The sequence below is a fragment of the Oscillatoria nigro-viridis PCC 7112 genome (genome assembly GCF_000317475.1).
Lineage (GTDB): Bacteria > Cyanobacteriota > Cyanobacteriia > Cyanobacteriales > Microcoleaceae > Microcoleus > Microcoleus nigroviridis.
The window spans coordinates 5127796-6050541 of sequence record NC_019729.1 but is presented as its reverse complement, the minus strand read 5'-3'; the positions used below and the strand labels follow the sequence as shown (position 1 = coordinate 6050541).

Here is a 922746-nt window from a genome sequence, read left to right as displayed (position 1 = left end):
GGTGCTAGCATCTGCCTTGCAAAGGTTGTGAGCAGTTAAACAGTGATCCGGTGGAGATTAGCAGTTGTCATGGCCGATCGGAATATCAGTAATAAGGAATTGGCTGTCCTAACCGGGATGAATCCCAGGTCTATTTCTCGGCTCAAAACTCGCCGTTACCTGACCAGAATAGACGCAGCAACGTTAAACGTTCTCTGCAAATCACTGAATTGCAAGCCCGGAGACTTAATGGATTACGAAGAGGACAATCCCGATCGAGGCTGAAATTTGAGGGCACAAGCAATCGCACTGTTTTGAGATAATTTGTACGATCGCCCTTCTCAAACCAAGGGCGATCGCACTTAATCAACTCGCCACCAAAATTAATCGATCGGATCGAAAACTAGGGTCAATCGAGCTGCCGGAAGCAGTTGTTTGAGAACTCGCAAATGACCCTCTGCATCAGACCAACTGCGAAAGCGACCGATAACGACCCTTTGTAGATTCGGAAGCAAACGAACAACGATCCACGGCTTGAGACGTTTCTCATACGGCATAATAGTTGTATCTCCTTTGTAAAGGTATCTCCTTTGTTAATGGGAGCCATAGCCAGTCCTTGCTTTCCACGGCGGGGGACTGGCTTTTGACTTTGCACCTGTGGTGTGCTGTACAAATTATTGCACAAAAGGCCCTCATTGGTAGCAGAAAATTACTAAAATAGCGTTATAACACCGCGATCGGCGTAAACTTGTATGATTGGGAGCGTTCACAAACAGTAAATATTGACAGTGAGCAAGCGCGTTCACATCACACTCCCCGACTACATCTATGAATCCTTAGAACTGTGGGCCGACCGGCAAGGTAGACCCACAGCTAGTTTGATCGCTTTTATCGTTGAAACGGCGGTTTTGGAAGCGAAAAAAAAGGGAGATTTACCTTCTGAACCTGAAAAGCCCAAAAGCGACACGTAAAGACTTCCCTCCTGGGTTGCTGGTGCGTGTCGCCCGATCGCACTTATCGAAATCGATCGAAACTAGCATCAGCGCCCGCAGTTGGCGCCCAATATTTAAAATAATTCTCTGCTTTGTCCTCGCGATCGCCTGTTAGTGCATAAGTCCTCTCAGCAATCGAAAGTGCCAGTTATTTGATTGTCCGCCGGCTAGTCAGTTGCAGGGAAATTCACAGAAAAATATCATTCTCAGTAACGAACTTTCGACTATACATTCAATCCTCTTGTGGGGCGGGCTTCTAGCCTGCCCCTAAAAGCTTATTGAGAATAGTGCCCGATCTCAGGGGAAACGGAAATTGCATCCAAGGATTTCCTCCTTGAGGCCAATTGTGAAAACCGTACTGTTCGATCGCCCTCATCAATCCAACTTACCTAGATTAGACGCATCAACATATTTTAAAGGAATGACTTATGAACTTCACAGCAAGACTCACACAAACCAGCTTACTCGGTTTAATGCTATTTGCCAGCAATCCAGCGGCAACCTTTGCTTTAGGACAATCGAACACAAGCACTGCACCAACAGCGTCTCGCACTCAGTCTCCGATTGAAACCATACAAATAGCTAATGTATCCACTCCCCAAAAACAGGTGAGAGATTTTTGTGTTCGCAAAAGACAGACACTGGCAAACTATTTCGAGACCAGCAACTTTCGGATTTATCTGTGCTACAACCACGCCCATCAACTATATTACTACGGCGTTAAAAAGAGTAACGGCAGCACGATCGCCCTGCGTGCTCGAACTGAAGAGGGGACTGGTTACGTGGCAAAAAATGGTGCCTACGACTACATTGTTACAGGAGCTAGCCTCAGTATTTATAACAAAGGCAAACGCATTCTCGAACAACGAGTGATTCGCTCCCTTTAGTATTTAAATGCGATCGCGCTTTCAAGCCCCGACTTCTTCAAAAAGCCGGGGATCTAACAGAATATCTGGCTTTTCTGCTGAGGCAGACGAAAGTTTGTGTAATTTAACCTCGAACTCAAATGACCGAGAATTTCAAAGGTGGTACCCGCCACGCGATCGATCCGTGGAATCAATCCAAAATCTCAAATCTCAAATCCTTGCATCCCCCGAATTTATCTCGCGCAAGTCAATCCTTGCATCTAAAATCTAAAATCTAAAATCTAAAATCGAATGACCGGCGCTTCGCCACATTTGAGTTTGAGGTTAACAGGTTTCAACCGCCGAGTAATCTCAAAATAAAAAAAACCTCCCCAACAAGGAGAAGGGAGGGTGAAAAGACAGTGAGAAATTTAAGTTTTTGCAGAATTAACAATAAGGAGTTACATCTTCGCCACACTCGTCAGCCAAATAACACAAAGCTCGAAAGCGCAGCCCAACCACTTGCTCGTAAAGCGGATTTAACTTGCACAGCGGCGGAATGGATAATAAAGTGCGATCGCCAATTTTGACTTCTCGCTCAAACGGACACTGACTGGGAATAAACTTACACAGCAACCGAGCCAACTTTTGACTTTTAATGGCCGTGTTATCAAGCCATTGTTTTAGCGGATGCAAGGGGTCAAAGTGTGGCTTTTGACCGTAAGGTTGAGAATTTGTAGCGACATTAACGGCTTTTTCTTGTTTGCCAAATCCTACCCAATTTGGCAGAGTTCGGTAGGAGACTGTATGCTCAAATACGTTCATTTTGCTCTCTTCCTCTTTTATAACGAGGTGCCAAGAACTCTCTGTAGAGCTTGTGCGATATTATCTACAATCAGTATCTACAGCATCTCGTTTTGCTTTACCGGATTGAACTTCTTAAATTAATGACTTAGGGCGAGAAAAGTAGTTCCTGATTTTTTTGAGTTCTGGTGTGCGATCGAAAAAGTGTCCTCATTTCAAGCCCAACAATTGATTGATAGGGTAAAAATTTTGTCTTCTACGTTCTAGCTTCAACCTTTGGTTGACTCTCCTTTTGTAGTTCAATTACAATTGTGACGCATCTAGGTGAATTATCCTATACGTGAAAATGCGGAATTTTTAATAAAACTTATAATATTTCTAAATAAGCTCTGCTGCAAAAAACCCTGAAACCTCGCCCCAACAATCTTTGCTCGCGATCGCTCAGAAACTTCTACAATGAGAAATAACCGGTATCACCGCCCTTACAACCCATGAGTAACCCAGAAACCAAAGCTATCGCCCGCGAATTGCAAAGCCACGCCGCCATTCTCGGCGGCTTCGTCTCCCTCCTCTGGATTATCGAAATTGTCGATGTATTCCTGTTCAGAGGCAGGCTGAATGCCTACGGAATCCGCCCCCGCAGCCTCGACGGACTTCAAGGCATCCTGTTGATGCCTTTTCTGCACGGCAGTTTTGCTCACTTAGCCGCCAATACCCTCCCTTTAGTGACATTTGGTTGGTTGATCATGCTGCGAGAAATTAGCGACTTTTTTATCGTGAGTGCCGTCACTGTGCTAGTCAGCGGATTCGGAGTTTGGCTGACTGGGGCGCCCAATTCCGTTCACATTGGTGCCAGCGGATTAATCTTTGGTTACTTCGGCTTCTTGCTGCTGCGGGGCTATTTTGAACGCAGCTTTACATCTATTTTGGTATCTTTAATTGTCGGTTTCTTCTACGGCAGTTTAATTTGGGGAGTTTTGCCCTCGCAGCCGGGAGTTTCCTGGCAAGCGCATTTCTTTGGCTTTGTCGGCGGCGTATTAACCGCTCAACTTTTGGGGCGGCAGAAACGGGAAATTAGCTAGGATTAGGACTTAGGGTGCAGGGTATCATTACCTTGGTTTATTGCCCCGAAGTTGTGTAAAATGATAGGTTTTTTGTCAATAAACCAGGTTGATTTTCTAATAACTTCGTCCCCGACAGCAAGACTAACTGCTGACCAATAATTCAACGCGGGCCGGCAAGCACACAGTAAAAACTGAACCGCAATCTAAGTCGCTTTTTACGTGAATATCGCCGCCCATCATCACGCAAAAGTGACGGCTAATAGTCAATCCCAAACCCGTGCCGCCATACTTGCGCGTAGTTGAGGCGTCGCCCTGCATAAATGCTTGAAATAAATGCTGCAATTGTTCGGGGGGAATCCCAATGCCCGTATCAGCTACGCGAAAAATTATTGAGTCGGAAGGTTCTGCTATTTCTTGAGTGGTTAAGCTGTCATGTTTAACTCTTTCAATACAGAGGCTAATAGTGCCATGTTCCGTAAATTTTGCTGCATTGCTCAGCAGGTTGAGCAATATTTGACGAGTTTTGGTAATGTCAGCATACATCATTCCCAAGTCGCTACCACAATCAACTTCAAACTTATTAAAATTTTTATCTATCAAGGGTTTGACAGTAGAAACTACCTCGTCAATTAAATTAACCGGGTTGAAAGTTTCTAAGTAAAGTTCCATCCGACCCGCTTCAATCTTAGAAATATCTAGAATGTCGCTAATTAAAGATAGCAAGTGTTTGCCCGCTGTTTGAATTTTTTCCAAGTCGGGGATAAAATCTTCGCAGCCTAAATCCTCGGCGTCTTCTTTGAGCATATCGCTGTAACCAATAATCGCGTTGAGGGGAGTTCGCAATTCGTGGCTCATATTAGCTAAAAAGGCGCTTTTGGCTTGGTTTGCTGCTTGAGCGGTTTGAGCGACTTTTTGGAATTCTTCTGCTAACTTGCGCTGGGTAATATCTTCGGCAATACCGACGATGCGGTAAATTTCTCCGGTTTGGCTGCGGACTGGAAAAGCCCGATCGCGCACCCAGCAAACTGAACCGTCCGTTGGCGTAGCCCCCGTAGGGGATCGCACTACCCGATACTCCTCATCATAATCCCCCCGCACCTGTTTCTCAAAAGCAGCCTTGACGCGATCGAGATCCTCCGGGTGAATAGCATCCCAAAAAGCCTCCGGTTCTGACTGCAAACTCTGACAGCTCAAATTCCATATTTTTTCGCAAGCAGGGCTCACATAAACTAGCTGCTTTTGATTGGGTTCTCTAATCCAAAATACCTCATGAATATTTTCTGCCAACTGGCGAAACCGCTCCTCGCTGGCCCGCAACTTCTCCACAGCACTGTGAAATTCAGTCACATCCTGAATCAGCGATGCCACCCCAATGATGCTGCCGTCAGCATCTACCAAAGTCGTATTGTACCACTCGCACAGAATTATTTTTCCGTCTTTTCTGATGTTCTCGTTAAGGCTGGTAACTCCTCCTTGATTAGTGAGCAAAGTTATAGATAGTTGCCTGACATACTCCTTAGAACTTTCAGGAACTATGAGATCGACTCCGTGGCGTCCCATAGCTTCCAAGCGGCTGTATCCAAAAATTCTTTCCGCTGACAAATTCCATTCCGCTACTTCAAAGTTTAGATCCCATTCAATCGCTCCCAAAGGAGTTTGGTGAAGATGGAGAGCCAGTTTTTGCTGCGAGTTTTTCAGAGAAATAATTAATTGATTTTTGTCGGCGATCGCCGATTCTACCCGATCCTCGAGAGTAGTAAACGACTCTTCCAATTGATCGGCCATCATATTAAAAGAGCGAGCCAGGACACCCACCTCATCCTCCCGCTCTACAGACGCCATCAAGCGGCGATCTACTGCGATCCCGTCCCATTCTCCCCGGGACAAAGCCTCCGCAGCCTTGCTCAGACGCTGAATCGGTACAACAATCCACCTAGAAGTCAGAGCCCCAATCGCCGTTGCCAGCACCAAAGCACCCAGACACATCACCACAGTATACCGAGTGTTAGCATTAATCCTTTCCATAAAATCGGCTTCAGGAACCGTCACGACAATCAACCAGTCGAGGCCCCTGCTGTCTAAAAGCGGCGTCACCTGTAGAAATTGCCGTTGACCGTCGATCGTAAAATCTAACTGGCGAGATCTGTCAATTTTGTGCAAATCCCCGAAGCGTTCTGTCAAATAGCGGGCGGTCGATCGAATTAGAACATTCTTGCTGCTCGCTGCCACAATCCGTTTCGCCACACCATTGCTAACAATAAATGGCGGTTCCCGAGTAGAATTTGCCACCAATTGCCCGGATCTTTCTACAATAAAAGTCTGTCCTGATTTGCCAATTTTTAGAGTTCCCAAGAATTGATTTAGCTTGGAAAGTGCCAAGTCAGAACCCAGGATGCCAATCAGTTTCCCATCATCGCCATAAACTGGTTGAGCAGCCGTAATCGCTAGTTTGGGAGCGTCAAAATAATTATAGATTTTACTCCAAGTCGGTTTGCCTGCGCGCACCGGAGCTATGTACCAAGGCCGGAAACGGGGGTCGTAGTTGAGAGTATTTTTTAATAGCTTGGTTGGTTTGTCGAACTCGGACAGCGCGTAGCTCTGCAAATTATAGCCAGTAGATTGATTAGAAATCTGAACTTGCAACTTGCCGTCGTCGAGGCGTTCAACTCCAATAAAATCTTTTTCTTCGGATGCGAATTGAATGTAGCTAATTTTATCAAAAATTTTGATTTGTTTGTAGAAGTAGCGTTGCAAACTATCACTATCCTGCACGTTCACAATGCCGAGACGGATGGCATCGAGATTGAGCTGATTAATTTGGTGTGGCGTTTCAATATAACTATTAATATGTTGCTGGATACGCGATGTGACTTCTGCCCGCAGTTGGGCGGCAACATCGTTGACGGCTATGCGCCCGTTCCGCAGCGACAGCCACCCCGTCAACCCTACCGCAGCGAAAGTCTGGAGGGCAAAAGGCACAACAAGGACGATGCGAATTGGCACTTTACCCGACATCTTTAAAATCGGGTCGGTCAGATATTTGATTGGCATGGTAAAGCAGAACTATTATGAACCCACAACATTCCGGTCATTCGATTTGAGATTTGAGAGTTGAGATTTGAGATTGACACCGCGGATAAATCCGGGGGCTTGAGGATGCAAGGATTTTGGATGCTTTCGATTGATTCCACGGATAAATCCGGGGGCTTGTACCGTCAAGAAATTATTGGTCAAGTACAACTTGATGAGCGCAGGTTTTGAAGTTGAGATGGTTTTAGTAGGCAAAGTGCTGTTAATAACTCGGAATCTGCCGCTGGCAACTGAGTTTTTAACGACTGCCACCGTCATCTTAGCGCGATCGGGAGCTTTGGGAACATTGGCGATCGAGATGAATGCAGTATCAATCCTGGACTCACTCTACACGCTCATACTATTATAGATTTGAGATTCAAGAATTAAAGAATTGGGAAAAACTGATTCTGTAAGGGTTTAGAATTTTTTGAACAGGGATCTCAAACCGGGTTTTTTTAGTGTTTTGGCGGTCTGCAACGAACTATTTTCGTGAAAAACAACCGATGGATAGCCGCCCGTGCGTCCAGCACTAACTATTGTTCCACTCCTGACGCCCGCTAATGAAACGAATCGAGTTTTTGGTTGACTCATGCCTGAAATGAGGTATTTTGGCGTTTCAACCCGGTTGCTGCGTCAGTTCTATTTGACCGATAGCGCGATCGAAAGTTATAAGTTTTGACAGGAACTTTAATTGATATCTCCACAAGCAGCTACTTTTGATAGAGTGCAACTTAATTCCGGCAAGGTAAAATAAGCATAGTGGGATGCAACTAGCGGAGGCATGGATTATGAACGCAGTTATTGCTACTCTTGGCACTGCTCTCGGACTGAGCTCAATTTTGATCGGTTTGACCCCGGCGGTTCTCGCCCAACAAAGACTGCAACCAACGCCCCAATATTCGGAAACGACTTTATCTGGGGACTCGTTGAGGACTGTGGAGGACAGAACCTTAGACTCGGACTACCAAAACTTGATTGGTGAACCAGAAACGGCGGCTAATTCTGCTAGAAGGGAAAGAAGCTTGGGCGACACATTTCGCCTCAAAATCGAGGGCCCATTGGAATTTATTACCACTCCTTCGGACGCCCAGCGTCAAGGAAATCCTTTACCTCCAAAACAAACCGACAGCGGTACAGAAGCGGGAGTTCAGCTTCAGCTAGGACTTTAGCAATTTTAAATAAATTGATGTGAAGCAAACGAGCGATCGCGGAACCCAATTTTTGATTCTGGGAGTTATTGTGACTGCGATCGCTTTTTTATCTGAATTTTATCACAAGTTTTGTGCGGTTTCCCTCACACCTGGTTCTCTATTGTGAACCTAAAATTAGACCAATTAAACTTCCGATACAGACCTATTAGCTACATATCTTTACAATAGCGCATAAAACTGGCGGTGAAGGTGATGAGAAAGGCTCAACTGATCGATTATTTGCGGGGAGAGTTGGCAATATCGAATTCTGCCATCGCCGTTGCTCTCCGACACGGTGAACAAGATGCCAGCGAACTGCCGATGGTGCTGTGGCAGTACGGGTTAGTGACACTGGAACAGTTAAACCTGATTTTTGATTGGTTGGAAGCTCAGCCGACTTAGCAATTTAAAATCCTGAGTTCAAAAATATGGATATCGGATTGCTATTTTTTGACCAATAAAGCTTGCACAAACGGTCGTCGAAAAGTATGGGGTTAAGTGTTTAGGTTGAGTGTGGGTCTTATTTTGTCCCAATTAGAAAAATACAAATATACAGTAGGGACACAGCACTGCTGTGTCCTCATTTTTGTTGCCGCCTAAAATAAACTGCTTTCATATCAAATCTGGCAGCATCGGAATTATAGTCATTTCAAATAAGTATGAGACACTCTTTCTGCACAATAAGCACGAATAACTTCATCAAGAGATGTGCCAGGAGACGCATACATTTTAGCTCTCTTTAATGCACTAAAATCATGCTCAATATCATTTAAGTCAGGAGAGTATTTTGGTAAAAAAAGTATCTGATGGCCTGCTTCCTCCACCAGGAGCCTAATTGCTGTCTTACGATGAATCGGTGCATTATCCATGATTAATATTGATGGTATTGTTAAAGATGGCAATAAATATAAAGCTAACCACCCTTCAAAACTTTCTGCATTCAAGCTCCCTGTAAAGACCATAGGTGCAATCAAGTCCTTGTTGCCTTTTCTTCTTCCTGCTACTAAATTTTCTCTTTTTCCGCGTTTTCCTTGTCTCTCCCCATATACTTTTCTCCCTTTTTTTGACCACGCATAAACACAAGCATGAAACTCTTCAAACCCTGACTCATCAATAAATACAAGGCTTTTACTCCCATGAACTTTAATTAAAGTTCTCAGTGTTTGGTAGTATTGTATTCTTTCTTCTCTATTCCTTTCTCTATAACGAAATTCTTTTTTTTTATCGTAATTTTCATTTTCTTTAAGGCATAGCATATGGCACTCGCTCTCACCCCGAATTTCCTTGCTCTTTCTATTAATCTTGCTTCGGGATTTTCTTCTACATCTTTTCTGAGCATTTCCCAGTCTATCTTTCGCTCACGGTGTTCTACCTTAGTGGCTCGAAGGTCTTCCCTCCCTAGCCATCTGTATATTGTTGCTCTTCCTACTTTAAACAGGGCGGCGGCTTTGGTTATACCCCCTCCATTTTCCACATAATCCACTACTCTTTTTCTTAAATCTAGACTGTATGCCATTTTTCGGCTCCGAGTTAACAATTTTTCTTGATTTTACATCATCTTGCATTTGTCTCACATTTATTTGAAATGACTATAATATTACCCACAGCTTTCGAGACGGCAGTGCCGTGTCCTCCATATCATGTCGCTCGTGCAACCGGAAACGATATCAATCTGTCGAAGATGCGATCGCAGACGGCATCAAACAGAGGGTTTGACACTCTCCTGGCTAAAGCCGAGGAGATTCTTGATTCGCAGAATCGACTTGCCGGTGCAGAATTACTTCAACATCGGTAGCGGTCAATTCTCCACAAGCGTTCGGATCTAAGATCCAAGTTCCGACGTGCCCCGCCGTACTCAATCCCCGACTTAGGATATTTTTAGCTGCGTTCCAGTCACGATCTAATACGCATCCACACCGACAAGCGTGGGTTCGCGTTGAGAGACTTTTCTTAACAATTGTTCCGCAACTATAGCATTCTTGACTTGTTCCGTTAGCTGGTACGGCAATCGTAATTCTTCCGAATACTTTGCCAAAATATTCCAGCCAAATTCGGAACATATACCAAGAAGCGTCGTTAATCGATTTTGCCAGACAGTGATTCTTCACCATATTTTTAATCCTCAAATCTTCGTAGACTACGCAGTCGTTAGACTGGATGACGCATCTTGCCAGCTTCACGGCAAAATCTTTACGCTGTCTGCTGATTTTGAGGTGGCGCTTTCCTAGAATCGCTCTAGCTTTTTTTCTGTTTTGCGAACCCTTGACTCGTTTTGAAACTCGTTTTTGGGCTTTCTTCAACCTGCGTTCTCCCTTGCGGAGGAAACGCGGGTTATCGACTGCAATGCCATTTGAGTCAGTGTAAAACTCTTTAAGTCCTACATCTAACCCGATGGCGTTACCCGTGATTTCAATCTTTTCAGAACGGTCAACTTGAATGCAAAACTGGACATAATATCCGTCTGCCCGTCTCACCAAACGTACTCGTTTGATTTGACTGCGCTGAGAGAAATGTAAGTCGCGCGTTCCTTTTAATTTAAGTTTGCCGATTCCTTTTTTATCGGTAAAAGTGATTGATTTTCTGTCGTCTGCCAGACGCCAGCCCGTAGTCTTGTATTCGACGGAGCGGTTGTGTTTCTGGAATTGCGGGAATCCTTTTTTTCCTGGGACTTTCTTTTTACAGTTGTCGTAGAATCGGGAGATTGCCGACCACGCTCTTTCTGAGCTAGATTGTCGAGCCATGCTGTTCAAGTCATCGCCAAACGGAAATTCCTTAGCTAAAACAGCGCTATACTTGTTCAATGCGTATTTATCAACTTTTTCGTTTTCCATCCAAAACCGCAGTGCTTTGTTTCGGATGAACTGCACTGTTCTAATTGCTTCGTCTACAGCGTCAAATTGCTGTTTTTTCCCGTATGCCTTGAACTCAAAAACTAACATGACTTCGACCTCATCACGATAGTCTTATGCTACCAGAGTCGGCTTAATATCCCTCTAGTTGTTCACCAAGATTTACATGGTTTTACTTGACAGCGCCATCCTGAGAGCTCAGAAAATAGACTGGGAGGCTAAAGCCTCCTTGCCCCTTTCATCCCCGGACTAAAGTCGCGGGGTTTTCAGGGTATTATTTATAAAACAAACCCCAGCAACTTTTAGGCTGCCGGGGCTTGTCTTGTTTAATTTGGTGGCGGGAAGTGGATTTGAACCACTGACCTTCGGGTTATGAGCCCGACGAGCTACCAGGCTGCTCTATCCCGCGTCGCTTTCTCTCTCTGTAGCGGTTTCCAAAAACAAAACCCTGAAACCTTAACGATTACAGGGTTCGCTTGAATTTGGTGGCGGGAAGTGGATTTGAACCACTGACCTTCGGGTTATGAGCCCGACGAGCTACCAGGCTGCTCTATCCCGCGTCGCTTTCTCTCTCTTTAATATAAACATATCTTTCTGACAATTGCAACCCCTAAATCAAAAAAACTTTTTAGATGATGGGAGGGGTTGCTGAAATCGGCTCACAGCCTCGATCGCCCTAAAGCATCGAAACTTCGCCGATTACCTCCAAGCGCTTAAACTCGCTGAGAGTCAGGTAAGTCTCCGCCAGAGTTTCGGCGATTGTCGGAGTAATCCACCCCAACTGCTTGAGCAAGTGAATCGCCACAGCAAATTGAGCGCGCTTTCCCCCATCCGTCACCTTAATTGCCAAGCCCATGCCTTCGCCAACCCGGCCAATGCACTGCACCCCTTCGGCGCCGGATTTGCTCACCAATTCCCCTTGAGTCAAGCGCATCAGTTCCGTGTCAAATTTGCCCTCACCGGCAACCATTATCGGGTGATGAGTCATAGCGCGGACAATCCGTTCCATATCCACATTGTTCCCGGAGGCTAACTGAGCGTACAAAGAGGCCATTTGCCCCAACTGCAACAGATAGGTAGGAGCGCCGCAGTCGTCGCGAGCGCTGATAAACTCTTCGGCAGGCATTGCCAGCAAGTCAGCCACTTTGCCCAAAATAAGCTGCTGGACAGGATGTTTGCGGCGTAAATAAGTGTCCAGAGGCCAGTGCAGTTGCTGGCAGACGGCCAGCATTCCGGCGTGTTTGCCGGAGCAATTGTATTGCAGGGGGCTCTTTTTGCCTTCTGGAATGGGGCATTGAAGTTTAGAGGGGTCAATGTCGCAGCGCCACAGGACGTTAAATACCTGGCGCGATTGCTCGATCGTACCTTGATGAGAACTGCAAATAATCGCTAAATCTCGATCGGTCAATTCGTAGCGTTCTAAAGTGCCAGTCGCCGTCACCGCCAAAGCTTGAAAAGGCTTGAGTGAAGAACGGATAAATGAGGCCGTTTCCGAGTTACCAGCAACAGACAGAACGCGCCCGCGGTTGTCGCAGACAGCGGCCTGGGCGCGGTGCCTCGATTCCACAATACCTTCGCGCAGCAGTGTGACTTCCAGTTCGGGAGCTTGGGTTCGTTTTCCCCTTGTCATATCAATTTTAGATTTTAGATTTTAGATTTTAGATTGGGGCCGGTGGAAGTTATGAGTTGCGAGCTGCCAGTTAAGAGTTACAAAGTTAATCTTTCGGCGATCGTTTCTCACTCATGCACTCCGCGTGCGCTGTTGGCTGTGGGCGGCAATCTCAAAACTCAAAACTCCCTTCCATTCCCGATTACAAACAACTCCAAGTTAGTCCCCCGGCAACCAGCAATACTGTCAAACCATAAAATGTCTGCCGCAGACGCCTGAGAATTGGTTCTAGTTGGTAGTTGACAATCAACTGGTCTTGAAGCAAAACTTCGGGAGTTTTAGGCCAAGATTGACAATCGTACCAGCCAGACTCTTCGTAGACGACCGTGGGATTTGAAAGGCGCGATCGCACGTAGAACCAACCCAAGTAGAGCCGCAGCAAAGCTAATCCTAGAATAAAACCGGCACCTGCGGCACTGCTGAGGGCAAACTGAGCTGGATACTTGAGGGGAGCAAAGCTAGAAGCAGCTATCGGCCCCGATACCAAGCAACTCCAAGCCCAAACCCAAGCTAGTTTTGCGAGGTATCCGGGCCAATTGAGTGTTACCCAGCTAAAAAACCAGGATTCTTTAAGTTCTTGGTATTCATTGATCGGTCGCTGTTCTTGCGGAACCGGACAAATAGAAGCAGAAACGTTTTTCACATTAGCCATCCTCACCGCGCGGGGGAAAAGTCAATGCGTTCGGCGTGTCCCCAGAACGCTTCTAAATTGTAGAACTCCCGCTCTTGAGGCTTCAAGATGTGAACGATCGCGTCGCCGTAGTCCATGACTACCCAACTGGCGTCTGACAGCCCTTGTGTACGCAGCGGCAAGCGTTGCCACTCTTCTTCCACTTGGTCTGCTATCGCTTGGGAGATGGCTCGTACCTGCACGTTGGAAAATCCGGTGACGATCGCAAAGTAGTCTGCCAAATAGGATACTTCTGACACGCGCAGCAATACAATATCTACTGCTTTGCGGTCTTCTGCTGCTTGGGCAACGGTCACGATCAGGCCGCGAGCGTCGTCTGGGGAGGTGCCGTCGGTTGCTGTAGACTGGGCCCTGGAGTATTCGAGTTGGGTTAGATCTGACATTAAGTGTTTAAGTTCCTAATTGATACGGTAAGGAAGAATGGGTGCGCTATTCGCTTTCGGTTGTTGGCAGTTTGAGACGGGAAATAGGAGTTAGGTTGAAGCCAAAAGTAAGGACAGGATTTCTGGTGAATTTTACTTTCAACTTGTGATTTGTTCGATCGACTTCTGCGTCGAATTTCCTGTTTCCTGCGATTCGCGGGCCATTTGCAGCGCCCAATTCCGCGTAAGTACGGTGCGGGGGTGGATGTAGCAGCGAGTTTCTAGCAAATATTTAAGAGAATAATCGCTAGTTTGCCACACGGCTGCATAAAGATTTTGCCTGCTTGCCTCGCGCAGTGCTTCTAGTGCGGCTGTGTTGCCGCGGCTTGGCTCTATGGTATCTGCTATGAATACGGTACAACTGAGCTGGCTCATGTTTGGTCTGCCGAGGGTGTGATTGGCGATTGCTTCCAAAATTTCTCGATCGACCACCCCGAATTCGTCTCTGGCGACGATCGCGCTCGCGTCTGCGTGCAGCAAATGCGGGTGTGCTTCTAACACTGAGTCTAACTCTAAACCTTCCTTCTGGGCCATTTGCAGCAGCAGTTGAGGTTTGAAGTATTTTGCCAAATCGTGCAACAAACCGGCCGATCGGGCTTTTGCTTCGTCGAGGCCGTAATGGCGAGCCAAGTCACCTGCTACCTGTTCGACTCCCAGAATGTGTTTGATGCGGGCAGCAGGAACGCGGTCACAGAGCCAAGCTAGGACGTTTTCGCGCGCGGGTACAACTGTCAAATATTAACTCCTAAATTGTAGGATCTCCTATTTTAGCGTTTTGTTTCGATCGGCTGCTTGTTTGGGTTATTTGGTGTTTGGTGAAGTGCCGGCGCGGGCGATATTGGTAGGTGCTGCGGTGCTGCTGTTCGGGGTTGCGATCGGCACGAAACAGGGAAGGTGGAGAGTTTTGCAGATTTGAGGGCGAGGCGATAGCGCATAGGTTTACAGCCATAATATACTGTTTATCAAGTTAAGGTTTCGACTGCTTTCTTCTAAGATCGTTAGGTAAAAACTTATCAATTTCTTCATCAGAAAATGTCATTATATCGGAGCAATGCGCCGCTAATCATGCGGTTGGTGACATCGTTAAAAAATTGGCGAATAACATCTTTGCGATCGCGCCCCGTCGCACTCTGAAGACTCCGCAAATAAGCGAACAAACCAGGGCTTTTTATCCCGTCCCGCAGCGTTACCTCATCATTGTTAATGAATTTGAGCAAATCATCGCCGCTCATCCCTTCATCATCAGCAGCCCTATCTCGCCAGCGGTAAGGCGATTCAATCAGTTGCTTGTACCGATCGAGTGTTCCCTCTAAAACAGCTTCTTCTTCTCTGACTTTCTCGGCATCATCTAATAGTTTAAGGAAAAGAATCCAAGTAAATTGGGGCAAACGGTCTAACTCCCATTCATTCCCTTATCTTTCCGCATGATATCTCGTGCAGACTTAATCACGCTCTCCAGACGTTGAGCAGTGGTAACTGGTTTACTGTCAAAAAGTGAGGTTGTGTATCCCATTCTTGAAGTTTTGGCAGAACGTATTTGCGACAAGTCTCAGCTTCATTAGGGCCCATAGCCTTTACACTCAATTTGAATTAGGACAAGGTATGCCGCTCTCATTAATGCTGAGCATTATTATCCCACCTCGACTGCATTCATGTCTGACTATTTAAAATCTCTTAACTCCCCTTATTTGCCAGGAGGAGTGAAATGAGACTATCAATTTTTGTCTTTTATCAAACTGTGGCAAATTCTGTCAAAGGTCTTTTGCTAGGATGGTGAAACCCCAAAACAATATCGCCCTTAGAAATTCCTGCTGCTAGTAAATCATCAACTACGCACAAATCCGTCCAATCTTCTTCCACCCAAATTTTACCCTCTTTAATCCGAAGATACATGGTAATATGGCGGAGCCGTTTTTTGCCATCCCAGCCCGAACGAAACCATAGATAGTGATCTCGTTCTTCGTCAAATGCTAGACGATGCTCTGGCTCTAATTCATCTAGTGCGATCGCCCCTTTGACGGTCATTTCATAATATCCAGTCAATATTTGTTTAATTGTATGGCGATAGTATTCTAATTTATCCATTGCAGAATTTCCTCCTTTGCCATTTCAACTACCATTAACAAAACCTGATTTTCATTAGTAATTACTTGGATAGACTTGCGTTTAAAAAAATCTTGGTATACGATATCATCAATTGCCAAATAGAGCCTGTATTCTGGAGCCGTGAGTTGAATCAGATTGCGGTAGACAATGTATTGACCGAGTGCGCCGTGAAAATCATACATGAGCGATCGCCCAATAAAGCTCTTAATTTCAACAACTATTTTTTGTCCTTGGCGTTCTGCGGCGATCGGCTTTTCTGCTATATCGGCATACAACTCGGCATCCTCATATTTGATGAAGTACGGGTCAGCCGTAATTCTCCAACCATCTTTTAGCAGGGCATTTTTAACTGCATTGTGATAGGTGTCTTTGGCAGGCATTATAAAAACAATTAAATATTACTCGCTCTTTAAATACAGTAAATACATTATAACTCTTAAGATTCGGTTTCACCAAGAAAGAAATAAACAAATAACGGTCGGTACTCACTAACCTAATGAGCGTATTATTTCGGCAAAGGCTGCAACAGCTTATCAGAATGACTCGCTGCCACCGCCGCAAATAAAGCTTCATAATGATTCAAAGCTTCCTCAAATCCGTAATTCTCTACAGCATAATTTCTGCCTTGCTCGCCCAACGCATCCACCAGAGCGGGATTTAAGTACAAATCCTCAACTGCATCTGCCAAAGCCTGCGGATCTTCCGGCGCTACCACCACCCCGCCACCGCTTTGCTGCACTGCTTTCTGGGCCGTACCAGTTTCGGGAACAGACGCCAAAATTGCCCGGCCGCTGGCGAGAATTACTTGAATTTTTGAAGGCATATTGAAGTTAGTAACGCGGCGCTTTTGTACGACTAAACTAACATCAGCAGCAGCTAACAATTCCGGCAATTTTTCTCGCGGTTCAAAGGGCAGCAGCATTACATTATTAGCTTTGTAAGTTTCGCAATCTTGTTGCAAGCGCGCCAAAGCTGTTGATTCCCCGACAATTACAAAAGCGATTTCGGTTATGTGTTTCAAACGAGCCGCTGCTTGGACAACTGTTTGCAAGCCTTGAGTTAGGGCAATATTGCCAGCATAGAGAACGACAAATTTGCCCTTGAGTTTGTGAGTTTCTCGAAATGAGTTATTTTCCTTGGGTAAGGGGCGAATGAAATTGACATCAACCCAATTGGGAACGCAAACTATTTTTTCGGGGGGTACTCCCTGAGAGTGCAATTTTTTGACAAAACCGCTGTCGATGACGCTGACTTGGCTGGCTGTGCAGTAGGCCAATTTTTCCAAAGCGTCAGCAATGCGAACTAGCAGTCCGTTTTTTTTGACCAAGCCGACGCGCACGGCTGCTTCTGAGACGATATCCTGAACGTTGAGGACGATCGGGCAAGCGCGAATCCAGCCGTAAAAGGCGACTGGGACGCAAATCGGTAAAGGGGGCATTGTCGAGAAAATCACGTCGGGACGCCAGCCTCTGAAGGCTTGGACGGCGCTGGAGACGACAAAACTGCCGTCTAGCAAAAGTCGGTCTAGGAGGGTGGGGTGGGGGCCGTTGACGCGCAGATAGCTGCGCTGAATTGTGACGCCGTTGTGCTCTTCGGTGAGGTAAAATTTGCCCTCATATTGCGGATAAATCCGGCGCTGGGGATAGTTGGGCATTCCTGTGACGACTCGGACTTGGTGGCCGCGCTTGACTAGCCCTTGCGCTAGTTCTGTCATCAGGGGGGCAATGCCGATCGGCTCTGGATAATAGTTATAGGAATAAATTAGAATACGCATAATATTTATTTTGAAGCAAATTGTCCCGCAGTCGCGCGCATCGAGCCTGCACCCGCAGAATTGCAGAGGATGTGGTTGGGTTCCGGGTAGGACAATAGGGGGCGAGGGGATCTTCCACTCCTTGGGAAAGAAGCCGCCCTAACCGGGCGGGTATCGCGCCGTCAGGTAATGTTTTTTCGCATTACCAGGCAGTTGCGGCGATCGTCGGTACGGATATACCGAAGGTCGTCTGTGAGCTTGTACATGAACACCAGTCCCCTTTCTCCTTCTCTGTCCAAGGGATCGCGCTGCTCTTGCATGATCGAGTGCAGCTTTGCTTCTAAGTTGAAGGGTTGACCCCTGTCCCAAATCCTAATTTCTAAGTAATCGGCAAATACTTTTACCTCAATGTCTATGGGCGTCGTGGGGGGCAAGTTCTGGTGAGCGTGGCGGACAGCGTTTGTAAAGCCTTCGTTGATTATCAGCCGGCACTGCCACCAGAAATCCGCTGGTATCATGGGCAAAACGATATTCTCCAACCATTCCAAAACGGATGTTAAAGCATTCAGGTCTGTTTCAACCTGAAGGTGCCACTCGGCCTTTGGTTGCTTGTCTTTCATCTTTCTTCCCCCAGGTCGGCCCCCACCACCGCTGTACTCAGCGCCGGAGGGAGAGAAAAAGGAGGGCAAGGTCTTGGCAACATATTAGTTAAGTCAAGCTTGAGTTGAAGAAGCCCGTTTTGCCTCAAGGTGAGCATTCCTTTCGCACCATTTACTCGCACAGCAAATGAGAGACTTCCGATACTGTAACCCGCCTCGGTAGGGCGTTTAAATAGGGAAAATTCCCGAGTCAGCTTGCGAGGAAGCGATTTAAGCTTAGACCGTGTTAGCAGTCGCTACTTTTCTAAAGACAGGTGAGTTCTTCTCGTCCTCGAAAATCATGCTGGGCTCGTTTGAGTATGACCTCGAACTCGCCAATTGCTAATTATTAATGCTCTGATTGCAGAGCTGGCAACTAGCTGTGCATTTTCTGGGCGTGTGAATTTTAACACTTAACGCTAACGTAGGTATCGCTAGCGATCGTCTGCTTGACTAAGTATCGAGTTCGAGTTCGCGCCCTCCGTCGGCAACAGCACCTCAAATTTCAGCGGTGGGTTGTTGCGGGTTCCTACACAGCGCCACTATTTTTGTTAAATAGGACTGTTACAGTTTTGACAATTAGTTTGAGGTCATACACCAAACTCCAGTTTTGTTGGTATTTTAAATCTAAACGGATGACATCTTCAAAATCGCGGACTTGAGAGCGACCGTTGACTTGCCATTCCCCTGTCATGCCGGGTTTGACATCCAAACGCTGCCACTGAGGGACTTCGTAGCGCTCCACTTCGTCTGGGGTAGGCGGTCTAGTGCCGACTAGACTCATTTCGCCTTTGAGCACGTTCCAAAACTGCGGCAGTTCGTCGAGGCTGGTTTTGCGTAAGATGCGCCCGACTTTGGTAATCCGCGGGTCGTTGTCATTTTTGAAAAATGCGCCAGAAGCCTGGTTTTTGATTTGGGCTTTCATGGCTTCGGCGTTGGTACACATCGATCGAAATTTCCAAATCCGAAATTGTTTGCCCATCCAGCCACAGCGGGTTTGACCGAAAAATATTGGGCCTGGATCGTTGATAGTGATGGCTGCAGCTATGGGTACGAACAAAATTCCTGTAATTATCAAACCGACAATTGCCCCAACAATGTCTATCAGTCGCTTCACCCACGATTGCACTGAAGGGTGGGTCATCGGTAACGGAGTGTCCGAGCGGTTGGTCTCTGTGGGAGTTGAGGTTGCAGAGGGCTGCTCGATCGTCAGCACTTGATCTAGGCTGGTGAGAGCAAATACTGCCATCACCTGCGGCTTGAGGCTTCGGAGCACCAAATCGCTGCCGCGCTGTTTAACAAATTTCAGATTGCTGACTAAAGCACCGATCCCGCTACTGTCGATGAATGTCGTCTGACTGAAGTCTAGGACGATTTTGCTGGGAACGGTGCTTCCGGAGAAAAGTTCCTGGCAGGTTGTCTTGAAGTTTACGGCTTCAAGTACGCTCAAGCGCACGGGTATGTGAACGGAGGGAATCTCGTCCAAGTACGTAACCCGAAAATCTGCCTCTGGGGTGTGACTGACCATGAAGTCCTAGTTTCAAATTTCAAGCTGATGTCTTTAGCCTATTCTGTCCTAGCAACTCCTCCTTAGGCTAGCTTTATAAAAACTTTATAAAAACGCCTGCAAACTTGCCCGCCGAGAGTGATATCAAAGACAAAAATAGACTTGAGTTTACCAATTCCAGTTTTGGCCGAAAGATTTTTGAACGCAGTCGCTGCCAAACTTTGACATCGGAATCAAGATTTTTGTGGCTTCGGGCCGATTAATCTGGTCGTTAGTAATTTTTGTGCCTGTCTTGCACCGGGCCACTGCAGTTAACAGTTAACAGCTAACACAGAAGTCAACAGTTAACCGTTAACTGGAAAACCCCCGTAACAAGCGTCGGGGGATGAGGTTAAGAATTGTAGACGTTTTCTGACTGAGAGGTTTCGCGGGTGATGGGTTTGACTTTGGCTTTGGCTTTGGCTGCGTTGCGTTTGAGGGCCTGGAGACGAGCTTCGTATTTAGCCCGCTGCTGTTTTTTGGAGGTTTGCTCGATTAAGGTTTTTAAGGCGCTGCCGAGGCTTTTGTAGGCGTTTGGGAGAGTGTAGCCGAAGCGGGTGGCAAGGGCGAGGGCTTTTTCGTCGGCGTCTACTGCTTCTTTTAAACTTTTCTCTCCGTTGTTTTTTTGGTAAAGTCTCCAGCCGGAGACGCCGCAAAGGGATAGGGCTAGTAACAGCAGCAAACCGTCTTGTACCCAAAGTTCGCCGACGGCGCCGCCTAAACCAATGGCGAGGGCTGCCATTTCCCAACCGTCTCTGGGGATGGTGTCGTTTTGGATTCTGGCGACTTCGTGCCAAAATAGGAGGTTGCGCTGATCCATTGCTAGCTGTTCCCAGCGGATCAGGTCTATTTGGATTTCTACCTGGTCTTTGCCTATTTCTTCGCTGCGGATCAGGGTAGGATTAACTTCTATTGTTTTTTCTACTGTTACCCAACTTTGGAGTTCTGGGGGCAGTATGTTTTTCAAGCGCCGGATCTCACTCATCTCGGCTCTTGCTGTAGAGGTTGCATAGGATGTCATAGCTCCGGCCTATTGATTTTCCAAAGGTTAATATGTGTCTATTTCTGGAGTATAGCAAACCTTGAATCCAAATATAGTCTAGCAACGGGGGTCGATCGACCCATACTGGCAATTTTACTTGGTTTTACTCTCTGGGGGCGATCGCAACTCCCGACTCTATCCTTGACTTTCGACTATTTCATCAACGGTTCGATTTCTTGCCGCAATTTCGACCAAGCCGACAAAACTTCCGGCTTAGAAGTTATGCCTTTTTGAACTAAAACAACTCCGTCCAATACTTCAGCAATTCCGTACAAACCTCGCCGTAGAGCTTCATCGGTAAAACGCACTCCCGCCCGAACTCTACCTCTGTCAACGGGAACTTTTAAATTGTTTTGCTGCAACTGCCACAAATCTAACACCGCATAATCGACATCGACTACTTTTCCCTCTTCGTCTTTCATCTGCATCACTTCTAAACGGATGATGTTCCGGCGGCCCGAAAGGTGGGAAACGATATAACCGCTGGTAGAAACGCTAGCATCTTGGGGAATCAAACTTAAGACTTTTTTGACATTAGCTGCGTGTCCTAGTTGAGCCGGCAAAGATTGATAAACCCAAGGTTGAAAAGAATAAGGAGAGATGAAATACAAAGCTCGATTCGGATTGGAAGTGTACGTAAGCAGTATTGACATACCGATACACCCAATCCAGAAGCGGTGGAACCTGGGTTTGAATTTATGTTGATGTTGCGACCACCACAGGATTGTACCGTAAAATAACCCCGGAATTACAGAAAATGTGTAGCGGGTGTTGATAGAAGTAGCAGCCTGATTAACAACTTGCAGCAACAGAACCAGTAAAGGAAAAACAGTCATTAACCAGGCGCTAGGAGCGATCGCAGGTACAAATGCTAGCGGCAACCAATGACCTAAAAGATATAAAATTCGCTTACTTGCATCTTTAAAAAATACTTCAATTATGAGCTGAGGTTGACTGATAATCGCCCAAAGCAGTTCTAGTGTTGACGGGTTCTCGGTTTTAACAAATTGCCTAAAATAATTAGCCAAGTACAAGCGGGAATTGTCAGCCGAAAACATCGGCATGATTCTATTAGTTACGAACACCACGTAGCTAAAGCTGAGAGCGCACAAAGCTATGCCGACGCGGGGGTAGCGCCGACTGACAATTAAATAGGCTCCGATGCCAAACAAGCTAATTCCAGCATCTTCGCGAGTGCCTAATGTTAAAACTGCGAACAGCCAAAATAGCGACCAGCGCTGCTTTTCTAATGCTAGGAGCAAGCTAAATATAAATAGAGGAATTTGGCAGTGTTCGTAAAAATTTCCCAGCGTCGGGCCGATGACACCATTTGCTCCGTAATAGCTGGCTACTATCATTACCGACAGGGGAACAGATAGATAGTGTCTTGCTAAGAAATACAGCACTATTCCGGCGGCTGCAATTAAAGCAACTTGCAAAACTATCAGGGTAATGGGAGATGGAAATAATGCATAAATCGGCATCCAAATTAGAAAATCGATGACGAAGTGTTGGCCTAAATGGATATAAAATGGGTAGGAAAGTTGTCTGTCTATCAGCGAGGCGCTGGAGGCGGCTGAAGACATTGAACTTTGAAAAAATCTGCCGTGTATGCTATTCCAAAATACTTGGTTAAATAAACCGTGATCGTAGGTGGCTAAGAAGCTTTCGTAGCGGATTATGCTAAAACTTAAAACTAATATAAAAAAGATGGTGGCTAGGATTGTAACTTGACGCAATCCTGTTTGATTGTTCCAGTAGTAGAGAGGTTTAAATTTCATAGTTTTTGGTGAACCCGATATTGGCTCTAAGGTTGACTGAAGTTGTGCTTAAATTCGGAAATAGAAATAAATTTGCCTTTGGTTTTCAGCTTGGTGAGATATTTTTCTAGTTTTTCAACCATTTTCCTACCTGAGTCTTTTTTGACGTAACTGGGTAATTTAAACTGGGAAATATCTGTGAATTCCCAGGGGTGAAAGTAGATGTTCAGATAAGAGTCTGTTTCTAGGGTTAGTTGGGTTGCTAATTCTATCATTGAGAGGGGGAAGTTTTTAAAGCTCAACCAAAATAAGGGAAATCTGATCAGAGGAGTGACTGAAATGGGAAGGTTGAGCAGTTTATTCGTATAATATGCAGTTCGGGGTTTAGATAGGTTGTTGTATCTGCCGGGGATGTAAGTTGGATTCATTGATGAGTTGTATTCGTAGCCTGCTTTTTCTATTTCTGCGTCGTCAACGGGCTGAAGTCTGGCCATCCTGAATCCAGTGATTTCAGTATTAGTTATTTGTTCTAAGGTTTGTTTAGATTTGTGTAAATCTTCTAGGCAAAATTGAGAGTGGTAAAAGCCGTGGGAGGCGATTTCATGGTGTTGTGAAATTTCTCTGATTGTATCTGGGTTGTGGAGTGCAAAGTTAGCTGTAACAAAAAATGTGGCTGTAATATCTAATTTTTCTAGAAGTGCAATAATCTTTGACAATCCTCGGTTAGAAATTTGAAATTTGAGCTCGGATTCCAGGGGTTGACCGTATTCTTCGGGGATGTCAAATTCTTCTATGTCAAAGCTCAACAAGATTGATTTATTCATAGTAGCCTGCGCGGTTGTTGGCTCTAATTTTAAATAAGCATATCAGCATTTTTAGGGAATCTTTGAATATATTGACTTGGGAATTTTTGTAGAGGTGTTGCTGGCAAACCTTGGCTGGAATTTCACCAATTGTATATCTTTTTTTTTTGCTAAAAAAAGCAGTTCTGCATCAAAACAAAATCCAGTAAGTGTTTGGTTTTTAAATATTTCTCGAGCTGGTATTTTGTTAAATCCTTTGAGTCCGGCTTGCATATCTCTATATGGTAGATCGAGAATTTTGCCAGAAATGAAGTTAAATATTTTGCCTGAGATTTTTCGGAGTAAGGTAAGATTTCGGAAGTTTTCTCGTTCGAGATTTCTGCAACCAATTACGACATCAAATTCTTTTAATTTTTTGACTAAGAGTTCGAGGTGTTCGAGGGAGTAAGCTAAGTCGCCATCCATGAAGCAAATGCAGTCGGCGTCTACACATTCGCTGCCTTTTTTGACGGCATATCCTTTGCCTTGACGGTTGCTGTAAGAAATTAGTTTGATGTGATGTGTGGGGAAAGTTTTGAGTTGGTTTTCGAGAATTTGCAGTGTATTGTCGGTCGAGCCGTCATTAACAATAATAAAATTGTAAGCATGGTTTTTTTGGGAAAATTCTAAAATTCTGTCAAAGGTTTGGGCTATGCAATTTGCTTCGTTGTAAACAGGCAGAATTACCGCTATCTTTATCATGGCTGTTCGATCGGATTTCGGTGAAATATGCTAGCACCTCCGGAGGTAAATCACAAGTAAAAAAAATACATAAAAAATTTTACAGAGAAAATTTTACAGAGAAAATTTTACAGAGAAAATTTCTGGCGGCGAGAGGTATTGTTTACTGCTGCTGAGAAAATTGACTTCAACTTCGCCTGGAAAGTGCAAAGACGAAGTTGGACTTTTTGGAACCTTTGAACAGCGGGCAGTTTAGGAGTTGGAGGGTGCTGTCGGAATTGCTGCTGTCGATCGCCCATACTGGCTAATCTAGCTCAAAGGATGATTTTTGAGCAAGCGGGCGATCGCCACTCCTCTAGCACGAATTCTGTCCTGTGAACGGGGGTTGCGGGATAAGTGCGATCGATCGAGATAAATTGTATCATGCTGGAGTTGAGCCAGCTTATCTTTACGGAAAACGCGGGCGATCGACAATCTAAATGCTCCCAGCAGCCAGAAAAACCCTCTTACTCCCACCCGAACCTTCTATCTCATGAGGTTGTAATTGTCAATGGTAAATTATTTAGTTAACAAATTGCCGGAGTATTTTCAATCGGGTATTACGCCCCGAAAAAAACGCATTATTAGCTTTTTACTAGCATTTATCCTAACTTTCATCACTTATCAAGTAATCTTAGAAATCATCACAGTAGAAATTCCGATTTTCGGCTTTCACGATATTGTTGACCTTCAGAATCCCCAGGAAATACCGCCGCTGCGGCGAGAATTTCCCGGCGACTACAGCCAGCAAAATTTGGAACCTTTTTTAGATTATTTAGTTAGCCATAACTATTGGTTTTTGTCATCCCAAGAGCTTTACGAGTATTTCATAGCAAATCCCAAACAGCCCGTGCCGAGTGAATATCGCGATCGCCCGAAAGTCATGATTACTTTTGACGACGGAAATAAAAGCATTTATACGCACTTACTGCCGATTTTAGAAACACTCGAAAATAAATACGGCAAAAAAACCAAAGCAGTTGTATTTATCAACTCCGGCTTTTTGGGTCATCAAGACTCGCTCATAAAAAAGGTAACTTGTCAAGACTTGAGAGACGGAATGCAAAAAGGTTTTTATGATATTCAATCCCACGGACTGAATCACGAAAATTTAACCAAAATTTTTCTGACAGCATTAGAACGAGAATTATCTGAAGATCAAATTAGACTCAGAAAATGCACCCAAGATTTAGACCCAAATCGAACAGTCGCCTCACACATAGCCTACCCGTTTGGCGCTGTCAACAAACAAGTTGACAAATACGTTGCCAAATATTTCTCATCAGGATATTTGTACGACAGTTCCAAATTAAAACTGCGGTTTTTTCCACCCAATAAATACCGAATTTCGCGGTTAACAGTCAATAAAAAACACTCCGCAAAAAGACTCAGCAACCTAGCTTCAGGAAGCTGGCTGCACAAATTAATTGGCAAATAAGCCGGAGATATTCTATTATTTTTGAGCAAAAAAGACTTTTAGTAATATCATGTGCCGTAAATTAACCGTTATTCCGATCCGGGCTAGGTTCACCATTATCTATCAAAAAGCGCCACAACTCCAGTAAACCCGCCCCGGCCGATATCTTGCGGTCAACCAACCGTACTTGATATAAATTAGCATCCCAAACATCAGAGGTAAAAGACATGGTAAAACAAGAAAATAGTTTAGCAGTTGCTGCCGTTTCCCAACGCGCAGACGCCCTGGATGCCCTGCGCGGAATAGCAGTTTTAGCGATGGTTTTATCCGGTACAATAGCCCGCAAAACATTGCCGGCGTGGATGTATCACGCCCAACTGCCACCGCCGGATCACATTTTTAATAACAAACTGCCGGGATTAACCTGGGTTGATTTAGTTTTCCCCTTCTTTTTGTTTGCAATGGGGGCGGCGATACCGCTAGCTTTGTCGCGCCGCATCGCCAAGGGATGGGATACAAAAAAAGTGATTTTATCTATTTTGCAAAGAGGCTTTTTGTTAGCGTCATTTGCGATATTTCTCCAGCACATTCGCCCGACTACAATTAACCCAGACGCATCCATCCCGCAGAAGTGGTGGATGGCCTTGTTTGGATTTTTAATATTATTTTTAATGTATGTTCGCTGGCCGTCCAGGTGGTCTGTGTGGTGGCGGACATCCTTAACCCTTGCTGGTTGGAGTGCCGGAATTAGCTTCGTATCTCACATCAAATATCCCAACGGTGTAGGATTTTTAGTTAGCCGTAGCGATATTATCTTGATGGTACTAGCAAATATGGCCGTTTTCGGCTCGCTAATTTGGCTGTTTACTCGTTCAAATACGTGGTTGCGAGTGGGATTTTTGGGCTTGCTGTTGGCGGCGCGGCTGTCTTCTCATACTGACGGTTGGATTAATTTAGTTTGGCTGTACTCTCCTGCACCTTGGCTGTTTCAATTTGATTATTTAAAGTATTTGTTTGTAGTGATTCCCGGTACGATTGTGGGCGATTTGCTGGGTCGGTGGATAGAGTATTGTTCGCCGGAAGAGGCGAGTTATGCTAGCTGGAAGAGTTGGCGCTATTTCAGCCTTATGGTTTTGATGTTTGCTGTCAATTTAGTCTTGTTAATTGGACTGCAAGCTAGATGGGTGTGGCAGACTGCATTAGTGACGGTGGTGCTGTGTTTCTGCGCTTTGGTTTTGTTGAGAAAGCCAGGGAATGTCACGGAAAATTTATTGAACCGCCTTTACAAATGGGGGTTTTATTGGGTGGTTTTGGGTTTGCTGTTTGAGCCTTATGAAGGCGGAATCAAGAAAGATTCAGCGACGATGAGTTACTTGTTTTTAACGGCGGGAATGGCGATTTTGCTGTTGATTGGGTTGATGATAATTATCGATGTGTTTCAAAGAAAATGGTTTTTGCAGTTGTTTATTGATAACGGGGTGAATCCGATGATTGGCTATGCAGGATTTGCGAATATTATCTGGCCGATTCTGGTTTTAACTAAATTGGAACCGGTGATTATTGAGATGACTTCAACCAATCCGTTTATGGGGTTTTTGAGGGGGTTGGGATATACGGCGATTCTGGCGTTAATTGTGGTAGTTTTTACGAGGTTTAAACTGTTTTTGAGGACATAAATTTTGAGGTTTGTAGTAATAAGTTTAGTGCTTATTGATTCACACTAAGGAGAGGAATTCTGTCCTCTCTACGAAATTATTAAGATTGAAGCGACTTCAAAATACCGCTTTCCAACTGATAAATTGCTGCCATAATCCCGCTTTCAGGATTTGTGAGCAGGGACTTTTTGACATCTTTTAAGTATTCTACAATGTGTTCCCGCAAAATTGGTCTTTCTACTTTGACTGTGTGATTGTAATCCCACAAATCCCAGATAATAATCCCGATGCCGACAATCGGGTCGATTAAACTTACTCCCAACTGACTAGCAACTGTACCGCCTGTTTTCGTGGCTACCTTTGCGGCGGCTTTACTGGCAACTTTTGCGGTAACTTTACTACCAACTTTACCTGCTACTCCCAAAATTAAGGGTTTAGCAACTAAGTAGCCGCTGCCGCCAACTAATACTTTTAATGATAAATTCGAGACGTTTCCTTTGTCGCTAATTGTGGTGGCAATATCGTTCAGATATTTGTCCCACTGTACTTGCGGTATATTATAATTGTTTTGAACTACTTTCACATTCTTGCTAACTTCTGATATGTACAAATTAGCAGTATCTTGAGTGATTAATTGAAATCGCAATTGAGCGTTTTTGGGAACTAACACGCGGTTAGCAAATTCTCTTTGAAAGTCTTCGGTTAATTTTTCGGAAACAGCACGAGATGCGGCTGTCATATCAAATCTGTTGAGTACGGCAGATTTCACGAAATTAAAAGGTACGGTAAACTCCATCTTTTTTTGATTGAAGTAATCGAAGTACCAATCGAGGAAGCTATTGTCTACTCGTGCTATTACTTCGGTTTCCCATTTGTCCAATTCTTTAGATGCGAAAGTTTCGGCAGTTATATGGGATTGTTGGATGGCTTTTTTAACGTCTTGGTTGACTTTGCTGAAATCGTGCGGCGGCGAGACTACAACTGCTGTGGTTCCCGTATTTGTTAGTGACTGGGAAATTAGAAAGTTACCGAATAGGGGAATGATGACTACTAAAATTACGATCGTCCAAATCATCGGTGTCACAGTTTTGATAAACTGACCGATAACTCTGAGACGTTCTGTTTTCTCTGAATAGCTAATTTTTTCCTTGTCTTGGCTCATGGCGGTTTCTCAACTGATGAGAGTTGGGCTAGTTCCGATTATAGGCGGCGCTTCCTGAATTGTGTTACGGGCCTGTGGCCTGAGATTCTGGAAGGGAGCGAATCGGCAAAATCCGAACAGAAGCACAGCGACGGGGAACCAAGTAAATCGCAAAAATTTCTCCTGAAGCTTCGGCTAATGCCAAAACTTCTTGCAAGTTTTCACTGTGAGCGATTAATCGATCGGCATTATGGCAATATATTGATTGCGATATAAATCTAATAACATCCGTCGGTTGCGAGTGAGCCATTTCAGCATTTCACGGCTGTCGCTTGCAGAGGGCGTTGTACTCATATATTTTGGCGTTTATCGAAAATGAAGAGAAGCGATACGTGTTGTGACAGGCGATCGCACTTTCTGTAAAGACAACTGTTAAAAAAATATCACGCGATGCTGCTATCAGGTTGCCCCTTCGCAAAAAAGACATCCAATCACTTAAAAAGTCAGTAAGTAAGTAACTGGGCAATTCGCCGAAAGCCCGAAGGTCAGGCGACTACGAGGTAGCTTAAACGTATGGGCGGCGATCCACCGCCCGAAATGCAAGGCTGTTTTGCATGAGTTACAGCAGCGCGTGACTATCAAATTATAACAAATCAAAGCAATTTATAGCAACGATTTTAGTAAAGAATGCGATCGTTTACTTTTAAAATTCATTCACATCCTCCCGATCGGGAGTATCATGTCTGATATATTCGCAGCTTAATGCTCTATATTTTTTCACGAAATTGATCTGTCTTCTGCCAGATTCTCCAGATGACCAAGTTGTCAAGTCACGCAGCACTTCTAATAGTTCTTCGTCTGTTAACTGTTGCAGCGATTGCTTATTGTAAATTTTATTTAAATATATCTGCTTCACTTTTTTGGAACATCTCAATTCCTTAAGTTTAGTATAAATCAGAGCTACTATGTCGGATTGATTCATAATTGGTTGACTAATATTATTGATTTTAGCCTCTTTTTTGCGACCGTATTTTTCTTTAATCCGCTCAATCTGCTCTTTGAATTTAGCACCTTTTTCAGGATTGACCATTGAGACAAAATTGGCAAAACCTTCAATTGATGCGATGATATCCTCAGACTGTCCCCAGTTGCGATCTTCCAGACCGTCTTTTTCTATTTGATAAAGAACTGCACGAAAATTTTTCAGCTTTTCTCTTGAAACGTTAAGTTTGTCGTTAACTACAATACCAGTCACATCCTGCTGCTGATATCTGCGAATAACTCTAGTTTTCTGTTCATTAATCTCAAAGTCTTCTTGCTCAACAATAAGCCTGGTGTTTTGGAATATCTTACAGATATTGTCAAGACTCTCACCGGAAGCCGAAAAAGTTAGGTCATCAGCATACCGAGTATAATCAAAGCTATATTGTTTTGCCATCGAATGTAATCGCCGATCCAGTCTGCTGCACAGAACATTTGTAATTGCTGGACTTGTTGGTGCTCCCTGTGGCAAGTATCGTTCAGTCCACGAAAGTAAAAATTCTATTTTACCGTTTACTTCAATCTCTTTAATTTTCGGTTCAGTACAAATCAACCCGAAAATTGTTGAGGCAGTTTCCGAATAGCCGAATGATTTGAAAAGTCCCTTAACTCGTATGTAGGAAATAGAAGGAAAAAAATCTTTGAGGTCGATATTGATTATGACTTCTTTGCCTACATGATGCTCTGCATTCGTAACTATAGAATGTTTAAGACGAAAACCGTGAGCAGCATCGTGTAGTTGGATCTTTTCTAAAATATTCTCAAGAATCCACTTTTGAGTTTTCTTCAACAAGTGTGTCGGTGCTGAAATTTTCCTATTTCCACCAGTTTTTTTCGGAATTTGGAAACGGATGTAATGCGATTTTTTGCGAGAAAAAGCCAGAAAGCGCAATCCTTTAACACTAACTCCCATAGCTTGGGCGATCGCTTCATGGGAATTACACAATGGCAAGTTGTTGCTTTGCAGTCGCTCCCGATCGAACTTGGCATTGTTAATACGCTTCTTCTGCAAAACTTGACTATCTTTTAGTTGCCTAGAAAGCCAGCGCTCTAGCTTTTCAAACTCCTCTTCTACAATGCTCTCACACTCTTGTCTTAAAGATTCTATCTCCCAATATGACATAAACTCATCGGGAAATGCGTCTACCAGATCGTCATAGCACTCATACCAGTTTTCATTATGAAATATCAAATTTTGGTCGCTATCATCTGATTTTACATTTTCAGTTTTTTTGAAACAATTTTGCTCTATAAATATTTGTAGATTATTGGATATAGTCGTATATTCTTTATCGTTTAAGAGCCTTGCCGCTTGCTGTAAATCTTCAATAGCTTCCTGCTTATCTGTTTGTCGCCTGCGAATCAAACCTCGGTAGTGATAGGCTTGGACGCAGTTTAGATCGTGACAGATGGCTTGGTTAAAGCATTCAAGAGCTTCGCCGTACTTGCCTTGCATATAATAAGAAATTCCTCGAACAATAAGTTCATTGATATCCATATTATTTCTGCTATCTTCAATTTTTGCTTCCGCCATTACCCTTTATAACCCTTCCTCCTAACTTACTCCGAGGGTTAACTTTTAACCTGCTTTACTTAACACAACCAGAATGTACTGGTCAAGACTAACTCCTTCCCTTTCCGCTTTTTCTGCTAAACTCAAATGTAGAGATTTAGGAATTTGCAACGATAAATTTCCGCTATACTCAATTTCCGTTGTAGGTAAAGGAATCTCATCTTCACACTCATAAGCTGTTTCTATCCATAATTCCCTAGCTTCCTGAATATTCTCCATCGCTTCCGATAAAGTTTCACCCTGAGACATACAGCCAGGAAGGTCTTTGATTATAGCTGTATAACCTTCGGATTCTGGATAAAAACTGATAGGATATTTAAGACTCAAGTAATACTCTAGAGATTTAAGCTTGACTTTCATCTTCTGATTCATCACTCCATTCCTCCAGTTTTAATAGCACAACAATTTGCTTGACGTATACTCCTTTTACCTTTTTACCACCTTTTTTAGAAACTGTAATTTTTAATCCATCAGCATTTCGGAAAGTATGGTGACTTCCTTTCGATCGCTTTTCTTCAAAGCCAAAAGCAGTTAGGATATAGCACACATCGTCAAACCGCACTTCTGGTGGATTTGCTAAAAATTGTTCTACCAGTTTTCCTAACTTGCCCATGAATTTTTACGGATGCTTATACTATTCTAATAAATAAGGGCGGGCATTGCCCACCCTCGCTATGAATCAGGTGTAGTTCAGAAACTAAACCTTCGCTTCTTTCTTCACCAAATCACCCCAGCCCAAATCCTTCAGCGAATTATTCCGGCGCAGCGGACGAGTCACCAACTCCAAAATATCCCGCGCATTACCAAAGCCGTGAATCTGAGCAAAAGTGAACTCAACAGACCATTTAGTATTAATTCCCCGCGCTTCCAAAGGATTAGCGTGAGCCATACCTGTAATCACCAAGTCAATATTCTGCTCGTAAATCCGCTGCAACTGATTGTAATTGTCTGGTTTCTCCACAATCCGAGGAGTAGGAACTCCCATCTCCTGACAAGTCTTTTCTAACAACGCCAATTCGGCCGCCTGATAGCGCTTGTCCATGTAAGGAATGCCAATTTCCGGGCAAGTCATGCCGCAGCGAATCAAGAAACGTGCTAAAGAAATCTCCAGCAAATTGTCTCCCATAAAGAAGACAGATTTGCCGCGAATGATTTGCAGGTAATCTTCCAAACCAGCCCAAATTTGCGCTTCCCGTTCGTCCAAACCTTTTGGTTCAATTCCCAACACTGAGCAAATCTTCTCAATCCAAGCGCGAGTTCCGTCAGGGCCGATCGGGAATGGCGCACCAATTAGCTTGCACTTGCGGCGGCGCATCAACGTAGAAGCTGTGCGCGACAAGAACGGATTCATGCCCGATACATAATAACCTTCTTCCAAGACTGGCAATTCAGTGTAGCGCTTGGAAGGAAGCCAACCGGAAACTTTGATTCCTTGCTTCTTCAATTCTAGAGTTAGCTGAGTAACAACCGGGTCGGGCAAAGAACCGAAAAGTACCAGCGGTGTGTGCTTGACATATTCCGATTCATCTGCTGCAACTTCCTCTTTTTTCTTGCCGAAATTCAGCAGTTGAGAGATAGCATTTCTTTCTTGCTTCTGAGCTTCTACAACCGGAGCTTTGTCAGGGCATTTAGCAGCCATAGCTGCCAAAACGGTATCTTCCCCTTGAGTAAAAGCGTAATCCAAGCCGTTAGCGCGGGCTGTGACGATGGGAATGCCAATTTCTGCTTCGAGTTTCGGCGCTAACCCTTCCAAGTCCATTTTGATGATTTCGGTGGTGCAAGTGCCGATCCAAACAATTACACTGGGGTTGCGATCGCGCTTAATTTGCAAGCACAGCCGCTTCAACTCATCATAATCGTTTAACTGAGCGGAAATATCGCCCTCTTCCAACTCAGCCATCGCATAGCGAGGCTCAGCAAAAATCATCACGCCCATGGCGTTTTGCAAGAAATAGCCGCAAGTCTTGGTACCGATGACCAAGAAAAAACTATCTTCAATTTTTTGATAAAGCCAAGCTACGCAGCTAATCGGACAAAAAGTGTGATAATTGCCTGTTTCGCATTCAAAGTTTAAAGCTTCCGGTTCATTAGTAGTAATAGCAGTCATATCTCAAATCTTCTCCCTTTAAATTGTTTTTCGTCTCGAACAGGACTTGCGGCGGAGCGAGGAAATACTTGGATTTTGCGATGTCTCGGTGCGATCGCCCAGGAGAGGAATAGGTTGTTTTTCCTCTCGAACGCCAACAGGCGCAGTGGCGAGAAAACACCTGTTTTGCGGGATCGCGACGCACAGCGAACAATAAATAGAAATACCTATTTTGGGGCTAATTCCTCTGAAAAATAGATGCAGCAAACTCAATATTTCCGCAGCCGCAGCATCCCAAATTTTAGCTAAAAAATTCTGCGCGAGGGCATATAATCCCTCACAGCAGGGATTTAGTGTTCTTCAACTCACTCGCGGCAAAAAGCCTTTTGGCAGTTGTGAGTTGGAGCTAATTAAAAATTAACAACTCGCAACTCACAACTCACAAATAGAGCGGGAAACTTCAAGACTAGAAGAGATGCGGGCGATCGCGCAACAACCTCACTTAAAATCAGATAAAAAGCCGGAAATTTCTTCATCCTCATCGTCGGAATCCAAATCGCCGAGACCTAGAGCATCTAAATCATCTTCGTCAGGATCTCCGGTAGTTGCTTCCCCCAGATCGTCGAGTCCGAGATCGTCGAGGTCATCGTCATCAGATACAGAGAAATCGTCAATACCGTCATCGTCCAAGTCGCCCAGATCCATGTCTAGGTCATCTGAGGTCGCTGTCCCAAAAGGATCGGGTATTTCTTCGGCGACAAACTCTGCATCTTCTTCCCCAAACGGATCGGAAATCTCCGATTCGAGATCTCCAGAGGTCAAAGTCCCAAATTGTGAGGCTTCTTCTTCCTCGTCATCGCCGAGGTCGAGACCGCCCAAAGCCGAGGCTTCTTCTTCCTCGTCATCGCCGAGGTCGAGACCGCCCAAAGCCAAGGCTTCTTCTTCCTCATCATCATCGCCGAGGTCGAGACCGCCCAAAGCCAAGGCTTCTTCTTCCTCATCATCACCCATATCAAAGTCAGATACGGCGTCTTCCTCATCGTCGCCCATATCAAAGTCAGATACGGCGTCTTCCTCATCGTCGCCCATATCGAAGTCAGATACGGCGTCTTCCTCATCCTCTTCGAGACCGAGACCGTCCAAAGCCGAGGCTTCTTCCTCCTCATCGCCCATGTCGAAGTCGGAGACCGCTTCTTCCTCCTCATCGCCCATGTCGAAGTCGGAGACCGCTTCTTCCTCCTCATCGCCCATGTCGAAGTCGGAGACCGCTTCTTCCTCCTCATCGCCCATGTCGAAGTCGGAGACCGCTTCTTCCTCAAACTCATCGAAGGATTCCTCCTCGGAGCTCAGTGCTGACGCTGCTGCTGCCAGACCGGCTGCTCCGGCGACTCCGGCGGCGACTCCGGCTGCTGCTAAGGCAGCACCGCCCAATTTATTTGATTTGGCTGCGGGTGCAGCAGTGGCAGTTTGAGCGGCTGCGGGTGCAGCAGTGGCAGTTTGAGCGACTGCGGGTGCAGTAGTTGCAGTTTGAGTGGCTGCGGGTGTTGGAGATGTGCCGATCGTCTGCTGCGCGATATTTGAGGGCATACCCAGCGCGATGTCCGGGTCAAAATTGAGTCCCAACACTTCGATCAGGCTGTCTGCATCCGGCTTTAGTTTTGAGAAGGGCAGCATTAATTGCTGGAGTTCCGGCTCCAGGGCAGCCGCAATTCCCAGGATGAGGTAAGAAACAGGCCTTTTCCCGCCGTCGGGTGTGGCGACCGTGTTGTCAGCCGTCATGTGCAGGAGCAGCCAAGCCCGATTTACCTGGTAGTAGTCCAACCACTTCTGTTTGAGAGCAACTGAAAAAGTATCAAAAAAAGCCATAACCTCTTTATCCTCATCCTGATCGCTAGACCTATTAAACCATCATCAGGTCTAGCTCATCTTCCTCCTTCTTGACCACCGGTTGCACTGGATTTAGATAAAAATCTGAAAGTAAGGCGAATAATTCGCGATCGGGCGTGTCGTTGGGTACTACTCCTTCGGGCCTTGCCAAAATCTGGTCAGCGATGTTGAGGTAGTAATCGCAGACGTAGTTGAGGGAAGGATCGCTTTCGGCCATCTCAAACAATGTTTTGCCTTTGACGCGAGAAACTCGGATGTCTTCAATCAGGGGCAGCACTTCCAGCACCGGCATGGGTACAGAGTCAATGTACTTGTCGATCAAGTCGCGCTTTGAGGTGCGGTTGCCAATTAAACCAGCGAGCCGCAACGGGTGAGTGCGGGCTTTTTCGCGGACTGAGGCGGCGATGCGGTTGGCTGCAAATAAAGCGTCGAACCCGTTGTCGGTAACAATCATGCAGTAATCGGCGTAGTTCAAGGGGGCTGCAAAACCGCCGCACACTACGTCACCGAGCACGTCGAACAGGATGATGTCGTATTCGTCGAAGGCATTGAGTTCTTTGAGGAGTTTGACGGTTTCGCCGACTACATAGCCGCCGCAGCCAGCTCCTGCGGGAGGGCCGCCTGCTTCTACGCAGTCAACGCCGCCGTAGCCTTTGTATATGACATCTTCGGGCCAAACGTCTTCGTAGTGATAGTCCTTTTGCTGAAGGGTGTCAATAATTGTGGGGATCAAGAAGCCAGTGAGGGTAAATGTGCTGTCGTGCTTTGGATCGCAACCGATTTGCAAAACTTTCTTGCCGCGCTTGGCTAGGGCAACGGAGATGTTGCAGCTTGTTGTCGATTTGCCAATTCCACCTTTTCCGTAAACTGCGAGTTTCACTCTTTGTTCTCCTATAGGTTTCTATCAAAACGATGAGGGCTGGGTTTTCCTGCTTTTTTTCGATCGCCCAATTGCAATAGCCCAATTGCAATAGCCCAATTGCAATTCCCTTACAGTCAGTCGATTTGAAATTTCAGATTTGAGATTAAACAATCAACTCCACAGATGAATCTGGGGCTTCTCTCTAACTAAAATTTTCGATCTCGACGACTTTTGTTTGGGGCTTGTATCCGTCTTTGGGTTAGGCCAATTTTGGACTCGGCCCTTAGTCACCTCGTTGAAAGCATTATTAGCTAACTTGCGATGAAAAGAAAGGGGGCGTCTAAATGAAAATGCTAGTAAATTTGTTTATTTTGCATCTTTGGGAATCTTAACTGGTTTTTTGGTATAAAAATCTATTTTTATATTTTTTTTAGCTTTTAAATAAATTTTAGAATACTTTCTTAATATAAAGAGGTACAAAAATAAAACAAAAATTAACTTCTCAAACAATCTGGGCTTTTGGCTTTGGGGCTAGGATGCAGGCAGTTGATGGCTTGTGCGGGTAACTGGAACGGTCGTAAAGGCGCTAGTGGATGAGGCAAACTCGAAGTGAGTTCGGATCGGTTGGGTCAGGGGAGGGCAAAGTTATGGGATTTGAGATTTGAGATTTGAGATTTGAGATGGGGAAAGATTGACTTGGCTGGGGTTTCTGGTGTTTTGTAAAAAATTGTGAATTTTTGGGAAATGGTGGGGAGTCGGAGAGTGGGGGAGTGAGTCGGAAAGAGGAAGAGTGGATGGGGAGAGTGGGGGATGGCGAGAATATCATGTCTTCCCCATGACTACTGATACCAGTTGAAAAAAAGAATGCAACTGTAGGCCCGCGATCCAAACCACGAGCTTAATGAGTCATTTCCAATTCTTCAATTTTTCAATCTAAAATCTAAAATCCTATGACTGCTGACTAATGAGAACTGACGATCGGAATCTCGATCGCAAATTCAGTACCCCGTCCAGCTTCGGAAACGCAGTCTAGCCGCCCCCCGTGCTGTTCGACAACTAAATGGTAAGAAATCGACAGTCCCAACCCAGTGCCCTTGCCGACTGGTTTGGTAGTAAAAAACGGGTCAAATAATTGGCGGCGAATCTCCTCCGGTATGCCCCGCCCGTTGTCGGAAATGCGGATCGCGACAAAATCACCACCAACAACTTCAGTACGAATTGTAATAGTGGGAAGAGTCAATGGAGAACTAGGATTTGACAGGGGTGAATTTTTCGCATCTCTCTGGGCCCATTCCCCTTTGTGGATTTCTTCATCCAAAGCATCAATAGCATTGCCGATAATATTCATGAACACCTGATTGATCTGACCGGCACAGCACTCGATGTGGGGCAAATTGCCATATTCTTTAATAATCTGGATAGGTGGATGTCCGCCGTGGGGTTTGAGCCGGTGCTGCAAAATCAACAAAGTGGTTTCGAGTCCCTCGTGAATGTCAACGAGCTTGACGTTAGATTGATCGGATCTGGAAAAATTACGCATCGACACAACTATTTGGCGGATGCGCTCGGTTCCTACTTGCATAGAAGACACTAGCTTAGATAAGTCTTCTACCAAAAAATCGACTTCCATCTCTGCTGCTGCTTCCCGAATTTCTGAGACTGGTTCGGGATAGTGCTGCTGGTAAAGTTCCAAAAGTTGGAGCAATTCTTTGATGTAGTGGCTGGCATGGGAAAGGTTGCCGTAGATAAAATTAACAGGATTGTTAATTTCGTGAGCGATACCGGCAATCATTTGTCCCAAAGAAGACATTTTTTCGGTTTGCACTAATTGAGTTTGAGTTTGCTGCAACTTTCGCACAGTTTGCTCTAATTGCTGCGCTTGATTTTTCAAGCAAGTTTGCTTTCGCCGCAGCACTTCTTCGACTCGCTGGCGCTTGATAATATCCCGTCTCAACAATTCATTTGATTCTAAAAGTTGAGCGGTGCGTTCTTCAACTTGTTTTTTTAAGTCGTCGTGAGCTTGGCGCAGGGCTTCTTGGGCCCGCTGCCGCTCTAAAATTTCTTGCTGCAAAAGTTCGTTGGCTTTCTGCAATTGGGTGGCTCGATCGTCCACTGCTTGTTGCAACAGCTCGATCGTCCCATACATTTCAGATTGGTTAAAAACTTGCGGCAAATTTGTCTGAGACACAACACCCAAAAGTTCTCCCTGGCTGCCCACTACTACCAAACGGCGGACGCAGTGGCGCTGCATGGACTGGTGGACACTCCAGAGGGAATCGCCGGGAGATATGCAAAATAAAGGCGCACTCATGACCCTTGCTGCTAGGATTTCGGAGAGGTTTAATTCGAGGGCGTGAAACTGCACGATGTCGCGCTCGGTGACGATGCCGATCGGAATTTGGTAATTTTGTATTGGTGCGATCGCCCGATCGGGATGCTGAGTTTGCTCTTTGACAATGACGACGGAACTAACTCGATTCTTGACCATGAGCTGGGCTAAATCGAGGGCTGAGGCAGTTGTTGGGGCTGAAATGACTTCTTTCGTCATGACATCTGCAGCACAGCGCAAATTGGTTAGCAAGTGAATCGGTTGCAGGGCTTCGTGAATGGCTTCGCGGGTGATGATGCCGAGAAGTCGCGAGTCCTCGTCCACTACGGGCAAATGCCGGATCTGGTGCTGGCGCAACGTGAACATAGCTGTGAAAATATCTGGAGACTCGGATTGTTTGAGGGTAATGGGCGATCGAGTCATTACGTCAGCAATTGTCATTCCTACCGTACAAGCTGCGACGGTAGTTAGCTTGACGATATCCCGTTCTGTAAAAATGCCAATCGGTCGATTATCTTCGACGACTAAGACGCAACTGCGCTTGGCTGCGCTAGCAACAGTGTTTTGTTTTTCGCCGCAAAGCTGACATGAGACGCGCATCGGGTTCATGAGGGCCAACACCTGGGCGATCGGGGTTTCTGGAGCCACGGTGAGGGGGTGGCGGTCGATCGCCCGATCTAAAGGTGACGAGTAGAGCGCCCGGCTGTTAGGCCGTCCGGCGGGTTCTGATGATTTAATTACCGGCAACTTCGGGGCTGAATCTAGGAAATGCTGTAATTGTTCTTCTTGTAGCATGATTATTAATTTTACTTAATGAGTTGTTACAATTTTGGAGACTTGGGTTCGCAGACTTAGCATTAATTAAGCGGGTGACAGATGCTCGATCCGCCTAAAATCTGATTGCTAGAACACTCTTATTTAATTTTTATTTTTTAAATCCTATGTCGTGGACGCCATTAAGTCATCGAATTCATCATTTGCCGCTCATCCTTGCGGGCCCGATTTTGCGCCGGACTGAAAGTCGGGCCGTGACAGTTTGGCTGGCTCTGAAAGCACCCCGCCAAGTCGAACTCAAAGTTTATGCGACAGAGGGCGGAACCGGCGAAATTGTCGATCGGCCCTTGCTGCAAGGTGCGAACTCTACCGTGCAGCTCGGCAAATACCTGCACGTAGTGGCGGTCACTGCTAAACCAATTAACAGCAATGTCTTGACATCCGGGCAAATTTATGCTTACGACATCCAGTTTGCTGCCAGTAGCGAGTCGCCGTCGGCGGGTGCAGTCCCAGAAAATGAGAAAGAAAATCTCATTTCTTGTCTGTGGCCACCGTCCCCTGATTTATCGGCTTTGGGGCCGGAGACGATTAGTTATTTCGCTCACCAGTTGCCGACTTTTGCCCTGCCGCCGCAGGATTTAAACTATTTGCGTATCGTTCACGGTTCTTGTCGCAAGCCCCACGGAGACGGCAGAGATGCGCTGCCAATCTTGGATAATTCGATCGAACAGTTTGCAGGAACGGCAAATAGCAGGCCCCACCAACTGTTTTTAACGGGCGACCAAATTTACGGCGACGACGTTGCCGATGCCATGCTGTGGGCCTTGACTGACGCTGGCGATACACTGTTGGGCTGGGAAGAAAGTTTACCCCTGATGGATGATGCCCAAATAAAAAAGAATTTGTGTATCAGTATACCTAAAAATTCGGAAAACGAAACTGCTGTTGGCCAAGAGAGGGAAATTTTTAGAGAGTCGCCAATTCAGAAACCGTCTGATGCTGAGTATCACTCCAAAAAACCAATTGAGTTACAGCCGGGGACTCGCAGCGATATTGCCAGAGATTTTGGCGGCTTTACGGCGATGTTGGTGAATCAATCGGACAAGTCTAAAAGTCACTTGTTCAGTTTGGGGGAATATTGCGCGATGTATTTGTTAGTTTGGTCGCCGGTACTCTGGTGCACGAGTTTTCCGAAGGGTAAGGATATTTGTCCCAATTCTAAGCAGGCAAAAGTCTGGGATAGAGAAGTTGTTGAACTTGACGGTTTTGCTCGCAATTTGTGGAGGGTGAGGAGGGCGCTAGCGAATATTCCTACTTATATGATTTGCGACGATCATGATGTTAGCGACGATTTTTATTTGAATCGAGAGTGGTGTTACCGGGTGCTGGGTAAGCCGCTGGGTCGGCGGGTGGTGCAGAATGCTTTGCTGGCTTACGCTGTGTTTCAGGCTTGGGGAAATACGCCCGCACAGTTCGATCGCGAAAAACCGGGAGATAAATTATTAACAACTGCGGAAAAATGGTCGAATTCGGCGGGGACTGATGTTTCTGCTTGGGAGGAGGCGGCTTCGTATTTGGGAATTCCAAGACTCGATCCGAAAACTCATTTGCCTAAGTTGAAATTAGATGAAGATGTTTTTATTTTGGATCGGGATGGCGAGGGTGTAAGTGAGGTTTTGAATTGGCATTTTACTGTGAGAAGTTTTAAGCACGAGGTGATTGTGCTGGATACGCGGAGTTGGCGGGGGTATCCGGTGAAAAGCGCGATCGATCCGCCGATGCTTTTGACTCACAAAGGTTTTGAGGAGCAAATTCAGCAGCCTTTGAAGGAGACTGAGTTGCTGAATAAAACTGGGGAGTTTGAGATTGAGGCGACGCTGGTAGTTGTACCGACTAATTTGGTGGGTTTGTGGATTATTGATGCGGTGCAAAAACGAGAGGTGGAACAGGGGAAGGTTTTTAATAGTGATGCGGGGGATGCTTGGAATTTTCACGAGTTGGCTTTTGTGAAGCTGTTGTCGGAGTTTTTTAAGCAGCGCGATCGGGTGATTGTGTTGACGGGGGATATTCACTATGCTGCTGCTGTGCGGCTGAGTTATTGGTCGGATTGTCATTTTGGCGATTCTCGATCGAATATTGAGCCTTTGACGAGGGAGAATTATCGGTCAAATTGTCAAAATTCTGTGTTGGCGCAGTTGACTGCTAGTGCTTTTATCAATGAGGAATGGAAAACGCATTTAATTCATACTAAGATTAAGTCGCTGCTTCCTGAGCGATCGCACGAATGTTTGGGATGGAATGAGCCGCTGGAATTAATGAAGATTTCCAGGGTTGGCAGAAAGAAGGCTATGGCGGCTGCTGTCAGAAATAGACAATCTCTGCCTGATTGGGGCTATCGGATTGACTGGATTAAACGGCAAAGAGCTCGGATGTTTTTGCAGCTAGAAAAGGGAACTGCGTCAGATAGATCGCATAAAAATAAACAATTGCCATTCCTGCGTAGGTTGTGGAATTTTATATCGCTGTTGTGGCGCAATCGCTGGCTGCAAGAGGGTGATGAGATTGTGGGATATAGCAATATTGCGATCGTCAGTTTTCAGTGGCCTGCTGAGGGTGATGGGGAGAAAGCGGTGATGCAAAATGTTTATTGGCGGCCTCTTTGGGAGCCGGATAGTGTGGTTTACAGTCAATATTTTGTGCCGCTGGGATTGGATGAGGATGATTAGATTCACGATTTCTTGAAGAAGTCGGGGATTTCGATACGGGTACAATATTGTGTTGAGTTTGTGGCAGTGTCCGCCGGGGGGAAACCCCAGTCTCATAGCTAAAGTCGGTTGGAACTGAGATGTTTCACCATTCTCAAGAACAGGCAAGATGCCTGTGAAGCGAAGAATAAGTTTTCTTGTGGGGAGTCCCAGAATTTCCAGATCCAGCCGACTTGCTCAACCAGTTGAAGACTAGACGCAAAAAGTCCGGGGCCAACTTGGCAGATATGGAGGCGGTTTTGGACATACTAGAAAACCATTAGCGCAAAAGTTGAGCGGAAAACGGATTTTCTTGCTGTGCAAGGAACCTGAAACCCTTGATGGATATAGGAGAGAATAGCAAGCCCGTGACGAGATTTGAACTCGTGACTTCCTCCTTACCAAGGAGGTACTCTACCACTGAGTTACACGGGCATAAAAAATTAAGAACCTCCAATTAAAAAATTAATTTTTAATTCTTAAATTTTAACTTTTTATTAAATTGAGGTGGGCCGAGCTAGATTTGAACTAGCGTAGGCGTAGCCAGCGGATTTACAGTCCGCCCCCATTAACCACTCGGGCATCGACCCATTTCCATCACAGTTATACATCCTAGCACCAGAATCTTTATTTGCAACATTATATTTAAAACTCTAATGATTAAGCTGAGAACATATAAGTGAGTTAGCGGCAGACTGGAAAATTGAACACTGTTTAAGGTGTGGATTGCTACGTCTAGACTTAGAATGCCCGCCCGCAGCACCCTAAGTCTAGACTTAGCCCAAATCCCTAATTCACTAATTCCCCGGTTTCTTGCAGGGAGTGCAGGCGGCGGTAAATGCCTTGTTGGCTTAAGAGTTCTTCGTGGCTGCCAACTTCGACGATTCTACCGCCGTCGAGTACGACGATCGCATCGGCTTCGCGAATTGTACTCAGTCTGTGGGCAATAATGATGGTGGTGCGCGTACCGAGGATATTTCGCATGGCTAGCTGGATCGATCGCTCGCTTTCATAATCCAAACTAGAAGTAGCCTCATCAAAAATTAACACATCCGGCTCCACCAACAGCGCCCTGGCAATCCCCAACCGCTGCCGCTGACCGCCGGACAACCGCATTCCTCTCTCCCCGACCACGGTATAGTAACCTTGGGGCAACAGCCGCACAAAATCGTCTACTTTGGCGATGCGACAAGCATCCTCAACTTGCTCGAAAGTGGCGCTTCTGTTTCCGTAAGTCAAATTTTGCAGCAAAGTACCGTTAAACACATCTACTTCTTGGTGAACAATTGCTAAACGCTGGCGGTAGCGAGTCACGTCTAAGCTGCGAATGTCTTCCCCGTCGATCAAAATGCGACCGGAGTTGGGTTCAAAGTAGCGAAACAGAAGTTTAACTAAAGTCGATTTCCCGGAACCAGATCGCCCGACTAATGCTACTGTCTGACGGGGATGAATCAATAAATTCACATCCTGCAAAACGGGTTTTTGACTGTCGTACCCGAATGTCAAACCGCTGAGTTCAACTTTGCCGGTAAATTTATAAGGTGGCTGTGCCGATCGAGCATTTTCTGCTAAATTAACCGCATCAACACCGTCTGGCGTTTGCATAAACTCGTGGAACCGGATCATTGAAGAATAGCGGCGCGCCAATAATTCGGCAATAATGCTAATCGGACGGAGTTGGGAATATGCCATGCTTGCCAGGGTGTAGACGGTAACAAAATATCCGAGGGAAATTTTGCCTCCTACCGTGGCTGCTAGGCTAAAACCGAGAACTGAAAACAAACACAACTGGACGATCGTCTGCTGGTATGTCCCCAAGGTGACGTATCCTTTGTGAATGCGGTGGATCACGACTTTTAATTCGCGATCGAGTCTGGTGGTTTGCCTTTTGAGTTCATCGCTTTCTGTCGCAAAAGCTTTGACTGTTTTGATGTTGGTGATAATTTCCGAGTTGCGGCTTTCGGTATCTTCGATGTATTCATCCAGAATTTCTTCCCGCGCCGTCACCTGTTGCAAGCCTTTGAGGGTGAAACTGAGGATAAATAGGAATGAAACCAAAATTAATAAGCCAATCCGCCACTCTATTAAGCAGATAACGGCAAAAATGCCGATTAAGCGCACGACTTCGGGGATGAATTCGCCGGCAATTTCTGGGTAAGTCCAAGTATGGTTGGCGATACCTTTGGCGATGCGGCTGGCAATCCGTCCGGCGTTGTTTTCGTCGTAGAATTCTAGGGGTAAGGTGAGGATTTTGCCGATCGCGCTTCTCATTCGATCGCGCCTTGCCCTCAATGGTATCGCCCAGTGGAACCAATTTGCCACCCAAGGCTGTACCGGTGCTTTGGCGACTGTTACCAGAAAAATTATGCCCAGCAAGACGGATAGCGATAATATTTTGTTGGGTGAGTGCTGGGTAACAGAGGCGATCGCTGTTATGAGTTTTTGCGTTACTGTATCTGTAGCTTGACCCGACAATACGTTTAATATTTGACCGATCGCGTAAGGAACAAGCAAATCGGCTAGTGCCAAAACGCTGGATGCGCCTATGCTGTAAACTGAGATTTTCCAGTAGCGACTGTAGTATTTGAAGATGTCCTGAAAGCTTGCCATAAATTTGTGTTGAGATACAACCCTCGCAAACACTTGCATCTAAAACTGCGCTCTCGGCGCGCTTTGTTTACAAGCGTACTACAAAAGTAGTCGATCGGGGAGTTATCTTGACTCATGCTAGCGACTCGCCCGATCGGGTGATTTATGGCAATCATTCGATCGTCAGCAATCGATCCGCATTCCCGGGCAATAAATTCAAGACTCAGGGCAAAAAAATGCAAAAGACAGAATTTTTCTTAAATTCTGCCTTCTGAGCAAGACTTTATAAGTTTTACGTTTGAGTAGTCTGTTAGCTGAAGGTGTAGGCTGATTGCAGCGCCCACCAGATCAAGAAGCCGATTCCGCCGGCAATGACAATCGCCGAAAGGGCGATCGCTATAGGACTGTCAGCTCCCTTGAACTTCATGATTCCGCGATTTAAATCTGACATGACAGTGTTCTCCCACAATTCCAGCTTGATTGTAGCTTTGCCGCGGGCGGATGGCGGTCACTCTTCACGGCAATTACTGATTTGGTTAACGATCTGGCTGCTGAAATGGCAGGTGGGGAGTGGGTTTGGGGGGGGTTACTAGGTTTGTGAAAAAAAACTTACTAAAAAGACTTGACAAATTTAGAGAATTGAGACAATATTGTTAATACCGCAGGAAATGCGGGTGTAGCTCAGTGGTAGAGCGTCACCTTGCCAAGGTGAATGTCGCGCGTTCGAATCGCGTCACCCGCTTTAGAAGATAAAAAAATCAAGAAAACCGGAAAGTAGATCGAGAAAGTTTTCGGTATGCTCCTAAGGTTGGTTGAAAATACCTAAGTTAGTGGTAAGATTGAATGCAGAACTTGCAAGTCAAAATTGCCGAGCGGGCGATATCTCGGAAGAGGCAGTTGAAAGCCTCGGTATGGCGAAATTGACAAGTTTGATTAAGTGGATATGTTAACGATTATTTTTGCAAAAACGCTTTTTTTATCCGATCGCTAGTGCCATCTCAAAAAGCTCCAAAGATTGACTTAAACGATGAGTACCCCTGTCCTTGCCGGCGCCGGGGTCGTCTCGTACCCATAACGTTGACAGAAGCCTTTGGCTGCAACCGCTGTCAACAAATATTTGTATTGGACGAAAGTGGATACGTGATCGAGCAACTATCAACGAACTATCCTTACAAACAGGCTTGGCGGTGGACGGGCAACCAGTGGAACAGAGCGCATCCGGGTTTGAAGGCCCATTATTTGCCACTGGCTTTGGGTATGATATTGGTGCCGCTAGTGATTTGGTTGCCCTTGGCGCTGCACTCGCCGGGCCCGAATATGATTCTGTGGGCAATGGTCGCCGTGCTGCTAGCAATGCTGCCGGCGCTGATGGTATGGCTGGCTTACAGGCGTTAGCTAGATGATAATAGAGGATTTTACCCATTCATCAGATGCGGCAAATGTCGCGCGTCGCGCTTATCAAGCTTCTTTGGAGTTGGCTGCGACAAAGAGTGCCGATCGCGCGGCAGCTTTGCAGGCGATGGCGGGATCGCTGAAACGCCGGCAAAATGATATTTTAGAAGCAAATACTCTGGATTTAGAAGCGAGTCGGGACATGGCGATTCCCGACTTGATTGTGGAGTGGCTGAAGCTGACGCCGGAACGGATCAAGACAACTGTGCAAATTCTGGAACGGTTGGGGGAAATGCCAGATCCGATCGGCAGAGTGATCAATGCTTCTTATCAAGTCGATCGCTGTCAGGTGTACTGTCAGTCTCTGCCGCTGGGGGCGATCGCTCTAATTTACGAGGCGTTTCCAGAGTTGGGGGCGATCGCCGCGGGTTTGTCTCTCAAAAGCGCTAACAGTTTGATTCTTAAAGGCGGCAGCGAAAGCTGGCAAACTAATGCTGTAATTGGGGAAGCTTTGGTTTCGGCGATCGATGAGGTCGGTTTGCCCTCGGGATGTTTGCAGGTACTGCCGCCGGATCGGGGCGCTTCGATCAGAGAATTGGTCACTCAAGACCAATATCTCAATTTAATTATTCCCTACGGCAGACCAAGTTTGGTGCAGCAGGTGGTAAGGTTGTGCACAGCACCAGTTTTGAGGTCGGCAATGGGAAATTGTTACCTTTATTGGTCGCCGACTGGCAGTTTGGAGATGGCAAGGTGGATGATTTTGGACAGCCATCAAAGCGTTCCCGATCCTGTTAACGCGATCGAGAAAGTGCTGATCGATCGCAACCAAAAGCCTTCTTCCTTAGTCAGGCTGTGGAACAGTTTAAAAGAAAAAGGCTTTCAAATTAGCGCCGATGCGGATCTCGTCGCAGATTTCCCAGACTTGAAGCTGGCGGAACCATACGAGTGGACTCAACCGTATTTAAACAAAACCATAGCGTTTAAAGTTGTCGATAGTTTAGAGATTGCGATCGGCTGGATCAACCGCTACAGCAGCGGCCACGCTGACTGCATCGCCACTGAATCTTACTTAGAAAGTCGCCAATTTGCTCTGGATGTTAACAGCGCCTCAACTTTTATTAATGCCTCGCCTCGGTTTTGGCGTTATCAAAATCGGGGAGATGCGATATTTTTGGGAATGTCCAACCAAAAAGGTTATCGCCGGGGATTGATCGGGTTAGATACGCTGACGACAATTAAAGAAATTGTTCAGGGAAACGGACTTTTTTAATCTTATAAGCTGTTCGGGATTTAAATTGTATGTCAAAAAACAATAAAACAATGAGTGGGGTGGGCCTATGAGCCCGCCCCGAATATGCAATTTAAATGCGCGACAGCTTAGGTTATTTAGGATTGGTTATTGGGATTAAACCAAATTGAAAAGTGGGAAAGAAAGTATTATCGATGCGTAAGCCTTTAATAGTTGTTTCTAAAATTTTCTTTATGGGATATAATATTTTGGTACAACACTCAAGCAGCTTTGATCTAAAGCAATTTGGTCACAAGCGGCCCGTTCGTTGCCCTGGAGGCAGATAAAATTTCCGCGTCCTGACAATAAGCCCGCGATTCATTTGTGGGTCAATCTAAAATAGGTACTGAATCTCATTAACTTTAGAAAGTTATATCTCATTAACTTTAGAAAGTTATTAAATCACCTGAAAATACTCTTAGCGATAACATGAAATCAAAAAAATTACTCAATACTCTAGACAAGGCGGCAACGCCGAATTTAGGCGAAGAAACGCTAATTCACCACTCGGTATATGTGAAAAAATTGCGCCCGCTGCTGCCATCTGATGCCTTTGAACCCGATCCCAGCAAGTTAGCAATACTATTCATCAACGCTGCTATTTTATTGCTGGGATGGGGAATTGCTGCTAATCTCGATCGCTGGCCTGTCTATCTTTTAGGGCTTTACTTACCTTTAGCCGTCATCATGGGCAATAGTATCATAGTTTTGCTGTTTAGCTCCCACGATTTGATGCACGGTAGCGTTCAGAAAAAGTCGCGCCTCACTTATCCGATCGCCTTTTTGGGACTAAGTATGCTGTTTATGCCGCCTACTCAGTGGAAAAATCTGCACAACCTCGTACATCACAATAACACGAATTCTTTGGCAGACCCCGATCGCAACTATCTGTACCAGCAACCAGATACTTGGGGAAAATGGATTCAAAATCTGTTTGTCCCGTCGGTGGAAGTCAATCCGGTGTGGTTAATGGTAGGGATGGCCGGTTCGTGGTTAGTGCATAATTTCCGCAATCTCACCTCGGTACTGTTATTTAACGATAAATCTGTCGATTACGTACCGGCGGCCTTTACAGTTAGTCCTAAAGATAGATTGACAATCGCATTTGAATGTCTGGGAATTTTAGGAATTCATGCGAGTATTTTGTTCTACCTGGGATTTCATCCGCTCAAAATCGCTCTCGCCTACTTTTTGCCGATCGCAATTGGTCATGCAGGCGCAATGTTTTACATCTATACCAACCACATGGGTTGCCGGATGACCGCCATTAACGACCCGCTGATCAACAGTATGTCAGTGCGAGTTCCTAAAATATTTGACCTGCTGCACTTGAATTTTTCTTACCACACAGAACATCATATTTTCCCCAGCATCAACTCAGACTATTATCCGATGGTGCAAGAGTTGTTGCAAACTCACTATCCCGGACGAATGAATTTAATAGATGCTGGAGAAGCTTGGCGGTTGCTGATGTCAACACCGCGGCATTATCAAGATGAAGTCACCTTCACTGATTCCTCTGGTACAATGTCCGTGAATTGCCCTTTTCCTCAAAAATAGATGCAGAAGTTATAGTTTAAGTAGGGTGCGTGACAGCCATTAATTTCCTAACTGAGGGCTAAAGAGACCCAAAAGTCAGGAGAATCAAGATTGCTTGCGGTCGCGCACCCTACCTTATAATTGGGATAGCTAACCCGGATTTGATATAATTACCCGAACCAGATATTACTTAATTAGTATTTGGCTTAATAAAACTTTCAATAACTTAACTCAACCTAATAGTAATTATTATTTATTTACAATATAAAATGTTTTTAAATGTTGTTAGAAGTGCTTAATCGTTGACAGTAACATAATATGAAAAGTTCTAGTTATAAATAAAAAAAGTGTAGCATTTAAGTATAAATACGTTTTGGCTTTGCGAGATTATGCTGGAACTACAGACTTTCTTCAATCCCAATTTTTACATAGAAAATAACCCAGAGGTAACTCAAGGTTTAATCTTGGGTAATATCCAAAGTCCATTTGAACACTTTCGGCAATCTGGTCAATTTGCAGGGCTTGACCCAACACCTTTATTTGATACAGACTATTACCTCAAAGAAAATCCAGATGTTCAAGCGGCAGTGATGGCCGGTCAATTCACGGCGATCGGACACTTCATAGAATTCGGTCAACTCGAAGGACGGGACCCCAGCCCGCTATTTGACACGGAACTCTATCTAGAACAACATCCAGGAGTTCAAGATAAACTTGTCACAGACAAACTGACAGGGATAGAACACTACGTTAAGTACGGTCAATTTGAGGGATTCCCGATGCCTGTTCCCGATCGCGCGGGGAACACCCTGAACAAAGCAAACGATTTTGGTTTACTCGATCAAACACAAACCGCCTTCGACTTTGTTGGGGATGCCGATATCCGAGATATCTATCGTTTTGAACTCAACACAGCGGAGGAGTTGAAATTAACCCTCGATAGTATGAGTGGCGATGCCGATTTGCGTTTGGTTCGGGATGTCGGCAATGATGGGGCGATCGATGCTGGCGATATCATCAATATTTCCCAAAAATCGGGTAAAAGTCACGAGTCTCTCAGTCAACTTTTGCAACCAGGAACCTACTTCGCTGTTGTCTCTCAATTTGAGGGCGATACCACTTACAAGCTGAGTTTGTCGGCAACCCGTCCCGACTATTTGCCATCCGACAATGCGGGGAACACGCTAACTGAAGCGCGGAATATCGACATTCTTACAGGCGATCGCGTTTTTGGCGATTATGTAGGGCCTTTCGATCGAGATGATTTTTACAGTTTCAATCTGGAACGGGCTAGTAATTTCAACCTGACTGTCAATGGTTTGAGGGCTGATGTTGATGTCAGCTTACTTCAAGACATTAATGGGAATGGTGCGATCGAAGACAATGAGATTTTGAGCACGAGTTCGGAACCAGGTACTAATCCAGAGACGATTAGCGGAGTTTTGCTGCGCGGAAACTACTTTGTGCGGGTGTCTCGGTTTGAGGGCGAGACAAACTATAGCCTGACACTATCGGCGACGAATTAGCAACCGCTGAAAATTGGTACGAAATCGATCGGGAATAGGACTTACGCACGACGGAATTCGATCGTGGCGATCGACAATCAAGTAATCGCAGCCTTTTGTTTTCCAATAATTTGCGTAAGTCCTGACTGAAAAAGCAATTGCATCTCACTCAATTGAAAGCGCAATTGTGGGGAATGCAAACCTTTTCTCTGGAAACAGCCAATATTAGGAGGCCAAATTATGTTAGGCTTTCAAGATTTTACCCGCACAAACAGTTACGATTACAGTCACGGTTATTCTGGTTTTTACCCTGACATTTTAATGACAACAGCTTTGCTCTCTGACCTTAATTCGCCATATAATTACGGGACGATCGCGGGTGCAACTCCTGTCTCGAATGCAAACAGTGCAAACAGCGATATCGCGGTCGTAGATAGTCTTTTGTCTGAGGCTGTGGGAATTTTCCAGGGGGCTGGCACCAGTGCAACTGCGCCTGTTAGCAGCTATCCTAGCCCGAATAATATTGCAACTGTTGGCAGCGTTGGAGGAGGGCATCAAACTGGCGATCAGCAGGTAGATAGTTTGCTAAATCTAAGCGATCGGGTTATTGCTGATAACAAAATCTGGCTGGATTCACTTCCTAAAGATCCTTTAACAGGTATGCCTGTGAGTTCGCAATCGACTTTAGATCCACAGGTTCAGAGTGCGCTAGGTGAGGCAAATAAACTCCTTGCTAGCGGGAGTCCGCTACTCAATACGACAGGAGGCGGCACGTCTATGGTATCTTTCTTTGAGTCGCTGGGACAACAAACTTCTACGATCCTGAATCCCAACACGACTGATGCCCAACTGAACCAGATTAACAGACAGAATATATGGGCGCAAAAGGTTATTGGAGGTCAAGTGATGTTGGGAGAGACGAATAACAGCATCAACAAAACGGATCAAAGTTTGAATAAACATAGGTTTGATTCATACAACACATTCAATAATGGCCCCGTATATGGTCCCGATTGGCAATGGATTGGATACCAAAGCGGAAACGATGTCTCTTTAGTCTAGCGGCGCTAAACAAACCGGGTTTGTAACGGATATTGAGGGTTTTGGGCCAATATTTTGGGTAAAAACCCGGTTTCTAGACACCCGTGCGTAAATCCTAGTAGGTTTAAGTAAGGTGCGTGACAGCCAATAATTACTTCGCGGTGGCTCGAAGATTTATTGCTGTCATGCACCCTACCTTGAGGTATGCTGCGTAAGTTATCCAACTACATACTGATGCTATTGATTACCAACGAAGGCTTGAGAGCAATGTAAGGAATTACTCGTTTTTGATTGTTGGCATCAATCTTTTGTTCTGCCATATTCAAATTTTGCTGGAACTGTCTGGCTAAAAGTTGGATCGGGGTTCCCGCAAAAACTTCGTCGAAACTCATCCGGTAGAGTTCTCGGAAAGATTTATCGTAATAACCCAAACGGTCATATCGATAAGCTGACAAAGTAAACAGAATTTTCAGTTGGTCAGCCGCTCGCTTGTACGGAGGAAGCAACCGTAAAATGTCCTTTTCAGTAATCACTTCGAGATTGCCCGAAGCAGTAATTTTGGGAATATCTCGGTAGGCTGCCAAGGGCATATTGGCGGCAAAACTCATGTATTCATACTGGGGAAAATTGACTGCTGAATGCTGCGGGCCGCAGGTGAAAATTATAGTTGTGACAATTTTAATTAATTGTTCAACTGTGTTGATGCGCGGAGGCATTCCTTTGACTTTACCGCCACGATCGGACGCTAATTCTTGGGCCCAGGTTTGCAGTTCCACATCTTGTACGATCGCGATCTCCGTCGGGTAAAAGAATTTCAGATAGCCGGATACAAAGGTTTCAATCGCATCCCAAAGCAGCAATCCATCATCTCGGTAAGGGTAGTGAGGCAGTTGATTTGTGTCATCCATTCCCCGATTTTTCAGTTCGGCGGGCAACGCAAATTCATCGAGACTCCAGGTACTGCAAGCCTCTCTAGCTATTTCCATTGTCTCTGGCAAAGTACCGCCTAGCAATTCATCGACGGGCCCGCCGGGAGCGATCAAATAAGAACGCGCCAGCTCGTTGTTGGTCAACATAAAGCGAAAGTGCGGTTTCAGCAACAGGCTCAGCGGGTGATTTTGGGCCAACTGTCGGGCGGTGACGATCGCAATTGGTTCCATCACCAGATGAGTTCGACCTAAATGCGAGCTCATTTCGTGGTGATTGGCATCTGCTACTTGCACGCAGAGTTTCGCAAACAGCCAATCCACAGGAGGATCGAATGGGGTGTAGACATGGCTATCTGGCGTGGGATCTAGTTGAATGGCAATTGGTGTCATTTCACCGCGATCGCGAATTCCCGTCCACCGCCAAGCGAAAAAAGCCCGCGGTTTCGGCAAGAATTTTCTGCCTTTTTCATAGCTTCCGCCTCCTATTTTTGAAGGCGCGCGATAGTGTTCGTCAGTACCCGTGTAATCGGCAACGTAAATGTTTTTTTGCTGCAACTCTTGGCCCAGATCGAATAATGGGTGAAAGCTGGAAATTTGTGCCAGTGTTTGCGCCCGAGGATCGCCGGCATCTAACAAACGAAGCACCATCGGATTTGCTCCAGACAGGCGCTGTTCTGCAAAAGAGCGATCGGTTTGGTAAATTTTGGCAACAGCAGGTAGCGGCAGCAGAGTAAAGAAATCTTCATAGTCTTGGAGTTCGTCGAGAGGATCGAGAAAAGTTCTCGAATCGGCTGCCAGCATATTTGCTGGAAGTTCCGATGTTGCTAATATCCGCTCTCCAATATACTTGCTCGAAAAGTTCTCGACTGCGGGCACATTTTTCAATAATGCCAAAGGTGATAAACTCTCATAGTCAAACTGATAAGCTTGTTGCTGGCGATTCAAGGAATCTTTGCGCTGTTCTTGGTTCGGGTCGTCTTGAGGAAGAGAAGGTTTCATATTGTCTACCATTGTATAAATCAACTCTCTTTTTGTAGTAAAAGATCGGAGATCGTCACTACCGATCGAACATGGAATTTAAAAAGTATTGTGCAGGATCGCGCTTGATATAAGTCTTATTCACCGAGTAATAATCTTATTCCGGATTTTTTTAAATTGAGAAAAATTTCTCAAAAGAAGGCAACACTTTTCGATCCCCGGCGATCGAGGTAGAAAGGTTTCATTCTCCGGATAAGTAGCTCGCACTTGATAACCCCGGCTTCTCACAGAAGTCGGGGTTCGGGGTGTTCAGTTTTTTGAGCTGGGTCTGCTGATTAGCGGTTAGGCACGAACCATTAAATATTGACCGTTGCCGTTATATTCGCCGTCGCAACTCGCGAAATTAGTCCCCAACCAAATTAAGTAAAACCGCCAGATGCGGCGAAATTTGGCATAGTCGATGCCGTAGTCTAAATCTTTGACTATTGCCTGAGAATCGTCAAAGTTTTTTAGCCAGTTAGCAAATGTTTTGGAGTAATTAAAGCCGTTGATATACCATCTTTTAATGGTCTTGAGGTCTTTATTGTGGCTGGGAACGGCATCGTATTTCCAGTAACGGCCGTGGGGGAAAATGTATTTGTGGGTGAAAACGCTGGATATATTGTTGGGAGTGCGAACTGTGATGATGTGAATGAAAACTTTGCCGTTATCCTTCAGGAAAGAGGCCAGTTTTTGGAAAGCCTTGGTTAAATTACCTACATGACAAAAAACTCCGATAGAGAGAATTTTGTCAAATTTTGTCTTGAAGTTGGCGTCGTTCAAATCGCCTTCATATAGGGTAAAGCGACCGGAACTAAGGTAGCTTTCGGGGTCTTGCATTTTCTGACGCATATACTCGCATTGGTGGTGGCTGAGGTTAATCCCAGTAAAGGTGACATTGGGGAATTTGGAAAGAATGTAATTGGGAACGCAACCCCAACCGCAGCCAAAGTCTAAAATATTGTCGCCATCTTGAATGTCTAGCTTCTCAATCACATCATCAATCATTTGCATTTGCGATTGTTCTAGGTTGGCGGCTCCTTTTTCCCACAATCCCATGCTGTATTTAGGATAAATGAGTTTTCCATCGCCTAACATCGGATTCAGCATTGCTTGAGGTAAGTCGTACTGAATCTTCATTAAATCCCGCGGCCCTTCGGCTGTATGGTCTGTTTCTGTTAGTACCCATTCGTAGGGTGCAAGCAGGGACGGGAAATGCTTAAAAAAGACCGGCATCCAGGTATCAAAAAGCGATCGCAATACTGAATCTGGGACTTCTAAGCCGTTGATGTAAGACTCTGCTACTGCCATTTGCACCGTGTTAACTGCACTGACTGCGAGGCGGGTTGCTCCGTAGGCGATCGGACTTTTGGTATGGATATTTCCTACGAGTGGAATGTGGTTTTCGATGCTTTGTAGGGCTGTTGATGAACTCATGGTTATACTGGTTTTAAAGATGTTGCTATTCTATCTCACGAAAATTAGCTGGTTGTTAGAGACCCAAAAAGCTGAAACTATTGCCAAGTCAGGTTTCCACAGCAAACATCCCCAAAATCATAAAAATCTATGGCGGTTGAGGGGAATTTGATAACGGATTTATAGGGCTTTGGGCGATCTTAATTTTATTAAGAATTATGTCAGTCAATTTGAGATTTGAGATTTGAGATTTGAGATTAACTCCAGAGCTTGAATGGCGGTACTTTCACGGTGCGATGGCGATTTTAGTGTTCAGTTATACCATTGTAGATTTGAGAATTGAGAATGAACGATCGGCGAAGAGTTGGACTATTTGAGATTTGAGATTTGAGATTTGAGATTAACTCCACAGCTTGAATAGGGGTATTTTTACGGTGAGATGAAAATTTTAGTGTTCAGTTATACCATTTGAGATGTGAGAATTGAGAATGAACGATCGGCGAAGACTTGGACTATTGCCTAGAGTTGCCTTCTTTTTTTAAAGTGGTGTCAGTTTGGCGGTCGATCTGACGAAACGAGAAGCAAATGCCGATCGCGACTTATAAATAAAACCCTGAAAACCCCGCGACTTTAGTCAGGGGATGAAAGGGGTAAGGAGGCTTTAGCCTCCCAGTCTATTTTCTGAGCTCTCAGGATGGCGCTGTCAAGTAAAACCATGTAAATCTTTGTGAACAACTAGAGGTATATTAAGCCGACTCTGGTAGCATAAGACTATCGTGATGAGGTCGAAGTCATGTTAGTTTTTGAGTTCAAAGCATCGGGTAAAAAGCAGCAATTTGACGCTGTAGACGAAGCAATTAGAACGGTGCAGTTCATCCGCAACAAAGCATTGCGCTTTTGGATGGAAAACGAAAAAGTTGATAAATACGACTTGAATAAATACAGCGCCATTCTAGCGAAGGAATTCCCGTTTGGCGACGACTTAAACAGCATGGCCAGACAATCGAGTTCAGAAAGAGCGTGGTCGGCAATCTCCCGATTCTACGACAACTGCAAAAAGAAAGTCCCAGGAAAAAAAGGGTTTCCGCAATTCCAGAAAGACAACCGCTCGGTAGAGTACAAAACTACGGGCTGGCGTCTGGCAGATGACCGGAAATCAATCACTTTTACCGATAAAAAAGGAATCGGCCAACTTAAATTAAAAGGAACCCGCGACTTGCATTTCTACCAGCGCAGTCAAATCAAACGAGTACGCTTGGTAAGGCGAGCAGACGGATATTATGTCCAGTTTTGCATTCAAGTTGACCGTTCTGAAAAGATTGAAATCACGGGTAACACCATCGGGTTAGATGTAGGACTTAAAGAGTTTTACACTGACTCAAATGGCGTTGCAGTTGATAACCCGCGTTTCCTCCGCCAGGGAGAACGCAGGTTGAAGAAAGCCCAAAAACGAGTTTCAAAACGAGTCAAGGGTTCGCAAAACAGAAAAAAAGCTAGAGCGATTCTAGGGAAGCGCCACCTCAAAATCAGCAGACAGCGTAAAGATTTTGCCGTGAAGTTGGCAAGATGCGTCATCCAGTCTAACGACTGTGTAGTCTACGAAGATTTGAGGATTAAAAATATGGTGAAGAATCACTCTCTAGCAAAATCGATTAACGACGCATCTTGGTATATGTTCCGAATTTGGTTGGAATATTTTGGCAAAGTATTCGGAAGAATTACGATTGCCGTACCAGCTAACGGAACAAGTCAAGAATGCTCTAGTTGCGGAACAATTGTTAAGAAAAGTCTCTCAACGCGAACCCACGCTTGTCGGTGTGGATGCGTATTAGATCGTGACTGGAACGCAGCTAAAAATATCCTGAGTCGGGGATTGAGTACGGCGGGGCACGTCGGAACTTGGATCTTAGATCCGAACGCTTGTGGAGAATTGACCGCTACCGATGTTGAAGTAATTCTGCACCGGCAAGTCGATTCTGCGAATCAAGAATCTCCTCGGCTTTAGCCAGGAGAGTGTCAAAGTTAAGGAATCAGGGGATACAGAAAAAATGCCGAGAAACCGGGTTTGCATACAGGTTCGCTGCAATAACAGATGTCCGCGAGATTCCTCGCTAATTAGCTAGACGCACCATATATGCCACAGATTCACTATCTGCCGGACGATCGCACGATCGAGATAGACGACGACGATATAATTCTCGAAGCTTCCCTGCGTGCCGACATTCCCCACACCCACATCTGCGGCGGTAGCGCCCGGTGTTCGACTTGCCGGGTATTGATTGTCGAAGGTTTGGAATTTTGCTCTCCGCGCACTTCGCCGGAAGAGGAACTTGCCAAAAAATTGCGTTTAGAACCGGAAATTAGGCTGGCTTGTCAGACGCAGGTTGCGGGCGGCAAGGTGATTTTGCGCCGATTGGCGATCGATTCTGAAGACTTGGAATCATTTACCGACGAACTGGCGGGAAAGTCAATTTCTGCTCCTGTGGGTCAAGAGAAGAAAATTGCAATTTTGTTTGCCGATATTCGAGGGTTTACTGCGTTTGCAGAATCCCTGTTGCCCTACGATGTAATTTATGTTTTAAATCGCTATTTCCAAAAAATGGGTTATGCGATCAACCGCAACGGCGGGATGATTAATAATTACATGGGAGATGGTTTGATGGCGCTGTTTGGGTTGGAAAATTCAGACAAGGCGGCGGAACAAGCGGTGAGGGCTGGGGTGGAGATGCTGGAGGAACTAGAGAAACTCAATCCCTATTTTGAGACTTTATACCGTCACCGATTGCGGATTGGGATTGGCATTCACTGCGGCTGGGTGGTTGTGGGGAATTTGGGGGCGTCCAAGAGTCAGACAGTTACGGCGATCGGAGATGCGGTGAATTTGGCCAGCCGCATCGAGGCTGCTAACAAGCAAGTAGGAACGAGTTTACTGATTTCCGAGGAGACTTATCAGGAAGTCAAGGAATTGGCGATCGTCGATCGGCGCGTATTAGTTGAAATTCCGGGGAAAAGTGGCGAATATCCGCTGTATGAAGTAGTCGGGATGCCGCCGCTGCCCGTGGAAATTGAAGAGATTTCCGAGGTCAAAGAAAAATCTATTTGGCAAATTTTTGTCAAAAAGATGCGTGCTTTGTATGCGGTTGTGTACAATTGGATTGGGAAAATTTGGAGTCACATCAAAAAACTGTAGAGCAACTTTTTCGAGTTTGGTTATTTCCTCAAAAATATGAATATCCCCAATTCAATTGTCCGCATTTTTATAATGCTCCCGAACGGTCAGATAGTCGCACAACTGCGAGATAATATTCCAGGTATTGCCAGCCAAGGAATGCTTTCTACTTTTGGTGGTGGCGTGGACATTGGAGAAAGTCCACAGCAAGCAGCAGTCCGAGAATTGGAGGAAGAAACCAGCCTAAAAAGCGATTGCAAAGTTGAATTTATCACAACTTTTCTTTACATAAAAAACAACAATCCCGAATTTATCCAAAAAAATCACCTATTTTTGGCAAAAGTTAGCAATTTTGAAAAAATTGAAATTCAAGAAGGTGTGGGTTTTGTAGTTTTGAGAAAAGATGTCGATTTCGAGAAAGTCAACGCAGGGGAGGGTACTCAAATGGCTTGGAAATTGTTGCAAGAATATTTAAAATCAAATAACCTGTGTATGTAGGTGCGGAGTGCGTAGCTTACACCATAGATAGACAGTGAAAAAATACTCTCTTGCGTAAGTCCTATTTATGTCCGACTGCTTAGCTCTTCTCCGGGAGCGGGATGAAACTATAATAGAGAACTTCTTTACGATGTTGTCAAATACAAACTCAGAGTACGAATTATTGCTACAGCGGGCGATCGCGATCGCAGCCAAAGCTCATGAGGGGCAGGTTGATAAGGCAGGCAATCCCTATCTCGATCATCCGCTATTTGTGATGGAAAATGTAAATTTTCTAGAGGAGAAAATCGTAGCGGTTCTACACGATGCGGTCGAAGATTCTGAACTTACACTCGACCAACTCAGAAGTGAAGGTTTTCCTGAATCTATAGTAAAGGCGATCGAGGCGATTACCAAAATAGAAGGAGAAGCTTATGCAGCTTATTTAGAGCGTGTGATTGCCAACCCGATCGCATTGCGAGTCAAAATCGCTGATGTTACTCATAACCTCGATATTCGTCGCATCGCAAATCCCACAGAGGCAGATTTTCAACGCATTGCCAAATACAAAAAAGTCCTCAGTCAGTTGCGTGCAGCCTTAAAATAATTATTAACCGCAGATATCCGCTTTCATCGTGGCACAGGCATCTTGCCTGTGCGATATCTAGGCATCTTGCCTGTGCGATATCTAGGCATCTTGCCTGTGCGATATCTAGGCATCTTGCCTGTGCGATATCTAGGCATCTTGCCTGTGCGATATCTAGGCATCTTGCCCGTGCGATATCTAGACATCTTGCCCGTGCGATATCTAGGCATCTTGGCTGTGCGATATCTGCGGTTAAAAAAATCCCGAAATCCTAAGCCATCACCATCCCCCCATCCACATTAAAAACCTGCCCCGTTATATAAGCGGCGGCCGCATCTGCCGCCAAAAACTTCACCATCCCCGCAACTTCCTCAACTTCTCCGTATCTCCCCAGCGGAATATACTTCAAAATCTCATCAGACTTGACATCCTTAGTCATATCTGTAGTAATAAAACCCGGTGCAACTGCATTCACAGTAATCCCGCGACTCGCCAACTCCTTCGCCACAGTTTTAGTAAATCCAATTACCCCAGCTTTTGCCGCACTGTAATTAGCTTGTCCGGGATTGCCCATTTGCCCAGCAACCGAAGCAATATTAATAATTCGGCCGCTTCGCTGTTTCAGCATGATTTTACTGGCAGCTTTCGCACACAAAAACACGCCAGTTAAATTCAAATCAATTACCGCTTGCCAATCTTCCAACTTCATCCGCAGCAGCAAAGTATCGCGAGTAATGCCGGCATTGTTCACCAAAATGTCAATTCGTCCCCATTTTTCCATGACATTACTGGTGAGTAAATCTACTTGCTCAGTTTTCGAGACATCTGCTGCAAGTGCGACAGCTTCTCCTCCAGCAGCGACTATTTCTGCTACCACCTCATCAGCAGCAGCACTCGAACTCGCATAGTTGACGGCGACTTTAGCGCCTTCTGCTGCTAGGGCTAAAGCAACGGCGCGGCCGATTCCCCGCGACGCACCGGTCACGACAGCAACTTGACCCCGCAATCTCTGAAAAGTCTCTGGTAATAATTCCATAATTGTATCCTCGCAATCTACCAGAGAATTTTGCACTAAAATCGAGCCAGAACCACAAAAATTATTTGGTCTTATGGCAGTTCAAAAACAGTTCAGCAGTTTTGAGGAGTTACTATCGGGCTCTGACTTGCCGGTGTTGGTAGATTTTTACGCTACTTGGTGCGGGCCTTGTCAGATGATGGCACCGATTTTGGAACAAGTTAGCGGTCAGATGAAAGACAAGCTGATGGTTGTCAAAATTGACACCGATAAGTACGAACAGTTGGCGTCGCAGCATCACATTTATGCTTTGCCGACTTTGGTGCTGTTCAAAAATGGCGCTGAGGTCGATCGAATTGAGGGAGTGATGCAAGCGGCGCAGTTGATCGATCGAGTGCAACCTTACTTGTAGCCGGAGCCAATTATCTCACACGTAGGGTGCGTCAGCCCACATCCGATCGATTATGAATAAGATAATCCTAGTTGACGCACCCTACTGATGAAGACTCCCAGCCACGCTATTATCAATCTGGCAATTCTCGGCAAACCGCAACTGCCGCAAGCTAATCTAATTATTGCGATCGGCGGAATTTTGCCGGATATTCCGATATTTTTATTTTACTTGTGGGCGAAATACATTGCTCGCTTGCCCGCAGCTACAATTTGGTCAAAAGCATATTATGAGCCTTTTGTGCAAAATATTGTGGCTCTGTTTCATTCAATTCCCCTTGCGGTTATTGGTTTGCTAATTGCTTATTATTTTGGCTGGCAAAGCGTGCAAATTCTGTCGATCAGCATGATTCTGCACTCTCTGGGAGATTTGCCGGTGCATAATGATGACGCTCACAGGCACTTTTTTCCGTTCAGCAATTACCGTTTTATCAGTCCGATTTCTTATTGGGATAGGAAGCACTACGGGTCAATTGTTTCTGTGGTGGAAATGTTGTTAGTGCTGCTGTCAACTTACCGCGTTTTTGGTTTTGTTAATTCTTATGCTGGTAAAGGATTGTTGGTTTTGGTGAATGCTTTTTACTTGGTTGGATCTGTGTCTTTGTACGTCCGTTCTTTAGTTTCTCGTTCTTAATTATGCTGCTGCCATTGCTCTCTCACCTGATTGTCGAGATTGTTTTGGCGGAATTGTGCGATCGTACCGGGAATCTAGAAGGTAATGTAAATTATTGTAACAAGATTCGACATTTCTGCATCAACACCTTGACAAAAACTATTTTACTATGGTGAGATACTAACAAGCCAGACAAGTATATGTATCGCTTGTTCGCATCTACAAAACCAAATATGAAATTTTTAAATAAATCGCCCTTCAACAGTCAAGAGCCGTTCCCTATTGGTGAAACGACCTTAATACCTGAATTCGACCTAAATAGCGCAAACTCACTCAATCCTCAAGCCGTTAGCAGCCCTACCCCAGAACCAGCACTCCCCGGACTTCCAGACATTTCTAACAATGACTCCGAAGACACCGCAATATCCTCCAAATCCATCAATTTTAGCCCCACATTAAAGGATTTCAGTTTTACCCCCCCCCGTAAAAAAATCGCCTGAACTCGATACTCTCACTGGCGAACCTGTAAACGAAATACAAATCGACTACTTCGGGAAAGAGGGTATTTTTGCGGAAAGAGGCGCATCTCAACTCGCTCCAACTGCGGCAAATCCCAAAAATCCTCCACTCATTGAAAGTGCCGAACTCAAATTTAAAGACGCAAACAATCAACCTTTTGAGAACAATCTACCAGTTTTGTTTCTGACCGGAAGCAACGTTTTAGCAGACAACTTTGGCGACCCCAAAGGTAGCCAATTCAGCGATTTAGTGGTAAAATTTTATGTGGGCGGCAAAACTTACGAAGGCACAATATTAACCAACCTCAGTCGCGAATTAGCAGACAATCAATTTGAAGTAGCCGTCAGAGTTCCCGACACCGTACCCTTGGGCGATTCCCGGATCGTCCTGGGCCGGAAACAGAACGAAAAAGTCAGTCAAAATCCGGCAGAACCAGCAACAGAAATTCTCTACAACAGCAATTCCTACCGGATTGAAAACGATACAGAATATGTTTTTGGGGCCCAGTGGACAGCGGATAGAATCGCCGTACTCAACGGTTCCGACGCCGAATCTGTCGTAGCCACAACTAACAGCAGCGACTTGCAAATTGGTAACATTGCTGTAGGTACGGACGATCGACTAGATAGAGCCAGAGATTTGACTGTAACCAGCGACGGTTCTCGCGTGTACGTACCTCTAGAAGCTTCCGGTAGAGTCGCTTTGGTCGATCCGATAACCCGACAGCAGGTAGATACTAAAGCGGATGTAGCTGGCTTAAACCCGATCGATTTGCCTAGCGGTGCATCGCCTCGTTCTATTGTACTTGATTCCCGCGACCAATACGCTTACATTGCTGACGGCAAAGCTGGCGGCAATTCCATCTACGTTCTCGATATCAACCCGTTCTCATCCAAGTATCACCAAGTTACCCAAACTATCACAGTTGGTACAGCACCTAGCGGTTTGCGGCAGATGGCAATTAGCAGCGACGGAAAGAAGCTATTTGTTACCGCACCGAACGGTTTGAACAGCCAGATTTACGTTGTAAATATTGACCCCAAAGACCGACCCAGCGACCCAAGTCAGAACCCTCAAAAGTGGAATCAATTAATCGGAACTGTAACAGCCGATGAAGGCGTAGAAGGATTAGCTTCTACGGTCGATCCGCTGAAAATGACCTTTACAAACAGCGGGAAAGATAGCAAAGGATTTGGGGTACTGGATATTAGCAATAGCGACCCTGTAAGTTTTGCTGCTACGACTCGCTATGCAAGTTTAGGGTTGGGTTCCGACTTTGATTACTTCGATGTGAATGAGGGAGTTTCGGTAACAGTTTTACCGGATGCTAGCTATGCGTTTGTTGTGGGTCGCAATAACGATCCGAAATTTTTCGGTCAGGAATTGCCCAGCGTAGATGGAGACCCGCGGGCCGGGAGCAATATCGGCATTATCAAAGACCCGCTGACAAATCCGCAATTAGTAGCAGCAACTCGACCAATTCCCGACGGATTGACTACTGATTTAGTGCTTTCTGGTGATAGCAAGTACCTCTATGCTTCCTATCCCAATTTGAGCGGTGCGAACGGCAAGGTGTATGTTTTTGACACTGAAGAATTCGTGAAAACAGTGACAAACCCCGGTCAATTTCAAATTGATGCTAAAGGTCGGGGTGTCGGGCTGCCTTTGTTCGACAGCACTACCGCACGAAATGCTACGGTTGCTGACCTTTCCACAGTACCCATCGATAATATTAACCCAGCGGTTAGTGTTGCTGCTGACTTCCAGATTCTGATTGATGCAAACAACCAGTATACTTACGGCGTGCCGCCTGGTAGCAAGCGAGCTCCCGTTGCTGCGACTAACTCTCGCGGTTTGGCGGCGACACCGCTGGATTGGTTGGATTTAACTGGCCCGGGCGGGGATACAGAAGACTTGACTCCTACTTTTGAATGGGAATTTGACGAATTGCCCAATCAAAATGTAGAAGAAGTTAACCTCTTCCTCAGCGTATTCGATGAAGGTGAAGGACTGCTGCCGTGGGATGAAGTTGTCGATTTACCAGACCCGAATGGCAACGAATTTCTTTTCAATCAAGGATTGAGCAAACCAGAACAGTTGGATTTACTGACAAAACCTTGGAATACTTCTTTTTACCACAGCCAAGAGAACGACTTCAACCCCAACCGAATTCTGACGGCAACTTGGCAAAGAGATGATGACGGTATTGGCAAGTGGACTTTGGATGGCGGTCAAACATTTATTGAAGGTACAAATACCAGCTTCACGCTACCTGACAACCTCACTTTGACAGCGGGTCAGGAGTACAACTGGGCCGTTGAAGCTTGGAATAAAAATGGCAGCCGGAACATAGAGTTTGGCGATTTTTGGACGCCAATATTGACCGAGCCCGATGATGGTAATGATGTCTTCCCCAGCGTAACTGTGCTGACTCATGGCTTCAAGCCTCCCTTTAGTGCTCCCTTTTTTGATAACCCTGGAATTCCTTCAGAGTTTTACCAACTCGGCAATAGTATTGCCAATGCAGGTGCTGAGGATAACGGTTTGATGATGAGGTACGACCTCGCTACTGGTTATTGGGTTCCTGTTACCAAATATGGAGCGGTTGCGCCAGATTTCCCAGCAGGTGAGAATCCAGAAGACGACGTCGACTATCTCACCAAGTTGGAGAGTTACATAGCTCCATACCTTGACAACAATCAACCGTTAGTGCTGCTCAATGACTGGTCGAATAATAATGAATCGGCAGCTCCTGATTCAGGTTTTAGCGAAGCAGTGGCAGATACTTTCTTTGCTTCCCTCGTGCAGTTAGACCAACTGTTCATTGATGAAAATAGCACGGCAAAACAAGGAGCAATTTTCAACTCACCGCTGCATTTTGTTGGTTTCAGTCGGGGAACAGTTGTTAACAGCGAAATTATTCAGCGTTTGGGTACTCATTTTCCTGAAGCGGGTGGCAAAGAAAACTCTGATATTCGCGACCTTCAGATGACAACTTTAGACCCCCACGATTTCGACCAACCGGGGCTAAATGTGGTGACAGATAATTTCGGCGATTTCCGCGAACCGAAGGTTCAGGTTTGGGAGAATGTCACTTTTGCGGATAATTACTATCAGACAGTACCGAATTTATTAAGCGGTACGGTTTCGCCTGCGGGCCGGGATATTCCCAATCTTCCATCTACAGAAGATGGAAAAACAGCTCCCGGACTTCAGTTTCCGCGAGAAGGTTGGAGGTCAGAAAATCCCGATCCAGATGCTCCGCTGTTAGGAGAACCGGATTTGTCGGTTTTCCTGGGAACCAATAGCAATAACCCAGATTATAATGACAGCCGTGCTGGGTTTACCAAGGAAACAGATCCTACTGTTGGTATTGCCGGCAGGGGAGCCGTACACGGACGTGTTTTGAGTTGGTATGGAGGAACATCTGACTTGTTTCCAACTAACTTCCCCTTCGATGAAGACTTAGATGTTAATCCTATTTTCCGCCGGCGCGGTGATGGGTATCGCGAACCTTTGTTCGATAAGGACTTTTCATTTAGCGAGATTGCGAACAGTTCTGCTCGGGTTACACCTTGGTATACGCCGGAACACAGTTTTGAACATGGTGTTGATGGTGCTCCTTGGGAGGGAATTGGTACGGGGTGGTTTTATTCGGTTTTGGGCGGCGGGAAGGAGTTTCGTCCCCAAACGAATGTAGAGCGCATCCCGGTTGATTTTGACAATACTTATGATGCCAGAATGCGGGGAGATTTTGCGGTTCCTACTTTGTTTAACGGCAATTTCGATGCTGTTTTCAATCCGCAGGGTGGTAATCGGACTATTTTTTCTGATGCGATTCCTGGTTGGTCTTTTCATAATGGTGAAACGTCAGCGAGTGTAACTACAAACAATCTCGTTGATGTGAATCAGCTATCTGCAACGGATGCTCCGGCTTTGGATGCGGAACTCGATAGGATAGGAGTCGATCGGACTCAAGCAAATTATGCTCTGAAGCTACAATCAGGTAAAAGTATTACTCACAACCGTTTTGTGGTGCCTGAGTCTGGAACTTTGCGGTTCAATCTTCACGTACCTGAACTTACCACCAATGGAAAAGTCAAAGTTTCTATCAAAGGCAATGCACCTAGCGATGAATACCAACTGTTAGAAACTGTTGATGGTGGTACGATCGATCTCAGAGCAGCAGATGGTCGCGTCAATCCAGGTTCTTCTGAAATAGCTTACCCCGTAGGCTATCCCGACACCGATACTTACAGGATTGGTTATGGAGACAGAGGATTTGAAACATTCCACGTAGATATACCAGAAGAATTGCGAGGCGAGGTAGCGACTCTCAAGTTTGAATTAACTGACGGCACTGTTTATCTGGATGATGTTTTCTTCCAAAGCATTTCTACCAAACTTGGGAATCCCACCTTTGCCCGGCCTTCTGAAACTACTCACCGTGAAAACTACCTAATCGAGAAGCCACAGTACACGCTTTCATACAACGATGCTACCAAAGGCCCCAATTGGGTGAGTTGGCAACTTAACAAAAGTTGGTTAGGTAATACAACAAGACCATCAGAGACTGTCCCACCTGGCTATCCTCCCGCAGGTTTTCCAGATGGAACTTATCCGGCCAGCCCAGTAGACTATCCCTGGCTTGGAGATAACGATCTGCCTAGTAGCTGGGTGCGTACAGAGGGGCCTGATTATCGGTTGAACCAGCGTGGGATGCAAAAAGGACACATGACTGCTTCTGCCGATCGAAACCGCACCACTAAGGATATTTACTCTACATTCCTCACCTCAAATATGCTGCCTCAGCATCGTAATAATAATCAAGGTGCATGGCAAAAATTTGAACGCAATATTCGTACCTCCCTTGAAAATCCCAGTGTAGCGAGAGATTATTACATTGTTGCTGGCGGATATGGGTACGATCCAAATAACGCGATTGGAAATAAAGTTTCAGTAGGCCCAGATGGTCGCACGGTACTCGATCCTAATGGAACTTGGACAGTGAATCCCAAAGAAATTTTGATTCCTGATTTTACTTGGAAAATTGTAGTACCTCTGGTTGCAGGTCAGAGTATTGACGACATTACAGCTAACACGGAAGTGGTTGCTATCATGGTGCCTAATCGAGCATCTCTGGTTACTCCGAGAGACTTCCCCCTGCCAGGAGAAACCAACCGCCAAATCACGAATTGGAATAACTGGCAAGATTGGCGCGTGAGTATTGATTATTTAGAAAGCTTAACAGGATATAACTTCCTGTCCAACTTACCTGAGACTATTCAAGAGAAAATAGAAGAGAGAGATAACGGATTACTGCCTAGTTAGCACAACACTGATTTCTCCTGAAGCGGATGTACGTCCTGTCTCCGCTTCATTCCTCAATCTCTCTCGTTTGTGAGAGGTGTTCCTCCAGGCATGATAGTGTTTCTCAGATAACAACGACCCCACCAATTATCTTCGTCAAAAATGGCATCTCTCAGGTTGCAGTCGGAAAAACCTGCTTCATCTAAAAGAACTTTTTTGAGGTTAGCACCCTCTAGATCGCAGTTGGACATACCAGATTCCCACAAAATAGCCCCCTCAAGATTAACTCGCTTGAGACTAGAATCTCTGATGGTGGCGCATTGGAGATTGGCCTCACTAAGGTTGGCATCTTCAAGATCGACGGTGTACATACCAGCTTCCGACAGAATAGCCCCCTTAAGGTTAGCTCGCTTGAAACTAGAATCATAAGTGTTGATCAAAGAGAGATGGGAACCACTGAGGTTGGCATCATTCAGGTTAACATTTTTCACGCTGGCATCATATAGTTGAGTACCGCTTAAGTTAGCACCGCTGAGATTAACAAAACTTATCTTAGCTCCGGTCAAATTAGCACCGCTGAGGTTGATACCGCTCAACTCATTTTGACCTGGTTCGAGTTCTTCGAGGAATGTCACTTTAGCAATGTTGAAGTTAGCTCCACTTAAATCAACTCCAGGGAAATCTCTCTCTCCGGCAGCGTAACGTCTATATAATTCTTCAACATCCATAGCTTTTTGATGCAAATTGTTTATACTTTCATATTAGCACTTTCCCGGTTGATTTTGAGAATACTTATGATGCCAGAATGCGGTGAGATTTTGCGGTTCCCACTCTGTTTAACGGCAATTTCGATGCTGTTTTCAATCCGCAGGGTGGTAATCGGACTATTTTTTCTGATGCGATTCCTGGTTGGTCTTTTCATAATGGTGAAACGTCAGCGAGTGTAACTACAAACAATCTCGTTGATGTGAATCAGCTATCTGCAACGGATGCTCCGGCTTTGGATGCGGAACTCGATAGGATAGGAGTCGATCGTACTCAACCAAATTATGCTCTGAAACTAGAATCAGGAAAAAGTATTACCCACAACCGTTTTGTCGTGCCTGAGTCTGGAACTTTGCGCTTCAATCTTCACGTACCTAACCCTAGTGGCGGTCAACTCAAAGTTTCTATCAAAGGAACGGAATCAACCACTGAAGAGTGGCAGGATTTAACCCCGATCGAACTGACGAGGGCTGCCGATCCAGATACATTAATTAACCCGTTAGATCCGAATTCTCTTGCCCGTCCTAATGCGGTTGGTTACTACGATTATAATGTTGTCGGCTACAGAGATCCCTACACCAACAATCTAGCTTACGCTGAACAAGGATTTGAAACATTTCACCTGAATGTTCCTGACGATCTACGCGGCAAACCTGTCTTGTTGCAGTTTAATGTAGAAGGAGACAGTCAAGTTTATCTGGATGATGTTTTCTTTAATAGCATTCATCTCAAGTTAGGAAATCCCACTTTTGCTCGCCCTTCTGAAGATACTCACCGCGAAAATTACTTGATTGAAAAGCCACAGTATTCATTATCTTACAATGATGCTATCAAGGGGCCTAATTGGGTGAGTTGGCAGTTAAACAAGTCATGGCTGGGAACTATTCAACAGGAAGACCTTGAACTCAACGATCCTAGTAAGTATCCTCCTGTTGGTTTTCCCCCTCCTATTCTTGATACTGGCAGTGGAATTACTCTTACTTCTCCTGATAGTAGTTACCGTGCTAACTATTTTGCGGATTATCCTTGGGTAGCCGATCCCACACTCCCTGAGACATGGATAAAAACTCAAGGGCCCGATTATAGGCGCAATCAAAGAGACTTTGATCGCGGTCATATGACTGCTGCTGCGGATCGAAGCAGGACTTACAAAGATATATATTCCACATTCCTAACAACCAACGTACTTCCACAACATCGAGGCAATAATCGCGGAGAGAGTGCGTGGTTTGCTCTCGAAGACTACAGCCGAGACCTTGTTGAGGAAGATAACAGCGAACTCTACATTATTGCTGGCGGTTTTGATTACAGTCCCGCAGTACCTAGAGGTCATTCTGACCTCAGAGAGATCCACAACACAATTTCAACAAATACTCGGGGCAGAGTTGTTCTCGATCCAGATGGTATTTTGACTCCCAATCCGAAAACTATTGGGATACCTAACTACACTTGGAAAATTATCCTTCCCTTAGAACCCGGTCAAGGAATAGCTGATGTCACTGCCAATACGCAGGTCATTGCTGTCATAACACCCAATAGACGCAATCGAAGCACTCCCGATCCCAACTACAGATTGCCAGATAGTCCATCATATCCTAACGGATTTCTTCCCAATGGTGTAACTAACTGGAAAGACTGGCAACAGTGGCGAGTTAATGTTGATTATCTTGAAGAGCTTACAGGATATGACTTTTTGTCAAATGTGCCTGAAGAAATTCAAGAGATTATCGAAACAGATAGTTCTAGCCCTCTTTTATAAATGATTCCTCCTGGCTGATAAGGTACTTACACTTCATCAGTCAGGACTTACTCCAGAGGAAAGAACTTCAGTATCATATTAGAGTGTAAATATATTAAAGAGGTAAGTTATGGACGCAGAACAACCGATCAAAATGTACGCGGCGGGTGAAAGAGATTTTCGTCGTGTTAACCTACAACGCGCCAAACTAAGAGGCGTAAACTTGAGTGAGGCTGACTTCACTGAAGCTAACTTGATGAGCGCTCGTCTGCAAGAAGCCAATCTCAGGCTTAGCATTTTTAAGTCAGCTAAGTTGCAATTCGCTGACTTGAGCTATGCTATTCTGGACGAAGCAGACTTGTCTAATACTTATTTAGAAACCAACCTAGAAAATGCTTCCTTGGAGAGAGCTAATCTAAGTAATGCCAAATTTAGGGGTGGTAATTTGGAATGTACTAATCTCCGGAATGCCAACCTGAGAAATACTCTTTTAGTTGAAGTTAGCTTGGAACGAGCCAATCTGGAAGGAGCAGACCTTAGAAATGCAATTATGGGTGAAACTTGTCTGTATGAGGCCAATTTGAGAGGAGCACTCGTTGAAGGTTGCAATTTAAACGAAGCCTACATGCGAAATACTATCATGCCAGATGGACAAGTTGTGACTGATAAATATGCTGAGATGGAATCTGACGATTAACCAAATCGAGGAGTTGACTGAGCTTGACTTTTTCTCAAATATTCCCTCTGGAGATTGAGGAAATAATCGAATCATAAGACTTTTGACTTTGCTAAGTACATAATCAAAATAAATCATAATAGCGGTTATCAAAAAAATGAGGTATGCTCGGCAATCGGTAATTGGTAATCGCTCGCTCGCATACCTCATTTTTCTAAGAAGCGTTATACCATCTCCAGTACCATTTTCAAGTCAAACTCGATCTATCAATCACTTTAAGATGAATTGTCATTTCTAATGGTGCCATCCGGCATGATGGTATTGCAGAAAGTCAAACGACCTTCTCCGGTGGCTGCAAAGTATGAACCCATCAAGTTGGCTCTCGTCAGATTAGTGCCAATTAACTGTGTACACTCCAGGCTAGCTTCTCTCAAGTCAACATCCACTAAGTCGCTTGCCAGTTCAGCATAATCCAGAATAGCATCACTTAAATTAGCACCAGTCAATATCGTACCCCATAGGGTAGCAGAGTCTAGGTTCGCACTGCTCAAGTTAGCACCGCTGAGATTAACAAAACTCAAATCGGCTCTAGTCAAGTTAGCACTGCTGAGATTGATACCGCTCAAGTCATTCTGACCTGGTTCGAGTTCTTCGAGGTCTTCCACCTCAGCAACGTTTAAATCAGCATGACTTAAATCAACTCCCGGGAAATATCTCTCTCCGGCAGCGTAACGCCTATATAGTTCTTCAACGTCCATAGCTTTCTTATTCAAGCTGTTTATAATTTCATAGTAGCAGCGCTTCTACAGACGTAATGCTGTCCTAAAATCTCAACTCTCAAATCTAAAAACGTTAACTGCGCCGAATATTAAAACAACACCAATCTTGGCGCTTCCACAGAGTAGCGACAATCCAGCCGTGCTGTTCGAGAGTGTCGGCAATTGGCTTAGCTTGTTCGAGCAAAATGCCGCTGAGCACGCCCCAAGTAGTGGGTTTGCTAATTGCAGTGAACTGCGGAATTAAATCAATGATTACTTCTGCTAAAATGTTGCAGATCAAACCGTCGATCGGCTCATCGACCATTTCTTTCAAGCGGTCGATACTGCCGAGCTCTGCAACCAACTGCTGAGAATTAACGCGGTTGAGCAGTCTGTTGCTAATGGTCGATCGCACTGCCAAAGGATCGGTATCCAAAGCATAAACTTTTGTAGCGCCCAACAACACTGCGCCGATCGACAAAATACCCGATCCGCACCCGATATCGGCAATTACGCACTTGCTGTCATCAAAACCGAGCCGCATTTCCAGCGACTCCAGACAAAGTTGAGTAGTAGCGTGAGCACCAGTACCGAAGGCCACACCGGGATCTAAACGCAAAATAATGCGATCTGTATCAGTCGGTAGGGGCAACCAGGCGGGGTTAATTAAAAAGCGATCGCCCACTTCTTGAGGCTGCCAGTGCTCCTTCCAAGTGCTGCCCCAGTCTTCGTCTTCAATCAAATCCCACTGCATCGCAGGTAGGGGCAAACCTGCACACAGAGCATCTTGGCGCAGCCACAGAGACAGAGCGGCCAAATCCAGCAATCGGGCTTGTTCTTCGGGCAAATAAGCCGACATCAGGCAGGAATTGCTTTTGATCTCAGTAGCAGTTCCCCGACAGTTAAATCGTTCCAGACGCCAAAAGATGATATCTTCCAGCGCCGGATCGCAAAGAATTCTAATTTCCCACCAGCTATGTGCCATAACGATTTTAGATTTTAGATTTTAGATTTTAGATTGGCCCAGGGGAACTGGAGACTGGGAACTGGGGAGTGAGGAATGAGGATTGGCTAATAGAAAAATTCCCGCTTTCTTGCCAATTACCAACGATCGATTACCCATTACCAATTATCAGCCCTGGCATCCAAAATCTAAACTCCAAAATCCGTCAAAGATTTACTGTGTAAGCATCCCGAATTCCCGGAACTTTTAGGATCTCCGCCAGTATCCCTTCTGGTAGAGGGTCATCGAGGCTCAAAACCATCACCGCATCGCCTCGCACGATTTTACGGCCTACCTGCATACTGGCAATATTGACATTAAAACTGCCCAATTGGGAACCAATTTTGCCAATAATCCCCGGCATATCGCGGTGCAGGGTAAACAGCATGTGGTGAGTCGGGGAAACGTTGACCGGGAAATCGTCAACACTGGTAATCCGAATTTCGCTGTCGCCGAGCACTGCACCTGTCACGGTGTGTTCGCCGAGGGTTCCCTTGGCCGAGAGGTGCAGGGAGCCTGTGTAGTCGCGAATCGAGGCGTCTCTGGTTTCGACGACGCGAATTCCGCGTTCTTTGGCTTCAATGCTGGCGTTGACGTAGTTAACGCGCTCTCGCAGGGCTTGGGAGAGCAGGCCTTTGAGGGCGGCAACGACTACGGGCTGGCTTTGGTTGCTGGCCAATTCGCCTTGCAGTTGAACGTTGAGGTAATCGACTCGGCCTCCGGCTAGCTGGCTGACGAGGTTGCCGAGGGTTTCGGCGAGTTGCAGGTAGGGTTTGAGTTTTTCGATCGAGTCTGGGAAAATGCCGGGTATGTTGACAGCCGATCGCGCGGGCAGCCCCAACAGCACGTCGCGAATTTGTTCGGCAACATCGATCGCCACATTCACCTGAGCTTCCGCTGTGGATGCTCCCAAGTGGGGCGTCAGCACGATGTTCTGGCCGACAGTCCGCAGCGGGGAATCAGCTTGCAGCGGTTCGTGTTCGTAAACGTCCAAAGCTGCGCCGGCGATCTGGCCTTCTTTGATGGCTTCTGCGAGGGCTGCTTCGTCGATGATGCCGCCTCTGGCGCAGTTTATGATGCGGGCAGTCGGCTTCATTTTCGAGAGCACTTCAGCGTTAATTAAGTGCAGGGTTTCCGGCGTTTTGGGGATGTGCAGGGTGATGTAGTCGGATTCGCGCATCAGCAGTTTGAGTTCTACCAAGCGGCAGCCCAACTGGTCGGCTCTTTCGGTCGAAATGAAGGGATCGTAGGCCAGCAGTTTCATGCCCATTGCTTTGGCTGCGGCGGCGAGGTGGGAGCCGATTTTGCCCAAACCGACGATGCCGAGGGTTTTTTTGTAAACTTCTACGCCGAGAAAGCGGTTGCGTTCCCATTTACCACCTTTGACGGATGCGTTGGCTTCCGGGATGTGGCGGGACATCGAGAGCATCATGGCGAGCGCGTGTTCGGCGGCGGCGATCGTGTTGCCTTCGGGGGAATTGACGACTACAATTCCTTTGCGGGTAGCGGCGGGTACATCGACATTATCTACGCCGACGCCGGCTCTGCCGATGATTTTGAGTGAATTCCCGGCTTCAATGATTTCTTTGGTAACTTGGGTGCCAGAACGGATCATTAAAGCGTCGTAATCTGGAATAATTCGTACCAGTTCTTCGGCCGAGAGTCCTGTGTTTACGTCAACTTGCGCGACTTGGGAGAGGATGTCAATTCCGGCTTGGTCGATCGGATCGGATACTAGAACTTTAGGCATAGCAAGCAATTGAGTGGAATCAGTAAAAATAGGCAAGCACGTTGGCGAGCACAAAGTTGAGGCTTAAACCAGGGGCAGTATCTAACAGCTCAGCTCAAGCTTGCCTTTGTGCAGTTTGAATTGTATCTGCATTCGGTCTTGACCGACCGTTTTTGCTTGAAATATTTTAGGTTTCGGGCCGATCGCACTCTCGGATGCTCTGGAAATCGCCGAACTGCTTAGCTAGTATGTCTTTTCCGACTATAATTATTTCTAGGTGTCCGAGCCTAACCATCAGGAATTATTGTCAATGAATTATCTTATCGCCGTACTGCCCGATCGAATTCAAGCCGAAGCTGCCTACACTGCTCTGGAAAAAGAAGGCTTGCCCATGAAGCAAGTCAGCATTTTGGGCCGCGGCTACAAAACTGCTGATGAATTTGGCTTAATCGACCCCAACCAGCAAGCGAAGAAACAAGCTAAACTCATGGCTATTTGGTTGATTCCCTTTGGCTTTATTGCTGGCGTTACTTTCAGTCTGATGACTGAGTTGAAGACGTTCGCCTGGGCGGGCGAAATTGGCGATCACGCGATCGGTGGCTTGCTCGGTGCGATCGCCGCTGCGATGGGCAGCGTTTTTGTAGGAGGCGCCGGCGGTATGGCTTTTGGTAGCGGCGATGCTTTGCCCTACCGCAACCGTTTGAATGCGGGTAAATTTTTGATTGCGGTTAAGGGTACTGACGATTTGACGGGGAAAGCTGCGAATATTTTGCAGCAGTTTGAACCGGAAAATATCCAAGGTTATACAGAGACTTAGTTAGTTGTTGACTGTCAACTGTTGACGGTTAACGGTTAACTGTTGACTGTCAACTCGTGTAATATTTGAAGGCAGTTATGGAAGCACAAACTATCCCCCTACATTCTCCCCTAGAATTAACGCTTGAATTAACTGACGAGCAGTTTTTTCAGTTGTGTATAGACAACCGGGATTTAAGATTTGAGCGCACTGCTAGTGGAGGATTGATTATTATGCCACCTACAGGTAGCGAGACAGGTAATTTCAACATTGACTTATCCTATCAACTTCAATCTTGGAGCAGACAAAATAAGCATTTGGGAATTGCTTTTGATTCTTCTACTGGATTTAAACTGCCCGACGGTACAGATATTTCTCCCGATGCTGCTTGGGTGCGCCGCGACAGGTGGGATGCTTTAACTGCTGAAGAAAAAAAGAAATTTGCGCCGATTTGTCCCGATTTTGTGGTGGAACTGCGCTCGACTACTGACTCTATAGAAAAATTGCGGGCTAAAATGAAAGTGTACGTGAAAAATGGAGCGAGGTTGGGATGGTTGCTCGATCGCAAAAATAGAAAAGTTGAAATCTCCCGTCAAGGTTCAGAGGTGGAAATTTTAGACTCGCCTGCAACTCTGTCAGGCGAAGATGTATTACCCGGTTTTGTTTTGGATTTAAGCGATATTTTGTAATAAGTAAAAACCGCATTGTAGCGGTTATAAAATCTAGAACAGCCCTTATTTGCGATCGTCAATCTGCAACCAACTCTACAGCGCATGACGAATAAGCTGTTCTAAAAAGTTAGCGGCCGACAGTTCTAAACATGGTTCGGTATAATTTGGAGTTTGTGCTACCTGTTCGCGATCGGTCACTAAAAAGCAAGCAGCCGTGAAATGCCTTTCCCGTACCATCTTCTGACAAAACAGTTCATAGCGTTTAGCATAGCTTGCCCCTCTAAACTCTGGCAGAACCGCGAAATGCGGTTCGGCAACCTGTACCCGGGTGCGCGAGGCAGGACTGTCTTCCAAAACAAACAGATATCCTAACCACGGTGGCGGAGGTGCTTCGCCAAACACCCCTTCCCGGTAAGCTGTCCAGATGTCGAGAGCAGCCCCCATCGCTTCTTCTGTGCGGTTGTTGAAGTTGTTGCCAAAGCTGCCAACCTGGCTCTTCAACTCGATGACTACTTTGAGTTGCCGTTTTTCAGGGTTTACCACCAAAAAGTCGTACATCTTCGCCGGGCGAAAGAACCCCGGTATAACGGTTAGGCTTTTTTTAACGTGGATATGGTTTTGAGGCACACCTGCCGCCAGCAAGAAATTAGTCAGCGTCAGGATGAAACCGTCCATCTGCTTGCCGCCTGTCACCGCACTGCGGTTCCCTTGGTCAACCTTGCCAGCCAGCACCTGGGCTTGTGTCTGGGCGATGCGGGTATCCCAGAAACCCTGCACGGCTTCCTGGAACACATCATCGGGGATGATGGGTGTCTGTCCCGTCATTCAGCAACCTCCCCCATCGTTCTGTCATAGACAACGCGCAAGCCATACGTCTCCTGCATCCGTTTCAGCGCTAGGTGATGGTAAGTTGGCTCAACATCTACCCCGATACTGTTGCGCCCCCAGTTGGCGGCGGCGACGCAGGTTGTTCCTGTCCCCATAAATGGGTCAAGTACCGTGTCCCCTGCAAAAGAAAACATCCGCACCAGTCGTTCTGCCAGTTCCAAAGGATATGGGGCGGGGTGTTGCTTGGTGGAAGCGCCTTTGATATCCTGCCAAATCTGTTGAAACCACTGTCGGTGGAGAGTTTCCGGTATTACGGACAATACCCGTGCTGTGAGGGTGGGACTGCGGTAGCCGCCCGGTTTGCGCTGCATCAGGATAAATTCGATGTCGTTTTTGATGACACCTCCGGGCTCATAAGGTTTGCCGAGAAAACTGGCGCCATTCCCCGCTGCTTCCAGGGAAGCATTGGCGATTTTGTACCAGATAATCGGTGCGAGGTTATCAAATCCCAGATGGCGACAGTGTTCCTGAATACTCGCGTGCAGGGGAAATACCATGTGCCTACCAAACCGCCTGCGGGCAACACAGACATCGCCCACCACAATCACCAGCCGTCCGCCGGGGACTAAAACCCGCCATACCTGCTGCCATACTCGATCGAGCTCCTGCAAAAACTTTTCGTAGTCTGCTATTTCGCCAAGCTGGTTGAGATTTTTGAGATATTCTTTTAAATTCCAGTACGGGGGCGATGTCACTACCAGATGTACGCTTTCATCGGGAATATGTATTAAGTTTCGGCTATCGCCCTGTAGCAGGGAATGGAAAGATGGCAACCCCTGCACCCGATTCTGAATTTCCTGGATCAACGCCTTATTTTTGCTGATGGCAGGAATGGCGCGTTGCTCGTCTGCTGTTAGTAATGCCGTTGCTTCCTCGGGTACAAGGCTTTTATCCTGTAGGGCTTGTTTCAACGGTTCGGCTGCTTCCTGACACAGCAACCGCGTTGAAATATTAACCTTGCTTAAACTCGCAGACTTCATACATTTGGTACAATAATCATGTTCATCATATCAGCTTTGCGATCCACAAAAATCATAAGCTCGTTATTTGATGATTTTAGACTATAATTAAAGTAGTGCGACTGTTAAAAAAGTAGACTTTTTAGTTACAGCAAGCTTTGGCAATTTCAAATTAGAATCTAGCATTAACTGATGTTACCAAGAGAAGAACTGTTAAAAGGCATCGAAAACCGCGAATGTGTGGCGCGGGCACTAGACCAAGCGGAACAAGCAATTAAAACTTGGGAAGTTACTCAGACTGATTTTCTGTCGCCTCCAGAATTGGCGGACACTCTGACGGTATTTAAGCGCTTGACAGACGTGGAATTAGTGGCTTGGGGCGGCTACCCGCAAGCTGAAAGACAAAGAATTGCGATCGCGCGATCGGATATCCCGATCGACTCTGCTAGCGTTAGCATTGCTGCGGTAGAAATCGCTGGCAATTTCTTGTTCGATACAGCTTCTCACCGCGACTTTTTAGGGGCGATGTTGGGTACGGGAATTGTCCGGGAGAAAACTGGCGATGTGATTGTTTTGGGAGAACGCGGCGCGCAAGCCATTGTCATGCCGGAGATGGTAGAGTATTTGGAGATGAGTTTGCAGCAAGTGCGATCGGTTCCTGTAAAAACTCAGCGCATTGAGTTGAGCGAACTCAAAATTAGAGAACCCAAAAAGAAAGAAATGACAACCGTTGAAGCATCCATGAGATTGGATGCTGTCGCCTCGGCTGGATTCGCAATGTCTCGCAGCAAAATGGCCGATTTAATTGGCAGCGGTGACGTGCGAGTTAACTGGAAAGACGTTACTCAAGCTAGTTATAATGTCAAGTCGGGAGATTTAATTGCTGTTACGGGCAAAGGAAGATTGGAAATTGGGGAAGTTGCTGTTACTAAGAAGGAACGCTATCGAGTCCAGTTAACTCGATATTTGTAATTTATAGCCCAGAAACCGGGTTTTTTCCGAGAATATTGTTACAAAGCCCAAAAACCCGGAAAAACCCGGTTTCTTTGGTTTTATGCGTAAGTCATAAATCCAAATTATCGGAGAAAAGTTTTCCTTACCCACACGGCGATACCCAGCATTAACAAGCCAAATAGCAAGCCAAACAGCAGACTCCAGAGAATTGTCGCAGCAAAGGGATGCAGCGGTAGAGAAAAATCGGGTTGCCATTTAATGGGTTTATCCTTGATTAGAGGATAGGCGGCGGAAAAGATTTGTCCGCCGCCGATCGCAGTTCCGACAAAAAAGATGATATTCTCAAGCTGGCGATCGCGCTTTTTCTCCTCTTCTTCCTTTTGCTTGTATAATTCCATCTGTTCCCTGTCCAATTCCACCTGTTCAATTTCCACCATCCCGCGCACAGTGGATATCGACTGCTGGAACAAATCTTGACTAGCAATTAAGTAGTTGAAATCTATTTCAATTTGCCGCTGATATTTATTCTCAGCCAAATCTAGAAACTTCTTCAAAAAATCCAGATTGTCGCCAGGGATGGACAAACCTTTAATTTTTGTCAAGGCATCACCATAATTTTCAGCATTAGTATCAATGGTATTTCTGTCTTCTTGCAAATACCGCACCTGCTGAGTACAATCAAACATTTTGATGCGGATTTCAGCCAGCAATTGCTTTAACTTCTGCAACTTAACTTGTCTATCTTGTTCCCTTTCTATTTGACTGAATTCGGGAAGCTTCTTTTCTAACTCGCTGACTATTTGCTGTGCTTTGCGATACTTTTTCCTAGCTTCGCCATAGACAAATACGATTTTAGCGCGAGAGCACAGCAGATTCATCAAGTAAGAGTTAAATGTCGGCGTTGCGAATTTCAAAGTTTGGGAATTCTCTTGCAACCATACTAGAAAGTGACACCGCTTAGTCGCATCATCTTCGCGGCTGTCATACTCAAAAATCGGACTACCGAATAACTTTCCCTCCGCGCGAAACTCTACTTGTGATGGTTGTTTATCTTGTACAAAAGCTTTAACCGATTCGTCAGCTAGTTTCCGGTAAGTATCATAAACTGCTGGTTCGGCGTATAATAATAAGGTTTGTCCCAGAGACGGTTGAATTGCATTTGGCAACAGACAACCTTGGGGATTTAATCGAGTTAAGTCCGCTACTTTTATTGTGGCATTTTGATAGTAAAATGTCAAGTCGGCGGTGTAAGTGTCGTGAATTCGCAGCGCATAGATAGAACCATCAAGTTTATGGTGATCTGGCTGAATAATTTGCGGAAACTTCAGAGTTTTTCCACCATCTGGAATTAGCAATTTGCCGTTAGTCAGATTTTCCTGTTCGCCGTCAGGATAATACAGCCCGTCTTTGTAGCAAATTAGCTTGTCTCTGAGGGATTTTAGTTCGTTGATATTAAATTCTTTGCCGACATTATCTGCTAGATTTTCCCACAAGGATTGAGCATTTCTGGCTACTTGTCCGTAGCCTTCGTCGCTATCATCCCGCAGGTGGAAAGGATAGAGGGTAATGCTGGGATTTTTAATTTGCGGTGGTTCGGTCATAATCAAACCTTGTGGAATATACTAATATTATATCCGGTCAAATAAACCGAATTTCCGTAGGGGCGGGTTCACCAACCATATCTAACTATCACCAACAATCTATATAAACCCGCCCCCACCCAACCACGGATTCACGATCGACCTTTTTGATAAAATTAGGGTATGTGCGATCGACCTTTTTGGTAAGTGGCGAGAAACCCGGTTTCTGAGACAAATTTGGGTTGGGTACGAAAAATACAGTCAGAAACCGGGTTTCTGAGATTAGCGTGCGATGGAATTTGTGAGAAATTGGGGGAATGCGCGATCGCATTTCTGTCATTGGGTGGGGCGGGTTTATGCAGATTGTCGCTACTCATTAAAGATTGTTGGTGAACCCGCCCCTACGGGATTTATGTTGGATGATCAACCGATTCCGTCCCCGAATTATCCGTCTCAACCACCGCAGAATCCCCAGACAAACCCAGTCGAATCTTATTTTCCTTCAGCGTTTCGTAAAACTCCCTCACGATTTCCTCCGGTGGATCGCTATCAGTACCACCCGCACCCATTTGATAAATTTCGTTCTCTAAATTCTCTTCTATTTGAGGCTTCGTTTCGCACCAATCCTTGATTGTTTGAGCGATAATATTGATATTATCGGTCGAACCAACATCAATCGCTGATAATTGTTTGACAAATGGCGGCTCGGATATTTTCAATAACTTACTGAAAGCCGCCAGAATTTCTTCGGGTGTGGCATCATCTGGAAGTGACATTACTAATCTCCTTAAATCACTCTTTTCAGTTGACAGCGGTAAAGTTTCGGTTTCGCCAATTAGGGTAAATGCAGCCCAAGCTATGGGACTCGGAAAGCGAGCTTTTGTGGTTAGCATAGCACACCGCAAGGCGGCTGCTCGATTGTCGCCCCGTGCTAAATTTTGGTAGAATTCAGTCATTAGCAACTTGGCTGATATCACTCCCATATTCCACAGGGAAACGATGATGCTGGGGACTCCGGCGACGATGAAGCAGCGCGACAATCCGATGACTCCATCTCCGGTGATTTTACCGCGCCCGGTGCTGCACGCGCTTAATACTACGAGTTCGGAATCGAGTTTTAATTGCAGGATTTCTGCGGCAATAAGTGCGCCGTCGTCGGTGTCTCCTGATGGTGCTAAAATAATCGCGCCGGGGATGCCGGAACCTTGGAAATCGTCGAGGAGTCCGTGGGCGGATAAATGGACGATGCGGGTGTTTAGCATTCTGTCTAAAATGGCGACTTTTGTGGCATTTTCTCCGCTAATTGCTTCGGTTCCTAAAGTTGCGGCAATGGCTTCGGCGGCTTCTTTTGCCCTGGGAATTTGGCGGAGTTTGTAGGGGTTTTCGTTGAATTTAGGGGCGATGGTTGGATCGCCGACAATTAGGGCGGCTTGTCTCAATCCTCGCACTCGGTTTTGATGTTCGCGGGTGATTTCTAATACTTGGATGGATGGGCTGGTGAGGATGGTATGATTTTCGATTAGGTAGCGGTTGTGGCTATCTTGCAAGGCGGCGAAGGGTACTAAAAATAAGTCGTAGTGGGGGATGAAGATGATGGGGGAATTGGCCTCGGTGGGCAGCAAGTCGATGATTGGTTCGATCAGGATTTGATGGAGGAGTTGCAATAGGGGAAAGCCGCCTGTTTCGTCTCGATTGTACTGGGATTCTAGCTGAATTTTGTTGCCTTCGTCGTCGGTTTCATCGGTGCCGATGGAGACGCGGGTTTTGAGGATGATTTGTTTGAGGGTTTGGTTTTGTTGCTTGAGGGGTTCGAGGTTGGCGGCGCGATGGGTGATGTTGCCGTTTGGTTGAATTACCCAGATGTAAATTTCTGAAGAGACAATCGAATATTCAACTATTGTAGAGTTTCTCTCGCGGGCGATTTGTTGGATTTTGGGGATGGATAACCCCTCCAACTCCCCCTTGCTAAGGGGGGGCTTTGAGAGGTTTGCTTCTTCCTCAAATCTTGATAACCCCCCCAACCCCCCCTTGCTAAGGGGGGGCTTAAGAGGGAGGAATTGAGATAACTCTTCTTCCTCCCCTTGATAAGGGGGGGACTGAGGGGGGGTTGTTAATAAGGTTTGTTGCAATAATTCGACGAAGGCACGGGTGCGCGACATTTCAGCTATTTCTAAGGCTTCATCAAATTTAGATTGGGCAATTAGGACTTGTTGCAGCAGGCGATAGGCAGATATTTGGGTTTCAAAGATTGAGGCTTTGTGGTCATTACTTACCAATTCAGAACGCAGAGTTTCATGAATTGCGATCGAGGCGCGAAGTGCTGTTTCAGCTTCAGCATATTGGTGAGTTTTTAGGAAAGTATATCCCAAATTGTTGAGAGAGATTGACTCTCCCACGCGATCTCCGATTTCCCGTGAAATCTCTAAATACTGTTGGTGAAATTCGATCGCCCTCTGGTATTGCCCTAGGCAAACGTAAGCAATGCCCAAATTGCCGAGGGAAGCAGCTTCTCCTTGGCGATATCCGATTTCCCGTGAAATCTTTAAATACTGTTGGTGAAATTCGATCGCCCTCTGGTATTGCCCTAGGGATTGGTAAGCATTGCCCAAACTTCCGAGGAAAGTAGCTTCTCCTTGGCGATCACCTATTTCCCGTGAAATCACTAAAGACTGTTGGTGAAAATCAATCGCCTTCTGGTATTGCCCTAGGGATTTGCAAGCATTGCCCAAACTCCCGAGGGAATTAGCTTCTCCTTGGCGATCACTTATTTCCCGTTTAATCACTAAAGACTGTTGCTGAAAATCGATCGCCTTCTGGTATTGCCCTAGTGAAGAGAAAACAACCCCCAAATTGCCGAGGGAAGCAGCTTCTCCTGGGCGATATCCGATTTCCAGTGAAATCACTAAAGACTGTTGGTAAAAGGCGATTGCCCTGTGGTAGTACCCTAGGGAATAATAAGCATTGCCAACATTGCCGAGGGAATTAGCTTCTCCGTGGCGATTTCCGATTTCCCGTGAAATCTCTAAATCCTGTTGGTGAAAATCGATCGCCCTGTGGTATTGCCCTAGGGATTGGCAAGCATTGCCCAAACTGCCGAGGGAAGCAGCTTCTCCTTGGCGATCGCCTATTTCGCGTTTAATCACTAAAGACTGTTTTAGGAATTCGATCGCCCTGTGGAATTGCCCTAGGGAATAGTAAGCATTGCCCAAATGGCCGAGGCAATTAGCTTCTCCTTGGCGATTTCCGATTTTTCGACAGATAGTTAATGCCTGTTCCCAAGAATGCAAAGCTTCTCGAAATTGACTGATTTTATACTGCTGATTGCCTTGTTGAAACAGTCTTTCTGCTTCCGCTTGTCGGGTGAATGCCACTGAGGTGTTGTCATTCATCCCAAGCAGTATCCCGGCACAATTCATCAACCGATTAGCGTTATTTAGTTGCCCAAATTTTCTAAGATTCTCTGCCTCTTCTAGCATTGCCGCCACCAAGCCATCATCCCGCAATTCCGGCTGAGTCTCTAATACCTCCGCTTCTTCGCCGCTGGGACAGGTTAGCAGTTGATTTATCAGGTTGAGATAGGCTTGTTCGCGTTCTGACTTCATTGCTATTTGGGATTTGGGATTGTGCGATCCATTAATTTATTATCGGTGAAACTCATCTGTTTGGGGCTGGCGATGCCAAGTTTTTTGTAGGGGTTCTTGCATTTGGGCGACAATATTTGCAACACCACGGGGATTTATCGTTTATTCGTCGGCCCGATGGTTTGTCCGTGGGTGCGATGGTTTGTCCTGGGGGTCGTTTATTTGTCCGCGATTCCGCGATTCCGCCAGGGGTTGAAACCCCTGTCTCATAGCTAAAGTCGGTTGAAACCGACTGAAGAATGGTGACAAATAATCGATTACGGTGGCAAATACTCGATTGTTTATTTAATGTGCTTTTCAGTCCTCTTTTAGAGGACTTTCGCTATGAGACGGGGGTTTCAACCCCCGGCGGATTTGTGGGGTAGCGTCGGGGATTTTGGTGACCCGAATGTGCGATCGACTGGGTGCATCTCACTTTGGCGAATATGTCACCAAAGGGTTAAAATGGAAAAGCTAGTAAAATTGCCCAAAAATATGAGGTAAAGAAAATGACACCCTCAGACCAAGAACAGCTAAAAGTCTACTTAAAAGCGGCAGCAGAAATTCTTTACAGAAATACAGCTCCAAGCGAGTTAGAAAGCTTTGATAGCATAGAAAAGTCTCTCCGTCAGAAAATGCTAGAAGAAGTGGGACCAGAACTAGGTAACTTTTTTTTTCAGCAGTATCAGGAATTCAAACAGGAAAACCCAGAAAAATAAAATCAATAGTCGGTTCGCTCGAAATTACCGACAATCAAGCGAAATATTTTGGATTGAAAGCGTATAGTCAATTCAGTCCAATGATGGAAAAATGCTGTCTTTTAATTAGTGCCAACGAATCTTATCAAATGGCAGAAAAAGATTTAGAGATTTTCACCGGAATCAAAGTCTCTCATAGTACATTACAAAGATTAGTCAAACGACAAGAATTTGAATTACCTACATCTAAACAAGGAGTTCAAGAAATTACATTAGATGGCGGGAAAGTCAGGCTACGCAACGACACCAAAGGCGAGGGTTGTTACTGGAAAGACTATAAAGCCATTTGTTTAGATAATGTTTATTCGGGAGCATCTTTTCAAAATAATCAAAATTTAATTGATTGGACTAATAGCCAAAAATTGCGACATCCTATGTATTGCCTAGGAGACGGTCATGCGGGAATTTGGAAAATATTTCAAGAAATAGGAGATACTGAACAAAGACAAGAAATCTTAGATTGGTATCATCTGAAAGAAAATCTTTACAAGGTAGGAGGTTCGCTAAAACGTTTGAAATTAGCAGAAAATATGTTGTGGCAAGGTAAAATAGATGAAGTTATCAATCTATTTAAAGAGATGAAAAAACAAGCATTTAAAACATTTTGTAATTATTTAGAGACTCATCGCTGCCGAATAGTCAACTACCAATACTATAAAGAAGAATCCATAAGTTCGATAGGTTCTGGAACAGTTGAATCAATCATTAAACGAATTGGGTTTAGGGTAAAAATATCAGGAGCGCAATGGAAGATTGAGAGCGTTCCCTCTATCCTTTCTCTTCGCTGTGCTTATCTCAACGGTCAACTTTCAATTTGATGTATTTGCCAAAGTGAGATGCACCCGATCGACTTTTGGGAAAATTTGGATTAGGGGCGATCGAATGTTTGTCCTTGGGTGGGGGCGGGTTTATCTAGATTGTTGGTGGGAATTGGGGATGGTTGGTAAAACCCGCCCCTACACGATCGGGATGTTTGATTGTTTTGGGAAAATTTGGGTTAGGGGCGATCGAATGTTTGTCCTTGGGTGGGGGCGGGTTTATTTATATTGTCAACGATCGCGATTATTCGTCTTTCGCCCGAAACAGCTTTTCTACCGACTTCACCAAAACTTCTCGCGGCATCAATCTAGGCATATTTACGATGATTTGATTGGGAATTCCCCCTGTCACAACATTAGACTCATTTTTTTCTAAAGCTTTCAAAGCATCTCGCACTACTTCCGCTGCTGGAACGAGTTTTTGCCCGCTGCTGGATGCCAAAGCTTTCGGGAATTCAGCTACTGCAGCAAAGTCCGATTCTGTTGGGCCGGGACAAAGGCATAAAACGCGAATTCCTAAATCTTTGTTTTCCGCCCAAAGTGCCTCGCTGAAACTCAGGACAAAGGCTTTACTTGCTGCGTAAATTGATAAGTACGGCATCGGTTGAAAAGCTGCGATAGAGGCAACATTGATGATACTTCCCGATTTTCTTTCGCGCATTCCCTGCAAAAATAAGTGCGAGAGTTCAACTAATGCTACAATATTTAGTTGCACCATTGTTAGTTGTTTCGCAAGCGGGCGATCGGCAAAAACACCGTAATCGCCAAAACCCGCATTATTCACCAACAAATCTACCGTCCAACCTTTTTTAACAACCGTATCAAATACAGCAGTTCCAGCGCCCGGTGCGCTCAAATCTTGAACGATAATTTCGACCCAAATATTGAATTGTTGTTGCAGTTTAGCAGCTAGCTGTTGCAATTTGTCTTCGGAACGAGCTACCAAGATTAGATTGTGCTGGCGTTTGGCTAATTCGGCGGCAAAGGCTGCACCAATTCCGCCAGAAGCACCGGTGATTAAAGCAGTGGGCATGAACTTAATTCGGATTATTTGATATAAAGTTTATATATTTTAACAATTTTTGTGACCGGCAACCTGTAAAGTAATTAAAAGGGAATAGGTGAGTTTTATGGCGCGTCTTACCGATCGAGCTTTTGAAATTTTGCGGGCAGAAATTGACAAGTGCGCGGCGGCTGATAGTCTAGGAGGTGAAGTCTACCGACGGATGGTCATCAAGCGGTTGGAGAAGTTGCGATCGCAAAACGGCACTTTCGCCTCAAGAGAAGAAATCCGCGATACCTTCAAAGACGAATTTCCCAACTTCAGCGAACAAGTTCTCAAAGCTGCCGTCAAAGCCAACCGCCCCCCCGGATTGTTCGGTAAAATCATCTTTGCCGGGAGTGTGCTGGGAAGTGCTGCGGGGATAATTTGGCTGATTAACCTGCCTTTTCCCATGATTCGCTGGCCCGTGGCGAAAACAATGCCGATATTGTTGCTGCCGAGTTTTATGAGTATGGATCGCAATTACCGGCAGGCGATCGCCCTTGTGGAACAATCCGATCAACTAATCAATAAAGCCACTGCTGTCGCTGATTTTGACTTGGGGGAAATTAAAGCAAAAGAGGCTCAAAAACACCTCGACGCCTTGCCTGTGTGGTTCCTCGGCTATTACCCAAAGAGGTACTGCTCTTTTTTTAGCTGCAGTTGGCGGTTTACACTCGATGAATTTCAAGCGGCCCGCAAAAATGTCGGGCGGATGGAGGCTCAGATTTTCCAGCAAAAAAATGCTTTTACTCAGTTAAATCAAGTCGAACAAACTCTCAACGCGGCGAAACAGCAGTATCAGCAAGCCAAAACCGCTGCAGATAGACAAAAAGCGACGGTAAATTGGCAAAGTGCGATCGATCGACTCAATCAAATTCCCGCCGAAACCCTCGCGGGAGAAACGGCTAAGAAAACACTCAAAGCAGCAGAAAGAGACTTTCAAGCAATGGGCGGCGTCGCCACCGGTTCTGTGCAGGCTGACAACTTAATTGAAGCTGCCAAAGAATTTGCTCTCTCCGCCGCCGTCGCCTCCCAAAAACCGCCGCATCCCGCCGCACAGTGGGAGCAAATAGCAGAATTGTGGCAAGAAGGAATTAACAGACTGAAATTGATTCCAGTCGATAACCCGGGCTATCTCGACGCTCAAACTAAACTCGCTGAATATCAAAAAAATTTAGGAACTACCCAGATTAGACTGGAAGCTGAAAAAGATTCTGCAAAAGCTTTGCAAGCAGCTAAAAGCTTGTTGGCAAACTTGCAAAAAGATGTGAATTCTCAAAATCCCGGTTACTCCCTCAGCCAGTTGCAAGAAATTATCAATCAATTAGAATCCGTCAAACCCGGCACAACAGTTTATCCCGAATCCCAAAAATGGCTGCAATCTGCTCGCAAGAAACAGCAAGAATGGCAAAAAAATTAGTCAGTTGACTGTTGACTGTTGACTGTTGACTGTTAACTAATGACTAATGATATCATGTCCGAGCGAGTGACCGCGATTAAAAGGGCGGGTTTTTGAGATTGTCAATTATTGGCCGATATTTTTCGTGAGCCCGCCCCTACCGTATTAGGGGTAATCGACCGGACATAATATGACTAATGACTAATGCCAACAACCAACTGCCAACTGCCAACTGACAACTAGCAAATTACCAAGTCGGGTCAACATACAGATTAATTGTCACTTGCTTTTTTCCGGAAGGGATGCCGGAAATACAAGCACAAATCGTATCTCCGTCATCAATTTCTACTTCGCAAGCGTGACAAGAACCCATGAGGCAGCCGGTAGGAATAGAAACCCCTGCACGTTTGGCTACATCTAGCAAAAGCTCTCCTGGTTCAGCTTCAACTGTCACGTTATCAGGTAAAAAACAAACTTTGGTCATTGAATTTGAACCTCAACTCTAACAAACAATAGTTAACAGTTAACTGTTGACTGTTGACTGCTAACAAACAATAGTCAACAGTTAACTAATTAACCTAAAATATGCTTTATATCTAAATGCTTTTCCACTGTATCTGCTAGAGAGTCTAACAGAGTTTCTCGGTGTTCTCGGTAATTAGGAATACCTGTAGGCAATGCGCGGAGTCCCCGCTGCTGCCGCAAGTGATTTAACCAAGCTCGCCGCCAAGCTCCGTTGTCAAAGATGCCGTGCAGGTATGTACCCCAAATTGATTGAGAAGTATTGACAATGCCTAAACTAGCATCGTCAAATAGCGGTTGAGTCAAATCTGACTCTAGGATTTGCGTTTTTCCTTGATGAATTTCGTAACCGGAAACTGGCAAACCCGGTTGAGGATAGTTAGATGTTACGATTCGTTGGCGCGCAATTTTGTTCGGTGCCATCGCAGTTTTCAAAGGCAGCAATCCCAATCCTGGAAATTCTCCCTTTTCTCCCTCAATGCCTTCTTTATCGGTGATACTTTGTCCCAGCATCTGAAAGCCGCCGCAAACTCCCATGACTGTACCGCCTGCTACTAAATAATTTTGAATAGCTTTTGCCATACCTGTTTGGCGCAGCACGTGCAAATCGGAAATTGTAGTTTTAGAGCCTGGTAAAATCACGGCGTCTGGATGGCCTAAAGTGTCTTTTGGGCTGACATATTTAACGGTGACGGAAGTTTCCGATTCTAAGGGGTCAAAGTCGGTAAAATTGGAAATTCGGGGCAGGCGGATGACCGAAATATTGATGTCGGTTTGAGAATTGGGAGAACGCCGATCGAGCAAATCGAGAGAATCTTCTGAAGGAAACACTTCGTCTATCCAAGGAATCACCCCAACTACCGGGATTCCCGTCCTTTCTTCTAGCCAAGTCAGACCCGGATCTAAGATCGATTTTTGCCCTCGGAACTTATTAATAATGAATCCTTTAATTAAAGCTCGTTCGTCTGGATCGAGCAATTCCAAAGTACCGATAATGTGAGCAAAAGCACCGCCGCGATCGATATCGACTACTAGCAAAGTTCGAGCCTTTAAATATTTAGCTACCCGCATATTTGTTAAATCGCGGTGTTTGAGATTAATCTCAGCAGGGCTACCGGCTCCCTCACACACAATCATGTCAAATTCTTGGCAGAGAAATTCTAAAGAGTCCCGAATAGCTTGCCAGCCGAGATCGAAATACTGCTCGTAATATTGAGATGCTCGCACATTGGCGATCGCCCGGCCCTTGACAATCAATTGAGAAGTCATGTCTCCTTGTGGCTTGAGCAAAATCGGATTCATTTCTACCCAAGGTGCGACGCCCGCAGCCCAAGCTTGTACTGCTTGAGCGTAACCAATCTCTCCGCCGGCCGCTGTGACATAGGAATTCAGTGCCATATTCTGACCTTTAAACGGAGTTACCCGCCAGCCTCGCCGAGAAAAGATTCGACACAAAGCTGCCACGAGTAAAGATTTCCCTGCGTGAGATGTTGTTCCCACGACCATAATTGCTTTCATAATATTAAGGGAGAAGGAAGTTCGGCAACGAAGCAGTGTAAGGGATTTAATATCTATTCCGGTTGCACCGTCCGTGATTGTTGATTGTTGACTGTTGATTGTTGAGTGTTGACTGTTGATTGTTGACTGTTGACTGTTGATTGTTGACTGTTGATTGTTGACTGTTGACTGTTGACTGTTGACTGTTGACTGTTGACTGTTGACTGTTGACTGTTGACTGTTGACTGTTGACTGTTGACTGTTGACTGGGCGTCGAAAAACTCAATGGTTGAGTGTTAACTGTTGACTCGATTTTATGATTCCGATGCAACCGGAAACGATCTAAGGATCGCGAATTAAATAATTTACACTCTTGAAAGTGGGGTTGGCTCTTATAGCCTGCCCTTTCTGGACGGGCGGGACGCCCATCCCACAAGTACCATTAAAATTGTAAGTTATTTCATTCTCATTCCTAACAGATATAAAGGATTTAACCGGTGGATGTTCAGGGCAGAAGTCAAGCGTCAAGAAGGAAGAAAGAGGGCAGAAGAAAAAAGTAAGAAGTAAAAAGTAAAAAGTAAGAAGGCAGAAGGCAGAATAAAAAAAATTCTGGTTTCTACCTTTTGCTTTTTGGCTCAAGATGACGGCTTATCTTCGCCGGATAGATTCTCAGACTTGGATTCAGTGGCCGGTTTAGCAGTTTCGACTAGATTCGGAGCGGGATGATTCGGGGGACTCAATTCAGTTTTGTCTGCCTCAGAAGAGAGTTCTTCACCTGTAGATTCGATCGAGATAACTGTTACTGAAACTGCTTCTACCTGCGCGCTCAATTCGGATTCTCCCGATGCTTCCATCTCCACAGGCGCTACTGAAACCATTTCCACCACAGTCATTTCTATAGATGCTGGTGGGGCTTCTGCTTCCGGTACGCCTGCTGCTGCTTCCGGTTCACCAACTGCTGCCAGCGGTGTCTGGGTTTCCAGAGATACAGCAGGGGCTTCTGCTTCTGGTACGCCTGCTGCTGCTTCCGGTTCACCAACCGCAGCCAGCGGTGTCTGGGTTTGGGCGGACGATCGATCTTCGATCGGAGTTTCCCCTATTTTCTCAGAACTCGCGGTTTCTGTGGCCATCAAATCGGCCATTGCTTCAACGTCGGTGGGAAACGGCACTCCAAGGCTTGTTTCCACAACGATGTTGCTGGTTTCGGCTGCCACTTCCGCAGCCGCCTCGGCTAATTCGGATTCGAGAACTTGGTCGATACCCGGTGCAGGAGTTGCCGTTATTTGAGATTCAGGTGCGATCGATTCTGGAGTCGCTGAAGGTTTTGGCGTCTGGGGAGTTGCATCAGACTTATTTTTACCCGCACCGCGTCCCAACATACCGCCGAGACTATTTTTGATATTGCCGAACAGGCTTGCGAAACCGCCGGATTTTTTAGCTGGTTGAGGAGGATTAGGAGGAGTAGGGGCTGCCGCCGCTGCCGCTGCCGCCTGCGACTGTTTAACGGCTGTCCTCCATTCTGTTTCCTCGTCAAAATCATCGGCTTCTGGCTGCTGTTGAGGCTCTGGTTGAGCCTCTGCTGGCTCCACACTTGGTGCAACGGCTATTTCTGAAATTTCTAGAGGTAGAGGTAGAGGAGTGAAGCTGCTGGCTGCTGATTCTGCTGGGGGTTGTGAAGTCTCAGCAGCAGGAGTTTCGACTGAAAACACGGGTATTTCTGAAATTGCAGGTGTTTTCGAGTCGGGAATTTTCAAGTCAGGGGCGATCGCACTTTCAGCAATACTTTCAGCTATGGGGGGAATCGCCGGCTGTTCCTCTAGCTTTACCTCGCCCTTATCCACAGAGGGTGCTGGAACCACATCAGTTTTCGGTTTGGGCGATCGAACAAACTTAGGTTTTTTCGCTGCGGGTTCTTTTTTCTTGGCAAACAAGCCAGCAAACGGCACGCCTGCTGCAGCCAAGTTCGCCGACTGAGGAATCGGCGTTTGCTCAGCAACGGGCGTCACCTGGCGGCGCAAAGTCAGAGTTTCCCAGGCAAACCAGCCCAACATCGCCACGCCCGCCATTTGACCAAGCAGGAGAGCACCAGTAATTCGTCCCGCACAAGCCCATAAAATTAACGCATAAAAAAGTCCTACCCCGCTCCAGGTAAAATCACTTTTGCGGTGCACTTCTGGAAAAAAGAAGGCCGCCATGTAAATACTGAAGCTGCCTAGACCGACCGCCAACGCCAGAATGTATGCAAGCATCTTGTCGGTACCTCCGCTGTGTCAAATAACTTCTACGCGCTAATTCTACCTTTGAGAGAGACTCAACGGCTTCTTTCTCTAGGACAATTCTTGATTTGTAGGAAAGTTTGGCAATGAACCAGTGTAAGGGATTTAACACGTTCAACAGATGTTGACGGTAAAAGTGCGAGGAAAGATTTCCCGCTCTCCCCCACTTCCCTGATGCTCATCACCCTCTATCCCCACACCCCCTATCCCTATCACCCCCTGCTCGGTGGTGATATATGTCACTTAACTATGCCAGTGCGATCGCACCAAGCGACTGAGGATGTTTATATGTTGTAGGTGTAAGAGGAATTATGCCCTAGGGCATATGTATCGGAGACAATGCCATGTTAGAAAAACTATTATTAGCGGCCGGCTTAACCTTATCGCTTCAAATATTTCCCGGACTAAGCACTTCCGCGAAATTACCGAAAAATTTGGTATTGCGATCGACCGATCGTCCGGCTCAAACCGTGAAACTTCCCCTCGTTGCAGTACCTGCAGGCATCACGCCGAATGTCCAATCCTAATGATAGGTGCCAGATCATACGTGCAAGCGCGATCGGACTTAGGCAGAGCCTTTCTAATATTTTTTTCGAGCTGTTCTCTTTGTTATGTGACTGTTCACAACTCATCAGTTTGTAGTCAGGGCTTTAGTCCTCATTAATATCACCTAATAAGGACTAAAGCCCTTACTACAAACCGCAGGCTAATAATTAGTAGCAGATAGAACATTAATTTCCATAACATACTAGACAAATCTCAACATTAGGTTGTCTCATAGAGACATTCAAACTTTAAAAATCTTGGGAAACCTTGAGTAAAGGCTCAAAATAGATATATGATGTCAGATTAAGCTTAAAGCTAATAAGCACATTGACTATTAAATCAAGGAAAGTGAAAATGGGACTTAGCGATATTCTCTTGAATGAAAACCACAGAGACAATTTTGTTGATGACTGTGTAAAGTTGATAGACCAACAAGTTGCAGCAGCGTCCGGATTGGGTGGTCTGGCTCTTAAAGCTGCCTACTCTACTGTCAAGGGGATACGGGCGGACTATTGCGCCCAAGTCGTCGATCAACTTCTGCCAGAAATCTCGATCGCACTCGATCCGATGTGGACTGAAGCGAAAAACAATGGCAACCCAGTAGAATATCTAGCCCAAAGAAAAGGTGAAGTAGCAGACGAATTGCTCCAGATAAGTGACAAAAGGGTCGAGAAAAGCACAAGAGCGATGGTTAAAGGCGCCTATGCCAAACTCCGCCCCTCAGCTAAGACTTACGTGGAAAACGGAGTACCGGATTTAGCTGAAATTATCAATAAACATAGTGCGGCTTGATAAGTGAGCAACAGCTAAAAAACAGAATACCCAGATACCCGGCTTCTTCAAGAAATCGGGTATCTAAAATACGACTTATTCGTAAGTTTGTAGTTAGGAGGGAGAGTCCTAATTTAATGCTTATCCATTGCCAATTACCCATTGATTTGCAGCCAATATTTTCAACATCGCCTGTCCGGTAATTCCCAACCCCAAAAACATGACAAACATCGCACTAATCGCAGGCAGAAATTTGACTGCTGTTATCTGTTTGGGCAGTTTATCAAAATTCCGTTTGGCATAAACTAAGATTAACCCGATCGCACTCAGCACCAAAGCCAATCCCAAACTAAACGCTACCACTAACGTCATTCCCAAACCAACATTGCCCAAAGCCGACGCACTCAACAGCATCACCAAAGCGGAAGGACAAGGCAACAAACCGCCGGAAATTCCCAACGCTAATAAGCTTTTCCAAGTAATAGCAGAACCGTCAGCACCGGGAGGCAAATGCGAATGAATCCGGCCGTCTCCGTGATGGTGGTAGTGGTGAGATATATCGGGTTTTACAGGCTTAAATTCTCGCTCCCAAGTTCCTCTACTCAAAAGATTTACTGGTTCTTCACATTCCGCAGTAACGACTTTATTCCTGAGAAACCAGTTTTTATTAAAAACTTTACTTTTGATTTTTTTGATAACTTCCGTCCTCACTACCAACCTAGTTTTGATTTTTTGTAATAGTAAGTTAAGCCCGATGAAAGCTACTAATAAACCTGAGATTAAACTCAGCCAAGGATCTAATTTTTCTGGGTTGATTAAGTTAGAAGCAAACAAAGTAATTCCGCCCACCGCAAACACGCCGGCAGTGTGAGTAATTGTAGTCGTCGCTGCTAGAAATAAAGCGTGTATCGGAGTAGCCCGCGAACCAACTAAATAAGCGCCGACTATGGTTTTGCCGTGTCCGGGCGACATCGCGTGCACGCATCCCCAAACAAATGCTCCCGCTACTGCTAGCAGCAAACTCCAACCTGAATCCCAGATTGATTCATTTCCGGCTAACAAAAACTCGCGGTTTTGCGGCGTAAATACAAAGCTTTTTACAGCACCCGCTTGCACGATCGTAGCTTGACAGCTAGCTGTCACCACTCCAGGCAAAAACAGATTGTAATTAATCCGCAATTTCTCTGATTTGGAGATGGAAATTGAGTCAGGTAAACCGGGGGTTGTATTTTGAGAAGGTGCGGGCCAGGTGTAGTCTAAAATTAAGGTGCTGTGGGTATTCGGCTGCTGGATTAAGCTGGCGGTTTTAGCTGCTATTTCTAGCGGTTTTACTGCTAGGGAGCCTTGAATGTTACTGCTGTTGGTAATGCGAATTTGTTGGCTGAAAAACTTTTCTAGCTGTGTTTGGTGGCTGCGAATTTCAGCAGATTGTAGCTGGCTGTCTCGATTGTCGTCGGCGAAGTTTGTTAAGCCGGTTGGGAAAGTTAATGTTATTTCGGTTTGCAAATCGTTGACTACTATTTCTGCTACGGATAAGTCTGACCAGTGCGAGTAAACTGGTCGGGTTGAGGTTGTTAGTAACAAGGAAATTGTCAGGAAGAATAGGAGAAATAATTTAAAAAATCGGTTCATTTTGTACTGCATAAATACCTATTTTTTTAGTGATTTTCGGATGAATTATTTGTTTTTGTTGTGATTTTTACGGCGCGCTTACCCGCAAGCCCGCCGGGGATTGAAATCCCCGTCTCATAGCGAAAGTCGGTTGAAACCGACTAAAAGATTTTCTACTTTTTAGTGAAATCTTTTAGTCCTATGCAAGAGGACTTAAGCTTTTAGCCAGGGGTTTCAACCCCTGGCGGATTGACGGAATGGCGAACTTGGCCGAATGGCTGCTATTAGCTAATCTCAAAATTCATAACTTCCCAAACCCAATGCTTGGCGAGATCGATCGTCAAAATTCGGGTCAATTTCCTTGGACTTTTGAAAATAAGCGCGAGATTCAGCATCCTTACCTAAAGTCCGGGCGATCGCACCAGCCCGGTAAAACATACCCGCATCGCGAATCCCCGATTTCCGTATTTCGGCCATGACTCGATCGGCCTTTTGCCATTCCCCAGCGGCCGAAAGCGCCCAAGCCAAAGTATCCAGCCCCGCAGCATCCCGCCGAATTTTCACCTCCTCCTGCATTAACGCCAGCGCTTCCGCGACATCCTGCGATCGACCTTTTTCCAGCAGCAAACTCGCCAAATCGCGCCGGTGCCCAAAACCGCGAGATCCCAAAGCCTGTTCCTGCCGCAGCCCGGCTTCTGCTTTGTCGCGAAGTCGCCGGGATTCGATCGCATCTCCCTGCAACTCTTTCACCCTAGCCATACCGCGATCTACAGTGCGATCGAACAGCGTCGCAGCCCCTCCAGAATAGGCAGAAATCTTGCTGTAATAACCTTCCGCCTCCCGATAATTGCCCTGCCGCGTCTCCAAATCCGCCAAATAAATCAGCGCCAGCGGGTATCGCGGCACCAGCCGCAGCGCCTCCAAAAACAGCGCTTTCGCCTGCACAAACTGCCCGCGACGCGCGTAAAATCGACCCAAGAGCGATCGGGCCCGCGCCGAACCCCCAACCTCTCCCGGTTCCTCCGCCGCCATTGCTTGGCGGTAATCCTGCAAAACCTCAGCATCTCGGCCCTGAGACTCTCTCACTAAAGCTCTCAAAGTGAGAGAACCCAAGTTGGGAATCCGGTTAACTAAGGCTTCTGCGGCTGCATTTGCCTCGCTCACTTTACCCATCGCTAAGTGAGAAGTAACTTCCAGGGCGATCGCATCTTCATTATCAGAACCCACCTGTTTAGCCAAGCGCAAAGCAGTAGCAAAATCGTGTCTCGCCTCAGCAATTCGAGCTAAAACTAACAGCGCACCTTTGTTGTCAAAAGGCAAATCGGCGATCGACCTTTGAGCCGCCTGTTCTGCCAATAAAAACCAACCTCCCTCCCCAGTAGCGCGAGCCATTTTCAAATAAGATCCCGCCAGCGCGGCCCGGTTCAAACCGCTGCGGGAATCAACAGCCAATCGCTGCTGGTAAAAAGCAATCTCTTGCTGAATAGCTTCCTTTTGATTGGGATTATTTCTCAAACTTTCCGAAAAATGATAGCGGTAATTACTATCGAGATTTTCTGGACTTTTGTTAGAAAATTTATCGGAAATCAAACGCAAATTAGGAGATAAATTTACTACTATTATCCCAACTAAAGGAACCACTATCAGCAGCCCCCACCCGAAGATATCCGATTTTATTCCTTGTCCTATTTTTGTTTTCATACATCCGCGTTCATCTGCGTTAATCCGCCTTCATCTGCGGTTAAAAAAAGCATTTCCTATCAGTCATTAGCCAAGAATCAATAACTAATGACTAATGACTAATGACTAATGACTAATGAATAATGACTAATGACTAATGACTAATGACTAATTAGGCAAAGCCAAATAAGGAAAATTCGGTTCTAAAGGTTTGTGTCCCTGAGCCGGATTTCCCGGAGTTCCGTTATATGAAACGTTATCGCCAACCGGAGAGCCCACCAAAGCTCCCAGAGTGATATCAATAACGTCGTCCATCAGCATACGACCTCCGATCAAACTTCCTTGAGAATTTGTAGCGCTAGCGTAGCCGCTGGTTTTTGTGGTATCGATCCGCATGACATCGGGTAAGAAAGCTCCGGCGATCGCATTTGGATCGACATTATCCCGACCGTCCAAAAGATCCACAGCATTCAGAGTAGCAACAGCTTCCTGCCGCACGGGAGCAGCAGCAGCGCTCAAATCCGATCTCGGAGGAATATTATTGAATGCTTCCAGATAAGCGGGAGTAACTATCAAACCCTCATTAATTGCAGGTCTCGCCAAACGCTCGAATTGTTTGAAACCGCCAGCTCCATCGCGAATCGAAACTGTTGACCAAACATCAAAAACATTCGCCCCAGTTCCTGCTTGCAAAAACGCTTTGGGAACGCGGACAGCAATTGTATTGACGTTGTAACCTTTAGTAAAGTCGATCGCTTGGTTCGCTTGTTTGAAACCTACTTTCGGTCCCGTTCCCAAAGCTCCAGCCCGAACTCGGAAAAATTGTTCCACATCAAAGAAAAACGGGTCTTCCCGCAAACCGGCAAATACAGTCAAGTTAGAACCGCCCACAGGTACTGTATTCAAAACAGCATTAGAATTCAGCGGAGTTGTGGCAATTAGCCCGCCGTTAACTGTAGTCTTAGTAGTTGTCTCCGAGCCACCGCGAACAACAGTTACAGCTACCGCTTGCATACCTTGATTGTTAGGCGGACTGAAGGCAAACCGCAAGATAATATCCGAGCGTCCAGTAGGTGTAGAATTCACGTCACCTACCTGGGTGATGTGAAATTGGTAGAGGGCTGTAGTGCTGAAATAATATTGATAACGGGCGACAGACCTGGGATTTGAATTCATGGTAAATACTAAATCCCCGTCCGCAGCACCGGAGTTTTGGTCTTTTTCGCGATATACGTACAGGTCAGTTAAATTTACAGCGCGACCTTTGATATCTACTTCGCCGTCGTCGTGGTCGGAAGCGACAATTATCCCTGGAGTTAATAGAGCAATTAGAGCTACTTCAATAGCTAGTATGGTTCGGCGAATTTTTTTTGTGAGCTTCACAGTTAGCACCTTTATTTCAATGAAATTTTTGCACAAATCAATGGTAAATAACCCGCACTCGCGGGTTTTACTTTTGTAGCAACAGGTTGAAATCTGTCAACCTGTCGCGCTTTTGCGCTGTTGCTGAGCCTTCTCCTATTGGTGGTATACGAAGGTTTGGCAATTTTGGATCTGTGCTGCCAGACTAATTTATGTAAAAAAGTGGGTAATTAAGGATTTACTCGTTCCCGGACTATGCTTGGGAATGCCTGCTCGGAGACACGGCTTCCCTCGATCCAATGGAGCCAGAGCATCGCTTATATGGGTTCCCAGGCTCTTCTTGGGAGCGATCGAACAGAGCTTATGACGAGTTAATGGGGCTGTTTTGAGTGTTCAGGCTCCGGGCATTTCTTCGTTCTGCATAAAGCGGATTGCTAAGTCTCCAGAAAATCACTAATTAGGTGCTAAAATTCCAGATGACTTGGAATTTTTACCATTCAAAGCACGACAAAATTAGCCTGAAAAGGCCTACTCCAGTTTGTACCCCAACTTCAAACTTACAATTATGTTCTGTAGTGATATACGCCGAATTTTTAATTTTGGATCTGTGCCGTCAAAACAAAAATTTTGGGTACACTGAAATGACAGGCCAGAAGTCAGGCGATGAATCGCTGCTTTTAGTGCAGATTGCCCGGAAAGACCAAACGGCATTAGCTAAACTTTACGATCGCTACGGTCGCCCAAGTTACGCTCTCGCTTACAAAATCCTGGGTTCGGTAGAAGAAGCTGAAGAAGTGGTAATCGATGTTTTTTCCCAAATTTGGCAAAAAGCAGCAACTTACGATCCTTCTCGCAGTCGAGCAGATACTTGGTTGTTCATGCTTACCCGCAGTCGTTCCCTCGATCGGCTTCGAGCGATGCAGCGAACAGTCCGGGCTGCTGAAGCTTGTCTGGAAGATGCGAAGGTACCCATCTCTAGCGTTGCAGAACCGATGGAAGATGCAATGTTTAAAGAACGCAGCGAACAAGTCAAAGCAGCCTTAGAAAAACTGCCAAAGGAACAGCAAGAGGCGATCGAACTCGCCTACTACCAAGGCTTGACTTGCGCGGCGATATCAGCTAAAACTGGTATCCCGGTAGGTACAATCAAAACCAGAATTCGGTTGGGTATTTCCAAATTGCGTCAAGCTTTGAGCGAACAATTTTTTTAGATTGTCAAAAAACAAAATTAGTTTTTTTTAACATCAATCTAAAATTATGGCATCTCCAATCATCCATCTTGAGTGCGAGGGCAGCAGACCAATCTCAAAATTAAAATCAAGTTAGGCTGAATTACAATTAATGGCGGAAAACAGATGGAAATGATGCCAGACGAAGAGTCTATCATCCTTGCAGCCCTTCAAGCTCTCGATATCCTCGACGAGTCAGAACGCGGCGCATTTGCAGAGAAATTGAAAGAGTCCGCAGAACTTACAAGTGAATTAGCAGCTTTTGAAGCCGCAATTGCCGCGATCGCCTACACAGCCCCCCCAGTTCCCGTCACGCCCGACCTCAAAAACCGCCTGTTCCAGCGCATAGCCGAACTGCCGCCAACCCCAGCAGCATCAGCCAATTTAAAGCCAATTGTTACCTCTCCAACAGAGAACAATGTTCCATCTTTAATCGTGCGATCGAACGATGTAAAATGGAAATCTTATGGAGTTCCCGGAGTTTCGTTTGGCAAGCTTTATATTGACAAAAAAAAGCGCGAAATTACCTGCTTGATGCGACTCGAACCGGGAGTAACATTTCCCCTGCACCGACACGCTGCCTCGGAGGAAGTGTTTGTATTAGAAGGAGACTTAATGGTAGAAGGGGAAATTTGCCATCAAGGCGACTACATTCGATCGGTTCCCGGTTCCATACATTCCTCCCTCACAGAAGGGGGATGTTTGCTGTTAATGAAAACTTCCATAGACAACGAAATGCTCGTCTGATATTATGTCGGTTAAATGGTCGGTAATAATTGTTTTAGCTTGGTGGGGGCGGGTTTATGTAGATTTTTAGTGAGAATTACAAATTGTTGGTGAAACCCGCCCCTACAATTATTTTGGTTAATTGAGTGGACGTAATCTGACCCCGCAACACCCGGATTCATCCGCGTTAATCTTCTGTTAAATATCCCAATTAGATAAGGTAAGTGCTGTGCTAAATTACTGGCGTTTAACTGCTGTTATGTCCGCCGTTATTATACAATTGGTTCCCAGCGATAAAAGCGCGATCGCCCAAGAACGCGAAGGATGTTTTCTTGTCAATTCAGCGGGAGAAGTAATTAACTTAAATTTGTTGTGTTCGCCTCAAGAATCCGACATTAAGCTGACAGGAAACGATGGGAAATTTCTCGAAGACTACAGACGCTTAGCAAAAAGCTACTCTCCCGAAGCAACGGATAATTTACTGCAAGCAATCCAAAGGGCCCCCGGTCAAAAAATTGCGGCCGCTAAAAGAATATGTGCGGAAGCAAAATCGGGGGTTTCTCTGCCGGAAGTTAAATTGAGAGCGATCGGGCAAGCTGCCAGTATCGAAAATCCAACTGTCAAAGAAAGTTTTCTCGCCGATGCGGATATTATTACCACCCTTGCCGCCAACCATTATTGCCCGGAATTAGCCAGTAAGTAATATCATGAAATCTGTAGGGACACGGTAAGGAAGTATCTCAGTTTTGATTTTACAGGAGTGCAAGGGCGACGTTCGCACTCCTAAAAAACCATTTTTACAAAGCTGAGATTCTCCCACAGTAATACGGCGTCTTTATTGGCAGTTACAATATTAATTGTTATTTTGTCGGGCAACGATCGATGAAATTACCAGACACGAGATGAAACATTTAAAATCTAGTTCCGCCGACTTGCGGGATTTATTCAAAGACAGCATTACAGTTAAATACCTCGCGGAACCGCTGAAATCTGTCCCAGCTTGCGAAGATGCAGCCAAATTGCGATCGTGGATGGAGGCCCGCGATTTTGACGTGCTCGGGATTGAAGAAAACGGCACGGTTTGCGGCTATGTAGAACGATCGCACTTAAAGACAGGCAAGTGCAGCGACTACCAGCAAATTTTTCACCCCTCACAATTAATTGCCGCCTCGACTCCTTTGATGGAATTGCTGCCGCTGCTGCGAGAAAAACCGAGATTATTTGTATTAGAAAGCAACAGGATCGACGGGATCGTTACCTGCGGCGATTTGCAAAAAGCACCGGTGCGGATGCTGCTGTTTGGATTGGTGACGCTTCTGGAAATGAATTTATTGCGGATCGTGCGGATTTACTTTCCCCAAGATTCTTGGCAAAAATTGCTCAAGGGCGATCGCATCTTAGCAGCAAAACACCTGTGGGAATTGGGGCGATCGCGAAATGAAGCAATTGACTTAATCGATTATTTGCAATTCTGCGACAAGCGAGATTTAATCCTCACTTCTGCGGAAATAGTCGATCGGCTGGGGCTCAAATCCAAACGCTACGGGGAGCGTTTTTTAAAGTCAGCAGAAGCATTGAGAAACAAATTAGCTCACGCTCAAGATTTAATTAACGGTTCTTCGTGGCCGGAAGTAATTTTTTTAGCTCAGGAAATAGAAGCACTTTTGCAGCGTTGCGAAGAAATTGAAATGGCCGCACCTAATGAAGTAGAGAGCATTTAATCCTCGTCTTTGAGAGAGAGACTTTGTTGGTAGTGTCGCCATTTCAATCGCCTATTTTGATAGAGAAAGGTGCGCCGAAGCGCACCCTACATTTAGTTTTTAATTTTTAGTTTCCTGTTAGTATACTGAGGAACCCAGCCTTGAGCACTGGTGTAATACTGCAAGGCTTTCAAGTACAGCGACGGAGTGAGATAAAACCAATGCTCGGTATTGGCAGGCACTTTAATGTATTCTTCAGCTTGCAGCATTAATTGTACCTGAGAGCCGTTAGAATACACAAACCCAAAAACGCATTCCCCAGCTAAAATGTGAAGAACTTCTGCATCTGTGTGGGTGTGAGTGCGCTCGCTTTGAGTCATCAGCGCGTAAATCTGCTGCGAACCTGGATGCAGAACTTTTAAGTCGCACCACTGATATCCGCTGGCGCGCTTAAACTGTTCAAACTCGCTATTAAATGCTGCGAGAATCTGCTGTTTTTCTGTAACATTGAGAATGTCTTGAACTAGCAGTTCTTGAAACGCCGGATTTTTGTTTGCGGGCAGGGAATCGATCTCAATATTTAAAACGGCCAGTTGATTCGCGATCGCCCGTATATCCGTATATGTTCTACCGTCTTCTAGTTGCAGAACAGCCATATTACCACCTAATGTTTTGAGATTTGAGGAAAATTTAGTTTCCATTTTTAAGCTGCTGTTTTAAGCTTTCGTCAAAAACTAAACTCCTGCTTATTTTCAATCATAGCCGATCGCTAAAATCCTATATCTACCTTCACAATCATCAAAGAATTACCACACATGAGATGATTTGTTGAGTTATTTAAGTTTTATTTCTAATTCTCAGAGTCGGGCTGGGAATGCAGATCCATAGGCTGTGCCTATTTTTTAGGGTTCGATGTTTAAACGGGCGATCGGTAGAACACCGCCTACAGCATGAAAAGACAGAAACACAGGCTCAATCTATAAAATTCCGGTCAGATTAGCTTACAATACAAGACTAAACCTCAAAATTACGGCGCAGCCTAATTGCTGCTACTTTTATGTCTCTACCTATAGTTGCTATTATTGGACGCCCCAATGTAGGCAAATCGACGCTAGTCAACCGTTTAGCCAACACCCAAGACGCGATCGTCCACGACGAACCGGGAATCACGCGCGATCGCACTTACAGACCAGCATACTGGGGCGATCGGGAATATCAAGTCGTAGACACCGGCGGGCTAGTATTCGACGACGAAACAGAATTTCTGCCTTTAATTCGCGAACAAGCAATGGCGGCCCTCGCAGAAGCCAGCGCAGCCATTTTCGTAGTAGACGGACAAACCGGGCTCACCGGCGGCGACGAAGCGATCGCATCTTGGCTGAGACTGCAAAAAGTCCCCGTCATTCTCGCCGTCAACAAATGCGAATCGGAAAAGACAGGACTCACCCAAGCAGCCGACTTTTGGCAATTGGGACTCGGAGAACCTTACCCAATTTCCGGCATTCACGGCAACGGCACCGGCGAATTGCTGGACAAATTAATTACTTATCTTCCCACGGAAGTATTATCAGAAGTTGAGGAAATTAAAGTAGCAATTATCGGCCGTCCCAACGTCGGCAAATCGAGTTTGTTAAACGCATTTCTCGGAGAAAACCGCGCTATAGTCAGCCCGATTTCCGGCACAACCCGCGACGCGATCGACACCTTAGTAGAAAGGAACGGTAAAACCTACCGCCTGATTGACACAGCCGGAATTCGCAAAAAGAAAAACGTTGAATACGGCGCAGAATTTTTCGGGATCAACCGCGCTTTTAAAGCCATCCGCCGCGCCAACGTAATACTGCTAGTAATTGACGCAATTGACGGCGTTACCGATCAAGACCAAAAATTAGCCGATCGCATCAGCCAAGAAGGTCGCGCCTGCATCATAGTCGTCAACAAATGGGACGCCGTAGAAAAAGACTCCGACACCATCTACGAGTACGAAAGAGAAGTCAGAACCAGACTTTATTTCCTCGACTGGGCAGAAATGATTTTTGTTAGCGCCATGAGTGGACAGCGAGTTGAAAAAATCATTGAATTAGTAGACAAAGCATCCGACGAACACAAGCGCCGCGTCCCTACCGCCGTCATTAACGAAGTCATAGAGGAAGCCACAACCTGGCACTCAGCCCCAGTTACCCGCCAAGGAAAACAAGGCAAAATCTATTACGGCACTCAAGTGCGATCGCAGCCACCGACAATCGCCCTATTTGTCAACGATCCCAAACGCTTCACCGAAAATTACCGCCGCTACATGGAAAGCCAATTCCGCAAACACCTCGGCTTTACCGGTACACCAATGCGGCTGCTTTGGAGAGGCAAAAAAGTTCGTGCCACCGAAATGAGTACAACAAACAGAGCACTGCGGGTCAAGTAATTTTAGATTTTAGATTTTAGATTTTAGATTGAAGAAAAAAGGCGGTTAGATGATATAATTGCTTGCCAATTACAGCAAATTTTTTCATCTAAAATCTAAATATCGGATGAATGAACAAGAGTTTAAACAAAGAACGAAGCAGCTAGCATTAAGAGTTATTAAGCTAGTAAGTTCACTGCCCAAAAATACCGTTTCTGAGGTAATTGGCAAGCAGTTAATTCGTTCAGGAACTTCTGTAGGGGCTAACTATCGAGCAGCTTGTCGCGCTAGATCGACAGCAGACTTAATTGCCAAACTCAGAATAGTGGAAGAAGAAGCGGATGAATGTTTGTACTGGATGGAGTTGATAGTTGAAGCTAAATTAGTAGATGCCACTAATTTGAGGAATATCATGTCAGAAACGAATGAAATTTTAGCGATGACAGTTGCCTCCATCAAAACTTTAATTGCTAAAAACCCAACAGCAAATCGCAAATAAAACAATGTCAAATCCAACAAGAATTTCCTCTTAAAAATAAAACAATCAAATAATCGCACTCAAAAAATCAATCGCTCAATCACATAATCCCCATTCAATAATCAATCCCTCAATCAATCAATCAATCCCTCAATCAAACAATCCCTCAATCAATCAATCAATCCCTCAATCAAACAATCCCTCAATCAAACAATCCCCAAATCTAAAATCTAAAATCTAAAATCTAAAATCCCAAGATGGACTTACTTCGATCGCTCCCCATAGGACTTTACCTAGAACAACCCATAACCTGGCTTCACCGGCTAGACTCCCGCGTAAAACTAGCCTGGTTGATGACATTTCTGATTGCGCCAATACTCGCCAATCCCATCTGGCGGTTGATGCTAGTAGGAATGTTAATCGTACTGACACTAACCGCAGCCATTCCCCTGCGCGTGTGGAAACAGCAAATGGGACTGCTGCTGCTATTCTGCATATTAGTATTTTGCCTCAGCGCGATCGCCCCCGACGGACTCCCCTCAGAACACCAGCCCCGCATCCCCGCCGACGAATTAACCTTTTCCCAACAGCCGGCAACTCTTCCACCCCCTCAAAAGCCCAAACCCTGGTACCAATCTTTTAACTTAGGCTCAAACTCCCCAATCCCCAATCCCAAAGCCCAAAGCCCAAATCAACTCCCCCAACCCACAAACTACCGTTACGTTTTATTCAAACAAGGCCCGATTAAAATCACCCGCAAATCCCTAGATTTAGCTCTCAACGTCAGCACCCTATTTTTCACAGTAATTTACAGCACCAACCTCTACCTTCTCACCACAGCCAGCGAAGAAATCACCAGCGCCCTTGAAAACTTAATGCAGCCCCTGCGCCGCTTAAATTGGCCTGTTACCGAAATAGCCTTAACATTAACTTTATCTTTGCGGTTCATTCCCCTAGTATTGGAAGAAATACAAAATTTAGTGCGATCGGTGAGTACCAGAGCGATAAACTGGAAAAAACTCGGATTTCGCCGCGCCGCTCAAGTTTGGTTGATGATAGCCGAGCGACTGTTAGAAAACTTGCTCCTGCGAGCCGAACAAATTGCCAGCGCCATGAAAGTTCGCGGCTTCACCAGTCCCGATCGACACCGTGTAGAATGGCACCCGTTGCAATTGAAAATCCGAGACTGGATCGCCCTCGGATGCTTGCTCTTCCTCTGGAGCGCCCGCTTGGTTTGGGGTTGGGACAGTTGAGATTTTAGATTTTAGATTTTAGATTTTAGATTGATTAGATTGGAGATTGAAGAATTGGGAAGGACTGATTCGAGCCGGGTTTGGAACAGCAGCCTAGATTTGAGTAAGTTTTGTCTGGTACGCGACAGTCCTGCTAAAGTAATGGAGACAAATATTTAGAGAACCAAGACCTTGAACATCTATCTTGGGACAGATGTTGAGATTTGAGATTTGAGATTTGAGATTTGAGATTGATTGATTAGATTGGAGATTGAAGAATTGGGAAGGACTGATTCGAGCGGGGTTTGGAACACCAGCCTAGATTTGAGTAAGTTTTGTCTGGTACGCGACAGTCCTGCTAAAGTAATGGAGACAAATATTTAGAGAACCAAGACCTTGAACATCTATCTTGGGACAGATATAGTATATGTTCCGCGCATTCAAGCCGCATTAGACCGGTTTGGCGATCGCTTCCTCGAAAAAGTTTACACGCCCGCCGAACAAAGGGATTGCGGGCAACTAAATTCTCAACACAGCAGCATTAAAGGTAAAATGAATCGAGTTTCCTGCAACCAACTAGCGGGGCGCTGGGCAGCAAAAGAAGCCGTTGTCAAAGCTCTAGGCACGGGATGGCGGGGAATACGGTATGCAGATGTGGAAATTCGGCGCTCCGAAAACGGTGCTCCAAATGTGCAACTGCACGGAACCGCAGCAGTACAAGCCTCTGTTTGGGGAAATTGCCAGTGGCAATTGAGCCTCAGCCACGACGGAGACTATTGCACGGCTACGGCTATCGCCCTTTGTAGCCCGCCGTCAAACAACGCCGTCGGGCGATCGAGCGAAACTAAAATCTAAAATCTAAATCTTTAATCTAAAATCGATCGATTGTGAGCGTTAATGACTACTGAAACTTACCTGAATCATCCAAACTTTGGCCTCCTCTTCAGGGTATCCCAGGTTGAAGACAGCCAAGAATTATTTACCACCCTATACGCCCAACGCCTGTTTTTTTTGGTGACAAACGGCCCAGGCGGTCTGAGATTTGAACCCATCAGCCGCTCCGACGCTCGCCTCATGGTCGAAATTCGCCTGCGAACCCTGCGTCGCAGCGGTCAATATCAAGAGTACGACCAATTGCAGACCATTCACCAGCGCACGTTTCAATAACGAAAATCAGTAATTTGGTAATTGGTAACAGTCTTAATTTTCCTTCCCTCCAGTCAAGAGCGTTGAGCACCCATGACCATAGCCTCTCGAATTAAGAGCATTCGCCAACACTTGCCCGAATCAGTGCGGTTAATTGCCGTTACCAAACAGGTACCGACTGATGCTATCCGCGAAGCATACGACGGCGGTATCCGGGATTTTGGCGAGAGTAAGGTTCAAGAGACTGTCGAAAAACAAAGCCAACTGCAAGATTTACCGGATATCAACTGGCACTTGATCGGACACTTGCAAGCCAACAAAGCCGCCAAGGCCCTAGAGCATTTCCAGTGGATTCACTCTCTCGACAATTTAAAACTCGCTCAGCGACTTTCGCGCTTGGCGGGGGAAATGTCCTGCTCTCCCCAAGTCTGCCTGCAAGTCAAAATGTTGCCCGACCCTGACAAATACGGCTGGAGCGTTCCAGAACTGCTGGCCGACCTTCCAGAACTCAACAAATGTCAGCATATCAAAATTCAAGGTTTGATGACAATTCCGCCGCTGGGATTAGATGACTCGCAAATCCTAGAATTATTTAACAGCACCCGCGAACTTGCACAGAAAATCCAGCAGCAAAATTTGCCCTGCATTCAAATGCAGCAGCTCTCGATGGGGATGTCGGGAGATTATCATTTGGCAATTCAAGCAGGTGCTACTATGGTACGGCTAGGACAAACCTTATTTGGCTCTAGGAGGGGATAAGTAATTGAAATCTTCTGATAAAGACAATTTGGGTTAAATATAGAATAGTCAGCCACCCGCGACTAACGCGCAACGCGAGTATAGTCGGGGCAGCCAAGTCGTGAAGGAGCGTGAATCATGAATATTTTTTCTAAACTGCGAGATTTTGTAGGCATCAACAATGAGCCTGAGTACGATGACGTGTACGACGAAACGGAAGGGGAGCGCTATCAGAACTTCTACCAAGCGGCTGAACCGAACCCCGCTGCCGTCGCAGCAGCCGAAGAAGAACGTCGTCAAAATCGTAGAATGCGAGAGCGGTCAGTAGTAGGATCGACAGGTATGGATGTCGTTGCACCAACCGGGGGAGTAGGGTCAGTAATGAATAACGTGATTGGAATGCCTGGAGCTATGAACGGGATTTCGGAAGTAGTAGTAATGGAGCCGCGCACTTTTGAAGAGATGCCGGCAGCAATTCGAGCCCTTAAGGAACGCAAGTCTGTGGTTTTGAACCTGACGGTGATGGACCCAGACCAAGCGCAAAGAGCTGTGGACTTTGTGGCGGGCGGTACTTATGCCCTGGACGGTCATCAAGAGCGCATTGGCGAAAGTATTTTCTTGTTTACGCCTAGCTGCGTGCAGGTGAGAACTCAGTCTGGTGTGGTTCACGAAGTGCCTCCTGCTCAAGGACGCCCTCGTGCTGCGGCTCCTGCACCAACAGTCTGGCCAGCAGAACAAGCTCCCATCGCTCAGTAGTCAGTAGTCAGTTGGCAGTGGTCAGTAGTCAGTAGTCAGTAGTCAGTAGTCAATAGTTAACAACTAATAACTGTGGAATAAACACTGCGGATTAATAACATTAGCTAACAACTAAGTAAACAATGACAACTGACAACTGACAACTGACAACTGATAACTCAAAAGTGACAACTGACTAATGACTAACATAAAATTTGGTACGATCGGCGGTGGGGTAATGGGAGAAGCTCTCTTATCCCGCTTAATAGCACAAAAAGTTTATTTGCCAAGAGAAATATTGGTGAGCGAGCCTGGGGTAAAACGCCGCGAGTTTTTAACTGAGAAATACGGGATTGGAACAACAGCCAGCAATCTAGAAGTTGCTGCCGCTACAGAAGTGCTGTTTTTGGCGATTAAACCGCAAGTTTTTGATACGGTAGCTTTGGAGTTGGCGGTGGCTGCCGATCGCAAACAGGGAAATAATGGAGAAACGGCTAATTCCCAGCCAGAAGCGCTGGTAGTGTCGATTTTGGCAGGAGTGCCGCTCAGCAAGCTCGAACCCGCGTTCCCGGGGCGGGGAGTGCTGCGTGTGATGCCGAATACTCCGGCAACGGTAGGAGCGGGAATGAGCGCGATCGCCCCTGGAAAACTCGTGCAACCGGCTGATTTAGAATTGGTAAAGCGCATCTTTCAGGCCGTAGGAGAAGTGGTAGAAGTACCTGAGAGCATGCTGGATGCGGTGACTGGGCTGTCGGGTTCCGGGCCCGGTTATGTAGCAATTTTGATAGAGGCCTTGACAGATGGCGGAGTTTGTGCAGGACTGCCACGGGCGATCGCCTCTCAATTAGCTTTGCAAACTGTATTCGGTACGGCGAAACTATTGCAAGAAACGGGAATGCACCCAGCAGAATTGAAAGATCGAGTTACAAGTCCCGGCGGCACAACTATTGCGGGAATTGCTAAATTAGAGAGTAACGGCTTCCGTTCGGCGCTGATCGAAGCCGTGAAAGCAGCTTATTTGCGTTCTCAAGAATTAGGTAAATAGGTGTTAGTGCCATGCTGACTTTAAAATTAGATTTAAGTCCGTGGATCGAGTTGACAGACGATCAGTTTTACGAACTGTGCCAACATCACCCCGATTATAAATTTGAACGGAATGCAAAAGGAGAACTGCTGATGGTTCCACCAACGGGAGGAGAAACTGGAAACCGTAATATGGATTTATCCTATCAATTGCAAGCTTGGAGTCGCCAAAATCCGAATCTAGGAATTGCTTTTGACTCTTCGACCTGTTTTAGACTCCCAAACGGTGCAACTCGTTCTCCCGATGCTTCTTGGATAAAACGCGAAAGATGGGAAGCTTTAACTCCCGAACAAAAAAGGAAATTTCCGCCACTGTGTCCTGATTTTGTAGTGGAATTGCGCTCGCCCAGTGATTCTCTCAGAGAAACGCGAGAGAAAATGCAAGAATATCGGGAAAATGGCGTTTGTTTGGGGTGGTTGATTGACCCGCAAACGCGGACTGTGGAGATTTATAGGATCGATCGAGAAATAGAAATATTGCAGTCCCCTGTTACGCTGTCAGGGGAAGATGTTTTGCCCGGATTTGTGTTGGATCTAGGCCCCGTTATGGGAACTAACTGAAAAGGTGTCAGGCTGTTTCAGATTAATCGCTAGCTGCTGTTTCCAATTTCTCTCCTATCCTCGGTTCCGTACCGTTCAACAACCGCTGAATATTGCTGCGATGTCGCACAATTACAAACACACCGCCCGCAATTCCAAACAATACATAAGCCAGCGGCTGATGTAAAGCAAACATCAATCCAGCAACGCTAATTGCCCCGATAATCGAACTTAAAGAAACAATTCGCGACACCGCAAATACTATCCCGAAAATTCCGAAAGTTCCCAAACCAACTGGCCAGTACAAACCAAGCAAAACTCCCAAACTCGTAGCCACAGATTTACCGCCGGTAAACCCCAGCCAGATTGATTTGCTGTGGCCCAAAACAGCAGATAAACCCGCCAAAGTTGCCATCCAAGGGATGACAGTTACAGTATTTTCAATACCTGCTGCGGTTGCTAGCTGGCTGGTAAAAGTGAGAGAGTAAATGTAGCGAATTAGGACGATCGCACTTACCCCCTTCAACACGTCAACCAACAAAACCCCCAACCCCGGCCACTTCCCCAAAGTCCTCAGTACGTTAGTCGCACCCGTCGAACCCGAACCAACCTGTCGAATATCAATTCCCAGCATCCATTTCCCCAAGGCGTACCCAGTCGGAATCGATCCCAGCAGATAAGCTGCGATTAGCAAGGCGCCATTTAAAATTATCCAGCTAGCCATTTTTTAATTTGAGATTATTTCGTGTACTTTTAAAATTTGCAACCTTTCCCCTAGCATAATTAGCAATTAGCAATTACTAATTAGCAATTACCAATTACCAATTACCAATTACCCCATCAAAAATCCTTAGCAGCCATCAAAGTTTGCGGATCGGCAGCAAAGGCCAGCCATAAAGGAAATTGCAGGATTGACAAACTAATTAAATCCTCAGTTTCATCAATGACAATTAGCGGCAATTTGCCATCTTTCACCAGTCGATCGGCTTTTTGAGCCAAAGCTTCCGCAGACTCAAACATAATAATCCCCCTTTCCGGGCCAAAATCGCTGCGAGTAATGCCCAAACAGTCCTGCAAACCCCGGCGCCACTCTCCCAAACGTTCGGGACTGTTGGCGAGTACCAAAGTCCGCACCCGCCCGCCGTAGACGCTTCTGAGTACAGAAATAATTGTCGAAGTAATCAAGATATTTTGCAAGCGCGAACCCATAGTCCGCAAAGCGCCTCTTCCTCCTTGGGTGAAAAACCAATTAGACACTCGTTCTGCGTGGATGGGTTCAAAAGTGCGGCGAAGTTGCCAAGGCGGGCCGTAGTAGTCGGGGAGAGTGCGGTATTGATCGAGGGTGCGGCGAATTTGTTTGGCTTGTTCTTGAAATCCCTGTTCGGCAAATTTGGGATTTACCGGTGCTGAGGATTGAGACTCCTCAGCAGGAATTTGCTTGGGTGTCTCTTGCACCGGTGGCGTCAAATCTAAGAGTTCGGCGGTGGCGGCCAAATCCTGCAAACTGCCTACTAGATAGTCTTTGAAACCCTGGACTCGAATTGCTAAATCTTGGGAAACGCCGGCAAAAGTGGTTCGCATTTCCTTTTGAATTCGATCGCGCCGGCGTTCGAGTTTTTCTACTTCGATTTGTAGCGCTTGTTTGCGCTGATCTAGTTGAATCAAGCCGTCTTGTACCAAACGCCCGATCGATGCTTGAGCGGAGCCCAACGCTTCTATAGCATTGGCTTTGTCGGCTTCCAAGGCGGCAATTCTTTCAGTCAAATTTTGTTCTTGCTGCTGCAATTCTTTGACTCTATTTGCCAACTGTTCGGTAACATTTTCTGGGATGGGCGTTACCGTTTCTGCGGTTGCTGTTGGCTGGGAGTCTGTTGGAGGATCGATTTGAGCGATCGGACTTTCTGATTCGCGATCGTCAGTGTTGGGCGGGACTTGGGCGATTGCGCTTGCTTCGTCCACGAAATGGGCGATTTCGGCATCTTCCTCATCCAGCGGCGCGTCTGTTTCTGCCGGGAGTCGGGCTGGCAGTTCATTTTCGTCGATCCACAAATCTCGTGTTTGAGATGGAAGTTGGTACTCCGTCTGATTCACGGGTAAATCGACTTCGCCGTCACCGCTTGGGGCGGGTGGTTGGGCTTGCGGTTCTTGGGTTGGAGATTCGTCTGAATTCATGGGAAATTTTGTTCGGCGTAGGGCACGGAAAAGTTAAAAATTTAAAATTAACAACTTTTTTAGTCTTGACGGGGACAGCGCTGTTCTAAGCAGGTCTGTAGCATTTTACGATCGAACAGAACTGGCAGAAAGTGAATGCTGTTAATTTCTTTGAAATAGAACAAAATCGGCACAGCGGGCCAAAATATCCGCCAATTTTGCCATTCTCGGTAAGGAAAGCGGCGGATTAAGTTGGAAGATCGATAAATGTCCAAATCTGTTGGGGTAAATTGCAGCCGGATGGTGGCGGCTTGGTACATCAGAAACAAGCCGAACAGCGAAAGTGGCAAACTCGCCCACTTCTGCACGAACAGCAGCGGTAGGGCCGCCAGTACCAGGACTAGGGGAATCGCATAACTCGGAGCGAGTTCGATCGTATTTGTCGGCGCAGTCGAAGAGGCAGTGGTATTCACGGGTTTAAATCAAGGGTAGTAAGCGAATGTTGCCAATTATTCATATTTTATCCGTTTCCTAGCTTACAAGCCTTTGAGTACGCTAGAGCCTGTCCCCTGAAACATCAGCCAAGTCAGGAAAAAGTTCACAATAAAAATAGCCAGTAAAGCCGTCACCACCGCCGTAGTAGTCGATTGGCCGACGCCTTTTGCCCCGCCGGTGGTGGTCAAACCCCAGCTAGTACCGATTACAGCAATCAAGCCACCGAATGCAAAAGCCTTAATTGCCGCGCTGCAAATATCCCACAGACTCAGGAAATTGCGGACTGATTCTAAAAACACGCTTTGAGAGATGCCGTACATCGTCGTAGCAATCAGCAGTCCGCCGATGATGCCGGTGACGAGACACATGATGGTTAAAATTGGCAGCATCAAGCAGCAAGCAAGGACGCGGGGAATGACTAAATAGTCGATCGGGTCTGTTCTGAGCATCAGCAGGGCATCTATCTGTTCTGTTACCTGCATCGTGCCGATTTCCGCTGCAAAAGCCGAACCTACCCGTCCCGTCACGATTACGGCTGTTAAGACGGGGCCGAGTTCGCGAGCCAAAGACAAAGCCAAAACGCCGCCTACGACATTGCCGGCACCGAGGTTAATAAACTCCCTCGCTACCTGAATAGTAAATACCATGCCGACAAAACCCGCAGTCAGCAAAGCAATCAGCAGAGATTCCGGGCCGACTGCTGCCATTTGGTCGAGGGTGTTGCGGCGGTGAATTTTGCCCTTCAGCAAGTGCAGCATGACTTGGCCGCCCAATAAAATTGCTGCCAGCAACCGCTGACTCCACAAACTGAGGCTGGAAGATGTAGTGGTGCTCAAGGAGATTTCGAGTATAGAACAACTGCCAAAAATGAAATCTATCTACAAATCTTAAACAAGTTTTTTCTATAACATTTAAGATTTCTGACAGAATCGGCCACTGAGGGCGATCGCTGCCTATCGTAGAAAAGGACAAGTTTTGTTTGCTTGTACCTTTCGGCAGTTTAGCTGAATTTACTGACTATTATGAGCATTTTTCCCAATTTCCTTCGCTCTGTACTGCTGACCAGCCTGTTGAGCTTTGTCGCCCCCTTATTGTTAATCGGCGGGGGATTGACTAGCTTTTCGCTGATTGGCTTCCTGCCTGCTCTCCAAGAAGTTGGTCGCTCTGGAGAAGACCTGATTTTGCAGTTCTTAGCTACTTTCGGCAGCGGCTGTCCCCTCCAGGGTTTTTTCGTGATCGGTCTAACTTTTAGTTTGGTGGGTGCTTTGTTTAATACCTATGCTTCTTATCAGCATTCGCGGTGGAGTTAATCGAACCTTAGATTTTAGATTTTAGATGCGAATTCCTCGCTCGAATCTAAAATCTAAAATTGCTGGGTTCGGGTTGGATCGGATACCCGCACCTGGGATGATTTTACAATATCGATCGCGAATGTTCGGAAATGCGATCGGTCTTTTTGCGGAAAACCGAATCCCCCAGTTGCGGGAGCTGGAATATATTAAATACAAGTTGAGTCAAGTGTTTCTCAACCCCTAAAAACTTCAGATAGTCGAGGTATTAGTTATGGCACTTATTCGTTGGGAACCTTTGCGGGAAATGGACTCCTTGCAGCGAGAAATGAATCGGTTGTTTGATAGCTTGACACCGGCAACAGAACGCGGAGCTAACGGTTTTGCTTTTGTACCCCCCGCCGAACTCGATGAAACTCCCGAAGCCATCCACCTTAAGTTGGAAATTCCGGGCATGGAAGCTAAGGATTTGGACGTACAAGTAACAGCAGAATCTGTTGCTATCAGTGGCGAACGCCGTCAGGAAACTAAGACTGAAGATAAAGGCATGACTCGCTCTGAGTTCCGCTACGGTTCGTTCCGCCGGGTGATTCCCCTACCCGCACGGGTTCAAAATGACAGCGTGGAAGCTGAGTACAAAAATGGAGTTTTGCAGCTGAATTTGCCCAAAGCGGAAGCCGACAAGAACCGCGTAGTGAAAGTGCAAATCGGCAATCAATAATTCTGTGCCACTTGAGTTAGTTAATTAGTAGGGGGGCGGAAGGCACCCCCTATTTGTTTTGGAAATTAATTATTGGTCGTTGGGAATTGATAATTGGGACGAAAAGCATTTGGCATTGCGAGTTTGAGGCACGATCCTTCCTTTTTCCTTCTTCCTTCTTCCATCCATCCGTTACATCCTCAGAAAGCTCATCCGTTGCCGAACTTCCTTGTTCCGATTCTTCAACCGTGCTAAACTCCAATAAGCAACGGTTGGTGAGGAGACTTGCGTGCCGAGTCAGGGAGCGGGAGGAAATGCAATTGCATCTGAGTTTGGAGACTTAACCGGGATGACTCGCCAAGAAGTTGATGACTTTTTGCGCGGATTGGGTGCAGAAATCAGAACTACTGAAGGGGGTTATCTTGAATACGAATTTGCCGATCGTTCGCGAGTCAATATCCGTCCTGATGGTGAAGTTGTACGCACCCCAGCTCCCAGATACAGTTCAGATGGCCGAAAAATAAACAAAGGTTTGCGTCTTGACAAAGATGGCAGCTTGGTCAAAACACGCGATGAATTTGGCAATAAGATTCCTGGGACGCACAATACTGGAGAAAAAGTGAGTAATTAATATGCCCGATGACTACAAATTGCTTAATTTAGGAGGACTTACATCCCTCATTACAAATGTCAATGTGTCTTTGTGGGGGAATGAAATTTTATTTGAATGTATTTACGATCCGACAGGCGATAGATTGCCTTATAGCATAGTATTTCATGACTGCCGAGACATCAGTTGGGAGGTGTTCCATCCTGAAGATGTCAAAGATCCTGAAGCTGATTTGATTGGCATTCATTTGGGTGAAGACGCGCACCGGAAAGCAGCTTTAATTCATACTGACATTTTTGAAATTTCAATTTTGTACGGCAGTTTTAGCATTCACAAGGGAGAAAACCTAAAGGCTGAAGTAGCAGATTTAGAAACCGAGGTTTTGGTATCACAATCGCCAGCAGTATTCTAGCAATTTAAAAGCACCGCGCGGTTAAATTGCCAAGCATTTAGTAATATGATATCGGGTAAAATAACTATTACAGTCCTGGACGCACTCCGACTCCTCGCAACTGGGTTTTTTACCTAATCTGCGGGTTTTAACGCGTCTTTCCGTAAAAAACCCGGTTTCTGGGCCCCCAGATGTAAGTCCTATATTATTAGGTTTGTAGTGAGGACTGAAGTCCTCATCAAAAATCTGAGGATTGAAGTCCTCACTACAAAAGAGTTACCAATTTTTCAAAAAAGACAGTAGGTATTGTTGCCCGCCTCAGTTTACGATACTTAATAGAACTTTTTTCCCAGATGAGGTAGAACACAATGCCTGATATTGTTGATATTGCCGTAGGTGCGGGTTCGTTCCAAACCCTCGTAACAGCCGTGCAAGTAGCTAATTTAGTAGACGCGCTCAAAAGTCCGGGCCCTTTCACTGTCTTTGCACCCAATGACGATGCTTTTGCGAAATTGCCACCGGGAACTATCACAACCCTAGTGCAGAACGTTCCCCAACTGACTAGGATTTTGATGTTTCACGTCGTCTCTGGCAAGTTTATGAAAGCTGATTTGGCAAAACTCGGTTTTGTTACTTCCTTGGAAGGTTCGCCGATTAAAATTGATTGTTCTGACGGTTTTGAGGTGAAAAATGCTACAGTTGTCGCTGCGGATATCGAAGCTGATAACGGCGTCATCCATGTGATCGATAATGTAATTTTAATGGGCTAGTTTCACAGTCCATTGATTTTAGATTTTAGATTTTAGATTGACTCAACACATGAATTTGAGGGTTTGAAGTTTGGTCTAAAATTTTTTGAGTTAGATCGCGGAAGTCGGAGCTTGCATCTGTGTTTGGGTGTGAGCTTAAGTGTCGCAGCGGGAGCGAGAGCTTGCATTGAGCAGTGTCTCTTTGCTCCCGATCGCATCATTGTTTTTTAGCGATTGAAGGTAATTTAAATATCAAACCGTTGTCTTTTAGCCGGATGTATTTTAAGATGATTGTTTGCCAAAGTTTTAAAATCAATAATTATAATATAAGCAAACCAGTTTGGTGAGCACTATGCAAATCCTAGCCGCCAGCCTCAAAGCAAAAGTCCGCCAGCGTACCTTGGAACTGCAAGTTCTCAACGAACTTACTACAAAAGTTCAAGCCGCTCTCAGTGCTGATGAAATTTGGTCTGCGTGTCTGGCATATCTCGATCGCCTCATTCCCACAGAGGCGATCGCAATTTTGACGCTACCGGACGATCGAATATACCTGGAACACTTACAGCCGTTAAGTGCTAGCACCAAAGCCGAAATGGAAGGGCGCTTGCAAGCTGCTCGCGCTGAATGGCTTGCTGGCAATCGGGACTGGGAGCACAACATCGCTCCGCCACCAATGGCTCAGTTTCAGTCGGTCTTGATGGCACCAGCCAACCCGGATGAAAGTGAAGAATTGTTGGGAGTATTTTTCATTGGTGCAGAGCAGGCAACTGCTTTTAATTTGGAACACCTTTGTTTGCTGCACACTGTAGCTAAAATTTGTGCAAAACAGTTAACAATATTAGCAGCTAAAACGACCAGTGTCAAGGATAAAACTCAAAAAAATTTTGCTCTGGATTCGGAAAGTCAAGAACTATTGTTGCGGGCTGTAATGGATGCTGCGGCGGACAAAGTTTTTGCGAAAAATAGAAATTTTAGATACATTTTTGTCAATCAAAGTTTTGCTGAATATGTGGGGAAAAATGTTGAAGAAATTATCGGAAAAGATGATATTGAATTAGGGTTTTCAGCCGAATTAGTATTTGGCGATCGCAACGGCAAAATTAGGGGCATCCGCGAGGAAGATCGAGCTGTGCTGGCTGGGGAGAGGGTTCGCAATCCCTACCAGGCGATAACCTTTGAAGGTGGCAAACAGCACGTTTTTGATACGCAAAAAGTGCCGCTGTGCGATGCACAGGGTAATATATTTGGGGTTTTGGGTGTTTCTAGAGAGATTGGTCAATTGCAGGCCACAGATGAAGCCAGGAATCAAAGCCAAGCCAAACTGCAAAAAATTACTGCTAGCGTACCGGGTACGGTATATCAAATTGACTTGCATCCAGACGGCTCGATGGCTTTCTCGTTTGTGAGCGCTGGCTGCCGAGAATTGTATGAAATAGAACCAGAGGCTGCTCAGCAGAATTTTAATGTAATTGTTGACATGATTCATCCCGAAGATCGAGATGATTTTCTCAACTCGGTGACGCTTTCTGCTGAAAATTTGCAGCCTTGGCGCTGGGAAGGAAGAATTGTCACTCCGTCGGGAAAACTTAAATGGGTGCAAGGAGCTTCCCAGCCAGAATTCCAAGCATCGGGGGAAATAGTTTACTACGGCTTGTTCACGGATATTAGCGCCCGGAAACAAGCTGAACGGAAGCTGCTACTTTATCAACAAATCTTTTTGAAATCCAACGATGCGATCGCGATCTTAGACCCCCAAGGCTATTACTTAGAAACAAATCAAGCTCACACGGCTTTGCTGGGCTACAGTTCGTCTAAATTGTGGGGAAAAACACCTGCAACTCACATGGGAGAACAGCCATTTACGTCTGTGCTGCAAACCTTGGCAGAAACAGGGAGTTACCGAGGCGAAATGACCTGTATTAAGGCTGTGCAAGAAGGAACAGTTGAGGTGGAGGTTTCGGCTTTTGCGGTTTTAAATGATGCTGGGGATGTAGTTTGTTACGTAAGTGTCAACAGAGACATCACCGAACGCAAGCGAGCTGAGGAAAAACTAAAGCTTTACCGAGAAATATTTTTAAATTCCAACGATGCGATCGTCATTATCGATGCTGACGGGTTTTTCCTCGAACAAAATCGTGCTCACCAAACGCTTCTAGAATACACAGACGCGGAATTAGAAGCAGAAGCTTCGCCGCTGGTTGCGGGGGAGCGCTTTTCGGCAATTGCTCAAAGTTTAGCGAAAACAGGAAGTTTTCGGGGCGAAATTACTAACTGCACTAAAAAAGGCCAGACGCTGGCGATCGACGTTGCGGCATACTCTGTGATTAACAACGCCAACGATGTAATTTGTCATGTCTGCGTCAAGCGCGACATTACCGAACGCAAAAAAGGAGAAGAAGAACGGCAAAAATTTGTGTCGCTGATTGAAAACAGCAGCGATTTTATCGGTATGGCTACCCTGAAAGGCAAAACGCTGTTTGTCAACGAAGCCGGACGAAAACTGGTGGGTGTAGAGAATCTTTCGGCAGTGCTTTATACGGAGATATGGGATTATATTGGGCCGTATTTTCAGCAGAAATTCAGTCAAGAGATTTTACCAACAATTATCAGTCAGGGCCAGTGGCAAGGCGAAGGTCAAATGCAGCACTTGGCCACCGGACAACCCATTGATGTGGTGATGAATGCTTTTCTGGTCAAGCACCCTCAAACCACCGAACCGCTGTGCTTTGCTGCGGTAATTCGCGATGTCACCGAACGCAAGCAAGCTGAGAGAATGCTGCGGGAACAAGCAGAACAAGAACGGCTGGTTTCGGCGATCGCCCAGCGAGTCCGGCAGTCTCTCAACCTGACTCAAACTCTGAGCACGGCTGTACAAGAAGTGCGGCAGTTGTTGGCAAATGACCGCACGGTAATTTATCGTTTTGAGTCGGAAGAAACAGCGCTTGTTGTTGTGGAATCTGTAGGGGATGATTGGATGCCCCTGCTGGGTAGAAAAGTTCAAAGAACATCATTTGGAGAAAGTTATGTATGGCTGTATAGCGCAGAAAAAATTCAAGCAATGGCAGATATTTATACGGCGAATTTGAGCGAGGAACACCGACATTTACTTGCTAGTTTGCAGGTAAGGGCTAATTTAGTTGTACCAATTTTTATAGGGGATGAAAGTCAGGGGTTGGCAACCGAATACTCGCCGGAAACTCGAATTGAACTGCCGGGAAGGAGTTTGGAAACGAGCCAAAATCGGTTGTGGGGATTGCTGATTGCCCATCAGTGCAGAGCTCCGCGTGTTTGGACTGATTCTGAGATGGATTTGCTGGGAAGGTTGAGCGTGCAGTTGGCGATCGCCATTCAGCAATCTACTCTTTTTGAACAAGCGCAGCAAGCCCGAGAAGCAGCCCTCGAAGCGTCTCGAATGAAGTCGCTATTTTTAGCAAATATGAGTCACGAAATCCGTACTCCGATGAATGGAGTGATGGGGATGACTGATTTGCTGCTGAAAACGAATCTTACTCCCGAACAGCTTGACTTTGTACAGACGCTGAAACTCAGCGGCCAAAATTTACTCTCCATCATTAACGATATTCTGGATCTATCCAAACTGGAAGCCGGAGAAATGCGCTTAGAAATACTAGAATTTAACCTCAGTATCTGTATGAATGAAGTGCTGGATTTGTTGGCAACTCCCGCACAAGAAAAAGGTATAGAAGTGGTGGCACTGATTGACAGCGACGTGCCGGTGCAAATTAAAGGTGATGCAGCGCGGTTGCGGCAAATACTAACTAATTTGATCAACAATGCTATTAAGTTTACAGAAGCAGGAGAAGTGGTAATTGAGGTTGCTAATGCTAGTAATCCTGGGTTATTGGCAGCCAGCGAAAATCAGAAAATTTTAGAAAATATTGAAAAGTTAAAAATAGAAAACAATGACTTGATGTTGCTGCTGTTTAAAGTCACAGATACAGGAATTGGAATTGCTCCCGAAGACAAAAAAAAGCTGTTTCAATCTTTTACTCAAGTTGATGCCTCTACGACAAGAAAATACGGCGGTACAGGTTTGGGGCTGGCTATTTCTAAGGAGTTGGTGGAATTAATGGGTGGGCAAATCGGTGTGGAAAGTACCCCTGGCCAAGGCTCGACTTTTTGGTTTACTGTGCCGACAGTTAAGGAAAACTTAACTGCTGTGGGGACAGCGTGCGAAGTGAATTTAGAAACGGTGCTGGCGGGGCGAAAAATGTTAGTTGCCAGCGACAAGCCGACAGTGCGAAAACTGCTAGTGAGAATGGCTGTTTTGTGGGGAATGGAGGTGGAGGAGGTTGAGAACGGTTGGATGACGATCGCATCTCTGTACAAAGCTGTCAGCCTGAATTCCCCTTACGATATCGTTTTGGTTGATATTCAGTTGCCGGAAATGGTGGCGGGAAGTCTCGAACGCTTGAGGATTTCTGAGCCGGCAATGCAGCAGACAAAGTGGGTGGTGCTGACTTCAACGAATCAGCTTGCAGAAGCGAAACGCTTGGTAAATAGCGGTTTTAGCGGGTATTTAACTAAACCTGTTAAAGCTCACCGACTATTTGATTGCTTGGCGAATGCGATCGCCCCGATGACGCTGATGGATGAGCCGCGGGCAAATCTAACTTCCAATCGAGCCTCAGCTATTGACAACCGGGAGTTAGCAAGTTTAAAGATTTTGTTAGTTGAAGATACTCCAATCAATCAAAAAGTTGGTCTCAATCAACTCAGAGTTTTGGGATGCACTGCGGATGTCGCGAATAACGGCGCAGAGGCGCTATCTATGGTTGCTCTGAAAAAGTATGACATTGTGTTGATGGACTGTCAGATGCCGGTTTTGGACGGTTACGAAGCAACGCGGGAATTGCGCCGCCGGGAAGCGGCAGATGCTGCAGGCAACATGGAGCCGCATCAAAAGACGGTGGTGATTGCGATGACGGCGAATGCTTTGAAGGGCGATCGGGAAAAGTGTCTGGCGGCGGGCATGGACGATTATATTAGCAAACCTATTTCGATCGAAAAGTTAAAATCGGTACTAGAAAATTGGTCGGCCAAGCTAAAAATTGAAACTCCCAAGTTTAATGGCGAGGAACTTCAAAATTCTGAGCCAGATATCGAATCGGTAGTCGATATGGCGCGTTTGCACGAAATTTCGGGCGCTGATTTAGAGTTTGAGCGGGAAATACTGCAAGCTTTTGTGGTGGACACTTGTAGTTATTTAGAAGCTGCTAAGGGGGCGATCGCCTCGGGAGACATGGACACACTGGCCCGCCGCGCTCATCAAATTAAAGGTGTCAGCGCGACGGCGGCGGTGCGGTTAATGCCCGAGATGGCAGATCGGCTTCAAAGTCTGGCCGAATCAAATGATTTGGAGGGGGCTACAAAAATCATCGCTGAATTAGAAATAATTCTGGCGGGGGTTCAAAAGTTGGTGGCTACTGAGTAATCAATTTTCTTTTGAACCGGGCTATCGGGCCCGATCCCGCACAGCTTCTGGCAGCCCCCGCGAGCGAGCGCATGTAAAGATTTTTAATTTTTTATCAAGATATTTATCTGAATGTGACGGAATTGGGAACTCTTATAACATCTTGTGTGTTGTAGCTTATGACACTACTACATTCAGTTATTGTGGTCAAATATAAAATAATCATTAAGCCGATCGACCAGAGGGTGCTTTTCGTCGATCGGCTTGAAACACCAAAACTAGCTTTTCGCTAGCCCCGCCCATTAGTGCGTATTTACGCTCAACGAGGTTTTATGACTCCAGTCATGTTACGCCAACTCTGGTCCTTAATTGAGACTACCCAAGCCACTCTGTTAGTTAATTTAGACGATGCCACCCTGGTACAGTGGCTGCTGAAACAGTTAAAGACCAACTCTGCGCTTAATGGCAAAGAAGCTGATTTGTTGGACGAATACATCCAGTCTCGGCTGTCCCTAATCCGCGATTTAGCTGAGCAGCGGCTAGCACCAGAGCTACTGTGAGCGCATTCAATCAAAATCGGATAAATATTCCAGGGAAGGGCGAAGATCGCTCGCGGTGGGCAAAAATAACAGAAAAGAAACCCGGTTTCAAAGATAAATATTGGGTTTGACGACGAGGCCTCCAGCCAGAAACCGGATTTCTAGCTCTCCGCGCCCAGCTTGCTCAAAAAAAAACAAGCGGGTAGTCGGGGCAGTTGCCGCGATGCAGAATGGCTAATTTGAAGTCGCCCGCTTTTGTGCGCTGCCGATCGCAACAGTTCTCGACAGCTACAAGGTAGGATTGTCAGGAAAGCGTTCTATTAAAATCTATGCGTAAATCGGGATTTCTGCTACTAGCAAGTGTGTTGTTTTTGGCAGGGTTGGCGTCTTGTAGGGATCGATCGGCACAAATCGGACAAACAGGAGCAACAACAACTGCCGAAGGCAAATCGCAACAAGGTTCGAGCCGGATAGATACAATTGTCAGCCGCGGCAAGCTGATTTGCGGCGTCAGCGGCGAACTGCCGGGTTTTAGCTTTGTAGACGAAAAAGGCAAATATTCGGGACTCGACGTGGATGTGTGCAGGGCTGTCGCGGCGGCAATATTTGACGATCCCGAAAAAGTCGAGTACCGAAAGCTCAATGCTAAAGATAGATTTACAGTTTTGCAAGCCGGAGAAATCGACATTCTCAGCCGAAATACCACCTACACCGCGAGTCGCGACAGCACTACCGGGCTGGAATTTGCCCCGGTGATCTTTTATGACTCTCAAAGCATCATGGTCAAAAAAGACAGCGGCATCAAAAGTTTAAAAGATTTTGCGGGCAAATCTATCTGCGTGCAGACAGGTACGAGCACCGAACAAAATTTGTCCGATCAAATGCGAAAATTAGGAGTTAAATACACTCCTGTGGTGTTTGAAGATGTGAATACTACCTTTGCTACCTATCAAGAAGGTCGCTGTCAAGGTGTTACTGCCGATCGATCGCAGCTAGTCTCGAAGCGGACAACTCTGCCGAATTCCGAGAATAATGTTGTTTTGCCGGTCGTGATGTCAAAAGAACCGTTGGCCCCTGCCGTCAAAAGCGGCGATTATAAATGGTCTGACGCGGTGAGATGGATTATTTTTGCGGCGATTGAAGCTGAAGATTTGGGAATTAATTCGGGAAATGTAGACCAAATTGTTGCAAGCACTACAGACCCGAACGTCAAACGTTTGCTAGGAACAGAAGGAGATTTAGGTAAAGGTTTCGGACTCCCGAACGATTTCGCACTCCGCGTTGTTAAGAAAGTCGGGAATTACGGAGAAATGTACGATCGCAACCTCGGCCCCAAAAGTACACTCAAGTTAGAACGGGGTCAAAACAAACTCTGGAAAGATGGCGGTTTGCTTTACTCGCCGCCGTTCCGCTAATTTTAGTTAACTGTTGACTGTTGACTGTTGACCGTTGACTGTTAACAGTTAACCAACTAGATATTTTAGACAGCAAGGTACTCCGCGCTTACCCAACTTGTAAGGTGCTTGCTAGGTGTACCCTACAAGATATTTTAGGCAGGCTAAAGTTAGGTATAGTGTGTTCTACATTAAACAGTTATGAACCCAGAACCTCAACCGGGCAAATCGCAGAAATTGCCCAAATTTAAAGATCTATCAAAACTGCTGCGGGACGATCGCTTCTGGAAAATAGCCGGACAGGCGATCGCCCTAATTTTAGTAATAGTTGTTATCGCCATTCTTTGGGACAATCTCACTGCCAATTACTCGCAACTGGGGATTGCATTTGGATTTGATTTTCTCAATTCCCAAGCATCTTTTGACATTGGCGAAAGCGTGATTCCCTACAGTCCCGAAAACAGTTACAGACAAGCTTATTTTGTCGGCTTGATCAACTCGCTGCGGGTGATGGGTATCGGCATTGTTTTCGCAACTGTTGCGGGTTTGACAGTAGGAATTGCGCGCCTTTCCGACAATTGGCTGTTGCGGAATTTGGCTGGTTTGTACGTAGAAATTCTGCGAAATACGCCGTTATTGCTGCAATTATTTTTCTGGTATTTTGCAGTTTTCATTTCCCTGCCAAAACTGGAAGACAATCAGCAGATGAGGGGGGCGATTTACTTGACAAATCGCGGTATTGCTGTACCTTGGCCGGTGGCTTTGCCGGGTTTTGAGATTTGGTTGATTTTGCTAACTGTCGGATTTTTGGCGGCGGCGGCGCTGTGGATGTGGCGGGCGCGGGTGATGTGGGAAGAAGCTAAGCCGGGAAGACAGTTGTTTTGGGCTCTAGGTGCGATCGGGCTGAGTGCAATCTTAGCTTTTATTATCACCAAAAATCTCCCTTTTCGTCTAGATTTCCCCCGCCTGACACCAGCCTTGCAACTCGAAGGAGGATTAAAATTAACTCCTGAATTTGCCGCCCTGGTGACAGGACTCAGCTTGTATACTGGCAGTTACATTGCAGAAATTGTGCGGGCAGGAATTCAGTCAGTATCGAAAGGTCAGTGGGAAGCCGGAAAGTCTTTGGGGCTGAAGTCTGGAACAATGATGCGGATGGTAATTTTGCCGCAAGCTTTGCGGGTGATTGTGCCGCCTTTAACCAGTCAGTATCTGAATTTAGCTAAGAATTCGAGTTTAGCGGTTGCGGTTGCTTATCCCGACGTTTATTTTGTGGTGGGCTCTCCGACGTTGAATCAGACCGGTCGGGCGATCGAAGCAATGTTAATTATCATGGTAACATATCTAACAATTAGTTTGATAGTTTCTCTGTTTATGAATTTGTACAATAAAACCGTACAAATCAAGGAAAGATAAACGCGCTGAGAATTTGAGATTTTATAGGTAGGAGTTAAGGAGATTAAAAATGGCGTATAGTGATTTTAGTTTAGCAAAAGTATCTAAAATATTTGAATTAAAAATTTCCGATCAAATTAATATGTTTTCTACTATATCAGAGTTAGAAAGCAGTAGTTTCTTAGCAGAGACTCTTCTATACAGTGTGCCGTTAGCTATTAGCAGTAATACAGAAAAATCTCGCTCTGAAATGATTATTGCACCAATTTTAATAGAACTTAGAAAACAGTTTAATTCTGAGATTAGCTTTTTTTCAGGAATAGATTTTACAGTCGATCCAGAAAAAGGATTAAATGGAAATTGCGATTTTCTGATTAGTCGTTCTCCAGAATTATTAGTTCTTACTGCACCAGTAATTATCATTGTAGAAGCGAAAAAAGAAAACATTAATGGCGGTTTGGGACAGTGCGTAGCAGAAATGTTGGCCGCTAGAATATTTAATGAACGTGAAGGCAACGAGATTGCGACAATTTATGGATGTGTTACTAGCGGGACTAACTGGAGATTTTTGAAACTAAAAGAGCAAGTCATTGAAATTGACTTGAGTGAATATTACCTGAGAGATGTCAATAAAATATTAGGAATTTTAGCAAGTGCAATTAGGAATTAATAACTAACACCTAAAAAATAATAACATTTCTTAGTCAAAAAAAAGTAAATGTTAGTAACTTACCAACCCCTATCGTTATCAGTATGCAATCTAAAATCTAACATCTAAAACAGCGAAAACTATGGAAACACTCCCCGTATTACCGCCCCCAGCCACCGAATCGCCCACTCCTTGGAATTGGGCGCGCAAAAATTTATTTAGTACCTGGTACAACAGCATTCTGACAGTAGTTTGCCTAATTGTCGCCTTCCTAACTATTAAAGGAATTATCGTTTGGGCAACAACAAAAGCTCAATGGCGCGTATTAGAAGCCAACTTGCCGCTATTTTTCGCCGGCAGATTTCCCAGCGAATCGTACTGGCGGCTGTGGATAGTAGCCGCCATAATTGCCTTGTTGGGAGGATTAACTTGGGGAAACATTCAGCGGCAAGAACGTCTTTGGAATGCGCCTTTACTAATTATACTCGGTGCTGCGGTTGTGGGTGCGGTCATTTCGCCGATCGACCTAACCTCTCGCCTCTACCTCTTAGGAATTATTATCGCAGCCGCCGCCAGCTATGCCATCGGAAGGCAAATCAACCCAAAAATCATGGGCTGGATGCCGGGAATTTGGGCTCTTTCCTTCCCCATAATTTTGTGGCTAATTAAAGGCGGGTTGGGTTTGACAGAAGTGTCAACAAATGATTGGGGCGGTTTAGTATTGACACTGTTTTTAGCAGTGATTAGTATTGTGCTTTCCTTTCCTTTAGGGGTATTGTTAGCACTCGGCAGACAAAGTTCTTTGCCAGTTATCAGACTGTTATCAACATTATACATTGAAATTATTCGCGGTTTACCATTAATTGGCATTTTATTTTTAGGTCAAGTGATGCTGCAACTCTTTTTGCCGCCCGAATATCCGAAATTGGATAGAGTGATTAGAGCAATTGCTGGATTAACCTTATTTAGTGCGGCATACTTGGCAGAAAACGTGCGCGGTGGCTTGCAGGCCGTGCCCAGGGGACAAATAGAAGCAGCGAAGTCGATCGGACTCAATACACCCCTACTCACAATTCTAATTGTACTGCCTCAAGCACTGCGAACAGTCATTCCGGCGATCGGCGGTCAATTCATCGGATTATTCATGGATACATCCCTGCTGTCTCTATTCGGAATGTTAGAATTAGTAGGCATATCCCGCGCAGTTTTAGCAAATCCATCCTATATCGGCAGATACGCCGAAGTTTACATATTCGTCGGCATAATTTATTGGGTATTTTGCTACTCAATGTCCCTAGCAAGCCGCAAAATAGAGCGAACTTTAGGAGTAGGCCAGCGCTAAAAACTCATCTACTTTCATCTGCGTTAATATGCGTTAATCTGCCTCCATCTGCGGTAAAAAAATAAAAAATTATGGAAACTAAACCCCCAATCCCCGAACCAGTAATAGTAGCAGAAAACGTCCACAAATGGTACGGACAATTTCACGTACTGCGCGGCGTTAGCATGACCGTAAACCGAGGTGAAGTAGTTGTCGTAATGGGGCCCTCTGGTTCGGGAAAATCGACATTTATTCGCACATTCAACGCATTAGAAGAATACCAACAAGGTAAAATTACGATCGACGGAATCGAACTTTCTCACGACTTACGCAACATCGAGACCGTCCGCCGCGAAGTAGGAATGGTGTTTCAGCAATTCAACCTGTTTCCCCACTTATCCGTCTTGCAAAACGTCATGCTAGCGCCGGTGTGGGTGCGCCGCTGGCCGAAGAAAAAAGCCGAAGAAGTGGCAATGCAACTGTTAGAAAGAGTGGGAATATTGGAACAAGCAAAAAAATATCCCGGACAGTTGTCTGGGGGACAGCAGCAGCGGGTCGCTATTGCGCGTTCTCTAGCAATGCAGCCTAAAATCATGCTGTTTGATGAACCGACATCAGCATTAGACCCGGAGATGGTGCGGGAAGTTTTAGATGTAATGCGAAATTTGGCTCAAACGGGAATTACAATGGTGGTGGTGACTCACGAAGTCGGGTTTGCGCGCGAAGTTGCCGATCGCATTGTATTGATGGATGGCGGCGTTTTAGTTGAAGAAGCGAAGCCGGAACATTTTTTTCAGCACCCGAAGGAAGAACGCACTCGCAAGTTTTTATCTCAGATATTATAACTGATTTTCAATCAAATTTAGTCGGTTGATTTGCCGACGGTAGCAGCAGTAAAAATCAGCACAATTAAGGTAAAATAAAAGAGTGTACAATCAGTCTCTATTTTGCTGAGATAGCTTGCAATGCCATCCACAAAAACTCTGCCGTTAGTTAAAGACTCGGAACGCCTTGAAAGTCGCCTCAAAGAAATTCCGGCGGTTCCTGGTGTATATTTAATGCGAGACGAGAGCGATCGCATCCTTTACATTGGCAAATCAAAAAAACTACGAAACCGCGTCCGTTCCTACTTCCGCGAAAGCCAAAATCTCAGTCCCCGCATCGCGATGATGGTGCAGCAAGTGCGCGAAATTGAATTCATCGCCACCGACACAGAAGCGGAAGCTTTGGCCTTAGAAGCAAACCTCGTCAAACAGCACCAACCTTACTTTAATGTACTCCTCAAAGATGATAAGAAATATCCTTATTTGTGCATAACTTGGTCGGAGGAATACCCGCGCATTTTTATCACCCGCAAACGCCGCGCAGGTAGTGCAAAAGACCGCTATTACGGCCCCTACGTCGATACAGGGGCGCTGCGGAGTACGCTGCATTTAATTAAGCGGATTTTCCCGCTGCGGCAGCGCCCTCAACCGCTGTTTAAAGACCGTCCTTGTTTGAACTACGACATCGGGCGCTGCGTTGGCGTTTGTCAGGGGTTAACTTCGCCGGAGGAATACCGAAAAATCATCCAAAAAGTAGCGATGATTTTCCAGGGGAGAACTCAGGAATTACTCGACTTGTTAGCGCCGCAAATGGAACAAGCTGCCGAAGATTTAAACTTTGAAACGGCGGCGCGCATTCGCGATCGAATTAAGGGTTTGCAGTCTTTGAGTGCGGGTCAAAAAGTCTCTTTGCCAGACGATACGGTTTCCAGAGATGCGATCGCACTTGCGGCAGACAACCAGCACGCTTGCGTCCAATTGTTCCAAATTCGCGCCGGTCAACTGGTCGGAAGGTTAGGATTTATGGCGGAAATCGCCCCCCAACCCAGGGCGGGCACGGGGGCACCGCCCCTACAATCGGGGGGGGAAGAGTTATCTCAACTTTCTCTTGCCTCCCCCCCAAGCCTTGGGGGAGAACGAGGGGGGGTAGAGGCCGGAGCCATTTTACAGCGGGTGTTGGAAGAACACTATCAAAATGTCGAATCTGTAGAAATTCCCAGCGAAATTTCTGTGCAGTACGAATTGCCAGAAGGGGAAATATTAGCAGATTGGTTGAGCAACCGTAAGGGGCGAAAAGTTACGATTTTGACGCCGCAACGGCAAACTAAAGCAGAATTGATTGAGATGGTGGAACGCAATGCTGAGTATGAATTGGCGAGAATGCAAAGATTGAGCGATCGCAATTCTCAAGCAATGGAAGATTTAGCAGAAATTCTCGATTTGCCAGAAGTTCCTCGGCGCATTGAAGGTTACGATATTTCTCACATTCAAGGTTCTGACGCCGTAGCTTCCCGCGTCGTATTTATTGACGGTTTGCCGGCCAATCAACACTACCGCCATTACAAAATTAAAAATCCTGAAGTTAAATCGGGTCATTCTGATGATTTTGCTAGTTTAGCAGAAGTTATCGGTCGCCGATTCCGAGGATTGAAGGAAGAAGAGAGAGGGAAGATGGAAGAGGGATTTAGCGAGTTAGAAGAACAGGAAAAACTCAGCAATTTATCCTCCGTTTCTCGTACTATTTCCGACAAACCCGACTTAATTATGATCGATGGCGGCAAAGGTCAACTTTCAGCAGTTGTGGCTGTTTTGCGGGAGATGAATTTGCTAGAAGAGTTGCGCGTTGTCAGTTTGGCAAAGCAGCGAGAGGAGATATTTTTGCCGGGGGAATCTTTGCCGCTGCCAACTAATTCTGAGCAGCCGGGCGTACAATTATTGCGCCGGGTGCGGGATGAGGCGCACAGATTTGCTGTGAGTTTTCACCGCGATCGAAGAAGCGAGAGAATGAAGCGATCGCGCCTTGATGAAATTCCCGGATTGGGACACCACCGGCAAAAACAATTGTTGGCACATTTTCGGTCGATCGACTACCTGCGTTTAGCGACTCCCGAACAGTTGGCAGAAGTTTCTGGGATTGGCCCGCGTCTGGCGCAGCAAATTTACGATTATTTCCATCCGTAAAGCCTTATCCAGCATCGGAGAGAGGGATTGTAGGCGCGAGGAGGGCGATCGGGCCGCAAGTCCCGATTCAGCCAGTGTGAGGGAGGTATTCAAAAATTTTGCACGGGCCTATTGCAATCCCCAGAGACTTGTGGTATGTTTAGTTTCTGTGTGCGGGCATAGTTTAGTGGTAAAACTTTAGCCTTCCAAGCTAACTATGCGGGTTCGATTCCCGCTGCCCGCTTGCGCCTACAAAAACCTCAAACCAACGAGAAATCAACGGTTTGAGGTTTTTTATTGCTGATTTCTAGGACTATCAAGGGGTCTAGTTGACTAGAAAATGGAGACAATTTGGAGACAATTGGCCTCGTTTGAATACAAATTGAATACAATCCATACCTAGAGAGGGTTTGAACCGTACTCTTCCGCCAGAAGCCCCAGAATTGCGTCGATATCTCCCAAGTCGGCCCTCGACTTTTTACGCCGCGCTTTTAACTGGTTGAGCAAGTCGGCTGACTCTGGAAATTTCGCCACGGTCGGAGCCGAGTTTTTAATTTCCTCCCGATCGCGCGTCACGGTCGCAAGTTCTTCCTTCAAATTCTGAACTTCCAAACCCAAGTCACCATTCCGCTCGTGTAACTGATTCAGTTCCTTGTCCCATTCTGCAAGCTGCTTGTTGGCCACTTTCAATTCCTGCCTGAGCGATTCATCGTTGCCATCGCTCAGGCACTCAATTTTCCCAGCCGTTCCTCAATGGCGGCCATCCGCTCCATCACGGGGTCAAGGCGATCGGCTACAGCCTTGTCTACAGTGTCTACAATATTTGTAGACGCGACGCTGTTATCGCTTCGTGTAGACAAATCTGTAGACGATGTAGACAGCACGTTAGTGTCGCTTGGTGTAGACATTGTAGACACTGTTGTAGACGTGCCTGAGACTTCCTTGAGGATGCGTTGTGCAGCTTGACTGACCGACTCACCATCTAGCCTCTGAGCCTCTATCCAGTTTAGGAAGTGACCGGAAGCCCTGAACGATACGACTTGACTTTGACTCATTGTAGACACCTATATACAGTATTTGTCTACACTAACTGATATCTGTCTACAGTGTCAACAGTTTGTAGACAAAACTTGTAGACATGAAAATCCCCCAATTAAGGGGGATAGGATTGAGCCGTCAGTTGTCAGGCAGCGGCTAAATTTCTCCTTGGAGACGGATGAGTTCAGCAATTCGATCGCGAACGGCTTCCACTTCTCCTTCCAACCACTGAGCAATCGTAGCTATGTCGTATTTTTTGCCCGGTGCCTGCCAGCCAAACATTTGTGTTTGGAGAGTTTGTAGTTGTTCTGGGTAGTATTCGTGCCACCACACCAGTGCTATGTCTCGCATCGCCTGGGCATCTTCGGGAGTAACTTTCTGAACCAATGGTTGAGGTTTCACCAGTAATTCTGCCAACTTCCGCCGCTCGTCATCGGTGAGTTGAGAGAGTAAATTGCACACTTCCGCAAAAGGTGAGGAAATTGGGTTGGCAGAGTTGGCAGCCCTCTGTGTAAGGGTTTGTGGGTTGGCAACTGGGTTGGCAGTATTTTTTGCCAACTCACTTGCCAACCCACTTGCCAACCCTGTAACCATTGCTGTGTCTACTGCCAACTCTGCCAACCCAGTTTTATGAGCTGTTGTAGAACTTTGCACAAAATTGATTCCGAGCAAGTATTTTTGACCTCTTCGCTCTGGGTTGTTGCGGTCTTCACAGCGATGGACTTGTACTTTAGGGAAAATTTCACATAACCTTGAGTACAACTGGTTTATAGCTTTTACAGGAGCGTCATACTTACTAGGAAGTTCATTCCAAATCAGCTTCTCCTTGGTGCCGCTAGTCTCTCTCTCTAGAATCCCTGCATCCTCATACCAGTTTTGCAACTTTTGCCATAAGTCTTTAAGCCAAACACGCCCACCAGACTGAACCTCCAGACCAACCTCGCGCGCAAACTGCCACAAGTGCCGACTTCCCTCTTGAGCTTCCCGCATCGCCTCACGAGTTGCCTTGTAGTCAATCCCCTCTTTCAACAACAGCGGCAACCGCTCCAACATCTTGTTAAGCATCGCCGGTGCAATCCGTTCAAGGATAAAGTTCTCATCATCCTTAAAACGCGGGTCAGCCTCCAATTCACCCTGAGACGGGTCAGCGTTGTGCTTGTAAGTTTTCTCGAAACTCAGGATGCTGTAGCGGTCATCAATGGCGGCCGTCCCCCCGGTGATAGACGGTAGTTTGTTGCAGTTGGCTAAAAAGATGGCCGCAGGTTTGTACTCATAACCATCCTTGCCCTTGCGTTCAATATCAAGAATGTCGCCTGTAATCAACTGTTTAAGACTCTGGATGGTGTCGAGGTCTATTTTTCCAGTATTCTCGGAAGCCCAATTGCAAATACTTCCTTCAATTCCTGCCAGAGAAAACTTGCGGCCATTGTCATAGGACTTGAAATCTGACAGAGACTTCCCGGTCATCCCCCGCCCAAAGACAGCAGACAACACAGCCCGCAATGTATCTTTACCGTTAGACCCCTCGCCGTGGCACAGCAAACCTTTAACGCCCCGTCCCGTCAGCTTAGAGCGGACAAGCTTCAAATTCAGCGCAGCAGCAGCAGTCCGCAAAAATACCTCACGCTGCGACGGCTCCAAGCATTCCAAAAGGCGATCGCAGTCAGTCGGGTCAATGTCGGGGTCATACTTGCAGCCAACATACGTATAGACCTGGTTAGGGTTATGCGGCACAAGCGAGTGAGAGCCATCAGGATTGATTTTCACTATCCCTTTAGAAGAGTTCAACCCATCAGGATTGATGGTGTTAGGGTCTACGGCTACAGCTAAGACCATACAGTTGTAGACCTCGTTAGCACTGGCAGAGTTAAAACGATTGCAGCGATATTTCCCTTTTACCAATTCAGAGTAAGTGCTCAGCCAATCAAGAATACGTCGCTTCTCGGCAGCTTCCGATCGCAACTCATAATGAGTCCCGGTGAATTCAAAAAGCTGCCCCGCTATCGATACCCAAGGCTTGTCAGAGTACAGCGCATCCACAGCTTTCTGCACGTAGTTTTGCTCTGGAGTCGGTGCAGTGTCTGGGATGTAGTCACTTTCACTACTGTCATACTTCTGGCATACTACTTCTTCTCGCGTGCGCGGGTGAGGAGTTAGAGAAATAGAAGTAATTGATTCCGCTGCAACGTTATTGACTGCTTCCTCTACCCGCCGAATGAATTCCTCACTATCTATGGCTTCCAAGATTTCTCTGATGTCTCCCGCCTCTGGGATTTTTGGGTGGATGACACGCGGGTCAACAACCACGCAAGGGAGCTGAATGTGACGGGCAACCAGCCAAACTTCTTGGCTCTTCTTGATGCCCGCGTCGTCGTTATCGCGCAACACTGCAACGGCGACGTTTTTGCCTGTCGCTTGCAGAGTTTCGAGCATTATTTGAATTTCGACATGGCTCCAATTGGAACCTTGCAGAGTCAGGGCCGCTACACTGATGTCCCGTGCAAGTTCTACGTTATTTTCCCCTTCAAGTGCCAGAACGAGGACGGGTTCATCATCGGGTAGTGCTTCCAGTAATTGCACAACTTCGTCAATCCGATATGCCGGCCAGCGAGCATCGCCCTTGCTCCAAATTTCCTTGCCACTGGGGTCTATGTGGATTTGGCGGCAAGTTTTGTCGCGTCCCTTTGGCTTACTGGCGTCGGGCCAATCAAACCGCAAAACCTTTTGAGTGTCGCTGTAGGCGTAGGTGATTTGTGTGGCACTGTCTGGAACGCCTTTGGGAACGTATTTGGGTTGTTCGGCACGAGGTGGTTTTCCGGGTGCGGGTAATCTCAGAAGTTTCGCGCCGATCGGAACTGGTACGGGTCGGTATTCCTTCTTTTTGGCTTTTGGCTTCTTTGCTTGTGATGCGGGATTGTCCTCTTTGCACTCTGCTAAAAATTCAGCCAGTGGCCGGATAGCTTCCCGAATATCAGCGGTTGAGCAAGCGTTCGTCCAGCATTGGTACTTGCCGTTCTTGGAGTTAATCCCTAAGCTATGACCTTCGCAGACAGGGCAAGTGTAGTAATTTTTGGCTTTGCCTGGTTCCAGTTTGTCGAGATGGTCGCGGATGTCGAATTTTTTGGGGGTGCTTGATGTTTGCCCGTCATTCGAGTTAACATTGTGGGACATGATGATTTGTCTCGTCTTTCTAAGAGATGGGTGAATTACTAAAAACCGTTGCGGTTCAGGTACCAATTGAAGGCAGCGGTTTTTTAGTGTGTAGATTTTTTGGAAAATTTAGAGCATAGGAGGTACCGCCCCGCTAGTTGACTAGGGGTGCGGCTAGGCTGTCGTTGCGAGCACAACCACCTATTTCGGCGTCTGGCAATGGCACAAAACCCTTTGGCGGGCCATTGCAAGAAGGTTCTGGCTGCGACAGCAGTAAACGACTGAGGAAGCTTCGGAATGTAGTCCGACTTACAAGGAAGCGCAGAAACGTGTCAGGGGTTTTGTCCCAAAAAGCCTTGATGGAGCAAAACTTTACTTTGCGGAACGACCACAGGAGATGGCGGTTTCCCCAAAGAAGGTGCTCAAAGGATTTGTCCATGCTCCGCTTGTCCTTGAGTTGGCGGAGAAGTTGCTCGTTAGAAACCTGAATCAGAACTGTCCAGAGCGCTAGACTGTGGGCCTTGTACTTTCGCTCCTTTGCCAAATGGAACGTCAACGGCAACCCACCGAGGATGCCGCGAACTATTAATCGCTCTGTCAGCTCTACAAGTTTTTTCCTCTCTGCCGAACACTTTAAGCACATCGTTTTATTCTAGCCGCTAGCCTGAAAACGGAAAAAACACGAACCGGAAACGTAAAAAAACTCACTCGTCGGATTTAAAGGTAAAAGCAATCGACGACCAGCTCGTAACGCGGAGTTTAGCGCCGCCAAGTCAGAGGGACTTTTGTCTGAAAATTCGGAGGAATTTTACCCTTATTTCCCTAACCAGTCTCTACCACGTGGGTATTAACATCCACGAGTGATTTTTTTTGGAGAGAAACGTAGACAGAGAGCGGGTTCCAGAAAAAGCAGTTTTTGGGGTAAAGTAGGGCGATTTTCACCCCCCCGACTAAGCCTTTGTACTTACTCTCCCTGACCACCCAAAACCGCATCCCACGGTCGAGGTTGTGGTTCCCCCGGTGTTGGTGTTGGCGGGGCTGCTACCCCAAGCTGGGGTAATTGCAAGTCGTTGAGGTAGTAAGCGTACTGATTGCTATCCCCTCGTTGCGGGTAGAACTTGCCATTAGTTTTCCAGAAGAAATCCTTACCTCGTAAAACCGCCAGAACCAACTCTATTTCTGACTTAGTACCAGTCAATCTTAGGGCTGCCGTGGTTGGGATATTTGGCTGTTTAGTCATCACTTTCCCCTTTCACAAACGGCATCAAGAATTCATACTCAGCCTTCGCGTCCCGGTAGAATTGGCTACTACCTGCACTGACTCCCCAAACTTCTTTAAGGATTTTATTCTTGCCGGTGATGCCCTTCGCGTGACATTGCAGAATTAGTTCGATTTGTTCGCGCTGCTTGGTGGATAAATTCACTACTGCAAGTTCGCCAGAATCGCCAGAAGTCTTATTCAGTAACAGTTCTAGTGATTCTCTTATCGAATCGAGTTCTGCTTCTTGTTCGTCTGTTCGTTCGTTTGTTGCCAGAATTTGTTCTGCTTCCTGTTGTCTTTGTTTCTGAGAAATGTATACGCTTGTAGAGATTTCATCCACCACATCGGCGGTGATTGCCCGCTCTTTAATTGCCTCAATCTCCCCTTGTTCAGACAGTTTGCGAGCGATATTACCCGCCGACACTGCACAAGCAATCGCAGCACACAAGCTGACACCTTGCAGTGCTTTGTGGGTGTCTAGCTTTTTGTCTAACGCTGCTAGTGGAGTCAGCCACAGCACAAGAGAGGACGCACTCAACACAAACAATTTTAGCTGCATAGAAACACCCCCAAACCAATCAGCAGCATCACCAAACCGCCGATTAGAAGCGCTTGTAAATCAGCCACTGAAATCTTAAGCAGTTTACTCAGGGAATAGTCAAGCAACCAACTAAGCCCCCAAGCAATCGCAGTCGCTGCTAACAAGAATAAAACGGCTTTCATTGCCATCGGATGCAGACTCGCTATCCACCCCAAAAGGGAGAAAGCGACGCATCCGGCAACGAAGTAGTTAGCCAGATACATCGCTTTCATTTAGTTAGCCCCTCCCGTCAGTTTGGCTTTAATCGCATCAATCCGAGTGCGGGCATCGCTGTCAGCTTTGTCAATCCCTAAACCCAGTCGAGCGTAACCGGGACGCAAACTGTGTAAGTGCTTAGCCAGTCGAGTGTCTGAGCGTTTTTTGCCCAGTTCATTATCGGCGACAACACCCTCATATTTGCGGTGATGGCGGTGAACTTTAGCGTCGGCTTCTTCAATTTTTGCCAGTGCTTCATAGGCGCGTTTAGACTGTTTTGCACCGTCTGTTTTCTCCTTTGCCAAATCCTTCACCGCGTCGGCTTCATCTTTGGAAAAGTAGCGCGGTGCTGGCACAACTGGCACACTACGGATGCTGGAAAAATTACCAGGATTTAGCGGTGTGATGACGCTTGCATCAGTGCTTGCCAAAACTTTTGATTTGTCGATTGCGTGTCCGCCGTCGTTGCTGGCAGTGAGTTTGCCAGCATCAGAATTACCGCCGAAAAGGCGTAGTTGTAAGCTCATAATTTTGTCCCGATTTGAATGTTGATACGAACAGGAGAGGGAAATAAATTCAGGGGATTGATTTGTCGCCACATAGACATAGCCAGTACAAACACCCCCGTCGATGCGAGTATGAGTGCGATGAGTTGCCCAAGGTCAACCCAGTCTAAAAAGCTAGTGGAATTCTGGCGGGTGAAGCCACACACAGGGAACGAACCGTCGTTAGTCCAATCTAGGGTGTCTACAGTGTCTACAGCTTGCGGGTCAAGCGGTTCAGGCGTGGTGTCTAGCGGTATGTCTACAGTGTCTACAGCTTGCGGGTCAAGCGGTTCAGGCGTGATGTCTAGCGGTATGTCTACAGTGTCTAGTGGCACGTCTAGCACTGTGTCAAGCGATTCACCGTCAACCAGGTAAAGTTCCAGCAGCGCTTCCCACGTAGCAGTTTTAGAAAGCTTCCCAAACTGCTTGGCGTCTTCATTGGTGAATCCACGGTCAAAGGCGATCGCCCTGAGTTTGTCAATGCGACGGTAGCTGATGGCGGGCTCAGTCATGGCTGACAAGCCTCAAGTCACCGCCGATTACCAAGTGCTCATCGAAGCAGGGGTAAATAGAATCCGGGCCTTCGCCAGAAGTCCAATTAACTAGGTAAGCCCACTCACTTTGGGTTGGATGCCAAGAAACTCCAACGACTTCACCAAACTCGACACACTCTTTGTCGAACTCATCTATCCAGTGGTCGGAAATCTTGTCCCCGATAAGAAATTTCGGGCGGGGAAGTTGAGCAAAAATTGCTGGTGAAAATACAAATCGGTACAGACTGCTATTTGAGCGTCTTAGATTTTCGCGACGGGCTAAATCCTTCCAACTGAATAGATGTCCAAATTTTCGGACACGAGATTGCGTAAAGAATTGCGATCGTCCGTTAGGACAATCGGCTGAAAGTGGCATAATTTATAGGCTCCAAACGTTGTTAGAGAACGGTTTGGGGAAGTCGTGGTTTGGCTAGCATTTCCAGTGCTCGTCAACCGCGCAACAATCTTCCTTAGTTACTCACGATTGCAGACTTCCACTTCCTTGTCAACACAGGAACTGTAAAGTTTTATGTCCCAAAAGTTGTCCCTAGAATCAACATCCTAACAGCATCAAAGCGGGCGTAAATGCTCCAAAATCTTGCCGTCTAAATACACAGAATTAATCACCCTTTCCGACGTATCACACCATTTAGCAACCACCGCACTCGGCACACCCTTGCCAACCTGTTCGCTAATGAAAGTATCCCGGCACGAGTAAGGGGTAGTTGTCTTACAATCCTGTTCGTGTTGCCTGGTTTTTTCGGTAATCGGGTCAACTAATTTGTGCCATACCTGCTTAGTGAAATTGTTGTAATTAATCGCCTTGCCCTTAACAGGTGATGGGAAAACTAACCTATCTTTGTCAGTCAGATTTTGTGGCTTGATACTTTTTAGCAACTGAATCAATTCTTGATTGCAAGGAAATTTGCGCCGCTTATTGTTTTTGCTGCCGTCAACCCTTGTCTCCTTACCGCTTGGGTGTTGTATGCTCCCGTTAAACACAATGTGAGAAAAGTCAGGGGCAATGTCACACCACCTCAAACCCACAGCTTCAGAGGGACGGCATCCAGTCAGCAGCCAGAACTGCACCATTGGGTAGTAAAAACAAAACTTTTGCCCGGTTTCTCCCCTCCCGTTCCAAGTCCCTCTGTGGTTTTTGAAAGCCTCCAACACCAGCTCTTTTTCTTGTGCTGTAAATGCGTTTGGTTCCGGGTCGCTTTCCCAGTTATGCTTAGGCAATTCCGCTGCTAGTCCCTCAAACGGGGATACAGTTAAACCCTTAACAATCTTGAACTTAATCCCCCATTTAACCGCTGCATTTAGGTGAGTCAAAATCCTCTTAGTCATGCTGTTAGTCGTATCCTCCAACAGCCAAGCGCGTACCTGCAAAGCACAGTCCTCTGACAGAGGCTGGTAGGGGCAACGGTCAATATAACTTTGAATGCCCGTTACCAAGTAGTTGAAAGTTGTCGCCTTGAGTGCTGGCTTCTTGAATTCCAAGTATTTAGCAAACAACTTAGTCAGCGTCAGTTCCGGCTTAGGCTTGATTGTCTCAACAACAGTCAAGTGAGTCTGTGACTTGTACTTTTTGAGTGTGGGGTCAAACCGCTCAAACTTGATGTCAGATTCAATCACCCGTGCTTTAGCTTCTGCCAATTCCCAGTTCTCAGGGGTATCTGCCAGATTCAGGTACAGGAATTTTTGATGCCCTCCACAAAGCTGTCTCGGCATCTGCAAGCGTAGTCGGCCCTGATTGGTTTGAACGACTACGGAACCTTTTTTAGCTTTGCTTGGTGGAAGATTGACCATAATTTTTTTTTTGACAACTCAGCACCCACATAATACCCGTTTGAATACAGAATGAATACAATTTCCTAACAGCCTCATGCCACAATAACTAGAACTGTTTGCAGGCAAGCAGTTCAGGGATTTCTCCCTACCGCCTTCCAAGCTAACTATGCGGGTTCGATTCCCGCTGCCCGCTTGCGCCTACAAAAACCTCAAACCCACCAGAAATCAACGGTTTGAGGTTTTTTATTGCTGATTTTCTCGGTTGTCGAGCGGTCGGATTAACTAGAAATTGGATACAAAATGAATACAATTTGACTGCGGAACGACCAAACAGAGTATCAACTGAGTATCACATAACTACCCGATCGCCCTTTTTGGAGACAATTTGGAGATAAATGAATACAAATTGAATACAAAGCATAACTGTATTCAGTTTGAGCCGTTTAGGTTTGCAAGTATCTCTCAAAACGCCTCCACCTCTGAGCTTGTGGTGAGCTGGGTACAAGAATAATGGGTTAACATAGAGTGCCCTGATTTGCCAAGCTTGCCAAGCGCACTCAGCTTGAGTTATGACTGATTCGGAGTCGCATCAGTCACAAGGAGAGCCCGTGAAATATTTTTCAGTAGTAATGTATTTGCTGCGGGAACGGCAACAGTTTCTGGAAGAAATTCGCCAAGGTGTCAAGCTAAAATCTAAAATTTTCGGTTTGTTGATTTCTAGTACCGTATTTTTTGGCATTTACGGAGCGATATTAGGCGCATCTAGTACGTGGATGCAATGTCTGGTTTCAGCAATTAAACTGCCAGCACTTTACTTGCTGACACTGATTATCTGCTTTCCCACGCTGTACTTTTTTAATGTCATGTTTGGTTCAAAACGAACTTTTGAGCAGTATTTGACATTGTTGATGACAGCGATGGCGATGATTAGCATTTTGCTGTTTGGATTTGCACCTGTCAGTCTGTTTTTTCTCATCAGCAGTACCAATTACACTTTTTATTTGTTGCTGAATGTTGCTATTATGGCAATCACAGGATTTTTGGGGGTAAGTTTCATTTATCAAGGAATGCACTTTTTGTCCGAACAAGATACGGAAGGCAAAGACATCAGGCTAAATATTTTGCGCTTTTGGTTGGGACTCTATGCGTTTGTTGGCAGTCAGTTGGGATGGACGCTGAGACCTTTTTTTGGCGCACCTGGACAAGCTTTTCAACTATTCCGAAACCGAGAAAGCAATTTTTATCTTAGTCTGTGGCAATCAATTATGTCTCTGGGAGGATCGTAATTAATCCCAATTTAAGGAGATTTTAAATAGTGATACAAGCGGATTTGGATGAGTTGAGAATTCCTGAGAAGGAGTTGGAGGATTTGAGCGGAATAGCTTTGAGCGACGGTTTTGCAGGGAATTTTTATATACCTGCTGCACTCCGGGACCGCAAAAAGCTGTTTGCTCTGTTGTTGCATGAGTTGCTGATATTTTGCGTGACGCTTGTTGTCTCGCTGCCTGTGGCTTTGCTGGTCAATAAACATAATGTTGGTTCATTTAGCGATGCTGAGATATTTGTCAGGGTTTTACAAATAACTTTGGGTTTGTCGCTGGCGATTACTGTGGCTTGGAATGTCTATAAATGGGTGAAGGCAAAACCTCTGGAAACGCTAGCGGGTCTGCTGGATGAAGTTGAGAAGTATCATGAGGTGATTCAGGCTTTAGATATTATCGATCGCCTAACGGCTGCTGGCAATTTACAAGCCAATTTAATTAACCGAGCAGATGCAATTGAGGCATTAAAAATCACTAGAGAAAGTTTAGTGTGTGCTTTGAAAACAGAGAGGATTCTCAGGGAAAATCAGCAATTTATCGGCCGCCGTTACGAGTTATTTGCTAATATTGAAAGTAATTTGGCTGCTTTGATGGCGGTGGATGTGAGCGATCGGGCGACGGAATACGGGCGGTTGCTAAATGAGGCTTTGGAAATTGGGATGAGCGTGCACAAAGAGGTAAGAAATTTGCAAAATGGGCGTTAGAGTTGCTGGAGAGTTCCTGATTTGTAGTAAAAGTAGTAACTGAGATATTGCACCATGCTCAAGAACAGGCAGGATGCCTGTTCCACAAAAATTAAATTTTCTTGTGGGGTGTCCCGCCCGCCCCTGAAAGGCTTATTGAAAATGGTGCAATATAGAAGTTACTACAATTTTTTACCTAGGAAAACTTTCAACCCTCAAAAATATCCAACTGTTCGCCCTCAGACTCTTTTTTGCCATCTTTTTTAACACCTTTCCGCAGCCCGATCGCAATTTTGCTATGTTTCTCAATCTGCTTCATCACTTGTCTCGCCCGGTCAATCACCGACGGCGGTAAACCGGCCAATCTGCCCGCTTCAATTCCGTAAGATTTGTCAGCACCTCCCGGCTGAACTTGGTGCAAAAAAACGATTTGATCCGGCAATTCTTTCACTGTCACTTGATAATTTGCGACATTATCTAAAATAGAAGCTAACTCATTTAACTCGTGATAGTGAGTCGCAAAAATTGTCCGCGCCCGAATCTCAGTTGCTAAATATTCTGCCACAGACCAAGCAATTGACAGTCCGTCAAACGTCGCTGTTCCCCTGCCAATTTCATCTAACAAAACCAACGATTGCGGCGTCGCGTGATTGAGAATATTTGCAGTTTCGTTCATTTCTACCATAAACGTAGACTGACCGGTCGCCAAATCATCTACTGCGCCGACGCGGGTAAAAATGCGATCGCAAATTCCCAAACTCGCAGCTTTCGCCGGCACAAAACTGCCCATCTGCGCCATTAACTGGATCAAACCCACCTGCCGCAAGTAGCAGCTTTTCCCGCTAGCATTCGGCCCGGTTAAAATAATTAAATCTGGGCGGTTTAGCGATTTTTCCCGACCCAAAAAAGCCGAATTAGGTACAAAAAATCCGGGCGGCAAAGACTTTTCCACCACAGGATGACAACCTTCAATAATTTTAATTTCCCGACTTTCTGTCATAGTCGGGCGGCAGTAATTCTGGTAAACTGCTACTTCTGCTAAACCGCACAAAACATCTGCAGCCGCCACGGCGCGGGAAACGTTGCGAATAATTTCGGCCTGTTCTCCTACCTCCGATCGCACTTTAGCAAAAATATCGTATTCCAATTGATTTAAATCTTCCCGCGCTGTCAGAATTCGCACTTCCCTTTCTTTTAATTCTTCAGTGCTGTAGCGTTCTTCATTGGTGAGAGTTTGCTTGCGGGTGTAGTCCTTCGGCACTTGGTCTACTTTCGATTTAGTAATGCTGATGTAATAGCCGAAAGCTTTATTGTAGCCTACTTTTAAATTAGAAATTCCGGTGCGTTTTCTCTCAGTTGCTTCTAAATTTGCAATCCATTCTTGGTCTGCTGATGCAGTGTGGCGCATTTCATCTAGCATGGGATTGATTCCCGAGCGAATCAAACCTCCTTCTTTTAAATGAATCGGCGGTTCATCAACTAAGTGAGCGTGAATTGTATTTGCTAATTCTTCTAGAATTGGCGGTACATTTTGCAGCGCTTTCAAATAGGGCGAGATCCCTTGGGCTGCGATGGAGGCTAATGCCGGCAGTTTCGAGAGAGAATCAGCTAAAGCGACCAAATCCCGCGCGCTAGCTGTTCCCGAACCGGCGCGGCCTGTCAGTCTTTCGATGTCGTAAATTTGGCGCAGCAACTGCTGCAAATCTTGGCGCAGACCGTTATTTTCTACTAATTCTTGAATCGTGTCGTGTCGGGCGCAAATGCCTTTAATGTTGAGCAGAGGTTGCAGCACCCAGCGGCGCAAAGCGCGGCCTCCCATTGCGGTGCTGGTTTTGTCTATAGCCCACAGCAGCGAACCGTGAAAAACCCCATCTCTCACTGTTTGAGTAATTTCGAGATTGCGGCGGGTTTGGTAGTCGAGTATGAGAAAATCGGTGAGAGTGTAAGTGTGCAATCTTTGCAAAGAAACTGCTTTTTCCTTTTGAGTTTCTTCGATATATTGCAGCAAACCGCCGGCGGCGCGCACTGCGAGGGAAAGGTGTCCGCATCCCAGGCCTTCGAGCGATCGCACTTTGAACTTTTGCAGGATTCTCTGTTTTGCTTCGGACAAACTAAACGGAATTTGCGATCGCAAAGAATAGCAAAACGAATTCGGCAAACAATCGGGCAAATGCTCGGATTTCTCTCCGGGCCTCAACATAGTCACCAAATCCGGCGCATTAGTCGGTACCAAGACTTCCGAAGGTTGCAAGCGCAGCAATTCTAAGGTTAATTGTTCTAAACTGTCTGCTTGGGTAGTGACGAATTCTCCCGTAGAAATATCTGTATAAGCCAATCCCCAATGTTCCCCAGCAATGACGACTGCTGCTAAAAAATTATTTTGTCTGGGTTTGAGCATTCCGTCATCAGTCAAAGTTCCGGGAGTGAGAATGCGGGTAATTTCTCGCTTGACTTGACGACCTTCTCTAGCAGCAATCGAGGCATCTTCAACTTGGTCGCAAACTACCACGGCATAACCTTTTTCTACTAACATTGAGGTGTAGCGGTCGAGGGCGTGGTGCGGTACTCCCGTCATCGGCACTCTGCCAATTTCTTTGCCGCTTTCTTTGCTAGTACAAACAAGTTCTAATTCCTGCGAAATAGTAACTGCATCTTGGAAAAAACACTCAAAAAAATCTCCGACTCGAAACAATAAAAGTGCGTGGGGATACTGTTCTTTCACTTCCACATACCGCTGCATCATCGGTGTCAGCTTGGTGAATTCTAGTAGGCGGTAGTCGGCATTGCGGATGTTGGGTTGATTGGGATCTGTTGGGGTAGATGCAGTGTAAGGCATAAAAGGCGATCGATAAATTTTAATCTTTAACAACTTTAGCGCAAGCTCGGCTTTTAGCTATAACTAATATACAATATTTGACGATTAATCCTCCTTAAGCAGGGTGCGTAATTCTCCTGATTGGGGTGAAGTGTTGAGCTATACAAAAGCCGCGCACCCTGTTTAATAATTGATAAACCCGCTTTTACGTGAGAAGTTTTTGGTCGCTGTTTATCTCAAGTGAGTAAAAATAGCGGCTATAGTGAGGCAAAATGCGGAAAGTTTATTGATTGTGAGAAGGGAGCGAGCGGCGATCGACAAAAACAATCTCAGCTATGTAGTTGTTAGCTGTTATAGCAGATGTAGAAGGAAGAAAGAAGAAGGAAAAAGGAAAAAGGAAAAAGGCTTTAGTTATCTAAAAGAGAAGTCAGAAGCAATCTTCGGCAACGGTTTCAGCAATTAAGAACGTTCTCACCGTCGGGCGCGGTTGCTATAACTGTTGGGGGTTAACAGAAGAATGTGAAATATCCCGCACTTTAGTTAGAGGATTAACTTGACATTGTTGTTATTGGAAACAGCCGGAAGATAGATTTATAAATTATACCTAGGATAGAGATAAACTATATTTTATATGCTTAACATTAAAATATCCAAGCAGATAATTAATCGGCGTAGTAAATTTAAGATTGAGAAGCAAAAATCGGCCAGCTATTAGTTAACTAGAGGAAAAAAATAATGAAAGCTCTTTGCTGGCACGGAGCAAATGATGTGCGAGTCGATCATGTACCAGACCCAACAATTATCAACCCGCGCGATGCGATAGTTAAAATCACGTCTACAGCAATCTGCGGCTCGGATTTACACCTCTACAATGGCTTCATCCCGACAATGCAATCGGGCGATATTCTGGGACACGAATTCATGGGGGAAGTAGTCGAACTCGGCAGCGAAGTCAAGAACTTGAAAAAGGGCGATCGCATCGTCATTCCTTTTACTATTTCTTGCGGCAGTTGCTTCTTTTGCAACCGCGATTTGTGGTCGCTGTGCGACAACTCCAACCCCAATGCTGGGCTGGCTGAAAAAATGTTCGGTCATTCGCCGGCGGGACTGTTTGGCTACTCGCATTTAACGGGCGGCTATGCAGGAGGTCAAGCAGAATACGCGCGGGTTCCGTTTGCAGATGTCGGCCCTTTAAAAATTCCCGACGGACTTTCTGACGAACAAGTATTGTTCCTCACCGATATCTTTCCTACCGGTTACATGGCGGCAGAAAACTGCGACATTCAGCCGGGGGATACTGTCGCAGTTTGGGGATGCGGGCCTGTCGGACAATTTGCGATCAGAAGCGCGTTTATGCTGGGGGCCGATCGAGTAATTGCGATCGACCGCATACCGGAACGCTTGCAAATGGCGGCTGCGGCCAAAGCTGAAATCATCAATTACGAAGAAATGGACGCCGGGGAAGCTGTCACCGAAATGACGGGGGGACGCGGGCCCGACTCTTGCATCGACGCGGTGGGGATGGAAGCCCACGGCACCGGTCTCGACGCTTTGTACGACAAAGCTAAGCAAGCCGTGCGGTTGGAGAGCGATCGACCTACGGCCCTGCGACAAGTTATCCTCGCGTGTCGCAAGGGCGGTACAGTCTCAATTCCCGGCGTTTACGGCGGCTTCGCAGACAAAGTGCCATTAGGTGCAGCTTTCAACAAAGGCTTGACCCTGAAAATGGGACAGACGCACGTTCACCGCTATTTGGGGCCTTTGCTCGATCGCGTTCAAAAAGGCGAAATTGACCCGTCATTCGTAATTACGCACCGAATGAAATTGGATGAAGCGCCCCACGGCTACGATATTTTCCTCAACAAAAAAGACAACTGCATCAAAGTTGTCCTCAAACCATAACTTGCATTCAATTGACAAGGAGAAACTATGCTTTTAAAAGAAAAAGAATCAGGCGACTTGATAAAAATTCTCGATGTAGATGCTTTAGTCAACCCTACCAAAAATGAGGTATTGGGGCAAAATCAAGCAGGTGAAGAAGAGCAAGATCCAGAAAAATTTCCGAAGAGTAAATTAGTTTTTCCCTCCGGCGAAGTTTTGCCGCGCTGCTGGACTGATAAAAATTATAAAACTCATTGATTCAAGGGAAACCCCCAACCTAATACCCAGAGCCCCGACTTCTTAAAGAAGTCGGGGCTCTAACAGTTGGAGGTAACAAGGGAGATTAATTGTTAACGATCCGATCGACTTGATGCGCTTCTGTGATGTCTGGAATATCCAGCCGCGCAGCTAATTTGCGAATGACTGCTTCCGGTACTGTTGCTGTGCGCGATCGATTCCGCTGCAATATTTCTTCTAGAGGTACTTCTAGATAAACAATGCGAATGCGCGCTTGGTAAGCCGCAAAAAAATCAATTAATTGCTGCCGCATTTGTTTAGTTGTATTCGTGGCGTTCCACACAAAAGAACGCCCCTCATTCATGTATTCGCGCGCTCTTTTTTTGGCGGCTGCGACCACATTTCCAGGGGTTTCGTCGGGAGGGACATTCATCTCTTTTCGCAGTGCATCCAGCGAGATTACTGGCAAATTTGGGAGATTTTTCTGAATCCAATAATCTTTACCGCTTCCCGGCAAGCCGGACATCAAAATTACTTCGCATTTAGTGTCGTCAAATGCTTCGTAATCTGGGTTTCCGTTCTCTTTGCGGAAGTAGATAAATCGGCTGTGTGCTGATGGGAATTGTCGGGGAGAATCCCAACAATAATTTTCTTGACAAAACTCCCGAAATAGTTCTATTTTATCGAGCAATTCTTGTTGGTCGGCGCAGTGGCGGCCGCGCACGTCTGCTTCGGCTAAAAGTGCGAGGAAATCGCAGCGGACAACTTGACTGACTTTAATTACGGACTGCTGCGGGTTGGGTTTGTCGATTAACCAGATGGGTAAACTGCCGAATTGGACGATCGCCACCACTGTTTCGCGAATCTCAAACTGCACGGGCGGCTCGAATTGAGATAAAATTTGTCTGACCATTCTCGCACCTTGACGGGCGTGACCTTTTGAGCTGATTCTGCCGTCGGCTTCTATTTTTGTAAAGGTTGGTTTTGCGACATCGTGCAGCAAAGCGGCGGCAAAAAGTATCGATCGCTCTTTTTCGGGAAGCTGCCGCCAATTTGGGGAAGATATTAAGGCTTCGCAGACCATTTTTGTATGAATAAAAACATCTCCTTCGGCGTGGTAAATCGGGTCTTGCTGACATCCTTTGAGGCTGTCAATCCAGTCGAAATGCGTTTGAATACCGTCCCAATCCAGGAACCAATCGGGCGGTTCGGGACAAAAGGGAAAAGTCCAAGGCGGCGAGGGCGATAACAGTGTATTCATAAATTCACCTGCTGGTTAACTAAAATTAAATAAATCTGCGCCGGGACGCAGAATATTGGGTATAATTGGGCGATTTAGCCAATGTCCTTCGGCATTTTTAATAGCAGTCAAAAAACTGGCACGCACGTATTTGTAACGCGCCTTTACTATGCCATCTTCTTCGACTTTAATGTACAGACCCTCCATGCGATCGCTCTTGTCAGTCTCTTTCAAACACCGTTCTTCATCTAATCCCAATTCCCCGCAGTACAAACGCAAGCGTTCCAAATGTCCGGGTTGAATAAAATTAGATTTTTCCATAAACTGCATCATTTGCTTGGGAGATTTCAGCACTCCAGAAAACAGCACGGGAACGGACACCAACGGCAATCCGCTTAACAAATTGCGGCGGGATTCTGTACTCAAAAATTGATTTGTTTCTAAGTCGAGCACGTCGTATTCCATAAAATAGTGCGGCAAAAAATCATAAAAAACAGTGTGTTTGGCATAAAGCCATTCGCCGTAAAGAATATAGCGATTTCCCAGGACTTCTCCCAGGGCTGGGCTGAGACTGAAAGCCCACTGTTTGAATAAGTTAAAATGTTTTTCCCTCGGCCCGCCGGTGAGATAGTGGCCGCGACTTTGCAGCAGCATTTGTCCGTCTGGTGCGAAGCTGATGCCTGTATTAGCGCCGTCTACCTTTTCTTCTATAATTAGAGGGCGATCGGTCAAAACGCTAAATGGCACGCTGTCGAGGTCTTCATCACCCGGTTGGAAGCGCGAACCTTCGATGTGATAAGTTCTAGGATATTTAACAATTTTGAGCATCAGCCCATCCGTTTTAGATTTTAGATTTGAGATGCGACCCGATCCATTTTAGACTGTAGTAATTTTAGATTTGAGATTTTAGACTTGAGAGGCAACCAAATCCATTTAACCATTATAATGGAATGAGAACAAAGGAGCGTGTAAGTTGAAAAGTCAAAGTTTCCAGAGTATATCATCAGCATTCGCTGGGATTCTATTAGTAGGCGCGCTACTCATCGCCTTCAACTCTTTTGTCGTCATCAATCCAGGTGAAGCAGGAGTAGTCAGCGTTTTAGGAAAAGCCAGAGATGGAGCATTGTTAGAGGGGTTTCACCTCAGACCCCCGCTGATCTCCAAGGTAGATGTGTACGATGTAACAGTGCAAAAATTTGAAGTTCCCGCCCAGAGTGCTACTAAAGACCTTCAGGATTTAAATGCTAGTTTTGCGATCAACTTTCGCCTCGATCCTGCGAGAATAGTTGATGTCCGAAGGACTCAAGGAACATTGGAGAATATAGTTTCAAAAATTATTGCTCCTCAGACGCAAGAAGCATTTAAAACAGCCGCTGCACTGAGAACCGCCGAACAATCTATTACTCAAAGAAGTGAACTGAAGCGAGACTTTGATACTGCGCTGAAGGACAGGCTATCCAAATATGATGTAATCGTACTCGATACGAGCGTTGTTAACATTCGATTCTCGACAGATTTTGCGAAAGCGGTTGAGGAGAAACAGGTTGCTGAACAGCGGGCACAAAGGGCTGTTTATGTGGCTCAGGAAGCAGAACAGCAGGCTCAAGCCGACATTAACCGCGCTCAAGGTAGGGCTGAAGCTCAAAGACTTTTGGCTGAAACTTTGAAGGCTCAGGGCGGCAATTTAGTTCTGCAAAAAGAGGCGATCGAAGCTTGGAGAAGCGGGGGAGCTCAGATGCCAAAAGTGCTGGTTATGGGCGCAGGTTCGAGTCGGGTTCCTTTCATTTTTAATATGAGCGATATTCAGGAAGAACCCGATCGCCCGCAAGTGACAAACAATTAAAATATGACAGAGGGTAACAAACCCGGTGTCTCAGAAAATATTGGCTTTGCTAACCAGAAATCTCGCAATAAACCGGGTTTCCTCAGAAAGCGCACATAAGTCCTATGAGAGTTGCCGGAATATGCTACACTTCTGGAAGCCACAATATAACGACAGTTTGAAACCTGTCGCTATAAAAGCGAAGTCCGCAATTAACACGCAGGCAACACAATCATTTTAGGAAGCCAGGAGAAATCATGACCCGCGCTATTATGGAAACCGAGAAAGGCACAATCAATTTGGAATTGTTCGATGCGGATGCGCCTAACACAGTGAAGAATTTTGTTGACTTGGCGGAAAAAGGTTTTTACGATGGATTGACTTTTCACCGAGTCATTCCTAACTTTATGATTCAAGGTGGCTGTCCCAAAGGCAATGGAACGGGCGGCCCCGGCTACAAAATCAAGTGCGAAATTAACTCCAACAAACATTTGGCAGGAACTTTATCGATGGCTCACGCAGGCCGCGATACGGGTGGCAGCCAATTCTTTATTTGCCATTCTCCCCAGTCTCATCTAGATGGAGTTCACACAACTTTTGGCAAAACTGAGGATATGTCTGTCGTCAATGCTATCCGCCAAGGTGACAAAATTATTTCGCTGAAAATTGAGCATTAATTTCCTCTAATTAGTTGCGTTTGTAGTAAGGATTTTCGTCCTTATTGCAAACACAACTTGTGAAAATTAAGAGTTTTAAAATCTACAATTTATGACAATAATTTCTTGATGGTACAAGCCCCGGAATTTATCCGTTGAATCAATCCAAAATCCAATATCATTGCATCCTCAAGCCCCCAGATTGATCCGTGGTGTCAATCGAAAATCAAAAATCAAAAATCTCAAATCGAAAAGCCCCCAGATTGATCCGTGGTGTCAATCGAAAATCAAAAATCTCAAATCTCAAATCGAAAAGCCCCCAGATTGATCCGTGGTGTCAATCGAAAATCAAAAATCTCAAATCTCAAATCGAAAAGCCCCCGGATTTATCCGTGGTGTCAATCGAAAATCAAAAATCTAAAATCGAAAATCGAATGACTGTTATCAATGATTATGCTGTGGTGACTGAGTTAACTGAACTATATTTAAAATACGAAAAAGCTCTGTGTACGAACGATATTGAAACTCTCGATAATTTGTTCTGGGATGCGCCGGAAGTCGTGCGGTTTGGGGTGACGGAGAACCTGTACGGGAGCGATGAGGTGAGGGCTTTTCGCAAAGGACGATCGCCTGTAAATGTCGATCGAGAAATGTTCAACCTCAAAGTCGTGACATTCGACAGAGACACGGCGGCTGTGACGCTGGAATTCCGCCGTGTAATGGATGGAGTGGTGCGGCTGGGGCGGCAGAGTCAGATGTGGCGGAAGTTTCCTCAAGGGTGGAAGATTGTTTCGGCTCACGTTTCTTTGTTGCCAGTGTAGATGTTAAAGGTAAGGAAACAATAATTGTCTAAAGCAGGCGGAATTTATGACCAATAATTTCTTGATGGTACCCGCCACGTGATTTATCCGTGGAATCAATCCAAAATCCAAAATCCTTGCATCCTCAAGCCCCCGGATTTATCCGTGGGGTCACTCTAAAATCTAAAATCTAAAATCTAAAATCGAATGACTGAATCATTCATCATCTAGAGCAACGTCTAATAGTTCAATTTCCAGACTTTCTTCCTCATCTTCATAATTAAATTCTAATCTGCTCTGCTTAATAATCTCGTTCAATACATTGCTTAAGTACCCTTTGGCAACCGCTTGTTCAAATCTTTCTATCAGAATAGGAACATTGATTATTTCTTGTATACATTGCATATACTGAGATACTATAGCATTTATGGAATACAGCTTTCGAGCTTGTGCTTCAATCTTTGATTTAATTTCACTATCTGAATCTAAAGATTTAACTACAAATGTGATCGGATACCTTTCAATTTTATCAATGTCTAGGAAATATTTATTTACATCTACAGTTTCAGTCACCTGAAAAAAACGTCCTAGGGGTTTCATTACAAAGTCAATTCCCCCATCATTAGCATTTGTCCTACCTGTTTTAAACAGCTTTAAATTTTCTTGCTGGAGTCTGTCTAGTGCATAACCCCAATAAATAACTCGGTCATTGTAGTAGTATTTTAATATACTGTAGCTGACTATCTCGAAAATTCGAGCATCTACATTTGGCGCTACCATTTGTTTTATAAATTCTCTGACTTGAACCTCTGTCAATCTTTGAGCATCTTTACAGATTTGAATAAACTTTTCAAAGCTATCTCTCTTAGCTTCAACGTAAGCATCAATTATGTGGATTACTGTTTCTGCTATATTGTGTTCATTCTCATTGATTTTGACTTTTAATAAATTTTCGTTAAACCAATACCTGTTATTTTTCTGATTTCTCAAAATAGGGATGAACTCACAAGTGGGAAAATATTTTTTAAATTCTTCATTCATCCTATGGTTCAAGCCATGATTTTGAAGCTTTTGCCCGAATGGTAATTCACGCTGTCTCTTAAAAAGATTCGTATAAACTGCACCTTCATAATCTGAATACATTCCTGTCCGATCGAAATTTTTCCCCAAATAATCTTCCACTAAAACATAGATTGCGTATAAGTTGGCAAAACTTCCTCTTGATTTTGAGCCTTTATTTGAAGATTTAGTCTTGATATTCAAATATGAAATTAGCTGACTTTCACGGACTATTTGATCCCCCTCGTCGCCAAAGTTCTCCTCTAAAATGGCCTTAATTATTTTTGTAAATTCATGTTCCATTTTTATTATAGCTGTAAGTTTATTGTTAGCTGCTGTGGCGAAACTTCACCGGATTTGACTTCAGACATGAGAGCCTCTTCACTCTCATCGGGGGTAATTTGCAACCTCCGCAATCCTATTTGTAGATACTTTTCTTGTAATTCTATGCCGATTGACTTTCTGTTAAGCTGCTTGGCAACAAATGATGTTGTAAAAGTTCCCGAAAATATATCTAGTACAACGTCGCCCTCATTACTACTGGCTTTGATAATTCTTTCTAACAATGATGTTGGTTTTTGGGTAGGATGTTCCTCATACTCACGCATACGATATCTCACTCTCGGAAACTCCCACACATTACCTGGAACTTTTTTAGAATTATATACTGATGGTGTAGCCTTGCGGTAGTCAATTAGCTTTCTAACAGATCCGGTTTTTGCCTCTACCAGAATATCTGAGGAATTGAATGTATAATTTCGTTTGTCTTTGACGCAATATAAAATTGGTTCGTACAGAGAACCGTAAAATTTTTTTGCTTGTACGCCCGAACTGTCATAATACCACACTATTCGAGAAAGGATTGTTAAACGATCGCGCAAATATAAATCAAAGTAGGGCATACTTTGAGTTGACGCCATTAGATACAAACTGCCGTTATGCTTGAGCTTGTTAACACATAAGTTTAACCAACTATAACTCCATTCTAAATAATCATTTTCAAATTCCCACTTGTCTTTAAAACCATTAAAATTTTTGCCAATATTATAGGGGGGATCGGCAAAAATCAAATCTATTGAGTTGTCTTGAATTTCACTGCCAAGCACTTCTAACACATCTCCTAAAATGAGCTTGTGCTCGTCAATTTCAAAGATTTTCATTTAGCCTAACCTCTTCCAATTAATATTGGCTATTGCCAAGTTGAGTGAGATATGTTCTATAAATATTTAATACAGTTCATACTTGAGCAACGTACACGGAATCGATCCATTATAAACAGGAATTCGCCGCGATGTCCTGAGTCCCACCTTTTTACCCAACTCCTTATTGCCAGTTAAAATAAACGCATTCCAACCTTTAAAACGATGCTTGAAAATATCCCCCAACATCTTGTACAAATCTCCCAATTCGCTAGCATCTCCCAGGCGCTCTCCGTAGGGAGGATTGCAAATCAAAACGCCTCTGTCTGCGGGGGCTTCCAACTGAGACAATTCGGTTTGAGCAAACTGAATCTTACCGGAAATACCGGCTTGCTGCGCGTTCGTGCGAGCTTGAGTTAACATATCAAAATCGCGATCGCACCCTGCAATCACCTGTTTAAGCTCCGGTAACTCGCTGTTTTCAGCTTCTGCCCACAATTTATCCCACAAAGGTTCGTCAAAATCCCGCCAAGTCATAAATCCAAACTTTTCTCGAAACAATCCCGGTGCAATATTCAACGCCTTTAAAGTCGCTTCCAAAGGCAAAGTTCCAGAACCGCACATCGGGTCTAAAAACGGCAAATCAGGCGTCCATTCTGCCATCTCCAACAAAGCCGCAGCTAGGGTTTCTTTGAGGGGAGCAAGCCCCATCGCCGGTCGATATCCCCGGCGGTGCAAACTGCCTCCAGAACTGTCTAAACTTAAAATAGCTCTATCTTGATGAATGTGAATGTTAATTAGCAAATCGGGATGATCTACATCGACATTAGAACGCTTGTTAAATTGAAGGCGCTGTTGGTCGGCGATCGCATTTTTGACTTGCAAAGCTGTAAAGTGAGTGTGGTTCAACTTTTCGTTGCCGCCGGTGCAGTTTACTGCTAACGTATTTTCGGGATATAAGTATTCGTCCCAAGGGATTTTCTGCACTTCGCGGTAGAGCATATCCGAGTTGTAACACCGGAATTCGGCGATCGGCATTAACACTCGAAAAATTGTTCTAGACCACAGATTGACGCGGTACAATAAAGTGCGATCGCCCGCAAAGTAAACCCCAGTAAAATCTGGCTTGACATCCTGAGCCCCTAAACGTTCTAATTCTTGGGCGGCAATAGTTTCTAAACCGCGCGCAACTGTAGCAAAATATTGATTCATTGAGAATTGGTAATTGGGAATTGGGAATTGGGAATTGTTACTAACAACAGACACCAGACTGATGACTATAATAGCTGGTTTTAATCCTAACTATCAAAATAAATACTCTACCTTCACGATAAATCACTCGCATTAATCTGGGTGGGGGCGGGTTTGAGAGATTGTTCTTTGTTGGCTGTGATTGTTTGTGAAACCCGCCCCTACAGATTGTTAGAAATGTGTGAGTCACAAACTGTCAGTGGGGGCGGGTTTGAGAGATTGTTCTTTGTTGGCTGTGATTGTTTGTGAAACCCGCCCCTACAGATTGTTAGAAATGTGTGAGTTACAAACTGTCAGTAATACTCGTGAAATTAAAAGCTTTCACGCGCACTCCGGGCACGACACTACCGCCGTAACGCTTCACCGCACTAACTGCATCCACATCGCGCAACATATCAGGTAAAACTTGATTGAAACGCAGGTTTTTAATCGGATAAGCAATTTTGCCATCCTCAATCCAAAAAGTACCGTCGCGAGTCATTCCCGTTACTTCCAATGTTTTCGGATTAACGTAGCGCACGTACCAAGCTCGACTGACGAAAATTCCGCGCTCGGTTTGAGCAATTAAATCTGCTAAACTTTGGTCGGAACCTGTCATCACGATCGGGTAAAAAGCACCTTTTGCCTCTTTGCCTTTTTGTGCGGCCCAGTAGCGGGAATAAGACAAACTTTGAGGTACGCCATCTTTGATGATTTCCAAATAGTTATTGCTCAATCCGTCGCCGAAAAAAGTATTCGATCGCAGCAAAGGATGAGCCGGATCGCGCTGCACTTGCACTAACGGGCTAAAAAGTTGTTCCCCCGCGCGGTTTCCCGCTGGTTTTCCCTCTGCATCGGCGATCGACATAAACGATCGCCCCTCATCCGCCGCCCTCGCATCCAGCCCCCAAATCACCCACGGTAGCAAGCCCGCAAAAGCAGCGCCGTCAAAGATTACCGGATAAACGCCGGGAGTGATGGGGCGCGGGTTGCGAGATGCGATCGCCCGATCGAGCACTTGTTCTGCTAATTGGGCGATCGGCAATTCGTTGATACTCCAAGCAGTGCTCTTCGCCCAGCTAGAACCGTCTTCAACGCGAGCAGTCAAGCTGAAATCCGCCTCTGTAGACTGGTTGCAGGCGCGGAGTCCGGTTGACGAGGCGATCGCGTACAGCGACGCCTCAGCGCTCAAAGTACCCGAACCGTGAGCCCCCCCCTGTGCGGCAATGGCGCAAGATTAAAGTCAGTGAAGGAGTCGCCTCCTCCACTGCTCTCCAAAACGGAACGTGATAGTTTCCCATCATTCCGCTCCTCAATAAAACGGCTGTTGTCATCAGTACGTCATTACCAACATATCGTTTTCCCAAGCCCAAAGGCTTGGTTCCACTGGTGGCTTAGGTTTAGCACTTTTGCAGCTAGATTTGTTACCAAGACTGCCATCATTGGCAGTCTTTGTGTCGTGGCAATGTCGATGGAGTAGCTGCCAATTATCATACGATTCCTTTCCACCTTTCGATTTGGGGGCGATGTGGTCAACCTCTATCGAATCTCCATCTTTGAAGTAGTTATCGCAGTGAGCGCATTTCCCTTTTTGTCGCTTGAGTAGTTTGGCTACTCTTACGGGTATTTCTGGGTGTACTCCCATTCTTGAACTCCAATATATCCAGTCACCGTCATAGGGTGATGCCATCCCTTTTACTTTTACATAGCGCTTTATTTCAGTGGAACTATGTTGTATGAGCTTTAGAGGATTGTTACCCTCTCCGGTTGCGAACACCCAGTTATTGCCTTCTACGGTTTTGAAGTATTTAAGGCGTGTCCATCCTCTGCCCTTGTTCCTATGACGATGGCGACCCCATTTGAGAAGCTTCCAAACCACTAAGTGCCACAGCCTATCAAATATTTTCTTGCTGACGACTGTTGAGAAGTAGTTACACCAACCCCTAATGATAGGATTGAGATTTTTTATTAAAGTCGCTTGGTTTAACCCACGCGATTTATTTATTACTTCCGCAACTTTTCTGTAGTGCCTTTTCTGACTTTCCTTGCTAGGGCTGATAATAGTTTTAAAGCCCAATAAAGTGCCTCTAGTTCCCTTACTTGAGTTGTGTTTTCCTACTGGAAACTGCCTGATGTTGAATCCTAGAAAGTTAAATCCAGGTTTTTCATCATCTAGTTTATTCAGGGTGTGGGCTAATCTTGTTTTACTCGGCTTTAATTCTAACCCAATGTCACTTAACCACTTCTCTATCTCAACCTTACACAGCTTCACAACTTCTACATCCTCATGGAGAACTACGAAATCGTCCGCATATCGTATCAGTGAAATCGATTTGATTTTGTCTCGTAATCCATAAGTATGACCACGAGAGTCTCTCATCTCGAATTTTGGGGCTAAACCCATAATCAATTCCTCAATCCCATGTAAGGCGACATTGGCAAGTAGAGGTGAAATCACCCCGCCCTGTGGTGTCCCTTCATCAGTTGGGAACAGCTTGTTTCCATCCATAACACCAGCTTTTAACCAAGCCCGGATTTGTCTCCGTAGGGTAGGATAGGTATTTAATTTTGAGAGAAGTACATCATGGTTAATGCGGTCGAAGCATTTACTGATATCGGCATCCAGCACATATTTTGATTTCTGACTTACCGCACTGAATATTGCTCCTATTGCATCGTGGCACGAGCGTCCTGGTCTGAACCCGTATGAGTTAGGTTCAAATCGCGCTTCCCATTCTGGTTCTAACACCAGTTTGACTAACGCTTGCAAGGCTCGGTCTTCCATTGTCGGTATGCCTAACGGTCTTTCCTCATCTGTCCCTGGTTTGGGTATCCAAACTCGGCGTGTTGGCTTAACCTTTGAACCCAATGATATTTTATCTATCAGTGCGAGACGTTGCTTTGGGGTCAGCGATTTAACACCGTCCACGCCTGCCGTCTTCTTTCCTTGATTATCTTGTGTTACCCGACGAACCGATAATGCTTTTGCTGCCCAAGAACTTATCAACAGTTTCTGGAGTCTGCGTACTAGCTTGACATCACCACGATTAGACGCTTGATATATCCGCTTTTGCAATTTAAAACGTTACGCTCTAGCTTTCGCCAGTTGATATCGTTCCATTCATACATCGGTTTTTCTACCGTGTTCATAACATATTCATTGCTACTTGTAGCTATACCATCCGTATTACCGTAAGTCCGTTAGCATATCCTCACCATTGCAGTGAGGCGTTGGCTTTTGACTCAATCTCTACCACCTGTTACCTGGAAGTCCAGATGTTTCGTCTTAGCTGACTGCTCGAAGTATTCGACCTCTTCGAGAGTAATCAGGTGGGTTACTTCGTTCCTCATAACCATTGGTCTGTTCCGTTAGGATGTCACCTCTTCACCGAGTTTTTGGGTAACGTAGGTATGTCGGGCAAAATTCTCATACCACCCTGTACTAATGCCCTTTTGGGACTACCAGCGCATAAAGCCTTATTTCGCTGGTTCGCCGTAACGGTGATTCAGGCAGTGACTTCGCATTTGCTATCCGTAGGAACTTGCTCACGGGATACCACTTTTAGGCTAGTGGCTCTTTCCGCTTTTATCTCCGCTTCACCGATTGATGGCTAGTCTCTACAGTGGGAGATATGCTTTCACCTCTACGTCTGAGGGGCAGGACTTATCGTTTTCTAGGATACTAACGCTCACCTGCAAGGTTATGAAGTTGTCATCTACAAGGGATTAAAGTGCGAACTCAATCCTCATGGATTACCCTGTAGAAGCCAGTCATCCCCCAATTTCTCGGTTTCGACTGAACGAATCGCACCTTGCTGCACCATTTTGGCCCGCGCTAGAGGCGATACAGTTGCCGTTGCTGCGTCGAAGGCGGGCGAGCGCAAATCGTAGGTTTGAGGCGGCAGCAGCGGCATCCATTCGGGGTCTGCCGGCGCAATTCTGGCCAATTCTTCCGATCGCTTGACTGCGGAGGCGATCGCATCTTCATCAAATTCTGTAACAGATGCAGAGGCGCTTTTCTTGCCGAAATAGCTAGTAATGCTCAGGCTAAATACAGCTTTGCTAATATTTTGGCTGATTTGATTTTCCGAGAATCTCGAAAGAGATTCTTCGCCAGTAGAGAGACTGACAAATACTGCTTCGGCTTCCGATTGTTTGACTGCTTTTTCTAGTAAAGATAAGGCTTGGTCTTCACTTAAAAGTGGGGGGGATGTTACGAGCATAAGCTAAAATGCTAGGAAAATTTGTTGTATTTGAAAACATTTTGAACCGCGATACAGCGGTTAACTCGCCTGTACTAAAGAGCGAACTGCTAACACTTCATCAGCTCGCAGAAGTTCCACATCAGAACGGGAGACAGCCACAACTAAAATCGATTCTCCTAAAGCATTAAATATTTCTAGAACGCAGCCATCTTCGCCTTCGTTTGGGTGAGGTACGCGATCGACTAACATCGCTACATCGCCTTTTTTTAGCTGATATAGCGGTAGATCCCGACACAATGCTACACGCTGGTAAAGTTCAAGTTTCACGTCGAGACTCCTTTTTCGGTTTGAGAGTAATAAAATGAAAACTTCCGTCAATTTGCCACTGCAACCAAATTGTAACAACTGCTAAATTACGTCCGTTAACTCCTGGCAGCTCACCTTCAGCGCGAAAGAACTTTCCGAATTCATTAGCACCATCTTCTACAGCCTCAGCCGACGCTATCAAAAACTGGATGGCTGCTAACAAAGCTTCTGGGTTATCTTGACTAAAACCCCCTTGAGCGAGAAATTTTGACTTGTCATCTTGTGCTTTGGGAACAAGTAAATAGCGCGTCAACTTTGCTTCGGGTATGATAGCATCCGCTGGAATTTTCACATTAAAAGCCTACAATCTAATTAAGAATTTCCCCCAATTTGAATATCCCTCACTCGCACCGGCACACAAGCGTGAGTCATCTGAGCAACCTGCATCGGCTCGCCTTTTCCGCACATATTCGTGCCGCACTGCACCCGTTCCGAAGCCGGCCCTATCGCATCTATTTGATTCCAGAAATCAGTAGTCATCGCCTGATAAGTTACATCCTTCAACATACCGACAACTTTACCTTTTTCCACCTTCCAAAAAGCATCGCCGCCGAATTGAAAATTCCGCCGCTGCTGGTCAATCGAATAACTACCCATACCGTCGATTAAAATCCCGTCTTCCGTATCCGCAATCATCTCCGCTAAAGTAGCAGTATGGCTGCCGCCATCCGGGCCCGGCTCCAATCCCAAATTGGGAATTCTCACCATCGGCACGCTCGACCAACTGTCAGCGCAAGCAGAACCGTTGCTGCTACCGCGTCCGAGGCGATAAGCCGTCTCTCTGTCAGTGAGATAATCAACTAAAATTCCATCCTTGACAACGTACCACTCTTGTGATTTTACGCCCTCATCATCGTAACCCATTGTACCGCGACCGCCCGGCTGAGTGCGATCGCACTTAAAATTCACCCAAGGTGCAGCATATTGCAGTTTATTTAAATGATCGGTAGTAGCAAAGCTCGTGCCAGCAAAATTAGATTCGTAGCCGTAAACCCGGTCTAATTCAGTTGGATGTCCGACAGATTCGTGAATAGTTAAGAACAAATTTGTCGGTTTGAGAATCAGCGATTTGCAAATACCAGCCGGGAGTTTGGGAGCAGCCACTTTCTCAATAGCTTCAGCGGCAACTCTTTCGATTTGACTCAACAAATCATCGGGATTAATATGTTCGTAACCGATATTCAGCGGCGGGCGTTCGTAACTGCGACTTTGGGCATCGCCGCCCGCAATTGCAGTACAGTCAAAACCAGCATAGCTGCGGTAGATTGTTTGTTCGATTAGCGAGCCTTCTGTAGAAGCAAAAACCTTGTCTTCGCGGCTGGACTGCAAAAAAGAATCAGCTTTTTTGATGCCTTGTGCGGCGTGTGCTAGCAGCTTCTCGTTGATAGTTAGCAGCAGTTCGGCTTTCTCAGCAACTGGTACAGAAAAAGGATCGATGGCGATGGGAGTAATGTAGGTATCGACATATTTTTCCACAGGCACCAACCGCACCGGTTCCTTCTGAGTCAAGCGGCTGCCTTTAGCGATTTCTACAGCCAAAGCGACTATTCTTGCAACCTCTGCCGGCGTTTTGCTGTGACTGGCGGCAAACCCCCAAGCGCCGTCGAGAAGCACTCGCACGCCAAAACCGGAACTTACATTATCTGACAGTTGACTTAAAGATCGATCGCGCGCGTAAAGATTCTGCCTTCGATAACTGCAAAAACGCACATCACCGTACTCGCAACCTGTTTTCCGAATCAAATCTACAGCCAAATTTGCTAACTCGTTAGCAGAGATTTTTGCAGTTAACAGTACCATAGTTATTCGTCATTCGTCGTTACTTGTCAATTATTATAGCGCTTTTTAATTATTTGAACGAACCGCGAGGACGCAAAGAGCGCGAAGCAATAAAAGAGAGTCAAATTAACCGACCTTCCCACAATCCGGCAGGGGTTTAAACTCCCGCCTCAAAGTTGAAGTCCTCTTAAGAGGACTGATGATTTGTTCAGTCCTCTTAAGAGGACTTTCGCTATGAGACAGGGACTTCAGTCCCTGGCGGTATTCGCGCCTTCGCGGTTCATTAAATCCTACTCCATCTCCTGCAAAACCCCTGTCAAAATTTCCACAATGCGATCGATATGTTCTTTCTCAATAATCAGCGGCGGCGATAAAGCAATAATATCACCAGTCGTGCGAATTAGCAACCCTTTTTCATAGCACTGCAAGAAACAATCAAAAGCCCGTTTCCCCGGCTTCCCAGCAATAGATTCCAACTCAATACCCGCCACCAGTCCCAGATTCCGAACATCAATTACGTGCCGCACGCCCTTCAAAGAATGCACCGCATCTTCCCAGTAACCAGCCATCTTATCTGCCCGTTCAAACAGCCTTTCTTCCTCATAAATATCCAGCGTCGCCAAAGCAGCCGCACAAGCCAGAGGATGACCAGAATAAGTATAACCGTGAAAAAGCTCGATCGCATTTTCAGGAGCATTCATAAAAGCATCATAAATGCCTTCTTTCACAAACACCGCCCCCATCGGCACGGTACCGTTAGTTATCCCTTTCGCCGCCGTCACAATATCGGGAACCACCCCAAAATATTCCGTAGCAAAACTCGATCCGAGTCGCCCGAATCCGGTAATTACCTCATCAAAAATCAGCAGAATTCCGTATTTGTCGCAAATCGCCCGCAGCCTCTCCAAATAACCTTTCGGGGGAATCAAAACCCCTGTAGAACCAGCCACCGGTTCGACAATTACCGCTGCAATATTAGACGCATCGTGCAAAGCGACAATCCGCTCCAATTCATCCGCCAAATGCGCTCCCCATTCCGGTTGTTTGCGGCTGAAAGCATTGTGTTCGAGACTGTGAGTGTGAGGCAAATGATCGACTCCCGCGAGCAAACTGCCAAAAAACTTGCGGTTTGTACCGATACCGCCGACAGAAATTCCTCCAAAACCAACGCCGTGATAGCCGCGTTCCCTGCCGATCAATCTTTGGCGAGTTCCTTCACCTTTCACCCGGTGATAAGCAATCGCAATTTTTAACGCTGTTTCTACAGATTCCGAACCCGAATTAGTAAAGAAAACGCGATCGAAATTGCCCGGAATCATCTTTACCAAACGTTCCGCCAATTCAAAAGCCCCCGGATGTCCCATCTGAAAAGCTGGGGAGTAATCCAAACGCAAAACCTGCTGTTTAACTGCTTCGGCAATTGTCTCGCGGGCGTGTCCTGCATTCACGCACCACAGCCCCGCAGTACCATCTAAAATTGAGCGGTTATCATCAGTTGTAAAGTGCATATCTTTTGCCGCAACCAATATTCGCGGATTCGCTTTAAACTGTCGGTTGGCAGTGAAGGGCATCCAGTAAGCGTCCATATTTGTCATGTTTTTTTATCTTTGTATATTGATGATTCTGCCTTCAAACTATAACTTGCTACCGATTGCCGATCGCCAGATGCTTATTATAATTTTACAAATATCTTTTTTAAACGAACCGCGAAGACGCAAAGAGCGCTAAGGAAGAGAAGAAAGAGCTTTTTATCATTTCCGAGTAGAGTTTTTACCTGAAAATATCTGCCTATCTTCCTCTTTCTCTTCCTTCGCGCCTCATGCAATAGATATTCTTTAATTAACGAGCGCCCCTACAGACTCATGCTGCAACAAACCATTCAGCATTTGGGCAGGTTGCTCCCCGTAAGGCCACGCGAAAGCATGGCGGAAAGCAGCATTTTGACACGCTTGCAATTGCCGAAAATCAATGATATCTAGAGTCAATAAATTCTCGTATTCAAAAGGCAATCGCACGTTGTGCAATCCTGCGTTGTCGGTACAAATCGCAATATCGACACCAGCTTCAAAACATCGATCGAACACAACCTTTAATTGGCGCATATCTTGCAATGTCCCCGTTTTGAGATAGGTAGTCGGGCAAACTTCCAAGCATTGACCCCTGCGCGCGACTTCTGGCAGCAGTTCGGGATATTTTAACGGAATTTGAATCCCGTGGCCGATACGCATCAGATAGGGCAAAAGTTCGGGATAACAGCCAGAGGTAGTTTCGTAGAGGTGGCCGGTAGTTTTGATGCCGATCGACCTCGCGTACTGGTACAATCCCACAAACTCCTCCAAACGCTCGCCAATACAATCATCGCCGCCAGCTATATCGATCGCGCAAACATATTCTCTCATCCCGGCCGCCAAATCTACGATCGCCCGATTCACTTCATAAGGCAAACGCGAGTGCATACACAAAATTTGGCTGGTAACAATCGGACAATCGCTAATTTGACTTGCCTTGCCCACAACTTGTACAATTTCTGCCATCAAATCAATGCGTTCTGACTGTTCCAAATGTTCGGGAGTCCGCAAATAAGGCGTATAGCGCAACTCCAAATAAGCCAGATTTTCAAACACGTAAGCGCCCCGCATCAACCGATAGATGAAATAAGGCAAAGTTTCAACAGTTTGAACGCTTTCTACCAATGTGTGCAGTTCCAAATACTCATTGAGAGTATTGCGCGGACGAGTGTAGAACTCCTCAAACTCCGAGTATTCTTGAAATCGATTAACCATCTCAGCATTGTGGCGGTCGAAATACCGCCACAGCACCCTAGGAACGACAGAACCACCCAGATGGCGGTGCAACTCAGCGTGTAAAGTCATGGGATTTTAGATTTTAGATTTTAGATTTTAGATTGAAAGAATTGAAGGATTGAAGAATTGAAGGATTGAAGAATTGAAGGATTGAAGAATTTGTAATTTAGTCCTGTACGCATCAGCGGCCAGAAACCGGGTTTTCCCAAATACTAGCCAACAACCTCCAGCAGGTAAACTCTTCCACATTTAAGCTGCACGTGGGATTCCCCTAAAAACCCGTCAAATCCTCACCCATTCTTCCCCTCTCCTACTCTCCCTTCCCAAGTCCCCCGATAGGGCTGGAAGTTGGTTTTTGAGAGCAATACAGCCTCAAGTCTCTCAATTGTAACAAAAATTTATTTGACATTTAGGACGCATTCATACATAATCGGAGATTGTGTCAACCTGAACTGAACGCGAGAAACCCTTGGCTAACGTAGTTGTGATCGGCGCCCAGTGGGGCGATGAAGGAAAAGGCAAAATTACCGATTTGCTCAGCAAATCCGCAGATATCGTTGTCCGCTACCAAGGGGGCGTCAACGCCGGTCACACCGTGGTAGTAAACGGTCAGACTTTCAAGCTGCATTTAATTCCGTCCGGGATTCTCTACCCTGATAAAGAGTGTATCATCGGCTGCGGTACGGTCATCGACCCTAAAGTTTTAATTGCAGAGTTAGATCAGCTAGAGGAACTGAATATTTCAACAACCTCGCTGATGATTTCGGAGACGGCTCACGTCACGATGCCCTATCATCGATTAATTGATGTAGCATCGGAAACGCAGCGGGGAAATTATAAAATCGGGACGACGGGACGCGGCATCGGCCCTACTTACGCCGACAAGTCGGAACGCACTGGGATCCGGATGCTAGATTTAATGGACTTGGACGGGTTGCAAGAACAATTGGAATGGACGATTAATTGTAAAAATGTCCTTCTCGAAAAACTCTACAATTTGCCGCCTTTAAATCCGCAAGACGTAATTGATGAATATCGAGTTTATGCCGAACGTTTGCGGCCGCACGTAGTTGATAGTTCCCTGAAGATTTATGAGGGAATTCACAAGCGGAAAAATATTCTGTTTGAAGGCGCGCAAGGCACTTTATTAGACTTAGACCACGGTACTTATCCTTACGTTACTTCGAGCAATCCCATCGCTGGTGGGGCTTGTGTGGGAACCGGAGTCGGCCCGACAGCGATCGATCGCGTAATTGGCGTAGCAAAAGCTTATACAACCCGCGTCGGGGAAGGCCCATTCCCTACCGAAATGGTAGATGGAATAGGCCAAATTTTGGGCGATCGAGGTGCAGAATTCGGCACGACAACCGGCCGCAAACGCCGCTGCGGTTGGTTCGATGCGGTAATCGGCCGCTACGCAGTCCGCATCAACGGGCTTGACTGTCTGGCAATTACCAAACTAGATGTTTTGGATGAATTAGAAGAAATAAAAGTTTGCGTTGCTTACGAAATTGACGGCGAAAAATGTGTTGATTTCCCCAAAAGTTCCCGGATATTTTCTCGGTGCACACCTATTTACGAAACCCTTCCCGGTTGGAAACAGTCTACGGAAGAGTGCCGGAATTTGGAAGATTTGCCGCAGCAAGCTTTGAATTATCTGAAGTTTTTGGCAGATTTGATGGAAGTGCCGATCGCGATCGTTTCTCTCGGTGCCAGCCGCGACCAAACTATTATTGTAGAAGACCCGATTCACGGCCCGAAGCGCGCTTTGCTCTCTGCTGACGGTATGCCTGTAGCAGCACAATCATGAGAGTTTAAGCTAAAATGTAATGATGAGAAAGCTTAATTAGTACAGTTTGAAACTTTTGGCGGTGTCGGCATGACCAATTTAGTTAAAGGCGACAGCGGATTAGTACAACTGACCCACGGCGATATCAAACGCATTATTGCCCACCAAAAGTTGTTCGGATTAGATGAATTGCAGAAATATTTGTTTCGTTTCTGCAAGACGATGCTAACGGCTGATGACTCTCTGCTCAAGCAGTTTAGCATTTACAATCTCGTACCGTCTGTTCTGCTCTACGGGCCGCCTAATACTGGTAAAACTACACTCTGTTACTTACTTTTCGACCAAATCAAGCAAGAAGTTACTAATGAAATCAACTTCTATACTGTTGACGTTGGGAGAATGCTCGACCCCGCTTTAGGGCAGTCTTCACGAAATCTAGAGCAAATATTTCAAGATTTGCGTAAAATTTCTTCAGATGGTTCATCAGTGTTTCTATTATTGGATGAACTAGATGCTTTTTGCATGAGTCGCAGTCGCGCACAGGAACACGATGCTGTTCGCAGAGCTATGACAACTTTAATGCTACAACTTGACAATCTTCAACCGTCAATAAGTCAGCGTTTTTTAGTATTTGGCATTACTAATGTGCCTAATCTAGTGGATACAGCAGTAGTGCGTAGATTTTCTTTAAAACAAACTGTCGATCCCAGTTTATCGCGGGATGAATTCAAATCCTATCTTGACTATTTGAATAAGCCAATTAAACATAATACTAAACAAGAAGATTTGCCAAAGTTGTACGGCATCTACCAGCGCCGCGCCTTTACAGCAGGGGATATCAAAGCTTTGTATAAAGTGTTACTAATAGATGTAATATGCGGCGATCAAGATATCTCTATATCTGAAAGGCTTGTGGAGCTTTTTGAACAGGGATTTTCGACCGGTCAACACTTAGATAAAACATACAAGGAGTTATTAGATGCCTAAGAAAGAGTTTGAGACTGATGAAGATATGATGATTTATCATTACGAAGTCCACAGAGATCTGATTAAGTGGGTAATCGAACAAATGGCTAAAGAAGGTATTCCCTGCGAAAGAACAAAAGGAAACAGTCCAAAAGGTGATATTTTGATAATTAAGCCTGAAGACGCTTCACGAGTAAAAGACATAATTCGGCAGATTCAAAGTAAATATAATGGTTAGAGAGTCCCATGACACACATTGAAATCAAGAGCCTACAGAATATCTATCCACGTGACGCTCGGAAAATTATCGACAAACAAACTGTTGTTGCAGTTATTACTACAGGAACCATTTCTCCAGACGCCAAAGAACTGTTTAACCAAGCAGGGATAGCTTGGGCTGAGAAAGTCCCAGAAAGTGAATTTATGGAATCTGAAGCCAAGGAGGAAGGATAATGTTAGACATCAGCTTTATTTCAAATGATGGTAGTTTAACCAACAGTGTAGAACTGACGGAAGATTTTTACTTGTGGTTGGCAAAGTCAAAGTTTTCCCAAATCGGCAAATCAGTAAGAAGAAAAATACAGATAGATGGGGAAGAGGATAACTTATCTGTAGTGCAGTTAAGTAAAGGTAATAGTAAGAAGTTAAAAGAATTTTTTCGCGATGAGGTTGTCCGCGAAAGCGAGGCTGTCATCACTAAACTAGGAGATAGCCCTTCCAAAGAAGAGTATCAAGCAGGAACCTACCGTTTGAGGAAATTGCACGAACTGCTGAAGTGTGTGGAAAATGAAAATTATCAATACCTCCAGCGAATTTAATTAAGCGCGATCGCAATATCACAATTCTGGTAAAATGTGAAAACAATCAGCAGAAAGTCATAAAATGGAACTCGCAGTAGAATGTCAAAAGCGGGCCGAAGGCAGCAAACCTAACGCCCTCCGCCGCTCTGGATTGATTCCCGCCGTCCTCTACGGCCACAAAGGCTCTGAATCCATTTCCCTTACCATCAAAGCCAAAACAGTTGAACACCTGCTCAAAAAGCACGCAGTCAACAATACCCTAATTGACCTCAGCATTCCCGACCTCTCTTGGAGCGGAAAAACCTTGCTCCGGGAAGTGCAAGTTCATCCTTGGAAGGGCTATCCTTACCACCTGAGCTTTTTCTCCGTGGCGACTCAAGACAGCCTGGAAGTTGAATTGTCGCTGAATTTTGTCGGCGAAGCTGTCGGCGTTAAGCTAGAAGGCGGCATCTTGGATACCGTGCTGACACAACTAGCAGTGAAGTGCAAACCTGACAGCATTCCTGAAGGAATTGAAGTAGATATTTCTAATTTAAAGGTTGGGGATGCGCTGCACATTCACGAATTAGTTTTGCCTGCAGGAGTGGTAGCTCTCGGCGAACCCGATCAGGTGGTTGTTACCGTGCTCGGAATTCAAGCAGGTTCTGAAGCAGAAGACGCAGAAGCAGACGCAGCCGCAGCAGCTTAATTAGTAATTGCTAATAGTTGTTAACTAATGGTTGAAAAAAAGGGCGATCGCTTTCTCCTAAAAGGGCGATCGTTTTTTGCTAAAAAGGCTATTCTAATTTTGGTTCGATCGCACATCTTGCACCCTGCTCAAAAACAGGCAAGATGCCTGTTCCACAAATAGTGAATGACTTTCTTGTGGGGAGTAGGGGTTGGGCTTCTAGCCCGCCGCTAAAAAGCCTATAGAAAAGGGTGCAATCTCCCTTGCCCAGTCCACAAGAAAGCATCCCACCAGGAAGAACCTGCAGGGTTTACTTTCCTTTACAACACGGGCGATCGACCCGAAGGTACAAGAGTCGGGACTGGCGCGCAAATCTCCCAGAAACCGTACTGATTCTTACATATTTAGCCGTAAAATCAAAAAATCAGCCGAGAATCCCGGTTCCTCGCCAGCACCGGGGATCAAAAAAATTAAGAATTAGGGGAACAAGCCCGCTACTCTTAGTGTCAAACGCGAGTATAATTGTGAAACGTTTTGACTACCCTATTTAATTCCTGCCTCTGGAGCCGCCGCCCCTATGCCATCAACAGTGAATACAGAATCAACAGCGGTTCAATTTAACCAACAGGGAGAAATATACTTATCCCAAGGAAAAATAGAAGAAGCGATCGCATCCTGCGAGCAAGCTTTGAAGATTCACCCCAATTTTGCACCAGCTTACAAGACTTTGGGCAACGCGCTGCAAGCTCAAGCCAGGATGGAAGAGGCGCGGCACTGGTACGCTAAAGCGATTGAAATAGAACCGAATTTTGCGGAAGTATATGCGAATTTGGGCAGCCTTGGCGCGCAGCAGCAAAAATGGCAGGAGGCGATCGGATTTTATCAAAAGGCGATCGCGATTAAGCCGAATTTCGCTGGAGTGTACCGGAATTTAGCAAAAGTATTCGGACAAATTGGCAAACCGGAAGAAGCGCAGCAGTGCTGGTATCAAGCATTTAGTTTGGAACCGGAAAAAGTAGCGCCTGGGGAACACTTGAATATGGGCGACGCTTTTTTTCGGCAGGAAAAATTCGCCGAAGCGATCGCTTGTTACGATCGCGCAATAAAATTAAATCCTAATGTGGCTACTGCTTACCAAAATTTGGGCGAAGCGCTAAAAAAACAAGGCAAGTTAGAGGAAGCGACAGCATATTATCGCAAAGCTATTGAACTGAACGCAGCTAATGCCAGAAACGGCAGCGAGGGACAGCAAACTTTGGCGGGTGCAACGGCGACAAACGGTGCAGTTAAGCAGCAGCCCGCAGCAACCGCAGTGCAGCAGGCAGTTAAGCCGCCAGTTCAGCAGGCAGTTAAGCCGCCAGTGCAGCAGCCAGTTAATTCTACAATTAATATAGAAGATCCAGAAGCATACAAAATACTGGCAGAAGGCTATTTTGCTCAGGGCAAATTGGAACAGGCGATCGCAGCTTGCAAGAAGGCGCTGCAAATTAAGCCGGAAGCGCCGCTTTACAAAATGCTGGGGAACGCCCTGCAAGCTGGCGGCAAAATTGATGAAGCTAAAAGTTGCTATGTCAAAGCAATAGAAATTAACCCAAATTTTGCCGAAGCTTACGCTAATTACGGCAGCATTTGCGCGCAGCAGGAACAGTGGCAGCAAGCGGTTTCAGCTTACGAAAAGGCGATCGCCCTGAAACCGGATTTTGCAGGTGCTTTTCGCAATTTTGCCAAACTTTTGACGCAGTTAGGCAAGTCGGAGGAGGCGGCTGAGGCTTGGTATCGAGCATTTGCGATCGACCCCAAATCCTGCACCGCCGAGGAACACGAGAATTTAGCCAAAACTTTGATCGAGCAAGGTAAGGTAGATAAGGGAATTGAGTGTTACCGGCGCGCGGTTGAGTTGAACCCAAATGCTGGCGCAGCTTATCACGAATTGGGGGAAATTCTTAAGGGTCAAGAACAGTGGGAAGCGGCGGTAGATGCTTACACAAATGCTATTAGAAACAATCCTAATCTTTCTTGGTCGCACAACAATTTAGCTGAGTCGCTGGTTAAGTTGGAACGGTGGGAGGAAGCTGTAAATGCTTACCGCAAGGCGATCGAATTAAATCCAGATTTTAGCTGGTCTCACAACAATTTAGCCGATGTGTTGCTGAAGTTGGAACGGTGGGAAGAAGCTGTAGAGTCTTACCGGAAAGCAACAGAATTAAATCCAGATTTCAGTTGGTCGCACAACTATTTAGCAGACGCGCTGATTAAGCTGGGAAGGTGGGATGAGGCAATTTCGGCTTACCAAAGGTCGATCGAACTCAATCCCGACCATTTTTGGGCGCACAACAATTTAGCAGAAGCGCTGGTGAATTTGGAACGGTGGGATGAGGCGGTTGTTGCCTACCGGCGTGCTAACGAAGTTAACCCGAATTTCTTCTGGTCGCAGAGCAAATTAGGCGACGCGCTGCTAGAAATGGAAAGGTGGGAGGAGGCGATCGATGTTTACCGGCGCGCGGCCGAGTTAAATCGGGATTTTCCGTGGACTTATTACAACATGGCAACGGCTTTTGAGAAGCTGGAACGGTGGGATGAGTCGATCGCCGCTTACCGCCGCGCTGCGGAAATTCAGGCGGATTTGCCGTGGCTTTCGCAAAAGTTGGCTGATGCTTTGAGGATGCGATCGCAGTGGGATTTGAAGGAGGCGATGCGTTTGTACCGGCGGGCGATTCAGGAGAATCGTGATGACGTGCAGTTGTATCACAAGGCGCTGGAGATTGCGCCGAATGATGCTGACCTTTATGTTGAGCTGGCTAATGCTTTGGTGCGGAAGAATTGGCCGGATGGGGCGATCGTCTTTTATCAGATGGCGTTGCAGATTCGGCCTGATGACAAGGCTATTTCTGGGCTGTTAGAAGAGGTGTTAAAAAAAAAGGGTGTAAGTAGGGGGGCGGAAAAGAGCGATCGCGCTGTTCACGGAAACTCTGGAAATGCGATCGAACACACCCCTGGGATAGCTGCGGAGTACCACGAATTAGGGGCGTCTCTGCAAGAAGAAGGTAAATTTGCCGAGGCTGTGGCCGCCTACCGCAAAGCAATTTCAATTAATCCCAATTACTTTGGAACTCACCACAATTTAGGCGATGTCCTGAAATGGATCGGTAAAGTTGATGAGTCTATTAAAAGCTATCATAAAGCAGCAGAACTGAATCCAAATTTTGTTTGGTCCCACCACAACTTAGCCGATGTATATCAACAAGAAGGTCGGCTTGATGAAGCTGTTGCTGCTTATCGGAAAGCGATCGAGGTGGCTCCTGACTTTGGCTGGTCGTACTACAATTTAGCAAAAACTTTAGCTAAACAAGACAAGCTTTCGGAAGCTCTGGAAGCTTATCAGACGGCGAGCAAACTAGATCCGAAACTTTTTGGTTTGGATTATCAAAACTTGCGAGATTCCCTATTCCTCGGTCAAGACCCAGCTTACACGAAGTGGCGCGCTAAGAACAGCCCCAGAGAAGCTGACTTGCGGAAGATGGCTGAAACATTAGAAATCTTTAACTACAAGCCGCTGATTAGCATCGTCATGCCTGCTTACAATACGCCAGAAAATTATTTGCAGGAGGCAATAGAATCAGTTCTCAATCAGATATATCCTTATTGGGAATTGTGCATTGCGGATGACGCATCAACCGCGCCTCATGTCAAGCAAATTTTGCAAGAATATGCAGCCAAAGATAGCCGGATCAAAGTAGCTTACAGAACAAAAAACGGTCACATTTCTCACTGTTCTAATTCTGCTTTGGAGTTGGCGACGGGTGAATTTGTGTCTTTACTAGATCACGACGATACGCTGACACCAGAGGCTTTGTATGAAGTGGTGCTGCTGCTGAACCGCCACCCGGAAGCGGATATGATTTATTCAGATGAAGATAAGATTTATCAGGATCGGGAACTGATAAATCCTTTCTTCAAGCCAGAATGGAGTCCGGATTCATTTTTGTCTCGGATGTACACTTGCCATTTGGGAACTTATAGGCGATCGCTAATTAATGAAATCGGTGGTTTTAGACCGGGTTTTGAGGGAGCTCAGGATTATGATTTGGTTTTGAGGTTTACAGAAAAAACTGACAAAATCTTTCACATCCCTAAAATTCTTTACCACTGGAGAATGCACGCGGGTTCGGCTGCTGGCGGTGTAGATGCTAAACCCTATGCCTATGATGCAGGGCAAAAAGCTTTGCAAGAGGCGATCGAACGCCGGGGCGAACCGGGGAAAATAGAAGGGGTTCCATACTTTTTGGGACACTTTATTGCACGCTACAAAATTGCGGATTACAAGCGGGTCAGCATCATTATTCCGACGCGGGATTTGGGGGATGTTTTGGACAATTGCTTGGAGTCTATTTTTACTAAGAGCGTGTACCCCAACTACGAAGTTATCGTCATCGACAACGGCAGTCAAGAGCAACACACGGCGAAAATTCTGGCTAAATGGACGGCTAAGGAATCAGCCAGATTTAAAAGTTACCGACTAGACATTCCCTTCAATTTCTCGAAGATTAACAACTACGCTGCTAGCAAAGCGGAGGGAGATTACTTGCTGTTCTTGAATAACGATACAGAGGTAATTACTCCCGATTGGATTGACGGGATGGTTGAACAAGCTCAGAGAAGCTCGATCGGGGCTGTGGGCAATTTGTTGATATACTCAGATAACAAAATCCAGCACGCAGGAGTGGTGATGGGGCTCGGCGGCGGAGTTGCCGGTCACAGTTATTACCATATGCCTCGCTCCATACCAGGGTATTTCGGGAATGTGGTAGGCATGAACAATGTTTCAGCGGTAACTGCTGCGTGTTTAATGTGTCGCCGCGAAGTATTTGAGAGTATTGGGGGGTTTGACGAAGAGCTAACAGTGGCGTACAATGATGTGGATTTGTGTTTGAAAATGCTAGAGAAAGGGTACCGAAATATTTACCTGCCTCATGTAGTTCTCTACCACCACGAATCTAAAAGCCGGGGTTACGAAGACTCGCCTGAAAAGAAAGAGCGGCTGAAGCAGGAATCGAAGCTGATGGAAAGCCGGTGGCAAAAATATATTGAGAATGACCCTTACTACAGCCCTCATTTAACCAGAGCTTGTCAAGACAGCGGTATTAGATTGGAGGACGAGAATTGGCGGGGGAGTCATTAGGAACATCCCTATGAGTTTAAAGTGTCAACTTAAGTCTCAAACCTTGTGTATTTCTGGTTTGTACCCAAGTCTCTATCCCCCTAAATTTCCCTTAAGAAGGGGGACTTTTAAGGCTCTTTTCCCTTGTTAAGAGTCGCTAGGGGGAATCGAGAGAATTGTGACTCAGACTCAAGAAGGAAGACTTTCAACACTCTTGTCCCCCCCTTGCTAAGGGGGGCTAGGGGGGATCGCAAGGATTGTAACCTAGACAGAAGACCGATACAATTCATCAGACGGCACCAATGTCAACAACCTGTAGGGGCGGGTTCGCCGATAGCTTCAAGGGATACCCAAAGACTAAACAACCCGCCCCCACCCCGCGCGAGAATCCTGAATATTGACATTAGTACAAGGTGATCATCAACCCCGATCGACCAAGCAAAAAAAATGAAATCTACGGTACAAAATTATGAATAACTCATTACAAGTGAATGAAGAGACTGCTTCTAATTATTTTCATAGAGGCAACCTCCTGAAACAGTCTGGTAAATTAGAGGAAGCCGCAGCCGCCTACCAGCGCTGTACTGAGCTCAACCCGGATTTTTCCTGGTATCACCACAATTTGGGTGAAGTTTTGGCGAAGTTGGGGCAGCGGGATGGGGCGGAAAAAAGTTACCGCAGGGCCTGCGAACTTAACCAGAATTCGGCTTGGTCTTGGCACAATTTAGGGGAGGTTTTGGAACAGCAGGGCAATCTAGAGGAAGCCGTGGCTGCGTACCGCAAAGCTGTGGAAATATATCCAGATTTTTATGAGTTTTATAACAGCTTGGGTAAGGGTTTGTGTTTGCAAGGTCAACTGGATGAATCTATAAGTTGTTTGCGAAGAGCGATCGAGCTTGACTCGGAATCGGCTTTGCCTTACCAAAATTTGTGGGAGGCTTTGGCAAGACAGGGACGGCTTGAGGAAGGGATTGATTGTTTGCGAAGGGCGATCGATCTAAATCCGGGTGATGGGGAATTGTACCTGAAGTTGGCCGAGGCTTTGCAAGGTAAGAATGAATTAGCAGAAGCCGTGGGTTATTACCGAAAGGCGATTCAGTTGAAGCCAGATTTCCATTGGATTTACTATAAATTGGGAACGGCTTTATCGGCACAGGGTCAATGGGAGGAGGCGATCGCGGCTTACTCGAAAGCGGCTGAGTTGGAACCGGGTTCGGCGATCGTCCACCACTATTTGGGGCATACTTTGTCGATCGTGCAGCGGTGGGATGAGGCGATCGCATCTTATCGGAAAGCGCTTGATCTCGTACCGAATGCGGCAGTGATTTACCAGCATTTGGGCGATGCTTTGGCGAAACTGCAAAAGTGGGAGCAAGCTGTGGGCTCTTATCGCAAGTCGGTTGAGTTCGAGCCAAATTCGCTGGAGGCTCAAGACCATTTAGGGTTTGCTCTATATCAGTTGGGGCGTTACGATGAGGCGATTTCTGCCTATCGCAAAGCTTTGGAAATTGCTCCTGATTCCGATGTAGTTCACTGTCATTTAGGGGAAGCCCTGCAAAGAAGAGCTCGCGTCCAACCGCTTCAGAAAGATGTTGAGCTGGATTTAGAAGAGGCAGTAAAGTGTTATCGCAAAGCAAGCAAATTGAATCCCAGCAATTTGGAGGCGGCTCAAAAGGCTGTGGAGATTAAGTCTGACGACTCGGAGCTTTATTTGCAGCTAGGTAAGGCTTTGGCAGAACAAGGGCAGTTTGATGGGGCGATCGCTCAATACCGCCGCGTTCTCGATCGAAATTCAGACTCTTGGGAGGCGCAGCATTATTTAGGGGAAGCTTTGGCCAAACAAGGGCGGTGGGATGAGGCGATCGATGCTTACGATCGATGTGTGAAGGTTCACCCTAATGATTTTATGTCTTACGCTGGTTTGGGTGATGTTTGGCTCGGTAAGGGAATCCCAGAGAGGGCGATCGAGTTTTATCAAAAGGCGATCGATCTTAATCCTAATTTAGCTGAGGTTTATGATAAGTTGGGTGATACCTTCGCTAAGGTGGGGCGACAAAAGGAGGCTAGTGTTTCTTATCGTCGGGGGCTGGAATTGAAGGAGAAGGCTGGGGAATAGACTTGGGCTTTTTTCAGAAACCCGGTTTTTGCCAAAAACCGGGTTTCTTATGCTATGATTTGCCAAGGGGGAAGGTTGCTCGCTCTAATTCTGATTGGGATGGTTTCCGTTTTTTTGTTTAAGTCCCCTTATAGCTTTTCTTGACAAGAGCTATTTTAAGTACATACATCCACTAAACTATAGAAAATCGCTTGTTTACAAAAGGTAGAACACATGGGACAAAAAGCTAATGCTGAGGATTTTATAGGTCGATACAGAGAAATCGTCTCAGACCCACTCAACCTTCTTATAAAGAGAGATCCCCGTGCTGGATTTGTGGAAGGCAACTATGTTTATCTTCACAACGGTTTGAAGATGCCAATATCGGGTCCTTACGCCTACTACGGTGCGTTCAGTTCTATTCTCTCCATAAATCGCGGGGTACATGAACCATTAGAGGAATTTGTATTTCAAGAGGCATTAAATCGCTTACCAATTTCGCCAATAATGCTTGAACTTGGTGCATACTGGGGGCACTACTCAATGTGGCTAAAAATGGCTCGTTCCAATGCAACCGTTCATCTGGTAGAGCCAGAATTGGAAAATATAAACGCAGGAAAGCATAATTTTGAGCAGAATGGCTTCGTTGGCGAATTCACACAGGCGTTTGTCGGTAAAAATCTGTTTGGGGTTGATAAATATTTAGAGGAAAGAAGAATACAGAAACTTGACATACTTCATTGTGATATTCAAGGATATGAGATGGAAATGCTAGAGGATTGCTCCAATTCATTAGCAACCAAAATCATAGACTATCTCTTTATTTCAACTCATTCCCAACAATTGCATCAGGATGTTATAAAACGGCTTGAGAATTTCGATTATAGAATTGAAGTATCCTCCGATTTCGATTACGGCACTACTTCTTTCGATGGCTTTATCTTTGCCACCAGTCCTGGTATTGAACCAGTATTCAAACAATTTACTCCAATGAGCAGAATTCAGATCGAGCAGGCACAGCCGGTGCATACGATCAACTACCTGTCAAATATTATACGGGAGACCAAAATTCACGAGTAAGCTGTCGCGCATTTAAATTGTATATTCAGGGCGGGCGGGACGCCCACCCCACAAGACTTTAATTTTTTTTGACATACAATTTAAATGCAGAACAGCTTACGTTATTTTTTAGCAAACTATAGATTCATTCGATCTAACCACATCCGATTTTAATAATGCGATAGCAACAAGTGTGTTAAGTGGATGAGTCAGACTCAAGCTACTGAATGTATTGAGGATGAACCGGTTTACGCCAGAAACGCAAAACGCAAGGGCTTCAGATAATTGACCTTTTTGTTTCAGTTGGTTAGCTGTTTTAAAATAGGTAGTCATGGTTTTTGTTATTGGCCATTGGCAAAATGGTCTTAATTTATCGTTACTTTATCAGAGTTAGGGTTGAGCGTTGCTAATTGTGACTGCGCTTGTTTCAGTTTTAAACGGGAGCGATCCAATTCTCTCTGCATTTGTTCTGCCGTTTGTTTCCAACTATTCAACTGAGATTTTACCCAGTCCTTTTCCGATTGAGTCGCCTCTAATTTAGCTTGTACCCCCTGAGTCGATCGCTGCCAAGTTTCCACTTGCGCTGATAAGTCAGATTTTTCTGCTTGAGTTTGCTGTAAGTGTGACTCTTTTTCTTCTAACTGAGACTGTAATCTATCCAGAGATTGGGTAAATTGTGCTTGTATCTGCTGTACTTGCTGGGCTAACTCTTTTGCTTCTGCAATAAAAGCCTCTTTTTGAGCCTCTAAAATAGCGGGGTTAGCCTCTGCATACTGGCGATATTGGTTAAAAATAATCTCCCGAGTGCGAGTAAAATCGGCTCGATTATGGCTACTGGTGTTAGTGCCATCATTTCTTTGGGTAAATTCGCAGGTAGTTTCCTTTATATGGGCTATGTTAAATTTGCGAGATAGCCGAATTATTAAATCCCAATCTTCATGGGTTGATAGGGTTTCATCAAATAAGCCCACTTCATCTAAGCAGGATTTTTCGTGCATTAGACATAAGTTAGGAGTGCAGTTACTCACTAAGATTTTGTCATTATCAAAGTCTAGCGAGTAGGGCACACTACGCTGAACTGTCACATATTCACCATTTTGTTTTTCCTGTTGCGCCATGACAGCATCGGTGTAGGCGATTTTATATTCTCCATTTTCTAGGAATTTGACTAGGGTTTCGATGTGATTGGGGTAGTAGATATCGTCGTCGTCTAAGTACGCGATGTATTTACCACGGGCGGCGCGGATGCCAGTGTTACGGGCGGCGGAGCGATCGAGAGCGCGATCGTGTTTTTTATAGACAATGTTACCCTTGGTATTGAGGCGTGAGATGACTGATTGTACGTCAACGCCCCCATCGTTGACAACAATGATTTCTAATTCTGTAAAGGTTTGATTGAGAACGCTTTGGATAGCTTGGGTAAGCATTTCGGGGCGGTCTTTAGTGGGGATGATGACACTGACAAGGGGGCTACCTGTGTTAACAGTTGATTGCCCTATTTGGCGATAGGGTAGTGCGTTTAGTTCTGATGGAGCAATTGGCACTACCACGTTAACAGGGGAAACTCCCTCACGGGATATGCCATATTCTGCCCAAATCTGTATGGGCTCATCCACAGGTGCATTACCAGATGTTGATAAGCCATCAGGGTTATGGTAGTAGATGCCAAGTGTTTCTGGAATATGTACAAGTTTTTCAGTTTTGCCAATACGTAGCCAAAACTCGTAATCTGCGGCGGCAATTAGATCTGTTCGGAAATAGCCATGACGATTGTGTATGTCCTTTCTCCACATTGGCTGGGGGCCGCAAATACACTGACGTTCCAGTTCAGAGTAGTCAAAATGCGGCCAACTAAAGCGCTGAGTAGCTTGATTTGTGAGCCATGTCTCATTAGCAACCGTACTGATTAACTGGTCGGCATAGACTAAACTTGTGTCAGGGTGAGTATCTAAATCGTTAGCCAATATCTCTAGCGCATCAGGTCGATGACGATCATCCGCATTAGCATTTGTAATATACACTCCCCGCGACATCTTAATTGCTCGGTTCCAAGAGGTATATAAAGGTTCACGCTCTGTTGTCCTTTCGTAGACTATATTTGGATACTTTGACTGGAATTCTCGCACAATTGCCTGCTCATTTTCGGGAGAAGCACTATCAATAACTATAATTTCAACTTCTCCTTTTTGGTATAGTGTTTGTTCTACCAAGTCTTGCAGACAGCCACGAATAAATTTTTCTGATTTATAGGTGGAGACGATAGCTGAAACTTTGAAACGAGAGCGATCGTACTGCGTATTTAGGAAGGACGTTCTGGAAAAAGTTACTTGGCTATATTGCTGATCGAGTAGCGCTGTTCGCAAGACCGATACTAATTGTTCTACGACCTTATAAATACTGAAGGATTTTTGAGCAAACGCAGCCGAAACTTGGCGGATTGAATCGTCATAATCAATTTTTTTAAATGCCTTAATTATTGTCTTTGCCAACTCTTGTTCAGTGTTAGGTGAATATAGAAAACCTGTTTTGCCATCTATAAGAGTTGCAGCTACCCCGCCTACATGGTGTACTACAGGAATACAGCCACAGGCTTGAGCTTCAACTGATACAAGGCTGAAACTTTCTAGGTAAGACGGTAAACAAAGGATGCTGTGCCGAGAATAAATTTCAGGCATTCTATTACGAGGAACCGATCCCTGAAAATATACTCCATTCCGTTCTACAATTTTGAGATCTTTTTCATAGCTATCACTGTGATCCAGCCATAGCGCGGCACTTCCATAAACATGAACTTCTGCGTCAGGGAAAATGCGATTTACAATGGGTAATGCTTCTAATAGGACGTGGAGACCTTTATCCGAAACTATGGCTCCAGCAAACAGGATAGAGTGTTTACTTCGCGCTACTGGCTGTGGAGTGAAAATGTCTCCTACCATGTTTGTACATATTTGAGTTTTTTCAGGAGGAGCACCTTGGGAAATCGCTGCATCCCGGTGAATTTCTGAAAGACATAGGATAGCGTCTAAGTCATTAAATCGTTTGATGTCTTCAGCTTCAAAATACCAGCAGTGGTGATGTAAAATCCATATCTGTCCTGGTCGCTTAGGAATATTTAATAACGTTCTGATGACTGCACCCAAAATCACAACATCATACTTTGATATAAAAGCTTCTCTATCTTGAGGCTTCGGAAATGCTAAAAATTTTACACCCTTATAGGTATGCGATTTGGTTATATGATCTCCTGTGATTTCAACACACAAAGAAGGATATAATTTTGCCAGTGATGTCGCTAAACTTATAATTGCTGTAGCGGCTCCGCCATCTGCAATATGGCTGGTATCAGTAAAGCCAGCATAGTAAAAAAGTATTTTACATACATCTTTGGACTCCGAATTTATAACTGGGCGATGATATTTTACGTCACCGGGTGAATATGGATGCGTACTAGGTGATTCGGCAATACCGTTCCCCCAGTCTATATCCCAAATGTCAAGTTCTGAAAAATAGTCGTAACCGTATTCCTTAAACCATTGTAGAACCTGTTTTTCTCGCCATTGCTCTGGCCAATTATAGATTGTTTTATCAAAAAAAGGATAACCATAAAACCATTCAGGCGGACAGGGACGTAAGCCTAGATTGGTTTCATCTTTGCTAAGTCCATAAATACTATTAATTTCTTGAATTGATTTTTGCGGTTGCCTAATGTGTTCCAAGCAACGATACCAAGCTTGCTTAACAAGGAGATTGCGCCAGTTTACAAATTGAAAATGAAGTAATCCATAATCATCTCCCTCAATCGTATATAGGTTGCCTTCAAGACCCAGGGGCATTTTACCTACATGGAATGCTTCGTCACCGTAATAACATTTACCATTATCAGCAAATATAATCTGTTTATAATTATTTGTCCAAACTGATGTATCATGTCGATATTGATTTACCGAACGCCACAACTGAATCCATGCTAATTGCAGCCTATCACCTGGGTTAAGCTTCAGGATTTCCTTACGTAAGAACTCATTTTCTATAAGGTTTGATGTAAAAGCTTCATCTGCATCGATAAAAATGAAGTGTGTTCCCCCAATTTCTCGACCAGCATCCAATAGTGGTTTTTGACGTCCGCTTTCGCTGTATTGCCATGACTCAGTTTTTCTGATGATTCGCTCAATAGGATATTCTTTCCGCAGGGATTCAACAATTTCCACTGTATTATCATCTGAAACATCGTCATGAACGCAAATAGCATCAACAAACTTTGCAACAGCCCGAATACAAAAAGCAATCTGTATTGACTCGTTCTTTGTCTCAATCAAGGCGACAATTTTTTTTCTAGAATTTAAGGCATCTAAAATTTCTTTTTGATGAATTTGATTGCCTTTGAGCCAAAAAGAGTTTCCCTCACCTCCGCCACTTTGATTCAGTCCGATACCTGATAGATAGATACTGTGGTCTGCTAGATACTTCTCTAGATTAGACAGTTGGCACTGATTTTGGTACATAGTTCTGTACAACCAAACTTTTAAAAAGAGAGAAGAACAACGCTCCAATGTTTGTTTGGCACCTTTAAGAACTTTTAGTTCGGCTCCTTGCACATCGCACCTGAGTAAATCAATCTGCTTTCGAGCTAGTGGAGCAAAACTGTCTAGAGTGACTGTGACTACTGTGTATGCTTCTGCTGGAGATGCACCGAAAGTAGTTAGTTCTTGAGCTTGCTCTTCTTGAACTCTCATCGGAAGAAGAGAGCCTGTTCCGTCTAGGGTTGTTTCATAAAAAACAGCGGTTCCATTTTCTTCTGAGACAGCATAGTTGTGACAAAAAACACGCCGACTTCCGGCAAAACGCTCTAACAGTAGGGAGAAGTAACGCTGGCTTGCTTCAAACGCATGAATCTCTGCATTTGGATAGTTTTGTAAAAATGTATCTATCTCGTATCCCAAGTGAGTGCCAACGATAACAATACATCCAACTTCATTGGCTGATTTCCCTATAAACTCGTGGAAATAGTGTTCAGTCGTATGTTGAATTTCTGCATAAGGAGGATTACCTGATCCACCTGTGTAGGCCTTCGTTGCTGGCAGAAAGGGGCAGATTTCGCTGAATAAGTGGTTGAGCCGAACCATGAATAAATCTTGACCGTTATCAAACATTAACGAATAGCCTAATTCTGCTAGGTATGATATAATTTGTTGCCTATCTTTGCCATATTCGACTACAATCATTGAGGGGCGGAATCGTGAGAAATCAAGACTTTTTAGAACATCAAAATCAAAGCCTTCAGTATCTATTGAAATAAAATCTATTTCTGGAATACCGTTTTCATCAAGAATTGTTGTCAGCCTCTGGATGGAAACTTTTTCTTTTTCCCATAACATTCCATACTCTTCTTGCCAACGCAGTGTTTCCGACTCTAAAAATGTAGAAACATCACTTTGCCATTCTGGTATGTCAGGATTGATACCAACATTTATATCTAGTTCTCCTTCTTCTAATCCTACGGCTGCACGGATGCACTTGACAGAGGTATTCTGATAGGATTGTGCCAGTTTTTCAAAATTCCTTTTTACTGGCTCTATACAGAGTCCAGTCCAGCCATAAGTTTCATATAAGCGGCGTACATTGCTGTAATGTACGCCATCACAAGCTCCTACCTCGACAAATATTTTATTTTTCGGCGGATAGTCTAGAAAGAATTTTTCAATGACCTTATCCTGTTCGCATTGCGAGTAATAGCCACGAGCGTGGTTGGGATATTCTCTGGCAAACCAAAATTGAGGGTTAATTGACTCTACAGCGGCACAGGCTTTATCAACAAGATTGATCTTGCCAATCTTCTTGGCTGCCTGCGCCATCAACCACAAAGTTTGCCAATCTCCCTTGCCACTGAGAACTTCTATTAGCTTTTCACCGTTACTACTGTTTTGTTTGAGTATTTTGCTCAAAATACCTTCAGCTTTGTCTGTCAATTTCTGCTTTACAAGATCATCTACTACGGTCAGTAATTTTTGATCGTTGAGCTGACCTTGCAAGATGTACTCATCTATTTCAATTTCTTTTTTAATTTGATGCTGAGGCGGTTGCAAATGCGAGCGCTCCACGTCTGCCTGAATTTGCTGAAGTTTACTTTGCGAGCGCTCCAAGTCTATCTGAATTTGCTCTAACGAAGATTCTTTCTTCGACAATTCTAGTTTATGTTGATTCACGCTGGCGGCTTTGGACTCTTCTCTCCGCTTCTCTTCTCTCAAATTCAGCCCTTCTTGATACAGTTCCATGTCATTAATTAATATATGTTCTAGATCATTCATCGTTTTTCTTCTTAATTACTCAGCAACTGCAGAGCAACCGCTGAAGTTTTTCTTAGGAAAACTGTCCTGCCAGTATACCATTATAGCTTGCTTGTTGGCTTAATCGCAACTGCCTGACGAACCAATTGTTTCCACTCTTCTGAGTTTGTGAGTGAATAGGGATCGAGGTGTCGCCCTTTTTCTAACGAGAAATTTGCCAAACTCTCTAACAAGTTGACGATTGTTTCTGTTTGGGAAGAAGGCGTGCATTTTAAGGATTCCTGCAAGCACTTTTGCATTTTCTTCAAATCGCCACTTTGATATGTAATAAATATTCTACTTTTAACTTCCAGTCGCCCTAAGATAACTTACTCCCAAAATGGTTCCTCAGAAGCTTACCACAAATGAGGGTAATTTTTGCCCGATCGCCCCCAATGAACTCCCACTGAACTCAAGCCGTTGCTTTCCCAAGAATATCAGACTTCATGCCTCTGAGGATGTTCCCGCACGCACCAGGTATTATATATGGGCGATCGCCCGCCAAGCCCTAAGCCATTCAGCTTGGAACAATATTATATATCCAAAAACTAAACAAGCCAAAATCAACCCAAAAAAAGCTGTGACCAAATTCGACAAAGGCAATCAACTTCTACAAGGAGGTAAGTCTAGAGAGCTAACAGCCTCAACTGCACCATAGATAGCAAATTAACATCAAATCCGACAAGTAGCTCGGAAATAAAACTTTGGAAATAGCTTAAGGAGAAGCGACATGAGCAACATGGTAGAGCAAGATGAGAACTGAATTTTGTGCGTAGATGAGTCGTGGTCGGATGACTATGATATTGGGATTCGGGGCTGGATTGTCAGCAAAAAGAGAAGTTTAGAGCAGGTTGAAATCTGTCTGGGCAATACTTGCGTGCCAATTACTTCTTGGCATCCGCGCCCTGACATAGCGATAGCGCTACCGCAATACTACAACGAAAAATGTGGCTTTGTGGTTCATCTAAACCGCACTGCATTGAAGGTATAAGAGAGACTTGGCTGTAGTTTTAGCGCTTGTTGATAATAAGCGCGATCGGCTTCATCCTATTCCCCAACCACACTCATAATTTCCTTTAACTTATCATGAGCCTCAGAAAAACTTGGGTTTAAATAAACAGCCCTGCGGTAACACACGATCGCCCGCTCCTGCTTCCCTTGCTCTAACAGAGTATTGCCCAGGTTAAAGTATTCCTCTGCCGTTGTTTGAGGTTCCAAAATCACGGCTGCATAAGAACACTCGACAGCTTCATCTGGCTTGCCAATTTGCGAAAAAACCTTAGCCAAGTTGCGGTAAAAACCAGCAAAATGCGGTTGAATCGCGATCGCTTTTTGGTAGGATGCGATCGCCTCTTGCCACTGTTGCTGCTGTGCGTGAATAGTCCCCAGGTTTGCTAAAGCTTGAGCAAAATCAGGCTGAATTTCCAGAGCGCGAATGTACCAACTCTTTGCCTCATCCAGTTTACCCTGAGCTTGGAAGACATTCCCCAAAGTCTTGTACGCCGGAGCAAATGTGGGTCTAATCTTTAATGCTTGCTCGCAAACGGAGATCGCATCTTCTAACTTTCCTTGAACTAAATACAACTCTGCCAGTTGATTTAACGGAGCAGCAGCCCCCTCCATCTCTCGCAGTTGAGTCAGAGCTTCGATTAGCTGAGACTTGGTGTGTGCGAGTTCCTCCTGAGTTTTTTGGTATTGAATCTGCCTAAGTTCAAGCTCGTCTTTAATTGGTTGTAGTTCCTCTTGAACTTGTTGCAGTTTAGTTGTAAATTGCTCAAATCCCCCTGGATTTTGGTGCTGTTTTGTCTGAGATTGCGATCGCTTCAATTCTTCCTCGGTTTCCTCTGGCTGAGAATCCAGTTGTCTGACTTCTTTTGATAAGGCATCTGTTCCACCATCTTCAAGCTGTAACTCTCTGTAACTTTCTTGCCTGATAAGGGCGACAATTTTTTTTCTAGAATTTAAGGCATCTAAAATTTCTTTTTGCTGAATTTCATTGCTTTTGAGCCAAAAACCGTCTCCCTGACCTCCGCCAATTTGATTCAGTCCGATACTTGATAGATAGATACTGTGTTCTGCCAAATACTTCTCTAGATTAGACAGTTGGCACTGATCTTGGTACATAGTTCTGTATAACCAAACTTCCAAAAAGAGAGAAGAACAACGCTTCAACGTTTGCTTTGCGCCTTCAAGAACTTTTAGTTCAGCTCCTTGCACATCACACCAGAGTAAATCAATCTTCTTTCCCGCTAGTGGAGCAAAACTGTCCAGAGTGACTGTGGCTACTGTGTATGCTTCTGCTGGAGATGCACCGAAAGTAGTTAGTCCTTGGTCTTGATCTTCTTGAATTTTCATCGGAAGGAGAGAACCCGTGCCGTCTATCGTTGTTTCATAAAAAACAGCGGTTCCATTTTCTTCTGAGACAGCATAGTTGTGACAAAAAACACGCCGACTTCCGGCAAAACGCTCTAACAGTAGGGAGAAGTAACGCTGGCTTGCTTCAAACGCATGAATCTCTGCATTTGGATAGTTTTGTAAAAATGTATCTATCTCGTATCCCAAGTGAGTGCCAACGATAACAATACATCCAACTTCATTGGCTGATTTCCCTATAAACTCGTGGAAATAGTGTTCAGTCGTATGTTGAATTTCTGCATAAGGAGGATTACCTGATCCACCTGTGTAGGCCTTCGTTGCTGGCAGAAAGGGGCAGATTTCGCTGAATAAGTGGTTGAGCCGAACCATGAATAAATCTTGACCGTTATCAAACATTAACGAATAGCCTAATTCTGCTAGGTATGATATAATTTGTTGCCTATCTTTGCCATATTCGACTACAATCATTGAGGGGCGGAATCGTGAGAAATCAAGACTTTTTAGAACATCAAAATCAAAGCCTTCAGTATCTATTGAAATAAAATCTATTTCTGGAATACCGTTTTCATCAAGAATTGTTGTCAGCCTCTGGATGGAAACTTTTTCTTTTTCCCATAACATTCCATACTCTTCTTGCCAACGCAGTGTTTCCGACTCTAAAAATGTAGAAACATCACTTTGCCATTCTGGTATGTCAGGATTGATACCAACATTTATATCTAGTTCTCCTTCTTCTAATCCTACGGCTGCACGGATGCACTTGACAGAGGTATTCTGATAGGATTGTGCCAGTTTTTCAAAATTCCTTTTTACTGGCTCTATACAGAGTCCAGTCCAGCCATAAGTTTCATATAAGCGGCGTACATTGCTGTAATGTACGCCATCACAAGCTCCTACCTCGACAAATATTTTATTTTTCGGCGGATAGTCTAGAAAGAATTTTTCAATGACCTTATCCTGTTCGCATTGCGAGTAATAGCCACGAGCGTGGTTGGGATATTCTCTGGCAAACCAAAATTGAGGGTTAATTGACTCTACAGCGGCACAGGCTTTATCAACAAGATTGATCTTGCCAATCTTCTTGGCTGCCTGCGCCATCAACCACAAAGTTTGCCAATCTCCCTTGCCACTGAGAACTTCTATTAGCTTTTCACCGTTACTACTGTTTTGTTTGAGTATTTTGCTCAAAATACCTTCAGCTTTGTCTGTCAATTTCTGCTTTACAAGATCATCTACTACGGTCAGTAATTTTTGATCGTTGAGCTGACCTTGCAAGATGTACTCATCTATTTCAATTTCTTTTTTAATTTGATGCTGAGGCGGTTGCAAATGCGAGCGCTCCACGTCTGCCTGAATTTGCTGAAGTTTACTTTGCGAGCGCTCCAAGTCTATCTGAATTTGCTCTAACGAAGATTCTTTCTTCGACAATTCTAGTTTATGTTGATTCACGCTGGCGGCTTTGGACTCTCCTCTCCGCTTTTCTCTTAGATTCAGAGCTTCTTGATACAGTTCCATGTCCGCACTTAGAATATGTTCGAGGTTGTTCATCAACTTACTGTCATCCAACATTTCTTGCAAAAGATTTTGATATTTGGGATATGGATTCTCATTAAAAACCGACACTTCCATTTCAGACCATCCTAGCTTTTTTTTTAGGTCTTCCATGTCCTCTTTAAAAAAATCTTGTATCCCTACAAAGTAAAAATCGCTGAGTTTCATCCCACTAATTATTGAGGGCGCACTCCAATATTTTATGGCAGGCAACTCTGCAAACTCAAATATATCCATTTGAGTTTCTTGTATGTGGCGTATTAGGGGTGAATCATCCGTGGCGGGTATTCCTTTTTGAAAGAAATAATAGGAAATTAATTTCAATATAGGATTTCTTAACCAAATTATCCATTTTGCCTCTGGAAAATATTCCTTGTACTTACTCACAGGAAAATGACCGTGAATCACTCGATGCTGAGGGGAAATCCACTCCAGAGCATGGGTAACTGGCCGGGACTCAACTTTTTCCGTGAATCCATCTAAAAAATAGTCACAAAAAACTTGTTCGGAGCCATAAACCTGTATTAAGATTTGACGGAACGTTGAGCCTGCTGTTTTGGGCAAGTGAACTGAAATGATTTCAACCAAAGCAAGAACCCCCTTTTGCACTAATCCTTGGATTTGTTAGTTAACTTTTATTTTGTGTTATAGTTATCGCTGTCTCAGTGACCACTATAGCCTAATACACAGAAAAAAAAATAGTCATCAGGAAGTTATCTAATCACAACATTCCTCAGCGCTTACTTACAGTAACTCTCTGTTGCATCAGTCGTTTCCACTCTTCTGAATTGGTCAATGCGTAGCTATCAAAACCATGTCCCTTTTCTGATGAAAATTTAGCAAAACTATCTAACCAGTTGACTACAGACTCGGTTCGTGACAGAGGTGTAATCTTCAAAGACTCCTGCAAACGCTCTTGCATTTTCTTCAAATCGCCACTTTGGTAAGCATACCACGCATCCCACACTAGAAGTGTGTACGGCATCTGGTTCTCGACACCTCGATAGCTAACCGCATATTGCTGGAAATGCGATCGATCCAACTCTTCCTGAACTTGGACAAGTTGAGACTGATAATGCTGAGACTCTTCCTGAACTTGGACAAGTTGAGACTGATAATGCTGAGACTCTTCCTGAACTTGGACAAGTTGAGACTGATAATGCTGGGACTCTTCCCGAACTTGGACAAGTTGAGACTGATAATGCTGGGACTCTTCCCGAACTTGGACAAGTTGAGACTGATAATGCTGGGGCTCTTCCTGAACTTGGACAAGTTGAGAGTACAACCGCTTCAATTCATGTTGAAGTTGATGGTTTTGAGACTGTGACTGCTGCAATATTGCTTCTGTCTGACGCTGCTGAGCTTGGGACTGTTCCAATTCTCCTATAACCTGGACAAGTTGAGAGTGCGCTCGCTTCCATTCCATGCTGCTGCTGCGAAGTTTAGACTGCGACTGTTCTAATTCTCCCTGAACTTGTCCAATTTGAGAACCCAATCGCTCCGCTTCCAACTGAATATGCTCTACTTGGGAGTTGCACTGTGCTAATTCGGCCTGAGACTGTGCTAATTCGGCCTGAGTTTGATGCAGTTGAAAACGAGTTCGCTCTAATTCCCACTCACTTTGATGCAGTTGAGAATTCTTGTGTGCTAACTCTGCTCTATTTTGATGCAGTTGTGACTGCGACTGTTCCAATACTGCCTCAGTGGAGCGCAGTTGTGACTGAGATTGTTCCAATACTGCCTGAGTGGAGTGAAGTTGTGATTGAGATTGCTCCAACTCTGCCTGAGTGGAGTGAAGGTGTGATTGAGATTGCTCCAACTCTGCCTGCGTCGAATGCAGTTGTGACTGAGATTGCTCCAACTCTGCCTGCGTCGAATGCAGTTGTGACTGAGCTTGCTCCAACTCTGCCTGCGTCGAATGCAGTTGTGACTGAGATTGCTCCAACTCTGCCTGCGTCGAATGCAGTTGACCTTGATACTCTTGCAACAGTGTCTCAGCTTGTTGCATTCGATCTTGGAATTGTTCCAATACTTCCTGAGTTTGATGCAGTTGACTTTGGTACTGTTGCGCTTCCCCCTGAATCTGTTGCAGCAGAGCCTTACACTGTTCCAACTCCTCTCTAGTCTGGTGCAACTGAAACTTAGACAGCTCTAATTCTTCTGTTCCCGATATTGTTATTACATTTTTATTGTTTCCTGAACCATCGCTTGGGGGGGTGGTTTCATTATAGGGAGCGCAAACTTTTGCAACTTCATCTTGGGCTATATTAAAATCACGAAAAGCAATAATGTTTCCATAGCCACCGTTCGGATAAAATATAGAATCTGGTTCTAAAGTGGACGACTGCAACTCAAATATTTTGGCTTCTGTATCCAGCGCATTATCTATCATAATGCTGCAATTGTATCCGCACTCCTTCAATGCTCTGATACACTCCATAGTAGCGCTCACATACTTGGGCGACCAACCATATTGACCTTTTTCCTTAGAGTCGCCACCCCCATATTCAAACATAACTACGCTGGGCAGCCAAGCTTTGGGTAATTCCCCCAATTTAGTAATAACTGTAGACTCCGCACCTTCTATGTCTAGCTTTAAACAAGTTACTTTTTGAGCATTGAAGTTTAACAGTAACTTAGATAATGTCAATGATTGTACTTCTCTTGTCTCTGTAGAAACACCAAACCAATCCGCTTCAAGTGAAGCATAATTACTATCACATCCTGCAGCCACATTTCCTAAATGAATAGTCTTAGTGCCGTTGACATCAGATAGGCAAGCTTCTATTAAAGTGATGCTGTCATATTGACACAAAACCCGAACTCCTTCCACAGGGAGGGGTTCAACAGCGATAGTTTTAAATCCCAGCATAGAAAACATCTCGCAGTAAAATGCAAATGTTCCCACCCCAACATCTATACAAATTCCTTCTCGCTTTTCGTCTACCAAAGGAAGAACATAGCTTAAAATTCTTTGACAACAAGCTTCTACACGCATCAGCCATCCTCCTTATGATTGTGATTCCAGAGATTACTATCTAATAAATATTCTACTTTTAACTTCCAGTGGGGCTAAGACAACCTACTCCCAAAAAGGTTTCTCAGAAGCTTACCACAAATGAGGGGAATTTTTGCCCGATCGCCCCCAAGGAACTCCCAATGAACTCAAGCCGTTGCCTTCCCAATGATATTGGACTTCAGCCCTCTGAGGATGTTCCCGCAGGCACCAGGTATTATAGATGGCCGATCGCCCCCAAGCCCTAAGCCATCGAGCTTAACAATAGATATTATCCCAAAAATCAACACACGAAGACGATCGCACTCAAGCGATCGACCAACACGCGCGATCGATCGACCAACACGCGCGATCGGGTAAACTAGAAAGGTCGATCGGGCCTCACCCCCGTGCCCTTGACTCAAAGCCCAATGTATGTATCACCGTAGAGAACTATGGTTGTGCGATAGCACAAATTAACTTAAAGTTGATCTTGAGCAAGCAAATTTTTAAGGAGAGAGGTTAACTATGGATTCTTGGCAAGTACGGAGAGATATTGCTTTTCAATACCTAAGCGGGGAGGGAATAGAAGTAGGAGCCCTTCATATTCCTCTAGAAGTTCCGGCCGGGGTGAAGGTTCATTACGTCGATCGGATGCCTGTTAGCGAATTGAGGAAGCAGTATCCAGAGCTAGCGACGGTTAATCTAGTAGAGGCGGACATTGTAGATAATGGTGAAACTCTGTCATCCATAGCTGATAATTCTTGGGATTTTGTGATCGCCAATCACATGATAGAACACTGTGAAAATCCGATCGGCGCTCTGGAAAACTTTTTGAGAGTTCTTAAACCGGGAGGACTTGTGTATATGGGCGTACCAGACAAACGGCATACATTTGACATCGATCGCCCCCTCACTTCCCTCGACCATTTAATTCGGGACTACAAAGAAGGGCCGGAATGGTCTAAGCTAGGTCATTACGAGGAATTTATCAGGCTAGTTGCCAAACCTCCTGAAGAACAGGTGGCTGCGCGGATACAGCATCTACTTGACATAGATTACAGCATTCATTTTCACGTCTGGACATCTGAGACTTTCCCTGAGTTGCTCGAATACTGTCAGCAACAGCTAGGGTTTAATTTTACTATAGAATTATTCCAAGAAAATTCTCAAGAAATTGTTATAATTCTCAGGAAAACAGCAAATTGACAGCCATATTAATATTTTAGTAATGCTCAGTTCAGCTTGAAGGAATATCCGGATTTAACTAAATTTTATGCTTTTCCAGGTATAGCTAAATCTTATACTGTTAGCACGCTAGTTCAAAAAATAACCTGTGAAAATAAGGTTATGTTATAAATTTATGGCAATTTTATGGCAATCTTAGAACAAAACGAAAACTTAATATTGGCGATCGACCATTCGTGGTCTGATGACTGCGGACTCGGAATCCAAGGATGGATTGTGGGCAAAAAAGAAGGTGTTCTCGATGAAGTAGTAGTTGGTGCGGGTGATACCTTCGTCCCCATCTCCGCTTGGTATCCTCGCCCAGACGTAGCCGCAGCCTACCCGCAATACAATCCCAACCCCAACTGCGGCTTCATTGTCTACCTACCTCGGATTGCAAAACATCAACTTACTTTCCAGGCGAAAGCTCAAGGTATAACCTACAGCAAAAATGTAACCTTTGCCGGGTCGCAGCCGTCACTATACGATTTGGCAACCTTCACCAATGACGACGACGGTATTTTCCTTGATTTTATCAACCTGGTTAATAACAATAATCTCCGGGTTCTAGAAATTGGTTCTCGAATCGTAAGTCCCGGCACCAGCAGCAAAAGATCTTTATTTTCAGGTGCAGCATCATACACTGGGTTTGATTACTACCCAGACGCCAACACAGATGTAGTTGGGGATGCTCACAAACTCTCTCAATACTTCAGCAGCCAGAAGTTTGATGCCATCTTTTCCACATCTGTATTTGAACACTTAGCAATGCCTTGGGTAGTAGCAATGGAAATTAATAAGTTGCTAGCAGTAGGTGGAATAACCTTCCACACTACCCACTTTGCCTGGCCTCTTCACGAGACACCTTGGGACTTCTGGCGCTTCTCTGACGAGGGTCTTAAAGTTTTATTTTCTCAGGCTCTAGGATTTGAAGTGATAAAATCTCACCTTTACGTTCCGTTACGAATGCACTTAGACACCATGATACAAGGTCAAGAAACACTAACAACTCAGGCCGCCTTTGGAGGAGTTGCCATACTTGCGAAAAAGGTAGCTGAAATTAATTCAGACAAATTTAGATGGGATGTAACGCTAACAGATATTTTGACATCAGAAAGCCATTACCCGAAGCCAAAAGCTTAACTTTTGGGATTGTCCTACTCTTCAACAACAGCCATAATTTTCCTTAATTTGTCCTGAGCCTCCGAAAAATTTGGGTTTAAATATATGGCACGACGGTAACATATGATCGCCCGATCTAGTTTCTGTTGTTCTACAAGTGTATTGCCTAAATAGAGATATTCCTCGGCCGTTGCCTTAGACGGTTCCAAAATCAGCGCCGCATACCAGCAATCAGCGGCATCCTCTGGCTTGCCAATTTGAGAAAAAACTCTAGCCAAGTTGCGGTAAAAACCAGCGAAATTCGGTTGAATAGCGATCGCTTTTTGGTAAGCCGCGATCGCTTCCGGCCACTGCTGCTGCTGCGCACAAACAGTTCCCAGGTTCGCTAAACCTTGGGCAAAATCCGGCTGGATTTCAATAGCCTGAGTATACCAACGCTTTGCCTCCTCAAATTCACCCTTAGCTTGGAAAACATTCCCTAAAGTCTTGCACCCCAAGGCAAATTTCGGTTGAATATCAAGAGCTTGCTTGCAAACACTAACTGCCTCGTCGAGTTTACCTTCCGCTAAAAAAGATTCTGCCAATTCGCGGAGATTAATCGCAGCACTTTGATTTTGAGCCGGATCGGACTGCGGTGATTTAACTTCCCTTGTCAACTCCTTTACTATTTTATTAACTTCGCCGTCAAGGATTTTCCAATCAAAATCATAGTCGCAGTGAGCCCAGTGCGAAGCATCCAAATCCACAATGGACTCAACGGGTATAAAGACTGGCGGTACAGCATTTTCTCGAACATTTGCCCACCACCCCGAACTTTCAGAATGTACAGTGTTGCCGTGGGCCACCCCAGGCTTGTTAGCAAGCCACGTTACTAAGGTAAGTCCAGAACCGATTACCACTATGTAAACATCTACAGCATGAGCCCAAACAATTGTTTCATGAATAGCACAGTCAAGAGCATTATAAAACTTCACCGTAGGCGGCACGAGAGCTAAAATTTGCTCCACTGTATTTTTTTCAGTAGAAAAGCCATCAAACACAAGCCCCAGATTTGGATAATCTTGGTAGAGGTTATTGATTATATTGGCATATCCTTCTACCTGAGAACTCCATACTTTATTGTGGCTGCGAATATTAATCCACAGCAGCGGAAAATGTGTTTTCGCTTTTTCCACTTCTTGTAAAAAACTTTGAGAACACTTCTTGATAGAAGCTTCATATATGCGCTTAGCCAGTGGTTCCTTGACCACCATCTCAGTTAATCTGACGGCCATGTAGTGATTGTCCAAAATTGTTTTGAATAGACTCCACCTATCCGAAATCCGCACAATATCATTGGCTGGAATTTCTGGAAAGATATCGCCGACTTCTAAAAAATTACAATCCCTAATTAAGTATTTATCTACTTTCGGGAATGTCCCATTTTCATATAAATGTTGAATTCCTGTAAGGTCGTTCCAGAAATAGTGGCCTAAATTGTTCAGCCAACCAACAACAGCCGCTACCTCTCTTTTGCTTTCTTTCGATGATATGTAAGATTGAAATTCCCGCCAAAAACTAACAGCACCGCTTTTCAACTCATTCACAACCCCCGGATAGTCCGTCGAAAGAGGATCGTTATAGAACCTCACAATTAGTTCAAACTTGGGGAAATAGACACCAAGTCTGACACCGTGATGGCACCCAAACATTAAATAAAATGTTTCCCCGCCTGCGAAACGATAAATACCTGTTGGCAGAAAATTGAATAGCTGAACGTAGAATGATTGATTAGACCTGAGAATCTTGCCAGTTACAGGACAAATTGAGTAGATATAACCTGTATCTACTATACTTTGCTGGTAATCGACGCCTGAAAAAGTCTTTGTAACTTTTTGTCCTAAATCAGTTGTCTGCTCGCAGCCCAAACTGTTGATGTAGATTGATTGCAGTGCAGCACTGTCTTGTTTCATTAATTCCAGATTCGCTAAAGACAATCCTGCATTTTCCAGATATATTATGTCATCATCAGTTAATGATTCCAATATGATATTTTTGTAGTGGCAAGTCTTGCTAAAATATTGATAAGCCGTTTCTGGTTCTATCTGGGTTTGGTAATAAGGGTTCGTTTCGTCCAGCGGGCTTAGTTTATTTAATCCCTTCCATATCTGCTCGTAGATTTCCCCTGCACTGGGTTGCTTCTGCGGTGCTTTCTGGAAACAAGCTAGAGCTTCCTCGATCCCACCTTGTTCTGCATGGCGGATAGCTAAGTTATGGTAAGCTCTAGCAAGGATTCCCTGCAATTCTGAGTAGGCTTGTGTCTGATCGGGCTGGATTTCTAAAGCTTTTTGGTAGCACGAAAGTGCTGCATCGAGTTGATTTTGCTGTGCTAAGAGCATCCCTAAATTGAAGTAGTCCGTTCCCTGCGAGCGCTTCGATACAGCGTGTTGGTAAGCAGCGATCGCACCCTCTCTATAGTCAGGATTCAATTCAGCAGCACGACTGCAAGCTGCAAGAGCTTTATCTAGTTTATCTGCTTCTTGCAAGAGAGTATTGCCTAAATTTAAGTAGTAAGAATCTGCGGAGTTTTCCCTAGGCTGGTATACTAAGCTGAGTTCTATAAAATTCAATGAAAACGTTACCCCAGTTGCCAAAAACCTAAATTCTGTCTGCTTAGCATCTATTAACTCTACAAAAAATTCAAGTTGCTTCTGGCTGGTACAAACATCAGTTTTATACCAAACACAATTTCCAGCTTCTGTCACTACGTCAAATTTGAATCCGACAGTTTCTGAATTTTCCATTCCTTGTTGAGCGCTTAATTCAGGAAACTCAAAGCCAACACAAACTCGGTACAACCCGTCATGAAAGCTCAGGTAAGGGCCGTAAAATACAAAACCTTCATTCCCTGCCAAACTCGTAATCTGGGGCGGACATTCTTGAGCAATTTTTTGCCCTGAAATGATGTTTAACTGCTCTGGTTCTATTCGGAAAGATGTTATTGTTGCTAAGCTATCTAAAAAACACTTTTGAGAAAAGTCGGGTTTAAGTTTAAAAATATGGCGGCAAGCTGCGATCGCGTCCTCCCAATCGCCCTGTTTCCCCAAACTTTCACTTAGTTTGCAGTAAAACTCCCAATGGGGATAAAGTTCAATTGCACGGCGGTAGGCAACGCTTGCTTCCTCCCACTTTCCCTGAGAATAGTGGACTTCTGCCAGTTGGCAATGACCCATAGCCTCATCACGGTTGCTTTCTACAATCCTTTGATCGTCAGCCAGCATTTGCTCTCCTTTACTACTTTGAATATTAAACCAAATTTCTTCGCTGCTTTTGAGATTGTTAACACAAAAACTTTTTTCTATTTTGTAGTTTTTTCTCGGAGGTTCAACAACTAATACCTCCATTTCTAAAGCGGTCTGGAAATCTTTAAAATACGAAGTGACTAGCTCATTATCTTGAAAAATATTTTCTTTCAGCCAAATTTCCTTCTGTATAATATCGCTCGCACTACCTTTCGGATAAGGGCGGTGTTTCACTTGTGTTACTTTTACATGGTTGAACTGCCAAACTTTTTCGTGATAACAAACACCAGCCATATGTATTAAAATTAGCTGCGACAAAAGCCATGATTCCTCATCAAATTTTTCCAGATAAGGTAACAAAACGTTGTCAGCCACTACATCGCGATGAAAAGCATTGAAGACCGCATCAAAGGCATATACTATTTGTACTTCTACAGAATCGTCAAATTTTGTTGGATAAAATGTTACTTGGGGTGTTGCTATCCCAGGCTGATATTCGAGCAATAATGCTTCAAAAATTCTCCAATCACCCGCAACAAATTCAATATCATCATCTAGAAAAATGTAATATAAATAATCCCCCTGTAATTGTTTAGCTGCTTCTAGCAGTTTATTTCTGCCTTGCGTCCAGGTGCTATTAGGAAAATAAATATCTCCCGGTCTTGGATGTTTCCAAGACAAATACAATACATCTGCATTTTCATGATTAATGTTACTGTAATGAGAGGGTAACTCTCCATCGGTTTGAACTAAATACAAAAACTTCTTAGTCATTTTTTTAAATTGTTGATTTATTTAATACTTGCAATTGAACCTTGAGCGACTGTGCAGTCAATCGCTCAATTCAGTAGATTTTTTATTGCTAAGGACTACACATATTTTTTAACTTCCTCAATCCACAATTCACACAGACGAACCTCTATCTCGCCTAGAAAACCATTTCGATTGAGATAAGCATACATCTCTATCATTAACTCGCAAGCATCGCTAGCATCACTTGTAAAATTCTCCAGTAAGTCAATTAAATTGTGAACCTGAGTATACAAAGGAATTTCTTCACTAAAATCTTTCATCAGGTTGTGTTCATTTCTCAACTGATACACTGAAGGCGATAGAAATAGAACACTGGAGTTCATGCACCATAAAAGCCGCTGGGCAATGTAGCTTTTCCAGATATCGGTAACACGACTGCTCACACCAATAGGCAGCAGCATTAGAGGAAAAGCTTGCTTGTCAAATAAAGTATTCTGCGTATTGAAAGGACTATAACACCCGGGCGACAGTGACAACTTTTTATGCGGTTCAAACTTAATATTTTCATCACCAACCGTCAAACGATAGATAGCATCTACATCGGGGTCTAAGTCTGCTAGCCCTTGCTGGACGTAACAAGTAACCTCTTTTTCTGTTGCCAGATTCTCATCGACAAAACTATTAACTTTGTCAAGTGGCAAGCCTCTGGGCCATATTTTTTTACTGGTAAAGTAAGAATAGACATTAACAGCACCTTTAACGTCTACCGCTGGAGTCTTAACCAGGGAAGGGAGGAAATTGGGATACTTGTCATCATAGGGAATATTGTCGTCGTCTGTTTCCGCGATCGCTTCTGCACCCATACGCATAGCATACAAGTATCCTAAATTCTTGCGGGAGTAATGATTCATAGGAATCAGAGAAGCTAGCTCGCCAAACTCTTCGCATTGCTGCTCTACATTAAAGTATTCCGCCCCCGGCAAGTCAAAATCTCTAGGAGTTTTTTTATCCCCAACTACAATAATTTTCCACCCTAAATCTAGCAAAATATCTCTGTATTTAAAAAGAGCAGCAGTTGGTTTATTAATTGTTGTTATAACTAATGATTTCACGGATAAAACCTCAAAATTTTTATAGAACTTAAACATTACCCATCCTTGCCTAGACTATCATCCGCACCACCTCCTGCATCTTAATAGTCTGCTTCCGCTCTGAACTTTATCACAAAATACCACCAAAGGCAAACAAATTCTACCTTTTTTGTCCAGTAATTTTTCAATACTTAAAAAGAATGCTCTCCTCAGCGTGTTTGAATTTTATATCAAACTGACAGGATAAAACCTCACAGGCTCAACAAACTCGCTTTCATATATACGATCGAGCACATAACCCAATTTAGGTATATCAGCCGTAATCCTGTCCTTCATCTTTCGATAATCCCGATCGCAACTAATCACCCCTCGGTTAGTATAAGCTATCCCCTCGCCTCGATATTTTTTTAAATCACGGTGATTAGCCTGATACCACTCATTAGCCCTTGGATATTCTGCCTCCATATTTTCACCCCATACTTTTCCCTCAAACCATCCTCGCTTCCACCATCATCCGCACCACATCTGGCATTTTATACTTCGCTTCCCATCCCAACTTTTGCTTCGCCTTACCCGGATTTCCCCTCCCAACTGCAATCTCCGTCGGTCTGTAGAGACTCGCATCTGTTACTAAATGTTCCTGCCAATCCAAACCCGCAGAAACAAACGCTGTCTGCACAAACTCCTCCAAAGGATAGCTTACACCCGTGGCAATTACATAATCGTCCGGTTCTTCTTGCTGCAACATCAAATACATCGCCTCTACATATTCCGGCGCCCAACCCCAGTCCCGCTGCACTGAAATATTTCCCAAATGCAGTTTTTCGGAACTACCCGCAGCAATTCGGCACACAACAGATACAATTTTTTGGGTGACGAACCTCTCCGGCCGCAGTGGCGACTCGTGATTGAACAGAATACCAGAACACGCAAACAAATTGTACGCTTCCCGATAATTCGCTACTTCCCAAAATGCCGTTGCTTTCGCCACCGCGTAAGGACTTCTGGGGCGAAAAGGCGTATTTTCATCGGCTGGATTGCCTCGGGTATCCCCAAAACATTCGCTAGAACTGGCATTGTAAAGTTTAATTTTACCGCCTGTAAACCGAATTGCTTCTAAGAGATTCAATGTGCCTGTAGCGATGCTTTCGAGGGTTTCTACGGGTTGTTCAAAAGACAGAGCGACGGAACTTTGACCTGCTAGATTGTACACTTCATCTGGCTCTATTTTAGCAAGCACTTGCAAGACGCTGCGAAAATCGTTGAGAGACATGGATTCTAGTTTTACTCTGTCTCGGATGCCCAAACGGGTCAGGTTTCCGAAACTAGACATTTGGGCGTCCCTGGAGGTGCCGCACACTTCATAACCTCGATCGAGCAAAAGTTTAGCTAAATAAGCTCCGTCCTGACCTGATATACCGCTAATTAACGCTTTTTTCATATCAGATTTTGCTGGGAAAACTACACGGTAGCTGTTGCTATTTTTTCATGTTTTTAACTTTTATAGTCAGAATTTTTATTTGTTTAATATTTGGGATTTTCCGAGAATTTAACTAAAGCAATTTTAAACGCTTACTACAAACAACAAATTTATCATCAAGCAGACCCGAAAGCCCGATCGAAGTATGATTGCAAAAAGTTCGATCGATAGCTGGGAGTAGCAGCATAAGCATATCCTAGGGACACGGCACTGCCGTCTCCCACAGATATAGGGTAGGGACACCGCACTGCCCATAGGTGTCAACTTAACGTACCACCGATAGTCCGGCAAGGGTTGAAACCCCTGCCTCAAAGCTAAAGTCCTCGCTATGAGGACTAAAAAACTCATTAGTCCTCATAGCGAGGACTTTAGCTATAAGCCCCGTGGAATTCATTCCCTGGCGGACTAACGGGTGGGCGGGAGGACTGGTGGACACAAAGCTTAAGTTGACACCATTGCCCACTGCCGTCTCCCTACCATATTTCATCTCCTACCCGCCAACTATCGACTGCCAAAAGTCTCTAGCGCTCGAAAACAGAAATAACCCGTCAGCTAGAAATCGACTCACAAGTACAAACAGGTCAGCATTTTTACCTTCTGCCGAATGACTAAAGCCTTCTGCCTTCGGGTACTAGGCTTCCCAACGTTCGGCGACCAATTCAGCCAAGTCAACCACCCGCTGACTGTAGCCCCACTCATTGTCGTACCAAGCCAACAGCTTCACCATGTCGCCATCCATCACCAACGTCAAGCTGGAATCCAGAATCGAAGAAGCATCACTTCCGCGATAGTCGCATGAAACTAAAGGCAAATCGTTGTATTCCAAAATCCCTTTCATGGAGCCAGAGGCAGCTTCTTTGAACACTTGATTTACTTGCTCGGTAAAAGTCTTTTTCTCTACCTGAGCCACAAAATCGACTACGGACACATTGGGAGTCGGCACCCGCATGGCGATACCGTTTAACTTGCCCTTCAATTCTGGAATCACCAAAGCCACAGCTTGGGCTGCTCCGGTAGAAGTCGGCACAATATTCATTGCTGCCGCCCGGGCCCGCCGCAAGTCGCGGTGGCTGGCATCCAGCAAGCGCTGGTCGCCAGTATAGCTGTGAGTAGTGGTCATCATGCCTTTGATGATGCCAAAATTTTCGTGCAGCACCTTCAGTACGGGAGCCAGACAGTTGGTGGTACAGCTAGCATTGCTGATGACTGTGTAGTCACTGTGCTTGTAGGTGTCGTCGTTGACTCCCATCACATAAGTGCCAACTTCAGAACCCTTGCCGGGAGCGGTAATTAGCACTTTTTTAGCGCCGGCAGTGATATGCTTCGATGCACCAGCTTGGTCAACGAAGACGCCGGTCGCTTCAATAATCAGATCAATACCCCAATCTTTCCAAGGCAAGTTTAGCGGGTTGCGATCGCTCACGCATTTAACTGTCTTCCCATTTAGAGTAATGGAATTTTCATCCGCACTGATGTCCACATTCTTCAACGTTCCCATCATGGAATCGTATCTGAGCAAGTGAGCATTACTTCTGGGATCGGAAGTGTCATTAATAGCTACCAACTCTAGCTGGCTGTTTTCTCTGCCCAGCCAGCAGCGCGCAAAACTGCGTCCAATACGTCCAAAACCATTGATCGCGACTCTAATCACCTTGTACCTCCTAATGATGGCAGCCTCTAGCTCAGGCTTAAATTTTGGAAAAATTTAAGAATTGACTTATGAGACAAGATCATATCGCAAAGGTCGATCCTTTCTAACTTTTTGTGTCGATCAAAAAAGCTTGAACTTTTCTAGAAGGCTGAAATTGCAAGGCAGAAGGCATTAGGCTTTCTGCCGCTGGTTACTGGTAAAGCTGATGGGCTGCAATATAAGTCCCGACAACTTCCGGGACTAAGTAGCGGAGGTCGATCCTTTCGGCGCAGCAGCGGCGGATGTGGCTCGACGAAATCTCGATCGCCGCCATCGACAGCACCTCCCAGCGAATTTCCACGTCCAAAAGAGCCATTTGTTCGGCAACTCGCCGGCCCACAGCATTTGCCTGAACCTGCATCCTGTCGCCCGCGGCATCAAGGGGTTTTCCACCCGGACTATCTCCCCACTCGGACAGTCCCCCAATCTCCCCGCTTTCTGCTGTCACTCGATCTCCCTGAGTCGGACGCGGGGCCACCAACCAGTCGCACAACCGGGCAATTTCGCCGCACCGGTGCCATTTGGGGAGAGTAAGGAGTGCGTCACTGCCAATAATCCAGTACCAGCGACGATCGCCGGGATACAATTTTTGCAAATACAGCAGGGTGTCGATCGCAAAAGAACTCTCGGAGGGATTTGCCTCCGGTGGCGAAATTAGGAAGTCTGGGCGATCGGCGATCGCCAAAGCGAGCATTTCCCGCCGCTGCTCAAAACTTGCCAAATCCGGGCGCCACTTGTGAGGAGGAGAGCGATCCGGTACCCAAATGACTCGATCGAGAGCAAATTGACTCGCAGCCGTCTCGGCTACCAACACGTGACCCCAGTGAACCGGGTCAAAAGTCCCCCCCAAAATCGCTATTTTCCCCATATTTCCCCAAAATCAGGATTAATACAGACATCGCGCCAATTTTATGTTTGTACGCTTTTAACCATAAGCTCGTTTATTAGAAAACTCTCGCTTCACAACAGACATCGCGCCAATTTTATGTTTATACACTTTTAACCATAAGCTCGTTTATTAGAAAACCCTCGCTTCACATCGGCGATCAACCCCTGGACGACTCTAGTTTCGACGATCGTCCTGGACGCTGAAACCGGTTTTTTCAACCCCCTTAATTCGTTCAAACCTTCAATAAGACTTAAAAAACCCGGTTCTGAGCGTCGGAGTGGGTTCGGGACTGGATGATTAACCTTGCCAATATTAATCCCAACTTGTTTTGAGTGCGCGATCGACCCCCTGAGCATTCGTTGGTCGGCGACCGAAAAAGTTTTGAGGGTAGATATACTTAGCGCAGTGGTAAAAATTTTAAGGGCTGCCAAGAGGGTCGATCGGCTTCTCTATCAAACCAATGATTTGGTTTGATCGATGGCTTCGCGACTATTTCGACTAACTGCATAACTTGTATATATACAAGAAAGTAAGAATATAGCATTTCTCAGTAACATGAGGTGCTCGTAGGGCATGGGGCATGGGGCATGGGGCATGGGGCATGGGGCATCGGGCATGGGGCATCGGGCATCGGCCAAATAGGGCATCGGCCAAATAGGGCATCGGCCAAATAGGGCATAGGACTCGCCCCATACCTCACAACGCTTGAAAATCGCTATACATACTATAGTTACGGTCGTGTCAATCTCTGACTTTCAAGAAAAAATGACCGTACGAGTAGATAAATGACTATAAAAGGAGCGAAATTTTGTGGTTCGTGGTAGTGTTTGTAAATCCTTATGGGTTTTACCCTCAATCTTGGTAGAAAGGTTGTGGGGCTTTTGCTGCCGTATCCAAGCACAGCAGGCGGATCGAAATAGAAAGAATGCAGGAGTATGCAAGCACCCAAAATTAGTCTATTGGCACAGACCCCAGACCCCGTTTTCTCTGACCTGCAATTTTCGAGCTGTGACTGTTCCGGAAAACTACTCGGTACTAAGTCATATAGGATACAAGACAAACATCTCTACAAGTCCCTCAAATCTAGGGACGCGCAGAGAATTTTGTACAAAATATCTAGCGAACTGTATCCGGAAAAAACAATTCTTGATATGATATCGCGTGTTATTGGCGTGGTGTGGTGTGTGAGGAGCAAAGATGCCGAGTTCTGTTGATTTTAGCGGTAAACCATTTCATTTCATCGGCATTGGTGGGATTGGGATGTCAGCCCTTGCCTACATTCTAGCTAAACGCAAGTTGCCTGTGTACGGCTCCGACATTAAATCGAGTCACATAACCGAGCGCTTGCAAGGAATGGGAGCTCATATTTTTTGGAGTCAAGACGCCAGCAATTTTGAACTATTTCAAACGGCCCTTAACGGTAGCAATCCCGACTGCGGGCAACAGGAAAGGGCCGTATCCTCGGCAGTGGCGGGTACGGTAGGGACTTCGGTTGCGACAGCCAAAGCTCTGCAATTGAACGGCAACGGTTCAAGCGCCCAAGCAATTCCGGGATTGCCTCAAGTAGTATGTTCGACGGCTATTCACCCAGCCAATGCCGAATATCGAGCAGCTTTAGATTTGGGCTGTCCGATTTTTCATCGATCGGATGTGTTGGCAGCGTTAATTCAAGATTACCAAAGCATAGCCGTAGCCGGGACTCACGGCAAAACTACTACTAGCAGCTTAATCGGTTTCATGCTGATGGCAGCAGGTCTAGACCCGACCATCGTAGTAGGAGGCGAAGTAAATGCTTGGGAAGGCAATGCCCGTTTGGGGGAAGGCCACTACTTAGTGGCAGAGGCTGATGAGTCCGACGGTTCTCTCGTTAAGCTGGTAGCCAAAATTGGCATAGTGACGAATGTCGAACTGGATCATCCAGACCATTACGATACCCTCGACCAGGTAATAGACACATTTAAGGTGTTTGCCCAAAACTGTCAAACCTTGGTGGGCTGCATAGACGACCAAATCGTCAAAGACTGCCTTCACCCTCATGTCAGTTATAGCTTGCAGCCGGACAGCGGTGCTGACTACACGGCTTCGGACGTGGAGTACGGGGCCGAAAGCACCAAGGCCCGGATTTGGGAGCGAGGAGCTTTCCTGGGGGAAATGGAGTTGAAGTTGTTGGGCACACACAATCTCAGCAATGCACTAGCTGCGGTAGCAGTGGGCCGATTGTTGGGGTTAGAGTTTTCGGCGATTGCCAAAGCGATTGCTGGCTTTGAAGGAGCTCGCCGCCGTTTTGAGGTGCGGGGTTTTCACAATGACATCCTGTTTGTGGACGACTACGCCCACCATCCTAGCGAAATTCGTGTCACCTTGGCCGCGGCTCGCTTGCGTATCGAAGGTAGCGAAAAAAATCCCAGATCCCGAAGAGTGGTTGCAATTTTTCAACCCCACCGTTACAGCCGGACTCTGACATTTTTGCCAGAATTTGCTCAATCTTTTGGGGATGCTGATTTGGTTGTGGCTTGCGATATTTATAGTGCTGGGGAACCGAATTTAGGAGAGATTAGCGGGCAGCAGGTTGCTGATTTGATTGCTAAAGAAGGCGGAAAGGTTGAGTTTGCGCCTTCCCTGGAGTCAGTCACTCAGTTTTTAACCAAAAATCTGCAACCGGGGGATTTGGCTCTGTTTTTGGGCGCTGGTAATCTGAATCAGATTATTCCAGAAGTTATGGCTTTTTATCAACAAGCCGATCGCCCCGATTAGCTCGCGAACTGAGTAGAGTCGATCGACATTATGGCGTTGCACGTCGTGCCGAAACTTCCGTCGGGCGGCTCGCTCAAAGGGGCGACATAAGTTAGCTAAATGGATTTTAAACCACGTCTTCGAGCGAAGGTATTTTTAAGGATTTTCAAGATGGTGACTATCTCGAATGACTCCTCTGTTAAGGACAATCGGCGAGTGTATTCTCCTATTTCTTTGCGGGGAACTGATTGCAAGATTAACTCCCAAGTTTCCCTGGCGGGGCTGACTTCCTTCCGAGTCGGCGGCCCGGCCGAGTGGTACGTTGCTCCCCGCAGTATGGAGGCTTTGCAAGCGAGTTTTGCCTGGGCACACGATGAAGGGGTGCCGGTGACTCTGCTGGGTGCCGGTTCTAATTTGTTGGTGAGCGATCGGGGTTTGTCCGGTTTGGTCGTCGGCACTCGCTACCTCAAACAGGTGAATTTTAATGCAGAAACAGGTCAACTTACAGCGGGGGCTGGGGAGTCAATTCCCCGCCTCGCTTGGTTGGCGGCTAAACGGGGCTGGAAAGGCCTAGAATGGGCCGTCGGCATACCGGGTACCGTGGGAGGGGCTGTGGTGATGAATGCAGGCGCTCACAGAGGCTGTACTGCTGATATTCTGGTCAACGCTCGCGTCCTATCCCCTGGCGGCAAGGTGGAAATTCTGACTCCCCAAGAGTTGGAGTACCGCTACCGGACTTCGGTGCTGCAAGGGGGCGATCGGCTAGTAACAGAAGCGACTTTCCAATTACAGCCGGGATTCGACCGATCGCAAGTAATGGCAGAAACTAATGACCATTTCAGCCAGCGGCGGACAACTCAACCTTACCACTTACCGAGCTGCGGCTCAGTCTTCCGCAACCCCGGCCCCAAGACGGCAGGTTGGTTCATCGAACAAGCGGGACTGAAGGGATATCAGATCGGCGGGGCACAAGTAGCTCAGCGCCATGCTAATTTTATTCTTAACTGCGGGTCGGCAACGGCCAATGATATTTTTCAAGTGATCCGCCACGTTCAACAGCAAGTCGAGCAGCGGTGGTCGCTGTTGTTGGAGCCAGAAGTTAGAATACTGGGAGAGTTTCCCTTCTAAGGCATCATTGAAGTAATACGGAAACGGCAGACTGCCAGCCCACACACCATCACAAAGTAGTTATGACGAAATCAGGACAAGGATTTGGCTTCGGCCTGGGAAAAATGAAAGAACTGACTGAAGCTTTCAAAAAAGCTCAGCAGGTTCAAGAAGGAGCTAAAAAGCTCCAAGAAGAGTTGGATGTCATGGAAATTGAGGGAACTGCCGGCGGCGGCTTGGTCAAGGTTTTTCTCAGCGGCAACCAAGAACCCCGCCGCGTGGAAATCTCGCCGGATGCCCTCGGTGAAGGTGCTGAGGTGGTTTCTGAACTCGTCACGGTGGCGATGCAGGATGCTTACGCTAAGTCTACGATGACGATGCGGGAGAAAATGGAAGAACTCACCGGTGGACTAAATCTCCCCGGTTTCGGTTAGTCATCAGCCATCAGTCAATAGTTGACTGTTGACTGTTGACTGTTGACTGATTAAACTTTCTGGAAAACCGCTATAGTAAGGTGCGTCGCTGCTCCATGTTCTATGGAACTTGTAGATTGACTCTGAAAGCGACGCACCCTAAAAATTAGCACGGTTGACTGTTGACTGACTAATAACATCTTTTCCGGTTACACCGGAATGATGTTGACTTTTGACGCCGTGAACAGTCAACCGTCAACGCCGTGAACTCGAATTTACTATTCCGATGCTAACGGATTTGATATAGCTAATAACTAATAACTAATAACTAATAATTACTAACTAATGACTAAATTATTATTTGTCTGCCTCGGAAATATCTGCCGATCGCCCTCAGCAGAAAATATTATGAATCACTTAATTGAACAAGCTGGTTTGAGCGATCGCATCACCTGCGATTCGGCGGGAACTGCTAGCTATCACGTTGGCAGCCCCCCTGACAGGCGGATGGCATTGGCGGCGCGGAAGCGAGACATTGAATTGCTAGGTGAAGCCCGCCAATTTACCAGGAAAGATTTTGAAAATTTTGATTTGATTCTGGCCATGGATCGGGACAATTATCGCAATATTCTTGCCCTGGACCCGGCTGGAAAGTATAAAGATAAAGTGCGGCTGATGTGCGATTTTTGCCAGAAATACGACCTTAAAGAAGTGCCAGATCCTTACTACGGTGGCCCGGAGGGATTCGATCGAGTAATTGATTTGCTGCTGGACGCTTCCGAGGGTTTGTTGGAGTACGTTGTCAGTCTAAAAAAATTAACAGTTGGCGGTCAGCAATCAATTTAAATTAAAACAGTGCCTTTTTCCGCCCGAATATTAGCAATGCTGTAGGGGGGACAACGCTAACAAAACTCGTAACTAGGGATATCACAGTTGTTCCCGATCCCGCTCCCAAAATGAGACTGGGTGACAAAGAAAAAGTTAAACTTGTCAATACAAAATGGGGAGAATTGATACTCAAAGCAGCAATTGGCAGCAAAATAGATGGATACCAAGGCATTAGCCAAGGTGTAGCAAACAAAAACAAAGTGAGAGTCGTCCATCCAATATCTGATACCAAATTAATTTCCGAATATTTTTTGCGGAATAATAATTTAATTAACGTCCCTGTATAGTAAACAATCCAGCTTAAATACGCAAAATATTTGAGGAATGATAGAATACTTTCCCTAGTTTCAACACTTACATTTGGCCAAAAATTCAGAAATAAATTGAGAGCATGGTGAAAAGATCGAGCTGTCGCTCCGGCGGTTGCCGGATTTAACACACTTCTCCAAGCTGAAACTGTTGGCATAAATGTATAAGTTATCACGGCGACAATTAATAAAGAAAGCAAGACAGATGCTGCTAAATCTCTCCACCGACGCTCCTTGCATAGGAAAGCAAAAACTAAAGGCAACCAAATTATAGGTAAAGTTTTTACTAGAAAACCCACCCAAATTGCTAAAATTGCAAAAACATAACGTTGGTAATAAATACATCCTATTAAAACGATCGATGTATTAGCAACTAAAACGTCAAGGTGAGCGTTAGTTATTTGTTCGTTCAATAGCATGGGATTGACTAAATATGCCATTGTTATGAGGTGACGGTTTTCATAACTTGTTAGCAACCGCCAAATTAAATAAGCATTGAGCGCGTGTACCAAGACGCAGATGATTTTAAAAATATAAACTGCTAGTAAAGGGCTAATTGGTAAAGCCAATGCTGATACCCAAAAAAATAATAGAGAAACTGGGCCGTAGGTAGAAGTCTGCAACCAGTGGAGAAAGGGAGATAAGTTAGAAACGAAGGTGTCGGAACTATTAAGATAAGGATTGATGTTATGTAAGCTCATCGCTCCGTAATGCAAGTACGTATAAATGTCACTGCTTTGGGGATAAGCTATGAGCGCAAGTCCCAGAAAGGGGATTGCATACTTACAAATGTCTAGAAAGCTGGAACTTGTCTGCTTTTTTTGAATTAACCAGATAATATATGTAACTGTTGCTATCAAGTAGGAACCGTTAATTATAAGTCGGATGAGACTGAAACCACTTGTAGGGAAATCGTTATAATTTTCTCCACCCTGTAAAACGCTGTAATACTTGGTGATTCCCATTGATGTCATGGCAATACAGAAAATTATGGAAGCTGCTAGTGCGGCAGCATATAGAATTTTCTGATTTTTTAAGTAATTGTTGACCATGATGTTATTTGTTGAGCGGGGTAAGTGCAGGTAATTTTCTTGCCGAGAGCGTTGGCGGTTATCTGACTAAATGGTGTTCCATCGCAAAGCGAACGAGTTCTGCTCGGTTGTTGCTGTCAGTTTTTCTGAACAAGCTGCTGACGTGCTTTTCGATAGTTCGAGGGCTGAGGTTGAGTCGGGAGCCTATTTGAATATTAGAAAGACCTTCTGTCAGCAAATCTAGCACTTGTCGCTCTCGCTGAGTCAAAGTCGGAGCATTTTGGCTGGGAGATGCCCGTGAAGCGGAGCTATCCCGTAGGGAATCGCCTGTGTTTGACTTTTGAGTTAAAAAATCTGCTTCTGGCTTGTCATTGGCTCTGCTGCGTGCCTCTGTTGGCGTTGGTTCGAGTTCGGGGGTACGAGAGGGGGCCTGAGCGATTAGAGCGTAGCGATCGAGCAAAGAGCGAATAACCGCCCCCAATTCCTGGAGTTCAAAAGGCTTAGCCAGATAATTGTCGCACCCCATCTGATAGCCGCGAATCCGTTCCTCTGTGCTCGTGCGTTCCGTCAAAAAAATCACCGGCAGCAAGCGGAAAGCGGGACGAGTCCGAACTCGCCGCACGAAGTCGTAGCCATCCATCTCAGGCATTGTAATGTCGGTAACAATCAAGTGCGGCTGAAATTCATCTACCAAACCTAAAGCTTGTTTGCCGTTCTCAGCAGCGATTACAGAGTATCCGGTAATTTCTAGATAATCGGTAATTGACAAGCGAGTCGCGAAATCGTCGTCAGCAACCAGAATCGTTAATGGCATGGGGGAATTAAAAATTAAACATTAAAAGTGACTAATTTCACTTTTAATGTTTAATTCTACTGTTTAATTCTCTTGATAACTTGCAGTTAAAGTAGCCGGTTGTCCTAATTTGCCCTCCAAAGCTACGCCGCGCCCGTTGGCTGCCAAATGCCGCAGAGTTTTGTAAATTGTCTCGATTTGCTCTGGCCTTCCTGCTTTTTTTGCTAGTTCTGCTACAGACAGAGGTTTTTGGGCATCTTTGAGCACTTGCAGTACCCGTTGCTGCAAATCCAATACAGCAGCGGCCGCTTTTTTGCCTGCTTCGACGCCCGGTTGGTGATAGGCATTGACATTCACCAAGGAACCGTAAAAACCTACGGCTCTTTCGTAGAGGGCGATTAATGCTCCTACTGTCTCCGGGTTGACTTGGGGAATTGTGACAGTAATGGAATCTCGGTGATTTTCGTACAAAGCTTGTCGAGTTCCCTGCAACAAACCAGACAAATAATCTCCCGAAGTGACCCCGGTTTCTACTTCTGGGGAAATGCCTTGCCTGTCTTGCAAAACTTCGATAAATGTTAGGAAGAAATTCGGCACGCCGTCTCGCAGTTGCTGGACGTAGGCGTGTTGGTCGGTGGTGCCTTTGTTGCCGTAAACTGCGATTCCTTGATGAACTGTGTTGCCGTCTAAATCTTGCTCTTTGCCTAGAGATTCCATGACTAATTGCTGCAAGTAGCGGCTGAACAATAGCAGTGAATCTTTATACGGCAAAACTACCATATCTTTCTCGCCACGTCCGTTGCAAGCAAAATACCAGGACATTGCTAACAAGGCGGCGGGATTATCTTTGATTTCGGTGGTTCTGGTAGCTTCGTCCATGACTTTAGCGCCGTCGAGCATCGCCCGAATGTCGATGCCTTGCAAAGCTGCTGGCAAAAGTCCGACTGCTGACAATTCGGAAGTGCGTCCTCCCACCCAATCTGCCATTGGAAAAGTGGTAATCCAGCCTTCGGATTTGGCTAATTTGTCTAGTTGGCTGTCAACTCCGGTGATGGCAATTGCTTGTTTGGCAAAATCCAGTTTTTGCGCGGCGAAGGCTTTTTGAACTTCGATCATCCCGTTGCGGGGTTCGGGGGTGCCGCCGGATTTGGAGATAGTAATTACTAGGGTGCTGGCGAGTTTGTCTTTGATTTTGTTAAGGATTCGATCGATCCCAGCCGGATCTGTGTTGTCGATAAAATGAATTGCTAGGGGAGGAATGTCTGGGGATAAAGCTTCGGCGACAAATTGGGGGCCTAGGGCGGAACCGCCGATGCCGATCGAAATTATGTCGGTAAATTGCGGAGCAAAGGGCGGTTTAATATCGCGGTTTTGAATTTTTTTGACAAATTCTTCGACTTGTGCTATGCCTGCGACTATTTCTTGTTTTAATTCTGGAGTGGGAGCTAAATCGGGGTTTCGCAGCCAGTAGTGGCCCACCATGCGGTTTTCGTCGGGATTGGCGATCGCACCTGCTTCCAAAGCTGCCATGTCTTTGAAAGCTTTGTCAAATTTGGGCTTCAGTGCTGCTGCGAAAGCGTCGTCGAATCCCATGCGGCTGATATCGAGGTAAAGTCCCAATCCAGAGTGATAGTAAAGCCAGTCTTGATAGCGTTGCCAGAGTGCTGCGGCGTCCATAGGAATTCTCTACAATTTTTTTAATGTTCGATCGGCGTCGTCAGGAATCCACCAATTGTAGTTTAAAACGATCTGATGTACGGCTTTTGCAGAATCCCAATAAATTTAAGCATTAATCGTCTGAAGGCAGCCGGAGCATTCGGCAGCCAGAGCATTCGGTAGAATTAAACAAGAAAAATATGACTTGGGCAACACTCTTAGTAGGTAGATCCCCCATTAATGGCCGCACCCCATAGATAGAGGGAAGTGGCACAGAGATTTAACTGCGGTCGGGGTTGCCCTTTGGGATCTCGTTTCACAATATTCAAATTCGGGCGATCGGCATCTGTAAAATAGGCATTGCGGTCAGGTTAAATATACTTTTAGCTTCAACTCAATCATCGGCTAAAAATATAATTAACAACTATCAACTATCGGAAGTGTAGTATAATATACAGATATTAGAATTAAAGTACGATCCACTATGCTTGCTCTATCTCCCGAATTAAAAGAAAGGTTAGCAACTCCGCTTAAAATCGGCGATTTTGAAGTTAAAAGTCGCGTCCTGCAATCGCCCTTATCCGGCGTTACCGATTTGGTATTTCGCCGCCTGGTGCGCCGCTACGCGCCGGATTCGATGATGTACACGGAAATGGTGAACGCTACGGGTTTGCACTACGTGAAGCAACTGCCGAGAATTATGGAAGTTGACCCGAACGAGCGTCCGATTAGCATTCAATTGTTTGACTGCCGGCCGGATTTCTTGGCAGAAGCGGCGCAGAAAGCAGTGGCAGAAGGAGCGGATACTGTTGATATTAATATGGGCTGTCCGGTCAACAAAATTACTAAAAACGGCGGCGGTTCTTCCCTGCTGCGAGATCCGGAAACGGCCGAGGCAATTGTGCGGGCTGTTGTGGAAGCGGTAGATGTTCCTGTCACGGTTAAAACTCGGATCGGTTGGACTGACAAAGAAATTAATATTTTGGAATTTGCCAAGCGGATGGAAGATGCGGGAGCAAAAATGATTACCGTGCACGGCCGCACTCGATCGCAAGGTTACACCGGCCCGGCAAAATGGGAGTGGATTCGCCGAGTGAAAGAAGTTTTATCGATTCCAGTTATTGCTAACGGGGATATTTTTTCAGTGGAAGCAGCGATGCGATGTCTGGAAGAAACCGGCGCCGATGGAGTGATGTGTTCGCGGGGAACTTTGGGCTATCCTTTTTTGGTTGGAGAAGTTGATTATTTCTTGAAAACTGGTGTGGAAAAGATAGCTCCGACACCAATTGAACGGCTCGAATGTGCTAAGGAACATTTGCGGGCTTTGTGGGAATATAAAGGTGAAAGCGGTGTCTCCCAAGCGCGCAAGCACTTAACCTGGTATGCTAAGGGTTTCCCCGGCGCTGGGGAATTGCGGGGCGTGTTGGCTGTGGTAGAAACGGTTGAACAAGGTTGCGATTCGATCGATCGCGCGATCGAGCAATTGCCCGCAAGTTGAAATAAACTTAGATATTGCACCATTGTTAATAAGCCTTTCACGGGCGGGCTCTCCTGCCCACCCCACAATAAAATCTAATCTTTGTGGAACAGGCATCTTGCCTGTTCTTGAAAATGGTGCAAGCCAAAATAAACAAAACCAGCCTCTGCAGGCTAAGATTTAAGACACAGTTAAAAATTTGTGTGTGGGGGAAAGCATGGATTCCTTAAAAGGGCGAGATTTATTAAGTCTGGCAGATTTAAGCATTGACGAATTAAATTATTTGCTAGATCTAGCAGCCAGTTTAAAATCGGGAATGGTCAAGCTGAAACGCAATAAAGTTCTCGGCTTGTTATTTTCCAAAGCTTCAACGCGAACGCGGGTAAGTTTTACGGTAGCAATGTATAAATTGGGAGGGCAAGTGATCGACCTCAATCCCAACGTTACACAAGTCAGCCGCGGCGAACCTTTGGTAGATACAGCCAGGGTTTTAGACAGATATTTAGACATTTTGGCGATTCGGACTTTCGAGCAAAAGGATTTAGCAACTTTTGCTAATTATGCGAAAATTCCTGTAATTAATGCGCTGACAGATGACGAACACCCATGCCAAGTGCTGGCGGATTTAATGACAGTAAAAGAGTGTTTTGGCAAGTTGAAAGGGGTGACTTTGACTTATTTGGGCGATGGCAATAATATGGCTAATTCGCTGATGTTGGGCTGTGCAATGACGGGAATGAATGTCAGAATTGCTTGCCCTCAAGATTTCCAGCCGAATGCTGAGATAGTGGAAAAAGCTAAGAATATTGCTAAGGGAAAAACAGAAGTTACTGTGACGGCGGACGCAGAAGCTGCTGTGAAGGATGCTCAAGTGATTTATACTGATGTTTGGGCGAGTATGGGACAGGAAGAGGAAGCAAAGCTCAGGATTCCTTTGTTTGAGCCATATCAGGTAAATGAACAATTGCTGAAGTTAGCAGATCGGAATGCAATTGTATTGCACTGTTTGCCCGCACACCGGGATGAAGAAATTACCGATGCAGTGATTGAAGGCAGTCAATCGCGCGTTTGGGATCAGGCAGAAAATCGGATGCACGCTCAGCAAGCTTTGCTCGCAAGCATTCTGGAAAGCGATTAGGAATAGAGAAGGGAAGAGAAGAATCGGCGGTTGAAACCGCGTCTAAACAAACGAAGAGAATAATCGTCCGACTGAATAATCAGAGAAAAGCCATTCTCTCTATCTCTATCTCTATCTCTTCTATTCTCTTTCTTTGCGCCCTCTGCGCCCTCTGTGGTTAGTAAAAATTTATAGTTGAATGGTACGAGTGAAGCGGGCAATGTCCATCCTACAAATAGAGTCCTCGATCGCCCCAATCTAAAATCTATGAGTGCCCACTTCTGTGCCCAAAATCCTTTATCAGTCTGTTTCGCGGATGTGGAGGCGGCGGCAAATCGCTTGCATGGCAAAGCTTTCAAGACGCCGGTGCTGACTTCGGAAACTTTCAACAAACGCACAAATTCTCAGGTATTTTTCAAGTGCGAGAACTTTCAGCGCACGGGTTCGTTTAAATTTCGGGGTGCTTGCAATGCTTTAATGCAGCTATCTGAAGCCGAAAAACAGCGGGGAGTGCTGACTTTTTCGTCGGGAAATCACGCGCAGGCGATCGCCCTTGCCGCACGGTTGCTAGAAATTCCTGCTACTGTTGTCATGCCGGCAGATGCGCCCAAAGTTAAGCAAGAAGCGACTCGCGGCTACGGTGCAGAGATTATTTTGTACGATCGCACTCAAGTTTCCCGCGAAGAGTTAACCGCTAAAATTGGCGCCGAGCGACACTTGACAATAATTCCTCCTTATGATGACGCGCGGGTGATTGCGGGACAAGGTACGGCGGCGCTGGAATTAATCGCAGAAGTTGGGGAGTTGGATTTGCTGTTAGTTTGTTGCGGTGGCGGGGGTTTGCTGTCGGGATGCGCGATCGCGGCAAAAACTTTGTCTCCGCAGTGTAAAGTAATGGGGGTAGAACCGGAGCAAGCAGACGATGCGGCGCGATCGTTCCGCACGAAAACGCTGCAAACTGTTACTAACCCGGATACGATTGCTGACGGTGCGCGCACGCCATCTTTGGGGAAATTAACTTTTCCTTTGGTACTGCATTATGTGGACGATATGGCAACAGTTTCCGAAGAGGCAATTCGCAGCACAATGTTTTTTATGTGGGAACGCATGAAGATAGTTGTTGAACCGACGGGAGTGTTAGCGGCGGCGGCTTTGCTGTCAGGTGTTGTGAAAGCAGAAAATGCGAGAGTTGGGGTAATTGTCAGCGGGGGAAATGTCGATTTTAGTCATTAGTTATTGGATATCGGAATGTTTTAACCGCAGAGAACGCAGAGAACACAGAGGGAGATAAGTGAGAGATGAATAATTACGCTGAAGTGCGGAATTGATATTATTAGTTAAGGATCTTTGATATGCTGCCATTAATCTTTGATACCTGTTTGCCCAGAGATGAGATTTTATCGGGAGACTTGTCTCTAGATTTATTTGCAGCAAAATTGCGGTTGGTAGTCGAAGGAACTGCACCTCAAGTTTATCAAGATGCTAATAAGTTTTTTGCCAATACCTTCGCAACTGATGGCATTAAAACTCTAATCCGGGAAGTTTTTGGCCGCTTGATGAAGCAAAGCGCCGGGGCTGGGGTGGTTCGTTTGGAAACGAGTTTTGGGGGCGGCAAAACTCACGATGAAATTGCACTCTGGCATATCTGCAAGCAAGGGCGAGAAATTCTCGGATTGGAACGCTTTACAGATATTAGCGTTATTCCCGATCGCCCTTTACAAGTTGCAGCGATCGACGGTCGAGATTTAGACCCAGAACAAGGAGTTTATCACTCGGACAGCGGCTTGACAACCTACACTCTGTGGGGCGAAATTGCTTACCAAATTGGCGGGATTTCAGGCTATCAGTTACTGCAAGGCAGCGATCAAAGCGGTGTCAGTCCCGGTACTTCGGTGTTGGAACGGTTGACGGGGGGACAGCCGACTGTGATTATTTTAGATGAAATTGCGCGGTATTTGCGATCGGCAAAAGCGAAACAAATTGGCAGAAGCGATTTAGCCGAACAAGTGGTAGCCTTTCTATTTTCCCTGATGGATTTGGCGGCAGCTTGCGATAATTTAGTATTGGTTTATTCCCTCGCCTCGACAGCAGATACTTTTGCGGAAGAAACGGCAGAATTGCAAGAAACGATGCGCGCTTCCGCAAGACAAGAAAGGGTGTTGAGTCCTTCTACAGATATCGAAATTTACAACATCGTCAAACAGCGCGTGTTTGCCAGAGTTAGCGAGGAAGCGGCGCAAAAAGCGGCATCGGAATATTTGGCGGCTTATCGCAATTGCCGCGTTAATTTGCCCGATGGGTGCAAAGATGCGTCATACTCAAAAGCGATCGCCCAAAGTTATCCGTTTCACCCGGAATTGTTCAATCTTCTTACTAAAAAAATTGCTTCTATTCCCGAATTCCAGAAGACGCGGGGCGCTTTGCGATTGTTCGCGCAAGTCGTGCGGCATTTGTGGGAAAATCGCGACGGTTGGATGCCGATGATTCACACGCATCACATTCCTATAGGGATGGATGGCGAAATTACTAACGATCTGACTTCTCGGTTGCAACGATCGCCCCTGCGGAATGCGATCGGCGCTGATATCTACAATCCCGACGGTAGGCCGGCTTACGCACAATTGCAAGATGGGGAATGGATAGCAGCGGGAAAACCGCCGTTTTCGACTTGGGTAGCCCGATCGATCTTTTTGCATTCTCTGACTCAGGGAAATTCTTCGGGTATTCGGCTGGCTGAGTTGAATTTGTCGCTGCTGACTCCGGGGGTTGACAGCGGTTTTGTCGATCGCGCTTTAAAAACTTTGACGCAGGTAGCGTGGTATTTAGACTTCGATCCGGTAACATCTTTAGCCAGGTTTAAAGAAGAACCTTCGATCAACAAAATTATCACCGAGGAGAAGGAACAAGTTGGGAGGGGATTCGCGAAAGATGATTTGAGAATTCGTCGGGATAGCATTTTTGCCAAAAAATTCTTTACCTTAGTTTCTAATATCGAAAGTCCCGGAAATGTAGACGATAACCCGGATGATGTGGCGCTGTGCGCGATCGACTTTGACGATGCGACTGTGAATGCTTCTACCGACGCAGCCCCGGAATTAATCGAGAGAATTTTTAACAATAGCGGCGAATCGGGGAAGTTTCGCACCTACCGCAATCGCTTGTTATTTTTGGTGGCCAATCGGCTAGAATTAGAAAGCGCGATCGACAATGCCAGAGAATATAAAGCCATTCAAAATATTCTCAAAAGTCAGAATCGGCTGGCAGATTTATCGGGAAGCCAGCAAAAGGAATTGAAGGAACGGGAAGGCGCAAAAGATATGGCTGTGAGAGTATCTTTAACTAATACTTACCGCCATTTATTTTATCCGTCAAATGACCAAGTAAAAGCACCGAAAGGATTGATGCACTACACTTTTACCGCGCAAGATGCGAGTATGGTGAAAGGCAAAAACAACCAGCAAGATGTGATTCTTAAAGCCCTCAAAGATTGCGGCAAGATTCGCCCGGAAGAAGCTAAACCTTTCGCCCCGGCTTTTATCCTGCAAAAAGTGTGGCCTGCGGGGTTGGACAGTTGGACGACGAAGGCGCTGCGCGATGCTTTTGCTAAGGATTTGAGTTTGAATATTCTCCTTGATGCGGAAGTTTCGATGCTGCGGGAGACGATTCGCCAAGGTTTGAAAATGGGCAATTGGGATATGAAAGTCGGGGAGAGACTGTTTATCAAAACCGATGATAGCGTGTTGGCGCTGCCGGAGACGATCGAATTTAGCGATCGCGCTGTATTGTACAGACGGGGCATTCTCGAACCTCCAGCGCCCAAAGAAGTGGAACTCAGCGCCCAATTGATGCCGAGTAGTGCGGGCGTCTCGCCTGCAACTTCCGTTGACGTGCGGGTGAGGTGGAAAGCCAAAGGAGCACTGACGGTTAGTTTGTATCAAGATAATATTTTAGTGCCGGGAAATTTCCGCCCTTCCGATGAGTATGACGCCACCATTGTTAATAACACTATTTTTCGTGTGGTGGCCGATTATGGCAACGGTGAGACAGCAGAAAAAGCAACCAATGTCAATCTAAATCCTCAAGTTTCTACCGTGCGAGATAGTGGCAATTCTGCTTATGTTGTGGAAGGGCTACAGGGGACTTTGTGGGAGGCGAAACCGCCGATTATCGAACTAGACGGCACGATTAATAGGGTATTTGCGGAATTGGGCGATCGCATTAGCGACTACAAAGTGCAAGGCATCGAAGTGCTAGAATTGTCTGTGGATCGAGTAATGGATTATCGCAAATTAGGAACGGCAATTGCCCTATTGCAGCGCTGGCAACCGCAAATCGACCAAACCGCAACCATTCAAACTGGCGACCAATTTGTGCGGTTGGAATATCAAGGGGCGTTGCGGGGATTTCAGAGCTTTTTCTCGACTATTAACAATTTGTTGAACAGTCCCGACGCGCAAGCAGAGGTTAGTCTGAAAATCACCTTAGAATTCCAGCCAGCTTTGCCAGCAAACGCCTCGGATATTAGCAGTATAAAACAAACGCTCGATCGCAATCCAGTAGAACGTTTAAATTTAATGACAAGGGTGACATATTGAAATGTAGGGGCGGGTTAACCTAAAATATTGGGCAAAAATTCACAATCTCAAAAACCCGCCCCCACCCCACGGTAAATCGCAATCTACCTCTTTTAACATACCAGCATAATACATAGGCCGGGGCGGGTTTTTGAGATGGTTGGTTGATTGCGTAGATGGTTGGTGAACTCGCCCCTACAGGAATCGCGATCGCTCGGAGACGATCGGATATGTAGATTGATTGTTGTATAATTAGTGCCATGTAGGGGCGGGTTATACCAACCATCTACGCCTCAAATAAAATATCTCATAAACCCGCCCCGCCCATAGCTCATGCAAGAATTTCAATTACGAGTTTTGCCTTTAGAAAATAACAACTTCGCATTAGAATTGTATCAATGTGCTTACAAGAAAGCGGGAGAGAAAAAACGTCCTGCTGCTAAAAAATTGGGTCGGCTAAAAGGAAATGCGCTGGTTTTGGCGAGACAGACAATTTATGCAACTCTCAAAGCCAATAATTACGACCCAAAAACTTTATCTCAGCAGCGACAAACGCCTTATATTTTATCAGAAGAATCGGGGGTGAGTTTGGCGATTTTATTTCAATCGCTGCAACCGCTATCGAAAACCGAACGAATTGCGAATATTGCCGAAGGGATTATGGCTATGAGTAATGAAGAGGCACATTATTGGTTTGGTAAAATTGCCAATGGCAATCGTTCAAATGCTTTGAAAGCTTTGCGAATTTTATTGGGAGATTAATCTGATGAAAGTTGCTGATTTGACGTATCTACTCGTTCCCTGGCTCTGCCTGGTAACGCATATCAGGAGGCTCTCCCTCCATCTTTCCCAGCCATAAACGAGCCAGAGCCTATAGACAACACGACTCAGATTAAATTCCGTGATTCCGATAGTCCGTCAGGGGTTGAAACCCCTGCCTCATAGCGAAAGTCGTCTGAAGACGACTAATATAAATCCGGCTTTAATACACGATCTATTCTTTATAGGAATTACGCAAAAACCACGTATTTCTGTCATTACGAGCGAAGCAATGCACCCAGATTTGATATAATTAACTCTTCAGTCGTCTTCAGACGACTTCAGCTTTGAGACAGGGGTTTCAACCCCTGGCGGACTGTGGGACTAGCGAACAATCCGACTCTCGAAAAATCCGACTGTCGGATTGCGGGAATGTCGAATCATCCAATTGTCGGATTGCGGGAATGTCGAATCATCCGACAGTCTTCCTCATAGCTAAAATCGTCTGAAGACGACTCAGATTAAATTTCGTGATTCCGATAGTCCGTCAGGGGTTGAAACCCCTGCCTCATAGCGAAAGTCGTCTGAAGACGACTAATATAAATCCGGCTTTAATACACGATCTATTCTTTATAGGAATTACGCAAAAACCACGTATTTCTGTCATTACGAGCGAAGCAATGCACCCAGATTTGATATAATTAACTCTTCAGTCGTCTTCAGACGACTTCAGCTTTGAGACGGGGGTTTCAACCCCTGGCGGACTGTGGGACTAGCGAACAATCCTACTCTCGAAAAATCCGACTGTCGGAGTGCGGGAATGTCGAACAATCCAACTGTTGGGGGCAGGCTAGAAGCCCATTCCACAATAAAATTAAATCTTTGTGGAACAGGCATCTTGCCTGTTGGGGGCGGGCTAGAAGCCCACCCCACAATCAAATTAAATCTTCGCTTCACAGGCATCTTGCCTGTTCCTAAAAACAACAACCAACAACCAAAAAATCATGCGCCCTCACCTCTTCATCGAGAAAATCATGCCCGTAAATCTGCTCAACGAGCAGGTTTATTACGAACACGGCGGCAATCCATTTAAAGGATTGCATCGCTGGTATTCGCGCAAACCTTTATCGTTTTCTCGCGCTTCGGTGTTGGGGTCGATTTTACCCGCAGATATCTCTTTAGAAGAGTTTGAATATTTGCTGGGATTGGAACCGGGGAAGGAAATTAAACTCTACAAAACTCCCCCGTCTTCGGTGCGAATTAAAAAGGTTCATGACTATTGCGAGAAGGTGTGGGGGAATCGCACGCCGACAATTTTAGATGCGTTTGCGGGTGGGGGAAGCATTCCGTTTGAGGCGGCGCGGTACGGGTTGAATGTGTTGGCGTCGGATCTCAATCCGGTGGCGGTGGTGACGATGAAGGCGGCGATGGAATATCCGCTGAAATTTGGCCCGGATTTGCAGGAGGATATTGATAAATGGGTGCAATGGGTGGGGGATGAAGCCGAGAAAAGATTAGCTGAGTTTTTCCCATCTTTACCGGGGGAAACCGTGCAGAATTATTTGTGGGCTCATACGGTGGTTTGTCCGAGTTGTCAGTCGGTTGTGCCGCTGAGTCCGAATTGGTGGTTGTACAAGCGCCCGGAAAAGCAGAATTTACATAAATGGTGTGCGGTGAAACCCATTCCTAACTTGGAACAGAAGCGGCTTGATTTTGAGTTGGTGAAGGGGAAGAAAGGCAAGGATACGACGATTAAAACAGATGCGGGTGAATACGATCCAAATACCTTATCTACTTTAAGTAGAGCAGTTGGCAAATGCTGCAATTGTAATGCTGTTATCACAGAGCAAGAGATCAAACTTTATACATCTGTTAATAATTTTGGACATCAGCTATATGCAGTAGCTTATAAAAAAAACCAATCTGTATTAGAATTCCGAATTCCTGCTAATCTAGATTTTTACGGTCTTCAAAAAGCACAAGATTATTTAAATCAAACTTATGCTGAATTTATTATTAAGGGATTAATTCCCAATGAAGCGACCAGTACCGACTTGCACAATTCACCGGGCAATTATGACTATGGCTTACGAAAGTATGAAGACTTATTCAATTCCCGTCAGCTTCTAACGCTTGTCACCTATGTAGAAATTATCAACGAAGCTAAGGCGCTGCTACAGGCTGAGTACGAACCGGAGAAGGTAGAGGCGATAAGCACTTATTTGGCTTTAGTATTAGATAGATGTATAGACCATAATTCTCGATTATCAGGCTGGCATTCAAGCCGTGCAGTAGTTGATAGAGCATCTAAAACTCATGCTCTAAATTTAACCTGGAATTATCCAGAAATCAGTGGAACAGGAGAATTATGGAATTGGTGTGCTGATGCTTTTGTATCAGAATATAAAAGTCTCTGTGCTTTATTCGGTACAAAACCCCACTCAACGGGCTTACCCGGCATCGAAAAATACGACCCCAAAACCATTCTAATCAATGCCGCATCAGCCGATAGCCTCTACCATATTCCCGAGAATTCAGTCCATGCCATTATCACCGATCCGCCCTACTATTCCACAATTCCGTATGCGGATCTTTCCGATTTTTTCTATGTCTGGATGAAGCGCACATTAGGCGATATATTCCCCGATTTATTCTGGTCAGAACTTACTGAAAAAGCGAGAGAAGCTGTAGCGAATCCTTTTCGCTTCCGCAACATGGGCGCATCCCCCGACGAACTCGCCAAACAAGATTACGAAGCAAAAATGGCCCTAGCTTTTAGCGAATATTACCGAGTTTTGCGCGATGACGGCGTGATGACAGTCCAATTCAACCACAAAGAATCCGGCGCGTGGGACGTGCTCACAAAATCCCTCATCGATGCCGGTTTCGAGATTACCGCATCTTGGGCCGTCAGTACCGAAAACCCGCAAAACTTGCACCAAGCCCAGAAAAACTCCGTTTCTAGTACAGTGCTCCTCGTCTGTCGCAAACGCGACACCAACGCAGCCCAAGCTTGGTGGGATGATTTGCGCCCGGAAGTCGCCAATCTCGTCGAACAACGCGCCCCAGAATTTGAAGCCAACGACATCAAAGGAATCGACCTTTATTTAAGCGCCTTTGGCCCGGCGTTAAATGTGTTCAGCCGTTCCTATCCCATCCTCAACAGCAGCGGCGAAGAAGTGCGCCCGGAAGTTGCTTTTGCTGAAGCCAGAAAAGCCATTGCAAACTATCGCTTCCGCAAACTTGCACAAACCGATACCGCCGGATTTGACGCCCTGACGCAGTGGTATTTCCTCGCGTGGGATGCCTTCGGCGCTGTCGAGTTCCCCTTCGATGAAGCGCGACAACTCGCCCTCGCCGTCGGCGGTTTCAACGTTGTTGATTTAGCAAAAGTCTACAAATTAATTGACTCGACTAGCGGCACTTGCAAACTTTTGACACCGAAACAGCGGCTGAAAAAATCAGCTTTTTCCGTCAATCCGCAAGATTTTTCGATTACCTATTTAGTGGATGGATTGCACGCGATTATCGGTTTGTATCAGGAGGACGGAGATATTCAAATCGTGCGCGAGTTTATGAAGAAAACGGCTTTGACTGATAACGAGAATTTCATGCGGGCGATTGAGGTGGCGCTGAAAGTGATTCCGCGTATTGGGGATGAGAAGAAGCGGATACCGGAGGAGAAGGCTTTGTTGGATTTGTGGTTGGCGATGGATGAGATTAAGGCCAAGGTTGTTTATCAACAGATGGAAATTCCGTTTGAGGGACAGTTGAGTTTAGATTTGGGTTAGGTCATTTCCGTTAGCATTGGAATGATTTAACCGCAGAGGGCGCAGAGGGCGCAGAGGGAGAGAAGAGAGAGATGAATAATTATGATGCAGCCGGATTTGATATTAGGTCAATTTAAGGATGAATAACTAATAATACTAAATCTGAGTTTAGTATCCTGCAATATATTCTCTCCCTCTCTCTGTACTCTCTGCGCTCTCTGTGGTTAATTATAATAGTGCTGTAACCGATCGAATTGTTTACATATCGCAAATCTGGAACCAAATTACTGGAGGTATCGATGAATCCTGAACAACCCGCCCTCTCACCGCTGCATCAAAAAATCGATGCTGGTGTTAAAATGGCGATCGCACAGGCGATCGAGAAACACCGCAGACTCGGACAATCTATTAGTATTTGGCAAGATGGAAAAGTCGTGACACTTTCGGCTGATGAGATTCCACCACAACAAATACCAAAATAAGTTACCCAGATTCAGGAAAATGAATTTAACAGATTATCCCTGGCGGATTAGCTATTCTAGCAACGAAAATAACCCGATCGCCGATTTCTACATTCCCGCGCTAGAATGTGCTCTACAGTACGATCGCAAATCCGGCTTTTTCAACAGCGCCATCCTCAGTAAAGTAGCGCAGGGATTGGGCGCGATGCTGCACAATCAAGGGCGGATGCGGTTAATCATGGGCTGTCAATTCAGCCCGCAAGACTTGCAAGCAATCCAACAAGGTTACGCCCTCCGAGATGCAGTTACCATGCGCCTCGATACCGATTTGCAGCCGCCCCAAACCTTCGCCCAACTCAAACATTTTGAAATTCTCAGTTGGCTGATTCAAAACAGTTATCTCGATATTAAAATCGCCGTTCCCCTCAAATCTAACGGCTTACCAATAGATACTGCAAGTTTACTCGATCGGCAGCATATTTTTCACGAAAAAGTCGGCATTTTTACCGACTGTAACGGCGCGCAATTAGCTTTTAGCGGTTCCAATAACGAATCTCTCAGCGGTTGGGAAAGCAACGTTGAATCTTTCCACGTTTATTGTGCTTGGGAAGGCGGTCGAGATGCTGAACGAGTTTCTGAAGAGATTTTTCGGTTTGAACAGTTGTGGAACAATTTATCGCCGAATGTGCGCGTTTTTGAAGTGCCGGAAGCGGTGAAAAATAAGCTGCTAAAATACGCGCCCAGCAGTAAACCTGTGTGGAATCGGGAGTCAGAATTCAACGCCCCCCTACCCCCAAGGGCAGGGCTGTTTCGGGGCAACCACGGGGGGATGGGCGGGCACGGGGGCACCGCCCCTACAAAACCTTCCGTAGGGGCGGTGCCCCCGTGCCCGCCCTGCCCTGAATTATCCGCAGATTATGCTAAATTTGAACCGCTTCTCAATTTGTACGCTTCGCCGAGTTGTCTCGATTATTGTTTGAAATCGGTTCCGATCAAGCCTTGGCCGCATCAGATTAAGATACTGCGTAGAGTTGCGGCAAATTTTCCGAAAAGTTTCTTAATTGCGGATGAGGTTGGATTGGGAAAAACCATCGAAACTGGGTTGATTCTGCGTTATTTGCTTGTCAGCCAAAAAGTTAAGCGCGTGTTAATTTTAGCACCAGCCAGCATTCAGCCGCAATGGCACGAAGAATTGCGCGAAAAATTTAATCTGCATTTTTGGAGTTACAGCAAAGGTGAATTAAAAAATGCGTATGGGGAGAGGAGTCAGTCAGGGGAAGAGAATATTTGGAATTCCCAAAATCTGATTTTAGCATCATCTCATTTAGTCCGTCGGAGCGATCGCGCAAAACAGCTTTTAGACGCGCAGCCGTGGGATTTGGTGATTCTGGATGAAGCGCATCACGCCCGCCGCCAAAGCCCGCAAAACCGCAAGGAAACTCCGAATCGGTTGTTACAGTTAATGCAGCAGTTGCGAGAAAAAAGTCGATCGCTCTTATTATTATCCGCCACGCCGATGCAGATTGACGCGATCGAAGTTTTCGATTTATTGCAACTTCTCGGAATGCGAGGACATTGGTCTTACGGCGAGAATTTCTGCAATTATTTTAGCACGCTGTCCGACAAGCCCGATCGCCAAACCTTGAATTTTTGGCAGCAGATGTCTGTGGATTACTTCCAGCAAGGGGGTTCGCCCTGTGCTCGGTTGCAGGAATATCTCCAAAAGGGCGATCGGCTACTATATTATAAACTGAGAGATGTCTGGGAAAAAAATCAGCGATTCAACCCAAAACAAGTTGCTGAAGACACGGATTTTATCGCCGCTTCCCGCCAATATTTGACAGTGAATACTCCCCTCAAAGATTTGATGTTCCGCCACACCCGCGACACTTTGCGCCAATACTATCAGCGGGGATTGTTGGATCGCGATATTCCCCACCGCGCAGTCAGAGACAATGCGATTAGTTTAGAAAATAACCGCGAAGTGCCGCTTTATCTCGCCGTCAGCAATTACGTGCGCCACTTTTACAATCTAGCGCAAAAAGACAACCGCAAAGCGTTAGGTTTTTTGATGACTCTTTACCGCAAACGCCTGACAAGTTCCTTTTATGCGATTCGCGAATCCTTGCAGCGCCGCCTCGAAGGAATTAGCATTACTGAGGATGATTTCAACGATTTAGATGATGCGGATGATGTGATTTTGGCAGGGATGGAATCTTATTTTGAACCAGCAGATCCTGAAGAAATTAAATATTTAGAAGATTTGCTGTATCAATTCGAGAATACTGGCGAAGATAGCAAGCTTTCGCATTTTATCACAATTTTGCGTCAAGAGCTAATCCAGCGCGAAAGTGCGATCGTCTTCACGCAGTACACCGACACAATGGATTATCTCAGAACTGCTTTACAACAATTATATGGTGCTCAGATTGCTTGCTATTCCGGGCGCGGCGGAGAGTTGTATCAAAATGGCGAATGGCGAACTTTTCCGAAAGAACAAATCAAAACCAAATTCCGAGAAGGAATCATCAAAATTTTACTTTGTACCGAATCCGCATCGGAAGGGCTAAATTTGCAAACTTGCGGCGTTTTAATCAACTACGATATGCCTTGGAATCCCATGCGAGTCGAACAGCGCATCGGCAGACTCGATCGCATCGGCCAGATTTATGATACCGTCAGAATACACAATTTTTACTATGACGGAACGGTAGAGGCGAAGGTTTACAAGAAATTGCGCGATCGCATTGATGCTTTTCAAACCGTAGTCGGCAATTTGCAACCGATTCTCGCAACAGTTCCCACTTTCATCGAACAGGCTGTGATGAGTGCAGATCCCGAAGAAGAGGGCGTTTTGTTGGGAGAGTTCGATCGAGTATTAGACGCGCCGCCTCCCGGCCCGGCCCTCGATGAAATGGTAGCGATGGATGTAGAATCAGACTTGCAAGAAATCCGTCAACCTCTGCAGCCGACTTCTCTGTTTCCTGAAACCATCGAAAATTTTTTTGTCAATTCTTTGATTTTAAAGCAGATTGGCGCTACATTCGATCGCTCTGAAAATCGCACTTGGCAGCTTAACTATAAAAGTCGCGATTATGCTGTAACATTTTACCCCGATATCTTTGACGAAAATGCTTCGCTGCAATTGATGAGTTTTGGCAATCCGTTGTTTGAAGAAATGCTCAATGCGATCGCCCCCCGGCCAAACTGTGCTTAATCGAATAAGCTGTCGCTCATTTGAATTGTATATTTAGGGCGGGCGAGACGCCCACCCCACAAGAGTTTGATTTTTTTTTGATATCCAATTTAAATGCCGCAACAGCTTAGCCTGTTTCATGAGTTTACGTTATTTTGAGCTGTACTGCGGTTGGGTGCTCAAACTTGGTACTTTTGGCTCTAAACTACTTTTTATGACGATCGTCCTTTTTATTTAATTTGCACAATGTCTTCAGAAACAAACTCAGCGGCTCAATCTACAACTGGTGCAGATGCGATCGATGTTGCGATCGCCTCTGGAATCGACTTTGACGGCACTCCGATTCCGCAAGCAAAATTAGACCTCTACAAGCAAGTGATGGGATTAGAAGCCGGCAGACAGCGCAGTGGCGTGTCAAATACCATGCGATCGCGCATTGTCCGAATCGGTGTCAAACACATCGGACAAGAGGAACTGGATAAAATGCTGGTGGCGGCCAACTTTGCACCGCTGAAAGAGAAAGAAATCGCTTTTTATTACGGCGGTAAATAGATCGTATTTATCCCGCTTATATCATGTCCGGTGGCATCCTTCATGTAGGGGCGGGGCGGGTTTATGAAATCCCTAGTTTTCAACAATTGTGGTTGGTGAAACCCGCCCCTGACGATCGGGAACAGTCTTAGATGGTAGGGTCACTCTAGAAAGCGGTATTACGCAATGCAGGAAAAATACGGCTGGCGACTGCTGCGAAATTTATCCCAGATGTGGACGATTTTGATCGAAAACCGGGTTTTTTGCGTAAGTCCTACTTTTTGTAATCCCAAATATCGATCGACCTCCCAATCCCTGCTGATTTTGCCTAAAATAGACATAACCCACGCTCATAACATCTGTCATGCAAAGTTACACCCTCGCAGAAGTATGTAATCCACAGGGGACAGTCTTTAACCGAGCTGCTGTGGAGCCAGTTTTACTCACAGATAAATCGCAGCCCAGCCACGTAATTATGTCCGCTGATGCCTATCAGCGCTTGATAGAGCGTCTGATGGAATTAGAAGATATGCTTTTAGGTTCATCAGCAAAATCTGCCCTTAGTCAGTCTCAAATGGTTGGTACTAAAACCTTTGTAGAAACACTACAACAACTGGCAAATGGCGAAACTTGATGGTTTACAAACAGTTCTCGACTTTCTCAAGGGTTTGCAACCTAAAATAGCGGCTCAAATTGCTAAAAAAGTGTTAGCGCTGAATGTCGATCCTTTACCCAATGATAGCAAGCAATTAATCGGATATCCGGGTTATTATCGGGTAGATAGTGGCGAGTATCGGATTATTTACAGCTTTAATCCCGAAGAAGATTTGGTAGAAATCATTCTAGTTGGTAAGCGTAACGATGATGAAGTGTACAAAAAATTAGAGCGCCTTTTTTAATAAACTCATTCTCAGTGATGCTGCTCTAAATATCTGGTAATTATTTTGATATTACTCCGGTTTCAAAGTGCGTTCCATCAGCGATAAAACAGCTTGTTCGGGAGTAATTTCCCCATTCAACAAGCGGTAAACTTGACGGGAAACAGGCACTTCAATGCCGCGTTGATTAGCCAAATCAATCAACACATTAGTAGTATTGACTCCCTCAGCAGTGCTCTGCAATTCCTGCAAAATTTGCTCTAAAGATTTACCTTTAGCCAATCCGAAACCAACCCGATAATTGCGCGATAAAGGACTGTTGCAAGTAGCGAGCAAATCTCCCAAACCAGACAAACCGTAAAAAGTTTCGGCGCGAGCTCCCAAACGAACTCCCACCCGAATCATTTCCGGCAAAGCGCGAGTCAGCAAAGCAGATTTAGCATTAGTTCCTAATTGTAAACCGTCGCAAACACCGGCGGCGATCGCAAATACATTTTTCAAAGTTCCACCTAACTCAGTCCCCAGCGGGTCTTCATTCACATAAACCCGAAAAATATCTGAACTGTAAATATTTTGCACTTGCTTGGCCGCCGCTAAATCCAAACTCGCCGCTACCGTTGCAGCCGGCAATCCTTGCTGAATTTCTTCGGAAAGATTAGGGCCCGAAAGTACGACTATTGAATTGTTAGGAAAGGCATTTTGCCAAATTTGAGACGGAGTGCGCGTGCTCGCGGGGTCTAAACCTTTGGTGACGGTAACTATAATTGTACTGGGACTTAACTCTAAGGCAAGCAGTCGATCGACCGTTGCTCCAACTCCTTTCATCGAAACTGCGGAAACAACAACATCCGCACCCGTTATCACAGACTCTAGATTAACAGAACTGCTGCGCGACCACAAATTAACTCGAGATCCTTTTTTGCCTCCCAGATTTGCCAAGGCAGAACCCCAAGCACCTCCGCCTAATATTGTCAAGATTGTCATAAAATTTAGTTGGATGAACTCAGATGCTGCAACATTCTCAAGAACGGGCTAGAAGCCCGTTCCACAATAACATTGAGTTTTTTTTGTGGAACAGCCCGGAAAGCCTGTTCCTGACGGGCTAGAAGCCCGTTCCACAATAACATTGAGTTTTTTTGTGGAACAGCCCGGAAAGCCTGTTCCTGAAATTGGTGAAAAATGTGAGATGAACGAAACAAAAACTCCCCTCCTACAAACGCGGACGCAATCCATAATGACGGTAACGCCAATAATCTCGTAAAATGCGATCGTGATCGAAACACAATCGATCGGGAATCTGCCAAGATTCAAAAACTTGTAAATTTTTAGCATCGTCGGCGGCTTGAGGTTCCCCGGTTGCAGAAGCCAAGAATACAATACTGATTGTGTGTTCGCGGGCGTCGCGATTGGGGTCTGAATAAACGTAAAATTGCTCAATTAATTCTACATTCAAGCTAGTTTCTTCTAAAGCTTCGCGTTTGGCCGCCGTTTCTACCGCTTCCCCGTAATCGACAAAGCCGCCGGGAATCGCCCAGCCGTAGGGAATATTGCGGCGTTCGACGAGCACGATCGGCCGATGCGGGCGATCGGCTAATTCGATGATAATATCAACTGTAGGAGCGGGATTTCGATAAGTCATTTTGTTGGGAATGGGGCCTTGGGCAAACAGGGCATTGGGCAAACAGGGCATTGGGCAAACAGGGAATCTGGAATTGGGCCCGCGCAGGGCATTGGATATTAATGATTTTATATGTAACAAATAACAAATAACAAATAATCAACAACCGTCAACTGTCAACCGTCAACTGTCAACTAACATTATGCCTAAGTGGCTGGGAAAAGTTTTAGGTATCGGTGCCGGTACAATCCTCCTCCTCGGTGCGAGTGGATACTGGTACGTTTTTATTGCCGGAGCACCTCAGTTAGACCCTCCGAAAGTAGTAGTAGATGCCAACTTAAATTTTGAACTCAAAACATATAAAAGTGCAGCTATGAATTCAGAGCGCACCTACGGCTTAATTTTGCCGCCCGGGTACGCAAAAAATCCCAAACAGCGCTATCCAGTGATTTTTTTGCTGCACGGCGGGCACGGAGACGCGCGCGCTTATCAGGACAAAGCTGCTGTTACTTCTGTGCTTCACGATTTATATAAAAGCAAAAGATTGCCGCCATCAATTGTAATTACTCCTGACGGGAACGACAAGCGGGGTACGAGTCCTTTGTGGGACCCGCAGTATTTTGACGGGCCCAACGGTAAGGTGGGAAGCGCGATCGGCTCCGAGTTAGTGTCCATCGTAAAATCGCGCTACAGAACGCTGGAAGACCCCAAATTCTGGGCAATGGGAGGACAATCTTCGGGGGGTTGGGGAGCTTTTAATATCGGTTTGCGCTACTTGAATAATTTTAATATTCTGTTCAGCCACAGCGGTTATTTTACAGATCGAAGCGGCAAGGCTAACAGTCCTAAATATTTAGTGGAAACACTTTCTGTTAAAGATAAACAGCAGTTGCGCGCTTATTTGGATGCAGGGGAAGCAGACGAAAATTTTCTGAGTTCCACTCAAAAGTTTCACGAGCAATTAAACGGTTTGGGTATAGCCAACGAGTTTAACAAATTTCCGGGAGGACACGGGATTGTTGGCCCGGATGTCGGTTGGAATTATTGGCACAAGCATTTAGCGGATTCTTTGAGTTATGTGGGAAAACAGTTTAAAATATCACTGGCAACACAGAAAAATTAGAAAGGTCAACAGTGTTACCCCAAAAAACTAGGATTGGACTCTGGACTGCATCATTTTTAACCGGATTGGTAGGAGTTATTAACCTGCTGTCGGCTGTAAGTCCCAGTTTACCCGATCGCCGAAATTGGCTAGAACCATTTTTCCCTTTTCCCGTGCGTGCGGGCGGGCATTTTTTTGCAGCAGTTATCGGATTTATGCTGCTAACTCTGGCAACTAATTTGTGGCGGCGCAAGCGGATTGCTTGGTTGCTGACTGTGGGATTGTTAATCGTTTCTATTGTAATTCATTTAGTCAAGGGATTGGATGTTGAAGAAAGCTTGCTTTCTGGGGTGCTGCTGTTTCACTTGTTGGTGATGCGAAAGACGTTTACGGCTAAATCCGATCGCCCTTCAATTGCTCAAGGAATCCGGGTTTTGCTGGGGGCTTTGCTGTTTACGCTGGCTTACGGGACGGCGGGTTTTTACATTCTGGATCGGGGTTTTGAAGTTAACGAACGAGCGGTTAATTTCGATTGGGACGATGCTATATTCCAAACTTTTGCCATGTTTTTTACGGCGGACAATGCGGGGTTGGTTCCGAAAACTCGGTTTGCTAACTTTTTTGCCGATTCGATTTATGCTGTGGGTACGGTAACGCTTGGTTACGCACTTTTAATGCTGCTGCGGCCGGTGCTGCTGCGAGATTCGGCAAGTATTTCGGAACGGAATAAAGCTAAAGAAGTTGTAGCAAAATACGGGCGGACAACGCTAGCGAGACTGGCGTTGCTTCAGGATAAATCTTATTATTTTAGTCCTTCGGGAAAAAGTACGATCGCCTATGTGCCCAAAGGTAGAGGTGCGATCGCTTTGGGAGACCCCATCGGGCCCGCAGAAGACCGCAAAGAAGCTATTCTAGGGTTTCAAGAATTTTGCGAGCGCAATGATTGGTATCCAGCATTTTATCAAACTTTGCCCCAGGATCTAGAAATCTATTCTACTCTCGGTTTTCGAGTGGTGCAAATTGGCGAAGAAGCTATTGTCAATCTCAAAACTTTTACTCTCAAAGGCAAGAGCAATCAAAACTTGAGAACTGCTATCAACAGACTGACAAAAGCCGGTTATCAAATCGAATTTTACGAACCTCCTTTAAGTTCCGAATTGATGCGGCAAATGAAACTCGTGAGCGACGAGTGGCTGCAAATGGTTCAGGGTGCGGAAAAAAAGTTTTCGGTGGGTTGGTTTGACGAGGCATATGTGCGGGAAACTCGGGCCGTAGCCATCTACACTCCCGACGGTAGAATTAGTGCTTTTGCTAATATGATATCGGCGGGAGATGGGGTAGTTGGAGTTGATTTAATGCGGCGTCGCACTGAGGTGGAAAATGGCACGATGGAGTGTTTGTTTGCTTCGATGTTGCAGCATTGTCAAGCATTGGGATATCAAGAATTTGATTTGGGTTTGTCGGCTTTGGCGGGAGTGGGAGAAGCTGAGAAATCAGGGCGGTTGGAAAAGGTTTTGATTTATCTTTCGGATCACTTGAGCAAGTTTTATAATTTTAAGGGATTGCACAGTTTTAAAGATAAGTTTGGGCCGCGGTGGGAACCGCGTTATTTTGTTTATCCGAGTTTGGGAAGTTTGCCGGATGTTGTGGTTGCTTTGATTCGGGCCGATTCGGGCGATCGGCTTTTGGATTATTTGCGCCCGGGAAGTTAGGCAACGAATTTTGTAACGGATGTAACGGCCGTGTCAAAATCCGTGTAGCGCCTTCCTTCCCCTATCAAGCTAAACCCCGAACTGGCACGCGCTGCTTTTGCAAAATTTCTGCATAAAGCTTTTCCAACTCAGTAATATTCTGACTCAGAGTGTATCGCTCCATCGCCCGTTGGCGTGCTTTTTGACCAAGCAGCATTGCTAACTCAGGATGGTCGCAAAACAGCGGCAGCAAGGTTTGCAACTGACTCCGTACCCGCTGAGTGTTCAAAACTATCCCCGCGCCTTCCTCCAAGGCCTCGCCGTCAGCACCGGCATCCGTTGCCAAACAAGCTAAACCGCAGGCCATCGCTTCCAGCAGCGACAGCGACAGTCCCTCCACCAAAGAAGGCAAAATAAATACGTCTGCGCCCCGCAGAATTTCGATCCGGCGTTCCTCCTGGGCAACAAATCCGAGCCACACAATGCCATCATCTTCGCCGTAAAACAGTTGCAGCGAGGCGGCTAGGGGCCCGTCGCCTACGATCGCCAACACGTTCCCAGGGCCAAAATTACAGTGTTTCCAGGCCTTGAGCATCGACTCGACATTTTTCTCCTGGGCAATGCGGCCTTGGTAAACAAAAATTCGATCGGCCTTTAATTCCGACTTCAACCCCGAAGGCCCTGGAGAATATTTAACAGCATCCACGCCGTTGGGAATCACAGCCACCCGTTCCTGCGGCACTCCCAACTTCACCAATATATCCCGCTGAATCTGAGAAAAAACGATCGTCGAGTCGTAATTCGCCAAAAACGGGGCGTACAGTTGATACATCAGGTGTTGGGTTCCCGATGTCAAATTCCGCAATTTGCGATCGAACGGCGGGTGAAAAGTCGCCACCAGAGGCAAATTCAATTCTTGACAAATTTCCGGCAGCAGAAAGTCTAAAGGCGAAAGCGTCAGGGAAGCGTGAACAACATCCGGTTTCAGCCGCCGCAGAGATTTCATCAGGACTGTGCGGGACTTGAGAGTGGGAATCGTATAAATTTGCGATTTGTAGTGACAGGGTAAAGAGACTTCGTTGCAACTGGCGGGCGAGAGCGAATTGGTATATGAGGTTTGAGCAATTCCCTTTCCCCACGAACCATTTGCCATGTTCCACCCCGTACTGTTCCTGTCGAGTGAGTCCGCCTCTTGGGCAAAGTGCAGGAAACTGACCTGGTATCCCCGGTCTAATAGTGCGTTGGTGACTTCCCTGGAGTAAGTGACGTTACCGCAAAAGGGTGATTTTTTTCCTAGCCAAGCGATGTGCATTCCAGTAAATCAGAGTTTGTTATTTTTTAGATTCGATCGACTTTGCTATTAGTGCTACGGGAAATATACCAGGTTAAGACACCCCCAGCGATCGCTAATCCTGCTAAAGCCAAAAATACTGTCGGCAAACCCAGAAATGTTTCCGCTACCCCGGCCAAAGCCAACGGTAAACTCAAAGCGATATTAGTGGCATTGTTTTGCAGCCCGAAGACTTTTCCGCGCATTTCTTCTGGAGTTTCTGCTTGAATTGTAGTCTGCATCGGCACTCCCACCAATGAGGCAAATAAACCCAACAGGGTAATGAACAGCACCGAGAGCCACAAATGGTGTGTAAATGCAGAAAGGGCCATCAGAGCAAATGCCATGCCAACAGATCCGATTAAACTCAGTTGGGAGTGAGAAAATTTATGGCCGAGATAGCCGACTGTCGTCGCCCCAGCAGCCATGCCAACGCCCACCGCCGCCAGCAAAAAGCCAAATTGCGATGCTTTCATACCGGGGAGGATTTCTGCCAGCCGAACTGCTAGAACTGCTAAGGCTGCAAAAATGGAAAATAGAATAATTAGTTGGATTAAAGCATTGCGGACTTTCGGTTGATCGTTGATGTAACGCAGCCCCTCTCGCAAATCTGCTAAGGGGTGCGGCGGTTCGTGTTCGACTTCGTTTTTTTCGCCTGTTTTCATCGACAGCAACAGCACTCCGGCGAAGGCGTAACTTCCGCCTACTACTAATTCTTTGCCGATGCCGAGTCCGCCGCCGAGGTTGGTAAATAGGGTGTCGGCTAAAGCTAGTAAGGGTTCTCCGACTGCGAAGCCAATAATCACCGAAGCCATCATGGTTGTGGTGTAGAGGGAGTTTGCCGATAGCAGGTGGCGGCGTTCCACTATTAGGGGAATCACTGACTGTTCTGCTGGGGCGAAAAATTGAGTTAGAGTCGAAACTAGGAATGTCACTAGCAGCAGCAAGCAGAATCCGAGCGGCAGTTGACCGAGTTCCCACCCGTCTGAGAGCCACAGCAGCACGGGCAATGTCAAAACAAAGCCTCCCCGCAGCAGGTTTGTGGCGACCAGCACTGCTTTTTTCGACCACCTATCGACATACACGCCTGCGGCGGCCCCGAACAGCACTGCGGGAATGGTAAAGGCGATCATGATTGCCGATACCCACCTGCTGATGGTTTGATCTGGCGCTTGAAAGCGGCTGGCCACTAGGGCGATCGTCAGTACGAGATAAACTTTATCTGCTAGTTGGGAAAAAACTTGCCCGCTCCACAATGCTAAAAAATTTCGGTTTTTGAGCACTGGCAGAAATCCTGTTTCTTGTTCGGGAATTTCGGCTACTGCTTCGGAGAGTTCTGCTGCTAGGTCTGCAGTTGGCACTGCGGGGATTGCTTCGGATTTTTGGCTTTTGCCGTTGTTCCAGTCTGGTGCTGGAGTTGTGGGGTATTTATCCATTTCTGGGTCTGGGACGTTGCTCCATTGTCGATCGGCCAACAGGGGATAAGAGTCAAAATCTGGAAAATTTTCTCGTTCTTCCATCTTGTGGTGGGTCACAGCTAACACAGATATTCTCAAATCAGAATCGGACAGTCGCATCATAGGATTTGGGGTGGATGGCCTGGGATGGTGGAGGTTGGGGGGATGGGAATTTGAAATTGAGGTGTTAACCCCTAAGTTTATTAATAACTCGTAACTTTATCTATTATCTGATGTTGCAACAACCTTGAGAATTTACCTAAAATGGCCGGCAGGTTCGGGTATCCCGCAGGCTGGGGGTGGGATGTACGATCGCCCGTTCACCTATTTAAATCAACACTCAAAATTTAAAACTCAAAACTCTCTAGGTAGGTGTCGATCGAGGTTCCCGATCTAATCGTGCAACCTAAATGATACTGGGCATATTGCCGCAAAATATTTTCTACTGATACCCAAGTTGTTCGATCGGCAATCCCCTCTCCTAGTTCTGGACTAGCCAACTGTTGCAGCGCTGCTAATTCCTTAGCATCGATCTCGAAATTTGTCAAGTGTTTGCTGCTATTCGTTTGCCGGGAACGGGAGGCGGATTTGTACAAGCTACCGATTTCTGAAGAGAGTTCTGCCTCTAGGTTAGCTAGCTCGGACAAGCTGAAGGTTCCCCCAGAGGGTATACTAAACCCGGTTTGCCAGTTCGGATCGGTGAAATTTGGGATGAGCGGGTGTCTGGTGGCGCAGCAAACTTGGACTTGGGGCGCGAGGCCGGCTAAGGCTAGCAAGTGAAAAATGCCGTGGCACAGGTGAGCCATCAGCACGGCGGCGGATTGGATTTCTGTGCGATCGGACAAACGCTCCAAACGGCTCAAATGTTCGCCCAGCAACCAAAAGAGTTCTTCTTGGGGCTCGTCGGAAAGGGCGCTGGCGATCGCCAATTCGGCCAGATATTGCGCGGCGGAGAGTTTTCCGAGGTTGCGGCTCAAACCCGGATGGGATTGTACCGTGTCGGCTTGGGTAATTTTGTCGAGCGATCGGCCTTTGGCAATTAGCAATTCGTTGACGACAAATAATTCGCTTCTGCCGCCGATAGTCGATCGGTGTTTGCGAACACCCGGTGCTACGGCTCGAATTAAGCCGAATTCCCGCGTCAAAATTGTCAGCACTCGATCGGATTCGCCCATCGGCGCACTCTTAAGATTGATTCCAGTTGCTTTGTAAGTTCGAGTCACTCGATTTTAGATTTTAGATTTTAGATTTTAGATTTACTACAATACTTCGGACAGTTTCATTGTCCTCGTTGGTCGATCGACCTGGAACAGTCATTCTACAGTTGGCAATCAAAAACTGTCCGAAGTAATGTTATTAGACAGTAGCAAAAACAGTCTAGGACGCAGAACTTTTAGTGGTAGGGTGCGTAAGGGCGAACCCATTCCCAATTAGCGATTACCAATTAGCCATTGCTAATGACTAATGACTGATGACTGATGACTAATGACTTTTATCTAGATTATCTCGCTGGCGGATTAATTCCGGGCCGCGAGAAGTCCCCAAACGAGTTGCCCCAGCTACTACCAAATCTAGAGCTTGTTCGTGAGTACGAATTCCGCCGGCCGCTTTAATCCCAATCCGTCCCTTCGTAACTTCCTTCAGCAGTCGCACATCCTCAACTTTCGCCGGGCCAAAAAAGCCAGTGTTGGTTTTGATGTAGGCGGCACCGGCTTCCATACAAATCTGGGCCGCTAATTGTTTTTCGGCATCCGAAAGCAGCGAACTTTCGATAATTGCTTTGATGGTGAGATTAGTTTCTTCGCAAATTTGGGCTAATTCCCGGTGGAATGCGTCGATTCTTCCAGCTTTCAACAATCCTAAGTTAACGGAGACATCTAACTCTACGGCTCCATTCTCAGCAGCTTCTAGAGCTTCGTAAAGTTTCACCGTTGAAGTCGAAGCACCGGTGGGAAAACCTATAACTGTACAGACTTTGGGACGTTTGCCGTGCAGCAGATCGACTGCTTGTCGGACGTAGGCGGGATACACGCAAACTGTGACAAAGCCAAATCTCTCTGCTTGTTGGCAACAGTGTTCTACTTGCTCTGGCGTAGCTGTGGGGTCGATCAGGCCGTAGTCGATAAAGGGGGCAATATCGATGTCTGGCTGGTTTGCAGCCATTGCTGTTTTTTCTCCGAAGTAACTACTTCCTTATTATGTAGCGAATTTACCAAAATCTTCGACCGAAAGCAGCCTGGGTACAACCCCCCTGGATTTATCCGTGAGGTCGCTTTCCCCAATTCTTCAATCTAAAATCTAAAATCTAAAATCTAAAATCGATTGACTTTACTCCGACCTCGATCGAGTACAAATACTCAATTTGCTGGTAAAAACTCTTGTGGGAATTGGTTTCTCAATTAATGTCAAAAAATAATATTTTGGTATCTGCCTTTAGATACATTTTTGATCTTTCTTTAGGTATACTTTGTTAAAAGAGTTGCGGTAGAGCCTGCGTCAGCTACCCTATGGCAGAGGCTGGTAGCGGCTACTGTTTTTACTTTTAGTAGTGCTTTAAAAACATAAAAGCCAGTGCCAAGCATGAATCATTTAGAACTCGAACAAGAAATTGGGAAGATGGCTAGAGCGATGATGACTCGCAATAGCTTAATTGGTAAGGATTTGATTGCGGATCTCAGAGGGCGGCTGTCTGTTGACAGTCTAGCTGCTTTGATGATTGTCAGTATTGAGCGTTTGATTTGGCATGACTGCGAGTCCGTGATTTGGAGTTTGAGTTATTTGATTCCGGCTGACGTGATGGAAGAAATTCGCCGGATTACTGCGCTGATTGTTTGCCAGCGGTTGATGGGCCAGGGTTTTCTGCTGGGCAAAGATTTTAGTATTGATGCAACAGGCCAGTTGCTGTTGAGTGATCGTGCTAAAACAGCGGTTGTGGTTGCTTGAATTGGGCAAGCAGAAGTAGAAGCTATTAGCACTATGAGATTTGCAGTTAGACTTTGGGCGTTCTAGGACTCTTTGTGTAACTGCAAACCTAATTCGGGATGCGGTGGAAAGAGTTGCGTGATTCACGCAGAGTTAAGATTCGCAGCAGCTCTAAAAAACGATGAGTGCGGTTAGCTAAAAGAGCTTTTTACGAGAGGAAAATAGTTAGTTTCGACCGCCAATTGTTGAGGTTGTTACTGGCAGTGTGTACTGGCGATCGCCCTGTATCAAATTTTTCAAATTTTTAGTGGAATTACAGTTTTACTCTAGGTATGGTTTCCTGTAGAATCATCCCTAAGATAGATACAAAATATTATGAACTTAATTCAGAACTTGGAAGCGGCTTGGTATTACCATCTGGGTTCGCGCCACCTCGAAGCTAACGACGATCATGGTGCTCTGGCGAACTTTAACAGAGCTTTGAAGTTGCAATCAGATCATTATAAGGCTTGGTTCGGCCGAGGTATGGCTTTGGGGAAATTAGAACGGCACTTAGAGGCGCTGAAGAGTTTTGATGAGGCCTTGGCGGTGGAGCCGAATGCGAGCTTTGGCTGGCACAACCGGGCTATTGCTTTAGGAAAGTTGGGACGCCCTTTGGAGGCTCTCAACAGTTTTGACCGGGCTTTGGAGTTCAGTCCGTGCGCGGCGAGTATTTGGCACAACCGGGGACTGACGCTGATCGATATGGGGCTTTACGAGAAGGCAGTTCTGAGTTTCGATCGCTCTTTAAATTTGTACCCGGAGGCTGCTTGGGCGTGGTACAACCGAGGTAATGCCCTGTTGGAACTCAAGCTTTACTATCAGGCGCTCAACAGTTTTGACCGGGCGATCGAGTTTAAGCCTGACGACGCGAAGGCTTGGTACAATCGCGGTATAGCTGCGAACTCTATGGGACTTTACAAACAAGCAGTGGCTAGTTTTAGCCGATCGATCGCTCTACAACCGGGCAGAGCTGAAGCTGTGGGCGAACGGAGAGTTGCTTTGGAGAAATTAGTAGGTTTAAATCAGAGAAATGGCAAGTTTACTCCCACATCTGAGCGTTCCCTTGAAGATTATTTAATTTGGTACAACCGGGGTGTGGAATTGGCGCGAAAAGGCTGCTACTCTGAGGCGATTGCTTGCTACGAAACAGTCTTAGAAATAAAGCCTGATTTTGCTAACGCTTTTTACAATAAAGCTTGCTGTTATGCGCTACTGGGATTTGCTGATTTGGCCCTTGACAATTTGCAGCGGGCTGTTGAGTTTATCCCTAATTTATACCGAGAGCTAGCTTTAGCTGACTCGGATTTAAGCTGCATTTGGAAACAAGAACGTTTTGAAGCGCTGATCCAAGGTTGATTTTACGCAAAAAACAGCTCGCCAATAGGGCGAGCTGTTTTTTTGGGCGGCGAAAATTCGATCGCCCGAAAGTATTTGTGCAATCTTTGCTATTGCACAGAAACTTTGATGGAGGGCTTGACCGGCCTCTTGGCAACTACGATCACACGGTAAGTGCCGGATTCCGGTAGTTGAGCAAAAGTTTGACCTTCGCCTTGATCCAGAAGTTGTCCCGACGGAGATTCGATCGCCAGATCTAGATTTTTGTTGCTAGCTGTCACCATAATTGTCTGTCCCTGCTTGCCTTGAACCGTGATAGGCTGGATTTGGTAGCCGGACATTTTGAGTTTAATTGTGGCTTGTGTTTCCTTGAATGCTAGGGGAATTGCGCGATCGGGCCTATAAGTCCACTTGGCGTTAAAGTCGCGTCCGAGTACGAAGCTGCTGGTTTCACCTTTCGGGGTAACTCGCACGCGGTAGATGCCGGACTCTGGCAACTGGCCGATCCACTGATTGTCTGCTTTTTCAATAACCCCCATATTTTCGCCATTGGGACTGTAAAGTTCGGCTTTCAGTTGTCCCGCCCACAGGGAGAGAGTGAGTTCTCGCCCTTTGATGCCTTCAAAAATATAGGTGGTGGGTTGGTTGATGGTTTCTCGGATTTCCGAGGTTGACATTCGCTCGATCGGTTCGAGGTTGGGAACTGATTCAGAGGTAACGGGTTTGTTAACGGTTTCTGTAATTTCCGAGGCAGCCATCAGCTCGCTCGGTTCAAATTTTGGGGCTACTGGGCTGGCAAATACTGATTTTGCCGTCATCATGAGTAGCATTCCAGTCAGTAAAATTAGTTTTTTCATGTCGCACTTGTGAGGGGGGTAGGGAGTTGTATATGGTTACTTGTGTTTGCCTGTTTTCACCGGATCGAATTTGGCGATCGCGCAGAGGCTACAGGAGGATATAGGATACACGTAAATATCCCGTACTTGCACAAAACCTGCTGGTAGCAAATTGGCAGTGCGGGAGCTAAGTAGTAGCCTCAGTCTCTCGGGACATTTTAATGATACTCCTTACGGATAATATCAACACAGAATATTAGTAATTTTGTCGAGGCAAATTAAAGCTTTTTCCGAGGTTCTTGCTAAAGAAATCCGCACACCCAAAAAACGCGGTGTCTGGGATTCTAGCTCTGCCTTGCTACTATAAAACGGCTAGCGCCCCCTGGGGGTGACAGCCCGTAGTGTTATTTCATTTTTGACAATCAAGCATCCAGGATAAAAGCCCCCGAATTCATCCGTCCAGAAATAAAAAACCTGTATCCGATGAAACTTGCCCCCCGACTCGATCGGTGGGGTCAATTCTAAAATCTAAAATCTAAAATCTAAAATCGATTGACGATCGCCTAATTATGTAGGGCGATACACACGGCACTTTACCATATTCGTAGCGTCTCAAACCATTTTTTGCGTAATTTTTGATACTGTATGTTGGTCTGGCCGATTTAGTTATTATGTCTGATAAAAACGAGTTTATCAATACCAAATCCGCCAGACCACACTAGGTTAATTTGTGCTACGAACCCGCTAGGATTTTTAGGTAAGCTTGTACTGTGTTGAACAACCCCATTTCTAGCGCTTCCGCAATTAAAGCATGACCGATTGACACTTCTAGTATATCAGGAATTGAGCAAAATTTAGCTAAGTTTTGCAAATTTAAATCATGTCCGGCATTCACCCCTAAACCTGCTGATTGAGCGGCTTGAGCTGCTAAGACATATTGTTGAAAAACAGATTCTACTCTACCTTCGCGAAAAGCAGTTGCGTAGGGTTCCGTGTACAGTTCTACTCGGTCTGCTCCAACTTCTTTTGCTAGCGGCATGAGAGCAGCATCTGCGTCCATAAACAAGCTGACTCTGATGCCGTTGTCTTTTAATTTTTCAATGATTGGTAAAAGCCGATCGCGATTTTCGGGAATATTCCAACCGCTATCGGATGTTAGCACGTCGGGAGCGTCTGGCACCAAGGTACACTGAGCCGGTTTGACATCGCAAACTATATCCATAAATGGCGGCTGAAACGGATTTCCTTCGATGTTGAACTCGACGGTTAGCATTTTGGCTAATTCGTAAACATCGGTAGCTTTGATGTGCCTTTCGTCCGGGCGGGGATGGACTGTAACGCCGTGAGCTCCGGCCGCAATTACTGTTTTTGCGGCTTCGGTAACGCTGGGGATGCCGATGTTTCGAGAGTTTCTGAGGAGGGCAATTCTGTTGATGTTGACGCTGAGTTTGGTCATGGGATGTTAATCTTTAAAGTTGAACTCACATCTTGCATCTTTCTCAAGAACGGGCTCTTCGGCCCGTTCCACAAAGAGTAGATTTTCCTGTGGAACAGGCATCTTGCCTGTTCAAAAAAGGATTGTTGACAATGGTGCAAGATATAAGTTGATAATACTATATTAATCGGTTTCGGGACGAAACTTTGAGCCTAGGGCGGTAGTGTTAGGGCATTGTCAGAGGAAAACTTAGCTTGTGCAAGCGGTAAAGTTTCTGCAAAAAAAGCCTCAGCTATTTGCTGTTTGGCTGCCAAATCTTCTAGGTTGGCAATGCAGAAAAGCGGTGCGACGCGATCGACTATTTGGCGCGGAAAATCTCGGCTGAAATATTTGAGTTCAAAGTCGTATCTGTGGGGACGGTAAATCATGCCCAACACTTCGACTAAGGGTAGAAGCGTCCAATTGTGATAGTTGCCGATCGCATCTACTAAATGTCCGCGATAAATCTCTTTTTTTACCAGAGGTTGCAGCAAATCGAAACGGATTTTAATTTCGTTGAATCGGGATCGCATTTGGGATAAATGATGGTTTTTATCCAAAAGAGGGGGTACAATTAGATTAGCTTTGTCAAAGGCGATCGGCACTTTCCCGTGTCTCTCTATTGCCAGGAAATCGTTGCGGCTGCTGCGCCGGAAAACGGCGAAATCAATTAGCAAAAAGGGCGGGGTTTCTTTCAGCCGCCAAAAGCACTGCGATTGACCGTGCCAAGCGGGTTCTGGAACTCGATATTTGAGTTCGATTTCGGCAATTTCTGCGAGGGCTGTTTCAACAATATCAAATGTTTCTTCCACGCAGTTATCTTCAACCACAACCGCTATATCGAGGTCTGACCACTCGTCGGTGTATCCGTGGGCTGCGGAACCTCCTTGCCACAAAGCGAGAACAAAATCTAAAGGTTGTAAAGTAGAAACAATCTTTTCGAGAATGATTTGTCTCATGGAATCAAGCTATACATTTGGTTGGGATTGTAAGGTCAATTCTGTAAATGCCGTTTAAAGTAAAGCGCAATAGAAGAACAATTGAAAAGTCATAATTTAGGAGTCATATTAAGGAAGAATAATTCACAAATAATAATTATTCCTAATTTTTTACTGGTTGTACATATTTTATGCTATTTGACACCAGAATTCTCGATCGCTCAAATCTGCTGCACAACGGGTGAGCAGCAATAACTGCTATTCGTTGTGTCCTCAAATAGGACTGATAGATAGAATTTGCTGTCAGTTTTCAAGTCTAGCAATTTTGCATTGGTTATCTCGGATTTATTGATGATTGTTTAAGCTGTGGGTATCAATAACAGCTTGCATCAGGCTCCACGTAAAATCATTCCTGAAGAACTTGTTCCAGTTGCGGCGATCGGCAAAATGGTGCCCGATCGCAATCCCGACAACTGCTTTGCCCAAGCACAAGAGCGTGCAACTTAACCCCAACAATGGTGTTGAGCTTAAAGAAGATTCCGGTTGCGGATGCTCTCGATCGCTTTGCGAGCCGCATTACCTATGTTGCGGTTTCGATCTTTTAGTAAAGAAGTGAGCGGTGCGATCGCCCGTGCATCCCCAAACTTCTCCAAAGCTTTAACAGCATTCCTCCGCACGTTTTTATTCTGATCCTTGAGCGCCTCACACAGGGGAACTAAGGCAGGCTCTCCCATCTTGACCAAAGACTCAATGGCAGCATCGCACACTTCGCAATCTGTATCTTGGAAGGTTTCGATTAGCGGCCGGGCGGCCCGTGCATCGCCAATATTGCCCAAAGCCTTAGCAGCACTTGAGCCTATTTTCCCCCCTTTTTCTTTAAGCAGCGGAATGAGCGGCTCGACAGCACTAACATCGCCCAGATTACCTAAAGCCTCCACCGCGCAGAAACGTACCCAGAAACTACTATCAGAGAGGGCATCCAGAAACGGTAAAAGCGATCGGCGATCGCCTAGCTTGACCAAAGCTTGAGCCGCCGCCCTTCGCACTCCTTCATCCTCATCTTTAAGTGTTTCAATCAGCGGCTCTACGGCTCGTGCATCACCCAACTTCTCTAGAGCCTTTGCGGCTGCTTCACGGGTAGTGCGCCCAGGCTGTTTCAGAGCTTCGATCAGCGGCTCTACGGCTCGCACGTCCCCAATTTTTGCCAAAGCGCTAACCACCGGCCGAAGCTCGTGAACAGGCCGCTCCTTAAGCAATTGGATCAGCGGTTCGACGGCACGGGTGTCGCCTAACTCACCCAAAGCATCAGTAACAGCATTGTAGACCTGGATATTTGAATCCCCAAGAGCATTGATAAACGGTACAACTATCCGCTCATCGCCCATACGGCTTAAAGCCCTGGCAACCTCGGAACGCGCGTAGCTCTCTTGCTCATTTTTAAGAGCGTCGATTAGTGGTTCGATCGCCCGCTTGTCACCAATCCGATCTAAAGACATCGCAGCAAACCGACGCACAGACACGTCAGAGTCATTTAGCAGTGCCGATATCAGCGGTTCTACTGCCCGCGCGTCGCCGATCTGACCCAAAATATAGGCTGTTTCCTGACGGACTTTGCAATCGCGATCTTGAAGCAACTCGATTAGCAGTTCAACGTTTTGGTTGCCCTTAAACTTGCCCAAAGCATAGACTGCTTGCTCGCGTACCTGGCTATTTTCATCTTTGAGCATATCGGTGAGCGGTTGAATAGCCCGATCGTCCCGCAGCCGACTTAAGGCTCTGATGGCAGCTTCGCGCACTTGCCAATTAGAATCTCTAAGCCGATCGATCAGAGGTTCAACCGCTTTTTTGTTGTCAATCCAGCGCAAAGACTCGATCGCACTCAAACGCACTTTGTCATCTCCGTCATTGAGCGCTTCAATCAGCCCTGGAACTGCGCGTTCATCACCAATGTTGCCCAAAGCCTTAGCCGCACTTTGTCGCACAAAACTATCTTCATTCTTAAGTGCATTAATTAATGGCAATTGCGACAGTTCGCCCAAGTTGCCCAGTGCTTTAGCAGCATCCGGGCGTAGAGGATGATTTGGCTGTTTGAGGATATTGAACAGTAACTCAACGGCACTGCTGCCCGTTAACTGGTTCAAAGCCTCGACAACAGCCAGACGGGGCTCCTCAACCTTCAGCCCCGCAAACAGTGGCACGTAGCCGCCATTTTCCCTTGCATCATTACCCATCGCAAAGCCACACCTCAATTCATTTGAATAGTTAAGTGATTTTATTAGCGGATCGATAGCTCGCTCATCGCCCATTTTGCCTAAAAATCGAGCTATATTTGGGAGCAAATCTGCGCTCCAACCACTGTCCTCAAGCATCTGAATAAACAGTTCAACCACACGCGGGTCGCTAAAATTGCTCAAGGCTCTAACTGCTTCTGAGCGGACATTCTCCTGAGAGTCTTTAAGCGCCTCAATTAGCGGCAGGGTGGCTCGCACATCACCTAATTGACCTAGAGCTAGGGCGGCTTCGGCACGCATCCAGTTGTACCCATCTCCGGCACCCACACGGTCGTGCTCATCTTTAAGCACTTGGATTAGGGGTTTTACCGCCCGCAGATCCCCCACAGCCGCTAAAATTGTGACGACTTTTTTGCGTACCCATACCGAAACCGAGGCATTCAGGAGGACTTCAATCAACGGTAATACCGCAAGCTCACCCAGCTTGACTAAAGCAGTAATGGTATGTTCTGGCACACGTTCATTGCCTTTCCAATCTTTTAATTTATTTATTAGTGGTTCAACCGCCGGCAAGCCGCCCAACTCACCCAAGGCGAGGGTTGCAGCTTTTTGCATCTCCCACTCCGAGTCATTGAGCGCGTTAATCAGCAAGTCAATAGCTCTCAAGTCCCCCAACTGACCCAAAGCTTTGGCAGCAGAACAGCGTACCGACTCAGACCGATCGCTCAGGGCGATGCTCAGGGGTTCAACTGCCCGCACATCACCTAGCTCACCTAAAGACTTAGCGGCATTACTACGCACGTTGCGATCGTTATCTTTAAGAGCATCGATCAGTGGCTCAACTGCCTGCCGATTACCTAGATAACCTAACGCAACAGTGACACTACAGCGCACATAACAGTTCGTATCCTTGAGGGCATTAATCAGAGACTCTACTGCCCGTGTTTTGTCGGTGTGCCCAACCTTACCCAAGGAAAACGCAGCTAGTTGGCGCACCTCTGCATCATTATCTTTGAGAGCTTCTATCAGCGGTTCACTCGCCCGCTTATCCCCAAGCTCACCCAAAGCTTGGGCAGCACTCCTACGAACATCAAAGTCAAAGTCCTTGAGTGCCTCGATCAGCGGCAGGGTGGCTCGTGCGTCGCCTAACTTACCCAACGTCTCTACGGCATGAAACCGCACCCATTTATTCTCATCGGCGAGCGCGTTGAGCAACGGTGATAATGCCAGTTCACCAAGCTTAACTAAAGCCTCCGTAGCTGTCCGACGCAGATCCCACTCATCATCCCTAAATAGATTGATGAGTGGGTCGATCGCTCGATCGTCACCCATCTCACCCAAAATCAGGGCAGCCGTACCCCGTACCGCAGTAAGCTCATCTTTGAGGGCGCGAATCAGGGGTTCAACCGCTTGCTTGTCACCCAGTTGACCTAAAGCGGAGGCGGCGCACTGGCGCACTTCTCTCACTGAGTCGTTGAGGGCTTGGATCAGGGGTTCAACCGCTTGCTTGTCACCCAGTTGACCTAAAGCGGAGGCGGCACACTGGCGCACTTCCCTCACTGAGTCGTTGAGAGCTTGGATCAGGGGTTCAACCGCTTGCTTGTCGCCCAGTTGACCCAAAACAATGGCACTACTCTCGCGCACTTCCCAGTATTGGTGTTTGAGGGTGTCAATCACACATTCAATACCCAAAGTCCTAACAGCCCTCTGGCACATTTCCACATCTAAGTTTTCGAGAGCATTAATCAGAGATTCAACCGATATCATAGGTTTTTCCTGTTTACGTCATCGCCGATCGCCACTCTGGCACAAGAATTATCACAGCAGCCCAAAAATATCGATCTAGTAACTACTCCGGCTAAGATGCAGTATAAAAGGCAGCTTTATGTCAGGGGCCGAAATATTTTATACTTACTTTTTGGACAACAGTTATGCTCTGGGTATTTTAATTGTTGTGCATGATGAGATTTACTAAACTTAACTACTGCCAATATTTATCAAGCTGTTCTCTCAACTATATAGTAACCAACGAGTGCCAAGCATTGCACTGACTATTTTGATCGGCAAGCGTTTGACAGACCCAGATTGAGGTTAAGGCGATCGCCCGCGATTGAAAATCAGCCTGATATTGTCAGAATCAGAAACTTGCCCCCTGTCCGGTAACATGAGAAAGGATTAATTTTTAACAGCGCGGCATGGCTACTATTTGGGAACTCGACTTTTACAGCCGTCCAATCATAGACGAGCGAGAGAAAAAAAAATGGGAAGTGTTGATCTGCGAAAGCCCGCTGAATGTAGGCGACAAGGCCGAATCTCTGTTTCGCTACTCGCAATTTTGCTCCAGTTCAACCGTGAATTCCCTGTGGCTGGCTGGTGCAATTAAAGATGCGATCGCCGCAGCACCGAAACGCCCCGAAAAAATCCGCTTTTTCCGCCGCCAAATGGCGAACATGATTACCAAAGCCTGCGAGGAGTTGGACATTCCCGCCGCCTGCAGCCGCCGCACCCTCGCCCTCAGCCTGTGGCTGGAAGAACGGATGCAAGACGTTTATCCCGCCGAACCGGGCTATCAACCGGTTGTGAACCCGAGCGTTCAATTTATACCCGAAACGCCAGTTGCGCTGCCGGATGCTTTAATCGGCGAAAAATGGGCGTTTGTGAGTTTGCCGATCGCAGCTTTTGACGAAATGTCCGAGTGGGATATCGGATTTGGGGAAGCTTTCGGGCTGCCGATGACAGCCCTGGGCCCAAAAACGCAAATTCCGGGACTAATTATCTACTCGTCGAGAGCAACAGCCCTGGCAGGTTGGATGTCGGGTTTGGAGTTGGCTTTTCTGAAATTTGAGAGCGGCCCGCCCGCTAGGCTGGTATTAGATACCGGAGCTAACGATCGCTGGATTTTAGCTAATCTCAGAGACGCAGCAACTGAGAGAGAAGCGAAAGGATTTGAAGCCGCGAAAAACCAAGCAAAAAAAGTACATTTCTTAGCAATTCAGTCGAATCCCGAATCGGAATCTTTTGCAGGATTTTGGCTGCTGCACGAACTAAATATTTAGTCATCAGTCATTAGTTAGCAGTCATTATTCAGCAGTTAACCTACAGTTATTTAGAAAGAGAGTTAACAGCTATATTGACTAATAACTAATGACTGATGACTGTAAAATCTTGTGATCGCCAATTACACCAGTTTCCCAAAAGAATCTAAGTGTAGCCCGTGTTCCCACCCCATATCCAGTAAGTTATTGCCAATTCTTGAATCGAAAATCGAAAATCGAAAATCGAAAATTGAATCGCTCATTACCAACCACCGAGAACAATGACCAATGACCAATCAGCAGAACAACTGCTAGAATTAGCCACCAAAGCAGGTGCAGAAGCTGCTGAGGTGTTGGAATCGCAATCGCTCTCGCGGCCGGTCTTTTTTGAAGCAAACCGCCTCAAACAGCTAGAAACCGCCCAAGCAGAAGGCATTGCACTGCGGCTGTGGCGGGACGGGAGGCCGGGTTTGGCGGTGGCCTACGGGCCCGTGGAACTACAAATTTTGGTGGACAGGGCGATCGCGCTTTCGCAACTCAACGAACCGGAAACCATCGAACTCGGCACGGGTGAGAAAGTTGTTTATCCCGATCGCGGAGTGTCGGTGCCGGCCCAACAGCTAGTAAACTGGGGAAAAGAGGCGATCGCGATCGTCCGCGAAGCCTATCCCGAAAGCCTCTGCACCGCCGAACTCGACTGCGAAATCGAAAGCACCCGCTTGCTGAACACACTAGGCTTGGATTCGAGTCACACCGACACCACCCTCAGCGGTTACTTGTCAGCAGAATTAGTGCGGGGCGAAGATTTCCTCAACATTTGGGAAGGCGAAACCGAACGCGGTACCCTCGACTTAAACACGAGTGCCAAGCGGGTTTTGCAGCGTTTAGAATGGGCGAAAGATAATGTTGCCCCCCCCACGGGCCGCGTGCCGGTGCTATTTACAGCCAAAGCAGCCGACTTGCTGTGGGGGACTGTGTGTGCGGCGTTGAACGGCAAACAGGTACTCGAAGGCGCTTCGCCTTGGAACGATCGATTGGGCCAACAAGTGACATCGCCGCTTGTCACCCTCTCGCAGCAGCCGGATATCGGGCCCTATAGCTGTCCCTTTGACGACGAAGGTACTCCCACTCGGGCGATCGTCTTTATCAACAGCGGAGTGTTGCAGCTATTTTATACCGATCGCACCACCGGTCGAGCCTTGGGCAGCGGCACCACCGGCAACGGATTTCGCCCGGGTTTGGGCAGCTATCCGACGCCGAGTTTGTTCAATGTTTTGATTAAACCAGGTTCGCTTTCGCTAATCGATTTAATCGCTCAATTAGACGACGGAATTGTAGTCGATCAAATGCTTGGCGGCAGTGCTGGAATTTCCGGCGATTTTTCCATAAACGTCGATCTCGGCTACCGAGTCAAAAAAGGTCAAATAGTCGGCAGAATCAAAGACACAATGGTAGCCGGCAACGTCTACAGCGTCCTCAAACAATTAGTAGAATTGGGAGGAGACTCTGAGTGGAACGGTTCTTGCCACACACCCTCTGTAATTGTAGAGGGATTGTCCGTCATCGGCAAGAATTAAAGTCATTTGGCAGTTGGCAGTTGGCAGTTGTCAGTTGGTAGTTGTCAGTTAACAGTCAACAACCAACAGTCAACCATTCCCCATTCCCCATTCCCCATTCCCCATTCCCCATTCCCCATTCCCCATTCCCCATTCCCCATTCCCCATTCCCCATTCCCCATTCCCCATTCCCCATTCCCCATTCCCACACATAATATGCGTATTTGTTTTATCGGCGATTCTTTTGTAAACGGTACTTGCGATCCCAAATGTCTCGGTTGGACAGGAAGGATTTGCGCGGCCGCTTGCGGACAAGGACACGATATTACCTACTACAATTTAGGCATAAGGGGAGAAACCAGTGCCGATATAGAAACTCGTTGGTTCAACGAAGTTTCTTGCCGCTTACCTCACTACGGCGACGGCAGAATAGTATTTTCCTTTGGCGTCAACGACACTTACCTAGAAAACGAAAAAATTCGCATAGAAGTTGAAAAATCAATTGAAAATGCTCGCTATATTCTCACGTCAGCCAAAGAAATATTTCCAGTATTAATGGTAGGGCCACCCCCAGTTATTGATGCCGATCGTACAAGGCGGATTGCCAACTTATCCGAACAGTTTGCCAGAGTTTGCAGCGAGTTAAACGTGCCTTATCTAGATGTTTGCACCCCGCTGCAAACATCGGAAATTTGGCAAAAAGAACTTACCGAAAACGATGGCTCCCATCCGGGCGCCGCCGGTTACGCTGAATTGGCGAAAATAGTTCACAATTGGGACGGTTGGAAAGCTTGGTTTAAAAATATCAATATATCAGATAAAGAGACTGTCACGCTGTTCCGAGCCGTCGGAAAAAAAGAAATGGAACTGATTAAAGAAAGCGATTTTATGGAATTTCCCCCGCGCTTATCTTTTCAGCCTACTTTTTATCCCGTGCTTCAAAAAGCCTATGCCATACAAATAGCGCGAGATTGGAATACAAAAGATGCAGCATCGGGATATTTCGGCTATGTTAGCTGCTTTCGGGTGGCGGCAGAATTCTTGAAAAAATATCCCGTACAAACTGTGGGCAGTTCGAGTCACCAAGAATATTGGATTCCCGCCGAAGAATTGGCTCAGTTCAATCAAAACATTGTGGGAAAAATAGAAATTTTTGCAGAATATCAACCCTAAAATAGCAGCGATATCTGCTAGAATTTAATCAATTTGAAGTTGTGAGCTTTGAGTGCTAGGGCACTCTGAGAGATTGGGCAAGGGGAATACTGCTAGTCTTGAGACAATTGCTGTCAAGTCGCGAGATATATTTGGGTAAATCGCAGACACGAACAAACAGTATTTGGGGCGACACTGCCGGCCAGCGGCCAGTCTGATTTAGAAGTGCCGGATTTGACAACACTGGTGGAGGCTATAAGGTAAAAAAATCGCAGATTGATATCAAATCCGTTAGCATCGGAATTATAGCAGATTTCAGGTAAGTATCGAAGGATTTTTTGCTAAAGTGCGATAGAGCAGAGAATTATCAGCCCATCTACGCTATTTATGCCGTACATTAGTATCCCTAAAGAATTTAGGGAACCTTCCAGGGTCATCAAATCTCAACTTTTTTTACGGCCGAAACGCCTAGCCATTTTTGAAGCTTGTCTGATCGGTTTAATTTCAGGACTCGCTGGGGTTTTGCTCAAATCAGGAGTCGGATGGCTCGGCAGTTGGCGAGTTGCTACCTCGACAGTAATTCCAGCTTGGATCTTACTGCCGGGGGTCGGTTTGTGCGGCGGGTTGCTAACAGGTTTTTTGGTTGAGCGTTTTGCTCCCGAAACAGCAGGCAGCGGCATTCCTCACGTCAAAGCTGCTCTCGGCGGAGTCAATCTTTCCTTAGATTTGCGAGTAGCTGTCGCCAAACTTATGACCACTATTTTAGCCGTTGGTTCCGGTTTAACTTTAGGCAGGCAAGGCCCGACTGTACAAATAGGAGCATCTTTAGCCGGCTGGATAGGTCATTTGATGCCAACTTCCCCAGACTACCGCCGACAATTGATTGCTTGCGGTGCTGCTGCCGGATTGGCTGCTGGTTTCAATGCTCCCATTGCAGGAGTTTTGTTTGTAGTTGAAGAACTGCTGCACGACGTTTCGGGATTGACTTTAGGGACTGCAATTATCGCTTCATTTATCGGTGCAGTTGTCTCGCAGCTTTTGGGCGGCGATAGTTTAAATTTGAATCTTCGCGAGTACCCAAGCAGTTTTCAAGCTCAGGAAATTCCGTTCTACATACTGTTAGGAGTTTTAGCGGGCTTGCTGGGCGCTTTGTTCAGCAAAGGGATTATTGCTAGCTTGCAATTTAACAGGCGATCGCTCAAATTAGCTTTGCCCGTCAGAGTGGCTGTAGCTGGCATAATCTGCGGTTTAGTAATAGCTTTTCTCCCAGAAACTTTCCGCAACAATACGGGTTTGCGGGAGTTTCTGCTGACCGGTGAAGCAAGCGGGATAACGAGTTTAATTGCTTTTGTAGCTCACTTTTTTCTGACAATTATTTCTGCTGCTTCTGGAGCTCCGGGAGGATTGTTTTCCCCTTCCCTCGTTATGGGTTCTGCACTCGGTCACATGGTGGGCATTGTGCAGGTAGATGTCCTGGGCGTCGGTTTGCCGGTAACTTACGCTTTGGCGGGAATGGGAGCGTTTTTTTGCGCGGTTACTAGAGCGCCGATTACTGCGGTAGTAATTGTGTTTGAAATTACGGCGGATTTCAAATTAGTGCTGCCTTTGATGATCGGTTCTGTAGTTGCTTATTTAGTCGCAGAAAAGGTAGACAGCGGCTCGCTGTACACTCACCTTTTGGAGTTTAACGGCATTCAACTGACAAAGGCAAAAGCTGCCACCAATACTTTGAGCGACTTGCACGCAGATGACGTGATGCAGCGCCGAGTTGAAACTCTTTCGAGTCTGCTGACTTTCGATGAAGTGATCCAGGCATTTTCGCGATCGCACCACCGAGGATTTCCAGTAGTTGAAGATGGCAAATTAGTCGGAATTGTCAGTCAAACGGATTTGGCAAATGCCCGTGAGCGCAATTTGTCAGGCAACTCCCTGCTTAAAGAATTTATGACCGTACAGCCGATCGCAGTCAAAGCAAAGGATACTTTAAGCGAGGTATTGTACAGGCTCAACAACTACAATATCAGTCGCTTGCCAGTCGTAGAAGGCCGGCGTTTGGTGGGAATTATTACCCGCAGCGACATTATCCGAGTTGAATCCGATCGCCTCAGCGGAGAAACAACCCAGGGCCCGCATCCAGAACCTTCTTATATTGTCTATCAAACCAGGGCCCCGCAAGTCGGAAACGGTCGATTATTAGTGCCGCTTTCCAATCCCCAAACAGCACCCGCTTTGCTGCGGCTGGCGGCGGCGATCGCGCGCGATCGCAATTACGAATTAGAATGCCTGCAAATCATCTTAGTACCGCGCAACAGTTCCCCCTCAGAAAGCGCCGTGCGGACAACCAAAAGCCGCCGCCTGCTGCAACAAGCCGAGCGAATTATTCGCAATTTGAACTTGCCGGTACACACCCAAATACGGGTAGCTCATGACGTGCCTCACGCGATTTTAGAGACAATTAAGGAGCGACATATCGATTTAATTTTGATGGGCTGGCAAGGCGAAATTTCCACAACAGGACGCATTTTTGGCGATGTGGTCGATACTGTAATTCGGCAAGCCGGCTGCGAGGTTATTTTAGTTAAATGGAGCGAAAAAATATTAGCAACCCGCAATAAACATGAGTTTCCCACCGCTTTTAGCGGGCGGAAATATGCGTCTGTAGAATGGGAATTCAATGCCGAAGGAGTTGACGGTGCAGATAATCCCACATTGGCAGCCTCAGATTCATCACCAACTCCAGAGACTGAACTTTCCCCGCCGAATTCAGACATTCCAGGGCCAGAATTGGGGCTGCACACGCTGATGGGTTTGCACCGCTGGTTGGTGCCTATTCGCGGCGGTTACAAGCAAGCTGCGGCTTTGCGGCTGCTACCTGCTTTGGTGGCTGCGAGTGCTGTACCGGAGATTAAATTGTGTCAGGTTCATCAGCCTTCTGTTGCAGAACCCGATCGCGGAGAATTAAAGCAAGCGGCGGAGTTTATCAAGCGCCGGGTTAGCTGTTCGATAATAGCGACTTCGGTTTGCGCTACATCGGTTTCTGATGCTTTAATTGATTTGGCTCAGAACGATCAGTGCGATGCGATCGTCCTGGGAGCGAGCCGTGAAGGGCTGCTGAAGCAGGTGATTCACGGGAACATTCCGGAAGCTGTGGCGCGCGGGTGCGACTGTACAGTCATTTTAGTGCGATCGGCCTCTTAGCTAACCAGACGGGAATCCCCCTTCTTCCTGACATCCGTTAAATGCGTTACCGCATCCGTTGGCGAATTTCCTTCTTCTTATGGCAGCCAAAAATCGGGAAGGAATGTTTTACTCAAACTGCGAGCAAACTGATTAATCTTTCTCCCGATTTGAATGTGCGGTTCGTCAGCTTCCACGGGAATAATTGCCGCTTTGTTCCCGATTCCGAAACGCGAAATTACCAAATTTGCCGCCTCCAAACCAGTAACATAAGCTTTTTCCTGCGACCAAGAACCGTGACGGGTCACAACCCAATCTCCGCTCATCAATACATTATCATAACTTGTTACCGCAGGCAACAAATACTGATAGCTGCCAGGGGCAAAATGCGTCACCGCCCGCGACAGCCGAATCGCGCTGCTGTCAATTACTTTTGCCTCCCGAAAAGCGGGGATGCAAGTGGCTAAATCCCGCTGAACTAAGGAAACAATTTCCTCATCTTTCAGGGGAATTAATTGATTGGCGTGATAAAAGTCAGCTTCGACAACTGTTCCAGGTTCGTCTCGAAATTCGTCGTGCAAAGCATTCAAATCAAAAAACGTCCAACCTGTAGTTGAACTAAATCCAAAACAGGCATTGGAAGGCAGGGGAATCTCTATTTTTCGGTCAAACCACAGGCGAACAGCTAACACGTCAACTGCACCCAAATTCATCGCGTCCCGAAACTCTTGGCGGCTTTGCAAAGCTGGGCTGCTGCTGATAATTTTTTGCATTCCCGTGACGCCAACTGCAAAAATAACTGCATCTGCCTCGAAGGTTTCTTCGCCGCAAACAACGCCTGTGGCTCGGTTGTTGCTGTCAACTATTACATCAGTAACTCGCTGCTTTGTCAATACTTTTGCACCGAGTTTTTCAATGCGTTCTACCCACGGGCGAAAGATTTTTTCTCCGACTGTGCCGCGACACCAAACTACATCAAAATCCGGTTGGTGGGCTAAGATGAAGTAATAAAGCATTCCCAAAGCTGCGGCAGCAGAACATTGTTCTCCTGGTGCAAATAAACCTACTAATAACATCGGTTCAAAAGCATCGCGGTACAGTCTTGCAGAAACGCCAAACTGTTTGAATAGTTCGCGGGCTGTGACGCGATCGTACCTGCGCCAAGCTTCGTCGGAATTGTCGAAATCTAGGACGGCGTAGAGTAAGGGCAAGGCTGAAAGCCGATCGACTAATGGCAGCCTTTTAAATCGCGTGTAAAGAAAAGTTCCTAACGGTGTGGGAAGGATCGGTTCGTCCTGAAAAATTGGCGATTCTACTTCCAATCCGGCCGGTGAATACTGACAAGAACGAGTCCAAGGTGTGAAGGGATCGATTCCTAATTCCTTGACTAAGGAAAAGATATTTTGGTAGGGATACCAGAAGCCATGAATCCCAGCTTCTACGGAACGCCCGCCGGCGGTTTTCCACCCTGCAACTAAGCCGCCCGGATAAGGGCCTGCTTCTAACAAAGTTACGTCATAGCCTTGCTGGGCTAGGTGATAGGTAGCGCCTAAACCGGCCCATCCTGCACCGACGACGACTATTTTTGGGGTTGACGATTCTGCTGACATTGCGTACCTCTTGATAATTTATTAATGATGACATAATTCATAAAATACGGATTTGATATAAAATGTGTTGGATTATGTGCTAAATTTCGCTTGAATGAATAATGAGTGTCAAAAACCGCCAGCAAACTAACCTGTTGCTGCTATTATTTCCCGCTACCGCATGGCTGATGGTTTTCTTCATTTTGCCAGTGCTAATTGTCCTTTTGTACAGTTTTTTAGAACGCGGTACTTACGGTGGCGTTACTTGGATATTTACTCTCAGCAACTACCAGCGTTTGTTCAGCGGACTTTTCTTAGGAGTAATTGGGCGATCGCTCTGGCTGGCATTTTTAACAACTGCTGCTTGCTGGTTAGTTGGCTATCCCCTAGCCTTCTTCATCGCCACCCGTTCTCCCCGCTGGCGAAATGCTTTGCTTTTGCTAGTAATCATTCCATTTTGGACTAACTTTTTAGTGAGAACCTACGCCTGGATCGTACTCCTGCGTAGCGAAGGAGTAGTTAACACAGCCTTGCAAAGCTTGCAAATTATTAGCGCACCGTTAAACTTGCTTTTTACGCCTTTCGCTGTGGCGCTCGGTCTTATTTACGGCTATTTACCTTTCATGGTTTTGCCTTTATATTCTAGCATAGAACGATTCAATTTTTCATTGGTAGAAGCCGCTCACGATTTAGGGGCTAATGATATCAGAACTTTCTGGCGCGTATTTTTACCATTAACAAGTCGCGGTATTGTTGCGGGATCTATTTTAGTTTTTGTTCCCGCCGTCGGCGCTTTCATCACACCGGATATATTGGGCGGATCTAAAACAATTATGGTGGGAAATTTGATTCAAAATCAGTTTATGAAAGCCCGCGATTGGCCTTTTGGCTCAGCGCTTTCTATGCTGTTGACGGTAATCATATTGATTCCTGTGTTAATTTATTTCCGCGTCTCTGACGAAACTTAAACAGGTAGATTGAGATTTACAGTTGGGTGGGGGCGGGTTTATGAGATTATTGGTCTTAGGCACAGATTGTCTGTAAAACCCGCCCCTACAGGCGAACCTATTTTTGACTAATGACTGAACTAGATTTACTCGTGCGGGCGATCGGCAAAAAGTGGCTTTGGGTACAAGCTGCACTAGCATTTGCCTTTCTTTACTTGCCAATTCTCATCTTAATTATTTACTCCTTTAACGCCTCCAGATTCAATGCCGTTTGGCGCGGCTTTACCCTCGATTGGTACCGCAGTTTGTTTAGCAATGCAGGCGGGACGATTGCTACGAGTAGCAGCGCCGGAATCTTGACTGCACTCAACAACAGCTTGCTAATTGCAGCTATTTCGACGGTGTTAGCGACAATTTTTGGTACAATGCTGGCGTTAGCACTCGAACGCTTTCATTTCCCAGGACGCAAAGCAGTAGAAGCTTTACTGTTTTTGCCGATTATTATGCCCGAAATTACGATCGGCATTTCGCTGCTAGTTTTCTTTACCCTAGTATTTCGGATCGTAGAAAATCTCACGGGAATTCGCCTCAATCTCGGCTTACCTACCGTAATTATCGGTCACGTTGTCTTTAATATTTCCTTTGTGACTGTTACTGTCAGGGCGCGTTTGGCGGAACTCGATCCTCAATTAGAACAAGCAGCTTTTGACTTAGGCGCTAACGAATGGCGGGCTTTTTGGCGCATCACTCTCCCTCTGATTTGGCCCGCTATTTTCAGCGCTGCACTGCTGGCTTTTACTTTGTCGCTGGACGATTTTGTCGTGACATTTTTTACCACCGGCGTCGGTTCAGTGACGCTGCCGCTATTTGTTTACGGCATGATAAAATTTGCTGTCACGCCAGCGATTAATGCCATTTCAACTTTGATGTTGTTGGCTTCCTTATTGCTGGTTTTATCATCGTTCAAAGTTAAAAAAACTTAAAAAAATTGCTTTCTGTGTCATAATTATTGTCGTCTGCAACTAACAAAACCTATGAAACGCCTGCTGACTTTCCTACTTTTATTTGTGATGAGTGCAACGGTGGCTTTCGGCTGTAGCCCCACAGGTGGCAACCAGCAGCAAGTGCTCAGCATTTACAATTATGCAAGTTATATCGCCCCAGAAGCGATCGCCCAATTCGAGAAAGAGAACAATGTTAAAATTCAATACGACACTTTCGAGAACAGCGACGCACTCTATGCCAAACTCAAACAGGGAAACCCCGGTTACGACTTAATATTTCCCGCCGATTACATGGTGAAAATCATGATCGCAGACAATATAATTGAGCCGCTCAATTTAAACAATATTCCCAACAAAAAAAACCTAGAACCTAAGTTTATCAATCAAGCTTTTGACCCGGAGAACAAATATTCCCTCCCCTACCAGTGGGGAACGATGGGAATTGGCTACAACGTGAAAACTATCCAGGGAGAAATTAACAGTTGGGGGGTGATGTTCGACCCAAAATATACCGGAAAAGTCGCGTGGCAAGACGATGCCAGATACACACTGGCAGGAGTTTTAATGTATTTAGGATTTGATCCAAATACAACCAATCCCGAAGAAATTAACAAAGCCCGCGATTTGCTGATTAAAAGTAAAAATATCATTGCAGCTTTTGTCCCCGATACAGGTCAAAATATGCTAGATCAAGGAGAAGTAAATTTGACAATGGAATGGAGCGGTGATATTTTCCAAGTGATGAAAGAAAATCCTAATCTCCGTTACGCTATTCCCAAAGAAGGAACAATCATTTTTTCTGACAACATGGCCATTCCCAAAGGTGCGCCCCAGAAAGAGTTAGCGGAGAAATTTATTAACTTTATTTTGCAGCCAGAAGTAGGCGCCCAAATTTCCAATTTTACCCACTTCGGATCGCCCAACAAAGCAGCAATCGATCGAGGTTTAATCGACCCGAAAGATTTAAAAAATCCTCAAATTTACCCGCCGGCTGAGGTGTTTGGCAAAATGAAATTATTGCAGGATGTCGGGAAAGCAACTGCATTGTACGATCGAGCTTGGACGGAAGTTAAAGCAGGGGCCGGAAAGTAAGCTATTCCACATTTAACTTGCATATTTGGGGCGGGCTAGAAGCCCACCCCACAAGAGTTAAATTATTTATGGATCGGCAATTTAAATGCTGATTAGCTGAGATAGAATTCGTAGGGTGCGTCAGCAGATATTAATTTTATAGATAAACTATAAGCTAATCACTGATGCACCCTACCAGGATAGATAATAATGCACGCTGTCGAAGTTTTAGAAGTTTCCAAAGTATTTAAAAGTGTCCGCAGTCAAGATTTCTTAGCTGTAGACAACATCAACCTGCAAATTTACGATCGAGAATTCTTTTCTTTACTCGGCCCTTCCGGCTGCGGCAAAACTACAACTTTGCGAATGATCGCTGGTTTTGAAATTCCCACAGCCGGCGAAATTTACATTCACGGCCAACCGATGCAAAATCGCCCGCCATTTCACCGCCCAGTAAATACGGTATTTCAAAACTATGCTTTATTTCCGCACATGACAGTAGCACAAAATGCCGCTTTTGGGTTGGAAATGGAGAATTTGCCTCAGAAAACAATTCGCGATCGCGTTGCTGAAGCCTTAGCATTAGTACAGTTAACCGAGGTAGGAAAACGCTATCCCCGGCAACTGTCAGGGGGACAGCAGCAGCGAGTAGCACTAGCAAGAGCATTAGTCAAACAGCCGTCTGTTTTGCTGTTGGATGAACCCCTAGGAGCGCTGGATTTAAAATTGCGTAAAGAGATGCAATTAGAATTAAAAAAAATGCAGCGAAAATTGGGAATTACGTTTATTTATGTCACTCACGATCAGGAAGAAGCACTAACAATGTCGGACAGAATTGCAGTGATGGATGGAGGAAAACTGCAACAAGTAGGGACGCCTGTTGATATTTATGAATATCCTAAAACGCGGTTTGTTGCTGATTTTATTGGCGAGAGCAATTTTTTAAGTGGTCGAGTAGTAGAAAAGCAAAACGGTACAATAATCGTGTTGGTTGACCAGCAGTTAGCCGTGTTAGTTGCAACAGCCGAAGATATCCCCCCTGGGAAAGTTGTTACCCTGGTGTTGCGGCCAGAAAAAGCTGCTATTTATCCGGCTAATTATGAGGTTGAAAATAGCTGGCCGGGAATAGTAGAAGAGGCTATTTATATTGGCACTGACACGCGCTATACGGTGCGGTTGACTGCTAAAAGTTCGATCGCCCTTCGCCGACAAAACTTGCACAGAGATGACTTGCAGCGACACCAAGTAGGCGACAGCGTTCGAGTTGCCGTGCCGCCGGAAAGTATTTGCATTTGTTGACACTCAAGCGGGCTGAAGCCACTGAGATTCTTTGGAAGATTGAGGAGCAGACTGAAGATGCGATTCCTTCCCGGTAGGAGATAATCTACTTCTTCCTTCTGCTTCCTCCTTCTTCCTTCGCGTTTTTCGCGTCTTCGCGGTTCAATAATATAGACAGTATTGGTACTAAACCCGCGTTTGACTTTGCAAAATTTCCTCCAACAGCCGCTCTTGACTTTTCGCAGGTTCCTTGCAAGTCAAACACTCGCAAACTAACCCGATAACACCTTCAGGCAAATCAGCCTCAATCTGACATACAGCAGTCGGATAATACTGCGAAATCAACCCCGAAATCTGGTCTGGTGACGTGCGAATCAGGGTAGAATGCTGATACCAGTCGATCGCCGAAAGTAGACTCGGACAAGCTTGCGGAGAATCTTGCACAATACTGCTGAAAGCTTGCAAACCTTGCTCCGCGCGATCGAGATATTCCAAATTCGGGCCCAACAGCGCGAGGCGAACCAAAGACGCGATCGCAATTCCATTCGCCGCCGGAGTTGCATTGTCTATATAGCTGCGTTCCCGCACCAACAAATCTCCGCTAGCATCCTGAGCAGTATTGTAATATCCTCCCAATTCCACGCTCCACAAAAACTCATCAAACTCTTCTTGCACCTGCAGAGCTTTCTCCAACCAAAACTGAGAATTCGGCAACTGTTTTGCCTCTTCCCCGTTACCTAAAGTCAAACTCGCTTGGTGCAAATCCAACAAAGCTTTCACAAACAAAGCATAATCTTCCGACTGCGCGGTTACAGCAGATTGTCCGTCATAATTCAACCGCTGAAATCGCCCCTCCGTCCACTGATTGTCTAAAATAAAATTAGCCGCTTTCACAGCTAATTCGAGATATTCCAAATTGCCAAAAACAGCCGCAGCGCGGGCTAAACCGGAAATCATTAAGCTATTCCAAGCAGCAATCATTTTCGTGTCAGTAACGGCGGGAATTCTACCCGGCCAACTGTCGTTTTTAGCTTCTTGATTGTTGCGGGCTGGCGGAAAGGTTTTTACAGTATTGGGATTGCCACCGTAGCGAACAGCAAAGAGTTTAGCCAAAGCTGTTTCTACCGTGTCGCTCAGTCTTCCCGGATGGCGGCGCTGCAATACATTCTTGCCTTCAAAATTGCCGCTGCGACTAACAGTAAACTGTGCTTTAATTTCCGCCAATTCCTCAGCAGTTAATAGTTGTTCCAGTTCGGCATAAGTCCAGACATAAAATGCTCCTTCTTCCGGTTCAACTTCTTCAGAAGTGTTAAAGCTGTCCGCATCCTGTGCAGCATAAAAATAGCCTGTTGGCGCAATCATTTCTCGTTTCAACCATTCTACTGTCCCCGCGATCGCAGTTTCAAAAGCCGGTTCTTGTATTCCCGCGCTCCACAAATTTGCTAAATACTCAACAATTTGACCGTTGTCGTAGAGCATTTTTTCAAAGTGCGGGACAGTCCAAGTCGCGTCAACCGTGTAGCGGTGAAATCCGCCTCCCACGTGGTCGTAAATGCCGCCCAATGCTAAGTCTAATCCGCGCTGAGTGCAGACTTGTTTGCTGTCGTATTTTGATTCAAAATTAAATCGCGTTCCCCGCAGTGCTAGCTCAGCATAAGGTATCATGGGAAAACTGGGGCCGGGGTTGTGGCCTGCCACAATTCCGGTGTTGATTTCTAAGCCTTTTTGGAAGAGTTCGCGATTTAGTTCGGCGGTCACTCCTGACAGCGCGGCCGACTGTTGGAGGTTGCTTAAAATCTCTGCTTTGAAGGCTTCTACTTTGCCTTTTTCTGTGTCGTAAAAGCGGCGAATTGCTTGCAAAACTTCTAAAAATCCCGGCCGTCCGTAGCGCGGTTCTACGGGGAAATAAGTGCCTCCGTAGAAGGGAACTCGCTCGTCTGGAGTGAGAAAAACGTTGAGCGGCCAACCGCCTTGACCGGTCATCATTTGCAAGGTTTGCATATAAATGCTGTCGATATCCGGGCGTTCTTCGCGATCGACTTTTATCGGTATAAAATGCGAATTCATGTATTGGGCGATCGCGCGATCGGAAAATGCTTCTCCTTCCATCACCGTACACCAGTGGCAGCTAGAGTAGCCAATTGACAGGAAAATCGGTTTATTTTCGCTTCGGGCCGTTTCTAGGGCTTCGTCGCACCAAGGCCACCAGTCGATCGGATTTTCGGCGTGTTTCCGCAGGTAAAGGCTTTGGGATTGAGCAAGACGGTTGACCATAATCAAATCCACTTTAACTCGTGCTGGGTAAGCTTGTCAGTTCTCTAGCAGTTTAGCGCGAGATGTTTTAGTTGAGTGGTTGCTGATAATTATGTTTTAATATTAAGGCTGATTATCTCGATCTAATATGAGCTTATCATCTCGGAGAACCTTCAATCAACAGCTAGGACTATTTTTGCTGAGTGCTGCTGTTCCTCCTGCTGTTATCAAACCGATCCAAACAGACTCCTCGGAGCAAGCTTTATTAGAAACTAATCTTAACAATTTCCTGGCTAAAGCAGACCCAGAAATAGAATTATTAGTCCCGACCTTTTTAGGTAACGACAAGCGTCGGTTCTACGGCAGAGGTGTTCCGAAAAGTTTGAAGTTAATCGACAAATTTGAGCTAGGAAGCGGACGGACTTTTCTGGGAAGGCGATCGCAAATTTGGAGCGGCGCGGGTTGGACTGGACAGCCCACAATTACCAGAGACCGGGGGAAAACTTATTTAATTATAGGTTCTTTCGACCACAATTTGCGAAAAATAGATATTGCTACCAATAAAGAAGTTTGGCGCTATAAATTTGATGATATAATCAAAGGTTCATCAACGATTTATATTGATGAAAAAGCTAGCCCCGAAAACAGAATTGTAATTTTGCAAGGCAGCCGCAGTGGCGGTGGTGGCCAAAGTGTCGTGCCGAGTTTTAGGGCAATATCTTTTAGAACTGGCAAGGAACTTTGGAAATTGGACATCAGGAGAACGCCCAGCTACAGCCGCGATAATGACAGCAGCGCTTTGGACATCGGCGGTGGCGTTTTGTTCAATGCGGGGGAAAATGCGATCGGCTATTTTCTCGACAGTTCCACAAGCAATGCAAAAATCAAACAAGGCATCAACCAGCCAAATATCTTGTCAGAAGTACAGCTTTATGCAGCAGGAGATATCAGCAAACACGGCGGAAACTTGGTAGCGGAATCATCGCCATCACGGCTCAAAGATAGAATATTTATAGCTGCTGGTTCCGGTCATATTTACGGTATTAGCATTGAAACTAAAAAGATAGTTTGGGATTTTTATACTGGTTCAGATTTGGATGGAAGTGCTGTAATTTCTAAATCAGGGAAACTGTTTTGTGCCATTGAAAAACAATACATTCAAGGCAACGGCGGAGTGCTGAAGCTGAATCCAAACAAGGAACCGAATGCCAGCGTCGAATGGTTTTTGCCGACGGGAAATCGCAGGCTTTCTAGCTGGGAAGGCGGGATAATTGGCTCGGTGGCGTTGAATGACGAGTACAATTCAGGGGAGTTTCCGGCGCTGTTTGCCACAAATGCGATCGACGGCAATTTGTACATCGGTTCCCAAGATATGATTACAGGTAAAAAAATAGCAGTACCTTGGCGAAACCAGTCTTACGATACTCCGGTAATAGTATTTAAAAAAGCCATTGGTTCTTCAATTTCTACTCCGATTTTTACCGATGGCAATAAACTGATCGGTGCGGGATACAACGGTGTTTATTTGTTCACTTTGAATTGGGAACGAGCGAAGTCTGGGGAGCGGAATGCTTTGAAAAACGCTAAAGGGGAGTTTTACCGTTTGAAAGTAATAGAATCGGGGAGATTTAAGCCGGGTTTGTCATTTGAGGCGACGCCTGTAGTTTGGGACGGAATTGTGAGGATTTGCGCGAGGGATGGCTGGATGTATACTTTGGGTTAGTTATTGGTATTTTGTACCTCTATCGGGAACAGCCCGGAAAGCCTGTTCCACAATAAGTAGACTTTGTTGTGGAACAGGCCGGAAAGCCTGTTCTTAAAAGGGTGTTGAAATCCGCAAATGCCACTACCTGGCGTTTAACTGCGCTTATGTCTTTCATATAAAGAATGTCAGGAGTTATCGGAAACTTCTTATAGCAATCCTCGCATCATTTGTGAATTTTTTACTCCCTCCCTTTAGTAAGGGGAGGGTTGGGGTGGGGTAAAAAATTAACGACTCCTGCAAGGATTGCTATAGCAGCAGTGCACGGGCTTGATTGGTCGCTGTTGATTTTACTAAGGTGGGGCTTGGGATTGTTGCTGAATGCTTGGAATGTCGATCGAACTGAAGGGGAAGAGTACGAAAAAGCGTTTCAGCGGTGGCGGTTGAAGAAACAGGTGGGACAGTGAAAAGCGCTTTTTATCGGTATAAAGTGCGAATTCATGTATTGGACGATCGCGCGATCGCCAAATGCTTCACATTCCATCACCCTTGTATCTTAAAAGAGTGAGGACGGTCGATCGCCATATCAATCAGGCGATCGCTGATAATTTAGATGTCAAACGAGTCGATCGTCTCGGAGAACCTTCAATCAACGGCTGCGAAAATTTTTGCTGACTGCGGCGGTTCCTCCTGCCGTCCTCAAACAATGCCAAACAGAATCTGGGAATTGACGGAGTGAGAAACCCGCTGAAACCTCGATATTTAGAGGGTTTAGGCTCTTGAACCTCCCTCAAGAGAGTAGTAATTATCACAAGTTTATTGACCATTTTGATGGTAGCGGACGCGAACAATCGTGATTAGACCCTGCAGAAAGTCTAAAAATTAGCGATCGCACGCACGCATTTTTTTGATGACAAGCTACTCAAACCCTTACTGCGTCAACTATTTCTACTTGCCGATCGCCCGTTAAATCTTGGAATCGAGCTTTTTCGGAAAAATAATATCAACCAATTTTTAGCGAAAGCAGACCCAGAAATAGAATTATTAGTCCCAACATTTTTAGATAACGACCACCGCGCCTTCTACGGTAGACCCAGGGCTGTTTCATTCTCTTGTAGCGGCAGCCCCCCGTCGCTGCCCCCATCCCACCAAATGCCTAACAAATCCTGGATGGGTCGGCATTCAGGGCACAACCCGTACAAAAAGCTGGTTTTCCGTAGGGGCAATCCCCCCGTGGTTGCCCCGAAACAGCCCTGACGGTAGAGGCGTTCCGCAAACTATGTCCCAGAAAGTCGAGTCGTCCCTTTAGTCGGTCAAACTTCAGGCGTCACAGATAATAACGAGTACCGAAACCATTGGTCTCTAAACTGAGATGTTGCACCACGATCGATCGGGCTGTTTTGGGCGGGCTAGAAGAGCCCAACCCCTACTCCCCACAAGAAAACTCATTCTTCGCTTCACGGGCCAGAGAGCGCGTTCTTGATAATGGTGCAACATATATAGCCTTTCGAGCTCTCATATGAGGTACTCCGCGGGCATGGGGCATCGGGCATCGGGCATGGGGCATCGGGCATGGGGCATCGGGCATCGGGCATGGGCCCGCGTAGGGCATACCTCACTTTTTTGAGAACCGCTGTAAGTCTAAATGGCGCTTGTTGCTGAATCCGAAAGCGAGAATCGACGCACCGAATACGATCCAAGATTTTGTCCTGAGTTATAGCCCACATTCGGCAGCTTCAACTGTCACCATCGGTTTTTACCTATTTTTATCCAGCAATCAAGGTCTCACTTAAATTTTTCTACCGTACATTAACGGATAAAAAACTTGTTCAGGGCATAATTTAGAGCTTTAAAAGAGTTTTATCAGTAATTATGCCGTGCGATCCCCCTGTTTAGGGAGCTGGGTTATAGCTTTTTGAAAGAGAGAAAAGTCAGGACAAAAATCCGGGTGGCAGCACCCCTATTTTTTGATTTACACCATAGGAAATAGCTAGCTAGAGGTCGTCAATTTAGGCATTTGGGCTAAATCAAATCAGCGGATTCTCAATCTTCATCGAATCTTTATCAAAACTACTTGCATTAACTTGTGCTTCCGTTTACATTGAATATGTGAAGGAAAAAAACCTGCTGCCAGTCAACATAAAAATAAAGGTGTCAACCATGAAATCCCCATTAAACTTAGTCAAATCTATTTTAGTTGTTGCCGGTGTCGCCGCTGTTAGTGCAGTATCCGCAGCACCTGCATCTGCCTTCAGCTTTGGTAATATCGCTGGTGGCGATACGGTTGGAGATAACTATCTAAATAGCTTTTCATTTGACGTAATTGACAAAGGTGCATCAGTTCTTTTTAACATCTCCAACTCTGGAAATGCTGCTGCCCCTAGTATGTTTATCGGTAAAGTTCTCTTTGATGATAATGGCTATCTGTCTAATGCCGTGGCTAACGTAGGTAACGTGGGTGATGTATCCTTTAGTGGTGGTCTTAGTAACGATCAGTTGCCTCAAGGTGGTAATGGTTTCACTACAAACTATGCCTTCACAAGGGATAATGGTGCTGGTAATAAATGGGGTGTCCAAGGTAGCGAAACTTTCGGAGTGAGCTTTACTGGAAATTATGCTAATGTCATTTCCGCTTTGAATAGCGGTGCCTTAAAATTAGGTTTGCACGTTCAAGCCTTACCCAATGGTGCAAGCGATTCTTACATCAGCAGCACTAGCAACACTGAAGCTACTCCTGAACCTTTAACAATGCTTGCTGCGGGAGCCGCTGTTGGATTTGGTACTATGTTCAAAAAGCAACGCGCTCAGGCTCAAAAAGCTGAATAGGCGATCGTTTGAACTCGTTTTCGAGTCGGGCTTAATGCCACACTGATTATTTTATGAACAAGCTAAAAACCTGGTTTCTTGGTGAAACCAGGTTTATTCTTATCTGATAGCGCGCCACCGTGAAAACCCCGGACTTGGAAGCCGAGCTCAAGGGAGCACCTCATATTTGTAAAAACACTTCTTCTGGCTCCTTCCTTCTGACCGAGAATTTCAAAGGTGGTACCCGCCACGCGATCGATCCGTAGAATCAATCGAAAGCATCTCAAATCTAAAATCCTTGCATCCCCCGAATTTATCTCGCGCAAGTCAATCCCAAATCTCAAATCTCAAATCTCAAATCTCAAATCTCAAATCGAATGACCGAGAATTTCAAAGGTGGTACCCGCCACGCGATCGATCCGTAGAATCAATCGAAAGCATCTCAAATCTAAAATCCTTGCATCCCCCGAATTTATCTCGCGCAAGTCAATCCCAAATCTCAAATCTCAAATCTCAAATCTAAAATCGAATGACTCTTTCCTCCTGCCTCGCAGCCTCGGGGCTCCCAACTCCAATTTCTAGCGGAGGGCTGCTTTCATAGAGATGCTCCCGTCAAATCGCCCCTAGACAGCGCATTTAAGAACTACCGTAAGGCTGTTTCTGAAGCATTTCCCTAAAGACACTGAAATTCTTGAAAAGCAGATAATCACCATTGAGCATGGCTCGAACTCTAACTCGCTCAGCCGTATTTACTCGAACCTCAGTGTCACACCATGCGCTGTGCCAATTGCGTCTACTCTCAAGAAATCCAAGCCTCATTGAGGCTACTTATTTTTAATTTTTGTTGATTCACTCCCTTTTTAGTCTTTGCTTACAGGGGCCAAGTAAGCAAGCGCTAGGCATTCAACCAATCATTTCGAGTAGCAGTCTTGTCACTAGGTGTCCTAATACTGAGCTATGGGTTGCATCTGAGTCTCACCATTCATCAAATTCCAGAGTGTTTACTAACCTCATCTCAAAGATTTACGGCCTTTAAAATCCCCCAAGTCCTTTCCGTAGGAAGGGTTCAAGCTACGGAGTTGTCCACATCCCGTACTATTTTTATGATATGATCTAACAATAGTCTGGACTGTTTTTAGTTCGTAGTCTGAAACCCTCAATTTTACGTTGGTACTTTGATTGCCGAATTGCATGGAAACCCTTATTCTACGGTTGGCCATCAAAAACTGTCCCAAGTATGGCTCTCATCAATCAACTAATAACTAATAACTAATAACTAATATCAATAATGTTCAAGAAAAAACTTTTTTGGCTCATAATTATCGCCACAGCTTTAGTCACTCTGAATATGACACTCCTGTGGAAACTGGGCGATATTGCTCATTTTTGGATGAGTATAGTTTTTTGGTCCGCTGTGGGTTCCCTGCTTTGGGACAACCAGGATATTCTCAAACAAAATGAGGAGATAAAAAGTGACCTATTATCGACAGTAGCAGGGACGCTCTTAATAGCTTTGATTTTATTTAAAAGTGCTGTGGTTTCCAGTAAATTCGATCCTTTCTTAAGACTTGCACCTTTTTTGTCTGGTTTAGGTTTGAGCCTGATTGCGGTAGGTTTTCACAACTTAAAACTATATTGGCGTGAATTGGTAATACTATTTTTTCATGGCACCCCCAGTGTAATTACGTTACCTTTAGTGGATTTTATTACCTCGCTTACTGCTAAATTTGCTTATTATTCTTTGTGGTATGTCGGTTTTAATGTAACACGTGACGGTAATTATGTTGCTTTACCGACAGGAAGGGTGTTGGTAAATGGGGGTTGTTCGGGTATAGAGGCAATGAATTACTTATTAGGTTTAGCTGTTGTTTGTTTGGTGATGTTCCCTACTAAACAAAATAAGGCTTTGGTAATAGGTTTCGCTGTCATTTGTGGTTTTATTGTTAATGTTTTTAGAGTGGCGGGAATGGCATTGTTAGTTGCATCTAATCGCCTAGATTTGTTTAAATATTGGCATGAGGGTGAAGGTTCTTTAGTGGTGGGAATGATTGCGGTAATTTTGTTTGGGATATTTTATCAATTTATGTTGAAACGAGATAGCAAACTTAGTCAAAGCTCGGGAAATTAATTAGTTGCAATTTGAGGTAATATATTGGTTATTCGATTTCCCCTCCCACAGTCAGGAGTCTCGCTCACTCAAATGTCCGGGTGTTGAAATCCGCCAATGTCACTACCTGCCGTTTAACGGCGTCTATATCTATCATAGAAAGGATGTCAGAAATTATAGGAAACTCGTTATGGCAACTCATGAAACTCAAATAAGTCAAGTTTACGGTTCAGAGGATGCTCAAGGTATTTTACAGCTTGCGATCGCGCGGCGACAGGATGAAGGGGAATTATCCAGAGTGCAGCTTTTCGAGATTGCAGCGGAATTGGGCATTTCCGAACAGGATATTCTGGCGGCGGAACAACAATGGTTAGCAACTAGAGGAGAATTTCAAGAAAAGCTGGTTTTTAACACTTACCGTCGTCGCAAATTGCATAAAAATGTGACCAAGTACGCAATTATCAATACTTTTCTAGTTTTGTTTAATCTAGCAGGTTCGCACGAGCTTTCTTGGTCGCTATTCATTTTACTAACATGGGGATTGGGATTGTCGCTGAATGCTTGGAATGTTTATCAAACTGAAGGGGAAGATTACGAACAAGCGTTTCAGCGGTGGCGTTTGAAGAAACAAGTCGGAGAGTCTATTGGTACTGCGACGAATAAGTTTATGAAGTGGTTGCAGTCGTGATATGCAGTCATTTTTCTTGTGGGTCGCCCGCACCTTACTACTTACATCTCATCTTCCCTCGCGAAAATATTGATTTTTCACATATTGTCTCATCACTGGCGATAAACTGAACAGCGCTTGATTATTCTGTTCTTTTTTTTCAATCAATGCTCGATTTCCCAATGATTGCGGCACATTGAATAAATCGTCCGGCGATAATTGCACATTTTCTAGAATTTGAGGAATAGAAACAGGCTCGATTTCATTCCCAATGCTGCAGATTACCTGTTTCTATATTTCAGATAAGCGATCGCACTGCAATCTTACTTTCAATTCGTCTCCCAAGAAGAGCGTATCATATTTTAAGAATGCGGCAACTCGACCGCTAAATAATTCTTGAATCATGGCGGCAACTATTTTCAAACACAAGGGATTGCCTCGGTAAGTGTTAATCAGGGTTTCCCTTTTCTCCGGTTCTAGTAAACCTCGATCTCTGAGAATTTCGCCCGCTGCTCCACCTAAACCGTGGAGTGGTAAGGTGCGAACGCGGGCGTTTTCTCTGTTTAATGCGACAATTTATCTAGGCTCTTCCCAACTATTTACGATTAAGCAACTGTTGTGGCAATTTTCGCCAATACGTTTGAATAGGGTACTGTAATTTTCATATTCTGGTCGATAATTGCCTGCTATTTGTCCGCTGCTAAGAATTGTTTGTACGTCGTCTAGGATGATGAGACAGCGGTGCGATCGCAATTTTTCCATTAACAACGATAGCAGTTCATCGGTGCTGGCTGGCACTTCGGTTTCGTGCCGATTAGAGAGAAAATTAATTAGGCTTTTCAGGGTAGTTTCGAGAGTTGGAGATGTGCCTAGACTTCGCCAAATTATATAGTCAAATTGATGCTGAATTTGTGGGAGGAGGTGAAGTGCGATCGCCGTTTTGCCAATTCCGCTGATTCCTAATATTGCGACTAGGCGGGTGCGATCCTTTACAATCCACTGTTGTAGGGTAGCGAGTTCGGACGTGCGGCCATAAAATGAGCTGATATCTGGTGCATCTCTTAAGTCTTGGTGTATTTGGGGCTGAGTATTTTCTGCGATGGGGGTGGAGGGCGTGAGATCTTTTGGAACTTCTGGGGAGTTTACAATATCTCTACAAAGATTGATGTTATTATGGGCCAAATTATTATTTAATTTTGATTAAATAATAGAAAATCTCCACCTCTCTATTGCGGAACGAAAATTTGATTGATTAACTTCTTCACGTAATACATCTGAGATAATTTCCCATAATTCCGAGGCAACATCCCTAACATGACCCTCGCTACGATGTAATTGCTCAGCAATTTTTTGGTATTTCTCACCTTGCCAAGTACCTCGCAATATAGCCTCTTGCGGGTTATCTATAGCAAGTCTATTTGAGTCGTGAATGTAGAACAACCTGAAACGTTTGTGATGATTGAATCCATTGTTTACAAATCAAATGGTTTTGCTATAGGTGTTTTCCCGTCTTGCTGAAAACTAGGTTTTCCAGATATCCTTTCTGACCATTGCCGGAGTTTTAGCTGTTAACATCTCCATTTTCTTTCGTTGTTTTAAGATGCCGGAGACTAACTTCAGCAGCAGACCAGCGCCGTCCATATAACTGAGTTAATTTTTGAACAGTGTAGCGCTGGGCATCGAGTAACGTTGTGACTACAATAATACGCTCTTGTCGAAAGCCACGGCGTTGAATTCGCTCTTCAGACTTCCCGAACAATGAAATTAGATGGTAATTCCTCAAATTCCTCATTACTGATGTGTTTGGGACAATGTTGGGGCTTATTCCAGACTACTTTATGGTCGCCAATTCCCAACTTCTTACCCCGCCCTTAAGTCCTTTTTACGGAGATGATTTTTCCGAAAAACAGCGTCTGCTCCCTGCTGTTTTACCAAAACTAAATCGAGATAATTGCCGCACAGGCTCGATCGGCTAATATCACATCGGAGGGAACTAAATTCGCATACAACAGGCGACTCATCACAATCTCACTCGTCGCCAATGAAGCAATACCAGCCGATACCACTGCACCTGTGAGCAATGAAAAGAGCACTACCATTTTCGCGATGGGAAAATCCACACCCAGTTTTTTGATTGCTGTGTTGCGGATACTCAGCTTGATTGGGCTGGGTATCACTCATCAACACGGTTGTGCCGGCGAGATCCCGCACCTGTCGTCCACACCATTGCTGTTAGGCGAGGAACTTGCTTTTCTAGTGCCTCTGCCACTACGGGTACTAACTGTTGGACAAGTCTTTCAGGTAGTCGTTGACGAGCTTTACTGTATGCCCCCGTGTCTGAAGAAGGAGGCTTGACTCGAGCTACACTCAGCCAGGTACTCATCCCCTTCACCGCTTGACTCAAACTTTTGTCTGGATCTAGTACCTGAGATACCATCGCCCATAAGGTCACTATCGGTGTATTGACGCTGTTGTAGTATCTGAGATCCTCGCCCGGCCAGAAGCTCTTTGACTTTAGAGTCTGGTAGCAATTCTTTCCAGGGTAAGGCGACGCTCTGTAAAAATTGTTGCTTGAGAATAGACGCACGATTGGGCATACTAGAGAGAGATATTTTGGTTTGTAAGGCAATTATCTACGCAGATATTGCCTTAGATATTTTTTTTTGCTCACTTTTTCAGTGCCATTGGACTAAAGTCCTTATACCAATTTTATGTGAAGTTGCATATAATAGATAGGTAGCGTTACTGGTGCGTTTTATGGCTCGTATTTTAAAAATCACAATTGAAGAAAGCGTAGAATTTTTAGAAAAAAAACTAAAAAATACTCGTACTGCCAGTCAAAGAGAACGAATACAAGTATTATGGTTAAAAACAGGGCAAGTACAGCAGCATCAAGAATTAGCGAATCGTTTGGGGAGAGACAAATCTACGATAAGCAGGTGGTTGCAAAAGTATCGACGGGGTGGATTGTCGGAATTATTGTTGGTAAAAAAAGCCCCAGGACAAGAACCACACTTGACAGGTGATGTATTAGAAGGACTAAAAGAACGTTTGGCAACAGGAGTCCCCTTCAAAAGCTACGGGGCAATTGTGGAATGGCTCAACAGCGAGTATAATCTATTCCTTACTTATGCAACAGTCTATGCCTGGGTGCATTATCGTCTCCAAGCTCTCACTGAAAGTGCCACGTCCGCAAAGTGCTTTACAGGACGTAGAAGCAGTGGAGCTTTTTAAAAAAACATCATTCCAGCAGTATTGACGTTTCAAAAATATTTTGGTAAGGGCAAAAGGCTACGATATTTGTGTCAAGATTAAACCCGTTTGGGATTGAAAATATTGACAGGAAAATTAATTACAGCTAGGGGGGTAAAACCAGTTGCTCCCCTACTGTGGAAACGTGAAAATTTTGGGTTGTATGGGGTAGTTGAACCATTGAGTGGCTGGCATTTTGGCCAAGAATACGCGCTCGCTTAACGGAGAAGATTTTCAGCAATGTATTGACGATCTTTCTCGCTTAATTGGGTGAAGATATTGCCCTGATTAACATGGATAGAGCAGGCGCTCATATCACTAATGAACTATCAGAACCCGAAAATTTAATTCCTGTCTGTTAACCCTCACATAGTCCAGAACTTAATCCAATTAAAAGGGTCTGGGAATATATCAAACAGCAACTTGTTGGAGAAGTTTTTACAACACTGGATCGATTGCGAGAGCGATTGAAACAAGTTCTTGAAAAAATCACTCCTGAGCAAATTAGTTCGTTGTCATGTTACAAGTTTATTCTTGAAGCCCTATTCTAGGCAGCTTCATATTAAATTGGTATTACTACAAACCTTATGGGTAATTGACCGAACAGAATATAACAATTAATAAATAACCACAGTCAACAGTCAACAGTCAACTTAATGGAAATAATCTTTAATTGCCTTGTGACGGCGATCGTCTTTATTGTCGGATCTGCTATTGGCAGCTTTCTAAATGTGGTAGTCTATCGGTTGCCTGCGGGTTTGTCGGTGATCCACCCTCCTTCTCGCTGTCCCAAATGTTTAAATCAACTCAGAAATTACGAAAATATACCCGTGTTCGGTTGGCTGTGGCTGCGGGGACGCTGCAATCACTGCCGCAGTCGGATTTCTGCCCGCTATCCGTTGGTGGAAGCCGCTACGGGTTTGCTGTTTTTGTTAATCTTCTGGCGGTTTGGCGTAACAGTGCAAACTCTGGGTTTTTGGGCTTTGTTTAGCTGGCTGTTGGCTTTGTCTTTGATAGATTGCGATACAATGACTTTGCCTAATTCTTTAACTCGATCGGGTTTGGTGGTCGGATTGGTTTTCCAAATGGCGAAAGGTTGGTGGCCGACATTTAGTCCGATCGACTCGATACACTATCTGGTACTCGATGGGATCGCCGGAGCAGTTGTCGGGTTGTGGCTGTTTGACGCGATCGGACTCGCCGGTTCGATCGGGCTCGGGCAGAATGCTATGGGCGCCGGAGATACCAAATTGGCCGCCTTGATGGGAGCTTGGCTGGGGTGGAAATACTTGCTGCTAGCGGGATTCATCGCCTGTATAGTCGGGGCTTTTGCCGGTGGCGGGGCGATCGCCCTGGGGTTGCTCGATCGGCGTCAACCCATGCCTTTCGGCCCCTTTCTGGCTCTCGGTGCAGCAATTACTGCTCTGTGGGGGGAAGCCATCTTATCTACTTACTTGCAGTTGTTTTTCCCGAATTTTAGTTTCTGAGCGGCAGGTAGTCAGGCGCGATCGAACATAGTATTGTCTCAAAAATTGGTAAAATTGTTCCGTGTCTTGGATTACACTTACAACTACTAGCTTTCGTTGGGAAGCGGAATTAATGCAGCAGCTCCTAGCTGCTCATGAAATCCCGGCCCGGATTGTAGACTTGGGCATAGCATCTTATTTGGGGGCTGGAAGTGCTACAGCCCTGCAAGTTCTTCCAGAACACCAGCGAACAGCATCGCTCCTCATCAGTCCAGTTGAAGATGAGCCACAATCTGGTGATTAGTCATTAGTCATTAGTCATTAGTCACTGAACAACTAGCAATTGACAACTAGCAACTAACAACTAACAATTACTAATTACCAATTACCAATTCCCAATTACCAATTACCAATTACCAATTAGCAAGTTTTAATGTCTCTATTTGATTGGTTTGCAAATCGACGAAAATCAGTACCGAACTCCCAAGAACGGCCGGAACGAGAAATTGCGGACGGACTTTGGAATAAATGCGAAGCTTGCGGTGCCCTGAGTTATACCAAAGACCTGCGAGCAAATCAAATGGTTTGCTTGGAATGCGGGCATCATATCAGAGTTTACAGTGACGATCGCATCGAGCAGTTGATCGATCCCAATACCTGGGTGCCCCTTAACGAAGGACTGCACGCCACCGATCCCCTGAAATTTCGCGATCGAAAAAAATATAGCGATCGACTCCGAGAATTTCAAGAAAAAACAGGCCACCTAGACGCCGTAGAAACAGGCACCGGCAAACTAGAAAATTTGCCAGTCGCCCTCGGAGTCATGGAATTTCAATTCATCGGCGGCAGCATGGGCTCAGTTGTCGGAGAAAAGCTGACTCGCCTCATCGAACACGCCACGCGGGAACGCTTGCCCGCGATCGTGGTGTGCGCTTCCGGTGGTGCAAGAATGCAAGAAGGAATGCTCAGCTTGATGCAAATGGCTAAAATTTCCGGGGCTCTGGAACGCCACCGGGAAGCGAGACTGCTTTACATCCCGATTTTGACCCACCCGACCACCGGCGGCGTCACCGCTAGTTTTGCCATGCTGGGAGACATTATAATTGCAGAGCCAAAAGCTACTGTGGCCTTTACGGGCGGCCGGGTAATCGAGCAAACTCTGCGCGAAAAGCTGCCGGAAAATTATCAAACTTCCGAATACTCCTTCGCCCACGGTTTTGTAGACTTGATCGTACCCCGGACTCAATTAAAGAAAACTCTCGGTCAGCTCATCAGCCTCCACCAGCCCCAGCCTTTCTTGGCCGGCTCGGAATTCTCCGCCCTCGAAGCCAGCGACAGTCACGCTTTGCCCCCGCAGACTCACGCTGTCAAACTTTCTCCCTAAGCTGCTGCTGCGGAGGATTGTCTGTTGCTGAGTGGGGGGCACAGAGGGAAATTTCTGAGGAATTGCTCAAAACCCGGCTTCTACCAAAAATATTGAGTTTAGTAACGAGACGTTCACGCAGACACCGGGTTTTGAGCCGCGCGCTCGCAACTCCTATTGGTAATAACGACGCAGCAGTGGGATGATATTGATCGGAAGTTGATTGGCCCCTCTGTTTGGCTGGGCAAAAATGCCTAGTAGCAGTTAGCGGTTAGTTAGCTTGCGATAGATCGAACAAAATCTCAGAACAAACTAACAGAACAAGCTAACAGCGCTTTCTAAAATTGTCCGGCTTTCAGTTAATAGCCGTCAACTCAATTTTGACCTGTCAGCGACCTAAAAATTATGGGTTTTGCAGACCTGTCCATCGCAGAAATAGCAGAGGACTTCAACGTCCCTGTTGAAGACGTGATCCGCTTGTGCGACGAGTTGGAAATTGCCTACAAGCACCCTCAAACCCGTTTGGCTTTGGAGGATGTTAAGGCAATTATGTCCGCTCTCGAAAAAAGGCGCGACTCAAAACTTCTTGCAGATTAGATCGCAAAATTCCTCTACCTTTAAAGGTATGGCTGCACAAACTTTCGCCAGTTGTTGCAGAATCAGGGAATTTTGAACACAAATCTGTTTGCCAGGTACGATCTCTTAGCGTTCAATAATTTGCCGGATTTTTTTAAGGAGAACCATGCTTAAAAGATATTTCATTGCTCTCACCGCTGTATTCTTGAGCTTTCAGTTATTTGTCAGCAGTGCGATGGCTATCGAACTGAGTCCTGAACTTCGCACTCTGCCTTTGAATGACAAGGGTACTCCAGTGGTGCTGAGCCTCAAACAAGTTGAGCAAGGCAAACGCCTGTTCAATTCGGCTTGCGCTCAATGTCACGCTGCGGGGATGACAAAAACTGATCCGAACGTGAATTTGAGCCCGGAAACTCTGGCTTTGGCGAACCCGCCCCGGAATAATATTGAGTCGCTGGTGGATTACATGAAAAATCCTACGACTTATGACGGGTTTGAGGAAATTTCGGAACTGCATCCGAGCATGAAGAGTGCGGATATTTTCCCTGAGATGAGAAATCTCTCGGATGACGATTTGTACGCAATTGCCGGTCACATTTTGTTGCAGCCGAAAATTGTCTCCAAGCAGTGGGCTGGTGGCAAAGGCGCTCGCTAATCGATTTTAGATTTTAGATTTTAGATTTTGGATTGGGAGAGGGCTGAACTTCGGCAAGAATTGCTGGCCGGTCGTTTTTCGCTCTAAAATCTGAAATCTAAAATTTACCTCCTGCTCATTGATTATCGCAAAAGGTTGTAGTCCCTCATGCTGCGTCGTGGTGCTGTTGTCTGCTTTCTGTTGGGGATGTTAATTATTTTGCCGCTCGTGCTGTTGGCTCCTCAACCTGTTTTGGCTGCTGCCGATTCTTACGTGAATAGGTATTTACAAGCCAGCGAACCTGTGGCTCTGGAGTTGGACTCTGAGGGACATACTCGCTTGTTTTCGGCTCAGGATTTGTCTGCGGGCAAGGTATTGTTCGAGCAAAATTGCCTGAATTGTCACGTCGGAGGAGCTAATTTGCCCGATCCGACGGTATCTCTGTCTTTGGCTGACCTCAAAGGGGCAACGCCTCCCCGCAACAACATCAATAGTCTGGTGGCATATCTGAGAAAACCGATGACTTATGACGGTACTGAAGAGACTTTTTGGTGCCGCGAAGTGCCGGAAAGCTGGATGCCACAGGCTGAGATTGAAAATTTAGCGGCTTTTGTGATCCGGGCTGCTCAGAAAGCTCCGGGCTGGGGCGCGGAGAATTTTGAGAGTTGAACTGCCACTGCCAAAAAGTGGTAAATTACTCGGAAGAAGGCGATACGGCTGCGCGATCGCGCCTGTTTTAACAGGTAAAATATCTAAAGAATCACCCTTTTCGTGTCCATTAGAGGAGAACTGCGTTGAAAAGACTCTTATCGATCGCCCTGTTAGCGATCGCAATTTTTACCGTTGGCTTTGGCCGCCCTGCTTTGGCAGGAGATGCCGCTAACGGAGCTAAAATCTTTAGCGCCAACTGTGCTGCTTGTCACATCGGTGGCGGCAACGTGGTTATGGCTATGAAAACCTTGAAAAAGGAAGCTCTTGAAAAGTACGGCATGAATTCTCTGGAAGCTATTACCACTCAGGTAACTAAGGGCAAAAATGCTATGCCTGCTTTCGCCGGCCGCTTGAAGCCCGAACAAATCGAGGATGTAGCAACCTACGTGCTCTCGCAATCTGAGAAAGACTGGAAAGGCTAAACTGCCTTTTTGAAGTCGGGCAGCCTGGGCGGGTTTGATTTAATTTAAAACTTGTCCTCCCGATCGCACCCTCTCTCACCCTTTGGCGAATAAATATCGGTTTGCAGCGATCTTAACCTATTTGAGCAAGAGCGCCAAAAATCTGATTTTTATGAGCTCAAGGGCGAGGGAGGGTAATTCTATTTTAGATTTTAGATTTTAGATGGGAGATTGAAAATTGAAGATGGGAGATGGGAGATTGGAGATTTTTATGAGATCAAGGGTGAAGGAGGGTAATTCTATTTTAGATTTTAGATTTTAGATGGGAGATTGAAGATTGAAGATGGGAGATTGAAAATTGAAGATGGGAGATGGGAGATTGAAGATGGGAGATTGCTAAATGCTGATTTAGTAGAAATTGTCAAGAACTTTATATTAAAATTTATTCGGGTTGCGCTGCCTAAATTAAAAGTGTGTGCTAGGATATAACCCCTTATTAGCAAAGCTTTGAAATCGAGATTAAAGTCGATCTGCAAAGTGAAATCTACATCTGCCATGAACGTAAAAACATCAGCAAAAGTTAAAACTCAAGTTAAAACTCTCGGAGACGCTGCATCTGGGGCGATTGAGAAATATTTCCGCAAAAGTGTAGCGCACGAGGCTGAAGTTATCAAAGACAAAGACGCCGAAGAACTTCATCAAATGCGCGTGGGATTGAGACGTTTGCGATCGGCTGTGACTGGTTTTGCTCCGGTTTTAGATTGGCCAAAAGAGGCTTCTGAACGTAAAATTGGTAAGGTGGGCCGGATTCTGGGAACGCTCAGGGATTTGGATGTGATGCTCGAAAGTCTCCAAAACCGCTATTACCCGAATTTGTCGGCTGACGAACAGGAAGTTTTGGATAAGGCTTTGTTGAATTTGCTCAAACAGCGACACCGGGCTTTGAAAGAGGTGAGGGCGATTTTAGAGCACAAAAGCTACGAATCGCTGAAGCAGTCGATCGAGGATTGGCTGGAAAAACCGAAGTTTCAGGCGATCGAACATTTACCAATTGCTGAGGTTTTGCCAGATTTACTGTTACCTCAAGTCAGCGAGTTTTTCCTGCATCCGGCTTGGCTGTTGGGCACAGAATATGAAGAGGGCAAAGTTAAAGTTGCTGATGATTTGAATGCTGAGGCTGTCGAAGAGAAGTTAGCAGCGGAGGGAACTATTCTGCACGATTTGCGGAAGCAAGCTAAGCGGGTTCGCTATTTGATGAATCTGTTTGGGGATTTTTACAGCGAGACTTACGAAGTTTATGTCGAAGATGTGAAAGCTGTTCAGGAATGTTTGGGCGATATTCAAGACAGTGAAGTTTTAGGGGAGTTTCTGACAGATTTTGTAGATCGCGATCTGAAAAAAGAGTTGCCGAAATTGGCTGGTTTGTTGGCCGAAAATCGCTACGCAGCTTGGCAAAAATGGCAGGTTTTGCAGCGCAGGTATTTGAGTTCGGAAATTCGGCAAGGTTTGCGATCTACTTTAATTCATCCTGTGGTTGAAGATGCTGCTAAGGTAGAAGCCTCGCAGCCATAACACACATATCCCCGAATTATAAAAGAAGTCGGGGATTTCAATTGCGATCGCGCATCGGGAAGGAAAAGGGCTCGCGGCGAGCCCTTTTCCTTTTCTCCTATTTCACCTTACTGAAAAGTTACTTTCGTCAGGTACATTCCCTTAGTGGTGCAGAAAACTCCTGAGATGCTTAAGGAGCGTAGAGAATCATAGTTAATGGAGAAAAGGGGCTTGCGCCGTGGTTCGATAGTTTTAGCGAAAAACAAATCCACGTAAAATAATGGCTACACCCCCACTCTATCGTCAACTACTCGGACAACTTGGTCAATGGATTGTCCCCAAAGATTTTCGCCATCTGAAGAACTGTGCAGAGATTGTAGCAGCAATATTAGAATCGGAAAGTGCTTGCGCTTCCCACTGGATTCCTTACCTCAGCCATCGGGACTGCCAAGCCCGTAGCCATATGGAGCGACTTAGCTACTTCATGAATAATCCAGCAATTAGGGCTAAGCAGTGTTGTATGTGCCATTGATTAAACAATTTCTCAAAGAATGGACAGGGCAAGAACTAATTCTAGTCATAGATACCAGTATGTTTTGGGACACTTATTGCCTGATTGAAGTATGTGTGGCGTGGGGCGGTCGCTCTATCACTCTGGCTCAAACTGTGATTAAACATGGTAGTTCTACAATTAGTTGCGAGCAATATCTACCCGTGTTAGAAGCAGCTAAATCTCGACTACCAACAGACGCAAAGCCAACTTTACTGGCTGACAGAGGGTTTGAACATGGAGAGCTGATGCGGTGGCTCACAGCACAGCAGTGGAACTGGGGCATTAGAGTCAAATCTAATCTCCAAATCACCTTGGCGTCGGGCAAGACACAATCTTTAAAGGAACTATTTCCACCTAAAGACCAAGTGTATTTATTTTCAGGAGTTAAAGTGCTTGGTGATGTAGAGTGCAATGAGTGGAACGGCTAACTGTCGTGGAGTGAAAGAACCTTGGGCCGTACTAACAAATACACCCCGATCACTACAAACATTCCAACTATATGGCAAAAGATTTGGCGGAATTGAACCTCGATTTAAAGATTATAAGTCGGGCAGGTTTGATATCTTAAGGTCGAAAATTAGGGACGCTAAAGCTTTGAGTAATTTATTAATGATGATATAAATTGCTGAAATATTAGCAATTAGATTGGGATTAATAGTGATAGAAACAATCTCCATAAGTAAGATAGATTGGCATGGTGAAAGAGGTTTAAGCCTTTTACAGCTTGGTATCAGAGCTATGAAAAGTTTATGTCATCAAGCTCGTTTAATTCCACTTCTCACGCCCATTCCTTGGGTGAAAATTCCTCCCGCTTGTGCTTCTCTCAAAAAACTAGCGAAGTTAGAGCGGCGGATTGAATTTTCTAAAGTTATGTCATTTTCTTATTAACAAAAATAGTTTTCTGCACCACTAAGGAGCTTACCTCGAACTCTCTGCGTTTATGCCGCTCGATGGGGCATCGAAACAATAGACCTCTTGCGAAAGTCTCAGGCGATCTCTAATTTAGTCTTTAAATAAAGTTCATAATTATAAATACCAGCGATCGACATTAAATCTTAATCCGAAGCGCCTTCTTCGATTCCGATATCTGGATGAAAGTATTCTAAATATATTTAAACTTCGATGTATATTTTCAATAATAATTCTTGCTTTTGCCAGTTGGCGATTTAAAACTTTTTCGGCTTGACTCAGTTCTTTATTCTTGGTTTTTTTGATGGGGGTTCTACTATTATTATGAATCTTTTTGATTCCTTGATAACCTTTATCACCTAAAAGTTCAACTTCTTTATTCATCCCGATCTTGCTTTTTTTAAACAAACTAAAATCATGCGTTTTCCCGTTACTAAAAGCTGTACATATTATTTCGGCACTTTTTGTGTTGGCTAAAACTTGCGATTTTATTGTATGATATTTTTGCTTGCCACTATAATATTTCTTTTGCTTTTTTTGGGGACGCTCTATTTCATGCTCAGACACATCCACCGCTACAGTTTCTATCTCGTGAATTTGACTTTGATAAACACTTTTTTTGCCAGGTAAATTAAATAAACCTGAATTTATTAAAGCTTTCTCAGTTCTAATTACAATTCGATCGGCATTTGATTCATTAATACCCCATTTAATTCCCAGATGAAAAAAAGTAGGATATTCTCGCAAATAGGATAATGTCATTAAGATTTGGTCTTCTGGGTACAATTTACTTGGTCTGCCTGATTTTTTTTGAAAAACTTTTTCTGCTTTGACTATTTTTACCATCTCTTTGAATGTCTCTTGATGGGGTGCATCTCACTTTTGCGAATGTGTCAAAAAAGAGTTAAAATGAAAAAGCTAGTAAAATCGTCAAATAAAGATGAGGTAAATAAAATGACACCCTCAGACCAACAACAACTAAAAGCCCACTTAAAAGCGGTAGCAAAAATTCTTTACAGAAATACAGAGCCAACTGAGTTAAAAACTTTTGAAAGTATAGAAAAAGCAGTCCGTCAGAAAATGTTATCAGAGGTTGGTCCAGAAATAGGTAGCTTTTTTTTTCAGCAGTATCAGGAATTCAAACAGGAAAACCCCGAAAAATAAAATCAATAATCGGATCGCTCGACATTACAGATAATCAGGCAAAATATTTTGGCTTAAAAGCTTACAGTCAATTTAGTCCCCTGATGGAAAATTGCTGTCTTTTAATCAGTGCTAACGAATCTTATCAAATGGCAGAAAAAGATTTGGAAAAATTTACTGGGATCAAAATTTCTCACAGTACATTACAAAGATTAGTCAAAAGACAAGAATTGGAATTGCCTACATCTCAACAAGGAGTCAAAGAAATTACATTGGATGGCGGTAAAGTCAGACTACGCAACGCAACCAAGGGCGAGAGCTGTTACTGGAAAGACTATAAAGCCGTGTGTTTAGATAATATTTATGCGGGAGCGTTTTTTCAAAATAATCAAGATTTAATTGATTGGACTAATAGCCAAAAATTACTACATCCTATGTATTGCCTCGGAGATGGCCATGCCGGAATTTGGAACATATTTAAAGAAATTGGAGACAATGAACAAAGACAAGAAATCTTAGATTGGTATCATCTGAAAGAAAATCTCTACAAGGTAGGGGGTTCAATAAAACGATTGAAATTAGCCGAAAATATGTTATGGCAAGGCAAAGTTGATGAAGTTATAAATTTATTTAAAGACTTTAAAGGTCAAGCATTTAAAACGTTTTGCAATTATTTAGATACCCATCGCTGCCGAATAGTAAATTACCAATACTACAAAGAAGAATCCATAAGTTCGATTGGTTCTGGAACAGTGGAATCAACAATAAAACGCATTGGATTAAGGGTAAAAATATCGGGAGCGCAATGGAATATTGAGAACGTTTCCTCTATGCTTGCTCTTCGCTGTGCTTATCTCAACGGTCAACTTTCAATTTGATGTATGTGCCAAAGTGAGATGCACCCTCTTGATGTAGTCCACAGTACCGTTTAAAGTCGGCGGGGTTTAACTTTTGTACTTGTTCGTAATTCATCTTATGGAAGCTAATTATTTCTTTTATTTTACCTATAACGAGCGCACTTTCGCAAGATGTCTTTTAAAGAAATTGGAGATAATGAACAAAGACAAGAAATCTTAGATTGGTATCATCTAAAAGAAAATCTCTACAAGGTAGGGGGTTCAATAAAACGATTAAAATCAGCAGAAACTCTGTTATGGCAAGGCAAAATTGATGAAGTTATCAAAATATTTAAAGACTTTAAAGGTCAAGCATTTAAAACGTTTTGTAATTATTTAGAGACCCATTGCTGCCGAGTAGTAAATTATCAATACTACAAAGAAGAATCCATAAGTTCGATTGGTTCGGGAACAATTTAATCAATAATTAAACGTATTGGATTAAGGGTAAAAATATCGGAATCACAATGGAATATTGAGAACGTTTCGTCTATCCTTGCTCTTCGCTGTGCTTATCTCAACGGTCAACTTTCAATTTGATGTATTTGCCAAACTGAGATGCACCCCTTTCGCACAGCATAGCGTAGCGATAGGTTGCTTCGACTTCCGGTCCAGCTTCTGCGTAGCGATCGACCAAACTTTCCAGCCGTTTTGCTAAAATCTCAAAATCCCGGCTGCTATAGGTGAAAATCCAGTCGCTAAACGCGTGTTCCGGTATATTAGGTTTAGCTAGCTGCTGTCCCAAAAAAGCATACAACCGCAAGCAAGGAGTCATCGCAGCTACTGTCAAACCTACACCACTTCCCCAGGCTGTCGCTAATAAAAAATCTGTGTAGTGGCGGGTAGCGATTCCCGGTTTTGCCTCTTGTAAGTTTACACCCAATTTGGCTGCATATCCTTGATGCAAACGAAGTTCTTCTAAAACGCCACTACCGAGATTGTGAAGGATTTCAAACCCCTCCCAGTCGGGTGCTTTTGCCGCAGCGATACTATAAGCGCGAGCGAAAGCTCGCAGAAAAAATGCGTCTTGTGCAACGTAATATGCAAAACTATTTTGGGGGAGGCTGCCGTCAGCAATCCCTCTGACAAAAAGATGTTGCAGACAAGCTTCGCTTAAGTCTTGATTTGCTTGCCAAAGATCATTAGAATTTGTCATGCAATGTTGAATCGATGGGTTATGATTGTAATTTTTATAGTCAGATCAAACATCTATGATAACAGATATTTTCGCTGTGCCTCAGTCTTTGTGCCTCAGTCTTATGGTATATTTTATTTTTCTTATGTAAGAAAATAGATAAGTTTGGGTACGAGGCTATTTTGTGGGCTGCTGTTGTCTGACTAAAAGAGCGAAATTACGTGCCAATCTCTCTCGTGAAGCAGCCAGGGTGTTGGGCGAAAACAAACATTTAATTAAACGGTTGAAAAGTCGATTTTTAAACAGAAACTGTAATGAACGATACACCTAAGTATTCCTTGGTAATTCCTATCTATAACGAAGAAGAAAATCTCGCTGAATTGTATCGGCGAATTAGTGCCGTGATGGAGCGAATGGACGGCCCAGTAGAATTAATTTTAATCAATGATGGCAGTCGCGATCGCTCTCTCGAACTTTTGCGAGAATTGCACGAAAAAGACTCGCGAATCTGTTACCTCAGTTTTGCCCGCAATTTCGGTCATCAAATAGCTGTAACTGCTGGTTTAAACTTTTCTAGAGGTCAAGTTGTAGTCATCATGGACGGGGATTTGCAAGACCCCCCAGAGCTAATTATAGATATGGTAGAACAGTGGCGGCAGGGCTATCAAGTTGTGTATGCTCAACGCACTCAACGCCGTCAAGAAGGTTGGTTTAAGCGGTTGCCGGCTTATATGTATTATCGCATTTTGCGCCATCTTGCTGATGTTGATATTCCGATAGATACCGGAGATTTTTGTTTGATGGATAGGTGCGTCGTGGATGTACTCAACGCCATGCCCGAACGTAACCGCTACATTCGGGGACTGCGGGCTTGGATTGGTTTTAAACAAACGGCGGTTAAGTTTGAACGCGATCCGCGCTTTGCAGGCGAGGTTAAGTATACCTTCAGAAAATCTTTAAGTTTGGCGATGAATGGTTTAGTATCTTTTTCAAAAGTTCCCCTCCGACTTTCGATTTATCTGGGGTTATTTGCTGCATTTGCCTCTGTACTGATGGCTTTTTTGATTTTGTATTGGCGGCTTTTTAATCCAAATTCTGCCTTAACTGGTTTGACAATTGTGATGATGGCGGTTTTCTTTTTGGGTGCGGTACAGTTGGTCAGTATTGGGATTTTGGGCCAGTATATAGGGCGGATTTATGAGGAGGTGAAGGGCCGGCCACTTTATACGCTGGCAGAAGTTGCTGGTTTCGATCCAGTTAGTCAAAAAAATGGTAAATAAGCAGGACTTTTTTACTATCTTGATGGCTTAAAGATAGCGGTTGGGTGCGTGTGCTGAATCACCTGAACCCTGAACCACATTAAAAATGCGGGTTTTTGATTCATTATTTTCTACTTGATTGCAGCGGATATAGCCTTTCCTATAGTCATGACTTACAGTAGCAACAATGAGCAAACCTGTTATGAATATCTTTTTTAGTAACTTGTAGCATAGCATCTGTCAATACTTCGGACAGTTTTTGATAGTCAAGCGTAGAATAACGATTGCAAGGCTCCAAGGCAAATTCGCTACCAAGGGAAAATCGACGGTTTCAGACTACGAACTAAAAACATTCCCCACTACCGATCTAAGGTAGCCGACTTGTCGGGAGTTTTAAGTGAAAACTCAGGGATTGCCGAACCCATCTATAATAAATAACATGAATCTTGTTATTGCTGAATGCTGATATATCCAGGCTGACTTTTTACCCGATCGCTCCAAGTTTGAATTGCTGGAAATCTGGTTAAATCAAATCCACCTTCGTCAGCAACGTGAGTGTAAGCAAATAAACCTATGTCAGCAATGGTATAGCGATCGCCTACAAAAAAAGCATGGTTTGCTAAATGCTGTTCCATCACTCCCAAAGCAGCATAACCCGGTGCTTGTTTTTGTTGAAGTGCTTCCTTGTATTCCTCAGCTTTACCTGTCAAATACCAAAAGCGAGAAGTCGCAATAAAAGGTTCATGGCTGTATTGTTCAAAGAATAACCACTGCATGACTTGGGCGCGTTCAAATTTATCACTGGGGAAAAATTCTGTTCCTTCACTCAAATAAAACATAATTGCATTTGATTCAAATAAAAATTCACCCGCTTCTATTTCTAAAACAGGAATACGCCCGTTAGGATTTTTAATTAAAAACTCAGGAGTTCGAGTTTCTCCTTTGAGAATGTCTCTCTCTCTCCTCGCGAAGGGAATATTAAGCTGAGTTAAAAGCAAGCGAATTTTGTAGCAATTACCAGAGGGAGAATATTCGTAAAGTTTCAACATGAGTATTTTTTATACCGCAGAGAACGCAGAGAACGCAGAGTTAAGAAAGAGAGAAGTTTACAGATGATTGTAGCATTTGTGGGTAAGAGCAGAATTGCTAGGTTTAGAATTAATATGGGTAAGGTGTACCGCAGAGTACGCTAAATTCAATGTCCTTATTGCATTGGGCTGTCGAGGTTTTAGTTATTTTTCTGATTGTCGGATACCCGTTAGTAGACGTTCCCTCTTTATCAATTCACTATTTGGTTATTTTGTCAATGCGTAAGTCCTAATTTTTGCTGAGTCAGGATGCTGAGAGCGATCGAGCAGAAATAGCCGCTACACAATCAATTCAAGCTGTGGAAACAGAAATTACTGCACTGCCAACAGAGGTTCAAGCCTGCTTGACGAAAAGGTTTAGACCTGTGAATTGCTAACCTTGGATTTGAGCATGAGGTCGATCGCTCTCGATGCGATAGTAGAAAAAAGATCGTGTCTGTCCAATTATAGATAATATTCTCATCTAAACTCTTCCAAGCGAGAGAGGATATTTAAAATTTTTAATTTTACTATGAAAGTACCCTATAACCACTCAACGCAAAAATCTTTAAAATGATGGGATAAACAAGCCGAATAAATTCATGACAGGGAATAAAAAAAACGATTCAGGATAAATCCCATATTTCACTGTTCAATAGTGCCGATCGATAGTGCCGACAGTTTTTCTAGGGCCCAATGGCTAATTTTCAATGATTTTGAGCCAATGTGGATAATTAAATCAATGTCATCTCCACTCCTGACTTGCATTTAATTCGACTTTTTTACGATCCTTGCCCTCTAAAGCTTGTAGTATCGTTCCCAAAAACCCCCGCAGTATTGAATGTGAACCTGGTTCTATTTATTACATTGACACGAGAAACTCATGGAAAACACATTGTTCGATCGCACATTCCGGGACAGCGAAGGCAAAATTGTTATAGCTCAGATGCCAAATCTACCACTGAGTGTCGGGATTGTAGCTAGTTTATTAACGCTCATTGTTACAACAGGTAAAATTAATTTAGGGTTGGAGCTAGTAGCCTTTGGGTCTTTGTTTACTTGGGCTTGGGAAGAATTATTTCAAGGCGTTAATTACTTTCGTAGAGCATTGGGTCTGATTGTGCTTGTCGGTCTGATTGCAGGGAAACTTCAATAATTAGGTCAGCATAAATCAAATCAATAAGGTATAGCAAAACCTTTAATCAGGCGGATGAGGAACCGTGGAGAGGTTGACAGGCTCTAAAAGACAATCCAAAAATTAACACCAATCGGATGTGGGAACACCTGAACAATGCTCCACTCATTCGCTACCTGCTACTATTGACGCTTGGCTGGGTGATGGTGCAGGTTTTGGCATATTTTGAAACTGTTCTGATTGTTTTTATTTTTGCAGCTATTCTCGCCTTTCTGCTGAACTCTCCAGTCAAATTTGTATCTCATTTCCTCCTCGTTGGGTAGGGGTAGTGCTGGTGTTTTTACTTGCCTTGTGGCTTCTAGGTGGGTTAATGGCAACGTAAGGATTAGCTACCCTTTTCCAAGCACAGCATTTATTGAACAGGCTCCTCAATTTTGAGTCTCGGCGATCGCACTGTTGGAAACAGTCCAATGGTTTCTGCAAAAGCGCAATATTACGGTCGATTTCAGCACCTTTGAGACACAACTGCGCGAACAAGCCCTCGGCCTCATTGGTATGGGTTTGTCCACAGTGCAAAAGGTGTTATTCAACATCGCGTCGAAACTCGAAAAGTTGGGGCGGTTCCAGTGGGGACACTAGGGGGACTCTACAAACCAGAATACTGGACAGATATTCAGACTATTGTTATTGTAGAACGTTTCCGTTATCTGTGGAATAAAACCACTCATGAAGTACAATTTTACCTAAATTCCTTACCCGTAGATGACCGAATTAATGGTCGCGCTATTCGTCAACATGGGAGCATTGAAAATCAAGAACATTGGATTTTAGATGTTACTTTCAATGAAGATCGATCTCGCATTCGGTCGTTGAATAGCCCTCGAAACTTGGCTGCTATCGGACGGATTTCCCTGAATGCTGTAAATCAAGAAACTACTCTCAAGCGTAGCTGGCGACAGAAAAGTAAACGGGCTGCAATGAATGATTAATACATGATGCTTCTTCTCAAATCCTTTTGTCAAGACTGATTGAGATGCTCTTACCCTGGATGATGCGGCTGAGCGAGTAGAGGATGCACTCGAAAACGCTCAAACGCTGAAGCCCTTCCATCTAGACGCGGATGATGAAGGGAATGAGATTATCTCAGAGGGTACGGTCAAGGATGCTTCAGAGAAAGCCTTAGCAGAAGACATTGCTAAGCCCTTGCCTCCTGGCTGTACAATTATCAACCGTATAACAATCAAATAATTCATTTGGGCGATGAACTTGACAGAGAAGCATCATCGATCGCGCTGACGCGATTACGCTCCCAAAAATCTCTAATTTATGCTATTAATGTCAGTCATAAAATTAATTATTTTTTTGAGATTTTATCTGATTTTAAAGCGCTTTCCTGGGCAACTTTTTCCCAATGTTGCCCTTTTTTATTGGTATAAAATGGTGTTTTTTAGCCCCAATACGCTGTGAGCTATAGATGCCAGTATGACCTGAAAAAAGGTAGCTCATCACACAAGCGATCGCGACAAACACCCCAGATTCTAGTCCAAAAAGTTCAATTCCCATTAAAATTGCAGCGATCGGTGTATTTGCAGCACCGCCAAAAACTGCCACAAATCCCATGCCCGCCAATAAAGGTGCTGGTAATGCCAAGATTAATGACAAAGCATTACCTAATGTTGCGCCAATAAAAAATAAAGGAGTAACTTCACCTCCCTTAAAACCAGCCCCTAATGTCAACGCCGTTAAACCTATTTTTGCCGCAAAATCCCAAGGCGGTAACTTAGTATAAAACGCCTCGACAATGGTAGGAATACCAAGACCGATATACTTAGTTGATCCGATCGCCCAAACAGTCAATGCCACAATAAAACCGCCGATTGCCGGACGTAAAGGAGGGTAGGATATCTTGGCTTTAAAGAAGTGGCTAATTTGATGAGTTAGTTTCGCAAAAATCATCGCTACAATGCCAAAGATTATGCCAGCTATAATTGCAGAAATTAGCCCCATTGGAGTTATGCTTGGTACAAGCGCAGCGTGGCGGTATGCGGTGTGATGCAACCCCAGATTTAAGGTAATGCGATCGCCCACAACTGCTGCAACTAAACAGGGAAAAAGAGCGCTATGCTTAATCGTTCCAATGGCTAAAACCTCTAAACCAAAGATAGTTCCAGCTAAGGGAGTTCCAAAAACCGAAGCAAATCCTCCACTAATCCCCGCCATTAATAAATTTCGGCGATCCCTGGGTTTAAAGTGGAATATTTTAGTCAACTGATCGGCAAGGGATGCCGCAATTTGTAGGGCTGTCCCTTCTCGACCTGCTGAACCTCCAAATAAATGGGTTAAATCTGTCCCTAACAGCACCATAGGAGCCATTCGTAAGGGAATAATACTTTGGGGATGATGAATCTCTTCGAGTAAAAGATTATTTCCGGCTTCTACTTTTTTGCCATATTTATGATAAATCCAACCGCTGAAAAATCCACCTACGGGCAGTAAGGCGATCGCCCATAAATGAGATTCTCGCCAATTTGTTGCCCATTCTAAAGATGCGAGTAGAGCGGCGGAACCAAGACCGGAAAGCATACCAACGATACAAGAAATAATGAACCACTTGCTGAGTTGCGGAATGACTGTGAACTGCTGAAATTGAGGGAGATGTTTCATAATAAATGATGATTTTGGATAAATTTAGGCTCGATTTCAGCGAGCCTAAATCTGCGTTAAATAGCGCCTCGATCGTGAACCGCAGAGGGCGCAGAGGACACAAAGAGGGGAGAAGAGGATCGAGGGGATAGAAAACCCATATTTGATATTACTTGTAACTAGATTCCACCAAGATGACAGGAATAGGACTGGTTTCTAAGACGGCTTGAGAAACCGAACCTACTAGCACTTGTTCCCAAGGTTGATGACCTCGTTTCCCGATCGCAATATCTGTTACTTGCCGAGCTTGCGCCACGCGGACAATCTCTTCTGGCACTGTACCAGAAAGACTCAGGAACTCATAGCGAATATCTGATAAGATTCGTTGTGCTTGTTGTTGTAATTGGGCGATCGCCTTTTTATCTCCCAGATTATCCACATACAAAACAATCACATCCCCGTCACTGCGCCTAGCTAAGTCTGCGGCCTTAGTTAAAACATCTGTTGTGAGGGGGGAAGCGTCTACTGCTGCGAGAAAAACTGGACGACCGGAAATCGCTACTTTTGTCGGGTCTACTTCGCCTTTTTCTAATAGTTTGGGAGCAAAGGTGGGTATGGCCCAAGCACCCAAGGGAGCGGTTACTAAAATTGAGAGGGCTGCGATCGCCAAAATCGTCTCGCCACCAGCAATGCCCTGAGCTAGGGGAATTGCCCCTATCGCCGCCTGTACCGTTGCCTTAGCGGAATTTCCTGCTAGCAGAAACAGCCGTTCTTTCCCAGTCCAATTACTACCTAAAGTGGAAAGATACCAACCGAGCGATCGCCCAATCAGAGTCCCGATCGCCAATACCAGCAAACCAACCAGCAAGGTATTGCCTAATACATTAAGTTGAATACTGGCTCCCAGTAGCACAAACAAAATAATTTCCGCGATCGTCCACAAACTATCAAAGCCACCCCGCAATCTTCGTGCTAAAGGCGCATCCAACTCAATCAGGAAAAACCCCGCCGCCATGACAGCCAAATAGCCAGAAAAAACCGGAATATGTTCGGCTGATACTACCAGCCCTAGGGCAAAGCCAGCAGCCACTAGGGAGTCCTGAACCGCAGTTTGAGTCCAGTTTTGCTTGACTAATAGTGACACCAAAATTCGAGCAGTCACCCATCCCAAAATCACCCCCAAGGTAATTTGGATGATGATTTGAAATGGCAGCAATTGCAGAGGGCTGAGGGTGATTCCTCCCAGTAAGGTAATGGCTGTAGCTTTCCCTTGGGACAGAAACGCTAGCAGTAGGCTAAACACCAGCAACAGCAATACATCTGACAAGGCACTTCCCGTCAGAATCGCATCGGGAATTCCTTTTTTTACTCCCCAACCTAGACTTTTCAACCGCAGCATTCCGGGAACAATTACTGCTGGAGATTCCGCGCCAATGATGCAGCCTAGCAGTAGCCCCGTCAAAAAATCAAATTGAAGCAGCCACATCGCGGCGACAGCAATGGCGATGGCCTCGCAAGCTGCAGGCAGAAAGCCTAATCGCAGCGCCACGGTTCCCTGTTGGGATAGCTTTTCGCGATCGAGTCCTAACCCCGCCTTCATCAAAATCACCATCACGGCAATGGTGCGAAGGGAATTCGCTGCGCCCAAAACCTCTGGGCTAATGACATTCCCCAGTTGCGGGCCTAATAAAATGCCCACCAGCACCATACCTACCAGTGCTGGAACTTTCAGCCGTCGAGCAATCTGCCCGACAAAAAAGCCCATTAATAAAATCCAGATCGTACTTTCTAACATCACGCCACCTTGAAGCTGAATGGATGAACGTGACTTGTAGGGGAAAGATCGATCGAGGCATCCGCACCATCCTACCCTTCCGCCACAAGTCGGAACAGTAGGAGCCATCAGCCTTTTAAACGTTATGAAGATTATTAATAACGAAGGGCGGTTTCGGCGAGCTCCATCGCCATCATTACTTTTATACCACTATTGAAGCTGATAAGCTGTTCTCCATTTAAATTGTCTGTTAAAAAACAATTCCCCGTCTTGTGGGGTGGGCCTATGAGCCCGCCCTGAATCTACAATTTAAATGCGCGACAGCTTAGGCATTCTTGGCATTACAAGAGTCAAAATCGCGATTTTCGTGAGAATGAAACCGCCCTGGGCCTCATGGGGGCAACCGGGCGTGGGTTTTCCCCTACAAGAATTACACAAATGATGGGAGGATTAGGATTGTTATAGGTAATTGAGAAAGGTGCAATATCTCAGTTATATTGGATTTTTTCCCAAATTAAATAACCTTTTTTTTGCTGGCTTTTTATGAATTTATAAGGGCGATAGTTTGCCTAATTTCGCTCGATCGCCTCGCAGCATCTGCCACCTTCAAAGCGTACAAGCTACTAGCCTTATCCACGTACAAAGGCGTACCGCTTGACAAATATTCCAACACCATATCGGTGTCTTTGGCAAACAAGCCGCGCCGCGTTCCTACTTTGAGGTTGCGCCGATTTTCTCCCTGAATTAATTGACCGGATTCGGGAGTGAAAACCAGCGTTCCTGCTTCTCCGTAGATGGTGAAAATGTTTTCCGACTGCCAAAAAGTCTCTCCTTTTCCATATACAGCTTCAGCGACAAGGCCATTGGCAAAGCGCAACTGTGCGTTGCACAAACAAGCTTTGTAGAAATCCGGCTGACTGTCCCAAAATTGAGCTTGACAGTTAACGCTTGCCACTTCCCCGAACAAATCAGTAAATCGGTGCAGTCGCGAAATTGCACCAACTAACGGAAATCCAAAGAGGGAATGTTGATAAGTCCACCGCTGCGGCGCTGGATGTTGAGGAGTAACAGTAATGTAGCGGGCGTAAAAAACTTTACCGATTAAGGGCAAAGATTCTTTGATTGCTTGGTGCAAACCGCCCAACAGTTCGATGTGTTCGATGTGGAGGAGTTTTTGCTTTTGGGTGGCAAGTTCGATCGCCCTTTCGGCTTCAGATACGTCTAAAGATAGAGGATATTCCACCACAACGTGCTTGTCATTTTCTAGGGCTGCCAGGACGATCGCCCCGTGATCCCGGTTCACCGTACAGACAATCACCAAATCCAAATCGTCTCTTTCTACCAGCTTGCGCCAGGAAACCGCAGCTTCTGCCCCGAACCCTTGACAAAATGCTGCGGTTTTCTCCGGGGTGTGACCGGCAACCGCTACTAAGTGCGATCGCCCATCAGCTTGAATTGTCTCGGCCCTCAACTTAGCGGCAAAACCAGTACCCACAATCCCCACGCGAATTGGAGAATTAACCGAAAAACCAAAGCGAGTATCAATATTAGTCATGGGATTTGAGATTTAAGATTTTAGATAGTTACAGACTTGCGCTGCCGGGGTTTAGGGTTCTATCGCCCCGATTTTAAGCTGTGGTTGTGGTGGGATTTAGTCGATCGAGCCTTCAACACCCAAGTCTTGATGCGATCTAACTATACATTTCACCGCCTGCTGGGACTTGCCTTGCAGCAAGTCTTGCTGAAACTCGATCGACACACCGCATACCAACAACCCGGTTTTTGTGCTGTAGGGCTCAAAACAGGATTTTTGCTAGAAACCCGGTGGTTTAGCGCAAGTCTTGCCGCAACAGTATCACAAGGCTGAACCCAACATAGGTATAAGTAATCAAGATGAAATTAGAAAAATTTATAACTAATCCCATTCAAATGTTTTGTAAATAAGTGTGTCAACCTCCCTTCTATCCCCTACTATCATAGAGGGAACAAACCTAAGAGCTAACCTCAAAGCTAATAGAGCCTTGAAGGTTGCATTAGGAAAAATTATAAATCTTGTTGAATTTTTGAGAGGATTAGTGCATGGCAACTTACAAAGTTACCCTCGTCAGCGAAGCCGAAGGAATTAACCAGACCATTGACGTTGATGACGATACTTACATTCTTGATGCTGCAGAAGAAGCAGGACTCGACCTCCCCTACTCTTGTCGCGCTGGTGCTTGCTCCACCTGTGCCGGCAAAATCATCAAAGGCGAAGTTGACCAATCTGACCAATCTTTCTTGGACGACGACCAAATCGAGGCCGGAATGGTCCTCACCTGCGTCGCCTATCCCAAGTCTGACTGTACGATCGAAACTCACAAAGAAGAAGATCTCTACTAAGAAAGGACGCTCTGCGTGATACCCTCAGAAACCCGGTTTCTGGTTTCCAGAATTAAGCTGAAATACGGCAATTATGTTAAGAAACCGGGTTTCTGCGTCTAAGACTGCAACAAAGCGGCCAGCAGTATCTCACTCCAGCTATAAATCCCTAGCTGTTTGAGCAGATAGCTGACCAAATAATTTTAGATTTTAGATGGCCGATTTTAGATTAACTGTGAAACCAATCTAGAATCCCAAGTCTAAAATCTAAAAGTTTTAGGACTAATATATTAGTCTCCACCGAGTGGGACGAAAGTTTGTGTAGTGGCGACGGAAATCGCCGACTATTAGGCCGACTCCGATCGACTATTCGCGCCAAAATGTAACGTTATCACTGAGCGGCACAACTTGAGTGCCGGGAAAATAAAAGCCCAGAATTTGAGATCCGTTCCAGCCCAAATTAGCCAAATTGTAAGAACCAGTCTGACTCATTCCCACTCCGTGCCCGAAACCGCCTCCGACAAAAGCGTAACCGTTGAGAGTTTTGTCGGGATTGTAAATTGGTTCTAGGTAAAAAAGCGTGCTAATCGGCGGGTAAAAAGCATTGCGAATTTCGTCTTTGTCGATATCGATAGGGCCCAAGTCAGTTTGAACCTTCATTTTCAAAACTCGACCTGCGGGCGACCTTTCCACCACTTCCACCTGAGTGACTGTTTTAAAATTAGCCAGCGGGTGCTGTTTCTTCTGAAGATACTGTTTGAGAAATCCCCCAATCGCCGTCAAAGAAGCTGGTTCGCGCCACCGAAACGTTTGTTCTTTTTCCTCATTAAACCCCGTTTTCAGAGTCATAAAGCGGCGGAAGTTGTTTTCGTCAGACAAACTCTGCTTGGACAAATCCCAAATATTATTAGGCGAATCGACGATCGATCGCAAATACGGACGTTCCGCGCCCTGCCACACATCGTTAAAAGAGGCTGTCACGCCGCCGCTAGATGCGGAATAGAGCGCGTCTACTAGCTGATTTTGATAAGTTAGCACCAAACCGCTCGTTTGGGCGATCGCCTTATCGCTTTGCGGGTAAACCTCCGTCAAACCTTGATAAACTTGGCAGTTAACATCAGCGCACAACTCATAATTATCCACAGCAAACCGGCGCAAATTTCTCAGGGCGTAGGTTCTGGCTAAAATAGTTTGAGCGACAATCGCAGCGTAAGGCGAAAAAGCCCCTATTTCGTGAGGAACAACACCCCGCAAATAAGTTTCCGTCAGCACTTCATTCACCAAAGTGTAAGTGCCGTAAGCATTTTTTTGCAGGCGCAAACTGCCGCCATAACGGCGAGTTTGTTGAATTGCTTTTTCCGGTTCAGTAGCTGTCGCCTCTTGCGTAGTTTGTTCCAATACCTCAATTACATTTTTCCCAGCAGTCACATCCAACTCATTGCGGTTGAAACGAAAGCCGTTTAAAACCCAAAATGCCTGGGGTATTTGTTTTAAAACTTTGGAATCCAAAAAAGCTGTTTTGTTGCCTCGCTCTTGCAAACTTTGCAACAGCCAGCGCCGCACCAAAGGAGAGTTATAAACATCTCTTTTCGCCCAAACTTGCCAGCGCAAAGGTTGAGCAATTTCTACTTCTATTCCCTGGGCGCGCCACTGATTGGCGCTGTCTTCCGCACTCTCAAAACTGCGGTGAGAACTGAGTACCACTCGTTCTTCTACTAAGGGCGATGCCAGGGGTTTCGGGGCTATTTCTAATTTGACGCTAGCAGCAGTTTTGGTTTCTATGCCTTGAGGAGTTTTGTAACGCAAAGTTAAGCTGTCGCCCGGTAATGCTTTCAGCGTCAGTTTGTCGGTTGCTTTGGTGCCAAACCGCTGCACCACGCCGATTTTGATGGGTCTATTTTGGGGAGTTTGGGCGTATCCCGCAGGGCTGAACATGGGCAACAGGCACAATGCGGCGAACACAGTGCTAGAAATGCAGCTAAACCATTTGTAATTGGGAGTGGGAGGTGCTTGAGCGAACACGGTTATCTGTCTCGCGATAGTTGAAATTTGGGGATTTTTGATTGTACCTTAGCACATTTGGCGGCTGCTACAGGGGAATTCCGGAAGATAAGCTGGTTTAATTGCCAGAATTCTGTTAAGTCAACTTAACGTTAAACCGATAGTCCGACAGGGGTTGAAACCCCTGCCTCAAAGCGAAAGTCCTCTCAAAGAGGACTAATGAATTATTCAGTCCTCTTTGAGAGGACTTTCACTATTAGACAGGGAATTCATTCCCTGGCGGACTGCCGGGTGGGCGAGAGGACTGGCGCACAAAAAGCTTGAGTTGACACCGATAGTCCGACAGGGAATTCATTCCCTGGCGGACTGCCGGGTGGGCGAGAGGACTGGCGCACAAAAAGCTTAAGTTGACACGACGAAAGGCACTGGCGGTGTCCTGGCTGTGGGTAATATTAATTCCGATGCTAACGGATTTGATATCAAACGCAGAAATCGCAAAAGTTGCGATCGCTTTACATTCTGTTACACGATTGGGTTTATTTGCACCCCCTAAAAAAAGAGCGACAAGCTCGCAGCGACGCACCTTGCAAACAGGATTGTGCTCTCAGAAATCGGGTTTCTTCGTAGATTTCTCGTTCCTGTCCGCAAAATATCGTAGAAACCCGGTTTCTAGCCCCGTACCAGTAAGCCCTGAAACTATCCAAACTTTAGGCACAGGTGCGTCGCTACTAGAAAAGTCGATATGCAAGTTGGGGATTTTCTGTCGCGATGCACCCTAGGACTACTTTAAAGAGAGTATTGAAGGCGATCGATCTATGAAAAGGCATGAAAATTTTGTCAGGGAATCCTGCCGAGAAATAACCTCTAACCAGACAACCGCCAGGGAATTAATTCCCCGCTCTCCCCAAAGTTACGAAGGTATGGAGCGACCAAAAAACGAAAAACAACCCTGTGCTTGACAAGGCTACGCAGTAATTTTATATTCAACATAGAGAAGTCGTCAAAATATCTCGTGCAACACCAAGCTATCAAAGTTAGAATCTATCCAACGCCAAGCCAAGAACAAAAATTGGCTCAAGCGTTTGGTTGTTCGCGTTGGTGGTGGAATTTTGCCCTAAATAAGTCGATCGAGACTTACAAAGAAACAGGTAAAGGAATAGGACAAGTAGCGCTAAATGCCATATTGCCCAAACTCAAGAAACAAGAAGAAACATCTTGGTTGGCTGATTGCTACAGTCAGGTATTGCAGGCTACTACTCTCAAATTAGTTACAGCTTATAAAAATTTCTTTGAGGGTCGAAGCCGATTTCCGAGATTCAAGTCAAAGAAAAGTAAGCAATCTATTCAATACCCTCAAAACGTCAAAATATTAGCCAATAACACTATTAAGATTCCTGGTGAAGTCGGGGAAGTGAGAGCTAAGATTCATCGACAGATTGATGGAAAAGTGAAAACCGTTACCGTGAGCAAAACACCTGCTGGAAAATATTTTGCCTCGATAGTAGTTGAGACAGAGGGAGAAAAGCCACGGACATCAACTGAGGGCAATGTAATAGGTATTGACTTAGGCGTTAAGGACTTTGCAGTAACTCACGATGGAGAGAAAGTATCTAAATATAGCAATCCCAAACATTTAGCTGTGCATGAAAAAAATCTCAAGAGGAAACAGCAAAAATTAGCCAGAAAAGAAGATGGTAGTAACTCAAGGTTCAAAGCAAAAAAAATAGCCGCTAGGGTATACGAGCGAGTATCAAACGCACGTCAAGATTTTCTACAGAAGCTTTCGCATAAGCTAGTCAACGAAAACCAAGTTGTCGTTGTAGAGAATCTTAATGTCAAAGGCATGGTGCGAAATCATAGCTTAGCTAAAGCAATATCTGATTGTGGATGGGGAATATTCACTAATTTTCTAGCCTATAAATTAGAACGTAAGGGTGGGAAGTTAGTAGAGATAAATAGATGGTTCCCTAGTTCCAAACTCTGTTCTAATTGTTTCTATCAAATAGATGAAATGCCGATCGATGTAAGGGACTGGACTTGTCCCCATTGTGGCACTCATCACGATCGAGATGGAAACGCTGCTGCAAATATTAGAACAGAAGGAATCAGAATGCTACAGACGGATGGAACAGCCGTTTCTGCTGTAGGAGGGGAAGTAAGACCTCATAGCGGGCGTCAGTCTGTTTTGAGGCATTCGCCTGTGAGTACAGAAGCCCCCATCAAGCCGCTTGCGGTTAGTGGCGGGTAGTTCACATTCTTGTATCAGCTTGCGTATTAGATCGCTCTATTTGATTATTTCCCAACTCAAACAGTCTCAAAGCATCACTTGCAGATGGCTCTAATTTTATCAATTTCTATGCCTTGTCCACTTGCTGCCACGCTAGTTCCATTATAATGAGAACCCCAATTAAGGTAATGCTAAGTATCGTTGCTAAAATAATAGTCAGCCAAGCAAATAGCTCTTTTCCCTCTGCTTCTGCTTTGGCAAATAGCTCTTTTCCCTCTGCTTCTGCTTTGGCAAATAGCTCTTTTTCCTCTGCTTCTGCTTGTGCTAACAACTGTTTCCAGTCCTCTGTTCGTTCTTCTATTGTCTGAATTAAAGCTTGAACATCCTTAACTTTTTCCATTATTTCTAGTAATTTCGCATTTTTCCATTGGCGGGCAAAAGGCACTAAATAATCGTGAACAAGTTGGTAGCGTTTCGGAGTTCCCGGCACTTCTAATACCACTCCCGATTTAACGACAATCTCTAAAACTAACTCTAATTCTACTAACTCTATTCGTAAATATGCTGCTAATTCAGCCAAAGTTTTCTGAGGACGAGTGTTGTTTTCATCCGTCAGCAAGTACAACACAACTTCGGCAATATCTTTATTTTCCTGGCCGCAGTCGGCGATAACTTCTGCTAAAAATTCCTCAACCAGTTTGACCTTAGCCCGATCGCCAAGTTGCTGATATTCACTCAGTTGAGTAATCTGCCTTTTTTCCAGTTGCATTCCCACGACTTGAAGTTCGATCGGCCGTACTTCTCCCACTTCACCTGCTAAATCTGCTACCAGTGCGTTTGCCAAATCATCGTCCAAGTAAAATTGAGATCCTTTTGTTAATGTTTGAACAATAGCTTTCGCATCTGAAATTGAGAAATTTCCCAAGTAATAGCAGATTTTTTTCGTGAGAATGTCGTTATCAATTATTGATAAATTGGTGGCGCGATTGAACTCTAACAAGTAGAAAAGATAATCTTCCCGCAGCGACAGGATAATTTTGAGGTCGCTAATCTGATTTAAACATTCAGCCAGAAAATCATATAACTCTCGCCTACCAATTGGATCTCGATAAGCAAAGAAAAATTCCTCAAACTGGTCAAAGATTAATACAGTTAATAAATTACGGTCTTGATTCAGTCGCAACTGTTTTAAAATAGCTGTTGGGGTGTCGATCGCCCCTGGCAACTTCACAGCTTTTAATTGTTCAATTCCTGCTTTCAAACACTCACCGCAATCCCTCACCCAATCATGATATGATTGCACTAAAACAGGCAATATGTCCCGCGCTTCAAAAGTTGTCAGTTGCAGTGCCGGAACTAACCATGCCTGAATTATCGAACTTTTTCCTACCCCAGATTGTCCGTGAACGATTGTCAGCTTGCAAGCAGGTGTACGTATCCGTTTACTTATCTCTTTAATATCGCGCGATCGCCCGGAAGCTGCTTCAATTTCCTCAACAATTTCAGCTTTTGACTTACCGGATTCTAAACCGATGTCAATTATTTGTTGCGGGGACTGCAAGCGGCTTGCACCGATAAAAGCTTGCAATCCATATTTGCTTTTAACTGCTTGTTGTTCGAGTTTAATGTAAAATGCTTTTAAATATTCGCCTTGCTCAAAATAGAGAGTTCTCAACTCTTCTAAAATCCTCAAATAAAGCTGCACGTCATCTTGAGGCTGTGTAATTTCTTTAGCTACTTCTAAATTGTTAACTGCCTTTGACTGTTGAGTGTGATTTCGCTGGGCTTTTGCCAAAAGTAACCGATACAAACCATTCTTTTGTTGGGATACTCCTGGTTGTGCCAAAATAGCCAATGCTGATTGAGCCGATTGGCAAGCTTTTCCCCACTCCAAACTTTGCAGCGCCACCTCAGCCAAAAAGCCGTAATCTTCAGCTACTTGACTCGGAGTGCCGTAAATTTCGTGAATTTCTAAGGCTTTTTTAGCTAAATTTTCCAACTCTTCCCAAGCTTGTAAAAGTCGCAGCACTTCGCAGAGTTCGCTAATACATTTCGCAGCTAAATCATGTCGCTGCACTTGCTCAAAAATCTCCAGAGATTGCTGTAAATACTTTCTAGCTTCTTGCCAATAACCTTGATTTCCTGCCCGGTGCAATTCAGCTTTGCGGTTGTAAGCTTGAGCAATTTTCTGGCAGACAATTCCTTGTCTTTCTAACTGGTGATTTTGCTGCCAAAATGTCAAACTTTGCTGATAATGTTCGATCGCTAAATCTATTTGATTTTTCTTAACTTCAACTAAACCCCGAATAAATTGCCAACTAGCTTGCAATTCCTGGTCTAATGCTGCATTTAGCAGATCATTCGCCAGCGACTCCATTTCCCAGTCATCTAATTTGAAATTCTCAACATCAGCGAAAGCTTGATTTGCTTGTTGTTGCAACAACTTCATCAAATCATCGGGCGGCATGGTAAACTGAATTGGAGGAGGAGCCCAAGACTTCAGATCGTTAGCCGATCGACTAAATTTAGACAGTACATCATCCGTCACCCATAATATCAACGGAAAAGCAAAATCTTGTTTTAATTGGTCTCGCGCTCTATTAGCCCCCGCTAACAGGTCATCAAGAGCAACCACCGATTCAATACCGACAATTATTAAAGCTTTCGGTGGTTGCTCTTGGACGGCATTGAGAATGGTTTGATAAAGTGTTTTAGTCGCAGGTTCGAGGACTAATTCTTGATACTCAACAGTCGAGCGATCGCGCAGCTTTTCCAGCATTGCAGAACGCAAGCTAGCATAATTGCAGCGCACTATAGTTAAAGAAAACTTTCCTTGAAATCGGGCGATCGTCCTTACTAAAGTAGAGAGCGATCGCTCATTTTCGGCGGCAATATCTTCGGCGGGATTTGAGTTTACCATAATCTCACGAATTTTGCTGCTGCCACAGCTTAAATTTGTCAGTTTCCATCAACAGCGGATTCAGCCCAAACCAATTTCCTTGACTATCTACATATTCAAAAACCCACAGATTTCGCAGCAAATCTTGGTATTCTTTATCTCCCTTAATGCTTTGTTCTTTCACCACCTTGAAGAGTAATTCCCACTCATCATTATCGATACCGCGAATCAGACTGTCGCGGGAACTGCGAATCACAGATTGCAACACATTTTGGGAAATCGGAGGGTCTTCTTGCTGCAAGCAACCAAACAGTATCCCCATCAAGTTTCGCAAATGACCTCCGCTGACGCGACACAATCTATCTAAAGTTTCAGGACTGTCAAAAACTTGGGTAATTAATGTAATATATTCCTCTGGCAAAACATCGGGAAATGCCCGCGACATCACCATGCGCCGCAGCAAATTCATCCCCTCAACACATTCGCTGCCGTCTCTATTCTTTACTGGTACCATCGGCAAAACTTTCGGGTCAACTCCGCCCCCCAAGCGATTTTTCAAAATTTCACTTTCATTCCCAAAAATCAATCCCAGCGGCAGGGTATAAACTAAATGACAATTCAGTTTCCGCAACTGATCGCCCCGGTCAATAAAGATATATTCTGGCAACAGTCGCCCCGCTGCATTGGGCCGAAAAACTATCCGGTCTAAGTTGTCAACAATCACCACCAATCCTTTTTTACCCCGCTGCTTTAACTGATTAATGGCTACATCAATAATTTCTTGATTGATCAGTTCTAACATTTTATTCGCTTGCGGTTCCATGTACTGTCTCAGTTTAGAACGCAAGTCGGGATTGCTTTTGATTTTTGCAGTAATTTTGGCGATGCCTAAAGGCAGAGAAACTTCCAGATTTCCGTCTGTATTGCCCTTATATTTGCTGCCAAAAAGTTCTCCTTCAGCTTCTAAACTCACAGGAGTCTGTAAAAAATTCCAACTGTTTTTTAAGAATTCTTTAAAGCCCTGGGGCTGCAAGGAAATGTTGCCCTCTTCCAAACTTTGACTGACTCGCCGGGCGATCGCTAACATGATATCTGTCAAATCGATATCCATTTCATCGAGGTCTTGGGTTGACTCGAAGTAAACTACATGAAACCCCTCATCTGTCAACTCTTTTTCCAGTCGCGACAATTCTGTAGACTTGCCGCAACCAATATGTCCGGTAAATAATTGGCAAGTCGGTTTATCTCGTGCCAGACGGGTAATTGTCCGTTTGAATATGTCAATAATTTTCCCGCCGCGCACTCCCGCAAAATCAATGTAGTAGCGAATATCTTCTGAATTTCCCAACTTGAGGGAGTGACTGGGGTTGCAGGCATCGAAAAATCGATCGAAATCTAGCTTCATAAAATTTTTTAAATCAGGATTGGCAGTTAATTAATCAGGACTTACGCGCTACTTAGGTTGCACCCTACATATAGATGTTATGCGTAAGTTCTGTTAATTCAGACCTTAATGGTTTTCTAACTCTCAAGAATACCATTCCCTCAAAGGGGCGGAAGTGTCAACTTTGATGCTGTTTCCAATATTGATAGGCGGCATAGGCCAAGGTGACAGCGCCGGTGACAATGGCCGCTTCATCAACCTCAAATTGCGGGTGATGGAGGGGATAGTTCGGTTTGTCAGTCAGTCCCACTCCTAAGCGAAACATGGTTCCCGGTGCGTGTTGTAAGTACATCGAAAAATCTTCCGCGCCGAGGGATGGTTCTGGTAAAATTTGGACGCGCGATCGACCTAAAGCTTCTAAAGCCGCACTTTCGACTAATTGCGTGAGTTTTGGGTCGTTTTGGACTCCGGGCACGCCGCGCTTGTAGGTGAGTTCGTACTTGGCGCCGTAAGTCGCGCAAACGCTGGAAACAATTTGTTCGATCCAAGCCGGCAGTTTTTCGTGGGTTTCCGGATGCAGCGATCGCACGGTTCCCAATAATTTTACTCGATCGGCAATTACGTTCGGCGCTCGTCCGCCGTTAATTTGCCCGATCGTCAAAACCAGCGGCCTCAAAGGATTTTGCGTGCGGCTAATTGCCTGCTGCAAAGTGGTAATTATCTGAGAAGCAATCCAAATTGCGTCGATCGCCTCGTGGGGGCGCGCACCGTGGCCGGATTCGCCTATCACAATCAATTCTAGGTCATCTGCCGCGGCCGTCAGTGCCCCGTGGCGGATACCGATGCAACCGCCGGGAATCGTCGGGAAAACGTGCACTCCGAGGATGCCGTCAACATCTTGCATCGCCCCATCTTTAATCATCCATTGAGCACCTTGGGCAATCTCTTCCGCCGGCTGAAACAAGAAGCGGACGTGACCGGGCAATTTTTCCTCTAGCTGAGACAATATCATGGCTGCGCCCAAACCGACTGTGGTGTGGATGTCGTGGCCGCAGGCGTGCATCACTCCCTCGTTGCGGGAGGCAAATTCTAAGTTAGTGCGTTCTTGAATCGGCAAAGCGTCCATATCGGTGCGAATTGCCAGCCACCGGGACTCGCTGCTGTTGCCTTTGAGTTCGCCGATCACTCCTGTTTTGCCGATTCCTTCGATCGCCCGGACTCCGCTGGAAGCGAGAACTCCGGCTACGTAGGCGGCGGTTTGATATTCTTGGCCGCTGAGTTCGGGGTGGGAGTGGATGTGGCGGCGAATTTCGATTAAGCGGGGGGCGAGGGTGGCGGCTAATTCTTGGATGCGGGCAAGCATGAATTTAGTTGGGGAGTGCGGTACAAGTTGTAGTCAACTAGGGTAACGCATATGTTTGGGGGTGAACCTACATCAAGCACCATTTTCCAGAACATCCATCCTGCCTGTTCCAGCGCCTCAATCGTCTTTGGATTCATTAAACTTGCCTTCCTTCTGCGCTCTTTCGAGTCCTTCTTCCACCAAAAGTAATGCCATTTGGGAAATCGAACGACGCTCAATACTCGCCAGCTTCTCTAACTTCTCCTTAATTTCGGGCGGCGGGTAAAAGGCAACTCTGGGAGATTTTGCAGGACTCACATTGTTTGGGGGTAGCGTGTTCACGATGTCATTTTAGCTGGCTGCAAATTTTTTAGATATTTTTTAAGCCAAGGTAGCACACCACAATCTAGTTTAGGCTAAAGTAATCTAAACACCCAAAAACCAAACCCCACTCCAAGACAAAATCAACGGCCCGACAGGTTGGCAGTTGAGAATGACTCATCAACGTAGAGATCACAGGTTAATTGCTGCTGGGTTCATCTTCTGTAGTCTTTTTAGCCAAGTAAGCATCTACAGCTTCAGAGACAATCCGACTTACGAGATTGCTGACTGTCCGGTCTTCTTGCTTGGCCCAATCTTCCAAGACGTTGTAGGCGTTTGGAGGAACGTAGCTGGTGACTCGTTTTAGGTTTTTTGCTGGCAAGTTAGGCAACTGGGAATTTACTTCATACATCGATCGTACTTTCTTTGTACGCCTCTTGCATAGTAACACACGGTGTGATACCGTGTAAATAGTCAAAAACCAAACCCCCACCGGTCAGAGTTGCAATCGTTCGGTGGGGGCTTGAACTCCCATATTTAGGAGGAAACTCTATGATATCACCGCCAAAGTCAGTTCCCGAACTGCTCCGGGAAGAAATTCCTGACGTACCTCAAGGTAAGCAACCGATTCGTTTGCTGTTGTGTGGCCCTCCCAAAGCGGTAGACAGCATCGTTAATCTGTTGCACGTTTTAGGTTTTGCAGAAGTTGGGGAATGGAGCCCGCCTCTACCGTCGCCGATAGCGGGTGAAGTGATTCGGATTTTAACCCGTTAGTGGAAAGAATAATTGTTGAGGGCGATCGCACGAATTGAAAAAGTGCGATCGTCCTTTTTTCATCCAAAATCAGTCTTGTTCGTTGCTGTCGCTTTTCTGTTGCTGCGATCGATCGTCGCTTTGAATTCTCCCCTCAGATTTAGCCTCATCTACTGCTTCTTGAATTAATGTCAACACCATATTCGAGACCGGCCGATAATGCGATTTGGCTAACCGCTCTAGGTCTGCTTTAAGTTCTTCTGGAAGATATACAACTATTCTGGGGAGTTTTGCGGGCAAGGCTGTTATTTGTGCTTTTACTGCCCTATTGTACCTTTTTTTGACCTCTACAGTATCACTTTCACCCTCACGAGTTGACTCGGAGTGCATACCGTGATACTTTAGAGTAGACACAAAACCAAACCCCCACCGCTCAGACTCACGATCGTTCGGTGGGGGCTTGAACTCCCATATTTAGGAGGAAACCCTATGATATCACAGCCAAAATCAGTTCCCGAACTGCTCCGGGAAGAAATTCCTGATGTACCTCAAGGGAAGCAACCGATCCGTTTGCTGTTGTGTGGCCCTCCCAAAGCGGTAGACAGCATCGTGAATCTGTTGCACGTTTTAGGTTTTGCAGAAGTTGGGGAATGGAGCCCGCCTCTACCGTCGCCGATAGCGGGTGAGGTGATTCGGATTTTAACCCGTTACTGGAAAGAGTAATTTTTGAGGGCGATCGCACGAATTGAAAAAGTGCGATCGGCCTTTTTGTCTCATTTAGAGCTTACCCATAAATACCAAAGAAACCGGGTTTATCACGACAGTTAAAGGCCCGGATGCAGTATTTCCGTAAAAAACCCGGTTTCTGACTACCCGCAAACCAAAGAAACCGGGTTTTTGGACGCTTCTACAAGGTGTAGCGAAGTATTTCCGTAAAAAACCCGGTTTCTGACTACCCGCAAACCAACGTTGGCTAGAATAAATTTAATTAAATGGCATTAAAATGAAAACAAGCCAGCTTTATTTCGTGATATAATGAAAACCTTAAATAAATACCACAAAAAAAGCAATGTCTGAAATTACTCTAGACGAAACCAAACTTAAAGAATTGCTCAAAGCAGCGATTTTTGAGTTATTAAAAGAACAAAAAGAAGTATTTTCTGAAATTTTAACAGAAGCCCTAGAAGATATAGGGATGGAAAATGCTATCAAAGAAGGCGAAAATACTGAAACAGTCAGCCGCGAGCAAATTTTCAAAATCCTGAAGAGGCAACCATGAATGTGGAGTTTAAAAAGAGCTTTGAAAAGGATTTACTCAAGATTCTTGATGCCGACTTGTTGCAAAGAATTCAGGAAGCGATAGAAGAAGTGGAGAACGCCGAAAAATTAAATGAAGTCAGCAATGTTAAAAAAATAAAAGGTGATACAGACTACTATCGCCTGAGAGTGGGTGATTACCGAATCGGTATTAAAGTTAATGATGGCGTAGTCTATTTCGTCAGGATACTCCACCGCAAAGAGATTTACAGATACTTTCCGTAATCATTTCATTCTTCACCCCATCCTCACCAACTCAAACTCAAATCAATCTTTAATTATTGTCGGGTCGGAAGCGCAAGCAATTGAGCGATCGCACTCTCTGAATAGTTTCAAAATCGCGATCGCCCCTGGCCTGGAAAACTTGAGGGCGATCGCAATTCCACTATTCGTGTAATTCAAAGTCTATGATATCACAGCCAAAATCAGTTCCCGAACTGCTCCGGGAAGAAATTCCTGATGTACCTCAAGGGAAGCAACCGATCCGTTTGCTGTTGTGTGGCCCTCCCAAAGCGGTAGACAGCATCGTTAATCTGTTGCACGTTTTAGGTTTTGCAGAAGTCGGGGAATGGAGCCCGCCTCTACCATTGCCGATAGCGGGTGAGGTAATTCGGATTTTAACCCGTTACTGGAAAGAGTAATCTTTGAGGGCGATCGCACGAATTGAAAAAGTGCGATCGTCCTTTCTGTATCATTTAGGACTTACCCATAAATACCAAAGAAACCGGGTTTTTCACGACAGTTAAAGGCCCGGATGCAGTATTTAGGTAAAAAACCAGCTTTCGGGCCACGCGCAAACCAAATAAACCGGGTTTTTGGCCGGTTCTGTCGCTGTAAGGTAGTATTCTCGGAAAAAAACCGGTTTCTAGCCACCCGTGTGTCGAGGACTATTAAAGCCATCCTCAATCCAAAAAATTGAGATAAAATATCCACAAGCCCTAAACATAACGAACAATGACTCTAGCCAACTATCAACTTTCCCTAAACTTTGAGCAAATTTTAGCTCTAGTCAAACAACTGCCATATCCCGAAAAATTGCAGTTAAGTCAAGAGCTGGAAAAAGAAGTATTAAACAGTAAATTAACAGCTCTTTTGGAGTCATTTAGAACCGATGAGCTTTCTGTAGAAACTATCACCCAAGAAGTCGAAGCAGTCCGAAGCGAAATTCATGCCAGAAAAACCAACCATTAAAGTAATTAACTATCATTCCAAACAATCTTCATTAATTTTCATGCCGGAAGCGCAAGCAATTGAGCGATCGCACTCTCTGAATTGTTTCAAAATCGCGATCGTTATGAACTAAAATAAGTTGGTGTTCGATCGCAAGTTGGGCAATGCAGCAGTCGATACTACTTCTAACCGTTAACCCCTGTCGTTGCAAATCGTAATAAATCCGAGCAGCCGCTACCCAAGTATTAGGCGTAGACTCGATGTAGTCTTGTTCTTGAAGATAAGTTTCTAATAGTGTCCACTCGCGATCGTCTCGGCAACCTTGCAAAAGCTCCATCTGAGTAAATCGGTTCAAAAAAATACTTTCATCATTAATTATTGCTTCCAGGGATTGGCGTACTACACCTGTCCTGTCGCGGAAAACGCTGATCCAGACTGAGGTATCAATCAGAAACATTTCGGTTTTCCCGCAAAGCTTTGTAGTCGTAGTCGGTCGAAAATTGAATTTGTCCGCTTAAATCGAGTAAATTTCGCTTTTTACGGGTGCGAATTAATTCTTGCAAAGCAAAGTCAATCAATTCTTTTTCTGTTTTGAAATTGGTTAAGCGAAAGGCTTCTTTAACCAATTCTTCGTTAAGTTCAACGGTGGTTGTCATGGTTAATGGTTGATTTCATTCTCTCATTCATTATGGCATAGCCACACCCAACCCTTAACCTAACCCAACTTCCCCAAATCCTGGTTTCCCCAACTCACCGAAACCAACCTCAACCAAACTCTCCAACTCCTCTGCATCAACGACACCAAACTCGAACTACCCAGATTCCCGACTTCTCAAAGAAGTCAGGAATTTACAAATGGTTAAATTGTCAAGGTGTTTTATACAATTATGACTTAGGCGTATAAGTCGATCGCACTTGCAACTCCTTCAACTGCTTCTCATCCACCCCAGCCGGCGCATTCGTCAGCAAACAACCCGCCTGCTGCGTCTTCGGAAACGCAATCACATCGCGAATCGATTCCTCACCAGCCAACAGCATCACCAACCGATCCAAGCCGTAAGCAATGCCTCCGTGGGGCGGAGTTCCATACTCAAACGCATCCAACAAAAAGCCAAACTTATTGTAAGCTTCCTCAGTCGATAAGCCGATCGCCTCAAACACCTTTTCCTGAACTTCCCGCTGGTAAATCCGCAGAGAACCGCCGCCAACTTCTGTACCGTTTAACACCAAATCGTAAGCTTGAGCTCTCGCAGTTTTCAAATCGTTAATATCGTCGGGATGCGGCGCAGTAAACGGGTGGTGCAATGCTTCCAAACGCTTCTCGTCAGCGTTCCATTCAAACATCGGGAAATCTGTCACCCACAGCAGATTCATCTTGTCTTTGTCGATCGATCCCAATTCGTTACCGACAAACAAACGCAATCTATCTAAAGTCTTATTGACAGTTGTGGCGTCGGCCGCTGCAAATAACAACAAATGACCTGATTGCGCGCCGGTGCGATCGAGCAATTCCTGTTTTTGCGCTTCCGTCAAATTATCCTTAATAGCGCCGATCGTATCAATTTCGCCGTTATCCCGCACCCGAATGTAAGCCAATCCCTTCGCACCCGCTTCGCTGGCTTCCTTAAACAAATCGCCGCCCGGTTTAATCCGCACGTTAGAAATCGCATCATTCCCGCCCGGAATCGGCAAAACTTTCACAATTCCGCCCGCAGCAACGGCCCCGGAAAATACCTTAAATCCCGAATCTTTCATCAAATCGGAAACATCGACTAATTCCATACCGAAGCGAGTATCCGGTTTGTCGCTACCGTAGCGATCCATCGCTTCTGCGTAAGTCAAGCGCGGAAAAGGACGGGGCAATTCTACGCCTTTGACACTTTGGAAAATCTGGGAGACTAAACCTTCGTTTAATTCGATAACTTCTTCTAAAGACATGAAACTCATTTCCATGTCTAATTGCGTGAATTCCGGCTGTCTGTCGGCGCGCAAATCTTCATCGCGGAAGCAGCGGGCAATTTGATAATATCTGTCCACACCGGAAACCATTAACAATTGTTTGAACAACTGCGGCGACTGCGGCAAAGCGTACCATGCGCCCAAATTGACGCGGCTGGGCACTAAATAATCTCTCGCACCTTCAGGAGTCGATCGCGTTAAAATCGGTGTTTCAACTTCAATAAAACCTCCCACATCTTCCAGGTGGCGGCGCATAGCTTTCACAACTTGGTGGCGAAGCTGCAAATTGCGACTCATGCGATCGCGCCGCAAGTCCAAATAGCGATATTTCAGCCGCAAATCTTCCCGGACGCTTTCATTTTCCGCCGTCGCCACCTGAAACGGTAACTGTTTGCGAACCGCATTTAACAACTCAATTTCGTCAGCATAAATTTCTACTTCACCCGTAGGCAATTTCGGGTTGAGGGAATCTTCGGGGCGGCTGGTGACTCGCCCAGTAATTTTAACCACGTATTCGCTGCGTAAAGCCTCAGCCCCGTGATAGGAATCGGGGGTGCGTTCAGGATCGCTGACAATTTGCACGATACCCGATCGATCGCGCACATCCAGAAAAATGACCCCCCCATGATCGCGGCGGCGATCCACCCAGCCATAAAGGGTGACAGTCTCTCCGATGTGTTCGCTTCGCAGTTCGCCGCAGTAGTAAGTTCTCATGGTTGGGGGTTATGGACTAAAAATAAAGCTTTTTGATTATAGCGCTTAGTTTGACACTCCCCGTCCTATAAGGACGGGGATTCTTGGTTCAATGAGTTGCCATAACCTAGCAGGGTTTCCCCAACTAAACTAGAGGGCATCTCTCCCCAAGCGTTAATTTCGGCGTGCCCCGCCGTATTTTGGGCGCGTTTCAAGATGTTAATTGCTGCGTTGGTGTCTCGATCTGCCGAATACCCGCAATGCGGACAAATGTGCGTTCTAGTTGATAGAGACTTACTGACTTTTAGGCCACAATTCGAGCAATTCTGACTGGTATTGTGGGGCGATACAGCTACGGTTTTTGTTCCGTAGACGCTCCCAAAATAATCCAACCACGTCCGAAACTTAGACCAAGCGGCATCACTAATCGACTTAGACAGTTTTCGGTTCTTTACCATGCCCTGAACATTTAAGTATTCATAGGCGACCAAATCGTTAGATTGGACGTAACGGAGTGCCACTCTCTTGACAAACTCTTCTCGCTGCCTACTTACTCTTAGATGTTTCCGAGCATACCGATTTTTTGCCTTCTTGTAGTTATTAGATTGCGGTTTACCCTTTTTGAACTTTTTGGACTTTTTCCGGTTGGCGCGGTTTAATTGCTTTTCTGATTTGCGATAAAATTTAGGATTTTCGACTATCCCTCCCTCACTATCAGCCAAAAAGTATTTAATTCCGACATCAATTCCTACCGCAGGATTGGATGACTTACAATCTTTGAGAGCGCTCCGAGGAGCATCGACACAGAATTGCACGTAATACCCATCACTACGTCGGACAATCCGTACCCTTTTAATTTGCTCTATCTGATAAAAATGCAAGTCTCGACTGCCTTTTAATTTCAGCATCCCGATACCTTTCTTATCAGTAAAGTTAATGCGTTTCCGGCATGATGAAAGTTTCCAGCCACCCACCTTGTACTCGAGCGAGCGACTGTTTTTCTTGAACTGCGGATAGCCCTTTTTACCCGGCTTTTTGTTTTTACAGTTGTCGAAAAACCGAGCGATCGCGCGTTGGGCATTTTCAACAGCAGCTTGACAAGCATGACTGTACAAGTCTTTGACAAAGCCAAACTCTGCTCGCAATTGAGTGCAATATTTATACAGTTCTTTTCTGCCGACACCGCGATTGTCCATCCAGTACCGCAGGCATTTATTCCGAATAAATTGCCCCGTGCGAATAGCTTCATCGAGCTTGTGGTATTGTTGCTTTTTCCCGTAGGCTTTGAACTCAAAAACTAGCATGGTTCGACCTGGGCAGGCTGCTGTCTTATACTACCATATATTTAACTTTAATTCCAGAATTTATCGAATTAAAGCCGTCCTATAATGACGGGGCTTGTATCCCATTCTTTTGGTCAAAACCTTTTATGAACAGGCAAGATGCCTGTGAAGCGAGAAAATTCAATCTTCGCTTCACAGGCATCTTGCCTGTTCTTTAAAATGGTGTCATATCTGAGTTTAATGCTTCTTGTCAAAAAACGCCGTCAGCGCGTTCCATGCAGACTTAGCGGTTTCTGTCAAGCGAATGTTGAGCGACTCAATTTCCTTCACAATAAGGTGCCAATTCTTTTCAGCTTCCGTGTGAATGTGGTCAACAGCTTGTTCGATGCGATCGCGTTCGATCAATTTATTTTGTTCCACCGCTTCTCGCGCTTGTCGCACAGCTTTCAAATAAGCTTCGCGACTGACAACGCCTGCATCTTGCACCTGCGCTTGCGCCCGCGTTTTAATCGCATCTACCACCAGCCAATTTTTCTCAGTTTCTTTTTTAATCAGCCTGACTGCTTCTGTGACTCTCTCTTGGGCGAGGTCCTTATTTTGTTCGATCGCCCCGGAGGCCTTATTCACAGCTTTTAAATAAGCTTCGCGGGTGAGTTCGCCCGCTGCTTGCACTTCGGCGGCGGCGCGTTTTTTAATTGCTTCAAACAGCGCCGCAGTTTCTGCGATCGCCTCATCAGTCGCGTCGGGCATCTCTTTTTTGACGATCGCCGTCGTTTCGAGAGTTGCCTCTAAAATTGGTTCCTCGGTTACTTTTGGATCTGTCATATCAATCTTCTCCGTTGGTAGTAAACATTTTGAAAAAAACTAACAGTCCCCGGACGCAGACTTTGTATGTGTAGCACCCGATTGAATTGTGGTCTTTTATACCGACTTTGTACCTGTAGCGCCAGAAGGAATTCTGGCATTTAATAAGAACTAGGCAATTCTTGTTCCAGGTTGATCAACTTTTGTATTCGCGCTTACCTAGTTGGAATGACCTCACTTCTATTAGATTATATCTACCAAAGTTGCTCTCGTGTGTAGGATACCGCCAATTTGCAGGTACGGTTTAGCGCACTTAAATTTGCGATAAGTCTCTCTACCTAAAAAAACACACACCCATCAACTTGGTTTCTCAACACAATAAAACGGGCAAATTTAATATTTTCAATTTTCCCAATGCAAATCTTCGCTTTCGTCCGTATATAACAAGTGGTGACATCTTTGAGCGTGCAGTAAAGATTGAGGAAATTCGTACTGAGATAAGAGGATATCTTCTAGCGCAACTTTCATTTGATTGGCGCAGATATGTGGAGGCACTTTGCCCATGCCCGTACCCATGCCGGGAATAGCGATTGTTTCAATTATATGTTTGACTGGCGTTCCATCTGGGACTGAGCCAAATTTTACGAGAGTCAAAATAGCGCGGGTTGCTAGATAAACATTTACTGTTTCTCTTAAAACTGTGGGAACGCGCATAATTGGTGCAGCTATTAAATAGGGAATTTCAGCATGATCGGTGTCTACAATTTCTGCCCTTCCTACTAATAGTTCCCCGTGATGTCGAGCCTGAATTAGTTTTTGCAAGCGTTCAATAATCTGTCGTCCAAAATATTCCGAAATTTCTAAATCTAAGCCGTCGTCCATGAAACCAAAACTATTCCCCGGACTAACAATAGCATCGCATTTCACATCAAATATTGAACCGTGATGTATTTTTACATTTTCTATATTGCCGCAAGTGCTTTCCCACGCTCTAACTAAATCATCGTCTAAGGCAGCCAGCACAATTTGCATACATACTCTCTCTTAATTTTAATGGCGAACAGCTAGAGCGATCGCCAATTTAATCCTACAATACTTTACATAAGTCCGCTGAATTTTAAATTCATCTCAAGTTCAACTAGCAAATGTTCAACAGCTACGACATTTTTCGATCGCACACACCCTTAACCTAATACAGGCAGAGCTTTTAACGGGGTTGCCACCATGTCGGGTTTAGGTGTGATGAGCTGTACTGCATCGTGTTTTCCGGCCCAGGGGGTAAAGTCTGCAAGCTGTTTCCCTATATTGTTTTCAGTTTACTCTTTCTCGGTTGAACTCACGTTTAATAAATAATGCTTATGGCGCTCCGATAGGGAGTATCTCAATGAAAGCAGCCCAGCTAGAAATTGGAGTTTTGAGGCTCTCTTGCTGCGGAGCTCTCTTGCTGCGGGGCAGGAGGAAAGAGTCAGAAGTCAGGAGCCAGAATCAGTGTTTTTACGAATATGAGATGCTCCCCTCCGATATCGCTGTTCTCAAAAGAACGGTTGAGGATTTAAACAGCGTTTGGTGTGTTTATGCTCGTACATGAGTTTGTCAGCCTTTGCCAGCAATTGTTCTAATAAAACTTCATTATTTAAATCCCCAAACTGCACACCAAGACTTATTGATAGATAAGCTCGCTCGGACTGTTGATTAAAGCGATCTATATTTTCTTGCAGCCGAGCATGGAAATTAGTAGATGAATCACCCGAAAAGTTAGGAATAAATAAAGCAAATTCATCTCCTCCCAGTCGAGCTACAATATCCGCCTCACGAAACGTTTGCTTCAATATTTGAGCTGCATCAACGATTACTCTGTCTCCCATTTCGTGTCCTAAAGTGTCGTTAATATTTTTCAAACCATCTAAGTCAGCGAACAAAATAAAATAGGATGTTTGCGTGCGCCTCGCAATTTTTAGTTGTTGCTCTGCTAGTAAAAAGAAGCCCCGTCGGTTATATAATCCAGTTAATTCATCGGTCACGGATAGCTGCCTTACTTCTGCTTCTGCCCTCAGACGTTCCTGGATTTCGTGTTCTAAACGTTGATTTTGTTCGAGCAGTTGTTGGCGTTGCTGTTGGATGAGTAATTGATTTTTTACTCGCATCAGCACTTCCTGCTCTTGAAAGGGTTTAGTAATATAGTCTACACCACCCAGTTCAAAGGCTCGAACCTTGTTTTCCAGTCGTTCGAGCGCACTGATAAAAATAACCGGTATCTGAGCACTCGCTTCCGATGCTTTTAACTTTTGGCAGACTTCGTACCCATTCATCTCCGGCATATTGATGTCAAGTAAAATCAGACTCGGTGGGTCGCGATGAACACCTTGGAGTGCCATTCTGCCGTTGAGGGCTTTACGCACAATATAGCCCTGTGACTCTAGAATTTTGGCTAACAAGCGCAGATTGTCTGGGGTATCATCGACGATGAGAATATTCGTGTGGGCCGCAAGTTTGAATAAAGCTGTCATGGTCTTCTTCCTAAATCTGGGTGAGAGTTGCGATCGCTTCAAGCTGAAAGTTATCGACCAGAGATGTCATCGCCGCGATGAAATCTTGTTTCTCCTTGGGAATTTGAGCGATAAGTTCATAAAGCTTATTATCACTAAGATCGAGTGCTGCTTCATGAACTTCTGCAATCCACTTGGCGGGCATAGTTTTCAAGTCTGGAGTAAATATCTTTGGTGGCGAAGCTGATGAGTCTGGCCCAAATTTTTCGGCGTAGCAGTAGCGGACGCCCAAGTGATGAGCTATTTTGTCGAAAAGTGTGTCTTCAGTAAACGGCTTGGCAATGTAGTCATCGCAACCGACTTGCAGGCTGGCGATACGATCGTCTTCAAAAGCATAGGCAGTGAGGGCAATGATGCGTGTAATTTGTCTGTTGTCCTGTGACATTTGCCCTGAGTTATCTGCTGATGACTCGTGACTAATGACTAATGACTCTTGCGATCGAATCTGTCTCGTCGCTTCATAACCATCCATGACAGGCATTTGAATGTCCATCAAAATCAAGTCAGGGTGCCATGTTTGCCAACGATCGATCGCCTCTGCCCCATTTTCCACCGCACACACATCAAACCCAACTGACTCCAGCAGCGTCACCAGCAGTTGCCGATTTTCTGGAACGTCTTCTGCTACTAGAATTCGGTAGATAGCTTGCCCGGGTGCGAGCCCGATAATCCGATCGCTAATTTCAGGTTCCTCTAAATCAAGGGACTCTGGTAGTTCCAAAACGACTTGGCAGGTAAAAGTCGAGCCTCGATTCAGGGTGCTTCGCACGGTGATATCGCCGGACATCAGACGCGCAAACTCACGACTGATAGACAGTCCTAAACCTGTTCCTCGATCGTGACGACCGCGATTGGTTTGCATGAAAGCGTCAAAAATTGATTCTAAATCTGAGGGAGAAATGCCAGGCCCGGTATCCTCAACTTCGAGACACAGGGTAATAGTTGGTTTAATATCGGGTGGATTAGTGGCGCGATCGCGAATTGTGCCGGATGGCATATCATCTGATGAAAAAGCTCGTCCGCGCAGGGCTATGCTTCCTGTTGTTGTAAATTTGAGCGCATTCCCCAGCAGATTAATCAAGATTTGGCGAAGTTTTGCTTGATCCCCACAGACATAACGGGGGACAGTAGCATCCCACTCGCTGCTCAGATGTAACCCTTTCTCAGGCGCTTTGATGGTGAACATCTCATTAATAGAACCTAGCAGTCGATGCAGATTAAAACAGCTTTTACTCAGTACCAATTGCCCTGCTTCAATCCTAGACATTTGCAAAACATCGTCGATCAATGTCAGCAGGTGTTCTCCACTACGGGTAATGATCCCTAAATGCTCTTGAAATTCTTCTGGGATATAGGGGCTGCGGTTCATAAGCTGGGTAAATCCCAGAATCGCGTTGAGTGGCGTTCTGAGCTCGTGGCTCATGTTGGCAAGGAACTGGCTTTTGGCACGGTTGGCTATAGCTGCCCTTTCTGCAGCGTGTTCTAGGGCAGCTTGCGAAAATTCTAACACCGACAGCATGAGGATATGTCTCATTTCGGCAGCAGCTTCTAACTCTGCAATCTGCCACGGATAAGACATCTCCCGCACTGTCTCTTGCCACAGTTCAAAGGATTTGCGGGGACACAGGTGCATTTTTCCAATTTCGTCGATCGACACAGCATCCTGTGGATTACCGGCCCAGTTTATGGTTTGAATTTGTTCGGGTCGGAACCAAAGGATATGGTATGACTTTTGTTTGGCGTAGCATAGCAAGATTGAGATTGCTAAAACACCGCTAGCTCGCTCTTTGAATTGCTTCGCTTGGGGATACAACTGAGACAAAGAAGCTGTTGCAAACACTCGTTCTTTGTTCTGTTGCAGCAACCACTGCACGAGTTCGCCAACCTCAGCTTCAGATGGCGTTTGACCCACCAATGTCAGGCGACCGTCGAGCAGAATTGCAGCTCCCCGAGCATGAACTAAATCTAGCAATTGAGAAGAATTTTCGGTCAATACCTGTTCTATAAAATTAGAATCTTGCCGGAATGCCTGCTGAAGTTGATCCTGAATAGTTTTCGCCCTGGCTCGGTAAACATTCAATTCTCGCTCTTGCTGGTGCACCAGTTCGATCGAGGCAAATTGTCCTAAAAATTCACAGCTTTTGCGAGTTTCGTAATCTATCAATCGCGGGCTGTAATGGTGACAGGCAATTAATCCCCAGAGGCGCCGATCGTCAATTAACGAAATCGTCAGCGTCCCAGCCACTCCCATATTCTGCAAATATTCAATGTGGTAGGGAGATACTCCCCTCAACACACAAGCACTTAGATCCTGGGGTTTATCGGTTAGGGGATGGTTGCTGGGAATTAGGCGGGCCGGGGTGTAATTGATATTGGGAATTTGGCGCACCGAGTTGCGGTAAAACAATTTACGGGCGGGTACGGGAATATCGATCGCCGGGTAATGCAATCCCAGATAGCTTTCTAGATAGCTTTCTTTCTCTTCTGCAATCACCACCCCATGCTCATCGGCTTCAAAGCGATAGACCATCACGCGATCGAACCCGGTCATGGCTTTGAATTCTCTAGCAATGGTTTGAGCTAAATCAGAAAGACCGATCGCGCTGCGAAAGTTGAGGATAACTGTTTGCAGACGCTGATAAAAATCGATTGAATGATTATTTTCAATAGTCAATTGGGGTTCTAGTTCCAGAATCAACGCATCTTGTAGCTGATGCAGTGTGCTTCTAAATATTTGATCTTTGCCGTCTTTTAGAGGTATTTTTAGATCGAAAATATTATGAATAGTGAGTTGTTCTTGATTGAGATGCCTGACAATTTCTTGTACTCGACCGTGACCCAATAAACCTGGCAATGGCTTACCTAGCAATTCTTCTGCCGAAATCCCAAAAAACTGTTCTACATTTTCACTGGCTTGTAAAATATTGAGGCTATTTTCTTGCATCAATAAAACGATTCCGTGTGGCTGAATATGACCGGGAGCATACACTGATTCTTCACTGCATTCCTCTAATTTTTTTAAATCGAAAGGAGTAATTTGGGTAATACTGGGTGTTTTGTGAGGCATCTTAGGGCATTAATTATCAATAGAAATTACGGAGTTTTTTTTAGAAGTACCAACAATTAAATTTAATTCTTGTTGGGCGTTCCTAATTCCCTAGTCCCGATCGAACGTTTAACTGGACAACAGCTTATAAATCCAATGGAGGAATTCCACTTGGGAAATTACTTTGAATTAGATTGAGGATTTTCTCAAATTGATACTGGTGGGCGAGTTCCGTCAGATGAGTACCGAATTGAGCGAGGTCTGAGGAAAGTTGAGCTACCAGTTCAACGATCGCAAAATCATCCCCACATAAAGCAGCATCTTCCAACTCAACCACCCATTCTTTTGGTAATGTCGCCAGAAGCGTTGGATCGAGGGAATCAGGAACCCCAGGGGCAACCGAACAGAGGTAAGAAGGAAAACAATCTGTTGCCCGTTCCCCCTTTTCTGTTTCCTCTTCCTGATATATATATTCTAAACCCAGGTATTCGGCCATCTTGAGAAATAGGGTCTGTTCTCGGAAGGGTTTGCTGATGTAGTCGTTGCAGCCAGCAGCCAGGGCGAGGGTGCGATCGCTCTGGGAAGCCTGGGCCGTAAGTGCAATAATGATACTGTTCTGTCCGTCTTCCATTGCCCGAATTTGCTTGGTAGCTTCGTATCCATCTAACACGGGCATCCGAATGTCCATCCAGGTTAGGTCGGGTTGCCATTCTTGCCAAATCTGCACCGCTTGCTTTCCGTTGGTAGCTTCTTTTACCTCTAATCCTAATTGTGTCAGTAATCTGACCATTAGCAAGCGATTTTCTGCTCGATCGTCAACCACCAAAATCCGATGATGCGGTTGATTGGGAGCCAGCCCAATCACGAAGCGATTATTCTCTTCGGGCGTAACATTAACTCCACTGATGGGGCTGACGGGAAGGGTAAAGGTGAAGGTACTCCCCTGTCCCAGAGTGCTGCTGACAGAAATTTTTCCGCCCATAAGTTCCAACAATTTGCGGCTAATGGTCAGACCTAGCCCAGTACCGCCGGTCGATCGCTTCCCAGCTTGAGCTTGCACAAACGCATCGAAGATGGTATCGAGTTCGACCGATGCAATCCCTACACCTGTGTCAGCGATTACAAACTGGAGAATCGGCCGAGTTGCGGTTAATGCCCCTGTACCGTTCGCCTCAAAGCTGACTTGCAAAGTAATGCTTCCCCGATCGGTAAATTTGATGGCATTACTCAGCAGATTGAGCAAAACCTGGCGCAGTTTTTGAGCATCGACAAGCATAAATTGGGGAACTTCTGGCCCAATCTCGACACAAAGGTCAAGTCCTTTAGAACTTGCTCGTTCCGCCAACATATTTCGGAGGGAATGCAGCAGCGCAATTAAGTCCAATCCGCTTTCTTCAACTGTGCAGTGTCCCGATTCAATTTTCGAGAGATCCAACACATCGTTAATCAAACTCAAGAGGTGATCGCCACTGCGACGAATTGTTTGCAGGTCTTTTTTTTGGTTGGGAGTTAGGGAGGAGTCATGGGCCATCACCTGAGCAAATCCCAGAATCACGTTGAGGGGAGTGCGTAATTCGTGGCTCATATTGGCTAGGAAGGTACTTTTTGCCAAGTTCGCTGCTTCTGCGGCTTCCATTGCGTACTGCAGTGCCAGTTCTTTTTGTTTGCGATCGCTGATGTCTTTGTGCGTTCCAATCATCCGTAAAGGTTTACCATGTTCATCGCAGGCAACGACTTTCCCGTAGTTAGCGATCCACTTCCACTCACCTGACTTGCAACGCACGCGATAGTCAAAGGCATACTTAACTGAGCTATTTTGCAAGTGACTGTTGAGAGACTCAAAAACCCAGAATTGATCGTCAGGATGAATCATCTGTTCCCAGACGTTCATATCCATCACCAATTCACCCGGCTTGTAGCCCAGCATCTCCTGGTAGTAGGAATTCAGGTAAACTTTTCCAGTTTCAACGTTCCAATCCCACAGTCCATCTCCAGAAGCTTCTAGTGCCAGTTTCAAGCGTTCTTCACTCAGTTGTAAGGCGGTTTCAGCTTGATGCTGTCGCGTCACATCGATCCCCACACCGCCTACTAGCATTTGCCCAGATAAGTCGGGGATGAGAAATTTGTAAACCAGAAACTCACCCAGGGTTCTATCTCGACGGGACGCAATCTCGATCGTTTCAATTACCTCGCAGGTTTGAGCAACCGTTTGAATATTGTCGAGAAATTGTTGGGCGATCGCGCCGGGGTAAAGTTCAAAAATGGATTTTCCAATCACATCGTCAGTGGGTAACTCGAAGGTATTGAGATAAGTCTGGCTGGCATAGAGCATTACACCATTTTCATCGGTAATCCAGGCAGGGGCTGGGCTGTGATTCATGAAGGCTTGGAAGCGAGTTTCACTCTCTCGGAGTGCCTGTTCTGCTTGTTGGCGTTCCGCTTCGTTGCGTTTGCGATCGCTAATATCCCGGCAGATACAGAAGTTCATCATCTCATCTTCTAATTCCACCCGGTTCCAGCTAATTTCCACGTCATATACAGAACCGTCCTTGCGGCGATGTCGCGTTTCAAACAGCGGAATAACCTCCTCTCTCTGCAGCATCAGTTGTAGTTCTTCCTTCGTCCATTCAGCATCCCAATCAAACACGCTCAGATTCAGGGTTTCTTCTAGGGTGTAGCCCAGCATTTGAGCAAAACTGGAGCTAGCTTCGACAACTTTTCCGACCCAATCCATGACAACAACACCGTCGAGTGAAGTGTTGAAGAAGGCTTTACTCCGCAAGAGTTCTTTTTCTAGTGCAAGTTCGGCTTTTTTGCGATCGCTAATATCTTTCATGAAGCAGTAATGCCCCAAAAATTGATGCTGTTCGTCGTAAGTTGAAATCATCACCACTTGTTTGTAAAAAACGGAACCGTCTTTACGAACCCCTTTCGTTTCAACTTCAACTCGGCCCTCTTGCACCATCATCCCGTAGGCTGCAACCAGTTTTTCCAAGTCATCGGGATCTACGGTCTTTTCCCAGGACATCCCGATCATTTCTTCTGGCTCATAGCCTGTCATGTCAGCATAAGCTTTATTGACATAGAGGTAACGCCCTTGTACATCAAGTTTGGAAATGCCGGACACCGCATTTTTCATCACCTCATTCATTTCTTTACGATCTGCTTCTGCGTGTTTGCGATCGGTGATATCTTGTGAAAAACAAAGTAGGTACTGGGGCTGATGCTGTTCGTCGTAAATGGGAATCTTCATTGTATGCAGCCAACGTTTTCCCAGGCACTGACTGTCAATGACTTCTTCGAGAATATCCTCAGTCTTACCTTTCTCAAAGGCTTCTCTATCCTTTTGGTCAAAAAAGATAGCCTGTTCTGTTGGGAAAAAATCATAGCCACTTTTGCCTAGCGCTTCTTCGGCTGAGATGCCAAATAACAGTTCGCTGGTTTTATTCCAAAACTGAAATACGCCAAACCGTTCGTGCTGTGCCTCCTTAACAAAAACCGCCACCGGTAAATTATCCAGCAGTGCTTGTAAGAAATTGCGAGTTTTTTGGATTTCTAGCTCTACTTGTTTGCGCTGGCTAATATCAATAAATGTAACTACAACTCTTTGAATTTGACCCTTTTGATCTAACTCAGGGTAGGCATTAACTAATACGCAAACAAAACTATCACTTCTTCTTTTTATCCCTAAAACATAATTTTTGATGGAACTTCCAGTGGATAAAACCTGATTCACGGGATATTGCTCTAGGGGCATAAAGCTGCCATCTTCCCGCACAAAATGCCAGGTAGGAGATATCGCAGTTTTTCCCAGCATTTGATCCATTGAAAGACCTAGTAATTCAGCGGCAGTTTCATTACATAATTGGACGCTGGTATCTGTCGCATGAATTACAAAACCCGCATTTAAGTTATCGATCAATTGCCGATATCTGGCTTCGCTGACCTGTAAAGCAACTTCAGCTTGCTTGCGCTCGGTAATGTCGGTGTGAGAACCAGCCATCCGAATTACGTTACCTGCATCATCCCAAAGCGCCTGGCCGCGATCCAAAATCCATTTGTACGAACCATCTTTGCAGCGAAGGCGATATTCTGTGATATAGAAAGGAGTTTTCTTGGCAAAATGATCCTGAACGGCTTGCATCACCCATCCCAAATCATCGGGATGTATCAGATTAGCCCATTGGTCTAAAATGTTTTGGATTTCATGGTCTTCATAGCCCAGCATTTCCTTCCAGCGACTAGAAAAAAAGACCTCATTGGTTTGAACATTCCAATCCCAAATGCCGTCATTATTCCCGCGTACAGAAAGTTCCCAGCGTTCTTCACTTTGACGCAGTGCTGCTTCTGCTTGTTTGCGATCGGCAATATTCCGGGCAATCTTTGAAGCTCCAATTATATTCCCTGCTCGGTCTTTAATGGGGGAGACACTCATCGAGACATCGATTAATGTTCCATCTTTCCTCAGCCTCTTTGTATCGTAGTGTTCGATCCGTTCTCCTCGCTGGATTTTGGTGAGAACTTCGTTTTCCTCATCTCGATAGTCTGCGGGAATCAGTTTTCTCCCTGATTGCCCTACTATTTCGACGGCTGTATAGCCAAAAATTGTTTCGGCTCCGACATTCCAACTTGTAACTACACCCTCTAAATCTTTACTGATAATGGCATCTTCCGAAGATTCAACGATCGCAGCTAGTCGAGCGATCGCAATTTCTGCCTGTTGTCGCTGGTGAATTTCCCATTGCAACTGGCGATTTACTTTTTTGAATTTATCGACTTTGCAATAACTAACTTGTGCGAGATACATGACCCACACAAGCAGCAAAACTAAAACTAAGCCACCAATTAATACAACTCTAGCCCAATAAAACTTGACATTTTCTACTAAATCTAAAGTTGGATAGACATCTATTCTCCAGTCTACATCATAGGCTTTCACTACAACTGTTTTCTGAGCTAAATATGGAGACAAAGACTCTTGACCGTAGAGCAAAGTTGTGCCAGCATAGATAGCCACATTGTACCCGGACGACACTTTTAAAATACTCTCAAATAGAGTTTGGAACTGAAAAACTCCGACAATCAACCCATCAAAACGTTCACCTACAAACAAAGGAAAACTTGCTAGAAATCCTTGACCCCCTTGAACAAGTGAAACATTGCGACTTAAGATAGGTTGACGCAAATCACGAGCTACTTGCAAAGTAATTTTGCGACGCAGTTCCCCATTCAAATCTAGGTTTTGTGCTGCCTCATTCCCTGCCAGCGGCGCAACCCATCGCACTTTAAATGATGGATCGACTAATTCGATCGCCTGATAACCGTAGAAATCCTTTACATAAGCCTCTGCATCGGCTTCCCAAAGAGCCTTTGGTGTACCGCCATCGGCTTCCCAGCGATTCGCCATTTGCCGAAGCGTCAACACCCGAAGGGATAATCCTTCGGTCAGTTGTGACTGAATCGCATTGGCTTCCTGCTGAATTAACTGCTCTATGTGAATTTGTCCGTTGATGGTTAGCTGTTGCCACGTAAATAAAACAGCAAGAGAAGCCACCACACCAAGCAAAAGAGGTAGCAATCGTTTAAGTAGTTTTTGGCGTAAACTTATAATTACTTTGAGTCGAGGTATCACCATAAATTAAGCGATAGATGAATAGGGCTGTCTTCCCTTTATTGGGCTATAGTTGGGTAATTTAATGATGCCATAAAAAAAGTTTAGAGCGTGAAAACCAGTTAGCCATAAGACAATATCTAAAGTTTATTCCCCCTAAATTGAGCTATTAGATTCTACTGGTCAAGAATGTTATTCCTTAAGCCCTAGCCCCCTAACTAGATTTAGAGAGGGAGATGAGCCACATCTGTTCAGATTGCAAATAGGTATTGTTTGCCAACATTGGCGACAAAACCAGTAGATTTGATGCTTGCGAAGGTGACGGAGCATTTGATTCGAGCAGCCGGGGAGTATGGCCTAAAGACCTATTTTTTAACTAAGTGGTATTTGATTCTTGTTGCAAAGCGCTGTAAGCTCGGTTGAAGGAACCATAACAATACCTTATTAAAAAAAAATAAAGATTTGGTAAAGAAGATCAAATGGTTAAGGAAAAGATACAAGTTTAAACATTCCGTAATAAAATTAAGAGCGCAGAGAATTTTTATCCCACAATACGCACCTTGTAAGGTTCCATCTGGTTGGTTATCATTCTACACTATTTAGATGCAGCTTTTGAGCTCCATTCCTACATACAATGGTTGTCCTGTTGCCTGTTCCTAGATTTGATATGAGAGAGTCTAAATCCCCGCCCTACACATTGGCAGTTTGAACAGAAACCATAGCTGGAGCGAGAGAATTAACTATCACTGCTGGCAGGTGATATTGACAGTTTTAATTAATTGTTGACTATAGCAAGGTAATAAGGATCGCGAATTAAATAACTTACAATTTTAATTGTTATGGTGGGATGGGCCGATTCCGCCCGTCCAAAAAGGGCGGGCGGAATCGGCCCACCCCACTTTCAAGAGTGTAAGTTATTTAATTCTCATTCCTAAGTTATCAAACCAAATTTTGCCCCAAAACTTCTTGGTGTATATAACCCGTGACGCGCAAGAAGAAAGGATTTACGTAGTTAACATTTTGGGATCGATCGAGTGGGACGACGATCGGCTGCACGTTATCCAATAGCGATCGCCAGCTTCGTTATTGATGATAGCCGATCGCACGGGCAAAGCAATTGGGTTATCGGCTGGGCTTGGCGATTTTGGCTGTGCCAGCTTTTTTGGGGCTGATATAGCAATCATTGCAGGAGTCGTAAATTTTTTACTCTACCCCAACCCGCTCGATCGGGAGTAAGAAATTGACAAATGATTTAGGATTGGTATAGCGCTGTTGCTACTTCAGCGAATTTATCTTAAGCCGCGCGATTTTGAAGCAGGAGCTTTAGAAATCAAAAAAGGGATGCTGGGGCTGTTTTGGGTTTTTTTAGATACTTTAGGGTTGATTGGAGCTGGCTATGGGATTTTCTCTTCATTACCTTTAACCAGGCGCACAAACGGATAGGGTGCCACGTACTCATGTGGTGGAGAACTCAAAATTTTAGACGAAAGTTCAACCTCCCAGATTCATCTGTGGAGTAAATCTAAAATCTTAAATCCTTCGACTCAGCGCTCACAGCCAAGTCTAAAATCTCAAATCGACTGACTTTCACAGAAGTGCGATCGCATTTGACAGCCAGATTCCTATATTTTACCCTTGGGTGATAGGGAGTGACGCGATCGCAGCCCTGATTTTGAGAGGCAAGTTCGATCGCATCAACATCTTAACCCTGATGTTTGCATTGATTTTTTCTTCACTGTTTGCCCATTGGTATTGTTCGGAAATGGGCAGAGGGGATTGCTAGGAATGACTTTATGGGGTATAGGTATGGGAGTCCAGGAATCGATTTTGAAAGCCGCCGTAGCTGGACTCGTGCCTGCCGACAAAAGAGGTTCCGCCTATGCGATATTTAACACAGGCTATGGCCGATAATGATTTCTGGGCAGTTGGGCGATGATAATTGTGTACCATAGCTCAATTACTTGGCGGGTTATATTTTCAGTTGCGCTCCAACTCGCTGCTTTTCGAGTCTTGTTGCTGGTGAAAAAGCGATCGTCTGTCACAGAAAATTGACCGAATACTCGGCAGTCATACCATTTTCGATTTTCGATTTTGGATTTTCGATTGAGAATGACTGACTTCATCATGGTTTGAGCCTTGCCTGCCGTTGCATTATTTTACGAAATAGGTATCAATTAGCCGTTATCCGTTGTCAGTTTCCCAGAGTTTTTAACTAATGACTGCTGACTGCGGACTGCGGACTACTGACTGCGGACTACTGACTACTGACTAATAACTAAATTTAAACAAAACCTAGGAGGTTTAATTATGGTAGTTCAAACAGCAACAGAGGACCTCATCACCTTAGAAGGAGTTAGCAAGGCTTACCCGCAGCCCAACGGTCAAAAAATCTCTATTTTAGACTCAATTAATTTGGAGATCCGAGCGGGCGAAATAGTAGCTTTACTCGGTCCATCAGGTTCGGGTAAATCAACATTAATGCGGATGATTGCCGGACTTATCCCGCCCAGCAACGGTCAAGTTCTCTACCACAATCGTCCTTTAGTCGGCTTAAATCCTGGAGTGGCTATTGTATTTCAAAACTTTGCGCTTTATCCCTGGCTGACGGTACTAGAAAATGTAGAATTAGGCTTAAAAGCTAAAGGAGAATTGGCCGAACCGCGCCGGCAAAAAGCCTTGCGGATGATTGACATTATCGGTTTAGACGGATTTGAAAATGCTTACCCGAAAGAACTTTCCGGCGGGATGCGGCAGCGGGTAGGATTTGCTAGAGCTTTGGCGGTAGAACCCGAATTGCTTTGCATGGATGAACCGTTTTCAGCTTTAGACGTGCTGACCGCAGAAAACTTGCGGTTTGAGTTATTAGATTTGTGGCTGGAAAAAAAGATTCCGACTCAAGCTGTGTTAATCGTAACTCACGGGATTGAGGAAGCGGTAATTTTAGCCGATCGCGTTGTAGTCTTGGGTCGCAACCCGGGGCGAATTCGCGCCGAGTTAACGGTGACTTTGCCGCACTACCGCGATCGTAAAACTCCCGAATTTCAAGCTCTTGTAGACCAAGTTTACAAAATTCTCACCAATCCCGAATTGAGCTGCGAAACAGTGACAGCACCTGCTGAAAGTGTCGCTGCTGTGTCTCAACCTCAACCCCCTCAAAGCGCTAAATACCAATCTCTGCCGCAGGTGCGAACCGGTGCGATCGCCGGTTTGTTGGAACTCTTGGAAGATCGCAAGGAAAAAGACCTCTACCGCCTCGGTCAAGAATTAATGTTAGAGGTTGACGACATTTTGCCGATCGTGGAAGCAGCAAAATTAATGGAATTTCTGGTAATTCAAGAAGGTGACCTCCTGTTAACACCAGTTGGCATTCAGTTCATTGCCGGCGGCATTGACCAGCGCAAACAAATTGTTCGCACCCAAATTCTCAGCAATACTCGCCTGGTACAGCAAATTTCTCGAATGCTTCAGGCCAAGCGCAATCACCGCATCTCTGAAGAATTGATTTTGGATATTCTAGAAGCCCACTTTAGCCCCCAAGAAGCAATGCGGCAATTGAAAACAGCTATTGATTGGGGACGTTATGCAGAGTTGTACAGCTACGACGAACCAGGAGGCGAAATTTTCTTAGAATCGGAAGATAAAGCTGAGTAGTTATTTGCTATTTCTTATTTGTTATTTGTTATTTATTGGTATCTTAGTCTTGTTCCCAGGCTCTGCCTCCAATAACCAATAACTAATAACCAATAACTAATAACCGATGCCCTACGCGGGCCGATGCCCTGCGCGGGCCGATGCCCTACGCGGGCCGATGCCCCATGCCCTATTTGCCCGATGCCCTATTTGCCCGATGCCCTGCGCGGGCCCATGCCCCCTTCCCAATAACTAATTATTATGACCAGACCTCTAACACCGGCCAATAAAACTTTAGAAAGGTCAGCTTGGACTTGGCAAGACGGTTTGCTGATTCTAGCCATCTTCTCTCTAATTTTGGTAATTGTCCAAACAGCTTCTCAATTCAGCAGTGACTACAACCCAAATTTCAAAATTGAGACTACTCTAAATGTCTTGCCAGCCTATACAGCCCAGAGTCTCTTACGCATGGTAGCAGCCTATTTTTTATCGCTGCTGTTTACCCTAGTTTATGCTTATTCTGCTTACCGCTTTCCCCTAGCAGCCAAAATTTTAATTCCCTTGTTAGACATTTTGCAGTCGATTCCAGTTTTATCTTTTTTACCGGGAGTTGTTTTAGCGCTAGTTACTTTATTTCCCGGTCAAAGAATCGGCGTAGAACTCGCATCGATTATCTTAATATTTACGGGAATGACTTGGAATATGACCTTTAGTTTCTATCAGTCGCTGTCCGGGATTCCGCGAGAACTTAAGGAAGCTGCCCAAGTTTATCGGCTGAATGCTTGGCAGCGGTTCTGGACGTTAGAATTGCCCGCTGGTGCGATCGGGCTGGTGTGGAACAGCGTCATGTCAGTGGCGGGCGGCTGGTTCTTTTTGATTGCGATCGAATCTTTTACATTGGGGGAGAAAAACTTTAATTTGCCCGGACTCGGTTCCTATTTGGGCAAGGCAGCCAATGAAGGTAATTTTGGGGCGATCGGCTGGGGTTTAGCAGTCTTAATTGGGGTGATTGTAGCCATAGATTTTTTGATATGGCAGCCTTTGATTGCGTGGGTAGAAAAGTTTAAATATCAAGCGGTGGAAGCTACAAATGTACCGCAGTCAAACGTGTTAGATTTTTTAAGGCGATCGGCAACGCTGCGGGTTGTCAAGTCGCGTATTTCGCCGATAGGCGACAGTTTTGATATCGGTTTGGCAAGAGCTTTTGCACCTGTTAATTTACCAACAAATCCCCGACAAAAAAGCCGCATCGGAAATTGGATAAATTGGATATTTGTTAGCGGGTTTGCCGTCATTGTGCTTTGGGGAACTTGGGAAGCAGTGCTGCTGCTGCGGTTGCTGAATTTGTCTGACTGGCAAAAAGTCATGACAGGTGCATTTTTCACAGCTTTGCGGGTCATTTGCGCGCTATTTTTATCGCTGTTGTGGACAGTGCCGGTCGGAGTGGCGATCGGTCGAAATCCGCGTTTAGCTCAAATTTTGCAGCCATTAGTACAAATAGCAGCTTCTGTACCGGCAACTGCTTTATTTCCCGTATTGCTACTAGCTTTAATTCACGCTGGAGGCGGCTTGCAAATTGGTTCGGTGGCGCTGATGATGTTGGGGACAATGTGGTATTTGCTGTTTAATGTTATTGCCGGCGCTCAATCGATCCCTTCCGAGTTGTTTGAAGCCGCGCAAGTTTACAAACTATCCCTAATCCAGCGCTGGAAAACTTTAATTCTACCGGGAATTTTCCCATACTTGATCACAGGAATTATTACAGCAGTTGGCGGTGCTTGGAATGCAAGTATTGTCAGCGAGTACGTGCAGTTTAAAGGTCAAATTGTTACTACAGAGGGTTTGGGAGAAACTATTTCTCAGGCTACGGCATCTGGGAATTTCCCCTTGCTGTTGGCTGCTACTTCTGTGATGTCGTTGTTGGTTGTATTGACTAACCGTTTGGTGTGGCGGCCACTTTACCGTTTGGCACAAGAAAAATATCAATTGTTAGTTTAAGTAAATCAATATAAAAAACACCATACCAAAAAAAACGGTTGCGAGAATACATCTTGGTTTGGTGGTAAAGCCTCCACTAAGAAACTGGGTTGCTAACCCCGCCGGTATAAATCGTATAACTGCAACCAGTGGCGTCAATACGCTCTAAACTGGATTCAGGAAGGCGCGCAGCACAGGTTTAGGAGGGTCATCAGTGACAGAAAAAAGTTATCAATCGTCTTCTCTACCCACCTACGCGCGAAAAGAACTGCGCGAATTAGTTCGATCGCAGTTAAGGGCCCTGTTGGAAGAAGGAGACTTTAAAGGAGCAAAAGCTATTTTGCACCCGGTGCAGGAAGCAGACATAGCTGAAGCTATCGAAGGCCTGCCAGAAACCATGCAAGTAATAGCTTTCCGCTTGCTTTCCAAAGACGAAGCCATCGCAGTTTACGAATATCTCGACTCCAGCGTTCAGCAGTCCCTCTGCGAAAAATTCAAACGCCAAGAAGTCATTGACATTGTAGACAAAATGTCCCCGGACGATCGAGCTAAACTGTTTGACGAACTGCCGGCAATATTAGTCCGTCGCCTGTTGGGTGAATTGAGCCCGACGGAACGAGAAGCAACGGCGCAACTCTTGGGTTACGAAGCCAGTACCGCCGGCCGGATCATGACCCCGGAATACATTTCTCTGAAAGAAAGCTTTACCGTCGCCCAAGCTTTAGACCGAATTCGCTCTTTGGCTAAAACTACCGAAACAATTTATTCTCTTTACGTCACCGACGCCGGACGCAGCTTGACAGGTATTTTATCTCTGCGGGATTTAGTCACTTCCCCCCTCGACAAAACTGTCGGGGAAATTATGACCCGCGAAGTAGTTTCTGTTCAAACAGGAACGGATCGAGAAGAAGTTGCTAGGCTGATCCAGCGTTACGATTTTTTAGCAGTGCCCGTTGTAGACCGCGAACAGCGTCTCGTCGGCATCATTACAGTTGACGACGCGATCGACATTTTAGAACAAGAAGCAGCCAAAGATATTTATACCTTGGGCGGCGTCCAGTCCGGCGGCGACAATTATTTTCAGACCGATTTAATCACTGTTGCCCGGAAAAGGGTCGTGTGGCTGTTTGTTCTGCTTTTAACTAATACTGTCACCGGCGCAATTATTAGAGCTCAAGAAGATATTTTGCACCAAGTAGTCGCCCTAGCAGCCTTTATTCCCCTGCTGACGGGAACTGGAGGCAATGTCGGAGCTCAGTCCTCAACTGTTGTCATTCGCGGTTTGAACACTGATGAAATTACAGCAATGGGCCCGTTTCAAGTAATTGTTCGCGAGGGGATGGCGGGAGCGCTGCTAGGAGCTATATTGGGGACTGTAGCGACGGGCTGGGCTTACACTCTGCAAGGGAATTTAGCAGTGGCAACCGCGGTGGGAGCGAGTTTGTTGGCGATCGCAATTTTAGCTTCTATTGCCGGTTCAGCTCTGCCGTTTCTATTTCGTTCTTTGGGTTTAGACCCCGCTTTAATGTCTGCTCCTTTTATTACCACCGCAGTTGATGTCCTCGGGGTCTTGATTTATTTCACTTTAGCTAGGGTAATTCTGCAGATTTAATATATTTAATTAGATTGACATAAATAAAAAACCCATAGTAATTTTAAATTCCGTGATGTACAGCCTCCCAATTTCCAATTCCCAATTCCCAATTCCCAATTAACTTATGTCATCATCCAATTCACCCACCAAAATCCAAAATCCCAAGTCGAGCAATTGGTTAGAAACTGCTGAAGTGGTTTTTATTGCTGCCTCTGCTGTGGGATTGGCTGCTAGTTTGGTTTGGGAACAGAGCATTTATGCTCAAGTGCCTGTAGTGATTTCGTTGGTGTTGAATTTTGTGAACCGGCAGAAGCTGCACAGGCAAGTTAAAGCAAGTACGGCGGCCACGTTCGATCGCGTAAATCAACAAGCAGCTACTACCGATCGCGCGATCGAGCAATTGCAACTTGCTGTAAATGCTTTAGACGAAACTCTTTCCCAAACATCTCGCGAAAATCTCAATGTTGGGCCTGGAGAAAACGTACACTCTCTAATTTCAGCAATTGAGAACCTGCGCCAGCGACTAATAATTTTAGAAAAAACTATTAAAATGATTCAAAGCGAGATCGAACTCACCAGCCGCCAATTCAAACAGCGGCCTGAGTTGCAGCAAGTCGAAACTTTGACAACAATAATTCTGGACTTGCAGCAGTTTATCAACGAACTGCCGCAGTGGGGCAGTTTGCAGCAGCGACAGCTAACAGAACTTCAGCAAAAAGTAGACAATGCTTTGGCTGAGCTATCTGAAGAAATTGCTGTGATTCCCAACCGGGTACAAGAAGCAGTGGGCGATCGCAATTCTCAACCACAGAGTTCTGCCGAGCGAAATAATGCCGCTCGACCTAAAACCTACGATGTTGAGAAAATTCGCCAGAAGTATCCCAGAGCTTATGTCAAGTGGAGTCGGGAAGAAGATGAGAAGTTGAAGAATGAATATGCTAGCGGTCAACAAATTGGTGAATTAGCTCATAAATTTCAGAGACAATCTGGGGCCATTCGTTCGCGATTGCAAAAATTAGGATTAATAGAATAATCGGAATGGTATAGACAAAAATGAGTAAATCTAAAATCTAAAATCTCAAATCGGCAATAACAAAGCGATCGCCCTTTTTTTTTCAAAAGAGCGATCGCTTTGTTTCTGTATTCAGTACCGGCTGCCAACAGCGGGCCACTAACATTACATCTCAAGGCTTTTTAGCCTGGGTCTACCTCATTTTAGAAATCTTGGGGTAACAAAGAACTTAAACGCTCCAACAAAGGATCGGAATCCCTAGGAGGAGCAACTTCAGCATCAGACACTACATTATCATCCGCCACAGACTCAGACTCAATCGGGCCAGGCTCTACTACTTTTGAAACTCGGGCAAAAGAAACTTGAGCAAACTTACTGTTAACAGTCCCCTGCAACTGATCCAACTGCGCGCTCAGTTGACTCAGGTGATGTTCCAGTCCCTCCAAACGGCTTAATTCCTCTGCCGAAACATTGTGCTCAAACTCAGCAAATTTTACCGCAAGTTCAGCAATACGCTGTTCCAACCGCTGAAAGTTCTGTGTAGAGCTAGCAGACTCAGATACAGACAAAAACTGCCACAAAGCTTGCTTGCAGAGATTGCTGAAAGTCTGATACTTCGTGAAAGCCAACTCTTTTTCAATAGCGGCCAGCAAAGTTTGATCTGCAGCATCTTCCGTAAACGCCACCGAGAAATTCGCCTTATTTTTTGCCCACAGTGCCATAGGGTTCAAGCCTTAATGCGTTACTTTATCGTGGCTAGCTGAGCCTCAGCATAAATAAACTGTCCCAAAGCATTAGCTTTCCGAGAAGGCTGAGCCAAGTGAGCCTTAAGATTGGCGTCTTTAAGCAAAGGTTGCAACACCTCCCAGAAAAACTCTCCGCCACCGCCTGTCAGAACCACATCCGTCACACGTTCCGGCAGCCACTGCACCAAACGTTCGGACAGTTCGTTAGCGAAAGCCTCCCGCAAGTCCTTAATAATTGGATCTAAATTAGTCGGCTTAGTCGCTCCTCTGGGGCGGTAGAAACGCTGGCCCTCGGGTTTATTCACCGCTTCCAGTAAAGACAGAGATTGAGGGTCAGCTCCCGGAATTTTTGAGGCAACTTGTTCGTAGAACTTGTTCATTGCGAAGGAATCGCTCTTAGAAGCCGCCCGGGCGAACCGGAAACGATCGACCATTAACAAATCCGTAGTTTGGTGTCCGATATCAACAACAGCCACCGACAGTTCGGGCAACTCCGGCGTAAACTCCTTGTTGTCTTGAGCCTCGCACCAAATCAGGCTGCCGAAGCCTTCGGGCATCACCCAAACGTGACTGATGTTAAGATCCACACGCTCGCCCCGGTACACCACAACGTGGGGAGAGCGCAGTTGGCTGATAATCTCTTCCTTTTCCTTCTCAAACTGATCCTGCGAATAAAACGGCAAACCCAGCACAACTGCTATTTCGCCCTTCATCTGGAAATATCCAGCACAGGAAAAAACCTTAACCAAAGCATCTACTACTTTCGACTGGTCGGCGCCGCCGAGATTAGCGCCAAAATCTGCCGCCAATTGACCGATCGCGTAACCCCTGCCCTGGTACTCCAGCCACATATCCAACAGAGGGTCTGTTGCTTTGGACTCAAAGCTGCCACCCCGCACCTTTTCCACGGGCATAGCAGCCACGTTGGCAGGGATGAAAACAACGCTACTAGGGTTGCGACTCACGCAAGCTTTAGTTGCCGTCCGACCCAAATCAGCACTAATAATCGATTTGTTAGAAGCGACTTTAGTCTGCTGGGTCAGCATAGCCGAATTAGGAACAAGCTGTCTAGTTGTCATTGAAATGTGTTACCTCACTGAGCCTCACCATTATCATGCCTTATCCCTTGACACTGCCACGCTTAAAGACAGTGGGTTTTGCGGCGATTCTTCTAACTCTACCTATATCGGTATCGAAATCAGCACCAAACATTATATTCGGGACGATCGCCCTTACCGTAACTAACCTAACTTTTTCTGGAGCGATCGTCCTCGAAGCTCTGTTGCCTGAGAGTGCATTGTTAAGTTAAATTTAGTTAAGATTCTGAGTGTAAACTTTTGTCGCACTTCTCCGACACCGCGATCTTACCCGATCTGTCCCCAATTCAAGGCATCCGCATTTATGAAAATTTCTTGGCGAACTATACTACTTTGGACTTTACCCGCCTTAGTCATCGGCTTTTTCTTGTGGCAGGGGGCCTTTGCGCCATCCCCGGCAGAAATGAGCAAGAACACCGCCAGCACCCGCCTGAGCTACGGTCGATTCTTAGATTACTTAAACGCCGGTCGAGTGACCAGCGTTGACCTTTACGACGGAGGTCGGACGGCTATTGTCCTAGCAGTCGATCCCGAACTGGACAATCACGAGCAGCGGTGGCGGGTAGACTTGCCCTCAAATGCCCCGGAACTGGTTTCTAGGCTCAGAGACTCCAAAATCAGCTTCGACACTCACCCACTACGCAACGACGGTGCTGTCTGGGGACTTTTAGGCAATCTAGTATTTCCCCTCTTGTTAGTAGGAGGGCTGTTTTTCCTCTTCCGCCGCGGTGGCAACGTTCCCGGCGGCCCGGGCCAAGCCATGAACTTTGGCAAGTCCAAAGCTCGCTTTCAAATGGAAGCTAAAACAGGCGTACTGTTCGACGACGTAGCAGGCGTTGAGGAAGCCAAAGAAGAACTTCAAGAAGTGGTGACATTCCTCAAAAAACCCGAACGCTTCACCGCAGTCGGCGCAAAAATTCCCAAAGGCGTGCTGCTAGTTGGCCCTCCCGGAACCGGTAAAACCCTGTTGGCAAAAGCCATCGCAGGCGAAGCCGGCGTGCCTTTCTTCAGCATCTCCGGTTCGGAATTTGTGGAAATGTTCGTCGGTGTCGGCGCTTCCCGCGTTCGGGACTTGTTCAAGAAAGCTAAAGAAAATGCTCCTTGCATCATCTTTATCGATGAAATCGATGCAGTCGGCCGCCAGCGCGGCGCAGGTATCGGCGGCGGTAACGACGAACGGGAACAAACCCTGAACCAGTTGCTGACCGAAATGGACGGTTTTGAGGGCAATACTGGCATTATCATCATTGCTGCCACCAACCGCCCCGACGTGCTCGACTCAGCGCTGCTGCGTCCGGGACGTTTTGACCGCCAAGTTACCGTAGATACGCCGGATATCAAAGGCCGCTTGGAAATTTTGGAAGTTCACGCGCGCAACAAGAAGCTGTCTGCAGAGATTTCTTTGGACGCCATCGCCCGCCGTACTCCTGGCTTTACCGGCGCTGATTTGGCTAACTTGCTCAACGAAGCTGCTATTTTAACCGCCCGCCGCCGCAAAGATGCGATTACGATGCTCGAAATTGACGATGCAGTCGATCGCGTGGTAGCAGGTATGGAAGGCACTCCTTTGGTGGACAGCAAGAGCAAGCGCTTGATTGCTTACCACGAAATCGGCCACGCGATCGTCGGTACAATCATTCAAGCCCACGATCCCGTTCAAAAAGTTACCTTAGTTCCTCGCGGACAGGCCCGCGGCTTGACTTGGTTCATGCCCAGCGAAGACCAAGGTTTGATTTCAAGATCGCAAATTTTAGCCCGGATTAGCGGTGCTTTGGGCGGCCGCGCAGCCGAAGAAGTAGTTTTCGGCGATGCCGAAGTAACCACCGGTGCCGGCAACGACTTGCAGCAAGTCAGCGGTATGGCGCGCCAAATGGTGACTCGCTACGGGATGTCTACCTTGGGCCCGATCGCCCTGGAAGCTCAGCAAAGCGAAATTTTCCTCGGCCGCGACTACACAGCGCGATCGGAATATTCCGAAGAAATAGCCTCTCGGATTGACGGACAAGTTCGAGCAATTGTCGATCACTGCTACGACGAGGCCCGCCGAATTATTCGCGAAAATCGCACCGTGATCGATCGCTTAGTCGATTTGTTGATCGAAAAAGAAACCATCGACGGCGAAGAGTTGCGCCTAATCGTCTCTGAGTACACTTTTGTTCCTGAAAAAGAACAATACGTTCCTCAGCTTTAAAAAGAAGAGTGAATATTGAGGGCGAATAGAATTCGCTGCTACACAAACAAAGTCCGCCTGCGCGGACTGAAGAAATTCAACCCGCGCCGGCGGGTTTTGTCTGTGTAGCATCGGTTTCAACCGCCGAGTCAAAAGAAACTTCTTCCTCCTGATATATGATTAAGAGTTCATCGATTTGTTTGATAGTAATTTCAACATTAATTTTTGGAATAAATTTGAGCGCCCGCGCCGAAAAATTAAGATGTTTTGTAGAGATTTGCATCGACCCCAGCAGCGTTGAATTAAGCAAATCCGATATTCCCGGTGCTCCCTCTTATCCAGTCAGAATTATTTTAGGAACTCAACAGTTTAGTAACCAGAAATTGTTGGCGCAAATGGAAGTTAACTGCCAGCAGCGACAGTTGAGAACTGTCAGAGTTAGCGCAGATGGCGAAAATTGGTCGAATTTCGATCCGAGATGGACTTTAGTCGATCGCAACTCATCTTTGTCTGGGCTGGTTGACTATACTTGTCAATTGGCGATCGCAGAACAAGAGAATAAATAAGTCCCCGAAAAAAAACATAGCACCTATATCTTCAACCCTGGGCTTGCGGGTGCAAGTCTGACAAGCAGCGATTGAAACCGCCGAGTGTTAATATTACAATCAATCTAAAATCTAAAATCTAAAATCGGATGAGTGTTAATATTACAATCAATCTAAAATCTAAAATCTAAAATCTAAAATCGGATGAGTGTTAATATTACAATCAATCTAAAATCTAAAATCTAAAATCTAAAATCGAATGATCGACCCCACCGAATACCGGCAAAGACGCGAACAGTTAATGGCAAAAATTGGCAGCGGTACGGCGATATTTCGCAGCGCCCCCGCAGCCGTCATGCACAACGATGTAGAATATGCCTACCGACAAGATAGCGATTTTTTCTACTTAACCGGTTTCAACGAAGCTGCGGCGGTAGCAGTGCTCGCGCCCCACCACGAAGAACACAAATTTGTTTTGTTTGTGCAGCCAAAAGACTTGGAAAAAGAAACTTGGCACGGTTATCGCGCCGGAGTAGAAGGGGCTAAGGAATTGTACGGCGCGGATGAAGCTTTCCCGATTAATGAACTTGCGGAAAAATTGCCGAAATATTTAGAAAAAGCCGATCGCATATACTATCACTTCGGGCGCGATCGTACTTTCGACCAAACAGTCCTCAATCACTGGCAGCGCTTGATGGCAACCTACCCGAAACGCGGCACAGGCCCCACAGCCATAGAAGATTCCAATATCATTTTACACCCAATGCGGCTGGTGAAAAGCAAAACAGAATTAGCATTAATGCGAAAAGCCGCTAATATCTCAGTTGCCGCCCACAACCGCGCCCGAGAATTCGCCAAACCGGGCAGGTACGAATATGAAATTCAAGCTGAAATAGAACATACTTTTGGTTTAAATGGCTGCACTCCGGCTTACCCTTCAATTGTTGCATCAGGTTACAATTCCTGCGTCCTCCACTACATCGAAAACAACCGCCAAATGCAGGAAAACGATTTGCTGCTAATCGATGCCGGTTGTGCTTGCGGGTACTACAACGCTGATATTACTCGCACCTTTCCTGTTAGCGGCAAATTTACAGCCGAACAACAGATAATCTATGACTTAGTTTTGCAAGCACAATTGCAGGCAATTAGTCAAGTATATCCCGGAAATCCTTACAGCAAAATTCACGAAACGGCGGTGCGCGTTTTGGTGGAAGGTTTAATGGATTTAAAACTTTTGGTGGGGGACATTGAAGAGATAATTAAAGAAGAGAAATACAAGCCATTTTATATGCACCGCACAGGTCATTGGCTGGGATTGGACGTGCACGATGTCGGCGTTTATCAGTACGGCGAAAATCCGCAAGTTTTGCAGGCAGGACAAGTGCTGACGGTGGAACCGGGGATTTATATTTCTCCTTCTATTAAACCCGTTGAAGGACAGCCGGAGGTTCCTGAAAAATGGCGCGGTATTGGCGTGAGAATTGAAGATGATGTTTTGGTGACAGTTGATTGTCATGAAGTCTTGACGGCGGGAGTTCCTAAATAATTGTTGACTGTTGACTGTTGACTGTTGACTGTTGACTGTTTGAACAATACCGATGCAACCGGAAACGATTTATGTAGGGTGCGTCGCTGTTCTATGGTTCAATGGAATTTGCTCGCCAGACGGGTGGCGACGCACCTTACTTACAACTTGATTGTGTGTACCGCATATAAATTGAATCTGCTGTAAGTTGGCAGTGCAGGCTTGAGCTTTGTTAGTATTAACTTGAAAAAGCTCAAGTCCGCAACTGCAAAACCTAGAGCAATTATGTGTATTGATCCTACCAAGATCGATCGACCTCTGGAAACCTGCGAAGCATTAGTAGCAGAGCAAAAAGCAACAATTCGGCAACTTGAAGAGGATTTGCAGCAGCAGAGAGAATTGTGCCAGAAATTAGCAGCACAACTCAAAGCAGTCGAGAATGCTGGATTTTCCGGTTCCGTAACTGAATTGGATATCACAGACGACAATCGCATTCAGTTAATCGCATCTCTGGAAAAAAGCCAGGAAATGTACCGAACTCTCATCAAACATTATCCCAATGGGTCGGTGTTTTTGTTCGATCGCGATTTGCGCTATACTCTGGTTGACGGCCAAGGTTTGGCAGCAGTTGGTTTGTCCAAAGAACAGTTGGAAGGCAAAACGTTGTGGGAAGTATCGCCACCTGAAGATTGGCAACTTTTTGAGACTAAATATCGCGCGGCTTTGGCAGGAAAAGAGAATACTTTTGAATATAAATACCGCGATCGCGTTTATTCAACAACAATTGCTCCAGTCAAAAACGACCGGGAAGAAATTTTTGCCGGCATGGTAGTTACTCAAGATATCACCGAAAAAAAACAGGTAGAAATAGCGCTGCAAGAAATCAAAGATCGGCTAAAAATTAAATATCAAAAGCGCACTGAAGACTTAAAAACAGCCAACACTCAATTGCGGGAAGAAATTATCTATCGCTGGCATGCCGAAGAAGCTCTGCGAGAAAGCCAGGAACAGCTAGAATTGTTTTTCTCTCAATCTTTAGATGGCTTTTTCTTTATGATGCTGGACGACCCCGTGCACTGGGACAATAGCGTTGACAAAGAAAAAGTTTTGGATTACGTATTTGCTAACGGGCGGGTAACGAAGGCAAACGATGCTTTGATAGCTCAATACGGAGGTACTAGGGAAGAGTTTATTGGCCGGACGCTTTACTCTTTCTTGTCGCACAACTTGACTGGTAGCAGAGAGATAATCAAGCAATTTTTTGATGCTGGCAGAATTCACATCGAAAATGAGCATCGCAAGTTTGACGGGGTTCCAGTTTGGGTGGAAGGCGACTATATTTGCATTTACGACTCCCACGGCAGAATCATCGGGTATTTTGGCGTGCAGCGCGATATTAGCGATCGCAAAAAAGCAGAAGCAACCCTCAGAGATAGCGAAGAACGCTTTCGGGCAACCGTCGAACAAGCGGCAGTCGGCATTACCCACCCTGACCAAACAGGCCGCTATTTGCGAGTCAATCAAAAATTTTGCGAGATAGTGGGATATACTGCGAGCGAACTGCTGTCGCGAACTTGGATGGACGTTACTTACCCAGAAGATATAGATGCAGATTTAGAACAAAACAAGAAATTATTTGCCGGGGAAATTGACAGTTTTAAAATGGAAAAACGCTTGCTGCACAAAGACGGCACTGTAGTTTGGGTAAATATTACAGTATCGCTCATCCAAGAACCGCTGAGCGGGGCAATTTACAATGTAGTAGTGACAGAAGATATTAGCGATCGCAAAAAAACAGAAGCAGCACTCAAAGAAAGCGAAGAAAGGTTCCGACAGCTAGCAGAAAACATTGAAAGCGTGTTTTGGATGGTAAACGTTCAACCCCAGGAAATTATTTATATCAGTCCGGCTTACGAAAAGATTTGGGGCAGAAGCTGCGCTGATTTGTATGCTTACGGGCGCTTTTTTACAGATTCCATCCATCCAGAAGATCGCGAGCGCGTTATTGCTAATTTAACTAGACAAATTGAGTCTGAAAACGAGATAGAATATCGAATTGTCAGGCCGGACGGCAAAATCCGCTGGATTCGCGATCGGGCTTTTCCGATTAAAAATCAATCTGGTAAAGTTTACCGTGTCGTGGGCATTGCAGTAGATATTACCGCACGCAAACAGGCAGAAAAAACCATCCGCGAAAGTGAAGAACGCTTCCGCCAGTTAGCAGAAAATATTCAAGATTCCGTCTGGCTAATGTCTGCGGAATTCACCGATTTATTGTATCTGAGTCCAGCTTACGAACAAATCTGGGGGCGCAGTCGCGAAGAATTGTATGCCGAGCCCTTAAAAATGATGGAGTGGGTGCATCCAGAAGATAAACTCCTGTTGGAAGAGGCAATGGGGCGTGTGTTGCAGGGCGAGTCCACCAGTAACGAATATCGGATTTTTCTGCCAGACGGCACAATTCGCTGGCTGTGCGATCGAGCTTTTCCCATTTACGACGAATCGGGCAAAATTTACCGCATCGCGGGTATTGCCGAAGATATCAGCGATCGCAAATTTACCGAGGCCCGCATCCAAGCAGCACTCCGCGAAAAAGAAGTATTGCTCAAAGAAATTCACCACCGAGTCAAAAATAATATGCAGGTAATTTCTAGCTTGCTGCAACTTCAAGCTCAATATATTGAAGATGAAGCGACGCTAGCTTTATTTGAAGAAAGCCAGACTCGCATCCATTCAATGGCTCTGATTCACGAGCAACTGTATCAATCCGAACATCTCGATCGCATCGACCTTCCCCTCTACGTCGAAAATTTGGTTGCTAATTTGTATCAATCTTTTGGTTGTGGCAACACTGCCATCCAATTCAATCTCAACCTCGATCCAATTTATTTAAACATAGAAACAGCAATTCCTTGCGGTTTAATTATTAACGAAGTAGTTTCTAATTCCTTAAAATATGCTTTTAGCCAAAGTTTAACAGGTGAAATTAACATAGAATTTACTGAATTTAATTCTCAGCAACTCCAATTAATTATTCAAGATAATGGTAGCGGATTCCCGGCGGGTTTCGACGTAGACAATGCTGAAACATTAGGATTGCGATTAGTCAGAATGTTGGCTTACCAATTAGAGGCGAGTATTGCCATTGACAGTCAGCGTGGAACCTGCTACACTCTGATTTTCCAAGAGTTAAATTATCGGCAGCGTATTTAACGAAAAATGAACCCTATACAAATTTTGGTTGTCGAAGACGAAGTTATTGTAGCCCAAGACATAGCAGGTCGATTAACAAAACTGGGATATGCAGTAACAGCTACAGTTTCGTCAGGAGAAGAAGCAATTCAAAAAGCTATAGAAAACCCGCCCGATTTAGTGTTGATGGATATCGTGCTGAAAGGTGACATGGACGGGGTAACAGCAGCCGAGAAAATCCGAACTAATAGGAATGTGCCGACAGTATTTTTAACAGCGTATGCCGACGATCAAACGCTGCAAAGAGCGAAACTTACAGACCCATTCGGTTATATTATCAAACCATTTCAACAAAATGATTTGCGGGTGGCGATCGAGATTGCCCTGCACAGACACGAAATCGAAACCAAGATGCGAGAATCTCTCAAAGCTGCAGAAGCGGTCAGAGAGTCGGTGGAAGAAAAATCGCACCGCCAAAACCAGTATATTTCAATGGCCGCTCACGAATTGCGGAATCCCCTCAACGCGATTTTAATTTCTGCGGAACTTCTCGATCGAACTCGCAGCAGTGACGAATCCCAAGTTAGAACCCTGCGGCTGGTGCACTCAGCTACCCAAAAGATGAACCAGCTAATCGACGATATGCTGTTCATGGGCAGGGCAGAAGCAGGTCAACTCAAATGCAATCCATTACCGATAAATTTAGTCGAATTTTGTCAAGACTTGCTGGCTCAATTGCAGTTAGGAAATGAAGCCAAGCACAAACTAACATTAATCCCTTCAGATGTGACCAGTGCAATATTAGATCGGCAATTGCTGCACGGCATTATTTCTAACTTAATCGTCAACGCCATCAAATATTCCCCAAACGGCGGGCAAGTCACCTTGGAATTGGAATACCGTCAAGCAGGCGAAGGAGAAAAAAAAGCTATTTTCTGCTTGTCTCCTCAGTGTTTGTTTCCCAATTCCAGATTTACAAATATTAACTTTCCCTTACTAATTCTGCGTATCCGAGACGAAGGTATCGGTATCCCAGAAACTGAAGTAGGGAAAATATTTGAAATGTTTTACCGCTGCAAGAATACTGGGAAGATTAAAGGTAATGGTTTGGGATTAACAATTGTTAAAAAAGCTGTGGAATTGCAAGGAGGGGCGATCGCCTGCGAAAGCAAAATGGGCGTGGGTACAACCTTCACAGTCGCCCTTCCTTACGTAGCACTTTCCTCTAAGACTCAACAAGAAACAACTTAAATGCCACTACAAACACTAATCAAAGTGTTGCAAAATCCACTCAACCGCAGTCGCTAAATTTGCTGTAATAAAATCCGGTTTAGTATGATGCTGATACTCACCGCTCAACACGCTTGTCCCGTAACCAGTCTGCACCAAAATGCCAGTACAGCCGGCATTGTGAGCCATATCAACATCAGTCGCTTTATCCCCGACCATAAAACTATTCGGCAAATCCAAATCGTATTCCCAAGCCGCCGCTACCAACATCCCTGTATTTGGTTTTCGCCAAGTCGAATACCGCGTAAATTCGGGGTTGGTTCCGCCTTCGGCTGCGCTTAAATAAGGACAGTAATAAAGAGCATCTAACCTCGCTCCTGCTTCATTTTCTAATAGCTGACACAGGCGTTTGTGCAAAGCTTCTACGTGGCTAATTGGATTATAATCCCTCGCTGGGCCCGATTGATTGGAAACCAAACAGCAAAATATTTCTTTGTCATTTAAGCGGCGTACAGCTTGGGCTATTCCGGGGATTAAATGCAAATCTTCTACTTTGTGGATGTAGCCCACTTCGATATTGAGAACGCCATCTCTGTCAAGAAATACTGCTCGTTTCATGGTTGTATTGTTTTTGATATAATATAAAACCGGTGGCATCGGAATTGATATTACCGACATTCAGGACACGGCAATGCCCAAGGCGTGTCAACTTAAGCTTTTCGTTCGCTAGTCCTCCCACCTACCCGCCAGCCCGCCAGGGAATGAATTCCCTGTCTAATAGCGAAAGTCCTCTAAAAGAGGACTGATATCATATCCGATCGATTAACCATAATATCCCGGTCGGGGCTGGTTTTTGAGATTGTCCTTTGTTGGCAGGTATTATTTGTGAACCCGCCCCTACAAAAATCACGATCTCTCGATCGGACATGATATGAATAATTCATTAATTAGTCCTCTTTTAGAGGACTTCAGCTTTGAGGCAGGGGTTTCAACCCCTGTCGGACTATCGGTGTAACGTTAAGTTGACACGCCTTGGACACTGCCGTGTCCTCATCATCATTCTAAAATAAATTGTTTTCCCAGCCATTCGCGGAAACTATCATGATACAAACTATAGCAAATTTCTCCTCCGATTTCCTGCTTATTTAAGAACTCGATCCAATTGTCTAACACTTTTTCAACATCGTATTCATCCCGATCGATTATATTGGATATCGCACTTACAGATAAACCTGTTGTGGATTGTACTAAAACATTCAGCACAGACAAGTCAACTTCGGATCAGCCATCACCTGTCATCCGCAGCCAGTGGTTGTGATAATACGCTGCTAAACCGGGAGGAAGTTCAGAGAGAAGTGAGGACTGTCCCAGATTAGCATCGGGGCGTGAATTCTCGCCGATCGCCCTTAACATCTGACTCAGATACATGAAATTGTTTTCGCTGACAGTTGCGAGTTGTTGGCCCAATTCCGGTTGAGTTAAATCTGGTGCGGTCGATCGGTATTGCTGAATGTAGTTCAGGGCATCCTCCCGATTTTGAGCGGGATAATCTCTTAAATCGAGAGTTTGAGAGGGCGTTTCAATTAACAAACCGGATTTCTCTCTCAAAAACGGCCGGCGGGCGACGATAAAATAAGTACGATCGCCCAAATATCTCGGCAGGTAAAACAGATTTGAGCTCGGAGGCTGACTCGTGCGGGCGATCGCGTCTACAGAATCAATGACTACGATCGACTTTTGGCGATGACGTGCCGTCTCGCAAGCTACGACCAATTTATCGCTAATTTGCTGAAGCAACAAAGACAGAAACCAACTCCCATCATCGGATTCGAGATGTTGAATTTGAGATTTGAGCCTGACAATTTCCGATGTTTCCCCATTGGCGGCAAGGTATTTGTCAATCAGTTGAGTGCAGACTGAAGCGAGAAAATCTTCAGCTCGATTTTTGCGATCGACTGCAGCGTTGTAATAGATACTGCGAGGATGGGCCCTGACATATTGAGCGAGGATGGAACTTTTGCCGCAGCCGGGAGTGCCGACTATTGTGAAATAACCGCGGCTGTGGGAGTTCAGAAAGTCGGAAATCGCAGAAAAAACAAATTTGCCCCCTGCAAAATTCTCGGTTTTTTCTCGCAGGAGTTGCTGAAATTCTTTTGGGTAAGAATCGGTAGAGAGAGGAGTTGGCAGAGGTGAGGAATTTGGCCTTGCTGAATCAAGGTATGAATGCCCCAGGAGTGGGAATATCGTGAAATTTCAAGTAATGTATTAGTAACTTAATAGAATGCTCGAGCATTTTTTCACACTTAGAATAACAAAGAGTCTTCCGATGTAGTCTGGTTAAATAATGTCTTAGTCTTGTATTTTCTCCTTCTAAGGATTGTCATATAAGTCTTACTGATGAGCTGAGCCTCATCAGGAATAAACATGGGATATACAGACCATCCATCAGTTACATAAAAGTAGCATTTCCATGCACTTACTTGGTTACATAATGGTTCAAATATCTTAGCACGCACGATCCCCTAATACCATCCTAAAATTCCTGGTTGAAAGTGGTCAACCGCCGTCGGCAACCAGATTTTGTCTGTTTTTTTTACATAAGTTTGTAATTCATCGAGCTCACCAACTTCTGGAATGACTTCAGGGTCATAAACCTCTGGTAACAGTTTTCCGACTTGTTTTACCCAATTTATTACGCCCGGTATGATGAACTCCCTTAACTCGTTCTCTAGCCCGTAAACCCATACCATTGACGTACATTTTTAGGCAATCACGTTTGATGCTCTCGTTATCACCTCGATGGGATTCATACTGATTAATGAATTGACGACCACATTGGACACAAATGTGATTCTGTTTTCCTTTCTTCTTGCCTTTTTTACGTATATGGGTTGATTTACATTCTGGGCATTGCATAAATTATTCCTCCTATTCATACTCTAACTCAGCAACGCCAAATACTTTTTAGCAGGCGGGTGCGTCCGGCAGTGGTGTTTGTTGTTGATTCGATAAAAAAACTCCTACTTTTGGCATAACTTGAGTCAGCATTTGTTGTCGCACAGCTTCTTCAATACCAGCCAGAGTTGTCAGTTTTTCTTTTGGGGTATCCTCGTACAGAATTTGGGCGATCGCTTGAATATGCTGATTTATGGTTTGTTCTTGCTCAGGTGTCATGGCTTTATTTCAAAAATAGATTAGTGTTATAATATCACACTATAAATTCGCTCACTTGCAAAGGTGAGATGCTCCCGATACTATCTCTTGGTAGTTTTCGCTCTCCTTGAGCATTACCACTGTACGCTTCGCAGCGCACTTACTCCTCCTTGTGGTGTGCCTTGTTCTGTTAGGTTTATTTTCCCTTGGAACAGGAATCCAGCTTTTAACCATTCTCTTATCAGTTCTCTGTGCGGGAAGTTACTGATACTGTCGAGAATGCCTTCATGGGCAATGTTGTCAAAGAAGCCTTTGATATCAGCTTCTAGAACCCAGTTGTCTCTGCCTTTTTGTAGTCTAATGAAAGATTTTTCGATGGCATCTTGACAACTTATACCAGGTATGAAGCCATAGGAATTGCCTTCAAACATGGCTTCACATTCAGGTAATAGTGCATTTTTGACTACTGTTTTCATGACTCTATATCTAATGGTTGGGATACCAAGAAGACGCTTTTTGCCGTTTGGTTTTGGAATCATTACCCGTCTTGTGGGACTAGGCTTTATTTCCTTCCATTTGCGTACAAATTCCATTCTCTGTGCTGGGGTGTTTATAACCTCCTTATCTATCCCAGCCGTCTTTTTACCCTCGTTAGTTTGAGTGATTTGTCGTACTGCTAACAGTCGGTTTGCGTAGCTTCTGAGCATTAACAAATCTGCCTTGATTAATCAGGGTATGAAAAAAATAAGTTTAAAATCCAGAAGCTTTGTTGGTACTGGTTTCTATGATTGGCATATTTAGTCTTTCATACCGTAAATCAGCAAAGCCGAAAAATCTTTGTAAGCTGCGCCTGCGGCTTTCAAATTGAATCGGATAAGGCATTAAAGCAGCTAGCAATTCCAGGCTTACTTGTTTATGGCAAGCAAGCAGATATACCAAAATCTTTAGAGTCAGATATTCGGTGGCTTTTAGTTGTTGTTGTAGGTGGAGAAGGTAAAATTAAGGAAACATATTTAACAGATGGGGCTTTTTTACAATCGCGACCCCATCTTTTTTTACAACAAAACGTCCCAAAGCTTTACAGGGAATGCTTTCTACGGGGTTGTCACTCCGTCAGCTTTAGTCCTCACTACCAACCTATTTTTTGACAAGCGTTCGAGCAAACATAAATATTAGTTGTCAATTTCCCACTCGCAATTTCCCACTCGCAATTCGCAATTCCCAATGCCCAATTACCAATGCCCAATTACCAATTAATACATTTGAGATTCAATTTCGTCAAAAGTAACAAAACGTTCACCGGGTAATAAAATCGGTTGCGAAGCAAAAATTACCTGACCTCGATCGCTTCCTTGACTGACAACTACACCCGCCGGACGCTGCATCTGCTCGGAATGCACTTTCAGATACATACCATAGGCCGATCGAGCAGCTCGGATTAAATCGGGAGCTAGCAAGCTGTGACTTTCGGAAGTTTCTCTCGTGGGTTCTGGGTTTGGTTGGTATGGGTTCACTGGAAACTTATCATAATGGTATTAAGTCGAGCTATTGGTGTTGCCTCTAGAGCGATCGAACTTACCTTATTTTTTAAGAATAGACTAGGTGGAAATTATTAATAGATTAACCTACAATCCTCCCTTAGCCGCGATCGAACTGCGGCTGCGATCGCTCCTTTCCGCTCAACTGTACGCTGCTGCGTGGGTAGATCCGTCCCCCGCAACGCTCATGGGGGTTTTCGATCACCTGCGAACTCTGCGCTACATCCTCCACGACTACGTGCCCAGACCCGTGTCCGAATCTCCGCCCAACCCGGGCGAGGTGCGCTACCAGTGGCAAACAGGCACCTTGCTGTTCACGGATTTGGCAGGGTTTACCTCGCTGTTGGAAGCGAATGCGGCCCAAGGGCGCAAGGGAGCTGAAAGCCTGCTGGGCGTTATTAACGACTATTTTGCCTCGATGATTGAAATTGTCAGCAAATCGGGCGGAGATTTGCTGGAGTTTACCGGAGATGCGATGCTGGTGCAGTTTCCGTCAGGAGTTTACCAAGAGGATACAGCGAGGGCGGTGCGGGCGGGTTTGCGGATGCAGCGGGCGATGGCTGAATTTGCCAATATTGAAACGGCGCGGGGTGTTTTGTCTTTGACGATGCGGGTGGGCATCCACTGCGGTCGCTATATTAGTGCTGACATCGGTACCCCGCTGCGGATGGCTCACGTACTGCTGGGGCATTCAGTCCAGCAAGCCAAGCAAGCTGAGGGTTGTGGGACTGTGGGGCGGGTGTGTGTGACTGAAACTGCCAGAGAGTCTGTGGGAGAGCAATTCCGTTTTGAACCCGGGAAACTGGGTTATTTTTTGGTGGCGGACGATTTCACGGACGATCGACTCGGAGAGTATGATATCACTTTGACTGGGCGGCGGATGCCGAGTTCGGTATTGCTCGATCGCAGCGTTGCGGGCTTGGTAAAAGAAATCGGGGAAGCTGTGAATCGGCTTGAACCCCTTGCTAGTTATATTCCCAAAACTATCCTGAGACTGCTGGTGGAAAATGCAGACAGGCGGAAAATACCGCCGGATTTTCCTGAACCGACGGTGATGTTTGTCAACTTGATAGGTTTACCGGAGTCTGTGGAGAAAGCTTCGCCGGAGGAAGAAGTCAATCTGGTAGTGAGTTATTCTCGGGTGTTTGCGTCGATCGATGCTGTAGTGTCAGCTAAAGGGGGCGTGTTGCAAAAAGTAACGGCGCACTTAGACGGTTCGGATATGCTGATTTATTTTGGCGTGCCCGACGCTCACACGGATGACGCCAGCCGCGCCGCTAGTGCGGCGATTGCGATCCGAGATATCATTGCAGGTTTGCCTCTGGTAATTATCGCGGGTGAAGAAGTAAAAGTAAGCTGTCAAATTGGGCTGTCCCTGGGGCCGGTGTTTGCTGCTGAGGTTGGAGAACCGCGAGGGCGCAGGGAGTTTAATATCCTCGGCGATACGGTGAATACGGCGGCTCGGTTGATGAGCAAGGCGGCGGAAAACCAAATTTTGATTGGTGAAAGGGTGTGTGAGTCGATCGAGCTAAACTTTATTTGCGAGGCTTTGGGATCTGTTGTTCTGAAGGGGAAATCTGCTCCAACTCCGATCTTTGCTTTGCAAGGTGCCAAAGGGGAGAAGGGAAAAGCGGGCGTTTAAATAACTCGGCTGGGCAATAGTTGTACAGGTTTTATGGTTCACCAAGGCAAGTACAGCACAACCGCTTTCCAGTCTGACTACTAAATGTTATTTTTATAATTTTTTACTATACATCACAATAAAAACCGCCACTTCGTCAGATCGGTTCCGGTTGCATCGGAATGATTTAACCGCAGAGAACGCAGAGAACGCAGAGGGAGACAAGAGAGAGATGAATAATTCCGGTGAAGGACGAAATTAATATCACTCGCATAGACTAAACTCCGATCGATACTTGACCGTTCCGCTGCAATCCTGCAAGGCTCCACTTTCTAACTCCAACACCATAAAAGCCTCATCGGGCACATCATATTCACATCCCAAATTCTTTCTACTAGCAGGAATGAACCCAAAACGCGGATAAAAATCTGGATGACCAAGCACAACCACTGCGTGAAATCCCGATCGCCCGCACTCTTTTAAACCCTGCTGGATCAGCAGCGTTCCTATACCTTGCCGCTGGTATTCGGGTAGAACTGCGACTGGTGCCAACCCCTGAATCGACAAATTGCTGGAACATTTTCCTGCGACGACAACCGGACTGAAGAAAATGTGTCCGACAACGCGATCGGATTGTACCGCAACGAAGGAAAATGTAGATGCAATTCCCCGCAATCGATCGACTAAGTTAGCCTCATTTTCTCGTCCGAATGCGGCAATATTGACGTTGCGAACAGCTTCTACATCTTCTGGTTTTTCAGTACGGATATCCATAGCTTAGATTAATTGTTTTGCAGCCGAGATTGCAGACGAATTACTACAGAAACTCTTGCTATCTTTCGAGCGCGATATTAATCAAATTATAGTGCACCTGAAGCTTTTTTCCTCTTTTTGAGCTATGTATTTTTGGCAACCAATTATACAACCACTTGCAGATGAATGCCCAATCGCCGCCAAAGTCGATCGCTTCCAATCTTCACGCCCGATGCGGAACCGCTTAACTGTCATTATTGCGGTACAAGCTGACCGGAAGACAATCGCTTAATACCCTCCATCGCTGTATTTTCTCCGGCTTGGTCACCGCCCTCACGAGCAATTTTTAAAGCTCCCTCGTAGGATTCGAGAGCTTGAGCATATTGACCGAGACTTTCATGAATTGCGCCCATATTGTTGAGCAAGCGTCCGATACTTGTCTTGTCGCCGATTGCTTCTAACATCGGTATTGCTTGCTGAAAATAGATCAGCGCTTGAGTATCTTTGCCGAGTTTGCGAGAGGTAAGTGCCATGTTGTTGAGGAGGCGGCCGACACCAGCCCGGTCTCCGATTTCCCGGCGAATTGCTAAAGCTTGGTGGTAAAATTCCATCGCTCTATTAAAGTCGCCGATGTTGTAGTAGACGCCGCCCATGTTATTGAGGGTACGGCCTAAATCGCGCCGATCGCCGGCGGCCGTGCGAATCGTCCGCGCTTGCTGGTAAAATTCGATCGCCTTGGCGTAATCTGCCTGTTCTGCGTACACGGCCGCGATGTTGTGGAGGGATTCTCCGATTTCAATTTTGTCGTCAGTAGTTTTGGCAAGTTCCAAAGCTTCTTGGTGCAGTTTCATCGCTTCGGAAAAATTGTCCCCAATCCGGTTAATGAAACCGATGAGATTGAGAGTGCGCGCGATACGACGCCCTCCGCTGATTTCTCGGTGAATGACTAAAGCTTGCTGCAGAACTTCCAAAGCTTTGGGCCTCAAACCCATTTCGCCATAAGCTTCCCCCATATTGTTGAGGGTTTCTCCGATTCCGGCTTTGTCGCCGAGTTGCTTGCGGATTGCCAAAACTTGCTCAAAAGTCTCGATTGCTTCTCGAAACAAACCCTCGCGGTGCTGTTTTACTCCTGTTTCAAAGAGTTCGTCTGCTTGCGTTTTGGGGTCAGTTGCCTGAGCGCCTGAAGCGAAGCTATCCCGTAGGGAATCGATCGCTTGGGCGCGCCTCGCGTTTATAATTGGGCCATAAGCCCGAGCGTCTGAAATTGCCAGCAGGCTGAGTGCGGGCGATAAGACAATACTTATAGCTGCGAGATAGCTGAAGTGATAAGAGCGGCAGTGCACCGATCGAGTCCTCCAATAGCTAAGTGATCACTATTAAGATAGAGCTTTTTGGGTTGTTCCTGCCGAATTTTTTCTCAATCCCTAGGTTCCGATACCAGTTTCAAAAAAGAAGGCAACTGTAGACCCGTGCTTCAAACCCATACATAATCAGTCGTTCCCAATTCTTCAATCCAAAATCTAAAATCTAAAATCTAAAATCGCATGACTGGGTTTTTGTCTTGCCAGACGGCCATAATCAGCGGCATATTGTTGAGAGCGGATATGAGAGCAAAGTTTTTGCTGGGTGGAAGCGATGCTTTTTCAGAGCTTTGCAAGATAATGTCCTGTTGGTCTAGCGTGATCCAAGCAGTTCCTGACAAAACTTGAATTTCTCGATGAGTTTGAGGCAATCTGTATACCTCGTTTTCCATCAGAATAATGCGATCCTCTTCGAGGGCTCCGCTAACGGGCGCTGCACATTCGGAAGATATTTGAAGCATAGCATCTCCTACTTGGTAATTGCTCATTGGTAACTGCTAATTGGTAATTGCTAATCGAGGACTGTATTTCACTTCATTTCCACGCAACCCACACACTACTATTGGCAATAACGCCGATCGATCCAAGCGCGCATTTCATCCTCCGTCGCCACGCAGGTAGAACGACCGGTCGCCCGATCGCAACCGTGCCACCAAGTGTTACCATAGCGATCGCACGTCTGCCAAATTCTCAGTTCGTCCTCACCAGAAATGAGGTAGAGCAAAAAATGCCAAATTTTATTTATAGCTGAAAAGAGAGATTGCCCTTGCTGTTTTTCGGATGGTTTAGCTCGATCGGCTATCCAAAAAAACATCGTTATTCGGGGGTTTATCCGACTTTTGTAAGTAGACATAGCCAACACCTTAAAGTGATAACTCCTACAAAAATTGCACCAATAAAATTACAAAAAATAGCTTTGAACTGCAATAATTGCATCGCAATTACAGCAGAATATCGTTGTCGTGCAAGTCCTGTAAAAGTTGATCTGTTACCTGATAAATTAACCTTAACTCTGGGGCAATTGACAATCAAAGCATTGCTTGCATAGGTTGTATGAATAAAATCGATATATCGAAACCCTTGTGACAATTTGGGTACTACTGGCACAAACGCTATGAAGGAAATCAATACGCGGCGGATGAAACTCTCTCAGATTCAAGCTTTGATAGCTGTAGCAGACTGTGAAAACTTTAGCGAGGCGGCTTTGCAATTGGAACTGTCCCAATCCGCCATCAGCCACGCCATCGCCTCTTTAGAAACAGAATTGGGAGTGCAATTGTTCCACCGGGGGCGACACGGTGCTCAACTGACGCCAGTGGGGCAAAGGGTAGTGAGTCACGGGCGTCAAATAGCCTGCGCCTTAGAAATGATGGTAAAAGAAGCGGATTTAGAAAAAGGTTTGCAGGGAGGCCAGGTACGGATAGTTACTTTTCGGAGTGTCGCAACTCATATCCTACCGGGTATTATTGCTAAATTTCGCAGTTGCTTTCCCAAAATTACGGTTAGCATTACCGAAGTTTATTATACCCAAGCTGTGGAAGAGGCTTTGCGATCGGGCAAAGCAGACATCGGTTTTGTCTCTCTTCCCATCTCCCATGAATTTGAAACAAGGGAAATTTTGCGGGATAAATATGTTGTATTGCTGCCGCCAACTGCAAAATTGTCAAGTGCTAAGATTACCTGGAAAGAATTAGCGGCTTATCCGTTGATTTTGCAGCCGGTCGAAAATTCTTGTTCTGTACCGCTGCGAAAATATTTGACAACTTCGGGGTTTCCCTTAAATATCGCTTACGAACTCAGCGAAGATTCAACGATTGTCAGTATGGTGATGCAAGGTTTGGGTACAGCAATTCTTCCCCGTTTGGCGGCGGAACCGATACCTACTTCGGTGAAAGTTTGCAGTTTGCCTGCGGATTTTGAAAGGGTAATTGGGGTGGCTGTTTTGAGGGATGGGTTGTTGATTCCGGCCGTGTTTGCGTTTTTGGATTTAGTTAAAAGTGCCGCAGAGGTTGATAGTGAGGGCGATTTTCCGATTAATCCTTCATGATAAACTTAAGTCAGTTGTTATTGGTTATTGGTTAGATTGGGATTTTGTTACCGCAGATATCAGCAGATGAACACAGATGAACGCGGATGGGATTGTATGTGCGTTTATCTGCTTTCATCTGCTGTTTAAAAAAATTCGCATCAGCAATAGTACGATCGCTGATTGCCTATTTCATGCGTTTGGCAACAAGACTAGAACTGTCGCCTTGGTGGAATTTGATTCGACCGTCTAGTGAATTTTTACCCTTTAATCTCAGCCAACCGCTACCAGATGCAGGCTCACATTCGTCATTGCCATCCCATGTAAACTCGAATCGCTCATCATCTCGATCTTTTACCACTTCGCCGTCAATTTGACCTGATACTAAACCGAATTGAAATTCTCCCGAACCTGTGGGTTCAATCTCGATATAGGCTTCAACTTCCATGTCTAAGTAATCACTATCCCACAGTTCCATCTCTGCGATCCGCCATTTACCGCTATATTGCATTCGTTTCATCCTCCACTTGTATTAATCGAACAAAACCAATATAGTCGAAACAGTTACGCTCAAGCAGTACGCAAACGCTCAATATCCCGGATCGGCGGTGCACCAAACATACGAGAATATTCGCGGCTGAACTGTGAGGGGCTTTCATAACCCACCTGATAGGCAGCATTTGCCGCATCGAAGTTTTCGGCAAGCATCAGGCGACGTGCTTCTAATAGTCTTAATTGCTTTTGATATTGAAGTGGACTCATCGATGTCACTTCCTTGAAATGGTGATGGAAAGATGAAGGAGACATATTGGCTTGTCCTGCGAGATACTCAACCCGCATCGGCTTTGTAAAATCAGTTTTGATGAGTTTTATCGCCGAAGCGATGCGCTGCATATTGCTGCCAGATGTCGCAATCTGGCGGACTGCTTCGCCTTGTTCGCCTATTAAAAGGCGGTAATAGATTTCGCGGATAATCATCGGTGCCAGGATAGGGATATCCTGCGGTGTATCCAAAAGTCTTGTCAATCTGAGAGCACAATCGAGCAACGGTGCATCGGCATTGCTGACGAACAATCCTCTAACAGAGTTTTCTGTCTTATTTGCACTTGGCTTGGTTTGGGCAGTAATAATGTCGCAGAGTTGGCGCGGATCTAGATTCAGCTTGAATCCTAAATACGGCTTGTCTGGGGTAGCCTCTACAACAAATCCGCTAATCGGCAAATCAACCGAAATGACAAGATATTGAGCCTGGCCATAACGATAGGTTTCCTCACCCAGCAAGGCTTCTTTTTTGCCCTGAATGACGATGCCGAGAACAGGTTGATAGACACCGTGCATTGCGGCGGGAACAGAAGATTCTCGCGTAAATTCCAGCTTATCTATCTCTGTTTTATGAAAGCCGTTCCCTTTGCCGTCGGTGTGCCGAGTTAGCAATGTCGCCAGTTCTTGACACCGATCGCCGATCGCATTTTGGTTGATTGCTTGGTTGACCTTTTCAATCGCCATGCTAGTTTTTGATTGATTTAACCATTCTCTTTTGCATTATAGAGCATCTTTATCGGTTCGGGAAATCTGGGTTTGGAGGATTAGGCAATAAAGTGCGAGGTCTGTGTATTTAGGATTCTTGCTCTTACTCATACTATGAAGGCAGGCGAATAAAACAGTAAAAGGATAAGGCAATGACCGAAGAGAAGACAAAAATCGCATTGGTAACAGGGGCGAGCAGAGGGCTTGGCAAAAATACCGCGTTGAGTCTGGCCAAGAAAGGGGTCGATGCGATCGTGACCGATCGCAACAGCGATGAAGAAGCCAAAAGTGTTGTATGTGCGATCGAAGCGATCGGGGCTAAAGCTGTTGCACTGCAATATGTTTCTTTAATTAAAATCAGCCTCGCTTGAAGGAAAATGTTAGCAAATCTATCAGCGAGGCAAAATCATGAACAAGCAATTTTTAACTTTCACCGTAGCGGGATTAATATTTATGGTTTCACCTACCCGATCGCCAGAAACAGTTCTACAACCTTCTGAAACAATGACACGCCAAGATCGGGGCGAAAAAGTTCTGAATAGTTTGTCAGGTGGAAAAGGTTTGCCGCCGCATTTTGTTCAGCTTCAAAAAGATTTCCCAGAACTTGCCGACATGACGCTCAAATATTCCCTAGGCGATATCTGGGCTCGTGAGGTGCTAGATAATAAAACCCGCCAGCTTATATCACTTGCAGGGTTTGCGGCACAAGGCACAATGCCGCAATTCAAAGTTCACGCTCAATATGCCTTGAATTACGGTGCTACCCCGGAAGAGCTGATGGAAGTTATTTATATCACCACAGTGACTTCCGGTTTCCCCCGCGCCTTGATTGCGGCAGGAACTCTCAAAGAGTTGTTTCAGGAAAATAACATCAAATTCCCAGTAACATCACAAAAATAGGAGATATCAATGTCAAACTTAAATGGAAAGGTCATTATCATCACTGGAGCGAGTAGCGGAATTGGTGAAGCCACTGCTAAATTGCTTGCTAAAAACGGCGCGCGAGTGGTTTTAGGCGCACGTCGCACCGATCGCCTAGAAGCGATCGCCAAGGACATTGGCACCGAGGGTGGAACAGTCGAATACCAGGCTCTAGATGTGACGCAACGCAGTCAAATCGAGGATCTCGTTCAATTTGCCCAAAGTAAGTTCGATCGCGTAGATGTCCTGATTAACAATGCTGGCATCATGCCCCTATCCGCACTCGAACAACTGAAAGTTGAAGAATGGGATCGCATGATTGATGTCAATATCAAAGGTGTTTTGTACGGCATCGCGGCGGCACTTCCGGTCATGAAAGCACAAAAATCTGGTCAGATTATTAATCTTTCCTCGATCGGCGGACACGCGGTTTCTCCTACTGCTGCTGTTTACTGTGCTACTAAATTCGCCGTTAGAGCCATCTCAGAAGGCTTGAGACAAGAAGTTGGGGGCGACATTCGGGTGACGGTGATTTCTCCTGGAGTAACGGAGTCTGAGTTAGCCGAGAGCATCACTGATGAAACTGCAAGATCGGGAATGCAAGAATTTCGCAAAATAGCTATTCCTGCTGCTGCGATCGCGCGATCGATTCTATTTGCGATCGAACAACCTGACGATGTTGATGTTAGCGAAATTATCGTCAGACCAACAGCAAGCCCTTACTAACGAAACAGGAAACTTCTCTCTTGAAAATACGGTATGATGAAGCTCGTAATTTGGCGGCCGCTAATGCCCAATTCCCTAGTTAGATTTCGCCATATCTCTCACCCAGTTGCGGAAATTAACCTCCGCTTCTACTTCATCTAGCTGCGCTGCTGCCAAGAATTCGTAGAGCTTTTCCTTGGGAACGATCGGAAAAGTGGGGCTGACCGATACTTCCAAATACTCATCGTTCTCTAGCTTATAAATTCGCCATTCTCTACCATTGTACCGCCAAAACTCGGGTACTCCCATACTGGCATAGAGAGCTGGCTTATCAATATCGGTATGGGTGATATCTACTTCTACGACTAAATCGGGTGGCGGATCTGTGGCTAAATCTACTGTACGACCGGCGACGAGGGGCTGATTTTGGATATAATAGGCATTATCTGGTTCTGCGCCGCGATTTAAGTCCGATCGATCCAGGGTTGTCGAACCCATCGTTTTAATCTTCAAACCTAGTTCTACCACCAAAATCCAAATCAGTTTTTCGATTAAGCGTGCTGAAAATTCGTGTTCTTCTAAAGGCATGGTAATTTCTAAAGTCCCTCGATCGAATATCAATGTAGCCGCTCGGTTATCGCCTAAAATCTGTAGCAGTTGTTGATAACCCTGCCAAGTAATATTTCTCAACAATACTCGCTTTTCGCCTATGAGTAACGGAGGTGCGATCGGTGCAACAGAAATCATATGTTTACTTCCAGATATGATATTTCTAAGATAACATAAGGAACAGGCAAGATGCCTGTTCCACAACTAACAAATTTTTATTGAACGGGCAAGATGCCTGTGCCACAAATAAATTATTATTGAACAGGCAAGATGCCTGTGCCACAACTAACAAATTATGATTGTGGAACAGGCCGAAGAGCCCGTTATTAAAAATACTCAACAAATTCTATTTACTCTGCTCTGTTCTCTGCCGCAAAATAAATTCCGCTAGTGCTAAATCAACGGGTGTTGTGACTTTCAAATTCGTCTCTTCTCCCTCCACAATTTGCACTGGTAAACCGCATTTTTCAAACAAAGCCGCATCGTCGGTAACTTCCCAACCTTTCTGTCGCCCTTCTTCGTGACACTGCTTTAACAATTTCACTTCAAATCCTTGGGGAGTCTGGGCTGCCCACAAATTGCTTCTTTCAGGGGTGTCTCGCACGATCCGACGCTCATCTACGACCTTAATCGTATCCTTGACCGGGACGGCGACAATCAAGCCCGGACAGGTCAAGAGGGCCTCTGCCGATCGATCGAACAATTCAGCAGTTGCCAAACACCTCGCGCCGTCGTGAATCAACACTCGATCGGCATTGGGCGGCAAAGCCTGCAAACCGTTGTAAACTGACTCTTGCCTGGTGGCGCCTCCTTGAATCAGTTCCACAGGCTTAACCAAAGATAAATCGCTCAGAATTGCTTTAAAATCAGGAAAATCGTCTGGCTGGCCCATGATGCCAATCCAGCTAATGTGCTGCGAAGCTTCAGCCGCAGCCAAAGTCCAACTCAGCAATGGTTTAGAGAGCAAAGTCAGCAGCAGTTTGTTCCGCTGACTCCCCATCCGTCGCCCCGAACCCGCTGCAGGAATTAATAAGTGCATTTACTAACCGTTTTTAACCCAACTAGATATATATAATAAGAGCGTCCTGTACTTTTGAGTCAGTTGTTTAGCTGTCAGCCAGTAGCTTTTAAGGTCTAGAAATACTATAAGCTGATAGTTGAGAGCCGATCTCTGAGAGCTACCTCGATCAATAATAGCCCGATCGTTTATGATGCGAATACTAGCACTTGTCCCTGGCGGCATTGGCGACCAAATTTTATTTTTCCCCACCCTCGATGACCTCAAGCAGTCTTATCCAGAGGCGCAAATTGATGTCATGGTGGAACCGAGGGCAAAGGGCGCTTACCGAGTCTGCAAATCCGTCAAAGAAGTCTTGACGTACAATTTCAAAGACCGCAACGCTATGGCAGATTGGGGCAATTTACTAGGCGTAATTCGCGATCGCGAATACGAAGCAGTGATTTCCCTCGGCCAGCGGTGGACTGTAGGGCTGCTGCTGTGGCTGACCGGCATTCCGCAGAGAGTAGGCTATTCGGGAACCAACGGCGCTCGATTTCTCACTGCTGCTGTACCGCTGAAAACTGAACAGTACGCCGCTTCAATGTACCACGATTTGCTGCAAGGATTTAACATTAAAAATCCTTGTCCGCCACTGGCAATTAATGTACCAAAACAGGACATTCAGTGGGCGGAAGCCGAACAGCAGCGGTTGGGCGTAAAAGAAAGCGGCTACATTCTAATTCACGGCGGTTCCAGTCAATTAGCTGTGTCTAAAGGTATTGACAAAATTTACCCTACAGACAACTGGAAACAAATCATCGAAGACTGTCAGCAGCGGCAGCCGAATTTGCCCGTTGTTGTTGTGAAAGGCCCCGAAGATGCAGACTTCGTAACAAAGTTAGTCGAGTTATGTCCGAATGTAAAAGTTATCTCGCCGGATGATGTCGGCAAGTTGGCGGCCACTATTGCTGCTGCTAATTTGATGATATGTACTGACAGTGCGCCGATGCACTTAGCTGTGGCGGTTCAAACTTATACAATAGCTTTGTTTGGCCCGACTGAACCGGCGAAATTGTTGCCAAAAAGCGATCGATTTTTGGGCATTAAATCTCCTACTGGCAAAATGGCAGACATCTCTCCTCAAGAGGTTTTGAAGAAAGTTTGGGGCGGCTAAAAACTAGGATATCTAAGTCAGGACACGGCACTGCCGTGTCCCTAGAATTTAGCTGCGTTCCAGCCCCGGGGGAGGAGGAAAGAAGTTGGGAAGCTAAAACTGGATGTTAGTCTTCCAAATCATCCATCATCTGCAGCAATTCCTTCTTCTTTTGCTGGGCAAACTCAATGCTGCCCAAACTTGTCAACAATCCGCCCGAAGCAGTGAGAGTAGCCTCTGAGATTTTCTCACAAAATAGAAGTGCGATCGCTCCGAAAGTAACCATTGCCGATGCAGCGGTGACAAAAAGGGCAAGATTGTAGCTTTGGCGAACTTGCCACAATGATTCTCGCAGCATTTCTTGCTTAATTTCGCTATAATCTTCATCAGGTTGCGAGTTGCCGAATAAGTTAAAATTCATAACAGTTTCCTTTCCTAAATACTGATAAGTTTTTGTTTCTACAATTACTCTACCGAAGCAAACAGCCAGAGTCTAGGGGAGATAGGGCGAGTTTTAATTTGCGATCTGCCCTAATTTTTGGGGCAGATAGGGCAAGAGATTACAAACTATCTGTCCTATACAGACAGAAATATTTAAATATAGAATGTGAGTGCGATCGGAGTTACGGATGAATAATCCTGCAATCTCGCTCCCGCTAGCCCCAATGCTGTTTCATTCCCCCGAAACTAGCCAGGTAATTCATTCCCTGGCTAATAGCAAAAGTTGGTTAAAACCGACTAAAATACTAATTTTTAGTCCTCTTTGAGAGGACTTTCGCTATGAGACAGGGAATTCATTCCCTGTCGGACTGTCGGATTATAGAATTATCGAATTAACTGAAAAACTAACAACGATACCTAAAAAATACTATGCGCTAATTCGATCAAGTTCAATCGAGTGCAACTGGAAAAATTAAGCTCATAGCATCATACCAAGAAGCTGGATTGACGATAAAAAAACTCGCGGACAAAACTAATGTTTCCGAGGACACAATTAAGCGCTTACTCGGTACAAAAGACTGTCCTAATGGCGTAGAAAGATGGCAAGTTACCAACATAGCTAAAGCATTAGGAATAGAAGCCACAGATATTGTTGATCCAAAAGATTGGAATGCCGAAAATATGCTGCCGCCCGAGTTTGAATCACTCATATAGCTATCCTAAATGACTTGTGAACACTACCCATACATATAAATTTTCGGAAAGCCAAATACTTGACGATTAAGAAAAAACATAAATAATCTCTTGACGATTGCAAAAGATTTACAGCGATCTGCGAATTTTCTCAGGAGATTTTTTCCTGGTAGCCAAATATCTTCGAGTGGATTTTGTTCAGGGGCATTCGGAGCTTAGGAGATACAATTTATTTTCCATTCCTCGGGGCTTTTTCCTTTATTTACTAAGTCTAAATAATCCCTTAACTCTTGTGATTTATGATAACTTGCTCCCTCCCAAATAATTGTCAGTCTTGAGTTGGGGCGTTGTTTTATTAAAATTTTCAAAAACCTAATTGTATTTGATGAATCTCCTTTCTTATATGGTCGGACTAAAAATTCTTTATTTCCATAATCTCATGCCCCATAATAGGTTTGTCTCTGTTTCTGATTTGTCATCTCTACTTCTATTCTCCTATCGCTTTTTCCCCAGATATACCCGCATAAATCTTCCCACAATAAGTGACACTAATCCAACATAAACACGCATAACTTATCTTTTTCTAGATCTGACTTCCATGTTTCTAGGTACTGATTAATTTCTTTTTTTTTCACTTACGAATTTAGGATCGCCTTGGGGATTTTTCTTCTGGGACTTTTTCCAGCTAATTTTGGCTGATTATCATAAAGAATAGTAACTTTGTTGAGACTGATAAATTACGTCATATTTTGACTCTATATGGATAGCTAATTCTGCCAAATCCCATATTTACTTCTGACTTAACCAGAGGATAATTTCTTCTTTGTCTGATTGGCTTAAATAGCTAGGCTTCCCTTGGTCAGCTATTTTTAGCCCGTTCACTCCCCAGGTTGAAAAAAATTTATGCCACTTACTAATAAATCCTAAAGAGACATTTAACAGTTTTCTAATTTGACGATAGGATATTCCTGAAAAACTCCATTTAACCGCTAATGCTCCTTTGACTTCTCTAGCATCTGGATTTCCTTGAATAAAATGTTCTAGTTCTTGCTTTTTGGGTTCGAGTACCTGGCTATCCATTCTGAGAATATTTTGTTAGTTATGTCTTTTATATTTTACCAGATGGGTGTTCACATCTAATTTAGGAGCGCTATAAGAAAGCGGATATGCTTACCTACCAGCAACTTAGAGCTTGGGCAAATTCTCGTCATCCGAACAAAACTCCGGGATGGGTAGCTAAGAAATACTGGCCAACCATAGAAAACGATAATTGGAGTTTTGCCTCTAGGAAAAAAGGAAAAGTAATGCGCCTCAAAAAGCACTCTGAAACACCCATCGGCAGACACATAAAAGTGCAAGGGAATCGCAGCCCTTATGACGGAGATTTTCTATACTGGAGTACGAGAATGGGCAAGCACCCTGAAATCTCAACTACAGTGACAACACTCCTCCATCGACATTGCCACGATGTTAAAACAGCCAAGGACGATCGAGCTGGCGGTATGCGTAACCAGCACCAAAGCACAGAGGAGCCGTGTGCGGAGAAATCCGCAAGCACGGTTCTGAAGACGAGTCGCTCCGGTGACGGGGCGGCTTCGTTTAACAAGCTTACGCTGTAATCTTTGATTCAGCATAGGAGGATGTCACCGTCCGAGTTTATTGGGAATCCCTTCGCAGCCGCCGGGAATAGTCTCTCTCGACTTCGAGCCGCACCAAGCGCAGCAGTAATAGCGCTGCTCCTCCGATAGCCGCTTGACACCGGTGAAATCAACACGTTCAACCACAGCGCCGGTATGTTCGCCCGTTTGATAGTTGGGAAATTCGGTACGGCTGCGGGGGGATGCAGTTTCTGCCGAGCCGTAGAATAAAGCGGCGCCTCTCATGTCGGCGCGAGCGAGATTGGCGTCGTACAAGACAGCGCGGGAGAGGTTGGCTTTCACTAAATCGCACTTGCTGAGATTGGCGCGGACGAGGTTGGCTTCGCTCAAATCCGTCCACCGCAAATCAGTGCCAGCCAGGTCAGCACCCGCTAACATGACATTGAGATCGATAACGCGGATACCGTGCTCTCTATCTTCAGCGTAGCCGCCGTCGCCGTCAAGGATGGCGCGGCCTAAAAGCCGATCGCGCTTCAGAGGAGTAACCAATCTCGACTGCGACAAAAACCGCAGAATTTTAGCTTTACCTTCAGCATCTACACTGCTCATAATTGCAGCGGTGCGCCCTTCTGCGATCGCCCTTTCCTGCGGCCAGTCTTCCAAAAACCCTTGTTCGTCAAGGGCTAAGTCCGAAACCCCTTGAAAATAAGCATCGATCGTTTGCTGCTGCGTAATTCGATTTTGCTGAATCGTCAAATCTTTCGAGATCACGTACTGCCGCCAAGCCACGTAAACGCCCAAAATTGCGATCAAAATTTGGCCCAAAGCGCCGATCAGCTCGCCTAGAGCGCCGATGGCGTCCCAGTTGATTTGGATGTTGCGGCTTCCCGGTTCAGTATTAGTACCGCTGAGCATCAGCAAGCCAACAATCCCAGCTAAAAGCCCAAAGCAGGCGACAATCAGCGTGCGCCAAGTAGGCGGAATTACCTGCGCCCAGATTTTGCCCCAACTCGGCCACATCAGCCGCAGCGATATGCCGATCGCACCGACAGCGCCAATTAAACCCAGCCAAATGTTGTCATTTGCCAGCCCAAAAATCATCGCTGCGATCGACCCCAGCGTCAGCACCGACCCCGACTTCTCAGCAGTCGTTTGTTCCGGCTGCCGCGGCAATAAAACCTTGCGACTTGGAGGTGGCGGCACCGGTTTTTCGGGTTCAGCAGTAGCGACGATTTTCCCTGATTCTGGTGGCACAGTCGGGTTCGCACCGTTCAGACTTTCTACAGTCACGTTAGACTCAGGGCGATTGGGTTGAGAAGAGTTTGGTTCTGGTGTCATGCGTTGAGGCAAATTCTAACTGTGGCTGGTCAATAAAACGATTTTAACTAACCAAGCAGGATTCTAGATAATATTACAATATAAATCTCCACTAATTACACTCAAAGAGGTAACATACTATGGCCCTGGTACTCCCCAATCTGCAAGAAAAACAAATGGGTCAAGTAATCACTACAATCACCCTCACGAATTTTATCGATCTAGTTATGGCTGAACGGGGTTTCATTCCTGCTGAGGAAGTTCGCTCTGTTTACCTCGATAACGTTGTTGTCGATACCGGAGCTACTCTGCTTTCCTTGCCAGCTCCCATTATTAGCCAACTAGGTTTAAGACAAGTAGGAGAAAGAGATGTAGAAACATCGGCTGGCATCAAAAAAGGTCGAATTTTTGCAGGCGCTCAAATTATTGTAGAGGGGAGAGAAGGCAGATTTGATTGTTTAGAATTGCCCGAAGGCGTTGCGGCTGTTTTGCTGGGCGTGATTCCAATGGAAGAACTAGGCTTAGAACCCGATTTGAAAAATAGACGGTTGCGAGTATTGCCGATGAACAATCAGCAAACATATCTGATGGGTTAGTCGATCGGCGTTTACCCTAGCACAAACATCTCGCCTGTGATTCTTATCATGTCCAGTTAATTACTAGCTTAAACAAAATATTTGATTTGTTCGACGGGACATAATATCATTAGCTGTTAATACTTTTATAACCAAAAAAATGTTGGTATCTGTAATTGTTTTGCCCTACATCTAGCGAGCCAAATAAGCCTTGCGAAAATACACGCCAACCGTCGCAAATATCAAAACAATTATCCCCAAAACTAACTCCACACTAAACCTTTGAGCATTGCCCAAAGCCACGAGAATTTGCTGTCGCACCACAAATGCCAACAGCCAACAAGCCTCAGCTTTCAGCCAAACCAAAAGGCTTCGCGCCAACAGATATTGCTGGCGCGCATTTTCCTCAGTAATCCGTACCGGATAATTAAAAGTATGCGGATAACGAGATACCGCAGTTAAAACTGCAAAAGTAATTGCAGCGGTCGCTGGCACGATCCAAATCGTCAGCTTGTCGCCCCAAGTATCAGGCTGCCCCCCCAAGCCGAAATGAATCGGAATTCGATCGGGCAAAACCCCCCAAAACTGTACGATGAGCAAAACAGCCAGCAAAACCGCGATCGCAGCTAAAAGTTCTACCGTCACTAAAACAGGCGAAAGCCCCAGAGAAATAACCGGCCGTTGGTTTGGTGCGTTTCCAGTCATGGCTACTTAAAATTAGATGTATATTGAAAATACATAGTATTGGTTCCAATTTCATCCCCCAACAGCTTTCGTTGGGGTTTCCAAACATCCCGCGAGGTCTTATGACGGCTCAGGTCTTGATTGAAAAGAAAAAGTTAGAAAAACCGCCCCTAACAATACACACATTAGGCGATCGCGTCCTGCGGCAGCCAGCCAAGCGCGTCAAAAGCGTCGATGCAGAAATTCGGCAGCTAGTCCGAGAAATGCTGCAAACCATGTACAGTGCCGACGGTATCGGTTTGGCCGCCCCCCAAGTCGGAGTCCACAAACAAGTAATCGTCCTCGACTGCGACCCGGAAAACCCCGCCACACCCCCAATCGTTTTGATCAATCCCACCATCAAAAGTAGCAGCAGCGATATCTGCATCTTGCAAGAAGGGTGTTTGAGCATTCCGGGAGTTTATTTAGAAGTCAAACGCCCAGAAGTCATTGAAGTATCCTACCGCGACGAATACGGCCGCCCACAAACCCTGATAGCAAAAGAGTTACTGTCGAGGGCAATTCAGCACGAAATGGATCACCTCAACGGAGTGCTGTTTGTAGACAGAGTAGAAAACAAGCTGGCACTGAATGAAGCATTAATCAAGCATAAATTTTCGCCAAAGGCAGTAAAATCAGTATGATGGCAGGAACTCCGAAAAGTGGTTTACTCTTAGCTCTTTCGTGCATCACTGCGATCGCAGCAGTCGGCTCCATCTTTGAGCTGTCCTCGGGAGAAGCTCAACTTGGCAATTTAGTCACGGGCATCATTCTCGCCCTCAGCGTACCGCTAACTGGCATATTTTTCTATGCAGCCGTTCAGGATGCCAGGGCAAATCTATAAGCAGAGTTATTAGTCATTAGTCATTAGTCAGCAGTTATTAGTAATTAGTAATTACTAATTAGTCAGCAGCTAACAACCAATAACTGTGGAATAAAGACTGCTCAAAAATAACATCAGCTAACAGCTCGCGAGCTCATGACCAATGACTAATGACTAATGACTAATGACTCATAACTCATGACTAATGAAATCGGATTTCTGCGACAAGTGCCAGCCAAAGACGCTGTGGGAACCCCAGCATCCAAATACCAACTTTCTGAAGATGGGGAATTGGTCATCGGACGCGATCGCAATTGTCAAATAGCTTTAGAGTCGATCGGTCACGGCATGGTTTCCCGTCGCCACGCCACGATCCGTCCCCTAACTCAGGGTACTTTGACGAGATGGGAAATTTGCGACCTCAACAGCGCTAACGGAACTTATATCAACGGAAAAAAGCTCTTTGGCTGCCAAACTTTAGAAACAGGCGATCGCATCAGTCTCGGCCTTGACGGCCCTGAATTTGTATTTGAATCTCCCGTAACCCCTTACCAAAATAAACCCGGATTAAGAGCACCAGAAACGGGCAATTTTGCTGGTAGCGAAAAAGACGCTCTCACTTTAACTCAATTATTCCCGATCGCCTCCACTGGCAAACAATTAAGCCAAAAAGCTTACTTATATCCAGGTATCGCCACAGTTATTGTTGTCGTGTCGATGTTTGTCGCGGTTGGAAATTCCGCAGCATTCAACCTGCTGCTGTCAGCTTACCTCGCCGGTGCGGCTTACTACTTTATCTATCAACTCTGTGGCAAACACAAGCCTTGGTGGATGTTGCTTGGTTCGGCTTTAGCTACAGTCCTGATTGTGATCAGCCCCTTATTAATTGGATTTATATTAGTATTTAGAGAAATTTTGCCCGGCCGCCTGCCAACCGAAGGCGAAACAATCAGTTTTTTGCCTTTTTTGACCAGAATGTTTTTCGGGGCGGGTCTAATGGAAGAATTGCTGAAAGCCCTGCCCGTTTTGGGAGCGATGTTGCTGGGAAATTGGCTGAAAAATCCGTGGCGCGATCGAATCGGCGTTTGGGAACCTTTAGACGGAATTCTCTTAGGAAGTGCCTCGGCAGTCGGCTTTACACTGTTAGAAACTCTGGGACAGTACGTTCCCAATATCATCCAAAATGTCACCCTGCAAGCAGGGCCGGACGCCGGACAATTAGTAGGATTGCAGTTGCTAATTCCCCGCATTTTGGGTTCGGCCGCCGGACACATGGCTTACAGCGGCTATTTGGGATATTTTATCGGTTTGAGCGCCCTCAAACCCAGGAAGCGCTGGCAAATTTTGGGCGTAGGTTATTTCAGCGCTTCCGCACTTCACGCTTTGTGGAATGCGTCAGGAGCAGCCAGCGTACTTTTGCTGGCATTGGTGGGAGTTTTGTCCTATGCGTTTTTGGTAGCCGCGATTTTGAAAGCCAGAGCTCTGTCTCCGAATCGAAAGCAAAATTTTGCAACTCGAATATTTTCTGAAAAGTGACTGCTGAGTGCTTAATTGTTAAGGTGCGATCGCACTTCAAACTGCCATTTTTTTCTTGTGTTTTAACCAGGTTAAACCTGCCAATGCTAAAGCTGTGCCCCCAGCGGCGAGAGGTTCGGGAACTGGTTCGGGTTCGGTATTCACTAGGGTGTAATAAACATCAGAGTACCCCCACCCTCTAGAGTATGGAATATAGGTATCGACGATGAGCAATCCATCGTCTATATATGATTGATAGTTCATCTGTCTGTACGCAGTCCGCGAAAATCTCCTTGCTCAAAAGAAGCTGTAGCCCCTGCCAAATTGTAATATTTTTCCCATCCTTCCAATCTTCCCTCGGAAACGGCAATTTCTTCATATCCTATTCCTGTAAGCGAGGAGTTATTCAACTTAAAAAAACCGCTACGTGAACTATTTTCCACTTGGAAATTGTAGGTTAGTACAGCGGCTTGTGCTTGGTCAACTCCTACGAATGACACCGCTGCATAACTTAAAATTGTGCTAAGCTGTTCTACATTTAAATTGTCTGTTAAAAAAAATCCCCGTCTTGTGGGGTGGGCCTATGAGCCCGCGGAGAATATACAATTTAAATGCGCGACAGCTTAGCGATCGCACTTCCTAATCTGGGCCTTTGTTTTTGACTCATTGTTTTTTATTAAGCTTTACGTAAGTCTAATTTATGTGAGTTAGCGATCGCCCGTAATTATCCGCATTCTTAAAGTAAATTTTTTTGAATTCCAAGATTGCCGAATGTAAACAACCGAAGTAATACTGATGTGTCACCTGTTTTATTTGTATAATTTATGACTTTTACTATTACTTTTGAACGCAAACCAGAAAAATGTTCGATCGCAATCGCCAAATATTCCGACGGGTTTGTGTTGTGGCGATGCTGCAGACGATCGTCCCGATGTATACGCACACTTAATAAATTGTGTCAATACGCAATTTCCAGGCATTTTACCCCTGTATTCTGCCCTTGTGTATGATTCGCTACTGCTTAGTTGCCTGATGCGATAATCGCAACTGAACTTAGAAATTCTTCACAAATAGTTTGACTGTGGTACTATCTGGATGGCTGTGAGTAGCTGAGGGAAGCCAAGGGGCTTGATTCCTGTGGTGGTGGAGGAGAATCCAGGAGTGCTAGATAGGATGTCATTGGGATACGCAAACGTTTTCGCCCAGCGAAGTCAACCCGAACCCCTCCGCATTGGGGTGATTGGGGTTGGCAATATGGGCCAGCACCACACGCGAGTTCTGAGCTTGCTAAAAGATATCGAACTCGTGGGTGTTGCAGACATAAATGTAGAGCGGGGAATAGATGTAGCAAGCAAATACCGGGTTCGCTTCTTTGAAGACTACCGAGATTTGCTCGCCCACGTAGATGCAGTTTGCGTCGCCGTTCCAACTCGCCTGCACCACCCTGTGGGGATGTCTTGTCTCCAAGCGGGTGTTCACGTTTTAATTGAAAAGCCGATCGCGGCTAGCATTGCCGAAGCCGAATCTTTGGTCAACGCGGCTGCTGAGGCCCACCGGATTTTACAAGTGGGTCACATCGAGCGCTTCAATCCAGCTTTTCAGGAACTCGGCAAAGTGCTGAAAACTGAAGAGTTACTGGCATTGGAAGCTCACCGGATGAGTCCCTATTCCCAGCGGGCTAACGACGTATCGGTAGTTTTGGATTTAATGATCCACGACATCGACTTGCTTTTGGAATTGGCAGATTCCCAAGTGGTGAAGCTGACGGCCAGCGGCAGCAGGGCCTCAGATTCCGGTTATTTAGACTACGTGACAGCGACGTTGAACTTTGCTAACGGCATTGTCGCCACCCTGACTGCCAGTAAGGTGACGCACCGCAAACTCCGTTCAATCGTGGCTCACTGCAAGAATTCTCTGACAGAGGCAGATTTTCTCAACAACGAAATCTTGATTCACCGGCAAACAACCGCCAATTACGTGACGGATTACGGTCAGGTGCTTTACCGTCAAGATGGGTTGATCGAGAAAGTTTACACCAGCAATATTGAACCGCTCCACGCAGAATTGGAGCATTTTATTAATTGCGTGCGGGGTGGAAATCAGCCTTCTGTGGGAGGAGAACAAGCTCTCAAAGCTCTGCGGCTTGCGAGTTCGATCGAGCAAATGGCTCTCGACGGTCAAGCTTGGTATCCGAAAGAGCTAGAGTCTACATTGCAAGTTAGCTAAATCGAGACAAATCCTGTCGTTTCCGGGTGCTTTTACAGTTTGGGTTTGTTGTTCGTTGAAGAGGGTAACTGTTCCCATGCAACCGGATTCGATGTCAGTCGATTTGAGATTGGACAATTCGGCGTGAGAAGTTCGGCGAGCGCGTGCGTCGAGTTGCGCGAGCGTCGAACGATTTTAGACTTTAGATTGACAATCAAGCATCCAGGATACAAGCCCCCGGATTCATCCGTCCAGAAATAAAAAACCTGTATCCGATAAAGAGCCGAACGTATTTATCTCGCGCAAGTCAAGGCTTTAATCTAAAATCTCAAATCTCAAATCTCAAATCGATTGACTCTGCAGATGAATCTGGGGGCTTGAACTAAGGTTTCAACTTTTTTGCTCTCGACAACAGGAGTTGTAGGCAAGTATCCGTCTTTAGGTGAAGTCACGATTTATGCCAAAAAAGAGCGACTATTTGACGACTGATGGTTTTGCTAACTAGCTGATTTCCTTGAGGACTGAGGTGAATGCTGTCTCGATACAAAGTTGGAAATTCGGTCGCACAATTGAAAATGGGAAGAAAATCTATGTAAGTAATTTTCTCTGTTTCTACGAGTTCGGCGAGACGCGCTCTAGCATTGACTTCCCAGTCGCGAGGGCCCGGGCCGCCGAGTTCGCCCCGCTTGGGCGTGACGGCTAGCAAAAACTCGACGTTGGCGGATACAGCTATTTTCTGGATTTGGCGAATAGCCTCTAAGTTGCAGCCTACTACATCGCCGCTTGTGGCTCCGGGTGCTGCCAATTGGCGAGTCGGCACTGCAGGTAGCAGGTAGCGGCTCAATAACTCTAGCGTAGCCGATCGGGGTTTGCGATCCGGGTAAGATCGATCGCGCCCCACAACCAGATCGCAAGGAGCCGATGCAAACAAATCGTCCGTATTGAGCAGCAAAACCACAGCCTTTGCCCCAAAAACACCGAACCGCTTGGCGTAAGCAAGTTGATTCCTCGGCCCCCAAGAATTGGCTGAGGCGTTGAGAACTTCAAAATTTGAATAGTTGACTTGTGAACGTAATTGTGCATCGCTCGCCAGATTCTGTACTAGCAGTCTCAAATTCCGAGCCATAATTTCCGAGATCGTATCTGTCTGATGAGTCCACCAACCGCCGTTGGCGACAGAATCTCCCAACAGCAAGACGCGCAGAGTTTCTGGAGAGGCGATCGGGGCGATCGGTCCGCTACGCATCGAATACTCGTTAATCTCAATCCGGTTGCCCAAGCGGCGCACTTTCTGGTTGGGCGCCAACAAATAGCCGCACTCGGCATCGGCAATATAAATCAAGGGATTACCAAAACCCAGCAGCACCCGCAGCAGCACTTCGATTGCCGCCCCCAATCCTGCGGTGACAGCCAAAATTATGAGAACAACTTTCACGACTTAACCTCGTTGACGGTACTCCCCGGCAGACCAGCGCGGGGATTCTTAAAGGCTGCTTGAGGGTGGGCCGGGGCCACACCCTCAAGCTTTCTTCTTCTTGCTTCCGCGACTCTTAACTAGACCGTTGCCAGTCCCCGTCAGACCGTCTCCACAAGCATTTTCTTTAATGTCCAAGAAGCGTCCCTCCTCAGACAATCCTTGAAAAGCGGATAACTTGAGCTGCTGCTACGTCTCTATGCGTCGTGTAACCACACTCAGGGCATTGGTGGAGTCTTTCTTTAAGCTGCTTTTTACCTGTGTGCGTATCGCATTGAGGGCATACCTGCGAGGTGTAATCTTTATTCACCTTGCCAAAATATACGCCTCGTTTCCAGCAAACCCATTGCAGTATTGACACGAATTGGGCAAACCCAGTATCTAGCGTATGCTTGCAAAACATCCCTTTAGCCCAAACCCTGAAATCGATATCTTCGACGAATACCATTCCGGCCTGGTCACAAATATGATTAGCTTGCTTAAAATGCCAATCTTTGCGGGTGTCGGCAATATGCTGATGATGTCTAGCTATCTTTCTGTTTAGCTTGTGGCGGTTGTTTGACCCTTTTTTCTTGTTCTTTAACCGACGTTGCAGCAATTTCAGCTTGCGATGTTTGGTCTTCAAAAACTTGGGACGTTTAACTACTTCACCATCAGATGTTGCCAAGAATTGATCCAAACCAAGATCGAGCCCTATTGGATTTCCCGATGCTACAGGGTCGGGCACGTTAACATCACACCTCAGTGACATCACGACAAAATACCCTGAAGCCCTGCGAACTATCCGAGCTTGCTTGATTACAAATCCGTCTGGTATCTCCCTAGACTTAATGAACTCCACTTGACCCAGTTGGGGAAGCTGAATCGAATTCCCTTGGATGCAATTTTTAAGCATTTGGGGGAATACAAACGACCTCATCCGATACTGGTTTTTAAACCTTGGGAAACCCATTCCTTTGCGCTGCACATCCACAAAAGCTGTCTCCAGTCGTCTTAAGATTTGTTGGAGTACTTGAGCGTTCACAGTTTTTAGCTCTGGGATTTGCTCTTTTGCTTCTGTCAATGATTTGCTTTGCTGGAAATAATTTGGGTAAGCTGCATCAAGCGGAATGATGTATTCCTTAGAAATCGAGCAAGCATTGACCGCACATTTACGAGAGTCGATCCAGTCCTTGCGTTCCCGCAAGGCGTAGTTCCAAACCTTGCGACAAACCGTTAGAAGGCGCTCAATTTCTTGAGCTTGCTCTGCGGTTGGCTTCAATTTGTACTCGTAACTAAGGTTTAACACTGCTCGTTTTCCCTGACTCTACAAAATAAAGTAGCATTTTGTAGAGTCAACGACAAGCAAAGCAATCGAAGGTAACTTGCAGGCTAAAGCCTGCCTCTAGCTTTCATCCCCGGTCTAAAGACACGGGGTTCTCAGCATATTTGCTATAGAATTCTAGAATATACCGTGACTCATCCGCCGTCAGCAGTCAGTGAACTTGGTGGTTTCAGGAAAATCCGTGGACTTAAAACAAATATTCAAAACGCCGAATCCCATAATCGGTGTCGTACATTTACAGCCTTTGCCAACTTCTCCCCGCTGGGGCGGAAACCTCAAAGCTATTATCGGAAGAGCCGAGCAAGAGGCTACAGCGCTGGCTTCTGGTGGCGCAAACGGTATCATAGTTGAGAACTTTTTCGACGCTCCTTTTGCCAAAGACAGCGTAGATCCGGCTGTGGTAAGTGCCATGACTCTGGTAGTTGAGAGGCTGACAAATCTCGTGACGCTGCCGATCGGCGTTAACGTGCTGCGAAACGACGCCCACAGCGCGATCGCCATCGCCTCCTGCACAGGAGCTCAATTCATCCGCGTCAACGTCCTCAACGGCATCATGGCTACAGACCAAGGCTTAATTGAAGGCCAAGCTCACCAGCTACTGCGCTACCGCCGGGAATTGGGCAGCGATGTCAAAATATTAGCAGACGTGTTAGTCAAGCACGGGCGACCCCTAGGCAGCCCCAACTTGACCACAGCCGTCCAAGAGACGATCGGGCGAGCTTTAGCCGACGCCGTAATCCTTTCCGGCTGGACAACTGGTAGCCCTCCCAATCTCCAAGACTTAGAACTCGCGAGTGCAGCAGCGGCGGGAATTCCAGTTTTCATCGGTAGTGGCGCGTCGTGGGAAAACATTTCCACCCTCATGCAGGCCGCTGACGGCGTAATCGTATCGAGTTCCCTGAAACGAAACGGCCGCATCGAGCAGCCTATAGATCCGATCCGCGTCAGTCAGTTTGTAGAAGCCGCCCGCCGCAGCTTGTCACAGCAAGAGCGCGAACAGGAAAATAGAGATGCTAATGGCTCAAGAGGGCCCACACCGGAACCGGGCAAAGTCACAAGTAAAACGTAAAATGGGAAGGGGTAATGGGTAATCGGTAACGGGTAATCGGTAACGGGTAATCGGTAATCGCTGAAAACGAAGAGCTAACCGTGAAAAAATAACCAATTATCTATCACCAATTCCCAATCACCAATTCCCAATTTCCTTGATTCACGACACGGAAGTCACAGATACACGGATAGCTATTTCTTTTCTCTGACTTCTGACGTTTTCCCTCAACATCCATCCGTTCAATCCCTTAAAACCCTGACATTGCTAGTTGCCCAAATTCCTTCTTCTTTCAACGTCCCAATTATTAATTACCCAATCAAAAAATGATTCGCCGACGTTCAACCCCTTGGATTCATCGCTGGTCTAGGACTGTGATGGCAGCGATCGCAGCCATAGGCGTCGTAGAAACGGCCTATCTCACGATCGCTAAATTCACGACTGGCTCGGTCATTTGTCCCACCAGCGGCTGCGACAAAGTTCTAAACAGTCCCTACGCTACAGTCTTTGGCACAGTGCCTTTAAGCTTGTTAGGTTTTTTAGCTTACTTGACTATAGCAATCCTAGCCTTGGCTCCCAAAGCTGTAAATCCCGACACCAAGAAAGGATTGCACTCTCAACTAGAAAACAAAACTTGGCAAGCCCTATTTATCATCACGGCTGCGATGGTAATTTTCAGCAGCTATTTGATGTATTTGATGGCTTTTGAAATTCAGGACTTGTGCATTTACTGCGTCACTTCTGCCTTATTTTCGCTGTCGCTGTTTGTGCTGGTGCTAGTCGGGCGCGAGTGGGAAGATATCGGACAGTTGGTGTTTACAGGCATTTTGGTGGCAATGGTGAGTTCGATCGGCGCCTTGGGACTTTATAACAGCGTCAACTCACCTCCTCCTACTGTCTCTACCGCAGGTATTGCACCCCCTGCCGTCACTACAACCTCCGGCCCGGCCGAAATTGCTTTGGCCCGCCATCTCCGACAAATCGGCGCTAAAGAGTACGGCGCTTACTGGTGTCCCCACTGCCACGACCAAAAAATGCTGTTCGGCAAAGAAGCAGCCAAAATAATTGATTATTTTGAATGCGATCCCAGGGGGCAAAATTCCCGCGCTGAAATTTGCCAAGCTGCTGCTGCGAATGTTAAAGGTTTCCCGACTTGGGAGATTAACGGTCAGTTTTATTCGGGGACGCAATCTTTGGGTAAACTCGCTGATGTATCCGGTTACACGGGCCCCCGCAACTTTCAAAACTGACAGGAAAGTTGCAGATGTTAGATGACAGATTTTAGATTGAGGTGCAGGAAATATCCTGGTTTTTAACTTAGTTTATCGTGGGTTCGTGCTGCGAAATCAATCTAAAATCTTACATCTATAATCAATTAAAAAATAGTAAAAATTAGTGAGAACGAAAAATTTTAAAACAAGTTGTGGGTTTCTAGTATTTAAATCGGCGAATAACTACTAAAACTTTTACATAAAAATGCCAGAAACCGGGTTTCTGCTTCCAGAATGATTGTTGAAATGACATATTTTGGTTGCGCGAAACCCGGTTTCTGCTGTTGCAGCCCGATCGCACCGAAAAACCAAAAAATTGGATAATCTAAAATCTCCAATCTCAAATCTACTCGCCCGCACCGAAAAACCAAAAAATTGGATAATCTAAAATCTCAAATCTCAAATCTCAAATCTCAAATCGACTGAGCCGATCGCCTCGAAGATGTAAAACCTATACCTAGTAGTAGTTGAGATGCTCACAGGGCGGTGCCCAAATCCCCAAAATATGCTAAAAAATATCAAAAAATGGGTCGATCGAGAACGCCGAGTATTGATTACTGCGAGTGCCGTGGCTAGTACGGTAATTGTAATGCGCTGGTTCGGATTTTTTCAGGTGTGGGAATGGGCTGCTTTCGACCACTTTGTGCGCTGGCGGTCGCCCGAACCAATTGACTCGCGCATCGTCATTGTAGAAATTAAGGAAGCTGACTTGCAAAAATACGGCTACCCAATTTCGGATGCTGTCTTGGCCCAGTTGCTGCAAAAATTGCACGCGGGCAAGCCGCGGGCGATCGGCCTCGACGTTTACCGAGATTTGCCAACTCAACCGGGTAACGCCGAATTGCTCAAAACTTTTAAAACTATTCCCAACTTAATCGGGATTGAGTTGATGCCAGACGAAACCCGCTTCGGAGTTCGCCCGCCTCCGGTACTTGACAAGCTCGATCGAATCGGTTTTAACAACGTTGTCACCGACGCTGACTCAAAAGTGCGGCGAACTTTGCTCTACGCTTGGCCCGGAGACGGCAAAACTCATCAAAGTTTCGCACTCAGACTGGCTTTGCTTTACCTCAAAAGCGAAGGAATTTCCCCTCAACCAGCAAGAATCAATCCTAAATACTTGCAGTTAGGCAAGGGGGTTTTTCGACCTTTTCAACCGAATGACGGTGCTTACGTTCGCTCGGACAGCCGCGGCTATCAAATTTTGACCAACCTGCGCGGCCCGCGAGGCAGTTTTCGCACTGCATCGATGGGCGATGTGCTCTCTGGCAAAGTACCTGCTGATTTTGTACGGTCGCGCGTTGTCTTGATCGGCTCAAATGCCCCCAGCCTCAGAGACTTTTACCAAAATGCTTACAGTTCAGGTTGGTTTGCTCCTCCCCAGCAAATACCGGGAGTCGAGCTTCAGGCTCATTTCTTGAGCCAAATTTTGAGTGCAGCCATCGACGGGCGCGGGGGTATCAATGTCTGGCCAGAGGCTGCGGAGTTGCTGTGGATTTTACTGTGGTCTTGGGCGGGAGCAAATGTGAGTTGGAATTTGCGATCGCTCGGTCGATCGGCTTACTGTTTATTAAGTATCTCTCTAGGTCTGAGTGCCAGTTTATACTTAGCATTTTTAGCAGGTTGGTGGCTACCGTTAATTCCTCCAATCCTCAGTCTTGTGGGTTCTGGTGTCGCAGTTGTGGGTTATCTGGCTCACTTGCAAGAAGAATTAAAACGATCTAAAGAATTTTTACAATCGCTAATCGATACAATTCCCGACCCCATTTTTGTCAAAGATCGAAATCACCGCTGCGTAGTTTTGAATCAGGCATATTGTCGGTTTATTGGCTATCCTTTAGAAATTTTAACTTGCCGAACCGATTACGATTTATTTCCCCAAGCCGAAGCCGAGATATTTTGGCAGCAAAACGAATTAGTATTTCAAACTCACCAGCCCCGAGAAAATGAAGAATATTTTACTGACGCTAACGGAATTACGCATCTGATTGCCACTAAAAGATCCCTGCATAAAGATGCTGCCGGCAACCTATTTTTAGTCGGAGCAATCAGAGATATTACCGAGCGCCAACTTCGGGCAAATGCCCTAGAACAAAAAAATGCTGAGCTCAGCCACCAAGCTTATCACGATGCTCTGACCGGTTTGCCGAACCGCCAAATGTTCTACGAATGCTTGCATTCCTCTCTAGAAAGAGCCTCCAGCAATCAGAAATTGGTAGCTTTACTGTTTTTAGATTTAGATGGATTTAAGTCAATCAACGACACTCTCGGACACAATGTGGGCGATTTACTCTTAAAAACAGTTGCCAGTCGGCTCAAAAAATGCTTGCGCGGCAGCGATACTATCTCGCGGTTGGGTGGCGACGAGTTCACAGTCATTTTGCCCGCAATTCCAGGTCGCGAGGAAGCTGCGAAAGTAGCTAAAAAAATTTGCGACGCCATCATGCAGCCTTTTATTTTAGAAGAACATACAGTTTCTGTAACTACAAGTATTGGCATTAGTTTATATCCCATTGACGGTCAAGAGCCAGAGATTTTAGTTAAGAATGCTGATGTTGCGATGTATCGTGCTAAGGAACGCGGGAAAAATCAATATAACTTTTATTAATTAAGACAGTTAAAAACATAATGCAACTGTAGGTAAAGTCCCCACCCCGAGCTTGATAAGTCATTTGTATTTATTCAATTTTTTATCTAAAATCTCAATTATTGCAGACAAAATTTGAGCAATTTTTAGACCTCAAATCCTAATTGGGCGGTGAGGGAGATATTATTTCAGGCGTCCCCCGTACAGCTAACTTAAAAAAATAGCTCGATCCTTAAACTGTAAGGCATCTAAGCTTTTTGAAACCGTTCAAAAAAATGTCCAAAGTAGTGAAATCTCAAATCTAAAATCACATAACTTAAAATTATCTCATCTGTCATCTGTCATTAGATAGATTTAGCAAAATATAAAACTTATGAGACCAACTTGCCGTCTCACCTAAATGTTACAAAATATTAAAATAAATCACAACCTGAAACCAAATTCAAATCGCTAAAAAGCCTTAATGTAAACAAATTTATGTAAACTTATGAAAGTTAATTAAAGTAAATGTAAAAATATCAGTGGAAATACTGAAATTGATAGATATAATAGGTGGTACAGACGTGGATCTATTGCGGTGATTTGAATAAGGCTGTGAATACTATGCGTACATTGATTCAGCTCACAACAACGGCAACCCTGACTGCCTGCCTGCAAGTGAATACAGTCGGCACCGCAAATGCGGCTCGACTTGCCAGCAACTCAACCACCAACTTCACAAAAGATCGATCGACCTCCACGGTTTGGACAGTTACACCAACCTCTAGGTTGGGAAATCCCCAAGAATACGAACCACCCCCGAACGGGAACCCGAAAAGTGACGGTACGGGAACGCGCTGACCCCAAATTTTCAATAAATTTTCAATCTTCTATTCGCGGAGATTTGTACCAATGGGTTTTCTGGATTAAAGTGTGACTGCACCAACCCGGATCGGTGAGGGGATAGTCAAGTCGGTAATGTCCGCCTCTACTTTCAGTCCGAAAAGCCGCACTTTTGAGAATTAAATAGCCGATATCCAATAAATTGCCAACTTCTCCCCAATTTCTCAGCAGCAGGCTGGTTTCCTCATCCGCAGGTGAGAAATCAAGGATTTTTCCAGCCCGCAACTTCAGCAAAGTTTGACTCAATGGCAACAAGGCAAATTCTTGCCGCCAAATCTCAACTTGGACGATCGCCCTTTCCAAATCCCGCTGTCCCCGGCAAATTCCCGCACTCTGCCACACCAAATTCGGCAATTCTACCCGCAACTTTTCGATCGCCTCAATATCCTTTTCAGAAATCCATTTTTCCAAGATTTCCCCCGCCTCGAACTCATCTGTGAGTGTTTTGGGCTTTCCACCTTCTAGCTGCAAAAGTCCCATCTGCGCCCCAAAAACCAGACATTCCAGCAGCGAATTGCTCGCCAACCGATTAGCGCCGTGTACCCCCGTGCTTGCAGTTTCTCCCACCGCGTACAAACCCGGAATGGATGTTTGGTTGAACTTGTCAGCCACAATCCCTCCCATCCAGTAATGGGCTGCGGGCGTCACCGGCACCGGTTCGGAAAAAATATCAATTCCCCAGTCAGCGCACACTTGAATAATATTCGGAAACCTGTAGCGCAGTCGATCGACCGCAATCGGGCGCAAATCCAGCCAAACGTGAGGTTCCCCCGTCTTCTGCAAGTGGCGGAAAATTGCGCGGCTGACAACATCCCGAGGGGCGAGTTCCCCGCTGGGGTGAAAGTCAAAAGCAAAGCGATATCCCTTACTGTCTACCAAATGAGCTCCTTCTCCGCGCACCGCTTCGCTAATGAGAAACCGAGGCGCGCCCGCTTTGCTCAGCGCCGTCGGATGAAACTGCACAAATTCTAAATCTCGCAGCAGCGCCCCGGCGCGCCAAGCAATTGCCACCCCGTCCCCGGTACTTACTGACGGATTGGTCGTTTGAGCAAAAACCTGTCCGCCGCCGCCTGTCGCCAGCACCACGGCCCCGGCCCGCAGCCACTTGACTTGTGAGCCGCAAATCGAGCTAATCCCCTGGCAGCGCCCGGTTTCGTCTAGCCACAGACTCAAAGCAAAGGCAGGGGATACGAGTTGAATGTTTTTGCGGCTCAATACTTTTGCTGTCAGCGTACTGATAACGGCTTTGCCCGTAGTGTCGGCGGCGTGGAGAACTCGGCGGCGGGAGTGGGCGGCTTCTAGGGTGAGGGCTAAATCTGGGCCGGTGCGATCGAATGCAACGCCCATTTTGACCAGGGAGTCAATGCAAGCAGCAGCTTCCTCGACTAAAAATTTCACCGCCTCCAAATCGCAAAGACCGGCTCCCGCAGCCAGTGTATCCTGAACGTGCAGCGCTGCGGAATCTTCAGGGGCGATCGCCGCCGCAATCCCTCCTTGAGCCCAATCGCTGGCAGAAACAGGCAGGGTATTTTTATTGATCAAGCCCACCTGCAAATGCTCTGGCAGGCAAAGTGCTGTGTACAAACCCGCCGCGCCAGCACCTATTACCAATACGTCAAATTTGTCAGTCATAAGTCTGCCGCCAGTCGATTTTAGATTTTAGATTTTAGTCTACAGATGAATCTGGGGACTTGAACTAATGTCAGTCAAGGGATTTTAGATTTTAGATTTTAGATTTTAGATGAATCAGGGGAACCCGCTTATTTCAATCTAGCGAATTTTGGTCGGCTTTTGCCCAATGGTGGTTGAAAGTAAGTCTTGAGAAATTAAAGGCAGAAGTCATCAGCCTAAGAGAAAAAAATCTTTTCTTTCTGCCGAATACCTTCTGCCCAATGACTTATGCCTTCAAATGAGACCCGGTGCTACCTAGTCGTAGAGACCATTATTCAACCGGTTGTCTCCTTCAATAAAGACTGATTCAACATCAGTTACGGTGAATTTGTCCATGTTAGCTTGCAGCAATTTTTTCTGAGCTTCCGTCAAGTCTGAAATATTGAGTACGTCCTCAACCTTTTCGTAAGGAGCATTCTTAATAATTAGTCGAGCTAAAGTGGGATACAACCCTCGAAATTCCCGAAAATCCCGGACGGCGCTGTTGTTCAAATCAAGTTTTTTGCCGTATTCTGTGGCAAGCTTCTCATCGGCGCGATTGGTTCTAGCCGGAGCTTCAACAGCTAGGAGCGAGGAGGATGGCAAGACGATACGGCTTAAGGACGCCGCCATCGCGCTTTGGTCTCCTGCCCATGCAAAGCAGCCCAGCACTAAGCCCAATACTGCCAATAGACGACCCAATCGTTTCATGAAGTTTTGTCTCCCAATTTCATACACAGCATTTATGTAGAGACTACCATTTTGCTTATGCAGTTTTTCAGATAAATCCGCAATAGGTAGATGGCTGTTATAAACTTTACATTTAGGTATTGACAAAGCCGACGATATATGATATTAAGCGACTTTGAAGCATCGCAGGCAAGTTGATGGAAGGCACTCCCAATTAAAAGCTCGGACTGCCATTTTAAAGGTTTAATTTTTGCCCGGTACGGAATTTTCTAGCTATTGAGAACTCTTTCCTTTCCTTTTGAGAAAAGCGTTCAAGTCACCGTAAGTACCGCCGTAAATCACGCTGGGAGTGTCGTAACCCTTCAAAGCAACGGTGTGCTGCTCGAAAGCGCCCTGGGCCCCCAATTCCGTCAGGTATTCGTAGGTGGTTTTTCCCACAGCGATATCCTTGCCGATTTGCTTGGTGCAAGATTCCAGGCGAAATGCTGCGTTTACAGTATCACCCAAGGCGGTATAGTCCGATCGGTCGCTGCTGCCAGAATTTCCCACCATTGCATAACCGGTATTGATGCCAGCCCCGACTCGCAAAGGAAAAGGCAGGGGGTAACGGCTGCTGAGTTCGTCTGTTGCCTTGTGCAGTTCGCTCAAAGCTTGGCAAATCCGCATCATTTCCTCGCTGCTGACACCGCTGGTTTTGTGGAACCAGACTGCCATGATGGCATCGCCGATGTATTTGTCCACCCAACTGCCGTGTTCGCGAATGATCTGTCCTGCTTTGCGGAACCAATTACCGATGACTTCCGAGAGGAGGGTTTCGTCTAGCTGCCTAGTCAAAACTGTAAAGTCTCGGATGTCCATTACCATGACGCTAATCAGGCTACGCACCGTCAAAGTCGCCGTAAAATCTTCAGAGTCTGTCTCGTGTATTGGATCGTGGCGGTGGCCGGCGGTTGGGTTGTAGAAGTCCAATTCGGTTTGACCGAAAATAATCCGATCGCCATTTCTGAGAGTTACAGGAATACTGACCCGCCGCCCGTTGACAAAAGAACCATTGCGGCTGCCCAAGTCGATCAGGTAGAACTCTCCTGTCTCCATTTGCTGTAACATCGCGTGATTGCGGGAAATCCAGCGATCTGTCAGTACAAAATTATTGTCATCGCTCCGCCCTACTGTCCAGCAATTGCTGCCGGAGAGCGGCAAGTAGCGATTGCCGCCTTTCTCTGTACGAAGTACCAAATGTGGATTGGCTTGCAAAGTCACCACAGCCCTAAAAACGACATCAAGTCAACCGGTTTGAGGTTTTAAACTTTAAATTTTAACTTTACCGCGTGGCTTATGACTGAGATTGCTGTTAAAAAACCTCAAATCGACCGTTCTCAAATCTAAAATTGTTTAGTCGATCGTCGATGCACAAAACCATACAGGATTGCCGAACCACAATTCGATCGCCGGCAAAGGTAGTTATGGTTCGATCATAAGCGAAATTGTCATGTTTTTCACCCCAAAGATCTATCTGGGGAGTTAAATTTTGTGCTTTTTTGCTGAAAATACAACTGTCTACCAATATTCTACGTAATGTCACGGCTCCCACTGCGAGCCAAGTTTTATTTATACTAACGGGGCATAAAAAAACTGAAAAATGGCTCTCCGGCTCCGACCGAGAATTGTTAAACACAAGGTATCTTTAAGATTTGTTGCTTAACTTCAGGTTTTTGAAGATATCAACAAAGCCTTTTCCTCGCTGCGGCGGTCAATAAGTTGGACATACGAGAATTTTATGTTGTCGAAAAGAATTTTGCCTTGTTTGGATGTGAAAGCCGGTCGCGTCGTCAAAGGTGTCAATTTTGTCAATCTTCAGGATGCTGGCGATCCGGTAGAAATGGCTCAGGTTTACAATGATGCGGGTGCTGACGAGTTGGTGTTTCTGGACATTACGGCGACTCACGAAGACCGGAATATTATGATCGATGTGGTGTACCGAACGGCCGATCGAGTATTTATCCCTTTGACGGTGGGCGGCGGCATCCAATCCTTAGACACAATTAAAAGTTTGTTGAGGGCGGGCGCTGATAAGGTGAGCATTAATTCGGCGGCGGTGCGCGATCCGAGTTTAATTGACAAAGCGAGCGATCGATTTGGCAATCAGTGCATTGTAGTGGCGATCGACGCCCGCAAACGGCAAGATGCGGATAATCCTGGTTGGGACGTGTACGTGCGCGGAGGGCGAGAAAATACCGGGCTAGATGCACTCGCCTGGGCAAAAGAAGCCGAACAGCGCGGCGCCGGCGAAATTCTGGTGACAAGCATGGACTCGGACGGCACTCAAGCCGGTTACGATTTGGCATTAACTCGAAGCATTGCCGAAATGGTCGAAATTCCCGTCATTGCTTCCGGCGGCGCCGGCAACTGCCACCACATCTACGAAGCCGTGACACAGGGCAAAGCAGAAGCTGCACTGCTGGCTTCCCTGCTGCATTACGGGCAACTCAGTGTAGGAGAAATTAAAACTTATCTAGCAAAATTTCAAGTTCCCGTGCGACAGCAGCAGCCATTAGTTATTAGTCATTAGTCAGTGGATAGTCGGGCGCATCTCATATCTTGCAGCATTTTCAACAAACCGCTCTGCGGGTTCACTCAAGCGCCCTCTCACATTGCAAACAGGCTAAATAAACCCGCCCCCACCCCACGATCAAACCAGTTACTGACATTGATACCGCTATGTGAGGCGGAGCCGAAGGCACTTATAGAGAATTTTTTGATTCTACACAAGTGCCTTCTACATCAATCTCTTGGGGCGATCGACACCAGTCATCTAGAAATATTCCCTGAGAAGGATTTCAACTACCAGCTTTTTCAGCTAAATATTATATATTAGCTCAAGTTGAGAGAGAGCAACGGTTGCTTTTCTCAAACTTGAGTTAAAGATTGTGCAGAATTTGATTGAGCTTCAGCCTGTTAACAATCTTAGCGATCGAAACTTCTAAAAACGGAGAAATTTTGTATGTCTTTTATCAGCTTTAACCTCCCTGCCAAGCGTTTAGTTCGCACTTTAATAGCTGTTTGTTTTTGTGCCTTGATGTTTGTTTCTAACGCTTTCCCGGCTTTTGCCGTTACCAGCAGCCCCACCAAAGGTGAAGATAAACTTTTAGGGATTGAAAAAGAATCTCAAGAAGCTGTACTGAAAAAACCCATGTCCTTGGAAGAAACTCAAGAAAAAGCCAGCAAAGGTCCGAACGAAGTTCAGGGAGACGCTGACATTGATAAAATGAAAAATCCTTCCAATACACAAGCTACATCCTTTGAGCAACAAGTCAAAAAAGCTGTCAGCAAAATCAAAGACTAACTCAGCGCGCAGCAGTCAGTATCAAAGAGTAGGGACACGGCAATGCGGTGTCCCTGCAAATATCTGGGTAGAGACGCCATCGCCGCATTCCTACCCAAATATTTTATGTTTTAAATTTAGATCGAGTTTTCAGAATTGGTATCAGATAGAATAAAAAAGTGGAAAGGACTTGGCATCTTTTGGCTTTACGAACACTCTTTGCTGGGGCTGCAACTGCAAGCTATCGAATCTTTCTCTAGTCAAATTAGCGTTTACTACTTGACCGTCATCTAAGGTTAATTCTACCTGAATTTCCCATCCTAAATGAATCAAGCGACTGATTCTTGCAGGCACTGTTGCATTATTTTCTGTAGTTTCAATTACTACGTCGTGAGGACGCAAGAAAATCTCTGGGTTGGCTGAGTCAAAGCCGTTGTCTTGAAACATTCTTGAACTGCTGGGCAATACATTGACTGGACCGATAAAACTCATTACGAAAGCACTCGCTGGATTGTCGTAAATTTCTGCGGGTGTGCCGACTTGTTCGATTTTACCTTTATTCATTACTGTAATTCGATCGGCAACTTCCATCGCTTCTTCTTGATCGTGCGTCACAAAGACTGTGGTAACGTGAACTTCGTCGTGCAGTCGCCGCAACCAAGCACGCAAATCTTTGCGAACTTTGGCATCGAGAGCTCCAAAAGGTTCGTCTAGCAGTAACACTTTCGGTTCCACAGCCAGGGCTCTGGCGAGGGCCACCCGCTGTCGCTGGCCTCCTGAAAGTTGCGACGGGTATCTATCGCCCAATCCTGACAATTGCACTAAATTCAACAATTGTTCTACCCGCGCTTTGACTTTCGCGGGTGGTGTTTTCTGAATTTGCATCCCGAAAGCGATGTTTTTTCGCACTGTCATGTGCTTGAATAGCGCGTAGTGCTGAAACACGAACCCAATTTTGCGCTCTTGGACGCTAGTATTGGTCGCATCTTGGCCTGTCAGCCAGATTTTGCCGGAGTCGGGCATTTCTAAACCGGCAATCAGCCGCAGCAGTGTAGACTTGCCGGAACCCGACGGGCCCAGCAATGCGACTAGGGAACCCGATTCAATTTTTAAGCTGACTCGATCGAGTGCTTGGAAACTGCCAAACTGTTTTGATACGTTTTCTACAACGATGCCCATAGGTAGGAAGAAGGAAGAGGGAAGAGGGAACAGGGAAGAGGGAACAGGGAAGAGGGAAGACGCAGGATACAGGAAGCAAGAGGCAAGAGGCAAGAGGGAAAAATGTTAATCTCCGGTTTGTGCATGGGTTAAGGTAAGTTTTTTTATAGCACGATCGCACATCAGTTTGTTAATTTTAGGGTTTTGGCGATCGGTCAGTTGATTTTAGATTTTAGATTTTAGATTTTAGATTGGCGTTGCATAATTGCGGGATGATTTTGATTGTTTTGCGGGATGGGCGTCCCGCCCGAAAGCGTGTATTTTCACAGCAGGCGGGACGCCTAACCCCTACTACCCAAAAGAATCATCCTCAAATTATGCAACGCCTTTAGATTTACTTGCAGCGCAGTGAATCTGGAAGATGGAACAGGAGTCTAAAATTTTGGGTTCTCCAGGAAAGGAGTCGGGGCTTTGTATCGGTTTTTGGGCGGTGTCAAACAGCCGAAAATTAAAAAAAATGCACCTCCAAAACAAAACAACACAATTCTTTGCCACCAAAGTTGGCGTTTGGTACTACAATGCAGCAAAAGTTCAAGCGTTTTTGACTTCAACGGCTGAGGGGATAAAGGAAAATGGGAGATGTTGGACGTGTGCCTGTAGGAATTATCGGCGCTTCAGGGTACGGCGGCGTGCAACTTGTGCGACTGCTGGCAGATCACCCAGGGGCTGAAGTAGTCTATTTGGGCGGGGATAGCAGTGCGGGAAAACCTTTTTCCAGCCTTTATCCGCATCTGACTAACTGCATTGATTTGACAGTCGAGGCGATCGACCTAGACAAAATAGCAGCAAAATGTGAAGTTGTGTTTCTGTCGCTGCCGAACGGTTTAGCTTGCAACATGGCACCGACGCTGATCGAAAAAGGTTGCAAAGTCTTGGATTTGTCGGCTGACTACAGATTTGAAAATCTGGAAACTTACAAAGCTTGGTACGGCGGCGAGCGATCGGACTCTGAACTGGCTGCAACGGCTGTTTACGGTTTGCCAGAATTGTATCGCGATCGAATTAAAGACGCTCAGTTAGTAGGCTGTGCCGGCTGCTACGTCACTGCTAGTTTATTGGCCCTGGCACCTTTGCTAAAACAAGGGCTCATCGTGCCAGAAACAGCAATTATCGACGCCAAATCCGGTACTTCGGGAGGGGGCCGCAAAGCCGAAATAAATCTGTTGTTGGCTGAAGCAGAGGGTTCTCTGGGCGCTTACGGCGTTGGCCGCCACCGCCACACGCCAGAAATCGAGCAAATTTGCAGCGATTTAGCGGGACACGATATTAAAGTTCAGTTTACTCCCCACCTAATTCCGATGGTGCGCGGAATTCTGGCGACTGTGTACGCAACTTTGCGCGATCCGGGTTTGGTGCGGGAAGATTTAATCACTATTTTCAGCGCTTTTTACCGCAATAGTCCTTGGGTAAAAGTGTTACCGGCTGGAGTTTATCCGCAAACAAAATGGGCTTGCGGCACAAACCTTTGTTATATCGGCATCGAAGTCGATCCGCGTACTGACAGGGTGATCGTGCTGTCGGCGATCGACAATTTAATTAAGGGACAAGCCGGTCAAGGCATCCAGTGCATGAACTTGATGATGGGCTGGGAAGAAACTTTGGGTTTGCCACAATTGGCTTTCTATCCTTAATTATTGGGCATGGGGAATTGGGCATCGGGAATTGGGCATCGGGAATCGGCAATTTACATCCTGTAGGGGCGGGTTTTACCAGAAATAATTGTCTAAAACCAACAATCTCGTAAACCAGCCCCCACCCATTACCAATTACCAATTACCTGTTTGCCCCATGCCCGATGCCCTCTTTGGCCGATGCCCGATTACCAAGTGTTATTTTGGCCCGTAACCGATCGACCCAGCATAAATTGCCCGATCGCCCAATTCGTCCTCAATCCGTAACAAACGGTTGTATTTGGCAACTCGTTCGCTGCGGCATAGCGAACCAGTCTTGATTTGGCCTGCGCGAGTCGCTACCGCTAAATCGGCAATTGTGGTATCTTCAGTTTCACCGGAACGGTGGCTGATGACCGCTCGATAGCTGTTCCGTTTGCCCAGGTCGATCGTATCCAAAGTCTCTGTCAAAGAACCAATTTGATTCAGCTTAATCAAAATCGAATTGCTAGCTTTCAAATCAATTCCTTTTTGCAGCCGCGTGCGATTAGTAACAAACAAATCGTCACCTACCAACTGAACTTTGCTGCCCATTTTCTGCGTCAGCGCTACCCAACTTTCCCAATCGTCTTCATGCAAACCATCTTCAATGGAAATAATGGGATATTGACCCACCAAACCATCCAAATAATCGATTAATTCTGCCGGCGAATGAGCCACACCGTCGTAAGTGTACTGCCCATCTTTGTAAAATTCGCTAGCAGCAACATCCAAAGCTAAAGCAACTTGTTCACCGGGTTTGTAGCCAGCTTTTTCAATAGCTGCAATCAACAAATCCAAAGCTGCTTGATTGGATTTAAGATTAGGCGCAAAACCGCCTTCATCACCTACACCAGTCAGCAAACCCTCAGCTTTTAAGACTTTACTCAATGATTCAAATACCTCTGCACCCCAGCGTAAAGCTTCTTTAAAAGATGGCGCGCCCACAGGGACAATCATAAATTCTTGAATGTCCACATTATTGTTAGCGTGAGAGCCCCCGTTGATCACATTCATCAGAGGTACTGGCAAAACGTTCGCCAGGGGCCCGCCCAAGTAGCGGTAAAGGGGGAGTCCTAAAGTCTCGGCGGCCGCCTTTGCTGTGGCTAAGGAGACTCCGAGAATGGCATTTGCGCCGAGGTGGGATTTGTTCGGCGAACCGTCCAAGTCAATCATGGTTTTGTCTACCAGCGCTTGGTCGAGCGCATCTAGATTAGCCAAAGCGGGGGCAATTTTGTGCTCGACGTTATCGACGGCTTTGAGGACTCCTTTGCCGCCGTAACGTTTGTTGTCGCCATCGCGGAGTTCGTGGGCTTCAAAAGAGCCTGTAGAGGCACCGCTGGGGACTTGGGCGAGCCCCACAACACCGTTGGCTAGGTAAACTTCAGCTTCAATCGTGGGGCGGCCGCGGGAGTCGAGGATTTCTCTGGCTTGAATAGATTCGATCGCAGTGTCTAGCATATTAATTATTCCCGACTAAACTCAAGGTTTCATGACAATTAGCAGTCTCTGGGTTTTCCCACGCTGACTGCTGACGGGTAATAGAGTACGCGATCCCCAGAATTATTGGTGCACAGTTCAAAATATTTGCGGATTTGGACGAGCAGATTGGTGTCAATAACCTAGGCTTGTTGAATAAAGGCCTCCGGCAAGTTTGACAGTCATCAGTAAACAGGGTAGAAACCCCGTCCTTATAGGACGGCTTTACTCTTCAATTGCATAAGTTGCATGGAAATAAAAATACGCATAAATAGTACCATTTTGTGCGCTGCCAATATGGTACTATTTTAGATAGTAAATCAACCCCGCTATGAAAGCAAGATATCGCTACAGATTCTATCCAACAGACCAACAACGACAGAGTTTAGCTCAGTTGTTTGGCTGCGTGCGTGTAGTCTGGAACGGTGCGATTCGTTTGCTAGAAACCAAATCCAATAAGAAGGGTTTGGGGGATTAGCAGCAAGGACAAAAATAGGGAGTAATCCCGAAAATGAACCTTGACAACTGAGCGACCATGAGGGTGCAAAACCCTCCCCTGTAGATGCCAGGTGAAAGCACATCCCCTGCGGTAGCGACTAGCCCTCAATCCGTAGAGCGGGGATGAAAGCCTCTCAACACTTCCAGTTCAGGATAGTGCGGGGCAAGCAAAGAACCCATGAGTAAAACATTACGTCTGAATCCACGACTGAACCATCGTCAACTACAACCAGCAAAAAGGACTGATTAGCTGGAGCCAAAAAGGCAAAGGAAAAAAAGGTTGGCGGTTCGTTCCCCGACCAACAGCATCTCTAAATAAACCCGGTGGATAGTGGAGCTCTAAAGGTTCATAGCATGGTCGTTCGGAACGAAGTAACCCCTCGTATGTTCTCTCGGAAATCAAATACCGTGAGCAGGTGCTAACCGGATGCTGCGAGTGGGTGGGATTGAGTCAGAAGCAAACGCCTTGCTGTAATGACAAGGATATGCAGACAGACTCACGGTGATAAGGAAGGAATAGTGTAGAGTAGCAGTACAAATGTCTAAAACACTGAGCAATCAGATGGTGGAATGGAGAGAGACGGACTGGCGTAAGCTGGAACGGCGAATCTTTAAGCTGCAAAAAAGAATATTCCAAGCCTCTAGTCGTGGTGATTTGAAAGCAGTCCGCAGACTCCAGAAGACATTGATGAGGTCTTGGTCAGGAAAGATGCTAGCTGTACGTCGCGTGACGCAAGACAACCAGGGCAAGAAAACAGCCGGAGTAGACGGAGTTAAATCACTCTCACCCGTCCAAAGGATAGCACTGGTGGAAAAACTTGAGCTAAAGGGGAAAACCAAACCCACTCGACGGGTATGGATTGACAAACCAGGAACGGATGAAAAACGCCCCCTTGGTATTCCCACGATGTACGACAGAGCGCTTCAGGCGTTAGTGAAATTGATGCTTGAACCGGAGTGGGAAGCAAGGTTTGAACCCAACTCCTATGGATTCCGACCAGGACGTTCATGCCATGATGCTGTCGAGGCAATCTTTAACGCTATTAAGTCAAAGGCTAAATATGTGCTGGATGCCGACATCGCGAAATGCTTTGACCGCATAAACCACGGGGAACTTCTCAAAAAATTAAATACATTCCCGACCTTAAGACGCCAGATAAACGCTTGGCTCAAATCGGGAGTGATGGATGGCAATCAATTATTCCCCACATCTGAGGGTACGCCACAAGGCGGGGTCATCTCTCCGCTACTGGCAAACATTGCCCTTCACGGGATGGAAGAACGGATAAAGCAGGTGGCTGAAACATTGCCAACACCACGAGGACATAGTAAGCGAGGAAATCGCCAATCTCTAAGCCTAATCCGGTACGCCGACGACTTCGTAATACTGCACGAGGACTTAACCGTTGTCCATAGATGTAAAGAAGTGATTTCTGAGTGGCTAAACGGCATTGGACTTGAATTGAAACCAAGTAAAACGCGCCTTGCCCATACATTGAATAAACATGATGAGCAAGACGCGGGGTTTAACTTCCTGGGGTTTAATATCAGACAGTACCCAGTAGGTAAATATAACACGGGTTGTAATCCTCATGGGGAACCACTTGGATTCAAGACGCTCATCAAACCCAGCAAGCAGAAGCTAAAGCTACACTATGACAGTATCTCTGAGGTAATAGAACAGCATAAAACAGCTCCACAAGCTGCGCTGATAACTCATTTAAATCCAATCATCAGAGGATGGGCTAACTATTACCGCACTGTTACCAGCAAGGAAACATACTCCGAACTGGGACACAAAGTGTACAAGAAGCTAAAAAGCTGGGCACATAGACGCCACCCGAATAAATCAGGGGAATGGATAGCCAACAAATATTGGCAAACCATAGGCGATGATAACTGGGTATTCGCAACCAGGCAAGAAAGGAAAAACCCCTTGCGGTTACAAAATCACAACGCTACAGATATCGTGCGTCATGTGAAAGTCAAAGGCGATGCTAGTCCCTATGATGGCAACCTTGTGTACTGGAGTGCAAGAATGGGCAAAAACCCCGAAGTCCCTAAAGATGTGGCAACACTCTTGAAACGACAGAAAGGCAAATGTACCCACTGCGGATTACACTTCACAGAAGAATCGGTGTTAGAAGTAGACCACGTTATCCCTAAGTCGAAAGGCGGAAAGGATAGCTATGACAATTTGCAACTACTCCACCGACATTGCCACGATGAAAAGACAACCAAGGATGGAAGTCTTGGCAACAAATCTGGCTGTAATCGCGCCAAGCCTTCACCCTCAAAAACGGGGAATAGAGGTACTCATGACAAGAGCCTTATTACTGAGGAGCCGGATGAGGTGAAAGCTTCACGTCCGGTTTTGAAGACGAGCAGGGCTGGTGACAGCCTTGCTTAGTTTACCATGCTTTAAATTTGTGCAAAAGTTCGGAAAAATTGCCCAATTACAATCAACTGTCAGGTTTATTAACTGCATCCAAAAAGACTCAAGAGCGGAGTTGGCTTAACAATGTGTCTTGCGTTCCCTTGCAACAATCTCTGCGGCACTTATCAGTAGCATACAAAAATTTTTTCAATTCCCGCAAGGGGAAGAGAAAGGGAATAAAAGTTGGGACACCCAAGTTTAAGAAAAAGACCAACAGCCAATCTGCGGAGTTTACCAAATCCGGGTTCTCTATTAAGGGATGCCAAGTCTACTTAGCTAAGGTAGGAGATGTCAGTCCGATTTTGTCGAGGGAATTACCTTCAGAACCTAGCTCTGTAACGGTAATTAAGGATTGTGCAAACCGCTACTTCCTCAGTTTTGTAGTCGAAATAAATCCTGCAAGTCCGCTCCCGAAGAACCAATCAGTGGGGATAGACTTGGGGCTAAAAACTTTTGCCTCCCTCAGTGATGGAACGCAGGTAAAAAGCCCGGATTACTCGAAACCCGACCGCAAAATCAGGAAGTTGCAAAGGAAGTTAGCCCGCCAACCGCATGACTCAAGGCGCAGGAACAAGACTCGAATTCGGATAGCCCGCCAGTACAACAAGATAGCAGACACCCGCGCCGATTTCCTGCACAAATTGTCAACCAAAATAGTCAGAGAAAACCAAACTGTTGTTTTGGAAGATTTAAACGTGTCGGGGATGGTAAAAAATCGACGCTTGGCAAGAGCAATTAGTGGGCAAGGATGGTATCAATTCCGAGTTCTCTGCGAAGCTAAGTGCGATAAGTTGGGACGCGATTTTAGGGTAATTAGTAGGTGGGAGCCTACCAGTCAAGTTTGCTCTGAATGCGATTTTAGATGGGGAAAGTTAGACCTTTCTGTTCGCGAAGTTGTCTGCATCAATTGCGGGACGCATCACGACAGAGACGGAAACGCCGCTAAAAATATAGAGAAAGTCGGGATGGGATATTGCCACGACTCTAAACGGACGCAGAGGGAAAGTAAGACTACGACCGTAGCATCTCCCAATGAAGCGTCAAGAATCACTGCCCTTTTAGGGCGGTGAGTATATCAATGGATTGTTTTAACCCCAGATTCCCGCAGATTTCTTAATTGGAACCTTTGTTAAAATCAGAATGTTAACAAAGTCCATCAAAAAAGGAGAAAATTAGGATGTTAGAAACAAATCTCGGAGAAATTAGAGCATTAGCTGAAAATCCAGACCCAATGATTGCCGATCCCCCAAACATCAAATTACTCACAGGGCCATTGCCAAATCCAGGCAGCGACCCCAACTTTTTTGACTTAACTCCCAATGACGACGCAGTTCAATTAGCAAATGGAATTCTGCGGAATACTCCCGGAGGTTTGCGTGCCTTAGCTGGTAACGATTTTGTCAGAGGTTCCGGTGGTGCGGAACTGATGAACGGCAACAGCGGCACAGATACTTTAATCGGAGGTTGCGGCAGCGATACTATTCGCGGCGGCCAAGATTTTGACATTCTTTATGGAGAATGTGGCAGCGATTTTGTCAGCGGAGATCAAGGTAATGATTACGTTTCTGGAGGCACGGCAAATGACTTTATTCGCGGCGGTAAAGGGAATGATGCTTTAGTAGGAGAGAGTGGAAATGATACTCTAATCGGTGATGCTGGAATTGATAGACTTTGGGGAAGTCAAGGCGCAGATTTGTTTGTCATCCGCACAGAAGTGGGAGCAACTTCGGGGGAAATTGGTTCGGTTCAACCGCCTCCTAGTGGCAATTTTGATGTAGATGAAGTGCCTGCCGATTTTATTCTCGATTACAATCCGGCTGAAGGTGATGTAATTGGATTGGCGGGAGGATTGACGCGAAATGATATTGTTTTGAGCGAAAGGTTTTTAACAATTGGTGATGCCAGAGATTACGATAGCAGCGGGCCTTTTCCTCCGGGAATTCCTCGAACGGCTGATTTTAGAATTTTAAATACTAAGGCGACGGTGATTCGGGAAGCTAGCACCGGCAATATCTTGGGTTTGGTGAAGGATGTTTCGCCGAGTCAACTTCAGTTTATATCTGTGTCTGACGGGACGATCGCTCTAGGATAATTACCAACTGGTGGGCAAGGCTAATTTGCATAGCACGGACGGGCTAAATGCCCATTCCACAAGAGGAAAGGCAAAATTCATACTCTTCCTAGGCTATACCTGGGAACACATTTCACTGTTGCTCTGCCTCCCGATTTATGAGATTACGGGCCATGTAAATTATCCCCTGTCCACCAAACTTTAAGATTGCCAGAAATCCGCCGCATCATATCCCATTTCGGTGAGCATTTGCCGCAGCAGAGGTAAGCTCAAACCGATCACATTCGTGTGACATCCTTCGATTTTTTCCACAAAAAAGCCGCCTTTACCTTCCAGTGCAAAACAGCCTGCACAGGCGAGGGGCTCTCCGGTAGCGACGTAGGCTGCAATTTTGCGCGAGGTAACTTCCGCAAAATGAACTTTTGTAACTTGACAGCGAATGACCGATCGCGACCTTGCCTCATCAAAGTCATCGAATCTAGTATCAATTAAAGCATGACCCGTATATAGTTCGCCCACCTTACCGCGCATTTTATGCCAGCGCGAGATTGCTTCTTCCGCATCCTTGGGTTTGCCGTGAATTTCGCCATCTACGAGCAAAATTGAATCGCATCCCAACACCAAACACGATTGGGGATTGGGGATTTGCGGGTGAGAATTAGCCAGTAAAAACTTAGCTACAGCCTCAGATTTTCCCTCTGCTAAAACCTGTACTAATTTAGTGGCATCTCTCATTTGTATTTCCCCTTCATCAAAGTCGCTGGGGCAAATCACAGCTTGAATGCCGGCATTTTCTAGCAGGCGGCGGCGCGCTGGAGAAGCTGAAGCTAATACAAAAGTTGGAATCTTCATAAGTTAAGAAGTGAGTTGACAGTTGTCAGTTGTCAGTTGTCAGTTGGCAACTAACCCATGCCCGATGCCCCATGCCCTCTTTGGCCCATGCCCTGTTTGGCCGATGCCCCATGCCCCATGCCCTCTTTGGCCCATGCCCTCTTTGGCCCATGCCCGATGCCCTAATAAACAGAGAAAGATTTAACAACTTTCTCAAAAGCTTCTTTTACCTTGGGCCAGCGTTCTTCGGTAGTGGACACGTTAAGCGTAAAAAGTTTGCCGCGGCTGACTGCTACACTCGCTAAGTTGTGGCGTTCTTGGTTTGGCAACTTAACGGCGTATTCTAAAATGTAATAGCTTTTCGATCGCGATTCGCGAGCTTCTGCATTGACTAATTCAGCTTCGCGACCGGAATCAGCCGGGGCGATCGCACTTTTGCTGAGCTTGTATCCCACATCCGTCGGCGAGCCCAAATCTGCCAGAGTTTTGCCCTCGGAGACTGGACTGATTACCACGCTGACGTTCTCGGTTTGCTGAATCAAATCGCGGAACACAACATCTGGCCCGTTAGAAACCGCGATCGGCAGCCAGCCGTTAGGATAGAGAAATTGATAGCCGTCGCCAGTATCAACGTAGCTTTTGAGTCCGGTGACTTTAGAGACACAACCGGTCAAAGTGAGGCTGAGAACCACCAGAAGTATTGCCGCAATTCGTTTGAGCATTATTTTTACGGGTAGGGTAACACTAAAATATTTAATTTTAATTGTCTCACCAAACCTCGCTCCTAAAAATAGTTAAGCTATGCTCGCGGTTTGCGTACTGCCCGCGAGGCATAGCCGTAGAGTCTAATTTTTAACAAAATCATTAAAGGTGAGTCAGCCAGCTAATCAGTCCGTGCTTGGTAGAAACTTCTAAAGCCAAGAGAGAAACAAAACCAATCATGGCAAGGCGACCGTTTAAGCGTTCTGCGTAAGGAGTGAAGCCGGTGCGGGGTTCGTCATCGATGTATACTGTCGGCTCGATCGCAAAATTGTTCATTTTGCCTTGGTCGTCCAGCATTAAGCCTCGGTTACTCATGTTTTTTTTCTAAATTGTTTTTCGTGTACTGTAAATAAATGTAACAGACTTGTGAAGATATGTAAAGGATTGTGAGAAATTTTTTTTAAATACCCCGATCGGACACCAGTAAAAAAAAATGCAACTGTAGGCCCGTACTCTAAACCCTTATATAGTCAGTCTTTCCCAAATCTAAAATCCAAAATCTAAAATCTAAAATGGTATGACTGTGGGTAGACTATGGGCCCCGGAGGGGGGAGGATAGAGTGGAGAGGCACAAAAGTCGATGGTGTGTGGCAAATCCAGTCTGGGTTTGACAAAAATTGTGGAACGGAGGAAAAATTTATGCGGGCCAGTCTGGAAATGCGGTGGTTTTATAGCGGTGCACTGCCAAAATCTATCAATCAATGGTTTGGAAGCGAGAGTCTCGGCGGGTATCTTTCGCCTCCTGAAGAGCGGGAAGACATATATTTGCTAGTACCAAACTGCGACTACTTGGGAGTGAAGCTGCGCGGGAAAACCTTGGAGGTAAAGTGGCGCCAGGGAGAGTTGGGGACGATGCAGTTCGGCAACCGCTGGGAAGGCAAAGCCGAGAAGTGGTTGAAGTGGGTTTGTGCGGACACGATGGCGCCGATACCGGCGGATATTGTGGCAACAGGAAAGTGGGTGGGAGTCAAGAAAAAGCGAGCGCAGCGTCTTTACCAAGTTTCGACCCCTGGTTCCCTGATGTCTGTGCCTGTGGAAGCGCCAATTCCCCAAGGTTGCACCGTGGAACTTACTCAGTTGAACATTAACGGCAGCGCGTGGTGGACTTTGGGATTTGAAGCGTTTGGCAGCGAAAGTTGTTTGACAGAAAGCCTGCAAACAGTAGCTAGTTGGACTAGCAAGAGTTATCAGGCGCAAAAGTTGAAAGCTGAGGATTCTTCTGCTTATCCGATTTGGCTGGGCAGCAAGTAATATCAAACCCGGCTTTAATAATACCTCCTGTATTTTTTAGTCGCCCTCTGCTGGGACGATAGGCAAGTTTAGACGCGGTTTCAACCTCCGAGTCTGGCAGTCCTGGACGCAACTGGCATATATAGTAAGGTGCTCTGCTACCGGAAATCTTCAATAAAGTTTCTATAACGGAGTCTGATGGATCTGAGATGTTGCACCATTTTCAATTAGGTTTTTTAGGGGCGGGCTCTCCTGCCCACCCCACAAGAAAACTCACTCTTCGCTTCAGTTGCCGGAAAGCCTGTTAAGCGAGAATGGTGCAAGATGCACCCTAAAAATCGATCGTCCTGTGACAGTTGGCCTTAGTCCGAACTGAGCGAGGGGGTTTCTAACTCTTCCCCCTCTCTCCCCTTCTCCCCCTCTCCTCTTCTCTTTACTTTCCCAGCACTTCTGAGAATTTGACAAGCCAAAATCGCCGCCCCAAACCCGTTATCAATATTCACCACGCCCACACCAGCCGCACAAGAATTGAGCATAGTTAAAAGAGGAGCAATCCCGCCAAAACTCGCGCCGTAACCCACACTCGTCGGCACAGCAATCACCGGACAATCTGCCAAACCCGCCACCACACTCGCCAAAGCACCTTCCATACCCGCCACCGCAATCAACACATCAGCACCGACAATAACGTGCCGGTTGCTCAGCAAGCGGTGAATGCCGGCAACTCCGACATCCCACAAACGCCGCACCTGAAAACCGCAAAGTTCCGCAGTAACTGCAGCCTCTTCCGCTACAGCTAAATCCGCCGTTCCCGCACTGATAATAGTCACAGTACCCGGATGCTGCGGAGTTGGGGAATTAGCAGAAATTGCACAAATTCGAGCCTTTTGGTAGTAGCACAAATCGGGTATTTTTTGCTGCAATTGCTCGAAAACTTCCGGTTCGATTCGCGTCGCCATCACGGCAGAATTTCGCCCGCGCATCGCCTCGATAATTTCAACAATTTGGTCTGGCGTTTTCCCCGGGCCCCAAATTACTTCGGGAAAACCCGTTCTGAGAGTGCGGTGGTGGTCAATTTTGGCAAAATCGCCGACTTGTTCAAAGTCAAAATGCTTTAATTTATCCAAAGCTGCGATCGGGCTAATATCGCCGGCAGCCACAGATTCGAGTAACTTCTGTAAAATTTCAGGTTCCATTAATTAATGACTGACTAATAACTGCTGACTGCTGATTAACGATCGCCCAAAAACGGATACACGCCCCCATTTCTGCCGCGATCGACCCCAAATTTTAGACTAAGGTTCAAGTTCCCAGATTCATCTTTAGAGTAAATCAAATCTAAAATCTAAAATCTAAAATCTAAAATCGACTGACTATTCTGTTATTTTCAACTCGTACAAATTCCAGAAAGCACCGCCGAGGGCACTGTAGCGAATTCCCGAAACGCGATCGCGCACCGCCTCAAAAGTCAGCGGATTTACCATATAGATAAACGGCACTTGTTCCGCTATAATCCGCTGCGTCTCCCCATAAATTTCCTTGCGCTTCGCCTCATCAAGCTCCTGGGAAGCTTTCACGTAAAGGTCATCTATTTTCTGCTCCCAGTCGTCAACTTTCCAACCCTTAATCGGCGGTTCTCCGGCTTGCGGCCCCTGGTTGAAACTGTGCAAAGTCCCGTTAACAGACCAAATATTGTAGCCGCTGTGCGGTTCAGTACCTCCCGTAAAACCGCCGAGGTAAGTATCCCAATTCCGCGTCAATCGCAGCTTTTCCACATAAGTGTTAAAACTCAGGAACTGCGTATCAATTTGCATCCCCAGTTTGCCCAAATCTTGTTTAATTTGCGTTCCCATTTGTTCTCGAACTTTTTTACCCGCAGCCATCAACAAAGTAAATCGGACTTTGTTGCCCTCCGCATCCAATAATTGACCCTCACTATTATATTTGAAACCTGCACTTAACAGCAACTCTTTGGCTTTTTGCCGATCGTAACTGTAAGTTTTCAATCCCTGTTCTGGGGACAGGTAGAACGGGCTTTGGGGCGGAATTGGGGAATGCAGCGGCGCGCCCAGTCCGCGATAAATATTGTTAGTCATGGCGGATCGGTTGATGCCGTAGGCGATCGCCTGCCGAAATTCCTTACTCGCGAACCAGCGAGACTTAACCGGGTCTACAAACGGCTGATTTTGAGCATTGCGCCCCTTATTCAGATTGAAACACATAAACACGCTGCCAGTATCCGGCCCGCCGTTAAAGACCGTATATTTGCCGCGTTTTTCCTCCCGTTTCAGCAGGGGAAACACTTCCGGCTCCACGGTTAGAGTATCCAAATCGCCCGAGCGAAAATTCAGCATTTGATTGTCAGTATTTTCGATAATTTGCCAAACAATTTGCTGGATGTAAGGTTGAGGATTTCCCTCAGCATCTTTGCGCCAAAAATACGGATTTCGTTCCAAAACCACGCGCTGATTGGGAGTGTAGCTCAGCATTCGGTACTGACCGTTGCCGACAATTTTTTTAGGGTCGGTATCCGTGCCCCAAGTAGCCAGGAATTTAGGCTTGCCGTCTGCATCTGTATTTTCGGCAGCTTCCTGTAAAATATGAGCTGGCAAAATCGGGATTCCCCCAGCATATCTAATAAAAGGAGCAAAGGGTTCGGCAACGGAAAATTCAACGCGGCGGCTGTCAATTTTTTTAACTTTTGGGAATTGGCGACTCATCCCAACCCTCAGAGTATCTTTCAAACCGCTAGGAATTTTGTCATTGAAATAAATCTTTTCATAGCTGAAGATAATGTCATCCGCAGTCATCGGTTCGCCGTCGGACCATTTCAAACCCTCTCGCAAGGTAAAGACAATCTTTTTGCCATCTTTAGAAACTTCCCAGGACTCGGCTAAACCGGGTTCTAGCTTCGATGTCAAGCCGTTTTCGTTGATCAATCCATCGTACATATAGCCAAAAACGCTGTATGCAGATTGATTTAGCGGGTAGTTAAAGGTGGCCGGGCCGCTGGGGGTGGGAACGATGAGTCTGTTTGCTAAGTTAGTCGATCGCACCGGAGTGCACGCAGACAGAGTTACGGTAGCAATTGCAGCCAGTACAATCGCCAGCCAGCGCAGTTTTGAATGTACCATCATAGAAATTTTCATAATTTTTTAGTTTACCACCTGCGTGCAACTATGACTGAGATTGTAACCAACCGAGAAAGTCTTCAGTGCGCGAAAAATACTTGGTTATCCCTACTTCCCGCAAAGCATCTTGAACTTTGGGCAGACCAAATTCTTTGGTATTATTGATCAAAAATACCTTGACTTCATGAGGATGTAAGTGTGCGTGATTCAAGATGCAGTGCAGAATCAAATTGTCTGTAGGGTCTTCTTCAATAAAAATTGAATTCAAACTTGCTTGAAGTATGCCTGCTGTTAAGGAAATCATTTCTATCTTTGTGGCCGACAAATCAAGAGCTGTAAAAAGACGTGCATTAATATCATTTATCAGAGCCTCGTTTTCATTGAGTGATTGCTCTAAGTGGAAGACAAGAGACTGGGCAGAGGGGGAAGTTTTATCTCGCTTTAGCTGACTAATTTGTTTTTCCATTTCATCTAAAAAACGGTTGCGTCGCTTGATTTCGTCTTCTAAAGCCGAAAGTGATTCCATGCAGCAAATACTTGGTATGGCTATGCTGACTGATGTCGGTACACTCACCAACAAGTTGTTAGCGTCAGGGTCGCGTCCCGTAGCAATGCTCATCAGAAAGTTAGTCTCGATATATAAAATTGCCACCAATTTCTACCCCTGATTTTGTCGTTCCACCTGCTAGCAGTGGCAGCAAGCCGATTTTTGCTATCTGTTCTGACGCGGTTGGAATCTCAGACTTCCAATTATAAGCTAAGTCGCGCAGCCATGCTTCAACCAGTCTAGTTAGGTATCGCTTAAATATCCGTTTGTTGCCAAATTCAGGCTCATAATAGCGAAGTATCTCAGCAGTGTTTAGAGAACAAACAGGTTCAGATAAATTTACTCCGTCCCATTTGAAAATCAGCATCTGTTCGGTGTCAACAAACATCGCATAGGGAATGATGGTGCCTTGCTCGGACATTTTCGCTAACGCAGCTTTCATCCAAGATATCATGTAGTCAGCAATCCTCTGCTTGGCTCCCTTTTCTTGAGCTTGAATAATTTTGACTTCGATTAGCACGACTACCCGATCGTTCTTATCCAATGCGATAATATCGGCGTCTACGGGTAACTCTAAATCCAAGGTTTCAGTTTGCATGGTTTCAGCCTTCCTAGGGTATAAGTTTAAGTAAATTCAACTTCTACTATCAAACCCGAGCTTTATTTTTTGCCCAGCAAAACTACAGCGTAAGCCGCGATTCCTTCTTCTCTCCCCACGGGCCCTAACTTTTCGTTTGTAGTAGCTTTGATGCCGATTTGGTCGGGTTTTAATTGTAGGACAGTAGAAAGCCGATCGCGCATTTGCTCAATATGCGGTTTCAGCTTTGGACGTTCGGCCACCACCACCGAATCAATATTGCCGATTTCCCAGCCTTTATCTAATATTAACTGATTGACTTGTGCCAGCAATACGAGACTATCAGCACCTTTCCATTTCGGGTCAGTTGGAGGGAAATACAGCCCGATATCTCCTAAGCTGAGAGCTCCGAGCATCGCGTCCATGATAGCGTGGGTAAGTACGTCGGCGTCGCTGTGTCCGAGTAAGCCTAATTCGTGGGGAATGTGGACGCCGCCGAGGATGAGGGGGCGTTCTGGAACTAAGCAGTGAATGTCGTAGCCGTTGCCGATGCGGATGTTCATGTAAAATTTCGGTTTTGGAAGTATATCGAAAGACAATTATTTCATATTTGTGCGGATATAATTGAATTTATTTTTTAATGCCGCTCCGAGTGTTAAAGATTTTTTTTTGCTGATTTCCTAGCCGTTATGGCAATCCTAAAGTTACTGGAGGGAGGAGAGAAAGGTTAATGCTGGAAACGCTAGAAAATTATCGGCGACTTCTCGATCGCTCTTTTGAACTCAAAAGCTTACAAAGGCGAATCCAAAATTTATTAGGACCTTAAATATACGGGACTTACACATCAAGACCAAAGAAACCGGGTTTTTTACCAAATCTCTGGACTGCAACGAAGTATTACCCCAAAAAACCCGGTTTCTGACCGCTCGTGCGATCGCCCTTTCTCCTATTCTGCCTTCTCCTGCAACCAAAGCTCGTACAAATCCAGCCGGCGCGATCGAGTTCTTTCAATTTGCTGTTCCCTGCGCCAGCGAGCAATTTCTGCGTGATTACCAGACAGCAGCACGTCGGGCACCTTCAATCCCCGAAAATCCGCCGGTCGAGTGTACTGCGGATAATCCAAAAGTCCGTCCTCAAAACTCTCAAACTTCAGCGAATCTTCCTTCGCTACAGTTCCCCGCAGCAATCGCAAAACCCCATTAATCAAAGCCAAAGCCGGAATTTCGCCCCCCGTGAGCACAAAATCCCCCAAAGATACCTCGCGAGTTACCAAATGCAGGACTCGATCGTCCACACCTTCATAATGACCGCAAATCAACACCAACTGATCGCGCGCGGCCGCCAACTCCCGAAACATCGCCTGCTGCATCGGTTCCCCCTGGGGAGTCAGCAAAATCACCTCCCGCCTCGGCAAAACTGGCAGCGACTCCACGGCAGCAAAAATCGGTTCCGGCTTCATCAGCATTCCCACTCCGCCCCCGTAAGGCTCATCATCGACTCGCTGGTGCTTGTCTGTGGTAAAATCGCGGGGATTGACAAAATTCACCTCGGCAATATTTTTAGCTAAGGCTTTGCCCATCAGTCCCGACTCCAGGGGAGCCCGGAAAAATTCTGGAAATAAGGTAACTACGTCAAAGCGCACAATTATTGGAATTTATTGATACATCACCTCTAGTTTGACCCTTAGGGGGAGTTCAGTTTTCAGTAATTGCTTTATTCTTTATAATTTCTTATAATTTCTGAGAATTTTTGCAAGTTAAATTCTCTTCCTTTGTCGGCGGGCCCGTTTTGTACAACAATCATCAGTTTTTCATGACAGCGACTGCAAGCAAACTCGCCGCCAAACAACTGCGGGAGCGCGCGATCGGCGATCGCACCTCGCTCGCACCAACAAATATTTATTCTTAAAAAGCCCTATTCTACGCACAGCCACGGCAAAATTGAATTTCACATCCAACAGAGGAAGACAAACCATGCAGCAGTTGACATCTCAAGCCCTTGAACACAACATTCCCCAGCGCACAAAAACCTCGATTATGGTCATCGGGGGAGCCGAAGACAAAGTTCACGGGCGAGAGATTTTGAACACCTTTTTTTGCCGTGCTGGGGGTGCAAACGCTCGGCTGGCGATCGTTCCGTGCGCCTCGCGAGATCCCGAAGGAATTAGCAACCGCTACCGCACCATATTTGACGAAATGGGCGTTAGCGCCGTCAAAGTAGTGGACATCCGCGAACGCGAACAAGGCGAAAACCCCGTCTGGAAAGATTACTTAGAAGACTGTACGGGCGTATTCATCACAGGCGGCGACCAACTGCGGCTCTGCGGGCTGCTGGCGGACACCCCGCTGATGGAGAAAATTCGCAAAGAAACTCTCGAAGGCAAGATTACCCTCGCCGGTACCAGCGCGGGTGCTGCGGTGATGGGATATCACATGATTGCAGGCGGGGGGAGTGGGGCGTCACCGAACCGCTCTTTAGTAGACATGGCAAACGGACTTAACATTATCCCTGAGATCATCGTAGACCAGCATTTTCACAACCGCAACCGCATGGCTCGCTTGCTGTCGGCTGTGGCTTGCCATCCCGATCGCATCGCTATTGGTATTGACGAAGACACCTGCGCCTTGTTTGAGGGAGACGATACTATGAAAATTCTCGGTAAAGGCACTGTGACTATTGTTGATTCTAGGGAAAATTTTTATACCAATGAGTCTATGGTAGGAGCGACAGAACCCTTAAGTCTGTTCAATATGCGCTTGCACGTTCTGTGTCACGGAGATTGCTACAATATGCCCCTAGGCAAACCAATGCCATCAGGAGCTTGTTCCGAGTCTGGCTGGCCCCCGGAATGCCGCACAGCCAACTAACGTAGAACATCTCTTGTCATTGATTCGGCAGAAATTAGGCGGCATTCCGGCCGAATCATGGATACAACAATACAATAGATTCCGAAGCAGCCACGGGCTGACCCCAGAAGGCCGAACGACAGAAAATGCTAGCTTCGGGCTTTGAGTTTTTGCTAGCAATTGACCTGTACTTGTTTTGAGCCGCTCGCAGGGGCACAAATTTTCAATTGGGTAGCCCATAACTGGAAATTCACTCCCAAACTGTTCGCAGCGAACAGTCGATCGAGCAATCTAGATCGAAATTGAATAAATGCTCCTATTATCTATAAGATTTCGCGCCCCATACCCCTCTAACTGCCATGAAAATACTTAAAATCCAGACCTTACGCGGCCCCAACTACTGGAGCATCCGACGGCATAAACTCGTCCTGATGCGTCTGGATTTAGAGGAGTGGGCAGATAAAACCACATCGGAAATTCCTGGCTTCTACGAAGGGTTGATCGCCGCACTTCCGAGTTTGAACGAGCATCACTGTTCTCCAGGCCATCAGGGAGGATTCCTGCAACGGGTCAGAGAAGGCACAATGATGGGACACGTAATCGAACACGTCGCCCTAGAACTTCAGGAAATGGCAGGAATGCCGGTCGGGTTCGGCCGCACCCGCGAGACTGCGACCCCAGGCATTTACCAAGTAGTAATCGAGTATCAAAACGAACAAGCAGGTCGCTATGCAGCCCGGGCGGGCGTGCGGATGTGCCAAAGCATTGCCGAGACAGGCACTTATGCCGCAGCAGAATTAGTCCAAGATTTGAGAGACCTGAGAGAGTTTGCTGCTTCGGCGGCCCTGGGGCCGAGCACGGAAACACTGATTAAGGAAGCAGAAGCGCGCGGCATTCCTTGGATGCCTTTGAGCGCTAGGTTTATGATTCAACTCGGCTACGGGGTTCACCAAAAGCGGATTCAGGCAACTCTGAGCAACCGCACGGGAGTTTTGGGGGTAGAACTTGCCTGCGACAAGGAAGGTACCAAAAATATCCTCGCCAGCGCCGGCGTGCCGGTTCCGAGAGGGACGGTGATTCATTATTTGGATGAACTGCAAGGGGCGATCGAAGATGTCGGCGGTTATCCGATCGTCCTCAAACCCCTAGACGGCAACCACGGCCGCGGCATTACGATCGACATCAATTCCTGGGAAGCAGCAGAAGAAGCCTACGATTTAGCCAGCGCGGCATCAAAAACAAAAAGCGTGATAGTTGAGCGCTATTACGTCGGCCGCGACCACAGAGTATTGGTAGTCAACGGGCAAGTCATAGCAGTCGCAGAACGAGTCCCCGCTAACGTCGTGGGTAACGGCAGGTCTACAGTAGAACAGCTTATTGAAGAAGTAAACCGCGACCCGCAGCGAGGAGACGGACACGACAACGTGCTCACTCGGATCACGATCGACAAATTGTCCCTGGATTTGCTGCAAAAACAAGGATACGCGATGGATTCGGTAGTACCCGCCGGCGAAAGAGTATTTTTGCGCGCGACAGCAAACTTGAGTACCGGTGGAATTGCAGTCGATCGCACCGACGAAATCCACCCTGAAAACGTCTGGCTGTTTTCCAGAGTCGCCAAAATTATCGGTTTGGACATCGCCGGCATTGACGTAGTAACTCCCGACATCTCCCAACCCCTGCGCGATGTCAGCGGCGTCATCGTCGAAGTCAACGCAGCACCGGGTTTCAGAATGCACGTCGCCCCGAGTCAAGGTTTACCCCGCAACGTGGCCGGCGCCGTCTTCGATATGCTTTTCCCCTCGCCTCAACCCAGCCGGGTGCCGATTTTAGCGGTAACGGGAACCAACGGCAAAACTACAACCACTCGCCTGCTTGCCCACATTGTCAAGCAGACCGGTCAGATTACTGGCTACACGACTACCGACGGCACTTACATCGGCGATTATTTGGTAGAAAGCGGAGATAATACCGGGCCGCAGAGTGCTCAATTGATTTTGTCTGACCCGACGGTAGAAGTGGCGGTGCTGGAAACGGCTAGAGGCGGAATTTTGCGATCGGGCCTCGGCTTCGATCAGTGCGATGTCGGCGTCGTCTTGAACGTCGCGGCCGATCACTTGGGAATTGGCGACATCGACACCGTGGAACAACTTGCCAAACTCAAGAGCGTCCTCGTCGAGTCGGTAATGCCCAAAGGCTATGCAGTGTTAAATGCAGACGACCCGCTCGTATCACAAATGGCGCAGCGTGTCAAGGCTCAAATTGCATATTTTTCGATGAACCCGGACAACGAACTGGTTGCCAGACATACCGCTGCGGGCGGGCTGGCAGCGATTTACGAAAATGGGTATTTGTCCATCTTGAAAGGCGATTGGACGCTGAGAATTGAGCAGGCTGTGAACGTGCCGCTGACGATGGGCGGGCGCGCGCCGTTTATGATTGCCAATGCTTTAGCAGCTTGTTTGGCGGCTTTTGCCCAAGGAGTGAAAATAGAAGATATTCGATCGGCTTTGTCAAGCTTCCAAGCATCGGTGGGTCAAACTCCCGGACGGATGAATTTGTTTAAATTGGGCAGCTATCACGCTTTGCTCGACTACGCCCACAACCCCCACAGCTACAAAGCTTTGGGCAGTTTCGTGCTGAATTGGCCGGGACTGCGGATCGGGGTTGTCGGCGCCCCCGGAGACCGGCGAGATGAAGATTTTGTCACGCTGGGCAAACTTTCGGCCGAGATGTTCGATCGTATCATTGTGAAGGAAGATAGCGATCGGCGCGGGCGAGAACCCGGTGTTGTGGCAAAGTTAATTTGCCAGGGAATTGCAGAGGCAATTTCTGCAGGAACCGCAAACACATCTAAAGTTGAATACGAGTTGATTCTCGACGAAACAACAGCCGTTAACAAAGCTTTAGACGAGGCTCCGGCCGGCAGTTTGGTAGTGATTTTACCTGAAGGTGTCAACAAAGCTTTGACTTTAATTGAAGCCCGGAAACCGATTAAGGAATCTGTGGCAATGCAAAATGGTTCAGATCCATCGAAATCACAGGAAAGTTTAAAACCGACTGTTGTGAATCAAGGCTAAAGCCTGAATTTAAATTAAATTGATAGGTTGGGTTTACTTGTGTTAAACCCAACCTATTTTTGTTTAAATTAATACTATTTTTTCGGATTTTTTTTAGCATTGAACAAACGATAGACAAATTTATCAGCTGACATCAACGTACTGACCAAGTTGCGGAAATACAATATTCATACAATGCTTTGTTAGAGTTCCGTTTCCTAATAATTTCAGAGTGAATATTTGAGTATCCAAGAAGGCGCATAGATTCTGAAAGTAACGCCTCTGTAGCAACCATATTGCCAAAAAAGGTTGAATTGCCAACAATGTAGTGTAGTTCCGCATCGTCTGCCAAAATAGTTCTAAGAGAACTCAAATGTAAGTGCATATCATGAAAGTATTTTAGGACGTAAGTTGCCAAAAGAGGTGCATTTTTCCCACCAGACATTCTTATCTTTTCTACTGTTGAGAATATTTGCTTCGGTAAGCTTTTTTCCTGTATTTGCCAGGAGTTGAGACGGCTAGTTGCAATGCCCCATGTTCCACCAATCGCTAACCAATCCATCTCACCTGCTTCTTTTGCTTCGTTTAAAAACTTTGTCCAGTACATATATGGACGAAGTTCACGAATATAGCTGATCCGATTTGGGTAAGGTGGGGAAGTTATCACTTTATCGACTTTAATATTACCTAAACCAGCTATGTTACGAGCATCTACTTTCAACACCTTAGCAGTACCAATAATAGTATTCTTAGCAGAGTTCGATATAAATTTTATGATATCAAAAAAAAGCTCTTCTATGCCTTCAATTTTATGATAAATGACTGTGTCATTAAATGACATGGAAATATGATTAAAAGCTGCTGATGAAGTTTCAATTATTAAACGACAGAACGCAATCCAAACGATATCATAACCCTCATTATCTTCAGGTTCTCCGAATTGGTTTACTAAAGCGATTCGCAATGAGGCAAGAAGTTTTAGCGTGTAACTAGACCACCAACGTTCAATGTTAAATATTTTTGGTGTCCAATTGTCTTGAGATATTAAACTTCTATATTCCTCTAAAGCTAGTTGTACCTTTTTAAAAACATCTATTAAGCAGTCTTCATCATAGTTTCTGTATTTAGCGTTCCCAAGCCAAATAAGAAACGGGTTGATATCAAAGGCGAATGCTTGGTTTCCTTGTTGAGCAGCAACAAGTCCTGTTGTAGCTGTACCAGAGAAAGGGTCAAGAATAATTGACTCTCTCTCGACAAAAGCCAAAAGCTTTTGCACAAGTTTCACGCCATAAGCCGGAGTAAGTCTAAGCCACCCATGCCGCCCAAGATTGCGATTAGCTTTGAAAGTATAGTCAGATCTTTGGTAAATAGTAGATGACATCAGTCTGCACTTAGTAAAACTGCCAATGTGGTGTAAATTTCGCTTTTGATTGCCTCAGAATTTCGGCGAAAAAAATCTGCCAAATCATAGCCTAAAATTTCCTGGGAAAAAACAAACAGCGAAATTTGATTGCTGCCCGATGTTGTGCCAATCAGGATTCCTCCACAGCTGTTTCGATAGCGTAGTACTAAATCGACATCAATCTGAGAAGAAAAAATTGCAAAGACTGGCAGGTAGCCGTTTGCCCAAGCAACAGCAATATTATCTATGTCAGCATTTTGTCTCTTGCTGTCTTTACTTTTGTATCCTTGCCGAACTTCAAATACGGCTCCCTTTGCTGGGGCAGGAACCTTAAGAAAACTGCTGTAGTCCGCTATCCACTGAATAACTCTTCCTCTAACCTCAAGATTTTGAATTTCGCTCAGTTCTAGCCGAGCATCCAACGACAAAGTTTTGTCCTTGTCGTTTTTGGTCTTCGCAACGTAAGACCACATGGCATATTTGGGATCTTCGTATCCTGCTCGATCTATTATTATTTGTCTGAATAAATTTTCACAACCTTTCCCAATTTGTCGATAAACCGAGGTCATGCCACCAGCGGCTTTGTGAGCAGCGTACATCAAATCTGAATCAAGACCAATCCATGAGTAAAAAGGATCGGCTCCGTAGATTGATAAGAACCGTGCCAGATCCAATCCTTCCTCTCTATTGCCTAGCCCGAATTTGGGCTTGTACCGTCTGCAAAGTTTTACGGGGTCTAGGAATCTTTTGAGGTATAGGTTCTCTTCAGTCACGATTACTTTGCAATTACTGGATAATATCTTTATGTTTGATATTATACTACTTTTCTCACCGTTTTTACCTTTTAACTACCGCCCACTGAGTTACCGGTGCCAGCGGCTTCCAACCCTGAAAAGAACCGATCGCCCCTACTCGCTGAATCCCAATTCTAATTAGTTCCCCGCCATAACGATCGTGCCACTGCAACACTTTAAGTTCGCTCTCAATAGTCACTGCATTAACAACTAATCGGCCGCTTTCACCTAAAGCATTCCAGCAAGTTTCCAGCACAGATTCTCCGGTGACACCGCCGCCGATGAAAATAGCATCCGGTTGCGGCAAATTTGTCAGGGCTTCCGGCGCTTCTCCCGCAACGATTTCGAGTTCGGGAACGCCAAAAATAGACGCATTTTCGGCGATGTATTGCAGCCGAGTTGGGTGGCGTTCGATCGCGATCGCCCTGCACCGAGGATGACTCCGCATCCATTCGATCGCGATCGAGCCGCAGCCCGCCCCCACATCCCAAAGCAACTCTCCCGGAACCGGTGCTAACGCTGACAGAGTAACGGCTCTAACCTCCCGCTTGGTAAGTTGTCCGTCGTGGCGATAAGCAGCATCCGGCAAACCGGCAGTTCGGGGGAGGATAAGAGTTTGTCGATCGGCTGCAACTGCGATCGCGATCGCGTTCAAATCCGCCAAATCCGCTGCATTCCAGGCTGCTGCTACCCCCTCGCTCCGCCGTTCCGATTCCGACCCCATCCGCTCGAACACAGTCATCAAACTGCTGCCAAACCCCTGCTGCGTCAACAATTGTGCCACCTTTGCTGGCGTATGTCTGTCAGCGCTCAACACCAGCAAGCGCGCGCCGGGGGACAAAGCAAGGGCGATCGATGCGATCGGGCGATTTGTCAAACTGAAAGTCTCAACTTGGGCCAGCGGCCAACCCAAACGGGCGCAAGCAAGACTAAAAGCCGATGCTGCGGGAATCACAGTCATTTCGGAAATAGGAATCTGGCGCGACAGCGTGACGCCGATGCCGTGACACATCGGATCGCCGCTTGCGAGCACGCACACAGACTGTCCCCGGCGGCGGATGATTTCATCGACTGTTGTCTGCAAAGGCGATGCCCAAACCAATTGTTCGCGGGTGTCGTCGGTTGGTAGCATTGCTAGGTGACGGGCGCCGCCGACAACGACTTGAGATCGAGAGAGTAGAGAACGGGCGATCGCACTCAATCCCGAAAGTCCATCTTCGCCAATCCCCACCACCGAAAGCCATTTGTGCATTGAATCCTTACCGCTAATCTCGTTTCCGGCTGCATCGGAATCATCAAACTCGATAGTCATCACTCATTAGTTATTAGTTATTAGTTATTAATCGGTAATCATATGATTACCGCTAGAAAAACCCGAATAAAATTGGTTTATAGTGAGGACTTCAGTTCTCATAAAACTCGCTCGGACTGAAGTCCTCACTACAAAATTTATAACTCACATCTTGCATCCTTCTCGCTCGCACCGGCTGTCGGGCCTGTTCCACAAAAACTCAATTTTCTTGTGGGGAGTAGAGGTTGGGCAGGAGAACCCGCCCGTGAAAGGCTTATTAACAATGGTGCAAAAAGCCAGTTATAACGCTTATTTTACCGAACTAGATATGTGAATAATATCGTTTCCGGTTGCATCGGAATGATCGAGTCAAGGTCGCGCAATTCTACATTCCCCCACGGACGACTCCCCACTCCCAACTCACCATCCCGAACGGTGTTACCGGAATTGATATAAAGCCTAAAAAAACCTTTTTTCCCAAAACAAAAAGCGCCCCTATTTCTAGGAGCGCTTTTTGCTAATCAAAAGCTAAAACTTAGCCGTTGATAGAAGGAGCAACCAAAGCTACAGGAGTGGTTTCAGCAGCAGCCAAGTCGAGCGGGAAGTTGTGAGCGTTGCGCTCGTGCATTACTTCCATACCCAAGTTAGCGCGGTTGATGACATCAGCCCAAGTATTGATGACGCGACCTTGAGAGTCGATAATCGATTGGTTGAAGTTGAAACCGTTCAAGTTGAACGCCATCGTGGAGATACCCAAAGCGGTAAACCAGATGCCGACTACTGGCCATGCACCTAACAAGAAGTGCAAGGAACGGCTGTTGTTGAAGGAAGCGTATTGGAAAATCAAACGACCGAAGTAGCCGTGGGCTGCGACGATGTTGTAGGTTTCTTCTTCTTGACCGAATTTGTAACCGTAGTTTTGCGATTCGGTTTCGGTTGTTTCGCGAACCAAGCTAGAGGTAACTAAAGAACCGTGCATGGCGGAGAACAAGCTACCACCGAAGACACCGGCAACTCCCAACATGTGGAAGGGGTGCATCAGGATGTTGTGCTCGGCTTGGAACACGATCATGAAGTTGAATGTACCGGAGATACCCAAGGGCATACCGTCAGAGAAGGAGCCTTGTCCGATCGGGTAGATCAAGAATACTGCGGTGGCTGCTGCTACTGGTGCAGAGTAAGCATCGCAGATCCAAGGGCGCATTCCCAAGCGGTAGGACAGTTCCCATTCGCGACCCATGTAGCAAAATACACCGATCAGGAAGTGGAAGATTACCAATTGGTAAGGGCCGCCGTTGTACAGCCACTCATCGAGGGAAGCTGCTTCCCAGATGGGGTAGAAGTGCAAGCCGATGGCGTTGGATGAGGGGACAACTGCACCTGTGATGATGTTGTTGCCGTACATTAAGGAACCTGCTACTGGTTCGCGGATGCCGTCGATGTCCACTGGAGGAGCAGCGATGAAGGCGATGACGTAGCAGATGGTGGCGCTGAGCAGGGTGGGAATCATCAAGACTCCGAACCAACCTACATAAATGCGGTTGTCGGTTGATGTTACCCACTCACAAAAGCGTTCCCAGACGTTGGCGCTTTCGCGCTGCTGTAAGGTCGTTGTCATTTGTTTATGATTGCTTTATTTGGTTTTCAATGTTCGTGACGGCTTTGTGTTCCGCCATGTAAATAAACATAAAGCTTTTATTTCAGTTTGTAAAGGGGTTTTAAGCACAGTTTTTGTTATGAATGCCATAAGCAGCGCTGATAATAAGCCAGAAGGCTTGCTGTATGGGGTTTTAAAAAGCAGAGTGCGGATTTTTTGGACGATCGCCCACAAATGAAGAATACTCATAATCTACCTGGGCAACGAGATTGCGTACTTGCGTCAGTGTTAAGATAAATGAAGGGTTGCGATCGCCAACCACAAAACTCGCAATGCACAGATATATGCTGTTGCGTAAGTCCGATCGATAAAAGTCCCAAGGAATGTCCCGCACTGTCACCTACAGCCCTGCTTATACTCTGGTTCCCACTTACGAGTGTTTTAACCGCTGCACCTATTGCAATTTTCGGGCAGAACCGCTGCAAAGTCCTTGGCTAACACTCGCAGAAGCCGAAAAACAGCTTTTGCTGCTGCAAACTCAAGGTGTAATTGAAATTCTCATCCTCAGCGGCGAGGTACACCCTCACAGTCAACGGCGAAAAGCTTGGTTGCAGCGGATTTACGACTTGTGCGAACTGGCACTTGCTATGGGATTTTTGCCGCATACTAATGTGGGGCCGCTCAGCTTTGAGGAGATGGCACTGTTAAAAGAGGTGAATGTATCGATGGGGCTGATGCTAGAACAGCTTGCCCCACATTTGTTACAAACTGTTCACAGGCACGCACCGAGTAAAGTGCCGGCGCTGCGGCTGCAACAGTTAGAATGGGCTGGGGAATTAAAGATTCCGTTTACAACAGGTTTGCTGCTGGGAATTGGGGAAAGTGAGGCAGATTGGATTGAGACATTAGAGGCGATCGCCCGCATTCATTCGCCCTGCAATCACATTCAAGAAGTTATCCTGCAGCCACACAGTCCGGGAAATCAGCAAATTTGGGACGGTGAAGTTTTTGATGCTACAAAAATGCCCGAAGTAATTGCGATCGCCCGCAGCATTTTACCTCCTGAAATTGCCCTACAAATTCCCCCCAATTTAGTTGCACAGCCAGACATATTACTTGCTTGTTTAGAAGCAGGTGCGACAGATTTAGGCGGAATTGGGCCGCGGGATGAAGTTAATCCCGATTATCCTCACCTGCAACACCAAACTTTAACAGAAATTTTAGCTGCAGCGGGATGGCAACTCGTGCAGCGTTTGCCAGTTTATCCTCAGTACGATAAGTGGCTGCCGCAGACCTTGCAAACTGCTGTAAAACAATGGAGAGTTAAGCTGAGGCGCATCTAAATTTTACAGTTAAGTTTGATAAAATTATTGTGGGGTGGGCGTCTCGCCCGCCCGAAAAATATAACGCAAGATGGGGAACAGCTTAGTCATTAGACATTCTTATTTCTTAGTCCGCGCAGGCGGACTTCGTTTGACAAGAAGCGGTTTCAACCGCCGAGTGATAAAAATAAACTATTGAGATTTTAAATCAAAGAACCGCCACCATCAATCCAGACTTCAGTACCTGTGGTAAAGCTGGAGGCATCTGATACCAGAAATAACACTGATTGGGCGATTTCTTCGCTAGAACCGGCGGTATTATCAGTCAAAGGAATCATGTCTTGAATGGAATCAGGCGAGACTGGAATGCGATCGAGATTTCGCTTAGTGGTACTTTCGTCAATCGCAGTCAGCACCCCACCCGGACAGATAACATTGACTCTGATTTGGCTGGCAGCAAGTTCTAGCGCTATCATTTTTGCAAAGGCTACTTGGGCTGCTTTAGTACAAGCGTAGGCGGTGGCGCCAACTTTCCTGAAACTTCTGGTGCCATTAATTGATGATGTAATGACAATCGAACCTCCTTGTTTTTTCAGATGAGGAACAGCATACTTAACAGTCAAAAATGTTCCTCTGAGGTTGGTGTTAATTGTCCGATCCCATTCATCCGGTTCTATATCCTCTATCGGCGACCATACACCGTTAATACCCGCATTTGCAAACACAATATCAATTCTTTGATATTCGTCAACAATTGTTTGAAATGCCTGTTGCATTTGCTGACAATCCGCTACATCTGCGGCAATAGCCAGCCCGCAGCCTCCTTCACTGACCAATTGGCGGACGGTTTCTTGCCCTGTTTCTAAAATGCGATCGACAATAGCAACTTTTGCGCCTTCCCTGGCCATTAAAATTGCTGCTGCACGACCAATTCCCGACCCACCGCCGGTAATAACGGCAACTTTTTCTGAAAGTTTCATATTTTTTTATTTAAATAATGATTTTGCGCGATCGCATAGCCTAAAAATAATACTAGAAAGAGGACTAAAATCCTCACTACAAAAAATTTTCCTTCATCAAAATCGTGAAAGAAAAAAGTGGTTTAATATACTGATTATAGCGGTAAGGTGCGGAGTACGCACCCTACTTTAGGCAGAGAAGTAAATCAATTTAACACAGTCCTTACGGCTGCGGAACCCAGACAGAAACTGAACCGGCGTTACACCGAAAATCAGCCCAACCATCGTCATTAGTTGTGATTGGTTCTTTGATGTGTTCGGTGATGTCAATATAAGTTCGATTCGGTTGTCCGACTTCCATAAACTTGGTGCCATCGTCTCCGTTACTGAGTACCACAGCCATGCCGCCCGGATGTTCTTCATTTCCGAGTCGCGTCCAGCCAATAGTGTTGGCGTGGTCGAAGTAATCGTACTGATTGCCGTAGGAATAAGTTTGGCGCGCTAACAAGAATTTATCAAGCATAAATTGATGCTTGTCTAACCAAATCTCGTATTCGTTGCCATCGTTTCCTGTATCCTTATAGTTAGCGCCGTAATAGTCCGGGTAAAAAATGCACGGATATCCTTCGCTTCGCAGCAAGATTAAAGCGTAGGCAAGGGGTTTAAACCAAGCTTCGACAACTGATTCTAGGGATTGCAAGGGTTGTGAATCGTGGTTGTCAACCAAAGTAACAGCGAGGGTTGGTTGGTCTTTAACCAGGGTGTTATCAAAAATTGTTCGCAAGTCGTAGCTGTTGCCCGCCTTGCTAGCAGCGTGGAAGTTGTAGTGGAGAGGTGCGTCAAATAAGGTGACTTTACCATCGGTTGCTGTAATGAAGCTGTGCAAAGCTTCCACTTCGTAAGACCAATATTCGCCTACGGCAAATAGGTCGCGTTGGGCATAGTGGCGAACGTGTTCCAACCATTCTTGGAAAAATTCTGCTTTTACGTGTTTGACGGCATCGAAGCGAAAGCCGTCAACGTTTGTTGTATCGACATACCACTCACCCCAGTATTTTAATTCCCCGGTGACTTCTGGGTTGTCCATATCTAAGTCGCAACCCATGAGGTAGTCAAAGTTGCCTTTTTCTAAGTCTACCCCTCGATCGAATTCTTTGCCTTTGAGCAGGTAAATAGCATGGGTTTCTGTGTTGTAAACGTTGTAATCAATGGCGTCAAAATGCCACCAATGCCATTCCATGCTGGAATATTTTTTGTTGCGGCCGGGAAAGGTAAAATGCGTCCAAGCTTTGATTTTTTGATATTCCCCTACGGTGTCATTCCGGTTGTCGGGATTGAAGGGTGTGGCTTCCGCTTCTTCTTCTCCATCGGCACCTAATTTGTGGTTGAATACAACATCGGCATAAATCCGAATTCCAGCATCTTGTGCAGCTTTAATCGCGGCCAAATACTCATCTTTTGTGCCGTATTTCGTGCGTACCGACCCTTTTTGGTCGAATTCACCTAAATCGAATAAGTCGTAGACGCCATAGCCGACATCCATACCGCCGCCGGTTCCTTTATAAGCGGGTGGCAACCAAAGAGATGTAACGCCAATTTTTGCTAAATCTTTTGCAGATTCGGCTAGCTGATTCCACAGGGTGCCGTCGTCGGGATTGTACCAGTGAAAATACTGCATCATGACGCCATTGACTTCAGACATATATTTAGTTTTTCCTGTTTGGTAAATTGTAAAGTTGCTAGATATTTATTTTTTGTTCGTTGCCGATCACTCTAGCTATGCCTGCAATTTATGATTAATAAATATCATAAAAGATGGGATTGCTAAAAGAAATCTATCTGTTGATGTATTGACAACAGAATGTAAATTTGATATATAATTTTTTAAGAAAAAAATTAATCTGGTGGCGATGGTACGACAACTCGCTCAACTCTGGTTTTCCAAGTACCGTCGATCGCCAATTCAAGCAATCTAAATCCTGGAGGGATTTCGTCAAGGATAATCGGATGACTTTTCGGTAAAAGTTGGATGCAGGTGCTGGGTGTCCCCAAGTAGGTAACTGAGCCCCGCTGTTGTTGAAATTCTTGGTGAATGTGGCCGCAAAGAATGATTTTGATTTGAGTATATCGATCGACAATTGCCAAAAATTCACCGGCATTCTGCAGCATCATTCCATCCATGATTTCACAGTCGATCGGCAAAGGATGATGGTGCAAGGCAATAATAACAGGTCGATCGCCGGTTTGTTGGAGTTGAGAGTCCAGCCAATGCAAGCTGTCTGGGGAAAGCCGCCCGCCGTCGCATCCGGCTTCCACACTTGAAAGCAACAGAAATTGCCAGTTTCCCAGCTTCCATGATTTTTCTGGGGAAAGGGGTGGCTGATTTAAGATTTCTGACATGACTGGGATGTTGTCGTGGTTCCCAGGTATCCAGTAGGCGGGAATTTGTAGGGGGGCGATGAGGGAGACGAGGCGCTGGTAGGATTCTGGTGTTTCGTCTTGGGACAAGTCGCCTGTGAGTAGGAGTAAGTCGGGCGGCGGCTGTATCTGTTGCAGGCGATCGAGAACTGCTTGGAGGGTGCGGGCTGTTGAGAGGCCTTTCCATTCTCGATCGAGCTCTGCAAACAAGTGAGTGTCGGTGATTTGGGCGACGAGTAGGGGAGAAACTGGTGTCATGGCTGGTGTTGCGGGCGATCGATGTAGTTCTAGAATAGCCTCGGATGGGTTTTGGGGGTGTGAGAAAAAAGGGCGATTCCCCACGGGATAGCTTCGCTTCACGAAATTTTTGACAGGTATGTTAAAATTTTCGAGATTTGGTGTACTATAAGAAAACGTCAAATTTCAGACGTAACGGCGGCATAGCCAAGTGGTAAGGCAGAGGTCTGCAAAACCTCCACCCCCAGTTCAAATCTGGGTGCCGCCTTTTTTAATTTTTGTTAGATGTGGCTAAGATGCCGTTTGGGCGATCGAGAAGGTTAACAGGATAGAGTGAGAGTGCTCCAGTCCACTGCAAAAACCTTCTTGACCTCTACGATCAATTACTACTCATTGACTACGATCGCAAATCGTCGATCAGTTTTTCTATAGCCATACTTTTTGTGGTTTCATCCGGTAGAAGATTAAAGACTTTCTGTAAAAGTTCTATAGACGCATTTTTAATAAACCAATCTTCACCCGGATTATCCCCAAGATTAAAAAAATACTTTAAACGTTCCTCTATAGCTTCCTTATCTGCTTTATCCAGTTGTCCAACTCGCTTAAGCCAATCCCCTTGCGAATCTTTAAAACAGTTAGCATCAACAGTACATATCTGATGCACTAGAGCGAAGGACTTATTAGAAAGACCATTTGTGCTTGTAGAATTAATTGGATATACAGTTGGCAAACCTTTAGAGGTTTCTTGTGAAGTCAATGGAATCAGCGTCAAAGTTTGGATGTATTTAGATTCATCTTGAAATTGGTCACTTGTCCAAACGATATAAGGATGCTCTCCCCGAAAAACCCGACTCGAATTAATCACCTGAGTGCAAGAAATTGTTTTGCACTCAATCTCCCCTGGTTCATTTATCTCATAAATATGATGATGACCGAGTTTGCAACGAAGAGATACTCTATAGGGATTGATAAAATAAATCCAACCTTGACGCGGTTTTTGTCCAGCCACTCGCTCACCCCAATTCACTCATTAACTTTTCTCTTTCTTTGGAGAGATTAAGTCTCACCTGTTCCTCTGGTTCGTGGCTATATTTAACCTCAAGCATGGGAGCAGTGCTATAGACATATTCTAGTAACTGATTCAGTTTATCCTCTCCTGCACCCGCCCATTCTCTCCTGATGTTGTCAAGCATGAGCTTCAGACCTAAAGGTAACTTTAAATCATCCACATTACCAGCTCTCTCACCAAGTCTGATGAATATACTTTCTCCCTGAGATTCTTGAACAATCTCTTTGCCATTCATTTGATTTAAAACAGCCTCTATGCCTTCATTCCAAGGCCCATAGTAATAATAACGCCAATCTAAATCAGTAAGCTGCTTGTCTGTCCATTTGACCGCATAAAGATCCGCTAAGTACAAAAACTTGATTAACTGCGTTTTTGTAATATAGCCTTTTGTTGCGTAGACAAAGTATTTGATCAGGTTCTCTAGCATGGCTTTCCTTCTTTTGATTTCAAAAAGCTCCCTAATTAATCTTATAATTTGTTCGCTCAATTTAACTTTATTCTATTATATCATCCAAAGGAAAGCTTAGCTATTAAACCACTAAAAAAATATCCCAATTTAATTGCTAATTACTAATCGCCCCAAAGCAATTAGCAATTAGCAAGGTTACTCAAATCATCACATTTTGCTGATAATTCTTTGCAGGATTTCCACGCCTGATACCGCTTGCCAGCCAAACAGCCCTAACAGCACAATATTCAGAAAGATGTGAGTGTTTCTGGCCAAATCATTGCCTTTTTGCATCAAAGGAGTCAGCGAGGCTGCGATCGCAATTATTGCCGTCATTCCCAACCCTGCTAGCAAGTGCGGGCCGACAAATAGCTTGCCGTTGTTGATGTAGGTGACGGCCATCCCGCCGATCGCCCCTGTTACCATCAACGCTAGCAGCAAAGAACCCATTTGGTGGTGCTTGATGTTGAATTTGCCCTTAATTAACTCTTTTTTGACTTCGCCTTCGGCGCTTCTGGTACGGCGGATTTGCAGGCCGAGATACAAAGCATAAAATGAGATGGCCAGCAGTACCCACATTAAAACTGGGTGGAAGAATTGGCTCCAAACTTTCACTGACTGAGGAATTTCGAGATTCATGGTGTTCTGAGGATTAGCAAACATACTTCATAAAACTTAGCATACCAGTCAGGCCGTCTCGTGCGACGGTAAAAATATACGGTATGAGAGACTATTATGCCTGCCACTAAACAAGACGCTGTATTGATTCAAGCCGCCAAGACTGGCAACATTATTCACGTCCAAGCTTTACTTGCTAAGGGTGTTAACGCTAACGCCAAAGACTCTGAGGGGACGACGGCTTTGATGTTTGCTGCCCAAAAGGGCTATACGGAAATTGTGCGTACTATACTAAACAATGACGCTAATGTCAACCATGTGAGCAGGCGTTTTGGGCTGACGGCTTTGATGCTGGCGGCGGCTCACAAACAGGCTGACTCTGTGCGGCTGTTGCTGGCGGCGGGTGCTGATGTTAATGCTAAAAATGATGATGGTAGTACGGCTTTGATGGCGGCTTCTCTCAAGGGCGATATCAATGTTGTGCGGATGTTACTTGATGCTAATGCTGATGTAAATGTGCGAGATAAAGATGGAGATTCGGCTTTGAAAATAGCTGCTTTATCCGGTCATCTAGCTGTTGTTAAAGCTTTGGTGGATGCGGGTGCTGTTGCTGATAATTCTATGCTGTTTTTAGCTGTCCGTCAAGGAAGCGCTGAAATTGTGCGAACTTTGCTCGAGTGTGGGGCGGATGCTAATGTTAAAAATCTAGAGAGCAAAACTGCTTTGATGCTGGCTGCGACGGTGGGAAATTTGGCTGTTGTCGAGGCGCTGTTGGCTGCAGGTGCTGATGTCGAAATTCCCGACAAAAACGGAGAAACTGCTTTAACTTTGGCTGCGGATTCCGGCAATACTGATGTGGTGCAAACTTTGCTTGGTGCGGGTGCTAATGCGAATGTGAAAAATGGAGATGGGGGTACGGCTTTGATGGCCGCTGCTGCTGGAGGAAATGCGCCGATCGCCCATATCTTACTCGATGCTGGCGCGGAGATCGACGCTAAGGATAAAGATGATGAAACTGCTTTGAATTTTGCCGTGGTTGAAGGCTGCGAAGATGTGGTGGAATTGCTCTTAAACCGAGGTGCTAGTGTCGGTGCTAGAAATCGGTTGGGCGATACGCCTTTACTGGTGGCGGCTGTTCACGGCCACAGTGCGATCGTATCGGCTTTGCTGCAAAAAGTAAACTCAAATCGGGCTGATTTCCTGAATGCTAAAAACTTTGGGGAGACGGCTTTGACGCTGGCTGCGTTTCACGGGCATACCGAGACGGTGAAGGCTTTGCTTGACGGCGGTGCCGATCCCAATATCCCGGCGGATTTGGGGAAAACGGCTTTAATGAAGGCGTGCGATCGCGGTTATATTGCGATCGTCCAATTATTAGTAGAAAAACGTGCCGATGTCAACTTGCTGGATGATTCGGGCGCAACAGCTTTAATGTGGGCAGCACATCGGGGTTATACTGATGCAGTAAAGATTTTAATTGATGCTGGTGCAGAACTAAACCACAAAAATCCGGGAAATTATACAGCTTTAATGCTGGCTGAGTTTAAGGGTTATTCCAGTGTGGTGAAATTGCTCAAAAGTGCTGGAGCACTGGAGTAAAAATTAAATTGTTTTGACTAAGGTAATTCTGTCATTCTGAGGGTAGGCTTTGGGAAGTTAAGAAGCTCACATATCGGGACTTACGCATTGTAACGGTGTGGCAAAAGTTGAGATTCTTCGCTGCACTCAGAATGACAAAATTAGGTGATTAGTGCGTCCCGGACAATGAATTATATCATGTCCGATCGATCAACCATAATATCCCGGTCGGGGCGGGTTTTTGAGATTGGAGATTGTTGGCGATTATGGTTGGTGGAACCCGCCCCTACAAAAATCGCGGTAGCTCGACCCGACATGATATTAACCTCAATTTGCTTTGCGTACCCAGCCGTTAATAGTAAAGCGGCTATCGGCAAAAGCTTTCGAGGGACAGCTAACTCGCAAAACTTCGTGCATATAGCGACTCAGAAAAAATACAATGCTATTATTGCGCGGTTCAACGGTTCTAAATGTCTCGGCTGCTACATAAAAATTGTTTTCAATTTTGCTGTCATAAATCTGCAATTCGCCGCCTGAAAAAGCCTTGGGTTCTCGATAGAAATAGTAAACGTAAGTAAAAAATCGGGTGGCGGTATCTGGCGAGCCGCTGTCGTTGTGAAGTTTATAAAAGTTGTTGTCGTTGTGCATGGTTAGCTGAGCTTCTATTTCACCCAGCGGAAATGAGGGAATATTTAATTTTTGCAGCACGTCGGGGAGAATTGCTTTGATACGATTAACCATCAGTTCGGAAAATTCTGGGAACGAATGGAGTACCATCGAACGGCGGTAATCTTCGGCATTGGTTGAGGTGCTGGTAGTCACAAATTCTGATTCTTTTGCTAAGACATATTTAATGAGTTTGTTTTTTTCAGCAGGTGTCAAAAAGTTGTCTATTTGGGCGTAGCGAGATATTAAGTCGTCATTTACAGGCGGCGCAGGGGCGGGAATTTCTGTGGCGGGAATTTCTACGGGAGTTGCAGGCTGCTGCGGTTGCAGTTCCTGCAAGTAAATTGGGGGTTCGGTGACTAATCCGACTAGGTTTTCGCCGGGAAAAGAAAGGGCGGAACGACCTCCGTCTATAGGGATTTGAAATAAGGTGGAAAAACCGGGTGTTTGTTGGGTGCGATCGACTAATGTTTTGATCAGGCTGTGCAATAATGGTGTGTCAGATTTGAGGGTGACGGTGCATTGATGTCCGCCGGTGAGGAGGATTTTGACTTTGATGTCTTGCGGTTGAATTGTGGTATTCATAGCCGTTAGTTATCGAAGAAGTAAAATTTTTTTAGGGCGGGCTAGAAGCCCACCCCACAATAGAACGGGAATTGACTCTTTTCTTTGTGAAACAGGCCGTTAAGCCTGTTTGTGGCGGGATTTCTTCCCACCCCACAATAGAATTAACTCTTCGCTTCACAGGCATCTTGCCTGTTCAGAATAGAGGTGCAAAATGTCATTGCTACGAACTTAATTAATGCAAGAAGTGGCGGATGTCGGTGAAAACCATTGTGATTCCAAGTTGGTTGGCTGCTTCGATGGAATCTCGATCGCGCATACTTCCGCCCGGTTGGACGATCGCAATTATGCCCGCCTCAGCCGCCGTTTTTACGGAATCGTCGAAGGGGAAGAAACCATCGCTGGCCAAAATCGCTCCTTTGCTCTTGTCTCCTGCTTGTTCCAATGCTAGTTTAACCGAACCGACGCGATTCATTTGTCCGGCGCCGACACCAATTGTAGTGCGATCGCGCGTCACAACGATTGCATTTGATTTGACGTGTTTCGCTACTTTCCAAGCAAACAGCAATTCTTCCCACTCTCCCGCCGTCGGCTGTTTCTCAGTAACTGCGCGCCATTTGCTAGTTTCTTCTACTATATTATCTGACTCTTGTACCAGCAAACCGCCTGCAATTATTTTAACTGTTTGTGGCGGCCCTTGAGTCAAATCTGGCAAAATTAATACTCTAACTTTCGCCTTTTTCTTGATAATTTCTTCCGCTTCTGGTTCGCACCCCGGCGCGACGATACATTCTAAAAATGTTTGAGTTAAGGCCGTTGCGGTAGGAGCATCAATCGGGCGGTTGAGGGCGACAATTCCACCGAAAGCTGAGACTGAATCGGTGTCGAAGGCTTTTTGATAAGCTTCAGAAATAGTTGTTCCCAAGGCTGTGCCGCAAGGATTTGTATGCTTCAGAATAGCGGCGGCGGGGGTGTCGGGGAATTCTACGATCAGCCGCCTTGCTGCTTCTAAATCTACTAAATTATTGTAGCTTAATTCTTTGCCTTGCAGGATGGTGCTAGTCGTCCAGCCTGTCGGTGTACTTCCGCTTTGATACCAAGTGGCGGCTTGATGGGGATTTTCGCCGTAGCGGAGAGTTTGCAACTCTTTTCCTGATAAATTAAACTGGTCTGGTAGCGCAGATTTTTCAGCGGATTGGCTGCTGAGATAAGTTGCGATCGCGCGATCGTAGTTTGCTGTATGTTTGAAGGTTTCGAGGGCGCATCTTTGCCGAAACTCTAAGGATGCTTCGCCGCCGTTTTCCCGCAGTTCTTTTAAATAAGTATTGTACTGTTCTGGATCGCACAAAACTGTCAAATGAGCGTGGTTTTTGGCGGAAGCTCTCAACATTGCCGGCCCGCCGATATCTATCTGCTCAATTGCGTCGGCTAGAGTAACTCCTGGTTTAGAAATTGTCTCTTCAAATGGATAGAGATTCACTACAACTAGATCGATCGCCCGAATTTGATTGGCGGTTAAATCTGCGAGGTCTTCCGGTACATCGCGCCGCGCTAAAATGCCACCGTGGATTCGCGGGTGAAGTGTTTTGACTCGCCCTCCCAAAATTTCCGGAGAACCAGTATATTCCGCAACTTTGGTGACTGGGATGCCTGCTTCTTTGAGGGCCGTTGCTGTCCCGCCACTACTAATTATGTCAAATTCAAATTCTTCTACTAGACTGCGCGCTAAGTCGATTAGTCCGGTTTTATTGGATGTGCTCAGAAGTGCTAGACGTGCCATTGGTTTGAAGTTGCGATCGCAAAAATAGATAGGTTATATTCTATATCACATCTGCCCGCAGGGAGATGATTTGGTAATGGCTAATTATGATTATTTTTCCTAAAATAAAGATGAGTTCGCTTATTTTTGACCATATTTTTTGTCAAACTTATATAAGATTTTATACTGACCAGTGGCTTCTAAATATGTAGAACTTGCGCGTGGAACTGGTTATTTTGTGAGTGGGAGGGGGATTGAAGCCATATCCAGCTTGCACGGTTCGTGTCGCTACGTAAGTGTCAATGTTGTTGAAATCACTTAAGAAAACTTAATAGATTTATCTATGGCGATCGCTCTTGAATTTTAACGATGTTTTATGATGAATTCTAAAAGTAATGTGCTAGCATCGGGTGTAAATTGCCCTATCCCTAAACTTCCGGGAAAATTGGGCGATCGCAATACCTTAATCTAAACAATAATTTGGTAGGGTTGAAATATGTTTTTTCAAGAAGCAGATCCAGAAAATAAGCTCAGTAATATTAGCAGGAATCATAAAAAAACTGCTCACAATATGACCCAGAGAACAGAGTACCAACAGATTACAAAAAAAAGAGCCGAGAATTCGACAGAGACCAACATTTCCGAAGCTTATAGTCTGAGTCTGTGCGAACTGCAGCAGATGGAGCGAGCAATGGAACAGCTAAAGCAGGATTTGAAAGCTAGCGAATCTCGGTTTCGGAATGCGATCGAAAAAAATGCCGACGGCATCGCAATCGTTAACAAGCGAGGACTTGTTTGTTTTGCCAACCAGTCAGCAGAAGCGCTGTTTAACTGCAAAGCAGAGGAACTTCTAGGGCAAGCATTTTTTGGCAATTTAGTAGTAGAAGTTTCAGCTTGCGACCTTGAGATGGCGACGGATATTATTCCCCAAGTTGGAAAAACAGAAGCACCAGGAACTCGCGTCGTGCAAACAGAAGTTGAAGCTATTCGCAAGCAAAAAGCAAATGCTGTAGTAGAAATGCGGGTGGTGGAAACGGAATGGGACGGAGAAATGGCTTATTTAGCTACGTTGCGGGACGTTACCGATCGCAAGCGCGCAGAAGAAATGCTTTGGTTGTACGATCGAGCTATAGCAGCTACGAGTACCGGAGTTACGATTTCTGACGCCACTGACCCCGACAATCCAATTATTTATTGCAATCCCGCATTTGAAAGCATGACAGGTTATCGGCGGCAGGAAATTATCGGAAAAAACGGCAGATTTTTGCACGGAAGCGATACCGATCCGGCAGCAGTAGAAATTATTCGCCAAGCCTTGCAAGCAGAAAGCGAATGCAAGGTAATATTAAAGAATTACCGCAAAGACGGAACGGCTTTCTGGAATTGTTTCTCAATATCTCCCGTGCGCGATCGCATGGGCAATTTAACTCATTTTATTGGCGTACAGAGAGACATCACTCAGCGCAAACAAGCCGAAGAAGCCTTGCATAATTCTGAAGCACAAAGCAGAGAACAAGCCGCTCAACTAGCAGCCACACTTAACCAACTCAAAGCCACTAATTCCCAATTAGTTCAAAGCGAAAAAATGTCTAGTTTGGGATTGCTACTGGCCGGCGTCGCTCACGAAATTAACAACCCAGTCAGCTTCATTTACGGCAATCTCGCTCATCTCACAAAGTATACTCAAGACTTGTTTCAGCACCTCGAACTTTATCAACAGCAATATCCTAATCCAGTCGCCAAAATTCAAGAGGAAAGAGAAAAAAACGATCTCGATTTTTTAGCTGAAGATTTACCTAAAATACTGTCTTCAATGAGCGTTGGTGTCGAGCGGATTTGCCAGATTGTGCAGTCGCTGCGGAACTTTTCGCGGCATGACGATTCACAGATGAAACCCGTTAACCTCCACGAAGGTATTAACAGCACGCTGTTAATTCTCAATCACCGTTTGAAAGGGAACGGAGAAAAGCCGCCCATTCAAATTATAAAACACTACGGAGAATTGCCGACTGTTGAGTGTTTTGCTGGGCCGCTAAATCAAGTTTTTATGAATATTCTCAGCAATGCGATCGATGCTTTAGAAGATGCCAACAGTAGGCAAAATTGTCAAGAAATGCTAGAAAACCCCAGCCAGATTAGGATTGGTACGGAAGTTGTCGGCAATTTGGTAGAAATTAAAATTGCCGACAACGGCCCGGGAATAACTGAGCAAGTCAAACAGCAGATATTCGATACATTTTTTACTACCAAGCCCATTGGCAAAGGCACGGGAATGGGTTTGTCAATTAGCTATCAAATTATTGTAGAAAGACACAAAGGCGAATTATACTGTACTTCGGAATTGGGCAAGGGCACCGAATTTACTATCAGAATTCCGATCGCACCTTAGTGCGGAATGTGCAATCTGCACCTTACCAATTTGATATATAGGCAAACCAGCGAGCGGGAATCGCACTCCTACAAAACGAGAAAAATCGTTTTTTCTCGTTCCCAGACTCTGGCTGGGAACGCATACTTAGAGGCGTTGCATCCCGATTGTAGAGACTATTTCAGGGTGCTTTTCTGCTCACATTACCCGCATAAATAGGGAATTAAAAAACCTCCACACCCTCCAACTTTTTAAAAGTTTCCACCTTCGCCCTCGCCGCTTCCCCGCAAGTCTTCGGCGTCGGAAACATCTTCCCAGGATTCGCCAAAGCTTTCGGATTAAACACCTGACGCACCCACTGCATCGTCTCCAAATCTACCTCCGAAAACATATCCGGCATAAAACACTTCTTGTCAGCGCCGATGCCGTGTTCCCCCGAAAGACTTCCCCCAACTTTCACGCAAAGCTTGAGAATTTCCCCGCCCAATTCTTCCACCTTTTCCAGCGCACCTTTTACCGAGTTATCGTACAGAATCAGCGGGTGCAAATTCCCGTCTCCCGCGTGAAATACATTAGCAATCCGATAACCGTATTTCTCGCTCAAGCCCTCAATTTCTTTCAAAACATAAGCCATTTGCGTTCGCGGAATTACGCCGTCTTGCACGTAATAATCCGGGCTGAGATGACCCGCCGCCGCAAAAGCAGCTTTCCGCCCTTTCCAAATTTTTAGGCGCGTTTGCGGGTCTGTTGCCGCGGTGATATTTCGCGCTCCGTTATGCTTGCAGATATCGGCAATCCGCTGTTTGTTTGTGGCAACTTCCACTTCTAAACCGTCGATTTCTACGAGGAGAATTGCGGCCGCATCGCGGGGATAACATCCCGTTGCCACCACATCTTCCACAGCATTGATGCTGATGTTATCCATGATTTCCATGCCGCCGGGAATAATGCCAGCGCTGATAATATCGGAAACCGATTCGCCCGCTGCTTCTATACTGGAAAAATCCGCTAGGAGAACGCAAATTGATTCGGGCGCTTTGAGAATTCGCAAAGTAACTTCTGTAGCGATTCCTAAAGTGCCTTCGGAACCGACAAATACACCTGTTAAATCGTAACCGGGCATTTCGGGAATTTCGCCACCGACATCGACAATCGAACCGTCGGGAAGTACCAATTTTAATCCTAAAACGTGATTCGTTGTGACTCCGTATTTGAGGCAGTGAACGCCGCCAGAATTTTCGGCAACGTTGCCGCCAACCGAACAAACAATTTGACTGGAAGGATCTGGCGCGTAGTAGAAACCGGCGCCGCTAACTGCTTGCGTTACCCAGTTATTAATTACTCCCGGTTGCACGACTACTTGCTGATTTTCTAAGTCTACTTTCAGGATTTTTCGCATCAGGGCAGTAACAATCAGCACGCAGTTTTCTACAGGCAAAGCGCCGCCGGAAAGGCCGGTTCCTGCGCCTCTAGCAACCCAGGGAATTGAGTGGCGATCGCATATTTTGACCACTTGCGCCACTTCCTCGGTAGTTCGAGGCAATACCGCCACGGCGGGGCGCTGGCGGTAGCTGGCGAGTCCGTCGCACTCGTAGACAATCAATTCTTCGCGGCGCTGTACCACCCCATTTTTGCCGACTACAGCCTCGAATTCTTTAATAACGGGTTTCCAGTTGCGTTCTGTTTCTACGGCTATCATTAGTGAATTTAATTAGGGAACTATCAATAATATTGTTGCAAATTTTACTAAGTTTAGGCAATTATTTTTCTAAGGGTTGCAATATTGACACAGGGAAGGATCGGCAGTCTCTCGACCGTCGGGAAACACTTTTTCTTTAGTATAACCGCAGTTTTTGCATTTATAGATTGCCGATCGCGCTAGCTGAGTCGGAAAATAGCAAAGTCCGCAGGGCAATCCGATTTTCGTCTCAGCTATATCGAATCCCGGCCAACCGCACTCCGGGCAGAATTGCTTAAATTTTTTAACTAAATCCAGAGTTGCATTTTCGATGTTTTTCATCCGAGTTGGATTGTACATCGCCCGCATATCTGTTTCGATGTGAACTCGGCCAGTTGACGATTTTTTTAAGCCTGCTGTCACAGCGTCAAAAAGTTGTTTTTCTGTCTTAATGCCCTTGACAATTTCGCCGTTACCGAGGGCAGCTTCGCCAACTACAACCACCAGCGCGTGATCGGGGAATCCAGCTTTTTTAGCAAAATCATTTGCTTCTTCTATACTGGAAACTACCTGGTGACTGTAGTTAGTTTCAACGGACAAATATTCGCCGATAAGTTCTAGATTGTTGGCTCGATCTAATAAAATTACTATTTCTCTGTTAGCTGGCAGATACGGCATCATTGGGTGAGGGCCGAAAGTACCTTCGCTGGCAAAGGCAAGAGTTTCGCCTGCAATTTCTAGGGCTTTTTGTGCTTTATGGCGAGCCGCTTCTATTTGAGTTCCTAAGCGTTTAACTTCTCTGGTGAAGGTGCCGAAAGTGTCAGTGTCAAGCTCCGCAGGTACTAGGATATTTACGCCAAATTCTCGTTCCAAAACAGGAGCCATCACCCGTTCTTTTTGGTGCATGGTAGCAAGAACTGCGGTGCGATCGCTCAATAATTGATTGGGATTCACAGGCTCAGAAATATTAGACATACAGCAGCATCATTTTAGGACACAAAACTCACATACACCCTTTCCACCGCCCCACAACCGATAGAAACCCTGACTTAACTTCCGAATCTAAATTTTAGATATCAGTTAAATATCCATGATATTCACCTGTGGACTTAATTTAAAATTATTCAATCGTCAATCGTCAATCTAAAATCGTATTAGTTGCCTCCAGTTACTCCCCCAGCTTGACCTCTGAGTACAAAAATTACTCCCGTCATAATTAGTGCCACGCCTACCAACCGCAGCGGCGGCAAAGGCTCGTTAAATATAAGTTTGCCGCCTAAAACAGTAAACAAGTAACTAATGGACAGTAAAGGCGAGACTATGCTAATGTTGGCGCGAGACAAAACTACGATAAAGCCGATCGAAGAAACTGCATACAAACACAGACCTGCAACTATCAAAGGCTGAGTTGCCATTGCTAGGACTTTTTCTACTAAATTAGCAGCGCCAATGGGCCCTAATATTTTAGCTCCTGCCTTCAGAATAAATTGGCCTAAAACACTGCACAAAATAGCACCAAGCAAAACTATAAAAACGCTTCTACTCATAAGTTCAGTAACCTATATTACAATCACAACTTGCTGTTCCCAAAAAGCTTAAAAGCTTTAGTTAAGTTTTGTTTAGTTTTCTTCACCACTACTATTTTAAGGATAGATACTGGAAAAGATAAGTATTGTCGATCGCCAGCAACAGTAGAACAAACATATGGCAGAGCAGACTAACACCAACAGGGAATGCACTCTCGAACTCTCGATACTCATGCCCTGCCTCAACGAGGCAGAAACTTTAGAAATCTGCATCGAGAAAGCGCAGAAGTCCCTGCGCGAACTTGATATTGCCGGCGAGGTAATCATAGCAGACAACGGCAGCACTGACGGTTCTCAAGATATCGCTACGAGCATGGGGGCCCGAGTCGTACCCGTAGCGGCCAAAGGCTACGGCAGCGCCCTCATGGGAGGCATCATCGCAGCGCGCGGAGTTTATATTATCATGGGCGATGCTGACGACAGCTACAATTTTTCAAACCTCGGCGCTTTTGTCCACAAATTGCGAGAAGGTTTCGACTTAGTAATGGGAAACCGGTTTCAAGGGGGCATCAAACCGGGGGCCATGCCGCCGCTGCACAAATATTTAGGAAATCCGGTGCTGACATGGGTTGGACGGCTATTTTTTGCAAGTCCCGTCGGCGATTTTCACTGTGGACTCAGGGGTTTTAGGAGAGACTCAATTTTGAAACTCGACTTGCAAACGACGGGGATGGAATTTGCTAGCGAAATGGTGGTCAAGGCCTCTGTATACAAGCTGCGGATAACTGAAATCCCAACCGTACTTTCTCCCGACGGCCGCAGCCGGCCGCCGCACTTGCGAACTTGGCGAGATGGCTGGCGGCACCTGCGATTTTTGCTGCTATACAGTCCTCGGTGGCTGTTTTTGTATCCGGGTACTGCGCTGATGATTTGGGGTCTAATTGTTAGCATTTGGCTGTTGCCCGGTACTCAAAAAATCGGGGCTATCAACTTTGATGTACACACGCTGCTGTATGGTGCGATCGCAATTATCATCGGTTTTCAAGCAGTAACTTTCGCTTTTTTCACCAAAATTTTCGCTATCAGCGAGAAATTCCTGCCCGAAGACCCCAAACTCAACAAAATATTTCGCTATGTCACCCTAGAGACAGGATTGATTGTCGGAGTCACGCTGATTTTAATCGGAATAGTTGGCTCGTTATTGTCATTAACTATCTGGAACGAAACGGCTTTCGGTTCTCTCGACCCTTCTAAAACTCTGCGTTTGGTTATTCCCTCGCTCACTTGCCTGACTGTCGGTTTGCAGATAGTTTTTTCGAGCTTTTTTCTCAGCGTACTAGGCTTAAAGCGCAGGTAAAATAATTAGATGTAAAATTTGGTTACAAATTTCAGCAAACATGATTTAACTTGCCCAAATCCTGTGTTAAATCCGTCGCGAACACTCGGGCTTAAACCAGGTTGTCAGTTGATCTCAAACCTGAAATTATATGACACTAACTGAAAACAACTCCAGCGAGTATGTTGGTCCCAAGCTAGGCGGTTTCGCAACTAAACTATCTTGGTACGCCCGCCAAAAAATGTTCGATTTCCTCATGGCATTAGCCAATCCCAGCGCCGCCACAACCGTGTTGGATGTAGGAGTAACTTCCGACCGCCGCGAAGACTGCAATTTCTTTGAGAAACTTTATCCGCATAAGGACAAAATCACCGCAGTCGGTATAGAAGATGCTGCGTTTTTAGAAAAAGAATATCCAGGTTTAAAATACGTGTGTTCTGATGGATTAAGCTTGCCATTTCCCGACAAAAGTTTTGATTTAGTCGTGAGTTTTGCCGTAATCGAACACGTCGGAAGTCGGACTCAGCAACAAGCTTTTGTTCGGGAACTTTGCCGCGTCGGCAAAACTTGCTGCATCACAACTCCCAACCGCTGGTATCCCGTAGAATTCCACACTGCTGTTCCCCTAATACACTGGTTTCCCCCCTCTTGGTTTCGAGCTTTGCTGAAATTGCTCGGCAAGCACTTTTTCGCCAAAGAGGAAAATCTCAACCTTCTATCCGAAAAAGAGGTATTAAAGATGCTACCAGCAGATGCTGAAGTTTATACCAGATATTTCCGGCTGCTCGGTTTGATATCTAATCTCCTCTTTTATTTCGTCATCTAAAAAGTTGCTACTTACGCTGAGATCCCAAATCCAGCACAAACTTTTCTCCGTCTTCATAGAGCTTTTTTCGAGTTTTTGCAAGTTGCTGCACGTTATCCCGAAAGTCGTGAGATAGTTGTGATTGCAGTCGAAACCAAGATGACAATCCAGGTCCTGAAGTATCTACATCTGCGGGATGATTGAGACTCCAAGACGAATAAGCGATGTATCGAATAGATTTGGAAACTAAATAGTTTGCCAAGGCTTCCGGGCCTTTGAATGCAGGCATTCCGGGAGGCAAACTCGCTCCCCCCGGCCAGTCGGCGAGGAAAAGTTGATTTCGTTTAAAATCTAGGATAAAAGGTGCATCTAGCCTGGTTAAAACTGTTTCTCCCTGTGGAATTGACTGTTGCAGTGCTGCATACTGCAACTTTTGCTTAGCTGAAACTAAAGATGGACTCGTTAGTCCGAATTTAATATTTTTCACATAAGCTGAATAAGTATTTTTAGTGAGATCCCAGCGGTAGCTGAGTGTAAGACCTGCACAAAATACAGCGACAATAAAAAAGTTAGGAATCGCGTTTTTATTTAACCCTCCTGTATCAGTCATGGCGATCATAATTAATATGATAATTGCCGGAAACAGGTGAGAGAATGAATAGCGAAAAGGGTCGGCATTTTCGGTAAGTACGCCTACAAGAACTGTTGCCACTAGCGCTGCAACTGTCATAGATAAAGGTGCTTGGCGGTTCGAGAACGAGGATTCGGCGGGTAAATTAGCAAATTTCAGAGGTCGGATACTTAAGCTCAAGCAGCCGAGCAATATCAGTATCAAAACGTAAATACCTCTGAATGCTCCGAGGGCTGTTTTAACAGTTCCCAAGAGTGTCCCACCTGATTTGAAAGTGATGCCGTAGGCGGAGGCGTGATAGCCTTTTCCCAAAAGAGGATACAATAAAGTACCTGAAGATTGATACAAAGAAATCATCCAAGGTAGGAGAAATATTCCTACTAATACTGTGGCCAGCCCGAATTCCCATACAACTTTTAGTTTGGTATTTGAACTAATAAAATAGCAAAGGTAGCTAACTGCAAATACAATAACCGAGGCGGGAATTAGAGAAGATTTTAAAGTACAAATTGCTGCGGAAATTAAAGCGATAATACAAGCATTGGAAACCCAAGAGCTGCGGTCTATTTCTTTGCTGTCAAGGGTTCTAAACAAACTTAAAAATAAAGCGACAGGCAGCATGATACTTGTAGTGTTTGCCTTGGGGACAGGAATCAATATAACCAATAAAATTGTAAATATTACTCGTCTAGTCGAGGCTGGATTGTCTTTAAAAAATCCGATAATTAGTGCGAGTGTAATTATCAGCGCCAAACCCGGGTCTATGATGTTTAAATTAGTGTCGGAAAGTACGCTGACAATGAAAGTATGGAGAAATGACTGTCCGCCCAAAGATGTTATTCTTCTTTCGCTAAAAGGCTCTAGGCCCATCGAACCGAGTTGCAGCATTTTGTGGGGAAATACTAAGTAAGCGTGGTAGTCATCGCTGGTATTAAACCCGTCAGCATACACCATGTTGGCAAAGTTGAGTCTGCCTGTATAAACCCATCCGGCATATTGGATTAAAATCAAAAAACTAACTATGGCAATGCCTGATAAGATAATTTTATCTTGGCGACTTTCTTCAAATAGCTGTGATAGATTAGTGGCGATTGATTGTCTGTGATTTACCAAATCTACTAGACAATAAATGAGTCCCAAACCTAAAAAAATCAAAATAGTGGTTGGCGAGATATTCCAAGTTGCGTTTAATACACCGCCAATTATAAGGCTGAAAGCTAGACCCCAAGCGGCTCTTTGTCCCCAGTCAACTCGCTGCTTGGGAAACAGGATATGGTTGAGGGCTTTTCCCCAACCTGTGAGCGATAGTAGCAGGCAAATTCCCCAGGAGAATGATATTATGTATGAAATCATCGGTGTCAGAGTCTCTTTTTTAAAATTGTTAACTTGTAATAAGATTATTTGTTAAGTATTTGCGATTGTGCGATAAATCTTTGTCTATCGTACAATACGATGTAAATTTAGTCAATTTGGGAAGCGCTGCAATTGGGAGAATCTCCTGTATGAACCGGGGAGAAGTCTATGATGCTAGACTTGAAGCTGTTGAGGATTCTTAACAAGGATGAACCCGTCCTGTTATCATGGTTAGTCGAGCTACAATCAATACATATAGCCCTGTAGTTTTGGCTATTCCCTGCACTACTTATCAAACGGGTAAACGAGTTTATGCCACTCAGATATTAATTAAAGCTCCCGACGGTGGATTAACCAACGATTCTATCGCTATGGCAGATCGACTACGGGTATTATCTAAATCTCGTTTATTGAGTTTACGAGGAATGCTTAGTGATGAAGCAATACTTCTGCTGAATCAAGCTTTATTAATTGCCTTGGATTTGCCGGGTCAAGTTTAATTGCACTTGAGGAAAATCAGGGCGATCGTACTTGGGGAAGATAAAGGCGATCGCACTTCCTTCGCTCCTAAATTGGTATAATGACAATCAGCCCAAAAATCTCAACATAAAGCCTATGTCTACTTATAGCGAGGTACTGAGTCAGGCTCAAAGTCTTACTCTTGAAGAGCAACAGCAACTGTTAAAAGTATTGTCAGCATTGGTTCGCGATCGGGTAACAACCCAGACTCAGGGTAGCAGTGAAAGATTGCCCAGGAAAAATTTAAAGAGATGGCGAGGTTTTTTTGCCGTATCGTGTGGATGCTTTGGAATTACAGTTGCAACTTAGAGCAGAATGGGATGAGTAAGATAGGGAAGAAAAGGGCGAGCCAGTAATCCAAGGGCTATAATAGTAAAAATCAAGAATAGTTGATATTAGCTATGCAACGAATATTTGAGGCTATATTGAAGGGAAATCTTTTAGAATGGGCTAATGACATTCCAAGACAAGGCGATCGCCCTGTCAGAGTTTACGTTACTTTACAAGAAGAGCGATCGACTTTAAGTGCGGAGTTTCGCCGTCAGAGAATAGTTGAAATATTGGAAAAAATTGCAGCAAATAATGTCTTTGCTGATATTAGCGATCCGGTGGAATGGCAGCGAGATTTGCGTCAAGACCGTCCACTTCCAGGTAGGGATGAATAATGCTGCTAGACAGTAATATTATTATCTACGCTTCCCAGCCAGAAAACTCGCAGATTAGGCATTTTATTGGGGAAAATGACATAGTTGTATCGGGAATAAGTTACGTTGAAGTCTTGGGTTATCCTCGGCTAAATGAAGAGTATAGATTGTACTTTGAGGAATTCTTTGGTGTGGTGGAGGTTCTACCAATTTCTAACGCTGTACTCGATCGCGCAGTGCTGTTGCGACAGATAAGGAGAATGACACTTGGGGATGCTATTATTGCGGCAACAGCTTTGGTATATGACAGAACTTTAGTAACAAGAAATATAGGGGATTTTCGGTGGATTGCTGAACTCACACTGATTAACCCGTTTGAGGCTTAATCAAGACGGGCGATTCCCTAGGGGATAGCTTCGCTTCACGCGCTTTGGGAAGATAAGGGCGATCGTACATTTATTTATTCACGGCTTTTTGCGTGATGTTCAACATAAGAGCGCAGCACAGCGTTCATTAGAGATTGATAGCCTTTTCCTTGGCTTTTAAACCAATCTAATACTTCGCTATCAACCCTTAAAGAAATAGCTTGTTTTGTCCGTGGTGTTACGAGTTTTGCTTTTGCCCAAAAATTCGCATCTAATTCAGGAATATCAGAGGTATCGATCGCAGATTCTGGAATATTTTCTAATTCTTCAAGTCGTTTGCGCGAGATAGTCATATTCAAAGTACCTAAAACTGTATATACAAAGCGTATATACTTATAGGATAGCATAAAGGGCGATCGGATACTCACTCAGGCGGGCCAAAGCGATCGGGCAAGTCATCAAGAGTTAACCCGCGCGATCGCAAAAAATTTGCCAAAGCTTTCATCTGGGCAATTGTGAATGTCGGCACATTATCTCCGGCTTCCCAGCGACTCACAGTGCGTACCGATGTCCCAATTTGCCTAGCAAATTCTTCTTGGGACATTCCTAACTCATCTCTGAGTTTTTTCAGCGGTGATTCGCCAGCTTCTTCTTGAGGTTGTCTTCGCTTAATCATTACAAAATGTGACATAGTGTCTAGACTACTTGACAAAACAACTTTGTCCAGACACTATGTCTATATAGACAGCAAAAGGGCAGAGTACGGGAAATCAGCCCTGCCTTTCTAGTGTCTCATTTTGTCCGCAATCTATTGCAGAACTAGGATGAACTACAAACAACAACTTTACCCGTGGGTGATTTATCGCCACCTGCCCAACCTGCAACGCCTGACTGTGGCGCGTTTTCGCCGCCGAAACGATGCCGAGGAACACTTGCGGATTATCAAAAGATAGCTGCCGCAAGCGGAGTTTGCGATCGCCTTTGAGGTGAATTCGCAACAGCTAACAAATTGTGTAAGATAGTATAAGAGCGATCGAACTTTGGGAATAAAAGGGCGATCGCTTTTCCCATAATTTTAAATTGAGATATAATAGAGAGCAAGCAAAAACTCTTACAACCAAGTCTATGTTTACTTATAGCAAGGTACTGAATCAAGTTAAAAGCCTCACGCTTGCAGACCAACTGCGGTTATTAGAAGACTTGAAAAAAATGATTCAGTTACGAGAAGAAGTTGCCGAAGATAATGAAGTAATTTCAGCAGAAGAAATAGCAGAGAGCGAGGCAGCTTGGCAAGATTACCAAGCTGGTCGCGATCGGGGGATATCCTCCCAAGAACTCAAATTGAAGCTATTTGGAGAAAAAAATTGACTGACTACATTCTCCTGAAAGCAGCAGAACGCTATTTATCGCGAATGCAACCGGATGACCAAGTACGAATTGTCAAGGCTTTAGATACTTTAGTAAGTGACGATAGAGGGCTTGACATTAAGCAACTTAAAGGACTAGGAGATTAAGATGCAAGTCAAAGACATGACAGTCGATCAATTGCGGGACTTAATTCGGCATACCGTGGAACAGTGTTTAGAAGAATATTTGGGCGATCCTGATGCAGGTTTAGAAGTTAAGGAAGAAGTCAAGCAGAAATTGTTAGAGTCAATGAAGCGCAAACAAGCAGGAGAAAGTAGCGTCGAACCTGGGGAAGTTTATCAAAAACTTGGCATAAAATCCTAATGAGCTATTCGGTTGAGTTGACAGCAGAAGCTCTGGTTAACCAAGAAAGATTGACTCAGGCTGTGCAGGAGCGTATAGGTAATAAAATCAATTGGTTGGCTGAAAATTTTGAACAAATAACTCCTATGCCGTTGTCGGCTAATCTGGCAGGTTTCTTTAAGTTAAGAGTGGGTGATTATCGGGTAATTTATTCTTTTGATGATGATTTAAATGTGATTACTATTCACCAGATTGGACACCGGAGAGAAATTTATGATTAACTGAAGTGCGATCGCACTTTGGGAAGATAAGGGCGATCGCTTTTCCCCGAATCCCGAATTGAGATATAATAAATAACAAGCAAAAAAATTAACGAAATTTAGTGTAACTTAAGACACCCTATGTTGACTATTGAACAGATAGAAAATGCGATTCTCCAACTTCCACCCAACAAGATTGGAGAGTTGTTAGAGTGGTTTATGAATTTGGATTACCAACGATGGGATGTTCAGTTAGAAAAAGATAGTGGTGAGGGGAAACTGGATGCTTTAGCAGCGGAGGCGATCGCAGATTTTGAGAGTGGTAACTATCGAGAGATTTAATGCACTACACTACTCGAAAGTTTTGGGATTGTTACAATGCTTTGCCATCAAATGTACAAGCTACAGCAGATCAGTGTTATGAGTTGTTGAAGGCAGATCCGTCTCATCCTTCTCTGCATTTTAAGAAGGTTGGTAATTATTGCTCTGTAAGGGCCGGACAAGCTTATCGGGCGTTGGGTATTGAAATTAAAACAGGTATTTTGTGGTTTTGGATTGGTACTCACGCAGAGTACGATCGGCTGATAGGAAAGTAAGGGCGATCGTACTTTTGGGAAGATAAGGGCGATCGTACTTTGGGAAGATAATGGCGATCGCACTTTAGGAAGATAAGGGCGATGGCGCTTTGGGAAAATAAGGGCGATTCCCTACGGGATAGCTGCGATCGCCCGTACTTCTCTAGGTCCTAAATTGCTATAATGACGATAGGCCAAACAATCTTAATGCAGAGTCTATGTTTACTTATAGCAAGGTACTGAATCAAGTTAAAAGCCTCACGCTTGCAGAGCAACTGCGGTTATTAGAAGACTTGAAAAAAATGATTCAGTTACGAGAAGAAGTCGCAGAAGATGATGAAGTAATTTCAGCAGAAGAAATAGCAGAGAGTGAAGGTGCTTGGCAAGATTACCAGGCCGGTCGCGATCGGGGGATATCCTCCCAAGAACTCAAATTGAAGCTATTTGGAGAAAAAAATTGACTGACTACATTCTCCTGAAAGCAGCAGAACGCTATTTATCGCGAATGCAACCGGATGACCAAGTACGAATTGTCAAGGCTTTAGATACTTTAGTAAGTGACGATAGAGGGCTTGATATTAAGCAACTTAAAGGTCGTCCTGAATTAAGGCTGCGAGTGGGTAAATATCGGATACTTTTTGTAGAAGACAGGGAAAATCAAGTATATGTTGTGACTGCGATTAATTCTAGGGGGGATGTTTACAAATAAGGGCGATCGCACTTTGGGAAGATAAGAGCGATCGTACTTTGGGGAAATAAGGGCGATCGCACTTCCTTCGATCCTAAATTGCTATAATGACAATCAGCCCAAAAATCTCAACATAAAGCCTATGTCTACTTATAGCGAGGTACTGAGTCAGGCTCAAAATCTCACTCTTGAAGAGCAACAGCAACTGTTAGAAGTATTGTCAGCTTTGATGCGCGATCGGGTAACAACCCAAACTCAGGATAGCAGTCAAAGATTGTCCAGGAAAAATTTAAAGAGATGGCGAGGTTTTTTGCCTAAGCGTGTGGATGCTTTGGAATTCCAGTTGCAACTTAGAGAAGAATGGGATGATTAATAAATATCTTCTCGATACCAACATTCTGATTTACTACTTCTATGACGAGGCGGAGGTTCAGCCTATATTTGATGAGATTGAAGCTGGAGATGCAGAGGCATTTTACTCTCCGATTAGTTGGGTAGAGTTACTTTGTTACCCGGCCTTGACAGAAGAACAAGCGAATGAGTTGCGAGAATTTTTGAGGCTTATTAAGTGCGTATCATTAACAGAATCAGTTTTAGATCGGGCAGCCCAAATTCGTAGAGATTATCGCTTGAAATTAGGTGATGGTGTAATTGCAGCCTGTGCTTTAGTTGAGGGATGTGTCTTGGTAACTCGCAATGCTAAGGATTTTAAGCGCGTTGATGGGTTAACTATATTGAATCCATTTGATTAGGTAAAAGAAGGGGCGATCGCACTTTGGGAAGATAAGGGCGATGGGCTGTGATTCTATTTCAACTACCCAAACATCAAGCGACCTTTCGGTTGAGGAATAGGACGACCCAGTGCGTTAGCCGTTTCTATCCACTCCTGCATAATAATCTCTAGATTTTGCTGCTTCTTGATAAGTTTCGCCATCTGCAGCACATCCGAGCAATTCAGGTAGTTGGGCAATAAATGCCTGGTCTTCCTCACTCCAGTAAAGGATTAGTTCATACTTCATGATTGTTCTTTATGTGATGTTCAACATAAGAGCGCAGCACAGCATTCATTAGAGATTGATAACCTTTTCCTTGGCTTTTAAACCAATCTAATACATCGCTATCAACTCTTAAAGAAATAGCTTGTTTTGTCAGTGGTGTTACGAGTTTTGCTTTTGCCCAAAAATTCGCATCTAATTCAGGAATATCAGATGTATCGATCGCAGATTCTGGAATATTCTCTAATTCTTCAAGTCGTTTTCGCGAGATAGTCATATTCAAACTGCATGATGCTGTATATACAAAACGTGTCTACTTATAACATAGCACGAAGGCGATTGCCCTTCGAGAATACTCCCCAAAGTTCGATCGGGGGGAAAGCGGAGGGGCGATCGCACTTTGAGAAGAAAAGAGCGATCACTTTTGCAACTTTTATTTAAGAAATGTCAAAAATAATTAAGAAATAAATTCCGGAGACTACTTGCAACTCAGTGTACTCTTAAATAATATTAAATTTGAATGTAAGATTATGAATACCAGTAGTAGAGATGAGAGAGCTTCGATGAATCAACGTAGAAAAAATTCTTACAACTCAGTATTTTCCCTGATAGTGCTATTACTGTTTTCTGGCTGTAGTGGCGACGGACCTACGTTTAAGGGCGAGGTTGTTGTGAAAATAGAGAACTTAGAAAAGGTTATACAAACTTTCGATAAAGGTATCAATACTCTAGGGAGTGAATCTAGGAGCTGGCAGAACGTTTTGGAAAATGTCCAAAAGCAGTTAACTCAGGATGTAAAGTCCACTATCAAAAACGAAATTACCGACCTTATCAAAACTGGAATTGCTAGCGTCGGTGAAGAGGGTCGCTGTAATGCTGACTTTGTAGGCCAAAGATCGCGTCATGCCTTGATTGAAATAAGAAACGAACTGGCGAAGGAAGTGAATGAACTGGCAAAGCAAGAGAGAATACCTCTCAAGCCAGTTGAAATTTTAGAACCTGCGGTGTGTATCGTGAATCCTAGTTCTATTGACGTAGCTCGGGTTGACCTGGAGCTGGAGCGGGAGCGGTTAAACAAACTTGAAATTAGTGGATATGACTTTAAGCCATCATCAATTAAGGTTATTTTAAAAGATCGCGATCAAACGGAAGAAGATGTAAGCACAACTGCCGATTCAACCAGTAAGTATAATTTCATCTTAAACCTCAGTAAAGTTAATGGAGTACCACTATCGCCTGTCAGTGATAAACTAATTCTAAAGGGGAAGGGGAATGATACGATAATATCAACTATTAGTATCATTCAGCCTTCGTATAATAAAGGTTTAACAAAAAATATTTGGGAGGACATTTCTGCGGGGCGTATTACAATTGCTAAGGCCATCATTCTAAATAAAATTTCGTGGCGAGATGGTGAACGTGGCTGTTCCACTGTCGGGTACGAAGAAATTGCCGAAGTCCGGAAAAAAATAGATGAGGCAACTAACTTTTGCGTTGCAAGAGTCAGAAACGATATAAATGCTGGTAATCCTTCAACTTCAAACGCCATTTTTCAAGGCGTTATTTCCTGGCAAAACGCTCAATCTCAATGTCGCTTTATGCTGGAAGAAGAAAAAGACAGAGTGAGACAAGCACCAGAACTTGGAGCTTCAGGTTTCTGTAGGTAATAGCTTCTGACAGATTTAGATACAAAGTAAATACATCACAAACGTAACGTCGATCGAGGGGTTTCATTCTCACACAGCAATGCTTTAACTTTATCTTTCTGATTAAGGCTTTGTAGAGACGTTGTATGCAACGTCTCTACATTTTCATGCCGCTATTCTACTCCCTCAATCCGGTCTTCCACCTCCTGATAAAGTTCACGCAGACGATCCAAATTGTTCTCCGAAGTCTCCCAATAACCCCGGCCGTTCACCTCAAGCAAAGTGCTGACAATCTTGCGGAAAGAATGAGGATTTAAGTTAAGCAAACGCTTCTGCATCTCCTCATCTTGGATAAACGTAGTGTTGACATCCTCATACACCCAATTATCCACAGCGCCCGCCGTCGCACTCCATCCAGTCGTATTCACCAGACGCTTAGAAATCTCCCGCACACCTTCATAACCGTGCGACAACATCCCCTCATACCACTTCGGATTCAGCAGCTTAGTCCGCGAATCTAAACGCACGGTTTCTGATAGCGTCCGCACCTGCGCGTTAGCTGTGGTTGTATCAGCAACAAAGGATGTCGGTTGCTTCCCATCTGCGCGCAAACTGCCGATCAATTTAGTCGGATCGGAGTCGAAATAGTGCGACACGTCGGTTAGGGAAATCTCGGCAGAATCCAAGTTTTGGAAGGTGACTTCCGCAGTTTTCAAGGATGATTCAAAAATCTTCCGGTCTTGTTCCATTGTTCCCGGATTGTCGGAAGAAAAGGCGAAGGATTTGCGAGTTAAGTACATTTCCTGCAACTCGGCTTCGCTTTCCCAAGTGCTGTTTTCCACCGCCAAGTTGATGTTAGATGAATAGGAACCAGAGGCATTGGAAAATACCCGGGTTGCTGCTTGCCGCAGGTTGATTCCCATTTCTTCCGCTTGCTTCAATGCGTGTTTGCGAACGAAGTTCATTTCTAACGGTTCGTCGGCTTCCGCTGCCATTTTCACGGCTTTATCTAACAAATTCATTTGGTTGATGAACAAGTCGCGGAATACGCCGGAACAGTTAATTACTACGTCGATCCGAGGGCGTCCCAACTCTTCTAAAGAAAGCAATTCGAGTTTGTTTACCCGGCCCAAAGCGTCGGGAACTGGCTTCACTCCCACCATCCACATTACTTGGGCGAGGGATTCGCCGTAAGTCTTGATGTTGTCGGTTCCCCACAACACAACGGCGATCGTTTCTGGGTAATTTCCGCCGTTATCAACGCGCTGTCTTTCTAACAGCCGATCGACTACAACCTTAGCAGACTTAACCGCCCCCGTTGTAGGGATTGACTGCGGGTCTAAAGCGTGCATATTCTTGCCAGTCGGCAAAACATCCGGGTTGCGAATCGGATCGCCACCGGGGCCGGGCAGAACATACTCGCCTTCTAACGCCCGCAACAGTGCGCCTAATTCGTTGTCGGCACAAACTTGCTGCAAGCAGAATTCCAGATACTCAAACAGCGGTTTAATCGGTTCTGGATCGATTTTTTTGTAACCGGCGGCGTGCAAAGCTTCAATCCAAGGTGTTTTCTTGCCCATGTTGAAGAAATTCAACTTAGAAACAAGGGAAACTCTGCCCTCAGCATCGGTTTGTTCCTTCACCAAAGCGCCAACGGCATCCCGACAGGCCAAGGTGATGTTTTGCAGCAATTCGACATCACTTAAAATGCCTTTGTCGCTATTGGTATAAATTTCGCCGATATCGCGTCCGAGACTGTTAGCGATAATCCGCGGCAAGCCGATCAGCCCGTCTTCTTCGCGGTCTAAATTGGCGATATTCACCAAAGTTGCGATCGCCTCTTCCGCAGTCGGCGGCTTACCGATAACGTGCAAACCGCAAGGTAACAACCGCGACTCAATTTCCATCAACTTGCGGTAAACCAAGCCAACTAAATTGTCCCGTTCCTCCGCAGTCATTCCCGCAGCAACCCCTCTTTCTTGTTCGGGAGGTAGGGCGATATCTTTATCCAAATTCACCAAACGGCATTTTTCGACGATCGCATCAACAATCGGCACACCCCGCCCAGTCTCTTTCAAAGTTTGATAAGAAGCAATTAACTCGCTGAGTTCCTGCAAACCTTTGTACAAACCAGCATTTTCAGCCGGAGGAGTCAGATAGCTGATTGTTTCAGCATAACTGCGGCGCTTAGCAATTGTTGCCTCGCTGGGATTGTTGGCGGCGTAATAATAGATATTGGGAATTTTGCCGATCAAACTGTCGGGATAACATTCCCCAGACATTCCCATCTGCTTACCAGGCATGAATTCTAGCGAACCGTGAGTGCCAAAGTGCAGCACCGCATCCGCACCCCAAATGCGCTCCAAATATGTATAGTAAGCAGCAAAACCGTGGTGCGGGCTGGCGGAACGAGAGAATAACAACCGCATCGGATCGCCTTCGTATCCAAAAGTAGGTTGCACTCCGATAAACACATTGCCAAAATGTTTGCCGAAAATCAGCAAATTTTGTCCGTCGCTGTTCAAATGTCCCGGAGGCGGGCCCCAATTTTCTTGCAAGCGTTCCGAGTAAGGAGTGAATTCTTCGTATTCAGCTACCGACATCCGGTAAGCAACATTTAATTCCGGAGTTTGGTATTGGGCTGTTGCGTCGTGGATGACTTCTTGCATCAGTTTTTCGGCGGAATCCGGCAATTCTGGCAAGTCGTAACCGTTGCCTTTTAAGGCTTTCAATACTTGGTAAATCGAGCCGAAAACGTCCAAATAAGCGGCAGTTCCGACGTTGCCTTTGTCCGGCGGGAAACTGAAAACTGTGATCGCAACTTTTTTATCTAATTTTGGTTTGCGGCGCAGCATTGCCCATTTCATGGCGCGCTGGGAAATTGCTTCGATCCGGTCTTGTAGGGCGATCGCCTTGCCAGTTGCGCCATCACGTCCCGACAAAATAATCGGTTCGATCGCGCCATCCAACTCGGGAATGGCAATTTGCAAAGCAACTTGAATCGGGTGCAAGCCTAAATCGCTATTTTCCCACTCTTCCGTCGTTTGGAAAACCAGCGGCAAAGCCACCATGTAAGGGCAATTTAATTTTTTCAAAGATTCGATCGCCTTCGGGTGATCTTGTTTCGCCGGGCCGCCCACCAGCGCAAAACCAGTCAGAGAAACGACCGCATCAACGATAGGCAGCGGTGCAACACCTTTGGTCCCAACTTCCAAGAAAAAAGTTTCGACGGGTTTCGAGAAGTCCAAACCGCCGGCAAAAATCGGCACCACCCGCGCCCCCATTGCCTCCAATTCCTGCACCATTGCTACATAGTGCGCGTCATCTCCCGTGACTAAGTGAGTCCGCTGCAACACCAAGCCAATGCAAGGTGCGAGGGGGTCTTTGAGGTCTGCCGAAATATCTTTGCGGGCGTTGTACCAGGTGAGGTATCCTTTGACATCCTCAAACATTGACGGTGCCAAAGGATGCCAAATTCCCATGTCCGGGTAGACAACGGGCTCTTCAAAAGTTAACTGTTCCTGTCCTTTGAAAACATATTTATGTGACAGCATCAGCAAGAAGTTTTCCAAGTTTTCTTGGGAACCGCCCAGCCAATACTGGAAACTCAGCATGAAGTTTCGCGCATCTTGGGCTTTGTCGATCGGCAAATATTTCAGCACTTTCGGCAAAGTTTGCAGCAGTTTCAGCATTCCGTCTTGGAAGGAACTCCCGGATTTTTCCTTCCGTTTTTTCATGAATTCGCCGATCGCACTTTTGCTTTGTCCCAACTGTGCCATCGAGAAACTGCCCATTTTATTGAGCCGCATCACCCCTGGCATCGACGGGAAGACGACGGCGACATCCAAGCTGTCGCGCAGCGGTTCAACTGCCGCTACCACTTTTTCGGCTAAATCTTCGATGAAAATTAGAGAAGCAATAAATACATTGGCATCCGCCACATCCCGCTTGAAGGCCTCGTAATTTTCCGGGCTGCGGAGTTCCTCGATCAGGTAGCCGCTGATTTCTATTGCCAAATTCGGATTTTTCTGGTTTATCGATCGAACCGCTGCCGACAGGGCGCTTTGATACTGCGGTTCCAGTACGACATAGACCACCTTCATGAGCGATCGCCCCTGCAAGTTTTCCGGCACAACGTGGCGAATGGTGGGCTTGACGTGAGTGAACATCCGGTTAGGCTCCTTTAAGATGCTGTTTTCGGGAATCGGGAATTTTTTTATCCCATAAGCATTTTTACCAGAAAACGCTTGCCATTAGGCGATTTGAGCCTGCATATGACACAATTCGACAAATTTATGGCAATTTTTCGTTACATTTTTTTATAAATTCCTTGAGCAAATACTCCATATTTTATTTACAAATTTTTACTTGACAAAAATTACTTTATGTATATATAATCACGTGATTGAATAAAAATAATTAAAAATTAACCAACCATTGGCAAAGAAATCCTGAAAAAAGTGCCAAGTTTTGTATAATCGATCAAGCTTGCGATCGAGCAATTAAGTGATGGAAAAAAGGCGTAATTTGTGAAGGCAGAATGTAGCCTTCGGATCGTTCCTGACTCACCAAAATCGATCGGTTCCCAGGAACTTAAAACGATTTTATAAAGTCTGTTGTGTCTAAGTTCCTGATTGGCGCTCTAGTTCAGGGAAAGCTAATTGCTATGGACTATCAAGCTCATCAAAACATTAGGGGAAAACATGGCTAACTACGCAATTTTTGACGAACAATACTACCTCGCCTCATATCCTTGGATCAAACCAGCCATTGATGCCGGAGTCATCAAATCCGGGAGAGAACACTTTGAAAAATACGGTCAAGCTGCCGGTCTAACCAAAGTATCGCGGTATTTTGACGAAAATACTTACCTTGCGGCCAACCCAGATCTCGCACCCTTCGTCCGCACAGTCAACCCAAACGCACCTTTTGCGACCGGTCTCGATCACTTTATCCAGTTCGGTTACGATGAAGGACAGCGCCGCGCTCAAGTATCCCCTGAGTACAGCGAAGATTTTTATTTAAAAAATAACTCAGATCTGGTACCGTTTGTAGGCCCCAATGCACCTTTCAAATCAGGATACCAGCATTTCATTCAATTCGGGGCCAAAGAAGGTCGGTTTGGGACTTCATTTTTTGAACCGGAATACTTAAAGAAAAACCCCGACATCGTGCCGTTTGTCAACTCGGGAGCCTTGAGAACCGGCCGGGAACACTACTTCAATTTCGGCAAAAACGAGCCAAGCCGCGACGCAACTTTTGTTGGTAGCCGAAGCAACGATATTCTCACTGGTGTTGGTGTGGGGAATACCGAACTGATTGGAGTGGAAGTAGGTATCGATCGCAACGGCAACCGACAGTATGAAAGCTTTGGCACCAATGAGTTCGATGTCCTGATTGGCAGTCCGGGAGCTGATACATTCGTACTCGGAGTTCCTGCTACAGCGGGGAATGTCATCCCGACACCGCTGTATTTGGGTAACGGTCAAGCTACCATTCGCAACTTCGACATAGAAAGAGATTTTATCCAACTGCAAGGAAATTCTTTAAGCGACGGCTACAGCCTGACTCCGGTTGGCAACAATTTGTCAATCCAGCGTTTTGGAGACGTGCTCGGCGTGATTGAAGGAGGAGCAAGCTTGGGTTTGACTTTCCAAGAATCTAACGGTAACGGTACTTTCTTGATTGGTTAGTCATTGGTCATTGGTCATTAGTCATTGGTCATTGGTCATTAGTCATTGGTCATTAGTCATCAGTCATTAGTCATTAGCTAATGCTGATGATTAATGATTTTTTATTGGTGGTGGGCGATGGTTCTATAAGGATCGTCAATTAAATAATTTCCCTTTCTTCTTGTGGGATGGGCCGATTCCGCCCGTCCTTTCTGGGCGGGCGGAATCGGCCCATCCCACAGCAAACAGGAAAAGTGGATTTTATTTAATTCTCATTCCTAAAAAAGTACGATCGCACTTTACATTCTTTAAACAGCAAACTATGAATTACGATATCTTCGACGAACAATACTACCTTTCGCAATATCCGTGGCTGAAACCAGCGATTGATGCAGGAATCATCCAATCTGGAAGAGAACACTTTGAAAAATTCGGTCAAGCCGCCGGCCTCACAAAAATATCGCGGTATTTTGACGAAGATACTTACCTTGAGGGAAATCCAGACCTTAAACCCTTTGTCCGCACCCCCAACAACCCAAACGCGCCTTTTGCTACAGGCTTAGATCACTTTATCCAATACGGTTACGAAGAGGGTCGCACTCGCGTATCGCCTGACTATGACGAAGAATTTTATTTAAAACGATACCCGATACTGGCTCAGTTTGTAGAGAACGGAACTTTTAAATCAGGGTTTCAACACTTTGTCAACTTCGGAGTCAAAGAAGGTCTTTATGCGAACACCTTTTCTGAACAAACATACTTGGGGAGCCACAGTGATGTAGCAGCAGCAGTCAGGGCGGGATTTTTTAAAACAGGCGGAGAACACTACCGAGAATTTGGGCAATTTGAACCAGATCGCACAGCAGCTTTTATGGGAACTTCCGGCAATGATATCGTCACAGGTTTCGGAGTGGGAAATGTTCAGCTATTTGGAGTTCAATTAGATTTAAGCAATAACATAACCTGGCCGTATGGAGGTGGTGGCAGCGATGAATTCGATACTCTGATTGGCGGTAGCGGTCGCGATAGATTCATGTTGGCCGGTACAGTTCGAGGTATAGGGGGTAGTAGACCGACGCCTCAAACGTTCCCGTTCTACATCGGGCCGGGTTTTGCTACAATTCGGAACTTTACCCAAGGTCAGGATAGCATCCAGCTTCCAAAGATTTCCTTAGAACAATTATTGATATTTCCCATCAACAATAATCAAGATTTAGCTATCCAAACGAACGGCTTCCCGATCTTTGCAAATGGTATTTCCACAACCAGTCGCTTTGACACAATTGCTGTTATTGAAGGTGGCGGAAAGCTCAGTTTGAATATCTTGCCACAAGATGGTTTTTTATCATCTTCTTCCCTTGGATAGAAATCGCGAAGGTATTCAGAATTTTCTTTGGGATGCTGGGGAGTGCGATCGCACTTTCCTCTGCCAACAACTCGCATTTCGCGATCGCACTTTACGTTCTCAAATAAACAACGATGAATTACGACATCTTTATAGAGCTTAAGTGAGATTTGACTGAGACTTGGAAAAAATCACCCGATCGGGTATTGTGTCAGTTCCTGATGAGTGATAAATTGCATAAACAGCTCATTAAAGGTCGCCGCAAAAAAATGGCTAGTTACGCAATTTTTGACGAAAAATACTACCTTTCTCAATATCCTTGGGTGAAACCAGCCATTGATGCAGGAGTTATCAAATCGGGACTAGAACACTTTCAAAAATTTGGTGAAGCAGGCGGCTTAACCAAAGTATCGCGGTATTTTGACGAAGCTACTTACCTCGCTGGCAACCCAGACATCGCTGCCTTAGTCCGCACCCCCAACAACCCAAATGCACCTTTTGCGACGGGCCTAGATCACTTTATTCAATACGGTTACGAAGAAGGTCGAAGTCGCGTATCGCCTGAGTATGACGAAGCATTTTATCTCGCAAATAACCGACAGTTACAGCCGTTTATTCAGAATGGAACTTTTAAAAACGGCTACCAGCATTTCATTCAATTCGGTCTCAAGGACGGTCAGTTTGGGACTTCATTTTTTGAAACAGAATACTTACAAAAAAATCCCGATGTTCGGCCTTTTGTCGAATCGGGAGCATTGAAAACAGGTCGGGAACACTACTTCAATTTCGGCAAAAACGATCCAAGCCGCTCTGCGACTTTTATCGGAAGTTCCGGGAATGACATCATTACCGGTGCTGGGGTGGGGAATAGCGAATTAATTGGAGTTGAAGTAGGTTTACGTACAGGTAATGGCTTTGGCGAGGGCCGAGTGTATGAAGGTGACGGTAGCAATGAATTCGATACTCTCACTGGCGGTAGCGGCCGCGATATATTCGTACTCGGTGACCTTATAGAAGGCGGTAAAAGTTCTCCGCCCGGAACCAAAATATTCTATATTGGGCCGGGTTTTGCGACAATTCGGAACTTTACAAAAGGTCAGGATAGCATCCTGCTAGGAGATGCGTTTTTACCTTTCTCAGATCAATACTTGATATTGCCCATCAACAACAATCGAGATTTAGCTATCCAATACAAAGCTTCACTCCTCGCTGTTCCCGGAACGGCTCCGTTTGACACGATCGCTGTTATTGAAGGTGGCGGAAATCTCAAGTTGAATTTATTACCAGAATCTAGAGTTACTAGATTTGCACTTGGGTAGAAATCTCGAAGCTATTGGGGATTTGGCTGATTGCTGCTGGAAAGTGCGATCGCACATTCAAAAAATGTGCGATCGCACTTTACGTTCTCAAATAAACAACGATGAATTACGACATCTTTATAGAGTTTAAGTGAGATTTGACTGACACTTGGAAACAATCACCCGATCGGGTATTGTGTCAGTTCCTGATGAGTGATAACTTGCATAAACAGCTCATTAATGCCCCTGTAGGAAAACATGGCTAGTTACGCAATTTTTGACGAAAAATACTACCTTGCTCAATATCCTTGGCTGCAACCGGCTATTGATGCAGGAATTATAAAATCTGGGAGAGAACACTTTGAAAATTTTGGTCAAGCCGCCGGTCTCACCCAAGTATCGCGGTATTTTGATGAAGAAACCTATCTATCTCAAAATCCAGATATTGCTCCCCTGGTTCGTAGCGCCAACAATCCCAACGCGCCTTTTGCCTCTGGTTTAGACCACTTTATCCAGTTTGGCTACGAAGAAGGCCGCACCCAAGTATCGCCTGACTACGACGAAGCATTTTATTTAAAACGATACCCGGTACTTGTGCCGTTTGTACAAAACGGAACTTTTAAATCCGGTTTGGAACACTTTATCAAATTCGGAGCCAAAGAAGGTCTTTATGCGAACACCTTTTTTGAACCCGAATACTTGCTGAAAAACCCCGATGTAGCAGCAGCAGTCAAGGCTGGAGTTTTCAAAACAGGTGGGGAACACTACCGAAAATTTGGACAATTTGAGCCAGCGCGATCTGCTACATTTGTCGGTACTAAAGGCACTGACATTGTAACGGGATTTGGTGTGGGAAATGTTGAAATCATTGGGATTCAAGTATCTTTAAATGCAGCGGGCGATCGAGTTTATGAAAAACCTTCCGATTTTCCCTCACCCGTAAACGACACCCTAATTGGCGGTAACGGTACTGATACTTTCGTGCTCGGTGTTGGGGATTTTTCCGATGTGAATGGGGGTCAATTCTACGGGGGGGTTAGCAACAGCAACTACGCTACGGTTAAAAACTTTGACCCGCAAGCCGATAAGATCCGCCTAGCGGGAACGCGAGGCAACTATATGTTGAACAATACTCCTAATGGAGATTTTAGGATTAGTGTCGGGCCGATTAGGGCTCTCGCACCGGTAGGTATAGTCGAGGGCGGTCTGAATATGCCGTTTTTCGTAAATCGGGGGCGCGATCTCTTAATTTTTGATAAAGTTTCTGTATTGGATAACTTTTGGGAAGCTGGATATTTAGCAAACAATCCCGATGTTGCTACGGCGGTTAAAGCAGGAAGTTTTGCTTCAGGTCTCGATCAGTATACAAAAGTTGGTCAATTTGAAACCAATCGATCTGCAACTTTTGTCGGGACTTCTGGGAATGATATTGTGACTGGTTTTGGTAAGGGAAAAACGACAATTATTGGAGTTGATTTTGATGGCAGTTATTTCAGTGACGGCAGCAACGAATTTGATACCTTGATTGGTAGCGAAGGTGCTGATACTTTTATTTTGGCTTATGACAATACTTCGCCACCACCGGGCGGTCAACCTAGCACTCAAGAATTGTACTTAGGCCCGGGTGAGGCTCGGATTCGCGGCTTCAATCCCAGTCAGGGAGATGCACTCCAGCTATCAGGCAAATTCAGTAACTATCAAATATCTCCAGTGGGTGGAGATTTAGTCATATCAAGAGGAGGAGATAGAATTGCAATTCTTGAGGGAGGTGCTGGATTAAATTTGAAACAACAGACTTTTCCTCAACTTGCTGACATTTATGATTTTCCTTTCTTGGTTGGCTAGAAACCGGGTTGATTGATTTTTTTAACAGGACTTACGCACAGACTATCGTAAACCGGGTTTAATTATAAACCCGGTTTCTTGAATCAACCCAGTTTCTGAATGTAGTTCTGGAGGCATGGGGTAGTCAGAAACCGGGTTTTTTTACGAAAATCTTCGTTAGAGTCCACAGATTAGATGAAAAACCCGGTTTCTCTGGCCTTAATGCGTAATTCCTGCGAATAATTAAGCCCGATCGCGCGCTAGCTTCAAAACCTCAACCGCATCTTTGTGACCTTCCGAAGACGCCCAAATTAACGCCGTCCAAGTATTATTATCCTTAGCTTTGATATCAGCTCCTTTATCGATTAAAAATTCCACAACTTGAGTGCGCCCGCTACCTGCAGCACTCATCAAAGCCGTCAAACCAAAATTAGTTTTAGCATTCACATCCGCCCCCGCCTCCAGCAAAAGCTGTACAATCTCGGTATGTCCGGCAGCAGCGGCACTCATTAACGCCGTCCACCCGTCATTGTCGTGACTGTTGACATCCGCACCTGCCGCCAGCAATTTTTTGACGATCGCCGAATTGCCAGCCTCAGCCGCCGTCGTCAAAGCCGTCTCACCTTGCTCATCTTTGGCATTGATATCTGCACGCTGTTCGATCGCACTTTCTACAGCAGCAACATCACCCGTTTTGACGGCATTAATTAAATCTGTCATAAAATCTCCCTTGCATCCTCTCAAATCTTAAATCGCATGGCAGTAGATATTTTAATCCTCTCCAACGGCCCCGGAGAATTGGCAACTTGGGTGCGTCCCGCCGTGCAAGCTTTGCGCGACCAATTGGGAAACGCGGGCACTCAAGCCCGCATCTCTGTGGTGCTGTCCCCCTGTCCGCACGCCACCGGGAAAGAAGCGCAAATTGCATTTTCCTACCCAGAAGTTGACAGAGTGCAAGCACCGGAGCATTTTTTTCCATTCTTATTGTCGGGCAAAACTGCTGAAAATTGGGATTGGCACGAAACAGGAGTTGTTTTATTTTTAGGCGGCGACCAATTTTTTACAGTTGTTATTGGCAAAAGACTCAAATATCGCACTGTTATTTATGCTGAATGGGACGCGCGGTGGTATCGCTGGATTGATAAATTTGCGGCGATGAAACCGGAAGTTTTTGCTAAAATTCCAGAAAAATATGCTAAGAAATTTACAGTTGTCGGAGATTTGATCGCGGAAGTAGGGAACGGGAAATCTGGCAGGGCGGGCACGGGAGCACCGCCCCTACGGAAAATAGAATTAATTGGATTGTTGCCCGGTTCTAAAGCTGCCAAATTAGCTTTAGGTGTACCTTTATGTTTGTCGATCGCCCAATCCATCCACCGCATCCGCCCTGAAACTCGCTTTGTAATTCCCGTTGCTCCTACCATAGATGTGCAAACTCTAGCACGTTTTGCCGACCCTGAATACAATCCTTGCCTGCATTTATTTGAGAACGCTAGCGCCGAACTTCAGTTAACAGAACGGCCGTTTTTGCAGACAGCAAATAACTTGCAAGTAGAACTTTGGACGCAGACACCCGCTTACGATTTGCTATCAGAATGCAGCCTGTGTTTAACTACTGTGGGAGCTAATACTGCCGAATTGGGTTCGTTAGCTGTACCGATGATTGTTTTGATTCCGACGCAGCAATTGGATGCGATGAAAGCTTGGGACGGATTGCCGGGATTGCTGGCAAATTTGCCGTTAGTCGGTTCAGTTTTTGCTACGGCGATTAATTGGCTAATTTGGCAATTGGGAAAGGGAAAGCTTTATGCTTGGCCGAATATTTGGGCACAGGAGGAGATTGTGCCGGAGTTAATTGGGAAGCTGGAACCGGAAGTAATTGCTCAATTGGCGATCGACTATTTGAGCCATCCTGAAAAATTAGCACAGATGGGCGATCGTTTGCGTGCGGTTCGAGGAGAATCGGGGGCGGCGAAAAAAATTGCTGAATTGGTTTGTGAAGAAATTGAGTTGCAATAATCAATAAAACCTCGTAGGGGCGGGTTCACCAACAATCTCTGACTGTAATTCATAATTTAAATAAACCCGCCCCCACCCAACGGTAAATCTCAATCTGCATTATTCCAGTATTTTATAAATAAAGGTTGATACAGGCTATTAGTTGGGTGGGGGCGGGTTTTTGAGATTGTCGGTTTTTGGCAATTATTGCTGGTGAAACCCGCCCCTGCAATAGCTTAAGCTCGATCGTGCTTGGCAATTATCCAAATGGCGTGGATCATACCCGGAAACCAGAAAAAACAGGTTAGAACCAGGTTGATCCAAAAATCAGTGCCGAGGCCTACAGTCAAAAATACACCCAGCGGGGGAAGAAAAATTGCAGCAACTATGCGAATTAAATTGCTCATCTCAGTTACTCCAAACGAGTTTTCTCTTTCAATTTAACTTCACTGACTGACAGAGCCTTTCCCGAAAAACTTAGGCGGTGCTGCCATAGTGTAAACTTCGGTTTCAGCGGCGATTACCTGCCGCAAGTGACCGGGAAGCTGCATCAAGCCCAACAGTGTAATTCCGTCGAACATCCGGAACCCGCCAGTTGTTTTCTCGGCAAGTAATTTGTCAGTAACTGCCGGTTCGGGTCGCGTATTTATTTCTTGATTAGAAGCTATCGCAAAACCCCAAGGAGCTCCGTAAGTAGAAATAAAGCTGGTGCAGGATTGAACGTTGGAGAAAACAGATTTCAGGGTATTGACAATGCGAGCGTGCATTTTCATTTCTGCCGGCGAAACTGGGCCCGCTTGCACTACGAAATATCCGTTAGGTGACATTACGCTGCGAACTTTCTCAAAATACTCCTTGGTAAACAACTGGAAAGATGGGCCTTCTTCAATGGGATCGGACAAGTCAGAAATGACAATATCCCAATCATTGTCAGTTTTGTCTAAATAGTCCAAAGCATCGCCGATCACTACTTCGCAGCGGGGGTCGTCAAAGGCATTTTGGTGCATTTCGGGCAGGTGTTCGCGACAAGCTTCTACTACTTCGCCGTCAATGTCGATCATCACGACTTTTTCAACTGTTTTCCAGCGCAGCACTTCTCTAATTGTAGCTCCTTCTCCGCCGCCGAGAACGAGGACTTTTTTGGGGGAACCGTGACAAATCATGGCTGGGTGTACCAAGGGTTCGTGGTACAGAAACTCGTCGCCCGTACAAGATTGCCACTTACCGTCTAAAACTAAGCCTTTGCCGTAAGTACCGGTCTGAACTACGTACATTTCTTGATAGGCTGTTTTTTTGTAAGCAAGCACCGCGATGACGCCGTGAACGTAAATATCCCAAGGGGTAATGTACTCGCTCATCCAAAAGTCTGCACGAACTTCGCTACCTGACATCAATTACTCTCCAAATATAAATTGCTGTGTCGATGTTGTCACAAGTAGTAGTTCTTAACACAAAATGGTGCGGGTGTGTGAGTACGATCGACACATTAAAGTGAGATTTTTCAGCAATGGTATAGTGTGATTGCGTTCTGGGAACTCGCAAGTGCCTTGTTACTTGAGATTGCTGGTGGGCGATCGACGGGGGGCGCGATCGCACTTTTCCCGTCGGCCCCGGTCGATCGCACTCACATTTAATATTTGCGCCAGCAACGCCGGCGGGTTTTGTACAAAGGTTGTCTGAATCGGGCAATTTTTCGCCCTGGGCCCGCCTTTATAAGTTTGCGATCGGGCTGCTTATTTATCAACAATCCGATGAAAACGGCGCAAATACGAGAGCGGGAAATAAAAGTAGCGATCGGTTTTAACCAGATTTGTTATTAATATGTTGACATTTTGAATGTATCTTAGATAAGATTTTTAGACCTACCAAAATAAAGGAAGTGTTGAAAATTTCTGACAAAATTGGCTAGGCGATGTGCACCGAGATTCTAATTAGGTAAAGGATGCAACTAAATTTTCTAATAAAACTGTTCTGACACTATTTTTAGTTTCAAAATAATAGCCGATGGAACCAACAGACTGGGACAACAGAATCAAAGAGCTGGAAAAGGAAAATCGAATACTCCGGGAAAAACTCGAAAATTCGGAAACCGAACGCAGCCAATTCCAAGCCCTCAATCAAAAAAAAGAATTTTTGCTCAAAAAACTAACGGAGGAATTTAGAGATTACGAATTTTTTTTAAAAGCAAGAATCTCTACACTAGAAAAAGCTCTCTTAAACCAGCAAACAACGCAGATCAAATTGATCGAAGCCGAAAAAATGTCGGCTTTGGGCATTTTGGTAGCTGGTATCGCCCACGAAATCAACAATCCCGTCAACTTCATCTACGGCAATATTACCTATGTCAATGACTACGCTGGCGACATTTTAAAATTGCTAGCAATGTACCAGGATCGGTATCCCGAAACAGATGCAGAGATTGAAGACTTTATGGAAAAAATTGATATCGACTTTCTGCGCGAAGATTTGTTAAAAACTCTTTCTTCAATGAAAGTTGGCTCCGAGCGCATCCGCGAAATTGTACTAACTTTACGCAACTTTGCGCGGGTAGATGAAGCTGAAAAAAAACCAGTTAATATTCACGAAGGCATTGAGAGCACCTTGTTAATTTTGCAGCATTTAACTAAAGAAAAACCCGGTCATTCCGCGATAAAATTCATTAAAGATTATGGAGATTTGCCCAAGGTAGAGTGTTATGCTGGTCAATTAAATCAGGTGTTTATGAACATCATTAATAATGCTGTTGATGCCCTGCGGGAGCGAGAGCAAAAGTCTTCACTGGAGGAGATAGAAGCCAACCCGATCCAGATGACCATTACCACTTCTATTATTTCCGAAAATTGGGCAAGAATTAGCATCAAAGATAATGGTCTCGGAATGAATGAATCTGTAAAATCGAAAATTTTCGATCCGTTTTTTACCACCAAACCAGTTGGTCACGGGACGGGTTTGGGATTGTCAATTAGCTATCAGATTGTTGTGGACAAACACGGCGGGAGGTTGGAGTGCATCTCCGCAATTGGAGAAGGGACTGAATTGGCGATCGAGATTCCGATCGCCAATTCCCGCAGCTAAGATCGATCGATCGAGCTAAACTGAGGGATAATGAAAACTCCCTTTGACCGCGGCTCCTCCTAGTTTGATGTGCAACCCTATGTCTACTGTCACTTTTGGTTTGTCAACCCCTGTAGCGGCAGAGGCCGGGGCATCCTACGGCAGCAGCGAACCGCCACAGCGCCCCACCCTGCAAGCAGAGTGGATCGAGGTATTGGTGGACTCTCCTTTCAGGGTTGCGGGGGACTCCCCTGGGGAGGAAAATAAGTTATTTACCTATCGTTTACCTGCGGAACTTACCGTGCAACCGGGGGATATTTTGAGTGTACCCTTTGGCAGTCAACAGGTAGGGGCGATCGCAATTCGGTTCATTTCTCAACTGCCGCCCGACTTAGATCCGGCGCGGGTTAAAGATGTCGAAGATGTTGTCAGTACGGGTTTTTTCCCGCCGACTTACTGGGAATTACTCGATCGCACTGCCACCTATTATTGCACACCTTTAATTCAAGTAATTAGAGCCTCGCTGCCGCCCGGTTTGTTAAGCCGTTCCGTGCGCCGAATTCGCTTAATTAAAGACGCAATTTCTCCGAATGCCGAAACATTTCTCAATCCCGCAGCCAGTCAAATTTTGCAATTGCTGCAAGCTCAAAAAAACGGCGATTACACTTGGCAATACCTCCAGCGACAAGTCAAGGGAAGTTATCGGGGATTGCGAGATTTATTGAAACGCGGTTGGGTAGAAAGTTATTTAGAACCTCCCCATCCTCCCAAACCACAACTCAAACCGGCAGTGACATTAATTGCTAGTGCATTTGTCACAGATTTAACCAAGCGTCAACAAGAAGTATTGGAAGTTTTGCGCCGGGGTGGCGGTGAAATGTGGATGAATGATTTACTGAGGATTTGCAGCGCGAGTTCTTCGGTTGTCAAAGCTTTGGAACAAAAAGGTAGCGTTGTTATCGATCAAAGGGAAGTGCTCAGGGGCGATCGCGGAATTTCTCAATTGCCAGATGCACCCAAAACTTTAACTCATTTTCAAGCTGAAGCTTTAGCGTTTATTAACTCTTTTTCGGGATTCCGTCAAGTGCTGCTGCACGGCGTTACAGGTTCGGGGAAAACCGAAGTGTATTTGCAGGCGATCGCCCCAATCTTAGCCAGCGGCAAATCCGCCCTCGTACTCGTTCCCGAAATCGGCCTGACACCCCAACTTACAGACAGATTCCGCGCCCGTTTTGGCGAGCAAATTTGCGTGTACCACAGCGCCCTATCCGACGGCGAACGTTACGATACATGGCGTCAGATGCTGACTGGAACCCCGCAAATTGTCATCGGCACGCGATCGGCCATTTTTGCGCCTTTACCTCACCTCGGCTTAATTATCCTCGATGAAGAACACGACAGCAGCTTCAAACAAGACCAACCAGCCCCCTGCTACCACGCCCGCACCGTTGCCAAATGGCGCGCCGAATTAGAAAATTGTCCCTTAATTTTAGGTTCCGCAACGCCAGCCTTAGAGACTTTGGTGGGGACGCGCCGAGATTATTACTCGTTACCAAACATCCATTATTTATCATTGCCCGATCGCATTTATTCCCGCCCGATGCCGCCTGTGGAAATAGTCGATATGCGCCAAGAATTGCGGCAAGGAAACCGCTCAATTTTCAGCGCTTCCCTGCAAAACGCGCTGGAACAATTGCAAGCCAGACAACAGCAAGGTATCCTGTTTATTCACAGAAGAGGACACAGTACCTTTGTGTCTTGTCGGAGTTGCGGCTATGTGATGGAATGCCCGAACTGCGATGTTTCTCTGTCTTATCACCACGTCGGCGAAGGAACCGCAGAAGTGTTGCGCTGTCACTACTGCAACCACACGGAACGACACCCCCAAAACTGCCCGGAATGCAGTTCTCCTTACTTCAAAAACTTTGGCAGCGGCACTCAGCGAGTCGAACAGGAATTAACGAGATTATTTCCCGAATTGCGGGCAATCCGGTTTGACAGCGATACGACTAGAAATAAGGGCGACCACCGCAGATTGTTAACGCAATTTGCTAATGGGGAAGCTGACATTTTGTTGGGTACGCAAATGCTGACGAAAGGGTTAGATTTAGCTGGAGTAACATTGGTGGGAGTTGTGTCTGCTGACGGGTTGCTGAACTTATCAGATTATCGGGCAAGCGAACGAGCTTTTCAAACATTAACTCAAGTCGCGGGCCGTGCCGGCAGAGGCGACGATCCGGGGCGGGTAATTATTCAAACTTACACTCCCGAACACCGGGTTATTCAAGCAGTTAGGCGGCACGAATATGCAGGTTTTGTGGAAACAGAATTAGCAGAAAGATCGGCGCTGAATTATCCACCTTCGGGGCGGCTGATTTTGTTGCGGTTGAGCAGTGTAGATGCGGCGGAAGTTGCGGTGACGGCGGTACAATTGGCGTCTGTTTGTCATGAGTATATTGAGCGATTGTCTCTACCGGGGTGTGAGTTGTTGGGGCCTGCACCTGCGGCGATTATGCGGGTGGCAAATCGCTATCGGTGGCAGATTTTGCTGAAGTTGCCTTTGGATGAGTCGGTGGATTTGTCGGATTTGATCGGATTGCGCGATCGCACGCCGCGTTCTGTTAGTTTAACTATTGATGTCGATCCGTTGAATTTTGGTTGATTGGTGGGGTTATAGGCGATCGTAGGGGCTGGTTTCACCAACCATTTATGTTAGAAACCAACAATCTAATAAACCCGCCCCCGCTTGGGCGGCAAATCGGAATCTACATTTTTTGAACGATTTAGAAAATCAGGTTAAATTGGGTTATGGGTTGGGTGGGGGCGGGTTTTTGTAGATTGTTTGTGAGGCTCAAATATTGTTGGTAAAACCCGCCCCTACAGGTTATCGTCGGGGCGGGTTTCACCAACTATCTATGCCTGAAACCAACAATATAATAAACCCGCCGCCGCCCAACGAACAACTGTTTTATGGGGACAAAATTATGAAATACGATCCTCACAAACACCACCGCCGCTCAATTCGCCTGCCAGGATATGATTATAGGGTTCCCGGTGCGTATTTTATCACTATTTGCAGTTGGCAGCGCGAATGTTTATTCGGCGAAGTTATTAATGATAAAATGCAATTGAGTCGCTATGGGAAAACTGTTTTATTCAATTGGAGCATTCTTCCCAAACGTTACCAAAACGTAGCATTAGACAATTTTATTGTAATGCCAAATCACGTTCATGGAATTATTGTTTTGAAATGCAGCCCAGAAATAAATTCTACAGAATTAGATACATTTGGGCAGAAAAAATCAAAAATCCATCCTTTGTAGGAAATTGTGCGGGGTTTAAAAACATCTTCGGCGCGGCGAATTAACCAAATGCGATATTTGACAGGCATATCGGTGTGGCAGCGGGGTTATTACGAACATATCATCCGCAATGAAGAATCATTAGTTGCCATTCGTGAATATATTTTTAATAATCCTTTGTTGTGGGGAAAAGATGAATTGTATCCTCATAATTCAGTCAAAATTAATGAATTTAGTCCGCTGGCGACCGAATGGAATGGCAAATCTTATATACAGTCGATCGTCTTCTAATATTATGTCAATCGATTTGTAGGGTCGGGTTTCACCAACCATCTCTGCCATAAACTAACAATATAATAAACCCGCCCCGCTTGGGCGGGAAATCCAAAAGTACCAATGTGTAGGGGCGGGTTTCACCAACCATCTCTGTCATAAACCAACAATATAAAAAACCCGCCCCCCTACATTTTTGGGATGCTCTCAAACATCAGGTTGATCTGGGTTATTGGTTGGGTGGGGGCGGGTTTTTGTAGATTGTTTGTCAGCCTCAAATATTGTTGGTAAAACCCGCCCCTACAGGTGATCGTCGGGGCGGGTTTCACCAACCATCTCTGTCTGAAACCAACAATGTAATAAACCCGCCCCCTACATTTTTGGGATGCTCTATAAAATCAGGTTAATCTGGGTTATTGGTTGGGTGGGGGCGGGTTTATATAGATTGTTTGTCAGCCTCAAATATTGTTGGTAAAACCCGCCCCTACAGGTGATCGTCGGGGCGGGTTTCACCAACCATTTATGTCTGAAACCAACAATATAAAAAATCCGCCCCCGCCCAAAGGTAAATCGGAATCTACATTTTTTGAAGGCGATCGAACATCAGGTTAATCTGGGTTATTGGTTGGGGGTCTTACGGCAAATCCGTGCTCCCCATCAAATAAAGGTCGCACTCCCGGGCCACGCCCCGCCCTTCATTAATCGCCCAAACCACCAAACTTTGTCCCCGGCGACAGTCACCCGCGGCGAACACTCCCGGAATGCTGGTTGTATATTTTTCGTGCTCGGCTTTCACGTTGCTGCGGGCGTCGCGTTCCAATCCCAAGTCATCCAGCAAGGGCTGTTCCGGGCCGAGGAAGCCCATCGCTAGCAACACAAGCTGTGCGGGCAACACTTTTTCGGTGCCCGGGATTTGTTTCGGAATGAACTGCCCTTTCTCGTTTTTCGCCCACTCCACCTCAACGGTGTGCACGGCTTTGACATTGCCGTTTTCGTCGCCCTCGAACTTGGTCGCCGTGGTGAGATAGCCGCGGGGGTCGTCGCCGAATTTGGCTGCGGCTTCTTCTTGGCCGTAGTCGAGGCGGTAGACTTTCGGCCATTCGGGCCAGGGATTGTTGGCCGCGCGTTCCGAGGGCGGTTTGGGGAGGATTTCTAGCTGTACCAGGCTTTTGCAGCCGTGGCGGATGGAGGTGCCCACGCAGTCGGTGCCTGTGTCGCCACCGCCGATAATCACAATATCTTTGCCTTCGGCGGAGATGAAGTTGCCGTTGGTGCTCTTGTCTAAAACTGCTTTGGTGTTGGCTGTCAAAAAGTCCATTGCGAAGTGGATGCCTTTTAATTCCCGGCCGGGGATGCCTAAGTCGCGGGGTTTGGTGGCGCCGGTACAGAGGACAACGGAGTCGTATTCTTTTAGCAGTTGTTCTGCTGGTAAGTCTTTGCCGACTTCGGTGTTGCAGACGAATGTCACGCCTTCGTCTTCGAGGATTTTGAGGCGGCGCATCACGACTTGTTCTTTGTCTAGCTTCATGTTGGGGATGCCGTACATTAGCAGCCCGCCTGGTCGATCGGCTCTTTCGTATACTGTTACCCAATGACCGGCTTTGTTGAGTTGCGCGGCGGCGGACAAACCGGCGGGCCCGGAACCGATGACGGCGATTTTTTTGCCGGTGCGTTTGGCTGGCGGTTCGGCAGTAATCCAGCCTTCATCCCAGCCTTTATCGATAATTGCGGCTTCGATGTTTTTAATCGTCACCGGCGGGTTGTTGATGCCGAGCACGCAAGCGCCTTCGCAGGGTGCGGGACAGACGCGGCCGGTGAATTCCGGGAAGTTGTTCGTTTTGTGGAGTCTGTCTAGGGCTTCTTTCCACAGTCCCCGATATACTAGGTCGTTCCATTCGGGGATGAGGTTGTTAATCGGGCAGCCGCTTGCCATGCCACTGATAATTGTGCCCGTGTGGCAAAACGGAATGCCGCAATCCATGCAGCGCGCGCCTTGGGTGCGGAGTTTGTCCTCATCCATCGGCAGGTGAAATTCGTCCCAGTTGTGGACTCTCTCGACTGGTGAGAGTTCGGAGGGTAATTCGCGCAAGAATTCGATAAAGCCTGTTGGTTTTCCCATAGTGGTGTTCTGGTTAGAATTTACTATTCTGGCAGTTTCTCAAAGGTGAAGCTGGCTGGCTTCTGAATTAACTATTGTCATCTAAATTGTGTGCGATCGCACCTCAGATTGAGCAATTTGTACATGAAATCTTTAATATCGCCGGGAGTCGGGGAATTGTCGGGAGCGGTAAAATATAGATAGATCGACAGCAAATATACCGGGTTTTTTACGGGGATTAAAGGTTTTAAAGGTTATGATGCAGTATTTTCGTCCATCAAACCCGGTTTCTACGTAATTTCAGCAAGGCTTATTCTCCGACGATCGCATTTACGGCTGCAGCCACATCTGGAAACCCTCGCGGCTTAACTCAGACGGCCCGCCAGCGTCAGCTTTCAAGCGCCGTCCCCATCAGGAGGGCTCGAAATACAATACAAAAAGTTACAGGTCTTGCAAAAGATTAATTTCAGGATATACTACTGTAACTCGGTCAGATATGTGGAGTTAATATCGTCAACTCCTAAAATAGGTACACAAAGTCATGAGCATTACAATTGAGAACGTATCGAAACACTTCGGCTCCTTCCACGCCATTGACAACGTGAGTTTGAAAATAAAAAACGGCTCTCTAGTCGCGCTTTTAGGGCCTTCCGGTTCGGGGAAATCGACTCTGCTGAGGATGATTGCCGGACTCGAACCGCCGGACACGGGTCATATTTACTTGATCGGCGAGGATGCTACTCAGCAGTCGGTGCAGGAGAGGCATATCGGTTTTGTGTTTCAGCACTACGCTTTGTTCAAACACATGAGTATTCGGAAAAATATTGCTTTTGCGATGGAAATTCGCAAAGTTCCTCAAGACTCTATTCGCAGGCGGGTTGATGAACTTTTGGATTTAGTGCAGTTGACAGGTTTGGGCGATCGCTATCCTTCGCAACTTTCCGGGGGCCAGCGCCAGCGGGTGGCTTTGGCCAGAGCTCTAGCAGTTCAACCAAAAGTGCTGCTGCTAGACGAACCTTTTGGAGCATTAGATGCTAAAGTCCGCAAAGAATTGCGATCGTGGCTGCACAACCTTCACAAAGAAGTTAACATCACCACAGTTTTTGTGACTCACGATCAAGAAGAAGCTATGGAAGTAGCCGATGAAATTGTGGTGATGAACAAAGGTAGAGTCGAACAAATTGGCACTCCTGCTGAAATTTACGACAAACCGGCATCAGCTTTTGTGATGAGTTTTATTGGGCCGGTCAATGTGCTGTCGAATGCTGCGGGTTTGTTCGCCAGCAACGCCACAACGGCTCACAAGAACGGAGCCGCTCATTCTGAAGTAGTGTTTTTGCGCCCCCACGACGTGGAAATTAAAACTAAGCCGGAGTCTGGTTTTGCATTAGCAAAAGTCAACCGCATCATTCATTTAGGGCGGGAAATACAAACCGAGTTACTGTTAGAATCGCAGCAGGTAGTAACAGCTTACGTGAGTCGCGAGCGCTTCGATTCTCTACAGTTAACGCGAGATCAGCAGGTTTACGTCAAACCCAAAAACGCGATGACTTTCCCTGCTTATTCAATTTAAATCAGCGGCTGCATCTTACTCAAAATACTATCGGGGAGCTTTTACAAAACACTGCTCCCACATCGTTACCAGGCTCGTGCCTGGTAATGCTGTCTCGTGGCTCTAAATCGGAGGCCGAGCCTCCTGAAATTCATTCCCAGGCAGAGCCTGGGAAGGGGAAAAAGCTTCCTCCTGAAATTTTGAGTGGGAACGATAAAAAAAGGTCAGCGAAGAATATGAATGCTAACAAATTGTTCAATTTAGCAACTAGCAATTTACTTGCTTATCGCCGTTACATTCAGGCAGGATTAACACTTTGTGCAGGATTGGGACTGTCTGCGATCGCCTCTTCAGTTGCGTACAATTGGGAATACAAATCCATGCAAGCCGAACTGCAAGAGCGACTGGACAAGATAGCTACAGAGATTCAGAGAGATGTTAGCGGCAATTTAGAAATAATTCGTGCTGCTGGGGCATTTTACAGCGTATTTGACGGCGTTAAAAAACCAGAAATTAATACATTTGTTGGTACTGCCATGTACCGCCATCCTAGCCTGAAGGCGATCGCTTGGCTGCCCCGTGTTTCTGAGTCGCCGCAATTCCTGACTGATGAAATAGATTTAGGTTTAGATTTGACTGCCAATCGGCTTGCGTTAGAAAAAGCCGTAAAAAGACAAGAAATTATCGCGACTGACCGCCAAAAATGGTCTTCACAAAATCAACCAAGCGTCTTTGTATTTATGCCAATTTTTAGTCAAATTTCTGCTGGCGATCCCGCAGGCTTGCCTGAAAATTTTTCTGCTAGGGAACCAGAAAATTTGAAAGGTTTTACTCTCGGGGTTTTGCTGGTTGACGCTATTGTTAAATCTGCTTTACAGGAAACTAAACTCAACTTTATTAATGTGTATCTGCAAGATGCTATGGCTCCTGAAGCAGAAAGATTTCTCGCTTTTTACGAAGCAAAGACTAAAAGGATAATTACCGACGAAAAGATGAAAAATAAACTCCCAATTGGGGAAAGAGCTTACTGCCCGGACGGCAGCAGTTGTACCCGCATTCTCAATATTGAAAATCGCAGGTGGTTGCTGCAACTGCGGCTAACGCCAGAGTACATTAATCCTCTAAGATTTTGGCGTTCTTTGACTGTTTTAATTTTTGGGACAATCTTAACTTTAGCGGCGACACTTTATCTAATGAGCTTGTGGAATTATACCGCTAGAATTGAAAAAATAGCAGCAGAACGCACGGCTAAATCTAAACAGCTAGAGCAAACGTTGCAAGAATTGCAGCAAACTCAAACTCAACTGATTCAGCAGGAAAAAATGTCTAGTTTGGGTTTATTAGTTGCTGGTGTAGCCCACGAAGTTAACAATCCAATTAGTTTTATTTACGGCAATATTCAACACGCCAGCGCATATAGTAGCGATTTGTTGGAGTTGGTAAAACTCTACCAAAAACACTATTTACACCCTCCCTCGGAAATTTCCGAGTATTTAGAAAATATTGACTTTGACTTTCTCAGCAAAGATTTGCCGCAACTGCTGTCTTCGATGAAAATAGGAGCCGATCGCATTGTTCAAATTGTCAAATCTTTGCGGAATTTCTCTCGTTTAGACGAAAGCGAAATGAAACCTGTCAACATCCATGAAGGCATTGACAGCACTCTGCTAATTCTGCAAAGCCGCCTGAAAGCTACAGCCGATCGCCCCGCGATCGAGATTGTTAAAAACTACTGCCATTTACCTTTAGTAGAGTGCTATGCCGGACAATTAAATCAGGTGTTTATGAATATTCTGGCTAATGCGATCGACGCCCTTGAGAGTTACAACCTCGATCGCGGGCCCCAAGCAGCGAAAGCCAATCCGATCGCGATCGCCATAACCACAGAATATTCGACGATCCCCGATAAAATAATTGTGCGGATATCCGACAACGGCCCCGGTATGGCAGAAAATGTCAAAAAACGGCTGTTCGACCCCTTCTTTACGACGAAACCAGCCGGAAAAGGGACGGGATTGGGACTGTCAATCAGCTATAAAATTGTCGTAGAAAAGCACAAGGGTACGCTGCGCTGCGATTCGACACCGGGATTGGGGACGGAATTTTCGATCGAGATTCCGCTGCGGCAAGAAGTCAGACAAGCTGTACCGTTTGTTTCGCGGAAAATATCGGAGGCAGCTTAGAAAGGGCTGGGGAAGAAAAATTTTTTCCCGTTAACTACTGTAATTCGGTCGAGTTATAGTATTATATGTAATAATGCCAAAACCAATACTGCTTTATGCAGCTTAAACCGTGGGCACTGCCGATACTGTATAACCCAAACACGGCGAGACTAAATATGTTCAGTGACTTGCAAATTATTTACGAACGCGACCCTGCGGCGCGCAACTGGCTGGAAGTATTATTTTGCTATCCGGGACTGCAAGCACTTTTTTTGCACCGAACAGCAAACTGGCTTTATTCGGCCGGCCTGCCGTTTGTACCGCGCTTGATTTCCCAACTGAGTCGCTTTTTAACAGGTATTGAGATTCACCCAGGTGCGAAAATTGGTAGGGGCGTGTTTATCGACCACGGCATGGGGGTGGTAATTGGCGAAACTGCGATCGTTGGAGATTATGCTGTAATTTATCAAGGAGCCACCATTGGCGGTACGGGCAAAGAAATAGGAAAACGGCATCCAACGCTGGGAGAAAATGTAGTGGTAGGAGCCGGTGCTAAAGTTTTAGGCAATATTCAAATTGGCAATAATGTTCGGATTGGTGCGGGTTCGGTAGTGCTCCGGGATGTCCCTAGCGATTGCACAGTTGTGGGAATTCCCGGCCGCATTATCTCTAGGAAAAAGCAGGTGGAAGATACTCTAAATTCTCAAGGTCTACCGGATTTGGAAGCTCAAGCGATTCGAGCTTTGTTCGATAGAATTAAGGATTTAGAAGAGCAGGTTGCTTTTTTAAAATCTCAATTATCTCCGCTCAAAACAACTCAATCAGAGCCAGCAGAGGTCGCAAAACATGAATTATTTCTGTCTTCCGATTTATTCATTACACAGTTTTTAGACGGTGCAGGAATCTAGTAAAGCTTTAATTTATATAGATTTTTGCCAGCCACACTATCCTGCTGTCATTGGACAAACTAACTTTTATTATTTCAGTAACTGGCTATGACTATTGCTTCTCTTTCCACTAAAACTTTTGATGAAACGAGCAGACATATATTTGCTCGACGCTCGCACTTGCCCAACAGAAGCAATGCTCTGTGGCGAATTGAAACTGGAGTAGTGCGAACTGTAACGTGGCTTGAAGATGGCACAATTATCACCTTGGGATTGTGGGGGCCTGGTGATACCATCGGCAAACAGATCTCAAAATGCGATCCTTTTCAAATTGAATGCCTCACTAAAGTCGAAGCAATTTTACTATCGGGCGAGCGCTGGCTAAATAGAGATATTTTGCTCACTCACATTCAGCAGGCTGAAGATTTTATGGTAATGCGAGGTTACAAAAGAGTTGATTTTATGCTCTATCAACTATTAACTTGGCTGGCTAAGAGGTTTGGTTCTGAGGTAGAGCGAGGACATCTGATCGATATGATTTTAACGCATCAGGATATTGCAGAAATCCTCGGTACAAGTCGCGTAACTGTCACTCGCACCCTCGGTCATTTTGAGCAGCAAGGCTTGATCGATCGTCTGCCATTCCACCGGATTATTCTCCAACCTTCTGAGGTGTGGCACTACGAAATATAAAAAAATAAATATTAACTGTTAATAGTGTAGGGTTGCTGATGTAGGTGGTAGGAATGCGGTCGAAATATTTTTTTCGGTCACAATGCGATATTCGAGCAAATTCAGAGTTCTCTAGACAACAGATAATTTGTATCGAATTTGCGTTAATTAAATTTTCTCATCGACTTGTCAATAAGTTCAAAAGCAAGGGCGACGATCGCACTTGCTTTTTTCTTGGTGTTGATTTCTTTCTTCTCACTGCCAACAGATGCGATATCTCGCACCTGTTGACTACCCTTAAGTAGGTGAGTATGACTCAACTTAACGATGAAACAGCATATATCCGCCTACCTACTTAGCAGTTACTTTAAGGCGGGGGTATTGCTTGTAAAATACTCGCTCCCTGCAACATTTGAGACTTTCGGGCTCTACCCGCTTCTGGGTATTCCCAAGATGGTGCAAAGGGCGGAACCAAGAAGGGGCAGGCTTTCCAGCCACCCTGTACCGCCACGCCGAGCATCAGGCAGTTTCCGCCCCTGTGCCCGTGCTGCTCGTAATACCGACAGTGCCGACAGCTTAAATTGCCTACATTTACGTTGCTCACGGGATTTCTCCAACCGTTTTTATAATAAAAATATATTAACACCTATACACCTACCGGAATTGTGTACTATGATATAGTGTACAATTTAAACTCGATCGCGAGTGGGAAATGTGGAACTATCTTCTAGAGTAGAATATGCCTTGTTAGCGCTCTTGGAACTGGCGAGCCACCACCCGAAGGATTCGCCCCTAACAGTAAACGAAATTACTGCTTCTCAAGAGATACCGGAACGCTATCTAGACCAAATTCTTGCCGTGCTGCGGCGTGCGAGTATCGTCCAGAGTCTGCGGGGCGCTAAAGGCGGTTATTTGCTGGCAAAAGAGCCTTGGCAGATTACTTTGCTAGAGGTGTTTTCGACTCTCGAAGGTGACGGCAGCGGCAACACCCAAAAAGTTTCGGAATCTGCAACAATAGAAAAAACTGCGGTGCTAGAAATATGGCAGGAAGCTCGACAGGCATCTTGGGAGGTTTTGGGCAAATACACATTACAAGATTTGTGCGAACAGCGGGATGTTCGCAAACAAGCACATCCCATGTACTACATTTAATAGGAGAGAAATTAAGCCATGAAAATTGCTAAGGATGTTACAGAAATAATTGGCAGAACTCCTTTAGTTCAGCTCAATAAAATTCCGCAAGCCGAAGGAGTAGTTGCTCAAATTGTGGCCAAATTGGAAGGGATGAATCCGGCTGCGTCGGTGAAAGATCGGATTGCCGCCAGCATGATTCAGGCGGCAGAAGATGCGGGGTTAATTCAACCGGGGAAAACTATTTTAGTTGAACCGACTTCAGGCAATACTGGAATTGCTTTGGCAATGATCGCGGCGGCGAAAGGCTACAGTCTGATTTTAACAATGCCGGATACGATGAGTTTAGAGCGCAGATCGATGCTGAAAGCTTACGGAGCTCGGTTGGAATTAACTCCGGGACATGAAGGGATGTTAAGCGCGATCGCCCGTGCGGAAGAAATTGTAGAAGAAACCCCCGACGCTTTCATGCTGCAACAGTTTCGCAACCCCGCTAATCCGAAAATTCACCGGGCAACCACGGCCGAGGAAATTTGGGAAGATACAGAGGGTAAAGTAGATTTTTTAGTGGCTGGAGTTGGCACCGGCGGTACGATTACGGGAGTTGCTGAGGTAATTAAACAGCGGAAACCGAGTTTTAAGGCGATCGCAGTTGAACCAGCCAGCAGCCCCGTGCTTTCTGGAGGAAAATCTGGTGCTCACAAAATTCAAGGGATTGGTGCAGGATTCATCCCGGAAGTGTTGAAACTAGAGTTAATTGATGAGGCGATCGCAGTTAGCGACGCAGATGCGATCGCCTACAGCCGCCGACTTGCCAGAGAAGAAGGATTGTTGTCAGGAATTTCTGCAGGCGCCGCTTTGTGTGCCGCAGTTCAAGTCGGCAAGCGTCCCGAAAATGCAGGAAAATTGATAGTTTTTGTGCAGCCTTCTTATGGCGAACGCTACCTCAGTACAGTCTTGTTCAAAGACTTAGAATTGCCGACAGTCAGCGAACTCGAAGCATTAGTCAGCAATTATTAATACGTAGTAGGGGCGATCGTCATTACTGCGACATAGCTATCAGCTTAACCCGAAAGACCGCCAGGGAATTAATTCCCTGGCTCAAAGCGAAAGTCCTCGCTATGAGGACTAATGAGTTAATAGTCCTCATAGCGAGGACTTCAGCTTTTAGGCAGGGGTTTAAACCCCTGCCGAAATGCAGCGAAAGCGCATATTTGTTGACAGCAATACTCCTGACATTACCCTACCTTTCAGACTTGATACAACTTCCAACTAGCCATCGCCAACATTCCGTAAATCACAAACTTAAGCGGGCGTTGGGGCATAATTTTGCAGAATTTAGCACCTACTAAAACTCCCGGCACCGAACCCAACCAAATTGGCAAAACTAAACTCCAGTCTACTGTTCCGAGGCTGAGATGTCCCAGAGATGTAAACACCAACAAAATTGCCGCCTGCGAAATATCTGTACCCACCAATTTAGAAGTATCCAGGCGGAAAAAAGCAATCAGCAACAGTGCAAACATCGAACCGGAAGACACGCTAGTGATTCCCACTATGCAGCCTAAAATTGCTGCCGCACTCACAGTACAAATACGGCCAGAATTAGTATTTAAGTCCCATTTAGGGGGCGAAGGCAATTTAAAATTAGGGAAAAATGTTTTGACCGCTAATTGGGTCAGCGATAAAGCGACAATTAGTGCGATCGCTACTCCGAGAACGCGCAGCAATATGCTGTCTAAGTCCTGACTTCCGCTGGATTTGATGCAGTGTAAAATCCACACGCCAGTCAGCGAACCGGGCACGCTGCCCAAAGCCAGCCACTTAACTATTTGCAAGTCTAGGGTCTTTTGCTGCCAGTGTTTGAAGCCGCCAACAACTTTCATCAGTGTGGCAGCTACGACATCTGAACTAATAGCAATTGAGGCTGGAATTTGGAAAACAAAAATTAACATTGGGGTGATGAGGGAGGCTCCGCCCACTCCGGTCAAACCAACGATAATGCCCACAAAAAAGCTGAGAAAAGATAGTAATAAGTAGTTCACTGTTATGCCCAAAAACTGTGTATTTAAGCGCTGCAAACCAACAAATAGATAACTTTGGCGGCTCCTGCAACACAGCTACACAGGCTAAATCTCACTTGCATTTCAAGATTTTTTACCAACAAGCTGCCTCTTAAACGCTTTAGAGTGGTCGCGTTTTCAGCAACAATATTTTTGGTAAAAGTAAGTAAATGCAAATAAACAAGACTACATCAATTGTAGTGTAAAAGCTCCCTGATTTTCTTAAATGTACCTGTGTAACTGCTCTAAAACCCGGGATTCATTTATGGGGTTTATATTCTGCCTTCTACCTTGAAGTGACGTTCGTCACAGGTAAAACATAGCTGAGGTTAACCGAGTCCTTGCCGGAAAACAAATCGGGAGTATCGAGAACATTAAAATGAATCAATGCCACAATGACAAGAGTGAAGGCTGTTGAGGAAACTAAACCCGTCAATAACTCTTTTTTGAGGTTCTTTTCCTTGGGTTTGTCTGTAAAAACATCTAAAGTTCCTAGCTGCATCAACAGAATTCCCACAATATTGGAAAGCCAGTAGCCGACAATTGTGCAAGGAAACAGTAAATCTGGGGAAAGCCAACTACAGATATACCCAAAGGCGTAGGCAATTGGCAGATTGAAAAATATGTCGTTCCACCAACACAGGGGTGATAGCAAATATCCAATTCCCAGAAGCAACCCGCCTCGGATTTTTTTAAACCAGACTTCCTTAAAGCCCTTAGCTTGTGGCAACTGTTGGGTAAGTTGTCCTGCAAGCTGGTACTCTTCACTGACTTTTTTAGCGTTTTCCACGTCAATAACTCATAACTCGATCGACTTACCGTAGTTTAGCATCCCGACAAAGCTATGTCTAGCAAGTCAATCGAGTTACCGTATTTTCTTGTCGATCGCCTCAATCTACTTTGTTTCCGGTACAAGAATATCGATGAGGGAGAGGTTGTTGAGAATGCTGGCTGCTGTCGGTTTAGGCTGCGATCGAGAAATTGAAAGCTTCGGGCAAATGCTTGACTGTTTGCCAAAGATATGACGTATCGATACCCCAGTAAAATTGCAGGTAAACGAGCAAAAGCCCGATCGCGACTGTCACGCCGAGCAATTTAGGGACTATTTTCGCGACAGTCTCCAGCACTGCGAATGCTGCCCAGATAGCAGCACCTAAGATGAGAATGGAAGCGATCGTGGCAACTGTATCGCTGTTCATGGTTAACTCCTGTTGAAAATCAATCGGGTATTACAAGACTACTTGGGCCCAGGGCGGCTGCCAAAATTGAATAAACTACTCCAATCCCCAATAAGCCCACAGCAAAACTGAAAAATAAAACCATGCCGTCTGGGGGATTGTAGGTATCGCGGTCAATTTGGTGGCGAACGGTGAAGTAATGCTTAGTTGAGATTAAGACTGTCGCCCAACCTATTAGAGAGAAGATTAAACCCAACTTCCACCCCATCGCCTCGCGGTAATGTACGGGCATTTGCACGACGCGAAGTCGGATGATGATGACGCCAAAACCCATGAGTGCGATCGCGGCCCGCATCCATGCTAAGAAGGTGCGTTCATTAGCCGATCGATCGATCGCCCGCGACAGATTTTGCTGCTTTGGTTTCTCATCATCTACTTGCATCGGTTTGAACGATAATTGCACGCGATCGAACTCTTTAATATTCATATTAAACCGCCACCATTATTCAGGTGCCATCAAACCAAATGAGCTAGAAGGAACGGTGAACATATAATAAATTACCCCAGCCCCTAGGATTGCGATCGCGAGGCTAAAAATAATTACCCAGCGATCTGTAGGTTCATAAGTATCGTAATCGATATCGTGACGGACGCCAAAGTAGTGCTTAGTTGAGAATAACACCGTCAGCAAACCCACTGCTGAAAAAAGCAAACCCAACTTCCAGCCATTGCCGGGAGTTGGGAGTAGAGGGGGATGAAAGGTGCGAAGGCGCACGATAACTACGCCAAAACCCATCAGCGATATTGCTGTCCGCATCCATGCTAAATAAGTGCGCTCGTTTGCCAAGTGATCCCGCACCCGCGACGGATTTGGTCGCTTAATCTTTTCTGTAATTACTTTCGTGGATTTCCAATTTAATAGCATAGATAAACCTTTTAATTTTAACGGGAAATGAGAAGGTCAACCGATATATTTTCGCTGGGACGATTATCCGCCCGGTATCTATACCAGGCGGAATTTTGCGTTGCAACGGGCTTTACACAGCCGATCGCATTACAACTTCACCAAAACTAATCATTTTCCTCAGTAGGTGCGTTGGGAACTTGCGTATCTATGTAAGCCTGAGTAACGTCAGGAACAAACCAATTCGCATCCCCAGGCTGGAAAACCTTAGCAGTAGGAACGTTGAATTCTACAGCCCCCGTATCGGGATTAGCTCTCGCTACGAGTTGAGTTCCGTCAACTATCTTAACAGCTAGACCGCCCGTCAATGCTTCTGAAGGTCGATCGGTCGTTCTTAAATCGGTTGCTTTGATATCGCTGGGTAGATAAATTCCATCGCAATCCCATTTATGTTTAGTTGTTTGGCCGTCAGCTAGAAAATAAAGGGCATTCTCGTAAGTAGAAGAAGCGGCTTTTTTGCCTTTCGGGCCGTAGACTGCCAGGGTTTTTCCTGTCTCGTTGCGGCACTGACCCCAAGGTTTTCCCGTTTCTAAAGTGTATTTTTGAAACTCCAATTGAGCGATTTTTTGCTGAAGTTGCTCGGGGGTATAAGTCTCGGCAAGATTGGGTGCGTCTTTCGCTGTTTTGAGAGTGTTCAGAGCTTGAGTCACCTCTATGTAATCTGGATTGGTCGCATATTTCGGAGTTTTTGGAGCATCGGCCCAGGATGGGGGAACGAATACTAAATTGGCGGTCATTACCAAGATCGCTAAAACAAATTTGAAGATTTTCACAATTTTTCTCCTTTTCTAGATTGTCAGGTTTTTTCAACTTTCTCTTTGCTTGCTATTTCAGGACTTAGGCAAAAACGAACTATCTTTAACTGGTTTGCCGGAAAAACCAAATTTTGCAGAATCGAAAAATCTGGTTTTTTAGGATTAGACCTCTTGTCAAAGTCGAGCGGCGTGGGGTAGTAGCCAAGTGTTCGGGAAATATTTTATGGATTCCTCCTCAAGCTTTTAGCTGAGTTTGATTCCCCACTACAGAATTTCTTGAAAAGACAGGTATATTCTTGCCTGAGTCTGGCAATTGGCTAGCTCAAAAGATGGTGTCAACTTTCGTGAATACTTGAGGCTAAATTAGTTTGAAGCTGCTTTTAGCTGGGTAACTCACTTGATTATTAACTTACCATATTTTTTGATAAATGTCAAGCGATTTATCGCAACTTTTAAGCAAATAATTGTCAAGAAAAAACTGATGATTTAGGGCTTATGAATTGTAGCAAATAATCTACCTATAGAGGGATGAAAATAGCGGATCATTGGCTAATCATTAGTTAGATTGAAATAGCGGGAGCAGCCGATAACTACCGCTTTCAATCAGGATGAATATTCCCAAACCAATCAAGACAAAAGGGACAACAGCCTTGGTATAGCGAGTCAAAATAGGGGCGATCGCCCTGTGGCGAGTTAACCAGTAAGCGGCATAAGACCAAACACCTACCATCACCGAGAAAACCGCCAGAATCACCACCAAGCTCGGCAAATCGCTGCTAGCAAACAGCGGCAAATAAATGCCGATATTGTCACCCCCGTTGGCTACTGTTACCGCAGCCACATTCAAAGTTTGGGGATTGAAAAGATTGGCGAGTTTTGACACAGCAGATGAGTTAGATTTCCGGTTAAATTCGCCCGATACCGCTTGTACGTCATTTTCCTCATTTTCTCTCTTGACTAAGTGACTGATGCCGATCGCGATCGGAACCAAACCCAGCAAGCCAATCCAAGCTTTCGGCACAATTAAACCGCCAAAAAAACCTGGCAAACTAGCAGCGATGAGTGCGGCAAATCCGAGGTACTTACCCACAAAGATATGCCGGGGGCGGAAAGTATCATTTACCTGGGCGAAGAACAGCATCGAAATCACCATATCGTCGATATTGGTTGCGGCAAAAGATGTAATCCCGGCAATAATCGCTGCTGCAATCCAATTCATGTGCTGTCCCTGCAATTTTTCTAAACTTCAGTTTCGCTGGCGTTACTTCTGCTCATAGTTATCAAACAGAAACCGCAACCAACTAAAGATATTATACTTAAAGTTGGGCTTGCCAGAGTGCCGCTTTTCACCAGAATCGCCATTCCCAATCCGATCAGAACAAAAGGTACTAATTGATTGCCGTAGCGAGTCAAAGTATCCGCGATCGCCCGCATCTGAATTAACCGATAAGCAGCGTAGCACCAAACGCCCACCATCGCGAAGAATACAGCGAGAATCACCGCCAAACTTTCTAAAGTATTGCTAGCAAAAAGCGGTACATATATCCCGATATTGTCGCCCCCATTTGCCACCGTCACCCCTGCTACGCTGTAAGTTTGAGGAGACAGAAAATTTCTAAAAAAAGAGTTCTCAGATTGCTCTAATTCTGCCTCAGCTTCCGAATCGTCTGTTTCTGGATTCAGCAAGCGGCTAAGCCCGATCGCAATTGGCAGCAAACCCAGCATTCCGATCCAATCTGGCGGAAATATTAAGCGGCCAAAAAACCCCGGAATGCTAACCAAAACCAGTGCACTGAAGCCCAGAAACTGACCGAAGACGATATGCCTGCGCCGAAATACTGCATTCACCTGCGAGAAAAACAGCAGCAGAATCAGAATATCGTCAAGATTCGTAGCTGTAAAAGCTGTCATACCCGTAGAAATTGCTGTTAGTAATTCATTCATTTCTGTGTCTCCTTAATTTGTACGATCGGTTTTTATGCTGATTTGTTCGCGGGTAAATTGTTGAATTTAATCAAAGTCAATTTTGCATTGGGTCGGTCGTTTATCCCGCAGTCCGGCAGGGGTTTAAACCCCTGCCTCATAGCTCAAGTCCTCGCTATGAGGACTGAAGAATTTATGAGCCATCTGCCAAATAAATTATCAGTAATCTGCCGAAGAAATTATCAGTAATCTTTAGTCCTCATAGCGAGGACTTTTGCTAAAAGCCCCGTGGAATTAATTCCCTGGCGGTTTTTGCGGCTAAATTAACATCTATAAACACCGCCCTACAACTACTAATCAAAGCTGTTGTTGTCGATCGATACTGCTTTTAATCGAACACCGCCGTAAATTGTATTATCTTCCTCGAATTGGGCGTGAATTGCGTCAATACCCTGCTCCATCGAACCCACAAGTTCAGGAGAACGCAGCCGCTGCAAGACAAACCATCCGCAAGTAGCAACCAAATACATCAAGAACAAGTAAGGAAACGCATCGTAAGGAGCTTCGGGAACTGGGAACATAGTGCTGCCTGGAATGCCCACACTGCCCGCAATCGGAATCATCATAAATGCGATCGCCGCCACCGAGAACCCTACATCCTGCAGGCGCAATTTACGAATTTTGTGCAGGTAAACCGGGGCGGCGATCGAAATCAAGATGTATACCGTTAAAAATCCGTAGCTGCAAATTGCCCCCAAATAACCCATACAATCGAACAGTTTGATGTTAAACATAGACATCACAGCCGGCACCAAAAATGTCATAAATGTACACATCGTTACTGCAACGTGGGGAGTTCTATTAGACGAATGCGCTACACCTAATGAAGAGTGAAACAAACCGTGGCGCGCCATCATAAAAAACACTCTCGCCGCTGGATTTATGCTGCCGAGCACGCAAGCAAAAAAGCTAAATAAAGCGCCTACAGCCACTAACTGTCCCAGCCAACCCATGCCCACTTGTTGCGCTAGAAAAGTCAGAGGTTCTTCACTATTAGTAATAGAAACTCCAGTACCGCTAAAACCCAAAACCTCAATATAGGTCATCAGAACGAAGAATAAGCCTGCCATGACAGCACTGCCAATGACAGCCCTGGGGATATTTTTTAAGGGTTTTTTCGCTTCGTCGCCCAGAGATGTAGCGCTTTCAAAACCAGAGAAACCAAACATGACTAATACAAGTCCCGTCGCTATGTTCCCCGGAGTTACGCCTTCCAAAGTTAATTGCGACATATCCAGGGCAAAACCTTTGTGCGCCCAGATGATGATTCCCAAAATAAAAATCGCCGCCACTGATGCCCCCTCCAGCCACAGCATCGCCATAGCGGAGAGTTGGATATCTTTATAACCTGCATACCAAGCAACGCCCGCCCCGATCGCTAACAGCGTAATCGGTGACGGATGGATGCCTAAATGACCGATGAAAGTACCCGTAAAGTTGGCAAAACCACACAAAACGGACATCGCAGTAAATAGATAAGCCAGTACCAAACTCCAGCCGCAAATTACGCCTGCCGTCGGGCCAAGTCCTTTAACAATGTAAGAATAAAGAGAACCAGCAGAAGCCGATCGACTCGCAAATTGGTTGATATTGATGCTGACAAATACTAGGCCCATCAAGCCGATGAGAAAGCTCAGCCAAGTACCGTTTCCTGAAAGAGCTACGATTAACCCTATATTAGATGCTGGTATCGTTGTAGGTGCAATGACAGCAAAGGATTGAGCTAAAACCTCCCCGAACGAGAGGCAGTCCGGCTTTAAGCCGTGAGGACTGTGATTTTTTGGCGTTTTCTTAGTCATTTATCTTCTCTCTTTTGGTCGATCGACTTTTGGCGATCGGCTTAAACTTGTCGGTGCTGCTTCAGCATCGGGCCCTGCATTAGAAGCTTGAGTATCACCTTAAGGCTCTTGACAGGTAGAATCAAATGGTGTTTTTTATCGAATTAATAAATACAAGTGATGCAGTGCCGCCGCAAAAGAACTGTTGGAAGACGAGACGTATCTGTTCCCCAAAGCCCAAACCCTTGATGTTAAAAGGAAACATTAAATACCGGCTGGCAACCGTGCTTTTTGGGGAATTCCAGCCTGTACCAGAGACTCGATCGAAAAGTTCAAGTCAAAGTTAAGCCGCAAAAAATTTTAATTTCAAAAAATAACTGTATTTAGTAAAAGGGCACTCAGAATGGCCGGAATGACACTTGACCAACTGCGAGTTTTTCTAGCTGTCGCGGAACACCTGCACTTCAGTCGCGCCGCAGAAGAACTTTACATCACCCAACCCGCTGTCAGCGCGACAATCCAAAGCTTAGAGGCGCAATACGGAGTAAAACTATTTCACCGCATCGGCCGCCACATCGAAATTACTGAAGCCGGGAAGTTGCTGCAAGTTGAAACGCAGAAAATTCTCGACCAAGTTGCTTTGACTGAGAGAGGTTTGCGGGAGTTGAACGACTTGCAGCGAGGCGATTTAAAATTGGGTTGCAGTCTGACCATTGGCAATTATTGGTTGCCTGATAAAATTAGCAAGTTCAAACAGAAATATCCCGGTATTTGCGTGAATTGTACTCTTGCAAATGCCGAAGAAATTTGTGCGGGTACGGCGACGGGAACATTTGATTTGGGTTTAGTGACGGGAGACATCAAAGCTTCGCTTAAGAGCACTCTTGAGGAAGAAATTGTAGGCAGCGAACGCTTGCTGATTGTAGTTGGCAAATCTCACCCTTGGTTTGAACGTGCAGAGGTGAGTTTAGCGGAAATTGTGCAAACGGATTGGGTGATGCGAGAAGCTGGTTCTGGAGTTCAGCAAATGTTGGAACAAGCTTTGCAAAGTTGGGGTATTAATCCCCGTGAATTGAATGTAACTTTAGTTTTGAACAGCAGCGAAATGGTAAAAGCAGTGGTGGAAAGCGGCACAGGTGCCGCGGCTATTCCTGAATTGATGGTAAAAAAAGAATTGCAGCTATCTACACTGCGAGAAATTAAAATTATAGATAGCCAAGCAAGTTCAAATTTAGGTCTTGAAATAATTAAACCCGTTTTGAAACTGAAGCACCGACAGCGTTTTCAAACAGGAATTACTAAAGCTTTTGAACAGATATTAACTGAATTTGCTAGTAATTGGTAAGATCCGCGTAGGGACACTCCATGAGCCTATTAGTGTCAACTTAAGCTGTCAGTCCGCCCAGTCCTTCCGTCCGCCCGTCAGTCCGCCAGGGGTTGAAACCCCTGTCTAATAGCTAAAGTCCTCTCAAAGAGGACTGAAGAACTCATTAGTCGTCTTCAGACGACTTTAGCTTTGAGGCAGGGGTTTCAACCCTTGCCGGACTATTGGTTGTACGTTAAGTTGACACGACGAAAGGCACGGTGCCGTGTCCCCACTTAATAGACATCTCCTAAAAAGCAAGTTTTGAACAGGCAGGATGCCTGTTCCACAAGAATTATGGGAGATATCTAATTACCTTAATTACCGCTGTTCAATAGTTTTTTCACATCCAATAAATTTTTACCCCCATCACCAACAATCAGCGGCAATTTCCCATCCCATTTTTCTATAGCCTGCCTTTCCAAAAGTTCGGGAGTCAAATTGTCCCGCAGCAACCTTTGCACTTCGGCTTCTCCCTTGGCTAAATTCACCTTAGCCTCAGCCTCTTTTACTGCCTTCAGCGCTAAAAACTCTCCTCTTTTTGCCTCCTGTTCGGCAATTTGTTTCGCCTCCACGGCATCGCTAAACCGCTCAGAAAAGTGAACGTGTACTAAAGAAATATCGTCAACGGCAATGTGATATGTAAGCAGCCTCAAGGTCAAAGAATCATCTACTGCGGCTTTAACTTCTCCCCGTTTAGTAATAATTTCTTCAGCCGTGTATTTAGCCATAACTGCTTTTAATACTTCTTCAACTGCCGGATCGATAATGCGAGTAACGACTTCTTTTTCGTCACCTATTTGTTGAAAAATAGCATTTGCTTCTTCTGGGATAATATGCCAATTTAGCGCTACATCCGTGAAAACATCTTGCAAATCTTTTGAAGAAGCTTCAGCGGAAATTTCCTGTTTTTGTACCCTAACGCTCAACTTTTGTACAGTATAAACTGTGGGAAATATTACGTGAATTCCTTCTCCGAGTACCTGTTCTTGCACTTTACCAAACTGCATCAACACGCCCCGTTCTCCCGCGTTGACAATGACAAAAAAATTGGATAAAATCGCTAAAGTTACTATCAATATAGCTAGTTGAACAGCTCTGTAAAAATCCTGATTTTTTTTATTGCTTGATTTGAGTGAGTCCACGTTGCTGCTGGATTCTAAAACCATATTCCACCCCGATAGCACTTAATTATCTGCTCAATATTGACTGAATAGATATTTTATTTTTCTGCCATCAACAACTGTTCAAAATCCGCTGCAGCCAAAGGAGGACTGAACAAATATCCTTGCATTATATCGCAATTATAGCGCCAGAGAAAATCTTTTTCGGCTTCTGTTTCAACTCCTTCGGCAATTACCTCAAGACAGAGACTGTGCGCCATTTCAATAATAGCTTTCACAATCGCTGCATTGGTGCAACCATCGGTGATATTGCTGATAAAACAGCGGTCTATTTTTAAAGTATCGAAAGGGTATTGCGTCAGATAGCTTAAAGAAGAATACCCAGTTCCGAAATCGTCAAGAGATATACAAACTCCCAAATTTTTCAAATGTTGCAAAGTCGCGATCGCACTTTCGGCATCTTCTACCATCAAACTTTCTGTCAGCTCTAATTCCAAACTGCTCGCTTGCAAACCAGTTTCTGCTAAAATTTGGGCAACTCTGCTGCTGAGATCCGGTTGGTGAAATTGACGCGGCGACAGATTCACCGCTATCCGAAGCGAAAAACCAGCATTGTGCCAAACTTGCATTTGCTTGCAAGCTGTCTGCAACACCCACTCGCCTAACTGTACAATGAAGCCAGTTTCTTCGGCATGGGGAATAAATTCTGCGGGTGAAATCAGCCCTTTTTCTGGATGCACCCAGCGCACTAAAGCTTCTGCGCTCATAATCTTACCTGTCTGGACATTGACTTGCGGCTGATAGTAAACTTGGAATTCTTCTCGTTCCAGTGCGTTGCACAAACAAGTTTTGATCTGCTCTAATTTGTCGGCATTCTTTTGGGTATATTCGCTGCTTTGCGATCGCAAAGTATTGTACTGTTCGGCGACAGCTTCTTGTTTTTTCAAGCGGCTCGATATCGCGCCCACAAGTTCAGCTTTACTAAAAGGTTTAGTCAGGTAATCATCTGCTCCCAATTCCATACCTTGCCGCATTTCAGAGCGATCGGCTTTACCGGTGAGAAAAACAAAAGGTACTGTAGCAGTAACAGGATTAGATCGCAAGGCCACCAGCACCCCATACCCGTCAAGTTCTGGCATCATCACGTCGCAAATAATCACGTCGGGAACATTTGACACCGCCGCATATAAACCTTTGGCTCCATTTTCTGCACCCGTCACGTCGAAACCTTCAGCTTTGAGGAGTTTGAGAATATTCTCGCGAATTACTTGCTCGTCCTCAATCACTAGAATCTTTTTCATAGGTCATTCCCTGCAAGCGGTATAATTGATAGGCGTTACTGAACGCGATAAGCGTCCCAATAACTGAGAACGCACAGCTCGATCGGCCCAACAGCGGAATATTTTCCGACACAAATAGCAAACGCCTGAAAAACGCTAATTTTTCAAGCACAACTAGATTAATGTTTCTCTGCTTACTCAGTGCCGTCCGTATTATTACGAGGTTAATTAATAATCTCTAAACTAATTCTAGGCGATCGATAGTTAGCAGCGCCTTAAATAACTGCTAAACTAATTGTGCCACCTGAACGATTGTCTGCAAACAATCTCAGCCTATTTATACCAGTTGCCAAAAATCATGCAACTGCAAGCAAGTTCCAAACCCTTGCGGAGTCAGTCTTCCCCATTCTTCCACGTAAAATCTCAACTTTTAAATCTCAAATGGTATTACCTACTGGATTCCCTGAACCCGCACAGATTGGGGTCATAGAAGTTAAGCAATATCCTCAGTACCGCGCTGTCACCTACACCCACGCGGGCGATTTGCGACAAGCAACTGGCATCGCCTTCAATCCCTTATTTCAACACATCAGCAACAACCAAATTGCGATGACAACGCCAGTAGAAGCGCGCTACACCGAAACTTCCGGGCAAATCGATGCGCTTCCCCAAGCAAAAGTTTCGTTCCTCTATCCCGCACCAAATATCGCCCCCAGCAGCGTTAACTCCGCTGTAGAAATCACGGATACTTCGCCGATGACGGTTGTCAGCATCGGCGTGGGCGGGGCCTACACTTGGGAAAGCTACGAAAATAACCTCCAGAAACTCAAAGATTGGCTTCAAGAACATCCTGAATACGAAATAGTCGGGTCGCCGCGCCGCTTTTTTTACAATTCCCCGATGACGCCGGAAGCAACTAAAATCAGCGAGGTACAAATTCCCATCAAGTGCCGCTGACGTGAACAACTAATTCGCGAATGTGACCCCGCTGGCGGTGTTCCCACAGGTAAATTCCCTGCCAAGTTCCTAACAGCAACCTGCCGCGATCGATCGGGATTTGTTCAGAAGTATGAGTCAGCGCAGTGCGAATGTGGGCAGGCATATCGTCTGGGCCTTCCGCATCGTGAATGTAGCGATCGTCCTCCGGTACCAGTTTAGCCAAAAAGTTAGCCAAATCCTTAAGTACATCGGGGTCAGCATTTTCTTGAATCACCAAACTAGCAGAAGTATGGCGCAAAAATAAGCTGCAAAGTCCCGTTTGAATACCTGAATTCGCCACCGCATCTTCTATCTTAGGAGTGATGTTGCACAGAGACTTCCCTGTAGTTTTAATTTTGAGTATTTGTTGGTAGTCAGACATTCGATTTGAGATTTTGGATTTGAGATTTTAGATTTTGGATGATACTGATGCAAAACTATTCATTCGGCGCAGCCCGACTTTGTTTGTTTAGGATCTATTTCTAATCGCACTTATGAAAAATAGTCTACAACAGCTTGGGCGACATCCTCCGTACCATTCTTATCCAATTTATCCGGCAAACAGGGCCGATGCAGCGGTTGTCGCAAAAACTCCCAATCCCCCTCAAAAAACTCCGCCGCCGTCACAATTTGATGTTCCGCATAATTTTGAATCCCTTCCAGCAACACCGCCGCTTCTGCAAAACCTTCTCTCATGATAGAAATAACAGGTATTTCCAAGCGCAAAGCTTCTGCAAAAGTGCTGTATCCCGGTTTAGAAACTAAACGCCCGCAGACAGGCATAATATCGACCGGACGCGGTAAAATCGGGAAAGATTGTGCAAACTCCTGATTTTTGACTTTAATCAAATTCGAAAAATCGGGAGCTCCCGCATCAAAAGTAATAAATTGCCAGTCGCTAAATTGCTGTAAATTTTGATAAGGAATTTCTTCTAAACCCAGTCCGCCAAAAGTCAACAATACAGTTTTTTCCAGGGGTGTTTCGATGCCGAATACTTCCCGAACTTTATCGTTACTGTAGCGAGGATTGCCGCCAGTCAAGCCAACATCTTGAATATTGGGGAAAGCTGCCATCGGTTCGTGCAAAGGAAGACGAAAAAGCCGATCGCACATTCCGAAACACTCACCAATCCAATCTGCCATTTCTGCAAATTCCCCGCCCCAATCGCGATAGATAAAATCCCACCCGAAATTGCTCATCATCCAGCAAGGAACCCCAGCCGCTGCCGCCATTCGCGTTGCCAAAGGAGGAATATCTGCCAGCACCAAACCCACCCGATTTTGCTTGATAAAATTAACTTCGCTGGCAATTAGGGAATTTTGCTTTTTCCGAATTTCCCGCAATTTTTCCAGCGTCGCGTCTTTATCCATATTCAAACTGTCAGCTTGCACGACTCCGACATCAAAAGCGCGGGGACGGTGGATAAAGTCGCCGCCAATGTAAGATTCTAGCAGCCAGCGAGGTGCTGTTGTTGTGATAATTAGTAAAATATCTGGATTTAATTCTTGAATTTTTGCAGCTACGGAGGAGACTCGGACAGCGTGGCCGAATCCGTGATTCGTGATGGCAATATATAATGTTGGTCGAGACATTGATAATAGGGAATTGGGAATTGGGAATTGGGAATTGGGGATCGGGCATCGGGAATTGCGAATTGGAGGTAGAGACTCGAAGGCAACGAACAATGACAAAATTAATAACTAATGACTAAGCTGTTGCTGCATTTAAATTGTATGTCAAAAAAAATCAATTCTTGTGGGGTGTCCCGCCCGCGGAGAATATACAATTTAAATGCGCGACAGCTTATCGAATATGCAAAAACTCATCAATCGCGCGCCCCCTCAGACCAAACAGGCAATTGATTAATCTTGTCCAGGGTTATATCTACATACTTTTTACCGTCCGCCGCCAGATTTTCTCCAAAATATCCATCATCGCCGTCGTGCTTGTGAGGGCCGCTCAAAGCTTCTGTATAGCGGCCTTCCAAACGGGCTTGGTTGAAAGGAGAAGTCACGTACCAGTACCAGCGACTTGGAAAAACTATGCCGCCAATATCCTCAATTGAATCGCGAGTGCCGCGAAAGTGGAAAATGCGATCGGCTTCTGCAAAACCATTTTCTCCCGAAAACACGCCCCCAACCGAAACAACCGTAATTTCTGCCTTCAGCCATTCTTTAAGATAGCGAGTAGCACCCAAAGCAACTTGTGCGCCCCCGCTAGTGCCAATTAAAATAACTTTCAAAGGTTGTTGAGAATTAACTGAAATGGGAGATTGAGCATTCATCCGCTCGATAATTGCATTAGCAATTCCCTGATTGTATGCAAAGCCGTAGCGATAATCTAGAGAAATTGCAAACCTCCAGAGATTGCGAATTTTGATGAATATATCCCCCGCAATCGGCCCGCTCTTGGCCTGTTCTGCAAACCGCCAAAAAGGAGCTAGCAACCGCTCTCCTCCTAAACTTTTGTTAGAGGCTGAATAAGGAAAAACATCGCCCACTGCTACGCACTGCGGGTGACTTTTAACTAAATGCTTGAGAAAAAACTCTTCACCAGAGGTTAATTCATCCCCCGAAAAATCGCCAACTCCCGGTAAAAAGATAATATAACAATTGAGCCGCGAAGATTTGCGCGCTTCTAGATTGCCCTTGTTTGAAGGCAATATCTCCGGCAAATTTTTCTTGATGCCAAAAGTTTCGGCACTTTGATTCAGCCACCATATAACAGTTCCCACCGGGGAAAGAATGCCCCAAATTATCAGAATTACACCTGCGACGATCAGCAAATTTAAACTTCCCCCGCGCAGCCATGCAAGTATCCTTAAAATCAATCTTAGCATTTAATAAAATCTGGTAGAATGCCAATTAATTAGCTAATTACGTAGAAATAGTTCGGTGATTCTGCTGTATTAGAGCTTATTTTGTAAAAGTTGTCAACTATCTTGAGGAGCAGGAGTTCAACGTGAAGGGAGAAGATTCAATTGCAGGTTTGGGGGCAACCCTTTGGAACGCACTTTCTTTGAACGGCAATTTTTACGAAAAAACTCCCTACACTCGCAGAACTAAGCGAATAGCTTTAACAATTGTAATTTTAGCTGCGCTGTCTCGCGCGTTGGGCAGTGCTGTCATCTTGTTAATCAACCGAACTGAGCCATCCGTATTATTTCTAGGACTTTTGATAGATGGTTTGGCAGTCGCGGGGGGTTATTATTTTTGGACTTTCACTATTTTTAAAATCGGGGAGTGGCTGAAGCCGGGACACGTAACTTATGGGGAGTTGTTGGTTCCAATCGGCTTTGCCTACGCGCCCCAAGTGCTGAATTTCTTAACCTTAATTCCCTTGTTGGGAGAAGGAATAGAACGCATATTAGCGCTGTGGAGTTTGCTAGCTGTAATTGTGGCGGTTCGTCAAGGTTTGGATATTCAAACTCGCTGGGCGGTGTTAATTTGTTTTGTAGGTTGGCCGTTGATCCAAATTGCGATCGGCTTTGTGAAAGTAGCTGAACAGTTGTTTTCACGATGGCTTTAATTCATCAATACGGCAGCAGTATAGTAAACTCGCTGCCCTCTCCAGGTTCCGACTGGCAAATTAGCTTTCCTCCATGTTGTTCTACCACAATTTGATAACTGATAGACAATCCCAAACCCGTCCCCTTACCTATCGGTTTAGTAGTAAAAAACGGATCGAATATTTTACCCAGCACCTCCGAACTCATACCGACACCATTATCAACAATGCGAATCGCTACTTGATTGCCTTTCGCGACTTCAGTGCAAATCTGAATTGTCGGAGTCTGTGTCGAGTCAACTTCACTCCCTCTTTCCCGACAAAAAGCATCAATCGCATTGGTCAGTACATTCATAAATACCTGATTAATTTCTCCCGGATAGCAGTTCACTAAAGGCAAATTGTCGTACTTCTTGATCACTTGAATAGCACTTAATTTGTGTTCCAAAATCATCAACGTGCTGTCGATACCTTCGTGGATATTAACCCATTTTCTATCTGATTCATCTAGCCGAGAAAAGTTTCGCAGCGACAGCACAATATCGCGAACTCTCGCAGCGCCCAATCTCATTGAATCTATCATTTTAGTGAAATCATTCATCAAAAAATCTAAATCTATTTGCTCTGTTTCATTTACTATTTCTTGCACGGGATTTGGGTAATTTTTTTGGTATAGACGTAGTAGATTTAGTAAGTTTTCAGCGTATTCATTGGTGTAATATAAATTTCCATAAATAAAGTTAATCGGGTTATTAATTTCGTGAGCTATTCCCCCGACTACTTGACCTAAACTGGACATTTTTTCACTTTGAATTAGCTGCAATTGAGTGTGGCGAAGTTCTTCCAGTGCAGTTTGCAATTTCTCAGTTCTTTGCGCTACTCGCGTTTCCAGAATATTATAAAAACGGGCATTTTCTAGAGAAATAGCTGCTTGTGCAGACAGGATTCCCAAAATTTCAAGCCTGTCGCTAGTAAAAGCACCTTTGGTTAAATTATTTTCTAAATAAAAAATTGCCGTAAGGTTTCCTTGATGGATAATTGGCAATACCAGGATAGATAGGGGTTGATGGGCTGCAATATAAGGGTCAAATTGGAATTGCTCGGATCGGGTAGCATCATCTAAAACCAAGTATTTTTGGGTTCTTTCTACATAGTTAATCAATGAAATGGGGAGGCTCTCGGATTCGGCAATCGGGAGAGATTGTAACACGGTTACATCATTAAACTGACCTGTCAGCGCAGCTTCTATGAAGAATTGATTACCTGTCTTGGCAAGAAATAATACTTTTTGAGCGCCTGCGTTTTCCTTTACAAGCTGTACGAGTTTCTCTAGCAAACGGCTGAGGATAATTTCGCTCGAAACAGCTTGAGATGCTTTGACAACAGTTGGTAAATCCAGCACCAAACTATTGTTGATAGTAGTTTTGGTAGTCGTGACCCAATTGTTATTATATATTGCTTCTTGATGGCGATCGACTAAATAATCATAACGAGATTCTAAGTCTTTAACTTTGGCTGTAGCTCCCCAGCGGATGTAAGCATAATAAGCTTTTTTCACATAAGAGCGAGCACTGATATCTTTATCCAAAGATTGATAAAACTCTCCCGCTAATTCATAAGCTAATGCTTCTTCTTGGATGTAGCCGTTAGCAGCCGCTCCTTTAATAGCTAAGTCATAATAATCCATTGCTGCCAGTTTATCGCTGATAACTCGCGCTTTCTCAGCTTCAACTAACTCGTACTTGTGCTGATAATTCATGGGTGCATGGTAGGCCCACTTTTTCATAATTTGCTGATTAGAGTTAACAATAGCTAGGTATGCTTCTCGATCGTCACTGTCAGGATAGTGAGCGAGGAGGGCCAGCGAATAGTAGAAATTGTGTACCCCAACAGTGATTAAGCCGATCGCCCCATCTGCGTATTCTGCCGCTAATTTACCGCTGGCAACAGCCGCAGCATAATCTTTAAATAAATAAAGCAGCATCAATTTAGCAACATAAGCTGCAAACAGCGACATTCGATTATTTTCTTTCTGCCAACGCGACATCACAGCAGGTTCATCCAACCTGGAGCTACCTAACCGTACTTGCTCTGCGGTTTGGCTTCTTAAGCTTGAAGCAATTATTTGCCATATTTTAGCATAACCTATGGCAAATTCGTGTTTATTTTTCAGCAAAAACTCCATATAAACGGTTTGTTTATCTTCGACATATTCTAGCGATTTTCCCACCAAAAATAAATTGGTAATATAGTGCATGGAATTATAAATTGCCCATTCTAGATCGCCAGTTTCTACGCCAACTTTCATTCCTTCTAGAAACGAAGCCACTGTATTTTTAGTAGACTCTTTCCAGATTCTGATATGAGCATTAAACATTACATAAACCTTAGCTTTTTGTTGGCTAGCATTAAATTGTTCTAGCAGCTTTAAGGCGATTAGTCCAGCGTAGTAGCCAGCTTCCATGTCCCCTTCGATACCGCACTGGATCATTCCATAAAGAGTATAGGGAAAAGTGGCTAATGCTGAATGACCGCGCTCGATACAAAAATTGACCATAGTCAAGACAAGGGACGACACAATTTCTGGTTTGGCAATATAAGCAGGAGGATAGAGGGCTGTCAGGATTTCCATAGCTGCCAGTTGATAAGGATCTGTCATAACTGGCAGGTTTTCTAATTCCTCAATTCGCGGCAATTTTGGCACTGCAATAGTTTGGTTATCTAAGAGTTTTACTCCCAGAATTTCCAGCACTTCTAGCCCGGTTTCAACAGCTTTTAGCATCAGGCTTTGAGCCTGATAAAATAGGACTTTTAGCTGATACACTTTCACTATGTCAAGCGGGTTTTTAGCCGATCGCAAAACCACTTCCGCCAAATTTTCTGCTTGCTGGAAGTTGGTGTTTAAATATTCTGCTTCCAGCGTCTCTACATACAGCCGCAGCGTCATGCTATAGTTGCGTTCCCAGCTATCAGGTGCTAATAACGACATTCCCGCATTCAAATACTTAACAGCGGGTTCGTAAGCATTAGCTGCTTTTGCCTTATGTCCAGCGATTAAATTTAATCCTGCTAATTCATCTTTTTCTGATTGCAGGCTCAGACAATCAATTCCTACATTCAACTGGTTGATAATATCAAAAATTTTCTCTTCTACTTTATCGGCGGGCGTATTTTCAAACAGCAATTTACCGATGCTAAGATGAGTTGCTTTCTTTTCATCATCAGGAATCAGCGAATATGCAGCTTGCTGAACGCGATCGTGCAAAAACTTATAGCTGATTCGCGAACAATCGAAAGTTAAATTAGCTCCTGCTTCTCCATCTAAAAATAAAGGAATGAGGTAACTCTCATTCAAGGGAAGTATTAACCCCGCTTGCAAAGCATCCCAGAGTTCAGTCGCCGTGACTGATGGAGATTTTGCGTTGACAGTAGAGAGAACATCTAAAGTGAATTTGTCCCCAACACAAGCCGCCAATTTCAAAACTTGTTGTGTAGTCTCTGGCAATTGTTGAATCCGACTGGCTACCAATTCAACTACACTCTTATCTGTGATGCCAATAGCGTGAATCTCCTCAATGTTCCACTGCCACTCCCCTCTTCTTCCGGGAGACAGCAGCCGGGTAAAGTCAAATCTCAAAAGTTTTTCTTGATAAAGAGTGTGGAGCAATTGCGTCAAGAAAAAAGGATTCCCACCAGTCTTATTCCAAATTAACTCCGCTAAAGGTTGAATTCTTTCTGAGTCATTCAATGTCTCAGAAATTAACTCAGTCACCTGGGCTAAAGAAAGAGGTTCCAGCACTAAATTGTTGATAATAATCCCCGTTGCTTGAAGGTACTCTACTGTTTGCATTAAAGGATGTGTAGAGCTAACTTCATGGTCTCGATAGGCTCCAATTAATAGTAAATATTTGCTATCGGGGTCAGTCGCCAGCAATTCCATTAATTTCAAGGTTGCTGAATCTGACCACTGCAAGTCATCGATAAATATGACTAATGGATGCTCTTTTTGCGCGAATACGTGGATAAATTCTTTGAATAGCCTGTTAAAGCGATTTTGTGCTTCTGTGGGAGCAAGTTCCGCAACGGCAGGCTGTTTGCCAATTACCAATTCTACTTCGGGAATCACGTCAATAATTACTTGCCCGGAATCGCCTAGTGCGGCTAAGAGTTGATGTTGCCAATCTTGTAATTTTTCGTTATTTTCCGCAAGTAACTGCTGGATCAAAGATTGAAAAGCTTGAATTAAAGATGCGTAAGGTATATTGCGCTTGAATTGATCGAATTTACCGGAAATAAAATAGCCCCGCTGTCTGGTGATGGGTTTTTGAATTTCGCTGACTACGGCTGATTTGCCTATACCTGCATAACCAGAAACTAGGATCGCTTCAATTTGGGAAGGGGAAGAATTTTCCTCGCAAGGATTAGCTACACGTTCAAATGCAGCCAATAGTTCCCTGACTTGTGTTTCCCGACCGTACAATTTTTGAGGAATCAGCAACTGACTCAATATATCTAAGTTTCCCGGCGTAAAATCTACTATTTTGCCTGTAGTTTCTAACTGATTCAAACAAAATTCTAAATCTGCCAACAATCCGCCTGCACTTTGATATCTATCTTCGGCATTTTTTGCCATCAATTTCATCACAATTTGTGAAATTGGTGGTGGAATGTCTGAATTAATTTTATGCGGTAAAATTGCTTGAGAGGCTATGTGACTGTAAACTATTTCTAACGGGTCGTTACTCATAAATGGTAATTGACCTGTCAGCATTTCATACAAGGTAATTCCGAGGGAATAAAAGTCGGTGCGGTAGTCGAGGGTGCGGTTCATTCTCCCTGTTTGTTCGGGAGACATATAAGCAAAAGTGCCGACTATCGAGTTAATATTAATTTGGGGATTTTCTTTGGACAATCGCGAAGCAATCCCGAAATCTGTCAGTTTAATAATTCCTGTTTGGGTGTTGATGATGATATTGCTAGGTTTAATATCTTTATGAATAATTTTTTGAAGGTGCAGATATTCTAAGGTTTTTATGAGTTGAATACCAAACCTCAAACAGGCGATGACTTCGAGCTTTTGTCTGGAAATCAGGCGATCGAGAGATGCGCCATTAAAGTCTTCTAAAAGCAAGCCGAGACGGTTATCAAAGGTTTCTAGGCTAATGACTTTAACTAGGCCTGGATGGTCTAAATGTTGGCGAATGCGATACTCGTGCTTGATCCGGGTAATTGCATCGAGGGTGGGATATTCAGCTTTCAGGATTTTGAGTACAGTTGTCTCCTGCTGGGCGGGGATTTTTCCTCGATAAATAATTGTTTCGATACCTTCGTGGAGAGTGGAGTGGATTTGGTATTGCGAGAGAAATTGCATGGAGTTCTCCTGAGAGTTGAAAATATATCTGATTCGAGTCGCTGTTCGCTGTTGACTGTTGGCTGTTGGCTGACGCTACGACCACCCTCAACTGTCAAAAGTCTTGACATGGCAACTGTTATATGCTTAATTCAACCATGTACTTAGGTCAACAAAAATCAAGCTTTATTTACTCGGACAAGAATCTATTTATAGATAAAATGATAGTATTCATGGAATCAAGCCATTTTGCTATTATTATTCTCAATTAATATCCGATCGACAGCGGACGGCAACCACACCTCTACTATTCGGGTCTCCCCACTGTCCCTCCCCCCTTAGCAAGATACATTGTTAGAGAAGGAAATACACAAAAATTTACATCTATAATTTGTGTAGTGTTCCAAATCGCTCCTCACCAGCAGCGATACAGCCCTCGCCCAGACAGTAGGATAGAAAAAATATGTTTGAACGCTTTACAGAACAAGCCATTAAAGCAATCATGCTAGCCCAAGAGGAAGCGCGACGCCTCGGTCACAATTTTGTAGGCACCGAGCAAATTCTTCTGGGGCTCGTCGGCGAAGGCACTGGCATCGCTGCAAAAGTATTACTGGATATGGGCCTCAACTTGAAAGAGGCGCGCAATGAAATCGAAAATATCATCGGTAGAGGTTCCGGGTTCCTCCCGCCGGAAATTCCTTTTACGCCCCGCGTCAAGCGCATTTTTGAGACGGCGCTGAACGAAGCGCGGCAGTTAGGCCACAATTACATCGGCACCGAGCACATCCTGCTAGGGCTGATTCAGGACGATGAAGGGGTGGCGGCGAAGGTGCTGCAAAACTTGGGAATCGATCGCCAGAGAGTCCGCACGCAGGTAATTCGTGCCGTGGGAGAAGTTGCGGCGGTACCCGGAGGTAGGGGGGATAGCGGCGATCGCAAAATCCCGACTTTAGAAGAATTCGGGACAAATTTGACCAAGTTAGCCGCAGCAGGCAAACTCGATCCCGTGGTGGGCCGCGAAAATGAAATCGAGCGCGTGATCCAAGTGCTCGGGCGCCGCACGAAGAACAATCCGGTGTTAGTAGGCGAACCGGGAGTCGGCAAAACAGCCCTCGCCGAAGGCCTCGCCCAGCGGATTGTTAATAGAAACGTCCCGGAAATTTTAGAAGACAAACAAGTAATCAGCCTCGATATGGGTTCGCTGATTGCTGGTACAAAATTCCGAGGCGAATTTGAGGAACGGCTGGCGAAAATCATGGCCGAAATTCGCGCTGCAGGAAACATCATTCTGGTAATTGATGAAATTCACACCTTAGTCGGTGCAGGCGCAATTCAAGGCAGCATGGACGCCTCTAATATGCTCAAACCCGCCCTTGCTAGAGGTGAATTGCAGTGTGTCGGCGCTACTACCTTGGACGAATACCGCAAGCACATCGAGCGCGACGCTGCCTTAGAACGCCGCTTCCAACCGATCAAAGTCGGCGAACCGAGCGTGGCAGAAACAATAGAAATATTGTACGGGTTGCGATCGGCTTACGAACAGCATCACAGACTGACAATTTCCGACGCAGCTTTAGAAGCAGCGGCTACACTGTCAGATCGGTACATTAACGATCGGTTTTTGCCAGACAAGGCGATCGACTTAATTGACGAAGCAGGTTCCCGCGTCCGCGTGATGAATTCACAAACCCCGCCCGAAGTTAAAGAGCTCAAAAAGCAACTGCCCGCAGTAACAAAAGAAAAAGATGCAGCAGTACGCGAGCAAGACTTCGACAAAGCTGGAAAATTGCGCGATCGCGAATTAGAAATTGAAGCCGAAATCGCCGCAGCTACGATCAACAAAAGCCAACTCAAAACCTCTCCCACCGTCACCGAAGAAGACATCGCCCACATCGTGGCTAATTGGACGGGAGTACCGGTCAGCAAGCTGACAGAATCCGAATCGGAATTGCTGCTGCACATGGAAGATACTTTGCACCAGCGCTTGATCGGTCAAGAAGAAGCTGTCACCGCAGTTTCTCGGGCCATCCGCCGCGCGCGGGTAGGCTTGAAAAATCCGAATCGCCCGATCGCCAGTTTCATCTTTTCCGGGCCCACAGGCGTCGGCAAAACGGAACTTACAAAAGCCCTAGCAACATATTTCTTCGGTTCCGAAGAAGCCATGATTCGGTTAGATATGTCCGAATTCATGGAACGCCACACGGTTTCTAAACTCATCGGTTCGCCTCCGGGTTACGTCGGCTACGATGAAGGCGGCCAACTAACAGAAGCAGTCCGGCGCCGTCCTTACACCGTCGTCCTGTTCGACGAAATCGAAAAAGCTCACCCGGATGTCTTCAACATGATGCTGCAAATCTTGGAAGACGGCCGCTTGACTGATGCTAAAGGTCGGACAGTAGACTTTAAGAATACGCTGCTGATCATGACCTCAAACATCGGTTCGCGAGTGATTGAAAAAGGCGGTGGCGGTCTCGGTTTCGAGTTTGCTGAAAGTGCCGCAGACGGGCAGTACAACCGCGTTCGCAGCTTGGTAAACGAAGAACTGAAACAGTTTTTCCGTCCTGAATTTATCAACCGCTTGGATGAGATTATCGTCTTCCGCCAGTTGAACAGGGAAGAAGTCAAGCAGATTGCGGACATTATGTTGCAGCAAGTCTTCAGCCGCTTAACCGAACAGGGTATTACTTTGTCGGTGACAGAAAGGTTCAAGGACTTGTTAGTGACAGAAGGCTACAATCCCAGCTACGGTGCTCGACCTTTGCGCCGCGCAATCATGCGGTTGTTGGAAGATGTACTGGCTGAGGAAATGCTGTCTGGGAAGCTGAAAGACGGCCAAAAGGCGATCGTTGATGTGGATGAAAACGGTCAGGTTAAGATAGTGCCCGATGGTCCATCTGAGCCGAAATTGCCCGAATTCGCATTAAGCCATTAATGCACTCTACCAACGGATAAATACTGTTGATTAAAAACCCGGTTTCTCAGAGAAACCGGGTTTTTAATAAAAAAATAGCCGTCCAAAAAAAGCAACTTTAGGCAAGCTCCAAATCCTTATATAATCAGTCATATCAAATTCGGTAGCATCGGAATTATTCCTCTCTGTATTCTCTCCCTCTGCGTTCTCTGCGCCCTCTGCGGTTAAATCATTCCGACGATACAACCGGAAACGATATCATTCCCAAATCTAACATCTAAAATCTAAAATCTAAAATAGTATGAGTTCTAGCTCTTTTACCCCAACACATTATCTACAGCAATTTCTACATCTGGAAAAGCTAGAATAGATAAAACCTGACCCCGCTGAAATCTTTGAATATTTTGGTATCCCGAGGGAGAAGGTTCGCGATAAACTACTACACATTGCTCGTTAATATCTACAAGCCAAACTTCTACAATATTGTCTTCGGCATACAGAGGAATTTTGATATTTCTGTCAGTTTCAGCGGTTGCATCCGCTACTTCCACAATTAGTAAAATATCCTCAGACTGAGGATGTCCCGATTCGTAAAAATCATCGCGCCGCCGCAGCAAGGAAATATCCGGTTCTGGTTCGGAGCGATCGTCCAATTCTACCGGATCTTGAACTCCAATGGTTACTCTCGATAATAAGCGGATATAGAATAACTCTGTCAGACGCTTGACATGAGATGTATGCCTTCTACCGACGGCGGCCATTTGAACAATTTCTCCTCGAATTAATTCAACTTTATCATCTTTGGTCAAGATGCCAGCTTCAATCATATGATGATATTCTTTTACTGTAAATAACCGCTTAATTAACTGAGTTGTCATCATTGTTTAGTACAGGAATATTGGAGTTTTTGTCTGAGACCCAGGTTGCATAATTTGATTATACTACATCGACCAGTAGTCGTTCAGTAGGGCAGGCATTGCCCGCGTTACCATCGACGAATCTAATCCCAGGATTGCAATTGCACAACCCAATGCTGCACCAAAGCAGAAATGCGATCGCGCCGAGTTTCAAAAGTAGCAGCAATCCAGATAAACACAATCCCAAAAGCCAAACCAATCGCCCATTTAATCAGCGGATAATCGAATATCAGAACCACCAACTGATAGAAAACATTAATTAAAAATACAGCCGTTCCCACAAACAAAAACGCCCGAACTCGCAGCGCCAAACCCGCTGCAATAGCCGCCAAACTAAAAGCTCCTCCAACTAAACCGTGGCTTTGCTGAGTAAAAAGAGGCATCCCGCAAATTAGCGCAGTTGCGACCATTCGCAGAGTGTGGCGCAGCGGTTTTTCTGCTGGTAATTTGAGACTGCGATCGAACTGAGTAATGTAAAGTAAAGAAAGTCCTAAAGGAGTAACATAAAACTCTGGCTGAGTCAATCCTATTTGCCAGAACCACCGCAGCAAGATCCAATCAATTATCGCCAAACTCACATAGGTAAAACGGACTTCCTCCCTTTCCCAAGCCAGGAAAAAATAGAAGGTAGCAGCTATCAGCAAGCTAATCGGATAAAACTTAGCCGGACTTTCCAAAATAGCAACTATTGGAATCAGCGAAGCAATTACCTGCCAAGGTTTTTTTGACCAACCCCAGTTGTCCCAAGGCAAAATGTAAATGAAATAGGCAAATAGAGAAGCGAGGGCAACTTTCCAAGGCCCCAGCGGCCCGGAAATATACTTAACTAAAGGTGTATTGATCCAGTAAAGCCGGATGCCAAAGGCTTCTAGCCAACCCAAGTAAATCCAAATTTCTGCCCATTGGCGATCGAGATTATTTCGACCTTGCAAGAAAGCGTATTGAACTAATAAAGCACCAGTGACTAATCCTAAACTTAGGGCGGACTTAATATCCTCGGCAGAAGCCCAAATCAGCAGCAAACTGCTCAAAACCCAGTGCAGGTGAGCAAATATTTTTAACTCTGCATTAGTTAAATGTAAATAATTGCTGAGCCAAGGAGATAAAATGCGATAGATATAGGTTAAAGTTGTGCCGAGACTGGCCAGGACAATTAAGCCGTCGCCAAAAGCTCCTCCCGGTGTTTGAAAAAGTTGATAGAGTAGCGATTCGTAAGCAGCAGCGGACACGCCAATTAATCCTAAATAAACCAAAGGTTTGAATTCTGGCTCCCGCCTACCAATGCCGATCGCAATTAAAGACGCCCCCAACACCGTTAAACCAGTCCAATTCGCAAAAGTGTGGGATCGGAAAGTTAAACCCAATACCCCGTAAACCAAAGGTATAAAATGAATGGTAGGTAAGATTGTTGGATCGGGCTGGCGGCGCCGCCACCAATCCCCCAGCAATTGAGTAAATAATCCGAGAGCGATATTAGCAACTGCCAAATTAATCGTAGTGCGATCGACAAAACTCAAACCGACTGCTGTCAACAACTCCAAACTCCAAGCCAAGGCATAAATTGCCAGAGGGGAAAGTTGGCGTAAACTTCGGAAAATTATCGCAGCCATTATCACCAAAATAGCAGCCAAAACTGCTGTAGAGGGCGGCAAACTCAAGGTACTGACTGCGTAGAGTTCATAGGAATAAAAAGTAATAGTTGTTAACAGTAAGCCTGCGAGTAGGATTGCCCACCCATCTAAAGCTCGATCGTAAATTTCAGCTAATTGAGAAGACTCAGGCAAACGGCTGGAAAAACGAACGATCGTGCTGCGAAGCACCCACAGAGACAAAATAGCGATCGCCCCGGCAATTCCCCAATCCCAACCCGACACAAAACCTAATCGATCGATCGCCGCAGCTACGAAACTCAAGCCAAACCCCACTCCAATTGCAGCCGCTGGTATCTCGACTAAATAGTAAGTATTGACGAACATTAATCCGGCTGCAAAACCAAAACCAATTAACCGATATCCCGGAAAAATAAAAATTAGAACTTGTGCGAATATTAGGGCGATCGTACTAAAGGTACTGGCAACTTGTTTGTGAGGAACCTCAGTATATTTAGCAACAGCAGTCAAAGCCAAAGGAGTCGCCAGCCAGAGCAAACTCCACTGAGGGCGGTGAGTGGCAGTACCCGCAATCAAATAATTTTGCAACAAGACAAAGCTACATCCTGCTAATACTAAGCCCAGATACCAGGAACTTTGGAACAATGCAGGATGCCAGCGGAAAAAGGCAGAGTTTTCTCGGGAATTTGCCGCTTTCATCCAGACAAAAAATACCCATTCACTCGCCATGAATATTAATAATATTGCCGACCAAATATTGGGTGTCAGGTTTGGGAAAAATAAGTCAATTGCCGAAGCGATCGCGCCTAAACCCATAATGTGAGTTAGGGGAACCAAAATTGCCGGATTTCCCTGTTGTTCAGCCGCAGAAGCCGGCCTTGAAACTCGCCGGGAATTATCGGGAATTACGTATTTCCAAGCGATCCAACCTAAAATTAAAGTAGAGACTAATAAATTGAGCGATCGCCAAAACGGATTGACAAAACTAATAACAGTTAACACACTCCCCAAACCGAGAGCAAGGTTTTCGCCAAAACGGGCAAGTTGAAACTTTCGCTTGCGGTAGAGCCACTGCGCCGCACTTACCATTAAAATTAAATAAGGCAACAGCAGAACACCCCAAAAAGCCCAAGGAGTTTCCTGAGAGTTTGTAAGCTGAGTTAAAAAGGCCACAACTTGTGTTTTAATCCCTAAAGGAACCAGTCGCCAAAACAGCCAAATACTCTGAAGTCCCACCGCCTCCAGCATTACCAAATCAAACTCTTGCCAAAACCGCACTAAACGGTTATAAAAAAACCAAACAGCCAATCCGCTAACTGCGATCGCCTGTAGCGGAATGTCCCGAAAACAAACCAGGTATCCCAAACCCAACAAACCCCCTCCCGCTAATTGCCAGTAAAAAAAGTTGCTGGGATTGGGCGGGTCGGATATATTGTTTTCAATAGTCCCAGATGTGAGGGGGTGCTGCCAATCCAGCCATGCTAAAAGCACGCCGCAAATTCCCAAAGCTAAACCCATTTCAGCGATATTTACATCCTTGACAAATATCGCTCGACCCAGTAAAATTCCTAACGAATAAGCTACTAAAGCCGCTTTTTTGTAAGTCAGAAAATCTCTGCTCAAACTGAAAGCAGCGGCGAATGTTTCAGTATTTCCCCCGCCTTGGATAGATTGCAATCGTTGTTGCTGAACTTGATAAACTGTAGCAGCAGCAGTTCCCACTGTACCCACATAAACCGCAGTCAGGGCAAAGCCGCCCAATGCCCACCAAGAGTGCAAATAACTCAATCCCAAGTGATTTAGGGCGATCGATCGAGCGATGTTTTTTCCTGAACAGCTTTGATATTGATCTTTGATAATCCGGGCAGTTATCCAAGTCAAAATCAGTGCCGCTGCGATTGCTACCGCCCAATCCCAAGGATACCGCCACAATCCAAAACTATCCATTGCCCAAAAATTGATCGGCACTAGCAACAGCGTCACTTCTTGCAAAGTTTGAGCAGTCAAGTGTAAATTCTGCTGTCTGTTTGCCCAACTGCTAATCGCCCAAAAGGTTAAAGTATAAGCTAATAAAACTCCATATTGTCCGGCTGCAGGAAATTTTTCCCACTGACTGGCAGCTAAGACTCCAGAGGAGACAACTACCATGAACACTCCTAAAAACAACAGCCACACCACGCTAATTTCTGCCATTAGCGAGTGCAAAATTTGAGCGATCAAATTAGGGGTTTGAGTAGTTTCTGTGGGGCTAGCAACGCTTTCTCTGTTGCTAGGTACTGCTTTTTGCGTTGATAAGGCAGGTACTTTTGGCTCGGCAATAGGAGCGATCGGGCTATCGTCAATTTCAGAAAAATCTACAGCGGGATCTCTGATTGGGCAGACTAAATACTGCCTGCACAATTCCTCAACCTCGGCGGGCGAAAGTAAACCTAGACGCAGCCACGCATCTAAACCTGTCAACAACTCAGGATGCGAGGCTAAGATGCTCAATTCAATTTTGCTCGATCGATCTTTGGGAGACGACATGGGCTTATACTTGTACTAAGTACCTTCAAGCTATAGCCTAGATTAATGTCGATCGAACATGGCAACATTCCGCCATCGAAATTGGCACAATAAGTATTTATGACTAAAGAGCTGTCGCACCCAGTGCCAACCGGTGAAAAAATCCCGCTGATGGGCCTACACCAGGGTGCATCAGCGGTGAAAAACTCCAAATTAGGACACAGCAGCGGTTTCCTTACCGATCGACATATTTCAACAAAGTGTCCACACTAGCATTGTGGTCTATGAAAGAAAACAAATGTTTGAAGAGGAGTTTTCCATCTGCATCCAAAACAAACTGAGCGGGCAAAGGAGCACCTAAAGCCTGACCGACTTGATAAGCCCGAAAAACTTGACAGCCTGGATCGGAAAGCAGAGGCATTTTCAAGCCTAAATCTCTAACCACAATTTGGCTTTGGCGATCGTCGGTACTGGCAACCATCAATAATTCTATATTGCGATCGGCAAATTTTTCCCAGTTTTCATTCAAAGCTTTAATGTGAGGAAAACAGAAAGGGCAATATTGCTTTTCAGTAAAAATCCGCGTAAAAGCCAGAATAACCGGCTTATCGCCCCGATAATTGGACAGTCGCACCAATTTGCCATTATTAATATCAGGCAATTCAAAATCTGGGGTCATCTGTCCCAACTTCAGAACATTACTCGCGGGAACAGGCAATAAATTTTGGAAAAACCGCTGATTTAACAAGCCGCTAAAATTAGTAGAAGTCAGCATATTTCCTAATTTGGTAATTGGTAATTGCTAATTGGTAATTAAAAATCCGGTTCCCTGAATGCCCCTGCGGGTAGGGACACGGCAGCGCCGTGTCCGTACAAATATAACGTGCTTAGACCGCAGCAAAGAATACCTTAGACTTGACAGGATCGGGAGTCATGGTCTTGTCACCGGGCTGCCAGCCGGCGGGACAAACTTCATCGGGATGAGACTGGACGTGTTGGATAGCTTGCAGAGTACGGAGAGTTTCGTCCACGTTGCGGCCGAAGGCAAGATTGTTGATAGTAGAGTGTTGGATGATGCCTTCTTTGTCGATGATGAACAGACCTCTGAGGGCAATGCCTGCTTCTGGGTCGAGGACGTTGTAGGCCGAACTAATGGTTTTTTTGAGGTCAGCAACTAAGGGATAGTTGAGGTCGCCAACACCGCCAGATTTGCGGTCTGTTTGTATCCAAGCGAGGTGAGAGAATTCACTGTCAACGGATACGCCGAGGATTTCAGTATCGATTTTCTTGAAGTCCTCGAAGCGATCGCTAAATGCTGTAATCTCAGTCGGGCACACAAAGGTGAAGTCCAAGGGGTAGAAGAACAGGACTACATACTTTTTGCCTTTATAGTCGGACAGTTTAACTGTCTTGAATTCCTGATCCACTACGGCTGTTGCTGCGAAATCGGGTGCAGCTTGACCAACCCGGAGGCATTCACTGGTCATAGATTTTGTTTCCTTTTTTACGAACTGTTACAAATATATCATACTCATAACGACTACAAGTATCTTCTCGATCGATCAAAAAAACACGCTCTCAATATTGAGAGCGCGGTTTTTTTGATTAAATAATGGCTCAGGCGGGATTTGAACCTGCGACCTTGGGCTTATGAGTCCCCTGCGCTAACCACTGCGCCACTGAGCCAAATCTACTTCACGATTTACTATCGTAGCACGGTAGGGCTAGCTATGTCTGGTTTTCAAACAACATTATTTCTAATGACTTCCAGTAAAAGTTATGAGTTTTGGTAATCATTCAAAACCCATAACTTCCGACCAGTCGTTACCGAGAAGCGCTGGACCCATCGTCGGGCAGAAAAGCCATTGGATTGATAGCACCCTGTCCGGCGGGATGGACTTCAAAGTGCAAGTGCGGCCCGGTACTAAAGCCCGTGCTGCCCATTTCGGAAATTTGTTCCCCTTGAGCGACTTTCTGACCCTTTTGCACCAAAATCCGGCTGTTGTGGGCATAGACAGTCTCAGTGCCGTCAGGATGGGTAATTTCCACCAGATACCCGTATCCGCCGTCATTCCACTGAGCATAGGTAACCACCCCGTCTGATGCGGCCACAATTGGCGTGCCGATCGGCCCTGCAATATCAATTCCTTTGTGCATCCGTCCCCACCGCCAGCCGTAGCCAGAAGTAAGAACGCCCTTAGACGGCCAAATAAACCCCTTAGCCGACTGTTGTTTGCCGTTAGGCAGATAAGTATCAGGGTTCGAAAGCGGAGGCAGTTCTGGAGAAACCATGCGTCCCAAAGACGGGTTGCTTAGGAGATCGTAACCCTCGGCTCCCAAAGGAGCAGTTGCTACGACAGGCCGCTGCCCAGCAGAGGTCGGCGTCAGGTGGATCGGTTGCAGTTCCGCTGCGCGAGCCGGGTCTAAACGCTCTTGCTGCTGCTTCTGAACCTGCTGGGACCAGGCTCTTGATGGCGGTCTGCTGATTTCATTCTGCACCGCCTCAGTATAGTCGGGGGTGTAGAGATATGGATTGACACTTGGCATATCCTCAGACGGGTTGACCGAGGGCCCGTCAGTTGGAGCCAGGGACACCGCATTGGCGCCGATCGAATTGCGCGAGGCACGATATTCCTCTCGCAGCCTGACAACTTCTGCCCTCAAGCGTTCGGAATAAGGGTTGAGAGCTTCTGCGGTAGGGAGAGCCTCCGAATTCGACTCTGGTAAAGCGCTAGTTGGATCGGCATTTGAACCCTGGGCGCTAGTATTTGCCGCGAAGCCGATCGGCTGCGGGTATTCTCCCGTAGCGATGGCGGTAGCAGTTGCACTCGCTGGCCCAGGCAGGGCACTGGTGTCAACTGCACCTGTAAATGTTGGTTCGCCTTGAAGATCCAGCTTCCGCGGATCGCTAATGGTTTGGGAAACTTGAGTCAGCGGAATGCTGTTAATTTTGGGAACCATCGGCGCTGAAATATTGTTCAGACCTTCGAGGTTCTCCAGGGGAGAGACAACAGGCACTGTGGGCGCGGGAGCTGCAACGCCAGCACCGGCTATTTCCGAGGTAGACGAGCTGGGGTTCAAAGATGCGGGAACCGAACTCGCCGCCCAGACAGATGTAGAGTTGGAGGCAGAATAAGAGGCTGCTGCCTGCACCCCTGGATTTTTTAACCCAACTGGGGGAATTTTGAGCCGTTGATTGACATTCAGCAAGTTGGGGTTGCCGAGCTTGTTGACGGAGATCAGATCTTTGGGCGATACGCCGTGACCTTTGGCGATCGCATCTACCGTATCTCCCGGACGCACGCTGTAGAGAACCTCAGCCGGCGCGGCGGTACTTCCTGCAGGGGGGACTACCACAGCCGAGGGCAAACTGGGTGTTGCCAAAGACTGTTCAATTGACTCGAATGCTCGATCGGGAGATGCTGCTTGACCGACCCCAGCATTGGAAATTACAGGTGTGGCACCGAGGTCAGGAATAGTTGTCCCAGTTGCAGATCCGGGGGAGGTCAGCGTCGGTGCTGACTCCGGCAAAAATGCCGCAGGTGTAGATAAATTTGCTCCCCCCTCCGACCCGAGCGCAGTTCGACCAGATTCTGTGGTGCGGTTTTCCTGTTTTTTCAAACTGTCGATCGCCCCGTCTGCATTCGGGATGTCGATCGAACTTTGTTCCGGTACAGTCGCGATCGGCGGGGGCGCTGCGGTTGATGGCAGCGCTGTCATTGCTGCACTATCCGGCTCGGAGCCAGTCACATTTAACTCTTGTTCGGGATTGACCGTCGCTGGGCGATCTAGCGAACCCGATGTGCTATTGCCGGCGTTCTGTTGTGGTGTGGCTTCCGTCGCAGTCGGAATTCTGAGCTGTTGCCCAACTTGGAGTAGGGTATCGGGTTTGATGTCGTTGGCAGTTGCTAGTGCCAACGGTTCAACTTGATAATCCCTAGAAAGCTCCAAAAGGCTTTGCCCCTCCTGCACCTTAACCGTCGCGGGTTCAGAAGGCGATACGGGCTGTGGGGCCCTGGAACCGTCAACTTGTGCCGGCGTAGCTGGCCCGTTGGCCGATACTGGCTGTACTTCAGCGGTGGATTCTGATGTCGGTGCGAGTTCAGACGCGCGAGCGCTGTCTCCATTTCTCGGTAGCAGGATGCCAGAAGCACCTACCGATATTGCCAGCCCGATCGTGGCGAGAGAGCGAACTCTGCCTGTGCTGAGCGTTGTCTGTTTGGATGGTTCCGCAGAACCGTCTCTGTCGATTTCACTAGCCTGAACAGGCTTAATTTGGGGATATGTTCGTTTCAAAAAAACGACCTCCTACTGAGAAGCGCTAACTGTCCTTGGAAACACTCAAGGGGATCGCATGACGCTGAGTTTAAATCAACAAGCAAAATATTCTGATTGTTGACAGCTATCATGCTTAGGCCAGATTACCTTGCTTTTTTAATTTAGACAAGCTCAAACCGTCATAAATTTTAAAATTTTCGGTCAAACCTGCTGCAATTAACCCCACAAGCCTTACACCGCAATAGCTGGAACGAATATGTAAATTCTGCGTTCCGGTAAGGCATAAGACTCTCACCTATTATCAGACTTTAGGCTAATTTCCGGACAACCTACAACCGTATATTTACTAGATATAGTGTTCAGACCCAAGCTGGTACTCGATCGCGCCCTAAATCGCTAAAATACTCTGTTTTTGCGGCTGAATCATCTTGGGAGTAATTTGGTGTTGCTGATAACAATCTGTTTTTGCATGAATAAAATATATTAATGTCTGCTATTTAGATTTTCACCCCTTTGATACAAATTTCTTATATTTAAATGAAGATTTAGCAGCCTCCGGCAGCTATTAAATATCTATATATTTATGTGTTGATAATGATTTATCCCAGCTCCCCCAACTGTCGTTTAGCCTCAAACAAACCTACAGCGGCGCTGACGGATAGGTTCAAACTCCTGACTCCAGGCTGGCTCATCGGAATAAAAACTGTGGCGTCGCAGGCATCCAAGACGAATTGGGGAATGCCTACAGTTTCCGAGCCAAACATCAGCCAGTCGCTGGGCTGAAATTGGAATTCGGCGTAACTGCATCGCCCGCCAGTGCTGAATCCGATCGATCGTCCCCCGCGCTGCTGCCGATAGGCCCCAAAAGCCGCTAAGTCTTCGTGGCTGTGGAGATTGACGTAGGGCCAGTAATCTAAGCCGGCCCGTTTCAGGTAGCGATCGCTAATTTCAAACCCCAGCGGGCCCACTAAATGCAGTTCCGTACCTGTGGCAGCGCAAGTGCGGGCGATATTGCCAGTATTCGGGGGGATTTGCGGGTGAATCAAGACAAGTTGCGGCATGAAGCTAATTAAAAGCGAAAAATACAGCTATTGGGAAATTTATAAAACTACCCACAGGTAGATATACCTTATAGCTTTTATTTATAACCTTTGTCGAGCTCCATTGATTAAATATTCTGATTTGTTTTTGGGCGTCGCTCTGCAACTTTTTTCATGGAGGTTCGGGCTATTTTTATTATTGGCTGAGTACGCATAGCCAGGGGGCTAGTGAAAGCCCCCCTGATAATAGCGGCGGGTACTTCACGCAACTAACTGGGCGCACAAGTTGTCTTCGAGCTCCCATTCTTGGTGAGCCATCCCCTGCATTCCTTGCAGAATAATACTGCGGGTGTCCGAACCGCCCTCGTGCAGCTTCAACCACTGCTGGGCCGTGTTGCCTTCCCGGAGAATCTTTTTGAGTGGCGAGAGAAAGCAACTAAAGCCGCGTTTTTTGGCTATAGGCCACACTTCGCGGTAAATTTCCTCAATCCAATCTCGTGCCAGAATAGTTCTGCCGTCTTGCCAGTGGGTGAGTTCGGCATCCAAACTTTGCCGCGATGCAGCAATTTCGTTAGCGTCTGTGAGAGCAACTAAGTCTTGGTTGCGGGTGGCCGCAGGTAAGGTGCTGAGTTCTAAGGGGTCTAAGTTGGGGTCTTCCATCATCTGCCAAATGCGAGCTTCTAGTAAGGCAGTGATGGCTAACAAAGCCAGAGGATTGACTTCAAGGTCGCAAATTCTCAGTTCGAGGCGGTTGAGACAGTAGGGGCGACGATCGCCATTTGGCCGCACTGCAGACCACAAATGGCGGACGTTTTGCATAGTACCGAGTTCTAGCTGTTCTTCAGTCCACTGGATGTAATGTCTGTGACTTTCAAACAGGGGGACGATGGCGGGAGTTTTGGGAAACAAACCCCACCTAGTGGAATGATAGCCCGTGACTTCGCCGTCGAGGAAGGGGGAAGAGGCGCTCAAGGCAAGGTACAGCGGTGCTTCGACGCGGGCGAGGCGGATGGCGCGCATCAGCATTTCTGGTTGGGAGATGCCGATGTTGATGTGAATGCTGGCGGTGACGACTTTGGTGCCGTAGGTTTGCTCGATGTAGGTGTGGTAGGGGTTGTTGGGATCGGATCGGTAAAATCGATCGCTCCCCCCGAGAGACAAGGTACTTCCCGGCAGCAAGGTATAGTCGCCCAATTGTTTTAAATACTCGCGCAGCCGAACTCGCGGCTTGACTAAGGCGCACAACAGGCGATCGTAGCTCGACAGCGGGGCAGTCGTGTACTCCACATTGCGGCTATCAGGCTCCCGCACAAATCCCTCTAGATCGGCAACTATGCGATCGGAGAGACCGACCACCTCACCTTGTGGCGTGCCGGTATACATTTCTACTTCAAAGCCTTTCGATAGCAGCACGTTTGTTCCTCAGCTAAGTTGAGTGCTAGTTTCTAGTATCCCAAAAATTGACCTGTTCATACTATCTGCCACGAGGCAGAGTTGAAATTTTTCGCGACTGGCACTGAAACCGGGTTTTTCGGCGCCAGCAAGTTTGAGCGTTTGTGTGTTAGTTGAGGGCCTGTCAGGACAAATGCTCCCTTCGCAAAGAGTTTCCGAGGCGGTTTTAGAGTCAGAAAGGCTGTTTGTTCGATCGCGGGCGTCTTTTATTGGGCATTCGTGACGATCGAACTTATGGTGAAGAGAACCCTCCCCTGCCTCAGTTCGACATCTGTTTTCTGCCTTGAGAGGGATAGCCGCAGATATATCTTGGGTGCGATTCTAAAAGAGGACTCTGCAATATTTTTGAGCTATTATTAACCCCGGGAAATACCTGTGAAACAGCTTGAAAAAACCCCTCCCAATTTTTGGAATATGCTAAGCAATTTAGCCTTAGTTCGGTTTTTGCTTTTATTTGCTTCAGGTTGGGCTGGACTGCAACTTCTAGCTTACTTTGAAACAGCAGTCGCGGTGTTCGCGATTGCTGCACTCGTGGCTTTTTTGCTCAACTATCCGGTGCGAAATCTCCAGCGATTTTTACCGCGAAGTTTAGCTGTCGCCTTCGTTGTCGCGATCGCCATTTTAGTTTTTGGCGGTCTCACCGTCACCGTAGGCGTCACTCTTTTATCTCAAGGACAGCAATTAATTGACAGCATGACGGAATTCGTGAATGCTCTGGCGCCTCTTTCAGAGCGCATCGAAGCCTTCCTGCGGGCGAGAAACCTGCAAGTTAACCTGCGAGTTATTGAGGAACAACTGCGAAATCAAGCTTTGGCTGGAGTTGTATCGAGTATTGCTTTTTTACAAGTATTTTTAACCAATTTATTGAATTTAATATTAATTATGGTAGTGGCTTCTTTCATGTTACTTGATGGAGAGAGGCTGTGGCTGTTAGTTCTCAAATTTATACCCAGACACCTGCACAGGCGTTTAAGTGTAACAATAGAGAAAAACTTTTTAGGATTTTTTAAGGCACAAATCCTGTTAATGTTATTTTTGACAACAGCAAGTTTTTTAATTTTTCTGCTGTTAGATGTAAAATTTCCCTTGATTTTAGCCTTTATTATCGGATTGTTTGATTTAGTTCCGGGGATTGGAGCGACTCTGGGCATTAGCTTAGTTTGTTTTATTGTATTGTCTCAAAGTGTGTGGCTATCTTTAAAAGTATTGACAGCTTGCATTATTTTGCAGCAACTTCAAGACAATTTTATTCAGCCGAGACTCATGCAAAATTCCCTTAACCTGAATCCGGTAGTGGTATTTTTTGCGCTGTTAGTCGGGGCAAGATCGGCAGGACTTTTAGGTATATTTCTGGCGATTCCGCTAGCAGGAGTGATAGTTAGCTGGTTTGAAATTGAAGAAATGCAAGCGGAAAGTTAATTGATGCAGCCCTCCTATTTTATATAAAATCCGGCTGTAACATCAGATTTTAAATTGCCGACTAGAAGTGCCATGCTTCAAAAACTCTTCTGTTCTCAAAGCGAATTAAAAGTAAAGAGAAGTAAAAAGAAAAAAGCAAAGTAACTGGGTAAAGTCAATGAATAAATTGCAAGTCAGTAGGAAATCTTTCTTCTTCTGGTTCTGGATCGTAAATGTAATCGCAGTCAAAACGCAGAGCTTGAGAGTGGCGGCTGATAGAAAATCCGCAATTACTCACCATTTCTGTAGTAAAAGTTGCCATGACTAACTCAATGAGCTTTCTGTAAGAAATGTTAGGCAGTTGAACGTAATAGGTGCGTCTGGCAAAAAAGATTCTCTCATCTTTCGGTAGAATTATGCCATTAATTCTGTGTGCGTGTTGAATCGGCTTGATATAGGTTTCAATAAACTGCGACTGATTTTTTTGGAGTCTCGCTAATCTTTCGTGTTGCAACCAGCTCATTTGAAACACAATCTTAATAAATTCAAAGCCCAAAATGTAGTTAAAAACATTATTGCGTTCTTCTGTACTCAAAACGAAGCGGAGTGCAGATTCTAAATATTGGTCAGTTTCCCGGCGCGATTGTTGAGCTGAGTGGATATAAAATTGTTTGATGTAGCTTCTTAAATCTGATTCGTTTAATTGTTTTTTGACTCTAAATCTGATTAGATACTCTTTGACTCGGTGTAGAGTATCTACATCTTCAAACATTTTTGAGACTAAACCGTCGGCTGTATAATTATCTAAAAATTCTGCTTGCAAGTCGGGAGTAGATGCACACAATATGTAGCAGAGGGACAAGACATAGCGCCGTTGGTTCCAAGGCAAGCTTTGGGCCCAATCTTTAACTTCTACAGGGAGTTTTTGCAGCACGGTATCTGTGTGGGGGAGTTGAGCAAGGTCGGCATATTTATGTTTTTGTTTAATCATTGCCTGAAACCTTATATTAGTAAGTATACAGAGTAATACATCGCAGATGATGGGAAGGGAAGCTGCGACGGAGGGTTGCAAGTTATTCTGTCTTCTTTTCTTGCCATCTATCTAAATATACATTCTGTAGGGAACCGGGGGCGTGATCGGTCTCACACTTTAGCGAGTTTTAAATCACAAATGCTAGCTCTTCGCATCACATTTGGGTGCGACGAGTGCCACCCATAAAACTTCTTCACGTCACCGGCGCAACGGTGGGTTTCGTTGATGATTGAGTCGGGTGATTCATAAGTTTTTGTTAGTAATGATTACTGAGATCGATCGTGAACTTGACTACAAGTATTTTCCCGGAAAATCAGTGCCAAGACTTAACTTTTCGCGATCGCCTCGTGCAACCAGTGCGACAGTGGCTCGATAGCATTGCAGTGGGAGAGACACCAGTAACTCAGTGGTGTGCCAACTTATACTCGCACAGTGTTCTTGTGAGAGAGATATTCAGTTATGGGGACACCATTTTTTCCACATACTGCCTATGTGCAAGCTTAATCCTTTGTATGAGGAATTAATGAATGGGGTTACGCTTTCACTCGCTCTCGTTGTTGGGGGGGTCAGCCATAACAGAGACAAGTTTCCGACAAGAGTGGTGAGCAACCCAAAATTTTAGATCCTACTTCCTGCCCCCAGATGTATCTGTGGAGTAAATCTCAAATCTAAAATCGACTGACGTATGCGCGGAAGATGTAACACGGTACTGCTGATTGAGGGGTGTCATACCTCGATCGCCCATTGATATCAATTATTTATGGGGTCTGTCGCTCTGGTAGTTGCCAGAGCCATAATTTAAGCCATAATTGTTGATAATATCAATGGATGCCTCTCGATAGGAGTGGATATCCATCGCGGCGCTTAAGCCAAAAATAACATCAAACGGTAGCAGCAAAAACAATAACTATAAAAATAATTTAATAATCTACGTGGGATCGGGGAAGTGAATATGTTTAACGCAACTGAACTGCTGATTAAGGCTTTTGTCAATCGCCTGATTGAAGGCTACTGCCACACTTACGGCGGGTTTAAATCTGACTATGGTGAGATTATTGCTTGGGTGGCGAGTATGGCTTTAGAAAATATTGCTAATAGCGATGCTCTTTACCACAATGTCGAACACACTATTTTAGTAACCTTGGTGGGACAAGCAATTCTGGGTGGGAAGCACATCCGCGAAGGGGGTGTTTCCTGCGAAGATTGGCTGCACTTCCACATTGCTTTGCTGTGTCACGATATCGGGTATGTTAAAGGTGTTTGCCGCCAAGATAGAACAGATTTGGGACTGTATGCGACGGGAATAGGCGACCTGAAATTAACGCTGCCTCCGGGGGCGACGGATGCTAGTTTGATGCCTTATCATGTCGATCGCGGAAAAATGTTTATTGACGAGCGTTTTGGCGGTCACAAACTGATTGATGCCGAGCTGGTTAAGCGCAATATTGAGCTGACTCGTTTCCCAGTTCCTGCCGATGAAGATTATCAAGATACTGTAAATTATCCGGGTTTAGTTCGGGCTGCCGATTTAATTGGTCAGTTGAGCGATCCGCGATATTTGCAAAAGATTGCGGCGCTGTTTTACGAGTTTGAGGAGACTGGGCAAAATCTGGTTTTGGGCTATCAAAATCCAGGGGCGTTGCGGGATGGTTATCCGAAGTTTTATTGGAATGTGGTTTATCGGTATGTGAAGGATGCGATCGGCTATTTGGAACTGACGCAGCAGGGGAAACAAATTGTTGCTAATTTGAACGCGAATGTGTTCCGTGTGGAGCATTCTCAGGTTCCAGAGTCTGCGGTGGCTGTAGTGAGCTAGGGTTGGGGTGGATGTCGGGCGATCGTTCTTTTTTCGGATAAGTAAGTCGCTATAATTAAACGTAAAATGCTCTTCTTTTATATCGCCGCAGCACTTAAAGAAGTCGTAGTTCTGGATATTCTGTTTTTTTAGCTGGGCTTACTTAAATCTGAACTTACCCCTGCCAATATACTTACACAAGCTCACAAGCCTTTCATCACAAAGGTTGTAATTTTTGAGTAAAAAATTGTGTACCCATGTAGATGATTGATAAGCAGTTATACATTTAAATTGTCTGTTAAAAAACAATTCCCCGTCTTGTGGGGTGGGCCTATGAGCCCGCCCTGAATATACAATTTAAATGCGCGACAGCTTATCTGTTTGCGATCGGCAATTATATTGAATCTACAACAATTGAGCGCGAGATCCTGCGTCAGCTATTGCTGATAAATGGGTACAAATTTTCAGCTCAAAAGTTGCATCCTTTGTAGAGTAAGAGTTTTAGGACTGTTAGTACATTTGTATGGGGGAAGTCCAGACTTAATATCGGCGCGTCACGGGAAGAGTCGCCTGATTTTTGGCGGGGAAAGCAGCAGGCAAAAATTGAGGCGATCCAACGCTTGCAAGCAATAGGATTGAGCGACGAGCAAATCGCGAAATGCTTGGATATGACGCTAGAAGAGATTCGACAAGTCGATTTGACAGAATAGAACATAGAGCAAGCGCTAATGGCTGATGGAGTCCCCGGCTCAAGCTTGGATATCGCTCTTAATTCTAACAGGTATAACCCATTTTTTACTGGATTAAAATAATAGGTAACTCACTTTAAAATAGATTGACATTGAGATTAATTAACCCCAAAATCGAGTTTGCCTTCAAAAAAATATTCGGCTCCAACGAAAGCAAACCAATTTTAATCAGCTTTCTCAATGCCATGATTTATGATGGCAACCCCACCATCGCCGACCTAGAAATTATCGACCCGTATTTAGCATCGAGAGTTCCGTATCTCAAAGACTCTTACCTAGATGTCAAAGCCAGACTTGCAGGAGGCGCAACTGTAATTATCGAGATGCAAGTTTTAAATGTAGCATCTTTTGCGAAACGAGTGGTTTACAATGCTGCGAAAACTTATTCTACTCAACTGATTCGCGGTCAAGGTTACTTTAAGTTAAAACCTGTAATTGCTTTGACAATTACTGATTTTGAAATGTTTGACAATGACCGAGAAGTAATTTCTCACTTTGTGTTCAAGGAGAAAAAGCGTTTATTTGATTATGTCGATCCAGAGATTGAACCGATCTTTATCGAATTGCCAAAATTCAATAAACAACTGGATGAGTTAGAAACTTTGACTGACAAGTGGATTTATTTTATGAAAAATGCTCCCACCTTGGAAATAGTGCCGTCAACAATGGAAACAGTCTCGGAAATACAGCAAGCTTTTGCGATTGCAAATGAAACTAATTTGAATCCAGAGGAGTTGGCAGATTTAGAAGAACGCGAAATGTTTATTCTGGATCGGCAGGGTGTCTTGCTCAAGGGAATTGAAAAAGGAATCGCACAAGGCAGAGAACAAGGCATCGCAGAAGGGCGACAAGAAGGTAGAGAAGAAGGACTCGCCCTAGGAATGAGAGAAAAGGCTCTAGAAATTGCTAGGCAACTTCTCAATTTCCTTGACAATCAAACAATTAGTCAAACTACTGGTTTGAGCGTTGAAGATATCCAAAATTTGCGGGAGGAATGAAAAGAAGGGAAAAAGTACGATCGCACAATTAGTGCAGCTTTTCTCGTTACCAGAATCAGCCTGGTAGCGCAGGTTTTTGAGGTTCTGCCTCTTGGATTGAGAATTACGCTAAATATTAACTCTCATCCACTTAATACTCAAGGATGAGTCTGCCCTCCGTCTAAAGGCAGATTTCATTAAACGAGTAAATTCCGTATGATGCTGTAAAAGTCAGTCACAGGGGAAAGCTATCTCCGACTCTAGCTCCGCATAACTGACAAATCTTACTATAATCAAAAAATACATCTCATGACATCAGTCACTCCCAATCAAACTTCCTCTCAATACGAAGTTACAGAGTCAGAAGACAAAATTCAGTCTCTGGTAGAAGAAGTTAAGCCAGAAAGCGAAATCGATTTAGAATTCCTCTACACCAGAGACATTGAATTCCGACAAGAAACAATTTATTTCATTGTAGTCGATCGCTTTTACGACGGCGACCCCGCAAATAACGAAGGCCCCAATCCAGAACTTTACGATCCAGAAGGGAAAGATTGGGGCAAGTATTGGGGCGGCGACTTGCAGGGAGTTATCGACAAACTCGATTACTTAAAAGATATGGGAGTTAGCGCAGTTTGGCTGACTCCACTGTTCGAGCAAGTAGAAGCATTATTTGTCGAACAAGCGGCGATTCACGGCTACTGGACTAAAGATTTCAAGCGACTAAATCCCCGCTTTATTGCCAAAGGCGACAATCCTTCTATCAACCAAACACAAGAAACTAAAGATACCGTATTTGACAAATTAGTACACGAGTTGCACCAGCGAAATATGAAACTCGTGCTCGATATTGTCTGCAATCACAGCAACCCAGATTTTAGCGGAAAAAAAGGGGAACTCTACGATGACGGCGTAAAAATAGCTGACTTTAACGACGATGAAGATGACTGGTATCACCACTACGGCGAAGTCACAAACTGGGAAGATGAATGGCAAGTCCAAAACTGCGAACTGTCGGGTTTAGCAACTTTCAACGAAAACAATATTGCCTACCGCAATTACATTAAATCAGCAATTAAACAATGGCTGGACAGAGGTGTTGATGCTTTGCGGGTTGATACAGTCAAGCATATGCCTATTTGGTTTTGGCAGGAATTTAATGCTGACATTTTAACACACAGACCTGATGTTTTCATTTTTGGCGAATGGATTTACAGCGACCCTAGAAACGATCGTTCTGTGGAATTTGCCAACGAGTCGGGGATGACTATTTTAGATTTTGGTCTGTGCGTGGCAATTCGAGAAGTATTGGGAAAGGGTGCGGAGGCGGGATTTAAGTTAGTCCAAGATGTCCTGAATTTGGATCACCGCTACTACGGGGCGACGGAGTTGATTACTTTTATTGACAACCACGATATGCCGAGGTTTCAGTCGTTGAATCCCGCTCCAGAAATGCTGAATTTGGCGATATGTTTAATTATGACGACTCGCGGCATTCCCTGCATTTATTACGGCACCGAACAGTATCTGCACGATGATACAGATGGGGGAAATGACCCCTACAACCGCCCGATGATGGAAAAGTGGGATACTGATTCGCCGATTTACCGAGATGTGCGTTTGCTGTCGGGATTGCGGCGGCTGAATCCAGCTATTTCGATGGGGAGTCAGTGGCAAAAATATCTAACTGCTGATGTTTATTGTTACGTGCGCCGCTATCGCGATTCGGTAGTATTTGTAGCGATGAATCGTGGGAATTCTGTGACAATTAAAGAGGTTGATACTGAGCTCCCTGATGGAGAGCATACGGAGGTTTTATCGCGCCGCAAGTTTGAAGTTAAAGATGGAATGCTGTATAATTTAGAGTTGGGTTCGCAGGAAGTAATGATTTTTAGTCGCGTCGGAGAGCGAGTTAAGGCGAAAACTATTGTGCGGGCGCAGCTTAACAGCGTTAGAACTCAGCCTGGGGAAAGAATTGTGGTGATTGGAGATTGTCCTGAATTGGGGAATTGGGATATTAGTAAGGGTTATCCCTTGGAGTATATCAATACTAATACTTGGTTTGGGGAAATTCCTTTTAATGAAAGTGCGGGGAAGTTGATTTCTTATAAGTATGCGCTGCTACGGGAAGGACTGTCGCCGCTGCGAGAAAATCTGGTTTGTCGCCGCTGGGTTTTAGTTTCGGAAGGGACTGTGAAATGGCGGGATAAGTGGGCGAGTGGACGCGAGTCGTGATTTTTAATCAACAGGCTTTCCGGGCTGTTTTACCAGTTTTTAATGAACAGGCTTTCCGGGCTGTTCCACAACCAAGTTTCTGTTTTGTGGAACGGGCCGGAAAGCCCGTTGCTGATATTACGAGTTTAGATCGATCGCAGCTTCTGGGCCAAAACATCGACATAAGGTTCGCTGCTGTGCTGGTTCACCACCATTTCGCAGCCCCGCTGCGCTTGAGATTCAGCTTCTTGAGGATTTTTTTGCAAATGGACGATCGCCTCGCGCAAACCTGCTGCATCTCCCACATCTACCACTTTGGCAATATCCGGGGCCGCTAAATAATCGACCATACCTTGAGTCCGAGTAATGACGACCGGCCGCTTGCAGGCCATTGCTTCTAGCAAACCCTGCACTCCAGCAGCATATTTATTGTCCGCCAAACAAACTGCAATTACGTCTGCATCGCGGTAAAGCTGCACTAAATCCGGCCATTCGTAGAATTTGCGGGACATATTTTCTGGCATAGTATCGGGGAAAGCTTGCGATAAAGCTTTGGCATCTTTAGAAAAACCGCTAATTTTTACGTCAACATCTAAGTCAGCAGTTGCTGCTGCTAAGAGTCGGTAGTCGCGCTTTTCTAATCCGACGCTAACAACCGTTTGCCGCTTTTTATCGCCAGAAACGGGACCGGGTGTGAAAAACTGGGTGTCTGTCTGGTCTAGATGCACTAAAATCCGGGATTCAGGTAAAGCTAAATAACTGCGGAGGAAGTCAGTTTGAGGGCTGGCGCAGGCCATGAACACCTCTATTTTGTCAGCCAAACCAAATAGTTTTAGGGCGAGGCGGCCGCGCAGCCGATCGATATTGTGGAAATGTACAACAATTTTCGGACGATCGGGCTTAGCCCCGCAAACCGCCGCCACTGGAATGCCAATGTCCTCGCCGTTACCAAGAAACTGGGTCTAAAGCCCCGTCCTTACAGGACGGCTTTAATAAAACTGTGAAGATTCGTTAAAGATGCAAGCTGGCAAATAAAAGTTTATGTAAAAGTGGTAAACTATTGCAATGATAGTATTAGAGTTTAAATTAAAGGGCAAAGCAGAGCAATATCGAATCATCGACGACATGATTCGGACGGCTCAATTTGTGCGAGTGCGACGTGAAAGTCGTGTGTAGGTGCATCAGCACTAAAGACTGAGGAGCCGTCTCCTCTATGGGACTCCTTCCCCATATTCCCATGTAAAAGGGTCAAGTACCCCGCCTACCGAGATAGTAAGTAATGAAACTAAGGGAATGCAAGGCACAAAAGCTGGAATACGGACAGCTCGTTTGATATATCCGGCAAGGGAAAGGGAGGTAAGGGTTAACGAAAGTGAATCATCGTAAGCTCCGTGAAATGACAATGGCGAAATGAGCTGATACGCCATGCCAAAAGGCAAGCAGGTAAGTCGTTGAAGTTCGGACATCAACGATGAAGGAGTAAAACCCCTGTCGGAGTATAGATGGAACCCGAACCTCTCGCAGGTCACATACACGAAACACGGTAAACCCCACTAGCTCTTGGGTAAGGTCGAAAGCCCAAGTAGGTCAACCGTAAGGAAGACGGAACTGCCGAGGGGGTAAAGGATGCCAGAAAAAGCGAAAGCCAAGGGTAACGCCCTGGATAGGGGTTCAAAATTTGCCTCTCACCAAAAGGTGGCAGACTTCTGGTAGGTCTTCAGCGATAAATCAAAGTAAAGGAATTGAACCGACGTGAAAGATAGGGTCAGTAATGACATCGGAACGAAGGAACCGTTGAGAACATGGGAATCCATCAACTGGAAACTTGTGAATAGACGGATTAAAAACCTGAGACGGAGAATTTATCGAGCAACCCAGAACGGACAGTGGAATAAGGTTCGCAGCCTTATGAAACTGATGATATGTAGCTACTCCAACCTACTACTGTCAGTGCGGAGAGTAACTCAAGAAAACGAGGGGAAAAAGACGGCTGGCATAGACGGTCAGACGGCAACCACCCCCTCCGAAAGAGTAAAACTCGTCAAAGAAATGAAGGATTACACCCTGTGGAAAGCTCAACCCGCTAGAAGGGTATATATTCCAAAAGCCAATGGAAAACAAAGACCATTAGGGATTCCAACAGTTAAAAACCGTATAGCACAAGCAGTAATCAAGAATGCACTGGAACCTAGTTGGGAAGCCCGAATGGAGGGTAGCAGCTACGGTTTCAGACCAGGTAGAAGCTGTCATGATGCCATAGAACACTCTTGGATTCGCCTTAATAAACAAGGGAATGACAGGTGGGTATTAGACGCAGATATCAAAGGCGCATTCGACAACATCAGCCACAACTTCATACTCAAAACTATTGGAGAAATACCAGGCAGAGAGTTAATTAAACAGTGGCTGAAAGCAGGTTATGTAGAATCTGAGATATTCCACGAAACGAAAAGCGGAACACCACAAGGGGGGATAATCTCACCCCTTTTAGCTAATATAGCGCTGGACGGAATAGAACAATTCCTAAGTCAATTTAAGAAAAGGCAAGGGAAGAACAAGTCTCCTAGAGCGCCTAAATATGGATTTGTCAGATACGCTGACGACTTCATTATCACCGCCGAAACAAAAGAGGATATTGAGGAAATAATTCCCTCGGTAAAGGAACTCCTCAAGACAAGAGGACTGGAATTAAATGAGGACAAAACCAATATTGTTCATATAGAACAAGGATTCAACTTTCTGGGATTTAATGTCCGACACTTCCAGGAAAGCTGTCTAGTAAAACCTCAAAAGGAAAAAGTCAAACTATTCCTTAGAGAAATTCGGGAATGGCTAAAAACCAATAAACACGCCAGCCCGGAAGCAGTTATCCAATACCTAAACCCCCGAATCAGGGGGTGGGGAAACTACTATAAGCACGGGGTAAGTAGCGAAGTGTTCAGCTATGTTGACCACCAAATTTTTCAGGCAATCTGGAAATGGTCACTAAGCAGACATCCAAACAAGGGGAAGAAGTGGGTGGCAGGAAAGTATTTCATCACTGTCAATGGCAGGAAATGGAACTTTCATGCAGCAGTTGAAGACAGAAATGGGAGGAAGAAAAACCTAATCCTAACGAAACTCGGAGACTTACCAATAACCCGCCACGTCAAAATCAAAGGAACGGCGTCCCCTGATGACCCCAACCTTACCGAATACTGGGAAAAACGTAGAACTAACTACGGAAAAACATATTTTGCCAAAGGTTCAAAGCTATTCAATGTAGCCCAGAGCCAAAGCTGGAGATGCCCCGTATGCGGTGAACACCTGTTCAATGGAGAAAAGCTACACACCCACCACAAAATGCAAGTGAAAGATGGGGGAACTAATAGGGAAAACAACCTAGTCCACCTACACCTCACCTGCCACAAGCACGTACATACGGGTAAAAGTTCTGAGGTTCTGGAGGCTTGAGCCGTATGATGCGAAAGTGTCAAGTACGGTTCTTAGGGGGGAGAGATGCGGCGACGTATGCTCTCCTACCCGACAATAAAACTCTGAGACATTGGATAGACAATCAAGGAATTAAGTTAGTAGACCTGTACAAACAATGCGCCCTCATGGCGAAAGAGTTTGAATGGGCAGGCAAGCTTAACTCAACAGCACGTCAAGCTTCGGCGGAACGTGCTATTTTTGCCATTCAACGTTTCTTTGCTAATTGCCAAGCTAAAAAACCAGGAAAAAAGGGATTTCCACAGTTCAAAAAGCATACCCGAGCCGTTGAGTACAAACAATCCGGCTGGGCACTTTCTCACGACAAAAGATGCTTGACGTTTAAAGATGGTTTTGCCGCTGGGAAGTTCAAATTAATCGGTAGTCGAGACTTGCATTTTTATGCACCTGATGAAATTAAGCGAATTAGAGTTGTGCGCCGTGCCGACGGATACTACGCACAAATTTGCATCAACGTAGAGCGAAAAGAGGAACTTGTTCCGACTGGTAAAGTTATCGGAATAGACGTAGGGTTGAACCACTTCTATACTGACAGCGACGGCGAAACAGTTCCCAATCCCCGTTATCTCCGAAAAAGCGAAAAAGCTTTGAAGAGATTGCAAAAGCGAGTCTCTCGGAAAAAGAAAGGGTCTAAAAATCGAAAGAAAGCGATTAACAAGTTAGGAAGAAAGCACCTAAAGGTCAGCAGGCAGCGTAAAGACTTTGCCATAAAGACGGCATTGTGCGCGGTAAAATCTAACGATTTTGTAGCTTACGAAAACCTTCAGGTGCGAAACATGGTCAAAAACCACAAGCTTGCTAAATCAATTAGCGATGCAGCGTGGTCGCAGTTTGCTCAGTGGTTGGAGTATTTTGGGAAAGTGTACGGCAAAACCGTAATTGCTATTCCACCACAATACACATCCCAGGAGTGTTCAAATTGTGGCAACCAGGTCAAGAAAACCCTATCAACTCGAACCCATATTTGCGGTTGTGGAACGATATTAGATCGCGACCACAACGCCGCGAGAAACATTTTGGTAAAGGGTTTCAAGCAAGCAAAAATCAATTTAAATACGGTGGGGCACACCGGAATTCACGCTGGGGGACAGACCGAGCTCTACTCGCTGGTGGTAGCATCCTTTGGAGCAAATCGACTGGCCGATCCTAGAATCCCCTCGCCTTCAGGCAGGGGAGTGTCAAAAAATATCACGTCGTCGCTGCTGACTTGCTCGGACAATTTGCGGGCGGCGGTTAATGTTCGGGTTTAGAAGAAATTTTCGATCGCAGCTTGTCACTCAACGATATCGCTTCGCCATCCGGGGCGTGAACGGTGGCATTTAAGCTGTCTCTGAGGGCCCGCAGGACGTGGCGGGGGCATTTGCCGAGTTGTGCATCGCGGTCAATTCCATCTAGGTCTATTTTGCGACCTAATGCCCAATCGTATTTCAAACTATTCTCCTTATAATTATTCTGGTGCTGGCACAAATTATCGTAACTGCTCACCGCAACTGCGTTGCGGTATTGCTAATGATGGCAATCGAGCTGGCCTCTGTTGCATCTGTTGCAAGTGTAGTAAGGGGTTGAGCCAAAGCCGACGAAAATAGAGTATAGTAGCTTTCATGCTTAAAACACCAGCACTGACCAGCGAACCACCAGAGATAGCCATCGCAGTAGAGCAGATGGCACAGACAATGCTGTCATTAGGAGAATGGCTGCTCAAGCAACAACAGCAACTCAAACAGCAACAGCGAAAACTGGCAGAAAAACAGCAGCTTATCGAAGAACAACAACAGGAAATCGAACAGTTAAAAGAAGCATTATCCAAGCTGAAAAACCGCTCCTCATCAAACAGTTCTATCCCTCCATCAGCCGACCAAATTAAAAAACCTAGCGACAAAAGCAAGCGAAAAAAAGGAAAAAAACGCGGTCCAAAATACGACCATCCGGGCAAGACACGAAATGGATTTGGCGAACCCGACCACATCATTGAGTTACAACCCGAGCGATGTCCAGTTTGTCAGGCAGGAGTTGAGGCGATCACAACAACACCAACCAAAGTGCAACAAGTAGCCGAATTGGTAGAGCAACCAGTAGAAATCAGAGAATACCGTCGCCCATTATGTCAGTGTGTTGATTGTGGCTGGTCGGGATACTCTCAACTACCACCCTCCGTCATCGAAGGGTTTAGCTATGGTAGCAGGTTATGTAGCGTGGTGGGTTGGCTGGGATATGGTGGTAACTTACCCTGGAGAAAACAAGAATATTTTGTGGAACACGTCTTAGGAGTACCCATCTCTCAAGGAAGTTTAGCCAAAATGCAGCGCTACTTTCAGCAAAGTTTGCAGCCAATTTATCAACAATGGCTCACCTACGTGCAACAGCCGGGAGTGCGCTGCGTAGATGAAACAACTTACTGTATTGATGGCATCAAGTATTGGTTGTGGGTAGCCACCAGCGATCGAGTTTGTGTACTATTATTAGCTCCGACTCGGAGTAGTGCCGAACTTCAGCAGTTATTGGGACAAAACTTTGAAGGCATTCTCAGCAGCGATTGTTTCAGTGCTTACAACCGACAATCAGCAGCGGCGAAACAGAAATGTTTAACACATCTGGAACGAGATTTAGAAGCACTCAAGCTCAGTCGATTTGAAGCTAATCGTTTGTTTGCCCAAGGCGTGGGTGAGATTTTAACCACTGCCAGAACTTTGCACAGGGACTATCATGCTGGGAAATTGAGTTGCCTTCAACTCGCTGGCAATCGTTCGGTAATTGAAGCTCAACTGCAAGCAGTTTTGCACAATCCACCAGTTACGGGATGGCCTGCCGATGCCCAACGATTAACCAACCGAATGCAACGTCATTGGACAGAGTGGTTCACCTTTTTAGATTATCCACAAGTGAAACCTGATAACAATGATGCCGAAAGAGCTTTACGTCCAGTAGTTGTACATCGGAAAGTAACTGGCGGGGCGCGCAGCGATTGGGGCGCTCAACTGGTGGCTCAAATGTTCAGCTTTCTCGAAACAGTTCGGTTGCAAGGACATGAAGCGATCGCGCAACTTTATCAGTTACTTTGTTTAGCAGGTCGTAGTCCTCCGGGTTTACAGTTCAGTTGAACTTAATTGTGGGCTTGTGACGGTAGCTATTTTCAGTGGCAGCCTGCATTTTGAGCTTGGGAAATTTCCCGTTTCTACAAAACGCGCAAATTTTTCCATCACCATTTGTGGCTCCATTTGCGATACTGCAACGCAGTTGCGGTGAGCAGTTACAAATTATCTAACCTCAGAAGATTCTATCCTCTGCTGTTGAAAGTGCTAGTGCGATCGGTCAGTCGATTTTAGATTTTAGATTTTAGATTTTAGATTTTAGATGAATCTGGGGGGTTCTCCCTTATGTGTGAATTTTTTTGAGTTCCGCGAATCCTGTCTGGGGTTTGTATCGCAACGGCGCTGACGGTTAGGAAACCGGGTTTCTCGACACCCGCGCGCAAATCCTGTACGAATCAAAAACAGTGACAGGGGTCGATCGATTCCAAGGACTTAAGCTTTTATGCTGAAGTTAGCTAAAGCATTTATGTTTAACCTCATGTATATTTCTCCAGAGCAAGACCAAAAAATTCGCTACACCCTGCGCGAGTGCGGTCAAGAAGCTTACAAGCTCGCAGCCGAACCTTTTGAAGTTTCCGAGAAAGGGCCCAACGACTACGTGACGAGTATCGATCGATACCTAGACCGACAACTATCGGCAGCATTTAGCGCTTTGTTTCCTGAAGACGGCAGGATTACCGAGGAAAACACCGCCTCCAGAGCAGCTTACCGCGCCAATTACCAGCGCCTCTGGTGCATCGATCCCCTCGACGGGACTGAAGAATTTATTCGGGGAAAACTGCACTACGCTTCGATGGTGGGGCTGCTGCTTGAGGGGAAACCGGTGGCCGGCTGGATCTACGCCCCGGCTTTTGACCAAATGTATTTTGGCGGCAAAGATTGGGGATTGTTCCAAACTGTCGGAACCCAAGCGCCTCAGCCGATCGCCCTGTGCAAACCCCCGGCTCCGACAGCGGAAAATTGTAAAATTGTTCTCGGAGACAAAGACCAGAAAAACTACGCCCGGGCGATCGCCCAAAGCATCCCCGGAGCCGAATTTTACTCGCTGGGCAGCTTTGGCTTAAAAGTGATGGAAGTTATCTTCGGTAGAGCTGGTTTGTACCTGTATCTCAACGGCAGAGTGAAAGTGTGGGATACCGCCGGCCCTCTGGCTCTAGCAAAAGCAGCCGGATTGGTTTGTTGCGACTTGCAAGGTCAACCGCTGAGGTGGACGGCAGATGCGATCGAGCCGGAGACTCTAGCCCACACGCAGTCAATCGCGATCGGCTGGCCGAACTACATAGAACCTCTGTTGGGCAAAGTTCAACAGGCAGTGACAGGCTTGTAAACCCGTTTAAGATTAAAGAATCTGCCGATTTTACGTGAACCGGGCCTCTGCACCCTTATCATCAATTAAAGGAGCAACAGATTGTTTGTGTTCCCAAACATCGATCGTTCCCTAGCTGTTGGGTGTCGCCTAATCATATTTCCCACCTCCGCGAGTTTGCATGAAGACAGAAGCTTTCAGTGAGCTATTCCCTCTATTTAAGGGTGCTAACCCAGAAACCTTGGGAGGGCTGCTATCAAATGCCGTCAAGCATGAGTATCCCCCGGGCCGAGCTGTGGTGATGGAGGATTCTTGGGGCAACGCGATTTACTTTGTCGTGTCTGGCTGGGTAAAAGTCCGCCGCTTGTCAAACGATCGAGCTGTATCAATGGCTATTTTAGGACGGGGTGCCTTCTTCGGCGAAATGGCCATTCTGGACGAATCTCCCCGATCGAATGACGTACTTGCTCTATCGCCCGTGCGACTTCTGAGCGTCACAGCTCAGCGATTTATCCAAACCCTGTTTAAAGACCCGCAATTGCACCACCGGATGCTGCAACTGATGGTACGGCGACTCCGCCAAACCAATCTCCGCTATCAACTCCGAAACCGCCAGCCAGCGGTTAAACTAGCAAATACTTTAGTCGAGCTGGCAGAAAACTACGGTCAGAAAACTGCTGAGGGCAAAGATATCTTCAATATCCCTTATGAAGACTTAGCTGATGTCACAGATATCACCCTAGATGAAACCAGCAAAATTATGGAAAAACTCGATAGTAAAGGTTGGATCAAAATCGATCCAGACAACCAAACTATCCATTTGATCAACCTCAAGCACTTGATTAATTTGGCAAGTCAATGACTGATGTTACTTCTTTGGATACCTCGTCCGCTGCCGGCAACTGTCAGGGGCAACTAACAGCACCGACAATTCAATATTCGGTGGCGATGCCCAATCCTGAATCCCACCTTTTTGAAGTAACTTTGCGCGTGCAAGGTTGGTCGGAGCCGGTTCTGGATTTAAAAATGCCTGTCTGGACTCCCGGTTCTTACTTGGTTCGAGAGTACGCCCGCCACTTGCAAGATTTTAGCTCCCTGGCGGGCGATCGAGCTTTACCTTGGCGCAAAAAAAGCAAAAATCACTGGCAAATCGAGACCGATTCGGTGTCAGATATCACGGTTTTCTACCGCATTTTTGCCAACGAACTGACAGTGCGAACCAATCATTTAGACTCGACTCACGGTTATTTCAATCCGGCGGCTTTGTGCTTTTTCTTGCCCGGTTTTGAGCGCAACTGTTACACCGTGACAGTTGTGCCACCGCAGCCAGAATGGCGCACCGTTACAACTTTGCCGCCTGTTTCCGGTCAAAATTTTACTTTCGCTGCTGCGGATTTTGATACCCTTGTCGATAGTCCTTTTGAGATTGGCTGTCACGAAGTGTACGACTTTGAAGTGAGGGGAAAACCCCACCAGCTAGTTGTTTGGGGAAAAGGCAATTTAGAACCAGATCGCACGATTCGAGACATCCAAAAAGTGATCGAAGTCGAGGCAAAAATGTTCGGCGGTTTGCCTTACGAACGCTATGTGTTTTTCCTGCATTTGTCCGGCTCGGGTTTTGGCGGTTTGGAACACAAGGAGAGCTGCACTCTCAACTATCCGCGTTTTGGCTTTCGGGCTAAGGAAAAGTATGAACGTTTTATTCAGTTGGTAGCTCACGAGTTTTTTCACCTCTGGAATGTCAAGCGCATTCGACCGAAAGCTCTCGAAGTATTTGACTACGAAAAAGAAAATTATACTCCTTCTTTGTGGTTCTCCGAAGGCACTACCAGTTATTACGATTTGGTAATTCCTTTTCGATCGGGTCTCTACGGCGTGAAGGGTTTATTTCAAAATCTGGCTAAGGAAATCACTCGCTTGCAAATGACTCCGGGGCGGAGCGTGCAGCCTGTCAGCGAGTCGAGCTGGGATGCTTGGATTAAACTTTATCGCAGGGATGCTAATAGCGACAATTCGCAGATTTCCTATTATTTGAAAGGGGAAGTTGTTTCGTTTTTGCTCGATTTGTTGATTCGAGCCAGACACGGCAACGATCGCTCGCTCGACGATGTGATGCGTTTGATGTGGCAGCAGTTTGGCAATGCTAATTCGGCCCAAAACGGCGATTTTGACCTGAAGTCTCGAACAGACGGCAAAGCGGCGCATTTAACCTCAAACGGACACTTAAATTCTCCTTCGCTGCCAGCAGAAATAGGCTTTACTCCCGAAGATTTGCAAAGTGCGATCGAGTCCGTCGCCGGCATGGATTTGAGCGACTTTTTCGCGCGCTATATAGACGGTACAGAAGAGTTGCCTTACAACAAGTATCTGGAACCTTTCGGGCTGGAACTCACCGCAGGCGAAACTAGCGAAACACCTCGCATCGGTTGGACGTTGGGAACGGAAAACGGGCGGGAAATGGTTAAATTTGTCGAAGTAGGATCTCCGGCACAATTAGCCGGAATTGATGCTGGAGACGAGTTGCTGGCGATCGAAGGTTTTCGGGTAAATGCAGAACAAGCGGGCGAGAGGCTTAAAGATTATCAGCCGGGGGACACAATAGAGGTGACGGTTTTTCACCAAGACGAACTGCGGACTTGTCCTGTTACTCTCGCCCCGCCGCGCCCGACACGTTACTCGATCGTGCCTGTGGAACAGCCCACCGCTATTCAGAAACAAAACTTTACTGGATGGCTGGGAGTTCCTCTATCGAATTTGTGAGATAAAGGAAGGGGAACCGGAAAGAAAAGACAAGAAGAAATTAAGCTCAATTCTCAATTCCCAATTCCCAATTCCCAATTCCGCTAGCATTCTCCTGGTAAAATTGAATCGCCCGTCAATACTCAACTACCCCGTCAGTTTTTCGACCCCGAGTTAACAGTCAACAGTCAACAATAATTCCGGTTGCACCGGAATTAATATTACCAATTACCAATTTTGATTATGCAAACCCCACCTCCTCCATCAATTACGCCCCGCCAAATGAATCTGCTGAGAATTGTTGCTTCTATGGCCTGGGCGGACGGCGAACTCGCCACAGAAGAAGTTAATTTAATGCTCGATCGCTTTTGTCGTTTGTTTGCCCCAGATACCGACGGACAACAAATGCAACAAGAACTGCGGGATTACATCATGCAAAATATCCCCCTTGACGAGTTGATCGGTCAACTAGAAACTCAAGATGAAAAGGAATTAGTCTTGCAACTCGGCTATGAAGTGATTTCCTCTAGTTCTCGTACTCCCGACGAACCAAAAATTAACGCTGAAGAAGCCGCAGCTTATCAAAAATTAGTGCAGTTGCTGAATCTTTCAGAGGATGCGGTCAAGCGTATTGAAGCTGAATCATCGGCTGCAGATACTTCAGAGGGAATTGTCGAGAAAATGGCTCACAAATTAGAAAAATTCATCAAAGGCTAGTTCGGGACTTGCGTGCGCTTGGCTTAAAAACCCGGTTAATTCCTAGATTTCTCGTTACTAAACCTCGAATTATTCCTACAAACCGGGAATAAGCCCCCATGCCTAAGTCTTGTTAGGTAAGTATCGGAATAATAACTTTATGAGTGCAACTATTTACAACTAAATCAGAAGGGAAATAAACCGGATTGTGACTCCCAATATTGTAGGATATACTAACAAAAAAACACGGCAAAGTTAAGAATATTTTCATCGCCGAGAACGGTAACAGAATTTGCGTGAAGCGAAGCTATCCCGCTCTTAATCGCCCTTCCCGCGCGCTGCCTTACCCTGGGAGCATCTCAATGAAAGCAGCCCTCCGCTAGAAATAGGAGTTAGGAGTCAGGAGTCAGAAGCCAGGAGAAAAGAGTCAGAAGTCAGAAGTCAGGAGCCAGAATCAGTGTTTTTACAAATATGAGATGCTCCCCTTACCCTTAACGATAATTAGGGACTTAGGCAAAGCCTAAATCCCTAATTGAGCTACCGATTTTTTGCCATCACTGAAAGTGATATCGTTTTCGGTTGCATCAGAATAATAAAATCGAGTCAACAGTCAACAGTCAACAGTCAACAATCATTTCGCTCGTACAAGCACAATTTATATGAATCCAACCCGTCATTAGTGCGGTAACTTGCTGAGGGCGTGCCAAGTTCTATAGCCGACAATTCCATCTTGGGGTAAAGCCTTGTTAATTTGCAATTGTCGCACTGCTACATCTGTCATCGGCCCGAAGAATCCGTCAATGGAGCCGAAATAGTATCCATTGATTTTCAAGACATTCTGAACAATTTTAACAGGATTACCAGAACTGCCCTTCATGAGTACCGGCATATTCACAGGTGCACCAGAGTATAGTGCTTCCCAAGTGAGAGGGCCGACAATCCCATCTTCTTTTAAAAAGACGCGGTGTTGATAGCGTTTGACGGCGTTTTCAACTTCGATGCCGAAGATACCGTCAATCGGGCCAAAATAATAACCCCAATGATATAGAAGCTGTTGTACTTCCTTGACAGCTTGACCGGTGGAACCGCGCCGTACAGTGGGTTTGTTCAGTCCAGACGCTTCAGCAAATGCTATATTTGACTGAGAATTAGTATCGGCGACGAGAGCCATAGCTTCATTGTTGGGGTTTTTTTCTTCTGTATACACGATCGAAATCCTCTCTGTATTCGAGTGTTTGCATTTGATATTTCAGGTATAACTAATAGGTTTTGTGGTTGCACAGTCCCTTTTTATAGTGACACTTTTATGTGCTACCACATTTGAGTGTCACTCATTAGCTTGTCACTCATTTAACTTAAGTATAACTACTTAAATACAGGGGTTAAATTCTCGCAAAGCTGGAATTAAATACTCTGTCAAAGTAAAGGCATCTACTCCTAACTCCGTGGGTTCTTGAGCAGCCATAATTCCGGCTTGAGCGTGCCACCAAACTGCTGTGGTTACCACTAATTGTGGGGGTACTTGCGGGCGATTGCTGTTGCTAAGACACCCCCAATAGGCCTGTGAGAACGTCGCTCTAATGTTTTTCATCGCCGGGAAGGGGAACAGAATTTGCGCTCGCCCTTCCCATCAAAGCGAAATAGGACATAGCAATGCTATGTCCCTACCTACCGAGCGGGATTTTAAGCGTTATTAATGCGGTAACTTGCTCAGAGCGTGCCAAGTTTTCGGCCCGACAATTCCATCGGCTGGTAATAAACCCTTAGCCGTTTGGAATTGTATCACTGCTACTTTTGTCATTCGCCCGAAGAATCCGTCAACAAAACCCCTATAGTATCCATTCAATTTCAAGACATTCTGGACAATTTTCACAGCATTATCTGAACTACCTTCCATCAGAATCGGCATATTCACGGGTGCACCAGAGTATAGTGCTTGCCAGGTGAGAGGGCCGACAATCCCATCTTCACGTAAAAAGACGCGGTGTTGATAGCGTTTGACGGCGTTTTCAACTTCGATGTCGAAGATACCGTCAATCGGGCCAAAATAATAACCCCAATGATATAGAAGCTGTTGTAGTTCTTTGACAGCTTGACCTGTTGAACCCCTTTGTAAAGTGGGTTTGTTGATGGCAGTGGTTTCAGCAAATGCAAGACTTGATTGAGCAGTAGTATCGGCGACGAGAGCCGTAGTTTCATTGTTTAAGCTTCTTTCTTCGGTGTACATAATGTAGTTCCTCTCAATATTTAAGTTTTGGTCTTTGATATTTCAGGTATAACTGGTGGGATTTGTGAATGGACAGTCACTTTTTGGAGTGTCACTCATTTGAGTGTCACTCGTTTGAGTTACCCGTTGGTTTGTCGTAAGGAATGCAAGTTGTAATATCTTGATGAGGACTTCCGTTGTCAATACAAACGAAGGGGCTAGGTGCGCGGTGCACACCCTACAAAATGCCAAGGTGCGCGGTGCACACCTACCAAATACAAAGATGCGGGGTACGCGCCCTACCAACTCATGTTGATTGTTTACTTAGCAAACTCTCGCAAAGCTGCAATTAAATACTGTGTCAAAGTAAAGGCATCTACTCCTAATTCTGTCCGTTCTTTGGCAGCCATGATTCCGGCTTGAGCGTGCCACCAAGCTGCTGTTGCAGCGACTGATTGGGGGGGGGATTTGCGGGCGATCGCAGTTGCTAACAGTCCCCCTAACAAGCCGGTGAGAACGTCGCCGCTGCCGCCTCTGGCGAGGGCTGGGGTGCTTTCGGGATTGAGGTAGGTGATGGTACGTGAACCGTAGCTATCCCGTAGGGAATCGCCCTCATCTTTCCAACTTATGCACACTCTGGCTCCTTTGAGCAATACCGCTGCACCGCAAAGCTGAGCTGCTGCTTGAGTGGCGGCAATTCGATCGTCGCCGGTTTCGTCGGCTAATTCGGGAAATAAACGCTTGAATTCCCCCGGGTGAGGCGTGATAATTGTCAGTGCACAGCGTTCGGACAAAATCGGGACTGTGCCGAGTTGAGCGAGGATATTTAAACCGTCAGCATCTAACACCAGAGGTCGATCGCTCTCCAGTACAGATTCTACAGCTATTGCCGCTTCCAATGTCAGACCTGGCCCTGCGGCGATCGCATCATAGAGGCCCAAATCAATTGCTACTGGCAACTCGCTAATTGCACCGCTTTGGGTTTCGGGACATCCTATAACTAACGCCTCTGGCAACTGACTGCTCAACATCGGTTTAATCGACTCGGGAACGGCAATTGACAGCATTCCGACACCGCTGGCTCTTGCTCCCAATGCAGACAAAATTGCGGCTCCGCTGTAGCGGCGGGAACCTGCAATAATTAGTATGTGACCGTTGGTATATTTGTGCGAAATTGGCGATCGGGGTAACGGCAAATGCTGAGTTGCCGATGCTTTTGTAATGCGTTGTATTGCTGGCGTTTCGCCCAATATTGCTGCAATATCTGCTGCGGGAATATCAAAGTCTATTAATTCAGAACTCCCGATATATTCTAACGCTCTATCTTGCAGAAATGCCATTTTCCACAAACCCAAACATAATGTATGTTTTGCCCGAATTGCTGTCCCCAAAACTTCTCCGGTATCTGTATGAATTCCCGAGGGAATGTCTATACTTAAAATAGGTATATTTAAATTGTTTATTTCGTCAATAGCTGCGGCCGTAGCGTTGGTGATTTCTCGTTCTAATCCAAAGCCAAATAAACCATCTACGAGCAAATAGCAGTTTTTCAGCAGTTCAATTTTGTCAACAAATGGAATCTTTAAAGAACGCGCATAATCAGCGTGATTTTGTGTGAGTTCTTTGAGTTTAGAAAACGGGCAGTAAATAACTACTTGGAACCCTTGAAAGTGCAATTCGCGGGCAACAACCAAAGCATCGCCGCCGTTGTGTCCCGGCCCAACCAATACGCCGATAACTGGCAATTGAGAATTAACAAGATTTTTCCCTTCTTCCCTTTTCCTTCTGTCCGTTAAATCCCGTACACTGCTAGTTGCCGAACTTCCTTCCGCTTTCAAAAGCTGCTGAATGCGTCTAGCAATCAGGAGCGCGACTTTTTCCATTAAAGCTGCGACTGGCATTCCAGCAGCAAAGATTCTGGTTTCTATTTGCCGCATTTGGTCGGCGGTGACAACAAATTTTTGAATAGTCATATTAGTGCTAAAATTTCAGCTAACAGCAGCAGTGGCAAGTTGTAGTATCTTTGTGGTATAATAAATTAGCTCGATCGAACGAAGTAACAGTAAAATAGCAATTTCTCCCCAACCATGAACAAGATTGTTGTAGGCCTCTCCGGCGGGGTCGATAGTTCCGCAGCAGCCGCAATTTTACACCATCAGGGATATGAAGTGGTGGGTTTAACGCTGTGGTTGATGAAGGGCAAAGGTCAGTGCTGCTCTGAGGGAATGGTCGATGCCGCTAAAATTTGCGAAGATTTGGGCGTTCCCCACCACATTGTTGACAGCCGCGAGGTCTTTCAGGCAAGTATTATCGATTATTTGGTGGAGGGTTACAGTGCAGGAGTTACGCCTCTGCCTTGTTCGCAGTGCAATAAAACTGTGAAGTTCGGCCCGATGCTCAAGTATGCTCGCGAAGAACTCGGAATTGAAAAAATCGCTACAGGGCACTACGCTCGGATTAGTTACGATGCTGAGACGGGTCGCTATCAGTTGCTGCGGGCGATCGACCCTGCGAAAGATCAGTCTTATTTCCTGTACGATCTAACACAGGATTTGTTGGCGGGTACGGAATTTCCTTTGGGGGAAATTACCAAGACAGAAACTCGCAGAATTGCGGCGGAATTTGGCTTGAAAACTGCTGATAAGCCGGAAAGTCAGGATTTGTGCTTGGTGGAAAGTAACGGTTCGATGCGGGCTTTTCTGGATAAGTACATTGCGCCGCAAAAGGGTGACATTGTGGACAAGTCAGGGCGGGTGCTCGGACAGCACGACGGCGTGCACCACTACACCATCGGCCAGCGGAAGGGACTCGGAATTGCTGCACCGGAACCGCTGTACGTGATTGAACTCGATGCTGCTGGCAATCGGGTAGTTGTGGGCGATCGGCAGTTGGCAGTAGAATCTGAGTGTACAGTCGAGAAAGTGAATTGGGTTTCTGTGGCTGCGCCCACGGCTCCGATTCGGGCTCAGGTACAGATTCGCTATCGATCGCACCCCGTCCCGGCTACAATTATTCCTGTGGAGCCCTCCCAAGCAGAGGAAAAAGCTGGCGCTACAAGAGTTAAGTTGATTTTTGACGAACCGCAGTTGAGCATTACCCCCGGACAAGCGGCTGTTTGGTATGACGGAGACGTGCTGTTGGGTGGCGGCATCATCAAAAGAAACCAACTCCCAGGTTGATTTGACAACTCCCCTGCCTAAAGGCGAGGGGATTCTTGGTTCATAGGGACTACTCAGGTAGCTTGCCCTCCCCAAAATTCACTGCGATGTGCCCCACCGCTGTATATCCACGTTGCAAAACCACTTGCGCGGCTGCAACATCTCGATTCGTTTCATAGCCACACGTTTGACATTTATGCACCCTTTCAGACAGTTCCTTTTTACCTGTATGGGTTTGGCACTTGGGGCAGGTCTGGCTAGTACCATGAGCATCTACCTTGGCGAAGTACACACCTCGCTTAAAGCAGATATGACTCAAAATGTTGAGAAACTGCCCAAACCCCGCATCTAGGGTGTGCTTACACAGCATCCCGGCTGACATGGCTTTGAGATTCAAGTCCTCGGCAAAGACGGTCTCGGCTCCATCGCACAAATGATGAGCGGTCTTAAAGTGAAAGTCTTTCCGAGAATTCGAGATGTACTCGTGGTGTTTGGCAATTTGATGGTGAAGCTGACGAAATTTCCTAGAGCCTTTCTTCTTCCGTTTCAGTTGACGTTGCAGCGATTTCAGCTTGCGTTGTCCACCCACAAAGAATCGAGGTCTATCAATCAATTCACCATCAGACGTTGCCAAAAAATGTTCTAGCCCTAAATCAATCCCCAATCCATGCCCTGATGCCGAGACTTGAGGCACTTGGACATCACATTGTAAAGTGAGCATGGCCCAGTAGCCAGATGCCCGTTTCACAACGCGAATTTGCTTGACCTCAAAGCCTTCAGGAATTGGGCGCGATAGGTGCATTTTGACGCTTCCAATCTTGGGCAAGTTGACCCAATGGATGCCATTAAAGCGCTTAACAGATTCTAGATTCAATTGAGGAAACACAAATGAGCGCATCCGCTTTTTGAATCTAGGAAAGCCGTGTCCGCGATCCCACCTGGCCACAAACGCCGCCTCTAACTGGCGCAACACTTGCTGCAAGACATGGGTGTGAGGGAGCTTCAATTCGGGGATTGACTTCTTTGCCAATGCCAGTGTTTTGCATTGGCCCGCAAAGGTTGGACGCGCTGCATCGGCAGGGATGATGTATTCCTGTTTGATGCTGCACGAGTTGATATCACACTTGCGAGAATTGATCCAATCCTTCCGTTCCCGCAGGGCAAAGTTATAGACCTTGCGACAGATGTTCAGCCACAGGTCGAATGTTTCGCGTTGCGCGTTGGTGGGAATGAGCTTGTACTCGTAGGTTAGATTCAACATATAACCATTATACAGCGACTCTGAATAAATAGGAGGTTGTTTATTCAGACTCCTCACTGAAGACATCTTCATTGAAAGTCCCCCTAGAAGGGGGAGGCTTGTACCCATTTCTCTGGTCAGGGGCAGGCGTGCCCACCCCACAAGAAACCTCCCACAAAAAAATTCACTCTGTGTGGAACAGGCATCTTGCCTGTTCCCAGAAGCCCACAAGAAAATTCACTCTGTGTGGAACAGGCATCTTGCCTGTTCCCAGAAGTCCACAAGAAACTTCCCACAAGAAAATTCACTCTTCGCTTCACAGGCATCTTGCCTGTTCCAAAAGGAAACTTATATTTCATTTCACAGGGGTACATTTACCTAGCTAACTTTTTTTCCAAACGCAAGATATTTCCCCTAGCATTAGTACGGTAAACCCAAGTTTGCCTACCATCAGAAACCACAACCCGCCAGCCTTCGACAATCATTTGACCGCAAATTTCATCCGCTTTCGCGAGTCCTAAACAAGTATTCGGCCAACTTTGTCCGCTCGATTCAGTTACTTTCAACTTGTCAGCAGCAATGCCAGTCGAGTCCGACAACTCTCGGCGAACTGCTGCTGCTACGGTTGCGGGCACTTGATTCGGGGGATTTTGGCGCGTAGCCTCGGCCAAATTGCCCGGTTCGGAAATTAGAGTATTGAGTGCCAATACCGAATAGCTGATTTTTTGGGGCACTGCGGCTGAGGAAAATAGCTGCGCGGTTTGCTGCTGTTGCCTTTCCAACTGGGCAAAGGAATATTTGAGAGCGCCCGCGTTAGCCGCAGCGGTGTGTCTTAGCGCCGGATACATTTCCCATACCAGAATTCCTGTTAGCAGCGAAGCCAAGATTATAGGATTGGGCTGCTTTTGGTCTCGGTTTTTATTGTTTTGAGAGTTATTTTTGGAGATTCTTTTCATCATACGCCCTCTGCCTCACTTTACACAATGCGCGATCGCTCCTGAACACTCAACAGCAGATACTTATTTAGACACTATTGCTGGTGCTATTGGTTCCGTTGTCCAGAACCGACTTGACTGCTGGTTGCTGGTGCGGCGCAAGTATTTCCTACTTGCTGCGGGCAGTTGTGTTTCAGGAAACTGGCACTACCCAGTTATTACTTAATTTTTACTTTTTGTCTCAGGGTATTAAGAAAAATTTATGCTTAAGTAAATATTCTTAAAAGCCTCTAATCCGGCCCCCGAATCTCAGTACAAATTACTATTCTTCGTTCCAAAACTGCTAAACGTGTTTTAGACTGTGGGAGGCGAGCTAAGCCAAGGATATCACAGGGATGCCGCAAAATTTGTTGCAACAGGACGAAAACGCACTAGAAATTAAATTATCTATCGCTGATTAATTATATTAGCATTGTGGTTTTCTAGAGCGATCGTCCCCGAAAATACTTTAGTAGCAAACGCTACTTTTTTTGTTGAATATTTTTGAAATCGCTCGATTATGAACAGAAAATCCCTGGGAATCCATTTAATGAATCGGCTGAGCTATCCTAAAAAATTTACCCCGATCGGTTTTCTATTTGCAATACCGTTAACCTTGGTTATGTACCTGCTGATTTCCAAACTTAACAGCAGGGTTGATTTTTCCCAAAAAGAAATCTACGGTAATCAATACCTGCGCCCGCTGCGCCAGTTGAGGGAATACATACCGCAACTGCAACTGTTAAATTCTCAGGGTTTAAATCCTAATTTAATAACATCAGAATCACCAACCGATTTAAAAGCAAAGATAGACAAGAACTTTCAATCCCTGGCTAATACAGATCGCCAGCTTGGAAACATATTAATGTCCAGTGATAAATTTAATAAAATTTATCAAGATTGGCAAAATTTCAAACTTCACCGCAGCCAGTGGAGTTTAGAAACTTACGATTTTGTATATCAACGTTTAGCTGCCGACATTAATAGACTAAGCGCTCGCGTCGGCGATACTTCTCATCTAATTTTAGAGCCAGATATAGATACCTATTATTTGATGGATGCGATTTTACTGAAGCTTCCATAAATGCAAAAAATCTTGTCAGAAATTAGGCTAATTGCTCAAAAAAACAGCTTCCGCTCCGATGCCACACCTGAATAAAGAGCGAAACTGATTACTTTAGCGGGCAAATTGAGAGAACTCAATCAGGATTTAGCAATCAATATGGAGGTAGGATCTAACAATAATCCTCACGGCAATCTGCGACAGAAATTAAGCGAGGATTTGACCAAATTTAACTCCGTAGCAGAGCAGCTAACTGGGCAACTAGATAAACTGATTAATCCCACAGCCTTAGTGGAAGATTATGCCTATCTTGATGAAAGCGATTGAGTCCTGGATTCGAGTTTTGAACTCGGGGACGCAACTCTCAATAAATTAGAATTTTTCTGGCAAAAACCATTGATATTTATGTTACCAAAAAAGACATTATTTCTATTCTTGTGTTAATAAATTTAGCCGTATTTATTTATGTATTTGTATATTTTTACCGGGCTGTTATGCAAACTGTATGTATCCTTGACGAATCTGCAAAAAAAATGGCAACTGGCAATCTAGACCACAAAATTCTTTTGGATAACAGAGATGAACTGGGGCAAGTTGTGGGTGCGTTTAACAAAATTGCCGATGCCTTAGTTGGTGGAAATCAAGAAATTACTGTTCTCAACGATCGCCTCAAAGCTGAAAATATGCGAATGAGCGCCGAACTAGACGTTACTCGCAAGATCCAGCAGATGCTGCTCCCAAAAGACCTGGAACTCAATGAAGTTGTGGGATTAGATATTGCGGGATTTATGGAGGCTGCTGAGGAAGTAGGCGGCGACTATTACGACGTACTCCAGCACAAAGGTAGAGTAAAAATTGGCATGGGCGATGTGACGGGACACGGATTGGATAGCGGCATTTTAATGATTATGGTGCAAACGGCAGTACGAACTTTGCTCGCCTACAACGAACCCGATCCAGTAAGATTTTTAACTGCTATTAACAGTGTAATTTATGATAACGTGCAGCGGATGAAATGCGAAAAAAATGCTGGCCTTGCCTTGCTAGACTATCAGCAGGAAATGCTGAAGTTGAGCGGCCAGCACGAAGAAATGATTGTCGTGCGGTCTAACGGTGGTGTAGAGCGGTTTGATACGATCGATTTGGGTTTCCCGATCGGGCTGGATGCAGATAAGCTGTCGCGCATTTAAATTGTAGATTCAGGGCGGGCTCATAGGCCCACCCCACAAGACCGGGAATTGTTTTTAACAGACAATTTAAATGTTGAACAGCTTATTGCTGAATTTGTTGCTGAAAAAATTGTGCAGTTGCATTCAGGAGATGTGGTAGTGCTGTACACTGACGGGATTACGGAAGCTAAAAATATGGATAAACTGTTTTATGTTTTAGAGCGGTTAAATGAGGTAATAGAGATTAATTGGCAGAGTTCGGCTGCCGAAATCAGGCAGGCTGTAATTAAGGACGTGCGATTCCCTACGGGATAGCTACGCTTCACGCACATCGGCGAACAAAAAGTTTTTGATGACATCACATTGCTGGTACTCAAACCAAAATAACTACTTGAATATCCCTTCTAAAGTTTAAAATATATTCAGCGATCCCCCTCCTCTCAAACTTTAGCTCTCACATCGGTATGACTCAGATTTTCGGCGATTTCATCGAGCAGCCCGCTAGCCAAGAATACTTAATAATTGGATTTTCTCCGAGTTCGGTTCCTCTCAAGCAGCGGTGGCGGAACAACGGTTTGTCGGCGGATTTTCTGGCTGACTACCTGACGACTTTTTTTCCGGGCAACCAAGATGATCCCTCGACAATTGAAAGACAAGCTGAAATAAAAAGCGCTGTTAGCTACATTGCCAACGAGTTATTGGAAAATGCCATGAAGTTTAATGATGAAACCTCGGAGTACCCGATCGATATTAAACTGCAATTAGAGAGCGACGGAGTGATTTTCTCAGTTGCTAACAGCATCTCTCCCCAAGCTGTGGACAAGTTTCAGGCTGATATTCAGCAGTTGCTGGCCTCGGAGCCAAGCGAACTTTACATTGAGCGGTTGGAAAAAAATGCTGCTGACGACAACTGTACCAATTCTGGATTGGGTTTGTTGACCATGCTCACCGATTATAGAGCCAAACTTGGCTGGAAATTCCAGACCGTGCACAAAGACCCGGAAGTAATTGCGGTGACAACTATGGTGCAATTAACAGTATAAGCAACGCTGGCGATCGATAATATCTAAGGGACTTTTTTTTGTGGCTATGGAAATTAATACAGAAGATTACCAGATCTGTTACGATCCAGCAACGGCAACCGTGAGTTTTATTGGCTCTCTAAGGCTGAGCGGGCCTGCGGAGTACGCGCCGATAGTGCAGTTGCTGACGAAAGTTGCCGACGTGGAACCGACGAAAATTACCCTGAATTTGCAGCAGTTAGAATTTTTGAACAGTTCTGGCATCAATATGCTATCGAAGTTTATTATCGAGATCCGCAAAACAGCCAGGGTGCAAATGGCGGTACAAGGCTCTCAAAGCATAGCTTGGCACGGTAAATCTTTGAAGAATTTCCAGCGCCTGATGCCTGATTTGCAGTTGCAATTTCTATAGAAACACGATTACTTTTAGGGTGCGATCTGTTGAGCAATTTTTTGTTAGTCGAGGCGCAAATTCTCGAGTTATGCTGGAAGAACAACCATCTAGAGAACAGCTACTTTTAGAGATAGAAAGATTGCGCCAGCAAGTGGAAGACTTGAAGGAGGAAAAAGCGGATCTGGAAATCTTGCTGGAAACTACTGCTGAACATTCCGATACGGTTGAAACTGAGTTGCGCTCTCGCGCATTCGAGGCGGTGCGCGAAGGCGAAATCAAGCTGGCTCAATTTCTCGAAGCGATTCCCATAGGTGTGCTCGTGCTGGATTCTCAAGGCAGACCTGACTACGTAAATCACGCCGGACAGCAGTTACTCGGTCAAGGAGTTTTGCCCTTAAATGCACTTGAGGATTTATCAGAAAGTTATCAAATTTATATCGCGGGAACGGAGACTATTTACCCTTTCGAGAATTTGCCGATCGTCCGAGCTTTGAGGGGGGAAAACGCGACGGCTGAGGATCTGGAAATTCATCGACCCGACAAGAAAATTCCCCTTGAGATTTGGGGAACGCCAATTTTTGACGAGGGTCGCAAAGTTGCTTTTGCGATCGCAGTTTTTCAAGATGTCACAGAACGCAAACAAGCTGAAGCTGAGCGCCATCTAAATTTGAAAAAATCCCTGGATGCCGAATCAGACTTAACTGATGCCTACGGGCGATTTGTGCCACATCAATTTCTACATTTGTTGGGATATGAAAGTATTATAGATGTCAACTTAGGCGACCAAGTACAGCAGGAAATGTCGGTGCTCTTTGCGGATATTCGCGACTTCACGACGCTTTCCGAAACTATGACTCCACAAGAAAATTTTAAATTTATCAATGCTTACCTTTCGCGTATGGAGCCTGCAATTACTCGCAATAACGGGTTTATTGACAAATACATCGGCGATGCAATTATGGCTTTGTTTAGCGACTATGCAGATGATGCAGTGAAAGCGGGTATTGCGATGCTAAATATCCTGAATGATTACAACGAACACCGTCAAAGAGTCGGCTACATCCCGATTCAAATTGGGATTGGCATCAATTCGGGTTCTTTGATGCTGGGAACAGTTGGGGGTCAAAGCCGAATGGACAGCACTGTGATTAGCGATGCTGTTAATTTGGCATCTCGCATTGAAGGATTGACCAAAGATTACTGCGTACCTCTGTTAATTTCTCAGCAGACTTTGGAACGGTTGCGAAATCCGGCAGATTATGCTATTCGGATTGTGGATAAAGTACAGGTAAAAGGAAAATCTAAATATGTCGTAGTCTATGAGGTATTTGATGCCGATCCGCCGGAAATTTTGTCGGCAAAGCTAGCAAATTTGTCTGTATATAATGAAGCTATGTTACTGTGCGATCGCAAGGAATTCCGAGAAGCGGGAAAATTGTTTGAGGAATGTTTGCGGACAAATCCCAGCGATCGGGTAGCTCGCATTTACCTGAAACGCTGTCGGGATTGGCGATCGCTCCTTAAAGGAATTTAAAGCAAGTTAGTCGATTTGAGATTTGAGATTTGAGATTTGAGATTTACTCCACAGATGAATCGGGGATATTGAACAAGAGTCTAAAATTTTGAGCTGCTGACGACTTCTGTCGGAAAGCAAGTATCCGTTTTTGGGAAGAGTCATCAATCATGACTCATATCAAATCCGGTTACATCAGAATAATATAACAGTCGCCCAGGCTGTGAGGACAGATACTAGAGATAGTCCCTCGTCTTGATAGTGTTCAATCTCCTCATAACCAAACCCTACATTTATGAGCTACATCACAAAGTAATTTAAGGCCACAGAGCTTTCTGGGATGAAGAAAACAGAGGCTTGTCCCGTGTTTAAAATCATCCACAACACGATCGACAATCGAGCTTTTAGGCACAACCCAGAGACTTTCAAGAAAAGCCGAATCGTCTCCGGTACGATACTGGTTTTTAAGGTGAAGCGTTTATATTTTCAAGCCACTACAACTAAAATATATCTTGAGAGTGATGACTGACCTCTGGAATCTGTCAAAGGTGTAAAATATAAACAGCTTTATACCTGTTACTTCTGAGGCTTCTCAAAATAGAACGGCTGAGGGCGGAACAAGCAGCGATCGGTAATTTGGTGGGAGAACGGCGGCCAGGGGTGAACCTGTCTCAGCAAAAGTGGGCGGATGAATTAGGGATGACCTTTCCCACGATTAATCGTTGGGAAAATGAAAACGCTACGCCTTCTGGCTTGCCACTCAAGCAAATTTACATCTTGCTGGATGAGTTAGGTAATTTGCCAGATGCAACGCTTCGCGAAAGCAGTAAGGCGCTGCGAGCAAGATATTTTTCGGATAAGGAGTACAAAGGGTGAGTTTAGAGGGAATAAACAGCATTTTCAGAGATATTCGACTACTTCCCTATGGTGTGGCGACCCTCTCCGTGGCTCTGGCACTGGCGCTAACCAGATCGCTGTTACCGTGGCTCTACCCAACCACGACGCCGCTGTTTTTCATCGCGGTAATAGTGAGTTCCTGGTATGGCAGTTTCGGGGCTGGGTTACTGGCAACAATGTTATCCACGCTGGCAATCAACTATTTTTTTATTGAGCCGTTCAATTCCTTACAGATAGTTAATGTAGAGACAATTGTTCGGCTGGGTACGTTTTCGATCGCGGCAGGATTCATCGCTTCACTCAATCTATCGTGGCGCACGGCTCTAAAAAACGCGAAAGCAGCCTTGCAAACTTTACAGGAGGCAATGGAACTAGAACAAAAGGCGCAGGGCGAAACCGCACAAGCTGCGGCGACGGAGGCAAAAGAACATCTAGAAACGGTACTTTCTAGCATCAACGATGGGTTTTACATCCTCGATCGCGATTGGCGCTACACCTATGCCAACGATCGCTACTGTGAAATGGTTGGAAAGCAGCGGTCAGCGATTCTGGGTCAGAATATTTGGGAGCTATTTCCGGCGACAGTTGACACCGATGCTTACGTGCAGTTTCATCGGGCAATGCGCGCACAAACGCCGCTCCAGTTTGATTATCTCTACTCGCCTTGGAATGGTTGGCATGACTGTCGAATTTACCCTTCGCCCAGTGGACTGACCGTTTTGCTTGCTGACATTACCGATCGCAAACAGGCGGAACTCCTCCTAATCGAGCAGAAACGACTGCTGGAGCCGATCGCCTTAGGGCAGCCGCTAGACTACTGTCTGGCAGCCGTGTGTGACTCAGTATCCAGGCTGAATCCGGGTACCCGCGCCTGCTTCCTGCTAGCCGACACTCAGCGGCTGACGTTTCAGAGATCCATTACTCCAGACTTTCCACCGTCTTTTGGTGCAGGACTCAAGGATGCTCCGATTAACGATTTGTGCATTGGAACCTCCGGCTCAGCAGTATATTGCGGTCAGTCCGTGACCTGCGCCGACATTGCCAACGACGATCGCTGGTCGCAAGCATGGCGAAATTTATGCGTGGCTCACGGCATTCTAGCGTGTCATTCTCAGCCCGTGCTCAGACAGGACTATCTAGCTCTGGGGTCGCTGATGCTGTGCTTTAGCGAGGCGCGGAGGCCGACGGATTGGGAATATCAACTCGCGGTGTTCGGCACCCAACTTGCCAGCATCGCCTTCGAGCGCGATCGATCGCGCTCGAAGGCGATGCGCGAGAGCGAAGAACAGCTTCGGCTGGCTTCCGAAGGCGGCAATTTGGGTTTGTGGCATTGGGATAGGGAAACTGACACGCTGAGTTTTACGGACATAGCCAAAGCGATGTTTGGTTTACCCCTCAATACCGAAATGTCGGTGGAGGTGTTTTTAGAAGCGGTGCATCACGACGATCGCCCATTCGTTCACACCGCGATCGCCGAGCTAAAAGCGAATCAACCGCCTGCTGAAATTGAGTATCGGACGCTGTGGGCCGATGGCACCGTTCGCTGGATTTTGGCAAAGGGCAATTGCGCCTACAACGCTGATGGCGTCATAATTTCGACGCGCGGCGTATTCATCGACATCAGCGATCGCAAACAAGCCGAAGAAGCGTTGCGTCAAAGCGAAGAGCAGAGTCGGAAAATTCTGGAGAGCATTGATGATGGATTCTTTGCCCTGGATGAGAATTGGCGTTTCACTTACGTGAATCGGTCAGCGGAAATTCTGCTAGACCGCACTGCCAGCGATCTGATTGGGAAGAATGTGTGGGCAGAATTCCCAGGACTCGATGGCAGCGAGTTTGAGCGGGTTTATCGCCGCGTGGCAAACGAGCGCGTGGCTTTGTCAGTCACGGCGTTTTATCCGGATCGCGATCGGTGGTATGACGTTCGCACCTACCCGGCCGCGAACGGGATTACCATTTTTTTCCGAAATGTCACCGATCGCAAACAGGCCGAGGAGGTATTGCAACAACGAGAAGCAGAGCTCCGTTTAGTTACCAATGCCGTGCCTGCCTTGATTTCCTTTGTAGACTCAGACCAGCGCTACCGCTTCAACAATCGAGCATATGAAGAATGGTTTGGACATCCGGCAGCCCAAATCTATGGCAAGCACCTCCAAGAAGTTTTAGGCGAAACTGGCTATGAAGGGATTCGTCCTTATGTTGAGCAAGTCTTGGCAGGACAGGAAGTGACCTTTGAAAGCCAAATTTCCTACAAAGATGGTGGAACCCGCGAGATCGATGCGACCTATGTTCCCCGCTTCAACAGCCAGGGAAAAGTTGAAGGGTTTGTAACACTGGTCAACGATATCACCGATCGCAAACAAGCCGAAGCCACACTGCGGGAGAGTGAGGCACGGTTCCGGCTGATGGCAGATGCCGCCCCTGTGCTGATTTGGATGGCCCGCACCGATAAACTCTGTTATTACTTCAACGTCCCGTGGCTAAACTTTACCGGACGGACGATCGAGCAAGAAAGGGGCAATGGTTGGACAGAAGGAGTCCACCCCGACGACCTCGATCGGTGTTTAGACACCTATGTGACTGCCTTTGATGCCCGTCAACCGTTCAAGATGGAATATCGCTTGAAACGCTGTGATGGCATATACCGTTGGATTATGGATGAAGGTGTTCCTCGGTACGGATTGGAAGGTCAGTTCTTGGGCTACATCGGTTCCTGTGTTGATATTGAAGACCACAAACAAGCTGAGGAAGCCCTGCGCGAGAGTGAATCCCGCCTCCGCCTGATCTTTGAAAGCGCCAAAGATTATGCCATCTTCACCATCGACCTTAACGGCATCATTGCCAGTTGGAACTCAGGGGCCCAACGGCTGTTGGGCTATACCGAGACAGAAGCAATTGGTTGCCCGAGTCGGACGATCTTCACACCCGAAGATAACGAACAAGGACAAGCCGAGTACGAGATGCAAAGCGCTCTAACGCAAGGACGGGCAGAAGACGAACGCTGGCACGTCCGCAAAGATGGGAATCGCTTTTGGGCCAGTGGATTGATGATGCCCCTGCTTAATGAAGCCGATTGTCCGCAGGGATTTGTCAAAATCATGCAGGACAAGACCGCACAACGGCAAGCAAGTGAGCGACTGCAATTGCTGTATGAAACTACCCGCGATCTCTTGAATACAGAACACCCTCTGGCTTTGATGCACGGGCTATTCCGCAAACTTGCAGTGCAACTCGATCTGCACTCTTACTACAACTTCATGGTGGAAGAAAAAGACAACCGCCGGATGCTGCATTTGAGAAACTATGATGGCATCTCACAAGAAAGGGCGCAGGCGATCGCATGGATCGAATTAGGTGAATATCTCTGCGGACTGGTTGCCCAAACGCAGCAGCAACTTGTCTTGAATCAAGCCGAACTCTCCACTCATCCCAATGCTAAAGCCCTCTGTGAACTGGGCATCACGGCTTACGCGGGTCAACCGTTAATCGCTCAAGGGCAGTTATTAGGAACGCTCTCATTTGCCAGCCTGACTCGGACGCACTTTACGGCTGCAGAAATCGATCTGCTGCGATCGACCTGCGACCAGATCGCGATCGCTCTGGAACGGGCAAACCTAAACGCTTCACTCCAGCAGCAAGCGGAACAGCTAAGACAGGCAAGTCGGATCAAGGATGAGTTTTTAGCGGTACTATCCCATGAATTGCGATCGCCCCTCAATCCCATCTTGGGGTGGTCAAAGCTTTTGCAAACTGGCAAGCTGGATGCTGCGAAAACCGCACAGGCGTTAGCGACGATCGAACGCAATGCCAAGCTGCAAACTGAACTGATTGAAGATTTGCTCGATGTCTCGAAAATTCTCCAAGGCAAGCTCAGTCTTAATATTCGTGCAGTCGATTTAGCTTTAACTGTGGAATCGGCGATCGAAACTGTCAATTTGGCTGCTGTTGCCAAATCCATTGAGATTCGGACTGTGTTAGATCCTCAGATCGGACAAATTTTGGGGGATGCGGGCCGTTTGCAGCAAGTTGTCTGGAATCTGGTTTCCAATGCGGTCAAATTCACTTCGGCCGGGGGGCGCGTTGAGGTGAATTTGACTCGTGTTGGCGATCGCGCTCAAATTACGGTGGCGGATACAGGGATTGGCATCGCACCGGAGTTTTTACCCTACGTGTTTGACTACTTCCGGCAAAAAGATGGCGCTACAACCCGCAAGTTTGGTGGCTTGGGATTGGGGCTGGCGATCGTGCGGCATCTAGTGGAACTTCACGGCGGTACCGTGGCGGCAGAGAGCCAGGGTGAAGGGCTAGGAGCTACCTTTACTGTAAGGCTGCCCCTATCACCGAAGGTAAAGGGACAAGAAAACTCTCTTGCAGGATTTTCGGAACGATCGACTGCGGATGAACCGTTATCCGGGATGCGGATACTGGTGGTAGATGATGAACCGGATATGCGAGAGTTGATTTGCTTTTTGCTAGAAGATGCTGGTGCAGTGGTAGTGACTGTTGCTGTCGCTTCAGAAGCCCTCACAGCGTTGACTAATTTCCAGCCAGATGTCCTGTTGAGCGACATTGGAATGCCGGGGATGGATGGCTATATGCTGTTGCGGCAAGTGAGAGGCCTGCCGCCAGAACGGGGTGGGCTGATTCCCGCGATCGCCCTGACTGCCTATGCAGGCGAGTTTAATCACAAGCAAGCTTTGCAAGCTGGATTTCAGCGACATCTGGCAAAGCCGATCGAACCGGATGAATTAATTAAGACGATCGCCGCACTTCGCAAGCAAGAACAGTCATGGCCCAGCAAGCTCTAAGGATCGATCCGATCGAGTTCAAGCCGATCGAACATCACCAAGCTTTTAAGTTGCTCTGGCTAGGCAGCGATATTTGTATTGCAGGAGAATCTAGCAATAAATCCGGTTTCTAGTCTAACAGTGCGTAAGTCCTGATAATATAATCACTAATTTGGAGTGTCAAAAAAAGACGATGATCATCAACAAGCAGCAGTCTAGAATATCTATAAAACCTTCAGTGATTAAAGCGATAGCTCTGTTCTTTCTGTGCTGCTTGTTAACTGCAAGTTGCGGACAGGGATCGCGTCGCTCGGTAAATGCGAGCGGCGAAAATACTAATAACCGCGTTACTATTGGCACAACTTTGAAATTGCGGACGATCGACCCTGCGGACGCTTACGAAACCATATCAGGACAATTGCTACGCAATTTGGGCGACACTCTCTACACCTACGAGTCTGGAACTACAAAGTTAATCCCCGACTTAGCGACAGCAATGCCAACAGTTAGCAAAGACGGATTGACATATACAATTCCCTTGCGTCAAGGCGTTATTTTTCACGACGACACACCGTTTAACGCCGCAGCAATGGAATTTTCCTTGCAGCGGTTTATCAAAAATGGCGGCAGTCCGGCTTTGTTGTTGAGCGATGCAGTAGAATCGGTGAAAGCGACGGGCGAATACGAATTAACTTTTCAACTCAAAAAGCCTTTTGCTGCTTTTCCTTCCCTGTTGACATTTTCGGGTATGTGTGCCGTTTCTCCGAAAGCTTACGAGATTGGGCAGGGTAAATTTAAACCCGATACCTTTGTGGGAACTGGACGTTACAAGTTGGCGAAGTACGGCAGCGATTCTCTCAAGTTTGACGTGTTTGACAAGTATTGGGGGGAAAAGCCGGTCAATCAAGGAATTGACATTTTGCTGCTTTCTAGTTCGTCAAATTTGTTCAATACTTTTCAGACTGGTGCGATCGATGTGGCTTATTTGTCTCTGGATGCAGATCAAGTTCGCAGCTTGGATGGGGGAGCAAAAAAAGGGAAATGGCAGGAAATCGCGGGGGAAAGCAGTACGGTTAATTACATGACGCTGAATATCAAGTCTAAACCGCTGGATAAGTTAGAAGTGAGACAAGCGATCGCAGCAGTGATGGATCGCCCGCTGATTAACGATCGCGTACTGCAGAGACAAGCACAACCGCTTTACAGTCTGATTCCCACAACCTTGGACGTTCAAAAACCGGTTTTCAAAGAACTTTACGGCGACGCCAACACCGCAAAAGCCAAGGAACTTTTAACGAAAGCTGGATACTCGGCCACAAATCCTTTTGTTCTGCCAATTTGGTATGCTTCGGCTTCCAGAAAAAGAGCTTTAGTCGCGAGTACGATCGAGGCGCAAACTAAACTTAAAATGGACGGGATAATGCAGGTAGAAATTAACAGCGTTGAATCTCCGACTTTGTTTCAAAACATAGAGAAGGGCATTTATCCAGCGGTTTTAGTGGATTGGTCTGCCGACTTTTTTGACGCTGACAATTACATTCAGCCGTTTTTAGATTGTGCCACAGGTTCGGAAGCTGGGGGCTGCTCCAAGGGTGCAAGTCAAAGTCAGGGTTCGTTTTATTATAGCGATCGGGTAAATCAACTGATCGACAAGCAGCGCAAAGAAACAAACCCTCAAACCCGCAAAGCCATATTTGCCGAAATTCAAGACATACTGGGTCAAGATGTACCTTTCATTCCTCTTTGGCAGGATAAGGACTATACATTTGCTCAGAACACAATCACGGGCGTTCGTCTAGAACCGACGCAATCTTTTCCTTTTTGGTTCCTGAAAAAGCAATAATTCTTTACAATAATTTCTCGGAGTTGAAACGTCAATAATTATTGCATATTTTGTGCACAACAGGGTGACGATTGTCACAGTTTATCAAAGAGACCGATCACCCAACCCTCTTTAATAATGTGGGATATTATTAAGAGAGAGATATTGGTGAGGGTGAGTATATGAAACTTGGAATTTTAACAACAACAGGGCTGCTGATTGCGATCGGTTGTGCCTCTGGAGTAAAGGCAGAAAACGTATCACACGTCAAGCAATTATTAGAAACTCAAAAATGTAGCCAATGCGACTTGACAGGAGCGCAGCTTGCTGGTATTGATTTGACTGGGGCAGATTTGAGCGGTGCGAATCTGAGCGGTGCAAATTTGAACGGTGCAAATTTGAACGAAGCCAAACTGAATCAAGCAAATCTGAAACAAGCTAAATTGCAAGGTGCGAGTTTAATTGCGGCTAAAATGCACGGGGCTAATTTGGAGGGTGCTGATTTGAGCCGCGCTAATCTGAGTTTGGCGGGTTTAGTGATTGCGAGTTTGAAAAATACCAACCTCACCAGCGCTAATTTAATCGGCGCTAATTTAGAAAGCGCCAATTTGGCTGGTGCAAACCTGAGAAATGCTCGCCAGTCTATAGCGAATTTATCTAATGTCAGCCTCAGAGGTGGCAGTTTGTCGGGAGTAGACGTACAGGGAGTCAACTTGCGGGATGCAAATTTGACCAATGCAAATTTGAACGGTGCAAATTTGAACGGTTCGGACTTGACAGGTGCTAATTTAAAGAATGCCAATATGGCAAATGTAGATTTGAAAAACGCTTCTTTGCCGTAGGACGATCGCCACTTGCTATATCAAATTCTGCTGATTAACGAACTTAATATAATAAGTTAGGGGCAATTATGAAATTGCCCCTAAAGTTTTAATTGTAGGATTTATCTTGTTTCCGGTCGCTGCGTAGGTCAATCGATTTTAGATTTTAGATTTTAGATTTTAGATTTTAGAGGCGACCCCACGGATAAATTCGGGGGTTCCTTTATCGGATACAGGTTTTTTATTTCTGGACGGATGAATCCGGGGGCTTGTATCCTGGAAGCTTGATTGTCATTGTTCGGTGTGCGAAGCTTTTCCCTGGCGTCTGCGATCGATTGCGCGATTTTAGATTTTAGATTTTAGATTTTAGATTTTAGATTTTAGATTTTAGAGGCGACCCCACGGATAAATTCGGGGGTTCCTTTATCGGATACAGGTTTTTTATTTCTGGACGGATGAATCCGGGGGCTTGTATCCTGGAAGCTTGATTGTCATTGTTCGGTGTGCGAAGCTTTTCCCTGGCGTCTGCGATTGCTTCATATTTGGGGATTTAGGATCAATCTTCCTCGTGAGCATCTTGAGCGAAGCGGATAATGTCATCATCGCCGAGGTATTCACCATTTTGGATTTCAATCATCACCAGGGGAATAACGCCTGGATTTTCTACGCGGTGAGCAGTATTCATGGGAACGTAGGTTGACTGTTTCTGCATGAGAATCGTCTCTTTGTCGTCGCAGATAACTTTAGCGGTACCGGAGACGACAACCCAGTGTTCGCTGCGGTGATAGTGCATTTGGGTGCTGATGTGATGCCCCGGCTTGACTTCAATGCGATTGATCTTATAACGATCGCCCGCGTCTATGACTGTAACTTTGCCCCAGTAGCGGGTTTGTGTGCGATCGTCAGTTTTTTCGATTGTGTCCACTGTTTCCACCATCCTGTTTATCTCGCCAACGGTGTCTGTAAAAATATCTGTAGCTCAAAGTATAGCAGGGATAGGGTAAGTGCGATCGATTTAAACATTACTCAATTAGCCGCCACTCGCGAGCATCAACAAATTGCGACAAATGCCCCACATTTGTCGTGGCAATTACCACCTGATTGCCTTTACTTGCCTCCAATATTGCTTGAGCCGCCAAAATCACATCCCCGTCAAGTGCATTGGCTTCTGCAGTTGGTCTTCCTCTCATTCTCGCTTGCGCCCACAACTGAGCGGCTAAAAGCATTACTTCTGTAGTCAAAGGACGGTAGGGAAGTTGCGATTTAAGTTCATCAAGCCGTTGAATACCTGCTAATTTACCGGCGCGGATCGACTCCCGTCGCACTTCGTAGTCAGCAATTTCAGGGAGCATTACAATGTAACCTTTCTGTGGCAAAGATTGCAGCCAAAGTTTGCCCTCTTGATATAAAGGAGAGGTGGCTTTGGGATTGGTAACAATTCCTAACGGCCCAGAATCTAACAACACTATTCTGCTCATGGAATGCTCTTATATATGCACGGGGTTTTCTTCTAGTGCCTTGCGGAGAACTTCAGCGGTTTCTGTTTGCTCCTGTTCATCTCCATCGTCAACCCAAGACTGTAGCAATTTGCTCAGAGCTTCGTGCTGCTGTACGGGATCGATGGTCTTAATTTCGTCTGTAGCTTTTATCGAAGTATCGGGGGTTCCTGGCTTCATTGTTACTGTGGAGCGAAATAGCCGAATCATCTGAAGTAAGTTTGGCCAATATTCTCTCGGAGTTTGCTGAATCTCCCGCAAAAAATCTACAATTTCTTCACCTATGCGAGTTTCTGGCGCTGAAGTTGCTGTCGCTTGGCTTTCGTTGATTAAAGCTTGCTCAGGCATAATCACTTTTCTCCTTTCTCAGATTTATATGAAGTTTGATTGATTTACGAAAAGGGGATGGGGGCGGGTCGAGCAATATCCTGGACGTGAATTAGAGATGCAGGCGTGAACCCCTACTCATATTATAAACAAAGGGCGGGCTATGGCCCGCCCCGCTTTTTACTTGCTCAACACACCATCAGGAATCCCCAAAAGATCCTCAATGCGAGGCATATCTTCCAAAGCAATCACTCTGCCTTCATCCTCAAAACCAGCAATTTGATCGAAATTCAAATACCGATACAAATCACCCGCAAAAGGATCGATTCTCTTCGACACAATGTCATTGTATTCTTGGACTGTGGGAATTCGACCTAACAGCGAACAAACTGCTGCCAATTCCGCCGAACCGAGATAAACTTGCGCGTCTTTGCCCATGCGGTTGTTAAAGTTACGAGTAGAAGTTGAAAAAACCGTTGTCGCATCTTTAACCCGCGCTTGATTGCCCATACAAAGACTGCATCCCGGCATTTCTGTACGCGCTCCAGCGGCTCCAAAAATACTGTAATAACCTTCTTCTTTGAGTTGCTGTTCGTCCATCCGAGTGGGCGGACAAATCCACAGGCGAGTTTTCACTTCCCCTGCACCTTCCAACACCTTCGCTGTGGCGCGGTAGTGACCGATATTTGTCATGCAAGAACCGACAAATACTTCGTCAACCCGATCGCCCGCAACCTCACTCAACAACTTAACATTATCCGGGTCATTGGGAGCAGCCACAATGGGTTCTGTAATCTCGTTCAGATCGATTTCGATGATTTCAACGTATTCCGCATCAGCATCCGCCTCCATCAGCACCGGATTTGCCAGCCATTCCTCCATCTTCGCCACCCGGCGCATCATCGTCCGCGCATCTTGATAGCCCCGCGCCACCATGTTTTTCAGCAGCGCGACATTGGAGCGAATGTACTCGGAAACAGTCTCCACGCTCAATTTAATCGTGCATCCAGCGCAAGAACGCTCGGCCGTCGCATCGGTCAATTCAAAAGCCTGCTCGACCTTCAAATCGGGCAAACCTTCAATCTCCATAATCCGCCCAGAAAAGATATTTTTCTTGTTCTGTTTTTCGACGGTTAGCAAACCTTTTTGAATCGCCACATAGGGAATTGCATTCACAACATCCCGCAGCGTTACTCCGGGCTGCAATTTACCTTTGAACCGCACTAAAACTGATTCCGGCATATCCAAAGGCATGACCCCCAAGGCGGCAGCAAAAGCCACCAATCCCGAACCCGCAGGAAAGGAAATTCCCAAAGGAAAACGAGTGTGAGAATCGCCGCCGGTTCCCACTGTATCCGGCAACAACATTCGGTTCAGCCAAGAGTGAATAATGCCGTCTCCCGGACGCAAAGCTATGCCCCCGCGCTGTGACATGAAATCGGGTAATTCATGGTGAGTTTTGACATCAACAGGTTTCGGATAAGCGGCGGTGTGGCAGAAACTTTGAATTACCAAATCGGCGCTAAATCCCAAACAAGCAAGTTCTTTCAATTCGTCCCGAGTCATCGGCCCGGTGGTATCTTGCGAGCCGACTGTTGTCATGGCTGGTTCGCAAGATGTACCGGGACGAACGCCGGACAAACCGCAAGCTTTGCCTACCATTTTTTGTGCTAAAGTGAAGCCTTTGCCCGTATCTACTGGGATTGTGGGACGGGTAAAAATAGTGCTGGGTTCTAGTCCTAAAGCTGCGCGGGTTTTGTCGGTTAAAGTTCGTCCAATTAATAGCGGAATTCGGCCGCCGGCACGAACTTCGTCTAGAATTGTGTCGGGTTTGAGGGTGAATGTGGAGATGATTTCTCCGGCTTCGTTGGTGATTTCGCCTTTGTAGGGATGGATGGTAATTACCATTCCTGTTTCCATTTTGGAGACATCGCATTCGATCGGCAATGCGCCGGAATCTTCAGCGGTATTGAAGAATATCGGGGCGATCGCACCTCCTAAAATATAACCGCCGCTGCGCTTGTTCGGCACAAACGGAATATCATTGCCAATATGCCAGAGCACGGAATTAATCGCCGATTTCCGCGACGAACCGGTACCGACAACATCGCCGACGTAGGCTACGGGATGACCTTTTTGCTTCAATTCTGCAATGGTTTGCAAAGCCCCAGGCATCTTACTTTCCAGCATCGCCAAAGCGTGCAGGGGAATGTCCGGCCGCGTGGTAGCATGAGGTGCTGGCGACAAGTCGTCAGTATTGGTTTCTCCAGGAACTTTGAAGACTGTAACAGTAATCGCTTCTGGCAACACAGGACGACCCGTAAACCACTCGGCATCCGCCCAAGAATCGACTACCTGCTTGGCGTAGGGATTGGTATCAGACAAAGCTATAACGTCGTGGAAAGCGTCGAATACTAACAGCGTTTTGCTCAGTGCCCGGGCTGCGGTGGCGGGAATGGCGGTTTCGGCAGTAGGATCGAGCAAATCGATTAAAGATTGGACGTTGTAACCGCCCATCATTGTCCCCAGCAGGTAAACTGCCCATTTGGGAGCAATTAGGGGGCTGTGGATTTCGCCTTTAGCAATGCCAGTTAGAAAACCAGCTTTGACGTAGGCGGCGCTGTCTACTCCGGGGGGGACGCGATCGCGTAATAATTCTATTAAGGTTTCTTCTTCTTGTGCCGGCGGATTTTTCAGCAGTTCACACAGTTCTGACGTTTGCTGGGCGTCTAGCGGCAGCGGTGGAATTCCCTCACGGGCCCGTTCGGCAGCGGTACGGCGGTAAGATTCAAGCATTTCTCCTCTCTCCTCGGATAGTATTCGGTGGTTGTTTGTAGGTGACTTTACTTTTTAGATTAGGAGCTTCCGCTGCACATTGGGCAAAGTACCTCGCTATACATAAAAACTTAACGCAACTTTAAAAACAGTAGATTGTCATACCAAAGGCAGATGTGTTCTCCACCGGGAGTGCCAAATATCAAACTCCAGCCCAGCAGTTTCGAGGCATTCAGTTGCATTGTTGTGGTTAAGATTAATGTGTTGTGGGGTACTGTCGATCGTCCTCTGCATCCATCCCTGACAACTAAAGCTAGGGAAGCATTTGTCAATAAGCAATTATGCTCAGAATATACTCGGATTGTCGGTACAAAACTCAGATTGGCGCGATCGAGAAATCATGCCGAGCGCCATATTGATGCCGACCCGCTCCCAAATCGCGAATTTTCTACTCCTAGAAAAGCAGTTTTTTTGAGTAATCTTACTGATTGACAAATGAAATTAAGTCTTCGGTTGTTGCCAATGCTCTGCATCTGAAATCGTCATTTACCACAAGTTAAAAAAAAGTTGTCTTGCTAATGGATCGATTAAACAATGGAAAGTTTTATCCCTGAAAACTCTGAAGACTGTCACGGCTGGGCTTCCAAGCCAGACTTGTACAAAGAGCTGCAAGGAACCAAAGAATTACTGCTGACGATCGCCAACTCGATGCCGATGCCCCTGATCGTCAGCAGTCTGGCGGACGGCACAATTCTTTATAGCAATGATTTATGCCGTCAGGCTTTTGGGTTCACAGGATTCAAGTCGATCGACCGCCAAAAAGCCGAAATGCTCTACCACAAACCTGCAGACCGCCAGGAATTGCTGTTGCGGCTCGCCCGCAACGGACACGTCCGCGAGACAGAAGTCCGGCTAAAAAAAGCTGACGGCACGCTGTTTTGGGCAAGTGTATCGATGCGGTATCTGACATTGGTGTCGGGCAAAGCTGTTCTGTCGGTGTTCAGCGACATTACGGATCGGAAGCGAGCGGCCGCGAAGGAGCAGGAATTGCTCGCGTCAATCCACTCGCGGGCCCGCCAGCAAGCGGCCGTCGCTTACTTGGGGCAGCAGGCCCTGGCAGAAACAGATTTGTCAGCACTGATGGACAAAGCTGCGGTTTTAATTGCTCAAACTCTGGACGTTGATTATTGCCAGTTGTTAGAACTGTTACCCTCCGGTCATGCTTTTATGCTGCGAGCGGGGGTTGGCTGGCAGCCGGGCCTCGTCGGCAGCGCTACTGTTACCGCTTCTGCCCGATCGCAAGCAGGTTACACATTGCTAGTGGGCGAACCGACGATCGTCGAAGATTTGCGGGTGGAAACGCGCTTTAGCGAGTTGCCGCTACTGCACAACCACCGGGCTGTCAGCGGCGTTACTGTAATTATTCCCGGCAATCGGGGACTGGGGAGGAACTGGGGACAAGTAGAACCAGCAAACAGTTCCTCCTCGCCGGCCTGGGGCATTTTGGGGGTTCATACCAGCCAAGGGCGGGTTTTCAGTCAAGATGACGTTTATTTTGTAGAAGCGATCGCCAACGTGTTAGCTGCGGCGATCGAGCGCATTATATCGCAAGAGCGCTTACAAATGATGGAACGGGCGATCGAAAGTTGCAGCAACGGCATTGCAATCACCGACGCAACCGTTGCAGATAATCCGATTATTTATGTCAATCCGAGTTTTGAGCGGATCACTGGTTATCGCAGAGACGAGTTAATGGGGAAAAATTGCCGGTTTTTGCAGGACACAGACACTGACAGCCCCGCTGCCAAACAATTGCGAATTGCGATTGAAGAAGGCAGAGAATCTCAAGTTATATTACGCAACTTTCGGAAAGACGGCACCCCTTTTTGGCACGAACTGTCGATCGCTCCGGTTTACAACTCGCGGCGGCACTTAACCCACTTTATTGGAGTACAAACAGACATTACCGACCGCCAGCGTTCGGAAGAAGAATTATTTTTAAATTCTCAAGCTTTAGCAGCTTTTAGCGCTAATCTCAAACACTTGCACCGGATTACAACTTATCATTATCAAAACTTTGAAGAACTGGTTGACGATTATCTAACAGCAGGCTGTTTGATGTTTGGACTGTCTATGGGCATCATGGGTGAAGTTGACAACGATACTTTTATTGTCCGAGCAGCTAAAACAGATTTAGAACACTTCGTGCGAGGCTTAGAATTGAACCTCAGCGATACTTACTGCGCGGCAGTCATTAAACTTAACAAAACAGTTGCGTATTCTCATATAGGAGCAGATATTGAGATGCGCGAACATCCTGCTTATCAGAGCTGCAAGTCGGAATCTTACATCGGAACGCCGATATTTGTTAACAATAAAACTTACGGCACGCTGAGTTTTTGTTCGCCTGAAATAAAGAAAAGAAAGTTCAAGTACGAGGAAATAGAAATTATAGAATTGATGGCTCAAAGTATTGGAAAAATTCTGGCGGTTCACCAAATGGAAGTCGAACGCCAGCAGGCTGAAAAAGAGCGCTGCGAGTTGATAGTATCTCTCAAAGAAAGTGAAGAACGCTATCGCCGTTTAGTAGAACTATCTCCCGAAGCGATCGCCGTTCACAGTCAAGGGAAAATCGCCTACATCAATGCTGCCGGTGCGAAACTCCTCGGCGCGAGCTCTCCCGAAGCGCTCATCGGCTTTCCCCTATTGCATTTCGTCCATCCAAACTATGTGGAAATAGCCACAGAGCGCATTCGGCTAGTCGAGACAGAAAATCAGCCGCTCGACCTTGCCGAACAAAAACTGATGCGACTCGACGGACAAATAATAGACGTTGAAATAGCCGGCATCCCCGCTACTTATCAAGGCTCGACGGCCGGCCAGATTATTATCCGAGATGTCACCGAGCGCAAGCGAGTAGAACGGCAACTGCTGCACGGCGCTTTTCACGATGCGCTGACGGGTTTGCCGAACCGGGTTTTGTTCATCGACAGGCTAGGACAAGCCATCCGCCGATCCAATCAGTCCCCCGATTACAAATTTGGTTTACTTTTCCTAGATTTAGACCGCTTCAAAGTAGTTAATGATTCTTTAGGACACGTTTTAGGAGACAAACTGCTAATCGCCCTCGCCCAGCGACTGCAAACCTGCGTCCGGGTTTCTGATACCGTCGCCCGGCTGGGGGGAGACGAATTCACCATCCTGCTAGACCACATTCAGAGCCTCAGCGACGCCACCCTCGCAGCTAAAAAGATACAAAAAGAACTGACGAAGCCGTTTCATCTCGAAGGGCACGAAGTATTTACCACCGCTAGCATTGGCATTGTTTTCAGTCGAGGCGAAGCCACCGCCAGTGGCGAATCGAATTCGTACACTCACCCGGAAGAATTCCTACGCGATGCTGACATTGCTATGTACCGGGCTAAAGCTTTGGGTAAGGCCCGCCACGAGGTATTTAATTTGGCGATGCACGACCAAACTATGTCGCTGTTGCAGTTAGAAACTGACCTGCGGTTGGCTATTTTGGGCAAGGAGGAATTAGGAGAGAGCAAAGACCAATGTTCGCACTTTATTGTGCATTACCAACCGATTGTTTCGATCGCCAGCGGTGCGATCGAAGGTTTTGAGGCCTTGGTGCGCTGGCATCACCCAGTTCGGGGTCTAGTTCCGCCGTCTAGTTTTATCCCTGTAGCTGAAGAAACAGGTTTGATCGTGCCTCTGGGAGCCTGGGTATTGCGGGAAGCTTGTCAGCAATTACGGATTTGGCAAAAAATGTTAACCGAGGAAGACGGCAGAAGTGAGATAGAAGTTGGAAGAAGGAAGAATGAAGAAGTTCGATTGAAGTCGGCAAGGGACAATCTACAGGATTTAACTGATTTAACGGATACAGGAAATGATGGACAGGGAAGAAGGAACAGGGAAGAAAAAATCGGTAAAAAATTACCAATTCCCAGTTACCAATTCCCAATTAGCGATTTCCACTCATCTATTACCAATTCCCAATCCCCAATCCCCAATACTTCGGCTACGTTCAGTACAACTTCCCAGCTACCAATTCCGAATTTTAAATTACCAACTATCGATCCTTCGCAATTAACAATGAGCGTCAATCTCTCTCCTAAACAGTTAGGTTTCCCGAATTTAATCGATGAAATAGATGAAATTTTAGCAGAAACAGGCTGCGATCCGAGCTGTTTAAAATTGGAGATTACTGAAAGCGCGATCGTGGAAAATGTCAAGAAAGCCAATATTGTGCTAGCCCAATTAAAAGGTAGAAATATTCGATTGTCGATCGACGATTTCGGTACTGGCTATTCATCTTTGAGTTACTTGCACCGTTTTCCGCTGGATACACTGAAGATCGATCGATCTTTTGTGAGGCGCTTGGGGGCTGTCGAAAACGGTGACGACGGGGGTCAGCCTTTGCAGATTGTGCGGGCGATCGTCACTTTGGCTCACAATTTGGGATTAAATGCGATCGCCGAAGGTGTAGAGACAGCCGAACAGTTAGCACAGCTTCGAGAAATAGACTGCGAATTAGCTCAGGGATATTGGTTTTCTAAACCTTTGGACAGTTCTGCCGTGACAGAAATGCTGATAAATCTGGGTAATATAGCAATTATGGACTGAGTGACGTAAAGATTGGTAAATAGTGCCTCACCCGGTGAAGACATTTTTGCTACCAACTCACAATCTCAAAACTGATGCACTAGGGAACAAATGGTGCATCAAAATTAGATTTTAGGTGATATCAAATTTGTTAGCATCGGAATTCTTCATCTGCGTGAATCCGCGTTAATCTCTTGTCATCTGCGGTGAAGAAATTTTCTTTTTTTTACTGCAGATGAGGGCAGATTAACACAGATTAACGCAGATGAATTAGATCGAGTCCGGTTGCACCGTCCGTGGTTGACTGTTGACTGGATTTTATCAGGACTATGCTACCGGATTTGTTATGGTTGAGAATTACCAAACTGAGGCACCGTTACGGTTTCGCAATTGCCAACTGTCAATTACAACTTACCAATTCCCCATTAACAATTAGCTTTGAGGGGAATCTCGATCGCCAATTCTGTACCCTGTCCCGGCGCAGAAGTGCATTTCAGCGACCCGTTGTGTCTGTCTGTAACAATTTGATAGCTAATTGACAAGCCCATCCCAGTGCCTTTACCCACAGGTTTAGTGGTAAAAAACGGGTCAAAAAGCCGAGTGCCGACAGTCTCCGGTATTCCCGGCCCGTTGTCGGCAATCCGAATAATTACCTTGCCCGCTGGCGATATTTCAGTGCGGATGCGGATGTGGCTGGGCTGTTGCCGCATTTCCTCAGCAGAACGGCGCAGATCCCGTTCTTCCAAAGCATCCAAAGCATTGCTCAAGATGTTCATAAATACTTGATTTAACTGTCCGGCATAACATTCTACTAAGGGCAGTTGAGCGTATTCTTTAATCACCTCAATTTCTGGATGATTGTGTTTAGCTTTGAGCCGGTGCTGCAAAATCATCAGGGTGCTATCTATGCCGTCGTGGATGTTGACTGCTTTCTTTTCAGCTTCGTCCATGCGGGAAAATGTGCGGAGAGAAGCAACAATTTGTTGAATTCTGTCTGCACCGACTTTCATTGAAGAAAGCAACTTTGGCAAGTCTTTCATCAAAAAGTCGAGTTCAATATTGTCTATTTCCTCTTGAATTTCCGGGACTGGATCGGGATAGTGATTTTGGTAAAGTTCGATCAGGTGTAGCAAGTCTTGGGTATAGTCGTTGGCGTGGGTGAGGTTGCCGTAAATAAAGTTAACTGGGTTGTTGATTTCGTGGGCGACTCCTGCCACAAGTTGACCGAGACTAGACATTTTTTCATTTTGAATTAACTGCGATTGAGTGCTGGTTAATTTCTGCAAGGTTTGTTCTAATTCGAGAGCTTTATTGCGAGTTTGGGCGTACAGATCGGCTTGGTTGAGAGCGATCGCCAATTGAACTGTAACCGCTTGCAATAATTCTACTTCGCCCTCACTCCAGGGTCGCACGGCAGCGGAGTGGGCGCAGGTAACAACGCTCACTATTCCCGAAAGTGCCTGCATCGGAATTGCCAACACAGATCGGTAACCCAGAGAGTTAAGAGACTTTCTCCAAAAAGGGTCTGCGATCGCTCCTACATCATCGATTTGCAGCGTTTCTAGACGCAACATCTGTTCTCCTATAGTGCCGAAGTCAGAAGCTTTATAGGAACCTATTAAATCGGGAAGTTCTATTCTGCGAGATTCTTGAATAATTTCCCAAAAAGCCTCTTCTTGTTCGCTGCGGTACCAGGAAAAATAGCACCGATCGATCTGCATGAAAGCCCGAATTTCTTGGACGGCGACAGCAATAATGCTGTCGAAATCGAGGGAATTGCGGATTTGAGTAGTGAGGTTGTTGAGCAATTTTTCTCGATCGGCCTGCTGTCTGAGTCGGGCTTCCGATCGCCTCAAGGCAATTTCTCCCTGCTTGCGATCGGTAATGTCTTCGGTAATTGCTAATAAATATTGGGCATTTCCTTCTCGATCGAGAATTGCGGTTTTCTTCGTATGAAATATGCGAGTATCGCCTTCTCTTGTTTGAATCAGTTCTTCGGGAATGTCTAAAATTTGCCCGCTGGCGAGGGCTTCCCGGTCTTTGGCGGTGAAAAAGTCGGCTTGTTCTCTGGGGAAAAAGTCGTAGTCCTTTTTGCCCATAACTTCTGCTGCACTGAAACCGAGCAACTGTTGGGCGACTGGGTTCCACAGTACAAATCGCAACTCTTGTGCTTCTTTGCAAAATACTCCTACGGGTATGGTTTTGAGCACTGATTCCATAAAATGTTGAGCCTGTTGGAGTTCTGCTTCTGCCTGTTTGCGATCGCTAATATCTCGGACGTTGGCAATGATGCTGAGATTGCCGTTGAGATTAATTTTGGACAGGGCAACTTCTGCATCAAAAGTTGAACCGTCGTTGGGACGCCTCGCTTTCCATTCCACGCGACCTGTTTCGCCGGCTAATACTTTTTCCCAAAGTTCTGCCATTTTTTCAATGGGATTGCCGTCTGTTGAATAGTCCTTTTTAATTGATAATTTTGTTGCTTGGTCACGGGTAACTCCGTACATTTCTAACATTCGATTATTCACATCGAGAATGTTTCCTTCTAAATCGTGAATCAAGATAGCATCGTAGACATTGTTAAATATGGTTCTCAGGTTTTGCTCGGAAACTTGCAGGGCTGCTTCTGCCTGTTTGCGATCGCCAATTTCTTGTTCTAATTGGGTGACTGCTTGGGAAAGTTCGGCCGTGCGATCGCTCACTCTGTCTTCTAACTCGACTGCTGCTTGCCGCAGTGCTGCTTCGGCGGCTTTGCGATCGGTAATGTCGATCGCCGTACCGAACAGTTTTACCACCTTGCCGTTCACATCGGTTTCGGCTTTGCCGACGGCGTTCACGTGTCGCAAGGTGCCGTCGGGACGGTAAAGGCGAAAGTCAAAATCAAAGGGGATGCCTGTTGCGAGTCCCCGCTGCACTTGAGTTTGCCACAATTCCAAATCTTCTGGATGAATCTGAGCGACCTGTTCGGCTAGGTTGGGCGCAAAGGCGGCCGGTTCGAGCCCGAAGATGCGGAAGAGTTCTTCCGACCAAGTGAGGGTTTCGGTGGCTGCGTCGAGTTCCCAATTGCCGACGTGGGCGAGTCTCTGGGCTTCTTTGAGCTGCCGCTGGCTCTCGCGGATGGCGGTTTCGGCAACTTTGCGATCGGTAATGTCGAACAATACGCCGCAAAATACGATTTCGCCGTTCTCGCTGCAGGTGGGCATCGAGTCGCCCTGCCACCAGCGAATCTCGCCGTCGGGCTTGACTAACCGCCCTTCATAGTGCCACATGGAGAGATTTTCTACGGCTTCGTTGACGGAGGCGATGTAGCCTTCCAAGTCTTCAGGGTGGACGCGGGAAATAAATGTATTCATGTCTTGCATCATTTCTGATGCTGTGACGCCACTGATATCGAAGATGCGATCGCTCATGTAGTCAATGCGCCAAACTCCCTGGCTGCTGCAAAATTGGAACAGAGCTCCGGGCATGGTGGCCGCGATCGTCCGGAACCTGGTTTCGCTGGCCGTGAGGGCGGCAAAAGTCTGTCGCAGTTCGGCCGTGCGTGCTTCTACTCTGCGCTCTAGTTCTGCGTTGGCGTGTTGTAAGGCTGCTTCTGCTCGCTTGCGATCGGTAATGTCGGTGGCTGTACCGGTCGTGCCGAGGCAGTTTCCGGTTTCGTCGTAGAGGGCGATGGCGTTAAACATTAAATGTTTCATGCTGCCGTCTTTGGCGATTTGGGTGGTTTCGTACTGGAAAATTGATTCTCCGGTCAACAACCGGGCGAAAATTTTTAAATCTTTCTGGCTTTGTTCTGGTGTCACAAAGTCGGAGAAGGGCCGACCGATCATTTCTTCTGGTTCGTAACCGTAGATGTACTTAACTGCTGGGTTGACGAAGGTGTAGCGCCCGGAAGCATCGACCGACCAAATCATGTCTTGGGAGGTTTCTACCAGGCTGCGGTATTTGGTTTCGCTGGCTTTGACCGCTTCTTCTGCTTTTTTGCGTTCCGTCATGTCGCGGGAGACGCCGACAGTCATGACGATTTGGCCGTCTGCGCTGCGGATCGGTGTTTTGACGGTGCTGAACAGCCGCACTTCTCCGTCGTGCCGCGTCACCGGTTCTGCGGAAATTTGCAGAGTGTGCCCGGTGTCAAATACGAAGGTGTCATCTCTGACGTACTGGAGAGTATTGTCGGGATCGGCGAAAGGTGCGTCTACGATGCCTTGAAGTTCTTCTTCTGTCATGCCGTAATAGTCGCGGAATGCTTGATTTGCCCAAACAATTTTGGATTTGGGGCCTTTGACTAATACCATATCGCCGATCGAATCGAGAATTTGGTGATATTTTTGCTCGCTGTCGCGGAGTTTCTGCTGCGTGGATTCGATTTGTGCTATTTGCCTCTGGGTTTGCAAGTGCAGTTCGGCTTGGTAGATGGCAACTGCTAAATGGTCGCCTACTTGTCTGGCAAATTCGATTTCGTCTTCTTGCCACTGGCGGGGTTGACCGCAGGAGTGAATGCACAGCAATCCCCACAAATGTTTCCCTTGCAGCAGCGGTACGACTAAGTTGGCTCGGATTTGAAACCGCTTGAGGATTTTGAGGTGACAAGGGCTCAACCGGGCTTTGTAAATGTCCGCGACTGCTTGAACGTATCCTTTGGCATAGTTGGCGGCAAATTGTTCGCCGAAGCAGTAGTCGCGGACTCTGGTTCCCAAAGATGGGCTGTATTGGGGCAGTACGTCTTCGGACACTACTTCGCCCTCATTCCATTCGGATTCGGGAAAGAAGCGGTAGACGGCGACTCGATCGGCATTTAGGAGTTGCCGAACTTCGGTGGCTGTGATTTTGAATATTGTTTCTAAGTCTAGGGATTCACGAATTTTGCTAATAACTCCCATCAGCGCTTGCAGCTTTTTGAACCAGGTTTGAGACTGCGTTTCTCTTTCTAGGTGAGCTAGTTTCTCGCGCAGGTTTGTTACTTCGTGATACAGGTATTCATGAAACATAATGCTCTTTCTTTAGTGATGTTGCGGTTTGGTATCGAGGTTGATGGCATCTCAATCGCGATCGACAAGTTGAGCGCGGTAAATCAAAAGGGCAAAGGACAAATTCTCCTCCTTCTGCTAGCACTTAGCAGCTACTCACGCTGCATTTCCGTATTTTTTCTAGATTTGCAGGTCTATCGAGCCTGTTAACTTCCGTATATTTACTGAAAAAACTGGCGTAATTTGCTACTACATAAATTCTCAATAATAGAGAATTAGGTTAACAAAACTTACACATAAACTAGGTTTCTTAATGTAATTAAGCCAGGGAAGCTCCGAAAGTGGAAACCAGAAACCGAGTTTCATGACGGGATGACGGGAGCATTATGACTAATTTTGACATTTTTTTCGATCGCCTTCGGTTTCAATTGTCACCTTTTTATTATTACCGCAAATTCTATCGATGGTTTCCTTGTTTTGGCGAGCGAATATCCTGTTGGTAACGCCTCTATTAAAATTTGTTTAAATTTATGCGATCGCCTTTTCTAGAGTTTTAAGTAAGTAATGCTCGATTTATCGGGAGCATCTCCTATTTGTAAAAACACTTATTCTGGCTCCTGACTTCTGACTATTTCCTCCTGGCTCCAATTTCTAGCTGGGCTGTTTTCATTGAGATGAACCAGATTTATCTCTCCTAAATTAGCTTTTTTACAGCCTTTGGGGTCAGCCGAAATTTTAGATATTTTTCGTTGCATTCTCGTTATTTCAGGGGAGGGATTGGATTTTTTCAACTGATTTAAATTCACAGAATCAGAGGTTAGTTTTTGACCGAAAACTTGAGGTAGTTGCAGGCTATGGTTAAATTAGCTCAACTCAAGGGCGATTCCCTACCGCAACGGGCCCGCACGCGCGTTCGGGATAGGTTCGCACGCGCGGAGACTTTTTGCCCTATTTTTGCCCTTTTTGAGAAGTGTAAAAATTTTTAGATAATACAGATGTTTAGGGTATCACATTTTTGGCGAAAGTAAAGGTATTTCAAGCTCGATCGATAGAAATGGCGATCGCGAAGATTAAAGTTGGGGCACAGTAATGACAAATTCCGTAGAAACTCGCATTTCGCTTTCTACCTTTAAAGTGCCACCGTGTTGTTCGGCAATCATATCGCGAGTGGGATATCTGCCAAAACCGAATGCTTCTGCTGTTGTTTAGTAGTAAAGAAAAGATGGCCGATTTTGGCTTTAATTTCTAGATAAACTCTGATGGTATTGCCGCGCCGACCAAGTTCAACTGCTTTGGCCAGTTTTTGCGTTTTTACCAAATTTTTGAGAGTAAATTTTATATTTATCGATTGGTTTCTTGCTGCCCGTTTTTCTGCTTTTGAAATACATCATAACAACCACGAGCAATGATTTTTTTATAAAAGCGCGCTTTAAATCCGAAAAGCCAAATTCCGAGAGATCGATCGCACTGTCATACTCAGTATAAATTATTATATTGAAGCGGCGAGCAGGCTGCTACGATCGACGAATTGCTACAAACTTAAGAAGCAGTTTTCAGCATCGCCCTAGCTTCCTCAATATTTTCGGCAACCAATTTGCCCGACTCGATAAAGGCTGCTCTTTCGGTATCGCTGAGTTCGAGTTCGACTACTTGTTCGACTCCCCGAGATCCCAAGCGGCAGGGAACTCCTAAAAAGATATCTTGCACGCCGTATTCGCCGTGCAAATAAACGCAGCAAGGCAAGAGTCGCGACTGATTAAATAAAATAGATTCTACCATCAAACAGGCAGAAGATGCGGGTGCAAAATAAGCACTACTAATCTTCATCAATTCGACAATTTCTGCGCCGCCGTGGCGAGTCCGCTGTAGGAGTCGATCGATCGCCCCAGCATCCATAAGTCGATCGATCGGAATACCCTTGACAGTGGAATAGCGGGGCAAAGGAACCATCAAATCGCCGTGAGAACCGATGACAGTTGCATTGATGTCAGCAATTGAAATGCCCAATTCCATGGCAATAAAAGTTTGAAAGCGGGCGGAGTCGAGAACTCCCCCCATCCCCATGACTCGGTGTTTGGGCAAATCCGCTGCTTCCCAAGCTAAATAAGTCATGATATCTAGGGGATTGGTGATGACGATTAAGATTGCTTCGGGAGAATGCTCGATCGCCTGTTTTGAGGCTTGGGTGACAATTCGAGCATTGATTTTAATTAAATCTTCCCGATTGATACCGGGTTTGCGCGGCACTCCGGCGGCAATTACTATGATATTTGAGTTTGCCGTATCTGTATAATCATTTGTACCGACAATTTGGCGATCGTGGCGTTCCACTCCCCTGGCTTCCATTAAATCCAAAGCAACGCCCTGCGGCCAACCCTCCACAATATCTAGCAATACTACATCTGCCAGATTTTTCTCGGCAATTCGCTGCGCTAACGTACTGCCGACTTTGCCTGCACCAATAATTGATACGCGGGTTGATGGAGAATTCATTTGATTTTAGATTTTAGATTTTAGATTTTAGATTTTAGAAATGAGCTTAATTGGGGAAAGGTGCGCGGTGTGCACCCTTCGCTACATTAAGAACAGTGAGGTTTAGTTTTGGTGAGTTACTTAAAATCTTCGAGTTGGTCTACCCGCAGCCAAATATTGGGGGTGGGAACTTTGCCAAATTTGACGAAGGCATAGTCGCCGCGAACATCCATCACTTCGCCCTTTGTTTCAAATATATACGAGGAAAAGCGCTGGTCGCTGGCTTTGGCTTCTAGACTGTTTTCCAATTTTTCGCGTACAGCGCGAACTATACTGCCTTTCTTGATTGCCATAACTTGCTGTGTTTAGTTTAAAAAACTATACAAATTTTAATCTAGATTTGCCTGGAAAGTCACTCGGCGATTGAAATCGCTACTAAACAAACTAAGTCCACTCCAAGCGGACTAAGGAATAAAGGAGTGCGATTCGTGGGGTAGATCGAAAATCTAAAATCTAAAGCCTAAAATCCATTGACTGCTTCCTATGTCTGACAAATGGGGCAAAAATGAGTCGATCGCCCTGCTAATTTTATACGTTCGATGGTTGCGGAGCAAGTGCGGCAGGGTTGACCGGCGCGATTGTAAACCCAAGCGACACCGCCGTAGTTGCCGTTGACACCTTGGACGTTGAGAAAATTGCTAAAAGTGGTGCCGCCGGATGCGATCGCCTTCTGTAAAACTTGGATAATAGCTGTATGGATGCGCCCAATTTGCTCTGCGGTCAAATCCGCGCACAGAGTTGTGGGCATCACTCCCGACAAAAACAAAGTTTCGTCTGCGTAAATATTGCCCAAACCAGCTATCAGTGACTGGTCTAGCAAAGCTGTTTTTATGGGTCGCGCCCGCCGGTGCAGCTTGCGGGCCAAATATTCTGTTGTAAATTCCTCTGAAAACGGTTCGGGGCCTAAGAGTTTCAGACCGGTGACAGTGCTGGAAACCTCGGTTTCTGCAGGCACGTACCACATTTGCCCGAAAGTGCGCTGGTCTACAAACCGCAGTTCTTGGTTTCCTTCAAAAAACAGCCGCACTCGCGCGTGTTTTTGCAGTGGTTCGGATCGGTTCACCCACAGCAGTTGACCGGTCATCCGCAGGTGAACGCCCAACCAGCCGGCTTTTGAAGGCAAAAGGGAGGGGCAGAAAGAAGGCGTTTGGGAAGAGATTGGAGTTTGGGCAAGAAATTCTCCCACTCTCCCACTCTCCCCCTGTCCCCCTGTCCCCCTCTCTCTTTCTCCTTCTGGGAATTGAGATAGTTCTGCCAGTAGATATTTGCCGCGTCTGTACCAGCGGGCGATCGACTTTCCTTTGAGTTGTGTCAAAAAATCGGTCGCAGAGATTGAGCGGGCGATCGTGCTGTTTAACAACACGTCGCCGCCCAACATTTCTCGATCGAGGGTTGCTTGATTCAAACCCCGGCAAATAGTTTCAACTTCTGGCAGCTCTGGCACAATTAGCGTTGTTCTGTTCCTTGATTTGGCGCACCTTCGACGCTGCCGGGAGTTTCGGCACCCGGTTTGCTGTCGGTTGAAGTTTTCGGCTGCTGGGGGGCTCCTCCGCTGCCGGTTTTCCGGGTTTTTTCCTCGATCGTGGTTTGCTTGCCGCCGGGAGCTGCGGTTGATTTTGCTTTCGCTTTGGGGGCTGCTACTTCCACTAATTCGCTTTGGGCGAAGTTGTTGGTGTTGACGCCTGCATAATTTACGCTGTTAAAGCGAACGATAACTGGGTATTTAATGCCGCTTTGGTCTACCGTAGCAACGGTGCCCACTTCTTGATACCAGTAGGATTCTTTGCGGAGAATCCGGACTGTAGAACCGCGTTGAACCATGAGCTTTTTTTCCTTTGCGATGAATAAACGGATCAAGCCATTTTTTTTACTCTAGTCGATCGCGCGGCGCATTTAAAGTCTGCAACAGAATTTTTACCTCCCGCGCCGTTTTTTGCTCGGATTTTTGTAAAGAAAAGTAAATACTTTGGTAGGGCGATCGCTGAGGTTGCAAAATAAATAAACCCACATTATCCGTTAAATACAAGCTGTGCGATCGGATATATAAAAAACTTTACAAATAGGAGAGCGAGCCGGAGCGCCTACATAGTGCATTAATAGGATTTAGGCAGAGCCGTGGCAATCCCCCCGCAGGCCGCGTAGCCCCAAGCGCTCTTGGAATTGCCACGGCTCTGCACGAGAAGGTTGCGTAAATCCTCATTCAGTCAAGTTATCCACCATCTAGTGTGTTAATGTTTGAATCCTGCATCTAATCATCTAGCGATTGATAGCACCAACTCGGACGGCGCAGGAGATTGAAGGTATCTAGGTATCGAAGTCGATCGGGCGCTTCTACTGTAGCAATCGCTTCATGCAATAAGCCTTGAGGGTTATCTACCTCCCACAAAGGATGAACGATAATAACGCTTTTATCCCCCACTGCAAAACCCGGTAAAGCGCCGAACTGTTCCCCGGAACAACTAAACGAAGCACAAAATATATCGCGCAAAGCAGTTGCATTCAGCAGCCAATTTTCTAAGTCAGGAGTAGAAAAATCCCCATCGAGCCCGCATTGAAAATTGCTGCTAGCCAATGCCCTCAGCAAGGAAAGCCCCAAACGCCAATCCAGCAGACCGTGATAGTTCATATTGCGGTACTGCTGCAAGCAATCGTAACAAGAAGAGTCGCATTTTTGGCGGTGTTGTGGTGACATAATTGCCTCAGCAAAGCTATTTTGAGAATTCAGAATTTTGTCTGTAAGGATATCTTCCCAGCGATGGGCTAACCAGTCGGTGAAGCCAGAACCGTTAGCAAGCCGATCGCTAATTACAATTTCTCCTACTTTTTTATCCTCTAATTCAACCTGTCGCAAACCGCTGATGTCTAATTCTTCCGGATCGATGTCTAACTCCTGTGCCGCTACAGCACGAACAGTGAAAGCGGCTGAGTAGAAAGCAGCTTTGACAGCAGAACCGGGTGCAATAGGATCCAGGCACAATCCATCAGGTACAGTAACGGGCTTAATTCGCAGTACGCCAGTAGTTTTTGGGGCAATTATAGCGATCGCCTCTGACTCGCCCTGGGGTTTAAACCTCACCCCGTCAGGCTTATTCTGGAATCGCTCATCAATCCACTGATCGGGTAATAGTTTATCACCGCGTCCAAATGTGGCAGTTCCTATTGTTCCCTTAAATAGCTGTCCTCTATTGTCATTGACGCGGAAAACGCGGCCGGACTTAGAGAAAGCTATCTGAGTATTCGTGTTATTTACTAAGTTAAAATCTTGAGGTTGGGACTCGGCGACGCTGCCTGCACCTGTAATTAACGCATCGTATTCCTCTTTAGCGTCAGCTCCAGGATTGATGCTGGTACGGAAAGCTAAAGGGACAGCCCACTGAAAAACTCGAAATCCCTGTTCCTCAGTTGCCGCGCATTTCGGACAGATTATATCTTCAAATATTGTATTAGAGGTTGCCGTATGTTGGCAGCGCTGACACCTCAACATCCATTGGCGATCGCTCACAGGTTCGCCTGCAGGAACTAACCCGTGTTTACTGTCTGAAATTAACGGTGCTGTAAACCCGATCGCGGTATAAATTCGCTTGTCTTTAGTTTTTTCGGAACCTGGTGCAAATTCCGCGACTGCTAAATCTAAATCTCGATCGATAGTAGAAACTTTCTGTTTTCTAGACGGTTCGTGATGGTACAAATCACGCACTCTTGAAGGCATCCCGTACATCGGCAAAATCCCGCCCTCAGCGAGGCGTTCTGCCAATCCATCACCAGTCAATTCTAAGTTATTGGCGCACTCATTAATTTTCTCAAACAACTGCTGACGTGCATAGTTTTCTAAGTTATCGCGATCGATACCTTCAACGCCGACTAGCAGAGAATTTATTACCTCAGTTACTTCACAAGAAGTTCTCAACCAGCGCCGAACTTGTTCGCGCCGTTCTTCCGTTTCCTTCCAATTTTGAACTGTGCCAAATTCACCGTGACTGTCAGGCTTTTTTTCCACCTCCCAGCAGTTGACACCAGCAGCAATAAATGCTAGTCTCAAACATTCTTTTGTTAGGAGGCGCTGGGCCATCTCAACCTGTGACATAGCAAGAAAAGGAACCGGTGGCGGATCGCCCGTAATTTTTTCAGGATGCCGGTAATAAAACTCATCGTGCGATCGACCGCGACAGAGAGTAAGTACAATAGCAAAAGCCTGACCCCGGCGCCCTCCGCGACCCGCACGCTGTTGGTAATTAAAGCGCATCGGCGGCATATTTGCCATCACAACAGCCATTAAACTGCCAATATCAATCCCCACTTCCATTGTGGTTGTGACGCTCAAGATATCGATGATATCTACCGCTGGGATAAAATCTCTGTCTTGTTCGCCAAAATTCACGATGATGTTGCGGAAATGCCGTTGCCTTTCGGCCTGATCGTCGGTTTGCCCGGTCAACTCTTCGCAGTGCAACCGCAACGGTTGACGCTTATTTACAGCTTGGGTGGCGAAATAATTGCGATCGTACAAATCCCCGCATTTTCTATTAGGTTTCGCTGGTAAATGTGCCAAACAATTAGTACAAACACCTCCGGCGCGGTGCAGGTGATGGCGCTGGCAAGACTCGCACTGCCACACAGGGTCATCGGACACAGCAACTCGTACAGATAAATGCCGGGGATTAAGTTTAAAGTGATGGTGTTGACCCTGCGTGCAAATAGCTGACCATAATGCTGGTTTCAATTCCTGTTCTGAAATTCCGCCAGCTTTTGCACACTCTTTAATATAATTCCGCAAGTTTGATCTCGCATCACCCCAGTCTTTCCAGTCATCCAGCGGATAATAATCTTGATGTTGTTTTGGTTTTGGATATCTGTATAATTCACCCAAAATTCGCAATACGCCATCGCAAATACTCTCAAATACTAAACTTGAAACTCCGCATTGAATGGCTAGCTGTTCTAATTGATTTGGGGGTAAATTCAGGCGAATATAACCCAAGCCGGATGCTTCAATCCCAAAGTATAGGCGGCTAAAAAGTGTATCACAGACCTCGGATTTTACTTTGTCTCGAAGTTTGTTCTCTGGAATTTTTGCTCCGGGAGACAAGTCTGGTTTCCACCCAGCGGTTTTAAAGTCAAATAGTTTTGTCCAATGGTGATCGTCTCTGCCGTCATAGGAAAATCTTTGGTACTCAACATCATTACCCGCAGGGTTAACGCCTAACTTTATCAATCGCTCGATCAGGAGTCCGGGGTCTTGGGAATTCTCAATGCCTTCAAATAGCGCTCTGAGAGGAACTGTGCGGATCTTGCCTCTTTCCTGGATTTCATTGAGTAGCTTCTGAGCGTTATCTCGCCTATTTTGTAATAGTTCCAAATCTTCCGGATCGAGACCTCCTGGCAATGGCTTGTTAACGTTTTTAATTGCTTTTTGCATCTGGTCAACAGCTTGTGGGTTGCGTCGATCAAATAATAGGGCTTCTGGACGAGCTGGCCGATTGTGTTGTTGAATATCTTCTAATAGGCACAATTCTCCGATCGCCAACTGTCCGAGTTCATCAAAAAGTGCTTCTCGTACCAGGTCATCGTAGTGCGATCGCTCCATGCCATTAGATATAGAAGCGGCATCTTCGCGACTGTCAGAAAACACAACTAATTTGCGGGATTCTGCATCTCCCGGTAACTGATAAAACAGTTCTTTGGAAAGTAACTGACTCACTTTAGAAAAACCTGTGCGGAACCCTCGAATTGAAGACTTGCGAAACTTTCGTTTGCTATAGTCTGCACCGCAGCAAGCACAAACTGAAGGCAAAGCTTTAACTTTTTCCTCATTTTCTGGTAGCAGGTTCGGTCGATAAAAAATATAACCTTCAACTGTCAAGTCATCAGAGGAATCAGGGTCCAAACGGACTATACCGCTGCGAGTATGTAGCCATGCCTTGCGCCAGCAACCTGACTCTGCTTTCTTAGACTGTCCCCAATCCTTTGAATCTTCATGGATTTCTCTGGAAGGCCAAAATATAGCAAATTCTTTGTAAGTCCTCTGCTCAATAAATCGTCCAGCTCTTCTGTCAGGAATTCCCTCAATATCTGGTTCCGTCGGCAAAAGTTCCCATCCGTCATTCTGTCTTGTCAGCCTGTTTCCCCCAAAAAACACAGTGCCACACTGTTCGCAATAAAGCAGTTCTAAAACTCGGTATTCGTCGTAAAGTATGGGAGGATTTTCGACAAATAGTTTGCCAACTAATCGATTTTTACTAATTTCATTTTCTTCGCACCCGTGATTGGGTTTAGTGCAAGCCCACAGCCCCTCAATATTCCTGAAAAACCAGTGCAGCCGGAAAGATGGCAAAGATGTTTGGTTCGATAAACCGCGAGTCGCTAGAAGTCCTGTTACTGCGAGTTCGAGGTTTTCATCGGGTAAGTCATTGCCGAAAATCTGTTGAGCAAAATTTGCGATCGCTACGGCGCGAATTTTGCCGTCAACTTTACAAGCATTGACCATTCTAGCACCAACTTGCGCGGTTTCAGATTCCACAATTTGACGGCAAGCACTGTATGCAGCCGTTGACTGCAACGTTTCTGCATTGTTGATTTCTGCTGCCAAAGCGATAAACGGTTCGCTCTCCAGAAACTCTTGACCTTCAATTAGTGGAATTTGTTCTAAACGACCCGGTATAATCTGTTGGGAATTCCATTGAGAACCAAAGAATTGATTCAAAAATTCTAAGCTTTTTGGATCGTCTGGTTCCAAAGATGCACTAGAAGCAAGAACCCGCAATTTTGGATGACCGGGATGCAGCCCCAAACGTTGCAGCAAAAGTCGCAGCAAATAAGCAACTTCTGTCCCAGAAGTACCGCGATATAAGTGCAATTCGTCAACAATTAAATGAAAGACGCTGCCATCTTTGTTTAACCATTCCTTTGTTTTTTCAAAAATATCTCGTTCGAGATCGCGCATCAGCATGATACTGAGCATAGAATAGTTGGTGATTAAGATATCTGGCGGGGCGTCTTTCATATCCCAGCGGCAGCGCATTTCTGCCCCATCTAAGCGCGGGAAAAAGAACCTCACATCTTCCTCGCCAGTGCGATCGGCGTGTTCGCTAGCGCGATCGGCTGATAACTGCATCTGCTGCATTGCTTCCAAAAGTTCTTCTATTTTTTTTCCATTAGGTTTACGATTGTCTTTGTATTCATGCCCCGGTACGGGAGTAACGCCGTTGTACCTGCCAAAATAGACTCGATTGCCTTTTCTATTATCTTGAAACCAATCTCGCGCTGCTTGAGAATCTAAAGCGCGGCGCAGCCTGGTAAGCTGGTCTTCAACTAAAGCATTCATGGGATATAAAATCAAGGCGCGAACTGCTGCATCCCGCTGTTCGTGACTTCTCTGAGGAACCCGATAAGATTTCTTAAAGCTGCGTTTTTTGTTTACTAACGGATTGCATTTGTTCTGCCATTCTTCATTTTTCCACCAATCGTTAAGGTGTTCTGGTTCGGCATTAGGCGGCTTCCAATTTATTGATTCTTGCGCGAGGTAAGCAAACAAAGGTAACAGAAAAGATTCGGTTTTCCCCGAACCTGTACCGGCAGTTACTACAGCATTGTTGCCTGCTAATGCTTGCCGTAGCATTTGGATTTGGTGGCTGTACAGTTCGTAATTGCCTACAAGTCCGCAGGAGGCAAGTTGTTTAAAGTCTTGAAGGGCAGTTTCATCTAATCCCGGTACATTGGAAATATCTAAATCATTGATGGTTTTACCTGATTTTTGATAGCTTGGCATCGGTTCAATCCAGGGTTCTTGATGGAATGCACCGGGTTGCCGCAGCAGTCTTTCCCGTTCTCGTTCAATTTCGGGAAATTGAGTTCCGAAAGCGGTTTTTACATAAAGTAGAAAGTTGTCGCGAATTGTGTTAAATGCGTTAATTGGATCGTGCATAAGTTACCTCACTATGTTATATCTAAAGATTGCTGCAACATTGTCTGCCCTAATTTAGCTGCGGTCATTTCCGCTATTTGAGGGGGAATAGCGGAGAATAAATTGAATCCCTGAATTTGCGGCAGAACACGCGGGATTTTTTCATATTTTGCTGCATAACCCGAACAAAGGGTTAAGGCTCTTTCTAGAAGTCGTGGCAGCTTAGCGCTGGCGGGTACTGCCATATGGAATGTGCGTTTGTCGTAGATAAGAACATTCCGCCGCAGTGCTTTTAGAACAGCATACCTTCCCCAATCTAGGTCTATTTCCGCACACATTCCATCTTGCCAAAGATAGTAAACTTTGGTGTTTCGGGATGGGTGAGTGTATTCACTAAGGCGAATGGCGCCATCGGTTTCTTTTATGGATTGAAATTGTAAAGAAATCGGGTCAAAGGTTTTGCTTTGCCAGTTTAGTTCTGGTTCTTTAGACCATTCGAGGGTAGCTAAGTAATCGTAAATACTGGCGGCAAAATGCAGCAAAGACCAGGCTGAAGGCGTTTCGATAAAAGGTATTTTAAGCAAATTGCCGATCGCCCTCAATTCTCCTACATCCTCCGCTTGCACGGCGACTCGCTTCGGTATCAACCCTAATTCATTGGATTGTTCTGTGACTTCCAGGTTAATGTGATGTCCCACCGACTGACAAGCCTCTGATAATTGTGCGATCGTAGCAGGCGATCGCGCTCCTGCTAAAATCGCTTGAGGAAAGCCAGCACAAGGCAACCGCACCAATACAGGGGGAGCAGCATAAACCTTACTCTTGCTGCGATCGCCGCTAAAATCAAAGTCACAGTGACCCAGGGAATTGAGGGCGCGAATTGTTTGAAGTCTTTTATTCTTAATTCCGGTATTTTCCTCCATCGCACCCGTCTCAAGATTATACAAATAATCAAAGGTTTCCTTAAAGGATAGCCAAGCAACTTCCTTTTTTGCAGAAATAACGTAGAGCAGTTTTTCGCTAGTTTCAGACACGTTCTGCCTCCTTCTGAAACTGTTTCCACAATGGTTTAAAGTTGGATCGATCTGGCGGGGAAATTATCTTGCGATCGTGCCACAATATTTCTTTCCAAGCGCGCATCTTCTTGCGGTTTTTGCACTTTGACATCGACGGTTGTGACTCTGCCAAATTGGTGCCACAAAACATTGCTTGACCGCGATGGCGACCTTTGGAAATCGCCCAAACAGGCTCCCAATCTGTAGGTAGTGATTCCGCTGGGCAGATTGCTATTTGCCCTGGTTCTTTACCTACATAGAAAATCCGCTGCTTTCCTTGTATTGGTAAAAAAGTGTTGAAGTTAAAGTCTGGGAAATCAACGCCCCGTACCAATGCGCCAGCAACGCTTGCGCTCCCATTGTCCCCGGTCAGGAGATTCCCGAAGCGATCGAACTGTGGCGCAGAAATTTCGGATGACAAAGAATAGTTTTCTACTAATAAAAGAGAACAACGCTTGATAATATCTTCGCCTCGGTGTGCTTCGATTAGCAACTTTGTTTCCGCTGGAGTATCGGCTGGCAGTTCATAAATACCTGCTGCTTCCGTGCAATCTAATAGCTGATTGTTGAAATATACTTTGATTGATTCGCTGCCCGCTAGTAAAATTAATTTCGGCGGGGCAAACTTAAAGAATTTATTGCCTCTTCCCAGGCGGATTCCTCCATCTAACTCTAGCCTCACATTAGTAGAAAAAGCTAAACTTGGGTATCGATCTTTGATTAACTCGTCACTGCAAGCTGCCGCTGCTTTGAAAAAGTGCCATCCGCTGGGCAAACCATCTGTAATTTGCAATTTTTCAAAGCCTTGACAGCTCAATTCTCCCCATTTTGTCAGCAATTCCAAACACTCTTGATGAGCAGCTAAATAAAATGGCTTTTGAGTGGGAATCTGCCGCACTTCGACGAAATGGGGCAATCCCTGAGTGTCTCCCTTAACGAATACTCGAATGGGCGATGCTGGCAGCTTAAAACACCATTTAGAGTCAGCCGATCGCACTTGCAAACCTTTCAACCAATCAAATTCAGAGGCAACCAGCGGTTTTCCATCTGACTCAGATATCAGAGGTGAAGACCAACCCCCACTATCTTCGTAACAAGAAAAGGATTGAGAATTGTCTTCTAAAAATAACAGCAAACCATCTTCAGGAAATTCTTGTTTAGTATTGCAACGCAGGCTTAGGGTAGCGCGTTTGGCAATTAAATCGAGTTTGCAGCACAATCTCAACAGTCCGTAAATCTGCGTTTTACCTGAGTCTTCAGCAGTTCCATCCCAATCGCGCAATTCATCAATAATCCATTCGAGCAATGCTTGGCGAAGTTCTTTGCTGTCGCTGGTTTCTTCTAATAAGCTTAAAGTCCGTTTTTCCAGTTGTTTGCGCCCGTGTTTGGCTAACAAACGTGCGATCGCTTCCTCAGCAGGAGGTGAAGTAGAATCTAAGTCAGCAGCGGCAAAAATAGCCGGGAGGGCGCGCCGTTCTTCCTCAGTCAGAAGAGTTTGTGCAAGCGGCAGTCCAATGTGATTTCTCTGGCCAATGCTGGTGCTATTAAAGATACCCAATTCGCCAGATTTATCTTGATTAGACCATTTTTCTAAATCTTCCCAGAGTTCCGACATCCGGTTAAATGAAGGATACTGCCCTGTGGTAGGTTCTTCGCCTAGTAATGTTCGCAAGCGCGGATAGTAAGAATGGGCGGCAAAAGTTCCTTCAATACCGGCTGCTAAGACAAAGAGCGCTAAATAAGCGATATAAGGCGGATAGTCTAATTCTCGCTGCTGCCAATTATCCCGGCTTTGTAAGGCTTTCACGCACAAACCCTGCCTTGTCACCCCAGGAGGCCCCGTTTTGATAGCTGCAATAAAATCTGATAAATCAACACCCCTTTCTTGACCAATATCCGTTATTAGTTTCTCTGTGACATACAGGTGAACGGTACTGCCCGCCATTTCCGGTTTAAAGAAATGAGCTGCGATTGAATTATTCCAGGTTAAATAATCCATGTTTATGTTTTATATAATTTGACGGAAATTGGTAATTTTAAGTATTATAACTCTAGTTGCTAAGCAGGTGAGTATAGAGAAACTTAATTATGTCGAAATCGCCAGCCGATATCGATTATAAGATTTGGCGATGGCGTCCGTATAGCGAACAATAATAGGGTTTATATCCGTGAAGTTACTTAGTTAAATATGATGTCGTGCGAAAATTTAATAAATTAATGACAGATAAAATCGATCGACCTTACGCAACTGTAATACTCGCGATTAGTGCGGACGGTAAAATTGCAGATGCCGTCCGATCGCCCGCGAGATTCGGTTCTGCCAGCGACAAAGCCCACCTCGAACAGCAAGTAGCAGCAAGCGACGCGGTTTTGTTCGGCAACGGCACTCTACAGGCCTATGGGACGACGATGAGAGTGATTTCGCCGGAATTGCTCAAACAGAGGGAACTGCAAGGGAAGCCCCCACAACCGCTGCAAATTGTTTGTTCGCGATCGTCCCAATTTGACCCAAATTTGCGATTTTTCCAGCAACCCGTGCCTCGGTGGCTGCTGACGGGGCAAGACTGTAGGGAGCCGTCTCCTCTTCCGACAAAAGACAGTAAGTTCGATCGCACATCTGGCACCATTTTCAATAACGGGCAAGATGCCCGTGAAGCGAGAGATGAATTTTCTAGTGGAACAGGCATCTTGCCTGTTGCTCCCAGGCTTATTGACAATGGTGCAACATCTCTCAATAACGGGCAAGATGCCCGTGAAGCGAGAGATGAATTTTCTAGTGGAACAGGCATCTTGCCTGTTGCTCCCAGGCTTATTGACAATGGTGCAACATCTCAATTCGATCGAATTATCTATGCAAAAACCGCAGGTGGAGAGATTGATTGGATTGATGCGTTTCAACAGCTAGAAACTCTCGGTATCAAACGCTTGGCGATTCTGGGCGGGGGAAAACTCGTAGCGTCTGTGCTGGCTGCAGGCTTGGTAGACGAACTTTGGCTGACGGTGTGCCCGTTAATTTTGGGCGGCGCGGGCGCACCGACACCTGTGGAGGGCAAGGGTTTTTTGGCAGATTTAGCTCCAAAATTGGAACTTTTGGCGGTTAAACAGGTGGGACAAGAGGTATTTTTGCATTATAGATTCGGGGCGGGCTAGAAGCCCACCCCACAAGAGTTGTGTGGCACAGGCATCTTGCGTGGCACAGGCATCTTGCCTGTGGCGCGTGCCCGCCCCACAAGAGTTGTGTGGCACAGGCATCTTGCGTGGCACAGGCATCTTGCCTGTGGCGGGCACGCGAGCCCACCCCACAAGAGTTGTGTGGCACAGGCATCTTGCCTGTGGCGGGCTCGCGAGCCCACCCCACAAGAGTTGTGTGGCACAGGCATCTTGCGTGGCACAGGCATCTTGCCTGTGGCGCGTGCCCGCCCCACAAGAGTTGTGTGGCACAGGCATCTTGCGTGGCACAGGCATCTTCCCTGTGGCGAGTAATTACACAAGCAGGGGAGATTGTATTAACTTAAATGAAGTTCGATCGCTCTACGCTCAAATCTCCCTATGCTGAAACAGCCAAAACCTGAATATTCTGTAGCCTGGATTAGCAAAATAGGCGATATCCCGCAAGCGTCTTGGGATGCCTTGGCAATGCCGCTAAAAACTCCATTTCTGGAATGGGATTGGCTGAACAATCTCGAAGTCTCGGGCAGTGCCACAGGTAAAACCGGTTGGCTGCCGCATCACTTAACAGTCTGGCGAGACAAACAGTTGATTGCTGGCGCGCCACTTTATGTCAAAAGTCACAGTTACGGCGAATTTGTGTTCGACAATCAGTGGGCGGATTTAGCCCAACGTTTGGGCATTAAATATTATCCCAAATTGATGGGAATGACGCCGTTTACTCCGGCTGAAGGCTATCGGTTTTTGATTGCCGAGGGGGAAGATGAAGACGAGTTAACCGGAGTAATGGTAAGCGCGATCGACCATTTTTGCGATCGCCACAATATCTCCGGCTGCAATTTCCTTTATGTCGATCCAGAATGGCGGCAGCGCATGGAACGCCACGGTTTCAGCAGTTGGCTGCACCACAGTTATATTTGGCAAAATCAAGGCTATCAAAATTTTGACAATTATTTAGGCGCATTTAATGCCAACCAGCGCCGCAATATCAAGCGCGAACGCAAAGCAGTTGACCAAGCTGGTTTGTTGGTAAAAACGCTGACTGGCGATGAAATTCCCCAAGCCATGTTTGCTCAAATGTATGCTTTTTATGAGAATACTTGCGACAAATTTGGTTGGTGGGGAAGCAAGTATCTGACTAAGCGATTTTTTGAACAGTTGCACCACAATTATCGCGATCGAGTTTTATTTGTAGCCGCCTACGACAAGGAAGATGAGAGACAGCCGGTGGGTATGTCTTTTTGTTTGTATAAGGGCGATCGACTGTACGGGCGTTATTGGGGCAGTTTGCAGGAAATCGACTGCTTGCACTTCGATGCTTGTTACTATACGCCGATCGAATGGGCGATCGATCGGGGCATCCAAAGCTTCGATCCCGGTGCCGGCGGCAGACACAAAAAACGGCGCGGCTTTCCAGCTACGCCAAATTATAGTTTGCACCGATTTTATAACAACCGTCTGGCGCAAATTCTCAAGTCTTATATCGGTCAAATCAACGAAAGAGAACAGGAAGAAATTGATGCCGTCAACGAGGATTTACCTTTTACTAAGTTACCTCCTTTGTTACTCGGCGAGTGACGGTTGATTGGGAATTTGGAATTGGAAATTGGGAATTAGTAACAGCCCATCGATGTCAACATAATACTAAAACCCTCTGTATATCTCGTTTGTATCGAAGTTTCGATCCCCCTCGCATCCCCCTTAATCAGGGGGACTTTGAATGCTCTTTCCCCTTTATTAATGGGAGTTAGAGGGGAGGTAAGAATAGTCTTGTCCCCCCTTATTAAGGGGGGTTAGGAGGGATCGAAACTCAACTATAAACGATATTTATTATGGATTTTAGGATGGCGAATTAAATAATTTACACAAGTTTGTGGGAAGTAGGGGTTGGGCACTCTTAGCCCGCCCTTTCTGGACGGGCGGGACGCCCATCCCACAAGAACCATCAAAATTCTAAGTTATTTAATTCTCATTCCTGAGTCTGAAGTTGACACGAATGGTAACAGTCAACAGTCAACAGTCAACAGTCAACCGTCAACTAATTAACCTAATTCAAAATTACCTTGCCATCTTCCTGAATTTCCAACGATTTTGTATCAGCGGTCAACTCAGTTGTCGCGCCGAAACTGACTTGCAACATTCCCGGCATCGCGGTTGCTTGGGGGCGAACCAGCAGCAACCCGCCGTCTGGGCGCTGGTAAGTCAGGGTGATTGGCACTTTGAGGGCTTGAAGCAAAATTTCAGATTGTTCGCCCAGAGTGCGCGGCTGGGTGACGCCTACGATTTGATAATTGATGACAGCATTGGTGGTATTCACCAGTTTAATTACTATCATGCCTTCGGCAGGCGTAACTCGCGCACTGGGCATGGGGAAGCGGGGAGGCGCGTCTGTTGGTGTAGAGGGCATCCCGCTGAGGCCCGGACTCGCAGCCGGAGTCGGTTGGCTGACGGGTTCTTCAGTGGTGGCGGGAGTCTCTGCGGGTTGGGAAACGGGTTTTCCTTTTTGGGGCGGTGGGCCGCCGGCCTGGGAAAGTGTTGCGAGACTGACGAGTAAACCTCCGCAGGTGGCTGCTAGCAAGCTGATTTTTTTTAACGGTAGATTGTGGCGAAACATAAATAACTCCTCACAAGTTCGATCGAGATTGTCCAACAAAGTTCATGTTAATCTATGCGGGAATTGAATTTTAATAGCTTGGTTTGGGTCAGAGGTAAGAAGAATCAGGGTTTTAGGGAGAGATTTTTTTTTACCGCAGAGGGCGCAGAGGGCGCAGAGTCCGAGGGGAAGAGAGGATTTTTACAGGCGAGATGCTTCTGATTTGTGGGCGGGGAGGGTGACGGTAACGGCTGTACCTCGATCGACTTGGCTGTCAATGCGGATTTGGCCGCGGTGATTTTCGACAATTGCTTTGGCGATGGCCAATCCTAAACCGGAACCGGCGGCGCTGCGGTGGGTGCGGGCGGGATCTGCGCGGTAGAATCGATCGAATAAATGCGGCAGGGCTTCTGCGGAAATCCCGATGCCGGTGTCTGTTACTTTGATTTGCAGCGCTGGATTTAACATCGGCGAATTTCTTTTGTTTTTAGCTGCAAGTTGCAATTCTACTTCAATTTCGCCCCCAGAGGGCGTGTACTGCACGGCGTTGCTGACGATATTGGTAAACAGTCGGGCTAGTTGATCCCAGTCGCCCAACAGTGTAAAGTTGTCCTCAGCGTTGGGCAGATCGACAATTTCCAAAGAAAGAGAGAGATTTTGGGTAGTGGCGATCGCCTGTTGTTCTTCAATTACCTCCATCAGCAAAGCATCGAGAGGAACCTCAATCCACTGCTGCTGCACGATACCGCTGTCTTGTCTGGCTAAAAACAGCAAATCGTCAACCAAGCGCCCCAAACGGCGGGTGAGGCGTTCGATAACTTGTAGCTGTTGGTACTGCTGCGGTTCGATATCCGGTTCCGCCAAAGCTACTTGCACGTTAGTTTGAATAGTGGCGATCGGATTTCTGAGTTCGTGAGAAGCATCAGCGGTAAACTGTTTGAGACGCCCGTAAGAATCCCGCACCGGTGCCATCGCCAATCCCGACAGCAGCCAGCCAATAGCCGCCACGCAAATTAGAGTTAAACCCGCGCCCAAAATCAAATCGAGAATTAGTTGGCGGATGGGTTTTGTCACTTCAAACCAAGGATGGCTGACTCGCAAATATCCCAGAACTTGGCGGCCGATTTCTACTCGCTGCGTTACTTGTCTGAGGGAATAGTTTTGAGTTGTTCGAATGCTAATCGGTTTGGTAGAAACGCGATTTTTATTTTGTGCGATCGACTTTTCACTACCTAAATTTAGATTTTCCTGCAAACCTGCATTCAAACCGCCATCAAAATCTCTGATTTCTCCCCTCTGCGCCCTCTGCGCCTCTGCGGTTAAATCCCTCTTCCCTCTATCCCTTAAATCCGTGACATCCGGTACATTGCCCGTTGCCAACCTTTCTTGTACCTGATTTGTACCTTCAAACCGCAACTTATGATTAACCCAAACTGTTTCGCCCATGCGGTTAGCGTGAATGGGAATATTCAGCGGTTCCGATAAAGTAGACCACAGCAATTCGCCCGTAGGACTGAACCATTCTAAATCAATGTGGTCGTCTTCTACAGCATCGGTGCTATCTCGAAAACTCGCTTGAATATTAACTTGCAACTTATTTTTATCTTTGGTAGCAGGCAAACTTAGCGGTTCGATAACCAGTGTTCGCTCTATTACTTCGACAACATGATTGAGGGTGTCATCAATGCGATCGATCAAAGTAGTACGGACGTAGAAATAGAAACCAGTGGCGAATAAAAGTAACAATACGGCAGTAACGGCAGTGTACCAAATAGCGAGGCGGCGGCGGGTAGCTTGGAACATATTGCGAAAAAAGTTCGGCAACTGATTTTGTAAAGGATTCAACTGATTTAACTCATATGTTCCACCATTCTCAATTAGCCTTTTCGGAACAGGCTTTCCGGCCTGTGAAGCGAGAAAATCTATTCTTTGTGGAACAGGCCGGAAAGCCTGTTGCTGACAATGGTGCAACATCTCAGTTTAACCAATTTAATAACTATAACCTTCTTCTTCTCTTCTTCTCTTCTTCTCTTCCTTCGTGTCCTTCGCGCCTTCGCGGTTCGTTTAAAAAAAGCCTTGTTCGCCAATCATCCAAAAAAACTCAAACAACTTTCCCTTCTTGATACTTCAGACAGATGTCGAGAGAGCTGTCACCATAGTATTCTACTCGCTAAACTTTTTAGGTATCAAGCCTGTGAACAAATTTTTATTTCGAGCCGCGATCGGGCTATTAATGGCATTTTTTGGAGCAATTACCTATTTTACAAACGACGTACAAAATCCGGTAACAGGAGAGAGACAGCGGGTGCAGCTTTCTCCCCGCCAAGAGATAGTTTTGGGATTGCAGGCGCGAGATCAAATGGCCGCCAAGTACGGGGGGCTTTATCCCAGCCAGAGTATTCAGCAATATGTCGATCGAGTAGGAGAACGAGTTGTCAACCGTTCGGCGGCGAAACAAGCGGGTTATCCGTTTGAATTCCACCTGCTGCGAGACCCCGAAACTGTGAATGCTTTTGCTTTGCCGGGGGGACAAGTTTTTATTACTGCGGGGCTGCTGCGGCGGCTGAATTCCGAGGCTCAGTTGGCTGCTGTACTGGGGCACGAAAGCGGTCACGTTGTGGCGCGCCACGCTGCGGAACACTTGGCAAAACAGCAGTTGGGCAGGGCTTTGGTAACGGCGGTTGGGGTGGCTGCTAGCGACGATCGCGGCGGCGGGCAGCAGGCAGCATTAATTGCTCAAGCTGTCAATCAAGTTGTCGGTTTGCGGTACGGTAGATCGGATGAACTTGAGAGCGATCGGCTCGGTTTTCGGTTTATGACCGAGGCGGGTTACGATCCTAGAGGTATTGTTGAGGTGATGAAAATTCTCGGTGCGGCTAGGAAGGGAGAAGCGCCGCCGGAGTTTTTGAGCTCTCACCCCAACCCTGAAAACCGAGTTCAAAAGTTGCAAGCTTTAATCGCGCAAAATTTCCCTAACGGCGTTCCAGCTAATTTGGTGTCTGGACGCGATGAGTTTGCTAAGAATGTGTCGGGCGGTTAGCGAGAATTGCATCGGGCTTTACAAAAGTTATTACTAAAGGCGGATCGAAGTTCGGGTTGGAGTTGCCAGGATCGACTTAATGAGCGATCGAGCAATTGGAAAGTTGAAAACCATGATTCAATCTTGGATGATTATCGGCGGGGTGACTTTCTCAGTCGCCTTCGGCACTTTGTTTTTTAAACTGCGCGATATTAACTGGGCCATCAAACTTCAAAGACCGGATTGGATGTTTTTTGAGCCTGCTATTCCGTTTATTTGGACGGTGATTTTCGCTTGCGGGGCCGGCAGCGCTACTTTCGTGTGGGAACAGGAACCCGGTAGTCTCAAAACTTTGCTGCTGATGGCTTTGTACTTGCTTTTAGAAATTGTAACAGTTGCTTATATTCCTGCTACTCTCAGAGCCAAAAGTCTCAAAGTAGGGACGATTTTGGGAGGGGCTGGGGAGATTTTGGGAGTTGTGCTGACGTTGGCTGTTTTGCCGATTTCTCAAACCGCCGCTTTGTTACTTTTGCCTTACGCGATTTGGGGTGCGATCGGCACTTATACTACTTGGGAAATGATTAATTTAAACCCAGAAGCTGCATAAATATAACAACCGCGAAGACGCGAAGGATAACAGGCGAGACGCCTGTTCCACTAAGTAATAAAAGAGCGAGAGAATTTTCAAGCGATTCTGAAGTAAATAACCATCCAGTAACCACTAAGCTGTCGCGCATTTAAATTGTATATTCAGGGCGGGCTCATAGGCCCACCCCACAAGACGGGGAATTGTTTTTTAACAGACAATTTAAATGTAGAACAGCTTAACTAACCATTCACAACTATAACTCTCTTATTTTCTCTTTTCTTCTTTTGTGGAACAGGCGTCTCGCCTGTTACTGTTCCGTTCTTATCTTCTCTTTTCTTCTTTTGTGGAACAGGCGTCTCGCCTGTTACTGTTCCGTTCTTATCTTCTCTTTTCTTCTTTTGTGGAACAGGCGTCTCGCCTGTTACTGTTCGCGGTTCGTAAAAAAAATATTGTTAATAATAGCAAATCCGTGCTACCGGGTTAACCGACCGATCGAGTGAGGGAATCCGCTTGACATTGTGTGCGTATTGGATGAGAAAATAAATGAATAAAACTGGTTAAAATTAAAGGACGATCGTTATCAATGGCAATTAAAGACCAGCCCCAACCACCTCGTTTTAGGCAAATTAGCAATATTTTGTTATTGCTCTCAAGTTTGTTTTTGCTGGCGAATATCTTTTTGCCGAATTTGTTCGGCCCGCAAATTCCGCAAGTGCCTTACAGCTTGTTCGTCCATCAAGTGCAAGAACAAGATGTGGCGCGAGCTTCGGTAGGCCAAAATGAAATTCGCTACCAACTCAAAGGCGAAGGCGACAAACCCGGTCAAATTCTGTCAACTACGCCGATTTTTGACCTGGAACTTCCTAAACTTTTGCAAGAAAAAGGCGTTGAATTTGCGGCAACTCCCCCTTCCAAAAATGGCTGGATCGGCAGTGTTTTAAGCTGGGTGGTTCCTCCGCTGATTTTTGTGGCGATTTTTCAATTTTTCATGAACCGGGGTGCTGGCGGGCCGCAGGGTGCGCTCTCGATCGGCAAAAGCAAAGCTAAGGTCTACGTAGAAGGCGAAGCGGCGAAAATTACTTTTGCCGATGTGGCTGGAGTAGAAGAGGCTAAAACTGAATTAGTCGAAGTTGTTGAGTTCCTGAAAACTCCCGATCGCTTTACGGCAATTGGCGCGAGAATTCCGAAAGGCGTGCTGTTAGTCGGGCCTCCGGGAACTGGCAAAACGCTGTTAGCAAAAGCAGTGGCTGGTGAAGCTGGCGTGCCGTTTTTTAGCATCTCGGGTTCGGAGTTTGTGGAACTGTTTGTAGGTGTGGGTTCTGCAAGAGTTAGAGATTTATTCGAGCAGGCTAAGAAACAGGCTCCTTGTATTATTTTCATTGATGAATTGGACGCGATCGGCAAATCCCGCAGCAGTAACGCGATGTACGGCGGTAATGACGAACGCGAACAAACTCTCAATCAACTGTTAACTGAAATGGACGGTTTTGCTGCGGGCAATACTACGGTAATTGTGCTGGCTGCAACTAACCGCCCGGAAAGCTTGGATGCTGCTTTGTTGCGCCCCGGCCGTTTCGATCGCCAAGTTTTAGTCGATCGCCCGGATTTATCTGGCCGCGAAGCAATTTTGAATATTCACGCTCAAAAAGTGAAGTTGGGCCCGGATGTTAATTTGAAGGCGATCGCCACTCGCACCCCCGGTTTTTCCGGCGCAGATTTGGCAAATTTGGTGAATGAAGCTGCTTTGTTGGCGGGGCGCAACAAACGCCTAACTGTAGCACAGGAAGACTTTGCAGAGGCGATCGAACGGATTGTAGCGGGCTTGGAAAAGAAAAGCCGCGTGCTCAATGAAAAAGAGAAAACCATTGTTGCTTATCACGAAGTCGGACACGCGATGGTTGGTGCTCTGATGGCTGGCGGCGGCGAAGTTGCCAAAATCTCGATCGTCCCTCGCGGCATGGCTGCTTTGGGTTATACTTTGCAGTTGCCGACTGAAGACCGTTTTTTGTTAGATGAGTCGGAATTGCGGGGTCAAATTGCGACTTTGTTGGGCGGGCGATCGGCTGAGGAAGTTGTGTTTGGTAGCATTACTACTGGCGCTTCCAACGACTTGCAAAGGGCGACGGATTTAGCTGAACGGATGGTGACAACTTACGGGATGAGTAAGGTTTTGGGGCCTCTAGCTTACGATCGAGGTCAACAAGCAATGTTCCTCAATGACGGTATAGGAAATGCCCGCCGCGCTGTCAGCGCTCAAACTGCTGAGGCGATCGACCAAGAAGTGAAGGAAATTGTCGAAACTGCACACCAGCAAGCTGTGGATATTCTGAAAGCAAATCGGGAATTGTTGGAAACAATTACGCAGAAACTGTTGGAAACTGAGGTGGTGGAAGGTGACGCACTTCGCGAATTACTCGGTCAAGTGCGACCTTTAGATAAGGTTGCGGCTTGAGTTTAATAGGGTTTAATTAAACCGCAGATGAACGCAGATGAACGCAGATGAGTGCAATATCATCTGCGTTTTTTGATTGACTACGCCAAAATTTATAATAATTTCAACTGTAAAGATTGTGGTCTGGGTCTAACCAGACAATATAAAAAATATTTTCACTAAAAAATCCATGCACCCTGCCGTATTCATTAGCAGATATTTGAAACTGGTAGGGGATATTTACTAGCTCATCTTCATTGGGAATGCCGAAGCCATTAGGTTCAGTTGTATCTTGCCAGACTATTCCATGACAGCGCAGGCTTTTACTCTGATTATTGATAATTTCTTGAGATTTCAATTGTGATAAATCGCGCAGCCTTCTCAATAGAGATGCTAGATATCTAGAATCTCTATCGGCAAGTGAAAATTTATCTTTGTCATCCTGATAATACCTGAAAGAAAAACTAATTCCTTCGGGTATTTGTATCTCGACAACCTCTCTCTTGGCGGAAGATGGCTGACTGCGAAGATTTGTGTCTTTTCTTTTTTTATTCTTCTTCGATGACACGGGTTTTGTAGTATGCTTTCATTAATTCCTTAGAAATAATAGCACGGCAAGGTTCATCTCTTGGCAATTCACCTCTAGCCTGAATCCAAGGGTCTTCGCGTCGCACCATCAATTCTAACTCATAAGCATCTCGAAAGAAATAATCATCGGATAAGTCGTCTAAAAACTCTTGTACTTCCTGTGGAAACTCTGGTTTTTCAACTTCTTTGAGAATTGGCTTAAACCCAAATTGTTCTTTATATTCGTAAAATAAAGCCGGGATAGTCGGCCCGTGCACCCAGGCTTCAAAATCTTCATCAAAAAGCGGTTTATCTTCAAAGGCTAGATACCATGCTTGGGCATAGTACAATAGTTTTTGTAGCTTGTGGTTGCTGAGATAGGAGCCTACGTCATTCGCGAACCAGATGTAGTAATCAGCCAGTTTGGAGGCTGTTGTTACTGTAGTTATTGCGGTCATATAATTCGACTCAATAAGTTTTGTATTCTATGATAGCACAGGGCGATTATTCGATTTGAGATTTGAGATTTTCTATTTCTGGACTATTTTGGTTACAACCCTTTGATATACTGCCTCAATACAGGGGGAAGAGTGTAAAGACTTTCCTGTTTTTCTATCAAGCAGCGCCGTGATAAAGATTGGAGCGCGTTGAGTAAATCTGATGATGATATTTGTCTTTTTCCTAGCAAGTTTGCTAGGTTGACTGGCTGGTTTTCCCTAGCCAACAAAGACATAACTTGTTTTTCTAGTTCGGAAGTGCGATCGTACTGCTGCTGTAAAACATCTTTCAAATCTTCCGGCAACAATATGCTATCATCTAGTAATAATTCTGTCGCGCTGATTCCCAACTCTTTAATCAGAGTCGCCACGCTTTTCAACCATAGGGGGTTGCCTTGGTAGCGGTGAATGAGTGCTTCACTGTTGTCGATTTCTTCTAACCCATAATCTCTGAGTATTTCCCGTCCGGCTGCGGTGTCTAAACCTTTGAGTTGTAAGGTACGAATAGAAGTATTTTGGTTTTTAACTTGAGTCACTTCTCTCGGTTGTTCCCAACCGATTAACATCAAGCAACTTTGATGGGATAATTTTTCTATCTGTTTGAATAAAGAGCGATATTCTTCATACTCTGGTTTATACTTTCCTGCTGATTCGCCACTACAGAAAAGGTTATGAACGTCATCCAAGACTATTAAACAGCGATCCTTTTGCAAATACTTAATTAGCGGTAAGCGTTTCGGGTTAGTTGCAGGTGAATCTAGCTTTTCTGACTGCAATAAAAATTGTATTAGTTTATGTTCAAATTCATCTGGGGTGTAGGAGGCGTCGATGCTGCACCAAATGACGCATTCAAATTCATCTTTTATTTGTTGTACGAGTTGCACTGCTAAGGTGGTTTTGCCGATACCGCTGATGCCAGTGAGCGCGATCAGGCGGCTGTGTTGTTGTAAAATCCATGTGGTGAGGGTGTCGAGTTCGAGAGTGCGATCGTAGAAAGTGCCTAACTCCGGCATTTCGCTTAAATCTTGATGTAGAGTTTGAGTTTGTTGTGGGTTAGATGTTTGTTCTTTTGATTCGGTTGAATTTGGTGTATTGGTAAGGTGTTTTGCTTTTTCACAATAATTAATGCAACCTATTTGAACAGAGTCTTGTGGTAAAAAATATTTTGAAGATATCGAGATTTGCAGCCTCTCCATTGCGGAGCGAAAATTCGATTTACTAACTTTTTCTCCCAACTCTTGTGAAAGGCTTTGCCATAATTCCATTCCTACCTCTCTAACACGAGCCTCAGAGAGGTTAACGTCCTTGGCAATCTCGTTGTAATCCTCATGTTGCCATGTCCCGCGCAGGATTTTCTCTTGTAAGTCATTGAGATGCTTACCTGTTTTGGCAAACACCATATCGTCTGCGAGTTTTACCATTTCCTTAAGGTTCATAGAGTCGGGTAGATGTCAGGGTTGATTGTATTGTACCCAACATTTGCCAACATTTCCCAACATTTCCCAACATTTTCCCATATTTCCCAATTTTTTGTCTGTTATCAACTCGAAAAGTCCCGATAACGATCAGATTTTTTGCAAGCGACAACAGAAAAACTACTTGCTAGTCTGGATAAAAGTCAAGTTTGCTTCATTGGAGAAAGTTTTTCACTAATGCAGGCTTGGTATTAGCTTACCTTCTTTTAAATGATTCACAAGAGAGTAATTCAATGAGAACTGAGGCGTTTAAGGTTTTGCAAACTTTTGGGCTTGAGTATCCGAACTACAAAATGCTTATTCAAGCAAAGAGTGGAAATCGTTACGTTGTCTTGTATTCTGACAGTCTTGGTGTAGAGGTAGGTCAAGAAATTCTAATTGATTTCAATGACTACAATGATTGGCAGACAATAGATAACCCCAAAAACGGCAGAAAGTCTAATATTTCAAAAGTGAGCAAAGTTAATTAACCTACTTCAAAACTCAAGTTGGTAATATCATGTCCGGTTAATCAACAGTATCCAATTAAAACTCTATGTCTCAATCTCAGCGTGAAAGAGCAAGAAACTGGGTTAATGGTAATACGGCTGCCGCTGTTGCCGTTGTGTGTGGAACTGCTTTGGTTCCTGGTGCAGCGGCTGTTGTTCTTCTAAGTCAAGAAGCTATTATGGCTTATCACATTGGTTCTATTTACAAATCAGAGTTCTCACAACAGGATGCAGCTGCTCTTGCTGGTGAAATAGGACTTGCTGCTGTTGCAGGTAAAGTTTTGGCATTAGAAGCGGCTATTTTAGCTGGTCCAGCGGCTTTCTTGATAAAGCCTGCGATCGCAGCAGGGATAGTTAAACTGCTAGGAGAGGCTATCATCGCTTACTGCGAAGAGAAATGGGGTTGAATTTATTTTCTCTCAGGACTTACGCAGCACGATCACCCTTACTGGTAGGTTGGGTTGACGCAAGGAAACCCAACATCTTTTTTTTAATAACCTTATCTATTTCCACCATTCCAATACGATGATTGTACAGATAGCGATCGCCCAGAAAAATATTTAACTTTCTCTTGTCGGTTTTATTAAGCTCGATCCGTCTGTGGCATTTCTCAATCAATAACTACCAATGCCACGCCGCAGCGAGTTGCGGCATCCGCTAAGCGGTTATCAAGTGTTGCGATCGGCAATTTCAATCGTACTGCTAACTCTAAATAAGCTGCATCATAAGCAGCTAAACCTTCTTGTCTTCCTAGTACGAGAGTTGAGGAGAGTGCGTTGCTATTCGTAGCTTCATCAACCTGAATTAAAAGTGATTGTAACAAAGCAATAGCCATCTCAGATTGCTCACTCGTCATGCGGTTTCGTCGCTCGGCAACCAGGAGAGTATTAGCAACTTCTAGCGACCAAATTCCTGGTACAAATGCTTCGCAATCTGGCATAATCGCGAGTATAGCATTGGCATAATCGTTATCTTCATCCACTAAGCACCAACTGATGGCTACAGAACAATCTAATACAAACTGCATTAAAACCTGCGCCCTTCTTCAATCATGGAACGGATTGAGCTTTTATCCAAGGCAATTTCTTGCCGGAGTTGTAGCATTCTAGCAATTGCTGCTTGAATAGATTTTTTAGTAGTCAGTTGTCCCCAAGCGTTATACTTCGGTTTAACTTCCTCCGATGGTAGATGCTGTACAACTACCACAACTTCCACAGAAGTATCTTTAAACTCAGCGGGCATTTGGAGAAGCAATATGCCATCAGATCCAATATGCGAGATCAGTTTCATTGTTTCCATGTCAGACTCCAGAACTTAGAGCAATTCCAGTTTACCTCAAAGCTGTTCACCTCGATCAGTATCTTGACCGCTCGTATAGGTGCTATTGAATGGGTAAGGATCTTGCCCGTCACAGCAAATACCAAACAGTGCGATGATTCTACCCACAGCGATCGCCCCTACCTAATTAATAACCAAAAACCAAATAAACATACAGAAACCCGGCTGCTTCAAAACACCGGGTTTCTAAATACTGCTGCATTTTCGATCGCTCAAACTCCGTTGATGTAAGCCATAACTGGAGTACCTTGCTGCTGCTGCTGCGCGATCGCCAAAAGGCGGTGAATCCGATCCTCTGTCGGCGGGTGAGTGCGGAAAAGCGACTGCAAACCTTTAGTCGAAAAAGGATTCACAATCAGCAGCGGCGACATCGCAGGATTGCCGTGCATCGGAATTTCATGACCCATTTTCTCTAATTTTTGCAGCGCGTTTGCTAAACCGATCGGGTTATTGGTAATTTCCACCGCACCGCTGTCGGCTGCAAATTCCCTCGTCCGAGAAATCGCCAATTGAATTACGGTTGCTGATAGCGGTGCTAAAATGATTAAAAACAGCAAACCAAAGGGATTCGCGCCTTGTCTGCTATCCCGCGTTACCGGGCCGTAAAGCGCTCCAAAAGTCAGAATTCGCCCGACAAATGTAATTGCACCGGCAATTGTCCCTGCAACTGCTTGAGTGAGGGTGTCGCGGTTGCGGATGTGCGTCAGTTCGTGTGCTAAAACGCCTTCCAATTCTTCGCGGGAAAGCAGATTGATGATGCCTTCAGTAACTGCTATTGTCGCGTGTTCCGGGTCTCTTCCTGTGGCGAATGCGTTGGGAGATTGAGTGGGAACTACAAAGATTTTCGGCACCGGAATTTGGGCTTTTTCGCTCAGGGATGCTACCATATCGTAGATTTCGGGTGCTTCGCTGCGGGCGATCGGCTGAGCGCGGTAAGCCATTAACGCTGCCGTGTCGGAATAGTACCAAGAGCTAAAACTTGAGAAGGCGGCTAGCGCTAAACCGATGTAAAGTCCTTGCTCGTTGCCGATTAAATAATAACTTCCTAAAACGAGAAGACCGCTTAGGAGTCCTAAGAGAGCGGCTGTTCTGAGTTGATTTGTTCCTAACATGGCGGGTTGAGGGCGATCGATATTTTGGTATTTTTGAGCTTGTTATTAGATTTTCATACTTGGGGGCGATCGCGTCTCTATCTGCCGAAATAACTGCTGCCGCCAATAGTAGTATTTCACCTTTTCAGTCAGAAACTGGGAATGCCTCGGGAGGAGCTCTCGCCTGCTCTCAACAGGCTGCAGAGGCGCAGGATATGACATTGCCAGCCAGAACCTGGAAACGAGATTAAAAACAAAATAAACGCAGACAATGTTACATTCATCTGCGTTTGTCTGCGTTTATCTGCCGTAGAATTCTCGAACCCTAAACCGCTTGCACTTGCTTTTCCTCAACAGCAACAGGTTCTTGATATACAGTTTGAGACTCATTAGCCAAAAACTCAGCCAATTGAGCTTCAATTTCATCCCGCACAATCTGGCGGTATTCGAGGAAATGCTCGTTGTGAGCACATACTGTTAAATAATGATCCCAAACCGCAGGATTGCGTCTGAGAATGCTGAACAAATGATGCCAGAACTTCCACCGAGTTTTGCGCTTGACTCCCTGACGCCATACCACAGTTAACAGTGCTCGCAAATCTATCCAACTGGGAATTCTTGCAGGTATATTTGCTGTCGGTGCACCCAACATTAAGAAATGGCGATAAGTGCGGTCTAAATATTTCTCAGCATCGTACACTTCGCAGAATGCCTCGACATATTCGCGGGCAATATCTTCGAGAGGCCGCGTCGGGATAAAGTTCATCAAAGTAGTCTGGTTGAGGTTGCCAGATTTGTCGCGCAACCGCCCTTCTTTTGCTAGTCTGTGGGACAATGCCGTGTGCGGCAAAGCTTGCAGCATTCCAAAGGTTGTGCTCGGAATTGCTGCTGCTTCGGCAAACTTGACAATCCGCTGACCGGCACCGGGTTTTTCGCCGTCAAATCCGATGATAAATCCTGCCATTACTCGCAAACCTGATTTGGCAATTAACTCTACGGATTCTATCAGGGAATTTCGGGTATTTTGGAATTTTTTCGTCATTTGCAGGCTTTCTTCGTCGGGAGTTTCAATACCTAGAAACACTGCATTAAAATTGCACGCTACCATCATATTCATCAATTCTTGGTCTTGGGCTAAATCGATGGATGCTTCTGTGTTGAAAGTAAAGGGGAATTTGTGTTCTTCTTGCCAGACTTTTAATTCTTTTAGCAATAGTTTGACGCTGCGTTTGTTGCCGATAAAGTTGTCGTCTACCATGAACACGCCGCGCCGCCAGCCCAAGTTGTAGAGATAATCTAATTCTGCTATCAATTGTTGGGGGGTTTTGGTGCGGGGTTTGCGGCCGTAGAGGACGATGATATCGCAGAATTCGCACTGGAAAGGACAGCCCCTGGAAAATTGAATTGACATCGAGTCGTAGGCGTCTAATTCCAGCAAGTCGAAGCGGGGCACCGGGGTTGTGGTAACATCGGGTTTTACGCCGTCCGATCGATAAATTCCGCTTTTTTCGCCGCGCCCTATTGCTTCGACAAACATCGGTAAGGTGATTTCGCCTTCGTCGAGAATCAGGTAATCTATGCCCGCTGCTTGAGGTTCTTCGGGTACGGATGTCGGGTAGGGGCCGCCGCAAGCTACGGATTTACCGCGCCGTTTTGCTTCGCGAATTATGTCTAGCAAATCTGCTTTTTGGACAATCATTGCGGACAGAATAACGAGCTCTGCCCATTCCCATTCTGCTTCGGTGATTTGTCTGATGTTGCGATCGACTAACTTAAATTCCCATTCTTGGGGTAAAATAGCTGCTACCGTTACTAAACCCAGCGGTGGCAGCAGCACTTTACGATCGACTAATTCTAGGATTTTCTCGTAAGACCAAAATGTTTTCGGAAACAGGGGATAAACTAGGAGAACTCGCATTATATGTTAAACCTCACATCAGTAAACAACTTGCGATCGGGCTGGCGGGGCGTGAGAGTTCGATCGACTCTCAAGACTTCATGTTAAGGCTAAAATTACGATCTTGCACTCGATCGAATATCTGGTGAGGGGTCACACCCCCTAAGACATACAAAATGAGCGCAATTTTTAGCTTGCAGTTCCCTGTTAAAGTTGGCAAATGCTGATATCTTATCGTATTTGACCCTTAATTGACGATAATCGCATTTAAAAAGCATGGGACTAAGGCAAAAAAGAACTTCAAACACTTACATTATTCGCAAGGTGCGCCGAGGCGTACCCTACATATATCTCGTAAAGTGCTTATGGTGCGGCCTACATTAGTAGTTTGATGCACATTTCCTCTTCCTTTTTCCTCAACATTTATCCGTTAAATCCGTTACCTCCGTTAAATCCCGTACATAGCCCGCTGCCGAACTTCCTTCTCGCCTACTTTGAATCTTTGCCGGGAATCCCGCTAGTTCTTAACATATCGGCAACTGTGCCGCAGTAACTCGGCATTCCTATGCTTTCGGGATTCACAAGATTTTGATAGGTAAAATGGCGGTAGCTGATGCAAAATCTATCCCAAGCAGCCACCTGAATTCGGAACAGCCAAATAAAGAAATCGGCCAGCCAAGGTGACAGAGTAATCCGAAAAAATATCTTTTTATTCAAATACGTGCAAGCTTGTTCTACCACTTCGTTAGCTGTAATCGCCGGATTTCCTAGTACAAAATGTCGCGGTTCCTCGGAAGCCTGCGGATGTTGAACTAAATAATTAACTACTTTAGCAATATCTGCGCCGTGGATGAAGTGAAAACTGCCATCTGCCTGAAACCAGCGAATCAAACCAATCCATTTTGCGACAAGTGGCAGGCCAGATGACAAGTGAGAGACTGGTTTTTCGGCGTCTCCTCCCAATACTAATGTCGGGTAAAGTGCCGTAATCGGAGGCAGATTTGTCAAGGCTGACAAAAGCACCATGCAGTTGTATTTTGTCCGAATATAATCTGTTCCCAGTTCCCCGGCTTCTTTGAGCAAATTGTTGTCTCGACCGAGAATGCTGGCCGTTGAAAAATAAATTACTTGCTGGCAAGTCTGTGGCGAAAGTAGTTGAATTAGCCGGAGAGTTTTGGTGACGTTAACGTCAAACACTTCTTGAGTTCCTCCCCAAGCAGTGGCAGCTAAAATTGCGACATTAATTGTTTGCAAAAGTTCGGCGTGTCGATCGATATCTCGCATATCGCCTTGTATTATATGGATGCCGGGGCGGGCTTTCCAGTCAAATTTTAATTTTTCGGGGTTGCGAACTAAGAGGTAAAGTTCGTGGTTGGTTTCTTGAATCAAAGTTTCGGCCATGTAGTGACCGATACAGCCACTTGCACCCGTTATGAAAATTTTTTTGGCGTTCATTTTGCCGCAGGGGAAGAGGGAGGATTTGACGCTTTTAAGGGCGGTAGGGAGACGGCATGGTCTATTAGTGTCAACTTACGCCTAAAGCCGCCAGGGACTTAAGTCCCTGTCTAATAGCTAAAGTCCTCTGAAGAGGACTAATGAGTTTACAAGTCTTTTTCTCAGTCCTCTTAAGAGGACTTTAGCTTTGAGGCAGGGACTTAAGTCCCTGCCGGACTGCGGGTTTAACGTTAAGTTGACATTAATAGGCAATAGCGTTTTCCTACAAATATCAGGTGCAATTAACCGGATTCGCTCCGATTATATAATCTTTTTCCACGGTAGGGAGACGGCATTGCCGTCTCCCTACAAATATCAGGTGCAATTAACCGGATTCGATCGGATTCTAGAATCGCAATCAATTTCAAGCAGCAACTGCAAGCAATTTGTCGGCTTGTTTTGCTGTTTCAAAGAAGAAACGCACGTTATCTTCGGGAGTTCCCGGTAACACGCCGTGTCCCAAGTTGAGGATGTGTCCGCGATGACCGGCTTTGCGAATTGTATCAAGAATTCGATCGCGAATAAACGGTTGAGAACCAAACAACACGCCCGGATCGAGATTTCCTTGAACGTTCATATTCGGGCCCAAACGCTTGCGCGCGTCGGCCATATCAACCGTCCAATCGACGCTGATTATATCCGCGCCGGATGTTGTCATGCGTTCGAGGAGGCCGGCGCTACCGGTGACTAACAGAATTAGCGGGGTGTCGGGATGGGTTTTTTTGACTTGCTCGAATACTTGTTTCTGGTAAGGTAGAGCGAAGGTGTCGTAGTCTTGCGGGGACAGTTGGCCGGCCCAGGAGTCGAACATTTGCACGACTTGCGCGCCGCAGTCGATTTGATAGCGCACGTAAACGGCGATCGCATCGGCGAATTTCGACAGCAACTGATGCAGTAAAGTTGGATCGGAAAATGCCATGTTTTTGATGATGGCATAATCCTTAGAACCTTTGCCCTCAACCGCATAGGCCGCCAGCGTCCACGGCGCGCCCACAAAACCGAGCACGGTGGATTTGTTGCCGACTTCTTCGCGCAGGGATTTCAGGATTGTTTTGATAAACGGCAAGCTTTCTTCCGGGTTCAGCGGTTGCAGGTTGTCGATTTGCTGCTGAGTGCGAATGGGTGCGTGGATAATCGGGCCTTTGCCTTCGGCAATGTCCATATCGATTCCCAAACCCGGCATGGGTGTGACAATATCGGAAAACAGAATTACGCCGTCGGGTTGAAACGCGCGCCACGGCTGAAGGGAAACTTCGATCGCCACTTCGGGAATTTCGGAACGTTCGCGAAATGAGGGATACTTTTCTCGCAAATCTCGATAGGCTTTCATGTAGCGACCGGCTTGGCGCATCATCCACACGGGCGGGCGGTCTAGGGTTTCGCCGCGGGCTGCCCGCAACAACAAGGGAACTTCATTTAATGCCGACATTTTAACTTTTCTCTACCTTAGATATTTCAATGCCTTTGGTAGCTTACCACTGTGCGATCGTCCTTTTCGACAAAATCGTTGTGTGTACAAATGTGTATTTTGCGATCGCGAAAGAAACTGAGACAATGGCTAGAACTCGAATCTAGTGCTGGACGCACGGGTGGTCAGAAACCGGTTTTTTTGCGAAGATAATGCGTTGTGACTCGTAGATTAGCTGAAAAACCCGGTTTCTTTGGGCTTGTTTCAATTGCGATCGAACTCTGGCAGTTTGCGAGGCTTAGGGAAAATCTTTTAAACGACGCTGTTTCGTTCTAACCCTCGCAGCTTTGCTGGGCAATGGTTTCAGGGATTGACTCGGCGGGATTGAAGGAGTTTTGACGGATAATTTTGGGAACCCTCGCAAATCTCCCCACTCGCGCTTGGAAACTAATTGAATGGAAACTTGACAATAAAAATCATAGGGATATCATTAAATTATACGAACTTAAACAGTAAATAAAGATGTTTGATTGGATTGTCAAAACCGTAGCGGATGCTTCAGGGGTAACTAGCCAGATCAAAGTAGCTGAATGGGCAAGATTGAATCAGACTAATGCTTTTGATATGGGTCCCAAAAACTACCAGAGGTGCTTATATGATTTAGGTTTAGGTGGGAAGTATCATGAGCTTGAATATAATGAAAACGGAAGCCTTAAATATCAATAGTATCCATTATTTTAGAAGCTGAATTAATAGCCTCAGAAATTTTAGCAGGTAAGCAGCAACTGATTCACGAATACAAAATTACATCTAAAATACCAAGATTTGTAGGGGCGGGTTCACCCAAATCTACAATGAAATCGACGAACTCAAAAACCCGCCCCCACCCATCGCAGAACTCCAAAAACTTGTTCCTAATCGGAGTTGGTAGGTTGGGTGGGGGCGGGTTTATAGATATTGTTGATGTGAATTAGGGATTGTTGGGGAACCCGCCCCTACAATTTCTTGGGAAATATTCTGGTTTTTTCCGCTTACCTCGTCACGCACACTCCGCCCACCACTACCCGACATTGATCTCGGCCCGCATCGAATCTACTATCATTCCGCCTCGCCGAATCTAAATCTCTAGTCCGCGAATTGTAGTAATAATCTCCCGCCGGAAACCTTCTATTCGGGACAGCGCAGTAAGTTGAATCTTGATTACCATCGTCAAACCTGACTCTCACCATAGAACGTCTCTCGCGACAATCAACAGCCCGCAAGTCAAAATCATCTTCCAAAAGCCGTGCTCTGTCATATTGACCGTCATATCGATCGTCATCCCGCCTAGTATACCAATCGTCCCGCGAATTGCGAGATCGTCTGTCGCCCCCATCAATTCCCGAAACTTCCAGCGTGTAGCTACCGCCTCTGGAAGCATCTTTTGCTAACACTAAAAGCTTGTAATCACCGCTACGGGGAATTTGATAATTAAAAGAACGGTCTTGCGTAAAAGCGACTTGTTTGTTGTTCCCGTAAAACAGCACCATAACGGGAGTAAAACCGCGACTTCTATCTGTATCTAAAAACACTTCAATGTTATCGCCTTCCCGAGCGCTGAAAGTGTATTCTTGACCCCGCAATTCTTCCGTCGGAGATCCCGGTGTCCACATATTTCGGAAACGGTAAATCGGGGAAGTGCGGCGAATTACTCCATCTATGCGATCGTTATTCCGTATCTGTTCGCCAACTGCACTTGAGGAAATCCCCGTAAGTGCCAATCCCGTAACTAGGACTGCGGCAGCGATACTGTTTAACAATTTGTGTGCTTTCATATCAACCTCTCGAAAATTTTAAAATCTTTTTGCTTTTTTGGTGCTGACATTTGCATACACAATCCATTTTAAATGTAATTTCTGCCAACCGTGTCAACCTCACCCAACCAGACTCTTTAGCGGGTGCAAAATCTCAAGCTAAAGTCACAGACGTTGATCCCCAATCTAAAGTTGCGATTTACCGCCGCAAATCAGCAATCCCGATTCGGCATCGAGACAAGCCGTAATTCCCATAGGTAAAGCAGCGTTAACGCCGTCGTGCCCGAAGGGCAAATCCGAGACAATCGGAATATTCAAATCCCCCAGCCGATCGCGCAAAACCTCTTCAATGCTAAAACTGGGAATACTCGGGTCAATCTCGCAGCGACTGAAGCGCCCCAAAGCAATGCCCCGCACCCCAGCGAAGGCCCCCGCCATCCGCCACAAAGTCAGCATTCGATCGACCCTGTAAGGAGCCTCGGAAACATCCTCAAATGCGAGAATAACCCCGGTCAAATCCGGTTGATACGGGGTTCCGAGCAAATGAGAAGCAACCGTCAGATTCGCAGGAAACAGCCGCCCGGTGGCTTTTGAGCTGCCCCATCCTTTACCTTGCAAAGATGGTAAGGGACGACCTTCTATGCAGTCAAAAAGTCGATCGACAGACCAATCCGGTTCATCCGCCAAAGTTGTCAGCATCGGCCCGTGAACGCCCCAAATCCCCAATTTGTCGTGATTCCACAGCAAAGCAGTAATATCTGAAAAGCCGATCAACCATTTCGGCGAATGGGAATCTGGAGTTGGAAATTGGGAGTTTTCCGGCTTTCCCACTTTTCCTTTTTCCAAAAGTCTAGTGCTGCCGAAACCGCCTCGAACACACAGAATACCGCGACAATCCGGGTCATTGAGGGCATCTGCTAGCTGTCGGACGCGGTTTTCGTCGGAACCTGCCAAATAGCCCCAGCGATCGTCAAAACCCGGTGTTAATTCAAGTCGATAGCCGCGGGATTTCCAAATTTCTACACCCTTTTCAAAGTTGGTTGATTCTCGCAAAGTGCCACTAGGGGCAATTACTTTGAGCAAATCTCCTGGTTGCAGAAATTTTATGTTAGTCATTAGTTATTAGTTATTAGTTATTAGTTATATCGTGTTTGGTGAATCGATCGTAATTCTGTAGGGGCGGGTTTTACCAACCATCAACTATTCAAACAAACCATATCAAAAACCCGCCCCAAACCCAGCGACTATCGACATCAACATTACCCAAATTTACATATTTCGTTGGGTGGGGGCGGGTTTTCGAGATTGTCTGTTTCATGCGGAAATTTTCTGTGAAACCCGCCCCTACGGGATATGGTAGATTATTGATTTAGGAGTGAGTTTTTCAGATTGTTTGTTAATGATTGCTAAGGTAAAGTTAGAATTTCCACCCCAGAATCAGTTACAGCCAGAGTGTGCTCAAATTGAGCCGAAAGCTTTCCATCTTTCGTGATAGCAGTCCAACCGTCGCCCAAAATTTCCACTTCCCAAGTACCCTCATTAATCATGGGCTCGATCGTAAAAACCATGCCTTGTCTGAGCTTTTTCCCCGTGCCCCGCTTGCCGTAGTGCAGAATTTCCGGTTCAGTGTGAAAAACGCGGTGAACGCCGTGTCCCGCAAAATTTCGCACTACCGAAAAACCCTGTGCTTCAGCATATTCTTGAATCGCTGCACCGATGTCACCGGTACGAGCACCCGGTTTGACTTCCGCAATTCCTCTTCTGAGACATTCCTCGGTTACTTCCACTAACTTTTTCGCTACAGGCGAAGGTTTCCCGACAAAAAAAGTTTTAGAAGTATCGCCGTGATAACCATCTACTAAAGGCGTTACATCAATATTAATAATGTCGCCTTCTCTCAGAATTTGTTTAGCATTCGGGATGCCGTGACAGACAACTTCATTGACGCTTGCACACAGAGATTTTGGAAATCCTTTATAACCTAGGGGAGCGCTTTTTGCTCCGCGTGCCAAAGTCCAGCGTTCGGCTTCATCGTTAATTTCTAAAGTGCTTACTCCCGGTTTTACCATCGGTTCGAGATGCAGCAGAAGTTCGGCAGCTAAGCGACCGGCTTGGCGCATTTTTTCTATTTCTCTACTGGATAAAAGCACTAAACGTTCGGTTCCCATAGTCTTTTTCTGTTTTCTTTTTTTCTGGTCGATTAAGAGTTTATTTAACTCAATTTGAGAATAGATTTGAACCAGCGTTCAATACGATCGCCCAAAGCTTCCAAAGAGTATTCTACCTCTGCTTGTCGCCGGCAAGCGCTGCGGTCAATTTGGTCTAAGCGGGCGATCGCACCTACCAAGCCATTTACACTATCAGGCTCCACTAAAAAGCCCGTCAGTCCGTCTCGAACAATTTCGGCCGGCCCCCCGCGCTCGTAAGCAATCACAGGTACACCGCACGCTAAAGCCTCGATCGCGACATTTCCGAAAGCTTCCACCCAACGCGGTGTCATCAACAATGCTCGGCACTGACGGACTTGCTCTTGCATTTGGGTTGTTGTCAAAAACCCTAAATATTCTACCGGAGCATCCGGGTAATCTGTACAAATTTTTTGCCAATAATCCTCATCTTGCATTTTGCCCATAATTTTCAGGGGAATGCCTGTAATTTTCGCTGCTGCTACTGCATCTTCTAAGCCTTTTTCCGGGGCGATGCGGCCCAGCCAAGCTAATTTAGACTGCGGTTGGTCGCAAAATTCGTACAGGGATAAATCTATGCCATTTCCCAACAACTGACATTCACCGGCAAAGGCGAATGTTTTGGCTTGAGAAGCGGTGTGAACTCCGATCGTACCAGGAAACTGGACGGCGGTTTGTCCGGCAATGCGATCGAGGGCTGCGGAAAGGGAACCCATGCTGATCAAATGTGCGATCGGAGTCCTAAAAAATGGTGTCAAATAAAACGGCAGCCAATCGTAGGCAAAATTAACAATGACATCCCATTCATCCTGAACTTGGCGAGCATATTCCCACATATTCGCCAGCACCGAATCTGCGGGCATCACAATAGGATCGTAGTAATCTTGTGTTTGGGCGGTTACTTGCAACTCGCCCGTTATTTCGATTATTGGAATTGATTCTAATACTGAACCTATCGGTGCTACAACTGCTATTTTATGACCGAGACTCTGCAATTTTTTAGCAATGTTAAGGACTGTAAGTTCGACACCGCCACCCAACCCCGAACCTAGTTGACCGACCGAAGTTGACAGGAACAATACTTTTAAATGGTTATTAGTCATTAGCCAGCATTCACTAATTTTAACACGAACTCAATTATAAATTCTCCCATCTCAAATTTCAATTTGAGAATAATTTGAAAATTGCTACATTTATTAATCCATTCCAGAACGCGGACGGATGCGATTCAACTGATTGATTGCCCAGCGAGCAGTTTCCTGAACTTCTGGATCTGGATCGTCCGTCGCGCGGTGCAACAAGTAACTGATTTGATTCACCAATTCATAAATCCGCGTCAAGTCGCGAATTGCATTTTTACGCACTTCGGGATTTTCATTTTGCAGCGAAATTGACCACGCATTATTCATGGGTTTAAGCGTGCGAATGCCAATTTCCGAGAGACTTGCCAAAACTAAACTGTACTGCTTGGAGTCGGAATTTGCTAGCAAATCGAGCAACGGCTCAACTGCTCTGGAATCTCCCCGCTGGCCTAGTTCCCAAATTGCTTTGCCCCTCTTTGCCGGATTTAGCTGCTGCAAATCTTCAATCAGTGCTTCAATAATATCAACTTTAGGTCTACCATCCGTTTCGGGAAGGGCAATACCTTTCTTGTTCGCTAGGGAATCGGTTTGATTAGTTGTTTCGGGAATGTTGAAAGCTGTGTCGCTGTACCCATTGCTGTGAGCTTCCAAGGGCGAGGTGTCGGAATTAATTCGATCGCCCTCGACTCCTGCATCCTCGGATTCTGGTTCCCCGGATTCCAGGATAAACGGTAAAGGTCGATCGCTGCTCTCGATACTGTGGCCTTTTTGCAAATCAAAAGGGTAGGGCAAGGCTGACAGCGGTTGTCCCCCAGAAGAAGTCTCTTGCGGTCTACTTTCGTGCGAGTTTGTAGGAGAATCGGGATTAGTGAATTGAGAGTTTCTTTGGTTGTGACGATCGAATCTTCCCCGTCTTCGCTTAGAATAATTTGACTCGTCACTGCTCACTAATTTGAGCATGATAAATACTGCTGCTGCCGTGACGACAACTGCTGCCAAACCCAACATTAAGAACCCCCGCTGACGAGACAAAATGACTATAAAATTGGATACCGATTTCGGGAGCTTAGAATTAGATTTGGACGTTTTGGACGGCTGAGATTTGTTTTTATCCGGCGCTGGAGACGGTTTTGGAGGCTTGGAATCCTGGCGGTCGTCCGGGGGAGAGTTCGCCCGAGCAATTTCTTGGGAAACAGCCCGGTAGGAGGCATTGAGTACCTGTTGCCCTCCGTCGGCACTTGGACCGATCGCAGCGCCCAGACAGGCAATGCAGGTGAACAAACATACAGAGGAGCGGTAATGCGCCATAAGACTCAATCCGGGTTTTGAGAGGCAACGCCGCATGACGAGCTTTAGTTTAACCTTGAGTTAGCTCGATCCTAGCTGCTATGGGCTTAACTAACTCACAAATAGCACCAGACTAGCGAAAAACCCTGATTTGAGAGGGCACCGAGCCAGATCTTATAAGCACAATTGTGTCATTGACGTGCAACTCCTTTAAATAATTAGTTTAAAACGAACAACTACATTGGCGGCTGCGACTTTAGCAGCGGCATCCCGAAAGTTGATTGCAGCTAATCTTAGCTACGTGCAGTGTGCAGTGCAGTCGCAGCGCAGCACTGCGGCGGCGCTAGCAGACGATTTTGGCTAGCTGTCGATTTCTCACTAATAGCGTGGCATGACCAAAAGTTTAACAAGCTTCCGAGCCTGCTGGTCGATCGTTTTTGTGTGAATTTGGGCGGAAGCGGCACAGGGGGATTGCACTGGTAACGAGAAACTAGGTTTTTTCGTTAATTTTTCGCTGCTAAACCGCATATTTCCCGTACATTCCAGGACGGACTCTCGACGCTCGCAAACCAGTTTTACTTACCAAAAATGCTGTAAGAAAGAGAGCTCTGATTTGACCGATGTTAATTTGAAGGGGGAAATTATGCCGGATAGAAGTGTTTGGGCGATCGGCTAAGATAACCGTTAGGAAATATTGCAGTCAGCTAGCAAGCGCCACAAATCATACTATCTTGTAAAAGTAGGGTCGGATTTAGTTAGGAGCTATAGTGAGAGCGAGTAGATCCTTTCACCCGGGCGTCCTCTGCCAACGTTCTGTTTATTTGTACCCACTTACTTAAGTTAAATCAATCGGTATTTCATGCTGTGCCGCCAAATTTGATATAAGATCGGGCTAAATTTCTAGTGTGAGAGTAGAGGCGTTTGTGAGCCAACAAGATATTTTAAATTTAGCAAAAGAAGGCGATGCCAGGGCGATCGCATTTCTGATCGGCCAAGCACTCCAAAGCTTCGGCGTCACGGCTAAAGCCAGCCGGGAAAATGACACCCTGCACCTGCTGCTGGAAGCAGAAAATTTACCCGCAGAAGAAGCCTGTCTCCGAGTCACAGTCAAAGGGTTGCAGCGGCTGCAACCAAATAACCTTTACTCAGTGACAGTTTACGGGCGGCGCAGCGGCGAGCAATTACCCGCTTGGACTCAGACGGTAGAATTAAAAAAACGCTTGACTTCCGCACCCGTGAGTCCGTTAGTTGCCGTGAATGCAGCAGTAGCTGCGAGTAAAGCAGTAGCCGCTAGTTTACCAGCTTCTCCCATTCCTGTGACTTTGCCCGAGCTAGAAAAAACTCAAAATGTCACAACTGCGCCGACTCAAACACCAGAAAAATCTCCGCCCCAACCCCCTAAAACCCCAACTCCAAAACCCCCAAACCAAAGGCAGCAAAAGCCATCACCGCAGCCAGAATTAGCAGGCACTAAAACTAAAAAATCTGGGCTGTCAGTCGGTGCTGTGAGTCTAATTCTCGTACCGATATCCGGCTTTGTTCTAGCTTCTCAACTTTACAAATCCTCACCCACCGCTACTAATAACCCTCTAACATCAAAGCCTGCGGTACAAGAAGTGAGCTCGACACCCGCGCCTGCAGCCGCAGCCAAACCCCTTCCAGCTCCAAAATCGCCCTCCCCGGCTGCCAAAAAACCTGCCGCCGTGCCCGCAACTGTCAGTATCAAAGCAGTTGGCGACATGGTTCCCGGTACAAATTATCCCTACAACAAACTGCCGGCAAAAAAAGAGATGTTATTAGAGTCGGTAAAACCGTACCTCAAAGGAGCTGATATTCTGTTTGGCAATTTTGAAAGCACGATGACCGATTATCCTTACAGTTCCAAAGCAGGCGGCGGACGAATGCTGATTGCCTTTCGGACGCCTCCGAGTTATGCCAAAATCTTCAAAGATGTTGGTTTTGATATTTTGAGTATTGCCAACAATCACTCTTACGATTTTCACGAGCAGGGATTTAATGACACGATTAAAAACATCGACAGCAATGGCATGAAGGCTGTTGGCAAAAGAGATCAAATTGTTTATAAAAATGTCAAGGGTGTGAATTTTGCCTTTATCGGTTTCAGCAACTACGGCGACGTTCACAATTCTTTGCTGGAACTGAAAGCAGGAGCAGAAGTTGTCAAAAAAGCTAAGGAAAAGGCTGATATTGTAGTGATATCAGTTCATGCTGGCTCTGAAGGAACGGGAGCTATCAATGTGAGAAATAAAACTGAGTTCTTTTACGGAGAAAACCGGGGAAATATGGTTTTGTTTTCGCGGACGATGATTGATGCGGGAGCAGATTTGATTTTGGGACACGGCCCGCACGTTCCCCGAGCGATGGAACTTTATAAAGGGAAATTGATTGCTTATTCCCTGGGAAATTTTTTGGGTTATCGCACTTTGTCCACCGCAGGAGCACTGGGTAAATCTCTAATTTTGGATGTGAAAATGACTCCGCAAGGGGATTTTGTTTCTGGTAAGATTATCCCCATCCAACTTGACGGGCGAGGTGTGCCGGCTGTTGATAACAATTTTAGGACTGTCGGGTTGATTGACCGTTTGACAAAGAGCGATTTTCCCAATAGCGGTTTGACAATTGATGACAAGGGGCAAATTTTGAAAAAGAGTAAGTAGTTATTGGGAATTGGGAATGGGGCATGGGGCATGGAGCATGGGGCATGGCGCATGGCGCATGGGTCACGAGTAACTAATAATCAATAACCCATAAGCTGTCGTGCATTTAAATTACATATTGTCTGTTCCCCGTTCCCATTCCCTGTTCCCTTTCACCAAATCCTCACACCCTATTTAAATGCACAACAGCTTAACCAATAACTAATCACAAATAACCAATAACTAATAACCAATTCCCCGTTCCCCATTCCCAATTACCAATTACCAATCACTAATAATTAGTCATCAATCATTGCTTTCAAAGCTTCTTTCATTTCCTCCGCAGTCGTCGTTGCCGTACCGAATTGACGCACGACAATACTAGCCGCCAAATTGCCCAAGACTGCCGCTTCCCAACCGGATGCACCGACGCACAAAGCTAAAGTCATTGCTGCTACGACTGTATCTCCAGCACCGGTTACGTCGAATACATCAGTCTTGTTAAAAGGGGGAATGTCCCAACTTTGAATGGCAAATTCCCCCTTTTCACAAATGGATGTTGGAGGGGGTGAATTTTTGATTTCTGCGCCGTTCGCCCTTTCAAACAAAGTCATCCCTTCTTCGCCGCGAGTTATCAGGATTTTTTGAGCTTGAGTTAAGTTCAATAAATCGCGTCCTGCTTGCATTAAAGTTTGAGGGTTTTTGATAGGATATCCGACGGCTTGCTCGGCTTCTGGCAAGTTCGGAGTAAATAACATTGCTCCAGAATATCGCTGCAAATTTGTTTGAGCGTCTACAATTGTTTTGCCGGGAACCACTGCCGATTCGATCGCCAAACGAGTCAAAACTCCGTCGCCGTAGTCGGAACAAACCACTGCATCTACTGTCGGTATTTGCTGCCGGATGTAGTCTGCCAATTGCAACTGCAAATCTAAATCCGGCAACTCGTCCGATTTGCGATCGACTCGGACAATTTGCTGAGTCACAGACTGCCGCGCGTGCCCGGAAATTCTAGTTTTGGTGACAGTTGGACGCTGCGAATCGATTAAAATCCCACCCGTATCAATTCCCGCCGCCTCAAAAATACCGCACAAAGCCTTTCCCTGGTCGTCTTTTCCCACCAAACCAGCAACTTTTACTTTGCCTCCCAGTTTGGCTAAATTATAGACAGCATTTGCGCCACCTCCTGGTACTTGCTGAGTATTTTCGTAGCGCAAAATCAACACAGGTGCTTCGCGGGAAATTCGCTCTACTTGTCCGGTAAGAAACTCGTCCAAGGTCAAATCTCCGATCGCTAATACCTGCGCTCGATCGAAGCAGTCTAATCTTTTCAATAATTGCTCTGTTGAGGCACGCAGTTGAGGCAAAAAATCGGAATAGTCGTTAGTCATTAACCAAAAAAATGAGACTGAGGAGTTGATAATTGAGTGTGGAACCAGCGGGAATTAAAAATGCTAATATTAATTAATAATTAATTTCCTCCCTTGTTTTATTTTTAACTTTTAATTGATTTTCTCACTGGGATTTTGAGAAACCAGTTGCAGGCTGTTGGCGATCGCACTCGCTCAAACAATTTGGCAAAAAAATGCAGATAAAATCGCAGTCCTTGAGACTCAACTGAAAGTTTCACGGTGTGGAAGTTTCCTTCTACATAAATGCCTTCAAAAAACAGCAGAATTATTTCAATTTCTGCTTGATGATCGTAATCACCTGAGTCATTTGTTTTTTGAGTGCATCAATTTCCGCTTGCATTTTCGCCATTTTCACAGTCATCGCCTGAATTTCGGCGGCGCCCGCTCCAGAAGGGGGTGCAGCGGCGGCTGGGGCTTCCGGCACTGGTTTCTTTTTGGCCAGTACCATCGCCGATTTGATTGCCTCGGTTAGCTGCTTCTTCTCAAACGGTTTGGCGATGAATGCAAAAAAATGCTTCTCAAAGGGTTTCGGAATTTTTTCCATCACCTCTTCTTCGCGGCCCGACATGATCACCAAAGGTATCTTAGAAAGCTCAGGATGGGCTTGCACTTTTTGATACACTTCCCAACCGCTGACTTTGGGCAGTAGGAAATCTAACATAATTAGATTTGGCCGGGCTTGACGGATCAGTTTGAGTCCCTCTTCGCCGTCTTTTGCTTCTAGAACTTCAAAGTTACCCTGAGGCAACATCTCTCGGACTCGGACGCGGATGACTTTACTGTCATCGATTACCAAGATTTTTTGACCAGCCACGACTGACTCCTTCAGTAATGAATGAGTGATGATTTGCAACCTTCAGTATATCCCTAACAGAATTCTACCCATAGTTCTGGGCGAGTTTAGTTTTGTTGCACTTGGGCGCGATTCTGGTTGAGGGTGAAACTCCTACAAGTTCAGGGGCTTTGATTTCGGATACGATCGAAGGAATTAAATCGATCGCCACTTAATTATATGTCGCCCCAAACTCCTCAAACTCCTACAGTCAAAGCAATTGCCGCCCAAATGCGGCGTGAAATCGAGGCGATGCCGGAGTGGTTGCGCCGCCCCATCGGCAAAGCTAGCGAACTTTCGCAAGTGCAAAAAATTATTAAACAGCGGCAAATTCACACGATTTGCGAAGAGGGGAGATGCCCCAACCGGGGCGAGTGCTACGCGCAAAAAACGGCGACTTTTTTGTTGATGGGCCCGACTTGCACCCGCGCTTGTGCTTTTTGTCAAGTAGATAAAGGTCATTCTCCGATGCCCCTCGACCCGGAGGAACCGCAAAAGGTTGCCGAGGCTGTGCAGTTGTTGGGTTTGCGCTATGCGGTGCTGACTTCGGTGGCGAGGGATGATTTGCCGGATGGGGGTGCGGGTTGGTTTGCCAGGACGATCGCCCAAATCCGCATTCTGAACCCGCATACTGAAGTTGAGGTACTGACGCCGGATTTTTGGGGGGGAATCGGGAGGAGTTCAGAGGGGGAGAATTCCGGCCTCGATGAGTTGCAGCGATCTCGGATTCGCACGGTGGTGGAGGCTAAACCGGCTTGTTACAACCACAATATTGAGACGGTGCGCCGGTTGCAAGGGCCGGTGCGGAGGGGGGCGAAGTACGATCGCTCGATCGACGTTCTGCGTATTGTTAAGCAATATGACCCAACTATTCCCACCAAATCCGGTTTGATGTTGGGGCACGGGGAAACCGAAGCCGAGATAGTCGAAGCGATGGCCGATTTGCGGGACGCCAAGTGCGATCGGCTCACCCTCGGTCAATACATGAGACCATCTCTAGAGCACCTCCCAGTGCGTAAATACTGGACGCCGGCGGAATTTGACCGTTTCGGGTCGATCGCCCGGGAGATGGGGTTTGAGCGCGTGCGATCGGGGCCTCTCGTCCGCAGTTCCTACCACGCCGGAGAGAGCGATTGAAATTAATCTGAACTCAACTCGGTATAAACTCCTTGTTACAAAAAATAACTCTAGAGGATTGTGCATAAGTGCGACGCTCTCTGCTATTTGTAAATAGAGTGACATTATGAATTAGGAGCTTTACCTATGGCAGAGATAGCGAAGAACCAATTAAAATCCGACTCCGTGATGAAAACGGGCAAATTCCCTTACACCTTTCGCGCAGCCTGGTTTCTGTTGCTGTTAGCTATCAATTTTTTGGTGGCAGCCTATTATTTCCATATCATTGAATAGTTCTGCAAGTTAACTTTTAGCAGACCCTGCTGTTCTCGACCTCAACGTCGGAGAATGGTAGAGAGGCCGAGGGGAAAGTTGTGAGTTTTGAGTTGGAGAGAATAGGACTTCATCCTTCTAACTAATAACTACTGACTTCTTCCCTCTTCCCTTTCCCTCTTACCTCTTCCTTCGGACTCCTGACTCCTGACTCCTGACTTCCCACTTTGGCTCAATAATTAATCCGTATATCCGTGTCAAAATCCGTGTCCTGTCTTCCTTCTTCCTTCTTCCTTCTTCCTTCTTCCTTCTTCCTTCTCTAACGATTTCTCGACGCTTCTAGCTTTGACAACCGCTCTTGAATTTTAATAACATCTTGCTTCGTTTCAATTACCAAAGTTGCTAAATTATCAAACATCGGGTCTCCCGACACCGTTCTAGGATTTGTGCGACCAGAACCGGAAGGGGAAGGAGACTGAGGCCGGTTACCTCTAGAACCTTGATTCTGCAAACTGTAGATTTGTCCTCTGAGTTCAGAAATTTGACTTTCTAATTGAGTAATGCGAAATTCTAATTGACTTGTGGATTGAGCGGGCGTGACAATTGGCGCAACAGCAATTGCTAAGGCGCAAGCCAGACACAAAAGACAGATTGTTAGGGCGCGATGGCGAATATTTTTCGGCATAGCTTTAATAATTTAAATTATACCAGTTCTACGATAACAAATCGCCGAGATTTGTTGCCTCTATCAGAAGTAGGTCTTATGGCAACTAGGAACGTAGCTATTTTAATGTTCGATGATGTCGAGGTACTGGACTTTGCAGGCCCTTTTGAAGTGTTTTCGGTGACATCAGAATTAAGTAAGGGCGATCGACCTTTTGCAGTCTCTACCGTAGCCGAACATCCCGGTGCTGTCAGCGCCCGCAACGGTTTGAGCGTAAATCCCGACTGCACAATTTCCGATTGTCCGCCACCGGATATTTTAATTGTACCGGGAGGACAAGGTACGAGAAAGTTAATTAATAATTCAGAAGTTATTAATTGGATAAAAGATTGTGCGCCAACAGCAAAATTAGTGCTTTCTGTCTGTACGGGTTCGCTGCTTTTAGCAAAAGCTGGCTTGTTGGAAGGTTTGGCAGCAACTACACACCATCGGGCATTGGATTTATTGAAAAAATTAGCACCCAACACAACTATTATCGAAAATCAGCGATTTGTAGATAACGGCAAAATTATCACTTCTGGGGGAATTGCTGCGGGAATTGATATGTCTTTGCACGTTGTCGGCAAACTTTTGGGTACAGCACAAGCTGAACAAACAGCAGAGCACATGGAATATAAAATTGGGAATTAGTAATTGCGAATCTAGTTAATTGCACATTTTATTTGTACGAACACGGCACGATCTCTTAGTGTCAATTTAAGTTTCAAATCCTTTGTATCTCTCGTTTATAGCCGAAATTCGATCCCCCTAAATCCCCCTTAAGAAGGGGGACTTTGACGCTCTTGTTCCCCCCTTAATAAGGGGGGTTAGGGGGGATCGAGAGGCTTATTAGATGGACAAAAGACTGGTAAATTTGGACGTTAACTTAACACCAATGGGCATTGCCGTGTCCATACCCCTAGCTAATCAAGCATCTTCGCCCCAAACTCGAAGCTGAACATAAACTAATATCAAAGCTACAGCCATCAGGAAAGTTGCCGCAGCAGCAGCATAGCCAAAATCAAATTGCGAAAAAGCTTGCTCGTAAATATAATAAACTAGCAAATTAGTAGAGTTCAAAGGGCCGCCGCCGGTGATGACGTAAACTTGCTCGAAACTCCGCAGGGTAAAAATAGCGGTAGTGACGGTAGCAAATACTAAAGTCGGTCGCAAACCGGGTAAAGTGATGTACAAAAATTGCTGCCAAGCATTAGCTCCATCCAATTCTGCGGCTTCGTAACGATTTACCGGAATTGCTTGCAATCCTGCTAAAAATACTACCATATTAAAGCCTAATTGTTTCCAAACACTGAGCAGAATTATCACTGGCATTGCCCAAACTGTGCTGCTAAGCCAAGGAATTTGATTTAAGCCGATCGCCATTAACGCACTATTCACCGGGCCTTCGGTTTGAAACAACCACCGCCAACCCAAGCCAACTGCAACTAAAGAGGTAATCGAAGGAATAAAATAAGCGGTGCGGAGAGCTCCTCGCCAAGCAAACGAGCGATTTAGCAAAACTGCTAAGCCCAATGGAATCACTAAACTGGGAATGACTGTCGCAGTAGTAAAATAGAGCGTATTTTGGAGAATTTGCCAGAAATCCGGGTTTGTGACTAGACGCCAGTAGTTGTTGAAGCCAATCCAACGCACTCCCGACTGGGTAAAGCTGCCGCTGGTAAAGCTGAGGTAAAATAAATAGGCGATCGGCCAAATCAAAAAAGTACCCAGAAACAGCAAAGCTGGGGCCAGAAAAGTCCAAGCTGCGATCGCATCATTATCCAACCAGTTAAAACGCCCAAATTTAATCCGAACCATTGGCTTGTAAATTTTAGCTTTTAGTTTTAAATGGTATCACAATATAGGTCAATGTCAAAATGAACCTTCTCGATATATTAGCTCATTTACCCACTATAGAAACTGAAAGGCTCCTGCTCAGAAAAATTACTTTAAACGATGCGAGCGATATGTTTGAGTATGCCTCAAATCCCGAAGTATCGCAATACACAATGTGGTCAACCCACACCTCGCTCGAAGACACTAAATACTTTCTCAGGTCACTTACAAAAATGTACAAAAGACGAGAGCTTGTAGATTGGGGACTGGTCCATAAAGCCGAGAAAAAGTTTATCGGGACTTGCGGGTTTGTGGAATGGAGCATGACGCACAGCCGCGCGGAAGTTGGCTACGCACTCTCTAGGAGCTATTGGGGCGAAGGATACATGAGCGAGGCTGTCAATGCAGTGATTGAATTCGGTTTTCGGGAGATGTTGCTGAATCGAATTATGGCTCGATGTGAAGTTAACAATATTGCTTCCGCTCGGGTGATGGAAAAAGTGGGGATGCAATTGGAAGGGGTATTGCGACAGCACCTATTTGTGAAAGACAGATATTGGGATCTAAAACTTTATTCGATTCTCAGGGAAGACTTTTTTGAGAATATTTTAGAATAAGGTTGAATCAGTAGGTCAATCGATTTTAGATTTTAGATTTTAGATTTTAGAATTGAAGCATTGACACCACGGATAAATTCGGGGGCTGGTTTATCGGATATAGGTTTTTTATTTCTACACGGATGAATCCGGGGGCTTGTATCCTGGATGCTTGATTGTCAGCGACAAAAAATAATATACTTAGGACTTACGCAATATCTCGATGTAGAGTGCGCCGAAGCACACCTTACCCTTTACCTCTATAGTAGAATACGAGTGAATAGTTTTTATCTTTATGATCGAGAATTTCAAAGGTGGTACAAGCCCCTGGATTTATCCGTGGAGTCAATCCTTGCATCTAAAATCTAAAATCCTCACGTCCCCGAATTTATCCGTGGGGTCGCCTCCAAAATCTAAAATCTAAAATCTAAAATCGAATGACCGAGAATTTCAAAGGTGGTACAAGCCCCTGGATTTATCCGTGGAATCAATCGAAAGCATCTCAAATCTCAAATCCTCACGCCCCCGAATTTATCCGTGGCGTCAATCCTTGCATCTAAAATCTAAAATCTAAAATCTAAAATCGAATGACCGCTAATCCAGTATCTGTTAATTCCAATGCCTGCCTGATTTCTCCTGAGATTGGCAAAAGTTATATCGCTCCGGCCCATCCTCCCTTAAAATTAGGAGTTTTAGCATCAGGAAGCGGGAGCAACTTCGAGGTAATTGCCCGAGCCATCCAAAACCAAGAACTCAACGCTAAAATCCCAGTATTAATTTACAACAACCCCGAAGCCAAAGCCGCAGCCAGAGCCGAAAAATACGGCATTCCCTCGATTCTGCTCAATCACCGCGACTGCAAAAGCCGCGAAGAATTAGATACAAAAATTGTCAAAACTTTTCAAGAATATGATGTAGAATGGGTAGTGATGGCGGGTTGGATGCGAATTGTTACCAAAGTTTTGCTCGATGCTTTTCCCGATCGCGTTATTAACATTCACCCCAGCTTACTGCCGAGTTTCCCAGGAATTCGCGCGGTGGAGCAAGCACTGGCCGCTAAGGTTAAAATCACCGGATGTACGGTGCATATCGCCCGTTTAGAAGTAGACAGCGGGCCGATTTTAATGCAGGCTGCGGTGCCGGTATTGCCTGATGATACCGCAGAAACGCTGCACGCGAGAATTCAGGTGCAAGAGCACAAGATTATGCTGGGTGCGATCGCACTTATTGCCGAATCTAATCGAAAATATTGTGACTAAAAACCTCACCAGTGCCGCATCTATCCCCGAATTGCCCGTCAGCGAATCACCCGAAACAGGCCCGCCGCTGACTCCGCCCAAAAACGGATAGTTGCGAATGACTTAAGTGCTGAAAAGATCAAAATTTTAGAGTCTTGTTCTAGATCCCAGATTCAATGCGAGAGTCAATCTAAAATCTAAAATCTAAAATCTAAAATCGAATGACAGACTCGAATCGCCTGAAATTAATTCTCAAAGAAAGGCTCAAAAAGAGCATCGGCATCAAGGGAGAATTCTATCTGCCTTGCTTGCCATCGATGCTAGACGACTATCTTAAATTACTCTCAGACTTCTTAAACATTCTCGGACAAAACATCGACGCTGCCCAAACCGAAAACTTGCGAACATTAATCGCCAACGCCTTAGCAGAAGGATTCAAAAATTCCCCCCACGCTAATCTAATAGTCTCATATTTTCCCGCCAATTCCCAAACCGGTTTAGCCGGCGGCATTACTCTGAATACCAAGATTCAAATCGAATCGATGGCCCAGAAATATCATAGCTGGCCGGATATTCGCCCCGAACCTTTATTCGGCAGCCATCCCGATGCCAAAGTCATCGCCATTGCCGCCGAATTAGGCGAACCGGGAAAAGCACCTATTTTAGATGTTGGTGCGGGCCCGGGGCGCAATAGTTTGCCTTTAGCAAGGTTAGGCCATTCCGTGGATGCGATCGAACTAACACCGATATTTGCCGAAAAACTATCATCCGCAGCAACCGCCGAAAACTTACCGATAAATGTCATCCAAGGCGACGTTTTAGACCCATTATTGAGGATGAAAACTTATCGGTACAAATTAGCCATTGCTACCGAAGTTCTCTCTCATTTCCGCTACCCCGAACAAGTCCGCCTGTTTCTCGGCAAAATGTCCGATGCCGTTTTAAGTGGCGGGTTTATCTTATTCAGCACTTTCTTAGCTGTAGATGGGTACGAACCCGACGAGATGGCAAAACAAATGTCTGAATTGTGTTGGTCTTATCTGATTACCCGACAAGAATTGCAAGCAGCAATCGAGGGTTTGCCGTTAGAAATTATTTCTGATGAATCTGTGATTGAATACGAACAAAAACATTTGCCTGACTCTGCGTGGCCGCCGACACCTTGGTTTGTGAGTTGGGCCAGCGGGCGGGATTTATTTTCCGTGCAAGAAACGCCGCCGTTAGAGTTGCGGTGGATACTTGTTAAACGCTTATAGCTAAAATAGTAGGGTGCGTCACAAAGTAGTTTATCGATGATTGATAAAATAACACGGTCTAACTCACATATTGCACCATTCTCAAGAACAGGCAAGATGCCTGTTCCACAAAGATGGAGTTTTCTTGTGGGGTGGGCATCCTGCCCGCCCGCAAAAGGCTAATTAAGAATGCTGCAACATCTCAGGTATAACGCACCCTACAATACAACAAATTTTAGCGGTTAAAAATCGAATCCTAAACCTCGGATCGCCGCAATTGTCCGCAGGCTGCATCTGCTTCTAAGCCGCGAGAATACCGCACGCTAACTGCAATTTTCTTTTCCTTCAAAACCGCAACAAAACTGTTAATTCTATTGGGAGTCGGTCGCTTATAATCAGCTTCCTGAATCGGATTGTAAGGAATCAAATTGACGTGACACTGAAAACCGCGCAGGTGAGTTGCTAACTCGGCTGCGTGTTCCGGCAAGTCATTCACACCTGCTAAAAGTACGTATTCAAAACTCAATCTGCGTCCAGTCGATCGCACATATTCGCGGCATTCTGCGATTAACTCGCCCAAAGGATAAGGGCGGGCGCTAGGAATTAACTCTTCGCGCAATCTTTGATTGGAAGCGTGGAGGCTGACGGCGAGGGTAACTTGCAGTTGATGTTCGGCTAGTTGGCTGATGCGATTGCGAATTCCAACTGTGGAAACGGTGATGTTTCGCTGTCCAATTCCTACGTCTTGATTCAAACACTTGACAGCAGCTACAACATTATCGAAATTCAGCAGGGGTTCGCCCATTCCCATAAATACGATGTGGCTGACTCGGCGGCCGAAATCTTGCTGTACTGTCAAGACTTGATCGACGATTTCGTGTTTTTCTAAATTGCGCTTGAAACCGCCTTTTCCGGTAGCGCAAAAGTCGCAGCCCATCGCGCAGCCAACTTGGGCTGAGACGCACACAGTCAGCCGTTTTTCGGTGGGAATGCCGACTGTTTCAATGATTTGACCGTCGGCCAATTTTAAGAGATACTTTACGGTGGCGTCTGGTGCGACCGATCGATAGTGAATGGTCGATCGCCCGATCGGAATTTTAGCAACAGTCTCGCGCCACTGTTTCGAGAATACAGAAATGTCAGAGATCGATCGCGCACCTTTCTCATAAATCCACTGGTACAACTGCTTTCCCCGATAAGCAGGTTGTCCCTGTTGCTGTACCCACTCCGTTAACTCAGCTAAACTCGCCCCCAGCAAGGGCGGAATTTTACCCGACTCAACAGCCAAAGCAGCAGTCTTGCGAGACTGATTCGCACCCTTGGAATTACCAGAAGAGTACACCTGAGAAACGGAAGTAGGAGACATAGGTCATCACAAAATTTAACTAACAAGCGGGAAGTCCCGCACTTTAATAGTAGTCCGTTGAGTGCCGATCTTTGCAGATCGGCAAAACCTTTGAGATAATATTTACTATTAATAGCAATTAGCAGTAAGTAAATGCTACGCAAAGTTGTCAAAGTTCGTTTATACCCTACCGATCGACAGTCCCAGCATCTGGCACAGAGTTTTGGTTGCGCTCGTTGGTGGTGGAATTACGCGCTTAATAAGTCCATTGAAGTCTATCAAGAGACTGGCAAAGGGCTTGGACAATCTGCATTAAATGCTTTACTGCCAGCGCTAAAAAAGGAATATGAATGGTTAAGTGACTGCTACAGTCAAGTGCTACAGGCGGCCACGCTTAATCTCACGACTGCCTGTAAAAACTTTTTTGACAAAAGAGCTCAGTTTCCTAAGTTCAAGTCAAAAAAGCATAAGCAGTCGATTCAATACCCCCAAAATGTTCAAGTAGTTTCTGACTCTGAACTCAAATTCCCTAAACTTGGAGTAGTCAAAGCAAAATTACATCGACCGATTGATGGAAAAATCAAAACTGTCACAGTTAGCCAAAACCCTTCGGGTAAATACTTTGCTGCAATTTTATTTGAGATTGAAGGTAAAAATCCAGAATTTTCAACTTCTGGCAAAATCGCTGGGATTGACTTAGGATTAAAACACTTTGCGATCGCTGCCGATGGCACTAAGATTTCTAAGTTTGAGAATCCTAAACATTTTGTAAAACATCAACAAAATCTCAAGCGCAAGCAGCAAAAGTTAGCGCGTAAAAAGGATGGCAGTAATTCTCGCAAAAAAGCTAAAAATTTAGTTGCTAAGGTACACGAACGGGTAGCCAATTGTCGGCAGGATTTTTTGCATAAACTCAGTGGAAAACTGGTCAACAAAAACCAAGTTGTCATAGTAGAAAATCTTCATGTTAAAGGCATGGTTCGTAATCATTGCTTAGCTAAAGCTATGTCTGATGCTGGCTGGGGAATGTTTGTCAATTTCCTGAGCTACAAATTAGACCGCAAAGGCGGTAGGTTAGTAGAAATTGATCGATGGTTTCCTAGCTCGAAAACCTGTTCAGTTTGTTTGCATCAAGTCTCGGAAATGTCTCTAGAGGTGCGCGAGTGGACTTGCTCTCACTGTGGCACTCATCACGACAGAGATGGCAATGCTGCAACAAATATCAGGAATGAAGGTATCAGAATGCTAAAGACGGATGGAACAGCCGTTTCTGCTGTTGGAGGGAAGGTAAGTCCAAAGGTGGGGCGTAAGTCCAATCTGAGGCACTCCCCTACGAAGACAGAAGCCCACGCTGTATGCGATAGCATCAGCGCTGGGTAGTTCACAACTTCTCGACCAAAGCTGCTGTCAATCCTCAAGAAGGCAGAAGGTAAAAGAAATCTCCACAAAAAAGTTAATTTTTGGCTAAATTCCACAAAAATTGCGTGTAAATGACCGCCGCCACCTAAAATAAACTCTGGAGTTTGTGAAAGGGTATGCAAATTTGACAGCTTTCCAACACAATTAATGCAACTTTTATGGTGCTAAATATTCTTGCGCTGCCTTTAGGCTTTCAATTTACATCGCCGGGCCCAATTATCTTTCAACTTGGCCCCGTAGTTATCCGCTGGTACGGGCTGTTAATAGCTTCTGCCGTCTTGATTGGGGTCAGCCTGTCCCAATACTTGGCCCAAAAACGCCGCGTCAACCCGGAATTGTTGGGTGATTTGGCAATTTGGCTGGTTCTGGCCGCTATTCCCTGTGCTCGAATTTATTACGTGGCTTTCGAGTGGCCGCAATACGCCCAGAGGCCTGAAGATATTATTGCAATTTGGAAAGGCGGAATTGCCATTCACGGGGCGATTTTGGGGGGAACGATCGCAGCTTTAATTTTTGCGAAAATCCAGCGAGTTTCTTTTTGGCAATTGGCAGATTTAATCGCGCCTTCGGCAATTCTCGGTCAGGCGATCGGACGCTGGGGAAATTTCTTTAACTCGGAAGCTTTTGGCCGTCCTACGGATTTGCCTTGGAAACTCTATATTCCGCCAAACAGCCGCCCGCCCGCCTACGCTAATTTTGAATACTTCCACCCTACATTTCTCTACGAATCCCTGTGGAATTTAACAGTATTTGGGTTGCTTCTGACTTTATTTTTCCGCGATTTGCAGGGCAAAATTCGCTTGAAAATAGGTGCTTTATTTTTGGTTTATATCGCAGCTTACAGTTGCGGTAGAGTCTGGATTGAAGGGTTGCGGACTGATAGTTTGATGTTCGGGCCGCTGCGGACTGCACAGATGGTAAGCTTGACTGGGATTGTTTTAGGGTTGGGCGGGTTAGCTTGGCTTTATTTGCTCGATCGACCTTTGCCCGATGTTGTCTCCCCGAATTACGATCGCCGGGCAAAGAGCGCTCAGAAATTCCCAGAGGATCAATAAAAAACCCCAGAGAGGTTAGTCTCTAGGGTTCAAAACCAGGGTGCATCTACCATCCCTTACTTCCAACCAAAATAGGTACATCCGGAAGAGTCCGTAAATTTAGCAAATTTTTTAGCAGCAATGAGTTTGACAGAGATTGAAGCCCTAATTCCAGGGGTATACATTGTAGGTGCAGGCCCGGGAGACCCGGATTTGTTGACTGTTAAGGCTCAAAAATTACTGGCTGCAGCCGATGTCATCTTATTTGCTGATTCGTTAGTCCCAAAGCAAATTTTGCATGGGGTGCGCGCGGATGCAGAAGCGATCCAAACTGCGGATAAGACCCTCGAAGAGATTGTACCTTTGATGGTGGAACGAGTGCGCGCCGGAAAAAGCGTCGTCCGCCTCCATTCCGGCGATCCCTGTCTCTACGGGGCTGTCGGCGAACAAATGCAAGCTTTGGCCTCCGAGGGAATTGCTTTTGAGGTAATCCCGGGAATTAGCGCTTTCCAACTTGCGGCGGCTAAACTTAAAATTGAGTTGACAGTTCCGGGAATTGTACAGACAATTATTTTGACGCGAATTAGCGGCAGAACAAAAGTACCCGAACGCGAAGAATTGGCGAGTTTAGCGGCTCATCAAGCGAGTTTGTGCCTGTATTTGAGCGCCCGCCATGTCGAACAAGCTCAAGCTAAATTGATGGAACATTACCCCTCGGATTTGCCTGTAGCGATTTGTTATCGGTTGGGCTGGCCGGATGAAAAAATTGTGCTAGTTCCCCTTGACAAAATGGCCGTTGCTACGCGCGAAAATAATTTGATCCGAACGACAATGTATGTGATTAGTCCGGCGTTGGGAAAATCAGCAGAAGGACGATCGCGCTTGTACCATCCAGAGCACGATCGGCTTTTCCGTCAGTAGTCAGTTGGCAGTTGGCAGTTGGCAGTTGCAATGCCCAGTTCCCTATGCCCAATTCCCAATTCCCTATGCCCCATTCCCCATTCCCCATTCCCCATTACCGATGAAAGACTTAACTCGCAGACAATTTATCACTGTCACCGCATTAAGCGCCGGATTTGCCTTAGCAGTTCATCCTATTGCGGCTGCCGTTATCAATACGGATGCTGCTGGTTTAATAGCAGGTGAGGTAAAAATTCCCGTCAAAGACGGGCAAATTCCAGCCTACAGAGCAATGCCAGCCAGCGGCAGCAATTTTCCAGTAATTTTAGTAATTCAAGAAATCTTCGGAGTTCACGCCCACATTCAAGATATTTGCCGCCGTTTTGCCAAATTAGGTTATTTAGCGATCGCCCCAGAAATGTTTGCCCGTCAAGGTGATGTTTCTAAAATCACCGACATCCAAGAAATTATTAGTAAAGTTGTCTCGAAAGTTCCCGACGCTCAAGTTATGTCCGATTTAGATGCTACCGTAGAGTGGGCACAAAAATCAGGAAAAGGCAATATTAATAAGTTGGGAATTACAGGATTTTGCTGGGGCGGCAGAATTGTTTGGCTGTACTCTTCTCACAACCCAAAAGTCAAAGCTGGAGTGGCTTGGTACGGGCGTTTGGTTGCCGATTCTACGGCTTTAACTCCCAAACAGCCGATCGACCTTGCAGCAACTTTGAAAGTACCTGTATTGGGGCTTTACGGTGGCAAAGACGAGTCAATTCCCAACGATACAGTCGAGAAAATGCGGGAAGTTCTCAAAACTGGTAGCAGCGGTTCGGAAATTGTGCTTTATCCAGATGCGCCCCACGGTTTTAACGCCGACTATCGCGCCACTTACCGGGAAAAAGAAGCTAAGGATGCTTGGAAACAGATGCAAGATTGGTTTAAGAAGCACGGAGTTGCATAATAGTTTTGAGTTGTTAATTGTCACTTAAAACTGGTGTCAAGTTTGGGCTCGAAAAAGGCAATATTAGCGAATAGCCCTTAAGACAGGTGGGTTTGTGGGCCCGACATTGGTAAACTGAGCGGTGTAGAATTATCGATCGAACAGGTAAGCCCGTGCTAGACGAACAAGCTAAAAAGACCATCTTGCGGAAAATCCCTCACGGATTGTACATCTGCGGTGTCAAAGACGGGGAGGAAGTCAACGGTTTCACCGCTAGCTGGGTGATGCAATCTTCTTTTACCCCTCCCTTAGTTGTCAACTGCGTCAAGCAAGACTCCAAATCCCACGCCATGATCAAAGCCAGCGGTGTCTTTGCTTTGAGTTTCCTAGAAGCAGGGCAAAAAGACTTAGCCCAGAAATTCTTCAAGCAGCAGCGCCGCGTTGGCAATAAATTTGAGGATGTAGAATTTTATCCCGGCGCGGAAACTGGTTGTCCGATTATCTCGGATTCTCTGGGTTACATCGAGTGCAAAGTTGTCGGCGCTGTGGAACACGGGGATCACACGGTTTATGTGGGAGAAGTTTTGGCGGCAGGCGTCCACCGAGAAGGCAATCCGTTGCTGCTAGAAAGCACCGGTTGGAATTACGGCGGCTAATGACTTGGCAGTTGGCAGTTGTTAGTAAAAAAAACTAACACTGAGAAACCCGGTTTCTTTAAAAGTCCGGGTTTCTGAATACTAAACCAATTTTTATGTTGAATTAGACTGAGATGTTGCACCATTCTCAATAGGGTTTTTATGGGCGGGCAGGATGCCCACCCCACAAGAAAATTCACTTTGTGGAACAGGCATCTTGCCTGTTCATAAAAATGGTGCAATATCTCAGATTAAAACGACTTATTTATTAGCTGCGAGAGTTAGGCGACGCATAACTAATAAAAAATCGGCGACAATTTTGTCAGCGTTGTCTGGAGTTAAAATTGGTACGTGGACGAAAATACATTTAGCGGCTATTTGAGAATCGCAAATATGTTTTAAAACCGCATAATATAGGGCTTCGCAAACAAATTTTCCGGCTTCGTGGCTGATTTCTGTTGCACCTAAATCAGCGACTAGCGGTTCGAGATTAACTGCTGTTTTCAGAATGTCGCTATCGCAGCAAGCGCAAGATTCTACGGTTAATTTTTGCCGACTTTCTGCCATGCCGCAGCAGATAATAGTGTCGGGTTGGAGTTGGTTGATTTCGGCGATCGCTAAATTAGGTGCTCGCTGAAAATCTACTGGCAGTTTCCTCAAAAAAGTTAGGGAATCAGGCAAAGATTCGATCTGGGAAATCTTGGCTAATAAGTCGTCCGAGGAGTTGGATTTCTGATGGGGAAGCCAAGTATCAAATGAGGTTAGCAGGATTTTCGCAGTCATATTTGTGCAATAATACTGATATCGATCATATAAGGCAAGTAAGTCAATGTCTGTCATTGCAGTAGTAGACTATGACATGGGCAATCTGCACTCGGTCTGTAAAGGCTTGGAAAATGTGGGCGCAGTGCCAAAAATTACAGATTCTCCTGCTATAATCGAGCAGGCTGATGCGGTGGTTTTGCCGGGAGTGGGTTCGTTTGACCCGGCAATGCAGAATTTACGATCGCGCAATTTGATAGAACCGATAAAAAGGGCGATCGCCTCGCGAAAACCTTTTTTAGGCATTTGTTTGGGTTTGCAAATTCTGTTTGAAAGTTCCGAAGAAGGTGTAGAACCGGGATTGGGCGTAATTGCCGGAAAAGTGCGCCGATTTCGGTCGGAACCGGGTTTGACAATTCCCCACATGGGATGGAATCAATTGCAATTAACTCAGCCGGATTTGTCGCTGTGGCAAAATTTACCGTCCGATCCTTGGGTTTATTTCGTGCATTCTTATTATGTCGATCCAGTTGATTGGGAAGTGCGATCGGCAATTGTGACTCACGGCAGTCAAAACGTGACGGCGGCTATAGCTAAAGACAATCTGATGGCCGTGCAATTTCACCCGGAAAAGTCTTCGAGTACGGGATTGCAAATGCTGTCAAATTTTGTCAGTCTGGTGAGGGAAAAAGTACCCGCTTAGGCGATTTGTGCAAAACCCGGTTTGCGGTATAAACCGGGTGTTTATAGTTTTAAATGATACCAGTTTTAATAAAGAATGCAACTGTAAGTCTGCACCAAATTCATATTTAGTCAGTCATCCCCAATGTAAAATCTAAAATCTAAAATTGTATGAGTCTGAGAATCAGTGGCAACCGCCAAATCAAAACCCTGCCGGGACTCGCAACTCGCCCTACACCTTCGCGAGTCAGAGAAGCTTTATTTAATATTTGGCAAGGGACGATCGCAGATTGCAGGTGGCTTGACATTTGTACAGGCAGCGGTTCGATGGGTGCAGAAGCTTTGTGTCGGCAAGCTGCGAGTGTCACTGGCATCGAACAGTCGGCGAAAGCTTGTGCGATTATCCGCCAAAACTGGGAGCAAGTAGCAGACTCGTCCCAAACATTCCAAATACTGCGGGGAAACGCGACGGCGAAGTTGGCGGCACTAGCGGGGCAGCAGTTCGATCGCATTTACTTCGATCCGCCCTACGCCAGCGACTTGTACGAACCTGTGTTAAACACGATCGCCAGCCAAGAAATGCTAGCACTCCTCGGCGAAATGGCCGTCGAACACAGCCCGGAGCGATCGACACAACCGATTTCCGGCCTAGAAATTTGCCGCCATAAAATATACGGCAATACAGCATTAACCTTCTATACCCGCAGTTGCCGATGATCGGCTCAAACCGCAGCAGCGTCAATCGATTGCGCGATTTTCGATTGCGCGATTTTCGATTGACTTGCGCGAGATAAATGCTCTTTCTTGAGGATTTTCGATTTGAGATGCTTTCGATTGATTCCACGGATCGATCGCGTGGCGGGTACCACCTTTGAAATTCGCGGTGACGCCTGGAGGCAGAAAGAAACCGGGTTTCCGGGCGTGGGGGCGCCCGGACTAAAAGTTTTTTCCTTAAATACAATACAAATTTTTCCGATGAAGTTAAGCTTTGTGCGTAGGTTGTCAGAGCAAGTTGCCTCAGCAATTGACGAAATAAATGGAGTTTAGGCTGAAAATAAAGCTTTCAGTTGTAACATGAACCCAAAGTGTGAGTGTGAATATTCCTAAAGGAGTGAATATGGTTCAGACACCTTCGCGCCCTCGTGGCAGCGACTTTCAAGCTGTTAACTCGGTACAGCCAGTCAAACGCGATACGATTCTGCTAGGAGATAGCCTCTCCCTGCCCAATACCAAACTCTTCGGCACAGACGGCATTCGCGGGAAAGTTGGAGAATTGCTGAATGCACCCCTAGCCCTGCAAGTGGGCTTCTGGGCTGGGCAAGTTCTACGCCAAAATTCCCCCAACCAGGGGCCTGTGATTTTGGGGCAAGACAGCAGGAATTCCAGCGATATGCTGGCAATGGCACTGTCAGCGGGTTTGACGGCCGCCGGTTTGGAAGTGTGGAATTTGGGATTGTGCCCCACTCCCTGCGTTGCTTATCTGGCAAGCGTTTCGGAGTCGGTCGGCGGAGTGATGATTTCGGCTTCTCACAATCCCCCAGAAGACAACGGCATTAAATTTTTCGACTCAAACGGCTCGAAGCTGTCGCAGCAGTTGCAGGAACAAATCGAAGCGGGAATCCGGGGGGCAAAGGTTCCGGTTGCTAGCTTGGCTTGGGGACACCACTACCATCGCGCTGAGTTGGTGAAAGATTATGCCGCTTCGCTCTGTGATTCGCTGCAACAGATGAATTTGGAGGGAATGCGGATAGTTTTGGATTTGGCTTGGGGGGCCGCTGCGGGTTTGGGGCCGGCGGTGTTCGCGCAAATGGGGGCGGATGTGATCTGTTTGCACGACTCTCCTGATGGATCTCGCATTAATGTTAACTGCGGTTCTACTCATCTCGACAGTTTGCAAGCGGCGGTTTTGGAACACAATGCCGATTTGGGCTTTGCTTTTGACGGCGATGCCGATCGAGTTTTGGGTGTTGACAACCAAGGTCGAACGATTGACGGCGATTACATTCTTTATCTGTGGGGCAGGCAGTTGCGCGACTCGCAACAGTTACCGTCCAATTTAATTATTTCTACTGTAATGGCTAACCTCGGCTTCGAGCGAGCTTGGGAAGAATTGGGCGGCAAACTAACTAGAACCAACGTCGGAGATCAGTACGTTCACGCGGAAATGCAGCGCACCGGTGCGATGTTGGGCGGCGAACAGTCGGGACACATTCTTTGTCCGCATTACGGTGTCAGCGGCGACGGTTTGCTGACAGCTTTGCATTTGGCTTCGCTGGTGCGCCAGTCCGGGGAATCTTTGGCACAATTGGTAAGTGGCAGTTTCCAAACTTATCCGCAGTTGCTGCGAAATATTCGGGTGGAGGATCGCGAAAAACGCCTGAAATGGCACGAGTGCGAGGCAATGCAAAGTGCGATCGAACGTGCTACAACAGCAATGGGCGAACAGGGACGGGTTTTGGTTCGCGCTTCTGGCACTGAACCGCTAATCCGAGTTATGGTGGAAGCTGCCAGCGCCGAATTGGCTAATTTCTGGACTGAAAATTTAGTTTTAGCCGTTGGGCAACACATCGCTATCTGATGGAAATGGGGAATTAATCTGAAGGTTGAAGGGAGAAGCAATAAGGAATAATGAAGAAGGAAGAATAAAGAGGTCTCTAGAGAAATATAGGGTATTAAAACCAATTTCTCATTCTTTATTCCCTCCTGCTTATTCCCTCTCTTCTCAATAACTAAATCCTTCTTTCTTCATTTCCCCATTTCTGATTGTATGAACACCAAATCAATTCAAAATGGGCGGCTGCATCGAATTTCGTTAAAAATTTTAATTGTCGTCATATTAATAACGGGGATATGGTTTCGCTTTACTAATCTGGATCGCAAAGTCTACTCGTTCGACGAATCTATCACCTCGCTGCGAATTTCTGGTTACACCTGGACGGAGATGGTGCAGCAAGATTTTCAAGGTAAAACAATTAGCGTCGCAGATTTGCAGCGGAAATACCAGCAGATAAATCCGGAAAAAACTTGGTTGGATACGGTTAAAGGTTTAGCTACAGAAGAACCTCAACTGTCGCCGCTGTATTTTATTTTAGCCCGATTTTGGGTGCAGTTGTTCTGCCCGCAAGTGGCGAGTGTTAGAAGTCTTTCAGCTTGGATTAGTTTGTTAGTTTTCCCCAGCATTTATTGGCTGTGCTGGGAATTATTTCGCTGTGCGTCTGCGGGATGGGTGGCTGTTACAATCGTCGCTGTGTCGCCCTTTCACGTCTTGTACGCGCAAGAGGCAAGACCGTACATGATGTTTGCAGTCCTCGTCTTGCTGTCGAATGCAATTCTGCTGCGGGCGATCGCGATACAAAATTCTCCGACAACATCTAAATTGAGTAAGGCTGTTTGGTCTATTTATGCTATCGCCCTTACTTTAGGACTGTATTCTAGTTTATTATTTTTTTTAGTAGTATTCGCTCACGGCATCTATCTAATTATCACAGAAAATTGGCGTTTTAGCAAAACATTAATTGCTTATTTACTAGCTTCAGCGGCAGCAGTAATTATTTTTGCACCTTGGATTTTGGTATTACTTTATAACGCGCCAAAAATCGAAGCAACAGTAGGCTTACCCCGCCTTTACCTGTCTTTCATATCTTCACTTAAACCTTTAATCATCATCACCTGCCGAATGTTGATCGACACGCATTGGGCGGGCGGAATTATCAAATTGTGTTCGAGCAATATGGCTACACATTTAATCAGACTGATTGTAGCAGCCCTATGGCTGTTAGCGCTCGCACATTCAATCTACTCGCTCTGCCGCTCCACTCCGAAACGAGTTTGGCTGTTTGTATTGACAGCGATCGGAATTACAGCGATAGTATTGATAGCAGTGCGAGGCGTTACCGATCGCTATATGGTTCCCTATATTTTAGGAATCCAGCTAGCTGTTGCCTATCTATTCACTGCTAAAATTGCAGCCGCCACCAATCCCCGACAACAAAAGCTGTGGCAGCTCGGTTTAATAGCCCTAATATCGAGTGGAATAGTTTCTTGTGCCGTCAGCTCGCAGTCCCAACTTTGGTGGAACAAATATCCTTCTAGCACTAAATACAATCCCCAAATAGCAGCGATTGTCAATCAAGCCCAAAAACCTTTAGTAATCACTCACGGAGGCAACAACATCACAGGAAAAATACTGTCTGTCAGCTATCTGCTGAAGCCGCAAGCACAGCTTTTGCTGGCAGTTAAACCCGAACAAGTCAAAATTCCTGACGGTTTTAGCGATGTATTTCTATACCGAGCTACAGAAGCATTACAATTTGAACTAGAAAAAGTGCAAAAATATAAAATCACACCAATTTACCAGCCGGGCGATGTTTGGCTTTGGCGTGTAGAGAAATAAGGAAAGTGGCAACTGCAAATGATGATTTCTGTTGTGATACCCACCTACAACCGCGAGCAACCTCTGCGAGAGACATTGGCTGATGCGATTCGGCAAAATTACCCGAATTTTGAAGTGCTGGTAATCGATCAAACTCGCACCCACGAATCGGAAACTCAAGTTTATTTAGAGGAATTGGCAAATGCTGGCAAAATTCGCTGGTTTAGAGTAGATTGGGCGAGTTTGCCTGCTGCTCGAAATTATGCAGTGCGGCGCGCAGTTGGAGAGATTATTTTATTTATTGATGATGATGTACAATTGCCAGATGGTTTTTTGGCGGCTCACGCGGGCAATTATTTAGAAAAACCAGATGTGGGATGTGTGGCGGGCAGGATTTTTGACAGAATGAAACTGGATTTTTCTGGAGGCGATTTGGCGATCGAATATTTGCCAAGAGAAGCTATGGATGCCGCGATTGCCTGGTATTTTATCGATTTGGTGCATACAGTCAAACCGCAGCAGGTGCTCTCGGCTAGAGGCTGCAATATGTCATTTCGCCGGCAGGTTTTTGCCGAGTGCGGGCTGAGGTTTGACGAGCGGTTTGCAGGGAGTGCGGTGCGGGAGGAGTCGGATTTTTGTTTGAGATTGCGATCGACTGGCATGAAAATTTGGTACGATCCCAATGCGTGTTTAGTTCACTTGGGGGAAGAGAGCGGCGGCTGTCACGATGTCAGCACGCGATCGATCGAATATCAAGTCACCTTTTATCACAACCATTTCCTCATGGGATTGAAAAATTTAACAGCCTTTCAATGCCTGCGATTTTTCGCCAAACTCTTTGACTGCCACGTTTTGGGAAATCCACCTTGTTATAAAAGCGCCTCACCCATTAAAATTATAACTAGATTTGCTTTTTATATCCTGGGTTTTCTCAGTGCTATAAATACAGTAATTCAATCTCTGTGGAATGATGGACAAAGTTACAGCCATCAAGACAAGATCGACGCTCAATAATGACCTATTCCCCATTCGCCCTTCCCAATCAATGAGAATTCTCGTGGCCAGTCACACCTATATTGTGGACATTAATCGGGAAAAATTTAAAATATTAGCCAACCTAGAACCCGATATTGAAGTAACAGTTGTAGTGCCGCAGCGTTGGAAACCCGGAGGGGTACAAAATAAAATTATAGAAACGCAATTCTATCAAAAAGGCTCATTTAAAGTAGTTCCAGTCTCCAATTTTAGTCAAAACAATCAAGGATTGCTAACATTTGGGACGGATTTAATTGATGTTTTGCAGAAAATTAAACCGCAGATAATTCAAGTCGAACAAGGTTCAAAATCTATAGCTTGCGCTCAGTCAATATTACTAAATAAACTGCTAAAACTGCAAGCAAAAAATATATTATTTACGTGGTGGAATTTGCCTTATCAATTGAATTGGCCGGTTTCTGTCTTAGAAAATTACAATCTTCAGCACACTGACGGAATTATTGCAGGCAACCTAGATGGAGCTAAAATTTTGCGGCAGCGGGGCTATCACGGTGCGGTAAAAGTAATGCCACAACTCGGAGTAGATGAAACTTTGTTTCGCCGCACTGGTAAAGACGCTGATTTATCGCGCAGGTTTGGCATTGAACCGACGGATTTTGTGGTAGGATTTGTAGGGAGATTTGTTGAAGAAAAAGGATTGTTAACTTTAGCTGAAGCCTTGGCAGGGTTGAAAAAGAACTCTTGGAAGTGGCTGTTAGTAGGACAAGGAAAATTGCGGGCGCACCTCGCCGAAAAATGTAGAGAATGGGGAATCAGCGACCGAATAATCTGGGTAGAAAGCGTTTCCCACGAAGAAATTCCCCCCTACATTAACTTAATGAACTGTTTGGTGTTGCCCTCGCAAACCAGCTATAAATTCAAAACTTTGACCGCGGTGGGCTGGAAAGAACAATTCGGTCACGTTTTAATTGAAGCGATGGCCTGTCACATTCCGGTTATTGGTTCCGACTGCGGGGAAATTCCCCACGTCATCGGCGATGCGGGGTTATTATTCCCAGAAGGAAATGCAGGGGTTTTGCGAGAGTGTTTGCAGAAATTGATGGAGCGGCGGGAGTTGGGGGCAGATTTGGGCGATCGGGGTTATCAGAGAGCGATGAGTAATTATACCAATAAAGCTTTAGCTGAGCAGTTGTTGGAATTTTACAACGAATTGTTGTAACTTTTAGTAGTATAATGCAAGTGTTAAATAAAACCTGTGGTAAATGTCTATTCCTTCCGACATACGCTCTTTGGTAGACGAACTCTACCAGGTACTACATGATACCGAAAGCCAAGCAACGCAAGGACTTTTTGCACTTAGAAGATCGATGTCTCTTTTTCCAGAAAATGAAATACTGATGCAGTATTTTTCTTCCATCACCAATTTTGAATTCTGCGTATCCGGTGTTCGCTTACAAGCAGAGCACATTGTGGCCAATATATTGCTGGATGGTGTGCCCGATGAAGATGTTCAAAAAGCAGCAGATTATTTAGCAACCTTGCTACATATGGCGCCAGAATCTAGAACTCTGATAGACAAAGTAGTTGAGAGATTAGAAGTATTGCCATGAAACAATTACCAGATGAAAGCCTACTGCTGGAAATCCTTGAAATTGTGAAAGCTGCGGAAGCAAAAGCCAGTGAAATGTATGAATTTTCCAAGACAATGGCTCACAACACCCAAATTACAGCAACAAAGAGAGAGGAAGCTGAACAGCTAGACGGGCAAACTTTTCCAGATAATTAAATTTGTAACGGGAGATGTTGGTATGTGGATTTAAATAACTATCCCTGATGCGGATTCTCCAAATTATACCCTCAATTTCCCTAGTCTACGGCGGGCCAAGTCAAATGGTACTCGGACTTTCTGCGGCCCTCGCTTTCCGAGGTATTGATGTGACAATTATCACCACAGATTCTAACGGAGATATCGGTCAACATCCCTTAGATGTCCCTCTAAATCAACCACTACAACAAAACGGCTATCAAATTATTTATTTCCGCTGTTATCCGTTTCGGAGATATAAGTTTTCACTCTCGTTATTGCAGTGGTTAAATGAAAATGCGCGAGAATTTGACCTGGCTCACATTCACGCTCTTTTTTCGCCAGTAACTACCTTCGCGGCTACAATTGCAAGATATCATCATTTGCCATATATTATCCGTCCCTGCGGTATGCTCGATCCGGCTGATTTGCAGAAAAAAAAGCGCTTGAAACAGATTTATGCCACGCTTTTAGAACGCCCTAATTTAGCAGGGGCAGCCGCAATTCATTTCACAAGTAAAGAAGAGGCTAAAATCTCAGAAAGATTTGGTTTGGGCAGCACAGGCAAGATGCCCGTGCCACGGGATTTGGTGATTCCATTGGGGGTAAAAGCAGGTTTGTTTCCTAAGAGATTGCGAGAATCTCAAGTGCCAATCATCTTATTTATGTCGCGAATTGAACCTAAAAAAGGGCTTGATTTGTTAATTCCAGCATTAGAAAGTATTTTAGGATCGGGGATAGAGTTTCACTTTATTTTAGCTGGTTCAAATCCCCAAGATGCTGATTATGAAACACAAATTAAATTACAAATTCAGAATTCAAGCTTAGCAAAATACACAACAATAACTGGCTTTGTGAGCGGTGATTTAAAAGTTGAACTGTTGACAAAAGCAGACTTATTTGTATTGCCTTCTTATTACGAAAATTTTGGCATTGCTGTAGCAGAGGCAATGGCTGCGGGTGTACCTGTCGCCATTTCCGATCGCATACATATTGCCGAAGACATACAGCAAGCAGAAGCTGGTTGGGTGGGGCCTTTGGAAGTAGGGGCGATCGCCAATTCAATCAAATCAGCACTTCTGAATCCCGAAGAACGCCAACGGCGGGGATTGAACGGCCAAGAGTATGCGAGAAAGTATTATAACTGGGAGGCGATCGCCCAGCAAACCATCGATGCTTACCAGCAGATTTTGTCATCTCTTAACTAATGCAACAGTCGTTTACCTTTTACTTCTTCTCCTGCTGCGAGTTCTTGTACTGCTGCTATCAGAATTTGCAGGCGAGATTTTTTCAACGCTGCTACTTTAGCTGCAATACTTGTCAACAAAACTCTGCAATCCTGCCTGATATCCTGCGCCTACAGCCTGAAACCTCCACTCTCCATTCTTTCTATACAAACGACCAAACTCTACAGCAGTCTCTCGCGAAAAATTTTCTTTTAATTCATACCGAACCAGTTCGCTTTTTGTATCCAAATCGCTAATTTTGATAAAAGCATTTTTGATATTGCTAAAATTCGCATTAATTTTATCTGCTTCGTGAATAGTCACCACAAAAGTTATTTCCTCAATTTCAGGATTAACTCTTTGTAAGATAATGCCGTAAATAGTCTTATTTTCTTGATTTGGGTTGTTTTTTTCAGGAATCGTTTGCAGTACCGAACTGTCAAAGGATTGCAGATTATTGTAAAATATAAAATATTGATCGTTAGGTATTTTGCCGTCAGCACCTAGCATAAACGCAGAGACATCAATCTCGTAGCTTTGTCCTGCCTCTGTCACCTGCCAACCGAGGGCGATCGCCATTTTTTTTATACCAGGCGCTTCTTGAGATATATTAAATCTTTCACCCTTACTTAATTGCATTGCCATCTGCTTATTTGTTAAAAATTAAACTTTAATGTTCATATTAATATTAAGTGGCACAATAAATTTTCTTCTTTAAGAAAACTTAATATTTGGCTTATAATAGCGAGCTTGACTAAAAATATGTGCTGCAGCTCTCCGAATTTATTGAGATTTGCTTAAAAACAATTACGTAAGCAAAAACCGGGCTTTCTACAAAACCCGGTTTCTACAATTAAACTTAATTTGACTCTACTTTTGAGCATTTTCCGAACTAGGCGGCAGCGTCACAAAATTACCAAAAGCTCCAACCGTTTGATAGCTTTTTTTGCCCAGTTCAGTTGTATAAATACTGACCACGCCTAAATTTTGACGCTGCGTTGTATTGTCGAGCAAGCTTTCGATCGTGTTCCGCTGCGAAGTCAGCAAATTCTTGCAACTGCCGATCAAAGTATCTGTAATGCCGCTCAAAGCTTTCGGAACGCGAGAATCTTTGCACACAGTGCTTTCCAACTCGGTTTGGAGCACGCCGGAAGCATAAGTTAGGTATTTGTCTCTCCCAGGATTGGTAAATGCCATGCCGGCGGCCAGAAGAGTCATCGCGATCGCGACTTTTCCCACATTGCCGAAAAAATTAGAAGTTGGCTTGTTAGTATTCATTGCGTTATCAATATTCATTTTTTTTAGCCCCGTTGATTTATAAGCTTCTCTTGATTTAAACTACACCTCCTCAGAAACTGATTTCCGAAAGGAGGGGACAGTTTTTAGATTGGAGGCCAGTTGCGAGTAAGTCTCTCACTGGTTTACCTTCCTGTTACGTTTCCCCCTCCCTCAAATCCGGTAAATCTTCAACAAAATATTTAACTGGTTCCCAGGCACAGCCTGGAAACGAGGAATTTAAACTTATTAGTTTCGCTTTGATTTTTGCCGATCGATCTCCCGCTGCAACTCTTCAATTTGACGGCGCAAAGCCTCCGTCTCGCTGTTAGGCGTTTGCGACTTCACATCAACCGCACCCTCAGCTACAGCCCGCTTGTAGTTCCCCAACTTAATTTGGCGGTATTCCTCGGAACTTGCCCAGTCTCGCAAATACCGCAGGCGTTCCACCGGGAAAGGGTGACTCAGCATCACGCCCTGGCCGCCGTTGTAAAGTAAAAACTTATACACTTGGTTGAGATTGTCTCGATCGAGATCTTGATAGTTGTCAGACTGGCGGATAAATTCTTGCAAACTGCATTGGTCAGCATATTTACTGCTAACTCCCGCAAGTTTCATCATCGTCTTCATCACACTGTTCAAGTCATCCGTCACCAACAAAGCCGCCCGGTCTGCCGATAATTCAGCCTTGCGCCGCCACTCGTAAAAAGCGTAAATTAAACCGCTGCCGACCATATTTCCCAGCCCGAAAGTCATCTCGCCAATTGTCGAGGCAACGCTCACTGCCCACGTCGCCATTTGATTTAAAATTGGATGACCGCATTTAATGTGTCCCAACTCGTGAGCCAAGACTACCCTAATTTCCGCCTCGTCCAACAAGTCTAAAAGACCAGTGTTTAATACTACATAAGGCTGGTTTTTACCCAGGGCATAGCTGTTAACTGAGGGGTTTTGAGAAACAAACAAACCCGGTTCGGGAAAAACATCTAAATCCTGCAAGCACTCCCGAAATATATGATAAATACTCGCATATTGCCTCGGCCCGACTTGAATGCTATTTCCCATTAGGTAAACGAATTGGGGTCGTTCGTAGACAAATTCTACAAATTTGCTGGCAATTAAGTCAAATCCAGGCACGCTTCGCAGCGCTTCCTCAGCTTGGCGGTCGAGGGGATGCTGAAATGCTTCGCTAGAAATTCCAGTATAAGTAGGCATACTTGTTGCAAAAGTTACATTTAAGATATCAGTAATGCCATCGCTGCTGGTGCTAGCTGGCGACTGACTTATTAATCTTATCGCGACAAATCATTGAACTATTGTGGAACAGGCCGGAAAGCCTGTTCAAATCTGGAACTATTGTGGAACAGGCCGGAAAGCCTGTTCAAATTAACGTTAAAATAGTGGTTCTGCTACAGGCGCGATCGACAAACATCTTTCACAGTGCCTGTGTATCGCCTCACCCAAAAATTGGAACTTGCAAAAATGGCTATCCTGCGACTCGAAAACGGTACCACCTACACTCAACAAAGCGACATTGCGCGAGAACTCGCTTCCTTAAACATTCAACTCAACCGCTGGCCCGTGGGTGACAGCGCGGAAATTCAAAATTTGTTAGCTAAAGATGCTCTTGACGACAATCAAAAAGAGCAAGTGCTGCAAGCCCTCGACGGCTACTTTCAACAACTCAAGGAAACCGCAGGCTATCAATCGCGAGACTTAATCGTACTGCACCCAGACATTCCCAACCTCGACACCATGCTGTCCAAATTCAACAAGTGCCACATCCACGCCGATGATGAAGTCCGCTATATCGTAGCAGGCGAGGGGATTTTCGGCTTCGTGCGGCCCGACGGCAGCCAAGTCGAACTCACAGTGCAGCCGGAAGAATTTATCAACGTGCCGGCCAATACAGAACACTGGTTTTATTTGACAGCAGCCCGGAAAATTAAAGCGGTGCGCTATTTTACCACCACAGAAGGCTGGACGCCGGAGTATACCGATACGGAAATTCGATCGGGATTAGCCATCGTTTAAATATGCCAGCTAAAGATAAGTTTCACGAACTCGTCAAAACAGCCCTCCAAAATCAGGGTTGGATAATTACTCACGATCCTTATCATATCGATCTGGGATTTGTGGATTTTTATATCGATCTGGGTGCAGAACAGTTATTAGCAGCGACAAAGGATAATGAAAAAATTGCGGTTGAAATCAAAACGTTTTTGGCACCATCGACGATTTCAGAATTTCATACCGCAGTGGGACAATTTATTAACTATCGGATTGCATTAGAATATGACGATCCAGAGAGAACTCTTTACCTGGCAGTTCCCTTAGATATTTACACGAGATTTTTCACATACTCATTTATTCAAATGGTGATTGAACGCAATCAAATTCCGCTTTTAGTTTATGATACCGAAAAAGAGGAGATTTCTCAATGGATAAAGTAAGTTTGTATCGTCAATATATTCAGGAGTTGCTAACTGAACGAGCCCAGCGACGAGCGCCTAGCGATCCAGTTTCCAGCGAGACGATTTTCGATCTGGTAAAGGATCGCTATCAACTTGTAAATGTGGGTTGGAAAAACGGTAGCACTCGGATTTATGGCTGTGTGATTCATGTAGATATTAAAGATGGGAAAATTTGGGTGCAGCATGACGGGACTGAAGAGGCGATCGCCGATCAATTAATAGCACGAGGTGTTCCATCTCAGGAAATTGTGCTAGCCTATCATGCACCTCATGTCCGACAATACACCGAATTTGCAGTTGGTTGATCCCGCATCAAATTTTGTGGTTTGAAGATCGCAAAATACTCAAAGCAACCGCCTCCGCCACCTTAATCCCATCAATACCCGCCGACAGGATTCCACCCGCATATCCCGCACCTTCCCCAGCAGGATAAAGACCTTCTGTATTCAAACTCTGATAATCTTCCTTGCGTTTAATCCGAATTGGTGAAGAAGTGCGCGTTTCCACCCCAGTCAAAACCGCATCATCCATCGCAAATCCTTTAATCTGTTTGTCAAAAGCCGGAAGTGCTTCGCGGATAGCTGCGATCGCATAATCTGGCAAACTTTCGCTCAGATCGGTCATCACAACTCCCGGCGTATAAGACGGCTGCACACTGCCTAGCGCCGTGGAAGGGCGATTCGCCAAAAAATCACCCACAAGCTGCCCAGGGGCGTTGTAAGTGCCACCTCCTAACTCAAATGCCCGTTCTTCTAGGCGACGTTGAAACTCAATTCCCGCTAAGGGATGACCCGGATAATCCTCCGGCGTGATACCCACCACAATCCCGCTGTTAGCGTTGCGTTCATTGCGAGAATATTGACTCATCCCATTAGTGACAAGTCGCCCCGGTTCTGACGCAGCCGCCACTACCAAACCACCGGGACACATACAGAAACTGTACACAGAACGACCGTTTTGGCAATGGTGAACCAGTTTGTAATCGGCGGCGCCCAAAAGCTTATGGCCCGCCCGATCGCCAAAACGACAGCGATCGATGATAGTTTGGGGATGTTCGACCCGAAAACCAATAGAAAATGGTTTTGCTTCGATGTAAACCCCGCGCGCAAACAACATTTCAAAAGTATCGCGGGCGCTGTGTCCCACCGCCAGAACTATATAATTACTAGCAATATATTCTCCACTGGCTAGGGTAAGTCCCTGCACTTTTCCATTTTCGATGTGGATATCTTCTACACGAGTTTGAAACCGAATTTCTCCGCCTAATGATTCTATTTGGGCGCGAAGACTTTGAACAATTCCCACCAGTTTGAACGTGCCAATATGCGGTTTATTAATATATAGAATTTCCGGGGAAGCTCCCGCATTCACAAGTTCCGTCAGCACCTTCCGCCCATAATGCTGAGGATCTTTAACTTGGCTGTACAGTTTGCCATCGGAAAAAGTACCCGCACCACCTTCGCCAAACTGGGCGTTAGATTCTGGGTTGAATTCTGCTTTTTTCTTCCAAAATCCAAAGGTATCAACCGTGCGATCGCGCACTGCTTTTCCGCGTTCTAAAAGGATGGGGCGAAACCCCATTTGTGCCAGCATCAGACCCGCAAACATACCGCACGGCCCTGTACCAATCACAATGGGGCGAACCGTCAAATTGCTGGGGGCTTGCGCTACATAGCGATAACTCGTGTCTGGTGTCACCATGACATGAGGATCTTTTTTGAAGCGTTGGAGAAGTTGCTTTTCCTGTGTCGTCTCTACGTCCACAATATAGACAAGGAGGATTTCTGCTTTTTTACGAGCATCGTAGCTGCGCTTGAAGATGGAATAGCCGAGCAATTCTTCCGGGGGAATTTGCAGCTTTTTGAGAATGGCGCTGGCGATCGCATCTTGAGGATGATCTAGGGGGAGTTTTATTTCGGTTATTCGTAACATATGGTGGAAGGAAGTTCGGCAACAGATTGGGTAACGGATTTAACTGAGATGTTGCACCATTCTCGCTTAACAGGCAAGATGCCTGTTCCACACCAACTCAATTTTATTCAATAACAGGCAAGATGCCTGTTCCACACCAACTCAATTTTATTCAATAACAGGCAAGATGCCTGTTCCACACCAACTCAATTTTAGTGTGGAACGGGCCGGAGAGCCCGTTTCTAAACAGATTTAAATTGTAGATTGCAGAAGCGTTATAATAAACAAAAAATTAAGTTTTGTAAAGACCCTTGACTGCAACATTCACACCCAAAAACAGCCGCACCTGGCACGCTCTCAACCCCCTGTGGCAAGGAGCCGAAGACGCAGTACAGAAGGGTTTGCCCCACACCAAGCTCGCACCGGCGTGGCAAATACTGCTCCTGGGTGACGGTTCCCCCACCCGTCACCTGCGACTGCTGACAGGGGAACCCACAGAAGTAGATGTGATCGATATGTCTTTAGTGGGTGAAGACGCAGACGGCGCACCCCAGCAAATTGTCGCGGTTCCGGGGCCGCGCCTGCGCCGCCAAGTGTGGCTGCGGACTGCTTCGGGACAGCGCCTGGCCTATGCGACTTCTTGGTGGGAAGCGAGCCACGTAGATGAATATTTACAAAATAAATCTTTGCCAATTTGGGCCAGTTTAGCGCGGCTGCGGACGGAATTATATCGGGACGTGCAAGGCATTTATTTGGGTAATTCGGTGGCCTTGGAGTCAGCTTTTGAACAGTCGGGGCCTTTTTGGGGGCGACACTATTTGTTTTGGCATCACGGTAAGCCCTTGACTCTGATTTATGAGGTGTTTTCGCCTTATTTAACTAAGTATTTGGGGCCGATGCAATTGGATGTTGATTGAGACTGAGCTCTTGCGCCATTATCAATAGGATTTCTGGGCGGGCTGGCGTGCCCACCCCACAAGAAGAACATTTACCTATTGTGGAACAGGCATCTTGTGGCTTTCTGGGCGGGCTGGCGTGCCCACCCCACAAGAAGAACATTTACCTATTGTGGAACAGGCAAGATGCCTGTTCTTAAGAATACTTTCGACGAAATTTTACTCGCAAACCGTCGCGGGGATGCGGAGCCGGTAGTGCGATCAAATTCAAATCTCGATCCGGTAACAGCTCCCATTCAAACTCCCGAATAATCTTTGCCGCAAACAACTTCATTTCTAATCGGGCAAATTCTTTGCCCAAACATTCTCGCAAACCCCCGCCAAAGGGTACGTAACTGAAAGGTTTAGCCGATCGCTCCGAGCTAAATCGATCGGGATCGAATCGATCGGGTTCGGGATAAAGTTGACTGTCCTGATGGGTTTGATCGATCCCAGAAGCCACGTTCCAACCTTTAGGAATTTCATAGCCACCGAACTCACAAGGATTAATTACTGTCCGAAAAATACCTCTCACCGGTGGAATTAAACGCAGCACTTCTCGCAGCACCTGTTCTAAATAAGTCATTTGTTTGAGTTGTTCCAAGCTTAGCGGTTCAGTTGCGGGGAACTGCTGCTGTTCTGCCCGCACTTTTGCCATCACATCGGGATTTTGAGCTAGGAGAAGACAAAAAGAGACGATCGCCGAAGTTAAAGTTTCGTGTCCTGCAAACAGCAGCAACAGCACTTGATCTTTCAACTCCTCCAAACTCAAACTATTTCCCTCATCATCGCGAGCCCAAATCAGCAAACTCAAAGCATCATTGCCACTAGGGGTTCCTTGTTGGCGGTCGCGAATAATCTTTTCCAGTTCTGCCAACAGTAACTTCCGGCCATTTTTAGCTTTGCCAAACAGAGTAAAAGGCAAATCCCAAGGGATAGAAAATAAACCCTCTGCAAATGTTTCAAAGTAATGACCAAGCGCCGTTTCCGAACCATTATCAATCCCCACTAACAACTTACCCGCAACATCAAAAGTATAATTTCTCAGTTCGGGATACCAAGTCATGGTTTCCATTTTTGCCCATTTTTCCAAATAGCGCTGAGTGATATGTTCCATCGCGCCGATGTAGCCGGTCAAAGCTCGCGGCTGAAACGCTTGGTACAGCAACTTGCGCCGATTTTGGTGGTTAGCACCCGTTTGCAGCGCCAACGAAAGCGGCCCTAAAAGCGCTCTCGTACTGGGAGGCCAAGTCACAACAAAATATTGGTTGTCATTGCTTAAAACAAACAAATTAGCCTCTTGGCCACACATAAACACGGTAGGCTTTCCGAAAATGCTGGTTTTGAAAATGGGCCCGTACTGCTGGTGGCGTTTTTTGGCGAATTGGGAATCTTGCAAAAAGTTGAGGGTATCGCCAATTAGGGGTAAACCGAAACTACCGGGAGGTAATGCCATTTTAGATTTTAGATTTTAGATTTTAGATTTTTAATATTATATCAATTTTAGTTTTCTCGTGCATATTGTATATCAGACAAATTTCCTAACAAATAACTTTTCTTTGTTTGCTGCCTATCGTTGAGTTTGTCTTGAGGTTAGTACAAAAAAATCGGGATTTTCCAACTGACGTATCTTAATTTTTTTGCAAAACCAATCATTTAATTTTCTGTTCTTTTAATCGGAATTTCTATTATAAATTCAGTGCCTTTCCCCACCACCGAGAAACACTTGATTTCACCTTTATGTTTTTCGACAATAATTGAATGGGAAATCGCTAAACCCATCCCCGTCCCCGAACCGATCCGTTTTGTAGTATAGAAGGGGTCAAATATCCGCTGCTTGACTCGATCGGTGATACCTGCACCGTTATCAGCAATTCTAATCACAGCGAGAGTACCTTCTACCTCTGTACGAATGCGGATAATTCCCGGATTTTCGAGCGGTTCTTGTAACACGTCAATAGCGTTGGCGATAATATTCATAAACACCTGATTCAACAGTCCGGCGTAGCACTCCACCAGTGGCAATTGTCCGTATTCTTTAACGATTTGAATTGCTGGGCGATGGTACTCCGTACCAGCTACGCTATCCGGCTGAACTTTCAGACGGTGTTCTAAAATCATCAACGTGCTGTCGATGCCTTCGTGAATGTTAACCTTTTTCATGTCAGATTCATCGAGGCGAGAGAAATTCCGCAAACTCCGCACGATATCCCGGATGCGAGTGGCTCCCACCTGCATAGAAGACACCATTTTCGGCAAGTCGTCTAGCACAAAATCCAGCTCTAACACCTCTATTTCCTCCTGAATCGCTGGAGAAGGTTCCGGGTATTCATCTCGATACATTTGCACCAGTTTCATCAGGTTTGTGGTGTATTCTTCTGTGTAGGTAAGATTGCCGAAAATAAAGCTGACCGGGTTATTGATTTCGTGGGCGATTCCTGCTACCATCTGACCGAGACTAGACATTTTTTCGGCCTGCACGAGTTGAGTTTGAGCAAGCTTAAGTTCGCACAGAGTTACTTCGAGTTTTGCAGCTTGTTCTTGCGCTATCCGAGCTGAATCGACGCTTTTAGTGTAAAGTTCCGCTTGATTAATGGCGATCGCCAATTGGTTGCCCACTGCGACTAACAGTTCCACTTCTGCATCGCTCCAACACCGCACGCTGCTAGAATCGCTACAGCAAATTACCCCTATTTTACCAGCGGATGTTTGAAGGGGAATGTCCAGGAGAGAATTGAATCCTATATACCTGAAAAATTCCCGCTCTGCTGGATCGGTAAGAGTCCCACAATCATCAACTCGAATTATTTCCAAATTGGCAATCCGCTCGGCATGAGAACCAGTCACACCAGCAGGAACTAAACCCAAAAGCGAAGGCAAATCGGCATTTTTTGCTTCGTATTCCACGGCCCAAACAGGCGGCGAGGCGTCTGGCCAATACCAAATAAACTGACAGCGATCGAGTTGCAGCAAGTCGCGAATCTGCTGCACAGTTGTTGCCAAAATAGTATCTAAATCTAGAGATTCGCGGATATTGCTAGCTAGCTGGTTCAGCAGCGCTTCCTGCTCCGCTAACTTGCGGAATCGCGCTTCCGAAGCTTGCAATTTTCGTTGAGCTTCTTTTTGTTGTGTAACGTCCAAACCCAAACCGATTAAGCCGATCGCGCTGCCGTTGGCCTCTTTTACCTTAGCTTTAATCACCTCTAAATGGTGATTTTTACCGTCAGAAAACTGGATAATTTCATCAGCATAAAACGGAGTATCTTGACTCCATACTTGCACGTCAGACGCCATGCAGTTAGCAAATGCTTCCGCTCCAAAAATTTCTGAAGAGTGAGATGCTGCCAAAAATTTTTCTTCAGGAACGTTCACAGATTCGCAAAAAGTTTTGTTAACCAACAGCATCTTGCCTTTAGTGTCAGTCACCCACACCCAAATGGGAGCGTTGTCAATAATTGCCCTCAAAGTTTGCTTTTGTCTGGCGAGAGCTTCTTCTGTTTGTTTGCGCTTAATCCCCAGGGCGATCGTATCGGCACTTGACGCCAAAGCAATCAGTGTTGATTCATTCAACTCCTGGCGAGCAAACATCGCTATTACTCCCAGCAACTGATTGTCAACAATTAGCGGATATCCAGCAAAAGCCACCATTCCTTCACGCGCCGCCCATTCTTTGTCCTTGATTCGGGGATCTTCTTGCACAGAATTAGTGATGTGAGGTTGTCGCTCCAGGGCGATTAAACCAATCTTGAACTCGCCGACAGCAATGCGGCTGTGAGCGCCGTCAATGTGAGTATATATCCCCGCGCTTGCTTGCAGTTGCAATACATTTCCCTCTTCATTCAGCGTCCAAATCCGAGCAAAGGCAACATCCAAATGGCGCACAACTGCATCGGTGCAATATTGCAAAGTTGCAAGCAAAGTCTTGTTTTGAGTTAGAGAAATTCCCACATCGGCTGTGAATACAGAAAGTTTCAATTGTTCTGCTAAAGCTTGTTCTGCTATTTTGCGCTCTGTAATGTCCGTATCAGCACCGAGACGCTGCTTAATTTTTCCCTCCTCTGTTCTGCTAAATACAATATTCCGGCTGACTAACCAGTGCCAACAATTCTGTCGATCGCGTACCCGATATTCGTACTCAATAACTTCTCCGTCGGGAGCATTTTCTAATTGCTGAAAATATCCGGGAAATTTAGCTAAGTCGTCAGGGTGGATGATAGTGGGCAGTAGATTGCTGCCCATGTTTTCAACTTCTGCTCTCGTATAGCCGAGGGTGTTAGTGATTTCGCGGTTGCTGTAGACATTTCGCTGCTCGCTTTCATCGTAAACAAAGAGAAGATTCGGGCTGGTGTTGGCAATTCGCTCAACAAAATGCTGGCTATCTTGCAGCGCTGCTTCTGCTTGTTTTTGAGCGGTAATGTCGCGGCCGACACCATAGAGCAATTCTTCCTCGCAGAAACGGGTACCAGTCCAGGCTATCCACTTGTAAGAACCGTTGCGACAGCGCCAGCGGTTTTCAAACCCAACGGTATTATTCCCCGCAGCAAGACTTTCAGCTTCTTTTAAAGTAGTTTCGCGATCGTCTGGATGCACGAATTCAATGAAGACTTTGCCAATCATTTCTCCTGGGGGATAGCCGAGTATTTTTTCTCCTGCTGGGTTGATGCGTTTTACATAACCGTCAAAACTAAGGACGCACAGGAGATCTAGCGAGAGGCTAAAAAAGCGATCGCCCCCGTCGGGTTCGCTGGATGGGCGATCGTTCCCCGCTACGGCCCAAGAGGCGTTTGAGCGCGCCGATACCGCCAAAAAGACAATATTTGCTATTGCCAAAAATCCCAGGGCGAGTGAGCTATCGTAGAAATTATCAGCGCTGCCAGCGACGAGCCACCCGTTTAAGACAAGCAGTACAATTATCAAAATTGAGAATACACTGCCAGGGGCGATCGTCGCTAGGCGAATTTTTTTTTCATACTGCTTTCTAGATTCTGCTTTTTGTATTGTGGTGACTGCTGCCGTAATTTTTGTCCGCAACACTTGCAGGACTTTCAGCAATTTAGTGATTTTCGATTCTTCTAGTTGAACTGAATGTTTCATTCTTTTACTGTAGAGTTACTTTGAGTTGTGCTGATTCTAAAATTACAATAAAGATGTTTAAATATTGTAAATATTTCCTCGTTTGCGAGCTCTAGTATTAGATAATTGCGTAAATTTACGCAGCACGAGCCGATAATTAAGTGTATTTACGGAAGTAGCAACTAATCTCTTGTTAGCTGGGGTACGCATTTTCTAATTTTTCCGACTCATAGAGAGATTTTACTTATAATACTATGCGACATATTGTTGTTAGTCATTGGACATTTGGCCTAATTTAGCTATTCCTGGATGCAGAAATTCGCACTCCTGGGTGAAGAACCTAATTATTTAGGCGGCGCCTGAAGCTGCTTACCGCGTTAGAGTAGCGTGTTATACCCCACTTGTTGCGTCTAGAAATAACTGGGTTTGATGTAGGAAAATACTGCGCGTATCGCCCTGTCTGTGGGTTGAAAAACCAGGAATATTAGGAATGAGAATTAAATAAAATCCACTTTTCCTGTTTGTTGTGGGATGGGCGACCCGCCCGTCTATCGGGGACGGGCGGGACGCCCATCCCACAAGAAAAAATGGAAATTATTTAATTGACGATCCTTAGTCAAATTCAACCTGGTTGAATTTGACCATAAATTATGAATTTAAAATAGAGATCGACTGGTAATTTGTGAATATAAAATGAAAAAAATATTCGTAGCAGTTTTTCGTTGCCCGATATGTTCGCGCGTCAGCCCTAATTAGTACAGGACTTACGCACAGCCTCAATATAGAGTGTTTTGTAGGGGCAAACCCCCGTGGTTGCCCCCATAGCTGGGATGATTGCGTCAGTCCTATGGTAATTGGGAACTTGTACGATCGCGTAACCGAAGTATTGGTAACGGGCAATTGATAATTGATACGAGTTTAAAACACTAGATATCAATTTTGTTCTGATTCATCCGCAGGCGATGGGGGCCAAGGCGCCACAGCACGCAAAGCAGATTTGCGACCTAATTGCTGTTGCCGAATTCGCTCCAAATTCCCTGCTGGAATAGAAGCTATAAGTTGTCGCGTGTAAGCTTGCTGCGGTTGGCGGTAAATGCGCTCGGCAGTGCCAATTTCCTCGATTTTACCTTTGTTCATGACGATCGCGCGATCGCTCATAAACTTGACCACGCTCAAATCGTGAGAAATAAAAATATAAGTCAGTCCAAACTCTGTTTGCAACTCCTTCAGCAAATTTAAAACTTGCGCCTGCACCGACACATCTAATGCCGAAACCGACTCATCGCAAATAATAAACTTAGGATTCAAAGCCAAAGCTCTAGCAATACAAATTCGCTGCCGCTGTCCGCCCGAAAACTCGTGAGGGTAGCGCCGCATAAAATCGGGATTTAAACCCACTCTCTCCAACAAATAAGCCGCGCGATCGCGCTGTTCTTTCTGGTTCTTACCAAAGCGGTGAATCACCATCGGTTCCATCACCGCATCCCCAACACTTAGGCGCGGATCGAGAGAACTAAAAGGATCTTGAAAAATAATTTGCAGATCGCGCCGCAGCCAGCGCAATTTGCGATCGTACTCTTTTTGCATCCGATAATTAGCCATCCACTGCGATGCCGAACTACTTTTCGCAGGAGGCGTAATTTCTTGACCTTCAAAAAACACTTTACCGCTGGTCGCGGGAATTAATTGCAGCAAAGCCCTCGCCAAAGTTGATTTACCGCAGCCCGACTCGCCCACCAAACCCAAAGTCTCGCCCGGGTAAACCTCAAAAGAAATATCGTTTACCGCCATCAACAAGCGTTGAGTTTCGCCAAACATTCCCTGCACCGGAAAACCGACTCGCAAGTTATCAACAGCTAGCAAAGGCTCGGAAATATTCGGCAGCCGAGGCGGTTTTCCTGTTGCAAAAGCGGGATTTCCCCCGCTGTTGTCGCCGTCTAAATCGGCATTTTTCTCGACAATTACTAATTCGCCGCTAGCATTTGTGGTGACATCCATAAAATCGGAAACTGTCGGCAAGCGGCGCAGTTGCCGATCGAGAGTTGGGCGGCAAGCTAACAGACCTTTGGTGTAAGGATGTTGGGGATTGCTGAAAATTTGTTCGATCGCACCGCACTCAACAATTTTGCCCCGGTACATCACCGCCACCGTATCGCCAATTTCAGCAATCACGCCCAAATCGTGGGTAATAAAAATCATTGCCATGCCTCTAGAGTCCCGCAACTCCCGCAGCAAAGCTAAGATTGTTGCCTGCACGGTTACGTCCAAAGCCGTGGTGGGTTCATCAGCAATTAATAAAGTTGGATTGCAAGAAATGGCCATTGCAATCATCACGCGCTGGATTTGACCGCCGGAGAGTTCGTGGGGATAGCGATCGAGCATAGCTTGTTTTTGGCCGTTGACGAGCTGCATCAAATCGCGATCGTCCTCCCTAACTGCTTGATTCCCCGCAGCAGTCCGGGAGTGCTCTTGCCGCAAAGCCAAACACCGCTGCCTGAGCTCATCGTCGCCCGGTAGCAGCTTCACTTCTTGCAGCAGAGAAGCAGCTTGGCGCCGCGCTTCTGTCTGCGACACCTGTTGGTGCAAACAAATGGCTTCTGTGAGTTGAAATCCGATCGTATAAACGGGATTTAGCGAACTCATCGGCTCTTGAAAAATCGTCGCAATCTGGCTGCCCCGGTATGTTTGTTTTTCCCTGTCCGGCATTTCCAGCAGATTCACAGCCCCATTGCTAGCGCCGTCTTTTGTCGGAGAAAACCAAATTTCCCCATCGATTTTTGAGGAACTCGACAGCAAACCCATAACAGCCAGGGATGTTACCGATTTTCCCGATCCCGACTCTCCCACGATGCCCAGAGTTTGCCCTCGCTTGACCTCAAAGAAAATGCCGTCAACCGCTTTGACGGTTGCAGACGCATCGCCTGCGTCCGCAGATTGAAATTGAACCCGCAGGTTGCGAACTTCTAGGACGGTTTCACTCATGGAGGTCTATGGCAGTTAAATGGAGATTAAGTGGATTGTAGCAGGGCTTGTTGAAGGCAGAAGGCACGGGGAAAGTTTTAAGATTGCTTTGTTCCTCGCGAAGCTTGGCAATCTGAAAACTCAGGGCTAGTTACAGCGGCTCTCAATCAGGTGAGGTACTCGCCGGCTTTCTTATTAATTCCCCAATCGAAAATCGAAAATCCCAATCAGTACCTCACTCAATTGACAATTGCGATAAGTGCCTTCTGCCTGCAATTTTCCTTAAAAACCGATGACTTGAGTGTCAGCAGGCAGTGCAGTGGCCTCGGAGACCTTTTTAAACACAGTTGCCTGCTCGTTTAAGGAATTAGGTCTGGCCTGTCCGGGATTGGTGCCTTGCAACTGAAGCCGCATTTGACCTTCGGGAGTCAACTCAAAAACAGTCTCAACTGTTTCTGTGCTGCTGAGGCCGACATCAAGGTGCATCGGTTTTTCACCGAGATTAACTTTGTACCTCATTTCTTTGGCGCGGGCGGCTCCGTCGGGGCCTTTAGCCATGAGAAACAATTTGCCTTCTGGGGCAAAGACGAAGGTGAAAGACTGACCGGAGGGGACTGTGCCTTGCCATTGACCTAGGAGTTGCTTGTCGATGCTGGTAGCGGCCGGGGCTGCTGTTTCTTGGGCAATTATTGGTGCTGCTGCGGATGCAGGGCTGAGTGAGGCGTTGAAGCTAATGAGGAGGCCCAAGCAAAGGCTACCTGCGATCGCTTTACCAATCATTTTTGAATTAGACATGAGACCGATCTAAAAATTGGTTATTTGTTTTGTACACTGTAGCGGTAAAACCGTACTTTGTTTAGTTTAAATCCCTTTTATGAATAGATATAGGTTGCGGTTCCAACCTGCAACGCAGTTGTCATCCCCGGACTAAAGCTTCTCCTGAGCTTGTTGAAGGGTCATTCTATTTTAGATTTGAGATTTGAGATTTTGGATTGACTTGCGCGAGATAAATTCGGGGGATGCAAGGATTTTAGATTTGAGATTTGGGATTGATTCCACGGATCGATCGCGTGGCGGGTACCACCTTTGAAATTATTGGCCGCGGCGCTTTCAGTTTTTTTTGTAAAATCCTATACAAATGCGGCTTAAGCTGCACAGTTCGCTGTTCTGAGTTGATTGTTTTTAACTCAAAACAGCTAATTGACTATGACGTTCGATCCCCCCAGATAGTTTGGCAAATCGATCGCATTAATAGTCTTTCATTAATCTTTTTCAGGATCGGGTTCGGCTTGTTCTGTGGGAGATTCCGGCGCGGGTTGCTGTGGATTTTGCGATCGTTTCATGCGCTCCAATGCCTCTGCGTAAGACCAAGCCACGCTCACAATAAAAGCTTTCGCCATGCCGGACAAATTTTGTGCAGCCTCGTTTTCAGGTGCTTCAGCTTTTTGGTTGCCGTCGTTCATCATGTTTTTGTTTTCTCCCGGGCAGGTTTTTTTTAGCGATTTTTTGCAGTCTGCGATCGATACCCACAAATTATGATTTTTCTTGCACCCGCACCCTACTTATTTTTGAGGATATGACCTTGATTACCACGAATAATATCATAAATACGCTGATTGGATGACCGCATCAGAAAGAAACCTTAACTTCGCTGGTCGCCCGCAGCACAGACTCCTGCTGGAAAGTGCGCTTGTAAGTTTCGATAATTTCATTAATAGCGTGATTTTTTTCCGGGCTACTTTCATAAATCAAAATAACTATTTTAGAGTTTTCTCGAATCAGAATTCCCGAGCTGTTGAGAAATTGCCCCGATCCGTCTAATACGGTTAGCCCTTCCCGAAAGCGAGGGGTAATAACTGCCTTGACAAACTCCTGCCATTCTGCTTCAGAAACTGACTCGCCTCCCGGTTTAGTTAACCCAAAATACAGTTCATCTTTGAGGAGATTTGTTTGCTTGGCGTTAGTATCCGAAGTTTCGGCAAGTTGAGCGCGGGCAATTGTCGCCGGACAAACAGGCAGGATGAACAGCACGCCAATCAAGCAAAGACTGTTAAGATGTTTATTCATCAGGAATTACGCGGAACTTCTATATTGTGGGCCGTTGCTTCTAGCGTGCCATTGAAATGCTGATTGAGAATCCTGCAATATGTCAATTTTAACCGCCGAGTCTTATCAACGGGTTTTTAACGCGAATTTGATTTAATTTAACATAAAACGCTTCAAACTCAAAAACCCAGTTTCACCGGTGAAACTGAGTTTTTGAGCGTCTGTTCTAGTTTATTTACGCTTGCCTACTTGATTGCGCCTGTCGTATTAAGTAGCTCAACCTATTGAAACGTCAAACTTTTCAGGTGTTGAGAAACCCGCAAGGGCGAGCACTCTTGGCTGCGCCCCGAAAGCAATCAGGTTTCTCAGTGTTATATTTTTTAGTTGGAGCTACTTATCCTTTAATTCGCGGATACTTCTCTTAGCAGTGTCTTGATACATCTCCCCGAATTCTTTCACGGCTGCTCCTGCCTCTTGCCCAATCTTCTGAGCTCGTTCGCCGGGAGAGTCTGACGTTTCGCGAGCTTCTTGCCTCCATTCCCGGGTTGTTTGGGGTCTTTCAGGATTGTTTAGATCGGCTTTTGAGCCTCCTGAAGTGCCGAAACCCTTGTTACTGTGTCCCGAATCAACGTTTGCCGTCAGCAGCATAAAACCGACTAGGACGACACTCAAAAAACTCTTCACTTGAAAGCCCTTAAGCAGGGAACTGATGCGAGCGATCGCAGTGGAAATCAAATTCATCTCGGTAATACTCCCTAAGTTGATTGGCGATAAATTTCAACATTTTTAAATCTCATTGGCTCACTCGAAAATCAGCAGGTAACGCCAGAGAAAGCCAACTTAGCTTTACCTTGCTATTAACCGCCTCAATAGAGTTATAGGTTAGCGATAAAATCTGGTAAATACGCCACCTATGTGTGAGCCAATTAGCTTTTTCACACATGAATATCACGTTAACAGCAGCAAAATAGTTATACCTCTAACTAAAGTCATAACTTAATTAGAAGCAAAAAACATATTTTTCTACACATGGTTAGACAATTTTTAATCAATCATGCTATTCAGGGCAAATTCTTATTGCAAGCGATCGCCCGTTTTTACATCAAACCAGTGCAGCAACTGAGACGGAAAAACCAGCTCTACAATTTCGGAATTCCAGTGGCGGTCATTGGGCAGCAAAGCCCGCACCGTTACTGACTCCACACCTCTAACTCGGACGCTAACTAAATTTTGCATTCCCAAGTTTTCCACTAAATAAACCTCACCTTTAATTGCCTCTGGGGCCGCTATCTTGCCGGCCTCTGCATCTGCAAAGCCGACGTGTTCCGGGCGAATTCCCAACACAATTTCTGGCGGCACAGTCGGCATATCTGGTAGTCGAACTCGAAAATCGCCCAAAATCGCAAAATTTCCCTGGCATTTAAGCACTAGCAAATTCATTTGCGGGCTGCCCACAAAACCAGCTACAAACTGATTTGCCGGACGGGTATAAATTAAGTGTGGCGGGTCTAGTTGCTGCACGTTGCCGCTGTTGAGAACTGCGACTTTGGTAGAAAGCGTCATGGCTTCGGTTTGGTCGTGAGTTACGTACACTACAGGAGCTTTTTGGGAGGAAAACAATTGTTTGAGTTCGGCCCTAACTTTTTCCCGCAATAATGCGTCGAGATTGCTCAAAGGTTCGTCGAGCAAAAATACTTCCGGTTGGCGCACTAATGCGCGGCCGAGGGCGACTCGCTGCCGCTGTCCGCCTGATAGTTTTCCGGGTTTGCGATCGATTAATTCCGTCAATCCTAGGGATGCTGCAACTTCTGTCACTAACCGGTTGATTTCACCGGAGGAGATTTTGCGAAGTTTGAGGCTCGATGCCATATTCTCGTATACTGTCATGTGCGGATAAAGCGCGTAACTTTGAAAAACCATTGCAATATCGCGATCGCCCGGTCTGAGATAAGTGACATTGCGATCGCCAATTCTAATCTCGCCTCTAGTCGGCTGTTCCAACCCTGCAATTAACCGCAGCGTCGTAGATTTGCCGCACCCAGACGGCCCCAGCAAAGTCAGAAATTCCCCTTCGCTGACATCCAAACTAATGTCTTTTACGGGAACAACTTTAGGGCTGTAGGTTTTATTGAGGTTTTTGAGTTGCAATTTTGCCATGATTTTTAAAGTGTTGACTGTTGACTGTTGAGTGTTGACTGTTGACTGTTGACTGTGTTGTTTGATTCGTTCCCAGCCAGAGCCCAGGAACCAGTTCAATCTAAAATCTAAAATCTAAAATCTAAAATCGATTTATCCTTTTACCGCCCCCGCAGTTAAACCCTGAACAATGCGCCGCTGGAACACCAAAACCAGCAAAACCAAGGGCAAAGTTCCTAAAACGGTAGCTGCGGCGATCGGCCCGTAAGGAATCTCAAATACTGACACCCCGCTGAGTTGAGCCGTAGCCACGGGGATTGTTTTTAGAGATTCGCGAGTCATAAATGTGAGTGCAAATATAAACTCGTTCCAAGCTGAAATAAACGTCAAAATTCCAGTTGTGACTAACGCGGGAAATGTCATCGGCAGCACGATTTGCCACAGCATTTGCACAGTGTTGTATCCGTCAACTTTAGCGGCATCTTCCAAATCTTTTGGCAACTGTTGAAAGAAACTCCGCATCACCAAAATTGTCAGCGGCAGATTGATAGCGGTGTAAGGAATAATTAATGCTAAATAATTATTGCCTAAATCCAAAGCTTTGACAATTTCCAGCAGTCCCAAAAATAGCAGCACCGCCGGAAATAGCGTCACAATCGTCACAGTTGCCAGGATGATTCTCTCGCCCCACAGCCGCAACCTGGCCAAAGCGTAAGCTGCGGGAGCGCCTACAGCCAAACACAGCAATGTTGAAGTAATGGAAACAAAAGCGCTATTTAAAATGTAAAGTGCAAACGGGCGGCGCTGGAAGAGGGACAGGTAATGATCGAAAGTAATTCGTTTGGGAATGTAGACGTTTGGAATCGCCGAAATATCTGGATTGACTTTGAAAGAAGTTAGCACCTGCCAGATAATAGGTGCGAGGAAATAGGCGACAATTAATATCGCCGATATTGGCAAGATTAATTGCCGGATGTCAAAGGTTTTTTTAGTGGGTTGTTCGCGGGCGATCGACATAATTTATACCAATGAAAGGAACGTGTTAAGCTGTTGCGGCATTTAGATTTAACTTTTGGGGCGGGCTTTCCTGCACACCCCACCAGAGTTTCAAGAAATAGCGAGAAACCCGGTTTCTACGAGTTTTGTGGACGCGAACGAGAAATATAGGAAGAAACCCGGTTTCTGGAGTCTGCGTGCGATCGCAAACTAACTTAACTTCCAGCAATCGAAAATCCAAAATCTAAAATCTAAAATTGACTGGCGCGGGCTCTCGATAACAGGTAAGCGGCGATCGCAACTGCTGCCACTAATATCAAAAAAGTACACACCACCAAAGCCGCCCCGTAGCCAAAGTCTAAATACCTCATCACCGTGCTGTAAATGTAGATAGAAACCGTCTCCGTTGCCCCCGCCGGCCCCCCTCCCGTCATCACCTGAATCAAGTCAAAAATGCCGAAAGATTGGGCAAATCGAAACAGCACAGCAATCACAATTTGGGGCATCAGCAGGGGCACGGTAACTTGACGGAAACTCTGCCAGCTACTCGCGCCGTCAATCGCGTGGGCTTCGTACAAATCACCGGGAATTGATTGCAATCCCGCTAGCAAAAGCAAGCTGACAAAGGGCGTCGTTTTCCACACATCTGCTGTAATTACTGCCATCATTGCCAAAGTCGGATCTCCCAGCCAGCTAATGCTATTTTGAATCAATCCCAATCGCCTCAAAATGTCGTTAATTACGCCGTATTGGTCGTTAAAAATCCACGCCCAAGCTACTCCCATCAATGCAGTGGGCAGCGCCCAAGGTAGCAAGGAGATTGTGCGAACAATGCCGCGCCCTGTGAAGGATTGATTTAAGACTAAGGCAATGCCCATACCGAGAATTAATTCCAGCACAACAGAGGCGACTGTAAATACTGTGGTGTTGCCTAAAGTTTGCCAGAAACGCCCGTCGCCTAACATTCGACTGTAGTTAGCAAAACCGGAAAAAACCAGTTTTAATTCTGTACCGAGGTTTTGGGTGAATAAACTCAGCCAAAAAGCGCGCAATATTGGGTAAGCAAATACTAGCAGCAGAATTATCAAAGCTGGTGCTACTAATATCCATCCGGTTTTTTGCTCGCGCTGTCGCATCTTGTCTAATTGCATATCGTTCACCTTTAATTTATTTTTGGGCGGGCTAGAAGCAACAGCCCACAATTGAATTAACTATTTGTGGAACAGGCATCTTGCCTGTCTCTAACTATTTGTGGAACAGGCATCTTGCCTGTTTCTAACTATTTGTGGAACAGGCATCTTGCCTGTTTCTAACAGAATAGCAAGATGTCAAATTTACGAAGCTTGGGGTTGTTTCAAACTGCCTAATAAATTGCGAGTTTCGTTAGCTGCTGCTTTCATTGCTTGTTCTGCACTCATTCTCCCGGTAAAAGCTGAACTCAAATAGCGCTGCAAAATATCAGAAGCTTGAGCGTATTGTGCCAGGGGCGGGCGCAAAGCTGGCCGTTCCACTACTTTTAGCAGTTGCGGGTAGTGGGGATATTTGGCGACTATTTCTTTGTTGGTAAATAGGGATTTGTAACTGGGAATTAAACCTGTTTGTATAATAAATTTGCGCTGGGTTTCCTCGCTGGTAAGGTACTGAATTGCTTTCCACGCTTGTTCTGGATGTTTTGAGGTTTTGGCAATTCCCCAGCCCCAGCCGCCCAAGCAGGAACCGCCTGTTTTACCCGTACTGCTGAGCATTGGCTCGATCGCAATTTTGCCTCTAACATTCGATCCTTCGGCATTTGCCAGCTTCCAAACATACGGCCAGTTTCGCAAAAATAGCGCTTTGCCATTTTGAAACAAAAGCCGGGTTTCTTCTTCGCCGTAGGTGGTGACACCCGGAGGAGAAATGCCAGAGGCGATCGTATTTTTGAGAAATTCCACTGCTTTAATTGCCTCCGGTTTATCTAACCCAACTTCAAAAGTTTGAGGGTTGGCCCAAAAGCCGCCGAAACCGGAAAGTACCTCGACAAACATCGCAGAGACTCCCTCGTATTGTTTGCCTTGCCACAGATAACCCCAAGTTACTTTTCCCTGTTTCTGCAAGTTTTGAGAGATTTTTACCATCTCTTCAAAGGTTTTCGGCGCTGGAATTTTCGCTTGTTCTAAAATGTCTTTGCGGTAGTAAAGCATTCCGGCATCGGAAGCGTGGGGAATTCGGTAAAGTTTGCCCCGATACCGCCCGCCTTCGACGTTACCTTGGATGAATTTTGATAGTTGTTTGGGGGGAATTCTGTCTGTCAAATCCCTTACCCAACCTGCGGCTGCAAATTTGGGAACCCAGACAATATCCATGTTAATGATGTCGTAGGGCGATTCGCCTAAAAGAAAGGCAGATGTGTAAAGATTTTCTATGAGGTTTGTGTCAAAAGGCCCTTCTATGAGGTTGATGCGAATCTTGGGGTTTTTCTGTTCAAATTCTTTGACAAAGGGTCTCCAGTTAACAATATCTTGGCCTTGCATTAACATGGTGAGCACGACTGGCTGTTGAGTCAGTGCCGGCAGAATAAATAAAAGCAAGACGGTGGCTAATGTGACAGCGAATAAGGCTAAAAGACGGGGACGCTTCTGGCTTCGTTGCTGCGGGGAATTTATTTTTTGCATTTGCTTTTGAGAAATGGCGGTGCGATCGCCTTCTTTCTCTCATAACTCGCTTTCTTTTGTTTCGCTCGATTTAGCGAGTTTGTGCAATAAAAATTTAAGTAAACTTTAGCTTACTTAATAATGCTTGAGTTGAAAGTGCAAATTTTGATTTAACTGATTAGATGGCGAGTTAAATCAACATCTATCTACAGATAGATATTAGACCTCTTACAAAAATCGTCAACTATCTTGAGATTATCTGCGTTTATCTGTGTTTATCTGCCTGTAATCTGCGGTCGATCCTTCTATCAAAGATTTATGCAATTCAAGTCTATTGAGAACATTTAAATAAATAATTCTTGCTTCTTGCTTCTTGCTTCTTGTTTCTTGCTTCTTGCTTCTTGCTTCTTGCTTCTAAACACAAAAAACACCGCTCCTCAAAACAGGAGAACGGTGTATAGGGGGTGTTATGGGTTGTTGTCTGGGATTAACCTTAACAAATCACGATCGGCTGAGGCTATGCCTTGTGATGGTTCAAAAATTGGCACAAACCTGCACGATCGCCCGCAGCTCGATCGACCGCGAGCGATTAGCCCAACCATTCCACAACAGCATCCTGCTTGGTATTGGTGCGCCGTTCTGGGGTTTCGCGGTTGAATTTCAAGTGGATGGCGCGGTTTTGTTCGCCGTCTGCTGCTACTGCAAAAATCGGATAGTCGATTAAGCCGTCTTGGAAGGACATCTGGAAGCGGAAAGTGCCGTCAGCATTGAGTTTAATCGGCTGTCCGCCTACGTAGACGGTAGCGTCTGGTTCGGTAGCGCCGTAGACGATCAGTTCGGCATCAGCAACTAACCAGAACTGGCGGGGGCGCATCGGGGCGGCGAAGCCAACTCCCGACATACCGACACCCGACATACCGAAACCGGACATGGTGAGCCCGGACATACCGACACCCGACATTGTGAGCCCGGACATACCGACACCTGACGCGGTGAGCCCGGACATACCGACACCTGACGCGGTGATGCCGGACATGGTGGGAACCGCCCACATTCCGACGCCGGAGGGGAACACGTAGGAACTGAGAGCTTGTTCGTGGATGCCGACTTGCTGGACGGAACCGGCTACGTGCTGCATGGAACCGAAGATAGAACCGGCTACGCGCAGGGCTTCGGCAGATTCTGCCATGCCGAAGATTTGTTCGTAGATGGCGTTGCTGGTGCTGTAACCACCGCCATTGGCTTTTGCGAGTTTCTTGGCCGGAGGAACCAGTTCCGCGAAGGTTTTGCCCTGCAATTCTTCTTCCCAGTCGAGGGTGATGAATTGATCTTCAATCCAGTCGCTGGGATACACGGGAGGAACGCGGACTTCGGCCGATCGAGCTAATACCAGCCAGCGGCCATCTGCACAGCGGTAGCCGATGTCGATGGCGTAGTCCCGATCGCTCACGGGGATTGGCACGTACCATTCCCGCGCCATTTCGTCGCAGGGATATTCTTGAATGCTGTGCGGGCTTTGAGTGTCGAGGTTAACATCTGTAACGTCGTAGATCCGCAGGGCGAGTTGCTGTCCTCCTTGGCGGCGCAATTCTTCTTTGCGATCGTTGGGAATGTCCCAGTAAGTGTAGGCCCATTCAGGGTCGCGGGGCATTAAAACCACCCGGCTTTCGCCGTAGCCATTGGGCAAATCTGCTAAACCTTCATCTACAGACGACAAAGAACCGCCTGTTCTATCTTCTTGACCGAGTTCAAACTTTGCTGCTTCCACTGCTTCTTGTGCCTCTAATTTGCGAGATGGGCTGTAGGAAAATTTGGTGCGCTGAATTTCTTGAATTGATGCCAGAAGTTGCGATTTCCGCATCCGGCTGTAGCGAGAGACTCCACATTCGCTAGCAACTCTGCGGAGTTGTCGCAAAGTCATCTCTTCTAATGGTGGGCGTTCTTTTGCCATGAGTTGGTTCTCCACTAATTTAGGATGGCGGGTTAGATTTTTCCTTTCAACACAAATGTGTTGACCTTTTGAGTTAGAAACTCTTTTAAATCCACATATTATCGAGCTTCCAAATCTCTCCAACCTTTGAAGCCTTGCTTGTTTTTAGCTTGTCTTGTCCCCCATGCGATCGGGGGTTTTGACTTTTTGGCTTCTGCGCGCACCGTCCGATCTAAATAAAGCTTTATCTTTCGATTCTTGATTGACAAGATCGATTTTGTGAGTGCGACCGGTGCTGCTAGCAACGCTGTGCTGCCAGCACAAGCGCTATTTGACTCCCAGTGCTGCTTAATCGAAGCATTTCTTTGGGATCGCTTTGTCATGACTTAATGTTGCAGACAAGTTGCGATCGGGTCAAGGGGTCTTTTCCTTCAATTATGGGTACTTATACGCATTTTCAGGCATTTGGGGATCGCATTGTCAGGAAATCTTGACAATACGGCGCTGGCGGGGATCGTCTCCGCAACAATTGTCAAGATTCCCTGACACGAATTAGATGTGAGATTGAGTCGGCTGGGGCGGTACTATGGATAGAGGGAATTTAATACCAAATTTCCTAGGCTGGCAGTTGGGCGATCGTCTTCTGCAAGCTTCGTTAACGGGCGATCGCAACTACAAACCAACATTCCTGGACGCAAAAAGGGTTTGACGCGCTACTGATACAGATAAGTTGCCCGCTGCACACCCTACACATATAGGTTCTGCGTAAATCTTGTAAAATCTAAAATCTAAAATCTAAAATCTAAAATCGAATGACATAAAGGTTCTGCGTAAATCTTGTAAAATCTAAAATCTAAAATCTAAAATCTAAAATCGAATGACTTTAACGCTTTACAACAGCTTGACCCGTCGCGAATCACCTTTTGAACCCATCGAACCAGGAAAGGTGCGGATGTACTGCTGCGGCGTTACGGTATACGATTACTGCCACGTCGGCCACGCCCGCGCTTACATTGTTTGGGACATGGTGCGCCGCTATCTGATGTGGCGGGGATACGATGTGCGCTACGTGCAGAATTTTACAGATATTGACGACAAAATTCTCAACCGCGCCCGCGAAACCAATTCCACCATGGAAGCCGTGGCGGAACGCTTCATCGAGGAATATTTCGTAGATATGGACAAGCTGAATATTCTCAGGGCCGATGAATATCCCCGCGCCACCCATACAATGGACGGCATAAAACGGCTGATTCACGAGTTAGAAAATAAAGGTTATGCCTATGCTTCAGGCGGCGACGTTTACTACAACGTGAGGCAATTTGCCGATTACGGAAAACTTTCCGGCCGCAAGTTGGAAGAAATGCAGGCCGGGGCTAGCGGTAGATTGGAAACAGCAGAAATAGAAGCTCAAAAAAAGCAAGATTCGTCTGATTTTGCTCTGTGGAAAAGCGCTAAACCGGGAGAACCTGCTTGGGATTCATCTTGGGGAAAAGGCCGCCCCGGATGGCACATCGAATGTTCGGCAATGGTGCGCGATTGCTTGGGCGAAACTATTGACATTCACTGCGGCGGTTCCGATTTAACTTTTCCCCACCACGAAAATGAAATTGCTCAATCTGAAGCCGCGACGGGCAAGTCCCTTGCTAATTATTGGATGCACAATGCTTTTGTGACTGTCAACGGCAAAAAGATGTCCAAATCTTTGCACAATTTTATTACAATTCGCGATTTGTTGGATGGGAATTGGTCGGGCGATTTGGAATCTAACCCCCCCCAGCCCCTCCTTGGTAAGGGGGGGAGTCAGAATGAAGGAAGCGAGAAGTCAAAAGCGGTAGAACCGATGGCGGTGAGGCTGTTTGTGTTGATGGCGCAGTATCGCAGCCAAATTGATTTTACCGAAGAGGCGATCGCTAGCGCTAAAAATGGCTGGCATACTCTGAAAGAAGGCTTGCTTTTTGGCAGTCAACACGGATCTAAACTTGGTTGGGATGTTGAGAAAATCGAGCAATTGACTGGACAAGATAGCACACTTGTGCAGCAATTTCAATCAGCAATGGACAATGATTTCAATACTCCCGGTGCTTTGACAGTGTTGTTTGAAGTCGCTAAGGAATTGGGCAAGGAAGGTAATGTTTTAGTGCATCAGGGAAAAACAGAAACTTCACCGGATTTATTGCAACAAAAATGGGTGAGTTTGGTGAATTTGGCGGGGGTTTTGGGTTTGGAAGTTCAGCCGGAAGCTGAGACGGAAATCTCGGTTGGTGGTTTGACGGATGGGGAGATTGAGGCAATGATTCAGCAGCGGAAAGATGCCCGGAAAGCTAAGAATTTCGCTGAGGGCGATAGAATTCGCAACGAACTTAAGGATAAGGGAATTACTCTGATCGATCAAAAAGATGGTACAACCATCTGGCATCGGGGTTGAAACTAAATTCATAGTCTGCGGAGGCAGACTTTGTTTGACAAGAAGCGGTTTCAACCGCCGAATTCTAAACAAGCTTTAATGTCTTCCTCCGTCAACTCTGGAAAATCGTCTAGAATCTCTGTATGAGACATTCCCGCAGCCAGCCAACCCAACACATCATACACGGTAATTCGCATTCGCCTGATGCAAGGCTTTCCACCGCGTTTACCTGGTTCGATCGCAATGATTTTGCGATCGCTTATGACAAGACCGAGTTTAGTACATTTTTCTTTAAGTTTAGCCTAGTCTTGGAATAAGCGATACAATTATACTAAACTTCGCAAGTTGTTCAACCTTAGAGGTAATAGCCTAGCTCTATGAATACCCTCGACCAAGTGCTAGAAACTGCTTTGCAATTGTCATACGAACAGCAGGAAATGCTGATAAAAATCCTGCAAAACCGTCACCGCGAGAGTATCCGCGCGGAAATAGCTGCTGATGCCCAACAAACCTTAGCTGATTTCCGTACAGGCAAATTTCGACAGCAGTCAGCCGAGGATGTTATTTCAGCATTACGCCAGTCTTTGGACGAGCCGGAATCATGAGACAACTGGTTCTGACTCCCAAATTCCAACGAGCATTTCGCAAGTTTGTCAAACGAAATCCTGAGATCCAGCAACGTATTGAAGAATCTCTTCAACAAATGGAAGCAGATGTATTTTTTCCAAACCTAGGTACCCACAAACTAGGCGGCAAACTCGACGGTCTTCACTCCTGCTCTTGCGGCTATGATTGTCGTATCGTTTTCTCAATTGAAGAGGATACGGAAACAAATAGTGAAGTCATTGTTTTACTCGACATCGGCACACATGATGAGGTCTATTAACTGTGTCAGTTATTATTAGAAGGTCTCTTCAGAAAAAGATTGAATTTGTATTTAACTTATTCACAAATTCGGCAACAGCCGCGACAAATTCTGCGGTTGATTCATAGGGCAAAACATTCCGCCCCGGCATTAATAAACCTTCCCCATTTGGAAAAGCAGCTAAATATTGCGCTAATCTTTCATCCGGTTTTTCTTCCTTACCCTCTTGACTGATGCTGGAGGCTTTTTCTCCCATCACAACGAGTGCGGGGCGATCGAACTTTTGAATCGTGCTACTATAATCCTGCCGCCAAAACCCCGCTAAAAACGAGAAAACCGCGTGCCGGCTGTCAGGATTCGCCGCCCCAGCCTGCAAAGCATCCAACCATTCGCTGTCAACTTTTGCCGCATCGCCAAACAGTTGTTTGATGGAAAAAGAACGCAAAAACTCAGCGCGTCTGGCGTAGCGGTAAAAAGCGTTTCCCAGGGGAGAATTTAACAAATTCCAGACAATCCGTTGCTGTGTTTCTGTCGAATGTTTGTTCATTACCGCCCAAGCTGGAGGCCCCGCGAGGACTAACCCGCGAATGAAATTTGAGCCGCTTTCCTGCTGCATTTTTGCTAAAGCCAAGCCTACAGACAGTAAAGCACCTTGCACGAGGACGATCGCAGGTTTTTTGACTGCAGTTTCCAAGAAATACTGCAACTGTGCCGCCCAATCGTCAGGATAGCAAGCCACAGCCGGCATTTCGCAATCGCCGCAGCCCAAAAGGTCGGGATTGTAAATCGGATTACTATTCCCTGCTTTGTACCAACTCTCACAAAATCTATGCCAAAAGATTCTTGACAAACCAACTCCAATCGGGTGAATTAATAACAAAGGGATGCTATCTTCTGTCGCAGTAGTTGGTTTATAAACTTCATAAGCACAGCGATAATTTTGCCATTCGTAAAACAGCGTGGGTGATTTAATAGACGAAATAGTGGAGAAATCTTGGGTTGAATATGGCGGTTGCATCTTATTTTTTTTTTGAACCGATGTTACTTTTTATTATAATATGAGTAGGTGCGGGTTTTACCCGACATATATTTGGTAAATGAGAATATAAATAAACCCGCCCTGCGGGATGACATAAGCGCGAATACAAACCTTGATTACTTAATCATGTCAGAACAGCGGATTACCATTTCTTTACCTAACTTGCTGCTAATTGTAGCATCGTCCTTGCTGCTAGTGCTGCTGTGGCAATTGCGGAGCCTGCTAGTAATTCTGATGATATCAGTTGTGCTGGCTGCTTCGATCGTCCCGATCGTGAATTGGGCCGAAACCATGCGGGTTCCCCGCTGGCTGGCGGTGATTATGGTTTATTTAACTCTCATCGGCGGATTTAGCGGGACGGTAGTGTTAATCGGGCCCACGGTCATCGAACAAATAGAGTTACTGCTGCGGCAGTTACCAGTTTATGTCGAAAGTTTGCGAACAGTGGCAACTAATGTATTGAGTCGCCTCACCGACGATGCCCCAACCTTGGTGGGTCAGTTGGTGGACACTCAATCGCTAACTAATTGGCTGATTCGATCGAGTCAACAACTGGTTTTGCGATCGTACAGTTTAACCAGAGGCATTCTCGGCGGTTTCTTCAGCTTAGTTTTAGCATTATTTATTTCAGGTTACATGGTTGCGGACAGCGACACATTAATCAAAAGTTTGGTGCAGTTTTTCCCGAAACCTTGGGATGCAAAATTAGCTGCACAAGCGGCGCCAATCGGTCAAAGAATGGGGAGTTATATTCGCGGGCGAGTGTTAGTTTCGGGCATTTTAGGGATATTTATTACCACAGGTTTGAGCATTTTGGGAATGCCGGAATTTGCTTTAGGCTTGGGTGCGATCGCAGGTGTTACCAACTTGATTCCCTTCATCGGCCCAGTGTTGGGAGCAGGACCAGCATTAATCGTAGCATTAGCTAAAGGTGGCTGGGTACTTTTGTGGGTCTTACTGTTATTTGTAATCATCCAGAATTTAGAAACTTACGTACTAGATCCTTTGCTGGTTGGTTCATCGGTTGGTGTGCATCCCTTATATCAATTGCTGTCTGTATTGGGAGGCGTTCAAGTATTAGGAATTATTGGAGCAGTAATTGTGCCGCCTTGGTTTGCGGGAGTGGCAGCTTTGATTGAGAACCTGTATTTAAAACCGAAACTTAGGAGCGAACATCGAGAGGCAATAGATCGGGCTAAAAATAATTCTGACTTGCCACCTCTGACACCTTCAGCGTGACAGCAGCTTACGCCTTGAGAATTCAACACAGTAGACTCCAATTGCAAGCATTCGCTCTCCTCTCTGGAAATTATCTGCGTTTATCCGCGTTTATCTGCCTTACATCTGCGGTTGACTATCAATCAAAGATTCATGCAATAAATCTAGTATCCACAAATCTGCTGACTAAGGACTAATTGCCACTTCAATGCGGCGGTTGCGCTGCCGATTAGTATCGGAACTATTCTCCACCGAAGGGCGACTTTCCCCATAGCCGATCGCCACCCAATGATACTTCTGACCGAGTACGCCCGACAAATACTGCACCACCGCCTGAGCCCGCGCAAACGACACATTGCGATTGTCCGCCGCTTCCCCCACGTCGTCAGTGTGGCCCGCAACCCGCACAGTTGCCCCCTGGTGATTCCCCAACTCCGCCACCAAATTGTCCAAAATCGCATTAGTACCCGCGCGCAAAGAAATGCTGCCAGTATCAAACAAAACATCGCTGGGCAGAGTCACCATCAGCGCATCCCCCCCAAACACCGGATTGTTGGCATTCTGTGGGGCAGTATTCACCGTTTCAGGGTTCAGACTCGGGCTGCCCGCCACCTCCGGTAAAGCAGGAACAGGACTTGCCGCCGTTTCCGGCCCAGCCAATTCCCGCGACATCAACTGCAAACGCTTTTCCAAAGTTTCCGTCGGGCGGCTGGTACCCAACTGACTCTCCAAAGCTGCCGTGCGCCCGATCAGCGCGTTGAGTTCGCCCTGCAACTGTCTCAAATCCGACTGCAATTTCTCTCTCTGGGCTGGACTGACTGTTGACTGGGGAGTCGGTGTAGCGGTTGGTGGCGGGAGCGCCGGAATTGGCGTTGCTGGGGCGCGTTTCGGGCTGGAGGTCAAATTTTGAGTTACACGCAGCAATCTCTCTGCCAGCGGCATCTCCGTCGCGCCTGACGGATAAATTTGAGCGATCGCCATCCCCAAAACCCACGCAAAACCGCTGCCCACCCCCAGCAGCAGCAGTCGAAAAATCAGCGACAGTACAAGCAAACCTTTTCCCCGCGACTTGGAGACGCGAGTGGGGGGGATTGAAGGTTTTTGGTTAAAAGATCGGGTCATGTTTCCTCCCTCTCGGTGTACAGAGCAGATTAATTTCGATACTATTTTACCTATCCGATTTTAGATTTTAGATTTTAGATTTTAGATTTGTCCTTCCATCTAAAATCTAAAAAAGAAACCCGGTTTCTATAAATCTGGGGTTTGGTGGCGAAGCCTCGAGTCAGAAACCAGGTTTCTAGTCCGTTGCGCCAGCCTGAATCTGTTGGATAATTCAGTAAAACTTTTGGAAAAAAAACCGATGACTGACCCTTTAAATAGCCCTTATCCCGTTCCTTGGGAATGGATTAGTGCCACTCATGCTAAAGTGAGCTCCACTGCAGGCACGGGCCTCCGCTATTATCGCAGTCCATCCCTAGTATCAACTAACGGCCAACACGCAGCTTACAGTCGAATTGAGTTGCAAGTACAGCCGGAATTCTCCCGGTGTCGGGTTAGCAGTGTCATGTTTGTGGAAAATCTCAAAACCGGGGAACTGCAAACAGTGGCGGCTGCTTCGCCGCTTGCCGAAAGCGGAATGTATGCTAGCGATGACACAGATATGTCCGGGACGATCGCCATTTTAGTGCCTGTTTCTTGGAATCAAGACGGTTCGCGCATTCTCGCCCGCGAATTTGAAGCACTTTTCAACTCTTCCGATATGTCCGACTACGGTGTCATTTGGGACAAAAATGATAACTACACTTATACCGTTGCTCCCGCTCGCAGTCTTTACACTCATGCTGTATTGTTGGGTTGGAGTCAAGTTTGTCCCGGACAAGTTCTGTTCCGCGCAGGCAATTTGGGCGATCGATCTTGGCCTCTTTGTGCAGTTGATATGACAGGGCAAACGGTAGCAGTCACCGAGGACAAACCCCTAGTTTTCGGCAGTCAAGCCAGCACAGACTGGATCGAACCTAAAACTCGTTTTTAGATATTATGGCGGCATTTTCTTCGCTCGGGCCAACATTTTTTTTAGTGTCAGGTCAGTCTTTCAACCAATTCATTTTGACCCTGGGGCTGATTGTTTTAGCTGTTGTTTTTGGTTTAACAGCTTTTATTTTTATTCGCATTTTTCTTAATTGGTTGCAGGCGAAATTAGAGGGGGGTCGCCATTTATTTAGCCGCTCGTCTCCCAGAAAAACTGGCAATTCAACCCTTAATATTTCCGAACCTGAAAAGGTTTTTTTAGAACCCATCTTTGTAGAAAGTGAAGGAAATTTAGCTGCTGCTATTTTTGGAGGAGGAAGCGATATCTCAGCAGCGTTTGAGCCGGAGATAATCTGCGAAAATCCAGCAGCAGTTGCCTATCTCTACAAGCCGATCGCTCTTTGGCACGGGCGCTTAATTTTACCGTCAAAGGAAGAGCGCCAGCCCTACGGCACAGTGTTTTTTGAAGTAATAAATGCACCGAAAAAATATAGAAACTTTATTGGCACAACAGCATTTTTGAAATGGAGTACAAATCGCAAAGTACAGTTTTTTGTCCATGCAGTAACGCAAGATATCAACTTCACAAAACAGGCTATAGATAGTAAAAAATCTGGCAATATCCATCCAGATAGATTGAACGGCTGGCGGAATGTCGGCCCTTTAGAAACTCTAGCAGGCACCAGACTCGAAGACAGCGTGACTGTGATGCTACGCAGGCCAGTGATTGCGATTCATTATAGCAGCAGCGATCGCCGCGAACTCACGATCGATCGCGAACCAGTACAAATTATCGGACGTTTGTGCGCTTTAGTATCAATTTTACAGCGAAAAGAACCCGACAGCGACAAATTTATTGTCCGGCATTTCAACAAAACATCTCAACAATTTGACGGCGCAGCCGAAATCATTCGGATTCCGCAAGTACAGCCCGACAAAAATGGCGTAGCGAGGTCTACCAATCACCTGATCGAACAATCGCCCTTAAATCCAGACGGCTGGTACATTTACGGCGAAAGAGACGAAGAAAATATGTTTGTAGTGCAGGCAATCGAACCCCGCAAAATTGCTCAATTAATCCCAGATGAAACACATTTCGGTCTCGAAAAATCTCTCGCTTATTTAAGCAGCAAAAATTGGGAAAATACACCAGCCCAAAAAGGGCAAGCAAAAAGAGTATTGTTAACCCCAAATGATGCTGCAGAAAACGCTTCAATCTCTCCTTGGCAAGAAGGAGATATCGGCATAGTGATTCACAGTTTCGGCGGTATCGGCGGCAAAAAAGGCGAAAAGCCAGCGCTGGGAATTGTCACCGGACATTTTGCTTTCGGAGTAGCAAAAGTGGTGCGAGATCGCTTTACCGGCGAACTGCGTTTTGACATAGAATACAAACAAGTTTACGCCCACAATCCCGACGGAATTGTCGCCGGTTCCAACAAATGGCAAAGCTACATGGGAGACTTGCAGCGCGGCTGGTTGGGCGATCGCCCGGTTTGCGATATCATCTGTAAATTAGACTGCGTGTGTTGCGACTACGATTTTGACGGCATCACCTTGTCGCCTTTAACGGAATTAAACCAGCAGCTAGATATCATGATGGCCCGCTACCGCAGCGGAGACGGCACCGGCGCAAGTTTAGTCACGCCAGCAACTTCTTGCGTCCAAGATTCAAGTCAGGCAATTTACGCGACAATTAAAAAAATCACTTCCGAAATAGAGTCAAATCCTCAGATTCAAGACTGGCTGAAAACACATCCCACCGACGCACAAACTCAACGATTTAATCAGCTAGTAGCATTAGGAGAAAGTTTAGAAACAGTATTAATGCCCCTCGGCATTGTCCGTCCAGATTGGCGCAGAAATTCGAGATTAGCGGGGATTGATTCTGAACTGAAAAAAACCTTTTTTGTCGGTATAGCGAACCTGATAAAAGCTGCTATTAGTTACCGCACAATGCTGCCCAGGCGCACCCAAGATGAAATAGCCAAAATTTTCTTAAAACAGGGAGCATTTTTGTGGATAATTCGCACCAATCAAGTTGGAGGATTTGACCCAGACATTGAACCCCACGCACCGACAGGCCTTTGAATCAGCAATCGGTTTGTAAATGATTCGGCGATTGAAATCAAATCCGTTGGCATCGTCCTGTATTCATCTCTCTCTTCCCTTTCTCTGCATCCTCTGTGTCCTCTGCGGTTTCATCATTCCGATACAACCGGAATTGATATGACAACTGACTGTTTGGACATTTGAACAATACCGATGCAATCGGAAACGATATGAAATCGCTACTAGAAAAACCAAGTCTGCCTCCCCAGACTAAGAGATTGAGGGGGTATTAAAGCCGGATTTGGTATCAGTCAACAGTCAACAGTTAACAGTCAACAGTCAACAGTTAACCGTTAACAGTCAACAGTCAACCATTACCAAGGAGTGACTTGAACTTTGCCGTCAGGTGCCAAAACTACGCGGAAATCAGCCAGCGGTTCCGCAGGCGGCCTGGTGCCAACAGGTTTGTAAAGCAACTCCGACAACGGCGTTTCCGATCGAGCAACTGCTGCCGAATTCTCCGACTTGTAACCGACAATCGCCCCGTCGGCGGCCACACTCACCCGATAAACCAACTCCGCATCAACCGGAGGCTGATTCTTCACAACTCCGTCAAGTTGCTGGGAAAGTTTGCCCCTCAACAGCTCAATTTCCCCTGCATCCGTAATTGGCACGGGTGCTGCTTCAGGGCTTGCCAAACCTTCAGCAACAGGACTGGGCGTGCTTTCCGGCGAAGTGCTCGACTGCGGTGCGGCGCTAGGTGAAGCGTCCGGCTGCGGCGCGGGGCTCGGAGTCGGCGAACTCGATTCAGCCTTCGGAGTTTGAGTCCCAGGCAGCAAACCGTCAGCAGGGGGCGTGGGATTGGGATTAGGCGAACCCGATCCGCCGGGATTCGGCGTCCCCTGATTCTGGCCCGCTGGATTGGGCTGGGGAACCGGATCTCTCTGGCGCTGGACTTCCGGCACCGGCACCAAGAAAAACGCCATCGCAGCCAAAGCCAAACTCGACACCCCGACGACTGCAGGCAAACTCCGCTTCGCCAAAGGTTCGGCCGACTTGACGTAACGCTTGGAAATTGGGGTTAATTGCAGCGACAATTCCGGCAGCGTCTGCGTGTCGGCAAAAAACTGATCGATCGCCTCTACCAAGTCAAATAGCTGTACCGTCGTCAAATCTACTTTTGCCGACAGTTCTGTTTTTTGATCGATTTGGGTCGGGCTGCCTGTGGAGGGGGGTAGAACGGTTAACCGATGCAAATTCCCGTCAATTCTGTGCAACTGTACCATACCCAAATTCGGGCCGTAGCGATCGGGATAATGCACTCCGCTCATAAATTCTTGAGCGTAGCTGCTGACGACCCTCACCAAGCTTTCAAAAAACTCCCGCCCCCCCGTCAGGGGCTCGCCGAGACCTGTAACATAGCATTCAGCGCTCATTAGTATAGAAAGCACCGGCCGTATATCTAACTGGCTGGCTGCCGATCCATCGCTCAACCCTTCTAGAACTAGGGTGCAATTTGGCAGACTGTACTGACGCCTAATAGTCATTTTTTATTCAACTTCTCCATCAAACAGGCTAACCCAGAAGCGCTGCATTCCGGCTGTGCCTGTACAAAATAGCAGTTTGCTCAACAAGTTCAAAGCTAGTTCGTTGAGCTTGTCGTCGGAATCGTAAGCTGCAACAAGCGATCGCTTGGGGTTCATGCGCGATCGAAAGTGAGCTCGAAAGCGTTCTAAATACTCTGCCAGCGGCAGGTTCTGGTTGAGGGGGATATTTCTCGATCGCAACTGCTGCGAGTCTAGCAGCAACTGCCGAATTGTGGCGGTTAACTTGCGCGCCATATTGCAGGCGATCGCCACCAGCGCTTTTGCCTCCACAATGGTAAGGGAGCGGCGCTGGGTATAGCGTCTCAGCGGGTTAGTATTACGCATCAGCCAAAGGGCAACCCGATTTTTGATAATTGATTCCAATTCCAGGTCCTTTGACACTGCAAGCATTTCTTCAGCACCTCCGAGATACAAGGCTTCGATCGCCAGCAACATCAGGTCAATTTGCAATCTAGCCCGGCGGGGACATCCGCCATCGGAGGGCGACAAGTCTGGCAAACTGTCTAAAATTAACGGGTTTGACTCGGTAAGCGAAGTTTCTGACGGCATTAATATCACGGCAACATCCATTCCAAACAAACTATACGGGCACGGGGGTCTTGAGCCAGACAAATTCTCAACCAAGAACTTCTCTGGGATACTTTATTTTTATCATTGACTTTTAGGCATATTTTCTAATTTAGCAGCAACCGACCGTCACAGGCGAGCTCCGGCAGGAGTTCGATCGCCCGCTCCCCCACCCCCGCCGCCGCTTTGTGATTCCTTGCTTCATGAGGGGAGAAGGGGAGAGTCAATCGATTTGAGATTTGAGATTTGAGATTTTAGAATTGAAGCATTGACAAGGCCCAAAAACGGATACGCTACCACGTACTCCTGTCGTGGAAAGATCAAAATTTTCGACCCTAGTTCAAGCTCCCAGATTTATCTGTGGGGTAAATCGAGAATCGAAAATCGAAAATCGAAAATCGACTGACTTGCGCGAGATAAATACGTTCGGCTCTTTATCGGATACAGGTTTTTTATTTCTGGACGGATGAATCCGGGGGCTTGTATCCTGGATGCTTTCGATGGAAAGCGACAAAGAATTACCCATTTCCCATCTCTTATTCTCTGTTGGGCTCAATCAATGTTGCTGCTTCTGGGGTTGCACCGCCGCTTCTCTTTGAGCCGTAAAATCAGTAGCCGCCGCCTTATCAGTCAGACTAATTTTTCCCTTGAGGCTTTCTTGCTCCACAATTCCGCGCATTTTAACAGAACTGTTTTGACCGGTTGCTGTGGAGTCGCTGCAACCAGCTAAATTAGGAACCGCACCCGACAAGTTCAATCCTTGAGTTTCCCACTTACCAAATAAAGAAGGTTTCTCCTCGGCTGTTTTTTCCCTGCCCTCCGTGCTGCCCGATCGCAAATTACCGCTCAAATAAACACCCGATTGCTCGATTGTCAATACCAAAACATCAGATTTCAGACATTCGGGCAAACTTTTAGGCTCGAAGCGATAATGTCCCGCAATTGCCGGAGGTGCCTTTAAATTTGTTTCACCGTAAGCAGTTACCACCTTAAACAGCACGGCAACAAACGCCAGCGAAATACCGTAAAATGATAACAATTTGACATTTAAATGAATCATAATTTTTGTCATTGGTAATTAATCATTAGTCATTCGTCATTAGTCATTCGTCCTTGGGAATTGGGCATTGGCCCGCGCAGGGCATTGGGCATTGTTACTAACTCACAAATAACCAATAACTAATAACTACAGTCAACAGCCAACAGTCAACAGTCAACTGACTACCTTTGAGGAAGTACCGATGCCAAGTGCGATCGCACTTTCACGTAACACCGTGCAATCAGTAGCGAAGAATGACACTGCACAGCCAATTCATCAGTATACTGTCCCAAAGTTTGGCGCTCAATTCCCCACTCCCGACTCGTACCGGCAATAGTCAAATCAGCATTAGCAGAAGCCGCTACTACTGCTTGAATTGGTTCAGCAGCCTCCACAATCGGAGTTTCTATGCGCGATCGCACCTCAACTGGTAACTGCTCCATCACTCGCTGAAACTCGTAACTCAGCTCGTTTCCAGCTTCCCCGTCAACCGCCACCCGCAGCACCGTCAAACGGCGTTCCTCGCTATTAACTAACAGTCTCAGCGCCAATTCTAACCCCAAATCATCGTGAATGTTTGCCGCGTAAGGTACTAACAAGTTATTCAACCTTTCCCGGCCTCTGTCAACAAAAATTGCTACATCCACCTTTGCGTTGCTGAGAATTTGACCCACACGTCCTCCCAAACGGTTGCTGCTAAAAGTAGGCCTGTGCCATCCTACTAAAATTAAATCCGCGCGATCGATTTGTGCAATTTGGGCCGTTTCCCGGGCTACATCATTAGTAACCCTAATGATGGGATGTACGAATTTTCGCGCCTCTGACAGTTCCAAGCTCTCAATCAATTCTGATAATCTCGATCGGCGTTCTTGAATAATGCGATCGGCTTCCGCAGGCGTACTTTCAAAGGCATAGTCATCATTTAATTCTATCAAACTCAGAGGATGAACCGCCGCAGACTGTAAATCGTCACCACCGATACCAGCAGCCGGCTGCGCCAGCGCTACCGCTAGTTGCAGTAAACCCTTCTGTGTGCTGGGATTGGCAACAGGTACTAAAATTCGATAAGTTGGCAATTTGTTAGCATTTTCTTCGCTGCTTTCAGCCATTTGTGAATATTCTAATTCTGAATCATCTGAGTTAACTTCTGAAATATCTAACCTAATTAACCGTTTTGGATAAGTCCACTCCAACAGTGGCGAAGTCATAAAAGTTGTCACTAAAGCCATGATGACTAACATCGTAAATAGCAGGGGCGAAATCACCCCCAAGGAAAGACCGATATTCAGCACAATTAGTTCAGTCAAACCGCGAGTATTCATCAGCCATCCCAGGGCTGAAGCTGCGCGGTTGCCGATGCCACAGACTCTAGCTGCAACGTAAGTGCCGACGTATTTGCCGACAATGGCCACTCCCAAAACTGCGGCGCACAGCAGCCACAATTCCGGACTGTTGAGCAAGCCGATTTGAGTCCGCAAGCCGCTGTAAGCAAAAAATATCGGGAGCAGAAATATTAGTACAAAGTCTTCGGTTTTTTCGGCTAATTCTCTGGTTAATCCCGCATTTTTAGGCATGGCAGCACCCAGCAAAAATGCACCGAAGATTAAATGAATGCCGATCAATTCAGTAATTAAGGCAGAAGCTACAACTCCTATATAAATTCCCGACAGCACTAACTGTGTTAATCGGCCGGTGCGGTTGTAGTGCTTGGAAAGTCGCTGCAAGAACCATCGGACTACAGTCAGCATGAAACCGATGTAAATTAAAGATGCAATAATTGTCGGTAAAGCGCCTAGCATTGAGTTGGTTCTAGTAACTGCGATCGCCACTGCTAACAAGCACCAAGCTGTCACATCGTCAACGGCCGCGCAAGTCAAGGCCAGCGTCCCCAATTTTGTATTCTGCAAGTTGTGTTCTGTAATAATTCTTGCGAGCACCGGAAAAGCAGTAATTGACATCGCAGCGCCCAAAAACAGGGCAAATGCTGTAAACGAAACGCTATTATTTGAAACAATGGGATACAGCAGCAGTGCTAGCAAGCTTCCCAGGGAAAACGGCACTAGAATGCTGACATGGGAAGTTAAAATCGCGATATCTAAATTGCTTTTTAGGTATTTCGGATTCAGTTCCAAACCAACCAAAAACATGAAAAAAATCAGTCCCACCTCAGACAGCACGTTGAGGAAGGGAACGGCTTCGGCTGGAAAAAGTGCTGTTGCTAAATCTGGTGCAACTAAGCCCAACAGAGAAGGCCCGAGCATAATTCCTGCTACAATTTCTCCAATGACTTGAGGTTGTTTGAACGCTCGAAATCCTAAACCGACAAGTCTCGAAAGTGCGATGACAATTAGAACTTCAAGCAGGACGAGAATGGGGATGGGCATGGCGTTTTTAGCTTTGGGATTTTTGCGGATCGAGAGGACTCGGCAGTAAAGCCGACAGAATTGCCGATCGAAACAAATGGATACCAGCTCGATCGAAGGTAGAAGGCACAAGAGGCGCACCAACAACGCCATTCTCTCACAAGCGAACAAAGGCTTTGGCAACCTCCCACCTGGATTTTTCGTTTTTTACAAGCGCTTGCCAAGTAACTTTAACCGCAGCGTGCGTACCCCGCACCCAACCCGCGGACTAAATCTCACCTCCGGGTGTCAAGCCAACCCTACGGATATCAGATTGTCAGAAAAAGTAGCGCGCGCTGTGATAAACTAGAAAAGTTGTTTAAATTCGCACATCCGGGTTTTCGGGTGTTTCTAAGGCGCAAACCTTCAGAAATACGACCGGGTGGAGGATTAACCCGAATCAGGAGTTAAAAATACAATGCCAGTAGTCAGTTTGGCTCAAATGTTAGAGTCAGGGGTTCACTTCGGACACCAAACCCGTCGGTGGAACCCGAAAATGTCTCCATACATTTTTACAGAGCGCAACGGGGTTCACATCATCGACCTCGTGCAAACCGCTCAGCTTATGGAAGACGCCTACGAGTACATGAGAGTTGCCTCAGAAAAAGGCAAAAAGTTTTTGTTCGTGGGTACGAAGCGCCAAGCTGCAGGGATTGTAGCCCAAGAAGCTCAACGCTGCGGTGCTTATTACGTCAACCAGCGCTGGCTGGGGGGAATGCTCACCAACTGGACGACGATTAAGTCCCGCGTGGAGCGCCTCAAGGATTTGGAGCGCCGCGAGGAAATCGGCGCCCTCGATTTGCTGCCGAAAAAAGAAGCTTCGGTACTGCGCCGAGAAATGGCAAAACTCCAGAAATATCTGGGCGGGATTAAATCTATGCGGAAGATTCCCGACGGAGTGGTGCTCGTAGACCAACGCCGCGAGTATAATGCGGTGTTGGAATGCCAAAAGTTGGGAATTCCGATCGTCTCTCTGTTGGATACCAACTGCGACCCGGATTTGGTTGACATTGCGATTCCGGCGAATGACGATGCTATTCGATCGATCAAGCTGATTGTCGGCAAGTTGGCTGATGCCATCTACGAAGGTCGTCACGGTCAGCAGGGCGGCGACTCTGATGAGGACTACGACTACGAGGGTGGTTACGAAGGCGCGGAATATGATGTCGAAATCGAAGAATTGGATGACCCCGATTATGTAGATCCCGACGACGCTGCTGAGGCCGAGGGCGAAGAAACCGAGAGCTAGTATTGCCCTCGGAATCTAGCACCAGGAAATTAAAAATTAAAAATTGAAAATTAAAAATAATTATTATTTTTAGTTGGATATTTTTAATTTTTAATTGTACGTAGCACGAGTCTAAGTCATTAGTAGAGTTCTGGCAAAAGCATTCATTGTGTCAGCGCCCGAATGAATTCTAGCGCTACAGGTACAAAGTCGGTACTAAGATCGACTGTTATTTCTTTACTCTGGTCTAATCATTAACATTAAAATTAGTGACTAATGACTAATGACTGATGACTGATGACTAATGACTAATAACTAATTTTGATTGGGAACTTAAAGAAGATGGCGGACATATCTGCAAAACTTGTTAAAGAACTGCGCGACAAAACCGGCGCGGGCATGATGGACTGCAAAAAAGCCCTAGCTGCAAACGAAGGCAATATCGAAACATCCATTGAGTGGCTGCGGAAAAAAGGTCTAGCCGGGGCTGACAAAAAAGCAGGACGGGTTGCCTCAGAAGGGCTTGTAGGCAGCTACATCCACACGGGCGGCCGCGTCGGCGTGCTGGTGGAAGTTAACTGCGAAACAGATTTTGTGGCACGTCGCGAAGAATTCCAAACTTTGGTGCGGAATATTGCGATGCAAATTGCAGCTTGCCCGAATGTGGAATACGTGAAAGTAGAAGATATCCCCGCCGAAATTGTCGCAAGAGAAAAGGCAATTGAAATGGAGAAGGACGACTTGGGCAACAAGCCAGACAACATCAAAGAAAAGATTGTTCAAGGCCGCATTGACAAGCGCCTGAAAGAGTTATCTTTGATGGATCAGCCTTTTATTAGAGATCAGAATATCTCGGTAGAAGAGTTGGTGAAACAAACGATCGCCCAAATTGGAGAAAATGTCCAAGTGCGGCGCTTCGTGCGTTTTGTCTTGGGCGAAGGCATTGAAAAGGTAGAAGCTAACTTTGCCGATGAAGTGGCAGCCCAAATGGGTGTTCAATAATCCCAAATTAAGATTTAGAATTAAAAATTAAAAATGTGAAAAATTGATTTTTTGCATTTTTAATTTTTAATTTTTACATGACTTATCGACAGACTATATTTGTAGGGCGGGCACTGCAAAACTTACTACTACAGATAGCGTAAAAATTGAAAAATTTCGGAAGTCCTAAGCTGTTGTGCATTTAAATTTTTTGTTGAGGGTGGGAGTTCCTGCCCAACCCCTACTCCCCACAAAAGTGAAAATTTATTTGATATCATGTCCGATCGAGTGACGGCGATTACAAGGGCGAGTTTTTGAGATTGGAGATTGTTGGCAGATATTTTTCGTGAGGGGTTCCCCTACCGTATTAGGGGTAATTGACCGGACATAATATGACCGTGCAATTTAAATGTCGATTAGCTTATTTTAATTTTATACGAGAGATATGGTGCGACCAAGAGAGCGAATAGAGCAAGATTTGGCAGGACTCGAAGAGGCTTTAGCAGCCTTGAATTTGGAGTTTCGCAGTACCTACGAAGGTTATTTAGCTGCGTTGGGACAAGCGGTGCGGCAGCAGTTAATTTTGGCTTGCTATCACCTTTGCACTCAAGCAGTACCGGAGTCGTTTCTCAAGTTGTCCTTCGAGGGGCGGCAAAAAATGCAGCAGTCTGTAAGGCTTTTGGCTTCGGTATCGGAGGAAAAATTGCGATCGCTGGTGACTGAATCAGAAGCAGATGAAGAAATAGAGGAAGAGGAAGAGGAAGAGGAAGAAGAAGACGAAGACGACTTCGATGAAGAGGAAGATCGAGAAGAGGAAGACGAAGCAGACGACAAGGAAGAAGACGAAAAGGAAAAACACCAAGTTTCGGCTATTAACTATCTATTTTCATTGGCAAATTATCAATTGCCAAGTACCAATTCCCCGGAAAGTTTGGCACGCTGGCAAAATAGTATTGAAAAGTCGATCGCCAATATACTCAAGCTGCTTTCTCGCGACACCAACCGCTTGCTGAAACAGTCGGGAATCTTGCCGAGTCAATTGCCAGAACCGGTTCTAGAAGCTGCTTCTAGTGCTGAATCCTCCGGCGAGAGTGTTGCCGGGCCGCCTAACTTATTAAACTTAATCATTGAAACCGATGTCTCACCAGCATCGCGAAAATTGGCGGAAACCTTGGGTAGTAGGGCGCTGCACATTACAGCGATTAAACTGCGGCTGTCGGAAATAGAGTTTGCCGATGCGGGAACCTCGGCTTGGCGCCAGCAAATTCGCAACCTCTCTCTAAAGTTGAACTCGCTGGGCCGCGATTACCAGAAAAAGCAGCGGGAACTCGCTGTGGTGGAGGCTGAGTCGGCTTGGCGATCGAGTTGGTTTGAAGATTAGTCAGTTGTCAGTTGTCAGTTGTCAGTTGACAGTTGTCAGTTGTCAGTTGTCAGTAGGTAATTGTCGGGAATTCTTGAGCTATGATTAATAACTAATGACTAATGACTAATGACTAATGACTAATGACTGATGACTGATGACTAATTACTAATGACTGATGACTAATAATCAACCAGAATGGCAGCGATTGCAAAAAGCTCTTTCAGTAGAAGCCGATCGCGGATTTAACGATATCCAAGGCAGTCAATACCGCTTCAGCGAGTTTCTGGGCCTGAGTTTGAGACAACTTGCAGGTTCTGTGGCGGCTTCGGCGCGCGATCGAGCCAGACAACTAGCCGCTGAATTTGACATCTACCCTCAGAAAGATCTCGAACAGCGCCAGCATTCGATCGCCATTACGGTCAGTTTTCTCCGGCAAATGGAGCAAGTTTGGGAACAAGAAACTCGCCACCAGCAAGAACTTGCACGACAAGTCAGACCCGCAAACGCTAACGCTTCTGAACCAACCGCCCCAGCACTTTCCGTTCCCCGAACAGCACCCCTGAGTACAGCACCCCCACCACCAAGCCTGACTCTCGACCAACAGTTAACCCGCACCGCCGGCATCGGCCCCGCCAACGGCAACCGCTTGGCAAAACTGGGTTTATACACTGTATATGACTTGCTTTACTACTATCCCCGCAACCACATCGACTATGCAAAGCAAGTACAAATTCGCGAGCTAGTAGCCGGGGAAACTGTCACTTTAATCGCTGAAGTAAAGCGGTGCAATTGCTTTTCTAGTCCGAAGAATAAGAAGTTAACTATATTAGAAGTAATTTTAAAAGACCGCACCGGAGAGATAAAAATTAGTCGTTTTTTTGCAGGCCCTCGCTACAGCAATCGCGGCTGGCAAGAATTCAAAAAGCGCGAGTATTGTACAGGTGCGGTGCTGGCGGCTTCCGGGTTGGTGAAGCAGGGTAAATATGGAATTACTTTAGAAAATCCTGAGTTAGAAGTATTAGACGACTCCGGCGGTGCGATCGAATCAATGAAAGTCGGCCGCCTGATACCGGTTTATCCGCTGACGGAGGGGGTGGATGCCGGTTCGGTGAGGCGATCGATTTTGGCGGCAATGCCGGCGGCGAAAATGTTGCCGGAATCGCTACCGGAAGATTTGCGCGAGCGTTACGGTTTAATGGGTTTAGCCGATGCCGTGACTAATATTCACTTTCCCCTCGATCGAGATTGTTTGGCCGCCGCCCGCCGCCGCTTAGTTTTTGACGAATTTTTCTACCTGCAATTAGGACTTTTAAAGCGCCGCCAAACCCAAAGAAAAGCTCAAGCTAGTGCAGTCCTCATTCCTAGCGGCAAATTGATCGAACATTTTTATGAAATCTTGCCTTTTGCCTTGACTAATGCTCAGGAAAGAGTCATCAATGACATCCTCAACGATTTAGCTTCGCCGCAACCGATGAACAGATTGGTGCAAGGCGATGTCGGCGCCGGCAAAACTGTAGTAGCCGTCGTGGCAATGCTAGCAGCAATTCAATCCGGCTATCAAGCCGCTTTAATGGCGCCGACTGAAGTTTTAGCAGAACAGCATTACCGCAAATTGGTAGGTTGGTTTAACTTGATGCACTTGTCTGTCGAACTGTTAACTGGTTCCACAAAAGTAGCCAAGCGCCGGGAAATTCACAACCAGTTAGAAACCGGAGAATTGCCCGTTTTAGTGGGAACTCACGCGCTGATTCAAGATACGGTAAATTTCCATAAATTGGGTTTGGCGGTAATTGACGAACAGCACAGATTCGGCGTGCTGCAGCGCGCTAAATTGCAGCAAAAAGGCGAAGCTCCCCACGTTTTGACGATGACGGCAACTCCCATTCCCCGGACGCTGGCGCTGACGCTGCACGGGGATTTAGATGTGAGTCAAATTGACGAACTTCCCCCCGGCAGGCAGGCGATTCAAACCACTGTACTGTCTGCAAAAGAACGCATCCAAGCTTACGATTTGATTCGGCGGGAAGTGGCTAGCGGGCGTCAAGTTTATGTGGTGCTGCCGCTGGTGGAGGAGTCGGAAAAGTTGGACGTGCGATCGGCAATTGAGGAACAAGAGAAACTGCAAAAAAGCGTATTTCCTGAGTTTAAGGTGGGTTTGCTCCACGGCAGGATGAGCAGTGCTGACAAAGATGAGGCAATTAGTAAGTTTCGAGACAAAGAAACTGATATTTTAGTATCTACTACTGTCGTCGAAGTGGGAGTAGACGTGCCGAATGCTACGGTAATGCTGATTGAAAATTCTGAGCGTTTTGGACTGTCGCAACTGCACCAGTTGCGGGGTCGAGTCGGTCGGGGCAGCAACCGTTCTTATTGTTTGTTAATGCCCGGTTCCAAAACTGCGGAAGCTATGCAGAGAATGAAGGTTTTAGAACAATCTCAAGATGGTTTTTTTATTGCGGAAATGGACATGAGATTGCGCGGGCCGGGTCAGGTTTTGGGAACTCGGCAGTCGGGTTTGCCGGATTTTGCTTTGGCGAGTTTGGTGGAGGATCAGGAGGTTTTGGAGTTGGCGAGGGCGGCGGCTCAAATGGTAATTGAGAATGATGAAAGTTTGCATCAGTGGCCGGTGGTGCGGGATGAATTGGAGCGGAGATATCAGCGGATGATGAGTGGGTCGATTTTGACTTAGATAGTTTTGGACGCAGCAACGGGGTTTTTAATAATATTTTGTAGGGGCAGGTTAAGCGAAGATATATCAAAGCCGGCAGTTTATTGCTGCACTCACGCGCCCTCCTCCCCGTAGGGCGGTTGATTTGGACCTACTTATTTAATGTCAGTAATTTCAGAAACCGGTTTTCTTCCCACAAACTCACCTAAAATCCTAGGTTTTTTGTCAGGAAACGCGGTTTATAGTTTCTTGCTGAGACTGCTGCAAAATATCAGGTTGCTCGAAACGTCAAAAACACGAATTTGTTGGGTAGGAGTGCCTCAACCCAACCTACTTTCGGAGACGATTTTTCCCTCGCTCTAGGGTGTTTTTATGAGTTGTCAGGCTTGTGGCACTTATTAAACCAAGAATCCTTCGCAGGAATGACGAGAAAGTGTCAAAATTAAGATTGTCCTGCCAGAAACAGGGGAAAGAAAATCTAGCCTGTACTGGCCTTACCAGGCAACATTGATTCCTCGCTTGTCACGCTTGCAGGTGGTCGCCGACGGTTCGTCGCATTTAATCTCAACATTAATTATGAAAGATCTCACTCGTTATCGAAATATCGGCATCTTCGCCCACGTAGATGCTGGCAAGACCACCACAACAGAAAGAATCCTGAAACTGACAGGTAAAATCCACAAAATTGGTGAAGTTCACGAAGGCGCGGCGACGACTGACTTCATGGAACAGGAGCAAGAGCGCGGTATTACGATTCAATCCGCTGCTACCACCTGCTTCTGGAACGAGCATCAGCTCAACATCATCGATACTCCCGGACACGTCGATTTTACGATCGAAGTTTACCGTTCTTTGAAGGTTCTCGATGGTGGCATCGGTGTGTTTTGCGGTTCGGGTGGAGTTGAACCGCAATCTGAAACCAACTGGCGCTACGCTAACGATTCCAAAGTCGCTCGCGTCATCTACATCAACAAGCTCGATCGCACCGGCGCAGATTTTTACCGCGTTGTCCAGCAAGTCGATAAAATCCTCGGCGCTAAACCGATGGTAATGGTATTGCCGATCGGCATAGAAGAAAAGTTTTGCGGCGTAGTCGATTTGTTGACCCGCAAAGCCTGGATCTGGGATGATTCCGGCGATCCGATGAACTATCAAATTAAAGATGTCCCCGCCGATATGGTCGATGATGTCGAAACTTGGCGCGAAAAGTTGCTCGAACTGGCCGTCGAGCAAGACGACGATGTAATGGAACAGTATCTCGAAGGCAACGAGCCGAGCATTGACGACCTCAAGCGCTGCATTCGCAAAGGTACTCGCGATCGGGCATTTTTCCCCACCTACTGCGGCTCATCCTTTAAAAACAAAGGCGTGCAGTTGGTTCTCGATGCCGTAGTTGACTACCTGCCGAACCCGATGGAAGTCACACCGCAGCCAGAAGTCGATCTCGATGGGAATGAAACCGGCGAATTTGCCGTTGTCGATCCCAATCGGCCATTGCGGGCACTCGCGTTTAAGATCATGGACGATCGCTACGGTGCTTTAACCTTCACGCGCCTGTACTCCGGTAAGTTGTCCAAGGGCGACACCGTACTCAACACCGCCACAGGCAAAACCGAGCGCATCAGCCGTTTGGTGGAAATGCACGCCAACTCTCGCGAAGAAATTGACTCCGCGCAAGCAGGGGACATTGTGGCGATCGTCGGCATGAAAAACGTCCGCACCGGACACACCATCTGCGACCCCAAAAATCCCGCCACCCTAGAGCCGATGGTATTCCCCGATCCCGTTATTTCGATTTCGGTCAAACCGAAACAAAAAGGCGGCGAAGAAAAAATGGGAGCAGCCCTCACCAAGATGGTGCAAGAAGACCCATCCTTCCACATGGTGACGGATCAAGAAAGCGGCGAAACGATTCTCAAGGGGATGGGCGAGTTACACCTCGACATCAAAGTAGACATTCTCAAGCGCACCCACGGCATCGAAGTAGAAGTCGGCGAACCGCAGGTAGCCTACCGCGAGTCGATTACCAAGCGCCTCGAAGACGAATACACCCACAAAAAGCAATCAGGTGGTTCCGGTCAATTTGCCAAAATCGGCTACGTGATCGAGCCTGGTGAGCCTGGAAGCGGCTTCCAGTTTGAGTCAAAAGTGACAGGTGGTAGCGTGCCGAGAGAATATTGGCCAGCGGTCGAAAAAGGCTTTGAAAGCTGCATCGACAAAGGCGTCTTGGCCGGATTCCCTTGCTTGGACTTGAAATTCACCCTACTAGAAGGCGGTTTCCACCCCGTTGACTCGTCAGCAATGGCCTTTGAAATTGCTGCCAAAGCGGCCTATCGCCAGTCTCTGCCTAAAGCGGCGCCTCAGTTGCTCGAACCGATTATGAATGTCGATGTATTCACTCCAGATGATTACATGGGCGACGTGATCGGCGACCTCAACCGCCGCCGGGGCATGATGAAATCTCAGGAGACAGGACAAACAGGAGCGCGGATCAAGGCAGATGTGCCGTTGAGCGAAATGTTTGGTTACATTAGCGATTTGCGTACAATGACCTCTGGGCGCGGACAATTCTCAATGTCCTTCTCGCACTATGCTCCTTGTCCGAATAACATCGCTGAAGAAGTGATTAAGGCGGCAAAAGAGCGTCAAGCTGCGAAGTAATGTATTGACTGCGACGAAGTGATTTGTCGCAGTCAATCACCAAGGTTAAAAACTAGATTTTTGTAGTTTTTAACCTACATTCCGCACTTCTTAACATAGTCAGAAGTGCGGAATGTAGGCTCAAAGAAGCGCTAGAGTATCGTGTGCGCTTGAGCGACTTGGCCCAGAAAGTGTTGTTGAGCCGTAGCAATCTGACCCATCTGGTCGATCGTCTGGAAAAAGCCGGACTGCTGTATCGAGAACGCTGTCCGAGCGATCGGCGTGGCGCCTATGCCGTGCTGACTGAGGCTGGATTGGAGATGCAACAGAAGATGTGGACGGTTTATGCTGAAGGAATCGCAGAATACTTTGGCTCTCACTTGGATGATGAAGAACTTCAGGTGATGCAGCGAGTGTTAGAGCGAATGCTTTAAAAAAAGCAACACCCTGAAACCCACATCAATTCATGCCAATATACCTGGGTTCGATCATTACCGTTACCAACTGCTACCTCTACGCTCAACTCAACCTAAGTTCATAACTGTAATTGCCCTAGCTGACTGCAACAGCTATCTTCAAGATACTTTCATCTTTAGAGTTTTATGATGATTTTATCTGATAGACCTTGAATATTGAGTTCAAGGCTGGGAGAAGCATCACTGTAGAAGACTTCACAGATGTAACCACTTTCAGGAACCTTAAAAAGTAATCTGTTGCTGCCCGATACTTCCACATCTTCAACCTTACCTTTGATGGTGCATTTCCCAGAATCCAAAGTTACTTGCAATATCTTGGATGTATCATCAGTAATAGTTAGCTGCTTAATCGTCTTGATTCTCATCAATTTAAGACGACCTATGTCACGCTGTTCGACGCCATTGCCTAAAGTTTTCCAATCAGCTTCTCTCTTGACTTCCGTGTTTGATGGCTCTGCTAGTGGAACAGTAAGCTCTGGAAGGTCAGAGACTGAATCTAGATTTATGCTCCATTTACGAGCATTCTCATCAAGTTCGTCCTGTCTTTGCTTAAATTTGCCACCATCTGTGTTTCGCTCGTAGTCTACCTGCTTTTTCTTAGTGGCAATCCAACGCTCTCGTGCAAAATTTCGTAGCTTAGAGTTGGAATCATCAAAAAATTTCTCATAAAATTCTAAGCATGGCACAAACTCACCAATTCTCTCCATTGCAGCACCAACTTCTTGTACAGTTATATGGTGCTGCCAATCGGAAAAACCTCGAACTGAAGTTATAAAGTTCTGATAACGTTGGCGTTCTGATCGAGCAGTATCTGGTGTAAGATCTGAGTAAGCAATTCCACGCACAACATTAAACTTCAAACTTTTTGCTTCATTGGGATGAGGATGCTTAGCTATTGCTTCTATGGCTTTGCTCCACAATTTTCGCTGAATTAAGTAGTCAACTAGCTCTTGATGCCGATTCAGGTTTTGAAGCGCTGGTAAAACATAGTCTAACCATTGATATTTATCTGGTTTTCTTTCTCTTTCCCACTCCTGAAAAATCCGCTGATTTTCTCCTTCTTTTTGCAGGTATTGTAAGCCTTCGGGAAAACCTTCGACTTCAGCTTTAGCTAAGTTATACTCGCGCTTTGGGGGAACTTCACACTGATCCCAGCAGCGCACAGCACCTTTATAATCTTTGGCTTGGTAGAAAGAACTTCCCGCCACTTTTATTGTTTGGTTATAACCAGCTTGTTGCAAGTCTTGTAATAGATTTCCAAATCGTTGCCATTGCTCACAGGTGAGACTCTGTTCGTTCATCAATTTTATATCATCAATTTGGCTGGCATATTGCTCGATCGCTGCTTGCCAGGGTTTGCTCGAACGAAAGTTTTTCAGTGAGTTGTTCTCATTGCGTTTTTCAAGGAACTCGGTGAATTTATTGAGAACATCGAAAGATTTCGGATCTTCCTCCATCATGAATGCCACTAAAGAAAGCTCTACTGGTTTCTGATTGGGGTTTTTTTCACACCATTGCTTCAATTCTTTCCAACAAGCTCCCTCCCAGAAGCACTTCCAAGCCTCTTCCTTCTTACCTCGATTCAAGAAAAGTTGACCAGCCTCACTAAAATGATTATCGAATTTGAGCGCCCAAGCTTCGCAGAGGTCAACTTCTTTTGTATCTCCTAACACAGAGTAATACGCTTTTGCATTTCTGAGTAACTCTGGGTTTTCCTCTGCCAATCCTTGCTTCTTCATCTGCTTTGCTTGGAGTTCTCGGTTGTCTTGATCCAGCACTTCTAGACTTTGCCCTGTGCTGATAGTTCCGAGTAAATCTGTCCAATCGTGGCGTTTATCAGCTTCCAACCGCTCAAGGAATCCATCGATCCGATCGTCACTAGCCTGCTGCCACAGCAATTCATCTCCTTCTTTTGAGTCAATGACAACCAAATCAGACATCGCTCGGCTAGCCGCAACGTAAAGCTTGTTAAAGTAGTATTCTAACTCTACTGAATCTCTTTGACTATTAGCGTCAAAGTTCCATACAAAGTTCGCATTGTTTTCTTGAGCCAACTCATGCCCAAATTTGTATAGGATGACCAGCGGGAACTCCAGGCCCTTTGCTTTGATGGCACTGTATACGTTCTCTGGCGTTTTTCCCTCGTTGGCTTGTGGAAATAATTCCAAAAGAATTTCATCACTTTTGATATAGTCAATTTCCCCGCCAGCTTCACAGGGTAGGATAAAAATCGGCTTATTGTCGATATGGCTTTTTAAATCGTCTAACGAGAGATTCTGACCAAAAATAAACTTTTGCGGTTTAGAAAAACTGTCTTTTTTTTGCCACGGAGTTTGTGGCTTAATGTCAGGTAGCTCGAAACGAACACAGCGCCACAATTGGATTAAATTGGTCACTTTAACGATAGATGAGCTAGAGCGATAATTAACTTGTAGCTCCTTAAAATTCATCTTTAGATTAAGTTTACTTGCTGGATCGAGCCTCATTACAACTTCGTTGTAAAACAATGCCCCGACGCTATCCCAACGAAATCCAGTAGGGTTTAAGGTTTGAAAAGGATCGCCAGCAAAGGTAAAGGGTAGGACAGAAACATAGTTAAATCCAAAATCATATTTAGAAAAAACAGAAAGCTTGACGATGAGTTGCAGTTCTAGTCTCGTAAAATCTTGAGATTCATCGCAAAAAATTGCAGTGTATTCAGAAGAGAAATATTTCCGTTCGAGAACTATTCTAATTAAGTCTTGATCGTCCCAGTAGCCCTTATCTTCAATTAGCCTTTCATACCATTTCCAAACCGTTTCATAAATTCCTTTGAATGTATCTTCTGGAATCTTGCGTTGTTCCTCGCGCGGTAATTCCTTATAATCGTCTTCGTTTATATATCCATCAAGAGAGTAGCCTTTAATCAAAGTTCTAATAATGTACCAGCATCGCCCTGCTGAGTAGCGTTTATTTCTTGCTTCTGGCAGTGGAGAATCTTTATAAAGCTGTCGAAACTGGTTATAAGAAATGTATTTTTCTGGTTTAAATCTGTCGTATTCTGTAGATGGTAAAAAATTTAATAAAAATTTCTGGAATGGTTGAAAAAAGGGTTCTACATCTGGTATTTCTGCTTCTGGCTTTCCTCTCTCTAATAAAAATTTATGATGAGATTTTAAAAGGCTTTGCACTGAATCTTTAGCTACCTTGAGCAAACTCTCGCTGTAAGTTAGAAAAAGAGGGTGTGGCTTTTCATAAAAATCATATCCTCCTGCTTGACAAGAGTTCCAGTGGCGATCGCAGTAATCAGCAAAAAGGTGGAATAACATTGTAGATTTACCACTCCCAGCTCGTCCATTGATAAACATCGGTAGGGAGGGTTTTTGTGGAGTTGAAATAGATTCTAAAATTTGTTCTTCTTCCACTGAGAGAGCTAGATTTGATTCGTCATCTTTTTCAATAGCTAGCCAACTTTCAAAATCTAATAGTAGGTATGCTGGATAAGAACGTCGTGCTAGGCAAGTTAGCTCATCCATACTCAATTGAGCCGGAAGATTATTAACATTTTCACCAAAGTCGGGAAGATCGATCGCCTCTACTACTTCTCTTATAGGGTCATCCGATGGTTTTTCAAGAAAAGGAGCAAGCAAAAATAAAATTTTTCTAGAGGACGTATCTTCAGTAGCAATAGTTTCGATCCTACTAAACAAAATCGATAACCCTTCCCTGTTGCTATATAACTTTACACGAGAGCAACTTGTGCTTTCATCTTCCACATCATTTTGACTAATAATCTCGAGAATAATATTTTTGAAAGTTTCCCGTCGGTCTTTGATTTTCTCTTGTCCGCACTTTTTCAACCATTGTCCGCTTTCGTAAATCACCAAGTCTTGAGAGTCTTTACTCCAGCTAGGTAGCTCTAGCCAGACTAACAGATCGTTTGGAAGAGGCTCGCGTTTGTTTGGCTGTTGACAAACCGATTCTTTTTGTTTATTTAGCCATTCCTTAATCTCATCATCATTCAGTAATGGCTCTAACTTGTCTTGACCAAATTTTTGACGTTTATTTTTGTCTGTAAATTCTTCATACTCTTGACTTTTTCGCTCCAGAATATTTAGTAAGCAGAGAATCTTCTCATTATCTACCTCTTCGATCTTTGCTAATAACCTGTATTTCCCTATTCTTCGCTTCCAGTAAGGATAAATTGGATCGAAGAGATCTAACACTTCGGAGTTATCATAAAGTTCAGTGATTTTAGGTTTAATATAATACTTTTCAGCGTTATCCTGGCACTGCTGTGTAATATAGATATACATAAGCTTTGGGAAAGTTCTTTGGTAAGTATTCAGGTAGTAGCTGACAAAATACCTATACGGCGAATCAAAGACAACTCGTAAGTTCCGCATAGCTAGTAGACATCCCCGAAAGAATACCTTCAACCCTTGCCCTGTCTGGGCTGAGAGCGAATTTCCGGAGATATCTAGTAACTATATCACATTTGCAGTATGATACCAAAGTCTGTGCAGAGGCTTTTCCTAGTTGCGCGATTACTTTGGGATTACCCTGCAACACCAGAGAAACACGATCTGTGTCGAAAATCCACGAACAACATAAGCATCCAACACTTCGTTGCGGCTGACTAAAACTAAGAATTCTATATAGTGCAGCACTTCCTGTTTCAGAGAATCTGGCAACTTGACTAGACTTTCTAGGATGGTGGTTTCTACCATTAGATAACCTCTCGATCCATAAACTTATGATAACAATTGCCAGTTAAGCTGCTCGATCGCATTGGGGACACCAGGAAGAGTCTAAAAATCACAATTGTAATTTTTTACATTTTAGGATATCTTAGAAAGGTACTCCGTCAATGTGGCGTTATGAGCAGGATAACGATCGATGTAACAGACGAACAGCACCAGCAAATTAAGGCAATGGCGGCTGTGCTGGGCAAATCTATTAAAGAGTTTGTACTCGAAAGGCTGTTTCCTTCTAACGATCGAGAGGAAGAACAGGCTTGGCAGGAACTCAAAGAACTGCTGAGGGAGCGCATAGCGGAAGCCGAACGCGGCGAAGTATCGGCTAAGACATTCAGCCAGGTTTTGGAAGAGAAGCTGGCGGCGATGGGAAAAGTGTAATGCCATCCTACGAACTCACCTCCTACGCAGAAGAGGATTTAGCAGATATTATCGAGTACACCGTTAACAATTACGGCATAGCCCAGGCGCGAGATTACGTTGCTGCGCTGGAAACCTGTGCTGAAAACCTTGCGGGTAGCCAGGGCTTCTATCGGGATCTGAAAAACATTCATCCCCGTTTGCGCGTAACCCGATGTCAGCACCATTATATTTTTGGCATCATGAGATCGGGAAGTCTGATGGTGGTTGTTGCTATTTATCACGAGCGGATGGATGTGCTGCAACGCCTGAGAACGCGCTTGAAAAACCCACAAGAAGGATAGCTGCGATCGCCCTTTAAAGAAAATCGAATTTCACTACAATAAATCCCGATCGCCTGGAAAAAGCCGGACTGCTATATCGAGAACCCTGTCCGAGCGATCGGCGGGGCACCTATGCCGTGCTGACTGAGGCATGATTGGCAATCCAACAGCAAATGTGGACGGTTTATGCTGAGGGAATTGCAGAATACTTTGGCTGTCACCTGGACGATCGAGAACTTCAGGTGATGCAGCGAGTGCTGAAGCGAATGCTTGCCGGAGTAAGTCGGTAAGGGCGAGAGTGGCGATCGAAGTAGCTGCGGAAGCAGAGCAAGTTGCTAGTATATCAATTAAGATCGATCGCCCCTATTTCTCCTCAGTCCGTGCAGGCGGACTTTGTTTGACAAGAAGCGATTTCAATCGCCGAGTTTCTGTCTATTCCCCCGCCAAATCAGCTCTAAATTTCTCAACAACTCGATTCAACTCAACCGAATGAGAAGCCTTAAATAAAATCAGATCGCCCGGTCCGACAAACTCCATTAAATGCCTTGCTAAATCTTCGTGGGAATTCTCCCTCGCAATATCTTCTACCTCCACAAGAGGCAAACCCGCCGCACCCGCAGCCATCGCCGCCGCTTCCTCAAAATCAGCAAAAACAAACAAAGCATCCAGATGCAAATCTCGCGCCGCCCTTCCCACTTGTCGGTGAAATTCGATCGCCCTGTCGCCCAATTCCTTCATCGTCCCCAACACCGCAATCCGGCGCTTTCCAGGAGTATCTGCTAACAGTCTCAGGGCCGCCAACATCGACTCCAAACCAGCATTGTAAGTCTCATCCAAAATTACAATATCCTGCGGCAAATCGTAGCGGCGCGCCCGTCCATCCGGTAACTGCACAGACAAACCTTGCTTTAAAACTTCCCAATCAATACCTAAAACTTTTCCTACCGCCAAAGCCGCCAAATAATTTACAGCATTGTGGCGTCCAGGCAGCGGCAGCGGCAATTCTACACCTTCTACTAACATGGTATCATGGTTAAGCAATTGTCCGCACAAATCCCCGCCTTCTAAACCGTAAGTTAAAGTTTTTCCCTGCCAAACTTTGGCCGCAGTTGCGATTAATCTGTCACAATCGTGATTGAGAATAGCAACGCTATCAGCAGGCATTTCGGCTAACAGTTCGCACTTTGCTTGGGCGATCGCCTCTTCCGAACCCAATCGCCCGATATGCGCCGTTCCTACATTAGTAATTACCGCCACAGTAGGACGCGCCATTTGCGACAGCAGCGCAATTTCGCCACTGCCGCGCATTCCCATTTCAATCACAGCATAATTGTGTGCCGGCGAAAGCTCCAACAAAGTTTTTGGTACGCCAATTTCATTGTTGTAGTTATATTGAGTTTTAAGAACATTTCCCTTCGTTGACAAAACCGCCGCAATTAACTCTTTAACAGTAGTTTTACCTACAGAACCAGTAACAGCAACTATAGGTATACTGAATTGGTCGCGCCACCAACGGGCGATCGACTGATAAGCTTTTAAAGTATCGTCAACGCGCAACAGCGGAAAATTAGGCAATTCCTCTTGCCAATGTCGATCGACAATCGCCGCAATCGCCCCCAAATCCCGGGCTTTTGCTACAAATTGATGGCCGTCAAAATTCTCTCCCCGCAGCGCCAAAAATACTTCACCCCCCTCAAGAGTGCGCGTATCTGTGGCAATACCTGTCCCTAAATCTGTCAAAACGCCCTCAGACACAGCAGGCAAAGGTACAGTTAAAATTTCAGCAAGTTGGGCCATACTTACGCGACAAACCATAACCAGCACTCACAGTTCAAATAATTATTTTCACAGCTAATTCTACCCCGCTCAACCTCAAATTTAACTGACAGCGGGCTGCGAATCGGGATTGACCTCGATCGTCCTAATACTAAATCGTCCGCCCACCAATAAATTATCCCGTACCCACCTACAATCTTTACCAATACTTTACAAAGTCGATGGTGATTTAAGGCCTTGCTAATTACCAACAATTCATGTAATGCTGGTGTTGATAAATAGTTTAACTAAGCAAAAAATATCGATCGGCTTAAGCTGCTGACAGCTTCTACCCCTAAGCCTCATCCGGCGAGAAGCTCGGTTGACTCAATTGTTGCGCTTCATCGGCCAATTTATCCAGCTCATAGCGCTGAAAGCTACTGCCCCAGCCTCGGAGGGTTAACCACAGTGAACGACTACAACAGACAGAGTTACGAAGAAGAACAGCTACTTTACAAGCACTGGCTGGAGTTGGTACAGCGAGAGCAGCCGGCCGAACTCATCAGCCGCTTTCGCACTTTGTTTATCCAGGGTACCGGATATCCCGATCGCTCCGTCGCCGACGCACTCGAAAAAATAGCAGCCTCAGAACACGCGGAACAAGAATTCAAATACATCCTCAACCGCTGCTGCCACATCCTGATCAACCGCTGGCAAACTTACCCCAGCAAGCAAGCAGCCATCCCTGAATTGATCGCTCTGTTTGAAGAAGCGCCCAAAATATTATTTGGATACAATCGATCGCGGAGGGGAGGCTCCATCCCCAAATTAGTAAATCTATTTACCGAAAGCGAACAGTACCTCACCCTCCAACGCTTAGCCAAAGTCATAACTCACGGCAATGAAGATAGCAGCAACAGCAAAACCCCTGCTACCCTTGCCCTCGGAACCTTAATTCCCCGCTACCCTTACCTCTACAAACACTGCCTCCTCAGCGACGACAGCACCTACGAACAGCAAAAAATCATTAAAAAAATCCAAGCTCAAAAGCAGCAGCAATTTGAGATCGAGCTCTCACAATATGTCGCTCACCAAGTGAGGAAAGCCCACATAGCGCGTCGGGAAACCTCCCTTTCCTTCGGCAGAAATATACAGCTTATAAAAAATCCGACCCTGTTGACCGACCCGGAACTATTCTTTGCCCTCAAGCAATTTGTCGGAAAAGTACAAGGAGCCGATACCTACAGAGAGCTAGCGGGCCGTTTCACGGCGAACGCCAGCACACATCAGTCCTACCGCTCCTTTAAAGACGACTTGTACGAATACCTGATTTCTTCTGTCACCGATGAGCGCTACGGCAAACGTCTCTTTAACGAAAAGTTGTATAAGCAACTACAAAATACCCTGCCCCACAGCGACGATCAGAAGTTTAACGAATTTTTAATGATTAGAACTTGCAGCCAGTTATTGAACTTTTTAGTAGTAGAGAGTCCTGTGCGCCCCAACCACTTTGTCTTCATCGACCTGATCTCAAACCTCGGACCCACCCAAACCACTGGTTTGCTACTGAAAATCGTACTAATTTGCGGCAAAGTCAAGCCCTACCTAGAAAAGCGGCTGGCAATTTTGTTCGGTCACTACGAAGGCAGTACCCGAGAAGGCGTGGTGTGGTTAGTCAAAGCCCTGGAAAACGTGAACCTAGCTTTGAGTACCAACTTTGGCAAGGTGGATGTATCTTTCCTGCGGTGAGAGGGCGCGGCATAACTTTCTCTGCTTCCAATGCAGGCAAAACATCGCACCGATCGACCAGGTTTCTGAATACCCTAAAAGTTTTACCTTTAATTAGAACGACTTAATTAACTCCTCAAACCTACTCAAAAGACGCTATTCTATGTTAAAGTACCAAGTGTGAATCAGATTCAGTTGCAGGCTTTGTTCATTGCTACAGAATTGTCTAAAAACTTGCCCTTCTGTATCGGCAGGGGACTCTCCGAAACTGAAATCTTCGCACTGTCTAAATTTTGGAGTTATTCCTCATGTCGATATACGTCGGTAACTTATCCTACCAAGTTACCCAAGAAGACATCACCACCGTCTTCGCCGAATACGGAACCGTTAAGCGAGTACATCTACCTACCGACAGAGAAACCAGTCGCCCCCGCGGCTTCGGTTTTGTAGAAATGTCCACAGATGCAGAAGAAGATGCAGCCATTAGTGCTCTCGACGGAGCAGAGTGGATGGGTCGCGACCTCAAAGTTAACAAAGCTAAGCCCCGCGAAGATGAAGGCGGCCGGGGTGGCAACCGGGGCGGCGGCCCTGGAAAATTTGGTCGCGCAGGAGGCGGCGGCGGAGGACGTTATTAATTTCCTCCGATCGAGATTTGAGATTGGAGAGTTGAAATTGGCGCGAGAGCTCACCTAGCTCCGAACCACTTCCGGCCGTTCCGAAAAACCTATGCTCTTCAAGTTTCCATATCTACCGGATTAAATATACCAAAAAGCCAAGGGCCTAACCCTTGGCTTTTTGGTATGAAAGTTGACGGTATGAGTCTCAAACCGGTTGGGCGAATCCGTTGCAGTACCGTCAGTTTCTAATCGTCAGGTTCGATGCTGCTGCTCAATCCGTGATTGTTGAGCGTTTCAGCGTAAAACTCAGCGTGTTCGAGAGCGCAAACAATCACCAATCCCATCCCGTTAGTATGGGCTTCCATCATCACATTTACCGCCTGTGGCTGAGTCAGACTCGGTACCGTCGCCATCAATGTCTGCACCACGTACTCCATAGGATTGAAATCATCATTGTGCAGCAGAACGCGGTAGCGCGGTGCAAGCTTGCGGACTGTGGAAGGCTTTTGAATAATTTCGACAGACACTAATCTATACCTCCTGACTTGTAAAATGTTAAAATTTGTCAACAATCTTGAGCCGGATTCCTCCGCTGTGCAAGAGTATGTCACTTTCAGCTATTTTATTGAAATCTGAAAATTCAGACAAGGCAGCCCCTTGCTCGATCGCAAGCTGTGAACCCAAAACCAAACCCGCAGGGGGTGTCCTGGGCCCTGGGCAACCACCTTCCTAGCGCCATAATATTAGAAAGGCGAGATCGATTAAAAATAACAAACTACTACCTGTTGAGTCTCCAGAACTGAGGGAACCTTATATGAAACGCAAACCTAAATCCTACAACGACAGATTCAGCGGCGACCCATCCCGAGGAGATGAAGACTCCGACTACTCCGGCTCCTTTGGCGGACAGTCGCGGCGTCAACCTCAGTCCGGCAAACCCTCTTTCCTCAATTCCGCCACCCTAGGGATTTTAACAGCCGTCTTTATTCTGGGAATTGGGATTGGCATTGCCTTTAGCTCCACAGCTACAATTAGCCCAGAGAACGTAGCCTCCCGCGAATTTATCGATCGCAGCGCCCCGAACCCAGAACTTTGCGTGCAGTTTGGAGCAAGCGCGATGGTGACAGATATGCGCCTCTACGTCACCCTCAACCCCTTCAACGTCTACATCTCGCAGCCGAGTATGCGCCCCGGATGCGTGCTGCGAACCAATAACTGGGCAATTCTCGAACAAAGAAAACTCATCAGCCAAAACCAAGTGCGAGAGTGCAAAAATCGCATGAACACCTTTGGCTTCACCGGCCCCCTGGAAGCTCAACCGGAAATTAACTGTATCTACCAAAACGACGGCGCTAAAAACCTGTTCCTCAACCAACCGGGTTCGATAGCTCCAACTACTGAAGGTCAAAATTTCTAAATCCCCGATATAGCGGTTTTCAGTTGAGTCAATTTACAGATATGCGGTAGGACTTAGGCTTTGCCTGAGTCCTTACTTTATTTCAGAGAATGGAAAACTCCTCTAAGGAGCGTCTATTAAATAATTTCCCTTTTTTCTTGTGGGATGGGCCGATTCCGCCCGTCCTTTCCGGGCGGGCGGAATCGGCCCATCCCACAACAGTCATGAAAAGTGGATTTTATTTAATTCTCATCCCTAAGAAAATATTGAACGAAGAGGTTCGAGAGAAGACTTCCTTCTTCCTTATTCCCTCCTCCTTCTGCTTCAAAAACCTAACTGGGGGAAATCTTCGGTTAACTGAACTTGCAAAATTTGACCGGGTTGAATCGTAGCAGGTTGAGGAGCAGCGACGTAAGTTGTAGCAACACCACCGGCTGCTCCCGCCAACAAACCGATACCGGAAAAGCCGCTCAGCAAGAACAAAGCTAAGCCACCAATACCAGTATTTCGCAACAAACTGCGATCGGAAGGCTGTTGCCGGCGGCCTCCCACGGGTTCTGAGCGAGCCAAGAGAGGGATATTGCGGCCGTTGAGACTAATAGCTTCGACCACAAATCGACTGCCGAGGTTCGTTGTTTCAAACCGACCGATGACCGGCGTATTAGCAGGTACGATCGTATTGCCGCGACTGTCGAAAATTCCCCCTTGCAGCAGCAGCACTTCCTCTCGGCTGGGCTTCGCACGGGCAAGGCGCAAAGCCCGATCGCCGGGGTATAGCAAACTGAGCTCCGTGCCCGCCGGCAACAAAACATTCGCCCCAGCCGCAGCCTGCAAAGGAGCATTAGATCGTCCGCGAGGAAGCGGTTCCCCAAAAGTAAGCGTCCGCTGTTCCGGCGCTGCGGCAGCCCTTATTTGAGGAACGCCGTGGGGTAGAGCAGCAGCTTGTACCCCACGGCGTTCCTCAAGGCGAACATTGACTAAAGGCACTGTTATCGGCTGGATTTGGTCATTGGGAGTTGGCGGCTGCGAAGAATTTGTAGCGGGATTCAGGGAAGTAGGAGGCTCAGCTCGATCGACCTCTGTGGCAGCAGTTGAGTTGGAATCTGTCGGCGGCTGGTTTTGCGGTACTTTTCTTGCAGGCTGGGGTTGAGTTTCGGAAGTTTCCATAATTGGAGTCGGTTCGATCGAAGGACGCAACACCCAGCGATTTTCTACCCCGCTTCTTTGGAATTGAACTTGCCCTGCCCTGAAACCGACTCCAGGAGCCAAATTGACCAGAATTCTCGCCGTCCCCGGTTGAAGTTGAGTCACCCCCACAGAACGCACTCTGCCTTGCGGGTATAGCTGAGTTGCATCTACTCCGATCTCAGTATTGGGTAAATCCACAGCAATCTGAGACGGGTTGAGTAGAGAATATTTGGGGGTTGTTCCCTCTGGGAGAGTAATTTCTAGCTGATTTGTCGCCGGATCGAATTGCCAACTTGTGACTGTAGAAGCATTTGCTCGTTCCAGTGTTGCGGGCACTGATGCAACTGCGGCGACGGCTGCTAGACTCAGACTCAGTGACTCGATCGCAAACAATCCCGCTGGTAGAGAATTAACAGTCAATTTTTGTAAGTCTGCCCAAAATTTTCGCGGTAATTTTTTGTATGGCATGGCTGCTGGGTGAAATTTTCGATCTGAAATAGATTATGGATGGGAAAATTTTGCCTTCGGATGACGCTGAAAGTTTAGCATTATTGCGATATGAAAAATTTAACTAAATGGAAATTATTGCGATCGCGCTTCGTTATTAACAACAAGTGGTGTCAGGTTAGACAAGATGAAATAGAATTGCCAAACGGACAAATTATAGACGATTTTTTTGTTAATGTCCGACCCAATATCGCCCTAGTATTTGCCACGACAGAGCAGCAAGAACTTGTATTAGTGCGCCAATACAGGCACGGAGTCGGCGAAATTTTGCTGGAACTGCCTGCCGGATCTTTCAATCCTGCTGAAGAAAGCGGGAAATCGGCAGCGGCCAGAGAACTTGCCGAAGAAACGGGATATGTTGCTGAAGAAATTTTGGAACTAGCAACCTTATATGATAACCCCGTAAAAGACACCAATTCTATATACCTATACTTTGCTAAAAATGTCAAGCTTGCCAGCAAAGTAGAATTAGATATTACAGAAGATATTGAAGTAGTTTTAGTTCCCATTTCCGAAGTTTTAGTGAAAATAAAAAGGCGAGAAATTTGTGTATCAGGAAGCATCGCAGCTATTTTTTTAGGATTAGAATTTTTGAATAAACAGCGGTAAGGTGCTGTGTGAATGGAACCTTACACGCTGTTTTTTGTGATGCTTTTCTCAAGAAGAAAGAGTGAGAAAATCGAGAGAAGTCAGAGAATTATCGGCCCCAAAAACCTGAGCCAAAACCTGACCAGTCGCCGCCACTTGCAGCAGCGTGGCATTCGCCGTAGACTGAATTTGCAACGAGTCAAAACTCAAGCCACCAGCCAGAACAAACTTATCACTTCCTACAGAAAAATTGAGCACAGTATCCAAACCGCCATTAGCGCTTAACACCAAACGATCGTTCCCCATACCCCCAATCAAAGTATCATCTCCCCCATCGCCAAACAGCCAGTCATCCCCAACACCTCCGTTGAGAATATCCCTATCTTTCCCGCCGTTGAGGGTGTCATTACCCTCATCGCCGTTAAGAGTATCTTGACCCTCATTGCCGTATAACAAATCATCGCCGCTGCCACCATTAATACAGTCTTGCTGAGTGCCAAAACCCACAGCGCCTCGCAGATTTTCCCCGCGATCGCCAAAAATAGTATCGTTACCCTCATCGCCGCACAAAATATCGCTGCCCGAGTCGCCGTACATCAAATCGTTGCCCGCATCTCCCTGTACCAAGTCGTCATCCTTGCCACCGCGAAGGGTATCGTTACCCAAACCCCCGCTGAGAGAATCGGAACTCTCACCCCCGCCCTGAAAATCATTCCCCTCTCCCCCAAATAGCAAGTCGCGGCCATCCACATCGGACACTAACTGGTTTTGCAAACCACCGTAAAGCGAATCGTCCCCCTCATCCCCGACAATGGTATCCGAACCGAGTTCGCCCCAAATCCTGTCGCTGTCTTTGCCACCGTAAACTAAGTCATTAGCTTTGCCGGCAAAAATGCTATCGTTACCGCTGCCACCGCCGATGAGATCGCCGGTGTCGTTGCCGAAAATTAAATCGCCTTCATCCGTGGCAACTGTACTGCCCGGTTGAGTGCCGTAGTCGCCGATGATGGTGTCGGAACCTTGATTGCCGTAGAGAGTATCCGAGTCAGTTTCGCCAAAAATGCGATCGCCCGCTTTGCCTCCAAACACCACATCCCGTCCGCTGCCACCAATCAAGGTGTCGTCTTGTTCTTGGCCGTTAAGTAAGTCGTTGCCATTGCCTCCTGTCAGCAAATCGAAGCCGTCGGGGTCGCTATCGAGGGAGTTGTGAACGCCGCCGAACACAGAATCGTTTCCGCTGTCGCCGGTCAGGGTGTCTGGGCCTTTGTCACCCCAAATCAGGTCGTCTTGTTTGCCACCGTAGGCGATGTCGCCAGCTTTGCCGGAGTAAACGGTGTCGGAACCTTGGTTGCCTGCAATGGCATCGCCTGAATCACCGCCGAAAATCAAGTCGCCGTCGTGACCGGTCAAGTCGATGTTGTTGCCGTTGTCGCCGACTATGGTGTCGCCACCGCGATCGCCGTACAAGGTGTCTCCATTGCGATCGCCAAAAATGCGATCGCCTGCTTTGCCGCCGAATACGACATCGCGATCTTTGCCTGAGTAAACGATGTCGTTGCCCTTACCGGCTGCTATGTAATCTGGCTGTTGTTCGCCGTATATGATATCGCTGCCTGCTTCACCTAACACTGTGTCGTCGCCGCGTCGGGAGAGAAACAGTTGGTTGGTTTGGTTTCCTGTTAAGGAATCGTTGGCCTCGGTTCCGAGAATTGTGTTTTGGATGTCGGTGAGTTGGGCGGCGTTGGAGTCGAAGTTGAGTAGGGGCTGTGGCTGGGGGGGGATCAATGCGATCCCAGGCTGCTGGGGCAGTGGTTGACAACCGCAACCGGTATCGGGTTCGGGTACTGGGTTGAATCTGGGGGTTGGTGTGGGCGCGGGTGTTGGTGTGGGTGTTGGTGGTGTTGGTGTTGGTGGTGTTGGTGGTGTTGGTGGTGTTGGTGGTGTTGGTGGTGTTGGTGGTGTTGGTTCCGGGGCTGGTATCGGCGCGGGTGTGGGTGTTGGTGGTGTTGGGGCTGGTGTGGGTGGTGTGGGTGTTGGTTCCGGCGCTGGTGTTGGTGTTGGGGCCGGTGTGGGTGGTATGGGTGTTGGTTCCGGCGCTGGTGTTGGTGTTGGGGCCGGTGTGGGTGGTATGGGTGTTGGTTCCGGCGCTGGTGTTGGTGTTGGTGGTGTGGGTGGTGTGGGTGTTGGTTCCGGCGCTGGTGTTGGTGTTGGTGGTGTGGGTGGTGTGGGTGTTGGTTCCGGTGTTGGTGTTGGTGTTGGTGTTGGTTCGTTCGGGAGAATGGCAGACACAGTAGCGCTGGCGGGGCTGGTAGCGCCCTGGTTGTCTGTAGCGCTGTAGGTGAAATTTGCTGTTGTAAAGTTGGCGGTCGATTGGAAAAATAATTGCTTAATGTCAGCAGGTGTCAGAATTTGACCGGCGGTGACAATCCGGCCGCCAGTATCGGGATTGCCTAAAAATATCAGCCCTTCATTTGCTGGTGGGAGGGTGTTGATGGTGAAGGATGCGATCGACCCGTCGGGGTCGCTTCCTCCGAGTCCTGCGATCGCCAAAGTGCTGCTGGGGGCAATTTCGAGGTTGACGTTGCTAGCTATCGGTGGTTGGTTGGCGGGAGTCGGAGTCGGAGTCGGTGGGGGTGGGGGAGTCGGGGCAACGGCGATGCTGGTGGTAACAGTTGCGCCGGGCTCGCTGCCGTTGTTGTTGGCAGGATTGGGGTCTGGACTCGTTGAGGTGCTGCTAGCAGTGTTGGCGACGGTGCCGCCGGTGACGGGAACTGCGAAACTGACGGTTCTGTTGGCGCTGGCGGCGCTGGCTAGGGATGGGATCGCCGTCCAAGTCACAATACCTGTAGTTCCGTTGTAACTTCCGCCGTCCGACACGCTGACTCCTGTTAACCCCGGAACAATGCTGTCGGCGATCGCCACATTGGTTGCTGCACTCGGCCCACTGTTAGCCGCCGTAATTGTGTAGGTGACTGTCGAGCCTGCCGCCGCAGTAGCGGGCCCGGTTTTCACCGTCACTACATCAGCGCTATCGGCGATGCTGGTGGTAACAGTTGCGCCGGGCTCGCTGCCGTTGTTGTTGGCAGGATTGGGGTCTGGACTCGTTGAGGTGCTGCTAGCAGTGTTGGCGACGGTGCCGCCGGTGACGGGAACTGCGAAACTGACGGTTCTGTTGGCGCTGGCGGCGCTGGCTAGGGATGGGATCGCCGTCCAAGTCACAATACCTGTAGTTCCGTTGTAACTTCCGCCGTCCGACACGCTGACTCCTGTTAACCCCGGAACAATGCTGTCGGCGATCGCCACATTGGTTGCTGCACTCGGCCCACTGTTAGCCGCCGTAATTGTGTAGGTGACTGTCGAGCCTGCCGCCGCAGTAGCGGGCCCGGTTTTCACCGTCACTACATCGGCGCTATCGTTCGTGATAGTGGTGGTGACTCGCGCCTCCGGACTGCTGCCGCTGTTGTTGGCGGGTACGGGATCGATCGTGTTGCTGCTGCTGAATACACTGTTTGTAATAGCGCCGAGTGTAGTTGGGGCGGTAACGGTTACGGTACGGGTGGCGCTGGCCCCTACAGGTAAATTCGGAATAGTTGGCCAGGTTACCAGTCTCGTTGTCTCGTTGAAAGTGCCGCCGCCGTCGGCACTGCCAAATACTGCCCCTCGGGGCAGTTGGTCTTCAAGCAGCACGTTTTCGGCCGGGTTCGGGCCGTTATTTACTGTCGTAATTGTGTAAGTAATGGGGCTGCCGGGTGCCGCAGCGGGCGGGCCTTTTTTCGTTGTCGCAACATCTGCTGTAGTAAGCGGCACGTCTATAGTTTGGATCGACAAAGTGCGAACGTCGTGAATATTTGTTGCGTCTCCCGTTGAACCAGCAAAACCAAATTTGAATGTTGGCGGGATGGGCCCGTTTATTGCCTCTAAATCGCCAATGTCGATAATAGTCTCGCCCACATCTGTAAACGAACCATTATTGTTGAGATCGAAGCTAACAGTAAGCTGACGACTGTTGGGCGTTTCAAAAGTGGGAGGTTCCAAAATAACTTGAACTCTTCTTCTGGCTGGTTCGCGAGTGGTAGTAATGGCGTTGATCGGCGGAGTTACGGGATTGGGAATATTATCTATTCCCCCCGGCACAAAGTTAGAAGTTAAAAACTGATATTCCCTAGCTTCGCTACCTCGAAGCGTTACCGAGTCTGGTCTAATCCCTCCCGGAATTCCACCTACACGCCCTTCATTTTGAGTTGAAAAATTTCCGAATTCATCAAATCCAATTCCTAAATAACCTCCGAGTAAACCGGACTGATTGTCGTCTGTATTTTGGGCGTAGCCGAGAGAACCTCCATAGCCTCCAGCTTTTGTTGGCGTCACAGTACCGTCAATTAAAAAGAAATTTATGCCGTCCCCTGTCAAATTACTGGGTAAATTCGGACGTGCAGTGCCGTTGTAGGCAAATATATCGAAGACAATTTTAAGGCCGCTGCTGGCTGGTACTGGACTGTTATAGATGGCAAAAGTAGATTGGTCAAAACTTCTTGAAGTTAATCTCAAAGCCCCGCTGCCGATCGGGTCGATGTTCAAACCCGGAAAACTCTCCGTTCCGGTTCCTGCTGTTAAAGCGGGAGCGTCTGTCGTGCCGCTGACCCCAGATATCCAAGGCCCTATTAGACTTGCATCTTGAAAACTTTCATCAACTAAAGTAATGAGGACAGCGCTGTAAGTTTCCTGCGTTTTTGTTTCAAAGGCTATTGCGGTTTTTACTCGTCCTGCTGTAACATTTAATTGCCAGTTTCCTCCTAATTTTGCACTGCCAATTAAATTGTTGGAAGCCGCTATATTTGCGCCTGTTAATTCTCTCAGCTTCTGCACGAAAGCAATCCCTGATTTTCCCGCCCCAACCCTGCACGCTAATAATAAAATATCGGCTTTTTCGCTTAAGGCATTTCCCCACTGCTGCAAATGCCGATCGTACTTTGGTAAGTTTTCATCCTTCAGTAAAGTTGACCCCAGTTGCACGGAAGCTTCATTGCCGTGAGCAACTATCTGAAGGCTGGCAATTAAGCTGCGTTTAGCTAGAATCTCGGTAATTTGTTCTACTCCGTCCAGAGTTTTATCGAGGACAATTATCTCTGTCCCCGGTTTGACTCCGTTGGCAAGATGCTGATAATTATCTACCCTCGGGTCGATGCAAACTAAATGTTTTTTATGTTTAGTCTTGACGCTCCGACTCGCTTTTGTTAAACAGGAAATATCGCTCGCCAGATCGCCGACTAAGGACGCCCCAATCAAAGAAGGTTTTAGGCAGTCGGTGTCGCGGCGATCGGAACTTGATTTGTGAATTGGCGAAGAGTAGTTGCACCATAAATTTTTCATGAGTTACATAGCTCCTTGATTTCTCAATTGTCAATCTTCAGTGGTAGATATTATTGTTAATTGCTAATGGAAAATTTCTAATTGCTAATTTCTCGACTTCGCATAATTAACAAGTTCTATTTACTGCGATTTTTTTTTGAGCGACATCTTCCGAAAGTAGCAGTTCGCTATATTTACCCGATCGATCAGGGGTTTTTTAGCCAATTCAGACGTGGTACTAAATTGTTTTACGACAAAAAAATGACACGATGTACGAAAATATACCTGGCTGTGCGATATTTTTTGCCTAAAAGCAGTTTATAATCGTTCATTTTTGTAGTAAACACTGGTTGATTTACAAGATTTTTGTTAAGACTTAAGTCCTTATCAAAAACAATTTTGATGGATCAATTGACCGACCTTCAGATATATTTTTTTTACACTTAAAAAATGGTTGTAACTTTTGTAGTTATCACTTTTTTGTTTTGATCGGTAATAAATTAGTCACTGATAACCAATTTGATGGTCGTCAGCAAGTCAAATCAGCCAATAATTAACCATCGGAAATTTTTGGAATTTTACATATTTAAAAACTCGGCTTGTTAAACAAACCGAGTTGCTAGAATTTTAGGAAAAATGCAGCGGATTCAATGCGCTTTGGTCTCAAGAAGAAAGAGTGAGAAAATCGAGAGAAGTCAGAGAATTATCAGCCCCAAAAACCTGAGCCAAAACCTGACCAGTCGCCGCCACTTGCAGCAGCGTGGCATTCGCCGTAGACTGAATTTGCAACGAGTCAAAACTCAAGCCACCAGCCAGAACAAACTTATCACTTCCTACAGAAAAATTGAGCACAGTATCCAAACCGCCATTAGCGCTTAACACCAAACGATCGTTCCCCATACCCCCAATCAAAGTATCATCTCCCCCATCGCCAAACAGCCAGTCATCCCCAACACCTCCGTTGAGAATATCCCTATCTTTCCCGCCGTTGAGGGTGTCATTACCCTCATCGCCGTTAAGAGTATCTTGACCCTCATTGCCGTATAACAAATCATCGCCGCTGCCACCATTAATACAGTCTTGCTGAGTGCCAAAACCCACAGCGCCTCGCAGATTTTCCCCGCGATCGCCAAAAATAGTATCGTTACCCTCATCGCCGCACAAAATATCGCTGCCCGAGTCGCCGTACATCAAATCGTTGCCCGCATCTCCCTGTACCAAGTCGTCATCCTTGCCACCGCGAAGGGTATCGTTACCCAAACCCCCGCTGAGAGAATCGGAACTCTCACCCCCGCCCTGAAAATCATTCCCCTCTCCCCCAAATAGCAAGTCGCGGCCATCCACATCGGACACTAACTGGTTTTGCAAACCACCGTAAAGCGAATCGTCCCCCTCATCCCCGACAATGGTATCCGAACCGAGTTCGCCCCAAATCCTGTCGCTGTCTTTGCCACCGTAAACTAAGTCATTAGCTTTGCCGGCAAAAATGCTATCGTTACCGCTGCCACCGCCGATGAGATCGCCGGTGTCGTTGCCGAAAATTAAATCGCCTTCATCCGTGGCAACTGTACTGCCCGGTTGAGTGCCGTAGTCGCCGATGATGGTGTCGGAACCTTGATTGCCGTAGAGAGTATCCGAGTCAGTTTCGCCAAAAATGCGATCGCCCGCTTTGCCTCCAAACACCACATCCCGTCCGCTGCCACCAATCAAGGTGTCGTCTTGTTCTTGGCCGTTAAGTAAGTCGTTGCCATTGCCTCCTGTCAGCAAATCGAAGCCGTCGGGGTCGCTATCGAGGGAGTTGTGAACGCCGCCGAACACAGAATCGTTTCCGCTGTCGCCGGTCAGGGTGTCTGGGCCTTTGTCACCCCAAATCAGGTCGTCTTGTTTGCCACCGTAGGCGATGTCGCCAGCTTTGCCGGAGTAAACGGTGTCGGAACCTTGGTTGCCTGCAATGGCATCGCCTGAATCACCGCCGAAAATCAAGTCGCCGTCGTGACCGGTCAAGTCGATGTTGTTGCCGTTGTCGCCGACTATGGTGTCGACCACCGCGATCGCCGTACAAGGTGTCTCCATTGCGATCGCCAAAAATGCGATCGCCTGCTTTGCCGCCGAATACGACATCGCGATCTTTGCCTGAGTAAACGATGTCGTTGCCCTTACCGGCTGCTATGTAATCTGGCTGTTGTTCGCCGTATATGATATCGCTGCCTGCTTCGCCTAACACTGTGTCGTCGCCGCGTCGGGAGAGAAACAGTTGGTTGGTTTGGTTTCCTGTTAAGGAATCGTTGGCCTCGGTTCCGAGAATTGTGTTTTGGATGTCGGTGAGTTGGGCGGCGTTGGAGTCGAAGTTGAGTAGGGGCTGTGGCTGGGGGGGGATCAATGCGATCCCAGGCTGCTGGGGCAGTGGTTGACAACCGCAACCGGTATCGGGTTCGGGTACTGGGTTGAATCTGGGGGTTGGTGTGGGCGCGGGTGTTGGTGTGGGTGTTGGTGGTGTTGGTGTGGGTGTGGGTGTGGGTGTTGGTGGTGTTGGTGGTGTTGGTGGTGTTGGTGGTGTTGGTTCCGGGGCTGGTATCGGCGCGGGTGTGGGTGTTGGTGTTGGTGTGGGTTCCGGGGCTGGTATCGGCGCGGGTGTGGGTGTGGGTGTTGGTGTGGGTTCCGGGGCTGGTATCGGCGCGGGTGTGGGTGTTGGTGTGGGTTCCGGGTCTGGTATCGGCGCGGGTGTGGGTGTTGGTGTGGGTTCCGGGGCTGGTATCGGCGCGGGTGTGGGTGTTGGTGTGGGTTCCGGGGCTGGTATCGGCGCGGGTGTGGGTGTTGGTGTTGGTTCCGGTGTTGGTGGTGTTGGCGTTGGTGTTGGAGTTGGAGTTGGTGCCGGTGTTGGTGGTATCGGCGCGGGTGTCGGCACGGGTATCGGCGCGGGTGTCGGCGTCGGTATCGGTTCCTTAAGGGGAATGAGAGAGACAGTGGCGACTGCCGCACTGCTGACGCCCAGGTTATCTATAGCGCTGTAGGTGAAGTTTGCCCCTGTGAAATTGCCGGACGCCTGGAAGAACAACTGGGTAATTTGCTCGGCTGTAAGGGTTTGGCCTGCAGTGACTCGCACTCCCTGGCTGGGGTCGCCCAAGAACAGCGTGCCTTCAGTGGCTGGTGGCAATGTGTTTACGGTAAAGGCAACCACCGTGCCGTCGGGGTCGGTTCCTCCGAGTCCGGGGATGTTCGCGGTTTTTCCCAGCAACACAGCTAGGCTGGAATTGTTGGCGACGGGTGGCTGGTCGGTCGGAGGTAAGAGTGCTAGCAGGGAGGCTGTAGCGGAGGCTGGACTGACGGCGCCGCGGCTGTCTGTGGCGCTGTAGGTAAAGTTGGTGGCGGCGAATTCGCTGGTTGCTTGGAAGAATAACTGGCTGATTTGAGTTGTGCTCAGTCTTTGGCCTGCCGTGACCCGGATTCCCTGGCTTGGGTCGCCCAAGAACAGGACGCCTTGATTTGCCGCCGGCAGGGTGTTGATAGTGAAGAATTCGATCGAGTCGTCGGGGTCTTTTGCCGTCAGCCCTGTGAGGTTGACGGTGCTGTTTGGCGCCAGTGTCTTGCTGAAGTTTGTGGGTACCGGCGGGTAGTTGAACGCCAGCGACACCAGAGAAACGGTGGCGGCAGGACTGCTGCCACCGAGATTGTCGTTGCTGCTGTAGGTAAAATTAGCTCCTGTGAAATTGCCGGCCGACTGGAAGAATAACTGCGTCATTTGCTCGGGTGTCAGGGTTTGACCTGGCGTGACGGCGACTCCCCCCGTTGCGGGGTCGCCCAAGAACAGGACGCCTTGATTTGGCGGCGGCAGGGTGCTGATGGTGAATGTAACGACTGTACCGTCTGAGTCTCTGCCTCCGAGTCCGCTAATTTGGACAACGCTGTTGGGTGCTAGCGCAGCGTTGCTGCTGTAGGCTGATGGAGGTTGGTTGGGTGTGGGCTGCGCGCTTAAAATGGCGGTGGTGACAGTGGCTCTGGACTCGGAACCGTTGTTATTGCTGGGTTTTGGGTCAAAAGTGCTCGATCGGCTCTGGGAAGTATTGCTAATAGTACCCGTCGCTGGAACGACTAAAGTTACCTCGCGGTTGATGTTGTTGCCGCTAGTCAAGCTGGGAATTGTTGGGAAGGTGACAACCCCTGTCACTGGGTCGTAAGTGCCGTTATCGGATGCGCTGACTCCCGTTAAACCGGGAATGATGCTGTCTGTAATCACTACGTTTTCAGCAGCACTCGGCCCATTGTTTGTGGTAGTTATAGTATAAGTCACGGAACTACCAGCCGGAGCAGATGTGAGACCGCTCTTGGACGTAACCAGGTCGGCTACAGCATTGATCGAGGTAATGACTCGACCCCCCGCCTGACCGGGGACTGCGACTGTCGAGCCGTTGTTATTCGTCAAGTCCGGGTCAAAAGTGTCCGATCGGCTCAATACAATGTTGGTGATGCTTGTCAGGGTAGGCGGCGGTACAAAAATCAGCCTGCGGGTGACGCTGCTGCCGCTGGCTAAAGTCGGGATCGCTGGGAACTCGATCGCCCCTGTGGCAGGATTGTAGGTTCCGCCATTCGACACGCTGACATTAGTTAAGCCGGGAACCAAGCTGTCGGTGATGACTACGTTGGTCGCGGGACTCGGCCCTAAGTTGGTAGTAGTGATTGTATAAAGTAGCGTGTCGCCCACCTTGATGCTGGCCGGAGCCGTTTTTTGGGTGACAACATCGGCCACAGCATCGATCGAGGTAATGACGGTGGCGTTGGGGTTTGTACCGTTGTTGTTGGCCGGACTGGAGTCGGGCGTGATGGAGGTACTTCTTGCCGTGTTGCTGATGGAAGTTACGGTGGGCGGTACTGTGAAGCCGATCGTCCGGGTAACTGTCTCCGCATTGGCGATTGCCACGGGCGCGAAGGTGACAATGCCTGTCACTGGATCGTAAACGCCGCCGTTAGATGCCGTGACTCCGCTTAACCCGGGAACTATGCTGTCAGTAATGGTTACAGCTTCTGCAGGACTCGGCCCTAAGTTGACTGTGGCGATCGTATAGCTGACCGAACTACCGGGCGTAGCACTCGTCGATCCCGTTTTCGTGGTTGCGAGGTCGGCGTTGGGCGCAATACTTGTCGTAACCGTAGAGTTAGTGGGAGTGCCGTCTTTGTTGGTCGCCTGGCCGTTGTTGTTAGTGAGGATCGGATCGAAAGTCGCCGCGCTACTCCGGGCCGTGTTGCTGATCGCGGTACGGGTGGCTGGGGCAGTGAAACTGACGGTGCGGGTCGCAGTAGCCCCATTTGCCAGCGCGGTCAGTGCCGGGAAGGTGACAATGCCCGAAACAGGGTCGTAACTCCCCCCGTCCGATAGGCTGACTCCTGTTAAACCCGGAATAATGCTGTCAGTGATGGTCACATCGGCAGCGGGGTCTGGGCCCATGTTAGTCGTAGTCAGTGTGTAGGCGACGCTTGACCCGGCCGAGGTAGTCACAGGGCCACTTTTGGCAGTAACTAAATCCGCGACTGTATCGACAACTGTGGTAGACACTACACCAGGCCCCTCGATTTGCCCTGGCGCGACTACACCGCTGTTGTTGCTGAGGTCGGGGTCGAAAGTCGAGCTAGTGCTGAATGCAACGTTGGCAAAACTGCTACCGCTGGTTAAACCGGGCGGCAAATCAATAGTCAGGGTGTAAGTGAGAGTCTCGCCGGCATTGAGAACGGGAATTAACGGCCAGGTGACTGCCTTGGTTTGGTTCACGTAAGTGCCGTTGTTGGAGGCAATCAGATCCGGCGGCAATCCGCCCGGAAGCAGCAGTTCAAAAGGTATTTCGTCTTGAATCAGGACATTTGTAGCGGGCGCTGGCCCCCTGTTTACAGTAGTAATCGTGTAGGTAATGCTGCTTCCGGGCTTGACGAACTGCGGGCCGCTCTTAATAGTGGCAACCTCTGCGGCGAGAGTGGGAGGATTGATAGTTTCAACTACCAGGTTTTGAAGTTCGTGAATGTTGTTGGCGTCTCCTGTGGAACTGCCAAAACCAAATTTGAAAATTGGCGGTACTGGGCCGTTTTCGGTTGCTAAGTTGGGGATGTCGATCAATGTAGTTTCGTAGATGCCGTCGAAATTTTCATCGAAGGCGACGGTGAGGCGAGAGGGTTCCACCGGATCGTTAGATGGATTCAGCGTAATTTGAACGGATCTTTTGGCTAAATTGCGATCGCTCGTGAACGTATTGCTGAAGTTAAAATTGTTGCCCGGTGCAGGGCCGCTAAAGTCAATGCTCGTAGGAATGTTATCGATGCCGAAGGGAACGATCGCATTTGTTAAAAACTGATAACCGTTTGCTTGATTTCCTCTAACAGTTACTGAATCAGGTCTGAAAGAACCAATAGAGGAGCCGGGAATCGGAGGTGGCTCAGGGCCAGAGCGCCCTTCTGTGGATGTTGAAAAATTGCCAAACTCGTCAAGCCCAATGCCTAAATAACCTCCCTCAATACCGGGTATACCCGTTCGTGGAGCGTAAGCCACAGAACCGCCATAACCCCCAGTCCTTGTTGGGCTAACAGTGCCGTCAATCAAGAAGAAACCCAGCCCGTCCCCTGGCTGAGGGCTAATAAATGGTTGCGGAGCATTAGATTGCTGGCTTGAACCGTAAGAATAAAAATCAAACTGGACTCTGAGACCGTCGGTTGAAGGAATGGGGTTGTTGTAGATGACAAAGGCTTCCCGAAGGTTTACTGCTGGAGTTAATAGCAGAGCGCCATCGCCGGGAGTTGCACCGCCCAAAGCCGGAAGTACCCCGGATACTGTGCCTCCGGTAATGCCGGGGATAAGTTGCTCGGCTGCTGGAACCCCGCTGCTGGGATCGAACAGTGCCCCGTTGTTTCCCCCGTAAATCCAAGGCCCCCTAACTGTGGAGTTTTTGAAAGTTTCGTTAACTAATGTGCCGAGGGCGTAAGGGTAGGCTTCGAGCACTTCTTTTTCAATGGCGATTCTCGCCTTTATTTCCCCGATCGCAAATTTTAATTGCCAGTCGCCGCCGAGTGCCGCACTCCCCGTCAAGTTGTCGGAAGCTGCAATATCTGCACCGACCATCAAGCTCAGCCGCCGCACGAAGGCCTCGCCGCTTTCCCCCGCTGCGATGCTGCACCCGAATAACAAGATATCTCCTGTCTCGCTGAGGGCTTTTCCCCACTGCTGTAACAAATGGCTGTAGGTTTGTAAGTTGTCGTTGCAGAGTTCGATCGACCCTAGCTGCACCAGAGCTTCTCGACCGTGAGAAACTATCTGAAGGCTGTCTAAATCGCTGCAATTAGCCAAAATTCTAGTAATTTGCTCGACTCCATCCCGCGTCGAGTCCAGTACAAATACCTCTGTATCGGCTGTTGCTCCTCTTGCCAAGCTGTCGCAGTTCTCTACTCTGGCATCGAGGAACAGTACATTTTTTAAAGTCCGAGGGGGCAACCACGGGGGGTTTGCCCCTACAGTTGCTTGCAAAAATTCTCTGCGGGGATGCCCAATTCTCGTGCCGCCACGCTGTTTCTGGGACAGGAAACACTCCTCTGTTTTTACTTGTTTTATTTGTTTTTTATGATGATAAGTAGCTGTTTTTCGGGACTTTGTGCCAGCAATCCTTGCGGTGGAGTCACATATTTTTGGGGTGATAAAAATTGGTTTGTTGCAGATGCTTTGCATGGTCAAATTGGCTCACGGATTGTAGATGATGTACCCACTTCAAGATGATAATTATCACCTATTGAAAAGGTTTAATTGCAGACTAAGAGGCTCTGCTGCTTGACTTGGAGCAAGAGCCAAAAGCGAATTTTACTCAGCACAAAGCAGTGCTATATTGATATTTAATAGCATTGCAAAGATCGCCGACCGAAGCGCTGAGGATTGGGGGTTTAAATCCCCATAACCTCTCTATCGGGTGATATTTTGCCTTCGGCTTTTTTCTTTTCTGTTAGCGAGTGTATCTGTTACACGCCTATCTCTTACATGGCGCAGTAGATAATAACAGGAGTTCTCAAAAATTTACTTGATGAGGTTTTCTGTAGCTCGTCTAATGCACTTTCATTTGCAGATAATTTTCACTATTTCTGGACGGATAAACGGGTTTGATGGACGAAAAGACTTGGTTGCAGCCTTCGCTCCCGGTAAAAAACTCGGTTTCTTTTGTTTTGGCGCGTAAACCCTGTTGACAATAGCAACTAGACATTAATTAGGGAGTGATAGCCGTCACATAATTATGCCGACCGTGCCCGAAGTGTCATTCAACTGAGATCTTGTAGCATTCTCAATAACCCTTTTATGGGCGGACTCTCCTGCCCAGCCCACAAGAAAATTCACTTGTTGTGGAACAGCGCGAAAAGCCTATTCTTGAGAATGGTGGAACAGATGAGATTCAATTGAAATCGGCATACCCTGTATCGACGAAACGTCTTAAAAATTCATGACTTTGAGTCTGGAGATAGCAATCTAAGTTTGAGACTGTTTCACTACGATCGCACTCAACAGATTAGTGCCGCCCACAAGCAACTTCTCAAGTTGTCAACAAGCGAGTCTTCGAGCTGGTTTCTGTTTAAGATAAATGCTCGGGACAATGTTTCGTGCAGAATTTTTCATGATGTTTTGGAGAAACTGATTGGCAGATTTGTGCCTCAGCTACTTACGATTTTTGTTCGCTAATTTTCTTAACTGCAGGAGTTACGCCCAGGAGACTAGAAACCCAATTTATGCCTAGATTTCTCGTCGCCCAACCAAAATTTACCATCTAAATTTCGTTTCCGATCGTAATTCCTCAACTAGAAAAACACCGAACGCAATCCACCAGTTATGGCAACTCTAACCAAGCAATAATGCTCGATTAGGTTTTAATTGCTGAGTTTGGGCGTGGGTCGTCCAAAACAAGCTTCAACAATAATTATTACACGTAAGTACATATTAACTCATTGATTACTACATCCGCAAATAGACCTAGATATAAGCACCAATACAAGCTATATCTTTTGATCTCGAACGTCAAGAGTTTTGGCTTGGTAGTACCGACAATCTTGACAGGGCCCAGAAGGATTGACAGCGCAGCGAATGTAATTAGAGCGGGCGTTATACTCGCAAGTGATATCGCCGATCGAATAACCGAGGCTTTGTATGTAAGTGCGATCGGCAGTTGGTAGTTGAGTTCGCATGGGTCTATTCGCTACCGCAAGTCTGGCCGCTGCAATTCTGTCGCGGGCTTGGCTCGATTGCCAGCGCATCACCCACAAAGACAGCAGCGACGGAGCTAAACCTATGAAAATAATCAGGAGAGCAGTTAGCACATTTTCAGAGCTTCTGTGGAGAATATGTTTTTTGATTTAGGCGATGGCAACAGAAAATCCTCCCCGAAAAGACGGTTTTAAATAAGAAAAGTTCCCGATCGAGTCTCAAACTAGCCCGCCCCTGTATTAACCGTTAGCTGACGTGTGATATCATCTCCGGTCGATTCCCTCCGCTTCGCTTCGCCCGAAATCAGGTAGGGGCTCCCCTCACCAACAATACCTGCCAACAATCAACAATCTCAAAAACCCGCCCTGCCGGGATATTATAGTCCATCGATCGGACTAGATATCAGGAGGGCGATCGCGCGCAGCGCCAGGGTTCAACAAAGCCACAAGCGCAGATATGATGCGATCTTATGTCAAGTCAATTACCAGCAATCAAATAGGTTTGTAGTGACGAATGCAAGTCCCGATCAAAAGCAGAGGACTTTGATTCATCACTACAAACGCGAGATCGGTTATTTTACAGGACTAGATATGAGAAACCGGGTCTAGTTCAAAAACAACCAAGTCAGAACATGGGGCAGCTATTGTTTGAGAAACCCGGTTGCTCTCAAAACCAAAACGGTTAAACCTTAGCAACATCCCCCGCTAAATCCATCAACGAACCCGCACCTTCCACCTTAGCAACATCTAACAAAGTCTTCAAAACCGAATCTGGATTCAAACTAATCGAATCAATTCCCAACTCAACTAAGAAACGAGCAAACTCAGGATAATCGCTGGGCGCTTGACCGCAAATCCCAATTTTGCGATCGTACTTCTTGGCGGCTTTAATGGCAATTGCTACCATTCGCTTGACAGCTTCATTCCGTTCGTCAAAAATGTGTGCGACTAAAGCAGAATCCCGGTCTAATCCTAATGTTAGCTGAGTTAAATCGTTAGAGCCGATCGAGAATCCGTCAAAAACTTGGGCGAATTCATCAGCAAATATGACATTGCTCGGCAATTCGCACATTACATACACTTGCAAGCCGTTCTCGCCCTTAACTAAACCGTGTTTTGCCATCTCGGCCAACACTTTTCGCCCTTCATCCGGGGTGCGACAAAATGGAATCATCGGAATCACATTTGTCAAGCCCATTTCGTCGCGAACTCGCTTTAATGCTTTGCATTCCAAAGCGTAAGCTTCGCGGTAATTTGGGTCGTAATAGCGAGAGGCTCCGCGCCACCCGATCATCGGGTTTTCTTCCTTGGGTTCAAACTGCCGCCCTCCCAAAAGATTAGCATATTCGTTGCTCTTGAAATCGCTCATCCGCACGATAACTGGATTTGGATAAAATGCGGCGGCAATTGTGGCAATTCCGTGGGCTAGTTTGTCGGTGAAGAAATCTGGTTTGTGTTGGTAAAGTGCTGTCAGGTTTGCAATTTCTTCTTTGACTGATTCATCTACCAATTCGTCAAAGTGAATCAGTGCCAGCGGGTGTGCTTTAATGTGATTGGCAATGATGAATTCCAACCGCGCTAAGCCTACGCCGTCGCAAGGAATTGCTGATAAACCAAAGGCTTCTTCTGGGTTCCCGACATTCATTAAAATTTGAGTGCGGGTGCGGGGCAAATTCTCGATCGCAGTTTCTTGAATTTCAAAAGGCAGCAAACCGGCATAAACTTTGCCTTCGTCTCCTTCGGAACAAGAAACAGTGATTTCTTGCCCGTTTTTTAAGATTTGGGTGGCATCGCCGGTGCCGACAATGGCGGGAATTCCCATTTCTCTGGCGATGATGGCGGCGTGACAAGTGCGGCCGCCGGAATTGGTGACGATCGCACTTGCTTTTTTCATAATTGGTTCCCAATCCGGGTCTGTTTTGTTGGTAACTAAAACTTCTCCTGATTGAAATTCAGCGATTCTGTGAACATCTAAAATTACGCGGGCTTTGCCTTGTCCGATTGATTCGCCAACGGCGCGTCCTTTTGCTAAAACTGCACCGCTACCTTGCAATTTGTAGTTTCGCAAAACTTTAGCAGACTTTTGAGATTGTACTGTTTCGGGTCGCGCTTGGACAATAAACAATTCGCCCGTATTGCCGTCTTTTGCCCACTCAATGTCCATCGGGGTATAAGTCCCGCGCACTTTAGAGTAGTGTTCTTCGATGACTGCGGCCCATTTTGCTAGTTGCAGAATTTCATCATCTTGGATGGCAAATTTATTTTTTTCGGCGGCGATGACGGAGACGTTTTTGGTGTATTTAGAACCGCCGATATCGTACACCATTTTGAGGGTTTTGCTGCCGAGCCGTTTCTCTAAAATTGGGCGAAAACCTTGTTTTAATGTTGGTTTAAAGACGAAGTATTCGTCGGGGTTGATGGTTCCTTGGACGATGTTTTCGCCTAATCCGTAGGCGGCGGTGACTAACACGGCGTTTTTGAATCCGGTTTCGGTGTCGATGCTGAACATGACGCCGGAGGATGCTAAGTCCGATCGCACCATTTTTTGGACGCCGACTGATAGGGCGACTTCAAAGTGGTCGAAACCCCGCTGTTGGCGGTAGGAAATCGCGCGATCGGTGAATATGGAAGCAAAGCATTTGTGACAGCATTCGAGGACGCCAGCGCAAGCTTGGACGTTGAGGTAGGTTTCTTGCTGTCCCGCGAAACTGGCGTCGGGTAAGTCTTCGGCGGTGGCGGAGGAACGCACTGCTACGTCTGTACTGTCGCCGTAGCGATCGCACAATTTTTCGTAAGCATTCGCGATCGCCGCTTGGAGTTCTCGCGGAAATGGTGTGTCGAGAATCAGTGCCCGCGCTTGCTTGCCTTTTTGTCGCAGGTTCTGCAGATCTTCTACGTCTAAATCGGCAAAAATTTCGCGCAATTTAGCTTCTAAACCCGCTGACTGGATGAAGTAGCGGTAAGCGTGTGCTGTAGTTGCAAATCCGTTGGGAACTCTGACTCCTTGCGCGCTTAACTGTTGAATCATTTCGCCCAAAGAAGCATTTTTACCGCCTACTAATGCGATGTCGTCGAGGCCGACTTCATCAAACAACAATACTAAGGCTTTTTCTTTGGGAATCGAACCGGATTTTTGTTCAATTGCTAAATTGTCGAGCATTGCTTTTTTCCTCTCCACTTCAGCTCATTTCGGTCAAATGACAGTCAACAAAAGACAGTTTATTGGGAATTTTAATTTGGTTACAAAAATTCTCAAATTTTTTCCTAGGCTGTATCAACCGAGTTTTCGATTGCCTCTATTTCAAGATTATCACTTTTTGGCTAAATAGCAAGGCCTGTACAGATATTTGATTTGATTGCAAAAAGTAAAGAAATTGCAGCAATGAGTTTATGTAAGGTATTATCAAAGAAGTGGTAAAAATATGAAGAGCGAAGATAGTTCCCACCGCTTGTTTTGCGTGGAGCGCTCATTGGTGCGGGGAGATCGCTCGGATTGTGTTGGTAGCCGAATCCAAGGGCAACAAAGGGTGGGGTTCGATCGCGCGATCGGCTGAACCCGCCTCAAAACCGATACTTACTTTCCGACAGGAGTCGTGAGTCGCCCAAAATTTGAGATTCTAGTTCAACCTGCCCGATTCATCTGTGGACTAAATCTAAAATCTCAAATCGGGTCACAGGGGCGATCGCCCAAAAAAACACCCAGCAGCTTAGTTTCCCCCTGAAACCGATCTTCTAAAAACCTTAAAAATTTTCCCTCTGATTGCGTTAGCCTATTTAGAGCAAAAACAGAGTGGGAGCATCTCAATGAAAGCAGCCCAGCTAGAAATTGGAGTTGGGAACCCCTCTTGCTGCAAGCCTGGAGGAAAGAGTCAGAATGAAGAAGGAAGCAGCCAGAAGAAGTGTTTTTACAAAGATGAGATGCTCCCAACACCGTCACATAGATATTAGATATTGCACCATTTTCAATAAGCCTTTGACGGGCGGGTTAAAAGAGCCCATCCCAAGCAAGTTAACTCTTTGTGAAACGGGCCGGAAAGCCCATTCTTGAGAATAGTCCAACCTATGGTATAGAGTGCATTGTAATTGTTGAACCAAAGAGTTTTTAACTGGGAACGGCGGGATTTGTGGCTATACAATTCTTTATATGCTATAATAGTCCGCTAGACTGCCTTCTGACAAAAAACAAGGTATATGATATCAGTTTTGAGTCCACCCGCAAAGCGAAATGGCTTTAAAGTTCTTCTGGTAGAAGACAATCAAGCAGAAGCCGAGCTGATCGAAGAATTATTATTAGAAACAAATGTCAGTAGAGCCGAACCCCAAAGGCTATCAGTAAGTTGTACAGACCGTCTCAGCAAAGCGCAGCAACTTTTGGTCTGCGAACATTTTGATGTGATTTTATTAGATCTTTCGCTGCCCGACAGCCAAGACTTAAATACAATTGTCAAAATACAAGAATATAGCCTAAATACTCCGATTGTCGTACTGACTGCCCGCAACGATGAAGAGCTTGCCGTCCAGTCAATCCAAGCCGGAGCTCAAGATTATCTAGTCAAGCGAAAAATTGACAGCGAAGTGTTAATTAGATCGCTTCGCTACGCAGTCGAGCGACAGCACAACCAAGAAGCTTTGCGAAAAAGCGAAGAAAAATATCGCTCGGTAGTCGAGAATTCTCTAGTCGGAATTGCCATTCTTGCTCCTCCTATTTCCCCCTCAGCACCAGAAAAATACGAGTGGTTGGAAGTCAACGATGCTTTGTGTGATTTGCTGGGATACGATCGCCAAGATTTTTTGCATGAGAATTGGGAGAGGTGGAGTTTTCCTGAAGACTTGCAGGCGAGTTTAGAGCAGTTAAATAAAATTTTAGCAGGGGAGAGTGAAGGCTATGTTTTAGACCAAAGGTGGCGCAGAAAAGACGGAAATATAGTTTATACTAGAGTTTATCTGCGTTGTATGCGCGCCCGAGACGGAGCGATCGACCACTTGATTAAAGTAGTATTGGATGTGAGCGATAGCTACCGTTACGAAGCTCAATTAAAAGCATCAGAAGAGTTTTTAAATCACACGATTAATTCTATTCCCGACCCAATTTTTGTCAAAGATGAGCAGCACAGATGGATCGTATTAAACGATGCTTTTTGCAATTTGATAGGAAAAAGGCGATCGGAACTGATTGGCAAGTCAGGATACGATTTTTTACCCCCAGCACAAGCGGCTTTTTTTTGGGAACAAGACGAGCAAGTATTGCAAAGAAGTCTTTCTCAGGAAACAGAAGAAATTTTTACCGATGGCGGAAAAGAACGCATTATATCTACCAAAAAAACAGTATTTAACAATGCAGATAGTCGTAAAATGTTGGTGGGAACAATGCGAGATGTGAGCGAATACAAACACCAGCAAATTGCGTTGCAGGAAAGCGAAGCTCGCTTTCAAGTAATGACAGACAACGTGCCGGGAATGATTTATCAATATCGGCTTTATGTAGATGGTAAAACATCTTTTACTTACGTTTCTTCCGGCAGTTGGCAGATCTACAATTTAAAGCCAGAAGAAATAGAAGAAAATGCCACTTTGGCTTTTGCAACAGTTCACCCAGATGACATCTCAGACTTGCAGCGATCGATCGCAACTTCAGCGGCGACTCAGCAAGCTTGGCAACACCAGTGGCGGCAAGTTATGGGAGATCGAGTGAAATGGTTGCAAGGCGCGTCGAAGCCAGAAATGCAAGCCAACGGCGATATAGTTTGGGACGGTTTGGTGATGGATGTTACGGAATTGAAACAAACCCAGCAAGACCGCGATCGATTTTTTAATCTCTCGCTGGATTTACTGTGCATTGCAGGTTTTGATGGCTATTTCAAACGCTTAAACCCCGCTTGGTCAAATGTATTAGGTTATAGCAGTGATGAAATCTTAGCCAAACCTTTGATAGAATTAGTCCATCCAGAAGACCTAGAAATTACTGTAGCGGAATTAGAAAAACTAAAAAAAAGCTACCCGGTTATTAGCTTAGAAAACCGCTATCTTTGCCAAGATGGTACTTATAAATGGCTGTCATGGACAGCATCGCCGTTTGCAGAAGAAGGTTTGATTTATGCAGTGGCTCGCGACGTTACATTTAGCAAGCAAGCTGAAGCTGAATTGCGTAAGAGCGAAGCCACCAACCGCGCTCTTTTAAATGCGATACCAGACATGATATTTCGCTGTCGGGCAGACGGCACTTTTGTAGACTTCAAGCCGGCCAAAAATTTCGAGAATATCCTACCACAAAAAGCACTAATCGGCAAAAAAGCACAAGACATATTACCGGCTGCTTTTGCTGAAAAAATCTTGTCGGGCCATCAACAAGCGATCGCCACCGGCGAGATTCAAGTTGTAGAATATCAAATGCCAGTTAATGATGAACTGTACGATTTTGAAGCGAGAATTGTTTTCTGCACGGATGACGAAATTATCGCGATCGTCCGCGACATCACCAATCGCAAACGTTTTGAGTCAAAACTCCACAGGCAAGCAGCGGCAATGGCTGCTGCTTCGGAAGGTATAGCCATCATCGATACCGACGGACTGTTGATTTATTGCAACGCAGCCCGACTAAAAATCTACGGTTACGACTCTCTCGAAGAAGTGTTAGGCAAAAGTTGGAAAGTATTCTACGAAGGTGCAGAACTGCAAAGGTTTGAGCAAGAATTTGTGCCTGTTTTAGTGCAGGAAGGTTCGTACATGACCGAAGCAGTAGGATGCCGCCGCGACGGCTCGAAAGTTCCTCTAGATGTATCGCTGACAATGCTAGCCGACGGAGAAATTATTTGCGTTGTTCGCGATATTTCCCAAAGAAAACAAGCCGAAGCAGCACTGCGAGAGAGCCAGCGATTCATTCAACAAATTGCTGGGGCAAGTCCTAATATTTTGTATGTTTGTGACTTAATTGAAAAAAAAAATATCTATGGGAACGCTTCTATATACCACATTCTGGGCTATACAGTAGAAGAGATTCAGGCAATGGAGCCGTGGATGATGTCAACTTTAATCCACCCCGAAGATTCAATCAAAATGCCTGATTATTTACAGCAAGTCGAAACAGGCAGCGAAGGGGATATCTTTGAAATTGAATACCGAATTAGGCACAAGGATGGTTCTTGGCGCTGGATGGTCAGCCGAGATACTGTATTTGCGAAAACAGCAGACGGTAAGTTAAAACAAATTCTCGGCACGGCAACTGATATTACAGAAAGCAAGCAAGCCGAAGATGAAATAAAGCTATTGCTGGCAGCAACTCAAGCCATTAGTCAGTCGGCAGATTTTTACAGCGCCCTCCCAGATATCCTGCGGTTGCTGTGCAATGCGATCGGCTGGAATTTTGCGGAAGCTTGGATACCGACTGCTAACGGTACTTTTTTGGAACACAGCGAAACTTGGTACGCTAGCGATCGCGATTTGGATAGGTTCGGCCGCGAAAGTAAAAAAATTAGATTCGCCGCCGGTGTGGCAGTACCTGGACGGATTTGGTCAACCAGAAATGTAGAATGGATTGAAGATATTTCTCTAGCCAAAAATCATCTTTTTGCCCGAGCGCAAATGGCAGCATCAGTCGGATTGAAAGGTTGTTTCGGAGTGCCAATTCACGCTAATTCAGAGGTGCTGGCAGTTTTAGTATTCTGCAAGCGCGAGCGATCGACTATGGAACCGCGTATTGTAGAGTTGGTCAAGGCTGTAGCGACTCAGTTGGGCGATCATATTCAGCGCAAACAAGCCGAAGAAGAATTGCGTAAAAGTGAAGAACGCTGGCAGTTAGTTCTCAAAGGCAATCAAGACGGAATTTGGGATCTGAATCTTCAAACAAATGAAGCTTTTCGATCGGCCCGCTGGCAAGAAATTATCGGTTACACAGACGGCGAAATCGACAGCACCAACAGCGCATGGATCGATCGCATTCATCCAGACGATCGCTCGCGAGTCCAAGCAGCGATCCAAGGTTATCTCGATCGCCAAACTCCCAATTACGCCGCCGAATACCGCTTGCAGTGCAAAGACGGTAGCTATAAGTGGGTGCTCGCCCGCGCTCAAGCAGTGTGGGACGAAGCCGGAAACCCTCTGCGGATGGTGGGTTCGATGACGGACATCAGCGATCGCAAAGCAGCAGAATTAGCTTTACAGCAGGTCACTCAAGCCGTCGAAAGTACCAGCGATGCGATCGCGATCGCCGACTTGAAAGGGCGGTCTATTTACCACAATCAAGCCTTCATTCAGCGCTACGGCTATACGGTGGAAGAACTCAACGATCTGGGCGATATGGCCGCGCTTTATGTCCGGCATAAAAATTACAAACAAATCTATAAAAGCCTTCGCCAAGGTCGCTCTTGGTGTGGCGAAGTTTCACTGCAAACTAAGAGCGGCGAAGCAGTAACTGCTCTGGTGCGAGCCGACAGTATTCAAGATATTAATGGGAATTATATCGGCTTAATTGCAGTAATTACCGACATCACAAAACGCAAAGAATCAGAACTGATTTTGCGCCAAAAATTAAAACGCGAACAGTTGGCAGTAGCCATGCTGGAACGCATTAGATCTTCTCTAAATCTCGAAGAAATTCTTACCAAAAGTGTCGAAGAAGTACGGCATTTTTTGCAAGTAGACCGCACTGTTATTTACCAATTCAATCCGGATTGGAGCGGCTTTATCGCGGTCGAGTCGGTTGCCGAAAATTGCCGACCAATTGTAGGAATGGAAATTTATGACCCCTGTTTTGGGGCAGCCTACGTTTCTCTTTACCAAGACGGCAGAATTAGAGCAATAGAAGATGTTTACAATGCCGGCCTCGCCGACTGCCACTTGGCTTTGTTGACTCGGCTCGATGTGATAGCGAATATAGTAGTGCCGATTTTGCAAGGCGAAAACTTGTGGGGGCTGTTAATTGCCCACCACTGCACGGGCCCGCGTCCCTGGCAGCAATTGGAGGGAGAGTGCCTAAAACAATTGGGGGTGCAGTTGGCGATCGCCATTCAGCAATCGATGCTATTTGAACAAGCACAAACCGAAATTGCCGATCGCAAACTTGCAGAAGCCGCCCTGCAATTAGCTAAAGAAGCCGCCGAATCCGCCAACCGCGCTAAAAGCGACTTTCTCGCCAACATGAGCCACGAATTGCGGACGCCTTTGAACGGGATTTTGGGATACATTCAACTGCTCAAAGCCGATAAAAACTTTACCGCCGATCAGCAGGAAAGTCTTAACAACATTAACCAGTGCGGCAACCACCTGCTGATGCTGATTAATGATGTTTTAGACCTCTCAAAAATCGAAGCTAGTAAAATGGATCTGTCGCTGACAAACGTGAATTTTTCCAGTTTTGTTAAAAGTATTATTGATTTGTTCCAGATGCGTTCTGCTCAAAAAGGAATTGCCTTTAATTACGAGCAGGTATCAGCACTGCCAGACGGCATTTTGGCAGACGAAAAAAGGTTGCGTCAAGTTTTGATTAATTTGCTCAGCAATGCCGTTAAGTTTACGAACAGCGGCAGCGTTACATTCAAAGTCGGTTATGCAGAAAATTTCGCCGACAATTCTCCTCAAACCAACTGCGAAAATTCTAGTTTGACAGCGGAAATTGCCACTCAAACGCTCAATTTGACCGCGAATTTAGACGCGCCGCTTCTGTCGCTACCGCCGCTGGGAACAACAGAAGCGCGCGAGGTGATAACAGCAGCAAATACGTGCGATCGTCCCCCTACCCCTAAAATTCGCTTTCAAATCGAAGATACCGGCATTGGCATCGGGCAGAATAAATTAGAAGAAATATTTTTGCCTTTTCATCAAGTGGGCGATCATAACAATTTCGTCGAAGGTACCGGACTGGGACTTTCCATCAGCCAAAAATTAGTCAAAATGATGGGCAGCCAAATTCGCGTCCAAAGTACCTCCGGCAAAGGCAGCATATTTTGGGTGGATCTAGACTTGCCCGCAGTCGCCCACTGTTCGGAACTCCCCTCCCGGCCAGAAAAAAGGCGGCTTGTAGGTTTTACCGGCCCCCAGCGGAAAGTGCTAATCGTGGACGATCACGAAGTAAATCGCGCCATGTTGCACAGGCTGCTTTTTCATTTAGGCTTTGAAATTGCAGAAGCTACAGACGGCGAAGACTGCTTGCACAAAGCGCAGGAATTTCTACCGGATATAATTTTAATGGATTTGCTGATGCCCGTAATGAACGGTTGGGAAGCTACCAGGCGACTGCGACAGTTGCCGGAATTAAAAGATACGGTGATCCTTGCTTTGTCCGCTAACGTTTACGAGACTACCAAGCAAGAGAGCATACTTGCAGGTTGCGATAATTTTCTCACCAAGCCGATTCAAACTAACGAGCTTTTAGAATTATTGCGCCTGCATTTGAGACTAGAATGGGTTTACGAAGAAAGATCGCAAACCAAAAAGCGGAGAGAGCCAACTGCAAAAGCATCTTCTGAGATTGCTGCTGCTGACTCAAGGATGGTGTCTCCTGCCTCAGAGTCTGTCTTGGCGTTGTTAAGATTGGCTGCGATGGGGGATATTGAAGCTATTCTGGAAGAAACTGCTAAACTCGAACATTCTGACCCGACATTAGTGCCTTTCGTTCATCACCTGCGCCAACTTGCTAAAGGATTTCAGCTCAAGCAAATTCGAGATTTTTTGAAGCAACATTTGTCCTAAAATTGACGGTAGCTAACAGACAACTCAAAATCAGTTAAATCTCGCGCCCTGAGTACCATTCTCAATCAGGGGTTCTAGGCTCCCGCGAAGCGACAACTTAATTTGCTTGGGCGGCCCGGACTCGCAGCCGGCTTCTCAAAGGGTTATTGCAAATAGAAGCATCTACGAAGCAACCGGGTTTCTAGTAGATCCGCAGAAAATTCATTGAATCCGATTTAACGTCACAACCCACAACTCAAAAATCAAAAATTTGAATGTTTCCCTTGAATATGAACGATAAGAATTCCGAAAGAAGCATCATACTAATTGTCGATGACAACCAAACAAATCTTGACGTACTTTTCGAGTTGTTAAGGAATTACGGGTTTAAAGTATTAGTGGCTCTAGACGGCGAAAGTGCGATCGAGCAAATTGACTACATCCATCCAGACTTGATTCTGTTGGATATCATGATGCCAGGAATTGACGGTTTTGAAACTTGCCGACGTTTGAAAGCAGACCCGTCAACGCAAGATATTCCCATCATCTTCATGAGCGCCCTTTCCGATACGCCTGATAAAGTAAAAGGCTTTCAGACAGGAGCCGTTGACTACATCACTAAGCCTTTCCAGCACGAAGAAGTTTTGAGCCGGATTCAAACCCACTTGACAATCCGCAGCTTGCAAAAAAAACTCGAAGAAAAAAACCTCGAACTTGCCCACCTCAACCAAAACCTGGAAAGACTTGTTGAACAAAAAACCAAGCAATTAATAAACCAGGAAAAAACAGCCATCATCGGACGTTTGACCCAAGGAATGGTTCACAACCTCAAAAGTCCGCTGCAAGTGATCCAGACTAGCGTCGATTTGATTGAAACAAAAGCCACACAAATTCAAGAAGACTCTCTGTTTAATTATACTAAGTATATTTTTCAAGCTGTCACAAAAATCAATCAGATCATGGATACTCTGATGATGAAAAGCCGAAACGAGCAACAGCAAGATTTGCACCCGGTGAATATCAACGATTTAGTGCAGAGAGAAATTCAGCTATTGGAAGGCAACCTGTATTTTAAAAATAAAATTAGAAAAAAATACTTTTATGACGAAGAAATTACCAGCATTCCATTAATTTATTCCTATCTTTCTCAAGTATTTTATAATTTAATCAATAATGCAATGGATGCTATGTGGGAAAAGAAAAGCAGAGAAATAACTATCGTGACTCGGCAAGACGACTCGAACATATACATGGATATTGCCGATACGGGATGCGGCATATCATCTGAAGATTTATCAAAAATTTTTGACCCTTTTTACACATCAAAGCCACCTAAAGGCGAGGAAAAAACCGAAGGCGAACCGACAGGAACTGGTCTAGGACTTTATACTTGTATTGAACTTTTAAAACCTTTTAACGGTGAGATTGCTATTAGCAGCAATGTCGGTCAAGGCAGCGTGTTTACAGTTGTGCTGCCCAAACCGCAGAATAATTGAGCGAGTCAACCCAGTTAAATTGTGTCCGGTTAGACAACCGTAATTAAGTTGGTAATTAGGTTTGTAGCAAGGAATGCAAGTCTTGGTTTCTCAATCAAGAGAGGACTTGCATTGCTCAATACAAACAGGCGCTAATTGCGGGCAATTAACCGGACACAACCTAGCGAGCGTATCTTGTAAATCACCGGTAATTATCGTAGCTTAGTAGTAATACCATTTTGCAAAAATAATGGAACTTTAGGCAAGGTTTAAACGGCAATTTAAAATCTAAAATTTCAAATGCTATCAGCAATTCTAATCCTGATTACTCCAGGCTCTTTTGACTTGCCTCTTGCTATTCCCCTGCCAAAGGTTGTAAATTAAAATAGAGTTGAGTTGCAATATTGGTAAGAGTATGATAGTTTTGGGCCACTAGGTTTGGGGCGAGGCGGAAAACTTGCACCGAACAACTCAATTCTACAAATAAATCTGCGGGGTCTGCAAGCACACAGCGCACTCTAAAGGCTGCGGTGCAAGTTCGCCAATCATCAGCTAGGTAGCTGCATCCACTGCTGAGATTTTATAATTACTAAAAAATAGCAAAAGGATACCAGTAAAAAAAATGCCGCTGTACGCAAGAACCAAACCGCGATAGTCATCAGTCATTCCAAATCTCCAATCTCAAATCTCAAATATAAAATGGTATGACATCTGTTTTTGAGTCAACTTTAACGCCTGCTTGTTTAAAAATTCTTTTAGTAGAAGACTGTGCAGAAGATGCAGAACTCATTCAAGAACTGCTGTCTGACCCCCAACTAGGACAATCAATTGATGTCACCAATGTAGTCCGCCTCCGGGAAGCGATAGAAATTTTAAGCGACAAAATTTTTGATGTAATTTTATTAGATATTTCACTTCCTGACAGCCCAAAATTTAATACTTTTTTCCGACTTCAAGATTGCGGTATAAATATTCCGATCGTCATTCTGACAGCCACAGATGACGAAGAACTGGCTGTCGAGTTAATTGCCGCCGGCGCCCAAGATTATCTGGTGAAAAGACAGGTAGACAGCCGGCTGCTGGTGCGGACGCTCAGGTGCGCGATCGCCCGCCAGAAACGGCAAGCAGAATGGCAAAAAAGTCAAGAAAAATACCAGCAGGTTGTTGACAATATCAAAGAAGTAGTTTTTGAAACAAATACTGCTGGCAATTGGACTTTTCTCAATCCCGCTTGGACGGAAATTACCGGATTTACCGTCGATCAAAGCTTAGGAACTTCCTGTTTGAGTTACATTCATTCTGAGGATCAATACCAATATTTAAATTCGTTGAGATGTCTGAGCGAAAATCAAGAAACATCCAGTTGCTATCAAATTCGATATCTTACCAAAAATGGCGAAATTCGCTGGGTGGAAGTGCAAGAATTTTTGATTTTGGGCTGGGATGGCGCGGCGCAGGGGACGACAGGAACTATCCACGATATTACGGATAAAATTTTTGCACTTTCCGAACTGGAAGCTAGTAAAAAGTTTTTGAATTATACGATAGATGCACTGGCTGACCCCATTTTTGTCAAGGACGAACAGCACCGCTGGATACTGTTAAATGATGCTTTTTGCAAGCTAATCGGGAAGCAGCGCGAGGAACTGTTGGGCAAATCGCATTACGACTTTTTCCCAAAACAAGAAGCTGAGATTTTTTGGCATACTGACCAACAAGTTTTTAAGACGGGGAAAGAAAACGAGAGCGAGGAAATATTTACAGACGCCAACGGTGCAAAGCACATTCTGTCTACTAAAAAAACTGTCTTTGAAAATACCGACGGCAGTAAAATTCTCGTCGGGATAATTCGAGATATCACTGAGGAGAGGCGCAAACAATTAGCCCAGCAAGAAAGCGAAGCTAGACTGCGCCAACTTGCTGCCAATTTGCCGGGAATAATTTATCAATTTCGCCTCTCAACCGACGGCAAAAAAAGTTTTCCTTATATTTCTTCTGGCAGCCGCGATTTATTTGAATTGGCACCAGAAAAAATTCAGCAGAATCCTCAACTACTTTTTAGTTTTATTCATCCAGACGACCGCCAAAGATTTGAAGAATCTATTGCTGTTTCTGCGGCAAATATGCAGCCCTGGCAGCAGGAATGGCGCGCGATTGTACCGTCGGGAAAAGTTAAGTGGATGCAAGGCGGTTCGTCGAGACCGGAACGAGTTGATAGTCCGACTGAAATAGGGCAAGAAGGGGATATCGTTTGGGAAGGCATGGTGCTGGATATTACTGATTTAAAACAGGCAGAAGCAGCTTTGCGGGAGAGCGAAGCCAGATTTCGATCGCTCGTTGAGAATATCCCCGGCGCTATCTGCCGCAGCTTGTACGATGCTGAGTGGACGATAGTATTTATTAGCGATGAAATTGAGGTAATTAGCGGGTATCCTGCTGGGGATTTTATTGGCAACAACCGCTTGAGTTTTGCGACCATTGTCCACGAGGCAGACAAGGAAATGGTCGATCGACAAATCAGCACAGCAGTAGAGTCGAAACAGCCGTACAATCTAGAATACCGGATTGTTCGCGCTGACGGCGCGGTGCGGTGGATGTCGGAAAGAGGTAGGCCAACTTACAATCTAGAAGGGCTGGTTTTGTGGCTCGACAGAGCGATTTTTGATATTACCGATCGCAAACAAGCAGAACTGACTCTGTGCCTGATAACTCAAGCTGTAGACAGCGCTAGTGATGCGATCGCGATCGCAGATTTGGACGGTTATTCCGTTTATCACAATCAAGCATTTATTCAGCGCTACGGCTATACAGTTGAGGAACTAAATAATGCCGGTGGCCCAGCAGTAATGTACCCAAAATCTCAAGATTTGAGAAAGTTATTTAGGGTGATGCGGAAAGGTTTTTCCTGGGAAAGTGAAATTGAAATTAAGAGTAAAAATGGCGATATTATAGAAACTTTCTTGCGAGCTAACTGTATTAAAGATAGTGCTAGTCAACCGATAGGAATGATAGCCATAATTGCCGACCTCACAGAAATAAAACGCACCGAATCAGCATTAAAAATCAGTGAAGAGCGATTGCAGTTGGCGGTTTCAGGCAGCTCTTTGGGGCTGTGGGATTGGAATATAGCTACTGGCGAAACTTATTTTGACTTTTATTGGAAATCAATGCTAGGCTACGCAGAAACCGAAATTGAAAACAACCTCAAAGGTTGGGAAAGTTTGGTGCATCCAGAAGATCGAGTGAAGGTAATGGAATGTTTAAATTCCTATTTGGAAGGTGAGACTGATATCTATGAATTTGAATTTCGGATGCTCAACAAAGCGGGAAATTGGCAGTGGATTTTGGCTATGGGCAAGGTAGTCGAGTACGACGAATGGGGTGCGCCGCTGCGGATAACAGGCACTCACAAAGATATCAGTGCCCGCGTTGCAGCAGAAGCCGAAAAAACTCAGTTGATCGCATCTTTGCAACAACTTGCCGAACAGTTGCAAGCAGCGCAAAAAATAGCCCGCATCGGCAATTGGGAATTCGATAGGGAGGCAGGAGTTATTACTTGGTCGGAAGAACTGTTTCGAGTTTACGGTCGAGAATTGAATCGGCCGCCAACCATGGAAGAACTTTTAGATCAAATTCATCCCGATGACAAAGAAAGGTTTGCAGAAGTTGTACAAAAGGCAATGACTGAAGGGACAGCTTACGACATCGACCACCGGATCTGTTTTCCATCAGGAGAAATTAGGCATGTCAACTGTAAAGGACAAGCTATTAAAAATGAGTTAGGTCAGGTGGTGCGGCTGTTTGGCACGGCAATGGATATTAGCCATCGCAAAAAAGCAGAAATTGCTTTACAAGAAAGCGAACAGCGATTTCGAGCTGTATTTGAACAAGCGGCGATCGGCATTGTTAAAGTGTGGCGCGACGGTCAATTTTTGAATGCAAATCAAGGGTTTTGCAATATTGTCGGCTACTCAGAATTAGAGCTAAAATCGCGAAATTTTGGGGATATTTCTCACCCCGAAGATGTAGCAGCCGATGTCGAGTCGCGCGACAGACTGTTAGCTGGGGAAATTTTTAATTATTCAATAGAGAAACGCTTTATTTGCAAAGATGGTTCATTTGTTTGGACTAATATGACTGTATCTTTAGTGCGGGATGGGTTTGGGGAACCTAGCTATGTAATTGCTGTGATTGAAGATATTAGCGCTCGCAAACTTGCCGAGGCCATCTTGCGCCAGCAATTAAAGCGAGAACGCCTAGTGGTAAAAATGCTGGAACGCATTCGCTCTTCTCTTAATTTAGAAGAGATTTTGACAAAAACTGTTGCTGAAGTACGGCAATTCTTGCAAACAGATCGGACAGTTATTTATCAGTTTAATCCCGATTGGAGCGGTTTTGTAAATGTCGAGTCGGTGGGCAAAAATTGGCTGGCTATTCAGGGAATAACTATTAACGATTCCTGCTTTGAAGACAGCTATGCTTCTGCTTACGAACACGGTCGTGCTGTAGCTGTAGATGATATTTACCAAGCTGATATTTCCGAGTGCTACATTAATTTATTAAGTCAATTTCAGGTGCGAGCTAATTTGGTAGTGCCGATTTTGCAAAGCGAGAAGTTGTGGGGGCTATTGATTGCCCACGAGTGCGCGGGCCCCCGCCACTGGCTGGAAATTGAGGTCGAGTGTCTCAAACAAATTAGCGTGCAGTTGGCGATCGCGATCCAGCAATCAATGCTGTTTGAGCAAGCACAAAGTGAAATTGCCGATCGCAAACAAGCCGAGTCAGCTTTGCAGGAATCGGAAGCGCGAGAACGTTCAAAAGCGCTAGAGTTAGAAGCAGCTATTAATAAACTCCGAACGACTCAAGCTCAGCTCGTTCAAAATGAAAAAATGATGAGCTTGGGTCAGTTAGTTGCTGGTGTTGCTCACGAAATTAATAACCCCCTTAGCTTTATTCACGGCAATCTCAATCCGGCTCGCAATTACACTTTAGATTTGCTTGAATTGATTAAAGTTTACCAGCATTACTGTCCCAATCCTCCAGCCCAAGTGTTGGAGAAAATTGATGAAATAGACTTGGATTATATTGCTGAGGATTTCCCGAAATTGTTTAATTCGATGCAAGTAGGAACCGAGCGAATTGTCGAGATTGTGAAATCGTTGCGTAATTTTTCCAGATTGGACGAGTCCGCTGGAAAGTCGGTTAACATTCACGAGGGAATTGATAGCACTTTGATGATTTTGCAAAATCGGTTAAAATCTCACAGCAGTCATGGAGAAATTCAGATAGTTAAAGATTACCAACTATTGCCACAAATTGAATGTTTTCCTGGCGAGTTGAATCAGGTATTTATGAATATTTTAATGAATGCGATCGATGCTTTGGAAGAACGGGACAAGCAGCGTTCGATCGAGGAGTGCGATCGACATCCCAGCACGATCGCTATTCGCAGTTATCAGGCGGCTGCCGGCTTCGTAGCGGTATCTATTGCGGATAACGGGCGGGGGATACCGGAGTCAGTGCTATCGAGGCTGTTTGACCCGTTTTTCACGACTAAACCTGTGGGCAAGGGCACGGGTTTGGGACTGTCGATTTCTCACTCGATTATTGTCGATCGGCACGGCGGCAGATTGAGCTGTATTTCGACACCGGGTGAGGGAGCGGAGTTTTTGATTGAAATTCCAGTGCGGCCGAATTTAACTGGTAGGAATTCAAATTTGGGGCAATAAATTAGCAATTGGTAATTGGAAATTGGGCAGCGGAAATGGGTAATATCTCACATCTTGCACGATTCTCAAGAACAGGCTTTTCGGCCTGTTCCACACAGAGAGAATTTTATTGTGGAACAGGCCGAAAAGCCTGTTCCTAAACAAGTAATTGAGAATGGTGCAACATCTCAGTAATATCAAATACAGTAACCTCGGAATTATACCCGGCCCGCGAGTATTATCCTTGATCCGGGTCACTCGATTGCATTCTGCAGGCAGTACACTCAGAAAATTATTATTTTGATGCAAAGGTCAACAATATGAGTTATGAGTTGTGAGTGAAAAATCAAACACGATCTTACAAATTACCTTCAACTTTTACATAAAAATCGGGGAAGATTCCGAGTTACTGCTGGCGTGACAAATGCGATTTTTGCCTTCGGTTTTGGCTTGATAAAGGGCGCTATCAGCGCTGCGAATTATGGTTTTGGGATATTCCTGGGCAGAAGGAATCGCTGTCGCAATGCCGCAACTGAGGGTAACGTAGGGGCCGATCGACGATCGCGCGTGGGGCAGTTTCAAGCAGGCGATGCCGTCGCAAATTTTCCGGGCGACAGCGTTTGCCCCTTGGGCGCTGGTGTTGGGCAGCACTAGGGCAAATTCTTCGCCACCGTAGCGGGCAGTCAAATCCCCAGGTCGGTTGGCCTCTCTGGCGATCGCCCTGGCAACTTGGCGCAAACAATCGTCCCCGCCGAGGTGGCCATAAAACTCGTTGTAAAGTTTAAAAAAGTCGATGTCAAACATAATTAAAGACAGCGGCAGTTCCTCTCTTGCCAATCTGCGCCACTCTAAGCTCAAAACGCGATCGAACTGGCGGCGATTGGCAATGCCAGTCAGTCCGTCAGTAGTTGCCAGTTGCTGCAATTTTTTATTGGCTATTGCTAGCTTGCGGTAAAGTTGAGATTGTTCGATCGCGATCGCCACTTGATTGGCCAAGTGCTGTAAAAAATCTATTTCCCACTGCTGCCATTCCCTGACACCGCAGCAATTGTATGCTGTCAACATTCCCCACAAACTATTGCCATTTTCTGCGATCGAATCCGGCAAATTTTTACCCTGCGCCTGCGCTTTGCCACTCCCGTGGTGCCAGATATAATTTTCCGCTACATCTTGATTGTTCTCAACTTCCCAAACAGTTGCTTCTTGTATTTCTTTTGCCGTTTCCCAGTCGCCTGATTGCCAAATTGGCACGCTGATAACTGCTGCAATTTCACAATCTGCCAGCAATTCTTTGCAACTGCCAGCCAAGGGGGCAGTGCTGACATCTGCTATTGCTTGTACAGACTGGGATTCGACTAAAACAAAGCATGACACCGCCAAAGCAGCACTAATATTTTGGTTTTCAATATAACCTTCTGGCAAACCGTCACCTGCGACGATCGCACCTTTTTGTTCTTCCCCGTCCAATTCAGACACCCAATCCTGACAGCGATAAATTAAAACGCGGTCTGTTTGGAGAAATTGGCGCACTTCTGCAACGGTACTTTGGAGAATGCTTGCCGGATCTATTGACGATCGAATATGTTCGATCATTTTGCCCAACAGCCGCTGTCGGAGAGCCTGCTGCCGCAATTGTTCTTCGATTTGCTGGCGTTCGATCGCGTAATGGATTGCCCGCACCAGCAGAGTTCTGTGAAATCTTCCCTTTACCAAACAATCTTGAGCGCCCCAGCGCAATACCGACCGGGCAATATTTTCATCGTTGATATCTGTCAGCACCACAATTGGCAGTGTGGGCCATCGCCCTTTCAAAACTGCGATCGCCTCGCTTCCCCTCAAGCTGTCTGACACTGACAAATCTAATAGTACGGCGTCAAACTTTTCTACTTCCAGACAGCCGACTCCTCTCTCCAGAGACTTAACAGTTTGGAGGAGAAATAGAGACTCGCTGAATGACCCTAGAAGGTCTTCGATCATTGTCGGCTCTCCGAGGTCATCTTCAACCAACAAAATTTTCAGACATTGGTGACGTGTTAACACAACTATAGCGTTCGGAGCGGGTCGAAGGCAACTTTTTTGTTTTGATAGCGATACTGGCGAACGGGAGCATCTGACTTTTGCAGCCAAGCTAGAAATTGGATTTTTGAGGCCCGAGGCAGGAGGAACAAGGAAAGAGGAACAAGGAAGGAGTCAGAAGAAGTGTTTTTACAAAGATGAGATGCTCTCTTGCGATCGGCCAATATTTCGGCTTATCAAATTCACTATACACTCAAACTAGGCATTTAGCCCTCCATTAAAGCTTACATATCCGGCGGGAGTGAAACGATCTCAAACCAATACTCACATAAAGTCTTCATTACTTCAAGCAATCCTTCAAAAGTGACTGGTTTGGATATGAAAGAATTGGCTCCCAATCGGTAGCAAAGCAAGATATCTCCTCTGCGGTGGGAAGTTGTGAGAATTACAACCGGAATTTGTTGCAAATGGGGGTCTGATCTGATCGAAGTTAGTGTTTCTCGTCCGTCCAGCCTCGGCATATTCAGATCCAAAAGTATCAAGTCTGGCTGATGCCAATTGCTGCTACCAAGATATTGACCGCGACGGTACAAGTAGTCTAGCACTTGTTCTCCATTTTCCACAAATTCGCTCGTAATTGCTAATCGAACTTCTTTCAGTGCTTCCTTCACCAAAAAGCGGGTATCCTCGTCATCGTTGGCTATTAAAAGAGTAAATTTTTCCTTTTGATAATTCACGGCTTTGCCTCACTACGAACGTCTTTTGTGAGGTTGCGGGACTTTGAGCCGTGTCTGAGTACCTGCAAAGCATCTCTTGCCATCATCCGGTAAACCTGGCTGAGAACACTGAAATTGTGTTGCAGTAATTTACCGTTTTTCTCCATTTGCAAAGGTTTGCGAATCATGCTTGTTTCGCTTGGCAGTCTGTCCGAGAACCGGCAAACTGCAAACACATGACAAATTCTTGTCCGCGAACTACTAGGGAAACTACTGTATCCCAAAGCAAGATGCTCTGGATACAGTTGAAATAAATTAACAAGTCTTGCGTGCACCGCTGATTTATAAGTTGTATAAGGATCGAGCTAATAGATTTATATTGATAGATTTTTAGCTCGATGTCATCAGTGAACATGCTACACTTTATAAGCATTTTTGTAAAGAAAACATAAAGATATTGAAGGGAGCATCTCATATTTGTAAAAATACTGATTCTGGCTCCTGACTTCTTCATTCTTCTTCTTTTCTCCTGGCTTCTGACTCCTGACTCCTAACTCCTATTTCTAGCGGAGGGCTGCTTTCATTGAGATGCTCCCGATATTGAAAGCTTAAGTAAAGGACTGGTGAATGCTTCAGGCGGGATGCTTAATTCACTTTGATATAGGAAGAGAAAAATAAAAAGTCGAGCCTCGATTGGGTTCTGATTCTACCCAAAGGCTGCCCCCGTGCCGCTCGACAATTCTTTGACAAATAGCTAAACCGATACCAGTTCCCGAATACTGTTTTTGGGTGTGCAAGCGCTGAAAAATCTGAAAAATTCGCGGATGGTAATGTGAGGCAATTCCAATACCGTTATCCTGCACTGAAAACACCCAGCTATCCCCCTGACGCGAAGCGTCCACCTGCACCACCGGCGCCTCACTGCTGCGGTACTTAATGGCGTTACCAATTAAATTTTGAAACAGTTGCAGCAGTTGCAAACAGTCACCTTTTACCCTTGGCAAATCCCCACTCGTAACTGAAGCTTGATTCTCGCGGACGGCTACCTGCAAATTAGCACAAGCATCCTCAAAAACCCGATTGCAATCTATCATCTCAAAAGGTTTCTGACTGCGACCTACCCGCGAATATTCCAGCAAGTCATCAATCAGCGCCTGCATCCGCTCGCAAGAATTAACAATATTGCGGATAAATTTACTCCCTTGGGCATCAAGTTGGCTGGGAAAGCGTTTTTCTAATAGTTGAGCGTAGCCGGCAATCGTGCTCAAAGGCGCTTGCAAATCGTGAGAAGCCACGTAAGCAAACTGTTCTAGTTCGGCATTAGAACGAGTTAATTCTTGAGCGTAGCGGGTTTGAGTGTCTAAACTCTCTTGCAGCAATTCTTGTACCAGCTTGCGTTCGGAAATATCCTCGATCGCACAAATCAAATACTGCAGCGTCCCCTTGACATCGCGCATGGCCGAAACAGTAACATTTGCCCAGCGCACTGCCTCATCTTTGCATAGCAAACGCTTTTCCACAGAAAAAGTTTGAATCTTCCCCGATAAAAGCGATTGCAGGTATTCTCTGTCCGCTTCTCTGTCATCGGGGTGAGTAATTGCCTCCCAATTTTTCTGTAACAATTCGGATTGTGCATAGCGGACAATTTGACAAAAGCCGGGATTTACCCGCATAAATTTACCGCAAAGCGCGGTTTTAGCTATGCCGACTGCAGCTTGCTCGAATATCGCGCGGAAGCGTTCTTCGCTGTCTCGTAGGGCAATTTCTGCTCGTTTGCGCTCGGTAATGTTGCGGAATGTTACTGCCAGACCGTCGTTTAATTTGACCGCCACAATGTGCAGCCAAACAATTGTATCTCGCTCCTGTTCGTAACAAAATTCTTGGTCTACAGTTTCTCCTGTTTCTACTACAGAAACATACAAATCAAATAACTCGTTATTACTAACTTGGCAAATTTTGGCTAACAAATTATTGCCAACTATGTCATTTAATAGGAGACTATCAAATTTTTCAGCGGCCGGGTTGCTCAAGAGCCACTGGAAATCTACAATATTTCCCTCACTGTTGCGGACAGCAGAATATGCCACCACACAGTCTAAGGAACTATTTAATATGCTAGCAAGCAGCGACTGCGACTGTTGCAGTTGATAATTTTGCTCTTTTAATTGCTGTTGCAGTTTTCGCAAGCGGACTTGCTTGTCGATGCGTGCTAACACTTCTTCTACTTGAAATGGTTTAGTAATATAGTCGGCGCCTCCTACTCGAAAAGCTTGTAATTTATCGTTCATTTCATCTAATACGCTTAAAAAAATTACCGGAATTTGTTCTGTTTCTGGTGCCGCTTTCAGTCTCCGACAAACTTCATAACCGTTCATTTCCGGCATTCTAATATCGAGCAAAATTAAATCCGGGCAATGGGCGATCGCCACATTCAACGCCAGTTGACCGCAAATAGCTCGGTAAACTTGATACCCCTGGGATGTTAGCAGTTTGGATAAGAACCGCAGATTACTTGGTTGGTCATCAACCACCAATACTTTAATTTCGCTATTATCCATTTATTTTAAACTCGATTGAGTTAAATCCATTATTTTGTCGAGTCGGTAATCGGCAAGCAAATCTTTTAAAGCCTCAGCTAAAGTTGGATGACTTTCCCAGATGCGATCGACAATTTGAATCGCCAGCTCTTCATTAACATCATTAGCTGCGTCGTAGAGTTCCTGCACCCAGCTTTGAGGCATCTGAGCCAGCAGCCCTCGGAAAAATGAATCGGGTTTTTCGCTCACACAATAACGCCGTAAAGCCCCGACTGGGAGCCGGGGCAACTTTTGATAAAGATAGCGCACTCCCAAGTAGCAAGCCATCTTATCAAAGAGGATTTGTTCTTGAAAAGGTTTCTGCACAAAATCGTCGCAACCTGCGGCGATAATTTCGCCTTTTCTTTCCTCAAAAGTGCTAGCAGTCAGAGCAATAATTACAGTTCGCCACTGAGTTTGTTTCTCTTTCGCTCTAATTTGTCGGACAGCTTCAAAACCGTCCATTACTGGCATTCGCGTATCCAGCAAAATTAAATGAGGCTGCCAACTTTCCCAAAGTTCAACAGCTTGGTAGCCATTTTCCGCTTCTCGGACTTCAAAACCAATTGGTTGCAACATTTTAACCAGCAGCAGCCGATTGTCTTGATTGTCGTCAACTGCTAAAATCCGATAAACCGGTTGATCTGCTTCTAGTGCGATCGCCCGCTGCAATGTCGCCACTGTTATTTCAGACGAAATAGCAGCAAATACTCGGATATTAAATTTAAAACTGGTTCCCTCACCTAAAACACTTTTTACCCAAATATCCCCGCCCATTATCTGCACGTATTTTTTAGTAATTGTCAAACCCAATCCCGTACCATCAGCCGTTTTTTTCCCCGCTTGTGTTTGCACGAAAGCATCAAATAAAGTATCAATTTCTGCTGTTGCTATGCCAATTCCCGTGTCTTCAACTTCAAACAAAATTAACAATGGTTCCACCGAGGTAGAGTTAGGGTAACTTGCCGATTCTGCCGGCTGCTGCTGGTTGCTTTCCACGCTCGCGCGCAGCCAAATACGGCCCCCGTCGCGAGTAAATTTCATGGCGTTTCCCAGCAGGTTAATTAAGCAGACGCGCAGCTTTTTTTCGTCAGTTTTTATATATTGGGGAACATTAGCCTCGACGGAAAATCTCAGTTGCATTTTTTTTGTTTCAGCTTTGATTTGAAACATTTCTTCGAGAGTGTCGAGGAGTAGATAAAGGTCAAAGCTGCGTTCATCTAAGGCAATTATCCCTGCTTCTATTTTCGACAAGTCTAAAACATCGTTAATTAGTTCCAGCAAATGTTGACCGCTGCGGTTAATAATTCGGAGATTTTCGAGATTTTCGTGGCCCAGCAAAGAGTCGCGGCTCATGACTTGCGTAAAACCCAGTATGGCGTTCAGAGGAGTCCGCAATTCGTGGCTCATGTTGGCAACGAATTGACTTTTTGCGAGCGATGCAGCGGCCGCTGCTTCTTCGGCTTTTTTGCGTTCTATTATTTCTTCTTGCAGTTCTTTATTGCGATCGATTAATTGTTTTTTCAGTCTTTGGATAGTCAGTTGGTGTTCGATTCGCGCTAAAACTTCTGCTACATGAAACGGTTTGGTGACATAATCTACCCCTCCCACTTGAAATGCGGTTAATTTGTCCAATACCTCATCTAAAGCGCTGATAAAAACCACGGGAATTTCTGATGTCTTAGGATCTGCCTTGAGCTGCCTGCAGACTTCGTAGCCGTCCATTTCCGGCATTTTGATGTCGAGCAAAATCAAATCTGGAACACCAGAGCGCGCGGCTCTGATTGCCATTTTGCCGCTAATTACGCCGCGGACTTTGTAGCCCCGATCGCACAGCGTTGCTGATAAAACTTGCAAATTTTCTGGAGTATCGTCAACAATTAATATGTTGCCTTTATTTTCTTCTATTAGATTGTTGGTCATCGCTGGCTATTTTTTGTTAATTTAAGAATTGTTGAAATTATCAAAACTGGTTAAATAGTTATTATAGCACTCCCTCCTCAATCAACTCCTTTTATATTTACAGAACTTATCCTAGTTAAGATTTGAGATGTGAGATTAAAGATTAAAGGGAAGCATCTCAATGAAAGCAGCCCTCCGCTAGAAATTGTAGTTGGGAGCCAGGAGCCAGGAGGAAAAAGGCAGAAGTCAGGAGCCAGAAGAAGTGTTTTTACAAATATGAGATGCTCCCGTTGAAAGAATGGGAATGACTGATGATTATCAAGGTGTGGAGCTTGGCTACAAGTAAATTAGCCGATCGCCTGCGGGCGAGTTTACAAATAGGCGATCGACCTACATCATCAATAATCCTGAACCTGCCCCTATCAGGGTAAACGCATCTAGTTTGGGAAGAATAATCAGCGGCTGAAAGCCTTGCTCTACCGTTTGAATTTAATGAGATTCAGCCCAACGCATTCTCATCAATCAATGTTTATTGAGCATATTGTCATATCTAAACCCCACTTTAAGGAGAACTAGGGGTTTCAAATATTCTCTGGTAACTAGATGCGTTTACCCTGCTACCCCTATCCTTTCTTCTTTCATCCTTCAACAATTTCTAAACTCCTCAATCAAATCGATAATCCGATCGCACCGGAAGTTATTCGCCAAATCGGCGATCGCGCTGCCGAAACTAGCATTAATAGGAGGAATCGACAACAACAGCCGAAAAATCTCCTCGTTATCCACCGCATCCGCCGCAGAATACAACTCATCAACCCATTCAGCAGGCATAGATTCCAAAAATGAAGTATTGAGCGTAAAAGCCAAATCAGCCGTTTCAGTTGCCGTGGAAACCTCGGCGGACACCGCAGCATCAGGACTTAGCGAAGCTTCTCGATCGTAAACATAGCGGACTCCCAGATACTTAGCCATCTTTTCCAGAATCACTTGCTCCCGAAAAGGCTTCGCTACAAAATCATCGCAACCAGCAGACAAAATTACAGATCGCTCTTCATCAAAAGCACTTGCAGTCAGAGCAATAATCACCGTTGCTTGACCTTTCAAATGCGCTTTAATCTGTTTAGTAGCTTCGTAACCGTCCATCACCGGCATCCGCATATCCATCCAAATCAAATGAGGTTCCCAACTCGACCACATTTCCACAGCTTGAACGCCATTTTCAGCTTCCTGCACCGCAAAGCCGAGCGATGTCAGCATTCTGACCAACAGCAAGCGGCTTTCCAGGCGATCGTCAACAGCTAAAATCCGGTATTCTGGCTGTCCGGGTTCGAGACCCACCACTCGGCGAGCTGTTTGAGCCACCTGAATTTCCACTGCATTAGGGAGCGAAACTTTAACATCAAATCTAAAAATGCTGCCGCGACCGAGGGTGCTTGTTACCGTCATTTTCCCTCCCATTAACTGAACGAACTGCTTGCTGATTGGCAAGCCTAAACCAGTTCCTTCTTGAGCTTTTTTCCCGCTTTCTGTTTGCGCGAAAGGTTTAAACAAATTCTCCATTTCTTCCGCAGAAATTCCTGAACCAGTGTCTTCAACTTCAAATAGCAAGCAGCAACTTTCACTTGGCGGAATATCTCCATAATTTTTAGTTTTTAAACCCTCATGTTTGACTCTCAAATTAACACCACCTTCCGCAGTAAACTTAATAGCATTTGCGACTACATTGATCAATACTTGTCGCAACTTGCTTTCGTCAGTTTCTATATATTGAGGTAGATCTGGGGGGCAATCAAAAATTAACTGCAACCCTTTTTTTTCGGCTTGCAGCTTCAGCATATTTTCAGTATTTTTTAGCATTTTGTGCAAGTCGAAGGTGCTGTTATTAAGTGTCACCAGCCCGACTTCAATTTTTGACATTTGCAGAATATTGTTGATCAGAACGAGCAAATGTTCCCCGCTCTGGGTAATAATTCCTAAGTATTGCTGTTGGTCGGCACCGAGGTCTGGGTCGCGGGCCAGCAGTTGGCTGAAACCGAGAATTGCGTTGAGGGGAGTTCGCAATTCGTGGCTCATATTCGAGAGAAATTCGCTTTTTGCCCTGTTCGCTCTGTCGGCTTCTTCTTTGGCTTTTTGCAGGACTATTTCAGCTTGTTTTCGTTCGGTAATATCGCTAGCAGTGCCTGTTGTGCCGATGATGTTTCCTTCAGCGTCCATGCGCGCGATCGCCTTGGTATTTACATCAATCTTTCTGCCGTCTTTTCCTAATACTATATTTTCGTACTGAAACACAGTTTTTCCCGTCAGCAAGCGCTGCTGAAGTTCCCATTTCCAGTCTATTTCTCCTGGAGCCAAGAAATCGCTAAAAGAACAACCAAGCATTTCTTCAGGCTCGTAACCGTATATTTGTTTAACTGCTTGGTTCACAAAAGTAATGTGCCCTTCAGCATTGCAAGACCAGATAATATCTTGGGAAGTTTCAACTAAATGACGGTATTTTTCTTCGCTCTCTGCTAGGGCTATTTCTGCCAGCTTGCGTGGAGTAATGTCCATCAAAGTTGTGAAGAGTTTTGTCACTTCCCCTTCTTGGTTGACAACTACTTCTCCTCTTGCTTCGATGTAGCGGATGAAGCCTGCTTCACTTATTTGTGACGGGGAATTATCCGCAGCAATTTTCGGTTCCGGTCGCAGAATTCGATATTCCAAAGTGTAAGATTGCCCGCTAGCAATAGCAGTGTCGATCGTTGTTTGCCACTTTTGTCGATCGTCCGGATGCACGTATTGCGAAAACTCAGTTAGTGTTGGCGCAGGCTGGGTTAGATCGATCCCAAAAATCCGAGATAACTCTTCCGACCAAGTAGTTGTATTGGCAGAGAAATCGCATTCCCAATTACCGACACGGGCGATTCTTTGCGCTGCTGCTAAAGAAGCCGCTACAGCTCGGAGTTTTTCTTCGGCTAATTTGCGATCGCTAATATCTTGAATCACAGAAATTACGCAGGTTTCGCCATGAATGTCAATGATTTCTGCTGACAGCAGCCCGGTTCTGAGTTCCCCTATTTTAGTGCGAAAATCAAATTCGTAGTTGAGAACAATTTTTGTTTCGTCTAACATTTTAAACAACTCGGCGCGGGCTGGTATATTTTGCCAAAGATTCAAATCAAGCGCCGTGCGATCCAGTATTTCTGCCGCAGAATAACCGATTGTCTGGCAAAAAGCCTCATTAATTTCTAAATAACGACCGTCATTAAGTCGGGTAATAGTAATCGGGTTGGGAGAAGAACGAAAAGCTTTAGCAAACTTTTCCTCAGACAAGCGCAGTTGTGCAGTCCGCTCCTCGACTAAAGTTTCCAATTCTTGATTTAGCTTTTGGAGTTGAGCATTTTGTTCCGCTAATTGCTTCTCCCTAAAATAGCTGTTAATCGCTTCTTTTACCGTCAACTTCAAATCTTCTGACTGCCAAGGTTTCGATATGTATCGGTACAATTTAGCATATTTAATAGTATTCGCCACTGCTTCTAGGTCTGCTTGCCCCGTCAGCATAATTTTGATACTTTTTGGAGAAATTATGTGAATCTGCTTCAGCAATTCGTCCCCTTTGATATTCGGCATCAGATAGTCGGAAATCACTGCTACGATTTCGCAGCCCTCTGCCAGTAATTCCTCGATTAACTCTAAAGCATCTTCGCCGCCTTCAGCAGTTTCTAATAAGTGTTCTTCCCCCAGGGTTTTTTTTAACTCTATTTTCAAACTTTCAAGAATTATCGGTTCGTCATCCACACAAATAATCACAGGTTTATTGTTCATATTTTTGTCAAACCAGATTTTATAGTTTCTACTAATTCTTTGCGATCCCACGGCTTGTACAAACAACGGTGCAAGTTTGCTTGCTCTTTCACCCGTGCTATTGCTACTTCGTCAGCTTGCCCGGTCAGCATGACTTTCACAATTTTAGGATATTTTTGGTGAACCCTAATCAAAAAATCATCTCCTTTAATCCCAGGCATTAACCAGTCAGATACTATGACCAAAATATCACTTTCATCTTCTTTTTGAATTTCCTCCATAATTTCCAGAGCTTCATCTGCATTTTCGGCTACTTCATAGAGGTAAGCATCCCCAAATTCTTTTTTAAGTTGAATTTTTAAACTATTTAAGACCACAACTTCATCGTCAACGCACAAAATTACTGGTTTAGACATAAAGTTTTACTTTTATTAAAATTTAAAATTTTGGGCATTGCCCTCTTTTTTTTATTGCTATCAAGGAATTCCGATGGGCAAGGATATAGTAAATTTTGTTTGACCAGGCACGCTTTCTACTTGCAGTTCACCTTGGTGTTTATCGATAATTTTTTGAACTATATCTAATCCCAAACCGCTGCCTTCTCCTGGAGGTTTAGTTGTGAAAAACGGCTCAAAAATTCTCGGCATAATCTCTGGAGGAATGCCGGGACCACTATCGGTAATACTGACTGATATTGCGTTCGCTTGGTTTTTGACATCAATTTTTAACACTCCTTTGTTGCCCATCGCTTGTAAAGCATTGTGAACTAAATTTGTCCAAACTTGATTGAGTTCATCAGGATAGCATAGCACAGAGGGCAAATTAGTACCATAGTTTCTGAATACTTCCACACCGTGTTTGATTTGGTAGTGGTAAAGCGTTAAAACAGTATCAATACCGTCGGTAATATTAGCGATTACTTTGGAACCCGACTGGTCGTAACGAGAGTAGCTTTTTAAAGCAAAAACGATTTTGGCTGCCCTATCTGTAGCAGTAGCAATATTTTTAGTGCTTTTTTGTACCGTAGCAAATTGGTAGGCGATTTGTACAATGTTTCGACTTTCGCTGTCTTTCAACAAAGGTAAAAAAGGTTCTACATTATTGCCGATGCCGATATCTAATAAAGTACAGGCAAGACTGGCGGCGGCGTCAATATTTTCTGATTCTAATTGCCCCTGCAAAACTTTTTTTAACTGACGTTTTTCTTTACTAGATAATGTATCTGTTTCTTGGCTGGACTTGTGTAGCAAAGCAAAGAAATCCTGTCGCCGTTCCGGGGATAGTTGTTGAAAAAATATCGGCAACTGCTGCAATTGTTCCGTCCAGAAGTCGGCGATGTTCTGCACCGAAGACCGAATCGCCCCTAAAGGAGAATTGATTTCATGAGCAACTCCGGCAATTAACTGTCCGAGGGCTGCCATTTTTTCAGATTGAATGAGTTCTTTTTGAGTCCGCTTCAGTTCTTCTAAGGTATGAGATAATTCTGCATTTTTTTGGCACAGCGCTGACTCCGCTATTTTGCGGGCGTTGATGTTGCGGGCAACCCAAATGACTGCATCTTTTGAGAACAGAGAAATGCAGGCGGAAAACCAAATTTCGCGACCACCAACTGTTAAGCTGTAGTCAAAATTGAGAGTTTGTTGTGTTTCTAACACTTGCTGAACTAACACCCACCAATCATCCGGGTTATCGTCGTCAAAAAAATGTTCTATGGTCAAGCTGACTATATCGCAATCAGGCTCAGAAACCGCTGCCACATTCGTTGGCAAAATTTCTATGTTCCGCTGACTGTCTAGCACGAGAACAATGTCAGTCATCGCTTCAAAAACGGCACGGACTTTCCTTTCAGAAAAGAGCAATTTTTCTTCGAGCAATTTTCGACCGCTAATTTGTTGCTGCAATTCTTCGTTACTGGCTGCTAGTTGAACCGTGCGGTCTAGAACTCGCTGTTCTAGTTCGGTGTTGAGGCGGCGAACTTCAGCTTCAGCAGTGGTGCGGTCTTGTATTTCCTTTTTTAGCTGACTGTTGGCATTAATTAATTCTAAAGTTCGCTGTTTTATTTGTTCTTCCAAATTATCATTTAAAATTAGCAATTTTTCCTCGACTTCTGTTCTCCGCAACGCTTCTTTTTGCAATTCTTCGTTCATTTTTTTCAACTCCTGAATTTTGTCGGCAACTGTTTCTTGCAAAAGCTCGACATTTGCGTGCATTTCTACCGGATCTAAGGCCTGCAGCAGGCTAATTTCAGTCACAATTCCGGCTAAATATCCTTCCTCGTCCACTACCACTAAGCGCCGGATGCCGTGCTGCTGCATTAACTGGTGAGCCTGCCACAATGTGGCTTTTACCTGCAACGGTATCAGGGGAAAACTCATCGCGGCGGTGACGGGAGTGCCTGCGAAATCTAGTCCAGAAGCTTGGAATTTAACAATGTCGCGTTCTGTAATTATGCCCACAGGTTTGTGATTTTTGTTGTCGCTGTCAGTGCAAATGACTATGCAGCTTTTGCGCTGGGTTCTCATCTGTTTTGCGACTTCTAAAACTGAGGCGCTGCTTGAGGTAATTATTAATTGTGTAGTCATAATTTCTTCGGCGCGCCACATTTTCAGCAAGTCGGCCGGTTTGAGGATTTGACGGATGCTTTCGCAGGTGATAGCGCCTAGCAAGTTGCCACCTTCGTCTAGGAGGGGTAAATGACGGATTCTTTTGGATCGCAATATGCTCAATACCTTGAAGATATTGCCCGCTCGATCGAGGGAAATGGCGATCGGGTTTTCAGTCATTACCTCAGAAATTGCCACCCCTGCTAGCGGTATTTCGCTAGCAGTTATTTTCACAACATCGCGCTCTGTAAAAATTCCGAGCAATTGCTGCTCAAACGCGATTAAAATGCAACTGGCACTCGCCTCAGTCATGGCAGCAATTGCGACGTTCAAGGGTGTGTCTGGAGGCAGCACCGGCGGTTTGGGGTCGATCGCCTGTTCTAGCAAGCTTTGGGTATCATAAACTGTTGTTGACATGGGCAAATCAAGGGGGATAGATGCAGGCGGAACTGGGACTTAATACCATTTTAGATGTCAGATTTTACAGTCGCGGTACCCTGACCGCAATCCAGGTTTGACATCGGTCTAGAGTTGTATTTGTAGTCGCGCATTGGTATGATTTTTAGTGCGATCGCGCTCAACGGCGATCGGAATTGACACAATACACGTCCTTTGACCGATAACTGATGTTACTTCTATTTTACCCGAAGGTTTTTCCACACTTTTTTTAACAATCTCCAGTCCCAACCCCCTTCCTTCATCTGGTTTTGTGGTAGAGAACGGATCAAATATTCGTGGCAAAATTCCCGGGTAGTTCAGTTGCCACTGACGAGCAGGCTCTGATTTTCTGCTCTCACCTCTACTTTTAAAACTCGGTAATTCTCTATCGCTTGTAAAGCATTGTGGATCGGATTTATCGAAACTTGTTTTAGTTCGTCTGCCTCAGACAACAATTTAGCCAGTGGAGCTTGATAATTTATGACAACTTCTACTCTGTGTTTTAGTTATTTTAATCTAAAGTTAATATAGTTTTAAGGGTGTCAGTAATATTGGCAATTACTTTTCTTCCCTACAGTTAAAGCGAGAATATTTTTTTAAGTCAAAAATTACTTTTGCGGCTCTATGTGCAGCCGATGCTGTTCTTGGTAATCTGTGAATAAATGGCAGAGACTATCTGCCTGACTCAGCAAGTTAAGCACCCTTTAATGAGAGATTTGATTGCCGTGCAAGTTTATGGCTTCCTTCAGTTGAGCAAGCAGGTTGCTAGATGCATAAATTTAGCGTTTTATTCCTGTAAGTTCTTACCCTACCAAATAGGAATATTGAGATTGTCGGCACAATAACCGACAACTTCAAACTCAGCGTTTTTGAGAACACTTTAATAGCTTTGTCGGAACATTTGCAGGGTTTTCCTGACATGAAACTTGCTGTGAGCGATACAAGCTGGTACTAAATATAATATCCTGCCTCTGAGGCTTTTGGCATTGAACATCGATAACTGTAGCTACGTGTTGCAGTAACTAGCAGCCCAGAAAATCACCGTGCCCGCAATTGTAAATAATAACCCTGCCTTTGCGCGCAAGCATTCCAGGCAGGGTTATTATTGAGTATTCCGAATTCTCAACGGTGAAGCGAGGGCGCTGCTGCCGACTTCGGCTGCCCAGCAGTACACTACTCGCCCAATCGAGTGATTTTAGCGCTGCGTTGGGCCAACATCAGCAGTACATAAATAGTCATTACATAGCCGGCGGCCAAAATGGGAATAATTAGAGGAATATCGCGATAAATCATAATTAGAACCAAAAGTCAAGGACGAGGAGGAGCAGGACAAGTTCAAGACCTACTACATTAAGTCAGCACGCCAGACCATGCCTTGGTTCTGAAGGCTGTTTTTCCATATCAAGCCTGCAGGAACATTTAGGCGTTCCCGGTCATCAATAATGATTTACTGCTTTACAGATGCTTAAACAGCCTAAAACCATCCACTTTAGCTGCTTTGAGCTACCGTGCACATAAGATGCGCTACTCTTAACTTCTGAAAACTTTTAGTCGCGAGGAACTAAAAATCTGTCCCAGAAATTTTGGCTGCGATCGACTAACAAGGCTGGCTCTACGAAACTTTTACAGGCACCTAAAAGCTACCTGCCAGTCTGGCTGTACTTAATGTATAGAATTGTTTAAATCCTTAATACCCATAATAACACAGGGTTTTTGGGATTTAGAGATTTTTTGGCAGTGTCCTTAACAATTCGATACAATAGGGGCAACCCCTCTGGCAGCCGGCTACTCGCCTCTGGCAGGCGGGTGACTCCCATCTGGCGGCAGATGACAAATAACTGGCGATCGCCTAGATTTTTCTTTTCTATTGCAGAGAATTACCTTAAAATAAAGATATGATATGTAAAATTTTGTTACTTTACGGCTTGAGTCGGCGTATCCATGATCTCTAGCACTCTCCTATTTTCCTCGGTTGAAGAAGACCTGCGACTGTTGACAGAAAACTTAAAACAGTTAGTGGGTGCCCGTCATCCCATCTTGTACGCGGCTGCAGAATACTTATTCGGCACAAAGGGAAAACGAGTGAGACCCGCAATCGTTCTGTTGATGGCCAAGGCGACTATGCCCGATCGGGAAATCACTGAAAAACACCGCCGCCTCGCTGAAATCACGGAAATGATCCACACAGCTAGTCTCGTGCACGACGACGTGGTGGACGAGTCGGATCTGCGGCGGGGAGTGCCGACGGTTCACAGTCGGTTTAACAACCGAGTGGCAGTATTGGCGGGAGACTTTCTGTTTGCTCAATCTTCCTGGCATTTGGCAAATCTCGACAACCTGCCAGTAGTCAAACTGCTTTCAGAAGTGATTATGGATTTAGCTGAGGGGGAAATTCAACAGGGACTCAATGGATTTGACACCAGCTTGTCGATCGAAGCGTACCTCGAAAAAAGTTATTACAAAACAGCGTCTTTAATTGCCAACAGTTCCAAAGCAGCGGGCTGTTTGAGCGAGGTTTCAGCGGAAATAGCAGACGATTTGTACAACTACGGTCGGAACATTGGTTTGGCATTCCAAATAGTAGATGATATATTAGATTTCACCGCTTCAACAGAAACTTTGGGGAAACCTGCAGGCTCGGATCTCAGAAGCGGTAATCTGACAGCACCCGCACTATTTGCCCTAGAAGAAAAACCTTACTTGGAAGTTCTCATAGAACGCGAATTTGCCCAAGAAGGAGATCTAGAGCAGGCTCTGGCACTGGTCGAAGATTCTAGAGGCATAGAGCGATCGCGAGAACTAGCTACAAACCACGCACAGAAAGCCGTCGAATACTTAGCTGTGCTGCCCCATTCAGAGTCCCGTCAAGCTTTGATTGATTTGGCTGAATATGTTTTGAGTAGACTTTATTAGAGGTTAAAAAGTTACACTTTATTGGTAATGGGGAATTGGTAATGGGGAATTCCCAATGCCTAATGCCCTGTTACCAATTAATAGAAAATTGAGTTGGTTAGGCAATATCCGGCGGTGGAGCCGATCGATACTGTTGCAAGTAAACGTTAATTAAACTCTTGACTTGCTCGCGAGGGATTTCTGTCCCGACTTCCTGATTTCCGGGACTTTCAAAAAAAACAATGCTGTCAAGACCTTCCAGAGCTATCATCTGAAATAAAATGTGAGTGACAGGCAAAAGCACCGGTCTGAGGCGATCGCCCCCAGCAGCCGCAGCCTGCGACGCATCTTTAATACTGCTCCAAGCATAAATCACCTTCTTCTCCCGTCCCGGTTGCTTGAGATTGCTCAAAACCACGATCGCCCAACTTTGGTCTACCGCTTGCAGGATCGAGTATTCGAGGTGCTGTAGCTGTTGGGCAATTAACACCAGGGCCGGGGCGATCGCCTTTAAGATTTGTGGCGTCGAACCGTCGGGCGGAGCTTTTTCGATCAATGCTTGAATCTGTTGGTCTAAATCCATCAGTCAGTTCTTTGATATCTAAAATTAAAAATTTCAGGTTAGCAGGTCCGCATCCAAGTATATATTACCCAGCACTGCTCTATTAAACATAAGCTGACACCCATCTAAATTTAAGATTTAGCAGCCTAGAGTCCTTGTAGCGAGCCTTTAGGCAAAAAAATTAAGTGCGTAACAGCTTACACAATTTGAAATACTCCCCGGCGTAAACGCACGGGGATTCTTTACGCTTCACCGACTGATGCAACCGAAGTTGTCTTACTCTGTCTCTGCGTACATTTAGAGTCGTGGCGATTCCCCATCCCGACTTTCTCTATATTCTTAGCGGCATTTTCATCTCTATCCTGCTCGGTGTTGCAACTTAGACAAAGCACTGAGCGGATAGATAAATCAATTTTGCCCCACTTGAATCCACAATCCGAACACACTTGGCTAGTGGGTTCCCAGCGACTAATTACCTTAAACTCTCTACCAAGTTTCTCTGATTTAGCCTCGCAAAGCGTTCGGAATTCGTACCAGCCTTGCTGACTAATCGCTCTTGAAAGTTTCCGGTTCTTGACCATTCCTGACACATTCAAATCTTCCAAAATAATCACTTGGTTTTCGTTGACTATTTTGGTTGACAGTTTGTGGAGAAAATCTTTGCGGGTGTCGGCAATTCCATTATGCAGTTTCGCAATTCTGATGCGAGTTACATTCCTTCTCCTAGAATCTTTGGGCTGATGGGCTAATTTGCGTTGTAGTTTGCGAACTTTTCGGTCTAGTTTTTTATAGCTAGGGCTTTCGACTTTTTCACCGTTACTCATTACTGCAAAAGTTTTAATTCCCAAATCAATCCCGATACTTGGGCTTTTAGCTTCGGATTGAATTGGTTTGACCTCTACAACAAAACTTAGAAAATAGCGGTTCGCACAGTCTTTGATTACCGTGACAGAGCTAGGTTCAGATGGCAATTCTCTAGACCAGACTGGGTTAACAATTCCAATCTTGGCTAAATAAACTCCATCACCTTTGAGGGAAAACCCTCCAACTCTAAAACGCGCCGATTGGCTGTTAGTTCGTTTTTTGAACTTAGGATATCCGACTTTACGTCCTTTTCTTTTCCCTTTGCAGGAGTTGAAGAAGTTCTTAAAAGCAACATCCAGGTCGGCAACCGACTGCTGTAATGGGACGCAGGACACATCTCCTAGCCAAGCTCTTTCCTCAGTATTTTTAGCCTGGGTAATTACGATTTTTTGCAAATCTACTGAACTCGGCTTTTTCTCGGACTGCTTACACAGAGCAAGCGCATGGTAAACTAAGCAAGGCTGTCACCAGCCCTGCTCGTCTTCAAAACCGGACGTGAAGCTTTCACCTCATCCGGCTCCTCAGTAATAAGGCTCTTGTCATGAGTACCTCTATTCCCCGTTTTTGAGGGTGAAGGCTTGGCGCGATTACAGCCAGATTTGTTGCCAAGACTTCCATCCTTGGTTGTCTTTTCATCGTGGCAATGTCGGTGGAGTAGTTGCAAATTGTCATAGCTATCCTTTCCGCCTTTCGACTTAGGGATAACGTGGTCTACTTCTAACACCGATTCTTCTGTGAAGTGTAATCCGCAGTGGGTACATTTGCCTTTCTGTCGTTTCAAGAGTGTTGCCACATCTTTAGGGACTTCGGGGTTTTTGCCCATTCTTGCACTCCAGTACACAAGGTTGCCATCATAGGGACTAGCATCGCCTTTGACTTTCACATGACGCACGATATCTGTAGCGTTGTGATTTTGTAACCGCAAGGGGTTTTTCCTTTCTTGCCTGGTTGCGAATACCCAGTTATCATCGCCTATGGTTTGCCAATATTTGTTGGCTATCCATTCCCCTGATTTATTCGGGTGGCGTCTATGTGCCCAGCTTTTTAGCTTCTTGTACACTTTGTGTCCCAGTTCGGAGTATGTTTCCTTGCTGGTAACAGTGCGGTAATAGTTAGCCCATCCTCTGATGATTGGATTTAAATGAGTTATCAGCGCAGCTTGTGGAGCTGTTTTATGCTGTTCTATTACCTCAGAGATACTGTCATAGTGTAGCTTTAGCTTCTGCTTGCTGGGTTTGATGAGCGTCTTGAATCCAAGTGGTTCCCCATGAGGATTACAACCCGTGTTATATTTACCTACTGGGTACTGTCTGATATTAAACCCCAGGAAGTTAAACCCCGCGTCTTGCTCATCATGTTTATTCAATGTATGGGCAAGGCGCGTTTTACTTGGTTTCAATTCAAGTCCAATGCCGTTTAGCCACTCAGAAATCACTTCTTTACATCTATGGACAACGGTTAAGTCCTCGTGCAGTATTACGAAGTCGTCGGCGTACCGGATTAGGCTTAGAGATTGGCGATTTCCTCGCTTACTATGTCCTCGTGGTGTTGGCAATGTTTCAGCCACCTGCTTTATCCGTTCTTCCATCCCGTGAAGGGCAATGTTTGCCAGTAGCGGAGAGATGACCCCGCCTTGTGGCGTACCCTCAGATGTGGGGAATAATTGATTGCCATCCATCACTCCCGATTTGAGCCAAGCGTTTATCTGGCGTCTTAAGGTCGGGAATGTATTTAATTTTTTGAGAAGTTCCCCGTGGTTTATGCGGTCAAAGCATTTCGCGATGTCGGCATCCAGCACATATTTAGCCTTTGACTTAATAGCGTTAAAGATTGCCTCGACAGCATCATGGCATGAACGTCCTGGTCGGAATCCATAGGAGTTGGGTTCAAACCTTGCTTCCCACTCCGGTTCAAGCATCAATTTCACTAACGCCTGAAGCGCTCTGTCGTACATCGTGGGAATACCAAGGGGGCGTTTTTCATCCGTTCCTGGTTTGTCAATCCATACCCGTCGAGTGGGTTTGGTTTTCCCCTTTAGCTCAAGTTTTTCCACCAGTGCTATCCTTTGGACGGGTGAGAGTGATTTAACTCCGTCTACTCCGGCTGTTTTCTTGCCCTGGTTGTCTTGCGTCACGCGACGTACAGCTAGCATCTTTCCTGACCAAGACCTCATCAATGTCTTCTGGAGTCTGCGGACTGCTTTCAAATCACCACGACTAGAGGCTTGGAATATTCTTTTTTGCAGCTTAAAGATTCGCCGTTCCAGCTTACGCCAGTCCGTCTCTCTCCATTCCACCATCTGATTGCTCAGTGTTTTAGACATTTGTACTGCTACTCTACACTATTCCTTCCTTATCACCGTGAGTCTGTCTGCATATCCTTGTCATTACAGCAAGGCGTTTGCTTCTGACTCAATCCCACCCACTCGCAGCATCCGGTTAGCACCTGCTCACGGTATTTGATTTCCGAGAGAACATACGAGGGGTTACTTCGTTCCGAACGACCATGCTATGAACCTTTAGAGCTCCACTATCCACCGGGTTTATTTAGAGATGCTGTTGGTCGGGGAACGAACCGCCAACCTTTTTTTCCTTTGCCTTTTTGGCTCCAGCTAATCAGTCCTTTTTGCTGGTTGTAGTTGACGATGGTTCAGTCGTGGATTCAGACGTAATGTTTTACTCATGGGTTCTTTGCTTGCCCCGCACTATCCTGAACTGGAAGTGTTGAGAGGCTTTCATCCCCGCTCTACGGATTGAGGGCTAGTCGCTACCGCAGGGGATGTGCTTTCACCTGGCATCTACAGGGGAGGGTTTTGCACCCTCATGGTCGCTCAGTTGTCAAGGTTCATTTTCGGGATTACTCCCTATTTTTGTCCTTGCTGCTAATCCCCCAAACCCTTCTTATTGGATTTGGTTTCTAGCAAACGAATCGCACCGTTCCAGACTACACGCACGCAGCCAAACAACTGAGCTAGGCTCTGTCGTTGTTGGTCGGTTGGGTAGAATCTGTAACGATATCGTGATTTCAAAACTGTGCTAAATTTGGTCTGCAACTAAATCATATCTTGGTTTGCCAAAAATGACAACCGACTATCGCCGAGAACGACATTCTGTTACAGAACTTAAGATCCACTTGGTCTGCGTGACAAAGTATCGTCGGCCTGTATTTACAAGTGAAAGTCTTGACTTGATTGAAAAATCATTTCGAGAGGTTGCCGAAAAAATGAATTTTCAGGTTCTAGAGTTTAACGGTGAAGGCAATCACGTTCATGCGCTGATTGAGTATCCGCCTAAACTTTCTGTTTCTCAAATAGTGAATGCGCTAAAAGGGGTGTCTAGCCGTCGATATGGGCAAGCCGGACACAAGAAACCACACAAGGAAGCTTTGTGGAGTCCCAGTTATTTCGCAGTTTCCGTAGGTGGTGCACCTCTAGAAGTCTTAAAGGAGTATATTAGGAATCAAGAAAAGCCGTCCTAAAAGGACGGGGCTTGTGTCCCATTTTCTTGGTCATCCAAAAAGTCTAACCATAGGGTGCTGAGCGCTAGCGCTGTCAAGGTGTGTTAAATCTGAGACCGATAAAAAGCCGAAAACGGCTATTTCACGTTCTGATTTTTCAAACTTAAAACAATAAAAACTGCTTGGGGGACCTGGGTTTCAAAATCAAAACGCCCAAAGTTAGTAACCTCGTTGTTTACTTAGTCCACCGGTGCTTGCGGCGCACTCTACAAACTCAACCTTTGTGCCGCATAGCACCCTACAAACTATTACATTTCAAACGTTTGAGGGACTTTTAGCCCAAGCTTTTGAGCCACTCAACAGCGGGCTGACCATCAGCACCCAGCCCGCTGTTGAGTGCAGTCACCGTGTTTGTGTCATTGTAGCCGTTGGGTATGGGCAATAGATATTATTTATTGCGATAAATCTATCTTATGAAGAAGATTTGGCGTTGCATAATTGCGGGATGATTTTGATTCTTTTGTGGGATGGGCCCATGAGCCCGTCCTGTGTATTTTGACAGCAGGCGGGACGCCTAACCCCTACTCCCCACAAGAATCATCTTCAAATTATGCAAGGCCGAAGATTTATCGATCGCCCGCTATGACATTTCAAGCCTTTGGGGTGAGGCGCTGAAATAGATTTCTTAGACAGGTATTGACATTCTTCCCGGATTGGGTAACTATTGAGTTGTAGTATTAGAGGTAAGCAACTTTGGAGACTCAATCAGACGTGACACTCTCAATCGGGGAAGCGGCTAAGGAGCTTGGTATTTCGACAAAGACGCTGAGACGCTGGACTGATGCAGGCAAGATTAAGTTTGAGCGCTCTCCCACGGGACAGAGACGCTTCTACCTTACCGATATCAAGCGAATTACTCCCAGAGACTTAAACCAGGCAGACGATCGAATCACTATCAACTATGCCAGAGTTTCTAGTCATGACCAAAAAGAAGATTTAAAGCGTCAAGCTGCTGTTTTGGAATCGTTTAGCGCTGCCAATGGCTGGCAATTTGAAACAATTCAAGACTTAGGCTCTGGACTTAATTACAAGAAAAAAGGACTAGACAAAACTACTCAAACGAATCATGTCCGGTGAGGTTGGCAGACTTGTTGTTACTCACAAAGACAGGCTTCTAAGGTTTGGTTCCGAGTTAGTTTTCGCAATGTGTGAGGAATTTGAATGCGAGGTAGTAATAGTCAATAAATCGCCGGATGAATTGAGTTTTGAACAGGAATTAGTTCAAGATATGATTGAATTAATTCAGGTTTTTAGCGCTAGACTTTATGGCGCTAGAAGTCACAAAAACAAAAAACTAGATTGATGGTATAGCTAAAGCAGTGGAGGACGTAAAATAATGCTACTCAGTTTCAAGACGGAATTAAAACCTAACAATAGACAGGTGACTCTATTCCGTCAACACTGTGGAGTAGCCAGACACGCTTACAATTTTGGCAATGCTATTATTCAGGAAGCTTTACAACTTAGAGAGGCTGATAAAACAATCAAAATTCCCTCTGCTATTGACTTGCACAAACGTCTAGTCGCTGAGATTAAACCAGCTAATCCCTGGTATTATCAAAGCTCCAAAGCAAGTCCACAACAGGCTCTGGCAGAGGTAAGGACGGCATGGGATAGATGCTTCAAAAAAGTCTCTAAACAGCCTAGATTCAAGAAGAAAGGCAAGTCTAAAGACAGTTTTTATCTTGAGCAAGGCACTAAAGCAAAACCTGGTATCAGCAATGATGGTAAGCGAGTTAAACTCCCTAAAATTGGTTGGGTGCGATTGCACGAACCTCTCCCCATTACGGCTACTCATAATTGCGTAATTAGTCGCACTGCCGACAAATGGTTCATAGCCATCAAGTATGAGATTGAACAGCCACCAATACCTCTAAATCGCCCCTCTATTGGTGTTGATATTGGTATTAAGGAATTAGCTGTCACCAGTGACGGAAAGGTTTTTGCTAACCCCAAAGCTTACCGCAAAATGAGTAAGAAAATGAAGCGATTGCAGCGCTCTGTTAGTCGCAAAGTTAAAGGCTCAAAGAACAGAACTAAGGCAGTTAGAAAGCTGGCAAAACTGCATTCTAGAATTTCATTCATCCGCAAAGATGCTATTCATAAACTCACCAATCATCTCGCTAAAAACCACAGCGTGATTAAAATTGAGAATTTGAACGTCAAAGCATTTTTGAAAAATCACAAATTGGCGGGTGCGATTGCCGATTGTGGAATGTACGAATTTAAGCGACAACTTGAATATAAAACTGAGAAATTTTCTAGTCAGTTGATTTTAGTTGACCGCTTCTTTCCTAGTTCTCAAATCTGTTCAAATTGTAGGAATCACCGCCACAAAATGCCATTAAAGAATCGAGTCTATGTATGTCCTGATTGCGGTCATACAGAGGACAGAGACTTGAACGCAGCTAAAAACATTGAGCGATGGTTTGAAGGAATTCACATTCCGATTCGCTCAGATTAAGTAAGTCAAACGGTAAGCTCTACCGAGATTGCCTGTGGAGTAGGCAAACCCTCAGAAGTCATTCTGAGACTACGCTGAAACAGGAAGTAAACACTAAAGTCCAAAACTTTCGAGCAATGGGTAGCTTTGGGTAAGTTTTATAGAGCGGGCATTCTTCACCACTCATGAGCGGGCTAGGTCTTTATGGTACACCTTACCTGATATGGCGACTCAAAGGATTTGGGCGTTGCTGATTTAGGGTATGAAGGGCTAAATGTGCAAGTCAGAGGAACCAGTATCCACAAAACTTCGGGATTTTCAAGTTATTTTTTTCATACCCAGGTTAAGCAACGCCAGGATTTGTTGGCCTTAGTCCTATATACAGCGGTTCTCAAGCGTGGTGAGGTATGTCCGCGGAGCCCTATGCCCTATGCCCTATGCCCACTCCAGGCCGAGAGTACCTCATATGAGAGCTCGAAAGGCTATATCTATTGTTCATATTTATAGTTGGTCGATCGTCCTTGACGCTACCCATACCTGCCGCTGCACCTCGGGCTCATCAGCTACAGCCATAGCTTTTTCGTTGTTAACTGCCCCAGAGTCACCTCAAATGTAACGGAATATTACAAAATGACGCTAAAGCAGCATAGAGGCTTGACAGCAAAGAATTAAGCGGCTAATCTGATATACATACCCGGGTAAGTCAATTCACTGTCATATGCAAGAAAAGCAAAAAGTTACATTGTATCTTCCACCAGAACTGCATCGCCAGCTCAAAATCCGAGCCGCAGTCGAAACTGAACCGATGTCATCAATTGCAGAAAGGGCAATTGTCTTCTACCTAGGAAATCCCGAACTGGTTGACGAAGTAGAAGCCTCCTACGGACAAACCCATCGGGTATACAACTGTCCAGAATGCACGGGTTCAGTAGTAATGCGAGATGGAGAACTGGCATCGGTAACAAGTCAGCCGAGCGTATTGGCTGAACAGGATCTTCCAGTAAAGCAGGTGTCGGGCGTCGCCGCGGGCACGGCCAAACCGGGAGAGGAAGAATTGGTTCCCTGCTAAGAATGCCTTGCTTCCCCAAAAAGCTAAAACTGAAATTTTCAGTAAGAGGGCGAAGGGCAGCATTGAGATTCAGCAAAGATAGCACCGTCTCTAGTGGGTCGAGGACTATGCAAGAAGAGATCAGTATTCTAATCCAAGCTCAATATCCTCTGATCTACCTCGTGACATCCGAGGAAGAGCGGTGTGAGCAAGCAATTTCGACAATAGCTCAAGCAAAACCACAGCGACGAGTATTTATCTGGACTGTAACTCACGGCATTGTGGAGTACGGTCAACCCCGCACCACCACCCAACACAACACCGTCTCGCCAGAGGCAGCAATTGAATGGGTGATCAGGCAGCGAGAACCAAACAGTAACGCTAGCATCTACATTTTCAAAGATTTGCATCCTTTTATAGATTCTCCTCCGGTAACGAGGTGGTTGCGAGATGCGATCGCCAACTTCAAAGGAACGCAAAAGACAATTATACTGATGTCTCCTTTGCAGCAAATTCCGATCGAGCTAGAAAAGGAAGTAGTGGTATTAGACTTCGCCTTGCCAGACATGAAGGAACTCAACCAAGTATTGTCTGGTCAGTTGGAGCAAACGAAATCGCGACGCATTACCACAGAAGGGCGAGAAAAGCTTTTAAAAGCAGCCTTGGGATTGACCAAGGACGAAGCTGAAAAAGTTTATCGCAAAGCCCAAGTTTCGACGGGGCGCCTAACAGAAGAAGAAGTAGACATAGTTCTTTCGGAGAAAAAGCAATTAATTCGGCGCAACGGCATTCTAGAGTTCATTGAAGAAGACGAAACCCTGGATGCAGTCGGCGGTTTAGAAGAGCTGAAGCGGTGGCTGAGACAGCGTTCCAACGCCTTTACAGAAAGGGCGAGAGAATACGGCCTGCCCCAACCGAAAGGGATGTTAATTCTCGGCGTACCGGGATGCGGAAAATCGCTGATTGCCAAGACCACCTCCCGCCTCTGGGGACTGCCCCTGCTGAGGCTAGATATGGGTAGAGTCTACGACGGCTCAATGGTGGGTCGATCGGAAGCCAACCTCCGCAATGCCCTCAAAACTGCAGAATCCATCTCTCCAGCCATCCTCTTCATCGACGAACTAGACAAAGCCTTTGCAGGAGGCACTGGTTCAGCCGACTCAGACGGAGGCACGTCCAGCCGGATTTTCGGTTCGTTCCTCACTTGGATGCAAGAAAAGACTTCCCCTGTCTTCGTAATGGCAACAGCCAACCGAATCGAGCGGTTGCCGGGAGAATTCTTGAGGAAAGGTCGGTTCGACGAACTCTTCTTTGTTGACCTGCCTACCAAAGAAGAACGCCAAGATATATTTAAGATTCACCTGTCAAAGCGGCGTCGGGAAATTACTCGCTTCGATTTAGAGCAACTTTCCAATGTTTCCGAGGGCTTTTCAGGTGCAGAGATTGAGCAAGCGCTAGTAGCCGCAATGTACGAAGCCTTCGCTCAAGATCGAGAGTTTACGCAGCTAGACATCATCGCGGCCATTAAATCCACAATGCCACTGTCTAAAACAATGACCGAACAGGTCACCGCCCTGCGAGATTGGGCTAGACAGCGTGCACGGCCCGCTGCGTCTTCCGTCGCTGAATACCAGCGAATGGAATTCTAAAAGCTTTCTCCTGGTCCAAACAGGAGCAAAGGCTAGCAACAGCTAGCAGTTCGATTCAAGAGCCGCCAAGCGGCACCGTTAAATCCAGACCGTTGTTGTTTCTCTCTCAGTTGTATTAGGAGGAAATCCAATGTCTCACTTTAGCACACTGCGTACCAAAATCACCGATGCCGAAATCCTGAAAGCTTCCCTGCGCGACTTGGGCATTTCAGTCAAGTCAGAAGCTGATGTTCGTGGCTATAACGGTCAGCGCGTTCGCTCCGACATCGTAGCGATTCTGGAAGGCGAATATGACCTGGGTTGGTCTCGCAATAGCGATGGTTCTTTTGACCTGATTGCCGACCTCTGGGGCGTCGCCAAAAAGCACAATCAAACTGAGTTAATCAACTCCATCAACCAGAAGTACGCAGTTAACAAAACCTTGGCAGCAGTCAAGCAGCGCGGTTTGCAAAATGCCAACGTTAAGCTGGTAGTGCAAAACTAATTGAACTGCATCTTTCCAAGCTCGCGGGTTAACCAAACAAACGGGTTAACCCGTTTTTAGCTCGCTAGGATGTAGATGGGGGTCTTGGGACCGCCACATACTTTTTTAGCACCCCCACTCAGCAGCTTTCAGGTTGAAAGCTGCTGCTTTATGCTTTAATGGTCGGCTACCTAATGCTTGGGGTAATCGTCGATCGTTTGTTGATAAATTTCAAGTATTCGATCGACTTTGCGTTCCCAATCAAAATGCTGCCGGACTCGTTCCCGTCCCGCACAACCCATACTCTGCCGCAATTCTGGTGAATGAGCGAGCTTGAGCATCGCATCTGTCAGTCCCTTGACAAGTTCTTCTTTAGAGGTCGGTTCTATTAAAATACCGCAAGTGGAATTCAGATAATCTGCGGGACCGCCCCAATTCATCGCAATGACGGGCAGCCCCAGGGCCATTCCCTCCAGCACCACTGCTCCCCCAGGCTCCCGCAAACTCGGCAGCACCAGCGCATCAGCTTGTTGCAGTTTGATAGCGCACTCCTCCTGAGACAGCCAGCCCCGGAATACAGCTCTGCCGCCCAGTCCCAAACGAGCTGTTTGAGCTTCTAGTTCGCCCCGCATCTCCCCATCGCCGATGATTTCCAAGACAGCACTGATTTGAGCTGCGACGGCTACGAAGGCATCCAGCAGTATGTCTACACCCTTCCAGTCTGCCAGCCGCCCCAAGAACACAAAATGAACCTGTTGATTGGGTTGCTTTGGTGCGGTAGAGTCCGATCGCCACACCGAGAAATCCACGCCGTTTTCCACAAGTTCAATAATTTTACCGCGCACTCCTGATGGAAGTGCCTGCTTCGTCCGATCGTTTGCCACTAACAGTGTCTCGGCTTGGATTTTGCCGGGTAACAGGCGGTTGAAGACATCGACAAACTTGTGACCGAATCCTATTAAACTCTCGATTGCAAGACTTTTGCGCGATAGTTGAAATGTCGCAGGATATTTAACTGCCGCATTGAGCGGCCCCATCGCTATCGGTGCTCCCAATCCGAACATTAGCGAAGGGAATTTTGGCGATACTGGTGTTGGCTCGTGTACAACATCAATCTGGTGTTCGCTCACCAGCCGCCGGACAATGCGCCGCTGGATCTGTTGGGTGTAGAGGTGGCTGAGCAAGCCTATAGTAGGTGCGCCTATGCTTGGAGGCAAAAATCCGCAGATATTGTTAAGCAGCCGATGTACCCAAGTGTCGGACACGAAGTGCATTCGATCGCCATCTTCCGGAAACAGAGCTTTTAGTTCAGCCTGTGTGCGTGCGTGAACTACTAACCATGTTTCTATTTGGCGCGATCGAAGTATCCTGAAGTAGTTCAGCGGCAACAATGCCTCGCCACCGAATTTAGTTGAGGCATTCTGAGCAACAATTAAAATTCGCATAACTTATTTTGGGTCCAACTGGATTTATGTAATCTTAGATTAGATTTCTTCTTTGGAACAACTAAGACTGGTTATATCAATTACCTGGGGGGGTAACAACCAGCCCCAAACCCATACTTTGTAAGGATTGAGCCAATCCGCTGCTCAAAAAAGATAGGCAGCATAATTGTTACACGCTTGCCTATCTCAAAAATAATGATACCAACATTCTACCTCATTCATTTAAAAAAACAACTAAGTTCAGCTCAATTTAAACTGATTGAAATCTTGCTACCCTTGATACAATCAGAAAAACAAGTGAGATTAGAACGGCTCTCGCGGGTATTTCCCTATCCAATTACAACAGAAAGTCGGCGTAGAAAACTACAAAGGTTTCTCGATTTGCCTCACTTAACTATCTCACTAATTTGGTTCCCATTAATTACTTATTGGTTGATTACTTATTGCCGTGTTGGTCAAACTTTATCAATCGCAATCGACCGCAGTCAATGGGGGCAGATTAATCTCTTTATGGTTAGCCTGATCTGGGAGCGAAGAGCAATTCCATTATACTGGTCACTGTTGCCAAAATTGGGAAACAGTAGCTTCGAGTCACAGACTACCAATTTACAGCAAGTTTTACCATTATTTTCAGAATATAAAGTCATCGTTTTAGGAGACCGTGAATTTTGTTCTGTCGATTTGGGAAACTGGCTGAGGGAAAAGGGTGTATTTTTTTGTTTAAGACTGAAAAAGAATCATTGTGTCGAAACGGAACATTTAGTTTGGCAACGGTTAGATGAATTAGGAATAGTACCAGGCACCTCTTTATATTTTCAAGGTAAAAGAGTGAGAAAAAGTCAGCCTGCTACTGGATTTGAGCTTGCAAGTAGCGTGGAAAAGAAACTACGGGGGATGGAAGGTCGATGAAGCATGGTTTATTCTCACAGATTTAGGGTCATTGCCGGCAGCTATCGATGCTTACAAGCAACGGATGGGTATTGAAGAAATGTTCCGAGACTGTAAAACAGTCGGCTACGATCTTGAAGGAACTAGCTTAAAAGGAGACCGACTTATTAACATGATTCTGCTCATGACACTTGCGTACACTTGGGCAATATTTCAAGGCACTGAACTGAAGAAAAAGCAGGTACAAAAATATGTATCTCGTCGCAAAGAACCTAAAAAAAGATATCGAAGACGGAGTACATTTGGTGTTGGTTTAGATGGAGAAAAGTGGGTGAATTATCAAGGGACAATATTCTGACGAGGTTGAACAGTAAACGCAAGTTAACTCCTTCTAAACGGCGCTTTTATCAACAAGGTATGCGGGCAGCAACCCTTATACAGTCTATATCGTAGACCTCTTTGTCACCCCCCCAGATCAATTACCTAAATGTTTGCTACAGATAGGGCGTCTCAAATAAATTTCCATCCGCTCACAGAGCTAATCAGTTCACGAGTTAATTGATTAATTTCTTTGGACAAAGTTTGTCGCAGGTCATCTAAGTCATCAAAAAGCTGCCATTTTAACTGTTTTTTCAGTTCTTTCCAGAATCTTTCAATGGGATTGACCTGTGGGCTATAAGGGGTTGACATAATAACACAATGTTATCAGGAATGGCTAATTCCCAAGCTTGATGTAAAGGACCATTATCTAACTGGATAATATGTAAGTCTTCCGGATATTGTTTGGCGAATAGCTCTAAATACTTTTCACAGCAAATACTATCTAGATGACAGAATTCATAAAAAAAGCTTGACCCAGTTTTGGGTTCAACCAACCCATACAACCATAGATACTCGAATTGCCATTGTTCGATTCCTACTGGCTGCACTCCTTTGAGAGTTAGCTTTTTTCCCTAGGATGTCTTGAGTCCTATTCGGCTTTCATCCTCACACCAGTAGCGCAGGTTTTTATAGATGTCTCGCAGACTGCCTAGGGGTTCAAGCCGTTCATTTATACTTTGACAGAGTTTTTTTTAAAGCTCTCTACTGCTCCTTCTTTTTGTTTAGCATCCTGCGGTCGTGGCACTTTTAACTTCGACTGCAAGCGATATCGGACTAATTTACGCACTCCGGTGTAAGACATCTCTACATCCCACGCTATCTTCAACCACACTTGCACTTCTTGATAACTCGCAAAACCTTCTGGGTCAGAGAGTTCTGACACTAAACGATTTTCAATTTCTGGAGAGACCTTTGGGCTCCTCCCCGAACTGGTTTTAATGTTTAGTAGGTGGTTGAGTCCGCCTGTACGGTAAAGGCTTAACCACCTTGATACTGTAGTTCGATGATGTCCTAAACGTAATGCCAGTTCATCGACGGTCTGACTTGGCCCACTTTTTAACCAATACAGCGCTTGGAGTCTTTCTTTGGTCTTCCCAGTTTTTTGTTTGCCCAATAGTTCTTTGAGGCTGTCTAAAGACTCTCCCATCTCTATTTTTAGTATTCCTGACATCACACTTTTTCCTAAAATCGCCTTCGCTTTATTTGTAGCACCATTTTTTCTATTTGATATTACGACTCAAGAGCTAGAGCAAATCCAAGTTAAATCCAAAGTTTTTTGGCAACAGGAGGAAAGTTTGCCCAAATGGGATATCACTATCTGCCCGCCCTAGCTGGTATGTTATTTTTACGCAAGTCCCTAATGAACGTGGATGTGCGACCAACCTTTTGTTTTTGTGGCGTTGCTGATTTATGGTATGAACGACTCAATCTGCAAAAAATGAAACCAGCGCGTCAGAACAGCTTCGGAATTTCCAACTTATCTATTTTCCTACCGTGATTCAGCAATGCCGTTTTTGTTAACCTTGCTAGTTTGCCAGCAACAAAAACCAATGCCAATAGCCGAACCTTTTGATATAAAGATGTATCTCCCGCTTTGGCAATAACTGCGAGGCACTGCCACCATGCAGCAGGCTCAGCTTTGAGAACCTCTACAAATGAGTTAATAAAAATTTTGGCAGCCAAGGGAAATAGATAAAAAGTATTTTTTTTAGCTTCTTCTGCCCATACGTGAGAAGCTATCGCTTTCGGGGGCAGTTGAGCTGACATCAAATCTGTTTCAATTCCAAGTTATGCAATAAATTGTCGCTCCCGCCACAAAAAAATGTGTGTTTGTCTTGGAAATTGTGGAAGAAAGTATCCAATTTTTGCCTTCATTTGGTACCTGCTTTCTAATTTTTAGGTCAAGGATATTTATCTACTACTATGCCAGGGTAAACGCATCTTAATTTCAACCTAAAACATGATATGATGAAGTATTGGGCTAAATCAAGTGCGTAATTAGGTGCGATCGATGGCGAAAGGGTTTACTTCGACTTTAACTGCCCAACAAAAAACAATAGGTGTATCGAACCCGACACACTTATTAAACGCTTGTTTTTTAAACCATTTTGGAACCTTGACCGATCCAAGAATAGAAAGAAGTAAACAGCATTTATTAATAGATATTGTAGCAATTGCGATTCTAGCTGTCATCAGCGGTGCAGATGGATGGGAAGCAATAGAACTCTATGGAACAACCAAATATGAATGGCTGAAAGGTTTTCTAGAACTGCCGAACGGAATTCCTTCTCATGATACATTTAGTCGAGTATTTGCTCGAATTGAACCGCAGCAGTTTCAAGAGTGTTTTTTGAGTTGGATAAATTCAATCACCCAAAAGTTGGAGCTAGAAGTCATAGCCATTGATGGCAAAACAATGAAACAATCTTATGACCGTAATCACAGCCAAAAGCCATTGCATATAGTCAGTGCATGGTCTTCATCCCATCAATTAGTTTTAGGGCAAAAAAAAGTCAATAAGAAATCCAACGAAGTGACGGCAATTCCGGCTTTGTTAGAGCTGCTAGAAATTGCTGGAAGCATAATAACCATCGATGCTTTGGGATGTCAGAAAGAAATAGCAGCGCTCATAATTAAGAAGAAAGGAGATTATCTTTTAGCGCTAAAAGGGAATCAAAAACTTCTTCATGAAGACGTAAAAAACTGGTTTGAATTAGCTCGAAAAGAAGAGTTTGGTGGCAGAGAGCATAGCTATTATCAACAAATAGAAGCCGGGCATCATCGAGTTGAAAAAAGACAAATTTGGACGGTGGCAGTCTCAGAGCTTCCATCTCTTCATAATCAATCCTTATGGGCTGGATTAAAAACGGTTGTGATGATCGTAAGTGAAAGACGTTTGTGGAATAAAACAACCACAGAAGTTCGCTTTTATTTGAGTAGTTTAGGCAGTAATGCCGAGAAGATTTCTCAAGCAATTCGCAGTCATTGGGGTATTGAAAATAGCTTACATTGGACATTGGATGTTACTTTTTGTGAAGACAAGAGTCGGATTCGTAAAGATAATTCTCCTGAAAACTTTGCTCTTATACGTCGCGAGTGCCATCAATTTACTGAAACAAGAAAAAGGATTTAAAGGAAGTTTAAAAATGAAGCGGTATCTGGCGGGAATGGATAATAATTATTTAGTCCAAATCTTAAACTCTGCCAGTTAACACTCGAAAACTCAAACAGATTCCCGATCTAAATTGATTCAGCTTCGAGAATTTAGAAGTTCTTAAAGCTCGATTTTTACTTGGTTAATTCCATCGGATTTAAGAGTTTTAAGAAGGATTTTTCCAGAAAAAGACTCACGCACAAATATGATTTTCTGTCAACTTAATTTAGATGCGTTTACCCTGACTACTATGCCGATGCACGAGTACCTTTCTCACCGAGCAGTTTTTCATAAATCTCGACGATTTTTCTGGCCTTGTTCTCCCATTCAAATTCTCTGGCTTTTTCAATCGCCTTAGCTGACATACTTTCCCGCAGCCGATCATCTTCGACTAACATCTTTATTTTATTTGTCAACTCCTGGGTGAGATACTCTCTAGAAGTCGGCTCTATCTTAAAACCAGTTTCTTCATTTACGTATTCACCAATACCGCCATTATTGGCAACGATGCAGGGGAGGCCGCAAGCCATAGCTTCCATTACCACTGCGCCGCCAAACTCTCGGATCGAAGGGAAACAAAAAATATCGGCTTTCCTGTAATAATCCAGAGTTTCTTGTTGATTTACCCACCCGGCAAAGCTGACTATTTCGCCTAAATTAAGCTCCTTCACTCGGTTTTCCAAGTTGTTTCTTTCTGAGCCGTCTCCTACTATGGTTAAGCGGATTTTACTTTGAATTGCATAGTCTAATTTCCCAATAGACTCAATGACAATATCAGCGCATTTGTAGGGAACTAATCGACCCACAAAAAGCAGATTGATATGGCTGAAATCTTTATTAGGGATATTTGTCTGATTTAAAAATTCCTCTGAAATGCCATTTTCGTAGAACAAATCAATTCTTTGCTCGGGGATTGCAAACAAATCCTTGAGCATATTTAAAGTATAGGTTGAACCTGCTAAAATTTTGTCTGCTTTTTTGTAAGTTTCTACATAACCTGGAATTAATGCTCTACCAACTGCTCTCAAAAAGTTGAATTGAGCAAATTCTTGTCTGGCCGTTTCTTGAAAACCTGGTGGAAAGGGAATTCCCCCATTCACCGGCCCGAGAATAAAAGGAGTCTGCTGGCAGACACTGACTACCTTAAACGGATACCGCGGCATCATCGGGGTAATTCCATGAACTATGTCATAGTCTCCGTTTAGGATTTTTGCTTTAAATTTTTGATATACTTGCCGATTAAATTCTTCATATATGGGGTAGCTCAAGGCATTATAAAGAGGCCAATTTATTCGCCCGTTTGCCGTAATCTTTTCGACTATTTTATAATATTGTTTATTTAAATTTGATTCTTCAAGATAGAAAACTTTTTCGTATTCTGGGTGTTTTTCAAGGGCGGGTTTATTTCTAATATGGGTAACGAGTGTGGCATCAACTAAATTGTTTATTTTTTGAAAAAAATTGTATCCCACCAAAGGTACTGATGCCCATTCAGGATTGCACTGTTCTACAATTAGTAAAACTTTTAATTTTTTATTACTCATTTGTTTGCTACTCAGGGGTGGACTTTCTGGGACGTTAGCTGTAATTCTAGCTGGCTGAATTAATAGAGTTGGTTGTTTTGTATTCGATTAGCTTGCTCTGCTGCCCCAGCAATCGGCGCTGGTGAAACTGGATTTGACCTTGTAACTGCGGAAATTTGGCTAATACACATGACAAAGCGTAGATGGCTGCGTCTTTAGTTGTGAGATCCCGATACTTTATATAATAGTTATAGGTGCGATAGGTTGCTAAGGGGTAGCCACTCAATAGTAACAGGCTCCAGCCTTTTGTCGGCCATGTCATGGCCAAAGCTAGGGCTGGCAAGACTAAGCCCCAAAACCAGGTGCTGCGCGTTTCTTTGACCCAATGGCGCTCTGGTTCGCTTCCGTGCATCCAGGAGCCTTCGGCATAGGCATGACCCGCTCTTTGAGCCCGCTTCCACCACTGAGCGAAACTGGTCATTTGCGCGTCGTGCAGGGTCATTTCTGCGTCTAAGCGAAGAATTTTCCAACCTTTTTGGCGAAGCCGCAAGCACAGTTCGGGCTCTTCGCCGGCTATTAATGCGGGATTGAAACCTTCGACTTGCTCAAATGCGGTGGCGCGCATCATGGAGTCGCCACCGCAGGCTTTGGTTTCGCCGATGGGGGTATCCCACTCAATGTCGCACAATTGGTTGTAGATGCTTGCTTCGGGGTATCGTTCGCGCCTGCGCCCGCATACTGCTGCTACGTCTGGTTGGGCTGCGAGTTCGCTCTCAGCTCGATCGATCCATCCATCAACTACTTCGCAGTCACCGTCCACAAATTGGACAAATTCGATGTCTGGCGCTAGTTGCAGCAAGCGGGCAAAGCCTTCGTTTCTGGCGCGTGCTGCGGTAAACGGTATAGATAAGTCTAGTTCTAGTGTATCGGCTCCGATCGATCGGGCTAACTCTAGGCTACCGTCTGTTGAGCCGGAATCGACATAGACGACGCGGGCAACTTTGTCTGTGGCCGAGACTAGGCATTGGCGGAGGCGCTGCCCTTCATTTCGTCCGATCGCCACTAATCCAATTTGTTTCAAGGTTTACCTCTTGAATTCGACTACTGAGTAGTTCGTTGTATATTTTAATAAAAGTCCAGCTAATTTCAGAATTTTTCTGCGACTTCTATAATTTTTATCAGACTTTCGGGGTCTTTTTTTCGATGATTTTTGCGGGAATTCCCACTGCGGTTGCACCTGGTGGCACGTCACAAATCACCACAGCATTAGCACCAATCAAAGCATGATCGCCGATCGTTACGGAGCGAATAATTTTCGCTCCTGCACCAATATCGACGTGACCGCCGATTTTGACATCAGCAACAATTGTCACCTGTTGAAAAATCATACAGTTAGGGCCAATGGAAGCACTTGGGTGAATGACAATGCCATTAGGATGAGGCAGTACCAGTCCTCCTTGTATTTGGCAGTTTAAAGGGATGTCTGTTGCAGTTACAACGCTCCAGAATCGATACTGAATGATGTTCCAACGGCATAAAAAATAGCCGAAAATCCCACCCTGCTGCTGCCACTTTTGATAGTTGCGGATAGATTTGAGCAGTTGGCGACTCGGCTCCCACCAATTGCTGGGTTTTTCGCGGCTCCAGTCTGCTTCTGTAGCAGAAACGATTGGCTTAGTGATTGACTCAACCATTGTTTGTGGAATATTTTGATGATGTTGACAATTGTGCTTATTTGTGCAGTTTACCTTAACAGGCATCTCTAACTTGAGTAGGTAGATTGCTGGAATTGGGCCGCAGTTGGAGTGGATGTGTTGCCGTAGAAGTGCGACACTCGTAACTTTACGAGCTGGGGTTCAATTTCGGGGTCGAAGCTGCCCTCGCGGCTGTTAATCAAATCTGCCCAGGGCAGGCTTTGAGTTTCGGCTTGCAATTTTTTCACTAAGTCTTCGACGCGGCCTATCGGTCTGGCGGGGACGCCGCCCACTATATCGCCCTCGGCGACATCTTTGGTGACGACGGCACCGGCGGCGACGATCGCATTTGGGCCGATAGTGACGTTGCGAAGGACGATCGCATTGAAGCCGATAAATACGTTGTCGCGGATATCTATCTTGCCTACGGCCTCTAGTTTAACGTTGTAAGCCCGGTCAAGCATGGCGATCGAGCCGTCGTGGCCTAGCAGGGTACAAGATGAGAAGTGAACATTGTTGCCGATGCGGGTGTAGGCGGGATCTCCAAAGACGGTATTTGGCCAGATGCTGCAATTTTCGCCGATCGCGTACAAGTTGCCGTGGCGGCGGAGAAATTCTGTGTATTCTTTGGAACAAGGGTTACAGAATTGGACGTAAAGACCCGGGAACTTGCCGTAACGCATGGCAAGATGGCGGATAATTTTTTGCAATGTCGATCTAAGCATTTTCCTGGTTTTTCGTAGATTGAAGAATCTTGGCAGGAATACCAACAGCAGTTTGACCGGCTGGAATGTCTGATAAAACTACAGCATTGGCACCGATATTTACGTCGTCTCCCAAGTTTACTTTTCCGAGGATTTTTGCACCAGCGCCGACGTTAACCCGATCGCCCAATTGAGGGGATTCTAGCGGTTTGTCCAAATAGCGGTTTCCCAACGTTACACCTTGGCGGATAATGCAGTCGTCGCCGATTTTACAGTATCCGTGAATAATAATAGCGTTTTGATGTTCAATCACCACGCGACGACCGAGCTTCACAGTGTAAGGCAAGTCTATCCCGTAACTATTGCGAACTTTTCGGTAGAGCGATCGATAAAGAATGCTCAAAGGAGCCCGCAGTAGCTTGGGTTCAACTTTCATTCTCCAGACACCGAAGCGTTGAACTGCTACGGCACGAAATCCCGGTTTTGTCCAATCCCGACCATGAGCAATCCAGTCTTCTTTTATTTGTTGCCAAAGTCCTAATTCTGGGCTTTCTACTTGATTTTCACTGGTGATTAAGTTTTGCTCAGTTACCATAAGCTGTAATTCACACTATTTCTTGTTTACTCTATTGCTAGATGCCCACGATCTTAATTGGTCGATCGGATTTTTGAGGAAGGAGCAACCCGGTTTTCTCCATCGACCATACTAATGTCTGACCTACATCCGAAAATATTTTGCTGACCTAGGTTAACCTGGTTTATTTGGCTTTGACGGATTTACCAACTCCATTTAAAAGTTTTTTGATTTTTCAATCTTACCTCCCTTAAAAAATACACTATTCAATACAAAATCCCTGAGTAATTTTGGTGGATCGCCATCTGGTTTGCCTTGAAGTACGCGGCGCACCCTCCAGACTGCAAAACCAGAAGCCCAGGATACATCTGTTAATGCTGTGTAAACCAAGCCGTAGTTTTTGATAAAGTACCGACGCCGGGAATCAAACCAATAGGTCGGCAGCCGCTTGGCCGGCTTTTTGGTGTCAGTGACGCCTGAGCTTTGACCGACTAGGTGGACAACGCGACTCTCCGGTACGTACCAGCAACTCCAGCCAGCTTTGTTCGCTTGCAGACAAAAGTCCATTTCTTCGCAGTACATGAAATAAGCTTCATCCATCAAGCCAATCTTTTCAAATACTTCGCGACGGACGATCATGCTGGCTCCAGCGACCCAATCAGTTTGACAGGTTTCTTGGGAAATGGGAGGCGCGGCAGCCCAGTTGGCTAATAACTTGGATATGAAGCCTGTGCGCCAACCAAAATCGAGTTCGGTCAAGATGTTGTGAAACCGAAAAGCTGACTCCTGGGGCGTGCCGTCGGGGTCTTCCAAGCGGCTGCCGGCGATGCCTGCTTCGGGGTGGGAGTCCATGAAATCGACGAGGGCTTTTAAGGCACCGGGGCGAACTATGGTGTCTGGGTTGAGAAGCAGGAAGTAAGGGGGAGGATTGGTGGATTGGAGGACGGGACGGATGAGGGCGTTGTTTCCGAAGGCAAATCCGCCGTTGCGGTCTAGGGGAACGAAGGATGCCCATTCGCTCCAACCTTCTTTTGCGATCGCACTACTAATTTCTGCGACGGAGCGATCGCCTGAAGCATTGTCGCCAACTACAACTCGCATACCGGGCAGCGATTGAACTTCGCTAACTAGAGAGCGCAAGCAGTCAATTGTCAAACTAGAGGTTCGGTAGTTAACAATGACAACCAGCAGTGGATAGGGGTGATTGGACTCGCTGGCCTTCGACATAAGTACCGCTGTTTGTTTAACAACTTTTTAGCTCAAGTTGTACCTATCTGGCAAGCTGGAGCGATCGCTTATAGCATTTTTATTTGTTTGGGTGAGGGAGACTGTTTTTTCTGCCATATTTCGGAAGTATCGCCGCTCTGGATCAAAGTCGATACTGCCTGTAGGCTTGACTGGCTGCTCGGTGCAGCAGCGAATGTCGGTAAACTAACCCCTTAGCGTCATCGGAATAGCCCCCGCCAATCACGCAGGCAACGGGATAGCCGCCCGCCAAACACGCCATCAAAACTTGCATTTCCCGGCGAAATAAGCCCGTATCAGTTAAAGCTAATTTTCCCAGTTTGTCGCCCTGATGAGGGTCTACTCCAGCATCGTACAAAACTAAATCTGGCTTGACACTTGACAGCAAATCTGGTAAAAATTTATCCAATGTTTGTAAATATTCGTCGTCCTCCATACCGACAGGCAAAGGTACATCTAAATCGCCCTTTTGTTTAGTGCCGGGAAAATTGACTTCGCAGTGCATCGAGAAAGTAAAAACGCTGCTGTCATCTTGGAAAATTACGGCGGTTCCGTCTCCTTGGTGGACATCTAAATCGACAATTAAAACTTTGCGAACTAAACCACTTTTTTGCAATACGCGAGAGGCGATCGCCAAATCATTAAAAATACAAAAACCCGACCCAAAAGCAGGGAAGGCGTGATGAGTTCCGCCCGCAGTATTGCAAGCCAAACCGCAATCTAAAGCGAGCTTGGCAGTTAGTACAGTTCCTGCCACCGCAGTGCAAGTGCGATTGGCAAGGGCCCGGCTCCAAGGCAGACCTATTCGGCGCTGAGCTTTGTTATCGAGCGTCCCGTTGCAGTAAGCTTGAACGTAGCAGTGGTCGTGGACTAATTCAATCCATTCTTGAGGCGGAAGTTCGGGAGCGTGAAATTGCGATTTATCTGCTACCCCGTCCGCGAGCAGCATCTGGTAAAGCATCCGAAACTTGGCCATCGGGAAGCGGTGATTCGGTGGCAGAGGTGCAACGTAATCTTCGTGGTAAATAATTGGTAACTTCATTAAAATTATTGTATAACGAATGAATCTCCAATTGAACGCCTGCAATCTCAAATTTACATTCGCTGGAGAACCTGTATATGCAACAACTAAAAACAGTCTGGCAGTCCGGCAGCACCGACCCCGAGAATGCTGACAATCTCCATAATATCAGTCAGTGGTGGGGAAACCTCAACGGCAAAGAAATTAGCTGGGTACAGCGACTGATTCCGCAAATCGGCGGTCTGAGCGAAATTCACTGGCAACCCCAGCGTTTTGACGAAACATTTGTGATAGTCAATCCCGAAATTCGGGAGGAAACTCTCTATTGGTACAAACCCGATTCTCCTGTCCAACGTAACAACACTGTTGACAAATTAGAACTTGACAATTTGCAACAGCAATTGTACATCTATCCTCAGTTGGAATCGGAACTGGTAATTCGCGTAGGAATTCCCGAAGTTAAATATCAAACACTTGAATTAAACAATCCCGAAATCGCCTTGGGGGAAGATAATATGCTGCTGCTGTGGGAATCTGAGCAAGAACTAGAAGTTAAAATTTACTTGAGCAATGAAAATTTTGCTAAGCTTAAGGAATTGCTGGCATAGAAAAGACCGAGAAAATAGTTTATATGGTAGGCTTTGGGTGCCAATGGAGGGATCGCATCTATACTCTTAGTCCCCTAGAAATATCTTAAGACTGATGGGCGGGTGCGTCAAAACCTCGGTTTTTTACAGCCATACTTCGTTGCAGCGACAATAGTAAAAAAAACCGGTTTCTTCGCCTCGCGCTACGTTCCGGTGTATATAGTCTTTCGAGCGAAAAATGAGGTACTCTCGGCCTGGAGTGGCCTCCGCGGCATGGAGCGGGCATACCTCACCACGCTTGAGAACCGCTGTATCTCGGCTAAAACCCTTTGAATGTGGCAGCAAAATGTCAAGAAACTTGCGTTATCCTCCTGGGACTTTTAATGCAAAAGTCAAGGAAAAAAACAGTCCTGGACGCATCAACCGGGTTGTACGAAAATACTTGGTAGCAGCCCTTGAAAAAACTTAAAAAACCCTCTTACTTTGGTCGGAAGTGCCTAAACGATGAGTGTTTTTATGCACACTTAATTGGATATCTAATAAGGGGATTTGTTTGGGGAATAAAATATGGTGAAATAGGGTTTATTTGAGTGGCAAACTTAAGACAAGCAACCAATAAGTTTAAAGAAGAGAATGTGCGTTAGCTGATGGCGAATATCTAAACTTAATCCTCTGTTGGCTGAGTTTTAAAAGGTTTAATAAATAATTACGGTCTGAAGGAATCGCTAAATTTATTAAATCCTCAATCTTCTGCTAGCATTAAAACAATCACAATAATCAGACAAAAAATGATATTTCAAAAAGAAAATATTCACATTTTAATTATTGACGATCAGCCCCAAAACCTGCGGTTTATATCAAACATATTGACGAAAGAAGGGTATAAAGTTCAGCGGGCGATTTCGGGAGAAATGGCGGTCAATGCTAATTTAACCGTTCTTCCAGACTTAATTTTGCTAGATATTGCCATGCCCAAAATGAACGGATACGAAGTCTGTACCCGACTGAAAGCTAATGAGAAAATGAGGGAAATTCCGGTTATTTTCTTGAGCGTTTTTGATGAAACTTTTCACAAAGTCAAAGCTTTTGAAGTAGGGGGTGTTGACTACATTACTAAGCCTTTTCAAGTGGAAGAAGTTTTAGTGCGGATCGAAAGTCAATTGACTATACAACAGCTATCAAAACAATTAAAACAGCAGAATGCCCAACTGCAACAAGAGGTGGAAGTTCGCAAGCAGACAGAACAATCACTCAGGGAAAGCAAAGCGCGGTTGCAAAAATTGGCGGTCAATATACCGGGAGTTCTTTATCAATTTATCAAGAAGCCCGATGGAAGTTTCCAATTTGAATACATTAGTTATGCTTGTCGGGAGATTTACGAATTAGAGTGTGAACAAATATTAAAAAATCCCTCCTTGTGCTTCGATCAAAATCATCCAGACGATCGAGAATATCTGGATGAAAAAATTGCGGCGAGCGCTCGAAGTTTAGAACCTTTTGCCTTTGAATGGCGGATTGTTACGCCGTCGGGTAAACTCAAATGGCTGCAATCAAATTCTCGACCAGAAATGCGCGATAATGGCGATATTGTTTGGTATGGCGTACTTTTTGATATCAGCGATCGCAAGCACACAGAAATAGAAATGGCTGGAGCTAAGGCTGCTTTAGAACGGCAAGTTCAGCGACAATTGCTGATTGCAAAAATAACTCAAGAAATTCGATCGAGCTTGCAGCCAGAAAAAATATTTCAAATAGCTGCAACTCAAATCGGTTTGGCATTCCGCGTCAATCGCTGTTTAATTCATACTTACGTTACTACTCCTCAAGTCGATATTCCTCTGGCGGCCGAGTATCTCGAACCCGAGTGCCAATCTATTTGGAACGTACCCATTCCAATTTGGGGCAATCCTCACGTCGTACAAATGATGATACAAGATACGGCGATCGCCTCCAACAATGTTTATTCAGATCCTCTGTTGCAAGCTGTTCAACCGATTTGCCAGAAGGTTGGGTTAAAATCGATGCTGGCAATTCGCACTTCCTACCAAGGCAGGGCAAACGGCGCTATCTGTTTGCACCAATGCGATCGTTACCGGGAATGGACTTCCGATGAAATCGACTTATTAGAAGCTGTGGCGGCTCAAGTAGGGCTCGCTATCGCTCAAGCTAAACTGATCGATCGAGAAAAAAACCGGCTTGTGCAGCTCGATCGGCAAAATAAATTGCTACAAGCAGAAATTCGCACCCGCATCTGCGCTGAGGAAGCTCTGCAAGAATCTGAAGCAGAATTACGGGCTATTTTTGCCGCCATGACTGACACAGTTTTAGTGAGAAATGCAGCAGGGCGCTGCATCAAAATCGCCCCCACAGCATCAACGAATTTGGTGAAACCTCCCAGCGAAATGATTAACAAAACCGCCCATGAAGTCTTGCCGAAACCTGTGGCAGATTTAGTATTAAATGCCATCCAACAAGTTCTCAAAACGAAGCAAAGCGTCAATATTGAATATAGCTTTGAAGTCCGAGAGCGCGAAGTTTGCCTCGACGCTAAAGTTTCTCCGCTGACTCCAGATTCAGTGATTATCGTGGCGCGAGATATTAGCGCTCGCAAACAAACAGAATCCGCACTCAGAGAGAGCCAGCACTTCATTCAAGCGATCGCCGATTCCAATCCCAACCTATTGTACGTTTACGATGTAATTGAACAGCGGAATGTTTATACCAACCGACAAATTTCGACGATGCTCGGATACACCGCCCAAGAAATACAAGATATGGGTACAGCAATGATGCCACTTCTGATGCACTCCGACGATTTGCCAAACTTTTTTGAAAGCATCCAAAAAGTAAATGAAGCCAAAGACGGTGAGGTCATTGAATGTCAATACCGAATGAAACACAAAAACGGTGAATGGCGGTGGATGCACAGTTGGGATACAGTATTTCTCAGAACAAGCGATGGTAAACCCAAACAAATTCTCGGCACTGCTAATGACATTACAGACCGCAAATTAGCCCAAGAAAAACTGCTAGCATCGCAGCAAAGAATCTCATTTTTATTGCAGCAAACGCCGATCGCAATTATCGAATTAAACCTCAATTTAGAAATTATCACTTGGAATCCCGCAGCCGTTGCTATTTTTGGCTACAGTGAGCAAGAAGCGATTGGTCGAGTCGCCTCCGATTTGATCGTACCTGAAAGCTACCACCCGCAATTATCTGAGATTTTCAATCATGACTTGAATGCCAAATCCAGCGGCACTACCGAAAATCTGACTAAAGACGGCAGAATTATCATCTGCGAGTGGTACAATACTCAGCTAATTGACGATAACGGTACAGCGATCGGCATTGCTTTAATGGCTGTAGATATTACCGAACGCAAGCAAGCAGAAACCGAACTGCAAGAAAGTGCTTTACGACAAAGAGCGATCGCCCGCATCATTGAAAGAATGCGGCAGACTTTAGATATCCGAGAAATTTTTCACGCCACAACCCGAGAATTGCGCCAAACCATGAAGTGCGATCGAGTCGCTATTTACCGTTTCAATCCAGACTGGAGTGGCGAATTTGTAGCCGAATCCCTTGACCGCAAGTGGGTTTCTTTCATCCAAGCACAGGATGTAAATTCTAACCTGACTGAAGGCGCTTTAGACAGCGAACTTTGCCTCGTCCAAAAATTAGATAGTATCTCACCAGAAGTCCACGATACCTATTTGCAACAAACCCAAGGCGGAGCCTACAGCCGAGGTAAAACTTACCTTTGTGTCCCAGATATTTACAAGCAAGGTTTCGATAATTGTTACATCCAATTGCTAGAAAAATTTCAAGCTAAATCCTACATTATTGTACCAATCTTTTCCGGCAAGAAGCTCTGGGGATTACTAGCATCCTATCAAAATTCTGCTCCCCGCCAGTGGAGTGAAGCAGAAATCAACGTTGCAGTTGATGTAGGTACTCAGCTAGGAGTAGCATTACAGCAAGCGGAATTGTTCGCCCGCACTCAAAGGCAGTCCATGGAACTGATTAAATCCAAAGAAAACGCCGAAGTTGCCAACCGCGCCAAAAGCCAATTTCTAGCTTCCATGAGCCACGAACTCCGCACACCTCTCAACGCCATTCTCGGTTTTTCCCAAGTCATGGCCCGCAACAGTTCTATCACGGAAGAACAAAAAGAATACATAGAAATTATTAACCGCAGTGGCGAACATTTGCTAGAACTCATCAATGATGTTTTGTCAATGTCCAAAATAGAAGCAGGTCAAATTACCATCAATCCAAGCCGCTTCAATCTCTACAACCTTCTCAACAGTCTCAAAGAAATGCTGCAACTAAAAGCCAACTCAAAAGGTTTGCACCTAATCTTTGAAAATGCCGATGATTTGCCGCAGTACATTCAAACAGACGAAGCTAAATTGCGGCAAGTTTTAATTAACCTGGTCGGCAATGCGATTAAATTTACTCAGCAGGGAACCGTTACTTTGCGCGTCAGCAGCCAAGCGGAAAAAGACGCCACAGAAGAAAATAAATCCCAATTATATTTTGAAATTTCCGACACGGGGCCAGGCATTTCTCCCTTGGAACTTGCCACATTATTTAAGCCCTTTATACAAACCGAAACTGGTCGAAAATCCATGCAGGGAACTGGTCTGGGGTTGCCGATCAGCCAACAGTTTGTCCGGATTATGGGGGGTGAGATTGCTGTTAAAAGTCAACTCGGTCAAGGAACAATTTTCAGCTTTAATATCTGGGTTGACTTAGTAACAGAAAGTGATGAACAAGAAAAATCACCGATTAAACAAGTTATTGGTTTAGAAGCCGGACAAGACACTTATCGGATATTAATAGTTGAAGATGTAGCGGAAAATCGCCAACTGCTGCTTAAGCTGTTGGTACCCCTGAGATTTGAAGTCCGGGAAGCAACTAACGGTCAAGAAGCAATTGCTTTGCATTCAACTTGGAAACCGCACTTGATATTAATGGATATGCTGATGCCCGTGATGGATGGGTATGAAGCGACAAGACAAATTAAGAAAACTCTAGAAGGTAGAGAAACAATAATTATTGCCCTGACTGCCAGTGCTTTTGACGAGCAGCGACAAATAATTTTGTCTGCTGGTTGTAACGATTTGATCTGTAAACCGTTTCGGGAAGAGGTACTCTTTGAAAAGATAGCGCATCACCTCAACCTGCGTTATATTTATGAGAAAGAAAACTTATCTACTTCTTTTTCAACACCGACGCTGCTTAAAAGTTTGACCACCGAGGATTTGAGTGTAATGCCCACAGACTGGGTGGTCGAGTTGCACCGAGCAGCACTTTGTGTTGACGACAACCGCATCCTCGAACTGATCGAGGAAATTCCCGAAACTGAGGCAAATCTCGCTAAGGCTTTAACAGATTTAGTCGATAATTTTCGGATAGATATCATTATCGATTTAACTCAATTATATTATGATGAACGACCATCCATTACCAGCGATTCCTAAAGACATTCTGATCGTTGACGATATGCCGGATAATTTGCGACTTTTATCTACTATGCTGACATCTCACGGGTATCATGTCAGGAAGGCTATTAACGGAAACTTGGCTCTGCAAGGGGCGCAAATATCTCCTCCCGATCTAATTTTACTAGATATTAATATGCCGCAAATGAACGGGTATGAAGTTTGCGAGCAGTTAAAGTTAAGCGAAAAAAGTAAAGATATTCCGGTAATTTTTATTAGTGCGCTAGATGACGTACTGGAAAAAGTTAAAGCTTTTCAAGTAGGAGGAGTGGATTATATTACTAAACCGTTTCAAGTAGAAGAAGTCTTAGCCCGCGTCCAAAACCAACTTTCCCTTCGTTCGCTGCAATCCAAACTGCAACTGCAAGCTAGGGAACTGCACGATCGCAATTCTAGATTGCAGGAAGAAATCGCAGAACGGCAGCGGGCTGAAGAATCAATCCGGTTTTTGCTGGAAACTACGCGGGCGATCGGCGAAGCTGTAGATTTTCACTCAGCTTTAGAAGTAATTTTGCACCAAGTTGGCGAAACAATCGGATGGGATGTAGGAGAAGCTTGGATTCCCGATGCAGAAGGAACTGTGCTGCAATCTGCCCGGGGCTGGTATGCAAGCAACGCGAGGATGGATGCGTTCCGCAGGCAAAGCGAACAACTAACATTTGCCATGAATATAGGGCTGCCGGGACGAGTTTGGGCATCCAAGCAAGCGGAATGGGTAGAAGATATTTCCAGGGGCTACCCCGATTTTTTCCGAAGTCAGATAGCACTAGAACTCGGATTCAAAGCGGGTTTTGGCGTGCCGATTTTGGTAGGCGATGAAGTATTGGCAGTGCTAGTTTTCTTTAAAAGTTCGTCGGGTGGGAAAGATGCACGATTTATAGACGTGTTTAATGCGGTCGGCACTCAATTAGGTTCTTTGATTCAGCGCAAACAAGCAGAAGAGTTGCTGCGTATTGCCCAAGAAAAATATCACAGCATTGTAGAAAATGCGATGGAAGGCATTTTTCAAAGCACGCCTTCAGGAGGCTATCTCAGCGCTAATCCAGCTTTGGCAAAATTGTACGGTTACGACTCGCCAGAAGAACTGATGTCCGAGATTAAAAATATTGCTCAGCAACTCTACGTTGACCCGGAACGCCGCCTCGAATTTGTGGCTGCTATGGATGCTGAAAATGCCGTTTCGGGGTTTGAATCTATGGTATGTCGCAAAGACGGGCGCCGGATTTGGGTGTCAGAAAATGTTCGGGCTGTTCGAGATTCAAAAGGTGAGCTACTCTACTATGAGGGTACTGTTTCTGACATTACAGAGCGCAAATTAGCGCAAGAAGCGCTAAAAGTTCAACAAGAACAAAGCGAGAAGTTGCTGTTAAATATTTTACCCAAACCAATTGCAGAACGCTTGAAGGCAGAGCAAAGCACGATCGCCGACAGTTTTGCCCAAGTAAGTGTTTTATTTGCTGATATTGTTGGCTTTACTGAGTTGTCTGCGAGAATGTCTCCCACCGAGTTGGTAAAGCGCTTGAACGTAATTTTTTCGCACTTCGACCAGTTAGCTGAAAAGTACGGTGTGGAGAAAATTAAGACTATTGGCGATGCTTACATGGTAGTCGGGGGGTTGCCTACGCCGAGACAGGATCACGCCGAGGCGATCGCCCAAATGGCCCTGGGAATGCAGGCAAAAATAGCAAAGTTGTGCGCCGAGACAGGGGAAAAACTGGCCATTCGCGTTGGCATCAATTCCGGGCCGGTGGTTGCGGGAGTAATTGGTGTGAGCAAGTTTACCTATGATTTGTGGGGAGATACGGTGAATGTAGCGGCGAGGATGGAAGCTACGGGTTTTGCAGGCAGCATTCAAGTTACGGATGTTACTTATGAGCTTTTGAAAGATAAGTATTTGTTTGAGAGGCGAGGCGTGATTCCGGTAAAAGGTAAGGGGGATATGATGACTTATTGGCTGCTACAAAAAAAGTGAAAATTGGGAAGGAAGAAGGAAGAAGGAAGAAGGAAGAAGGAAGAAGGAAGAAGGAAGAAGCGAGTATGTTTATTTAGTTAACCTGGTATCTTGCATCCTTCGCCAAAGTTGAATGTTCTTGTCGGGCGTTGCCCCTAGCCCGCCCGTAGAGGGATTGTGCTGCTATGATGAAAGTAGTTAACGAAACTTTACATAATAGCCGTGACTGCACAACAATTAGTATCTGCAACCAGCTTTGAAAAATTAATTTGGACTTGGAAAGGTCACAAAATTCAATATACCGTCCAAGGAACCGGCCGCCCTCTGATTTTGATTCACGGATTTGGGGCTTCGATCGGACATTGGCGGCAAAATATCCCCCCACTAGCGGCCGGCGGCTATCGCGTATTTGCTCTGGACTTGCTGGGATTCGGTGCTTCGGCCAAACCAGCCCTAGATTACACTCTGGAATTGTGGGAAGAATTGCTGACAGATTTCTGGGCGGATCTGGTACAGGAACCGGCTGTATTTGTGGGGAATTCGATCGGCGCTTTGCTGAGTTTGATGGTAGTCGCCAACCATCCAGAAATATCAGCAGGTGCAGTCTTAATCAACTGTGCCGGCGGGCTCAACCACCGGCCCGACGAACTGAATTTCCCGCTGCGAGTAGTGATGGGGACTTTTACTAAATTAGTTCGATCGCCCCTGATCGGCCCGTTTGTCTTCAACAACATCCGCCAAAAACACCGCATCCGCAACACCCTGCGCCAAGTCTACGGGAACCGCGAAGCCATCACCGACGAACTCGTAGAACTCCTGCACGCCCCCTCCTGCGAGCCCGGAGCTCAACAAGTGTTTGCCTCGATTCTCACAGCCCCTCCAGGCCCTCAACCGTCAGAATTGCTGCCCAAAGTCGATCGTCCGTTATTGGTACTTTGGGGCGCAGACGACCCGTGGACGCCCATCGCCGGCAGCCAGATTTATCAACAATTGGCCGCCAACGGTAAATCAGTGAAATTTGTTTCAATTCCCCACACAGGCCACTGTCCCCACGACGAGCGGCCGAGTGAAGTCAACGCTCTGATTTTGGACTGGCTGCTGGAAGTGAAGTAAAATTTTTCCGATCGAGGCAACCCTTGGGCGATCCATCAAAAGTCTTACATTGCAAAGGTTCTGCCTCGATCCACCGCACCGCCACCCAGGCTGCTGCCGACTCAAAAAACAATTTTTATAAAAAGTATTGACACGCTTGTCCTAGTCAGCTATATTGATGGACGTGTGAGGAGCGAACCAGTAAGAGCACCGAGACGAAACACGGCCAGTCGTCGGTGCTCTTTCTGTTGGAACCCATTTTCAAGAGTTTGAAATTATCTATAAATTGACATCGAGAATATCTTTAAGCCCGCCCCGCTTTCTTCAATTCTTCCTTGGCGTTCTTAGCGTCTTCGCGGTTCCTTAAATAAATATTCGATGTTGCAAAAAAAGTAATTGACTGCACTTGAGATCAAAAAATCCGAAAGTGTGGATTTTTTTCGATCGTCAAAAGTTGATTGCATAGAACTCAAAACTACAGAGTTATATAATAAATTGTCGCTGGGTCGGGGCGGGTCGATCTACATTTTTTCAAAATGTCGGCAAACCCGCCCCTGCGGTATTGGTGCTACAAATATCAACGATCGCCCAAAACAAATTGTTCGATCGCAGCCGCCACCCCATCTTCCTCCACATCCGGCGCCACCCAATCAGCAGCAGCCTTCACGCCATCAGGAGCATTGCCCATCGCCACGCCCACGCCCGCGTAGGCAATCATTTCCACATCATTAAAATTGTCGCCGATCGCCATCACATTCGCCGCCTGCAAACCCAAAAGTTCCTCCGCTAAATACTGCACCGCATCTCCCTTATTCGCCAAAGGATGCGTAGCTTCAAAAAAAGTAGCAACGGATCGAGTCAAATAAAGCTCCGCAGGCGTGTAGCGCTGTCGCATACTGCTGAGCAAGCCGTCGAGTACCCCCGGATTCTCGCACAATGCCAAAACTTTCGTAGGTTCCCCCGGAATATCTCGCCGCAAATCCTTAATCACATTTGGTTCAATGCCCGATCGTTGGGCATAAATTCGGGTAGCTTCGGTAATTTCCGGCACGTAAAGTTGGTCGTCAATGTAGAAATGGATCGAAAGCAGCGGTCGCAAATGCGCTTCTTCAAAATGGTCTAACAGTTGCAGAGCAGTTTGTTTCGACAGCGGCAAGTGCCGCAGCCGTTTTTGAGTAGCGCCATCTTGAATCCATGCGCCCTGGTAGCAAATCAGCGGCAATGTTGAGCCGATGTCGCGGTGAAAACGCAAAGCTGAGCGGTACATCCTGCCCGTAGCGACGGCCACTTTCACTCCCCGCGACGAGGCCGCCAAAATCGCCTGCTTGACTGGTTTTCGGATGGTATTTGACAAACCTGCGATCGTGCCGTCTATATCCACTACCAGCAATTGAATGTCTGCGGTGCCAAAAGCGCGATCGGTCGCCTTAGCTGGATTTGAGGCAGTTATATTCTGCATGATTTTTTTAGATTTTAGCTGTTGATTTGCACGCACCCGTTTATTTTGGCACTGGCGGGATAGCAAAGTGCGACTTCTGATTTTTTGAAGACTAAAATATAGATAACTAAATAAGCGACAAAAAAAGTATCTAGGAGGACTCTTTAGGGATGGATTTAGCTAAGCTATATAATAGTAGCCAGTTTACGGCCGTAACAACCGCCCTCGACCGTCGATGTGTATTTCCACTTACTTAATAATTCTTGCGATCAAAAAGAATGCAACTCTAAGCCCGCGCTCCAAACCCTTAGATCGTCAATCATTCCCAATCTAAAATCTAAAATCTAAAATCTAAAATTGTATAACCGCATCTTTGAAATTACCCCCAACTATCATGATTTCTCTCCCAGGATACCGCATTGACGGAGAACTTTATACAAACCCTCACACAGTTATTTATCGAGGGATGCAGCTTGAGGAACAAAAACCCGTTATCCTCAAAACTCTCACGCCGCCATACCCTACCCCAGCGCAAATATCCCAACTGCTGCACGAATCTGAAATTCTTAAAAATTTGAATTCCCCCGGAATAGTCAAGCTTTACAAAATAGAAACATACAATCACTTTCCGGTTTTAGTTTTAGAAGATTTTGGTGGGGTTTCCCTAAAAAAGTTTCTCAGCAACAACCAGCTAGAGTTACAACAATTTCTGCATATTGGCATCAAACTAGCAGAAACTCTTGGGCAACTCCACGAACACCACATCATCCATAAGGATATTAAACCCAGCAATATTATTGTCAATATCCAGACAGGAGATGTCAAGATTGCTGATTTTGCGATCGCCTCCCTGCTACCGGGCGAAAACCCCGCCCCCAGCCATCCCCATTTACTCGAAGGCACTCTCGCCTATATGTCTCCCGAACAAACGGGACGGATGAATCGGGCGATCGACTACCGCACCGATTTTTATTCTTTAGGCGTCACCTTTTATGAAATGCTTTGTGGCGAATTGCCTTTTCAGGCGATCGATCCCATGGAATTAGTACACTGCCATATTGCCAAAACGCCAGTTTCTCCTTGTGAACACAGAAAGCAAAAAGTAGAAAGCAGAAGCATAGAAGGCAGAATCAATCAAGTAGGAACCAAGGAGATTCCTCAAGTCGTTTCCGATCTCGTCATGAAACTATTAGCAAAAACAGCCGAAGACAGGTATCAAAGTGCTTTCGGACTTTTGTACGACTTGGAAAATTGTCTCGCTCAACTGCAAACTACAGGTGAAATTTCCCACATCACCCTCGGCGAGCAAGATCGGTCAAGTCACCTGCAAATTTCCCAAAAATTTTACGGGCGAGAAGTAGAAGTTAATATGCTTCTCAGTATCTTCCAGCGGATGAGGCGGGGCAATACAGAAATCGTGCTGATTTCTGGTTGTGCAGGTGTGGGCAAATCGTCGTTAGTATATGAAGTTTACAAGCCGATTCGGCTGGAAAGCGGCTATTTTATTGACTGCAAATTTGAGCAATTTAAGCGCGATATTCCCTACGGTTTTTTGCTCCAAGCTTTTCAAGATTTGTTGCGACAAATTTTCACAGAAAATGCCGCAGAAATCCATGTTTGGAAACAAAAAATTTTAAAAGCACTCGGCGGCAACTGCCAAGTAATTATTGAAGCAATTCCCGAAGTAGAACTGATTGTCGGACCGCAGCCCCCCGTCCCAGATTTAGGAGCAAATGAATCTCAAAATCGCTTTAATTTAGTATTTCAAAACTTCATCCGGGTCTTTGCTCAAAAAGAACACCCTCTAGTAATTTTCCTGGACGACTTGCAGTGGGTCGATTCAGCATCTCTCAAGTTAATAGAACTGCTAGCAACTGACCTGGGAACTCAATATTTATTAATAATTGGAGCTTATAGAGAACCGGAAGTAGATGCAAATCATCCCCTAATGCTGACCGCCGAAGCAATTAAAAAAGCAGGCGGCACTGTGAGCGCGATCGCCCTTTCGCCTTTGGATATAAGCAGCGTCAACCAATTCGTTGCCGATACTTTGAACTGCGCCCCAGAAAAATCCCTAAGTTTAGCAGAATTGCTTTTGCGAAAAACCGCTGGAAATCCCTTCTTTTTAACTCAATTAATAAAATTTCTTTACTCAAAAACTTTAATTCAATTTAAATGTTCACCAGTGAATAATGTGGTCGAGCTAGCTGAACCTAACCTGTCGGGCTTAGCGCAACCAATCTCAGAGCAAATTGTGAAAAAATGCCATATCACAGGGGAGTGGCAGTGGGATATCGAACAAATAAAAGAAATGGGAATAACTGAAAATGTTGTAGAATTAATGATAGATAATATTCAAAAACTTTCAGATAATACCCAGGAACTGCTTAAATTAGCCGCTTGTATCGGGAACAAATTTGATTTAGAAATTCTCTCGACCATCGCCGAAAAACCTCTAGCGTCCGCAGCAACAGACCTCGGAGAGGCACTTCAGTCCGGTCTGATTTTGCTCGTGATTAACGCCTACAAAATTCCGATCGCACTAGCAGCAAGGACAGAAGTAACAGACACAATATCTAGAGACTTTACCGATGAATTTTCCCTACCAGTGGCTGATGTTCCTAGCGCCACTTACAAATTTTTGCATGAGCGAGTGCAGCAAGCAGCTTATGCTTTAATATCCGATTATCAAAAACAAGAAATTCATCTCAAGATCGGCAAATTTTTACTACAGAATGCACCGCCAGAGCAATTAGAAGAGCATATTTTTGATACCGTAAACCAACTCAATTATGCCAAAGAAATCATCGGCAGTCAATTAGAAAAATTTAAATTATGCCAATTAAATTTAATTGCAGCCCGCAAAGCAAAAGCAAGTGCAGCTTACGAACTTGCCCTCAAATACTTAACCGCAGGTATTGAACTGCTTCCCCCCGAAAGTTGGCAAACTGACTACGACTTGACTCTTGCACTCTACGAGTCAGCAGCAGAAGCTGCTTACCTGAATACCGACTTTGAAGCAATGGAAAAATGGGCGATAATTGTCCTGCAACACGCAAAAAATGAACTAGACAAAATCAAAGTGTTTGAAATCAGAATCATAGCTTGTGCGATGCAAACCCAACTCCAAGAATCGGTAAAAATTGGTCGGGAAGCACTAAAAATGTTAGGAATCAACTTTCCAGAATTGCCGATTCCCCTCCACATTCAGCAAGCAATGGCTAAAACAGCAGCTTATTTAAGCGACAAAAAAATAGAAGATTTAATTAACTTGCCGGTGATGACAAATCCGCACAAATTAGCAACTATGCGCGTGCTTTCCAGTATGTTGTCAGCTACATTTATAGTTGAACCTGTGCTGCTGCCGCTGATTGTGTGCGAGCAAGTTAATTTATCTATTAATTACGGAAACTCTACTTTTTCTGCCTTCGGTTATGCTAATTACGGAGCAATTTTAAAAGGAATAGTTAGAGATATTGAATCTGGCGATCGCTTTGGTCAATTAGCTTTAAATTTGATCGATAGATTAAATGCGTTAGAATTCAAAAGCAAAACGCTTAATTTAGTAGCATTCATTTTGATGAACGGCAAGCATCACGTTAAAGACTCTTTGCCGCTATTAGAGGACGCCTATCAAAGCGCGCTAGAAAATGGGGATTTAGAATGTGTCGGATATTCAGCCGTAAATATTTGTCAGTCTTTGTATTTCATCGGTCAAGAATTGCCCCAACTGGAACGGAGAATGGTAAATTACAACCATTTGCTGTTTCAACTCAAACAAGAAACTGTATTGACTTGGAATCAAATATATCAGCACACTATTTTGCAATTGATGGGAAAATTGGAAAGTCCACACCTGGTATTAGGTGAAGCCTACAGCGAAGAAAAATTGTTGTCGCTGCTGTTGAAATCTAACGATAGGGTGGGACTACAGCACTTTTATTTGCAAAAATTAATACTAGCGTATTTATTTGGAGATACCGCTACAGCGCTAGAAAATGCAGCGCAAGCCGAAGTATATTTAGACGGAGTTGCAGGCTTTATTAATGTTTCTGAATACCAGTTTTACGATTCTCTAGCCCGCCTAGCAGCCTATCCATCTGCCACAAATGAAGAACAAGAAGAGCATATTTTTTACGCTGTCAGTAACCGAAAAAAACTGCAACAAAAAGCGCTTTCTGCGCCCATGAATCTTCAGCACAAATGCGACTTAATTACTGCAGAAAAAGCGCGCGTTTTGGGCAATGTTGTGAGAGCAATGGAATATTACGATCGCGCAATTGAAGGAGCCCAAGAAAACGGATACATACAAATACAAGCACTAGCATCAGAATTGGCAGGAGCATTTTATTTATCCATAGGACGAGAAAAAAATTCTAAAACTTACTTGACAGAAGCGCGTTATTGCTATCAGCGCTGGGGAGCAACAGCCAAAGCAGCGCATTTAGAATCCAAATACTCGCACTTGCTAACTTCAGGCTCGATTTCAACTAATATTGAAACTCACAAATCTACCAGCAGCGCTTCCACTACGAACGACAGTGCAGGCGTGCTAGACTTGACCACAGTAGTTAAAGCATCGCAAACCTTAGCCGGGGAAATAGTTCTAGACAAACTGCTGGCAAAAATGATGAAAATTGTTATTGAAAATGCCGGGGGACAAAGAGGCTTTTTAATACTAGAAAAAGAGGGTGAATGGGTGATTGAAGCATCAGGAGCTGTAGATGTCGATCGCGTTGCTGTCATGCAATCAATTCCGATAGATTTTGTAGCCGACGATCGAGAAGTAACTTTGCTGGCAGTTGCAGTTGTGAATTACGTCGCCCGCACTCAGGAAAGTATAGTTTTAAACGATGCCAGCCGCGAAGGACAATTTACTCGCACTCCCTATATAATAGCCGTTCAACCTAAATCTATTCTTTGCACTCCGTTAATTAATCAAGGCCAACTCGCGGGCATTCTATATTTAGAAAACAATCTGACTACAGGCGCTTTTACACAAGACAGGTTAGAAATATTAAAACTGCTGTCTTCTCAAATTTCTATCTCTATCGAAAATGCCCAACTTTACGCCAACTTGCACCAATTCAATCAGAATCTCGAAAATTTAGTACAGCAGCGTACCTCTGAACTCTCCCAAACTTTAGAAGACTTAAAATCGGCTCAAAATAAACTGGTAGAATCGGAAAAAATGGCTGCCCTCGGAGGGTTGGTTGCAGGTGTTGCCCACGAAATCAATACTCCCATCGGCATCGGCATCACCGCCGCCTCCTTGCTTGCTGAAAAAGCCACAAAGTTTTTTGAGGTTTACAGTAACGGCTCAATCAAACGTTCAGAGTTAGAAAAGTTTCTGGATACCGCCATGCAAAGCAGTAATATGATCTTATCTAACCTCACGCGGGCAGCCGACTTGATTCACAGTTTTAAAGAAGTAGCTGTAGATCAGTCGAGCGAGTTAAAACGGACGTTTAATGTTAAAAACTATCTAGAGGAAATTTTGATATCCTTAACAGCCAAACTAAAAAGAACTAAGCACAAAATAGAGATTAAGTGTGATGAAAATATTGTAGTGGACAGTTATCCCGGCGTAGTGTGTCAAATTGTGACAAATCTGGTGTTGAATTCCCTAATTCACGCCTACGATGGAGAAGACGAAGGAGTTCTGGCTTTTGATTTCAAACTAGAGGGCGATCGGCTAATATTTGAATATGCCGATAACGGCAAAGGAATTGACCCAGAAAATCTCAGTAAAATTTTTGAACCGTTTTTTACCACCAAAAGAGGTCAGGGAGGCACGGGATTGGGACTGCACATTATTTATAACCTTGTTACTCAAAAACTAAAAGGCACAATTAGCTGCACAAGTCAAGTAAATAAAGGCACAAAATTTATGATTGAATTTCCCGCTAAAATAAGCAGTTAGTTATTAGACCGCCAACATGGATATAAGTTTTATATAGGAGAACGATATATGTCAGAAGCTAGTAAAAACTTGTTGGCTGCAGGCGATGACGAATTAATCACCGCGGGCGACGATGAATTAATATTTGCCGAGGAAGACGAGGCGGAAGAAAAACCGCTAGAAGAAAGTTGGAAAATATTAATTGTAGATGATGAAGTAGAAATTCATAATATTACTAAACTAGCGTTAAACGATTTTAAATTTGAAGGGAAAAGTATAACTTTTATCAGCGCTTACTCAGGAAAAGAAGCTAAAGAAATAATTCAAAATAATTACGACATAGCATTGATTTTACTCGATGTAGTTATGGAAACAGAAGAAGCAGGCTTGGAAGTAGTTAAATACATCCGCGATATTTTAAATAATCAAGTAGTGCGGATTATTTTACGCACTGGACAGCCCGGACAAGTACCAGAAGATGTAGTAATTGTCAGCTACGATATCAATGATTACAAAACCAAAACTGAACTTACTAACAAAAAATTATTTACCACAGTAGTTACCGCACTGAGAGCATTTAGATCGCTCAATCAAATCGAATCCAGCAAAAGCGAACTAGAAAAAATTGCAGCCGCATCAGCCCGTTTTGTACCCCGTGAATTTTTGAAGTTTCTCAAAAGAGAAAGCATCGTTGATGCCAGACTAGGAGACTCTGTACAAGCAGAAATGACGATTATGTTTGCCGACATTCGCTCATTTACAAGTCTGTCAGAAAGTATGTCTCCCCGAGAAAACTTTGAATTTCTTAACTCTTACTTAAGCCGAGTTGGCCCAGTTATCCGCGAGTATAACGGTTTTATAGATAAATATATTGGTGACGGGATTATGGCTTTGTTTCCTAACAGAGCTGAAGATGCTGTGCAAGCAGCAATTGAGATGCAGCAGCAAGTGAAAATTTATAACAGACACAGGCAAAACAGTGGCTATCAACCTATTTCGATAGGGATTGGCTTGCATACGGGGACTTTAATGTTAGGTACGATTGGCGAAGCGGAACGAATGGAAAGTACGGTGATTTCTGATGCTGTTAATTTAGCTTCCCGCGTGGAAGGATTGACAAAGCTTTATGGAGTTGCTATTGTAGCTAGCGTCCAAACCCTTTGCCGGATAGACGATCCTCAACATTACAAGTGCCGGTTTCTCGATCGCGTTCAAGTAAAAGGAAAACAAACACCTGTTGCTGTATTTGAAATTTACGATGGCGACTCGGATACCATGATCGAACTAAAAGCACAAACTCAAACTTATTTTGAACAGGGAATTTTTTTTCACTACCAGCAGCAATTCGCGCAAGCAAGGCAAATGTTTTTGCGCGTATTGCAAATCAACAAGTATGATAAGGCAGCAGCTTTTTATGCAGAACGCTGCGATATGTTGATGAAGAATGCACTCATTATGACTCTGGAAGGTATTGAAATTTAGCTAATTGGTAATGGTAATTGGGAATTGGGAATTGGGCATGGGTAATTGGGAATTGGGAATTGGGAATTGGGAATTGGGAATTGGGAATTGGGTCGAAAAGAATTAGAAAATGGGCATCAGCTAAGATAGTGAACAGTGAACAGTGAACAGTGAACAGTGAACAAATAACTTAATTTATGCGCTTAAAATCCCTTGATGTTTTTCGCGGAATTGCGATCGCCTCGATGATTCTAGTCAACAACCCCGGTAGTTGGGAACAGGTGTATCCACCGCTAGATCACGCAGAATGGAACGGCTGTACGCCGACAGACTTAGTATTTCCGTTTTTCTTGTTCATCGTTGGCTGCGCGATGTCTTTCTCGCTGTCTAAATATATTCAAAATTATCCAAAAACCGGAATAGAAACCTCAAAAATTATACAAAAAAATGAAAAATTAGAATCCGACAAAAACCCTTTTCCTTCTTCCTTCTTCCTTCTTCCTGCTTCAAATATTTACTGGCGAATTGCGCGCCGCGCCGCGATTCTATTTATATTAGGATTGCTGCTAAATACATCTTCGATCGCCCTTGACGTACTTCTCAACAGCGCCCCAGTGGAAAACTTCGGTAAAATCCGCATCATGGGAGTATTGCAGCGCATCGGCTTAGCTTATTTCATCGGTGCGATCGCCATTCTCAACCTTTCCCCCCGCAATCAAAAACTGCTCGCTGCGGCCGTGCTTTTGGGCTATTGGGGTGCATTAACCGTATTTGCTGTAGGGGGGTACACTGCCGGCGAACTCACGCCAGAAGGAAATTTAGGGGGATATGTCGATCGGCTAATTCTCGGTAGCCAACACCTGTACAAAGGCGGCCCCTTCGACCCCGAAGGATTGTTGAGTACCTTACCTGCAGTTGTAACAGTCCTAATCGGCTACTTTACCGGAGAGTGGCTGCGCGTGCAGCCAATCAAAACCCGCACCAGTATCAACTTAGCAATCTGCGGTCTCAGTTGCGTGGTAATCGGCCACTTGTGGGGATTTTTATTTCCGATCAACAAACAACTTTGGACAAGTTCCTATGTAGTGTTTACCGCAGGTTGGGCGTTGCTATTGCTAGCAGCTTGCTACGAAACAATTGAAGTGCGAGGTTGGAAATGGGGGCGGCCGTTTGAAATCATGGGAGTGAATGCAATTTTCTTGTTTGTCGCTTCCGGTATCGTCGCCAGAATTCTGTTAAAAACTCATATCGGTACTGGTGCAAATGCTCCAACAACTTACACTTGGATTTATGAAAACTGGTTTGTGCCGTGGGCGGGGCCGCTGAATGGTTCTCTGGCATTTGCCGTCACTGCGGTCTTATTTTGGTGGTTAATTTTGTATGGAATGTACCGCAGAAGTTGGCTGATTAAAATTTGAGTAGTTTAGTATTTAGTGGATATAACTATTCTAACGATCTCAGATCGGGGGTATCTTCCGATCGGTACGCCTGTTTAGGTTACAATTGAAGGCACGAGGATTTTTTATGCCGACTACTGCTCAAGAAATCTATATTCAAGTTGTCCATATTTTGTCACCAACGGAGCGGTTACGCTTGGCAACTCTGATCCTCAACGAGTTATCACAGCATAATGTCGCTGTCGTCGAACAAAGTGATACCTGGAGTGAGGAAGATTGTTTCGATGTAACAACCTTTTCTTTGCAATACGCAGCTACACTTTTCCCGGAGAGTGAGGAGATGGATTAGTGAAATTCAATCCTGGTGATGTAGTAACAGCAGATTTTCCAGGTGTCACAGGTGTTAAACTAAACGTCGCCCTGTTGTGGTTTTGTCCTCGACTACTTATAATAGAAACCGCCCTGATTTCATAGTTGGGTTAATCATTACCCAGACAACAAATCTTGGCTCTACTGACTATACTCTGCAAGATTGGGCATCCGCAGGTTTGAGAATTGTATCTGTTTGCCGCAGTTTCATTCTTACTTTACTGCCTTCTGCCAACCTGATTTTGATTGGGCATTTATCCGAACGTGATTGGAGTGCTGTGCGCGCCTGTGTAAAAGTAGCTTTAGTAGAATTGGACGATCGCCCACCTTCATCAGATTCATGACTCCCGAAGATTTTTATATGAACCCTACACTACCTATCGTTCATAGCGACCCCGAAATTTTAGGGGGAACTCCTGTCTCGATCGCCACTCGCGTCCCGATGAAGACTGTGCTTGATTGTCTCGAAGCTGGTGATTGACTAAATGAGTTTCTAGACCATTTTTCTAGTGTCAGCCGCGATCGAGCGATTTCACTTCTGGCAATGATACGATCGCCACATAACAACATTTAACGTTTATTGATGTCCGCTTCCTCAACATCGATCGCCTGCAGGATCGGAAATCCGATCGCACCCCCGCCACAACTTCCACAAATTACCGCCCCAACCCCGCCCAGCTAAAGGATTTTGCCGATTTCTCGATCGCACGCCACCGATCGCTAACTATAACTGAGCCCTAATCGCTAAAATTAAAAAAAGATACGTAATAGGCAGGCAGGCGTCAATGATCCCAACAGTTATAGAACAATCCGGTCGCGGCGAACGCGCCTTTGACATTTACTCGCGACTCCTGCGCGATCGCATCGTCTTCTTGGGCCAACAGGTTGACTCTGACTTGGCTAACCTGATCGTTGCCCAACTGCTATTTTTAGACGCCGAAGACCCAGAGAAAGATATTTACCTGTATCTCAACTCCCCTGGGGGTTCGGTGACAGCAGGTATGGGCATTTTTGACACGATGAACCACATCCGCCCCGATGTTTGCACCATTTGTCTCGGTTTGGCAGCCAGCATGGGCGCTTTTCTGTTGAGTGCCGGCGCTAAAGGCAAGCGGATGAGTTTGCCTCACTCCCGGATTATGATCCACCAACCTCTAGGCGGAGCTCAAGGACAAGCAACCGATATTGAAATTCAGGCCAAAGAGATTTTGTACCACAAACGCCGCCTGAACGAACATCTGGCCAACCATACCGGTCAGCCGCTTTCCCGCATTGAAGAAGATACCGAACGGGATTTCTTCATGTCCGCTGAAGAAGCAAAGGACTACGGATTAGTCGATCAAGTGATCGATCGCCGTCCTTCCGCCAGCCGCCCGATCGCCGCTGTCGTCTAAATCAAAAGTTAAAAATCAAAAATGAGGAAATATTCTTCATTTTTGATTTTTAATTTTTAACAGCCATATAGCAGTTTTCAGTGGAATGAATTACAGATGCTGGGGCCCATGATAGGGCGTCATAGTTAAGTCCTTACTGTATTTCATACAATTGAAAACTGCTATATAGCGCTTCTCAAGGGTGGTGAGGTATGGGGGCGAGTCCTATGCCTATGCCTATGCCTATGCCTATGCCCTATGCCCTATGCCCTATGCCCTATGCCCTATGCCCTATCAGCACCTCATGTTACGCTCGAAAGGCTAGATGTAGCTTTCAAAAAAAACATCACACCTAGAAACCTACATAATTACTAGGGCAAAGATTCTAGATATTGCAGGAAGTCGAGCAATTCTACTTGATTTAAGAAATGGCGCGCTTCTTTGCCATAAGCTTGTTTGAGATGATCTTTTCCTTGGTTGGCAGTCCAGCCCAGTCGCTGGATTTCCTCAGTGGTTCTGCTGTAGATTTCCAGATATTCTAGGAAATCTACTAACTCTTCGCTAGAAAGCTCTCTCTGCGACGACTTGCCGTAATTGTGTTCCAGACACTGGGTTTCCTGTGGTTTTTTCCATCGCAGGCGTTTGAGGATGGCGTCTATTTGGGCGATCGTATCAGAATTATCCTCGATCGCATCGCTGGGAATCCCCACTGCGATCGGTTGCAATTCCCTGACTTCGGCCGCACCCTGTAGCAGTTCACTTTGGCTAGCAGTCGGCACATCCAGTTCCTGAAGTGGTTCGCCGTAGCTAGAAGAAAGCCAAGCGTCCGAGTCTAACTGCTTCGGTACAAATCCAGTAGCCTCGACGCGATCGACCTTTGGAGGCAGCGGTTCCGGTACAGGTGCGATCGGCTCTTCACTTAATTTCGCTTCGGTCTTGACAAAGTTGCTTTGATGTGCATCAGGCAATTTGTCAGCAACAGGCATTTCTAGAACCGGAAGAGGAACACTTGTCGGCCCAACAGCAACCGGAGGAACAGGAGGAGGAGGAGGAGGGGGAACAGCAGCAGGAGAGGGAACAGCCGCAGGAGGGGGAACAGCAGCAGGAGGGGGAACAGCAGCAACACTCGCGATCGCACGATCGGGCGCAGCAAATCCAAGGACAGCGATCGCTCGCAACCGGGCGCGGTCTTCAGCATCCTCAACAGACTCAGCAGCCGACATAGCCGTAGCAAGAGTTTTGCCGTCAACCTGAACCAAACAGCGAACAACAAACTTACCGTGATGAACAGTCAGCAACTCACAGATTAACTGTCCAGCGGGATAAAGGGCGCGAAATTCAGCAAACATAATTTTTTGACCCCGAAACCAGAAGGGGCTTATGACTTAAGTGTAGTACAGCCCAAAGAAAACAGTTTTCTGAAAGCACATATTCAACATACAATAAATTAAAGGTGAGTCATCCGCGCAACCTTACACGCCACTAAACCCCATGCCACATCCAGCGGTTTAAGCTAACAAGCATCGGGCGTCATTTCTATATAGGAGATGACACAGCAACTAAGCAAAAGTAGTAAAAGTCTCCGGTTTGCGTACCTGCACTTTCTACAGCACAGATTGCTCCCAACCCGCTCGTTGCACCTCTGTCCGCAAGGACCGATCGCGTGCAAAAAAATAGGGGCATCGCAGCAGCGAGCTACTAGCAATTTTGCCTTAAAGATCCGGTAAATTCTTTGCTAAAGCAAGAAGCAAGAGGCACTTCAAAAGGAAGAAGGAACAAGGCAGAAGGAACAAGGCAGAAGGAAGAAATGCACATTTTCTCCCTCTCCATCCCTCCCGATGCTCATCCTCGACTCAAGCCGTCGCTTTCAGTATCGAGCCATCTTTTAAGAAGCGACAGGGGCTTTCTAATTCGCGAAGTGCGATCGCGCTGCTGACCTAAAAGCAAACAAATCAACGCTAAAAAATTGTATTGGGGAATAGCGTGCGGGACAGTTGTCTGCACCGTCAGCAGTCAGTTCAAGACAGACAGCAGACAATTAGCACCAAGGCGGTGTCGGGAGAGAATCTCAAAAAAACCTCGCGATGAAACAAGGTGGCTGTGCTCGCGTCTCCACCTATCAACCCGCGCATTTGTTGGGAAGCAGGCACTACGAGGGCCCGAGGGGGTGCGGCTGATTTCGCCAAAATAAGACTAATTGCTGGAAACAAGAGGATCGATCGCTACATGGAATTTTCTATCGCTGCACTGCTGGCAAATTTTACAGAAGACAAATTAGTGGCCCCTAAAGCATTGGAGAAAAAACTCGACTGCAACGACGCCACCAGTCAACTCAAACTTCAAATCGCATTAGAAGCTCTAGAGAAAATTGGCATATTAGTCAAAGACAAAGGCCGCTATCGCCGAGTAGCTGAAGACGACGTAGTAGAAGCAAAACTGCGCTGTTCGAGCAAAGGATTTTGCTTTGCAATTCAAGACGCCGAAGGCTCAGAAGACGTTTACGTGCGGGAAAGTCACCTCTCGACAGCTTGGAACGGCGATCGAGTCTTAGTCAAAATCATCAAAGAAGGCAGCCGCCGCCGATCGCCCGAAGGCGAAGTCATGCTCATCCTCGAACGCGCCAACCCCTCGGTACTGGCGCGAGTCAAGCAAACCGCCACCCCCACCGGCCGCGTCAGCTACAGAGCAATCCCCCTGGACGATCGCCTGTTGTTTGAACTAGACTTGCTCGCAAACGGCACAAATCTCCAAGAGGCGATCGACCACCTAGTACACGTCGAAGTCAAACGCTACCCCCTCGGCACCCACCGCCCAGTCGGCAAAGTAGTACAGGTACTCGGTTCCGACGCCGAAGCCGCTGACGACCTCGACATCGTATGCTGCAAACACGACTTGCCGCGATCGTTCCCCGCCGCCGTCATCAAAGCAGCGGAAAATTTGCCGAGCAAAGTCAAAAAAACCGACCTCAAAAAACGCCTAGATTTGCGTAACATTCTGACTGTTAGCTTCAGCAAAAACGAACCGGGAACCAGCAACAGCGAAAACGATCGCCCTCAAGCTCAGGAGGAAAATCTCTCTGAAGGAGGAGGCGAAAACGAGTTTGACCCGACATCATTCCTCTCCGATCCGCCAGTGGAACGCGCTTTGTCGATCGAAACCCTCAAGCCCGGCCGCTGGCAAATAGGAATCCACATCAGCGACGCCGCCGAGTACGTGCAGCCAGAAACCCCGATCGACCGCGAAGCCCGCAAGCGAGGCACCGCCGCCCATCTGGGAGAAAAAATCATCGCCGTACTGCCAGAAACCCTCAACGAGCGCTGCTCCCTGCTGCCAGACAGCGAACGGCTGGCCTTCAGCATACTGCTGACCCTAGACGAATCAGGAGAACTCCTAGAATACGAGATTCAAACCAGCGTCATTCAAATTGACTACCACCTCACCTACGAGCAAGCTCAAGCAATTCTCGAACCAAGCCCCGATTCCGAAGATCACCCTTTGTCCTCGGCCCTCCGTCCTTTCCTAGATCAAATCGGGGCCGCCTCACAGGCTGCCAGACAGACAAGGCTCAAGCGGGGAGCTTTTGAACTAAATTTGCCCGACGCTAACTCTCACTTCGACGACGAAGGCGAATTAGGAGCTTTTGCAGTCGCTCCCCCCGCCCAGTCCGCTGTCTCCGAGTTGGTGGTACTCGCCAACCAAGCCGTAGCCACTCACCTGCAAGCCTTGGGAGTCCCAGCAATCTACCGCGTCCAGCCGATGCCAGACCCGGCAGACATTCAAGAGTTCATCAAACTCTCCAACAACCTCGGAGGCGAACTGTATCTCGAAACCGAAGAAGAAGTTTTGCCCTTGGACTTTCAGCGATTTACCCAGCAGTTTGCCGGTCTCAAGTCCGAAAGAGTTCTCACCTACCTGCTAGAAGACACCATGAAGCCCGCTGTTTACAGCACAACTCCCAAGCCGCACTTCGGTTTGGCGCTGTCAGAGGGTTACACGCGCTGCACTTCGCCGCTTTCCCGCTACGCCGATTTGCTGGTGCTGCGGGTGTTGCAAGCGGTGTTCGAGCAAGGCCGCAGCAGCCGCACAACACGGGCTAAGGAAAAAGTTGACTTGCACCATTCCTCCTGTCACGGTCAAATTACTTGGAATGTTCTCCCCCCAGATTTGCACCACGAATTTGAGACCGAGTTTGCATCGGTAGTAGTACACCTGACGGAACGCGAAAGAGTTGCTGAGGATGCCGAAAGCGATTTGCAGGGATTGAAGAAAACGGGATTGATGAAAGAACGCACCGGTCAAACTTTCCAGGGTTTGATTACAGGTGTGCAGTCTTACGGTTTCTTTGTGGAAATTGAGGTGCGGCCGCCTGAGAGCGATATCCTGCGAGTTGAAGGATTGGTGCACGTTTCTTCGCTGAAGGATGACTGGTACGAATATCGATCGCGCCAGCAAACTCTGGTGGGCCGCAAAAACCGCAATCAGTACCGTTTGGGCGATCGGGTAGAAGTTCAAGTCAAGAGTGTTGACTACTACCGCCAGCAAATTGATTTAGTTGCAGTTGGCGGCGGCAGCCAAGCTTTTGATGATGATGAATAATCACTTGACAGTTGAGAGTTGACTGTTGATTTTCCTCAATACTTAGTTGTCATTGTCTAGCAACTAAGTATTTAGAGGTTGGCGACAAACTATACTCAGCAATCATCAAAAAATAATTAACGACTAATACCAAATCCGGTAGCATCGTCGCGCGTCAAATCCAGTCAAAACTCAACAATCACAGACGGTGCAACCAGAATTTATATAATTTATCTGCGTTAATCTGTGTTAATCTGCCATCATCTGCGGTAAAAAAAAGATCATTTCAGCAAGCGCAGATGACAAGAAATTGACGCAGATTCACGCCGATGAAGAGAAGAGATATCGGAATAATTTCACTGCTAACAAGTTCGATCTAACCACTAATTACTAACAACAGTCAACCCTCAACTAACAAATAACTAATGACGAATAACTACCCCCTCATTGTAGGAGTTACCGGTGCATCGGGACTGATTTATGCGGTGCGAACATTGAAATATTTGTTGGAAGCCGATCGCGCTGTGGAACTGGTAGCATCGAAATCTACTTACATGGTTTGGCAAAGCGAACAGAACACCCGAATGCCCGCAGAACCGACGCTACAAGAGGAATTCTGGCGGGAACAAGCAGGAGTGCCCACAATGGGTAAACTCCGGTGCCATCCTTGGCAAGATGTCGGTGCTAATATTGCTAGTGGCTCCTTTCGTACCCAAGGGATGATGATTATTCCCTGTAGCATGAGTACACTAGGCAAGTTGGCGGCTGGCTTGAGCTCGGATTTGCTCGAAAGAGCGGCCGACGTTCAGCTCAAGGAAGGGAGAAAATTGGTACTCGTGCCTCGGGAAACGCCTTTTAGCTTGATTCACCTGCGGAATTTGACTACCTTGGCAGAAGCTGGAGCTAGAATTGTGCCAGCGATTCCCGCTTGGTATCACAATCCGCAAACTATTGAAGATTTGGTAGACTTTGTGGTGGCTCGCGCTTTAGACCAGTTGGGGATTGATTGCGTTCCTCTCAAACGCTGGAAGGAAGAAGAAGGGAGTTAGTTGACAGTTGACAGTTGACAGTTGACGGTTGACAGTTGACAGTTGACAGGAAAGCAGTTGACAGTAACAACCAATAACCAATAACCAGTAACTGACAACATACAACTGACAACTGTCAACAAACAAATTCTTAATATTTTTAATATGCGACCTGTATTTTTGCTAGTAATTGTGGTGGGGCTGACTATTTTTGCCCTGCAAAATGTGGAGCCGGCATTATCGCTGGTATTTTTGGGAGTTCGATCGCCTGCTGTGCCCTTATCTATCTGGATTTTGCTGAGCATGGCGGTGGGAGCTCTCACATCTTTATTGATTTCTGGTTTGCTGGCTTTTTCAAATTATCTATCTGCAACGCGAGACCGCACCGGCCGATCGAGTCGCAGCCGTCCCGATACTTTCCCAGAGGACAGCAGAACGCCTTACACGCCGCCTCCCCCTCCCAGAAAACAGGGAATTGACCCGGATCTGAATAGGGAAAATAGTCAAACTCAGGCTGCTGGTTCCTACCGAACTGAGTACGGCACGTCGGCGGGTTACAGTGCCCGGACTTTCCAGCAAGAAACTCCGAACCCTGCTGGGGCGAAGGATTACGCTCAACCGGGGACTTATGGAGCGACAGACGATGAGGATGATTGGGTCTCAGATAGCTCAAAATCGCGTTCTCAAGGGGCTGATGACGATTGGGGGGACGATCGCGATTTTCCCGATCGACCGCAGGTCAATGATGTTCCAGCGTCAAATCCGAGGGATTACGAAGCTAAACAGGAACCGAAAAGCAAGTCTTGGGCTGGCTCAGTATATTCTTACGGCTATCGAGATCCGAGCCAGTCTGGGGTGGGGCAAACTGAGGCTGTATACGATGCGGAGTATCGAGTGCTGATTCCCCCGCAAGAAGCAATACCTAAACCCGCTGATGAAGCACCAATAAATCCTCTTGCAGAAGCAGAGGATGATTGGGGATTGGATGAGGGTGATGAGTTTGATGACGATGATGACCTCAGTGGCGGCTCGATTAACCTGAAAAAATAGAAAAATATCGGAGGATTTGGCAGTGGATGGGTTGAGGGGAGTAAATATCTATCTTGTCGGGATGATGGGTGCGGGAAAAACAACGGTGGGGCGGATTTTGGCAAAAAAATTAAAATACCGTTTTTTTGATACTGATGAACTAATTGTTCGAGTTACTAATCAGTCAATTGCTGAGATTTTCGATCGAGAAGGGGAAGAGGCTTTTCGGGAACTAGAAACTAAAGTGCTCGGTGAGTTGTCTGCTTATAAAAATTCGGTCGTGGCTACGGGGGGCGGCATTGTGACGCGATCGATGAATTGGGGTTACTTGCACTACGGTGTAGTAGTTTGGCTGGATGTGCCTGTAGATCAACTGTACGATCGACTGCGTTCGGACACCGCTCGACCCCTACTGCAGGAGGGCGAGATTAAATCTAAGCTGCAAAGCCTTTTGAACGAGCGAGAGCGTTTATACACTCAAGCAGATGTCCGAGTCTGTGCTGGTGTAGGCGAAAGGGCTGAAGCAATGGCGACTAGGGCGATCGAGGAAATCCAAAAAGTTATCAAACCAGAAACCGGGCCCGATCTCAATTGATACATTCAGAAACCCGGTTGCTGAGAAAATAACAGGTTTCTCAGGACTTTTGGTATTAGTTCCCAAAAATAATGCAACCCTACGCAAGCTCCAAACCACCAGCTTCATCAGTTATTCCCCAAATCTAAAATCTAAAATCTCAAATGGTATGACTTCGGTGAAAATACTGATTTTTGTCTGAGTGTGTCCGTTTAACCACCCCATGTTTGGGAATCCACCGGGTTTGACTGGATGTGATGCGTAACTTTTAGAAGTATGAGGATGTGGCGATGCGGAGATTTTATACAAGAACTAATGGCAGACTCATCTAATGCGTTAAAGCCGGCTATTGAGTTCTCCCTAAAAATAAAATGGCCCCACCGCTGAAGGGCTGTAGGGCGCAAGGACAGTTAAACGCTAACTTGATTGTCGGGAAATTTAGCATCAATGCTATCCTCCTATGTGACGATTTTACGATCGTCCATTCACTCATCAATTTTCCCGTATCAAAAAATGTAACCCAGCACCGATCGAATTCTACCTGTCCTATTCTAAAAACAATACCTCATGCATTCTGACTAGCAGCTCCCTAAAGCTGCTTTTTTATTGCGATCTAGTTTTTGGCTGCGGGACTTGCGGGCTCTTGGCAATAACATTTTGAGCAACAGTCGCTACAGTTCAATACTGCCCTAGGGATTTTCAGTTCCATTCCAGGTTTGTAGGTAATTGGTAATCGGGAATTAGTAACGCGCAACGGGGAATCGGCCATTGACAAGCTGTACCTCACGAGGCTTGAAAACAGCTATGATTGCGGCGCGGAAGGGGGAATTAATCCGGGGGTGGGGGATTGAAAAAAAATAAGCTGTATTTATTGATGGGCGATCCGATCGTTTTCGGCTAAATATCCGTTGCGAGTTATAGAATTTGGTTGGATGAATTTCCCGTTCCTCATTAAGAGAATACGAGCCTGCCTGTCTTTAGCCAAAACTCGATCGCTCCGCCCAACCCCACACCTGTTAAAGAAATGGTAGCTAATACCGCAAAAGCCCGCCAATTCTTCCAACCAGACATTTGAATATCGAGTCTTGCCAAAGCTCCGGCTGAAATCAAGAGTAAACAAGTAGCAAAAAGGTGCATCCAGGCAAAAATTACCACTGCCACAAAAGCTCCTACAATAATAGAAAGAAAAGCACCGATATCACTCGAAAACCACCGCAGAATTAAGGCTTTTATGTCTCTCAGAGGGAACGACAAGCCGACAGCCAACACTAAAATTGAAGCTATGGCTAGAAACCAAGTCAGGTGGGGGGGAACATCAAACTCAGATAATTTCCAGCCCAAAGTGAAATAAGTCACAAAAAGTAGAGTTAGGGAAACCCAAGAGTTTTTTTTCATCCAATGACACAATTAGGAGAACCGGGCAAAAAGAGATGACGATCCCGATGAGTTTCTACCGGGTCTAGAGGTTAGTAGAAATAGCTTGGACCGGACAGGTAGGGATGCACTGCTCGCAAACGATACACCGCGATCGGGCAAAACTTAGTTTAAAGCTTTCTCGGTCAAGGGTCAAGGCTTCTGTCGGGCAAACCCCCGTACACAAACCGCAGTCAACGCAGATATCTTCGTCTATGAGTATTTCCCGACTGGCTAGGGAAACGCCGATATTTTGCGATCGCATCCAGTCGATCGCCGCTTCTAGTTGGTCGATGTCCCCTGATAACTCTAACACCAGTTTGCCCACTTGATTCGGAGCCACCTGAGCGCGGATAATGTTGGCTGCAACATTAAAATCCTTTGCCAGTCGATAGGTGACAGGCATTTGGATCGATCGTTGGGGAAACGTCAGTGTTACCCGTTTTTTCACCCTGCAAGTCCTCGGTAATTTACAAACAATCTTTGTTATCTTATGTTTTAGCGCACTCGATCTAAATTACTGCCTTTAGCACAAATTTTCATGAGATGGGTCTGATTATCTCAAAATGTGGTATAATCTGAAACTATTATTTAAAATAAAAACATAAAAATCAAAGCGCAACTTATTTTATGACTCAGAATTCCCCCAAGTCAACAGTCGTCCCCGCAGCCAAAAATCCCGAAACAAAAGTCGCCACGCGCCTCAGAAATTTATTGATCGTGTTAGCAGCGATCGTGCTGTCAATATCCATCTTCCTCGGGCTGCAAACCCAAACGCCGTCAAGCAGTCTCACCGATATGGCAAAAGCTTCAACGCCATTAGAAACAGCTTTGATAAACGGCAAACCGACCCTCATGGAATTTTATGCTAATTGGTGCGGTAGCTGTCAGGCAATGGCTAACGATCTGAGGGACATCAAACAGAAATATGCCGAACCGCTAAATTTTGTGATGCTGAATGTAGACAATGACAAATGGCTGCCAGAAATTACCAAATATCGAGTAGATGGCATCCCGCACTTTGTCTATTTGAACGATAAAGGCAGTGCCGTTGCTGAAACGATGGGCGAAATGCCGCGCAGTATTATGGAAGCTAACTTAGAAGCTTTAATTGCAGGAAAACCTCTGCCACACGTCCAAGCGGGAGGTCAAGTTTCTAATTTTACTCCCCCCACAGGGCCTGTGAAAACAAGTAGCTCCGACCCCCGCGCCCACGGCTCTCAAGTACAGTAAAAGAAGGAAGTTCGGCAACGGATTCGCTTTCTTCGGATGTAACGGATGTCAACAAGAAGGAAGTTCGGTAACTGATGTAACGGATGTCAGCAAGAAGGAAGAGGGAAGAAGACTTTAGGAACAGGCAAGATGCCTGTGAAGCGAGAAAGTTTATTTGTTGTGGAACAGGCATCTTGCCTGTTCCTGATTGCGGTAACTTACAGAGATTCAAAAGCCCCTCGCAATTTCTGCCAATCTGTGTTTTGGGCGATCGACTACCTCTAAAGGAATATTCAAAAAAACATTTTTGACAATTTATTAAAATTTATTATACTACTTGTCAGGTGCGGAGCGTAAATATTCTCTCAATCCCGATACAAAATACAGCCTGACCGAAAACAATTTGGTTGCCAGCGCCCCGATTCATTTTTTTGTAGGGTGACTGACTGGGTAAACTTTTCAATTCTTTAATCTAAAATCTAAAATCTAAAATCGAATGACCCCCGACAAACCCGGATTCAGTATTAGCGCGACGGCCATTCGCCGCCACATCGGCACCCTCATGCTGACACTTGCTATTATAATCGTGGGCTTTTTCTACATCACCCAACTGCCCGTTGACTTGCTGCCCTCCATCACCTATCCCCGGATTGGCGTGCGCTTAAACGCCCCCGGAGTCTCCCCAGAAGTAGCAATAGACGAAGTTACCCGCCCCCTCGAACAAGGACTTTCCGCCACTGAAGGCGTCATGCAAGTTTTCTCGCGGACTCGCGAAGGACAAGTCAGCGTCGATTTATTCTTCAAACCCGGGGGCAACATCGACCAGGCTCTCAACGACGCCACCGCCGCTGTCAACCGCATCCGCAACCGACTTCCCGATACAGTTGAATCGCCCACTCTCTTCAAAGTTGACCCTTCCCAGCAGCCGATTTACGAATTTGCCCTCACTTCCAACTCCTTGCAAGGAGTGGATTTGCGCGTATTTGCCGACGAAGAATTATCCAGAGAATTAAACGTAATTCCAGGAATCGCAGCAATTGACGTTGCCGGCGGCGTGCAAGAAGAAATTCAAGTAAATATTGACTTAAATCGGTTGCAATCTTTAGGTGTCAGTATTTCCGACGTTTTATCAGCGCTCGAGTCCCGCAACCTCGACACTTCCGGCGGGCGGCTGCGGCAAGAAGCAGCGGAACCTTTAACCCGCACCGTCGGGCGGTTTCGGAATGCAAAAGAAATTCAGGAAATTTCTTTTCAAGCATCGGGTTCTAATCCGCCCAAACGAGTGTTTTTGCGCGATTTTGCTCGGGTAATTGACGGTACAGAAGAAGAACGAGTTAAAGTATTTCTCAATCAGAAATCAGCCGTAAAAATTAGCATTCAAAAGCAGCCGGACGCGAATACAATCTCAGTTGTAGACGGCATCAAAAAGCGGCTAGAAGAATTAAAAGAATCCGGGGCAATTCCCGAAGGCACGACTATCGTCAATACCTTCGACGAGTCTAAGTTCATCCGCGATTCTATTAGCAACGTCTTATTTTCTGGTTTGACCGGGGCTGTTTTAGCGGGGGCTGCTGTTTTGCTGTTCCTCGCTTCCCTGCGCCAAACTTTGATTATTGTCTTGGCAATTCCCCTCGCAACTTTAATGGCGATTATCCTGATGGGAGTTTTTGGCCTATCTCTGAACGTTTTCAGTTTGGGCGGTTTGGCGCTGGGTGTGGGAATTGTGGTCGATAACTCGATCGTGATGCTGGAGAATATTGTCGAAGGAACCAGCAATACAAACAGTGCCAACGGCAAGCAGCGTTTAAGTAACAAGCAGTTGATTCAGCAAGCAGAAAAAAGCAGCCAAGAATTAGAATCAGCTTTATTTGCTTCCACCATGACTAACTTAGTTGCCGTACTGCCATTTTTGCTAATAGGCGGCTTAGTTTCCTTGCTTTTCAACGAATTAATTCTCACCATCACCTTTTCCGTCGCCGCCTCTCTGATTGTCGGATTGACAGTTGTACCGATGATGGCTTCTCGACTGCTAGCGCTGCGGGTATCCAGCGGTTTGAGCAAGTTTTGGCCGCTGCGCGCATTCGATCGAGCTTTTACCAATGCTACCGCCGGTTACGGTAAATTTTTATCGGGCATAGTGCGGTGGCGGTTGACGATCATTGCAGTAGCAATTATTGGATTGGGCGGCGGCAGTTGGCTGATGGCCGGTCAAATCCCCCAGGAAATATTGCCGAGAATTAACACCGGTCAAGCGAGATTGTTTGCTTTGTTTCCTGCCGGCACAAATTTGGCAACCAACCAAAAAATCATGGCAGAAGCGGATAAAATTATCCTCAGCCAACCAGAAACTCTGTACACTTTGACGACAGTGGGCGGGCTGTTGTTCGGCAACAATACGGTTGAGAATGTGCTGCGCGGCGGCTGCAACATTACGCTGAAACCTGGCACCAATACATTGAATTTTGTGCAGCGAGTTACGCAAGAATTGAATAAAAAAATTGATTTGCCCAAAAATACCCGTTTGCGCCTGAATCCAGAAAATGTGCGGGGTTTGATCTTAACTAATTCGCCAGTGCGCGGCGCTGAAGTTGATGTCCTGCTTCAGGGCGAAAACGAACAAATATTGCAGCAAACAGGCCGCGAGATATTGGCAACTTTGGATCGGAAGGTAACTTTAGCTACTTTTCGCCCGGATGCAGACCCGCAGCAGCCGGAAGTGCAGATTCGCCCCAACTGGGAACAAGCGGAAATCTACGGGTTGAATGCGAGGCAAATCGGAGAGGCGATTCAGACAGCAATTCAAGGTTCTGTTCCCACGCAATTGCAGCGGGGAAACCGTTTGGTTGATGTGCGGGTACAGTTCGATCGCGCTTCTGTTCAATCGATTTCTGCACTAAAATTTATCCCTTTAACTGCTAGGGATAACAGCATTATCCGCTTGAGCGATGTGGCGAATATTGAACTGGGAAAAGCGCCTGGGGAAATTCAAAGGCTTAACCAGCGCCAAGTTTTCCTGATTGCTGGGAATGTTAATAAGGGCGCGAGTTTGGGCGAGGCTTTGAAACAAGTGGATGCAGTTTTGTCGGAAATCAAATTGCCACCAGGAGTGCGAGTTATACCGAGTTCTGCGGCGGAAACTAACCGGGAATTGCAAAGTTCGCTGATTGTTTTGGGATCTTTGGCGGCGTTTTTGGTATTTGTGGTGATGGCGGTGCAGTACAATTCGCTTGTCGATCCGCTGGTGATTATGTTAACGGTGCCGCTGGCTTTGGCTGGGGGGATTTTCGGGCTGTATGCGACTAAAACTGCGATCGGCGCAACGGTGATTGTGGGGGCGATTTTGCTGGTGGGAATTGTGGTAAATAATGCGATTATTATGGTGGAGTTGGCGAACCAAATTCTGGAAGATGAAAAGGTCGATCGCACCACAGCAATTCTCAGGGCGGCACCTCAGCGCTTGCGTCCGATTTTGATGACAACTATTACCACAGTTTTGGGTTTATTCCCCCTAGCTTTGGGCATTGGAGACGGTTCGGAATTCTTGCAACCGCTGGGTGTGGTGGTGTTTTCCGGTTTGTCGCTGGCGACGCTGCTGACGCTGTTTATTATTCCCTGTTTCTATATTTTGCTGCACGATTTCTTCGGGATGTTTGCAGCGAAGAAGAAACCGCAGGTGGTGGCTATTCCCGTGCAGAAGGCGGGGAGAAAGAATGCGAATTTGTAATAATTTAGTGCCAGCAAATACGCGCTTTTCCCACAATCCGACAGGGAATGAATTCCCTGCCTCATAGCGAAAGTCGGTTAAAACCGACTGTAGATTTTGACGGGAAGTGCGAGGGATTTTAGTCCTCTTGAGCGAGGACTTTTGCTATGAGACAGGGAATGAATTCCCTGTCGGACTGCCTCATAGCGAAAGTCGGTTAAAACCGACTGTAGATTTTGAGGAAAAATACGATCTATTTCAGTCCTCTTTGAGAGGACTTTTGCTATGAGACAGGGAATTCATTCCCTGTCGGACTGTCGGATTTACCAACAATACCGATACTGCATGTGATGTGAAGTTGACGCGCCGATAATTAGTCGGTAAGGTGCGTCAGTAAACAGTCTCTGACTCCCTCCCCAAAGAAATTCCCGACTGACGCACCCTACGATAAATGCTGCAAGATTTCAGTTAAAATAGAGCTTATTTACGCTGAAATATCTTTATGCTGATTTTACCAAAATATGAAAAACAAATTGACTGGTCGTTCTCACACATAAATCAACGCACTGATTCCGAGTGGACGATTGCGACAAGTTGCGATAGCAAAAAAGTCACTTTAGTCGATCGTAACTTCTCCCCACAATACGAATACCAGCTTCCCGACGACGCAATTAGCTGTTTAGCCATCAGTCCCAAAGGCTATTTGCTGGCAGCAATTATGGCCAATGGCAATCATTTAGCAATTATGACAGCAGAAAACCAGCTAGTTTTTGAACAACAGCTACCTAACCCTCCTGTTAAGTATTATAACGAGAATGGATTTCAGGATTGCTGGTTTGATGCAGACGGCTTGCGTTTTTGGTGCATGAAATTAATTGAAGCTCAAGAAGTCGAAATTCAAATTCGCGATACCAATTCATGGCAAATCCAGCGAAAACTTTTGCTCAAAGACCCTTTTGGATGGAGTTCCTTCTCGTTTCACCCGCACCCAGAAAATCAAATTTTAGCTATTTGGGCTGCTGCCGGTCAGGACGGACAGCAAGTCTACTGGCTTTATGATGATGGTATCAAAATTCATGCCGTAGAGGTTGCGTGTTTGGCGGACACAAGTCCTCCAGTATTTCACCCTGCAGGTAGCGAATTTTTGGTACTAGATGATTCTGAGAGAGAACTCAGTCGGTTCAGTTTTCCTGACTGCAATCTCCTCGGTCAATGCAAATGGCCTTGGCCTGATTCGGATGATGGTTTTGGGTATTGTATATGTTACCTATCAGACAATCGCATTCTGATTAATACTAATGAAGGGATAATGTATCAAATCGATCTTGAAAAAATGGAGATATCAGATGAACTGATTTTAAGCGGTCATGAACCCCGTCCTTCTGAAGAACTTTACCCTAATCTCAAGGATGTTAAAGAAGGGCGTTGCAGCGACTTGGACTGTTTTTATCGATTTGATTCAGATAGGATTCTTTCCGTTCACTCACAACTGCCGAGTCAAGAACTTAACTCTAAACAGAAGACATTAGTTACCTTCGGGGGAAAAGAACTGTTTGGTTCGCTGGCGAAGGTACAAGAATCCGCACCTTACAGTAAATTATTCATTCAATCTTTAGGCATTTCTTAAGGATTTTCAATACAAAACGCTTCTTGTGCCGTGTTAGCTTTTCACTCGCTTTCCCACAATCCGACAGGGGTTGAAACCCCTGCCTCATAGCGAAAGTCGGTTGAAACCGACTGTAGATTTTGAGGGGAAGTGCGAGGGATTTTAGTCCTCTTTTAGAAGACTTTTGCTATGAGACAGGGAATGAATTCCCTGTCGGACTGCCTCATAGCGAAAGTCGGTTAAAAACCGACTGTAGATTTTGAGGAAAAATACGATCTATTTCAGTCCTCTTTGAGAGGACTTTTGCTATGAGACAGGGAATTCATTCCCTGTCGGACTGTCGGACTGTCGGATTTACCAACAATACTGGTACTGCATTTGATGTTAAGTTGACGCGCCGATAATTAGTCGGTAAGGTGCGTCAGTAAACAGTCTCTGACTCCCCAAAGCAATTCCAGACTGACGCACCCTACGATAAATGCTGCAAGATTTCAGTTAAAATAGAGCCTATCTACGCTGAAATATCTTTATGCTGATTTTACCAAAACATGAAATACAAATTGATGACAGTATCTTACACATAAATCAACGAATTGATTCCGAGTGGGCTTTTGCAACAAGCTGCGACAACAAAGTTACCGTGCGCGATCGCAACTTGTCGCCAAAATACGAATACCAGCTTCCCGACGAAATTAGCTGTTTAGCCCTTAATCTCAAAGGCGATTTGCTGGCAGCAATTATGGCAAATGGCAATCACTTAGCAATTGTGACAGCAGAAAACCAGATCCTCTTTGAAGAACTCTTACCTAACCCTCCTGTTAAGTTTTCGTATAGCAACAATAGATTTATGGACTGCTGGTTTGATGCAGACGGCGTGCATTTTTGGTGTATCAAATTAATTGAAGGCGAGGAAGTCGAGATTCAAATTCGCGATACTAATTCATGGCATATCCAGCGAAAAATTAGGCTCAAAGACCCTTTTTATGGCCGTGGATTCTTGTTTCAACGACACCCAGAAAATCAAATTTTAGCTGTTTGGACTACCGAGGGTCAGGGCGAATCGCAAATCTATTGGCTTTATGATGATGGTATGACAATTCATGCCGTAGAGGTTCTCTGTGCCGATGATTACATGGGGCCTCCAGAATTTCACCCTGCTGGTGGCGAATTTCTAATAGTACATGATTGCGGCCGAAAAATCAGCCGATTCAGTTTTCCTGACCGCAATCTACTGGGAATATGCGAATGGCCTTGGCCTGGGCTGAGTGACGGTTTTGGTAGCTATATGTGCTACCTTTCAGACGATCGCATTCTAGTTAATACTGATGAAGGGCTCATGTATCTAATCGATCTTAACAAAATGGAAATATCTGATCAACTAATTTTAAGCGGTCATGAACCGCGCTCGTGTAAAGAACTTTACCCTACTCTCAAGGATGTTGAAGAAGGGCTTTGCGGCGACTTGCACTATTTCTATCGTTGGGATTCAGATAGCATTCTGTCCGTTCATTCACAAATCCTCACTCAAGAACCTCGCTCTAAACAGAAGACATTAGTTACCTTCGGGGGAAAAGAACTGTTTGGTTCGCTGGCGAAGGTACAACAATCCGCACCCTACAGTAAATTATTCATTCAATCTTTAGGCATTTCTTAAGGATTTTTAATACAAAACGCTTCTTGTGCCGTGTTAGCTTTTCACTCGCTTTCCCAGAATCCGACAGGGGTTGAAACCCCTGCCTCATAGCGAAAGTCGGTTAAAACCGACTGTAGATTTTGACGGGAAGTGCGATCGATTTTAGTCCTCTTTCAGAGGACTTTTGCTATGAGACAGGGAATTCATTCCCTGTCGGACTGTCGGACTCACAAACAATATCGGTGCTGCATTTGATGTTAAGCTGACACACCCTACTAAAATTAGTCAGTCAGGTGCATTTGACACGATCGCATTATTATGTTACAATAATACTACAAGATAACAAACTTAAACAAAAATGCCCTACGAAAAATTAGACATATCAACCCCAAAACCAGTATTATCTTGGGCAAATCACGCCCTGGGCGAAAAAGAAACCAAGATGGCCGCAAACGTAGCATCTTTGCCCTTTGTATTCAAACACGTCGCCCTAATGCCCGACGTACATTTAGGAAAAGGTGCTTTAGTCGGTTCAGTAATTGCCACAAAAGAAGCGATTATTCCGGCTGCTGTGGGCGTGGATATTGGCTGCGGTATGATGGCGGTGAAAATGCCTTTCACCGCCAACAAATTAGAAGGGAAACTCAAACTAATTCGACTCGACATCGAAGCCGCAATTCCCGTGGGATTTGCGGAAAATAAAGAAGTAGAAAAAACGGTCACTAACTGGCAGGGATGGCGAGAATTTAAGGAACTTCATCAAGGCGTGCAGCACCAAGATAATAAAGCTTTAAAACAAATGGGTTCCCTCGGCGGCGGCAATCATTTTATTGAGGTTTGCGTTGATACTGAAAACTTTGTTTGGCTGATGCTGCATTCCGGTTCTCGCGGCATTGGAAATTTGCTCGCACAGCACCATATCGACACTGCAAAAGATTTAGCTAAACTGGCAGAAATTAGTTTGGCTGACAAAGATTTGGCTTATTTTGTAGCGGGTACGCCGGAGTTTGCGGCTTATTGGCACGATTTGCAGTGGGCGCAAGATTATGCTCGTTTTAATCGCGATGTAATGATGAATCGGTTTAAGCGAATTGTGGAAAAGCACGTTGCGGGCGGCAAATCTGTTAAGCCGTTATTAGAGGTGAATTGCCACCACAATTACGCGGAAAAAGAGGTGCATTTTGGGGAAGAGGTGTATGTGACTCGCAAGGGTGCGGTGCGCGCGGATGTAGAGGATTACGGGATTATTCCGGGTTCGATGGGGGCGAAATCTTTTATTGTTAAAGGGAAGGGAAATGCTGAAAGTTACTGTAGTTGCAGTCACGGTGCGGGGCGGTTGATGTCTCGCAATCAAGCGAAGAATGTATTTACTCTCGATGATTTTGTGCGGCAGACTGAGGGAGTTGAGTGCCGGAAAGATGAGCAATTTTTAGATGAAATTCCGGGGGCTTATAAGCCGATCGATCTGGTGATGAGTCAGCAGTCGGATTTGGTGGAAGTTGTGGCGACTTTGAAGCAGGTGGTTTGCGTGAAGGGGTGACAGAAACTGGTTTATTTGTACTTCACTTAGCTAAAAATTGCTTTATGGGAAGAGGGGGGAAATTGAGCTTAACTCGATTTCCCCCCTCTTGACAAACGCTTTGTTTTCTGATGCTTGTCTCTAACACACCATCTGTCTCGACTCCATTTCTAGCAAGCGCAGCAGTGTTTCGTCGCCCTTGGCTTTGGCTGCTTGCTTTCTACGATCGAGAATATTGCAAATATTCGCCTGGTGAACTTGCGCCACTTCCACAACTGTTGGGTAATATTCCACCGCCGCTGAGGCGCGAGCTGCTGCGACATCCCGATCGCCAGCTTGAGCATCTCGCTTTTTGGTATGGTTTGGGCCGCCGTATTTTTGGGGCACCGGAATGTGTCTCGGATAGCGATAGTTCCAGTTTTGGCCCCGATATTTGCCCGCGACTTCACCTTCGATCATATCTACTGTCGGAATGTCGTACTCGTAGTTTACGCCGCGATAAGTGAGTTTCATATCTTTTGATCCTTATATGTATGAAGATAAAAAGGGCAGTCAGGTCAGGTTTGCTTTTTTTTCGCTAAAACCTTTTTAGTTTCTGTATTCAATTATACTGTTTTTTGAAATGAATCTGTTTTGTTTACAAAAATTAATATTTTGAGGGAGACGGCAAGAAAAAACCCGCCGCAGCGGGTTTAATCGAGTTTTTGACTGATTCGAGCAGCACCCGAAGCGAAACTGCTTCGGTTCCGAAGAACTAGCCGACTGTCACCTGATCGGTTTGCACGCCTGTGGCACCTTCTTCAGCAGAGGCGATCGCCACCAACTTGTCGAGAATTTCCTGACTCGGAACTTGACCTTTGAGAACAACCGTGCCGCTGAGCTGAGCTACATAAACTGTCTCGATATCAGCAACTTCTGAATCGCTGTCAAAAGCTAAAGCCACCCGCTTCGCGAGGCCGCTTTCGTCAAAATTTCCGTCTGGGCCGACTTTAGCAGGAGCGATGGATTGCGCTTGTGCTGCTTGCTGTACTACTTGTGCCATCGGTTCAGCCGGGGCTTCAGGCTTTTCGAGTCCGAACAGTCTTTTAAACCAACCCATATTAGTTGAGTCTCCTGAAAATACACTTTTTCCAAGATAGCTCTAGAATTCCAAAAGACTCGTAATTGTTGCAAAACTCAGCGAAATTTATCAAAATGTTTTCCGGTAGACTTTCACAATCTCAAATCTCCCATGATATCTAGATGTTGATTTTGCTATTTTGTGTATATGACGATCGCTACACCTTGGATTGCACACCAGTAGTCGAAATAGTTCCCACTCTCCCCACTCTCACCTTGAAAAAACTGCACAGCGCGCCGGAATACATTCCCGGTTTGTTTAACTACCCAGGACATCTTGTGCTGGTCATCGAACTGTGTTCGCGGATACAGGGACTTTGCCCTGCGCTTAATTGGGGGTAGCCCTGCATAAGTAGTGATGCGATTTTGTAACCCACTGTGTGGAGATGAAAGGCAAAAATCACTACTTGTTTACCAATTCCCAATTCCCAGTTCCCAATTCCCAATTCGCCATTACTACTCACCAATTTCCAATTCCCAATTACTATTCACCAATTCCCAATTAGAGATAATTAAATCTAATGCTTAATTTTTTAGATAATATTGTTCTGCTTCCGACCAATTCAGCTTCAGCAACGAATCATCTCCCCATGTCAGCTTGAGACTCGGCTTAATTGCTATCACGCCCAAAGCGCTAATAATCTGCGCTGCAACAGCTTTAGCCAATAGCGGCGGTACAGAATTTCCGACTTGGCGAAAACCGTGCCATTTTGTAACGTGAAATCTAAACCAGTCAGGATAGGAATGCAGCCGCGCAGCTTCTCTGACTGTAATGCACCGAGGGGCGATCGGGTGAATCGGTCTCGGCGAAGTATAAGCCCCCCTCGCCCTGTCGGTTCCCGCCCTGAGAGTGTTGCAAACTCCGTCGGGGTGAAGCTTGTAAAAACGGCTGATCGGCTCTTTTTCGCCGTGTTTGGCCGCCTGAAACCTTTCCATACATTCCTGAGAATGTTTAGTTCGCAAACTACAAGAGAGGATTTGTCGATCGTACTCGCGATCGTAGGAATAATCATCATCCAAACCATCTATTCCGCGCATTATACTCGCATAAGTGCTGCACTTTCCGTATTCCGCGATTACCCAATCTCGGTGCAGCAACTCGCTGTAGTTGTCCACATCCGGCAAATCTCCAATCGCATCCCAAACTGTCGGGACAGCAGGTAAATTAATTTTTTTATAGCGTTTAGGAATTTTAATTTTAGGCAGTATAGTAGTTTGCTGAGGGTATTTTGGTAGCTCATAACCTTCTTTGCACCCAATCAAAAACAATCGTTTGCGAGCTTGCGGTACTCCATAGTTAACAGCATTGAGAACTTGATAATTTTCTTCTACTTTATAGCCACATTTCAGAAAAGAGCTAATTAAAATATTCAGGAGTTCTTTGTGTTCTCCTGATGCAATTCCCGGCACATTTTCCATTACAAAAAACTTGGGCTTTAGCTCCAAAACTAAGCGCTGAAAGTGAAAGATTAGAGAATTTCGCGGGTCGTCCACATCGCGCTTGCCCATCATGGAGAATCCTTGACAGGGCGAACCGCTGATTACTACGTCTATCTCGCGCCGCCCGAGCGCCGATTTTTTCCGAATTTCTGAACCCGTAAGCGCTGTGACATCTTTGCAAAGAATAGAACACAGCGGGAAATTAAACTCGTGTGTGGCGCAGTGAATAGGGTCAATTTCGACTGATGCAAGTACATCAAAACCTGCTTGTTCAAAGCCCAGGGTCATGCCGCCCGCGCCTGCAAATAAATCAACAGCGATCGGTCGCTTTTTCCGATTGCTTGGCATAACATTTCAATAACAAAGTTGCTTTAATAGAAATTAAGGAAATCAACCGCGTTTCTGGTAATAAATCGTGGGTTTGTCCGCGAGCGAGCCACCAAGGAACCGGGTTTATACATAACCTTTCAATACACAAAATGCTTTAATAAGCTGTATTTAATTTAACATTTTTCATGATTTCCGCAGCGGCCCGATCGCACACACCCACATCTCCGAGACTTTCCCGCATTTCCCGATAACCTGCTTTCATTTGCTGGCGCCGATCGGCATTTTGCAGCAATTCCAGTGCGTGGTTGACTATATTTTCCGCAGTCGCCTCGTCTTGCAGCAACTCCGGGACGATCGGCTTCATTTGCACCAAATTGGGCGGAGACATAAAAGGAATCGAAAATTTCAGCACGTGGCGAGCAATCATCGCCGTAATCGGACTGACGCGATAGAGGACAACTTGCGGAACATCCAGCAAAGCCAACTCCAGATTAACAGTACCAGATTTAGTAATCGCCAGATCGGCAGCGGCTAATATTTCCAGAGTTTGATTTTCTAACAGAGTAGCCCGCAAACCGTAATTCTCGATCGCCTGTTCGATTTTGCTGCGGAAAGCTTTGTTAGCAAGCGGAATCAAAAAATGAACTTCCGGCAATTTAGCTTGAATAATTTGAGCTGCTTCAAATATAACCGGCATCAGGTACTTGAGTTCTTGGTGTCTGGAAGCGGGAATTAGGGCGATCGACACCTGTTCCGGCACAATTCCCAAAGTTTTGCGGGCAACTTCCCGGCTGGGCGCAGATTGCATTCTATCCACCAAAGGATGCCCAACCCAACTAACTTCGGCTCCTTTTTCTCGATAATAACAAGCTTCTTCGGGGAAAATTGCCAAAAGTTGGTCGCAAATATTGACAATCAGATCCGTATTGCGAGGAGAAATCGACCAAACCCATTCTTGAGGTGCGATGTACCAAACCACCGGCAAATCAGGCAAACAGCGGCGGATGTAGCTGCCAATACCGAGATTTGGAGTCAAATAATCAATCAATACAACAGCATCGGGGCGAAAGTTTTTGAGATATTGTTTAGCTTTTTGCTGAACTTGGATCGTGGGCAAAATATACGGCACTGATTCTATGAGGCCCATAGAACCAATGCCCACAGTATCGCCTAAAATAGTAGCACCCGCTTCCGCCATACGAGGGCCGCCCAATCCTGTTATTTCTAACTCCAAACCGGCGGCGACAGCGTGACGTTTTAAGGCGGCAACTAACAAAGCTCCTTGCAAATCGCCAGAAACCTCACCAGTGCTGATAAAAATTTTCATATTCTGACTTTAAACAGGTGAGATGTTTGCTAATAACTCGGTAACAGCATCATATCGATCGGGCTCCTTAGCACAGCGTAGGAGTAATTCTAAGTCTAGATCGGGAAGGAATGTACTCCGGGAAATCTGCTCGTAATTTTCACCTGTTAAGTAATAGAGAGATAACTGACTATTTTGCCAAAACCAGACTTCCAGAACGCCCAATCTTTTGTAGAATTCTAGAGTATTTATCCCGCCGCTGGTAATTACCACTTCAATCGCAATATCTGGGACTATTTTTTGCGTTCCTATATCATAGGAATCATCCGGCTCTTTTCTACCGCCTAATTCTCTGTTACCTAGAGTCGGGCCGCCCTTGCCGTAAAATCGAATCCCATTTGCTCTCATATATGCCTCTAGCAGCATACAGAGAGTTTTCTTGATTATTTCGTGTTCGGGCGAGACAGTCATAATTTGCAGCAGTCGATCGAGATAGAAAAATTTCACACCTCGGAAATCTTTAAATGCTGCTTCTATAGCTTCAAATTGCTCCCAACTAATATCTGAGAACCTGATGCAGCCATCTGGTTCTGTTTCAGGGGATGTAGATTTGACTGAAGTATATACATTCATAGGCCAACAGTCGCTTAGTTCATAGGTTTATTCTACCTGATTCACTTTTTGCCAGGAATCAAACCGCGCCGCCCTTTGGTTACAGACTGCTGCACAAATCTCTGCAGGTGCTGCAAGTGGGGGTTTTCCGGCAACAAATCCAACTGTTCCAAAGCTCGATCGAGAGTGTAGCCAGAACGGTATAGAATACGAAAAGTTTTCTTCAAAACTAGCAAATCTTCTGCTGTAAAACCGGCGCGTTCGAGACCTATTTTGTTGATGGCTCGCACTCTCGAAGGATTCCCCTCGACTAGCATATAAGGAGGTACGTCTCGATCGATCCTGCTCAAGCCGCCCACCATAGACAAGCGGCCGATCTGGACAAACTGGTGAACGCCCAAAACACCGCTCAATCGGGCTTGAGACTCGATTTTAACGTGTCCGGCTAAGGCTACAGCATTGGCGATAATTACTCGATCGGCGATCGCGCAATTGTGTCCCACATGAACATAAGCCATCAATAGATTATGATTGCCAATAGTCGTGCTTTCCCCGGCTCCAGTAGCGCGGTTGATCGTCACGTATTCCCGAATGAGATTGTTGTCGCCAATTTTCACCCTAGTCAGAGAACCCTCGTATTTCAAATCTTGAGGTTCCAAACCAATCGCCGCACCGGGGAAAATTTGATTTCGAGCGCCTATTTCTGTTAGCCCGTCGATAATTGCATGGGCGCCAATCTTAGTATCCGGCCCGATTTTCACTCTTTCCCCAATTACAGCATAAGCTCCCACTTCTACAGTCGGGTGAAGTTCGGCGCGGGGATGAATCACAGCAGTTGGGTGAATCAAAGTAAGCATTTTTTATTAGTCAGTTTTCAGTTTTCAGTTTTCAGTTTTCATACAAAATCAAGCTTAAATACCCCGTTTATTTCTTAGTCCGCTTGGAGTGGACTTCGTTTGTGTAGTAGCGATTTCAATCGCCGAATCATCAAGGAGTAACAAACCAGGATTTAGTATCAGTAGTCCCTTGTCAATTGTCAATAGATCAGTTGTCATCAGAAATATAGATAAATTCCCAAATAACACATAACCAATCACCAATCACCAATCACCAATCACCAATCACCAATTTAATCTACCATTGAAAACGTCAATTCTCCTTCACAAACTTTTTGGCCGTCTACTTCAGCCAGAGCCTGCATTTTTGCAAATCGGCGGCGTTTTACCCACAGCAATTCTACAGTCATCAGCAACCGATCGCCCGGTACAACCTGACGGCGGAACTTGACTTGATCGATGCCGGTAAACATCCACAATCCTTGCTTGATATCGGGCAACTGAGCCAGAACAATACCGCCAACTTGAGCCATCGCTTCGACAATTAATACCCCAGGCATAATCGGCCGTCCGGGAAAATGCCCTTGAAAATGCGGTTCGTTGAAAGTCACATTTTTAATTCCTACAGCCCTCTCGGACGGCACGTAATCAACAATCTTGTCAACCAGTGCAAAAGGATAGCGATGAGGCAATAATTTCTGAACTTCTTCGAGAGTAAAAGTAGATTTAACCGCTGGAGAATCCTCACCGTTGTTGGTGGGGACGGATTCAGAATTAGCAGTATTGAGGGTGTTAACTTCAGTCAGCGTGGACATTGCTTGAAGACTTTTGAGTGTGGTATGGCAGAAGGAAGAAGGCCCTTCGGCTTCGCTCAGGGTGAAAAGAAGGAAGATGCAATCTTAACAGATCGCCTGTTTTTTCCTAACTTTTATCTAGCGCAGCTAGAGCTTCCGATTTCAGGGCTTGGGCGAGTTGGACGTGTAAGTTGTGACTGGCTTTGTAAGCCAAGTAGTGAGCTTTTGGCCAAGTTCCTAGCAGACTGAGGTCGCCTGCTAAGTCTAGGATTTTATGGCGCACCGGTTCGTTGGCAAATCTCAAGGGCGGGTTGAGCCAGCCGGATCGATCGCAAACTAGGGCGTTCTCTAGGGTACCACCTTTGATCAAACCTGCTTGTCGCAATTGGTCAACTTGGCGGGCAAGTCCAAAAGTGCGGGCTGGGGCGATCGCGCTAGCAAAACTTTCTGCCTCTGGCGACCAACTGTACCATTGATTGCCGATCGCCTGTTCCTCAAAATCAATTCCGTAACTAAACCGAGTTTCCGCTGAGGGTAAAGCCGCTGCAAAAGCATCCCCGTGACGCACCCAAATTGGCTGTTCTAGGACGAAGGAGGAAGTGGGGTCTTGCTTCGATTCTTGAGGAACTAAGCCGGTACGGGCGATCGCCTCTACCCAAACCAGAGCCGAACCGTCCAGCAGAGGCACTTCCGGCCCATCAACCTCAATTCGAGCATTATCCGCTCCCATCCCCGCCAAAGCGGCTAATAGATGCTCTACAGTGCGAATTTGACCGTCGATACCTGCCAGTTCAGTTGAAAGTGCAGTCTGGCAAACCGCCTCAATTTTTGCAGGAATTATTGGAGCACCAGGCAAGTCTATTCTGACAAAATAGCGGCCTTCCCCAACCCCAGCAGGCAAAACTCGGACGCGAGTTTGTTCGCCGCTGTGCAAACCGATTCCCGACAGTTCAAATTCAGATTTTAAGGTACGTTGAGTCATTAGTCATTAGTCATCAGTCATTTGTCATTTGTCATCAGTCATTAGTCATCAGTCATTAGTCATCAGTCATTAGTCATTTGTCATTTGTCGCTAGTTAGTGGTTGACAATTACGCATTACGCATTACCCAGATGTGTCAACTTAATCCGAAAGACCGCCCGGGGTTTAAACCCCGAGCGGACTGAGGGTTTAACGCGCTTGTGGACACCTTACCAATTAGCAATCACCAATTAGCAATCACCAATTAGCAATTACCCCTTACTCCTAACTAATGACTAATGACTGCTGACTAATGACTCTTCGTTAATTAGAATCGCTCACCAATTCCAAAGTGAATTTGATTGTCGCCAGTGTCGTTGATACCGTAATCGATCCGGATCGGCCCTAAAGGAGATTGAATCCGCACGCCGAGGCCGTAACCGTAACCGCTACCGGGCTTTTCGCGAATACCGGCCGGGTCGCCCGGGACATCTTTGCCCGTGCCCAAGTCAGTGCCAGCATCCAAAAATAGCGCTCCGCCGATAAACGAAATAATCGGGAAACGGTACTCAACGCTGGCTTCTAGGAAGCTGCGGCCGGCTCCGAGGTAGCCTTCGTTGTATCCGCGCACCGAGTTGGCGCCGCCCAAGGCAAAGGCTTCGTAGGGAGGCAAATCTCCGAATACGGTACCGCCCCTAAAACTGAATGCCAGCGTTTGAGGGCCGGGGGTAAAGTTAGTGTACTTGACTGGTAGGTACAAGCTGTAGCTGGCCCGCAGGCGGTTTAAGAGGATGCTGCCGGAACCTACAGGAATCGATTGTTCCATGCCAAATCTGAGCAGGGAACCGCTAGTGGGGCGGAGAGCGTCGTTGCGCCGATCGCGTACAACACCTGCTTGCAAAGTTGTCAAGTCATCCGAACCCGAATCGCTAAAACTTAACAGGTTGCCGAGTTCGTCCTCGGATTCGCGCCTGCCTTTGCGATCGGTAATTGAGATTCGCTGGTACTGCAAGCCGACTGAAGCAGTCCACTCAGAATCGGCAAAAGGATTGCGCGACAGGGGACGGGTGAAATTGAGGCCGAGACCGGTGCGATTGATGCGGGGTCGATCGTCGTTGGGCAATCTGACTTCCCGTTCGCCGCCGTCAAAAATCACGCTGATCGATCGTCTTCTAAACGCATTAATCGTATAAGAAGTCCGGTAAGGATCGCCCGCAATCCAGGGGTCAGTAAAACTCACGTCAAACAGATTTTGGCGTTGCCCGATTTGTACTTCAGCCCCCAATTTCTGGTTCCTACCGCCCAAGTTTTGCTGCTGGTAACTCAGCGTACCGAACAAACCCGTCGCGGAACTCAAACCCGCACCCGCCGCCAGAGAACCAGTATTTTTCTCAATGACGTTGACAATTACCCTTGCCTTGCGGGGGTCAGTCGTTCCCGGTTCCAAGGCAAGCCGCACGTCTTCAAAAATTCCCAAACCAAACACCCGTCTCAAATCCCTTTCCGCCTTGGTGCGGTTAAAGATGTCTCCGGGCTTGAGTTCTACTTCGCGGGTGACGACAAAGCGACGGGTGTTGCCTCCGATCGGCTGACCCGTGGGATCAGTTGCCTCTCCCTCCTTGTTCAAGAAGCGGACATCAACGGATTCGATCTGGCCTTCTGCCACTACCAGGGTGACTGTGCCGTCGTCTGCTACTTGCGGGGCATCAGTGATTTGGCCCAAAACATAGCCGTTATCTTGATACCACGTATTAATTTTTTTCACTCCCTCCTCAAAGCGGCGGAGGTTGAGAATTTTGCCGTATTGATCGCGGAAGCTTTCGTCAATTACGCTTTGGGGCAGCACTTGCTGACCGGTGATTGTCACTCCCCGGAGCACCGGATTTGGCTGCACGATAAAAGTCACCCGGACGCCCAACGGGGTGTCTTCGGGTACTGCCCGCACGTTTCTGAAAAAGCCCGTGGCAAAAATGGCGTTGATGTCTTGTTGCAGTTGGCTGCGGTTGGTAGTGCGTCCCGGTTGGGTGCTGATGACTCGGTAAATCTCGCTTTCCAGGTCTCCCGTCGCCCCGGTGACGGTAACTTCTGCAACTAGCACTTGCGGTTCGGCGGGCCCGGCGGGTGCGGGGGTTTGTCTCGGCTGCGGTGCTGGGACCGAGGGCAAGGTGGGAACGGTGTTAGCCGGCGGTCTGGTCGGGGCCGGTCTGGGGGGAACTTGGTCGTTTTGAGCTATCGCCCCGGATTCCTCTGGTTTCCCTAGCTCTGCTGCGATCCAGGCGGGCGTTACAGCCGCTTCCGAGGGGGGGAGCGGGCTGCCCAGTTGCGCGTCTGGCAGAGCGTTTTGGCTGCTAGAGGCGGGGGAGGGGTTGGATGCTAGCTCGGGTTTGAGTTGAAAGCTGGCAGGGGAAACCGGGGAGGGGGTGTCTGTGACTCGGCTTGGGGGATCGTCGGTGTCGTCCTCTCCTCTGGCAGGGGCCGCAGCTATTGTTAGGGCTTCCCCTTTGCTAGTTTTAGCGGCTTTGCGGTTTTGAGGAGGGTTTTGGGTTAATTCTGCAATGGGGCGATCGGGTAATTCGATCGACGGGGCGGGCCGGGCGGCAGCCAAAGCTTCCTCTGCTGATTCAGAGTAGGATGTTTGGCCGCTTGCCGAATTTGATAACCCGAATGTTGCTGAGGCAGTAAAAACTGCCACCAATACAGCAGATAAACGCATTTTTGTTCACTTTTTTGGGCAATCCACACACCACATTAGTCATTATTCATCAGTCATTAGTCATTAGTTATATAAGTCGGTGGAATTTCGCGCTGACCGCTAATTGATGACTGTTGACCGCTGATTGCTGACATCGAAAACAGAAGGATGACAAACTGTGCAATTCTAGCGCATTACCAAGGCCTCTAGACTTTCTGAGCGAGAACCCGTTGGAGAACTTGCTGGTAAGCCGTTTCTACCGATCCTAAGTCGCGCCGGAATCGGTCTTTGTCCATAACACGGGCGTCGGGGTCGGCTTCTGCGTTGTCCCAGAGGCGGCAGGTGTCGGGACTGATTTCGTCGGCGAGGATCAGATTTTGATGTTGGTCGATACCGAATTCTAGTTTGAAGTCTACCAGGGTGATGCCGCACTGGCTGAAAAATTCTTTGAGTATTTCGTTAATTTCGCGGGCGGCGATTTCTAGTTGGTCTACTTGTTCGGGGGTGGCTAGCTGCATTAGCAGCAGCCTGTCGCGGGTCAGCAGCGGGTCTCCCAAATCGTCGTTTTTGTAATAAAACTCCACCAGGGGCGGATTGACTATTGTGCCGAGGGCGAGTCCGGTTTGCTTGCACAGACTGCCGGCGGCAATGTTTCTGACTACGACTTCCAAGGGCAAGATGTGGACGCGACAGACTCGCATTTGGTTGGGGGCTGGCGTGTCGATGAAGTGGGTGGGAATGCCTTTGGCTTCTAGCATCCGAAACAGGTGGGCGGATACGGCGCAGTTGATTTCGCCTTTGCCGACGATGCTGCCGCGTTTCTGGGCGTTAAAGGCTGTGGCGTCGTCTTTGAAGTGGGTCAGCAAAATTTCGCTGTCTTCGGTGGAGTAGAGGATTTTGGCTTTGCCTTCGTAGAGTTTGCGATCGGCTGACATGGCGATTAATAATGTAGATGAGTTTTAGATTTTACCGTAGCTCGATCGGGTGTTATTGGCGAGTTTTTGGATCTCGGCTGCGCCCCTGATTCTCTGACCGAGAATTTCTTGAGGGTACAAGTCCCCAGATTTATCCGTGGAATCAATCCCAAATCGAAAATCTAAAATCCTCAAGAAAGAGCATTTATCTCGCGCAAGTCAATCCTTGCATCTCAAATCTAAAATCGCGCAATCGAATGAGGGGCGAGTACACCTGCAGGTAGATACTGTCATCGGCCCCGGCATAAATGATTCTTGACAAAGGACAATAGAGATTAAACCTGCTGGGTTCGCGATCCGTGCTGACTAAACCTCGCCAACGAGACGGGCGCTTAAACAACATCTATAAAATGGCTGATGTATGCAAGACAAAAAAATTCATATTCTCTTGGTAGAAGATGATGAGGTTGATGTGATGAACGTCCGGCGAGCTTTCAAAAAAAATAACATCGTCAACCCCCTCTACATTGCTGCCAATGGATTAGAAGCTCTAGCTATATTGCGTGGAGAAGGAAAAATAGATCCTCCCATGCCTAAAGCGCGCCGGTTGATTTTGCTGGACTTGAATATGCCGAGAATGAGCGGGATCGAGTTTTTGCAAGAATTGCGGCTGGATGAATGTTTGAGGTCGATTCCCGTGATCGTCCTCACAACTTCTAATGAAGATAGAGATAAAGTAAAAGCTTATAATTTGAATGTAGCGGGCTATATTCTTAAACCTGTTACTTTTTCTAACTTTGTGGAAGTGATGGCTACCCTAAACAAATACTGGATGCTGAGCGAAATTCCCTAAATAAGAGAAAATTTAACAGGAAAAGTTTCACGGTGGCTTTGGTGATTTTTCCTTGGTGCATTTATTTTAATTACTTTTTGTAAGCCGCAGCTTTTTCGGAGTAATCCACAATTCGGTTGTTATGGACAAAATTCTCACAATTCTGATAGTTGATGACGATGCAGTCGATCGAATGGCGATTAAACGTTCGCTCAAGTCCGCTGGTGTTTCGGCAGAAGTTACTGAAGCAGAAGACTGCGCCGATGCCCTTGCCAAACTCTCGGTCTGCAAAAATTCTACCCAGGCTACCGCAAAACTCTCCAAACACAATAAATCTCAACCTTTAAGGGAGGTTGAGGAGACAGAAAAGGGGCGGCTATTAAATCAAATATTTGAGTCCAAATTTGACTGCGTATTGCTCGACTACGGATTGCCGGACGGAGACGGACTGAGTTTGGTAAAAAATCTGCGAGAAGCGGGGCTGAAAGTTCCCTTAATTGTGCTCACAGGTCAAGGCGACGAACAAATTGCTGTGGAATTAATGAAGGCAGGAGCTTCTGATTATATCGCTAAAAACAAGCTTTCTCCCGATAGCTTGTCTCGCAGTTTGTACAATGCCATGCGCGTTTACCGCGCCGAATATAAGGCGTTTCATACCAGTCAAAAGCTCAAGGAAAGTGAGGAACGGTATAGGTTAGTTTTAGAGGGAGTGAACGACGGAATTTGGGATTGGGATTTAAGTAAAAATGAGGTTTATTGGAACGATCGCCTTTTGGAAATTATCGGTTTGTCGCGCCAGCAATTTGGCAGGACGATGGAAGCTCTATACAACCGCCTGCACCCCGATGACAAGGAGGGAATCGTCGCGGCGATCGCCGCTCACTTGGAACAAGAAATAGACTATAATGTAGAATTCCGGCTGCTACACTCGAACGGTGTTTACCGCTACTGCACTTCTCAGGGAAAAGCTCAGCGCAATTCCCAAGGAAAACCGCTGCGAATGGCCGGCATGATTAGCGACATTACTGAGCGGAAACAGGCGGAAGATGCTCTGGAAAGGGAACGGCAGCAACTGAGACAAATTATTACTTGCGTGCCTGTAGCAATGGCGATGTTCGATACACAAATGCGCTATATGGCTAATTCTAAAAAATGGATTAGTCAATTTAATTTAAAGTTGCCGTCCCTGAATAATTTTAGCCATTACGAATTGTTTCCAGATACGCCGAATCGCTGGAAAGTAATGTACCAAGAAGTGCTCAAAGGCCAGGTAGTTTCTGTGAGCGAAGATGCCTGGGAACGAGCCGACGGATCTGTTCTGTACCTGCGGTGGGCTGCTCACCCTTGGTACGATCCAGACGAGAAAGTGGGGGGAATCGTGATGGTTGCCGACAAGATTAATGAGTTGGTGGAAGCGCGGGAAACTGCCTTAGAAGCGAGCCGGGTGAAGTCGCAATTCTTGGCGAACATGAGTCACGAAATTCGCACTCCGATGAATGGGGTTTTGGCAATGGCTCAATTGCTGCTGCGCGCTCCTCTGGAACAGAAACAGCGGGACTGTATTCAGACGATTTACCGCAGTGCTGAACATTTGCTAAATGTTATTAATGATATCCTCGATTTCTCTAAGATTGAAGCTGGAGAAATGCGGCTGGAAAAGTATAATTTTGATTTGGATAGTTGCCTTGAGTCTGTGATAGAAATCCTAGCGCATTTGGCAGAAGAAAAAGGTATTGAATTGAATATTTTAGTTGACAGCTCAGTGCCGAGAAAGTTGGTGGGCGACTCGGGCAGATTGAAGCAAGTTTTGCTGAATTTGACGGGTAATGCCATAAAATTTACCGATCGCGGTCAAGTTCTAGTTCACGTAACTGTGAAACAGGGCAACCGACTGGCAGACGGTAGACAAGAGGCAAGATTGCTATTTTCCGTGCGGGATACTGGCATTGGAATTTCGGCCCAAGGGCAAACAAAGCTGTTCCAATCTTTTTCTCAGGTAGACGATTCTCCTACGAGGCCTTACGGCGGGACAGGTTTGGGTTTGGCTATTTGCAAGCAGTTAGTGGAGATGATGGGAGGGGACATTGGAGTTCGCAGTTTGCTAGGCAGCGGTGCTACTTTTTGGTTTACTGTACCTTTGGAAAAACAGTTGCCAGTTGAGCCTCACGATCCCGAACTTGCGGGCAAGAAGTTGTTAGTAGTCTCTGGAAGCGCTTTGAGGAGGGCAGCGGTGCGATCGCTCGCTCAAAGTTGGGGTGCGCGCTGCGACGAGGCAGAAACTGCTGCTGAGGCTTTGAGTTGGTTGAAAAATGCCCGGGGCGGGATTTCTCAGCATTCGGGGGAGGGGGGAAAAAGCTGGGATGTGGTGCTTGTGGACTTGCAAATGCCGGAGTTGGATGCGGAGGAATTTGCTGGGAAAGTGCGATCGACCTCGACAGTTGGCTCGTTAATCGCCATGACTGCTTTGCGAGAACAGCCGAAGGCTGAAGCGCTTTGCAGTCATGGTTTTAACGGGTATTTGATCGAGCCGGTGCGGCCAAGCCGCCTGCTTGAAACTTTGCTGGCGGCGGTGAAGGGAACAGGATATTTTGGGAGATTGGAGGCTGCTAATAGTTGCAAGTTGCCACCAGTTAATTCTGAATATGCTACCCCCAATTCGCCGTCATCGCTGAGAATTTTGCTGGCGGAAGACCACCCGATCAATCAACAAGTTCTCGTCCAACAGTTGGCAGTTTTAGGCTATCAGGCTGACTGCGTTGTCAACGGTCAAGAAGCGCTGGATTTGCTGGCAAAAAAAAGCTATGATTTAGTGCTGATGGACTGTCAAATGCCGGTACTTGACGGTTACAAAACGGCGCAAAAGTTGAGGGAAATCGAAGGAAGCGATCGGCATACTTTTGTGATGGCTTTAACTGCTCATGCTATGCCGGGGGAACGAGAAAAGTGTCTGGCGGCGGGGATGGACGATTATCTCAGCAAACCTGTAGATTTAGATGCTTTGGCGGCGGCCCTGAAAAAGTATGAAGCCCTAAATGTTCAGGGTGAAAATAAGTATGGAGTTAAAAGTATTAATTCGGAAAATCAATCTCAATTAGCAACAAATTATACAGAAGTTGTGGAAAAAGCCCAGGTTGTGCCTCTGCCGACACCAAGGGCGATCGCACTTGAAACTTGGGAACATAGAGACTACGACGGACTGTTCGACAAGAGCAGATTGGAGCAACTCGGACGAGTTAATATTAAATTGCCAGAGCGACTTTTGCAAGCTTTTGTGGCAGGCGCGCAAGCTGATGTAGCTGCTGCCAAAATAGCCGTAGAAGCTAAAGATTGGCAAGCTGTGGAATATCAAGCACACCGTCTCAAGGGAACTTCGGCTAATGTGGGAGTTGCTCTGATGTCGGATTTGGCCGCACAATTGGAGGATCAAGCCCGAAGCTTTCAATCTGAACCACCAGAGGTGGAATTGTTAAATATGGAGAGGGTTGAGAACCTATTAGTAAGTTTGTTCAGTCATTTAGCCAGGGTTCAAGAATTTGTGGAAACTCGAATGTTTGGTTAATATCTTACTCGATCGTAGTCGATCGCAGTCGGCGATTGTAATCGCCATTACAAAAACGAAGTCCCTCTCTCAGAGACTAAGAAATAAAACGGTACGGTATGGAGTGTGCATCCTACATATAGAAATTCTAGAAAAATTTTGTTTGTTTCTTTCTTCACTCCGTGTCCTCTGCGTTCTCTGCGGTTAATTAAAAAAAATAAATAATTAATTTAGCTATGAATTACGATACCAGTAAAAACACTATTTTAGATAGCAATTCATTAGAAAATGATGAAAAACTGCTAACGCCTTTGATGGTTTTTGCTCGGGAAGTTTTTTTGTACGAAAACGGGGCTATCTCTGAGCAAGATTCTGTAAATGCTGTGCCGTACCAGCTCGATGAAATCAATAATTTATGTGTTGACAATCTCCTGGGAAAAGTGGCTCGGTGCTGTCGGGAAAGCAATGTGGGAAAAAAATTACCGACGGCTTTTTACGTTCACGTTTCGGCTTTGCAGAGACTCAACCCTGTCCTCGGAATTTACGAAACTTGTGCCAGACGTACTCTCGAAAATATTGATGAAGCAACTTTAGTTAAATTTTTGCTCCATCAACCTAAAATATCTTATCTTTTTTACCCTGATTTCGATACAGATGCTCATCCTGCTTTGCAAACCAGCATCCAAATTAATCTAGCAACAGGGGAAGTTAAATATTTCGATTACAGCAACAGCGAAAATCCCCCTGTTTTGCACCGTAAGGAAACTTTTGTAGCTGCGGATTATCCCAATTACGAAAAGTTTGCGAGGCTGACTCGCTGCGAGGAAAAGTGGGGGCTGCTTGACAATACTAGCGTTATCGGCACTCGCGATGGTTGGCTCAAATATTTGGGATATTGCGGTGTAGAAATCCAAGATCATACCGTTGTCGAGCGTTTGAAACAGGAGAATAGCGAGCTATCAATTCCTAAAATCGAGCGACACAAAGCTGCAATGGTACGCAACTCGCTTTCTAAACCTCTGCGTCTGGTTTTAGAAGCTGATTTAGCGAGGGACGGGGCAACTTTTTTTGATTACGGTTGCGGTTACGGCGGGGATATTAAATATATTGCACAAGAGGGTTATGCTATTTCTGGTTGGGACCCATACTATCAGCCGGATAGTCCGCGAATTAGTGCTGATATTGTGAATCTTGGTTATGTGATTAATGTAATTGAATCTTTGGCGGAACGCCGAGAAGCTTTGCTGAATGCTTGGGAATTAACTAAGAATTTATTAGTGGTGGCGGCTCAAGTTTTGATTGATGATAGCGATCGAGGCCAAATTGCTTATGGGGATGGGGTGATTACTTCTCGGAATACTTTTCAGAAGTATTACGAACAAGAAGAGTTGAAGGTTTATATTGACCAAGTTTTGAGTGTTGATGCGATTCCTGTGGCTTTGGGAATTTATTTTGTGTTTCGGGATGCGGCGGAGGGTGAAAGTTTTCGCGCTTCTCGGTTCCGATCGCACTTATCGACTCCCAGAGTGCGATCGCAAGTTAAGCGGTTTGAGGATTATGCGGAAATGCTGGCTCCTTTGATGGCTTTTGTGAGCGATCGGGGCCGGCTTCCGGTTAAAGGCGAATTAGCGGAAGAATCGCCAATTAAGGAGGAATTTCACAGTTTTAATCGCGCTTGGAGGGTGATTTTGCAAGCAACGGATGCCGATGATTGGGAGAAAATCGCCGACAAGCGCCGCCAGGATTTGCTGGTATATCTCGCTCTCAACGGTTTGGGCGATCGGCCTTCAATCCGCCGACTCCCGGCTCAAATCCGCAACGACATCAAAGGTTTGTTTGACAATTATCAAAAAGCTTGCACTTTGGCAGATTTAATGCTGTACAGTCTGAGCAAACCTGATATTGTGGCTGACTGCTGCGAAGATAGTGCGATCGGCTACAAACAGCCCGGTACTCTTTCAGTTCACGTCTCTGCATTAGAAGAACTAGACCCTTTGCTCAGGCTCTACGAAGGCTGCGCCAACCGCACAATTGGCAGACTTGACGGCGCGACAATCATCAAATTTTACGCTCGCAGACCTCAGATTTCCTATTTATTTTATCCCGATTTTGACACTAACCCGCATCCAGCCCTCCACACTTCTATGCACATAGATTTGCGCGATCTTTCGGTCAGCTATCAAGACTATTCTGATTTGTACAACCCGCCAATTTTAGTTAGAAAAGAAGCTTTTGTTACTGCTAGTTATCCCCATTATGAAAAGTTTGCGAAACTCACCCGCCAAGAAGAAAAATTAGGGATTCTCGATGGTGGCGCAGTTAAAAAGCATCGGGAATGGATGAAGTGTTTGGAGGAAAATTGCGTTAAAATTAAGGATCATAAGTTGTTTTGGCGATCGAATGCTGACCCAGAAAAATTGAAAATGCTGCAAAAAGCTGCTGCGGAACGCCAGCATAAAAAAATTGAGGTTAATGTGGGAAAGATTGAACGAACCGCAGAGGGCACAGAGGGCGCAGAGGAGGGAAAAGAAGAGGGAGAGGAATAGTCATGGAAACAGAGTATGATTTTAGGGGGACTTAAACAATTTTTAAGCCCAAACCAATATAATTATAGTTAAGGCAACGATTGAGGAAAAGTGGTAATCATGGTAGTCCGTCAACCCCGCTATAGCAAAGAAGAGTTTGCTCAACGTGGCGATCTCATTTACCAAACTCAAATACGTTCACAAATCGAATCTGAGAATCAAGGTAAAATTGTAGCGATCGACATTGAAACTGGAGACTTTGAAGTTGATGCGAGTGAAATAGCTGCTTGCGATCGCCTTGAATCTCGTCACCCAAATGCTCAAATCTGGATTGTTCGCGTTGGGTATCGTCACGTTCGCCGATTCGGTGGACGAACCAAGATATCTGTACGATCGCAGGAATCGTTAATGCTGATTTTGAACCGATTATCTCGCTTTCAATATGTGACTCTGATGGGAAAGTTTACAGACATGAGGCGATCGTAGACACGGGTTTTAATGGTTGGCTTTCATTACCTTCCGACAAAGCATTAGGCTTCTTGCTACAATGTTTTGATACAGTTCAAGTCAGGTAGAATATGTCCCTAATGAGCGCCCCAGCAAAATTCCAAGCAACCTCTCCTCCTTTCCGTTGGGATGAAGCGGGAGGTATCCGTATAGGTTCGAGTCGAGTCACCCTAGATAGCATACTTGCTTCATACCACAATGGCTCCACTCCCGAAGAAATCGCTATTCAGTATTCAGTTGTTCGCTTAGAAGACATATACAGTACCATTGCTTACTATCTCAACCATCGTCAGGAAATTGACAGTTATTTGGAACAGCGCAGCCAACAATCTCAGCAACTGAGACAAGAACTTTCTCAAAAACACAACTTAGTTGAGCTGAGACAACGTTTGCTTACTCGTTATCAGTCAAAAGGGGAGTCGATACCAAGTGCGCCTTCTAACTGATGAAAATTTTAATGGAGCCATATTGCGTGGGCTGGTGAGACGTTTGCCTGAATTAGATATTGTTCGTGTCCAAGATGTAGGGCTGATTCACACTGACGATCCAGATATTTTAGAATGGGCGGCTAATGAAGGACGCATCTTACTTACCCATGATGTGGCCACTATTACGATGTATGCCTACGAGCGAGTCAATCAAGGACTACCTATGCTTGGAGTTATTGAGGTTATTGCAACAGCACCCATTGGTAAGATCATTGATGATTTAGAACTATTTATTTGTTGCAGTCAGCCTGATGAATATGAAGGTCGAATTCTTTTCATCCCTTTCCCTTGATATACTTAACCTGCTTAGGATGTATATTAATATTAGAAGTACCTCGAACAATCAACTGCGGAGTGGTAAATGAGTCAAAATATTTATCTATTTAAGGGTGATGACCCGGATATAAATCTTGCTAGCAAGAAGGCACGCGAATCATTTAAATATTTTTGGCGTGAGTTGTCATGGGAAAGGCGGCGGATAATTCCTGGGCTGGGTATAAGTGCAGTAAAAATTCAATTTCCGACTGGAAAGGTGACGGATTCGGCACCGTCAGTTGAACATATGTGGGTGGGGAATGTTAACTTTGATGGTCTGAAAGTTAGTGGAGATTTATTAAACGATCCGAGATGGATAGATGGAATAGGATCGGGCGACCGGATTGTGATGGGCTTCAACGATATCGATGATTGGATATATTCTATTCATGGGATAGTTTATGGTGCGTATACTGTTAATGCAATGCGGCTTAAAATGAATAGCGATCGAAGACGCGCGCATGATGATGCCTGGGATTTGAAATTCGGCGATCCGAGAGAAATCCGAATTGTTCCCGATAGTTATTTAAATAAAGAGTCAAGCAATAAGGATGAATATGAAATCGGCGAGCATCCAATGAGTGAGAATATGGCGACAAAAATTGATGGTGCATTAAGTGAAAATCCTACTACTGTCAATCAAATTGATGAATATGGTTGGACTATGCTGCAATATGAGGCATTGGCTGGCAACTTAACTCCAGTTAAATTATTATTAAAGTATGGTGCCGATCGGATGATTAAGAATCCGGATGGGTTGACGGCGATTGATTTGGCAGAATTCATGAAATGGAATAAAATTATTGATTTTCTAAGATAATTGCCGGGACTTATAACAGGGAATTGTTCGCGGGACACAAGAGCCGCAACATTCGTCTTTATGAGCGGCTCAGATACAAGCTATTCAAGAGTGAAAAAATAAACAAACCCCTGTCGTTCGCGTTCATACAGAAACAGTGAAAAGCCCCAACAAGCAGCACAGGCTGTGGCAGTAGTTTGAAAACGATCGTTTTTTGTCATAACGTATTGACATTGTAAATACATTTTCCCTATACTAGGGAGCATGAATGTATACTTCGTGCTCAATGGCATTACCTTTGTATGGGATGACTCAAAAGCGCGGATCAATCCCACAAATCATGATGGGGTTACTTTTCAACAAGCTGCTGAATGCTTCTTTGACCCATTTCTAGTTGTCGTTGATGCCAGCCGCAATGAGGAAGCGCGTGATGCTGTGATTGGGCTAGATAGTCGGTGGAATCTACTGTATGTGGTTCACATTGAGCGTGAAGAGAATGTCATTCGGATTATTTGAGCACGTAAAGCAACTCGTCAGGAGAGGGCAGAGTATGAAGATTGAAGCATTAAAGCAGCGATTAAACCGCAACCGTCCAATGACTAGCGTGACTATCCGTATGCCCGAAGATGTTGTGGAAGATTTAAAAAAAGTTGCACCATTATTGGGTTTTTCGGGTTATCAGCCATTAATTCGTGCTTATATCGGTCAAGGTTTGCGCGTTGATTTAGAACGATTTGAGAGCGAGACAGTGACAGCTTTAGTAGCAAGTTTGAAGCGTCGAGGTGTCAGCGATGCAGTGATTGATGAGGCATTAAAGGAAGTCGTTCATGCTAAATCATGTTAATTGTATCTAGCCAGCACTACAAAAAGGCGATCGATACCTGCACGCGAAGTCAAAAACCCGGTTTATGCCTCAATATCTCAAGGGATAAACCGGGTTTTTTAGGTTGATAGTGCGTAAGTCCTGTTAAGCAAACTTAATCTTCAAATAATCATCCTCCATCTTCGCCCCCGAAGGTTGCAGCGCCGCTAAAGCTTGCGGCAACACCAAATTACGGCGGTGATTCCCAATCCGAACATTCAACTCATCTCCCGTTTTGCTCAACTGAATCTGATCCTTAGCAATTCCGGGCAAATACAGTTCAAGACTATATTGATTGTTTTCCTGCACGATCTTAATCGTATTTTCTTGGTAATAAACTTGACTTGGGTCTTCGTCTTTGTAAAGCGTTTCTTTCAACCGTTCTAAAGCTGCCAAACCGCACATTTCTTCTGAATACAGCGGCACTTCTTTAACTGGCAGCGGCATGAAATCTGAGTGGATTTCCTGACGGTACTGTTCCTGGCTTTCTTTCCACCGTTTAAAAAATGGATCGGTTACTGCTGCGGGAATAATCCGGTTGGCTACTACTAAATCTGTGGCTACATTGTACAAACTCAAATAGGCATGAGCCCGCAGAGACTCTTTAATTACCATTTTTTCTGGGTTGGTAACTAACCTTACCGAAGTTACAGTATTGTCCGTTAAAATCTTTTCCAAAGCCTCAATTTGTTCGTAAAATTCGTAAGGTGCATCCATCACCTCTTTGTCTGGCAAAGAAAAACCCGCAATTGGTCTAAAAATAGGTTCAACTAAAGGTCTCAGGGCGGCTGATATGCCTTGCAGAGGCTTGTAAAATTTTCTCATGTACCAGCCGCCAACTTCCGGCAAACTTAGCAGTCTCAATGCTGTGCCAGTCGGAGCAGAATCGATAATTAAAACATCAAATTCGCCTTCGTCGTAATGCCGCTTCATCCGCACTAAACCGAAGATTTCATCCATTCCTGGCAAGATGGCTAATTCTTCAGCTTGCACCCCTTCGAGCCCCTGCGCTCGCAAGACTTGAGTAATGTAGCGCTTAACTGCTCCCCAATTGCCTTCTAATTCCCTGAGAGCGTCTAATTCTGCTCCCCACAAATTCGGTTTCACCTGCCGCGAATCGTGCCCGAGTTCCATGTCGAAGCTGTCGGCTAAGGAGTGAGCGGGATCTGTGCTCAGCACTAGGGTTTTGTATCCCAATTCGGCACACCGCAGCCCAGTCGCAGCGGCTACGGAGGTTTTGCCGACACCGCCTTTTCCAGTCATTAATATTAAGCGCATTGATTGTTTAGCTCGCCTGAAAGTAATTTACTCCTATATTGTAACGTTATGTAACATAAATTAATTTAGTGGGGAATTAATTTGGGCGATCGCGCCGCCAGACATACCGCATTTGCGGTTATCCACGAAACTGCTGCAATGTCAAGAGCAGTTAAAATTATTTATCTCAGATATCAATTGCAACAAATAAAAATCCATCAGCGTTGATCTGCGTTGATCTGCTAACATCTGCGGTTAAAAAGGGATCTCGCTCTTGAAACACTATTTTTTATTGCTAAAAAACCTAAGAAAAATTATCAAACATTAGTTGTCAGAGGAAATACAAGCTGTTTGAGCACATCCAACCGCGAACAGTCCCAGTAATCGATGTGAGAAACAATTAAACCGTCGCTGTTGACTTTCAGTTCGCTCCTACCGGCGATCGCCATTTTCGGTTTCCAAGGTAGCGGTGCGATCCACCTCAGAGTCCAGCGAGTGTCTATAGTATCTCCCGACTGCGAAATCCCGTGCAAATCGAGATTTATATCCTGAAAAAAAGTCCCCATAAACCCGATCATTTTGCGGTAGCGATCGACTCCGGTAAATCGATTCACCGGGTCTTCAAAATAAACATCTTGGGCGTAAATGTTGTAAGTCTGATTTTCGGGGAATCTTTGATAATCATCTTTGAGAATTTCAATAATATCCATTATGATTAGCTATTTGCCTGAAATTATTATAATATAGTTTATACCTGCTTGAGAAAAGGCGGACAACTTATGATCGATCTATACACTTTTACCACACCGAACGGTCGCAAAGTCTCGATCATGCTCGAAGAAATAGGTTTACCCTACAACGTGCACGTCATCGACATCACAAAAAACGACCAATTTAGCCCAGAGTTCATCGCAATCAACCCCAACAGCAAAATTCCGGCGATAGTCGATCGAGATAACGGCATCACCGTCTTCGAGTCCGGCGCTATTCTGATCTATCTTGCCGAAAAAAGCGGCAGATTTCTGCCCGCAGACAAACAAAAATACTTTCAAGTTATAGAGTGGCTGATGTTTCAAATGGCCAGCGTCGGCCCGATGTTTGGTCAGCTAAACCACTTCAAACGCTTTGCACCCGAACAAATTCCCTATGCGATTGGGCGCTACGAAAAAGAAACCTTGCGCCTCTACGGAGTATTAGACACTCAACTAGCAAAATACGAATACATCTGCGGCGACTATTCGATCGCCGACATTGCTACCTATCCCTGGGTTGCTATTTACGAATTTCAAGGATTAACTCTCGACAACCACCCCCACCTCAAACGTTGGGTAGAAACCGTGCAGAAGCGTCCCGCCGTTGAGCGCGGCATGGCTGTTCCATCCTTATAAACCCCCCATCTAAATTCTATTTTCTGGAGGGCTGGACACCCCACAACCAAATTGACTTTTGTGGAACGGGCTTCTAGCCCGTTCTTAATAAACAGCGGGCGGGCTAAGCTGTTGTGCATTTAATTTGTATGTTGAGGGCGGGCTTTCGGGTCCACCCCACAAAGGGAAAGATTTATTTTACTATGCAATTTAAATGCGGATTAGCTTAGGAGCAACGACCCACAAAGCAAGTTTAGTGGTTGTGGAACGGGCTTCTAGCCCGTTCAAAAAAAGCCCTCAAACTCAATCCGCGAAATGCTTAATAATTGCCTCCGCAAACTCCGAACACTTCAACTCAGGCACCGGCGGCTCCATCAACCTCGCCAAATCATAAGTAACTTCACCGTTAGAAATTGCCACTCCCAAACCCTTCTTAATCAAGTCTGCAGCTTCCTGCCATCCCATGTATTCTAACATCATCACCCCGGACAAAATCAGGGAACCGGGATTGACTTTATCTAAACCCGCGTGTTTCGGTGCAGTACCGTGAGTTGCCTCGAAAACAGCACATTCATCACCAATATTCGCACCGGGGCCCATGCCCAATCCGCCGACAATGGCGGCGGCCGCATCGGACAAATAATCCCCGTTCAGATTCATGGTCGCCAAAATCGAATACTCAGCCGGTCGGGTTTGAATTTGTTGGAAAATACTGTCAGCAATTCGGTCGTTGACCATGATTTTTTCTTTCCACTGGCCGCTGCCGTGACTGTCCCAAATTGCAAACAGAACGTCGGCTACTTCTTGACGAATTTTGGCTTGTTTTTCTGGGGTCAAAGCATCGTATCCCGGATCTATTTTGCGGGCATTATCTTCTAAGCTAATGTCGGGATTTTTTTCTTTGTTGCCCAGAATCCAAGACTCTCTTTCAGTTACGCACTGTTCGCGAAATTCGGTGGTTGCCACCTCATAACCCCAATCTCGGAAAGCTCCTTCTGTGTATTTCATGATGTTGCCTTTATGCACCAAAGTCACTTGCTGCTTATCTTTCGGCAACCGTAAAGCGTGGGTAATGGCGCGCCGTACTAAACGCTGAGAACCTGTTTTGCTAATGGGTTTAATTCCGATTCCAGAATCTAGGCGAATTTGTTTTTGGCCGTGTTCTGGTGTTGCGGGAATTAACTCATTATTGAGGAATTCAATCAATTTTTTTCCGATTTCGCTGCCTTTTGCCCATTCAATTCCGAGGTAAATATCTTCTGTATTTTCCCGGTAAATAATTACATCTAGGAGTTCAGGAGTTTTGTGTAGCGATGGTGTTCCAGCATAATATTTGCAGGGCCGCACGCAGGCGTAAAGGTCAAAGATTTGCCGCAAAGCTACGTTTAGCGATCGAATGCCGCCCCCGATTGGGGTTGTCAGCGGCCCTTTGATGGCGACTCCGTATTCTTTGATTGCGTCTAAGGAATCCTGGGGGAGATATTGGTAAGTACCGTAGACATCGCAGGCTTCGTCGCCTACATAAATTTTAAACCAGTTGATTTTTCGATCGCCACCGTAAGCCTGTTCTACCGCAGCATCCATGACTTTCTGGGATGCAGGCCACAAGTCAACGCCGGTACCGTCGCCGCGAATGAAGGGAATAATCGGGTCATTGGGGACGATCGGCGAACCATCTTTGAAAGTAATTTTAGAACCTGTTGTCGGGGCTACAATCTTTTCGTACATATGTTAACAGTGCGGATAGGAATGTTTCCTATTTTCCCACGATTGTCTGCCTAAACTTCAATCAATTATAAATATTTGTATGAATTTTTGATAAATTGATTTTGAACTGCAGATAACAGCAGATAAACGCAGATCAACGCAGATGTTTTTGGGGAGGTCTGCATTTATCTAGGATTTTATTCTTTTTGCATATTCTTCTTCACAATCCACAAAATACACCAGATGACTATAATCACGACAACTATTTTGGAAACCGGGGCCAGATATTCATCTACAAGTGCATAATTTTCCCCCAGTTTATATCCGGCAAAAGTGAGAAAACTTACCCACAAAATAGTGCCGCCTGTTGAGTAGAGTAAAAAAGGAATTAAACGCATATTGTTGATGCCAGCGGGCAGGGAAATCAGGGTACGAACTCCCGGTACGAGGCGACACAAAAACACGGCTTTGTTGCCGTGTCTGTTAAACCATCTATTTGCTTTGTCGATATCGGCGCCTGATACAGTAATCCATTTGCCGTATTTGTCGGCTAAATTCCTCAAGCGTTCTTCGCTCAATAATTTACCCGCATAGTACCAGGGAAGTGCTCCCAGAACTGTACCGATTACCCCTGCTGCGATCGCCGGTGCAAACTCCATTCCGCCCTTCGATACCGTGAATCCTGCCAGCGGCATAATCAATTCTGAGGGGATGGGCGGGAAAAGATTTTCTAAAAACATCAACAGCCCAATTCCGAGATAGCCCATCGACTGCATTGTGTTAGTTATCCATTCAACCATTTTGATTCACTAATTTGGTTTGGTAAGAAGAAGTCAGTCGTCATTAGTCATTAGTCATTGCTCGTTCCCAGGCACAGCCGGGGAACACATATATAGAGGCTCTGCCTCGACTCCCCATGAGGGAGGCAGAGCCTCCTTGTATTCATTCCCCGGCACAGCGTGGGAACGAGAATACTATGATTAAGTGCCCGAAGTCCAAGAGTTTGTGTACTCAATTTGTTCGGCAGTCAAGGTATCAATGTGAATACCCATTGCTTCCAATTTGAGACGGGCAATTTCTTTGTCAACTTCCACGGGAATTGAGTGAATACCAGGCTCTAGTTTGCCTTTGTTCGTAACTAGATATTCGCAGGCTAAAGCTTGGTTAGCAAAGCTCATATCCATCACGGCGCTGGGGTGTCCTTCGGCTGCTGCCAAGTTGATCAAACGGCCTTCGCCCAACACAATAATCGACTTGCCATTATTGAGGTGATATTCTTGAGTGAAAGACCGGACTGTTTTCACGTCGGTGCTTTTTGCGCCGAGGGATTTGAGGTCAATTTCAATGTCGAAGTGACCGGAATTGCAAACAATTGCGCCGTCTTTCATGCTCTCGAAATGTTCGGCACGAATGACGTGTTTGTTGCCGGTAACGGTAATGAATATATCTCCGACTGTTGCTGCTTCGTCCATCGGCATGACGCGGAAACCGTCCATCACTGCTTCGATCGCCCGAATCGGATCGATTTCGGTGACAATTACGTTAGCACCCATACCGCGGGCGCGCAGTGCCGTGCCTTTGCCGCACCAACCGTAACCTGCAACCACAATATTTTTACCGGCTAACAAAATATTGGTAGCGCGGATAATGCCGTCTAGGGTAGATTGACCGGTGCCGTAGCGGTTGTCAAAGAAGTGCTTGGTGTCGGCGTCGTTGACGTTCATTGCGGGGAAAGTCAGCACGCCGTCTTTCAACATGGCTCGCAGGCGCACGATGCCTGTGGTAGTTTCTTCGGTAGTTCCAATTAAGTCGGAAATTTGGTTCGGGCGGTGCTGGATCAGGGCCGCTACCACGTCGCTGCCGTCGTCGATAATAATATTGGGGCGGTGGTCTAGGGCTGTGTAGACGTGACGTTCGTAGGTAGCCGCGTCTTCTCCTTTGAGGGCGAAGACGGAAATGCCGTAGTCTTCAACTAAGCAAGCCGCTACGTCATCTTGAGTGCTCAAGGGGTTGCTGGCGATCAGTACGGCGTCGCCACCGCCGAGTTTGATGGCGATCGCCAAATGAGCGGTTTCTGTGGTTACGTGGCAGCAAGCAGCCAAGCGAATGCCAGCGAAAGGCTTTTCTTTAGCGAAGCGTTCTTGAATTTGTCGCAAAACCGGCATTTCCCGGCCGGCCCACTCAATGCGTTGCTTTCCCAAGGGGGCGAGGGACAAGTCTTTGACTTCGTGTTTAATCTTGACGGATGTAGCAACCATGTATGTTATTTCTGAGGAATCATCAAACTTTGTTAGTTCTAGCAGATTAACCCCTCGGCGGGCAAGTGCTGTGATTTTACTCGATCGGGCTGGGCGAGGTTAATCTTAAATTTTGATTGTGTTCGATCAACCAATTTGCGATCGGCACAGGGCAGTCACCCGCACCGCGAGAGTCAAAAATTCCTGTCGGGCGATCGCGAGCTCAATCTTTTTTGTTAGCGTGGCGTTCTTGAATTATATGAATAATAGAAGGCACAAAAGAAAGTACAATTATTCCACAAACAATCGGCAGTAAATATTTGTCAACTCGATCGGGAGGAATCATTTTTCCGAAATAATAACCCAGCAGAGTTATCCCCACTGTCCACACAAACCCGCCGACGAGGTTATAAAACATAAAAGTTTTGTATTTCATTGCCGCCACTCCCGCCACTATCGGCGCAAAAGTGCGGACAATTGGCATAAATCTCGCCAGTACAACTGCTTTTTGACCGTGTTTTTCGTAGAATTTTTCGGTTTTTTCTAAATATTCTTTCTTAAACAGCCACGAATCTTCCTTCTGAAATAAGCGACGGCCCCAACGGTGTCCCATTGCATAGCCAACATTATCACCAGCCACCGCGCAGACAAAAGCCCCAAAAATTAGCGTCCAAGTATTCAGAGAGTCGGGCGCAGCAGCGACAATTCCAGCAGTAAACAGCAAGCTGTCTCCTGGCATAAAAAAACCGAACAGCAATCCGGATTCTGCGAACACAATAGCCCAAATCCCCAAATAGCCAAAGGTTTTAATCAGTTGCTGCAAATCAAAATTCATCTTTCTGTTTTTCCGAGGAATGAGCTAAGCAGTAGATCAATGAAATATATGATATCATTGTCTGTTGAATATAGCATAAACGAGGGTCTGGAAAAATCAGAAATTAGCCAGCGATCGATTATTGGTCTAAAATTTTTGAGTTCAAATTTAACAATGGGTGTGATAATTCAACACATCCAAACTAGCTTGTTAAACCTGTTGGGTCAAGCGATCGAGGTAATGCCGTCAATAGCAGCGGCTGTGGTAGTTCTGGTGCTGACGAACACCGCAGCGAAGTTTGTTCGCCGAACAATCTCGGCAGCTACTCAACAGACTGTCAAAAGTTTGTCCTTGCGATCGCTATTGGTGCAGATAGCCTTTGCCCTCACTTGGGCTGCTGGCAGTTTGAGGGCCTGCGTGATTGCGTTCCCAGCTTGGCGGGCTGCAGATATCATCAGTTGGTTAGGACTTGGTTCAGTAGGGATTAGTTTCGCGTTCCCAGACATCTTCAAATACTTTTTAGCGGAAATATTGTTGCTGTTGCGCGAACCGTTGCAATTGGGCGATCGGATAATTGTAGAAGGCTTTGAAGGTACTGTTGAAAAGATTTTGCTGCGTTCAACTCAAATTATTAGCGATCGGGGAGAGCGATTTATCGTGCCGAAGGCGATCGTATTTACCAATTCAGTGCGGGTACTAACAACCATTCCACACAGGCGAACCAACCTGCGTTTAATTTTAGCCTGCGATACCGACCTTCCCGAGCAATGGAAACCTTGGTTAAAGCTATTGCCGAAGTTGAAGGCGTTTTGTCCCAAAGAACTCCAGAAGTTGATACTTCAGGCATTAAGAGACCTCCACAAAAAGAATGATCCAATAGCTATGTGGGTTTAGCGAAAATTTCTACAAACCATTTGTGAAGATTGGGGAGACGATGAATCTGGGTTTCAATTTCTGCCATAGCTAACTCCGAAAGTTTAACTCCTGTGGAGTAAATTGTTTCTACCAATGTCACCACTGGATTTTTATCCTTAAATGTGAGAGTTTTGGCGAAATTTACAACAGTCTCAACAGTGTCAAGTAAACTACCATTCCAATGCTTTTCTAACCAACCAAAACAACGTTCTATTGGGTTATATTTACTATGATAGGGCGGATAATAAGCTAATTGTAACGTCAGTTGAGATTGTTGGGAAAAATCTAAAATTCGTTTCATAAACTGAGTACGACGAGAATGATTTTCCGGTCCATTATCCTGATTGATGACCAATTTTTGAATGTGACTAAAACGGTGTTTAACAGTTTGCCACCAACTTTCAAGTAAGTCAACTATACAATCAGCCGTCAACTTAGAAGTAACGAAGAATAAAAATAGCTCATTGTACTCAGGCAGAAAAATACCATAGGGAATCACACTTGATTGAGTCGAAAAATCGTGGTCAACTGCAATAGTTGGCGTCCGATTTTTACCACCTCTATCAAATTCTCCAATCTTGACGGAAGCTTTGGCATCAATGGAAATTCGGAGAGTATTTGGGTTATTATCGGCTGCTGTATTGACTTGTTCAAGTTGTTCAAAAATGGCTGAGGTCTCGGGGATTTTTTTGACTGGTTTAGTTTTCAAAACTCGTTTTAAGGTATAACCCAAATCATTCAATCTTCTTCTAATTGTTTCGGCGCTCGGTAGTTCTTCATCACTATAACCAAATTGTTTAATTAATTGACGACGGACTTCATTGGCAGTCATGCGCGTATATAATCGTGTACTCTTAAAGCTAGGATCAGTTTGACTGTGTGGGTCTACTAACGATGTAATATCTTTCAATAAGTTGGGTAATTTTGTTTCAACCCGCTTTCGTCCACTGCGCTTGAAACCATCGACAATTGGCTCACCACTTTTCAATTCTTTCATCCCTTTACGGATGGTCCGTCTATTCCATCCTAACTCCCGTTCTACTAACGTTTGTCCACCTATTCCTAAATCTTTGACTACCGATGCCATGAATTGTCGTCTGTCTGTCCCCTTGAGTTTTTTAGCTGTTTCGATGTAAAGAGATTTGGCGTGTTCGGTCAGTTTCATGATAGATTTTAGAGACATAAGATAGGCTGCACACTGAAATTATATTTTGACTATTATAGGATCAATCATTCTGTGGCGTTCTCTAACCAAGGTTCTTGACATCTTATTCTCCGCTATTGGACGCTGCCGGAACAAGCACAGGTGCTAGGGACAAAAGCCCTGGTTGTGGTGGCGATTAAAGTAACGTGCGTCGGGGCGGACATTAAAATTCTTGGCGTTGCACAATTTGAGGATCGTTATTGTGGGGAGTAGGGGTTAGGCGTCCCGCCTGCTGTGAAAATACACGCCTTCGGGATCATGGGCCCATCCCGCAAAACAATCAAAATCATCCCGCTATTATGCAACGCCAAATTCTTCAACGGGTATCGGTGACTTTGTACGATCGAACACTTTACCGTGAGTGAGTTTTGAATTTTGAGTTGGGAGAGGGAGAGAGCGGGAGAGGGAAAGAGTGGGAGAGGGCGAGAGTGGGAAAAATCCTGTTTCTCCCGTCGGACTTCTTCAATCTTGACCTGTGCCCTCCACATCGATGCGTTAAATCCCTTAAATCCGGTACGCTGGGCGTTGCCGAACTTCCCTCTGATATTAAATCTGCGCTCGATCGTCGGGAGTAAAATCGAGTCAACATCCAACTCTCAACCATCATTCAGTTTGGCGACCCCCAGTCAACAGTCAACAGTCAACAGTCATTAGGAGTGCAACCAGAATTGATATGACTTCTCCCTCCTGACTTCTCAAATAAAGCAAAAGGCGAGCCGATTTCTCATTAGCGCGCCTCCAAATTGAATTTTATTTTGTCAAACGTAAATGAGGAGATTATTCCGGTTGAAAAAATCATGAAGTCGTTTTGCTAGCGCGGCGACGGCGCGCTGCAACCAAGCCACCCAAACCGAGAGCCAAACCAGTCATTGTCATCGGTTCGGGAACTGCTTCTGCGCTGACTGTGAAGTCTTGGAAGTCTGCGTCGTTGTTGTTACCGCGATCGTCGAAGCCAATTAGCGTGCCTCCGTTAAACAGAGAAGCGTATCCGTTTGTGAATTGTCCGGCTGCTTGGAAGACGTTCGTGGTTTCTTTGTCGAGTGCGTCCCACAGTTGCGATTGCGCGCCAAAAACTGCTTGCTGGCTGCCGCTGTTCAACGCTGAGGTCGAGTAGACACTGCCACCCCAGCCGCTGTCGAGTCCCAAAGTGTAAACTTGATTTGCCAGGAATGTGAATACTGCCGAGCCAGAACCCAAGACTGTATTGCCCAGAGTTCCTTTCCATTCGTTTTCCCACTCGTTGTCTGAGGATTTAGTTTCCGAAAACAGGGTGCTAACTAGAGTGGCAGCCGAGTCCTTCACGCTGTAGATTCCCAAAGAGGATTGGTACATTCCGTGAGATTGTTTGAAGTTAAACTTGACGCTTGTATCTTGGCTGAATGTGATGCCGTTGGTACTAAAGGAGAAGGCTTGAGCTGGGGCTCCGGCGCCAAACAGAGCTGTGGCGGCTGCGGTAGCTGTGAGGGCCGATAAGAGTTTGGTATTCATAACCTGTTCCTTTTGTGCGAGGGTCTTAATAATTTCATTATGCGATACTTTGTTTGTATTTGGTTCACTTTAGGTAGAGTTTGACATATTCTTTATCAAGCCTTTACATAACCTTCACAAATACTGTCGATCGCATCTCCCTGCGGGCGATCGCTCCCTAAACATACCCCCCTAAATAATTATAATAATTGTGGCTTGAAACCTTTCATTCGCGGGCAGGGGAGCGCGGGTCAGCCCAACTTATCTGGCTCGGGCTCGTGCTAATTTTTTATTAGATTCTCAAGTCTAAATCCTCAACAGCAAACACTTAAGTATAAATACGGTAATATTCGTGGGTACTGACAGTTACAGAAGTTTTCTATTAGCCAGAAACTGGGAATATTTGTTTTTTGGGGCTTGTGTAGGGGAGTTAAAGTAGTTTATCTATCGGGTAAATTACGTACAAAATGCGATCGTTGGCTCTACGTATTTTGGTTGATATTAAATAGATCCCGTGGCGTGAGATATCCCAAAGATGCGATCGAGGAGATGCAATTTCCACAGACTGAAGCCGTAAAAGAGCGCATTGCCCCTCCACCAAGATTGTATAGAGCAGCTCTGGGCAAGTCTTTGCTCCCGAGCTCCGGCATCAAAACAGACCGCTGTAGCGTTCCTCTGCCCAAGGTTCGCCCCGCCGGTGGTAGCCGTTGCGTTCCCAAAAACCGAGTTCTTCAGTTTCTGTAAACTCCAGCCCGTTAATCCATTTAGCGCTTTTCCAAGCGTACAAGTGGGGAACTACGAGCCGCATTGGACCGCCGTGGTCTGCGGATAGAGGTTCGCCGAAGACGGTGTGGGCGAAAAAGTTTTCTTCTCGGAGGAAGTCGGCGATCGCAATGTTAGTGGTGTAGCCGCCGTAGCAGTGTTCCAGGACGTGCAGAGCTTTCGGATCGACTTCTATGTAGTTCATAAAATCTGTGACTTTGACTCCCGTCCACTGCACGTCGAGTTTTGACCACCTGGTGACGCAGTGAAAATCCGCAGTAAAGTTACTTTGGGGCATGGTCTGGAAGTCCGACCAAGTGAAGGTTTGTGGTTTTGCCAATCCCCAGACTTTAAATTCCCAACTCTCAATACTGACGGAGGGTGTATCGCCGTAGGTCAGCACGGGAAAGCCGTTGGCGAGGTATTGACCCGGGGGGACGCGATCGATGTTTTCTGATTCTGGCTTGCGAAAAAATTTGCCCAGCATTGATTCACGCTCTACAGTAACTGACTGCAATCCTGAGTATAGCTTGCAGAGATGGGCGCATCGCAATTCATCTCAAGGTAGAAAGCTTTCAGCACTTCTGTAGAAAGAAAAATCCTTAACTTCTATCTGAGCCCAACCTAATTCTGCCTTTGGAGATAGCCGAAGCTAACAATTACCAACTATTATGATCCCAGCCTAAGTAGGTAGGCGCTGTCAAACGCAATTGTGTAAACGATTGTCAAGTATCCACATTCCCTAAGCGTGGCTAAGTCAGCCCTGTTTACATACTGTTACATCGATCGGTTTAATTCTGCCTATCTACTTCTTAAGTATGTAATCCTACATTTTATCGCAATTCATGGTGCATTCCCCAATTTTTGATGTATTGTTACAATATGCTTAGATGCCATATGTAAAAAAATTTGATGGGGTAAAAATCATGATCGCAAGTTGCTTGATTCCGTTGACGGTGTGCTTGATTGCTGGGTGGGTGACTGCCGGGACTGACAATAGAACGCTAGACGGAATTCCGGCTCCCATAGCTGCAATTATTGGAGTGTGCTCGTTAATTTGGTTGCTGGCGGTGTGTCCTTGGCCTGTTGAACTCGCTCTAGTCTTGGCGGTAGTGGTTTTGGGCAAAGCTTATTTGCAAGATATCTTGAAAGTCGGCTGAATTTTCAGTGCTAGCGCTCCTATTATTTGCGGGAGCGCGCTCGATTGCTGCTACTTTGTTGAAATTTTTCCCGATTTGTGTGGCTAAGTTCTCAGAGGGAGTCGCAAAGGCGGAACCAACCCTAAAATTGGTGAAATTCAATTTAGATATTTCGGTTAAAAATTAGAACATAAAGATCGACAGAGAAACCCGGTTTATTTTAGATAAACCGGGTTTGTGAGCGTCGGAAATTTTGACACATCCCGCACCACTTGCTGAGGACTTCGACACTCGGAACCCAAGAAACCGGGTTTCTGAGTCCAGAAGTGTTGCTGTATGTGCATAAAATGGCGCTCTGTTAAATTGGCAAGCGATTGATATCTTTATTAGAACCAACTACTACCATCACCTCGCCCTTTCTCAAGCGTTCGCTGGGCTGCGGATTGATCTCGAACTTGTCGGCGCGACCGACTGCTAGCAAGTTCAAACCATACCTGCGCCGGAGTTCCAATTCGGAGATGGTTTTACCGTCAAACTTTTCAGGAACGAGCAACTCAACGATGCTGTGATCTGGGTCGAGGTCAAACCGTTCTAAAATGCTGGGTTGTGTAAGAACCCGGGCTAAAGAGCAGCCCATTTCTCGTTCTGGAAAAACTACATGATCTGCACCGACTTTTTTCAACACTTTTAAGTGAGTTTCCGAAGAAGCTTTGGCTATTACGTGACTTACCCCCCCTTCCTTAAGATTTAGGGTGGTGGTAATGCTTTCTGCTAGGTAATTGCCGATCGCAACTATCACTGTTTCAAATTCAAATATACCGGCTTCCGCCAGAGCGCTAGGCTCAGTAGAATCTAACTGCACAACGTGAGCAGCAATACGATCGTTCAAAGCTTGAGTTACTTTTTTTTCATCGGTGTCAACTCCCAAGACTTCGTAACCCAAGCCGTGCAGAGTCGAACACACAGCTTTGCCGAAGCGTCCCAAACCAATAACTGCAAACTGCTTGTTGTCGGCGCGCAAAGTGCGAAAAAAATTCAAAGATGACAGGTTCACTCAATATCCAGCGCTGAGCGTCTTGCTGTTTAAATTTTAGCAGAGACAGCGCCGCCTCCTTTTGATTTTTGGGTAAGTAGTAAAAGTTGATTTGGGTTGTCACCCATTGTTTAGATTATCAGCAACGAGACAGGATTTTTTTATCCCACTAACAAACTTTCCTCAGCATACTTAAAAGACCTGGGTTTTGGATCGCCGAATGCAGCACTTATCAGCAGCAGCACCCCAACCCTACCTATGTACATTGTAGCAATCAAAATCAACTTACCGATCGCTGAAAGCGTGGGTGTAATCCCAGTGGAAAGACCGACCGTGGCAAAAGCTGAAACTGCTTCATACAGCGCTGCGATAAATTCTACTTGGGGATTGGTCAGCTCGATTAAAATTGCAGATGTGAATGCGACCAACAGGGAACCGAAGACTACGCTAATGGTTTTTAGAATCATTGCTGGCGGAATTTGACGCTGATAGCACTCCACCTCTTCCTGGCCTTCGATAACTGCTGTGGTACAGCAAAACAATATCCTAAAAGTTGTGGTTTTAATTCCGCCGCCGGTGCTGCCAGGACTGGCGCCGATAAACATCAGCGCGATCGTCAGAAATAGCGATGCTTCGGTCATTTGGCCAATGCTAATTGTATTGAACCCCGCCGTGCGGGGAGTAACAGATTGAAACCAAGCTGCCATCAGCTTTTGAGGGAAATTTAGAGCGCCCAAAGTGTCTGGGTTGTCGTATTCCAGCACCAAAAAGGCTAGGGTTCCTAAAATTAAAAGGACAGCCGTTGTAGTGGTAACAACTTTGAAGTTCAGGGAAAAAACTGTGCAGATAGGGCTTTTGTTGAAGCGATCGCGCAGCCACAGGTACATTTCCATAATTACTTGATAGCCGATTCCCCCAAATATGATTAAACCCCCGACTGTGAAGTTAACCATAGGCGAACTGATGTAGCCGCTCAAATTATCTGAATAGATGCTAAAACCGGCGTTGTTAAAGGAATTAACGCTGTGAAATATAGCCGACCACACACCCTCTTTAAATCCGTATTGGGGGACGAAAACCGTCATCAGCAAAAACACTCCTGTTAATTCAAACAAAAGCGTTGTTGCTAGAATTGACTGCACGAGTTGTACTACGCCGGCTAGCCCGGATTTGTCGAGAGATTGTTGCAGGGCAACTTTGTCTTTCAAGCCAAAGCGGCGGCCCAGTAACAGCAGCAAGAAAGTCGTGGCTGTCATGTAGCCCAAGCCTCCTATTTGCACCAGTAAAACTAGGCACAGTTGCCCCCAAAAAGAGTAATATTTTCCCACATCCACAACCGACAATCCCGTGACGCAGACAGCGGAAGTAGAGGTAAACAGTGCTGTTATTGGATCGCTCCAAGTTCCATCAATTGTGGAAAATGGCATCATCAGTAATAGAGCACCTGCGAGGATGACAGCGAGAAAGCCCAAAGCAATGGTTCGCGAGACAGTCATTCGATTTTAGATTTGAGATTTGAGATTTGAGATTTGAGAGGGAACCCACAAATCGATTTGAGATTTGAGGTTTTAGACGCAACCCACAAATCGATTTGAGATTTGAGATTTTAGACGCAACCCACAAATCGATCCTCGGGCTGGAAATCAGGACATCTCTGTCTGGCGAAGGCCGGAGACCGATCGAACTCAATCGCCAAATTCTATGACAACATCGGGAAAATAACGGTAGAATTCCTTTAATAACTTGCGATCCGGCGATGACATCAACACTTTACCAGCAAATTCAGCAACTTTACGACGCTTCTAGCGGTTTGTGGGAGCAGGTGTGGGGCGAACATATGCACCACGGTTACTACGGCCCGGATGGCAATTTGAAAAAAGAGCGCCGACAGGCTCAGATAGATTTGATAGAAGAACTGCTGGCATGGGCTGGAGTACCCTCAGAGAAGGCACTGTGTGAATCTTACCGCATTCTGGATGTCGGTTGCGGGATCGGTGGCAGCACGCTGTATTTGACCGAAAAGTTTAGTTCGATCGCTCAAAATAATTTAAAGTTGGATGGCGGGGTCGATCGAGAGGGTAGCCGATCGCCCGAACTCAACAAAACGGGCGCTAGCGTTACAGCTACCGGGATTACTCTGAGTCCGGTACAGGCCAACAGAGCGACCGAACGCGCTAAAATTGCCGATGCTCAAAGCAATGTGAATTTTTTAGTGGCCGATGCTTTGAATATGCCTTTTCCTGACGAGTCATTCGACTTGGTTTGGTCGCTCGAAAGCGGAGAACATATGCCAGACAAAATTAAGTTTTTGCAGGAATGCTGCCGCGTACTCAAGCCGGGAGGAACTTTGATTTTGGCAACTTGGTGTCACCGCCCGGTGGGAGAAACGGCGGGTGAATTAACTGATGAAGAGAGAAAGGAATTGGCAGAAATTTACCGGGTTTATGCTTTGCCTTACGTGATTTCTTTGCCGGAATACGAGGAAATTGTTCGCAGTTTGCCTTTGACAAGTATTCGCACCGCTGATTGGTCAAAAGCTGTTGCTCCTTTTTGGGATGTGGTGATCGATTCTGCTTTGACTCCGAGCGCGATTTGGGGTTTGCTAACTAGCGGTTGGACTACTATTCAAGCAGCACTTGCTCTGGGATTGATGAGCCGTGGATATCAGAGCGGGTTGATTCGTTTTGGGCTGATTTGTGCTGTAAAATAACAGGCATATATCAGAGAAGTTTTGAGTCTTGAGTTGATGAGTAAGGTGTGCATTGCACACCCTAGAGCATATTATTTGTTTGGTGCGGGTGTGAGATTTATGGGCAACGATTCGATTGGCAAGTCTTGGATTGATAAAAATGGCTCGGCTCCGCAAAGCTGGGTGAGGGCATTTTGGGAGTTTTCTCGGCCGCACACAATTGTGGGTACTAGCTTGAGTGTATTGGCTTTGTACGCGATCGCCCAAAGTGCGCGGCTGTCTGTGAATTCTGTATTTGAGCCCCTAGCTTTTGCCTGGTTGGCTTGCATTTGCGGCAATATTTATATTGTGGGATTGAACCAGTTAGAAGATGTTGAAATTGATAAAATAAATAAGCCGTATTTGCCGATTGCCTCTGGAGCATTTTCTCGGAAAACCGGGGAATTAATTGTAATTGCCACGGGAATTATAGCAATTTTGACTGCTGTTTTGCAAGGCCCGTTTTTGCTGGCTACCGTTGGGGTTAGTTTGGCGATCGGGACTGCTTATTCTCTGCCGCCACTTCGGCTGAAGCGGTTTCCTTTTTGGGCGGCGCTGTGCATTTTTACGGTGCGGGGCGCGATCGTAAATTTAGGGTTATTTTTGCATTTTAATTGGGTGTTGGGTTTGGGAAGGGCGAAAAGCGCTTTTTCTGGCTGGAGTTTGGAGAGTGTGTCTTTTGAGATTCCTGCGGAAGTTTGGGTGCTGACGGTTTTTGTTGTGGTGTTTACGTTTGCGATCGCCATTTTTAAAGATATCCCCGACATGGAAGGGGACAAGCAATATAATATTACTACGTTTACGATTGAGCTGGGCAAGGCGACCGTCTTTAATTTATCTCGCTGGGTGTTGACGGTGTGCTATTTGGGCGTGGCTTTGGCGGGAGCGATCGTATTGTCTAATGTTAATTTAGTGTTTCTGGCAGTTTCTCATTTGGCGGCTTTGGGTTTGATGTGGTTTTGGAGCGCGAAAGTTGATTTGGACGATAAAATAGAAATTGCTGGATTTTATCAGTTTATCTGGAAGTTGTTTTTCTTAGAATATCTGATTTTTCCCGCAGCTTGTTTGTTGGGGTAGAAGAGGTAGAAGGGGAAGAAGGAAGAAGGAAGAAGGAAAAAGGAAGTTCGGCAACAGATTCGCTTTCGTCGGATGTAACGGATGTCACTCCGATGGAAGGAGGAAGAAGGAAGAAGGAAGAAGGAAGGGGGAAGAAGGAAGGGGGAAGAAGGAAGAAGGAAGGGGGAAGAAGGAAGGGGGAAGAAGGAATAAGGAATAAGGAAGAAGGAAGGAAGAGTTAACAAATTAGAACAAGTTGGCAATTACAAGTTAGCGAACTCCCAAAAACCAAGACAACTATGGCTTCTCAAAAAAAATCGCGGAAATCTGCCTGCAAACTGGGTGCCGAAGACTCTTTGAAATTAGCTTGGCAACATCACCAAGCCGGCCGTTTGTTAGAAGCTGAGAATTTGTATCGGCAAATAATAGAAGTACAGCCGGAATCAGCAAACGTGCTCTGTTTGTTGGGAATAGCGGCGAGACAGCAGGGAAAAATTGCAGAGGCGATCGACTTTTACGAAAAGGCGATCGCCCAAAACCGCGATTTTGTAGAAGCGCATTTAAATAAAGCTAATCTTTTGCTGGATGTAGGCGAGTATCAAAGGGCGATCGCCAGTTACGAAGAAGTAATCAAAATTCAGCCAAATTCCGTCCTCGCCTACAATAATTTGGGCTGGGCAAAACAGCAATTAGGCGAAATAGACGCCGCTATTTTATATTACCAAACAGCGCTGCAGCTTGACTCCAACTTGCACGAAACAGCGCACAACTTAGGACATTTATATAAACAAAAAAATCAATTAAACGAGGCGATAGCTTATTACCTCCACGCTTTAAAAGTCAATCCAAATTTAACATACTCTCTGATGGGATTGGGAACAGTTTTGCAGCAGCAAGGTAAATTTGCTGAAGCTTTCAACTGCTACCAGCAAGCTGTAAAACTCGACCCCAACAATCCCGAAGCTCACAACAATGTAGGAGCATTTTTCCACGAACAAGGCAATGCAAAAGTAGCAATATCCCACTACCGACAAGCCTTAAAATTAAAGCCCGACTTCGTGGAGGCTATTAATAATCTCGGACACGCTTTGGTCGATTTAGGAGAGTTTCAAGAGGCTTTTTCTTGTCACATTCGAGCCTTGGAATTGCAGCCAGACAACGCCATCGCACACCTGGAATTAGGTTTAACTTTGCTCTTGTTCGGAGATTTTCAGCGCGGTTTTGCTGAATATGAGTGGCGGTGGCGCACTCCGCAACTACAACCGAGGCAATTTAAACAGCCGGTTTGGGATGGTTCGGATTTGCAGGGGAAAACTATTTTACTCCACGTCGAGCAAGGCTTTGGCGATTCTATTCAGTTTATTCGCTACGCGCCGATTCTTCGCAGCCGAGGCGCTAAAGTTATGGTGGCTTGCTACCCCGAACTGATGCGGTTGTTTGCGACAGTTGCTGGTATTGAATATTTATCAGTTAGTCTTGAGGGTTTGCCAGAATTTGACGTTCACGCACCTCTGATGAGTTTGCCGCGAATTGTGGGGACAACTCTGGAAACAATACCTGCAAATGTTCCTTATTTAGAGCCGCCTGCTGAGTGCAAATTTGCGCTTTCTTCTGATGCCAAATTGAAGGTAGGGATTGTTTGGGCGGGGAGTCCGAAGCGCCGGAAAGACAATCAGCGTTCTTGCAGCTTGAGCGATTTTATTCGATTTTTGGATGTTCCGGGAATCGCTTTTTATAGTTTACAAAAAAACTTGTCCGAGAGCGATCGCACTTTGTTGAACCAACACTTAGTGCCGGATTTAACTCCGCATTTGAACGACTTTGCTGATACCGCTTCGGCTATATCTCAACTGGATTTAGTCATTACTGTCGATACGGCTGTGGCGCACTTAGCCGGTGCTTTAGGAAAACCGGTTTGGGTGCTGCTTTCTTTTGCTCCTGACTGGCGTTGGCTGCTGGATCGTGAAGACAATCCTTGGTATCCAACTGCGAGGCTTTTCCGCCAAAGTCAGCCGGAAAGTTGGCAAGAATTGTTTGAGGAAGTACAGGCGGCTTTGAGTTTATTTGCGATCGCCAATACTGCTAGTTATTCCGAGGATGCTGCCAAAGATTCGCTTGACTTCGTTTCACTCGCCATGACTGCTAATGATCGGCCTGACCTCGATTCGGTGGCTCTCAACATGACAGGTGCAAGCGTGGTTAAAGAGAGTAAACAAATATTTGTGATGGCGAGCGAAGGGTTGGCAGAAGCCTCGGCAGTTAAGCAATCGCAGGGGATTGAGACATCGGCTGCGATCGGAACGGCTGGCGAGAATTTAGTTGTTTTAGAGGATTTATTGCGGCAAGCAGAACAGTTAATGGAAACAGGAGATAAGGAAGAGGCGATCGCCCTTTACGAACAGATTATATCTCTTGAGCCAAATTGCGTTCAAGCGCGGATTAATTTTGGTTTTCTCAAGCAAGAAAAGGGCGAATTGGAGGCCGCTATCCCGCATTACCGAGAAGCTTTAGCCATCGATCCAAATATTCCTCAAACAGCTTACAACTTGGCAAAGATTTTTGAGGAACAAGGTCAAGTGGAAGCGGCGATCGCACATTACGAGCAAGCTCTTGTAGCTCAACCGGATTTCGTACCCGCACTGATTAATTTAGCGGTGGCGCTGCAAGAAAAAGGGGAACTTCTAAGGGCGATCGATCTGTACCGGCGAGCGCTGGAAATTCATCCGCATAGCTGGGAAGCTTACAACAATCTGGCAACAGTGTTGCAAGAACAGGGCAATTTAGAAGATGCGCTGGAGTATTATCACAAAGCTCTAGAATTGCTGCCGGATTTTGTGGAAGCTATCAACAATTTAGGCAGGACATTTCTGGAAAAAGGCGCGGTAGAAGATGCGATATCCTGCTACAGACGGGCGATTCATTTAAGTCCAAATCACGCTAGCGCTCACCTGAATTTATCCTTGGCTTTGCTGTTGGTGGGAGATTTGGAAAATGGTCTCGCTGAATACGAGTGGCGCTGGCAAATAAAAGAATTTCACACTGGTCATTCGTGTTTTTTGACGGGGCCGGATAATACTGTTTCGGCGAGAGAATACCGGCCGCTGTGGGACGGTTCTGATTTGGTGGGAAAGACTATTTTGCTGCACGCCGAACAAGGTTTAGGCGATTCGCTTCAGTTTATTCGCTACGCTGCGATCGTCAAAAATAAAGGCGGTAGGGTCATTGTTGGCTGTTACCCGCAATTGCACCGTTTATTTGCAACGGTTGATGGCATTGATTTGCTAATAGTTAAAGGCGAGCAAATGCCGGAATTCGACGTGCAAGCGCCGATGTTGAGTTTGCCGTATATTATCGGTACAAAGCTGGAAACAATACCGGCAAATATTGCTTATTTATCTCCGCCTGCGGGTGCTGAATTTACGCTTTTGCCCGATCGCACTTTGAAAGTTGGGATTGTCTGGGCGGGGAATCCAAAACACCGCAAAAACAAGCAGCGTTCGTGCAGTTTAAGCCAGTTTCTGCCGCTTTTGGACGTTCCGGGGGTAAGTTTTTACAGCTTGCAGAAAGAGGTTTCCGAGGCCGATCGCGCCCTGTTGAATCAAACGCCGATCGTAGATTTGAGCCCGCATTTTGGCGATTTGGCCGATACTGCTGCTGCGATCGCCAAACTGGATTTAGTCATTAGTGTCGATACCGCTGTCGCCCATTTGGCGGGCGCTTTGGGCAAACCGGTGTGGATTTTGCTGGCGTTTTCGCCGGATTGGCGGTGGATGTTGCAACGCGAAGATAGTCCTTGGTATCCAAGCGCAAGGCTGTTTCGCCAGCATCAGCGGGGCGACTGGGAGAGCGTTTTCGCTCGGGTGGCGGAAGCTCTAGGCGCGGTTGCAGCAGCATCCCGGCCGTCGGATTCGGCGGAGGCAGAGTTTCGGTTGGGCGTGGATTTGCAGCAGCAAGCAGATTTTGGCGCTGCGATCGAATGTTACGAGCGAGCGATCGCGATCGACCCTAATTACGCAGCCGCGCACAGCAATTTAGGCGTTGTCAAACAGCAAAGCGGCCAGCTAACAGAGGCGATCGCGCACTACCGACAAGCCCTAGCAATCGACCGAAATTTGGCGGAAACTGCAAGCAATTTGGGCAGCGCGCTCGCGGAAGCAGGAGAGACTGAAGAGGCGATCGCAGAATACGAACGGGCGCTTTCTTTGAACCCGAATTGCCCGGAAGCGCTGATTAATTTGGGGCTGCTGCGGGAAGAGCAAGGAGATGTGGCGGAGGCTATAAGCTGCTACGAGCAAGCTATTCAAGTCAATCCTAATTGCGCGGCGGCTTATTTGAATTTGGGAATTGCTTTGGAGGAACAAGGGGAGGAAGCGGCAGCGGGCGCGAATTACGAACGGGCGATCGCGAATTACGAACGGGCGATCGCGATCGAGCCTAATTATTTAGATGCCTTGCACAACTTAGCATACGCCTCGATCCGACAGGGGCGAGTTGCAGATGCGATCGCATACTACGATCGAGCTCTGGCGCTGCAACCGGATTTGGCAGAAACCGATCTTGCTTTGGGGAGTTGGCTGTCAAACCAAGATAAGTTAGATGAGGCTCTAGCTTTTTGCCAGCAGGCGATTCAGAAATTGCCAGCCAGTGCACAGGCTCACTGCAATCTGGGAATTGTCCTGCAGAAACAGGGCAAAATTGAAGATGCGATCGGCTGCTATCAGCAAGCTTTGAGCCTGAAACCCGACTTTCCACAAGCTTTGAACAATCTCGGCCAAGCTTTTGAGGAAGCGGGAAAAATGGCAGAGGCGATCGATTGTTACCATCGGGCGATCGAACTCAAACCCGGCTATATCAATCCCCTCTACAGTTTGGCAAGTGCTTTCCACAATCGCGGACAATTTGCGGATGCTCTCACCTACTACAGCCAAGCAGTTAAATTCAATGTCGCTAGCCCCGAATCTCACCTAAATTTAGGTTTAGCTTTGCTGCTGGCGGGAGATTTTCAGCGCGGTTTTTCCGAGTACGAATGGCGACTGCTGGTTCAACAAAAAGAGTACCCGGGCTACAGTTTTCAACAGCCGGTTTGGGACGGCAAAGATTTGCAAGGAAAAACTATTTTGCTTTGCCCGGAACAGGGTTTAGGCGATGCAATTCAGTTTATCCGCTACGCAGATTTAGTCAAGGAAAAAGGCGGTAGGGTAATTGTTTGGTGTTTGCCGCAGTTGCAGCGCTTGTTTGCACAAGTTGCGGGAATCGATGGGTTAATAGTTAACCCAGAGGATGCGCCGGATTTTCAAGTGCGCGCGCAGCTAATGAGTTTGCCTCACCTTCTGGGAACAACTTTAGAAACTATACCGGCGAAGGTTCCTTATTTAGCTTCGCCGCCCGGTTTGGAATGTACTATTCGCCAAACTGCTAATTTGAAAATAGGGATTGTGTGGTCTGGAAATTCTCAACATTCCCAAAATAAGGTGCGATCGTTACCGCTAAATTTGTTGTCCAAACTGTTAGATATTCCGGGAGCAGAATTTTACAGCTTGCAAAAGGAAATGACAGCAGACGATAGCGCTTTGTTAGAGCAAATGCCCGTAACAGATTTAAGCTCTAATTTGCAAGACATGGCCTATACTGCGGCTGTAATATCGGCTCTGGATTTAGTGATTTCTGTAGATACTTCTGTGGCACACTTGGCTGGTGCTTTGGGCAAACCAGTGTGGATTTTGCTGTGTTTTGTGCCGGATTGGCGGTGGATGTTGCAACGCGAAGATAGTCCTTGGTACCCGACGGCGCGGCTGTTTCGCCAGTCAACAGCGGGAGATTGGGAAGGAGTTTTAGAACAAGCTAGTTTGGCGCTCAGAGAAAGAATTTCTCAGCATCAGGAAGCTCAACCACTAATAGAAGCTCAGCCCAATGTTGACTTAGCTCAAGAACAGTTCAATTGCGGAAATGTTCTGAAAGCGCAAGGTAGATTTTCCGAGGCGATCGCTTGTTTTAAAAATGCTTTAGTTTGGCAGCCGAATTCGATCGAAGCCGCCACGAATTTGGCAGTGACGCTGCACCAAACAGGCGATTTAGCCGAAGCTGCCGCCTATTATCAGCGCGCGATCGAAATCGATCCGAACTGCGCTCAAGCGCACAATAACTTGGGTATTTTGCTGCAAGATCGAGGCAATATACCCGATGCTGTATCTTGTTTTCAAAAGGCGATCGCCCTGAATCCGATTTACGTCAAAGCTCTCAACAATCTCGGCACCATACTCCAGCAGCAGGGCGATTTGCCGACTGCGATCGCCTGTTTTCATCAAGCACTTTCTGTCAATTCCAATTACGTGCCAGCGCTGGTAAATTTAGGTGTGGCGATGCAAGCACAATCTCAGCTAGACGAGGCCCAACGGCTTTACGAGCGTGCAATTGAAGCAGAACCTAACGATCCTGCAGGACACTATCACCTGGGAACGTTATGCTTGGGTGCGGGCAAAATAGAACAGGCAATTTCTAGTTTGGAACGAGCCATATCTTTGAACCCTAATTATATAGAAGCTATTACTAATTTAGGCAGTGCTTTTGAACAAGCAGGAGACATTAATCGAGCAATTGTATGTTACAATAAAGCGCTCGAAATAGATGCCGATTGTGTTAAGGCTCACTTCAATTTAAGCTTAGTATTGCTGTTGACTGGGGACTTGCCGCGCGGTTTAGCAGAATACGAGTGGCGGTGGCAAACAGAACAGGCGAAAAAATTGCCACGGTTGAATTTTGACCGACCAGTTTGGGACGGTTCAGATTTGAACGGCCAAACTATTTTGCTCCGATCCGAACAAGGTTTCGGCGATGCCATTCAATTTGTGCGGTATGCGGCAATTGTGCAGCAAAAAGGCGGCAAAGTAATCCTTTCTTGCTATCAAGAACTGAAGCGTTTATTTAAGCAGATTCCTGGCATCGAACAAGTGGTGGTTCGGATGGATGAATTGCCGGATTTCCAAGTGCAAGCACCGCTGATGAGTTTGCCGTATATTCTCGGAACAAATTTAAAAAATATACCGGCTAATGTTCCTTATTTAGCTGCGCCGCCGAATTGGCAATTTTCTCTAAATTCCGATGATCGGTTTAAAGTTGGGATTGCGTGGGCGGGAAGTTCGGAACATTTGAAGGATTTTCAGCGATCGAGCGATTTAAGCTATTTCCTGCAATTATTAGATATTCCAGGTGTAAGTTTTTACAGTCTTCAGAAAGAAATGTCGGCGGGCGATCGTACTTTGTTAACTCAAATTCCCGTGATAAATTTGAGCGACAATTTGAACGATTTTGCCGATACTGCGGCGGTGATATCGCAACTAGATTTAGTAATTTGCGTCGATACTGCGATCGCGCACTTAGCCGGTGCTTTGGGTAAACCGGTATGGATTTTGCTGTGTTTTATGCCGGATTGGCGGTGGATGTTGGAACGCGAAGATAGCCCTTGGTATCCGACGGCGCGGCTGTTTCGGCAGCAAACACCGGGCGATTGGGTGGGAGTTTGCGATCGCATAAAAACAGCCTTAAAACACCTAATTTCTACTCGTTCGCAAGCTGTTCTCGGTACAGGAGATAGCGAAGCTTCTGCTCGATTTTCCTTAGCGCCCGCACAGGTAAAATTTTACATAGCAAAGGCCTTAGAAAACCAAGGTAAAAAAGCAGACGCAGCCGCTCGTTACGAACAAGTAATTGCCACCTCACCCAGCCACGCCGAAGCCCACAGTTGTTTAGGTTATCTCAAACAGGAAAACGGGCAAATAACCGAGGCAATTTCGCACTACAAACAAGCGCTAGAAACCAATCCCAACCTTAGCGAAACAAACTTATATTTGGGTTCTGCCCTCGAAGAACAGGGACAAGTCACAGAGGCGATCGACTTCTACAATAAAGCAATTCAACTACGTCCCAACTCGCCAAATTGGCGCTTGGGACTAGCCTTAGCTTTGCTCTTAACTGGAAATTATGAGCCTGGTTTTGCGGAGTACGAATCGCGCTGGCAAACTGAACAATTGGATCCGTGTTATTTTGAGCAACCGCTTTGGGACGGCTCGGATTTGCAGGGAAAAACAATTTTATTGCACCCTGAACAAGGTTTTGGCGATACGATACAGTTTATCCGCTACGCGCCTTTAGTTAAGCAAAAAGGCGGCCAAGTTATTGTTGCTTGTCATGTCTTGCTGAAGCGTTTATTTGAAGGAATTCCAGGAGTCGATCGAGTAGGAGTCAGGCCGAGCGATTTGATAGATTTTCAAGTGCAAGCCCCGCTGATGAGTTTGCCGCGAATTCTGGGAACGACTTTGGAAAATATACCGGCAAATATTCCTTATTTAGCTCCGCCACAGGATTTTAAATTTTCCCTAGAGCAGAACAATAAACTAAAAGTAGGTATTGTGTGGGCGGGCGGCCCGCTGCACCGCAACAATCATCGGCGATCGTGTAAATTGAGCGATTTTGTGAAATTTGTCGATGTTCCGGGAGTGAGTTTTTACAGTCTTCAGAAAGATTTGTCAGCGGGCGATTCCCTACAGGATAGCTGCGCTTCGCGCACTTTATTAAAGCAACACCAAATTGAAGATTTGAGCGAACATTGCGTCGATTTTGCCGACACAGCAGCAATTATTTCGCAACTCGATTTAGTAATTTGCGTAGATACTTCTGTCGCGCACTTGGCCGGTGCTTTGGGCAAACCCGTCTGGATTTTGCTGTCTTTTGTTCCCGATTGGCGCTGGATGCTGGAACGCGAAGATAGCCCTTGGTATCCTACTGCGCGGTTGTTTAGGCAGCAAAAAGCCGGTGATTGGGATGGAGTTTGCGATCGCATAAAAGCAGCCTTGCTAGAGAGGGCGGGCACGGGGGCACCGCCCTTACAATCTACTCGTCTCCAGACTCAGCCTGGTAAGGCAGATGCTGATACTCTGCCTCAAATTAAACCCCCAGAAACTCCCCCACAAATTACCGGAATCGGCATTAGTTGGCCCCTCAGCATCACCAGCGGCTGGGGAATTTACGCCCTGAATTTAACACTGCAACTGCGGCAAAATCCTGCCTGGGAAGTTGCACTTTTAGCACCGCCATCAATCACCTCAGAATCAATGAATCCGCTGCATAAATCGCTGTTGTTACCTGTAATTGAAAAGCACAAAACTTTTCAGGAATTAGTAGCAGCAAATTCGGACAAACAAATCAGTTGTAATTTTCCCGTACTTTACGCTTTGGGGAATAATTTAGCATCGTCTGGAGTTGACCATCAAATTACCAGCGCTTGTCAAATAGGAGTCATATTTTTTGAAGACACGCGAATCACAGCAGCAGCACTAGAAACAGGCAAAAAATATAGCGCGATTGTCGCAGGTTCTAACTGGAATGCGGATGTTTTGAGAAGCTGCGGCTTGACTAATGTGGCGATGGTACATCAAGGAATTGACCCAACAATTTTCCATCCTGCACCCAAATCTAATCTATTTGGCGATCGCTTCGTCATTTTCTCCGGCGGCAAACTGGAATATCGCAAAGGTCAAGATATTGTAATTGCCGCTTTCAAACGATTTCGCGCCAAACATCCAGAGGCTTTGTTACTAACAACATGGCACAACTTCTGGCCTCAGTATATGTTAGGAATCGAACAAACCGGAAACGTTGTCGGACTTCCCAATATCAACCGCGACGGAAGTTTAGAAATTTCCCAATGGTTAGTGGCTAACGGTTTGCCGGTTGACTCTTTTATCGACATCGGCTTAATTCCCAATCACCTCACCGGACAAATTTTGCGAGAAGCCGACTGCGCTGTTTTCACCAACCGCTGTGAAGGCGGCACTAATTTAGTCGCGATGGAAAGTATGGCCTGCGGAATTCCGACTATTCTATCAGCAAATACTGGTCATTTAGACTTGATTTACAGCAACATTTGCTATCCTTTATGGAGCCAAGGACGAGTTAAACTGACTGCTCCTTTTTCCGGTGTAGAAGGTTGGGGAGAGTCTGATGTGGCAGAAGTTGTCGAGGCTTTGGAACAAGTTTATACTAATCGCGAAGAATCAAAACGGATCGGTTTAGCTGCGGCTAACTTTATGCGAGATTGGACTTGGGAAAAACAGGTTAAGCGTTTTTTGGATGTGATTGCTGATATGTAGATAACACTCAAGTCCTGACTAAAAACTTTCAGATAATTTTTCGTAGTAAAGACTTTAGTTCTTATAAAAAAGATTAATTCGCGATTGATTCCAATAGTTTGTTAGCACTGTTGACACTTTCAATATCGTATAGTTCGGGATTGTAAGAAACAATTTGTGCTACCAATTTATGATGGTAACTTTGAGCATTTTCATTCCTAGAACCATGAACGCTACGATAATTAAGAACTATTTCTCTCGTTCCCAAAAAAGGAATGCTATGTTTGTGACAATTAACCCAAAATTCCCAATCCTCATAACCTTCTTTCATCTCTGCTTTGTAACCGTTGACCAAATTCCAAACTGATTTGTGATACAATGAAGACGTGCAAATCATATTAGATTGTTTGATATTTTTTGGTGAATATAAATCATAACTGGGTATTGTGTGATTTTCATTCCCGCCAAAAAGTTTATAAGAACCAAATGCTATGCAAGGTACTTTGGATTTTAGACATATTTCTAAAAGACAAATCAAGGCATTTGGAGCTAAGATATCATCGGCATCTAAGGGCATTATGTATTGGCCGTTTGCTGCCGCTATGCCGGTATTTCTAGCCATTGATATCCCTTGATTAGCTTGCTCTATTAGCCTAATTTGATGCTGGGGATTTACTGCAATCGCATTTTTTGCTACTGTACTGGTAGTATCTAAGCTGCCGTCATTGACAATGATAATTTCCCAATTTTTGTAAGTTTGGTTAATCACGCTAGTTACTGCTTCCAGCAAAAAATGAGATTGATTGTAGCAGGGAATAATCACAGATACCAAAGGTCGATCTGCCAATTGTGGCGATGCTGAAACTTGTTTGACACTTTCTGATTGTAAATTATCTGCGGATTTTTTAGCAGCTTGCAAGCTGTAGAAATAAATTTTGGGATGGACGATCGCTAATTGATTCATATCGGTATGTTGATACTCATTTACTAACCTCGGATATCCCGACAAGTATTCTTGTTTAACAAAAATCAAGATATTCTGAGCGTACCAAGGCTCTACTTTGTCATTGTTCCATATTTTTTTTCTCAGGCAGTCAATAACTGCATAACCCTTTTTCTGAAAGTAATAAACCCAATATTGTGGCCACTGTTCGTTAACGTGTTCGACGCCTCCTTGAAATGGTATCGCAGCAGAAAACAGAATCAATGGTGCTAGTTGAGTGAGAGAATTAACAAAGTTTTCGGCACAGGTAGCCGGCAAATGTTCCGCAACTTCTAGGGAAATTGCTAAGTCAAACTTTCTGTTTATTTCCAGGGGTTGCTTTAAATCGGCGGATTGGAACTGATTTAAAGGAATTTGTAATAGAGTGCGATCGACATAATCGCCATCTATTCCCAAACAGTCGGCAATTCCCAACTTCTGAAAAGCCGCTAACCAACTTCCCGTACCGCAGCCCACATCCACCACACTTTTAGGTAAAATGGGTTGCAGCAAGTCTAACAGCAGGGGAATAATTTCTCTAGCAGAACTGCGAGTTCCTTCTCCGATTAATTGGTAAAAATTTCTTGTATAATATGACTGTTGGTTTTGATTGGTTTGGCTGCGTGTTTGAGAATTAACGGTCTCTAAACTGCTAATATTGTAACCGTGCAAATGTGCTGGCAACTGCCAGAAAATATTGGGATCTGGTCGATGTTTTACTGGCTCGACATTGCCCCGCCAAGCAGCCCCCATAATTTGCATTGTTTGATATACTACCGTTTGCCATCCCCTTTGCTTCAAGTAATCTAAACCTCGCTCCACATCGGGAGCAGTTAAATCGTGAAATAAAATTATTGCATCTTCCTCAGCCAATTTTTCGCAAACAATAGCATCATTTAATGGCCCATCACCTCCGTGTTCTCCGTCAATAAAAATTAACGACCATTTGCGGTTAAATTGAGCGGAAAATTCTTCTACTCTTTGGGGGCTGTAGCCGGGGATTAGCTCGACTGATGTTTGAACGCCAGACGCATTTAGAGCACCTTGAATTGAGTCGATTACGCTTTGTCTGATGTCTTCTCTTTCTAACAGCGGATCGACGACATCTAACTCAACTCCGGCGAGGGCTAAGTGACAGGCAGACCACCCTAGCCAGCAGCCAATTTCTAAGGCTTTTTTACCTTTGAATTGCAGGGCTGTATTGTAAAGGATGTGCGCTTCGTCGCGATTCAAAAACCCGATGAATGGATAGCGCTTATCTGCATACCAATTATGCGGAATTTCCCGGCGCAAGTAAGGCCAGTTACTTGCATTTGGATCGGCAATAATCATATTGGGGAAATAGGAGTCAGGTATAATTATTTGGAACCCTGGGGAAACATAATCGCCTGGTTGTAATAAATTATTTTTGCTAATTTCAGGTTGTTGGTAAGTCATTTTTGGTTTTTGAATTATTTGTATTGCTTCCTGTTTTTTAGGTTGATAACGGACGCTAATTTCCAGTATATCGCCGTCAGTTGCCATCAATTGTACTCGGTCAAACTGCTGGCGGCCGGCTAAATGCAAAATGCCGATCGCCTCCTGCGGCAAGTACGGCTCCACAAAACAGCCTCGCTGCTTGTCCCAAACCGGAAAACCGTTGAATATCCAATTGCACCAAGCTGGGAGCATTTCAGTCAGATTGAACAATTCGCCACTGTAAACAGCGAGGTTGAGGGCAAATTGATCTGTCATGACACAGCCGGATTTTTGCAATCCTCGATCTAGTTTTTCAGCCCATATTTCCCAATGCAAAGCATCTTTTCGGAGTGCGAAAACTCCGGCATTTAATATCGGATAACTGTAGAATTTCTTAGCAATTTCTTCACCAAAGTTAGCTTCATATTGTTGATAAACCCACTGCCAAAACTGAGGAAGTTGCCCGTACTGCTGCAAGCTTGCCCTGTGAACTTCGGGAACAATTGCCAGTCCCCGGCGCGATGCTCCTTCAACCAACAAATTAATTGCTCTCCAGTCTTGAACCCAAGCATCTGCATCTATCCAAAGGTATATATCAAAATTGGGAAAGTATTTTCGCAAACAAGGTCTAACTAATAGTCCTTTTAAATGTTCGGGAGATTCATTTCTGCCAGGAAAGTCAAAGTCCCAATCGGGCTTTTGAATGATATTAACTTGTGTTTCCAGCCACTGCAACTGTTCGGGAGTGCAGCCGAGATCGAAAAAGCCGATCGCCACATTTTCACCCTCTGGTTTTTCCCGCACCGATAAAATAGTGCCTCGCACTAATTCAAAGTAATTTGCATCGGCGGCCGTGATGATGATAATCTGCATAAATAGTAACGGGTGCATCTCGTTGGGTGGGGGCGGGTTTATTTAACCTGTTTGCACCGTTGAGGGCGATGGGTGAACCCGCCCCTACAGGCTGCTTGAAAAGTCTGATTAAATTATAGGGCAGGGTAGGGTGCGCCGAAGCACCGCAATATTCATAAAACTATACTATGGAGACGATCGAGGAGGAATTGTGAAAAACCACAAAGGGAAAGTTTATCTAGTCGGTGCAGGGCCCGGAGATTGTAACTTGATGACAGTGCGATCGCACAAACTGCTATCCCAAGCCGAAGTCTTAATCTACGATGCTCTCATCGACATCCCGCAACTCGAATTAATCCCAGCAACTTGTCGGAAAATCGAAGTCGGGAAACGCGGCGGCAAACCTTCCACCCAGCAGCAAGAAATTAACCGTTTGCTGGTAGAACATTGCAAACTAGGAAAACAAGTAATCCGCTTAAAAAGCGGCGATCCGTTTATTTTTGGTCGTTCTAGTTCCGAAATTCAAGCCTTAATCACAGCGGGCTGCGACTTTGAAGTAATACCCGGAATCTCCTCCGCCTTAGCCGCACCTTTACTAGCAGGAATTCCCCTCACAGATCCGGTAATGAGTCGCTGTTTTGCAGTGATGAGCGCCCATGAACCCGATGCTTTGGAATGGGAAGCATTAGTGCAGATAGAAACTTTGGTAATATTGATGGGAGGGCGCAATTTAAGCGACATAATTTGGCAATTGCAAAAACACGGACGATCGCCCGAAACTCCGATCGCCATTATCCGAGATTGCGGCCGCCCCGAACAGCAAATTTGGCTGGGCACTCTCTCAAATATTGTACAGCAAACAGCAGGTCAATCTCTATCGCCTTGCGCGATCGTAATTGGGGAAGTAGTTAGATTGCGCGAATATTTAATCCATCCAAAAAGCACAAATATGATCGATACACCAGTCACCACTAATAACAGCCAATTGCCGCTAGCAGGACAAACAATTTTAGTCACCCGATCGGCTTCTCAGTCGGCTGAATTTAGCGATCGACTCCAGCAACAAGGAGCTCGCGCGATCGAAATGCCCGCCTTGGTAATTGGGCCACCTTCGAGTTGGGAACCATTAGACAGTGCGATCGCACAATTGTCAAGCTTTCACTGGTTAATTCTCACTTCCCACAACGCTGTAGACTGCTTTTTTCAACGATTACAAGCAAAAGGCAAAGACGCCCGCAGCTTGTTTGGTATTAAAATCGCAGTTGTCGGGAAAAAAACAGCAGAAAGTTTGCGATCGCACTCTCTACAACCAGACTTTATTCCCCCCAACTTTGTCGCCGATTCCCTAGTCGAGAACTTCCCCTGGCAGGGCGGGCACGGGGGCACCGCCCCTACAAACTGCAAAATCCTATTTCCGAGAGTAGAAAGCGGCGGCAGAGAAGTTTTAGTTAAAGAATTCACCGCCAAAGGAGCGCAAGTAATAGAAGTGCCAGCTTACCAATCTTGCTGTCCCGAAACAATCGATCCGATCGCCCTCTCTGCACTCCAAAATCAAGCCGTAAATATCATAACATTTGCCAGTTCCAAAACCGTACATAACTTCTGCAATCTTATAGAAAAAATCCCCGAATTGTCGCTGTCTAAGGATTGGTTGGAAAACGTTTGCATCGCATCCATCGGCCCGGAAACTTCCAAAAGCTGTCAGAAATTATTGGGTAAGTTAGATGTGGAAGCCAAAGAATACACCTTAGATGGATTGACTGAGGCGATCGTTGAATGGACACAAGCGAGGTTGTAAAATAGTTGTACGCTCATTAGGAGGAAAGAAACATGACCGCAAAAGACCAACTTCTTCAAGAACTCGACCAAGTACCAGAACCCTTGCTGCTGAAAGTGCTTGAATTTGTCCGTTCCTTAAAAACTGAAGAAGAACAACAAAAACTAGAAGCCAAAGCATGGCAGGCATATCTAGATTCAGAACGGGAAAGAAAGGAGGTTTACCGTCGCCTTGCCAACTCCTAATTTTGTCAGCAAAAGTATGGTTTTAAGTATCCACGCCAGACAGATAGAAAGATTTGGCGGCACTCCCGGCGTCAGAGATGAAAGCTTGTTAGAGTCGGCTTTGGCTCAACCGCAAGCAACTTTTGGGGGTCAATTTTTGCATTCAACGATTAGCGAACAAGCTGCCGCCTATCTCTATCACATAGCCATGAATCATCCCTTGATTGACGGCAATAAACGAACGGCTTTTGCCGTGACAGATACCTTTTTGCGTTTGAACGGTTGCACTCTGAATTTGACGGACGATCGAGCATATGATTTAGTCATGCGAGTCGCACGGGGAACGATGACTAAGGAAGAATTAAGCACCGAGTTCGAGTCATGTATTGTTTAGTTTTAATAAGTAAGTTGGGCAGCCTGCATGAGGATTAATTAAGGTATGCAGTGCGAACCATACAGTGAAAAAGGGAATCGCGGAACAAAAAAGCCAGTAAAATTATCATCATTAAAGAACAAAGCCGAGCTCCTTTGCGTCAAATCAGTAATAAAACTAAACAGAAAATAGCACAAACCGCCGATCGCCCTTTCTCCCGCAAATCCCGCTACCCAACTACAAATTAGCAATAGCCATGAATATAAATTTTTCTCGCTACGACACCTTAACCACCCTGCTAGCAGGAACTACCGCAGCCTTAACCATAGTCATCAACCAACCCGCGATCGCCAAAACCCCCCAAGAAGTCGCCAGCATTGCCGGGCCGCTGACAGTACAAATTAACAGTTCCCTCGGAGACGGTTCTGGGGTAATTATTGCCAAAAAAGGCAAAACTTACACAGTTTTAACAGTCAATCACGTCGTAGAAAAAGCAGACGTGAAATACACAGTTCGCACGTCGATCGGCAAAAACTATCAAGCAACCTCCGTCACCCGCTTGCAAATCGCCGAAACAGACCCGGATTTAGCCGTAGTCAAATTTGAAAGCCCAGAAGACTATCCAGTCGCGACGATCGCCGATTCCGATCTCGCCGTCATCGGCACTCAAATCTTCGTTTACGGCTATCCCGCTACGGGCGGACTTTTCGGCGCCGAACGAGAACCAGAACTCTCTCCCGGACTCGTTACCAGCCGCCCTGGCAAACGCCCGGAAGGTTACACTTTGCGGTATCAAGCCGTAACTTGGAGCGGCATGAGCGGCGGCCCAGTTTTTGACTCCGAAGCCCGAGTCATCGGTTTACACGGACAAGGCGAATTCGGTTTCGCCCAAACCAGTTCCGGCGAAGTCGCCCCGATTAAAACCGGATTTAACGCAGCAGTTCCCATCAATACATTTATCGCCAAGCTGGTGGCGGCGGGAATAAACAAATCCGAGTTGAAAGTAGACAATACTCCCGCAAGCAGCGGCCCGGTATCCACCGCCAATCCGCAAGACGCCCAAGCTTATTATTTTCGAGGACTTTCGCGGTTAGATCAAGACAATCCTTCGGGGGCGATCGAGGATTTCAACAAAGCACTCACTTTCAAGCCCAACTACACTCCCGAATTGTACTTCAACATTGGCAATGCCCGCACTCTGATCGCCAGCATCGAGACAACCCGCGCGCCCAGCGCTATTCAAGCATACACGCAGGCGATCGAAGCCAATCCCGGTTTTGCCGACGCTTACTACAACCGAGCTTTAGCTTACCTGGACAACAAAAACCAACCGAAAGCAATTGCCGACTTTCAAAAAGCAGCAGAACTTTACAAGCAAGGCGGCAGAACGAGTGCCTATCAAGACGCGCTCAACAGAATCAAACAGTTGCAATAAACTTAGCATTTAAGAGTTCAAACATCAAAATGAAGCTATTCATTTTGATGTTTGAATTTCCAACTAGGGTAATTAATATAATCAGCAACTACCATGAACGTAAATTTTTCCCGTTACGACACCTTGACCACCTTGCTAGCAGGGACTACGGCTGCCCTAACCATAATCATCAGCCAAAGTGCGATCGCCAAAACTCCCCAAGAAGTCGCCAACATTGCCGGGCCGCTGACAGTACAAATTAACAGTTCCCTCGGAGACGGTTCTGGGGTAATTATTGCCAAAACAGGCAAAACTTACACAGTTTTAACAGTCAACCACGTCGTAGAAAAACCCGATCTCAAATACACAGTTCGCACCTCCACAGGCAAAAACTATCAAGCAACCTCTGTCACCGGGCTGCAAACAGCCGAAACAGAGGCGGATTTAGCCGTAGTCAAATTTGAAAGCCCCGAAGAATATCCAGTCGCGACGATCGCCGATTCCGACACAGCCGTCATCGGCACTCAAATCTTCGTTTACGGCTATCCCGCTACCGGCGGACTTTTCGGCGCCGAACGAGAACCAGAACTCTCTCCCGGACTCGTTACCAGCCGCCCGCGCAACCGCCCGGAAGGTTACACTTTGCGGTATCAGGCCGTAACTTGGAGCGGCATGAGCGGCGGCCCAGTTTTTGACTCCGACGGCCGAGTCATCGGTTTACACGGACAAGGGGAATTCGGTTTCGCGCAAACCAGTTCCGGCGAAGTCGCCCCAATTAAAACTGGATTTAATGCAGCAGTTCCGATCAATACTTTTATGGCGAAACTGGCGGCGGCGGGAATGAACAAATCCGATTTGAAAGTAGACAATTCTCGCCCCACCGCAGTTCCCCTATCCACCCTCAACCCAAAAGACGCCCCAGCCTTTTATTTTCGAGGACTTTCGCGGTTAGATCGAGGAGAGGCTTTGGACGCGATCGCCGATTTCAACAAAGCACTCGCTTTCAAGCCCAACTACACCCCTGAATTGTATTTTAATATCGGCAATGCCCGCACTTTATACGCCGCCCTACTCGATCCCGCATTGGACAACGGCCGCTATCCAAACCCTATTGAAGCATACACGAACGCGATCGAAGCCAATCCCGGTTTTGCCGACGCCTACTACAACAGGGCTCTAGCCTACCTAGATCAAAAAAACCAACCGAAAGCAATTGCCGACTTTCAAAAAGCAGCAGAACTTTACAAGCAAGGCGGCAGAACGAGTGCCTATCAAGACGCGCTCAACAGAATCAAACAATTGCAGTAGAATTAGAAGTTAAGAATTAAGAAGTAAAAATGAGTTATCCCATTTTTACTTCTTAATGTCGTTTATAAAAACAGCAGGTAAATAACAATGACTGCTATCACCTTAAACCTCAATTCCATTATCAAACTAACTTCCGAACAGTTTTATCAACTGTGCGAAGCAAACCCGGACTTGAAACTTGAACGGAACGCCAACGGAGAATTAATTGTCATGCCCCCAACCGGAGGAGAAACAGGAAAAAGCAACTCAACAGCGAATGCTCAAATCTGGACGTGGAACGATCGAACTGAACTCGGAGAAGTGTTTGATTCCTCCACAGGGTTTACTCTGCCCAATAAAGCCGATCGCTCTCCTGATGTCTCCTGGGTAGAAAAATCCCGCTGGTCAGCTTTGACGCCCGAACAAAGAGAAAAATTCATCCCGCTTTGTCCCGATTTTGTCATTGAATTAGTCTCGCCCAGCGACAGTTTGAAAAAAAGTCAGGAAAAAATGCAAGAATATATGGAAAATGGCTGCCGTTTGGGTTGGCTGATTAACCGCAAAAAACGCGAAGTTGAAATTTATCGCCCCGGTCAAGATGTGGAAGTTTTACAATCTCCTCTCACCCTTTCTGGGGAAAATGTTTTACCTGGGTTTGTGCTCAGTTTGCCAAAAATTTGGAATTAATTTGAGTTATCAATTGTTTTAAAATTTCAAAAAAAATGCTATGACTGCTATAACCTTAAACCTCAACTCCATTATAAAACTAACTTCCGAACAGTTTTACCAACTGTGCGAAGAAAACCCCGATTTAAAATTAGAACGCAGCGCCAACGGAGAATTAATCGCCATGCCGCCAACCGGAGGAGAAACGGGAAGAAGCAACTCAAAATTCAACTTACAGATTGGACTTTGGAACGAACAAACCCAACTCGGTGAAGCCTTTGATTCCTCCACAGGATTTACTCTGCCCAATGGCGCCGATCGCTCTCCCGATGCGTCTTGGGTAGAGAAATCCCGCTGGTCAGCTTTGACGCCCGAACAAAGAGAAAAATTTATCCCGCTTTGTCCCGATTTTGCTGTGGAAATTCTCTCCCCAACTGACAGCCTAAAAAAGACTCAGGAAAAAATGCAAGAATATATGGAAAATGGCTGCCGTTTGGGTTGGCTGATTAACCGCAAAAAACGCGAAGTTGAAATTTATCGCCCCGGTCAAGATGTGGAAGTTTTACAATCTCCTCTCACCCTTTCTGGGGAAAATGTTTTGCCGGGATTTATTCTCAATTTGCCAAAAATTTGGAATTAGCAGAATTCAATTTTGACTTATTATATCATCTTCAATAAATAAAATAACCGTTACCATTTCGTCGTAGTGAGGAATGCAAGTCAGAGCGAGTTCGATCGGGAGGGGAGCATCTCATATTTGTAAAAACACTTCTTCTGGCTCCTGACTTCTGACTCTTTCCCCGCAGCAAGAGAGCCTCAAAACTCCAATTTCTAGCTGGGCTGCTTTGATTGAGATGCTCCCTAGCCACTCCTTAGATCGCGCTATACAGCAGTTCTCAATCTTGGTGAGGTATGCCCCATGCCCTGCGCGGGCCCATGCCCCATGCCCCATGCCCGCCGATCGAGTGTCCACCTCATGTTACGCTCGAAAGGCTATAGCTTCTTTGTCCTTAAACTCGATAACTAATCTGGATTCGGGAGCAGAGGTTGAATTAACTCCATAATTTGGTCATAGTTAAAGTTATTGACAGCATCAATTAGCGAACTGGAAAGGGTTGATTGAGATGCGGGAATTTGTTTGATTAGCTCGTTCATGGCTTCAGGATCAACATAGTAGGCAGCTTGATACATTTGTTCTAACCACTGAGAGGACATCACGGCTAGATCTTCTGCAGATAAAGAATCAACAAATAGTTTTTGGGAATCTTTTCCTACAACTGTGTAAATGTACTCTACTCCCAAGTGTTGAGCGAGTGCGTCAAAGACGAGGCTTTCCTGAAATGGCTTGCTCATAAAGTCGTCAAAACCAGCCATAAGAACTTTCTCTCGATCGGCTTCAAAAGCACTGGCAGTTAAAGCAATAATGACAGTCTCTTGTCCCTCAGGGTGTTCTCTAATGCGTTTGGTAGCTGTGTAGCCATCCACGATCGGCATTCGCAGATCCATCCAAATCAGGTGTGGGGACCAACTTTCCCACAGGGATAGTGCTTCAACTCCCTGTGTTGCTTGGCGCACCTCAAAACCTACTGAGGTAAGGAGTTTGACCAACAAGCGGCGATTTTCCTCTACATCTTCAACCACAAGAATGCGGTAAGTTGGTTGTCCTGGAGCTATACCAATCACTCTTTGTTTAAGCAATTCTGAGGCAACGCAGACTGCTTGAGGTAACTTTACCTCAAGTTCAAAGTAAAAAATGCTGCCCTGATTCAAGGTGCTTTGAACCCGAATCTGACTACCCATGAGTTGGACATATCTTTGGCTGATAGCTAGACCTAGACCAGTACCTTGATTCAATTTATTCCCAGCTTCAGCTTGCACGAACGCCTTAAATAAGCTCTCAACTTCTGCTGGAGCAATTCCCACTCCAGTATCCTCAACTTCAAAATATAGGCGACAGGACGTTTGGTCGCTCTGTTCCGATCTTACTCGTAAGGTTACGCTTCCTTGATGAGTAAACTTAATCGCATTACCGAGCAGATTGACTAAGACTTGATACAGTTTTTTCTCATCGCTATGCACAAATTGGGGCAGATTGGGTTCTGGATCGAAAATTAGTTTCAATCCTTTCAATTGGGCTTTCATTCGCAACATTTCTTCAAGAGAAATCAGCAAAAATTTTATGTCAAAGTCAGAAAGAGAGAGTGTCATCTTTCCGCTCTCAATTTTAGATAAATCTAAAATGTCGTTAATCAATTCCAATAAATGTGTGCCGCTACGATTGACGATCGCCAGATCTTTTTGGAGTTCGGGAGTCAGAACAGGATCGTAACTCATCAATTGCGTAAATCCCAAAATAGCATTGAGAGGAGTACGGAGTTCGTGGCTCATATTGGACAGGAACATACTTTTGGCTCGGTTTGCTGTTTCTGCTGCTTCTTTAGCCTGCTGAAGTTCCAACTCGGCTTGTTTGCGATCGCTAATGTCAATTAAATATCCCAACATTTCCACGGGTCTACCTGCAGGATCTCGAATTAGTCTGAGTTGAACGAGTATCCAGCTATAAACCCCATCTGAGCGACGAAGACGGTATTCATGGAAATAAAAATCATTGACGAATAGATTGTCTAAGCCATTAATTACTCGTTCTAAATCATCTGGGTGTAAGTGATGCACCCAAAATTCAGAATCTTCTAAAAAATCAATGCTTTCATAGCCCAATACATCTTTGATATTTTCGCTCATGAACGTTGCTGAATAATCGCCATAAGGTTTACAGCCAAAAATAACGACGGGGCTGTAGTTCAGGAGAAAGTTGAGGCGATTTGTGGTAGCTTGCAAAGCTTGCTCAGCTTGTTTGAGCTCTGTCACATCCTCCTGCACCGCAACATATACAGTTCCATATTCAGGATGCTCAAACCTAGAGGTATGAACCCTGCACCAAAAAAGTCTTCCATCTTTTTTCTTATTGTAGACTTCATATTGTGCTTCTCCGTCCCGATCGAGTTTAACAACAACATCTTCAACGGTTTCGTCGGGTGTAACCTCTGTATCGACGTAATTTATTACAGCAACAGATTGACCGGCGAGTTCACCCTCTGCATAGCCAAACATAGCGTCAAATTTGGGATTGGTGTAGACGATCGTGAGATCTGAGGCTTTAATTAAACACACTCCACCTCCCATGTTATTCATAATAACACTCTGAAGCTCTAGCGTCTTTTGAGCTTCTTTTCGAGCGGTAATTTCTTGGATCTGAGCAATAAAATGCAGGGGATTTCCCTGCTCATTTTGTACTATCGATCCATCAAGAAGAATCCAAATTATATGTCCTTGTTTGTGGAAATACCGTTTTTCCAGTTGGTAACTTGAAATTGTTCCTGCTAATAGTTGATCCCTATGACTAAGATCCGCGTCTAAATCATCAGGATGGGTAATGTCTTGGAAAGTTAACCCTAACAACTCTTCTGAGGAGTAGCCAATAATCTGACATAAGGCAGGATTGACTTGAACCCAGTGCCCATCAAGTGAAACGATCGCCATTCCAATAGACGCATTTTCAAAGGCATTGCGAAACTGTTCTTCACTATTTCGTAATGCCACCTCAATTTGTTTCAGTTCGTTTTCAGCCCGCTTGCGCTCATTGATCTCCTTCTCTAAGGTTTGATTTGCCGCAATAAGTTGACCTGGATTAGGAAAAGCTAAGGCTGAGGGAATTAAAAACACTAGCTCAGATGCAGTATATATAGAAATCAGAGCAGTAATAGCTTTAATTCCTCCAGAAACCCAATAAATAGGAAACCAGAGCGTCCAAATTTCCATGATATGAGTTGTACCACAGGCAATTATGAAGGCGCCAAACAGAAAAAATACTTTCTGAAATGGAGTATCTTGGCGCTGTCGCACAAAGTAGATTAGGATGATGGGGATGGAGTAGTAAGCTAAAGCGATTAAACCATCGGATAAAATATGTAATCCTACTAAGTTTCTTTGCCAGAGATAGCAGTGACCGTGAGGCATGAATCCTCCAGTCTCAAAAAATTGTGTAATCATATCTAACCTGAATTATTCATGAGTGCTGAAGTGCTTAGCGATTGAGTTCTGCCATTGCCCGCTTCATCGTCGAAGTCATACCGGGAAAACCACTTTTGAGTAGGGAGATGTCAAATTGCCAACCTAGCAGCACGAGATATCCGCTCGCCATGACGAGTAGACTTGCCCTTTCAGAAATGTGCTTGTTCATAAATCGGCTGCTTGGGTTGAAAAAATGTTCTCCTAATGTTAGCCGAAACGAAGAAGGGCAACCACGGGGAGATTGTCCCTACCTCAACAAGCCAGATTTTGTAGGGGCTGTGCCAGCGTGCCACTCCTCGAACTCTGCGATCGCAGGACTTCTTTCTGCGTAAAGTGAGTTGATAACCTCATAATTCAACTATACTCTTACTCATAGGCTTCTAGTCCTATGGTAAGAAACTATGGAAAGCAGTAGCATTCTCGATATAACTAGCGATAGAGTTAGCGATCCAGCTACCAACTACCGAGGCAATATTTTAATTGTTGACGATCTGCCTGATAACCTGCGTCTTCTGAGCCGTACTTTGAGCGCACATGGTTATAAAGTTCGCTGTGCCACAACAGGCGCAATGGCGATCCGAGCCGCCCAATCGCCATGGACGGAACTAATTTTACTCGACATTAAATTGCCCGATTTGGATGGCTATGAAGTTTGCAAACAATTAAAATCTGACGAGCAAACCGCAAGCATTCCGATAATTTTTTTGAGTGTTCTCAATGAAACTTTCAATAAGGTTCACGGGCTTGCTGTTGGTGCCGTAGATTATATTGCTAAGCCGTTTGAAGTCGAAGAAGTATTAGCTCGTGTCGAAACTCACCTAACCATCCGACGGTTGCAACAAAGCCTCCAAGAGCAGAATTTAATCCTCTTGAGAGAAAAGGAAGAACGCCAACGTCTCGAAGCATCCCTCTTTGCCGAAAAAGAACTAGCTCAAGTCACCCTCCAATCGATTGGTGATGCAGTTATTACTACAAATGCTCAAGGTAATGTGCGATTTTTCAATCCTATCGCTGAGCAACTGACAGGCTGGAAGGCTCATGAGGCTAAGGGACTCCCCCTGTCTACAGTCTTTGAAATTGTCAATGAAGTAACGCGAAAGCCAGTAGAGAATCCGATCGAGAATGCTCTGTTGGAGAAGCGAATTGTGGGCTTAGCTAACCATACTATACTCATTGCGCGCGATGGGACTGAGTATGCCATTGAGAACTCAGCAGCACCGATTAGAGACTACCAAGGTCAAATTATCGGGGCAGTCATCGTCTTTCATGATGTTACCGAATCGCGCAATCTTGCTCGTCAACTTTCTTGGGAAGCCAGTCACGATGCTCTGACGGGTTTAATCAACCGTCGAGAATTTGAGCAGCGACTAATTGAGGCGATCGCCTCTGTTCAAGATAGCAATCACCAGCACGCTTTCTGTTATTTAGATTTAGATAAGTTCAAACTCGTTAACGATACCGCAGGTCATTGTGCTGGCGATGAGCTACTGCGCCAAATCACTACACTTTTACAAAAGGGAGTCCGCGCTAATGACACACTGGCTCGCTTGGGAGGTGATGAATTTGGTCTTTTGCTTACTAAATGCCCCCTCTATAAAGCAGCTCAGATTGCGGAAAACCTCAAACACCTAGTGCATCAGTTTCGGTTTATTTGGGATAGCAAAACCTTTATCATCGGGGTCAGTATTGGAGTTGTTGCCATTAACCAAAATAGCCAAGATTTGAGGGAGGTTATGAGAGCGGCTGATGCAGCTTGTTATGCTGCCAAAGGCAAAGGTCGCAACTGTGTTCATGTTGAGAGTCAAGACGATGGCGAACTAATATAATTAGACAACGTGGTGAGAGGCACAGGGTTTGCAAAATCAGCCGTGCGTTAGAAACCAATCGTTGTTGTCTCTACTCTCAAAAGATTGGCTTTATTACCTCTAATCAATCATTAGATCCTTCTGAAATTTTGTTAAGAATGCTCGACAAAAACGGAGAAAGCGTTGATCCCAATGAGTTTATTCTCACCGCTGAGCGTTAGGGCTGGATAACCAAGAGCGATTGTTGTTGGGTAATCGAAACTTCTTGATTGAATTATCATAATTTATCGGGGCTAAAACTTTTTAGTATAGACTTGTATACGAGCAATATTTCAGGCGCTAGCAGTCGAGTTTTTTTTTAATTTTTATTGTTCCATTTTATCCCGTTTTCGATGTTGGGGTCGCGGTCTCTGGTTTGAGTAATATCATGGACGGTTACACTCATACATGATGTTGACTGTTGACGGTTGACTGTTGACGCAGTGAACAGTGAACGCCGTGAACAGTGAACTAGAATTTACTATTCCGATGCTAACGGATTTGATATAACCGCACTTTTTTAGGTATTCCCATCCTCAGAGTTTTGCGACTGGTTCTCTGCCGGTTTTTTGGGCGATCGCACCCTCTTCCTTCAGAATTACCACGGCGAACCGATCATTGTAAAAGCGGCCCAATAATAAGGATGCGACAAATTTCGATCGCCCCTGGCGGCCAACTCCGACGGTAAAGGCAGAGCTTGATTGTTGCCCGATCGTACCAAATAACCATCTTGCAACCGCACTTCACCCCGCAACATCGCCAACTGCGCTTGCCGCAAAGCCTCAGCCTTAATCGGCGCTGTACGCAACTGCTGGTAAAACTCAGTCATCAGCCCCAAAGTACCGACATCGCTGACATACCACAAACTCGCCAAAGCCGATTTTACCCCCGCGTGTACCGCCAACCCGGCAAACCCCAACTCAGCTTCTTCGTCTCCCACCGCCGTAGTACAGGCACTCAAAACCAACAACTCCACCTGCGGGTTAGATAACTTCAACTGATCCAACTGATTCAACCGCAACTTAGTATCCCAAAACTGAATGTAAGAATTTTCGGCCCCCCCAGGCTGAAAATCGCCGTGAGTAGCTAAATGAATAATTTTGTATTGCGGTTGATTGCGCTTCTGCTTCAAATTTGCCAAAGTAAAAGCTTCATTGAGAAAAGACGAACCCGGCCAAATCTTGCCCACAATGGTCGATATTTCCAGCGGCACCGCAGGCAAAGGATTTTGATCGTATTTGGCGGGAAAATTCGACGCACCCATCGCTAACACTTCAGAACCCTTAACATCGGCATAGCGAGTATCAGTTAAACTCAAACTCGGAATCAGCCCCAAACTGTACTTTTCTACCAAAAACTGCTTGCCGTCGTAAAGAGCAGCCAAAGGCAAAGTTCGCAAACCTGAATCCATGGAAAACACCAAAGTGTCAATCTTGTTAGCATCCAATTCCGGTTGCAGCGGTGCAATTAACCACTGGTAAAGTTCCTCGGCAGGTTCCTTGTAATCAGCAGCATTCAATCTCCTGGGAGTTCTGATAGCATTAGTGAATTCTTTAGCAACTTGCAGCACTGTCTCGCGGCTTGCAGGCACGCTTTTAAAAACATTTTTGCCGTCTGGCAATAACAACACAAGTTCTAAATGTTTTTCTTTCGCCCACACGTAAAGGATGGCGGGTTTAACCCCAGTCAACCGATTGACGCTGCTGAGAGTATCTCGAATACTTTGCTGCGTCACTGACTTTTCAGTGACAGTGCCCCCAAAGTAACGTTCAAATTCCTGCCCCTGAGTTCTATCCCTTTGCTGCACTGCGTCGATCGGACTTATTTGCGCGATCGACGAACTCGCTCGAGAAATCTCAGGAACCCTGACATTCCCGATAGTTTCTGCTGTTACCGCACTCGCCGGCTTCTGTGGAGTGGTTGCCGCGCTGCCGTTTTCTGTCGCCGCAGGCGTAACCAAATTGTCTGTTAACACCGACTGCGACAGCAATACCGAGCCGGTCGCAGTCTCCTTCGACCCCGCCTCAACAGACGCAGCAGCAGGTTCTGGCGAGACATTTGTGTTACTGCTCTTGGGCGCAGACGCTGCGGGGCCGAGACTCACCTGAGTCACAATTTGTTGAGAATTGGCTGTAGTTTGCAGTTCCACACTGGTAGTTGGTGCCGGACTCGGCACGATCGCCAGCGGCCCGATCGCAGTTGAGGAGGTGGCAGTGTTCGACTTCGAGTTTCCCGTCCCAACAGTCGCCGCCGTGCAGGTTCCCGACGAGCAAGTGCTTTGCAGCAGCGTCTGTGAACCCGATCGAGCCAGCCCGTCTGTAGAAATGCTGACCTGGGCGCGATCGGCAGCCGTTCCTGTTCCCGCAGCCCGAAACGCTCCCCCAGCCTCGATTGCCACATCGCCGCCCGTATTGCCGCGAGCTTTGATCGAAACAACTTCAACATCTTTGTTCCCGATAATTTGGCTCGAACCGGCACTTCCCGATTGCGAACTCGAGTTGATCACCCCTGTAACGATCCTGCCCGGCGCCGCAATCGAAATATCTCCCCCGCTTTTGGCACCAAAAGCATCGATGTTGCCGGTTTCTACCGCACCGGCGCTGCGAATATTGATAGGGCCCGCCACCCCGGAAGTTGAGCGAGATGAAACCGTACCAGCAGTCAACTTGCCTTGACTGCTAGTGATGTTAATCCCTGCAGTCGAGGTAACGTCTCCGACAGCTACAGTACCGCCCATCAGAGAGATCGTGGCGTTATCAGTGCCGACGATCGCACCCGTTCCCACGATCGCGCCGCTGCCCGACGGCGATCGAATCGTCGTCGGATCTTGAAATGTCACCGCCACTGGCGTTGAATTTGGCGTTGAATTTGGCGCTGGAGAACCAATCGAGATCGCACCGCTACCGTCAGCGCGCCCGATCGCGATCGAAGCAAACCCATTCCGAAAAGTGTTCAATTCCGCAGCACTCAAGTTCAGAGCTTCTGTACCGCCTGAACCTTGAATAATAATATTTTGACTGGGATCTGCAGGTTGCAGCACCAGATTGCCGTTGCTGGCGATCGAATTTTTCTCACCCGTCAAGTCAATTTTGTTGCCGGTTAAAGTAATATTTCCCGGTGTTTTCGAGCCGCCAGCTTCGATCGACCCCGCAGTGACTCCCTTGGGCCCCGTCAGCGTCACATTCCCCGCGCGATCGCCCCTCGTGTCGATCGCCCCTGCCGTCACCGTACCGTGTGCGGTAACGCTAACATCTCCCGCCGAATTGCGTATATCTTGGGAAGAATTGACAGAAGTGTTGATAGTGGGGGCAGTTCCAGTACGTAGCTGACCGGTTGTGACATTGCCCGCAGTGCTGGCGATGCGAATTTCCTGATTGTTGGTAGTGATATTTCCGGTACGGATATTGCCGTCAGCTTTGAGAGTAATTGAGGCATTGTCTGCCCCTGTCAGGGAACTTGTGGTAGTGATTGTTCCCAAACCCGCTGGCGATTGAATAATTAGCGGATCGTAAAATGTGAAATCGTTGGCCATCAGAATTGAACCGATACCGTTGCTGCGCCCGATCGTAATTCCAGCAAATCCATTTTGCAAACTTCCGAGGTCGTTTGCCGTCAGATTCAAATAAATATTAGTGCCGACATCTCCAGAACCGCCGATCGCAATATTTTGACCGGGACTCCAAGGTTGCAGTACCAAAAAGCCTGTGCCGCTGACTGAATTTTTGGCACCTTTCAAATTAATTTCATTACCAGTCAAAGTAATGTTTCCCGATCCCCCTGCGATCGAGCTCACTCCCAAAACATTCTGAGCTGTCAAAGTTACATTTCCCCTCGCTTCCGGGCCGCTGGCATCAAGTTTTTGGGCCGTTACGTTCAGCCCGTCGATCGCAATATTCCCGCTGCTGCCGGTGCTGGGATTCGATGAAGAAATATTGTTGGCAACGGTCGATCCCTGACTAATCAAACTAATATTTCCGCCGTTGCTTGACAAATTGCCCGCAGTAATTTGACTTCCCGAAATGGCGATCGCGCCGCCAGCCGTGCTAATTGTATCTCCAGAATTCATCGAAAAAACACCCGCGCCGCTGCGATCGGCATCTGCTCTCAATGTCACCGAACCAGTAGTTGCTTGAAAGCTCAACTGATTGTCCGCCAAATCAGCAATTGTAATATCATTGAGCGCTTCGAGAACCACATTTGACGTAGCCGACATACTTTCCAAAGCTCTAGCCGAAATTGTCAGCGAAGGCTCAGAATTGTTTGGCTGTGGTGATGGCGTTCCTGTTGCCAAAATATTATTGTTGGCAATTATTGCCGCATCGCCCGCACCTTCTGGGGAATCTGTAATTAAAATATTTTCTGGATCTAACAGCAAAGTCCCCAAACCGTTTGTCCCAGAGGTATCGACAGTACCGTTAAAAATCAATCTTTGCTTGCCCGAAACTTCCACAAACCCGCCAACACCTGCGGTTCCCGTTGCAGAAACGCCATTTGCGCTGATGCTGCCCAAAAATGCTGTTGTGTTGTCCGCCCAGACAAAAACTCTGCCGCCGTTGCCTGATTCAGTTGCGTTGGCGGCGATCGAACTTTTGCCATCCACGTAAGTCATCCTGGCATTCGGCACAGTTCCCTCGCCTCGGTAATCTCCCCCGATCCGCACCGTTCCGCCGCCGTCGGGCCCCGAAGCCTCAATCTTCGCTCCAAACAGCCCTACCTTGTCGCCCAACACGTTGACGCTTCCTCCCGCACCCCCCCTGGCAGACACGTCCGCATCACCCGCTACCAGCGCAGTTCCAGCTCCTGCAGGCACTGTTTGGCCGCCTGTGAGCACGACTTCACCTCGATCGTTCGTAGTTATACCCGTAGCGTTAGCCGCGCCCGGACCAGAGAGCAGCCGAGGTAAACTCTGGGGAGAGAAGGGAACAGCTTCCGAACCCGACACTCCGGCTGCTGGAGAAACTTCTAAACTCAGCAAAAGTCCGTTTTGACTCAACCGCACCAGATTTTCGCCCGGGACAGCCGCCACAGTAATTTGACCGCCCGGGGCTGAAAGTTTGCCCGTACTGATGACCGTACCGCCCAGCAAAGTCAAATTTTGCCCGGTTCCGACAGCCAAGTTACCCGCATTGACAATACTCCCCGGCTGCGCTCCAAAAACAAAAGCATTCGGCGTTCCGACTAGGGCTGCGTAGTCGTTCGCCCCTGTGCTGTTGAACCAACGATCGTCAAAACCGATACCGCTAGCGGTGGTAGCCAAAAAAGACCCGGACACATCCAGCCGGGCATTTGCTCCGAAGATAATGCCTGCAGGATTCATCAGCAACAAGTTAGAATTGCCGCCGCTAACTTGAATTAGACCGTTAATTAAGGATGCGTCGCCCCCGACAACGCGGCCGAGGATGTTTTTAACGCTTGGGTTGGAGATGAAATTGGCAGTTTCGCCAGAATTCAGACCGAACCGAGTAAAACTGTGGAACAAATTTGCTCCGTCTCTGGAGGGAGTGCCGCCTTGAATGTCGTAGCGAGGAGGCGACCCTGTACCTGGGGCGGTGACAGCGGTTCCGGTGCCGTCTGGGGCTGGAGTAATAGATTGTGCCGCAGCAATTTGAGATTGGGGATAAATTGCCACGACTACCCATCCGCTGCTGTTTTCTTTGAGGAAAACCAGGTTGGGGAAAAAATCTACTATCAAAAATCCAGCAAGGGGAATTGCTGCCAGAATCGACCGCACAGCACGTTGAGCATTCATAAGTTTGCCTCGGTCTAGACCTTAATTAGAGTTTAAAATTGAGATTTTAGGTAAAAAAGAGTCGATCGCACCCCAATGCTGACACTTTCTAACGCGAACTCTCGATCGCAAATCTTAAATTTTAAGTCTAAATTTGATTGTGTCACCAACATAGCAAAGACTGACAGTAAGTGTCGAAACACAGGAAGTTTAAACGCCTGAAAATTATGAGCGATCGAATAGTCCGTCTGATCGGTTTAACTGGGGGCATCGCCACCGGTAAAACCGCTATATCTAATTATCTGGCAGATGCCTGTGGATTTCCAATTTTAGATGCCGATATTTACGCCCGCGAAGCTGTGAACCCCGGTTCGCCAATACTTGACTCTATTGTAAAACGATACGGCGCGGGTATTTTGCTCCCGGACGGCAATTTAAATCGGCCAGAGTTGGGAAGTATTATTTTTTGTAACGCAGACGAGCGGCAGTGGTTGGAACAACAGATTCACCCTTACGTGCGCCGCCGATTAGTTGAGGAAACTCAAAGCTGGATTGCTGCATCGAGTTTGGTATCCCAGGACACACATGACTTAAGTACAAAAACTCAAGCAACTAGCTTTTTTCACCAAAAGCTAGAACGAAGTATTGTTGAAAAAAAACCCGGTTTCTGCGCCCCGACTGACACGTTGACTTTGGTTTTGGTAGTGCCGCTGCTGTTTGAAGCTAACATGACTGACTTGTGTACCGAAATTTGGGTAGTTTACTGTTCGCCCGAAGTGCAGTTAGAACGACTAATGCAGCGAGACGGCTTGAGTTACGATCGAGCTAAGGCCCGCATTAACGCCCAGTTGCCGCTAGCTCAAAAGTGTCAACAAGCTGATGTTATTGTGGACAACTCGTCAACCCTCGACTCGCTATTCCAGCAGGTAGATGTGCAAGTCAGTCGCTGTGAGATTTGATATTTGAGATTGACTCGGCGATATCAGTTTTAAAACCAGTTTTTTTACTCCCTGCGCGCCAGTTAGTCGATTTGAGAGGTAACGTGCTGATGGCGCGCCTGGGTACTCTCCTGTTGTGTATTGAATCCCTGAGTTGCCGCTTCACCTCAATAAATTATCAAGTTAATCATAAAAGTAGTAAAACTTGACAGTTGGCGGTTTTTGTTTCCTTGTTGGAAGACTGTTTCAACAGGATTCCAAGGGTCATACCATTTTAGATTTTAGATTTTAGATTTTAGATTTGGGCATGATTTATAACTACCAGGGTGGGGAACACGGGCCTAGAAGAGTAGCATTCTTTTTTTGAACAGGGTCTTGAGTTATGCTGGTTGCCCCCCAGTAGCAGATAACTAGAAATTACCAGCGAAAAAGCGAGCTAGATGATGGATTTCACCCGCTTTTAACCAAAACTCAAAAAAATTGCAGGTGCCGTCACTTACTAATTGATGACTTCGCCACAATTATTTTTTTTATCCTGATAGCAGAGTACAGACTGCGTATCAAGAAGGGGAAAATACAAACACCAAAATTGATGATGCGCGTTTACTCTTCCATCCTGATGTCAAGCCTGTTACTGAGCGGTACCGCAGTTCACGCTAAAAGCTTAGAAACTCGATCGACCTTTTTTGCTCAACACAAGTCCGATCCCGAAATTTTAACCGCCGTAGCCGACACTCAGACCTTTTACGCAGATAACGATAAAGATACGCCCCCAGAACGAGGAAGCGGGAGATAAAGGCGAAAAAAGCGATAATTGCGGGGAATTAGGTAATTACGGGGATAATCGACAATGGGGAGAAGAGGAGAAAAATTGAATATTTCCATCCATTAATTCAGGACTTAGGTACTGCGTACCAAAAAACCGATTTTTTAGCGGTATTTGACGACTCAAGACATAATTTTTGGCTGTTCCGGTTATTTTGCCAAGCGTCCTCAAGATATCAGACACCACCAAAGGGCGCGAAATGTTGTACTCAAAAAATAAAGAAAGGTAAAGCGCCAGTAGGAATCTGGCGCTTTACCTTGATTTTTTAAACTTTTGCAGATTTAATCTTCTTCCGCAGCTTCGCCACCAACAACGACATCGCGAATCCGCAAACTCGGGCCGCCGCAGCCCACGGGCAAACCGCTTTGTCCTGCCTTGCCGCAGCCGCCGGATTCATCCCAGTAGAAATCGTCGCCGATCGCCTCAATATCGGCTAAAGTGCTGAAAACATTACCCGAAAGAGTAACATCCCGCACCGGATTGTCTAGTTTTCCGTCGCGGATCATCCAAGCTTCGCCGGCACTGAAAGTAAACATTTCGCCGTTAGTCATGCCGCCTTGCCAATTGCGCGCATAAACTCCTTCTTTGATACCAGAAAATAAGTCTGCAACTGGCGTGTCACCCCGTTCGATCCAAGTATTCGTCATGCGGACGATCGGCGGATAATGATAATTCAAACAGCGAGCATTGCCAGTAGGCGTTTCTCCCAATTTGCCCGCCGTTTCCCGGGAGTGCAGCCGCCCGACTAAAGCGCCGTCTTTAATTAACTGAGTAGTAGTCGCGGGAGTGCCTTCGTCGTCGTAGAAAAAGCTGCCCCGGTGTCCCTCTGGCGCTGCACCGTCGAAAATTTGCAAGTTTTCTGGGCCGAACTGGCGGCCGAGGGTCATAATTTCCAAAATGTCGGGATTTTCGTAGGCCATGTCGGCTTCGGAAAGATGCCCGAAGGCTTCGTGGACGAACAATCCGGTCAAAATCGGGTCGATGACGACGGTGTAGGTGTTGCCTTGGACGGGGGGTAAGGCTAGGGAATCTACGGCGCGCTGGGCGGCGCTGCGAACTTGAAGATCGAGATCGGTTAAATCTTCGTAGGCTTTGCGGGAACCGGTAGTTTCGCGGCCGGTTTGTACGGTTTCCCCGCTGCGGGCTGTGGCGGCAAAGCGCATTTCCATGTCTGCCCAACCTTGTTCGAGCATGGTGCCTTCGGAGGTGGCGAGGACGATCCGCTGGGTGCTGTCGCCGTAGCGCACGGAGATGGTGGCGATGCGGGGGTCAATGCTGCGGAGAATGGCCGCGTAGCGATCGCACAATTGCTTTTTGTCAATTAGGGGAACCAGACGGGGGTCTGTTCCTGTCAGCGGCAGCAAGCAAATGTCTTGTACTGGGGTGACAGGTGCCAGAATCGTTTCTTCTTCGCCGATCAGTTTTGCCGCGGCGATGGCTTCTTCGATTCTTTCGGCGAGGGTGGAAAGTCGGTTAAAACTGGCAAAGCCCCAGCCGCCTTTGTGACAAGCTCGGACTTGGCCGCCAATTGAGACTCCTTCGCTGAGGGTTTCAATTTTTTCGCCCCGCAGCAGGATGTCGGTGCCTTCGGCTTCTTCGAGTCGAATTGCCAGATAATCCACTTGGTTGCGGTAGCGTGCCATTAAGTCTGACAGCAGATTTTTCGAGTCGGCGATCGAGGTGGGCATAAGGAAAGCACGGTGTTTAACTGACTTCATTTTGCACTTTTGTCAGGGCGATCGTGCAAAATATCGCCGCAAGCGCGGAGATTGCGACTTATTGGTACGGTTCTGCCAATATCGTTAGTTTACAAATGTGGATATCCTGTGAGTTAGGAGGAAGGGGCAAGAAATTATGCGGGATTTTTCGATCGTGCTGGTGCTTGACCCAGCCCAAAAACGGATACCGTGCCACTTACTTAAGTCGTGGAAAGATAAAAATTTTAGACTAAGGTTCAAGTTCCCAGATTTATCTGTGGGGTAAATCTAAAATCTCAAATCTAAAATCTCAAATCGACTGACTCCTAACTCCTGAACTTTCCTATACATAAATACTTCACCCTTCATGCCTCCGAAGGTGGGTTTATAACTGTGAATACTTACTTTTTACCGACAATAAGCGAAATTTTAGCCTCCGAAGGCCAAGAAAATGACCTCAGTCTCTTCGATCCTAAGTTGGCGGGAGAAAATAACCGCCATCGGTGTCCTGTAAGCCGTGGGGCTTCTCGGCTGAAAGCCCAACAGGAATGGTACGGGGCGATCGCAGCTTTGAATCAAATGCTCGATCGCCAAAAAGCAGGACAAAAAACAGATGCCGATCGGGCAAATTGTCGATCGACAATCCCCAATTCCTGTCATGGGTTGGTGTTGTCCGGCCCGTCTTCGGTTTTGACTGACCCCGCTTTGGCCAACGGCTTTGCCAATTGGATTTTTACCAGTATTCCCGACAACGATGCAGCTTTGTGGTCTTTTCGGGCCAGACAAACTTTAGCTTTACTGCCGGCGGCTGATGAGCAAATATCTGTGCCTGCGGCGGCCCCGGCTTTGGCTTTGGCGATCGGCGACCCTTTGGCGCACGAGCAGTTTTGTTTGGTTTTAACTGCTAGTTTTAGCCTGGTGATGGTTTTGGGTGAAAATTCTGCGGGAATTCCGGCTTTTCTATTTTCTTTCGACCCGCAAGTAGTCGCCAAAGCTTGGGAAGTGTTGCGGCGCAGGGTGACTGAAAGCGACTGTTTGCTTGTCAATTCTGACGGCGGCTTCAATTTGCCAGTTAGCCAAGTAACTAATAATTCTAATAAATTAGACGCGCTGTTCCAGCAATTTTTGCCTGTGGAGCCAAATTATCAAACAGTGATGCTGTTCAGCCGCTTGCTGTTGCATAATTTGCCGGTTGGGAAAGAGGAAGCAGGCAGGATCAAGGATGAAAGAATTGATGATGGTTTGAGGCCGAAGCCTAAAAAGTTATCGGCTACAGATATCAACTGCAAATCTTCAATTCCTCTCGCTACTAAAGAGGTGGAATTGCTACAGGCGATCGCCCACGAAGTCCGCACTCCTTTGGCTACTATTCGCACGCTGACTCGATTGCTGCTGAAACGTCCCAAACTCGATCCGGTGGTGGTCAAGCGTTTGGAAACGATTGATGCTGAGTGTACCGCTCAGATCGATCGCTTCGGTTTAATTTTCCGCGCCGTGGAATTGGAAATGTCGCAAGCTAAAAATTCTGGCGTGCAGCTAACAGCAATGTCCCTCGGTGAAGTGCTGCAAAATAGCATTCCCCGCTGGCAAAAACAGGCGACTGTGCGAAACCACACTTTGGAAGTTATTGTGCCGAAAAAGTTGCCTGCGGTAGTCAGCGATCCGACGATGTTGGATCAGGTTTTAACTAATTTGATTGAGAATTTTACTCGAACTTTGCCTTCCGGGAGTCGCATTCAGGTGGAGGTGACATTGGCGGGCGATCAGTTAAAGTTGCAGTTGGAATCGGAACACCTATCTGAAGGTAATGTCGCATCGACTTTTGCAGCTAAGGCGAATGCTCCTTTGCGCTCGATCGGGCCTTTGTTGATGGTGCAGCCGGAGACGGGATGTTTGAGTTTAAATTTGAGCGTGACTAAGAATTTATTTCGGGCTGCTGGCGGGAAGTTGGTAATTCGCCAGCGACCCCAAAAGGGCGAGGTGATGACGGTATTTTTGCCGCTGCAATAGTTATTCATTATTGGCCGAATCTGTAGGGGCGGGTTTTACCAACCATCAATGTCAGAAACGAACAATATAATAAACCCGCCCTAGCCCTACGACAAATCCGAATGGATATTTTTTGAATGGGAGCGAACCTCATGTTGATCTGGGTTATTGGTTGGGTAGGGGCGGGTTTTTATAGATTGTTTGTGAGCCTCAAATAGTGTTGGTAAAACCCGCCCCTACAGCACGATCGCATTAATCAATTAAAATCTCAATGACAAACTCCGTTCCTTCTCCCGGTGTAGAAAAACAACTCAGTTTGCCGCCGTGTTTTTCTTCTACAATTTGACGCGCGATCGCCAGTCCTAACCCAGTTCCTTTCCCCACCTCTTTAGTGGTAAAGAGATGGTCAAAGATCCGATTTCTCACCTCTTCTGACATTCCTTTTCCGTTATCGGCAATGGAAATTTTTACCTTTTCACTTTCTACTTTTGTCCGAATAGTGATGTGATTGGGATGGGCTTGAATTTCGGGAAAACTCCGTCCTTGATTCGATTCTTCTAAGGCATCGATCGCATTTGCTAACAAATTCATAAATACCTGGTTTAATTGTCCCAAATAACATTTTACTTTGGGAATATTGCCGTACTCTTTAATGATTTTAATTTCAGGATGCTTGTCGTTTGCTTTCAGGCGATGGCGTAAAATCATCAAAGTGCTATTGAGGCCTTCGTGGATATTGGCCTCAACTTTATGGGCCGTATCGGCGCGAGAGAAAGTGCGGAGGGATGTGCTGATGTTTTTGATGCGATCGCATCCTATTTTCATGGAACTCAACATTTTGGGTAAATCTTCTACTAGATAATCTAAATCTATTGCCTCTGCTTTATTAATCAATTCTGCTTCGGATGGAGGAAACTTTTCTTGATAGAGGCGCAAATAATCAATTAAGTCTTGGACTCCAGCATGAGCTTCATTAATGTTCCCGGCAATGAAACCAACGGGGTTGTTGATTTCATGGGCAACCCCTGCCACTAGATTACCTAATGCTGACATCTTTTCACTTTGGATCATTTGCATCTGAGTTTGCTGAAGTTCATTCAAAGTCTGCTGCACTTGGTGATAGAGACGGGCATTTTCCAGAGCGATCGCCGCTTGACTAGAGAGAAAATTCAGCACTACCAGGCGATCGCGACTAAATACGCCACTGGTTATCCGATTTTCTAGATACAAAATGCCGACCAAATTCCCCTGATTTAGAATTGGCAAACCCAGCAAACTCTCCGGTTGGTGGTGCTCTAAATAATCGTCAATCACAGGCAGATCGGTTTTGGCGCGATCGATGGCAACTGTTGCTAGGGTATTTTTGACATACTGGATTAATTTAACGGGAACGGTGGGATTGTTCTCTAGGGGTTCCGTTTGCAGGCTAATGTGTTCCCAGGTAGCCATCGCCCGCACTTGCCATTGTCGATCTTGGCAGAGCATCAGTGCACAGCGATCGGCTCCCGAGTTTTGTAACATGGTTTGGGTCACAATTTGCAGCAACTCATCCAGGTCGATCGTGCTGGAAATTACTTGGGAGATTTGCAGCAGGGTAGAAAAATCTAGAGCCTGGTTGATAGAAGTGTTGGAAGTAGTCTGGTGGGTGCTCGTATGAAAGGAGTAGGTTGAATTGGTGAGCGTGGATAGGGTTTCTAAAATAGAGAGGGGTTGGGCTGCCTGTTGTAAGATGGGGCGCAGCAGATCGGGATAACGTTTTTCTAGGTCATCGGTTTTGGCTTTTGCTCCCCAGCGGGCGTAACAATAGTAGGCTTCCTGCATATAGCCTGCGGCAACTTTTTCTTTGCCCCAGTTGAGGTAGAATTTAGCGGCGAGTTCGTTGGCTAAGGCTTCTTCGTTGAGGAATTGGTTTTCTTTAGCTAGGAAGATCGCGCGATCGTAGAGGTCGATCGCCTCTGCTTTTTGTCCTAAAACTCGCTGCTGTTCGGCTCGAATTAAATCGCATTTGTGGGCAAAGTTCATGGGTGCATGAGTTGCCCAGTTAGTAAGTCGATCGAGATCCTTCGTAACCGCTTCACTAATTGGCAAGGTGTTCGTGTTTGCGAGTAGCGTGAGTGCATGATAGAAATAAAAGACTCCATAGAACACCGTTCCGATAATCGCACCAATTGTTTGCTCGGCAATTTGAGCCATTTCCAGAGCTTCTTGGGGTTGCCCAAAATGGTAAGCTAGAACCAATTTATGAGCATAGACGCTCCCGATCGAGTAAGTATCTCCCGCTGACTGATGCTGAGGCAATCGCGTCGTTTCATCGTAAGCTGCTCCAACGAGTTTCTGGGGATCGTCGGCTTCACCTGTCCAATTTAAAACTGCTTGTTGATGAATTTGGTGAAAGTTCAGAGCAGTTGTTTGTTTGAGTTGGGCGATCGCCTCGGCATAGATTTCTTTCTCTTGCCGGAGTTGTAGAAGTTCACTTCCGGCCGCATAAGCAAGTTCACATCGGTTATGCACACAGTAAGCGGCGAACTCCAAATCTCCGGTTTCCAAACCTGCTTGATAGCCTTCCAGCAAAGGCATCAGTACAGTATGAATTGGCTCCTGCCAAATGCGAACAAAGGGATAAACTAAATTGATAATTTTCGCTTTGAAACTCGATGCTTTCAACATTTCCATCAAGGCGATCGCAATATCAGCAGCACGATTCCCGGCGACAATTTCCCCACCAAATGCACAAACAATTAGTCCATAGGTTGAATAAGCATAGGGTGTTTGGATCGCATTTCCAAACTGAAGTGACAATTCAATTTGTTTGAGCACAATCAAGGGATAGAGGGCTGGCGAACCCATATAGGCTGCTGAAGCCATACTGCTGAGAATATTCATTGCAGCGAGCTTCTGCGGATCGCTCATCCTTGGTGAATTCATTACATCCACACTCATCAGTCGATCGCGAATAGTATTGAGAGCAGGGGCTACCATGTCTTGGGTGGGATGTTCTGGCAACTCAACATCCAACTTTTGAAGGATTGTCCGTGCCACCTGAATCGCCTCTGATAATTGATTGCGGGCAATCAAGGATTGAATCTTTGTTTCTAAGGCTTTAACTTGTTCTAGGGGGTTTGACGTATGTTGGAGCACTGCCTCCACGCAAGCATCTACCCGCTCAAAGGCGCCAATCAGACAGGCTGAATTAGCAGTTTCAACGTGCAGTTCTGAAGTAAGAATGGGCTGTCTGATCCATGCGTCAGAATTGTCAGTGGCTAAAAGTTGCAGCCCTATCTCACAGTATTGAGCCGATGCTGGGTAAGCAGCCGAGAGCCGTGCTTTACGCCCAGCCGTCAGATTGAGGTTGGCTAGATGGTCTCGCTGCTCCTGAATTGCAATGCGATCGATGCCCAGATTGAATTGACTGACAATCGCAAAAATTCTCTCGTCTAGTTGCTGTGGTGAGGTTCGAGCCAATAGCAATTGCCCAATGTGCAAATGGACGGATTGTTTTTGGTCTTCAGGAATCAGGGAATAGGCGGCTTGCTGGACGCGATCGTGCAAAAACTTGTAATTGACCACCTCGGAATTTTGTGCCCTATCCTGTTTTTCCATCCCCAGATAAAACTTGTAGACTTCACTTTCAGGCAGGATTAACTCCTCTTGCAATGCCTGCCACAAATCCGCCGCCGTTTCCGTTTCCCGTTGCTCGGAAACAACGGCCAAAGTACCCAAATCAAATTGATTGCCAATACAAGCTGCCAACTTTAAGACATTCTGAGTCGCTGGCGGCAATTTTTGCAACTGCAACGCTATAAATTCAACGATATCATCCGTCACTGCTAATGCTTTGACTTTGGCAATGTCGCAGTGCCAATTGCCCCCATCAAAGTCAAAGTGAATTAGCCCATCATCGTGCAGCATTTTCAGGAATTGCACGCTAAAAAATGGATTGCCTTTGGTTTTTTGATAAATTAGTTGAGTTAATGGTTGTGCGATTTCTGGGAAACAGCTAAGCGTATCGGCAACCAGTTGATTTAAACTCGTTTGACTCAGCGCGGCTAATGTAATCGTGTGGATTGCAGCTTCTGCTTTCCCAATCTCCTCTAGCGCCAAAATCAAAGGATGAGCGGCGGCAACTTCATTGTCGCGATAAGCTCCAATTAATAATAGATATCTGCCGTCTGACTCGCTCATCAACAACTGCATCAGTTTCAAAGATGCCGAATCAGCCCACTGCAAATCATCGAGAAAAATTACTAAGGGATGTTGTTTTGTGGTGAATACTTGCAGGAATTTTTGAAACAGTAAATTAAAGCGGTTCTGTGCCGCCGTCCCAGACAGTTCTGTTGCGGTTGGCTGTTGAGAGATAATTTGTTCTAGTTCAGGAATTACTTCAATGATTACTTGCGCGCTGTCACCCAACGCAGCTAAAATTTTGGTTTTCCACGCTGCTAATTGAGCCTCGCTTTCACTCAGCAATTGACCCATTAATTCTCGAAATGCTTGGACAAAAGCTGAGAATGGAATATTGCGATTAAATTGGTCAAACTTGCCTTTGATGAAGTAGCCGCGCTGGCGGACAATTGGTTTGTGAACTTCGTTAACAATGGCAGTTTTGCCAATGCCGGAAAAACCCGCCACCAGCATTAACTCGCGCCTTCCCTCGTTTCCAGGAAGAGTCTCGCAACCAGAGATGCGATCGAACGCTGCCAATAATTGGGCAACTTCGGTTTCTCTCCCGTAGAGTTTCTCTGGTATGATGAACCGATCGCACACATCCCGCTGCGCGATCGCAAAACTCTTTATTGTACCACTTTCTTTTAATTGACGCAAACAAAACTCCAAATCAAATTTCAGCCCCAAAGCACTCTGATAACGCTGTTCGGGATTCTTCGCCATCAATTTCATCACGATGTCGCAGAGAACTTGGGGAATTTCTTCGCTTCTGTTTTCGCCCAGCAGCGGCGGTTGTTTGGCAATATGAGAGTGTACCAATTCCATCGGATCGTTAGATTGAAACGGCAATTCTCCCGTCAGCAACTCGTAAAAGGTGACACCCAGAGAATAAAAATCCGTGCGGTAGTCAACGCCGCGATTCATCCTTCCGGTTTGTTCGGGAGACAAATAGCATAGTGTTCCTTCGATCGCGTTGGGACTCATCAGCATTTGAGTTTCTCGCGGCAGCAAAGATGCAATACTAAAGTCAATGAGTTTGACTTGTTTAGTCTCAGGATTAATCAGAATGTTGGCGGGTTTAATGTCTTTGTGAATGATGCGGTGGCGGTAAAGTATATCTAATGTATTGCTCAGGTCGATCGCAATTTGGAAAAACTCAACCAGAGATTGCACCATTTTTCCTTTTCCCGCCCATTCCTTCAGAGAAATTCCCCCGAAGTCTTCCACAATCAGCGCATAGCCATTCCGGTAGGGTTCCAAGCTGTAGGTTTGGATGATTCCGGGCAAGTTCAGGTTTTTGGCTATCGTGTATTGATTGCGAAAATGCACGAGTTCGCTGAAGTTGGGATACTCGTTTCGCAAGACTTTGATGATGACGGGTTTTTGGTCGCAGAGGCGAGTTCCGCGATAAACTAGGGTGCGAGTGCCTGAGTAGATTGGAGCGCTAATTTGATAGCCAGTTAGTTCTATCATAGCAATAGTTATTTTATTATAAGAATATTGGATTTTACTATTATAATCTACTGCAAATCAGATTATACCTTCGGATCAACACTTAAAAATACAATAAATTTTACAGCCAGCGAACAGCTAACAGTTAACCGTTAACCGTTAACTGTTAACCGAATTCACTTAACCTAATTCATTCTGGCTTTCAAGGCATCTCGCGCTTGTTCTCGATCGTCAAAATGGACTTTTTCGGTGCCCAAAATTTGATAATCTTCGTGTCCTTTCCCTGCAATCAGCACGCCATCTCCGGGTTTAGCGTCCATAATAGCAGTGCGAATTGCAGCGGCTCGATCGCACATCACGATCGGCTTTACTGCGGCGGGAATTCCTGCTAAAATATCGTCCAAAATGCGATCGGGATTTTCCGTGCGCGGATTGTCGGAAGTAACAACAGCTAAATCGGCTAATTCTGCAACGATTTTACCCATGATCGGCCGTTTAGTGCGATCGCGATCGCCGCCGCAGCCAAACACGCAAATCATCTGACCCGGAATAAACGGCCGCGACGCCTTCAACAAGTTCTCCAAACTGTCGGGAGTGTGCGCGTAATCGACAATAACGCTAATATCTTGGTCAGGACTAATTTGCACCCGTTCCATCCGTCCCGGAACACCTGAAAACTGAGATAATTTCTCCACAATTGCGGACAAATCCAAACCCAATTCTAAAACAGCACCGACAGCAGCCAACATATTTGATAAATTGAACTGACCGACTAAAGGCAAAGAAAAAGCAGTTTCGCCCTTGGGAGTGTGAAGCATTCCCTTAACTCCATTGGGCTGATACTGCAAATCAAAAGCATACAAATCTGCGGTTTTCAGAACAGTGCTGTAACTCCAAACTCGGTCGGACTTTAAACTTTCAACTATCCGCTGCCCGTAGGGGTCGTCAAGATTAATGATAGCGCGATTTTTGAGGTAATCCGAACCAAATAAAAGCGATTTTGCCTCAAAATAATCTTCCATATCGCGGTGATAATCGAGATGATCTTGAGTCAAGTTGGTAAACACAGCAACTTCAAAACTACACCCCAAAACTCGCTGCTGCGCTAAAGCGTGGGAACTGACTTCCATCACGCCGTGTTTGCATCCGGCGACTACAGCTTCTGCTAATTGCTTTTGCAGGTCAACCGCAAAAGGTGTGGTGTAAAGTGCAGTTTTTTGGAAGCCCGGCCAGCGAGTATAAAGCGTGCCGAAAATCGCCGTCGGCAACTGCATTTCATTGAGCAAAAATTCGATTAAATGAGTTGTTGTAGTTTTGCCGTTAGTCCCGGTAACACCGACAAGTTTTAATTTGCTAGCTGGAGTGCCGTAAAAAGCAGTAGCTATTTGACCGCAAACTTCAGCCATATCGGCTGCTGCGATGACGCAGGGAACCTCTTCTAGCCCCTTGCTAAGGTGGGAAGGAACCTCTTCTAGCCCCCCCTTAGCAAGGGGGGGTTGGGGGGGTGTCTTCTCGGCTGCTTGGGTGGAAATTATCGCGGCAACTGCACCAGATTCGATCGCACTTTGCCAAAAATCTCCCCCATCAACCCGAGTTCCCGGCATTCCCAAAAACAAATCGCCCGCCTGACAAGCGTGGGAATTAGTGGATAAACCCTTGACTTCGGCATCGAGGGCGGGATGTTTGGCGTCAAAGGAAATGCTGGGAACTGCTGCTAATAATTCTCTCAATTTCATCGGAAAAACTCCTCGCTTGAATGTCTTGAATATGACTGGCGGAACACATTGTTTGAGCCACTCTCTACAGTTTTTTGCTGTGCGCGGTGCAAACCCTAAGTTTTTTTTATGCGCGGTGTAAAATCTCTCGGGCTAGAGTAAGCTGCACACCGAGCACCCCGAGGTCAGGATTAAAACCTGAGTTTTTGGGTAAATCGTATTATTGTGACGGATCGATTTGCAAATATTTCTGTAACATTTGCTCCAATTGGGCGACACTACAGCGGGGAGAAGGACGGGGTAACAGTTCTTCAGCGGAGAATCCAGCCTCGCCAGCAGAATTTTTGGGCTGGGGCTGCACTTTAAACAAAACTGGAACTTCGTACTGATAAGCTTGAAACCAGTCATCGCGTTCGGTAATATCTCTGACTTCGAGTTGAAACTTCAGGCTTTCAATCTGTTCCAGTTTTTCTTGCAACCCTTCGCACAAGTGGCATCCGGGTTTGCTGTACAAAATCAATCGCATCATAACAGTAAGATTAAACTCGATCTTAAATTCTCAAACCTGCGATCGCAAGTTGGCGAACTCAACGCGAGTAAGACGCAACTCACGGCTTTATTGGTCGCCATGCGCGATCGAAGTTATCTTAGCACTGGCTGCGAACCAATTACCGCGCTTGACAATCAAAACACTACAACCCCATCCCTCTCTTTCTTCTCTTCCTCTGTGCCCTCTGCGCCTCTGCGGTTAAAAAATAAATCTAGTTCACAAATGAAAGAGTTAAATTTATTCACACCACCTAATTGTCAAATTACAATTGACTAATAAATCAATCTTTAGTATAGTATATAAATAGCCCTACATAAAGGAGGCAGTATGGACTGCACCGAATACGCAGAAGCCAAGCGAAAAGCAGCTAAAAAAATTAGCGCCGACATTCGAGAACGCTGGAACAATCGCATCATGACGCGAGGATTGCACTTGATGGGAGAAGCGGGGGCCGTGCAGTATTTGGCTGATTACGGGCGCGGCATCGGTACGGCAAAAGTTATTAGTTTTGCACTGTGCGCGGAGTCGGAAGGATACCCGGAAATGGCTTTTGGCTTTTGGAAAAGAGCGTTTGAATTGGAAACCGGAGAAAAGCCGATCGCCCTCAATACTCCAAACAATTCTACCGCCGATTTCGCTCCTGCTAAACAATCAGCTTCCGCCCCAAAAATAGAAACTGCCAACACTCCCATTGTTGCCGAATTGCCGCCGCACTTGCAGCCGGGAAGGATTGTCACGATGCAGCCGGTTGACGCGCCGAGCGATCGTTCTTATTACATCGAAAATCCCGAATATTGGGGACAGCCAAAGCGCGACGGCAATCGAGTCGTTGTCATTGCGACGCCAGATAAAGTATACTACCAATCGCGATCGACTAACCTGCGACAGCAACCATCGGTTGAGATCGATCGCACATTAATCGACACAGCCGCTAAAATTGGCACCTTTGTTTTAGACGGCGAACTGTATTACAAAAGCTGTACCGGCAGCGAACACCGCACGGGCGCGCAAGCTGCTACAGTTAATATTGAAAGCGGTTTTCCGACAATCCAGCCCAGCGCAATTTATGCCATTTTTAAAAGTTTGTTTTTCAAAGGCAATGATTTAACTACCGCGGCAGAATCAGAACGGATTGCAGCGGGAGTTGAAGTTGGCGAAAAGCTGGCAAATTTATCCCCAGCATTTGAAGTTTTACCGACATTTCGCAGCGCAGCCGAAAAACTCGTCCTGGCAAATCAGCAGGAATCTGAAAATAGAGAAGGCGAAGTTTGGGTGTTGCACAAATGCCGCTATGTCGGCGGCAAAGATGTTAAGCAATATCCGATTGTGAGGACTAAATACTGTCTAGAATTAGACCTTTTCATTGTCGGATTGACAAATACAAAAGTTGCAGGGCGGCCCTTTAGCGCCGTCAAAGTAGCGCAAGAAATTGATGGCAAATTAGTGCCAGTAGGAACCGTGGGAACCGGGTTTAGCGGGGAGGAAATGCAGGAAATTGCCCGACTCTACGAGGCTAACCCCAAAAGTGTCAAAATTAAAGTGCGATCGCAGGGTTTGACGGAAAGTGGCAAATTATGGCACGCACGATTTCTGGAGTTTTGTTAAATTTGTAGGAAAACGGCAGTGCCGTTTCCTTCCCCAAATATGTGAGTTTCCCGACATAGTATCAGATAAAATCAGCGGAGTAAAAATCAATGGTTATCAGCCAAAACAATTTCTACATTTCTCCCGAAGAGTACCTAGAAGGCGAGCGAGTAAGCCCGATCAAACACGAATACAGACGCGGACACGTTTATGCAATGACAGGGGCAAAAAAGCCTCACATTATTATTGGGAGTAATTTAGTTCGGCTGCTGGGAAATCATCTTCTGAATACGCCATGCTTAGTTCTTTCATCAGATATAAAAGTCCGACTGGAAGAGGCAAATTGCTATTACTATCCTGATGTGGCGGTGACTTGCGACGAAAGGGATACCTCAACTACTGAAGATTTCATTTTATATCCATCTTTAGTCGTTGAGGTGCTATCTCCCTCAACAGCAGCTTTCGACAGAGGCGATAAATTTGCCGATTACCAAACTTCTCCGAGTTTGCAAGAATACGTACTCATCACTCAATCTGAGATTAAAATTGAGTGTTTTCGGTTGAATGAGTCAGGAAATTGGGTGTCTCAAACTTACGGACAAGGAGATAGAGTAGAATTTGTTAGTGCGAATTTTAGTTGTGCAATTAGCGAAATTTATCAAAAAGTCCCCGGCATCATATTGTGATGTATGAAAAAAAACTTTCTTTGGTTCGCAGTCAGGAATGCAAGTCCTGCTTCTGAGGACTTCAGTCCTCACTCCGAACCGAAACGATAGCTAACCAATAGAAAAAACAATGATTAAAATCTTACACCTTTCAGACATTCACATGGGCAGCGGCTTTTCTCACGGCCGGATTAATCCAGAAACCGGTTTAAATACGCGGTTGGAAGACTTCGCGGCGACGCTGAGTAAATGTATGGACAGAGCAATTTCTGAACCCGTAGATTTAGTCATATTCGGCGGCGATGCTTTCCCGGATTCGACGCCTGCGCCGTTTGTAAAAGAGGCTTTTGCCCGCCAATTCAGCCGCTTGGTGGACGCGCAAATTCCGACGGTTTTGCTAGTAGGAAATCACGACCAACATTCTCAGGGACAAGGCGGCGCGAGTTTGGGAATTTACCGGACTTTGGGGATACCTAAGTTTATTGTAGGCGATCGCCTGGACACTCACCTGATTCAAACCCGCAGCGGGCCCGTACAGGTGGTAACATTGCCTTGGTTGACTCGATCGACCTTAATGACACGTTCCGAGACTGAAAGCCTGTCTATGGGCGATGTTAACCAATTGTTAACCGAAAAACTGACGATCGCAATGGAAGGCGAAATCCGGCGCCTCAACCCCGACATACCAACCGTACTTTTAGCGCACTTAATGGCAGATAAAGCAAGTCTGGGTGCCGAACGTTTTTTAGCAGTTGGAAAAGGTTTTAACATTCCCGTTTCCATGCTAACTCGCCCTTGTTTTGATTACGTTGCTCTCGGCCACGTTCACAAACACCAAAATCTCAACGCTTCCAACAATCCGCCCGTAATTTATCCCGGAAGTATCGAACGAGTTGATTTTAGCGAAGAGAAAGAAGATAAAGGTTTTGTGTTAGTTAATTTGGAACGGGGGAAAGCAGAGTGGGAATTTTGCACTTTGCCAGTCCGGGTATTTCAGACTATTAAAGTGAATGTTTCGGAATCGGAAAACCCGCAAGCAGAGTTAGTTAAAGCTATTGGCAAGAAACAGATACAAGACGCGGTTGTGAGATTAATTTACCAATTGCGATCGGAACAATTGGATTTAATCGACAACGCAGAATTGCACGCACTTCTGGCCGAAGCGCACAGCTACACAATTCAGCCGGAATTAGTCAGTCAGCTAGCTAGACCGCGGTTGCCCGAATTGAATGCTAATAATAGTATAGAACCGTTAGAAGCTTTGAAAACTTATCTGGCAAGTCGCGAAGATTTGAAAGATGTTGCGGAGAGTATGTTGGAGGCGGCGCAGGGTTTGTTGGGCGGCGCGGAGGAAGTTTTGGTAGAATTCTAGGTCAAGAATCGCGCATATAATTACAGGATGATTTTGCTGCAAAATATTGTAGGGTGGGCATCTTGCCCGCCCTAAATATACTATTTAACTCCCAAAAATCTCACCCACCGCCAACCGAGTTCCGTTGGCAAAATCCACCCCAGATTGCACCTTTTTCCCCGCTAACTGCACCTCCCGCAACAATAATAAACCATCACCGGTTTGGACGATCGCCCCCAAGCCCTTCACAACCTTGACAACTGCCCCATTTTCCCCCGATAACTGATCCAAAACAGGCCATTCGCGTTCCAAAACTCTCAAATCGGGCGGTAATTGCAGCCAATATTCCGGCCCGACGGGCACAGTAGCTATCACCTTCAGAGAATTGCCGCGAAAAGTCGTCGTGCAATCCGGGAAAAAGCCCCTAACTTGATTGTGAAGGTCGATCGCACTTTTCGACCAATCCAGCACGCAATCTGCACTCTTAATCATCGGCGCATAAGTCGCTTCAGCATCATCTTGAACAACAGCTTCAATTTGGTCGTCCCTCAATTTCACCAAAGTTTCCACCAACAAATCCGCCCCAATTTCCGCCAACCTATCCGCCAAAGAATCAGCATTATCCAACAGCGAAATACCAGCAAAAGCCTTCAACAGCATCGCCCCAGTATCCATGCCAGCATCCATCAGCATAGTAGTAATTCCTGTTGTCTTTTCCCCGTCAAAAAGACAGCGCTGAATCGGCGCCGCACCGCGATACTTCGGCAAAATTGAACCGTGAACGTTAACGCAAGCCAAACTAGGAATATCCAGAATTTCTTGAGAAAGAATTTGGCCGTAAGCCACCACCACAAAAACATCCGCCTCCGCTTCTCGCAACTTAGCCAGCGTTTCCGCATCCTTCTTAATTCGGCGCGGCTGCCAAACCGGGAGACTGTGATTTAAAGCCACATCTTTTACAGGTGAAGGCATCAATTGATTCCCTCTTCCCCGGCGTTTGTCAGGCTGAGTCACCACACCCACAACCTCAAATTCTGGGTGACTTAGCAAACTGGATAAAGTAGGAACCGCAAAATCGGGAGTGCCAAAAAATACAATTTTCATAGATTTTTACTTATTTAGTACAATAATAACAACAAAACTACGCCATTAATTCATCCACCGCCACCCTAAATCCTGGCAAAACAACCTGAGTTACCGCCACCTCACCAGGCTTGAACAAAACCACCTGACTTTGAGTAATTACTAACACCCAACTACTCTTAGGAAACAGCAGCCAAACTTCCAAACATCCCGATTCTAAATACTCCTGTGCCTTAGCAAAAACATCATCTGCAAAATCGCTAGGCGAAACAATCTCAGCTAGCAGCGGAAAACTCTGGGGCAAAACTGAAAACTCCCCAGCTTGCGCCAACAGTTCAGGAGTAATATAAGATACATCGGGTATTCGCCCTTTTTTTATAGTTTGACAAGTGACTTCCACATAAACCTCGCCCCCTTGGCCGCTTGAGATCATGTAACTTCTCCAGTAATAATTTAGCTTTGATTGAATGCGGCGAGTCTTTGCAGTCATTCCCGGTTTCCCCACTACTTCTCCATTGACAAATTCTACAGGATGTTTGACTATAACTTTACCGTCCGCCCACTCCGTCCCGTCAGGAGGATTTTGCATCCATTCTTCCCAAGTTAAATCTAACTGTTCTACACTAGGAACGATCATCTGATTTACAGTTTTTAGTGTTCATCTCAATCTTATCATATCTGTCAGAACATGGAAAGCCCGTCGAATCTCCTGCTGAAACTCAGCCGCAGCTTATTTGCCGATACCGCCGAACAAGAAAAGTTTATTCACGCAGTCACAAATCCCCAACCTTTTAATCCTGCCATCTTGTGGTTGCGACCAAAACCTACAGAAAACCCATTTTATCTCGAAATTCCCGTTTCTTGGCAACCGGAATTTGTAGATAGACTGGCATTAGAATCCCAGCCGGGAAAACATTCCTTACATCAAGCAGGACATTACTACTGTCTCGACTTTTCCTCAATCTTTGCTGCCTCCACACTGTTAACAATACCGCAGCCAATCAAACTAATCTTAGATATGTGCGCCGCCCCCGGAGGAAAAAGTATATTTGCCTGGAAAACATTAAAGCCAGAATTGCTATTGTGCAACGAAGTCATAGGCAAACGCATGGGAATGCTGATCTCTAATTTAAGACGCTGCCAAATTCAACCATCCGCCGCCACCAACCTCGATTCAAAAATACTTGCCGAAAAGATGCCACAAACGGCTAATTTAGTAATAGTAGATGCTCCTTGTACCGGTCAATCACTCTTAGCAAAAGGAGACAAAGCACCCGGCTGCTTTCATCATGTCACCATCAACAGCAATGCCAACCGCCAAAAAAGAATTTTAGCCAATTCTGCTAAAATTGTAGCGCCGCAAGGTTATCTTGCATACATGACCTGCACTTATTCAACCGCAGAAAATGAACAAGTCAGCGAATGGCTGTTAAGCAAATTCCCCGAATTTGGGCCAGTCACTGTTCCTCATTTAGAAAAATATCGATCGCACCTGACAGAAATTCCTTGCTATCGGATGTGGCCGCAAGATAGACTAGGAGCAGGAGCTTTCACCGTTTTGTTTCAAAACACCTCGGATGGAGAGAGAAATCAGCTACCAGCAGATTTTCGAGATTTAGCTCGTTTTACCAACCTCTAACTATCCGCGTTCATCCCCGTTCATCTGCGGTTAAAAAAATCTTCTTCCCTTAATCTAACTAAAAAATGATATTATCCAAATTATCCAAAGCAATTAAAAGGCAACTCAAACTAGCGATCGGCATTTTAATCACCTTAAATCTGCTAATATTAAGCGGCTGTCAAAACAGCACCACCCCAGCCTCAAAAAACGGCGAACCGATCGAACTCATACTGTGGCACGGCATAAATCCTCCGCCAAATCGCGACGTATTTCAAACCCTCACAGACCAATTCAACAAAACGCATCCCAACATCCATATCGAACCAGTTTACATCGGCCAGCCAGACCAACAACTCCCAAAAATACTAACAGCAATCGTTGGAAATGCACCGCCGGATTTGCTGTGGAATGCTGCCACAATTTCAGGAAAACTAGCAGAACTGAACGCAATTGAACCCTTAGAAAACTGGCTCGACAAATCGCCCCGGAAAGCCGAAATCGACCCGGCACTCTTCGAGTCAATGGAACTCGGCGGACACACTTGGTCAGTTCCCCTAGCGACAAACAACGTCGCCATCTTTTACCGTCCCAGCTTATTTGCAGCAGCAGGAATCAAAGAAGTGCCGGAGAATTGGGCGCAATTAAAGCAAGCAGCCCGATCGCTCACCCGAGACACCAACGGAGACGGCCGCACAGACCAACACGGCATAGTGCTCCCCCTAGGCAAAGGAGAATGGACAGTATTTACCTGGCTGCCATTCATGTTCAGCGCAGGCGGCGAACTCAAAGGCGAAATACCTCAAAGTCCTGTACCCCAAATAGATAATCCCGGTTCTCGCGCCGCCTTAGAATTGTGGAGCGACTTGTTAAAAGAAGGTTCAGCAATATTGTCAGCACCCGAACGCGGTTACGAACTCGACAACTTCATCGCCGGAAAAGTCGCCATGCAAATCACCGGGCCCTGGACGCTAGCACAGTTGCAGCAAAGTGCGATCGACTACGGAGCAATGCCTTTACCGAGCCTCAAACGCCCCGCAGCCGTCGTAGGGGGTGAAAACATATTTTTAATGAAAACCTCGCCAGAACGAGAGCGAGCAGCCCTAGTATTCTTAGAATACGTTATAGGTGAAGAATTCCAAACAGCATGGGCATTGGGAACAGGTTACTTGCCCGTTAACTTAAAATCGAGACAGAGCCAAGCTTATCAAAGCTTTGTGGAAAAAAACCCTGTTTTGCAAGTATTTTTAAAACAAATGAACTCAGCAAGAGCGCGACCCATTATATCAGGTTACTCCCGCCTGTCAGAAAACCTCGGTCGCGCCATAGAGGCAACCCTTCTCGGCCGCAACCCCCAAGAAGCCCTTAAAGAATCTCAAGAGCGTTTGACACTAACCTTAGATATTGCAACAGCTAAAGAGAAATAGACAAGAAAAAATATTTTTTTAGCTGGAAATTATCGGCTTTCACTGTATTCGATCGCCAGACTTGAAGCCTCGATTGATTGGTTAAAAATATAGTGAAAATCACTACCGCCTGCAATTCTAATCAGAAACCGTGTTTCTTGCCCCAAACTTACCTAAAAGCAGAGATTTTACGTCGCTCTTATTGGTATTTTAGGTATTTTAGGTATTTTAGGTATTATTGAGCATGGTGCAAGATGTTAGGGTGAATAGAGTTACGATCGCCAGACACAAAAAGACATCCGCTGTCGGTCGGTAATAAATTTTTAACAAAAACCAAAAAATGACAAACCAATTGCTTAGCCATTAGAGATATATTTACAAAAAAGTGATCCTCCCGAAATTCATGGGCAGCTTCGATCGAACAAAAAAACCGCTCCCTCAACGGCACCACAAAAAGTTAGCTCAAAAGCTTCTCCCACTACCTACCACCCATGACCTACCATCACCTAATAGAAACATTTTCTCTACCCTCTGCCTGTCCCGTGCCACCTACTGAGATCCCAACAACCGTCCACCTTTTCCCCAAACGACCATGCAGACAAAGTTCCTTAACGCAATCAAAGGACATTCCTGGCGGTACTTCCTCGCAGTAGGCGCGATCGCCCTGGTCTACTATTGGGCGTCGCAATTCGCCATTTCCACCCTCACCCTCAGTTCAGAAATTTACCCGATGTGGCCGGCAGCAGGAATTGCCCAAGCCGCCCTGCTGCTGTTCGGGCGGCAACTGTGGCCGGGAGTCGCGATCGGAGGCTTCCTGTTCAGCATGAGCGTACCGTCGGCCAACATCGGCACGGCATTGATCTCGGCAGGCGCCAGAACCCTGCAAGCCTGGACGGGAACTTATCTACTCCAGGGCATTAACTTTAGCGCCGGGCTCGATCGGCTCAAAGACGTTTTAGGAATAGTCGGACTAGCAGCCTTGGGCTCTACCCTAATCAACTCCACCATCGGCAGCATCGTCGTCTGCCTGACCGGTTTATCTAGCTGGAGCGATTTTGGCACGATTTGGGGGACTTGGTGGGTGGGAGACGCTATGGGAATTGTGCTCGTTGCCCCGCTGCTGCTGACGTGGCAACAATTGCCCAAAGTCCCCACCCATCCCAAACAGATAGCTGAACGAGGGATTTGGCTGCTGCTGCTACTAGCAGTCGGCTGGCTCGTATTTTGCTCCCGCACCCGCGCCGCCTACGCCCGCTATCCCCTCGAATACTTACCATTTCCCCTAGTAGTTTGGGCTGCCTTTCGATTCGGTCAGGGCTACACCGCCCTCTCCAACCTCATCCTCTGCGGCTTCGCCATCTGGGGTATCGCCCGAGGCAGCGGCCCCTTCCTCAAACACGCCAGCAGTATCCCCCAAGCACTGTTATCCCTGCAAGCCTTCATCGCCGTCATCGCCGTCACCGGCTTAGTATTAGCTGCCACCGTCGCCGAACGCCACCAAGCAGAAGCCTCTCTGCGCGCCAGCGAAGCCAGCCTCGCTAACGCCCAGCGCATCGCCCAGCTAGGCAACTGGGACTTAGACCGCAAGGCCCAGCAATTGCGGTGGTCAGAGGAAATTTACCGCATCCTGGGACAGCAACCGGGAACTTTTGAACCCAGCCTTGAAGCCTTTTTGGAATACGTGCACCCTGAAGACAGAGAATTAGTCAAAACCTCGATCGAAGCCGCTGTATTTCAGCAACAGCCTTACAGCATAGACTACAGGCTCATACTCCCCGACGGCAGCAACCGCACAGTCTACGAACAAGCCGATGTCAACTCCCTCTACATCACCAGCACCGTCCAAGACATCACAGACAGAAAGCAAGCCGAAGCCGCCCTGCGTTCTTCAGAAGAAAGATTTTCCAAGGCCTTTCACGCCTCCCCAGTCGGGATCAGCATCTGCACCCTCACAGACGGATGCTTCCTCGATGCCAACGAAAGCTTTTTGCGCTCATTAGGCTGGCTGCGGCACGAATTTATCGGCCGCACTCCCAGCGACTTAGGAATGTTTGTCAATTCAGAAGACGGGGGGCGGCTCGCCCAGATTTTGCAATCACAAAATTCGATCGGCAACCAAGAAATCAAAATTCGCACCAAAGCCGGCGAAGTGCGCGACTGGCTGCTGTCAGTGGAACTCATCGACCTCGGCAGCACTCAGTGCGTTTTAATCATGACCACCGACATCACCGAACGCTTGCGTTCCGAAGAATTCCGCCGCGCCGCACTAGCCGCCGAAGCTGCAAATAGATCCAAAAGCATTTTTCTCGCCAACATGAGTCACGAACTCAGAACCCCCCTCAACGCCATCATCGGCTACAGCGAGATCCTGCAAGAAGACGCCCGAGACCTTGGTGCCGAAGAGTTCATCGACGACCTCCAGAGAATTAACACGGCCGGCCAGCACCTACTCGCGCTGATTAAAGATATTCTCGACTTGACCAAAATTGAAGCAGGCCGCATCGACTTCCACCTCGAAACATTCAGCATTGCAACTCTGGTTAAGGAAGTAGTTGCCACGATCGCGCCGATGGCAGACAAAAATAGCAATATCCTAGAAATACAATGCCCCGAGGATATTGGCTCGATGCAGACTGACTTGACTAAACTCCGGCAGTCTCTGCTCAACCTCCTCAGCAATGCCGCGAAATTTACTTGCTCCGGCGCGATTACCTTCGCCGTTACCCGATCCGTCGAAACCCCCGCCGACGCTGCAACGAAAGGCAAAAAACTTGGAGCGTATAGAGAAGGTGGCCAAGCTGAAAATAGCTTGTCTCTCTTATCTTCCGCTCAAGATTGGATCGTTTTTACGGTCAAAGATACCGGCATTGGCATGAGTCCCGAACAGTTAGCCAAAATCTTTGAGCCTTTCACCCAAGCCGATTCCTCAACTACTAAGAAGTACGGCGGCACTGGTTTGGGGCTGACAATTACTAAGAAATTCTGCGAAATGATGGGCGGAGACATTACCGCATTCAGTGAGGTGGGCAAAGGTTCTACTTTTACCATTCGGCTGCCAGCTATTTTCACCGACCTTTCAATCTCAACTGAAAAGTCTGACAAATAATATTTTTTTGACAGTTATTTTCGATGCCTGCAAATTTTATTTTTCTCCACTCTTTGCTGATTAGTTCGCTAGCAGTTATGGAGATTGGGCCCATAATTTATCACACGATAAAATCACTTTTTTTCCTAGGTTTTTATAAGATAGAGGTAGAAGATTAGGCCGATTAGATAACCATAATTAATTGATGAGTAAGTACGAAAAGCCCGGAAATTATTTCCGACGATCGGCGAATAATAATTTTTCCAGTCCAGTGCGAGCGTCCGCGATCGTTTTTTGGCTGCCACCTAGTTTTTGAGGGTAAGTTCACTTGATTAATGCTCCTAACAGTTTTTCTGTGGCCCAATGGCTGATTCTCGCTTGACTTGGATCGACTGTGGATAATTAAATCAATGTCATATCCACCCGTGACGCGGCATTTAATTTGACTTTTTGATTATCCTTGTCCTGTAAAGCTTGTAGTATCCTTCCCAAAAGTTTTCGGAGTATTGACTCGATCAGATGATATTATTATTTTTGAGCGTGCTGCCGACATTCAGAGGATTGGTTGTTGACTACCCTTAAAAGTTCTGAGAATTAATATAATTAGCGCAGTTTGAAAGATTTTGGAGAGGAGACACGATCCCTCGGCTTCTCAATACAACCTGTTATAGACTGCGATCGCGTACTTTTCCCCTAACCGTATACCTACGTATATATACTATTAATTAAAAAGATATACTGTAGAAAGTTGCCTACAAAGCGCCAGAAAATATGCACCCCCACCTCCAGCGCCAACTCGAACAGCTCGGTTTAGTCGGCGAGTCTCCCCCTCCCACTGCTGAGCAGTGGCAGCTTTTATTAGAGCAGGTAAGTTGTAGCTATGACCGAGTTCAGAGTCAGCAAGAACTTCAGCAGGAAGATTGTTTTAACTTGGAGACGGTGGCGCTCAAGGATTTAACTGACTCGCCCCAGTCCCCTCAAGACTCTCCAACAGCTTCAGAATTCGATCGACTGCGGGCGAGTGTCAACAGTTTGGGGGCGGGATTGTGTATCCTTGACGCGAAGGGCTGTGTAATCTCGGTGAATCCAGAGGCAGAACGCTTGCTGGGGTGGCGAGAGTCGGAACTTGCAGGCGTTTCCCTGCTAGAGCGCATCGGGAAGCAAAACAAAGGCAACAAATCCCAAGTTTTTACGGCTCCGAAACAGTCGCCAAGCAAGAGTGAAGATGCGACGATCGCACCTACACTAGATTTACAAGAGGCGATCGCCTCCGGTCAACCTTGCAGCAATTGGGACGGCGAGTTTCTGTGCCGCGACGGCAAGACTTTACCAGTTTCCTATTTTTTAAATCCCGCAGTTGATGGCGGCGAAATATCAGTTTTGGTGTTTTTTGACATTAGAGAACACAAGCGATCGATCTCGATGCTGCAAGCAGTTATAGAATCTGCAGATGCGGGAATTATCGCGGTTGACAGAAACGGCAATATATGCAGTTACAATCAGAAATTTGTCGAGATGTGGGGTTTGCCCGCCACCCAAGGAAAGTTTAACCGATCGACCTTCGGCACTGTCAAAAAACCGCTCGAAACAGGATTCCCCAACGCCCGGGAACAATTAAAAGACCCCCAAAGATTTCTCCAAAACGCGATCGAAGTGTCGGCCGATCCAGATACTCAAATCAGCGAGTTATTAGAGTTTAAAGACGGAAAAATTATTGAATTAAATTCGTTTCCCTCAAAAGTCGGAGCGAACACAGTCGGCAGAGTCTCGAGCTTTCGAGACGTTACCGATCGCCAAAAAGTAGAACGCGCTTTGCAGCATAGAGTAGAATTAAATCAGTTGATTGCCCGTTTGTCAATCAATTTCATCAGCCAGACAAGCTCGGAAACAGGCATATTTATCGATCGCACTCTCAAAGCAATCGCCACCTTCACCGGATTTGACCGCACTTACATCTACCTGTTATCAGAAGATAAAACCAGCGCCCAAAAAACCTACGAGTGGTGCAATGGTCTTCGGGAAATAGAAGACAGCACCGACCAACAATTAGACATGGCAAAAATTCCTTGGATTGCCGAAAAGCTCGATCGCGCCGAAGACCTCCACATCACAGAAATCGAGGGACTCCCGCCCCCCGTTCAGACTGAAATTGCCTATTTTCAAGGCAAGAATTTACCAGAAGTGCTGACTGAGTTCCCATCCCAAACAACCGATAAAGCAGCAACCTCCTCAACAAATACGATCGCACATTCTCCGGAAATAGAATTAAATAAACCTCAAAACAATCTGCAATCGCTCATAATTATTCCCCTAAATTGTAGTGAAAACCTAGTAGGATTTCTAGGATTCGAGAGCTTCCAACCCGCAACAGGTAGATCGACCGAAATATTAACTCCTCTAAAAATGGTAGGGGAAACAATCGCCAATGCCCTAGAACGCCAAAAAGCAGAATTCGCCTTGAGACAATCCGAAACAAAATACCGCAGCATCTTTGAAAACGCAGTCGAAGGCATATTCCAGACCACCCCAGACGGGCGCTACCTCAGCGCCAATCCCGCACTAGCCGAGATTTACGGCTACGAATCCTCTACCCAAATGCTTGCCGAACTCACAGATATCAACCGCCAACTTTACGTTAACCCCAATCGGCGCGCCGAGTTTATTGCCCAATTGGCCGCGCGCCGCCAAGTCTCAAAATTTGAGTCCCAAATATACCGCCGAGACGGTAGCACGATATGGATTTCTGAAAACGCCCGCAGCATCTGCGACGAAAACGGCAGCGTTTTGTACTACGAAGGCACAGTCCAAGACATCACCGATCGCAAACAGGCAGAATCCGCCATGCAGTTGGCCCTGGAAGCAGCAGAATCAGCCAACCGGGCAAAAAGCACATTTCTCGCCAACATGAGCCACGAACTTCGCACACCCCTCAACGCCATCATTGGCTACAGCGAAATGCTCCAAGAAGAAGCCGAAGAATTGGGCAGTTGCGAAGCCGTCCCCGACCTCGAAAAAATCTGCAGCGCCGGCAAACACCTGCTGTCCCTGATTGACGACATCCTAGATATTTCTAAAATTGAAGCAGGCCGAATGGATCTCTACTTAGAAACATTCGACATTCATACCTTAATTGAAAGTGCTGTTGCCACGGCCAGCCCGCTGGTCGAGAAAAACGGTAATACCCTAGAAGTGTACTGTCCAGACAACCTCGACACCATGCACGCGGACATGACAAAAGTGCGGCAAGTGCTGCTTAACTTGCTCAGCAACGCTGCCAAGTTCACACAAAACGGGAGAATTGCGATCGGAGTGGAAAGAATTAAAAATGAACAATTAAAAATGAAAAATCAAGAGGAATCTTCCCAAATTTTAATTTCCAACTCCGAATTTTTAAGTTTCCGCGTCGCCGACACCGGCATCGGCATGACACAAGAGCAATTGGATCGAGTTTTCCAACCTTTCACCCAAGCTGATGCCTCGACTACCCGCGAGTACGGCGGCACCGGTTTGGGACTAGCAATCAGCCAGCGCTTCTGTCAGATGATGGGCGGCAGCATTGAGGTCAGCAGCACCTCGGGCGCAGGCACCACTTTCACCGTGCTCTTGCCCAAAGCCATCAAACAGCCGGAAATCCCCAACAAAGTCCGCGACAGCACTAGCCCTCCGGACGCCCCCGCTATCGGTACGGTGCTGGTAGTTGACGACGACCCGATCTCGCGGGATTTAATCCAGCGCGCCCTCAGTCGCCAAGGACTGCACATAGAACTCGCCGGCGATGGCGAGCAAGCTCTCCGGCTCGCTAAGCAACTACGGCCAGACGCCATTACCCTGGACGTGATTATGCCCGGAATGGACGGCTGGGCGGTACTCTCAGCTCTGAAGGCAGATTCTGACCTTGCCGAAATTCCCGTAATCCTGCTATCCTTTGTGGGCAACAAAAGCCTCGGCTTTGCATTGGGTGCCTCGGACTACCTCACCAAACCAGTGGACGGCAAACGGCTGGCTGCCTTGTTGAACAAGTACCGACGCGACCAAGACGGCGTTGCAAGTAACAATTTGACCTGTCAGATTCTAATTGTGGAAGACGACGTTGCCACGCGCGGAATACTGCGAAGCGTACTAGAAACACAAGGCTGGGCAGTAACGGAAGCTGACAGCGGACGCGCTGCTCTCGATCGGCTAAAAGTTGCTCGTCCGCACCTGATATTACTAGATTTGATGTTGCCAGAAATGGATGGTTTTGAGTTGATCGGGGAAATTCGCAAATCCCATGCGGGAGATCCTATACCGATTGTTGTGATCACGGGGAAAAACTTGACACCGGCCGAAAGCCAGCAGCTAAACGGCTACGTCGAGCGGGTGCTACAAAAGGGAGTCTACAGTTGCGATACTTTGTTGCGCGATGTTCGCTCTATAGTGAATGACAGGTTCGATCGCAGGTACGACTCGAAAGGCAAGGAGAACACCAATGGCTAAAATCCTGTTGGTCGAAGATAACGAAATGAACAGGGATATGCTTTCCAGGCGTCTGGCCCGCAAGGGACACGAGGTCTTTATTGCTGTTGACGGTGCTGAGGGAGTGTCGATGGCCCTCGCGAAAGTACCGGATTTGATTCTGATGGACATGAGTCTGCCGGTTTTAGACGGGTGGCAAGCAACGCAGCAAATTAAGGCGGCTCCTGAAACTAGCAGGATTCCGGTGATTGCCCTGACGGCTCACGCAATGGCGGGCGATCGTGAAAAGTGTCTGGCCGCCGGCTGCAATGACTACGACACTAAACCGGTCGAGTTTCCCAGACTTTTGGGTAAAATTGAAACTCTTCTGAAAGAGGCCCTGACATGAAAGGTGACGAGGGCAGCGTGCTGGTTGTTGACGACAATGAGGTAAACCGCGATTTGCTGGCCCGCCGGCTTCAGCGTCAAGGCCACGTGGTGACTGTTGCTGAAGATGGTCTCCAAGCTCTGGAAATGTTGCGAAGAGATCCTTTTGATTTGGTTCTCCTAGACATTATGATGCCGCAAATGAACGGCTATCAGGTGCTCGAAAGTCTGAAGGCGGACGAGAATTTGCGCTACATCCCGGTGATTATGATTTCGGCGGTGGACGATATCGACAGTATAGTCCGGTGTATAGAGTTGGGGGCGGAGGATTATCTTTCTAAACCGTTCAATCCGGTATTGCTCAAGGCTCGGATTAGCGCTTGTCTGGAAAAGAAGCGGCTGCGGGATAAGGAACAGGCGTATTTACACGAGTTGGCCCAGGAAAAGGAAAAGTCCGAGCGTTTGCTGTTAAATATTTTACCGAAGGCGATCGCCCAGCGCCTGAAACACGGGGAAATTACGATCGCAGACAGTTTCGCTGAGGTAACAGTAATGTTTGCCGATTTGGTCGGTTTTACTAAGCTTTCGGCTCATTTATCGCCGGCCCAATTGGTGGAGTTGCTCAACGAGATTTTTTCGGCTTTTGACGAGTTGGCCGAGCGCTACGGACTTGAGAAAATTAAGACGATCGGCGATGCTTATATGGTGGTTGGCGGTTTGCCGACGCCCAGCGACGACCACGCCGAGTCGATCGCCGAAATGGCGCTGGAAATTCAAGCAGCAATGACTAAGATGCGTACCAAGGGAGGTCAGCCGCTCAGCATTCGCATCGGCATCCACACAGGCCCGGTAGAAGCTGGGGTAATCGGTACTAAAAAATTTACTTACGATTTGTGGGGAGATACGGTAAATACAGCTTCCCGGATGGAATCTCAAGGCGTCCCCGGCAGCATTCAGGTGACAGTTGCTACCTACGAGCGCCTGCGGGGTAAGTACGTTTTTGAGGAGCGCGGCGTGATTCCAGTGAAGGGGAAAGGCGATATGATGACTTATCTGCTTGTGGCCCGAAACGCTTAATTAATCATTGGGCATTGGGCATCGGGTATCGGTAACTAATATCAACAGTCAATCGATTTTAGATTTTAGATTTTAGATTTTAGATTGTTATCAGTCAACAGTCAACAGTCAACAGTCAATCGATTTTAGATTGTTATCAGTCAACAGTCAACAGTCAACAGTCAACAGTCAACAGTCAACAAATGAACGTAAATTCTAACCTTTTAATGTACGCCCAATGGGCGGGAATGCTGACAGCAGCCTTGGCTATTCTAACTGTTATAGCATTTATCTTCAAATGGGGTTTTCGCTTCCGATTAGTAGGAGTGACAAGCTTTATGGGCGTGATTGCTGCGAGTATATTCGGTCTGGGTTTGGGACTGTTTACTCGCACAGAAATTCCCGGTGCGGTGCGCTATTCTTTAGTTTACGATACAGGCGGGGTTCAAACAGTAGTTACTGTGCCGCCTACGATCACCGAATCGGAATTAGAAGCAACGATGCGGCAAGCGGCTGCGGATTTGTACTCTCCAGGGCGCTCTGGGCGGGGCAGAGACTACATGACGATCCGGGTTCGTACAGTTCTACATCCAGAGCCTGGGCTGTCGCAGCCGCTGTTTTTGGGCGAGGTGAGACGATCGCTCGCGACTCGTGATGATGACAAAATGGCGATCGAAATCTTCCCCGAAAAAGTTGCTATTCTGAAAAAATATCAAGCCTGATAAATTCTGTAGGGGCGGGTTTTACCAACAATAATTGCCTCAAACAGACAATCTCAAAAACCCGCCCCCACCCACGAATTATCAGTAAGGTTCTCTTCGGCGCCCCCTAATAATTATTAATTTTTTAGTAAGTTAAGCTGTTCTACATTTAAATTGTCTGTTAAAAACAATTCCCGGTCTTGTGGGGTGGGCGTCCCGCCCGCCCTGAATCTACAATTTAAATGCGCGACAGCTTAGTGTCAAGTTTGGCTCGACTTAAATAACCTGATTACCACCGCCAAACACTAATTTAAATTTTAACTAATTTATTGTAATTTGCCCGGAAGATACTCTTTAAAAATTGATGAACGGATAGATTATCAAAAGAGCAATTACCAGAAATCATGATGATATTAATGAATTTACAGACAGACACTTTTATCAAGAGATTGATCGCCTGAAACTCAACTATGTAGTAAAACGAGGCTTCACCATCAAAACTACCACAAAATAAGGTACGGAACAAGGGCGAGTTCCTGATGTCAGTGTTATCGATCCTACTTTGTGGCGTGCTGAACGCAAAGCTTATACCGCACTGGAATCGCCGATTCAGTTAGCTGTCGAGGTAGTATCAACTAATTGGGAAGATGATTATGTTGACAAGCTAGATGAATACGAACGCTTGGGCATTGCTGAATACTGGATTATTGATTATTTAGCAATTGGAAAAAGAGAGTATTTGGGGAACCCTAAAATTCAGACGGTATTTGTGTTTTGTCTAAATGCTGAAGGAAAATATCAGCGCACTCAGTTTAGAGATAACGAACAAATTGTTTCGCCCACTTTTCCAGCATTAGTGCTGACGGCTGCTCAGGTATTGTCAGCTTAGTGCGGTTGTGTTAGTCTGCAGCAACATTGAACTTGCAAAAAATACTTTAAGATTATTAAGATTTTCCTCGGCTGATTAAAGGAATTAAGCAATTTCAAGAGAGTCTTGCACAACTTGATCCAGGAGGTTAGAAATGATTAATTGGAATGAACTGTACAATTTAGGCTTAGGCTTGTTTGAAAAAGGGAGAGCTTTTTTCGACGAAACTTTAGAAATGAAACCAGAGCCCCAAGCCTGTTACGATCGGGGCGTTGCACTGGGTAATTCAGGAAGATGGGAAGAAGCGATCGCCTCCTACGACAAAGCCTTAGAATTCAAACCAGATTATCACGAAGCCTGGAACAATCGGGGCAATGCACTGGGTAATTTAGGCAGATGGGAAGAAGCGATCGCCTCCTTCGACAAAGCCTTAGAATTTAAACCAGATGATGACGTAGCCTGGTACAATCGGGGCATTGGACTGGGTAATTTAGGCAGATGGGAAGAGGGGATCGCCTCTTACAACAAAACCTTAGAAATCAAACCCGATTATCACAAAGCTTGGTACAATAGGGGTATTGCATTGCATAATTTAGGGTTATTGGAAGAGGCGATCGCCTCCTACGACAAAGCCTTAGAATTCAAACCAGATTATCACGAAGCCTGGAACAATCGGGGCAATGCACTGGGTAATTTAGGCAGATGGGAAGAAGCGATCGCCTCCTACGAGAAAGTCTTAGAATTCAAACCCGATTATCACGAAGCCTGGAACAATCGAGGCATTACACTGGGTAATTTAGGCAGATGGGAAGAAGCGATCGCCTCCTTCGATAAAGCCTTAGAATTCAAAGCAGATTATCACGAAGCCTGGAACAATCGGGGCAATGCACTGGGTAATTTAGGCAGATTGGAAGAAGCGATCGCCTCCTTCGATAAAGCCTTAGAATTCAAAGCAGATTATCACGAAGCCTGGAACAATCGGGGCAATGCACTGGGTAATTTAGGCAGATTGGAAGAAGCGATCGCCTCCTTCGATAAAGCCTTAGAATTCAAAGCAGATTATCACCAAGCCTGGAACAATCGGGGTATTACACTGGGTAAATTAGGCAGATTGGAAGAAGCCCTCGCCTCCTACGACAAAGCCTTAGAAATCAAACCAGATGACGAAGCCTGGTACAATCGGGGCATTGCACTGGGTAAATTAGGCAGATGGGAAGAAGCCCTCGCCTCCTTCGACAAAGCCTTAGAAATCAAACCAGATAAAGACGAAGCCTGGTACAATCGGGGCATTGCACTGGATGATTTAGGCAGATGGGAAGAGGCGATCGCCTCCTACGACAAAGCCTTAGAAATCATACCAGATGACGCAGCCTGGAACAATCGGGGCATTGCACTGGGTAATTTAGGCAGGTTGGAAGAAGCCATCGCCTCCTACGACAAAGCCTTAGAAATTAAACCTGATTCATACGAATCCTGGTACAATCGGGGTTCTGCAATGATTAATTTAGGAAGATTGGAAGAAGCGATCGCCTCCTACGACAAAGCCTTAGAAATCAAACCAGATGATGACGCAGCCTGGTACAATCGGGGTTATTCACTGCGTAATTTAGGAAGATGGGAAGAAGCGATCGCCTCCTACAATAAAGCCTTAGAAATCATACCAGATGATGACGAAGCATTTTATAATAAAGCTTGCTGCTATGCGTTACAGAGTCAGAGTGACCAAGCGATTCATAATTTGCAGCAAGCCATCAATCTGAATCCTGACAAATGGCGAGAAATGGCAAAAACTGACTCTGATTTTGACAGCATTCGATCGGATACTCGGTTTCAAGCCTTGATTCAAGAATAGGGATTTGCCCTTGGGCGGGGCGGGTTTATGAGATTGTCGGTTTGAGGCAATTATTCTTGGTAAAACCCGCCCTTACAGCCTCAAAAACACTTTTAAACGAAGCTGATGGACACGATATAATAGGAGAATTAGTAGCGAGGTAAAAGATGACTCAACTAAATGTAACCGTAACCAATGACGGATTTCCCGAACTCATCGCCCATGTCGAGGATACTGGAGAACGAATTGTCATAGAACAGGAAGGAAGGGCGATCGCTGCTATCATTACTTATGCCGATCTGAAGCGACTGGAGGCCCTAGAAGCCGCCCTAATTAACAAAGCAAAACTCGAAGAATATGAATGGCTAAAAGCTGCGATCGCAAATCCAGCTTTTGATTCTCTGAGAGACTCAGCAGAAGATATCTACACTTTAGCTGATGGCGTGCCATTCCACGATCCTGAATGGATTAAAACAGTAGCGATAGATCCTAATTTTGGTTCGATCCTAGACCCAGAAGAAGACATTTATACCATAGCTGACGGTAAACCATTCCATGACCAAGGGTAAGATTTTCCTAGTACCGTTTCCCTATGATGATTTATCGGCAAACAAACTGCGTCCAGCAGCTTGTTTGACTAACCCTTTGGGAGCGCGTCGTCATGTTATTATTGCTTATATTACAAGTCGCTTGCCAACAAATTTACTGGAAACAGATATCGTATTAGATGCTTCTCATCCCGACTTTCAGGCTTCGGGGCTGCGGGTGCCATCTACTATCAGGCTGCATCAACTGGTGAGTGTTTCTACAGTGGTTGTTCAGCGTGAGTTAGGTGAATTATCATCAGATACACAGGCTCAAATTGCTGAAAAGCTCTACACTTTGCTAAGTCAGTGATCGCCGATAGGTGAAACTTATATCATGACTTACGCAACTTTTAAATTTTTACACTACCCGTAGCAATAATGGCCGCAATGCACTAAGCTGTCGCGCCTTTAAATTGCATATTCAGGGCGGGCTCATAGGCCCACCCCACAAGAGTTAGATTGTTTTTTGACAGACAATTTAAATGCCGCAACAGCTTACCAATAGGGTTGATGTGTAAGTCCTGTTAGATATTGGGTGAGGTTTGTCACACCTCAGTACGATCGCCCTTTCCTCCTTTCTACGCAGTCAATCGATTTTAGATTTTAGATTTTAGATTTTAGAATAGAAGCATTGACCCCACGGAGAAATTGGGGGGCTTGCATCCTGGATGGTTTCGGTCAGCTCAAAAAAATAGTATTAATCTATACCTACCAAGCCAAACTCTAGAATTATAATAAAAAAATTTGAAAAAGTCCCCAAATTCCTGTAAAATTGCCATAAATAACCAAAAAGTCGCGATCGAAAGCACTCAAAGGCGAAAAAGATCGCATATAAAAAAGAAAAGAATCAATTAGACAGAAAATAAAGAGGTGAAACCCCTTGCAAAAATTAGCCAGCATAGAAAAGCCGATCGACTCAGGGGAAAAATCCATAGCAGTCAATACCCAAAAGGCTCAAATCTTGTACGAACGCGGCAACGCCCTAGAAGCAATGGGACGATTCCAAGCTGCGATCGAATCTTGGGAAGAAGCGATCGAACTTGAACCAAAATTTTATGAAGCGCGGTACAACCAAGGCGTAGCCCTCAAAAAATTGGGCCAGCTAGAAGAAGCGATCGCAGCCTACAACAAATCCCTAACAATCAAGCCAAACAATCCCGAAGCGTGGTACAATCGCGCTAACGTTTTGCGGAAGCTCAACAGACTCTCCGAAGCGATCGCATCCTACGAAAAGGCGATCGAACTCAAGCCCAGCTACCGCGAAGCTTGGACGAACCGCGGCAACACCCTCGTCAGCTTAGAAAAATTCTCAGAAGCGATCGCCTCCTACGAGAAAGCCATCGCCATCAAACCAGACTACTGCGAAGCTTGGTACAACAAAGCATTTGCCCTGAGAAAATCAGACCAAAATACAGCCGCGATCGCCTCCTACGACAAAGCGATCGAACTCAAACCAGACTTGCATCAAGCCTGGTACAACCGCGGCTTAGCCCTAGCCGATGAAAAACTCTACCCGGAAGCAGTCGCCTCCTACGACAAAACCCTGCAACTGCGGCCGAATTCGGCAGCAGCCTGGAACAAACGCGGCACGGCGATCGCACAAATGGGAAAATTTGAAGCTGCGATCGCATCCTGGGACAAAGCCCTCGCACTCAAGCCAAACGACAGCGAAACCTTTTACAACCGCGGCTTAGCCTTGGCCAACTTACAACGCTTTGAAGAAGCAATTGCCTCTTGGGACAAAACCCTAGAGTTGCATCCAGACAACACCGAAGCCTGGTACAACCGCGCCATAGCCCTCAAAAAAATCCAACGATTTACCGAAGCGATCGCCTCCTACGATAAAATCATCGCACTCAAACCCGACGATCCCAACCTGTACTATCAAAAAGCTTGCGTTTACGCCCTGGAAAAACAAGCAGGCGAGGTCGCAAACAGCCAGGAACTTGTTGCCACCAGCATCGGGCTGGCGATCGAAAACTTATCCAAGGCGATCGAACTCAATCCGCAGAAATACCGGAAATTGTGCAAAAATGACTCTAAATTGCGTACAATACGGGAAGAAGTGCGGTTTTTAGCTTGATTTCAGGGTAGCTATGATTGATGGATACGGATGCCGCACTGCAACCTTTGTAGGCAAAACAGCACCATAAACCCCAATCATGCAAACCCTAGACAAAACTCAAGCAAAATTCGCTCAACTGGCAGCCCACCTCAGAGAAGTTAACGACATCGAATCTGCCTCGTCGCTGCTGCATTGGGATCAATCAACTTATATGCCCCCCAAAGGTGCAAGTGCCAGAGGCCGCCAGTTGGCTACTCTCAAACAAATATCCCACGAAAAATTTACAGATCCAAAAATAGGTGAACTCCTAGAAGACTTGCGTTTCTACGAACAAACCCTCCCCTACGACTCCACCGCAGCCAGCCTGATCCGCATAGCCCGCAGAGACTACGATCGCGCCGCCAGAGTCCCCGCAACCTTCATGTCCGCACTCTGCCGCCACCAAGCCGACTGCTACGAAGCTTGGGCCGCGGCCAGGGCAGCCAACAACTTCGCAGCCGTCGAGCCGTATCTCGAAAAAACCCTAGAATTAAGCAGGCAGTACGCCGACTTTTTCCCCGGCTACGAACACATCGCCGATCCTTTGATCGATCGTAGCGACTACGGCATGAAAGTATCCCTGCTGCGCCCGCTTTTCGCCAAACTGCGTCAAGAATTAGTGCCGATAGTCGAAGCCATCACCTCCCAACCTCCCGCCGACGACTCCTGCTTGCACCAAGACTTCCCCGAATCCCAGCAACTAGAATTCACCCGCAAAGTTGTAGAACGCATGGGGTACGACTTCCAACGGGGACGGCAAGACACCACCCTCCACCCGTTCATGACCAACTTCTCCATAGACGACGTGCGAATTACCACCCGCGTCTACGAAGACCACTTGGATCAAGCACTCTTCAGCAGCATTCACGAAGCCGGACACGCCCTCTACGAACTCGGAAATTCCCCGGAATTTGAAGGCACGCTTCTGGCAGGCGGCGTTTCCTCCGGCGTCCACGAAAGTCAGTCGCGACTTTGGGAAAATTTGGTGGGGCGCAGCCGCGGTTTTTGGGAATGTTTTTACCCGCAACTCCAAGGCGTATTTTTGCGACAGTTGGGACACGTATCCACTGACGCATTTTACCGGGCAATTAACAAAGTCTCGCGATCGCTCATCCGCACGGACGCCGACGAAGTAACCTACAACCTCCACGTCGCCATCCGCTTTGACCTAGAATTGGCAATGGTAGAGGGAAAACTAGCAGTGCGAGACCTCCCCGAAGCCTGGAACGAACGCTATAGAACCGACCTCGGCGTTGTCCCCGCTACCGACAGCGAAGGCGCGATGCAAGATGTTCACTGGTATGTTGGTACGATCGGCGGAATGTTCCAAGGTTACACCCTCGGCAACTTGATGAGCGCCCAATTCTACGAAACAGCAGTAAAACTCAATCCTGAAATTCCCGTAGAAATAGAACAGGGCAATTTTACCGTACTCCACGACTGGCTAAAACAAAATATCTACCAGCACGGCCGCAAATACACCGCCGTCGAATTGCTCGATCGCGTTACAGGTTCACCTTTAAGTATCGATCCCTTTATCCGCTACATTCGCCACAAATACGGGGAATTTTATGTCATTTGAGGGATAGCAAGTTCAGATTGCAGACTTTAAAATTACAAAAAAAGTAGCCGCTTAAAAAAAAGGACGATACTGTTTGAGTATCGCCTAATTTTACAGCGGCCATCAAAAATATTAAATCAGGAAGTATCTATGTCTGAACTTTTTCAAGCTGTTATCGCCAGCGACGAAAAAACCGACTTGCGTAAGTTTGTTAGCGATTTACGCGCTTTGGGAAACACATATTTACTGCGAAACGACATAGTTAACGCTTTTGCGGCTTACTGCACCAAATACGAAAAGCCCGAACAGTTCCATCAATTTTCTCATTTGAGCAAACTGATTTACTACGTTCAGGAAATTATTCTTGAAGAGGACAGCATTTGCGTGCTGCTGCGGCCAAAAATTGCTAATATAGAAATAGTGCGAGTTAGAGACGACTTGACAGTCGAGCAGATGACAGTGCAAGAATTGCTCGACGCGCGCGATCGCTTCGTCAACCACTTTCACCCGCAAGAAGGCGACATTCTCGAACTAGATTTCGGCCCTTTTTACGATTATTCCCCTACAATTCGCGACCCCAAAAACATCGGCAAAGGAGTGCAATTCCTCAACCGATATCTGTCCAGCAAACTGTTCCAAGACCCCAGACAGTGGCAGGAAACTCTATTTAATTTCTTGCGTATTCACCGCTACAACGGCGTACAATTACTAATTAACGATCGCATAAAATCCCAACAACAACTTTCAGAACAAGTCAAAAAAGCCCTTACCTTTGTCGGCGATCTTTCTGAAGAAGAACCCTACGAGAGATTTCGACTGGTTTTGCAAATGATGGGTTTCGAGGCAGGTTGGGGAAATACCGCCGCCCGCGTGCAGGAAACCCTAGGAATTCTGGACGAATTAATTGATTCGCCCGAGCCCCAAACCCTAGAAGCATTTATTTCTCGCATCCCGATGATTTTCAAAATCGTCCTAGTTTCTCCTCACGGCTGGTTCGCCCAAGAAGGAGTTTTGGGGCGACCGGATACGGGAGGTCAGGTAGTTTATGTCCTCGATCAAGCCAAGAGTTTAGAGAAACAACTGCAAGAAGACATTCATCTTGCCGGTCTCGATAGTTTAGGCGTCAAACCTAAAGTAATTATTCTCACCCGGTTAATTCCTAACAGCGACGGTACCCGCTGCAACGAACGTTTGGAAAAAGTTCACGGCACAGAAAATGCTTGGATTTTGCGGGTTCCCTTCCGGGAGTTCAATCCCAAACTGACTCAAAATTGGATTTCGCGGTTCGAGATTTGGCCTTATTTGGAAACTTACGCGATCGATGCAGAAAAAGAACTGCTGGCTGAGTTTCAGGGGAAACCAGATTTAATTGTCGGCAACTATTCCGACGGCAACTTGGTAGCGTTTTTGCTGTCTCGCAAACTCAAAATTACTCAGTGCAATATTGCCCATGCGCTGGAAAAATCTAAATATTTGTTCAGCAATCTCTACTGGCAAGAATCAGAGGACAAATACCATTTTTCGCTGCAATTTACTGCCGATATAATTGCCATGAATGCAGCTAATTGTATTGTCAGCAGCACCTATCAAGAGATTGTGGGCAAACCGGATAGTGTCGGCCAGTACGAATCTTACCATTGTTTTACGATGCCGGATTTGTACCACGTTGTCAACGGGATTGAACTGTTCAGCCCAAAATTCAACGTCGTGCCGCCGGGAGTCAACGAAAGCGTATACTTTCCTTACACGCGGATAGAAGACCGGGTGCAAGGCGATCGCGATCGGCTAAACGAACTGCTTTTTACTCTAGAAGACCCCGAACAGGTCTTTGGAAAACTCGACGACCCGCAAAAGCGCCCTTTATTTTCGATGGCCAGGCTCGATCGCATTAAAAACATGACAGGTTTAGCAGAATTGTTCGGAAAAAGCAAGGAATTGCAAGAAAAATGCAACTTAATTCTAGTAGCTGGCAAACTGCGGGTCGAAGAAACCGACGATTACGAAGAAGCAGAAGAAATTAAAAAGCTCTACGCAATTATCGACGAATACAACCTTCACGGTAAAATTCGCTGGCTGGGAGTGAGGCTTTCCAAAAGCCTGTCCGGCGAAATCTACCGCGTAATCGCCGACGCCCAAGGTATATTTGTTCAGCCAGCATTATTTGAAGCTTTCGGCTTGACAATTCTCGAAGCAATGATTACCGGCATTCCCACTTTCGGGACGCAGTTTGGTGGTCCCCTGGAAATCATTAAAGATGGGGTAAATGGGTTTTATATCAACCCGACCCACCACCAGGAGACTGCCCAAAAACTTCTAGATTTTTTATCGAAATGCGAACAAAATCCCAACTATTGGTATGAAATTTCAACGCGAGGGATTGACCGAGTTTACAGCACGTACACGTGGAAAATTCACACTACCAAGCTGCTGACTCTGGCGCGGACTTACGGTTTCTGGAACTACTCGTCCAAGGAAAACCGCGAAGATATGCTCCGCTACATAGAATCGCTGTTTTATCTGATTTACAAGCCAAGAGCCAAGGCTTTATTGGCAGAACACGCAAATCGATAAGTGGCGGCTTTTGCTTCTTACGGGCTGGTTGAAGGAAAAAACTTTGCCTCTGATGGATCGACTTTTTACACAACCCGCCCGTAAAGATTTGTGAATGACAGCAGGTTTTCTACAAGAGGAGTGAGGCTAAAAAACGCGGTTTCTACTAAAATATTGGCTTTAGCAACAAAACATCTCGGAATCAACCGGGTTTCTGAGGAATAGTGCGAACCCGTCCCTGCTTCCAACTCATAACTTCTGAGTGCGGCCGTCCCCATTGCCGAACTTCTAGAAGCTGTGGCAGATATAGCAACCGCACCGGACGCTTATAACGTTCTTAATGGGCCAAACCAATGCGGTATATTACCCCTTCCCTCGGACTTGTTGTTACCCACTCGCGAAGTGGAAGAACATTCTTCCTTCTTCATTCTGCGATGTTTCTCAGAAAGCTGTCCGGGTAATACAATTAGATTGAGAAACTAGAAAACAGGGAAACCTTGTCAAACCTCACTAACAGGATGAAATTTATGCGTGTGACTACTGTTACGATTTTCAGCTTGATTGCTCTGCTCGCTCCCGGCTTAACCCGAAAGGCAACAGCAGCTTTCGACTCCGAACCATTTGTGCAGGAACAGTACCGCAGAGACTTTACGGCTCCAGCCGATCCGGGTGCGTCAGTATCGCCCGAGGGAAAGTCCCAAGCAGATATGTTTAACAAGCCTTTTTACGCGGGCGAGCAGCCGCCAGCGAGAAAGGAAAAAACTATCTCGGCGGGAGCTGACGGGCCAGAAGTTGCAGCCATACAGCAGCGCTTGCAGGTGCACAGTTTCAAGGTGGGGACGATCGACGGTTCCTATGGCTCTCGCACTACATCGGCGGTTCGTGCCTTTCAGCAGTCTAAGGGTTTGAACTCAGACGGCATTGTGGACAAAGAAACTTGGACAGCTTTAGCAGCAGATCCGGCGCCTGCTCCTGAAGCTGTGCAGAGCAATGCTCCTATTGAGAGCAATGCTGCTGTTGCCGGCAATCCTCCAACTCTTCTAAATAAAGGCGCTGTCGGTTCCAAGGTGAAGACGCTACAGGTGCGTTTGGAAATACAGGGTTACGATCCGGGTCCGATCGACGGCATTTTTGGCGCTCGCACTGCTACGGCTGTCAAGAACTTTCAGGAGTATAAGGGTTTGACGGCTAACGGCATGGTGGACGAAACAACCTGGAAGGCGCTCGGCCAAAAGTAAGTGACAAGTGAAAAATACGGAAAATTGCTGTGGCGATAACTCATGATTGAACCCGGTGTCCCAAAATGACCGGGTTTCTCGATGTTGAGCGATCGAGCAATTTGGTCATCAGCCTGCGGATTTATCAGTGGGTCGCTTTATTTTATCTAAAATCTAAAATTGATCGATCGAGCAATTGGGTCATCAGCCTGGGAATTTATCCGTGGATCGCTTCCTTCAATCTAAAATCTAAAATCTAAAATCTAAAATCCCTTGATCGATCGCTCTGTTGTGTGCTACACTATTGAAATGTCAAAATGCGGATATGGCGAAATTGGCAGACGCGCCAGATTTAGGTTCTGGTTCCGAGAGGAGTGAAGGTTCAAGTCCTTTTATCCGCATAGCAGATGGTATTCACAAAGCAAAAACTGTACAGTAACAAATAATTTGTTACTGTACAGGAGGCGATGACGCTACAACGGCTGAGGGAGAAGGAACCGGAGTTTACGAACTCGGTTCCGCTGGGGCGGTTTATGTTGTGCTGGGATTCATTCATCGCGATCGCTCCAACTGGTAGAGTTTGATTTGGAGAGTGCGATCGCATCCTTAAAATCTGGTCAGCCTGTGATTCCAGTGTGGTTAGATTAGATATATCAGCGTTTGGCAGGCAGGTAAACCTAACATTCATACACTTTCATCACTTCATCCCCGTAGTGGTTGATGACCTTAACAGCAATCTTCCCTGGTTTGCCATTCTTGCCTTTTGGTGGATTGAAAGGACGGCTGCTAGTCGAGTAAATCTGACTCCAGGCATCTTCATCAATTTCTGCTTTTAGGGCACGTTTTAATTTGTCATAAGGTTGGTTAGCGCCTGTAAAATAGGCATGGCGCACAAAAAAGCTTTCCTCATTGTAATCGGTGTCAATAAACCAACAAGCAATATCGTTGGGGGAAGTGCTGCGAATTTCGCCTGTAGTGGGATCGTAAATATCTAATCCTTTTAAGGTGACTACTAGCTGACCATTTTCGCGTTTTAACTCAATATCTGGTTCTCCAAATACCATAAATAAGTTGCCTGCACCTGTTTTCTTGAGCAGTTCATCGCCTAGTAACAAGTCAGCATTCATGCGAGTGATTAAAACTTGCAGCTTGCCATAGCGTTTAGATTCTTCATTGACATTAGGTTCAAAGGCAAAACCGCAAACAATTAATACATTGTGTCCTAAGCCTTTTACAGCTTCTTTGGCCGCTTCTTTGATGTCATCGACGCTAACCGTGCCGTATTCTGGCCCGATGTGGATAGCAACTCGCTTAACGGTTTCGTCACCTTCTGTGTACTCGCCTACAGCATGAATGTAAGTACCCGCATAAGGTTCTAAGTATTCAAATTTGAGGCGTTCATTTTTAAAAGTATTTTGTACTCCTGCTTTTTTGAGGTTGTCAATAATTCTGTTTTCAAATTGATCTGATGCTTGGGCTATCCCTTCATTTTCAGAAGCAGGGCGTTCTTCATCGGTAGAGAGGATGCGGTGAGGTGAAAGACTTTCAACTGTAAACGGGCCAGTTACTCGAATGCGTTTATTGTCTTCATAAGGTTGGTCGTAAAGCAGTTCCGTATCTGCATTACGGGCAATAGATTCGTCGATTTCTTTCTGCCGTTGTTGTCTGAGTTTCCACCATTGAGTTAATAAATCTTTAGCTTCATCAGACCATTTTGTTTCCGGTTCGCGGGGGATTTCCCATTCTTCCCAGGACTTTTTGAGCAACTGGTTTAATTGAGTGCGAATTGTTTCTAGTTGTAATTGCCATTTGGCGTGAATAGTATCAATTTCTGGGTTATTGGCGATCGCTTTCAATGTAACATGAGGAACACGCTTGTAAACGAAGCCTTTTTTGATCTCATTTTCTGTCTTAGGTTGTGTTGGTGGCAGTTGTTTGGTGATTTCGGCTTCTTTCTGGATACCTTCAGGAGAGTCTGCTAGTAAGTAATAGGGATATTTAGCAGACATGAGGCGAGTTCTAGCTAGTGCTAAGGCAACGCGGCTAGTATCAATAGTAATCCAGCGTCTACCCCATTGTTCAGCAACATAGGCTGTAGTTCCTGATCCGCAAGTTGGATCTATTACTAAGTCACCTGGATCTGTGGTCATTAAAAGGCAACGCTGAATAACTTTAGTGTTAGTTTGAACTACATAAAATTTTTCTGATGAGAATGTACTTAGCCTAGTATCATCCCAAACTTCTGCTATGGGAGAAACAGGAAAATCATCTCGATAACGTTTATAACAAAGTGTTTTACCTACAACCAATAAACGATTCGCTTTCTCAAGCATTCTTAATCCTTCTGGAACAGTTTTCCAGTGATTTTTTCCAGGGTGAAATATTTGCCCTTTATACTCAAAATTAACTGTTGTGTTTTGACCTAAGCCATCAGATGTTAAATTGTCCGAACGAAATATTTTAGTATTAATAGGTAAAAAAGCATGGTTATCAATTTCTTCAGCAAATGCTTTACGAGCTATACCATCTTGACTTTCAACCCAATCACTTGATGTAATGTCTGTCTTACCTTTGCGCCAAAAAGTATTTCTGTACTTAACTTTTGATTTTTTTTTGCCATACCAGATAATATAGTCAGATGTTGATGCTAACAATGTTGAACTTTGTCCTGTTGTTGTTTGAAAGGTAATTAACCCACAAAAATTCTCACTCCCAAAAACTTCATCCATCAAACATCTAACTAAATGTACATTCTCATCACCAATTTGCACAAAAACACTACCTGTTCCAGTCAATAACTCTCTGGCTACAACCAACCTATCCCTTAAATATGCTAAATAAGAATGAATCCCTAACTCCCAAGTATCCCGAAAAGCTTTTACCTGTTCCGGCTGTCTTGTTACCTCTTCCGCCTTACCATCTTTAACATCTCGTTTCCGAGTCGAAACCTGCCAATTAGAACCAAATTTAATCCCATAGGGCGGGTCAAGATAAATCATCTGAACTTTACCTTTTAACCCTTCCTTCTCTGCCAATGAATTCATCACCAACAGCGAATCACCCAGAATCATCCGGTTAGCCCACTTCACCCCATCTTGATGTTGATAAAAATCAATTAATTGGTCAAAGTCTAACCCATTAAAATCACTAAATAAACTTAATTGCTGCTGTGGTTGTTCCTTCTTAACCTGAGTCCGAAAATCCTCAATTATCACGGAGGGGTGTATTTTCTCTTGAATATAAATCGGCACAGCCGGAACTTCTAAATCTTGACTGTCCTGCTCATCTTTCCCCTTCCAGACCAACTGCGGGTCTAAAGATGAATCGCGGGGGTAAAGAACTTTTTGAGGTTTTTTCTCGTCATCAGCCATAAAATCACGCAACTCTTCAGTCGGAATATTAGCCCGTTTATCTTGGTGTTTAACACTATCAATAGGTGTAGATTTGTCATCTTTTTTTCTAGGCATGAGTTACTTCCTTATAAATAAATATTTGAGTGTTACAGCCTTTAACATTGCTTTTTTTGACTCGAAATAATCGTGACTTTAATTTGCTATTTTCTAAAATTAACTCGTGAATTTTAAAAGCTTGCTGTTCATAATCAAAATTTCCTTGGCATTCTTTACAGAGGATAATTCCACTATGTTCTTGTCCACACTTATGTAGTTCAATAAAATCCTTCCTATTGAGCGTAATCATAACTCGCTCTTGTCGATGAGCAAACCTAAGTACATCATCATCGGGAATTCCTTGATTAGCTTGCCCTGCGTCATAGGATGTTAAAACATCATGTCCGAGACAACGCAATTTGTTGACGATATCTAGGGGGAAATTTTCGTTAGAATAGAGCCTAGCTATCATCATCATCCTGAGCGAGAATTACCCGATCAATTTCATATTGGTGCTGTTCATAGTACGACAAAACTACTTTTAAATCCTCTGGAGTCAACCCCGGATAATTCCTTAGTATTTCATCATCAGAAGCACCCAGCTTGTAAAAAGAAATAATTGTCCAGACAGGAATGCGTGTATTGCGTATCCTAGCGTTACCTCCACAGACACCAGGGGTTTTTTGAATTGTACTCCGATTTGTATCAGTTTCTGCTGTCTGCTTAGACAAATACATCCGAATAGATTTTTGTGCATCCCAGGGATCGGTTATTTCTAAGAAATCCCAACGCCCTAACCCACCGTGATTTTTTACGGCTGGTATCCAAAGAGTTCTAGCAGTAGCTACCTTAGCAGCTTTGTCCTTTCTTGCTTCCCCCGAAACTTCCAAAATTAAATTGAGTAAATCTTCTTGCCCGTCATTAATTCGCACAATAAAATCAGGCAAGTAATTTTTCTGTTCTCCATTCAAAGTATAGGGAATTGCAAACCCTAAATTTTGATTCTTGACATAGCAGACAACCTCATTCATTTGTTCTAAGGATTCCACCATCTTAGCTTCCCAATTGCTATCCAGTACCACATGGGAAACATGACATTTATTATAGTCCGTGGTATAAACTAGACGTGCCGTATCAAAATCTACATAGCGAGTCGAACCAAAAGTATCATAGGGACGGAGAATGGGTTTTAAAGACTTATGAGATTCTCCTGCTGCAATAGCTTGATAAATCCTGTCTGTAGCATCGTGGGCAAACTCAGTCAACATTAGCAACTGAGGATAGGTATGGTCTTTGTAACTGACACACTCTCTTAGCCACTGTTTAGTGATTTGTAAAACTTCAGGAAATAACCAAGCTTGTACATCTGCATCAAAAAAATGTTGGGTAGTTTTTTCTTGTTTTTGACTCCCATCCCCTCGGAAATATTTTTCTAAAGTCATCTTTGCCAACAGAAAAGCTACTTCCTGCTCTCGGTGAGATTTTAACTCATCTAATGTATGAATACTCGATTGGCCAACAATGGGAGCGTTTACTGTCACCGTTGGTAAGTCAGCAGTAGAGAGAACGTATTGAGAAACATCAGTAAAATTAGCCGTGAGTTTTCCCCTAGTGATGTCATAACGATAACCCGTCAACCGAGGAAAAGTAATTTCACATTCACTTCGTTCTGGCAAAGCCCGAACGCGGGTAGGCAGCGCCCCCCGCTTGGGCGTTTTATTTGAACCCGCACAGGGGATAAAAGCAAAGGGAATACCGTAAACTTCGGCATACTCCGGTTCGTATTTTCCCTCCTTATTCACTGCATAGTTAATTCGCCGCAGTCCCCGTCCGACAACTTGCTCGCATAACAACTGAGTGCCAAAAGCTCTTAACCCTAAAATGTGGGTGACGGTACTGGCATCCCATCCCTCAGTCAGCATGGAAACAGAGACAACACAGCGAATTTGTTCGCCCAGCTTTCCCGGCTTTCCAACTGTATTTAAGACCTCACGCAATAACTCTTCAGGCGTGATTTTTTCGGGATCTTTCCCTGGATATCTCTCTCGATATTCAGCTTTAAATTCTTCTATTTCCTGTGCTGCTATTTTTTTAAATTCAGCACTCATTGCTTCACCTGATTCTAGTTGTTCGCTATCTACCAGAATCGTATTCGGTCTGGCTGTCCACTTCCCGTCTTGGACATTACTAAATAGTGGCAGTTTACCTGGACTTAAAACAGGTCTGCTATCAGGATATTTTTTGCCAGTGTCCCAGCCAGCAATATAGTCATAAACCAGTTTAGAGACGTTGGTATTGTTACAGACAACGATGAATACAGGCGGTGTCCGTCCTCTATCCTGAGCTTCTGTGTCTTGTTCCCATAATTCAAAAGCTTTTTTGTAGTTACTATACAGACTGTCTAAGGCTCCCTCTAATAGTCCAGGGAGTTTTGGTTCTGGGGATGACTTACTTTCATCCTGGGTATTGCGCCCTTTCTTAGGGAGATCGTCGCGAATTAAGGGCCAAATACTGCGATAAGCAGGCAGTTCCCCTGTCACATTATCATCAGATACCGGAACGCGAGGAATTTTGACAATCCCAGATTCAATCGCATCAATTAGAGAAAAGTCAGAAACTACCCAAGGAAATAGATTGCCTTCTGGATAACCAGAACCTTTTAAAAAGAACGGTGTAGCTGATAAGTCATAAACCATTTTGACCCCAATTTTGGACTGTACAGCTTCAATACCTGAAATCCAAAGATGTGCCTCCTCGTTTCGTTTTTCCGCTTCTTTCCGATCGTCGCCTTTCAGCTTGATATTATCATCACCAACGCGACGGCGGTAACAGTGGTGAGCTTCATCATTAATTACGATAATGTTTTTCTTATTACCCAAATCTTTACAAACTCGCCGTACCATTTGGTCGGGAGTTTCAGTAAAAGCGCTTTTTTGTCCTTGAGTGAGAATATCTTTAGTTAACTTGGCGGCGGAATTGAGTTCTCGCAGTTTAAAAGCGTGATAGTTGGTAATAACAATCTTAGCTTTATCCAACTCCGGCATTAACTCCGGTGGTACTAAGTCAAGTTTTTTATAGTAATTTTCGGTATCATTGGGTTGGAGTACCCGCAGGCGATCGCGCACCGTAATTCCCGGCGTTACTACCAAAAAAGCATCGCTAAATTTATTATTCTGAGGATTAGCAACTTTATTAAGAGTATGCCATGCCATCAGCATTGAAATTACTACTGTCTTGCCGCTTCCTGTGGCCATTTTACAAGCCATGCGAAACAATAGCGGGTTAGCATCCGCATTAAATTGTCGCAGTTGATTTTCAATCCAGTTATCGCCGCACTTTTTAGCTACTTCTGTAATATAAATAACTGTTTCTAAAGCTTCAATTTGACAGAAATATAGTTTACGTTCGCGATCGGGGTTAGTCCAATATTCCAATAATTTTTTAGTAGTAGGGGTAACGTAGAGATATCCTCCGCGTCTCCACAAGCTAACACGATCGCGCACTTGGTTAATAAACTTGTTCTCCTCTACGCGATCTTGTGTCCATTCACCCAGATTTAGTTCTAGTTGCTGAAACTGCTTACTTTTCTTCTTCGGTTGGGCAATAGGAATAAAATAATGGCTGATGCGACGGGATGGGACTTGTTCATCAGTAATACCGTCATCGTCAAAGCGAAAGTGACGCTTTGGCTCGGAGAAAGCGGAGTTGATGATGGGATTTTCAATGACAACTTGACTCATCGTATTCTCCGGTACTTGCTTTATGGACAGAGCGATCTCCCGCGATGCAGAATTCTCTCAAAATAGACTATCATGATAAACTAGCCTTTTTTAGACTAATTTTAGGGAAAGCTGTATCTTAGCTAAAATGGTATCGCCTAAAACCAGCGCTTTTTGAGTTTCTTCAAGTGCGATCGCCTCAAATTTTCCACCAACTGCCGCAACTGGTTCAAATTACCCGCTTCCCCGCCATACTTCCACCGCACGTAAGCTTGCGAAACTTCATCAATCACCTCAGCTTCATCAGTGGGATGATTACCGCGCATAGCCTCAGCATACTCCAAAGGCGTTTGAGCTTTCTGCTTGGCAAATCCCCTACTCGCCAAATCCTTCAGCATTTCCTGATAAACCCCCTCCACCGGCGGCAACTTCGCCAGCCAGCGGCGGTGGCGCCACTTGCGCCACACTTGCCAAATTAACCAGCCCATAAAGCCAAAGGCGATCGCAGCAATCAAACCAGTAAATAACCCCACCCAACCCTTAGCAAACTGTCCCAGAAACCAGCCCACAATCAAACTTATCCAGCCAATTACAAAACCTATAACTGAATCCAGCCCGCTTCTGAGAGGAGTCGGTAGCCAACCCGCGATCCACTTCCAAAACGATTCGATCGCACTAAAAGTCTGGTTGTCTTCCACCGAAGCCGGAATCAGCGGATAACCGGGAATCGGATTAAAACCAAACCAGCCGTGATTGGGAAAATATACCTCCGTCATCAAGAAAGCATCGGTATTTTTCACAACATAGTAACCAGTAAACGGGTTAAATTCTCCCGTATCGAAACCGCCCGCCAGCCGCGCCGGAATCCCGATCGACCTCAGCATAATGGTCAATACCGTCGAAAAGTGGTCTGGATATCCACCTGTCACCTTTTTACCGCCCTGGGTGTTTTTATAGCCAAACAGAAAACCCTCGACTAAATCTTCACCTTCTTCTAAGTAAGGCAAAGCTTTTTCTATTTTGTAATTCGGATTTTGCTTTAAATATTGAGCTAAGTACAAAGCTTTTTCGTAAGGAGAATCGATCGGTCTGTCCGACTTAGATACTCTAGTTCTTGCCGCCAATATTTCTTCAGTTTTTTCTCGTACCTTCTGGGCAATTTCCGGCGGCACATCCAAATAGAAGTTGCGAATGTTTTTCGGGTAATTAGTACCAGTTTTACCCAACAAAGAGCGATCGCGAAATGGCACATGAGAAATCACCGTATAAGTCAAACCATCCGCCAATTCCACAGGCGATCGCAAACCTCCCTCCGCATCAACTGCCACCTCTGTCGTCGGAAAATAAAGTTCCCTCGGCTTGTTTAAAGCTGGAATCAAATTCGGCAACTGAGCAACAATAGTATAACTTTGAATCACCTCTTGAGTCCGAGGCGCATTGGGAAACGGATTCAAATAAAATTGATAAGACCACCTAGGTCGATTCACCGTTTGAGCTTGTTCGTTGCGAGAAATTTCCCAACCCTGACCGGTGTATTTGTCGAAGCCCAACACCCGCCAAAAACCCGCAGCCTGCGATCGCACCCGCATCACCACCTGGGGTTTCATTTCCCCCCGCAAATTTTGATTGATGCGCTGGTTGAAACCGTAATAAAAAGTAGAGTCTACCTCTCCTGGCCCTTTGTCAGGGTTTCTCCCCCTTCCTCCGCCAGTCCCTTTTTGATTTCCGCCTCTAACATACCCAGGATTCAGAATGCTGCGCGAGTCAAACTCCCCCTGATATTGAATAGGAGCACTCACCGGAAAAGTCCGCAACTGATAGCCTGGGAGGCGCGGCAAAAACGCAAAAATAGTCAGCCCCAACCCGACAGTTATCAGCAGCAGCCAAGCAAAATACTTTGGGGATAAAGTAGCAGCAAATAGCGACAGGCTTTCATTTTTCCCTTTACCTTGTGCTTTTTCGCCAATGGCTTCTGGCTTCAAAAATCCCAAGCGCGATCGATAATCCAAAACCAAAGTCGGAAGCGCTAAAGCCAAAAACACCAACAACAGCGGCCCAAAAGTCAAGGTTTGGCTGAGAGTCGCTGCTACCCCTAACAAAATTAGCCCGATTACCATCGAATAGCCCAAATCCTTGCGGCGGGGCAAATCGAAACTGTGCAGCACTTGAAGTTGGATTAACAGTTGCGCCAAAACTAACCGCGTATCGTTCAATTCTCCCACCAAGCGGCTAAAAAAAGCGAACAGCGCCACCAGCATTCCAATAGCTATGCAGAACTTAGCAGCTACATTGCGATCGCGGCGGCGGTACCAACTCCAAGTTGCTCCCACAATACTAACAGGCACAGCCCACAGGTTCTGGGCTTCTTCAGCAGCAACGTCAGTAGCTACAATTCCCACAATTACCAACAACTGAACTAGGATTCGCAGCAGTAAAGAATCCTCAATCACCGGCGGAGGCATGGCCTCAATCTGCTCCCACAGCTTACCCAAAACAGGTATATTTCGCAGGTTATCAGTTGTCATGTGCACCCATCCAACGATTTTAGATTTTAGATTTTAGATTTTAGATTGACTCCACAGATGAATCTGGGTTTTCACTAAGATCTAAATCTTATTTCTCTGTCAAACGATTTTAGATTTTAGATTTTAGATTGACTCCACAGATGAATCTGGGTTTTCACTAAGATCTAAATCTTATTTCTCGGTCATTAGATTTTAGATTGAATCCACAGATTAATCTGGGGATTGAACTAATATCTAACTTTTTTTGCTTTCCACGACGACAGAAGTCGAGGGATTGAATCTGTTTGTGTGTGAGGTCAAACCAGAGAGTAAAAACCTAAATTATTTACTCTAATTAAACCTTTCTAGTTGCTATCTGGTCCGCTTAAAATTGGACGAATAGCAAACATCAAAGGTCTGGTCTCGAAGTTTTGGAATCGAACTTCTAGGGCATAAGTCTTGTTAGGTTGCGGGTCAAACAACTCCACACTTAAATGCCCGGAATTCGGACGCTGTGCAGTTGCTTCGGCATCTCCTCCCTTGAGTTCCAAACTTCCTGCCCCCGGAAATTGGCACTCAACTCTTAAACACGGCATTGGCTGTTCTCTGTTGCGGTTCGACAGGTATTGAGCCTCCAGAGTCAGCGCACCCAAACCAGTCAGCCACTCCCGCGAAACAGGCGGCTGATTCACAGGACAATCCAAAGTTAGAGACTCAATGATTTCCTTGGCGGCCAACAGCGACAGCACCATTTGTTGATCGGTACTCGCTGCTTCGTAATTCGGGAAATCTTCTAAATCTAGAAGTCCCCGCAAAGAACCTCGGAGCACTAAACCAGCTAACTCGTTGAGTTCCTGAGACTGGCCCGGAAATAAGCCATCTACAGCGCGAACTAACTTCGAGCCTTGCCGCAGCGACGACATTACCAGTTCCTGACAAGGTTCTAGCAGTTGAGCAAAAACCCCTTGGGCGATCGGAATTGGCAGGCGGCCCCACCTGATATTTTGTAGTTGGGGAGTCCAGATGTGTAGGGGAGGAACCCATTTGGGGGCTACATCGTCTGGGTAATCGTGGTCGTAGCTTTTGAATTCTGTTTCCCAGGGGAACAGTGGCGGGTTAGATTCTATTTCGGCTCTAAGCCTTTCTTTTAACAAGGTCTGAAAACGGTCTTGCACGGTCGGTATTTCTCCAATTGTCAGCGGTTGTGCGGGTGCATTGCTGTGCGCCCCCACTTGATAGTCCAGCGGGTCTGGTTCGTCCCATTCCCAGTATTCCACCCCGGAATTGTCTTCTGTGTCGCCCCACTCTTCTGAGCGAGGGGATGGATTGAGGTTTTCCTCATCTTCGTTAGAGGTATTCGCGATCGGCCCCTGCAATATCCAGTCTAAAAAATGGCGATCGAAAGCCTCTGCATCCCTGTTCGTTTCGTTATTCATCACTAGATGCCCCTTCTCCGGAATCTGAACGATTTCGCAATTCCCACGCAAGTTCCAGCAATTTAAACCACCGCTTCTGTACCTGGGCTACCGTGCTGCCCAGGGTTTGGGCGATCGCTGACTCTGACAGACCCTGTTGTTTCAACTTTAGCAAACGCTGTCCCTCTGGGCCAATTTGCTCGCCAAAAGCCTGCCACTGAGAAGGCAGCAAACCCAAATTGCGGTCTAAGTCTGCTTCCAGCCACTGGTGAACGAGTTCCCAGCGGTGCGACATGGCAAACCTGAGCAAATGGTACTTGAAGCGCTGCTGCAAATAGTCTCTTTGGCGGGGAGTTATTCCCAGAAGCGACTCTATTTCATTAGTCGGTAAGTCTTGCAAGCGGAGCACGAAGTAATCGGCGCAGTCTTGTTGGTTGCGCTCTTTCAAGTAACCCACTAATTCGTCAATCACGTTTTGCCGCAGAGATTCTGACTCGTCGCCTGGGGGACGAATTGCCGCCGAACCCTGTCCGGCCATCGCTTCCCGCACCGAGTGCACCGAGGTGTCGTTCCAAGTTTGGTCGGAATCTGAAGCCCCTCCGTCGGCGGCTTGTTCCATATCTACGGAGGTTTCTTTGGGCTGCTGCTGGGAAAAGGTTTGGGCCCGTAAAATAATTAGTTGCTGGCTGCGGTTCCGAGGTAAAGGAATGCGCCGCTTGCCGAAGCGCTCTACAAAGGCCATGTACTCTGCTAGTTCTAAGCGAGTGCGGGGACTGTAGGTAGGTGGCAGTTGGGTTTCGCGCCGGAATGCCTTTAAAGCTTCGAGATAAAATCCTTGCAAAAAATCTTTGATCAGTTCTACTCGCCCCTGATAGCTAGACTGCACCTGCGGAGGGGTGATGTAGCGATAGACGATCGCGCTGAGGGTACTGTGCAATTCTACTCGCCCGGGCCCGGAGCCTAAATTGTAATAGTGGAGGCATTGTTGCAAGCGGTGCTGAGCGAGGCTCTGGGCTGAACCTTCTATATCTCCGGAGGCTTGAATCCGCTGGCTTTCAGTGCATATCCTGTTGACTTCTGCTGCCAGTCGCCCTGCTACATCTTGGCAGTTCTGCTCAGACGCGCGAGTGGACTTTTTGAGTTCGTCTAACAGCAGTTGAAATATGGTTTCCACGCTCTGGCAGATTTCCCGCATGATGGTTTACAGCTAACAATGAAAGTAGCACAGTTAGTAAAAGTATGGATAAATCTTTTCTACCGCTACTTTACCCCGTATTCCCCACATAGCACAAAGTGTAATGCACTCGATCTCCTCCTTTGGGCAAACACTGAGGACTGCTTTTTTATATGTCCTGGATGGGCCATCCGCTAAAAACCTGGTTTAAACAGTTGCCATTGCAACGATGGTTCATCCGAGTGTCGGGTTTGACAAAGCCTTCATGGGGCCGAAAACGCTACACTGCCGTTGATACCTTCGGCAAGCGTGCTGTGGTGGTCACAGCAGCAAGTGTTCCTGAAGGTGAAGCGAGCAAACAGGTTCTCCCGGCGGTCTACTAGATGGGACGAAGGGTTTCACGGCTGTATTCGATCGGGGTCTTCCGCCAGTTTTGCCCTAAAGTTTCCACGGCGATGCCCGTCTGTTTCTTGGTAGCATCCTGGAACGTCGATTTAACGGTTTGACTCAATATAATTTCTAGCATCCCAATCACACAGAGGTCAGCACCGCTGATGTCAGAAAATCTGTTTCCTAGCCTTCTAGGATAACTGGGGTTATATTTAATTCCAAGTCCCCTATGCCGCCATTTAAAGCAGCCCACACACTTAATTGTGTGGGCTGTTGGTTAACCGGGACATGAATTCCTTGATTTTTACTAACAATCAGAGTGCAGCCTTTTTTTATAGCGGGATTGAGCGGGGACTCACCTGCCGCCCCATCGCTGTGTTAGCCAAACAAAGGCACTCCTGAACAATAAGTTTCATGGCATCTATCTAAGGGTATCTATATTGGGATTAATTTCACCGGAAATGCCGATATTTTACTAAAGTGCGATCGTCTTCGATCGTCCTCTGGGTTGATGTAAGTTGCTGGCGTAATTTGTTCTAATAAATGTAAAGTTAGAGTTGAAGGAAGAATTTTCAATGCGTAAGTTAAACATAGGTCTATCTGACGAGCAGCGTGCAGGCGTTATTGAACTATTGAATCGCGACCTGTCAGATGCTTACCTGCTGTTAATCAAAACCAAAAAGTATCACTGGGATGTAGTTGGCCCGCAGTTTCGATCGCTCCACCAGTTGTGGGAAGAACACTATCAGGTATTAACTGAAAATATCGATGCTATGGCAGAACGGGTGAGAGCTTTAGGCGGTTATCCAATTGGTACTGCTGAGGGTTTTCTAAAGTATGCCTCGATTAAAGAACATATTGGCGATTTGCCTTTAGCGACTGAGATGGTGTCGCGTTTAGTTGACGACCACGAGTTAGTTATTCGCAATCTCCGCCAACACGTCCACCAGTGCGGTGAAGAGTTTAACGATGACGGAACCGCAGACTTTTTGACGGGTTTGATGGAACAGCACGAACAAATGGCTTGGATGTTGCGATCGTTTATTGAAGGGGAATCCCTGGCGTCAGACGGCCAACAGCCAAAAGCTCAAACTCCTACAGCTTCTCACGCTTAGAGAGATTAAGTAGAGGGAAGAAGGAAGAAGTAAGAAGGAAGAATGCAAAATTTAGATTTTTTATTTAACCCTCTTTCCTGATTCTTGAGCGACCAACCAGGCAGAATTAAACGCCCTCTAGCTTCCTCAAAAGCCCGGTTTCTTCAAAAAACCGGGTTTTTCAATGTTGGGTTTATGTAGATTTTCGATTTCCTAAACTATTGAATCGCATTCTTTCGTATACCTGCGACGGCAACATTCTGTGAGCCTTCGTCCGCGTCTCAATCCTAGCGAGTGTCATCCCTTCACTCGATTCTGATGCTTGTTTTAACTCTAACCCTGATTCAGTTGGCGCTGTAACTATTATTTTGATTATACTTTCTATTGACAGCAGATATAAATTGTGGCGCAAAAGTGCCATTAATAAATCTTCTTTGAACGCTCGATACAACCAAGATAATGTACTCCGGTGATTGCCGCTGCGGTTGCTTTTAACAGCTAAGTAAATGTAAAAATTGCTGCTAGACCAGCGATAAATGCTGCTGGGAATTTCGGGATGTTGCTGTCGGACATCTGCCATAATTAAAGAGTGAGATTTTGCCATTGCTGCATAGTTGCTAGACATACTGCTGGCAATCTGCCGATAGCCAACTAAGTATTCTGGCACGACTTTAAATTGATAATGTTCGGCTATGCGGAGGTGAAGTTCCCAGTCTTCGCAGCCTTGAGCGTTTTCTAGTTTAAGTTTGCAGTTGTAACCGCCGACTTTTGCAAAACAAACGCGGCGGATTAGAGATGAGCTGGCATTGCCTATAAAATATTTATAAATTAATGCTGTGTAAACTTCTCCTTGGATGGTGGAGTTATAAAATCCACCTGTGAGCAAGTCTTTTTCATTTATATCAACTGACCAGGAATAGACAACTCCGACAGATGGTGCTGAGGAAGTCAGGCAGTTAACTTGTTTTTCTAGGTTTTGGGGATACCAAATATCGTCGGCATCGATGGGAGCAATATATTCGCCTTTTGATTTTTCAATTGCTAGGTTGCGGGCGACGGCGACGCCGGCATTTGACTGTTGGAATAAGCTGACGCGGCTATCTTTTTGAGCAATAGATTGGACGATTTCGGCTGTTGTATCTGTAGAGCCGTCATCAACTACTAAAACTTCTATGTTTTGATAAGTTTGAGATAAGACAGACTCTAAGGTTTTAGCAATAAAAATTTCAGCGTTGAAAGCTGGTATGATGACTGAAACTAATGGCTGATTTAAAGTGTTTTGGGAGGTGTTCATGTAATATAAAAAATGGTTTAGGTAAAAGTTTTGGTTCACAGGGAGCTAGCTAAGGGTATGTTAGCAAATTACGAAAGCTCGATCGTACAGCGTCGGAAATTTTAAGACGTATATTTAAAATATATTGCCAAA

Annotated in this window: 758 protein-coding genes, 9 tRNA genes, 12 pseudogenes and 1 riboswitch; of the genes and pseudogenes, 394 read left to right on the top strand and 385 right to left on the bottom strand. The window is 45.9% G+C overall.

The window, feature by feature from the left end:
* Positions 1-42: 42 nt before the first annotated feature.
* Positions 43-264, top strand: coding sequence for a helix-turn-helix domain-containing protein (locus tag OSC7112_RS25260; protein WP_015178556.1), 222 nt, complete (start codon positions 43-45; stop codon positions 262-264).
* 98 nt (positions 265-362) lie between these two features.
* Here OSC7112_RS25260 and OSC7112_RS40180 read toward each other — a convergent pair whose 3' ends face one another.
* On the bottom strand, positions 363-536 hold the full coding sequence (locus OSC7112_RS40180) for a hypothetical protein (RefSeq protein WP_015178555.1): 174 nt from the start codon (positions 534-536) through the stop codon (positions 363-365).
* A gap of 231 nt (positions 537-767) precedes the next feature.
* Between OSC7112_RS40180 and OSC7112_RS25255 the strand changes: the two genes are divergently transcribed.
* Both OSC7112_RS25255 and OSC7112_RS34755 read left to right on the top strand, forming a co-directional pair.
* Positions 768-950, top strand: a complete 183-nt coding sequence (locus OSC7112_RS25255; protein ID WP_015178554.1) for a ribbon-helix-helix domain-containing protein — start codon at positions 768-770, stop codon at positions 948-950.
* Positions 951-1399: 449 nt separating this feature from the next.
* A complete protein-coding gene (locus OSC7112_RS34755) occupies positions 1400-1858 on the top strand; it encodes a hypothetical protein (RefSeq protein WP_015178552.1) in 459 nt (152 codons plus the stop codon).
* Positions 1859-2263: 405 nt separating this feature from the next.
* Here the strand turns inward: OSC7112_RS34755 and OSC7112_RS25245 are convergent, their stop codons facing one another.
* Complete coding sequence (locus OSC7112_RS25245) at positions 2264-2641, bottom strand: Mo-dependent nitrogenase C-terminal domain-containing protein (protein WP_015178551.1); 378 nt, start codon at positions 2639-2641, stop codon at positions 2264-2266.
* 470 nt (positions 2642-3111) lie between these two features.
* Here OSC7112_RS25245 and OSC7112_RS25240 point away from each other — a divergent pair, with 470 nt between their 5' ends.
* A complete protein-coding gene (locus OSC7112_RS25240) occupies positions 3112-3702 on the top strand; it encodes a rhomboid family intramembrane serine protease (protein WP_015178550.1) in 591 nt (196 codons plus the stop codon).
* A 123-nt stretch (positions 3703-3825) separates the two neighbouring features.
* Here the strand turns inward: OSC7112_RS25240 and OSC7112_RS25235 are convergent, their stop codons facing one another.
* On the bottom strand, positions 3826-6735 hold the full coding sequence (locus tag OSC7112_RS25235; RefSeq protein WP_015178549.1) for a PAS domain S-box protein: 2910 nt from the start codon (positions 6733-6735) through the stop codon (positions 3826-3828).
* 130 nt (positions 6736-6865) lie between these two features.
* Between OSC7112_RS25235 and OSC7112_RS25230 the strand changes: the two genes are divergently transcribed.
* The 3 genes from OSC7112_RS25230 (at position 6866) to OSC7112_RS25220 (ending at position 8348) form a co-directional block, all read left to right on the top strand.
* A complete protein-coding gene (locus tag OSC7112_RS25230) occupies positions 6866-7123 on the top strand; it encodes a hypothetical protein (protein ID WP_223300688.1) in 258 nt (85 codons plus the stop codon).
* A 421-nt stretch (positions 7124-7544) separates the two neighbouring features.
* Positions 7545-7925: a hypothetical protein gene (locus tag OSC7112_RS25225; RefSeq protein WP_015178547.1), complete on the top strand. Its 381-nt coding sequence runs from the start codon at positions 7545-7547 to the stop codon at positions 7923-7925.
* A gap of 234 nt (positions 7926-8159) precedes the next feature.
* Positions 8160-8348, top strand: a complete 189-nt coding sequence (locus tag OSC7112_RS25220; protein ID WP_015178546.1) for a DUF2949 domain-containing protein — start codon at positions 8160-8162, stop codon at positions 8346-8348.
* 242 nt (positions 8349-8590) lie between these two features.
* Here OSC7112_RS25220 and OSC7112_RS37285 read toward each other — a convergent pair whose 3' ends face one another.
* The 21 genes from OSC7112_RS37285 to OSC7112_RS25120 all read right to left on the bottom strand — a co-directional run bounded on the left by OSC7112_RS37285 (position 8591) and on the right by OSC7112_RS25120 (position 24461).
* The gene (locus OSC7112_RS37285) at positions 8591-9202 is read right to left on the bottom strand and encodes a transposase (RefSeq protein WP_223300650.1); all 612 of its coding nucleotides are present in this window, start codon (positions 9200-9202) and stop codon (positions 8591-8593) included.
* Positions 9103-9462 carry an IS630 transposase-related protein gene (locus tag OSC7112_RS41260; RefSeq protein ID WP_041622479.1) on the bottom strand — a complete coding sequence of 120 codons (360 nt, stop codon included), beginning with the start codon at positions 9460-9462 and terminating at the stop codon, positions 9103-9105. The genes OSC7112_RS37285 and OSC7112_RS41260 overlap by 100 nt, the downstream gene beginning before the upstream one ends.
* Positions 9463-9673: 211 nt before the next feature.
* A complete protein-coding gene (locus tag OSC7112_RS25205; protein WP_015178545.1) occupies positions 9674-10885 on the bottom strand; it encodes an RNA-guided endonuclease InsQ/TnpB family protein in 1212 nt (403 codons plus the stop codon).
* Between the two features lie 242 nt (positions 10886-11127).
* Positions 11128-11204: transfer RNA gene (locus OSC7112_RS25200), tRNA-Met, on the bottom strand.
* 74 nt (positions 11205-11278) lie between these two features.
* Positions 11279-11355, bottom strand: a tRNA-Met gene (locus OSC7112_RS25195).
* 116 nt (positions 11356-11471) lie between these two features.
* A complete protein-coding gene (locus OSC7112_RS25190; RefSeq protein WP_015178544.1) occupies positions 11472-12425 on the bottom strand; it encodes an asparaginase in 954 nt (317 codons plus the stop codon).
* A gap of 181 nt (positions 12426-12606) precedes the next feature.
* Entirely contained in the window at positions 12607-13116 is a 510-nt protein-coding gene (locus OSC7112_RS25185; RefSeq protein WP_015178543.1) for a CGLD27 family protein, read from the bottom strand.
* A gap of 2 nt (positions 13117-13118) precedes the next feature.
* On the bottom strand, positions 13119-13538 hold the full coding sequence (rsfS, locus tag OSC7112_RS25180) for a ribosome silencing factor (RefSeq protein WP_015178542.1): 420 nt from the start codon (positions 13536-13538) through the stop codon (positions 13119-13121).
* 138 nt (positions 13539-13676) lie between these two features.
* Positions 13677-14312 (bottom strand): bis(5'-nucleosyl)-tetraphosphatase (symmetrical) YqeK, encoded by a 636-nt coding sequence (gene yqeK, locus OSC7112_RS25175; RefSeq protein WP_015178541.1) that lies wholly within the window; start codon positions 14310-14312, stop codon positions 13677-13679.
* 10 nt (positions 14313-14322) lie between these two features.
* Positions 14323-14526 (bottom strand): hypothetical protein, encoded by a 204-nt coding sequence (locus OSC7112_RS38605; protein WP_150111608.1) that lies wholly within the window; start codon positions 14524-14526, stop codon positions 14323-14325.
* A 76-nt stretch (positions 14527-14602) separates the two neighbouring features.
* The gene (locus OSC7112_RS25170) at positions 14603-14965 is read right to left on the bottom strand and encodes a type I restriction-modification system subunit M N-terminal domain-containing protein (protein WP_041622730.1); all 363 of its coding nucleotides are present in this window, start codon (positions 14963-14965) and stop codon (positions 14603-14605) included.
* Between the two features lie 343 nt (positions 14966-15308).
* Entirely contained in the window at positions 15309-15662 is a 354-nt protein-coding gene (locus OSC7112_RS25165) for a XisI protein (RefSeq protein ID WP_015178540.1), read from the bottom strand.
* Positions 15650-16063, bottom strand: coding sequence for a XisH family protein (locus OSC7112_RS25160; RefSeq protein ID WP_015178539.1), 414 nt, complete (start codon positions 16061-16063; stop codon positions 15650-15652). The genes OSC7112_RS25165 and OSC7112_RS25160 overlap by 13 nt, the downstream gene beginning before the upstream one ends.
* 125 nt (positions 16064-16188) lie before the next feature.
* The gene (locus OSC7112_RS25155) at positions 16189-17457 is read right to left on the bottom strand and encodes a WcaI family glycosyltransferase (RefSeq protein ID WP_015178538.1); all 1269 of its coding nucleotides are present in this window, start codon (positions 17455-17457) and stop codon (positions 16189-16191) included.
* Between the two features lie 161 nt (positions 17458-17618).
* Positions 17619-18056, bottom strand: coding sequence for an ATP-binding protein (locus OSC7112_RS25150; RefSeq protein ID WP_015178537.1), 438 nt, complete (start codon positions 18054-18056; stop codon positions 17619-17621).
* A 547-nt stretch (positions 18057-18603) separates the two neighbouring features.
* Positions 18604-19602, bottom strand: a complete 999-nt coding sequence (locus OSC7112_RS25145) for an anti-sigma factor antagonist (RefSeq protein WP_015178536.1) — start codon at positions 19600-19602, stop codon at positions 18604-18606.
* A 370-nt stretch (positions 19603-19972) separates the two neighbouring features.
* Positions 19973-20641, bottom strand: a complete 669-nt coding sequence (locus tag OSC7112_RS25140) for a DUF3318 domain-containing protein (RefSeq protein WP_015178535.1) — start codon at positions 20639-20641, stop codon at positions 19973-19975.
* A gap of 173 nt (positions 20642-20814) precedes the next feature.
* Positions 20815-22443: a DUF2079 domain-containing protein gene (locus OSC7112_RS25135; RefSeq protein WP_015178534.1), complete on the bottom strand. Its 1629-nt coding sequence runs from the start codon at positions 22441-22443 to the stop codon at positions 20815-20817.
* Between the two features lie 26 nt (positions 22444-22469).
* Positions 22470-23246 carry a polysaccharide deacetylase family protein gene (locus tag OSC7112_RS25130; RefSeq protein ID WP_015178533.1) on the bottom strand — a complete coding sequence of 259 codons (777 nt, stop codon included), beginning with the start codon at positions 23244-23246 and terminating at the stop codon, positions 22470-22472.
* Positions 23247-23297: 51 nt separating this feature from the next.
* The gene (locus OSC7112_RS25125) at positions 23298-23966 is read right to left on the bottom strand and encodes a glycosyltransferase (RefSeq protein ID WP_015178532.1); all 669 of its coding nucleotides are present in this window, start codon (positions 23964-23966) and stop codon (positions 23298-23300) included.
* Positions 23967-24254: 288 nt separating this feature from the next.
* The gene (locus tag OSC7112_RS25120) at positions 24255-24461 is read right to left on the bottom strand and encodes a hypothetical protein (protein WP_041622729.1); all 207 of its coding nucleotides are present in this window, start codon (positions 24459-24461) and stop codon (positions 24255-24257) included.
* Between the two features lie 34 nt (positions 24462-24495).
* On the opposite strand from OSC7112_RS25120, the gene OSC7112_RS25115 reads away from it, so the two are divergent.
* Positions 24496-25422, top strand: a complete 927-nt coding sequence (locus tag OSC7112_RS25115; protein WP_015178531.1) for a polysaccharide deacetylase family protein — start codon at positions 24496-24498, stop codon at positions 25420-25422.
* Positions 25423-25483: 61 nt separating this feature from the next.
* On the opposite strand, the gene OSC7112_RS40175 is transcribed toward OSC7112_RS25115, so the two are convergent.
* Complete coding sequence (locus OSC7112_RS40175) at positions 25484-25630, bottom strand: hypothetical protein (RefSeq protein ID WP_190274267.1); 147 nt, start codon at positions 25628-25630, stop codon at positions 25484-25486.
* Between OSC7112_RS40175 and OSC7112_RS25110 the strand changes: the two genes are divergently transcribed.
* Positions 25629-27077 carry a DUF5009 domain-containing protein gene (locus OSC7112_RS25110; RefSeq protein WP_015178530.1) on the top strand — a complete coding sequence of 483 codons (1449 nt, stop codon included), beginning with the start codon at positions 25629-25631 and terminating at the stop codon, positions 27075-27077. The two genes, OSC7112_RS40175 and OSC7112_RS25110, sit on opposite strands and share 2 nt — an antisense overlap.
* Before the next feature lie 79 nt (positions 27078-27156).
* Here OSC7112_RS25110 and OSC7112_RS25105 read toward each other — a convergent pair whose 3' ends face one another.
* The 9 genes from OSC7112_RS25105 to OSC7112_RS25065 all read right to left on the bottom strand — a co-directional run bounded on the left by OSC7112_RS25105 (position 27157) and on the right by OSC7112_RS25065 (position 38770).
* Positions 27157-28218, bottom strand: coding sequence for a hypothetical protein (locus OSC7112_RS25105; RefSeq protein WP_015178529.1), 1062 nt, complete (start codon positions 28216-28218; stop codon positions 27157-27159).
* A 64-nt stretch (positions 28219-28282) separates the two neighbouring features.
* Complete coding sequence (locus OSC7112_RS25100; protein WP_015178528.1) at positions 28283-28507, bottom strand: DUF5678 domain-containing protein; 225 nt, start codon at positions 28505-28507, stop codon at positions 28283-28285.
* 393 nt (positions 28508-28900) lie between these two features.
* Complete coding sequence (locus OSC7112_RS34750) at positions 28901-30772, bottom strand: reverse transcriptase domain-containing protein (protein WP_015178527.1); 1872 nt, start codon at positions 30770-30772, stop codon at positions 28901-28903.
* Between the two features lie 45 nt (positions 30773-30817).
* Positions 30818-31183: a type II toxin-antitoxin system HicB family antitoxin gene (locus OSC7112_RS25090; RefSeq protein ID WP_015178526.1), complete on the bottom strand. Its 366-nt coding sequence runs from the start codon at positions 31181-31183 to the stop codon at positions 30818-30820.
* Positions 31155-31424 (bottom strand): type II toxin-antitoxin system HicA family toxin, encoded by a 270-nt coding sequence (locus tag OSC7112_RS25085; RefSeq protein WP_015178525.1) that lies wholly within the window; start codon positions 31422-31424, stop codon positions 31155-31157. The genes OSC7112_RS25090 and OSC7112_RS25085 overlap by 29 nt, the downstream gene beginning before the upstream one ends.
* Positions 31425-31508: 84 nt before the next feature.
* Entirely contained in the window at positions 31509-32918 is a 1410-nt protein-coding gene (locus OSC7112_RS25080; protein ID WP_015178524.1) for a ferredoxin:protochlorophyllide reductase (ATP-dependent) subunit N, read from the bottom strand.
* Between the two features lie 477 nt (positions 32919-33395).
* Positions 33396-34763 carry a DUF5331 domain-containing protein gene (locus OSC7112_RS25075; protein ID WP_015178523.1) on the bottom strand — a complete coding sequence of 456 codons (1368 nt, stop codon included), beginning with the start codon at positions 34761-34763 and terminating at the stop codon, positions 33396-33398.
* 34 nt (positions 34764-34797) lie between these two features.
* Positions 34798-35664 (bottom strand): ferredoxin:protochlorophyllide reductase (ATP-dependent) iron-sulfur ATP-binding protein, encoded by an 867-nt coding sequence (gene bchL / locus OSC7112_RS25070; protein ID WP_015178522.1) that lies wholly within the window; start codon positions 35662-35664, stop codon positions 34798-34800.
* A gap of 943 nt (positions 35665-36607) precedes the next feature.
* Positions 36608-38770: a CBS domain-containing protein gene (locus OSC7112_RS25065; protein ID WP_015178521.1), complete on the bottom strand. Its 2163-nt coding sequence runs from the start codon at positions 38768-38770 to the stop codon at positions 36608-36610.
* 146 nt (positions 38771-38916) lie between these two features.
* On the opposite strand from OSC7112_RS25065, the gene OSC7112_RS25060 reads away from it, so the two are divergent.
* Positions 38917-41475 (top strand): alkaline phosphatase D family protein, encoded by a 2559-nt coding sequence (locus OSC7112_RS25060; protein ID WP_015178520.1) that lies wholly within the window; start codon positions 38917-38919, stop codon positions 41473-41475.
* 381 nt (positions 41476-41856) lie between these two features.
* Here OSC7112_RS25060 and OSC7112_RS25055 read toward each other — a convergent pair.
* The 4 genes from OSC7112_RS25055 to OSC7112_RS40170 form a co-directional block, all read right to left on the bottom strand.
* Positions 41857-41928 (bottom strand) — tRNA-Thr (locus OSC7112_RS25055).
* 73 nt (positions 41929-42001) lie between these two features.
* Positions 42002-42083: transfer RNA gene (locus OSC7112_RS25050), tRNA-Tyr, on the bottom strand.
* Between the two features lie 199 nt (positions 42084-42282).
* Complete coding sequence (locus OSC7112_RS25045; RefSeq protein ID WP_041622728.1) at positions 42283-44103, bottom strand: ABC transporter ATP-binding protein; 1821 nt, start codon at positions 44101-44103, stop codon at positions 42283-42285.
* 289 nt (positions 44104-44392) lie between these two features.
* Positions 44393-44533 carry a variable surface family protein gene (locus tag OSC7112_RS40170; protein WP_015178518.1) on the bottom strand — a complete coding sequence of 47 codons (141 nt, stop codon included), beginning with the start codon at positions 44531-44533 and terminating at the stop codon, positions 44393-44395.
* Positions 44534-44752: 219 nt separating this feature from the next.
* Between OSC7112_RS40170 and OSC7112_RS25035 the strand changes: the two genes are divergently transcribed.
* From OSC7112_RS25035 to OSC7112_RS25010, 6 genes are all read left to right on the top strand, one after another.
* Positions 44753-44824 (top strand) — tRNA-Gly (locus OSC7112_RS25035).
* Positions 44825-45072: 248 nt separating this feature from the next.
* Entirely contained in the window at positions 45073-45477 is a 405-nt protein-coding gene (locus tag OSC7112_RS25030) for a hypothetical protein (RefSeq protein ID WP_015178517.1), read from the top strand.
* A gap of 4 nt (positions 45478-45481) precedes the next feature.
* Positions 45482-46747 carry a glutamate-5-semialdehyde dehydrogenase gene (locus OSC7112_RS25025; protein WP_015178516.1) on the top strand — a complete coding sequence of 422 codons (1266 nt, stop codon included), beginning with the start codon at positions 45482-45484 and terminating at the stop codon, positions 46745-46747.
* A gap of 447 nt (positions 46748-47194) precedes the next feature.
* Positions 47195-48325, top strand: coding sequence for a fatty acid desaturase family protein (locus OSC7112_RS25020; RefSeq protein ID WP_015178515.1), 1131 nt, complete (start codon positions 47195-47197; stop codon positions 48323-48325).
* A gap of 368 nt (positions 48326-48693) precedes the next feature.
* Positions 48694-49830 (top strand): PPC domain-containing protein, encoded by a 1137-nt coding sequence (locus tag OSC7112_RS25015; RefSeq protein WP_015178514.1) that lies wholly within the window; start codon positions 48694-48696, stop codon positions 49828-49830.
* Between the two features lie 219 nt (positions 49831-50049).
* Positions 50050-50871: a hypothetical protein gene (locus OSC7112_RS25010; protein ID WP_015178513.1), complete on the top strand. Its 822-nt coding sequence runs from the start codon at positions 50050-50052 to the stop codon at positions 50869-50871.
* 203 nt (positions 50872-51074) lie between these two features.
* Here OSC7112_RS25010 and OSC7112_RS25005 read toward each other — a convergent pair whose 3' ends face one another.
* Together OSC7112_RS25005 and OSC7112_RS25000 are read right to left on the bottom strand one after the other, a co-directional pair.
* Positions 51075-52778 (bottom strand): lipoxygenase family protein, encoded by a 1704-nt coding sequence (locus OSC7112_RS25005; protein ID WP_223300687.1) that lies wholly within the window; start codon positions 52776-52778, stop codon positions 51075-51077.
* Between the two features lie 321 nt (positions 52779-53099).
* Complete coding sequence (locus OSC7112_RS25000; RefSeq protein WP_015178511.1) at positions 53100-54233, bottom strand: SAM-dependent methyltransferase; 1134 nt, start codon at positions 54231-54233, stop codon at positions 53100-53102.
* A 772-nt stretch (positions 54234-55005) separates the two neighbouring features.
* On the opposite strand from OSC7112_RS25000, the gene OSC7112_RS24995 reads away from it, so the two are divergent.
* From OSC7112_RS24995 to OSC7112_RS24980, 4 genes are all read left to right on the top strand, one after another.
* Positions 55006-56217, top strand: a complete 1212-nt coding sequence (locus OSC7112_RS24995; protein WP_015178510.1) for an RNA-guided endonuclease InsQ/TnpB family protein — start codon at positions 55006-55008, stop codon at positions 56215-56217.
* 129 nt (positions 56218-56346) lie between these two features.
* Positions 56347-57402, top strand: coding sequence for an adenylate/guanylate cyclase domain-containing protein (locus OSC7112_RS24990; protein WP_015178509.1), 1056 nt, complete (start codon positions 56347-56349; stop codon positions 57400-57402).
* Positions 57403-57438: 36 nt separating this feature from the next.
* Positions 57439-57879: an NUDIX domain-containing protein gene (locus tag OSC7112_RS24985; protein ID WP_015178508.1), complete on the top strand. Its 441-nt coding sequence runs from the start codon at positions 57439-57441 to the stop codon at positions 57877-57879.
* A gap of 67 nt (positions 57880-57946) precedes the next feature.
* Positions 57947-58465 carry an HD domain-containing protein gene (locus tag OSC7112_RS24980; protein WP_015178507.1) on the top strand — a complete coding sequence of 173 codons (519 nt, stop codon included), beginning with the start codon at positions 57947-57949 and terminating at the stop codon, positions 58463-58465.
* A 250-nt stretch (positions 58466-58715) separates the two neighbouring features.
* Here OSC7112_RS24980 and fabG read toward each other — a convergent pair whose 3' ends face one another.
* Entirely contained in the window at positions 58716-59480 is a 765-nt protein-coding gene (fabG, locus tag OSC7112_RS24975; RefSeq protein WP_015178506.1) for a 3-oxoacyl-[acyl-carrier-protein] reductase, read from the bottom strand.
* 73 nt (positions 59481-59553) lie between these two features.
* Here fabG and trxA point away from each other — a divergent pair, with 73 nt between their 5' ends.
* The 3 genes from trxA to OSC7112_RS41255 all read left to right on the top strand — a co-directional run bounded on the left by trxA (position 59554) and on the right by OSC7112_RS41255 (position 66372).
* Positions 59554-59871, top strand: a complete 318-nt coding sequence (trxA, locus tag OSC7112_RS24970) for a thioredoxin (protein WP_015178505.1) — start codon at positions 59554-59556, stop codon at positions 59869-59871.
* Between the two features lie 87 nt (positions 59872-59958).
* Positions 59959-60543: a hypothetical protein gene (locus tag OSC7112_RS24965; protein ID WP_015178504.1), complete on the top strand. Its 585-nt coding sequence runs from the start codon at positions 59959-59961 to the stop codon at positions 60541-60543.
* A 675-nt stretch (positions 60544-61218) separates the two neighbouring features.
* Entirely contained in the window at positions 61219-66372 is a 5154-nt protein-coding gene (locus OSC7112_RS41255; protein WP_015178502.1) for a DNA/RNA non-specific endonuclease, read from the top strand.
* Positions 66373-66425: 53 nt separating this feature from the next.
* Here OSC7112_RS41255 and OSC7112_RS24950 read toward each other — a convergent pair whose 3' ends face one another.
* Both OSC7112_RS24950 and OSC7112_RS40160 read right to left on the bottom strand, forming a co-directional pair.
* Positions 66426-67079, bottom strand: a complete 654-nt coding sequence (locus OSC7112_RS24950) for a pentapeptide repeat-containing protein (RefSeq protein ID WP_015178501.1) — start codon at positions 67077-67079, stop codon at positions 66426-66428.
* 20 nt (positions 67080-67099) lie between these two features.
* Positions 67100-67273: a hypothetical protein gene (locus tag OSC7112_RS40160; protein ID WP_190274266.1), complete on the bottom strand. Its 174-nt coding sequence runs from the start codon at positions 67271-67273 to the stop codon at positions 67100-67102.
* Positions 67274-67318: 45 nt separating this feature from the next.
* On the opposite strand from OSC7112_RS40160, the gene OSC7112_RS24945 reads away from it, so the two are divergent.
* Together OSC7112_RS24945 and OSC7112_RS24940 are read left to right on the top strand one after the other, a co-directional pair.
* A complete protein-coding gene (locus OSC7112_RS24945; protein WP_015178500.1) occupies positions 67319-68875 on the top strand; it encodes a DNA/RNA non-specific endonuclease in 1557 nt (518 codons plus the stop codon).
* Between the two features lie 109 nt (positions 68876-68984).
* On the top strand, positions 68985-69551 hold the full coding sequence (locus OSC7112_RS24940; RefSeq protein WP_015178499.1) for a pentapeptide repeat-containing protein: 567 nt from the start codon (positions 68985-68987) through the stop codon (positions 69549-69551).
* Between the two features lie 254 nt (positions 69552-69805).
* On the opposite strand, the gene OSC7112_RS24935 is transcribed toward OSC7112_RS24940, so the two are convergent.
* The 3 genes from OSC7112_RS24935 to serA all read right to left on the bottom strand — a co-directional run bounded on the left by OSC7112_RS24935 (position 69806) and on the right by serA (position 73041).
* Positions 69806-70288: a pentapeptide repeat-containing protein gene (locus OSC7112_RS24935; RefSeq protein ID WP_015178498.1), complete on the bottom strand. Its 483-nt coding sequence runs from the start codon at positions 70286-70288 to the stop codon at positions 69806-69808.
* A 94-nt stretch (positions 70289-70382) separates the two neighbouring features.
* Positions 70383-71273 (bottom strand): 50S ribosomal protein L11 methyltransferase, encoded by an 891-nt coding sequence (prmA, locus tag OSC7112_RS24930; protein WP_015178497.1) that lies wholly within the window; start codon positions 71271-71273, stop codon positions 70383-70385.
* A gap of 184 nt (positions 71274-71457) precedes the next feature.
* Positions 71458-73041, bottom strand: coding sequence for a phosphoglycerate dehydrogenase (gene serA / locus OSC7112_RS24925; protein WP_015178496.1), 1584 nt, complete (start codon positions 73039-73041; stop codon positions 71458-71460).
* A gap of 289 nt (positions 73042-73330) precedes the next feature.
* Between serA and OSC7112_RS24920 the strand changes: the two genes are divergently transcribed.
* Both OSC7112_RS24920 and OSC7112_RS24915 read left to right on the top strand, forming a co-directional pair.
* Complete coding sequence (locus tag OSC7112_RS24920) at positions 73331-73837, top strand: hypothetical protein (protein ID WP_015178495.1); 507 nt, start codon at positions 73331-73333, stop codon at positions 73835-73837.
* 77 nt (positions 73838-73914) lie between these two features.
* The gene (locus OSC7112_RS24915) at positions 73915-74505 is read left to right on the top strand and encodes a Uma2 family endonuclease (protein ID WP_015178494.1); all 591 of its coding nucleotides are present in this window, start codon (positions 73915-73917) and stop codon (positions 74503-74505) included.
* 75 nt (positions 74506-74580) lie between these two features.
* Here OSC7112_RS24915 and OSC7112_RS24910 read toward each other — a convergent pair whose 3' ends face one another.
* Positions 74581-75312 (bottom strand): PaeR7I family type II restriction endonuclease, encoded by a 732-nt coding sequence (locus OSC7112_RS24910; protein ID WP_015178493.1) that lies wholly within the window; start codon positions 75310-75312, stop codon positions 74581-74583.
* Positions 75309-76355 (bottom strand): DNA-methyltransferase, encoded by a 1047-nt coding sequence (locus OSC7112_RS24905; RefSeq protein WP_015178492.1) that lies wholly within the window; start codon positions 76353-76355, stop codon positions 75309-75311. Before OSC7112_RS24905 ends, OSC7112_RS24910 begins: the two co-directional genes overlap by 4 nt.
* A 171-nt stretch (positions 76356-76526) precedes the next feature.
* On the opposite strand from OSC7112_RS24905, the gene OSC7112_RS24900 reads away from it, so the two are divergent.
* Positions 76527-77306 (top strand): photosystem II electron transport protein, Sll1252 family, encoded by a 780-nt coding sequence (locus OSC7112_RS24900; protein WP_015178491.1) that lies wholly within the window; start codon positions 76527-76529, stop codon positions 77304-77306.
* A 104-nt stretch (positions 77307-77410) separates the two neighbouring features.
* Here OSC7112_RS24900 and OSC7112_RS24895 read toward each other — a convergent pair whose 3' ends face one another.
* The 3 genes from OSC7112_RS24895 to OSC7112_RS34745 form a co-directional block, all read right to left on the bottom strand.
* Entirely contained in the window at positions 77411-78889 is a 1479-nt protein-coding gene (locus OSC7112_RS24895; protein ID WP_015178490.1) for a hypothetical protein, read from the bottom strand.
* Positions 78890-79044: 155 nt separating this feature from the next.
* Entirely contained in the window at positions 79045-79245 is a 201-nt protein-coding gene (locus tag OSC7112_RS24890; protein ID WP_150111607.1) for a hypothetical protein, read from the bottom strand.
* Positions 79246-79278: 33 nt separating this feature from the next.
* Entirely contained in the window at positions 79279-82470 is a 3192-nt protein-coding gene (locus tag OSC7112_RS34745) for a CHAT domain-containing tetratricopeptide repeat protein (protein ID WP_015178489.1), read from the bottom strand.
* Between the two features lie 527 nt (positions 82471-82997).
* On the opposite strand from OSC7112_RS34745, the gene OSC7112_RS24870 reads away from it, so the two are divergent.
* Positions 82998-84064, top strand: a protein-coding gene (locus tag OSC7112_RS24870; protein WP_150111564.1) for an ISKra4-like element ISOni2 family transposase whose coding sequence is annotated in 2 segments (ribosomal slippage) — positions 82998-83166 and positions 83166-84064 — 1068 coding nt in all. Because the reading frame shifts where the segments join, the coding sequence is not laid out codon by codon here.
* A gap of 244 nt (positions 84065-84308) precedes the next feature.
* Here the strand turns inward: OSC7112_RS24870 and OSC7112_RS24865 are convergent.
* On the bottom strand, positions 84309-85097 hold the full coding sequence (locus OSC7112_RS24865; protein WP_015178487.1) for an SDR family NAD(P)-dependent oxidoreductase: 789 nt from the start codon (positions 85095-85097) through the stop codon (positions 84309-84311).
* Between the two features lie 97 nt (positions 85098-85194).
* On the opposite strand from OSC7112_RS24865, the gene OSC7112_RS24860 reads away from it, so the two are divergent.
* Complete coding sequence (locus tag OSC7112_RS24860) at positions 85195-86529, top strand: hypothetical protein (protein WP_015178486.1); 1335 nt, start codon at positions 85195-85197, stop codon at positions 86527-86529.
* A gap of 226 nt (positions 86530-86755) precedes the next feature.
* Here the strand turns inward: OSC7112_RS24860 and OSC7112_RS24855 are convergent, their stop codons facing one another.
* The 4 genes from OSC7112_RS24855 to OSC7112_RS24840 all read right to left on the bottom strand — a co-directional run bounded on the left by OSC7112_RS24855 (position 86756) and on the right by OSC7112_RS24840 (position 90776).
* Positions 86756-86992, bottom strand: coding sequence for a 2Fe-2S iron-sulfur cluster-binding protein (locus OSC7112_RS24855; protein WP_015178485.1), 237 nt, complete (start codon positions 86990-86992; stop codon positions 86756-86758).
* 89 nt (positions 86993-87081) lie between these two features.
* Positions 87082-88548, bottom strand: a complete 1467-nt coding sequence (cobQ, locus tag OSC7112_RS24850) for a cobyric acid synthase CobQ (RefSeq protein ID WP_015178484.1) — start codon at positions 88546-88548, stop codon at positions 87082-87084.
* A gap of 46 nt (positions 88549-88594) precedes the next feature.
* Entirely contained in the window at positions 88595-88813 is a 219-nt protein-coding gene (locus OSC7112_RS38600; RefSeq protein ID WP_051041609.1) for a hypothetical protein, read from the bottom strand.
* A 349-nt stretch (positions 88814-89162) separates the two neighbouring features.
* Positions 89163-90776, bottom strand: coding sequence for a Ycf66 family protein (locus tag OSC7112_RS24840; protein ID WP_015178483.1), 1614 nt, complete (start codon positions 90774-90776; stop codon positions 89163-89165).
* Between the two features lie 201 nt (positions 90777-90977).
* Between OSC7112_RS24840 and OSC7112_RS41940 the strand changes: the two genes are divergently transcribed.
* The 3 genes from OSC7112_RS41940 (at position 90978) to OSC7112_RS24830 (ending at position 92141) form a co-directional block, all read left to right on the top strand.
* Entirely contained in the window at positions 90978-91100 is a 123-nt protein-coding gene (locus OSC7112_RS41940; RefSeq protein ID WP_263053554.1) for a hypothetical protein, read from the top strand.
* A 47-nt stretch (positions 91101-91147) separates the two neighbouring features.
* Positions 91148-91330: a QAALIT motif small membrane protein gene (locus OSC7112_RS24835; RefSeq protein WP_015178482.1), complete on the top strand. Its 183-nt coding sequence runs from the start codon at positions 91148-91150 to the stop codon at positions 91328-91330.
* A 373-nt stretch (positions 91331-91703) separates the two neighbouring features.
* Entirely contained in the window at positions 91704-92141 is a 438-nt protein-coding gene (locus OSC7112_RS24830) for a DUF6918 family protein (protein ID WP_015178481.1), read from the top strand.
* A 120-nt stretch (positions 92142-92261) separates the two neighbouring features.
* Here OSC7112_RS24830 and OSC7112_RS24825 read toward each other — a convergent pair whose 3' ends face one another.
* The 3 genes from OSC7112_RS24825 to OSC7112_RS24815 form a co-directional block, all read right to left on the bottom strand.
* Positions 92262-93764, bottom strand: a complete 1503-nt coding sequence (locus tag OSC7112_RS24825; protein WP_015178480.1) for a nickel/cobalt transporter — start codon at positions 93762-93764, stop codon at positions 92262-92264.
* Positions 93765-94025: 261 nt separating this feature from the next.
* The gene (locus OSC7112_RS24820) at positions 94026-95432 is read right to left on the bottom strand and encodes a tetratricopeptide repeat protein (protein ID WP_015178479.1); all 1407 of its coding nucleotides are present in this window, start codon (positions 95430-95432) and stop codon (positions 94026-94028) included.
* Positions 95433-95579: 147 nt separating this feature from the next.
* Positions 95580-96794, bottom strand: a complete 1215-nt coding sequence (locus tag OSC7112_RS24815; RefSeq protein WP_015178478.1) for a DUF4331 domain-containing protein — start codon at positions 96792-96794, stop codon at positions 95580-95582.
* 620 nt (positions 96795-97414) lie between these two features.
* Between OSC7112_RS24815 and OSC7112_RS24810 the strand changes: the two genes are divergently transcribed.
* The 4 genes from OSC7112_RS24810 (at position 97415) to OSC7112_RS24795 (ending at position 100449) form a co-directional block, all read left to right on the top strand.
* Positions 97415-97984 (top strand): sigma-70 family RNA polymerase sigma factor, encoded by a 570-nt coding sequence (locus tag OSC7112_RS24810; RefSeq protein WP_041623437.1) that lies wholly within the window; start codon positions 97415-97417, stop codon positions 97982-97984.
* A 144-nt stretch (positions 97985-98128) separates the two neighbouring features.
* Positions 98129-98749: a cupin domain-containing protein gene (locus tag OSC7112_RS24805; RefSeq protein WP_015178476.1), complete on the top strand. Its 621-nt coding sequence runs from the start codon at positions 98129-98131 to the stop codon at positions 98747-98749.
* Positions 98750-98987: 238 nt separating this feature from the next.
* The gene (locus OSC7112_RS24800) at positions 98988-99431 is read left to right on the top strand and encodes a DUF732 domain-containing protein (RefSeq protein WP_223300686.1); all 444 of its coding nucleotides are present in this window, start codon (positions 98988-98990) and stop codon (positions 99429-99431) included.
* Positions 99432-99630: 199 nt separating this feature from the next.
* Positions 99631-100449, top strand: a complete 819-nt coding sequence (locus OSC7112_RS24795) for a CBS domain-containing protein (protein ID WP_015178474.1) — start codon at positions 99631-99633, stop codon at positions 100447-100449.
* 92 nt (positions 100450-100541) lie between these two features.
* Here OSC7112_RS24795 and OSC7112_RS24790 read toward each other — a convergent pair whose 3' ends face one another.
* Positions 100542-101129, bottom strand: a complete 588-nt coding sequence (locus OSC7112_RS24790) for a 1,2-dihydroxy-3-keto-5-methylthiopentene dioxygenase (protein ID WP_015178473.1) — start codon at positions 101127-101129, stop codon at positions 100542-100544.
* A gap of 356 nt (positions 101130-101485) precedes the next feature.
* Between OSC7112_RS24790 and der the strand changes: the two genes are divergently transcribed.
* The 9 genes from der (at position 101486) to OSC7112_RS24745 (ending at position 108799) form a co-directional block, all read left to right on the top strand.
* Complete coding sequence (der, locus tag OSC7112_RS24785; protein ID WP_015178472.1) at positions 101486-102847, top strand: ribosome biogenesis GTPase Der; 1362 nt, start codon at positions 101486-101488, stop codon at positions 102845-102847.
* Positions 102848-102953: 106 nt separating this feature from the next.
* Positions 102954-103325 carry a four helix bundle protein gene (locus tag OSC7112_RS24780; protein ID WP_015178471.1) on the top strand — a complete coding sequence of 124 codons (372 nt, stop codon included), beginning with the start codon at positions 102954-102956 and terminating at the stop codon, positions 103323-103325.
* A 236-nt stretch (positions 103326-103561) separates the two neighbouring features.
* Positions 103562-104557 (top strand): energy-coupling factor transporter transmembrane component T family protein, encoded by a 996-nt coding sequence (locus tag OSC7112_RS24775; RefSeq protein ID WP_015178470.1) that lies wholly within the window; start codon positions 103562-103564, stop codon positions 104555-104557.
* A 375-nt stretch (positions 104558-104932) separates the two neighbouring features.
* Entirely contained in the window at positions 104933-105391 is a 459-nt protein-coding gene (gene acpS / locus OSC7112_RS24770) for a holo-ACP synthase (RefSeq protein ID WP_015178469.1), read from the top strand.
* A 42-nt stretch (positions 105392-105433) separates the two neighbouring features.
* A complete protein-coding gene (pipX, locus tag OSC7112_RS24765) occupies positions 105434-105703 on the top strand; it encodes a transcriptional coactivator PipX (protein ID WP_006634205.1) in 270 nt (89 codons plus the stop codon).
* A gap of 72 nt (positions 105704-105775) precedes the next feature.
* Positions 105776-106441 carry a YggS family pyridoxal phosphate-dependent enzyme gene (locus OSC7112_RS24760; protein ID WP_015178468.1) on the top strand — a complete coding sequence of 222 codons (666 nt, stop codon included), beginning with the start codon at positions 105776-105778 and terminating at the stop codon, positions 106439-106441.
* 117 nt (positions 106442-106558) lie between these two features.
* Positions 106559-107176, top strand: coding sequence for a cell division protein SepF (locus OSC7112_RS24755; RefSeq protein WP_015178467.1), 618 nt, complete (start codon positions 106559-106561; stop codon positions 107174-107176).
* A 178-nt stretch (positions 107177-107354) separates the two neighbouring features.
* The gene (gene proC, locus OSC7112_RS24750; protein WP_015178466.1) at positions 107355-108200 is read left to right on the top strand and encodes a pyrroline-5-carboxylate reductase; all 846 of its coding nucleotides are present in this window, start codon (positions 107355-107357) and stop codon (positions 108198-108200) included.
* 11 nt (positions 108201-108211) lie between these two features.
* Positions 108212-108799, top strand: coding sequence for a Uma2 family endonuclease (locus OSC7112_RS24745; RefSeq protein ID WP_015178465.1), 588 nt, complete (start codon positions 108212-108214; stop codon positions 108797-108799).
* A 22-nt stretch (positions 108800-108821) separates the two neighbouring features.
* Here OSC7112_RS24745 and plsY read toward each other — a convergent pair whose 3' ends face one another.
* The 4 genes from plsY to OSC7112_RS24725 form a co-directional block, all read right to left on the bottom strand.
* Positions 108822-109502 (bottom strand): glycerol-3-phosphate 1-O-acyltransferase PlsY, encoded by a 681-nt coding sequence (gene plsY, locus OSC7112_RS24740; protein ID WP_015178464.1) that lies wholly within the window; start codon positions 109500-109502, stop codon positions 108822-108824.
* 116 nt (positions 109503-109618) lie between these two features.
* Positions 109619-110950: a DUF3086 domain-containing protein gene (locus OSC7112_RS24735; RefSeq protein WP_015178463.1), complete on the bottom strand. Its 1332-nt coding sequence runs from the start codon at positions 110948-110950 to the stop codon at positions 109619-109621.
* A gap of 59 nt (positions 110951-111009) precedes the next feature.
* Positions 111010-111402: a DUF3119 family protein gene (locus tag OSC7112_RS24730; RefSeq protein WP_015178462.1), complete on the bottom strand. Its 393-nt coding sequence runs from the start codon at positions 111400-111402 to the stop codon at positions 111010-111012.
* Positions 111403-111465: 63 nt separating this feature from the next.
* Complete coding sequence (locus OSC7112_RS24725; protein WP_015178461.1) at positions 111466-112260, bottom strand: MlaE family lipid ABC transporter permease subunit; 795 nt, start codon at positions 112258-112260, stop codon at positions 111466-111468.
* 186 nt (positions 112261-112446) lie between these two features.
* On the opposite strand from OSC7112_RS24725, the gene OSC7112_RS24720 reads away from it, so the two are divergent.
* The 15 genes from OSC7112_RS24720 (at position 112447) to OSC7112_RS24650 (ending at position 129123) form a co-directional block, all read left to right on the top strand.
* Positions 112447-112734 carry a hypothetical protein gene (locus OSC7112_RS24720; RefSeq protein WP_015178460.1) on the top strand — a complete coding sequence of 96 codons (288 nt, stop codon included), beginning with the start codon at positions 112447-112449 and terminating at the stop codon, positions 112732-112734.
* A gap of 25 nt (positions 112735-112759) precedes the next feature.
* The gene (locus OSC7112_RS24715) at positions 112760-112960 is read left to right on the top strand and encodes a hypothetical protein (RefSeq protein ID WP_015178459.1); all 201 of its coding nucleotides are present in this window, start codon (positions 112760-112762) and stop codon (positions 112958-112960) included.
* A 27-nt stretch (positions 112961-112987) separates the two neighbouring features.
* On the top strand, positions 112988-113434 hold the full coding sequence (locus OSC7112_RS24710) for an Hsp20/alpha crystallin family protein (protein WP_015178458.1): 447 nt from the start codon (positions 112988-112990) through the stop codon (positions 113432-113434).
* 268 nt (positions 113435-113702) lie between these two features.
* Positions 113703-114044, top strand: coding sequence for a hypothetical protein (locus OSC7112_RS24705; protein ID WP_015178457.1), 342 nt, complete (start codon positions 113703-113705; stop codon positions 114042-114044).
* Position 114045: 1 nt separating this feature from the next.
* Positions 114046-114435 (top strand): hypothetical protein, encoded by a 390-nt coding sequence (locus OSC7112_RS24700; protein ID WP_015178456.1) that lies wholly within the window; start codon positions 114046-114048, stop codon positions 114433-114435.
* A gap of 347 nt (positions 114436-114782) precedes the next feature.
* Positions 114783-115184: a CO2 hydration-associated protein CupS gene (locus OSC7112_RS24695; protein WP_015178455.1), complete on the top strand. Its 402-nt coding sequence runs from the start codon at positions 114783-114785 to the stop codon at positions 115182-115184.
* Between the two features lie 331 nt (positions 115185-115515).
* Positions 115516-120618 carry a PAS domain S-box protein gene (locus tag OSC7112_RS24690; protein ID WP_015178454.1) on the top strand — a complete coding sequence of 1701 codons (5103 nt, stop codon included), beginning with the start codon at positions 115516-115518 and terminating at the stop codon, positions 120616-120618.
* 311 nt (positions 120619-120929) lie between these two features.
* Positions 120930-121157: a hypothetical protein gene (locus OSC7112_RS24685; RefSeq protein ID WP_015178453.1), complete on the top strand. Its 228-nt coding sequence runs from the start codon at positions 120930-120932 to the stop codon at positions 121155-121157.
* A gap of 308 nt (positions 121158-121465) precedes the next feature.
* Complete coding sequence (locus tag OSC7112_RS24680; protein ID WP_015178452.1) at positions 121466-122551, top strand: amino acid ABC transporter substrate-binding protein; 1086 nt, start codon at positions 121466-121468, stop codon at positions 122549-122551.
* Positions 122552-122731: 180 nt separating this feature from the next.
* Positions 122732-123946 (top strand): amino acid ABC transporter permease, encoded by a 1215-nt coding sequence (locus tag OSC7112_RS24675; RefSeq protein ID WP_015178451.1) that lies wholly within the window; start codon positions 122732-122734, stop codon positions 123944-123946.
* A 49-nt stretch (positions 123947-123995) separates the two neighbouring features.
* Positions 123996-124595, top strand: coding sequence for a hypothetical protein (locus tag OSC7112_RS24670; RefSeq protein ID WP_015178450.1), 600 nt, complete (start codon positions 123996-123998; stop codon positions 124593-124595).
* Between the two features lie 121 nt (positions 124596-124716).
* Positions 124717-125916, top strand: coding sequence for an amino acid ABC transporter permease (locus OSC7112_RS24665; RefSeq protein WP_015178449.1), 1200 nt, complete (start codon positions 124717-124719; stop codon positions 125914-125916).
* A gap of 71 nt (positions 125917-125987) precedes the next feature.
* The gene (locus OSC7112_RS24660) at positions 125988-126740 is read left to right on the top strand and encodes an amino acid ABC transporter ATP-binding protein (RefSeq protein WP_015178448.1); all 753 of its coding nucleotides are present in this window, start codon (positions 125988-125990) and stop codon (positions 126738-126740) included.
* A gap of 120 nt (positions 126741-126860) precedes the next feature.
* A complete protein-coding gene (uvrC, locus tag OSC7112_RS24655) occupies positions 126861-128900 on the top strand; it encodes an excinuclease ABC subunit UvrC (RefSeq protein ID WP_015178447.1) in 2040 nt (679 codons plus the stop codon).
* Between the two features lie 152 nt (positions 128901-129052).
* A tRNA-Gly gene (locus OSC7112_RS24650) sits at positions 129053-129123 on the top strand.
* A gap of 155 nt (positions 129124-129278) precedes the next feature.
* Here the strand turns inward: OSC7112_RS24650 and OSC7112_RS24645 are convergent.
* From OSC7112_RS24645 to OSC7112_RS24595, 11 genes are all read right to left on the bottom strand, one after another.
* Positions 129279-129563 carry a hypothetical protein gene (locus OSC7112_RS24645; protein ID WP_015178446.1) on the bottom strand — a complete coding sequence of 95 codons (285 nt, stop codon included), beginning with the start codon at positions 129561-129563 and terminating at the stop codon, positions 129279-129281.
* Positions 129564-129601: 38 nt separating this feature from the next.
* A complete protein-coding gene (locus OSC7112_RS24640) occupies positions 129602-129934 on the bottom strand; it encodes a hypothetical protein (protein WP_015178445.1) in 333 nt (110 codons plus the stop codon).
* Positions 129935-130073: 139 nt separating this feature from the next.
* Positions 130074-133088 carry a DUF5906 domain-containing protein gene (locus tag OSC7112_RS24635; protein ID WP_015178444.1) on the bottom strand — a complete coding sequence of 1005 codons (3015 nt, stop codon included), beginning with the start codon at positions 133086-133088 and terminating at the stop codon, positions 130074-130076.
* A gap of 133 nt (positions 133089-133221) precedes the next feature.
* Entirely contained in the window at positions 133222-133710 is a 489-nt protein-coding gene (locus OSC7112_RS24630) for a hypothetical protein (protein WP_015178443.1), read from the bottom strand.
* A gap of 321 nt (positions 133711-134031) precedes the next feature.
* Positions 134032-134307, bottom strand: a complete 276-nt coding sequence (locus OSC7112_RS24625; RefSeq protein ID WP_015178442.1) for a hypothetical protein — start codon at positions 134305-134307, stop codon at positions 134032-134034.
* On the bottom strand, positions 134300-134887 hold the full coding sequence (locus tag OSC7112_RS24620) for a hypothetical protein (protein WP_015178441.1): 588 nt from the start codon (positions 134885-134887) through the stop codon (positions 134300-134302). The genes OSC7112_RS24625 and OSC7112_RS24620 overlap by 8 nt, the downstream gene beginning before the upstream one ends.
* Positions 134878-135141 carry a hypothetical protein gene (locus tag OSC7112_RS24615; RefSeq protein ID WP_015175303.1) on the bottom strand — a complete coding sequence of 88 codons (264 nt, stop codon included), beginning with the start codon at positions 135139-135141 and terminating at the stop codon, positions 134878-134880. The genes OSC7112_RS24620 and OSC7112_RS24615 overlap by 10 nt, the downstream gene beginning before the upstream one ends.
* Positions 135142-135651 carry a hypothetical protein gene (locus OSC7112_RS24610; RefSeq protein WP_015175302.1) on the bottom strand — a complete coding sequence of 170 codons (510 nt, stop codon included), beginning with the start codon at positions 135649-135651 and terminating at the stop codon, positions 135142-135144.
* Positions 135648-136181, bottom strand: a complete 534-nt coding sequence (locus tag OSC7112_RS24605; protein WP_015178440.1) for a hypothetical protein — start codon at positions 136179-136181, stop codon at positions 135648-135650. The genes OSC7112_RS24610 and OSC7112_RS24605 overlap by 4 nt, the downstream gene beginning before the upstream one ends.
* Positions 136174-136578, bottom strand: a complete 405-nt coding sequence (locus tag OSC7112_RS24600) for a hypothetical protein (RefSeq protein WP_015178439.1) — start codon at positions 136576-136578, stop codon at positions 136174-136176. The genes OSC7112_RS24605 and OSC7112_RS24600 overlap by 8 nt, the downstream gene beginning before the upstream one ends.
* Before the next feature lie 194 nt (positions 136579-136772).
* Positions 136773-138011, bottom strand: a complete 1239-nt coding sequence (locus OSC7112_RS24595; protein ID WP_015178438.1) for a tyrosine-type recombinase/integrase — start codon at positions 138009-138011, stop codon at positions 136773-136775.
* A gap of 590 nt (positions 138012-138601) precedes the next feature.
* Here OSC7112_RS24595 and OSC7112_RS24590 point away from each other — a divergent pair.
* Together OSC7112_RS24590 and OSC7112_RS24585 are read left to right on the top strand one after the other, a co-directional pair.
* On the top strand, positions 138602-139279 hold the full coding sequence (locus tag OSC7112_RS24590) for a hypothetical protein (protein WP_041623434.1): 678 nt from the start codon (positions 138602-138604) through the stop codon (positions 139277-139279).
* Between the two features lie 29 nt (positions 139280-139308).
* Positions 139309-140019, top strand: coding sequence for a hypothetical protein (locus OSC7112_RS24585; RefSeq protein ID WP_015178436.1), 711 nt, complete (start codon positions 139309-139311; stop codon positions 140017-140019).
* Positions 140020-140206: 187 nt separating this feature from the next.
* On the opposite strand, the gene mutS is transcribed toward OSC7112_RS24585, so the two are convergent.
* Complete coding sequence (gene mutS / locus OSC7112_RS24580; RefSeq protein WP_015178435.1) at positions 140207-142834, bottom strand: DNA mismatch repair protein MutS; 2628 nt, start codon at positions 142832-142834, stop codon at positions 140207-140209.
* Between the two features lie 714 nt (positions 142835-143548).
* Between mutS and OSC7112_RS24570 the strand changes: the two genes are divergently transcribed.
* Positions 143549-144715: a zinc-dependent alcohol dehydrogenase gene (locus OSC7112_RS24570; RefSeq protein ID WP_015178434.1), complete on the top strand. Its 1167-nt coding sequence runs from the start codon at positions 143549-143551 to the stop codon at positions 144713-144715.
* Positions 144716-144742: 27 nt separating this feature from the next.
* Positions 144743-144952: a hypothetical protein gene (locus OSC7112_RS24565; RefSeq protein ID WP_015178433.1), complete on the top strand. Its 210-nt coding sequence runs from the start codon at positions 144743-144745 to the stop codon at positions 144950-144952.
* Between the two features lie 85 nt (positions 144953-145037).
* Here OSC7112_RS24565 and OSC7112_RS24560 read toward each other — a convergent pair whose 3' ends face one another.
* Together OSC7112_RS24560 and OSC7112_RS24555 are read right to left on the bottom strand one after the other, a co-directional pair.
* Positions 145038-146192 (bottom strand): AAA family ATPase, encoded by a 1155-nt coding sequence (locus OSC7112_RS24560; protein WP_015178432.1) that lies wholly within the window; start codon positions 146190-146192, stop codon positions 145038-145040.
* Positions 146193-146207: 15 nt separating this feature from the next.
* Entirely contained in the window at positions 146208-146999 is a 792-nt protein-coding gene (locus OSC7112_RS24555) for an RNA ligase family protein (protein WP_015178431.1), read from the bottom strand.
* A 145-nt stretch (positions 147000-147144) separates the two neighbouring features.
* Between OSC7112_RS24555 and OSC7112_RS24550 the strand changes: the two genes are divergently transcribed.
* The 3 genes from OSC7112_RS24550 (at position 147145) to hpxZ (ending at position 149470) form a co-directional block, all read left to right on the top strand.
* A complete protein-coding gene (locus OSC7112_RS24550) occupies positions 147145-148014 on the top strand; it encodes a prohibitin family protein (protein ID WP_015178430.1) in 870 nt (289 codons plus the stop codon).
* A 236-nt stretch (positions 148015-148250) separates the two neighbouring features.
* Positions 148251-148670, top strand: a complete 420-nt coding sequence (locus tag OSC7112_RS24545; protein WP_015178429.1) for a peptidylprolyl isomerase — start codon at positions 148251-148253, stop codon at positions 148668-148670.
* Between the two features lie 413 nt (positions 148671-149083).
* Positions 149084-149470, top strand: coding sequence for an oxalurate catabolism protein HpxZ (hpxZ, locus tag OSC7112_RS24540; protein WP_041623430.1), 387 nt, complete (start codon positions 149084-149086; stop codon positions 149468-149470).
* A gap of 195 nt (positions 149471-149665) precedes the next feature.
* On the opposite strand, the gene OSC7112_RS24535 is transcribed toward hpxZ, so the two are convergent.
* The 11 genes from OSC7112_RS24535 to OSC7112_RS24485 all read right to left on the bottom strand — a co-directional run bounded on the left by OSC7112_RS24535 (position 149666) and on the right by OSC7112_RS24485 (position 162100).
* A complete protein-coding gene (locus OSC7112_RS24535) occupies positions 149666-150811 on the bottom strand; it encodes a hypothetical protein (RefSeq protein ID WP_015178427.1) in 1146 nt (381 codons plus the stop codon).
* 5 nt (positions 150812-150816) lie between these two features.
* Complete coding sequence (gene yhdJ, locus OSC7112_RS24530) at positions 150817-151668, bottom strand: adenine-specific DNA-methyltransferase (protein ID WP_015178426.1); 852 nt, start codon at positions 151666-151668, stop codon at positions 150817-150819.
* Positions 151669-151734: 66 nt separating this feature from the next.
* Complete coding sequence (locus OSC7112_RS24525) at positions 151735-152859, bottom strand: THUMP domain-containing class I SAM-dependent RNA methyltransferase (RefSeq protein WP_015178425.1); 1125 nt, start codon at positions 152857-152859, stop codon at positions 151735-151737.
* A gap of 322 nt (positions 152860-153181) precedes the next feature.
* Positions 153182-154069, bottom strand: a complete 888-nt coding sequence (locus OSC7112_RS24520; protein WP_317623918.1) for a TldD/PmbA family protein — start codon at positions 154067-154069, stop codon at positions 153182-153184.
* Between the two features lie 141 nt (positions 154070-154210).
* Entirely contained in the window at positions 154211-155953 is a 1743-nt protein-coding gene (gene ltrA, locus OSC7112_RS24515) for a group II intron reverse transcriptase/maturase (RefSeq protein ID WP_397318161.1), read from the bottom strand.
* A gap of 670 nt (positions 155954-156623) precedes the next feature.
* A complete protein-coding gene (locus tag OSC7112_RS24510; RefSeq protein WP_041622723.1) occupies positions 156624-157100 on the bottom strand; it encodes a PmbA/TldA family metallopeptidase in 477 nt (158 codons plus the stop codon).
* A 60-nt stretch (positions 157101-157160) separates the two neighbouring features.
* The gene (locus tag OSC7112_RS24505) at positions 157161-157409 is read right to left on the bottom strand and encodes a DUF4926 domain-containing protein (protein ID WP_015178424.1); all 249 of its coding nucleotides are present in this window, start codon (positions 157407-157409) and stop codon (positions 157161-157163) included.
* Entirely contained in the window at positions 157399-157740 is a 342-nt protein-coding gene (locus tag OSC7112_RS24500) for a DUF6883 domain-containing protein (protein WP_015178423.1), read from the bottom strand. The genes OSC7112_RS24505 and OSC7112_RS24500 overlap by 11 nt, the downstream gene beginning before the upstream one ends.
* 20 nt (positions 157741-157760) lie before the next feature.
* Positions 157761-159248 carry a TldD/PmbA family protein gene (locus tag OSC7112_RS24495; protein ID WP_015178422.1) on the bottom strand — a complete coding sequence of 496 codons (1488 nt, stop codon included), beginning with the start codon at positions 159246-159248 and terminating at the stop codon, positions 157761-157763.
* 269 nt (positions 159249-159517) lie between these two features.
* Positions 159518-160822, bottom strand: a complete 1305-nt coding sequence (aptA, locus tag OSC7112_RS24490; RefSeq protein ID WP_015178421.1) for an omega-aminotransferase AptA — start codon at positions 160820-160822, stop codon at positions 159518-159520.
* Positions 160823-161062: 240 nt separating this feature from the next.
* On the bottom strand, positions 161063-162100 hold the full coding sequence (locus tag OSC7112_RS24485) for an adenosine deaminase (protein ID WP_015178420.1): 1038 nt from the start codon (positions 162098-162100) through the stop codon (positions 161063-161065).
* A 400-nt stretch (positions 162101-162500) separates the two neighbouring features.
* On the opposite strand from OSC7112_RS24485, the gene OSC7112_RS24480 reads away from it, so the two are divergent.
* From OSC7112_RS24480 to OSC7112_RS24440, 10 genes are all read left to right on the top strand, one after another.
* Entirely contained in the window at positions 162501-163841 is a 1341-nt protein-coding gene (locus tag OSC7112_RS24480; protein ID WP_041622722.1) for an adenylosuccinate synthase, read from the top strand.
* Positions 163842-163910: 69 nt separating this feature from the next.
* Positions 163911-164807 (top strand): AAA family ATPase, encoded by an 897-nt coding sequence (locus OSC7112_RS24475; protein ID WP_015178418.1) that lies wholly within the window; start codon positions 163911-163913, stop codon positions 164805-164807.
* Positions 164800-165024, top strand: a complete 225-nt coding sequence (locus tag OSC7112_RS24470) for a hypothetical protein (protein WP_015178417.1) — start codon at positions 164800-164802, stop codon at positions 165022-165024. Before OSC7112_RS24475 ends, OSC7112_RS24470 begins: the two co-directional genes overlap by 8 nt.
* Before the next feature lie 8 nt (positions 165025-165032).
* Positions 165033-165239, top strand: a complete 207-nt coding sequence (locus OSC7112_RS24465) for a hypothetical protein (RefSeq protein ID WP_015178416.1) — start codon at positions 165033-165035, stop codon at positions 165237-165239.
* Positions 165239-165604, top strand: coding sequence for a hypothetical protein (locus OSC7112_RS24460; protein WP_015178415.1), 366 nt, complete (start codon positions 165239-165241; stop codon positions 165602-165604). Before OSC7112_RS24465 ends, OSC7112_RS24460 begins: the two co-directional genes overlap by 1 nt.
* A 64-nt stretch (positions 165605-165668) precedes the next feature.
* Complete coding sequence (locus OSC7112_RS24455; protein WP_015178414.1) at positions 165669-166274, top strand: 50S ribosomal protein L25/general stress protein Ctc; 606 nt, start codon at positions 165669-165671, stop codon at positions 166272-166274.
* A 27-nt stretch (positions 166275-166301) separates the two neighbouring features.
* Positions 166302-166436, top strand: a complete 135-nt coding sequence (locus OSC7112_RS41935) for a hypothetical protein (RefSeq protein WP_263053553.1) — start codon at positions 166302-166304, stop codon at positions 166434-166436.
* A 394-nt stretch (positions 166437-166830) separates the two neighbouring features.
* Positions 166831-171432: a tetratricopeptide repeat protein gene (locus tag OSC7112_RS24450; protein ID WP_015178413.1), complete on the top strand. Its 4602-nt coding sequence runs from the start codon at positions 166831-166833 to the stop codon at positions 171430-171432.
* Positions 171433-171880: 448 nt separating this feature from the next.
* A complete protein-coding gene (locus tag OSC7112_RS24445; protein WP_015178412.1) occupies positions 171881-173527 on the top strand; it encodes a tetratricopeptide repeat protein in 1647 nt (548 codons plus the stop codon).
* Between the two features lie 213 nt (positions 173528-173740).
* Entirely contained in the window at positions 173741-174586 is an 846-nt protein-coding gene (locus OSC7112_RS24440; RefSeq protein ID WP_015178411.1) for an FkbM family methyltransferase, read from the top strand.
* Positions 174587-174930: 344 nt separating this feature from the next.
* Here OSC7112_RS24440 and OSC7112_RS34740 read toward each other — a convergent pair whose 3' ends face one another.
* Entirely contained in the window at positions 174931-180870 is a 5940-nt protein-coding gene (locus OSC7112_RS34740) for an FkbM family methyltransferase (protein ID WP_015178409.1), read from the bottom strand.
* A gap of 80 nt (positions 180871-180950) precedes the next feature.
* On the bottom strand, positions 180951-181148 hold the full coding sequence (locus OSC7112_RS24430) for a hypothetical protein (protein ID WP_015178408.1): 198 nt from the start codon (positions 181146-181148) through the stop codon (positions 180951-180953).
* An 80-nt stretch (positions 181149-181228) separates the two neighbouring features.
* On the opposite strand from OSC7112_RS24430, the gene OSC7112_RS24425 reads away from it, so the two are divergent.
* Both OSC7112_RS24425 and OSC7112_RS38590 read left to right on the top strand, forming a co-directional pair.
* Positions 181229-181546: a hypothetical protein gene (locus OSC7112_RS24425; RefSeq protein WP_041622721.1), complete on the top strand. Its 318-nt coding sequence runs from the start codon at positions 181229-181231 to the stop codon at positions 181544-181546.
* Between the two features lie 108 nt (positions 181547-181654).
* On the top strand, positions 181655-181879 hold the full coding sequence (locus tag OSC7112_RS38590; RefSeq protein WP_150111604.1) for a hypothetical protein: 225 nt from the start codon (positions 181655-181657) through the stop codon (positions 181877-181879).
* Positions 181880-181935: 56 nt separating this feature from the next.
* On the opposite strand, the gene OSC7112_RS34735 is transcribed toward OSC7112_RS38590, so the two are convergent.
* Positions 181936-185403: an FkbM family methyltransferase gene (locus OSC7112_RS34735; RefSeq protein WP_150111603.1), complete on the bottom strand. Its 3468-nt coding sequence runs from the start codon at positions 185401-185403 to the stop codon at positions 181936-181938.
* Between the two features lie 145 nt (positions 185404-185548).
* Positions 185549-187813, bottom strand: coding sequence for an FkbM family methyltransferase (locus OSC7112_RS36175; RefSeq protein WP_015178406.1), 2265 nt, complete (start codon positions 187811-187813; stop codon positions 185549-185551).
* Between the two features lie 525 nt (positions 187814-188338).
* On the opposite strand from OSC7112_RS36175, the gene OSC7112_RS24410 reads away from it, so the two are divergent.
* The gene (locus OSC7112_RS24410; protein WP_015178405.1) at positions 188339-189019 is read left to right on the top strand and encodes a class I SAM-dependent methyltransferase; all 681 of its coding nucleotides are present in this window, start codon (positions 188339-188341) and stop codon (positions 189017-189019) included.
* Between the two features lie 165 nt (positions 189020-189184).
* Positions 189185-190180 carry a methyltransferase domain-containing protein gene (locus OSC7112_RS34730; RefSeq protein ID WP_015178404.1) on the top strand — a complete coding sequence of 332 codons (996 nt, stop codon included), beginning with the start codon at positions 189185-189187 and terminating at the stop codon, positions 190178-190180.
* 14 nt (positions 190181-190194) lie between these two features.
* Here the strand turns inward: OSC7112_RS34730 and OSC7112_RS34725 are convergent, their stop codons facing one another.
* The 6 genes from OSC7112_RS34725 to nadD form a co-directional block, all read right to left on the bottom strand.
* Positions 190195-194214 carry a tetratricopeptide repeat protein gene (locus OSC7112_RS34725; RefSeq protein WP_015178403.1) on the bottom strand — a complete coding sequence of 1340 codons (4020 nt, stop codon included), beginning with the start codon at positions 194212-194214 and terminating at the stop codon, positions 190195-190197.
* Between the two features lie 95 nt (positions 194215-194309).
* On the bottom strand, positions 194310-195305 hold the full coding sequence (locus OSC7112_RS24390; protein WP_041622720.1) for an STELLO glycosyltransferase family protein: 996 nt from the start codon (positions 195303-195305) through the stop codon (positions 194310-194312).
* Positions 195306-195509: 204 nt separating this feature from the next.
* A complete protein-coding gene (locus OSC7112_RS41250; protein WP_015178401.1) occupies positions 195510-195749 on the bottom strand; it encodes a DUF5678 domain-containing protein in 240 nt (79 codons plus the stop codon).
* 22 nt (positions 195750-195771) lie between these two features.
* Positions 195772-196725: a GDP-mannose 4,6-dehydratase gene (locus tag OSC7112_RS24380; protein WP_015178400.1), complete on the bottom strand. Its 954-nt coding sequence runs from the start codon at positions 196723-196725 to the stop codon at positions 195772-195774.
* A gap of 670 nt (positions 196726-197395) precedes the next feature.
* Entirely contained in the window at positions 197396-198415 is a 1020-nt protein-coding gene (locus OSC7112_RS24375; protein WP_015178398.1) for a type I glyceraldehyde-3-phosphate dehydrogenase, read from the bottom strand.
* A 190-nt stretch (positions 198416-198605) separates the two neighbouring features.
* Positions 198606-199322: a nicotinate (nicotinamide) nucleotide adenylyltransferase gene (gene nadD, locus OSC7112_RS24370; protein ID WP_015178397.1), complete on the bottom strand. Its 717-nt coding sequence runs from the start codon at positions 199320-199322 to the stop codon at positions 198606-198608.
* A 1218-nt stretch (positions 199323-200540) separates the two neighbouring features.
* Between nadD and murC the strand changes: the two genes are divergently transcribed.
* The 4 genes from murC to OSC7112_RS24345 all read left to right on the top strand — a co-directional run bounded on the left by murC (position 200541) and on the right by OSC7112_RS24345 (position 204442).
* The gene (gene murC, locus OSC7112_RS24360) at positions 200541-202097 is read left to right on the top strand and encodes a UDP-N-acetylmuramate--L-alanine ligase (RefSeq protein WP_015178394.1); all 1557 of its coding nucleotides are present in this window, start codon (positions 200541-200543) and stop codon (positions 202095-202097) included.
* A gap of 150 nt (positions 202098-202247) precedes the next feature.
* Entirely contained in the window at positions 202248-203204 is a 957-nt protein-coding gene (murB, locus tag OSC7112_RS24355) for a UDP-N-acetylmuramate dehydrogenase (RefSeq protein ID WP_015178393.1), read from the top strand.
* A gap of 62 nt (positions 203205-203266) precedes the next feature.
* A complete protein-coding gene (locus tag OSC7112_RS24350) occupies positions 203267-203617 on the top strand; it encodes a YbaB/EbfC family nucleoid-associated protein (RefSeq protein WP_015178392.1) in 351 nt (116 codons plus the stop codon).
* 324 nt (positions 203618-203941) lie between these two features.
* Complete coding sequence (locus OSC7112_RS24345) at positions 203942-204442, top strand: low molecular weight protein-tyrosine-phosphatase (protein WP_015178391.1); 501 nt, start codon at positions 203942-203944, stop codon at positions 204440-204442.
* 1 nt (position 204443) lies between these two features.
* Here the strand turns inward: OSC7112_RS24345 and OSC7112_RS24340 are convergent, their stop codons facing one another.
* From OSC7112_RS24340 to OSC7112_RS24330, 3 genes are all read right to left on the bottom strand, one after another.
* Entirely contained in the window at positions 204444-205844 is a 1401-nt protein-coding gene (locus OSC7112_RS24340) for an MptA/MptB family glycosyltransferase (protein ID WP_015178390.1), read from the bottom strand.
* 58 nt (positions 205845-205902) lie between these two features.
* Positions 205903-206637, bottom strand: a complete 735-nt coding sequence (locus tag OSC7112_RS24335; RefSeq protein ID WP_015178389.1) for a response regulator transcription factor — start codon at positions 206635-206637, stop codon at positions 205903-205905.
* 63 nt (positions 206638-206700) lie between these two features.
* Complete coding sequence (locus OSC7112_RS24330; RefSeq protein WP_015178388.1) at positions 206701-208293, bottom strand: glucose-6-phosphate isomerase; 1593 nt, start codon at positions 208291-208293, stop codon at positions 206701-206703.
* Between the two features lie 463 nt (positions 208294-208756).
* Between OSC7112_RS24330 and dusB the strand changes: the two genes are divergently transcribed.
* The 5 genes from dusB (at position 208757) to OSC7112_RS24305 (ending at position 216202) form a co-directional block, all read left to right on the top strand.
* Positions 208757-209770: a tRNA dihydrouridine synthase DusB gene (gene dusB / locus OSC7112_RS24325; RefSeq protein ID WP_015178387.1), complete on the top strand. Its 1014-nt coding sequence runs from the start codon at positions 208757-208759 to the stop codon at positions 209768-209770.
* Between the two features lie 196 nt (positions 209771-209966).
* Positions 209967-210887: an ornithine carbamoyltransferase gene (gene argF, locus OSC7112_RS24320; protein ID WP_015178386.1), complete on the top strand. Its 921-nt coding sequence runs from the start codon at positions 209967-209969 to the stop codon at positions 210885-210887.
* Positions 210888-211133: 246 nt separating this feature from the next.
* Entirely contained in the window at positions 211134-212099 is a 966-nt protein-coding gene (locus OSC7112_RS24315; protein WP_015178385.1) for a threo-3-hydroxy-L-aspartate ammonia-lyase, read from the top strand.
* Between the two features lie 119 nt (positions 212100-212218).
* Complete coding sequence (locus tag OSC7112_RS24310; protein WP_015178384.1) at positions 212219-215461, top strand: ATP-binding protein; 3243 nt, start codon at positions 212219-212221, stop codon at positions 215459-215461.
* 312 nt (positions 215462-215773) lie between these two features.
* Positions 215774-216202: a DUF7680 family protein gene (locus OSC7112_RS24305; RefSeq protein ID WP_015178382.1), complete on the top strand. Its 429-nt coding sequence runs from the start codon at positions 215774-215776 to the stop codon at positions 216200-216202.
* Between the two features lie 726 nt (positions 216203-216928).
* Here the strand turns inward: OSC7112_RS24305 and OSC7112_RS40155 are convergent.
* Positions 216929-217162, bottom strand: coding sequence for a hypothetical protein (locus OSC7112_RS40155; protein ID WP_015178381.1), 234 nt, complete (start codon positions 217160-217162; stop codon positions 216929-216931).
* Positions 217163-217203: 41 nt separating this feature from the next.
* Here OSC7112_RS40155 and OSC7112_RS24300 point away from each other — a divergent pair, with 41 nt between their 5' ends.
* The 6 genes from OSC7112_RS24300 to OSC7112_RS24275 all read left to right on the top strand — a co-directional run bounded on the left by OSC7112_RS24300 (position 217204) and on the right by OSC7112_RS24275 (position 225056).
* Positions 217204-219990: a DUF1156 domain-containing protein gene (locus OSC7112_RS24300; RefSeq protein ID WP_015178380.1), complete on the top strand. Its 2787-nt coding sequence runs from the start codon at positions 217204-217206 to the stop codon at positions 219988-219990.
* A gap of 278 nt (positions 219991-220268) precedes the next feature.
* Positions 220269-220451: a hypothetical protein gene (locus tag OSC7112_RS24295; RefSeq protein WP_015178379.1), complete on the top strand. Its 183-nt coding sequence runs from the start codon at positions 220269-220271 to the stop codon at positions 220449-220451.
* 19 nt (positions 220452-220470) lie between these two features.
* Positions 220471-223647 carry a helicase-related protein gene (locus tag OSC7112_RS24290; RefSeq protein ID WP_015178378.1) on the top strand — a complete coding sequence of 1059 codons (3177 nt, stop codon included), beginning with the start codon at positions 220471-220473 and terminating at the stop codon, positions 223645-223647.
* Between the two features lie 225 nt (positions 223648-223872).
* Entirely contained in the window at positions 223873-224178 is a 306-nt protein-coding gene (locus tag OSC7112_RS24285) for a small RNA NsiR4-regulated ssr1528 family protein (protein ID WP_015178377.1), read from the top strand.
* A 343-nt stretch (positions 224179-224521) separates the two neighbouring features.
* Entirely contained in the window at positions 224522-224791 is a 270-nt protein-coding gene (locus OSC7112_RS24280; RefSeq protein ID WP_015178375.1) for a type II toxin-antitoxin system Phd/YefM family antitoxin, read from the top strand.
* The gene (locus tag OSC7112_RS24275; RefSeq protein WP_015178374.1) at positions 224778-225056 is read left to right on the top strand and encodes a type II toxin-antitoxin system RelE family toxin; all 279 of its coding nucleotides are present in this window, start codon (positions 224778-224780) and stop codon (positions 225054-225056) included. The genes OSC7112_RS24280 and OSC7112_RS24275 overlap by 14 nt, the downstream gene beginning before the upstream one ends.
* A gap of 51 nt (positions 225057-225107) precedes the next feature.
* Here the strand turns inward: OSC7112_RS24275 and OSC7112_RS24270 are convergent, their stop codons facing one another.
* From OSC7112_RS24270 to OSC7112_RS24265, 3 genes are read right to left on the bottom strand one after another with little or no spacing between them, the layout of a single operon-like run.
* On the bottom strand, positions 225108-226019 hold the full coding sequence (locus OSC7112_RS24270) for an NAD(P)H-dependent glycerol-3-phosphate dehydrogenase (protein WP_015178373.1): 912 nt from the start codon (positions 226017-226019) through the stop codon (positions 225108-225110).
* A gap of 5 nt (positions 226020-226024) precedes the next feature.
* Positions 226025-226234 carry a hypothetical protein gene (locus OSC7112_RS40150; protein ID WP_190274265.1) on the bottom strand — a complete coding sequence of 70 codons (210 nt, stop codon included), beginning with the start codon at positions 226232-226234 and terminating at the stop codon, positions 226025-226027.
* 11 nt (positions 226235-226245) lie between these two features.
* Positions 226246-226674 carry an NUDIX domain-containing protein gene (locus tag OSC7112_RS24265; RefSeq protein WP_041623419.1) on the bottom strand — a complete coding sequence of 143 codons (429 nt, stop codon included), beginning with the start codon at positions 226672-226674 and terminating at the stop codon, positions 226246-226248.
* A 181-nt stretch (positions 226675-226855) separates the two neighbouring features.
* On the opposite strand from OSC7112_RS24265, the gene OSC7112_RS24260 reads away from it, so the two are divergent.
* Positions 226856-227776: an alpha/beta hydrolase gene (locus OSC7112_RS24260; RefSeq protein ID WP_015178371.1), complete on the top strand. Its 921-nt coding sequence runs from the start codon at positions 226856-226858 to the stop codon at positions 227774-227776.
* A gap of 11 nt (positions 227777-227787) precedes the next feature.
* Positions 227788-229467, top strand: coding sequence for a phosphatidylglycerol lysyltransferase domain-containing protein (locus OSC7112_RS24255; RefSeq protein ID WP_015178370.1), 1680 nt, complete (start codon positions 227788-227790; stop codon positions 229465-229467).
* A 64-nt stretch (positions 229468-229531) separates the two neighbouring features.
* Here OSC7112_RS24255 and OSC7112_RS24250 read toward each other — a convergent pair whose 3' ends face one another.
* The 4 genes from OSC7112_RS24250 to deoC all read right to left on the bottom strand — a co-directional run bounded on the left by OSC7112_RS24250 (position 229532) and on the right by deoC (position 234396).
* Positions 229532-230758 carry a glycosyltransferase family 4 protein gene (locus tag OSC7112_RS24250; protein ID WP_015178369.1) on the bottom strand — a complete coding sequence of 409 codons (1227 nt, stop codon included), beginning with the start codon at positions 230756-230758 and terminating at the stop codon, positions 229532-229534.
* Positions 230759-230784: 26 nt separating this feature from the next.
* A complete protein-coding gene (locus tag OSC7112_RS24245; RefSeq protein ID WP_015178368.1) occupies positions 230785-232356 on the bottom strand; it encodes an MFS transporter in 1572 nt (523 codons plus the stop codon).
* Between the two features lie 224 nt (positions 232357-232580).
* Positions 232581-233456, bottom strand: a complete 876-nt coding sequence (gene recO, locus OSC7112_RS24240) for a DNA repair protein RecO (protein WP_015178367.1) — start codon at positions 233454-233456, stop codon at positions 232581-232583.
* 259 nt (positions 233457-233715) lie between these two features.
* A complete protein-coding gene (gene deoC, locus OSC7112_RS24235; RefSeq protein WP_015178366.1) occupies positions 233716-234396 on the bottom strand; it encodes a deoxyribose-phosphate aldolase in 681 nt (226 codons plus the stop codon).
* 417 nt (positions 234397-234813) lie between these two features.
* Here deoC and OSC7112_RS24230 point away from each other — a divergent pair, with 417 nt between their 5' ends.
* Positions 234814-235176: a hypothetical protein gene (locus tag OSC7112_RS24230; RefSeq protein WP_015178365.1), complete on the top strand. Its 363-nt coding sequence runs from the start codon at positions 234814-234816 to the stop codon at positions 235174-235176.
* Positions 235177-235530: 354 nt separating this feature from the next.
* Positions 235531-236553: a tetratricopeptide repeat protein gene (locus tag OSC7112_RS24225; RefSeq protein ID WP_015178364.1), complete on the top strand. Its 1023-nt coding sequence runs from the start codon at positions 235531-235533 to the stop codon at positions 236551-236553.
* 89 nt (positions 236554-236642) lie between these two features.
* Here OSC7112_RS24225 and OSC7112_RS24220 read toward each other — a convergent pair whose 3' ends face one another.
* From OSC7112_RS24220 to OSC7112_RS24210, 3 genes are all read right to left on the bottom strand, one after another.
* Positions 236643-237389: a hypothetical protein gene (locus OSC7112_RS24220; RefSeq protein WP_015178363.1), complete on the bottom strand. Its 747-nt coding sequence runs from the start codon at positions 237387-237389 to the stop codon at positions 236643-236645.
* 712 nt (positions 237390-238101) lie between these two features.
* Positions 238102-238824: a pyridoxine 5'-phosphate synthase gene (locus OSC7112_RS24215; RefSeq protein WP_015178362.1), complete on the bottom strand. Its 723-nt coding sequence runs from the start codon at positions 238822-238824 to the stop codon at positions 238102-238104.
* 191 nt (positions 238825-239015) lie between these two features.
* Positions 239016-239801 carry a nucleotidyltransferase domain-containing protein gene (locus OSC7112_RS24210; RefSeq protein WP_015178361.1) on the bottom strand — a complete coding sequence of 262 codons (786 nt, stop codon included), beginning with the start codon at positions 239799-239801 and terminating at the stop codon, positions 239016-239018.
* 345 nt (positions 239802-240146) lie between these two features.
* Here OSC7112_RS24210 and OSC7112_RS38580 point away from each other — a divergent pair, with 345 nt between their 5' ends.
* Positions 240147-240287, top strand: a complete 141-nt coding sequence (locus tag OSC7112_RS38580; RefSeq protein WP_150111600.1) for a catalase — start codon at positions 240147-240149, stop codon at positions 240285-240287.
* A gap of 20 nt (positions 240288-240307) precedes the next feature.
* On the opposite strand, the gene OSC7112_RS34720 is transcribed toward OSC7112_RS38580, so the two are convergent.
* Complete coding sequence (locus OSC7112_RS34720; protein ID WP_015178360.1) at positions 240308-243778, bottom strand: HEAT repeat domain-containing protein; 3471 nt, start codon at positions 243776-243778, stop codon at positions 240308-240310.
* A 428-nt stretch (positions 243779-244206) separates the two neighbouring features.
* Here OSC7112_RS34720 and OSC7112_RS24200 point away from each other — a divergent pair, with 428 nt between their 5' ends.
* Both OSC7112_RS24200 and OSC7112_RS24195 read left to right on the top strand, forming a co-directional pair.
* Positions 244207-245067: a Tab2/Atab2 family RNA-binding protein gene (locus tag OSC7112_RS24200; protein ID WP_015178359.1), complete on the top strand. Its 861-nt coding sequence runs from the start codon at positions 244207-244209 to the stop codon at positions 245065-245067.
* Between the two features lie 260 nt (positions 245068-245327).
* Positions 245328-246623, top strand: coding sequence for a TldD/PmbA family protein (locus OSC7112_RS24195; protein ID WP_015178358.1), 1296 nt, complete (start codon positions 245328-245330; stop codon positions 246621-246623).
* Positions 246624-246667: 44 nt separating this feature from the next.
* On the opposite strand, the gene OSC7112_RS40145 is transcribed toward OSC7112_RS24195, so the two are convergent.
* On the bottom strand, positions 246668-246811 hold the full coding sequence (locus OSC7112_RS40145; RefSeq protein WP_190274264.1) for a hypothetical protein: 144 nt from the start codon (positions 246809-246811) through the stop codon (positions 246668-246670).
* A gap of 7 nt (positions 246812-246818) precedes the next feature.
* Between OSC7112_RS40145 and OSC7112_RS24190 the strand changes: the two genes are divergently transcribed.
* Positions 246819-247775: a GDSL-type esterase/lipase family protein gene (locus OSC7112_RS24190; RefSeq protein ID WP_015178356.1), complete on the top strand. Its 957-nt coding sequence runs from the start codon at positions 246819-246821 to the stop codon at positions 247773-247775.
* A 366-nt stretch (positions 247776-248141) separates the two neighbouring features.
* Positions 248142-250952, top strand: coding sequence for a chloride channel protein (locus OSC7112_RS24185; protein ID WP_015178355.1), 2811 nt, complete (start codon positions 248142-248144; stop codon positions 250950-250952).
* Positions 250953-251029: 77 nt separating this feature from the next.
* Here OSC7112_RS24185 and OSC7112_RS24180 read toward each other — a convergent pair whose 3' ends face one another.
* A complete protein-coding gene (locus tag OSC7112_RS24180; protein WP_015178354.1) occupies positions 251030-252541 on the bottom strand; it encodes a hydroxysqualene dehydroxylase in 1512 nt (503 codons plus the stop codon).
* 101 nt (positions 252542-252642) lie between these two features.
* Between OSC7112_RS24180 and OSC7112_RS24175 the strand changes: the two genes are divergently transcribed.
* The 4 genes from OSC7112_RS24175 to OSC7112_RS24160 all read left to right on the top strand — a co-directional run bounded on the left by OSC7112_RS24175 (position 252643) and on the right by OSC7112_RS24160 (position 256841).
* A complete protein-coding gene (locus tag OSC7112_RS24175) occupies positions 252643-253488 on the top strand; it encodes an ABC transporter permease (protein ID WP_015178353.1) in 846 nt (281 codons plus the stop codon).
* 110 nt (positions 253489-253598) lie between these two features.
* Complete coding sequence (locus OSC7112_RS24170) at positions 253599-254450, top strand: ABC transporter permease (RefSeq protein ID WP_015178352.1); 852 nt, start codon at positions 253599-253601, stop codon at positions 254448-254450.
* A gap of 51 nt (positions 254451-254501) precedes the next feature.
* Positions 254502-255563, top strand: a complete 1062-nt coding sequence (locus tag OSC7112_RS24165; protein WP_015178351.1) for an ABC transporter substrate-binding protein — start codon at positions 254502-254504, stop codon at positions 255561-255563.
* Positions 255564-255752: 189 nt separating this feature from the next.
* On the top strand, positions 255753-256841 hold the full coding sequence (locus OSC7112_RS24160; protein WP_015178350.1) for an ABC transporter ATP-binding protein: 1089 nt from the start codon (positions 255753-255755) through the stop codon (positions 256839-256841).
* 165 nt (positions 256842-257006) lie between these two features.
* Here OSC7112_RS24160 and OSC7112_RS24155 read toward each other — a convergent pair whose 3' ends face one another.
* Positions 257007-259094, bottom strand: a complete 2088-nt coding sequence (locus tag OSC7112_RS24155; protein ID WP_015178349.1) for a thioredoxin domain-containing protein — start codon at positions 259092-259094, stop codon at positions 257007-257009.
* Between the two features lie 127 nt (positions 259095-259221).
* On the opposite strand from OSC7112_RS24155, the gene OSC7112_RS24150 reads away from it, so the two are divergent.
* From OSC7112_RS24150 to OSC7112_RS24120, 6 genes are all read left to right on the top strand, one after another.
* A complete protein-coding gene (locus OSC7112_RS24150) occupies positions 259222-260796 on the top strand; it encodes an outer membrane protein assembly factor BamB family protein (RefSeq protein ID WP_015178348.1) in 1575 nt (524 codons plus the stop codon).
* A 299-nt stretch (positions 260797-261095) separates the two neighbouring features.
* Positions 261096-261242 (top strand): 2TM domain-containing protein, encoded by a 147-nt coding sequence (locus OSC7112_RS24145; RefSeq protein WP_317623917.1) that lies wholly within the window; start codon positions 261096-261098, stop codon positions 261240-261242.
* A gap of 61 nt (positions 261243-261303) precedes the next feature.
* Complete coding sequence (locus tag OSC7112_RS40140) at positions 261304-261450, top strand: hypothetical protein (RefSeq protein WP_190274263.1); 147 nt, start codon at positions 261304-261306, stop codon at positions 261448-261450.
* A 1434-nt stretch (positions 261451-262884) separates the two neighbouring features.
* Positions 262885-263601 (top strand): PEP-CTERM sorting domain-containing protein, encoded by a 717-nt coding sequence (locus tag OSC7112_RS24140; RefSeq protein WP_223300685.1) that lies wholly within the window; start codon positions 262885-262887, stop codon positions 263599-263601.
* Positions 263602-264868: 1267 nt separating this feature from the next.
* Positions 264869-265708 carry a cyanoexosortase A gene (gene crtA, locus OSC7112_RS24125; protein WP_015178346.1) on the top strand — a complete coding sequence of 280 codons (840 nt, stop codon included), beginning with the start codon at positions 264869-264871 and terminating at the stop codon, positions 265706-265708.
* A 169-nt stretch (positions 265709-265877) separates the two neighbouring features.
* Positions 265878-266375 carry a 2TM domain-containing protein gene (locus tag OSC7112_RS24120; RefSeq protein ID WP_015178345.1) on the top strand — a complete coding sequence of 166 codons (498 nt, stop codon included), beginning with the start codon at positions 265878-265880 and terminating at the stop codon, positions 266373-266375.
* Between the two features lie 555 nt (positions 266376-266930).
* Here OSC7112_RS24120 and OSC7112_RS41245 read toward each other — a convergent pair.
* The 4 genes from OSC7112_RS41245 to OSC7112_RS38575 all read right to left on the bottom strand — a co-directional run bounded on the left by OSC7112_RS41245 (position 266931) and on the right by OSC7112_RS38575 (position 268791).
* Positions 266931-267536 (bottom strand): NB-ARC domain-containing protein, encoded by a 606-nt coding sequence (locus OSC7112_RS41245; RefSeq protein ID WP_051041551.1) that lies wholly within the window; start codon positions 267534-267536, stop codon positions 266931-266933.
* Between the two features lie 18 nt (positions 267537-267554).
* On the bottom strand, positions 267555-267794 hold the full coding sequence (locus OSC7112_RS42650; protein ID WP_071884002.1) for a helix-turn-helix domain-containing protein: 240 nt from the start codon (positions 267792-267794) through the stop codon (positions 267555-267557).
* A gap of 497 nt (positions 267795-268291) precedes the next feature.
* Positions 268292-268453 (bottom strand): hypothetical protein, encoded by a 162-nt coding sequence (locus OSC7112_RS40135; protein ID WP_190274262.1) that lies wholly within the window; start codon positions 268451-268453, stop codon positions 268292-268294.
* A 74-nt stretch (positions 268454-268527) separates the two neighbouring features.
* A complete protein-coding gene (locus OSC7112_RS38575; RefSeq protein WP_150111599.1) occupies positions 268528-268791 on the bottom strand; it encodes a hypothetical protein in 264 nt (87 codons plus the stop codon).
* 320 nt (positions 268792-269111) lie between these two features.
* Between OSC7112_RS38575 and OSC7112_RS24105 the strand changes: the two genes are divergently transcribed.
* The 10 genes and pseudogenes from OSC7112_RS24105 (at position 269112) to OSC7112_RS24060 (ending at position 277749) form a co-directional block, all read left to right on the top strand.
* Positions 269112-269588 (top strand): helix-turn-helix domain-containing protein, encoded by a 477-nt coding sequence (locus OSC7112_RS24105; protein WP_150111598.1) that lies wholly within the window; start codon positions 269112-269114, stop codon positions 269586-269588.
* Between the two features lie 674 nt (positions 269589-270262).
* Entirely contained in the window at positions 270263-271093 is an 831-nt protein-coding gene (locus OSC7112_RS24100) for a prepilin peptidase (RefSeq protein ID WP_015178344.1), read from the top strand.
* A gap of 61 nt (positions 271094-271154) precedes the next feature.
* Complete coding sequence (locus OSC7112_RS24095) at positions 271155-271376, top strand: hypothetical protein (protein ID WP_015178343.1); 222 nt, start codon at positions 271155-271157, stop codon at positions 271374-271376.
* Positions 271377-271505: 129 nt separating this feature from the next.
* Positions 271506-272456 (top strand): acetyl-CoA carboxylase, carboxyltransferase subunit beta, encoded by a 951-nt coding sequence (gene accD, locus OSC7112_RS24090; protein ID WP_015178342.1) that lies wholly within the window; start codon positions 271506-271508, stop codon positions 272454-272456.
* 384 nt (positions 272457-272840) lie between these two features.
* Positions 272841-273032, top strand: coding sequence for a hypothetical protein (locus OSC7112_RS24085; RefSeq protein WP_015178341.1), 192 nt, complete (start codon positions 272841-272843; stop codon positions 273030-273032).
* 145 nt (positions 273033-273177) lie between these two features.
* Positions 273178-273666: a photosystem II cytochrome c-550 gene (gene psbV / locus OSC7112_RS24080; protein WP_015178340.1), complete on the top strand. Its 489-nt coding sequence runs from the start codon at positions 273178-273180 to the stop codon at positions 273664-273666.
* Between the two features lie 147 nt (positions 273667-273813).
* Positions 273814-274314 (top strand): photosystem II cytochrome PsbV2, encoded by a 501-nt coding sequence (psbV2, locus tag OSC7112_RS24075; protein ID WP_015178339.1) that lies wholly within the window; start codon positions 273814-273816, stop codon positions 274312-274314.
* 125 nt (positions 274315-274439) lie between these two features.
* Positions 274440-274778 (top strand): cytochrome c6 PetJ, encoded by a 339-nt coding sequence (gene petJ / locus OSC7112_RS24070; protein WP_015178338.1) that lies wholly within the window; start codon positions 274440-274442, stop codon positions 274776-274778.
* Positions 274779-275312: 534 nt separating this feature from the next.
* Positions 275313-276329 (top strand): CHAD domain-containing protein, encoded by a 1017-nt coding sequence (locus tag OSC7112_RS24065; RefSeq protein ID WP_015178337.1) that lies wholly within the window; start codon positions 275313-275315, stop codon positions 276327-276329.
* 259 nt (positions 276330-276588) lie between these two features.
* Positions 276589-277749, top strand: a pseudogene (locus OSC7112_RS24060) (transposase).
* Between the two features lie 98 nt (positions 277750-277847).
* On the opposite strand, the pseudogene OSC7112_RS24055 reads toward OSC7112_RS24060, so the two are convergent.
* Positions 277848-278634 (bottom strand): annotated as a pseudogene (locus OSC7112_RS24055) (IS5 family transposase); the annotation flags it as partial.
* 90 nt (positions 278635-278724) lie between these two features.
* Between OSC7112_RS24055 and OSC7112_RS24045 the strand changes: the two are divergent.
* Positions 278725-279791 (top strand): ISKra4 family transposase gene (locus OSC7112_RS24045; RefSeq protein ID WP_150111641.1). Its coding sequence is split into 2 segments (ribosomal slippage): positions 278725-278893 and positions 278893-279791, totalling 1068 coding nucleotides; the frame shifts between segments, so codons are not numbered across the junction.
* A 156-nt stretch (positions 279792-279947) separates the two neighbouring features.
* A pseudogene (locus tag OSC7112_RS24040) lies at positions 279948-280349 on the top strand (ISKra4 family transposase); the annotation flags it as partial.
* Here the strand turns inward: OSC7112_RS24040 and OSC7112_RS24035 are convergent.
* Positions 280327-280965 carry a TenA family protein gene (locus OSC7112_RS24035; protein WP_015178334.1) on the bottom strand — a complete coding sequence of 213 codons (639 nt, stop codon included), beginning with the start codon at positions 280963-280965 and terminating at the stop codon, positions 280327-280329. The pseudogene OSC7112_RS24040 and the gene OSC7112_RS24035 sit on opposite strands and share 23 nt — an antisense overlap.
* Positions 280966-281258: 293 nt before the next feature.
* Here OSC7112_RS24035 and OSC7112_RS24030 point away from each other — a divergent pair, with 293 nt between their 5' ends.
* Complete coding sequence (locus OSC7112_RS24030) at positions 281259-282224, top strand: glycosyltransferase family 2 protein (protein ID WP_015178333.1); 966 nt, start codon at positions 281259-281261, stop codon at positions 282222-282224.
* 428 nt (positions 282225-282652) lie between these two features.
* Here OSC7112_RS24030 and OSC7112_RS24025 read toward each other — a convergent pair whose 3' ends face one another.
* On the bottom strand, positions 282653-283252 hold the full coding sequence (locus OSC7112_RS24025) for a glutathione S-transferase family protein (RefSeq protein WP_015178332.1): 600 nt from the start codon (positions 283250-283252) through the stop codon (positions 282653-282655).
* A gap of 275 nt (positions 283253-283527) precedes the next feature.
* Between OSC7112_RS24025 and OSC7112_RS40130 the strand changes: the two genes are divergently transcribed.
* From OSC7112_RS40130 to OSC7112_RS42465, 5 genes are all read left to right on the top strand, one after another.
* Entirely contained in the window at positions 283528-283668 is a 141-nt protein-coding gene (locus OSC7112_RS40130; RefSeq protein ID WP_190274261.1) for a hypothetical protein, read from the top strand.
* A 485-nt stretch (positions 283669-284153) separates the two neighbouring features.
* Positions 284154-284426: a hypothetical protein gene (locus OSC7112_RS24020; protein WP_015178331.1), complete on the top strand. Its 273-nt coding sequence runs from the start codon at positions 284154-284156 to the stop codon at positions 284424-284426.
* A gap of 435 nt (positions 284427-284861) precedes the next feature.
* Entirely contained in the window at positions 284862-285044 is a 183-nt protein-coding gene (locus OSC7112_RS34695) for a hypothetical protein (protein WP_051041547.1), read from the top strand.
* A complete protein-coding gene (locus tag OSC7112_RS24010) occupies positions 285032-285394 on the top strand; it encodes an ISAs1 family transposase (RefSeq protein ID WP_051041546.1) in 363 nt (120 codons plus the stop codon). The genes OSC7112_RS34695 and OSC7112_RS24010 overlap by 13 nt, the downstream gene beginning before the upstream one ends.
* Before the next feature lie 55 nt (positions 285395-285449).
* Positions 285450-285653 (top strand): BON domain-containing protein, encoded by a 204-nt coding sequence (locus OSC7112_RS42465; RefSeq protein WP_150111691.1) that lies wholly within the window; start codon positions 285450-285452, stop codon positions 285651-285653.
* 132 nt (positions 285654-285785) lie between these two features.
* Here OSC7112_RS42465 and OSC7112_RS24005 read toward each other — a convergent pair whose 3' ends face one another.
* The 3 genes from OSC7112_RS24005 to OSC7112_RS23995 all read right to left on the bottom strand — a co-directional run bounded on the left by OSC7112_RS24005 (position 285786) and on the right by OSC7112_RS23995 (position 290377).
* The gene (locus OSC7112_RS24005) at positions 285786-287069 is read right to left on the bottom strand and encodes a voltage-gated chloride channel family protein (protein ID WP_015178330.1); all 1284 of its coding nucleotides are present in this window, start codon (positions 287067-287069) and stop codon (positions 285786-285788) included.
* A 148-nt stretch (positions 287070-287217) separates the two neighbouring features.
* Entirely contained in the window at positions 287218-288843 is a 1626-nt protein-coding gene (locus OSC7112_RS24000; RefSeq protein WP_041622713.1) for a cation:proton antiporter, read from the bottom strand.
* 91 nt (positions 288844-288934) lie between these two features.
* A riboswitch (Fluoride riboswitch) is annotated at positions 288935-289023 on the bottom strand.
* A gap of 340 nt (positions 289024-289363) precedes the next feature.
* Positions 289364-290377, bottom strand: coding sequence for a Gfo/Idh/MocA family protein (locus OSC7112_RS23995; RefSeq protein WP_015178328.1), 1014 nt, complete (start codon positions 290375-290377; stop codon positions 289364-289366).
* A 36-nt stretch (positions 290378-290413) separates the two neighbouring features.
* Between OSC7112_RS23995 and OSC7112_RS23990 the strand changes: the two genes are divergently transcribed.
* Positions 290414-290689 (top strand): hypothetical protein, encoded by a 276-nt coding sequence (locus OSC7112_RS23990; protein ID WP_041622712.1) that lies wholly within the window; start codon positions 290414-290416, stop codon positions 290687-290689.
* A gap of 212 nt (positions 290690-290901) precedes the next feature.
* Positions 290902-291201: a ferredoxin gene (locus OSC7112_RS23985; RefSeq protein ID WP_015178327.1), complete on the top strand. Its 300-nt coding sequence runs from the start codon at positions 290902-290904 to the stop codon at positions 291199-291201.
* A 345-nt stretch (positions 291202-291546) separates the two neighbouring features.
* On the opposite strand, the gene OSC7112_RS23980 is transcribed toward OSC7112_RS23985, so the two are convergent.
* On the bottom strand, positions 291547-293202 hold the full coding sequence (locus OSC7112_RS23980; protein ID WP_015178326.1) for a SpoIID/LytB domain-containing protein: 1656 nt from the start codon (positions 293200-293202) through the stop codon (positions 291547-291549).
* Between the two features lie 991 nt (positions 293203-294193).
* Between OSC7112_RS23980 and OSC7112_RS23970 the strand changes: the two genes are divergently transcribed.
* Positions 294194-295429, top strand: coding sequence for an RNA-guided endonuclease InsQ/TnpB family protein (locus OSC7112_RS23970; protein WP_015178324.1), 1236 nt, complete (start codon positions 294194-294196; stop codon positions 295427-295429).
* A gap of 106 nt (positions 295430-295535) precedes the next feature.
* Here OSC7112_RS23970 and OSC7112_RS23965 read toward each other — a convergent pair whose 3' ends face one another.
* From OSC7112_RS23965 to OSC7112_RS23945, 6 genes are all read right to left on the bottom strand, one after another.
* The gene (locus OSC7112_RS23965; protein ID WP_015178323.1) at positions 295536-298328 is read right to left on the bottom strand and encodes a tetratricopeptide repeat protein; all 2793 of its coding nucleotides are present in this window, start codon (positions 298326-298328) and stop codon (positions 295536-295538) included.
* Between the two features lie 4 nt (positions 298329-298332).
* Positions 298333-299712, bottom strand: coding sequence for a P-loop NTPase fold protein (locus OSC7112_RS23960; protein WP_015178322.1), 1380 nt, complete (start codon positions 299710-299712; stop codon positions 298333-298335).
* Between the two features lie 157 nt (positions 299713-299869).
* Positions 299870-301054 carry a M20 family metallopeptidase gene (locus tag OSC7112_RS23955; RefSeq protein ID WP_015178321.1) on the bottom strand — a complete coding sequence of 395 codons (1185 nt, stop codon included), beginning with the start codon at positions 301052-301054 and terminating at the stop codon, positions 299870-299872.
* On the bottom strand, positions 301030-301191 hold the full coding sequence (locus OSC7112_RS40125) for a hypothetical protein (protein ID WP_190274260.1): 162 nt from the start codon (positions 301189-301191) through the stop codon (positions 301030-301032). Before OSC7112_RS40125 ends, OSC7112_RS23955 begins: the two co-directional genes overlap by 25 nt.
* Positions 301172-301375 (bottom strand): ribbon-helix-helix domain-containing protein, encoded by a 204-nt coding sequence (locus tag OSC7112_RS23950; RefSeq protein WP_015178320.1) that lies wholly within the window; start codon positions 301373-301375, stop codon positions 301172-301174. The genes OSC7112_RS40125 and OSC7112_RS23950 overlap by 20 nt, the downstream gene beginning before the upstream one ends.
* Positions 301376-301553: 178 nt before the next feature.
* On the bottom strand, positions 301554-301766 hold the full coding sequence (locus tag OSC7112_RS23945) for a ribbon-helix-helix domain-containing protein (RefSeq protein WP_015178319.1): 213 nt from the start codon (positions 301764-301766) through the stop codon (positions 301554-301556).
* Between the two features lie 140 nt (positions 301767-301906).
* Here OSC7112_RS23945 and OSC7112_RS23940 point away from each other — a divergent pair, with 140 nt between their 5' ends.
* A complete protein-coding gene (locus OSC7112_RS23940; protein ID WP_015178318.1) occupies positions 301907-302128 on the top strand; it encodes a hypothetical protein in 222 nt (73 codons plus the stop codon).
* A gap of 69 nt (positions 302129-302197) precedes the next feature.
* On the opposite strand, the gene OSC7112_RS23935 is transcribed toward OSC7112_RS23940, so the two are convergent.
* On the bottom strand, positions 302198-302521 hold the full coding sequence (locus OSC7112_RS23935; protein WP_223300684.1) for a ribbon-helix-helix domain-containing protein: 324 nt from the start codon (positions 302519-302521) through the stop codon (positions 302198-302200).
* Between the two features lie 75 nt (positions 302522-302596).
* On the opposite strand from OSC7112_RS23935, the gene OSC7112_RS23930 reads away from it, so the two are divergent.
* The 3 genes from OSC7112_RS23930 to OSC7112_RS23920 all read left to right on the top strand — a co-directional run bounded on the left by OSC7112_RS23930 (position 302597) and on the right by OSC7112_RS23920 (position 303649).
* Positions 302597-302830: a hypothetical protein gene (locus tag OSC7112_RS23930; protein ID WP_015178316.1), complete on the top strand. Its 234-nt coding sequence runs from the start codon at positions 302597-302599 to the stop codon at positions 302828-302830.
* 346 nt (positions 302831-303176) lie between these two features.
* Positions 303177-303386 (top strand): hypothetical protein, encoded by a 210-nt coding sequence (locus OSC7112_RS23925; protein ID WP_006633400.1) that lies wholly within the window; start codon positions 303177-303179, stop codon positions 303384-303386.
* Positions 303383-303649, top strand: coding sequence for a type II toxin-antitoxin system RelE family toxin (locus OSC7112_RS23920; protein WP_015178315.1), 267 nt, complete (start codon positions 303383-303385; stop codon positions 303647-303649). Before OSC7112_RS23925 ends, OSC7112_RS23920 begins: the two co-directional genes overlap by 4 nt.
* A 42-nt stretch (positions 303650-303691) precedes the next feature.
* Here the strand turns inward: OSC7112_RS23920 and OSC7112_RS41930 are convergent, their stop codons facing one another.
* The gene (locus OSC7112_RS41930) at positions 303692-303826 is read right to left on the bottom strand and encodes a hypothetical protein (protein WP_263053552.1); all 135 of its coding nucleotides are present in this window, start codon (positions 303824-303826) and stop codon (positions 303692-303694) included.
* A 5-nt stretch (positions 303827-303831) separates the two neighbouring features.
* Between OSC7112_RS41930 and OSC7112_RS23915 the strand changes: the two genes are divergently transcribed.
* A complete protein-coding gene (locus tag OSC7112_RS23915) occupies positions 303832-304065 on the top strand; it encodes a hypothetical protein (RefSeq protein ID WP_015178314.1) in 234 nt (77 codons plus the stop codon).
* 313 nt (positions 304066-304378) lie between these two features.
* Positions 304379-304615 carry a type II toxin-antitoxin system VapB15 family antitoxin gene (vap15, locus tag OSC7112_RS23910; protein WP_015178313.1) on the top strand — a complete coding sequence of 79 codons (237 nt, stop codon included), beginning with the start codon at positions 304379-304381 and terminating at the stop codon, positions 304613-304615.
* Between the two features lie 31 nt (positions 304616-304646).
* Here the strand turns inward: vap15 and vapC are convergent, their stop codons facing one another.
* The 12 genes from vapC to OSC7112_RS23855 form a co-directional block, all read right to left on the bottom strand.
* On the bottom strand, positions 304647-305051 hold the full coding sequence (vapC, locus tag OSC7112_RS23905) for a type II toxin-antitoxin system VapC family toxin (protein WP_015178312.1): 405 nt from the start codon (positions 305049-305051) through the stop codon (positions 304647-304649).
* Positions 305038-305250, bottom strand: coding sequence for a type II toxin-antitoxin system VapB family antitoxin (locus tag OSC7112_RS23900; RefSeq protein WP_006633402.1), 213 nt, complete (start codon positions 305248-305250; stop codon positions 305038-305040). Before OSC7112_RS23900 ends, vapC begins: the two co-directional genes overlap by 14 nt.
* Before the next feature lie 229 nt (positions 305251-305479).
* Positions 305480-307267 carry an aspartate--tRNA ligase gene (gene aspS / locus OSC7112_RS23895; RefSeq protein ID WP_015178311.1) on the bottom strand — a complete coding sequence of 596 codons (1788 nt, stop codon included), beginning with the start codon at positions 307265-307267 and terminating at the stop codon, positions 305480-305482.
* A gap of 65 nt (positions 307268-307332) precedes the next feature.
* The gene (locus OSC7112_RS23890) at positions 307333-308550 is read right to left on the bottom strand and encodes an RNA-guided endonuclease InsQ/TnpB family protein (protein ID WP_015178310.1); all 1218 of its coding nucleotides are present in this window, start codon (positions 308548-308550) and stop codon (positions 307333-307335) included.
* Positions 308551-308766: 216 nt separating this feature from the next.
* Positions 308767-309354 carry a hypothetical protein gene (locus tag OSC7112_RS23885; protein WP_015178309.1) on the bottom strand — a complete coding sequence of 196 codons (588 nt, stop codon included), beginning with the start codon at positions 309352-309354 and terminating at the stop codon, positions 308767-308769.
* A 381-nt stretch (positions 309355-309735) separates the two neighbouring features.
* Positions 309736-310365 (bottom strand): macro domain-containing protein, encoded by a 630-nt coding sequence (locus OSC7112_RS23880; protein WP_015178308.1) that lies wholly within the window; start codon positions 310363-310365, stop codon positions 309736-309738.
* Positions 310366-310865: 500 nt separating this feature from the next.
* Complete coding sequence (locus OSC7112_RS23875) at positions 310866-311840, bottom strand: GGDEF domain-containing response regulator (RefSeq protein ID WP_015178306.1); 975 nt, start codon at positions 311838-311840, stop codon at positions 310866-310868.
* Positions 311841-311850: 10 nt separating this feature from the next.
* On the bottom strand, positions 311851-314946 hold the full coding sequence (locus tag OSC7112_RS23870; RefSeq protein ID WP_015178305.1) for a response regulator: 3096 nt from the start codon (positions 314944-314946) through the stop codon (positions 311851-311853).
* Positions 314947-315070: 124 nt separating this feature from the next.
* Positions 315071-320560, bottom strand: a complete 5490-nt coding sequence (locus OSC7112_RS23865) for a PAS domain S-box protein (RefSeq protein WP_015178304.1) — start codon at positions 320558-320560, stop codon at positions 315071-315073.
* Between the two features lie 915 nt (positions 320561-321475).
* Positions 321476-321592 carry a hypothetical protein gene (locus tag OSC7112_RS42460; RefSeq protein WP_223300907.1) on the bottom strand — a complete coding sequence of 39 codons (117 nt, stop codon included), beginning with the start codon at positions 321590-321592 and terminating at the stop codon, positions 321476-321478.
* The gene (locus tag OSC7112_RS40120) at positions 321541-321720 is read right to left on the bottom strand and encodes a hypothetical protein (protein WP_190274452.1); all 180 of its coding nucleotides are present in this window, start codon (positions 321718-321720) and stop codon (positions 321541-321543) included. The genes OSC7112_RS42460 and OSC7112_RS40120 overlap by 52 nt, the downstream gene beginning before the upstream one ends.
* A gap of 714 nt (positions 321721-322434) precedes the next feature.
* On the bottom strand, positions 322435-322662 hold the full coding sequence (locus tag OSC7112_RS23855) for a hypothetical protein (RefSeq protein WP_150111595.1): 228 nt from the start codon (positions 322660-322662) through the stop codon (positions 322435-322437).
* A gap of 181 nt (positions 322663-322843) precedes the next feature.
* Between OSC7112_RS23855 and OSC7112_RS23850 the strand changes: the two genes are divergently transcribed.
* From OSC7112_RS23850 to OSC7112_RS23835, 4 genes are all read left to right on the top strand, one after another.
* Positions 322844-324187 (top strand): ABC transporter ATP-binding protein, encoded by a 1344-nt coding sequence (locus tag OSC7112_RS23850; protein WP_015178303.1) that lies wholly within the window; start codon positions 322844-322846, stop codon positions 324185-324187.
* A gap of 240 nt (positions 324188-324427) precedes the next feature.
* Complete coding sequence (locus OSC7112_RS23845) at positions 324428-326164, top strand: ABC transporter permease (RefSeq protein ID WP_015178302.1); 1737 nt, start codon at positions 324428-324430, stop codon at positions 326162-326164.
* A 193-nt stretch (positions 326165-326357) separates the two neighbouring features.
* The gene (mgtE, locus tag OSC7112_RS23840; RefSeq protein WP_015178301.1) at positions 326358-327755 is read left to right on the top strand and encodes a magnesium transporter; all 1398 of its coding nucleotides are present in this window, start codon (positions 326358-326360) and stop codon (positions 327753-327755) included.
* Positions 327756-327861: 106 nt separating this feature from the next.
* The gene (locus tag OSC7112_RS23835) at positions 327862-328770 is read left to right on the top strand and encodes a hypothetical protein (RefSeq protein ID WP_015178300.1); all 909 of its coding nucleotides are present in this window, start codon (positions 327862-327864) and stop codon (positions 328768-328770) included.
* A gap of 182 nt (positions 328771-328952) precedes the next feature.
* Here OSC7112_RS23835 and fcmC read toward each other — a convergent pair whose 3' ends face one another.
* Positions 328953-329471: a filament morphology membrane protein FcmC gene (gene fcmC / locus OSC7112_RS23830; protein WP_015178299.1), complete on the bottom strand. Its 519-nt coding sequence runs from the start codon at positions 329469-329471 to the stop codon at positions 328953-328955.
* Between the two features lie 20 nt (positions 329472-329491).
* Positions 329492-330574: a filament morphology actin-like protein FcmB gene (fcmB, locus tag OSC7112_RS23825; RefSeq protein ID WP_015178298.1), complete on the bottom strand. Its 1083-nt coding sequence runs from the start codon at positions 330572-330574 to the stop codon at positions 329492-329494.
* Between the two features lie 322 nt (positions 330575-330896).
* Here fcmB and ftsH2 point away from each other — a divergent pair, with 322 nt between their 5' ends.
* The 5 genes from ftsH2 (at position 330897) to OSC7112_RS23800 (ending at position 339278) form a co-directional block, all read left to right on the top strand.
* Entirely contained in the window at positions 330897-332783 is a 1887-nt protein-coding gene (gene ftsH2, locus OSC7112_RS23820; protein WP_015178297.1) for an ATP-dependent zinc metalloprotease FtsH2, read from the top strand.
* 215 nt (positions 332784-332998) lie between these two features.
* On the top strand, positions 332999-333328 hold the full coding sequence (locus OSC7112_RS23815; RefSeq protein WP_223300683.1) for a hypothetical protein: 330 nt from the start codon (positions 332999-333001) through the stop codon (positions 333326-333328).
* A gap of 238 nt (positions 333329-333566) precedes the next feature.
* Entirely contained in the window at positions 333567-334856 is a 1290-nt protein-coding gene (locus OSC7112_RS23810; RefSeq protein ID WP_015178295.1) for an aminopeptidase P N-terminal domain-containing protein, read from the top strand.
* A gap of 264 nt (positions 334857-335120) precedes the next feature.
* Entirely contained in the window at positions 335121-338048 is a 2928-nt protein-coding gene (locus OSC7112_RS23805; protein WP_015178294.1) for a PAS domain S-box protein, read from the top strand.
* Between the two features lie 6 nt (positions 338049-338054).
* Positions 338055-339278: a hybrid sensor histidine kinase/response regulator gene (locus OSC7112_RS23800; RefSeq protein WP_015178293.1), complete on the top strand. Its 1224-nt coding sequence runs from the start codon at positions 338055-338057 to the stop codon at positions 339276-339278.
* Positions 339279-339293: 15 nt separating this feature from the next.
* Here OSC7112_RS23800 and OSC7112_RS23795 read toward each other — a convergent pair whose 3' ends face one another.
* The 7 genes and pseudogenes from OSC7112_RS23795 to OSC7112_RS42455 form a co-directional block, all read right to left on the bottom strand.
* Positions 339294-339875 carry a D-glycero-alpha-D-manno-heptose-1,7-bisphosphate 7-phosphatase gene (locus tag OSC7112_RS23795; protein WP_015178292.1) on the bottom strand — a complete coding sequence of 194 codons (582 nt, stop codon included), beginning with the start codon at positions 339873-339875 and terminating at the stop codon, positions 339294-339296.
* Positions 339876-340313: 438 nt separating this feature from the next.
* Positions 340314-340520: a hypothetical protein gene (locus tag OSC7112_RS37265; RefSeq protein ID WP_051041545.1), complete on the bottom strand. Its 207-nt coding sequence runs from the start codon at positions 340518-340520 to the stop codon at positions 340314-340316.
* A gap of 18 nt (positions 340521-340538) precedes the next feature.
* Positions 340539-341330: an AAA family ATPase gene (locus OSC7112_RS37260; RefSeq protein WP_339374333.1), complete on the bottom strand. Its 792-nt coding sequence runs from the start codon at positions 341328-341330 to the stop codon at positions 340539-340541.
* Between the two features lie 139 nt (positions 341331-341469).
* Positions 341470-342173, bottom strand: a pseudogene (locus OSC7112_RS37250) (IS1 family transposase).
* 40 nt (positions 342174-342213) lie between these two features.
* Positions 342214-342431, bottom strand: a pseudogene (locus OSC7112_RS23780) (ISKra4 family transposase); the annotation flags it as partial.
* A gap of 113 nt (positions 342432-342544) precedes the next feature.
* Positions 342545-342949 carry a reverse transcriptase domain-containing protein gene (locus OSC7112_RS23775; RefSeq protein ID WP_223300906.1) on the bottom strand — a complete coding sequence of 135 codons (405 nt, stop codon included), beginning with the start codon at positions 342947-342949 and terminating at the stop codon, positions 342545-342547.
* Positions 342950-343048: 99 nt separating this feature from the next.
* Positions 343049-343117, bottom strand: a pseudogene (locus tag OSC7112_RS42455) (reverse transcriptase N-terminal domain-containing protein); the annotation flags it as partial.
* 81 nt (positions 343118-343198) lie between these two features.
* Here OSC7112_RS42455 and OSC7112_RS23770 point away from each other — a divergent pair.
* Positions 343199-343558 (top strand): hypothetical protein, encoded by a 360-nt coding sequence (locus OSC7112_RS23770; RefSeq protein ID WP_041622708.1) that lies wholly within the window; start codon positions 343199-343201, stop codon positions 343556-343558.
* A gap of 105 nt (positions 343559-343663) precedes the next feature.
* Here OSC7112_RS23770 and OSC7112_RS23765 read toward each other — a convergent pair whose 3' ends face one another.
* Positions 343664-343924, bottom strand: a complete 261-nt coding sequence (locus tag OSC7112_RS23765; protein ID WP_015178290.1) for a hypothetical protein — start codon at positions 343922-343924, stop codon at positions 343664-343666.
* Between the two features lie 88 nt (positions 343925-344012).
* On the opposite strand from OSC7112_RS23765, the gene OSC7112_RS23760 reads away from it, so the two are divergent.
* The gene (locus OSC7112_RS23760) at positions 344013-345590 is read left to right on the top strand and encodes an adenylate/guanylate cyclase domain-containing protein (protein WP_015178289.1); all 1578 of its coding nucleotides are present in this window, start codon (positions 344013-344015) and stop codon (positions 345588-345590) included.
* A 243-nt stretch (positions 345591-345833) separates the two neighbouring features.
* Here OSC7112_RS23760 and OSC7112_RS23755 read toward each other — a convergent pair whose 3' ends face one another.
* From OSC7112_RS23755 to OSC7112_RS23740, 4 genes are all read right to left on the bottom strand, one after another.
* Positions 345834-346343: a GNAT family N-acetyltransferase gene (locus OSC7112_RS23755; protein WP_015178288.1), complete on the bottom strand. Its 510-nt coding sequence runs from the start codon at positions 346341-346343 to the stop codon at positions 345834-345836.
* A 233-nt stretch (positions 346344-346576) separates the two neighbouring features.
* Complete coding sequence (locus OSC7112_RS23750; RefSeq protein ID WP_015178287.1) at positions 346577-347665, bottom strand: tetratricopeptide repeat protein; 1089 nt, start codon at positions 347663-347665, stop codon at positions 346577-346579.
* 191 nt (positions 347666-347856) lie between these two features.
* The gene (locus OSC7112_RS23745; RefSeq protein ID WP_223300682.1) at positions 347857-348171 is read right to left on the bottom strand and encodes a hypothetical protein; all 315 of its coding nucleotides are present in this window, start codon (positions 348169-348171) and stop codon (positions 347857-347859) included.
* Between the two features lie 71 nt (positions 348172-348242).
* Positions 348243-348497 (bottom strand): hypothetical protein, encoded by a 255-nt coding sequence (locus tag OSC7112_RS23740; protein ID WP_015178285.1) that lies wholly within the window; start codon positions 348495-348497, stop codon positions 348243-348245.
* Positions 348498-348797: 300 nt separating this feature from the next.
* Between OSC7112_RS23740 and OSC7112_RS23735 the strand changes: the two genes are divergently transcribed.
* Positions 348798-349730 (top strand): LysR family transcriptional regulator, encoded by a 933-nt coding sequence (locus OSC7112_RS23735; RefSeq protein ID WP_015178284.1) that lies wholly within the window; start codon positions 348798-348800, stop codon positions 349728-349730.
* Positions 349731-349896: 166 nt separating this feature from the next.
* Here OSC7112_RS23735 and OSC7112_RS23730 read toward each other — a convergent pair whose 3' ends face one another.
* The gene (locus tag OSC7112_RS23730; RefSeq protein WP_223300681.1) at positions 349897-350229 is read right to left on the bottom strand and encodes a hypothetical protein; all 333 of its coding nucleotides are present in this window, start codon (positions 350227-350229) and stop codon (positions 349897-349899) included.
* Positions 350230-350279: 50 nt separating this feature from the next.
* The gene (locus OSC7112_RS23725; protein WP_015178282.1) at positions 350280-351215 is read right to left on the bottom strand and encodes an AraC family transcriptional regulator; all 936 of its coding nucleotides are present in this window, start codon (positions 351213-351215) and stop codon (positions 350280-350282) included.
* A gap of 173 nt (positions 351216-351388) precedes the next feature.
* Here OSC7112_RS23725 and OSC7112_RS23720 point away from each other — a divergent pair, with 173 nt between their 5' ends.
* The 3 genes from OSC7112_RS23720 to OSC7112_RS23710 are packed head-to-tail and all read left to right on the top strand — an operon-like array spanning position 351389 to position 352883.
* The gene (locus tag OSC7112_RS23720) at positions 351389-351607 is read left to right on the top strand and encodes an SDR family NAD(P)-dependent oxidoreductase (protein ID WP_015178281.1); all 219 of its coding nucleotides are present in this window, start codon (positions 351389-351391) and stop codon (positions 351605-351607) included.
* 37 nt (positions 351608-351644) lie between these two features.
* The gene (locus OSC7112_RS23715) at positions 351645-352136 is read left to right on the top strand and encodes a carboxymuconolactone decarboxylase family protein (protein ID WP_015178280.1); all 492 of its coding nucleotides are present in this window, start codon (positions 351645-351647) and stop codon (positions 352134-352136) included.
* Between the two features lie 9 nt (positions 352137-352145).
* The gene (locus tag OSC7112_RS23710) at positions 352146-352883 is read left to right on the top strand and encodes an SDR family oxidoreductase (RefSeq protein WP_015178279.1); all 738 of its coding nucleotides are present in this window, start codon (positions 352146-352148) and stop codon (positions 352881-352883) included.
* Between the two features lie 75 nt (positions 352884-352958).
* Here the strand turns inward: OSC7112_RS23710 and OSC7112_RS23705 are convergent, their stop codons facing one another.
* A complete protein-coding gene (locus OSC7112_RS23705) occupies positions 352959-353609 on the bottom strand; it encodes a Uma2 family endonuclease (RefSeq protein ID WP_015178278.1) in 651 nt (216 codons plus the stop codon).
* 208 nt (positions 353610-353817) lie between these two features.
* The gene (ispD, locus tag OSC7112_RS23700) at positions 353818-354510 is read right to left on the bottom strand and encodes a 2-C-methyl-D-erythritol 4-phosphate cytidylyltransferase (RefSeq protein WP_015178277.1); all 693 of its coding nucleotides are present in this window, start codon (positions 354508-354510) and stop codon (positions 353818-353820) included.
* Positions 354511-354682: 172 nt separating this feature from the next.
* Between ispD and OSC7112_RS23695 the strand changes: the two genes are divergently transcribed.
* Positions 354683-355645: a glycosyltransferase family 9 protein gene (locus OSC7112_RS23695; protein WP_041623406.1), complete on the top strand. Its 963-nt coding sequence runs from the start codon at positions 354683-354685 to the stop codon at positions 355643-355645.
* Between the two features lie 106 nt (positions 355646-355751).
* Here OSC7112_RS23695 and OSC7112_RS23690 read toward each other — a convergent pair whose 3' ends face one another.
* Positions 355752-356045: a TRADD-N-associated membrane domain-containing protein gene (locus OSC7112_RS23690; RefSeq protein ID WP_015178275.1), complete on the bottom strand. Its 294-nt coding sequence runs from the start codon at positions 356043-356045 to the stop codon at positions 355752-355754.
* Positions 356046-356569: 524 nt separating this feature from the next.
* Here OSC7112_RS23690 and OSC7112_RS42450 point away from each other — a divergent pair.
* A complete protein-coding gene (locus OSC7112_RS42450; RefSeq protein WP_041622706.1) occupies positions 356570-356779 on the top strand; it encodes a helix-turn-helix domain-containing protein in 210 nt (69 codons plus the stop codon).
* A gap of 23 nt (positions 356780-356802) precedes the next feature.
* On the opposite strand, the pseudogene OSC7112_RS38560 reads toward OSC7112_RS42450, so the two are convergent.
* Positions 356803-357838: pseudogene (locus OSC7112_RS38560) on the bottom strand (IS630 family transposase).
* An 86-nt stretch (positions 357839-357924) separates the two neighbouring features.
* On the opposite strand from OSC7112_RS38560, the gene OSC7112_RS23675 reads away from it, so the two are divergent.
* Positions 357925-358377, top strand: coding sequence for a hypothetical protein (locus tag OSC7112_RS23675; RefSeq protein WP_051041540.1), 453 nt, complete (start codon positions 357925-357927; stop codon positions 358375-358377).
* 24 nt (positions 358378-358401) lie between these two features.
* Here the strand turns inward: OSC7112_RS23675 and OSC7112_RS23670 are convergent, their stop codons facing one another.
* Positions 358402-359694, bottom strand: coding sequence for a pentapeptide repeat-containing protein (locus OSC7112_RS23670; protein ID WP_015178273.1), 1293 nt, complete (start codon positions 359692-359694; stop codon positions 358402-358404).
* Between the two features lie 119 nt (positions 359695-359813).
* Here OSC7112_RS23670 and OSC7112_RS23665 point away from each other — a divergent pair, with 119 nt between their 5' ends.
* Positions 359814-360269: a pepsin/retropepsin-like aspartic protease family protein gene (locus OSC7112_RS23665; RefSeq protein ID WP_015178272.1), complete on the top strand. Its 456-nt coding sequence runs from the start codon at positions 359814-359816 to the stop codon at positions 360267-360269.
* A 171-nt stretch (positions 360270-360440) separates the two neighbouring features.
* Here the strand turns inward: OSC7112_RS23665 and OSC7112_RS23660 are convergent, their stop codons facing one another.
* The gene (locus OSC7112_RS23660; RefSeq protein WP_015178271.1) at positions 360441-360953 is read right to left on the bottom strand and encodes a DUF1648 domain-containing protein; all 513 of its coding nucleotides are present in this window, start codon (positions 360951-360953) and stop codon (positions 360441-360443) included.
* Positions 360954-361054: 101 nt separating this feature from the next.
* On the opposite strand from OSC7112_RS23660, the gene def reads away from it, so the two are divergent.
* The 3 genes from def (at position 361055) to OSC7112_RS23645 (ending at position 363330) form a co-directional block, all read left to right on the top strand.
* Positions 361055-361615 carry a peptide deformylase gene (gene def, locus OSC7112_RS23655; RefSeq protein WP_015178270.1) on the top strand — a complete coding sequence of 187 codons (561 nt, stop codon included), beginning with the start codon at positions 361055-361057 and terminating at the stop codon, positions 361613-361615.
* On the top strand, positions 361615-361815 hold the full coding sequence (locus tag OSC7112_RS23650; protein ID WP_199292547.1) for a hypothetical protein: 201 nt from the start codon (positions 361615-361617) through the stop codon (positions 361813-361815). The genes def and OSC7112_RS23650 overlap by 1 nt, the downstream gene beginning before the upstream one ends.
* 177 nt (positions 361816-361992) lie before the next feature.
* Entirely contained in the window at positions 361993-363330 is a 1338-nt protein-coding gene (locus tag OSC7112_RS23645; RefSeq protein WP_015178269.1) for a PrsW family glutamic-type intramembrane protease, read from the top strand.
* A gap of 36 nt (positions 363331-363366) precedes the next feature.
* Here OSC7112_RS23645 and OSC7112_RS23640 read toward each other — a convergent pair whose 3' ends face one another.
* Both OSC7112_RS23640 and OSC7112_RS23635 read right to left on the bottom strand, forming a co-directional pair.
* Positions 363367-363573 (bottom strand): PEP-CTERM sorting domain-containing protein, encoded by a 207-nt coding sequence (locus OSC7112_RS23640; protein ID WP_015178268.1) that lies wholly within the window; start codon positions 363571-363573, stop codon positions 363367-363369.
* Complete coding sequence (locus tag OSC7112_RS23635; protein ID WP_015178267.1) at positions 363570-363809, bottom strand: hypothetical protein; 240 nt, start codon at positions 363807-363809, stop codon at positions 363570-363572. The genes OSC7112_RS23640 and OSC7112_RS23635 overlap by 4 nt, the downstream gene beginning before the upstream one ends.
* Before the next feature lie 673 nt (positions 363810-364482).
* Between OSC7112_RS23635 and OSC7112_RS23630 the strand changes: the two genes are divergently transcribed.
* On the top strand, positions 364483-365535 hold the full coding sequence (locus tag OSC7112_RS23630; RefSeq protein WP_015178266.1) for a Gfo/Idh/MocA family protein: 1053 nt from the start codon (positions 364483-364485) through the stop codon (positions 365533-365535).
* A gap of 427 nt (positions 365536-365962) precedes the next feature.
* Here the strand turns inward: OSC7112_RS23630 and OSC7112_RS23625 are convergent, their stop codons facing one another.
* Positions 365963-366949 carry a GDSL-type esterase/lipase family protein gene (locus OSC7112_RS23625; RefSeq protein ID WP_015178265.1) on the bottom strand — a complete coding sequence of 329 codons (987 nt, stop codon included), beginning with the start codon at positions 366947-366949 and terminating at the stop codon, positions 365963-365965.
* A 190-nt stretch (positions 366950-367139) separates the two neighbouring features.
* On the bottom strand, positions 367140-368276 hold the full coding sequence (locus tag OSC7112_RS23620) for an RNA-guided endonuclease InsQ/TnpB family protein (protein WP_015178264.1): 1137 nt from the start codon (positions 368274-368276) through the stop codon (positions 367140-367142).
* Between the two features lie 217 nt (positions 368277-368493).
* Between OSC7112_RS23620 and btpA the strand changes: the two genes are divergently transcribed.
* The 4 genes from btpA (at position 368494) to OSC7112_RS23595 (ending at position 374058) form a co-directional block, all read left to right on the top strand.
* A complete protein-coding gene (gene btpA, locus OSC7112_RS23615) occupies positions 368494-369381 on the top strand; it encodes a photosystem I biogenesis protein BtpA (protein WP_083888198.1) in 888 nt (295 codons plus the stop codon).
* Positions 369382-369686: 305 nt separating this feature from the next.
* Positions 369687-370610 (top strand): vitamin K epoxide reductase family protein, encoded by a 924-nt coding sequence (locus OSC7112_RS23610; RefSeq protein WP_015178262.1) that lies wholly within the window; start codon positions 369687-369689, stop codon positions 370608-370610.
* A 493-nt stretch (positions 370611-371103) separates the two neighbouring features.
* On the top strand, positions 371104-373239 hold the full coding sequence (locus OSC7112_RS23600; protein ID WP_015178261.1) for a CHASE2 domain-containing protein: 2136 nt from the start codon (positions 371104-371106) through the stop codon (positions 373237-373239).
* 582 nt (positions 373240-373821) lie between these two features.
* Positions 373822-374058 carry a hypothetical protein gene (locus OSC7112_RS23595; RefSeq protein WP_150111593.1) on the top strand — a complete coding sequence of 79 codons (237 nt, stop codon included), beginning with the start codon at positions 373822-373824 and terminating at the stop codon, positions 374056-374058.
* A 21-nt stretch (positions 374059-374079) separates the two neighbouring features.
* Here OSC7112_RS23595 and nadB read toward each other — a convergent pair whose 3' ends face one another.
* From nadB to OSC7112_RS23580, 3 genes are all read right to left on the bottom strand, one after another.
* A complete protein-coding gene (gene nadB, locus OSC7112_RS23590; protein WP_015178260.1) occupies positions 374080-375732 on the bottom strand; it encodes an L-aspartate oxidase in 1653 nt (550 codons plus the stop codon).
* Between the two features lie 294 nt (positions 375733-376026).
* On the bottom strand, positions 376027-376461 hold the full coding sequence (gene psbU / locus OSC7112_RS23585; protein ID WP_015178259.1) for a photosystem II complex extrinsic protein PsbU: 435 nt from the start codon (positions 376459-376461) through the stop codon (positions 376027-376029).
* 252 nt (positions 376462-376713) lie between these two features.
* Entirely contained in the window at positions 376714-377703 is a 990-nt protein-coding gene (locus OSC7112_RS23580; protein WP_041622702.1) for an adenylate/guanylate cyclase domain-containing protein, read from the bottom strand.
* Between the two features lie 514 nt (positions 377704-378217).
* Here OSC7112_RS23580 and hisF point away from each other — a divergent pair.
* Together hisF and OSC7112_RS23565 are read left to right on the top strand one after the other, a co-directional pair.
* Positions 378218-379009 (top strand): imidazole glycerol phosphate synthase subunit HisF, encoded by a 792-nt coding sequence (hisF, locus tag OSC7112_RS23570; RefSeq protein ID WP_015178257.1) that lies wholly within the window; start codon positions 378218-378220, stop codon positions 379007-379009.
* A 432-nt stretch (positions 379010-379441) separates the two neighbouring features.
* Positions 379442-379783 (top strand): hypothetical protein, encoded by a 342-nt coding sequence (locus OSC7112_RS23565; RefSeq protein ID WP_015178256.1) that lies wholly within the window; start codon positions 379442-379444, stop codon positions 379781-379783.
* Positions 379784-379924: 141 nt separating this feature from the next.
* Here the strand turns inward: OSC7112_RS23565 and OSC7112_RS23560 are convergent, their stop codons facing one another.
* Positions 379925-380941 carry a sulfate/molybdate ABC transporter ATP-binding protein gene (locus tag OSC7112_RS23560; protein ID WP_015178255.1) on the bottom strand — a complete coding sequence of 339 codons (1017 nt, stop codon included), beginning with the start codon at positions 380939-380941 and terminating at the stop codon, positions 379925-379927.
* Between the two features lie 611 nt (positions 380942-381552).
* Between OSC7112_RS23560 and argC the strand changes: the two genes are divergently transcribed.
* Positions 381553-382611 (top strand): N-acetyl-gamma-glutamyl-phosphate reductase, encoded by a 1059-nt coding sequence (gene argC, locus OSC7112_RS23555; protein WP_015178254.1) that lies wholly within the window; start codon positions 381553-381555, stop codon positions 382609-382611.
* Positions 382612-382809: 198 nt separating this feature from the next.
* On the opposite strand, the gene eno is transcribed toward argC, so the two are convergent.
* Entirely contained in the window at positions 382810-384090 is a 1281-nt protein-coding gene (eno, locus tag OSC7112_RS23550) for a phosphopyruvate hydratase (RefSeq protein WP_015178253.1), read from the bottom strand.
* 349 nt (positions 384091-384439) lie between these two features.
* Between eno and OSC7112_RS36120 the strand changes: the two genes are divergently transcribed.
* The 4 genes from OSC7112_RS36120 to OSC7112_RS23535 all read left to right on the top strand — a co-directional run bounded on the left by OSC7112_RS36120 (position 384440) and on the right by OSC7112_RS23535 (position 389135).
* Positions 384440-384586: a helix-turn-helix domain-containing protein gene (locus OSC7112_RS36120; protein ID WP_317623916.1), complete on the top strand. Its 147-nt coding sequence runs from the start codon at positions 384440-384442 to the stop codon at positions 384584-384586.
* Between the two features lie 558 nt (positions 384587-385144).
* Positions 385145-387016 carry a group II intron reverse transcriptase/maturase gene (ltrA, locus tag OSC7112_RS23545; protein WP_015174573.1) on the top strand — a complete coding sequence of 624 codons (1872 nt, stop codon included), beginning with the start codon at positions 385145-385147 and terminating at the stop codon, positions 387014-387016.
* 38 nt (positions 387017-387054) lie between these two features.
* A complete protein-coding gene (locus OSC7112_RS23540) occupies positions 387055-388113 on the top strand; it encodes an RNA-guided endonuclease InsQ/TnpB family protein (protein WP_317623915.1) in 1059 nt (352 codons plus the stop codon).
* 107 nt (positions 388114-388220) lie between these two features.
* Positions 388221-389135, top strand: coding sequence for a calcium-binding protein (locus tag OSC7112_RS23535; RefSeq protein ID WP_015178252.1), 915 nt, complete (start codon positions 388221-388223; stop codon positions 389133-389135).
* A 180-nt stretch (positions 389136-389315) separates the two neighbouring features.
* Here OSC7112_RS23535 and OSC7112_RS23530 read toward each other — a convergent pair whose 3' ends face one another.
* From OSC7112_RS23530 to OSC7112_RS23520, 3 genes are all read right to left on the bottom strand, one after another.
* Positions 389316-389966: a Maf family protein gene (locus tag OSC7112_RS23530; RefSeq protein ID WP_015178251.1), complete on the bottom strand. Its 651-nt coding sequence runs from the start codon at positions 389964-389966 to the stop codon at positions 389316-389318.
* A 161-nt stretch (positions 389967-390127) separates the two neighbouring features.
* Positions 390128-390667, bottom strand: coding sequence for a photosystem II reaction center PsbP (gene psbP / locus OSC7112_RS23525; RefSeq protein ID WP_015178250.1), 540 nt, complete (start codon positions 390665-390667; stop codon positions 390128-390130).
* A 142-nt stretch (positions 390668-390809) separates the two neighbouring features.
* Positions 390810-391022 (bottom strand): CAB/ELIP/HLIP family chlorophyll-binding protein, encoded by a 213-nt coding sequence (locus OSC7112_RS23520; RefSeq protein WP_015178249.1) that lies wholly within the window; start codon positions 391020-391022, stop codon positions 390810-390812.
* A 324-nt stretch (positions 391023-391346) separates the two neighbouring features.
* On the opposite strand from OSC7112_RS23520, the gene OSC7112_RS23515 reads away from it, so the two are divergent.
* Positions 391347-391958: a hypothetical protein gene (locus tag OSC7112_RS23515; protein ID WP_041623399.1), complete on the top strand. Its 612-nt coding sequence runs from the start codon at positions 391347-391349 to the stop codon at positions 391956-391958.
* Between the two features lie 341 nt (positions 391959-392299).
* On the opposite strand, the gene larB is transcribed toward OSC7112_RS23515, so the two are convergent.
* The 6 genes from larB to trmD form a co-directional block, all read right to left on the bottom strand.
* Positions 392300-393133: a nickel pincer cofactor biosynthesis protein LarB gene (larB, locus tag OSC7112_RS23510; protein WP_015178247.1), complete on the bottom strand. Its 834-nt coding sequence runs from the start codon at positions 393131-393133 to the stop codon at positions 392300-392302.
* A 177-nt stretch (positions 393134-393310) separates the two neighbouring features.
* Entirely contained in the window at positions 393311-395074 is a 1764-nt protein-coding gene (locus tag OSC7112_RS23505) for an ABC transporter substrate-binding protein (RefSeq protein ID WP_015178246.1), read from the bottom strand.
* A gap of 40 nt (positions 395075-395114) precedes the next feature.
* The gene (locus OSC7112_RS23500; RefSeq protein ID WP_223300680.1) at positions 395115-395720 is read right to left on the bottom strand and encodes a PIN domain-containing protein; all 606 of its coding nucleotides are present in this window, start codon (positions 395718-395720) and stop codon (positions 395115-395117) included.
* Positions 395695-396213 carry a hypothetical protein gene (locus tag OSC7112_RS23495; RefSeq protein WP_015178244.1) on the bottom strand — a complete coding sequence of 173 codons (519 nt, stop codon included), beginning with the start codon at positions 396211-396213 and terminating at the stop codon, positions 395695-395697. The genes OSC7112_RS23500 and OSC7112_RS23495 overlap by 26 nt, the downstream gene beginning before the upstream one ends.
* A 62-nt stretch (positions 396214-396275) precedes the next feature.
* On the bottom strand, positions 396276-396755 hold the full coding sequence (gene ispF / locus OSC7112_RS23490; RefSeq protein ID WP_015178243.1) for a 2-C-methyl-D-erythritol 2,4-cyclodiphosphate synthase: 480 nt from the start codon (positions 396753-396755) through the stop codon (positions 396276-396278).
* 383 nt (positions 396756-397138) lie between these two features.
* On the bottom strand, positions 397139-397834 hold the full coding sequence (gene trmD, locus OSC7112_RS23485) for a tRNA (guanosine(37)-N1)-methyltransferase TrmD (RefSeq protein ID WP_015178242.1): 696 nt from the start codon (positions 397832-397834) through the stop codon (positions 397139-397141).
* Positions 397835-397941: 107 nt separating this feature from the next.
* Between trmD and OSC7112_RS40110 the strand changes: the two genes are divergently transcribed.
* The 3 genes from OSC7112_RS40110 (at position 397942) to cphA (ending at position 402118) form a co-directional block, all read left to right on the top strand.
* Positions 397942-398100 carry a hypothetical protein gene (locus OSC7112_RS40110; RefSeq protein WP_190274259.1) on the top strand — a complete coding sequence of 53 codons (159 nt, stop codon included), beginning with the start codon at positions 397942-397944 and terminating at the stop codon, positions 398098-398100.
* Positions 398101-398165: 65 nt separating this feature from the next.
* Positions 398166-399059: a cyanophycinase gene (locus tag OSC7112_RS23480; RefSeq protein ID WP_015178241.1), complete on the top strand. Its 894-nt coding sequence runs from the start codon at positions 398166-398168 to the stop codon at positions 399057-399059.
* 338 nt (positions 399060-399397) lie between these two features.
* On the top strand, positions 399398-402118 hold the full coding sequence (cphA, locus tag OSC7112_RS23475; protein ID WP_015178240.1) for a cyanophycin synthetase: 2721 nt from the start codon (positions 399398-399400) through the stop codon (positions 402116-402118).
* 133 nt (positions 402119-402251) lie between these two features.
* Here cphA and OSC7112_RS23470 read toward each other — a convergent pair whose 3' ends face one another.
* From OSC7112_RS23470 to psbA, 4 genes are all read right to left on the bottom strand, one after another.
* A complete protein-coding gene (locus tag OSC7112_RS23470) occupies positions 402252-403478 on the bottom strand; it encodes a DNA adenine methylase (protein WP_015178239.1) in 1227 nt (408 codons plus the stop codon).
* On the bottom strand, positions 403478-404173 hold the full coding sequence (locus OSC7112_RS23465) for a hypothetical protein (RefSeq protein WP_223300679.1): 696 nt from the start codon (positions 404171-404173) through the stop codon (positions 403478-403480). The genes OSC7112_RS23470 and OSC7112_RS23465 overlap by 1 nt, the downstream gene beginning before the upstream one ends.
* Before the next feature lie 163 nt (positions 404174-404336).
* Complete coding sequence (locus OSC7112_RS23460) at positions 404337-405605, bottom strand: bifunctional cobalt-precorrin-7 (C(5))-methyltransferase/cobalt-precorrin-6B (C(15))-methyltransferase (protein ID WP_015178237.1); 1269 nt, start codon at positions 405603-405605, stop codon at positions 404337-404339.
* Positions 405606-406119: 514 nt separating this feature from the next.
* Positions 406120-407202, bottom strand: coding sequence for a photosystem II reaction center subunit D1 (psbA, locus tag OSC7112_RS23450; RefSeq protein WP_015178236.1), 1083 nt, complete (start codon positions 407200-407202; stop codon positions 406120-406122).
* Between the two features lie 362 nt (positions 407203-407564).
* Between psbA and cofG the strand changes: the two genes are divergently transcribed.
* Positions 407565-408524: a 7,8-didemethyl-8-hydroxy-5-deazariboflavin synthase subunit CofG gene (gene cofG, locus OSC7112_RS23445; RefSeq protein WP_015178235.1), complete on the top strand. Its 960-nt coding sequence runs from the start codon at positions 407565-407567 to the stop codon at positions 408522-408524.
* Between the two features lie 182 nt (positions 408525-408706).
* Here cofG and OSC7112_RS23440 read toward each other — a convergent pair whose 3' ends face one another.
* The 3 genes from OSC7112_RS23440 to cpdA all read right to left on the bottom strand — a co-directional run bounded on the left by OSC7112_RS23440 (position 408707) and on the right by cpdA (position 412240).
* Positions 408707-409483: an SDR family oxidoreductase gene (locus tag OSC7112_RS23440; RefSeq protein WP_015178234.1), complete on the bottom strand. Its 777-nt coding sequence runs from the start codon at positions 409481-409483 to the stop codon at positions 408707-408709.
* A 202-nt stretch (positions 409484-409685) separates the two neighbouring features.
* On the bottom strand, positions 409686-411164 hold the full coding sequence (locus OSC7112_RS23435; protein WP_015178233.1) for an alpha-amylase: 1479 nt from the start codon (positions 411162-411164) through the stop codon (positions 409686-409688).
* 194 nt (positions 411165-411358) lie between these two features.
* Positions 411359-412240: a 3',5'-cyclic-AMP phosphodiesterase gene (gene cpdA / locus OSC7112_RS23430; RefSeq protein WP_223300678.1), complete on the bottom strand. Its 882-nt coding sequence runs from the start codon at positions 412238-412240 to the stop codon at positions 411359-411361.
* A 74-nt stretch (positions 412241-412314) separates the two neighbouring features.
* On the opposite strand from cpdA, the gene OSC7112_RS23425 reads away from it, so the two are divergent.
* Positions 412315-412385, top strand: a tRNA-Cys gene (locus OSC7112_RS23425).
* A gap of 129 nt (positions 412386-412514) precedes the next feature.
* On the opposite strand, the gene OSC7112_RS23420 is transcribed toward OSC7112_RS23425, so the two are convergent.
* The 3 genes from OSC7112_RS23420 to OSC7112_RS23410 all read right to left on the bottom strand — a co-directional run bounded on the left by OSC7112_RS23420 (position 412515) and on the right by OSC7112_RS23410 (position 414273).
* On the bottom strand, positions 412515-413126 hold the full coding sequence (locus OSC7112_RS23420) for a type II toxin-antitoxin system PemK/MazF family toxin (protein WP_041623395.1): 612 nt from the start codon (positions 413124-413126) through the stop codon (positions 412515-412517).
* Positions 413127-413130: 4 nt separating this feature from the next.
* Entirely contained in the window at positions 413131-413673 is a 543-nt protein-coding gene (locus OSC7112_RS23415; RefSeq protein ID WP_223300677.1) for a type II toxin-antitoxin system antitoxin SocA domain-containing protein, read from the bottom strand.
* A gap of 129 nt (positions 413674-413802) precedes the next feature.
* Positions 413803-414273, bottom strand: coding sequence for a DUF4079 domain-containing protein (locus tag OSC7112_RS23410; protein ID WP_015178229.1), 471 nt, complete (start codon positions 414271-414273; stop codon positions 413803-413805).
* Between the two features lie 96 nt (positions 414274-414369).
* On the opposite strand from OSC7112_RS23410, the gene OSC7112_RS23405 reads away from it, so the two are divergent.
* Positions 414370-415851 (top strand): ankyrin repeat domain-containing protein, encoded by a 1482-nt coding sequence (locus tag OSC7112_RS23405; RefSeq protein WP_015178228.1) that lies wholly within the window; start codon positions 414370-414372, stop codon positions 415849-415851.
* 306 nt (positions 415852-416157) lie between these two features.
* Here the strand turns inward: OSC7112_RS23405 and OSC7112_RS23400 are convergent, their stop codons facing one another.
* Both OSC7112_RS23400 and purH read right to left on the bottom strand, forming a co-directional pair.
* Positions 416158-417081: a 2OG-Fe(II) oxygenase gene (locus tag OSC7112_RS23400; protein ID WP_015178227.1), complete on the bottom strand. Its 924-nt coding sequence runs from the start codon at positions 417079-417081 to the stop codon at positions 416158-416160.
* A gap of 214 nt (positions 417082-417295) precedes the next feature.
* Positions 417296-418840 (bottom strand): bifunctional phosphoribosylaminoimidazolecarboxamide formyltransferase/IMP cyclohydrolase, encoded by a 1545-nt coding sequence (gene purH, locus OSC7112_RS23395; RefSeq protein WP_015178226.1) that lies wholly within the window; start codon positions 418838-418840, stop codon positions 417296-417298.
* 475 nt (positions 418841-419315) lie between these two features.
* On the opposite strand from purH, the gene OSC7112_RS23390 reads away from it, so the two are divergent.
* Entirely contained in the window at positions 419316-421208 is a 1893-nt protein-coding gene (locus OSC7112_RS23390; protein ID WP_015178225.1) for a PAS domain S-box protein, read from the top strand.
* A gap of 202 nt (positions 421209-421410) precedes the next feature.
* On the opposite strand, the gene glcD is transcribed toward OSC7112_RS23390, so the two are convergent.
* The 3 genes from glcD to OSC7112_RS23375 all read right to left on the bottom strand — a co-directional run bounded on the left by glcD (position 421411) and on the right by OSC7112_RS23375 (position 424412).
* The gene (gene glcD / locus OSC7112_RS23385) at positions 421411-422886 is read right to left on the bottom strand and encodes a glycolate oxidase subunit GlcD (protein WP_015178224.1); all 1476 of its coding nucleotides are present in this window, start codon (positions 422884-422886) and stop codon (positions 421411-421413) included.
* A 69-nt stretch (positions 422887-422955) separates the two neighbouring features.
* Positions 422956-423840, bottom strand: a complete 885-nt coding sequence (locus tag OSC7112_RS23380) for a DUF6671 family protein (protein WP_015178223.1) — start codon at positions 423838-423840, stop codon at positions 422956-422958.
* A 179-nt stretch (positions 423841-424019) separates the two neighbouring features.
* Complete coding sequence (locus tag OSC7112_RS23375) at positions 424020-424412, bottom strand: DMT family transporter (protein ID WP_015178222.1); 393 nt, start codon at positions 424410-424412, stop codon at positions 424020-424022.
* Between the two features lie 157 nt (positions 424413-424569).
* Here OSC7112_RS23375 and OSC7112_RS23370 point away from each other — a divergent pair, with 157 nt between their 5' ends.
* Together OSC7112_RS23370 and OSC7112_RS23365 are read left to right on the top strand one after the other, a co-directional pair.
* Positions 424570-425748 (top strand): glycosyltransferase family 2 protein, encoded by a 1179-nt coding sequence (locus OSC7112_RS23370; RefSeq protein WP_015178221.1) that lies wholly within the window; start codon positions 424570-424572, stop codon positions 425746-425748.
* 130 nt (positions 425749-425878) lie between these two features.
* Complete coding sequence (locus tag OSC7112_RS23365) at positions 425879-426553, top strand: class I SAM-dependent methyltransferase (protein ID WP_015178220.1); 675 nt, start codon at positions 425879-425881, stop codon at positions 426551-426553.
* A gap of 7 nt (positions 426554-426560) precedes the next feature.
* Here OSC7112_RS23365 and OSC7112_RS23360 read toward each other — a convergent pair whose 3' ends face one another.
* Positions 426561-428516: a BTB/POZ domain-containing protein gene (locus tag OSC7112_RS23360; protein WP_015178219.1), complete on the bottom strand. Its 1956-nt coding sequence runs from the start codon at positions 428514-428516 to the stop codon at positions 426561-426563.
* 224 nt (positions 428517-428740) lie between these two features.
* Between OSC7112_RS23360 and OSC7112_RS23355 the strand changes: the two genes are divergently transcribed.
* From OSC7112_RS23355 to OSC7112_RS23340, 4 genes are all read left to right on the top strand, one after another.
* Entirely contained in the window at positions 428741-429016 is a 276-nt protein-coding gene (locus OSC7112_RS23355) for a type II toxin-antitoxin system PemK/MazF family toxin (RefSeq protein ID WP_317623957.1), read from the top strand.
* A gap of 115 nt (positions 429017-429131) precedes the next feature.
* Entirely contained in the window at positions 429132-429344 is a 213-nt protein-coding gene (locus OSC7112_RS23350) for a hypothetical protein (RefSeq protein WP_015178218.1), read from the top strand.
* A gap of 92 nt (positions 429345-429436) precedes the next feature.
* Positions 429437-429700 carry a hypothetical protein gene (locus OSC7112_RS23345; protein ID WP_015178217.1) on the top strand — a complete coding sequence of 88 codons (264 nt, stop codon included), beginning with the start codon at positions 429437-429439 and terminating at the stop codon, positions 429698-429700.
* Positions 429700-430065: a type II toxin-antitoxin system VapC family toxin gene (locus OSC7112_RS23340; protein WP_015178216.1), complete on the top strand. Its 366-nt coding sequence runs from the start codon at positions 429700-429702 to the stop codon at positions 430063-430065. Before OSC7112_RS23345 ends, OSC7112_RS23340 begins: the two co-directional genes overlap by 1 nt.
* A gap of 74 nt (positions 430066-430139) precedes the next feature.
* Here OSC7112_RS23340 and OSC7112_RS23335 read toward each other — a convergent pair whose 3' ends face one another.
* Together OSC7112_RS23335 and OSC7112_RS23330 are read right to left on the bottom strand one after the other, a co-directional pair.
* The gene (locus tag OSC7112_RS23335) at positions 430140-430397 is read right to left on the bottom strand and encodes a BrnA antitoxin family protein (protein WP_041622699.1); all 258 of its coding nucleotides are present in this window, start codon (positions 430395-430397) and stop codon (positions 430140-430142) included.
* Positions 430398-430468: 71 nt separating this feature from the next.
* Entirely contained in the window at positions 430469-430720 is a 252-nt protein-coding gene (locus OSC7112_RS23330; protein ID WP_041623394.1) for a helix-turn-helix transcriptional regulator, read from the bottom strand.
* A 148-nt stretch (positions 430721-430868) separates the two neighbouring features.
* On the opposite strand from OSC7112_RS23330, the gene OSC7112_RS41925 reads away from it, so the two are divergent.
* The 11 genes from OSC7112_RS41925 (at position 430869) to OSC7112_RS23275 (ending at position 434029) form a co-directional block, all read left to right on the top strand.
* Complete coding sequence (locus OSC7112_RS41925; RefSeq protein WP_263053550.1) at positions 430869-430997, top strand: hypothetical protein; 129 nt, start codon at positions 430869-430871, stop codon at positions 430995-430997.
* A gap of 172 nt (positions 430998-431169) precedes the next feature.
* Positions 431170-431412: a hypothetical protein gene (locus tag OSC7112_RS23320; protein WP_015178213.1), complete on the top strand. Its 243-nt coding sequence runs from the start codon at positions 431170-431172 to the stop codon at positions 431410-431412.
* Positions 431409-431558 (top strand): hypothetical protein, encoded by a 150-nt coding sequence (locus OSC7112_RS40105; protein WP_190274258.1) that lies wholly within the window; start codon positions 431409-431411, stop codon positions 431556-431558. Before OSC7112_RS23320 ends, OSC7112_RS40105 begins: the two co-directional genes overlap by 4 nt.
* A 1-nt stretch (position 431559) precedes the next feature.
* A complete protein-coding gene (locus tag OSC7112_RS23310) occupies positions 431560-431775 on the top strand; it encodes a hypothetical protein (RefSeq protein ID WP_015178212.1) in 216 nt (71 codons plus the stop codon).
* A complete protein-coding gene (locus tag OSC7112_RS23305; RefSeq protein ID WP_015178211.1) occupies positions 431775-432035 on the top strand; it encodes a type II toxin-antitoxin system RelE family toxin in 261 nt (86 codons plus the stop codon). The genes OSC7112_RS23310 and OSC7112_RS23305 overlap by 1 nt, the downstream gene beginning before the upstream one ends.
* A gap of 120 nt (positions 432036-432155) precedes the next feature.
* Entirely contained in the window at positions 432156-432356 is a 201-nt protein-coding gene (locus tag OSC7112_RS23300; RefSeq protein ID WP_015178210.1) for a hypothetical protein, read from the top strand.
* Positions 432356-432610, top strand: coding sequence for a ParE family toxin-like protein (locus OSC7112_RS23295; protein WP_015178209.1), 255 nt, complete (start codon positions 432356-432358; stop codon positions 432608-432610). Before OSC7112_RS23300 ends, OSC7112_RS23295 begins: the two co-directional genes overlap by 1 nt.
* Before the next feature lie 197 nt (positions 432611-432807).
* Positions 432808-433050 carry a hypothetical protein gene (locus OSC7112_RS23290; RefSeq protein WP_015178208.1) on the top strand — a complete coding sequence of 81 codons (243 nt, stop codon included), beginning with the start codon at positions 432808-432810 and terminating at the stop codon, positions 433048-433050.
* Complete coding sequence (locus OSC7112_RS23285) at positions 433047-433298, top strand: type II toxin-antitoxin system RelE family toxin (RefSeq protein ID WP_015178207.1); 252 nt, start codon at positions 433047-433049, stop codon at positions 433296-433298. Before OSC7112_RS23290 ends, OSC7112_RS23285 begins: the two co-directional genes overlap by 4 nt.
* A gap of 121 nt (positions 433299-433419) precedes the next feature.
* Positions 433420-433650, top strand: coding sequence for a hypothetical protein (locus tag OSC7112_RS23280; RefSeq protein WP_015178206.1), 231 nt, complete (start codon positions 433420-433422; stop codon positions 433648-433650).
* Positions 433643-434029, top strand: coding sequence for a type II toxin-antitoxin system VapC family toxin (locus OSC7112_RS23275; protein WP_015178205.1), 387 nt, complete (start codon positions 433643-433645; stop codon positions 434027-434029). The genes OSC7112_RS23280 and OSC7112_RS23275 overlap by 8 nt, the downstream gene beginning before the upstream one ends.
* 114 nt (positions 434030-434143) lie before the next feature.
* On the opposite strand, the gene OSC7112_RS23270 is transcribed toward OSC7112_RS23275, so the two are convergent.
* On the bottom strand, positions 434144-434296 hold the full coding sequence (locus tag OSC7112_RS23270) for a type II toxin-antitoxin system HicB family antitoxin (RefSeq protein ID WP_015178204.1): 153 nt from the start codon (positions 434294-434296) through the stop codon (positions 434144-434146).
* Positions 434286-434549, bottom strand: a complete 264-nt coding sequence (locus tag OSC7112_RS23265) for a BrnA antitoxin family protein (protein WP_015178203.1) — start codon at positions 434547-434549, stop codon at positions 434286-434288. Before OSC7112_RS23265 ends, OSC7112_RS23270 begins: the two co-directional genes overlap by 11 nt.
* 286 nt (positions 434550-434835) lie before the next feature.
* Here OSC7112_RS23265 and OSC7112_RS34670 point away from each other — a divergent pair, with 286 nt between their 5' ends.
* A complete protein-coding gene (locus OSC7112_RS34670) occupies positions 434836-435939 on the top strand; it encodes a hypothetical protein (RefSeq protein WP_190274257.1) in 1104 nt (367 codons plus the stop codon).
* A gap of 152 nt (positions 435940-436091) precedes the next feature.
* Here OSC7112_RS34670 and OSC7112_RS23255 read toward each other — a convergent pair whose 3' ends face one another.
* Positions 436092-440087, bottom strand: a complete 3996-nt coding sequence (locus tag OSC7112_RS23255) for a magnesium chelatase subunit H (RefSeq protein ID WP_015178201.1) — start codon at positions 440085-440087, stop codon at positions 436092-436094.
* A gap of 534 nt (positions 440088-440621) precedes the next feature.
* Between OSC7112_RS23255 and OSC7112_RS23250 the strand changes: the two genes are divergently transcribed.
* The 4 genes from OSC7112_RS23250 to OSC7112_RS42205 all read left to right on the top strand — a co-directional run bounded on the left by OSC7112_RS23250 (position 440622) and on the right by OSC7112_RS42205 (position 446078).
* Positions 440622-441611, top strand: a complete 990-nt coding sequence (locus tag OSC7112_RS23250) for a hypothetical protein (RefSeq protein ID WP_015178200.1) — start codon at positions 440622-440624, stop codon at positions 441609-441611.
* 301 nt (positions 441612-441912) lie between these two features.
* Positions 441913-442956, top strand: a complete 1044-nt coding sequence (locus tag OSC7112_RS23245; protein ID WP_015178199.1) for a calcium-binding protein — start codon at positions 441913-441915, stop codon at positions 442954-442956.
* Positions 442957-443204: 248 nt separating this feature from the next.
* A complete protein-coding gene (locus OSC7112_RS23240; RefSeq protein WP_041623389.1) occupies positions 443205-444254 on the top strand; it encodes a calcium-binding protein in 1050 nt (349 codons plus the stop codon).
* Positions 444255-444491: 237 nt separating this feature from the next.
* Positions 444492-446078: a hypothetical protein gene (locus OSC7112_RS42205; RefSeq protein ID WP_015178197.1), complete on the top strand. Its 1587-nt coding sequence runs from the start codon at positions 444492-444494 to the stop codon at positions 446076-446078.
* Between the two features lie 222 nt (positions 446079-446300).
* Here OSC7112_RS42205 and OSC7112_RS23225 read toward each other — a convergent pair whose 3' ends face one another.
* Positions 446301-446777, bottom strand: a complete 477-nt coding sequence (locus tag OSC7112_RS23225) for an ankyrin repeat domain-containing protein (RefSeq protein ID WP_015178196.1) — start codon at positions 446775-446777, stop codon at positions 446301-446303.
* 36 nt (positions 446778-446813) lie between these two features.
* On the opposite strand from OSC7112_RS23225, the gene OSC7112_RS23220 reads away from it, so the two are divergent.
* The gene (locus tag OSC7112_RS23220) at positions 446814-448076 is read left to right on the top strand and encodes a glycosyltransferase family protein (RefSeq protein ID WP_015178195.1); all 1263 of its coding nucleotides are present in this window, start codon (positions 446814-446816) and stop codon (positions 448074-448076) included.
* Between the two features lie 215 nt (positions 448077-448291).
* On the opposite strand, the gene OSC7112_RS36110 is transcribed toward OSC7112_RS23220, so the two are convergent.
* From OSC7112_RS36110 to OSC7112_RS38545, 3 genes are read right to left on the bottom strand one after another with little or no spacing between them, the layout of a single operon-like run.
* The gene (locus tag OSC7112_RS36110; protein WP_015178194.1) at positions 448292-448462 is read right to left on the bottom strand and encodes a YqaE/Pmp3 family membrane protein; all 171 of its coding nucleotides are present in this window, start codon (positions 448460-448462) and stop codon (positions 448292-448294) included.
* A gap of 39 nt (positions 448463-448501) precedes the next feature.
* On the bottom strand, positions 448502-449446 hold the full coding sequence (locus OSC7112_RS23210; RefSeq protein WP_015178193.1) for a fused MFS/spermidine synthase: 945 nt from the start codon (positions 449444-449446) through the stop codon (positions 448502-448504).
* Positions 449436-449744, bottom strand: a complete 309-nt coding sequence (locus tag OSC7112_RS38545) for a hypothetical protein (RefSeq protein ID WP_150111591.1) — start codon at positions 449742-449744, stop codon at positions 449436-449438. The genes OSC7112_RS23210 and OSC7112_RS38545 overlap by 11 nt, the downstream gene beginning before the upstream one ends.
* A 315-nt stretch (positions 449745-450059) precedes the next feature.
* Between OSC7112_RS38545 and OSC7112_RS23205 the strand changes: the two genes are divergently transcribed.
* The 4 genes from OSC7112_RS23205 (at position 450060) to OSC7112_RS41230 (ending at position 454702) form a co-directional block, all read left to right on the top strand.
* Positions 450060-451130 carry a sensor histidine kinase gene (locus tag OSC7112_RS23205; protein WP_015178192.1) on the top strand — a complete coding sequence of 357 codons (1071 nt, stop codon included), beginning with the start codon at positions 450060-450062 and terminating at the stop codon, positions 451128-451130.
* A 79-nt stretch (positions 451131-451209) separates the two neighbouring features.
* Positions 451210-453771, top strand: coding sequence for a primosomal protein N' (gene priA / locus OSC7112_RS23200; RefSeq protein ID WP_015178191.1), 2562 nt, complete (start codon positions 451210-451212; stop codon positions 453769-453771).
* A 322-nt stretch (positions 453772-454093) separates the two neighbouring features.
* On the top strand, positions 454094-454432 hold the full coding sequence (locus OSC7112_RS41235; protein WP_223300675.1) for a hypothetical protein: 339 nt from the start codon (positions 454094-454096) through the stop codon (positions 454430-454432).
* A 48-nt stretch (positions 454433-454480) separates the two neighbouring features.
* The gene (locus tag OSC7112_RS41230; protein ID WP_397318082.1) at positions 454481-454702 is read left to right on the top strand and encodes a hypothetical protein; all 222 of its coding nucleotides are present in this window, start codon (positions 454481-454483) and stop codon (positions 454700-454702) included.
* Between the two features lie 616 nt (positions 454703-455318).
* On the opposite strand, the gene gltD is transcribed toward OSC7112_RS41230, so the two are convergent.
* Positions 455319-456803 (bottom strand): glutamate synthase small subunit, encoded by a 1485-nt coding sequence (gene gltD, locus OSC7112_RS23190; protein ID WP_015178190.1) that lies wholly within the window; start codon positions 456801-456803, stop codon positions 455319-455321.
* 520 nt (positions 456804-457323) lie between these two features.
* Here gltD and OSC7112_RS23185 point away from each other — a divergent pair.
* From OSC7112_RS23185 to OSC7112_RS23170, 4 genes are all read left to right on the top strand, one after another.
* Positions 457324-458355 (top strand): sulfate/molybdate ABC transporter ATP-binding protein, encoded by a 1032-nt coding sequence (locus OSC7112_RS23185; RefSeq protein ID WP_015178189.1) that lies wholly within the window; start codon positions 457324-457326, stop codon positions 458353-458355.
* Positions 458356-458570: 215 nt separating this feature from the next.
* Entirely contained in the window at positions 458571-460517 is a 1947-nt protein-coding gene (locus OSC7112_RS23180) for an ATP-binding protein (RefSeq protein ID WP_041622698.1), read from the top strand.
* A gap of 155 nt (positions 460518-460672) precedes the next feature.
* A complete protein-coding gene (cysE, locus tag OSC7112_RS23175; RefSeq protein ID WP_397319597.1) occupies positions 460673-461404 on the top strand; it encodes a serine O-acetyltransferase in 732 nt (243 codons plus the stop codon).
* Positions 461405-461491: 87 nt separating this feature from the next.
* Positions 461492-462076: a Crp/Fnr family transcriptional regulator gene (locus OSC7112_RS23170; RefSeq protein WP_015178186.1), complete on the top strand. Its 585-nt coding sequence runs from the start codon at positions 461492-461494 to the stop codon at positions 462074-462076.
* A gap of 346 nt (positions 462077-462422) precedes the next feature.
* Here the strand turns inward: OSC7112_RS23170 and OSC7112_RS23165 are convergent, their stop codons facing one another.
* On the bottom strand, positions 462423-462659 hold the full coding sequence (locus OSC7112_RS23165; RefSeq protein ID WP_015178185.1) for a hypothetical protein: 237 nt from the start codon (positions 462657-462659) through the stop codon (positions 462423-462425).
* A gap of 110 nt (positions 462660-462769) precedes the next feature.
* Between OSC7112_RS23165 and OSC7112_RS23160 the strand changes: the two genes are divergently transcribed.
* A complete protein-coding gene (locus tag OSC7112_RS23160) occupies positions 462770-463207 on the top strand; it encodes an RrF2 family transcriptional regulator (protein ID WP_015178184.1) in 438 nt (145 codons plus the stop codon).
* 18 nt (positions 463208-463225) lie between these two features.
* Positions 463226-464206 (top strand): cysteine synthase A, encoded by a 981-nt coding sequence (cysK, locus tag OSC7112_RS23155; protein WP_015178183.1) that lies wholly within the window; start codon positions 463226-463228, stop codon positions 464204-464206.
* A 230-nt stretch (positions 464207-464436) separates the two neighbouring features.
* Here the strand turns inward: cysK and OSC7112_RS23150 are convergent, their stop codons facing one another.
* The 9 genes from OSC7112_RS23150 to OSC7112_RS23110 form a co-directional block, all read right to left on the bottom strand.
* A complete protein-coding gene (locus OSC7112_RS23150) occupies positions 464437-465231 on the bottom strand; it encodes a sulfite exporter TauE/SafE family protein (protein WP_041623383.1) in 795 nt (264 codons plus the stop codon).
* A 304-nt stretch (positions 465232-465535) separates the two neighbouring features.
* Complete coding sequence (locus tag OSC7112_RS23145; RefSeq protein WP_015178181.1) at positions 465536-466039, bottom strand: DUF7980 family protein; 504 nt, start codon at positions 466037-466039, stop codon at positions 465536-465538.
* Between the two features lie 172 nt (positions 466040-466211).
* Complete coding sequence (locus OSC7112_RS23140) at positions 466212-466448, bottom strand: hypothetical protein (protein WP_015178180.1); 237 nt, start codon at positions 466446-466448, stop codon at positions 466212-466214.
* Between the two features lie 19 nt (positions 466449-466467).
* The gene (locus OSC7112_RS23135; protein WP_015178179.1) at positions 466468-466914 is read right to left on the bottom strand and encodes a YidH family protein; all 447 of its coding nucleotides are present in this window, start codon (positions 466912-466914) and stop codon (positions 466468-466470) included.
* 15 nt (positions 466915-466929) lie between these two features.
* Positions 466930-467352 (bottom strand): YidH family protein, encoded by a 423-nt coding sequence (locus tag OSC7112_RS23130; RefSeq protein WP_015178178.1) that lies wholly within the window; start codon positions 467350-467352, stop codon positions 466930-466932.
* Between the two features lie 146 nt (positions 467353-467498).
* Entirely contained in the window at positions 467499-468164 is a 666-nt protein-coding gene (locus tag OSC7112_RS23125) for a hypothetical protein (protein WP_015178177.1), read from the bottom strand.
* A 538-nt stretch (positions 468165-468702) separates the two neighbouring features.
* Entirely contained in the window at positions 468703-469365 is a 663-nt protein-coding gene (locus tag OSC7112_RS23120) for a cadmium resistance transporter (protein WP_015178176.1), read from the bottom strand.
* 20 nt (positions 469366-469385) lie between these two features.
* The gene (locus OSC7112_RS23115; protein WP_015178175.1) at positions 469386-470090 is read right to left on the bottom strand and encodes a cadmium resistance transporter; all 705 of its coding nucleotides are present in this window, start codon (positions 470088-470090) and stop codon (positions 469386-469388) included.
* Positions 470091-470422: 332 nt separating this feature from the next.
* Positions 470423-471928 (bottom strand): APC family permease, encoded by a 1506-nt coding sequence (locus OSC7112_RS23110; protein ID WP_015178174.1) that lies wholly within the window; start codon positions 471926-471928, stop codon positions 470423-470425.
* A 391-nt stretch (positions 471929-472319) separates the two neighbouring features.
* Between OSC7112_RS23110 and OSC7112_RS23105 the strand changes: the two genes are divergently transcribed.
* Complete coding sequence (locus OSC7112_RS23105; RefSeq protein WP_223300673.1) at positions 472320-473252, top strand: LysR family transcriptional regulator; 933 nt, start codon at positions 472320-472322, stop codon at positions 473250-473252.
* A 335-nt stretch (positions 473253-473587) separates the two neighbouring features.
* Here OSC7112_RS23105 and OSC7112_RS23100 read toward each other — a convergent pair whose 3' ends face one another.
* Together OSC7112_RS23100 and OSC7112_RS23095 are read right to left on the bottom strand one after the other, a co-directional pair.
* Positions 473588-474439 carry a prohibitin family protein gene (locus OSC7112_RS23100; protein WP_015178172.1) on the bottom strand — a complete coding sequence of 284 codons (852 nt, stop codon included), beginning with the start codon at positions 474437-474439 and terminating at the stop codon, positions 473588-473590.
* Positions 474440-474492: 53 nt separating this feature from the next.
* Entirely contained in the window at positions 474493-475695 is a 1203-nt protein-coding gene (locus OSC7112_RS23095; protein WP_015178171.1) for an EAL domain-containing response regulator, read from the bottom strand.
* Positions 475696-476115: 420 nt separating this feature from the next.
* Here OSC7112_RS23095 and OSC7112_RS23090 point away from each other — a divergent pair, with 420 nt between their 5' ends.
* Positions 476116-476631: a heme-binding protein gene (locus OSC7112_RS23090; protein ID WP_015178170.1), complete on the top strand. Its 516-nt coding sequence runs from the start codon at positions 476116-476118 to the stop codon at positions 476629-476631.
* On the opposite strand, the gene OSC7112_RS23085 is transcribed toward OSC7112_RS23090, so the two are convergent.
* From OSC7112_RS23085 to OSC7112_RS23075, 3 genes are all read right to left on the bottom strand, one after another.
* On the bottom strand, positions 476618-477034 hold the full coding sequence (locus tag OSC7112_RS23085) for a secondary thiamine-phosphate synthase enzyme YjbQ (protein WP_015178169.1): 417 nt from the start codon (positions 477032-477034) through the stop codon (positions 476618-476620). The two genes, OSC7112_RS23090 and OSC7112_RS23085, sit on opposite strands and share 14 nt — an antisense overlap.
* 110 nt (positions 477035-477144) lie before the next feature.
* Positions 477145-478245 (bottom strand): glycosyltransferase family protein, encoded by a 1101-nt coding sequence (locus tag OSC7112_RS23080; RefSeq protein ID WP_015178168.1) that lies wholly within the window; start codon positions 478243-478245, stop codon positions 477145-477147.
* A gap of 233 nt (positions 478246-478478) precedes the next feature.
* Positions 478479-479492 (bottom strand): hypothetical protein, encoded by a 1014-nt coding sequence (locus tag OSC7112_RS23075; protein ID WP_015178167.1) that lies wholly within the window; start codon positions 479490-479492, stop codon positions 478479-478481.
* Positions 479493-479614: 122 nt separating this feature from the next.
* On the opposite strand from OSC7112_RS23075, the gene OSC7112_RS23070 reads away from it, so the two are divergent.
* Positions 479615-480181, top strand: coding sequence for a YIP1 family protein (locus OSC7112_RS23070; protein ID WP_015178166.1), 567 nt, complete (start codon positions 479615-479617; stop codon positions 480179-480181).
* A gap of 4 nt (positions 480182-480185) precedes the next feature.
* Here OSC7112_RS23070 and OSC7112_RS23065 read toward each other — a convergent pair whose 3' ends face one another.
* Positions 480186-485531 (bottom strand): trifunctional serine/threonine-protein kinase/ATP-binding protein/sensor histidine kinase, encoded by a 5346-nt coding sequence (locus tag OSC7112_RS23065; RefSeq protein WP_015178165.1) that lies wholly within the window; start codon positions 485529-485531, stop codon positions 480186-480188.
* A 442-nt stretch (positions 485532-485973) separates the two neighbouring features.
* On the opposite strand from OSC7112_RS23065, the gene OSC7112_RS23060 reads away from it, so the two are divergent.
* The gene (locus tag OSC7112_RS23060) at positions 485974-488442 is read left to right on the top strand and encodes an ATP-dependent Clp protease ATP-binding subunit (protein ID WP_015178164.1); all 2469 of its coding nucleotides are present in this window, start codon (positions 485974-485976) and stop codon (positions 488440-488442) included.
* Positions 488443-488738: 296 nt separating this feature from the next.
* On the opposite strand, the gene OSC7112_RS23055 is transcribed toward OSC7112_RS23060, so the two are convergent.
* The 8 genes from OSC7112_RS23055 to gshA all read right to left on the bottom strand — a co-directional run bounded on the left by OSC7112_RS23055 (position 488739) and on the right by gshA (position 500184).
* Complete coding sequence (locus OSC7112_RS23055) at positions 488739-489299, bottom strand: Uma2 family endonuclease (protein ID WP_041622696.1); 561 nt, start codon at positions 489297-489299, stop codon at positions 488739-488741.
* A gap of 122 nt (positions 489300-489421) precedes the next feature.
* On the bottom strand, positions 489422-493474 hold the full coding sequence (locus OSC7112_RS23050) for a hypothetical protein (RefSeq protein ID WP_015178162.1): 4053 nt from the start codon (positions 493472-493474) through the stop codon (positions 489422-489424).
* Between the two features lie 214 nt (positions 493475-493688).
* Positions 493689-494228, bottom strand: coding sequence for a peroxiredoxin family protein (locus tag OSC7112_RS23045; protein WP_015178161.1), 540 nt, complete (start codon positions 494226-494228; stop codon positions 493689-493691).
* Positions 494229-494340: 112 nt separating this feature from the next.
* Positions 494341-494940: a peroxiredoxin gene (locus OSC7112_RS23040; protein ID WP_015178160.1), complete on the bottom strand. Its 600-nt coding sequence runs from the start codon at positions 494938-494940 to the stop codon at positions 494341-494343.
* Positions 494941-495066: 126 nt separating this feature from the next.
* Positions 495067-495139 (bottom strand) — tRNA-Met (locus tag OSC7112_RS23035).
* A 138-nt stretch (positions 495140-495277) separates the two neighbouring features.
* Positions 495278-497749, bottom strand: coding sequence for a peptidoglycan DD-metalloendopeptidase family protein (locus tag OSC7112_RS23030; protein ID WP_015178159.1), 2472 nt, complete (start codon positions 497747-497749; stop codon positions 495278-495280).
* 581 nt (positions 497750-498330) lie between these two features.
* Entirely contained in the window at positions 498331-498792 is a 462-nt protein-coding gene (locus tag OSC7112_RS23025; RefSeq protein WP_015178158.1) for a tRNA (cytidine(34)-2'-O)-methyltransferase, read from the bottom strand.
* Between the two features lie 240 nt (positions 498793-499032).
* Positions 499033-500184, bottom strand: a complete 1152-nt coding sequence (gshA, locus tag OSC7112_RS23020) for a glutamate--cysteine ligase (protein ID WP_015178157.1) — start codon at positions 500182-500184, stop codon at positions 499033-499035.
* Positions 500185-500598: 414 nt separating this feature from the next.
* Between gshA and OSC7112_RS23015 the strand changes: the two genes are divergently transcribed.
* Positions 500599-501642 carry an AI-2E family transporter gene (locus OSC7112_RS23015; RefSeq protein WP_015178156.1) on the top strand — a complete coding sequence of 348 codons (1044 nt, stop codon included), beginning with the start codon at positions 500599-500601 and terminating at the stop codon, positions 501640-501642.
* 154 nt (positions 501643-501796) lie between these two features.
* On the opposite strand, the gene OSC7112_RS23010 is transcribed toward OSC7112_RS23015, so the two are convergent.
* Positions 501797-502612, bottom strand: a complete 816-nt coding sequence (locus OSC7112_RS23010) for a hypothetical protein (protein ID WP_015178155.1) — start codon at positions 502610-502612, stop codon at positions 501797-501799.
* Positions 502613-503060: 448 nt separating this feature from the next.
* Here OSC7112_RS23010 and OSC7112_RS38540 point away from each other — a divergent pair, with 448 nt between their 5' ends.
* The 4 genes from OSC7112_RS38540 to OSC7112_RS22995 all read left to right on the top strand — a co-directional run bounded on the left by OSC7112_RS38540 (position 503061) and on the right by OSC7112_RS22995 (position 508410).
* Positions 503061-503276 (top strand): Mo-dependent nitrogenase C-terminal domain-containing protein, encoded by a 216-nt coding sequence (locus tag OSC7112_RS38540; protein WP_150111589.1) that lies wholly within the window; start codon positions 503061-503063, stop codon positions 503274-503276.
* A 330-nt stretch (positions 503277-503606) separates the two neighbouring features.
* Positions 503607-504470, top strand: coding sequence for an Npun_R2479 family HD domain-containing metalloprotein (locus OSC7112_RS23005; protein WP_015178154.1), 864 nt, complete (start codon positions 503607-503609; stop codon positions 504468-504470).
* Between the two features lie 820 nt (positions 504471-505290).
* Positions 505291-506196, top strand: coding sequence for an Rpn family recombination-promoting nuclease/putative transposase (locus tag OSC7112_RS23000; RefSeq protein ID WP_015178153.1), 906 nt, complete (start codon positions 505291-505293; stop codon positions 506194-506196).
* Positions 506197-506484: 288 nt separating this feature from the next.
* Positions 506485-508410: an alpha-amylase family glycosyl hydrolase gene (locus OSC7112_RS22995; protein ID WP_015178152.1), complete on the top strand. Its 1926-nt coding sequence runs from the start codon at positions 506485-506487 to the stop codon at positions 508408-508410.
* 125 nt (positions 508411-508535) lie between these two features.
* On the opposite strand, the gene OSC7112_RS22990 is transcribed toward OSC7112_RS22995, so the two are convergent.
* A complete protein-coding gene (locus tag OSC7112_RS22990) occupies positions 508536-509312 on the bottom strand; it encodes a glycosyltransferase (protein WP_015178151.1) in 777 nt (258 codons plus the stop codon).
* 829 nt (positions 509313-510141) lie between these two features.
* On the opposite strand from OSC7112_RS22990, the gene ltrA (OSC7112_RS22985) reads away from it, so the two are divergent.
* Both ltrA (OSC7112_RS22985) and OSC7112_RS22980 read left to right on the top strand, forming a co-directional pair.
* On the top strand, positions 510142-511842 hold the full coding sequence (ltrA, locus tag OSC7112_RS22985) for a group II intron reverse transcriptase/maturase (protein ID WP_015175181.1): 1701 nt from the start codon (positions 510142-510144) through the stop codon (positions 511840-511842).
* A 5-nt stretch (positions 511843-511847) separates the two neighbouring features.
* Positions 511848-513131 (top strand): RNA-guided endonuclease InsQ/TnpB family protein, encoded by a 1284-nt coding sequence (locus OSC7112_RS22980; protein ID WP_015178150.1) that lies wholly within the window; start codon positions 511848-511850, stop codon positions 513129-513131.
* Here OSC7112_RS22980 and OSC7112_RS22975 read toward each other — a convergent pair.
* Positions 513115-513312, bottom strand: coding sequence for a hypothetical protein (locus tag OSC7112_RS22975; RefSeq protein ID WP_150111588.1), 198 nt, complete (start codon positions 513310-513312; stop codon positions 513115-513117). The genes OSC7112_RS22980 and OSC7112_RS22975 overlap by 17 nt on opposite strands.
* A 170-nt stretch (positions 513313-513482) precedes the next feature.
* Between OSC7112_RS22975 and tnpC the strand changes: the two genes are divergently transcribed.
* From tnpC to OSC7112_RS22950, 5 genes are all read left to right on the top strand, one after another.
* Positions 513483-514979: an IS66 family transposase gene (gene tnpC, locus OSC7112_RS22970; protein WP_015176254.1), complete on the top strand. Its 1497-nt coding sequence runs from the start codon at positions 513483-513485 to the stop codon at positions 514977-514979.
* A gap of 433 nt (positions 514980-515412) precedes the next feature.
* Entirely contained in the window at positions 515413-516297 is an 885-nt protein-coding gene (locus OSC7112_RS22965; RefSeq protein WP_015178148.1) for a 3'(2'),5'-bisphosphate nucleotidase CysQ family protein, read from the top strand.
* A 160-nt stretch (positions 516298-516457) separates the two neighbouring features.
* Entirely contained in the window at positions 516458-517138 is a 681-nt protein-coding gene (locus tag OSC7112_RS22960; protein ID WP_015178147.1) for a Crp/Fnr family transcriptional regulator, read from the top strand.
* On the top strand, positions 517135-519036 hold the full coding sequence (locus OSC7112_RS22955; RefSeq protein ID WP_015178146.1) for a M61 family metallopeptidase: 1902 nt from the start codon (positions 517135-517137) through the stop codon (positions 519034-519036). The genes OSC7112_RS22960 and OSC7112_RS22955 overlap by 4 nt, the downstream gene beginning before the upstream one ends.
* Before the next feature lie 222 nt (positions 519037-519258).
* Positions 519259-519732: a tellurite resistance TerB family protein gene (locus OSC7112_RS22950; RefSeq protein WP_015178145.1), complete on the top strand. Its 474-nt coding sequence runs from the start codon at positions 519259-519261 to the stop codon at positions 519730-519732.
* Positions 519733-520387: 655 nt separating this feature from the next.
* On the opposite strand, the gene OSC7112_RS22945 is transcribed toward OSC7112_RS22950, so the two are convergent.
* From OSC7112_RS22945 to OSC7112_RS22930, 4 genes are all read right to left on the bottom strand, one after another.
* Positions 520388-520918 (bottom strand): peptidoglycan-binding domain-containing protein, encoded by a 531-nt coding sequence (locus tag OSC7112_RS22945; protein WP_015178144.1) that lies wholly within the window; start codon positions 520916-520918, stop codon positions 520388-520390.
* A 162-nt stretch (positions 520919-521080) separates the two neighbouring features.
* Positions 521081-521218 (bottom strand): hypothetical protein, encoded by a 138-nt coding sequence (locus tag OSC7112_RS22940; RefSeq protein ID WP_223300672.1) that lies wholly within the window; start codon positions 521216-521218, stop codon positions 521081-521083.
* A 186-nt stretch (positions 521219-521404) separates the two neighbouring features.
* Positions 521405-521938, bottom strand: coding sequence for a peptidoglycan-binding domain-containing protein (locus tag OSC7112_RS22935; protein ID WP_015178142.1), 534 nt, complete (start codon positions 521936-521938; stop codon positions 521405-521407).
* Between the two features lie 299 nt (positions 521939-522237).
* A complete protein-coding gene (locus tag OSC7112_RS22930; protein WP_015178141.1) occupies positions 522238-523890 on the bottom strand; it encodes a bifunctional ADP-dependent NAD(P)H-hydrate dehydratase/NAD(P)H-hydrate epimerase in 1653 nt (550 codons plus the stop codon).
* A gap of 114 nt (positions 523891-524004) precedes the next feature.
* Here OSC7112_RS22930 and mnmA point away from each other — a divergent pair, with 114 nt between their 5' ends.
* On the top strand, positions 524005-525096 hold the full coding sequence (mnmA, locus tag OSC7112_RS22925; protein ID WP_015178140.1) for a tRNA 2-thiouridine(34) synthase MnmA: 1092 nt from the start codon (positions 524005-524007) through the stop codon (positions 525094-525096).
* Positions 525097-525145: 49 nt separating this feature from the next.
* Here mnmA and OSC7112_RS22920 read toward each other — a convergent pair whose 3' ends face one another.
* A complete protein-coding gene (locus tag OSC7112_RS22920; RefSeq protein WP_041622695.1) occupies positions 525146-526336 on the bottom strand; it encodes an RNA-guided endonuclease InsQ/TnpB family protein in 1191 nt (396 codons plus the stop codon).
* Positions 526337-526689: 353 nt separating this feature from the next.
* Positions 526690-527274 (bottom strand): DUF8738 domain-containing protein, encoded by a 585-nt coding sequence (locus tag OSC7112_RS22915; RefSeq protein WP_015178138.1) that lies wholly within the window; start codon positions 527272-527274, stop codon positions 526690-526692.
* Positions 527275-527809: 535 nt separating this feature from the next.
* Between OSC7112_RS22915 and OSC7112_RS22910 the strand changes: the two genes are divergently transcribed.
* From OSC7112_RS22910 to OSC7112_RS22855, 13 genes and pseudogenes are all read left to right on the top strand, one after another.
* Positions 527810-528373: a hypothetical protein gene (locus OSC7112_RS22910; protein WP_015178137.1), complete on the top strand. Its 564-nt coding sequence runs from the start codon at positions 527810-527812 to the stop codon at positions 528371-528373.
* Between the two features lie 138 nt (positions 528374-528511).
* The gene (locus OSC7112_RS40095) at positions 528512-528679 is read left to right on the top strand and encodes a hypothetical protein (RefSeq protein WP_190274256.1); all 168 of its coding nucleotides are present in this window, start codon (positions 528512-528514) and stop codon (positions 528677-528679) included.
* Between the two features lie 167 nt (positions 528680-528846).
* Positions 528847-528972, top strand: a pseudogene (locus OSC7112_RS42445) (HAMP domain-containing protein); the annotation flags it as partial.
* Between the two features lie 6 nt (positions 528973-528978).
* Positions 528979-529908, top strand: a pseudogene (locus OSC7112_RS22900) (PP2C family protein-serine/threonine phosphatase); the annotation flags it as partial.
* 77 nt (positions 529909-529985) lie between these two features.
* A complete protein-coding gene (locus OSC7112_RS22890; RefSeq protein ID WP_015178135.1) occupies positions 529986-530564 on the top strand; it encodes a slr1658 family protein in 579 nt (192 codons plus the stop codon).
* A 46-nt stretch (positions 530565-530610) separates the two neighbouring features.
* On the top strand, positions 530611-530955 hold the full coding sequence (locus OSC7112_RS22885) for a slr1659 superfamily regulator (RefSeq protein ID WP_015178134.1): 345 nt from the start codon (positions 530611-530613) through the stop codon (positions 530953-530955).
* A gap of 70 nt (positions 530956-531025) precedes the next feature.
* Positions 531026-532471 carry an adenylate/guanylate cyclase domain-containing protein gene (locus tag OSC7112_RS22880; RefSeq protein WP_015178133.1) on the top strand — a complete coding sequence of 482 codons (1446 nt, stop codon included), beginning with the start codon at positions 531026-531028 and terminating at the stop codon, positions 532469-532471.
* Positions 532472-532790: 319 nt separating this feature from the next.
* A complete protein-coding gene (locus tag OSC7112_RS22875; RefSeq protein ID WP_041622692.1) occupies positions 532791-532979 on the top strand; it encodes a hypothetical protein in 189 nt (62 codons plus the stop codon).
* Positions 532980-533089: 110 nt separating this feature from the next.
* A complete protein-coding gene (locus OSC7112_RS22870) occupies positions 533090-533326 on the top strand; it encodes a helix-turn-helix domain-containing protein (RefSeq protein WP_223300671.1) in 237 nt (78 codons plus the stop codon).
* Positions 533323-538155, top strand: coding sequence for a hybrid sensor histidine kinase/response regulator (locus OSC7112_RS22865; protein WP_015178132.1), 4833 nt, complete (start codon positions 533323-533325; stop codon positions 538153-538155). Before OSC7112_RS22870 ends, OSC7112_RS22865 begins: the two co-directional genes overlap by 4 nt.
* On the top strand, positions 538137-538268 hold the full coding sequence (locus OSC7112_RS41920) for a hypothetical protein (protein ID WP_015178131.1): 132 nt from the start codon (positions 538137-538139) through the stop codon (positions 538266-538268). The genes OSC7112_RS22865 and OSC7112_RS41920 overlap by 19 nt, the downstream gene beginning before the upstream one ends.
* A gap of 59 nt (positions 538269-538327) precedes the next feature.
* A complete protein-coding gene (locus OSC7112_RS22860; RefSeq protein WP_015178130.1) occupies positions 538328-539977 on the top strand; it encodes an ABC transporter substrate-binding protein in 1650 nt (549 codons plus the stop codon).
* Positions 539978-540138: 161 nt separating this feature from the next.
* Entirely contained in the window at positions 540139-540798 is a 660-nt protein-coding gene (locus OSC7112_RS22855) for a pentapeptide repeat-containing protein (protein ID WP_015178129.1), read from the top strand.
* A gap of 535 nt (positions 540799-541333) precedes the next feature.
* Here the strand turns inward: OSC7112_RS22855 and OSC7112_RS22850 are convergent.
* From OSC7112_RS22850 to acnB, 4 genes are all read right to left on the bottom strand, one after another.
* Positions 541334-541714 (bottom strand): cupin domain-containing protein, encoded by a 381-nt coding sequence (locus OSC7112_RS22850; RefSeq protein ID WP_015178128.1) that lies wholly within the window; start codon positions 541712-541714, stop codon positions 541334-541336.
* A gap of 85 nt (positions 541715-541799) precedes the next feature.
* The gene (locus tag OSC7112_RS22845) at positions 541800-542255 is read right to left on the bottom strand and encodes a PIN domain-containing protein (protein WP_015178127.1); all 456 of its coding nucleotides are present in this window, start codon (positions 542253-542255) and stop codon (positions 541800-541802) included.
* Positions 542256-542264: 9 nt separating this feature from the next.
* Entirely contained in the window at positions 542265-542621 is a 357-nt protein-coding gene (locus OSC7112_RS22840; protein WP_015178126.1) for a hypothetical protein, read from the bottom strand.
* A gap of 159 nt (positions 542622-542780) precedes the next feature.
* Complete coding sequence (acnB, locus tag OSC7112_RS22835; protein ID WP_015178125.1) at positions 542781-545396, bottom strand: bifunctional aconitate hydratase 2/2-methylisocitrate dehydratase; 2616 nt, start codon at positions 545394-545396, stop codon at positions 542781-542783.
* Positions 545397-545549: 153 nt separating this feature from the next.
* Between acnB and OSC7112_RS22830 the strand changes: the two genes are divergently transcribed.
* Positions 545550-545867 (top strand): hypothetical protein, encoded by a 318-nt coding sequence (locus OSC7112_RS22830; protein ID WP_015178124.1) that lies wholly within the window; start codon positions 545550-545552, stop codon positions 545865-545867.
* Between the two features lie 102 nt (positions 545868-545969).
* Positions 545970-550004, top strand: a complete 4035-nt coding sequence (locus tag OSC7112_RS22825) for an EAL domain-containing protein (protein ID WP_015178123.1) — start codon at positions 545970-545972, stop codon at positions 550002-550004.
* 404 nt (positions 550005-550408) lie between these two features.
* Here the strand turns inward: OSC7112_RS22825 and OSC7112_RS22820 are convergent, their stop codons facing one another.
* Entirely contained in the window at positions 550409-554968 is a 4560-nt protein-coding gene (locus OSC7112_RS22820; RefSeq protein ID WP_015178122.1) for a PAS domain S-box protein, read from the bottom strand.
* Here OSC7112_RS22820 and OSC7112_RS38535 point away from each other — a divergent pair.
* Entirely contained in the window at positions 554960-555157 is a 198-nt protein-coding gene (locus tag OSC7112_RS38535; RefSeq protein ID WP_150111587.1) for a hypothetical protein, read from the top strand. The two genes, OSC7112_RS22820 and OSC7112_RS38535, sit on opposite strands and share 9 nt — an antisense overlap.
* A gap of 395 nt (positions 555158-555552) precedes the next feature.
* Here OSC7112_RS38535 and OSC7112_RS40090 read toward each other — a convergent pair whose 3' ends face one another.
* The 9 genes from OSC7112_RS40090 to OSC7112_RS22780 all read right to left on the bottom strand — a co-directional run bounded on the left by OSC7112_RS40090 (position 555553) and on the right by OSC7112_RS22780 (position 568433).
* Positions 555553-555702 (bottom strand): hypothetical protein, encoded by a 150-nt coding sequence (locus OSC7112_RS40090; protein ID WP_190274254.1) that lies wholly within the window; start codon positions 555700-555702, stop codon positions 555553-555555.
* A 315-nt stretch (positions 555703-556017) separates the two neighbouring features.
* Positions 556018-556107 (bottom strand): ATP-binding protein, encoded by a 90-nt coding sequence (locus OSC7112_RS38530; RefSeq protein WP_150111586.1) that lies wholly within the window; start codon positions 556105-556107, stop codon positions 556018-556020.
* A 379-nt stretch (positions 556108-556486) separates the two neighbouring features.
* Positions 556487-557440, bottom strand: a complete 954-nt coding sequence (gene mdh, locus OSC7112_RS22810; RefSeq protein WP_015178121.1) for a malate dehydrogenase — start codon at positions 557438-557440, stop codon at positions 556487-556489.
* A gap of 116 nt (positions 557441-557556) precedes the next feature.
* Complete coding sequence (locus tag OSC7112_RS22805) at positions 557557-557772, bottom strand: NAD(P)H-quinone oxidoreductase subunit O (protein ID WP_015178120.1); 216 nt, start codon at positions 557770-557772, stop codon at positions 557557-557559.
* 188 nt (positions 557773-557960) lie between these two features.
* Positions 557961-558923, bottom strand: coding sequence for a DNA-formamidopyrimidine glycosylase (locus OSC7112_RS22800; RefSeq protein ID WP_015178119.1), 963 nt, complete (start codon positions 558921-558923; stop codon positions 557961-557963).
* Positions 558924-558925: 2 nt separating this feature from the next.
* Complete coding sequence (locus OSC7112_RS22795) at positions 558926-559300, bottom strand: photosystem I reaction center subunit IV (protein ID WP_015178118.1); 375 nt, start codon at positions 559298-559300, stop codon at positions 558926-558928.
* A 427-nt stretch (positions 559301-559727) separates the two neighbouring features.
* The gene (locus OSC7112_RS22790; RefSeq protein WP_015178117.1) at positions 559728-565400 is read right to left on the bottom strand and encodes a DEAD/DEAH box helicase; all 5673 of its coding nucleotides are present in this window, start codon (positions 565398-565400) and stop codon (positions 559728-559730) included.
* Positions 565401-565411: 11 nt separating this feature from the next.
* Positions 565412-566413: a hypothetical protein gene (locus tag OSC7112_RS22785; protein ID WP_015178116.1), complete on the bottom strand. Its 1002-nt coding sequence runs from the start codon at positions 566411-566413 to the stop codon at positions 565412-565414.
* The gene (locus OSC7112_RS22780) at positions 566406-568433 is read right to left on the bottom strand and encodes a DUF445 domain-containing protein (RefSeq protein WP_015178115.1); all 2028 of its coding nucleotides are present in this window, start codon (positions 568431-568433) and stop codon (positions 566406-566408) included. The genes OSC7112_RS22785 and OSC7112_RS22780 overlap by 8 nt, the downstream gene beginning before the upstream one ends.
* 218 nt (positions 568434-568651) lie before the next feature.
* On the opposite strand from OSC7112_RS22780, the gene OSC7112_RS22775 reads away from it, so the two are divergent.
* From OSC7112_RS22775 to OSC7112_RS22770, 3 genes are read left to right on the top strand one after another with little or no spacing between them, the layout of a single operon-like run.
* Positions 568652-569584, top strand: a complete 933-nt coding sequence (locus OSC7112_RS22775) for a RibD family protein (RefSeq protein WP_015178114.1) — start codon at positions 568652-568654, stop codon at positions 569582-569584.
* 22 nt (positions 569585-569606) lie between these two features.
* Positions 569607-569990, top strand: a complete 384-nt coding sequence (locus OSC7112_RS42600) for a hypothetical protein (protein WP_422615551.1) — start codon at positions 569607-569609, stop codon at positions 569988-569990.
* Positions 569984-571180, top strand: a complete 1197-nt coding sequence (locus tag OSC7112_RS22770; protein ID WP_015178113.1) for a GNAT family N-acetyltransferase — start codon at positions 569984-569986, stop codon at positions 571178-571180. Before OSC7112_RS42600 ends, OSC7112_RS22770 begins: the two co-directional genes overlap by 7 nt.
* A gap of 469 nt (positions 571181-571649) precedes the next feature.
* On the opposite strand, the gene OSC7112_RS22765 is transcribed toward OSC7112_RS22770, so the two are convergent.
* Both OSC7112_RS22765 and OSC7112_RS22760 read right to left on the bottom strand, forming a co-directional pair.
* Complete coding sequence (locus OSC7112_RS22765) at positions 571650-572216, bottom strand: hypothetical protein (RefSeq protein ID WP_015178112.1); 567 nt, start codon at positions 572214-572216, stop codon at positions 571650-571652.
* 180 nt (positions 572217-572396) lie between these two features.
* A complete protein-coding gene (locus OSC7112_RS22760) occupies positions 572397-573998 on the bottom strand; it encodes a sensor histidine kinase (RefSeq protein ID WP_041623371.1) in 1602 nt (533 codons plus the stop codon).
* A gap of 391 nt (positions 573999-574389) precedes the next feature.
* Between OSC7112_RS22760 and OSC7112_RS22755 the strand changes: the two genes are divergently transcribed.
* From OSC7112_RS22755 to ftsH4, 3 genes are all read left to right on the top strand, one after another.
* Complete coding sequence (locus OSC7112_RS22755) at positions 574390-575235, top strand: M48 family metallopeptidase (protein WP_015178110.1); 846 nt, start codon at positions 574390-574392, stop codon at positions 575233-575235.
* Positions 575236-575314: 79 nt separating this feature from the next.
* A complete protein-coding gene (locus OSC7112_RS22750; RefSeq protein ID WP_015178109.1) occupies positions 575315-575821 on the top strand; it encodes a TspO/MBR family protein in 507 nt (168 codons plus the stop codon).
* A gap of 565 nt (positions 575822-576386) precedes the next feature.
* Positions 576387-578255 carry an ATP-dependent zinc metalloprotease FtsH gene (ftsH4, locus tag OSC7112_RS22745; protein WP_015178108.1) on the top strand — a complete coding sequence of 623 codons (1869 nt, stop codon included), beginning with the start codon at positions 576387-576389 and terminating at the stop codon, positions 578253-578255.
* A gap of 103 nt (positions 578256-578358) precedes the next feature.
* On the opposite strand, the gene OSC7112_RS22740 is transcribed toward ftsH4, so the two are convergent.
* From OSC7112_RS22740 to OSC7112_RS22730, 3 genes are all read right to left on the bottom strand, one after another.
* Positions 578359-578802, bottom strand: coding sequence for a hypothetical protein (locus OSC7112_RS22740; protein ID WP_015178107.1), 444 nt, complete (start codon positions 578800-578802; stop codon positions 578359-578361).
* Positions 578783-579259, bottom strand: coding sequence for a Panacea domain-containing protein (locus OSC7112_RS22735; RefSeq protein WP_015178106.1), 477 nt, complete (start codon positions 579257-579259; stop codon positions 578783-578785). The genes OSC7112_RS22740 and OSC7112_RS22735 overlap by 20 nt, the downstream gene beginning before the upstream one ends.
* Positions 579260-579351: 92 nt before the next feature.
* Positions 579352-580734 (bottom strand): helix-turn-helix domain-containing protein, encoded by a 1383-nt coding sequence (locus OSC7112_RS22730; protein ID WP_015178105.1) that lies wholly within the window; start codon positions 580732-580734, stop codon positions 579352-579354.
* A gap of 272 nt (positions 580735-581006) precedes the next feature.
* On the opposite strand from OSC7112_RS22730, the gene OSC7112_RS22725 reads away from it, so the two are divergent.
* Entirely contained in the window at positions 581007-581243 is a 237-nt protein-coding gene (locus OSC7112_RS22725; RefSeq protein WP_015178104.1) for a hypothetical protein, read from the top strand.
* A 65-nt stretch (positions 581244-581308) separates the two neighbouring features.
* The gene (locus OSC7112_RS22720) at positions 581309-581668 is read left to right on the top strand and encodes a hypothetical protein (protein WP_015178103.1); all 360 of its coding nucleotides are present in this window, start codon (positions 581309-581311) and stop codon (positions 581666-581668) included.
* Between the two features lie 203 nt (positions 581669-581871).
* Here OSC7112_RS22720 and OSC7112_RS22710 read toward each other — a convergent pair whose 3' ends face one another.
* The gene (locus OSC7112_RS22710; RefSeq protein WP_015178102.1) at positions 581872-582288 is read right to left on the bottom strand and encodes a type II toxin-antitoxin system VapC family toxin; all 417 of its coding nucleotides are present in this window, start codon (positions 582286-582288) and stop codon (positions 581872-581874) included.
* Complete coding sequence (locus tag OSC7112_RS22705) at positions 582288-582560, bottom strand: hypothetical protein (protein WP_015178101.1); 273 nt, start codon at positions 582558-582560, stop codon at positions 582288-582290. The genes OSC7112_RS22710 and OSC7112_RS22705 overlap by 1 nt, the downstream gene beginning before the upstream one ends.
* Positions 582561-582623: 63 nt before the next feature.
* Between OSC7112_RS22705 and OSC7112_RS38520 the strand changes: the two genes are divergently transcribed.
* Complete coding sequence (locus tag OSC7112_RS38520; RefSeq protein WP_150111584.1) at positions 582624-582830, top strand: hypothetical protein; 207 nt, start codon at positions 582624-582626, stop codon at positions 582828-582830.
* On the opposite strand, the gene OSC7112_RS22700 is transcribed toward OSC7112_RS38520, so the two are convergent.
* The 4 genes from OSC7112_RS22700 to hemE all read right to left on the bottom strand — a co-directional run bounded on the left by OSC7112_RS22700 (position 582812) and on the right by hemE (position 588510).
* Positions 582812-583711: a M48 family metalloprotease gene (locus tag OSC7112_RS22700; protein WP_015178100.1), complete on the bottom strand. Its 900-nt coding sequence runs from the start codon at positions 583709-583711 to the stop codon at positions 582812-582814. The genes OSC7112_RS38520 and OSC7112_RS22700 overlap by 19 nt on opposite strands.
* A gap of 304 nt (positions 583712-584015) precedes the next feature.
* Positions 584016-585608 carry a B12-binding domain-containing radical SAM protein gene (locus OSC7112_RS22695; RefSeq protein WP_015178099.1) on the bottom strand — a complete coding sequence of 531 codons (1593 nt, stop codon included), beginning with the start codon at positions 585606-585608 and terminating at the stop codon, positions 584016-584018.
* A gap of 468 nt (positions 585609-586076) precedes the next feature.
* Positions 586077-587042 (bottom strand): NAD-dependent epimerase/dehydratase family protein, encoded by a 966-nt coding sequence (locus OSC7112_RS22690; protein ID WP_015178098.1) that lies wholly within the window; start codon positions 587040-587042, stop codon positions 586077-586079.
* Positions 587043-587445: 403 nt separating this feature from the next.
* The gene (gene hemE, locus OSC7112_RS22685; RefSeq protein ID WP_015178097.1) at positions 587446-588510 is read right to left on the bottom strand and encodes a uroporphyrinogen decarboxylase; all 1065 of its coding nucleotides are present in this window, start codon (positions 588508-588510) and stop codon (positions 587446-587448) included.
* A 501-nt stretch (positions 588511-589011) separates the two neighbouring features.
* Between hemE and OSC7112_RS22680 the strand changes: the two genes are divergently transcribed.
* Positions 589012-589215 carry a hypothetical protein gene (locus OSC7112_RS22680; protein WP_015178096.1) on the top strand — a complete coding sequence of 68 codons (204 nt, stop codon included), beginning with the start codon at positions 589012-589014 and terminating at the stop codon, positions 589213-589215.
* Positions 589216-589520: 305 nt separating this feature from the next.
* Here the strand turns inward: OSC7112_RS22680 and OSC7112_RS22675 are convergent, their stop codons facing one another.
* The 5 genes from OSC7112_RS22675 to OSC7112_RS22655 form a co-directional block, all read right to left on the bottom strand.
* The gene (locus OSC7112_RS22675) at positions 589521-590303 is read right to left on the bottom strand and encodes a hypothetical protein (protein ID WP_015178095.1); all 783 of its coding nucleotides are present in this window, start codon (positions 590301-590303) and stop codon (positions 589521-589523) included.
* A gap of 165 nt (positions 590304-590468) precedes the next feature.
* Positions 590469-591398, bottom strand: coding sequence for a S66 peptidase family protein (locus tag OSC7112_RS22670; protein ID WP_015178094.1), 930 nt, complete (start codon positions 591396-591398; stop codon positions 590469-590471).
* A 290-nt stretch (positions 591399-591688) separates the two neighbouring features.
* Complete coding sequence (map, locus tag OSC7112_RS22665; RefSeq protein ID WP_015178093.1) at positions 591689-592450, bottom strand: type I methionyl aminopeptidase; 762 nt, start codon at positions 592448-592450, stop codon at positions 591689-591691.
* A gap of 44 nt (positions 592451-592494) precedes the next feature.
* On the bottom strand, positions 592495-593571 hold the full coding sequence (locus OSC7112_RS22660) for a glycosyltransferase family 4 protein (protein WP_015178092.1): 1077 nt from the start codon (positions 593569-593571) through the stop codon (positions 592495-592497).
* A gap of 93 nt (positions 593572-593664) precedes the next feature.
* On the bottom strand, positions 593665-594858 hold the full coding sequence (locus OSC7112_RS22655; RefSeq protein WP_015178091.1) for a HEAT repeat domain-containing protein: 1194 nt from the start codon (positions 594856-594858) through the stop codon (positions 593665-593667).
* Between the two features lie 220 nt (positions 594859-595078).
* Here OSC7112_RS22655 and OSC7112_RS41915 point away from each other — a divergent pair, with 220 nt between their 5' ends.
* Positions 595079-595201, top strand: coding sequence for a hypothetical protein (locus OSC7112_RS41915; RefSeq protein ID WP_263053548.1), 123 nt, complete (start codon positions 595079-595081; stop codon positions 595199-595201).
* A gap of 559 nt (positions 595202-595760) precedes the next feature.
* Positions 595761-597515: a CapA family protein gene (locus OSC7112_RS22650; protein ID WP_015178090.1), complete on the top strand. Its 1755-nt coding sequence runs from the start codon at positions 595761-595763 to the stop codon at positions 597513-597515.
* Positions 597516-597793: 278 nt separating this feature from the next.
* Here the strand turns inward: OSC7112_RS22650 and OSC7112_RS22645 are convergent, their stop codons facing one another.
* Together OSC7112_RS22645 and OSC7112_RS22640 are read right to left on the bottom strand one after the other, a co-directional pair.
* Positions 597794-598885: a bifunctional heptose 7-phosphate kinase/heptose 1-phosphate adenyltransferase gene (locus OSC7112_RS22645; RefSeq protein WP_015178089.1), complete on the bottom strand. Its 1092-nt coding sequence runs from the start codon at positions 598883-598885 to the stop codon at positions 597794-597796.
* Between the two features lie 286 nt (positions 598886-599171).
* The gene (locus OSC7112_RS22640; protein WP_015178088.1) at positions 599172-599720 is read right to left on the bottom strand and encodes a response regulator; all 549 of its coding nucleotides are present in this window, start codon (positions 599718-599720) and stop codon (positions 599172-599174) included.
* A gap of 198 nt (positions 599721-599918) precedes the next feature.
* On the opposite strand from OSC7112_RS22640, the gene lipA reads away from it, so the two are divergent.
* Together lipA and OSC7112_RS34665 are read left to right on the top strand one after the other, a co-directional pair.
* On the top strand, positions 599919-600875 hold the full coding sequence (lipA, locus tag OSC7112_RS22635) for a lipoyl synthase (protein WP_015178087.1): 957 nt from the start codon (positions 599919-599921) through the stop codon (positions 600873-600875).
* 126 nt (positions 600876-601001) lie between these two features.
* Positions 601002-601148, top strand: coding sequence for a photosystem I protein PsaX (locus OSC7112_RS34665; protein WP_015178086.1), 147 nt, complete (start codon positions 601002-601004; stop codon positions 601146-601148).
* Positions 601149-601446: 298 nt separating this feature from the next.
* On the opposite strand, the gene OSC7112_RS22630 is transcribed toward OSC7112_RS34665, so the two are convergent.
* A complete protein-coding gene (locus OSC7112_RS22630) occupies positions 601447-601812 on the bottom strand; it encodes a hypothetical protein (RefSeq protein WP_015178085.1) in 366 nt (121 codons plus the stop codon).
* A gap of 78 nt (positions 601813-601890) precedes the next feature.
* Between OSC7112_RS22630 and OSC7112_RS22625 the strand changes: the two genes are divergently transcribed.
* On the top strand, positions 601891-602481 hold the full coding sequence (locus OSC7112_RS22625) for a DJ-1/PfpI family protein (protein ID WP_041623367.1): 591 nt from the start codon (positions 601891-601893) through the stop codon (positions 602479-602481).
* Positions 602482-602757: 276 nt separating this feature from the next.
* On the opposite strand, the gene OSC7112_RS22620 is transcribed toward OSC7112_RS22625, so the two are convergent.
* Positions 602758-603648 carry a carbohydrate ABC transporter permease gene (locus tag OSC7112_RS22620; RefSeq protein ID WP_015178083.1) on the bottom strand — a complete coding sequence of 297 codons (891 nt, stop codon included), beginning with the start codon at positions 603646-603648 and terminating at the stop codon, positions 602758-602760.
* A gap of 59 nt (positions 603649-603707) precedes the next feature.
* Here OSC7112_RS22620 and OSC7112_RS22615 point away from each other — a divergent pair, with 59 nt between their 5' ends.
* The 4 genes from OSC7112_RS22615 to OSC7112_RS22605 all read left to right on the top strand — a co-directional run bounded on the left by OSC7112_RS22615 (position 603708) and on the right by OSC7112_RS22605 (position 606756).
* Complete coding sequence (locus OSC7112_RS22615; protein ID WP_015178082.1) at positions 603708-604283, top strand: GNAT family N-acetyltransferase; 576 nt, start codon at positions 603708-603710, stop codon at positions 604281-604283.
* 416 nt (positions 604284-604699) lie between these two features.
* Positions 604700-604822 carry a hypothetical protein gene (locus tag OSC7112_RS41910; RefSeq protein ID WP_263053547.1) on the top strand — a complete coding sequence of 41 codons (123 nt, stop codon included), beginning with the start codon at positions 604700-604702 and terminating at the stop codon, positions 604820-604822.
* A gap of 27 nt (positions 604823-604849) precedes the next feature.
* Positions 604850-605521: a phosphoribosylglycinamide formyltransferase gene (gene purN / locus OSC7112_RS22610; RefSeq protein WP_015178081.1), complete on the top strand. Its 672-nt coding sequence runs from the start codon at positions 604850-604852 to the stop codon at positions 605519-605521.
* A 200-nt stretch (positions 605522-605721) separates the two neighbouring features.
* On the top strand, positions 605722-606756 hold the full coding sequence (locus tag OSC7112_RS22605) for a class I SAM-dependent methyltransferase (protein WP_015178080.1): 1035 nt from the start codon (positions 605722-605724) through the stop codon (positions 606754-606756).
* A gap of 235 nt (positions 606757-606991) precedes the next feature.
* Here OSC7112_RS22605 and rlmN read toward each other — a convergent pair whose 3' ends face one another.
* On the bottom strand, positions 606992-608101 hold the full coding sequence (gene rlmN, locus OSC7112_RS22600) for a dual-specificity RNA methyltransferase RlmN (RefSeq protein ID WP_015178079.1): 1110 nt from the start codon (positions 608099-608101) through the stop codon (positions 606992-606994).
* A gap of 132 nt (positions 608102-608233) precedes the next feature.
* On the opposite strand from rlmN, the gene OSC7112_RS22595 reads away from it, so the two are divergent.
* The 5 genes from OSC7112_RS22595 to OSC7112_RS22575 all read left to right on the top strand — a co-directional run bounded on the left by OSC7112_RS22595 (position 608234) and on the right by OSC7112_RS22575 (position 613026).
* Complete coding sequence (locus tag OSC7112_RS22595; protein WP_015178078.1) at positions 608234-609460, top strand: RNA-guided endonuclease InsQ/TnpB family protein; 1227 nt, start codon at positions 608234-608236, stop codon at positions 609458-609460.
* 197 nt (positions 609461-609657) lie between these two features.
* Positions 609658-610554, top strand: a complete 897-nt coding sequence (lgt, locus tag OSC7112_RS22590) for a prolipoprotein diacylglyceryl transferase (RefSeq protein ID WP_015178077.1) — start codon at positions 609658-609660, stop codon at positions 610552-610554.
* Positions 610555-610674: 120 nt separating this feature from the next.
* The gene (gene cobM, locus OSC7112_RS22585; RefSeq protein WP_015178076.1) at positions 610675-611454 is read left to right on the top strand and encodes a precorrin-4 C(11)-methyltransferase; all 780 of its coding nucleotides are present in this window, start codon (positions 610675-610677) and stop codon (positions 611452-611454) included.
* A 100-nt stretch (positions 611455-611554) separates the two neighbouring features.
* The gene (locus tag OSC7112_RS22580) at positions 611555-612391 is read left to right on the top strand and encodes a dienelactone hydrolase family protein (RefSeq protein ID WP_015178075.1); all 837 of its coding nucleotides are present in this window, start codon (positions 611555-611557) and stop codon (positions 612389-612391) included.
* A gap of 152 nt (positions 612392-612543) precedes the next feature.
* Positions 612544-613026, top strand: a complete 483-nt coding sequence (locus OSC7112_RS22575) for a flavin reductase family protein (RefSeq protein ID WP_015178074.1) — start codon at positions 612544-612546, stop codon at positions 613024-613026.
* Between the two features lie 240 nt (positions 613027-613266).
* On the opposite strand, the gene OSC7112_RS22570 is transcribed toward OSC7112_RS22575, so the two are convergent.
* A complete protein-coding gene (locus OSC7112_RS22570) occupies positions 613267-613788 on the bottom strand; it encodes a pyroglutamyl-peptidase I family protein (protein WP_015178073.1) in 522 nt (173 codons plus the stop codon).
* Between the two features lie 46 nt (positions 613789-613834).
* On the opposite strand from OSC7112_RS22570, the gene hisH reads away from it, so the two are divergent.
* From hisH to hpsP, 10 genes are all read left to right on the top strand, one after another.
* Complete coding sequence (gene hisH, locus OSC7112_RS22565; RefSeq protein WP_015178072.1) at positions 613835-614470, top strand: imidazole glycerol phosphate synthase subunit HisH; 636 nt, start codon at positions 613835-613837, stop codon at positions 614468-614470.
* Positions 614471-614619: 149 nt separating this feature from the next.
* Positions 614620-615165 (top strand): 16S rRNA (guanine(966)-N(2))-methyltransferase RsmD, encoded by a 546-nt coding sequence (rsmD, locus tag OSC7112_RS22560; RefSeq protein ID WP_015178071.1) that lies wholly within the window; start codon positions 614620-614622, stop codon positions 615163-615165.
* Between the two features lie 117 nt (positions 615166-615282).
* The gene (locus OSC7112_RS40085) at positions 615283-615495 is read left to right on the top strand and encodes a hypothetical protein (protein ID WP_190274253.1); all 213 of its coding nucleotides are present in this window, start codon (positions 615283-615285) and stop codon (positions 615493-615495) included.
* A 70-nt stretch (positions 615496-615565) separates the two neighbouring features.
* On the top strand, positions 615566-617026 hold the full coding sequence (glmM, locus tag OSC7112_RS22550) for a phosphoglucosamine mutase (RefSeq protein WP_015178070.1): 1461 nt from the start codon (positions 615566-615568) through the stop codon (positions 617024-617026).
* Between the two features lie 189 nt (positions 617027-617215).
* Positions 617216-618841 (top strand): glycosyltransferase family 39 protein, encoded by a 1626-nt coding sequence (locus OSC7112_RS22545; RefSeq protein ID WP_015178069.1) that lies wholly within the window; start codon positions 617216-617218, stop codon positions 618839-618841.
* Between the two features lie 18 nt (positions 618842-618859).
* On the top strand, positions 618860-619834 hold the full coding sequence (hpsN, locus tag OSC7112_RS22540; RefSeq protein WP_015178068.1) for a hormogonium polysaccharide biosynthesis glycosyltransferase HpsN: 975 nt from the start codon (positions 618860-618862) through the stop codon (positions 619832-619834).
* Positions 619835-619865: 31 nt separating this feature from the next.
* On the top strand, positions 619866-621035 hold the full coding sequence (hpsO, locus tag OSC7112_RS22535; RefSeq protein WP_041622686.1) for a hormogonium polysaccharide biosynthesis glycosyltransferase HpsO: 1170 nt from the start codon (positions 619866-619868) through the stop codon (positions 621033-621035).
* 43 nt (positions 621036-621078) lie between these two features.
* Positions 621079-621426 (top strand): hypothetical protein, encoded by a 348-nt coding sequence (locus OSC7112_RS22530; protein WP_015178066.1) that lies wholly within the window; start codon positions 621079-621081, stop codon positions 621424-621426.
* Complete coding sequence (locus OSC7112_RS22525; protein WP_015178065.1) at positions 621423-621602, top strand: hypothetical protein; 180 nt, start codon at positions 621423-621425, stop codon at positions 621600-621602. Before OSC7112_RS22530 ends, OSC7112_RS22525 begins: the two co-directional genes overlap by 4 nt.
* Before the next feature lie 47 nt (positions 621603-621649).
* Positions 621650-622828, top strand: coding sequence for a hormogonium polysaccharide biosynthesis glycosyltransferase HpsP (gene hpsP / locus OSC7112_RS22520; protein ID WP_015178064.1), 1179 nt, complete (start codon positions 621650-621652; stop codon positions 622826-622828).
* On the opposite strand, the gene OSC7112_RS41905 is transcribed toward hpsP, so the two are convergent.
* The 4 genes from OSC7112_RS41905 to OSC7112_RS22505 form a co-directional block, all read right to left on the bottom strand.
* Positions 622825-622947, bottom strand: coding sequence for a hypothetical protein (locus OSC7112_RS41905; RefSeq protein ID WP_263053546.1), 123 nt, complete (start codon positions 622945-622947; stop codon positions 622825-622827). The genes hpsP and OSC7112_RS41905 overlap by 4 nt on opposite strands.
* The gene (locus OSC7112_RS22515; protein ID WP_317623914.1) at positions 622925-623485 is read right to left on the bottom strand and encodes a TerD family protein; all 561 of its coding nucleotides are present in this window, start codon (positions 623483-623485) and stop codon (positions 622925-622927) included. The genes OSC7112_RS41905 and OSC7112_RS22515 overlap by 23 nt, the downstream gene beginning before the upstream one ends.
* Before the next feature lie 231 nt (positions 623486-623716).
* Positions 623717-624142 (bottom strand): DUF4359 domain-containing protein, encoded by a 426-nt coding sequence (locus OSC7112_RS22510; protein WP_015178062.1) that lies wholly within the window; start codon positions 624140-624142, stop codon positions 623717-623719.
* A gap of 228 nt (positions 624143-624370) precedes the next feature.
* Positions 624371-625336, bottom strand: a complete 966-nt coding sequence (locus OSC7112_RS22505; protein ID WP_015178061.1) for a M48 family metallopeptidase — start codon at positions 625334-625336, stop codon at positions 624371-624373.
* Between the two features lie 267 nt (positions 625337-625603).
* Here OSC7112_RS22505 and OSC7112_RS22500 point away from each other — a divergent pair, with 267 nt between their 5' ends.
* Genes OSC7112_RS22500 through OSC7112_RS22490 form a run of 3 tightly spaced genes read left to right on the top strand, consistent with a single transcriptional unit; the run spans position 625604 to position 626900 of the window.
* A complete protein-coding gene (locus OSC7112_RS22500) occupies positions 625604-626155 on the top strand; it encodes a 1,2-dihydroxy-3-keto-5-methylthiopentene dioxygenase (RefSeq protein WP_015178060.1) in 552 nt (183 codons plus the stop codon).
* A 2-nt stretch (positions 626156-626157) separates the two neighbouring features.
* Positions 626158-626574, top strand: a complete 417-nt coding sequence (locus OSC7112_RS22495) for a XisH family protein (RefSeq protein ID WP_015178059.1) — start codon at positions 626158-626160, stop codon at positions 626572-626574.
* Positions 626562-626900, top strand: coding sequence for a XisI protein (locus OSC7112_RS22490; RefSeq protein WP_015178058.1), 339 nt, complete (start codon positions 626562-626564; stop codon positions 626898-626900). The genes OSC7112_RS22495 and OSC7112_RS22490 overlap by 13 nt, the downstream gene beginning before the upstream one ends.
* 7 nt (positions 626901-626907) lie before the next feature.
* Here OSC7112_RS22490 and OSC7112_RS22485 read toward each other — a convergent pair whose 3' ends face one another.
* Positions 626908-628527: an NAD(P)/FAD-dependent oxidoreductase gene (locus OSC7112_RS22485; RefSeq protein WP_015178057.1), complete on the bottom strand. Its 1620-nt coding sequence runs from the start codon at positions 628525-628527 to the stop codon at positions 626908-626910.
* A gap of 290 nt (positions 628528-628817) precedes the next feature.
* Here OSC7112_RS22485 and OSC7112_RS22480 point away from each other — a divergent pair, with 290 nt between their 5' ends.
* The gene (locus OSC7112_RS22480; protein WP_015178056.1) at positions 628818-629423 is read left to right on the top strand and encodes a chorismate lyase; all 606 of its coding nucleotides are present in this window, start codon (positions 628818-628820) and stop codon (positions 629421-629423) included.
* A 175-nt stretch (positions 629424-629598) separates the two neighbouring features.
* On the opposite strand, the gene OSC7112_RS22475 is transcribed toward OSC7112_RS22480, so the two are convergent.
* From OSC7112_RS22475 to OSC7112_RS22410, 13 genes are all read right to left on the bottom strand, one after another.
* Positions 629599-630897 carry a cytochrome P450 gene (locus OSC7112_RS22475; RefSeq protein WP_015178055.1) on the bottom strand — a complete coding sequence of 433 codons (1299 nt, stop codon included), beginning with the start codon at positions 630895-630897 and terminating at the stop codon, positions 629599-629601.
* A gap of 200 nt (positions 630898-631097) precedes the next feature.
* Positions 631098-634535 carry a PAS domain S-box protein gene (locus OSC7112_RS22470; RefSeq protein ID WP_015178054.1) on the bottom strand — a complete coding sequence of 1146 codons (3438 nt, stop codon included), beginning with the start codon at positions 634533-634535 and terminating at the stop codon, positions 631098-631100.
* 912 nt (positions 634536-635447) lie between these two features.
* On the bottom strand, positions 635448-637496 hold the full coding sequence (locus OSC7112_RS22465) for an ABC transporter ATP-binding protein (RefSeq protein WP_015178053.1): 2049 nt from the start codon (positions 637494-637496) through the stop codon (positions 635448-635450).
* A 261-nt stretch (positions 637497-637757) separates the two neighbouring features.
* Positions 637758-638270 carry a hypothetical protein gene (locus OSC7112_RS22460; protein ID WP_015178052.1) on the bottom strand — a complete coding sequence of 171 codons (513 nt, stop codon included), beginning with the start codon at positions 638268-638270 and terminating at the stop codon, positions 637758-637760.
* A gap of 467 nt (positions 638271-638737) precedes the next feature.
* Positions 638738-638941 (bottom strand): hypothetical protein, encoded by a 204-nt coding sequence (locus tag OSC7112_RS22455; protein ID WP_015178051.1) that lies wholly within the window; start codon positions 638939-638941, stop codon positions 638738-638740.
* A 163-nt stretch (positions 638942-639104) separates the two neighbouring features.
* The gene (locus OSC7112_RS22450) at positions 639105-639542 is read right to left on the bottom strand and encodes a DUF3574 domain-containing protein (RefSeq protein WP_015178050.1); all 438 of its coding nucleotides are present in this window, start codon (positions 639540-639542) and stop codon (positions 639105-639107) included.
* A 369-nt stretch (positions 639543-639911) separates the two neighbouring features.
* Positions 639912-640262, bottom strand: coding sequence for a hypothetical protein (locus OSC7112_RS22445; protein ID WP_015178049.1), 351 nt, complete (start codon positions 640260-640262; stop codon positions 639912-639914).
* A gap of 333 nt (positions 640263-640595) precedes the next feature.
* On the bottom strand, positions 640596-641678 hold the full coding sequence (locus OSC7112_RS22440) for an ABC transporter ATP-binding protein (protein ID WP_015178048.1): 1083 nt from the start codon (positions 641676-641678) through the stop codon (positions 640596-640598).
* A gap of 132 nt (positions 641679-641810) precedes the next feature.
* A complete protein-coding gene (locus OSC7112_RS22435) occupies positions 641811-642674 on the bottom strand; it encodes a carbohydrate ABC transporter permease (RefSeq protein ID WP_015178047.1) in 864 nt (287 codons plus the stop codon).
* Positions 642675-642904: 230 nt separating this feature from the next.
* Positions 642905-643804: a carbohydrate ABC transporter permease gene (locus OSC7112_RS22425; RefSeq protein WP_015178046.1), complete on the bottom strand. Its 900-nt coding sequence runs from the start codon at positions 643802-643804 to the stop codon at positions 642905-642907.
* A 183-nt stretch (positions 643805-643987) separates the two neighbouring features.
* A complete protein-coding gene (locus OSC7112_RS22420) occupies positions 643988-645304 on the bottom strand; it encodes an ABC transporter substrate-binding protein (RefSeq protein ID WP_015178045.1) in 1317 nt (438 codons plus the stop codon).
* A 568-nt stretch (positions 645305-645872) separates the two neighbouring features.
* Entirely contained in the window at positions 645873-647234 is a 1362-nt protein-coding gene (locus OSC7112_RS22415) for a DUF4912 domain-containing protein (RefSeq protein ID WP_015178044.1), read from the bottom strand.
* Positions 647235-647332: 98 nt separating this feature from the next.
* On the bottom strand, positions 647333-647596 hold the full coding sequence (locus tag OSC7112_RS22410) for a hypothetical protein (protein WP_041622684.1): 264 nt from the start codon (positions 647594-647596) through the stop codon (positions 647333-647335).
* Between the two features lie 203 nt (positions 647597-647799).
* Between OSC7112_RS22410 and OSC7112_RS41900 the strand changes: the two genes are divergently transcribed.
* Together OSC7112_RS41900 and cysS are read left to right on the top strand one after the other, a co-directional pair.
* A complete protein-coding gene (locus OSC7112_RS41900) occupies positions 647800-647922 on the top strand; it encodes a hypothetical protein (protein ID WP_263053545.1) in 123 nt (40 codons plus the stop codon).
* A gap of 168 nt (positions 647923-648090) precedes the next feature.
* Entirely contained in the window at positions 648091-649641 is a 1551-nt protein-coding gene (cysS, locus tag OSC7112_RS22405) for a cysteine--tRNA ligase (protein ID WP_015178043.1), read from the top strand.
* A 50-nt stretch (positions 649642-649691) separates the two neighbouring features.
* On the opposite strand, the gene OSC7112_RS22400 is transcribed toward cysS, so the two are convergent.
* A complete protein-coding gene (locus tag OSC7112_RS22400; protein WP_041622683.1) occupies positions 649692-649883 on the bottom strand; it encodes a DUF433 domain-containing protein in 192 nt (63 codons plus the stop codon).
* A gap of 114 nt (positions 649884-649997) precedes the next feature.
* On the opposite strand from OSC7112_RS22400, the gene OSC7112_RS22395 reads away from it, so the two are divergent.
* Positions 649998-650225, top strand: coding sequence for a hypothetical protein (locus OSC7112_RS22395; protein WP_015178042.1), 228 nt, complete (start codon positions 649998-650000; stop codon positions 650223-650225).
* The gene (locus OSC7112_RS22390; protein ID WP_015178041.1) at positions 650222-650506 is read left to right on the top strand and encodes a type II toxin-antitoxin system RelE/ParE family toxin; all 285 of its coding nucleotides are present in this window, start codon (positions 650222-650224) and stop codon (positions 650504-650506) included. The genes OSC7112_RS22395 and OSC7112_RS22390 overlap by 4 nt, the downstream gene beginning before the upstream one ends.
* 28 nt (positions 650507-650534) lie before the next feature.
* On the opposite strand, the gene OSC7112_RS22385 is transcribed toward OSC7112_RS22390, so the two are convergent.
* A complete protein-coding gene (locus OSC7112_RS22385; protein WP_015178040.1) occupies positions 650535-651503 on the bottom strand; it encodes an alpha/beta fold hydrolase in 969 nt (322 codons plus the stop codon).
* Positions 651504-651650: 147 nt separating this feature from the next.
* Here OSC7112_RS22385 and OSC7112_RS22380 point away from each other — a divergent pair, with 147 nt between their 5' ends.
* Entirely contained in the window at positions 651651-652763 is a 1113-nt protein-coding gene (locus OSC7112_RS22380) for an AI-2E family transporter (RefSeq protein WP_041622682.1), read from the top strand.
* A 165-nt stretch (positions 652764-652928) separates the two neighbouring features.
* Here OSC7112_RS22380 and OSC7112_RS22375 read toward each other — a convergent pair whose 3' ends face one another.
* The gene (locus OSC7112_RS22375; protein WP_015178038.1) at positions 652929-653864 is read right to left on the bottom strand and encodes an OmpA family protein; all 936 of its coding nucleotides are present in this window, start codon (positions 653862-653864) and stop codon (positions 652929-652931) included.
* A 238-nt stretch (positions 653865-654102) separates the two neighbouring features.
* On the opposite strand from OSC7112_RS22375, the gene OSC7112_RS22370 reads away from it, so the two are divergent.
* Positions 654103-654774: a hypothetical protein gene (locus tag OSC7112_RS22370; RefSeq protein ID WP_015178037.1), complete on the top strand. Its 672-nt coding sequence runs from the start codon at positions 654103-654105 to the stop codon at positions 654772-654774.
* Positions 654775-654779: 5 nt separating this feature from the next.
* Complete coding sequence (locus OSC7112_RS22365; protein ID WP_015178036.1) at positions 654780-656858, top strand: abortive infection protein; 2079 nt, start codon at positions 654780-654782, stop codon at positions 656856-656858.
* A gap of 335 nt (positions 656859-657193) precedes the next feature.
* Here the strand turns inward: OSC7112_RS22365 and OSC7112_RS22360 are convergent, their stop codons facing one another.
* The 4 genes from OSC7112_RS22360 to OSC7112_RS22345 all read right to left on the bottom strand — a co-directional run bounded on the left by OSC7112_RS22360 (position 657194) and on the right by OSC7112_RS22345 (position 662416).
* A complete protein-coding gene (locus OSC7112_RS22360; RefSeq protein ID WP_015178035.1) occupies positions 657194-658366 on the bottom strand; it encodes a DUF4335 domain-containing protein in 1173 nt (390 codons plus the stop codon).
* Positions 658367-658369: 3 nt separating this feature from the next.
* The gene (locus OSC7112_RS22355; protein ID WP_015178034.1) at positions 658370-658996 is read right to left on the bottom strand and encodes a DUF3038 domain-containing protein; all 627 of its coding nucleotides are present in this window, start codon (positions 658994-658996) and stop codon (positions 658370-658372) included.
* 553 nt (positions 658997-659549) lie between these two features.
* The gene (locus OSC7112_RS22350; protein ID WP_015178033.1) at positions 659550-660065 is read right to left on the bottom strand and encodes a hypothetical protein; all 516 of its coding nucleotides are present in this window, start codon (positions 660063-660065) and stop codon (positions 659550-659552) included.
* Between the two features lie 149 nt (positions 660066-660214).
* Positions 660215-662416 (bottom strand): cation:proton antiporter, encoded by a 2202-nt coding sequence (locus OSC7112_RS22345; protein ID WP_041622681.1) that lies wholly within the window; start codon positions 662414-662416, stop codon positions 660215-660217.
* 436 nt (positions 662417-662852) lie between these two features.
* On the opposite strand from OSC7112_RS22345, the gene rpsB reads away from it, so the two are divergent.
* From rpsB to OSC7112_RS22315, 6 genes are all read left to right on the top strand, one after another.
* Entirely contained in the window at positions 662853-663683 is an 831-nt protein-coding gene (rpsB, locus tag OSC7112_RS22340) for a 30S ribosomal protein S2 (RefSeq protein WP_015178031.1), read from the top strand.
* Positions 663684-664004: 321 nt separating this feature from the next.
* Positions 664005-664664: a translation elongation factor Ts gene (tsf, locus tag OSC7112_RS22335; RefSeq protein WP_015178030.1), complete on the top strand. Its 660-nt coding sequence runs from the start codon at positions 664005-664007 to the stop codon at positions 664662-664664.
* Positions 664665-665088: 424 nt separating this feature from the next.
* Entirely contained in the window at positions 665089-666024 is a 936-nt protein-coding gene (locus tag OSC7112_RS22330) for a hypothetical protein (RefSeq protein ID WP_015178029.1), read from the top strand.
* A gap of 157 nt (positions 666025-666181) precedes the next feature.
* Positions 666182-668695 (top strand): ATP-dependent DNA helicase RecG, encoded by a 2514-nt coding sequence (gene recG / locus OSC7112_RS22325; protein WP_015178028.1) that lies wholly within the window; start codon positions 666182-666184, stop codon positions 668693-668695.
* A 555-nt stretch (positions 668696-669250) separates the two neighbouring features.
* Positions 669251-671335, top strand: a complete 2085-nt coding sequence (fusA, locus tag OSC7112_RS22320; RefSeq protein ID WP_190274252.1) for an elongation factor G — start codon at positions 669251-669253, stop codon at positions 671333-671335.
* Positions 671336-671484: 149 nt separating this feature from the next.
* Entirely contained in the window at positions 671485-671748 is a 264-nt protein-coding gene (locus OSC7112_RS22315; RefSeq protein WP_263053544.1) for a MarR family winged helix-turn-helix transcriptional regulator, read from the top strand.
* A gap of 158 nt (positions 671749-671906) precedes the next feature.
* Here OSC7112_RS22315 and OSC7112_RS22310 read toward each other — a convergent pair whose 3' ends face one another.
* Positions 671907-676085 carry a helicase domain-containing protein gene (locus OSC7112_RS22310; RefSeq protein WP_015178026.1) on the bottom strand — a complete coding sequence of 1393 codons (4179 nt, stop codon included), beginning with the start codon at positions 676083-676085 and terminating at the stop codon, positions 671907-671909.
* 231 nt (positions 676086-676316) lie between these two features.
* Entirely contained in the window at positions 676317-676499 is a 183-nt protein-coding gene (locus OSC7112_RS22305) for a DUF2281 domain-containing protein (protein ID WP_015178025.1), read from the bottom strand.
* A 150-nt stretch (positions 676500-676649) separates the two neighbouring features.
* On the opposite strand from OSC7112_RS22305, the gene OSC7112_RS22300 reads away from it, so the two are divergent.
* The 4 genes from OSC7112_RS22300 to OSC7112_RS41895 are packed head-to-tail and all read left to right on the top strand — an operon-like array spanning position 676650 to position 677499.
* Positions 676650-676907 (top strand): type II TA system antitoxin, ParD family, encoded by a 258-nt coding sequence (locus OSC7112_RS22300; protein ID WP_015178024.1) that lies wholly within the window; start codon positions 676650-676652, stop codon positions 676905-676907.
* Complete coding sequence (locus tag OSC7112_RS22295) at positions 676907-677230, top strand: type II toxin-antitoxin system RelE/ParE family toxin (protein ID WP_015178023.1); 324 nt, start codon at positions 676907-676909, stop codon at positions 677228-677230. Before OSC7112_RS22300 ends, OSC7112_RS22295 begins: the two co-directional genes overlap by 1 nt.
* A 38-nt stretch (positions 677231-677268) precedes the next feature.
* On the top strand, positions 677269-677364 hold the full coding sequence (locus OSC7112_RS42440; protein ID WP_071884039.1) for a MarR family transcriptional regulator: 96 nt from the start codon (positions 677269-677271) through the stop codon (positions 677362-677364).
* On the top strand, positions 677365-677499 hold the full coding sequence (locus tag OSC7112_RS41895) for a hypothetical protein (protein ID WP_263053543.1): 135 nt from the start codon (positions 677365-677367) through the stop codon (positions 677497-677499).
* A 142-nt stretch (positions 677500-677641) separates the two neighbouring features.
* Here OSC7112_RS41895 and OSC7112_RS22290 read toward each other — a convergent pair whose 3' ends face one another.
* Positions 677642-679024 (bottom strand): UDP-N-acetylmuramoyl-tripeptide--D-alanyl-D-alanine ligase, encoded by a 1383-nt coding sequence (locus OSC7112_RS22290; protein ID WP_015178022.1) that lies wholly within the window; start codon positions 679022-679024, stop codon positions 677642-677644.
* Between the two features lie 408 nt (positions 679025-679432).
* Between OSC7112_RS22290 and OSC7112_RS22285 the strand changes: the two genes are divergently transcribed.
* Both OSC7112_RS22285 and rbp read left to right on the top strand, forming a co-directional pair.
* The gene (locus OSC7112_RS22285; RefSeq protein WP_015178021.1) at positions 679433-680713 is read left to right on the top strand and encodes a Sll1247 family protein; all 1281 of its coding nucleotides are present in this window, start codon (positions 679433-679435) and stop codon (positions 680711-680713) included.
* 287 nt (positions 680714-681000) lie between these two features.
* A complete protein-coding gene (gene rbp, locus OSC7112_RS22280) occupies positions 681001-681327 on the top strand; it encodes an RNA-binding regulator (protein WP_015178020.1) in 327 nt (108 codons plus the stop codon).
* A 227-nt stretch (positions 681328-681554) separates the two neighbouring features.
* On the opposite strand, the gene clpS is transcribed toward rbp, so the two are convergent.
* Complete coding sequence (clpS, locus tag OSC7112_RS22275) at positions 681555-681836, bottom strand: ATP-dependent Clp protease adapter ClpS (RefSeq protein ID WP_015178019.1); 282 nt, start codon at positions 681834-681836, stop codon at positions 681555-681557.
* A 287-nt stretch (positions 681837-682123) separates the two neighbouring features.
* On the opposite strand from clpS, the gene OSC7112_RS22270 reads away from it, so the two are divergent.
* On the top strand, positions 682124-682726 hold the full coding sequence (locus tag OSC7112_RS22270) for a DUF3172 domain-containing protein (RefSeq protein WP_015178018.1): 603 nt from the start codon (positions 682124-682126) through the stop codon (positions 682724-682726).
* A 303-nt stretch (positions 682727-683029) separates the two neighbouring features.
* Here OSC7112_RS22270 and OSC7112_RS22265 read toward each other — a convergent pair whose 3' ends face one another.
* A complete protein-coding gene (locus OSC7112_RS22265; RefSeq protein WP_015178017.1) occupies positions 683030-684361 on the bottom strand; it encodes an AMIN domain-containing protein in 1332 nt (443 codons plus the stop codon).
* 90 nt (positions 684362-684451) lie between these two features.
* Here OSC7112_RS22265 and OSC7112_RS22260 point away from each other — a divergent pair, with 90 nt between their 5' ends.
* Positions 684452-685009, top strand: a complete 558-nt coding sequence (locus tag OSC7112_RS22260) for an NUDIX hydrolase (protein ID WP_015178016.1) — start codon at positions 684452-684454, stop codon at positions 685007-685009.
* A 48-nt stretch (positions 685010-685057) separates the two neighbouring features.
* Here OSC7112_RS22260 and OSC7112_RS37230 read toward each other — a convergent pair whose 3' ends face one another.
* From OSC7112_RS37230 to ppsA, 5 genes are all read right to left on the bottom strand, one after another.
* Positions 685058-690358, bottom strand: coding sequence for a DUF4347 domain-containing protein (locus OSC7112_RS37230; RefSeq protein ID WP_015178015.1), 5301 nt, complete (start codon positions 690356-690358; stop codon positions 685058-685060).
* Positions 690359-691000: 642 nt separating this feature from the next.
* Positions 691001-692410: a calcium-binding protein gene (locus tag OSC7112_RS41225; protein WP_223300904.1), complete on the bottom strand. Its 1410-nt coding sequence runs from the start codon at positions 692408-692410 to the stop codon at positions 691001-691003.
* Positions 692304-698033 (bottom strand): DUF4347 domain-containing protein, encoded by a 5730-nt coding sequence (locus OSC7112_RS22250; protein ID WP_015178013.1) that lies wholly within the window; start codon positions 698031-698033, stop codon positions 692304-692306. Before OSC7112_RS22250 ends, OSC7112_RS41225 begins: the two co-directional genes overlap by 107 nt.
* A 1304-nt stretch (positions 698034-699337) precedes the next feature.
* Entirely contained in the window at positions 699338-699658 is a 321-nt protein-coding gene (locus OSC7112_RS22240; RefSeq protein ID WP_015178012.1) for a DUF6464 family protein, read from the bottom strand.
* A gap of 568 nt (positions 699659-700226) precedes the next feature.
* Positions 700227-702704, bottom strand: coding sequence for a phosphoenolpyruvate synthase (gene ppsA, locus OSC7112_RS22235; RefSeq protein ID WP_015178011.1), 2478 nt, complete (start codon positions 702702-702704; stop codon positions 700227-700229).
* 262 nt (positions 702705-702966) lie between these two features.
* Between ppsA and OSC7112_RS41890 the strand changes: the two genes are divergently transcribed.
* The 4 genes from OSC7112_RS41890 to OSC7112_RS22215 all read left to right on the top strand — a co-directional run bounded on the left by OSC7112_RS41890 (position 702967) and on the right by OSC7112_RS22215 (position 717410).
* Entirely contained in the window at positions 702967-703098 is a 132-nt protein-coding gene (locus OSC7112_RS41890; RefSeq protein WP_263053542.1) for a hypothetical protein, read from the top strand.
* Between the two features lie 637 nt (positions 703099-703735).
* Positions 703736-710227: a PAS domain S-box protein gene (locus tag OSC7112_RS22225; protein ID WP_015178010.1), complete on the top strand. Its 6492-nt coding sequence runs from the start codon at positions 703736-703738 to the stop codon at positions 710225-710227.
* 254 nt (positions 710228-710481) lie between these two features.
* Positions 710482-711702 (top strand): hybrid sensor histidine kinase/response regulator, encoded by a 1221-nt coding sequence (locus OSC7112_RS22220; RefSeq protein ID WP_223300670.1) that lies wholly within the window; start codon positions 710482-710484, stop codon positions 711700-711702.
* A 683-nt stretch (positions 711703-712385) separates the two neighbouring features.
* Complete coding sequence (locus OSC7112_RS22215) at positions 712386-717410, top strand: PAS domain S-box protein (protein ID WP_015178007.1); 5025 nt, start codon at positions 712386-712388, stop codon at positions 717408-717410.
* Between the two features lie 357 nt (positions 717411-717767).
* Here the strand turns inward: OSC7112_RS22215 and OSC7112_RS22210 are convergent, their stop codons facing one another.
* The 9 genes from OSC7112_RS22210 to OSC7112_RS36065 form a co-directional block, all read right to left on the bottom strand.
* Positions 717768-719429 (bottom strand): diguanylate cyclase domain-containing protein, encoded by a 1662-nt coding sequence (locus OSC7112_RS22210; RefSeq protein WP_223300669.1) that lies wholly within the window; start codon positions 719427-719429, stop codon positions 717768-717770.
* Between the two features lie 260 nt (positions 719430-719689).
* Entirely contained in the window at positions 719690-720142 is a 453-nt protein-coding gene (locus tag OSC7112_RS22205; RefSeq protein WP_015178005.1) for a response regulator, read from the bottom strand.
* Positions 720139-720309: a hypothetical protein gene (locus OSC7112_RS40080; RefSeq protein ID WP_015178004.1), complete on the bottom strand. Its 171-nt coding sequence runs from the start codon at positions 720307-720309 to the stop codon at positions 720139-720141. Before OSC7112_RS40080 ends, OSC7112_RS22205 begins: the two co-directional genes overlap by 4 nt.
* Positions 720310-720771: 462 nt before the next feature.
* Entirely contained in the window at positions 720772-722679 is a 1908-nt protein-coding gene (locus OSC7112_RS22195) for a PAS domain S-box protein (protein ID WP_015178002.1), read from the bottom strand.
* Positions 722680-724620 (bottom strand): response regulator, encoded by a 1941-nt coding sequence (locus tag OSC7112_RS22190; protein ID WP_015178001.1) that lies wholly within the window; start codon positions 724618-724620, stop codon positions 722680-722682.
* Between the two features lie 624 nt (positions 724621-725244).
* The gene (locus OSC7112_RS22185) at positions 725245-728403 is read right to left on the bottom strand and encodes a PAS domain S-box protein (RefSeq protein ID WP_015178000.1); all 3159 of its coding nucleotides are present in this window, start codon (positions 728401-728403) and stop codon (positions 725245-725247) included.
* Positions 728400-728798, bottom strand: a complete 399-nt coding sequence (locus tag OSC7112_RS22180; protein WP_015177999.1) for a response regulator — start codon at positions 728796-728798, stop codon at positions 728400-728402. Before OSC7112_RS22180 ends, OSC7112_RS22185 begins: the two co-directional genes overlap by 4 nt.
* A 60-nt stretch (positions 728799-728858) precedes the next feature.
* On the bottom strand, positions 728859-731402 hold the full coding sequence (locus OSC7112_RS22175) for a CBS domain-containing protein (RefSeq protein ID WP_015177998.1): 2544 nt from the start codon (positions 731400-731402) through the stop codon (positions 728859-728861).
* 108 nt (positions 731403-731510) lie between these two features.
* Positions 731511-731726: an ATP-binding protein gene (locus OSC7112_RS36065; RefSeq protein ID WP_071884001.1), complete on the bottom strand. Its 216-nt coding sequence runs from the start codon at positions 731724-731726 to the stop codon at positions 731511-731513.
* Positions 731727-733364: 1638 nt separating this feature from the next.
* On the opposite strand from OSC7112_RS36065, the gene sds reads away from it, so the two are divergent.
* Positions 733365-734336: a solanesyl diphosphate synthase gene (sds, locus tag OSC7112_RS22170; protein ID WP_015177997.1), complete on the top strand. Its 972-nt coding sequence runs from the start codon at positions 733365-733367 to the stop codon at positions 734334-734336.
* Between the two features lie 97 nt (positions 734337-734433).
* Here sds and OSC7112_RS22165 read toward each other — a convergent pair whose 3' ends face one another.
* From OSC7112_RS22165 to OSC7112_RS36060, 4 genes are all read right to left on the bottom strand, one after another.
* Positions 734434-734898, bottom strand: coding sequence for a hypothetical protein (locus OSC7112_RS22165; RefSeq protein WP_015177996.1), 465 nt, complete (start codon positions 734896-734898; stop codon positions 734434-734436).
* 221 nt (positions 734899-735119) lie between these two features.
* Entirely contained in the window at positions 735120-736175 is a 1056-nt protein-coding gene (locus OSC7112_RS22160; protein ID WP_223300870.1) for an RNA-guided endonuclease InsQ/TnpB family protein, read from the bottom strand.
* 17 nt (positions 736176-736192) lie between these two features.
* Positions 736193-738064, bottom strand: coding sequence for a group II intron reverse transcriptase/maturase (gene ltrA / locus OSC7112_RS22155; protein ID WP_015174573.1), 1872 nt, complete (start codon positions 738062-738064; stop codon positions 736193-736195).
* Between the two features lie 558 nt (positions 738065-738622).
* Positions 738623-738769 (bottom strand): helix-turn-helix domain-containing protein, encoded by a 147-nt coding sequence (locus tag OSC7112_RS36060; protein ID WP_317623913.1) that lies wholly within the window; start codon positions 738767-738769, stop codon positions 738623-738625.
* Positions 738770-738819: 50 nt separating this feature from the next.
* On the opposite strand from OSC7112_RS36060, the gene tnpA reads away from it, so the two are divergent.
* From tnpA to OSC7112_RS22125, 6 genes and pseudogenes are all read left to right on the top strand, one after another.
* Positions 738820-739218 (top strand): IS200/IS605 family transposase, encoded by a 399-nt coding sequence (gene tnpA, locus OSC7112_RS22150; protein WP_015175779.1) that lies wholly within the window; start codon positions 738820-738822, stop codon positions 739216-739218.
* 732 nt (positions 739219-739950) lie between these two features.
* A pseudogene (locus OSC7112_RS22145) lies at positions 739951-740594 on the top strand (IS607 family transposase).
* Positions 740594-741721, top strand: coding sequence for an RNA-guided endonuclease InsQ/TnpB family protein (locus OSC7112_RS22140; RefSeq protein ID WP_041622580.1), 1128 nt, complete (start codon positions 740594-740596; stop codon positions 741719-741721). Before OSC7112_RS22145 ends, OSC7112_RS22140 begins: the two are co-directional and overlap by 1 nt.
* Before the next feature lie 697 nt (positions 741722-742418).
* Positions 742419-742769 (top strand): slr0373 family blue light stress response protein, encoded by a 351-nt coding sequence (locus tag OSC7112_RS22135; protein WP_015177994.1) that lies wholly within the window; start codon positions 742419-742421, stop codon positions 742767-742769.
* Between the two features lie 107 nt (positions 742770-742876).
* Positions 742877-744397, top strand: a complete 1521-nt coding sequence (gene ycf46, locus OSC7112_RS22130) for a stress-responsive protein Ycf46 (protein WP_015177993.1) — start codon at positions 742877-742879, stop codon at positions 744395-744397.
* Between the two features lie 130 nt (positions 744398-744527).
* On the top strand, positions 744528-744881 hold the full coding sequence (locus OSC7112_RS22125) for a DUF1257 domain-containing protein (RefSeq protein ID WP_006635781.1): 354 nt from the start codon (positions 744528-744530) through the stop codon (positions 744879-744881).
* Between the two features lie 170 nt (positions 744882-745051).
* Here the strand turns inward: OSC7112_RS22125 and OSC7112_RS22120 are convergent, their stop codons facing one another.
* On the bottom strand, positions 745052-746305 hold the full coding sequence (locus OSC7112_RS22120; protein ID WP_015177992.1) for a glycosyltransferase family 4 protein: 1254 nt from the start codon (positions 746303-746305) through the stop codon (positions 745052-745054).
* 195 nt (positions 746306-746500) lie between these two features.
* Between OSC7112_RS22120 and OSC7112_RS41220 the strand changes: the two genes are divergently transcribed.
* Positions 746501-747214, top strand: coding sequence for an IS4 family transposase (locus tag OSC7112_RS41220; RefSeq protein WP_223300668.1), 714 nt, complete (start codon positions 746501-746503; stop codon positions 747212-747214).
* On the top strand, positions 747168-747551 hold the full coding sequence (locus tag OSC7112_RS41215) for a hypothetical protein (protein WP_223300667.1): 384 nt from the start codon (positions 747168-747170) through the stop codon (positions 747549-747551). Before OSC7112_RS41220 ends, OSC7112_RS41215 begins: the two co-directional genes overlap by 47 nt.
* A 693-nt stretch (positions 747552-748244) precedes the next feature.
* Here the strand turns inward: OSC7112_RS41215 and OSC7112_RS22105 are convergent.
* Together OSC7112_RS22105 and OSC7112_RS22100 are read right to left on the bottom strand one after the other, a co-directional pair.
* Positions 748245-748745, bottom strand: coding sequence for a helix-turn-helix domain-containing protein (locus OSC7112_RS22105; RefSeq protein ID WP_041622678.1), 501 nt, complete (start codon positions 748743-748745; stop codon positions 748245-748247).
* Between the two features lie 281 nt (positions 748746-749026).
* The gene (locus OSC7112_RS22100; RefSeq protein WP_041622677.1) at positions 749027-749341 is read right to left on the bottom strand and encodes a hypothetical protein; all 315 of its coding nucleotides are present in this window, start codon (positions 749339-749341) and stop codon (positions 749027-749029) included.
* A gap of 244 nt (positions 749342-749585) precedes the next feature.
* On the opposite strand from OSC7112_RS22100, the pseudogene OSC7112_RS22095 reads away from it, so the two are divergent.
* Positions 749586-750786, top strand: a pseudogene (locus tag OSC7112_RS22095) (ISAs1 family transposase).
* A gap of 190 nt (positions 750787-750976) precedes the next feature.
* Here OSC7112_RS22095 and OSC7112_RS22090 read toward each other — a convergent pair.
* From OSC7112_RS22090 to OSC7112_RS22060, 7 genes are all read right to left on the bottom strand, one after another.
* Positions 750977-752272, bottom strand: coding sequence for a glycosyltransferase family 4 protein (locus tag OSC7112_RS22090; protein ID WP_015177990.1), 1296 nt, complete (start codon positions 752270-752272; stop codon positions 750977-750979).
* A 46-nt stretch (positions 752273-752318) separates the two neighbouring features.
* On the bottom strand, positions 752319-753332 hold the full coding sequence (locus OSC7112_RS22085; RefSeq protein ID WP_015177989.1) for a glycosyltransferase family 2 protein: 1014 nt from the start codon (positions 753330-753332) through the stop codon (positions 752319-752321).
* A 97-nt stretch (positions 753333-753429) separates the two neighbouring features.
* Positions 753430-753945: a serine O-acetyltransferase gene (locus OSC7112_RS22080; RefSeq protein ID WP_015177988.1), complete on the bottom strand. Its 516-nt coding sequence runs from the start codon at positions 753943-753945 to the stop codon at positions 753430-753432.
* A 68-nt stretch (positions 753946-754013) separates the two neighbouring features.
* Positions 754014-754670 (bottom strand): acyltransferase, encoded by a 657-nt coding sequence (locus tag OSC7112_RS42200; protein WP_071884000.1) that lies wholly within the window; start codon positions 754668-754670, stop codon positions 754014-754016.
* A complete protein-coding gene (locus OSC7112_RS22070; RefSeq protein WP_015177986.1) occupies positions 754663-755244 on the bottom strand; it encodes a serine O-acetyltransferase in 582 nt (193 codons plus the stop codon). Before OSC7112_RS22070 ends, OSC7112_RS42200 begins: the two co-directional genes overlap by 8 nt.
* 195 nt (positions 755245-755439) lie before the next feature.
* On the bottom strand, positions 755440-756450 hold the full coding sequence (locus OSC7112_RS22065; RefSeq protein WP_015177985.1) for a glycosyltransferase family 2 protein: 1011 nt from the start codon (positions 756448-756450) through the stop codon (positions 755440-755442).
* A gap of 142 nt (positions 756451-756592) precedes the next feature.
* The gene (locus OSC7112_RS22060) at positions 756593-757510 is read right to left on the bottom strand and encodes a histone deacetylase family protein (protein WP_015177984.1); all 918 of its coding nucleotides are present in this window, start codon (positions 757508-757510) and stop codon (positions 756593-756595) included.
* A gap of 77 nt (positions 757511-757587) precedes the next feature.
* Here OSC7112_RS22060 and OSC7112_RS22055 point away from each other — a divergent pair, with 77 nt between their 5' ends.
* The 4 genes from OSC7112_RS22055 (at position 757588) to OSC7112_RS22040 (ending at position 766650) form a co-directional block, all read left to right on the top strand.
* Positions 757588-758097 (top strand): hypothetical protein, encoded by a 510-nt coding sequence (locus OSC7112_RS22055; RefSeq protein ID WP_015177983.1) that lies wholly within the window; start codon positions 757588-757590, stop codon positions 758095-758097.
* 767 nt (positions 758098-758864) lie between these two features.
* Entirely contained in the window at positions 758865-763565 is a 4701-nt protein-coding gene (locus OSC7112_RS22050; RefSeq protein ID WP_015177982.1) for a PAS domain S-box protein, read from the top strand.
* On the top strand, positions 763531-765558 hold the full coding sequence (locus OSC7112_RS22045) for an adenylate/guanylate cyclase domain-containing protein (protein ID WP_015177981.1): 2028 nt from the start codon (positions 763531-763533) through the stop codon (positions 765556-765558). The genes OSC7112_RS22050 and OSC7112_RS22045 overlap by 35 nt, the downstream gene beginning before the upstream one ends.
* 201 nt (positions 765559-765759) lie before the next feature.
* The gene (locus OSC7112_RS22040) at positions 765760-766650 is read left to right on the top strand and encodes an alpha/beta fold hydrolase (RefSeq protein WP_015177980.1); all 891 of its coding nucleotides are present in this window, start codon (positions 765760-765762) and stop codon (positions 766648-766650) included.
* A 556-nt stretch (positions 766651-767206) separates the two neighbouring features.
* On the opposite strand, the gene OSC7112_RS22035 is transcribed toward OSC7112_RS22040, so the two are convergent.
* The gene (locus OSC7112_RS22035; RefSeq protein ID WP_015177979.1) at positions 767207-768088 is read right to left on the bottom strand and encodes a Cof-type HAD-IIB family hydrolase; all 882 of its coding nucleotides are present in this window, start codon (positions 768086-768088) and stop codon (positions 767207-767209) included.
* Between the two features lie 373 nt (positions 768089-768461).
* Here OSC7112_RS22035 and OSC7112_RS22030 point away from each other — a divergent pair, with 373 nt between their 5' ends.
* The 7 genes from OSC7112_RS22030 to clpP all read left to right on the top strand — a co-directional run bounded on the left by OSC7112_RS22030 (position 768462) and on the right by clpP (position 778590).
* Positions 768462-773990 (top strand): trifunctional serine/threonine-protein kinase/ATP-binding protein/sensor histidine kinase, encoded by a 5529-nt coding sequence (locus OSC7112_RS22030; protein WP_015177978.1) that lies wholly within the window; start codon positions 768462-768464, stop codon positions 773988-773990.
* 48 nt (positions 773991-774038) lie between these two features.
* Entirely contained in the window at positions 774039-775451 is a 1413-nt protein-coding gene (locus OSC7112_RS22025; RefSeq protein WP_015177977.1) for an adenylate/guanylate cyclase domain-containing protein, read from the top strand.
* A gap of 176 nt (positions 775452-775627) precedes the next feature.
* On the top strand, positions 775628-776848 hold the full coding sequence (locus OSC7112_RS22020; RefSeq protein ID WP_015177976.1) for an acyltransferase family protein: 1221 nt from the start codon (positions 775628-775630) through the stop codon (positions 776846-776848).
* Positions 776849-776954: 106 nt separating this feature from the next.
* Positions 776955-777176 (top strand): hypothetical protein, encoded by a 222-nt coding sequence (locus tag OSC7112_RS22015; RefSeq protein ID WP_015177975.1) that lies wholly within the window; start codon positions 776955-776957, stop codon positions 777174-777176.
* 82 nt (positions 777177-777258) lie between these two features.
* Complete coding sequence (locus tag OSC7112_RS22010; protein ID WP_263053541.1) at positions 777259-777540, top strand: type II toxin-antitoxin system PemK/MazF family toxin; 282 nt, start codon at positions 777259-777261, stop codon at positions 777538-777540.
* A 17-nt stretch (positions 777541-777557) separates the two neighbouring features.
* Positions 777558-777677: a DUF433 domain-containing protein gene (locus tag OSC7112_RS41200; RefSeq protein ID WP_223300665.1), complete on the top strand. Its 120-nt coding sequence runs from the start codon at positions 777558-777560 to the stop codon at positions 777675-777677.
* Between the two features lie 304 nt (positions 777678-777981).
* Entirely contained in the window at positions 777982-778590 is a 609-nt protein-coding gene (clpP, locus tag OSC7112_RS22000) for an ATP-dependent Clp endopeptidase proteolytic subunit ClpP (RefSeq protein ID WP_015177973.1), read from the top strand.
* A 350-nt stretch (positions 778591-778940) separates the two neighbouring features.
* Here clpP and OSC7112_RS21995 read toward each other — a convergent pair whose 3' ends face one another.
* Positions 778941-779918, bottom strand: coding sequence for a slr1353 family protein (locus OSC7112_RS21995; protein ID WP_015177972.1), 978 nt, complete (start codon positions 779916-779918; stop codon positions 778941-778943).
* Positions 779919-780301: 383 nt separating this feature from the next.
* Between OSC7112_RS21995 and OSC7112_RS38495 the strand changes: the two genes are divergently transcribed.
* From OSC7112_RS38495 to OSC7112_RS21975, 5 genes are all read left to right on the top strand, one after another.
* Positions 780302-780505, top strand: coding sequence for a hypothetical protein (locus OSC7112_RS38495; protein WP_150111580.1), 204 nt, complete (start codon positions 780302-780304; stop codon positions 780503-780505).
* Positions 780506-780795: 290 nt separating this feature from the next.
* A complete protein-coding gene (locus tag OSC7112_RS21990) occupies positions 780796-783165 on the top strand; it encodes a ribonuclease R family protein (protein ID WP_015177971.1) in 2370 nt (789 codons plus the stop codon).
* Between the two features lie 404 nt (positions 783166-783569).
* Entirely contained in the window at positions 783570-784193 is a 624-nt protein-coding gene (locus tag OSC7112_RS21985; RefSeq protein ID WP_015177970.1) for a flavin prenyltransferase UbiX, read from the top strand.
* Between the two features lie 144 nt (positions 784194-784337).
* On the top strand, positions 784338-785222 hold the full coding sequence (locus tag OSC7112_RS21980) for a LapA family protein (RefSeq protein ID WP_015177969.1): 885 nt from the start codon (positions 784338-784340) through the stop codon (positions 785220-785222).
* Between the two features lie 22 nt (positions 785223-785244).
* Positions 785245-785796 carry a shikimate kinase gene (locus OSC7112_RS21975; protein ID WP_015177968.1) on the top strand — a complete coding sequence of 184 codons (552 nt, stop codon included), beginning with the start codon at positions 785245-785247 and terminating at the stop codon, positions 785794-785796.
* 930 nt (positions 785797-786726) lie between these two features.
* Here OSC7112_RS21975 and OSC7112_RS21970 read toward each other — a convergent pair.
* A complete protein-coding gene (locus OSC7112_RS21970; RefSeq protein ID WP_015177967.1) occupies positions 786727-787170 on the bottom strand; it encodes a hypothetical protein in 444 nt (147 codons plus the stop codon).
* Between the two features lie 64 nt (positions 787171-787234).
* Complete coding sequence (locus OSC7112_RS21965) at positions 787235-787639, bottom strand: NIL domain-containing protein (RefSeq protein ID WP_015177966.1); 405 nt, start codon at positions 787637-787639, stop codon at positions 787235-787237.
* Between the two features lie 179 nt (positions 787640-787818).
* Here OSC7112_RS21965 and OSC7112_RS21960 point away from each other — a divergent pair, with 179 nt between their 5' ends.
* The 6 genes from OSC7112_RS21960 to OSC7112_RS21940 all read left to right on the top strand — a co-directional run bounded on the left by OSC7112_RS21960 (position 787819) and on the right by OSC7112_RS21940 (position 796882).
* On the top strand, positions 787819-788421 hold the full coding sequence (locus OSC7112_RS21960; protein WP_015177965.1) for a thioredoxin family protein: 603 nt from the start codon (positions 787819-787821) through the stop codon (positions 788419-788421).
* Positions 788422-788550: 129 nt separating this feature from the next.
* Positions 788551-788685, top strand: coding sequence for a hypothetical protein (locus tag OSC7112_RS41880; RefSeq protein ID WP_263053540.1), 135 nt, complete (start codon positions 788551-788553; stop codon positions 788683-788685).
* Between the two features lie 211 nt (positions 788686-788896).
* Positions 788897-792124: an efflux RND transporter permease subunit gene (locus OSC7112_RS21955; RefSeq protein WP_015177964.1), complete on the top strand. Its 3228-nt coding sequence runs from the start codon at positions 788897-788899 to the stop codon at positions 792122-792124.
* Positions 792125-792605: 481 nt separating this feature from the next.
* Positions 792606-793730 (top strand): hypothetical protein, encoded by a 1125-nt coding sequence (locus tag OSC7112_RS21950; protein ID WP_015177963.1) that lies wholly within the window; start codon positions 792606-792608, stop codon positions 793728-793730.
* Between the two features lie 508 nt (positions 793731-794238).
* On the top strand, positions 794239-795363 hold the full coding sequence (locus OSC7112_RS21945; RefSeq protein WP_015177962.1) for a hypothetical protein: 1125 nt from the start codon (positions 794239-794241) through the stop codon (positions 795361-795363).
* A 337-nt stretch (positions 795364-795700) separates the two neighbouring features.
* A complete protein-coding gene (locus OSC7112_RS21940; RefSeq protein ID WP_015177961.1) occupies positions 795701-796882 on the top strand; it encodes an RtcB family protein in 1182 nt (393 codons plus the stop codon).
* Positions 796883-797002: 120 nt separating this feature from the next.
* Here the strand turns inward: OSC7112_RS21940 and OSC7112_RS21935 are convergent, their stop codons facing one another.
* Together OSC7112_RS21935 and OSC7112_RS21930 are read right to left on the bottom strand one after the other, a co-directional pair.
* Positions 797003-797374, bottom strand: a complete 372-nt coding sequence (locus OSC7112_RS21935; RefSeq protein WP_015177960.1) for a DUF4278 domain-containing protein — start codon at positions 797372-797374, stop codon at positions 797003-797005.
* Positions 797375-797615: 241 nt separating this feature from the next.
* Positions 797616-797960 carry a BON domain-containing protein gene (locus OSC7112_RS21930; RefSeq protein ID WP_015177959.1) on the bottom strand — a complete coding sequence of 115 codons (345 nt, stop codon included), beginning with the start codon at positions 797958-797960 and terminating at the stop codon, positions 797616-797618.
* Between the two features lie 143 nt (positions 797961-798103).
* Between OSC7112_RS21930 and OSC7112_RS21925 the strand changes: the two genes are divergently transcribed.
* Positions 798104-798322, top strand: coding sequence for a chemotaxis protein CheW (locus OSC7112_RS21925; RefSeq protein WP_041623357.1), 219 nt, complete (start codon positions 798104-798106; stop codon positions 798320-798322).
* A 183-nt stretch (positions 798323-798505) separates the two neighbouring features.
* On the opposite strand, the gene OSC7112_RS21920 is transcribed toward OSC7112_RS21925, so the two are convergent.
* From OSC7112_RS21920 to purC, 8 genes are all read right to left on the bottom strand, one after another.
* Positions 798506-799768, bottom strand: a complete 1263-nt coding sequence (locus tag OSC7112_RS21920; protein WP_015177958.1) for a DNA cytosine methyltransferase — start codon at positions 799766-799768, stop codon at positions 798506-798508.
* Between the two features lie 136 nt (positions 799769-799904).
* Positions 799905-801077: a lipid-A-disaccharide synthase gene (gene lpxB, locus OSC7112_RS21915; RefSeq protein ID WP_015177957.1), complete on the bottom strand. Its 1173-nt coding sequence runs from the start codon at positions 801075-801077 to the stop codon at positions 799905-799907.
* 9 nt (positions 801078-801086) lie between these two features.
* Positions 801087-801689, bottom strand: coding sequence for a Uma2 family endonuclease (locus OSC7112_RS21910; protein WP_015177956.1), 603 nt, complete (start codon positions 801687-801689; stop codon positions 801087-801089).
* Positions 801690-801730: 41 nt separating this feature from the next.
* Entirely contained in the window at positions 801731-802525 is a 795-nt protein-coding gene (gene lpxA, locus OSC7112_RS21905; protein ID WP_015177955.1) for an acyl-ACP--UDP-N-acetylglucosamine O-acyltransferase, read from the bottom strand.
* A gap of 272 nt (positions 802526-802797) precedes the next feature.
* Positions 802798-803319 carry a 3-hydroxyacyl-ACP dehydratase FabZ gene (fabZ, locus tag OSC7112_RS21900; RefSeq protein ID WP_015177954.1) on the bottom strand — a complete coding sequence of 174 codons (522 nt, stop codon included), beginning with the start codon at positions 803317-803319 and terminating at the stop codon, positions 802798-802800.
* Positions 803320-803425: 106 nt separating this feature from the next.
* Positions 803426-804280, bottom strand: coding sequence for a UDP-3-O-acyl-N-acetylglucosamine deacetylase (lpxC, locus tag OSC7112_RS21895; protein WP_015177953.1), 855 nt, complete (start codon positions 804278-804280; stop codon positions 803426-803428).
* Between the two features lie 306 nt (positions 804281-804586).
* On the bottom strand, positions 804587-806971 hold the full coding sequence (locus OSC7112_RS21890; protein ID WP_015177952.1) for a BamA/TamA family outer membrane protein: 2385 nt from the start codon (positions 806969-806971) through the stop codon (positions 804587-804589).
* A 185-nt stretch (positions 806972-807156) separates the two neighbouring features.
* Entirely contained in the window at positions 807157-807885 is a 729-nt protein-coding gene (purC, locus tag OSC7112_RS21885; protein WP_015177951.1) for a phosphoribosylaminoimidazolesuccinocarboxamide synthase, read from the bottom strand.
* 400 nt (positions 807886-808285) lie between these two features.
* Between purC and OSC7112_RS21875 the strand changes: the two genes are divergently transcribed.
* The 9 genes from OSC7112_RS21875 to OSC7112_RS21835 all read left to right on the top strand — a co-directional run bounded on the left by OSC7112_RS21875 (position 808286) and on the right by OSC7112_RS21835 (position 817712).
* Entirely contained in the window at positions 808286-808717 is a 432-nt protein-coding gene (locus tag OSC7112_RS21875) for a response regulator (protein ID WP_015177949.1), read from the top strand.
* Between the two features lie 121 nt (positions 808718-808838).
* A complete protein-coding gene (locus tag OSC7112_RS21870; protein ID WP_015177948.1) occupies positions 808839-812255 on the top strand; it encodes a response regulator in 3417 nt (1138 codons plus the stop codon).
* A gap of 215 nt (positions 812256-812470) precedes the next feature.
* Positions 812471-814780, top strand: coding sequence for a DNA phosphorothioation-associated putative methyltransferase (locus OSC7112_RS21865; RefSeq protein ID WP_015177947.1), 2310 nt, complete (start codon positions 812471-812473; stop codon positions 814778-814780).
* 99 nt (positions 814781-814879) lie between these two features.
* Positions 814880-815245 carry a hypothetical protein gene (locus OSC7112_RS21860; RefSeq protein WP_015177946.1) on the top strand — a complete coding sequence of 122 codons (366 nt, stop codon included), beginning with the start codon at positions 814880-814882 and terminating at the stop codon, positions 815243-815245.
* 92 nt (positions 815246-815337) lie between these two features.
* On the top strand, positions 815338-815712 hold the full coding sequence (locus OSC7112_RS21855; protein WP_015177945.1) for a DUF433 domain-containing protein: 375 nt from the start codon (positions 815338-815340) through the stop codon (positions 815710-815712).
* Positions 815696-816046, top strand: coding sequence for a DUF5615 family PIN-like protein (locus tag OSC7112_RS21850; RefSeq protein WP_015177944.1), 351 nt, complete (start codon positions 815696-815698; stop codon positions 816044-816046). Before OSC7112_RS21855 ends, OSC7112_RS21850 begins: the two co-directional genes overlap by 17 nt.
* A gap of 69 nt (positions 816047-816115) precedes the next feature.
* Positions 816116-816889 (top strand): DUF2314 domain-containing protein, encoded by a 774-nt coding sequence (locus OSC7112_RS21845; protein WP_015177943.1) that lies wholly within the window; start codon positions 816116-816118, stop codon positions 816887-816889.
* A gap of 243 nt (positions 816890-817132) precedes the next feature.
* On the top strand, positions 817133-817384 hold the full coding sequence (locus OSC7112_RS21840) for a BrnT family toxin (protein ID WP_015177942.1): 252 nt from the start codon (positions 817133-817135) through the stop codon (positions 817382-817384).
* Positions 817385-817418: 34 nt separating this feature from the next.
* Entirely contained in the window at positions 817419-817712 is a 294-nt protein-coding gene (locus OSC7112_RS21835; RefSeq protein ID WP_015177941.1) for a hypothetical protein, read from the top strand.
* A gap of 123 nt (positions 817713-817835) precedes the next feature.
* Here the strand turns inward: OSC7112_RS21835 and OSC7112_RS21830 are convergent, their stop codons facing one another.
* A complete protein-coding gene (locus tag OSC7112_RS21830; protein ID WP_015177940.1) occupies positions 817836-819008 on the bottom strand; it encodes a TRC40/GET3/ArsA family transport-energizing ATPase in 1173 nt (390 codons plus the stop codon).
* A 296-nt stretch (positions 819009-819304) separates the two neighbouring features.
* Positions 819305-819697, bottom strand: a complete 393-nt coding sequence (locus OSC7112_RS21825) for a C6orf136 family protein (RefSeq protein WP_015177939.1) — start codon at positions 819695-819697, stop codon at positions 819305-819307.
* Positions 819698-819766: 69 nt separating this feature from the next.
* On the opposite strand from OSC7112_RS21825, the gene OSC7112_RS21820 reads away from it, so the two are divergent.
* Positions 819767-820375, top strand: coding sequence for a glutathione S-transferase N-terminal domain-containing protein (locus OSC7112_RS21820; RefSeq protein WP_015177938.1), 609 nt, complete (start codon positions 819767-819769; stop codon positions 820373-820375).
* 282 nt (positions 820376-820657) lie between these two features.
* Here OSC7112_RS21820 and OSC7112_RS21815 read toward each other — a convergent pair whose 3' ends face one another.
* The 4 genes from OSC7112_RS21815 to OSC7112_RS21800 all read right to left on the bottom strand — a co-directional run bounded on the left by OSC7112_RS21815 (position 820658) and on the right by OSC7112_RS21800 (position 825133).
* On the bottom strand, positions 820658-822082 hold the full coding sequence (locus OSC7112_RS21815) for an NADP-dependent isocitrate dehydrogenase (RefSeq protein WP_015177937.1): 1425 nt from the start codon (positions 822080-822082) through the stop codon (positions 820658-820660).
* Between the two features lie 176 nt (positions 822083-822258).
* Positions 822259-822861 (bottom strand): DedA family protein, encoded by a 603-nt coding sequence (locus OSC7112_RS21810; protein WP_015177936.1) that lies wholly within the window; start codon positions 822859-822861, stop codon positions 822259-822261.
* Between the two features lie 180 nt (positions 822862-823041).
* Positions 823042-824319 (bottom strand): adenosylhomocysteinase, encoded by a 1278-nt coding sequence (ahcY, locus tag OSC7112_RS21805; protein WP_015177935.1) that lies wholly within the window; start codon positions 824317-824319, stop codon positions 823042-823044.
* Positions 824320-824521: 202 nt separating this feature from the next.
* The gene (locus OSC7112_RS21800) at positions 824522-825133 is read right to left on the bottom strand and encodes a DedA family protein (protein ID WP_015177934.1); all 612 of its coding nucleotides are present in this window, start codon (positions 825131-825133) and stop codon (positions 824522-824524) included.
* A gap of 39 nt (positions 825134-825172) precedes the next feature.
* Here OSC7112_RS21800 and OSC7112_RS21795 point away from each other — a divergent pair, with 39 nt between their 5' ends.
* Complete coding sequence (locus OSC7112_RS21795; protein ID WP_015177933.1) at positions 825173-826006, top strand: mechanosensitive ion channel family protein; 834 nt, start codon at positions 825173-825175, stop codon at positions 826004-826006.
* Here OSC7112_RS21795 and OSC7112_RS21790 read toward each other — a convergent pair.
* The 3 genes from OSC7112_RS21790 to OSC7112_RS21775 all read right to left on the bottom strand — a co-directional run bounded on the left by OSC7112_RS21790 (position 825993) and on the right by OSC7112_RS21775 (position 829947).
* Positions 825993-827192, bottom strand: a complete 1200-nt coding sequence (locus OSC7112_RS21790) for an ISAzo13 family transposase (RefSeq protein ID WP_083888119.1) — start codon at positions 827190-827192, stop codon at positions 825993-825995. The two genes, OSC7112_RS21795 and OSC7112_RS21790, sit on opposite strands and share 14 nt — an antisense overlap.
* Positions 827193-828026: 834 nt before the next feature.
* Positions 828027-828719, bottom strand: coding sequence for a PEP-CTERM sorting domain-containing protein (locus OSC7112_RS21780; RefSeq protein WP_015177932.1), 693 nt, complete (start codon positions 828717-828719; stop codon positions 828027-828029).
* Positions 828720-829347: 628 nt separating this feature from the next.
* Positions 829348-829947 carry a sulfite oxidase-like oxidoreductase gene (locus OSC7112_RS21775; protein WP_015177931.1) on the bottom strand — a complete coding sequence of 200 codons (600 nt, stop codon included), beginning with the start codon at positions 829945-829947 and terminating at the stop codon, positions 829348-829350.
* A gap of 439 nt (positions 829948-830386) precedes the next feature.
* On the opposite strand from OSC7112_RS21775, the gene OSC7112_RS21770 reads away from it, so the two are divergent.
* Positions 830387-830620, top strand: a complete 234-nt coding sequence (locus tag OSC7112_RS21770; protein ID WP_041623355.1) for a hypothetical protein — start codon at positions 830387-830389, stop codon at positions 830618-830620.
* Positions 830621-830957: 337 nt separating this feature from the next.
* Here the strand turns inward: OSC7112_RS21770 and OSC7112_RS21765 are convergent, their stop codons facing one another.
* Positions 830958-831653, bottom strand: coding sequence for a potassium channel family protein (locus tag OSC7112_RS21765; protein WP_015177928.1), 696 nt, complete (start codon positions 831651-831653; stop codon positions 830958-830960).
* 140 nt (positions 831654-831793) lie between these two features.
* Positions 831794-833128: a TrkH family potassium uptake protein gene (locus tag OSC7112_RS21760; protein WP_015177927.1), complete on the bottom strand. Its 1335-nt coding sequence runs from the start codon at positions 833126-833128 to the stop codon at positions 831794-831796.
* Between the two features lie 260 nt (positions 833129-833388).
* Here OSC7112_RS21760 and OSC7112_RS21755 point away from each other — a divergent pair, with 260 nt between their 5' ends.
* From OSC7112_RS21755 to OSC7112_RS21740, 4 genes are read left to right on the top strand one after another with little or no spacing between them, the layout of a single operon-like run.
* On the top strand, positions 833389-834342 hold the full coding sequence (locus OSC7112_RS21755) for a methyltransferase domain-containing protein (protein ID WP_015177926.1): 954 nt from the start codon (positions 833389-833391) through the stop codon (positions 834340-834342).
* Positions 834343-834378: 36 nt separating this feature from the next.
* Positions 834379-835437 carry a homogentisate phytyltransferase gene (locus OSC7112_RS21750; protein WP_015177925.1) on the top strand — a complete coding sequence of 353 codons (1059 nt, stop codon included), beginning with the start codon at positions 834379-834381 and terminating at the stop codon, positions 835435-835437.
* Positions 835422-835658 (top strand): hypothetical protein, encoded by a 237-nt coding sequence (locus tag OSC7112_RS21745; protein WP_041622675.1) that lies wholly within the window; start codon positions 835422-835424, stop codon positions 835656-835658. The genes OSC7112_RS21750 and OSC7112_RS21745 overlap by 16 nt, the downstream gene beginning before the upstream one ends.
* A 57-nt stretch (positions 835659-835715) precedes the next feature.
* Entirely contained in the window at positions 835716-845561 is a 9846-nt protein-coding gene (locus OSC7112_RS21740) for a tetratricopeptide repeat protein (RefSeq protein WP_015177924.1), read from the top strand.
* Between the two features lie 73 nt (positions 845562-845634).
* Here OSC7112_RS21740 and OSC7112_RS21735 read toward each other — a convergent pair whose 3' ends face one another.
* Complete coding sequence (locus tag OSC7112_RS21735; protein WP_150111579.1) at positions 845635-848853, bottom strand: glycosyltransferase; 3219 nt, start codon at positions 848851-848853, stop codon at positions 845635-845637.
* Positions 848854-849043: 190 nt separating this feature from the next.
* Here OSC7112_RS21735 and cobA point away from each other — a divergent pair, with 190 nt between their 5' ends.
* From cobA to OSC7112_RS21700, 7 genes are all read left to right on the top strand, one after another.
* On the top strand, positions 849044-850630 hold the full coding sequence (gene cobA, locus OSC7112_RS21730; protein WP_015177922.1) for a uroporphyrinogen-III C-methyltransferase: 1587 nt from the start codon (positions 849044-849046) through the stop codon (positions 850628-850630).
* A gap of 32 nt (positions 850631-850662) precedes the next feature.
* Positions 850663-850854 (top strand): hypothetical protein, encoded by a 192-nt coding sequence (locus OSC7112_RS21725; RefSeq protein ID WP_015177921.1) that lies wholly within the window; start codon positions 850663-850665, stop codon positions 850852-850854.
* 16 nt (positions 850855-850870) lie between these two features.
* Entirely contained in the window at positions 850871-851227 is a 357-nt protein-coding gene (locus OSC7112_RS21720; RefSeq protein WP_041622674.1) for a type II toxin-antitoxin system death-on-curing family toxin, read from the top strand.
* Between the two features lie 235 nt (positions 851228-851462).
* Entirely contained in the window at positions 851463-852641 is a 1179-nt protein-coding gene (locus OSC7112_RS21715; protein ID WP_015177919.1) for a tetratricopeptide repeat-containing S1 family peptidase, read from the top strand.
* Between the two features lie 93 nt (positions 852642-852734).
* Positions 852735-853928: a tetratricopeptide repeat-containing S1 family peptidase gene (locus OSC7112_RS21710; protein WP_015177918.1), complete on the top strand. Its 1194-nt coding sequence runs from the start codon at positions 852735-852737 to the stop codon at positions 853926-853928.
* 87 nt (positions 853929-854015) lie between these two features.
* A complete protein-coding gene (locus OSC7112_RS21705; RefSeq protein ID WP_015177917.1) occupies positions 854016-854594 on the top strand; it encodes a Uma2 family endonuclease in 579 nt (192 codons plus the stop codon).
* A 40-nt stretch (positions 854595-854634) separates the two neighbouring features.
* Positions 854635-855213: a Uma2 family endonuclease gene (locus tag OSC7112_RS21700; protein WP_015177916.1), complete on the top strand. Its 579-nt coding sequence runs from the start codon at positions 854635-854637 to the stop codon at positions 855211-855213.
* A 383-nt stretch (positions 855214-855596) separates the two neighbouring features.
* Here OSC7112_RS21700 and OSC7112_RS21695 read toward each other — a convergent pair whose 3' ends face one another.
* Positions 855597-858623 (bottom strand): hybrid sensor histidine kinase/response regulator, encoded by a 3027-nt coding sequence (locus tag OSC7112_RS21695; RefSeq protein WP_150111578.1) that lies wholly within the window; start codon positions 858621-858623, stop codon positions 855597-855599.
* A 34-nt stretch (positions 858624-858657) separates the two neighbouring features.
* Entirely contained in the window at positions 858658-858813 is a 156-nt protein-coding gene (locus OSC7112_RS40075; RefSeq protein ID WP_015177914.1) for a hypothetical protein, read from the bottom strand.
* A 232-nt stretch (positions 858814-859045) separates the two neighbouring features.
* Here OSC7112_RS40075 and OSC7112_RS21690 point away from each other — a divergent pair, with 232 nt between their 5' ends.
* Positions 859046-860470, top strand: a complete 1425-nt coding sequence (locus OSC7112_RS21690; protein ID WP_223300663.1) for a diguanylate cyclase domain-containing protein — start codon at positions 859046-859048, stop codon at positions 860468-860470.
* A gap of 616 nt (positions 860471-861086) precedes the next feature.
* On the opposite strand, the gene OSC7112_RS21685 is transcribed toward OSC7112_RS21690, so the two are convergent.
* A complete protein-coding gene (locus OSC7112_RS21685) occupies positions 861087-866237 on the bottom strand; it encodes a CHAT domain-containing protein (RefSeq protein ID WP_015177913.1) in 5151 nt (1716 codons plus the stop codon).
* 206 nt (positions 866238-866443) lie between these two features.
* On the opposite strand from OSC7112_RS21685, the gene coaE reads away from it, so the two are divergent.
* Together coaE and patX are read left to right on the top strand one after the other, a co-directional pair.
* Entirely contained in the window at positions 866444-867175 is a 732-nt protein-coding gene (gene coaE / locus OSC7112_RS21680; protein ID WP_015177912.1) for a dephospho-CoA kinase, read from the top strand.
* Positions 867176-867746: 571 nt separating this feature from the next.
* Positions 867747-867950 (top strand): heterocyst-inhibiting protein PatX, encoded by a 204-nt coding sequence (gene patX, locus OSC7112_RS21675; protein WP_015177911.1) that lies wholly within the window; start codon positions 867747-867749, stop codon positions 867948-867950.
* A gap of 311 nt (positions 867951-868261) precedes the next feature.
* Here patX and OSC7112_RS21670 read toward each other — a convergent pair whose 3' ends face one another.
* Positions 868262-869668, bottom strand: a complete 1407-nt coding sequence (locus OSC7112_RS21670) for a TldD/PmbA family protein (RefSeq protein WP_015177910.1) — start codon at positions 869666-869668, stop codon at positions 868262-868264.
* A gap of 402 nt (positions 869669-870070) precedes the next feature.
* Here OSC7112_RS21670 and OSC7112_RS21665 point away from each other — a divergent pair, with 402 nt between their 5' ends.
* A complete protein-coding gene (locus OSC7112_RS21665; RefSeq protein WP_015177909.1) occupies positions 870071-871687 on the top strand; it encodes a sensor histidine kinase in 1617 nt (538 codons plus the stop codon).
* A 231-nt stretch (positions 871688-871918) separates the two neighbouring features.
* On the opposite strand, the gene OSC7112_RS21660 is transcribed toward OSC7112_RS21665, so the two are convergent.
* From OSC7112_RS21660 to OSC7112_RS21650, 3 genes are all read right to left on the bottom strand, one after another.
* Positions 871919-877303 (bottom strand): trifunctional serine/threonine-protein kinase/ATP-binding protein/sensor histidine kinase, encoded by a 5385-nt coding sequence (locus tag OSC7112_RS21660; RefSeq protein ID WP_015177908.1) that lies wholly within the window; start codon positions 877301-877303, stop codon positions 871919-871921.
* Positions 877304-877467: 164 nt separating this feature from the next.
* Positions 877468-879018, bottom strand: coding sequence for a UDP-N-acetylmuramoyl-L-alanyl-D-glutamate--2,6-diaminopimelate ligase (locus OSC7112_RS21655; protein WP_015177907.1), 1551 nt, complete (start codon positions 879016-879018; stop codon positions 877468-877470).
* 199 nt (positions 879019-879217) lie between these two features.
* Positions 879218-879523: a glutaredoxin family protein gene (locus OSC7112_RS21650; RefSeq protein WP_041623351.1), complete on the bottom strand. Its 306-nt coding sequence runs from the start codon at positions 879521-879523 to the stop codon at positions 879218-879220.
* A 351-nt stretch (positions 879524-879874) separates the two neighbouring features.
* Between OSC7112_RS21650 and OSC7112_RS21645 the strand changes: the two genes are divergently transcribed.
* The 3 genes from OSC7112_RS21645 (at position 879875) to sbcD (ending at position 883168) form a co-directional block, all read left to right on the top strand.
* Positions 879875-881152 carry an ATP-dependent DNA ligase gene (locus OSC7112_RS21645; protein WP_015177905.1) on the top strand — a complete coding sequence of 426 codons (1278 nt, stop codon included), beginning with the start codon at positions 879875-879877 and terminating at the stop codon, positions 881150-881152.
* A gap of 89 nt (positions 881153-881241) precedes the next feature.
* Positions 881242-881817: a Uma2 family endonuclease gene (locus tag OSC7112_RS21640; protein WP_015177904.1), complete on the top strand. Its 576-nt coding sequence runs from the start codon at positions 881242-881244 to the stop codon at positions 881815-881817.
* A gap of 109 nt (positions 881818-881926) precedes the next feature.
* Entirely contained in the window at positions 881927-883168 is a 1242-nt protein-coding gene (gene sbcD, locus OSC7112_RS21635; protein WP_015177903.1) for an exonuclease subunit SbcD, read from the top strand.
* A gap of 84 nt (positions 883169-883252) precedes the next feature.
* Here sbcD and fmt read toward each other — a convergent pair whose 3' ends face one another.
* Both fmt and OSC7112_RS21625 read right to left on the bottom strand, forming a co-directional pair.
* Positions 883253-884251: a methionyl-tRNA formyltransferase gene (fmt, locus tag OSC7112_RS21630; RefSeq protein ID WP_015177902.1), complete on the bottom strand. Its 999-nt coding sequence runs from the start codon at positions 884249-884251 to the stop codon at positions 883253-883255.
* 37 nt (positions 884252-884288) lie between these two features.
* Complete coding sequence (locus tag OSC7112_RS21625; RefSeq protein ID WP_015177901.1) at positions 884289-884867, bottom strand: Uma2 family endonuclease; 579 nt, start codon at positions 884865-884867, stop codon at positions 884289-884291.
* A gap of 51 nt (positions 884868-884918) precedes the next feature.
* Here OSC7112_RS21625 and OSC7112_RS21620 point away from each other — a divergent pair, with 51 nt between their 5' ends.
* From OSC7112_RS21620 to OSC7112_RS21555, 14 genes and pseudogenes are all read left to right on the top strand, one after another.
* The gene (locus OSC7112_RS21620; RefSeq protein ID WP_015177900.1) at positions 884919-885869 is read left to right on the top strand and encodes an RsmB/NOP family class I SAM-dependent RNA methyltransferase; all 951 of its coding nucleotides are present in this window, start codon (positions 884919-884921) and stop codon (positions 885867-885869) included.
* A 65-nt stretch (positions 885870-885934) separates the two neighbouring features.
* Positions 885935-887275, top strand: a complete 1341-nt coding sequence (locus OSC7112_RS21615; protein ID WP_015177899.1) for an ABC transporter substrate-binding protein — start codon at positions 885935-885937, stop codon at positions 887273-887275.
* A gap of 571 nt (positions 887276-887846) precedes the next feature.
* Positions 887847-890360 carry a sensor histidine kinase gene (locus tag OSC7112_RS21610; RefSeq protein ID WP_015177898.1) on the top strand — a complete coding sequence of 838 codons (2514 nt, stop codon included), beginning with the start codon at positions 887847-887849 and terminating at the stop codon, positions 890358-890360.
* Between the two features lie 750 nt (positions 890361-891110).
* Positions 891111-894815, top strand: a complete 3705-nt coding sequence (locus OSC7112_RS21605) for a response regulator (protein ID WP_015177896.1) — start codon at positions 891111-891113, stop codon at positions 894813-894815.
* On the top strand, positions 894808-895182 hold the full coding sequence (locus OSC7112_RS21600; RefSeq protein WP_015177895.1) for a response regulator: 375 nt from the start codon (positions 894808-894810) through the stop codon (positions 895180-895182). The genes OSC7112_RS21605 and OSC7112_RS21600 overlap by 8 nt, the downstream gene beginning before the upstream one ends.
* A complete protein-coding gene (locus tag OSC7112_RS21595; protein ID WP_015177894.1) occupies positions 895179-896237 on the top strand; it encodes an adenylate/guanylate cyclase domain-containing protein in 1059 nt (352 codons plus the stop codon). The genes OSC7112_RS21600 and OSC7112_RS21595 overlap by 4 nt, the downstream gene beginning before the upstream one ends.
* A 182-nt stretch (positions 896238-896419) precedes the next feature.
* The gene (locus OSC7112_RS21590; protein WP_015177893.1) at positions 896420-896938 is read left to right on the top strand and encodes a Ycf51 family protein; all 519 of its coding nucleotides are present in this window, start codon (positions 896420-896422) and stop codon (positions 896936-896938) included.
* 511 nt (positions 896939-897449) lie between these two features.
* Positions 897450-897806: pseudogene (locus tag OSC7112_RS41195) on the top strand (Uma2 family endonuclease); the annotation flags it as partial.
* 133 nt (positions 897807-897939) lie between these two features.
* On the top strand, positions 897940-899637 hold the full coding sequence (locus tag OSC7112_RS21580) for a tetratricopeptide repeat protein (RefSeq protein ID WP_015177892.1): 1698 nt from the start codon (positions 897940-897942) through the stop codon (positions 899635-899637).
* A gap of 146 nt (positions 899638-899783) precedes the next feature.
* Positions 899784-900185: a type II toxin-antitoxin system Phd/YefM family antitoxin gene (locus tag OSC7112_RS21575; protein ID WP_015177891.1), complete on the top strand. Its 402-nt coding sequence runs from the start codon at positions 899784-899786 to the stop codon at positions 900183-900185.
* Entirely contained in the window at positions 900172-900513 is a 342-nt protein-coding gene (locus OSC7112_RS21570) for a type II toxin-antitoxin system PemK/MazF family toxin (protein WP_015177890.1), read from the top strand. Before OSC7112_RS21575 ends, OSC7112_RS21570 begins: the two co-directional genes overlap by 14 nt.
* A 570-nt stretch (positions 900514-901083) precedes the next feature.
* A complete protein-coding gene (locus tag OSC7112_RS21565) occupies positions 901084-902286 on the top strand; it encodes a tetratricopeptide repeat protein (RefSeq protein WP_015177889.1) in 1203 nt (400 codons plus the stop codon).
* Positions 902287-902365: 79 nt separating this feature from the next.
* The gene (locus OSC7112_RS21560) at positions 902366-903889 is read left to right on the top strand and encodes a carboxypeptidase M32 (protein WP_015177888.1); all 1524 of its coding nucleotides are present in this window, start codon (positions 902366-902368) and stop codon (positions 903887-903889) included.
* A 129-nt stretch (positions 903890-904018) separates the two neighbouring features.
* Positions 904019-906439, top strand: coding sequence for a sucrose synthase (locus OSC7112_RS21555; RefSeq protein ID WP_015177887.1), 2421 nt, complete (start codon positions 904019-904021; stop codon positions 906437-906439).
* Positions 906440-906504: 65 nt separating this feature from the next.
* Here the strand turns inward: OSC7112_RS21555 and OSC7112_RS21550 are convergent, their stop codons facing one another.
* On the bottom strand, positions 906505-906696 hold the full coding sequence (locus tag OSC7112_RS21550; RefSeq protein WP_015177886.1) for a hypothetical protein: 192 nt from the start codon (positions 906694-906696) through the stop codon (positions 906505-906507).
* Between the two features lie 249 nt (positions 906697-906945).
* Here OSC7112_RS21550 and OSC7112_RS21545 point away from each other — a divergent pair, with 249 nt between their 5' ends.
* A complete protein-coding gene (locus OSC7112_RS21545) occupies positions 906946-907656 on the top strand; it encodes a peptidoglycan-binding domain-containing protein (RefSeq protein ID WP_015177885.1) in 711 nt (236 codons plus the stop codon).
* A gap of 298 nt (positions 907657-907954) precedes the next feature.
* A tRNA-Leu gene (locus tag OSC7112_RS21540) sits at positions 907955-908036 on the top strand.
* Positions 908037-908312: 276 nt separating this feature from the next.
* Here OSC7112_RS21540 and OSC7112_RS21535 read toward each other — a convergent pair.
* The 7 genes from OSC7112_RS21535 to OSC7112_RS40070 form a co-directional block, all read right to left on the bottom strand.
* Positions 908313-911102, bottom strand: a complete 2790-nt coding sequence (locus OSC7112_RS21535) for a site-specific DNA-methyltransferase (protein WP_015177884.1) — start codon at positions 911100-911102, stop codon at positions 908313-908315.
* A complete protein-coding gene (locus OSC7112_RS21530; RefSeq protein WP_190274251.1) occupies positions 911095-911502 on the bottom strand; it encodes a DUF5615 family PIN-like protein in 408 nt (135 codons plus the stop codon). Before OSC7112_RS21530 ends, OSC7112_RS21535 begins: the two co-directional genes overlap by 8 nt.
* Positions 911486-914764, bottom strand: a complete 3279-nt coding sequence (locus tag OSC7112_RS21525) for a BPTD_3080 family restriction endonuclease (protein ID WP_015177882.1) — start codon at positions 914762-914764, stop codon at positions 911486-911488. Before OSC7112_RS21525 ends, OSC7112_RS21530 begins: the two co-directional genes overlap by 17 nt.
* A 137-nt stretch (positions 914765-914901) precedes the next feature.
* Positions 914902-917268, bottom strand: coding sequence for a transglutaminase TgpA family protein (locus OSC7112_RS21520; RefSeq protein WP_015177881.1), 2367 nt, complete (start codon positions 917266-917268; stop codon positions 914902-914904).
* Positions 917269-917612: 344 nt separating this feature from the next.
* Positions 917613-918683 (bottom strand): hypothetical protein, encoded by a 1071-nt coding sequence (locus OSC7112_RS21515; protein WP_015177880.1) that lies wholly within the window; start codon positions 918681-918683, stop codon positions 917613-917615.
* Positions 918676-919857 carry a heterocyst differentiation protein HetZ gene (hetZ, locus tag OSC7112_RS21510; RefSeq protein ID WP_015177879.1) on the bottom strand — a complete coding sequence of 394 codons (1182 nt, stop codon included), beginning with the start codon at positions 919855-919857 and terminating at the stop codon, positions 918676-918678. Before hetZ ends, OSC7112_RS21515 begins: the two co-directional genes overlap by 8 nt.
* Before the next feature lie 358 nt (positions 919858-920215).
* Entirely contained in the window at positions 920216-920362 is a 147-nt protein-coding gene (locus OSC7112_RS40070; protein WP_190274250.1) for a hypothetical protein, read from the bottom strand.
* Positions 920363-920801: 439 nt separating this feature from the next.
* Between OSC7112_RS40070 and OSC7112_RS21495 the strand changes: the two genes are divergently transcribed.
* Positions 920802-921341: a Dps family protein gene (locus tag OSC7112_RS21495; RefSeq protein ID WP_015177877.1), complete on the top strand. Its 540-nt coding sequence runs from the start codon at positions 920802-920804 to the stop codon at positions 921339-921341.
* Positions 921342-921513: 172 nt separating this feature from the next.
* Here OSC7112_RS21495 and OSC7112_RS21490 read toward each other — a convergent pair whose 3' ends face one another.
* Complete coding sequence (locus OSC7112_RS21490; RefSeq protein ID WP_015177876.1) at positions 921514-922614, bottom strand: glycosyltransferase family 2 protein; 1101 nt, start codon at positions 922612-922614, stop codon at positions 921514-921516.
* Positions 922615-922746 lie beyond the last annotated feature (132 nt).

Bases quoted from the DNA above. Each gene is read 5' to 3' on its own strand.
- OSC7112_RS23660 (WP_015178271.1), bottom strand. From the start codon at position 360,953: ATGACTGGAAACGCACCAAACCAACGGCCGGTTATTTCTCTGGGGCTT.
- tsf (WP_015178030.1), top strand. From the start codon at position 664,005: ATGGCGGACATATCTGCAAAACTTGTTAAAGAACTGCGCGACAAAACC.
- OSC7112_RS24295 (WP_015178379.1), top strand. From the start codon at position 220,269: ATGAATCCTGAACAACCCGCCCTCTCACCGCTGCATCAAAAAATCGAT.
- OSC7112_RS25005 (WP_223300687.1), bottom strand. From the start codon at position 52,778: ATGAAACCTTCTCTTCCTCAAGACGACCCGAACCAAGAACAGCGCAAA.
- OSC7112_RS41220 (WP_223300668.1), top strand. From the start codon at position 746,501: ATGATACCAACATTCTACCTCATTCATTTAAAAAAACAACTAAGTTCA.
- OSC7112_RS23115 (WP_015178175.1), bottom strand. From the start codon at position 470,090: ATGAATGAATTACTAACAGCAATTTCTACGGGTATGACAGCTTTTACA.
- OSC7112_RS22125 (WP_006635781.1), top strand. From the start codon at position 744,528: ATGTCTCACTTTAGCACACTGCGTACCAAAATCACCGATGCCGAAATC.
- OSC7112_RS22195 (WP_015178002.1), bottom strand. From the start codon at position 722,679: ATGGATAATAGCGAAATTAAAGTATTGGTGGTTGATGACCAACCAAGT.
- OSC7112_RS22530 (WP_015178066.1), top strand. From the start codon at position 621,079: ATGTCTATTCCTTCCGACATACGCTCTTTGGTAGACGAACTCTACCAG.
- OSC7112_RS23055 (WP_041622696.1), bottom strand. From the start codon at position 489,299: ATGACAACTCAGTTAATTAAGCGGTTATTTACAGTAAAAGAATATCAT.
- OSC7112_RS24345 (WP_015178391.1), top strand. From the start codon at position 203,942: ATGACTAAATTATTATTTGTCTGCCTCGGAAATATCTGCCGATCGCCC.
- OSC7112_RS23470 (WP_015178239.1), bottom strand. From the start codon at position 403,478: ATGTCATCTACTATTTACCAAAGATCTGACTATACTTTCAAAGCTAAT.
- OSC7112_RS21790 (WP_083888119.1), bottom strand. From the start codon at position 827,192: ATGAAACTGACCGAACACGCCAAATCTCTTTACATCGAAACAGCTAAA.
- proC (WP_015178466.1), top strand. From the start codon at position 107,355: ATGACTAACATAAAATTTGGTACGATCGGCGGTGGGGTAATGGGAGAA.
- OSC7112_RS25000 (WP_015178511.1), bottom strand. From the start codon at position 54,233: ATGAGTTCATCAACAGCCCTACAAAGCATCGAAAACCACATTCCACTC.
- mnmA (WP_015178140.1), top strand. From the start codon at position 524,005: ATGAACAAGATTGTTGTAGGCCTCTCCGGCGGGGTCGATAGTTCCGCA.
- OSC7112_RS23560 (WP_015178255.1), bottom strand. From the start codon at position 380,941: ATGGGCATCGTTGTAGAAAACGTATCAAAACAGTTTGGCAGTTTCCAA.
- OSC7112_RS22630 (WP_015178085.1), bottom strand. From the start codon at position 601,812: ATGCCGAAAAATATTCGCCATCGCGCCCTAACAATCTGTCTTTTGTGT.
- OSC7112_RS21550 (WP_015177886.1), bottom strand. From the start codon at position 906,696: ATGGGGACGGCCGCACTCAGAAGTTATGAGTTGGAAGCAGGGACGGGT.
- OSC7112_RS21495 (WP_015177877.1), top strand. From the start codon at position 920,802: ATGCGTAAGTTAAACATAGGTCTATCTGACGAGCAGCGTGCAGGCGTT.
- OSC7112_RS22720 (WP_015178103.1), top strand. From the start codon at position 581,309: ATGTCTCAATCTCAGCGTGAAAGAGCAAGAAACTGGGTTAATGGTAAT.
- OSC7112_RS24670 (WP_015178450.1), top strand. From the start codon at position 123,996: ATGGCGTATAGTGATTTTAGTTTAGCAAAAGTATCTAAAATATTTGAA.
- OSC7112_RS21855 (WP_015177945.1), top strand. From the start codon at position 815,338: ATGTCCCTAATGAGCGCCCCAGCAAAATTCCAAGCAACCTCTCCTCCT.
- OSC7112_RS22250 (WP_015178013.1), bottom strand. From the start codon at position 698,033: ATGCAAAGCATCTGCAACAAACCAATTTTTATCACCCCAAAAATATGT.
- OSC7112_RS24625 (WP_015178442.1), bottom strand. From the start codon at position 134,307: ATGACTAAACAGCCAAATATCCCAACCACGGCAGCCCTAAGATTGACT.
- psbV (WP_015178340.1), top strand. From the start codon at position 273,178: ATGCTTAAAAGATATTTCATTGCTCTCACCGCTGTATTCTTGAGCTTT.
- ycf46 (WP_015177993.1), top strand. From the start codon at position 742,877: ATGCAAGAAGAGATCAGTATTCTAATCCAAGCTCAATATCCTCTGATC.
- OSC7112_RS23870 (WP_015178305.1), bottom strand. From the start codon at position 314,946: ATGCCTCACAAAACACCCAGTATTACCCAAATTACTCCTTTCGATTTA.
- OSC7112_RS40090 (WP_190274254.1), bottom strand. From the start codon at position 555,702: ATGCAACGAAAAATATCTAAAATTTCGGCTGACCCCAAAGGCTGTAAA.
- OSC7112_RS21760 (WP_015177927.1), bottom strand. From the start codon at position 833,128: ATGACTGTCTCGCGAACCATTGCTTTGGGCTTTCTCGCTGTCATCCTC.
- OSC7112_RS22775 (WP_015178114.1), top strand. From the start codon at position 568,652: ATGACAGATAAAATCGATCGACCTTACGCAACTGTAATACTCGCGATT.
- OSC7112_RS25060 (WP_015178520.1), top strand. From the start codon at position 38,917: ATGTCGTGGACGCCATTAAGTCATCGAATTCATCATTTGCCGCTCATC.
- OSC7112_RS23710 (WP_015178279.1), top strand. From the start codon at position 352,146: ATGTCAAACTTAAATGGAAAGGTCATTATCATCACTGGAGCGAGTAGC.
- OSC7112_RS25190 (WP_015178544.1), bottom strand. From the start codon at position 12,425: ATGACAAGGGGAAAACGAACCCAAGCTCCCGAACTGGAAGTCACACTG.
- OSC7112_RS23960 (WP_015178322.1), bottom strand. From the start codon at position 299,712: ATGAAGCTAGATTTCGATCGATTTTTCGATGCCTGCAACCCCAGTCAC.
- OSC7112_RS22090 (WP_015177990.1), bottom strand. From the start codon at position 752,272: ATGAGTAATAAAAAATTAAAAGTTTTACTAATTGTAGAACAGTGCAAT.
- OSC7112_RS24200 (WP_015178359.1), top strand. From the start codon at position 244,207: ATGGCTACTATTTGGGAACTCGACTTTTACAGCCGTCCAATCATAGAC.
- OSC7112_RS24755 (WP_015178467.1), top strand. From the start codon at position 106,559: ATGAATATTTTTTCTAAACTGCGAGATTTTGTAGGCATCAACAATGAG.
- OSC7112_RS21945 (WP_015177962.1), top strand. From the start codon at position 794,239: ATGCTGATTTTACCAAAACATGAAATACAAATTGATGACAGTATCTTA.
- OSC7112_RS24220 (WP_015178363.1), bottom strand. From the start codon at position 237,389: ATGAAAAAACTAATTTTACTGACTGGAATGCTACTCATGATGACGGCA.
- sds (WP_015177997.1), top strand. From the start codon at position 733,365: ATGATCTCTAGCACTCTCCTATTTTCCTCGGTTGAAGAAGACCTGCGA.
- serA (WP_015178496.1), bottom strand. From the start codon at position 73,041: ATGCCTAAAGTTCTAGTATCCGATCCGATCGACCAAGCCGGAATTGAC.
- OSC7112_RS24965 (WP_015178504.1), top strand. From the start codon at position 59,959: ATGAAGACTCCCAGCCACGCTATTATCAATCTGGCAATTCTCGGCAAA.
- OSC7112_RS24195 (WP_015178358.1), top strand. From the start codon at position 245,328: ATGACCAATGACCAATCAGCAGAACAACTGCTAGAATTAGCCACCAAA.
- OSC7112_RS22705 (WP_015178101.1), bottom strand. From the start codon at position 582,560: ATGGAAACAATGAAACTGATCTCGCATATTGGATCTGATGGCATATTG.
- OSC7112_RS24455 (WP_015178414.1), top strand. From the start codon at position 165,669: ATGGAACTCGCAGTAGAATGTCAAAAGCGGGCCGAAGGCAGCAAACCT.
- def (WP_015178270.1), top strand. From the start codon at position 361,055: ATGACGGCTCAGGTCTTGATTGAAAAGAAAAAGTTAGAAAAACCGCCC.
- OSC7112_RS24600 (WP_015178439.1), bottom strand. From the start codon at position 136,578: ATGCCACTTTCAGCCGATTGTCCTAACGGACGATCGCAATTCTTTACG.
- OSC7112_RS25220 (WP_015178546.1), top strand. From the start codon at position 8,160: ATGAGAAAGGCTCAACTGATCGATTATTTGCGGGGAGAGTTGGCAATA.
- OSC7112_RS24865 (WP_015178487.1), bottom strand. From the start codon at position 85,097: ATGCCCACTGCTTTAATCACCGGTGCTTCTGGCGGAATTGGTGCAGCC.
- OSC7112_RS22930 (WP_015178141.1), bottom strand. From the start codon at position 523,890: ATGACTATTCAAAAATTTGTTGTCACCGCCGACCAAATGCGGCAAATA.
- OSC7112_RS21560 (WP_015177888.1), top strand. From the start codon at position 902,366: ATGCAAACCCTAGACAAAACTCAAGCAAAATTCGCTCAACTGGCAGCC.
- OSC7112_RS23340 (WP_015178216.1), top strand. From the start codon at position 429,700: ATGCTGCTAGACAGTAATATTATTATCTACGCTTCCCAGCCAGAAAAC.
- cphA (WP_015178240.1), top strand. From the start codon at position 399,398: ATGAAAATACTTAAAATCCAGACCTTACGCGGCCCCAACTACTGGAGC.
- OSC7112_RS21840 (WP_015177942.1), top strand. From the start codon at position 817,133: ATGAATGTATACTTCGTGCTCAATGGCATTACCTTTGTATGGGATGAC.
- rsfS (WP_015178542.1), bottom strand. From the start codon at position 13,538: ATGTCAGATCTAACCCAACTCGAATACTCCAGGGCCCAGTCTACAGCA.
- OSC7112_RS22910 (WP_015178137.1), top strand. From the start codon at position 527,810: ATGAACAGAAAATCCCTGGGAATCCATTTAATGAATCGGCTGAGCTAT.
- cobQ (WP_015178484.1), bottom strand. From the start codon at position 88,548: ATGAAAGCAATTATGGTCGTGGGAACAACATCTCACGCAGGGAAATCT.
- OSC7112_RS24440 (WP_015178411.1), top strand. From the start codon at position 173,741: ATGGGACAAAAAGCTAATGCTGAGGATTTTATAGGTCGATACAGAGAA.
- nadB (WP_015178260.1), bottom strand. From the start codon at position 375,732: ATGACTGACAAATTTGACGTATTGGTAATAGGTGCTGGCGCGGCGGGT.
- OSC7112_RS22470 (WP_015178054.1), bottom strand. From the start codon at position 634,535: ATGAAACATTCAGTTCAACTAGAAGAATCGAAAATCACTAAATTGCTG.
- OSC7112_RS23435 (WP_015178233.1), bottom strand. From the start codon at position 411,164: ATGTCTGAAGTCAATGGCGTCATGATGCAGTATTTTCACTGGTACAAT.
- OSC7112_RS22820 (WP_015178122.1), bottom strand. From the start codon at position 554,968: ATGTTTCATGAATACCTGTATCACGAAGTAACAAACCTGCGCGAGAAA.
- OSC7112_RS25015 (WP_015178514.1), top strand. From the start codon at position 48,694: ATGCTGGAACTACAGACTTTCTTCAATCCCAATTTTTACATAGAAAAT.
- OSC7112_RS22030 (WP_015177978.1), top strand. From the start codon at position 768,462: ATGATTTCTCTCCCAGGATACCGCATTGACGGAGAACTTTATACAAAC.
- OSC7112_RS25115 (WP_015178531.1), top strand. From the start codon at position 24,496: ATGGTAAATTATTTAGTTAACAAATTGCCGGAGTATTTTCAATCGGGT.
- OSC7112_RS22385 (WP_015178040.1), bottom strand. From the start codon at position 651,503: ATGCAACCGCCATATTCAACCCAAGATTTCTCCACTATTTCGTCTATT.
- OSC7112_RS24185 (WP_015178355.1), top strand. From the start codon at position 248,142: ATGCCGTACATTAGTATCCCTAAAGAATTTAGGGAACCTTCCAGGGTC.
- OSC7112_RS24005 (WP_015178330.1), bottom strand. From the start codon at position 287,069: ATGAAACATCTCCCTCAATTTCAGCAGTTCACAGTCATTCCGCAACTC.
- OSC7112_RS24315 (WP_015178385.1), top strand. From the start codon at position 211,134: ATGAGTGCCCACTTCTGTGCCCAAAATCCTTTATCAGTCTGTTTCGCG.
- OSC7112_RS22450 (WP_015178050.1), bottom strand. From the start codon at position 639,542: ATGAATAAACATCTTAACAGTCTTTGCTTGATTGGCGTGCTGTTCATC.
- cysK (WP_015178183.1), top strand. From the start codon at position 463,226: ATGAAAATTGCTAAGGATGTTACAGAAATAATTGGCAGAACTCCTTTA.
- OSC7112_RS24700 (WP_015178456.1), top strand. From the start codon at position 114,046: ATGCCCGATGACTACAAATTGCTTAATTTAGGAGGACTTACATCCCTC.
- OSC7112_RS23220 (WP_015178195.1), top strand. From the start codon at position 446,814: ATGGCAGTAGATATTTTAATCCTCTCCAACGGCCCCGGAGAATTGGCA.
- hetZ (WP_015177879.1), bottom strand. From the start codon at position 919,857: ATGCGGGAAATCTGCCAGAGCGTGGAAACCATATTTCAACTGCTGTTA.
- OSC7112_RS21735 (WP_150111579.1), bottom strand. From the start codon at position 848,853: ATGCAGATTATCATCATCACGGCCGCCGATGCAAATTACTTTGAATTA.
- OSC7112_RS25065 (WP_015178521.1), bottom strand. From the start codon at position 38,770: ATGCTACAAGAAGAACAATTACAGCATTTCCTAGATTCAGCCCCGAAG.
- OSC7112_RS22855 (WP_015178129.1), top strand. From the start codon at position 540,139: ATGAAACTTGGAATTTTAACAACAACAGGGCTGCTGATTGCGATCGGT.
- OSC7112_RS23410 (WP_015178229.1), bottom strand. From the start codon at position 414,273: ATGAATCTCGAAATTCCTCAGTCAGTGAAAGTTTGGAGCCAATTCTTC.
- OSC7112_RS22380 (WP_041622682.1), top strand. From the start codon at position 651,651: ATGTCAGAACAGCGGATTACCATTTCTTTACCTAACTTGCTGCTAATT.
- OSC7112_RS24690 (WP_015178454.1), top strand. From the start codon at position 115,516: ATGCAAATCCTAGCCGCCAGCCTCAAAGCAAAAGTCCGCCAGCGTACC.
- OSC7112_RS22270 (WP_015178018.1), top strand. From the start codon at position 682,124: ATGAAACGCAAACCTAAATCCTACAACGACAGATTCAGCGGCGACCCA.
- OSC7112_RS41260 (WP_041622479.1), bottom strand. From the start codon at position 9,462: ATGGCATACAGTCTAGATTTAAGAAAAAGAGTAGTGGATTATGTGGAA.
- OSC7112_RS23595 (WP_150111593.1), top strand. From the start codon at position 373,822: ATGCGTACATTGATTCAGCTCACAACAACGGCAACCCTGACTGCCTGC.
- OSC7112_RS21955 (WP_015177964.1), top strand. From the start codon at position 788,897: ATGACCCCCGACAAACCCGGATTCAGTATTAGCGCGACGGCCATTCGC.
- purC (WP_015177951.1), bottom strand. From the start codon at position 807,885: ATGTCAGCCGATCGCAAACTCTACGAAGGCAAAGCCAAAATCCTCTAC.
- OSC7112_RS24745 (WP_015178465.1), top strand. From the start codon at position 108,212: ATGCTGACTTTAAAATTAGATTTAAGTCCGTGGATCGAGTTGACAGAC.
- OSC7112_RS23740 (WP_015178285.1), bottom strand. From the start codon at position 348,497: ATGTTTTTTTGGATAGCCGATCGAGCTAAACCATCCGAAAAACAGCAA.
- hisF (WP_015178257.1), top strand. From the start codon at position 378,218: ATGTTGTCGAAAAGAATTTTGCCTTGTTTGGATGTGAAAGCCGGTCGC.
- OSC7112_RS25045 (WP_041622728.1), bottom strand. From the start codon at position 44,103: ATGGCAAGCTTTCAGGACATCTTCAAATACTACAGTCGCTACTGGAAA.
- OSC7112_RS24855 (WP_015178485.1), bottom strand. From the start codon at position 86,992: ATGACCAAAGTTTGTTTTTTACCTGATAACGTGACAGTTGAAGCTGAA.
- OSC7112_RS24475 (WP_015178418.1), top strand. From the start codon at position 163,911: ATGACCAATTTAGTTAAAGGCGACAGCGGATTAGTACAACTGACCCAC.
- OSC7112_RS23170 (WP_015178186.1), top strand. From the start codon at position 461,492: ATGACTATTGCTTCTCTTTCCACTAAAACTTTTGATGAAACGAGCAGA.
- OSC7112_RS24245 (WP_015178368.1), bottom strand. From the start codon at position 232,356: ATGATGCGACTGTCCGATTCTGATTTGAGAATATCTGTGTTAGCTGTG.
- OSC7112_RS22505 (WP_015178061.1), bottom strand. From the start codon at position 625,336: ATGCCTACTTATACTGGAATTTCTAGCGAAGCATTTCAGCATCCCCTC.
- OSC7112_RS22840 (WP_015178126.1), bottom strand. From the start codon at position 542,621: ATGCCTGAGCAAGCTTTAATCAACGAAAGCCAAGCGACAGCAACTTCA.
- OSC7112_RS24305 (WP_015178382.1), top strand. From the start codon at position 215,774: ATGCAAGAATTTCAATTACGAGTTTTGCCTTTAGAAAATAACAACTTC.
- OSC7112_RS21545 (WP_015177885.1), top strand. From the start codon at position 906,946: ATGCGTGTGACTACTGTTACGATTTTCAGCTTGATTGCTCTGCTCGCT.
- OSC7112_RS41890 (WP_263053542.1), top strand. From the start codon at position 702,967: ATGAAGAGCGAAGATAGTTCCCACCGCTTGTTTTGCGTGGAGCGCTCA.
- OSC7112_RS24995 (WP_015178510.1), top strand. From the start codon at position 55,006: ATGTTAGTTTTTGAGTTCAAAGCATCGGGTAAAAAGCAGCAATTTGAC.
- OSC7112_RS34730 (WP_015178404.1), top strand. From the start codon at position 189,185: ATGGCAATCTTAGAACAAAACGAAAACTTAATATTGGCGATCGACCAT.
- fcmC (WP_015178299.1), bottom strand. From the start codon at position 329,471: ATGGCACTGTGGGCAAAAAATAAGGCGAATTTCTCGGTGGCGTTTACG.
- OSC7112_RS21910 (WP_015177956.1), bottom strand. From the start codon at position 801,689: ATGAATGTATATACTTCAGTCAAATCTACATCCCCTGAAACAGAACCA.
- recG (WP_015178028.1), top strand. From the start codon at position 666,182: ATGACTAATAATCAACCAGAATGGCAGCGATTGCAAAAAGCTCTTTCA.
- OSC7112_RS23675 (WP_051041540.1), top strand. From the start codon at position 357,925: ATGCTTACCTACCAGCAACTTAGAGCTTGGGCAAATTCTCGTCATCCG.
- OSC7112_RS22670 (WP_015178094.1), bottom strand. From the start codon at position 591,398: ATGACTAACATAAAATTTCTGCAACCAGGAGATTTGCTCAAAGTAATT.
- OSC7112_RS23380 (WP_015178223.1), bottom strand. From the start codon at position 423,840: ATGTCTAATATTTCTGAGCCTGTGAATCCCAATCAATTATTGAGCGAT.
- OSC7112_RS24265 (WP_041623419.1), bottom strand. From the start codon at position 226,674: ATGACTTATCGAAATCCCGCTCCTACAGTTGATATTATCATCGAATTA.
- OSC7112_RS23835 (WP_015178300.1), top strand. From the start codon at position 327,862: ATGTCATCATCCAATTCACCCACCAAAATCCAAAATCCCAAGTCGAGC.
- OSC7112_RS21920 (WP_015177958.1), bottom strand. From the start codon at position 799,768: ATGCCAAGCAATCGGAAAAAGCGACCGATCGCTGTTGATTTATTTGCA.
- OSC7112_RS22495 (WP_015178059.1), top strand. From the start codon at position 626,158: ATGCCAGCTAAAGATAAGTTTCACGAACTCGTCAAAACAGCCCTCCAA.
- OSC7112_RS24595 (WP_015178438.1), bottom strand. From the start codon at position 138,011: ATGGTCAATCTTCCACCAAGCAAAGCTAAAAAAGGTTCCGTAGTCGTT.
- OSC7112_RS24760 (WP_015178468.1), top strand. From the start codon at position 105,776: ATGACCATAGCCTCTCGAATTAAGAGCATTCGCCAACACTTGCCCGAA.
- purH (WP_015178226.1), bottom strand. From the start codon at position 418,840: ATGGCACGTCTAGCACTTCTGAGCACATCCAATAAAACCGGACTAATC.
- OSC7112_RS21610 (WP_015177898.1), top strand. From the start codon at position 887,847: ATGCAGACAAAGTTCCTTAACGCAATCAAAGGACATTCCTGGCGGTAC.
- OSC7112_RS24835 (WP_015178482.1), top strand. From the start codon at position 91,148: ATGTTAGAAAAACTATTATTAGCGGCCGGCTTAACCTTATCGCTTCAA.
- OSC7112_RS24915 (WP_015178494.1), top strand. From the start codon at position 73,915: ATGGAAGCACAAACTATCCCCCTACATTCTCCCCTAGAATTAACGCTT.
- OSC7112_RS24715 (WP_015178459.1), top strand. From the start codon at position 112,760: ATGCGAATTCCTCGCTCGAATCTAAAATCTAAAATTGCTGGGTTCGGG.
- OSC7112_RS23090 (WP_015178170.1), top strand. From the start codon at position 476,116: ATGGTATTACCTACTGGATTCCCTGAACCCGCACAGATTGGGGTCATA.
- OSC7112_RS22410 (WP_041622684.1), bottom strand. From the start codon at position 647,596: ATGACAAAGCGATCCCAAAGAAATGCTTCGATTAAGCAGCACTGGGAG.
- uvrC (WP_015178447.1), top strand. From the start codon at position 126,861: ATGCCATCCACAAAAACTCTGCCGTTAGTTAAAGACTCGGAACGCCTT.
- glcD (WP_015178224.1), bottom strand. From the start codon at position 422,886: ATGATAGCCGTAGAAACAGAACGCAACTGGAAACCCGTTATTAAAGAA.
- OSC7112_RS24620 (WP_015178441.1), bottom strand. From the start codon at position 134,887: ATGCAGCTAAAATTGTTTGTGTTGAGTGCGTCCTCTCTTGTGCTGTGG.
- OSC7112_RS23610 (WP_015178262.1), top strand. From the start codon at position 369,687: ATGATTCGCCGACGTTCAACCCCTTGGATTCATCGCTGGTCTAGGACT.
- OSC7112_RS25085 (WP_015178525.1), bottom strand. From the start codon at position 31,424: ATGGGCAAGTTAGGAAAACTGGTAGAACAATTTTTAGCAAATCCACCA.
- OSC7112_RS40075 (WP_015177914.1), bottom strand. From the start codon at position 858,813: ATGAACAAGCACATTTCTGAAAGGGCAAGTCTACTCGTCATGGCGAGC.
- OSC7112_RS22790 (WP_015178117.1), bottom strand. From the start codon at position 565,400: ATGCACGATCCAATTAACGCATTTAACACAATTCGCGACAACTTTCTA.
- OSC7112_RS24810 (WP_041623437.1), top strand. From the start codon at position 97,415: ATGACAGGCCAGAAGTCAGGCGATGAATCGCTGCTTTTAGTGCAGATT.
- OSC7112_RS23210 (WP_015178193.1), bottom strand. From the start codon at position 449,446: ATGTCAGGTAGCGAAGTTCGTGCAGACTTTTGGATGAGCGAGTACATT.
- OSC7112_RS40135 (WP_190274262.1), bottom strand. From the start codon at position 268,453: ATGGTAGTGCTCTTTTCATTGCTCACAGGTGCAGTGGTATCGGCTGGT.
- OSC7112_RS21700 (WP_015177916.1), top strand. From the start codon at position 854,635: ATGACTGCTATAACCTTAAACCTCAACTCCATTATAAAACTAACTTCC.
- OSC7112_RS24610 (WP_015175302.1), bottom strand. From the start codon at position 135,651: ATGAGCTTACAACTACGCCTTTTCGGCGGTAATTCTGATGCTGGCAAA.
- OSC7112_RS40180 (WP_015178555.1), bottom strand. From the start codon at position 536: ATGCCGTATGAGAAACGTCTCAAGCCGTGGATCGTTGTTCGTTTGCTT.
- OSC7112_RS34665 (WP_015178086.1), top strand. From the start codon at position 601,002: ATGGCAGAGATAGCGAAGAACCAATTAAAATCCGACTCCGTGATGAAA.
- OSC7112_RS41880 (WP_263053540.1), top strand. From the start codon at position 788,551: ATGCCTGTGAAGCGAGAAAGTTTATTTGTTGTGGAACAGGCATCTTGC.
- OSC7112_RS22710 (WP_015178102.1), bottom strand. From the start codon at position 582,288: ATGCAGTTTGTATTAGATTGTTCTGTAGCCATCAGTTGGTGCTTAGTG.
- OSC7112_RS24450 (WP_015178413.1), top strand. From the start codon at position 166,831: ATGCCATCAACAGTGAATACAGAATCAACAGCGGTTCAATTTAACCAA.
- OSC7112_RS22260 (WP_015178016.1), top strand. From the start codon at position 684,452: ATGAAAAATTTAACTAAATGGAAATTATTGCGATCGCGCTTCGTTATT.
- OSC7112_RS34720 (WP_015178360.1), bottom strand. From the start codon at position 243,778: ATGATATCGGTTGAATCTCTGATTAATGCTCTCGAAAACTTAGATGTG.
- OSC7112_RS23265 (WP_015178203.1), bottom strand. From the start codon at position 434,549: ATGACTATCTCGCGAAAACGACTTGAAGAATTAGAGAATATTCCAGAA.
- OSC7112_RS23645 (WP_015178269.1), top strand. From the start codon at position 361,993: ATGACTAATGAAATCGGATTTCTGCGACAAGTGCCAGCCAAAGACGCT.
- OSC7112_RS24555 (WP_015178431.1), bottom strand. From the start codon at position 146,999: ATGCTCAAAATTGTTAAATATCCTAGAACTTATCACATCGAAGGTTCG.
- OSC7112_RS23370 (WP_015178221.1), top strand. From the start codon at position 424,570: ATGGCAGAGCAGACTAACACCAACAGGGAATGCACTCTCGAACTCTCG.
- OSC7112_RS22350 (WP_015178033.1), bottom strand. From the start codon at position 660,065: ATGACAAAAATTATGATTCATTTAAATGTCAAATTGTTATCATTTTAC.
- vapC (WP_015178312.1), bottom strand. From the start codon at position 305,051: ATGTTTCTGATTGATACCTCAGTCTGGATCAGCGTTTTCCGCGACAGG.
- cobM (WP_015178076.1), top strand. From the start codon at position 610,675: ATGAGTTTGACAGAGATTGAAGCCCTAATTCCAGGGGTATACATTGTA.
- OSC7112_RS23140 (WP_015178180.1), bottom strand. From the start codon at position 466,448: ATGAACAGCGATACAGTTGCCACGATCGCTTCCATTCTCATCTTAGGT.
- OSC7112_RS22225 (WP_015178010.1), top strand. From the start codon at position 703,736: ATGATATCAGTTTTGAGTCCACCCGCAAAGCGAAATGGCTTTAAAGTT.
- OSC7112_RS22100 (WP_041622677.1), bottom strand. From the start codon at position 749,341: ATGTCAGCTCAACTGCCCCCGAAAGCGATAGCTTCTCACGTATGGGCA.
- OSC7112_RS24805 (WP_015178476.1), top strand. From the start codon at position 98,129: ATGGAAATGATGCCAGACGAAGAGTCTATCATCCTTGCAGCCCTTCAA.
- OSC7112_RS21600 (WP_015177895.1), top strand. From the start codon at position 894,808: ATGGCTAAAATCCTGTTGGTCGAAGATAACGAAATGAACAGGGATATG.
- OSC7112_RS23650 (WP_199292547.1), top strand. From the start codon at position 361,615: ATGGCAGGAACTCCGAAAAGTGGTTTACTCTTAGCTCTTTCGTGCATC.
- OSC7112_RS23725 (WP_015178282.1), bottom strand. From the start codon at position 351,215: ATGGCGATTGAAAAGGTCAACCAAGCAATCAACCAAAATGCGATCGGC.
- OSC7112_RS24820 (WP_015178479.1), bottom strand. From the start codon at position 95,432: ATGAAAACAAAAATAGGACAAGGAATAAAATCGGATATCTTCGGGTGG.
- prmA (WP_015178497.1), bottom strand. From the start codon at position 71,273: ATGGCACATAGCTGGTGGGAAATTAGAATTCTTTGCGATCCGGCGCTG.
- OSC7112_RS24790 (WP_015178473.1), bottom strand. From the start codon at position 101,129: ATGGAAACTAAATTTTCCTCAAATCTCAAAACATTAGGTGGTAATATG.
- OSC7112_RS23800 (WP_015178293.1), top strand. From the start codon at position 338,055: ATGAACCCTATACAAATTTTGGTTGTCGAAGACGAAGTTATTGTAGCC.
- OSC7112_RS24545 (WP_015178429.1), top strand. From the start codon at position 148,251: ATGACCCGCGCTATTATGGAAACCGAGAAAGGCACAATCAATTTGGAA.
- OSC7112_RS24150 (WP_015178348.1), top strand. From the start codon at position 259,222: ATGAGCTTATCATCTCGGAGAACCTTCAATCAACAGCTAGGACTATTT.
- OSC7112_RS21520 (WP_015177881.1), bottom strand. From the start codon at position 917,268: ATGACAACTGATAACCTGCGAAATATACCTGTTTTGGGTAAGCTGTGG.
- OSC7112_RS24525 (WP_015178425.1), bottom strand. From the start codon at position 152,859: ATGAATCAATATTTTGCTACAGTTGCGCGCGGTTTAGAAACTATTGCC.
- OSC7112_RS23180 (WP_041622698.1), top strand. From the start codon at position 458,571: ATGAATGCTAACAAATTGTTCAATTTAGCAACTAGCAATTTACTTGCT.
- OSC7112_RS23695 (WP_041623406.1), top strand. From the start codon at position 354,683: ATGCGAATACTAGCACTTGTCCCTGGCGGCATTGGCGACCAAATTTTA.
- OSC7112_RS22420 (WP_015178045.1), bottom strand. From the start codon at position 645,304: ATGCAAAAAATAAATTCCCCGCAGCAACGAAGCCAGAAGCGTCCCCGT.
- OSC7112_RS24270 (WP_015178373.1), bottom strand. From the start codon at position 226,019: ATGACAATCTTGACAATATTAGGCGGAGGTGCTTGGGGTTCTGCCTTG.
- OSC7112_RS23320 (WP_015178213.1), top strand. From the start codon at position 431,170: ATGTTTACTTATAGCAAGGTACTGAATCAAGTTAAAAGCCTCACGCTT.
- OSC7112_RS23865 (WP_015178304.1), bottom strand. From the start codon at position 320,560: ATGGTGATACCTCGACTCAAAGTAATTATAAGTTTACGCCAAAAACTA.
- OSC7112_RS22580 (WP_015178075.1), top strand. From the start codon at position 611,555: ATGAAAGACTTAACTCGCAGACAATTTATCACTGTCACCGCATTAAGC.
- OSC7112_RS23900 (WP_006633402.1), bottom strand. From the start codon at position 305,250: ATGACAACCACCGTTGAACTTAACGAAGAATTGGTTAAAGAAGCCTTT.
- plsY (WP_015178464.1), bottom strand. From the start codon at position 109,502: ATGGCTAGCTGGATAATTTTAAATGGCGCCTTGCTAATCGCAGCTTAT.
- OSC7112_RS25135 (WP_015178534.1), bottom strand. From the start codon at position 22,443: ATGAAATTTAAACCTCTCTACTACTGGAACAATCAAACAGGATTGCGT.
- OSC7112_RS22265 (WP_015178017.1), bottom strand. From the start codon at position 684,361: ATGCCATACAAAAAATTACCGCGAAAATTTTGGGCAGACTTACAAAAA.
- OSC7112_RS21535 (WP_015177884.1), bottom strand. From the start codon at position 911,102: ATGCCTAGAAAAAAAGATGACAAATCTACACCTATTGATAGTGTTAAA.
- OSC7112_RS24000 (WP_041622713.1), bottom strand. From the start codon at position 288,843: ATGTTAGAAAGTACGATCTGGATTTTATTAATGGGCTTTTTTGTCGGG.
- OSC7112_RS21825 (WP_015177939.1), bottom strand. From the start codon at position 819,697: ATGGATATTATTGAAATTCTCAAAGATGATTATCAAAGATTCCCCGAA.
- lpxA (WP_015177955.1), bottom strand. From the start codon at position 802,525: ATGCTTACTTTGATTCACCCAACTGCTGTGATTCATCCCCGCGCCGAA.
- OSC7112_RS21575 (WP_015177891.1), top strand. From the start codon at position 899,784: ATGACTCAACTAAATGTAACCGTAACCAATGACGGATTTCCCGAACTC.
- OSC7112_RS23495 (WP_015178244.1), bottom strand. From the start codon at position 396,213: ATGCAAACTGAAACCTTGGATTTAGAGTTACCCGTAGACGCCGATATT.
- OSC7112_RS24775 (WP_015178470.1), top strand. From the start codon at position 103,562: ATGGACTTACTTCGATCGCTCCCCATAGGACTTTACCTAGAACAACCC.
- OSC7112_RS40095 (WP_190274256.1), top strand. From the start codon at position 528,512: ATGGAGGTAGGATCTAACAATAATCCTCACGGCAATCTGCGACAGAAA.
- OSC7112_RS23310 (WP_015178212.1), top strand. From the start codon at position 431,560: ATGCAAGTCAAAGACATGACAGTCGATCAATTGCGGGACTTAATTCGG.
- ltrA (WP_015174573.1), top strand. From the start codon at position 385,145: ATGTCTAAAACACTGAGCAATCAGATGGTGGAATGGAGAGAGACGGAC.
- OSC7112_RS37230 (WP_015178015.1), bottom strand. From the start codon at position 690,358: ATGAAAAATTTATGGTGCAACTACTCTTCGCCAATTCACAAATCAAGT.
- OSC7112_RS36110 (WP_015178194.1), bottom strand. From the start codon at position 448,462: ATGAGCAATTTAATTCGCATAGTTGCTGCAATTTTTCTTCCCCCGCTG.
- OSC7112_RS24460 (WP_015178415.1), top strand. From the start codon at position 165,239: ATGTTAGACATCAGCTTTATTTCAAATGATGGTAGTTTAACCAACAGT.
- hpsO (WP_041622686.1), top strand. From the start codon at position 619,866: ATGAGAATTCTCGTGGCCAGTCACACCTATATTGTGGACATTAATCGG.
- map (WP_015178093.1), bottom strand. From the start codon at position 592,450: ATGGGAACCGAACGTTTAGTGCTTTTATCCAGTAGAGAAATAGAAAAA.
- OSC7112_RS22175 (WP_015177998.1), bottom strand. From the start codon at position 731,402: ATGTCAACAACAGTTTATGATACCCAAAGCTTGCTAGAACAGGCGATC.
- OSC7112_RS22080 (WP_015177988.1), bottom strand. From the start codon at position 753,945: ATGGTTGAGTCAATCACTAAGCCAATCGTTTCTGCTACAGAAGCAGAC.
- OSC7112_RS22050 (WP_015177982.1), top strand. From the start codon at position 758,865: ATGATATTTCAAAAAGAAAATATTCACATTTTAATTATTGACGATCAG.
- OSC7112_RS24175 (WP_015178353.1), top strand. From the start codon at position 252,643: ATGAGTGTCAAAAACCGCCAGCAAACTAACCTGTTGCTGCTATTATTT.
- OSC7112_RS23855 (WP_150111595.1), bottom strand. From the start codon at position 322,662: ATGATGAAGTCAGTCATTCTCAATCGAAAATCCAAAATCGAAAATCGA.
- OSC7112_RS21995 (WP_015177972.1), bottom strand. From the start codon at position 779,918: ATGTTTGCTGAATTTCGCGCCCTTTATCCCGCTGGACAGTTAATCTGT.
- OSC7112_RS24940 (WP_015178499.1), top strand. From the start codon at position 68,985: ATGGACGCAGAACAACCGATCAAAATGTACGCGGCGGGTGAAAGAGAT.
- OSC7112_RS23690 (WP_015178275.1), bottom strand. From the start codon at position 356,045: ATGAATTTTAACTTATTCGGCAACTCGCAACCTGATGAAGATTATAGC.
- OSC7112_RS22190 (WP_015178001.1), bottom strand. From the start codon at position 724,620: ATGACCAACAATCTAATAGAAGAAAATAAAGGCAACATATTAATTGTT.
- ahcY (WP_015177935.1), bottom strand. From the start codon at position 824,319: ATGGTTGCTACATCCGTCAAGATTAAACACGAAGTCAAAGACTTGTCC.
- OSC7112_RS23515 (WP_041623399.1), top strand. From the start codon at position 391,347: ATGCGGGCCAGTCTGGAAATGCGGTGGTTTTATAGCGGTGCACTGCCA.
- OSC7112_RS22915 (WP_015178138.1), bottom strand. From the start codon at position 527,274: ATGATGAAAAGAATCTCCAAAAATAACTCTCAAAACAATAAAAACCGA.
- OSC7112_RS23135 (WP_015178179.1), bottom strand. From the start codon at position 466,914: ATGAATATTAAAGAGTTCGATCGCGTGCAATTATCGTTCAAACCGATG.
- OSC7112_RS21870 (WP_015177948.1), top strand. From the start codon at position 808,839: ATGGACAAAATTCTCACAATTCTGATAGTTGATGACGATGCAGTCGAT.
- OSC7112_RS24910 (WP_015178493.1), bottom strand. From the start codon at position 75,312: ATGACGGGACAGACACCCATCATCCCCGATGATGTGTTCCAGGAAGCC.
- OSC7112_RS22605 (WP_015178080.1), top strand. From the start codon at position 605,722: ATGACAGACTCGAATCGCCTGAAATTAATTCTCAAAGAAAGGCTCAAA.
- OSC7112_RS22415 (WP_015178044.1), bottom strand. From the start codon at position 647,234: ATGGCAAAAGAACGCCCACCATTAGAAGAGATGACTTTGCGACAACTC.
- OSC7112_RS25185 (WP_015178543.1), bottom strand. From the start codon at position 13,116: ATGGCTAATGTGAAAAACGTTTCTGCTTCTATTTGTCCGGTTCCGCAA.
- purN (WP_015178081.1), top strand. From the start codon at position 604,850: ATGACCGCTAATCCAGTATCTGTTAATTCCAATGCCTGCCTGATTTCT.
- OSC7112_RS22510 (WP_015178062.1), bottom strand. From the start codon at position 624,142: ATGAATATTGATAACGCAATGAATACTAACAAGCCAACTTCTAATTTT.
- fmt (WP_015177902.1), bottom strand. From the start codon at position 884,251: ATGAAAATTGTATTTTTTGGCACTCCCGATTTTGCGGTTCCTACTTTA.
- OSC7112_RS40120 (WP_190274452.1), bottom strand. From the start codon at position 321,720: ATGATTGCTATATCAGCCCCAAAAAAGCTGGCACAGCCAAAATCGCCA.
- OSC7112_RS24485 (WP_015178420.1), bottom strand. From the start codon at position 162,100: ATGACTTTACACGCTGAGTTGCACCGCCATCTGGGTGGTTCTGTCGTT.
- OSC7112_RS23250 (WP_015178200.1), top strand. From the start codon at position 440,622: ATGGCTAACTACGCAATTTTTGACGAACAATACTACCTCGCCTCATAT.
- hpsN (WP_015178068.1), top strand. From the start codon at position 618,860: ATGATGATTTCTGTTGTGATACCCACCTACAACCGCGAGCAACCTCTG.
- OSC7112_RS24795 (WP_015178474.1), top strand. From the start codon at position 99,631: ATGAAACATTTAAAATCTAGTTCCGCCGACTTGCGGGATTTATTCAAA.
- patX (WP_015177911.1), top strand. From the start codon at position 867,747: ATGATGCGCGTTTACTCTTCCATCCTGATGTCAAGCCTGTTACTGAGC.
- OSC7112_RS24860 (WP_015178486.1), top strand. From the start codon at position 85,195: ATGGCGCGTCTTACCGATCGAGCTTTTGAAATTTTGCGGGCAGAAATT.
- OSC7112_RS24085 (WP_015178341.1), top strand. From the start codon at position 272,841: ATGGGTTTTGCAGACCTGTCCATCGCAGAAATAGCAGAGGACTTCAAC.
- OSC7112_RS21770 (WP_041623355.1), top strand. From the start codon at position 830,387: ATGATCGCAAGTTGCTTGATTCCGTTGACGGTGTGCTTGATTGCTGGG.
- OSC7112_RS24170 (WP_015178352.1), top strand. From the start codon at position 253,599: ATGACTGAACTAGATTTACTCGTGCGGGCGATCGGCAAAAAGTGGCTT.
- rbp (WP_015178020.1), top strand. From the start codon at position 681,001: ATGTCGATATACGTCGGTAACTTATCCTACCAAGTTACCCAAGAAGAC.
- lpxB (WP_015177957.1), bottom strand. From the start codon at position 801,077: ATGAAAATTTTTATCAGCACTGGTGAGGTTTCTGGCGATTTGCAAGGA.
- OSC7112_RS23805 (WP_015178294.1), top strand. From the start codon at position 335,121: ATGTGTATTGATCCTACCAAGATCGATCGACCTCTGGAAACCTGCGAA.
- OSC7112_RS23005 (WP_015178154.1), top strand. From the start codon at position 503,607: ATGTTTAACGCAACTGAACTGCTGATTAAGGCTTTTGTCAATCGCCTG.
- OSC7112_RS22370 (WP_015178037.1), top strand. From the start codon at position 654,103: ATGACTGACCCTTTAAATAGCCCTTATCCCGTTCCTTGGGAATGGATT.
- OSC7112_RS23715 (WP_015178280.1), top strand. From the start codon at position 351,645: ATGAACAAGCAATTTTTAACTTTCACCGTAGCGGGATTAATATTTATG.
- OSC7112_RS34725 (WP_015178403.1), bottom strand. From the start codon at position 194,214: ATGACTAAGAAGTTTTTGTATTTAGTTCAAACCGATGGAGAGTTACCC.
- OSC7112_RS23010 (WP_015178155.1), bottom strand. From the start codon at position 502,612: ATGATTAAACAAAAACATAAATATGCCGACCTTGCTCAACTCCCCCAC.
- OSC7112_RS41925 (WP_263053550.1), top strand. From the start codon at position 430,869: ATGAACTACAAACAACAACTTTACCCGTGGGTGATTTATCGCCACCTG.
- OSC7112_RS37285 (WP_223300650.1), bottom strand. From the start codon at position 9,202: ATGCTATGCCTTAAAGAAAATGAAAATTACGATAAAAAAAAAGAATTT.
- OSC7112_RS24105 (WP_150111598.1), top strand. From the start codon at position 269,112: ATGGCTCGTATTTTAAAAATCACAATTGAAGAAAGCGTAGAATTTTTA.
- OSC7112_RS24470 (WP_015178417.1), top strand. From the start codon at position 164,800: ATGCCTAAGAAAGAGTTTGAGACTGATGAAGATATGATGATTTATCAT.
- OSC7112_RS23440 (WP_015178234.1), bottom strand. From the start codon at position 409,483: ATGAAACTTTCAGAAAAAGTTGCCGTTATTACCGGCGGTGGGTCGGGA.
- OSC7112_RS25245 (WP_015178551.1), bottom strand. From the start codon at position 2,641: ATGAACGTATTTGAGCATACAGTCTCCTACCGAACTCTGCCAAATTGG.
- OSC7112_RS22465 (WP_015178053.1), bottom strand. From the start codon at position 637,496: ATGAGTGAAACCGTCCTAGAAGTTCGCAACCTGCGGGTTCAATTTCAA.
- OSC7112_RS41920 (WP_015178131.1), top strand. From the start codon at position 538,137: ATGGCCCAGCAAGCTCTAAGGATCGATCCGATCGAGTTCAAGCCGATC.
- OSC7112_RS24430 (WP_015178408.1), bottom strand. From the start codon at position 181,148: ATGCAAAAGTGCTTGCAGGAATCCTTAAAATGCACGCCTTCTTCCCAA.
- OSC7112_RS24800 (WP_223300686.1), top strand. From the start codon at position 98,988: ATGTCCGCCGTTATTATACAATTGGTTCCCAGCGATAAAAGCGCGATC.
- hpsP (WP_015178064.1), top strand. From the start codon at position 621,650: ATGCGGATTCTCCAAATTATACCCTCAATTTCCCTAGTCTACGGCGGG.
- OSC7112_RS22765 (WP_015178112.1), bottom strand. From the start codon at position 572,216: ATGTTTCGCCACAATCTACCGTTAAAAAAAATCAGCTTGCTAGCAGCC.
- OSC7112_RS22995 (WP_015178152.1), top strand. From the start codon at position 506,485: ATGACATCAGTCACTCCCAATCAAACTTCCTCTCAATACGAAGTTACA.
- OSC7112_RS22355 (WP_015178034.1), bottom strand. From the start codon at position 658,996: ATGGATGTTGCCGTGATATTAATGCCGTCAGAAACTTCGCTTACCGAG.
- OSC7112_RS34670 (WP_190274257.1), top strand. From the start codon at position 434,836: ATGAATCAACGTAGAAAAAATTCTTACAACTCAGTATTTTCCCTGATA.
- OSC7112_RS24350 (WP_015178392.1), top strand. From the start codon at position 203,267: ATGACGAAATCAGGACAAGGATTTGGCTTCGGCCTGGGAAAAATGAAA.
- OSC7112_RS22570 (WP_015178073.1), bottom strand. From the start codon at position 613,788: ATGACTGCGAAAATCCTGCTAACCTCATTTGATACTTGGCTTCCCCAT.
- tnpA (WP_015175779.1), top strand. From the start codon at position 738,820: ATGACAACCGACTATCGCCGAGAACGACATTCTGTTACAGAACTTAAG.
- OSC7112_RS40125 (WP_190274260.1), bottom strand. From the start codon at position 301,191: ATGAATCCAAAGACGATTGAGGCGCTGGAACAGGCAGGATGGATGTTC.
- OSC7112_RS23795 (WP_015178292.1), bottom strand. From the start codon at position 339,875: ATGAAACGAGCAGTATTTCTTGACAGAGATGGCGTTCTCAATATCGAA.
- OSC7112_RS21990 (WP_015177971.1), top strand. From the start codon at position 780,796: ATGGAATTTTCTATCGCTGCACTGCTGGCAAATTTTACAGAAGACAAA.
- rlmN (WP_015178079.1), bottom strand. From the start codon at position 608,101: ATGTCTCCTACTTCCGTTTCTCAGGTGTACTCTTCTGGTAATTCCAAG.
- OSC7112_RS36120 (WP_317623916.1), top strand. From the start codon at position 384,440: ATGAAAGCAAGATATCGCTACAGATTCTATCCAACAGACCAACAACGA.
- OSC7112_RS24335 (WP_015178389.1), bottom strand. From the start codon at position 206,637: ATGCCATTAACGATTCTGGTTGCTGACGACGATTTCGCGACTCGCTTG.
- OSC7112_RS23080 (WP_015178168.1), bottom strand. From the start codon at position 478,245: ATGTCTCGACCAACATTATATATTGCCATCACGAATCACGGATTCGGC.
- OSC7112_RS24630 (WP_015178443.1), bottom strand. From the start codon at position 133,710: ATGTGCTTAAAGTGTTCGGCAGAGAGGAAAAAACTTGTAGAGCTGACA.
- psbP (WP_015178250.1), bottom strand. From the start codon at position 390,667: ATGCTCAAACGAATTGCGGCAATACTTCTGGTGGTTCTCAGCCTCACT.
- OSC7112_RS24310 (WP_015178384.1), top strand. From the start codon at position 212,219: ATGCTGCCATTAATCTTTGATACCTGTTTGCCCAGAGATGAGATTTTA.
- OSC7112_RS24380 (WP_015178400.1), bottom strand. From the start codon at position 196,725: ATGAAAAAAGCGTTAATTAGCGGTATATCAGGTCAGGACGGAGCTTAT.
- OSC7112_RS22625 (WP_041623367.1), top strand. From the start codon at position 601,891: ATGGCAACTAGGAACGTAGCTATTTTAATGTTCGATGATGTCGAGGTA.
- OSC7112_RS25165 (WP_015178540.1), bottom strand. From the start codon at position 15,662: ATGGATAAATTAGAATACTATCGCCATACAATTAAACAAATATTGACT.
- OSC7112_RS25090 (WP_015178526.1), bottom strand. From the start codon at position 31,183: ATGAATCAGAAGATGAAAGTCAAGCTTAAATCTCTAGAGTATTACTTG.
- OSC7112_RS25020 (WP_015178515.1), top strand. From the start codon at position 47,195: ATGAAATCAAAAAAATTACTCAATACTCTAGACAAGGCGGCAACGCCG.
- OSC7112_RS22425 (WP_015178046.1), bottom strand. From the start codon at position 643,804: ATGCAATTAGACAAGATGCGACAGCGCGAGCAAAAAACCGGATGGATA.
- argC (WP_015178254.1), top strand. From the start codon at position 381,553: ATGGGAGATGTTGGACGTGTGCCTGTAGGAATTATCGGCGCTTCAGGG.
- OSC7112_RS23565 (WP_015178256.1), top strand. From the start codon at position 379,442: ATGTCTTTTATCAGCTTTAACCTCCCTGCCAAGCGTTTAGTTCGCACT.
- OSC7112_RS21620 (WP_015177900.1), top strand. From the start codon at position 884,919: ATGGAAAGCCCGTCGAATCTCCTGCTGAAACTCAGCCGCAGCTTATTT.
- OSC7112_RS24605 (WP_015178440.1), bottom strand. From the start codon at position 136,181: ATGACTGAGCCCGCCATCAGCTACCGTCGCATTGACAAACTCAGGGCG.
- OSC7112_RS22460 (WP_015178052.1), bottom strand. From the start codon at position 638,270: ATGTCTAATTCAAAAATGATTGGTAAAGCGATCGCAGGTAGCCTTTGC.
- OSC7112_RS23985 (WP_015178327.1), top strand. From the start codon at position 290,902: ATGGCAACTTACAAAGTTACCCTCGTCAGCGAAGCCGAAGGAATTAAC.
- OSC7112_RS22730 (WP_015178105.1), bottom strand. From the start codon at position 580,734: ATGAACCTTAAGGAAATGGTAAAACTCGCAGACGATATGGTGTTTGCC.
- OSC7112_RS22880 (WP_015178133.1), top strand. From the start codon at position 531,026: ATGCTGGAAGAACAACCATCTAGAGAACAGCTACTTTTAGAGATAGAA.
- OSC7112_RS23050 (WP_015178162.1), bottom strand. From the start codon at position 493,474: ATGTCGTCTCCCAAAGATCGATCGAGCAAAATTGAATTGAGCATCTTA.
- OSC7112_RS21525 (WP_015177882.1), bottom strand. From the start codon at position 914,764: ATGAGTCAAGTTGTCATTGAAAATCCCATCATCAACTCCGCTTTCTCC.
- OSC7112_RS24155 (WP_015178349.1), bottom strand. From the start codon at position 259,094: ATGGTCAACCGTCTTGCTCAATCCCAAAGCCTTTACCTGCGGAAACAC.
- OSC7112_RS23640 (WP_015178268.1), bottom strand. From the start codon at position 363,573: ATGAACTATCAATCATATATAGACGATGGATTGCTCATCGTCGATACC.
- OSC7112_RS24425 (WP_041622721.1), top strand. From the start codon at position 181,229: ATGGTTCCTCAGAAGCTTACCACAAATGAGGGTAATTTTTGCCCGATC.
- OSC7112_RS40160 (WP_190274266.1), bottom strand. From the start codon at position 67,273: ATGAAAAGACCAACCAGGAATCGCATCAGAAAAAATAGTCCGATTACC.
- OSC7112_RS22035 (WP_015177979.1), bottom strand. From the start codon at position 768,088: ATGCAGAATATAACTGCCTCAAATCCAGCTAAGGCGACCGATCGCGCT.
- OSC7112_RS23885 (WP_015178309.1), bottom strand. From the start codon at position 309,354: ATGACAGATCCAAAAGTAACCGAGGAACCAATTTTAGAGGCAACTCTC.
- OSC7112_RS40080 (WP_015178004.1), bottom strand. From the start codon at position 720,309: ATGATTCGCAAACCTTTGCAAATGGAGAAAAACGGTAAATTACTGCAA.
- OSC7112_RS21595 (WP_015177894.1), top strand. From the start codon at position 895,179: ATGAAAGGTGACGAGGGCAGCGTGCTGGTTGTTGACGACAATGAGGTA.
- OSC7112_RS38535 (WP_150111587.1), top strand. From the start codon at position 554,960: ATGAAACATAATGCTCTTTCTTTAGTGATGTTGCGGTTTGGTATCGAG.
- ppsA (WP_015178011.1), bottom strand. From the start codon at position 702,704: ATGCTCGACAATTTAGCAATTGAACAAAAATCCGGTTCGATTCCCAAA.
- pipX (WP_006634205.1), top strand. From the start codon at position 105,434: ATGACTACTGAAACTTACCTGAATCATCCAAACTTTGGCCTCCTCTTC.
- OSC7112_RS22020 (WP_015177976.1), top strand. From the start codon at position 775,628: ATGCGCTTAAAATCCCTTGATGTTTTTCGCGGAATTGCGATCGCCTCG.
- OSC7112_RS22955 (WP_015178146.1), top strand. From the start codon at position 517,135: ATGACTGATGTTACTTCTTTGGATACCTCGTCCGCTGCCGGCAACTGT.
- OSC7112_RS22615 (WP_015178082.1), top strand. From the start codon at position 603,708: ATGAACCTTCTCGATATATTAGCTCATTTACCCACTATAGAAACTGAA.
- OSC7112_RS24495 (WP_015178422.1), bottom strand. From the start codon at position 159,248: ATGGTACTGTTAACTGCAAAAATCTCTGCTAACGAGTTAGCAAATTTG.
- OSC7112_RS40170 (WP_015178518.1), bottom strand. From the start codon at position 44,533: ATGTCAGATTTAAATCGCGGAATCATGAAGTTCAAGGGAGCTGACAGT.
- OSC7112_RS24035 (WP_015178334.1), bottom strand. From the start codon at position 280,965: ATGACAAATTCTAATGATCTTTGGCAAGCAAATCAAGACTTAAGCGAA.
- OSC7112_RS41910 (WP_263053547.1), top strand. From the start codon at position 604,700: ATGACCGAGAATTTCAAAGGTGGTACAAGCCCCTGGATTTATCCGTGG.
- OSC7112_RS22360 (WP_015178035.1), bottom strand. From the start codon at position 658,366: ATGACTATTAGGCGTCAGTACAGTCTGCCAAATTGCACCCTAGTTCTA.
- OSC7112_RS21950 (WP_015177963.1), top strand. From the start codon at position 792,606: ATGCTGATTTTACCAAAATATGAAAAACAAATTGACTGGTCGTTCTCA.
- OSC7112_RS22850 (WP_015178128.1), bottom strand. From the start codon at position 541,714: ATGGTGGAAACAGTGGACACAATCGAAAAAACTGACGATCGCACACAA.
- OSC7112_RS24900 (WP_015178491.1), top strand. From the start codon at position 76,527: ATGTTACCAAGAGAAGAACTGTTAAAAGGCATCGAAAACCGCGAATGT.
- OSC7112_RS21780 (WP_015177932.1), bottom strand. From the start codon at position 828,719: ATGAATACCAAACTCTTATCGGCCCTCACAGCTACCGCAGCCGCCACA.
- OSC7112_RS22700 (WP_015178100.1), bottom strand. From the start codon at position 583,711: ATGTTAGGAACAAATCAACTCAGAACAGCCGCTCTCTTAGGACTCCTA.
- OSC7112_RS22045 (WP_015177981.1), top strand. From the start codon at position 763,531: ATGATGAACGACCATCCATTACCAGCGATTCCTAAAGACATTCTGATC.
- OSC7112_RS24465 (WP_015178416.1), top strand. From the start codon at position 165,033: ATGACACACATTGAAATCAAGAGCCTACAGAATATCTATCCACGTGAC.
- OSC7112_RS21720 (WP_041622674.1), top strand. From the start codon at position 850,871: ATGGTTTTAAGTATCCACGCCAGACAGATAGAAAGATTTGGCGGCACT.
- OSC7112_RS41940 (WP_263053554.1), top strand. From the start codon at position 90,978: ATGCTCATCACCCTCTATCCCCACACCCCCTATCCCTATCACCCCCTG.
- OSC7112_RS34755 (WP_015178552.1), top strand. From the start codon at position 1,400: ATGAACTTCACAGCAAGACTCACACAAACCAGCTTACTCGGTTTAATG.
- OSC7112_RS23530 (WP_015178251.1), bottom strand. From the start codon at position 389,966: ATGAAGATTCCAACTTTTGTATTAGCTTCAGCTTCTCCAGCGCGCCGC.
- OSC7112_RS24410 (WP_015178405.1), top strand. From the start codon at position 188,339: ATGGATTCTTGGCAAGTACGGAGAGATATTGCTTTTCAATACCTAAGC.
- OSC7112_RS23705 (WP_015178278.1), bottom strand. From the start codon at position 353,609: ATGATTTCTGTTGCACCGATCGCACCTCCGTTACTCATAGGCGAAAAG.
- OSC7112_RS23350 (WP_015178218.1), top strand. From the start codon at position 429,132: ATGTCTACTTATAGCGAGGTACTGAGTCAGGCTCAAAGTCTTACTCTT.
- OSC7112_RS24895 (WP_015178490.1), bottom strand. From the start codon at position 78,889: ATGACCGAACCACCGCAAATTAAAAATCCCAGCATTACCCTCTATCCT.
- OSC7112_RS22805 (WP_015178120.1), bottom strand. From the start codon at position 557,772: ATGGCAATCAAGAAAGGCAGTATAGTTCGCGCTGTACGCGAAAAATTG.
- OSC7112_RS22680 (WP_015178096.1), top strand. From the start codon at position 589,012: ATGTTTGATTGGATTGTCAAAACCGTAGCGGATGCTTCAGGGGTAACT.
- OSC7112_RS21690 (WP_223300663.1), top strand. From the start codon at position 859,046: ATGGAAAGCAGTAGCATTCTCGATATAACTAGCGATAGAGTTAGCGAT.
- OSC7112_RS22300 (WP_015178024.1), top strand. From the start codon at position 676,650: ATGAGCAGGATAACGATCGATGTAACAGACGAACAGCACCAGCAAATT.
- OSC7112_RS24990 (WP_015178509.1), top strand. From the start codon at position 56,347: ATGCCACAGATTCACTATCTGCCGGACGATCGCACGATCGAGATAGAC.
- OSC7112_RS21570 (WP_015177890.1), top strand. From the start codon at position 900,172: ATGACCAAGGGTAAGATTTTCCTAGTACCGTTTCCCTATGATGATTTA.
- OSC7112_RS22825 (WP_015178123.1), top strand. From the start codon at position 545,970: ATGGAAAGTTTTATCCCTGAAAACTCTGAAGACTGTCACGGCTGGGCT.
- OSC7112_RS23945 (WP_015178319.1), bottom strand. From the start codon at position 301,766: ATGTATGAAGTAAATTCCCAGTTGCCTAACTTGCCAGCAAAAAACCTA.
- OSC7112_RS21930 (WP_015177959.1), bottom strand. From the start codon at position 797,960: ATGGGTTGGTTTAAAAGACTGTTCGGACTCGAAAAGCCTGAAGCCCCG.
- OSC7112_RS23505 (WP_015178246.1), bottom strand. From the start codon at position 395,074: ATGATGGTACATTCAAAACTGCGCTGGCTGGCGATTGTACTGGCTGCA.
- nadD (WP_015178397.1), bottom strand. From the start codon at position 199,322: ATGGGGAAAATAGCGATTTTGGGGGGGACTTTTGACCCGGTTCACTGG.
- OSC7112_RS23245 (WP_015178199.1), top strand. From the start codon at position 441,913: ATGAATTACGATATCTTCGACGAACAATACTACCTTTCGCAATATCCG.
- OSC7112_RS24330 (WP_015178388.1), bottom strand. From the start codon at position 208,293: ATGGACGCCGCAGCACTCTGGCAACGCTATCAAGACTGGCTTTACTAT.
- murB (WP_015178393.1), top strand. From the start codon at position 202,248: ATGGTGACTATCTCGAATGACTCCTCTGTTAAGGACAATCGGCGAGTG.
- OSC7112_RS41200 (WP_223300665.1), top strand. From the start codon at position 777,558: ATGAACCCTACACTACCTATCGTTCATAGCGACCCCGAAATTTTAGGG.
- OSC7112_RS23110 (WP_015178174.1), bottom strand. From the start codon at position 471,928: ATGACTAAGAAAACGCCAAAAAATCACAGTCCTCACGGCTTAAAGCCG.
- psbA (WP_015178236.1), bottom strand. From the start codon at position 407,202: ATGACAACGACCTTACAGCAGCGCGAAAGCGCCAACGTCTGGGAACGC.
- OSC7112_RS22445 (WP_015178049.1), bottom strand. From the start codon at position 640,262: ATGAATTTGATTTCCACTGCGATCGCTCGCATCAGTTCCCTGCTTAAG.
- OSC7112_RS25205 (WP_015178545.1), bottom strand. From the start codon at position 10,885: ATGTTAGTTTTTGAGTTCAAGGCATACGGGAAAAAACAGCAATTTGAC.
- OSC7112_RS23390 (WP_015178225.1), top strand. From the start codon at position 419,316: ATGTTTTTTCAAGAAGCAGATCCAGAAAATAAGCTCAGTAATATTAGC.
- acnB (WP_015178125.1), bottom strand. From the start codon at position 545,396: ATGCTTGAATCTTACCGCCGTACCGCTGCCGAACGGGCCCGTGAGGGA.
- fusA (WP_190274252.1), top strand. From the start codon at position 669,251: ATGAAAGATCTCACTCGTTATCGAAATATCGGCATCTTCGCCCACGTA.
- OSC7112_RS24275 (WP_015178374.1), top strand. From the start codon at position 224,778: ATGGCGAAACTTGATGGTTTACAAACAGTTCTCGACTTTCTCAAGGGT.
- fcmB (WP_015178298.1), bottom strand. From the start codon at position 330,574: ATGACAACTAGACAGCTTGTTCCTAATTCGGCTATGCTGACCCAGCAG.
- OSC7112_RS21985 (WP_015177970.1), top strand. From the start codon at position 783,570: ATGACGAATAACTACCCCCTCATTGTAGGAGTTACCGGTGCATCGGGA.
- OSC7112_RS22015 (WP_015177975.1), top strand. From the start codon at position 776,955: ATGCCGACTACTGCTCAAGAAATCTATATTCAAGTTGTCCATATTTTG.
- OSC7112_RS25075 (WP_015178523.1), bottom strand. From the start codon at position 34,763: ATGGCTTTTTTTGATACTTTTTCAGTTGCTCTCAAACAGAAGTGGTTG.
- OSC7112_RS21710 (WP_015177918.1), top strand. From the start codon at position 852,735: ATGAACGTAAATTTTTCCCGTTACGACACCTTGACCACCTTGCTAGCA.
- OSC7112_RS22490 (WP_015178058.1), top strand. From the start codon at position 626,562: ATGGATAAAGTAAGTTTGTATCGTCAATATATTCAGGAGTTGCTAACT.
- OSC7112_RS23630 (WP_015178266.1), top strand. From the start codon at position 364,483: ATGTCATTGGGATACGCAAACGTTTTCGCCCAGCGAAGTCAACCCGAA.
- dusB (WP_015178387.1), top strand. From the start codon at position 208,757: ATGCTTGCTCTATCTCCCGAATTAAAAGAAAGGTTAGCAACTCCGCTT.
- OSC7112_RS21980 (WP_015177969.1), top strand. From the start codon at position 784,338: ATGCGACCTGTATTTTTGCTAGTAATTGTGGTGGGGCTGACTATTTTT.
- OSC7112_RS23775 (WP_223300906.1), bottom strand. From the start codon at position 342,949: ATGATTCCAAAACCAAACGGCAAAAAGCGTCTTCTTGGTATCCCAACC.
- murC (WP_015178394.1), top strand. From the start codon at position 200,541: ATGCCGAGTTCTGTTGATTTTAGCGGTAAACCATTTCATTTCATCGGC.
- OSC7112_RS34750 (WP_015178527.1), bottom strand. From the start codon at position 30,772: ATGGCGGAAGCAAAAATTGAAGATAGCAGAAATAATATGGATATCAAT.
- OSC7112_RS25160 (WP_015178539.1), bottom strand. From the start codon at position 16,063: ATGCCTGCCAAAGACACCTATCACAATGCAGTTAAAAATGCCCTGCTA.
- OSC7112_RS24165 (WP_015178351.1), top strand. From the start codon at position 254,502: ATGAAACGCCTGCTGACTTTCCTACTTTTATTTGTGATGAGTGCAACG.
- OSC7112_RS24695 (WP_015178455.1), top strand. From the start codon at position 114,783: ATGCCTGATATTGTTGATATTGCCGTAGGTGCGGGTTCGTTCCAAACC.
- OSC7112_RS22770 (WP_015178113.1), top strand. From the start codon at position 569,984: ATGCTGAAACAGCCAAAACCTGAATATTCTGTAGCCTGGATTAGCAAA.
- OSC7112_RS22980 (WP_015178150.1), top strand. From the start codon at position 511,848: ATGATGCGAAAGTGTCAAGTACGGTTCTTAGGGGGGAGAGATGCGGCG.
- OSC7112_RS22545 (WP_015178069.1), top strand. From the start codon at position 617,216: ATGAACACCAAATCAATTCAAAATGGGCGGCTGCATCGAATTTCGTTA.
- ispD (WP_015178277.1), bottom strand. From the start codon at position 354,510: ATGCACTTATTAATTCCTGCAGCGGGTTCGGGGCGACGGATGGGGAGT.
- OSC7112_RS24890 (WP_150111607.1), bottom strand. From the start codon at position 79,245: ATGAGTAGCGACAATCTGCATAAACCCGCCCCACCCAATGACAGAAAT.
- OSC7112_RS21625 (WP_015177901.1), bottom strand. From the start codon at position 884,867: ATGATCGTTCCTAGTGTAGAACAGTTAGATTTAACTTGGGAAGAATGG.
- lgt (WP_015178077.1), top strand. From the start codon at position 609,658: ATGGTGCTAAATATTCTTGCGCTGCCTTTAGGCTTTCAATTTACATCG.
- OSC7112_RS23850 (WP_015178303.1), top strand. From the start codon at position 322,844: ATGGTAGTTCAAACAGCAACAGAGGACCTCATCACCTTAGAAGGAGTT.
- OSC7112_RS25080 (WP_015178524.1), bottom strand. From the start codon at position 32,918: ATGACTGCTATTACTACTAATGAACCGGAAGCTTTAAACTTTGAATGC.
- OSC7112_RS41235 (WP_223300675.1), top strand. From the start codon at position 454,094: ATGAAATACGATCCTCACAAACACCACCGCCGCTCAATTCGCCTGCCA.
- coaE (WP_015177912.1), top strand. From the start codon at position 866,444: ATGAGCGATCGAATAGTCCGTCTGATCGGTTTAACTGGGGGCATCGCC.
- OSC7112_RS24285 (WP_015178377.1), top strand. From the start codon at position 223,873: ATGTCTTCAGAAACAAACTCAGCGGCTCAATCTACAACTGGTGCAGAT.
- OSC7112_RS23845 (WP_015178302.1), top strand. From the start codon at position 324,428: ATGACCAGACCTCTAACACCGGCCAATAAAACTTTAGAAAGGTCAGCT.
- OSC7112_RS22960 (WP_015178147.1), top strand. From the start codon at position 516,458: ATGAAGACAGAAGCTTTCAGTGAGCTATTCCCTCTATTTAAGGGTGCT.
- OSC7112_RS23955 (WP_015178321.1), bottom strand. From the start codon at position 301,054: ATGCTTGCCCGCATCCAAGAATTAGCCGCCACCCTCGCCCCCCGCTTA.
- OSC7112_RS22780 (WP_015178115.1), bottom strand. From the start codon at position 568,433: ATGGATTATTTAACCTGGAATAATTCAATCGCAGCTCATTTCTTTAAA.
- OSC7112_RS24560 (WP_015178432.1), bottom strand. From the start codon at position 146,192: ATGAATACACTGTTATCGCCCTCGCCGCCTTGGACTTTTCCCTTTTGT.
- OSC7112_RS41900 (WP_263053545.1), top strand. From the start codon at position 647,800: ATGGATAGAGGGAATTTAATACCAAATTTCCTAGGCTGGCAGTTGGGC.
- OSC7112_RS23890 (WP_015178310.1), bottom strand. From the start codon at position 308,550: ATGCTAGTTTTTGAGTTCAAAGCCTACGGGAAAAAGCAACAATACCAC.
- OSC7112_RS22135 (WP_015177994.1), top strand. From the start codon at position 742,419: ATGCAAGAAAAGCAAAAAGTTACATTGTATCTTCCACCAGAACTGCAT.
- OSC7112_RS22500 (WP_015178060.1), top strand. From the start codon at position 625,604: ATGGCTATCCTGCGACTCGAAAACGGTACCACCTACACTCAACAAAGC.
- OSC7112_RS23065 (WP_015178165.1), bottom strand. From the start codon at position 485,531: ATGCAATTTCTCTCGCAATACCAAATCCACTCCACTCTCCACGAAGGT.
- OSC7112_RS24950 (WP_015178501.1), bottom strand. From the start codon at position 67,079: ATGGATGTTGAAGAATTATATAGACGTTACGCTGCCGGAGAGAGAGAT.
- OSC7112_RS21655 (WP_015177907.1), bottom strand. From the start codon at position 879,018: ATGAAATTGAGAGAATTATTAGCAGCAGTTCCCAGCATTTCCTTTGAC.
- OSC7112_RS23920 (WP_015178315.1), top strand. From the start codon at position 303,383: ATGAATGTGGAGTTTAAAAAGAGCTTTGAAAAGGATTTACTCAAGATT.
- OSC7112_RS24830 (WP_015178481.1), top strand. From the start codon at position 91,704: ATGGGACTTAGCGATATTCTCTTGAATGAAAACCACAGAGACAATTTT.
- OSC7112_RS22165 (WP_015177996.1), bottom strand. From the start codon at position 734,898: ATGGATTTAGACCAACAGATTCAAGCATTGATCGAAAAAGCTCCGCCC.
- OSC7112_RS24250 (WP_015178369.1), bottom strand. From the start codon at position 230,758: ATGCACATCGCTTGGCTAGGAAAAAAATCACCCTTTTGCGGTAACGTC.
- OSC7112_RS25025 (WP_015178516.1), top strand. From the start codon at position 45,482: ATGATAATAGAGGATTTTACCCATTCATCAGATGCGGCAAATGTCGCG.
- OSC7112_RS24030 (WP_015178333.1), top strand. From the start codon at position 281,259: ATGAACGATACACCTAAGTATTCCTTGGTAATTCCTATCTATAACGAA.
- OSC7112_RS23075 (WP_015178167.1), bottom strand. From the start codon at position 479,492: ATGCTAAGATTGATTTTAAGGATACTTGCATGGCTGCGCGGGGGAAGT.
- OSC7112_RS40070 (WP_190274250.1), bottom strand. From the start codon at position 920,362: ATGCTAGAAATTATATTGAGTCAAACCGTTAAATCGACGTTCCAGGAT.
- cofG (WP_015178235.1), top strand. From the start codon at position 407,565: ATGTCCCGCACTGTCACCTACAGCCCTGCTTATACTCTGGTTCCCACT.
- OSC7112_RS24340 (WP_015178390.1), bottom strand. From the start codon at position 205,844: ATGGTCAACAATTACTTAAAAAATCAGAAAATTCTATATGCTGCCGCA.
- OSC7112_RS21810 (WP_015177936.1), bottom strand. From the start codon at position 822,861: ATGGTTGAATGGATAACTAACACAATGCAGTCGATGGGCTATCTCGGA.
- hpxZ (WP_041623430.1), top strand. From the start codon at position 149,084: ATGACTGTTATCAATGATTATGCTGTGGTGACTGAGTTAACTGAACTA.
- OSC7112_RS24535 (WP_015178427.1), bottom strand. From the start codon at position 150,811: ATGGAACATGAATTTACAAAAATAATTAAGGCCATTTTAGAGGAGAAC.
- OSC7112_RS24160 (WP_015178350.1), top strand. From the start codon at position 255,753: ATGCACGCTGTCGAAGTTTTAGAAGTTTCCAAAGTATTTAAAAGTGTC.
- tnpC (WP_015176254.1), top strand. From the start codon at position 513,483: ATGCTTAAAACACCAGCACTGACCAGCGAACCACCAGAGATAGCCATC.
- OSC7112_RS23720 (WP_015178281.1), top strand. From the start codon at position 351,389: ATGACCGAAGAGAAGACAAAAATCGCATTGGTAACAGGGGCGAGCAGA.
- OSC7112_RS22935 (WP_015178142.1), bottom strand. From the start codon at position 521,938: ATGTACACCGAAGAAAGAAGCTTAAACAATGAAACTACGGCTCTCGTC.
- OSC7112_RS22725 (WP_015178104.1), top strand. From the start codon at position 581,007: ATGAGAACTGAGGCGTTTAAGGTTTTGCAAACTTTTGGGCTTGAGTAT.
- clpP (WP_015177973.1), top strand. From the start codon at position 777,982: ATGATCCCAACAGTTATAGAACAATCCGGTCGCGGCGAACGCGCCTTT.
- OSC7112_RS23290 (WP_015178208.1), top strand. From the start codon at position 432,808: ATGTTTACTTATAGCAAGGTACTGAATCAAGTTAAAAGCCTCACGCTT.
- OSC7112_RS21555 (WP_015177887.1), top strand. From the start codon at position 904,019: ATGTCTGAACTTTTTCAAGCTGTTATCGCCAGCGACGAAAAAACCGAC.
- OSC7112_RS22475 (WP_015178055.1), bottom strand. From the start codon at position 630,897: ATGGCATTACCTCCCGGTAGTTTCGGTTTACCCCTAATTGGCGATACC.
- OSC7112_RS22330 (WP_015178029.1), top strand. From the start codon at position 665,089: ATGGTGCGACCAAGAGAGCGAATAGAGCAAGATTTGGCAGGACTCGAA.
- OSC7112_RS22215 (WP_015178007.1), top strand. From the start codon at position 712,386: ATGACATCTGTTTTTGAGTCAACTTTAACGCCTGCTTGTTTAAAAATT.
- OSC7112_RS21670 (WP_015177910.1), bottom strand. From the start codon at position 869,668: ATGCCCACCTCGATCGCCGACTCGAAAAATCTGCTGTCAGACTTAATG.
- OSC7112_RS22525 (WP_015178065.1), top strand. From the start codon at position 621,423: ATGAAACAATTACCAGATGAAAGCCTACTGCTGGAAATCCTTGAAATT.
- OSC7112_RS25150 (WP_015178537.1), bottom strand. From the start codon at position 18,056: ATGAAAGACAAGCAACCAAAGGCCGAGTGGCACCTTCAGGTTGAAACA.
- OSC7112_RS23335 (WP_041622699.1), bottom strand. From the start codon at position 430,397: ATGACTATCTCGCGCAAACGACTTGAAGAATTAGAAAATATTCCAGAA.
- OSC7112_RS21775 (WP_015177931.1), bottom strand. From the start codon at position 829,947: ATGCTGGGCAAATTTTTTCGCAAGCCAGAATCAGAAAACATCGATCGC.
- OSC7112_RS24615 (WP_015175303.1), bottom strand. From the start codon at position 135,141: ATGAAAGCGATGTATCTGGCTAACTACTTCGTTGCCGGATGCGTCGCT.
- OSC7112_RS22690 (WP_015178098.1), bottom strand. From the start codon at position 587,042: ATGAACGCCAAAAAAATTTTCATAACGGGTGCAAGTGGCTGTATCGGT.
- OSC7112_RS21925 (WP_041623357.1), top strand. From the start codon at position 798,104: ATGTTGATTTTGCTATTTTGTGTATATGACGATCGCTACACCTTGGAT.
- OSC7112_RS23085 (WP_015178169.1), bottom strand. From the start codon at position 477,034: ATGTCTGACTACCAACAAATACTCAAAATTAAAACTACAGGGAAGTCT.
- OSC7112_RS25155 (WP_015178538.1), bottom strand. From the start codon at position 17,457: ATGCGTATTCTAATTTATTCCTATAACTATTATCCAGAGCCGATCGGC.
- OSC7112_RS25105 (WP_015178529.1), bottom strand. From the start codon at position 28,218: ATGAGCCAAGACAAGGAAAAAATTAGCTATTCAGAGAAAACAGAACGT.
- OSC7112_RS22830 (WP_015178124.1), top strand. From the start codon at position 545,550: ATGTGTTCTCCACCGGGAGTGCCAAATATCAAACTCCAGCCCAGCAGT.
- gltD (WP_015178190.1), bottom strand. From the start codon at position 456,803: ATGGGAAAACCAACAGGCTTTATCGAATTCTTGCGCGAATTACCCTCC.
- OSC7112_RS23375 (WP_015178222.1), bottom strand. From the start codon at position 424,412: ATGAGTAGAAGCGTTTTTATAGTTTTGCTTGGTGCTATTTTGTGCAGT.
- OSC7112_RS23045 (WP_015178161.1), bottom strand. From the start codon at position 494,228: ATGCTGACTTCTACTAATTTTAGCGGCTTGTTAAATCAGCGGTTTTTC.
- OSC7112_RS22390 (WP_015178041.1), top strand. From the start codon at position 650,222: ATGAGACAACTGGTTCTGACTCCCAAATTCCAACGAGCATTTCGCAAG.
- OSC7112_RS24825 (WP_015178480.1), bottom strand. From the start codon at position 93,764: ATGCAGTACAAAATGAACCGATTTTTTAAATTATTTCTCCTATTCTTC.
- OSC7112_RS24980 (WP_015178507.1), top strand. From the start codon at position 57,947: ATGTCCGACTGCTTAGCTCTTCTCCGGGAGCGGGATGAAACTATAATA.
- OSC7112_RS23535 (WP_015178252.1), top strand. From the start codon at position 388,221: ATGTTAGAAACAAATCTCGGAGAAATTAGAGCATTAGCTGAAAATCCA.
- OSC7112_RS22055 (WP_015177983.1), top strand. From the start codon at position 757,588: ATGCAACAACTAAAAACAGTCTGGCAGTCCGGCAGCACCGACCCCGAG.
- OSC7112_RS41935 (WP_263053553.1), top strand. From the start codon at position 166,302: ATGGTTGAAAAAAAGGGCGATCGCTTTCTCCTAAAAGGGCGATCGTTT.
- OSC7112_RS23105 (WP_223300673.1), top strand. From the start codon at position 472,320: ATGACACTTGACCAACTGCGAGTTTTTCTAGCTGTCGCGGAACACCTG.
- OSC7112_RS22065 (WP_015177985.1), bottom strand. From the start codon at position 756,450: ATGTCGAAGGCCAGCGAGTCCAATCACCCCTATCCACTGCTGGTTGTC.
- OSC7112_RS23925 (WP_006633400.1), top strand. From the start codon at position 303,177: ATGTCTGAAATTACTCTAGACGAAACCAAACTTAAAGAATTGCTCAAA.
- OSC7112_RS23100 (WP_015178172.1), bottom strand. From the start codon at position 474,439: ATGGTTTTAGAATCCAGCAGCAACGTGGACTCACTCAAATCAAGCAAT.
- OSC7112_RS24710 (WP_015178458.1), top strand. From the start codon at position 112,988: ATGGCACTTATTCGTTGGGAACCTTTGCGGGAAATGGACTCCTTGCAG.
- OSC7112_RS23270 (WP_015178204.1), bottom strand. From the start codon at position 434,296: ATGAAGTATGAACTAATCCTTTACTGGAGTGAGGAAGACCAGGCATTT.
- OSC7112_RS25010 (WP_015178513.1), top strand. From the start codon at position 50,050: ATGTTAGGCTTTCAAGATTTTACCCGCACAAACAGTTACGATTACAGT.
- OSC7112_RS38575 (WP_150111599.1), bottom strand. From the start codon at position 268,791: ATGGTATCTCAGGTACTAGATCCAGACAAAAGTTTGAGTCAAGCGGTG.
- OSC7112_RS24120 (WP_015178345.1), top strand. From the start codon at position 265,878: ATGGCAACTCATGAAACTCAAATAAGTCAAGTTTACGGTTCAGAGGAT.
- OSC7112_RS22310 (WP_015178026.1), bottom strand. From the start codon at position 676,085: ATGTATATCTATATTACACAGCAGTGCCAGGATAACGCTGAAAAGTAT.
- OSC7112_RS23275 (WP_015178205.1), top strand. From the start codon at position 433,643: ATGATTAATAAATATCTTCTCGATACCAACATTCTGATTTACTACTTC.
- OSC7112_RS42205 (WP_015178197.1), top strand. From the start codon at position 444,492: ATGGCTAGTTACGCAATTTTTGACGAAAAATACTACCTTGCTCAATAT.
- OSC7112_RS21530 (WP_190274251.1), bottom strand. From the start codon at position 911,502: ATGATGATGATAGCTAGGCTCTATTCTAACGAAAATTTCCCCCTAGAT.
- psbU (WP_015178259.1), bottom strand. From the start codon at position 376,461: ATGAAACGATTGGGTCGTCTATTGGCAGTATTGGGCTTAGTGCTGGGC.
- aptA (WP_015178421.1), bottom strand. From the start codon at position 160,822: ATGACAAATATGGACGCTTACTGGATGCCCTTCACTGCCAACCGACAG.
- OSC7112_RS25130 (WP_015178533.1), bottom strand. From the start codon at position 23,246: ATGAATAAATCAATCTTGTTGAGCTTTGACATAGAAGAATTTGACATC.
- eno (WP_015178253.1), bottom strand. From the start codon at position 384,090: ATGCTAGACACTGCGATCGAATCTATTCAAGCCAGAGAAATCCTCGAC.
- OSC7112_RS24985 (WP_015178508.1), top strand. From the start codon at position 57,439: ATGAATATCCCCAATTCAATTGTCCGCATTTTTATAATGCTCCCGAAC.
- OSC7112_RS22435 (WP_015178047.1), bottom strand. From the start codon at position 642,674: ATGTCGATCGCCCGCGAACAACCCACTAAAAAAACCTTTGACATCCGG.
- OSC7112_RS24215 (WP_015178362.1), bottom strand. From the start codon at position 238,824: ATGACCAAACTCAGCGTCAACATCAACAGAATTGCCCTCCTCAGAAAC.
- OSC7112_RS23025 (WP_015178158.1), bottom strand. From the start codon at position 498,792: ATGCCGCAACTTGTCTTGATTCACCCGCAAATCCCCCCGAATACTGGC.
- OSC7112_RS22660 (WP_015178092.1), bottom strand. From the start codon at position 593,571: ATGACTAATAACCATTTAAAAGTATTGTTCCTGTCAACTTCGGTCGGT.
- OSC7112_RS21830 (WP_015177940.1), bottom strand. From the start codon at position 819,008: ATGCGCTTAATATTAATGACTGGAAAAGGCGGTGTCGGCAAAACCTCC.
- OSC7112_RS24510 (WP_041622723.1), bottom strand. From the start codon at position 157,100: ATGCTCGTAACATCCCCCCCACTTTTAAGTGAAGACCAAGCCTTATCT.
- OSC7112_RS24290 (WP_015178378.1), top strand. From the start codon at position 220,471: ATGAATTTAACAGATTATCCCTGGCGGATTAGCTATTCTAGCAACGAA.
- OSC7112_RS24280 (WP_015178375.1), top strand. From the start codon at position 224,522: ATGCAAAGTTACACCCTCGCAGAAGTATGTAATCCACAGGGGACAGTC.
- OSC7112_RS25240 (WP_015178550.1), top strand. From the start codon at position 3,112: ATGAGTAACCCAGAAACCAAAGCTATCGCCCGCGAATTGCAAAGCCAC.
- vap15 (WP_015178313.1), top strand. From the start codon at position 304,379: ATGACTCTAGCCAACTATCAACTTTCCCTAAACTTTGAGCAAATTTTA.
- OSC7112_RS22375 (WP_015178038.1), bottom strand. From the start codon at position 653,864: ATGACCCGATCTTTTAACCAAAAACCTTCAATCCCCCCCACTCGCGTC.
- OSC7112_RS22860 (WP_015178130.1), top strand. From the start codon at position 538,328: ATGATCATCAACAAGCAGCAGTCTAGAATATCTATAAAACCTTCAGTG.
- ltrA (WP_015174573.1), bottom strand. From the start codon at position 738,064: ATGTCTAAAACACTGAGCAATCAGATGGTGGAATGGAGAGAGACGGAC.
- OSC7112_RS23120 (WP_015178176.1), bottom strand. From the start codon at position 469,365: ATGAATTGGATTGCAGCAGCGATTATTGCCGGGATTACATCTTTTGCC.
- OSC7112_RS21935 (WP_015177960.1), bottom strand. From the start codon at position 797,374: ATGAAACTCACTTATCGCGGCGTAAACTACGAGTACGACATTCCGACA.
- OSC7112_RS23040 (WP_015178160.1), bottom strand. From the start codon at position 494,940: ATGACCAGTGAATGCCTCCGGGTTGGTCAAGCTGCACCCGATTTCGCA.
- OSC7112_RS40175 (WP_190274267.1), bottom strand. From the start codon at position 25,630: ATGTCTTTTACCTCTGATGTTTGGGATGCTAATTTATATCAAGTACGG.
- OSC7112_RS23400 (WP_015178227.1), bottom strand. From the start codon at position 417,081: ATGAATACCACAATTCAACCGCAAGACATCAAAGTCAAAATCCTCCTC.
- OSC7112_RS23095 (WP_015178171.1), bottom strand. From the start codon at position 475,695: ATGAAAAAGATTCTAGTGATTGAGGACGAGCAAGTAATTCGCGAGAAT.
- OSC7112_RS22795 (WP_015178118.1), bottom strand. From the start codon at position 559,300: ATGGTTCAACGCGGTTCTACAGTCCGGATTCTCCGCAAAGAATCCTAC.
- psbV2 (WP_015178339.1), top strand. From the start codon at position 273,814: ATGCTGCGTCGTGGTGCTGTTGTCTGCTTTCTGTTGGGGATGTTAATT.
- OSC7112_RS21835 (WP_015177941.1), top strand. From the start codon at position 817,419: ATGAAGATTGAAGCATTAAAGCAGCGATTAAACCGCAACCGTCCAATG.
- OSC7112_RS23205 (WP_015178192.1), top strand. From the start codon at position 450,060: ATGGAACCAACAGACTGGGACAACAGAATCAAAGAGCTGGAAAAGGAA.
- OSC7112_RS24445 (WP_015178412.1), top strand. From the start codon at position 171,881: ATGAATAACTCATTACAAGTGAATGAAGAGACTGCTTCTAATTATTTT.
- OSC7112_RS23255 (WP_015178201.1), bottom strand. From the start codon at position 440,087: ATGTTCACTCACGTCAAGCCCACCATTCGCCACGTTGTGCCGGAAAAC.
- OSC7112_RS22140 (WP_041622580.1), top strand. From the start codon at position 740,594: ATGCTACTCAGTTTCAAGACGGAATTAAAACCTAACAATAGACAGGTG.
- OSC7112_RS24660 (WP_015178448.1), top strand. From the start codon at position 125,988: ATGGAAACTAAACCCCCAATCCCCGAACCAGTAATAGTAGCAGAAAAC.
- OSC7112_RS22950 (WP_015178145.1), top strand. From the start codon at position 519,259: ATGCAAACCCCACCTCCTCCATCAATTACGCCCCGCCAAATGAATCTG.
- OSC7112_RS21890 (WP_015177952.1), bottom strand. From the start codon at position 806,971: ATGCGTTTATCTGCTGTATTGGTGGCAGTTTTTACTGCCTCAGCAACA.
- rpsB (WP_015178031.1), top strand. From the start codon at position 662,853: ATGCCAGTAGTCAGTTTGGCTCAAATGTTAGAGTCAGGGGTTCACTTC.
- sbcD (WP_015177903.1), top strand. From the start codon at position 881,927: ATGATTAAAATCTTACACCTTTCAGACATTCACATGGGCAGCGGCTTT.
- OSC7112_RS22675 (WP_015178095.1), bottom strand. From the start codon at position 590,303: ATGAAAGCACACAAATTGTTAAACAGTATCGCTGCCGCAGTCCTAGTT.
- OSC7112_RS21795 (WP_015177933.1), top strand. From the start codon at position 825,173: ATGAAATATATGATATCATTGTCTGTTGAATATAGCATAAACGAGGGT.
- OSC7112_RS24570 (WP_015178434.1), top strand. From the start codon at position 143,549: ATGAAAGCTCTTTGCTGGCACGGAGCAAATGATGTGCGAGTCGATCAT.
- OSC7112_RS21750 (WP_015177925.1), top strand. From the start codon at position 834,379: ATGAGTAAGGTGTGCATTGCACACCCTAGAGCATATTATTTGTTTGGT.
- hemE (WP_015178097.1), bottom strand. From the start codon at position 588,510: ATGTCGGCATTAAATGAAGTTCCCTTGTTGTTGCGGGCAGCCCGCGGC.
- OSC7112_RS23930 (WP_015178316.1), top strand. From the start codon at position 302,597: ATGATATCACAGCCAAAATCAGTTCCCGAACTGCTCCGGGAAGAAATT.
- OSC7112_RS23365 (WP_015178220.1), top strand. From the start codon at position 425,879: ATGACACTAACTGAAAACAACTCCAGCGAGTATGTTGGTCCCAAGCTA.
- OSC7112_RS22070 (WP_015177986.1), bottom strand. From the start codon at position 755,244: ATGGTAACTGAGCAAAACTTAATCACCAGTGAAAATCAAGTAGAAAGC.
- OSC7112_RS23915 (WP_015178314.1), top strand. From the start codon at position 303,832: ATGATATCACAGCCAAAATCAGTTCCCGAACTGCTCCGGGAAGAAATT.
- OSC7112_RS22885 (WP_015178134.1), top strand. From the start codon at position 530,611: ATGGAAATTAATACAGAAGATTACCAGATCTGTTACGATCCAGCAACG.
- OSC7112_RS21695 (WP_150111578.1), bottom strand. From the start codon at position 858,623: ATGATTACACAATTTTTTGAGACTGGAGGATTCATGCCTCACGGTCAC.
- OSC7112_RS34740 (WP_015178409.1), bottom strand. From the start codon at position 180,870: ATGAATGATCTAGAACATATATTAATTAATGACATGGAACTGTATCAA.
- OSC7112_RS22290 (WP_015178022.1), bottom strand. From the start codon at position 679,024: ATGGTTTGTCGCGTAAGTATGGCCCAACTTGCTGAAATTTTAACTGTA.
- OSC7112_RS23330 (WP_041623394.1), bottom strand. From the start codon at position 430,720: ATGATTAAGCGAAGACAACCTCAAGAAGAAGCTGGCGAATCACCGCTG.
- cysE (WP_397319597.1), top strand. From the start codon at position 460,673: ATGTTCAGTGACTTGCAAATTATTTACGAACGCGACCCTGCGGCGCGC.
- OSC7112_RS24780 (WP_015178471.1), top strand. From the start codon at position 102,954: ATGAATGAACAAGAGTTTAAACAAAGAACGAAGCAGCTAGCATTAAGA.
- OSC7112_RS40140 (WP_190274263.1), top strand. From the start codon at position 261,304: ATGCTTCACATTCCATCACCCTTGTATCTTAAAAGAGTGAGGACGGTC.
- OSC7112_RS40155 (WP_015178381.1), bottom strand. From the start codon at position 217,162: ATGCCTGTGAAGCGAAGATTTAATTTGATTGTGGGGTGGGCTTCTAGC.
- OSC7112_RS23225 (WP_015178196.1), bottom strand. From the start codon at position 446,777: ATGACAGATTTAATTAATGCCGTCAAAACGGGTGATGTTGCTGCTGTA.
- OSC7112_RS23995 (WP_015178328.1), bottom strand. From the start codon at position 290,377: ATGACTAATATTGATACTCGCTTTGGTTTTTCGGTTAATTCTCCAATT.
- OSC7112_RS22105 (WP_041622678.1), bottom strand. From the start codon at position 748,745: ATGTCAGGAATACTAAAAATAGAGATGGGAGAGTCTTTAGACAGCCTC.
- OSC7112_RS22345 (WP_041622681.1), bottom strand. From the start codon at position 662,416: ATGCCCATCCCCATTCTCGTCCTGCTTGAAGTTCTAATTGTCATCGCA.
- OSC7112_RS23060 (WP_015178164.1), top strand. From the start codon at position 485,974: ATGTTTGAACGCTTTACAGAACAAGCCATTAAAGCAATCATGCTAGCC.
- OSC7112_RS22655 (WP_015178091.1), bottom strand. From the start codon at position 594,858: ATGGCGCATTACCGCTCCTCTGTATGTTTGTTCACCTGCATTGCCTGT.
- OSC7112_RS21960 (WP_015177965.1), top strand. From the start codon at position 787,819: ATGACTCAGAATTCCCCCAAGTCAACAGTCGTCCCCGCAGCCAAAAAT.
- OSC7112_RS22695 (WP_015178099.1), bottom strand. From the start codon at position 585,608: ATGCGAGTTCTCCTAGTTTATCCCCTGTTTCCGAAAACATTTTGGTCT.
- OSC7112_RS22025 (WP_015177977.1), top strand. From the start codon at position 774,039: ATGTCAGAAGCTAGTAAAAACTTGTTGGCTGCAGGCGATGACGAATTA.
- lpxC (WP_015177953.1), bottom strand. From the start codon at position 804,280: ATGACTCAACGTACCTTAAAATCTGAATTTGAACTGTCGGGAATCGGT.
- OSC7112_RS21580 (WP_015177892.1), top strand. From the start codon at position 897,940: ATGATTAATTGGAATGAACTGTACAATTTAGGCTTAGGCTTGTTTGAA.
- OSC7112_RS24685 (WP_015178453.1), top strand. From the start codon at position 120,930: ATGACTCCAGTCATGTTACGCCAACTCTGGTCCTTAATTGAGACTACC.
- OSC7112_RS21685 (WP_015177913.1), bottom strand. From the start codon at position 866,237: ATGAATGCTCAACGTGCTGTGCGGTCGATTCTGGCAGCAATTCCCCTT.
- fabZ (WP_015177954.1), bottom strand. From the start codon at position 803,319: ATGTCCACGCTGACTGAAGTTAACACCCTCAATACTGCTAATTCTGAA.
- OSC7112_RS21755 (WP_015177926.1), top strand. From the start codon at position 833,389: ATGACATCAACACTTTACCAGCAAATTCAGCAACTTTACGACGCTTCT.
- OSC7112_RS24665 (WP_015178449.1), top strand. From the start codon at position 124,717: ATGGAAACACTCCCCGTATTACCGCCCCCAGCCACCGAATCGCCCACT.
- OSC7112_RS25100 (WP_015178528.1), bottom strand. From the start codon at position 28,507: ATGGCTCACTCGCAACCGACGGATGTTATTAGATTTATATCGCAATCA.
- OSC7112_RS21660 (WP_015177908.1), bottom strand. From the start codon at position 877,303: ATGATAGAACTAACTGGCTATCAAATTAGCGCTCCAATCTACTCAGGC.
- OSC7112_RS21970 (WP_015177967.1), bottom strand. From the start codon at position 787,170: ATGAAAAAAAACTCTTGGGTTTCCCTAACTCTACTTTTTGTGACTTAT.
- OSC7112_RS22920 (WP_041622695.1), bottom strand. From the start codon at position 526,336: ATGTTGAATCTAACCTACGAGTACAAGCTCATTCCCACCAACGCGCAA.
- OSC7112_RS25125 (WP_015178532.1), bottom strand. From the start codon at position 23,966: ATGATAAAGATAGCGGTAATTCTGCCTGTTTACAACGAAGCAAATTGC.
- rsmD (WP_015178071.1), top strand. From the start codon at position 614,620: ATGAGTCTGAGAATCAGTGGCAACCGCCAAATCAAAACCCTGCCGGGA.
- OSC7112_RS25145 (WP_015178536.1), bottom strand. From the start codon at position 19,602: ATGGTCAGTCACACCCCAGAGGCAGATTTTCGGGTTACGTACTTGGAC.
- OSC7112_RS24210 (WP_015178361.1), bottom strand. From the start codon at position 239,801: ATGAGACAAATCATTCTCGAAAAGATTGTTTCTACTTTACAACCTTTA.
- OSC7112_RS23730 (WP_223300681.1), bottom strand. From the start codon at position 350,229: ATGAAACGAATGCAATATAGCGGTAAATGGCGGATCGCAGAGATGGAA.
- OSC7112_RS22760 (WP_041623371.1), bottom strand. From the start codon at position 573,998: ATGTTCCAAGCTACCCGCCGCCGCCTCGCTATTTGGTACACTGCCGTT.
- mutS (WP_015178435.1), bottom strand. From the start codon at position 142,834: ATGCCTTACACTGCATCTACCCCAACAGATCCCAATCAACCCAACATC.
- OSC7112_RS41230 (WP_397318082.1), top strand. From the start codon at position 454,481: ATGCGATATTTGACAGGCATATCGGTGTGGCAGCGGGGTTATTACGAA.
- OSC7112_RS22305 (WP_015178025.1), bottom strand. From the start codon at position 676,499: ATGGTAGAAACCACCATCCTAGAAAGTCTAGTCAAGTTGCCAGATTCT.
- larB (WP_015178247.1), bottom strand. From the start codon at position 393,133: ATGGAACCTGAAATTTTACAGAAGTTACTCGAATCTGTGGCTGCCGGC.
- OSC7112_RS24300 (WP_015178380.1), top strand. From the start codon at position 217,204: ATGCGCCCTCACCTCTTCATCGAGAAAATCATGCCCGTAAATCTGCTC.
- OSC7112_RS21590 (WP_015177893.1), top strand. From the start codon at position 896,420: ATGAACGTAAATTCTAACCTTTTAATGTACGCCCAATGGGCGGGAATG.
- hisH (WP_015178072.1), top strand. From the start codon at position 613,835: ATGTCTGTCATTGCAGTAGTAGACTATGACATGGGCAATCTGCACTCG.
- ftsH2 (WP_015178297.1), top strand. From the start codon at position 330,897: ATGAAAATTTCTTGGCGAACTATACTACTTTGGACTTTACCCGCCTTA.
- yhdJ (WP_015178426.1), bottom strand. From the start codon at position 151,668: ATGAAAATCTTTGAAATTGACGAGCACAAGCTCATTTTAGGAGATGTG.
- OSC7112_RS21640 (WP_015177904.1), top strand. From the start codon at position 881,242: ATGGTTATCAGCCAAAACAATTTCTACATTTCTCCCGAAGAGTACCTA.
- OSC7112_RS24635 (WP_015178444.1), bottom strand. From the start codon at position 133,088: ATGTCCCACAATGTTAACTCGAATGACGGGCAAACATCAAGCACCCCC.
- OSC7112_RS25225 (WP_015178547.1), top strand. From the start codon at position 7,545: ATGAACGCAGTTATTGCTACTCTTGGCACTGCTCTCGGACTGAGCTCA.
- OSC7112_RS21705 (WP_015177917.1), top strand. From the start codon at position 854,016: ATGACTGCTATCACCTTAAACCTCAATTCCATTATCAAACTAACTTCC.
- OSC7112_RS23280 (WP_015178206.1), top strand. From the start codon at position 433,420: ATGTCTACTTATAGCGAGGTACTGAGTCAGGCTCAAAATCTCACTCTT.
- OSC7112_RS23875 (WP_015178306.1), bottom strand. From the start codon at position 311,840: ATGACAGCTTTATTCAAACTTGCGGCCCACACGAATATTCTCATCGTC.
- OSC7112_RS24190 (WP_015178356.1), top strand. From the start codon at position 246,819: ATGCGTATTTGTTTTATCGGCGATTCTTTTGTAAACGGTACTTGCGAT.
- OSC7112_RS24680 (WP_015178452.1), top strand. From the start codon at position 121,466: ATGCGTAAATCGGGATTTCTGCTACTAGCAAGTGTGTTGTTTTTGGCA.
- OSC7112_RS22060 (WP_015177984.1), bottom strand. From the start codon at position 757,510: ATGAAGTTACCAATTATTTACCACGAAGATTACGTTGCACCTCTGCCA.
- OSC7112_RS23130 (WP_015178178.1), bottom strand. From the start codon at position 467,352: ATGCTATTAAATTGGAAATCCACGAAAGTAATTACAGAAAAGATTAAG.
- OSC7112_RS23345 (WP_015178217.1), top strand. From the start codon at position 429,437: ATGCAACGAATATTTGAGGCTATATTGAAGGGAAATCTTTTAGAATGG.
- OSC7112_RS21860 (WP_015177946.1), top strand. From the start codon at position 814,880: ATGGTAGTCCGTCAACCCCGCTATAGCAAAGAAGAGTTTGCTCAACGT.
- OSC7112_RS22365 (WP_015178036.1), top strand. From the start codon at position 654,780: ATGGCGGCATTTTCTTCGCTCGGGCCAACATTTTTTTTAGTGTCAGGT.
- OSC7112_RS21800 (WP_015177934.1), bottom strand. From the start codon at position 825,133: ATGAATTTTGATTTGCAGCAACTGATTAAAACCTTTGGCTATTTGGGG.
- OSC7112_RS22645 (WP_015178089.1), bottom strand. From the start codon at position 598,885: ATGACTAACGACTATTCCGATTTTTTGCCTCAACTGCGTGCCTCAACA.
- OSC7112_RS22455 (WP_015178051.1), bottom strand. From the start codon at position 638,941: ATGATGAACGACGGCAACCAAAAAGCTGAAGCACCTGAAAACGAGGCT.
- crtA (WP_015178346.1), top strand. From the start codon at position 264,869: ATGTTCAAGAAAAAACTTTTTTGGCTCATAATTATCGCCACAGCTTTA.
- OSC7112_RS23185 (WP_015178189.1), top strand. From the start codon at position 457,324: ATGAGCATTACAATTGAGAACGTATCGAAACACTTCGGCTCCTTCCAC.
- OSC7112_RS23755 (WP_015178288.1), bottom strand. From the start codon at position 346,343: ATGGATATCCGTACTGAAAAACCAGAAGATGTAGAAGCTGTTCGCAAC.
- OSC7112_RS22185 (WP_015178000.1), bottom strand. From the start codon at position 728,403: ATGAACAATAAACCTGTGATTATTTGTGTGGATGACGAACCGATAATT.
- OSC7112_RS22180 (WP_015177999.1), bottom strand. From the start codon at position 728,798: ATGTCTAAACCAGTAATTTTGTGCGTTGACGATGAAGTTGTGGTCTTA.
- cysS (WP_015178043.1), top strand. From the start codon at position 648,091: ATGACTTTAACGCTTTACAACAGCTTGACCCGTCGCGAATCACCTTTT.
- OSC7112_RS21615 (WP_015177899.1), top strand. From the start codon at position 885,935: ATGATATTATCCAAATTATCCAAAGCAATTAAAAGGCAACTCAAACTA.
- OSC7112_RS41250 (WP_015178401.1), bottom strand. From the start codon at position 195,749: ATGGAGGCAGAATATCCAAGGGCTAATGAGTGGTATCAGGCTAATCAC.
- OSC7112_RS21940 (WP_015177961.1), top strand. From the start codon at position 795,701: ATGCCCTACGAAAAATTAGACATATCAACCCCAAAACCAGTATTATCT.
- OSC7112_RS22485 (WP_015178057.1), bottom strand. From the start codon at position 628,527: ATGTTACGAATAACCGAAATAAAACTCCCCCTAGATCATCCTCAAGAT.
- trxA (WP_015178505.1), top strand. From the start codon at position 59,554: ATGGCAGTTCAAAAACAGTTCAGCAGTTTTGAGGAGTTACTATCGGGC.
- OSC7112_RS23670 (WP_015178273.1), bottom strand. From the start codon at position 359,694: ATGACACCAGAACCAAACTCTTCTCAACCCAATCGCCCTGAGTCTAAC.
- OSC7112_RS24935 (WP_015178498.1), bottom strand. From the start codon at position 70,288: ATGGACGTTGAAGAACTATATAGGCGTTACGCTGCCGGAGAGAGATAT.
- OSC7112_RS25140 (WP_015178535.1), bottom strand. From the start codon at position 20,641: ATGACATCCTATGCAACCTCTACAGCAAGAGCCGAGATGAGTGAGATC.
- ftsH4 (WP_015178108.1), top strand. From the start codon at position 576,387: ATGGCAATTAAAGACCAGCCCCAACCACCTCGTTTTAGGCAAATTAGC.
- OSC7112_RS22875 (WP_041622692.1), top strand. From the start codon at position 532,791: ATGAAGAAAACAGAGGCTTGTCCCGTGTTTAAAATCATCCACAACACG.
- OSC7112_RS23735 (WP_015178284.1), top strand. From the start codon at position 348,798: ATGAAGGAAATCAATACGCGGCGGATGAAACTCTCTCAGATTCAAGCT.
- OSC7112_RS21725 (WP_015177921.1), top strand. From the start codon at position 850,663: ATGACCGCAAAAGACCAACTTCTTCAAGAACTCGACCAAGTACCAGAA.
- OSC7112_RS21740 (WP_015177924.1), top strand. From the start codon at position 835,716: ATGGCTTCTCAAAAAAAATCGCGGAAATCTGCCTGCAAACTGGGTGCC.
- OSC7112_RS23940 (WP_015178318.1), top strand. From the start codon at position 301,907: ATGATATCACCGCCAAAGTCAGTTCCCGAACTGCTCCGGGAAGAAATT.
- OSC7112_RS22620 (WP_015178083.1), bottom strand. From the start codon at position 603,648: ATGGTTCGGATTAAATTTGGGCGTTTTAACTGGTTGGATAATGATGCG.
- lipA (WP_015178087.1), top strand. From the start codon at position 599,919: ATGTCGCCCCAAACTCCTCAAACTCCTACAGTCAAAGCAATTGCCGCC.
- OSC7112_RS24720 (WP_015178460.1), top strand. From the start codon at position 112,447: ATGAGCATTTTTCCCAATTTCCTTCGCTCTGTACTGCTGACCAGCCTG.
- OSC7112_RS21715 (WP_015177919.1), top strand. From the start codon at position 851,463: ATGAATATAAATTTTTCTCGCTACGACACCTTAACCACCCTGCTAGCA.
- OSC7112_RS24920 (WP_015178495.1), top strand. From the start codon at position 73,331: ATGAATTATCTTATCGCCGTACTGCCCGATCGAATTCAAGCCGAAGCT.
- der (WP_015178472.1), top strand. From the start codon at position 101,486: ATGTCTCTACCTATAGTTGCTATTATTGGACGCCCCAATGTAGGCAAA.
- OSC7112_RS22735 (WP_015178106.1), bottom strand. From the start codon at position 579,259: ATGACCGCAATAACTACAGTAACAACAGCCTCCAAACTGGCTGATTAC.
- OSC7112_RS22965 (WP_015178148.1), top strand. From the start codon at position 515,413: ATGCTGAAGTTAGCTAAAGCATTTATGTTTAACCTCATGTATATTTCT.
- aspS (WP_015178311.1), bottom strand. From the start codon at position 307,267: ATGAGAACTTACTACTGCGGCGAACTGCGAAGCGAACACATCGGAGAG.
- OSC7112_RS22595 (WP_015178078.1), top strand. From the start codon at position 608,234: ATGCTACGCAAAGTTGTCAAAGTTCGTTTATACCCTACCGATCGACAG.
- OSC7112_RS23965 (WP_015178323.1), bottom strand. From the start codon at position 298,328: ATGGTAAACTCAAATCCCGCCGAAGATATTGCCGCCGAAAATGAGCGA.
- priA (WP_015178191.1), top strand. From the start codon at position 451,210: ATGTCTACTGTCACTTTTGGTTTGTCAACCCCTGTAGCGGCAGAGGCC.
- OSC7112_RS24640 (WP_015178445.1), bottom strand. From the start codon at position 129,934: ATGAGTCAAAGTCAAGTCGTATCGTTCAGGGCTTCCGGTCACTTCCTA.
- OSC7112_RS24565 (WP_015178433.1), top strand. From the start codon at position 144,743: ATGCTTTTAAAAGAAAAAGAATCAGGCGACTTGATAAAAATTCTCGAT.
- OSC7112_RS24230 (WP_015178365.1), top strand. From the start codon at position 234,814: ATGAATCATTTAGAACTCGAACAAGAAATTGGGAAGATGGCTAGAGCG.
- OSC7112_RS21605 (WP_015177896.1), top strand. From the start codon at position 891,111: ATGCACCCCCACCTCCAGCGCCAACTCGAACAGCTCGGTTTAGTCGGC.
- OSC7112_RS42200 (WP_071884000.1), bottom strand. From the start codon at position 754,670: ATGCTTAGATCGACATTGCAAAAAATTATCCGCCATCTTGCCATGCGT.
- OSC7112_RS23300 (WP_015178210.1), top strand. From the start codon at position 432,156: ATGTTGACTATTGAACAGATAGAAAATGCGATTCTCCAACTTCCACCC.
- deoC (WP_015178366.1), bottom strand. From the start codon at position 234,396: ATGGCTGCAAACCAGCCAGACATCGATATTGCCCCCTTTATCGACTAC.
- argF (WP_015178386.1), top strand. From the start codon at position 209,967: ATGGATTCCTTAAAAGGGCGAGATTTATTAAGTCTGGCAGATTTAAGC.
- accD (WP_015178342.1), top strand. From the start codon at position 271,506: ATGTCTCTATTTGATTGGTTTGCAAATCGACGAAAATCAGTACCGAAC.
- OSC7112_RS21875 (WP_015177949.1), top strand. From the start codon at position 808,286: ATGCAAGACAAAAAAATTCATATTCTCTTGGTAGAAGATGATGAGGTT.
- OSC7112_RS41225 (WP_223300904.1), bottom strand. From the start codon at position 692,410: ATGGAGACACCTTGTACGGCGATCGCGGTGGTCGACACCATAGTCGGC.
- OSC7112_RS21490 (WP_015177876.1), bottom strand. From the start codon at position 922,614: ATGAACACCTCCCAAAACACTTTAAATCAGCCATTAGTTTCAGTCATC.
- OSC7112_RS23460 (WP_015178237.1), bottom strand. From the start codon at position 405,605: ATGACTATCGAGTTTGATGATTCCGATGCAGCCGGAAACGAGATTAGC.
- OSC7112_RS21650 (WP_041623351.1), bottom strand. From the start codon at position 879,523: ATGCGATTGATTTTGTACAGCAAACCCGGATGCCACTTGTGCGAAGGG.
- OSC7112_RS23600 (WP_015178261.1), top strand. From the start codon at position 371,104: ATGCTCACAGGGCGGTGCCCAAATCCCCAAAATATGCTAAAAAATATC.
- OSC7112_RS23480 (WP_015178241.1), top strand. From the start codon at position 398,166: ATGCAGCAGTTGACATCTCAAGCCCTTGAACACAACATTCCCCAGCGC.
- OSC7112_RS23880 (WP_015178308.1), bottom strand. From the start codon at position 310,365: ATGCAAATTGTGCTGGCTGCCTTAGACGATGATTTAGTTAGAGCGTGG.
- OSC7112_RS25235 (WP_015178549.1), bottom strand. From the start codon at position 6,735: ATGCCAATCAAATATCTGACCGACCCGATTTTAAAGATGTCGGGTAAA.
- OSC7112_RS24840 (WP_015178483.1), bottom strand. From the start codon at position 90,776: ATGCTTGCATACATTCTGGCGTTGGCGGTCGGTCTAGGCAGCTTCAGT.
- OSC7112_RS23305 (WP_015178211.1), top strand. From the start codon at position 431,775: ATGAGCTATTCGGTTGAGTTGACAGCAGAAGCTCTGGTTAACCAAGAA.
- OSC7112_RS24225 (WP_015178364.1), top strand. From the start codon at position 235,531: ATGAACTTAATTCAGAACTTGGAAGCGGCTTGGTATTACCATCTGGGT.
- OSC7112_RS24020 (WP_015178331.1), top strand. From the start codon at position 284,154: ATGGAAAACACATTGTTCGATCGCACATTCCGGGACAGCGAAGGCAAA.
- OSC7112_RS24025 (WP_015178332.1), bottom strand. From the start codon at position 283,252: ATGTTGAAACTTTACGAATATTCTCCCTCTGGTAATTGCTACAAAATT.
- OSC7112_RS21820 (WP_015177938.1), top strand. From the start codon at position 819,767: ATGATCGATCTATACACTTTTACCACACCGAACGGTCGCAAAGTCTCG.
- OSC7112_RS23360 (WP_015178219.1), bottom strand. From the start codon at position 428,516: ATGATTTCATACATAATATCATTCTCCTGGGGAATTTGCCTGCTACTA.
- OSC7112_RS24735 (WP_015178463.1), bottom strand. From the start codon at position 110,950: ATGAATTCAGACGAATCTCCAACCCAAGAACCGCAAGCCCAACCACCC.
- OSC7112_RS24905 (WP_015178492.1), bottom strand. From the start codon at position 76,355: ATGAAGTCTGCGAGTTTAAGCAAGGTTAATATTTCAACGCGGTTGCTG.
- OSC7112_RS21815 (WP_015177937.1), bottom strand. From the start codon at position 822,082: ATGTACGAAAAGATTGTAGCCCCGACAACAGGTTCTAAAATTACTTTC.
- OSC7112_RS22220 (WP_223300670.1), top strand. From the start codon at position 710,482: ATGTTTCCCTTGAATATGAACGATAAGAATTCCGAAAGAAGCATCATA.
- glmM (WP_015178070.1), top strand. From the start codon at position 615,566: ATGGTTCAGACACCTTCGCGCCCTCGTGGCAGCGACTTTCAAGCTGTT.
- OSC7112_RS24180 (WP_015178354.1), bottom strand. From the start codon at position 252,541: ATGTCAGCAGAATCGTCAACCCCAAAAATAGTCGTCGTCGGTGCAGGA.
- OSC7112_RS23405 (WP_015178228.1), top strand. From the start codon at position 414,370: ATGCCTGCCACTAAACAAGACGCTGTATTGATTCAAGCCGCCAAGACT.
- OSC7112_RS23810 (WP_015178295.1), top strand. From the start codon at position 333,567: ATGATCGACCCCACCGAATACCGGCAAAGACGCGAACAGTTAATGGCA.
- fabG (WP_015178506.1), bottom strand. From the start codon at position 59,480: ATGGAATTATTACCAGAGACTTTTCAGAGATTGCGGGGTCAAGTTGCT.
- OSC7112_RS22295 (WP_015178023.1), top strand. From the start codon at position 676,907: ATGCCATCCTACGAACTCACCTCCTACGCAGAAGAGGATTTAGCAGAT.
- OSC7112_RS34745 (WP_015178489.1), bottom strand. From the start codon at position 82,470: ATGAAGTCAGAACGCGAACAAGCCTATCTCAACCTGATAAATCAACTG.
- OSC7112_RS22890 (WP_015178135.1), top strand. From the start codon at position 529,986: ATGACTCAGATTTTCGGCGATTTCATCGAGCAGCCCGCTAGCCAAGAA.
- OSC7112_RS24065 (WP_015178337.1), top strand. From the start codon at position 275,313: ATGAACGTAAAAACATCAGCAAAAGTTAAAACTCAAGTTAAAACTCTC.
- OSC7112_RS38530 (WP_150111586.1), bottom strand. From the start codon at position 556,107: ATGATTGCCGAACAACACGGTGGCACTTTAAAGGTAGAAAGCGAAATG.
- OSC7112_RS23295 (WP_015178209.1), top strand. From the start codon at position 432,356: ATGCACTACACTACTCGAAAGTTTTGGGATTGTTACAATGCTTTGCCA.
- OSC7112_RS23240 (WP_041623389.1), top strand. From the start codon at position 443,205: ATGGCTAGTTACGCAATTTTTGACGAAAAATACTACCTTTCTCAATAT.
- OSC7112_RS36175 (WP_015178406.1), bottom strand. From the start codon at position 187,813: ATGCGTGTAGAAGCTTGTTGTCAAAGAATTTTAAGCTATGTTCTTCCT.
- OSC7112_RS22440 (WP_015178048.1), bottom strand. From the start codon at position 641,678: ATGGCAAAATTGCAACTCAAAAACCTCAATAAAACCTACAGCCCTAAA.
- OSC7112_RS24675 (WP_015178451.1), top strand. From the start codon at position 122,732: ATGAACCCAGAACCTCAACCGGGCAAATCGCAGAAATTGCCCAAATTT.
- OSC7112_RS21845 (WP_015177943.1), top strand. From the start codon at position 816,116: ATGAGTCAAAATATTTATCTATTTAAGGGTGATGACCCGGATATAAAT.
- ispF (WP_015178243.1), bottom strand. From the start codon at position 396,755: ATGAACATCCGCATCGGCAACGGCTACGACATTCACTGCTTAGTTCCA.
- OSC7112_RS24100 (WP_015178344.1), top strand. From the start codon at position 270,263: ATGGAAATAATCTTTAATTGCCTTGTGACGGCGATCGTCTTTATTGTC.
- OSC7112_RS22395 (WP_015178042.1), top strand. From the start codon at position 649,998: ATGAATACCCTCGACCAAGTGCTAGAAACTGCTTTGCAATTGTCATAC.
- OSC7112_RS24260 (WP_015178371.1), top strand. From the start codon at position 226,856: ATGCCTAAGTGGCTGGGAAAAGTTTTAGGTATCGGTGCCGGTACAATC.
- OSC7112_RS21645 (WP_015177905.1), top strand. From the start codon at position 879,875: ATGGACTGCACCGAATACGCAGAAGCCAAGCGAAAAGCAGCTAAAAAA.
- OSC7112_RS22120 (WP_015177992.1), bottom strand. From the start codon at position 746,305: ATGCGAATTTTAATTGTTGCTCAGAATGCCTCAACTAAATTCGGTGGC.
- OSC7112_RS38605 (WP_150111608.1), bottom strand. From the start codon at position 14,526: ATGGCTGTAAACCTATGCGCTATCGCCTCGCCCTCAAATCTGCAAAAC.
- OSC7112_RS23520 (WP_015178249.1), bottom strand. From the start codon at position 391,022: ATGAGTAACCGAGGCTTAATGCTGGACGACCAAGGCAAAATGAACAAT.
- OSC7112_RS25110 (WP_015178530.1), top strand. From the start codon at position 25,629: ATGGTAAAACAAGAAAATAGTTTAGCAGTTGCTGCCGTTTCCCAACGC.
- OSC7112_RS23665 (WP_015178272.1), top strand. From the start codon at position 359,814: ATGGCCCTGGTACTCCCCAATCTGCAAGAAAAACAAATGGGTCAAGTA.
- OSC7112_RS22515 (WP_317623914.1), bottom strand. From the start codon at position 623,485: ATGCAATTAAGTAAGGGTGAAAGATTTAATATATCTCAAGAAGCGCCT.
- OSC7112_RS22845 (WP_015178127.1), bottom strand. From the start codon at position 542,255: ATGAGCAGAATAGTGTTGTTAGATTCTGGGCCGTTAGGAATTGTTACC.
- OSC7112_RS23745 (WP_223300682.1), bottom strand. From the start codon at position 348,171: ATGAGCAATTACCAAGTAGGAGATGCTATGCTTCAAATATCTTCCGAA.
- OSC7112_RS21865 (WP_015177947.1), top strand. From the start codon at position 812,471: ATGAATTACGATACCAGTAAAAACACTATTTTAGATAGCAATTCATTA.
- mdh (WP_015178121.1), bottom strand. From the start codon at position 557,440: ATGAATTCTCCATCAACCCGCGTATCAATTATTGGTGCAGGCAAAGTC.
- OSC7112_RS21515 (WP_015177880.1), bottom strand. From the start codon at position 918,683: ATGAATAACGAAACGAACAGGGATGCAGAGGCTTTCGATCGCCATTTT.
- OSC7112_RS22750 (WP_015178109.1), top strand. From the start codon at position 575,315: ATGAGCGATCGAGCAATTGGAAAGTTGAAAACCATGATTCAATCTTGG.